General features: G+C 40.3%; 815 protein-coding genes, 15 tRNA genes, 3 rRNA genes, 140 pseudogenes, 6 riboswitches and 2 other annotated features (1 of these 981 cut by a window edge). Of the genes and pseudogenes, 279 read left to right on the forward strand and 694 right to left on the reverse strand.

Annotation, left to right across the window (positions count from 1 at the left end; genetic code table 11):
- The 3 genes and pseudogenes from ACEWFH_RS17160 to ACEWFH_RS17170 form a co-directional block, all read right to left on the reverse strand.
- Positions 1-344: the 5' portion of a DUF3574 domain-containing protein gene (locus ACEWFH_RS17160; RefSeq protein ID WP_473724979.1), read on the reverse strand. It extends 94 nt beyond the left edge of the window; only the first 344 of its 438 coding nucleotides appear in the window; it begins with the start codon at positions 342-344; its stop codon lies off the left edge, out of view.
- 158 nt (positions 345-502) lie between these two features.
- On the reverse strand, positions 503-1048 hold the full coding sequence (locus ACEWFH_RS17165) for a hypothetical protein (RefSeq protein ID WP_473724980.1): 546 nt from the start codon (positions 1046-1048) through the stop codon (positions 503-505).
- Between the two features lie 52 nt (positions 1049-1100).
- A pseudogene (locus tag ACEWFH_RS17170) lies at positions 1101-1519 on the reverse strand (NUDIX hydrolase).
- 100 nt (positions 1520-1619) lie between these two features.
- Here ACEWFH_RS17170 and ACEWFH_RS17175 point away from each other — a divergent pair.
- On the forward strand, positions 1620-1769 hold the full coding sequence (locus ACEWFH_RS17175; protein ID WP_473724981.1) for a hypothetical protein: 150 nt from the start codon (positions 1620-1622) through the stop codon (positions 1767-1769).
- Positions 1770-1822: 53 nt separating this feature from the next.
- On the opposite strand, the pseudogene ACEWFH_RS17180 reads toward ACEWFH_RS17175, so the two are convergent.
- Positions 1823-2796: pseudogene (locus ACEWFH_RS17180) on the reverse strand (glycerophosphodiester phosphodiesterase family protein).
- Positions 2797-2969: 173 nt separating this feature from the next.
- Positions 2970-3305, reverse strand: a complete 336-nt coding sequence (locus ACEWFH_RS17185; RefSeq protein ID WP_473724982.1) for an avidin-fold protein — start codon at positions 3303-3305, stop codon at positions 2970-2972.
- A 375-nt stretch (positions 3306-3680) separates the two neighbouring features.
- On the opposite strand from ACEWFH_RS17185, the gene ACEWFH_RS17190 reads away from it, so the two are divergent.
- On the forward strand, positions 3681-4130 hold the full coding sequence (locus ACEWFH_RS17190) for a GNAT family N-acetyltransferase (RefSeq protein WP_473724983.1): 450 nt from the start codon (positions 3681-3683) through the stop codon (positions 4128-4130).
- Between the two features lie 79 nt (positions 4131-4209).
- Here ACEWFH_RS17190 and ACEWFH_RS17195 read toward each other — a convergent pair whose 3' ends face one another.
- The 3 genes and pseudogenes from ACEWFH_RS17195 to ACEWFH_RS17205 all read right to left on the reverse strand — a co-directional run bounded on the left by ACEWFH_RS17195 (position 4210) and on the right by ACEWFH_RS17205 (position 6827).
- Positions 4210-4563, reverse strand: a complete 354-nt coding sequence (locus ACEWFH_RS17195) for a hypothetical protein (RefSeq protein WP_473724984.1) — start codon at positions 4561-4563, stop codon at positions 4210-4212.
- A complete protein-coding gene (locus tag ACEWFH_RS17200) occupies positions 4536-5897 on the reverse strand; it encodes a hypothetical protein (RefSeq protein WP_473724985.1) in 1362 nt (453 codons plus the stop codon). Before ACEWFH_RS17200 ends, ACEWFH_RS17195 begins: the two co-directional genes overlap by 28 nt.
- A 208-nt stretch (positions 5898-6105) precedes the next feature.
- A pseudogene (locus ACEWFH_RS17205) lies at positions 6106-6827 on the reverse strand (AAA family ATPase).
- A 326-nt stretch (positions 6828-7153) separates the two neighbouring features.
- On the opposite strand from ACEWFH_RS17205, the pseudogene ACEWFH_RS17210 reads away from it, so the two are divergent.
- Positions 7154-8601, forward strand: a pseudogene (locus ACEWFH_RS17210) (MDR family MFS transporter).
- Between the two features lie 449 nt (positions 8602-9050).
- Here ACEWFH_RS17210 and ACEWFH_RS17215 read toward each other — a convergent pair.
- Positions 9051-9401 (reverse strand): hypothetical protein, encoded by a 351-nt coding sequence (locus ACEWFH_RS17215; protein WP_473724986.1) that lies wholly within the window; start codon positions 9399-9401, stop codon positions 9051-9053.
- A 404-nt stretch (positions 9402-9805) separates the two neighbouring features.
- Here ACEWFH_RS17215 and ACEWFH_RS17220 point away from each other — a divergent pair.
- Together ACEWFH_RS17220 and ACEWFH_RS17225 are read left to right on the forward strand one after the other, a co-directional pair.
- Positions 9806-10370: pseudogene (locus tag ACEWFH_RS17220) on the forward strand (lipase family protein).
- A gap of 242 nt (positions 10371-10612) precedes the next feature.
- On the forward strand, positions 10613-11233 hold the full coding sequence (locus ACEWFH_RS17225; protein ID WP_473724987.1) for a cell wall hydrolase: 621 nt from the start codon (positions 10613-10615) through the stop codon (positions 11231-11233).
- Positions 11234-11495: 262 nt separating this feature from the next.
- Here the strand turns inward: ACEWFH_RS17225 and ACEWFH_RS17230 are convergent, their stop codons facing one another.
- The gene (locus ACEWFH_RS17230) at positions 11496-12401 is read right to left on the reverse strand and encodes a hypothetical protein (RefSeq protein ID WP_473724988.1); all 906 of its coding nucleotides are present in this window, start codon (positions 12399-12401) and stop codon (positions 11496-11498) included.
- A gap of 209 nt (positions 12402-12610) precedes the next feature.
- On the opposite strand from ACEWFH_RS17230, the pseudogene ACEWFH_RS17235 reads away from it, so the two are divergent.
- From ACEWFH_RS17235 to ACEWFH_RS17250, 4 genes and pseudogenes are all read left to right on the forward strand, one after another.
- Positions 12611-13035, forward strand: a pseudogene (locus ACEWFH_RS17235) (DMT family transporter).
- Positions 13036-13064: 29 nt separating this feature from the next.
- A complete protein-coding gene (locus tag ACEWFH_RS17240) occupies positions 13065-13766 on the forward strand; it encodes a Crp/Fnr family transcriptional regulator (RefSeq protein ID WP_473724989.1) in 702 nt (233 codons plus the stop codon).
- Positions 13767-13782: 16 nt separating this feature from the next.
- Positions 13783-14285 (forward strand): annotated as a pseudogene (locus ACEWFH_RS17245) (DMT family transporter).
- Positions 14286-14484: 199 nt separating this feature from the next.
- A complete protein-coding gene (locus tag ACEWFH_RS17250; RefSeq protein ID WP_473724990.1) occupies positions 14485-15543 on the forward strand; it encodes a M14 family zinc carboxypeptidase in 1059 nt (352 codons plus the stop codon).
- Between the two features lie 43 nt (positions 15544-15586).
- Here ACEWFH_RS17250 and ACEWFH_RS17255 read toward each other — a convergent pair.
- Both ACEWFH_RS17255 and ACEWFH_RS17260 read right to left on the reverse strand, forming a co-directional pair.
- Positions 15587-16131 (reverse strand): annotated as a pseudogene (locus ACEWFH_RS17255) (GrpB family protein).
- Positions 16132-16321: 190 nt separating this feature from the next.
- Positions 16322-16981, reverse strand: a complete 660-nt coding sequence (locus ACEWFH_RS17260; RefSeq protein WP_473724991.1) for a C40 family peptidase — start codon at positions 16979-16981, stop codon at positions 16322-16324.
- A gap of 237 nt (positions 16982-17218) precedes the next feature.
- Here ACEWFH_RS17260 and ACEWFH_RS17265 point away from each other — a divergent pair, with 237 nt between their 5' ends.
- From ACEWFH_RS17265 to ACEWFH_RS17280, 4 genes are all read left to right on the forward strand, one after another.
- Positions 17219-17512 (forward strand): hypothetical protein, encoded by a 294-nt coding sequence (locus ACEWFH_RS17265; RefSeq protein ID WP_473724992.1) that lies wholly within the window; start codon positions 17219-17221, stop codon positions 17510-17512.
- A 70-nt stretch (positions 17513-17582) separates the two neighbouring features.
- On the forward strand, positions 17583-18419 hold the full coding sequence (locus ACEWFH_RS17270; protein ID WP_473724993.1) for an SDR family oxidoreductase: 837 nt from the start codon (positions 17583-17585) through the stop codon (positions 18417-18419).
- 56 nt (positions 18420-18475) lie between these two features.
- Positions 18476-18763 (forward strand): transposase, encoded by a 288-nt coding sequence (locus ACEWFH_RS17275; RefSeq protein WP_473724994.1) that lies wholly within the window; start codon positions 18476-18478, stop codon positions 18761-18763.
- 106 nt (positions 18764-18869) lie between these two features.
- The gene (locus ACEWFH_RS17280; protein WP_473724995.1) at positions 18870-19661 is read left to right on the forward strand and encodes a TIGR00266 family protein; all 792 of its coding nucleotides are present in this window, start codon (positions 18870-18872) and stop codon (positions 19659-19661) included.
- 112 nt (positions 19662-19773) lie between these two features.
- On the opposite strand, the gene ACEWFH_RS17285 is transcribed toward ACEWFH_RS17280, so the two are convergent.
- The 4 genes and pseudogenes from ACEWFH_RS17285 to ACEWFH_RS17300 form a co-directional block, all read right to left on the reverse strand.
- A complete protein-coding gene (locus ACEWFH_RS17285) occupies positions 19774-20442 on the reverse strand; it encodes a class F sortase (RefSeq protein WP_473724996.1) in 669 nt (222 codons plus the stop codon).
- Positions 20442-21227, reverse strand: a complete 786-nt coding sequence (locus ACEWFH_RS17290) for a DUF4397 domain-containing protein (protein WP_473724997.1) — start codon at positions 21225-21227, stop codon at positions 20442-20444. The genes ACEWFH_RS17285 and ACEWFH_RS17290 overlap by 1 nt, the downstream gene beginning before the upstream one ends.
- A gap of 244 nt (positions 21228-21471) precedes the next feature.
- Positions 21472-22487 (reverse strand): annotated as a pseudogene (locus ACEWFH_RS17295) (S66 family peptidase).
- Between the two features lie 82 nt (positions 22488-22569).
- Positions 22570-23591: pseudogene (locus ACEWFH_RS17300) on the reverse strand (NADP-dependent oxidoreductase).
- A gap of 138 nt (positions 23592-23729) precedes the next feature.
- Here ACEWFH_RS17300 and ACEWFH_RS17305 point away from each other — a divergent pair.
- Positions 23730-24116 carry a hypothetical protein gene (locus tag ACEWFH_RS17305; protein ID WP_473724998.1) on the forward strand — a complete coding sequence of 129 codons (387 nt, stop codon included), beginning with the start codon at positions 23730-23732 and terminating at the stop codon, positions 24114-24116.
- Between the two features lie 55 nt (positions 24117-24171).
- Here the strand turns inward: ACEWFH_RS17305 and ACEWFH_RS17310 are convergent, their stop codons facing one another.
- From ACEWFH_RS17310 to ACEWFH_RS17325, 4 genes and pseudogenes are all read right to left on the reverse strand, one after another.
- A complete protein-coding gene (locus tag ACEWFH_RS17310) occupies positions 24172-24570 on the reverse strand; it encodes a VOC family protein (RefSeq protein WP_473724999.1) in 399 nt (132 codons plus the stop codon).
- Positions 24571-24663: 93 nt separating this feature from the next.
- Positions 24664-25385, reverse strand: a pseudogene (locus ACEWFH_RS17315) (hypothetical protein).
- Positions 25386-25405: 20 nt separating this feature from the next.
- On the reverse strand, positions 25406-26026 hold the full coding sequence (locus ACEWFH_RS17320; protein ID WP_473725000.1) for an amino acid permease: 621 nt from the start codon (positions 26024-26026) through the stop codon (positions 25406-25408).
- A gap of 421 nt (positions 26027-26447) precedes the next feature.
- Positions 26448-27077: a LysE family translocator gene (locus ACEWFH_RS17325; RefSeq protein WP_473725001.1), complete on the reverse strand. Its 630-nt coding sequence runs from the start codon at positions 27075-27077 to the stop codon at positions 26448-26450.
- A gap of 106 nt (positions 27078-27183) precedes the next feature.
- Here ACEWFH_RS17325 and ACEWFH_RS17330 point away from each other — a divergent pair, with 106 nt between their 5' ends.
- On the forward strand, positions 27184-27447 hold the full coding sequence (locus ACEWFH_RS17330) for a hypothetical protein (RefSeq protein WP_473725002.1): 264 nt from the start codon (positions 27184-27186) through the stop codon (positions 27445-27447).
- Positions 27448-27497: 50 nt separating this feature from the next.
- On the opposite strand, the gene ACEWFH_RS17335 is transcribed toward ACEWFH_RS17330, so the two are convergent.
- Positions 27498-27725 carry a hypothetical protein gene (locus tag ACEWFH_RS17335; protein ID WP_289496452.1) on the reverse strand — a complete coding sequence of 76 codons (228 nt, stop codon included), beginning with the start codon at positions 27723-27725 and terminating at the stop codon, positions 27498-27500.
- Between the two features lie 146 nt (positions 27726-27871).
- On the opposite strand from ACEWFH_RS17335, the gene ACEWFH_RS17340 reads away from it, so the two are divergent.
- Positions 27872-28696, forward strand: coding sequence for an MBL fold metallo-hydrolase (locus ACEWFH_RS17340; protein WP_473725003.1), 825 nt, complete (start codon positions 27872-27874; stop codon positions 28694-28696).
- 57 nt (positions 28697-28753) lie between these two features.
- On the opposite strand, the gene ACEWFH_RS17345 is transcribed toward ACEWFH_RS17340, so the two are convergent.
- The 9 genes and pseudogenes from ACEWFH_RS17345 to ACEWFH_RS17385 all read right to left on the reverse strand — a co-directional run bounded on the left by ACEWFH_RS17345 (position 28754) and on the right by ACEWFH_RS17385 (position 33342).
- Positions 28754-29116 carry an SRPBCC domain-containing protein gene (locus tag ACEWFH_RS17345; protein WP_473727338.1) on the reverse strand — a complete coding sequence of 121 codons (363 nt, stop codon included), beginning with the start codon at positions 29114-29116 and terminating at the stop codon, positions 28754-28756.
- Entirely contained in the window at positions 29041-29208 is a 168-nt protein-coding gene (locus ACEWFH_RS17350) for a hypothetical protein (RefSeq protein ID WP_473727400.1), read from the reverse strand. Before ACEWFH_RS17350 ends, ACEWFH_RS17345 begins: the two co-directional genes overlap by 76 nt.
- A 15-nt stretch (positions 29209-29223) precedes the next feature.
- Positions 29224-29529 (reverse strand): hypothetical protein, encoded by a 306-nt coding sequence (locus ACEWFH_RS17355; RefSeq protein WP_473725004.1) that lies wholly within the window; start codon positions 29527-29529, stop codon positions 29224-29226.
- Positions 29502-29708, reverse strand: a complete 207-nt coding sequence (locus ACEWFH_RS17360; RefSeq protein ID WP_473725005.1) for a hypothetical protein — start codon at positions 29706-29708, stop codon at positions 29502-29504. The genes ACEWFH_RS17355 and ACEWFH_RS17360 overlap by 28 nt, the downstream gene beginning before the upstream one ends.
- A gap of 78 nt (positions 29709-29786) precedes the next feature.
- Entirely contained in the window at positions 29787-30809 is a 1023-nt protein-coding gene (locus tag ACEWFH_RS17365) for a Gfo/Idh/MocA family protein (RefSeq protein WP_473725006.1), read from the reverse strand.
- Between the two features lie 302 nt (positions 30810-31111).
- The gene (gene ypfJ / locus ACEWFH_RS17370) at positions 31112-31951 is read right to left on the reverse strand and encodes a KPN_02809 family neutral zinc metallopeptidase (protein WP_473725008.1); all 840 of its coding nucleotides are present in this window, start codon (positions 31949-31951) and stop codon (positions 31112-31114) included.
- 125 nt (positions 31952-32076) lie between these two features.
- Positions 32077-32372, reverse strand: a pseudogene (locus ACEWFH_RS17375) (rhodanese-like domain-containing protein).
- A 17-nt stretch (positions 32373-32389) separates the two neighbouring features.
- Positions 32390-32748: pseudogene (locus ACEWFH_RS17380) on the reverse strand (rhodanese-like domain-containing protein).
- Positions 32749-32848: 100 nt separating this feature from the next.
- A pseudogene (locus ACEWFH_RS17385) lies at positions 32849-33342 on the reverse strand (GNAT family N-acetyltransferase).
- A 243-nt stretch (positions 33343-33585) separates the two neighbouring features.
- Here ACEWFH_RS17385 and ACEWFH_RS17390 point away from each other — a divergent pair.
- On the forward strand, positions 33586-34038 hold the full coding sequence (locus ACEWFH_RS17390) for a hypothetical protein (protein WP_473725009.1): 453 nt from the start codon (positions 33586-33588) through the stop codon (positions 34036-34038).
- A gap of 163 nt (positions 34039-34201) precedes the next feature.
- On the opposite strand, the pseudogene ACEWFH_RS17395 reads toward ACEWFH_RS17390, so the two are convergent.
- The 7 genes and pseudogenes from ACEWFH_RS17395 to ACEWFH_RS17425 form a co-directional block, all read right to left on the reverse strand.
- Positions 34202-34782, reverse strand: a pseudogene (locus ACEWFH_RS17395) (TetR/AcrR family transcriptional regulator).
- Between the two features lie 3 nt (positions 34783-34785).
- Positions 34786-35775: an aldo/keto reductase gene (locus ACEWFH_RS17400; protein WP_473725010.1), complete on the reverse strand. Its 990-nt coding sequence runs from the start codon at positions 35773-35775 to the stop codon at positions 34786-34788.
- A gap of 133 nt (positions 35776-35908) precedes the next feature.
- Complete coding sequence (locus ACEWFH_RS17405; RefSeq protein ID WP_473727339.1) at positions 35909-37195, reverse strand: aminopeptidase P family protein; 1287 nt, start codon at positions 37193-37195, stop codon at positions 35909-35911.
- Positions 37196-37262: 67 nt separating this feature from the next.
- The gene (locus tag ACEWFH_RS17410) at positions 37263-37769 is read right to left on the reverse strand and encodes an NUDIX domain-containing protein (RefSeq protein WP_473725011.1); all 507 of its coding nucleotides are present in this window, start codon (positions 37767-37769) and stop codon (positions 37263-37265) included.
- On the reverse strand, positions 37770-38075 hold the full coding sequence (locus ACEWFH_RS17415; protein WP_473725012.1) for an NUDIX hydrolase: 306 nt from the start codon (positions 38073-38075) through the stop codon (positions 37770-37772). It lies immediately after the preceding gene.
- A gap of 118 nt (positions 38076-38193) precedes the next feature.
- Positions 38194-39425 (reverse strand): annotated as a pseudogene (pepT, locus tag ACEWFH_RS17420) (peptidase T).
- Positions 39426-39778: 353 nt separating this feature from the next.
- Positions 39779-40200: pseudogene (locus ACEWFH_RS17425) on the reverse strand (DUF1801 domain-containing protein).
- Positions 40201-40512: 312 nt separating this feature from the next.
- Between ACEWFH_RS17425 and ACEWFH_RS17430 the strand changes: the two are divergent.
- Positions 40513-41493 (forward strand): D-2-hydroxyacid dehydrogenase family protein, encoded by a 981-nt coding sequence (locus ACEWFH_RS17430; RefSeq protein ID WP_473725013.1) that lies wholly within the window; start codon positions 40513-40515, stop codon positions 41491-41493.
- An 18-nt stretch (positions 41494-41511) separates the two neighbouring features.
- On the opposite strand, the gene ACEWFH_RS17435 is transcribed toward ACEWFH_RS17430, so the two are convergent.
- Positions 41512-42081, reverse strand: coding sequence for a nitroreductase family protein (locus ACEWFH_RS17435; protein WP_473725014.1), 570 nt, complete (start codon positions 42079-42081; stop codon positions 41512-41514).
- A gap of 185 nt (positions 42082-42266) precedes the next feature.
- Between ACEWFH_RS17435 and ACEWFH_RS17440 the strand changes: the two genes are divergently transcribed.
- Entirely contained in the window at positions 42267-42581 is a 315-nt protein-coding gene (locus tag ACEWFH_RS17440) for a MerR family transcriptional regulator (protein ID WP_473725015.1), read from the forward strand.
- A gap of 38 nt (positions 42582-42619) precedes the next feature.
- On the opposite strand, the gene ACEWFH_RS17445 is transcribed toward ACEWFH_RS17440, so the two are convergent.
- Genes ACEWFH_RS17445 through ACEWFH_RS17455 form a run of 3 tightly spaced genes read right to left on the reverse strand, consistent with a single transcriptional unit; the run spans position 42620 to position 45658 of the window.
- Positions 42620-43288 carry an exonuclease domain-containing protein gene (locus ACEWFH_RS17445; RefSeq protein ID WP_473725016.1) on the reverse strand — a complete coding sequence of 223 codons (669 nt, stop codon included), beginning with the start codon at positions 43286-43288 and terminating at the stop codon, positions 42620-42622.
- Between the two features lie 56 nt (positions 43289-43344).
- A complete protein-coding gene (locus tag ACEWFH_RS17450; RefSeq protein ID WP_473725017.1) occupies positions 43345-44412 on the reverse strand; it encodes a DUF294 nucleotidyltransferase-like domain-containing protein in 1068 nt (355 codons plus the stop codon).
- Positions 44384-45658, reverse strand: coding sequence for an ammonium transporter (locus tag ACEWFH_RS17455; protein ID WP_473725018.1), 1275 nt, complete (start codon positions 45656-45658; stop codon positions 44384-44386). The genes ACEWFH_RS17450 and ACEWFH_RS17455 overlap by 29 nt, the downstream gene beginning before the upstream one ends.
- Before the next feature lie 306 nt (positions 45659-45964).
- Here ACEWFH_RS17455 and ACEWFH_RS17460 point away from each other — a divergent pair, with 306 nt between their 5' ends.
- Positions 45965-47023 (forward strand): peptidyl-alpha-hydroxyglycine alpha-amidating lyase family protein, encoded by a 1059-nt coding sequence (locus ACEWFH_RS17460; protein ID WP_473725019.1) that lies wholly within the window; start codon positions 45965-45967, stop codon positions 47021-47023.
- 230 nt (positions 47024-47253) lie between these two features.
- Here the strand turns inward: ACEWFH_RS17460 and ACEWFH_RS17465 are convergent.
- From ACEWFH_RS17465 to ACEWFH_RS17490, 6 genes and pseudogenes are all read right to left on the reverse strand, one after another.
- Positions 47254-48227 (reverse strand): annotated as a pseudogene (locus ACEWFH_RS17465) (bile acid:sodium symporter family protein).
- A 167-nt stretch (positions 48228-48394) separates the two neighbouring features.
- Positions 48395-49267, reverse strand: a complete 873-nt coding sequence (locus ACEWFH_RS17470; protein ID WP_473725020.1) for a hypothetical protein — start codon at positions 49265-49267, stop codon at positions 48395-48397.
- Positions 49268-49360: 93 nt separating this feature from the next.
- Entirely contained in the window at positions 49361-50131 is a 771-nt protein-coding gene (locus ACEWFH_RS17475) for an ATP-binding cassette domain-containing protein (RefSeq protein ID WP_473727340.1), read from the reverse strand.
- A complete protein-coding gene (locus ACEWFH_RS17480; RefSeq protein ID WP_473725021.1) occupies positions 50110-50295 on the reverse strand; it encodes a hypothetical protein in 186 nt (61 codons plus the stop codon). The genes ACEWFH_RS17475 and ACEWFH_RS17480 overlap by 22 nt, the downstream gene beginning before the upstream one ends.
- Positions 50296-50312: 17 nt before the next feature.
- Positions 50313-51128, reverse strand: coding sequence for an ATP-binding cassette domain-containing protein (locus ACEWFH_RS17485; RefSeq protein WP_473725022.1), 816 nt, complete (start codon positions 51126-51128; stop codon positions 50313-50315).
- 338 nt (positions 51129-51466) lie between these two features.
- Positions 51467-51751 carry a hypothetical protein gene (locus ACEWFH_RS17490; RefSeq protein WP_473725023.1) on the reverse strand — a complete coding sequence of 95 codons (285 nt, stop codon included), beginning with the start codon at positions 51749-51751 and terminating at the stop codon, positions 51467-51469.
- Between the two features lie 135 nt (positions 51752-51886).
- Here ACEWFH_RS17490 and ACEWFH_RS17495 point away from each other — a divergent pair, with 135 nt between their 5' ends.
- Positions 51887-52144: a hypothetical protein gene (locus tag ACEWFH_RS17495; RefSeq protein ID WP_473725024.1), complete on the forward strand. Its 258-nt coding sequence runs from the start codon at positions 51887-51889 to the stop codon at positions 52142-52144.
- A gap of 24 nt (positions 52145-52168) precedes the next feature.
- Here ACEWFH_RS17495 and ACEWFH_RS17500 read toward each other — a convergent pair whose 3' ends face one another.
- Complete coding sequence (locus ACEWFH_RS17500; RefSeq protein ID WP_473725025.1) at positions 52169-52768, reverse strand: GNAT family N-acetyltransferase; 600 nt, start codon at positions 52766-52768, stop codon at positions 52169-52171.
- 102 nt (positions 52769-52870) lie between these two features.
- Here ACEWFH_RS17500 and ACEWFH_RS17505 point away from each other — a divergent pair, with 102 nt between their 5' ends.
- From ACEWFH_RS17505 to ACEWFH_RS17515, 3 genes are read left to right on the forward strand one after another with little or no spacing between them, the layout of a single operon-like run.
- On the forward strand, positions 52871-53656 hold the full coding sequence (locus tag ACEWFH_RS17505) for a hypothetical protein (protein WP_473725026.1): 786 nt from the start codon (positions 52871-52873) through the stop codon (positions 53654-53656).
- Between the two features lie 38 nt (positions 53657-53694).
- A complete protein-coding gene (locus tag ACEWFH_RS17510) occupies positions 53695-54438 on the forward strand; it encodes a hypothetical protein (protein ID WP_473725027.1) in 744 nt (247 codons plus the stop codon).
- Between the two features lie 18 nt (positions 54439-54456).
- Complete coding sequence (locus ACEWFH_RS17515) at positions 54457-55221, forward strand: hypothetical protein (protein WP_473725028.1); 765 nt, start codon at positions 54457-54459, stop codon at positions 55219-55221.
- 237 nt (positions 55222-55458) lie between these two features.
- On the opposite strand, the pseudogene ACEWFH_RS17520 reads toward ACEWFH_RS17515, so the two are convergent.
- A pseudogene (locus ACEWFH_RS17520) lies at positions 55459-56366 on the reverse strand (SDR family oxidoreductase).
- A gap of 86 nt (positions 56367-56452) precedes the next feature.
- Here ACEWFH_RS17520 and ACEWFH_RS17525 point away from each other — a divergent pair.
- From ACEWFH_RS17525 to ACEWFH_RS17535, 3 genes are all read left to right on the forward strand, one after another.
- Complete coding sequence (locus tag ACEWFH_RS17525) at positions 56453-56668, forward strand: helix-turn-helix transcriptional regulator (protein WP_473725029.1); 216 nt, start codon at positions 56453-56455, stop codon at positions 56666-56668.
- An 11-nt stretch (positions 56669-56679) separates the two neighbouring features.
- Complete coding sequence (locus ACEWFH_RS17530; protein ID WP_473725030.1) at positions 56680-57408, forward strand: helix-turn-helix transcriptional regulator; 729 nt, start codon at positions 56680-56682, stop codon at positions 57406-57408.
- 123 nt (positions 57409-57531) lie between these two features.
- The gene (locus tag ACEWFH_RS17535; protein WP_066392185.1) at positions 57532-57786 is read left to right on the forward strand and encodes a YiaA/YiaB family inner membrane protein; all 255 of its coding nucleotides are present in this window, start codon (positions 57532-57534) and stop codon (positions 57784-57786) included.
- Positions 57787-57834: 48 nt separating this feature from the next.
- On the opposite strand, the gene ACEWFH_RS17540 is transcribed toward ACEWFH_RS17535, so the two are convergent.
- The 6 genes from ACEWFH_RS17540 to ACEWFH_RS17565 all read right to left on the reverse strand — a co-directional run bounded on the left by ACEWFH_RS17540 (position 57835) and on the right by ACEWFH_RS17565 (position 60779).
- Entirely contained in the window at positions 57835-58131 is a 297-nt protein-coding gene (locus tag ACEWFH_RS17540) for a putative quinol monooxygenase (protein ID WP_473725031.1), read from the reverse strand.
- 18 nt (positions 58132-58149) lie between these two features.
- Positions 58150-58785 (reverse strand): nitroreductase family protein, encoded by a 636-nt coding sequence (locus tag ACEWFH_RS17545; protein WP_473725032.1) that lies wholly within the window; start codon positions 58783-58785, stop codon positions 58150-58152.
- Between the two features lie 41 nt (positions 58786-58826).
- On the reverse strand, positions 58827-59264 hold the full coding sequence (locus ACEWFH_RS17550; protein WP_473725033.1) for a MarR family winged helix-turn-helix transcriptional regulator: 438 nt from the start codon (positions 59262-59264) through the stop codon (positions 58827-58829).
- Positions 59265-59414: 150 nt separating this feature from the next.
- The gene (locus tag ACEWFH_RS17555; protein ID WP_066392178.1) at positions 59415-59597 is read right to left on the reverse strand and encodes an alpha/beta-type small acid-soluble spore protein; all 183 of its coding nucleotides are present in this window, start codon (positions 59595-59597) and stop codon (positions 59415-59417) included.
- 214 nt (positions 59598-59811) lie between these two features.
- Positions 59812-60360, reverse strand: coding sequence for a GNAT family N-acetyltransferase (locus tag ACEWFH_RS17560; RefSeq protein ID WP_473725034.1), 549 nt, complete (start codon positions 60358-60360; stop codon positions 59812-59814).
- 11 nt (positions 60361-60371) lie between these two features.
- On the reverse strand, positions 60372-60779 hold the full coding sequence (locus ACEWFH_RS17565; RefSeq protein WP_473725035.1) for a GNAT family N-acetyltransferase: 408 nt from the start codon (positions 60777-60779) through the stop codon (positions 60372-60374).
- Between the two features lie 477 nt (positions 60780-61256).
- On the opposite strand from ACEWFH_RS17565, the gene ACEWFH_RS17570 reads away from it, so the two are divergent.
- From ACEWFH_RS17570 to ACEWFH_RS17590, 5 genes are all read left to right on the forward strand, one after another.
- The gene (locus tag ACEWFH_RS17570) at positions 61257-66377 is read left to right on the forward strand and encodes a DUF6385 domain-containing protein (protein ID WP_473725036.1); all 5121 of its coding nucleotides are present in this window, start codon (positions 61257-61259) and stop codon (positions 66375-66377) included.
- A 67-nt stretch (positions 66378-66444) separates the two neighbouring features.
- Entirely contained in the window at positions 66445-66780 is a 336-nt protein-coding gene (locus ACEWFH_RS17575) for a glycosyltransferase (RefSeq protein ID WP_473725037.1), read from the forward strand.
- A 26-nt stretch (positions 66781-66806) separates the two neighbouring features.
- Positions 66807-68471, forward strand: a complete 1665-nt coding sequence (locus ACEWFH_RS17580) for a tetratricopeptide repeat protein (RefSeq protein WP_473725038.1) — start codon at positions 66807-66809, stop codon at positions 68469-68471.
- The gene (locus ACEWFH_RS17585) at positions 68444-70123 is read left to right on the forward strand and encodes a glycosyltransferase (protein WP_473725039.1); all 1680 of its coding nucleotides are present in this window, start codon (positions 68444-68446) and stop codon (positions 70121-70123) included. Before ACEWFH_RS17580 ends, ACEWFH_RS17585 begins: the two co-directional genes overlap by 28 nt.
- Positions 70104-71528: a tetratricopeptide repeat-containing glycosyltransferase family 2 protein gene (locus ACEWFH_RS17590; protein ID WP_473725040.1), complete on the forward strand. Its 1425-nt coding sequence runs from the start codon at positions 70104-70106 to the stop codon at positions 71526-71528. The genes ACEWFH_RS17585 and ACEWFH_RS17590 overlap by 20 nt, the downstream gene beginning before the upstream one ends.
- Positions 71529-71568: 40 nt before the next feature.
- On the opposite strand, the gene ACEWFH_RS17595 is transcribed toward ACEWFH_RS17590, so the two are convergent.
- From ACEWFH_RS17595 to ACEWFH_RS17665, 15 genes and pseudogenes are all read right to left on the reverse strand, one after another.
- Positions 71569-72105 (reverse strand): hypothetical protein, encoded by a 537-nt coding sequence (locus ACEWFH_RS17595; protein WP_473725041.1) that lies wholly within the window; start codon positions 72103-72105, stop codon positions 71569-71571.
- Between the two features lie 17 nt (positions 72106-72122).
- Positions 72123-72698: a glycosyltransferase family 4 protein gene (locus ACEWFH_RS17600; RefSeq protein ID WP_473725042.1), complete on the reverse strand. Its 576-nt coding sequence runs from the start codon at positions 72696-72698 to the stop codon at positions 72123-72125.
- 35 nt (positions 72699-72733) lie between these two features.
- On the reverse strand, positions 72734-73255 hold the full coding sequence (locus ACEWFH_RS17605) for a hypothetical protein (protein WP_473725043.1): 522 nt from the start codon (positions 73253-73255) through the stop codon (positions 72734-72736).
- 40 nt (positions 73256-73295) lie between these two features.
- Positions 73296-74000, reverse strand: a complete 705-nt coding sequence (locus ACEWFH_RS17610) for a glycosyltransferase (RefSeq protein ID WP_473725044.1) — start codon at positions 73998-74000, stop codon at positions 73296-73298.
- Positions 73997-75985, reverse strand: a complete 1989-nt coding sequence (locus ACEWFH_RS17615; RefSeq protein WP_473725045.1) for a hypothetical protein — start codon at positions 75983-75985, stop codon at positions 73997-73999. The genes ACEWFH_RS17610 and ACEWFH_RS17615 overlap by 4 nt, the downstream gene beginning before the upstream one ends.
- 73 nt (positions 75986-76058) lie before the next feature.
- Positions 76059-77308 (reverse strand): annotated as a pseudogene (gene wecB, locus ACEWFH_RS17620) (non-hydrolyzing UDP-N-acetylglucosamine 2-epimerase).
- 6 nt (positions 77309-77314) lie between these two features.
- Entirely contained in the window at positions 77315-78211 is an 897-nt protein-coding gene (locus ACEWFH_RS17625; protein WP_473725046.1) for an AraC family transcriptional regulator, read from the reverse strand.
- 270 nt (positions 78212-78481) lie between these two features.
- Positions 78482-80113 carry a M4 family metallopeptidase gene (locus ACEWFH_RS17630; protein WP_473725047.1) on the reverse strand — a complete coding sequence of 544 codons (1632 nt, stop codon included), beginning with the start codon at positions 80111-80113 and terminating at the stop codon, positions 78482-78484.
- A 231-nt stretch (positions 80114-80344) separates the two neighbouring features.
- A complete protein-coding gene (locus ACEWFH_RS17635; RefSeq protein WP_473725048.1) occupies positions 80345-81028 on the reverse strand; it encodes an HAD family hydrolase in 684 nt (227 codons plus the stop codon).
- A 17-nt stretch (positions 81029-81045) separates the two neighbouring features.
- Entirely contained in the window at positions 81046-81609 is a 564-nt protein-coding gene (locus tag ACEWFH_RS17640) for a GNAT family N-acetyltransferase (RefSeq protein WP_473725049.1), read from the reverse strand.
- Between the two features lie 18 nt (positions 81610-81627).
- On the reverse strand, positions 81628-82497 hold the full coding sequence (locus tag ACEWFH_RS17645) for an RNA polymerase sigma-70 factor (protein WP_473725050.1): 870 nt from the start codon (positions 82495-82497) through the stop codon (positions 81628-81630).
- Between the two features lie 3 nt (positions 82498-82500).
- Positions 82501-83430, reverse strand: a complete 930-nt coding sequence (locus tag ACEWFH_RS17650) for a phytoene desaturase family protein (RefSeq protein ID WP_473725051.1) — start codon at positions 83428-83430, stop codon at positions 82501-82503.
- Positions 83431-83462: 32 nt separating this feature from the next.
- Positions 83463-83804 carry an FAD-dependent oxidoreductase gene (locus ACEWFH_RS17655; RefSeq protein ID WP_473725052.1) on the reverse strand — a complete coding sequence of 114 codons (342 nt, stop codon included), beginning with the start codon at positions 83802-83804 and terminating at the stop codon, positions 83463-83465.
- Positions 83805-83911: 107 nt separating this feature from the next.
- A pseudogene (locus ACEWFH_RS17660) lies at positions 83912-84615 on the reverse strand (polysaccharide deacetylase family protein).
- Between the two features lie 35 nt (positions 84616-84650).
- Complete coding sequence (locus ACEWFH_RS17665) at positions 84651-85148, reverse strand: DinB family protein (RefSeq protein WP_473725053.1); 498 nt, start codon at positions 85146-85148, stop codon at positions 84651-84653.
- Between the two features lie 251 nt (positions 85149-85399).
- Here ACEWFH_RS17665 and ACEWFH_RS17670 point away from each other — a divergent pair, with 251 nt between their 5' ends.
- A complete protein-coding gene (locus ACEWFH_RS17670) occupies positions 85400-86161 on the forward strand; it encodes a class I SAM-dependent methyltransferase (protein WP_473725054.1) in 762 nt (253 codons plus the stop codon).
- Positions 86162-86403: 242 nt separating this feature from the next.
- Here ACEWFH_RS17670 and ACEWFH_RS17675 read toward each other — a convergent pair whose 3' ends face one another.
- From ACEWFH_RS17675 to ACEWFH_RS17710, 8 genes are all read right to left on the reverse strand, one after another.
- Positions 86404-87054 (reverse strand): YrrS family protein, encoded by a 651-nt coding sequence (locus ACEWFH_RS17675; protein ID WP_473725055.1) that lies wholly within the window; start codon positions 87052-87054, stop codon positions 86404-86406.
- A gap of 195 nt (positions 87055-87249) precedes the next feature.
- A complete protein-coding gene (locus ACEWFH_RS17680; protein ID WP_473725056.1) occupies positions 87250-87699 on the reverse strand; it encodes a GNAT family N-acetyltransferase in 450 nt (149 codons plus the stop codon).
- 128 nt (positions 87700-87827) lie between these two features.
- Positions 87828-89081, reverse strand: coding sequence for an L-lactate MFS transporter (locus tag ACEWFH_RS17685; RefSeq protein ID WP_473725057.1), 1254 nt, complete (start codon positions 89079-89081; stop codon positions 87828-87830).
- Between the two features lie 246 nt (positions 89082-89327).
- Positions 89328-89666, reverse strand: a complete 339-nt coding sequence (locus tag ACEWFH_RS17690) for an RNA polymerase sigma factor (RefSeq protein WP_473725058.1) — start codon at positions 89664-89666, stop codon at positions 89328-89330.
- Between the two features lie 155 nt (positions 89667-89821).
- Positions 89822-90061 (reverse strand): phage holin family protein, encoded by a 240-nt coding sequence (locus tag ACEWFH_RS17695; RefSeq protein ID WP_473725059.1) that lies wholly within the window; start codon positions 90059-90061, stop codon positions 89822-89824.
- 194 nt (positions 90062-90255) lie between these two features.
- Positions 90256-91329 (reverse strand): NAD(P)H-dependent flavin oxidoreductase, encoded by a 1074-nt coding sequence (locus ACEWFH_RS17700; RefSeq protein WP_473725060.1) that lies wholly within the window; start codon positions 91327-91329, stop codon positions 90256-90258.
- Entirely contained in the window at positions 91326-91526 is a 201-nt protein-coding gene (locus ACEWFH_RS17705; RefSeq protein WP_473725061.1) for a cysteine-rich CWC family protein, read from the reverse strand. Before ACEWFH_RS17705 ends, ACEWFH_RS17700 begins: the two co-directional genes overlap by 4 nt.
- On the reverse strand, positions 91519-91863 hold the full coding sequence (locus ACEWFH_RS17710; protein WP_473725062.1) for a winged helix-turn-helix transcriptional regulator: 345 nt from the start codon (positions 91861-91863) through the stop codon (positions 91519-91521). Before ACEWFH_RS17710 ends, ACEWFH_RS17705 begins: the two co-directional genes overlap by 8 nt.
- Before the next feature lie 116 nt (positions 91864-91979).
- On the opposite strand from ACEWFH_RS17710, the gene ACEWFH_RS17715 reads away from it, so the two are divergent.
- Both ACEWFH_RS17715 and ACEWFH_RS17720 read left to right on the forward strand, forming a co-directional pair.
- On the forward strand, positions 91980-92522 hold the full coding sequence (locus ACEWFH_RS17715) for a GNAT family N-acetyltransferase (protein WP_473725063.1): 543 nt from the start codon (positions 91980-91982) through the stop codon (positions 92520-92522).
- Positions 92523-92715: 193 nt separating this feature from the next.
- Positions 92716-93894, forward strand: coding sequence for an endonuclease (locus ACEWFH_RS17720; RefSeq protein WP_473727341.1), 1179 nt, complete (start codon positions 92716-92718; stop codon positions 93892-93894).
- Positions 93895-94183: 289 nt separating this feature from the next.
- On the opposite strand, the gene mraY is transcribed toward ACEWFH_RS17720, so the two are convergent.
- Positions 94184-95161, reverse strand: coding sequence for a phospho-N-acetylmuramoyl-pentapeptide-transferase (mraY, locus tag ACEWFH_RS17725; protein WP_473727342.1), 978 nt, complete (start codon positions 95159-95161; stop codon positions 94184-94186).
- Positions 95162-95354: 193 nt separating this feature from the next.
- Here mraY and ACEWFH_RS17730 point away from each other — a divergent pair, with 193 nt between their 5' ends.
- Together ACEWFH_RS17730 and ACEWFH_RS17735 are read left to right on the forward strand one after the other, a co-directional pair.
- Entirely contained in the window at positions 95355-97016 is a 1662-nt protein-coding gene (locus ACEWFH_RS17730) for a serine hydrolase domain-containing protein (protein WP_473725064.1), read from the forward strand.
- 87 nt (positions 97017-97103) lie between these two features.
- Positions 97104-97472: a VOC family protein gene (locus ACEWFH_RS17735; RefSeq protein ID WP_473725065.1), complete on the forward strand. Its 369-nt coding sequence runs from the start codon at positions 97104-97106 to the stop codon at positions 97470-97472.
- 44 nt (positions 97473-97516) lie between these two features.
- Here ACEWFH_RS17735 and ACEWFH_RS17740 read toward each other — a convergent pair whose 3' ends face one another.
- The 5 genes from ACEWFH_RS17740 to ACEWFH_RS17760 form a co-directional block, all read right to left on the reverse strand.
- Complete coding sequence (locus ACEWFH_RS17740; protein ID WP_473727343.1) at positions 97517-98173, reverse strand: DUF3600 domain-containing protein; 657 nt, start codon at positions 98171-98173, stop codon at positions 97517-97519.
- Between the two features lie 44 nt (positions 98174-98217).
- A complete protein-coding gene (locus tag ACEWFH_RS17745; protein ID WP_473725066.1) occupies positions 98218-98793 on the reverse strand; it encodes a sigma-70 family RNA polymerase sigma factor in 576 nt (191 codons plus the stop codon).
- A 263-nt stretch (positions 98794-99056) separates the two neighbouring features.
- Positions 99057-99488: an NUDIX hydrolase gene (locus tag ACEWFH_RS17750; protein ID WP_473725067.1), complete on the reverse strand. Its 432-nt coding sequence runs from the start codon at positions 99486-99488 to the stop codon at positions 99057-99059.
- Positions 99489-99530: 42 nt separating this feature from the next.
- Positions 99531-100325, reverse strand: coding sequence for a formate dehydrogenase accessory sulfurtransferase FdhD (gene fdhD / locus ACEWFH_RS17755; RefSeq protein ID WP_473725068.1), 795 nt, complete (start codon positions 100323-100325; stop codon positions 99531-99533).
- A gap of 16 nt (positions 100326-100341) precedes the next feature.
- A complete protein-coding gene (locus tag ACEWFH_RS17760; protein ID WP_188403957.1) occupies positions 100342-100686 on the reverse strand; it encodes a Na-translocating system protein MpsC family protein in 345 nt (114 codons plus the stop codon).
- Between the two features lie 337 nt (positions 100687-101023).
- On the opposite strand from ACEWFH_RS17760, the gene fdhF reads away from it, so the two are divergent.
- Positions 101024-103951: a formate dehydrogenase subunit alpha gene (fdhF, locus tag ACEWFH_RS17765; RefSeq protein ID WP_473727344.1), complete on the forward strand. Its 2928-nt coding sequence runs from the start codon at positions 101024-101026 to the stop codon at positions 103949-103951.
- A gap of 15 nt (positions 103952-103966) precedes the next feature.
- A pseudogene (locus ACEWFH_RS17770) lies at positions 103967-104445 on the forward strand (helical membrane plugin domain-containing protein).
- Positions 104446-104630: 185 nt separating this feature from the next.
- Here ACEWFH_RS17770 and lysS read toward each other — a convergent pair.
- From lysS to ACEWFH_RS17845, 15 genes and pseudogenes are all read right to left on the reverse strand, one after another.
- A complete protein-coding gene (gene lysS, locus ACEWFH_RS17775) occupies positions 104631-106178 on the reverse strand; it encodes a lysine--tRNA ligase (protein ID WP_473725069.1) in 1548 nt (515 codons plus the stop codon).
- Between the two features lie 68 nt (positions 106179-106246).
- Positions 106247-106521, reverse strand: a binding site (T-box leader).
- Positions 106522-106562: 41 nt separating this feature from the next.
- Positions 106563-107105, reverse strand: coding sequence for a hypothetical protein (locus ACEWFH_RS17780; protein WP_473725070.1), 543 nt, complete (start codon positions 107103-107105; stop codon positions 106563-106565).
- A 166-nt stretch (positions 107106-107271) separates the two neighbouring features.
- Positions 107272-107766, reverse strand: a pseudogene (locus ACEWFH_RS17785) (dihydrofolate reductase family protein).
- Between the two features lie 44 nt (positions 107767-107810).
- Entirely contained in the window at positions 107811-108668 is an 858-nt protein-coding gene (locus ACEWFH_RS17790; protein ID WP_473725071.1) for an amidohydrolase family protein, read from the reverse strand.
- Between the two features lie 13 nt (positions 108669-108681).
- Positions 108682-111801: a GNAT family N-acetyltransferase gene (locus ACEWFH_RS17795; protein ID WP_473725073.1), complete on the reverse strand. Its 3120-nt coding sequence runs from the start codon at positions 111799-111801 to the stop codon at positions 108682-108684.
- 397 nt (positions 111802-112198) lie between these two features.
- The gene (locus ACEWFH_RS17800) at positions 112199-112795 is read right to left on the reverse strand and encodes a LysE family translocator (protein WP_473725074.1); all 597 of its coding nucleotides are present in this window, start codon (positions 112793-112795) and stop codon (positions 112199-112201) included.
- Between the two features lie 129 nt (positions 112796-112924).
- Positions 112925-113260, reverse strand: a complete 336-nt coding sequence (locus ACEWFH_RS17805; protein WP_473725075.1) for a LysE family transporter — start codon at positions 113258-113260, stop codon at positions 112925-112927.
- Positions 113242-113424, reverse strand: a complete 183-nt coding sequence (locus ACEWFH_RS17810; protein WP_473725076.1) for a hypothetical protein — start codon at positions 113422-113424, stop codon at positions 113242-113244. Before ACEWFH_RS17810 ends, ACEWFH_RS17805 begins: the two co-directional genes overlap by 19 nt.
- A 3-nt stretch (positions 113425-113427) precedes the next feature.
- On the reverse strand, positions 113428-113898 hold the full coding sequence (locus ACEWFH_RS17815; protein ID WP_473725077.1) for an Lrp/AsnC family transcriptional regulator: 471 nt from the start codon (positions 113896-113898) through the stop codon (positions 113428-113430).
- A gap of 114 nt (positions 113899-114012) precedes the next feature.
- Positions 114013-115278 carry an FtsW/RodA/SpoVE family cell cycle protein gene (locus tag ACEWFH_RS17820; protein ID WP_473725078.1) on the reverse strand — a complete coding sequence of 422 codons (1266 nt, stop codon included), beginning with the start codon at positions 115276-115278 and terminating at the stop codon, positions 114013-114015.
- Positions 115251-115688, reverse strand: coding sequence for a PadR family transcriptional regulator (locus ACEWFH_RS17825; protein ID WP_473725079.1), 438 nt, complete (start codon positions 115686-115688; stop codon positions 115251-115253). Before ACEWFH_RS17825 ends, ACEWFH_RS17820 begins: the two co-directional genes overlap by 28 nt.
- A gap of 2 nt (positions 115689-115690) precedes the next feature.
- On the reverse strand, positions 115691-116224 hold the full coding sequence (locus tag ACEWFH_RS17830; RefSeq protein WP_473725080.1) for a sigma-70 family RNA polymerase sigma factor: 534 nt from the start codon (positions 116222-116224) through the stop codon (positions 115691-115693).
- Positions 116225-116335: 111 nt separating this feature from the next.
- Positions 116336-117216: pseudogene (locus ACEWFH_RS17835) on the reverse strand (SMP-30/gluconolactonase/LRE family protein).
- Positions 117217-117522: 306 nt separating this feature from the next.
- Positions 117523-119235 (reverse strand): methyl-accepting chemotaxis protein, encoded by a 1713-nt coding sequence (locus ACEWFH_RS17840; RefSeq protein ID WP_473725081.1) that lies wholly within the window; start codon positions 119233-119235, stop codon positions 117523-117525.
- An 88-nt stretch (positions 119236-119323) separates the two neighbouring features.
- Positions 119324-119791, reverse strand: coding sequence for a GNAT family N-acetyltransferase (locus tag ACEWFH_RS17845; protein ID WP_473725082.1), 468 nt, complete (start codon positions 119789-119791; stop codon positions 119324-119326).
- Between the two features lie 87 nt (positions 119792-119878).
- Here ACEWFH_RS17845 and ACEWFH_RS17850 point away from each other — a divergent pair, with 87 nt between their 5' ends.
- Positions 119879-120331: a hypothetical protein gene (locus ACEWFH_RS17850; RefSeq protein WP_473725083.1), complete on the forward strand. Its 453-nt coding sequence runs from the start codon at positions 119879-119881 to the stop codon at positions 120329-120331.
- 6 nt (positions 120332-120337) lie between these two features.
- Here ACEWFH_RS17850 and ACEWFH_RS17855 read toward each other — a convergent pair whose 3' ends face one another.
- Positions 120338-120469 (reverse strand): hypothetical protein, encoded by a 132-nt coding sequence (locus tag ACEWFH_RS17855; protein WP_473725084.1) that lies wholly within the window; start codon positions 120467-120469, stop codon positions 120338-120340.
- A gap of 73 nt (positions 120470-120542) precedes the next feature.
- Here ACEWFH_RS17855 and ACEWFH_RS17860 point away from each other — a divergent pair, with 73 nt between their 5' ends.
- A complete protein-coding gene (locus ACEWFH_RS17860; RefSeq protein ID WP_473725085.1) occupies positions 120543-121151 on the forward strand; it encodes a GNAT family N-acetyltransferase in 609 nt (202 codons plus the stop codon).
- 254 nt (positions 121152-121405) lie between these two features.
- Here the strand turns inward: ACEWFH_RS17860 and ACEWFH_RS17865 are convergent, their stop codons facing one another.
- The 7 genes and pseudogenes from ACEWFH_RS17865 to ACEWFH_RS17895 all read right to left on the reverse strand — a co-directional run bounded on the left by ACEWFH_RS17865 (position 121406) and on the right by ACEWFH_RS17895 (position 131791).
- Positions 121406-124282 (reverse strand): ATP-binding protein, encoded by a 2877-nt coding sequence (locus tag ACEWFH_RS17865; RefSeq protein ID WP_473725086.1) that lies wholly within the window; start codon positions 124280-124282, stop codon positions 121406-121408.
- The gene (locus tag ACEWFH_RS17870; protein ID WP_473725087.1) at positions 124283-124639 is read right to left on the reverse strand and encodes a response regulator; all 357 of its coding nucleotides are present in this window, start codon (positions 124637-124639) and stop codon (positions 124283-124285) included. It abuts the gene before it with no gap.
- 62 nt (positions 124640-124701) lie between these two features.
- On the reverse strand, positions 124702-126642 hold the full coding sequence (locus tag ACEWFH_RS17875; protein WP_473725088.1) for a hypothetical protein: 1941 nt from the start codon (positions 126640-126642) through the stop codon (positions 124702-124704).
- 14 nt (positions 126643-126656) lie between these two features.
- Positions 126657-127565 carry a hypothetical protein gene (locus tag ACEWFH_RS17880; protein ID WP_473725089.1) on the reverse strand — a complete coding sequence of 303 codons (909 nt, stop codon included), beginning with the start codon at positions 127563-127565 and terminating at the stop codon, positions 126657-126659.
- Positions 127566-127823: 258 nt separating this feature from the next.
- A pseudogene (locus ACEWFH_RS17885) lies at positions 127824-129266 on the reverse strand (glycosyltransferase family 2 protein).
- Complete coding sequence (locus ACEWFH_RS17890) at positions 129250-130170, reverse strand: HEAT repeat domain-containing protein (protein ID WP_473725090.1); 921 nt, start codon at positions 130168-130170, stop codon at positions 129250-129252. Before ACEWFH_RS17890 ends, ACEWFH_RS17885 begins: the two are co-directional and overlap by 17 nt.
- A gap of 130 nt (positions 130171-130300) precedes the next feature.
- Positions 130301-131791 (reverse strand): GGDEF domain-containing response regulator, encoded by a 1491-nt coding sequence (locus ACEWFH_RS17895; RefSeq protein WP_473725091.1) that lies wholly within the window; start codon positions 131789-131791, stop codon positions 130301-130303.
- 550 nt (positions 131792-132341) lie between these two features.
- Here ACEWFH_RS17895 and ACEWFH_RS17900 point away from each other — a divergent pair.
- Positions 132342-133583: an L-cysteine desulfidase family protein gene (locus ACEWFH_RS17900; RefSeq protein ID WP_473725092.1), complete on the forward strand. Its 1242-nt coding sequence runs from the start codon at positions 132342-132344 to the stop codon at positions 133581-133583.
- Between the two features lie 78 nt (positions 133584-133661).
- Here ACEWFH_RS17900 and ACEWFH_RS17905 read toward each other — a convergent pair whose 3' ends face one another.
- From ACEWFH_RS17905 to ACEWFH_RS17915, 3 genes are read right to left on the reverse strand one after another with little or no spacing between them, the layout of a single operon-like run.
- A complete protein-coding gene (locus tag ACEWFH_RS17905; protein WP_473725093.1) occupies positions 133662-135275 on the reverse strand; it encodes an MDR family MFS transporter in 1614 nt (537 codons plus the stop codon).
- Positions 135205-135801, reverse strand: coding sequence for a hypothetical protein (locus tag ACEWFH_RS17910; RefSeq protein ID WP_473725094.1), 597 nt, complete (start codon positions 135799-135801; stop codon positions 135205-135207). The genes ACEWFH_RS17905 and ACEWFH_RS17910 overlap by 71 nt, the downstream gene beginning before the upstream one ends.
- Positions 135738-136196: a TetR/AcrR family transcriptional regulator gene (locus ACEWFH_RS17915; protein ID WP_473727345.1), complete on the reverse strand. Its 459-nt coding sequence runs from the start codon at positions 136194-136196 to the stop codon at positions 135738-135740. The genes ACEWFH_RS17910 and ACEWFH_RS17915 overlap by 64 nt, the downstream gene beginning before the upstream one ends.
- Positions 136197-136679: 483 nt before the next feature.
- On the opposite strand from ACEWFH_RS17915, the gene ACEWFH_RS17920 reads away from it, so the two are divergent.
- The 5 genes from ACEWFH_RS17920 to ACEWFH_RS17940 are packed head-to-tail and all read left to right on the forward strand — an operon-like array spanning position 136680 to position 138420.
- Positions 136680-137096, forward strand: coding sequence for an aminoglycoside phosphotransferase family protein (locus tag ACEWFH_RS17920; RefSeq protein WP_473725096.1), 417 nt, complete (start codon positions 136680-136682; stop codon positions 137094-137096).
- A gap of 36 nt (positions 137097-137132) precedes the next feature.
- The gene (locus ACEWFH_RS17925; protein WP_473725097.1) at positions 137133-137300 is read left to right on the forward strand and encodes a hypothetical protein; all 168 of its coding nucleotides are present in this window, start codon (positions 137133-137135) and stop codon (positions 137298-137300) included.
- Between the two features lie 40 nt (positions 137301-137340).
- Complete coding sequence (locus tag ACEWFH_RS17930) at positions 137341-137550, forward strand: hypothetical protein (protein ID WP_473725098.1); 210 nt, start codon at positions 137341-137343, stop codon at positions 137548-137550.
- A 13-nt stretch (positions 137551-137563) separates the two neighbouring features.
- The gene (locus ACEWFH_RS17935; protein WP_473725099.1) at positions 137564-137953 is read left to right on the forward strand and encodes a VOC family protein; all 390 of its coding nucleotides are present in this window, start codon (positions 137564-137566) and stop codon (positions 137951-137953) included.
- 2 nt (positions 137954-137955) lie between these two features.
- Positions 137956-138420: a hypothetical protein gene (locus ACEWFH_RS17940; protein WP_473725100.1), complete on the forward strand. Its 465-nt coding sequence runs from the start codon at positions 137956-137958 to the stop codon at positions 138418-138420.
- A 32-nt stretch (positions 138421-138452) separates the two neighbouring features.
- Here the strand turns inward: ACEWFH_RS17940 and ACEWFH_RS17945 are convergent, their stop codons facing one another.
- Entirely contained in the window at positions 138453-138971 is a 519-nt protein-coding gene (locus ACEWFH_RS17945) for a nucleotidyltransferase family protein (RefSeq protein ID WP_473727346.1), read from the reverse strand.
- A 386-nt stretch (positions 138972-139357) separates the two neighbouring features.
- Between ACEWFH_RS17945 and ACEWFH_RS17950 the strand changes: the two are divergent.
- A pseudogene (locus tag ACEWFH_RS17950) lies at positions 139358-140133 on the forward strand (TerC family protein).
- A 42-nt stretch (positions 140134-140175) separates the two neighbouring features.
- On the opposite strand, the pseudogene ACEWFH_RS17955 reads toward ACEWFH_RS17950, so the two are convergent.
- The 5 genes and pseudogenes from ACEWFH_RS17955 to bglX form a co-directional block, all read right to left on the reverse strand.
- Positions 140176-141140: pseudogene (locus ACEWFH_RS17955) on the reverse strand (LacI family DNA-binding transcriptional regulator).
- Between the two features lie 55 nt (positions 141141-141195).
- Positions 141196-142989: a GH36-type glycosyl hydrolase domain-containing protein gene (locus ACEWFH_RS17960; RefSeq protein WP_473725101.1), complete on the reverse strand. Its 1794-nt coding sequence runs from the start codon at positions 142987-142989 to the stop codon at positions 141196-141198.
- Between the two features lies 1 nt (position 142990).
- Positions 142991-143749, reverse strand: a complete 759-nt coding sequence (locus ACEWFH_RS17965; RefSeq protein ID WP_473725102.1) for a hypothetical protein — start codon at positions 143747-143749, stop codon at positions 142991-142993.
- Entirely contained in the window at positions 143695-144438 is a 744-nt protein-coding gene (locus ACEWFH_RS17970) for a hypothetical protein (RefSeq protein WP_473725103.1), read from the reverse strand. Before ACEWFH_RS17970 ends, ACEWFH_RS17965 begins: the two co-directional genes overlap by 55 nt.
- A gap of 111 nt (positions 144439-144549) precedes the next feature.
- Positions 144550-146721 carry a beta-glucosidase BglX gene (gene bglX, locus ACEWFH_RS17975; RefSeq protein ID WP_473725104.1) on the reverse strand — a complete coding sequence of 724 codons (2172 nt, stop codon included), beginning with the start codon at positions 146719-146721 and terminating at the stop codon, positions 144550-144552.
- 546 nt (positions 146722-147267) lie between these two features.
- Between bglX and ACEWFH_RS17980 the strand changes: the two genes are divergently transcribed.
- From ACEWFH_RS17980 to ACEWFH_RS17990, 3 genes are all read left to right on the forward strand, one after another.
- Positions 147268-148521: a sugar ABC transporter substrate-binding protein gene (locus ACEWFH_RS17980; RefSeq protein WP_473725105.1), complete on the forward strand. Its 1254-nt coding sequence runs from the start codon at positions 147268-147270 to the stop codon at positions 148519-148521.
- Positions 148522-148609: 88 nt separating this feature from the next.
- Positions 148610-149494, forward strand: coding sequence for a carbohydrate ABC transporter permease (locus ACEWFH_RS17985; RefSeq protein WP_066236285.1), 885 nt, complete (start codon positions 148610-148612; stop codon positions 149492-149494).
- 54 nt (positions 149495-149548) lie between these two features.
- The gene (locus tag ACEWFH_RS17990) at positions 149549-150352 is read left to right on the forward strand and encodes a carbohydrate ABC transporter permease (RefSeq protein ID WP_473727347.1); all 804 of its coding nucleotides are present in this window, start codon (positions 149549-149551) and stop codon (positions 150350-150352) included.
- A gap of 695 nt (positions 150353-151047) precedes the next feature.
- Here the strand turns inward: ACEWFH_RS17990 and ACEWFH_RS17995 are convergent.
- Complete coding sequence (locus tag ACEWFH_RS17995; protein ID WP_473725106.1) at positions 151048-152400, reverse strand: glucoamylase family protein; 1353 nt, start codon at positions 152398-152400, stop codon at positions 151048-151050.
- A 255-nt stretch (positions 152401-152655) separates the two neighbouring features.
- On the opposite strand from ACEWFH_RS17995, the gene ACEWFH_RS18000 reads away from it, so the two are divergent.
- From ACEWFH_RS18000 to ACEWFH_RS18015, 4 genes are all read left to right on the forward strand, one after another.
- Positions 152656-153297 (forward strand): alpha/beta hydrolase, encoded by a 642-nt coding sequence (locus ACEWFH_RS18000; protein ID WP_473725107.1) that lies wholly within the window; start codon positions 152656-152658, stop codon positions 153295-153297.
- 36 nt (positions 153298-153333) lie between these two features.
- The gene (locus tag ACEWFH_RS18005; protein ID WP_473725108.1) at positions 153334-153849 is read left to right on the forward strand and encodes a DinB family protein; all 516 of its coding nucleotides are present in this window, start codon (positions 153334-153336) and stop codon (positions 153847-153849) included.
- Positions 153850-154178: 329 nt separating this feature from the next.
- Positions 154179-154916 carry an ABC transporter permease subunit gene (locus tag ACEWFH_RS18010; RefSeq protein ID WP_473725109.1) on the forward strand — a complete coding sequence of 246 codons (738 nt, stop codon included), beginning with the start codon at positions 154179-154181 and terminating at the stop codon, positions 154914-154916.
- A 27-nt stretch (positions 154917-154943) separates the two neighbouring features.
- Positions 154944-155945, forward strand: coding sequence for an ABC transporter permease (locus ACEWFH_RS18015; protein WP_473725110.1), 1002 nt, complete (start codon positions 154944-154946; stop codon positions 155943-155945).
- 356 nt (positions 155946-156301) lie between these two features.
- On the opposite strand, the gene ACEWFH_RS18020 is transcribed toward ACEWFH_RS18015, so the two are convergent.
- Complete coding sequence (locus tag ACEWFH_RS18020; protein ID WP_473725111.1) at positions 156302-156781, reverse strand: hypothetical protein; 480 nt, start codon at positions 156779-156781, stop codon at positions 156302-156304.
- Positions 156782-157067: 286 nt separating this feature from the next.
- On the opposite strand from ACEWFH_RS18020, the gene ACEWFH_RS18025 reads away from it, so the two are divergent.
- Positions 157068-157397 (forward strand): hypothetical protein, encoded by a 330-nt coding sequence (locus ACEWFH_RS18025; protein WP_473725112.1) that lies wholly within the window; start codon positions 157068-157070, stop codon positions 157395-157397.
- 38 nt (positions 157398-157435) lie between these two features.
- Here ACEWFH_RS18025 and hmpA read toward each other — a convergent pair whose 3' ends face one another.
- From hmpA to ACEWFH_RS18040, 3 genes are all read right to left on the reverse strand, one after another.
- The gene (gene hmpA, locus ACEWFH_RS18030; protein WP_473725113.1) at positions 157436-158647 is read right to left on the reverse strand and encodes an NO-inducible flavohemoprotein; all 1212 of its coding nucleotides are present in this window, start codon (positions 158645-158647) and stop codon (positions 157436-157438) included.
- A gap of 108 nt (positions 158648-158755) precedes the next feature.
- Complete coding sequence (locus tag ACEWFH_RS18035) at positions 158756-159247, reverse strand: hypothetical protein (protein WP_473725114.1); 492 nt, start codon at positions 159245-159247, stop codon at positions 158756-158758.
- A 16-nt stretch (positions 159248-159263) separates the two neighbouring features.
- Positions 159264-159710: a hypothetical protein gene (locus ACEWFH_RS18040; RefSeq protein ID WP_473725115.1), complete on the reverse strand. Its 447-nt coding sequence runs from the start codon at positions 159708-159710 to the stop codon at positions 159264-159266.
- 176 nt (positions 159711-159886) lie between these two features.
- On the opposite strand from ACEWFH_RS18040, the gene ACEWFH_RS18045 reads away from it, so the two are divergent.
- The 4 genes from ACEWFH_RS18045 (at position 159887) to ACEWFH_RS18060 (ending at position 162143) form a co-directional block, all read left to right on the forward strand.
- A complete protein-coding gene (locus ACEWFH_RS18045) occupies positions 159887-160735 on the forward strand; it encodes an alpha/beta fold hydrolase (RefSeq protein WP_473725116.1) in 849 nt (282 codons plus the stop codon).
- 3 nt (positions 160736-160738) lie between these two features.
- Positions 160739-161113, forward strand: a complete 375-nt coding sequence (locus tag ACEWFH_RS18050) for a hypothetical protein (protein WP_473725117.1) — start codon at positions 160739-160741, stop codon at positions 161111-161113.
- Positions 161114-161287: 174 nt separating this feature from the next.
- Positions 161288-161875, forward strand: coding sequence for a hypothetical protein (locus ACEWFH_RS18055; protein WP_473725118.1), 588 nt, complete (start codon positions 161288-161290; stop codon positions 161873-161875).
- 94 nt (positions 161876-161969) lie between these two features.
- The gene (locus ACEWFH_RS18060; protein ID WP_473725119.1) at positions 161970-162143 is read left to right on the forward strand and encodes a hypothetical protein; all 174 of its coding nucleotides are present in this window, start codon (positions 161970-161972) and stop codon (positions 162141-162143) included.
- Positions 162144-162174: 31 nt separating this feature from the next.
- On the opposite strand, the pseudogene ACEWFH_RS18065 reads toward ACEWFH_RS18060, so the two are convergent.
- The 5 genes and pseudogenes from ACEWFH_RS18065 to ACEWFH_RS18085 form a co-directional block, all read right to left on the reverse strand.
- A pseudogene (locus ACEWFH_RS18065) lies at positions 162175-162620 on the reverse strand (DUF4385 domain-containing protein).
- 188 nt (positions 162621-162808) lie between these two features.
- A complete protein-coding gene (gene helD, locus ACEWFH_RS18070) occupies positions 162809-165049 on the reverse strand; it encodes an RNA polymerase recycling motor HelD (protein WP_473725120.1) in 2241 nt (746 codons plus the stop codon).
- A 202-nt stretch (positions 165050-165251) separates the two neighbouring features.
- Complete coding sequence (locus tag ACEWFH_RS18075; protein ID WP_473725121.1) at positions 165252-165473, reverse strand: DinB family protein; 222 nt, start codon at positions 165471-165473, stop codon at positions 165252-165254.
- Positions 165461-165724 carry a DinB family protein gene (locus ACEWFH_RS18080; RefSeq protein WP_473725122.1) on the reverse strand — a complete coding sequence of 88 codons (264 nt, stop codon included), beginning with the start codon at positions 165722-165724 and terminating at the stop codon, positions 165461-165463. Before ACEWFH_RS18080 ends, ACEWFH_RS18075 begins: the two co-directional genes overlap by 13 nt.
- A 79-nt stretch (positions 165725-165803) precedes the next feature.
- Positions 165804-166361 (reverse strand): cysteine hydrolase family protein, encoded by a 558-nt coding sequence (locus ACEWFH_RS18085; protein ID WP_473725123.1) that lies wholly within the window; start codon positions 166359-166361, stop codon positions 165804-165806.
- 197 nt (positions 166362-166558) lie between these two features.
- On the opposite strand from ACEWFH_RS18085, the gene ACEWFH_RS18090 reads away from it, so the two are divergent.
- The gene (locus ACEWFH_RS18090) at positions 166559-167737 is read left to right on the forward strand and encodes a NupC/NupG family nucleoside CNT transporter (protein WP_473725124.1); all 1179 of its coding nucleotides are present in this window, start codon (positions 166559-166561) and stop codon (positions 167735-167737) included.
- 294 nt (positions 167738-168031) lie between these two features.
- Here ACEWFH_RS18090 and ACEWFH_RS18095 read toward each other — a convergent pair whose 3' ends face one another.
- The 5 genes from ACEWFH_RS18095 to ACEWFH_RS18115 form a co-directional block, all read right to left on the reverse strand.
- Positions 168032-168571 carry a hypothetical protein gene (locus ACEWFH_RS18095; protein WP_473725125.1) on the reverse strand — a complete coding sequence of 180 codons (540 nt, stop codon included), beginning with the start codon at positions 168569-168571 and terminating at the stop codon, positions 168032-168034.
- 199 nt (positions 168572-168770) lie between these two features.
- Positions 168771-169256 carry a methylated-DNA--[protein]-cysteine S-methyltransferase gene (locus tag ACEWFH_RS18100; protein WP_473725126.1) on the reverse strand — a complete coding sequence of 162 codons (486 nt, stop codon included), beginning with the start codon at positions 169254-169256 and terminating at the stop codon, positions 168771-168773.
- The gene (locus tag ACEWFH_RS18105) at positions 169249-170142 is read right to left on the reverse strand and encodes a DNA-3-methyladenine glycosylase family protein (RefSeq protein ID WP_473725127.1); all 894 of its coding nucleotides are present in this window, start codon (positions 170140-170142) and stop codon (positions 169249-169251) included. The genes ACEWFH_RS18100 and ACEWFH_RS18105 overlap by 8 nt, the downstream gene beginning before the upstream one ends.
- Positions 170129-170683, reverse strand: a complete 555-nt coding sequence (locus tag ACEWFH_RS18110; protein WP_473727348.1) for a bifunctional transcriptional activator/DNA repair enzyme AdaA — start codon at positions 170681-170683, stop codon at positions 170129-170131. Before ACEWFH_RS18110 ends, ACEWFH_RS18105 begins: the two co-directional genes overlap by 14 nt.
- Positions 170684-170856: 173 nt before the next feature.
- Complete coding sequence (locus tag ACEWFH_RS18115) at positions 170857-172065, reverse strand: MFS transporter (protein WP_473725128.1); 1209 nt, start codon at positions 172063-172065, stop codon at positions 170857-170859.
- 190 nt (positions 172066-172255) lie between these two features.
- Between ACEWFH_RS18115 and ACEWFH_RS18120 the strand changes: the two are divergent.
- A pseudogene (locus ACEWFH_RS18120) lies at positions 172256-174351 on the forward strand (DNA topoisomerase III).
- Between the two features lie 287 nt (positions 174352-174638).
- Here the strand turns inward: ACEWFH_RS18120 and ACEWFH_RS18125 are convergent.
- The 6 genes and pseudogenes from ACEWFH_RS18125 to ACEWFH_RS18150 all read right to left on the reverse strand — a co-directional run bounded on the left by ACEWFH_RS18125 (position 174639) and on the right by ACEWFH_RS18150 (position 181328).
- Positions 174639-175148: a hypothetical protein gene (locus tag ACEWFH_RS18125; protein WP_473725129.1), complete on the reverse strand. Its 510-nt coding sequence runs from the start codon at positions 175146-175148 to the stop codon at positions 174639-174641.
- 169 nt (positions 175149-175317) lie between these two features.
- Positions 175318-177066: pseudogene (locus tag ACEWFH_RS18130) on the reverse strand (alkaline phosphatase D family protein).
- 455 nt (positions 177067-177521) lie between these two features.
- Positions 177522-177788 (reverse strand): ATP-binding protein, encoded by a 267-nt coding sequence (locus ACEWFH_RS18135; protein ID WP_473725130.1) that lies wholly within the window; start codon positions 177786-177788, stop codon positions 177522-177524.
- Positions 177789-177814: 26 nt separating this feature from the next.
- Positions 177815-179341 carry a PAS domain S-box protein gene (locus tag ACEWFH_RS18140; RefSeq protein WP_473725131.1) on the reverse strand — a complete coding sequence of 509 codons (1527 nt, stop codon included), beginning with the start codon at positions 179339-179341 and terminating at the stop codon, positions 177815-177817.
- Between the two features lie 147 nt (positions 179342-179488).
- Positions 179489-179692 (reverse strand): hypothetical protein, encoded by a 204-nt coding sequence (locus ACEWFH_RS18145; RefSeq protein ID WP_473725132.1) that lies wholly within the window; start codon positions 179690-179692, stop codon positions 179489-179491.
- Between the two features lie 286 nt (positions 179693-179978).
- Positions 179979-181328 carry a hemolysin family protein gene (locus tag ACEWFH_RS18150; RefSeq protein WP_473727349.1) on the reverse strand — a complete coding sequence of 450 codons (1350 nt, stop codon included), beginning with the start codon at positions 181326-181328 and terminating at the stop codon, positions 179979-179981.
- Positions 181329-181671: 343 nt separating this feature from the next.
- Here ACEWFH_RS18150 and ACEWFH_RS18155 point away from each other — a divergent pair, with 343 nt between their 5' ends.
- Positions 181672-182337, forward strand: a complete 666-nt coding sequence (locus tag ACEWFH_RS18155; RefSeq protein ID WP_473725133.1) for a hypothetical protein — start codon at positions 181672-181674, stop codon at positions 182335-182337.
- Between the two features lie 38 nt (positions 182338-182375).
- Here ACEWFH_RS18155 and ACEWFH_RS18160 read toward each other — a convergent pair.
- Positions 182376-183898 (reverse strand): annotated as a pseudogene (locus ACEWFH_RS18160) (MDR family MFS transporter).
- Positions 183899-184336: 438 nt separating this feature from the next.
- Here ACEWFH_RS18160 and ACEWFH_RS18165 point away from each other — a divergent pair.
- Complete coding sequence (locus ACEWFH_RS18165; RefSeq protein WP_473725134.1) at positions 184337-184783, forward strand: OsmC family protein; 447 nt, start codon at positions 184337-184339, stop codon at positions 184781-184783.
- Between the two features lie 132 nt (positions 184784-184915).
- On the forward strand, positions 184916-185143 hold the full coding sequence (locus ACEWFH_RS18170) for a hypothetical protein (RefSeq protein ID WP_473725135.1): 228 nt from the start codon (positions 184916-184918) through the stop codon (positions 185141-185143).
- 90 nt (positions 185144-185233) lie between these two features.
- Here ACEWFH_RS18170 and ACEWFH_RS18175 read toward each other — a convergent pair whose 3' ends face one another.
- From ACEWFH_RS18175 to ACEWFH_RS18365, 39 genes and pseudogenes are all read right to left on the reverse strand, one after another.
- Positions 185234-185611, reverse strand: a complete 378-nt coding sequence (locus ACEWFH_RS18175) for a gamma-glutamylcyclotransferase family protein (protein ID WP_473725136.1) — start codon at positions 185609-185611, stop codon at positions 185234-185236.
- 24 nt (positions 185612-185635) lie between these two features.
- The gene (locus ACEWFH_RS18180; RefSeq protein ID WP_473725137.1) at positions 185636-185896 is read right to left on the reverse strand and encodes a hypothetical protein; all 261 of its coding nucleotides are present in this window, start codon (positions 185894-185896) and stop codon (positions 185636-185638) included.
- A gap of 141 nt (positions 185897-186037) precedes the next feature.
- Positions 186038-186370 (reverse strand): hypothetical protein, encoded by a 333-nt coding sequence (locus tag ACEWFH_RS18185; protein ID WP_473725138.1) that lies wholly within the window; start codon positions 186368-186370, stop codon positions 186038-186040.
- 128 nt (positions 186371-186498) lie between these two features.
- Positions 186499-186669: a gamma-glutamyl-gamma-aminobutyrate hydrolase family protein gene (locus ACEWFH_RS18190; RefSeq protein ID WP_473725139.1), complete on the reverse strand. Its 171-nt coding sequence runs from the start codon at positions 186667-186669 to the stop codon at positions 186499-186501.
- Positions 186670-186710: 41 nt separating this feature from the next.
- Entirely contained in the window at positions 186711-187244 is a 534-nt protein-coding gene (locus ACEWFH_RS18195; RefSeq protein WP_473725140.1) for a gamma-glutamyl-gamma-aminobutyrate hydrolase family protein, read from the reverse strand.
- Positions 187245-187458: 214 nt separating this feature from the next.
- Positions 187459-187644 (reverse strand): hypothetical protein, encoded by a 186-nt coding sequence (locus ACEWFH_RS18200; protein ID WP_473725141.1) that lies wholly within the window; start codon positions 187642-187644, stop codon positions 187459-187461.
- A gap of 375 nt (positions 187645-188019) precedes the next feature.
- Positions 188020-189693 (reverse strand): M3 family oligoendopeptidase, encoded by a 1674-nt coding sequence (locus ACEWFH_RS18205; RefSeq protein WP_473725142.1) that lies wholly within the window; start codon positions 189691-189693, stop codon positions 188020-188022.
- Between the two features lie 53 nt (positions 189694-189746).
- Positions 189747-189908: a hypothetical protein gene (locus ACEWFH_RS18210; protein ID WP_473725143.1), complete on the reverse strand. Its 162-nt coding sequence runs from the start codon at positions 189906-189908 to the stop codon at positions 189747-189749.
- Between the two features lie 138 nt (positions 189909-190046).
- Positions 190047-190415 (reverse strand): hypothetical protein, encoded by a 369-nt coding sequence (locus ACEWFH_RS18215; protein ID WP_473725144.1) that lies wholly within the window; start codon positions 190413-190415, stop codon positions 190047-190049.
- Between the two features lie 4 nt (positions 190416-190419).
- Positions 190420-191670 carry a bifunctional metallophosphatase/5'-nucleotidase gene (locus ACEWFH_RS18220; protein WP_473725145.1) on the reverse strand — a complete coding sequence of 417 codons (1251 nt, stop codon included), beginning with the start codon at positions 191668-191670 and terminating at the stop codon, positions 190420-190422.
- Positions 191671-191699: 29 nt separating this feature from the next.
- Positions 191700-191822 carry a hypothetical protein gene (locus ACEWFH_RS18225; protein ID WP_473725146.1) on the reverse strand — a complete coding sequence of 41 codons (123 nt, stop codon included), beginning with the start codon at positions 191820-191822 and terminating at the stop codon, positions 191700-191702.
- A gap of 19 nt (positions 191823-191841) precedes the next feature.
- Positions 191842-192234: a VOC family protein gene (locus tag ACEWFH_RS18230; protein ID WP_473725147.1), complete on the reverse strand. Its 393-nt coding sequence runs from the start codon at positions 192232-192234 to the stop codon at positions 191842-191844.
- Between the two features lie 13 nt (positions 192235-192247).
- Positions 192248-192652 carry a GNAT family N-acetyltransferase gene (locus ACEWFH_RS18235; RefSeq protein ID WP_473725148.1) on the reverse strand — a complete coding sequence of 135 codons (405 nt, stop codon included), beginning with the start codon at positions 192650-192652 and terminating at the stop codon, positions 192248-192250.
- 14 nt (positions 192653-192666) lie between these two features.
- A complete protein-coding gene (locus ACEWFH_RS18240; protein ID WP_473727350.1) occupies positions 192667-193233 on the reverse strand; it encodes a sugar phosphate isomerase/epimerase family protein in 567 nt (188 codons plus the stop codon).
- 32 nt (positions 193234-193265) lie between these two features.
- Entirely contained in the window at positions 193266-193418 is a 153-nt protein-coding gene (locus ACEWFH_RS18245) for a hypothetical protein (protein WP_473725149.1), read from the reverse strand.
- A 68-nt stretch (positions 193419-193486) separates the two neighbouring features.
- Positions 193487-193714, reverse strand: coding sequence for a GNAT family N-acetyltransferase (locus ACEWFH_RS18250; RefSeq protein WP_473727351.1), 228 nt, complete (start codon positions 193712-193714; stop codon positions 193487-193489).
- Positions 193711-193902 carry a hypothetical protein gene (locus ACEWFH_RS18255; RefSeq protein WP_473725150.1) on the reverse strand — a complete coding sequence of 64 codons (192 nt, stop codon included), beginning with the start codon at positions 193900-193902 and terminating at the stop codon, positions 193711-193713. Before ACEWFH_RS18255 ends, ACEWFH_RS18250 begins: the two co-directional genes overlap by 4 nt.
- Before the next feature lie 15 nt (positions 193903-193917).
- Positions 193918-194688 (reverse strand): alpha/beta hydrolase, encoded by a 771-nt coding sequence (locus ACEWFH_RS18260; protein ID WP_473725151.1) that lies wholly within the window; start codon positions 194686-194688, stop codon positions 193918-193920.
- Positions 194689-194710: 22 nt separating this feature from the next.
- Positions 194711-195567 (reverse strand): annotated as a pseudogene (locus tag ACEWFH_RS18265) (MBL fold metallo-hydrolase).
- Positions 195568-195622: 55 nt separating this feature from the next.
- Positions 195623-196559 (reverse strand): annotated as a pseudogene (locus tag ACEWFH_RS18270) (VanW family protein).
- A 124-nt stretch (positions 196560-196683) separates the two neighbouring features.
- Positions 196684-197654 (reverse strand): annotated as a pseudogene (locus ACEWFH_RS18275) (ring-cleaving dioxygenase).
- A gap of 88 nt (positions 197655-197742) precedes the next feature.
- Positions 197743-198069, reverse strand: a complete 327-nt coding sequence (locus ACEWFH_RS18280) for a YnfA family protein (protein ID WP_473725152.1) — start codon at positions 198067-198069, stop codon at positions 197743-197745.
- Between the two features lie 70 nt (positions 198070-198139).
- On the reverse strand, positions 198140-199105 hold the full coding sequence (gene egtD / locus ACEWFH_RS18285) for an L-histidine N(alpha)-methyltransferase (RefSeq protein ID WP_473725153.1): 966 nt from the start codon (positions 199103-199105) through the stop codon (positions 198140-198142).
- A complete protein-coding gene (gene egtB, locus ACEWFH_RS18290) occupies positions 199092-200375 on the reverse strand; it encodes an ergothioneine biosynthesis protein EgtB (RefSeq protein ID WP_473725154.1) in 1284 nt (427 codons plus the stop codon). Before egtB ends, egtD begins: the two co-directional genes overlap by 14 nt.
- 16 nt (positions 200376-200391) lie before the next feature.
- On the reverse strand, positions 200392-200523 hold the full coding sequence (locus tag ACEWFH_RS18295; RefSeq protein ID WP_473725155.1) for a hypothetical protein: 132 nt from the start codon (positions 200521-200523) through the stop codon (positions 200392-200394).
- 658 nt (positions 200524-201181) lie between these two features.
- Positions 201182-201463 (reverse strand): DUF3817 domain-containing protein, encoded by a 282-nt coding sequence (locus tag ACEWFH_RS18300; RefSeq protein ID WP_473725156.1) that lies wholly within the window; start codon positions 201461-201463, stop codon positions 201182-201184.
- A gap of 235 nt (positions 201464-201698) precedes the next feature.
- Positions 201699-202595 carry a manganese catalase family protein gene (locus ACEWFH_RS18305; RefSeq protein ID WP_473725157.1) on the reverse strand — a complete coding sequence of 299 codons (897 nt, stop codon included), beginning with the start codon at positions 202593-202595 and terminating at the stop codon, positions 201699-201701.
- Positions 202596-202835: 240 nt separating this feature from the next.
- Positions 202836-204574, reverse strand: a pseudogene (locus ACEWFH_RS18310) (ABC transporter ATP-binding protein).
- Between the two features lie 226 nt (positions 204575-204800).
- A complete protein-coding gene (locus tag ACEWFH_RS18315) occupies positions 204801-204983 on the reverse strand; it encodes a 4-oxalocrotonate tautomerase (protein ID WP_473725158.1) in 183 nt (60 codons plus the stop codon).
- A 12-nt stretch (positions 204984-204995) separates the two neighbouring features.
- Positions 204996-205796, reverse strand: coding sequence for a 2-keto-4-pentenoate hydratase (locus ACEWFH_RS18320; protein ID WP_473725159.1), 801 nt, complete (start codon positions 205794-205796; stop codon positions 204996-204998).
- Positions 205797-205799: 3 nt separating this feature from the next.
- Positions 205800-206828 (reverse strand): 4-hydroxy-2-oxovalerate aldolase, encoded by a 1029-nt coding sequence (dmpG, locus tag ACEWFH_RS18325; RefSeq protein WP_473725160.1) that lies wholly within the window; start codon positions 206826-206828, stop codon positions 205800-205802.
- The gene (locus ACEWFH_RS18330; RefSeq protein ID WP_473725161.1) at positions 206815-207723 is read right to left on the reverse strand and encodes an acetaldehyde dehydrogenase (acetylating); all 909 of its coding nucleotides are present in this window, start codon (positions 207721-207723) and stop codon (positions 206815-206817) included. Before ACEWFH_RS18330 ends, dmpG begins: the two co-directional genes overlap by 14 nt.
- A gap of 25 nt (positions 207724-207748) precedes the next feature.
- A complete protein-coding gene (locus ACEWFH_RS18335) occupies positions 207749-208534 on the reverse strand; it encodes a 2-keto-4-pentenoate hydratase (RefSeq protein WP_473725162.1) in 786 nt (261 codons plus the stop codon).
- Positions 208416-208676, reverse strand: coding sequence for a hypothetical protein (locus tag ACEWFH_RS18340; RefSeq protein WP_473725163.1), 261 nt, complete (start codon positions 208674-208676; stop codon positions 208416-208418). The genes ACEWFH_RS18335 and ACEWFH_RS18340 overlap by 119 nt, the downstream gene beginning before the upstream one ends.
- Before the next feature lie 154 nt (positions 208677-208830).
- Positions 208831-210300 (reverse strand): aldehyde dehydrogenase, encoded by a 1470-nt coding sequence (locus ACEWFH_RS18345; protein WP_473725164.1) that lies wholly within the window; start codon positions 210298-210300, stop codon positions 208831-208833.
- A 3-nt stretch (positions 210301-210303) separates the two neighbouring features.
- The gene (locus ACEWFH_RS18350; RefSeq protein WP_473725165.1) at positions 210304-210774 is read right to left on the reverse strand and encodes a RidA family protein; all 471 of its coding nucleotides are present in this window, start codon (positions 210772-210774) and stop codon (positions 210304-210306) included.
- A pseudogene (locus ACEWFH_RS18355) lies at positions 210746-211791 on the reverse strand (amidohydrolase family protein). The gene ACEWFH_RS18350 and the pseudogene ACEWFH_RS18355 overlap by 29 nt, the downstream one beginning before the upstream one ends.
- Positions 211779-212318 (reverse strand): 3-hydroxyanthranilate 3,4-dioxygenase, encoded by a 540-nt coding sequence (gene nbaC, locus ACEWFH_RS18360; protein ID WP_473725166.1) that lies wholly within the window; start codon positions 212316-212318, stop codon positions 211779-211781. The pseudogene ACEWFH_RS18355 and the gene nbaC overlap by 13 nt, the downstream one beginning before the upstream one ends.
- Before the next feature lie 15 nt (positions 212319-212333).
- Positions 212334-213821, reverse strand: a complete 1488-nt coding sequence (locus ACEWFH_RS18365; RefSeq protein ID WP_473725167.1) for a 4-hydroxyphenylacetate 3-hydroxylase family protein — start codon at positions 213819-213821, stop codon at positions 212334-212336.
- Between the two features lie 365 nt (positions 213822-214186).
- Between ACEWFH_RS18365 and ACEWFH_RS18370 the strand changes: the two genes are divergently transcribed.
- Positions 214187-214681 carry a fasciclin domain-containing protein gene (locus ACEWFH_RS18370; RefSeq protein WP_473725168.1) on the forward strand — a complete coding sequence of 165 codons (495 nt, stop codon included), beginning with the start codon at positions 214187-214189 and terminating at the stop codon, positions 214679-214681.
- A gap of 163 nt (positions 214682-214844) precedes the next feature.
- On the opposite strand, the gene ACEWFH_RS18375 is transcribed toward ACEWFH_RS18370, so the two are convergent.
- The 4 genes and pseudogenes from ACEWFH_RS18375 to ACEWFH_RS18390 form a co-directional block, all read right to left on the reverse strand.
- The gene (locus ACEWFH_RS18375; RefSeq protein ID WP_473725169.1) at positions 214845-215993 is read right to left on the reverse strand and encodes a TRAP transporter large permease; all 1149 of its coding nucleotides are present in this window, start codon (positions 215991-215993) and stop codon (positions 214845-214847) included.
- A gap of 130 nt (positions 215994-216123) precedes the next feature.
- Positions 216124-216675: a TRAP transporter small permease gene (locus ACEWFH_RS18380; protein WP_473725170.1), complete on the reverse strand. Its 552-nt coding sequence runs from the start codon at positions 216673-216675 to the stop codon at positions 216124-216126.
- A gap of 23 nt (positions 216676-216698) precedes the next feature.
- Positions 216699-217715, reverse strand: a complete 1017-nt coding sequence (locus ACEWFH_RS18385) for a TRAP transporter substrate-binding protein (RefSeq protein WP_473725171.1) — start codon at positions 217713-217715, stop codon at positions 216699-216701.
- A 34-nt stretch (positions 217716-217749) separates the two neighbouring features.
- Positions 217750-218498 (reverse strand): annotated as a pseudogene (locus tag ACEWFH_RS18390) (IclR family transcriptional regulator).
- Between the two features lie 385 nt (positions 218499-218883).
- Here ACEWFH_RS18390 and ACEWFH_RS18395 point away from each other — a divergent pair.
- Positions 218884-219753, forward strand: a complete 870-nt coding sequence (locus tag ACEWFH_RS18395; RefSeq protein ID WP_473725172.1) for a histidine kinase N-terminal domain-containing protein — start codon at positions 218884-218886, stop codon at positions 219751-219753.
- A gap of 139 nt (positions 219754-219892) precedes the next feature.
- Positions 219893-220027: a hypothetical protein gene (locus ACEWFH_RS18400; protein ID WP_473725173.1), complete on the forward strand. Its 135-nt coding sequence runs from the start codon at positions 219893-219895 to the stop codon at positions 220025-220027.
- A gap of 231 nt (positions 220028-220258) precedes the next feature.
- On the opposite strand, the gene ACEWFH_RS18405 is transcribed toward ACEWFH_RS18400, so the two are convergent.
- The 7 genes and pseudogenes from ACEWFH_RS18405 to ACEWFH_RS18435 all read right to left on the reverse strand — a co-directional run bounded on the left by ACEWFH_RS18405 (position 220259) and on the right by ACEWFH_RS18435 (position 226955).
- Positions 220259-221125 carry a dimethylarginine dimethylaminohydrolase family protein gene (locus ACEWFH_RS18405; RefSeq protein ID WP_473725174.1) on the reverse strand — a complete coding sequence of 289 codons (867 nt, stop codon included), beginning with the start codon at positions 221123-221125 and terminating at the stop codon, positions 220259-220261.
- Positions 221126-221556: 431 nt separating this feature from the next.
- Entirely contained in the window at positions 221557-222375 is an 819-nt protein-coding gene (nadE, locus tag ACEWFH_RS18410) for an ammonia-dependent NAD(+) synthetase (protein WP_473725175.1), read from the reverse strand.
- Positions 222376-222390: 15 nt separating this feature from the next.
- Positions 222391-223005, reverse strand: a complete 615-nt coding sequence (gene nadD / locus ACEWFH_RS18415) for a nicotinate (nicotinamide) nucleotide adenylyltransferase (RefSeq protein ID WP_473725176.1) — start codon at positions 223003-223005, stop codon at positions 222391-222393.
- Positions 223006-223017: 12 nt separating this feature from the next.
- Positions 223018-224490, reverse strand: a complete 1473-nt coding sequence (locus tag ACEWFH_RS18420) for a nicotinate phosphoribosyltransferase (RefSeq protein ID WP_473725177.1) — start codon at positions 224488-224490, stop codon at positions 223018-223020.
- A 26-nt stretch (positions 224491-224516) separates the two neighbouring features.
- Positions 224517-225065, reverse strand: a complete 549-nt coding sequence (locus ACEWFH_RS18425; protein ID WP_473725178.1) for a cysteine hydrolase family protein — start codon at positions 225063-225065, stop codon at positions 224517-224519.
- 78 nt (positions 225066-225143) lie between these two features.
- Positions 225144-225919, reverse strand: a pseudogene (locus tag ACEWFH_RS18430) (NUDIX hydrolase).
- A gap of 193 nt (positions 225920-226112) precedes the next feature.
- On the reverse strand, positions 226113-226955 hold the full coding sequence (locus ACEWFH_RS18435; RefSeq protein ID WP_473725179.1) for a DUF4037 domain-containing protein: 843 nt from the start codon (positions 226953-226955) through the stop codon (positions 226113-226115).
- 140 nt (positions 226956-227095) lie between these two features.
- Between ACEWFH_RS18435 and ACEWFH_RS18440 the strand changes: the two genes are divergently transcribed.
- Positions 227096-228001 (forward strand): hypothetical protein, encoded by a 906-nt coding sequence (locus ACEWFH_RS18440; protein ID WP_473725180.1) that lies wholly within the window; start codon positions 227096-227098, stop codon positions 227999-228001.
- A 20-nt stretch (positions 228002-228021) separates the two neighbouring features.
- On the forward strand, positions 228022-228573 hold the full coding sequence (locus ACEWFH_RS18445; RefSeq protein WP_473725181.1) for a GNAT family N-acetyltransferase: 552 nt from the start codon (positions 228022-228024) through the stop codon (positions 228571-228573).
- Positions 228574-228636: 63 nt separating this feature from the next.
- Here the strand turns inward: ACEWFH_RS18445 and ACEWFH_RS18450 are convergent, their stop codons facing one another.
- The 20 genes and pseudogenes from ACEWFH_RS18450 to ACEWFH_RS18545 form a co-directional block, all read right to left on the reverse strand.
- The gene (locus tag ACEWFH_RS18450; RefSeq protein WP_473727352.1) at positions 228637-229323 is read right to left on the reverse strand and encodes a YqcI/YcgG family protein; all 687 of its coding nucleotides are present in this window, start codon (positions 229321-229323) and stop codon (positions 228637-228639) included.
- Between the two features lie 89 nt (positions 229324-229412).
- Entirely contained in the window at positions 229413-230432 is a 1020-nt protein-coding gene (locus ACEWFH_RS18455) for a phosphotransferase (RefSeq protein WP_473725182.1), read from the reverse strand.
- Positions 230433-230441: 9 nt separating this feature from the next.
- On the reverse strand, positions 230442-230747 hold the full coding sequence (locus ACEWFH_RS18460) for a DUF2087 domain-containing protein (protein WP_473725183.1): 306 nt from the start codon (positions 230745-230747) through the stop codon (positions 230442-230444).
- Between the two features lie 16 nt (positions 230748-230763).
- A pseudogene (locus tag ACEWFH_RS18465) lies at positions 230764-231050 on the reverse strand (DUF2500 domain-containing protein).
- Between the two features lie 298 nt (positions 231051-231348).
- Entirely contained in the window at positions 231349-233148 is a 1800-nt protein-coding gene (locus ACEWFH_RS18470; protein ID WP_473725184.1) for an IucA/IucC family protein, read from the reverse strand.
- Positions 233132-233821, reverse strand: coding sequence for an MFS transporter (locus ACEWFH_RS18475; protein ID WP_473725185.1), 690 nt, complete (start codon positions 233819-233821; stop codon positions 233132-233134). Before ACEWFH_RS18475 ends, ACEWFH_RS18470 begins: the two co-directional genes overlap by 17 nt.
- Positions 233779-234336, reverse strand: a complete 558-nt coding sequence (locus tag ACEWFH_RS18480; RefSeq protein ID WP_473725186.1) for an MFS transporter — start codon at positions 234334-234336, stop codon at positions 233779-233781. The genes ACEWFH_RS18475 and ACEWFH_RS18480 overlap by 43 nt, the downstream gene beginning before the upstream one ends.
- Entirely contained in the window at positions 234312-235661 is a 1350-nt protein-coding gene (locus tag ACEWFH_RS18485; protein WP_473725187.1) for a lysine N(6)-hydroxylase/L-ornithine N(5)-oxygenase family protein, read from the reverse strand. The genes ACEWFH_RS18480 and ACEWFH_RS18485 overlap by 25 nt, the downstream gene beginning before the upstream one ends.
- Positions 235636-236181, reverse strand: coding sequence for a GNAT family N-acetyltransferase (locus ACEWFH_RS18490; protein ID WP_473727353.1), 546 nt, complete (start codon positions 236179-236181; stop codon positions 235636-235638). The genes ACEWFH_RS18485 and ACEWFH_RS18490 overlap by 26 nt, the downstream gene beginning before the upstream one ends.
- A gap of 22 nt (positions 236182-236203) precedes the next feature.
- On the reverse strand, positions 236204-236731 hold the full coding sequence (locus ACEWFH_RS18495) for an IucA/IucC family C-terminal-domain containing protein (protein WP_473727354.1): 528 nt from the start codon (positions 236729-236731) through the stop codon (positions 236204-236206).
- A gap of 189 nt (positions 236732-236920) precedes the next feature.
- A pseudogene (locus ACEWFH_RS18500) lies at positions 236921-237990 on the reverse strand (IucA/IucC family protein); the annotation flags it as partial.
- Positions 237987-239435 carry a pyridoxal phosphate-dependent decarboxylase family protein gene (locus ACEWFH_RS18505; RefSeq protein WP_473725188.1) on the reverse strand — a complete coding sequence of 483 codons (1449 nt, stop codon included), beginning with the start codon at positions 239433-239435 and terminating at the stop codon, positions 237987-237989. The gene ACEWFH_RS18505 and the pseudogene ACEWFH_RS18500, both read right to left, overlap by 4 nt.
- Positions 239436-239488: 53 nt before the next feature.
- Positions 239489-240835 (reverse strand): diaminobutyrate--2-oxoglutarate transaminase, encoded by a 1347-nt coding sequence (locus ACEWFH_RS18510; protein ID WP_473725189.1) that lies wholly within the window; start codon positions 240833-240835, stop codon positions 239489-239491.
- Between the two features lie 269 nt (positions 240836-241104).
- Positions 241105-241857, reverse strand: a complete 753-nt coding sequence (locus tag ACEWFH_RS18515; protein ID WP_473725190.1) for a GNAT family N-acetyltransferase — start codon at positions 241855-241857, stop codon at positions 241105-241107.
- 173 nt (positions 241858-242030) lie between these two features.
- Complete coding sequence (locus ACEWFH_RS18520; RefSeq protein ID WP_473725191.1) at positions 242031-242840, reverse strand: alpha/beta fold hydrolase; 810 nt, start codon at positions 242838-242840, stop codon at positions 242031-242033.
- Between the two features lie 106 nt (positions 242841-242946).
- A complete protein-coding gene (locus tag ACEWFH_RS18525; RefSeq protein ID WP_473725192.1) occupies positions 242947-243609 on the reverse strand; it encodes a type 1 glutamine amidotransferase domain-containing protein in 663 nt (220 codons plus the stop codon).
- A 105-nt stretch (positions 243610-243714) separates the two neighbouring features.
- On the reverse strand, positions 243715-244749 hold the full coding sequence (locus ACEWFH_RS18530; protein ID WP_473725193.1) for a zinc-binding dehydrogenase: 1035 nt from the start codon (positions 244747-244749) through the stop codon (positions 243715-243717).
- Positions 244750-244983: 234 nt separating this feature from the next.
- A complete protein-coding gene (locus ACEWFH_RS18535; RefSeq protein ID WP_473725194.1) occupies positions 244984-245829 on the reverse strand; it encodes an aldo/keto reductase in 846 nt (281 codons plus the stop codon).
- A gap of 54 nt (positions 245830-245883) precedes the next feature.
- The gene (locus ACEWFH_RS18540) at positions 245884-246285 is read right to left on the reverse strand and encodes an HIT family protein (RefSeq protein WP_473725195.1); all 402 of its coding nucleotides are present in this window, start codon (positions 246283-246285) and stop codon (positions 245884-245886) included.
- A 92-nt stretch (positions 246286-246377) separates the two neighbouring features.
- Positions 246378-246785: an NUDIX hydrolase gene (locus tag ACEWFH_RS18545; RefSeq protein ID WP_473725196.1), complete on the reverse strand. Its 408-nt coding sequence runs from the start codon at positions 246783-246785 to the stop codon at positions 246378-246380.
- A 205-nt stretch (positions 246786-246990) separates the two neighbouring features.
- Here ACEWFH_RS18545 and ACEWFH_RS18550 point away from each other — a divergent pair, with 205 nt between their 5' ends.
- Entirely contained in the window at positions 246991-247227 is a 237-nt protein-coding gene (locus tag ACEWFH_RS18550; RefSeq protein ID WP_473725197.1) for a transporter suffix domain-containing protein, read from the forward strand.
- Between the two features lie 248 nt (positions 247228-247475).
- Here the strand turns inward: ACEWFH_RS18550 and ACEWFH_RS18555 are convergent, their stop codons facing one another.
- The 3 genes and pseudogenes from ACEWFH_RS18555 to ACEWFH_RS18565 form a co-directional block, all read right to left on the reverse strand.
- Entirely contained in the window at positions 247476-248048 is a 573-nt protein-coding gene (locus tag ACEWFH_RS18555) for an MFS transporter (protein WP_473725198.1), read from the reverse strand.
- Positions 248045-249468 (reverse strand): annotated as a pseudogene (locus ACEWFH_RS18560) (FAD-binding protein). Before ACEWFH_RS18560 ends, ACEWFH_RS18555 begins: the two are co-directional and overlap by 4 nt.
- A gap of 307 nt (positions 249469-249775) precedes the next feature.
- Positions 249776-251035: an MFS transporter gene (locus tag ACEWFH_RS18565; RefSeq protein WP_473725199.1), complete on the reverse strand. Its 1260-nt coding sequence runs from the start codon at positions 251033-251035 to the stop codon at positions 249776-249778.
- 130 nt (positions 251036-251165) lie between these two features.
- Here ACEWFH_RS18565 and ACEWFH_RS18570 point away from each other — a divergent pair, with 130 nt between their 5' ends.
- Positions 251166-252053, forward strand: coding sequence for a LysR family transcriptional regulator (locus ACEWFH_RS18570; protein ID WP_473725200.1), 888 nt, complete (start codon positions 251166-251168; stop codon positions 252051-252053).
- 99 nt (positions 252054-252152) lie between these two features.
- Here the strand turns inward: ACEWFH_RS18570 and ACEWFH_RS18575 are convergent, their stop codons facing one another.
- Both ACEWFH_RS18575 and ACEWFH_RS18580 read right to left on the reverse strand, forming a co-directional pair.
- On the reverse strand, positions 252153-252545 hold the full coding sequence (locus ACEWFH_RS18575; RefSeq protein WP_473725201.1) for a hypothetical protein: 393 nt from the start codon (positions 252543-252545) through the stop codon (positions 252153-252155).
- A gap of 40 nt (positions 252546-252585) precedes the next feature.
- Positions 252586-253745: pseudogene (locus ACEWFH_RS18580) on the reverse strand (M20 family metallopeptidase).
- 324 nt (positions 253746-254069) lie between these two features.
- Here ACEWFH_RS18580 and ACEWFH_RS18585 point away from each other — a divergent pair.
- Positions 254070-254696, forward strand: coding sequence for a class I SAM-dependent methyltransferase (locus ACEWFH_RS18585; protein WP_473725202.1), 627 nt, complete (start codon positions 254070-254072; stop codon positions 254694-254696).
- Between the two features lie 228 nt (positions 254697-254924).
- Here ACEWFH_RS18585 and ACEWFH_RS18590 read toward each other — a convergent pair whose 3' ends face one another.
- On the reverse strand, positions 254925-255437 hold the full coding sequence (locus tag ACEWFH_RS18590) for a GNAT family N-acetyltransferase (RefSeq protein WP_473725203.1): 513 nt from the start codon (positions 255435-255437) through the stop codon (positions 254925-254927).
- A 154-nt stretch (positions 255438-255591) separates the two neighbouring features.
- Between ACEWFH_RS18590 and ACEWFH_RS18595 the strand changes: the two are divergent.
- A pseudogene (locus ACEWFH_RS18595) lies at positions 255592-256247 on the forward strand (class I SAM-dependent methyltransferase).
- Between the two features lie 215 nt (positions 256248-256462).
- On the opposite strand, the gene ACEWFH_RS18600 reads toward ACEWFH_RS18595, so the two are convergent.
- Together ACEWFH_RS18600 and ACEWFH_RS18605 are read right to left on the reverse strand one after the other, a co-directional pair.
- Positions 256463-256927, reverse strand: coding sequence for a helicase C-terminal domain-containing protein (locus tag ACEWFH_RS18600; protein ID WP_473725204.1), 465 nt, complete (start codon positions 256925-256927; stop codon positions 256463-256465).
- On the reverse strand, positions 256924-258744 hold the full coding sequence (locus ACEWFH_RS18605; RefSeq protein ID WP_473725205.1) for an ATP-dependent DNA helicase: 1821 nt from the start codon (positions 258742-258744) through the stop codon (positions 256924-256926). The genes ACEWFH_RS18600 and ACEWFH_RS18605 overlap by 4 nt, the downstream gene beginning before the upstream one ends.
- Before the next feature lie 213 nt (positions 258745-258957).
- On the opposite strand from ACEWFH_RS18605, the gene ACEWFH_RS18610 reads away from it, so the two are divergent.
- Positions 258958-259917, forward strand: coding sequence for an isopenicillin N synthase family dioxygenase (locus ACEWFH_RS18610; protein WP_473725206.1), 960 nt, complete (start codon positions 258958-258960; stop codon positions 259915-259917).
- Between the two features lie 36 nt (positions 259918-259953).
- On the opposite strand, the gene ACEWFH_RS18615 is transcribed toward ACEWFH_RS18610, so the two are convergent.
- From ACEWFH_RS18615 to ACEWFH_RS18625, 3 genes are all read right to left on the reverse strand, one after another.
- Positions 259954-260436, reverse strand: a complete 483-nt coding sequence (locus ACEWFH_RS18615; RefSeq protein WP_473725207.1) for a hypothetical protein — start codon at positions 260434-260436, stop codon at positions 259954-259956.
- Between the two features lie 121 nt (positions 260437-260557).
- Positions 260558-261016 carry a large conductance mechanosensitive channel protein MscL gene (gene mscL / locus ACEWFH_RS18620; protein ID WP_473725208.1) on the reverse strand — a complete coding sequence of 153 codons (459 nt, stop codon included), beginning with the start codon at positions 261014-261016 and terminating at the stop codon, positions 260558-260560.
- Positions 261017-261089: 73 nt separating this feature from the next.
- On the reverse strand, positions 261090-261635 hold the full coding sequence (locus ACEWFH_RS18625) for a 2'-5' RNA ligase family protein (RefSeq protein ID WP_473725209.1): 546 nt from the start codon (positions 261633-261635) through the stop codon (positions 261090-261092).
- 207 nt (positions 261636-261842) lie between these two features.
- Between ACEWFH_RS18625 and ACEWFH_RS18630 the strand changes: the two genes are divergently transcribed.
- Positions 261843-261968: a YjcZ family sporulation protein gene (locus ACEWFH_RS18630; RefSeq protein ID WP_473725210.1), complete on the forward strand. Its 126-nt coding sequence runs from the start codon at positions 261843-261845 to the stop codon at positions 261966-261968.
- Positions 261969-262654: 686 nt separating this feature from the next.
- Here the strand turns inward: ACEWFH_RS18630 and ACEWFH_RS18635 are convergent.
- From ACEWFH_RS18635 to corA, 14 genes and pseudogenes are all read right to left on the reverse strand, one after another.
- Complete coding sequence (locus tag ACEWFH_RS18635; protein WP_473725211.1) at positions 262655-263932, reverse strand: homoserine dehydrogenase; 1278 nt, start codon at positions 263930-263932, stop codon at positions 262655-262657.
- Entirely contained in the window at positions 263919-265016 is a 1098-nt protein-coding gene (gene metX / locus ACEWFH_RS18640) for a homoserine O-acetyltransferase MetX (protein WP_473725212.1), read from the reverse strand. The genes ACEWFH_RS18635 and metX overlap by 14 nt, the downstream gene beginning before the upstream one ends.
- Positions 264994-266685, reverse strand: a complete 1692-nt coding sequence (acsA, locus tag ACEWFH_RS18645) for an acetate--CoA ligase (protein WP_473725213.1) — start codon at positions 266683-266685, stop codon at positions 264994-264996. The genes metX and acsA overlap by 23 nt, the downstream gene beginning before the upstream one ends.
- Complete coding sequence (locus ACEWFH_RS18650; protein ID WP_473725214.1) at positions 266682-267413, reverse strand: ABC transporter ATP-binding protein; 732 nt, start codon at positions 267411-267413, stop codon at positions 266682-266684. Before ACEWFH_RS18650 ends, acsA begins: the two co-directional genes overlap by 4 nt.
- A gap of 15 nt (positions 267414-267428) precedes the next feature.
- On the reverse strand, positions 267429-268253 hold the full coding sequence (locus tag ACEWFH_RS18655; RefSeq protein WP_473725215.1) for an ABC transporter permease: 825 nt from the start codon (positions 268251-268253) through the stop codon (positions 267429-267431).
- Between the two features lie 42 nt (positions 268254-268295).
- Entirely contained in the window at positions 268296-269282 is a 987-nt protein-coding gene (locus ACEWFH_RS18660; RefSeq protein WP_473725216.1) for an aliphatic sulfonate ABC transporter substrate-binding protein, read from the reverse strand.
- A 44-nt stretch (positions 269283-269326) separates the two neighbouring features.
- Positions 269327-271116: pseudogene (locus ACEWFH_RS18665) on the reverse strand (PLP-dependent aspartate aminotransferase family protein).
- A gap of 192 nt (positions 271117-271308) precedes the next feature.
- Positions 271309-271424: riboswitch (SAM riboswitch) on the reverse strand.
- 231 nt (positions 271425-271655) lie between these two features.
- The gene (locus ACEWFH_RS18670; RefSeq protein WP_473725217.1) at positions 271656-272717 is read right to left on the reverse strand and encodes a hypothetical protein; all 1062 of its coding nucleotides are present in this window, start codon (positions 272715-272717) and stop codon (positions 271656-271658) included.
- Between the two features lie 266 nt (positions 272718-272983).
- On the reverse strand, positions 272984-273631 hold the full coding sequence (locus ACEWFH_RS18675; protein ID WP_289496714.1) for a nitroreductase family protein: 648 nt from the start codon (positions 273629-273631) through the stop codon (positions 272984-272986).
- Between the two features lie 91 nt (positions 273632-273722).
- The gene (locus tag ACEWFH_RS18680; protein WP_473725218.1) at positions 273723-273944 is read right to left on the reverse strand and encodes a hypothetical protein; all 222 of its coding nucleotides are present in this window, start codon (positions 273942-273944) and stop codon (positions 273723-273725) included.
- 76 nt (positions 273945-274020) lie between these two features.
- Entirely contained in the window at positions 274021-274551 is a 531-nt protein-coding gene (locus tag ACEWFH_RS18685) for a hypothetical protein (protein ID WP_473725219.1), read from the reverse strand.
- 90 nt (positions 274552-274641) lie between these two features.
- A complete protein-coding gene (locus tag ACEWFH_RS18690) occupies positions 274642-275199 on the reverse strand; it encodes a phosphatase PAP2 family protein (RefSeq protein WP_473725220.1) in 558 nt (185 codons plus the stop codon).
- A 157-nt stretch (positions 275200-275356) separates the two neighbouring features.
- On the reverse strand, positions 275357-275788 hold the full coding sequence (locus tag ACEWFH_RS18695) for a YflT domain-containing protein (RefSeq protein WP_473725221.1): 432 nt from the start codon (positions 275786-275788) through the stop codon (positions 275357-275359).
- A 64-nt stretch (positions 275789-275852) separates the two neighbouring features.
- On the reverse strand, positions 275853-276806 hold the full coding sequence (gene corA / locus ACEWFH_RS18700) for a magnesium/cobalt transporter CorA (RefSeq protein ID WP_473725222.1): 954 nt from the start codon (positions 276804-276806) through the stop codon (positions 275853-275855).
- A 396-nt stretch (positions 276807-277202) separates the two neighbouring features.
- On the opposite strand from corA, the gene ACEWFH_RS18705 reads away from it, so the two are divergent.
- A complete protein-coding gene (locus ACEWFH_RS18705; RefSeq protein ID WP_473725223.1) occupies positions 277203-277736 on the forward strand; it encodes a hypothetical protein in 534 nt (177 codons plus the stop codon).
- A gap of 31 nt (positions 277737-277767) precedes the next feature.
- Here the strand turns inward: ACEWFH_RS18705 and ACEWFH_RS18710 are convergent, their stop codons facing one another.
- Positions 277768-278595 carry a VanW family protein gene (locus ACEWFH_RS18710; protein WP_473725224.1) on the reverse strand — a complete coding sequence of 276 codons (828 nt, stop codon included), beginning with the start codon at positions 278593-278595 and terminating at the stop codon, positions 277768-277770.
- Positions 278596-278811: 216 nt separating this feature from the next.
- Here ACEWFH_RS18710 and ACEWFH_RS18715 point away from each other — a divergent pair, with 216 nt between their 5' ends.
- Both ACEWFH_RS18715 and ACEWFH_RS18720 read left to right on the forward strand, forming a co-directional pair.
- Positions 278812-279723 carry a permease gene (locus tag ACEWFH_RS18715; RefSeq protein WP_473725225.1) on the forward strand — a complete coding sequence of 304 codons (912 nt, stop codon included), beginning with the start codon at positions 278812-278814 and terminating at the stop codon, positions 279721-279723.
- 14 nt (positions 279724-279737) lie between these two features.
- Positions 279738-280594 (forward strand): annotated as a pseudogene (locus ACEWFH_RS18720) (TIGR03943 family putative permease subunit).
- A gap of 27 nt (positions 280595-280621) precedes the next feature.
- On the opposite strand, the gene ACEWFH_RS18725 reads toward ACEWFH_RS18720, so the two are convergent.
- Complete coding sequence (locus ACEWFH_RS18725) at positions 280622-281323, reverse strand: vanadium-dependent haloperoxidase (RefSeq protein WP_473725226.1); 702 nt, start codon at positions 281321-281323, stop codon at positions 280622-280624.
- Between the two features lie 223 nt (positions 281324-281546).
- Between ACEWFH_RS18725 and ACEWFH_RS18730 the strand changes: the two genes are divergently transcribed.
- From ACEWFH_RS18730 to ACEWFH_RS18740, 3 genes are all read left to right on the forward strand, one after another.
- Entirely contained in the window at positions 281547-282158 is a 612-nt protein-coding gene (locus ACEWFH_RS18730; protein ID WP_473725227.1) for an FkbM family methyltransferase, read from the forward strand.
- A gap of 296 nt (positions 282159-282454) precedes the next feature.
- A complete protein-coding gene (locus tag ACEWFH_RS18735; protein WP_473725228.1) occupies positions 282455-283234 on the forward strand; it encodes a methyltransferase domain-containing protein in 780 nt (259 codons plus the stop codon).
- 392 nt (positions 283235-283626) lie between these two features.
- Positions 283627-283749: a hypothetical protein gene (locus ACEWFH_RS18740; RefSeq protein WP_473725229.1), complete on the forward strand. Its 123-nt coding sequence runs from the start codon at positions 283627-283629 to the stop codon at positions 283747-283749.
- A gap of 32 nt (positions 283750-283781) precedes the next feature.
- Here ACEWFH_RS18740 and ACEWFH_RS18745 read toward each other — a convergent pair whose 3' ends face one another.
- Both ACEWFH_RS18745 and ACEWFH_RS18750 read right to left on the reverse strand, forming a co-directional pair.
- Complete coding sequence (locus tag ACEWFH_RS18745) at positions 283782-283994, reverse strand: hypothetical protein (RefSeq protein ID WP_473725230.1); 213 nt, start codon at positions 283992-283994, stop codon at positions 283782-283784.
- Between the two features lie 370 nt (positions 283995-284364).
- Positions 284365-284760, reverse strand: a complete 396-nt coding sequence (locus tag ACEWFH_RS18750; protein WP_473725231.1) for a MarR family winged helix-turn-helix transcriptional regulator — start codon at positions 284758-284760, stop codon at positions 284365-284367.
- Between the two features lie 281 nt (positions 284761-285041).
- On the opposite strand from ACEWFH_RS18750, the gene ACEWFH_RS18755 reads away from it, so the two are divergent.
- Positions 285042-285266, forward strand: a complete 225-nt coding sequence (locus tag ACEWFH_RS18755; protein WP_473725232.1) for an XRE family transcriptional regulator — start codon at positions 285042-285044, stop codon at positions 285264-285266.
- Between the two features lie 49 nt (positions 285267-285315).
- On the opposite strand, the gene ACEWFH_RS18760 is transcribed toward ACEWFH_RS18755, so the two are convergent.
- The 8 genes from ACEWFH_RS18760 to ACEWFH_RS18795 all read right to left on the reverse strand — a co-directional run bounded on the left by ACEWFH_RS18760 (position 285316) and on the right by ACEWFH_RS18795 (position 295404).
- Positions 285316-285558 carry a hypothetical protein gene (locus ACEWFH_RS18760; protein ID WP_473725233.1) on the reverse strand — a complete coding sequence of 81 codons (243 nt, stop codon included), beginning with the start codon at positions 285556-285558 and terminating at the stop codon, positions 285316-285318.
- A 106-nt stretch (positions 285559-285664) separates the two neighbouring features.
- Positions 285665-285802: a hypothetical protein gene (locus ACEWFH_RS18765; RefSeq protein ID WP_473725234.1), complete on the reverse strand. Its 138-nt coding sequence runs from the start codon at positions 285800-285802 to the stop codon at positions 285665-285667.
- Between the two features lie 138 nt (positions 285803-285940).
- A complete protein-coding gene (gene desA, locus ACEWFH_RS18770; RefSeq protein WP_473725235.1) occupies positions 285941-286963 on the reverse strand; it encodes a Delta(5) desaturase DesA in 1023 nt (340 codons plus the stop codon).
- Positions 286964-287128: 165 nt separating this feature from the next.
- Positions 287129-291460: a S8 family serine peptidase gene (locus ACEWFH_RS18775; protein ID WP_473725236.1), complete on the reverse strand. Its 4332-nt coding sequence runs from the start codon at positions 291458-291460 to the stop codon at positions 287129-287131.
- A gap of 581 nt (positions 291461-292041) precedes the next feature.
- The gene (locus ACEWFH_RS18780) at positions 292042-292653 is read right to left on the reverse strand and encodes a flavin reductase family protein (RefSeq protein ID WP_473725237.1); all 612 of its coding nucleotides are present in this window, start codon (positions 292651-292653) and stop codon (positions 292042-292044) included.
- Positions 292654-292680: 27 nt separating this feature from the next.
- Positions 292681-293292, reverse strand: a complete 612-nt coding sequence (locus ACEWFH_RS18785) for an alpha/beta hydrolase (RefSeq protein ID WP_473725238.1) — start codon at positions 293290-293292, stop codon at positions 292681-292683.
- A complete protein-coding gene (locus tag ACEWFH_RS18790; protein WP_473725239.1) occupies positions 293292-294239 on the reverse strand; it encodes a ring-cleaving dioxygenase in 948 nt (315 codons plus the stop codon). The genes ACEWFH_RS18785 and ACEWFH_RS18790 overlap by 1 nt, the downstream gene beginning before the upstream one ends.
- A gap of 328 nt (positions 294240-294567) precedes the next feature.
- Positions 294568-295404 carry an aldo/keto reductase gene (locus tag ACEWFH_RS18795; protein WP_473725240.1) on the reverse strand — a complete coding sequence of 279 codons (837 nt, stop codon included), beginning with the start codon at positions 295402-295404 and terminating at the stop codon, positions 294568-294570.
- A gap of 154 nt (positions 295405-295558) precedes the next feature.
- On the opposite strand from ACEWFH_RS18795, the gene ACEWFH_RS18800 reads away from it, so the two are divergent.
- Entirely contained in the window at positions 295559-295753 is a 195-nt protein-coding gene (locus ACEWFH_RS18800; RefSeq protein WP_473725241.1) for a hypothetical protein, read from the forward strand.
- A 24-nt stretch (positions 295754-295777) separates the two neighbouring features.
- Here the strand turns inward: ACEWFH_RS18800 and ACEWFH_RS18805 are convergent.
- Positions 295778-295885: pseudogene (locus ACEWFH_RS18805) on the reverse strand (aspartyl-phosphate phosphatase Spo0E family protein); the annotation flags it as partial.
- Between the two features lie 299 nt (positions 295886-296184).
- Here ACEWFH_RS18805 and ACEWFH_RS18810 point away from each other — a divergent pair.
- Positions 296185-296427 (forward strand): DUF2164 domain-containing protein, encoded by a 243-nt coding sequence (locus ACEWFH_RS18810; RefSeq protein ID WP_473725242.1) that lies wholly within the window; start codon positions 296185-296187, stop codon positions 296425-296427.
- Between the two features lie 338 nt (positions 296428-296765).
- Here ACEWFH_RS18810 and ACEWFH_RS18815 read toward each other — a convergent pair whose 3' ends face one another.
- Positions 296766-297071 (reverse strand): hypothetical protein, encoded by a 306-nt coding sequence (locus ACEWFH_RS18815; RefSeq protein WP_473725243.1) that lies wholly within the window; start codon positions 297069-297071, stop codon positions 296766-296768.
- A gap of 183 nt (positions 297072-297254) precedes the next feature.
- On the opposite strand from ACEWFH_RS18815, the gene ACEWFH_RS18820 reads away from it, so the two are divergent.
- Complete coding sequence (locus ACEWFH_RS18820) at positions 297255-297428, forward strand: YjcZ family sporulation protein (protein ID WP_473725244.1); 174 nt, start codon at positions 297255-297257, stop codon at positions 297426-297428.
- A 48-nt stretch (positions 297429-297476) separates the two neighbouring features.
- Here ACEWFH_RS18820 and ACEWFH_RS18825 read toward each other — a convergent pair whose 3' ends face one another.
- Both ACEWFH_RS18825 and ACEWFH_RS18830 read right to left on the reverse strand, forming a co-directional pair.
- Positions 297477-298103, reverse strand: coding sequence for a YitT family protein (locus tag ACEWFH_RS18825; RefSeq protein WP_473725245.1), 627 nt, complete (start codon positions 298101-298103; stop codon positions 297477-297479).
- 194 nt (positions 298104-298297) lie between these two features.
- Positions 298298-298549: an HPr family phosphocarrier protein gene (locus ACEWFH_RS18830; RefSeq protein ID WP_473725246.1), complete on the reverse strand. Its 252-nt coding sequence runs from the start codon at positions 298547-298549 to the stop codon at positions 298298-298300.
- Between the two features lie 183 nt (positions 298550-298732).
- Here ACEWFH_RS18830 and ACEWFH_RS18835 point away from each other — a divergent pair, with 183 nt between their 5' ends.
- Entirely contained in the window at positions 298733-298924 is a 192-nt protein-coding gene (locus ACEWFH_RS18835; protein WP_473725247.1) for a hypothetical protein, read from the forward strand.
- 129 nt (positions 298925-299053) lie between these two features.
- Here the strand turns inward: ACEWFH_RS18835 and ACEWFH_RS18840 are convergent, their stop codons facing one another.
- From ACEWFH_RS18840 to ACEWFH_RS18850, 3 genes and pseudogenes are all read right to left on the reverse strand, one after another.
- Positions 299054-299392: a VOC family protein gene (locus tag ACEWFH_RS18840; protein WP_473725248.1), complete on the reverse strand. Its 339-nt coding sequence runs from the start codon at positions 299390-299392 to the stop codon at positions 299054-299056.
- Between the two features lie 766 nt (positions 299393-300158).
- On the reverse strand, positions 300159-300446 hold the full coding sequence (locus ACEWFH_RS18845; RefSeq protein ID WP_473725249.1) for a hypothetical protein: 288 nt from the start codon (positions 300444-300446) through the stop codon (positions 300159-300161).
- 84 nt (positions 300447-300530) lie between these two features.
- Positions 300531-302934, reverse strand: a pseudogene (locus tag ACEWFH_RS18850) (penicillin acylase family protein).
- 197 nt (positions 302935-303131) lie between these two features.
- Between ACEWFH_RS18850 and ACEWFH_RS18855 the strand changes: the two are divergent.
- Complete coding sequence (locus tag ACEWFH_RS18855) at positions 303132-303320, forward strand: hypothetical protein (protein WP_473725250.1); 189 nt, start codon at positions 303132-303134, stop codon at positions 303318-303320.
- 407 nt (positions 303321-303727) lie between these two features.
- Here ACEWFH_RS18855 and ACEWFH_RS18860 read toward each other — a convergent pair whose 3' ends face one another.
- A complete protein-coding gene (locus ACEWFH_RS18860; protein WP_473725251.1) occupies positions 303728-304357 on the reverse strand; it encodes a hypothetical protein in 630 nt (209 codons plus the stop codon).
- A 451-nt stretch (positions 304358-304808) separates the two neighbouring features.
- On the opposite strand from ACEWFH_RS18860, the gene ACEWFH_RS18865 reads away from it, so the two are divergent.
- Positions 304809-304865 carry a hypothetical protein gene (locus ACEWFH_RS18865; protein ID WP_353958328.1) on the forward strand — a complete coding sequence of 19 codons (57 nt, stop codon included), beginning with the start codon at positions 304809-304811 and terminating at the stop codon, positions 304863-304865.
- 148 nt (positions 304866-305013) lie between these two features.
- Here ACEWFH_RS18865 and ACEWFH_RS18870 read toward each other — a convergent pair.
- Together ACEWFH_RS18870 and ACEWFH_RS18875 are read right to left on the reverse strand one after the other, a co-directional pair.
- Positions 305014-307157, reverse strand: a pseudogene (locus tag ACEWFH_RS18870) (ATP-dependent Clp protease ATP-binding subunit).
- A 249-nt stretch (positions 307158-307406) separates the two neighbouring features.
- Positions 307407-307970, reverse strand: coding sequence for a BsuPI-related putative proteinase inhibitor (locus tag ACEWFH_RS18875; protein ID WP_473725252.1), 564 nt, complete (start codon positions 307968-307970; stop codon positions 307407-307409).
- A gap of 151 nt (positions 307971-308121) precedes the next feature.
- Between ACEWFH_RS18875 and ACEWFH_RS18880 the strand changes: the two genes are divergently transcribed.
- Positions 308122-309465 carry an FAD-binding oxidoreductase gene (locus tag ACEWFH_RS18880; RefSeq protein WP_473727355.1) on the forward strand — a complete coding sequence of 448 codons (1344 nt, stop codon included), beginning with the start codon at positions 308122-308124 and terminating at the stop codon, positions 309463-309465.
- A 62-nt stretch (positions 309466-309527) separates the two neighbouring features.
- On the forward strand, positions 309528-309848 hold the full coding sequence (locus tag ACEWFH_RS18885; RefSeq protein ID WP_473725253.1) for a YbjQ family protein: 321 nt from the start codon (positions 309528-309530) through the stop codon (positions 309846-309848).
- Between the two features lie 403 nt (positions 309849-310251).
- Here the strand turns inward: ACEWFH_RS18885 and ACEWFH_RS18890 are convergent, their stop codons facing one another.
- The 14 genes and pseudogenes from ACEWFH_RS18890 to ACEWFH_RS18955 all read right to left on the reverse strand — a co-directional run bounded on the left by ACEWFH_RS18890 (position 310252) and on the right by ACEWFH_RS18955 (position 323845).
- Positions 310252-311940: a methyl-accepting chemotaxis protein gene (locus tag ACEWFH_RS18890; RefSeq protein ID WP_473725254.1), complete on the reverse strand. Its 1689-nt coding sequence runs from the start codon at positions 311938-311940 to the stop codon at positions 310252-310254.
- Positions 311941-311950: 10 nt separating this feature from the next.
- Entirely contained in the window at positions 311951-312391 is a 441-nt protein-coding gene (locus ACEWFH_RS18895) for a chemotaxis protein CheW (RefSeq protein ID WP_473725255.1), read from the reverse strand.
- Between the two features lie 350 nt (positions 312392-312741).
- Positions 312742-314490: a metallophosphoesterase family protein gene (locus ACEWFH_RS18900; protein WP_473725256.1), complete on the reverse strand. Its 1749-nt coding sequence runs from the start codon at positions 314488-314490 to the stop codon at positions 312742-312744.
- Positions 314491-314590: 100 nt separating this feature from the next.
- A pseudogene (locus ACEWFH_RS18905) lies at positions 314591-315033 on the reverse strand (helix-turn-helix transcriptional regulator).
- A 77-nt stretch (positions 315034-315110) separates the two neighbouring features.
- Positions 315111-315359 (reverse strand): hypothetical protein, encoded by a 249-nt coding sequence (locus ACEWFH_RS18910; RefSeq protein ID WP_473725257.1) that lies wholly within the window; start codon positions 315357-315359, stop codon positions 315111-315113.
- A 54-nt stretch (positions 315360-315413) separates the two neighbouring features.
- Entirely contained in the window at positions 315414-317258 is a 1845-nt protein-coding gene (locus ACEWFH_RS18915; RefSeq protein ID WP_473725258.1) for a PAS domain-containing sensor histidine kinase, read from the reverse strand.
- A 171-nt stretch (positions 317259-317429) separates the two neighbouring features.
- Complete coding sequence (locus tag ACEWFH_RS18920) at positions 317430-317708, reverse strand: HU family DNA-binding protein (protein ID WP_066236049.1); 279 nt, start codon at positions 317706-317708, stop codon at positions 317430-317432.
- Positions 317709-317835: 127 nt separating this feature from the next.
- Positions 317836-318605, reverse strand: a pseudogene (locus ACEWFH_RS18925) (SDR family NAD(P)-dependent oxidoreductase).
- Between the two features lie 17 nt (positions 318606-318622).
- Positions 318623-319384 (reverse strand): hypothetical protein, encoded by a 762-nt coding sequence (locus ACEWFH_RS18930; RefSeq protein WP_473725259.1) that lies wholly within the window; start codon positions 319382-319384, stop codon positions 318623-318625.
- A gap of 32 nt (positions 319385-319416) precedes the next feature.
- The gene (locus tag ACEWFH_RS18935) at positions 319417-319548 is read right to left on the reverse strand and encodes a hypothetical protein (RefSeq protein ID WP_473725260.1); all 132 of its coding nucleotides are present in this window, start codon (positions 319546-319548) and stop codon (positions 319417-319419) included.
- 223 nt (positions 319549-319771) lie between these two features.
- Positions 319772-322264 (reverse strand): DEAD/DEAH box helicase, encoded by a 2493-nt coding sequence (locus ACEWFH_RS18940; protein WP_473725261.1) that lies wholly within the window; start codon positions 322262-322264, stop codon positions 319772-319774.
- Positions 322265-322290: 26 nt separating this feature from the next.
- A complete protein-coding gene (locus ACEWFH_RS18945; protein WP_473725262.1) occupies positions 322291-322563 on the reverse strand; it encodes a hypothetical protein in 273 nt (90 codons plus the stop codon).
- On the reverse strand, positions 322560-322868 hold the full coding sequence (locus ACEWFH_RS18950) for a hypothetical protein (protein WP_473725263.1): 309 nt from the start codon (positions 322866-322868) through the stop codon (positions 322560-322562). The genes ACEWFH_RS18945 and ACEWFH_RS18950 overlap by 4 nt, the downstream gene beginning before the upstream one ends.
- Positions 322826-323845 (reverse strand): hypothetical protein, encoded by a 1020-nt coding sequence (locus tag ACEWFH_RS18955; RefSeq protein WP_473725264.1) that lies wholly within the window; start codon positions 323843-323845, stop codon positions 322826-322828. Before ACEWFH_RS18955 ends, ACEWFH_RS18950 begins: the two co-directional genes overlap by 43 nt.
- Positions 323846-324326: 481 nt before the next feature.
- On the opposite strand from ACEWFH_RS18955, the gene ACEWFH_RS18960 reads away from it, so the two are divergent.
- Positions 324327-324491: a Spo0E family sporulation regulatory protein-aspartic acid phosphatase gene (locus tag ACEWFH_RS18960; protein ID WP_473725265.1), complete on the forward strand. Its 165-nt coding sequence runs from the start codon at positions 324327-324329 to the stop codon at positions 324489-324491.
- 24 nt (positions 324492-324515) lie between these two features.
- On the opposite strand, the gene ACEWFH_RS18965 is transcribed toward ACEWFH_RS18960, so the two are convergent.
- Positions 324516-326090 (reverse strand): cation:proton antiporter, encoded by a 1575-nt coding sequence (locus ACEWFH_RS18965; RefSeq protein WP_473725266.1) that lies wholly within the window; start codon positions 326088-326090, stop codon positions 324516-324518.
- A 214-nt stretch (positions 326091-326304) separates the two neighbouring features.
- On the opposite strand from ACEWFH_RS18965, the gene ACEWFH_RS18970 reads away from it, so the two are divergent.
- From ACEWFH_RS18970 to ACEWFH_RS19010, 9 genes and pseudogenes are all read left to right on the forward strand, one after another.
- On the forward strand, positions 326305-326463 hold the full coding sequence (locus ACEWFH_RS18970) for an aspartyl-phosphate phosphatase Spo0E family protein (RefSeq protein WP_473725267.1): 159 nt from the start codon (positions 326305-326307) through the stop codon (positions 326461-326463).
- Between the two features lie 303 nt (positions 326464-326766).
- Positions 326767-326952 (forward strand): annotated as a pseudogene (locus tag ACEWFH_RS18975) (peptidoglycan-binding domain-containing protein); the annotation flags it as partial.
- Positions 326953-326988: 36 nt separating this feature from the next.
- Positions 326989-327276, forward strand: a pseudogene (locus ACEWFH_RS18980) (3D domain-containing protein); the annotation flags it as partial.
- A 167-nt stretch (positions 327277-327443) separates the two neighbouring features.
- Positions 327444-328390 (forward strand): annotated as a pseudogene (locus tag ACEWFH_RS18985) (AAA family ATPase).
- Between the two features lies 1 nt (position 328391).
- Positions 328392-329609, forward strand: a complete 1218-nt coding sequence (locus ACEWFH_RS18990; protein ID WP_473725268.1) for a DUF58 domain-containing protein — start codon at positions 328392-328394, stop codon at positions 329607-329609.
- On the forward strand, positions 329603-330049 hold the full coding sequence (locus ACEWFH_RS18995) for a hypothetical protein (RefSeq protein ID WP_473725269.1): 447 nt from the start codon (positions 329603-329605) through the stop codon (positions 330047-330049). Before ACEWFH_RS18990 ends, ACEWFH_RS18995 begins: the two co-directional genes overlap by 7 nt.
- Positions 330004-330474 (forward strand): hypothetical protein, encoded by a 471-nt coding sequence (locus tag ACEWFH_RS19000; protein WP_473725270.1) that lies wholly within the window; start codon positions 330004-330006, stop codon positions 330472-330474. The genes ACEWFH_RS18995 and ACEWFH_RS19000 overlap by 46 nt, the downstream gene beginning before the upstream one ends.
- A gap of 97 nt (positions 330475-330571) precedes the next feature.
- Positions 330572-330808 carry a DUF4129 domain-containing protein gene (locus tag ACEWFH_RS19005; RefSeq protein WP_473727356.1) on the forward strand — a complete coding sequence of 79 codons (237 nt, stop codon included), beginning with the start codon at positions 330572-330574 and terminating at the stop codon, positions 330806-330808.
- Positions 330809-330906: 98 nt separating this feature from the next.
- Positions 330907-331838: pseudogene (locus ACEWFH_RS19010) on the forward strand (ATP-grasp domain-containing protein).
- Here the strand turns inward: ACEWFH_RS19010 and ACEWFH_RS19015 are convergent.
- The 9 genes and pseudogenes from ACEWFH_RS19015 to ACEWFH_RS19055 all read right to left on the reverse strand — a co-directional run bounded on the left by ACEWFH_RS19015 (position 331835) and on the right by ACEWFH_RS19055 (position 336646).
- Positions 331835-332014 (reverse strand): hypothetical protein, encoded by a 180-nt coding sequence (locus ACEWFH_RS19015; protein ID WP_473725271.1) that lies wholly within the window; start codon positions 332012-332014, stop codon positions 331835-331837. The pseudogene ACEWFH_RS19010 and the gene ACEWFH_RS19015 sit on opposite strands and share 4 nt — an antisense overlap.
- A gap of 338 nt (positions 332015-332352) precedes the next feature.
- Positions 332353-332535 (reverse strand): hypothetical protein, encoded by a 183-nt coding sequence (locus tag ACEWFH_RS19020; protein ID WP_473725272.1) that lies wholly within the window; start codon positions 332533-332535, stop codon positions 332353-332355.
- Positions 332508-333275 (reverse strand): DNA-3-methyladenine glycosylase family protein, encoded by a 768-nt coding sequence (locus tag ACEWFH_RS19025; protein WP_473725273.1) that lies wholly within the window; start codon positions 333273-333275, stop codon positions 332508-332510. The genes ACEWFH_RS19020 and ACEWFH_RS19025 overlap by 28 nt, the downstream gene beginning before the upstream one ends.
- 17 nt (positions 333276-333292) lie before the next feature.
- A complete protein-coding gene (gene ytzI / locus ACEWFH_RS19030; protein WP_473725274.1) occupies positions 333293-333469 on the reverse strand; it encodes a YtzI protein in 177 nt (58 codons plus the stop codon).
- Between the two features lie 103 nt (positions 333470-333572).
- Positions 333573-333788, reverse strand: coding sequence for a nitroreductase family protein (locus ACEWFH_RS19035; RefSeq protein WP_473725275.1), 216 nt, complete (start codon positions 333786-333788; stop codon positions 333573-333575).
- Positions 333737-334183 (reverse strand): nitroreductase family protein, encoded by a 447-nt coding sequence (locus ACEWFH_RS19040; protein ID WP_473725276.1) that lies wholly within the window; start codon positions 334181-334183, stop codon positions 333737-333739. The genes ACEWFH_RS19035 and ACEWFH_RS19040 overlap by 52 nt, the downstream gene beginning before the upstream one ends.
- Positions 334184-334301: 118 nt before the next feature.
- A pseudogene (locus tag ACEWFH_RS19045) lies at positions 334302-334945 on the reverse strand (FMN-dependent NADH-azoreductase).
- 212 nt (positions 334946-335157) lie between these two features.
- Positions 335158-335715 (reverse strand): DJ-1/PfpI family protein, encoded by a 558-nt coding sequence (locus ACEWFH_RS19050; protein ID WP_473725277.1) that lies wholly within the window; start codon positions 335713-335715, stop codon positions 335158-335160.
- A gap of 706 nt (positions 335716-336421) precedes the next feature.
- On the reverse strand, positions 336422-336646 hold the full coding sequence (locus ACEWFH_RS19055; RefSeq protein WP_473725278.1) for a hypothetical protein: 225 nt from the start codon (positions 336644-336646) through the stop codon (positions 336422-336424).
- Between the two features lie 607 nt (positions 336647-337253).
- On the opposite strand from ACEWFH_RS19055, the gene ACEWFH_RS19060 reads away from it, so the two are divergent.
- From ACEWFH_RS19060 to wrbA, 5 genes are all read left to right on the forward strand, one after another.
- Positions 337254-337778 carry a phosphatase PAP2 family protein gene (locus ACEWFH_RS19060; RefSeq protein ID WP_473725279.1) on the forward strand — a complete coding sequence of 175 codons (525 nt, stop codon included), beginning with the start codon at positions 337254-337256 and terminating at the stop codon, positions 337776-337778.
- Positions 337779-337851: 73 nt separating this feature from the next.
- A complete protein-coding gene (locus ACEWFH_RS19065; RefSeq protein WP_473725280.1) occupies positions 337852-338046 on the forward strand; it encodes a hypothetical protein in 195 nt (64 codons plus the stop codon).
- Complete coding sequence (locus ACEWFH_RS19070; RefSeq protein ID WP_473725281.1) at positions 338024-338278, forward strand: hypothetical protein; 255 nt, start codon at positions 338024-338026, stop codon at positions 338276-338278. Before ACEWFH_RS19065 ends, ACEWFH_RS19070 begins: the two co-directional genes overlap by 23 nt.
- 98 nt (positions 338279-338376) lie before the next feature.
- Positions 338377-338643 carry a flavodoxin domain-containing protein gene (locus ACEWFH_RS19075; protein WP_473725282.1) on the forward strand — a complete coding sequence of 89 codons (267 nt, stop codon included), beginning with the start codon at positions 338377-338379 and terminating at the stop codon, positions 338641-338643.
- Positions 338616-339002, forward strand: a complete 387-nt coding sequence (gene wrbA, locus ACEWFH_RS19080) for an NAD(P)H:quinone oxidoreductase (protein ID WP_473725283.1) — start codon at positions 338616-338618, stop codon at positions 339000-339002. Before ACEWFH_RS19075 ends, wrbA begins: the two co-directional genes overlap by 28 nt.
- Positions 339003-339056: 54 nt before the next feature.
- On the opposite strand, the gene copZ is transcribed toward wrbA, so the two are convergent.
- The 8 genes and pseudogenes from copZ to ACEWFH_RS19120 all read right to left on the reverse strand — a co-directional run bounded on the left by copZ (position 339057) and on the right by ACEWFH_RS19120 (position 346868).
- Entirely contained in the window at positions 339057-339266 is a 210-nt protein-coding gene (gene copZ, locus ACEWFH_RS19085) for a copper chaperone CopZ (RefSeq protein ID WP_473725284.1), read from the reverse strand.
- Between the two features lie 12 nt (positions 339267-339278).
- Positions 339279-341678, reverse strand: a pseudogene (locus ACEWFH_RS19090) (heavy metal translocating P-type ATPase).
- A gap of 16 nt (positions 341679-341694) precedes the next feature.
- Positions 341695-341982: a metal-sensing transcriptional repressor gene (locus ACEWFH_RS19095; RefSeq protein ID WP_473725285.1), complete on the reverse strand. Its 288-nt coding sequence runs from the start codon at positions 341980-341982 to the stop codon at positions 341695-341697.
- Between the two features lie 77 nt (positions 341983-342059).
- Positions 342060-342604 (reverse strand): annotated as a pseudogene (locus tag ACEWFH_RS19100) (TVP38/TMEM64 family protein).
- An 84-nt stretch (positions 342605-342688) separates the two neighbouring features.
- Positions 342689-344743 (reverse strand): heavy metal translocating P-type ATPase, encoded by a 2055-nt coding sequence (locus tag ACEWFH_RS19105; RefSeq protein ID WP_473725286.1) that lies wholly within the window; start codon positions 344741-344743, stop codon positions 342689-342691.
- A 20-nt stretch (positions 344744-344763) separates the two neighbouring features.
- A complete protein-coding gene (locus ACEWFH_RS19110; RefSeq protein WP_473725287.1) occupies positions 344764-345078 on the reverse strand; it encodes an ArsR/SmtB family transcription factor in 315 nt (104 codons plus the stop codon).
- 33 nt (positions 345079-345111) lie between these two features.
- Positions 345112-345327: a hypothetical protein gene (locus ACEWFH_RS19115; protein ID WP_473725288.1), complete on the reverse strand. Its 216-nt coding sequence runs from the start codon at positions 345325-345327 to the stop codon at positions 345112-345114.
- Positions 345328-345629: 302 nt separating this feature from the next.
- Positions 345630-346868: a DUF418 domain-containing protein gene (locus ACEWFH_RS19120; protein WP_473725289.1), complete on the reverse strand. Its 1239-nt coding sequence runs from the start codon at positions 346866-346868 to the stop codon at positions 345630-345632.
- A gap of 116 nt (positions 346869-346984) precedes the next feature.
- On the opposite strand from ACEWFH_RS19120, the gene ACEWFH_RS19125 reads away from it, so the two are divergent.
- From ACEWFH_RS19125 to ACEWFH_RS19135, 3 genes and pseudogenes are all read left to right on the forward strand, one after another.
- Complete coding sequence (locus ACEWFH_RS19125) at positions 346985-347788, forward strand: SGNH/GDSL hydrolase family protein (protein ID WP_473725290.1); 804 nt, start codon at positions 346985-346987, stop codon at positions 347786-347788.
- Positions 347785-348698 (forward strand): annotated as a pseudogene (locus ACEWFH_RS19130) (ABC transporter ATP-binding protein). Before ACEWFH_RS19125 ends, ACEWFH_RS19130 begins: the two are co-directional and overlap by 4 nt.
- Positions 348691-349669: pseudogene (locus tag ACEWFH_RS19135) on the forward strand (ABC transporter permease). Before ACEWFH_RS19130 ends, ACEWFH_RS19135 begins: the two co-directional pseudogenes overlap by 8 nt.
- A 164-nt stretch (positions 349670-349833) precedes the next feature.
- On the opposite strand, the gene ACEWFH_RS19140 reads toward ACEWFH_RS19135, so the two are convergent.
- Positions 349834-351840 carry a methyl-accepting chemotaxis protein gene (locus tag ACEWFH_RS19140; protein ID WP_473725291.1) on the reverse strand — a complete coding sequence of 669 codons (2007 nt, stop codon included), beginning with the start codon at positions 351838-351840 and terminating at the stop codon, positions 349834-349836.
- A gap of 288 nt (positions 351841-352128) precedes the next feature.
- Positions 352129-352833 (reverse strand): TerC family protein, encoded by a 705-nt coding sequence (locus ACEWFH_RS19145; protein ID WP_473725292.1) that lies wholly within the window; start codon positions 352831-352833, stop codon positions 352129-352131.
- A 501-nt stretch (positions 352834-353334) separates the two neighbouring features.
- Between ACEWFH_RS19145 and ACEWFH_RS19150 the strand changes: the two genes are divergently transcribed.
- From ACEWFH_RS19150 to ACEWFH_RS19160, 3 genes are all read left to right on the forward strand, one after another.
- Positions 353335-354159, forward strand: coding sequence for a YihY/virulence factor BrkB family protein (locus ACEWFH_RS19150; protein WP_473725293.1), 825 nt, complete (start codon positions 353335-353337; stop codon positions 354157-354159).
- A gap of 146 nt (positions 354160-354305) precedes the next feature.
- The gene (gene ytvI / locus ACEWFH_RS19155; RefSeq protein WP_066235986.1) at positions 354306-355340 is read left to right on the forward strand and encodes a sporulation integral membrane protein YtvI; all 1035 of its coding nucleotides are present in this window, start codon (positions 354306-354308) and stop codon (positions 355338-355340) included.
- 150 nt (positions 355341-355490) lie between these two features.
- Positions 355491-356531 carry an acyltransferase family protein gene (locus tag ACEWFH_RS19160; RefSeq protein WP_473725294.1) on the forward strand — a complete coding sequence of 347 codons (1041 nt, stop codon included), beginning with the start codon at positions 355491-355493 and terminating at the stop codon, positions 356529-356531.
- On the opposite strand, the gene ACEWFH_RS19165 is transcribed toward ACEWFH_RS19160, so the two are convergent.
- The 9 genes and pseudogenes from ACEWFH_RS19165 to hutP form a co-directional block, all read right to left on the reverse strand.
- A complete protein-coding gene (locus ACEWFH_RS19165; RefSeq protein WP_473725295.1) occupies positions 356528-356692 on the reverse strand; it encodes a hypothetical protein in 165 nt (54 codons plus the stop codon). The two genes, ACEWFH_RS19160 and ACEWFH_RS19165, sit on opposite strands and share 4 nt — an antisense overlap.
- Positions 356693-356759: 67 nt before the next feature.
- Positions 356760-357002 (reverse strand): T9SS type A sorting domain-containing protein, encoded by a 243-nt coding sequence (locus tag ACEWFH_RS19170; RefSeq protein WP_473725296.1) that lies wholly within the window; start codon positions 357000-357002, stop codon positions 356760-356762.
- 23 nt (positions 357003-357025) lie between these two features.
- A complete protein-coding gene (locus ACEWFH_RS19175) occupies positions 357026-358447 on the reverse strand; it encodes a S8 family serine peptidase (protein WP_473725297.1) in 1422 nt (473 codons plus the stop codon).
- A gap of 460 nt (positions 358448-358907) precedes the next feature.
- Positions 358908-359168, reverse strand: a complete 261-nt coding sequence (locus ACEWFH_RS19180; RefSeq protein WP_473725298.1) for a helix-turn-helix domain-containing protein — start codon at positions 359166-359168, stop codon at positions 358908-358910.
- Positions 359165-360135 (reverse strand): annotated as a pseudogene (gene hutG / locus ACEWFH_RS19185) (formimidoylglutamase). Before hutG ends, ACEWFH_RS19180 begins: the two are co-directional and overlap by 4 nt.
- Positions 360110-361380, reverse strand: a pseudogene (gene hutI, locus ACEWFH_RS19190) (imidazolonepropionase). The pseudogenes hutG and hutI overlap by 26 nt, the downstream one beginning before the upstream one ends.
- Positions 361381-361395: 15 nt before the next feature.
- Positions 361396-363056, reverse strand: a pseudogene (hutU, locus tag ACEWFH_RS19195) (urocanate hydratase).
- A 16-nt stretch (positions 363057-363072) separates the two neighbouring features.
- Positions 363073-364599 (reverse strand): histidine ammonia-lyase, encoded by a 1527-nt coding sequence (gene hutH, locus ACEWFH_RS19200; protein WP_473725299.1) that lies wholly within the window; start codon positions 364597-364599, stop codon positions 363073-363075.
- A 241-nt stretch (positions 364600-364840) separates the two neighbouring features.
- Entirely contained in the window at positions 364841-365275 is a 435-nt protein-coding gene (gene hutP, locus ACEWFH_RS19205; RefSeq protein ID WP_473725300.1) for a hut operon transcriptional regulator HutP, read from the reverse strand.
- A 181-nt stretch (positions 365276-365456) separates the two neighbouring features.
- Between hutP and ACEWFH_RS19210 the strand changes: the two genes are divergently transcribed.
- Positions 365457-365915 (forward strand): hypothetical protein, encoded by a 459-nt coding sequence (locus tag ACEWFH_RS19210; RefSeq protein ID WP_473725301.1) that lies wholly within the window; start codon positions 365457-365459, stop codon positions 365913-365915.
- A gap of 78 nt (positions 365916-365993) precedes the next feature.
- Here the strand turns inward: ACEWFH_RS19210 and ACEWFH_RS19215 are convergent.
- From ACEWFH_RS19215 to ACEWFH_RS19255, 9 genes and pseudogenes are all read right to left on the reverse strand, one after another.
- A pseudogene (locus ACEWFH_RS19215) lies at positions 365994-367123 on the reverse strand (GerAB/ArcD/ProY family transporter).
- 142 nt (positions 367124-367265) lie between these two features.
- Entirely contained in the window at positions 367266-368612 is a 1347-nt protein-coding gene (locus ACEWFH_RS19220; protein WP_473727357.1) for a TrkH family potassium uptake protein, read from the reverse strand.
- 9 nt (positions 368613-368621) lie between these two features.
- Positions 368622-369257: a potassium channel family protein gene (locus ACEWFH_RS19225; RefSeq protein ID WP_473727358.1), complete on the reverse strand. Its 636-nt coding sequence runs from the start codon at positions 369255-369257 to the stop codon at positions 368622-368624.
- Positions 369258-369418: 161 nt separating this feature from the next.
- A riboswitch (cyclic di-AMP (ydaO/yuaA leader) is annotated at positions 369419-369571 on the reverse strand.
- A gap of 78 nt (positions 369572-369649) precedes the next feature.
- The gene (locus ACEWFH_RS19230) at positions 369650-370432 is read right to left on the reverse strand and encodes an undecaprenyl-diphosphate phosphatase (RefSeq protein WP_473725302.1); all 783 of its coding nucleotides are present in this window, start codon (positions 370430-370432) and stop codon (positions 369650-369652) included.
- Positions 370433-370467: 35 nt separating this feature from the next.
- Positions 370468-370590 carry a hypothetical protein gene (locus tag ACEWFH_RS19235; protein ID WP_473725303.1) on the reverse strand — a complete coding sequence of 41 codons (123 nt, stop codon included), beginning with the start codon at positions 370588-370590 and terminating at the stop codon, positions 370468-370470.
- Positions 370591-370697: 107 nt separating this feature from the next.
- Positions 370698-372200: a cardiolipin synthase gene (gene cls / locus ACEWFH_RS19240; protein WP_473725304.1), complete on the reverse strand. Its 1503-nt coding sequence runs from the start codon at positions 372198-372200 to the stop codon at positions 370698-370700.
- 602 nt (positions 372201-372802) lie between these two features.
- A complete protein-coding gene (gene spoIIP, locus ACEWFH_RS19245) occupies positions 372803-373405 on the reverse strand; it encodes a stage II sporulation protein P (RefSeq protein ID WP_473725305.1) in 603 nt (200 codons plus the stop codon).
- Positions 373393-373953, reverse strand: coding sequence for a stage II sporulation protein P (locus ACEWFH_RS19250; RefSeq protein ID WP_473725306.1), 561 nt, complete (start codon positions 373951-373953; stop codon positions 373393-373395). Before ACEWFH_RS19250 ends, spoIIP begins: the two co-directional genes overlap by 13 nt.
- 168 nt (positions 373954-374121) lie before the next feature.
- Positions 374122-374589 (reverse strand): MarR family winged helix-turn-helix transcriptional regulator, encoded by a 468-nt coding sequence (locus ACEWFH_RS19255; RefSeq protein WP_473725307.1) that lies wholly within the window; start codon positions 374587-374589, stop codon positions 374122-374124.
- A gap of 173 nt (positions 374590-374762) precedes the next feature.
- On the opposite strand from ACEWFH_RS19255, the gene ACEWFH_RS19260 reads away from it, so the two are divergent.
- The 3 genes from ACEWFH_RS19260 to ACEWFH_RS19270 are packed head-to-tail and all read left to right on the forward strand — an operon-like array spanning position 374763 to position 377613.
- Positions 374763-375359: an ArsR/SmtB family transcription factor gene (locus ACEWFH_RS19260; protein WP_473725308.1), complete on the forward strand. Its 597-nt coding sequence runs from the start codon at positions 374763-374765 to the stop codon at positions 375357-375359.
- Position 375360: 1 nt separating this feature from the next.
- On the forward strand, positions 375361-376608 hold the full coding sequence (locus tag ACEWFH_RS19265) for an MFS transporter (protein WP_473725309.1): 1248 nt from the start codon (positions 375361-375363) through the stop codon (positions 376606-376608).
- Between the two features lie 12 nt (positions 376609-376620).
- Positions 376621-377613 (forward strand): NAD-dependent epimerase/dehydratase family protein, encoded by a 993-nt coding sequence (locus tag ACEWFH_RS19270; protein WP_473725310.1) that lies wholly within the window; start codon positions 376621-376623, stop codon positions 377611-377613.
- A gap of 226 nt (positions 377614-377839) precedes the next feature.
- Here the strand turns inward: ACEWFH_RS19270 and ACEWFH_RS19275 are convergent, their stop codons facing one another.
- Positions 377840-378469: a hypothetical protein gene (locus tag ACEWFH_RS19275; protein WP_473725311.1), complete on the reverse strand. Its 630-nt coding sequence runs from the start codon at positions 378467-378469 to the stop codon at positions 377840-377842.
- Between the two features lie 314 nt (positions 378470-378783).
- On the opposite strand from ACEWFH_RS19275, the gene ACEWFH_RS19280 reads away from it, so the two are divergent.
- Together ACEWFH_RS19280 and ACEWFH_RS19285 are read left to right on the forward strand one after the other, a co-directional pair.
- Positions 378784-379317 carry a histidine phosphatase family protein gene (locus tag ACEWFH_RS19280; RefSeq protein WP_473725312.1) on the forward strand — a complete coding sequence of 178 codons (534 nt, stop codon included), beginning with the start codon at positions 378784-378786 and terminating at the stop codon, positions 379315-379317.
- A gap of 89 nt (positions 379318-379406) precedes the next feature.
- Entirely contained in the window at positions 379407-380057 is a 651-nt protein-coding gene (locus ACEWFH_RS19285; protein WP_473725313.1) for a CAP domain-containing protein, read from the forward strand.
- Positions 380058-380404: 347 nt separating this feature from the next.
- Here ACEWFH_RS19285 and ACEWFH_RS19290 read toward each other — a convergent pair whose 3' ends face one another.
- The 4 genes from ACEWFH_RS19290 to ACEWFH_RS19305 form a co-directional block, all read right to left on the reverse strand.
- Positions 380405-381838, reverse strand: coding sequence for an ATP-binding protein (locus tag ACEWFH_RS19290; protein WP_473725314.1), 1434 nt, complete (start codon positions 381836-381838; stop codon positions 380405-380407).
- A 256-nt stretch (positions 381839-382094) separates the two neighbouring features.
- Positions 382095-382649 (reverse strand): TlpA disulfide reductase family protein, encoded by a 555-nt coding sequence (locus ACEWFH_RS19295; protein ID WP_473725315.1) that lies wholly within the window; start codon positions 382647-382649, stop codon positions 382095-382097.
- A 120-nt stretch (positions 382650-382769) separates the two neighbouring features.
- Positions 382770-383900, reverse strand: a complete 1131-nt coding sequence (locus ACEWFH_RS19300; RefSeq protein WP_473725316.1) for an anti-sigma factor — start codon at positions 383898-383900, stop codon at positions 382770-382772.
- The gene (locus ACEWFH_RS19305; protein ID WP_473725317.1) at positions 383843-384070 is read right to left on the reverse strand and encodes an RNA polymerase sigma factor; all 228 of its coding nucleotides are present in this window, start codon (positions 384068-384070) and stop codon (positions 383843-383845) included. Before ACEWFH_RS19305 ends, ACEWFH_RS19300 begins: the two co-directional genes overlap by 58 nt.
- Before the next feature lie 224 nt (positions 384071-384294).
- Between ACEWFH_RS19305 and motA the strand changes: the two are divergent.
- Both motA and motB read left to right on the forward strand, forming a co-directional pair.
- Positions 384295-385079 (forward strand): annotated as a pseudogene (motA, locus tag ACEWFH_RS19310) (flagellar motor stator protein MotA).
- A pseudogene (motB, locus tag ACEWFH_RS19315) lies at positions 385069-385844 on the forward strand (flagellar motor protein MotB). Before motA ends, motB begins: the two co-directional pseudogenes overlap by 11 nt.
- A gap of 176 nt (positions 385845-386020) precedes the next feature.
- Here the strand turns inward: motB and ACEWFH_RS19320 are convergent.
- Positions 386021-387286 (reverse strand): M48 family metallopeptidase, encoded by a 1266-nt coding sequence (locus ACEWFH_RS19320; protein WP_473725318.1) that lies wholly within the window; start codon positions 387284-387286, stop codon positions 386021-386023.
- A gap of 86 nt (positions 387287-387372) precedes the next feature.
- On the reverse strand, positions 387373-388200 hold the full coding sequence (locus tag ACEWFH_RS19325) for an HAD family hydrolase (protein WP_473725319.1): 828 nt from the start codon (positions 388198-388200) through the stop codon (positions 387373-387375).
- A gap of 142 nt (positions 388201-388342) precedes the next feature.
- Here ACEWFH_RS19325 and ACEWFH_RS19330 point away from each other — a divergent pair, with 142 nt between their 5' ends.
- The 4 genes from ACEWFH_RS19330 to ACEWFH_RS19345 all read left to right on the forward strand — a co-directional run bounded on the left by ACEWFH_RS19330 (position 388343) and on the right by ACEWFH_RS19345 (position 391449).
- Positions 388343-388747, forward strand: coding sequence for a GntR family transcriptional regulator (locus ACEWFH_RS19330; RefSeq protein WP_473725320.1), 405 nt, complete (start codon positions 388343-388345; stop codon positions 388745-388747).
- Positions 388731-389615, forward strand: coding sequence for an ABC transporter ATP-binding protein (locus tag ACEWFH_RS19335; RefSeq protein WP_473725321.1), 885 nt, complete (start codon positions 388731-388733; stop codon positions 389613-389615). The genes ACEWFH_RS19330 and ACEWFH_RS19335 overlap by 17 nt, the downstream gene beginning before the upstream one ends.
- A gap of 42 nt (positions 389616-389657) precedes the next feature.
- Positions 389658-390656 carry a hypothetical protein gene (locus tag ACEWFH_RS19340; protein ID WP_473725322.1) on the forward strand — a complete coding sequence of 333 codons (999 nt, stop codon included), beginning with the start codon at positions 389658-389660 and terminating at the stop codon, positions 390654-390656.
- A gap of 94 nt (positions 390657-390750) precedes the next feature.
- A complete protein-coding gene (locus ACEWFH_RS19345) occupies positions 390751-391449 on the forward strand; it encodes a YetF domain-containing protein (protein WP_473725323.1) in 699 nt (232 codons plus the stop codon).
- A 293-nt stretch (positions 391450-391742) separates the two neighbouring features.
- On the opposite strand, the gene ACEWFH_RS19350 is transcribed toward ACEWFH_RS19345, so the two are convergent.
- The 12 genes and pseudogenes from ACEWFH_RS19350 to ACEWFH_RS19405 form a co-directional block, all read right to left on the reverse strand.
- Positions 391743-392582: a glycerophosphodiester phosphodiesterase gene (locus ACEWFH_RS19350; protein ID WP_473727359.1), complete on the reverse strand. Its 840-nt coding sequence runs from the start codon at positions 392580-392582 to the stop codon at positions 391743-391745.
- A gap of 167 nt (positions 392583-392749) precedes the next feature.
- Positions 392750-393609: pseudogene (locus tag ACEWFH_RS19355) on the reverse strand (Cof-type HAD-IIB family hydrolase).
- 126 nt (positions 393610-393735) lie between these two features.
- On the reverse strand, positions 393736-393867 hold the full coding sequence (locus ACEWFH_RS19360) for a hypothetical protein (protein WP_473725324.1): 132 nt from the start codon (positions 393865-393867) through the stop codon (positions 393736-393738).
- Positions 393868-393963: 96 nt separating this feature from the next.
- Positions 393964-394269: an AzlD domain-containing protein gene (locus tag ACEWFH_RS19365; protein WP_473725325.1), complete on the reverse strand. Its 306-nt coding sequence runs from the start codon at positions 394267-394269 to the stop codon at positions 393964-393966.
- A pseudogene (locus tag ACEWFH_RS19370) lies at positions 394262-394983 on the reverse strand (AzlC family ABC transporter permease). Before ACEWFH_RS19370 ends, ACEWFH_RS19365 begins: the two are co-directional and overlap by 8 nt.
- Positions 394984-395072: 89 nt before the next feature.
- Positions 395073-396137, reverse strand: a complete 1065-nt coding sequence (locus ACEWFH_RS19375) for an undecaprenyldiphospho-muramoylpentapeptide beta-N-acetylglucosaminyltransferase (RefSeq protein WP_473725326.1) — start codon at positions 396135-396137, stop codon at positions 395073-395075.
- Positions 396138-396530: 393 nt separating this feature from the next.
- Positions 396531-397964, reverse strand: coding sequence for a dihydrolipoyl dehydrogenase (gene lpdA / locus ACEWFH_RS19380; protein ID WP_473725327.1), 1434 nt, complete (start codon positions 397962-397964; stop codon positions 396531-396533).
- Entirely contained in the window at positions 397965-399242 is a 1278-nt protein-coding gene (locus ACEWFH_RS19385; protein ID WP_473725328.1) for a dihydrolipoamide acetyltransferase family protein, read from the reverse strand.
- A gap of 12 nt (positions 399243-399254) precedes the next feature.
- Positions 399255-400250: an alpha-ketoacid dehydrogenase subunit beta gene (locus tag ACEWFH_RS19390; protein ID WP_473725329.1), complete on the reverse strand. Its 996-nt coding sequence runs from the start codon at positions 400248-400250 to the stop codon at positions 399255-399257.
- Positions 400250-401312, reverse strand: a pseudogene (gene pdhA / locus ACEWFH_RS19395) (pyruvate dehydrogenase (acetyl-transferring) E1 component subunit alpha). Before pdhA ends, ACEWFH_RS19390 begins: the two are co-directional and overlap by 1 nt.
- Positions 401313-401328: 16 nt before the next feature.
- On the reverse strand, positions 401329-402429 hold the full coding sequence (locus tag ACEWFH_RS19400) for a Leu/Phe/Val dehydrogenase (protein WP_473725330.1): 1101 nt from the start codon (positions 402427-402429) through the stop codon (positions 401329-401331).
- A gap of 93 nt (positions 402430-402522) precedes the next feature.
- Positions 402523-402918 carry a thioesterase family protein gene (locus ACEWFH_RS19405; protein WP_473725331.1) on the reverse strand — a complete coding sequence of 132 codons (396 nt, stop codon included), beginning with the start codon at positions 402916-402918 and terminating at the stop codon, positions 402523-402525.
- A 155-nt stretch (positions 402919-403073) separates the two neighbouring features.
- Here ACEWFH_RS19405 and ACEWFH_RS19410 point away from each other — a divergent pair, with 155 nt between their 5' ends.
- Positions 403074-403481 (forward strand): HIT family protein, encoded by a 408-nt coding sequence (locus tag ACEWFH_RS19410; RefSeq protein WP_473725332.1) that lies wholly within the window; start codon positions 403074-403076, stop codon positions 403479-403481.
- A 77-nt stretch (positions 403482-403558) separates the two neighbouring features.
- Here ACEWFH_RS19410 and ACEWFH_RS19415 read toward each other — a convergent pair whose 3' ends face one another.
- The 5 genes from ACEWFH_RS19415 to ACEWFH_RS19435 all read right to left on the reverse strand — a co-directional run bounded on the left by ACEWFH_RS19415 (position 403559) and on the right by ACEWFH_RS19435 (position 407491).
- Complete coding sequence (locus ACEWFH_RS19415) at positions 403559-403981, reverse strand: peroxiredoxin-like family protein (RefSeq protein WP_473725333.1); 423 nt, start codon at positions 403979-403981, stop codon at positions 403559-403561.
- 156 nt (positions 403982-404137) lie between these two features.
- A complete protein-coding gene (locus ACEWFH_RS19420) occupies positions 404138-404857 on the reverse strand; it encodes an SDR family oxidoreductase (RefSeq protein WP_473725334.1) in 720 nt (239 codons plus the stop codon).
- 42 nt (positions 404858-404899) lie between these two features.
- Positions 404900-405088 (reverse strand): hypothetical protein, encoded by a 189-nt coding sequence (locus ACEWFH_RS19425; protein WP_473725335.1) that lies wholly within the window; start codon positions 405086-405088, stop codon positions 404900-404902.
- Between the two features lie 79 nt (positions 405089-405167).
- Positions 405168-406502, reverse strand: a complete 1335-nt coding sequence (locus ACEWFH_RS19430) for a sodium-dependent transporter (protein ID WP_473725336.1) — start codon at positions 406500-406502, stop codon at positions 405168-405170.
- A 38-nt stretch (positions 406503-406540) separates the two neighbouring features.
- Positions 406541-407491, reverse strand: a complete 951-nt coding sequence (locus ACEWFH_RS19435) for an NAD(P)H-dependent flavin oxidoreductase (protein WP_473725337.1) — start codon at positions 407489-407491, stop codon at positions 406541-406543.
- Between the two features lie 67 nt (positions 407492-407558).
- On the opposite strand from ACEWFH_RS19435, the pseudogene ACEWFH_RS19440 reads away from it, so the two are divergent.
- Positions 407559-408073 (forward strand): annotated as a pseudogene (locus ACEWFH_RS19440) (gamma carbonic anhydrase family protein).
- A gap of 248 nt (positions 408074-408321) precedes the next feature.
- Here the strand turns inward: ACEWFH_RS19440 and paaX are convergent.
- The 25 genes from paaX to ACEWFH_RS19565 form a co-directional block, all read right to left on the reverse strand.
- A complete protein-coding gene (gene paaX / locus ACEWFH_RS19445) occupies positions 408322-409209 on the reverse strand; it encodes a phenylacetic acid degradation operon negative regulatory protein PaaX (protein ID WP_473725338.1) in 888 nt (295 codons plus the stop codon).
- 189 nt (positions 409210-409398) lie between these two features.
- A complete protein-coding gene (locus ACEWFH_RS19450; RefSeq protein WP_394605034.1) occupies positions 409399-410175 on the reverse strand; it encodes an enoyl-CoA hydratase-related protein in 777 nt (258 codons plus the stop codon).
- A 12-nt stretch (positions 410176-410187) separates the two neighbouring features.
- Positions 410188-411393, reverse strand: coding sequence for a thiolase family protein (locus ACEWFH_RS19455; protein WP_473725339.1), 1206 nt, complete (start codon positions 411391-411393; stop codon positions 410188-410190).
- Positions 411393-412265, reverse strand: coding sequence for a 3-hydroxyacyl-CoA dehydrogenase (locus ACEWFH_RS19460; RefSeq protein ID WP_473725340.1), 873 nt, complete (start codon positions 412263-412265; stop codon positions 411393-411395). The genes ACEWFH_RS19455 and ACEWFH_RS19460 overlap by 1 nt, the downstream gene beginning before the upstream one ends.
- 354 nt (positions 412266-412619) lie before the next feature.
- Positions 412620-414128 (reverse strand): aldehyde dehydrogenase family protein, encoded by a 1509-nt coding sequence (locus ACEWFH_RS19465; RefSeq protein ID WP_473725341.1) that lies wholly within the window; start codon positions 414126-414128, stop codon positions 412620-412622.
- 27 nt (positions 414129-414155) lie between these two features.
- A complete protein-coding gene (locus ACEWFH_RS19470; RefSeq protein ID WP_066391448.1) occupies positions 414156-414929 on the reverse strand; it encodes an enoyl-CoA hydratase-related protein in 774 nt (257 codons plus the stop codon).
- An 11-nt stretch (positions 414930-414940) separates the two neighbouring features.
- The gene (locus ACEWFH_RS19475) at positions 414941-415717 is read right to left on the reverse strand and encodes an enoyl-CoA hydratase/isomerase family protein (RefSeq protein WP_473725342.1); all 777 of its coding nucleotides are present in this window, start codon (positions 415715-415717) and stop codon (positions 414941-414943) included.
- The gene (locus ACEWFH_RS19480) at positions 415710-416015 is read right to left on the reverse strand and encodes an EthD family reductase (protein ID WP_066235887.1); all 306 of its coding nucleotides are present in this window, start codon (positions 416013-416015) and stop codon (positions 415710-415712) included. Before ACEWFH_RS19480 ends, ACEWFH_RS19475 begins: the two co-directional genes overlap by 8 nt.
- Positions 416016-416053: 38 nt before the next feature.
- On the reverse strand, positions 416054-416533 hold the full coding sequence (gene paaD, locus ACEWFH_RS19485) for a 1,2-phenylacetyl-CoA epoxidase subunit PaaD (RefSeq protein ID WP_473727360.1): 480 nt from the start codon (positions 416531-416533) through the stop codon (positions 416054-416056).
- 47 nt (positions 416534-416580) lie between these two features.
- Entirely contained in the window at positions 416581-417387 is an 807-nt protein-coding gene (gene paaC, locus ACEWFH_RS19490) for a 1,2-phenylacetyl-CoA epoxidase subunit PaaC (RefSeq protein WP_473725343.1), read from the reverse strand.
- Positions 417384-417728 (reverse strand): 1,2-phenylacetyl-CoA epoxidase subunit PaaB, encoded by a 345-nt coding sequence (gene paaB, locus ACEWFH_RS19495; protein WP_473725344.1) that lies wholly within the window; start codon positions 417726-417728, stop codon positions 417384-417386. The genes paaC and paaB overlap by 4 nt, the downstream gene beginning before the upstream one ends.
- 24 nt (positions 417729-417752) lie before the next feature.
- Positions 417753-418718 (reverse strand): 1,2-phenylacetyl-CoA epoxidase subunit PaaA, encoded by a 966-nt coding sequence (gene paaA, locus ACEWFH_RS19500; RefSeq protein ID WP_473725345.1) that lies wholly within the window; start codon positions 418716-418718, stop codon positions 417753-417755.
- Between the two features lie 71 nt (positions 418719-418789).
- Positions 418790-420118 (reverse strand): phenylacetate--CoA ligase family protein, encoded by a 1329-nt coding sequence (locus ACEWFH_RS19505; RefSeq protein ID WP_473725346.1) that lies wholly within the window; start codon positions 420116-420118, stop codon positions 418790-418792.
- A gap of 521 nt (positions 420119-420639) precedes the next feature.
- Positions 420640-421629 carry a lipoate--protein ligase gene (locus ACEWFH_RS19510; RefSeq protein WP_473725347.1) on the reverse strand — a complete coding sequence of 330 codons (990 nt, stop codon included), beginning with the start codon at positions 421627-421629 and terminating at the stop codon, positions 420640-420642.
- Between the two features lie 27 nt (positions 421630-421656).
- Positions 421657-422391, reverse strand: a complete 735-nt coding sequence (locus ACEWFH_RS19515) for an MBL fold metallo-hydrolase (protein ID WP_473725348.1) — start codon at positions 422389-422391, stop codon at positions 421657-421659.
- A 53-nt stretch (positions 422392-422444) separates the two neighbouring features.
- Positions 422445-422798 (reverse strand): LysR substrate-binding domain-containing protein, encoded by a 354-nt coding sequence (locus ACEWFH_RS19520; RefSeq protein ID WP_473725349.1) that lies wholly within the window; start codon positions 422796-422798, stop codon positions 422445-422447.
- Complete coding sequence (locus ACEWFH_RS19525) at positions 422795-423319, reverse strand: LysR family transcriptional regulator (protein ID WP_473725350.1); 525 nt, start codon at positions 423317-423319, stop codon at positions 422795-422797. The genes ACEWFH_RS19520 and ACEWFH_RS19525 overlap by 4 nt, the downstream gene beginning before the upstream one ends.
- 69 nt (positions 423320-423388) lie before the next feature.
- Positions 423389-423718 carry a putative quinol monooxygenase gene (locus tag ACEWFH_RS19530; RefSeq protein WP_473725351.1) on the reverse strand — a complete coding sequence of 110 codons (330 nt, stop codon included), beginning with the start codon at positions 423716-423718 and terminating at the stop codon, positions 423389-423391.
- 35 nt (positions 423719-423753) lie between these two features.
- Complete coding sequence (locus ACEWFH_RS19535; protein ID WP_473725352.1) at positions 423754-424734, reverse strand: zinc-binding dehydrogenase; 981 nt, start codon at positions 424732-424734, stop codon at positions 423754-423756.
- Between the two features lie 83 nt (positions 424735-424817).
- Positions 424818-425480 (reverse strand): type 1 glutamine amidotransferase domain-containing protein, encoded by a 663-nt coding sequence (locus ACEWFH_RS19540; protein ID WP_473725353.1) that lies wholly within the window; start codon positions 425478-425480, stop codon positions 424818-424820.
- Between the two features lie 373 nt (positions 425481-425853).
- On the reverse strand, positions 425854-426681 hold the full coding sequence (locus ACEWFH_RS19545; RefSeq protein ID WP_066240055.1) for a carbohydrate ABC transporter permease: 828 nt from the start codon (positions 426679-426681) through the stop codon (positions 425854-425856).
- A gap of 31 nt (positions 426682-426712) precedes the next feature.
- Positions 426713-427999 (reverse strand): ABC transporter permease subunit, encoded by a 1287-nt coding sequence (locus ACEWFH_RS19550; protein WP_473727361.1) that lies wholly within the window; start codon positions 427997-427999, stop codon positions 426713-426715.
- 204 nt (positions 428000-428203) lie between these two features.
- Positions 428204-429508, reverse strand: a complete 1305-nt coding sequence (locus tag ACEWFH_RS19555) for an ABC transporter substrate-binding protein (RefSeq protein ID WP_473725354.1) — start codon at positions 429506-429508, stop codon at positions 428204-428206.
- Positions 429509-429564: 56 nt separating this feature from the next.
- Positions 429565-430368, reverse strand: coding sequence for a substrate-binding domain-containing protein (locus tag ACEWFH_RS19560; protein ID WP_473727362.1), 804 nt, complete (start codon positions 430366-430368; stop codon positions 429565-429567).
- The gene (locus ACEWFH_RS19565) at positions 430316-430552 is read right to left on the reverse strand and encodes a LacI family DNA-binding transcriptional regulator (RefSeq protein ID WP_473725355.1); all 237 of its coding nucleotides are present in this window, start codon (positions 430550-430552) and stop codon (positions 430316-430318) included. The genes ACEWFH_RS19560 and ACEWFH_RS19565 overlap by 53 nt, the downstream gene beginning before the upstream one ends.
- A 210-nt stretch (positions 430553-430762) precedes the next feature.
- On the opposite strand from ACEWFH_RS19565, the gene ACEWFH_RS19570 reads away from it, so the two are divergent.
- Positions 430763-431485 (forward strand): amino acid ABC transporter ATP-binding protein, encoded by a 723-nt coding sequence (locus ACEWFH_RS19570; protein ID WP_473725356.1) that lies wholly within the window; start codon positions 430763-430765, stop codon positions 431483-431485.
- 248 nt (positions 431486-431733) lie between these two features.
- Here ACEWFH_RS19570 and ACEWFH_RS19575 read toward each other — a convergent pair whose 3' ends face one another.
- From ACEWFH_RS19575 to ACEWFH_RS19630, 12 genes and pseudogenes are all read right to left on the reverse strand, one after another.
- Positions 431734-433254, reverse strand: a complete 1521-nt coding sequence (locus ACEWFH_RS19575) for a glycine betaine ABC transporter substrate-binding protein (RefSeq protein ID WP_473725357.1) — start codon at positions 433252-433254, stop codon at positions 431734-431736.
- A gap of 27 nt (positions 433255-433281) precedes the next feature.
- Positions 433282-434436: an ABC transporter ATP-binding protein gene (locus tag ACEWFH_RS19580; RefSeq protein WP_473725358.1), complete on the reverse strand. Its 1155-nt coding sequence runs from the start codon at positions 434434-434436 to the stop codon at positions 433282-433284.
- 150 nt (positions 434437-434586) lie between these two features.
- A complete protein-coding gene (locus ACEWFH_RS19585) occupies positions 434587-434709 on the reverse strand; it encodes a hypothetical protein (RefSeq protein WP_473725359.1) in 123 nt (40 codons plus the stop codon).
- Positions 434710-434950: 241 nt separating this feature from the next.
- A complete protein-coding gene (locus tag ACEWFH_RS19590) occupies positions 434951-437089 on the reverse strand; it encodes a YhgE/Pip family protein (RefSeq protein ID WP_473725360.1) in 2139 nt (712 codons plus the stop codon).
- Positions 437090-437244: 155 nt separating this feature from the next.
- Positions 437245-437817, reverse strand: a complete 573-nt coding sequence (locus ACEWFH_RS19595) for a TetR/AcrR family transcriptional regulator (RefSeq protein ID WP_473727363.1) — start codon at positions 437815-437817, stop codon at positions 437245-437247.
- A 45-nt stretch (positions 437818-437862) separates the two neighbouring features.
- Positions 437863-439089 (reverse strand): annotated as a pseudogene (locus ACEWFH_RS19600) (ATP-binding protein); the annotation flags it as partial.
- A gap of 245 nt (positions 439090-439334) precedes the next feature.
- Positions 439335-440739 (reverse strand): annotated as a pseudogene (hemY, locus tag ACEWFH_RS19605) (protoporphyrinogen oxidase).
- Positions 440740-440744: 5 nt separating this feature from the next.
- A complete protein-coding gene (gene hemH / locus ACEWFH_RS19610; RefSeq protein WP_473725361.1) occupies positions 440745-441686 on the reverse strand; it encodes a ferrochelatase in 942 nt (313 codons plus the stop codon).
- Between the two features lie 6 nt (positions 441687-441692).
- Positions 441693-442721: a uroporphyrinogen decarboxylase gene (gene hemE, locus ACEWFH_RS19615; protein ID WP_473727364.1), complete on the reverse strand. Its 1029-nt coding sequence runs from the start codon at positions 442719-442721 to the stop codon at positions 441693-441695.
- 441 nt (positions 442722-443162) lie between these two features.
- Entirely contained in the window at positions 443163-443672 is a 510-nt protein-coding gene (locus ACEWFH_RS19620) for a hypothetical protein (RefSeq protein ID WP_473725362.1), read from the reverse strand.
- Between the two features lie 29 nt (positions 443673-443701).
- On the reverse strand, positions 443702-444721 hold the full coding sequence (locus tag ACEWFH_RS19625; protein ID WP_473727365.1) for a transglycosylase domain-containing protein: 1020 nt from the start codon (positions 444719-444721) through the stop codon (positions 443702-443704).
- A gap of 57 nt (positions 444722-444778) precedes the next feature.
- A pseudogene (locus ACEWFH_RS19630) lies at positions 444779-445395 on the reverse strand (transglycosylase domain-containing protein); the annotation flags it as partial.
- A gap of 156 nt (positions 445396-445551) precedes the next feature.
- Here ACEWFH_RS19630 and ACEWFH_RS19635 point away from each other — a divergent pair.
- Complete coding sequence (locus tag ACEWFH_RS19635; RefSeq protein WP_473725363.1) at positions 445552-446043, forward strand: antibiotic biosynthesis monooxygenase family protein; 492 nt, start codon at positions 445552-445554, stop codon at positions 446041-446043.
- Positions 446040-446510, forward strand: coding sequence for a diacylglycerol/lipid kinase family protein (locus ACEWFH_RS19640; protein WP_473725364.1), 471 nt, complete (start codon positions 446040-446042; stop codon positions 446508-446510). The genes ACEWFH_RS19635 and ACEWFH_RS19640 overlap by 4 nt, the downstream gene beginning before the upstream one ends.
- Before the next feature lie 414 nt (positions 446511-446924).
- Here ACEWFH_RS19640 and ACEWFH_RS19645 read toward each other — a convergent pair whose 3' ends face one another.
- Both ACEWFH_RS19645 and ACEWFH_RS19650 read right to left on the reverse strand, forming a co-directional pair.
- Positions 446925-447635 carry a phosphatase PAP2 family protein gene (locus tag ACEWFH_RS19645; protein ID WP_473725365.1) on the reverse strand — a complete coding sequence of 237 codons (711 nt, stop codon included), beginning with the start codon at positions 447633-447635 and terminating at the stop codon, positions 446925-446927.
- Between the two features lie 500 nt (positions 447636-448135).
- The gene (locus tag ACEWFH_RS19650; protein ID WP_473727366.1) at positions 448136-448453 is read right to left on the reverse strand and encodes a DUF3243 family protein; all 318 of its coding nucleotides are present in this window, start codon (positions 448451-448453) and stop codon (positions 448136-448138) included.
- A 217-nt stretch (positions 448454-448670) separates the two neighbouring features.
- Here ACEWFH_RS19650 and ACEWFH_RS19655 point away from each other — a divergent pair, with 217 nt between their 5' ends.
- Positions 448671-449102, forward strand: a complete 432-nt coding sequence (locus ACEWFH_RS19655) for a ferritin-like domain-containing protein (protein ID WP_066240014.1) — start codon at positions 448671-448673, stop codon at positions 449100-449102.
- Positions 449103-449126: 24 nt separating this feature from the next.
- Here the strand turns inward: ACEWFH_RS19655 and ACEWFH_RS19660 are convergent, their stop codons facing one another.
- The 6 genes from ACEWFH_RS19660 to ACEWFH_RS19685 all read right to left on the reverse strand — a co-directional run bounded on the left by ACEWFH_RS19660 (position 449127) and on the right by ACEWFH_RS19685 (position 453993).
- Entirely contained in the window at positions 449127-449900 is a 774-nt protein-coding gene (locus tag ACEWFH_RS19660; protein WP_473725366.1) for an EcsC family protein, read from the reverse strand.
- A 74-nt stretch (positions 449901-449974) separates the two neighbouring features.
- Positions 449975-451345 carry an FAD-binding oxidoreductase gene (locus ACEWFH_RS19665; protein WP_473725367.1) on the reverse strand — a complete coding sequence of 457 codons (1371 nt, stop codon included), beginning with the start codon at positions 451343-451345 and terminating at the stop codon, positions 449975-449977.
- Positions 451346-451435: 90 nt separating this feature from the next.
- Entirely contained in the window at positions 451436-452653 is a 1218-nt protein-coding gene (locus ACEWFH_RS19670) for an ABC transporter permease (protein ID WP_473725368.1), read from the reverse strand.
- Positions 452650-453393 (reverse strand): ABC transporter ATP-binding protein, encoded by a 744-nt coding sequence (locus tag ACEWFH_RS19675; protein ID WP_473725369.1) that lies wholly within the window; start codon positions 453391-453393, stop codon positions 452650-452652. The genes ACEWFH_RS19670 and ACEWFH_RS19675 overlap by 4 nt, the downstream gene beginning before the upstream one ends.
- A 64-nt stretch (positions 453394-453457) precedes the next feature.
- On the reverse strand, positions 453458-453844 hold the full coding sequence (locus ACEWFH_RS19680) for a PCYCGC motif-containing (lipo)protein (protein WP_473727367.1): 387 nt from the start codon (positions 453842-453844) through the stop codon (positions 453458-453460).
- Entirely contained in the window at positions 453784-453993 is a 210-nt protein-coding gene (locus ACEWFH_RS19685; protein WP_473725370.1) for a hypothetical protein, read from the reverse strand. The genes ACEWFH_RS19680 and ACEWFH_RS19685 overlap by 61 nt, the downstream gene beginning before the upstream one ends.
- A 364-nt stretch (positions 453994-454357) precedes the next feature.
- Here ACEWFH_RS19685 and ACEWFH_RS19690 point away from each other — a divergent pair, with 364 nt between their 5' ends.
- The 3 genes from ACEWFH_RS19690 (at position 454358) to ACEWFH_RS19700 (ending at position 456803) form a co-directional block, all read left to right on the forward strand.
- Positions 454358-454816 (forward strand): HIT family protein, encoded by a 459-nt coding sequence (locus ACEWFH_RS19690; protein WP_473725371.1) that lies wholly within the window; start codon positions 454358-454360, stop codon positions 454814-454816.
- Positions 454817-455093: 277 nt separating this feature from the next.
- Positions 455094-456173, forward strand: a complete 1080-nt coding sequence (gene serC, locus ACEWFH_RS19695) for a 3-phosphoserine/phosphohydroxythreonine transaminase (protein WP_473725372.1) — start codon at positions 455094-455096, stop codon at positions 456171-456173.
- A 117-nt stretch (positions 456174-456290) separates the two neighbouring features.
- Complete coding sequence (locus tag ACEWFH_RS19700; protein WP_473725373.1) at positions 456291-456803, forward strand: tryptophan transporter; 513 nt, start codon at positions 456291-456293, stop codon at positions 456801-456803.
- Between the two features lie 20 nt (positions 456804-456823).
- Here ACEWFH_RS19700 and ACEWFH_RS19705 read toward each other — a convergent pair whose 3' ends face one another.
- A complete protein-coding gene (locus ACEWFH_RS19705) occupies positions 456824-457249 on the reverse strand; it encodes a YkvA family protein (protein WP_473725374.1) in 426 nt (141 codons plus the stop codon).
- A gap of 363 nt (positions 457250-457612) precedes the next feature.
- Here ACEWFH_RS19705 and ACEWFH_RS19710 point away from each other — a divergent pair, with 363 nt between their 5' ends.
- Together ACEWFH_RS19710 and ACEWFH_RS19715 are read left to right on the forward strand one after the other, a co-directional pair.
- Entirely contained in the window at positions 457613-457894 is a 282-nt protein-coding gene (locus tag ACEWFH_RS19710; protein WP_289496920.1) for a YtxH domain-containing protein, read from the forward strand.
- Positions 457895-458105: 211 nt separating this feature from the next.
- The gene (locus ACEWFH_RS19715) at positions 458106-458687 is read left to right on the forward strand and encodes an HTH-type transcriptional regulator Hpr (RefSeq protein ID WP_394605072.1); all 582 of its coding nucleotides are present in this window, start codon (positions 458106-458108) and stop codon (positions 458685-458687) included.
- Here ACEWFH_RS19715 and ACEWFH_RS19720 read toward each other — a convergent pair.
- From ACEWFH_RS19720 to ACEWFH_RS19730, 3 genes and pseudogenes are all read right to left on the reverse strand, one after another.
- Positions 458678-459018 (reverse strand): annotated as a pseudogene (locus ACEWFH_RS19720) (DUF1878 family protein). The gene ACEWFH_RS19715 and the pseudogene ACEWFH_RS19720 overlap by 10 nt on opposite strands.
- Before the next feature lie 132 nt (positions 459019-459150).
- Positions 459151-459582 (reverse strand): YpmS family protein, encoded by a 432-nt coding sequence (locus tag ACEWFH_RS19725; RefSeq protein WP_473727368.1) that lies wholly within the window; start codon positions 459580-459582, stop codon positions 459151-459153.
- Entirely contained in the window at positions 459504-459731 is a 228-nt protein-coding gene (locus ACEWFH_RS19730; RefSeq protein WP_473725375.1) for a hypothetical protein, read from the reverse strand. Before ACEWFH_RS19730 ends, ACEWFH_RS19725 begins: the two co-directional genes overlap by 79 nt.
- Positions 459732-459829: 98 nt before the next feature.
- Here ACEWFH_RS19730 and ACEWFH_RS19735 point away from each other — a divergent pair, with 98 nt between their 5' ends.
- Positions 459830-460009 carry a hypothetical protein gene (locus ACEWFH_RS19735; protein WP_066239985.1) on the forward strand — a complete coding sequence of 60 codons (180 nt, stop codon included), beginning with the start codon at positions 459830-459832 and terminating at the stop codon, positions 460007-460009.
- Positions 460010-460181: 172 nt separating this feature from the next.
- Here ACEWFH_RS19735 and ACEWFH_RS19740 read toward each other — a convergent pair whose 3' ends face one another.
- The gene (locus tag ACEWFH_RS19740; protein WP_130297031.1) at positions 460182-460268 is read right to left on the reverse strand and encodes a YjcZ family sporulation protein; all 87 of its coding nucleotides are present in this window, start codon (positions 460266-460268) and stop codon (positions 460182-460184) included.
- A gap of 101 nt (positions 460269-460369) precedes the next feature.
- The gene (locus ACEWFH_RS19745) at positions 460370-460423 is read right to left on the reverse strand and encodes a YjcZ family sporulation protein (protein WP_473727369.1); all 54 of its coding nucleotides are present in this window, start codon (positions 460421-460423) and stop codon (positions 460370-460372) included.
- Between the two features lie 275 nt (positions 460424-460698).
- On the opposite strand from ACEWFH_RS19745, the gene ACEWFH_RS19750 reads away from it, so the two are divergent.
- Positions 460699-461592, forward strand: coding sequence for a peptidylprolyl isomerase (locus ACEWFH_RS19750; RefSeq protein ID WP_473725376.1), 894 nt, complete (start codon positions 460699-460701; stop codon positions 461590-461592).
- Between the two features lie 136 nt (positions 461593-461728).
- Here ACEWFH_RS19750 and ACEWFH_RS19755 read toward each other — a convergent pair whose 3' ends face one another.
- From ACEWFH_RS19755 to ACEWFH_RS19830, 16 genes and pseudogenes are all read right to left on the reverse strand, one after another.
- Positions 461729-462100: a sporulation YhaL family protein gene (locus ACEWFH_RS19755; protein ID WP_473725377.1), complete on the reverse strand. Its 372-nt coding sequence runs from the start codon at positions 462098-462100 to the stop codon at positions 461729-461731.
- Between the two features lie 63 nt (positions 462101-462163).
- The gene (locus ACEWFH_RS19760) at positions 462164-463483 is read right to left on the reverse strand and encodes an MDR family MFS transporter (protein WP_473725378.1); all 1320 of its coding nucleotides are present in this window, start codon (positions 463481-463483) and stop codon (positions 462164-462166) included.
- A 435-nt stretch (positions 463484-463918) separates the two neighbouring features.
- Positions 463919-464143 (reverse strand): hypothetical protein, encoded by a 225-nt coding sequence (locus ACEWFH_RS19765; protein WP_473725379.1) that lies wholly within the window; start codon positions 464141-464143, stop codon positions 463919-463921.
- Positions 464144-464218: 75 nt separating this feature from the next.
- Positions 464219-465177: pseudogene (gene yhaM, locus ACEWFH_RS19770) on the reverse strand (3'-5' exoribonuclease YhaM).
- A 98-nt stretch (positions 465178-465275) separates the two neighbouring features.
- Entirely contained in the window at positions 465276-466634 is a 1359-nt protein-coding gene (locus tag ACEWFH_RS19775; RefSeq protein ID WP_473725380.1) for an ATP-binding protein, read from the reverse strand.
- The gene (locus ACEWFH_RS19780; RefSeq protein WP_473725381.1) at positions 466631-466759 is read right to left on the reverse strand and encodes a winged helix-turn-helix domain-containing protein; all 129 of its coding nucleotides are present in this window, start codon (positions 466757-466759) and stop codon (positions 466631-466633) included. The genes ACEWFH_RS19775 and ACEWFH_RS19780 overlap by 4 nt, the downstream gene beginning before the upstream one ends.
- Before the next feature lie 5 nt (positions 466760-466764).
- Entirely contained in the window at positions 466765-467307 is a 543-nt protein-coding gene (locus tag ACEWFH_RS19785; RefSeq protein WP_473725382.1) for a response regulator transcription factor, read from the reverse strand.
- Between the two features lie 20 nt (positions 467308-467327).
- Positions 467328-467636: an ATP-binding protein gene (locus ACEWFH_RS19790; RefSeq protein ID WP_473725383.1), complete on the reverse strand. Its 309-nt coding sequence runs from the start codon at positions 467634-467636 to the stop codon at positions 467328-467330.
- Positions 467636-468919, reverse strand: coding sequence for an ATP-binding protein (locus ACEWFH_RS19795; protein ID WP_473725384.1), 1284 nt, complete (start codon positions 468917-468919; stop codon positions 467636-467638). The genes ACEWFH_RS19790 and ACEWFH_RS19795 overlap by 1 nt, the downstream gene beginning before the upstream one ends.
- Positions 468877-469212: a hypothetical protein gene (locus ACEWFH_RS19800; RefSeq protein ID WP_473725385.1), complete on the reverse strand. Its 336-nt coding sequence runs from the start codon at positions 469210-469212 to the stop codon at positions 468877-468879. The genes ACEWFH_RS19795 and ACEWFH_RS19800 overlap by 43 nt, the downstream gene beginning before the upstream one ends.
- Positions 469213-469253: 41 nt before the next feature.
- Complete coding sequence (locus ACEWFH_RS19805; protein ID WP_473725386.1) at positions 469254-470183, reverse strand: AAA family ATPase; 930 nt, start codon at positions 470181-470183, stop codon at positions 469254-469256.
- Between the two features lie 8 nt (positions 470184-470191).
- The gene (locus ACEWFH_RS19810) at positions 470192-470920 is read right to left on the reverse strand and encodes a metallophosphoesterase family protein (RefSeq protein ID WP_473725387.1); all 729 of its coding nucleotides are present in this window, start codon (positions 470918-470920) and stop codon (positions 470192-470194) included.
- Positions 470863-471408, reverse strand: a complete 546-nt coding sequence (locus ACEWFH_RS19815) for a metallophosphoesterase family protein (RefSeq protein WP_473725388.1) — start codon at positions 471406-471408, stop codon at positions 470863-470865. Before ACEWFH_RS19815 ends, ACEWFH_RS19810 begins: the two co-directional genes overlap by 58 nt.
- Before the next feature lies 1 nt (position 471409).
- A complete protein-coding gene (locus ACEWFH_RS19820) occupies positions 471410-471610 on the reverse strand; it encodes a hypothetical protein (protein ID WP_473725389.1) in 201 nt (66 codons plus the stop codon).
- A gap of 215 nt (positions 471611-471825) precedes the next feature.
- A complete protein-coding gene (locus ACEWFH_RS19825) occupies positions 471826-473100 on the reverse strand; it encodes an ABC transporter permease (protein WP_473725390.1) in 1275 nt (424 codons plus the stop codon).
- Positions 473093-473989 (reverse strand): ABC transporter ATP-binding protein, encoded by an 897-nt coding sequence (locus ACEWFH_RS19830; RefSeq protein WP_473725391.1) that lies wholly within the window; start codon positions 473987-473989, stop codon positions 473093-473095. The genes ACEWFH_RS19825 and ACEWFH_RS19830 overlap by 8 nt, the downstream gene beginning before the upstream one ends.
- A gap of 146 nt (positions 473990-474135) precedes the next feature.
- Between ACEWFH_RS19830 and ACEWFH_RS19835 the strand changes: the two genes are divergently transcribed.
- Positions 474136-474321 carry a YhzD family protein gene (locus ACEWFH_RS19835; RefSeq protein ID WP_473725392.1) on the forward strand — a complete coding sequence of 62 codons (186 nt, stop codon included), beginning with the start codon at positions 474136-474138 and terminating at the stop codon, positions 474319-474321.
- A 29-nt stretch (positions 474322-474350) separates the two neighbouring features.
- Positions 474351-474785, forward strand: coding sequence for a GNAT family N-acetyltransferase (locus ACEWFH_RS19840; protein WP_473725393.1), 435 nt, complete (start codon positions 474351-474353; stop codon positions 474783-474785).
- A gap of 160 nt (positions 474786-474945) precedes the next feature.
- On the opposite strand, the pseudogene ACEWFH_RS19845 reads toward ACEWFH_RS19840, so the two are convergent.
- From ACEWFH_RS19845 to ACEWFH_RS19870, 6 genes and pseudogenes are all read right to left on the reverse strand, one after another.
- Positions 474946-476429: pseudogene (locus ACEWFH_RS19845) on the reverse strand (aldehyde dehydrogenase family protein).
- A 305-nt stretch (positions 476430-476734) separates the two neighbouring features.
- Positions 476735-477586: a Cof-type HAD-IIB family hydrolase gene (locus tag ACEWFH_RS19850; RefSeq protein ID WP_473725394.1), complete on the reverse strand. Its 852-nt coding sequence runs from the start codon at positions 477584-477586 to the stop codon at positions 476735-476737.
- A gap of 155 nt (positions 477587-477741) precedes the next feature.
- Positions 477742-478110, reverse strand: coding sequence for a YlbF/YmcA family competence regulator (locus tag ACEWFH_RS19855; RefSeq protein WP_473725395.1), 369 nt, complete (start codon positions 478108-478110; stop codon positions 477742-477744).
- A 49-nt stretch (positions 478111-478159) separates the two neighbouring features.
- Complete coding sequence (locus ACEWFH_RS19860) at positions 478160-479296, reverse strand: DUF445 domain-containing protein (protein ID WP_473725396.1); 1137 nt, start codon at positions 479294-479296, stop codon at positions 478160-478162.
- Between the two features lie 88 nt (positions 479297-479384).
- The gene (locus tag ACEWFH_RS19865; protein WP_473727370.1) at positions 479385-480071 is read right to left on the reverse strand and encodes a Dph6-related ATP pyrophosphatase; all 687 of its coding nucleotides are present in this window, start codon (positions 480069-480071) and stop codon (positions 479385-479387) included.
- A 33-nt stretch (positions 480072-480104) separates the two neighbouring features.
- Positions 480105-480710: a polysaccharide deacetylase family protein gene (locus ACEWFH_RS19870; protein WP_473725397.1), complete on the reverse strand. Its 606-nt coding sequence runs from the start codon at positions 480708-480710 to the stop codon at positions 480105-480107.
- A 132-nt stretch (positions 480711-480842) separates the two neighbouring features.
- Between ACEWFH_RS19870 and ACEWFH_RS19875 the strand changes: the two genes are divergently transcribed.
- The 4 genes from ACEWFH_RS19875 (at position 480843) to ACEWFH_RS19890 (ending at position 484624) form a co-directional block, all read left to right on the forward strand.
- The gene (locus ACEWFH_RS19875) at positions 480843-481736 is read left to right on the forward strand and encodes a PucR family transcriptional regulator (RefSeq protein WP_473725398.1); all 894 of its coding nucleotides are present in this window, start codon (positions 480843-480845) and stop codon (positions 481734-481736) included.
- Positions 481737-481867: 131 nt separating this feature from the next.
- The gene (locus tag ACEWFH_RS19880; protein ID WP_473725399.1) at positions 481868-482965 is read left to right on the forward strand and encodes an ABC transporter ATP-binding protein; all 1098 of its coding nucleotides are present in this window, start codon (positions 481868-481870) and stop codon (positions 482963-482965) included.
- Positions 482966-483195: 230 nt separating this feature from the next.
- Complete coding sequence (locus ACEWFH_RS19885) at positions 483196-483978, forward strand: transporter substrate-binding domain-containing protein (protein WP_473725400.1); 783 nt, start codon at positions 483196-483198, stop codon at positions 483976-483978.
- Positions 483971-484624 (forward strand): amino acid ABC transporter permease, encoded by a 654-nt coding sequence (locus tag ACEWFH_RS19890; RefSeq protein WP_473725401.1) that lies wholly within the window; start codon positions 483971-483973, stop codon positions 484622-484624. Before ACEWFH_RS19885 ends, ACEWFH_RS19890 begins: the two co-directional genes overlap by 8 nt.
- A 34-nt stretch (positions 484625-484658) precedes the next feature.
- Here ACEWFH_RS19890 and ACEWFH_RS19895 read toward each other — a convergent pair whose 3' ends face one another.
- Together ACEWFH_RS19895 and ACEWFH_RS19900 are read right to left on the reverse strand one after the other, a co-directional pair.
- Complete coding sequence (locus tag ACEWFH_RS19895; protein WP_473725402.1) at positions 484659-484913, reverse strand: hypothetical protein; 255 nt, start codon at positions 484911-484913, stop codon at positions 484659-484661.
- A 66-nt stretch (positions 484914-484979) separates the two neighbouring features.
- Positions 484980-485174, reverse strand: coding sequence for an alpha/beta-type small acid-soluble spore protein (locus ACEWFH_RS19900; protein WP_066239924.1), 195 nt, complete (start codon positions 485172-485174; stop codon positions 484980-484982).
- A 181-nt stretch (positions 485175-485355) separates the two neighbouring features.
- Between ACEWFH_RS19900 and ACEWFH_RS19905 the strand changes: the two are divergent.
- Positions 485356-485666, forward strand: a pseudogene (locus tag ACEWFH_RS19905) (ArsR/SmtB family transcription factor).
- A 237-nt stretch (positions 485667-485903) separates the two neighbouring features.
- Here the strand turns inward: ACEWFH_RS19905 and ACEWFH_RS19910 are convergent.
- A complete protein-coding gene (locus tag ACEWFH_RS19910) occupies positions 485904-487496 on the reverse strand; it encodes an aldehyde dehydrogenase family protein (protein WP_473725403.1) in 1593 nt (530 codons plus the stop codon).
- Positions 487497-487639: 143 nt separating this feature from the next.
- On the opposite strand from ACEWFH_RS19910, the gene ACEWFH_RS19915 reads away from it, so the two are divergent.
- From ACEWFH_RS19915 to ymzB, 5 genes are all read left to right on the forward strand, one after another.
- The gene (locus tag ACEWFH_RS19915; protein ID WP_473725404.1) at positions 487640-488434 is read left to right on the forward strand and encodes an SDR family NAD(P)-dependent oxidoreductase; all 795 of its coding nucleotides are present in this window, start codon (positions 487640-487642) and stop codon (positions 488432-488434) included.
- A 401-nt stretch (positions 488435-488835) separates the two neighbouring features.
- Positions 488836-489306: a DUF2157 domain-containing protein gene (locus ACEWFH_RS19920; RefSeq protein ID WP_473725405.1), complete on the forward strand. Its 471-nt coding sequence runs from the start codon at positions 488836-488838 to the stop codon at positions 489304-489306.
- Positions 489249-490073 (forward strand): hypothetical protein, encoded by an 825-nt coding sequence (locus ACEWFH_RS19925; RefSeq protein ID WP_473725406.1) that lies wholly within the window; start codon positions 489249-489251, stop codon positions 490071-490073. Before ACEWFH_RS19920 ends, ACEWFH_RS19925 begins: the two co-directional genes overlap by 58 nt.
- The gene (locus ACEWFH_RS19930) at positions 490066-490587 is read left to right on the forward strand and encodes a GDYXXLXY domain-containing protein (protein ID WP_473725407.1); all 522 of its coding nucleotides are present in this window, start codon (positions 490066-490068) and stop codon (positions 490585-490587) included. The genes ACEWFH_RS19925 and ACEWFH_RS19930 overlap by 8 nt, the downstream gene beginning before the upstream one ends.
- A 541-nt stretch (positions 490588-491128) precedes the next feature.
- Positions 491129-491461, forward strand: coding sequence for a protein YmzB (gene ymzB / locus ACEWFH_RS19935; RefSeq protein WP_473725408.1), 333 nt, complete (start codon positions 491129-491131; stop codon positions 491459-491461).
- A 29-nt stretch (positions 491462-491490) separates the two neighbouring features.
- On the opposite strand, the gene ACEWFH_RS19940 is transcribed toward ymzB, so the two are convergent.
- Positions 491491-492810 carry a protoglobin domain-containing protein gene (locus tag ACEWFH_RS19940; RefSeq protein ID WP_473725409.1) on the reverse strand — a complete coding sequence of 440 codons (1320 nt, stop codon included), beginning with the start codon at positions 492808-492810 and terminating at the stop codon, positions 491491-491493.
- 164 nt (positions 492811-492974) lie between these two features.
- On the opposite strand from ACEWFH_RS19940, the gene ACEWFH_RS19945 reads away from it, so the two are divergent.
- Positions 492975-493127 carry a hypothetical protein gene (locus tag ACEWFH_RS19945; RefSeq protein ID WP_197468147.1) on the forward strand — a complete coding sequence of 51 codons (153 nt, stop codon included), beginning with the start codon at positions 492975-492977 and terminating at the stop codon, positions 493125-493127.
- A gap of 84 nt (positions 493128-493211) precedes the next feature.
- Here the strand turns inward: ACEWFH_RS19945 and ACEWFH_RS19950 are convergent.
- The 12 genes and pseudogenes from ACEWFH_RS19950 to ACEWFH_RS20005 all read right to left on the reverse strand — a co-directional run bounded on the left by ACEWFH_RS19950 (position 493212) and on the right by ACEWFH_RS20005 (position 508125).
- Positions 493212-495235, reverse strand: a pseudogene (locus ACEWFH_RS19950) (ABC transporter ATP-binding protein).
- Between the two features lie 2 nt (positions 495236-495237).
- Complete coding sequence (locus tag ACEWFH_RS19955) at positions 495238-496995, reverse strand: ABC transporter ATP-binding protein (protein ID WP_473725410.1); 1758 nt, start codon at positions 496993-496995, stop codon at positions 495238-495240.
- A 664-nt stretch (positions 496996-497659) separates the two neighbouring features.
- The gene (locus tag ACEWFH_RS19960) at positions 497660-498328 is read right to left on the reverse strand and encodes an ABC transporter ATP-binding protein (protein WP_473727371.1); all 669 of its coding nucleotides are present in this window, start codon (positions 498326-498328) and stop codon (positions 497660-497662) included.
- A 15-nt stretch (positions 498329-498343) separates the two neighbouring features.
- Positions 498344-499370: pseudogene (locus tag ACEWFH_RS19965) on the reverse strand (ABC transporter permease); the annotation flags it as partial.
- 162 nt (positions 499371-499532) lie between these two features.
- Positions 499533-500911 (reverse strand): annotated as a pseudogene (locus ACEWFH_RS19970) (sensor histidine kinase).
- A pseudogene (locus ACEWFH_RS19975) lies at positions 500908-501584 on the reverse strand (response regulator transcription factor). Before ACEWFH_RS19975 ends, ACEWFH_RS19970 begins: the two co-directional pseudogenes overlap by 4 nt.
- Positions 501585-501847: 263 nt before the next feature.
- Positions 501848-502315: a 6,7-dimethyl-8-ribityllumazine synthase gene (ribH, locus tag ACEWFH_RS19980; protein ID WP_066239884.1), complete on the reverse strand. Its 468-nt coding sequence runs from the start codon at positions 502313-502315 to the stop codon at positions 501848-501850.
- 17 nt (positions 502316-502332) lie between these two features.
- Positions 502333-503525, reverse strand: a pseudogene (locus ACEWFH_RS19985) (bifunctional 3,4-dihydroxy-2-butanone-4-phosphate synthase/GTP cyclohydrolase II).
- Positions 503526-503536: 11 nt separating this feature from the next.
- Positions 503537-504187, reverse strand: coding sequence for a riboflavin synthase (gene ribE / locus ACEWFH_RS19990; protein WP_473725411.1), 651 nt, complete (start codon positions 504185-504187; stop codon positions 503537-503539).
- Between the two features lie 367 nt (positions 504188-504554).
- Positions 504555-504702, reverse strand: a riboswitch (FMN riboswitch).
- A 55-nt stretch (positions 504703-504757) separates the two neighbouring features.
- A pseudogene (locus ACEWFH_RS19995) lies at positions 504758-506063 on the reverse strand (TrkH family potassium uptake protein).
- 172 nt (positions 506064-506235) lie between these two features.
- Complete coding sequence (locus ACEWFH_RS20000) at positions 506236-507306, reverse strand: hypothetical protein (RefSeq protein WP_473725412.1); 1071 nt, start codon at positions 507304-507306, stop codon at positions 506236-506238.
- A 90-nt stretch (positions 507307-507396) separates the two neighbouring features.
- Positions 507397-508125, reverse strand: a complete 729-nt coding sequence (locus ACEWFH_RS20005; protein ID WP_473725413.1) for a YwaF family protein — start codon at positions 508123-508125, stop codon at positions 507397-507399.
- On the opposite strand from ACEWFH_RS20005, the pseudogene ACEWFH_RS20010 reads away from it, so the two are divergent.
- Both ACEWFH_RS20010 and ACEWFH_RS20015 read left to right on the forward strand, forming a co-directional pair.
- A pseudogene (locus ACEWFH_RS20010) lies at positions 508069-508868 on the forward strand (YhbD family protein). The gene ACEWFH_RS20005 and the pseudogene ACEWFH_RS20010 sit on opposite strands and share 57 nt — an antisense overlap.
- Before the next feature lie 20 nt (positions 508869-508888).
- Positions 508889-509674: a polymer-forming cytoskeletal protein gene (locus tag ACEWFH_RS20015; RefSeq protein WP_473725414.1), complete on the forward strand. Its 786-nt coding sequence runs from the start codon at positions 508889-508891 to the stop codon at positions 509672-509674.
- A 441-nt stretch (positions 509675-510115) separates the two neighbouring features.
- On the opposite strand, the gene sugE is transcribed toward ACEWFH_RS20015, so the two are convergent.
- On the reverse strand, positions 510116-510460 hold the full coding sequence (sugE, locus tag ACEWFH_RS20020; protein ID WP_473725415.1) for a quaternary ammonium compound efflux SMR transporter SugE: 345 nt from the start codon (positions 510458-510460) through the stop codon (positions 510116-510118).
- A 51-nt stretch (positions 510461-510511) separates the two neighbouring features.
- Positions 510512-510614, reverse strand: a riboswitch (guanidine-I (ykkC/yxkD leader).
- Between the two features lie 140 nt (positions 510615-510754).
- Between sugE and ACEWFH_RS20025 the strand changes: the two are divergent.
- The 6 genes and pseudogenes from ACEWFH_RS20025 (at position 510755) to ACEWFH_RS20050 (ending at position 514754) form a co-directional block, all read left to right on the forward strand.
- Positions 510755-511779 (forward strand): annotated as a pseudogene (locus tag ACEWFH_RS20025) (spore germination protein).
- Positions 511745-512170, forward strand: a complete 426-nt coding sequence (locus tag ACEWFH_RS20030) for a spore germination protein (protein WP_473727372.1) — start codon at positions 511745-511747, stop codon at positions 512168-512170. The pseudogene ACEWFH_RS20025 and the gene ACEWFH_RS20030 overlap by 35 nt, the downstream one beginning before the upstream one ends.
- A 94-nt stretch (positions 512171-512264) precedes the next feature.
- Positions 512265-513326 carry a Ger(x)C family spore germination protein gene (locus ACEWFH_RS20035; RefSeq protein WP_473727373.1) on the forward strand — a complete coding sequence of 354 codons (1062 nt, stop codon included), beginning with the start codon at positions 512265-512267 and terminating at the stop codon, positions 513324-513326.
- Positions 513327-513408: 82 nt separating this feature from the next.
- Positions 513409-513639: a hypothetical protein gene (locus ACEWFH_RS20040; RefSeq protein ID WP_473725416.1), complete on the forward strand. Its 231-nt coding sequence runs from the start codon at positions 513409-513411 to the stop codon at positions 513637-513639.
- A 15-nt stretch (positions 513640-513654) separates the two neighbouring features.
- Positions 513655-514428, forward strand: a complete 774-nt coding sequence (locus ACEWFH_RS20045) for a GerAB/ArcD/ProY family transporter (RefSeq protein ID WP_473725417.1) — start codon at positions 513655-513657, stop codon at positions 514426-514428.
- 14 nt (positions 514429-514442) lie between these two features.
- Positions 514443-514754: a hypothetical protein gene (locus ACEWFH_RS20050; RefSeq protein ID WP_473727374.1), complete on the forward strand. Its 312-nt coding sequence runs from the start codon at positions 514443-514445 to the stop codon at positions 514752-514754.
- 74 nt (positions 514755-514828) lie between these two features.
- On the opposite strand, the gene ACEWFH_RS20055 is transcribed toward ACEWFH_RS20050, so the two are convergent.
- On the reverse strand, positions 514829-516037 hold the full coding sequence (locus ACEWFH_RS20055) for an MFS transporter (RefSeq protein ID WP_473725418.1): 1209 nt from the start codon (positions 516035-516037) through the stop codon (positions 514829-514831).
- 154 nt (positions 516038-516191) lie between these two features.
- On the opposite strand from ACEWFH_RS20055, the gene ACEWFH_RS20060 reads away from it, so the two are divergent.
- Positions 516192-516554: a winged helix-turn-helix transcriptional regulator gene (locus ACEWFH_RS20060; RefSeq protein ID WP_289496982.1), complete on the forward strand. Its 363-nt coding sequence runs from the start codon at positions 516192-516194 to the stop codon at positions 516552-516554.
- A 220-nt stretch (positions 516555-516774) separates the two neighbouring features.
- A pseudogene (locus ACEWFH_RS20065) lies at positions 516775-518129 on the forward strand (flavin monoamine oxidase family protein).
- Between the two features lie 321 nt (positions 518130-518450).
- Here the strand turns inward: ACEWFH_RS20065 and ACEWFH_RS20070 are convergent.
- The 3 genes from ACEWFH_RS20070 to ACEWFH_RS20080 form a co-directional block, all read right to left on the reverse strand.
- Positions 518451-518972 (reverse strand): DinB family protein, encoded by a 522-nt coding sequence (locus tag ACEWFH_RS20070; RefSeq protein WP_473725419.1) that lies wholly within the window; start codon positions 518970-518972, stop codon positions 518451-518453.
- A 380-nt stretch (positions 518973-519352) separates the two neighbouring features.
- The gene (locus ACEWFH_RS20075) at positions 519353-519538 is read right to left on the reverse strand and encodes a hypothetical protein (protein ID WP_473725420.1); all 186 of its coding nucleotides are present in this window, start codon (positions 519536-519538) and stop codon (positions 519353-519355) included.
- Positions 519532-520599 (reverse strand): LysM peptidoglycan-binding domain-containing protein, encoded by a 1068-nt coding sequence (locus tag ACEWFH_RS20080; protein WP_473725421.1) that lies wholly within the window; start codon positions 520597-520599, stop codon positions 519532-519534. The genes ACEWFH_RS20075 and ACEWFH_RS20080 overlap by 7 nt, the downstream gene beginning before the upstream one ends.
- Positions 520600-520835: 236 nt before the next feature.
- Between ACEWFH_RS20080 and ACEWFH_RS20085 the strand changes: the two are divergent.
- The 12 genes and pseudogenes from ACEWFH_RS20085 to ACEWFH_RS20140 all read left to right on the forward strand — a co-directional run bounded on the left by ACEWFH_RS20085 (position 520836) and on the right by ACEWFH_RS20140 (position 530265).
- A pseudogene (locus ACEWFH_RS20085) lies at positions 520836-522198 on the forward strand (arsenic transporter).
- Between the two features lie 38 nt (positions 522199-522236).
- Positions 522237-522677, forward strand: a complete 441-nt coding sequence (locus tag ACEWFH_RS20090; protein WP_473725422.1) for a hypothetical protein — start codon at positions 522237-522239, stop codon at positions 522675-522677.
- Entirely contained in the window at positions 522649-522891 is a 243-nt protein-coding gene (locus ACEWFH_RS20095) for a hypothetical protein (protein ID WP_473725423.1), read from the forward strand. Before ACEWFH_RS20090 ends, ACEWFH_RS20095 begins: the two co-directional genes overlap by 29 nt.
- A gap of 156 nt (positions 522892-523047) precedes the next feature.
- Positions 523048-523802, forward strand: a pseudogene (locus ACEWFH_RS20100) (GTP cyclohydrolase II).
- Positions 523795-524883 (forward strand): bifunctional diaminohydroxyphosphoribosylaminopyrimidine deaminase/5-amino-6-(5-phosphoribosylamino)uracil reductase RibD, encoded by a 1089-nt coding sequence (gene ribD, locus ACEWFH_RS20105; RefSeq protein WP_473725424.1) that lies wholly within the window; start codon positions 523795-523797, stop codon positions 524881-524883. Before ACEWFH_RS20100 ends, ribD begins: the two are co-directional and overlap by 8 nt.
- A gap of 12 nt (positions 524884-524895) precedes the next feature.
- On the forward strand, positions 524896-525474 hold the full coding sequence (locus ACEWFH_RS20110; protein WP_473725425.1) for a 5' nucleotidase, NT5C type: 579 nt from the start codon (positions 524896-524898) through the stop codon (positions 525472-525474).
- Positions 525475-525577: 103 nt separating this feature from the next.
- Positions 525578-525946 carry an SET domain-containing protein gene (locus ACEWFH_RS20115; RefSeq protein ID WP_473725426.1) on the forward strand — a complete coding sequence of 123 codons (369 nt, stop codon included), beginning with the start codon at positions 525578-525580 and terminating at the stop codon, positions 525944-525946.
- A 76-nt stretch (positions 525947-526022) separates the two neighbouring features.
- Complete coding sequence (locus ACEWFH_RS20120) at positions 526023-526307, forward strand: hypothetical protein (RefSeq protein WP_473725427.1); 285 nt, start codon at positions 526023-526025, stop codon at positions 526305-526307.
- Between the two features lie 300 nt (positions 526308-526607).
- A complete protein-coding gene (locus ACEWFH_RS20125) occupies positions 526608-527672 on the forward strand; it encodes a GerAB/ArcD/ProY family transporter (protein WP_473725428.1) in 1065 nt (354 codons plus the stop codon).
- A gap of 10 nt (positions 527673-527682) precedes the next feature.
- Entirely contained in the window at positions 527683-529158 is a 1476-nt protein-coding gene (locus ACEWFH_RS20130; RefSeq protein WP_473725429.1) for a spore germination protein, read from the forward strand.
- Positions 529159-529168: 10 nt separating this feature from the next.
- Complete coding sequence (locus ACEWFH_RS20135; protein WP_473727375.1) at positions 529169-529936, forward strand: Ger(x)C family spore germination protein; 768 nt, start codon at positions 529169-529171, stop codon at positions 529934-529936.
- The gene (locus ACEWFH_RS20140; RefSeq protein ID WP_473725430.1) at positions 529933-530265 is read left to right on the forward strand and encodes a Ger(x)C family spore germination C-terminal domain-containing protein; all 333 of its coding nucleotides are present in this window, start codon (positions 529933-529935) and stop codon (positions 530263-530265) included. The genes ACEWFH_RS20135 and ACEWFH_RS20140 overlap by 4 nt, the downstream gene beginning before the upstream one ends.
- An 18-nt stretch (positions 530266-530283) precedes the next feature.
- Here the strand turns inward: ACEWFH_RS20140 and ACEWFH_RS20145 are convergent, their stop codons facing one another.
- Positions 530284-531108 carry an STAS domain-containing protein gene (locus ACEWFH_RS20145; protein WP_473725431.1) on the reverse strand — a complete coding sequence of 275 codons (825 nt, stop codon included), beginning with the start codon at positions 531106-531108 and terminating at the stop codon, positions 530284-530286.
- 539 nt (positions 531109-531647) lie between these two features.
- On the opposite strand from ACEWFH_RS20145, the gene ACEWFH_RS20150 reads away from it, so the two are divergent.
- Both ACEWFH_RS20150 and ACEWFH_RS20155 read left to right on the forward strand, forming a co-directional pair.
- Positions 531648-531956: a PadR family transcriptional regulator gene (locus tag ACEWFH_RS20150; protein WP_473725432.1), complete on the forward strand. Its 309-nt coding sequence runs from the start codon at positions 531648-531650 to the stop codon at positions 531954-531956.
- Between the two features lie 34 nt (positions 531957-531990).
- Positions 531991-533156: pseudogene (locus ACEWFH_RS20155) on the forward strand (chromate transporter).
- 70 nt (positions 533157-533226) lie between these two features.
- Here ACEWFH_RS20155 and ACEWFH_RS20160 read toward each other — a convergent pair.
- From ACEWFH_RS20160 to ACEWFH_RS20175, 4 genes and pseudogenes are all read right to left on the reverse strand, one after another.
- Positions 533227-533364 (reverse strand): hypothetical protein, encoded by a 138-nt coding sequence (locus ACEWFH_RS20160; protein ID WP_473725433.1) that lies wholly within the window; start codon positions 533362-533364, stop codon positions 533227-533229.
- Between the two features lie 33 nt (positions 533365-533397).
- A pseudogene (locus ACEWFH_RS20165) lies at positions 533398-534262 on the reverse strand (permease).
- Positions 534262-534390: a hypothetical protein gene (locus tag ACEWFH_RS20170; RefSeq protein WP_473725434.1), complete on the reverse strand. Its 129-nt coding sequence runs from the start codon at positions 534388-534390 to the stop codon at positions 534262-534264. Before ACEWFH_RS20170 ends, ACEWFH_RS20165 begins: the two are co-directional and overlap by 1 nt.
- A 163-nt stretch (positions 534391-534553) precedes the next feature.
- Positions 534554-534886: an ArsR/SmtB family transcription factor gene (locus ACEWFH_RS20175; RefSeq protein WP_473725435.1), complete on the reverse strand. Its 333-nt coding sequence runs from the start codon at positions 534884-534886 to the stop codon at positions 534554-534556.
- A 202-nt stretch (positions 534887-535088) separates the two neighbouring features.
- On the opposite strand from ACEWFH_RS20175, the pseudogene ACEWFH_RS20180 reads away from it, so the two are divergent.
- Positions 535089-535657, forward strand: a pseudogene (locus ACEWFH_RS20180) (YdhK family protein).
- Between the two features lie 147 nt (positions 535658-535804).
- Here ACEWFH_RS20180 and ACEWFH_RS20185 read toward each other — a convergent pair.
- From ACEWFH_RS20185 to arsC, 12 genes and pseudogenes are all read right to left on the reverse strand, one after another.
- On the reverse strand, positions 535805-536077 hold the full coding sequence (locus ACEWFH_RS20185) for a sensor histidine kinase (protein WP_473725436.1): 273 nt from the start codon (positions 536075-536077) through the stop codon (positions 535805-535807).
- Positions 536074-536889 (reverse strand): HAMP domain-containing protein, encoded by an 816-nt coding sequence (locus tag ACEWFH_RS20190; RefSeq protein WP_473725437.1) that lies wholly within the window; start codon positions 536887-536889, stop codon positions 536074-536076. The genes ACEWFH_RS20185 and ACEWFH_RS20190 overlap by 4 nt, the downstream gene beginning before the upstream one ends.
- Complete coding sequence (locus ACEWFH_RS20195; protein ID WP_473725438.1) at positions 536882-537577, reverse strand: response regulator transcription factor; 696 nt, start codon at positions 537575-537577, stop codon at positions 536882-536884. The genes ACEWFH_RS20190 and ACEWFH_RS20195 overlap by 8 nt, the downstream gene beginning before the upstream one ends.
- Positions 537578-537683: 106 nt before the next feature.
- Positions 537684-538498: pseudogene (locus ACEWFH_RS20200) on the reverse strand (SDR family NAD(P)-dependent oxidoreductase).
- Positions 538499-538540: 42 nt separating this feature from the next.
- Positions 538541-539137, reverse strand: a complete 597-nt coding sequence (locus ACEWFH_RS20205) for a TetR/AcrR family transcriptional regulator (protein WP_473725439.1) — start codon at positions 539135-539137, stop codon at positions 538541-538543.
- A gap of 202 nt (positions 539138-539339) precedes the next feature.
- Positions 539340-539723 carry a YkvA family protein gene (locus tag ACEWFH_RS20210; RefSeq protein ID WP_473725440.1) on the reverse strand — a complete coding sequence of 128 codons (384 nt, stop codon included), beginning with the start codon at positions 539721-539723 and terminating at the stop codon, positions 539340-539342.
- A 213-nt stretch (positions 539724-539936) separates the two neighbouring features.
- A pseudogene (locus ACEWFH_RS20215) lies at positions 539937-540572 on the reverse strand (SpoVR family protein); the annotation flags it as partial.
- A gap of 122 nt (positions 540573-540694) precedes the next feature.
- Positions 540695-541126 carry a hypothetical protein gene (locus ACEWFH_RS20220; protein WP_473725441.1) on the reverse strand — a complete coding sequence of 144 codons (432 nt, stop codon included), beginning with the start codon at positions 541124-541126 and terminating at the stop codon, positions 540695-540697.
- 716 nt (positions 541127-541842) lie between these two features.
- A complete protein-coding gene (locus ACEWFH_RS20225) occupies positions 541843-542526 on the reverse strand; it encodes a hypothetical protein (protein ID WP_473725442.1) in 684 nt (227 codons plus the stop codon).
- Positions 542527-542693: 167 nt separating this feature from the next.
- Positions 542694-544102, reverse strand: a pseudogene (locus ACEWFH_RS20230) (SpoVR family protein).
- 134 nt (positions 544103-544236) lie between these two features.
- Positions 544237-545469, reverse strand: a complete 1233-nt coding sequence (locus ACEWFH_RS20235; RefSeq protein ID WP_473725443.1) for a TolB family protein — start codon at positions 545467-545469, stop codon at positions 544237-544239.
- A 92-nt stretch (positions 545470-545561) separates the two neighbouring features.
- Positions 545562-545963: an arsenate reductase (thioredoxin) gene (gene arsC / locus ACEWFH_RS20240; protein WP_473725444.1), complete on the reverse strand. Its 402-nt coding sequence runs from the start codon at positions 545961-545963 to the stop codon at positions 545562-545564.
- Positions 545964-546102: 139 nt separating this feature from the next.
- On the opposite strand from arsC, the gene ACEWFH_RS20245 reads away from it, so the two are divergent.
- From ACEWFH_RS20245 to ACEWFH_RS20255, 3 genes and pseudogenes are all read left to right on the forward strand, one after another.
- Entirely contained in the window at positions 546103-546423 is a 321-nt protein-coding gene (locus tag ACEWFH_RS20245) for an ArsR/SmtB family transcription factor (protein ID WP_473725445.1), read from the forward strand.
- A gap of 42 nt (positions 546424-546465) precedes the next feature.
- Positions 546466-547757: pseudogene (locus ACEWFH_RS20250) on the forward strand (arsenic transporter).
- Positions 547758-547777: 20 nt separating this feature from the next.
- A complete protein-coding gene (locus tag ACEWFH_RS20255; protein ID WP_473727376.1) occupies positions 547778-548239 on the forward strand; it encodes an ArsI/CadI family heavy metal resistance metalloenzyme in 462 nt (153 codons plus the stop codon).
- A gap of 48 nt (positions 548240-548287) precedes the next feature.
- Here the strand turns inward: ACEWFH_RS20255 and ACEWFH_RS20260 are convergent, their stop codons facing one another.
- The gene (locus ACEWFH_RS20260; RefSeq protein ID WP_473725446.1) at positions 548288-548485 is read right to left on the reverse strand and encodes a DUF2642 domain-containing protein; all 198 of its coding nucleotides are present in this window, start codon (positions 548483-548485) and stop codon (positions 548288-548290) included.
- 159 nt (positions 548486-548644) lie between these two features.
- Between ACEWFH_RS20260 and ACEWFH_RS20265 the strand changes: the two genes are divergently transcribed.
- Positions 548645-549232, forward strand: coding sequence for a YitT family protein (locus ACEWFH_RS20265; protein WP_473725447.1), 588 nt, complete (start codon positions 548645-548647; stop codon positions 549230-549232).
- Positions 549233-549449: 217 nt separating this feature from the next.
- Here ACEWFH_RS20265 and ACEWFH_RS20270 read toward each other — a convergent pair.
- The 11 genes and pseudogenes from ACEWFH_RS20270 to ACEWFH_RS20320 all read right to left on the reverse strand — a co-directional run bounded on the left by ACEWFH_RS20270 (position 549450) and on the right by ACEWFH_RS20320 (position 559067).
- Positions 549450-550228: pseudogene (locus ACEWFH_RS20270) on the reverse strand (sulfite exporter TauE/SafE family protein).
- Between the two features lie 27 nt (positions 550229-550255).
- A complete protein-coding gene (locus ACEWFH_RS20275) occupies positions 550256-550741 on the reverse strand; it encodes a DsrE/DsrF/DrsH-like family protein (protein ID WP_473725448.1) in 486 nt (161 codons plus the stop codon).
- Positions 550742-550809: 68 nt separating this feature from the next.
- A pseudogene (locus ACEWFH_RS20280) lies at positions 550810-551036 on the reverse strand (sulfurtransferase TusA family protein).
- A 32-nt stretch (positions 551037-551068) separates the two neighbouring features.
- Positions 551069-552192: pseudogene (locus ACEWFH_RS20285) on the reverse strand (MBL fold metallo-hydrolase).
- 41 nt (positions 552193-552233) lie between these two features.
- Positions 552234-552805: pseudogene (locus ACEWFH_RS20290) on the reverse strand (sulfurtransferase TusA family protein).
- Between the two features lie 147 nt (positions 552806-552952).
- Entirely contained in the window at positions 552953-553216 is a 264-nt protein-coding gene (locus ACEWFH_RS20295) for a metal-sensitive transcriptional regulator (protein ID WP_473725449.1), read from the reverse strand.
- A 115-nt stretch (positions 553217-553331) separates the two neighbouring features.
- Positions 553332-555080 carry a phospho-sugar mutase gene (locus tag ACEWFH_RS20300; protein WP_473725450.1) on the reverse strand — a complete coding sequence of 583 codons (1749 nt, stop codon included), beginning with the start codon at positions 555078-555080 and terminating at the stop codon, positions 553332-553334.
- 228 nt (positions 555081-555308) lie between these two features.
- Positions 555309-556859 (reverse strand): GNAT family N-acetyltransferase, encoded by a 1551-nt coding sequence (locus ACEWFH_RS20305; protein WP_473725451.1) that lies wholly within the window; start codon positions 556857-556859, stop codon positions 555309-555311.
- A gap of 33 nt (positions 556860-556892) precedes the next feature.
- A pseudogene (locus ACEWFH_RS20310) lies at positions 556893-557284 on the reverse strand (VOC family protein).
- On the reverse strand, positions 557284-557952 hold the full coding sequence (locus tag ACEWFH_RS20315) for an HAD family hydrolase (protein WP_473725452.1): 669 nt from the start codon (positions 557950-557952) through the stop codon (positions 557284-557286). The pseudogene ACEWFH_RS20310 and the gene ACEWFH_RS20315 overlap by 1 nt, the downstream one beginning before the upstream one ends.
- A gap of 260 nt (positions 557953-558212) precedes the next feature.
- Positions 558213-559067: a ComEC/Rec2 family competence protein gene (locus ACEWFH_RS20320; RefSeq protein WP_473725453.1), complete on the reverse strand. Its 855-nt coding sequence runs from the start codon at positions 559065-559067 to the stop codon at positions 558213-558215.
- A 253-nt stretch (positions 559068-559320) separates the two neighbouring features.
- Here ACEWFH_RS20320 and ACEWFH_RS20325 point away from each other — a divergent pair, with 253 nt between their 5' ends.
- Positions 559321-559452: a hypothetical protein gene (locus ACEWFH_RS20325; RefSeq protein ID WP_473725454.1), complete on the forward strand. Its 132-nt coding sequence runs from the start codon at positions 559321-559323 to the stop codon at positions 559450-559452.
- A 9-nt stretch (positions 559453-559461) separates the two neighbouring features.
- On the opposite strand, the gene yhbH is transcribed toward ACEWFH_RS20325, so the two are convergent.
- The 4 genes and pseudogenes from yhbH to ACEWFH_RS20345 all read right to left on the reverse strand — a co-directional run bounded on the left by yhbH (position 559462) and on the right by ACEWFH_RS20345 (position 563693).
- Positions 559462-560628: a sporulation protein YhbH gene (yhbH, locus tag ACEWFH_RS20330; protein WP_473725455.1), complete on the reverse strand. Its 1167-nt coding sequence runs from the start codon at positions 560626-560628 to the stop codon at positions 559462-559464.
- A gap of 197 nt (positions 560629-560825) precedes the next feature.
- On the reverse strand, positions 560826-560999 hold the full coding sequence (locus ACEWFH_RS20335; RefSeq protein WP_473725456.1) for a hypothetical protein: 174 nt from the start codon (positions 560997-560999) through the stop codon (positions 560826-560828).
- Positions 561000-561032: 33 nt separating this feature from the next.
- Positions 561033-561608, reverse strand: a complete 576-nt coding sequence (gene lepB / locus ACEWFH_RS20340; protein WP_473725457.1) for a signal peptidase I — start codon at positions 561606-561608, stop codon at positions 561033-561035.
- A gap of 190 nt (positions 561609-561798) precedes the next feature.
- Positions 561799-563693, reverse strand: a pseudogene (locus tag ACEWFH_RS20345) (PrkA family serine protein kinase).
- Positions 563694-563863: 170 nt separating this feature from the next.
- Here ACEWFH_RS20345 and ACEWFH_RS20350 point away from each other — a divergent pair.
- Positions 563864-564510, forward strand: a pseudogene (locus ACEWFH_RS20350) (transglycosylase domain-containing protein); the annotation flags it as partial.
- Between the two features lie 54 nt (positions 564511-564564).
- Positions 564565-565701, forward strand: coding sequence for a transglycosylase domain-containing protein (locus ACEWFH_RS20355; RefSeq protein ID WP_473727377.1), 1137 nt, complete (start codon positions 564565-564567; stop codon positions 565699-565701).
- Positions 565702-565840: 139 nt separating this feature from the next.
- On the opposite strand, the gene ACEWFH_RS20360 is transcribed toward ACEWFH_RS20355, so the two are convergent.
- The 7 genes and pseudogenes from ACEWFH_RS20360 to queG all read right to left on the reverse strand — a co-directional run bounded on the left by ACEWFH_RS20360 (position 565841) and on the right by queG (position 569928).
- The gene (locus tag ACEWFH_RS20360; RefSeq protein WP_473725458.1) at positions 565841-566068 is read right to left on the reverse strand and encodes a DUF5366 family protein; all 228 of its coding nucleotides are present in this window, start codon (positions 566066-566068) and stop codon (positions 565841-565843) included.
- Positions 566056-566397 carry a DUF5366 family protein gene (locus ACEWFH_RS20365; RefSeq protein ID WP_473725459.1) on the reverse strand — a complete coding sequence of 114 codons (342 nt, stop codon included), beginning with the start codon at positions 566395-566397 and terminating at the stop codon, positions 566056-566058. The genes ACEWFH_RS20360 and ACEWFH_RS20365 overlap by 13 nt, the downstream gene beginning before the upstream one ends.
- Positions 566398-566681: 284 nt before the next feature.
- The gene (trmL, locus tag ACEWFH_RS20370) at positions 566682-567155 is read right to left on the reverse strand and encodes a tRNA (uridine(34)/cytosine(34)/5-carboxymethylaminomethyluridine(34)-2'-O)-methyltransferase TrmL (RefSeq protein WP_473725460.1); all 474 of its coding nucleotides are present in this window, start codon (positions 567153-567155) and stop codon (positions 566682-566684) included.
- Positions 567156-567242: 87 nt separating this feature from the next.
- On the reverse strand, positions 567243-568124 hold the full coding sequence (locus ACEWFH_RS20375) for an amidase domain-containing protein (RefSeq protein WP_473725461.1): 882 nt from the start codon (positions 568122-568124) through the stop codon (positions 567243-567245).
- 40 nt (positions 568125-568164) lie between these two features.
- The gene (locus ACEWFH_RS20380; RefSeq protein WP_473727378.1) at positions 568165-568461 is read right to left on the reverse strand and encodes a methylated-DNA--[protein]-cysteine S-methyltransferase; all 297 of its coding nucleotides are present in this window, start codon (positions 568459-568461) and stop codon (positions 568165-568167) included.
- A 62-nt stretch (positions 568462-568523) separates the two neighbouring features.
- Positions 568524-568724, reverse strand: a pseudogene (locus ACEWFH_RS20385) (methylated-DNA--[protein]-cysteine S-methyltransferase); the annotation flags it as partial.
- 59 nt (positions 568725-568783) lie between these two features.
- Positions 568784-569928, reverse strand: a pseudogene (queG, locus tag ACEWFH_RS20390) (tRNA epoxyqueuosine(34) reductase QueG).
- A 75-nt stretch (positions 569929-570003) separates the two neighbouring features.
- Between queG and ACEWFH_RS20395 the strand changes: the two are divergent.
- Positions 570004-570660: a B3/B4 domain-containing protein gene (locus ACEWFH_RS20395; protein WP_473725462.1), complete on the forward strand. Its 657-nt coding sequence runs from the start codon at positions 570004-570006 to the stop codon at positions 570658-570660.
- A gap of 528 nt (positions 570661-571188) precedes the next feature.
- On the opposite strand, the gene ACEWFH_RS20400 is transcribed toward ACEWFH_RS20395, so the two are convergent.
- The 22 genes and pseudogenes from ACEWFH_RS20400 to ACEWFH_RS20505 form a co-directional block, all read right to left on the reverse strand.
- Positions 571189-571326 (reverse strand): hypothetical protein, encoded by a 138-nt coding sequence (locus ACEWFH_RS20400; protein ID WP_473725463.1) that lies wholly within the window; start codon positions 571324-571326, stop codon positions 571189-571191.
- Between the two features lie 726 nt (positions 571327-572052).
- Positions 572053-574452: a YhgE/Pip family protein gene (locus tag ACEWFH_RS20405; protein ID WP_473725464.1), complete on the reverse strand. Its 2400-nt coding sequence runs from the start codon at positions 574450-574452 to the stop codon at positions 572053-572055.
- Between the two features lie 263 nt (positions 574453-574715).
- Positions 574716-576918, reverse strand: a pseudogene (locus ACEWFH_RS20410) (ATP-dependent helicase).
- A 143-nt stretch (positions 576919-577061) separates the two neighbouring features.
- A tRNA-Leu gene (locus ACEWFH_RS20415) sits at positions 577062-577146 on the reverse strand.
- Positions 577147-577168: 22 nt separating this feature from the next.
- Positions 577169-577243 (reverse strand) — tRNA-Cys (locus tag ACEWFH_RS20420).
- A gap of 13 nt (positions 577244-577256) precedes the next feature.
- Positions 577257-577331, reverse strand: a tRNA-Gly gene (locus tag ACEWFH_RS20425).
- A gap of 59 nt (positions 577332-577390) precedes the next feature.
- Positions 577391-577465, reverse strand: a tRNA-Gln gene (locus ACEWFH_RS20430).
- 9 nt (positions 577466-577474) lie between these two features.
- Positions 577475-577550, reverse strand: a tRNA-His gene (locus ACEWFH_RS20435).
- 15 nt (positions 577551-577565) lie between these two features.
- Positions 577566-577639, reverse strand: a tRNA-Trp gene (locus ACEWFH_RS20440).
- Between the two features lie 15 nt (positions 577640-577654).
- A tRNA-Tyr gene (locus ACEWFH_RS20445) sits at positions 577655-577739 on the reverse strand.
- A gap of 82 nt (positions 577740-577821) precedes the next feature.
- A tRNA-Thr gene (locus tag ACEWFH_RS20450) sits at positions 577822-577897 on the reverse strand.
- Positions 577898-577904: 7 nt separating this feature from the next.
- Positions 577905-577980, reverse strand: a tRNA-Phe gene (locus ACEWFH_RS20455).
- Between the two features lie 45 nt (positions 577981-578025).
- Positions 578026-578101: transfer RNA gene (locus tag ACEWFH_RS20460), tRNA-Asp, on the reverse strand.
- A 5-nt stretch (positions 578102-578106) separates the two neighbouring features.
- A tRNA-Met gene (locus tag ACEWFH_RS20465) sits at positions 578107-578183 on the reverse strand.
- Positions 578184-578210: 27 nt separating this feature from the next.
- Positions 578211-578286, reverse strand: a tRNA-Val gene (locus ACEWFH_RS20470).
- Between the two features lie 27 nt (positions 578287-578313).
- Positions 578314-578388: transfer RNA gene (locus ACEWFH_RS20475), tRNA-Glu, on the reverse strand.
- A 26-nt stretch (positions 578389-578414) separates the two neighbouring features.
- A tRNA-Ser gene (locus ACEWFH_RS20480) sits at positions 578415-578506 on the reverse strand.
- Between the two features lie 4 nt (positions 578507-578510).
- A tRNA-Asn gene (locus ACEWFH_RS20485) sits at positions 578511-578585 on the reverse strand.
- A 9-nt stretch (positions 578586-578594) separates the two neighbouring features.
- Positions 578595-578709: ribosomal RNA gene (rrf, locus tag ACEWFH_RS20490) — 5S ribosomal RNA — on the reverse strand.
- A gap of 64 nt (positions 578710-578773) precedes the next feature.
- Positions 578774-581711, reverse strand: a 23S ribosomal RNA gene (locus ACEWFH_RS20495).
- A gap of 188 nt (positions 581712-581899) precedes the next feature.
- Positions 581900-583449, reverse strand: a 16S ribosomal RNA gene (locus ACEWFH_RS20500).
- The 16S, 23S and 5S rRNA genes sit together here with 15 tRNA genes alongside, the layout of an rRNA operon.
- Positions 583450-583709: 260 nt before the next feature.
- Entirely contained in the window at positions 583710-584576 is an 867-nt protein-coding gene (locus ACEWFH_RS20505) for a nucleotidyltransferase-like protein (protein ID WP_473725465.1), read from the reverse strand.
- Between the two features lie 119 nt (positions 584577-584695).
- On the opposite strand from ACEWFH_RS20505, the gene ACEWFH_RS20510 reads away from it, so the two are divergent.
- Complete coding sequence (locus ACEWFH_RS20510; RefSeq protein WP_289497062.1) at positions 584696-585061, forward strand: YgzB family protein; 366 nt, start codon at positions 584696-584698, stop codon at positions 585059-585061.
- 42 nt (positions 585062-585103) lie between these two features.
- Here ACEWFH_RS20510 and perR read toward each other — a convergent pair whose 3' ends face one another.
- The 4 genes from perR to ACEWFH_RS20530 all read right to left on the reverse strand — a co-directional run bounded on the left by perR (position 585104) and on the right by ACEWFH_RS20530 (position 588462).
- Positions 585104-585535 (reverse strand): peroxide-responsive transcriptional repressor PerR, encoded by a 432-nt coding sequence (gene perR / locus ACEWFH_RS20515; protein WP_156488497.1) that lies wholly within the window; start codon positions 585533-585535, stop codon positions 585104-585106.
- Positions 585536-585642: 107 nt separating this feature from the next.
- Positions 585643-586191, reverse strand: coding sequence for a cob(I)yrinic acid a,c-diamide adenosyltransferase (locus ACEWFH_RS20520; protein ID WP_473725466.1), 549 nt, complete (start codon positions 586189-586191; stop codon positions 585643-585645).
- Position 586192: 1 nt separating this feature from the next.
- Complete coding sequence (locus ACEWFH_RS20525) at positions 586193-587143, reverse strand: D-2-hydroxyacid dehydrogenase (protein WP_473725467.1); 951 nt, start codon at positions 587141-587143, stop codon at positions 586193-586195.
- Between the two features lie 209 nt (positions 587144-587352).
- Positions 587353-588462: an aminopeptidase gene (locus tag ACEWFH_RS20530; protein WP_473725468.1), complete on the reverse strand. Its 1110-nt coding sequence runs from the start codon at positions 588460-588462 to the stop codon at positions 587353-587355.
- A gap of 145 nt (positions 588463-588607) precedes the next feature.
- Between ACEWFH_RS20530 and ACEWFH_RS20535 the strand changes: the two genes are divergently transcribed.
- Entirely contained in the window at positions 588608-588787 is a 180-nt protein-coding gene (locus tag ACEWFH_RS20535; protein ID WP_473725469.1) for an H-type small acid-soluble spore protein, read from the forward strand.
- A 27-nt stretch (positions 588788-588814) separates the two neighbouring features.
- On the opposite strand, the gene bcp is transcribed toward ACEWFH_RS20535, so the two are convergent.
- The 4 genes from bcp to ACEWFH_RS20555 all read right to left on the reverse strand — a co-directional run bounded on the left by bcp (position 588815) and on the right by ACEWFH_RS20555 (position 590628).
- Positions 588815-589285, reverse strand: coding sequence for a thioredoxin-dependent thiol peroxidase (gene bcp / locus ACEWFH_RS20540; RefSeq protein ID WP_473727379.1), 471 nt, complete (start codon positions 589283-589285; stop codon positions 588815-588817).
- A gap of 62 nt (positions 589286-589347) precedes the next feature.
- Positions 589348-589521 carry a potassium channel family protein gene (locus ACEWFH_RS20545; protein ID WP_473727380.1) on the reverse strand — a complete coding sequence of 58 codons (174 nt, stop codon included), beginning with the start codon at positions 589519-589521 and terminating at the stop codon, positions 589348-589350.
- On the reverse strand, positions 589518-589763 hold the full coding sequence (locus tag ACEWFH_RS20550; RefSeq protein ID WP_473725470.1) for a hypothetical protein: 246 nt from the start codon (positions 589761-589763) through the stop codon (positions 589518-589520). The genes ACEWFH_RS20545 and ACEWFH_RS20550 overlap by 4 nt, the downstream gene beginning before the upstream one ends.
- 316 nt (positions 589764-590079) lie before the next feature.
- Entirely contained in the window at positions 590080-590628 is a 549-nt protein-coding gene (locus ACEWFH_RS20555) for an NADPH-dependent FMN reductase (RefSeq protein WP_473725471.1), read from the reverse strand.
- 239 nt (positions 590629-590867) lie between these two features.
- On the opposite strand from ACEWFH_RS20555, the gene ACEWFH_RS20560 reads away from it, so the two are divergent.
- Genes ACEWFH_RS20560 through ACEWFH_RS20580 form a run of 5 tightly spaced genes read left to right on the forward strand, consistent with a single transcriptional unit; the run spans position 590868 to position 593764 of the window.
- Positions 590868-591620 carry a DUF5937 family protein gene (locus tag ACEWFH_RS20560; protein WP_473725472.1) on the forward strand — a complete coding sequence of 251 codons (753 nt, stop codon included), beginning with the start codon at positions 590868-590870 and terminating at the stop codon, positions 591618-591620.
- Complete coding sequence (locus tag ACEWFH_RS20565) at positions 591620-591913, forward strand: ArsR/SmtB family transcription factor (RefSeq protein ID WP_473727381.1); 294 nt, start codon at positions 591620-591622, stop codon at positions 591911-591913. Before ACEWFH_RS20560 ends, ACEWFH_RS20565 begins: the two co-directional genes overlap by 1 nt.
- A 15-nt stretch (positions 591914-591928) precedes the next feature.
- Complete coding sequence (locus ACEWFH_RS20570) at positions 591929-592291, forward strand: hypothetical protein (RefSeq protein ID WP_473725473.1); 363 nt, start codon at positions 591929-591931, stop codon at positions 592289-592291.
- Positions 592292-592296: 5 nt separating this feature from the next.
- Positions 592297-592854 (forward strand): ABC transporter permease subunit, encoded by a 558-nt coding sequence (locus ACEWFH_RS20575; RefSeq protein WP_473727382.1) that lies wholly within the window; start codon positions 592297-592299, stop codon positions 592852-592854.
- The gene (locus tag ACEWFH_RS20580; protein ID WP_473725474.1) at positions 592844-593764 is read left to right on the forward strand and encodes an ABC transporter permease; all 921 of its coding nucleotides are present in this window, start codon (positions 592844-592846) and stop codon (positions 593762-593764) included. The genes ACEWFH_RS20575 and ACEWFH_RS20580 overlap by 11 nt, the downstream gene beginning before the upstream one ends.
- A gap of 36 nt (positions 593765-593800) precedes the next feature.
- On the opposite strand, the pseudogene ACEWFH_RS20585 reads toward ACEWFH_RS20580, so the two are convergent.
- The 3 genes and pseudogenes from ACEWFH_RS20585 to ACEWFH_RS20595 form a co-directional block, all read right to left on the reverse strand.
- A pseudogene (locus tag ACEWFH_RS20585) lies at positions 593801-594585 on the reverse strand (ABC transporter permease).
- Positions 594540-595382, reverse strand: coding sequence for an ABC transporter permease (locus tag ACEWFH_RS20590; RefSeq protein ID WP_473725475.1), 843 nt, complete (start codon positions 595380-595382; stop codon positions 594540-594542). The pseudogene ACEWFH_RS20585 and the gene ACEWFH_RS20590 overlap by 46 nt, the downstream one beginning before the upstream one ends.
- Positions 595375-596389 (reverse strand): annotated as a pseudogene (locus ACEWFH_RS20595) (ABC transporter ATP-binding protein). The gene ACEWFH_RS20590 and the pseudogene ACEWFH_RS20595 overlap by 8 nt, the downstream one beginning before the upstream one ends.
- A 434-nt stretch (positions 596390-596823) precedes the next feature.
- Here ACEWFH_RS20595 and ACEWFH_RS20600 point away from each other — a divergent pair.
- From ACEWFH_RS20600 to ACEWFH_RS20610, 3 genes and pseudogenes are all read left to right on the forward strand, one after another.
- A complete protein-coding gene (locus ACEWFH_RS20600; protein ID WP_473725476.1) occupies positions 596824-598110 on the forward strand; it encodes a glutamate-1-semialdehyde 2,1-aminomutase in 1287 nt (428 codons plus the stop codon).
- 202 nt (positions 598111-598312) lie between these two features.
- A pseudogene (locus ACEWFH_RS20605) lies at positions 598313-599382 on the forward strand (FUSC family protein).
- Positions 599383-599678: 296 nt separating this feature from the next.
- Entirely contained in the window at positions 599679-600266 is a 588-nt protein-coding gene (locus ACEWFH_RS20610) for a nuclease-related domain-containing protein (RefSeq protein ID WP_473725477.1), read from the forward strand.
- A gap of 464 nt (positions 600267-600730) precedes the next feature.
- Here the strand turns inward: ACEWFH_RS20610 and ACEWFH_RS20615 are convergent, their stop codons facing one another.
- The 8 genes and pseudogenes from ACEWFH_RS20615 to ACEWFH_RS20650 form a co-directional block, all read right to left on the reverse strand.
- Positions 600731-601651 carry an ABC transporter permease gene (locus tag ACEWFH_RS20615; protein ID WP_473725478.1) on the reverse strand — a complete coding sequence of 307 codons (921 nt, stop codon included), beginning with the start codon at positions 601649-601651 and terminating at the stop codon, positions 600731-600733.
- Between the two features lie 13 nt (positions 601652-601664).
- On the reverse strand, positions 601665-602669 hold the full coding sequence (locus tag ACEWFH_RS20620) for an ABC transporter permease (RefSeq protein WP_473725479.1): 1005 nt from the start codon (positions 602667-602669) through the stop codon (positions 601665-601667).
- Between the two features lie 102 nt (positions 602670-602771).
- Positions 602772-604372, reverse strand: a pseudogene (locus ACEWFH_RS20625) (ABC transporter substrate-binding protein).
- 56 nt (positions 604373-604428) lie between these two features.
- Positions 604429-605403, reverse strand: coding sequence for an ABC transporter ATP-binding protein (locus ACEWFH_RS20630; protein ID WP_473725480.1), 975 nt, complete (start codon positions 605401-605403; stop codon positions 604429-604431).
- Positions 605378-606388 carry an ABC transporter ATP-binding protein gene (locus ACEWFH_RS20635; RefSeq protein ID WP_473725481.1) on the reverse strand — a complete coding sequence of 337 codons (1011 nt, stop codon included), beginning with the start codon at positions 606386-606388 and terminating at the stop codon, positions 605378-605380. Before ACEWFH_RS20635 ends, ACEWFH_RS20630 begins: the two co-directional genes overlap by 26 nt.
- 319 nt (positions 606389-606707) lie before the next feature.
- Positions 606708-608450 carry an ABC transporter ATP-binding protein gene (locus ACEWFH_RS20640; RefSeq protein WP_473725482.1) on the reverse strand — a complete coding sequence of 581 codons (1743 nt, stop codon included), beginning with the start codon at positions 608448-608450 and terminating at the stop codon, positions 606708-606710.
- 106 nt (positions 608451-608556) lie between these two features.
- Positions 608557-609083 (reverse strand): annotated as a pseudogene (ntdP, locus tag ACEWFH_RS20645) (nucleoside tri-diphosphate phosphatase).
- Positions 609084-609485: 402 nt separating this feature from the next.
- Entirely contained in the window at positions 609486-609665 is a 180-nt protein-coding gene (locus ACEWFH_RS20650; protein ID WP_289497093.1) for a gamma-type small acid-soluble spore protein, read from the reverse strand.
- 140 nt (positions 609666-609805) lie between these two features.
- Here ACEWFH_RS20650 and ACEWFH_RS20655 point away from each other — a divergent pair, with 140 nt between their 5' ends.
- Entirely contained in the window at positions 609806-610030 is a 225-nt protein-coding gene (locus ACEWFH_RS20655; protein ID WP_473725483.1) for a hypothetical protein, read from the forward strand.
- A 393-nt stretch (positions 610031-610423) separates the two neighbouring features.
- Here the strand turns inward: ACEWFH_RS20655 and ACEWFH_RS20660 are convergent.
- From ACEWFH_RS20660 to ACEWFH_RS20670, 3 genes and pseudogenes are all read right to left on the reverse strand, one after another.
- Positions 610424-611178 (reverse strand): annotated as a pseudogene (locus ACEWFH_RS20660) (SDR family NAD(P)-dependent oxidoreductase).
- Positions 611175-612251, reverse strand: coding sequence for an A/G-specific adenine glycosylase (mutY, locus tag ACEWFH_RS20665; protein WP_473725484.1), 1077 nt, complete (start codon positions 612249-612251; stop codon positions 611175-611177). The pseudogene ACEWFH_RS20660 and the gene mutY overlap by 4 nt, the downstream one beginning before the upstream one ends.
- 46 nt (positions 612252-612297) lie before the next feature.
- Positions 612298-612612, reverse strand: coding sequence for a hypothetical protein (locus ACEWFH_RS20670; protein ID WP_473725485.1), 315 nt, complete (start codon positions 612610-612612; stop codon positions 612298-612300).
- A gap of 37 nt (positions 612613-612649) precedes the next feature.
- Between ACEWFH_RS20670 and ACEWFH_RS20675 the strand changes: the two are divergent.
- Positions 612650-613649 (forward strand): annotated as a pseudogene (locus tag ACEWFH_RS20675) (metal-dependent hydrolase).
- A gap of 13 nt (positions 613650-613662) precedes the next feature.
- On the opposite strand, the gene ACEWFH_RS20680 reads toward ACEWFH_RS20675, so the two are convergent.
- The gene (locus ACEWFH_RS20680; RefSeq protein WP_289497100.1) at positions 613663-613929 is read right to left on the reverse strand and encodes a YfhJ family protein; all 267 of its coding nucleotides are present in this window, start codon (positions 613927-613929) and stop codon (positions 613663-613665) included.
- A 101-nt stretch (positions 613930-614030) separates the two neighbouring features.
- Here ACEWFH_RS20680 and sspK point away from each other — a divergent pair, with 101 nt between their 5' ends.
- From sspK to ACEWFH_RS20695, 3 genes are all read left to right on the forward strand, one after another.
- Positions 614031-614186, forward strand: coding sequence for a small, acid-soluble spore protein K (sspK, locus tag ACEWFH_RS20685; RefSeq protein WP_066242730.1), 156 nt, complete (start codon positions 614031-614033; stop codon positions 614184-614186).
- A gap of 38 nt (positions 614187-614224) precedes the next feature.
- Positions 614225-614392, forward strand: coding sequence for a YpzG family protein (locus tag ACEWFH_RS20690; protein ID WP_077364736.1), 168 nt, complete (start codon positions 614225-614227; stop codon positions 614390-614392).
- 150 nt (positions 614393-614542) lie between these two features.
- Positions 614543-614695 carry a hypothetical protein gene (locus tag ACEWFH_RS20695; RefSeq protein ID WP_473725486.1) on the forward strand — a complete coding sequence of 51 codons (153 nt, stop codon included), beginning with the start codon at positions 614543-614545 and terminating at the stop codon, positions 614693-614695.
- Here the strand turns inward: ACEWFH_RS20695 and ACEWFH_RS20700 are convergent.
- Positions 614692-615000, reverse strand: coding sequence for a YfhH family protein (locus tag ACEWFH_RS20700; RefSeq protein WP_473725487.1), 309 nt, complete (start codon positions 614998-615000; stop codon positions 614692-614694). The genes ACEWFH_RS20695 and ACEWFH_RS20700 overlap by 4 nt on opposite strands.
- Positions 615001-615058: 58 nt before the next feature.
- Between ACEWFH_RS20700 and ACEWFH_RS20705 the strand changes: the two genes are divergently transcribed.
- Positions 615059-615742: an SDR family NAD(P)-dependent oxidoreductase gene (locus tag ACEWFH_RS20705; RefSeq protein WP_473725488.1), complete on the forward strand. Its 684-nt coding sequence runs from the start codon at positions 615059-615061 to the stop codon at positions 615740-615742.
- Here the strand turns inward: ACEWFH_RS20705 and ACEWFH_RS20710 are convergent.
- The 4 genes from ACEWFH_RS20710 to ACEWFH_RS20725 form a co-directional block, all read right to left on the reverse strand.
- Entirely contained in the window at positions 615729-616214 is a 486-nt protein-coding gene (locus ACEWFH_RS20710; RefSeq protein ID WP_473725489.1) for a RecX family transcriptional regulator, read from the reverse strand. The two genes, ACEWFH_RS20705 and ACEWFH_RS20710, sit on opposite strands and share 14 nt — an antisense overlap.
- A gap of 22 nt (positions 616215-616236) precedes the next feature.
- Positions 616237-616542, reverse strand: a complete 306-nt coding sequence (locus ACEWFH_RS20715) for a hypothetical protein (protein WP_473725490.1) — start codon at positions 616540-616542, stop codon at positions 616237-616239.
- Positions 616543-616931: 389 nt separating this feature from the next.
- A complete protein-coding gene (locus ACEWFH_RS20720; RefSeq protein ID WP_473725491.1) occupies positions 616932-617138 on the reverse strand; it encodes a YbdD/YjiX family protein in 207 nt (68 codons plus the stop codon).
- Positions 617135-619177 (reverse strand): carbon starvation CstA family protein, encoded by a 2043-nt coding sequence (locus tag ACEWFH_RS20725; protein ID WP_473725492.1) that lies wholly within the window; start codon positions 619175-619177, stop codon positions 617135-617137. Before ACEWFH_RS20725 ends, ACEWFH_RS20720 begins: the two co-directional genes overlap by 4 nt.
- 163 nt (positions 619178-619340) lie before the next feature.
- On the opposite strand from ACEWFH_RS20725, the pseudogene ACEWFH_RS20730 reads away from it, so the two are divergent.
- From ACEWFH_RS20730 to ACEWFH_RS20750, 5 genes and pseudogenes are all read left to right on the forward strand, one after another.
- Positions 619341-620264, forward strand: a pseudogene (locus tag ACEWFH_RS20730) (TIGR01777 family oxidoreductase).
- Positions 620264-621393 (forward strand): annotated as a pseudogene (locus ACEWFH_RS20735) (amidohydrolase). The pseudogenes ACEWFH_RS20730 and ACEWFH_RS20735 overlap by 1 nt, the downstream one beginning before the upstream one ends.
- 251 nt (positions 621394-621644) lie before the next feature.
- Positions 621645-622211 (forward strand): GNAT family N-acetyltransferase, encoded by a 567-nt coding sequence (locus tag ACEWFH_RS20740; protein ID WP_473725493.1) that lies wholly within the window; start codon positions 621645-621647, stop codon positions 622209-622211.
- A gap of 85 nt (positions 622212-622296) precedes the next feature.
- Positions 622297-622434, forward strand: coding sequence for a hypothetical protein (locus ACEWFH_RS20745; protein ID WP_473725494.1), 138 nt, complete (start codon positions 622297-622299; stop codon positions 622432-622434).
- A 121-nt stretch (positions 622435-622555) separates the two neighbouring features.
- Positions 622556-622720: a YfhD family protein gene (locus tag ACEWFH_RS20750; RefSeq protein ID WP_289497109.1), complete on the forward strand. Its 165-nt coding sequence runs from the start codon at positions 622556-622558 to the stop codon at positions 622718-622720.
- A 230-nt stretch (positions 622721-622950) separates the two neighbouring features.
- Here the strand turns inward: ACEWFH_RS20750 and ACEWFH_RS20755 are convergent, their stop codons facing one another.
- Positions 622951-623514 (reverse strand): maltose acetyltransferase domain-containing protein, encoded by a 564-nt coding sequence (locus tag ACEWFH_RS20755; protein WP_473725495.1) that lies wholly within the window; start codon positions 623512-623514, stop codon positions 622951-622953.
- Positions 623515-623585: 71 nt separating this feature from the next.
- Entirely contained in the window at positions 623586-624974 is a 1389-nt protein-coding gene (gene rlmD / locus ACEWFH_RS20760) for a 23S rRNA (uracil(1939)-C(5))-methyltransferase RlmD (RefSeq protein ID WP_473725496.1), read from the reverse strand.
- Between the two features lie 269 nt (positions 624975-625243).
- Between rlmD (ACEWFH_RS20760) and ACEWFH_RS20765 the strand changes: the two genes are divergently transcribed.
- Both ACEWFH_RS20765 and ACEWFH_RS20770 read left to right on the forward strand, forming a co-directional pair.
- Positions 625244-626812 (forward strand): family 16 glycosylhydrolase, encoded by a 1569-nt coding sequence (locus tag ACEWFH_RS20765; RefSeq protein ID WP_473725497.1) that lies wholly within the window; start codon positions 625244-625246, stop codon positions 626810-626812.
- Positions 626809-627648, forward strand: a complete 840-nt coding sequence (locus ACEWFH_RS20770; protein WP_473725498.1) for a carbohydrate binding domain-containing protein — start codon at positions 626809-626811, stop codon at positions 627646-627648. Before ACEWFH_RS20765 ends, ACEWFH_RS20770 begins: the two co-directional genes overlap by 4 nt.
- A gap of 160 nt (positions 627649-627808) precedes the next feature.
- Here ACEWFH_RS20770 and pdaA read toward each other — a convergent pair.
- The 3 genes and pseudogenes from pdaA to ACEWFH_RS20785 form a co-directional block, all read right to left on the reverse strand.
- Positions 627809-628617 (reverse strand): annotated as a pseudogene (gene pdaA, locus ACEWFH_RS20775) (delta-lactam-biosynthetic de-N-acetylase).
- A gap of 518 nt (positions 628618-629135) precedes the next feature.
- The gene (locus tag ACEWFH_RS20780; protein ID WP_473725499.1) at positions 629136-630683 is read right to left on the reverse strand and encodes a fumarate hydratase; all 1548 of its coding nucleotides are present in this window, start codon (positions 630681-630683) and stop codon (positions 629136-629138) included.
- A gap of 105 nt (positions 630684-630788) precedes the next feature.
- Complete coding sequence (locus ACEWFH_RS20785; protein WP_066243343.1) at positions 630789-630980, reverse strand: SE1561 family protein; 192 nt, start codon at positions 630978-630980, stop codon at positions 630789-630791.
- A gap of 156 nt (positions 630981-631136) precedes the next feature.
- Between ACEWFH_RS20785 and yfkAB the strand changes: the two genes are divergently transcribed.
- On the forward strand, positions 631137-632255 hold the full coding sequence (gene yfkAB / locus ACEWFH_RS20790; RefSeq protein WP_473725500.1) for a radical SAM/CxCxxxxC motif protein YfkAB: 1119 nt from the start codon (positions 631137-631139) through the stop codon (positions 632253-632255).
- A gap of 103 nt (positions 632256-632358) precedes the next feature.
- Positions 632359-632676, forward strand: coding sequence for a winged helix-turn-helix transcriptional regulator (locus ACEWFH_RS20795; RefSeq protein WP_066243338.1), 318 nt, complete (start codon positions 632359-632361; stop codon positions 632674-632676).
- Positions 632677-632872: 196 nt separating this feature from the next.
- Here ACEWFH_RS20795 and ACEWFH_RS20800 read toward each other — a convergent pair whose 3' ends face one another.
- Positions 632873-633721, reverse strand: coding sequence for a YfkD family protein (locus tag ACEWFH_RS20800; protein WP_473725501.1), 849 nt, complete (start codon positions 633719-633721; stop codon positions 632873-632875).
- Positions 633722-633850: 129 nt separating this feature from the next.
- Positions 633851-634233, reverse strand: a pseudogene (locus ACEWFH_RS20805) (OsmC family protein).
- Between the two features lie 91 nt (positions 634234-634324).
- On the opposite strand from ACEWFH_RS20805, the gene ACEWFH_RS20810 reads away from it, so the two are divergent.
- The 3 genes from ACEWFH_RS20810 (at position 634325) to ACEWFH_RS20820 (ending at position 636075) form a co-directional block, all read left to right on the forward strand.
- A complete protein-coding gene (locus tag ACEWFH_RS20810; RefSeq protein WP_473725502.1) occupies positions 634325-634549 on the forward strand; it encodes a hypothetical protein in 225 nt (74 codons plus the stop codon).
- The gene (locus tag ACEWFH_RS20815) at positions 634543-635502 is read left to right on the forward strand and encodes an MFS transporter (RefSeq protein ID WP_473727383.1); all 960 of its coding nucleotides are present in this window, start codon (positions 634543-634545) and stop codon (positions 635500-635502) included. Before ACEWFH_RS20810 ends, ACEWFH_RS20815 begins: the two co-directional genes overlap by 7 nt.
- Before the next feature lie 123 nt (positions 635503-635625).
- Positions 635626-636075 (forward strand): TlpA disulfide reductase family protein, encoded by a 450-nt coding sequence (locus ACEWFH_RS20820; RefSeq protein WP_289497699.1) that lies wholly within the window; start codon positions 635626-635628, stop codon positions 636073-636075.
- 270 nt (positions 636076-636345) lie between these two features.
- Here ACEWFH_RS20820 and ACEWFH_RS20825 read toward each other — a convergent pair whose 3' ends face one another.
- The 3 genes and pseudogenes from ACEWFH_RS20825 to ACEWFH_RS20835 all read right to left on the reverse strand — a co-directional run bounded on the left by ACEWFH_RS20825 (position 636346) and on the right by ACEWFH_RS20835 (position 638730).
- A complete protein-coding gene (locus tag ACEWFH_RS20825; protein WP_473725503.1) occupies positions 636346-636813 on the reverse strand; it encodes a VanZ family protein in 468 nt (155 codons plus the stop codon).
- A gap of 121 nt (positions 636814-636934) precedes the next feature.
- A pseudogene (locus tag ACEWFH_RS20830) lies at positions 636935-637530 on the reverse strand (DedA family protein).
- A 324-nt stretch (positions 637531-637854) separates the two neighbouring features.
- Positions 637855-638730 carry a YihY/virulence factor BrkB family protein gene (locus tag ACEWFH_RS20835; protein ID WP_473725504.1) on the reverse strand — a complete coding sequence of 292 codons (876 nt, stop codon included), beginning with the start codon at positions 638728-638730 and terminating at the stop codon, positions 637855-637857.
- Between the two features lie 155 nt (positions 638731-638885).
- On the opposite strand from ACEWFH_RS20835, the gene ACEWFH_RS20840 reads away from it, so the two are divergent.
- The gene (locus ACEWFH_RS20840) at positions 638886-639140 is read left to right on the forward strand and encodes a GlsB/YeaQ/YmgE family stress response membrane protein (protein ID WP_289497129.1); all 255 of its coding nucleotides are present in this window, start codon (positions 638886-638888) and stop codon (positions 639138-639140) included.
- A 162-nt stretch (positions 639141-639302) separates the two neighbouring features.
- Complete coding sequence (locus ACEWFH_RS20845; RefSeq protein ID WP_473725505.1) at positions 639303-639434, forward strand: hypothetical protein; 132 nt, start codon at positions 639303-639305, stop codon at positions 639432-639434.
- A gap of 26 nt (positions 639435-639460) precedes the next feature.
- On the opposite strand, the gene ACEWFH_RS20850 is transcribed toward ACEWFH_RS20845, so the two are convergent.
- Together ACEWFH_RS20850 and ACEWFH_RS20855 are read right to left on the reverse strand one after the other, a co-directional pair.
- On the reverse strand, positions 639461-639886 hold the full coding sequence (locus ACEWFH_RS20850) for a GNAT family N-acetyltransferase (protein ID WP_473725506.1): 426 nt from the start codon (positions 639884-639886) through the stop codon (positions 639461-639463).
- 14 nt (positions 639887-639900) lie between these two features.
- The gene (locus tag ACEWFH_RS20855; protein WP_473725507.1) at positions 639901-640371 is read right to left on the reverse strand and encodes a low molecular weight protein-tyrosine-phosphatase; all 471 of its coding nucleotides are present in this window, start codon (positions 640369-640371) and stop codon (positions 639901-639903) included.
- A 277-nt stretch (positions 640372-640648) separates the two neighbouring features.
- On the opposite strand from ACEWFH_RS20855, the gene ACEWFH_RS20860 reads away from it, so the two are divergent.
- Positions 640649-640801 (forward strand): hypothetical protein, encoded by a 153-nt coding sequence (locus ACEWFH_RS20860; RefSeq protein WP_473725508.1) that lies wholly within the window; start codon positions 640649-640651, stop codon positions 640799-640801.
- Between the two features lies 1 nt (position 640802).
- Here ACEWFH_RS20860 and ACEWFH_RS20865 read toward each other — a convergent pair whose 3' ends face one another.
- The 12 genes from ACEWFH_RS20865 to ACEWFH_RS20920 all read right to left on the reverse strand — a co-directional run bounded on the left by ACEWFH_RS20865 (position 640803) and on the right by ACEWFH_RS20920 (position 652872).
- A complete protein-coding gene (locus tag ACEWFH_RS20865) occupies positions 640803-641510 on the reverse strand; it encodes an ABC transporter ATP-binding protein (RefSeq protein WP_473725509.1) in 708 nt (235 codons plus the stop codon).
- Positions 641511-641521: 11 nt separating this feature from the next.
- The gene (locus tag ACEWFH_RS20870) at positions 641522-642298 is read right to left on the reverse strand and encodes an ABC transporter ATP-binding protein (protein ID WP_473725510.1); all 777 of its coding nucleotides are present in this window, start codon (positions 642296-642298) and stop codon (positions 641522-641524) included.
- Positions 642299-642313: 15 nt separating this feature from the next.
- Positions 642314-643603, reverse strand: a complete 1290-nt coding sequence (locus tag ACEWFH_RS20875) for a branched-chain amino acid ABC transporter permease (RefSeq protein ID WP_473725511.1) — start codon at positions 643601-643603, stop codon at positions 642314-642316.
- Positions 643604-643613: 10 nt separating this feature from the next.
- Complete coding sequence (locus ACEWFH_RS20880) at positions 643614-644600, reverse strand: branched-chain amino acid ABC transporter permease (RefSeq protein WP_473725512.1); 987 nt, start codon at positions 644598-644600, stop codon at positions 643614-643616.
- Between the two features lie 91 nt (positions 644601-644691).
- Positions 644692-645888, reverse strand: a complete 1197-nt coding sequence (locus ACEWFH_RS20885) for a branched-chain amino acid ABC transporter substrate-binding protein (RefSeq protein ID WP_473725513.1) — start codon at positions 645886-645888, stop codon at positions 644692-644694.
- Positions 645889-646116: 228 nt separating this feature from the next.
- Positions 646117-646521: a secondary thiamine-phosphate synthase enzyme YjbQ gene (locus tag ACEWFH_RS20890; protein ID WP_473725514.1), complete on the reverse strand. Its 405-nt coding sequence runs from the start codon at positions 646519-646521 to the stop codon at positions 646117-646119.
- Positions 646522-646784: 263 nt separating this feature from the next.
- Positions 646785-647846: a ribosome small subunit-dependent GTPase A gene (gene rsgA, locus ACEWFH_RS20895; protein ID WP_473725515.1), complete on the reverse strand. Its 1062-nt coding sequence runs from the start codon at positions 647844-647846 to the stop codon at positions 646785-646787.
- A gap of 354 nt (positions 647847-648200) precedes the next feature.
- The gene (locus ACEWFH_RS20900; RefSeq protein ID WP_473725516.1) at positions 648201-649256 is read right to left on the reverse strand and encodes an SDR family oxidoreductase; all 1056 of its coding nucleotides are present in this window, start codon (positions 649254-649256) and stop codon (positions 648201-648203) included.
- A 128-nt stretch (positions 649257-649384) separates the two neighbouring features.
- Positions 649385-649555 carry a hypothetical protein gene (locus ACEWFH_RS20905; RefSeq protein ID WP_473725517.1) on the reverse strand — a complete coding sequence of 57 codons (171 nt, stop codon included), beginning with the start codon at positions 649553-649555 and terminating at the stop codon, positions 649385-649387.
- A 2-nt stretch (positions 649556-649557) separates the two neighbouring features.
- Entirely contained in the window at positions 649558-650025 is a 468-nt protein-coding gene (locus ACEWFH_RS20910) for a redoxin domain-containing protein (RefSeq protein ID WP_473725518.1), read from the reverse strand.
- Between the two features lie 243 nt (positions 650026-650268).
- Positions 650269-651981, reverse strand: a complete 1713-nt coding sequence (locus ACEWFH_RS20915; RefSeq protein WP_473725519.1) for an RNA polymerase sigma factor — start codon at positions 651979-651981, stop codon at positions 650269-650271.
- 60 nt (positions 651982-652041) lie between these two features.
- Positions 652042-652872, reverse strand: coding sequence for a hypothetical protein (locus ACEWFH_RS20920; protein WP_473725520.1), 831 nt, complete (start codon positions 652870-652872; stop codon positions 652042-652044).
- A gap of 381 nt (positions 652873-653253) precedes the next feature.
- On the opposite strand from ACEWFH_RS20920, the gene ACEWFH_RS20925 reads away from it, so the two are divergent.
- Complete coding sequence (locus tag ACEWFH_RS20925) at positions 653254-653985, forward strand: Bax inhibitor-1/YccA family protein (protein WP_473725521.1); 732 nt, start codon at positions 653254-653256, stop codon at positions 653983-653985.
- A gap of 29 nt (positions 653986-654014) precedes the next feature.
- Here ACEWFH_RS20925 and ACEWFH_RS20930 read toward each other — a convergent pair whose 3' ends face one another.
- The 3 genes from ACEWFH_RS20930 to ACEWFH_RS20940 form a co-directional block, all read right to left on the reverse strand.
- A complete protein-coding gene (locus tag ACEWFH_RS20930) occupies positions 654015-654530 on the reverse strand; it encodes a hypothetical protein (protein WP_473725522.1) in 516 nt (171 codons plus the stop codon).
- A gap of 193 nt (positions 654531-654723) precedes the next feature.
- Positions 654724-654876: a hypothetical protein gene (locus ACEWFH_RS20935; RefSeq protein ID WP_156488420.1), complete on the reverse strand. Its 153-nt coding sequence runs from the start codon at positions 654874-654876 to the stop codon at positions 654724-654726.
- A 115-nt stretch (positions 654877-654991) separates the two neighbouring features.
- Positions 654992-655435 carry a DUF6376 family protein gene (locus ACEWFH_RS20940; protein ID WP_473725523.1) on the reverse strand — a complete coding sequence of 148 codons (444 nt, stop codon included), beginning with the start codon at positions 655433-655435 and terminating at the stop codon, positions 654992-654994.
- A gap of 147 nt (positions 655436-655582) precedes the next feature.
- On the opposite strand from ACEWFH_RS20940, the gene ACEWFH_RS20945 reads away from it, so the two are divergent.
- Positions 655583-655765, forward strand: coding sequence for a hypothetical protein (locus ACEWFH_RS20945; protein ID WP_473725524.1), 183 nt, complete (start codon positions 655583-655585; stop codon positions 655763-655765).
- A gap of 34 nt (positions 655766-655799) precedes the next feature.
- Here the strand turns inward: ACEWFH_RS20945 and ACEWFH_RS20950 are convergent, their stop codons facing one another.
- From ACEWFH_RS20950 to ACEWFH_RS20985, 8 genes are all read right to left on the reverse strand, one after another.
- Positions 655800-656621 (reverse strand): ATP-binding cassette domain-containing protein, encoded by an 822-nt coding sequence (locus ACEWFH_RS20950; protein ID WP_473725525.1) that lies wholly within the window; start codon positions 656619-656621, stop codon positions 655800-655802.
- Positions 656618-657376 carry an ATP-binding cassette domain-containing protein gene (locus tag ACEWFH_RS20955; protein WP_473725526.1) on the reverse strand — a complete coding sequence of 253 codons (759 nt, stop codon included), beginning with the start codon at positions 657374-657376 and terminating at the stop codon, positions 656618-656620. The genes ACEWFH_RS20950 and ACEWFH_RS20955 overlap by 4 nt, the downstream gene beginning before the upstream one ends.
- 268 nt (positions 657377-657644) lie before the next feature.
- A complete protein-coding gene (locus tag ACEWFH_RS20960) occupies positions 657645-658049 on the reverse strand; it encodes an Hsp20/alpha crystallin family protein (RefSeq protein ID WP_473725527.1) in 405 nt (134 codons plus the stop codon).
- Between the two features lie 48 nt (positions 658050-658097).
- The gene (locus ACEWFH_RS20965; RefSeq protein WP_289497159.1) at positions 658098-658298 is read right to left on the reverse strand and encodes a spore germination protein GerPB; all 201 of its coding nucleotides are present in this window, start codon (positions 658296-658298) and stop codon (positions 658098-658100) included.
- Positions 658295-658690, reverse strand: a complete 396-nt coding sequence (locus ACEWFH_RS20970; protein WP_473725528.1) for a spore germination protein GerPE — start codon at positions 658688-658690, stop codon at positions 658295-658297. Before ACEWFH_RS20970 ends, ACEWFH_RS20965 begins: the two co-directional genes overlap by 4 nt.
- A 9-nt stretch (positions 658691-658699) precedes the next feature.
- Positions 658700-658885, reverse strand: a complete 186-nt coding sequence (locus ACEWFH_RS20975) for a spore gernimation protein GerPD (protein ID WP_473725529.1) — start codon at positions 658883-658885, stop codon at positions 658700-658702.
- Positions 658845-659477, reverse strand: a complete 633-nt coding sequence (gerPC, locus tag ACEWFH_RS20980; RefSeq protein WP_473725530.1) for a spore germination protein GerPC — start codon at positions 659475-659477, stop codon at positions 658845-658847. Before gerPC ends, ACEWFH_RS20975 begins: the two co-directional genes overlap by 41 nt.
- A gap of 55 nt (positions 659478-659532) precedes the next feature.
- Positions 659533-659754, reverse strand: coding sequence for a spore germination protein (locus ACEWFH_RS20985; RefSeq protein ID WP_473725531.1), 222 nt, complete (start codon positions 659752-659754; stop codon positions 659533-659535).
- A gap of 156 nt (positions 659755-659910) precedes the next feature.
- Here ACEWFH_RS20985 and ACEWFH_RS20990 point away from each other — a divergent pair, with 156 nt between their 5' ends.
- Together ACEWFH_RS20990 and ACEWFH_RS20995 are read left to right on the forward strand one after the other, a co-directional pair.
- The gene (locus tag ACEWFH_RS20990) at positions 659911-660129 is read left to right on the forward strand and encodes a spore germination protein (protein WP_251323247.1); all 219 of its coding nucleotides are present in this window, start codon (positions 659911-659913) and stop codon (positions 660127-660129) included.
- A gap of 11 nt (positions 660130-660140) precedes the next feature.
- Positions 660141-660827: an Hsp20/alpha crystallin family protein gene (locus ACEWFH_RS20995; RefSeq protein WP_473725532.1), complete on the forward strand. Its 687-nt coding sequence runs from the start codon at positions 660141-660143 to the stop codon at positions 660825-660827.
- Positions 660828-660872: 45 nt separating this feature from the next.
- Here ACEWFH_RS20995 and ACEWFH_RS21000 read toward each other — a convergent pair whose 3' ends face one another.
- Complete coding sequence (locus ACEWFH_RS21000; protein WP_473725533.1) at positions 660873-661616, reverse strand: AIM24 family protein; 744 nt, start codon at positions 661614-661616, stop codon at positions 660873-660875.
- A 120-nt stretch (positions 661617-661736) separates the two neighbouring features.
- Here ACEWFH_RS21000 and ACEWFH_RS21005 point away from each other — a divergent pair, with 120 nt between their 5' ends.
- The gene (locus tag ACEWFH_RS21005; protein ID WP_473725534.1) at positions 661737-662078 is read left to right on the forward strand and encodes a DsrE family protein; all 342 of its coding nucleotides are present in this window, start codon (positions 661737-661739) and stop codon (positions 662076-662078) included.
- Positions 662079-662456: 378 nt separating this feature from the next.
- On the opposite strand, the gene ACEWFH_RS21010 is transcribed toward ACEWFH_RS21005, so the two are convergent.
- Together ACEWFH_RS21010 and ACEWFH_RS21015 are read right to left on the reverse strand one after the other, a co-directional pair.
- Positions 662457-662837, reverse strand: coding sequence for a YggT family protein (locus tag ACEWFH_RS21010; protein ID WP_473725535.1), 381 nt, complete (start codon positions 662835-662837; stop codon positions 662457-662459).
- A gap of 56 nt (positions 662838-662893) precedes the next feature.
- Positions 662894-663721, reverse strand: a complete 828-nt coding sequence (locus ACEWFH_RS21015; protein WP_473725536.1) for an AAC(3) family N-acetyltransferase — start codon at positions 663719-663721, stop codon at positions 662894-662896.
- Positions 663722-663899: 178 nt separating this feature from the next.
- On the opposite strand from ACEWFH_RS21015, the gene ACEWFH_RS21020 reads away from it, so the two are divergent.
- From ACEWFH_RS21020 to ACEWFH_RS21030, 3 genes are read left to right on the forward strand one after another with little or no spacing between them, the layout of a single operon-like run.
- Entirely contained in the window at positions 663900-664652 is a 753-nt protein-coding gene (locus tag ACEWFH_RS21020) for a DeoR/GlpR family DNA-binding transcription regulator (protein WP_473725537.1), read from the forward strand.
- Complete coding sequence (gene pfkB, locus ACEWFH_RS21025; RefSeq protein WP_473725538.1) at positions 664649-665587, forward strand: 1-phosphofructokinase; 939 nt, start codon at positions 664649-664651, stop codon at positions 665585-665587. Before ACEWFH_RS21020 ends, pfkB begins: the two co-directional genes overlap by 4 nt.
- On the forward strand, positions 665584-667482 hold the full coding sequence (locus ACEWFH_RS21030) for a PTS fructose transporter subunit IIABC (RefSeq protein WP_473725539.1): 1899 nt from the start codon (positions 665584-665586) through the stop codon (positions 667480-667482). The genes pfkB and ACEWFH_RS21030 overlap by 4 nt, the downstream gene beginning before the upstream one ends.
- 22 nt (positions 667483-667504) lie before the next feature.
- Here the strand turns inward: ACEWFH_RS21030 and ACEWFH_RS21035 are convergent, their stop codons facing one another.
- The 3 genes and pseudogenes from ACEWFH_RS21035 to nhaC form a co-directional block, all read right to left on the reverse strand.
- Positions 667505-668290 carry a phosphatidylserine decarboxylase gene (locus ACEWFH_RS21035; RefSeq protein WP_473725540.1) on the reverse strand — a complete coding sequence of 262 codons (786 nt, stop codon included), beginning with the start codon at positions 668288-668290 and terminating at the stop codon, positions 667505-667507.
- A gap of 122 nt (positions 668291-668412) precedes the next feature.
- Positions 668413-668952: a helix-turn-helix domain-containing protein gene (locus ACEWFH_RS21040; RefSeq protein WP_473725541.1), complete on the reverse strand. Its 540-nt coding sequence runs from the start codon at positions 668950-668952 to the stop codon at positions 668413-668415.
- 97 nt (positions 668953-669049) lie between these two features.
- A pseudogene (gene nhaC, locus ACEWFH_RS21045) lies at positions 669050-670449 on the reverse strand (Na+/H+ antiporter NhaC).
- 173 nt (positions 670450-670622) lie between these two features.
- Here nhaC and ACEWFH_RS21050 point away from each other — a divergent pair.
- Positions 670623-671216: an NUDIX domain-containing protein gene (locus ACEWFH_RS21050; RefSeq protein WP_473725542.1), complete on the forward strand. Its 594-nt coding sequence runs from the start codon at positions 670623-670625 to the stop codon at positions 671214-671216.
- On the opposite strand, the gene treR is transcribed toward ACEWFH_RS21050, so the two are convergent.
- From treR to treP, 4 genes and pseudogenes are all read right to left on the reverse strand, one after another.
- Complete coding sequence (gene treR / locus ACEWFH_RS21055) at positions 671172-671888, reverse strand: trehalose operon repressor (protein WP_473725543.1); 717 nt, start codon at positions 671886-671888, stop codon at positions 671172-671174. The two genes, ACEWFH_RS21050 and treR, sit on opposite strands and share 45 nt — an antisense overlap.
- Positions 671875-672045 carry a hypothetical protein gene (locus ACEWFH_RS21060; RefSeq protein ID WP_473725544.1) on the reverse strand — a complete coding sequence of 57 codons (171 nt, stop codon included), beginning with the start codon at positions 672043-672045 and terminating at the stop codon, positions 671875-671877. The genes treR and ACEWFH_RS21060 overlap by 14 nt, the downstream gene beginning before the upstream one ends.
- A 42-nt stretch (positions 672046-672087) precedes the next feature.
- Positions 672088-673778 (reverse strand): annotated as a pseudogene (treC, locus tag ACEWFH_RS21065) (alpha,alpha-phosphotrehalase).
- Positions 673779-673860: 82 nt separating this feature from the next.
- Positions 673861-675264 (reverse strand): PTS system trehalose-specific EIIBC component, encoded by a 1404-nt coding sequence (gene treP, locus ACEWFH_RS21070; protein WP_473725545.1) that lies wholly within the window; start codon positions 675262-675264, stop codon positions 673861-673863.
- Between the two features lie 308 nt (positions 675265-675572).
- Here treP and pdxK point away from each other — a divergent pair, with 308 nt between their 5' ends.
- From pdxK to ACEWFH_RS21110, 8 genes are all read left to right on the forward strand, one after another.
- Complete coding sequence (pdxK, locus tag ACEWFH_RS21075; protein WP_473727384.1) at positions 675573-676385, forward strand: pyridoxine/pyridoxal/pyridoxamine kinase; 813 nt, start codon at positions 675573-675575, stop codon at positions 676383-676385.
- Positions 676386-676539: 154 nt separating this feature from the next.
- Positions 676540-676731, forward strand: a complete 192-nt coding sequence (locus ACEWFH_RS21080; protein ID WP_473725546.1) for a hypothetical protein — start codon at positions 676540-676542, stop codon at positions 676729-676731.
- A 34-nt stretch (positions 676732-676765) separates the two neighbouring features.
- Positions 676766-677116: a YojF family protein gene (locus ACEWFH_RS21085; RefSeq protein WP_473725547.1), complete on the forward strand. Its 351-nt coding sequence runs from the start codon at positions 676766-676768 to the stop codon at positions 677114-677116.
- Between the two features lie 12 nt (positions 677117-677128).
- Positions 677129-677773, forward strand: a complete 645-nt coding sequence (gene bshB2 / locus ACEWFH_RS21090) for a bacillithiol biosynthesis deacetylase BshB2 (RefSeq protein WP_473725548.1) — start codon at positions 677129-677131, stop codon at positions 677771-677773.
- A gap of 214 nt (positions 677774-677987) precedes the next feature.
- Positions 677988-678251, forward strand: coding sequence for a spore morphogenesis/germination protein YwcE (locus ACEWFH_RS21095; protein ID WP_231607547.1), 264 nt, complete (start codon positions 677988-677990; stop codon positions 678249-678251).
- 290 nt (positions 678252-678541) lie between these two features.
- Entirely contained in the window at positions 678542-679675 is a 1134-nt protein-coding gene (gene proB / locus ACEWFH_RS21100; protein WP_473725549.1) for a glutamate 5-kinase, read from the forward strand.
- A 38-nt stretch (positions 679676-679713) separates the two neighbouring features.
- Complete coding sequence (locus ACEWFH_RS21105; RefSeq protein ID WP_473725550.1) at positions 679714-680985, forward strand: glutamate-5-semialdehyde dehydrogenase; 1272 nt, start codon at positions 679714-679716, stop codon at positions 680983-680985.
- 116 nt (positions 680986-681101) lie between these two features.
- Positions 681102-682064 carry a nuclease-related domain-containing protein gene (locus tag ACEWFH_RS21110; protein WP_473725551.1) on the forward strand — a complete coding sequence of 321 codons (963 nt, stop codon included), beginning with the start codon at positions 681102-681104 and terminating at the stop codon, positions 682062-682064.
- 247 nt (positions 682065-682311) lie between these two features.
- Here the strand turns inward: ACEWFH_RS21110 and qoxD are convergent, their stop codons facing one another.
- The 6 genes from qoxD to ACEWFH_RS21140 all read right to left on the reverse strand — a co-directional run bounded on the left by qoxD (position 682312) and on the right by ACEWFH_RS21140 (position 689052).
- On the reverse strand, positions 682312-682731 hold the full coding sequence (gene qoxD / locus ACEWFH_RS21115; RefSeq protein WP_473725552.1) for a cytochrome aa3 quinol oxidase subunit IV: 420 nt from the start codon (positions 682729-682731) through the stop codon (positions 682312-682314).
- On the reverse strand, positions 682724-683344 hold the full coding sequence (gene qoxC / locus ACEWFH_RS21120) for a cytochrome aa3 quinol oxidase subunit III (protein WP_473725553.1): 621 nt from the start codon (positions 683342-683344) through the stop codon (positions 682724-682726). Before qoxC ends, qoxD begins: the two co-directional genes overlap by 8 nt.
- A 14-nt stretch (positions 683345-683358) precedes the next feature.
- The gene (gene qoxB / locus ACEWFH_RS21125; protein WP_473725554.1) at positions 683359-685299 is read right to left on the reverse strand and encodes a cytochrome aa3 quinol oxidase subunit I; all 1941 of its coding nucleotides are present in this window, start codon (positions 685297-685299) and stop codon (positions 683359-683361) included.
- A gap of 18 nt (positions 685300-685317) precedes the next feature.
- Positions 685318-686292 (reverse strand): cytochrome aa3 quinol oxidase subunit II, encoded by a 975-nt coding sequence (gene qoxA / locus ACEWFH_RS21130; RefSeq protein WP_473725555.1) that lies wholly within the window; start codon positions 686290-686292, stop codon positions 685318-685320.
- 410 nt (positions 686293-686702) lie between these two features.
- Positions 686703-687584, reverse strand: a complete 882-nt coding sequence (locus ACEWFH_RS21135) for a hypothetical protein (protein WP_473725556.1) — start codon at positions 687582-687584, stop codon at positions 686703-686705.
- 115 nt (positions 687585-687699) lie between these two features.
- On the reverse strand, positions 687700-689052 hold the full coding sequence (locus tag ACEWFH_RS21140; protein ID WP_473727385.1) for an L-cystine transporter: 1353 nt from the start codon (positions 689050-689052) through the stop codon (positions 687700-687702).
- A gap of 345 nt (positions 689053-689397) precedes the next feature.
- Between ACEWFH_RS21140 and ACEWFH_RS21145 the strand changes: the two genes are divergently transcribed.
- From ACEWFH_RS21145 to ACEWFH_RS21155, 3 genes and pseudogenes are all read left to right on the forward strand, one after another.
- Entirely contained in the window at positions 689398-689967 is a 570-nt protein-coding gene (locus tag ACEWFH_RS21145) for a DJ-1/PfpI family protein (RefSeq protein ID WP_473725557.1), read from the forward strand.
- Positions 689968-690252: 285 nt separating this feature from the next.
- Positions 690253-690705, forward strand: coding sequence for a DUF2269 family protein (locus ACEWFH_RS21150; protein ID WP_473725558.1), 453 nt, complete (start codon positions 690253-690255; stop codon positions 690703-690705).
- Positions 690706-691069: 364 nt separating this feature from the next.
- A pseudogene (locus ACEWFH_RS21155) lies at positions 691070-692625 on the forward strand (ABC-F family ATP-binding cassette domain-containing protein).
- Positions 692626-692668: 43 nt separating this feature from the next.
- On the opposite strand, the gene ACEWFH_RS21160 reads toward ACEWFH_RS21155, so the two are convergent.
- The gene (locus tag ACEWFH_RS21160) at positions 692669-693646 is read right to left on the reverse strand and encodes a nuclease-related domain-containing protein (RefSeq protein WP_473725559.1); all 978 of its coding nucleotides are present in this window, start codon (positions 693644-693646) and stop codon (positions 692669-692671) included.
- 238 nt (positions 693647-693884) lie between these two features.
- Positions 693885-695789 carry an ABC-F family ATP-binding cassette domain-containing protein gene (locus ACEWFH_RS21165; RefSeq protein WP_473725560.1) on the reverse strand — a complete coding sequence of 635 codons (1905 nt, stop codon included), beginning with the start codon at positions 695787-695789 and terminating at the stop codon, positions 693885-693887.
- A gap of 418 nt (positions 695790-696207) precedes the next feature.
- On the opposite strand from ACEWFH_RS21165, the gene putP reads away from it, so the two are divergent.
- On the forward strand, positions 696208-697683 hold the full coding sequence (putP, locus tag ACEWFH_RS21170; RefSeq protein ID WP_473725561.1) for a sodium/proline symporter PutP: 1476 nt from the start codon (positions 696208-696210) through the stop codon (positions 697681-697683).
- 41 nt (positions 697684-697724) lie between these two features.
- On the opposite strand, the gene fni is transcribed toward putP, so the two are convergent.
- From fni to ACEWFH_RS21185, 3 genes are read right to left on the reverse strand one after another with little or no spacing between them, the layout of a single operon-like run.
- On the reverse strand, positions 697725-698780 hold the full coding sequence (gene fni / locus ACEWFH_RS21175; RefSeq protein ID WP_473725562.1) for a type 2 isopentenyl-diphosphate Delta-isomerase: 1056 nt from the start codon (positions 698778-698780) through the stop codon (positions 697725-697727).
- On the reverse strand, positions 698770-699282 hold the full coding sequence (locus ACEWFH_RS21180; RefSeq protein ID WP_473725563.1) for a glycosyl-4,4'-diaponeurosporenoate acyltransferase CrtO family protein: 513 nt from the start codon (positions 699280-699282) through the stop codon (positions 698770-698772). The genes fni and ACEWFH_RS21180 overlap by 11 nt, the downstream gene beginning before the upstream one ends.
- On the reverse strand, positions 699283-700329 hold the full coding sequence (locus ACEWFH_RS21185; RefSeq protein ID WP_473725564.1) for a glycosyltransferase family 2 protein: 1047 nt from the start codon (positions 700327-700329) through the stop codon (positions 699283-699285).
- Positions 700330-700643: 314 nt separating this feature from the next.
- Here ACEWFH_RS21185 and ACEWFH_RS21190 point away from each other — a divergent pair, with 314 nt between their 5' ends.
- The 8 genes from ACEWFH_RS21190 (at position 700644) to ACEWFH_RS21225 (ending at position 706205) form a co-directional block, all read left to right on the forward strand.
- Entirely contained in the window at positions 700644-700943 is a 300-nt protein-coding gene (locus ACEWFH_RS21190) for an FAD-dependent oxidoreductase (RefSeq protein WP_473725565.1), read from the forward strand.
- Positions 700904-701263 carry a hypothetical protein gene (locus ACEWFH_RS21195; protein ID WP_473725566.1) on the forward strand — a complete coding sequence of 120 codons (360 nt, stop codon included), beginning with the start codon at positions 700904-700906 and terminating at the stop codon, positions 701261-701263. Before ACEWFH_RS21190 ends, ACEWFH_RS21195 begins: the two co-directional genes overlap by 40 nt.
- A 44-nt stretch (positions 701264-701307) precedes the next feature.
- Positions 701308-702147 carry a phytoene desaturase family protein gene (locus ACEWFH_RS21200; RefSeq protein ID WP_473725567.1) on the forward strand — a complete coding sequence of 280 codons (840 nt, stop codon included), beginning with the start codon at positions 701308-701310 and terminating at the stop codon, positions 702145-702147.
- A 2-nt stretch (positions 702148-702149) separates the two neighbouring features.
- Positions 702150-702986 (forward strand): carotenoid biosynthesis protein, encoded by an 837-nt coding sequence (locus ACEWFH_RS21205; RefSeq protein ID WP_473725568.1) that lies wholly within the window; start codon positions 702150-702152, stop codon positions 702984-702986.
- An 8-nt stretch (positions 702987-702994) separates the two neighbouring features.
- Entirely contained in the window at positions 702995-703807 is an 813-nt protein-coding gene (locus ACEWFH_RS21210) for a glycosyltransferase family 2 protein (protein ID WP_473725569.1), read from the forward strand.
- 286 nt (positions 703808-704093) lie between these two features.
- Positions 704094-704846, forward strand: coding sequence for a phytoene desaturase family protein (locus tag ACEWFH_RS21215; protein WP_473725570.1), 753 nt, complete (start codon positions 704094-704096; stop codon positions 704844-704846).
- Between the two features lie 20 nt (positions 704847-704866).
- Positions 704867-705589 carry a phytoene desaturase family protein gene (locus ACEWFH_RS21220; RefSeq protein WP_473725571.1) on the forward strand — a complete coding sequence of 241 codons (723 nt, stop codon included), beginning with the start codon at positions 704867-704869 and terminating at the stop codon, positions 705587-705589.
- A 112-nt stretch (positions 705590-705701) separates the two neighbouring features.
- Positions 705702-706205, forward strand: coding sequence for a GNAT family N-acetyltransferase (locus ACEWFH_RS21225; RefSeq protein ID WP_473725572.1), 504 nt, complete (start codon positions 705702-705704; stop codon positions 706203-706205).
- A gap of 356 nt (positions 706206-706561) precedes the next feature.
- On the opposite strand, the gene ACEWFH_RS21230 is transcribed toward ACEWFH_RS21225, so the two are convergent.
- From ACEWFH_RS21230 to ACEWFH_RS21300, 15 genes and pseudogenes are all read right to left on the reverse strand, one after another.
- Positions 706562-707404 (reverse strand): phytoene/squalene synthase family protein, encoded by an 843-nt coding sequence (locus ACEWFH_RS21230; RefSeq protein ID WP_473725573.1) that lies wholly within the window; start codon positions 707402-707404, stop codon positions 706562-706564.
- A gap of 5 nt (positions 707405-707409) precedes the next feature.
- Positions 707410-708848: pseudogene (locus tag ACEWFH_RS21235) on the reverse strand (phytoene desaturase family protein).
- Positions 708845-710340: pseudogene (locus ACEWFH_RS21240) on the reverse strand (phytoene desaturase family protein). The pseudogenes ACEWFH_RS21235 and ACEWFH_RS21240 overlap by 4 nt, the downstream one beginning before the upstream one ends.
- A 281-nt stretch (positions 710341-710621) precedes the next feature.
- Positions 710622-710792: a hypothetical protein gene (locus ACEWFH_RS21245; protein WP_473725574.1), complete on the reverse strand. Its 171-nt coding sequence runs from the start codon at positions 710790-710792 to the stop codon at positions 710622-710624.
- A 43-nt stretch (positions 710793-710835) separates the two neighbouring features.
- Positions 710836-711528, reverse strand: a complete 693-nt coding sequence (locus tag ACEWFH_RS21250; RefSeq protein ID WP_473725575.1) for an ATP-binding protein — start codon at positions 711526-711528, stop codon at positions 710836-710838.
- Positions 711529-711704: 176 nt separating this feature from the next.
- A complete protein-coding gene (locus tag ACEWFH_RS21255) occupies positions 711705-712103 on the reverse strand; it encodes a LytS/YhcK type 5TM receptor domain-containing protein (protein WP_473725576.1) in 399 nt (132 codons plus the stop codon).
- A 130-nt stretch (positions 712104-712233) separates the two neighbouring features.
- Positions 712234-714033, reverse strand: a complete 1800-nt coding sequence (locus tag ACEWFH_RS21260) for an ABC transporter ATP-binding protein (protein ID WP_473725577.1) — start codon at positions 714031-714033, stop codon at positions 712234-712236.
- A pseudogene (locus ACEWFH_RS21265) lies at positions 713999-715755 on the reverse strand (ABC transporter ATP-binding protein). The gene ACEWFH_RS21260 and the pseudogene ACEWFH_RS21265 overlap by 35 nt, the downstream one beginning before the upstream one ends.
- Before the next feature lie 134 nt (positions 715756-715889).
- On the reverse strand, positions 715890-716069 hold the full coding sequence (locus tag ACEWFH_RS21270; protein WP_473725578.1) for a hypothetical protein: 180 nt from the start codon (positions 716067-716069) through the stop codon (positions 715890-715892).
- 21 nt (positions 716070-716090) lie between these two features.
- Positions 716091-717049, reverse strand: a pseudogene (locus ACEWFH_RS21275) (cation diffusion facilitator family transporter).
- Between the two features lie 148 nt (positions 717050-717197).
- A pseudogene (locus ACEWFH_RS21280) lies at positions 717198-718618 on the reverse strand (alanine/glycine:cation symporter family protein).
- Positions 718619-718721: 103 nt separating this feature from the next.
- Positions 718722-719060, reverse strand: coding sequence for a hypothetical protein (locus ACEWFH_RS21285; protein ID WP_473725579.1), 339 nt, complete (start codon positions 719058-719060; stop codon positions 718722-718724).
- Positions 719061-719473: 413 nt separating this feature from the next.
- Entirely contained in the window at positions 719474-719929 is a 456-nt protein-coding gene (locus ACEWFH_RS21290; RefSeq protein WP_473725580.1) for a threonine/serine exporter family protein, read from the reverse strand.
- A gap of 15 nt (positions 719930-719944) precedes the next feature.
- Entirely contained in the window at positions 719945-720706 is a 762-nt protein-coding gene (locus ACEWFH_RS21295; RefSeq protein ID WP_473725581.1) for a threonine/serine exporter family protein, read from the reverse strand.
- Between the two features lie 141 nt (positions 720707-720847).
- Positions 720848-721009: a hypothetical protein gene (locus tag ACEWFH_RS21300; protein ID WP_473725582.1), complete on the reverse strand. Its 162-nt coding sequence runs from the start codon at positions 721007-721009 to the stop codon at positions 720848-720850.
- Between the two features lie 89 nt (positions 721010-721098).
- Here ACEWFH_RS21300 and ACEWFH_RS21305 point away from each other — a divergent pair, with 89 nt between their 5' ends.
- A complete protein-coding gene (locus ACEWFH_RS21305) occupies positions 721099-722061 on the forward strand; it encodes a LacI family DNA-binding transcriptional regulator (protein ID WP_473725583.1) in 963 nt (320 codons plus the stop codon).
- Between the two features lie 21 nt (positions 722062-722082).
- Here the strand turns inward: ACEWFH_RS21305 and ACEWFH_RS21310 are convergent, their stop codons facing one another.
- The 7 genes and pseudogenes from ACEWFH_RS21310 to ACEWFH_RS21340 form a co-directional block, all read right to left on the reverse strand.
- Entirely contained in the window at positions 722083-722718 is a 636-nt protein-coding gene (locus tag ACEWFH_RS21310) for a hypothetical protein (protein WP_473725584.1), read from the reverse strand.
- A 98-nt stretch (positions 722719-722816) separates the two neighbouring features.
- Positions 722817-723239 carry a DUF6526 family protein gene (locus ACEWFH_RS21315; RefSeq protein WP_473725585.1) on the reverse strand — a complete coding sequence of 141 codons (423 nt, stop codon included), beginning with the start codon at positions 723237-723239 and terminating at the stop codon, positions 722817-722819.
- A gap of 27 nt (positions 723240-723266) precedes the next feature.
- A pseudogene (locus tag ACEWFH_RS21320) lies at positions 723267-724363 on the reverse strand (ABC transporter permease).
- A complete protein-coding gene (locus tag ACEWFH_RS21325; RefSeq protein ID WP_473725586.1) occupies positions 724360-725289 on the reverse strand; it encodes an ABC transporter ATP-binding protein in 930 nt (309 codons plus the stop codon). The pseudogene ACEWFH_RS21320 and the gene ACEWFH_RS21325 overlap by 4 nt, the downstream one beginning before the upstream one ends.
- A gap of 23 nt (positions 725290-725312) precedes the next feature.
- Complete coding sequence (locus ACEWFH_RS21330; protein ID WP_473725587.1) at positions 725313-725627, reverse strand: ArsR/SmtB family transcription factor; 315 nt, start codon at positions 725625-725627, stop codon at positions 725313-725315.
- 64 nt (positions 725628-725691) lie between these two features.
- Complete coding sequence (locus ACEWFH_RS21335) at positions 725692-726369, reverse strand: SIMPL domain-containing protein (protein WP_473725588.1); 678 nt, start codon at positions 726367-726369, stop codon at positions 725692-725694.
- A gap of 103 nt (positions 726370-726472) precedes the next feature.
- Positions 726473-727411, reverse strand: coding sequence for a dipeptidase (locus tag ACEWFH_RS21340; protein ID WP_473725589.1), 939 nt, complete (start codon positions 727409-727411; stop codon positions 726473-726475).
- A 126-nt stretch (positions 727412-727537) separates the two neighbouring features.
- Here ACEWFH_RS21340 and ACEWFH_RS21345 point away from each other — a divergent pair.
- Positions 727538-729198 (forward strand): annotated as a pseudogene (locus tag ACEWFH_RS21345) (glutamine--tRNA ligase/YqeY domain fusion protein).
- A 221-nt stretch (positions 729199-729419) separates the two neighbouring features.
- On the opposite strand, the gene ACEWFH_RS21350 reads toward ACEWFH_RS21345, so the two are convergent.
- The 16 genes and pseudogenes from ACEWFH_RS21350 to ACEWFH_RS21425 form a co-directional block, all read right to left on the reverse strand.
- A complete protein-coding gene (locus tag ACEWFH_RS21350; protein ID WP_473727386.1) occupies positions 729420-729917 on the reverse strand; it encodes a M15 family metallopeptidase in 498 nt (165 codons plus the stop codon).
- 158 nt (positions 729918-730075) lie between these two features.
- Positions 730076-730909, reverse strand: coding sequence for an STAS domain-containing protein (locus ACEWFH_RS21355; protein ID WP_473725590.1), 834 nt, complete (start codon positions 730907-730909; stop codon positions 730076-730078).
- 39 nt (positions 730910-730948) lie between these two features.
- Positions 730949-731179: an excisionase family DNA-binding protein gene (locus tag ACEWFH_RS21360; RefSeq protein WP_473727387.1), complete on the reverse strand. Its 231-nt coding sequence runs from the start codon at positions 731177-731179 to the stop codon at positions 730949-730951.
- A 260-nt stretch (positions 731180-731439) separates the two neighbouring features.
- Positions 731440-731994: a flavin reductase family protein gene (locus ACEWFH_RS21365; RefSeq protein WP_473727388.1), complete on the reverse strand. Its 555-nt coding sequence runs from the start codon at positions 731992-731994 to the stop codon at positions 731440-731442.
- A gap of 11 nt (positions 731995-732005) precedes the next feature.
- Positions 732006-732395 (reverse strand): ferredoxin reductase, encoded by a 390-nt coding sequence (locus ACEWFH_RS21370; RefSeq protein ID WP_473725591.1) that lies wholly within the window; start codon positions 732393-732395, stop codon positions 732006-732008.
- A 12-nt stretch (positions 732396-732407) separates the two neighbouring features.
- The gene (locus ACEWFH_RS21375) at positions 732408-732863 is read right to left on the reverse strand and encodes a dimethylamine monooxygenase subunit DmmA family protein (RefSeq protein WP_473725592.1); all 456 of its coding nucleotides are present in this window, start codon (positions 732861-732863) and stop codon (positions 732408-732410) included.
- Positions 732860-733126 (reverse strand): heme-dependent oxidative N-demethylase subunit alpha family protein, encoded by a 267-nt coding sequence (locus tag ACEWFH_RS21380; RefSeq protein WP_473725593.1) that lies wholly within the window; start codon positions 733124-733126, stop codon positions 732860-732862. Before ACEWFH_RS21380 ends, ACEWFH_RS21375 begins: the two co-directional genes overlap by 4 nt.
- Positions 733127-733128: 2 nt before the next feature.
- The gene (locus ACEWFH_RS21385) at positions 733129-733686 is read right to left on the reverse strand and encodes a heme-dependent oxidative N-demethylase family protein (protein WP_473725594.1); all 558 of its coding nucleotides are present in this window, start codon (positions 733684-733686) and stop codon (positions 733129-733131) included.
- Between the two features lie 219 nt (positions 733687-733905).
- Positions 733906-734331, reverse strand: a complete 426-nt coding sequence (locus tag ACEWFH_RS21390) for a VOC family protein (protein ID WP_473727389.1) — start codon at positions 734329-734331, stop codon at positions 733906-733908.
- A 102-nt stretch (positions 734332-734433) separates the two neighbouring features.
- Positions 734434-735441, reverse strand: a complete 1008-nt coding sequence (locus tag ACEWFH_RS21395) for a FecCD family ABC transporter permease (RefSeq protein ID WP_473725595.1) — start codon at positions 735439-735441, stop codon at positions 734434-734436.
- A complete protein-coding gene (locus tag ACEWFH_RS21400; RefSeq protein WP_473725596.1) occupies positions 735438-736481 on the reverse strand; it encodes a FecCD family ABC transporter permease in 1044 nt (347 codons plus the stop codon). Before ACEWFH_RS21400 ends, ACEWFH_RS21395 begins: the two co-directional genes overlap by 4 nt.
- Before the next feature lie 27 nt (positions 736482-736508).
- On the reverse strand, positions 736509-737459 hold the full coding sequence (locus tag ACEWFH_RS21405; protein ID WP_473725597.1) for an iron-hydroxamate ABC transporter substrate-binding protein: 951 nt from the start codon (positions 737457-737459) through the stop codon (positions 736509-736511).
- 68 nt (positions 737460-737527) lie between these two features.
- On the reverse strand, positions 737528-738340 hold the full coding sequence (locus ACEWFH_RS21410; RefSeq protein ID WP_473725598.1) for an ABC transporter ATP-binding protein: 813 nt from the start codon (positions 738338-738340) through the stop codon (positions 737528-737530).
- Positions 738341-738496: 156 nt separating this feature from the next.
- Positions 738497-741650: pseudogene (locus tag ACEWFH_RS21415) on the reverse strand (DEAD/DEAH box helicase).
- A 197-nt stretch (positions 741651-741847) separates the two neighbouring features.
- Complete coding sequence (locus ACEWFH_RS21420; RefSeq protein ID WP_473725599.1) at positions 741848-742015, reverse strand: peptidoglycan-binding domain-containing protein; 168 nt, start codon at positions 742013-742015, stop codon at positions 741848-741850.
- The gene (locus ACEWFH_RS21425) at positions 742015-742593 is read right to left on the reverse strand and encodes a L,D-transpeptidase (RefSeq protein WP_473725600.1); all 579 of its coding nucleotides are present in this window, start codon (positions 742591-742593) and stop codon (positions 742015-742017) included. The genes ACEWFH_RS21420 and ACEWFH_RS21425 overlap by 1 nt, the downstream gene beginning before the upstream one ends.
- Positions 742594-742773: 180 nt before the next feature.
- Here ACEWFH_RS21425 and ACEWFH_RS21430 point away from each other — a divergent pair, with 180 nt between their 5' ends.
- Entirely contained in the window at positions 742774-743307 is a 534-nt protein-coding gene (locus ACEWFH_RS21430) for a GNAT family N-acetyltransferase (RefSeq protein ID WP_473725601.1), read from the forward strand.
- Positions 743308-743438: 131 nt separating this feature from the next.
- Positions 743439-743683 (forward strand) — a binding site (T-box leader).
- Between the two features lie 50 nt (positions 743684-743733).
- On the forward strand, positions 743734-745068 hold the full coding sequence (gene brnQ, locus ACEWFH_RS21435) for a branched-chain amino acid transport system II carrier protein (protein ID WP_473725602.1): 1335 nt from the start codon (positions 743734-743736) through the stop codon (positions 745066-745068).
- Positions 745069-745128: 60 nt separating this feature from the next.
- On the opposite strand, the gene ACEWFH_RS21440 is transcribed toward brnQ, so the two are convergent.
- The 4 genes and pseudogenes from ACEWFH_RS21440 to ACEWFH_RS21455 form a co-directional block, all read right to left on the reverse strand.
- Positions 745129-746304, reverse strand: coding sequence for a toxic anion resistance protein (locus tag ACEWFH_RS21440; protein ID WP_473725603.1), 1176 nt, complete (start codon positions 746302-746304; stop codon positions 745129-745131).
- Positions 746291-746956 (reverse strand): 5-bromo-4-chloroindolyl phosphate hydrolysis family protein, encoded by a 666-nt coding sequence (locus tag ACEWFH_RS21445; protein WP_473725604.1) that lies wholly within the window; start codon positions 746954-746956, stop codon positions 746291-746293. The genes ACEWFH_RS21440 and ACEWFH_RS21445 overlap by 14 nt, the downstream gene beginning before the upstream one ends.
- 212 nt (positions 746957-747168) lie before the next feature.
- Positions 747169-747294 carry a hypothetical protein gene (locus ACEWFH_RS21450; protein WP_473725605.1) on the reverse strand — a complete coding sequence of 42 codons (126 nt, stop codon included), beginning with the start codon at positions 747292-747294 and terminating at the stop codon, positions 747169-747171.
- Positions 747295-747410: 116 nt separating this feature from the next.
- Positions 747411-748201: pseudogene (locus ACEWFH_RS21455) on the reverse strand (DUF4240 domain-containing protein).
- Between the two features lie 783 nt (positions 748202-748984).
- Between ACEWFH_RS21455 and ACEWFH_RS21460 the strand changes: the two are divergent.
- Both ACEWFH_RS21460 and ACEWFH_RS21465 read left to right on the forward strand, forming a co-directional pair.
- Entirely contained in the window at positions 748985-750085 is a 1101-nt protein-coding gene (locus tag ACEWFH_RS21460) for a PRK06851 family protein (RefSeq protein ID WP_473725606.1), read from the forward strand.
- Positions 750086-750168: 83 nt separating this feature from the next.
- Positions 750169-750621, forward strand: a complete 453-nt coding sequence (locus ACEWFH_RS21465; protein WP_473725607.1) for an SgcJ/EcaC family oxidoreductase — start codon at positions 750169-750171, stop codon at positions 750619-750621.
- A 39-nt stretch (positions 750622-750660) separates the two neighbouring features.
- Here ACEWFH_RS21465 and ACEWFH_RS21470 read toward each other — a convergent pair whose 3' ends face one another.
- The 5 genes and pseudogenes from ACEWFH_RS21470 to recQ form a co-directional block, all read right to left on the reverse strand.
- Positions 750661-750849 (reverse strand): hypothetical protein, encoded by a 189-nt coding sequence (locus tag ACEWFH_RS21470; RefSeq protein WP_066243047.1) that lies wholly within the window; start codon positions 750847-750849, stop codon positions 750661-750663.
- A gap of 191 nt (positions 750850-751040) precedes the next feature.
- Positions 751041-751880, reverse strand: a complete 840-nt coding sequence (locus ACEWFH_RS21475; RefSeq protein WP_473727390.1) for a 1,4-dihydroxy-6-naphthoate synthase — start codon at positions 751878-751880, stop codon at positions 751041-751043.
- A gap of 5 nt (positions 751881-751885) precedes the next feature.
- Positions 751886-752548, reverse strand: coding sequence for a futalosine hydrolase (locus ACEWFH_RS21480; protein ID WP_473725608.1), 663 nt, complete (start codon positions 752546-752548; stop codon positions 751886-751888).
- Positions 752549-752567: 19 nt separating this feature from the next.
- Complete coding sequence (locus tag ACEWFH_RS21485; RefSeq protein ID WP_473725609.1) at positions 752568-753764, reverse strand: class I SAM-dependent rRNA methyltransferase; 1197 nt, start codon at positions 753762-753764, stop codon at positions 752568-752570.
- Positions 753761-755901 (reverse strand): annotated as a pseudogene (gene recQ, locus ACEWFH_RS21490) (DNA helicase RecQ). The gene ACEWFH_RS21485 and the pseudogene recQ overlap by 4 nt, the downstream one beginning before the upstream one ends.
- 166 nt (positions 755902-756067) lie before the next feature.
- Here recQ and ACEWFH_RS21495 point away from each other — a divergent pair.
- The 5 genes and pseudogenes from ACEWFH_RS21495 (at position 756068) to ACEWFH_RS21515 (ending at position 759601) form a co-directional block, all read left to right on the forward strand.
- Positions 756068-756415 carry an ASCH domain-containing protein gene (locus tag ACEWFH_RS21495; protein WP_473725610.1) on the forward strand — a complete coding sequence of 116 codons (348 nt, stop codon included), beginning with the start codon at positions 756068-756070 and terminating at the stop codon, positions 756413-756415.
- Positions 756416-756426: 11 nt separating this feature from the next.
- On the forward strand, positions 756427-756867 hold the full coding sequence (locus ACEWFH_RS21500; RefSeq protein WP_473725611.1) for a hypothetical protein: 441 nt from the start codon (positions 756427-756429) through the stop codon (positions 756865-756867).
- Between the two features lie 165 nt (positions 756868-757032).
- Positions 757033-757464, forward strand: a complete 432-nt coding sequence (locus tag ACEWFH_RS21505; protein ID WP_473725612.1) for a hypothetical protein — start codon at positions 757033-757035, stop codon at positions 757462-757464.
- A 443-nt stretch (positions 757465-757907) separates the two neighbouring features.
- Positions 757908-758108, forward strand: coding sequence for a DUF3311 domain-containing protein (locus ACEWFH_RS21510; protein WP_473725613.1), 201 nt, complete (start codon positions 757908-757910; stop codon positions 758106-758108).
- Positions 758109-759601: pseudogene (locus tag ACEWFH_RS21515) on the forward strand (sodium:solute symporter family protein).
- Positions 759602-759680: 79 nt separating this feature from the next.
- Here ACEWFH_RS21515 and ACEWFH_RS21520 read toward each other — a convergent pair.
- The 4 genes from ACEWFH_RS21520 to ACEWFH_RS21535 all read right to left on the reverse strand — a co-directional run bounded on the left by ACEWFH_RS21520 (position 759681) and on the right by ACEWFH_RS21535 (position 761698).
- Complete coding sequence (locus ACEWFH_RS21520) at positions 759681-760124, reverse strand: hypothetical protein (RefSeq protein ID WP_473725614.1); 444 nt, start codon at positions 760122-760124, stop codon at positions 759681-759683.
- A 93-nt stretch (positions 760125-760217) separates the two neighbouring features.
- Positions 760218-760574, reverse strand: a complete 357-nt coding sequence (locus ACEWFH_RS21525; protein ID WP_473725615.1) for a LytTR family DNA-binding domain-containing protein — start codon at positions 760572-760574, stop codon at positions 760218-760220.
- Between the two features lie 147 nt (positions 760575-760721).
- Complete coding sequence (locus ACEWFH_RS21530; protein WP_473727391.1) at positions 760722-761360, reverse strand: spermine/spermidine synthase domain-containing protein; 639 nt, start codon at positions 761358-761360, stop codon at positions 760722-760724.
- Positions 761357-761698 carry a hypothetical protein gene (locus ACEWFH_RS21535; protein WP_473725616.1) on the reverse strand — a complete coding sequence of 114 codons (342 nt, stop codon included), beginning with the start codon at positions 761696-761698 and terminating at the stop codon, positions 761357-761359. The genes ACEWFH_RS21530 and ACEWFH_RS21535 overlap by 4 nt, the downstream gene beginning before the upstream one ends.
- A 143-nt stretch (positions 761699-761841) precedes the next feature.
- On the opposite strand from ACEWFH_RS21535, the gene ACEWFH_RS21540 reads away from it, so the two are divergent.
- The 3 genes from ACEWFH_RS21540 (at position 761842) to ACEWFH_RS21550 (ending at position 763283) form a co-directional block, all read left to right on the forward strand.
- Positions 761842-762297 (forward strand): ferritin family protein, encoded by a 456-nt coding sequence (locus ACEWFH_RS21540; RefSeq protein WP_473725617.1) that lies wholly within the window; start codon positions 761842-761844, stop codon positions 762295-762297.
- Between the two features lie 80 nt (positions 762298-762377).
- Entirely contained in the window at positions 762378-762593 is a 216-nt protein-coding gene (locus ACEWFH_RS21545) for a hypothetical protein (protein ID WP_473725618.1), read from the forward strand.
- A 12-nt stretch (positions 762594-762605) separates the two neighbouring features.
- Positions 762606-763283 (forward strand): peroxiredoxin, encoded by a 678-nt coding sequence (locus ACEWFH_RS21550; protein ID WP_473725619.1) that lies wholly within the window; start codon positions 762606-762608, stop codon positions 763281-763283.
- Positions 763284-763571: 288 nt separating this feature from the next.
- Here ACEWFH_RS21550 and ACEWFH_RS21555 read toward each other — a convergent pair whose 3' ends face one another.
- Both ACEWFH_RS21555 and ACEWFH_RS21560 read right to left on the reverse strand, forming a co-directional pair.
- On the reverse strand, positions 763572-763943 hold the full coding sequence (locus ACEWFH_RS21555) for a YbaN family protein (RefSeq protein WP_473725620.1): 372 nt from the start codon (positions 763941-763943) through the stop codon (positions 763572-763574).
- A gap of 38 nt (positions 763944-763981) precedes the next feature.
- Positions 763982-764458: an acyl-CoA thioesterase gene (locus ACEWFH_RS21560; protein ID WP_473725621.1), complete on the reverse strand. Its 477-nt coding sequence runs from the start codon at positions 764456-764458 to the stop codon at positions 763982-763984.
- Between the two features lie 205 nt (positions 764459-764663).
- A riboswitch (cobalamin riboswitch) is annotated at positions 764664-764843 on the reverse strand.
- Between the two features lie 126 nt (positions 764844-764969).
- On the opposite strand from ACEWFH_RS21560, the gene ACEWFH_RS21565 reads away from it, so the two are divergent.
- A complete protein-coding gene (locus tag ACEWFH_RS21565) occupies positions 764970-765998 on the forward strand; it encodes an MGDG synthase family glycosyltransferase (RefSeq protein ID WP_473725622.1) in 1029 nt (342 codons plus the stop codon).
- A 113-nt stretch (positions 765999-766111) separates the two neighbouring features.
- Here the strand turns inward: ACEWFH_RS21565 and ACEWFH_RS21570 are convergent, their stop codons facing one another.
- The 8 genes from ACEWFH_RS21570 to ACEWFH_RS21605 all read right to left on the reverse strand — a co-directional run bounded on the left by ACEWFH_RS21570 (position 766112) and on the right by ACEWFH_RS21605 (position 775405).
- Complete coding sequence (locus tag ACEWFH_RS21570; protein WP_473725623.1) at positions 766112-766330, reverse strand: hypothetical protein; 219 nt, start codon at positions 766328-766330, stop codon at positions 766112-766114.
- 100 nt (positions 766331-766430) lie between these two features.
- Complete coding sequence (locus ACEWFH_RS21575) at positions 766431-767798, reverse strand: GH1 family beta-glucosidase (protein ID WP_473725624.1); 1368 nt, start codon at positions 767796-767798, stop codon at positions 766431-766433.
- A gap of 15 nt (positions 767799-767813) precedes the next feature.
- Positions 767814-768590 (reverse strand): carbohydrate ABC transporter permease, encoded by a 777-nt coding sequence (locus tag ACEWFH_RS21580; protein WP_473727392.1) that lies wholly within the window; start codon positions 768588-768590, stop codon positions 767814-767816.
- A gap of 129 nt (positions 768591-768719) precedes the next feature.
- Entirely contained in the window at positions 768720-769619 is a 900-nt protein-coding gene (locus ACEWFH_RS21585) for a carbohydrate ABC transporter permease (protein WP_473725625.1), read from the reverse strand.
- Positions 769620-769692: 73 nt separating this feature from the next.
- On the reverse strand, positions 769693-771003 hold the full coding sequence (locus ACEWFH_RS21590; RefSeq protein WP_473725626.1) for an ABC transporter substrate-binding protein: 1311 nt from the start codon (positions 771001-771003) through the stop codon (positions 769693-769695).
- Positions 771004-771095: 92 nt separating this feature from the next.
- Positions 771096-772118 (reverse strand): LacI family DNA-binding transcriptional regulator, encoded by a 1023-nt coding sequence (locus tag ACEWFH_RS21595; RefSeq protein ID WP_473725627.1) that lies wholly within the window; start codon positions 772116-772118, stop codon positions 771096-771098.
- A 146-nt stretch (positions 772119-772264) separates the two neighbouring features.
- The gene (locus ACEWFH_RS21600) at positions 772265-773506 is read right to left on the reverse strand and encodes a helix-turn-helix domain-containing protein (protein WP_473725628.1); all 1242 of its coding nucleotides are present in this window, start codon (positions 773504-773506) and stop codon (positions 772265-772267) included.
- A gap of 153 nt (positions 773507-773659) precedes the next feature.
- Positions 773660-775405 carry a M4 family metallopeptidase gene (locus ACEWFH_RS21605; RefSeq protein ID WP_473725629.1) on the reverse strand — a complete coding sequence of 582 codons (1746 nt, stop codon included), beginning with the start codon at positions 775403-775405 and terminating at the stop codon, positions 773660-773662.
- A 231-nt stretch (positions 775406-775636) separates the two neighbouring features.
- On the opposite strand from ACEWFH_RS21605, the gene ACEWFH_RS21610 reads away from it, so the two are divergent.
- From ACEWFH_RS21610 to ACEWFH_RS21620, 3 genes are all read left to right on the forward strand, one after another.
- On the forward strand, positions 775637-776296 hold the full coding sequence (locus tag ACEWFH_RS21610; RefSeq protein ID WP_473725630.1) for a hypothetical protein: 660 nt from the start codon (positions 775637-775639) through the stop codon (positions 776294-776296).
- On the forward strand, positions 776256-776798 hold the full coding sequence (gene sipW, locus ACEWFH_RS21615) for a signal peptidase I SipW (RefSeq protein ID WP_473727393.1): 543 nt from the start codon (positions 776256-776258) through the stop codon (positions 776796-776798). Before ACEWFH_RS21610 ends, sipW begins: the two co-directional genes overlap by 41 nt.
- An 80-nt stretch (positions 776799-776878) precedes the next feature.
- Positions 776879-777493 (forward strand): TasA family protein, encoded by a 615-nt coding sequence (locus ACEWFH_RS21620; RefSeq protein ID WP_473725631.1) that lies wholly within the window; start codon positions 776879-776881, stop codon positions 777491-777493.
- Here the strand turns inward: ACEWFH_RS21620 and ACEWFH_RS21625 are convergent.
- The 7 genes and pseudogenes from ACEWFH_RS21625 to ACEWFH_RS21655 form a co-directional block, all read right to left on the reverse strand.
- Positions 777435-777677, reverse strand: a complete 243-nt coding sequence (locus ACEWFH_RS21625; RefSeq protein ID WP_473725632.1) for a hypothetical protein — start codon at positions 777675-777677, stop codon at positions 777435-777437. The two genes, ACEWFH_RS21620 and ACEWFH_RS21625, sit on opposite strands and share 59 nt — an antisense overlap.
- A gap of 194 nt (positions 777678-777871) precedes the next feature.
- Positions 777872-778971: pseudogene (locus ACEWFH_RS21630) on the reverse strand (threonine aldolase family protein).
- Between the two features lie 15 nt (positions 778972-778986).
- Positions 778987-779700, reverse strand: a complete 714-nt coding sequence (locus ACEWFH_RS21635; RefSeq protein ID WP_473725633.1) for a hypothetical protein — start codon at positions 779698-779700, stop codon at positions 778987-778989.
- Between the two features lie 64 nt (positions 779701-779764).
- Positions 779765-780439, reverse strand: a complete 675-nt coding sequence (locus tag ACEWFH_RS21640; RefSeq protein WP_473725634.1) for a hypothetical protein — start codon at positions 780437-780439, stop codon at positions 779765-779767.
- On the reverse strand, positions 780420-781322 hold the full coding sequence (locus ACEWFH_RS21645; protein ID WP_473725635.1) for an ABC transporter ATP-binding protein: 903 nt from the start codon (positions 781320-781322) through the stop codon (positions 780420-780422). The genes ACEWFH_RS21640 and ACEWFH_RS21645 overlap by 20 nt, the downstream gene beginning before the upstream one ends.
- Positions 781319-781705, reverse strand: coding sequence for a GntR family transcriptional regulator (locus tag ACEWFH_RS21650; RefSeq protein ID WP_473725636.1), 387 nt, complete (start codon positions 781703-781705; stop codon positions 781319-781321). The genes ACEWFH_RS21645 and ACEWFH_RS21650 overlap by 4 nt, the downstream gene beginning before the upstream one ends.
- Before the next feature lie 141 nt (positions 781706-781846).
- Positions 781847-782428, reverse strand: coding sequence for a vWA domain-containing protein (locus ACEWFH_RS21655; protein WP_473725637.1), 582 nt, complete (start codon positions 782426-782428; stop codon positions 781847-781849).
- Positions 782429-782525: 97 nt separating this feature from the next.
- Between ACEWFH_RS21655 and ACEWFH_RS21660 the strand changes: the two genes are divergently transcribed.
- Positions 782526-783026: a hypothetical protein gene (locus tag ACEWFH_RS21660; protein ID WP_473725638.1), complete on the forward strand. Its 501-nt coding sequence runs from the start codon at positions 782526-782528 to the stop codon at positions 783024-783026.
- 41 nt (positions 783027-783067) lie between these two features.
- Here the strand turns inward: ACEWFH_RS21660 and ACEWFH_RS21665 are convergent, their stop codons facing one another.
- The 3 genes from ACEWFH_RS21665 to ACEWFH_RS21675 form a co-directional block, all read right to left on the reverse strand.
- Positions 783068-784234, reverse strand: coding sequence for an NAD(P)/FAD-dependent oxidoreductase (locus ACEWFH_RS21665; protein WP_473725639.1), 1167 nt, complete (start codon positions 784232-784234; stop codon positions 783068-783070).
- Positions 784235-784260: 26 nt separating this feature from the next.
- The gene (locus tag ACEWFH_RS21670) at positions 784261-785121 is read right to left on the reverse strand and encodes an amidohydrolase family protein (RefSeq protein WP_473725640.1); all 861 of its coding nucleotides are present in this window, start codon (positions 785119-785121) and stop codon (positions 784261-784263) included.
- Between the two features lie 159 nt (positions 785122-785280).
- Entirely contained in the window at positions 785281-786405 is a 1125-nt protein-coding gene (locus ACEWFH_RS21675) for an NADH-dependent flavin oxidoreductase (RefSeq protein WP_473725641.1), read from the reverse strand.
- Positions 786406-786598: 193 nt separating this feature from the next.
- On the opposite strand from ACEWFH_RS21675, the gene ACEWFH_RS21680 reads away from it, so the two are divergent.
- Entirely contained in the window at positions 786599-787057 is a 459-nt protein-coding gene (locus tag ACEWFH_RS21680) for a TspO/MBR family protein (protein ID WP_473725642.1), read from the forward strand.
- 61 nt (positions 787058-787118) lie between these two features.
- Here ACEWFH_RS21680 and ACEWFH_RS21685 read toward each other — a convergent pair whose 3' ends face one another.
- Complete coding sequence (locus ACEWFH_RS21685; RefSeq protein WP_473725643.1) at positions 787119-787832, reverse strand: VCBS repeat-containing protein; 714 nt, start codon at positions 787830-787832, stop codon at positions 787119-787121.
- 148 nt (positions 787833-787980) lie between these two features.
- Positions 787981-788175 (reverse strand): annotated as a pseudogene (xylF, locus tag ACEWFH_RS21690) (D-xylose transporter subunit XylF); the annotation flags it as partial.
- A gap of 172 nt (positions 788176-788347) precedes the next feature.
- Here xylF and ACEWFH_RS21695 point away from each other — a divergent pair.
- Positions 788348-789870, forward strand: a pseudogene (locus tag ACEWFH_RS21695) (multicopper oxidase family protein).
- A gap of 70 nt (positions 789871-789940) precedes the next feature.
- Here ACEWFH_RS21695 and ACEWFH_RS21700 read toward each other — a convergent pair.
- The 14 genes and pseudogenes from ACEWFH_RS21700 to ACEWFH_RS21765 all read right to left on the reverse strand — a co-directional run bounded on the left by ACEWFH_RS21700 (position 789941) and on the right by ACEWFH_RS21765 (position 805765).
- Positions 789941-790336: a VOC family protein gene (locus ACEWFH_RS21700; RefSeq protein WP_473725644.1), complete on the reverse strand. Its 396-nt coding sequence runs from the start codon at positions 790334-790336 to the stop codon at positions 789941-789943.
- Between the two features lie 138 nt (positions 790337-790474).
- Positions 790475-791712, reverse strand: a pseudogene (sstT, locus tag ACEWFH_RS21705) (serine/threonine transporter SstT).
- Positions 791713-792032: 320 nt separating this feature from the next.
- On the reverse strand, positions 792033-793700 hold the full coding sequence (locus tag ACEWFH_RS21710; RefSeq protein WP_473725645.1) for a M4 family metallopeptidase: 1668 nt from the start codon (positions 793698-793700) through the stop codon (positions 792033-792035).
- A gap of 357 nt (positions 793701-794057) precedes the next feature.
- Entirely contained in the window at positions 794058-794726 is a 669-nt protein-coding gene (locus ACEWFH_RS21715) for a Type 1 glutamine amidotransferase-like domain-containing protein (RefSeq protein WP_473725646.1), read from the reverse strand.
- Positions 794727-794918: 192 nt separating this feature from the next.
- Entirely contained in the window at positions 794919-795875 is a 957-nt protein-coding gene (locus tag ACEWFH_RS21720) for a tRNA dihydrouridine synthase (RefSeq protein WP_473725647.1), read from the reverse strand.
- Between the two features lie 403 nt (positions 795876-796278).
- On the reverse strand, positions 796279-797208 hold the full coding sequence (locus tag ACEWFH_RS21725; protein ID WP_473725648.1) for a hypothetical protein: 930 nt from the start codon (positions 797206-797208) through the stop codon (positions 796279-796281).
- Positions 797209-797758: 550 nt separating this feature from the next.
- Positions 797759-798592, reverse strand: coding sequence for an MBOAT family O-acyltransferase (locus tag ACEWFH_RS21730; RefSeq protein ID WP_473725649.1), 834 nt, complete (start codon positions 798590-798592; stop codon positions 797759-797761).
- A 358-nt stretch (positions 798593-798950) separates the two neighbouring features.
- A complete protein-coding gene (locus ACEWFH_RS21735) occupies positions 798951-800237 on the reverse strand; it encodes an AMP-binding protein (protein WP_473725650.1) in 1287 nt (428 codons plus the stop codon).
- Positions 800230-800478: an acyl carrier protein gene (locus ACEWFH_RS21740; RefSeq protein WP_473725651.1), complete on the reverse strand. Its 249-nt coding sequence runs from the start codon at positions 800476-800478 to the stop codon at positions 800230-800232. Before ACEWFH_RS21740 ends, ACEWFH_RS21735 begins: the two co-directional genes overlap by 8 nt.
- 524 nt (positions 800479-801002) lie before the next feature.
- Positions 801003-801200 (reverse strand): hypothetical protein, encoded by a 198-nt coding sequence (locus ACEWFH_RS21745; RefSeq protein ID WP_473725652.1) that lies wholly within the window; start codon positions 801198-801200, stop codon positions 801003-801005.
- Positions 801201-801230: 30 nt separating this feature from the next.
- Positions 801231-802607, reverse strand: coding sequence for a 23S rRNA (uracil(1939)-C(5))-methyltransferase RlmD (gene rlmD / locus ACEWFH_RS21750; RefSeq protein WP_473725653.1), 1377 nt, complete (start codon positions 802605-802607; stop codon positions 801231-801233).
- 121 nt (positions 802608-802728) lie between these two features.
- Positions 802729-804054, reverse strand: a complete 1326-nt coding sequence (locus tag ACEWFH_RS21755; protein WP_473725654.1) for a S8 family serine peptidase — start codon at positions 804052-804054, stop codon at positions 802729-802731.
- A 105-nt stretch (positions 804055-804159) separates the two neighbouring features.
- Positions 804160-804789, reverse strand: coding sequence for a class I SAM-dependent methyltransferase (locus tag ACEWFH_RS21760; protein WP_473725655.1), 630 nt, complete (start codon positions 804787-804789; stop codon positions 804160-804162).
- 67 nt (positions 804790-804856) lie between these two features.
- Entirely contained in the window at positions 804857-805765 is a 909-nt protein-coding gene (locus tag ACEWFH_RS21765; protein WP_473725656.1) for a diacylglycerol kinase, read from the reverse strand.
- A gap of 285 nt (positions 805766-806050) precedes the next feature.
- On the opposite strand from ACEWFH_RS21765, the gene ACEWFH_RS21770 reads away from it, so the two are divergent.
- From ACEWFH_RS21770 to ACEWFH_RS21810, 9 genes are all read left to right on the forward strand, one after another.
- A complete protein-coding gene (locus ACEWFH_RS21770) occupies positions 806051-806542 on the forward strand; it encodes a GNAT family N-acetyltransferase (protein WP_473725657.1) in 492 nt (163 codons plus the stop codon).
- Positions 806543-806597: 55 nt separating this feature from the next.
- On the forward strand, positions 806598-806804 hold the full coding sequence (locus ACEWFH_RS21775; RefSeq protein WP_473725658.1) for a hypothetical protein: 207 nt from the start codon (positions 806598-806600) through the stop codon (positions 806802-806804).
- Between the two features lie 66 nt (positions 806805-806870).
- The gene (locus ACEWFH_RS21780) at positions 806871-807290 is read left to right on the forward strand and encodes a hypothetical protein (RefSeq protein WP_473725659.1); all 420 of its coding nucleotides are present in this window, start codon (positions 806871-806873) and stop codon (positions 807288-807290) included.
- A 9-nt stretch (positions 807291-807299) separates the two neighbouring features.
- Positions 807300-807671 carry a CPBP family glutamic-type intramembrane protease gene (locus ACEWFH_RS21785; RefSeq protein WP_473727394.1) on the forward strand — a complete coding sequence of 124 codons (372 nt, stop codon included), beginning with the start codon at positions 807300-807302 and terminating at the stop codon, positions 807669-807671.
- Between the two features lie 373 nt (positions 807672-808044).
- Entirely contained in the window at positions 808045-808674 is a 630-nt protein-coding gene (locus ACEWFH_RS21790) for an ABC transporter permease subunit (RefSeq protein ID WP_473725660.1), read from the forward strand.
- A 41-nt stretch (positions 808675-808715) separates the two neighbouring features.
- Positions 808716-809543: an ABC transporter permease subunit gene (locus ACEWFH_RS21795; RefSeq protein WP_473725661.1), complete on the forward strand. Its 828-nt coding sequence runs from the start codon at positions 808716-808718 to the stop codon at positions 809541-809543.
- Complete coding sequence (locus ACEWFH_RS21800; RefSeq protein ID WP_473725662.1) at positions 809540-810478, forward strand: hypothetical protein; 939 nt, start codon at positions 809540-809542, stop codon at positions 810476-810478. The genes ACEWFH_RS21795 and ACEWFH_RS21800 overlap by 4 nt, the downstream gene beginning before the upstream one ends.
- 80 nt (positions 810479-810558) lie before the next feature.
- On the forward strand, positions 810559-811476 hold the full coding sequence (locus ACEWFH_RS21805; protein WP_473727395.1) for an ABC transporter ATP-binding protein: 918 nt from the start codon (positions 810559-810561) through the stop codon (positions 811474-811476).
- Positions 811469-812404: an ABC transporter ATP-binding protein gene (locus ACEWFH_RS21810; RefSeq protein WP_473725663.1), complete on the forward strand. Its 936-nt coding sequence runs from the start codon at positions 811469-811471 to the stop codon at positions 812402-812404. Before ACEWFH_RS21805 ends, ACEWFH_RS21810 begins: the two co-directional genes overlap by 8 nt.
- Here ACEWFH_RS21810 and ACEWFH_RS21815 read toward each other — a convergent pair.
- From ACEWFH_RS21815 to ACEWFH_RS21825, 3 genes are all read right to left on the reverse strand, one after another.
- The gene (locus ACEWFH_RS21815) at positions 812333-812554 is read right to left on the reverse strand and encodes a hypothetical protein (protein WP_473725664.1); all 222 of its coding nucleotides are present in this window, start codon (positions 812552-812554) and stop codon (positions 812333-812335) included. The genes ACEWFH_RS21810 and ACEWFH_RS21815 overlap by 72 nt on opposite strands.
- 168 nt (positions 812555-812722) lie before the next feature.
- A complete protein-coding gene (locus ACEWFH_RS21820; RefSeq protein ID WP_473725665.1) occupies positions 812723-812866 on the reverse strand; it encodes a hypothetical protein in 144 nt (47 codons plus the stop codon).
- Entirely contained in the window at positions 812863-813222 is a 360-nt protein-coding gene (locus tag ACEWFH_RS21825; protein ID WP_473725666.1) for a hypothetical protein, read from the reverse strand. Before ACEWFH_RS21825 ends, ACEWFH_RS21820 begins: the two co-directional genes overlap by 4 nt.
- A gap of 105 nt (positions 813223-813327) precedes the next feature.
- On the opposite strand from ACEWFH_RS21825, the gene ACEWFH_RS21830 reads away from it, so the two are divergent.
- Complete coding sequence (locus ACEWFH_RS21830; RefSeq protein ID WP_473725667.1) at positions 813328-814287, forward strand: glycine-rich domain-containing protein; 960 nt, start codon at positions 813328-813330, stop codon at positions 814285-814287.
- Positions 814288-814417: 130 nt separating this feature from the next.
- Here ACEWFH_RS21830 and ACEWFH_RS21835 read toward each other — a convergent pair.
- Positions 814418-817500: pseudogene (locus ACEWFH_RS21835) on the reverse strand (efflux RND transporter permease subunit).
- 94 nt (positions 817501-817594) lie between these two features.
- On the opposite strand from ACEWFH_RS21835, the gene ACEWFH_RS21840 reads away from it, so the two are divergent.
- Positions 817595-818434, forward strand: coding sequence for a TetR/AcrR family transcriptional regulator (locus ACEWFH_RS21840; RefSeq protein WP_473725668.1), 840 nt, complete (start codon positions 817595-817597; stop codon positions 818432-818434).
- A 45-nt stretch (positions 818435-818479) separates the two neighbouring features.
- Here ACEWFH_RS21840 and gatB read toward each other — a convergent pair whose 3' ends face one another.
- From gatB to pcrB, 11 genes and pseudogenes are all read right to left on the reverse strand, one after another.
- Positions 818480-819910 carry an Asp-tRNA(Asn)/Glu-tRNA(Gln) amidotransferase subunit GatB gene (gatB, locus tag ACEWFH_RS21845; RefSeq protein ID WP_473725669.1) on the reverse strand — a complete coding sequence of 477 codons (1431 nt, stop codon included), beginning with the start codon at positions 819908-819910 and terminating at the stop codon, positions 818480-818482.
- Between the two features lie 12 nt (positions 819911-819922).
- Positions 819923-821380, reverse strand: coding sequence for an Asp-tRNA(Asn)/Glu-tRNA(Gln) amidotransferase subunit GatA (gene gatA, locus ACEWFH_RS21850; RefSeq protein ID WP_473725670.1), 1458 nt, complete (start codon positions 821378-821380; stop codon positions 819923-819925).
- 15 nt (positions 821381-821395) lie between these two features.
- Positions 821396-821686, reverse strand: a complete 291-nt coding sequence (gatC, locus tag ACEWFH_RS21855; protein ID WP_473725671.1) for an Asp-tRNA(Asn)/Glu-tRNA(Gln) amidotransferase subunit GatC — start codon at positions 821684-821686, stop codon at positions 821396-821398.
- 218 nt (positions 821687-821904) lie between these two features.
- Complete coding sequence (locus tag ACEWFH_RS21860) at positions 821905-822159, reverse strand: YciI family protein (RefSeq protein WP_473725672.1); 255 nt, start codon at positions 822157-822159, stop codon at positions 821905-821907.
- 88 nt (positions 822160-822247) lie between these two features.
- A complete protein-coding gene (locus ACEWFH_RS21865; protein WP_473725673.1) occupies positions 822248-822592 on the reverse strand; it encodes a DUF3905 domain-containing protein in 345 nt (114 codons plus the stop codon).
- A 233-nt stretch (positions 822593-822825) separates the two neighbouring features.
- Positions 822826-824373 carry an L-glutamate gamma-semialdehyde dehydrogenase gene (gene pruA / locus ACEWFH_RS21870; RefSeq protein WP_198769255.1) on the reverse strand — a complete coding sequence of 516 codons (1548 nt, stop codon included), beginning with the start codon at positions 824371-824373 and terminating at the stop codon, positions 822826-822828.
- A gap of 563 nt (positions 824374-824936) precedes the next feature.
- Entirely contained in the window at positions 824937-826022 is a 1086-nt protein-coding gene (locus ACEWFH_RS21875; RefSeq protein ID WP_473727396.1) for a CamS family sex pheromone protein, read from the reverse strand.
- A complete protein-coding gene (locus ACEWFH_RS21880) occupies positions 825941-826147 on the reverse strand; it encodes a hypothetical protein (RefSeq protein ID WP_473725674.1) in 207 nt (68 codons plus the stop codon). Before ACEWFH_RS21880 ends, ACEWFH_RS21875 begins: the two co-directional genes overlap by 82 nt.
- A gap of 42 nt (positions 826148-826189) precedes the next feature.
- A pseudogene (ligA, locus tag ACEWFH_RS21885) lies at positions 826190-828195 on the reverse strand (NAD-dependent DNA ligase LigA).
- A 21-nt stretch (positions 828196-828216) separates the two neighbouring features.
- Positions 828217-830456 (reverse strand): annotated as a pseudogene (gene pcrA / locus ACEWFH_RS21890) (DNA helicase PcrA).
- A gap of 66 nt (positions 830457-830522) precedes the next feature.
- Entirely contained in the window at positions 830523-831215 is a 693-nt protein-coding gene (pcrB, locus tag ACEWFH_RS21895; RefSeq protein ID WP_473725675.1) for a heptaprenylglyceryl phosphate synthase, read from the reverse strand.
- 160 nt (positions 831216-831375) lie between these two features.
- Here pcrB and ACEWFH_RS21900 point away from each other — a divergent pair, with 160 nt between their 5' ends.
- Positions 831376-831909 (forward strand): GNAT family N-acetyltransferase, encoded by a 534-nt coding sequence (locus tag ACEWFH_RS21900; protein ID WP_473727397.1) that lies wholly within the window; start codon positions 831376-831378, stop codon positions 831907-831909.
- Here the strand turns inward: ACEWFH_RS21900 and ACEWFH_RS21905 are convergent.
- From ACEWFH_RS21905 to ACEWFH_RS21935, 7 genes are all read right to left on the reverse strand, one after another.
- Positions 831906-832436: an NAD(P)H-dependent oxidoreductase gene (locus ACEWFH_RS21905; protein ID WP_473725676.1), complete on the reverse strand. Its 531-nt coding sequence runs from the start codon at positions 832434-832436 to the stop codon at positions 831906-831908. The genes ACEWFH_RS21900 and ACEWFH_RS21905 overlap by 4 nt on opposite strands.
- Complete coding sequence (locus tag ACEWFH_RS21910; protein WP_473725677.1) at positions 832433-832582, reverse strand: hypothetical protein; 150 nt, start codon at positions 832580-832582, stop codon at positions 832433-832435. The genes ACEWFH_RS21905 and ACEWFH_RS21910 overlap by 4 nt, the downstream gene beginning before the upstream one ends.
- 158 nt (positions 832583-832740) lie before the next feature.
- On the reverse strand, positions 832741-833163 hold the full coding sequence (locus tag ACEWFH_RS21915; protein ID WP_473725678.1) for a MarR family winged helix-turn-helix transcriptional regulator: 423 nt from the start codon (positions 833161-833163) through the stop codon (positions 832741-832743).
- A 262-nt stretch (positions 833164-833425) separates the two neighbouring features.
- Positions 833426-833731, reverse strand: coding sequence for a YerC/YecD family TrpR-related protein (locus ACEWFH_RS21920; protein WP_473725679.1), 306 nt, complete (start codon positions 833729-833731; stop codon positions 833426-833428).
- Between the two features lie 18 nt (positions 833732-833749).
- Entirely contained in the window at positions 833750-834562 is an 813-nt protein-coding gene (locus ACEWFH_RS21925; protein WP_473725680.1) for a DUF3048 domain-containing protein, read from the reverse strand.
- 47 nt (positions 834563-834609) lie between these two features.
- Positions 834610-834768, reverse strand: a complete 159-nt coding sequence (locus ACEWFH_RS21930; RefSeq protein WP_473725681.1) for a lipoprotein — start codon at positions 834766-834768, stop codon at positions 834610-834612.
- Between the two features lie 49 nt (positions 834769-834817).
- Positions 834818-836566, reverse strand: a complete 1749-nt coding sequence (locus tag ACEWFH_RS21935) for an adenine deaminase C-terminal domain-containing protein (RefSeq protein ID WP_473725682.1) — start codon at positions 836564-836566, stop codon at positions 834818-834820.
- Between the two features lie 90 nt (positions 836567-836656).
- Between ACEWFH_RS21935 and ACEWFH_RS21940 the strand changes: the two genes are divergently transcribed.
- The 3 genes from ACEWFH_RS21940 to ACEWFH_RS21950 all read left to right on the forward strand — a co-directional run bounded on the left by ACEWFH_RS21940 (position 836657) and on the right by ACEWFH_RS21950 (position 838378).
- Positions 836657-836917 (forward strand): YgaP family membrane protein, encoded by a 261-nt coding sequence (locus ACEWFH_RS21940; RefSeq protein WP_473725683.1) that lies wholly within the window; start codon positions 836657-836659, stop codon positions 836915-836917.
- Between the two features lie 17 nt (positions 836918-836934).
- Positions 836935-838206, forward strand: a complete 1272-nt coding sequence (locus tag ACEWFH_RS21945) for an MFS transporter (protein WP_473725684.1) — start codon at positions 836935-836937, stop codon at positions 838204-838206.
- 67 nt (positions 838207-838273) lie between these two features.
- On the forward strand, positions 838274-838378 hold the full coding sequence (locus tag ACEWFH_RS21950) for an EYxxD motif small membrane protein (protein WP_353958323.1): 105 nt from the start codon (positions 838274-838276) through the stop codon (positions 838376-838378).
- On the opposite strand, the gene purD is transcribed toward ACEWFH_RS21950, so the two are convergent.
- The 14 genes and pseudogenes from purD to ACEWFH_RS22020 all read right to left on the reverse strand — a co-directional run bounded on the left by purD (position 838356) and on the right by ACEWFH_RS22020 (position 852825).
- A complete protein-coding gene (purD, locus tag ACEWFH_RS21955) occupies positions 838356-839624 on the reverse strand; it encodes a phosphoribosylamine--glycine ligase (protein ID WP_473727398.1) in 1269 nt (422 codons plus the stop codon). The genes ACEWFH_RS21950 and purD overlap by 23 nt on opposite strands.
- Before the next feature lie 489 nt (positions 839625-840113).
- Positions 840114-841650 (reverse strand): annotated as a pseudogene (gene purH, locus ACEWFH_RS21960) (bifunctional phosphoribosylaminoimidazolecarboxamide formyltransferase/IMP cyclohydrolase).
- A complete protein-coding gene (gene purN, locus ACEWFH_RS21965; RefSeq protein ID WP_473725685.1) occupies positions 841647-842237 on the reverse strand; it encodes a phosphoribosylglycinamide formyltransferase in 591 nt (196 codons plus the stop codon). Before purN ends, purH begins: the two are co-directional and overlap by 4 nt.
- Positions 842234-843274: a phosphoribosylformylglycinamidine cyclo-ligase gene (purM, locus tag ACEWFH_RS21970; RefSeq protein WP_473725686.1), complete on the reverse strand. Its 1041-nt coding sequence runs from the start codon at positions 843272-843274 to the stop codon at positions 842234-842236. The genes purN and purM overlap by 4 nt, the downstream gene beginning before the upstream one ends.
- 14 nt (positions 843275-843288) lie before the next feature.
- Positions 843289-844707: an amidophosphoribosyltransferase gene (gene purF / locus ACEWFH_RS21975; RefSeq protein WP_473725687.1), complete on the reverse strand. Its 1419-nt coding sequence runs from the start codon at positions 844705-844707 to the stop codon at positions 843289-843291.
- Positions 844683-846912: pseudogene (purL, locus tag ACEWFH_RS21980) on the reverse strand (phosphoribosylformylglycinamidine synthase subunit PurL). Before purL ends, purF begins: the two are co-directional and overlap by 25 nt.
- On the reverse strand, positions 846896-847579 hold the full coding sequence (purQ, locus tag ACEWFH_RS21985; protein ID WP_473725688.1) for a phosphoribosylformylglycinamidine synthase subunit PurQ: 684 nt from the start codon (positions 847577-847579) through the stop codon (positions 846896-846898). Before purQ ends, purL begins: the two are co-directional and overlap by 17 nt.
- Complete coding sequence (purS, locus tag ACEWFH_RS21990) at positions 847576-847830, reverse strand: phosphoribosylformylglycinamidine synthase subunit PurS (RefSeq protein WP_137791366.1); 255 nt, start codon at positions 847828-847830, stop codon at positions 847576-847578. The genes purQ and purS overlap by 4 nt, the downstream gene beginning before the upstream one ends.
- Positions 847818-848540, reverse strand: coding sequence for a phosphoribosylaminoimidazolesuccinocarboxamide synthase (gene purC, locus ACEWFH_RS21995; RefSeq protein WP_473725689.1), 723 nt, complete (start codon positions 848538-848540; stop codon positions 847818-847820). The genes purS and purC overlap by 13 nt, the downstream gene beginning before the upstream one ends.
- Before the next feature lie 338 nt (positions 848541-848878).
- Complete coding sequence (gene purB / locus ACEWFH_RS22000) at positions 848879-850171, reverse strand: adenylosuccinate lyase (protein ID WP_066390818.1); 1293 nt, start codon at positions 850169-850171, stop codon at positions 848879-848881.
- On the reverse strand, positions 850168-851322 hold the full coding sequence (gene purK / locus ACEWFH_RS22005) for a 5-(carboxyamino)imidazole ribonucleotide synthase (RefSeq protein WP_473727399.1): 1155 nt from the start codon (positions 851320-851322) through the stop codon (positions 850168-850170). The genes purB and purK overlap by 4 nt, the downstream gene beginning before the upstream one ends.
- Positions 851315-851799, reverse strand: a pseudogene (gene purE, locus ACEWFH_RS22010) (5-(carboxyamino)imidazole ribonucleotide mutase). Before purE ends, purK begins: the two are co-directional and overlap by 8 nt.
- 106 nt (positions 851800-851905) lie before the next feature.
- A riboswitch (purine riboswitch) is annotated at positions 851906-852008 on the reverse strand.
- Between the two features lie 82 nt (positions 852009-852090).
- Complete coding sequence (locus ACEWFH_RS22015; RefSeq protein ID WP_473725690.1) at positions 852091-852294, reverse strand: NETI motif-containing protein; 204 nt, start codon at positions 852292-852294, stop codon at positions 852091-852093.
- A gap of 3 nt (positions 852295-852297) precedes the next feature.
- Entirely contained in the window at positions 852298-852825 is a 528-nt protein-coding gene (locus tag ACEWFH_RS22020; RefSeq protein WP_066242783.1) for a DUF2179 domain-containing protein, read from the reverse strand.
- Between the last annotated feature and the right edge of the window lie 569 nt (positions 852826-853394).

Raw genomic sequence — 853394 nt, forward strand, 5'->3', positions numbered from 1 at the left:
TTGATACTTTTCTTGTCTAAATCTTCGGCAAAGCTATAAACGATCGTAACCTTTTCTTTTACAAGTTGATCGTCTTCCGCCACCCATGCTCCTGTTCCTTCGACCGCCGTTGCCCCGCCAAACATTTTAGAGAACGTCTCAAGTGACTGATTCACGTAAGGCGTGTTATCGATCGGCTGATCTACATTGTATGTCGATGGAACATAGATTTTGATAACCTCATCAAGATGGTATTGCCCCTTTAATGCGTTCGTTTCTTTCGCTTGAATACTTTCTGGGTGACTTGTATTGTTTAAAAACAACCCTAGAAAACTAATCAATACAAGTGATAAAACCCCATACAAAATTTTGCTCCCCTTCAACCTGTCCACTCCTTTTCACACTTTAAATCGATAATAAGATACAGTGTAAAGAAATCGGTGTGTTTGTGGAATAGGTTGAAAGGTTCAAATCCTAGTAAACGATTAGAGGGACTATACTCATAGAGCATTTCGTTATTAATTTATTTCCAAATTCCCAAATACTTCTTTTTGTATTTAGCGTCTGTTACAGTTTCAATCAAATTCATAGCGATTTGTTTAATTTCATCATCGTTCGTCTCATCATATACATTTCTAAGGTTTTGCAAAATATCGTTTCGAATCAACGTGCCATTCTTTTCTTCTTCACAAGTATGAAAACGGTCGACGAGGTGTTTAAGGACCATCTCTTTTTGTTCACTGCCAGCAAGTGCAATTCTCCAAATGGATTGCAAGCTATGACGAGCAGTCACAAATTTCTTATCATAGGTCACATTCCAAATCGCAGGAAAATCGCCTAGTATTCTTTTCTCAGGGTCGCTGATTGCTACATGCGCGAGAAATTGTGCCGCTCTAGATCTTCGGTGATTGTCAGTGTCATCAAGATCATACTTCAACTGATCCCAGACTTCATAAGCCCAATCAACAGGTGTTTTTGTTGCAGCAATAATTTGGTTGTAAGCTTCGTACTGAACGTTTCTGTCGGGTGAATTTAGATTTTCAAAATGGGATTGCATCGTTTTGTCCATGTGTCACCTCTTCATATGAGTTTATTGGAGTAATGCTAATTGGTAGATTTATTTATCTGAGGATATAAGGTGCTGAAGTTGCGTTTTTTATTAATCCTTTTACATCACTTCTTAAATGGACATATTGTTCTGCTGTTTCAGCATCCATCCAAGTGATTTCTTCAATTTCCTCTGGGAATGAGATACCTATTTCACCACCAACGATTTGCCCTTTAAATATAAAGAAAACAGCGTGGTGTCCTCTATCTTCAAAAAAGCTTCATTTACAGAGAAGATTCCATGCAGTTCAACTTCCAAACCTGTTTCTTCTTTTACTTCGCGTTTAGCTGCTTCTTCGAGGGTTTCTCCAGGTTCGACTGCTCCTCCAGGAAGTGTATAGTATGAAGCACCTTTTCCTTTATTCTTCACCAGTAAGACCTTTTCACCTGTCTCATCAAAGAGAAGGACATATGTAACATCTACTCTTTTCATATCATTTGTTTCTCCTTCTTTTAAATCATGTATCCCTTACTATTCGTTTATTTCATAACAGTGTTGGTAAGAATAGGGGTAAAAAGGAGAGTTGATACTCATGGATAAGAATAAAGAATATGCAGCTGCCAATCTATCTGATGATTTGGTTAGTGAGCTGCAATCGTTCGAAGAGAAATTAAGTGGACAGTCGAACAAAAATCTCGTTGTGATCGCCTATGAAAAAGATTCTGAGCGTACAGTGAACTAAAGAACATAAAGAAATGAGAAATAGATTTCGGTCTACTTCTCTTTTTTAACTATTTACTTGCGATCCACTTCATCCACAATCTGATCAATCTGATTTGTCCAGATTCCTCCTGAGTAATGGTCCGGTAATCTTTTAAGGTCTTCCACTGAATCGAATCCTTCAGACCAGCCTCCGTCACCCGCAACAATGAGAACTTTTGTCCCTTTTTCCTCTAATCGGCTGATGAATTTTCCAGGCCAGCCCCACATCCATTTACCATAACTTTCTGGCATATGAATTTGTGTGTTTTCACACTTTGATGGCACGTATCCCGTCCAACCTACTGCCATGTATGGAAGCAAGCAGTTTTTCATCGTTTCTTTTGACATGACCCGCATTTCGGGAATTTTTTCTTTTAACGACTTAACAGGCTGATCTCCGCCATAAACAGAGAGTTGAGTCAATCTGTCTTTCGGCAACTTTGATAAATGTTTGGCAAGCAGCTCCCCTCATCAGGGTCATCACTTTTTATATGGATTAAGAAAGACTTATTCGGAAATGCGGTCAACACCTCATCAAGTGAAGGCATGAGCCCTATTCCTTTGCCACGGAAAGGATACGTTTTCCCATTGTCCGCCGTATATCCGTAGCCAATATCTAGTTGCTTCAGTTCTTTCATCGTATGTTCTCTTGTTACGCCTTCACCATTTGTTCTGCACTCTAATGTCCAATCATGGAATACCGCAAAATCATTGTCTTTTGTCATGTGAACATCGAATTCAACAACGTCCGCCCCCTCATTAAAAGCTGCCTCCATTGAAGAAATGGTGTTTTCTAGAAACATATGTTCAGGCTCATGGATCACTTCAGCCGTACAGGTGTCACCAGTGATACCTTCCATATCAAACGTTTGAGCCATTCCTCTGTGTGCGAGTAGCCAGGGTGTTTCCACTTCATCCTTTTTTGAAAAAAGGGAGCTATTGTTCACGTACAGAAACGCAATCAAAGCTACTAACAAAAGAAGCACTTTTATTCTTTTTCGTTTCATATAAAATTCCCCTTACTTTCCTTCGATATCCCCTTTATTATATGTAAATTTCATCCTGCACCTCCATAGCTTGTCTATGATACTTTGGTGATAAATTGATAGAATGACAAATACTGCACATAAAAAAACAGAGAGCACGAGGCATTCTGTTTTTGTTTTTACTTATTCAAAAATTATTTCACTTCCTCTATCACGGATTCTCCTTGACTTCCTTCAGCCCATTTCCACTTTTCATGCAGCCGAATTCTTCCGTCACCTAGCATTTCAGGTGTTGAATGACATTCTCCTCCTCTAATTTCATTGAGTTTGTTGACATGATTGTACCTAAACTGCAAACTGCCATCATCGTTTACGATTCCAATCAATGTTCCACTGACAATTTCCCCGCCAGCATATGTAGCTGTTACAATGTTTTCTTCTTGTTTGTAGTGAAAGATCGTTTGAGAAGACACCTCTCCATTTGCAGAGTTTTGAACCGAGACAAATGTTTTGCCATCATAATGAGTCAATGTATGAAGCCTCCTATTTTTATAATATTCACATAATTTAACATAACATATCGGTTTCTTCCAACAATATTACCGCTATGTTTTATATAGGTTTTAGAATATATACAACTTTTCTTTGCATATAGTTGGGTTACAGCATCGGAGGGAGATCACTTCATGTATGATCACTTAGTGCCGTTACAAAAACGACACCTAAAACGAGCAAGTGAGATACTGACCAATTCCTTTATCGATAATCCCATGTTCATCTATTTCTTTCCCGTCCCCCAAAAAAGAAGAAAAATCTTGAGGATGACCTTTCCTATTGTCATTCAGGTCCTTCAGTCAAATGGACGATTGTATGTGACTTCTGATCATGTGGAGGGGCTTTTTTGCGTGTCACAGCATGGGGAGAAAACAAAGGTAGGAAAGCTGTTTTATGCGGCGTTAACGTGTGCCATTCGTCTTCCACAGTTTCTGATTCATCTGTCGCTGATCGAATTTATGAGGAAAGCGAGCAGGCTGACTCCCGCCAACAGCACTTTGGCAAAATATAAAAAACGATACGACAACTTCCTCTTGGTCGATTCTGTATGTGTGGATCCCGCTCACCGGCATAAGGGACATATGACAAAAATGATGAAGGCAGCTATTGAAGAAACAAAGAAAAGAAAGACCTTTTGTTTGCTTCAAACCGAAACGATGCAAAATGTAAGAATCTATAAGCATCTAGGTTTTTCATTAGTTGAGGAGGTTACAGGCGATCAGATTCCCTTCTCTACCTTTGTGATGATTTATGACCCTTATGAAATTACGGATAAAATGCAGAAAAACCAACCGGAATAAGTGCAATCGGTTGGTTTTTTGGTTCTGCCCCGCGGAAAGAGAGCACCTGGAACGGAGGTCAACCACTTCCAATAGCTACCTATTCTTCAATAAAAGGGCGATCGCGTAGATGTTCCGTTTGTTCCATCAACACATAAGCAAAATGATCGTAATCGACCCACTTCATCGGAATGAGAAGCTGTTCCTCATTCTTCTTGTTGAAGACCGAGATTCTTTTTTTGTTGTACTTCACTTTTTTAATATCCTGAATTCGTATCACGTTTGTCTTGCTGCCTTTTTGCACAACAAGATCGTGCCCGACGATCAACACCTTACTTCTCTTAATCTTCCAAAACTCAAGAACAGTTAAAATCAGACCGATCACCGTAAAACCAATAGAAAAGTAGATTCCATCGTCAATGCCATCTATAAAAGTCGTTGTCCAGTCCGACAACAGAATCGCATAAAAGAACCACATGCCTTTTGATAGCTTTGGCGAGCTTTCAAAATGAATTTCATTATGAAGCTGTTGCTTCGTGTCTTCTCGCTTCGCAAAAATTCCTCTTTGTGCTGTTCGATTGATTTAGCATCAAGCTCCACAAAATCAGTATACGTTCCTTCCCAAACATGAGCCGTGTCATCTCCGTCTTCTAAAGAGAAGCCGCCTGCCCAGCCTACATAATCTGTACCTGATTCTTTGAAATTCAATAAATAATACCGTACCGGCTGGCCGTATTGGTTCTCGGTATCGATTGAATCCAGAACATTGATGTGTTCAGGGAACTTGCCTAACAATCTCTCATCTTCCTCATCCTGCATGTAAACGAGATGAGTGAACAATTTCGACTTGGCGATGATCGGCTGTTTTTTATCTTTGATCGGGTAAAGGTTCTCTTTGTTGGCACCCTTCAAATCCCAATAAAAATCTTCCGCACTCTCTAAGTTCTCCGCTAACGTAACGAGAACTTCTTCTTCTACTTTCACGTGTTTGATTAAACTTACGATTACAGCTTTTTCAGCAATGAGTGGATCTTTGAAATGTACCGCTTCGCTTAAATACTCTTCGCATTCAAGCGTATAGTAGTAGTTCATCAACTGCAAAAGAAGCCCCATGTGAAAACGAATGGAAATGTACTCTTCTTTCCAAGCGGTGTAAACGAACTTGGCAGAGTATTCTTTATCGTAAGAAAGGTATTCCCTTCTCGTTGTTTCATAGTCTGCTAGGAGAATTGGAAGAACGATATTCTTTTTATATTCCCACTCCACCCCAGATTCGGTAACGGAATGAATCATGTCATACATCATGAACTTGTAATGAGGCGTGTGGATGCGATCGATCGTTTTGTTCAAGATGTTTCGAACGAATACAGGAAAGTTCACAAGTTGCTCGACAGGAAGATGAACTTCCTCTTCGTTTATCAATCTTGCAAGCTTTTCTTCTATTTCAAAAAAGATCTCTTCATCCTCTGTTAATAAAAAAAGTTCAACTGCTCTTATTTGCGCAGCTGGTGAGAAGGAATCAAAATGTTTAATTAAGTGGTCGATCACTTCAGGCATCGGATAATCACAGACAAAATCGATTAAATAGAACGATGGGTTATCCCACTTATCAACAGATTTTGGAAATTTGCGCGCAGCTACTTCTATCATTTCTAACAAAAGTTCCAGACGAATTCGTTCGTTTTCCTCTACTTTAAATTCATATAGTAGATCGAGTCCCTCAAACCGCTTATCAGGGTCATCACTTTTAATCTGTTTCAGCATACTTCTGACTTTTAATTCGTTCATCTCTTCACCTTTTACATTCAAATTTAATGAACAGTACAGCATTCGATTTATTCTAATTTATCCCTAAAGGAAATTCAATCTATATTTTGGAATAATTTAGTTCTTCATTTACATCTATTCATGTTCACTTTCCTTATCCTCCTTTCCTTCAGCCTGAACCAGAATATGAGAAAAAAAGCCCCAGTATCCAAATATGGAAACAGGGACCTTAATCATCTTTAAGAAGCTCTGACAAAAACTTCTCTCTATTATTTAAAAAGTATTTTGTTACTTGATAATGATCCGTTGTTTCATAGTCTACTTTTGAAATTTTGCCATTATCAAAACTAACGATGTCCGAACTTGGATAACCCAAAAGAATTGGAGAATGCGTGGCAATGATAAATTGTGTATCACCACGGGAAGTCAAATCATGAATAATCTTAAGAAAAGTTAACTGCCTTGACGGTGAAAGAGCTGCCTCTGGTTCATCCAGCAGGTAGATCGCTTTCCCTTTAAAACGATGTAAAAAGAGAGATAAAAAAGATTCTCCGTGCGATTGTTTGTGCAGTGACCGTCCCCCATAATCTCTAAATCCTGTTGAGTCCACTTCATCGATATGAGTGGCAAAGCTGTAGAACGATTCCGCGCGCAAAAAGAAGCCATTCGTAACTTTAGGCATCCACGAAAGTCTTACATAATTTCCGAGTTCAGATTGTGAAGCATAAACGTCATATGTATTGTTGCGGCCACCGCCTGCTGTATTAAAATCGCATTTGTCTGCTATGGCTTCTAACAATGTGGATTTCCCTGTACCGTTCTCTCCCACAAAAAAGGTTACGTTTTTTCAAGATGCAGCTCATCCAGATGTTTAATAGCGGGTATGGAGAAAGGATAGGCTTTAAATGAATTGATATCGTCACGTAAAAGCTTAATTCGTTTTAAAAACATTAGCATCACCCATGAAAATTATAACAAAAATCTCTCGTTCATTGCTTGAGCAGGTGTAATCTGTCCGATTGGAGCGATAATCTGTCGGATTCGTCTAATAATCTGTCCGTTTCAAGTAATAATCTGTCGGATTCATCTAATAATCTGTCCGATTCAAGTAATAATTTGTCCAGTCGCTAAAACCGTCACATATAGTCCGTCACAATAGCTTATCCTTCACCAACGTGATAAACTATATTCTTGGTTGCACTCAATTTTTTTATGATTTATTTAACTATATGAACAATCTGATTATTTTGCTGTATGTGCTGTTGAGGAGGACTTTTATGAGAAAACAAATTATGACCGCTTTATTGCTTGTGACCGTTCTTGCTGCGATGGAGGGAACGATTGTGAGCACGGCGGTTCCACGAATTACGAGCGACTTGTCTGGCATCGAGCTCGTGAGCTGGGTATATGCGGTCTATATGCTAGCGACTGCGGTTTCCACTCCGATCTATGGAAAACTCGCTGACTTGTTTGGCCGAAAAAAGTAATACTTGCGGGTATTATTCTATTCTTGGTAGGTTCCGCTCTTTGCGGAATCGCAATGTCGATGGAACAGCTTATCTTCTATCGTGCGATTCAAGGTCTCGGGGCTGGTGCTGTTATGCCGATTACGATGACGATCATTGGGGATCTTTATTCTGAAGCGAAAGAACGAGCTAAAGCACAAGGCTGGATTTCTGCCGTTTGGGGCGTTGCCGGTGTGCTCGGTCCTTTAGCAGGCGGTTTCCTCGTTGATACATTGTCGTGGCGCTATATCTTTTTCTTGAATATTCCGTTCGGGCTTTTGGCCTTCTTCATGCTGGCCGCGAATTATAAAGAGAATCTTTCAAAAGGAAAACCTTACATTGATTATTGGGGAGCTGTCACCTTTTCGCTTGCGACAATCGCCTTTTTGTACGCGCTGTTAACAGGAAGCCAAACACAAGAGTGGGGCAATCCGATGATTATCGGTCTTTTCGTTATTGCGGCCCTCCTTTTTGTCGGATTTGTCTATATCGAGAAAAAGTCACCTGAGCCGCTCATACCGCTTAACCTTTTTTCAAATAAAAGTGTGTTGATCGTAAATTCACTCACGCTCATTTCTGGCGCAGTTGTTATATGTATCACGATCTACTTGCCGATTTGGAGTCAAGGGGTGATGGGGAAAACGGCAACGCAAGCGGGGTTTGTGCTAATGCCGCTTCCTGTTATGTGGACGCTAGGTTCACTCGTCGCTGGTAATCTAGTCGGGCGGTTGAGAGATAACTGGATTATTACACTTGGCATTAGTGTAGTAAGTGCGGCTTCACTCATTTTCTACTTATTAGATGCACATTCACCAACGTTCCTGATCTATGTGGCTTCAGGCGTGCTGGGTCTCGGAATGGGGCTCATCACCCCGATCTATATGTTAATCATTCAAGCTTCTGTTCCGTCAAATAAACGAGGAGTAGCTGTAGCGTCCAACACGTTCACAAATACGTTCAGTCAAACGCTCGGCTCAGCTGTTTTCGGTACCATTTTCAACTTGATCACACTTTCAAGAGCTGAGAAAGCTGGGCAAGACCTTGATCTGAATGCTTCTTTTGAGCATGGGGGTGAACTGCCGGTCGGCCAATTGGCGCAGCTCCAAGAAATCGTAGCTTCCGGTGTTCATGCCATTTACGGAGTGATGCTCGTGCTCACGGTTATCGGAATTGGCGTCTCTTTCCTTTTGATAAAACATCGAGAACAAACTGCAGAATAAGACAACGGAGTGGTCCATCACAAATTGGACCGCTCTTTTTTTCAGTAGTATTTTAAACCAGCATCATCAAACCCGAATAACCCACTAAACCTGTGATAAAGGCAAGGAAACTGCTTTCCTGATCTTTTGGCAGTTCTTCTTTTAGAACGTTAAGTATGATGCCTCCCGCAAGAAGAGCAACAAGTATAGAAAGAATCAGCTCATGAACAACCGTTAGCGCACCGATTCCCCACCTAACAAAATCGCGATGGTAAGAAGAACCCTCCCGTATTTGTCGTAGGTATGTTTATGATCTTTTCTAAGACCCCAGTCGTTCGCAACAAAGTGGATACTCAGCGCTGTAAAGAAGAAGAACATTCCCCATTTTGTTTCGTACTCTTCCCTTATGAGCAAGTAACCGATCACTGCATTATAAATAAAGAATGACGCGGTATGAATCCAGAAAACCCCTAGTGAAGCAGGAGCATCGTCCGTGTTGGAGCTGCCGCTTCGCTTCTTTTTGATTTCTTCACCATTCGTTCGAGTCCATAGAAAAGAGCAAGTCCGAGCATGGCAATGAGATAAATATGATCTTCAATATATTTGCCAATCCCTTTATCAAGCGTTGGTTCAACTTTTTCCTGATAGTGATTCAGATCGGGTAGCAAATGCAGAAACACATAAGAAACAGCTACACCACCTGCAAACGATAGAAACTTGCTGCGCGGCGATTCCTTTATAAAACTTATGTACTTTGAGCTTAAGTGTACGAGTGCAAATCCTATTACAAAAATGAAACTAAGCATTGTTTTCGTAAGCATAAAAAACGTCCTCTCTATCTCTGACAAAAGTACATACCTCTATTATGTAACCATTCTCCCTGCCTGCTAAACAGCTAGACTCCCAGCACGTCAAAAAATTAGTTAATCACATTAGTGTACTTGTCTATACTTGTCCACCTCATTCTTCATATACTATTTAATCGGTGATGTGAAGGAAGTGATCGATGTGAAAAAATAAAGAGATGTTTGCGTTTGATGGGAATCTCGCTCTCTTTCTGGCTGTGATGTCGTATCAAGCATATATGGTTAACGATGCGTGCGCTTTTATGCTGCCCCCACATTTTCAGCTGAAACGTGAGATTACTTCGAGTTCAGGTGAGACATTCGGTTTCATTGCCGAGTCAAAGGATTCTGTGGTGGTCGCCTTTCGAGGAACGAAGACCATGGACAATGTGTGTTCGTATTTGGACGTCACGCAAACTCCTTACCCTCATGTTAAAAACAGTGGTAAAACCCATCGAGGGATTACCCGGATCTATAGTACATTTAGAGATACTCTTTTGCGGGAAATCAACGGGCTTTTTTCAAAAAAAGAAGCTGTTTGTTACCGGTCATAGCCTTGGCGGCGGTCTGGGTGCATTGTTTACGTTAGATGCCGCTGTAAACACGCAGTTTCAAAATCCTATCCTCTATAGTTTTGCGAGCTTACCGATTGCGGATGCCTCGTTTACTAAAAAATTTTATGAAGAAGTGAAAAACAGCATCCGCATAGTCAATGTGCATGATGCCATCTCTAATTGCATGACCCCTCTCTTTTTTAAGAACAAGCCCCTTCTGAACCTTCCAATTGGACAAGAATTTCAATTGAATTTTAAAAATAATCGTTTTATCCAAAACCACAGAATCCTCTGCTATATCCATTTTCTAAGCAAACAATATCCAAGTGCCTACAAAGAACTATGCGCGAAGTATCCTGGTTTCTGCCCGGACTCTTCTTTTTGTGAATGACAAAATCTGTTTAACTGATGTGGTTAGGTGGGTTTATTTTTTTGTGAGTCAAACTTGTTATTTACCCAATCCTTGTTAATTGAAACGCTCTTTTAAAATAGTTGGTAGTTTTGTATCGTAAATTGTCATAACTTCATACTTTCGGGGTGAGTTGCGACAATTGAAAGATAGAGCATGTGCTTCATGTCTAAATCATCCTTTATTGATAATATATAGAAATCATGATGTGAGAGGAGTTAGTGATGAGAAATATACTTAGCAAATTCTTACTCTTTTTTGTTGTAGTCAGTTTTCTATTTGTTCCAACAAACGTCCATGCACACGGTCTTTTAAAAAATGGCAATCAGGGATATGAGGTTTCGGCTCTGCAAGAAAAACTAAAGAAGATGGGCTTCTTCTACGGACCGGTGACGGGGTATTATGGTCCCCTTACAGAGCGAGCGGTGGCAGATTTTCAGTACAAGACGAGTCTTTCATCTGATGGAGTAGCAGGTCCTGCAACCATTTTGATGCTAAATGACATAGAACAGATGGCCCGAGTTGTTCATGGTGAGGCACGAGGTGAATCCTACATAGGTAAAGTTGCGGTAGCGGCAGTTATCTTAAATCGTTTAGACGATCCCGCATTTCCAAACCATATAAGTGATGTGATCCATCAGACGAATGCTTTTACAGCCGTTCATGATGGTCAATACGATTTACAGCCTAGCAGCTATGCTTATCGCGCTGTAATGGATGCCCTGCAAGGATGGGACCCAACTTACGGATCAGTGTATTACTACAATCCTGAACTAGCAACAAACACCTGGATCTTTTCAAGACCATCTGTTACAAAGATCGGAAATCATCTTTTTGCGCAATAAAGTAAATAGTGAGGACTCATTGGGTTAAGTAAAGCGGCCTTTATGAGTCTTTTTTGATGGTGGTTTAGCGGTTTTGTCAAAAATCGGATAAATAATTTTATCTACGTAATTATAAAGGTTATACACGTAATTATTGGTCATTACCTCGTAATTATTTTGTGGTGTTCGTTTGATACGAACACGCCCTTCTTTGTACACTTCAAACGGACTCTTACATACTAAAAGGTGTGCCTCCAACTCAAGGCACACCTTTGTTACTCATTTATTGAAATGTTTTGCTTACGTGGATGAATTCACGGTAACCAGAACGCGTCAGGTGATACTGATTGTCTAAATAACCGTCTTTCACTAACGATTCAAGCGTTTCTTCCGGGATGATGTCGATCACTTGATCCATACGTTGATTCAGATCTTCGAGCGACGCGTTTTTAAGCGTGATCGGGTTCATCATACGCACGATTCCTTCAATTCTGGAATCACGCTTTTGGAACAACTGCGGCGTTTTCTTAAATACATTTTGAATGCGATCTTTAAATTGATTCAATTCTTGCTTTGTATTAAAGGTTTCCGTTTCTTTTTCTCTGATTCTTTCATTGAAATACTTCATCTCTTCGTTGCTTAGCTGTGCTCGTGTGAAAAGCTCGTTGTAGATCTGCGTTTTATCCATCTCAATCTTAGCAAGCTCTTCTTCTTTTATGCGTTGCGTTTCCCAGATTTCTTCTGAGATCACTTCTTCTTCCGGTTCTTCTGCTTCCTCATCTTCTTCTGCCTCACTCACTTCAACAACAGGTTTCTCTGCTTTTTCTTCTTCAAAAAGCTCTAGTTGTTCAACAGGTTCAACTGCTGGAGTTTCCTCTACAGGAAGTGGTTGCGTTTCGGCAGTGACAACCGTTTTTTCTTTAGACGTATACGACTCAATCATCTTCTCTAGCTTGTTTATTTTGTTAAAGTAGATGAGTGAAATGGCGATAGCGAACAGTGAGCAAAATACGGATATAAAGTCGGAAAAGCGGAAGACAAATGGTGCTGTCGCGATTTTATAAAAAAGCAATAACGCGAATGCTCCAATGATAATAATCTTTAGCCAGCTTTCACGGTTTTTAATTTCGTCGATTGATTGAGAATCTTGATTTTTATTTTTGTTTGATAACATTTGTAATCGTTTCATGTTCTTACCTCTTTCATAGAGATTTTCGTGCAGTTTTTTATTTTAACGCAAAATACGGAAAGTGGGAAGGAAAAGCACTATTTCATCATGAAACTATCATCTTCTTAACAGCTTAATAAAATTATTTCCAATTTGGGACATATGTCCTTCCCAACATCTCTTCACTTATTCTTTAATAAGTATAGAATTTTACGTTGGGAAGTGATGACATGAAAGGAATACTGTTCGCCTTTTTGGCCGGTGCTTTTATAACCTTACAAGGCGTTGCGAACGCACGGATCAGCCAAGACATCGGTTCCTGGCAAGCTGCTACCATCACGCAATTGACTGGTTTTATTGCAGCGCTTTTGATTGTTATGTTCGTTAAAGATCAAAAATGGAAACAATTTAGACAAGTGCGTCCGATCTATTTGACGGGTGGCTCATTTGCGGCCGTTGTGATTTACGGTAATATTTATGGCATCCATTCGATCGGTGTAACATTGACGATTGCTGTTATTTTGATTTCACAGCTCGCGATCACTTTTTTAATCGATGGCAAAGGCTGGTTCGGTGTGATAAAAAAGAAATGAGACTTCCGCAATTTATCGGAATCGCGATGATGATTGCTGGAGTCGTGATATTGAAATTTTAAGTATGCAAGACTTGAGGTGAACGTGAAAAATGAATGATATGCATAACCCTGATCTGCTTCAACATTATATAAAAACATACGAAATTGAGCCTATTCTTAACGAGGATCTTCTGCCCTATTTAACACTTCACCAGTATGATCATGGTGAGCTGATCTGTTCGCAAGGTGACCCATATGAAAATCTGTATTTGTTAGTTAAAGGTAAGCTGAAAATCTTCAACACCTCACCTGAAGGCAAGACGCTCATTCTTTCATTTAAAACGCCGCTTGATGTTGTCGGTGATATTGAATATGTACAGGGTACGGATTTTATCAATACGGTTGAGGCGGTCTCCGAGGTTCATATGATTGCCGTTCACCACCGCTGGCTTAAGAAATTCGCAAGCGATCACACACCGCTTTTGAAGTTTTTATTAAAAATGATTACGGAAAAGTTTTACGTGAAATCAAGTTCGTTAAGCTTTAACTTGCTTTATCCGGTGGAAGTGCGTTTTGCGAGTTACCTGTTGTCTGTGTGTTTTGATGAGTCGGATGCTCTTTATAGCGGGAAACTCAGCACGGGTCACTTAATGGATGCCGCGAATTTGATCGGAACGAGTTACCGGCATCTGAACCGTGTCATTCAACATCTTTCATCAGAAGGGTTAGTAGAACGGCACAAAGGTTTTATCGTTGTAAAAGATCGGGACGGCTTAAGCGAGCTTGCCAACCATAGAAATATTTACGAATAGAAAGGGGATGTTAGTAATGTTATTAGGTTTATTCTTTGCGGTTATTGCGGGCTTACTCGTTGGGCTGCAAAACATTTTCAACACGCGTGTTAATGACCACGCCGGAACGTGGTCGACGACTGCACTGGTGCTAGGTCTAGGATTTCTAGCTTCCATGACGCTCGGGCTTGTTTTTGAAGGAACAGGGCTGTTTGTTCTGCACAATATGAAAACGTGGTTTTGGTTCAGTGGGTTGATCGGCGTGGGAGTTGTTGTATGTCTGGTCCAAGGAACGAGGCTGCTCGGTCCTACGTTTGCGATTTCCATCGTTTTGACATCACAGCTCGGATCGGCATTATTGTGGGATTCAGTAGGCTGGTTCGGATTAGAAAAATCCCGTTTACGACACAGCAGCTAGTTGGTGTACTCGTAATCATCGGCGGTGTGATTGTGTTTAAGTTTGGCGGGTTTTCTAAGGAAAAGCGCGAAGTTCGGGAAGTTCAAAGTCAGTTGAAACACCAAGCTGCGGGGAGATCATGAATCTCCTCTTTTTTATGTTCAAAAAAGCAAACCTCCTACTTATTACCTTCTTTCCTCCTCAAATTCCCAAAACTTTCTCCCCATTCACCTTACTAAAAATGGGTAGTCCCCTCTATTAAAAATATACTAGGCGTACGTTACACTATAAAAGTAGAACCCTTTTTTGAAAAATTCAAAATATGGAGGTATTACTTTGAAAGTGAAAAAGAAAGTTCTGTCTGTTACCTTGTCTGGTTTAATGGCTTTTGGCGCGCTAACTACGCTATCTTTACCTGCACATGCTGTCGGGAATGGTCCTGGCGCGGGAAATGGATCCATTCAAACTTCTATCTTACATACGTATGAAGAGCTTGTTGATACTTTAAAAATACTAGATGCAAAACAAGATGCTATGAAACTTGAAGTTATCGGCCAAACCGTAAAAGGTCGAGACATTTACATGGCAAAGTACATATCAAATCCAAGTAACCCAACCATCTTATTTTTGACACAACAGCATGGGAACGAACAACTCACAACTGAAGGCGCTTTGGAATTTATGAAACACCTTGGTACGAATAAAACAAAAGGCGTGTTGGACAATGTGAACGTATTGGTTATTCCCATGTTGAACGCTGATGGCGCAATGGGAGATGTGAATTTCTCACTAGAAGATTACTTAGCTGATGGTGACCGCCATCTTACACGCTATAATGCGAATGAAGTTGACTTAAATCGCGAACATGATAAACCGACAAGTGAAATGGAGCCTGAAGCTCGTGTACTTCATGAAAATGTGTTCGCGAAGTATAACATTGATTACATGATTGATCTTCATCACCAAGGAACGTTGAGTGAGACGGACGGGCAACTTGTGTCTGGTTCTATGTTGTATCCAACGAATGCAAACGTGAAGCCTGAAGTGGTTGAAAAATCAAAACGTCTTGGTGCTGTAGTGTTCAATACCATCCAAAACACGGGCTGGGGCCACATTGGTAAATATGATGGCGGATCTGGCGCAAACATTGGACGTAATGGTGCTGCTATTCGATACGATATCTCTACTCTCCTTTTCGAAATGCGCGGAATGTCTGACCACTATCGTGAAGACTATGCGCTAGGTCAAAAGAGTAACGGATACTTGATCAAGCAAACGATCGTCACGCTAGATGCGGCTGTACGCGCGATTGCTGATGACTCAATCGACACGGTAGATGCAAGTTTTTGGGATACACTGCCACAACAAACGAACCGTTCTGGCGAAGTTGACGACGAATAAACTTAAAAAACAGTTCTCTAGGGGAACTGTTTTTTTGATGACTTTATGTATATAACACCTTCTGGATGAATTCTGTCTTGGCTTTTGTATATCCTTCACGGTCATTAGTAAACTCTTGTGTTAATTGTCTTTTTATTGCAGCGTATTCCTCTGCAAGCTGTGGATTTGTTCTTAGTTTATCTCTAAATATAATCTGTTTCTCCCAACGATCTTCTCCTTCTAACATTAGATGTAAATGTGCTATTCGTTTGTCGTTCTTCACTTTCACAAAAATCTTCTCCAAGGCTGTTTATCTAATTCGGGAGGTACATAGTGCCAATCGTATGAATTAAGTGTTTCCGCTATTATGTCAATACGCTCCAATGATGGAACAGATGCCATTAAGTCAATAATTGGTTTTGCTGGCAAGTTAGGAATTGCTGTACTCCCAATATGTTCTACTTCCTTAACACCAAAAGAAGAAAGCAAATCATAAAGTTCTTCTCTTCCCTGAAAACCTTTGTCTCTCCACATAGGGTCAGGCTTTTTTAACTCAATTTTTTCATATGCCCATACTGGGATGTTATTATGGTCTTTGCAATCCCCCATTATATCAATCCCCTTTCATTGCCTTTAACTATTTATTCGATTTAACTTTATTTAATCCTTTTACGTCAGAATTTCATAAATGTAAATTAGCATACAGCGTGACAGAAATTATTAGCATATTGCTAGAAAACCAACAAAAAAAACACCTCAAAGATCGAGGTGCTTTTCGGAAATGAGGTATTCTCATCTATTATTCGTAACTTTTTGCTCCAATATAGTGCTCTGACCAGTAAGAGCTGCTGAGTTCAGCTGATGTAACGCCTTTTGATGAAGAAGCGTGCATGAACTGATCGTTTCCGATGTAAACGCCAGCATGGCTCGGTCCGTCGCCTTCTAGATTAAAGAATACAATGTCGCCAACTGCGGGTTTATCAACCTTTGTTCCTTCTGCATAGATTTCATCGACTGTACGAGGCAAGTCGATGTTCTCTGCTTCGTCAAAAATATAATTTAAGTATCCGCTGCAATCAAAGCCGTCCGGTGATTCACCGCCATATTTATATGGTGTGCCTTCGTATTTCTTAGCTACTTCAACGATTGACGAATCATTCTGTTCACCGCTCTGATCAACACCGAGCGCTTTAAACGTTTCGTCACCAGCGATGCCATCTACAGTAATGCCTTTATCTGCTTGCAATTTTTTTACTGCGTCTGTTGTATAATCACCATAATAATCGGTTGTTTGGCTATAAGAAAAGTATCCTTTTTGATCTAATGTTTGTTGGAGGTCTTGTACGTCTGAATGCTGCATGCCTGGTTTGAGCGTCTGATCTCCAAGCGCCGCTTCCCCAACTACTGGATTAAACGCCACAACTCCTGCAATTACTAATCCTGCTGCTGCCTTTTTCAAAGTAACATCCCCTTTTTTCTTTATTTAATCTGACCTGTCCCATACTAACAGGTGGAGATGACAAAGAGATTGTAAGGGCATTACAGCGCAATAACAATTTTTGGCGAAATGTATGAGGAATTACACATTGTAATATTAGATAATTTTTTCCAGAACGTTGTGGACAAATAGAAGGAAAGATTGCCGGTAATTTGTATAGAGTATATAAAGGGCAAAAATGGGTAAGGAGGCGTCTACTTGGAGTTCCCGTTCATTCATACTAACTTTTGGGATGCATTAATCGCTGTGCCTGCCATCATTGTAATCATTGAAATTCTTAAGATCTTCTTCCCCCATCTCTCTACTTGGATTCCAACGATCGCCAGCCTGCTCGGACTGATCATTTCTGTACTCATCGCACACCCGCATAGTCTTTGGACAGGGATCGTTATGGGAATTGTTTACGGTATTGCTGCAGTTGGCTCGTATGCCGGCTTCGCAACGGTTGTCCACCACTATCGTGATCGAAATCCGCACAATCCTTATAAATAGTTGATTGCCAGATAAAGTTTGTTTAAGTTTAGTAGTATACGGACTTTTTGAAGAGATTAGGAGAAAAATCATGAATAGAAAAACAGCAATTGTAACCGGCACTTCCAGCGGGTTCGGCATGCTTTGTGCTGTGGAACTTGCGAAGGCCGGTTTTGATGTGGTCAGCACGATGAGGAATTTGGATAAGGCAGAGAATCTACTAAAACTGGCGGACGGTCATAACGTGGCATACCGCATCCTTCTTCACCCACTAGATGTGACGTCAACAGAATCAGTCTCCACATTTTCAACTTACATAAAGAAGTTTCATAGTATGGATGTGCTCGTGAACAACGCGGGGTTTGCACTTGGCGGTTTTTCAGAAGAACTTTCCGTTGACGAGTATCGTATGCAGTTTGAGACGAATGTCTTTGGTGTAATCGCAGTGACTCAAGCTGTGCTTCCCCTCATGAGAAAAAATCGCCGTGGCCGCATCATTAACATGAGCAGCATCTCTGGCAAGTTTGGTTTTCCAGGACTGTCACCGTATACAGCATCAAAACACGCATTGGAAGGATACAGCGAGAGTCTTCGTCTGGAACTGCGACCGTATGGTATTGATGTCGTTCTTGTTGAGCCGGGGTCTTATCAAACGAACATCTGGTCGTCGATCGACAACATGACGATAAACGCTGAATCTCCTTACCACTTTTATATGAAATCACTATTAGAAAATATTGAAACGGGAAAAGGAAGTCATGGCGATCCGCTTGATGTAGCGAATCTTGTGGTTGAGATTGCGACTTATACAAAAACACCTAAACTACGGTACCCCATTGGAAAAGGCGTGAGGTTGAGTTTGTTACTAAAAGCTGTTTTGCCGTGGAAATGGCTTGAAAAAGGAATTTTAAAAAAGCTGCTAAAATAACGTTTTTGCTTAATCACCTCTTATTGTGTACAGAATGCTAATGAGGTGATTTTTTTATGAAACTATTGATTATTGTTGGAAGTATCTTAGTTCCTATCGGAATGTTTCGGATGCAAAATGTTGTGCCGAAAAGCCGTTTGATATTTAATTTGTGTGCCATTCTAGCTGCACTTATATTCGGGAACTTGGCAGCGATCGGCATTCATCAGATCATTCACGACAACACTGTTTTCATGACAAACATTCACGGCGTTCTGTTGAATCCATTCTTTTTAGTCGCGGGCTCTTATTTAGGTGTGTATCTTCTCTATCGTTTGATACTGTGGACTTCTTTCGAACGGTAAAAAAGTTCAAAACCTTTGAAACCTAATGTAATTGTGATTCGTATTTTAATGTGGATTGATCATTCAGTACGTCTTTTTACGAATATAACTATTGGGGGAAATGAACATGAATAACCACGAAATCGATTATAAAATTTATGGCGACGACATGCAGTTTGTTGAGGTGGAGCTTGATCCGAAAGAAACGGTGATCGCTGAAGCCGGTGCACTCATGATGATGGAAGACGGAATCGAGATGGAAACGATTTTCGGTGATGGCTCATCTGGCGGCGGTGGCGGTTTGATGGGAAAACTGTTTAATGCCGGTAAACGCGTGCTAACGGGAGAAAGTCTATTTATGACAACATTCACGAACGAAGATCACGAGAAAAAGCACGTTTCCTTCGCTTCACCTTATCCTGGTAAAATCATTCCGATGGATTTGAGTGAGCTTGGCGGTAAAGTGATCTGTCAGAAAGATGCGTTCTTAGCCGCTGCAAAAGGCGTATCTGTCGGAATCGAGTTTCAGCGTAAAATTGGTGCAGGGTTCTTCGGTGGTGAAGGCTTTATCATGCAGAAGCTTGAAGGCGATGGCATGGCTTTCGTTCATGCAGGTGGAACGATTCACAAGAAAGAACTTGCTCCTGGAGAAGTGCTGCGTGTTGATACAGGCTGTTTAGTTGCCATGACAAGCGGTGTGAATTACAACATCGAGATGGTAAAGGGCGTAAAAACAGCATTATTCGGTGGTGAAGGATTGTTCTTTGCCACATTGCGAGGACCTGGAACAGTATGGATTCAGTCTCTTCCGTTCAGCCGATTGGCAAGCCGCGTGTTCGCAGCCGCACCGCATCGCGGAGGATCAAGTGATGAAGGCAGTATCGCTAAAGGCGTGTTTGGCATGTTGAATGGTGATTGATTGTTAAAGAACTGGAGAGCAGATCCAACGGGTAGTTGGTATCTCGCTCTCTTTTTATGTTTAATATTTGTATACTCAATTAAAATAAGCTGACACTCTTTGAGCCAGCTTATCATGATTCGATCCGTTTTGTGTAAACGACTAACCGCTTTTCATGTTCATTGTTTTTTCTGTTGTATAAACCGGTACACGTAATGAGGTTCAGCCTTGCTTGTTGACCAGGTCCGAAAATCTCACGAATAGGGGCTTCGTCTTTTTTATATGAAACGACCCTTTCGACTTGAAAGGATACTTTTTCATTTCCTTTTCCATAAATATGAATAGTATCACCTGGTTTCAGATTCTTTAAATAAAAAAATACAGCAGGGCCTTTGTAATCATCTACATGACCGGCTATGACTGCATTTCCAATAGCTCCAGGTTTCGCACCCAACTTATACCAACCAACATCTTCCCCGTTTTTAGGAACTTCCATCTGTCCTTTTTTATTGAGCCCTTGACTGTTTACTGCTGCATTCACTTTTAAGGTTGGAATCTCAATCCTTGATGGAACAATGCCTATGGGATCTGGTTTATTTGGTGCTTCTTTTTCCACTTTCTTATTCGTCATTTTTTGCATACCATTGGGTTGTTGCGTTGATTTTGTTGGTGTCTCTACCTCACTTGATGCATATACCTTTTTCTCATCTGTACCTTGTTGTTCATCCCTTAACTGATTGTTTCCTGCTGAGCAACTGCTCAGCAGGAACATGACTGGTAATAAAAGAAGTAGATTTCTCATTATTGAGCTGTACGTCTACGATATACGGCAAACGCGAGTGCACCTAATCCTGCAATAGCGATGATACCAGTTGTATAATCTGTCGTTTGCTCAGAAGCTCCACCCATACCTGTTTTAGGCATTTCTGAAGGCATCACATTTGAATCTTGCAGAACTAGCACTTCAAGCTTATCTGCTGTATTGATCGCATACACGCTGTATACTACATTTGCATCAAGCTTTGTTCCAGAGAGATCAAGAACTTGTGTACCGTCTGGAGTACGAATCTCTAAATCATACGTATTTGGATCCAACTCTTTATAGTCTGTGAATGCCTTGAAAGCAGCTCCACTAAACAATGCATCACCGCCGATCAATCCAACATCCACAGTCGGTGCATCTGGAGAAAGATGTCCGATACGTACTTTAGCTTTCCCTTCAGTCGCTTGCATAGAATCTTCTGCTACTAGTAATTCAATTTTTTCAAGGAGGTTCCCCGCTGCCAATGTATAAGCTTTACCACCTTCAACAGACAGGCTCTGTGAAATTACAGCGTTATCTTTTGTTCCAGCTGCAAAAATTTCAACTTTATGCTCACCCGCTGGCAATGGCATGTAATCTGTTGCCGCCTTAAATTCGGCTCCTTCGACAACTGGATTTCCATCGACGTATACATCAACTGCAGGCGCATCTGGTGAAGCATGCACAATACGAACCATCGCATCGTTCGACTCAGCGAATACCCCAGTTGCCATTAAAGCAAACATCATTACCGCGGCTAGTGCAGATCCCAATAACTTTTTCATTACATCTCTCCTCGCAATTTGATTACAAACAACTGTACATATTTTGTAAATTATTTGTATATGTTATGTACCACCTAAACATTCAACATAAACCATAATTTAGAAAAATTTACAAATATATTTTTTTCATAGAATAGGTTTTAAAGAAACATAAAAAAGTTAACCCTCCCTAGTGAGTTAACTTCAGTTTGGTACATATTTTTTTCTCTTAAAGTGATATAGTAAACGGCAGATTCTAGAAGGATTACGGCCTAAAATGCTGAAAAACAGTCCCTCTTCCACTCTCAACTTCTACTTCGGCATATGCTCCGTTAACAAACGTGATCTGTGGAGGCTGATGGCCGCAATCCACATCATAAATGATTGGAATTTGGAGCTCATCCTGCAAATCCTGATATACGTCTTTCACTGTGTAATCACCAACAGGCTCGTTTGCTTCACTTCTGCCAAATAAAATACCTGAACAATGCTCAAACCAGCCAGCTAACTTCATGTGAACGAGCGTTCTTCTTAAATCGGTCGTGTTCATCTCACAATTTTCTAGGTACCACAGCACTGGTTTATCATTCAAAAACTGTTTTTTAAACTGAGCAACATCACCAAATGGCGTACCAATCAGATGCCGGATTATATCGATACAGCCGCCAAGTAAACGTCCTTCTACTCTCTCTTTTTCCCTGATACCGTCTTCCAGTTTGTTTTCTCCGTCAGATGAAACACACATGGTGTCGGCGCATCATGCTGCCATTTCTCCTGATATTTCTCTGAGGATTGCTGCAGGATTGACTCTCCCACTTTTGTTCTCAGTACTTTCTCCCACATAGCCGTTGTGTCATCGGAATACTCGCCCCTTACATCCACGAAGTTTGTGCCGTTAGCGGTTGCAAGTCCTGTTTTTAATGTGATGGCGAGCATCAGAGCACTCGTATCGGAATAGCCAAGAATCCACTTGTCACGAATAGTATTAAAATCCACATGCTCCATGATTTCGATTAACAGTTCACCGCCCCATGGTGGGATGATTACATCGATCTTGTCGTTTCTTAACATCTCATTCAGTTCAGCTGCGCGTACTTTTGCTGGTGCTGATTTTGCCTTTGATTGCGTCCAAACTGTATCTCCGCAGATTACTTCATAACCCCTTTGCTCCATACGCTCACATGCTTGCTTAAACATGTTATGCAAAACGGGTGGCACACCAGAAGAAGGTGCGGTTACACCGATCACTGCCTTTTCTTTTAACATTGGATATTTAATCATTACAATCCATCCTACTTTTGTATTTTTCCGAAATTCAGTAAAAATCGGCACAGTTAAATTCGACAAAAGTAGTTGAAATCCTTTAATTCTTTGCAATCAGTGGCGATTCCACCTTGATCATGACTTTCCCTTTGGCTCGACCCGTCTCTACATATTTAATTGCATTTTCTGCTTCTTCAAACGAAAACACTTTATCAATGACAGGCACGATTTGCTCGCTTTCCACCAAGGAGGCGATTTCTTTCAATTGTCTTCCGCTCGGCTTCATGAAAAGAAAATGGTACTGAACGTTATATTTCTTTTCTAAACTCGTCAACTTTCTACTTACGATTGAGAAAATCATCTTTTTGAAAAGACCCATATTGTTTTCTTCTGCAAACCTTGTATTCGGAACTGCTGAAACAGAAACAATCTTTCCACCTGGTCTTAGCACTCCAAAGGATTTTTCTAATGCTTCTCCACCGAGTGTATCAAACACTGCATCATAGTCTTCCAGCACTTTTTCAAAATCCTGTTCTTTATAATTGATGATTTCATCAGCACCAAGGGACTTTACAAGGTCATATCCTTTTTCACTTGCTGTCGTTGCGACGTATGCGCCCATTGCTTTCGCCAACTGGATCGCAAATGTGCCAACGCCCCTGCTCCAGCATGAATCAGGATTTTCTGCCCTTCTTTTAATTGAAGAACATCATGAAACGCTTGCCAAGTGGTCAGTCCCACAAGCGGAAGCGAGGCACTTTCAAGCAGGGTGATATTTTCAGGTGCAATCGCGATATCATCTTCATGGACGGATATATATTCTGCAAATGTCCCAATACGATTTTTCCTCGGTCTGCCATACACTCTGTCTCCTGCTTTAAACGACGAAACTTTACTTCCTATCTTTACTACCGTTCCAGAAAAATCATTCCCTAGAATCAATGGCATCTCGTATGTAAGCAACAGCTTTACTTTTCCGTCTCGTATTTTAAAATCGATCGGGTTAATGCTCGCCGCGTGAATCCTTACTAATACGTCATGATCACCAACGTCAGGTGTTTCCACTTTTCTTTGCTGTAACGGAACATCCTTGCCGTAACGATCGATTACCATAGCTTTCATTTACTTCATCCTTCCATAAAAAACAGCCTATTTCTTAACGATTTTACTATTTTGTACATTAAACAAGCTACTCATAAGGAACGTCCAACATATGCATATATCGAACAAACTGTTTTTAGAAAGGAGGAAATGATCGATATGAATAATCATCCTATGAACAATTACCCATATAACCACCAAAATCAGCATTCGATTGAGGAATCGCAGTACGTAGAGCGTCAGATGGAAGAAGATGAAGCAGGTCCTTTTGCTCCACCGCCGCAACAATTTGCACAGAGTCAAATCCCTCAGCCGTTCTTCACTCAAACATTCCAGCCGCCACAGATTCGGGCACGATTATGCAACTGTTTAGGAAGTTGGGGTCTTCTTGGCCTTCGACGTCAAGGTCAATTTGGACGTGACTTTTGGTTCTTCCCTGTTGCGATCCGCCAAAACAGTGTAACAGGCTATATTTGGGTTTATGGTCGACGTCAGCGTGTGCGTTATGGTTTTTCTCAAATCCGGAATTTCGTCTGTGTTGGTTGATTTGAAAAAGCCGCTCTCCTAGGAGAACGGCTCTTTTTTTCTGTTCTTAATAAATTTAGTCAATCGACGGAAGGCTTAATTGCCACGAAACGCCAAAGGAATCCTGCACCCAGCCGAATTTCTCCATACCAGGCAGTTCTCCTAAGGGCATAAGCACTTCTCCACCGTCTGATAACGATTGAAATAGATGCTGTATTTCATCAAGAGAGTCACACTCAACAAACAAAGAAATCGCAGGAGTAAATGTGAACTCGTGTTTTATAGCACTGTCTATACACATCATGTTTTGTCCTTTAATCGTAAAGGTCGCGTGCAGCACTGTTCCATCTTCTTGATATAGAATATTTTTGATCTCAGAATCCATGAACAACGAAGTGTATAGATTCATCGCTTCCTCGGCTTTTTGTCCTTGAAACAAAAGAAATGGAGTTACTTTTTGATTTGATGCTGCCATGTTTCATCGTCTCCTTTCGATACCTAGCGTACATCTTCGTCTTTTTATTCGAAATTCCTTCACAAAAAAAGACTATCCATTTGATAGCCTCACTTACGATGATGCTTGTTGTTTGTTGTGCCTTTTTTGAATGATGATTGAGATGATCCCGATAAGGACAGCGATTCCGACACTTACATAAAGCCCTGGGCGTATCGTTTGTTCGAACCATGTTCCGGTTACAGCTAGAAATATGAGGATGATTGCGACAATCGAGAACAGTTTAGTCCACAACGACTGCTTCAAAATTTTCATTGACGAAATGATAATAAAAAGCCAGTTGAATAAAAGCAAGATACCGGCAGCTGTTGTAATGTATTCGTAGATCTTCCCTGGCAGTAAAAGTGCGGTGATGATACTTGCTAAAAGTCCTGCGGCACCAAGAGTCATGGCAGGCAGAGGCAATTTCTTGAATTTAATGGTTTTCGCAAATAGTTTCGGCGCATCCCCATCTTCCGCCAACGTCATCAACAGGTTGGTTACCCCAAACAGCGCAGCCGCCATTGCCGAGAATCCCGCCACAATGATTGCCCCATTAAAAACGTGCGGAAAAAACCTAGATGATATCGTTCCATTGCGGTTACAAAAGGACTCTCCTTATGATCAAAAACATCCATCGCAACAGTCGTTACAGCGAGTCCCATCGATAAAACATATATAATCGTGAGCATCAAAAGCATGATCGTCCCTGCTTTTGTGGCATCTTCCGTCCTTTTAAGCTGCATCGCCATCATGCCGATTACTTCAATTCCTCCGAACGCGTAAAACGCATAGATGAGTGACGACCAGAAGCCTTTTAAGCCCCTGTAAAATAACCGTCAAACGTATTTGGGATATTAAGATCATAGTTCTTCCCATCGACTAGTCCGATTAGCCCTGCGATTGCTAATATGATAAACATGACGATTGCAGCTACTTTTATAACAGCTAGTAAATTTTCCACTTGGTCAAACTTCTTCGTTCCAGCCAACACAACGATAATGGCGAGAACGGCATAAAAAGCAGCAAAGATCCAAAGCGGAATGTGTGGAAACCAGAATTGAGAAAGGATAGAGAGTGCGGTTAACTGACTTCCCATGATCAAAATGTTGGATACCCAATAGTTCCAGCCACAGCTAAAACCTGCCCATCTACCGTAAGCATGAGAGGCATAATAGCAAAATGAACCTTTTTGAGGATCTGCCGCAGTCATCTTGGCGAGTAGTTGAAACACGATATATGTACCGATCGCAGCTAATAAAAAGGAGAAAACGATAGAAGGCCCGGTAAGCTGGATGCCGATCGTTGACCCAAGGAAATATCCTGTTCCTATTGTGCAGCCGACTCCAACCAGCGAGAGCTGCCACCACGCCATGTTTTTTGCTTCTGATTTATCCATTTTGGGCTGAACAGGTCCGTTACAATTGGATTTTTTCACAATAATACCCTCCTGTTTTACAGGTATTATTGTTTAACTTAAATCGATGAATATTCATGTTAAATAAAAAGACTCATGAATTTACATCGATTGGCAGGTTGATTGGTGTGTAAGGAGCTAGATTTGAGAGTGCACACACATGTTATCGGTGTTAAAAATCCATTTTGAATGTAAACGGGGATTCCATGAGTAAAAATAGTGGACTTTCAGCTCTCCAAACGGTTCTCCTCTTATACTGGGTGGGGTATCAAGCGAATAATTTTAGAAAATTTGTACTTAATCCCGCGAGTTTTGGCTCTAATCCCGCGAGATTCCGCTATATTCCCGCGAGTTTGGCTCATATATCGGCGAGTCGATAAAAACCGACAAATTTCACCCAACCCTATACCCTCACCCCTCACATCAATGACTCAAGAAAACCTCAAGACAATAAAAACGATATCCCTTTATAGCCAAAATAACAGCCAAACCCGATGAGTGATAACCCAGATACTTTCGATATCCCATCTAAAATGCGGTCAGCAAGCACCTTACGGAAACCGCTTGATACGATTGCCATCGTAAAATCCCACATTAAGATTCCGGAAAAAATCGCTGCACTATATAACAGCAAGCTTTCCATACTATATTTCGCTGCCGTTTCTGCAAGTATAGAACCGTAAATTCCTAACCAAAATAAGATAGTAAGAGGATTGGTGAGCGACATAAGAAAGCCGGCCATAAAACTCCTGCTGTTATGTACCGTGTAATCTTTATCACTGCTATTTTTTTCTGTTGTCGCTTTTTTGAAGGTCTCTATTCCTGTATAAAGAAGGACGAAACTGCCGAAGAGCCATAGAAAGGTTTTGATGAATGGCGTGTTGATGTAGCTGACAAGACCCATATACACCAAGAGCATGTATAGCGCATCCGCCAATGTAGCTCCAAGCCCCACCATCCAGGCTTGCCAAAATCCATATTTGATGCCGCGGTCCATCTGTGCAGCGTTTACTGGACCAATTGGAGCAGCGAGGGATAAGCCTAATAGCACGTATTTGATAAAAAGAAACATAGACGACCTCCACAAATATGATGGACAACTCATGCCTGTCTTCATCTTATTCGAAAGCACGTCTTATCAGACCATAAAATCAATTCATTAAAAGGAGTGCAGACGAATGGATCACCAGTTCAGCCCCAAAATCCAAGAAGCTCTTGACCATGTGAAGCGTGCGGATGAAGCGATGATTGAAGCGCAAGCGAACCAAACACCTTCATGTTTTCAAACCGCGAAGATATGGCTCGAGACCGCTCAACAATCTGTACATGATGCTGGAGAAGGAATGTCTGAAGAAGAAAAGAAACAGTTGCATCATGCTAAAGAATATTTAAGACATCTGCACGAAACACAAGCTGCTATCCAGGAAACGAACTACGATTGATTATTGACGCAGAAATCCCTCATGATGAGATCACGAGGGATTTTTTCATGCTATGCAAATAAATTTCGGATGAACCCGGCTTGATTAACGGTTTCGGTTTTGACATCTACATTTAGTTTACGAATGTTATCACAATAAATATGAAGTCGCTGTGCTTTATCTGCGTTTAGATAAGAGGCGTAGTTGTCCAGCTTATCTACTTCGCGTAGTACGTCTTCCTTCGTGTCTGCTTTCTCAATCCTGCTGCAGCAAGAGTTGATCTGGTCATAAACAGACATGCTAGCCACCTCCTTTTAGGTTTGTTTCTCTATTCCCTTCCTCCATTTTTTAAAACTGAGACTAATGAACCGCTAAGTCGTTTAACAATACTTTCCATATGTTGTCTGCTAGACTAAAAACGAAAGACTTGATGGAGGAGGACAACATGATGAAAGAATTTCTATGTACAACATGTGGAACACAATATGCAGCAGCTGATTCACCATTAGCGGAATGTGTGATCTGTAAAGAAGAGCGACAATACATAAACCCCAACGGCCAAGAATGGACCACGTTAGATGATTTGGTTCAATCAGGCAAGTATCGAAATAAAATCGCGAATGAGCAGGACGGTCTCTTTAGCATAAAAACAGAACCGGAATTCGGCATAAGCCAGTCCGCTTTTTTAATTGAGGAAAAAGGGTTTAGACTTTTATGGGATTGTATTCCGTATCTGGATCAAGAAACGATAGACCAAATAAATGCAGAGGGTGGCATTGACGCGATTGCATTATCCCACCCGCACTATTACTCCACTCAAGTACGATGGGCAGAAGCGTTCGATTGTCCAATCTACATACATGAAGACGATAAGGAATGGGTGCAACAGGAAAGCGACCGTATTATTTATTGGAGCGGAGAGGAAAGAACACTGGCTCCTGGACTCGTTGTTCATCGTTTAGGAGGACATTATAAAGGCGGCGCGGTGCTTCATTGGGAAAATGGCGGGGCTGCTGGTATTTTGTTGACAGGCGACGTCATTCAAGTAGTACCCGACCGAAAATGGGTGAGCTTCATGTATAGCTATCCCAACATTATCCCGCTACCTGCCAGCACAGTTGAACGAATGGCCAATAAAGTGGGGTCCCTGCAGTTCAAGGAATTATATAACGCGTTTAACCGACATGTGAAGAGTGATGCGGATCTTGTTGTTCAGCGATCTGCGGAACGATATATTGCGGCACTCAAAGGTGAATGGTTTACGACATAGAAGACAAAAAGGTGTCCAGCATAATCGGACACCTTCCTTATTTACAACATATTAACTTCAAGCAATCACAGGTGGCAGCGTTCTGCCTGTTTCCAGCAATGTCTTCAGGTTGCTTAAGATCGCCGGCCAGCCATTGTTGAATCCTACAAACGTATCTTCTTCCTCCACGATATCGGCTTCCATCAAATTTTCATGACGAAGCGTCAATCTAACCGTTCCGTTCATCTCTTTTAGCGTGAAAGTCGCGATGGTCGGAGTTTTCCGCTCTTCTTCGTCCCATTTGTTGTTCCACGTAAATGAAAGTTCTTTTTCTGGATCGCACGTAATGATTTCTCCCCAATCGGTCACTTTGCTGCCGCGGGAATAAGTGATACGTGATCCTTTTTCCCATTCCGACTCAACCCTGCTTCCGAAAAGTATTGTTCTGAAAGATCTCCGCTTGTCAGAGCTTCCCACACTTTTTCAGGTGCAGCCTCTATGTAAGTCACATACACGAACTTTAAATCTGTCATGTGAAGTTCCTCCTTTTAATGAACGCCTTTTTCTGAATCCCAGTTACCTTTTGATTTTCTGATTTCTACGATTTGCCCGATATGATAAGCATTGTGGATGTTAATGTTCGCAAGCACGGAGTACCACGGGTCATGACGATCTTCATGAGCTGAGCGCTCAAAGATTTCATCGTCCGCTTCGTTTACCGCTAACGTCCAATGGTTTAACACAGCAAAAAGCTGTTTTTTCGCTGCTTCCCAATTCTCTTTGTTCTCATTTTGAAATGTTTCATCATTGCTTTCAATTTTTCGAGTTACTGGCTTTCCTTGGAAACGTTGCAAATAGCGTTCGTTCCAAAAATTAAGTGGTTGACGATTTCCCAAATGGAGTTGCTGTCCCCTGATTTTTCTTTTGCCTGTTCAGCCGTAAGTCCATCTAACGCACGCTCAATCGGAACAAACCAGTTTGGCTCATTGTGATTGGCGGCCATCTGTCTTAGTAATATTGTTTTTTGGTCCACGAAGAAAAACCTCCTGCGCAAAAAAATGTGTACGAACAAACATTCTGCATCAAGAGGTCCAATTCCTTTTATAAACTGTTAAATTTCTTGTTTTAAGCCGAGTTCTGATAGCTGCACCCTGCGGCCTTCTGCACTTGAGATTGAGGCTGCTTCATTAATCGCGGTCAAGTTCAGGATGTCATCTCTTGTTATGGCAGGCTTCTTACCGGTTTTAATGGCCTGAACCCACTGCTCCATGCTAGATGAGATCGGATTCGGCAGTTCTGGTGTCACCCACTCATCTGTGCCAAGATGCTTACTCTTGATTCGAACATCCTTCCATTCCACCATCAATGTTCCTTCTGTTCCGTACAGTTCTAGCTGCTGCGGACTTCCGAATGATAAGAATCCGGTCTCAATCATCCCCATCGCACCTGATTCGTACTCCACCATAACGACAGCATTATCGTCCACGCCAAGCTTATAAAATTCGTTCAGCTTTCCGCTAACCGCCTTTACTTTTCCGCCTAAACGGTTCGTTAAGTAGATCGGATGCGCGCCAAGATCAATCAACGCCCCTCCGCCACACTCTTTCTTATTATAAAAATGCTGTGGCAGCCATCCTTTTGGGTTCTCTTCAGATGGCACCGAGCCGTTGTGCGCCACACGGCATCTGATATATGTAATGTCTCCGAGCAAGCCTTTGTCCACAGCTTCTTGCGCGTACAGGTAAAAGCTTTCTGTCAGCCTTGGAAGGTTCACCATAAGCTGTACGTTATTTTTTTCCACCGCTTCTAAAATGTCTTCACACTCTTTTACCGTGAAGGCGAGTACTTTTTCCGTAAAAATGTGTTTACCATGGTTCGCCGCAGCGATGATTACGTCTTTGTGGCGGTTCGTTGCTGTTGTCACGATTACGCCATCAATGTTTGGATCGTCGAGCACCTTATGTAGATCGGACTCGTAAGAAACACCTAACTCTTCTGCCCACTCTGTTCCGCGCTCTTCATTCTCATCCCACACTGTTTTAATAGAAATTGCTTCGTTTTCCGTTGCTTCGCGTGCATAATCAACCGCGTGCACATGCCACTTACTGAGTAAAGCCACATTCATTTTTGTCATCACTCCTCACGCTAGATTTACCTACATTATACATAACAGTAGATAGAAGTTTTATATTTTTGCGATATCAATTGGCGTTAAAATTTTTCTCGAGGATAATTTGGTGGTGTGTTTGTCGAAATTTCGATAAATTTTTTTATCTGTGGAATTAAGCGCGTTAAGTGTGGATAAATTTTCAATTACCATGGATAAAATCAGGATTACCAAGGAATCGGGTGTGATTTTAAAAAAATGGGATGACTAATCCAAAAAAACCGGTCTTAAAGGACAAAATCATCCTCTAAAACCGGCTAAAAACGTTATTAAAGCTCCTTCGCTTTAAATGTGTCTCCACCTTTAATCGTTCCGTTCTCGAATCCTTTATAAAACCAGCGCTGCCGCTGTTCAGATGTTCCGTGGGTGAAACTCTCTGGCACGACATAGCCTTGAGACTTCTTCTGAAGCGTATCATCGCCAACACCACTCGCGGCATTCAGTGCTTCCTCAAGATCGCCTTTTTCCAAAACGTTCATATCCTGTGCATGATTCGCCCAAACTCCCGCATAATAATCAGCTTGCAGCTCAAACTTCACTTGATACTTGTTATACTCGGTCTCACTTAACTTGGAGCGCAGTGCGTGAATCTCTTCTGTTTTCCCTAAAAGGGTCTGGACGTGGTGACCCACTTCATGTGCAATTACGTAAGCCATGGCAAAATCGCCAGGTGCATCGAACTTGTCCTGAAGTTCCTGATAAAAACTTAAATCTATGTACAGCTTCTGATCACCGGGACAATAGAACGGACCGACCGAAGAACCCGCTGTTCCGCATGCAGACTGAACACTTCCAGAATACAAAACGAGCTTCGGTTCTTTATAAGTCAACCCTTGATCCTGAAAAATCTCCGTCCATATGTCTTCCGTATCGGCTAAAACAACCGAAACAAACTCTGCATCATCGTTTTCTTTTTGGGTTTCCTCGTAAGGAACGGATTGATCTTGCTCACCCATACCTCCGATCAGATCGCCAGGATTTCCGCCTAACAGCGTTACGATTAGGACGATAATTAAACCGCCAAGGCCACCTCCAACAGCAAGACCTTTTCCGCCCATTCCTCTTCGATCTTCTACGTTTGTACTTCCGCGTCTGCCACGCCATTTCATATCCGTATCCTCCTCAGGTAACATACATCATCATTTTTAATTACTTGTATACCCTAAGTTCATATGAAATAGCCCAGTGTTTGCTAAAAAAAGCGCATACCACTTTGGGTATGCGCTGCAAAAAATTATTCAGTCTTTCCTTCGTATGAATCCATTCCGCCAGCCATATTGATCACTTTAAATCCATGGCTATCGAGCAGTTGGCACGCACGTCCGCTTCTTCCCCCGAACGGCATACCATGACGTATTCCTTTGACTTGTCTAACTCGTGCAAACGGAATTCCAATAATCCGAGTGGAATATGGGTAACACCAGGAATTTTTCTTTCTTTTACTTCATCCACTTCACGTACGTCTATGATATTTAACACTTGTCCTTCATTTAACTTTGTTTCTATTTCTTTTGCTGATAACTGTTTCATTATCATTTCCTCCTTTTTTAATTCCAGGCACTGACTCCGCCCTTTACGTTCGTTACTTTTGAGAATCCTGATTTCACAAGAATCTTACTTGCTTTTTGGCTTCTCATACCGCTTTGGCAGATCACAATCACTTCTTGATCTTTTGAGAGCTTATCCGTTTTTTAGAAAGCTGGTGCAGCGGAATGTTATTAAATCCAGGAATGTGGTAGCTGTTAAATTCACCTTGCGTACGAACATCAATAAACTGCTTTTTCATATCTTTAAGTTCTGCTTTTAATTCTTGTGTTGAGATGTTTCTCACACCTTTTGTAGGCATAAAGCGCTGAACGATAAACCATATAATAAGAGCAAAAAGAATATAATTAAGGTATTCCATGGTTTTCACCTTCCTATGCATGAATTAACTTCTAGAACTCATATTATACCCTATGGGGTATATTGTCAACCTGAATAAAAGGACTTCCGAGTCAGTCCTCTTAAATCATTTTATAGTACAAAACTGTCGTATCTATGCCGCCTTCTACATTCTGTGCAAAGCTTGGAATACGCCCAGCTTCATTATAGCCGAGGGACTGATAAAGAAAATTAGAGGGGTCCCCTTCTCTTGTGTCTAAAATGAGCAGCGATCGTTCTTCTTGTTTCGCTCTTTTTTCCGCATGCAGCATCAGCTGTTTTGCAATTCCTTTTTGTCTGAACGAAGGATGTGTCATAAGCTTAGCAATTTCAGCACGATGTGTTCCGTTTGGTTTCATGCATAAGTGAAGCTGGATGGTTGCAGCAACCTTCTCATCAACTTTTGCGATCCAAAAGATAACGTCAGGTTTAACACAGCTTTCCCAAAATGCGTCAGCATCTGCTTTTGGAAGAGGCGGCAAAAGCCGATAGAAGCTCCTTCACCAACTACTGTGATTAGAAGCTCTGAAAGCTCGTCCTTACATTCGTCAACACTAAATAACTCAATAATCTCCATCCCTATTAACTCCTTTGTTACCGCATGTCTATTGTTCATTTTAATATTCCTTCTTCTATAATAAAAGTAAAATTTGAGCTAGTTTGGTTCGCGATATTGTTTAATTATCGATATGATAGACACACCACTATTCATTCAGGAGTGTTTTGTTTTGACTAAATTATTATTAATTGGAGCTGGAGAAGTGCACTTATCGGTTCTTCAGCTTATACAAAAAAGAAATTCAAAGATGTCGAGATCGCAATGATTGCTGAAGAAAAGAATCGAGGGGACATCAGCACATTATGTGAAAAAGCTAACGTAACTTTTATAGAAGACACGGTTATCTCATTCGATCCACTGCAGAAAATGCTTTTGAGTTTTTCGGGTGAAATTTACCGTTTCGATGTAATTTCTTTTGATATTGAAATGAAGGTTTCATTATTTAAGCAAGCATTAGTGCCTGTTGATAATCAAGGCTTAATGGTGGTTCAGGATACGCTGCAGAATACTGAATTTCCTTTTCTGTTTGGCGTCGGGAATTGTATCCACATTGCTGGGCAGCCGAATTCCCCTGGAGATAGAGAAGTTCTAAGTGAAGTTTTATTGAGTAACATCCAGTTGTATCTTTCTGACCGTCCACTAAAGCCGTTAGGATCAAAGAAAGCCAGAATCTCGTTTTTTGCTGAATGGATTCGACGTTTAAATAAAAAGTAAAATTCCTTTTAAAAAAGGCTGTTTTCACAAAAGGACCTAGAAAAACATGTGAGTGAGCACAAAATACGTTTTTCAAAGAATCTGTACTTTCTCACATGCTTTAGCCATATAAAAAAGGCCGCTCAAAAGGGTAATTCCTTTGAAGCTGCCTCTCTTCATAATTTCATTTTCTAACTAGACCAGAAATCATCAAACTCCACACTTGTTCAAACTCTTGCTCTATTTGAGGTGATGTCCATTCTTTTGCAAGCGCTGGATGATGAAACCGGGCCGTAGCAAAAAAATCGCCGCTGCCTGCTCATGAGCATTCCCCTTTTGAAACTCGCCACCTTGCATACCCTCTTCAACAATCTTTGTTAACTGAGCGATCAGTTCGTGGATATGTGCTGTGATGGCCTCAACAGATTCTTCAGCAAGCGCGTTATACATCGCAAACAATTCCGGATCTTCCTTCGCCTTCGATTGTTTGATATGAATCAGCCTTTCAATCCAGCTTCTCACTTTATCGAACGCTGCCCCTTCTTCACTAACAATTTTACCGAGCGGCGTGGACACTTCATGAAGCCATCGTTCAGCAACCGCCTCTTTTAACGCTGCCTTGCTTGCAAAATGACGATACAAAGTCCCATGACTCACACCGAGTGCACGAGCTACATCAACGACTGAAGTTTTATCCAGTCCGAAGCGGCGAAGAACTTGTTCGGTTGTATCTAAAATTTGTTCCCTCGTTAAAGGTTCTGCCATACCTTACTCTACTCCTAACATTGCCATCTGCTCTTTAGCATAACGCGTTCCCGCCACTTTGTCAGCCGGAACAGCTGCTTCGATTCTTTCAAGATCTACTGAAGTCAGCTCTAACTCTAACGCACCAAATGCATCTGCTAAGTGCGTACGTTTGCGTGCTCCGATCAATGGGATCACATCTTCGCCTTGAGACAATACCCAGCTAATCGCAATCTCAGCTATTGTAGCTTGTTTTTCCTCGGCAATCTGACGCAATGCTTCAACAAGTGCTAAGTTTTGTTCCAAATTCTCTCCCATAAAACGAGGTGCGAACGAGCGGAAGTCGATCTGACCCTGACGCTCTTTCGTCCACTTCCCACTCAATAATCCTCTTGAAAGTACGCCGTATGCAGAAAGTGAAATGCCTAACTCACGTAATGTTGGAAGGATTTCTGATTCTATTCCGCGGCTGAACAGTGAATATTCGATCTGAAGCCAGCTGATTGGATGCACACCATGTGCTTTACGAACCGTTTCTGCATTCGCTTCAGAAAGGCCAATGTGTTTTACATAACCTGCCTTAACTAGATCACTCATCGCGCCGATCGTTTCTTCAATTGGTACGTTCGGGTCGACACGCGCCGGTTGATAAAGGTCGATATAGTCTGTTCCTAAACGTTGAAGGGTATAAGCTAATGCATTTTTTATGGCTTGCGGACGGTTATCCATCCCGATCCAGCCACCATCTGGAGATCGCAGCACTCCTGTCTTAACCGCAATAAAAGCATTTTCGCGTTTTGTTCCTTGTAGAGCTTCACGCAAAAGCAATTCGTTGTGACCAACTCCATAAAAATCACCCGTATCAAAAAGCGTAACACCTTTTTCAAGCGCTTCGTGAATCGTTGCGATGCTTTCCGCTCTGTCTGCCTTCCCATAAAGATCAGACATTCCCATGCAGCCTAATCCGATTGATGAAACCTCAGGACCATTTGTTCCGATTTTTCTTGTTTTCATAATTGTTTCCTCCGTTATATCTTAATACACTCATAGTATCACCGAAGATAACAAATGACAAATATTTATTTTTGTCATTTGTTATTCGTGTACAAAAAAAGAAGAGGTTTTTTACACCTCTTCTCATCCTCAATTAAGCTTGAACAGCCTGAACACCTTTTGTTGCCATAAATTCTTCTATCTCTTCGACTTCACGAATGATGTCTTTTGATAGGTTCTCAAACCCGTCTTCGGTCACTAAGATGTCATCTTCAATACGGATGCCAATCGATTCTTCTTCAATATATAATCCAGGCTCGATCGTAATCACCATACCTGGCTCTAAGATGCGATCCTTATAGGAACCAACGTCATGCGTGTCGAGACCTAAGAAGTGGCCGACACTATGATAATAATAGTTAGAGATCTCATCTTCTTCTTGAATCAAGCCAATTTTCTTGCACTCATCTGCTAAAATTTTCTTTGCATGCTTGTTTAGTTCTGCAAACTCAAGACCTGGCTTGATGATCGCTGTTGTTTCTTTTAATGCTTTTAGTACGATATTGTACAGCACTTTTTGGCGGTCAGAAAACTTGCCGTCTACTGGGAACGTGTAGCTGATGTCGGCATTGTAATAATCTTTCTGTGCACCAAGATCGAGCAGCACAAGCTCTCCTTCATTCGTACGGGCGTTGTTGTGCTCGTAGTGAAGGACCGTCGCATTCTTCCCGCCTGCCGTAATCGTCTTGAACGCATAATCTCGAATTCCGTTTGACTTTAACGTAAAATCAAAATGCGCTTCCAGCTGATATTCCATCATGCCAGCTTTTGCGTGCTTCAATACTTTGTAGATGCCCTCTTTCGTAATCGCGATGGCTTCTTTGATCTTTTGAATCTCTTCTGTTGTTTTAAACACGCGCAGTTCAGAGATCTCGTGATACACATTGTGGATAGCAACATGCGGGTAGTGCTCACGAATGTGTTTTGCGAAAAGTGAGGTGCTTGTTGGCTCACCGCTCCAGCCACGGCGCTCAAGATCTAAACAAACATGCTTCGCTTGATTTGTGAAAAAGTTGCCGGCAACCGTTGACTCAAAGCTTTCCACATACTTAATGTCTTTGATTCCGGATAACTCTTCCGCTTCTTCTTTCGAGACCGTCTTTCCAACCCACTTTTCCATAACAGGGTCTGCTTTTTCAATAAAAAGCGTTTCTTCAAATTCAGTGCCGTTCTTCTTTAACAGCAGCATTACGTTCTGCTCAGTGATTCCTGTTAAGTAGTAAAAGTTGCGGTTTGGCACGAATGGATAATGTTCATCCGCTGACTTTTGTGGTGCTTTTCCAGCAAATAGAATCGTTAATGATTCATCAGGCAGCAATTCTTTTAATCTGCTTCTGTTGCGTTCAAAAAATAAGACTCCATGTGAATCCTCCTTAAGAATTATTAAAAACGACTGATGAGTTTATTTATGTAATTATAGTATAAAGATTTTACGACGTTAATGACAGTTATTTTTCTGAATTTTGTAAATCAAATTCGTTCAACTGATACTCTTCCAAATCTTGCTCTTCTATATAAACGCCATTCGCTTTTTCTTTAACGTACGCCAAAATCTGTTTCTGCACCCTTGGATATAAAACGATGCGATCCAGCTCATTTAAAGGAATCCATTTTACCCCCGTTTGGTTCGGGTCTGGCTGATCGGGCATAGAAGGTTCTGTGTCTATATTTCTTGTACATTCAAACATGAGCCCTAATGAGTGTGTCTCTCCAAACCTTTTATCCGTGAGATGTGGCGCATATTCATAAACAAATGCGAGCGGACCTACCGTTACATCTATAGATGCCTCTTCTTTTGCTTCTCGTTTTGCAGCTTCCTTCACAGATTCATGTGCTTCAACACCGCCTGCAGGTAGATTGTAATGAAGCCCATTTTCATCATCAAACTCAATCAACAAAATCGCGTTGTTTTCGATAATCAACGCGCCCGCTCTTACTCGGATTGGGTAGCTCATCTAGAACATCTCCTTATTCTTTCTGATAAGATTTACAGTTGGTCTTGATACATCGTCAAAATAAGTATCATCTTGCAGATCCACCCACCGAACATCCAATATATCTTCGTCGTCTTCGATCGCTAACTCCCCAGTCACAACTTCGCATAGATATGTATGTTTTTCTTCACTTTGTAGAAGTGACTTAATGACTTTAACGAGATAGCCCGTTTCTTCTCTCACTTCGCGGATGCATGCTTGCTCATATGACTCACCAGCTTCAACACCACCACCTGGAAAGTTCCAAACGACATCTCCGCGCTTCACTTTTGTTTGACTAAAAGAATTTCTCCTTTTCTAACAACAACACCCTGCGCCAACATAACATTCCCCCTAGTGACAGATAAAAGCTAACCAACGTGATTGTTGATTAGCTTCTTCCTTTTTATGCTTCCTGCTCAAACAGCTGAACAAGTTCTATAATGACATGTGTTGCTTTAATCATGTTGTCGACCGAGATGTATTCGTGACGGCCGTGATAGTTTTCCCCGCCTGTGAAGATATTCGGCGTTGGCAGTCCCATGAATGATAATTGAGATCCGTCTGTACCGCCGCGAATCGGTTTGATATTCGGCTCGATATCAAGCTTCTTCATCGCTTTTGAAGCCAGATCGACAATTTCCATTACGGGCTCAATTTTTTCTTTCATGTTGTAATACGTGTCGTTCATTTCTAGCTGAATTTTATCCTTACCATACTTTTCACGTAACTCATCCACGATCTCTTTAATGGTGTTCTTTCTTTTTGGAAAAGTTCTTTGTCATGATCTCGGATGATGTAGGACATGTCCGTTTGTTCCACATCGCCTCTTAATCCAGTCAAGTGATAAAACCCTTCGTATCCTTCTGTATGTTCTGGCGCTTCTTCAGCTGGCAGTTTGCTGTTAAGTTCCATCGCGATTTTCGCTGCGTTCACCATCTTGTTCTTAGCAGATCCCGGGTGAATATTCTTACCCAAAATACGAATTCTCGCACTTGCCGCGTTAAAGCTTTCATACTCAAGTTCACCTAATGGCCCGCCGTCCATCGTGTACGCATACTTCGCGCCGAACGCTTCCACATCAAACTTATGCGGACCACGACCGATCTCTTCGTCAGGTGTAAACGCTACTCTGATTTTTCCGTGCTTGATTTCTGGGTGTTCAATCAAGTACTTCATCGCTGTCATGATCTCAGCGATTCCGGCTTTGTTATCTGCACCAAGCAGTGTTGTGCCGTCTGTAGTGATCAGGGTATGTCCCTTGTAATCTTGTAAGCTAGGAAAATCGCTCAGAGATAATTCAATATGTAGGTCTTTGTTTAACGTAATCGTTTCTCCATCATAGTTTTCAACGATTTGCGGCTTCACGTTCGTTCCGGTAAAATCCGTTGCTGTGTCGACATGCGCTAAGAATCCGATGACTGGCACATCTTTTTCCGTATTAGAGGGAAGAGTCGCCATCACATAGCCGTTTTCGTCGACCGTCACTTCTTGCATGCCGATTTCCTTTAACTCTTCCACCAGCATGTTGGCAAGCGTCCACTGTCCTTCTGTTGAGGGAGTCGTTTCACTTCTTCCATCAGATTGCGTATCTACTTTCACATATGTAATAAATCGCTCCATAATCTCTTGTTTCAATTTTCAATCAACTCCTATTGTTTTGTTTTATGATAGCATGTTTTCCTAATCATGGCCTATTGCTGAATTCTTTAAAAAAATTGGCGCAAACCGTTCCATACGTCTAAACAACTTGTCCTCACCCTGCATATGATGTAGTACAGCACCAAGAGAAGGTGTTGGGAAATAAACGGGGTGATTTTAATGGGTTGTTGGAACAAATGCGAATCTTCTTCAAGCTATATCTATTTAAAATGTAAAAGATGCAAGAAAAAGAAGAAAAAAGCTGCGGCTGCAAGAAAAAACACTAATACGATTACCAAGCAAAAAGGAGTTCAATTTGAACTCCTTTTCTAACTTTTACTTTTTAACCATTATTCTTGAGGGTAGGTTTTCAACAAAAACTTCACAGATCGCGTAATCAGTTTCTTTAACACATCGACATCAACATCGGCTAGTTTGTTTATGTACACGCATGCAGCACCTGTTGTATGTTTACCAAACTTACTTAGCAACGCTTCACGTTCAGGATCTCCTGGCGCAAAATAAAGGCTGATCTTCGCTTTTCTTGGCGAGAAGCCAACAAGCGGCGCGTCCCCTTCATGCCCGGTTTTGTACTTGTAGTGATACGACCCAAAACCAATGATGCTCGGTCCCCACATCTTTGCCTCATAACCTGTTGTTTCCGTAAAAATATCAAGAAGCTTATAGGCATCTTCTCTCTTTTCGGACTATCTACATTTTCAATAAACTCTATGACACTATGGTTGGTTTCTTTTGTTTTTTGTTCATACATATTTACTTGGCGCCTCCTTTACATGCTCTCTTTTTCAGATTCGTGTTCCATGACATAATTCCTTTTTACACAGCCGACTTTGGTGGTGGATTTGTCGAAAATCGTTTAAATATTTTTATGTGCGGATATATTCAGGATTACCTCGTATAAAAATTACTTATGTACGGATATATTTTGAATTACCTCGTATAAAAGCCAAATCAAAGCATACAGTCCCTAAAAACACATCCCTAAAATGTAAAAAAGAAGAGCTTTTCGTCTTTTTTCGTTATGATTAAATGGAAATAACAAACAAAAGAGGGGTTGGACACGGTGAACGTTGTCATTTTGGATGATTGGGAGAAAAGCTTTGCTACAAATCCTGAAATTGAACGCTTAAAGCAGCACTTTATCGTCGAAATTTACCACGACAAACCTACGCAAAGTGAACTGATGAACCGCATTGAACATGCAGACATCATCATCCCTATCAGAGAGCGCTCTATGTTTTCAAAAGACGTGCTGCAGCACTTGAAGGACATTAAACTGATTGCGCAAACTGGTTCAGGCCTTGCCCATATCGATATGGATGCAGCCACTCAGCTCAACATTCCTGTCGCTACAACTCCAGGAGGTTCAGCGGCTGTTGTTGAGTTGATCTTCGGCATGATGCTTGCACACGCTCGTAATCTATTACACTTGAATCAAGAGATAAAACAAGGCACTTGGACCGAATCTATTGGAATGGGACTTGAGAACAAAACGGTGGGCATTATCGGACTCGGTAAAATCGGTTCAGGTGTTGCGATGATCGCTAAAACTTTCAACATGAACGTTGTCGCTTGGGGTCCTCGGCTAACGAAAGAACGAGCTCATGCTCAGGACGTTGAATATAGAGAGTTGAACCATCTATTGCAGACTTCTCATTTTATCATTGTTGCCGTAAGACTCGTACCTGCAACAAAACACATGCTTCAAGAAGAACATTTTAAAGTAATGCGTAACGATGCATTCCTGATCAACACATCTAGAGGAGAAATACTGGATGAAGAGGCACTTGTAAAAGCATTAAGAGAAAAGTGGATTGCTGGAGCAGGATTGGACGTTTTTTCAGAAGAACCTCTCCGACCAGACCATCCTCTCCTGCAGCTCCATAATGTGGTCCTAACTCCGCACATCGGGTGGAAAACAGACAATATGTTTCACAAGTTTTTATCAACGAGTGTGGATAACATTATTTCATTTATTATTGATGGAAACCCACAACGTATTGTGAATACAGAGGTTCTAACAAGCAAAAAGCCCACTGTCTAAAAGTGGGCTTTCACTTTATTAATCCATCCACACCGTATAGCTCTTAAACCCCGTCTTCTTCACTGGCTTCACGCTCATATCCGGATAACCCACATAGATAAATCCCGCTATCGCTCCGTTCACACTCATTCCGAAGAACTTCTTTACTTTTGAGTGATACGTTACAGCACCTGTCCGCCAGATGGCGCCTAAACCTAGTTCTTGCGCGGTGAGCAGCATGTTTTGAATGCTGCTATGAACGCTAGCATATTCTTCAATCTCAATCACGTTCTTCTTATCACTCGGTTCAACTCCAACCGCTATTATGACCGGTGCGCGCAAAGGGTTATTCCGTGCTTTCTCTGCTTTCCGTTCCAGTTCATCTGGCTCTAAACTAGCATTATCCTCTCTCGCAATTTTCTCTAACACTTCTCCCAATTTCTTTCTGCTATCCCCTCTTAACACAAAAAAACGCCATGGCTCTGTTCGGTAATGGTTTGGAGCATATGTCGCCGCTTCTAACATTTTTTCAATAAACGAGACTGGGACGGGATCGCCTTTTACTTTTCCGATACTTCTTCTGTTAAGGATCGCGTCGAAGGTTTCCATTATTCGCCCTCCCTTTCTTAACAGATATTCTGGGACAATGATGAATAGAATAAAGTTGTGCTCACCAACATGTTAAATGGGAATAAAATATATGTAAGAAAACCTAACATTAATATGATACAATATATAACAATACTTGAAATCGTTCGGTTAGGTTCTTTATTCTACTGTTTAGGAGGATTGAAATGTCTGTTGATAAAACATCTTATAAAGATAAAAAAGTCATGTCGATTGGCATCATTAGCGAATTAACCGGATTATCCGAACGTAAGATCCGGTACTACGAAGAACGAAAGCTTATCTTTCCCGAAAGAACAGGAAAAGGAACACGCAAGTACTCGTTTTCAGACGTTGAGCGGCTCATGGAGATTGCCGATCAAATTGAAGATGGTGTACAAACCTATGAAATCAAAAAGGAATTCACGAAAAAACAGAAACGTGACGAACGCAACAAGATGATCCGCGGTCAGATTAACGCTCAATTTAATATGAGAAACTAAAAACAGCTGGCTCCTTTAGCGATAAGGTACCAGCTGTTTTATCGTGATAGCCGTTCATAGACTTCTCTTAAATTCTTCATCCCTAACGCTTGTATTCTTTCAACATAAATACTCCAAAGCCTCGCCGTCATCTTCGCATCCCCTAATGCATGATGCCGATCAACAACCGGAATACCGCAGTGATCACAGCAATCTTCTAAACGAACGAGACTCACATTTGGTTCAGCAAGTTTTAATAAAAATGACGTATCTACTATTCTATGCTTGAACCGACTGCGGAAAAGCTTCCAGTTGTAGTGCTGCAGAAACTTCTTTTCATGACTGGCGTGGTGCGCTACTAACACGGCTCCTTTTACAAAATCATAAAAATCGACCAGTACCTTTGACAGTTCAGGCGCAACTTCGAGATCGCTTTCTTCAATACCAGTAAGCTCCTTTATTTCATGTGTAAGTTCACGATTACAGCGAGCAAGAGAATAGAAGGTTTCCTCTTGCAGAACCTCTCCGCCTTTCACCTTTATGGCACCGATCGATAGAATTTCATCTCCTTGTTCCGGAAAAAAGCCTGTCGTTTCAAAATCGAACACGACAACGTTTAATTCATTGAGCGGAACGACTAAGCTCTCTTCTACTTTTAACTCTTTTTCAAGTTGTCTCAAAAAAGCAATATGGTGCGGACTTGATTGCCCTTGTAACGATGCGTACACGCTTGAGTTTATTTTCCCCTGAACTTGTTTCATGAATTGTATGAGCGGATTCATTCTCATCTATGCATCGTTCCCTTAATAACAGACTGGGTATAGTCTTGTAGTTTTTGTCCGTTTAACAAAATATGCTTCATGTCTTTCCGTTCTTCTTTGCTGAGTTCTTTTATATTCAGATAGTGGATGTCATCATAACTTTCCGTCATTTTCTTATGATACTGAAGTCTGTAGTGAAGAAGCTTCTCGAATTCTGCGGTACACCAACTGAGTTCTTGCTGATATTTTCGAAGCTTTGATAGTTCATCAATTCTTGAAAGCGTTGAAGTAGCTTCTATACTTTCTTTCATCGCTAAGAGCCGAACGTTATTCACATACGGAAAAAAGCCTGATTGCTTTAGATCGATGCTGCCCGCATGAGAGCCGTGAGTTTCTGTTAAAAATTGATGAAAGAAGCCAACTGCCTTCTTTACGTGCTGCGTGTTTTCTAACAATCTCTCCAGGAACGGCGGATTCTTTTTGATATAGTCGTGTACGATCTCTTTAAGTTCAGTGATAAATTCGTTTTCCCCTTTAAGCACGCGTGCATCATAAAAAATCAGCAGAAATCGAATGCTTTCAAAACTTTCTTCTCTCAACCATTTTGATAGCTGTTCGTTCCACTTTGTTTTCGATTTGCACCATAATGCATTCGAACTCATCACATTGCCATCACAATATGGATAGCCGACTTCGTTCAAGCCATCAGCCAGCTCTTTTCCGAACTTCATAAAATATTGAAACGCTTCTTCCGTGTTGTTCTCATAGATTAAACCGTGGTCTTGGTCACTGATGATGGCCTGTTCAAATCGGCCGGCACTACCCATAACAAACCAAGAATAGCCACAAGGCGGCGGCCCACATGTACTTGACTGGTTTTCTAATGCTGCATCAAATACTCTCTTCATAATCTCATCGTGAAATCCATTTAACTCATGTGACGACTGATCATGACGATACCACTCACTATCACGCCATTTTTTTATTGATGAATAAGTCATTTCCACACACCCTATATCGACAAAAGCATTGAGGAATGATCCCCAATGCTGTTTATCACGATTAATTTGCAATTCTGTTTTTCTCTTCATTCGTAATAAACGCTTCTGGATATCCGTAGTTTCCATGTTCACTAACATCGAGACCAATAATCTCTTCTTCCTCAGATACACGAAGTCCTTTCATCACTTTTTTCATTACGTATAAAAGAGCGAAAGAAACAACAAACGCGTAGAGCGCTGATACTGAAACACCCATTGCTTGAACACCGAGCTGTGAGAAGCCGCCGCCATAAAACAAGCCTGGCTTACCAACTGTTGCAAGTTCTGGTGTTGCAAAAAGACCTGTTGATAACGTCCCCCAAACACCTGCCGCCCCATGAACACTTAGCGCATAGATCGGGTCATCCACTTTTAATTTATCGAATAACTTCACAGAGTAGAATACAAGAATTCCTGCAACGAATCCAATGAGGACCGCTGCCCACGTTTCAACAAATGCACATGATGCCGTGATGGCAACAAGTCCTGCTAAAGCACCGTTTAGTATCGTAGGGATATCTGATTTACCTAGAACCATCCATGAAATAATAAGTGCAGCTACTGCCCCTGCCCCTGCAGCAAGGTTCGTGTTTAGCGCAACAAATCCGAAGAAACCATCATCTACAACAAACGTACTTCCTCCATTAAAACCAAACCAGCCTACCCAAAGAATGATAACACCTAATGCTGTGTACACTTGATTGTGTCCGAATATATTGTTCGAAGTACCATTTTTATTAAACTTTCCGATACGCGGCTTCAGTAAAATCGTTGCCGCGAAAGCTGCCATCGCACCTGTTAAGTGAACAACCGTCGAACCAGCAAAATCTTGCTTGCCGTGTTCCGCTAACCATCCGCCGCCCCAAATCCAGTGAGCAACAACCGGATAAACGATTACTGAAAATAGAATCGCAAACACAAGGTATGCGGATAATTTCGCACGTTCCGCAAATCCGCCGAACGCAATCGTTAACGAAATGCCAGCAAATGCAAGCTGGAATAAGAAAAACGCAGCTGTTGAATATGGCATACCTTCCGCTTGATCACCTGAATAGAAAAAGTCAGACAAACCGATAAAGAAATTAGAATTCCCACCAAAAATAAAACCATAACCAACAGCCCAGAATACGATAGATGCCAATCCAAACGTAAAGACCGTTTTACCTGCAATATGCCCGGCATTCTTCATTCGCGTCGAACCTGCTTCAAGTAAGATAAACCCACCCTGCATCAAAATGACGAGAAGTGCACCTAGCACAAGCCAGACACTGTTTAACGAAAACATGATTTCTTCCATAAAGAACGCCCCCTGCTTAACTGTTTCTTTTCATTCTATACAGTTTCAGCGCAGATTTTACACCCATGTCAGATAATCTGACATGGTTTTTAAGTGCGGGTGGTGTAAGCGAAAAAGCTAACCCTTTTTGTTTGAGGGTTAGCTTTGACGTCTGCTTCTTTTCAGAACGCTCGCTTGGCTCATCTGCGTATTCACATGCTCTATACGCCTTAAGTTGTATACAGAATATATCTTGAGTCTATTTTATACGAAGTTCATTGTAGGTAAGATAAATCACGCAACTTAATTAATCAGGAGGATTTTAGCATGAGAAAATTTAAAATCACACTTTTGTTCACATTAGTAATCTTTTCCCTTATTTTCATTTTCAATTTTGGAAAATCAGCTGTAGTATATAAATCGCATCCTAAGGAGATCGTAAAACCTGCATCTTATAAGGCAACAATCCTTTTAGCGACAGATCGAGAAGCTACTGGTGAAGGAAGTGGAGTTGCTGTTAACTCTAAGGGAGACATATACTATTTACATCGTGCGAGTGGACAATATGGAAACAGCAACTACATTGCGGAACCTACAATCGTTGTTTTAGATGGAAAAACGAAGATGGTTAAGAATACTTGGGGAGAGAATTTGTTCAAATCTCCTCATGGTATCGACATTGATAACAAGAATCAAATATGGATAACAGACATCTCATTAAATAAGGTATTCAAATTTAGTCCAGAAGGCAAACTTCTTCAAACGTTTGGTGAAGATTATCCATTGGGTTTGGAATGGAGTTTACGAATTCGAAATAAAATACCCAATTTCCCTACTTTTATGAATGATTATACATTTGCAAGACCTACAGATGTAACCGTCTTGAATGATGGTTCATTTGTTGTAGCAGATGGTTACAGAAATCATAGAATAGTCAAATTTGATCCAAACGGAAAATTAGAATGGCAAGTAAATAAGCTTGGTGACAAACTAGGTGAGTTTAATTTACCGCATGGAATTAGTAGTGATCACGAAGGTAATATTTATGTAGCTGACCGCAATAATGCTAGGATTCAAGTGTTAGACAGTGAAGGAAATGCTATTGATGAATGGAATGATGTTGAAATTGGGAGACCATTTGGTGTTGAGGTAGGAAGAAATCAAAAAATATACGTAGTGGATGGAGGAGATTATTTAAATGGTTCAAAAGATAATCTTACTAGCCAGATAATCATATTAAATAAAAATGGTGATGTTATAGAACGCTTCGGAAGTTGGGGTAAAGAAGTAGGACAACTTAAAATCCCGCATGATATAGCTGTTGATGAAAAGGAAACATGTATGTGGCAGAACTTAAAAATAAACGGCTACAAGAGTTTCGTCTAATGGAAAGTTCCTCAAATTAAAATTCCTATAGTAGATGTGTTAAAGGGAGTATCGCTATAACAAATACTCCCCACATACACTATAGTTAGGCATTAACTACACATAGAGCTTTATCTCCCTCGATTGCGATCTAAAGAAGATGGACACCACACTGCAGACTGCGCGGAAATCTATTGCACGGAAATCTACCATACTTCGTGAACGAAGACCGAAAACATTGAATAACAACTTTAAACCACCTTAGATGTAGTGGTGTGAGTACTAGTTTGTGCGGCATTACGATCAGCCCTCTTCCCCCACCAAGTAGCAAGCAGCGGTCCTGAGATATTGTGCCATACACTGAAAATCGCACTTGGCACGGCAGACAACTGTGAAAAGTGAGCAACGGCAAGCGCCGCACCTAGACCTGAATTTTGCATCCCGACTTCAATGGAAATGGCTTTTTGATCCGCAAAGTTTAGCTTTAGTGCTTTCGCGATCAGGAAACCTATTAAAAGACCCAACACATTGTGAAGAACAACAATGGAAAAGATCAATAATCCTGTCTCTGCAATTTGTTTTGCGTTCGCTGCAACAACAGCGGATGCTACAGCCACAATTCCCACAACAGAGATAAGCGGAAGTGCAGCAACGCTTTTTTCAACTTGTTTACGGAATAAAAGTTTAACAACAAGACCTAATACAATGGGTACAAGTACAATCTGAACAATTGATAACAGCAAACTGCCCGCTGATACGGGGAGCCATTTGCTCGCAAACAGAAGTGTTAGTGCTGGTGTTAAAATCGGTGCGAGCAGTGTAGCCACGGATGTTACAGCAACCGACAAGGCTGTGTTTCCTTTTGCTAAGTACGTCATTACGTTCGATGCCGTTCCGCCTGGACAGCATCCTACTAAGATAACGCCAACTGCCACTTCTGGCTGCAATTGAAATGCCGTTGCTAGTCCAAATGCAAGGAGAGGCATGACCGTATACTGTGCTGCCACACCTAGCAATACACTTTTCGGGGCTTGAAACACCGCTTTAAAATCATTTAGTGACAGGGTAAGCCCCATGCCGAACATGATAATTCCCAGTAACAATGGAATGTGGGAGCGATCCATGTGAAGCCTCCTGGAACAACAAATGCTAAAATGGCAAACAGAATCACCCAAACCGCAAAGGTGTTGCCTGCCGCTTTACTTACTTTCTCTAGAAATCTCATGGTTGTCACTCTCCTTTTTATGAGAGTATAAACTAATTATCTGAAATTTCAATGTTTTTTGCCGAAAAATTTAGAATTATGTGATCAAGGTCCATTTTTATGTGATGAGGCCGTTTTTTTATGTGATCATCCCTATTTTTTATGTGATGACTAAAAAAATTATGTGATCAGCCAATTTCAGGCTCGTCCAGCCAGTTGTACCGAGGCACTCTAGCCATATGTTCACGCCTTTTCTCTACCATAAACATTCCTTTTAGCGTCCCGTAAAAATATTGCATAAATGACGCCTTGATTTTCCGATTTTTGTAGTGAAAAACAGTTGTTTTGAACGCGTCGATCACAACAGTTACCATAAACTCCAGCGGACGTTCAAAACTAAACTTGTTATATGCGAGTTTTGCTTTCTCCCAAAAAGTAAAAATTTCTACAGCCGTGTTATAAAAAGGTTTTACCGTATGTATGAAATCCTTTGGAACAGAATCCGGCGTGAAGGATTCATCGAGGTCTTCCAAAGAAGGAGGACTTGATGAGTTGTCAGATGAGACGTTCTCCTTACGTATCTTTAGATCTTTATCTTTTTGATTTTTATAGAGATTTATAGTTTCCTGCACCATTTCCACATGCTCAGTCATACTCTCGCAAGTGGTTTCACCTTCCTCACGATGGATCACTTTCGTTTCACTCGGTGGATCAAACCGCTGAAAGACAAATACATTATGAGCAAATCCACCGCTTGCTCGATACGTCTTATGTACGACTAAAATCCCCGCATTCTTCGCTTTTCGCAGCATTCGGATAAAAGAAGCGCGCGAGATACTGCCACCTTTATTAGCACTTTTATCAACAAGCGTATCGATTTTTGCGTTCGCTACTCCTGGAACGACCACACTATATTGGCTGAGCAGCTCAAATGCCAGGAACTCTGACTTCGTAAACAAACCTGCGTGATGTTCCAATAAATAACGTTTATGTTCATTAAACTCTTTTACATTTTGAAACTGGCTAAGTGAAGCAAATTGACGAATGTTCCCTGCTCTCAACTTTTTCTTCCCCTTATAAAATTGATTCATCCTATAAGTGTTTTAAAAAAGTGAAAAAGAGCCTTAGAGACTAGAATTTTTTGTTTGTAAACATTAAAAAGCCAAAGGGATTATCCCATTTGGCTTTTTAGGCTTATTTTTTTGTATAAGCTGACGTTTTCTATTCATTAATTTCAATAAATCTTGATCGACCGCTTCATACTCTTCTGTCCCCGTTTTACAAAAACTTATTTTTCCTAGCAGTTCTGAAATTTTGTTCTCTATTATAGCCAGTTCCTCTGCGAGATCCTGACCTCCATCAATAGAATACCGCTTACTCTGCTCTTCGTATTCCCCAAGTCCCATCTCCACTCTCTTGATCTGCTGATTTTCAATAATCAGCAGCTTGTCACACAGCTTTTCAACGAAAAAACGGTCATGAGAAACGATGATAAGCGTGCCTGAAAACTGTGACAATGTTTCCTCCAGCTGCTCGCGGCTAGGGAGATCTAAGTGATTCGTAGGTTCATCCAAAATGAGCACATCGTATTCTTGCAAAATCATGAGGACCAGTTTAACTCTTGTTCTCTCTCCTAAACTTAAGTGACGGATCGGCTTCGAGAGTTTTCGATCCTCGATCCCCATGTTGGCAAAAATCGTCCTTGCCTGCGTCACTTGATGTTTCTCCTCCAAATCGAAGTATTCATACACCGTTTTTTCTTCCGGCAGATCACTCACATCTTGAGAAAGATAAGCGATTTTCATCGAGTCGCTTTTCCAAATTGAACCGGACGTGATCGGCTCTGCCCCAAGCAGCATTTTTATAAAAGTAGTCTTACCCGCTCCGTTTGCTCCTTGTAAACCTATCCTCTCACCATGCTTGATATAAAAATGACTTTTTCAAACAATGTACGATCACCAAATTCCTTCGCTAATCCGCGTGCTTCAATCAATCGTTTTCCTCTCTTACCAGCAGCATCAAACTGGAAAAAGACATCTGTCTCTTCTTTCGGCTTATCAATGCCCGTTTTCGATAATTCCAGATTCAATCGTTTCAGCTTCGACTTCACTTGGTTATCTTTTTCTTTGCTTTCGCCCGTTCAAATTCACGAAGGCCCATCTGTTTATTTTCCGCCGCTGTCCCTCCCTTACCAGCTTCTCGGTGCGCTTTTTCAGACCAAGTTTTCAACGTATTTACTTGCTGCTCGATCATCTCGATCTTTCTTTGCTGTTTATCATAGTCTCGCTTTTGCTGTTCATAACGACGCTGTTTCTCTGCTCGATACGCCGAATAATTCCCTTCATAAATGGTCAGTTTGCCATCTTCCAGCTCAAAGATTTTGTTCACCGTCTGATCTAGAAAGTGACGGTCATGCGAGATGATGATAGCAGCACCACTATAATTTTGTACTTCTGCTGTCAGCCAGCTGATCCCTTGAAGATCCAGATGATTTGTCGGCTCATCTAAAATCAAGAATTCCGGGTGGTTCGCCCAGATTTTAGCAATGGATACCTTCAGTCGTTCACCGCCACTTAAGCGTCCAAACTCTCCCTTTTCCAACAAGTGTTTCTGCAGTCCAAGCTGTTTACTCGTTTTTAACAGATCCTCAGCTGATTCACGCATTTCTTTTTCCACATTCAGCATGTAATCCGTTGATTGCGGCAGGTATCCCATGTGTAAATGGGCTGGCCATGTTGTAATCGATCCTCTATCTATTTCAACAGTCCCCATCAGTAAATTGACGAGTGTTGTTTTACCACTGCCGTTCCAGCCGACTAGGCCGATTTTCTCGCCTTGCCGTATATCAAATGAAATTTCTTTTAATAGTTCTCGTTCACCAAATTTTTTCTGCAATTTTTTGACTTGTAATACAATCGTCATGCAGCTCACCTCTTTTATCTGTATGGATTACAGGAGGTCAACAAAAAACCTCCCTGGAGCCCAGAGAGGTTGGTTTGCACACATATGCTTTACACGTATCCAAATAAACACAAAAACAAAAAGTTTTTTGTGTGAAATCATATTGGATTTAAAAGGTACGCGTGTACGCAAAATGGGCAGACTTATCCTATTCTCCAGGTCTCATTAGTTTAGAGTTAGCCTAATAAAATAAGAGTTTTCCACATCAGCGTAGTACCGTTCCTTTCCAAAATGACTTCTACTTACAGTTATTAGTATATTTTTGCCAGTGAAAAATGTCAATCAACTTTCAGCAAAAATCATTTCATCTCATTCGCTTTCTTTTCTGCCATTCGATAAACCTTCCTATACAGGATAACAAGAGCTATAGCAATCATGGACGAACCAGCAACAAAAGATAGCAGCGTCCAATCTACAATCCATGCACGATACCATAGATAGAGTGAAACGAAGACATAAACACCTAAAACAATGAGATACAGCTTTGCCCGAGGAAAGAGATATTGCAGCACACCGCTTACTAAGAAGGAAACGAGACAAAGTGGTATTAAATAAAGCATCAATACAAATTCAATACTGTTCATCACTCACTCTCCTTCATGTAAATGTAAGGTTATCATACAACAGGCTTAGAGAATTTTAATCATACTTACGTTTCATTAAAGGAAAAAATTAGAAACTAGAGAATAGATAAATAGATCTATACTTTAGGAGGAAAAATGAAGAAAACGTTTGGAATCTTGTCCATCTTCTTTTCGGTGTCCATTATTCTGCTGATTGTTGTAGCTCCAGATGTGACTTTTATCGGAGACTACATATATCAATGGATTGCAGCAAGTCTTGGGTTGGCAATTATGTTTGCCCTGTTTTCTAAAAAAGGGGTTATGCGAAAAACAGCTTTTGCAGGCGTTTTTTCAATTATTGGCTTATTTGTTCTTTTTCAAGCAATCATGACAATCATTTGGAGTCAGCCATAAAAAACAACAGCTGAGCAGAGGTGCTCAGCTGTTTATCACTTTAATTCTTAGTTTTAGATTTTTTTCCGTAAACTCTTCTTTCAAAATCGAATACACTTTCAAATCCTGATGCTTCCCTTTCGCGAACATTGCTTTCCTAAGAATCCCTTCATATGACATCCCGAGCTTTTTCATAACACCTTCCGATCCAGCGTTCTCTAGAAAACATCTTGCCTGAATTCTTACAAGGTCCATATGCTTAAACCCAAACTTAATGAGTTCAGTTGCCGCTTCTGTTATGATTCCTTGACTCCAATATTTCTTAGATAGAACATATCCAATTTCCGCTGTGTGGTGATTAGGCTGCCATGAAACAAAGTCTACCGTTCCAATAAATTCTCCGTTTTCTTTTCGTTCTATTCCCCATGGTGCAACTTCACCACGTGCGTACTTTCCTAAAACAAACTCTATAAACTTCTTCGTATCGTCGAGCGATTGATGCGAATCCCACGTTACAAATTTTGAAACGTCGTCATCTGAACCATATTGAAACATATCTTCTGCATCATTTAACGTAATTTTTCTTAAGATCAGCCGCTCCGTTTCCAACACTGGCAAGTTATCATAAATTTTCTTTACCTCCACGCAACCACACCTCGCTTTTATAACATTGTATCTCTTCCCCCTCTTAATAAAAAGGAAAATTATGGGCGAATGTCGAATTTTTGCAGTAAGGGGGAATGTTTCATGAAAAAGATGGGTGCTAAGGTTAAGCCGTTTTTGATTCCTTTCATCTTTTTTGCGATTATCTTTACTGCTTTCACTTTGAAAAATATAGAGAAGGAATTAATGCTTCCAGATGAGGGATGGAGTCGATCTTTGCCACTTGCAACCGAAAGTGTTGGTGAGGTAAAACCTGTTTTTCAAGAAGAGAATGGAGCACAGCATGTTTATGTTCCGAAAGAAAATGAGGTTTTAAGCTTTAAAGTGACAGACAACCTGCAGGTAACAGATAAAAAAACAGTGCCTGTATCCATACCAAGTCCTCAAAATTTTTGGGTTAATGGTAATGATTATGTTTTTGTAAAGGACAAGCAGCTTATTCATTATGATGGCAAACAAGAAAACATATTGGATGAAGATGTTTACGGGATGGATTCAAATCCGAATAACATCATTTATTTTAAAGAACATGAACTTCTTAAAGTGAATATCGGCTCTTGGAGTATACGATCTATTAATAAAGTCGATGAACGATTACGATCTGTTGCTCTAAACAGTCAATCCGATTCCTTTATCAGCATTGGAATTAATACTTCACAAGCTAAGCAGGTAAAAGCAATTTTTTATGAATTAGTTAAAGGCTCAGATTACAAGTCGCATCTCATTTTGGATAAAAGTGAGGCACTTAATGAAAATCATTTTGGTTTTTATTTTATTGAAAACGGCATAGATTTAACGATCTATTATACCTTTTTAAAAATAGCTCTGGCGGAAAATCGTATACTGTTTATCAAGGAACGAATCAATTAGGAACGAATAAAGAGTGGCAATTTAACAAGATGACATTCATGGATAAAAACGGTGTAAAGCTGGAGAACCCGAAGTATATTGAATACGGCGTTGATGAAAACAATTCCGCAAAAATTTTATTTACAACCCGAGCACTTAAATCGAATGAAAAAGAAGCAGTGAATGTTTACGAAGCTCGTCCTGATGGGGACGTATGGATGACAGAACTCCGCAGTACAACAAATCATCAGTCTATGTACGCACATCGGCTTGGTGACGAATCGATCATGTGGATGAACTTGATCGGCAACAAAGAGTTTACGTTTAGTGGGGCTTCCACGAAACCAGACGTAATCGAAAAAAGCGTTGCCGTAACGAAAGAAGATTTTAAACAAGCTGCTTCTGCAACCATACTTTCCCTCTTCCAAGGACTGATTTTTGCGATGAGCTCGATCTATTGGATTACACCAGCTGTTCTCTTTGCAATTATCATCTATATGACGAAAATAAAACTCATAGAGGATGAGGATAAACGCGTTATGTACACCATTCTTGCGCTGTTTCTCGGTGTGCAAGTCGTCTTTATTCAGAAGCTATTTAATACCCACTATTACATGTTTGCCCCTGACTTCTTAACCTTTTCAGGAAGTTCATTTGCTATACCGATTGCGCTTGCTTTGTTTAGTGGCGTAGCTGTTTGGTTCGGTAAAAAACAAGATTGGAGCATGCTCACATCTATTTGTTATTTCGCTGTTCTGAATACTTTTTTCTTATCTTTAGTTGTTGGACCTTTTATGTTTTAAACTTGGAGGATACACATTATGAAATCAGTCATACTTAAACCCATTACGAAACCTGTAAAGATCACATTGGCTAATCATCCTGTGCAGTTATCACCAGCATTCCAAGCTGAAGTTGAAAACTTTTGGACTCGTTTTAATTCTGACAGCCGTTTTACCCGAGGCGAAGTTTTTCATGTGGATGTCCTTGAAGAAACAGATAAAGAAATGAAGCTAAACTTAAAAACCACTGATTACGCTCATTATCTTTATTCCGTAAAAAATGAGCCAGTTAGTGGTGAGGGCTGCAAAGTTATTTACGGAGCAGGCTTAGTGGAAACCTCAGATTCTTACTTCGTGTTTGGTGAGATGAATGATCATACGGCATACCCTGGCAGGCTGCAGTGTGTTGGCGGAGGGTTAAGCAGAGAAGATCTTAAAGGAAATCAATTTCAACTAAGAAATAGTGTATTACGAGAAATGACTGAAGAGCTGGGTATCGAAAATGATAACGTGACAAGATGTTTTCCTTGTTTTATAAAAACAGGCGGAACTTATGATTTTATCACGGTTCTCTATTATATTCAGCTCGACTTAACACTTCATCAGTTGGAAAATAGGTATAAAGATTTTTGTGATGATTTAGTGGGTAATGGTGAGATTCCCGAGTTTGCAGAAATGATTACGATTAAAAACAAATCAGAAACGATAAACAACTTTATCAATACCGACAAACGCAATACAGTTGATTATCTGATTCCACTTCTTAAGGAAGCAAGTAAAAAATCCATGGTACGTTTAAACTAGAAAAGGGTGTTTATCTTGAAAAAGAAAATTGGCCCCTTCACTTCTCATATTTATTAGTACTCATCCTGATCGTTGTAAACTCAATAGAAAAAATATACAGCATCGATTTATTTAAGTGGACAATCGTTATATATATCGTCTGTTTTTGTTGGTTGTGTTTTGTGATCTATATGGTGGTTAAAAAAGGGAAACGATAAGGTGCCAATGTGCCTTTTTTGTTTCCCTCTCCTTTTTTAACTACCTGTAACCTTTTGTATCTGCGGGTTTACCATCCTCAACCACTTCCACTAGATATCGCCAGCAATCAGGTTGAGATCCATCTACATCGTAAAAATGATACTTCTTGGCAAGTTCGCCGCTTGATAATGATTGACCATTCAACTCATGTCGTGCTTCGTCTCCCGCGAGTGCGGCAACCGCTCGTCCGACAAAGCGAGGTGTTTCTGAAATGCCAAAGTGTGGATCTTTCTCTAACCCATCTTCCCAATTTTCCTCAGTTACGCCAAACGTCTCAAGCATAATTTCTGAACGCATCCAACCCGGCGTCAATGAAACTGCCGTACAATTGTAAGGTTCAAGCTCATGCGATAAAGACTTTGCCATTCGAATCACCGAGCTTTTCGCTAAATCATAGAACATAGTCACCCTATATTTTTCATTATACTTTTCGGTTCCATCTGTCATCTCGACAACCAATCCACCCTCATTTTTTATTAATAGCGGAAGTGCAAAATGACTTGTTATCAGGTGGGTTTCAATCCCCAAGCGCAGCATGCGCAACCTTTTTCAAGAGAATGCTTCCAGACGGGTTTGTTCCACTCCATCAGGTATTCTCCTCCCCAAATGTCATTCACAAGAATATCTAACCTACCTTGTTCGTTTTCGATTTTTTCGATTAATGATCGAACTTGTTCTGAAACAAGATGATCCACTTGTACAGGGATGCCGATTCCACCCAGTTCATTCACGAGTTCTGCTGTTTCTTCAATCGTTTCCGGTCTGCCATATTCAGATACTTCTTTGCGTGTGGTTCTTCCTGTAATATAGACGGTTGCGCCTGCCGCGCCTAGCTCCATCGCGATACCGCGCCCTGCTCCCCTCGTTCCACCTGCTACTAGCGCGACTCTTCCTTCTAAAGGTTTCATTTGCATTCGCTCCTTGCTTTGAATTATCTTTAGTATAATTCATAAAGCTGACACCCTATGTCATATTAAAATTCAGGAGAAAAAAGATGCGAGCAGACCGCCTTATCAGCATTTTATTGCTGCTTCAAAATCATAAAAAAATGACAACAAAAGCACTAGCGACTGAACTCGAAGTGACAGAACGCACCATCCATCGAGACATGGAAGCATTAAGTGCAGCTGGTATCCCTGTTATGGCAGACCGAGGAAAACATGGGGGTGGAAACTTCTTGATCAATACAGAACAAGACTTACCGGGCTAAAAGAAAATGAGATGAAGGTGCTGTTCCTGTCTCCATCTTTCCAAGTGCTCAGTGACCTCGGTTTCACAAAAGACTGGAAAGAAGCACGGCAAAAACTTTTAGCCACCGTTCCAAATTCCTTTCAAACACAAGCTAACGATATGTGGAACCGAATCCATATTGACACAGACACTTGGAGAAAATCTTCACAAAAAGTTTCTTCTCTTAACGTCTTGCAGCAAGCAATCTGGGAAGAACGAAAACTGCAAATGCACTATGAAAAAGGAAACAAGGAATTATCTGAAAGAGTAGTTGAACCACTGGGATTGGTAGCGAAAGGCCGGACGTGGTATTTAATTGCGGTTTCAAACGGAACAATTAAAAACTTCAGGGCATCAAGAATAAAGGATGCTGCATTAGCGAACGAAACTTTCATCAGACCTTCAGACTTTCAGCTTGCCGAGTATTGGGAACAGTCTAAACTAAATTTTGTTAAAAATCTGCCTAAGTTCGAGGTGGATGTCGAAGCTTCCCCATCCATCATTCAGCGACTAACGTTTACTGGCCGCTTTGTTCAAGTTCTTAAAACCGAATCTCAATTAGATAATGGCTGGACTTCTGTAAAACTTAACTTTGATACAGAACAAGAAGCAAAAGAGTATATCTTAGGTTTTGGTGATCAGATTAGAATCATTCATCCCACTTCATTAATAGAAGAAGTAAGGAAAATGGCTGAATTGATTCTTACTATGTACGAGTAAACACATTTAGAAAAATAGCTGACAAGAAAAATAAGGTAATAATTCCATTTATTGATTATAATGAAGTTAGCTTTTGGCATATATATGTTTATCTATTTATCACAAAATGAAGGGGCTTTACATATGCAACGACATAGAAGAAGAAACACGCCGGCATTTACGGTTCTAGCGTACTTCACGTTTATTGCGGGTGTATCCATGTTCTGTATCGGACTTTATAACGCTGATAATCTGCAGTTGAACGAAAAAGGGTACTATATTGCTGTTATGATTTTGGTAGCAGTTGGGGCAATTCTTACTCAAAAAGTTACACGTGATAACGCGGAAGATGACGAGTTGATCGCTGAACAAGAGCGAAAATATACAAAAGCAGAATAACGCCACAATAAAAGGAAGGCACATCACATGCCTTCCTTTCGTCATACCTTATCTTTTTACTTGTTCACCAGCATAAATTTTCACATCTGTTGGAGCAGCCATAAAGCTTTGCGCTTTTTTACCAAACGCAACAAAGTGTTCGCTCGTGTTATGGCTTTGAACCGCTTCTTGGCTCGCCCAAACTTCAACCATCAAATAAGTGGCTTCTTTTTCCGTGTCTTTCATGAGATCGTATTGAATGTTTCCGCTCTCTGCACGTGAAGCTTCAACTAATGTTTTTACTTCTTCCAAAAAGGCTTCTTCTTTTTCTTTTAAAACAGTTAACCCTGCATGAATAATAATCATATTAATGGCTCCCCTTTCTTATCTCCACTCTGTTGTTTCTTCTACAGATAGACGAACAGATTGATATCCTTGATCTGCAGCTTTTCCGATTGAAAGCAGCATTACAGGGAAATAACGTTTTTTATCTAGACCAAAAGCTTCAGCAATCTGAGCTTTTTCATATCCGCCGATTGGATTCGTGTCATAGCCATGTGCACGAGCTACTAACATAAGCTGCATAGAAACAAGCCCTGCATCAATCAAGTTCATGTCTTTGAACTGTTCTGGCGTCATTTGTTCTAAAAGTCCACGGATCGCTGGTACTTGTTGATCTCTAACTTCCGCTGGCATATGCCCTTCGTCTACTGCTTTGTCATAGATTTTTTCTAAATAATCCAGGCTGTTGTTGTCAGCAAATACGGCAATGACTGCAGATGAAGTTTCCACTTGTCTTTGGTTGAACTTTGCAAGTGGTGCTAGCGTTTCTTTTCCTTCTGGTGTATCGATTACGACAAAACGCCAAGGCTGTAAGTTAACAGAAGATGGAGCAAGAGAAGCTTCTGCCAAAATCTCCTTCATCTCTTCTCTTGAAATTTTTACAGATGGATCATAGTTACGAATGGAGCGGCGTCCTGTGATAATTTCATTGAAGTCGTTAATTTTAGTTTGTAGCATATTTCATTCTCCTTTATGTGTCGGTCTTAGATGTATAGGTGTTACTCAAATCTTTCAATGTTGTGCTGAATGCGTGTTAACATGTCGAGAAGAACGTTTCTCTCCTCATCTGAAAAGTCATGTAAGACACCCGAGATAAACCTCTCTTTTTCTTCTCGGTAGTGAATGATTTTTGTGCGGCCTTCTTCTGATAAAGAAACATACGTAAACCGCTGATCCTTAGGGTCTTTCCGTCGGATAATCATTCCCTTTTCTTCAAGTTGCTTGAGATGTCTTGTGACCGCAGCATGGTCGATATTTACTTTCTTTTGAAGAGCTCTTTGGCTGATTTCCTCTACTTCATACAGTTCATGTAAAAGTTCCAGTCGCGTTTGACTGATGCCTGTACAGCTTTCAAACTTCGGTGCTGTCCTGCGATGGATCTCGTACAATCGGGTAATGATCTTCTCATCTTCTATAGTTGAGTTGGACAATAACATCCCCCTCCTTTTATTAATTGATAGCTCAATCATTGATACGTCAACTAATATAAAATACTTCATCTCAATTGTCAAACAGAAACATTTTTTATGTAAAAACAAAGAGGCTATCTGCGATGAACAGATAGCCGAGCCATGATATTAAATTAATTAGCGCTTTCCGCCAAGAGCTTGAGCTACTAGACGTTTTGTGATTTCTCCACCTACAGATCCGTTAGCACGAGAAGTGCTGTCTGGTCCAAGGTTTACACCGAACTCAGAAGCGATTTCATACTTCATTTGGTCGATAGCTTGTTGTGCACCAGGTACTACTAATTGGTTTGTGTTAGCCATGTTGTTTCACCTCCTTGTTGAATTAAGATTATAATTCCACATTGAATCGTTCTTATGCGTTACAGGGATAGGTAGTATTTGTTAATAAAAAAATAGGACGATTATTTAAATCGTCCCCGTGGTGAAACAAGTGGCAAACCTATATTTTGTATGTCTTTAGACTTCCCGCCAAATGAGTAATTATTCCATTTTTCTTTAATAATTTAACAGGTATTTATTTTAATAAATGATTTAAGTACTCTTCTTTTAAAATACTCATTCTCAAACGGTCCACATAGATGCCTTTTCTTAACCGGTCTTGTCGCAAAATACCTTCTTCAACATATCCAGCATTCTTGTAAGAAGAAATGGCTTTTTCATTGTCTGCCTCGACCCGAAGCCATATTTTATTTAGGTCCAGTTCGCGAAAACCGTAACTTAACATTTCCTTCATGGCAGCAATCCCGTATCCTTTGCCCCAATACGCTTTGTCTCCAATGGCAATTCCTAACTCTGCATGATTGTTTAAGCGATCTATATTTTTGAGGTCGATCCACCCTATATGTTTACCTGTTTCACTAACAATCGCTTTTTGCTCGTAACCATTTTCTTTTGTAATACATTGTTTAATCCACTTTCTCGTTTCTTCTATACTAAACGGTGGATATCTATCTGGCATGTTTAAATGCTTGGTTACTTCTTCATCTAGACACCACTGATAGCGGTCTTCTGCATCTTCTATCTTCAGCTCTCTAAGTTGTACTTTGGGCAATTGTTTTTGCATGGTATTCCCCTTTATGTTCTACGTTCCTTTTTCTTCTGAAACGATTGAATCGATTTTGTAAAACCTGCTCTTTCAAAGAATGCTTCTTTCCCAGGCTGTGCGCCTAAGAATAGAGAGGTAGGACTGACTTCCCAGGCCAGATCCATTAAATGTTTGCCAATTCCCTTACCTTGATAGTCAGGACGTACAAGAATCTCAGTGATTGTGCCAAAGAAATAGCCATCTGTTAATAGCCTTAAGCATCCAACCAATTTTTCATTTTCCCACGCTGTGATATTTATTGTTTTTTGAAACGCTTCTTTTGATAACTGTTCATTGTACTTACCTGGCCATACAGCTTTTACTAATGATAAAAATGCTGAGACATCTAACTCCTGATCATCTTTTATGTATTTTATTTCGTTCTCACTTACATTCATCGCGACTAATCCTCAGTGTAATCAATCTTGAAAACGGCATTTATCCTATATACAAACGTGAACTTCTATTAATTTTCAGACTTTTATTTTAACACATTTTTACAAAAGTTTAGATAATATGAGATATCAAACGGATTGGATTTTGTACAACCTAAAATGGCTTGTGTGCTGTTCTAAATGTAGTTTAGGAGCTATATCTTACTATAAACATCAGGGGAGGGATGATTTTGAAGAAAAAAACAAACGCTATATTGTAAAACGGCTCTCCCACCTAAATCATTAATTGATAATCAGCCTCCTTCCATCCCAAATTACAAAAAGGTTGATGCCAAAAGGGATTCAAAGCGTCTTCAATCTCCTTCTATTCTAAATACCAACAATTTAATAAAGCATTCCCTTGATTATCAGCGATCCCGCTGCAGTCTTTTTTGTGATCATGATTGTCATAAATGTAAACCAAATAAAAGTCTAACGTATGTGTTAGGTGGAAATTTAAATTCAGTTGAAAGTGTGCTCGGTGCTACCATTACTGGCGGCACGATTAATGCAATTTTAGGCACAGTTACAGCAGAAATTCCTTCTGTGACCATTACAGGGGGCACGATTAATACCGTGCAAAGTCTTTTGGGAGCAACGATTACTGCCGGAACCCTTAGTTCGGTTGAAAGTGTACTTGGCGCTACCATTACTGGCGGTACTATTAACGCTATTCTCGGAACGGTTACGGCAGAGATTCCTTCTGTCACCATCACTGGCGGCACGATCAATACAGTACAAAGTCTTCTTGGTGCTACTATTACGGCCGGGACCCTTAATTCGGTTGAAAGTGTGCTTGCGGCTACTATTTCTGGGGGAACCATTAACGCTATTCTTGGGACGGTTACTGCAGAGATTCCTTCTGTGACCATCACAGGTGGCACAATCAATACCGTGCAAGGTCTTTTGGGAGCTACGATCACCGCTGGGACAATTAATACGGTTGAAAATGTGCTTGCAGCTACCATTACGGGTGGAACCATCAATGCTATTCTTGGGACGGTTACTGCAGAGATTCCTTCTGTCACAATCACAGGCGGCACGATCAATACCGTGCAAGGTCTTTTGGGAGCTACGATCACCGCTGGGACAATTAATACGGTTGAAAATGTGCTTGCGGCTACCATTACGGGTGGAACCATCAATGCTATTCTTGGGACGGTTACTGCAGAGATTCCTTCTGTCACAATCACAGGCGGCACGATCAATACCGTGCAGAGCCTTTTTGGAGCAACGATTACTGCCGGGACCCTAAATACGGTTGAAAGTGTGCTTGGCGCTACCATTACGGGTGGAACCATTAATGCTATTCTTGGGACGGTTACTGCAGAGATTCCTTCTGTCACAGTTATTGGCGGCACAATTAATACCGTGCAGAGTCTTCTTGGAGCAACGATTACTGCTGGGACCCTAAATACGGTTGAAAATGTTCTAGGCGCTACTATCACAGGGGGAACCATAAACGCTATTCTTGGAACGGTTACTGCAGAAATCCCTTCCGTGACCATCACTGGTGGCACGATCAATACCGTGCAAAGTCTTCTTGGTGCTACCATTACGGCTGGGACCCTAAATACGGTTGAAAATGTTCTAGGCGCTACTATAACAGGGGGAACCATAAACGCTATTCTTGGAACAATTACTGCTGTAGTCCCTTCTGTTACAGTTACCGGTGGCACAATCAATACCGTGCAAAGCCTTTTAGGAGCTACGATAACTGCCGGGACAATTAATACGGTTGAAAATGTTTTAGGCGCTACCATCACAGGCGGGACGATTAATGCCATTTTAGGCACAGTTACAGCAGAGATACCTTCTGTGACCATCACAGGTGGCACAATCAATACCGTGCAAGGTCTTTTAGGAGCTACGATTACTGCAGGAACAATAACTACGGTTGAAAATGTGCTTGCAGCTACCATTACAGGTGGAACCATCAATGCTATTCTTGGGACAATTACTGCCGTGGTCCCTTCTGTTACAGTTACCGGCGGCACGATCAATACCTTGCAAAGTGTTCTTGGTGCTACCATTACGGCCGGGACCTTAAATACGATTGAAAACGTGCTTGGGGCGACTATCACTGCTGGAACAATCAACACCGTCGAGAATGTATTGGCTGCTACAATTGTTGGAGGCACCATTAACGCTATTACTGGGACACTCACTGCCGATATTACTGGGAATGTCACTCTGCTTGGTGGAACCGTAAATAACATTTTGAATGGAACTATCACTAGTGTATTAGGTGCTACCATAACCGCTGGAACTATTAATACTGTCGAGAATGTATTAGCTGCCACCATCGTAGGTGGCACCATTAACTCTATTACTGGAACACTCACTGCTGATGTCACTGGCAACGTCACACTGCTCGGTGGAACCGTAAATAACATCTTGAATGGAACTATCACTAGTGTTCTTGGAGCTACCATCACCGCCGGAACAATCAACACTGTTGAAAATGTTTTAGCAGCTACTATCGTCGGCGGAACAATCAACTCCATTACAGGAACCGTTTCTGCTGATGTCACCGGCAACGTCACCCTACTTGGAGGTACAGTTAACAACATCCTGAACGGAACGATTACTAGTGTTCTTGGAGCTACCATCACTGCCGGAACAATCAACACTGTCGAAAATGTTTTAGCGGCAACCATTGTCGGGGGCACCATTAACGCCATAACTGGTACTGTGACCGCAGATATTACTGGGAATGTCACTCTGCTTGGTGGAACACTAAATAACATTTTGAATGGAACTATCACTAGTGTTCTTGGAGCTACCATCACCGCCGGAACAATTAATACTGTCGAAAATGTTTTAGCGGCTACTATCATTGGAGGTACGATTAACGCCATTACAGGAACGGTGACAGCTGATGTTATTGGGAATGTCACTCTGGTCGGCGGAACGCTTAACAACATTTTAAACGGAACGATTACTAGTGTTTTAGGAGCTACCATTACCGCTGGAACGATCAACACTGTTGAAAATGTTTTGGCTGCTACCATAGTCGGCGGAACAATCAACTCCATTACAGGAACCGTTTCTGCAGATGTCACCGGCAACGTTACTCTGCTTGGCGGAACACTAAATAACATTTTGAATGGAACTATCACTAGTGTTCTTGGAGCTACCATCACTGCCGGAACGATCAATACTGTTGAAAATATTTTGGCTGCTACCATAGTCGGCGGAACAATCAACTCCATTACAGGAACCGTTTCTGCAGATGTCACCGGCAACGTCACTCTGCTTGGTGGAACACTAAATAACATTTTAAACGGAACTATCACTAGTGTTCTTGGAGCTACCATCACTGCCGGAACGATCAATACTGTTGAAAATATTTTGGCTGCAACCATAGTCGGCGGCACCATCAATGCCATTACAAGTACGGTGACTGCTGATGTCACTGGCAGCGTCACTCTGCTTGGCGGAACATTAAACAACATTTTAAACGGAACGATCACTAGTGTCTTAGGAGCTACCATTACCGCTGGAACGATCAACACTGTTGAAAACGTATTGGCTGCTACCATAGTCGGCGGAACAATCAACTCCATTACAGGAACCGTTTCTGCAGATGTCACCGGCAACGTTACTCTGCTTGGCGGAACAATAAACAACATTTTAAACGGAACTATCACTAGTGTTCTTGGAGCTACCATCACTGCTGGAACGATCAACACTGTTGAAAACGTATTGGCTGCCACTATCGTCGGCGGCACCATCAATGCCATTACAAGTACGGTGACTGCTGATGTCACTGGCAGCGTCACTCTGCTTGGCGGAACATTAAACAACATTTTAAACGGAACGATCACTAGTGTCTTAGGAGCTACCATTACCGCTGGAACGATCAACACTGTTGAAAACGTATTGGCTGCTACCATAGTCGGCGGAACAATCAACTCCATTACAGGAACCGTTTCTGCAGATGTCACCGGCAACGTTACTCTGCTTGGCGGAACAATAAACAACATTTTAAACGGAACGATCACCAGTGTCTTAGGAGCTACCATTACTGCTGGAACGATCAACACTGTTGAAAACGTATTGGCTGCCACTATCGTCGGGGGCACTATCAACGCCATAACTGGAACGGTCAATGCCAACATTACAGGTAACGTCACACTGCTTGGCGGAACGTTAAATAACATACTAAACGGCACAATTAATAGTGTTTTGGGAGCGACCATCACTGCTGGAACGATCAACACTGTTGAAAACGTATTGGCTGCCACTATCGTCGGGGGCACTATCAACGCCATAACTGGAACGGTCAATGCTAACGTTACTGGCAACGTTACTCTTCTTGGTGGAACACTCAACAATATTCTTAACGGAACCATCACTAGTGTTCTTGGCGCGACGATTACGGCTGGAACCATTACGACCGTGCAAAACGTTCTCGCCGCTACTATCGTCGGGGGCACTATCAACGCCATAACTGGAACGGTCAATGCTAACGTTACTGGCAACGTTACTCTTCTTGGTGGAACACTCAACAATATTCTTAACGGTACGATCACTAGTGTTCTTGGCGCGACGATTACGGCTGGAACCATTACGACCGTGCAAAACGTTCTTGCCGCTACTATTGTCGGAGGAACGATCAATGCCATTACTGGAACCGTCAATGCCAACGTTACTGGCAACGTCACTCTGCTTGGTGGAACACTCAACAATATTCTTAACGGAACCATCACTAGTGTTCTTGGCGCGACGATTACCGCTGGAACCATTACGACCGTGCAAAACGTTCTCGCCGCTACTATCGTCGGGGGCACTATCAACGCCATAACTGGAACGGTCAATGCTAACGTTACTGGCAACGTTACTCTTCTTGGTGGAACACTCAACAATATTCTTAACGGTACGATCACTAGTGTTCTTGGCGCGACGATTACGGCTGGAACCATTACGACCGTGCAAAACGTTCTTGCCGCTACTATTGTCGGAGGAACGATCAATGCCATTACTGGAACCGTCAATGCCAACGTTACTGGCAACGTCACTCTGCTTGGTGGAACACTCAACAATATTCTTAACGGAACCATCACTAGTGTTCTTGGCGCGACAATTACCGCTGGAACCATTACGACCGTGCAAAACGTTCTCGCCGCAACGATTGTCGGAGGGACTCTCAACAACCTTCTTAATGGAACGGTTACGAGTGTGCTTGGAGCTACTATCACTGCAGGAACATTGACTGCCGTTTCTCAGAATACTTTCGTTGAACAAAGCTTTTTAAATATACCCGTTGGCACAGGAGCGGCCTTTACTCCTCTTCCTACCATCACAACATCCATTTTAGAAACATATTCATTCTTTATCTACAACACAAACAATGTAGGGACCGTTGACACCATTGTTGAAATCAGCGCAAATGGAACGAATTGGTTTACAGATGTAACCGGCTTGAACATTAACCCCGGTTCGGTGGATGTGTTAGTGCCGCAGCGCTTTTTAAAATATACAAGGTTGTCTTACAGAACTTCAACGACTCTAGCTACGGCTACAATCAGTGTCATATTTAATGCTCAAGGCTCATAGAATGAACACAGATTACCCCCTCTATCATGAAGATAGAGGGATTTTTTACGGACAGGAGGTTTCGATTATGCTTCTTGGTCTTCATATGATTGTGAAAAACGAAGGAGAATGGTTAGCCGGCTGCTTGGACAGTATCCAAGAATTTGTAGATGAAATCGTCATCGTCGATACAGGATCCTCAGACCAAACAAGAGCAATCGCTAAGACCTATGGCGCGAAAGTTATTAATACAGAATGGCAAAGCGATTTTTCAATAGCACGAAATACTTCCCTTTCTTACGCTAATACCGATTGGATTATCTATATGGATGCGGATGAAGTTTTTATGGGAAACGGAAATGAACTTAGGAGTGTATTACAAACCACAGCTTGTCATGCTTTTTCCTTGAAATTGAAAGCTTAGTCGGCACTTCCTTACACGAGAAAATTATGCACCCTTCTATTCGTGTTTTTCGTGCGAATGAAAACTATTCGTTTGCGGGTCCTATCCACGAGGATGTACTTCCTTCTATTCAAGGTAAACACAAAAATTCAACCATGATAGGACAGCTTTCTTTTAAGTTGATTCATTACGGATACTTACCTGCCATTACGCAGAACAAAAATAAAGCCATGCGTAATTTATCCATTTTAGAAAAAACGGTTCAGTGTCATCCTGAAAATCCTTTTTATTTGTACCACTTAGGAATGGCCTATGAGAATAGGGGTGAGCGTGAAAAAGCAAAGATAAGGATGGAGCAGGCAATGCTGTTATGTGAGGAAAGAACATCGTATCGTCCTACGATTATTAAAGACTTATGCAAGTTATACCTGAAACTCGATCAGCCTTACTTAATAAAGTCTCTGCTAGACAAGGAAATAGAGAACTATTCAGATTACCCGGATTTGTATTATCATTTCGGACTTGCGTACAAAAGAGAAAAAGAAGATGAAAAAGCGCTAAGAATGTTCAAAAAAGCAACAGAGATTAAGCAATGTTCTCATTATGTAACTGAAGCAGGAAGCAATAGTTTTTTAGCATATACCGAAATGGGAAAGATTGCTGTTCAATGGTCGGCACATTCAGATGCGTTAAATTATTATATCCAAGCTCTCAACTCCTGTCCTTATTACGAAGAAGCGCTTTATGGAGTAATTGATATCCTGATTGCTTCTCATCTTTCCGATGCCGAACTTGTTAAAGAATTGCATCACCTCCTCACCCCTTCTCTCAACAATCCAGCTTTAAAAGAGGTGGTCGAGGTTGCGCTTTGTCATGCTTTTTATTATGGAGGTTGTTATAAGGAGTTTGTAACAAAGGTTGAGAGTTTGAGAAATAAACCACCTGAACTTCAAGACAAATATGTATTAAGCCTTTTGTTAGCAATCGACGAAAATAGAGCACTGCATGAAGTTGAAAACATGCTGCAATCTGACATAGCCGTATCTGATCACCTCTTTCAGGTTTTATTGCTGCATGCATTGGAACGAAACAGTGAAATTCCGTCTGTTTGTATGAAATGGATAGAACAACAAAAGAATCATACGTTTTACAAACAGTTGGTTGAATCCTTAACAACCGGATTTGCCGAGGAGAAGCTCATTGACTTCTTACTCTTTCTTAAACCGCTTATACATTTATGCATCACGTACGGCTATCACTCCCTTTTAACGAAACTGATGACGACCTGCCCAGAGCTTCGGCTTTATTCTGCTAAGATGATGTTTTATGAGGGCTATTCTCGACTTGCCCGCTCCCTTATGGAAACGTTGAGTCAAGATAACTTGCTAGACGGAGAAGGTACTTTCCTGCTCGGGCAAATCTTATATGCTGAGAAAGATTGGGCGCAGGCATCTTATTGTTTTGAGTCAGCATTGAAACTCGATCCCGCTATCACAGAAGCACACATCGGAGCTGGGCTTTGCTATCTTCAGCAAGCGAAAACGGAACTTGTCCAGTCGGCAGAAAAATTTCCTGAATACCCGCTATTTGCAGCTCACCTTCAAAAAGTTAACCTTTCTATTGAACTTGCTTCTAAATCCCGCTGGTGTGCAAGTTGGCGAGGAAAACAAAGGAGGAACGCGTTATGCCAAATACCATCGCCCTCTGTATGATTGTTAAAGACGAGGAGCATGTTTTGGCGAATTGCTTAGAGAGCGTCAAGCACCTTGTTTCCGAAATGATTGTTGTCGATACTGGCTCCACCGACCGTACCGTTCAAATCGCTGAGAGCTATGGAGCAAAAGTGATTCAAACAGAGTGGAGAAATGATTTTTCATGGGCCCGGAATCTAGGTGTTGAAAAGGCGAAAAGTGACTGGATCTTATTCTTGGATGCAGACGAAGTGCTCGATCCTGCAAGCATTGATGATGTGCAGGCTTGGGCTGACTATGAAGATGCTGAAGCTTATTTTTTTAGGATACACAATTATTTTTCTGATACGGAAGCGAGTATTAACCCGACAATCCGCATGTTTCGAAACGTACCTGCTTTTCGATTTACAGGCAGCATTCATGAACAGATTAGTGAGACAATCCAGCGTTATAACCCTGATGCGCGTTTTGTTATGACGAACGTGAAGGTTCGTCATTACGGCTACCAGCCTGACATTTATTCTGCCAAAAACAAATCCCAACGCAATATCTCCCTGCTTCTAAAAGAGCTTGAACGTAATCCGAACCATGCTTTTCATCTATACAACATTGGCGTTGAATACTTGCAAACGGGAGAGTTCGAAAAATCACTTGCTGCATTTCAAAAGTCCATTGAGCTCGTAGATCCTCTCTCCAATTATGCGCACCTTTTGTATAAGTTTGAATCCAGGTGCTATGGTGCGCTGAACCGGCTAGAAGAGGCCATTGAATGCTGCAACAGAGGATTAGCAAGGTATCCGGACTATACGGACCTTCTTCACTATAAAGGAACCTATTACCTGGCTATGGGCAAGAATCAAGAAGCCGAAGAGAGTCTGAGTCGCGCATTCACTTTATCTGAGCCAGTTAAATATCACACCGAAAGCGGTATTGGAACGTTTTCGACCGCCTACTTATTAGGTCTCGTTAACGAAGCGCTTGGTGATGACGAACGAGCTCTTCATTTTTATTTCACCTCCTATCAGCAAAATGCCACTCACCTTCGTCCTATATTTAGAGCCTTTCAGCTGATACGCAACAATGGAAAAGAATCCGAATTATACGACCTCGTTCAACAGAAATTTAAAGTGTCCACTTTTAAAGACAGGGGCGTCATACAAGATGTGCTTCTTCGCTGCCAATGTTACCAAACCGTCCTTCGTTTTATTGAGGACTGGCTTAGGGATGAATGGATTAGCACACATGAGAAAGCGCATTTACGTGAGCTGAAGGTAGAGTGCCGTTTGCTATCTCGTCAACCCGTCACAGAAGAAGAATGGAAACTTCACTCTAGATTGAAAAACCTTTCTCATAACACGTTGCCGCCAGCTAATTTATCAGAAAAGAGGTTACATTCTTTAATTGAAGCGGAACGAATCGCTCATGTCTTGTTTGCAGCAGGATGTTTTGAGCACTTTCACTTCTATATGAAAAGTTGGGAAAAAGAAGAGAGCCAAATGAAAAAGACATTTCAGATTTCTTCTAAATATCAGCGTGTACAAACGCTATCTCGAGTGGCTGAGCAACATTTTGCATCATTCTTGCAAAATCAAAGAATTGAACTCGTGCATTCAGCGAACACGGTTCTTCCTTATGATGAAGGGCTGATTGAATATGAACCACGAACCTACTAAGCAAACGGTTACTTTATGCATGATTGTTAAAGATGAAGAAACCCAATTAACTCGCTGTTTAGATTCTGTGAGTGACATTGTTGATGAAATCATTATTGTGGATACAGGTTCAAGTGATCACACGCTTTCAATTGCTCAACAATACGGCGCGGTGATTGTGCCTTATCGGTGGAATCATCATTTTGCCGATGCACGAAATGCAGGGCTTAAGCTCGCGACCTGTGATTGGATCTTCGTATTGGATGCGGATGAAGAGCTAGCAGAAAGCAGTGTTTTCCTTTTTAAAGAAACGATACAGCGAGGTAATGCTTCCGCTTATTATGTAGAATTCAAAAATTTCATCGGTTCGTACAACCCTGCGGATTATTATTGTGATACGTCCTGCCGGTTATTTCGGAATTTTAAAGGCTATTACTTTAGCGGAAGAATTCATGAGGATGTTACTCCGTCCATACTAAAGAAAGGTGATCAGATTCATTCAGCATCCATTGTGCTGAACCATTATGGCTACTTGAATCAGACCTTGTATGAAAAAAATAAGAACGAAAGAAATCTGCTTCTCGTTCAAATGGCATTAAAGGAAAATCCCTCTAACGCACGTTACCTTTACGCATATGGATCTGAACTGCTGCAGCACGGCAACAACGAGAAAGCCCTTGAAACATTTATTTCGATTCTGGAGAAGTTACCGATTTCTTCTGATATCTTTCCAGATGTTTTGTTAAAGACGGTTTCTCTATACAGGTGGAGGAATGATCGTGATATGGTACTGCAGCTTGTTGAAAAGGGATTGGTTTATTATCCTCATTTTACCGACTTACATGATATACAAGCAGAGATTTTCCTGTCAGAAAAGGATTACGACTCTGCTGTTGAAGCCTTAAGAAATGCTTTGCACTCTTGTCATGAAGAAGGACACCTTTCTGTAATGGGAGGCTCGGGAAGTTACAGAACTTCCTATATTTTAGGCAACACCTATGAGAGGCTGCTAGACTATGAAAAAGCACGGCACTTTTATAGAGTTGCTTTTAGTGAGCTTCCCACGTTTACAGCAGCTTGGGCACGCTGGTGCTTGCTGACATTGGCTCTAGACGAAGAAGAGGAAGTTATGAAGTTCGTATGCCAATATCAGCACCTATTCCAACGAGAACAGTGGAGGGTTTTACTAGAATGGATTCCTTTTTTTAGTAACGATGCTCTTGCGAGAAACATATTAGAGCTTGTACCATCCGATCTGTTAAATAAAACTGAACAGCAAGCTATTATTTCTTCAACTATTACGAATAACGAACCCTTATTCCGAATGATGCGTTCACAGGCATTCATTCGTTTAACAGAACTTCACATACCTAAAGCCCCACTACCGAAACTATCACCTCAGCAGATTGTGGAATTATTCTTATAACAGTTATTTCACATAAAAAAAGAGGACATCTCCTCTTTTTTTATGAAACTGGACTTACTTCCGCCCATCCGAGCGTAATCGCAAGTGTATTTGTTCCGCCAGCTAAACTTTGCAGATTTACGATCAGGCGTGTATTAGGAGGTACAATAATTTTTCCGATCTCGTCATTATCAATCGGTCCTGTTGCTTGAATAATCGTGCTGAACGTCGTACTGCCCACTGCTGGATTCGACGTAACGCCACCCGTTGTGTTTGTGAACGTAGGGATCAATTGGCTGGCATTTGTAAAACCAAAATTCGTATTCACAGGCTGTAGCGTTACTCCTCCCGCTATTGTTCCTCCTCGCATTAAATAGACAGCCGTATTAGAGATAGCACCGCCAAAAATCCTTCCGATTCGTGCCGTATAACGTGAAGTTGATGGATTATCCAACTGGATAGCTAGGTAACTATTAGCTGCAACAGCTACAATCCCGGTTGTTACACGATAATTTACACCGTTTTGTGCACTTGCTGCAGATATATCTTGATAAACGACAGGTTCTCTCAGATTACCAAAGACATTGTAATTCGGCATGATGTATCACCCTGTTTTCATGTTAAGTAATCGTTCAATACCGTAATCCATTGCTTTTTCCATCGCTTCATATCAAATGCTTTCGCTGTGTTTCTGCTGTTGTCAGCAAGTTCTTTTCGTTTCTCGGGATTCTGAATCAATTCTGATATCACGCTCTCCAGCCTTTCAACTGTTGGTGTTACAAGTCTTCCATTAAATCCATCAATTATGATATCGTTCAGTCCGCCTACATTAGAGCTCACGACCGGCAGTCCTGAGCTGAGCGCTTCCAAGCAAGACAATGAGGTGCCTTCTGAATAAATCGTTGGAATAACGGCTAAGTCTGCACCAATGTATGCATTCTTCATCTCGTAAAAAGCGTAAACGTTATGAATAATTCGATCCACATGAGGATGATGTTTCATCCAGTATCGAAAGGCTGTTGTTACCTCTGCACCTTCTATCGTTTCACCTGCAAATTCGATCTCTATATGCTCATGTTTCTCAAGCAGCCTATCCGCAACCGCCATCATCTGTAGAATCCCTCTTTCATGACTGATTCTCCGTGGATACAAGATTTTAAGACGTTTATTGTGTTTATAGGCTTGTGGCACGAATTGAGTCGTATCTACAAAATTGGGTATGAGCTCTACTTTTTCCGGATCTGTATAGAAGCTCGTTGAACGGCAATACGTGAGAAAATGTGAATCAACCGAAACGAGCTTTTTAATGAAGTTAGTGCATTCTGTACGTTTTCGCGAACGGTATTCTTTGTATCTAACATTAATTCTATGCGATCCCAGTTGATTCCGTGACAAATGCCTAGACTTCCCTTTTTGTAGGGAATGGCATGCCAAATACAGCTTGCGTATAGAAGCTGGCCAGTCGCCTCACAAGCCATATTCTCGAAAAGTTGTGGAATCTGCTCTAAATCACCGCATTGGTGACCTATTATTTTAACTTCTTTTAAATGCTCATCTTCATAGATCGTTTCAAACGGTTCTGAAAAGCTGAGCTGATGAATCTCAACAGAGTAACCTAACTGTGAGATAAGCAGGCTCAATTCATAAATATAGCGTTCCAATCCACCAGCGAAAATCTTCGTTATCCGGTGGTTGTAACCGTCAAGAAAACTGTGTGTTAATATCGAGACTGTTCGATCGGCACTCATAATTCTGCATCCCTCCATTCCACAAGGTTTGGATGAGGTTCTAAGATCGATTCATATTGTTCGAGGCTTCCCCATTTTCCTTCAGGATCAATTTGTTTGTATCTTTCATATTTTTTCTTCGTTCATTAAAAGATCCTGCCCAACCAAAATGTTTAATTCGCACATCCGATAGTGATCCCCAAAGTGCGTTGTACGAAAACGGAATTCGATGGACGTGATGGTCTTGCTGCAGATAATAATAAGGAAATCCCGGTAGGTATCTAACTAGCATCTTGCTGTGCCTTTTATGGAGGTTCCAATGTTCATCTTCTCTATAATGCGTGGTACCTCCCCAGAAATCGTACATACGAAATGCGATCCAATCGTATTGATCTTGGTTAATCAGCTCACGGATTTTATCTTGAACATTGTCTTCAAACATTTCATCTGCATCAATGGAAAGAATCCAGTCTGGTTCATGCTTGCACACTTCTTTCCAAAGGCGGCTCCTGAGCACCCACTCCTTATGAAAAGACGATTCACTAAGCTCCACTACTTCTTTGACTTTAGAAAACGATCTGCATATTTCAACGGTTCGATCCGTGCTGTTATCATCAACAATGACCATGTCATCCACAACATCTGAGAGTGATTCCAAAACGGCTTCCAAATATTTATTTTCTTCATTCCGAACCTGCATGATCGCGGTTAGCCGATTTCCTTCTTTTTTCGGACAGGTCTCAGCATCTGCTTCCTCCTCTCTCATTGATTTCCATTTAAATAGTTTTCTGCCGTCTGCATTCGTATAATGTGATCCAGTTGAACTTCATCCTTGCATGCCGCCTGTAAGTAATAATGAATGGCGCGGGATTTTTGATTCTGCAGCTCTTCCATTTCTGCTTTCACCTTTAGTTGTTCCGAATCGCTTAATAGTGCAAAAATAGTTTCTGATTGACCAGAGATTGTTGGCCTTAAATATTGCTTCATTTTTAAATACATATTTTTCACGAGATCTACGGATTCAATACTGGTGTCATCTTCTATTAATTCCTCTGTATAGATCCAGTCACCCAGCGCAAACATCAGCAGTCCTTTTGCCGTTGTAAAACGACCTAAGTTGTATTCATTTAAAAGGCATTCATAAATCTGCTTATTTTCATCTGTCGTAGCCAAAATACCAAAACTATTAATCGCCTCTACCAGTTTGTCTTGTCTGCATTGCGAGAGTGCGATCCAAGGATAGTATTTTAAGAGGCCGTCCTCTCGCTGAAAGGCTACATTTCTAGCAAACGCTTCAAAAAAATAACGCTCTGCTTCATGAAATTCATGATTAAGATATAAATACTTTGCAAGAGTACTTATCACGTTTTCGTTATGGGTATCCCATTCTAGCTGTCTTTTTAAATCGGCAATTCTCTTATTTATCTGACCACGCTTTAGCGCTTGGACAGAATCACTGTGTTCATAACACGCAATTAATTGGTTAAGCAGTTCCTCTTTTTCTGAGTATGGATACAGTGGTGTGTTTTGATCGGATTTCCATGCATTCTGTATATAGAAAACGGAGGGATAGCGCAGGGATTGAATAAAGAATTCTTCTACGTTGTTTACAATGATGACATCGGATAGATTGTACAGACTTTCTTTGTAAAATTGAAAATATCTTGTTGTCTGGTAATCATCACAACTAAGCATACTGATCAAAAACTTTGGCTGTAATTGGGCATATTGAGTCACCCAAAATGGATGTGTCACAATCGTGATATTGGGCTTTTGTTTGAGCGTAGGGAGCATATCTAAATCACGTATTTGAAAATCCTGATGCTTCATCTTTTCTTTTCTCGTTTCAACCAAAACGGCGGTGGCGTGCTGACCAAACTCATGTGTTTCTTTATTCACTTCCCCGAAAACAACAACACGTTCAGCATGTTTACTCACAATGAGTTCCGCTTGATGAATACGATTCAAATCATCCAACCCTTCTTTTCCAAATCGTTGGATAAGACCAGTTAGATTAACGCTTGCTTGTTGCTCGAGGTCAGTGAAATTCATACGTTGTGCCATTGTCTTGTGATACACCACGGATTGCAGATTTGCTTTCGGTTTCCAATGGTAAGGCAGGTCTAACTCTCTGTAATAAGACAACAGCAAATAATCATCCTCATACCCTTGTTTCCCTTTTAAGTGATTAAGATTATAGCTCCCTACTTTTTGCAGCAAATCTGCTCTGTGCATAACAGGATGAACAAATCCTTCGGTAATCTTAGGTAGTTCAAACCATTTCAGTAAAGAAATAATTTGATCGGGCTCACTTGGCATTTCAACAACCTGTGTGCCCTTTTGATGTGGATGCCACTCTCCAAAAGCGGTTAAAATGCCTGGGGAAACACAAGGTTCTACAGGGTGTTTTTCTAAGTACTCACACAACGGTGCTGTCCAATTACACGGAAACAGCATATCTGGATGAATTTCTGTAATATACGTGCATTCCGGAAGATGCTCCCAGATGTACTCAAAACATGTTTGACGTGCAAATGGGATTCCTTTATTTTCACCCTCGCCAAGAATGGTGAACGATAAATCAAATTTCTCAAGCTCTTGTTGAAGATCACTGTTTGAAAGACAACCTTGATTAAAAAACACGCAGCATGTATCTTTTGTTTTTGTTAAACTCGCTAAACACTGTTGAAGCATAATAAGATCTTGACCATCTTGAATGAACACCAACATCGTGTGAACGACTTTTAACATCCGGGTTATTTCCACTCCTTTTGATCTTACAGATTTATGTTTATGAATCTTTTTGCGATTAGCATCCTTCCTCCTACATCGACTTCCTTTTCTGTATAACAGACTGAGCGATATCGGATGATAGGATAAAATCAAGGATTCGCTCGGATGCTTTACCGTCACCGTACGGATTCTTGCTCATCGTCATCGTTGTATAACGTTCTGCATGTAGTAACAGCTGCTGAACTTCATGATATATGGATGCAGGACTTACACCGATTACTTTTAGAATGCCAGAAGATACCCCTTCTTTTCTTTCGGTTTCTTCTCTCATCACGAGCACTGGCTTTAATAGTGCTGCCGCTTCTTCTTGAATTCCCCTGAATCGGTAAGAATAAGGTAAGCATGTTTTAAAACATGTACAAAAACATCATAAGGAAGATGTTCAACAACATGCATCCGATTTTCTGACTGAAACGCTTTATTTACCTTGCGATGGATTTGCGGATTTTTGTGAACAGGAAATATCACTTCAACATCATGATGCGTTCTTAGAATCTTTTTTATCGCTTCAAAAATGCCATTCAAATGATTCATATTTTCTCTGCGATGGGCTGTCACGACGATCAACTTTTTATTGCTTTGCAGAATTTGCGCAATAGATTTTGGTATCTTTTTTCTCGAATGCAACACTTGGTATAACGCATCGATCACCGTATTGCCCACCACTTTAATGCTTGATGGAGAAATGTTCTCTCTCAACAAATTTTCACGATTTAATGGAGTTGCTGCAAAATGATAGGTCGCCAGTTGTGCGATTAGCCGCCTGTTCCCCTCTTCCGGAAAAGGAGCGAATAAACTCGACGTTCGAAGGCCCGCTTCAATATGTGCAACGGGGATTTGTTTTAAAAAAGAGGCATACGCGCTCATATAAGAAGTGGTCGTATCACCATGTACCAAAACGAGGTCCGGTTTCTCCAGTTCCAAAATGACAGATAGCTTATTTAAAATCTCCGAACTGATGCTCTCTAGCGACTGTTGTTTTTTCATAATGTTTAAATCATAATCAGCTTTCAACTCAAATAGCCCTATAATCTGATCCAGCATTTCTCTATGCTGAGCTGTGTTTACAAGGATACTCTCTATACGTTCATCTTTTTGTAATCGATGAAGGACAGGGGCCATCTTTATGCCTTCAGGTCTTGTTCCAATCACAGTAACTATTTTCATAGACGCTCCTTCTCCTTTTTCTCTTTTATCAAAATATGAAAAAACACCAGGTAACATTCGTTTTTCCGCACAAAAAAACACCCTTTCTGCTGAAGTGAGCAAAAAGAGCGTCATAGTTTGTTATATCGTTTTTACAGCTTTTTTCACAACAGGGATGTAAATATCGATCTGTTTGTTTTCATTTCCGTAGCAGCGCTCGTCATACAGTTCAAACTCGACTGTGCCGTCATGCTCATAACCTGAATCCGGGAACCATTTCGAGAAGATCTCCACCCATGTTTGCTGAATGGATCCTACAAAGTTTTCCTCTGATGCTTTTGGCGTTGTAAAAACAGCATACTCCATTTCAGGAAACGATCTATAGGACATACCTTCTGGAGCAGGAGTTCCTTCTGCCACTTCCATCCCGATCATGTAAACAAACTCACCCGTTGTTGTATTGTATTCTGTACACAATCCAAGTTCTTGGTTTTTGTAAAGCGGATTTGGAATCTGATCACCGAGATTATTTTGAATATAATGCATCCAAAACTTTGGAATCTCTCTATTGTTTTCACCGTCTGTGTTGCGTGTGTTTAAGTCATAGCCGATGATGTGAAGAGCTGGTTTTTTAATGAGTTTCATTTCCATATTAATACCTCCCATATAGCGTTTCATATTCAGGTAAGCTTTTTGATGAAGAGAGACAGGATGAACCGTTGCACTGCGATACTCTCTTGGTGACCGGCCATAGTATTTTTTAAATGCTCGGTTAAACGACTCGTGATATTGAAACCCTAGATCAAAAGCGATATCAATCACTTTTTCGTCGGATTGCAATAGTCGCTGTGCCGCATGCGACAGCCTTCGCTTCCGCACATACTCCATGACGGATTCACCAACAAGAAACTGAAACACCCGATGATAATGAAAAGGCGAAAAGCAAGCGAGCTCTGCAAGCTCCTCTAACGTGATTCGTTCGTTCAAGTTCTCCTCAATATAATCCAGTGTCCGCTGTATGCAAACTTCATAATCCATCTCCATCACCTACCCTATGTCTATCATATACACGAACGTCCATTCGTTCTTAACCTTTTTGCTAAGTTATCGCTTTTACTTATTCTATATCGGTGTAGGCAGCCCTTCTGATGAGAGGCAATTCACGAGTTCGGGCTGTCAATCCACGAGTTTTGGTCTCCAATCCGCGAGTCTTGGCCTCTAATCCACGAGTCTATAAACCTCGACACTTTTCGCAAACTGCCTATAGAAAAAGCTAGAACCTACAATCAGGTTCTAGCTCACAACTGCTTATTGAATACCTACTGCATTAAACGCCTGGTTCACAGAAGTGACTTCTTGCGACCCAGCGCCGTAAAGATCAGATGCCGCGCGAACCGCTGCCGCTCTCGCTTGGCTGAAATTAGAGGAAGACGTTAAGTACACCGTGTTCATGCGGTAGAAGATCGCACCTAGCTTTGCTCGTCCGATTCCTGTTACGGAAACGCCATAATGGCTGCCGCCTTCACTTAATAGATACGCTGCTTTGTTGATGATTCCGCTGTTGATATGAACGCCTCCGTTGTCACCAGTTCCTGTATATCTTACTGAATAGTGGTCTGGATCTTGATATTTTGCTGGATCTGACATCGAACGGAGTGCATCTCCCGCTATCGCAGGCGTGTACACATCTTCTCCGATTTCAAAGTCTGGATTCTTGCCGTTATAGTATTCTACTAATGTTCCAAAAATGTCTGACATCGCTTCGTTCAGAGCTCCTGATTCATTTTGATACACAAGGTCAGAACTTGTATCCGTTACAGCATGTGTCAGTTCGTGGGCTACTACGTCAATCCCGCCAGAGAACGCGATAAAGTTTGTTCCATCACCGTCACCGTAGACCATCTGCGAACCGTTCCAGAACGCGTTGTTGTAGTTTTTATTAAAGTGAACGGATGATTTGATCTGTGCCCCTTTGTTATCATAGGAGTTTCGCCCGTGTGTATTCTTATAATAATCGTACGTCAAACCAGCAAAGTAATGAGCGTCAACAACGGCTTGGTCGTACGAGCTGTCGAATACATTGTCTGTGCCACTGTAAAGCGTTCCTGGCAGGAAAAGCTCCGGCAAGAATGTACGGTTCTTCATATCGTAGGTAAAGATCCCATTTCCTCGGGTGTTGTCTTGCATATAATACTTGCCGCTAGATAGGGTTAGGTTCAGCGTTTTCGAATCTCCTAGAACGCCTTTACCTGTTCCAGTTGTATTCGTTCCCGTTACCTCGTGCATGTCGTTATAACGGTGCAGGATTTCACCAGAATCTGCATCAATAAAATAATTCCAGTTCCCTGGCTCAGGTGTGAGGAAATTTAGGTTTACGAGATACGCGTAATGCGCCGCTCCATCTTTCATCAGCACGACTTTGTCTGCTTTAGGTGTTTTTTCAAACTGCGGATTAAAACCAAGTGCCGCTGTTGCAATTCCCACTGCCTTTTTACCACTGATCTGTTTCGCGCTCTTCAGTTTGGTCTGCTTGTCCAATTCAGGAGCAACTTCACCGGAGATGACCGTCAGTTCTCCTTCTTTATTGATATGCGCCACTTGTGTGTAGCCCCAAACCGGAATTCCGTTGTATTCCTGCTGAAGTCTGAGTACCGTGTTTCCGTTGTCTTCTTTCGTGCTTTCTAAGATTGAGAATGACTCTTCTGCTTTTTTGTTGCCTAGTTTAAAAAGAGATTTATGATCGTTCACGTATTCAAAAAGTACTTGCTGAGCTGATGCTTTTGAAGGTGCTGATAATTTACCTGCTAAAAAAGCTGGTGTTCCAGATTCGCTGTTCACTTTCACCTTCACATTTTCTGCAGCAGCCATAGCTGGTGTTCCAAACGCACCTGCAATTAAAGATGCCGCAATCCCCATCGCAACCCACTTCTTTGTTCTCATCGTTATTCCTCCATTTTCCTTTTTTCTTCTAAGTAAGCAACATCATATCACCTCTCTAAAACTATTTATACGAATTTTCAGAAAGTTAAAGAGTTGTTACTAGAGCAAAAAATGAAAAACAAAATCATAGAGTCCGATGGCATATTTTTGAAGTAGGTCTTCTTTACTTAAAAAAAGAAAACTAACACATTCATGTGCTAGTTTTCTGTATCTACCTTTCCAATAACCTGTTTATAAAATGGACTTCACGCTATCTTGATTTAGAAGCTCTAATGGTTTTTTAAGCTTCGGAAAGCCAGTAATCTTGTCACTGATTTCATCTGGCAAAAACCATGTCGCATGGTACGCGTTCATACCAAAGGCCGCTGCACCAACTAATTCGTTCGCTCCACCATCACCTATAAAAATTGATTCATGTGCTAACACTCCAAGTTTTTCACAAGCGATTTGGTAGATTTGCTTGTTTGGTTTCGCAGCCCTCACTTCATATGAAAAGATCACTTCATCAAAATAGTTTGCAAGAATGCACGATTGCCAAGCGCAAACTTCTTCTCTCGCTGCGTTAGAAATAAGACATAGCTTTAACCCTCTGTCTTTTAAGGATTGCAGCAGTTCTAACACATCAGAACTTATCTCTTGGAAAGGAACCTTCTTTGCTGAAACTCTTGCTTGGTAGACTTCTTCAATAACTTCAGGAATCAGCGCTAGTCCTTGTGAACTTAAAATATCTCTCAAGACGCTTGGGTGATTAGGAAAAGTCCCGTCCATTCGAAGCTCTCTCTTACTATCCCATTCACGTTTAAAAATATTCCAATCCATTCCTAGTAGTTCAATAGAATAGGTAGCTTTCTTCTGCCCGTCTTTCCATTCCGTAATGAGCGTTTCAAATAAATCGAAAAACACTGCTTTTATCAAGAGAAAACCTCCTGCTATTAAAATACCTTTGCATAAACGCTTGTATCTCGAAGTTTGGTCGTTGAACCCATTTCTAATGAGTCGTTGCGCAGTACACCTTCTAACGTAAAACCTAGTCGTTCAGGAATGGCTGCACTTTTAACATTGCGCGTATCACATCGGATCTCGATTCTGCGCGCTTTTAATTCATTTACCGCAAAATCCGTTATTCCTTGAACGGCTTCTGTCATGTATCCTTTACCCGTATGGCGGGAGTCGATCCAATACCCAATCTCAAATTTGGGGATGCCCCAATTAATACGGTGTAATCCAGATGAAGCAATTAATTTCCCTGTTTCTTTTAAAAACACAAGCAGGCGCAGATCTTCCCTGCTTAAGAACTTCAGGTGCGCCTCGCGAATGTTTGCTTCCACATCTTCTTCACTTTGATCAATGTGGGCAAAAGGCAGCCATGGCTTAAGGTCCTCTATTGATGCTGAAATTGCTTCATACATTTCTTTTCCATCACCAGGCTCCGGCATGCGGATCAGCAGGCGGTCGGTTGTGAATTCTGTTGGAAAGTCTAATAGGATTGGTTTCATTGTGTACCTCCGAGTATGCTAGTTAATGTGATTTAGTTTGTCTGGATTAACGACCCAATATATCGTTTGAATCAATTCGTTTTCTATATGAAGTGAAAGAACACCAAATACTTGATCCGAAATATAGAGCACAATGCCAGGATCGCCATTAACTGTAGTAAAATGATAAGAAAATTCTTCTGTTGTTTTTGCCATGATTCCCACGTAAAAACGAGAGATTCGCTCCGCCCCCAATATAGGGACCATAGCTGCTTTCGTTTTCCCGCCACCGTCAGATAATAGCGTTGCGTCAATAGCAAGCAATTTTAGAAGGTTGTTAACATTGCCTGAAACAACCGCTGTTACGAACTGCTCGGTTAGTGCGGTAGCTTTAAGTGTCGCTGATTGGTCAGTGGCTGCGTGGTTGCCAATCGCCTTTTTCGCTCGTTTGAAAATCTGTCTGCAGTTGGTACTGTTCTTTCCTACAACGTCTGCAATCGTTTCATAATCATATTGAAGAACTTCCCGAAGCAGAAACACGGCACGTTCGGTTTCCGATAGCTGTTGCAATAAAAGCAGATAGGCGGTTGAGAGTGATTCTTTCATCACATAGTTTTGTTCAGGATCATCCTTGCTATCTAGCAAAAGAGGTTCCGGAAGCCAGGGACCTATATAGGTTTCTCTTTGCTTACGAGCCGATTTTAGTAAGTCAATGGATCGATTGGTCACGATTTTACATAGATACGCTTTTACGTTTTGAATATGATCCGTTGCCGTCGTACTCAGAGTGAAATACGCGTCTTGTACAATATCTTCTGCATCCTGAACACTGCCTAACATTCTGTATGCCAATGAAAACAACAGCGGTCTATACGTTTTATAATGTTGCTCAGTCTGACTCTCTATCATGTCTTAAGCCTCCCTAGACAAAACCTGGAACCCATTGTGTTGTATGATGATTTCCGCTGCTCGTTTTGCACTGGCAAACGCTGCGTCCACCAACATTTCTCCATGTCCCGTTCCATCTCCTGCAATATACAGTCCTGGTATTTCAGGTACACTCGGGCCGAAATATTGTTTATCTTGAATAGTGATACAGTCTTGCACCACTACCATGTGCGGAAGAAATTGCTGAGCTACAAGTTCCTTTCTCCATCCAGGCTGCATGAGATCCATTATGCTTTCTAATTCTTGTTTGTTTGCTTCCGTCTTCGTTTCTTTCTCTGTTCCCAAATATTTGATGAGATGCAGCACCTTCGAACCCTCTTCACCTAGTTTGGAAGCTCGAGAATGATTGGAGAATAGAATGTGTTGATCAATGCCAATGGCAAAATGATGAGTAGGATTCGGGAGATTTTTCAATGCCACATCAAGGCATGCAGCATAAATTGGCTGAGCCTGTTGTTTCCATTTATCAAGCATCGTTCCATCCGCATTTTTTATCAGATTACACGATTGGTCTGGACCACATGTTAAGAGTACGTTAGGAACTTCCATCGTATCTCCATCTATAAACTGCAGTTGATGCTCATTTCCATATTCAATAGAAGCTACTGTTTTATTGGTGAGAATAATCGCTCCTGCACCAACGGCTTTAATCCGCAGTTTTTCCACGATTGATTCCCAGCCGCCGTCTATATACAGAACACCTCTCATACCAAGCTGAACTTGTTGAATGACCGCACTCGCCAGCTGTTGATCAGGATTGATGCAATAAGTTGATGTTCTGCAGAGTGCGTAGAACACATGACGAACCATCGGATCTTTCATATTGTTCTCTGCCCAATCACGCAAACTGATAGGTGGAATTGTTGATGTATCTAGGTTTCGAAGCTTCATCATGATCTTGCTAAGCTCCATTTTTCCAGACCAGGTTAAAAGTTTAGTTTTGAACAGGCTCGCCAAGGAATCCGGCAAATGTAATAACTCTCCATTCCAGAGTGCATATCCTTTTGTATCGGGAATTCCCCTGTCACTTTTACTTGTAACTCTTTTAAAATTTTCTCCCCTGCTCCACCTCTGTATAGTGCATGACCTCCCAAGTTAAAAAGCACTCCATTTTTATGAATGGTTTGTGCGCGGCCACCCAATAGGTTACCTTTCTCTACTACCACAACAGAAATTCCGGCTTGCGCTACATATGCAGCAGCTGTCAATCCAGCAATTCCTCCACCGATAATGGCTACATCGTATTTATTCATTTTTCCATCACTCACTTTCTCCCTTTACAAACAAGACGAGAAAGGATTTTGTTTTGTGACAAAAAAAGGATACTTGTTTATGGATAAAAGGAGCCCACTTTATCAAGTGCGCTCCTCTATTTTTATTCAACCAATTCAGACACCGTTTTAAACGTATATCCCTTTTCCTTCAAATCCGTAATGATACCTTTTACAGATTTCATTGATTCCTCTCGGCTGTTATACATAACATGAAGCAGAATAATCGATCCAGGCTGAACCTTACGACTAACATGCTTCACAATTTTCGTAGAATCAGATGCTATTTCTGGATAGGTTTCCGGCTCTATGTTCCATAGGATTGTCTTTCGATCGTGTTTATCTAAGTAATAGGGCAGTCCGATTAACTTTTTACCAAATGGCGGACGAAACTGAATCTTCCCTTCATAACCTGCTTTGCGGATCAACTCATCTGTTCTTTCAATCTCACTTTTAATATAAGAAGGTGTTTTCAAGACCATTCGTTCATGAGAATAGGAATGATTTCCGAGTTCATGTCCAGCTGCAACAATCTCTTTTGCCGCTTCTGGGTTCTCTTCTATCTCCCTTCCCGTTACAAAGAAAGTAGCTTTAACTTCCTCTTCTTTTAAAATGGACAAAATTTCATTCGTGCTGTCTGTAGGTCCATCATCAAACGTTAAGGCAACTACTTTCTCAGCAGTATCTGCTTTTGTTACCAATCCTCCAAAAACTGAAAGTCCCGCGAATTGCTCAACTTTAAACCGCTGTATGCCAATACAACAAATAGTACGATTGAAAAGCTTACGTATATCACTATTTTCTTCATTTACTTCTCCTTGTTGAATTGTATGTATAGAGCTCTTAATGATCTGTATACCAATAACTCGTTAAATCTGTCGTAACTGAGCTGTAACCATTTTGACGCAGCATTGCAGTAATATTACCGCGATGATACGCACCATGTGTCGCGATATGCAGCAGCATCTCAGCGATACTCGTTTCTCTTCGTCCCGCCCATGGCGTATCCAGTATTAACATCTTGTCCAAATCAACTCCATCGTTAAGAAACTCCTTATATTGATGGGTTAATTCATCAAACATCGTCATGATATCTTCAATGCTCTTTGTATCCGACTCTACTTTTTCTATCTCAAGTGCTTCTGTCATACTGGTCCCCGAAACAATATGAAACCAAAGCTGATCAACAATGTACATATGTGAAACTACTTTCGAAATGGATGGGAAAACACTCTGCACGGTCTGGTGATACACTTCGTTTCCAAGTTCTGATAAACGATGGAATAGCTCCTTGTTCGCCCATACGTGATAATCGTACATTTTCATAGCATGATGTGTCATAATGCCCTCCCCTTATTTACCTTCTTACTTCTTTGCCTATTTTCGACAGCACGACAAAATTCCCTCTAATTTTTATGATTAGGAAGGAACTGGGATTGTTTTGAAGAATTTTTAAAAAAGACATTATGGTGGTATGAGGAGAACATGATAAATCATTTCGCGCACGAGATATAAAACGGCTATTACGCTAGGGGACCTCCAACAGAACGTAAAGATTCAACAAATTAAGATAAACTTTTGGAGGTGCACGTATGAAACGTGATGTAGATTTTGAAATGTATATTAAGGAAGTGAAGAAACCGTTCTCTGGATGGGATTTTTCATATATAACCGATTCTGGCCGAATGGCAAGCGGAATGCTTTCTTGGTCTTATGGCAGTATGGTAACCCCTCTCATCGGAAAAGTGTCATCGATGCTTGACATGGGCACTGGAGGCGGTGAACTTTTATCTAAACTTCAACCGTTTCCAGCAATAGTTTGTGCAACAGAAGGGTATCCGCCTAACGTTCCGATTGCAAGAGAACGACTTGAGCCTCTTGGCGTAAAAGTGTTTCAAATCGGTGAAGATGATCTTCTTCCATTTGAAGATGATGTTTTTGACCTCATCATCAATAAGCACGAATCGTATTCTCCGCGTGAAGTGAGGCGGGTTTTAACGAATGATGGAATTTTTGTGACACAGCAAGTTGGCGGTTCCGATTGTACGGATATCAATAAAGCGCTTGGTGCAGCTATAAACGATGAGTTCTCTCACTGGAAACTAGCTTTTGCTGAAAAGGAACTGCGTGACAACGGGTTTGAGGTATTGGGGGCGAAAGAAGAATATCCGGTTCAGCGTTTTTATGATATCGGCGCACTTCTTTACTATTTAAATGCGATTCCTTGGCAGATTCCCAACTTTAAAAGTGAAGATTATCTAGATGAGTTATATCAAATTCATGAGATGATTCAAAATATCGGGTATTTTGAAGTGAAACAGCATCGTTTTCTTTTAAAAGCGAGGATGATGTAAGCGAAAAATAAAAAAGCTGGCTCTGAGATCGTGTGAAGCAACGATCCTGGCCAGCTTTTTCTGTTTAGACAGTGTGGTAAAGCGAGTTTGTGTATGCTACTGTCCACTTTCGGTGAAATACTGTCTACTTTCGGTAATTTACTGTCGACTTTTTATAATTTACTGTCCACTTTTCGTGAAATACTGTCCACTTCTCACAAAATACTGTCCACTTGCAGAAATTATGCTAAGCACAACATAAATTACTTCTGTACACTCGTTACCATCCAGCCTTTTTGATCCACCCACTCGAGGTTGACGGTGTATCTCTCATTCGGCTGTTTATTTGGGCTTACTTCTGCAACTGATTTCTGTGGCCCTCCGCCATTTCCAATTTTCCATACGGTCATGTTTTCATCAAGTCCTGTTGCAAGGCGAATGGCCTTCAGCTTTTCGTTCCAATCGACACTGCCTTCATCATAGCTGGATGTATGCGGTTCTGTTTGAGAGGTTCCAATCGGCTTGTTTAAAACAGGCTCGCCACCAGAAGCTTGCTGCTTTTTCTTTTCAGCTTCTGCAGCTTTCTTCTCTTTCTCTGCCTTTTCTTTTTTATCCGCTTCTTTTTCAGGATCTATGCCGATCTCTTCAGAAGGCTCTTGTTTATCTGTTGTTTCCTCTTCACTAGATCCTTCAACTGCTTTCTCTTCGTCTTCATAAGCACTCTCATTATCTGGCTGAAGTTTTACGACTTTATGTTTTGGTTCTTTACTTACTTTTTCTTTTACAGGCTCTTCTTCATTACCCATTAGCAGTGCATCTTTCGGCAAAAACAATAAAGCTAAAAGAACGGCACCTAATGCGCTGAACAAAACTACATTTCTCTTTTTTGACTTGTTGCGCTCTGATCTTCTCATCTGTAAAATTCACTCCTTCTTAACAAACGTTCCCTCTATGCTTGAAACCAAACAAAAAGAACTCCATTTATAAATGGAGTCCTATCATTTACTTATCATTCTTAATTACTCAACATTAATTATTCGAAGAGCAATAGGAGGAAATTGAGGGTAACAGAAGATTTCAGAAGTTTTCGTTAAATCAACAGGCTTGTTTTAAACCTCAAGTACTACAGCCATTTCTTTTCCAAAACGGTCTCCGTTATCGACAAAACCTAAACTTCTATATAATTCGTGGGCTCCCTTATTTTCAGGATGATAGCCAACTACAATTTTTTTCGCATTCAGCGTTGATTTCATTTCGTCAATCATCAACTGTGCAGCGATTTTGCCGATTCCTTTTTGTTGGTGGTTCTTATCGACCATAATACGGTAGATCCAATAACCATCAAGCTCTTCTTCCACCGTATTGAACATAAGAAATCCTACTGTCTCACCCTCATAACGAATGCTATAAGGCTTCAAGTTCGGTTCGAATTTAGATTGTGCAATTGAAACAGCATTTGGTTCAATATGACTCGCTTGATTTTCTTCTACTTCTAGTGAACAGCACTCATACCAATTTTCTGTGTTTAATTCAGTGATTTCTACAGTTATGTTTGTCATGTTTTCCCCTTAAATATGTATTTTCATTCCAGTTCTTACTTTACCATAAAATCACAATACGAATGATTTATATAAAAAAACAGTGCCTTCCCGTTAATGAAGACACTGCATTTGCATCACATACGTATTTAAGCCACGGCCTTTTTTTGTTTTGCTTCAAGCCGTTTCATGTCAAAGCGGACTAAGATTGAGACGACGAGTGCGACTATAAACAATCCTGAGAAAAACGTTAAGCTGTTTGCGTACGAACCCGTTGTGTCTTTGATCCATGCAGCGAAAAGTGGACCTGCAAGACCAGCCGCTGCCCATGCCGTTAAGATGTACCCATGAATCGCACCCACTTGTTTGGTTCCAAATAAATCGCCAATAAAAGCTGGTATAGAAGCAAATCCTCCGCCATAACACGTGTAAACGATGGCGAGCATCACTTGAAAAAGAATTGATGATGAGGTTTGCGGCAATAAGAAAAATAAAGCAATCTGCAATACGAAAAACGTCGTGTACGTGTTAGGTCGTCCAATATAATCGGATACTGATGCCCAGCCGATACGACCAAATCCGTTAAACAATCCTAATACCCCGACAAGCGCTGCAGCTTCAGCTGTTGTTAGACCGATACTTTCTTCTGCAAGTGGTTTTGCTGCGGAAAGTATCGCAATTCCGCACGTTACGTTGATAAATAACATGATCCACAGATAATAGAAGCGACGTGTTTTTACCGCTTCGTTAGCCGTTAGCTGCGAAAGATCTTTCTTGATCTTCACCTTGCCGCTTTCTACGTTCTCTTTAAATCCATCCGGCAGCCAGCCTTCTTCTGGTTTTTCCAAATAAAGAGATGATAATGTCATAACTGCAAAATAAGCAATTCCTAAAATAAAAAACGTGTTTGCTACTCCAACTGACTTAATCAGTGCGTCCATGATTGGAGAGCTGATGGCCGCTGCGAATCCAAATCCCATGATGGCAAGTCCAGTTGCAAGACCGCGGCGATCTGGAAACCATTTTATGAGTGTTGATACAGGAGCGATATAACCAACTCCTAGACCAATCCCGCCGAGAACCCCATAAAAGATATAGAGCATCGTTAAAGAGCCGATATTGACTGCAATCCCTGAACCAGCAATACCCAGTCCAAAGAAAACAGCTGCGAGTAAACCAGCTTTTCTTGGACCATGTCTTTCAACAAAATGACCAAGAAAGGCAGCCGACAAACCTAAGAATAAAATGGCAATACTAAACGTCATCTGAACTTGTGAAGCGGACCAGCCGAACTTTTCGATCAATGGATTCGTGAAGTTGCTCCATGCATACACCGAACCGATAGAAATATGAATCCCTACAGCTGACAACGCAATGAGCCAGCGGTTCTTTGTCTTTCTCATCCGTACATCCCCCTAAAAAGTTAATATGGTTAAGTTTTCATGAACCTTACCCTAATGCATCCCAAATAAAAAGACAACATCCAAAAGTACTTATTCATCAGATAAGTCCTCTAAGAATGTTGTCTAAAATCTCTACATGCTCGTGCAGAGAGTTCATTCACCATCAATATTGAAATAAAAAACGTGCAGATCATGCATGTTTTCCATTTACCGTATTGGCATTAGTTGTAAGCGTTTTTAATATTATCAGATTGTCGCATTCTTCGCAACATAATTTTTTGACTTTTTCGACAATAATCTCGTGATATGCATCTCTTCTCGATTCACACACTTAAGTTTGCACAATTTTATTAAATAGCTAGACAAGAAACTGTCCTTGAAATTTTGGTAATGAAGGGGGTTTTCCCAGAGATCACGGAATACTTCACATAAAACTTGCTCAGCCGCTCGCTTGTCCCCTGTGATTCTCAAGGCTACTTGAAAAAGTAATGTGCTGTATGAATTGACCATTTGTTTTAATGCTTCGGGATCTTTATTTAATAATTGTTTTAACACATTTCCTTCAAGGTCTCTTTTTATTTTCATAACAGCATCACCTTTTATCTTAGACTTACTTTCCTATTACCCGGATATGATATATGTTAAACACTTGTATAACATTTGTTTATTATTTTTGTGTTTTTTGTATAACTAAAGGCAGTGCTTTTTGAAACAGCACTGCCTTAAACTGAATTACTTGGTTAGTTTTTTTCAATAGAATACTTGATTCCTGCGACCGTTCCTATTCCGAGCAGTGCGTATTTCAAGCCGATCAATGTGGCTTCGGGTGTTGCACCGCCTGCTTCCCAAAAAGCATAGAGCACACCAAGTACGACAGCCACTATGGGGATATACTTATTCGAAAATCGTTCCGTCTGTCGAATCGCATATAAAATCACAGCTAAACCAACGTATGGCGCAAAATCGTTAATAAAATCCATGATTTCCACCCCAGTTCAGAAATTTTGTAAAGCTTATACAAAACTTATTCTGGGTTGAATCAAAAAAGACCTTATCTGTATACGTTTGGGGAAGTTTCAAAAGAATCCACAAAAATCCGGTTTGGTGTCACAGTACATGAGTCCAGAGATTTTTGAGATATATCGACAAGTCTTCAAAATGTTCAAGCCGAAAGTCATGTTCGGCTTAATTTCATTGTCCCTCTACTGAGTGCTTTTTCGCATTCTTGCAACAGACTACCCACCAGCTCACCTGCTGATTTCACTTGAGCTAATGGTGATGCCTGCCCGGCCCACATGGAGATCATCTCTTTATTTTCTTGGCGAGCAGCTTCTTTTCTAATATCAGAAGTCAAAACGTGTTGAACTGGATAGGGCGGCAATACGTCACTAAAACTCTCCAAATCGGTCATCATTTGATTTTTAAATCCTCTTGCACTTTTACCTGAAAAAGCTTTCGTGATCTTCGTTTCTGTATCACTACTCGCTAGAATCGCCTGTTGATGTATCTTGTTCGCACCGCTTTCTTTCACCGTTAAAAATGCCGTACCAAGTTGCACGGCAGATGCCCCTAACGCCAATCCTGCTGCCATTCCTCTGCCATCCATGATGCCTCCAGCAGCAACTACTGGACAATTCACCGCGTCAACAATTTGCGGAACCAATGCCATCGTTCCAATCAATGCTTCATTTTGAACATCTATAAATGTCCCTTGATGGCCACCTGCTTCACTTCCTTGTGCGACGATCACATCAACTCCACAAGTTTCCAGCTTCAACGCTTCTTTTACTGTTGTAGCGGTCGCAATCACGGTAATCCCTGACGCGTGGAGCCGATCTACTAAACTCTTTTGAGGTGCATCAAATGTAAAACTAACAATTTTAACACCTGATGCCACTACTACCTCCAGCTGTTTTTCAAAGAGCTCCTGCATATCAGGAATCGCATTCACTTCTGAAATTCCTAGTTTTACTCGATATGTATTTAACTGTTGCTGCATCTTTAAAATGATTTCCTCATCCATTTCGTAACAGTTTGGCAGAAACAAATTCACTGCAAACGGAGCTTTTGTTAATTGCTGAATATCCCGAATGGCTTTACTAATTTGTTGAGGATTCATATATCCAGCACCGAGCGTTCCCAACCCACCGGCCTCACTAACTGCTGCGACTAACTCCGGAGTTGTCGGTCCTCCCGCCATGCCAGCCTGAATAATCGGGCATTTGATATTGAGCATGTTGAAAATCATACGTCATCTCCTATCAGAGGTCCTTTTCCATTCCAATCATCCACACATTTTTGACATACACATGTATTGCAGTCTGAAGCCGCTTTCTCAAGGAGTAGTGGGGCAATGGTGACATTCATGCACCAGCATGTTTCAGGTTTGTCTCCGTTAGTTATAGCACAATGGTTATCTTCTTTACACAAAGGGCAATTAGACATCGTTTTTCAACCTTACTTGCATGCCTTTTCCCCATTTTGCTAATGACTCTAAGGAAGGAACTAGATCCTCTCCAGCTTTTGTTAAGGAATATTCCACTCGTGGCGGAATCTCCATGTATTGTTTACGAATCACCAATCCCTGGTTTTCCATTTCTTTTAACGCCTGAGACAAGACCATGTTCGTAATTCCCTCTACATGCCGTTTCAGTTCGTTATAGCGCAGCGTTTTATTTTTCCATAACGCCCATATGATTGGAAGCCTCCATTTGCTCCCGATTAGCGTGAGGGCGAATGTTAATGGGCAGTCTTCTTTCCTCTTATATCCTGTCTCGTTCATCGCGAAACTCCTTTAATCAGTTTTTACTGACTTAGTAAGAAATTACTGCATACTTGTTTTCCTTTTTCTATGTAATAAAATTATAGCGTAATTACCTAAGCTGAGGAGTGAAGAAAATGGATTTGAAATACGAGATTCTTCCTGATCATCATATTGAGCTTTGCCGAGATCTCTGCAATGAACTTATGGATTACCAAAAATCAAAAGCCTGCATAACTCCTGAATTATTTGACACGATGAGTTTTGAAACACGATTGATCCCTTCAGTTAAGAAGGCATTACATAACTACATTGTCATTGTAAAAGATGGTGATGAGATTGTTGGTTATGTTTATTCAAACATCTCTCCAAAAGAAGTTTATTCGAGTGAGTTTGCTACCTTTTTTGATATGGATTCGGTTAAAAAAGAGCTTGTCGGCTGCCTGTCTCAGTTTTATATAAAGGAAGAATACAGACAATACGGTGTCGGATCTACACTCTTTAATATGTCTATGAATTGGCTTCGTAAATTTGAGGAGGTTGAAGATTACTTTATCTATGTTTCCAATGGGAATGATGATGCATTGGAGTTCTATCAGCGTAAAGGATTTTCAGTTAGCCATGAAATATTAGATGGATTTATAACGGTTTTACGCAGTAATAAAGTAAGTGGAATTTAAAATTCTTCAGTGATTTTAGGTCAATTTGACTGTTTTTCCGCCCTTCATTACTTCCTCCCTTTGTAGCTAGTTTTCTAGTTTTACAAATCTGTAAAATGAAGTTAATAAAAAGATTGTAGAATAAACCTGTTTCACCAGGATTTAGTAGTTTGTGCTGCAAGGGGTTAAAATTAAATTAATGGAGGCGTTGATGATGAAAAGGCACCGGAACAAGAATTTCCTTTCGCTTTTTTCAGTTGTGATTGCTTTAGTCGTAAGTTCTTTAGCATTCATCCCTACTCTTCAGGCTGCCGGTGACGGTACGTGGTCGAGTCCGTATTCTGTTTCTCAAAGCATTTCTAATCAAAACAATTCTTTAAAGACCGTACAAGGTTATGTTGTGGGACAACCAACTGCAACAACAACGGTTGTAACGAGCAATTATCCTAGCGATTATGCGCTAGCATTGGCCGACAGTGCCTCTGAAACAAACACGGCAAACATGGTCTATGTTCAGATTCCGTCTGCTTTCCGTTCACAGTTCGGATTGAAAACTAATCCAAGTTTAAAAGGACAATCTATTAAAGTAACAGGCTACCTATCTGCCTATTTTTCACATGCTGGTTTAAAAGATCCAACAGCTATGGAAAAAACATCGGGTACTACACCAACTGACCCGCCTACTGATCCAACCGATCCGCCTGCATACGATGAGTCATACTATGATACGGCTCAAGGGAAAACAGGTGCAGCACTAAAGACCGCTCTTCATAACATCATCGATGACCACACAGAGCTTTCGTATTCTGTCGTTTGGGAAGCGTTAAAAGTAACCGATCAAGATCCGAACAACAGCAATAACGTCATACTGCTCTATACAGGCCGCTCACAAAGCAAAACATCAAATGGCAGTAACGTAAACGATTGGAACCGTGAGCACGTTTGGGCAAAATCTCATGGTGATTTCGGAACGACGATGGGCCCTGGCACGGACATCCACCACCTTCGCCCGACTGATGTTAGTGTAAACAGTTCCCGCGGTAATCTTGATTTCGATAACGGAGGCACACAGCACACTGAAGCACTTGGAAACTACTATGATAGTGATTCATGGGAACCACGTGATTCGGTAAAAGGTGACGTCGCGCGTATGCTGTTTTATATGGCAGTCCGCTATGAAGGAGACAGTGGTGAGCCTCAGCTTGAACTCAACAACAACGTGAATAACGGAACCGCTCCTTACCACGGAAAAATGTCTGTATTGCTGCAATGGCACCTGCAAGATCCCGTTGATAACTGGGAACGCAATCGAAACAACATCATTTATGAACAATTCCAGCATAACCGCAATCCGTTTATCGACCATCCGGAATGGGCTGAGGAAATCTGGTAGATTTGATAGGAAGACGATTTGAAAGGGCTCACTTCGGTGGGCTTTTTTTGTTGTTAATTTGTAAATAAATGGTTAACGTGAATATATTTCAATTAACGTGAAATTAAATGAATTAATGTGAAATTATTTCAATTAATGTGAAATTGTTGCTTGCTAACGTGAATATATGGAGCAACTTCATATATAGATGAAGCCATGTCTTTTCTACGACTACATAAAAGACTGTAATCCTCTTCAGAAACACATAACAACTAAAAAAGAGAGTGACACACGATACGTGTCACTCTCTCTACATAAATACCTCATAATAGAATAAACAAATGCCGCATGCTGCCCAAGAAACCATGGCGAATACCGTGACGATCATGTTTTCCGACCATCCGTACTTAATACCGTAATGGTAATGAATGGGTGTGAAACGAAACAGCTTCTTTTTCGTCCGTTTAAAATAAGCCACTTGAATGATGACAGAAAGCTGTTCTGCAAGATAGATAATGAACAGAATGGGAATTAAAATCTCTACGTTTTCGATGATGGCGAGAAACGATAAGGTTCCTCCAATCGCGAGTGAACCTGTATCCCCCATGAACGCTTTTGCCGGATACAAGTTATAGATTAAGAATCCTAGAATTGTAGCAATCATCACCAAGCAAAAGACTTTCACTTCCGTATACTCACTGATTACAAAGAAAAAGAAGTATGTAGGAATGGCCACCATGCCGAGGAGCCCGTCCATGCCATCGGTAAAATTGATTGCATTCGCCGTCCCGACAATAAACAGTGTAATTATGATTAGATAAATGATGTAAGGAAGAACAATGTTCAATGATTCCGTCACCCGGATGCTTGTATCAATGTCGAAAAGATCGATGCCGACATATAGGAGTAGAATGGTGAACGCGAACTGAAACTTTAGTTTTGTCTTTCCTGATACTCCGCCAGGATCTTGTTTTGAAGCTTTCCAAAAATCATCTAGAAATCCAATAAAACTAAACAATATAAACGTTGCCACTAGAAAGAGCATAACTGGACTAGTCGTGTAATAATAAAGCGCGACGAAAATCCCTACAAAAAACACACTTCCTAACATCAAAGGTGTTCCCTTTTTTCTTGATGATCTGCGGGAAGCTCCACTCGAATAGGTTGCGTGAGTTTTAATTTCTTTAAAGTTAAAATTACTAGAGGCGCTATGGTAACGGTTAACAGAAACGTGATAAAAGCAGGTGTTAGCTGTAAAAACATAACTGCGGTCTCCTCTCTTATTTATCCACTGTAACTATTCGAGAAAAGATGAGAAGTTCCTCTAAATTGTAGGGGGTCTGACCCCGGGTCAGACCCCTACAATTTAGACACAATTTAGATAGGAAAATGTGCTGTGGGACTTCCGAGTGATAGACACCTTTCGCACGGATTGCTACTGTTATAAAGTGTAAGAATTTTCAGAATAAGGAGACGAACATATGAGAGGAAAACGTGTTTTAGTTTGTACCATGTTAAGTACAGCCATGCTTTTATCCAGTGTAACCCCTATAATTTTTGCTGAGAGTTCTTCAAAAGAAAACCACGTGAGACCAGGTGATTGGAACCGCCCTGTTCCCTCTTCAGCTGTTCTTCACCCGGGAACTCCTGAAAGCGCTTCATTAAAACGTGAGCCGCTTAACCAGATTGATCATTTTATAGCGCAAGAGATGGAAAAACGTACGATGCCAGGTGCTGTTGTACTCGTTGCGCGCAGCGGTAGTATCGCAAAACATGATGCTTATGGCTATTCAGCTCGTTACACAGATGACAAATTTACCGAGATGGACAACCCTGTTGAGATGAAGAAGGATACGATCTTTGACATCGCATCAATTTCCAAGCTTTTCACGACCACCGCCGCGATGCAACTGTATGAACAAGGAATGTTTGACTTGGATGATCCTGTTGGCAAGTACATTCCAGAGTTTAATGAAAACGGAAAAGAAAACGTTACGATTAGGCAAATCATGACACACACTTCAGGCTTTGTCGCTTGGATACCGCTATATAACATGGGAACCAATCGCGAAGATCGCCTGCAGATTGCACTAAAGTATAAACTCAATAAACAGCCTGGCACGACCTATACATACAGTGACCTTAACTTGATTACACTTGGCGTTTTAGTTGAACGCCTCACAGGGCAGCGTCTTGATGAATATGTAAAGAAAAACATAACAGAGCCACTCGGGATGAAGGACACGATGTACAACCCTCCTGCAGAGCTCCGTGAACGTATCGCAGCAACAGAGTATCAGCCAAACATCGGACGAGGTATGGTTTGGGGCAGCGTTCACGATGAAAACGCTTGGAGTCTTGACGGAGTTGCTGGTCACGCTGGTGTTTTTTCAACTGCTAATGATTTAGCAGTCTTTGGCCACATGATCTTACAAAAAGGAAAATATGGAGGGACTGAAATCTTACAGCCTGAAACGGTTCGCTTATTAACAGAAAATCAGCTTCCACAGTTCCCAAGCAACTCTCACGGACTTGGCTGGGAGTTGAATCAAGGCTGGTACATGGATTCTCTTGGAAATGAAGAAACACTCGGCCACACCGGATATACCGGTACATCCATGGTCGTGTCGCCGAAAAATCAAACGATTGTTCTGACGTTAACGAACCGCGTCCATCCTTCACGAGCAACGGTTTCCATGAACCCGATCCGACGCAAGGTTGCTCAGCTTGCTGGTGATGCAATCTCTGTACCAATGGAGCATAAGGATAAAGCATGGTTTGCTGGATATGGCGATAATTTGAAGAAAAGTTTAACGTTTGCTGTAGGTGAAGAGCAGCGTGTGCTTCATTTTAATAACTGGTTTAGCATCGAGAATGGCAGTGATAAAGGGCTTCTTCAGGTTTCTAGTGACGGTGAAACGTGGACTGCACTGCCGAACGCTTTTACCGGAAAAGAAGAAAAATGGAATCACGAGAAAGTGGAATTACCTGAAGGAACAAAACTGGTTCGATTCCTCTATCAAACAGATGCTTCTGTAAACGGTAGAGGTTGGTATGTGGATGATGTGTATGGCACAGATTCTGATGGTGAGAAGAAACCGTTAGACGTAAAAGAAAACCAATGGGAGGCACGCAGCTGGTAGTCTTTTTTTAAACCTAATGGTCTTTCAGGAGGTTTTTTATCGGTTTATAGAGAATGAACGGGTAAGAAACATTTGGAGGAATTTTAGATGAATCAGCCACTTATTCAAGAAATGCATTACTTTAGAATGCCCGTTACAGATCTTCAGGAATCTGTTAAATGGTACACCGAACGTTTAGGATTTCAATTAAACCATCGTAACGAGAACTTGGCCGTTGTGGAATTACAATCAGGTCCTCTATTAATCTTAGTGAAAGCAGATCAAAGCTCTCGGGGACATTTTACGGTAAACGGACAGAGTGAATTTTCTGTTGCATTTACCACTTCTGACATCCAACAGCTTCACTTCTCTTTTAAAGAGCAAGGGATACAGGTCGATGAGATGAAGGAAGACAATGGTCATCTCTATTTTCACTTTTTTGATCCTAGTGGAAACAAACTTCAAGTACATAATTAGGAAGCGGAAGAGCAGTTCTTTAGAAAAAGAACTGTCTTCTGTGCCTAGTTTTTGTCTCTTTCAGCTTGTTGTAAACCGTAAACATAATCCATTCTTTCTTTTGCGATTGTAAATGGTTCTTGAAGCTCTGAAGGCAAACTTTTACTCGTAACGGGGCCCTCGCTCGTATCAATCTGAGCTTTTGCAAGGATCGTTTCATACGTCATAAGTGCATCGATAAAAAGTTTATATTCATATGATGTTAATAATTCTTTGCTAGAAATATCTCCGTTCAATTCATCAAAATAAGGTTGGAGTACAAAGGATATTTCCTTCAACTTTTCTTTTTCCTCTTTTGCCATCAAATCATAATTAATATTTCCGTACCTGTCTCCGTATTCTACTTTTGCATCCGTTAAAACATTTAATGCTTGTCTAAATTTTTCATATTCTGTATCACCAAGGTCACCTTTCGCTTGTGAGAGCTTTGCATTAAAGACCATATAACCCTCAAGTGTAGCAGATGCAACGTGTTTCTTAACATTCTCAAAGGATCCATAAACTCCATCCGCCAATATGGATTGGTAGGCGAATGCGCTAGTCGGAATAATAAACAATGCGATGAGTAACGCAGCTACACGTTTTTTCATTCCCAGCCCTTTATTTGCAGCCATTTGATTCAATACTCTACTTTTTAACTCAGGTGGCGGACTAATTTTCATAGCCTCTTCTTTTAAAGCATTTTTTAGTTGATTGACATGTTCCACTAGACATTTTCCACCTTTCTTAAAAAAATGTTTTCCGTCTGTTCATGTTCTCGTAGTTTTTTTAATCCTGCATGAATTCTGGATTTCACCGTTCCAAGTGGTAATTTCAAAATGGCGGCTACCTCTTCTTGTGAATGTTCATTGAGATAGCGTAAAATAATGACTTGCCTTAATTTATAAGGAAGTTGGTCAACGAGCTGAACAAGTTGTTTGTTCGAAAGTTCGTCCACTACTCCAGGGGAAAAATCTTCTGTGATTTCAATTGGTTGCTGTGATACTTTTTTGTTGTTTCTAAACGAAAGCCACCGTTTTCGTCGGTGAGCTGAGATTTGCTTAATTGCAATCCCTTTTAACCATGGCCGAAATGCTTTTTCTGTGTTATAACGACTTAAGCTCTTGAATACTTCCACATAAATCTCTTGAACAACATCTTCTACATCCGCTTTTTCTTCTAACAAAAAATGTACGGTATGATAAACATCATGAACGGTTTTTTCATAAAGCTCACCATATGCGTGTTTACTTCCAGATAGCGTACGTTGAATTAGCTCACCGTACTCGTTTTGGGTATACAATCGCACCCCTCCTTTACGTTTCACAATCTATTGGTAAGAACTTTCCATTTCGTTCGATTTTTTTCAAAAATAAAAAGCAGTTCCACTTCCTTTGAGGAACTACTTATTTCTATTTACTCAGTTTTTTCATGTGCTGTTCTGTAATAATTGAGTTTTGTTATTGAAATGAAGCCTTTTTGTAATCTAGGTTGATGAACATAGTGAGAAAATTGGAGCTTATGATTAAAAGTTCCAACCAGTGTGTGTATCATAATTGTACCGCCTTAGAAATCTTTAATTAATTGACGTAACTCCTTAGGATAAAGAATTTTGCAACTTGCTAAAATCTCCTCTTTCCTTATCCACTTAGCCACTGTTATCTGCTGACCTTCTGAAACAACAAAGAATTTTCTCGCATATAAACCAGGATCTTTAAATTCTACTAAATAAATCTGTGATATTTCATGCCCTATATTGTTATCGACAGTAAAAATATTCTCTACACAAGTTATGTAACGCATAACATTGATTTCAACGGCAAGCTCTTCTTTAAATTCTCGAATCAGTGTATCATCAGATTTCTCACCAAATTCAATAGTCCCGCCGATTGGACGATAATAGGTACCTTTTCCTTCTGAATGTTTTCCCTCTCGCTCTTCTAACAGTATATAGTCGTTATTTACTAAAATGCCGAGTGCATTGGCTCTTAGACGCAAGTTGAATCACTCCTATCATTGGTAATCACGTGAAAAATGGCTTCAACCCGTCACTATCCTCTCCGGCCTCGTATACACATTCATAGAATCGCCGCGGATAAATCCGACTGTTGTAATCCCCAGTTCTTCTGCCGATTGCAGTGCAAATTCCGTTGGAGCCGATTTAGAAAGCACGATCTCACACCCGATCTTCGCTACCTTCAACAAAATCTCCGACGAAATCCGGCCGCTAAACACAAGAATCTTGTCCCCTATAAAAATATCATTCTTTAAACAGTATCCGTAAATTTTATCTAATGCATTATGCCGACCGATATCCATTCGACTCAGCACGATTCCGTTCACATCACAAAGTGCTGCGTTATGCACACCACCTGTCTCTTGAAAAATGCCTGCTCCACTCTGCATCTCTCGCATCAATCGGAAACAGTCCTGAGGCGTTACTCTCACCCTCACTATATCCATCGATTTTGCCGTCAGCGCATCATTCGCAAACACAAATCCTTGCCGGCTCATCCCGCAACATGACGTTATGTATCTCTTATTCTGCAAATTTTGATAAAGTGGATTCAACCGATCTGTCGCCACATGAACATAGCTGCCGTCTTCTTGTATCCATATGTCTTTAATATCTTTATAGTTTCGGATGATTCCTTCTGATGCGAGATAACCGACCACCATGTCCTCTATGTATTCCGGGCTGCACACCATCGTCACGAACTCTTCCCCATTGATCTTAATTGTTACCGGAAGTTCAGTTACGATCGTATCTTCACTTCTTGTAGCGTTCCCATTTTTAAACTGCAGAATTTCACGCTTTGTTACAACAGGCTTCATGATGAGATCACCTCCACTAAGCAATCGGTTTATCAAATACAAACACGGAAACAGCCATATCCTCATCAACTTTAAAGTCAGAGAACAGATGAACAAACTTTGCTCCAGTTACATCTTCCAACCCTTCAGGCGGTGCTGTTGCGTATACGTCCTGAATGAGGCGTGTTCTTGCGGCATGCACCATTTCTTTGCCTTCTGCTGTTCGTGCAATGAATTTTTCAGTAGGTGTCAAATTTCCGTACATGGTTGAGATCGCCATGTTTTCAACAAAGACCGTATGAATTTTCTCAGGCCCTTTTCCTAGCAGATTCTTTCGCAGTTTGCGGATAATATCGTTGAAGTCATGCACTTTCTTAGACATTTGAATCATCACCACAGTTTCTCCATTTTTTACTAATCATACATGATGCACTTCCTTTTCGCACGTGATAAAAATTCAGAATGCGAGAATGCAAGTCTTATTGTCCTTTCCCATTGTAAACGCTATAATAAGAAGAGAAAAGTTGGAAGAAATCTAGTTGTTGCTGTTTTTCTTCTCACTTACCGAATTACATAATTTGATGGATTGGCCTAATTGCATGCTCTGCTATTAAACTATTCCACCATGAACTCGCATTTTCTGTACGTGTATAGAATTTGTGCTTTCGTGGTGGATTTTTTTGTACCTTCAAACGAAAGGAAGATTCTATTTGGATAAAATGATTCAAATCTCAATTGACGGAAACACGTACGAAGCCCCATCTGGTACGTCCATTCTCGATATTATTAATAAAAATGAACTTTCCCATCCTCAGATTTGCTATACCCCTCAAGTGGACCCGATTGAAACGTGTGATACGTGTATTGTTGAGGTGGATGGAAAGCTGATGCGTTCTTGTTCTACAATGGCGCTCGATGGCATGAGTATCGAGCGTTCATCAACACGTGCGAAGGATGCGCAAAATCAGGCGATGGATAGACTGCTAGAAAACCATCTTCTTTATTGCACGGTTTGTGACAACAACAACGGCAACTGTAAGCTGCATAACACAGCTGAATTGATGGAGATTGAACATCAAGCGGTTCCCTACTCGCCAAAAGAAGAGCTTGTGGATATTGACATGTCTCACCCGTTTTACAGATATGATGCAAACCAATGTATCACGTGCGGTCAGTGTGTGGAGGTGTGTCAAAACCTGCAGGTGAACGAGACCCTTTCGATTGACTGGGAACGTGAACGCCCTCGCGTGATATGGGATGCTGGATCAAGTATCGACGATTCCTCATGTGTCAGCTGCGGACAGTGTGTGACGGTTTGTCCTTGTAACGCCCTAATGGAAAAATCAATGCTTGGTGAAGCTGGGTTTATGACTGGTCTAAAAGAAGATCTACTCGAGCCAATGGTTGAACTTGTAAAAGAAATCGAGCCTGGCTATAGCGGTATTTTTGCCATCTCTGAAGTAGAAGCTGCTATGCGTGAAACTCGTACGAAAAAGACGAAAACGGTTTGTACGTTCTGTGGTGTTGGCTGTTCGTTTGAAGTGTGGACGAAAGGCAGAAAGATTTTAAAAGTAGAACCAAGTGAAGGTCCTGTAAACGCCATCTCCACGTGTGTAAAAGGAAAGTTCGGCTGGGATTTTGTTAATAGCGAAGAGCGACTCACTACACCACTTATTCGAAAAGACGGCGTGTTTGTTGAATCCACGTGGGATGAAGCACTTACACTGATCGCTGATAAGATGAGCTCCATTAAAGAAAAGCACGGCAGCAACGCACTTGGGTTTGTTTCTTCTTCTAAAATCACGAACGAAGAAAACTACTTGATGCAAAAGTTTGCCCGCCAAATCATCGGCACGAACAACGTGGACAACTGCTCGCGTTATTGCCAGTCCCCTGCAACAGACGGATTGTTCCGAACGGTTGGTATGGGTGGTGATGCTGGTACGATTCAGGATATCGCGCAAGCTGGACTCGTGATTGTCGTTGGTGCGAATCCAACAGAAGGACATCCGGTTCTTGCCACTCGTGTAAAACGTGCGCATAAACTTCACGGACAAAAGTTAATTGTAGCTGATCTTCGCAAACATGAACTTGCTGAACGCTCTGATATTTTTATGAGTCCAAAACAAGGAACAGATCAAGTATGGTTGATGGCCGTTACAAAGTACATGATCGATCAAGGCTGGCACGATCAGAAATTTATTGATGAGAACGTGCATTACTTAGAAGAGTTTAAGGAAGTACTTGAGAAATACACATTGGAATACGCAGAAGAAATTACGGGGCTTTCACAAGAAACGATTATAGATGTTGCGAAAATGATTCGTGACGCAGATGGCACATGTGTACTATGGGGTATGGGTGTAACGCAAAACACGGGCGGAAGCGATACTTCTGCTGCCATCTCTAACTTGCTACTAGCAACGGGTAACTATCGCCGTCCTGGTGCTGGCGCTTATCCATTACGCGGGCACAACAATGTTCAAGGTGCATGCGACATGGGTACCCTACCTGCTTGGCTGCCAGGGTATCAGCATATTACCGATGACGTTGCTCGTGCGAAGTTTGAAAAAGCGTATGGCGTAACGATTGATAGCAAACCTGGTAAAGACAATATTCAAATGGTCGAAGGAATCGGAACAGGCGAAATCAAATCGATGTATTTAGTCGGTGAAGATATGGCCTTAGTAGATTCCAACTCCAACCACGTTCATGAAATGCTGAGTCAGCTTGAATTTTTCGTTGTTCAAGATATTTTCTTAACAAAAACGGCACAATACGCAGATGTTGTATTACCTGCAGCTCCTTCCCTTGAAAAAGAAGGAACATTTACAAACACAGAACGCCGCGTTCAGCGATTATATCAAGCACTGCCAACAACAGGCGGATCGCGACCTGACTGGGAGATCATTCAGGCCATCGCAATCAGAATGGGAGCAGATTGGAACTACACTCATCCGAGTGAAATTTTTGAAGAGATGGCTGGGCTTGCACCACTCTTTGGTGAAGCAAACTATGACGTGCTAGAACGCTGGGGCAGCTTTCTTTGGGGTGATTTTAGCGGAAAAAGTACGCCGCTTCTTTACACAGAAGGCTTTAACTTCCCTGACAAAAAAGCGCGTTTCGCACTTTCTGACTGGATGCATCCAGCTGAGTTTCCGGAAGAGTTCGATCTTCATATCAACAACGGACGCATGCTCGAACATTTCCATGAAGGAAACTTAACGAACAAATCAAAAGGTATTCAACATAAAGTACCCGATGTTTTCGTTGAAGTGTCCCCTGCTCTTGCAGAAGAACGCGGTGTTATCGATGGGTCGGTTGTCCGATTGATTTCACCATTTGGTGCAGTCAAGCTGAACGCACTCGTTACCGATCGTGTTAAAAACAACGAACTGTATCTACCGATGAACTCGGTAAACAACGAGACAGCCATCAACTTTTTAACAGGTCCTGCGGTTGATCACCGAACACATACACCTGCTTATAAACAAACGAAAGTACGAATGGAAATCATCAGCCGTGAAGGTGAAGTGAAGCTTCCTGGAAATAATCCAAGAAATAAAAAGCGTTATCCGCAGAACGGTGTAGAAGTTCAGCGTAAATGGAACCGTCCAGGTTATGTTCACCTGACGGATGAAGTGTAAGGGGGCGGATACGATATGGCACAACCAACTACTGTTATTAAAAAGAGCGTGAAAACCGAGGAGCAGATCCAGCAAGAGAAGCTGGCTGAACTCCAAAAAGCATTAGCTGAAAAAGATGCTGCGCTCACAAAGACTCTCGATTTTATTGGTGAACTAGACAAGATTGGTGCATTAGAAGCGGCAAACTGTATGCTTGTCGCAAAAGACAAAATTGCAAGTATTGCGCTTGGCCAAGCAACACGTGAGCCTGTTACGAATATGATCAACAACCTGATGGGTGCTGCTGGCGTTTTGACGAAGATGGATCCTGAAGTAACCGCCAAGCTACTTGATAGTGTCGTTGCTGGCGTAAAATCAGGAGAAGATTTTGTAGAGAGCGAGAAGAAAGTCGGTGCTTTCGACCTTGTAAAGTCGCTAAAAGACCCCGATATTAACCGCGCGATCGGCTTTGGTCTTCATTTTTGAAGGGCATGGGGCAGGAATTGAAGAAGTAATTATGTGGAAAGGTGACGCTGTGGTGGCGTCACCTTAATGCATGTTGAGTTTGGACAGATTATTGCTTGAATCGGACAGATTATCCTCAAGATTGGACAGATTACAGAAGAGATTGGACAAATTATTACTTGAATCGGACAGATTATTGCTTGAATTGGACAGATTATGATTTCAAACCCTTAAGTCATTGCCCTAATAAAGCAATCAACCGCTCTCTCCCTACAGAATGAACAAGTAAAGGTATGCGGGGACCATTGTTGCTGTTCAAAACAAGCTCATAGATGATACTGAACAACCTTTTTTGGTTGTTTCTCTTCATTTTTGGATCATCCAAATGACAAACATCGTAAACTTTTCTCATCAACTCATCATCTTGTAGATCAGCTTCATTTTGTAGCACATTCACAAAACCTTGTACCCATCCTTTCTCCGTATTAGTCAATGACCCAATATATCCTTGATTTTTCTCTTCATTAACATGAAGCACTTTATCAGGACACCAGTTTCTCAGCCAATATTCCGCCCTCGCACAAACTCCTTCTACCTCTTCTAGCGTATACTCCTCACCAGTTCTTCTCAATACGTCACGAACTACTTGTGCATCAAAATTAACAAGCGGTAAGATGCTCGCTACATGACTAAACTTCGGTGTACGTTTCGGTTCACCCCTCACCACTGATAACTCCAGAGCAGTCCTTATCTCTTCTTTCAACTGCTCGCGTTCTGAACTACTAAACCTCTCATATTCTGTATAGTTTCGAATCACATCTTCATCCAATCCAATATGAAAAGGAGCGTTAGGCTGATACTTTGCAAACATGAAAAGGATTACTTCAGGTGTATAGATTTTCAACAGCTCCCCAGGTGTGATGTTGTTTCCCGAAGAACTCGACATTTTAGCACCGGTGCCTTTAATGCTGATAAAATCATACGGCTCATACTGGGGCGCTTGAAAATTAAAGATTTCAGAAACAATCTCCTTTGAAACTCTGTAGCTCCCCGTCGCCGATGAATGATCTCTCCCACCTGGTTCAAACACCACGTCCTCAGCCATCCATCTCATCGGCCAATCCACTTTCCAATTTAGCTTGATGTTTGCTGCAACAGATACTTCTATAAAATCTGAATGCCCACAACAACACGAGTAGCTTAATGTTTCACCCTGAAACTCTTTAACGTTCACAGTATCTTTGCCGCAAATTTCACAATAGACATTTACCGGATAAAAGTTTTCTCGCTCTGCAACACTTGGTTTCCCTGTCTTAAACGCCATTAAAATATCGTATATCTGCTTTCGCTGGTGAAGAGCATGAAGAATTTGTGCATTGTATCTTTTTGTTCGGTACTCCTCGCTTTGATAGATAAACTCGGGAACTATGCCGAACTGACCCAACGACTGTTCAAACTCTTTTTCAAAATGCTCTGCGTACGAATTGTGGCATCCAAACGGGCAAGGAATTTTAGAGTACGGCATACCTATATATTTCTCAAAAGACGCGTCCACGTTCTTAGGTACTTTACGAAATCGATCAAAGTCATCCCATGAAAAGATGAAACGTGTTTTCTTTCCTAGTTTTTGTAATGCCCTCACCACAAAATAAGTGGTAACCACTTCACGAAAATTCCCGATATGAACCGAACCGGATGGGCTAATGCCAGACGCACAAACAAAAGTCTCACGCTCTAGATTTTTTCTAATTAATTCTTCTGCTATTCGATATGCCCAATGCATAATGTAATCACTCCTCCATTTTTATAAAAAAGAAAAACAAAAAAGCCCTCACCCCCAAGATTATTCATCTTGAGGACGAGAGCTTATTTAGCATTCGTGTTACCACCTCAGTTTGTTAACATGTCGCCATGTCAACCTCTTCAGGTACGGCAATGAAAAACAATCACTTGCGTATACCCTATCTCTGTAACGGGAGATCACGTTGTAGTATCAGCAAAGATAACTCTGCATCCGTACAAAGCTCGGAGTCTTTTTTCATTAAGGTGATTATTGCTCTTTCCCACCCACCAAGAGCTCTCTGGAAATAATGTGTCTTAATTACTTTTCTCTTCATAGCCATAAATTGTTAAATTTTTATTAGTATAAGCAGTTTTGTGAAAGTTGTCAAAATTTTTTTCTGAATCTCAGCAGAAGAAAAATTCCTATACAAACAAAAAAGACAATTAACCCAACATACAAAAACGTATAATTCTTATCGTCATTTTGAACAGCTTCATTACTCGTTTTCACAATAGGCTTTTTTGTTTGCTTTTTGAGAAACTCCTCAAAATACGCTCTGTCTGTAACATTGTGATGTTGTACTTTACCACCGGATATCTGCATCATTCCATTTGGTCCTCCGACAGGAGTTAAATAGCTGAACTCCTTATTTTCATCAAGAAAAAGCAAAAACTCTCCGCCGTCTTTTTGAAATTCATCCGCCCAACCAACATCGTATCCATCAATACCTGCCCTTATTTTATGGGGTACATCTCCTTTATACACCTTTTGGATGTTGAATTCATAACTCGTAAAAACCATATTTCTTCCTTGTGGTTTACTCATAAAATTATACTGTCCAACTACAATCACTTCAGCTCTTTTATAAACTTCCTCAGGTTCAACTTCCGCCCAACTCGTAGCATGAGCTTCAGAATTTATTAACATTACGAATAAAAACATACTAAAGAAAATGATCGTTATATGTCTCACCACTTACGACCAGCCCCCTTTGATAATTAGTCGATAATGAACAATGATTCGTTTCACGATAAAAAAGGATAGAACCTTAAAGTTCCATCCTTTTATTAAATCTTATAAGTACATGCTTTACTCAAGAATAAATCACGTTATACGTTGGCTTAATAACTCCGTTGTCAAAGTGTTTCACGTCTATAAGTTCCAGCTTAATGTGAGGTTTCACTTCACCAAACAATGGCAACCCTTCACCAATCATCACTGGATTCACTTTCAAAACCACCTGGTCTATCAATCTTTCATTCAACAACGAACCTGCAAGCATGGCACCACCGCAAAGCCAGAGTTTGCCAGATTCCTGATCTTTAAGATTTTTAATAAACTCTATGCATGGAGCTAGAAAAGATGTAATGCTTTAAGTCTTTAAAAGTACTTGGCTCTCCTGGTTTTAGACCAAATTGAAATCCGTATTCATACGTCTTCCCGCCAATAAGAACGGCGTCATACCCCTTAACGTCTTCCAAAAAGTCTATACATGATCGCCACTATACAAAAAGATCGAATCGTCCGCTTTTTCATTGATATCCGCGATAAAGTGATCAACCGTAATATGATAGATTAATTTTGCCACTCAATCACACCTTTCAAAAAATTATACCTCTCACTATTACTCTATTATTTAAGGAAAGGTCTGATCTTCGGAAAGATTTTCACAGCCGTATTGTAAAATACATCCTCATGGTGCTCCTCAGGTATGATTTCCTTCACAAAATCAATGTAAGGCTGCACCGGCACGAGCGGCCAATCTGTTCCAAACAAAAACTTTTTATAGTTATCCGTGAACGTTAACGCATGACGTAAATGGTTGAAGAAGCGCGGTGAATCTTTGTATCTCACAATATCTTCCCGTGTTCCAACGACAAGACCTGAAAGATCCGCATACATGTTGCGATTCTTGTAAACAACCTCTGCTCCGTCCAGTGTCCACGGATCACCGAAATGAGCCATCATAAAATTCACATCACGGTGCATGACCGCTACTTCATCTAGCGTCAACGGATGTGAGTACTTCAATAACCCTCTCTCAGAATACGTATCTCCTGTGTGAAAGATGACTGGCAATCCGTACTTGGCAGCTAGCTTATAAACCGGCTGATACACTTCGTCATACGCATAATACGGATAATAACCGAGGTAGATTTTAATTCCGACGACTTCTGGCTTTTGCACCGTTTCCTCAAGTTCTGCTAATTCTTTTTCACCGAGATGGTACGGATTAATACCTGCACAATACACGACATTTTCAGGAATCTGTGAACCTAGATCGATTCCCATTGGCGTTGGGGCTAGAGGGTCTGGGAAACCCTCTACCTCTTTTTCCGTCAGCCCCATCGCAATGCCTAGTACAACGCCCGCTTCCTCATACTCCCTTACGATTCCATCATAAGAATAGTCCAGTTTGGACAGGTTCGCTGCTGTATGTTTAAAGCTCTCAATATTTGAAAAATGCATGTGCGCATCAATGATTTTCATGAACTCTTCCTTTCTAACTGAATGTGATCTTCTTTAAATCTTCTAAAGCTGTATCTGGAATCACTTTATTGTTAAATACATAAAACACTGGAGACGTAACATGGGTAGAGCCGTGCTCAAGGTTAAGCTTTTCCGCATATCCAAGCTCAATCACTTCCAGGTTGATATATGAATCTAAATACGTCGCGTTTTGATTTGCCACAATCTGCATCAGATTTTCATGATCATCCGAACCAAAAACAACACTGCGGTCAATTGACATCTCCTGCTCGCCTTTCCCGCCATAAACCATCGCCCACTCGCCGCTTTCACTTTGAAAGCTTCCCCAGCTCTTCGTAAGTTCTGGTCCAGGATTTAAGAAACAACCTGTGTAAAAATTTTTACCATGTAGATAGCTTCCCATATTTTGAACAATTTCCGTCGTATGACACAAAACCGGAACGCCTGGCAGCAATAAGAAATACTTATGAATTTCAAGCCCTTTGAACGTTTCATGCTTTTCATAAAATGTGGATATCTTCAGACCCTTCCACACGTTTCCTTTGCTGTCCTCTTTCTCTGCAAAATCAACCGTGCTCTTCTCTTTTAATAGAGAATTAAGACTCGTGCCTTCTACAAGACCCGCGATTCCTCCAAACCAAGGATTCCACCAAGATTTTGGTGCAGGCTTTGGAAACGGCGAATCCATCCACTCGTGATTTTTGTACTGAAGAGAGAATAATGATGGCGCGAACTGTGCTGAAGCAGAAATGGTTATTTCACCGTTATCCACACGCAACACTTCAAGATCACTCATCACCGTCTTCTCGAAATGAACCGGCAAATCCTTCATGACGAAAGCCGCCGATTGTCTCGTAATATCAATAGAGTCCAGATTCATTTTTGACGTTAAAACATGAACGCCTTTATCGCTTGGCAATTGTATGTCAAACTCAGCACTCGTCATTTCTTCATCTGACGCGAACAGGTGACTTTGCAGAATCTCGTCATCCATTTTCATTTCGATAAATCCGTTAAAGAAGGATGACTTGTAATCTTGCGCAACAGCCTTGATCTGATTGCCACTTACAAAAGGATTGCTGTTATTAACAGATAGCGTCATATGATTGGTTAAGCGCAGTGATGGCTTTTCATTCTTTTGCGTCGCATATTCTCTGAACGACTGCCACTCTTGAAAGGCACCGATCGTTAACGTAACAGGTTTTGTCTCGACCTTTTGATGAGGAGCCAGCTTTCCAAAATTATGTTCAAAGTACATAAACCAGTTAGAGAAATGTACCTTTTCATCGCTTGGCCACGAGATGCCCCTTGGGTTTTTCTGCCCTCGTAAGAAGATCCAGTTTTCAGTTAGCTTATTGTTATTCCAATAGGTTAAGAAGGAACCCATTGAGTCGTTTAGCTCGATATATTTACCTTCATACGGCAGAACAGCTCGATCAAGCATACGGCACATGATCGGAGAGTTTAACCAGACCTCTTCTGTGGTTTCCGCTTCACTCGTATTGGTAATCTCATAATGCTGTTCCACTAGCCCTTCGCTATATAACTTCACTACAGTTGAGAGTTGCAATCCGGGAAACGCTTGCGATTGATAGATTGCTCTAAATCCTGCATATCCTTCATCTAAAAGAGTTTCAAAGTTTTCAGGACGAAGGCGAGAGATTTCTTCTGAAAACGGCTTACCCAGCTTCGGCACCATAAAAGCCATCTTATAATCCACATCACCTTTACCCGGTATAATCCAATTGTTGAATTTATCAAGTCTCAATTGATATTGTCCATTGTACACGTGAAAATAAGCGTCACACTCACCTGTAAGTTTTGCTCCGATTCCTTTTAGTGCAATGCCTATCTTCTTCGTAAAATGAACAGCACTTCCATCCTTCTTGGATGCTTTTATCGGTAGATCGGCCGAATAAAATCCGTGTTTCAACAGTGTGAATGGTACAGGTATAGACTGTTTCGCTTTCGGTGCTAACGTAATACTTATACCCCGATTGTCGATGTGAACCAACTCTGATGGTGGAAGTTCAAAGCTAAATGTCACTTCTTCATTAAAGTTGTTTTCTAGATTCAAATACAGTGTAGAAAATTTTCCGATAAAACTAAGGTTTCCAGGCAATGTGCAGTCCAGTTTAACAGGATACTTAGGTCGAATTCCTACTTTAAATTGCGCTTTCTTACCGTTGATCGTAAGCTGAGAAGTCACAGCCGGATGCGTTCTCCACACACTTTGTTCTTCTGTAATCGGGTTCACTTTAAAAGGAATTTCAATACTTTCCTCTTGTTGAACACTTACTTTTGTTGAAGATTCAAATTGAATATTCTTGTCGTTCATTCCTTTAATTTCAACAGCTAACGTCTTACCCGATTTATTTGTGATGTGATATTGAACCGTATAGTCAGATCCAAAAACAAGGTCAAAATTTTCTACGGTCGCTGAGATACTATAGTCGTCTGTTTCAATGGAACGAAGACCTCTTCCAAAGCGCTCAAACTCCATTTTCAAGTTTCCAAGAGTATCATGTTCCCACGAATACTCATAAAAATGAAACTCATTTTCCTTGTTGCCGTCTGGAACAGTCTCAATTTTTCGGTTGCTATTTTCGTACCAGCGTCCGTCGGCAAAATAATCTTTTACAGCTTCAGTCTGCATAACAGATGGCATAAAATTCATTAAATGAGTCGTATCATCTCTGTCTTCCCAGAAGAAACCACATTTTTTATAAAGTGGAACTGCCTTCGTGTTACCCGGCCATGTGTAAAGATCCAAACGCGGCCACTTCATTTCAATGGCTTTTTGAAGTGCTTTTAGTACAAGCTTTTTGCCAATCTTCTTGCCGTGATAGTCACCTCTAACGTTCAACAGTGGAATGTAGAGTGCTCCTTCATCTTCACGATACTCACCTAGACTGCAATAACCCACTACTTTGTCGCCATCGAGGGCCAAATATAAATGGAGGTTCGTTGAGTTCGATTCCTGTTTCAATACTTGTTCTTCTGTCATGATAGAGTTTCCGCCACCCCAGCCGTCTTGGCTCTTATTCCACATTTCAGCCACTGCAGCAGCATAGCTCGAATCATATTCTACAATCGTGATTTGATCGGTCGTTTGCGTGTTTAGTACTTCCATTTTTCTAGCCTCCAGTCGATTTTTATAATTTCTTCCCGTTAGTTACTCCACCTTTTTTTGTGTGATTTTCTGAATTGAATCATGTTCAACACTCCTTTTTCAATGTAAAAAAGCCACCCATAATGCTTGGGTGACTTTTCGTAAATTGGCTAAATAAGCACAAAAAGGCCCCAGAATGCATACACATCCTGAGGCTCTGGTTCACGTAATCATGTAGTCAGATCGAGATCCCATAAAGAAGGTTGTGTATTGGACAATATGAAATTGTTTTCGTAGTTTCTAAGAATTTGATCATGTCCAACGCCTCCTTTATTTGTAATTTTTTCCTTACATCCATCATTGTAAAACAGATGGATATAAAAGTAAATATAATTTTCGGAATATTTATTTTTTATCATTACCAAATGGCGTTCGCTAACCCTAAACCAATGATCAATGCGCCTGCTCCTTTATTCACCAACACTAGATGAGGTGTGATTCTTTTTGTGAAAATGCTAACCATAACACTTAAAAAAATCCACCAAATGGTAGCTCCTATAAAAACACCGCCAATTAGAAACAACGCGACTTGCACGGTCATGGAGCTTTCGTTAAATCCGAGTCCGGCAAACATCGCCGTGAAATTTAAAATGGTTACCGGGTTTGTGATCATTAAGAAAAAAGTGGATACGAACATTCCCAGCTTGCTTTCACCTGGTAAATCCGCCGCTTGATGCGGCACTTTCTTCACAAACGTTTTTACCCCTAAATAAAGCAAGAATGCTGTTCCTAAAATTTTGAGTAAAAGCTCATATTGTATTAAAAATGCCGAAACCGCAGAAAATCCTAATGCCGCGATACTTGCATAAACAACATTAGCTGTCACTGCGCCAAAACCTGTTAAGAATCCCGCTGTCCTTCCTTGTGCAAGCGTCCTTTGAATACAGAGCAATCCAATCGGCCCTACCGGTGCGGATATAGAAAACCCTAAAATGATACTTTTTAGTAATAACATTTAAGCTGTCCTTTCATCGCAATAAGGTTAAAAGTGAAAAGGCACCGAACAAGATAATAACCATGCCGGAAACGCGATTGATTATTGTTAACATGTTAGTTGTGATGTTTGTCTGAAACAAGCCAACTCCTATACTAAGAAACAGCCACCATAGTGCTGATCCCAAAAAATTCCTGCCACCAAAAGGATAGCTGAAGTAGAATTTGTTTGTGAGTTAGCCATTCCTAATCCAGCAAAAATCGCTGTAAACGAAAGTATGGTCATCGGATTCGTTAACGTCTGAACAAATACCGTAAAAAATGCTGCAAGTAAATTTTTCTTTTTTGGTCTTCCACTTACATCTGTTGCTCTAAAAATTAATGTTTTCACACCTAAAAACAAGAGAAAGATTCCACCAAAAAACTGAATCCACAGATGATGACTAATTAAAAACTGCGTGACGAACGTTATGCCAAGACCTGCCACCAATCCGTAATCAAATCAGCACATGCTGCTCCAAGTCTTGATACGAGCCCAGCCATTTTTCCTTGTGCTAACGTGCGTTGAATGCATAAAACACCAATCGGACCAACAGGGGCTGCAATGGAGATCCCTATGATTAATCCTTTAATTAAAAGTGCAAAATCCATTTCTTACTCCCCTGAAAGTTTGTACTGCTGCAGCGGCATTTCAATGGATTCTTTCAACGTATCCATCACAATTGTTGTTTTCGTCCGAACGATTCCAGTTAGTCCCTTAATTTCATGACTAATAACACGATCCAAATCTTTTGTGTTTCTTGATCTGATTTTTAACAGATAATCGTCTTCCCCCGCAATATGATGGCATTCCTGTACTTCTGTTAATGAATGAATCAATTTTAAAAACGGTGCTCTATGTTCTGGCCGTTCTAACGATACCGCAACGAATGCAGTTAGTTCATTTCCTACCTTCTCTGCATTCAACATGACTCCAAAATGCCTAATCACACCATTCTCGATTAATCGGTTCACGCGATCAGCAGTGGCAGGTGCAGACAAACCAACACGGGATGCCAAGTCGGCCCATTTGATCCTTGCATTACTTTGCAATAGCTCAATTATCTTTAAATCGAATGTATCCATAACACATTACCTTCATTTCGTAATTTTTTATTTATTTTAATTAATAAAATAAATAAAATCAATCTTTTCCTTTATAAAAAAAGAAACCCTGCAACTTTAGGGTCTCTAACTACATTACATATAATTGTTCAGTAGACTTTTTCTGCGGTACACACTCAGCACAACACCCATCAAGATTGAATTGAGTAAAATCGGAATTAATCCATAACTGATAAACGGAAGCGACATACTTGTAAGAGGAAAGAATCCCAATGCCATTCCGATGTTACTTACCATTTGAAACAGAAAGAGTGCCACACCACCAATAATGAGAAGCTTTCCAAAAGGATCTCTTACTTGCTGCGTAACCAAGATCATTCTTACAAGGACTAACGATAGGATAAAAGCCATGATGATCGCTGCCATCCAGCCAAAATGATGCGTGATGCTTACAAAAACAAGATTTGTATGTGCTTCAGGTATAAACTCCTGAAGGCCTTTTCTTCCACCAAACCAACCTGCTTTAGACATCACTTCTTTAATATGAAGAACAAGAAACCCAGCTCCATCAGCATCTTTTTGAGGCTGCAAAAACCCCATGATTCTTTCTTTTATAAAATACGATTGATACTGCCATGTAAGGATACCCGTTAAGGTAAGTGAAACAAGCGTAACGCCAGACACAGAGGCTTTCTGTCGCGTTGAAAATTTACTCCACCACAGCATTGATAGCACCAACGCAAAGTATAAATACGTGGTTGATAGACTTGGTATTTGTACAAACAATATTAGTGACAGTAGAAATAATAGTGTGAAATGCCATACTTTAAAAGAACTTTGGTTAAAGAAACAAGCCCAAGCCACCATAAAGAAAGGAAGCGCAAATAAGCTCTCAATGGTTAGCGGACCGATGTTTATATGAGGTATGCCGTTTATCATCGTGTTGGAGAAGAAACGCAAAGTTAAAAGCAGCAAAGACCCTAATCCGTAAAACAGCCATCCAACTTTCATAAACTTACGATAATCCACGAACATAAGCCCGATCGCAACGGCCATCCCAAATACCACAAATGTCACTTTGCGAGTTATAAGAGAATCCCCATATCCAAGGGCAACTAGAGGTAAAAATCCCAGCAAAAGAATAGCACTAATTAACGTTAGTAATACCCAATCAACTCTCGGCCGATGAACCTTATTTAACTGGATGCCTAATGTTACCGGGCTTCCCATCTGCTCAATCGCTTTTTGCTCTGCTTCCTTATCAGTGAAACCTTTGTTCAACCATACTTTCTTCGCTTCTTTCACATGATGATTCAGCTCATCCGATACATGCTGTTGCGCTTCCTTCGAACGGATCTGGCTCGTAACCTCATTTAAGAATGACTCTCTGCGATTTTCCATTCCGCTCCCCCTATCAACTGCTGCAGCACGACTTGTGATCGGCTTTCCTTTTTCTCGGCTTGTTTTAAAAGCTTTTTGCCTTTGTTCGTCAGCTGATAATACTTTACTTCCTCTTGCGATATCCAGGTAGATTGCAGGACTCTGTTATTTTCTAAGCTGTGCAACAAGATATAGAGCGCGCCTTCGTTGTCGTCAAAGTGTCTGATTCCTCGTCCTCTTAATAAGTTCGCTAACTGATATCCCGTTTTTTCTTGGCTTAATAGTTGTAAAATGCTTAAGATCATATTTTCCTTATTTCCTTGGTTACTTATTTTGTTTTGTATGGTTTCACGATGTTTTTCTGTAAATTTCACCTGAGAAAACGTCTTCTCGTTCATGATCTTTTTTAAACTTTTTAAACGATTCTCCATACTTAGCCCTCCAAACGTATTTTCAACAGTTCTTTTGATCGTCGTAATCTCGTTTTTACCGTATTGTCACTAACCTCTGTCATTACAGCAATCTCCTTGATCGGCAGCTCTTCATAATAAAAGAGATAGATGACTTCTCTATACTTGATTGGAAGCTGCATAATCGCTTCTATAAGTTCACCGTCATCTTCTCTTTGAATCACTTCATGTTCCACTAAATCCTTTTGAGTTCGGTGATTCTCAGGGTCATCTTCCGTTATGACTACCCTATTGTTGTACCAGCTTTTTAAAAAGTCTTTGCAATGATTGATCGCGATCCGCCACAACCATGTTTTAAACTTTGATTTTCCGTTATATGTATGTAGTGCGTTGTAACACTTCACAAAGATATCTTGTGTTAAGTCTTCGGCAACGGCTTTGTTGTTCACGTATGAGTAGACGAGCTGCAATAGATCTTGCCCATGCTCATTCATGGCTTCGATAAAGACCTCTTCTTTGTTTTCTGTATGCAGCGCGCCAGCTATCATTTCTTCCATATTTATCCCCCTCTCTTATTATTAGACGACTGACTGTAATTGCAAGTTTTTGTTAAAAGAAAAAATCTCAAAAAAAAGAACAGCGTCAATTAAACGCTGCTCTAAACTGAATTATCCACGAAAAAGATTTGCTGGCATTCCCTTCACGCCAGGCTTCACTTTGAACACCCCGCCTGCTTCTGGAAAACGATCTAAGTTTTCAACACTTGTATTCTTTCTTGCTGTAGTCACATACAGTTCATCCAGATTTTCTCCTCCAAACGTACACGAGGTAACGTTTAATGATGGAATAGGTATAGATAACAGTTGTTCACCTGTAGTTGGATTCCAACGAGATATTTGCGCACCGCCCCAATGAGCGATCCATAGCATACCGTCTTCATCAATCGTCATTCCATCTGGAGATCCAACGCCTTCTGGAAAATCTATCACTTCGGTCTGATTATCGATGCTACCTGTTTGTAGGTCATAATCAAATCTTGTAACTTTCTTTGTTGGCGTGTCAATGAGGTACATAAACTTTTGATCAGGAGACCAAGCCAGACCATTTGATATAGTAAGGTTTCCTTGCTTTTTTCTACCTCTAAATCTGTACCTAGACAATATAAAGAACCTGCTTCTTTTTCTTCACTTAAACTCATTGTTCCTGCCCAAAAGCGTCCGAAAGGATCACACTTTCCGTCGTTAAATCGATTTTCAGGCAGATGGTTTTCGGGGTCCGCAATGGGTGTGAGTTCTTCAGTCTCAACGTCCAAAAAATAAAACCCCTTTTGTAGAGCTACCACTAATCCACCCGACTGTCTTGGCGCAACCGTTCCAACCATTTGATCCAACTGAATCTCTCTATTTTTATGCGTACGCGGATCGTAAACATTTACCTTTTTATCTAGAATATTGACCCAATATAGCACTTTCTTATCCGAATCCCAGCATGGCCCTTCTCCTAGACTAGCTTTTGCTGGAATTAACAATTCAGCTTCACTATTTAACATGTTAACCTCCTTCAAACCGTAGTTGTATGTATATATACATTCCCTTAATCGTTTTAAGTATATCATGGGGATTGTGGCGTACCTGATTGTTTTAAATGTAGATGAAAATTCCTCCCACACCGTATAAATCAGGAAATACGGCACTTAATTCCTGAAATTTTAACATTAATCCCGCGAGTTTTGCCTATATATCCGCGAGTTTGCAAATTTCGACATCCCGCAATCCCAAATCATATAAAGAAAAGTGACGGATACCCGTCACTTTCCCATTTATGCCGTTTCTCTCTCCTCACCCACACGCTTAAACTAGCTTTCCTTCGTTAACTGCTGTGACAAATTGGAAAGCAAAGCTCCAATGAGATACGCTTGTTTGATTTTTTCATTTTGTTTGACGGATGTTACGGACATCTCTTCTGAACTCGCCAGGGTTTCTTGAGAAATGCTCGAGAACTGGATGGCAGCTGTTTCAATCTCAGGCAACACCACTTTTAGCTCTTGCAGGGCAACACTCATATCACTCATTCGCTCATTGTTTTCTACTACCGATTTCATCAAGTATTGAATAAACCCAGTAGTATTCTTCACTTGCTGTAAATGAGATTGATTCGTTTCACCAAGAATGCGTGATTCCTCGATTGCCTGCAGTGCTGTTTCATTCATCTGATTAACAGTCGCAATGATATCAGCCGCTGCTTCGCTCGACTGATCGGCTAACTTTCCAACCTCATCGGCAACTACCGCAAAACCTCTTCCAGCCTCACCTGCTCTAGCCGCTTCTATCCGAGCGTTTAATGCAAGCAGTTTGGTCTGTTCGGAAATATCCTTGATGGTCGAGATTACGTTTTGAGAATGGTTCGAATAATTCCCCATCTCATCAATGATTTGGTTTAAATGTGCAAAACGATCATGATTGTTATGAATCTCTTCAACTAGCTTCTCCACTTTTTCTTGGCCTGAGACAGCATTTTGGTTCATAGAAGAAAACTCATTCATTACCGCCATGACGTTTTTGTTCAGCTCACTCACTTTTTCTTGCATATCTGTAAAAAGGCGAACGCTATGCTCAGAGCTGATGGCTGTTTCTTTTGCGCCAATCATCACGTTCTCAATCCTGTTAAGAAGTTGTTCATTATAATGATTCGCCTCACTGTATGTATGTTCGAGCTCATCTCCTTGAGCCGTCAGTTCACTAGATATATGCTGAATCTGAGCATGTACATTTCTGATAAACGTCATCATCTGGTTGAAGCTCTCAATTAATCTCTGAATCTCGATATGTCTGGATTGATAAGTCACATTATGCTGAAAGTCACCTTTTTGTACACGTTTCATGACCCGGCTTAATGCAGATAACGGCGATGTGATACTTCTGATCAAGAATATGATTACAGCTGCTGTTAAAAGAATGCTCGCGATTACGGCAACAGCGATAAAGTTTCTTAACTCATAAATCGGCTGCATATAACTTTCTGTTTCAACGGCGATCACATAGATTCCGTTCAACTCTTGAATTTGCTTAAATGCGAATGTATATTCCTCGCCCCCGATGTCTGTGTGCAGCACACCATTTTCAAGTTTACTAATTTGCTTTTTACTGGCTGACGTCAAAGTAATGTCATCTTTTCCACTGGTCTTATATAAAGTTACTTTACTGTTCTCTATTAAAAAGATATTTGCTTTCATGTCGTCCTGCTGAAGACCAACGTACTGTGTGTTGATGCTTTCACCCAAACGTTTATTGAACATTTCTTCATCTCGTATGAAGCTGAATTTTAGATTTTTCGCAATGTCATACGTTGTCTCAGTTTCTCGTTCTAATCTATTTTCAATAATGGTTCGTGTTGTGTCTGATGCTTTGTTATAGCTGAAGATTCCTACGATTGAGATTGTTAAAACAACAAGTGAAAGCATCATCACTAACAGCTTTGTTTGTAAGTTAAGTTTGACCTTAAACGTAACAGGAAGCTTTATGTTCTCAAATAACTGTAACCTTTTAATCTGATATAATACCTTCTTCAAACTGCCCACCCCTTTTGTCTATGTATAGAAATTATGACAATTTTTACTAAGGAATGGTGTTAAGGTTTAGTAAAGAGTTTGTAAAGGTCTAAAGTCCCATATGAAAGATCATCTCTATGCCATATTCCCCATCATAATTTTCACCTTTATAAATGAAACCGGCTTTTTTGTAAAGGGATATAGCACCACCATTCGTTTCATGAACGGTTAAAAGTATTTCATTCTTATCTTCGTATTGATTCTTCACGATTCGAGGGAGCGTTCTTAACGCCTCAAGAGCATACCCTCTTTTTTGATAACGCACATCAATCGAGAACGATTTTAAAAGAATGGCATGCTCATTGTTTGTGTAGATATTGCCTGAAGAATTGGTATACAGAGCAAACCAGCCTACTAGGTCCTCTCCGGAACAGATAACAAATGGCTGGTTAAAGACATCATCTTGAAAAACATTAAGTACCTCTTCAGGCATGGAGGTATATAAGGCTTGCTCAGCTGGTAAGGAGTATTGAAGAGCTGCTCTGCGATCTCTGTTTTCATACATTCTGACTTCCATTCATTAACTCTCCTTTCTATAAACGAACAAGGATTTCTATATAAAAACAAAGAATAAACTGTTATGAAGTTGATGAGAGGATTGATGATGATGAAAAAGAAAATTGTTTTGGCATTTATCTTATTCATAGGATTTGTTTCTGTTTTATCAATCTTCTCCAAAGAGACGGTTCCAACTTCGATTGAAACTTCAATAAAAGCTAGACTAAAATCGAAAAGTGACACAATCGTTTATTCAGGAGAAAACGATTTCTGGAAAGCAGCGTTCTCTATGAAAAAATCTCAAAACCAATTGATGCTTACACACATTACAAGTGATAAAAAGCTTCCGCAAGAACTTACCTTCACACTAAGTACGGCTTATGATCAATCTAAAAAGCAAACAGAGATTGGAACATACAACTTGTCTTTTAAAAATTTTCCTAACCAGTTATCCGTTACATTTGATGGAAAGAGTGGGATTCTCGAAGGAAATAAGAAACTCGTTTTAAAGATTACAGGGAAAGATCATTATCAGTTTTTTAATCTTTATAAGGAATAGTAAGTTCTACTTATTTTTTATCTCTTCAAGAAGAGAAATCATTTTCTCGTTTTGCAAAATAATCGTTTCATTCTGCTTCCTGAATTTTGCTGCGTCAAACAAAAATACGATTAATATGATCAAAATAAAAAATTCCATTGATTCACCTCTTTAATTTTATATTTAAATGTTAACATAAATATCCAATTCTTTTATAAGGAGAACTAAAACCATGAACCATACTTTATTCCCCTCACCGACCATTTTAGAAGATGAAGTCATACAGTTGATTCCTATGGAGTATGAGCATTCCGTTCCACTTTATAAGATCAATCACACAGACAATTGGAAATTTATGCTTAGTGTCATTCAATCACAACACGATATGGATAACTGGGTAATGAATGCCATCGAACTTCGTGAAAAAGGACTAGCCTTACCATTTACAGTTGTACTAAAGAAAAACAACCAAATCGTTGGCACTACGCGTCTTTACGAAATAAGTACTGCACAACGGTCATGTGAGTTAGGTTCTACTTGGTACGGAAAAGAACATCAACGTACATTTGTAAACTCGGCATGCAAACAACTTCTGCTCACATACTGCTTTGAAACCTTAGATTATATTCGCGTGCAATTTAAAACAGACGAAAGGAATGAACGTTCACAAAAAGCCATTGAACGATTAGGTGCAGTTAAAGAAGGAGTCATGAGAAACGAACGCATCCTTTCAAACGGATATATTCGAAATGCCGTTCTCTATTCAATTACAAAAGAAGATTGGAGCAGTGTTAAGCAAGGGTTTATTGAGAGAAAAGCGTATTATCTTTCAAAAAAATGAACCACATTCAAAAATTACTAAAAGAATGTTGATTCTGAAAAGATTTTTTAAGCTTGTCTTCACTGGCAAGTTGATTGAAGTGCAAGGTGCGAGACTACGGCTAGGACAGGCGGGCAGGTGAGACACTTAGAAGTGAAACGTTAAGAATGTCGCTCACCGCCTGCCCCGCGGAAAGCGAGCAACCTGGAGCGGAAATCAACTACTTTCAAAGACGATTAGAAAAGCCTGCAGTACTTCATCTGCAGGCTCTATCATTATTCGTTTGTATGACTTGGTTCTTCCGGTATCAATATATGTCCGTTCTTTTCCTTGTTCAACATCACTTGCAGAATGGATGACGTCAACTGGCTTGGCTGATACGGTTTGATCAAGTACCCTGCTGCACCTAAGTTAAGCCCTCTCTGCTTTTCATCTAGTGCCGACGAAATAAAGATTGGAATGTTCTTTGTGGCTGGAGTACTTTTCAGCGTTTGAATCACTTGCCAGCCATCCATTTCGCCTTCTAGTAAAATATCAAGAACGATCGCTTCTGGCTTCGTTTCTTCAACCATTTTCACGGCATCTTCACCCGTGTTGAACTGCGCGATATGAAATCCGTGCTCCATTAACTCTTCCGTAATCAGTCCTGCGAGATGCCTGTCATCTTCAATGATGATGATATCCACCTTTTGCCCCTTCGTCTGAGTAACAGAGGCATTCACATACACATCATCAATCACGGGGAACATTACGGTAAACGTACTTCCCTCACCTAAATTGGACTCAACGGAAATATCGCCTTGGTGTACCTTAACGATCTCTTTAACAATGGCAAGACCAAGCCCTGTCCCGCCGATCTTCCTGCGGTCTGAGTTGTCCACTCTGTAAAACTTCGTAAACAGATTGCCAATCGCAGACTTAGGAATTCCAAGGCCTTCATCTTTTACATCTATCATTAGGTGATTTTCATTATTGCGTAAGGTGACCTGAACTTTCCCGCCTTCAGGTGAATATTTTACAGCGTTGGAGATCAGGTTCATGAACACTTGTGATAGCTTATCTCGATCACCGAACACTGATAGCTTTTCTGTTTGAACATCTACGTCAAACACGTGTTTCTCGCTATTCACTCTCTGTACGTCGATCACGTCTTGAATGATTGGCAAAACAGAGTGATACTTTTTATCGAACTCTTGGCTGCCGCTCTCCATTTTCTGAACGTCAAGAAAATCGTTAATGAGTGATGTTAGCCTGAATGCCTCTTGGTGAATCGTCGTTAAATATTTCTTCTGCCGTTCCGGTTTCAACTCACGTGTCAGCATTAGCTCTGTAAATCCTAGAACGCTCGACAGCGGTGTTCGAAGTTCGTGGCTGACGGTTGTTACGAACTCTGACTTCATCTGATCGACTTCATATTCTTTTGTGATATCACGGTACACAATGACCGTACCGAGCTTTGTATCGTTTTGAATCAGACTTTCTGAGTAGATTTGTATGACTCTCTTTACTTCACCTTCTAGTTCAAATACATAGGAGATGCCGACGTCGTTCTTTTCATGTACCGCGTTCTGAATAAAAGAGAGCAGTTCATGAGCGCCTGTAACTCTTCCCTTCAAGCGGCTTGTCCACTCCTCAAACCCCATGCTCGTTAACTGTTCTGGGTTGTCGCAGTCCATAAACTCACAAAACTTTTGATTGGCAGAAATGATGTTGCCGTCGTTATCGATGAGTTGGATTCCTTCATGAATGCTGTTCATCACATTTTTCATGTTAACACGCTGTTTCTCACTATCTTCATACAGCTTCAGTTTCTCTAGAGAAAGAGCGACTTGGCGGGCTAGACCTTGGTATTCTGTTACCTCATCACACGAGTAAGATGAACCTAAACGTGTTAGAACCATAACCGCCAGAATTTCACGTTTTCCTGAGAAAATCGGAATATACAGATCACCTGATTTAAATGGTTCATCGATATACCCTTTTTCTGATGCTGACGTCTCTCTCATCACTTGGTACGACAAGGTACTTTCCTTTAACCGAGCTAACATACCTGACTTAGGAAAATGGTCTAAGAACTGAATTTGCTCATTTTCGGACAGCCCGACCGTTGCCGTTTTGTTGCCATCGATTAACCAGATCAATCCTTTACTTGAATAAGTGATTTCGACCATGTTGCTTACGATGCTCTTTAGTAGCTGATGCTTATCAAGCGTATTGGAAATGGAGTGAATAAAAGAGTTCATTCGGAGCAGCATCTTTTCGTTCTGTTCCGTTGTTGATAGTGCTTCACGAAGCTTCTCTTGCTGCTCGTTTAGTTCGTCCTGCTGAGCAGCAAGTTCTTCGTTCTGCGCAATCAACTCTTGTTCATTATTTTGTATACCTCTGATCATTGTTTCAAACGCTTGAGACAGAACACCAATCTCATCGAGCCTATTTGTATACGGAACATTCGTAACAAACTGGCCGTTTGTAATCTCAGTGGAAATATCAGCGATCTTCCGAAGAGGACTTCCGAATTGCTTCATCATCATCCTGATCAGCCCAAGAAACGCCAGCACCATAAAGATGAGAAAAGAAAAATAGATCAGTTGACTCGTGCTTGTTTTTTGATCTTTTTTGCGATAAACCTCATCAATCTCTTTTTGAACGTCTGCCTCAAACGAATCAAGTGTGTCCAACACATCATAAACACGCTGTGTACCGCCATCTTCTTGGGACATTTTTATAATTTCATCGACCTTTCCTTCGCGCTTAAGTTGGATAGCACGCGGAAGGGAGTTATTAAAATAGGTATTCGTAAACGCTTTAATCTCTGCTAACACTTCTTTGTCTTCTTCGGATTTATACGTTTTTTCAAACGTTGCGAGATCAGCCTCAATCTGTTTTTCTTTCTGTCCGATCTTATCCAAAAAAGATTCCGACCCAAAAGCAAAATAGCCTCTTGAATCAAACATGATCGAATTCAGGTTCTCTTTCATTTCTTCTACAAAGTTCAGTTTGTTCTGCTTGGCTGAAATCTCTGTATCAAGCGATTCTGTTAAGTTAATATGATAGAGTCTGAGAGAAACCATACCGGATAAGAGCAGGATGACAAAAGTTAGATTAATGACAATTACTTTCCTGCCTAGACTTCGTTTGAAATAGTTACGCACCTAAGATCTCCCTATCGTTTCAAGGAGCTGTTGTGGACTGAACGGCTTTGACATGAAGTAATCAGCCCCCGCTTCCTTCATCCGTTCCCGATCTGTTTGTTGATTTTTCGCTGAAAGGATCATCATTTTAATCTCTTTCTTTTTTAAGATGGTCCTCGTTTTCTCAACAACCTCAAGCCCCGTCATACGCGGCATCATATAGTCCAATATGACAAGATCGTAGTCGTTCTCTGACAGTCTTTCATACGCTTCCTGACCGTCTGCCGCCTCATCAATCTCATATCCTTCGTCTTCTAGCGTATCAAGAACGAGCATGCGTAAAATTTCTTCATCCTCTGCTAAAAGAATTCTCGCCATGGATCATTCCTCCGATCCCTTCACTTTTTCATACGTTTTCTGCAATTCATAATAAGACTGTTTCAGCCGTTCCTGATAAAGAGGTTCGTTCCACTCATCCCATCGATACTTCTTTGTTTTTGAAGTGGAATGATTCCATCTTCTGCGTTTGGAAGAGCGTCAACTGCCTGTTTCCCATTCTCTTTGTACGTGTATGCAGCGATTGCAAAACCATCCGTTTTTTTACTCGCCTCTAATTCTCCTTTCCACATGTCTCCCATTACTTCATGCAGACTAGGATCCTTCACGTTAAATAGAAGCCATGGAATCCGTAGCTCTACGATTCCTTCTTTTTCATTCACACTTACATCTGTAAGAGAATCATAGTTTTTAAGAGCGGGGTTTCCATTTCCGAAATGCAGTTTCCCTGTTTCAAACGACTGAAACGGTATCACTTCCTTCGTACTCGGAATCGTAAGCTCTTTGTTTAAAGCCATTGTGATGTGATGATAGACTCCGTTGTTCTTCTTGCTCGCATAATCTTTGTGTTCAATCATATTTAGCTCATGACCATATAAGTAATAGTTAGTATCGTAATAACTATCAATGAGTATTCTAGATTCCTTCGTATTCACAAGGTTGATCGCAAATTCTGCGCCAGCATCCATTTTGACTGACCCATTTGGTGAGGACAGCTGTCCTTGATCAGAAATCGTATCGATTAAAATGGTTGTATTTAATTTCTCTGAATCTATTGTATTGTCGTAATCAATCCGCATATATACATATCGGTTGTCACTCGTTACATATAAAGACTTTAAATCTTTTTTCATAGATGAGCTTTTTTGATATGGCGCTATGCTTACCCAATCCTCAACCTCACCGTCAACCTTAATTGGAGACTCTGGGTCAAAGGTAAGCAGCCCAAACTGCTGCTCATTCGTTTGAGCGTTTGACCAAAACGGTCGTCTGTCTGGATTGTCGAAGTCCAACGTGTTCCACGTACGTTTAAACCATTCATCCTGCCACGTGAACACCATTCCGCCCGCCATCTTCTCTTCCACGATGTCTTCAAACAGCCTCGAGTCAATCTTACCCTGCTCTTTTTCGGAATGGTGACCTTGGTTCCATCCAAATGCGTTCTCATGCGTGATTCCCCTTGAACTTGGAACCCCAAATTCCGCAACGACGACTGGGATCTCATGTACGCGCCTTAAGTCGTTTAAATACCCTGCGTAGTTGTTTTTCTTTCCGCGATGATCCACATACTCCAGATACTTTTTCTCGTAGTTTAAGAAATCAGGATAATACGGATAGACATGATACGATGCAAAATACCCTGATTTGAAAGATTTCTGTGGCTTAATCGCGTTCGGATCGACTGAGACCATATCTTCTTTTTCAAAAGGTTCAGCAGGATGCTTCAGTGTATCTGTCGTTACCCAGTTCACATGACTGACTGCGTGCTGCCATTTATACGTGTCCGTCTCATAATTCGTCGTATAATTCAGCATCGACGCGAGCCAGCTCTCAAATGGAGAAGCGTTAGCACTTGTAAAATAATCTCCCGAAAAGCTGGGGTTTCCCTGATGTTTCTCGTTGGTTGATACTACAACTTCAGGGTCCCATTCCACACCAAGGATATATCCTAAAACATATTTTGAGATGTCCTTGTTATAATCACCGCCAGCATGCCCTGGTACTTTAGGGATAGAAGCATTTCCGTTAACAATATCCACGACATTCTTGATTTCCTTTTTGAATGTATCGGAAACTTCAAGTGCATAAACATCTTGTTTAGCTTTCAACTGATCCTCATTTACCCACACACCATGAAAAAGGAACAATGGCTTTTTAGCAATTTTGTTGTATTCATAAAACGCCTCATAGAAGCCTGGTGGGTGAATTGTGTATACCCGGATCGTGTTCGCGTTCATCTCACCAATCCGTTTGAACCATCGGAAGTATTCACTCTTAGAGATTGCCGTCTCACCTGGAAAACTTCCCGGTTTGGCAATTCCCATGTTCACCCCTTTTATCAGCATGTTTTCCCATTTTCCGTTCTGCAGAACTTGAAGATAATTCCTTCTGTTCTTGCGTTGATCTTGATTCCGTTCTCTTCTTCAACCTGTACTCTTTGTTTTTGTTTCTCGATATGCTGTTCACTCTGTAAGATCGACTTCATTAAAGGCAAATACACTTTCCAATAGAACGTACTACCCTGGCCGTCATCCAGCGCAAACTTTTGTTTGATCCAACTGATTCCCCATGTTTGATATAACTCTGGAAGTTCGGCTTGATCAGCATAGTCACCAGCGAAATAAGTAGCTCGATATGCGTCGTTCTGATGATGAATGATGGCTGGGAACAAGGTAGGAATCTGGTATTTCTTAAGCTTTTCTTTCCCAGAACCACTTAACTTTAGTTCGTACTTTGCCATGACTTCTTCTTCGGAAAATGGTTTTACAATATCAAACCAATAATGATAAGGAACAGAAACATCTAAACCGTACGTTTTTTCTCCATTCTTCGTAAAGAAGAACGTTGCCCCTTTTTCCTTCATGTCACGATCTTCTAAAACAACCATCTCGCCTTTTTCATGAACAAACAGCATGCCGCCATCTTTAAACGTCCACTTGTCATATCGTTCTTCGTAGTTCTTCTTCACCCATGACGGAACTTCTTTGCCGTTAAGATCTGAGAAATATCTGCCGATCCAGCCGGACCACTCCACGTTTAACAGCTCCGAGATCCCTTCACGAGCTTCTTTTCCTGTCGGGCTTGCGAATGTGTTGAATTCGGCGATCAGGTCTGTTTTCCCTGACATCACAGCACTTCTGATGTTCTCGACTTCTTTACTTGTCAAACCGCCGTCGACACTTGGTTTATTCTCATCGTTGACAAGTTCCACACCATAGCTGTCCGCCACATAAAGGACTTCAGGCATCTCCCCTTATTAAACTGTGGTACTGAGGAGCTAAAATGTTTCGTCTCTTCGTACGCTTTCCCGTTCTTGTTTTGAATTTTCATATGGTTTAACGCCCATACTAACCCGCTATGCTCACGATACGTCTCTTTTTTTACGGTTTTATCCACAATCGCGACGTTCATTTCCTTTTCTTGTTTCATCCACCACACCCAAAACGGAGAAGTAATCAGTGCGATAATGAGAAAAATGAAAAGCAAAAAGAAACGTTTCCTTGATTTATGATGTGTGTTCATTGTGAGATTCCCCGGATATACCTTTTCGCTTCATTTCTCCCCATGACTTCTTACCGCGAATCGCTTGAATCAATCCTTGGCAGCGCCAAACGACGGTTAACGGACGATACCAAAGCGTTTCCGTCAGAGAATAGCCAAACAATTTTACGATGTCCGAGATTTTCGGATATTTCCGCAGACTCCACTCTTCTAGAATCACCGCCCCCATTGAAGAGAGTGAACCGATTAAGACAGACAACAGAAAAAAGAGCAAAGCCATTTCAATATAGATTCCTCCTAGAAAAAAGGAGAGGATGACAAACAGGTAGCCACATAGTTCTACAACAGGGCCAGCGAGTTCAATCAGCCAAAAGTAAGGAAGTGATACCATCCCGATCGAACCGTATTTAGGGTTGAACAGCATTGCCTTGTGAATCCAAAGACTATCAAACAATCCTCTATGCCAGCGGTTTCTTTGTCTGTGCAAATACTTCAGCTCTTCAGGAGCCTCCGTCCAACAGACTGGATCTGGCACATAAACGATCTTTTTATTTTCTTTTTTATCTTTGATCAGCTTCTGAAGACGAACGACAAGCTCCATGTCTTCTCCGACCGTATCACGCTTATAACCGCCTGCTTCAATCACCCATTTTTTCGAAAACACGCCAAAGGCACCAGAGATGATCAAAAGCCAGTTATACCGGCTGAGGCCGATGCGTCCCATCAAGAACGCACGCAAATATTCAATGACCTGCATGATTACAATCGGATTTTTTGACAAACCGATGCTCTCCACTTGCCCCTCATGAATATCGCATCCGTTTGCAATTCGAATGCTTCCGCCAGACGCGATCACCGTCTCATCTGAGTCGATGATCGGTTTCATCACTTTTAGAAAGGCATCACGTTCAAGTACAGAATCACCATCCAACGAACAAAAATACGGATAGTTCGAGACATTAAGACCTGCGTTGAGTGCATCCGCTTTTCCGCCGTTCATCTTATCTACTAGCCATAGATTCGGATAGATCACAGATTGATAGACGCCTTTTATGGAATTCGTGTCCAGCCTTGTCTGAATGACTTTTTAACTTTTTCATCTGAAAGTGTTCAATAACCGTTTCAACCGTTTGATCTTTGGAACCATCGTTTACAACGATCACTTCAAACTCTGGGTAGTTAATGCTTAACAGGGAACGGACACTTCCTTTAATACCGAGTTCTTCGTTATAAGCAGGCACAATAATAGATACGGGTTTCGTGTAGCTCGCATCCATGTAATCTTCATACCGCTCGAATGAGTCGATCTTTTCCTCGCGTTTCAACTGGAAAGCGGCAAGAACAAAAGCAGACCATAAAAAAGAACAACCCCTGACATATAAAACAAAATAAACCAGCCAAAGACCCGAAGCAGTTCGAGCCATAACTGACTAATAACTGTAACCATCATCTATTCCTCTCTCGATCCATTCAGAAGCCATATCACGGGCAAACGGATCGTCACTCGTAAAGCGAATATCATATAATCGTTCAAGTCCATCTGTATAACTTAAAAAAGCTTTTGCGGCTTGTGCACGTACCATCCAAGACGAATCTCGAATAAGGGTATCCAGGACATCAAGACCGTTTACAACACGTGTCTTGCCGATTACTTTCGCTGCCATCAATCGCTCTTCCCACTGATCAGACCGAGCGAAGCGTTTCACCACTTCTGAATCAGACAAGTACCCAACCTCTCCGATTGCCTTCATAGAGCGGATACGGATCTCAAAGCTTTCATCACTCAACTGACTTTCTAAGAACAGAACAAAGTCTAGTTTCTTTTGAATGCCGATCATATCGATGATGGCAAGCTTCAAACGGTCAGGATACAACCGATAATCATCGACAATTCTGATGAACGTCTTTTCGTCCATCCGATTTAGGACGCTTCTGTATTCTAAAACTGACAACGGAACAGATATGGATTGGAACAGCTCAGATAATGCATCATCTTGATTGTTAGACAAACAACGAAAGATAATCAGCTTTTCTTCTTTTGTTGTCTTTTCATCACTTAACATTTGTTTCAGCACTTCCGATAACGCTCTCATCCTAAATCCATCAATTTTGTATAAAACGTTCATTCTGCTGCTCCATTTATTCTGTCGAAGGACAGCTTTATATCGGTCGTGAAAGAGTTCATCTGCTAATTGGGAGATGCGCTCTTTTCCGTCTCCTTCAATTACTGTTGAATATTCTGTTAAAAGACGTTCAATCGCGATATATTTAATCTTTGAATCTGGCACAAGGTGACGAGATTTCTGTTGCTGATATAAATAGGCATAAAGCGTCTGATGGATTTGCTCCATGTAGTTTTTATCTCTTTTTCTTGAGAAATCTCGAATGCCTTTTTGATCACTAAATATAAAAACATACCGGTTAAAGTACTTAATAAAGCGATGGCCATCCAGACTAAGAGCAAAATCTCTTGTGAAAGCATCATTTCACCCTCTGCACTAAAACTTTAACGCGTGCTTCTAGTTCACGGACACTGAAAGGTTTTGTTAAATAATCGTCTGCACCTAGGTTAAGTGCCCGTACGATATCGCCTTCCGCCTTTCGAGCAGTCAGCATTAGAATCGTATATCGGCTGCTGTCTGGATATTGACGCAGCTTTGTAAGAATCTCAATACCATCCATCTTAGGCAAAACGCCATCGAGTATGATCAAGTACTCATCGTTTGTGTGATGCCACTCATCTTCAAAGAATGAAACACCATCTTGATATGCATGTACCTCGAGTTCATACTTATCTACTTCGAGCCCTTTAAAGAAACTCTCTAGCATTTTACGAATCACTTCAGAATCATCGATGACCGCAACTTTAAGTCGGCGTTTTTTCTCAGTTTGTACAATCGCCGTCTCTACTCTCCCTCTACCACTTTCTTTTGCTGCATATAAAGCGTTGTCGGCAGTTCTTACCGCTTCCGATAAAGAAATGGGGCTGCTGACCTCATAAACACCTGCCGAAAACGATACGAGGAAGGAATGTTCTTGATAGGTAAAGACGTTCCGACTCAATTTTTCTAATAATCGACAAGCCGTCTCTTTCGCTTCGTTTAGTTTTGTATAAGGCATAAGGACAAGAAATTCCTCTCCACCGTATCTAACAACCACATCCTGCCCTCGAAGGTTTGACTGTACAAAATCTGCAAATTTCACCAACACGTGATCACCCGCAGTATGACCATATGTATCATTGATTTTCTTAAAAAAATCGATATCGATCATGATGAGCGAAAAGCTTTCTTTGTGCCTCGTATGTTCAGAAGAGATTCTTTGATAAACATCATTTAGAAATTTCCGATTATAAACTTTCGTCAGCTCATCTTTCATAAGAGACTCTTTTACGCTTTTACTTCTTTTCAACTGCCGTTCTATTCTTGCAGCGAACTCATCCCATTCTAATGTCTTTTCCATAAAATCGTCAGCACCAAGTTTATAAGCTTCGATACGTTGAGGTTTATCGTCAGACGAGCTGGTGACGACCACTGGTATTAACTCATGAGCAAGCGTTTCTCTCACTTGTCTGATCAGTTCATCACCACCGAACTCAGTAGAATTACTCACAATCATACAATCGGGATGTAAGTCATAAAACATCGACAGTGCTTTTTCAATCGTCGGTGAAACGACAACCGCCCAGCCGTTGTTCTCTAATTTTTCTTTACTATGAATCAGATAGGGAATGTCTTGATCAACAATTAAAAGAAGAGGCTTATTTTGTTCTGTAAGCGGAGTATATTCATCAGGTACGTTTAAGACCTGACTCGGAGCAAACAACTTCGTAACAGGACTTAAAAAGTGAACAGCTTCATCAGAACTCCAGCTTTTTTGTTCCGCTTCATTTATTTTGTTCATCAATTGAGCAGCTGCGTTCGATATCTCATGAAGAGAGATCGTACCAGCCGTCCCTGTGATCGTATGCAAAAATTGATGAAGCTCCTGGTTTGTTATTATGTTCTGCGCCTGTTTCCATTCATGTATTTGTTGCTTGATCTTTTTTCAAGCATGAACTGATATTTTGATAATTTGGAATCCATATTAAAACTCCCTACAAAGGTGTTAGATGATACTTATTTATAATAATTTTAATTTATGTCGATGACTAGTGATTTCGTACAGATTTTCAAAAAAGTTCCTTTTCTCCCACTATACCTTTACATCAAAGTAACTTTTAAACAAAACCATGTCATATTCATGAATTGTCCTTGTTCTTTTGTCTTACATCACGAGCACTCTTAATATGAATTAGGAAAAAGGGTGGTGTTATCTTAGCAATGTTTCAGTAAAACTAGCGTCTAAATACCTGCATTCCTGGCCTGTTTTAGTAAAAATAGGATGAATTGAAAATTGATAAGACTTTCCTCTTCTTTTCACACGAACGAACCGTTATTCTTAAGAAAGAGAATACTGGGGATGGGGTTGAAAATCATGATAACGGAAAAAGATATACGACCTTTTAGAAAAAGAACTCGTTGTGGCGCTCGGATGTACAGAGCCAGTTGCGATCGCACTTGCTTCAGCAACAGCTAAACAATACGTTGGTGGTGAAGTAACTGGGATCTCAGTTAAAGCGAGCGGAAATGTCATCAAGAATGCTTTATCTGTTGGGATTCCCGGCATGAATCATACAGGCATTGATTTCACAGCCGCTCTCGGTGTGATTGCCGGTGATCCTGCTAAAAAACTTCAAGTGCTTGAAGGCGTGATGAAGAAAGACGAAGATCTTGCTATAGCGCTCGTTCAGGGCGGTATAGTGTCAGTTTCAACAGCTACAGGAACTGAAAAATTATATATAGAAGTTGAACTGAAGTCACAGTCCGATCAAGCTGTTGTAATCATATCAGGCGATCATACGAATGTAAGCTACATTTCTCATAACGAGAAGGTATTGGTTGATGAATCTAAACAAAGTCCATCTTCATCACCAGCAAAAGATCCTTTTCCGGAGCTATCCATTGAAGATCTTTATTCCTTTATTACTGACGTTCCTCTGCACCGACTGGATCTTGTTAAAAGAAGTGTGGAGTTGAACTCTGCAATCTGTGAAGAAGGCCTCTCCAATGACTATGGATTAAAAGTTGGAAAAACACTGTACGACCAAACAAAGAAGGGTATTCTCTCCGACGATCTTGCCACTTATAGCATGGCGCTATCAGCTGCTGGTTCTGATGCGAGAATGGCCGGTTCTACTATGCCTGTAATGGCGAACTCCGGCAGTGGAAATCAAGGGATTGCCGTTACGATGCCCGTCGTGGCAGCCGCTGAAAAATTAGGTGCGACAGAGGAAAAAATGTTGCGCGCGGTGACGTTAAGTCATCTTCTATCGATTTACATGAAGTCAAAATTCGGACGATTGTCCGCGCTTTGCGGTGTGACCGTTGCGGGTGCAAGTGCATCGGCTGCTATCACTTACTTGCTTGATGACGATTTAGATAAAATGAAAGCCGCGATACAAAACACGTTAGGCAACGTGAGCGGAATGGTGTGTGACGGAGCGAAAGCTGGTTGCGCTATGAAGGTGGCGACGTGTTCGAGTGCTGCCGTACAATCAGCAATTCTTGCGTCAAACGGATTATGTATACCATCCACGAACGGATTTATTGAAGAAGATGTGGAACAGACGATTGAAAACTTCTGCCGACTGGGGCATGAAACTTCGAGTACCACCGATTCTGTGCTGTTAGATATGATGGTGAATAAACAGCGTAACGTATAAATATGGTGGAAAATGCTCGTCCATTAAGCTAATCACGGACAAAAAAGAGCTGATCAACGCGATCAGCTCTTTTTCATTTTATTCAGTTGCTAACTTATTAGACGATAGTTGCTCATCCTGATTGCCTTGCTCTTCAGAATCAACCGGCTTTTCTTTTACAATGCGGCTCTTCCCTACCGATAGCGCCACAATAATTCCAATTGCGATAAAGATCAGCCCTGTTAAGAACACGCTTGAGAAAGATGTTGACCACACGTCTTTGATCGTTTCAATCACAGGTGTCTTCACTTCAGCCGGTAATGGCAGTAGATCTGGGTTGATTAAGATCCCGAACATCGCATCTGTCTTTTTCCCGATCTCTTGGAGTGCTTTCCCGAGAATTGGATTAGATGCGCTGCTTGCAGCTTCACTAATTTTATCTGTAAGTGAGTGGTTCATCACTGCGTTTAAGATTGTAATTCCTATCGTACCTCCGATTGAACGGAAGAACGTTGATGCTGATGTTACTTCGCCAAGTTGAGATTTTGGGAACTCGTTTTGCACCGCAATCATCAATGTTGGCATAACAAGCCCCATACCGAATCCTAGAACAACCATGTACGCGTATGCTGTATACTCATTCGAATCCACACCCATTGTGCTCATAAGGAAGAATCCAACGGCCGTAATCACCATACCTGTTGTAAGTACCGTTCTGAACGTAAGTTTTAACAATAAGCGTCCTCCGATAATACTGGCTGTGATGAGCGCGATCATCATCGGCGTCATGGTTGATCCTGCTTTTGTCGGGCTTACTCCTAAGATTCCTTGCATGTACATCGGTACGAACATGATCGCACCAAACATCCCTAAACCAAGTAAAAATCCTAAAATATTTGTCGTTGCAAACACTCTATTTTTAAAGAGTGAAAGATTTAGAATCGGTTCAACTGCTCGTTTCTCAATAAAAATAAACAATGCTAAAAGAACGATAAATCCGCCAAATAATAGGTAGCTTGTTGTTGATTGCCATTCGAATTTATCTCCGCCAAACGTAAGGCCTAAAAGCAGCAATACAACGGCTGGAATTAAAGTGAAAATACCAAAATAATCAATATTCACTTTTCCTTTTGCTGCTCTGATCGTTTCGTTCTTCATTCCGATTACAATCATAGCTGTAGAAATAATTCCAAATGGGACATTGATTAGGAAAATCCAGTGCCAGCTGATGTGGTCAACCATAAGTCCACCGATAAAAGGACCAATTACAGAACTTAATCCGTAGATCGCACCGAACACTCCTTGCCACTTCGCACGCTGTTCAGCTGTAAAAATGTCACCTATGATCGTTTGTGATAGAGGCATGATCATTCCTCCACCAATCCCTTGAAGGCCGCGATAAATAATAAGTTCTTCCATTGTATTTGCCGTTCCACAAAGTGCTGAACCTAAAATAAAAATGAAGTTACCAAGTAAATAAAGTTTTCTTCGTCCGTAAAGGTCAGAAAGTTTCCCTACGATTGGAACGACGGTTGTAGATGTAATCAAGTATGCAGTCGTCACCCAAGCAAAAATAGAAAATCCGTTCAAATCAGCAATAATCGTCGGCATCGCAGTACCAACAATGGTTTGTTCTAGTGCACTAAAGAACATCCCGATGATCAGACCCGCTAATATGAGTTTTGTGTTTAACGGTTTTTGTGTTGTTTCCATATATACTCTCCTTATAAAAGCTGAACGTTAAAGACTTTTGCGATTCGTTCACGCTCTTTTTCAATTCGTTTAATTCCTCGTAAATTGGCGAGCATGCCTTGAATGAGCATCTTTTGCGGCTGCTCTTTTTTATTTCTTGCGCGATGAAATCAAGAACTTGAATATAATCATTTCTCAAATTTTCGGGGATAGATTCTTGATGTAGTAAATCCTTCATATTATTAAGTATTTCTTTCACTTCTTCTTCAATGACTTCTTTTTCTGTCCAAGGCTTTAACTTTCGGTCCATGACTCCTTTATTAATGATGGGAGCTCTTTTCGTTTGTTGAATCCCCGTAATGACATCGTCAAACCTTTCCATCAGATAAGAAGCAAAATTCTCCAGATCAACAGGCTCTTCAATGAACATAAATGCACGGATAAAAGACTGCTTCATCCCTTCACAGATTGTGATGATATCTGCTAAATATGGCTTAATCTCCCCGCCATAAATTTGTATAAAGTGGTTCTCATACCACTTTGACATCTCAAAAAATTCTTGCGGATAAAAAGCTGAATGCCTTTTATAACGGATGCATTTTGCTCACGAAAATGCATTTGCATAAACGGTTTGTGTGCCATATGATTTTCAAGCTGCACTTTCAACTGCATTTCCATACGTTCTCTGGGGGATAGATTTTCACTTACTTGCTGCATGCCAGAACGCATTTTCTCACTATAATAATCAAAAATCTCTATGATCAACTCATCTTTAGATGGAAAATACGTATAAAATCCACCTTTTGAGATGTTAAGTGCCGTTGCAATTTCTTGTACGGTTGTTGCATGAAAACCTTTTTCTGCAAATATCTCAATGGCTTTCTCTATGATTTCAACTCGTTTATCTTTTTCAACAGTCTTCTCACCCCTCTGACCAACCAGTCATTCATAACATACGCTAGTATACTTTGTTTATGACCAGTCAGTCAAACAAAATATTTATACGTTCACCATTTGGAATATGTGCTAAAATTATCCATATATAGAAATTGACTTAGAGGAGTTCACATGACGTGGAACATATACAGATAATTGGTGATGGAAGTACAGCCCAGGTAGTCGCCCTTTCTCCTGAGAAAGTGGCCAAAGTCTTTATAACCACGTATCAGATGGTGCTATTGAGGATGAATTCTTGGTCAGTAAAATAATTAGCGACTCAGGACTTCCGGTACCAAGTGTCTTTAAAAGTGAACAAATTGCAGAAAAAAGAGCGCTTATTTACGAAAGAATAAATGGCTCTACAATGACGAGTTTATTAAGCAGTCAACCCTGGCATGCATTACGTCAAATGAGACGAATGGCAAAACTTCAAGGAAACGTTCATGAAAAAAGCTTAGTGCCCTTCCCTCTCAACGAGACGTTTTATTGAGTAAGATCTCTTCGGTAAATGAACTGAATAACGACGATAAACGCAAAATCTACGAATGCCTAGAAAAGCTGCCAGATGGTGAATCATTATGTCACGGTGATTTTCATCCAGACAATATCCTGCTTTCTAAAAACGGTCCTATCATAATCGACTGGGCTGACGCTACAAAAGGAAATAGAATAGCTGACTTAGCCCGCACTCTGCTCATCTTATGTTATGGCGGTTTATCAGAGGATACGGCTTCTCTAAAATTTAGAACGACTCTGTATGTGCGCAAAATTTTAGCCAAGTCCTATAAAAATAGCTATAATAGACATTACGCTTTTTCAACGGATTCGTTGCGAAAGTGGATGCTGCCCATTGCTGCAGCGAGGTTGAGTGAAAAGCTTCCACAACACGAAAAAAGCAGATAGTATACCTTGTTCAAACTTACTTAAAGGATGAAGCTTTTGAAAAATAAATATTTGCTTATGCTACTTGTGTTATTAATAACCGGCTGTACCGATCCATCTCCCTTACGATCAAATATAGAGGTACAAATCAATCAAACATTCGGAACAAAGTTTGGGTTGATTGACCAGGTGATCATAAAAGATCTTAAGAAAAAGAAACCGTAACCGTTTTGAATCCTGAACTTTTTCGAACAGCTTAGGAAAAATGAAAAAGATTGATACACACTCTCTAAAACCTGATTATTCGTTTTTCCTTAAGACCTCAAAAGAATCTGAGAAATACAGCAGAGAACAAACAGAGGCAACACTGCTTTATAATGCTGAAAAAGAAATAATCTGTACTGAAAATAAAAAAGTCTGTTATGAAACTTCTGAGTCGCTAAGAACGTTTTTAGAAGACAATAATATTAAGTAAAGGAGAATTACATATGATATATGAAATGACTGTTCAAGTTCGTGTTTCGAATATGAATGAAGGACAGAGATTTTATGAAACGCTGCTGAACCGGGCACCCGACTTCAATCCCCATGATGGATTTGCAGAGTGGGAGCTGCTACCTAACTGCTGGCTGCAAGTTGCGGAAGGTACTCCAACAGAAGGAAATGGTCCGATTCGCTTAGGTGTTGTGGACCTTGATGGTGAACGAACACGTTTGATCGAAAATTTGAATATTGAACACTTTGAGATTTTTGAACGTGAGGAAGTCCCTGTCAGATGGGCTACTTTTTCCGATCCTTGGGGAAACCGCTTAGGATTGTTTGAATACAAAGATGAAGAAGCTGCGAATGAAAAGCTTCAACAGGCAGTAAGGAGATAAATATGAGAGTCATCATTTCATCAGTAATAGCAGTACTTTGTGGAGCATTATTCTTTTTTGCCATTCCAGGTGGAAACCCATTAGAACTTAGAACTCAGAGTGTGTTATTCGGACTATTTTTTGGTGTTATTACAGCACTTCCGTTTTTTCTTTTTTGCACACTTCCCGTTGCATTTATTATTGAATCGTCCAAAGATAAAATGAGATTAAAATTCAGATTCCACTTACTTTTATATATTGCACTCAGTGTTGTTTTTCTTCTGATCTATCGTTTCACCATTTTCTATTGGGCAAAGTTTGAAGGACTCAATACGTTTGCTGTATTTGGATACGGAATCACTTGCTCAATCGGCTTTTGTTTGAGTTATGCCTTGCTTAAACCAAGAAAAAGAAGAGAGCCTAAAGAGCCTAAAGAACCGACTGACCCGGCAGGCACTAGAAGATATAGAAGTAAGAGTACGGTATAACAAAAAAAGCTTGAGCCACTTGCTCAAGCTTTTTACCATTCTGCAATTTTTACTTTGTGCCACGTTGCTTCCCAATTCTTGTTTTTTACGCGTTCTCGATATTTGTTTCTTCTTTCCTCTGTTTTTGTATACATGTCAGTTGGTCTCACTTCCATATGTAAAACATCCTCAAGTCCACATGGTGCTGCTAAAGTCACTTCATCCTTGTCACCCAGTGTAACCCCAAGAGCCGTCACGGTTTCAGGAAACTTAGAGATCGCATCAACTGTTGAAAGATACGGTTCAAAATCTTCATTTACAAGATGCATTCTTGCTTCATTTTTAACCGACCATGGTAATCCTGGCATCTCTCTATGAAGCATGTCTTCATAAACTTTTTCATTCTCATTCTGTAAGTTATTACGATCAAAATATACGACATCAATATCTCCTAATGATGTCCTTTCTTCAAAACCATGCAGCGTGTCCCAAATCTTTGATCGAACAAACCCTGCACATATCCACCAGTCCGGTAGTTCTAGTGTTTTGGCAGCTCGTAAAACACTCATCATCCAGTCATCTTTTTCAATCAAATCGATTATGTATTGTTGTTGATCCAACGGTTCATCCACTCTTTCCTGCTCATTTATATAAGAATACTACAATTACCAATTCATGTTAATTCCACACACATTATTGATAAAAAAATTGACAAAATGGAGCACAGCATAATATGATAATAGTAACTTCATAACTCCTAAAGGGAGTAGCTTTTACAATATGGTCGTCATTTCGGAGCTTCGTGCTCTCGGCTATATTGGCAACTTTACTGTTGTTAGCAAGACCTTTACCGTTCGGTTGGTAAAGGTCTCTTTTTATGTAGACCTTTGCCTGCTATAGGTAAAGGTCTTTTTATATTTTCTAAACAAAAATCATCAACAATTAAGGAGGAAATAACATGGATCTATCTATCTTGTTAGAGTATGGTTGGATTTTATTGGTGTTGATCGCATTAGAAGGTTTATTAGCTGCAGACAATGCACTCGTATTAGCGATCATGGTAAAGCACTTACCAGAAGAACAACGAAAGAAAGCTTTATTTTACGGTTTAGTTGGTGCTTTCTTTTCCGTTTTGCATCGCTCTTTGCCATTTCATTCTTGGTCAATGTGTGGCAAGTTCAAGCGATCGGAGCTGTGTACCTTCTGTTTATCGCGCTTAACCATATCTTTAGAAAAGTTATCGTTAAAAAGGCAGATGAAACTAAGGAAAAACTAAAATCTGAAAAGAAAAAATCTGGATTCTGGACTACAGTATTAAAAGTCGAGCTAGCCGATATCGCGTTTGCGGTTGATTCTATATTAGCGGCTGTAGCATTGGCAGTGGCACTTCCTGATACAGGACTTCCTAACATCGGTGGATTAGATGGCGGAAAGTTCCTAGTCATCTTCGCTGGAGGGTTAATCGGACTTATCATCATGCGATTTGCTGCTAACTTTTTTGTTAAACTCCTACACTCCAAGCCTGGTCTTGAGATTGCAGCCTTTCTTATCGTGGGCTGGGTAGGTGTAAAATTAGCTGTTTATACGCTTGCACATCCAGACTTAGCTATCCTTTCTGAAGGTTTTGCAAAATCACCTGAATGGAAAATCACCTTTTATGTTGTACTGATCTTGATTGCAGCGGGTGGCTGGTTCTTCTCAAAAGAAAAAGCACCACAATCTCAAGCTGAATAACTACAGAAAAAAGAGGAGCCTATACTGCCTCCTCTTTCTTGTTTAACGTTTTCGAACAGAATCTCCTTCAATCAGGCTTACGTTGATTCGTTCGTGTTCGTTTTTTTGCTTTTTGATCAGATTCAGAAGCAGCTCTGACGCGAGCGCTCCCCATTTATGCTTGGAATAGTTAATCGTTGCCAGTCTCGGCTGGATATATTGAGACACCTCAATGTTATCGAAGCCGATAATGTGAACGTCTTCGCCAACGCGTAAGTTCGTTCGGCTGAAGTAGTTATACATGCCAATCGCCATCTCATCATTCAGGCAGAACACGCCTACAGGTTCTGAAAATTCTTGGTGAATTTTATTCGCGGCCTCTTCACCAGAATGTTTGTTAAAATCACCGTCGATTTCAATGTACTCAATATGTGAATAGCGTTGAACCGCTTTTTGTACGGCCTCCAGACGCTGCATCGCATCAAACGAAATATCCGGTCCTTTCACGACATAGATCTTTTGGTGACCTTTTTCCGCCAGATAATCAATGGCAAGCGTTGCACCAGCTTTGTTATCGAGCAGTACTTGCGAGATGTTCGGATGATCCATTCTTCGGTCCATCACCACAAGCTTATGACCGCGTTCGGCATGACTTAACAGTTCTTCTGTTTTGTATGTTGCATCTAATATGATCGCTCCGTCGATCATACGTTCAGGAAGAAAACGGTGCGACTCTTTTCCGCTGCACACGATAAGCTCATAACCGTTCTCGCTTAACGTTTCCATCATTCCTTGAAGCAGCTGCCCATAAAAAGCACCACTGTAATCCGTTAAATAAATGCCAATGATTTTTGTTTCTCTTTTTTCAATGAACGAGCAGCAGCACTCGGAATATAATTCAGTTCTTTAGCAATGGCTAAAATACGCGATGATGTTTCCTTTGTTACTTTCGGACTTCCGTTCAAGGCATAGGAGACCGTGGAAATGGAAACACCCGCTTTTTTTGCAATGTCTTTTATACTTACCAACGAAATTCTCTCCTATCTCTCTTGTTGCAAACGTTATCTTTATTATACCGAATGGTTATGAATAAATCTCAACGGTATTCACATCTGCTGACAATTTTTTTACAAGTTCAGAACGGTTCACAACAACTCCGCCATCACGGTAAAGGTTCTGGTACACTTCAACTTCCACTTCATGTCCATTTACTAGAAGTTTCTTTGAACCTTCACCACGAGCATGGAACACAAACGTTACAGGTTTTTCATCCAGTGTATACTGCATCTCTAATCCGTTCATGTCTTCTGATAAAACAGGATCGATGATAAGATGTTCACCTTGAGGACGAATTCCTAAACAGTTTGAGATCAACTGATTGAAGTAGATTCCAGGTCCTGATGAATAGATGCGCCAGCCGCCTTTTACTTTTGCATTTCCGTGTTTCAGCTCACCAAAACGATCTTGCGCTTCATAGCGTGTTTTGAAATCACCGTCAGAACTCGAGAAGTATGCATTGCTTTGACGACGCTCCGCATTTGGAACTTTTTCTTGAATCATCACTGGATTGATCTTCTCAAGTCCGCTCCAAACTTCTTCAGACTTTCCGAGTTTCGCCATCGCTTCAACAAAACGAATATGCGCGTGTACGTATTGAAGGCCAATCTCGCGCCCAAAGTTGGATGCCTGTTCTGCACGTTTAAAGTGCGTACTTACACCTCCTCTGTAATGAGCAGGTTTGTCCATCAATCTAACACCATCCGGACAATAAAACTTATCCATGATCAGATCCAAATGCGCTTCAGCCTGCTCTGGTGTTAACAGCTCCGCGATCATACTTCGTGTCATTGGAAGCAGACGGTAGTTGATACCTGTTGTGTTGTCACTCGGATGAAGCATCAGTTTCGGCTCATCCGCATTCTCCATATAAACGAACCCAGGAATTACATCCGTGCTCAGCATGTACTTCTGATAATCAGATTTGATGTTCTCAGCTAAAGAGCTTAGATCTGCCGCTTGATCTTCGTCCACCTTTTTTAGTAGTCCCGAGAACTGTGTCATGACCTGATACGTTAATGCAACCGTCCAAGAGCTCACCATAAATTTCTTGAGCTGCGGATTAGCTGGCTGCAGCGTGTCATCCCAGTCTCCATCACCATAAGAAGAAAGGTGTGTATCGTGCAAGAAGTTTGCTTTCATATAGTCGATCTGCTTCTGGATATGCTCTAGCAATGTTGCTTTTTTCTCTGTAAAACCAAAATTTCTGTTTGTTGTATATGGTACTTCTTCATTTAAAATGTCAAAATCGTTTGTTGCTGCGAGATAGTCAGTTACAGCTTTTAGCGGCCAGACAATGATGTCGCCATGTGATTCTTCTTGTTGAATCTTAAAATACTGATCAAACATAAACCATTGCGGCCAATTGCCTGTCTCTTCGTATTGATGAGAATAAACGGTAAGCAGAATGTCTTTCACCGCATCATAATGCTGTGTTGCTAAGAAATATTCAGCCGGCCCCTGACAAACATCACGAGTTCCCCATGCCGCTCCGCCATATTGCTCCAAACCATGCGGAACGGAATAGTGAATCAGCATGTTGTGCGTGTACCAATGCGCTAACGCGTTCATTTTCTGAAGATCACGCGTTTCTTCTCCGTCTTTTGTTAAACGGAAATCACGGTTCGTATGACGAATAAATTCACGATAACGCTCAATTTCTGTTTCTGCATTTCTTTCTGTAAAAGGTAGTTCTTTTCCGTCGATCAGACCTTGAACCGTTAATGTCCATTCCGTTGTTGGAGCTAAATCACAAACAACAAGCGAGGCTGAACCAGAATCAATATTTTCGCCAAAAATCGTTTCGTCTGTGACAAACATCTCAGCACCCGTGATTTTTCATGCGGTAGCTTAAGTTTTCGTATGTTTTTGAGCTGTCTGATGATTTATCTGCAAAGAACGTAAGAACGTTATCCTCATTTTCCATTTTAAATGGCACTTCATATTCTTGGTTGTTCATCGATACTTGATTGGTTACGATAAAACGATATTGTTTTCCGCTTACGGCTCTGACTTGAAGCTCTACTTCTGGCGTGTCAACTGTTGTGAAGTTAGTAATGATAAACATTTCATCTTCTGTTTTATAAAACCAGCGTGTGTAGTTAAAGCCCATCTCAAAAAGCGAAGGCATCGTTAATAGCTGCAGCTTCCCACCGAGCTCAACATAGATCCGCTGGCCAGACGTTTTCATTACATTCAGAGCGTTACGAGCGTTTGTAAGCATCTTATGAAACGATGTGTTTCCGACAACTAGTTGTGAATTGAAGATTCCGTACATATACGATGTGGTTGTAATCGTTTCTTCTTTTAACTTCACGTTGTTCCCCGTTACGAGAATGTGTCCGTGCGGTCTCTCTACGATTCTTTCTTTTTCTTTCAGTACGATATGCTCGTATGTTGGAGTGAAGAAAGAGAGAAGTGTGTCCCCTTCGTACTCTTCTAAGATTCGATCTGGGAACAGAATCTCCAGTTCTTCTAAAGAAAGGTCTGTTGTTTTTAACGTTCCATCAAACGCATCATTATGCTTTACTTTCTCAAGCTTCGTAGTTTCCTTGTTTGTATGTTTCTGAACTTTTTCCAAGCTTCTTCAATTTCAGCGCCGAATTCTAATGATGTAACTGCTTCTGGATGATCTTCTTTCATACATCCGTAAAATACAAATTGCTGTTTTCCATCTAGTTCAACGACTTCCGATTGAAGAGCAATGTATGCGAACTCATATTGATACACGTCGTTTGGTAGATTTTCCTGATAAAGAGCCTCCGGAATATCCGTTTCTTTATAAGATGTTCCAAAAAACTGAAATCCATCTGTCGCATACCCTGAAGCTTTTGTAAGAGAACCTTGTTGCAGATAAGGAAAAGCTTTTCCGTTCGGCTGGTTTTGACGCGAACATACTACAAACCCTAGTGCATCATCTTCAAAGACTCTATGATCTACATATTGCGCGATGAACGCCTCATTCGTTCGAACAGCCCCTCTATGTGCGAGACCGACGTCCTGACCGTAGATGATATCTGCTTTAACGTCCGACCCGTTCAGTTCTACATTCCAAAACCAAATGCCACTTTCACTTAGTGTAAACGCAACTTTATACGAAACGTCTTGAAACGTTCCTTCCCAAAACACTCCGTTGTCATTATGAGAAACCGTGCTTTCTGATTTTGAACCTAAAAGAGGCGTTACTGAAATCCCATCCTCTTTAAATAGCCGTAAATATAGATTGTTTAATGACCCATCGATGGGGTTGCTCATCCATTGATTGATCATCGTATCGTTATGCGAAGCTTCGAAAATATCACCACTGCTTAAAAAGTAAATGTATAGTCACCAGCTTTGATATCAAAATTCCCTTTTGTCATGGTTGTCATCGTTTACCCCTCAATTCTGTATCGTAAGTTCAAATGCTGCACTCTGCACGTCACGGCTGTTACCACCGACAAAGACCTCAAACTCTCCTTCATCGCTTACAAACGATAAGTCTGCGTGATGATAGCGAAGTTGTTCTTCATTTAACGTGAACTCCACCGTCTTTGTTTCTCCAGGAGCTATTCTGACTTTCTTAAAGTCTTTTAATTCTTTTAAAGGACGAACCACTTCACCCACTACATCGCGTACATAAAGCTGTATCACTTCATCACCAGTTACTTCACCTTTATTTGTTACAGAAACGGATATAGTGATAAGTTCATTCGGCGTCATCACAGTCGATGACAGTTTCAAGTCGCTATACTCAAATTTTGTATACGACAGACCATATCCAAACGGATAAAGAGGCGTATTTGGAATGTCTAGATATTGAGACACATAACGGACCTGCGCGTCAGGTGCACCTTTTGGCCGTCCCGTGTTGAAATGGTTGTAGTAAACAGGCACTTGTCCGACTGTATAAGGAAACGACATCGTCAGTTTGCCAGAAGGATTTTGATCGCCAAAAAGCAAGTCAGCTACAGCCTTTCCGCCTTCTGTTCCCGGATACCATGCTTCTAAAATTGCATCCACTTGTCCTTCGATGCCAGTTAGATCGAGCGGTCTCCCGTTGAAAAGAACAACAACAACAGGTTTTCCGAGTTGTTTCACTTTAGATAAAAGCTCTAACTGGGCGCTAGGTAGTCGAATATCTGCGCGACATCCTGCTTCACCGCTCATGTCAGAATCCTCTCCAAGAGCTAGCACAATCACATCTGCATCTTTTCCTTTTAAGAGTGCTTCATCAAATAGTTTCTCTGAGCCAGTTTCTACGTTACTGCCCTTTGCAGTCACTAGATTTCCAGGTAGGAGTTTGGCAGACATTCCTGTGTGCAGCGTAACTGCTTCTTCTTTTGAACCTAGCCAAGACCACGGTCCTAAAATGTCTCCGCTCTCAGCAAACGGTCCGATCAACGCGATCTTGTCTTCTTTATTTAAAGGTAAAATTCCATCATTTTTTAAAAGTACACTAGATTTCACGGCCAGGTCATATGCCACTTTTCGATGAGATTCTGAGAGCACAATTTCTTTTTCGCGCTCTACATCTGCACCGCGGTAAGGGTTTTCAAAAAGACCTAGCTTTTCTTTAAGTTCTAAAATTCGAGCCACTGCTTCATCGATCGTACTCACTTCTACTTTTCCTTCGTTGACAAGCGTTTCTAAGTGGTGAGCGTAACAGGATGTCATCATTTCAATATCAACACCTGCGTTGATGGCGTTTTCTGCCGCATCTTTTTCATCTCGTGCAATACCGTGTGGGATCTGTTCTTTTACAGCACCCCAATCTGAGATCAAAACGCCATTAAAGTCCATCTCGTCTCGAAGAAGGTTCCGCATCAATCTTTTGTTGCCGGTAGCAGGTATGCCGTCCACGGTATTAAAAGCAGTCATCACCATTTCACAGCCCTCATCTAGCGCAGCTTTGTATGCGGGAAGGTAGTATTCACGAAGCTGACGCTCTGACATATCAACCGTATTGTAGTCGCGTCCAGCTTCTGCTGCCCCGTATGCTGCAAAATGTTTTACACAAGCTGCCACACGATCTGTTTCCTTTGTAAGGTCTTTTCCTTGAAAACCTCTGACAAACGCTCGACCAAACTGGCTATTTAAGTACGGGTCTTCTCCTGTACTTTCCATCACTCTTCCCCAGCGCGGGTCGCGAACAAGGTCAACCATGGGTGCAAACGTAACATGTACTCCTGAAACCGATGCTTCTTTCGCTGCGATTTCTGCACTTTTTTCTGCACCTTCTAAATCCCATGAACAGCCGATCGCTAAAGGAACCGGGAAGATGGTCTTGAATCCATGAACAATATCAGCCATCATCAATAAAGGAATTCCTAGCCTGTTCTCTTTTAAATGCTCTTCTTGTATGCTTCTCACTTCCGCTGCACCAGATGCTCCTAGAACAGATCCACTATTGATTACATCCTCTTTTTTTAAACCGAGCTCTGCCATTGGACCTGTAATCTGTCCTCCGTTAACGGCTCCTTTATAAAATGGTGTTGCTAGCTGAATCAGCTGAGAGATCTTTTCTTGGAGTGTCATGTTTTCTAGTAATGATGCGATTCTGTTATGGTTCATTTCACCCGCTCCTTTTTGCTGTATTTAAAGAATCTTGAAAGTAGTTAATTTCCGTTCCAAATGCTCGCTTTCCGCGGGGCAGGCGGTGAGCCACATTCGTAACGTTTCACTTTTAAGTGTCTCACCTGCCCACCTGTCCCGCAGGAGTCTCGCATCTTCCACTCCAATCAACTTGCAATGAAGATTAGTGAACAAAACGCATCTAAAGCAACAACTTTTTATATTAAGAAACTTAAGAGAAAAACTTTCTTGTTAAAATAGAAATCATTATCATCGAAACGTTTCAATTAAATTCAAGGCGATTATAAGGTGTATTTTTCAATGTGTCAATTTCACTTGTTTCCCTTTAATTAAAGGAACACCCTGTAAAACCCTTTATTTTCAACAAATAATGGAAGTCTATAACTTTTTTGCAATTCCGTGTTGAAAACGATTACAACTTGAATTATAATGTGCTTATCGAAACGTTTCAACAATAATCTCAAAGAAAATTCGGGAATATTAAAAAAGGAATTGCTTATTAAGCAAATCATAGGGGGAACTCACATGAAAAAACGTTGGTTTAAAAAATCGATGGTAACGTCAATGGTTGGTGCTCTAGTCCTTTCTGGGGTACTGGCAGGATGCTCTTCAGGTTCTGGCGAAGACGGCAAGACAACGATTACAGTTTGGGGTATGGGAGAAGAAGCAAAATCACTTCCTAAAATCGCAGAAGAATTCGAAAAAGAAAATCCAAAAATTGATGTTAAAGTACAAGCCCTTCCTTGGGATCAAGCACATGACAAACTATTAACAGCAGTTGCTTCTAAAAAAGGGCCTGATGTACTTCAAATGGGAACAACTTGGATTCCAGAATTCGCAGCAGCTGGTGCTTTAAAGGACTTAACACCTCATGTAAAAGATTACCCGGAACTTGATCCAAAGCATTTCTTTGAAGGTTCTGTTGAAACGACTAAGTTTGAAGACAAAATGGTTGGTGTACCTTGGTACGTTGACACACGTTTACTATACTACCGCACAGATTTGCTTGAAGAAGCAGGTTTTAAAGAAGCTCCTAAGACTTGGGACGAACTGAAAGAAGCGGCAGATAAATTGGCTGATCGCGGCAAAGGAAAATATGGTATCTCGATTGACGCGAAAGAACAAAGTCTATCTTTCATGTTCGCTCGCCAAAACGGTGCTGAACTTTTAGGACCAAATAACGAACCGAACTTTAACGATCCTAAGTTTGTTGAAGCAGTAGAATACTTGAACAGCTTCTATGAAAGCGGAGCTGCTCCTAAGGAAGAACTAGGAATGGATATCATTCAAGGTTTCCGTGGAGATGGAATTCTTCCAATGTTCATCAGCGGTCCTTGGATGATTAAGCTGATTAACGACCAAGCACCTGACTTAGAAGGTAAATGGGGTACGGCAGTTCTTCCAGCAAAAGAAAACAATCTTTCAGCGCTTGGGGGATCTAACCTTTCTGTATTCGAACACACAAAGCATGAAAAAGAAGCATTGAAATTTGCAGCTTACATGAGTAAACCTGAAACACAGTTAAAGTGGATGGAAATGACGAACTCCCTCCCTGCAACACAAAAAGCTTGGGAAGATGAGTCGCTTACTGGTAACGAATATTACAAATCGTTCGGTGAACAAATGGAGTCTTCACAGCCAATGCCTGTTATTAAGCAATGGGAAGAAATTGCTCAAACGTATTTAAAGAGCTTTGAGAAAATCTACCGTGGCGGAGCAGATGTTCAAAAAGAATTGGATGCTTTCGATAAGAAAGCTGAAGAGATTTTAAAGAAATAAGTCCGGTTGACGAGGGTATAACGAGCAGTTCATCCTGCTCGTTACCTTTTTATTGTCAACACGGATAACGATGAAGGATGTGAAAAACATGAAAAGCTATTCAAAAACAACTCCTTACCTCTTCATTGGACCGGCTCTTGCTTTATTGGCTTTATTCTCTCTTTTCCCCATAGTTCTTGCGTTGGTGATTAGTTTTACTGATATTGATCTAGCAGGACTGGCAGACTATTCAAATATTAGCTTTATTGGCATTGAAAACTATATCAATATCTTTCAAGATCCGATCTTCTTAAAATCGATAGGTAACACCATCTTTTATGTCGTTTTTGGTGTTCCGCTTGTTATCGCCTGTTCACTTGGTATCGCACTTTTAATTAACTTTGGTACAGCACGTATCTTTAAAGCTTTTCGTCTCGTTTTTTATATGCCTTCAATCACGAACGTGGTTGCAGTAGCTGTTGTATGGACATACCTGTATAACCCACAGTTCGGTTTGTTTAATTATCTGTTAGGCTTAGTTGGTATTCCTGCTATTCCTTGGCTGCAAGATCCAACGATTGCAAAAGGTTCTTTAATCGCATTAGCCGTTTGGCGTGCAATCGGTGTGAACATGATTATTTTCTTAGCTGCATTACAAGGTATACCGAAAACGTATTATGAAGCAGCTCAGCTCGATGGAGCAAACAACTGGAAACAGCTTACGAAGATAACGATTCCACTTCTTCGTTACGCGATTTTCTTTGTATCGATTACAACGATGATCGGATGGGTTCAGTTCTTCGAGGAACCATTTGTTATGACAAACGGTGGACCGCTTGATAGTACGACTTCTGTTGCACTATTTATCTACAGAAACGGATTTCAGTTAAGCAACTTCGGTTATGCAGCTGCAGGATCGTTCGTTCTATTTGTTACCATCATCATCATTACAATGATTCAATTCCGATTGCAAAAGAAAGATACCGACATTTAAGATGAGAGGTGAGAACATGAAAACAAAAGCATCTGATGCAAAAAAGCATACAGAATTCAGCAGTGGATCGCAGGAATCGTTTTAACGCTTGGCGGACTGTTAGTGGCCATTCCGTTTATCTGGATGATTCTCTCTGCGTTTAAACCTGAAAGTGAAGTGCTTCAGCTCACTCCAACACTGTGGCCTGAAACCTTTACAACGGATAACTTTATCTATCTGTTTGAGAACATGAACTTTGCTGTTTATTTGCGTAATACGATCATCATTGTCCTCTGTTCTTTCGTCGGCCTATTTTTTAACGCGATGGCTGGATATGCGTTCGCTAAGTACAAGTTTAGAGGCAGAGAAAAGCTTTTCTATCTCGTACTGGCAACTATGATGATTCCTGGACAAGTAACAATGATACCTGTGTACTTAATCTTGAACCAGATGGGATTAACGAACACCATGGCCGGGATTGTGCTGCCAGGATTAGTTGGTGCATTCAGCATCTTCCTATTCCGACAGTTTATGTCTACGATCCCAGATGAGCTGCTTGAAGCGGCTAGACTTGATGGAGCTAGCGAGTTCCGCGTGTTTATGCAACTGATTTTGCCGATCTCCAAGCCAATCATGGCCGTTCAGGGAATATTGACTTTTATAGCAGGATGGAACAGCTTCTTATGGCCGCTGATCATCGCGAACGATGAGAGTCTATACACGTTATCGGTTGGCTTAAGCTTATTGAAGGGGCAATACGGAGGAAACTTCGCTCTGCAGATGGCCGGTTCAACATTCATGGTCGTGCCAATCGTCATTATCTTTATCATCTTCCAAAAGCACATTATTGAAGGCTATACGATTTCAGGGATGAAATAACAAATAGAGGAGCGGACCTTTTGAGGTCTGCTCCTCTTTAATGGTGCTTGTATGGAGATGTAGACTTTTGTCGAAAAGCCTATAAAAAAATTTGAAGGCCTATAAACTTTTTGAAGGACCATAAATGATTTTGAAGGACTATAAATATTTTTGAAGGACTATAAATGATGAACTACGGCCCATAAAATAAAAGCGGCCTTTACTATGCTCCTTGAAGCACGTCTTCCCTCGCAATCGTTTGATAAGCTTTAAAAACAAATCGCAAAACACGTTCCAATCCTCTGCAGCCTGTATGGATTCCTCACTCACTTCCCCCATACAGGTCTTTGCAATAGTTCGTTTAATTGATCCGAAAAATTGATGATTGTTTCATCTGCCGCACCCTGCAGAACACTCCTTACAAATTCAGCAGGCAAGTACTAGTCTGTTACTCGTTCTATGTCACGATATATTTGAGATAATAAAAGATATCGAGGTCCTTCCCACAGCTTTTTAACGACAACATCACGGAAAATGCGAGGTAGTTTTAGTTCGATATAAGCGGCGTGAACCCTCTTTATATGTTGTTACTGTAAGTGTACTTATATTTTTACACGTTCAACGATAGACAACACTTTATAACCGTATCCCCTGATCCGCACTTAAAACCACATTAAAAAACACCCTCATCCAGATGGATTTGGGTGCTGAATAATTTATTGAATGGAAAACACTTCTTTTTCAAGCAATTCTTCTGGTTTCTTTCCGATTGGATCTTGGTGGAAGTAGTCACGGATCACGCCATCTTTTAAATAGTTGGCGATTGATACCATGATCATCCCCTGATCAAGTGCAAGATACGCTTTTGCGATCTCGCCAGTCTCAACATTTACAGAATCATAGAAACCATACTTGCTGTACGTGTTTAACTCTTTTAATGCTTTGATGTTTGTACGAACTGCTTCTGGGTCGTAATCTAATGCTAAGAAAGACGCATGCGCCGTTACGGTTGCTCCATCTTTATAACCAGATGTTCCAAGTGGTGTTGCTGCAAATTCGCTATACCCATCAGGAGTAGCCGAAGGTGAGAAGCCCCATGCTGGATATCCTTTTTCCTTTGCAAATGCTTGCTGCAATTCAACATGGCGCTTGTTGTTAAGCCCGAGTGCATTCTTACCTAGATCTTTTTCTTTTAAAACAATTCCTGGCATAAGGCTTTCAAACATGCTGCCGCCCCAGCTTGGAACGAACTTTACGCCATTGTATTCATAGTGACCTTCAAAAACAGACACTCCATCATATTCATGTGTTTCACCTTGAGGAATTTGACCTTGCCAATCCCACTCTTTTGGCATTGTTCGGTACATCTTCCACCAGTGTTCGCTTGGCACATCGCCTTTTCCAATCGAGATGTAACTAGCAACTCGAGGTTCTGTATTAAATAATCCATAATGATGATCGGTTAATTTACCTTTAGCGACATCATATCCTCCGCGGAATTGACCTACTTCAGGATCATATAGTGTCGTGTAGTTCATGTTTTCTACTAACTTGCTCGTTTGCGGATTTAACTCGTCATAAGCTTGTCCAACTACGATCAATCCTGCTGAAAGCCATCCGTTATCGACTTGAGAGATGAATTGTCCCCAGTCTTTTTTGATTGAACCGTCGTTTGTGTTGTACCAGTTATAATAAAGGCCATTCCATTTTTCTAGCTTTTCTAATGTATTTAACGTTACTTGGATGCGTTTTACCGCTTCATCTTTTGTGATGATGCCTAACTGTTGAGCAGAAATCGTACTCATCATATACATCCCAATGTTCGTTGGCGATGTGTGAGTTGCGTCTTTCTTACCCTCTGCTGTATATCGCGTTTCATCATATGTCATTCCCGTTTTAGGGTCTGTGTGATCTTGATAGAACGCATATGTTTTCTTTGCAATCGCTTTCAATTCTACGTTAAAAGCAACGTCAGTTCCCAAGTCAGTAGCCGATGCAGTAGGTGTTATGCACAAGTTTGCAAAGAGACTAAACATCAGTAAAAAGCTTATAACCTTAGCTGTTTTCATGGAGTACTGCTCCTCTCTATTTTTAAGGAAATCGTCAATCGAAACGTTTCACCAACATTTTATCATTTTCAACATAAAGAAATAAGTCATTTTTAACATTTTCGGCCATTAGTTGTATGCGTTTTCATAGAAAACAGTATAAAGGTATTAGGAAAATGAGAATAACAGGAAAATTACGGGTAATTTAAGGGAAATAAAGGATAAGAATCGTTTTTATAGAAGGATAATAGAATTATAAAAATTGGAGGCTATTTCATGCAAGCAAGATCTGGACACGTTTTAGGGTACAAACAAATGAAAGTACCTTATCTATTACAAAGCAAAACAGAATCCCCGAAAGGGTTGGCCATCTTCCTGCCCGGCATTGGTTATACAATGAGAAACCCGCTTCTGCATTTTTCCTCTGGTGCCTTTTTAAATAGAGGCTATGATGTTTTGCACGTTAATTATCTGTATTATACCGACGATTATGAAGCGTTTACTATCGAGGAGCTTAAAGCTGCCTTAATTCATGATGTTAGATCCGTTCTAGATGAAGTTTTACCTGCAGTGGACTACAACTCTTATTACCTGTTGGGAAAATCATTCGGTACGTTAGCTATGCCAACTTCATTAGAGTTCGCTCCTCTTCAAAACGCGAAAGCTGTGTGGTTAACACCTAATTTAAGAGACGAAACGGTTTTTCAAACCATGATGTCAAGTAAACAACAAGGACTTTGTATCATTGGAGACGAAGATCCGTTTTACGATTCAGAGAAAATAGAACACTTAATGAAGAACAAAAATGTGGAGTACGTAATCCCTACAGGCGTTAATCATGCACTTGAGGTGGACAACGACATCTTGAAGTCTATTGATACCGTTAAAAGCGTTATTCAAAGAATTAATGATTTTTAATAGGTTAATAATCATTAAAGAATGGAGTGCTAGAAGATGAATTTTAATCGGAAAGAAGCTCTCGAAATATTGGAACGGACACCGGACATTTTGACACAGTTGTTATCCGGTCTCTCTCATGACTGGCTAACTAACAACGAAGGCGGCGAATCATGGAATTCGCTTGAAGTGGTCGCTCATCTGATCGAATGTGAGAAAAACAATTGGATCCCTCGTGTATCTAGCATTCTTTCAAGTAATGAAATTCAAGCCCTCCCTCCTTTTGACCGGTTTTCCCACTTAGGAATGGACATGAAATTGGATAAACTTTTATTAGAGTTTAAGCAGTGCCGACAGGAGAGTCTATTACAATTAAACACTATTCTTACAAGTGACTCTGATTTTGAAAAAACGGGACTACACCCTGAGTTCGGGTCTGTTACATTAAGACAATTGCTTTCAACATGGGTTGTGCATGATTTGACTCACATCAACCAGATTACGAGAATACTAGCTATTCGATATCAAGATGATGTAGGTCCGTGGAAAGCTTATTTAAGCATATTGAAGTAAAACGTTTCCTGTTGGGAGCGTTTTTTACTTTCCATAAAGGAAAATAATGGTTTTCGTCGAATAGTTAACTTTATTAGATAAAAAGAGAGATAAAGAGATATAGGGGAAAATTTCATGTTTGTTCTTGTTATCCGGCGGACGATTTATTTCTTGCTGCCGATTGTTGGGGTCTTTTTTATTGGTGCACTGCCCTACCTTTTTTTAGCAACGTAAAAGGCATTGAAGCAGTTGCGCGCTTACTTGAATCTGGGGCGATACAGAATGCATTATTTTTAAATCAAGATCTTGGACTATTCTTCAGTCCCTATTTAGAAAATATCGGTTCGCTAATGATGAGGCTAATCACATTCTCAAACGTAGAGTATTATGAGTATCAACAGATTAAACTTCTGTTTCCTACCATACTAACTCCATTCTATTATTCATTTAGACTTGTCATCGGTGCATTTTTGTTAGCTATAGCATCCTCATTAATTCTTGCATTAGCCGTAAAAATATTACCTGACAAAATACAAAAAGCCGTTCGTTTTCTCTTCTTTTCTCTAGAGTCACTGCCTGATATCTTTCTTGTCGTGATGATTCAATACGGTATGATACTATACTTCCGAAATACGGGGCATCTCTTATTCCCGATTGTTCACAGCAACCAGAATCCCAGCTATTTTATTCCCATTTTATGTTTGGCCATTATTCCAACTTTATTTTTAACAAGAACGCTATTATTTTTGCTAGATGACGAGGATTCAAAGACATATGTTGAGTTTGCACGTGCAAAAGGGCTAAGATATGCACTTGTTCTTTATATTCACATGCTAAGAAATTCACTGCTTAGCCTTTTCTATTATTCGAAGACCGTTTATTGGCTTCTCATTTCTACCCTCTTTATGGTAGAAACGATTATGGCGATACCAGGCATTACAGATTTCATGCTTGACTATGGACCAACAACACCAGAGGTCATCACGGTAAGTATTTTGTTAATGTTTGTGCCGTTCTATTTATTATTTACCGGCACAGCTTACGTTCTTGAACGCAAATTAGGACGTACAGAAGAGGAGGTGGCGTAAGATGTCCGTTTGGAAAAGCCCCTCTTTTTGACTGGTTTTCTAATCATTATTTCTCTTTTTGTTGGAAGTATTATTTACTCTCATTATGTGCCTAATGATAAGCAGCCTGTAATGCAGATTCGGTATGACGAAAATAAAAATGCCATCGATGGTGCACCTATTGCGCCTCATAAAGAAATGCCATTTGGAACGGATCGGTTTGGCGTTAGTATTCTGCATAAAGTGCTGGACGGTGCTAAATACACGCTCGGCGTTGCATTTTTCATTGCATTTGCCCGATTATTTTTTGGAACCATCTTAGGACTTCTGATTAGTCAGATGCCAAAGTTCATTCTACGGTCGCTTAGTAAAATCTTTGAATCGTTTTATTATGCGCCTGCTACCATTATTGCCTACTTGCTTTTGTTTCCTGTACTTCAGATTTTCACATGGGCAGTAACACGCGAAGCACAGACGACATTTGCTATCATACTACTAGTTATTATCGCTGTTCCACCCGTTATGGTTACAGTGGCAAGCGAAACTTCTAAGTTTTTAGAAAATGAGTTTATCAAGTCAGTAAAAGTTCTAGGAGGCGGCAGGTTCCACACACTTCGTAAACACGTGCTGCCTTACTTAAGGCCGCGTTTAGGAATATTGTACAGTCAGCAGCTGATCGCCACTCTTTTACTTGGCGCCCATCTTGGCATTTTACAAGTATTTATTGGCGGAACAGACTTTATTACACTTGATCCATTAGAAAACAATACCGTACCTGTAGCCATGATCAACGAGTGGTCGAGTATGATTGGTGCGAACTACTACCAAATCCGTGGTGACCGTTGGATTGTTTTCGCTCCACTTGCTGGATTTGCTGTCACAATTCTAGCACTGAACTTTATGGTTGAAGCGATGAAACGCCAATACCTCGAACAAGGCGCTTATACGAAGAAAACTCGTCGTATTCGGAAAGGCAAAGCACCTGTACAGGTGAAAAAGTTATCTCAAGAGCAGTTTGAAAAGATTATGAAGACTGGGACTGACGGATAAAAGTTTTAAAGAAGACTCGCGAAGGTGAAAGTTGGCCTGTGCGAGTCTTTTTTTGTACCGTTGATTGCTGGAGTTTGTCGAAAAATCGATAAAAAATTTTATGTGTGAATATATTTGATTTATACGTGAAATTTTCACGAGTTACCGTGAAATTAAGGCAAGATGCCCTCTATAAATGTGAGATGTTCATCTAAAACGTACATCTCTCCCTTATGTACATCTCCAAAGTACTAAAAAAATGAAAAAAAGGATGACTCCATTTGGAATTATCCTTGATACAAGCACCGTTTGAATATGTTTATTTATAGCTATAGGTCCAATCAAGTACTTCTCGTTGTCAGCAAACTCGAAAAGAACTATTTAGGTAAATTCTCTTTCATCCAACCTCTCAAAGCTGCAGTCTCTTCTTTTCCACCTTCAAAAACATAATATACGGTCCTTCCGTTGTCAGTACCCTTTAAAATGATATTGCGATGTATCTCTTCTTTGTTACCATTTGTGTTCGGAATAAACAAATGAATGTTTTCATTTGTTTCATAAGGATTAGTGTAATACAAATCAAAATAATGCTTTTCCGTAAATCGACTCATCTGATGTGTAGGTTTTAGTGTTTTTAACCAAGGATCTGCCAGTGCTTGAATCTGATCATAATCTTCCCACTCGACATTCGTATCCTCAGTATCAAATCCAATGGGCTCTGTACCTATTAAGGATTGCACTCTTTCATAAACTGCGTAAGACGCTTTTCCGTCAATCGGTTCCTTTTCTGCTTCAGCTGACAAACAAGCTGTTAACAGAACAACTAGACTTAAAAATAGAAAGTTAATTTTTGTCATATTTCGCACCCCTTTACTAGTTTGACGAAAAAATAACCAATAAGTTACATTTTGTTCAATAGAGACTCTTCTAAAGATCGTTGCTTTCAAACCTTATTTTTATTATTTTCTATGAAAGTTGAATGGAGTGAAGGTGCGAGACTCCTGCGAGCACCTGGAACGGAAATCAACCACTTCCCAAGGGCAACATTGAAAACAAATAGCCAAAAATAATAACAAAGGAATGTTTCTGCTTTTCGTGGAATAGAGGAATATAGAGAAAAGACTGCAACAAGGAGTGAACGTTTTGAGTGAAGCAGATTTCAATGTGATCCTTTACACACTTTTCCTTTTGCTCGGGTTACCGATCAGCTATAAATACGCAGAGTTTACAGTAACACATACCGGAATGGTTCTTCCTCACTTTTTTGTTAGTTTAATGATCAATTTATGTGTGGGAGCCGTTGGTATTGTTGGCTGGATTTTCTTTTCTGTTAAGATTTCGAGAGCCTTTACACTTGGCGGCATCTACCTAGGTGCTTGGATCACTTCATTCAGCCTCGCTATCCTTTTAACCTTACTTCTGATCAACCGGAAATCCATGTTACGAACATTTCACTATAAATGGCCAACATAAAAACACCTTCCACACATCTAGGAAGGTGTTTCCTCTTATTAAGCTCTTACTCTCTCTTTTTCCAGATCACTTGCAGGACCAAAGAATTCAAAATGGATATTTTCTTTCGTTACGCTCAACTTCTGTAAAGCTAAGTTAATGACTTTCATAAAAGGAACTGGTCCACAGAAGTAGTATTCTGCATCATCTTGCAAAGGCAATACTTCTTTCAGCCACGCTTGATCCACATAACCTGTTTTCGTATAACCAAAGTCCTCATCCAGTGGCTTCTCATACACAAAATGGGTCGTGATGTTGTTAGAATCAGCTGCTAATTCCAAAACTTCTTCTTTTAAAGCATGTGTTTGTCCGTTAATGCTTGCATGGATAAAGGTAACTGCACGTTCTGGTTGTTTTTCAGCTGCCGTTTTCAGCATGCTTACCATTGGTGTTAAACCAACACCTCCACTGATTAGGACGACAGGTTTTTCACTATTCGTATCTAAGTAAAAGTCACCTGCTGGTGCACTTAAGAAAAGAACATCTCTTTCTTTAATTCCTTCGTGCAGATAGACAGACACGATTCCGTCAGTTGTATTTATACCTGTTTCTTTTTTAACAGAGATACGGTAATGCTCCTTTCCTGGTGCATCGGAAAGGCTGTACTGACGAATATGTGTGTTCTTTTCACCTGGAATATCCATTCTGACACTCACATACTGACCGGGTTGGAAGTTCGTAATCTGACCTCCATCTTGAGGTTTTAAATAGAAGGACGTAATGACAGTGCTCTCTTCTACTTTTCTAACGACTTCAAATGGTCTGAAACCTTCCCATCCGGCTTCCTCATACATGTTACGCTCGACCCCAATAAAGGCATCTGCAATGACACCGTATGCTTCGGCCCAAGCGTTAATGATATCGTCCGTTGCCGCGTCACCAAGGACGTCTTTGATCGCGAGCAATAAGTTTTCACCCACGATAGGATAATGTTCCGGCTTCACACCTAAACTTCTATGCTTGTGTGCGATCTGCTTAACAACTGGAATAATCGTTTCAAGCTTATCGATGTTTGCTGCAGCGGCATAGACAGTGTTAGCCAGCGCTGCTTGCTGTCGGCCTTTTTTCTGGTTGGCATGGTTAAAGATATTTAACAGTTCAGGATGCTTCTCAAATAGCATTTCATAAAAACGGGAAGTAATCGCTTCTCCGTGTACTTTCAAAACAGGTACAGTTGACTTAATGATTTCAATTGTTCTTGCTTGTAACATGTCAATTCCCCTTGAGTTCTTTTTACAACTTTATCGTAAAGAAAATACAAAAGGGAATATGTGATTACAATCACTTTTCCTTTGGACGTTTTGTGAACATAAACAGTGTTAATTTCTTAGCCACGCTTCTGCTTCTCGCTCCAATTCTTCTTGAAGGTCTGCCGAATCCTTCGTATCATTTAACGCTTGCGCTGCATACTTTCGTGGAAAAATTTTATATAACGTGTTCTTAAAGTCGTCTCCATCACTAGGTTCTTTGTAATAGGAAACGACATATTTTCCATTCTCATTCTTTAGCTTGATGACAGCAGGAACGGAATGTCCAGACTGCCCTTCTGTTTTTGTTTCCTCATTAAAACCATTATATAACGAATACAAATAGACGGTTGTTACGTCCCCTGTTTTCTTTGCTCCATAAATTTTGTGGACTTCAAACTGTTCATCAGTCTTTGGATAAACTTTCTCATAAGAATGAATAATGTAGTCTGAAATTGCCTCGTTCATTTCAGAAGTTATTTCAACATTTGAAGAGTGATTCATCGCGCTGCAACCTGTTAATAACACGAAGATCAACAGCAATTTTATAAATCCAAATCGCATTCACTTCCCCACCTTCTTAAGATAAATCTTTGCCCCATAACATTTGAAGAAAATTCACGTAAAACGTAAAAAGTACGGAAACAACCAGCAACAAAACTGGAATAAAGCGATATCGGTCCACTCGAGAAATCGTGTAGATCAGTATTCCAAACGAGATTGCTGTTGCACCATAATAAACATAAAACATGGGATACACTGAAAATGCTCCTAAAATCAATCCTAATACAGCAAACTGTACGCAAAACATGAGAATAGAAAATAGAATCCACTTTTCCTTACCCGTTGTTTTGAGAGCACCCGTTAAAGCCAAGACTCCCGCTCCAAGAATAACGGCCATCAGCGTCCATTCATATAGAAAGAACAGGTTTTCGTAATCCACTGCAAAAAAATAGCCAATCAATGAAACCGGAATGACGGCGAGCAGAAGAAACGAACTTCTTTTTATATATTGAGTTGCCTGCATACTGTATCCCCCTCAACTAAAGTTCATATAACTATATTACCATTTTATGGGTTACGATAGTTCTATTCTTTCAAACTATTCAAACGATTTTAAAATAATATGATAAAATTGAAGAACACAAAACTTAACTTAGTGAAGGAAAGCGATTTAACCAGAACTTAGGAGTGAATTGAACAATGAAACGATATTTTCATACATATAAAAATAAAGTGGTACACATAACCGAATGGGGTGAAGATAACCAATCAACCATCCTTTGTTTACACGGCTTAGGCAGTACAAGCTTCAGCTTTTTGGAAGTAGCTGATGTGCTGAAAAATGATTTTAGGCTGATAGCGTTTGACGCTCCTGGACACGGAAAATCGGACAAATTAGATTCCGCTGAAGATTATGAGATGCCTAGACTTGTAGAATGGGTTCATGGTTTGCTGCAGCAGTTAAATGTAAGCGAATTCTATTTTCTGACGCATTCTTGGGGAAGTTTCTTATCTCTTCATTACTTGACAAAGTATCCGGACCAAGTGATCGATACTATTCTAATCGACGGCGGCTATCAAACAAAGCGAGTTTGGTCTTCATCACTAGAAGAAGAAATGGATCATTATGAAAAAGATTTTGATGAATATGTTTTTGATTCTTGGAATGCCTTTTATCAAGCAGAAAAAGAAAATTATTTAACGTGGAGCCCTTTAAAAGAAATTGCTGTAAAAGACTTAGGTGTAGAACGGGACGGCAAAGTTTGCTGGCACGCAAAAGGTGAAACTGCTCGGCACATCATTCGTGGCATGCATCTGCATGAAACAGAAGATATATACCACCTTCTTCCAAAAGATATCACGCTGCTGGTCGCCACACTGCCTGAGCGTTTATCTGAAATTAGACTACAAACCGCTAACGTGTTCAAACAAAAAACCCATGGTCATGTAAGGATATTACCGAGGACGACCCATTTATTGCACTGGGACAGACCAGAGGTGGTAGTAGAAGAAATTAAAGCCAAATGGCTAACAAAAATAGGGGGTTAAAAGATGGCACACTTGCTCGTGTATTTTTACAAATTGAAACCAGAAGTGAAGGAAAAGTTTCTTGAGATTTCTGCTCAAACCAATAAAAAGTTTCAGGAATATGGCGGAGTGACCGAACAAATCTTTAAGTTATCCACTTCCCCTAAGAACTATGGCATTTCCTCCATTTCAGAAAAACTGCATGTCGAGGAAGATGAGGAGCTTTGGATCGGTCTGCTTCGCTTTCAATCTGAAGAACACGCGCGCATGACAATGGATGACTTTGACCGAGATTCCGAGGTGAATGAACTTTTGAACGAATTCGTTGTACATGTAGCCCCACTTGAGAAATTAGTTTTTGGAGAGTTTGTTTCCGGACAAGAAGTAATCACAGTTTAAAATAAGTAAGGATGTCTATTAAAAGACAAATCCTCAATCATTTCGGTCTAAAACAGCTAGATCCATTATTAAAAGCATTGGTTCCCTTGCATAATTTTTCTACATATCAGAACCCTTATAATATTACTTAAGGTGATATACTATGGTTAAAATATAGTGGAGGAGGCTCTGAAAGTGGACGATATTTTAAATAAAATCCTTAATGAAGTCAGTGGTATGCGTGAAGAGATTGTTGATTTAAAGACAGTTCAAGATCGCATTGAGAACACACTCATCCCAGATTTAAAAACCGGACAGGACCGCATTGAGAACAAACTCATCCCAGATTTAAAAACCGGACAGGACCGCATTGAGAACAAACTCATCCCAGATTTAAAAACTGGACAAGACCGCATTGAGAACAAACTCATCCCAGATTTAAAAACCGGACAGGACCGCATTGAGAACACACTCATCCCAGATTTAAAAACTGGACAAGACCGCATTGAGAACAAACTCATCCCAGATTTAAAAACTGGACAAGACCGCATTGAGAACAAACTTGATAAAATGAATTCCAACATTATTTCAAGTATAGGAGATTATACAGATAAGATTATTAATCATTTTGAAGAGACTACTCAAGCATTGAATAAAAACATCATCACAAGTATGGGAGATTATACAGATAAGATCATTCATCACTTTGATGATACTTCTCAGGCATTGAATAAAAGAGTGTTAAAGGTTGAAACTGAAATTGAGAGAGCTAACAGACAGTAAAGGCACCTAGACAAAGAATAGGGTCTTTGCTGTTTTTAATTTGAATACTTGTGAATGTTAAACATATTTTTATGTAAAGAAGGAGGCTAACAATATGACTTGGTTTTGGGTTTTCATCGGAGGCATGTTACTTTTTGCACTTCTTATAGACTGGCGTCGGAAAAGAAATAACAATAATCCGCACAATTCTACTCACGCAGGTGCTAAGCCTGGGGATAGCACCAATTATCAGATGGGAGACAATCGGTATACAGGTGGCGGCGAATAGAAAAAGCATCTCCTTCTAACAAAGGAGATGCTTATCCGAATTCTTTTTGATGGGCTTTTTTCATTTTCAAATATTCTTCATCTGTTCGAGCCAACTTCCACTTTTCTTCAAAGATAGAGGCTGACTTTGCTTTTACAGGGTCTATTTTACGCTTATTCACCTCGCCGTTTTCTTTGTATTTCCTTCCCCTTTGTAGTTCGTATAACGCCGTGCACGTGTATAGCCCATCTGCAGAAACTTCCGCGCCATATCGGCACCAACAAAATCTTTATTTTTCTTATACTCTAAAAATTGTTCATATATTTTCTTAGAAGACTTTTCAGCTTCTTCCGGTGTTTTGAAACGCCAATGAGGAAGGATCTCACTTTTATAAGGCTCAACTAAGAGAACCCCTTGTTCCCCGCGTCCAACACGATACTTTTCCGGCTGCTTTCGAAAATCGATATTATCAAAATCAAGGTCATAGTCAAAAGCCATTGAATTCCCTCCTTTTTCTTATCGTTACCCGAAAAGAGGAAAATCAAAAATTTTGAACGTGTTCCCTTTCCCCAAAAAAGAATCCGCTGTTCATTAGAACAACGGATCGCACACTTATTGAACATTTTCATATAAACTTTCAGAAGCTTCTTCTATAAAAGGACATGGCTTTCCGCTATAAAACACGGTCAACTCATGCATGGCACGCGTACATACCGTATAAAAAGTTTACGCTCACGTTCATTTTGATAGCCCGATGCATCAAATATAGCTACCGCATCGAACTCGATGCCTTTCGCTAAATAGGAAGGTATGACCATCACTCCTTTTTGGAAGGCAGCATCTTCGTCTATCATAAGCCTTACATCCATTTTTCCCTTTAACGATTCGTACACTTTTTTACTTTCTTTCGCAGATCGACAGATTACAGCAACCGTTTCATGCCCTTCTTTCAACCAACCGCCAACGAGCTTTTCAACCTGATCAACATGACTTTTCACACCTTCAACCGCCACGACAGATGGTTTCTCTCCTGAACGATTAAATGGAATAATCGTGCTTCCATCATTCAAAAGACTTTTTGTAAATTCTACGATCTCTTTTGTCGAACGGTAACTTCTTGAAAGAGTAATTGTTTCAGGCTTTTTCTTATCCAATAATTTTTTCAGCCTGCTGAACGATTCATCCGAAGCATGTGCGTAAATAGACTGGTTTAAATCTCCCAGTACGGTTAGATTCGCTCTTGGAAAAATGCGCTGAATGAACGCGAATTGAAACAGTGAAAAGTCTTGTGCTTCATCAATAAAAACATGTCGCACAGCTGCATTACTTTGGAAACCAATCAATAACTCTTTTACATATAAAAATGGTGTGGCATCTTCATTCGCAAGATGATTTTGCTTTAAGTTGAACAGCGTTTGATTGCAAATGTCGTTCCATGTATCGAGGTTGTCTAGCAATTTATTATTTTTCTGAAACAGTTTGGCATAGAGTGACTTAATGTCCAGAAAAGCAAATTGTTCAACTTTTTCTCTAACCGTTTTAAAAGCGATCCTAGTTACATATGCTGATAAAACTTTTTGCTCACTTTGAAGATCATTGAACGAATCTTTGCCATACTGATTTCGTTCTTGCAATTTCTCATAAAGCTTTGTATACACATTTTTATCAAGAAGTTGGATCTCTTTTTCTACCCAAGGTTTCTTGCGTTCTCGACGCTCAATTTTCTTCAGTTCTTCTAAAATCCAGGCTGTCGTCTTTTTCATTCTATAAGGAACGGTTTCACGCTGGTCTAGCGAATAAAAGAATTCACTGATCTGTTTTGCACGAATGACAACACGATCCCGGAATCTAATATCTAAAAACCGCATGCCTGATGTACTCAATTTTTCTACATAGCGATGGATTGCTTCTAGAAAATCAACTGAAGCTTTAAACTTTATTCCATTTATGCGACTTGACTCATTACTTCCTGACAGCAGATCCTCCATCTGTTCAAAAGGTGTTTCCACAGAGAAATCATGTGCTAAATGATGATCGATATAAGCCTGGAAAGTGGTTTGCTCCATGTTTTCTTCCCCAAGTTCTGGAAGCACGTTTGCTACATAACTGTTGAACATGTTGTTTGGCGAAAACAAAACGATATGATGAGATTGCAGTGTTTCACGATCCCGATACAACAGGTACGCTACACGCTGAAGTGCCGCTGAAGTCTTTCCGCAGCCAGCCGCTCCTTGCACGACAAGTAAGTCACTGGATGTATTTCGGATTATCGCATTTTGTTCTTTTTGAATCGTAGCGACAATGCTTTTCATTTGGGTATTTGCTTGATTGCCTAGTACTTGCTGAAGAAGTTCGTCCCCGATCGCTTCTCCTGTATCAAACATGCCTTTAATTTCACCGTTCTTTATAATAAACTGCCTTTTCAGCTCTAATTCCCCTGTGATGATTCCGCCCGGCGCACGAAAATCCGCGGTACCAAGAGAATGATCATAATACAAACTAGAGATCGGTGCACGCCAATCATGAACAAGAAAAGAGCTTGTTGATTCATCATAGTAAGAAGCAATCCCGATGTATACGTTCTCGGTCTCGTTCTCATCCGCTTCTTTAAAATCAATGCGTCCAAAATATGGGGACCTCTTTAGTTTTTCATATGTTTTGAGACGAGCTTGTGCTGAAGTGTGACTTCGTTCGATTTCGGATAAAAGTTCTGATTGCTGCTTGATGCTTGCAGCTGTTTCAATAGCATCGTCAGCATCATCTAGGTTTACTGTCACGTCAGACCAAAAGTTTTTTCTGATCTGCACAACATCTTCTAGCTTTCCGCTAAGATGACCCTGCAGTTTGGCCGTAGCATCAGAAAGTTTATAAATCACTTTATCTACTCGTTTTTGTTCATTTTGTTGTTCCTGATTCCAAGTAGTCATCCGATCTCTCCCTACTACAAAATTTATAGTTGACACACACTTCCATTTTATCGTATAATATAATTAAGGATTATTATAAACATAAAATATTGAGAAGTGCGTCTTTCCTATAATAGCATATTTCAGTGTAAAAAGTACATAAATATTATTAAAAAAAACAGTGAACCTCCACATGGGGATTCACTGTTTTCTTTTTGTAGAGCTAAACCTGCTTAACCGATTGGTTCTCAATGACTCTCTTGATAGCATGCATTTGTCCTAAATGATAGGTTTCGTGGAATACTGCGAAGTTTACAAGCTCACCGAACGTTGTAAAATCAAAGAATGATTTTTCCAACTTTTCTTGCAAACGTTCCTCTGGGATTTCTTTTATTCTTACTAATTGGTCTGCCAACTGCTGTTTAAGTTCTGCTAATGTTGGCACTTCCCCTTCCAATCAGCCGGGCTAGTTCCTCTGTTAAATAACTCAATATAATGTTTCGGTAAGTTTGAAGATTTTTCTGGGAAACCAAGCATAAAATACTCAGCTGTGGTAAGGACATGACCAACATGCCAGCGAATATTGTTGTTGAACCCTTCCGGCTGAATATCTGCAAGTTCTGCGTTCATTGCTTCCAAGTGTTTTAGAAAAAATCCTCGTGACAATTCAAAGTTTTGAAATGTTAAATTGCTCATTCATACGCCTCCTCAATTTTTAAAAGCGTTCACACCGACCATTATACAAACCCTATCGCTGCTTGCCTAATAATGTGTCTTAACGGTAGTTATCATGTATAGGTTTAAATAGATCTTCACTTGTGCTTCTTACTGCCGAGAAGTGATCCACGTTATAGTGACCATGTAGAATCTTGTTGTGATGGTTTATGATTTGTTCCGCGGCCAATACCTTTGAATCCGTTGTAGAATGCCCATCTCCAACTAGTGTTACATCAAAACCTGATACAGTTGCCATCCTTACTGCAGTATCGATGCAATGTTCTGTTTTACATCCCATCATGACTAGATGACGGATCTCATTCTTTGTTAAATATTCTAGAAGTGGCGTCCCATAAAAAGAGTTCGTTGCTTTTTTATTAAAAATTTCAGCATTCTCAGGAACGGAAATCTCAGTATGAACCTCAAATCCAGCTCCTTTTCCCTCTGCAACATCAAGATCTCTAATAAAAATAATGGATGCCTCTTCTTGTTCCGCTTTTTTAATCACTGTATTGATGTTATTTAAAAGACTTTCTTTGTTAAAAACCTCCTTCTCTTTTTCATTACCATCTATCAATTCTTGTTGTGCATCAATGACAATTAGGGCTTGCTTCAACTTTTCCGCTCCTCTTATTCATTTTTCCTTCCAGATTTACTTTCGACATAGAATTCACATATCTTGTTTTTTTGAGCGAATTTTTTTGAAATTGGTTAATACTAACAAAGTAGTCATTTTTTATCGTTGCGAAAATCTTCAAACTAACGAATAATAGTAAAGTTCAATTCATGAATGATTTTAGGAGGAAAAGGAATATGAAGTACATCATCTTTCTGGCTGGAGTGGCTGCGGTTTTCTTGTTAGCCTTTCTTGTCAGCAATGATCGCAAAAAAATAAAATATAGACCCATCTTAGTCATGCTTGGGTTGCAGCTAATCCTTACATACTTTCTATTAAATACAGGCATTGGCCTTGTAATAATAAAAGGAATTTCTAAACTGTTTGAAAAGTTGTTAAGCTATGCAGGAGCCGGAATTGATTTCGTATTTGGCGGACTGGCAAATGAAGCAGCGATGCCGTTCTTCTTAAACGTTTTGCTTCCAATCGTATTTATTTCTGTTTTAATCGGTATTGCTCAACACTTTAGAATTTTGCCGTTTATTATCAAATGGGTTGGTTTTGCCTTAAGTAAGGTGAATGGTTTAGGAAGACTAGAATCCTATAATGCCGTGGCATCTGCGGTTTTTGGTCAGTCCGAAGTATTTATCTCTGTAAAAAAACTGCTAGGTCATATGCCAAAACATCGGTTATATACGCTATGTACATCAGCTATGTCTACTGTTTCTGCCTCGATCTTAGGGGCATACATGACGATGATCGATCCGAAGTACGTTGTAACAGCTTTGGTGCTTAACTTGTTCGGCGGATTCATTATCGCAAACATCATAAATCCGTATGAAGTAACTTCTGATGATGACATTATTGAGATAGAAGAAGAAAAGCAAACATTTTTTGAGATGCTCGGTGAGTACATCATGGATGGCTTTAAAGTAGCTGTGATCGTAGGAGCCATGCTTCTTGGATTTGTTGCGTTAATCGCGTTAATCAACGACGTGTTTGACATGGTTTTCGGCATTACCTTCCAAACGATGCTTGGATATGTGTTTGCACCTGTTGCATTCCTTGTAGGGATTCCATGGGCAGAAGCCGTTTCAGCAGGTACCATCATGGCAACAAAACTTGTTTCCAACGAATTTGTCGCGATGATGGATTTAGCGAAGTACGCGAAGAATATGTCTGATCGAACAATCGGTATCGTATCCGTATTCCTTGTGTCGTTTGCCAACTTCTCTTCAATCGGTATTATTACTGGTGCAGTTAAGGGGCTCCACGAAGAACAAGGAAACACGGTTGCCCGCTTTGGTTTAAAACTCCTCTATGGTGCAACATTAGTAAGTATTTTATCCGCTGCCATTGCTGGTTTATTTCTATAAGCAAACAAAAAAGAAGCCTCGGCTTCTTTTTTTGTTTCACTTTTTTAAGTAACTGCTGAAAACGTTGGAGAATATACGACTTTTCCTTCATAAATCGTTATCCAGTTATACTGGGTGGGGTATTAACATGACTAATTCCGGAAATTCCAAACTTATTCCCGCGAGTTTTTGCTATTTATCCGCGAGTCGATATAACTCGACAAATATCGAACATCCCCTATACCTTCTAACCTATAATAATCATTTACGTTAGAAAAAAACTGCCGCCTCTTTTAGAGACAGCAGTTCATTATACTATTGAAGTTCAGCAGCAAATTGACCTGGGTTCAATTTTAGTGCTTCGTGAACAGTGTTTAACTTTTCTTCAAAAGCTGTGAATAATTCGTCAGCTTCTGCTGCTTTTGCTTCATCTTCTAATCCAGCTACGCGAGCTTCGTAAGACTTCTTCAATTCTTCAAGAGAACCTTTTACAGCTTCTTGGTTTTCTTTTGATAGATCTGATGGTACTTCAACAGATGGAATTTCGGCAACCGCCTTTTCACCCGCTGCTTTTGCATCAGCTTTTAATTTATCTAGATCTGCTTGAGCAAGTGCCTCTTCGCCTTCTTTTTCAAGACCTGCAGCATATGCATTAAATGGCGCATGGTAACCGCGAAGCTTATTTACAAGCTCACCTTCAAAGTTAAGAAGTGTAATCTTTTCAGCATTTCCATCTTCTTTCTTTTCAGTAGCCGCTGCTGGCTTTGCTTCTTCTTTCGGTTTCTCTTCTTCCTTGCTGCATCCTACGCTAAGCGCAAGTAGAGCAGCTGCTGTTACAGCAAAAAACTTTTTCATCGAGATAGCCCCTATATATATTTCTATTTTTTGGAACTTTCTCATTTTAATACTTTTTCTTACTATTGTAAATCAAAATGTATCCGTTTTCTCTTTTTCTACAAAAAATAATCCTCAAGTCTTAATATGATTGAATTATCAAATTATTTGTAAAATTTAATTTATTAATTCTTTTAATATAAAAGTTATAGCTGCATATTTAACTATTAACCCTCTTAAACGTTTTCTCATGATTTAACAGCCAATCTTTTCTCCATATACCTCCTGCATAACCAGTCAGTTTCCCGCTCGTCCCTATGATTCTATGACATGGAATAACGATGCTTAATTTGTTCTTACCGTTCGCATTTCCCACTGCCCTGACCGCTTTTTCTTTTTGAAGCATGTTTGCGATATCTCGGTATGATGCGGTTTCAGCAAACGGAATCCGTAAAAGCGAATTCCAAACCGACTGTTGAAAAGGAGTCCCCTTCGATTCATAGGCAAAAGTAAAGGTTTGGCGCTTCCCTAAAAAGTATTCATGAAGTTGTGTGTAGCAATCTTGTAGAACAGCTGGTATTTCTCTCTGGTGCTCAATCGCTGACGCTCTATCAACGAACATAATAGAGAGAACAGTATCTTTGCTGCTTACCATCTCTAGAACACCAATAGGAGATTCATAGTCCACTATGAAATGCTTACTCATACAAAGACCTCCAAAGATAAAAAGTGGCGTACGCTTCCCAGCCACTCCAATTTTTCGCGATTTCCTTCAATTCATCGATTATTGGTTTGCGATCCTGTCCCAACTGTTTCATTACTGCGTTGTGAAGTCCTACATCAGCTATCGGAAATGCATTGGGTTTCAACAAACATTTCATTAAACAATAGTCAGCTGTCCAAGCTCCGATTCCACGTATGGAAATCAGCTGTTGAACAGGATCCGCAGACTTCTTCAAAGCATTCTTTGATAAACGGCCAGCACACATCTCTTTAGCAACCTCAATCACGTACTCTGCTTTTCTCGTCGTAAATTGAAGTTTTCTTAACTGATGAGTTTCAAGACGTGCAATTCTTTCAGGCGTTGGGTATAACCAAAACAACTTGCCATCATAGTTAAGCTTCTCACCAAAGTTCTCAACAAGCCGCTGTTTTAGCGTATAAGCAAATTTCAAATTGATCTGCTGTCCCATGATCGCCCAAGTCAAAGCTTCAAACAAATCGGGAATTCCAATAATCCGTAAACCGTAATACTTATGTATAAGTCGTTGAAGGATGTGGTCTTGGGAAGCAACGCAATAAAAAATTGAAAGATCTCGATTCAGGTCAAACCATTCCGTAATAAACTCAACCACTGTTTCCTTTTGTTCTGTTTTTTCATCTGGAAACTTCACGATTAACTTTTGATCTCTGCAAATTATCTTCAGTAGAACCATCTCATCATCGACTTTTAATAGTTTATAAAGGGTATCATCTTGAATGTCATGCAGCACTTCTAGCTGTGACCTTCCGAGGAATGTAAGACATTCATGAAAGCTGAACTCTTTGGGTAAGTCTATTTCTAAACACTCACCGCAATCAGTCCACCGCATGACCAGCCTCCTTTAATGTTCTAGATTTCCGATAGTCACTTGGTGAACAGTTTTTGAGCTGACGAAACGTTTTATAAAAATTTGAAGGACTTTGAAAGCCAGCTTCGTAACAAATTTCAAGGTTTGTTTTTGTTGTATTCACTAGCAGGAAAGCCGCTTTATCTATACGAACCTTTTCTACATATTCACGAGGCGTTTCGTTCATTTCCTCTTTAAACAGCCGTTCTAAATAAAAGGAGCTCACTCCTACGTGATCCGCTATATCCTGCAAAAGTATGCGCTTTTGATGGTTGTTCACTAAATAACTCGTTGCTTTTCTTATTACATCAATCTGCGGACAATGTTCGACCTCAGGCTGGCACCTCTTACATGCACGGTACCCCGCTTCTTCACATTGCGTGATCGTATCATAAAAAACGACATTCTTCTTTTTTGGCTTTCGCGATCGACAGGAAGGACGGCAGAATATCTTCGTTGTCTTAACGGCCGTATAAAACAACCCGTCATAAGACCGGTCGCATTCCATGATCTTATCCCACATTTCGTCAAATGACATATGTACGTTACTCACTGTTCATCCCTCCATCCATCATCTTTTCTTTATTTTATCAAGCTAAATCCTAGAAATCGTCCTCAATCTTGCTGTTATGGTCGGAGAATGATCTAGGTAAAGATATAAAAAAAGACAGCCTTAAGACTGCCTCTTGATATGCATTATTTCGTAACAGTAACCCTCTTTGCCGGCTGCTTCCCATAATATTGGTACAGAATGACGGATGCAATCACAAAAGACGTGATTCCAAAGCCGATCACCATGTTAAAGAATCCGATCGTGTCTAAGAACAAACCAGTTAACAGCATCAACACTTGGAAGATGATGTTATCAACCATCCCTTTAATGGAGAAGAACCTTCCGTGATAATCAGATGGCACATCCGTTTGGAAAATAGTCGTTACGACGGGGAATAATGTGCCCGCCGCTAAACCAAACAGTCCGAAAGAGAGAACAGACATAACCGGATGATCTGCTAAAAATAAAGAGGTATGTGCGGTAGCAATAATGAACGTGATTGCAAACATGTAAGATAATTTCGGATTATCTCTAAAAAACCTTTTCGATAAAAACGTACCAATGAAGACACAGACTCCTTCAGTTGTATAAAGGATTCCTTTGATCCCCGCATTATCTTGAAGCTCACTGATTTCAATCACCATCAAGTTGAATCCAGATAAAAATAAGTAAGCTGGAATCAACAAGAAAATCCCATAAACCACTTTCGGCTGTTTTTTAACCATTGGATACAGCTCAGCAAGCGTTCTAAAGAAGTTTTCTTTCCTGCCTGACTTATCTACTTCTTTCGGCTTCTCTTCTACATCTAAGAAGAACGTAGAAATAAGGAGGATGACGTATGAAACAAGCGTTACCGTATACAAAGAAAATAGCGACATGCCGACAAGCATCACACCGCCGAGTGCTGTTCCTACAATTCGAGAAGCTGTAAATATGTTCATGTTAACGCCGTTCGCATCAAGTAATTCTTCCTTTTTTACAATTAACGGCAGCATGGTCTGCATGGCCGGCTGTGAAAACGTTCCTGAAATTCCGATGACTAATGTATAAATTACCATCCACCATACATTGTTATAGGCAATCGCTAGATACATAAAAAAGACCGCTGCGCAGCGAGCAAATCCTGCATATATTAATATCTTTTTCTTGTTGCTTCGATCAATAATTCGTCCCGCCATCGGTGCCAAAAATATTCCTACAAGAAAACCCGCTAAAATAATAAGTGCCTGCAGAAAGGATGACTCTACATTCATCTGCAAAAATTCAAGATTTCCAATGATTCCTACCCAAAGCCCCGTACTCGATACAGCAAGACCAAACATCAAAATTAAAAAATTCCGGTTTCTCCACATGATCCCTTTCCCCTCTCAGTCACACCGAAACTGTACCTCTATGTTCATCAAAAATACTTAACAAAGTAAAATAGACTCACTATTCAGTATACAGCATTTAGAAACAGCGAAGGAGAAATAAATCTTCATTTTTTTCTTATTTTTACACTCTGTTATAATGACTACAGTAGAAGTTTGAAAGGGGTACGTTATGAAACAATTAATCCTTGCTGAAAAGCCGAGTGTGGCGCGCGATCTTGCCCGTGTTCTAGGCTGCAAGCAACAAAATAAAAGCTATATTGAAGGACAGAAGCACATCGTTACTTGGGCACTCGGTCACTTAGTTGAATTAAAAATGCCTGAGGACTATGACAAGCAATACAAACAATGGCGCTTAGAAGATCTCCCCATCATTCCAAAACATATGGGATTAAAAGTGATTCGCCAAGTCAGTCATCAGTTTCGTGCGATCGAACAGCTCGCTAAGCGCAAAGATATAAGTGAACTTGTTATTGCGACTGATGCTGGACGTGAAGGTGAACTCGTTGCGCGCTGGATCATGGAAAAAGTGAGATGGCAAAAGCCTGTGAAGCGTTTATGGATTTCATCTCAAACGGATAAAGCGATTCGTGATGGATTCAACCAGCTCAAACCCGCTAAACAATACGACAACCTTTATCAATCTGCCGTTTGCCGCTCTGAAGCAGACTGGCTGATCGGATTAAACGTGACTCGTGCACTAACAACGAAATACAATGATCCGCTTTCTGCTGGCCGTGTACAGACACCGACACTTGCCATGATCTTAGAACGTGAGCAAGAGATCAACTCGTTTCAGCCAAAAGACTTTTGGACGATTGATGCGACGATCGGTATGTTAAAAGCGTCTTGGGAACGTAACGGCGAGAAGCGTCTTTTTGAAGAGAAAAAGCGACAGACATCGTTAGTAAAGTAAAGGGACAACAAGCAACTGTTTCTTCACTTCAAAAGAAAGAAAAAACAGAGGCGCATCCGATGCCTTACGATCTTACTGAACTTCAGCGTGACGCGAACCGTCGTTTCGGCTTCTCTGCTAAGAAAACATCATCTGTTCTTCAAAAGCTTTATGAGCAATACAAGCTCGTTACGTATCCCAGAACAGATTCCCGCTACTTAACAAAAGATATGGAAAACACGATGTATGACCGCCTTCAAGGAATGTCATCTGGATATCGTGAAGAAGTGCAGCCCCTGTTAAAACAAAAAGGGAATGTGATCGCAAAGAAAGTATTTAACGATTCAAAAGTGACGGACCACCATGCGATTATTCCGACTGATGAACCATTGCACTTAGGTGATCTCGATAACGATGAGCGTAAACTTTATGATTTAATCGCACGCCGATTTCTTGCTCTTTTCTACCCTGCGTATCGATCGGAAACGTTGACCGCTACATTAAACGTTGCGGGTGAAACGTTTATGGCCCGTGAAACGCTAGTGCTTGATCCAGGTTTTAAAGTGCTGTCTAGTAAAGAAGAAGAAAGCCCACGTGCACTTGCTAATCTAAAAGAAGGGCAAACACTTTCTATTAAAGATGTAAATGCGGAGAAAAAGCTCACTGAGCCACCTTCCCGTTTTACTGAGGCTGACCTTTTGTCTCGTATGGAAAAATACAGTCTAGGTACACCTGCAACGCGAGCTGATATCATTGAAAGACTTCTAGGATCTGAAGTGCTTGATCGTAAAAACAATAAGCTGCATCCTACTCCAAAAGGGAAACAGTTGATCGATCTTGTGAATGATGAGCTGAAGTCACCTGAACTGACTGCTAAATGGGAGCAAGACCTTGAAGCCATTGCCCGTGGAAAAGGAAATGCGAAAGAGTTTCTAGAGAACATCCGTAAACAAACGAAACAGCTTGTAATGGAAATCAAAAGTAGCTCGCAGGAATACCGAGCTCACAATCTTACTGGTTCTAAGTGTCCAGAGTGCGGAAAGCTTTTAAAAGAAGTAAAAGGCCGTGACGGCAAAGTGCTTGTCTGCTCGGATCGCGAGTGTTCATACCGTCGCCGTAAAGATCCGAAGCTATCGAACCGACGCTGTCCGCAATGCCATAAGAAAATGGAGCTTCACAACGGAAAGGCCGGCACATACTTCCAATGCAAGCCATGTAATGTGGTGGAAAAAGCAGACGATAAGAAAAAGAAAGTTACGAAGCGCGAAGAACGCCAGCTCCTCAAAAAATACAGTGCAAACAACAAAGAGGACGAAGGCTTTGGAAATAGTTTGGCTGACGCATTAAAAGCAGCGATGAAAGATAAGAAATAGACGAAAAGCTGACTTCTGAGGCCGAAAAATAGCGTGTTACTGCTGTTTTGACCTCATGAAGTCAGCTTTCTTTAGTTTAAGGAATTGAATTTGTACGCTACAAATGTTGATCTGTCCGATTGCATAACGAATCTGTCCAATTTTAGTGTTTATCTGTCCAATTGAACGATTTATCTGTCCAATTCGAGCGTTTATCTGTCCGATTGAACGATTTATCTGTCCAATTCGAGCGTTTATCTGTCCGATTGAACAATTAATCTGTCCAATTCCCAAAAGTACAATTTTACTTACTCAACCTTAGTTATTGGCTCACCTTTCTTTGTTCTGCCTATAGCCTTGATTGAATTCGTGCTGATATTCCCAAATGCATCGAGTGCAAACACTTCTATATCATAAGTTGTAGATGGTGCTAATCCTTCAAGATTAAGAATGAGGGGATTAGGAACAGGATCTTTATAAAACTCCGAAAAACCTAAATATTCTTTCGTAACTTTTTTTGTCTCCGTATTTGTAACGATTACCTTATAATCATGAACGAGCAAATTATCTTTTGCTTGTGTGAACATGATTGCAAGACTAGTAGCTGTCGTCATATCGTTTGCAATGGAAAGCATGGCGTCTTTCGTAAAGAATGGTGGCTTTTTATCTTTTCTAGCGTCTGTATATTTAAAATTGTTCTTATTAGCAGGTAAATTTATTTCAAACGGTTCCCCTGTCCAATCATTGTTATGAATATCGCGGCGTTTAATTAACACTTTATTCTCATACACTTCAACGATTAAGGCTTGGTTAAGCACATCCGCTCCCTCAGGAACTTCACCCTGAATTCGACCTGCGTCCAGCCACAGATAGGCACCTGTTGAAGTCCCAATCGTAGTAAAATCTTCTTGATGTATGATCCTCGGATCATCTAACGGATAGTGTGTATGTCCAAAGTGTACCTTCGATTCATCCTCTTTTTGTTGTTTACTGCCCTACTTCAGCTGACTTTTTCTCCATTTGCTTCTCATGCGCTTTTCCGTGCGCTCGGTTTCGGTCTTCTTCCACTTCACGCGATATCTTCACGCCTTCAGCTATGTTTGTTGAGGAGACTTGCTGTAAACCGTTTTGATCTTTTTGATAAACGAAGGATGCTCTTGTTGAAATAGCTGCCCCTGGAGACGTGACAAACGGCACAACACGATAGTCAGCACGCCACTCTTCTGGCGTTACCGTACACCGTACATACCCTCGGTAATCGTTAAAAAATTTGATATGCGGATTCAACCCTAAAATCTTATCCGTATCTGCTCGTTTATCCGCACCATTGCCTCCAGATGTAATGGAAGTTCCTACGAACTCAGCACCTATCACTTTTGAAGCTGAATCATCATAGTTCGTTTTCAAATCACACGCCCAGCTGGCATGGACGTCTCCTGTTAAAACGACTAGATTATTTAAATTCTTAGACTGAACAAAATCAACAATGCGCTGACGTGATGCTGTGTACCCGTCCCATGCATCCATGCTTAGTCGAGGCGCAGTACTTGACCCATAGTTTCGCTGAGCAAAAAACACTTGTTGAGCAAGAACGTTCCAGTGAGCTTTTGAGTTTCCTAAATTCCGAATCAGCCAACTTTCCTGTTCTTTTCCCATCAACGTTCGGTTCGGATCTTGTGATTCGGGTGATGGCGGTTTGCTACCATCTCCATTCGCTTGATCATCACGATATTGACGCGTATCCATCACATTGAATGCAGCCAGGTTACCGTATGAAAAGTCGCGGTATAACAACATATCAGCTCCATGCGGAAGGGAGGAGCGACGTAATGGCATATGTTCATAATAAGCTTGATAAGCAGCAGCACGGCGCTTTACAAATGCTTCAACTGACTGATCTTTTTCAGGAAACATGTTGGCATAGTTATTCTCAACTTCATGATCATCCCATGTAACAATCCACGGAAACGCTGCATGTGCAGCCTTAAGATTTCCATCTGAGCGGTATTGTGCATGTCTATTTCGGTAGTCTTCTAGTGTCATAATCTCAGGTCCGCTATGCGTGCGAACATTTCCAGATGGAGATACGTATTCATTTGGTCCGTATTCATAGATATAATCGCCTAGGTGAGCGACAAAGTCTAAATTCTCTTCAGACATATGCTGATACGCTGTGAAGAAGCCATGCTCATATTGCTGACAGGAAGCAAACGCAAATGTCATACTTTTTACGTGAGCATCCTTTTTAGGAAGTGTCTTTGTTCTGCCAACAGGACTTAATTCATGACCACTTTTAAAACGATAATAATACACGTGATCTGCTTTTAGACCCTCTACTTCAACGTGAACAGAATGAGCTAGATTAGGCTGCGCATATTCCGTTCCCTTTTGCACGACTTTCTTAAACCTTTCATCTTCAGCAATTTCCCATTTAACAGATACCGCTTCATCCGGCATACCCCTCCATTCAATGGATCGGGTGCTAACCTTGTCCATAACACAACACCATTAGATAACGGATCGCCTGATGCCACACCTAATGTAAAAGGGTAGTTTCTAAACGTGGGTGCTGCGTTTACTTCGTAGGTGCCTAGCGATTGGGCAATTGTGAGTCCCAGTGAAATACCTGCAATTTTTCCGGCACCTGTGAGAAATGTTCTGCGGTTCAGTTTGTTTTTTTAAGCCATCTTCCGTAAGCTTCTTAATCCATTCGTCCATCGGTCTTTCATCCATCATTGATGCAACCCCTTTAAAATGAATTTTTACAGTGCTCATTATAAAGTGGAAATGTTAAGAAACCATTTCCAAATGTAAACGTATAAACATGTAACCATAGGAAATTATTACTAAATGTAAACTGTCAGAAGTTCATATGTATATACCATCAAGGTTCGACAATGAATGAATAAAGTAACGAATCATTCATATGTCCTGTTTTTCTTCATAGATTCTTTAAGAGATGTTCATAAAAAACATAAGAAAGATTTGGTGATGACCAGTGGCACTAAAACGCAAAAAGAAAAGAAAACAATACGGGGAGCACTATTCGTGGTTTGACTTTCTATGTGACGTTCTGTTTTTTATACCGGAAATTTTGGTTTGGTTGATTCGCATACTTGGAAGAGGCATATTTAGACTTTTTGATGGTTATAAAAAACAACTCTCATAATAGAGAGCTGCTTATCACAAATTTATTCTGATTTTCTTAATGTTATTGATACCGTTGTCCCTTGTCCTGCACGACTCTCAACTTTCAGGACTCCTTTATGCTCCGTAATGATTTTATTGCTGATGGTAAGCCCAAGGCCGATCCCTTTTTCTTTATTTGTAAAAAACGGTACCCCGATACTTTTTAAACGCTCTTCCTCTATTCCAATCCCATTGTCCACAAATAAAAGTTTCACCTTATGATTTTCTGTTTCCTCAATCGCTATCGTTAGGATTCCGCCTTCATTCATCGCTTCAATCGCATTCTTAATTACATTTATAAAAACTTGTTTAATTTGATTTTTTCACAAGAGACATACAATTCCTTCTCTTTAAATAAAAGGCGGATTTCAACGTTGTATAAGTTTGCTTCTGATGTTAACAGCATTACCGTATCTTGCAGTAATTGAACGATATTCACGTTCTTCTTATATTGAGTTGCATCAGGTTTAGCCAGTGCCATAAACTCGTTGACAATCGATTCAATTCGTTGAAGTTCATCGCAGATCACTTCATTGTATAGATAAATTTTCTCTCGATCAAAATCACCATTTTTCATTAAGGTAAACAAGCCTTTTATAGATGTTAGCGGATTGCGAATCTCATGAGCAACCCCTGCTGCCAGTTCTCCCAAAACAGCAAGCTTTTCACTGTTTCGTATATATTCGTCCGCTTTTTTCTTTTCTGTAATGTCTCTAGAAATAAACACGATTCCTTCAATTTCACCCTCATCAGAAACCATGGGCATTCCTTTTCCTTCTAAAAGAATTGGGTGACCTGACGCATGCATTTTACGATAAACAAGTGGCATTGGATTTTTTGATGATGCTACTAGCTCTATATAGTCCATTACTAAACCATGGTCCTCAACATGAATGCAATTCATAGAATTTGTACCTAGAAGGGTTTGCGGGTCTATTCCTAAAACACTTTTATAGGAAAGTGAAGCATATAAATATTTCCCTTCCGCATCTACTAAGCAGATCAAATCATTGCTATGATCGAGAATAATTCTATGCTTATACTCGTTCTGCTTTAGAGCAGCTTCTGCTTTCTTTCTTTTGGTGATATCTCTAGATGCAACAATTGCAGCATGATTGCCATTTTGAAAAATCGGTTTCCCTTTCGATTCAAGCCAGATATATGAACCGTCTTTTGTTAAATATCTATATTCAACGGTTAGTGGTATTTGTTCAGTAATCATTCTAGTGAATTCTGAAATAACATGAACTTGGTCTTCCGAATGTACAAGATCAAAGGGTGTTGAGCCAATCGCCTCTTCTTGTGCGTAACCGGTTACCAGACCATAAGAAGGAGTCAGATAAGTAAAAACACCTTCCTTATTAACAATTCCAATAATATCAATCATATTTTCTGTAATGAGCTTCAAATGCTCTAACGTTTCCTGCTTTTCAATGTGCTGCTGTGTTAAATTACGAATGATAATCTGTGTGGCATTGGATGAAAACATGAGCGGAAATCCAATCACTTCTAATTGAATATGGTTACCTTTTTGTGTAATCCAGGTCTGTTCACTAGGCTTAGGTGCAATCCCATTGCCGCATGACTGGATACGCTCCTCCACTAAGTCATGTACTTCTGTAGGAAGGTTATTCCAGATTGGCTTGCCGATGATGTCTTCTTCCGCTTCAAGTATCTTTCTTGCAGCAGGATTTACATATACCCACGTTCTATCTTTTTGGATAAGAAAAGGAGTCTCAGAATGCTCAAATTGGTTGGCATAAATTTTTATTTGGTTAAGGACAAGACGATCTGCTGCGGGTTGACCTTCTGAAATTTTCATATCCACCCTCCGTTGCAAACGTTAATCAAAACGTTTCGTTTATAATTAACTAAATTATAAACATATGTTTCTTTGTAAATAAAGATATTTTTTTCATGATTATTCTTAATATTGAAAAGTTTACAAAGTAAGTAAAAACCTCTTGTTTTAGAGAGGTAACAGTTTTTTAAAAAAATCAGATTTTACTTGTTGAAATGAAAGGGAAGCACGTTTTAAGGCGATTTTTCTTTCTGGGGCAGTAACAGAGGCCATGATGATTTGTTCTTGTTTGTAATAGAGCATGCTCATAACTACAGTCGTTTTATGACTATACTGAAAAATATCTACATCTACTAAATCACCTTCAATCATTACTCGAAAAAAGCGGTATTTCGGGGAACTCCTCATCTCCATTAACCCCCTTTATTTTTTCAAGTTCATTATACTTTGCTCATAAAAGTTTCGTTATTTAAACAGTAAATAATACCTACTTATTTGTCAATATATTCTGTCAATTAAAGTCGATTTCCTGGGAAATTAGTTACATGATGGAAAATAATATAGATTTATAGAATGCTTATTTCTCATTATCAACTGACTCATACGAACAGAATCAAAAATAAAAGGACCAGTCTAATTAAGACTAGTCCTTTAGTTTTTATGCTTCTTTTTCAACAAGTTGTTGTTCTGAATCATTGGGTATCGAGTTATCTTTAATCTCTACTTCCCTCTTCGTAATTTCAATCTTCTTCACTTGATGTCCATCTATTTCAATTACTTTGAAGTCATACCCTTCATACATAATGACTTCATGTTCTTGAATCTCAGAGTTTTGGGATAATACCCAGCCCCCAATCGTATCAAGTTCACTGTCATCAATTTGAAGACCATATATGTCATTAACTTCTGCGATCAGTACTTTACCATCAAAGTGCTTTACATTCGGACTTACAGCCTGAATCATTGGTGATTCATCTTCATCAAATTCATCTCGAATTTCACCAACAAGTTCTTCCAAAATGTCTTCAATGGTAACAATTCCTGCTGTTCCACCATATTCATCTACAAGGACAGCCATATGAAAACCTTTTTTCTGAAGTTTTAGCAATGTTTCTTTAATTGGTGTGTTTTCAAAAACACTAAGTGTTGGACGAATATAATGTTCTAGTGGATATTCTTTTCCTTTGATCAGGTCAAAAAATACTTCTTTAGCATTTACCATACCAAGAACATTATCTTTATCTTCACCTACAACAGGGTAACGTGTATATTTTTCTTCAGCAATAATATTTATGTTTTCTTCCATGGTATTATCTTCGTAAAGACAAACCATTTCAGTACGAGGGACCATAATCTCTTTTGCAGTTCTGTCATCAAATTCAAATACTTTTTCTACATAACTGAACTCAGATTTGTTGATTTCACCACTTTTGTAACTTTCACTCAAAATTAGACGAAGCTCTTCTTCGGTATGCGCCATATCATGTTCCGATGCGGGCTTTAAACCGAACATTCTTACTAAAAGCTGAGCGCTTCCGTTTAAGAACCAAATGAACGGATACATCACTCTATAGAATCCAATCAATGCTGGTGATAACCATAAGCTAATTGTTTCTGCTTTTTGAATAGCTACCGTTTTAGGTGCAAGCTCACCAAGTACAACATGTAAAAAAGTAATGGATGCAAATGCAATTGCAAATGACAACGTGTGAACAATCGCCGGACTTAATTCCATTCTCTCAAATACTGGACCAAGAATTGCTTCAACCGTGGGTTCACCTAACCAACCTAATCCAAGCGCAGTAATTGTAATACCAAGCTGACAGGCTGAGAGTGATCCGTCAAGGTTCGAGATAACCTTTTGTGCTGCAATTGCTCGTTTGTTACCTTCTTCCGCAAGCTGATCGATTCGTGTTTTACGAATTTTAACAATCGCAAATTCTGCTGCTACGAAAAAAGCTGTGAGTAGAATTAATACGGCTACTGCAAATAATTTCAATAAGGTCAAACTGTCCAAAAAGACTCCTTATACCCCAAATGTTTCTGGAATATAAGTTGTCACCTCCTAAGTGTTTTAAATTTTATTAATTTAGAAAAGTATATCATAGAAATGCTGAACTTACTTAATAAAACATCTTTCCATCTTTTTTTACAGCTTCCTTCTATTATGAATAAGGAAATATTAATTTGCATTTTTTGGGTTTACTGAAACAAGCATCAAGATTTTATCAGATAAAAACCTTTATAATTTTAAAAGAGAAAATGATACTATATATGGAAGTATCAACCAATTTATCGTGTTATTCTATGTTGGGGAAGAAAATGAAATATAGAAAGGAAGAGAGAATCAAGTGGAGTTTGTTTTAGACAATAAATGGCTGTTTCTAATTCTTGCAGAGACCGTTTTTTGGGTATCTACACTATCCTTTTTGTTAGTAAGGTATTGGTTCAATTTAAAGAGATTAAGTGTAGCTTTTTTCATTCTTTTTCTCGCTAATGATTTATGGATTGCTACAATGGGATATTTTGATTATTTGAGAACGGGAGAATTCTCTGCTTATCAGATTATTATTCTGGTTGTAATCGCCTATGCTTTCATTTATGGAAAAAGTGATTTTCAAAAGCTTGATGCTTTTATTCAACAAAAAGTTGCAAAATGGCGCGGATTGCCGGAACCTGAACTTACCTCAACCAAACCACTTTACGGAATGGAGCATGCTAAACAAGAAAGACGAAACTTTTATAAACACCTGATTGTATTTATTGCCGTTCAATGTTTGTTTCTGTTCATGTTTGGTCTCTCTGATGCTGTTGCCTATATACAAATCGATACGCTATTGGCAGAGTGGTATGATCAAACAGAAACTAAGTTGTTTTACAAGAATGACACGGCTAATAACATTACAAGGATATGGGCTATTATCCTAGCCATAGATCTGGTAATCTCTATGTCTTACACAGTTGCTCCGAAAAAAGAAAAAAGGTTTCGCATGCAGCGTAGACTTCTATCGCTATAATAATAAAGAGCTTGGGATTAGTTCCCCAAGCTCTACTTCTATTCTGGTTTAGTTTCAGGTTTTCTTGAAGTCTCAACTCGTTCATTCCCCATAAACAAGATGACTACAGCAGAAATTACGATCGGAATTAGCGCATACGTGAAAACAGTTGTTATGGAATCTGACATGGATGAGGTAATGGCATCTAAAATATCAGCAGGGATTTTCGTTCGCTCCTCTGCTTGGAAGACTTTTTGTGGATCGATGTTAACAAACGCATCTGATCCTGCCCCGCCGAATCCTTCTATGTTTTCTTTTAACTTTTCATAAAAGATGCGGTTTTGAAGAGCACCGAATATCGTTACTCCAAGCGTCATCCCTAGTGAACGCAGAAAGGCATTTGTTGAGTTTGCTGAGCCTCGGTAACGAAATTCCATTTTGTTGATAGAAGCTGCTGGTAATAATGAAAACGAGAATCCCATACCAAATCCAACAGTCACCATAAAAAATGTCAACATCATTCTAGAAGTGTCTGGAGTCATCCCGCTTAGCATATACATACCACTGAAATAAGCAATAACAGATATGATCATCAAATTTCGGAAGTTGGTCTTTGTTTGAAAAATACCACCGATCATACTTCCGGCAACTGAACCTAGCATCATAGGCGTTAGAACCATTCCAGCACTTGTTGCAGAGCCTCCATAAACGGCCTGAACAAAAATGGGAATAAAAACGGCTAAGATGATAAACGTGCTGCCATACAGAAACCCTAGAAGCTGTGATGTGGCAAAAAGCCGCTTTTTAAACATCCAAAATGAAATGATTGGCTCTGATGCTTTTTGCTCTACAGCAAAAAACACAATAAAAAAGACGGTAAAGATGGTGAATAAAGCAACGATCTGTGTAGAATCCCACGCATACGTTTTCCCGCCTAATTCAAGAGCAAACATCAAACTCACTACGGCGATGACAAGCGTAATGGCTCCCCACCAGTCAATCTTTTGCTCACGGTGTTCAAGTGTTTCCTTATAATAGCGGAAGATTAAATAGAAAGAAGCTGCACCAATCGGTACATTTATATAAAAAACCCAATGCCAGCTGATCGCATCCGTAATGAACGCTCCAAGCAACGGACCTAGAACACTTGATGTTCCAAAGACAGCCCCAAGGAGGCCTGTCATCTTCCCTCTTTTTTCAGGTGGAAAGATATCAAAAACAATGGTGAATGCAATTGGTAAAAGGGCTCCCCACCAATACCTTGAATAGCTCGAAAGGCAATCAGCTGTTCCATGCTTTGAGCGATTCCGCAAAGAGCAGAACCAATCAGGAATACAACAAGACCAAAAATGAAGAAACGCTTTCTTCCATACATGTCTGAAAGTTTTCCGTAGATCGGCATCCCTGCCATTACGGCGACCATGTATGATCCTGTAACCCAAACGAACTTATCAAATCCTCCAAGGTCTGCCACAATGGTTCCCATAGCTGTTGCAACAATCGTGTTGTCCATTGCAGCCATTAGAATACCGAGCAATAGACCCGCTACTACCAATTTTAAATTCGTTTCTTTATGCACCATCGCGCCATCTCCTAACCTAACACCCTCATGTATACTTAATAAGATTAAGTATACATGAGGGACTTCTTGAGGGACAGTCCCCCAACAATTTATTTCCTTTGCCAATTCTCTTCATTTGTTTAGGGTGTTTTCTGCATTTCTTACTGCAAAAATGAAATGTTTCGTTTTTTAATGATTGGTATAGTACTTTATTTCCTATGTATTTCAATCTCAAATTAAAAAGTGACAGCACGTCTGCCGTCTCTTTAAAAATATTCTATCGTATCTCCGGATATTCACCTCCCTCTATATACTGTTCATATAGCCAACAAGGAAGGCTTTCGATTTGGATCACCATAAAAGCCGTTTTTTTGATATTTTTTCATATAAACAGGAAATGTGACGAATAACTTTCTATCCTTTACACTAGAGATAGGAACAAAAAGAGGTGAATGGTAAATGGCTCAACATGTTTTTCATTTAAAAGCACATTGGCCTGGTGGCAGAAATGATTCGGGAACGATTGAAACCAAGAATCTACAAACAACGGTATCAATTCCTCCCGAGATGGATGGACCTGGGATCGGCACTAATCCCGATGAGATGCTGCTTGGAGCGGCTGCCACTTGCTATATCATAACGCTTGCTGCCATGTTGGAACGAAGTAAGATTGATAAGATAGATTTAACGATGGAATCTGAAGGAATTGTCGATGTTACAAAAGGGGTAATAACGTATCAAAAGATCATTCATAAACCTGTCGTCACAATTAAACATGACCCGTCAAAAGACATTTCGACAATCTTACAAAAACTCGCCATAAAAGCTGAACATTCGTGTATGATTTCGCGGGCATTGAAAGGTAATGTCGAAGTAGATGCCATTTTGACGATGAAAAAACGGTGAATATGGAAGAACGGGACTTCCGTTACCTGTACTTACCAAAATACTTATGTTAGCATAAATGTTAAGAAAGGAAAATATTATATTATTTGGGTTCCTAACAAGTTCCCCATAATAGAAAGGGGACGATGTATCATGAACCAACAAGATGTGAAAGCTATACTTTTAAACTTGCAGAACAAACAGTATATTGAATCCGATATTACGCACACCTTTAGTGAAAACAAGACAGCCGTTTTTTCTGTTAAGTATTTGAAGAACGATCAATCGTTCGAAGTGATTCAGATTGAAACAAACTCCCTTCAGCGGTTTGATGACGTCGACTCAGCTGTTCATTGTATTAATACCTTGATTGCTAAATAGAGAAGATTTCTCATTATAATAATAAAAGAGGCTGACCATGAAAATGGCAACCTCTTTTTTGTTTCCTGTTGGAAACAGCCTTTATTTTTTCTAAATAGAGTTGCCAATCATTTTCTTCGATTGGTAAAAAATGCTTCTCTTTTTCTTCATTATGTAAATAAGAGCTTCTATCTCTCCAACTGTTGTTCGAATCGTAGCAATTATGCGATCGTAGAGATTGTTTGTTCCGTTTTCCTCAAAATCTTCAAGTCGGTCTAAAGACTTTAAATCATCCGATGTGACTTTATATAACTCACCCGTTACCCACTTCCCGCTCTCGACTACTAACGCCGGGTATCCCCAGCCTGTATCGTAGAGCTGACCTTCAGTGAAGCATTTTTCTTCTAAACACACAGCCTTCTGCAAATAGTGATCATTGCTTCCACCTTTCCTAAGGGTTCCGTAAACAAAAACAAGATGTTTTGCCACTTTCTCTCACCTGCCTCAAAAACATTATCCTTTGGAGAAAAAAACAGCCCAAATCAAAACATATAAAAACAAGATCCCTAGTATGCTTGAGATAACCGTAAAGATTAATAGAAGCCAGCCTAGCAATTTCCGATCTGTTTGAATGAGAAAGATACTTAACGTCATGATACCAAAGAATAAACCTAAAATCGCCCAAAGCCATCGATCTTTGTTATAAAGGGGTGCCTGTACAAATAAATAATAAGCTATGAGCAATTCAATTATAAATACCATTCCAAGTTCCATTACTTTTTCTTCCCTTCTTAACATATGTTTTCTTACAAATACCCTACATCCACACTTAGTTAACCTTTTTATTTCCAATTAAAAAAAGCTTTCAACCTGTCTTGTTTGGCTGAAAGCTTTTTCGTTTTATACTACACCAATTTAATATCCTTTTCTCACATCAATAACGTGCTCATTTTTCTTTTTACGGCTGCCTCTTGCTGCATCAAATAATAGTACGATAGCTGTTACAATGTGCATGGCCATTCCGATAAACGGCAAGAATCCTACCACGGAAGTGATGAGCCCTAAAACACTGCCGGTGAATCTTTCTTTTTGAACGATACAAATAACGAGTGTGATTAAATGAAAGACGAACATGAATTGAAGTGGGCCCCAAGCTGAAGCGAGGATTATAGCCCCTCCTAGAAAAGGAATGCCAAGAAATGCTTCAATACCACCTGAGATTATTTTTAAAAGTCTCGATACATTCATGAGACAGCCTCCTCAAAAGTTTCTATCCTACATTACGTTTACGATACGAAAAAGTTTCCTTCTTATACATTACCTTTCTTCTTCATGAAAAAAACCTCCGGCGATTGGAGGTTTTGATTCGTAACGATTTATTTTTTACTCGCTTCTTTAATAAACGTTGTAATAATCGCCATCATGTTCTTATTTTCATGTCTCAATTCTTCCGGATGCCATTGAGTACCTAACAAAAATGTTTTGTCTTTGTCTTCAAGCTCCAATGCTTCAATCACACCGTCAGCCGCCCTAGCCGCTACTCGCAAGCCTTTGCCGACTTTCCCAATCGCTTGGTGATGGAAGCTGTTTACGGCAACTTCTTTTCCCCAACGATTTGATATAGTTTACTGTCTTCATCCAGTGTAACTGTGTGAGAGGGTTCTGTTCGAGTTGCAGATTTTTGAAAATGATTGATGCTATCGGAAAACTCACTTTCTACATCTTGAACAATGGTTCCGCCATAGCTGACGTTTAACAAGTGGTAACCTCGGCACATCGCTAAAATGGCTTTTTCGTTCTCACGCGCTTTTTTGACTAATTCGATTTCAAAATCATCACGGTGCTTGTTTACCTTTTTTACCTTGGGATGAGGTTCATGACCGTATGTGATTGAACTGATGTCCTCGCCGCCCGTAAAGATGATTCCATCACATAGGTTGGCATAGTATTCGGCTTCCTCAGGCTTACCCATTGGAATAACAATAGGAACACCACCTGCATCTCTTACCGTTTCAGCAAATTTATTATAAACTACGATTGTATCTACATTTTCATTTTGCGTTTCGATCGTGTTGATTGACATAACCGTACTCGTAAGGCCTATTAATGGTTTATGTGTCATATGATACTTCCTCTCAAATTAAGTGGTTTCCTCATATTTAACCTTCTTGCATCACCTGTAAACACCCATAATTTATCATTCCTAATACTATTATCCAATTATTCGTTCATAACCATCTTTTTATGGAATATATGGTTATATTTTGTTTAAGATCAAATAAAATTAAAACAGCTCACAAAGCTGTGAGCTGTTTTCTTCATCTATCTCGTTTCCTTTATTGCATAGGTGGTCTTGGTTTTCTGACCGAATATACAAGTTCTATGTCGCCGTTGTCTTTCACTCGTTTAACAATATAGGTTTTCTCAACACCTTGTTCGGTATTGTGAAAGGTGATTCTATCGCCTTCTTCAAATTCTGATGTACCTGTGTCCCATAATTTCTCGTCATCGGGTTTTCTCATACCTTTCACCCCTCGTTATCCGAATATTTGCCCCATATGCAATATGCCATTTAACTTTATTTTCCCCATGAAAGGAAAATGAATCCTAAACGTATGATTAAACGTGCATATTATACTCTCGTTATTGAGAATCCAGCTTACAATCTCCTTTGTTCACTGGGAATAGAGTCCGGCTCAATATCGGATTAGGTTTGTCGGCAAAGCAATTAACTACTCTCTCACCAACCGGTTATGACAAGAATTTATGGACACCTCTTTATTGGTTATCTTAGTTTAGCTACAGATTTACATAAAGTGCGCCTTATCTCTATAGTTCTACTAAGTCTACTCAATACCTTTAAATTATTTAAATTCGTTAATTATTTGTTTCCTTAGTTAACTTACAGTCAGGAGATCTAGCTCTTTCGCCACAAACTCCATAATTTCAGCAATCGTTTTTGATGAGAAATCTAATTTGATTCCTGCGGCTTCATAAACTTCTGGAAGTGACTTAGAGCTGCCGAGTTTCAATGCTTGTTTATACTTTACGATTGTTTCTTCAGGGTTTTCTTTATAGTTTTTGTACATTTGAAGAGCACCAAGCTGTGAAATCGCGTATTCAATAAAGTAGAATGGCACTTCAAAAATATGAAGTGTGTACAGCCATCCTTTTTCTTTCCAATCCTCATATCCTTTCCAATCTATAATGGAAGCATCGTATCGATCCTTCAGTTGTTCAAACTTCTTCGTACGTTCTTCCCAAGAATGATTTGGATGTTGATACAGCCAATGCTGGAACTGATCAATTACCATAATATAAGGCAGACTCATTATGGCCCCTTTCAGTTGGTCTTTCTTCGCACGATTTAATTCTTCTTCCGTTTTGTAAAACTCATTCCAGCGATCCATCGTGAAAAGCTCCATGCTCATACTTGCAAGCTCAGCCGACTCCATCGGGATTTGTTTATACACATATAACTCCTGATCTCGCTTCAGTAAATCATGAATGGCATGACCCATCTCATGCATGAAAACAATTAAATCACTATCTGTCTTTGTGAGGTTCATAAAAATAAATGGAAGGCCTGTCTCTGGTAAAGACTCACAAAAACCACCTTGCGCTTTTCCCTTACGGCTTGTCAGATCAAACAGTTTCTTCTCATTCATTTCATGTACAAGTGAACCAAACTTGGTATCAAGTTCACCCAGCACTTTTGCTGATTTATCGATTAATTCATCATCTGAATCCACTGGTTTTAACGGTTTTCTGTTTCCTGGTACAGCTCTAACATCCCACGGTTTGTAATCATCAAGCCCGATCTCATCTTTATGCTCTTTTTGCAGTTGCAAAGCAAGCGGAACGACGTGTTCACGGATAGATTCGGCAAGCTGTGTGCAATCTTCAGGTGTGTAGTCAAATCGATAATATTTTTTAAACATATAATCTGCAAAACCACTTAATCCTGCGTTTTCTGCTTTTTTAGTTCGCAGCTGAATAAGCTCATCCAGAATACTTTGCAGTTTTTCTTCTTTCTTTAAAATTGGCACATATAAAGCTCCCATTGCGTTTTTCCGCGTATTACGATTGGAGTCACTAAAGTGAACAAAGAGTTCACTGATCGTCACTTCTTTTCCTTCCCAGTTTGCTGTTAATCCTCCTGTTATCTCAAAATACTGGTTAACGAGAGCGTCTTCTTGTTTTTCAATCTCTAAATTCGCCTCTTGAAAAAGTGCAAACTGCGTTCTCAGCTTCTTCTTATACTCTCCGTATTCACTGTCAGGAAGCTCTGCTAAAAACGGAGATTCTAAAACCTTCTCATCAAGGATGGATTGATATTTCTTAAAAAGTGGTTTGATGTGCTGCTGATCGTATTCATATTTTTGTTTAATCTCATCGCTGTCACTTTGGCATTGAAAAGCAATATAATGCCTAAGCATCTCTTCTTCAACTTTTTCATACACAGTTTTTTGCTGTGATAAGAAAGCCTTTAATTCTTCAGTCGATGTTATGTTAACGCTTACAAGATTTTCGAATTCTTTTGTTAATAACGCTATTTTCTGATCGTCCATATCGATCCCTCCCGAGTCATTCTACCCTTTACTTTACCACAAATAGGAAATTACTAGATAGACAGAATGTTTAAATAACTAGTATGTTCTTTATGTGAGGCTGTTTTTCTAGCTTTTTTGTTTCGATTGAAAGTGTTGATTTCCGTTACAGGTGCTCGCTTTCCGCGGGGCAGGCGGTGGGCCACATTCGTACGTTTCACTTTTAAGTGTCTCACCAGCCCGCCTGTCCTAGCCGTAGTCTCCCACCTTTCACTCCAATCAACTTGTCAATGAAGAAATTCAAGTACGAAACAATCTAAAGGCAACTATTATTAAGCATACCTACAAGCACAAAAACTGACCAAAAGGGCACTTTACGTGCCCTTTTGGTCAGTTTTCTTTTCCTTATTACGATCTAAATACCATGATAACATCCAAAATTCAAAGGCAGTGATTTCATATTGATAATCAATCTTCGCATCAGTCTTAAATGCTTCAAACTCTTGAACGATATAAGTGCCATCCATATCATAAATATGATATAGGTCTTGATCGGCAACAGTATATATTGGGACATTTTCTGGAGAAATCGCGAGCTTTACAGTCTTCTTTTCGTTTTTATTTACGATGTTTAATACTCTTTTGGATATCTTGCTTTCCTCTTTTTCTTGCTCTGCATCCGAACACGAGGTTAATAGCAATAACATTAAAATCATTATTATGCCTAAACGACATTTTTTCAACCTACTACACCATTGTTTGGGTATTCAGATATTGTTTTTTCATATAGGTCATGAGCACATCTTTAACCATAATATCCTTTCCGACCTCAATAAGCTTATTTCCCTTAACGTTTTGATAGCCTGATATATCCTCATATAACATTGGAGTTCCCGTACCAACACTATAGGTTTTCAATACGTCAATTACTTCTCCGTTTACAAGGATGTTGGTAATATGCTCACCTTGTCCATCCCAGCTTACACCTGAAAACTGCAGCTTTCCAATTGGAATACCGTGTGGTCTAAATCCGCCTCCATAAATGGGTCTATTCACGATCTCATCGTTGTAGGTTTCACTAATCAGGCCAGCAAGCTGCTGGCCTGTAATCTGCATAATGACAGGTGAATGCATGCTTTTACAGACGTTTACCACACTACCTTTTGTTATGTCACCCTTACCTAATCCCTCTGTTACACCACCACCATACATGATGCCAATTTCAGAGTTCCAGTGTTCCTTTAAACCATCAGCTGCTAATTTTACAATTTGTTCATGTGAGAGGTCTTCCTCTGTATGATAGATTACTTCAGACAAGAACTTCTCTGCTTGTAGTCTTCCTTTTTTTAACACAATTTCTAATTCTGAATCTATCTGGTCATCTAATGTCATCTCTATCAATCTACCATGATGATCAATTACTTTTTTAGTCTCCAAATTAACCGTAATCTGTAATTCCCCAACATATTGACCATAGCATCCTGCTTGGACGATTACGACATCTGAAACGACTTCTGGTTTTTGTAGAACGGTATGACTATGAGCTCCAACGATAACATCTATCAAACCAGAAAGCTCTTTAGCCAGTTCAACATCTACCTTATACCCCATATGTGAGAGGAAGATAATTAAGTTGGCTCCTGCTTCTCTTAGTTCAGATACAGCTTCTTTTATGACTGTCACTGTATTCCTATTACAAAAACCATGCTTATTTTCATATATATCTTCAAAGAGATCCGTTGCACCGAACATGCCAATCTTTAACTGTCCCGCTTCTAGCATCAATGTTTCTTTCGTACCGCCAATTTGAGACCCATCCGCTTCTTCTAAATTAAGAAGAAGCCATGGTACTTTCGAATCTACACTTAACTGTCTAATCTTTTCTTTTGGCAAACGTAAGAGTTCATTATTCCCTACAGACATGGCGTCATAACCCGTTGAAGCAAGCATGTCGAGATGAATATATCCATCTGTTGCCAGACATTCGTTCATACTCATATCAAGATGATCACCGCCATCTACAGCGATTACATGTTCGTTCTTGCCTTTAAGCTCTTGCTTTCTTTTTTTATGTAAGCAGATTGCCTTAAAGCTAGATCATAATGACCATGAAGATCATTTGTATGAAGAATAGTTAATGTTTCTTTCATACAATTATCCCCCTTTACTTCAGCAATTACAAATCATGACCACGTTTCCGTCAGGATCTTCTACATTAAACCAAGCCACTTCTCCGTGCCACTCAATCTCACGTATTACTTTCAAGTTCTTTTCTTTCATGTCTGCATAAGCTCTATCGATGTCTGGTGCATATAGATTAAACATCGGCCCTGTTCCTGGCGCCCGATGAAAAGATGGATCAAACGTATGATCGTCAAGAGACAAACCTGTTTGGCCCGTTACTGGTATGTTGTGAACAGGAGATTTCACATCACTCATATCAATCGTTATACCTAAAAGGTTGGCATACCATTCCACAGACTTCTTCAGATCAGATACGTGTACAAATACATTGTTGATGTGACTCTGGATTGGGGCAATACTCGTTACTTTTTCACTCATTATAAAACGCCTCCTAAGAAATAATTTCTTCAAACGTTTTGCGAAAACCATAGAATGGCCTAAAATTTTGTGATTCATAAAAAGTATGCGATGTGCTTGATGCGAGCATCTCCATGCGTGTTAGAGAGTGCTTGCTGTGGATAAAGTTTAATAGTTTGCTCCCTAATCCCTTTCCTCTATAGGATTTCGAGATCAGCATCTCGCAAATATATAGCGTTACATGTCCATCCGTTAGTCCCCGAACATATCCAACTACCGTCTCATCCTTCAACATGACAAATGAAACGTTTGAATTTCTCCATGCTGCTTTTGTTTCTTCATATCGTTCAACGAGCTGTGTCCACCCTTCTATCTTGTTCAGCTCTTGAATGGCATCAAACTGCTCCTCTATATAGGGAACAAACTTTACATCTTCCACGCCGGTCGTCTCCCTTATAAAAGTGCTTTTACGTTCTGCACTCCTTTTTCCACTTCTGCAAGTAAATCCCCTTCAAAATGCTCCTGCTCGACGACACAATAATCCACTTTTTGTTCATCCGCTAACTTCAAGAAGCGGCTCAAGTCCAATATCCCTGTTCCTGCAATTGTACTCTGCTTCTCACCGTTTTTCTCTGTCATATCTTTTAGATGAAACGAAACACAGCGGAAACGGTACGTATTCAGAAGCTCTTCAGGCTCATAGCCCGCATACTTTGCCCAGTATGTATCAAGTTCCATTTTGACTAATTCGGGATCGGTTTCACGGTAGATCACATCAAACGGAAGCTTTCCATCCAGCTCATAAAACTCAAAATCATGATTATGATAGGCAACACGAATGCCGTACTCTTTGCTTCTATAACCCGCTTCGTTCAATACTTCTGCAACCCGCTTATAATCATCGATGGATTGTCTCTGTTCGTCCGTTAAGTAAGGCATGATCATTAAATCATTTTCCAAGATAAGCTGATCTTCCATCTGCTTTTTAAAATCGTCCCCGGAAAATTGGTCTAGCGGAATATGAGCACCGGCTACCGTTAAGTCGTTTGCATCTAGAACTTTTTTACTTCTTTAGCAGAAATACCAAAAAGCCCCGCAAACTGTACACTGTCATAACCCATCGTCTTTACCTTTGCCAACGTATCTAATAAATTCTTCTCAGCCTCTGATTGTATAGAGTATAGTTGTAAACCAATTTTTCGCATAATCATTTCTCTCCTTTTTTAAAACGTTTACAAAACTTTGTTCATTGAAATTGATGCTTGTTTGTAACCTAGCTTTCTATAAAGTTCAATCGCATTCTCATTCGTGCCAAATACGTGCAACCCACAATATTCTGCTCCTTCGTCTTTTGATTCATTTTCAAAAAACGAAGAGCTGTTTGTGCAATTCCCTGCTTTCGGTATGCCTCCAAAATATAGATGTGATACAGAAAAGCAGTCTTCTCTTCCTTTGAAACATGAAACCATAGATAACCGGCGACTTTTTCGTCACTTTTTATGTGAAAAAATACTGTCCTTCTGTTTTCTCTTGATCAGGAAGCAAACTTTCCATTTGCTTTTCTGCTTTTTCAGTTGCTTGTTTCTTGGTCATCATATAATGCTCAGATGTATCTCGAATATAATCTGGCATCATGAATTCCAGGTATTCCTTAAACTGCTTGTTGTTCATTCTTTCAAACGTGATCAATATATACTCGCTCCCTTACTTCATCAAATACTGAATAATCTCAGGCATTCGTTCGCGCCAAGCTGATTCATGGTGTTTTCCGCCTTCGATGATGTCAAAGCGTACTTCAATCCCTTTTTCGTTAAACACTTCATAGACGGTTTTTGACGAGCGAATATAATGGTTCGCATCCACTTTTGAGGTATCTTCGTCTGTTCCAATATCCATGTAATACTTTTGCATACCGCTTAAATCACTTTTCTGTATAAAACTCTCAATCTCTTTTTGATTGAACCAGAACGCGGAAGAGAGGCTTGCTACCCGGCTAAAAATGTGAGGATAGCGACACGCTGCATATGTAGAGATCAATCCGCCCATTGAACTGCCAGCCATCAATGTTTCTTCCGGTTTTGTTCTGTATTTTTCATCAATTAGAGGTTTTAACGTATGAAGAAGAAACTCGATATACGCTGCACCTTTTCCTCCGTATACTCCTTCAAATTTCAAAAGCTCTGGCCCAACTGTTGGATTTTCCCAAGGGGCATATTCATTAAAGCGTTCGAACCCTTCATGATTACAGTCAATCCCTACGATGATGAGAGGTGTTTTACTTTCCTCTAAAAAGTCAGCAAGTCCCCATGAAACGCCGTAGCTCGCATCTTCATCTCTAAAAAGGTTCTGACCGTCGTGCATGTAAAGCACAGAATAGCTCTCATCGTTTTCTTCATATCCATACGGCAAACACACGCGGATCTGTCTTTCTATTCCTTCAAACTGTTCAATTGCCACCTTGAATTCTTGTATCATCTTATTCTCCTGTTCTCTCAGTCTAGTTGCTTCGTTCAAAGCCGTTGACAAAAAACTGAATGGTTTCAACTTCGTCTTCCGTTAAATTACGACCAGCTTCGACTCTATATTCTTCTGTAATGTCATGAATATTACCTTCATATTTTTGAGTGAAATTTGCAATCCTTCTTAACAGGGAAGCTTCACTTTCAAACTCTTTCTTTGTCGCAGGTTTCCAATGCGAAAAAATATAGAATTCCGCGTCATACGATTCCACAAGATCCAGTAATTTTAACGTTTTTTCTACCGTATAATTATTTTTCGGTGCGTACATATTGGCATACATACAATCGGCTAAAAACAAAATTTTCTCTTCTTTTATGTAAACAACGATGGAGTCTGTTGTGTGGTCTCCCCTACGTGCTGAAGGATGCATGTTACTCCGCCAAGATCGATTTCCATTTTTTCATTGAACGTGATGGTAGGCAGTTTAACGGTGATTTTACGGTGATCTCGGAATTCTTTCTTGATCGCTTCCGCACAAAATTCAATCTCAATCCCTTGTTTAACTCGCTCATCTATCGCTTCATCAGACCAAGAAAAAGGAATGAGTTCCGTCATCTTTGCTTTTGTCTCAGTTGAAGCTATAGAAGGAATGTTCAGTGCTGAAAGTCCAAAGATATGATCCCAATGCCAGTGAGTGATCGCGACAAGGCTAGGGTTTGGGATACTGTTCTTTTTTAGTTCTTCTAAAAAATACTGTGCGTGATCCTCTGAGTTTCCAGCATCAATCATCAACGTCATATCGTTTCCTACTACCGCTCCTAATATCGGACGATCCGTCTCTGAAACAGGCGTTTGATACCAAAAACGGTTTGTTAGTTTTTCGAGTGTCTGCAAAACATCCATCTCCCCTATTTATAACACTTCTTATTTTACATTATTGTACTTCAAATTATCTTTTAGGGTTAGAAAGATGCACATCTTGTTCGGTATGAATTTCTTCAGGTATGTTCGTAGGTGCATTTGGAACTTTTCTTGTTTTTTCGTCAAGGATCTCAGAAGAATAAAGTTTTATGACTAAACTCCCCCATAACGTTTTGCTCGGATTAGTATGGGCTGGTTGTATTTATTTTGAAATTGAAAATCTGGTCCGTACCAGCTTACAGTTGCGTCCCGGCCTGAAGGAACATAAGGAACGCGTTTGCTGTGAGAATAACGCTGCACAATTCGTAATCCTGCACGATCAACTGCATTAAACAATGTAGATGAAACCTGACAGATTCCGCCTCCAATCCCTTCTGAAAGTTCTCCTCTTACGATAATTGGCGCACGCATATATCCTTTTGATGTTGTTCTTCTTCCGACCACTTTGTTAAATGAAAACGTCTCATTCGGAAAAACAACATAACTATCTAATGCTTTTGCAGCTAACTCAATATTAGTCGTACGGCTTTTATTATTGGAATTAAAGTATGTAACGTATTGACCGATCTGTTGCGTTTTTATATGAGCAAGAACCTCCGTATCCACTTTCGGATAAATGTTCATTTCAGGAACATCTATCTTTTGAGGTCCGCTTGAAAAAAATAGGTATAGAACTTTTCCTTAAATGCACTGCGGTTCAGCTGGTAACCTACTTCTCCTGGTACAATACCACCGTAATCATTAAGTTTTGCATTAATGGGGGCTTTGAAGGATCTTTTATCAAGCAGCTCAAGAAAAGAAGTGAATTTCCTTTCATCAACCATAGGTATCCCGGGAATGGGGGCTGCAAATTGTGTACGATTGATTTCAGCGATCATCTTTCCCTGCTGGTTCACCGTTAGCTGGTCAGGTGGTTGAACAGTTTGTGTAAATAATAAAAGGCCAGTAAACCAAGTTAATAACATGAGAAAAACCTCCGCTGCTGTTTTATTCCTAGCGTTTTTTACTTTTTCCTAAAATGTGATTTTTATTACATCTTCACATGAAAAAAACGCCTGAATCATGAATGATTCAACCGTTTTTATTGTTTTATTGCTTCGTATGAAGAGGCTTTAGTTTCGCTTCAATTTCCTCACGATGAGGTTCTAAGAATGGAGGCAAAGCGAGAGACTCACCGAGGTGCTCTAGATCTTCATCCGTATCAAATCCAGGACCATCTGTTGCAAGCTCAAATAGAATGCGGTTAGGCTCACGGAAGTACAGTGACTTAAAGTAGAAGCGATCCACAAATCCCGAGTTCGGATATCTGGATGTCTTCACTTTTTCAATCCATTTCCTAAGTTCATCCTCGTTATCGACTCGGAAGGCCACATGGTGTACGCCTCCACGACCAAGACGTTCCCCAGGAAGATCCGTTCGTTCTTCCACATGAATTTCAGCACCGCTTCCGCCCTCACCTGTTTCCAGCACAATGATATCAGGCTGGCCCGCAACTTCCGGCTCATATGTTCCTTTTTTACGAAAACCTAGAAGCTCCGTTAATACTTGAACAGTTGGCTCAGCTGCAGGAACGGTCAGTCTTACAGGACCAAGGCCGATTACCGCGCTTTCTTCTGGTGTTGTACTCTTACTCCATGGCTGCCCGCCGGCAACACCGCTATTGTTTTCATCGGAAACTAAGATCAGTCTTTGTCCTTCAAGGTCTCTGAAGGCTAGAGTCTCGCGTCCTGCACGGTCTTTTATTTCATCCGTTTCAATGCCGTTTTGCTTCAAGCGATCTTGCCAAAAACGAAGGGCAGCATCATTTTTCACTCGTAATGAGATTGCCGAAATGCTATTGTTGCCGTCATGGTTTCTGCCTGCCATCGGAATTTCAAAAACGTCAGTTCTGTTCCTGGATTTCCTTTTTCATCCCCATAAAACAAATGATACACGCTCGTGTCGTCCTGGTTCACCGTCTTCTTAATAAGCCTTAGACCCATTACTTCTGTATAAAATTTAAAGTTTTCAGGCGCTTTTGCCGTAAGTGCAGAAACGTGGTGAATGCCTTTCAGTTCCATGTATACCCCTTCTTTCATGCCTTTTTCCTTATTATCTCCTTTTGTTTGGAAAATGCCCAATGAAATGGTTTGATGGATTTGCGACGCTTTAACTTCTAGGTGCCCAAAGCATGACAGATACGCCAATCAAACAAATTGCCGCTCCCACCCAGTCGTATAGATCTGGTGTCTTTCGGTCAACAAGCCAGCCCCACAAAATAGCTATAACAATAAAAACACCTCCATACGCCGCATACACTCTTCCAAAGGTCGGAAAGTTTTGCAGCGTTGGAATGACTCCATAAGCGACTAAGATAAGACTCCCAGCTAATCCATATGTAAAAGGCTTTGATTCTCTGAGCCAAAGCCAGACCAAATATCCTCCGCCAATCTCCGCCAAACCTGCGATAATAAATAAAAAAATAGCTGCTATCAATCAACTGCACCTCCTTCTTACGCATTCTACAGCACGAAAAAACTCCTTCAAAAGGAGTTTTTACCGAAATCTATTCTACCATCAAATAATGCATGCTGAACCAGTTCTTTTCATCTACCCATACCTTTTTCGGGGTAAACCCACAATCCGCTGCTATATCTTGAAATTCCTCAATCGTAAATTTATAAGAGTTTTCTGTATGAATGGTTTCCCCTTCTGAGAAAGTTACTTGTTCGTTGCCGATGGTTATAATTTGATTTTTGAGACTTACAAGATGCATTTCAACTCTGCCTTTTTCTGCGTGATAAAAGGCATGATGATGGAAGTTTTCAAGATTAAAATCTGCAAGAAGTTCTCTGTTTAGCCGGTTCAGCAAATTGGTATTAAACTGACTCGTTATGCCTTTGTTATCATTGTAAGCCGCATTCAATACAGCATGATCTTTTTTCATGTCTACTCCGATTAAGAGACCGCCGTTCGGTTGTAAGAAATCAGCTGTCATTTTTAAAAAGTTGATCCTTTCATGGGGTTCAAAGTTCCCTATTGTAGAACCTGGAAAGAATACTGCCTTACTAGTGGATGTGAGTTCAGGCACTTGAAACTTTTCGGTGTAATCGGCAGAAACGGCATGAACACTTAAGTGCGGATACTCAATGGAAAGAGCTCTGGCTGATTGATATAGAAAGTCTTTTGAGATGTCGATCGGTACATATTCTTTCAGTTCAGGCATCGCTTCCAGCAAGGTTCTCACTTTTTCACTGCTGCCGCTCCCAAACTCAACAAGCGCTGTGTCGGCGCCAATTGCTGAAGCCATCTCATCTCTATATTTATTTAAAATAAACAGCTCTGTGCGTGTCGGATAATATTCAGTGAGCGTGGTAATCGCTTCAAACAGCTCTGACCCTTTTTTATCATAAAAGTACTTAGGAGAAATGGTTTTCTTCTCCGCTCTTAATCCGTTAAGCACTTCACTGTACATATCCGTTTCGGGTTCATTTCCAACATGATAATGAACATTTGATTTAACTGTTTTCATGACAGATCCTCCGCCAGACGGATTCCGCTAAATTGCCATCTTTTATCAGCCTGAAAAAGTTTCGGTACGTAGGGCGTATATGCAATCTAGATGTCACACATGACCCGCCTCGCAAAACCATCTGATTGCACATGAATTTGGCGTTGTACTCACCAAGTGCGCCTTCAAGCGGTTTGCTCTGAGGGTAAGAAGTGTACGGGCTACTCGTCCATTCCCACACATCTCCGTACGCTTTTTTTATAGGTGACCTTGAATGTGATTCGCCTACGACTGGATGATACGTTTCACTTTCAACAAAATTGCCTTCTATTGGGATGGAGCCAATCGCATGCTCCCACTCCGCTTCCGTCGGCAGTCGTTTCCCGCTCCATCTTGCAAAGGCATCCGCTTCGTAAAAACTTACATGACACACGGGTTCATCCAGATTTAATTTCTTTTCACCTGTAAGTGTAAACGTGTACCAGCCGTCCTCCGTTTTTCGCCAATAAAGAGGATGTCTCCACTTCTCTTTTTTGACTGCTGCCCATCCGTCCGACAGCCAATGTTCCGCCTGCTCGTATCCTCCTGCTTCAATAAAGGATAGGTATTCGCCGTTTGTTACCGGATGAGATGCTAACTTATAAGAATTCAGCCAAACTTTGTGACGAGGACGCTCATTATCAAACGAGAACCCGGTGCCTGTAAAACCAATCTCCACAAGGCCGCCTTCTATGTTCAAATACGTTGCTTGTGATTGAGAGTCTTGTTGATCGGCAGATGCCGATTCTGTATATTGTGGCAGCAAGGGATTACAGCTAAAGTTATATTTTACATCTGTTAAAAGGAGCTCTTGATGCTGTTGCTCATGCTGAAGGCCGATCTCAATTAAATCTTCTATTTCTTGAGGCACGTGCTCACCATAGTCTTTTAAAAGGGTTAAGATTCCTTCATTTACTTGTGCCCGGTAAGCGTACACTTCATCCATCGAAGGTCTGGAGAGCACACCTCGGGAATGTCTCGGGTGATACGAACCAATCGTTTCATAGTAGGAGTTGAATAGATAATCAAATTTCGGATTATAAGGGACGTAAGAGGGATTCTTTTCTTTTAAAATGAATCGTTCGAAAAACCATGTTGTGTGGGCAAGATGCCACTTTGGAGGACTTACATCAGGCATAGCCTGGATAATCGTATCTTCGCTTTGAAGATTGGATGCTAGTTTTTCAGATAATGACCTGATCCTTTTGAATTGCTCACTTAACCGTTCGACTGTTACATGCTCGATCGCCATAAAAATCCTCCCTTATTTAGCTGCTGCTTTTTACCACATTGCCTTCTGTCGGAATAGGATGTTCTTTTAAAAGCTTTGCAAAGTGAATCAGATTGTACGTCCTTATTTTGTTGTGCTGCAGCGTAAATTCATTTTGGTATTCTTCCACTTCGATGTAGGAAACTCTGGCCAATATGTATCTACTTTCGGCGGATTTTTATATTGATGTGAGATAAGGTATATCACATTTCCTCTTCTTACTCGTTACTCATCACAACAACACCAACCACCTTGTTATATATATTGGCCGTTCTCGTTCGTCATGCCACTTGCGCCATAAAGCCTTTAAAAATGCCTGAGTTGAGAGATCGGTATCCTATTAAATAACATTTTAAGGTATAAATAACCGAATATTAGAAAATTAAAACAATCTACATGATTTCTTTACATGATTGAGCAAGGATGGTATTTGTAGACTTTTCAGATGAGGTTATTTTGCAGATAATTTTGCGGGAATTTATAAAAACTTGAGTGAACGCTGATAAAAACAGTCGGAATGCATATTTTGTGATTCCATTATAAAATGAGTCCGTTTTAGAGGGACATTCAGTTAAAAAGGTGCACGCTCAAAGAACACATTTTTTAGTAAGGCACTGATTAAGTCTAAAACGTTACTAATTAAGTCTAAAACAAAAAAATTAAGTCTAACACATGCATAATTAAGTCTAAAATCAAAAATATAAGTCTTTCGACAAAAAGTATCTACTTCCTAAAATCAAACAAAAGAAAGAAGGCCCCTTAACAAGGTGCCTTCCATAAAACATATATCAATCTTTTAAAAACTTTCGGTCAAAGATGAATGGTCCGAACGGCAATACAGATGATAATAATGCTAAAAACGCACGCATGATTGGCCATTTCTTTACATTGTATACATAAAGGATAGCTAGAATGTAGAGCACGAACAACAGACCGTGCAGAGCACCAACGATTGATACAGCTAGCGGCTGATCTAAAAAGTATTTTAACGGCATTGCAATAAACAGAAGAATTAGGAAAGATGCTCCCTCAAGATATCCAACTGTTTTTAATGTTTTTATCGGGTTCATAAATGAATTACCTCCATATCACAATTCTACCTATAGTTTTATCATAAGTTGGGTGAATCTAGACTTCATAACCCTTACTATTGTGTGAACAAAAGAAAAATAGTTGGGGTCAGTCCCCCAACTATTTTTCTTTTCTTTCGTTTTCGACCATTCCTCTAGAGGATTCTCTTCATTTCCAACTATTTATAACCATCTTTTTATAAACACAAAAAAAGACCAGCTCTTGGCCGGCCCTTCAGCTTATTCCCGCATTCTTCTTCAATCTTTCCGCAATCTGCATAAAATCCTCTTGAGAGATACCAGGTGCAAATTCCTCCGAAATGGAACGTAATTCAGGCATTGGAGCACCTTCTGGGGCACCTATGACCGTTTCAAGCGGACCGCCTAAAGGATGCTGACCTGCCCAGATCAATGCAATATCCCGATAATCTGTATCACTGAACGTATAAAGCTTTCTGTGTACACCTTCTGCCTCAAACTTTCGTGTTGTTTCAAACGCCGAGTTCTCTAGGTCAGGTACTGGAAGCATCTTTTTAATATCAACACCCGTTACCATCTCAATGGCCTTTGCATAAGCAAGAACGTGAACGCCTCCACGAACGAGAAGATATCCGATCATCTCACGAGCTACAGGATTACTTGTCATCTCGTAAACTCTCATCTTATGTGTACGGGCCCCGCACTCTAAGAAGAAGTTGTGCAAGAGATCTAGTAATAGGTTGCCGCTGCTAAACACATAATCCCCATTCCACGCTTTTCCCATAGAATCAAACGGAAACGATGTTTGTGCCGTTGCAATAAAATGCTGTGTGTTTCTTTTGTCAGTCGCAGCTGCCATCGGTGCTGAATTCACGTCACCAGGCCGAGTTGTGCCATAAATCATCATATTTATCGTATGTGAAACAAGTTCAACATGGCCAAATTCTTCTGCCGTGATACTAGAAACAAGATCAAAAAACGGCTTTAACTTTCCTCTTTTTCTAAAGTTAAACGATTGATACATATAGTTATTGAGTGTAGACATCTCACCAAATCGTCCGCCTAACAGTTCCTGAACAGCAGCTGCTGCATTCGCATCAGGGTTCGTCGGCGTCGGAAGTTCAATGGCAAGCCTGTTAAAACGTTTAATCATCAAGCTACCTCCTCGCGATTGCATGTCGTTTAAGGGTATGTAGTCTGAGGATTGTACTATTCCGACTTTTATAGAAGCAGTACTTTATGCGATCGAGTAACCGTTTAAAAGACACTTATCGTAAACGTTTCATGTTATTAAACGTGAAACATAGGTCATGAGAGGAATTCATGTAAAACTTTATTCAATATGAAAACAGCCGCTCCTTATATTAAGGAGCGACCATTGAATAATCGTCTATTATTGTACTTCAAACTGCTTATTATAAAGCTGTGAATATGCTCCATTACTCCTAAGCAATGCATCGTGCTTCCCTTCTTCCACAATCCCTTCATTCGTAAGAACAATAATCCGTTCAGCGTTGCGAATTGTTGAGAGGCGATGAGCAATTACAATCGTTGTCCGCCCTTTTGCTAAAAACTCGAGCGATTCCTTAATAACACTTTCAGACTCATTATCCAATGCACTCGTCGCTTCATCGAGAATCAGTACAGACGGATTTTTCAAAAAACGCGAGCGATACTAAGTCGCTGTTTTTGACCACCAGATAGCTTAACCCCTCGTTGACCGATGTCAGAGTGGTACCCGTTTGGTAAGCTCATAATAAATTCATGAGCGTTTGCCTGCTTTGCGGCTGTAATCACTTCTTCATCAGTAGCTTCGTTATTTCCGTAGCGGATATTCTCCATCACCGTTCCCGCGAACAAATAAACGTCCTGCTGAACGATGCCGATCTGATTTCTTAATGCGTTCAAATCAAAATCCTGTATGTTGACACCGTCAAGCTGAACTTCTCCATCAGTCACATCATAAAAGCGAGGGATGAGGGAGCATATTGTTGTCTTCCCCGCACCTGATGGACCCACTAACGCAACGTACTCTCCAGGCTGTATATGAAGAGACAGGTTTGTAAACACAGGATTCAAACGCGGTTCATACCGAAAGCTCACTTCCTTAAAAGCAATTTCTCCTTTCACCATGGAAAGCTTTATCGCATCTGATTTACTTTCAATTTCCGGCTTCAGGTTCATAATCTCCATAAATCGCTGAAAGCCTGTAATGCCTTCCTGAAACTGTGTGCTCATATGAGTCAAACGTTGTATGGGCTCCACCATATAGCCGACATATAACAAAAACGTAATTAGATCGGCTAAATCCAACGTTTGATTGACGATACTGGCGCTACCGAACACAACAACTGTAATTGTGATGAGTTGGATTAAGATTTGTATGCTGTTATAAAAGGTTGCTTCTACTTTATATGTGTTTCTTCTGCTATCTAAGAAACGGAGATTTTCTTTGTTAAACTTATGAATCTCTACTTGCTCGTTCGCAAAAGATTTTACGACCCGAATGCCTGAAAGTGTATCTTCAAGCTGGGCATTGATATCTGCTATACGTTCCTTATTTCGCCGCAAAGCCTCGTTCTCTTTCTTGTTAAAATAGAGCGAGAGAAACCCAATGACCGGCAGAAACAAAAACACGGCAAGCGTTAAAGGAACATTGATAAAAAACAAGATCACAAAGGCTCCTACAAACCTCACGAAATATTTGACGTAATCTTCAGGACCGTGGTGATACAGCTCAGCAAGTAAAAATAAGTCGTTCGTTACCCGAGACATGAGTTGGCCTGTCTTTTCTTTATCGTAAAAGCTAAAAGAAAGTTTCTGTAAGTGCTGAAACAACTCGCTGCGAATATCACTTTCCATTCGAGCTCCGACTTCATGGCCTTTATAGTCGACAAAGTACGTTCCAAGATTCTGTATGACAACTAATGCAAACATGATTCCGCCAATCCAGTACACCTTATGAAGGGCAACAGACAAGTCACCTTCCAAAACATCTTTGGTTATATAACGAACGAGCAGCGGAAGTACAAGTGTGATACCAGAAACAATAAACGCAGTCATTAATACAGTTAGAAACAACGGCAAATACGGTTTGTAATAGGAGAAAAAACGTTTAATTGGAAAATGCATGATTTACCCCTTTTGTGTTTTTTACGAGGCACACATAAGGGGACACACCGTCTATACGTTAAGAACGTGTTCCACCCTTATATGTTTGTACGGGTTGAGTTGTCATGTTTCTCATGTTAAATTCCTCCTTATTCACTGGTACTTTTATTGTAAATTATTTTTGAATATTCTGATACAAAGATTTTTGTAAGTCAAAAAAAAGACCCCTTGTCTCCAAAAGGTCTCATCATTTTTGCTTCGGTTTTCCGCCTACTCCCCAATGCTTGTTAGGGACTTCTTGAATTAGAACACGGACTTGATCTATTCTTACATCCAGGCTTTCAGCAGCTGCAACAGTTAACTTTTCCATCAGCTCGCTCAACTGTTCGTCACTCCGCCCTTCAATCACATGTACATGAATAATAGGCATCTAGCTCTCCACCTATTTCACATATCTCGATGACAAAGTGACTGAGCCTAGTCCGTCAAATTGGGCAATAATCGTGTCATCCATATCAAAAGCAACTGCTTCAGACAACGCACCGCTTAAGACAATATCTCCCTTTTTCAACCCTTCACCGCGCTGTGCCAGTTTTTGAACCGCCCAGGCAACCGCTTCTGCTGGATGTCCAAGAACCGCTGATCCCGCACCTGTGGTGACCATCTCCCCATTTTTGCTCATCGCCATTCCTATGCTCGCCAAATCGAGTTCTTCTGGCCGTACCATCTTGCTTCCTAAAATCAATTTAGCCGATGAACAATTGTCTGCCACAACATCGGGCAGCGTAAAACGAAAATCTTTGTAACGGCTGTCGATCACTTCAATCGCAGCTACCACATACTTAGCAGCTTTCATGACTTCTGACGCAGTTACGTGTTCACCCAGTAAATCCTCGCCCATAATAAACGCAATCTCAGGTTCTGCTTTCGGATGAATGAGACGGTGCTGCTGAAGTGGCTGCCATTCCAGTGCAAGCATGTCACTTAGCAAATAACCGTATATCGCTTCGTGAACACCCATCATTTCTTGTTTCGCTTTACTCGTTAACCCGAGTTTTATTCCTAGTCGTTTTGTTTTCGTCTTCTCCATACGCCTTTCAATCAGCTGTTTTTGAAGGTCATATGCTTCTTCAATAGATAGGTCAGGGTATTGATCGGTTATCTTAACAACTTCTTTCACATCACTTTCAGCACGTAAAAGATAATCAACCACTTCTACTTTTGACTGGTTCGTAACCGTCATGCTCTACACCTCCAGTTTTGCTTGCTGTGCGAGTTCAGCTGCAACTTCTAATATAAGATCTTCCTGCCCGCCGACTGCTTTTCGTTTTCCTAATTCGATTAAAATATCTCTTGGGTCCAAGCCAAATCGTTTACCCGCGCGTTCAGCGTGCAACAGAAAGCTTGAATAAACACCTGCATACCCCATCGCTAAACTGCCTTTACGAATTTCCTGCGATCCCGGAAGCATCGGTCCGATCACGTCTTCTGCCAAGTCCATCATTTTATAAAGGTCGATCCCCGTTTCCACTCCCATACGGTCAAGAACTGCAAGCAATACCTCAGTTTGCGTATTCCCTGCTCCTGCACCTAAACAGCGAACACTTCCATCGATGCGTGTCGCTCCTTCTTCAATTGCAACAAGTGTATTGGCAACAGCTACCGATAAATTGTTATGTGCATGGAATCCGACTTCAATATCAAGCGATCCCCGCAAAGCCGCAATTCGTTCTTTTACTTCGTGCGGCAATAATGCTCCGGCCGAATCCGTTACATACACACCTTGTGCACCATAAGACTCCATCAACTTCGCTTGTTCCACGAGCTTTTCAACAGGCGCAGAATGAGCCATCATCAAGAATCCCATCACTTCCATACCCAGTTCACGAGCGATATGAATATGCTGAGCCGATACATCAGCTTCGGTCACATGTGTTGCCACACGGACAAGACTCGCTCCTAACCTTCGCGCTTCCTTAAGCTCATGGACCGTTCCGATACCAGGCAGCAAAAGAACGGCAACTTTCGCCTGCTTACACACACCAGCCGCTGTTTCAATCAGCTTCATCTCATCCACAAGCGATCTTCCATACTGAAGTGTTGAGCCGCCCAAACCATCACCGTGACTGACTTCAATGTAATGCATACCCGCTTCATCAAGCGCTTTTGCTGCATCATACACTTGCTTTTCTGTGAACTGATGAGCCATCACATGACTGCCATCACGAAGACAAACTTCGGTAAACTTTAGCGGTAACGTACTATTTCGTTTCATGTGTCGTCACCGCCTTGTCCATTTTTTCCTGTCCTAAGAGATGCTTGGCAACCATTTCTCCAGCTTGTTTCGCGGCTGCTGTCATAATATCAAGATTACCGGCATATTTCGGAAAATAATCGCCTGCTCCCTCTACTTCAACAAAAACAGTGATACGGTTCCCATCAAATAGTGGTTCTTGTTTTAATCGGTATCCAGGGACATAACTTTTCACCTTTTTTTCCATATCTAGAATAGCCGCTCTAATTTTCTCTTCATCAACCTGTTTCACTTCACAATAAACCGTTGCTCTCATTAGAATCGGAGGATCAGCCGGATTTAAGATAATGATCGCTTTTCCTATATCCGCCCCACCAACTTCCTCAATTCCACGACGTGTTGTGATCGTAAATTCATCAATGTTTGCACGCGTACCAGGACCTGCACTTAAGGATGAAATCGTTGCTGCAATTTCACCATAGGAAACGTCAGCAGCTTCATTTATTGCGTGTATCATTGGAATCGTAGCTTGTCCGCCACACGTAATCATATTGATGTTCTGAGATTGCATATGTTCACCTGAATTAACGGGCGGACACACAAAAGGTCCAACAGCAGCAGGCGTCAGATCAATCACTGTTTTTCCCATATCTTTTAAAATATCAGCATGCCGTAAGTGAGCTTTAGCTGAAGTTGCATCGAAAACGATGTCAGCTAGCTCTGGCCGTTCAACAAAATCATCGATCCCGTTCGTAAATACTCGGTAACCTGCAGAGTTCGCACGTCTTAAACCGTCGGATTCTGAATCAATTCCAATCATCGCCGTAAGTTCTAAATAGTCACTTTTTTGAAGCTTGTACATCAGATCCGTGCCGATATTCCCCGAACCAATGATTGCCGCTTTAATCTTTTTCATGTAATAGGTCCTTTCTGTACAATTTTTAATCCCGAAACGAGATGGTTACTGAACCTAGTTTTCCAAAAGTTGCGGTCACTTCATCTCCTGAATCTACGTCAATCGCAGCAGACAGAGCACCTGGCAAAATCAGCTCTCCCGCTTTTAATGAAATGTTATAGTCTGCTAGTTTATTAGCAAGCCATGCGATGGCATGTGCCGGATGCCCAAGAGCCGCAGCTCCGGCACCAGTCGCCGTTACTTCACCATTCTTTAAAAGCGTCATGCTCAGTGTACGTAGATCAATTTGATCCATCTCATAAAAAGGTTTGCCCACAACTGCCCTAGCTGATGAACCGTTGTCAGCGACCGTATCGGTAAGCTTTATTTTCCAATCTTCTATTCTGCTATCTATGATTTCCAGGGCAGGTACGATCGCTTCGGTTGCCATCAGCACATCCACGTAGGTCACATTCGGACCCCGTAAGTCTTCTTTTAAAATAAACCCGATCTCAGCTTCTGCTTTAGGTTTAATAAAATCTTTTCTGCTTAGCATACTGCCAGAGTCAACCTTCATATGATCAAGCAGATGACCATAATCAGGCTCATCAACTCCAAGCATGTTCTGCATCGCCTTACTCGTAAGCCCTACCTTTTTTCCGATCACCACACGGCCTTCTTCTAGCTTCCTCTCAACCCACTCAAGCTGAATTTCATATGAATCCTTTACCGACAGTTCTGGATAACGCGTCGATAATGGCTCTACCGGAGTCAGTTTTTCTTCTGCTTCTAAAAGTTCTTCCGTTAATTTTGAGATTACTTGTTTCTGCATCTATACTTCCTCCCTTCTTTTTTAACGCTGTTTTCGAATTACTTGATGCTCTTGAAAGTGGTTGATTTCCGCTCCAGGTTGCTCTCTTTCCGCGGGGCAGGCGGTGAGCCACATTTGTACGTTTCACTCTTAAGTGTCTCACCTGCCCGCCTGTCCTAGCCTAGAGTCTCGCATCTTCCACTCCAATCAACTTATCGAAATAGAGAATTGAACAAAAAGCCTTTAAAGCAACAATAAAAAACAGTCTTTTACATAGAGCAAAACGCGACTGGAATCCAATCACGTTTTACACAAACCTATAACTTCATAGTTATCGTCTTCGCTTCTGAATAAAACTCGAAGCTGTGTCTTCCGCCTTCACGTCCGATTCCGCTTGCCTTAGAACCGCCAAACGGTGTACGCAGGTCTCGTATGTACCAGCAGTTCACCCACAAGAGACCCGAATCTACAGCAGCCGAAACACGCTGAGCTCTGCGGATATCGTTCGTCCAAACAACACCCGCCAAACCGTACTGTGAATCGTTTGCAATACGAATTGCGTCTTCCTCTGTTTTAAACGGTATGACGACAAGCACTGGCCCGAAGATCTCCTCTTGTGCCACACGCCATTTGTTGTTCACATCATATAAAACGGTAGGTTCATAGAAGTTTCCGTTCCCAAGCCCCTCAACCCGTTTACCTCCGCAAGCGAGTTTGGCTCCTTCTTTCATTCCGATGTCCACATACGTTTCTACCGTCTCCAAGTGACTTTTTGACACGAGTGCACCCATGTCGGTATCTTCCTGAGTAGGGTCACCTACTTTAATCTTTTTCACAGCTGAAACAAACTTGTCCATAAACTGATCATAGATGCTTTCTTGCAAAAGGAGACGTGATCCTGCAAGACAGATCTCCCCTTGATTTCGATAGATCGCATCAATAGATCCTTTAACTGCTTCATCCAGATCCGCATCTTCAAAAACGATGTTTGCCGACTTTCCACCTAACTCCAGCGAAACCGGAATCAAATTTTCAGCAGCGTTCTTCATAATGGTTTTTCCCGTGTTCGATTCACCTACAAAAGAGATGCGGCGGACGTTTGGATCAGTCGTCATCGCCGACCCCATTGTGCTTCCTGGTCCAGTGATAATGTTTAATACACCTGGCGGAAGTCCTGCTTCATTTGCGATATCGCCAAACATGACAGCAGAAAGCGGTGTGTAAGAAGCAGGTTTTACAACAACTGTGTTTCCAGCCGCTAGTGCTGCGGATGCTTTCCACGTCATCTGCATGAACGGCAGATTCCAGGGGATGATGAGACTTGTAACCCCTGCTGGACTGTATTTGGCATACGACATGATATTGTGTTTGTCATAATGCTCACTCACCATGTACTTGGACATCTCAGCAAAAAAACGGAAATTGGACGCCGCTCGCGGAATATCAAACCCACGGCTTTCTTTGATCGGTTTTCCAACGTCGAGCGTCTCAACCATCGCAAGTTCATCAACGTTTTCCATAATAAGATCTGACATTTTGCATAAAATATCGGATCGTTCTTCTATAGGCATCTTGCTCCAAACGCCGCTATCATACGCATTTTTGGCAGATTGGATGGCCCGTTTCGCATCTTGTTCACTGCCGTTCGCAACAAGCGCTAACTTTTCATTTGTTGCTGGGTTGATGGTTTCAAAGGTTTCACCTGAAAGAGCATCCACATATTCTCCGTCAATAAACAGTTTTGCGTTATTCACTTTTACTTGTTGCGTGAGGGTTTCTGATTTCATTTGTTAGTCCCCCTTTTCTTCTTCCACTTCAACAATCATTTCGATTTCAATCGCTGTTCCACCTGGAAGCTGTGCCATTCCGACCGCCGATCTGGCATGCTTCCCTTTCTCATCAAAAATGGCAACAAGGAGATCTGACGCACCGTTTATTACTTTCGGCTGATCTGTAAAATTCTCCGTACAATTTACGAAGCCAAGAAGTTTCACAATGCGTTTCACTTTATTTAAGCTGCCAAGTTCGTTCTGGACTACTGCAAGCAAGTTCAGCATGGATTGGCGAGAAGCGGCATACCCATCCTCTACTGATAAATCAGCCCCTAGCTTTCCGTGGTATTGATCGACGCCTTGTCCAGCTGTAAATAGAAGATTACCCACTCTTACACAGCCCACATAGTTTCCGACAGCCTGGCGCACTTCTGGCAGCACAATTCCTAACGCCTCAAGTTTATCCTCCGGTGTTTGAATGACTTGCAACTGCTGCACCCCGCTTTCGTTTTTCAAGACCTAAAAACTCAGCAGCGTTTCCGCCAAGCATCGCTTTCCGCTGTTCATCCGTCAGCTCAAGCGTTTCATCCAGGACTTTTCCGGGATTCACTTCACGCAGCAGAAACGGATAATCGGAACCCATAAAGATCTTGTCTGAACCGAATCGCTCCATCATGTAACGGATGTTCATCGGATCGTAATTTAACGAATCAAAATAAAACTGCTTGGCATAATGACTTGGCGGATGTGTTGTAAGCCTTAAATGCGGCCACACTTGCCACCCTTGGTCAAGACGAGGAATTAAGTAAGGAAACGAACCACCGCCATGAGCAAAACAGATCTTTAGCTTAGGAAATTTCTCCATCATGCCGCTCCAGATCAAAGATGCAGCAGCGAGCGCGGTTTCACTCGGCATCCCAATCGTGTACATAAAGTTATGGTTTGGCATGCGCTCTTTTCCAAGCGTTTCCCACGGATGAATAAAGAGCGGCACTTCCCACTTCTCTGCCATCTCAAAAAACGGAATAAAGTCAGGATGATCGAGATTCTGTCCATTTATATTCGTTCCGATCTCAATTCCATGAAGTCCAAGCTCGTTCATACAGCGGTCCATCTCACGTATCGCAGTCTTCGCATCCTGCATCGGAACCGTTCCTAGTCCAGCAAATCGGTCTGGATATTCACTGACCGTTTCTGCAATAAAGTCGTTCTGGATTTTTGCCATTGCTTCGGCTTGTTCTGGCGGCGCCCAGTACGAAAATGTTACAGGGATCGGGGATAGCACTTGAATGTCTACCCCTTCACGATCCATGTCATCAATTCGTTTTTTGGATCCCATACTTGGTCAGTTACATCTCTAAAGTTCTTCCCGCCTACCATAATGGCTGCGCCGCAAGCACAAGTCCTGTTTAAGACCGGCCACCTTTCTCCACCATACTTTTCGGCAAAGTCAGGAAACGACTCTGGAATGATATGTGTGTGAAAGTCGATTCTTAGCACTTCCATTCCTCCACGTTCTCTGGCATCTGATAGCCACAGTCCTTGCATAAACGAACTCGTTCATTCGAGTTAAAGCTATGGATCGCTTCTTTAACTTGTTTCTCGATATCACTTAATTGCACCGTTACGCGATGCATCTCAGAATCACAGCGGTCACAGAACCAAACGAAGTCTTCAAGCTCCCCTTGTGCACGTTTTCGCTCGATTACAAGACCATACGAATTAGCCACACGATGCGGCGAGTGCGGGACCATCGCCGGAAGCATGAACACGTCTCCTTCTTTTACTTCAACCACTTCACGCTTGCCGTGTTTATTAATAATTTCTACATAACAGCTGCCTTTGATTTGATAAAAGAACTCATCAGAAGGATCCACGTGAAAATCACGTCTTTTGTTTGGGCCGCCTAAGATCATGGCGATAAACTCGGAGTCTTGCCAGATTACTTTGTTGTTAACTGGTGGCTTGAGCAAATCTTTGTTTTCATCGATCCATTTTAATAGGTTAAACGATTTTAAAGTTGATGTACTCATCCTTATTGCCTCCTTTTATTTAGCCAGCTTAGGCTGGTCCTTCACGAATTCATTTGTTACGGAAAGTGCTTCATCAACCATTGCAAACTGTGCCTTTCTTTTATATCCGTTATAAAAGATCGCTCTCTTACGGATCGGATCTCCCGTATAATAGCGTTCATATTGCACCAATCGCTGTCCAAATGCTTCACCGCACAGATCCCATGCAAGCTTGAACAGCTTCACGCGTTCAAGAGAGTCCACCCCGTCCCTGCCTAGATAGTACTTATCAATCTCACTCCTAATTTCTGGAGCGTTAAAGTCATTTCCAGTCGGTGACATGAGCAACCCGCCAGCACCGATAATTTGGATGACCTCGATCGCTCTTGGGTACATTTTAGGAAGCATGCCTCGAATGGTCTCAAGCGCTGCCGCATTTGGCATCACTTCACCAGACGCAGTGGTTTCATACTCATACTCAGCTACACGTAATAATGATCGAATCACTTCCACATTCTGTACGAGTTCACCGAGATCGTTCTGTACGTTCAAATACCCATCTACCCCAATGGAGTCAGCTAGTTTACATGCCACTTCTGTTGCAAAAGCAAGTTTTACATAACCTCTTACACCTGACTGATGAGCAGGCTGCTGAGCAATGCCTGTCTTCGGATACAGAAGGTTAGCTGCTTCAACATTGTTATAAAGAAACACCCGATCCCATGGCACAAGCACATCGTTAAATACAAGCAGAGCGTCCATCTCTTCAAAGCGAGATGCTAGCGGATGATCAAACTGTGAACGCTTGCCATCCTGCATCGGTTCACGGCAAATGAGCTTAAGTCCTGGGGTGTCCACTGGCACCGCAAATGCAAGCGCATAACGCTCATCACCAGGTGCAAATCCAGGGAACGAATAGATAATAACTTCGTCTGTAATTGGAGCGAGTGTTGCCAGCATTTTCGCTCCACGAACGATTAAACCTTCTGGTGTCTCCTCAACTGCACCAAGATGAGTGAACATATCTTTTTGTCCATGTGAGTTTTTACTTCGGTCGTTTTGCGGGTTAATGATCGCATGTGTTAAAAACAGATCATTGTCTCTTATGTAGTTAAAGTAGTTTTTGATATTGACAGACCATTCAGTATTGTACTGATCGAGAAACCAGCCATTGTGTGCCATGCCCGTTACAACGACGTTCAGAAAATCAGGAGTTCGGCCCATTAGTCCAAAAGTAGATTTTGCGTAGATTTCAAACAGCTGGCTTCTTGCCATTAATTCTTCATAGGTTGTCGGATGGAGAAATGCATTGTTTACCCGCTCACCCGTCTCTTTGCAAATATGTGTAATGGAATCTTGAAATTGCGGATCGTGCTGCATGTCGTACAGTTTAGCGATCTCTTGAATTGGTTGCTTAAAAACAGGTTCGTTCACAACATCTGTAACTCTCCTGCCTTCTAACCAAATTTCTGGTGAACGAGATTTCAATGCTTGAATATATTGAGCACCAGTTCTAATTCCCATACCATATGCCTCCTCTATGAATAGATGTACTAATTAGTTTCAACTATATAAGAAAGCGCTTACAGTGCTCAATGCTGTAATTTCACATTATGAAATTATCAGAAAATTTTATCCGTTTCTGAATTACTTAGCTATTTTGAGAATGAAAGAGGTTGACATTAGCTATTGGCTCGCTCTTTTGTGGAAGTAGTTAGGGTTTTATCTAAGACGTGATTGTAATGTTTCTTGCTTTTGTTACTCAAACAAATGAACAGACTGGTATAAAAACTTTAAGGTGATCAATACTACCCTTGTACTTACGATTCGAAAAAGGACGATGGTACATTTTCTAATAGCATACTTAATGGAAAAAGGAGGGTATTTAAATGAAAATGAAGAAAGTTATAAGTTTTCTCATGATTTTCATGATGACACTTTCATTCTCGAATATTACTTTAGCAGCAGAAAATACAGGTGCTAAAAAGGATATTGTTGATACAGCGGTAGAAGCTGGAGATTTTAAAATTCTTGCTGCTGCACTTGAAAAAGCGGGATTAGTTGAAACACTGAAAGGTGCTGGCCCGTATACGGTATTTGCACCAACAGATCAAGCGTTTGAAAAACTGCTAAAAGAATTAAACGTTACAGCAGAAGAGTTATTAAACAGAGAAGACTTAAAAAATATATTACTTTACCATGTCGTTCCTGGAAAAGTCATGTCAACTGATCTTCAGAACGGAATGAAAGTAAAAACACTTGCTGGTAAAGAAGTAATAATCTCACTTAATCCCGTAAAGGTGAATATTGCAACTGTCGTTAAACCAGATGTTGAGGCATCAAATGGTGTTATTCACGTAATCGATACTGTATTATTGCCATAAGAACTGATTCCGGTTCTTATGATTAGAGAGTATTGGACAAAAGGGTATTTTTACATAAGGAAAATACTCTTTTTATCAATAGGTATTACAAAAAACGCAACGAAGATTCGCTGCGTTTTTTTGTTTTTCTTCTGTTTTCATTGTTTTATTTTTTGCTTCTTTTTTAAAGACCGATCATTCTTGGAATCCAAAGAACCGCATCTTCTAAGTATGTAATTAAGAACAAGATGGCGATTGCAACTACCAAGAACGGTCCTGATGCTCTAACTAGCTTTTCAAAACGCACTTCAGCAATGGATGATACGATAAACAATCCTGTTCCAACAGGTGGTGTTAATAGACCGATCGTTAAGTTGATGCAAATGATTACACCAAAGTGAATCGGATCAATCTCAAACGAGGTCACAAGCGGCATAAATACCGGTACTAAAATAATTAAGGCTGCTATGCCATCTAGCAGCATCCCGACAATTAACAACATGATATTAACGAGTAATAGAAAAACAAAAGGATTATCTGAAATAGACAGCATGCTGTCTGCAAAAACTTGCGGAAGTTGTTCAAAAGCAATCAACCAGCCAAAAATGTTAGCCATCGCGATTAAGAATGTAACCGTCGCCGTGCTGACTACAGTGTTTATCAAGATTTGAGGGACGGACGTCCATTTAAGTTCCCGATAAAAGAACACTCCAACAAAGAATGCGATTACGCAAGCTACCGCCGCAGATTCTGTTGCCGTAAATGCACCAGACAGGATACCAAAAATAATAACGAACGGGACTAAAAGCGCTGGCAGAACCTTAACCGTGCTTTCCCACATTTCTTTTCCTGTGGCTCTCTTGCTTTTAGGAAAATTATATTTATACCCCATATATGCGATCACACTGATAAATCCTGCTCCGTAGATCAACCCTGGAATAATCCCTGCCATAAACAGTCCGCCAATGGATGTTCCTGACAACGTCCCATAAATGATAAAGATCATACTTGGCGGAATAATCGGTGCAATGATAGATGAAGCAAGTGTTAAGGATGATGAAAATTCCCTGGAGTACCCTTCCTTCTCCATCTCAGGAACCATGATCTTACTCATCATAGCAGCTTGAGCGTTCGCAGAACCTAGTATAGAGGCTAAGAACATATTGGCAACTACCGTTACATATGCCAATCCTCCGCGCACATGACCAACAAACACTTTTGTGAATTTAACAAGACGAGTCGTAATTCCTCCGCCGTTCATCAGTTCTCCGGCAAGCATGAACAACGGAATGGCAAGCAAACCGAAATTATCAAGACCCGAATACAGCCTCATAGGTGTTGAATCTAGCAGAGCTGTGTTCCCGTTCAGGAAAAATAAACGACTGTAATCATTCCTAAAACAAGTGAAATTGGAATTCCCATCAACAAAAACAGAATAAAAATCCCGATAATAAGAGCAGTTGTCATAGCTCTGCCCCCTTTGTTTTAATAACGTGAACGAATTGGGCAAGTACATGAACGCATGCAAACGTTAAGCCGACTGGAACAGCACTGTAAGGAATCCACATCGGGAGTAAAATAGCTGTAGACTTTTGAAAAGCTACCCCGTCTGACAATATCCATGTGTACGTGTACGACAGAATCAAAACTAAAAAGATAATAATGAACACTTGACTGAACACCGCTATCCACATTTTTACTCTTTGCGGGCAATAATCAAGTAATAGCGTAACAGCCGCCTGAGATCTGTACTTAAGCCCCAGACTACCTCCGATAAAACTGATCCAAATTAATAAAAATACAGCTACTTCACCTGACCAAGATAATGGTGTATTCAGAAAATAGCGAAATGCTACTGAAACGGCGACGATCACTGCTAATGCAAACATGAGAACCGCAGCAAGAAATTTTTCTACCCGAGATATTCCGTTACTAAGACTCTGTATCATGCCGCTTCCCCCATTAATCGGAGGCTTTATACTTTGATTGATATTTCTGTCGTAATTAATCTTCATTTAAACCACACCAATCTCTCCATCTACTTTCTTACTGAATCAATAAATTCTTGAATAAGAGGGTCAGTCGGTCCGTATTTTTTATCAAATTCTTCTATATAAGGCTTGAATAGTTCTGGGTCAATATCATAGATTTTCATTCCATTGTCTGCTAATTCTTTCTTAAACTCTTCTTCTTGCCCTGAACGTGTTTCAACCGCATAATTTGCTGCAGCTTCTAAAGATTCACGCACAATCTTCTGGTCTTCTTCAGACATGCCTTCGAATGTACTCTTGTTCATCATCGCAACCGCTGGCCATACCATATGGTTAGTAACGGCTCCATACTTAGCAACTTCAAAGTACTTATTCGTAATCGCTGCATCTAAATCCATATCCATTCCATCGATTACACCTGTCTGAACCGCGGAATACACTTCTGGAAGAGGAAGACCTTCAGTTGAAGCACCTGTTGACTTATAAAAATCCTGCATAGGCGGACTAGGTGTCACACGAAGTTTTAATCCTTTCATATCTTCCGGCTTTTTCACATGCTTGTCTTTAAATAACATAACGCGCTGACCTGCAAACACATAATCCAATCCAGTGATTCCTTGCTCATCTAATGTTGCTAGAATCTTTTTCGCAGGTTCTGACTGTCTTGCCTTATGTGCTGCCTCTAAATCTTCAAACGCATAAGGGGCAAACCATGCAGCGAAGGATGGTGAACGGGAACTTGTGTAGGCTGCTGTAATAAAACCGAAATCAACGGATCCTGATTCAATCTGCTGCATCATGTCCGCTTCACTTCCAAGCTGAGAGGATGGATAGATCTCAAGCTCAATCCTTCCATCTGAACGTTTAGATAGCTCTTCTTTAAATTTCTCTGCAGCTTTATGCCACATGTGTGAAGGCGGTGTGATATGCGCTAGTTTGAACTTGTATGTCTTTCCATCAGAAGAAGCATCCCCTGAACTTGCGGAATCCTTTGCTCCGCTGCTGCAGGATGTTAAAAGAAATAATGCCAACAAAACAGTCATTACAATTCTTAACTTTTTCATCCCTATCAACTCCCTATTATTTATGTAAGCGCTATCATAAAACGCTAATATAACCGAGTTCTTTTGAGATCGACTCCGCTGTTTTTACGACATGATGAATCATAGAAGGCGTATCTTGCCCTAGCATATACGATACGGGTCCAACCATATTAAGAGCAGCTATAATTTGTCCGGTATACGATTTGATCGGAGCGGCAATTCCATACAACCCCATCTCGTTTTCGTTGTTGCTGATGGCATAACCATTTGTTCTTATAACATCAAGCTCATTTTTTAATTTTTCAACACATGTAATGGTATTAGGAGCGCGGCGAAGCAATCCCCTTGATATGGTCGGCTTAATCATGGAAGGGTTAAAAGCTAGCAATACTTTTCCTGTGCTTGTACAATATGCAGGTTTTGTATCGCCAATAAAAGTGGGGACAGCGACTGAATTTGATGAAGCTACTCTTAGAACGAAGCGCACTTCACCACGATCCAGCATTCCGATATGTACGGTTGTGTTAAACCTTCTGACAAGACCTTCGCACAATGGCAGTGCTTCCGTGTTAATGTCTTGCTGATACATGACGTGATTGCTCCATTCTAGCAATTTCCATCCTAATCTATATTTTTTTGACTGTCTTGAATCAGTATGCCTTCTGAGCAAAGTGTACGAACTAAGTGATGAACCGTGCTCGCATTCATGTTAAGTTTTTCAGCAATCTGCAAGTTTCCTAATGATGGTTCATCTTTGGTGAAGCAATTTAATATCCTTGAAATTTTTTGAACAGATGAGATCACCAATTCTCCCCTCAAACGGATATGATTTAGTTGAAGTCAGCTTAGCAATCACCCCTTTCAATATGCGTTCATCGTATTGAAAAAGGCGGGCTTGCACAATGTCGAAATTTCATATTATGAAATTACACAAAATATATTTCGAATAGTTAGAAAATTTTAGAGGAAAGTATTCATTCATAAAGAAGAAGTAAAGACTAGAGGTTTATGTTAGTTTTCGTGGTCTTCTGTCGATTTACCTCCTATTTTCATAATTTCATGAAAAAAATGTAAACTGTATGTGGCAATTGTTCTATATTTCTATTACTATATGTAGTATAAATACTTTTATATATCAAATGATCTATTCATTCTTTCCATGATTTTATTGTTGAAAGAGGTGCGAGAGTTGGACATTACTGAAAGTCTGATCACTTATATGGATGAAAACCTGCCTACCTACTTACAAGACTGGCACCAGAGAGTTGTCATTTCAAATCATGACATACATAAAGAAAAAGTGATTGAAAATGCATTGCATATGATTGAGCTAGTAAAGCTATCCTTACGCGGACAACTATCTCCTCAAAAAATTATGCACCTCGCACATGAAGTAGCCGTTCAGCGGTTGGAAGCAAAAATTAACATAGGGGAATTTGTTTACAATGTAAACCTGGGCCGCAGTGAAATCGTCCGTTTTGTTACAGGCTCTGGCATTTCCATTGAACAGCTCCAGCCTGTCATTGAAACGATCAATTCACTTTTTGATGAATTTTTGTACCATGCCGTTAAGAAATATACACAGTTAAAAGATGCGGAAATTCAAGAAAAAACGCTGTTCATCGATCAGAGTCATAAAGAGCGTTTAACCATTTTAGGGCAGATGTCATCAAGCTTTGTACATGAATTCAGAAATCCCCTTACAGCTGTAATGGGATTTGTGAAGCTGATGCAGCAAGAAAATCCGAACATGAAATACATAGATATTATCAGTCATGAATTAACACAGCTAAACTTTCGAATTTCTCAATTTCTTCATGCCTCCAGAAAAGGGGTTCAAGAGCGAGAAGCAGAGGATTTTGCATTAGAGGATTTATTTACAGATATTCTAGACTTCATGTATCCAAGCTTAGTGGATGCGGATGTTACGGTTATTCCCCGTATTGATCCGACGATTACGCTTAGGGCACACAAGGACGAGTTGAAACAAGTTCTGCTCAATCTCATCATGAATTCTATCGATGCGTTGCGCCAAAAAAGCAAAACCGGCGCATCATGATCTTTAGTAAGATGGAAAACGACTCAAATGTACAGATTACTATTTCTAATAATGGACCTGCTATACCATCTGAAACGATCAGTACGATCTTTGAGCCTTTTTTACTACGAAAGAGTTAGGTACAGGTATTGGCCTTTTTGTGTGTAAAAAAATTATTGAAAAGCATAATGGTGCGATCAGCTGTTCATCAGACGATAACATAACAACTTTCACGATTGTCCTTCCTATTCATGGAGCCGTTACAGAAGAAGAAATCTCTCACTTAGAAATATAAAAGGAACTTGGAAAGTCCAAGTTCCTTTTTTAAATGCGCAAACTTTGTTGCTTTTGGAAGATATTGATTTCCGTTTCAGGCTGCTCTCTTTCCGCGGGGCAGGCGGTGAGCCACATTCGGATGTTTCACTCTTAAGTGTCTCACCTGACCGCCAGTCCCACAGGAGTCTCGCATCTTACACTCCAATCAACTGTCATAGAAGACAAAATTCGAAAGCATTTAGAAGGAGCATTAATGCATCTCTTCACGGTATAATGGCATTGAGCAGCAGCGGAATGAACCGCCTGATTTAATGATTTCGGATATATCCACTTCAAGCACCTCATATCCTCTTTTGCGAAGTGCCGCATTTACATTTTTGTTCACCGGTAGACTTAAGACCTTCTTGTTACCAATTGATAAGACGTTGGTCCCCATCGTAAATTGTTCATCTTTCTCTACTTCAATTACATTAAATTTTTCAGCAAGACGTTGGTAGTCTTTTTCTTCAAAAGCATGCTTATATATTAGTGCGTCTGTTTCAGATAAGATGTTAAATACACAGTCTAAATGTAAATAAATTGGATCAAAAGGAACGGCAACAACATTCATATGAGGCAGTTGAGACTGAAGTTCCTGTATGGTTTCTTCTGATGTTCTTCCACTAACACCGATAAATACTGTATCACCATGGACGATGACATCGCCGCCTTCAATACGGTCACCTTCAATTAAAGAAAGATTGATCTGGTGTTCCAACAGCCAGTTTCGCAAGACTTTCTCTTCACCATCACGAATGTTGCTTCCCATTCTAGAAACGAACACCGTCTCCCCAATGGTAAAACCAATATCACGAGTAAAAACTTGTTCAGGAAACTTCTCCATCGCAGGAAGTTTATAAACGTCTACACCATTTGCTTTCATCGTATCTACAAATTGCTGATGCTGTTTCATCGCACGCTTCATGTTGATATTATCTTTAGCAAAATGCCGCTGTGTTTCATTGATGATTTCATCGATTTTCATATATCTTGGTTCGCATACAATCACTTTTTTCAACGCACCATATTCACTATCACAATTCACGTATTTATATTCTCCTTTTATTACGGTAGCCATCTATAATCCTCCATTACGCACATAAGGTATTTATAAGGCTCTTCCCTAAATCAATAGTCCCGTAAACGTTTTTTGCATCTTTCAATAGTTTATTTCTATTTTTTCCAAAAATGGCTAAAAGTTATCTTCTTTTTGTTACATTCATGGATAAATAAAAAAACAGCTGACTAAAAGGTACATAAAGTTGCCTTTTGCTTTCAGCTGTTTACTATTATGATGTAATTCAATTGGTCTGATCGTCTCCTTGCGCGCAACGAAGCTAATGCTGCGCGAAAATGAGCCTGGACTGCGCGAAACAAAGCGGAATGTGCGGGCAAAGGTGACTGAATTGCGCGCGACGGGAGACTTCCTGCGCGAATGTGTAAAAATATAAAAACACGTACCGTAAAACCCGGGATTCCTCACTCTTTGAGCATCCTGTCCTTACTGCCTTACTTCCACCACGTGTCATAGAGACTCGCAGGAAGTTGTCTCTTATGTTCTGTTATGAGATAACGGTCCTCAATTTTCTTGGCTACCTCTTCAGAAACTTCTTTACCTTCTAAATAATCGTCGAGTTCGTCGTACGTAATTCCTAGTTCCGTTTCATCTGCTTGCTGCGGTTTTTCATCTAATAAATCAGCAGTTGGTTGCTTTAAATAAAGTCTCTCAGGTGCTCCTAATTCTTTTAATAACATTTTCCCCTGACGCTTCGTCAATCCAGACAACGGGAGAAGATCTGCTCCGCCGTCTCCGTATTTAGTGAAGAAGCCCGTTACCGCTTCAGCAGCATGATCCGTGCCGATCACTAACAAGTTTCCCTGACCACTAACAGCATATTGCGTAATCATCCTTACTCGTGCTTTAACGTTTCCTTTGTTAAAGTCAGAAAGCTGTTTTGAAACAAAGGTGTCATAGCTTCCTGCAAAAGCCTCTACTGTGCTTTGAATATCCAATGTTATTCGTTGGTCGGGATTAATAAAAGACATGGCGAGCTCTGCATCCTCTTCGTCTCTTTGTGTTCCATATGGAAGACGGATCGCAACAAACTTTACTAAGTGCCCGGATTTTCTCAGTTCTTCTATGGCGAGTTGCGCCAATCGCCCAGCTAATGTTGAGTCCTGCCCACCGCTAATGCCTAAAACAAATCCTTTTGCGTTAGACTTAATAAGATATTCTTTTAAAAAGTTCACTCTGTATTCAATTTCGGAATGAGGTACAATTTCCGGTTTCGTATTCAGTTCACTCATGATTTTCTGCTGCAATGACATTGTTTTCCCCTCCTATCACGTGTACAATTCGTGTTTTTTTATATAGTCATAACAAGCATCCGGTAAAAGGTATCTTGGTTCTCCGCCTTTAGAAAACTCGTCTCGAATATAGGTGCTGCTGATCTCCATAGACAGCCCTTTATCAATTAGGTGAAATTTGGTTCCGTCGTCATGATTTCTTAGGATCGGTGAGCGAGAGATCGTCTTTACCATATTAATTTCGTCCCTTGCCATAACAATAAATTTGTTGTTAGCGATCAATTCTTCGTCGTACTTCCATTTTCCGTCTGCAATATCCACTAAGAGATCTGCTCCCATAATGAAGTAAACCTCATCTTCTGGATATTTCTTTTTAAAATGTTCCATGGTGTAAAACGTGTATACTTCCCAAGCGTCTTGAAGCATCTCGTAATCGTCTGCTATGAATTTGTCGTTATTAGAAATCGCTAATTGCAGCATACTCCACCGGTGTTCATCAGAAGTTCTCATGATTTTGTCTTTTCTTTTACTAGAACAAGGCAGAAAAATAACTTTATCCAGTTTACAGCGATGTGCAACCGTACTTGCGGTCCACAAATGAACATTTGTTATGGGGTCAAACGATGATCCATAGATTCCGATCTTAGCCATTTTACTTCCTCCTTATTTTTCACCAATTAATTGCATCACTTTTGTTTGTACGTCTTGAATGTTCTTCATCTTGTTATCCCAGCACGCTTGGCTGAGGTCCACTGGATATTCTTCAGGATACATGGTGCGTTTGTATTCATCCCATAACACTTCCAAATTCTCTTTCGCATATTGCTGTATTTCTGTCAGACTAGGAGTTTCATAGACTAAGTTGCCTCCTACAAAAATATCCTGATGAAGCTCTTTCGCTTCAAAATTCGTGACGAATTTACTGATAAACGTGTGAACGGGGTGAAACATTTTTAGTTTGGATTCTTCCTGAGGTGTTTCGCTATCCAATGCGATATAATCACCTTCAGATTTGTTGTTAAGCGTATTGATGATTCGATAAACTTTTTTCATACCAGGCGTCGTGACTTTCTCGGGATTGCCGCTAATCTTAATGGTGTCGACCATCTTTCCTTGTTCGTCTTCAATCGATACGAGTTTATAGACCGCACCTAAAGCTGGCTGGTCATACGCTGTTATCAATTTCGTTCCAATACCCCATGAATCTATCTTTGCCCCTTGAGATTTTAAATTAATGATCGTATTCTCATCTAAGTCGTTTGACGCAATAATCTGGGTATCTGTGAACCCTGCTTCGTCTAGCATCTTTCTAGCTTCTTTAGAGAGATATGCTAAATCACCGCTATCTAAACGGATTCCCTTAAATTTGATTTTATCCCCTAACTCTTGAGCCACTTTTATCGCGGTAGGGACACCGGATCGCAACGTATCATACGTGTCCACTAAAAACACACAGTCTTTATGTCGGCGAGCATACTTATGAAAAGCGACATATTCATCACGGTACGTTTGTACAAGGGCGTGAGCATGAGTGCCGGCGACTGGTATACCAAAAAGTTTGCCTGCTCTTATGTTAGACGTTGCTTCAAACCCTCCTATAAAAGCCGCTCTAGTTCCCCATATGGCTGCGTCCAGTTCTTGTGCTCTGCGTGTTCCAAATTCCATCGCTCGTTGCTCGCCAACCACTTGTTTGATTCTAGAGGCTTTTGTCGCCACGAGTGTTTGGTAATTGACGATGTTTAAGATCGCCGTTTCAATAAGCTGTGCCTCTGCGAGTGGTGCTTCAATTCTTAAAATCGGTTCGTTTGCAAATACAAGCTCTCCCTCAACCATTGAGCGAACCGTTCCCGTGAATTTCACTTGTTGCAAATAATCCAAGTAATCTTCTTCGTACCCTAGTTCATTGCGTAAATAAGCAATATCACTTGTTGTAAACTTAAAATTTTGCAGGTAATCTATGATTCTTTCTAAGCCAGCAAATACAGCATATCCGTTCCCAAAAGGCAGCTTGCGGAAGAACACTTCAAATACCGCTTTTTTATTGTGCATTTTGTCTTCCCAATACGTTTCCGCCATATTGATCTGGTAAAGATCCGTGTGCAGCGTTAAGCTATCATCAGCATAATGTGTGTTCATGGTTAGTTACCTCCAAGAAATTGAATTTATATCACTTTTGCGTTCAAACAACTTTTAAAGTGTCCTAGTGCCCATTCATGTCCTGCTTGGTTAAAACTTGCTACACCTTTTTCATGTACAACGATTTTGAGTCCCGCATTGTAAGCATCAATCGCCGTGTGAAGACAGCAGATATCTGTGCAGACACCAACGATATGAACTTCTGTAATTCCCCGCTCGCAGAGCTTCATTAATAGATCCGTCCCAGCAAAGGCACTGTATCGTGTTTTATCCATCCAATAAACGTTAGGTTCGTTTTTGTTGTTTTCATAGACTTTATGAAGGTTGCCATAAAGTTCTCGACCAGGAGTTCCTTCAATATTATGTGGAGGAAAAAGTTCGTTTTCCGGATGAAATTCATCATTCAGTTGATGCTGATCAATGGCAAATACAACAAAGTCACCGTTATTAATAAATTGTTCTGTGATAGAGATGATTTCAGGTTCAATGTCTTGAGCGGGTTTTCCACATGTAAGTGCACCTTCATCTGCTACAAAATCAAATGTGTAATCGATGTTTATTAAAGCCTTTTTCATCTTAAATTCCTCCCAATGATTGTTTTATCAGCCAACAATAAACAACTTGTTAATTATAATACTTAAAAAAATATGGAGTTAATATCGTGCTGTATAAATTGGCTTTACGACGTCCATCTCAATAAAAGTGTAAAGTTTTGTTGCTCTTTTTGAAGTTCTTGTTGTTGTTTTCCCTTTTACTTCCTGGATAAAAGGCAGTGATTTTATCTTTCTTGAGAACGATTGGTCGCTAAGTATGGCTGGATCATCTGTTACGGTTTTTAGTACGGCTTGCAGCTCAGAATATGTGAAATGTTTTGGCAGAAAATTCTTAGCCACTGTTGTCTGTAATAAATCGTTTGTAATAACTTTAATTGCATCTTCAATGATTTGTTTGTGGTCGAAAGCAAGATCAAGATTGAGAACCTCTTTTACTGAAAAAGCTCTATATCCGCTGCGTCGTCTTGCGCTTTTCTAACCAATAGATACGTATCAGGTACGATGGCATAATGAGCATTTGATATAATCCATCCTCTAGGATCACGTCCCGGTTTGTCGTAAACACCAAATTGTTTAACGTGAATACCTGAAATGTTCGTTTCTTCTTCTAGTTCTCGTTTTGCTGCTTCAAAACCCGTTTCATCATCTTGCACAAAGCCTCCTGGAATAGCCCACTTGTTTGCTTCAATGTTTGTATTCCCCTCTGTATCAAGCCCTGCTCTTTTGATTAGCATGATTTTGAGGTCCATCGTTGGAGGTTTATACGCTTCGGTTCTTTCAGAAATGATAGTAAAGACACATATATCGGAAGTATAACCATCTGGTGTACGGTATTTTTTAATGTCGTATTGTTCAAGTGCTTGTTTATTAGACAATGGTGTCCCTCCTCTTTTAATTAACAAAATGTTTATTATTAATTCATTTATATTCTATTTACCTCTAAATGTCAACAGTTAAACTTCTTATTTTTAAGAACTCAAAATAAAAACCACCCGAGAAGACGAATCCACCCGGATGGCTATTTCTATTGTGTATAAATTTTTTTGATTTTATACTCTTATTGCGTGTTCAGATCATATTTTTTGGCCGCACAAATGCCATTTTTTCTTTGTATGTATGTAAGAAAGGGAGATTTGGGTAATGTTTCTCTACTAATTGAAATACTTCTTCAGTCAGCAGCTCTAAATTTTGTATACTTTCTTGAACATCACCAATAAGAATTGCAGATAATCGCTCATCCAGATGTTCTGGTTTAATACTAAAAATTTCACTGTATTTGTGCATCCACTTGTATGATGGATGATGAATGTACAATTTATTTAATCCGAAAAGTGTTCCCAATAACTTCTTTTGAACACCAATCATCAGATCGTATAACATGATCCAATCTTCCCGATCTAACAAAGCATAACGGTTGTTCCATCTAAACCAAAGAGCTAAGTTTTCTTCAATCATGTTTTCGGCAAGTTGATCTGGATACGTTTCAACTTTCTTCTTCAACTTGTTAATGACTTGACCACCATATAAACTTTGTCCATAATAAACAGAAGAAGCCATACATTGTTTGCCATAGTCAATCTCGAACTCTTCTACAACCTCACTTATCCACTTTTCTGCGGTACTTGTTAAAAAGCTGCTAATCTCAAGCTTTACATTTTGAGGCGTTAAATAACTCTCCGCCCATTCTTCCTCTTCGTATGGATGAAAATCAATGATCGAGCCATTAATAGCTTTGATCGGATTCATCCGATCTTCATCAGTAGGTTTTTCGGACCAAAAAACATTTAGTTCAATATCGGAATGCTTATCTTCCCAGCCTCTCGAAACAGAGCCAGCCAATAATACGGCTTGTACTTTTGGATTTTGTTGATAAATATCCGACATTCCTTTAGCGATATCCTTTAATTTCATCTTTTCCTCTCCCATAAACATCATGTTAATCAGAAATGTATCCACAATTCATGATCACTCACCAAGCTACTAACATATGTAAATTACTGATACTATAAGATTAGCATAATTTTTGTATTTATCGTTTATAAGGAGCCATTATGAAAACCATAAAAGGTTATGTTATCCCTCAACAAACATTGGAGGAATGGAGCCGAATCTTTGTTCCGGATGTGAATTTATTTTATTTTCAAAGCAAACCAGTTAATCACCCTTCATGCAAAATTACTGAATTGAACACCGAGGTTTTAACACTCGATGTAAGAACTTCTTTTCTTACATGGTCCATTGATAAAAAAGCGCAATACATCAGCATGCTTTCAAATGACGAATTTCAGACTCTATCTACTGATAGAAAAGAAAAAATAATAATGGAACAAAAGTTGCTCAACAGAGGACTTGTTTTCACAGAGAATCACTTAAAGAATTTGATGAGAGATATCTCTTCACTCGAAGTGGATGAAAATTTGGAGATTTTAAAACGAGGTACTTCGTTCGGAGACATTGTTATTCTTCAAAAATCGAACTGGAATCTGTTATCCGAAGAAGCTCAATATAGCATTTTGGTAAACTATGCCGATGCGTGGATCGAGGAGAATGCATTGGCTAGTGAAATACGAGAGAACTACCAAACTCACTATCCTGAACTCTTCCCCTATATGGATTCTTTTGCTGATAAAAATGGACCGAACTGCCTGGCAGCAGCTGCTTCTGCCATTACCAAATCTACTAGCTGGATCAATAAATGGATGCAAATCGACCCTTTTATGAATCTTTTAGAGGAATATAACTTTCATGTGACTGTATCTGATTCGGTACTTCCTATGGATGTTTTAGTATGGTTTAATGCAGAAAGTCAGCCCGTCCATGCTGCATATCTATTAAGTGAAGAACATGCTTTTAACAAACATGGCCAAACCATGTTTAACCCGTGGCAAGTGATCAGGACTACTGAACTGAAGAAGGCTTGGGCTCACTTTGAACGCAGAGTTTATAGAAAATCATAATCAAAAAATGGGGGAGGCTTATGTTAGAAACAAATAGAATTTCCTTACGAGAGATGGTAAGCGAAGATTGGAGAGCTGTTCATCGGTATGCCTCACAAGAGATTGTATCTCAGTACCAGCCATGGGGACCAAATAGTGAGAATGACTCCATTACTTATGTGACTGAATTGATTGAAGACTCACAGAAAAAACCCCGTGTACGTTTCGCATTTGCAGTCGTCGAAACCCATTCCAGAGAGCTGATTGGGGCTGGAGAATTAAAGATTCACAGCTTAACAAATCGGGAAGGTGAAATTGGTTATGTGATTCACCCTGATTATTGGGGGAAAAACTATGCTACTGAAACTGGGCAATGTTTGCTTAAGTTCGGCTTTGAAACGTTACAACTTCATCGTATTTTTGCGACATGCGATCCAAGAAATAAAGCCTCAGAAAAAGTTCTTCAGAAAATGGGCATGACCTTAGAGGGGAAAATGCGTGAAACCATCCTGCTTAAAGACGGATGGCGTGATTCATTGATATTTAGCATGCTAGAGCACGAATGGAAAATGGTCAGTGTTGATCTAATGTAAATTGTTTATGCTCTACATCACTGTTAATGATCAAAAAGGACTCAGCTAGAGTCCTTTTGCCTCTTATTTATGATGAAAAGGACATTTCCCCGTTATCGGTTCAACGTCATCGCCAATAAAGTATTGTTTCCACTCACGATGTTCAGGATCACCGTAATGACTGATATTCGGATGCTTCGGAAGATTATCCCACTTCTCTACCCGCTCACGAACCTTTTCACGAGACATCGCGCCACCTGGTGATGTTCCCTCTAACCCTTCAAAAATACGGCGAGGCTGAAAACCAAGAACTAAGCTGTTGCCAAGATCTCTCGTTTTACGCTGCTTGTAGGCAGGTGCATTGCCAAATACAAAATAAGGCTCGTTATCAAAAGAGAATGCAAATAAGTGATGATCTGGATCTTTCGGAATGTGTTCAGGCCAAGGCTGATTATCTGTCTCATGCAGAGACTGAAGCATCTTCCAGAAGTAATCCCTATAGTAAGGAATGTCTTTTTCTTCTTTCTCAGGCTCCACAAACACAAACAATCCATGACGAATCAATTTTGGTGCATCAAAAAGCTTGTTAAACTCTCGAATTGCTCCAGGCAGATTCGACCAATCATCATGCGTCACATACGCATAGCGAAGCTCTCCCTTATTCTCAGCTGCCATTCCAAAATAACAAGGAAACGTCTTGTTGGTTACGGTTTCGTGAAAGGTCTTATACTCCTCAATGACCCAAGCTGGAACTTTTTCTGGATTTGTCATATCTTCTTTTTTCAGCAAGCACAATTGTTTCGTCTCCACTTAACCACTCCTCTAGTCTGTTAATGAGGAATTTCCCTTAAGTTCTTTCTTCAAAACATGAATGTTGTTGCTTCTTTTTTCCAGCAAAGCATCTTATCTAACTCTTCCAAATGTTGTGCTAACCACATCATCTCATGCTGAAATCGCTTTGGCGGCTCTCCTTCATGAGGATAAATGCTCACCCACCATGTGCTTTCCATGTACCATACCAGCTTTAACGATGATACTAACCTTTCAATTGATAATTTATTTGTATTATCGTATCCCTTGAGAAATGCATGGACAGCTTCAACATTTAATGTGTCGTTATTTAAGCATGTTGAGATAATAATTCTGCCGATATCCAACTCGAGAAAATCATAGTTCAATCGATCAAAATCTAAGATAGCGGTTATGTGCTCACTCGAGAAAAGCAGGTTATCTACCCAAAGATCACGGTGGCACCAACCAGGAGTGAGGTGTTCGAATTGGAGTGTTTTCAAGCTTTTTGTTGCTTCTTTTTGAAGGTTGATTAGTGCGCTTATATCACTCAAGCCTTGCTTTTCACATTGCATTAGAGCAGTATCCCAATATTCCAAACGATCTTGAGGAGAAGGAACCCGAAACACAGTATGTGATTTTGGCGGCAATGTACCGTCATTTAATAGGCGGTGAAGTTTACCTATCTCTTTCCCTAATGACTCCATCTGCTTTGGTGTGGCATCTCCTGGTTTTATCAAACTTCCCTCCATAAAACGCATCACGGTAAAGAGTTCTCCATCTGAAGACTCATGGAAAAGGTTTTCTTTATCTGATAGAAGCTCTGGGCATGGGATTTGAGCTTCAAATGCACGATTTTGAGTGTAAAGGGCTGTTTGAATGGTTTTTAGGTCATATTTCTTAATGCGCTCTCTGTTATATTGTTTTACTAAGAAAACGCCACGATCGGTCTCGATTTTCCATTTTTGATTCAAGTAGCCTCGTTTAATTGGTGTGCTTTTTTTCACATGAAAACCAAAGCGTGTTTGTACTTCATCTTTTAAGTGCTTCCATAGTGATTGTTCTTTAATTTCTGGTTTCAGATTGCTCACTACTTTCTGTTAGTTCAGCTCTTGCCAATTTGTCCAAAGTGCTACGTCTCTTTTTATGTACTGTCCATCTTCACGATCCATATATCCATTTACGATAAATTCTCTTCGAATCGTACAAAAATCTTCATGATATTTTTTAATGAACTCGTTTATCTCAGGTTCTGTATAGGTTTGGTTATCATCTAGCTGTTGAACGAGATATTCCAGCACCACTAACTTTTTCTTCTTTTGAGAAGGAATGTTCTTAAGGCGTCCTTCTTTATTTAAAAATGCATTCAAAACACTTTTTTGATAGTTTTCTAGATTTGTTGTCATACTGATCATTCTCCTTTTAGATAAATTCCGCTTGCCTATTCCGCTCAAAACCCAAATAACGAGTTCCTTGGAAATTCAGTATTCCTATATCTCCTTCTACCAGCATACCGTATTCTTGTGCACCCACATGAAATTCCATACGGTCACCGCTTTCCACTTCAAACGTTGCATAGTACCACGTAGAGGCGGACGTGTCATTTGCACCCCACTTACTTTCGTTCTCTTCGTTACCAACTCGGCTGAGACAGCTAATTTCGGTTGTTTGTTATTGCTGCTCCACTCACCGATTCCTTTTACGATCACAAAAATAAAAATACTAATTACGATAACAAAGAGAGCTCCTCCAAAAGAGGAAGTAAATCAAAAATCCAATCTCCGCCTCCACCAAAACCTGGTTCTTCAAAATGATTAAAATCTGTTTCATCAAAATTCTCCACGGCTTAACCCCTATCAAGACCCCTTACCATAATATTACACACGGGAGTTAAAAAACAGAAGTTTCAGTTTATAAAATTTCTTTTACGGTACGTGTTCTTTTATTTACCCGTTCTTTGTATAGAAATAAAAAAAGCCGCCGAAGCGACTTTTTCCTTTTTGTATATTAAACGGTTGCTTTGCTCGCACGGAGATCATGCAGCGCATTTCGCACTTTCCCAAACTCAGATGCATGTGGCCGGTCTTCCCCATCACCATAGCCGTAGTCTACCATCCGATTTCGGTTCAGACATAGCTTCGTCAATTCAGGTTTGAAGAAGTCAAACAGTTTAAAACGTTCTTCTAAATGCGAGAACCTCGCCTGATACGCCTCAATACTCTCCACTAAGTGTGTCCAGAATGATGTTTCTTCTATTAAATCATTGCGCACCATGACATTTGACATGTAACGCAGGTGACAGATGAACAGTCCCGTGAAAATAAACTGAGTCAACCCTTCTGGCGGCTCGCTGCGCAATACGGCTCGCAATTCTTCCGTCACTCCCTCTAACTCTGGGAACGGCTGATCAGAGATATTCACGTCATCCACGTAATCTTTTACAGCTAATCTTTCAGGCTTATAATCTTTTAAAATTAAAATCGTGTTCTGACCATGCGGTGAGAAAACTGTTCCATATTGATAAAGAAAATGCAGCAACGGCGGCATAACAACATCAAAGAACTTCTTCACCCATTCGTCCGCACGTAAGCCCGATTTTTCGATCAAACTTTGTACGTAAGGCTTGCCATCTGCATCGACGTGATGAAGAGCAGCGAGTGTGACCGGCTGTTCGCCATCTTTTAAATACGTATAGATACTCTCCCGCCAAATCGTTCCGAGCATCTCCAAGTATTGATAAGGAGCTCCTTGCAATTTGCTGTAATGAGCGTGATCCACGTTAATGCTTGCCACTTCCCCAGGCAACACGACTTCACATTCATCTCTTAAAAAGCTGTCACGCTCAAAAATCCCTTTAATATGTTCTGTTACACGCGGTGCGATCACCGTACGTTCCGATGGAAGTCCTCGATAAACAAGCGTATTTAAAATACTCATCGGCAGTTTCACATGTGACTTGAGCGGATTCGTTCTGTTTACAAACGTTCGCACCGACTGCTGAGGCAAGTAATGATCCGTACCTTCTTCTAATGGAACAATCATGCCGTTTGCCAAGTCTTCTGGGAAGTTTTGAATGAGAACATTTTTCCACTGCCATTCGTGAACAGGCATGAAATAGTAATCGATTGGCAATTTGCCATTCTCACGTAAAATTTCATTAAAGCGCTGAACAAGAACACCATCTAGCTCTCTTAAAATCAGTTTTTCATAATGCAGCTCACTTACCGATTGAAATTGTGCACGGTCACGATGAACGGCAATCCAGAACAACTTTGTTTCGTTCTGGTTTTCAGGTGCATATTTGCTGTAGTCGTCAAAGCCGAATCCGATACGCCCTTTGTTATAGGTGATCCACGGGTGGCCAGACATTTCTCCCTCTAACTCCGCATAATCAAGATCGACAAGTTCATCTGACGTTTTTACATGGTTCTTTAATAGATTGGCATCGGCAATCAGCGTATGGTTCAATTCTTTAATCAAATGACCGGCTGTTTCTACAGACATACCAATCATCGGCTGTATATCTAACAAGAAACGGATCGCACTTGTTGCTGGTTTCCACTCACCGTTCTCTAACACTTCCATAGAATTTGGATCTACATCAAAGCTGTCAAAGAACCGTTTTTCAGCAGTAAAACGATATTTCCGCTCTTCATTCACTGTAAAAATATAGCCCTCTTCTTTTTGCTCTGGAGAAATCATGTCTTCATACATATACTCAGCGAGCATCTTGGCCAGCAAATTTTTGTTTACTGTTTCCCAATTATCCTTCTTAAGTATTGATTCTGTTTCATTTATATAAAGCATGCTTTTCCTCCTTATGTAGGTGAAGTTTCCCTCTGTTTCTTTCTCTTGTGAACGTTCCCCATAGGAAAACAAGTAAGTGGAGAACGACGAACAAACTTGCATAAACAAAAATATCTGATATCGATCGGACGTTTACAATTGATGATGCAACAACTGGCGCGAGCAAGAGTCCAACGTTTTGAATTGCAGAGATCTTGCTATAGTCTCCATGCGTGTTATGACTCCACTTAAAAAGTAACACATCCAATTTTGCCACACACCACGCTGCTCCGATTCCGAACATGCATCGGTACACAACTAGTCCAGCAATGCTTGTTTCGATACCTTGAAAGAACAATCCCACAATGATCATGAGAGTTCCTGCTATATAGCCTTTCCATCCTAATCGCTCACTGTATTTTCGAATGAGAGGTAAAGATACAATCGCCATCAGACTAGGGATTAAGTACAATAAACTGCTTGTCATCGTACCCGTGTGATACACATTTTCGGTGTGCGTTGTAAAAAACGGCCGGATCATATTAACAGCCAAATGAAGCGTTAGCACGACAATGCCGAAAAGAAGAAATTGAGGCATCAAGCTGCGCTGGTTGTTTTCTTGTAATGCTGCATCCATGACTTCGTTTTTGCTTACTTTTTTAACATGAAGTAACTGAACAATCCTAGCAAACATTCCATAATCCCGATCATCCAGAAGATGAACAGAGGATTGTCCATCTGAATGACCCATCCCGATAGTAAAGTCGCTACAACGATTGCTCCCTGCAAAACAGCATGATAGCTTGCAGCAGCACTTGTTGTTCTCTTTCGGTTTTCCTGCATCAAAATCGTGTAAAGCAGAAAATAACTGCTCTTAAAGATCAGCAGCAGAATACTCGCTGCAACAAACATCTCAAAGGTCTGTGAGATCGCCATCAAAAAGCAAGATAGCCCTGTTCCCCATTGACCAATGATCAAAAGGTAAGTACTGTTTTGCCGTATGTTCGCAATGATCCCCCAGATCGGTGTGAAGATCACGACAATGAGCCGGCAGGTCATAATGTAAAACCCTGTAATGTCTGGATCAGTTATCCCATAAACTTTTTTAAAAAACTGCGGGTAGAAAGGCGATAACAATACTTCTGTACATACGAACAGAAAAACACAGCTCAGCAAAAATAGATTTAGCGAACGATTACCGACTTCCATGAAGGTACCGATCCAAAGTTCTGAAACACATTTTTATGAGTTACAGGATAAATTTCCTTACCAAAAAGTTTATTCATAATAACTGCGTTTCTGTGTGCACCGAGACCTAGATCTGGAGCACCAACACCGTGCGTGTGAAGCTCGCCATTCTGAATAAAGATATGATTGTTATCAAGACCTTTCGTCCGTAAGCGATAATCTTGTGTAATCTGGTAACGGTTTTTGTGATCACACTCGATTCTATCCTGCATGTTCATCAGGAAATGCGGGAATGACGGTGCATACCCTGTTCCTAATATAACGACGTCAGATTCTAGTTCAAACACATCTCCCGTGACGTCTTGTCGAAGTGAAAGCAGGTGTGTATCTGCTTTCTTCTCTAGAGAAACAAGTTCTGTCATCGCCTGCAAATGTATTTCTGGCTTCTCTTGACCGACCGATTTTTCATAAAGCAGGTCATAAATATCCGCAATCGTATCCATGCTGATCCCTTTATACAACAGATCTTGTTTTTGCAAAAGCTCGTCCTTTTTGGATGGAGGCAGCTGATAAAAGAAATTCGTATAATCCGGTGAAAAATATTCGAGTCCTAGCTTTGAATATTCCATCGGGAAAAATCCTTTTGAGCGCGTGAACCAGTTTAACGAATACGCATCATTATCCTGATGCTGCGCCAGATCATAAAATACCTCCGCTGCACTTTGCCCTGAACCAATCACCGTAATCGATTTCGTGTTCAGCAGCTCTTCTTTCCGATCTAAATATTGAGAAGAGTGGATGACTTTTGTGCCAAGCTTATTCTCCAAGTGTGAAGGAACAGAAGGACTTGTACCGATGCCGACCGCAAGATGCTTCGTATAATACGTTTCCGTTTTTCCTGTCTCCTCAGATCTTACAATGACTTCGTATAACGGAACGTCCACATTTTCAACAGGCAGGATCTGCTCTACACCCATTCCAAAACGGCAAGAGTTCAGCTGACTTGCTGTCCATCGGCAATAGTGGTTGTACTCCTTGCGTGGAATATGAAAGTTCTCCAGAAAATAAAAGTGATACAATCTATTGTGTTCTTGAAGATAGTTTAAGAACGTGTACTTGCTTTTTACATCTGCCATACTTACCAAATCAGCGAAGAAAGGAACTTGCAGGGTTGTACCATCGATCAGCATCCCTTTATGCCAGTTGAACTCCGTTTTCTTTTCAAAAAACAGTGCCTCTTTCCCGCCTGTTTCTTCAAGCATCGCCGCTAGTCCCAGGTTAAATGGACCGATGCCTACACCAATGATGTCATACACTATTTCATGTTGTGGCTGTTTCAAAGACATCTCTCCATCTCCTCTCAAACGTTTCTCTGTGGCAATACATGAGCATCCCTGTCTTATCAGGCAGCTCGATCGGCTTCACTTTTTCAAAACCGCACTTTTCAAACACATGAATCATCTTTTGATTACGAATATCAGGTTCAGCGATCACTTTCTCAGTTCCTTGATTTAAGAACTGAAAATTCACGATCGCCCGTAATAATGGGAGCGCGTATCCTTTTCCAAGAAAAGCTTCTTCTCCTATCAAAAGGTGTACTCCTTGATCTTCGGGGTGTGGGTCATAACAATTCTCAACGACATCCCCCTTCACCCAGTATGCTTCCCAATAACTCATCGGAACGCCATCGATCAATCCCAAATACAGCGTTTGGTGTTCGTCTGCTAAGAATTTATCTAAATGCTTCTTGTAGTCTTCAAACGGAATATCCAGCTTCCAGTACGGAATCACGTAAGGCTGCTGCTGCCACTTATGCAAAAGTGACACATCCCGCTTCAAATCTACTTTTACAAATGAAAGTGTCATTTCAATCGTTGAATCGTAGAAACTAAACGCTGGCTGCATCTGAAGTCAACACCTTTTGTAATGGGTTCGGTATGTTCGTATAAACAGACTGTGTTTCAAGTGATCCAACAAGCTCGTCCATATCATGAAAACGTGTAAGCAGGTTCGCTTTACAAGGAAGTTCCTTAGAGTCTAGTAAACTTCTTAACAAACCTGATTTTCCATTTGTTAAAGTATCATGGTGCATCAAACGTGTTCGCAGCATGTTCATAAGCTCTGCTTCATCGATTAGGTCTGCCGCTCCAAAACCGTTGATCAGCCCAAACAGATGATTTATGAAAAAGTAATAACGAAAACGTTCAATCGCAACTTCATCACTGCAGATCGTAACACTCTTCCGGTTAAGATCAGGCAGCTGTTTCACTAACATGTCTGCTTTCGATTCGCTGTAATAATAGCCTTGATTATCGCGGTAATAAAAATGCTTCGGATAACCGTTCTCCATCTGGACGATCGAATTTTGCTGATGTGCTTCAAGGGCCACGCCATATGTTTCATATAGCCAAAGCATCGGATCTAGAGCGATCGACAAGTATTCGCCAAACCAGTCCTTGCTCACTTCTTTTGTTGATCTGTTCTCTGTTTGAGCTAAGTCTTGAATGATTGCTGCGATTCGTGATTGCCCTCCAAATCCATGATCCTGACAAAGACCTGCTACTAAACTCGCATTTTTATCATTCTCATAAAACGGATTTTCTCTGATCACGACTTCAAATCCAGACGCTTCTTTTTCCGTTGGGATGTTTAAGAATGCCGGATCTTGAATGACCTGAAACGATGGGAAGATTTCCTTGAGTTCTTGTCCGATTCTCGATTGCATGAGTCTGGAAACCTCAACTCCTCTATGAAGCTCTTTTTCCAAGTTAACGCGAAGAGAATTCGTGATTTTCACGGGTACTGAGAATTTAAACATGTATTTAAAATCCCCACTGTATACAGAACGCATGGAAGACGTTGCTGAGAACGGCTCTCCGTAAGGTCCTATGTATGTTAGCTTTCCGTCTTTGATTAATGTTTGAACAGAGAGATCTTTTAAAAGAACAGGTACTTGTAATGGATGAACAGGGATAAAGACCGATTGTTCATCACGCTCTATTCGTTCCAAGAAATTCTCATCTTTCTGAAGCAGCTGCAATGTAACCTCTTCAGCCGTTACCTTGTCTGCGGAATCCTGATCGACAATCGACCGGTGTGCTTGAAAAAATGAAGCTGAAACGCACCCTTAAGTTCTGGAGAATAGAGAGACTCCTGCTCGGCACTCATGCCTTGTTTGCTTTTCGGTGTCGGGTGGAGCAGATGGCCAAAAAGAAGAGACTGCTCTGCTTCTATAAACGTGAACTCACTGTTCTGTAAAGCACCTCTATCACTTGCGCGTTCTTCTAAATAGCGCTGTATGTTCTTTTTGCTAAGAATTGTACGGAGCATCAATTCGTCTTCTGCATCTTCACGATCTTGATCCAGCAATAATTCCTTTGAAAGAACCGATACAAGCGAAACGTAATCGAGTGGAATTACATTTCCGCTCGTTTGTTGAAGAATAGGAAAGTGAAACAGATGTCTGCCGGTTAAAGACCAATGTTTTACGGCCACAAAAATCACAGAATCTTGGTTGGCTAGTGATACTTTCACCCATCTTTCTGGTGTCTCACCGTTCCAGCCTAATTGCTCCGTCGCACCTTCAACTTCTATAAAATTTTGTGTTTCTCTCAAATAACAGTTTAAGAAACTCTGCATGCTCGCATTTTCTGCTCGTCTTTTATGATTTGTCATTGGGTGATCCCCCTGTTTTCGTACTCTGCTGCAAATTGAGAAATGCTATGAAGAATGTCTTCAATATCCACAATCGTCGTTCGTGGATTCAACAAAGTAAACTTCAAAAATACTTGATCCCTTACTTTTGTTTTGGCGACTAAAGCCGTTCCTGTATGAACAATTCTTTTGTATATAAAGGTATTCAGCTCATTCAACTTTTCCGGATTGCCACCCCTATAGCGGAAAGCAATCGCGTTAATCTCAGGATTTTTGTTACATACTTCGATCTCGTCGTTGTGGCCCATTACACCAGCTGCCTGACTTGCTAGATGAAGCGTGTAATCGATCATGTTGGCAAAGTTCTTTTCACCAACGATACGAAGAGACATAAATAGCTTCAACGCGTCAAATCGTCTAGTCGTTTGAACAGATTTGCTTACCAAATGAACAAGTCCGTCATCTTCATCGTTCTCTGGATTCAAGTAATCTGCATGATGTGCAAGATAACGAAAGCTCTCCATATTTTTCACAAAAAATGCGCCACAGCTGATCGGCTGATAGAACTGCTTATGAAAATCGATCGTGATGGAATCAGCTTGTTCAATCCCTGCTAACTTATGAAAATGCTTTTGACTTAGCATTAGTGCTCCGCCATAAGCAGCATCAACATGGAGCCAAAGCCCCTGGTTTTCAGCAATTTCCGCAATCTCTGGAATGGGATCGATACTGCCAAAATCCGTCGTCCCTGCTGTTGCAACTACACACATGGGTATGAGGCCTCCAGTTTTTAACCGTTCGATCTCTTCAGCTAACTGGGCTGTGTTCATTTTTTTATTGCTGTCCGTTGAAACCGTAACAACTGCCTGTTCCCCAAGTCCTAATTGAAATGCTGATTTTTTCACGGTGAAATGAGCATTTTCCGAACATAAAATGCGCAACTTATGAGATTCTGGCGGTAACCCTTGCATCTTCACATTCCAGCCCCAGCGTTGATCACAGAAACGGTCACGGGCTAACAACAGTCCCATATAATTGGATTGCGTACCGCCACTCGTAAATGTCCCATCAGCTGAAGATGGGAGGGCAAGCTTTTCACTTACCCACTTGATTAAACGCTCTTCCAAATACGTAGCCGTTGAGCTTTGATCCCACGAATCCATGGATTGATTAAGGGCACCGATGATCAGTTCGGCCGCAATCGCGGGAATCAGCGGCGGACAATGCAGGTGTCCCATACTCGTCGGATGTGACACATGAATGCTGTTCTTCACAATCTTTGTCAAAACGTCTTCAAGAACAGTGAAAGGATCATCTCCATCACTCGATGTTATCGATAGTCCATTGATTTCATTCTCGATCTCTTTCGGAAATAATCCGTTATAAGCATCTGAGTTGTTTTTATAAAATTGACTTAATAGATGATGAGTTTCAAAGACAATATGCTGAAAACTCTGTAATCCCATTTCACTATCATTGAGAAAAAACGATCAAAATCAGTCGTGTTCATGTAGCACCTCTATTTAAGTGCGGCTCTTACCGCGTCTGTGAAAATTGCGATTACATCATCCAACTGTTCTTTTGTGATAATAAGCGGCGGCAAGAATCGAACAACACTTCCATGTCTTCCGCCAACTTCTAAAATCAATCCTCTGTTAAAGCATTCTCTTTGAATTCGGCTAGCAAGCTCTGGGTTCGCTGCATAAGTTCCTTTTAATCCAGATGGGATGCGCGGATTTACAATTTCTGCTCCCACCATCAACCCACGACCGCGAACATCGCCGATTTCAGGAATCTCATTTTGCAGAATAGAAAGTTCGAGCATAAGCTTCTCACCAAGCTCAGCCGCGTGCTGCGATAAGTTGTTTTCTTTGATGTAACGCAGCGTTGCTGTTCCAGCAGCCATTGCCATCTGGTTTCCTCGGAACGTTCCGATATGTGCACCAGGTCCCCATTTATCAAGTTCCCGATCATAAATCACAACAGATAAAGGCAAGCTTCCTCCGATCGCTTTGGACAGAACGACTACATCCGGCACGATTCCAGCATGTTGAAACGCAAATAGTTCACCAGTACGTCCGATACCTGTTTGCACTTCGTCAATGATTAATGGAATGTTGCGCTCTTTCGTAATGCGGCGAATTTCACGCAGCCATTCAACTGGCGCAGGAATTGATCCACCTTCACCTTGAACAACTTCCAAAATCATAGCTGCTGGTGGTAAGATCCCGCTTTCTGGATCATATAAAAGGTTCTCAATATATTTAGCGCTGATTTTCCCCGTATCTTCTCCACCCATTCCGAACGGACAGCGGTATTCATACGGATATGGCATGAAATGTACATCTGGCATTAAGCCTTGTACGTTCTGTTTCGGCGCTAAGTTACCCGATAACGCCATCGTTCCGTGTGTTGCTCCGTGATATCCGCCTTGGAATGACAGGATGCTTCTTCTTCCTGTTGCCGTTTTTACAAGCTTAATCGCCGCTTCGATCGCATCTCCGCCAGTCGGTCCGCAGAACTGTATCTTTGCACGCTTTGCAAACTCTTCTGGTAAGCTATTAAACACTTCACTCACAAATTCTTCTTTTACTGGCGTCGTTAAATCCAGTGTATGTAATGGGCGCTTGTCATGAAGCACTTTCTCAATCGCTTCAATCACAACCGGGTGATTATGTCCAAGAGCAAGAGTGCCTGCTCCTGCCAGGCAATCAATAAACTTTCTTCCATCAGCGTCTTTTACGTAGATTCCCTCTGCTTCTTCAATTGCAATCGGAATGCGTCTCGGGTAAGATCTTGCATTGGATTCTCGCTTCTCCTGTTGTTTTAGATATAGGTCGTTCATTTCTAAGTGTAAAGTGCTCATATATGATCCTCCTCAAAGTTAAGTTCCGTTACTGAAAATGATTCTCATTATTAATTACATGTATAACCTTAAATGATAATGATTATCATCGTCAATAATAGATTTGCCCTAACTTGTTTCCATATATTTTTATTGCTGTAATTGAGCATTAGGTCTAAAGTCCTTTTGTTTTGAAGTGATTTGTGGGGTTTCTTACTTGGTAGCAGATGAAAAATGGGGGATCTATAAAATTTAAAAAGCCGCTATTAGCTATTAGCGACTTTTTATCTTCATTTATTAAAATAATAGTAAAACGATGCTTTTCTTCCTCTTTCTTTGCAGCCAGATTTCTCAAAAATACGCTGCATCGCAATATTCGTTTCGTGCGTTGAACCAACGTAATAACTGGCTCCCATTTCTTTCAATAGAAAAAGAGAACGTTTATGTAGTTTTCCTGCGTAACCTTTTCCTCGTTCTTCCGGCAATACACCAAAATAAAACAATCTTCCCTCATCCTTCGTCCCAGGTTCAATATGAGGAATACACACGGCCATAGGACGTTCACTCAAATAAAACACACCACAATTCCTCTTCCATTCTGCACCTAGTTCATGCTTCACTGAGTTTAACTGTTCATCCATAGAAAGAGTGGACGTTGCATTGCCTGATCCTTGCATCACTCTCTCCCATAGTTCCTTAAATTTCTGTTCTGTAAGAATCGAATCTTCTAATGTGAAATATGCGAAATCCGTTTCTTCTTCCGTTTCTTCAGATAGATCTTTGTAATATTCTACTGAACTAGTAAATATCTCGAATCCAAGATTTTCTAAATACAAAGCAAGTTTTTCAAAGTCCGTGTTGCCCTTTTTCAGATGAATACTAACTCGACTGAGTTTGTTAGATTTTCCAATAGAAAGCAGATCAGCGACCAACTGAGAGAATACCTCTAGTTCGACAGCTTCTTTCTGCTCCAACCCCACATAAGAAGGCATTCCATTTAATACAAAAAACGATTTATTTGATATTGTTCCTAATTCACTCATAACGTTCACTCAACTTTCTTTAATAAAAAAACTTTTCCACTAAGGCTCACCGCCTGCCCCGCGGAAAGCGAGCCTGAAACGGAAATCAACTACTTTCACGCGGAACTGGAGCATGTGAAACGGAGGTAAACTGCCCTCGAAAACAACTTCTGCATAATATAAAGATATCCTTCTTATCCGATAAACGCTGCCAGTTCTTTGTTTACTTTTTCCCACTCTTCCCAAAACAGACCGTGACCGCTATTTTCTAAAGGGACCAGCTTAGAGTTTTGGATTCCTTGATTCATGCTAAGAGCCAAAGGAAACGGACAGACTGCATCATGCACGCCATGAAGGATTAGAGTGGGGACTTTTATTTTCTCTAGATCAGAAAACAGGGTCTCATCACGCAAAGAACCTAAAACGGCTGCAGTTGAATAACCGGCAGCTTCCAGTCCCAATTGGAAAAACCAGTCTGAAAAAGGTGCTGTCACATACTTAAAAAAGAAGAGATCGCCAAACCCAGACAGCATTTTCGGCCTGTCTTTGTATGTGTCTTGAATGAATGTGTTTATTTGTTCTACCGTACTGCCATACGGAAAGTTTGGTCTTCTTGTGAAACTTGGTGCCGCTGCGCCTAATAGAGCAAGCTTTGAAACACCGTAACCGTTATGTTTAGCCATATATCGGATTGAGATCGCTCCGCCAACAGAGTGACCGACCAGTGTGAAATTTTCTAGTTTTAGCGTTTGAATGACAGCATAAATGTCATCTGCCAGGCGGTTATAAGAATAGCCGGTGTAAGGTTTATCAGATTTCCCAAATCCTCTTAAATCAATCCCTATGCATCTAAACCCTTGTGCCGGAAGCTGATTAAACTGATATTCGAACAACTTATGATTCGCAGGCCATCCATGTATGAATAGGATTGTCTTTTGCCCTTTAGGATTCACATCTTCTACATAAATTCTAACATCAGGTTCAACTCGAACATAATATCCCACTGTCATTCCTCCATTAAAAACATTATGTATTAACTTATTCAAGGAGATGAAAATGGGTGAATGCCTATAAAAAACGACCAGCCGAAGCCAGTCGTTAGTTGAATATTTATTGTTTGTCTAGAACATCTATCATTCGAAGTGCAACACTTCTACTTGATTGAGGATTCTGCCCCGTAACAAGGTTTCCATCTGTTACCGCAAAGTCTTCCCACTTTCCAGCACGCTGGAATTCTGCTCCGAGCTCACGAAGCTTTGTTTCCAATAAGAATGGCACTTCTTTTGTCAGCTTCATTTCTTCTTCCTCTTCATCTGTAAAAGCCGTAACGGTCTTCCCTTTTACAATAGATGTACCATCTTTAAGCGTTGCTGTCGTTAGTCCTGCTGGACCATGACAAACACTGCCGATCACTTTGTTCGTTTGTGCCATCTGACTGACTACTTCTTTTAATGCTTCACTTTTCGGAAAGTCAAAAACCGTTCCATGACCACCCGGCAAGTAGATCGCATCATAGCTTACTGCATCTTCTGGACTAAGTTCCGCTGTATTTTCAAGCATAGATAAAGCTTCTTTATATGTTTCCTTATCCACACCTTCTAAACTGTTCGGATCTAAAGGAACACTGCCGCCTTTAATACTTTTTACCGTAATGTCATACCCTTTGTCTCGGAACTCATTGAAAGGAACTGCAAACTCCTCTAACCAGAGACCCGTTTTATTGTTACCAATGTTTTGATGATTTGTTACGACGATTAGAATTCGTTTTGACATCCTTACACTCCCTTTCATTCATGTACGCTTATCATTTTTCCCGATTTTAATAATTTAAAACAAAAGGGTTTTAAGTGTGTGCATAAATTTTACAAGGTCTAAGGGTTAAGGGAGTAATAAAATCTTTCCTAACTTCCCTTTATTTTTAAAATAAACTTGAGCTTCTTTGGCCTCTTCCAAAGGAAAGGTCTTATCTATGACGGGTTTGATTTTGCCTTCTGAAATTGCATCAAGCATTTCTTTAAACTCTGCTCTAGTCCCCAAGACGGATCCATACATTGTAATATGTTTGAGATACAACGTTCTAAAATCAAGATTTGTCTTCTGACCGCCAGCAGAACCTGATATACAGAACTTCCCTCCATTTTTAAGAACCTCTAGAGATGTAGAAAACAAGGCATCCCCCACCACATCAAGCACAGAGTCCACTGGTCCCCCATTCACTTCTATAATTTCTTCTGATAGACGATTGGATTTATATGATAATACGTGAGCTGCTCCTAGTTCCTTCAGTTTTTCTTCACCTTTTAAGTCACCAATGATTGCAATAACCTTTGCACCAAAGACTTTTGATGCAATCTGAACATTGAGTGATCCTACACCTCCATTAGCCCCAGTTACGATAATCGTCTCACCAGGTTGAACCTGTATTTGTTTAACCATATGCCAAGCCGTTAATCCGCTAACTGAAAAAACGGCACTTTCCGTATAGCTGGGAAGAGGCATATCAAAGCATAACTCAGCTGGCCAAACCACATATTCAGCATAACCGCCATCATATTCTGAACCTATAAAAGACATATCCAAAGAAATATGTTCTGATCCTTTTTCACCACTTGATGTAAAAGGAAATAACACAACATCTTTCCCTATCAAAGATTCATCTACTAATTTTCCGACTTTTTCTATTTTCCCCGTTATATCCGAGCCAGGTGTACGTGGAAATTGGACGCCTTCTGGTCGCCATCCTGATTTAGAATCGGTACCGTAAGCCCCTTCTCTCATCCAGATCTCAGTGTTATTAATCGCACAAGCCTCTACTTTTACAAGAACTTCATTTTCTTTTGGTTCAGGGACGGGGATATCAACTACTTCTAACTTATCAACATCTCCATATCCTGTTACTTGTACAGCTTTCATCAAACTATTCCTCTTCTCTTATTGATTCATATTTTAAATTCATATCATACTCTTCGTTTTGATAGGCTATTGTTCTATTATGGTCAAAGCTTCTGTTTTGCAACATACGTGATTACTCTCTACAACTTTGAATATAAAAATCAGCTTTTCATTTTGATGAATTGTCACAAAACTTGACTTGATAAAAAAGCAAATTGTCCTGTAACAAATCACAGGACAACTTTATAGGCATTTTTATTCAAATTGTTTATAAAACTCCGGATCATCCGGATCTGCACCGTTCCGTTTATCTTGATTCAGCGCTGAAATGCGCGTCATGTCCTCATTCGTCAGTTCAAAATCAAAAATATCAATGTTTTCTTGAATTCTGTGTTCTGTTACTGATTTAGGAATTGTCACAACACCGTTTTGAAGATCCCAGCGCAAAATGATCTGCGCAACTGATTTATTATATTTATCCGCAAGCTCCACTAAAGTCGGCTCTTCAAAGATTTCTCCTTTTAAAAGAGGTCTCCAAGCTTCTAGCTGTATGCCCTGCTCTTTACAATACGATAAAAGGTCTTCCTGAGACAAACGCGGATGGTACTCCACCTGGTTTACCATAGGTTTAATTTCAGCTTCTGCCATCAAATCTTCAAGATGGTGCTGTTTAAAGTTACTAACACCAATTGCTTTTGCTCGGCCATCATTATAAATTTTTTCTAGCGCTCTCCACGTTTCTTTATACTTTCCAGGTACTGGCCAGTGAACAAGGTAAAGATCGACATAATCAAGGCCCAGTCTTTCTAAACTCGCGTCAAATGCCTCAAGTGTTTTTTCATACCCTTGATCCGTATTCCATACTTTTGTGGTGATAAACAGTTCTTCTCTTGGAACGTGTGATTCAGCAATCGCCTGTCCAACACCAGCTTCATTCTCATACAGACTTGCTGTGTCAATGCTGCGATATCCTGCATCAATCGCCCATTTTATTGACTGAATGACTTCTTCACCCTCTTCAGCTTTATAAACCCCTAAGCCGATCCAAGGCATTTGGACACCATTATGTAGAACGGCACGATCATGAATACTGCTTGCCATAAAGAATCCCTCCTTAGTCACATTGTGGCACACTTTTTCCTAGAGATAAAAAGATTAGACTGAACAAAGCTGGTCCGCGGTTTCTCCTAATCGTTCATGTGCATCATCTTGGATGGCAGATTCACTCCAGGTAAACCCATCATTTTCATATCTCGGAATCACATGCATATGAAAATGAGTTAAATCACTAAACATTCCCCCATTTTGGTTAATTGTAATCCCATCAGGTTTTAAACATTTGTTTAACTTCTCAGATATGTACTTCGCCGCTTCCATCACAGCTAATGTTTCTTCATCCGTTAGCTCTGTTAGTTCTTTCACATGTCTTTTCGGAAGGATCAACGTATGGCCTTCATTAAAAGGATCAATATCGAGAAAACAGTGAACCAACTCATTTTCATAAATCGTATGTACAGGCAGTTTGGCGTTTGCAAGATCGCAACCTAAACAGCTCATCTAAATCAATCCCTTCAATCTTGCCAGCAGCAATCCATGTGCCAGTTCACTATCTTTCCAGATCCCCTGTTCAATATTGTGAAATGCTCGTTCTACAGGAATATGAAACGCTTGAATCGTGGCTTCCTTTTTTCAAGCATTTGAGATTTGTACTCTATGATTTCTTTTGTAAAATAAACATGTGTAATGACGTTGCTTAAACAAGCGCTCGGCTGAATACTTCCTAAAAATACAGCCTCCCCACACACGATTCCGGTTTCTTCAAGCAGCTCTCGTTTTGCGGCTTTCATAGGGTCTTCGTTCTCATTCATGCCTCCTCCGGGCAGTTGGATAATGACTTCGTCCACTGCTGGGCGATATTGGCTAATCAAGATCAATGAGTCGTTTTCCAGTGCAACCATAACTGCAGCTTCATGCGGCATCTCTTTTAATGTAATACTTCCAAATTCATCTTCGAACACTTCTATATCTCTGCTCTGATATACAAGTTCCTTTTTCAAGATTCCCCCACCTTTTACATCAGTTTCCTCTTAACATTATCCAAACTTGGAAACATTTTCAACTAATAACTTATTGGAAATTTAGACCAATTAACTATCTGCTTTTATATGGGTATTTTTTTAGTTGCATAGCAAATTGAGGGATGAGGGAACTTTTCGTGAAACTCTTGCGTATTACAGATAATGAATTACGAAGGAGTATAACATGAAAAAGAAAATCGGAATTATTTTTATTGTCCTCTCATTTGTGTTGTGGATTTTAATTCCCGTCATCCCCTTTTTATCGTTCAGTGCGGGACTAAAAACAGCCATCGTAAGTGGATTGTTCATCGGCGGAGAAGTTTTCTTTTGGCTCGGAGCGCTGTTAGCTGGAAAAGACATTGTGAAAAAGTTTATTCAAAAGTATTGGCGTAAGAAAGAAAAGAAGGATGATGTAACTTAAGAGACTACGAGCATCCTTGGACAAAAGATTGATTAAAGTTGCTGAGTCGATAAATTAGGTGATTGAAATGGAAGACATATTTGGTGGGTTTATCTATACTTTTTTAATCGTAATTACGTTCGAAACCATTTTTAGTAGAATACTAGGTAATGGTCTTAAACACCCCGCAAAAAAATTCTTGTTCTTGCTATACAGTGTTTTGTTATCACTTGGCTCTTATTTCAATTGTATAACTAAAGCCTGGCAGCTTATGGCTGCACAGGCTTTTCTTTTTGAGTATATATTTTTAATGAAGCCGAATTCATGAGTATGACAGCTGAAGCCATATAAAGAAATGACGCGATATAAAACAAGCTTCCAATCGTCAGGAAATCTACTAAATAACCTGTAGCCATGACCGCTACCGCTCCCCAAACACTTGTCCAAAGATGATAGTTTCCGATTTCTTCACCCGTTTGCGTGCCGGTAGTCTGCCTCGCTAGCACCGTTTTTTCCGTGGTCTTTTGTACAGCACCTAAAATGCCCATCGCAATCTGAATCATGTAGAGAGCAGCAACCGTTTCAATGATGGGAACAAGAAGCATCATTCCAGCCATGCCCCATGTGTAGAAAAGAATTAAGGAACGATCCCCCACTTTATCAGAAAGTCTACCGATAACCGGATGAAGAAGTGCTCCTGTAAGTGCAAAAAGACCGTAAGCCAATCCGAATTGTGAGTAGCTGTCCCCTATGTTCCGAATGAGAAGCAGATAAAAGGGAAACACCATGGAGCTTGCTGTCATTAATAGACTTTGGGCTGTTACGAATGTGCGATAATTCATTGTCCATACCTCTCATAAAATAGATTTTTGAACCGCTCCTCTGGATCCAGCTCACGTTTCTTTTTGAAGAACTTATCAATGTGAGGATACGCTTTTTTCAGTTGTGCTTTCGTCGGATAGGAATAATAAGGTAAGTAATAACTGCCTTCATGCTCTAATGTCACATCAATCATCTTCTGGATAACGTCCTCTGTCTTTTTTATCTCTTTTTTGGATCGACCTTGATTAATTAATAAAACGAGTGCAAACATATCATCCTTGGCATAAGACAGAACAGCATCCTCATCATGCTCGACATAACGAATCGTGATATTCAACACATTTAATTCTTCTTTTTCTATAACCGCACGTAAATCATCAATATAATCTGTGAACTGATCTACCGGAACAAAGTATTCTTGCAGAACTTCTGTCCGGTTTGGATTTTCATATTCCATAAACGCACTGTCCGACCTCATCACGTTGTTCCTTGTTTCATACTTGCCGTTACTATCCGCAAAGTATTTTTTCTGAGTATCCCAGAACACGTCTTTTCCCCAGTCGCTGTAACGTGACACGCCAAGCATAAATTTAGGCAGTGCAACTAATTCTTCTTCTTTCAATGTCGAATACTTCTTAAGTTTACTTTGATTATCAGTCAGCACATAATCGGTTACATACATTTCTTTTAAAAACGAATTTGGTGCAACAGATAATCGGGCCAAGTGCATTTTCACCCTGGGGTCTTTTTTAACGTTGTTATTAAAATAATCTTCGTATTCTTTATAATCCATGGTGGCAATACGGTGCTGGTAAAGTTCATCCTCTGCCAAATAAAGGGTTACATCTAAAATAACTCCGAAAAGACCGTAGCCCCCGATCACATGAGAGAAGTAATCACTATTCTCTGTGCGGCTCACATTTATTATTTCACCGTTAGGTTTAAGCAGCCGAAAAGATTCTACCGTATCTATCAATGATCCGTATCGTATATCACGCCCATGAACGTTTACACTTAACGACCCGCCAACCGTAAATATATTTTGCGACTGCATCACTTTAATGGATAACCCATATGGATTAATGACTTGTTGGATATCTTCCCAAGTCGCACCGCTTTGAACAGTGATTCTTCTTTTTTCGGGTCAATGTCCAGAATTTCATTGTAGCTTTTCATATCAAGAAGCGTTCCAGCAGGATACAGCGTATGACCACCTTGACTGTGCTGCATACCTGCGATTGAAATCGACTCTTCTTCCTTAACCCATTTTTGAAGATCATTAGTTGAGTGCGAGCTTTTGATCACTTTCATTTTTGTAGGCAACAACTTTCCAGCATCTTTTACAACAATGGTTTCTTGTTGTTGAGAATATACAGAAACACTTGAATACAGAGCTAAACTGTATAAAGAAATTCCTGTTATGATCCATTTCAGCTTCATCAATAACACTCCCAGTTACAACTTAAGTGTAATTTTACACTATAATTATAAAATGAACCTTCAGTGCATGACAAGGAATTTTTTAGTTCACAGCTTAGATATTTTGTGTCGAAAACCTCATAATTTTTTTATACGCAGAATCATTGGATATTTTACTTTATGTACGGTGGACGTAGACACACCTTCAAATTTGGTACACTCTAAAAATACAAGGAAATAAAAAAGAGACATGAACACAAAATTGAGTCGTTCAGCCTCCTTTTTTCTCACTCTTCTCTATTCATGCTTTTATCAAAATCTTCTCTCCTTAAGCTTCAACTCCCGCATGTATACTTCCTTTTTTAGTTATTCCGATTTTCATAACAATTAAACTTGCAAGCACACAGAACGCTCCTGCAGATAGAAAACTAAAATAATAGCTTCCTAACATGTCGTGAAGCAATCCTCCGCTATACGCAGCAATCGCAGCACCAAACTGATGAGCTGCCATGATCCAGCCAAATAAAATGCCAGCGCGCTCTCTTCCAAAAATATCTGAAGTCAATTTTATGGTTGGAGGAACGGTCGCCACCCAATCTAATCCATAAAAGATGATAAAGAACCATAGATAAAAGTGGGAAGCATCAAGCGCAAACGGTAAGAACAACAGTGAGATCCCTCTTAATCCATAGTACCAAAACAATAGCCAGCGATTGTTAAACCGATCTGATAAGATGCCCGACAGCATGGTTCCAAAAACATCAAAAATACCGATAAGGGCAAGCATGCTAGCCGCTTTCACTTCAGATATACCGTGGTCAATACACGCTGGAATGAAGTGTGTTCCGATAAGTCCATTCGTTGAAAACCCGCATATGAAAAAGCTTCCGGCTAACAGCCAAAAATCAAGGTGGCGTGATGCCCCTTTTAATTCCCTGAGAGGCTGAGTAAAAGGATTCAACTTTGGCTGAAGTGGTTCGTTAATGATTTTGTTAGATCCATAAGGAGCGAGTCTCATGTCACCAGGATGGTTTTTCATCAATAACAAAACAACAAAGAACACAATTCCTATTACAAGACTGACTGCCCAAACAGACAGTTTCCATCCTTTGTTCGCAACGAGCTGTGCAAGAAAAGGAAGAAAGATAATTTGACCAGTAGCCCCACTTGCGGTTAGTATTCCGATCACTAAGCCCCGCTTTTCTACAAACCATCTATTGGCAATCATCGTACTAAGAACAACCGTGGATCCGCTTCCGATCCCAATCAACACACCCCAAAGTACATTTAACTGCCACGGTGAGTTTATCCATGGTGTACAGAACACACCAATTATGAGAAGCATTAATGCCGTTCCCGTCACTCGCTTCATACCGAACCGCATCATAAGTGCTGCAGCAAACGGTCCGAATAATCCGTATAAAAGCAAATTGATCGCAAGGGATGTTGATACAACGGTGCGGCTCCAGTCAAATTCAGTTTCCAGCGGCACCATAAGTACACTTGGCATAGAACGTATTCCAGCACCCGTTAGTAAAACAAGAAATGCGACAGCAACCATAATCCATCCGTAATGAATTCTCTTCATTTGTTAATTCCCCACTTCCTTCTTTCATTCACTATAATTCTTCTATCTCACATTTGTAAAATTGAAATATTTTATTCATTCCATCATTTTTTTTGATACTATGTATTTAATTACTGTGGAGGTGGATTCAATGGAATTTCGCCATTTAGTTACATTAAAAACGATTATTGAAAAAGGAAGCTTTACAGGTGCCGCTGAAGAAATGGGGTATACACAGTCCACCGTAACCTCTCATATACAAGCACTTGAGCAATTCATTGGAGCTCCGATTTTTGACCGGATGGGAAGAAAAGTAGTTTTAACAAACGTTGGTCAACAAGTGATGGGACACGCATCAGTAATGTTGCAAGAATATGAAAAGATGCAGAACCTTACCCTGGCAAACGGTGAAATTACAGGTGAAATTAAAATTGGCGCTGCAGAATCTATAACTGTTTATCACTTAGATAAGATTTTAAAATCCTATCGAGAACAATATCCAAATGTAAAAATATCGCTGTTAAACATCAATTGCAATGAAGTTCAAAGTCAGCTTATTTCGTCACAGATTGATGTTGGTTTCATGCTAATTCGCAGCACATCAAAAGACATTACAAGTATCCAACTAAATGAGGAAGACTTAGTGCTCGTTGGTTTACCTGAAAAAGCATCCACATTCTATGGAATAAATCAGGGTAAATGGGAAGAATGCTTCATAACCAATGAAAAAGGGTGCAGTTATCGCACTGATTTTGAAGACTATTTGCGATTTAAACAGATCATACCTGCTCATGTTATGGAGTTATGGAGCATTGAAGCTATAAAGAGATGCGTTATCAGCGGTCTAGGGGTTGGTTTCTTACCCTATGTAACCGTTGAAAAAGAAATTATAGACAACAAACTTATCATCATTCCATATGCTCACCCTATTAAACCCATGCCTCTATATATTGGACACCATAAAGACAAATGGATATCACCTGCTATTCAAAAATTCCTTGAAGTTACTAATCACTATTTTGCTAACGGTGTAATTTAGACGTTATGAAATGAGAAAAATGGTGATTCGTACAAGCACTCCCCTTTGAATTTCATATAGTAATAGTGGGGGTGATACAATTGGGTAAAAAGAAAAAGATCAACACGAAAGTTCTTCTTCTAGTTCAAGCAGCCATGGCGGCGGTAAAGGCGGCAAAGGTTCTGAGAGCCCGAACGGTAAAGGCCGTACTGGCAACGCTTCTGAAAGTCCAAATGGTAAAGGCATTTCAGAAAGCAATGAACAAAACCTGAAAAAACTACGCAAAAAGTTAGGCGCAAACGGTACTGCAGCAAACGGTACTGAAACTGCTGCGGCAGGTGCTTCTACTAACGGTAATAGTGCTGAAGCTGGCGTTACTGAAGCACTTCGTTCCCTTTTAGGCGGAGGTCTAAAAGAGAAGAAGTCTAAGAAATCTTCTTGTAAGAAATCAAAGAAAGCTCCTAATGGACCTGGAAGCGTTCCTGACAGCTGCTGGGAATAATCCTCTAACAAAAAAAGCTCCCTCTTCTAATCAAGGGGAGCTTTTCCTGTTCTATTTTGTTAACTCTACTTTCTTCTCTGCATTTTGTTTTAAATAAGTAAGCGTTGCGGCACCAAGCAAGTTGGCCGCTATTAATAAAGCATCTTCGTTGATTTTGAATTTAGGATGGTGGTGCGGATATGTCTCTGCCCACGCTGCGTCCTCTGCTCCCGTAAAGAAGAAGGTACCAGGAACTTTCTCCAAATAGTATGAGAAATCTTCTCCGCCCATCTGCGGCTCGATTTCTTCTAGCTCGACCACACCTGGAACCTTTCTCGCTACATCTACAACGAATTCTGTATCTGCTTTATGGTTAACAACCGCTGGATAACCGCGTCTAAATACATATTCATAAGAGGCGTCAGAAGCAAGACATGTTCCTTTTGCGATACGGTCAATCTCTTGTTCGATTGCAACACGAACTTCTTCTTTAAATGTGCGAACCGTTCCTGTTAACTTTGCTGTATCTGCAATCACGTTAAATGCGTTTTTCGCTTCGAATGCACCAACCGAAACCACCGCTGCATCCAACGGATTGACACGTCGGCTTACAATCTGCTGCAGGTTTGAAACAAGCTGTGCACCAATCACGATGCTGTCTTTTGTTTTATGTGGCTGTGCACCATGGCCGCCCTTCCCTTGAACTTTTATAGTAAATGAATCGGCTGCTGCCATCACAGGACCTGTGCGGTAACCAATCGTTCCTGTAGGCATCGTAGCCCAAAGGTGTGTGCCGTAAATAACATCTACTCCGTCTAAACATCCGTCTTCAATCATTACAATCGCTCCGCCTGGCGCTAGTTCTTCGGCATGCTGATGAATAAATACAACATTTCCTTCTAACTCTTCTTTTAGTTCGGTTAAAACTTTTGCCAGAACAAGCAGTGTTGCGGTATGACCGTCATGACCGCAAGCATGCATCACACCTGGCACTTTCGATTTGTATGGAGAATCATTTTCCTCATGGATCGGGAGTGCATCAAAGTCCGCTCTTAGTGCAACGGTCTTCCCCGGCTTTCCGCCTCTTAATGTTGCAACAACTCCTCTTCCCCTACTCCCGTGCGAACTTCTAACCCTAACTTTTCATGATAAGCAGCAATAAAGGCGGGTGTTTCGACTTCTTCAAATGACAGTTCAGGGTTTTGATGAAGGTGTCTGCGGATCTCCACCATCTCGTCTTGATAACTAGCCAACCGGCTAAATAATTGTTCCAAACCTGCTCACTCCTTCTATAAAATCTACATGTTTAAATATTCGCCAGATCTAATGGAAGTCCTACATTCTTCAGGCTGTTATCCACAGTTTAAAGGGTCTTTTCAGAACACAACTTTTTTACTAGTTAGTAGATGTGACAATTGGTTAGGGGAATGTAAGGGCTTTCCTTTGCGGAATATTCTTTCTATTTAAAATTTACCAGTTCGACATCTTCCGCTATAATGAATACATTGTTTTGCTTTTCAAACCGATTTTCAGGTAAAGATAAAGGAGCGAACTTCATGGATCTTTTGTTAAAAGAAAGTCTGAAAGCAAGCTACAACGAACAAGCCGATTCTCGCAATAAAGTAGAAATAGAGAGTTGGAAGGTTAGTGAGCTGGATTCATTTATTGCAGCTCTAACAAATGATCGCTGCCATACTGTTCTTGATATCGGAGCAGGATCAGGTCAGCACGGTAAATACTTGTCAGATCACAGCATGGATGTGACTTGCATCGACCTCTCACCAAACATGGTCGAAACGTGCCGTGCAAAAGGCTTAAAAGCTGAAGTGATGGATTATTACACATTAAACTTTGATGCTGAATCTTTTGATGCGGTATGGGCGATGAATACGTTGCTTCACGTCCCAAAGGTAAGTCTGCCTGCTGTACTTAAGAACATCCATACAGTTTTAGGAGAGGATGGTTTGTTCTACATGGGCGTATACGGCGGTAAGGATTCTGAGGGCGTATGGCAAGAAGATTCGTATATTCCAAAGCGGTTCTTTTCGTTTTATACAGATGAAGACCTATTAGAAGTGGTATCTCCTCTTTTTGAGGTACTAGACTTTCACATCGTTACAGAAGCTGGTGGAAGTATGGACTTCCAATCCTTGCTTTTGCGAAAGAAAGCGATGTTTGATTAATCAAAACTCTTGAAAGTAGTTGATTTCCGCTCCATGTGCTTCGCTTTCCGCGGGGCAGGCGGTGAGCCACATTCGAAAGATTCTCTTTTAAGTGTCTCACCTGCCCACCTGTCCCGCAGGAGTCTCACACCTTGCGCTCCAATCAACTTGCAAAGAAGAAAGAAACTAGAACCCAAAGCACAATTCTTTAGAAAGAACTAATCAAAAAAGCCCTCCCTTGGGGGCTTTTTATAATTCTCGCATGTACCGTATAGATACGTATTTGTTACTGCCTTGACTAATTTTTTCTGATTGCTTAACAAAACCCTTTGCTTCATAAAAAGGAATGCCTTTTTCGTTATCTTTCTGCGCAGACAGCCATTGCTTCTTTATGCCTAGATTTCGTTGATAATCAGTGTAATAGCTTAACAGTTTAGAGCCAATTCCCATGTTTCGCTTGTTTGGGTCCATGTAAAACACAAAGATCTCTCCTGTTTCTTCCCCTGTCGTTCCCCCGCCGATCGCACCTACCACTTGTCCATTCTCTTTCGCCACAAAGTATCCGTGCCAATAATTGCTGCACTCTGTCACTTCTTTTAAGATACGGTCTTCGTTATAGTATTCTTCTATCACTTGGTTTACATAAGCTTCGTCTTCTAAATAACCATACGTTGCTCTCCATCCTTCTGAACATACTTTGGCAATGCCTGAAACATCTTCACGACCTGCTTTTTCCAATGTAAGATCAGCTATTTCCGACAATTTTCCCACCTCTTTTTTAGTCTCAACTCCCCTATTATAAGCTTTTTTTGGTAAAATATAGGTATGCAGCTCAGTCAGTCATAGCCTATTTTCAAAGAGAAAGGCGGAAGATTTTTTGACAAATTTAATTACGAAAAATGAACATGTTTACGACATGCTAGACACCCTATTACGTGATGAAGGCACCTTCTGGAACTCTTTTTATGAAGATCGAAATAAGAAGATTCCTTTTTTTGTTGATGCACCTGATGAAAACCTAGTGAACTATTTGGAGCGTGGATGGATTAAGCCTGGTCGTGTCCTTGAACTTGGATGCGGACCCGGACGAAACGCGATCTTCCTTGCCCAACTTGGGTTCGAAGTAGATGCGGTAGATCTCTCTACTGAAGGTCTAGATTGGGCTTCTGAACGTGCCTCTGAAAAAGGGGTGGATGTGAACTTTATTCAAAGCAACATTTTTAAACTAAATCTGCCATTTCATGAATATGATTTAATCTATGATTCTGGCTGCTTTCACCACGTTCCTCCTCATAGACGTGTAAGCTATTTAAATCTATTAAACAACTGTTTAAAAGAAGGCGGACATTTTGCCATTACTTGCTTTGACGCCGTTGGAATGGGCTTAGATATCCCTGATAAGGATGTTTATAGGGAGCGCTCGATGCAAGGCGGTCTTGGATACACGTTTGAACGAATGAGGGAAGTTTTTCTGAGTTTCAAGAGGTTGAATTACGCAAGATGAAGGAAATCACACAGCCAGCTGATACATTTGGTTTGTCTTTTTTAAATGCAGGGTTGTTTAAGCGATAAAAAGAAACACTTGGAGCTGTGTCTCCAAGTGTTTTATGAATAATCCCATTTTGTAGGCTGATGATAAACTGTTGAAAATCTTTTATAGGCCCTTGTTATGAATTTTTAGTCCTTGAAAATTTTTTATGGGCCATTAAATTATTTTATAGTCCTTCAAATTTATTTATAGACCTTCAAATTATTTTATAGGCTTTTCGACAATTATACCTAACTCATTATCTATCCAAAACTACAAAATCCCGCCACTCTTCTGGCAGCATCTCCACATACTTTCTCGTTAAAAATCGGTCATCAACGAGAACGAGCGTCCCCCGGTCCTCTTCTGATCTGATTACTCGGCCGCCAGCTTGGAGTACTTTATTCATTCCCGGATACACATAAGCAAAGTCGTAACCATTCTTGCCCGTACTTTGGAAATAATTCTTCATCGTGTCACGATCTAATCCTACTTGCGGCAGTCCAACCCCCACAATGACTGCACCGGTGAGCTTGTCCCCTTTTAAGTCGATTCCTTCTGAGAAAATGCCCCCCATGACAGCAAATCCTACAAGAGATTTCTCCCCTACAGAATCAAAATGAGCTAAAAACGTTTCTCGTTCTTCCTCCGTCATGGCAGGATGCTGCACGATGGGATGAAATGCCGGATCCTCTTCTAACACCCCTTCATACACATCTGTCATATAACGGTATGATGGGAAAAAGACGAGATAATTGCCAGGTCTTTTTTTACTAAATCCATAAGCATTTCTACAATAGGCTCTATCGATTTTTCACGGTCTTTAAACCGAGTCGAAAGTGGCTGAACAAAGATATCCAGCTGATCTTTTTCATATGGATAAGGCATTCGAATCACATAATCTTCTTCCTCTCCACCTAGCATTTCACGAAAATATGAAAGTGGTGAGAGGGTTGCCGAGAAAAAGACACGTGAACCGTATTTTTTACCCGTTTGAAAAAGCAGCTGTGATGGGTCCATACAGAACATACGAACAGACACTTCACTCTTATAAACAGAGATGAACGTAACAAATCTTTCATCATAAAACTGAGAAATCTTCACCCATTGCAGTGCTTCAAAAAAAGTTTCCAATAAACGCTCGTCACTGTTCCCGCTAGCTAACAACTGTTCAGCCTGAACTAAAAATGCTTCGAGACATTTCAGCAGCTCTTCTGGCATATCAGGCACAGCCACTTCTTTCTCTCCATGTTCTTTTTTTAATTTCAATAGTTCATCATTTACTGCTTTAGCTGTTCTCCAAACCCCATCATGCTTTCCTTTAAAATCACGGGAGAGCTGTAAAAAGGATGACTTTCTAATCTCGGCTGAATACATAACTCGCGCCCGATCCACTAAATTGTGTGCTTCGTCCATCAATAGTACGGTACGCTTTTTTTGCTCTTCAAACAATCGTTTAAATGAGACTCGCGGATCAAAAACATAGTTATAATCACAGATTACAGAGTCTGACGCATACGCAAGATCAATAGAAAACTCGAACGGACACACTTTATGCTTTTGTGCATAGTCGGATATAACCGTTCGATCCATCACCGTCTCATTTTCCAAAATATCAAGTACAGCTTCGTTGATCCTGTCATAATACCCATCAGCAAACTCACAATACGCAGATTCACACCTTGTTTCCTCTTTAAAACAGACTTTATCTTTTGCCGTGATGGTCGTACTTTGCAGAAACAATCCTTTCTCCTTCATTAACATTAGCGCTTCTTCCGCGTTCTTTCGGTTTAGCGTTTTAGCTGTTAAATAAAAAATTTTCTCCGCTTTATCCTCGCCAATGGCTTTGACAGCAGGAAAAAGAGTCGAGATCGTCTTGCCGGTCCCTGTCGGTGCATTCGCAAAAAGTGTCTTTTTATCAGCGATTGTTTTATATACAGCACCAGCAAAGTTACGCTGTCCGTTTCGGTAAGCAGCAAAAGGAAAAGCTAACTCTTGTATGCTATCATTTCGTTTTTGCAGATTATGTAGTCTTAGCTTCGCATACGGAGCATAACTTTTCACAAGTTGGAGCATGAATTCCTCCAGCTCCCGAAAGGTCACGTTTTCCTGAAACCTTTTCTGTTCGCCCGAATCGACCTGAACATATGTAAGCTGTACCGTTACGTTTTCTCTATCTTCTCTTTCCATGTACATATAGGCATAGACTTTCGCTTGAGCCCAGTGAACGGGATAGGATTCTCTCGTAATCTCATTTATATTCCGAGCGGTTGATTTGATCTCATCTATCGTTACCGCTCCATCGCGAAAAAGAAGACCGTCGCAGCGCCCCTCGATCATGTATTCCAAACCTTCATGAAGATAGCTAGTTTGTAAAAAAACCTCTGCTGCATCAGCTTCATCATATGTTTTTTGTATCGTTTGATGGGCTTTAGTTCCCTCAATTAAAGAGGAGGTCGACTTAAATCCTGATTCGATACTCCCTGAACGAAAAACATATTCTACTAGCGATCGAACAGAGAGTTTCACAGAATAAGTCATAAGATCACCTGCCGATTCCGATTAAAATAATAGCTTTATTGTAGCATAAAAGAAATTTGATCCTCTATTCCGTTTCCAATATCTATCAATTTCATCATACTTTAGTTAAACATTAGTACTATTCCTATAAATAGTTATTGCTACAGAAAACTTTTATGATAAAATTTAAAGAGTTTGAAAGCGATTACATAAATGTCTAGGGGGCTATACAAAATGTCTACTTTATCTGCTTCTCTCGTAAAAACACTGAACTTAAAAAACTTTACACATGGTACTTCCCAGCAGCGAAAAGAATTTGGAGTTCAATTTGAAGCCGGTTTAAAAGAAACGGGCTTTATCATTTTGGAAGGTCATGGTGTGAATACACATCTGATTGAAAAGAACTATGAACTTTGGGAGAAGTTCTTTACTCTTGATACAGCTATTAAAGCGAAGTATGAAGGTGTTGAAGGCGGTGCGCGTGGATACACTGGTTTCGGAAAAGAGCATGCGAAGAATCGTAAAGTTGGAGACTTAAAAGAGTTTTTTCATGTTGGTCAAGAGCTTCCAGTAGGCCACCCGCTTTCCAGTGACTATGCAGCAAACGTATGGCCAGAGGAAGTGGCAGAGCTTCGCCAGTACGCGTTGAACTTCTACCGTGAACTTGAGCGTGTTGCCCGCAACATGCTTGAAGCGCTAGCGATTCAAATGGATCTGCGTCCGAGATTTTTCGCAGACATGATCCAAGACGGCAACAGCATTCTACGTGCGATTCACTACCCGCCGCTTGATGATTCTATGGATAAAGGTGCCATTCGTGCAGGTGAGCATGAAGACATTAACTTGATCACTCTTTTAGTAGAATCAACGGCTTCTGGTCTTGAGCTTCTAACACGTGAAGGAGAATGGGTTCCCGTTAAAGCTGAAAAAGGACAGATCATCGTTGACGCTGGCGACATGCTTTCACGCATCACGAACGAAGTGATCCCAGCAACAACACATCGAGTGGTAAACCCTGAAGGCGAGAACACATCTCGTTATTCGATGCCGTTCTTCGTGCATCCTTACCCGAACTCGCTGCTCGAAACGATTCCATCATGTATTTCTGCAGACAACCCTGAGAAGTATCCTCCGATTACAGCTGGTGACTTCTTATATGAGCGTCTAGTTGAGATTGGTTTAATCAAAAAATAAACGAAGAAAAAAGCTGACCCTAAGGGATTGGCTTTTTTATTGTACAACATGCCCGCTATAGTGTTTCTCCCAATCTTTTTCTTGCTGGGTTTGAAGCATCCCAACCTTCCACTTATCCATTTTATTAAAAGAAATGGATACGTCCGGATAGTGTTTCTCTTTGCCGCTTTCCATCATAACGATGTCAACATTGCCAATAGGCCAGCCGTCATCCGTACGTATACTTAAATGATCGTATGATTTCATGTAAGTTCCCTCAGTAAACAGTTTATTATTACGGCTTACCCAGCTGTTTCTTGCGCTGTTTTCCGGAATAGTTACGTCTTCATCATAAGCTCCATTATAAAAATAGACCTTTTCAAAAGCTTTTTCAAAATCTTGACTGGAAGCATGCTTTAAAAACTGTGATGCTTGCTGGCTCGCTTGGAATTTCACCCATAGATCTGGTCCCAAAAGTAAAGAAAATGCAATGAAGAATATCCCCGTTACGATCCATGTAACTTTTCGAAAGTTCCTCATAGAAATACCTCTATTCTTTTTTCTTCAAAATAACCATTTATTGTAATTTTGTCTATGGTAGAAACATGATAGATGTATGTAATAACTACTATTTATCAATGAACATGCAAAAATAGCCCTCTTATTCAGAGGACTGCTTAACTGCATCATCGTTTAGATCTGCTGTACAGTTTTGGCACTTTACTGCTCGTAACGGAATCGTGGACAAGCAATATTTGCATTCTTTCGTATCTGGTTCTTTTACTTCTTCCTTTTTCTTCAGGCGGTTGATCTGCTTCACCACAAGAAATATAACAAGAGCAATGATAAGAAAGTTGATCAGCGTATTGATAAAAAGTCCATAATTCAGTGTGGCCGCTCCAGCTTTTTGAGCGTCAGCTAATGAGGAATAATCCCCTTTTCCTAAGTTTATGTAGAGATTGCTAAAATCTACTTTTCCAAGCAGCAAACCAATTGGCGGCATAATGACATCATCAACGAGTGAAGTGACGATTTTACTGAACGCTGCTCCAATAATGACACCGATGGCAAGATCAATCACGTTACCCCGCATAATAAATGTTTTAAATTCGTTCCACATCTAATCTGGTTCCTTTCTATATGGCTATTATATGTATAACCATACAGCATTCAGTTTCAAACGTCATCCGAAATCAATTCACGTCACCTTTTTTCAAATTCACCGTCAGAATGTCCTTCACATCTGTACATATATCAGCTTCATACGTTAGTTGGATAAGTGCTACACTGTCTATTGTGGCATGAAAAGGCTGGATGTTTCTTGCCGAATAATCAAACGCTTTTACTAAGTTTTCATGTGTTAGGTCCATTACGAGCGTGCAATGAGGCACCCACTTAGAAGGAATATACAATGACTCTTGGTTTACATCTTTCTTAAACTGTTCATGATAACGCTGATGAAAATTTGTCAGAACGTTATCTTTAGTCGGTGCTGCATATAATGTTCCGCTGTTCAAAAAAATGGCTAGAGAAGGGAAAAAGAGAGGTACGGCAGCAATACCTTGAAAGTAATCTTGAAAAGATGTTTTGAAAGACTCAATATCTACTTCTGGATGCGTGCCAAGTGTTACATGCGGCCTCATACCATGACCCACGATTCCCTCTTTTACTAGTCCATCCCTAAGTTCATTTATCTTCTGTTCAGTCTCACTGTTTAAATAAGCAATTACACCGTACATCTTATCAGCTCCTAATATAATTTCCGTCCATATAAGTCAACTATAGTGTTAGTTCTAGTGTAATTATACACGAAACCATCTTTTGGTAAATGTGTATATACGTTAAATAAGGCTTCCGCTCTTGTCCCGAAAAAATGGGCTAATTCCGCCCAAACCTTTAACTTGTACCTCTAATATTCTGTCATTGTAAAGAAGGAGGTGGGTTAAATGGGATATAAGTACGGAAACAGTTTCGCTCTAATCGTAGTGCTATTTATCTTGTTAATCATCGTTGGGTGTTGTTGGTGCGGTGGTTACGGCGGTGGTTATGGCGGAGGACACGGCTGGTGCTAATCAGTTCATTTCCTGAGTGGAAATAAGAGCGCTGATCGATCCAATTAATCAATTGCGTTAAAACCTTTTGCTTTAACAACCCCTCGTATGATAACAGAGAGAAAACCAAGAGAGAGAAAACTAGAGAGAAAAAGACCTGCACTCTATTGAGGGCAGGTCTTTATATGATTTCACAGTGACAAACGAGGAATATCATAAAGACGAGGATTAATTAAGAAAGCGTCGTTCTTGATCTATCAGCCAGCTTTTTCTTTGCTTAATGTAAATGATTGAGCAAATGTGGTTTTTGGCTCGTTCGTGTAAATTCCCATCCTAGAAATGACCTATCAATTAAAAAATTAAGAGGCTTGGCTCAAAAGTAGCGTAACTTTTAAGCCCATGCCTCTTTTTTATGCGCTAAACAAAAAAATGAAGTAAAACTGTATTTTTGAAAGAGACATAATTTCGTTTTGTATGTATGTGGTGAACACCAAAAATTATATTCACGTTAATTACAATATATTCACGTTAATTTGAATATATTCACGTTATTTCGTTTTTATTCACGTTAAATGCAATAATTTCACGTTAGTTGTGAATCCCCCATTAAATGCCCAACCACAACAAAACCCACAAACTAAAAAACATCGCAGGAGCCACTCTGCAATGTTCGTCTAATCCACTTGATGAAGCAAACTGCTTTCATCCTATAAATTGATTACTTTTTTCAGCAGCAGATCCTTCTGATCAGCCCTTCCCTCTGCCTTCTTCACCTTTCCTGCCACTTCATAAACAGCAAGGTCCGGATTTTCCTCTAACAAAGAAGCTGTACTTACTTGGCACTCAATCAGTAAATATACGAGATCACCTTTTACTTCTTGTTTTAAAATCTCTACTTCATCTGTTCCATGAAATCCTACAGAAGAGCCGATGACAACATATTCTCCAACTAACGTAGGATCTGCATCATCACTGCTTACGGCTGCTGAAACAGACGCTGATTTTTTCTTTTTAACGAAAGAAGAACTAGATTGCAGCACATAGGTCAAGTCTTCCACCATGGCGCTTGCCGTTGGAAGTTTTCCTGCCCCTGCTCCTTGAACGGTTACTTTACCGGCAAGACTGGTTTCAACCATGATCGCATTTTGAACATCTTCCACCCCATACAAAGGGTGAGCGGCATCAACCAATACCGGTTTAACTGATGAAATGAATTGGTCGCGGTCACGGCGGATCCGCGCCAAATGCTTTACCTTATAGCCCCAGTCCTTAAATACAGCGATCTGCTCTGATGTTACTTCTGTTATTCCTTTACGTTCAACGTCCTCCCACTCTGGCGTTTCACCAAACGACAACTCGCTAAGGATCATTAACTTATAAAAAGCATCATGGCCTTCTACATCGCTTGCAGGGTCAGCTTCTGCATACCCGAGCTTCTGTGCAGTTTTCAACACATCATGAAAGGCTAATCCCTTTTCCCTCATATTCGTTAAGATATAGTTGGACGTACCATTAAGAATGGCTTCAACGGAATGAATTTCGTTTACTTGAAGCAGTTGTGCGATGCTGCGGATAATTGGCGTTCCTCCTGCCGTTGTGGCTTCGAAACCAACGAGGCGTTCTAATTGTTCCGCTTTATCCAGCAGCGTTCTTCCGTGTCTCGCAAACATCACTTTGTTCGCTGTGATCACATGACACCCTTTTTCAAGGGCACGGCTCAAGTAAGTGAAACCAGGCTCTTCTTCTACAATCGCTTCAAACACGATCTGAAGTCCCTCAATATCCAGGATCTCCTCAAAGTCTGTTGTGACAAGAACGTGTTCATCCACATCACGTTTTTTAGATCCGTCTTTTACTAAGATTCCTTCAATCACAACCTCTTCACCCAAAACTGCTTTAAGTTGCTCACTATGTGTTTTCAGTGCTTCATATACACCTTGGCCGACGGTTCCAAACCCGAGCAGCGCCGCTTTAATAGGTGCCATATTGCAGCCTCCTTTCTTGTTTCAATGCTTCTTTTACATAAGGTCCCCATTTTTCAAATTCGACTAAAAACCCATCATGACCAAAGTCTGTTTGTATAGAATAATACGTTCCAAATCTCGTATGTTTTACAAAATCCTCAATCACTTCTGGAGGGTATAAAAGGTCGCCTTCATAACCGAATGCATGCACTTCCGCTTGTATTTGTGAAGCTGCACGCTCCCAGCCTCCAAGGCGATCCCCTATATCATGGGCATTCATGGCGTAAAGAAGAGATACATAGCTGTCTATATTGAACCGTTTTGTCAGCTTCTCTCCCTGATACGTAAGGTAGGAATCCACTTGGAAGAACGGTTTTCCTTCTTCATCTCTTTCCTTCACTTCTCGGTTAAAACGGTCGTTAAATAGTTTAGGCTGGCGGTACGTTAATAACCCTGCCATTCTTGCAATCTCCAAACCTGCTAACCTCTCGCTGCCATCGTAATTACCGCTTTTATATACCGGATCATTCTCGATCGCGTGAAGTGCAAGTCTATTAAAAGCCATGCCATAATCACTTAAATACGGGGTGGCTGCAAAAACAAACACTTTTTCTAAAAAATACGGATACTGCACAGCCCATTCTAAGGCTTGCATCCCGCCAAGTGATCCACCCAACACGGCCAAAAGTCTAGGAATCCCTAAAATACCGAGTGCCTGTCGCTGTGCTCGCACCATGTCTCTTACCGTTACAAAAGGAAACGTCTTGCCGTAAGGTTCTCCCGTTTCAGAGTTGGTCTTTGTTGGACCTGTTGAACCGCTGCATCCTCCCAGCACATTGAACGTAATGACTTGAAAATGGTTTGTATCGATGTAATGATCGGGACCGATTAACCCTCTCCACCAGCCTGGATCTTCTTCTGATCCGAACGCATACTGATTTCCAGTCAAAGCGTGACAAAGTAGGATGACAGGACCATTTGCGTTCCCTGTTTTTTCAAAAGCGAGTTCCGCATCTGGAATAACTTTGCCTGACTCTAAAGCAAATTCGCCGATCCTCACCTTACCTATTTTTCTCGTGGTTTCAAGCAAGTTTTTGTAACTCACGGGCTTTCAGCTCTCTTCGCAAAATTTTTCCGCTGATCTTTGTTTTTGGCAGTTCATCTACCACTTCGATCTCACGAGGCGCAGCATGTGCTGCAAGCTCACCTCTGACAAAGATACGGATTTCTTCCAAAAGCTCACTGCTCGGTGTGTATCCATCTTTTAATACAATAAAAGCTTTCACGATCTCACCGCGGATCGGGTCCGGTTTTCCTATAACTCCCGCTTCTGCCACAGCTTTATGCTCGATCAATTTGCTTTCCACTTCAAAAGGTCCGATTCTTTCTCCTGAAGAATTGATCATGTCATCTGATCGTCCTTGGAAAAAGATATACCCATCTTCGTCCTGATAGGCAAGATCTCCTGAAACATACCATTCACCCCAGCTAAAATAGGAGTTATACTTTTCAGGATTTTGCCAAACTTCTCTCATAATGGCTGGCCATGGTGCTTTGATCGCTAAGTGACCGACTGAATAAGGAGGCAATTCTTTCCCGTCTTCATCTAAAACGGATACGGTAATGCCTGGAAATCTTTTTCCCATTGAGCCAGGTTTGATCGGTTCAGTCGGCAGATTGACGATCAGCTGTGCACCCGTTTCAGTCATCCACCACGTATCATGAATTCTTTTACCAAGAATATTCTGGCCCCAATAAATCACTTCAGGATTCAACGGTTCTCCCACACTCAAGATGTGACGAAGATTTGATAAATCATAGTTCTCAGGCAGCTGATTTCCTTTCGCCATCAGCATCCGAAAAGCTGTTGGCGCGCTATACCACACCGTCACACCTGTTTTTTGCAGTGTTTCATACCACGTTTCCGCTTTAAATCTGCCACCGTGAACGACGATCGTTGCTCCGTTTAAAAGAGGAGCGAACACACCATACACGGTTCCTGTTACCCAGCCCGGGTGAGCGGTGCACCAATACACATCATCTTCTTGAAGATCTAAGACCCAGCGGCCTGTCAAGTATTGCTGTCCCATGGCACGATGAGCATGGATAATTCCCTTTGGTTTCCCTGTTGATCCTGACGTGTAGTGGATGTTCAAACCATGTTCCGGGTCTACCCATTCGATTAGACGATCTGTGTTATCAACTGTCTTCAGCTCATCATGGATTGAGATCTCTCCATCTTCACCTTCACCATCCGTTAAAAACACAGTGTGAAGACTTGGCAGTTCTTGACGCGGTACTCGCTTATAGAGATCACGATCCGTAATTAAAAACGTTCCTTCACAATCTGCGATACGATCTCTAACCGCATCTGACATAAATGCTTCAAAAAGCGGTCCAACAATGGCTCCTATTTTAATGGCTGCAAGCATTGCAATGTGACAATGTGGATGCTTAGGCAGGAATACGAAAACAAAATCACCTTTTTTCACCCCATGCTTTTTTAAAACAGCTGCCCACTGATCTGTTGTTTCCTTGAGCTCTTTGTAACTAATTCTGTATTCTTCAGAATCATCTATATAATGAAGGGCCGTTTTTTCTCCTCGGCCCTCTTCGACATGTCGGTCCACACATTCGTAAGCCATGTTTGTTCTGCCGTCGAGTCTTCTGTTGAATTTGTCTTTCACGAAGTCCCATGAGAAAGGAAGGTCCACTCTATCTGTATCAATATTGTGTGTTCCAGCGACTGGTTGTATGGTGGCTAGTCTCGTCATTGCGGTTCACCTGCTGCTTTCTTTTCGACATTTAGTAGATTTAAAATGTGCGCTTTTTGTTTGGATAGATACGCATCTCCACGTGTTCTAGGCTTTGGTTTCTCGACCTGGACTTCAGCGAATATCTCACCTGGCTGACCTTTTAAAATGAGTATTCGATCACATAAATAGAGCGCTTCGTCAATGTCATGCGTGACGAGAAGCATCGTCGTTTCCTTTTTTCGCCAGATCGATAATAGAAGATCTTGCAGCTGCATTTTTGTAAAAGCATCTAGAGCACTGAACGGTTCATCTAAAAGAAGAACTTCTGGTTCTGTAATGAGCGCCCTTGCAATCGCTGTCCGCTGCGCCATCCCACCAGATAAGTCTTTCGGATAATGATTTTCAAAACCCGTAAGTCCAACAAGATCTAAATAGATTTGATATTTATTAGAAGTTCTTTCTTCTTTTTCTAAGCCGAATGAAATGTTTTTACAGACGGAGAGCCACGGCAGAAGGCGAGGTTCCTGAAACATCATACCGACTCCATTGCTTGCTCCATCATTATTTGAGATGTTGCCTTCATAATGTGGATCTAGCCCGGATAGCACACGAAGCAAAGTGCTCTTACCGCAACCGCTCGTGCCTAGAATCCCAATGATTTCTCCCTTATTTACAGTGAAGTTGATGTTTTGAAATCCAGCTTGATCATTATTAAACGTTCGTTTTAATCGATTCACATTCAGCATCTGTTTCCCCTCCTTCTACACCTGGTTGTTTATGCTGTCTTGCCATTTTAACGAACGATATTCAATCCATTTTAATAACCCATCTGTACCTTTTCCAAGTATGGCAAACAGCAGGATGCTCGCAATAACCGTGTCCGGTGAATAGGTGTTCTGACCGACAACAAGCAGATAGCCTAAGCCTTCACTTGCTCCCATCAGTTCTGCTGCTACTACAAACATCCAGCCTAGCCCTAGTCCGCTTCGCATACCTGTAATGAATGATGGCAATGCAGCTGGTAAAATAATGCGCTTCGTTAACTGAAATGGTGTTAGTTGATAAATTCTTCCTACCTCAATCAGCTTGCGGTCAACGCCTTGAATGCCTGAGACGATATTCAAATACACTGGGAAGAACACACCAACTGCAATCAATGAAATCTTTGAAGGTTCTCCAATCCCCATCCATAAAATGAACAGAGGCACCCACGCAAGCGATGGAATAGAACGGAATGCTTGGAACAATGGATCTAAAAGCTGTTCAGCCGATTTGGCGTAACCAACGATCGCTCCAATCACTACTGCTGCTACTGTACCAATTGTGAAACCTAGAAAGACACGAGTCAATGTGATGGACACGTGACCAAAAAGAGAACCATCTCTATACATGCTAGTTATTTTCTCTAAGATAACACTCGGTGCCGGAAGCAGGTGTGGTGCAAGAAATCCTGCTCTAGCGGCAATCTCCCAAGCAATGAGAAGGATGACCGGCAGAATGGACCCAAGAACAAACCCACTGCCAATCTTAAATAATCCTTTTGAAGAAGAGAGCTTTTGAGGGAAGCTCTCTGTCCCACTTTCCATTTTTGTGTTTCCGAAATCATCGACACTTCCTCCTCTCACTCTTTATTTATTGATTACTTTTTCTGCATATTTAGGGTTAATCAGTTCACTTACAAGCTTTTTGATGTCAGTATCTTTTTTGACAATCTCTTCTGCCTGGAGAACTTCGCCTGCAGCCGATATAGCTTTTTCGTGCTGTGATCCTGGAACAGGTTCCGAGAAGTTGTTTCGTTGGAGTTGTTTTTTTGCGACATCTTCTTTAATTCCCGCCTCTTCAGATAAAAGTTTTGCTGCTTCTTCCGGATTTTCAAGTGTCCATTTTCTTGCTTTTTCATAAAGTTCAATCACTTGCTCTACTTGTTTCGGATGGTTCTTAGCAAATTCAGATCGTACGTTTAATGTTCCATACGTGTTGAAATCCGGATTGCGGTAGATGTACTGTGCACCAGATTCTACTTCTGTTCTAGCCATATGCGGATCTAATCCAGCCCAAGCATCCACTTGCCCTTTTAGTAAGGCGTTGGCACCGTCTGCGTGCTGCAGATTTACGATTTGTACGTCTTTTGCAGAAAGGCCAGCATCTGCAAGTGCCCGCAGTAAGAAGATGTGTGGGTCTGTTCCGAACGTAGCCGCTACCTTTTTCCCTTTAAGGTCTTTCACATCTTTAATTGGTGAACCATCCTTAGCAACAAGAGCCGTCCATTCAGGCTGTGAATAGATGTAAACCGATTCGATCGGAGCTCCTTTGTCTTTTGCGATAAGTGCAGCAGCACCAGCAGTGGACCCGAAATCAACACTATCGGAATTCAGGAACTCAAGCGCTTTGTTGCTTCCCTGGCTCTGTACCCATTCCACTTCGATGCCTTCTTTTTTAAACGTCTCTTTTGCCCAGCCAAACTTCTTCAGTGCTAAGCTTGTTGGCGAATAGAATGCGTAATCCAATCTGATCTTCTCGGGTTTTTCCCCTTCTTTTGCTGAGCTTGAACATCCAGCTAACACCAATGCGCCAGCAATACCTAGACCGAGCGCTACCTTTTTCCAAATCTTCATAGTATGTTTCCCTCCACTTTTTTATCTCTTTAATTTTTATCTCTTTATAATTCACAAGCGTATGTTGCGATCGTTCCTCTAAGACGCTGTGCTTCTTTATACGTACAGCGGTTATGAACCACATCAATTCCAGCTTCTTTCGCAATCCTTGCCGCTTCTGGTGAAATGACGCCTTCTTGAAGCCAGAACACTTTCGGCTGAGTAATAGCCGCTTCTTTCGCCAGTTCAACCGCTGCTTCAGGACTTCTAAACACTTGAACAACGTCGATTGGAAACGGAATGGACTTCAGATCTGGATATGCTTTTTCATCAAGCACTTCCGTTTCTCTTGGGTTAACAGGAACGACCTTATATCCGAGGCGCTGCATTTTTCTTGCAAGTCTGTGACTTGGCCTTGCTGGATTTGAACTTAGCCCTACGATAGCAAGTGTCTTAGGGCGCTGAATTTCTTGACCGTTTTCTACCGCTTTATAAAGTGATGATTGCAATGCCCAGCGAATGACCCCTTCATCATTAATCGTGATCTCTGTTTTGTCAGAACCGATGCCCGTTGCGACTTGAATGGCGCGATCAAGATCATTCGTTAGATCTTTCACCGATTCAAGTCCGATCGATAAGCGAATGAGTTCTTCTGTTACGCCTGTTGCAAGCAACTCTTCACCGCTTAGCTGCTGGTGTGTTGTTGAAGCCGGATGGATAATTAATGATTTTGCATCTCCCACGTTTGCAACATGTGACCAAAGTGAGATGTTGTTGATTACTTTGCGTCCGGCATCGCGTCCGCCTTTGATTCCAAAGTTTACGATCGACCCGAAGCCGTTGCTTAAGTACTTTTTTGCCAGTTCATGACTTCGGTGAGATGTTAACCCCGGATAGGACACCCAATCGACTGCTGGATGTTTTTCAAGATAGTCAGCAACTTCCTGCGCATTTTTTGTATGTTTTTCTACTCTTAAGTGCAAAGTCTCTAAACCTTGTAAAAGAAGGAACGCATTATGCGGGCTTAAGCAAGCTCCAAAATCTCGTAATAGCTGTACGCGCAGTTTCGTTGCAAATGCCAATGTTCCAAAATCATTTGCATATCGGAGTCCGTTATAGCTTCTGTCAGGCTCCGTGAATCCCGGATACTTTTCTGAGTTCCAATTAAAACGTCCTCCGTCAACCACCACTCCACCGATTGCCGTTCCGTGTCCGCCGATCCATTTTGTAGCTGAATGGATGACGATATCCGCTCCCCAGCTTAAGGGCTTTGTTACATATGGTGTTGCGAAAGTGTTATCAATTAGAAGCGGCACTCCGTTTTCATGTGCGATGTCCGCTACTGCTTCAATATCTAGTACATTCAGGCTCGGGTTTCCGATTGTTTCAGCGAAAAAAGCTTTCGTGTTTGGTGTAACCGCCTTTCTAAAATTCTCTGGATCCTCAGCGTCAACGAATTTTACGTTGATTCCGTATTTCGGAAGAGTAGTAGAAAATAAGTTGTATGTTCCGCCATACAGATTTGTAGCAGCAACGATCTCATCACCAGCATGTGCGATATTCAGAATGGCAAGTGCGATAGCTGACATGCCTGATGAAGTAGCTACCGCTGCTACACCGTCTTCTAGGAGGGCTACTCTTTTTCAAACACATCTACTGTCGGGTTTCCAATTCGGCTGTAAATGTTGCCTGGCTCATCGAGTGCGAATAAACTTTGTGCGTGATCGGTATCTGAAAAAACATATGAAGTAGTTTGATAGACTGGCACCGCTCGCGATCCAGTCGTCGGATCAGGCGCTTGCCCTCCGTGTAAAAGCAATGTTTCAATATCGTATCCGTCAAAAGATTTAGTCATGTTAACCTCTCCTTGTTTTTGTAAAATTAAGTTGGTAAAACGTATAGGAAAACTAGGGATAAAGATTAGAACTCTTCCCTTGTTTCGTATGCAATTTTTAAAATGAAAATGGATTGCGGTGTGAAGTTTTATGTTGAAGAAAAATAAGGGGAAAAAGAAAAACCCCTTCCTAAGAAGAGGGTTTTGGTCCTCCTCTTATCTTTCAGATCAAAAACGATCTGTAGGAATTGGCACCTTTCCAAACCAAATGTGGTTTGTTGGTTGCCGGGCTTCATCGGGCCTAGTCCCTCCGCCTCTCTGGATAAGAGATAATTAAATTATGTTTAACACATTACCGTGCTGATGTTTGTTTTGTTCTTGAATAGGATTATAGAGTATTACGTTTTAAAAAGTCAACCGTTTTTTGAAAAATCATAAAAGTAATACAAAAGACTTAGCGGCTTAGTGTTCAACTGTCAGCTTTGAATTAAGATTATGCCCATGCTATGCAGCTTATGCCAATTTCGTTCCACTTTTTTCATCTGTCCATTTAAATCCATCTATTTTTTCACTAGTACTGGTATTCGGTTGGCGATCGCATCTTTTTCTCCGTACCTAATTTTCTGTTCAGCCGTTAATTCACCAGACTGCAGCAGATCCCAGTGCGATGCAGCTAAACTTGTTAGCTGAATAAACTCTTCTTGTTTCACACGCTGTTTTACGATGAGATCTCCATTAGAATATCCTTCTAAAAACCCATCTGCCATCCTATGCAATCTGTCTTCAAAACGATCAAACTCATGTTTGGCATAGCGCGGTGTATTAAAAAACGTCGGGAACAGTGTTCGGTAGTTATTTAGAAAGTTGCCTGCTAATGAATCCCCGCTATATAGAATCGGCACTGGATCGATCAGACTTACTCTGCCGTCTATGTGAAGCAATATATTTTCAGGTGATGTATCTTGGTTTGTAAATGTAATGGTTTGCTCATCAATCTCTCTGTTCTTTAAGCAATCTTGAAGATAAACTAGAGCTGTTGGACGTATGGAACCATCATAAGAATCTATAAATCTATTAAAATCATTCACATATTCATCGTTCTCTTCTTTCATAAACTCAGAAACATCTGACTGCAGTTTCCCCTCAATCGTTTTGCCGTTCCATGATAGATAACCAAACCCTTTTAAACCATGTTGAACAGCATTCAAATTTCTGAAGAACTCACCTAATTCCGCGCCTACTTGAAACGCTTCTACAACCGTAAAGTTATCTAGTTTGATTGCCTTTCCTCCATATGACTCAACTGTAAACGTTTTGTCTTTTTCTACATGGTAATTGAAGAATTCTGGACAGATTCCTGGTTTAACTGAGTTAGCCAGTTTGTAGTAAGCTTTTGTTCCAGCATACTCTGCGTAAGAAGCCGCTTCATCAAACTCAATTTTTCTGCCATATGCTTCCGCTTTAGGAAATCGAACGACTACTGGGTCACCTGTACGCAACTGAATGAGATAAGCATAATGCCAAGCCCCTTCGCCTAAGTATTGGAATTGCGTTGGATCTTTAAGCTCTCCCAGTCCGCTTTTTTGCAGAGCATAGTCAATTAAGTCAAATGTCTCTTTCATAAGATGTTCCTCTTTCTATTCTGAAAAATACGTTTTATGAAACACATATTCGGTATCTGTCGAAAAGAATCCTTTTTTCTATTGAAAATTTGTAGGTCTGAAGTCACAGGGAGATGAATGAGGGGCAAGGTACAGAGGTTTGAATTTGAGGGGTTAAGGCGCTCGTATTTTTCATATGGCGCTCGTCCAGCGTGCTTTGACAGCCGCTGGACGAGCTATATTTCCATAAAATCCTTCTTATAGGACCATTGAAAGTCGTTTCTTGATTAATCTACGTATGTTACGATCTCTTCTACTGCTTTTCGTGCCAATTTTTTGGGCTGATCTTGTGGGTGACCTAGTGAAATGACCATATTAATCTGCTTCTCAGATGAAATATCCAAATACTCGCGAATCGCATCTTGAGCTAATAACACAGGACCTGTCATCGGACAAGAACCAAGACCGCGCGCATGTGCGGCTAGCATTAAGTTTTGGATCGCTAGACAGCTGCTCTTAATCCCTTCTTCTTCCCAAACTGATTCTTCCGCAAGCTCGATCGGGTCAAAGATTTTTTCACGGAATTTCGATTCGTAAGGAGTAGCTAAACAGATGATTAACACAGGAGCTCCTGAGAATGCAGTGGCATATGGACCGAACGAACGAGTCAGCAATTTCGCTTCCTTCGTCTTGCCGTTCCCTTCCGCTCTGGCTGCCAGCTTATGAATAGCATCCCACGTCATCTCTTCAATTTTTTTCACTTTATCTTTGTTGCGAATTACGATAAATTCCCATGTTTGTGAGTTTGTATCACTCGGCGCATAGCGAGCGCAATCCATGATCTCATAAATATCTTCTTGAGCTACTGATTCATCCGTAAACTTGCGAACACTTCTTCTTCCATGCACGATTTCTTTAAAATCCTCGTATTTCATGATTGTCTCCTCTGACTCAATGAATGGTATTAACTCCTTGTATTATACAAAAGATTGGAACTCTCTTCAAAACACATAAAAAAACAGCGCTCTATTTTACACTGTTTTCTGTATCCATCTCTTTTTTCGTTTTTATTCTTAAACCAATCAGTGTAAGAGAGATTCCCAATATAATACTGACAATAGTAATTGGAAAGATATTTAGACTCTCTCTTTGGGCATTTAATTTCCCGACGTACGCTTCGAGCAAATATGTACTGATCAGAACAATTATTCCAGCTGTAATCAAACCTGCTTTTACATATGGTTTCATTGTAAAACCACCTTTTCCCTTTTACATTTAGCTTATTCTAGGAAAAAGACAGAATACCTTTTATCTACAAAACTAATCAAGAGACCTCATTTACTTTGGCAAGATTCATTTGCTCCTCTACAAACGAACGAAGTTTATCCTCTTCTTTTTTCTTGATCACGAACTCCACGTATTTGTCACCCGTATGAAAGCGAACCAACCCCCAGCTAGGGTAGCCAGGGTTATCGGCTTGAAGCCCTGTTATCCACTCTACAGAATCAATCTGTTTCCAGTTGTGAAATTTTGTCGCGGATACAACACCTTTTTTACCGATCGCACCTCGCAACATTTGTGTGAAATATAGAAGAATAAGTATAACGATTAAGCAAATCATTAAAATATTTACAGGCATCGAGAGCTTCAGAAAACTAAAGCCTTGCGTTACAAGAATGATAATGATGATTTCATTTGTCCAAAAATTCTTGTGCCTATATTCTCCGCTAAATGACAGCCCATAAACAGGAACAGCTCTTTTTTTATCTTTAAAATTTTTAAAGAGGTAATAACATGCAATGCTGATTACCAATAAAATTAATATAGCAAATAAAACATCTAATACAGTTCCCATCTAAAACACCCCGCATTTCATATACCAGTATAAACGACAAGAATTGGAAAAAGTTTCATAAAAACATAAAAAAAAGACGCTTAAAAATGCTTAGCGTCTAACAAATAATCGGTATGCTTTTATAAAGGCAAGATTGAAAAACACACCTCCTGCTAATCCTGCAATAACATCCAGCATATAATGAATACCCAGTTTCACCCTGCTTACTCCTATCATTATGATAAACACAATATAGCCCGCCACTAACTTAATGTTCTTAGATAAACCGGATAAACTGAGCAGCAAGCTATAAAATGCAGCTGCATTCATGGCATGAGCACTCGGATAACCATATGTACTTGCTTCGACTTTTCTTTCCCATTCAGGAGGCCTTCTTTTAAACAACTGTTTAAGCAAGGTGTTAAACAGTCTGATTCCGATTATATTAAAAAGGATGAACTTGCTCTTATCACGATCACCCGTATTTTTATAGCTAAAAAACAAGATTGTTCCCAATGGAATCGTAAAAAAACCTGATCCAAGCCTAGTGAAAAACAGCATGAAGGGATTTGGAAAAAATTTCGAATCATAAATGGACCGGCTGCACCTTTCATCAAGCGGACGGTATGGATCTTGATTTCTCACAATCGTTAAAACGATAAAAATCATCCCTGTAATCAATAAAACAAGAGTGGATGAAGAAGAAGTTTTCGTTTTTTCATGTCATTCCATCACCTTCGTTATATGTACTGACATTATTTTTTCTAGGGAACCTGTTTCTATACGAAAAAGACACCTCACAAAAGGTGCCTTTTTCTAAATCAAATTATTTTCGCTCTACCATTACGAGAATCTTTCCGTCCTGCAAATCTTGCATGTAGCGTTCTGCATCATCTTTTGTCACGTCCATGTTTAGAAGGATTTCTTTCATATCCTTTTCACCGTCATCAAACATTGATGCAAAAGGTCCAGCCGCAAGAAGTGGTCCAACACCAGGAACCCCAATGCCTGGAACGGCAATGCCGCCTCCAATCCCGGTTAAAAAGCCAGCAATCGTTCCATAAGTGGCGTTATCCACGTCATCATCCATAACTCTTTCTTCTTTAACATGCGTTTCGTCAGCAACACTATCTACCATTTCATCGTCTTTGGCAACAATTGAAATTTCGGATGGATGATAGCCTTTTTCAACAAGTGCTTTGATCGCACCAACTGCTTCTTCTTCTCTTGTGTATGTACCGATAATATCTTTTTTCATTTGGTTTCCCTCCAAACGCTTCTTTACAAGTAGGTTCCCCTGTTGATCACATTTTAAACAGCCGTTAATCCTGTTCGAACCATCCTTTTTTCTTAAACCAAATTGACATAACGATACCTAATAAAACCATAAAGCCAAGTACGTAAAAGTATCCATTTTCAGTTTGAAGTTCGGGCATGTTCACAAAGTTCATTCCGTATAAACCCGCAATAAACGTTAATGGCATGAAGATGGTCGTAATCACTGTTAAAGTTTTCATGATATTGTTCATACGGTACGAGTTTAACGAAATATAATTATCCCGAATATCTGATGTCATCTCTCGAGCTGATGTCATCATGTCTGTTAGTCTTAATAGATGATCGTAAATATCATGAAAGTAAGATCTTTCATCCGCATCCAAACCCACTCGTTTTGACTCAAGCATTCGGTATAAAAGCTCACGCATAGGTACAACAGTTTTCCGTAGCGTCAGCAAATCTCCTCTAATGTCAAAGATCTGATTGATCAGTTTTGGCGCTTCATCATCTTCATTGCTCTCAATGGAAATTACGCGCTCTTCTAACTCATGCATGATTGGAAAATACATATCGACTAGTTTATCCATCAGCTTATGTACGAGTTCATTTTTCCCTAGTTCTGGTGGAACAGTCTCTAATCCTTTTAAATAATTCCACACAAAATCAATCTCTGGAACGCTCGTTTTATGAAAGGTTACAACACTGTTTTTGGTTGTAAAGATATCAACTTCTGTCGCTTCAAGTGTCTTTTGATCCAAAGCATGAACAACATAAAACAAGTGGTCTTCATAAAATTCTATCTTAGGCCGCTGCAAGGCATTTACACAGTCCTCTACTGCAAGTGGATGAAAGTCAAAAAACGAGCGAAGAAGGTTTGTTTCACCTTTAGTAGGACTGTCAAAATCCACCCAGAACCAATCCGGCTGAATCTCATTCAATTGCCTAAATGGCGGATTAATGATTACTTTTTGATCAATGATAGCTATCGTTCGAATCATGAGCAGACCTTCTCTCTCTTTCTCTTTTTATTATCATTTCCATAATCTCTTTAACTTTTTTCAGGTATTTGAAACATTTTACTTGTTGATTTACAGCATTTATCTACAATAAGCGAAGAGCTTTACTTTTTCAATATGAAACAGTACGAGTACTATTTAAATTTAAACTTCACGATTCCCTTTTTCTGTTAAAATAACATTATAGAATGAATCTGGGGAGATAACGATGAAAAAGATAATGATTATAGCATGTAGCTGTATCGCGTTTCTCGTTTCGGGTGTGTCTGTTTACAGTTATATGAACGAAAAAATCGTTACGCGGCGGTAACTGTTGTTCCCGAACAGCGTGATGACCTACCGCTTTATAAAGGATTAGAATTTCAAGAACATAACTATTTGATAAAAGGTAATCACTGGTATGACGTTTACGAATTTTATAAAAAGCAAATGCCTCTTCATGGCTGGAAACTTGTTCATAAACAAGGAATCATAGAAGATTGGGGCGGGTTTATGATGAGTTGGGAAAAGGATGGTAAAGAACTGCATATTGGTGGGGGATGGAATCCTTATGAAAATTCAACAGAAGTTAGGTTTGATCTGAGACCTATCGTTCGAAGCACAAATTGGATTGATTCCGTACCTGGCAGCATTTGTGTTTATGCTAATAAAGAAGCGGATCGTTGCAGCAAAATATCCGATAGAAACAAGATTGAGCAGTTTGTGAAATGGGTTAACGATGAAGCTATTGACAAAGAAGATGCTCCCCTTCAAAAGGATTATGCGATTGTCGAAGTAAACGGAGAAAAAATTGAAATTCATTATGACCCTGAACTCCCCTCTTTTACATTAAAATCTGCTGATGGCCGTAAACAACTCAAACCAGAGCTCTTATTGGAACTTTTGGGAGTAACCGATTTGAAAACAAAATAAAACCTTGGCCACCGTTTTGGCCAAGGTTTTTTCATGCTTCTTTTTGACTGGATTCTAAGAGTGGTTCATACATCATGATCGCATGGTTTTCTGTTACATATTCATCATCTATCTGCTGCTTTTGCCGATTGAACACTTTGCGATGAATTAGATTGTGCCTGAGATAACCACCCCAATAAGCAGGCGTGATCCAATGTTCTTTTTCGTACACTTTGTAGGTTTGGAGTGGTTCTAGCTCCGTGCGCCACTCCCCCACTAGATGAGTATCCGTTAGGTAAAGGTGAAGCTGGTAGTTCTTATCGGTCGTGTTTTTAATCTGCAGATCCAAATAATTATAAGCACACGTTGCTCCGCTGCCGAACGGCTGCGTTCGCTTTGAATCTGGAAAAACATCATAGCTATGCCGATGACGCTCCGTTACGGTTAGCGGTGTGTGCAGCGTCATCCAGTAAATCAAGTTGGACAACTGACAAAGCCCACCACCCGTTCCTTTCTTAAACGTTCCGTAGAACAAAACCATCCCATCCACATAACCCTTTGATCGGGTTGTCGTTCCGATTCGCTTCCAATAGGAAAACGTCTCTCCAGGCTTGACCACGATTCCGTTTAATTCTTCAATGGCAATCTGAAGATTTTTCACTTTATTGTGCTGATACCACATGTCCACGTCTTTCAATTTCCGAAGAAGGATGGTCTGATGCGAAAAACTGACGAAAGGCAGTTTTTCACTGCTTGTGGTTTTTGCATATGTCTTTTCATCGGTGAACCATTCTATGTATCTTTTTAACGTGTAATACTTTTTGCCTAGTGAGATTCGAAATGCCGAACGCCGCTTCGGACGCAGGTCAAAATGGTTCATGCTGTATCCCTTTTGCTCAATTTCAGCGTGGGAAATAAATTGTATGGGGTCAGACCCCATTTCCCACAATCTTCTAATTCTTCATTTACCATTTATTTTCCTTCGTTGTATACGTTATAGTGAGGTTAATGTGATGTGGAATTTTACTTAACAAAATTTATATTTTATGCTGATAATTAGTTTATTAATCGTTGATTCGTTTGGAGGAATTCTTGGATGCTTGACAAATCTTTTTTACAGATGAATACCGTATTTATTAGCATCCTCATTGAAGCACTTCCGTTCGTTCTGATCGGTGTGCTCATTGCTGGTGTTATTCAGATGTTTGTTACAGAAGAAATGGTGGCACGGATCATGCCTAAAAACAAAGTGGCCGCGATCTTGTTTGGTGCTTTCTTAGGAGCGATCTTCCCCGCTTGTGAATGCGGTATCGTTCCGATCACGAGAAGGTTAATCGCTAAGGGAGTTCCTGCTTTTGCTGCCATCCCTTTTATGCTGACAGGACCGATCATCAATCCTGTTGTGTTATTTTCTACTTTTGTCGCATTCGGCAATCAGTGGGATGTCATGATTTATCGAGGCGGTCTTGCCATGATCGTAGCGATACTTGTAGGTATCTTATTAGCTGTTCAGTTTAAAAATGCAAAAGTGCTGAAAAATGAGATTGGTGTAATTACAAATTCACCAGGCAGCATGGAAACAGCTGCAACTGTTTCAGCACCTAAAATCTCTTTTTACAATAAGATTAAAGGGACGTTTGTACATGCAGTGGAAGAATTTTTCTCAGTGGGTAAGTACCTTGTTATCGGTGCGTTAATTGCCGCAAGTATGCAAACGTACGTGAAGACTTCAACATTACTTGAAATTGGACAAGGTGAGGTTTCCTCATCTCTTGTAATGATGGGATTAGCTTTTGTGCTCTCACTCTGTTCAGAAGCCGACGCGTTCATCGCCTCTTCTTTCCAAAGCACCTTTACGCTTGGATCGATCGTTGCGTTCCTTGTGTATGGACCGATGCTCGATATTAAGAACGTGCTGATGATGCTAGCTGCTTTTAAGAAGAAATTCGTTTTAAGTCTGATCGGCTATATTACGGTCCTTGTGCTGCTCGGTTCATTATTTATTTAAGGAGGTGCTTTTCTTTGATACGGATCCTGATACTCATCGGCTTCACTTTTTTGTTCATGCACTTGCATGCGACTGGTGAGATTAGCAAATACATCAACATGAAATATTCGTATATTTCTTTTTCGGCGATATTTATTCTAGGTTTTCTAACACTCGTTCAGTTCTACATCTATGGAAAAAGTGAAGACAGCGAGCATGAACATGATGACTCTTGCACTCCCGATTGCGGGCATAACCATCACAAGAAACCTTCACGTCTAAAAAATATAACAGTAAACAGCATACTCATTTTTCCGATTATATCAGGTCTGTTTTTTCCTATTGCTTCTCTAGATTCCGAGACCGTAAAAACAAAGGGATTCCACTTTAAAGGCCTTGAAAATGAAGGTGACTTTGGAGAGCATCAATTTTTAAAACCTGATACGAGTGTGTATTATGGCAAGGAAAGTTATAACACGATCATGGATCAAGAACTTAAGCCGTTTACAAAAGGCGATACAGTCGTATTAAACGACAAGAATTACTTAAAAGGCATGGAAAGCATCTATTACAAACCAGGTATCTTCCTTGATAAGAAAGTACAATTTACAGGGTTTACGTATAATGCTGAAGATCAATCTAAGAGTAAAAAAATGAATTGTTTCTCCTTCGTTTCGGCATCATTCACTGTATAGCAGATTCTGGAGTATTCGGCATGATGGTGGAGTTTCCCGAAGGCACCTCGTTTCCAAACGATAAGTGGATTGAAGTCGACGGGACCATTGAAACCCAATATTATCAACCATTTAAAGCGGATATTCCTTATGTGAAAGTGAAGAGTTGGAAAGAGATCAAGAAACCAAAAGAAGAATATGTATTTAGAGGATATTAAAAACCGGACCATCAGCGTCCGGTTTTTTTATATATTTTGTGATCTGATTAACTGGACAACAATCTCGCCAAGCTGCCTTCCCAATGACAGACCCTCATCATTATCAACTTTAAAGTGAACGCCTGCATATAATCTCGACATTGCACACTCTTCCATCAACTGGTGGATGCGATACGTTTCCTGTGGAAAATAGTAGCTTAAAATTACCTCCGAACACCCAGCCATAACCGCATGAGCAGAAGGATAGCCCGGAAACCGAGGTGTGAACAATACCGTTTTTAAATTTCGATCGTATTGACAAGGTCTTGCAACATCCCAAAGATATTTAAAGTACCACGTGATCACAAATGCATCGTTAATGGCAGCTTGATAGAAGGCTAAAAATCTAGCCGCTTTCGTCGAGGCAAGACCGTAATTTCCCATCATATTATATACAATGGGCATGGTCTGCTTATTTACCTCACCTGTTGCCCAAACTTGTGCAATCCTGATCTGTTCAGGCGTTATTTGCTGGAGCACTTGTTTTACAAGATAAAGTTCACTTTCCCAATCAACCGTATTAGGATCTTTAATTCTCCATGTGATTGGGTTCCTGAATGGGTCAAAAAATTCTTGCCCTTTTCTCGTAATAAAAAACATCGGCCATGATCCTGCTTCAGGAGTTACTGGAGTTGGGGGATAAGACTCACCTGGGTATGGAATTTCAGACCATCTCAAATAATTTCTCATTTTTGCCCCCTAACACTTTTTATCACCTCATTTTATGAAGCTGGACAAAAACTTTAGAACTATAGGTATATTTTAAGTAGTTAAACAAACATTTTTATCTTAAAACGCTGATTTCAAGAGATTCACGGTACCTTCTGTTTTATGCATTCATATAATGATGTATAGTTGGCCAAGCCATAACCGCTTGCTGCCAGCTTTTTTAAATGGAAGTTGGTGAACGATTTTGAAAAACGTTGAAAAAAATGATGTTTCCTTTATCGTGTCCGACGATGAACAATTCGCTTCTTTTTGGAACGCCGTTTTCCCTAATCACTGGGAAGATTTCACGTTTCAAGTTTTGGATCATTACTTACATCCAGACCGAAATTATTTGGATATCGGTGCCTGGATTGGTCCCACTGCACTTTACGCAGCAAATAAAGCGAAACAAACATTTTGTATAGAGCCAGATCCGGTTGCCTATGCTGAATTGCTCAAAAATATTAAGATGAATTCAGAGATCGAACAAAAAATGATGGCTATAAATAAAGCTTTGTCTTTTAAATCTGGAACGATGAAGCTATATAAAAGAACCCGTTTCGGCGATTCTAGTTCTAGTTTAATTCGTACATTATCGGAGGATTTCCACTCAGTTTCTGTTTGTACGCTTAAAGAACTTCTATCTGATTATGGAATTACAGATTTATCGCTCATAAAAGTTGATATTGAAGGCGGAGAGTATTTACTCGTTCCGGCAATGCGAAAGTACTTAAAACGGTACAAGCCTCCCCTCTACTTATCACTCCACCCTGAATTTTTAAAAAGCTACCTGAAAAAAATGTCCTTCTTCATCTGAAGAAGCCTTGAAAAAGGATTATGAGAAAAGTGTTAAAAGGCTTGTTAGAAGCTTAGACATGTATAACTATATCTATGATTCTTCTAGTCAGAGAATCGATAGAGCTAATCTACTAAAAACACTATTCATTCATGACGATCCAATCGAATTACTTTTTACAACAGAAGAATTTCACAAAAAATAATGGAAATAGGTATTGCTTAGTTGCATGCCTTTTTTATGTATGATTAATGTCCTCTATTCACTGGGCCTGAATTTTGGTATCATTTTCCTTAAAACAAAAGGAGCTGTTGTTGATGACTTCTCTTAAACAATCGTTTAACTTTGTCGCCGATTCTTATGAACAATTCCGTCCTGTTTATCCGACTGAACTGTTCAAAGATATTATTTCTTACTCGAACTTAGATTTGAATGACACACTGTTGGAGATCGGAAGCGGAACGGGAAAGGCCACTGAGGGTTTCTTAAACAGTGGTTACACGAACATCACTTGCATTGAATTTGGAGAAAATCTAGCAGAACTGACTCGGAACAAATTCTCTAATTATCGTGATCTTCAAGTTATTCACTCTGGTTTTGAAGAATGGAACAATCCAGACAACAAGAAATTTAATCTCGTTTTTTCCGGAACGGCATTTCACTTTATTCCTCATGAGAAAGGCTATCGTAAAGTCGCATCTCTTTTAACTGAAGACGAGGTACTTGCTCTCTTTTGGTTCGTTCATGTTGCGTCAGACGAAGCAGTCTATCAATCTATAAGAGAAGTGTACGAAAAGCATGCTCCGCATCTAGATGAACGCAATGTTCCATCCATAGAAGAATTTATAGAAGAGCGCAGTGATCTCACACTACAATCAGGAGAATTTCATGATTTAAAAGTCCATACATATACCTGGGATCAAGCTTATTCCACAGAAGATTATATCGGACTCTTAAACACGCATTCCGGACATCAGGTACTTCCTCCACATCAAAAGAATTTACTTTATCAAGGAATTGAGAAGGTCATTCAGCAGAACGGCGATCAGATCACGAAAAAACATGCTGTAGCGTTGTTTTTAGCAAGGAAAAAATAGGGCTAGTTAATAGTTTTCTATGAGAAGCTCACCGCACGCTTCGCGGACAGATAGCATCCTGGAACGGATATCAATTACTTCATGAGCAACAAGAATCGCAAAAATAATAACCAGCGTCAGCCTAAAAGGTCCTCGCTGGTTATTTCTATGCCTTCCACAATTCCGCCTTCTTTAAGTATTGCTGTAACCCGCCCATTGTTGCGATGTCATGATTGAATATTGGAACATATACTTTGTGCAAATTTATACTACTTGTCTGCCCCTTTCAAATGTACCGTTTTACAAAGATTGAAGTGAATTCTAGGAAAGCAGTACTATTGTTTCGACATTTTAGAGGATATTTATCGATTGAAGGAGAATTATGGGGAAAAGCAAGAAGGGAGGAAAAGAAAATGAGTGAAGTGATCATCCGTCATCTAGTGAAACGTCATTTCACAAAGAAAAATATACAAGATCAGCATCTTCAACAGCTGCTTGTCCATTTTCTTCTTTCAGTCAGGAAAGAAAAACATTAAAAAAGATAAATAAACTGCCATTATATAATTTCTCATTTAATCAAGAGTATCTGGTTTCTCAGGTACTCTTTCTTATTTTTACTATGTTGCTCTTGAAAGTGGTTGATTTCCGCTCCAGGTTGCTTCGCTTTCCGCGGGGCAGGCGTTGAGCCACATTCGTAACGTTTCACTCTTAAGTGTCTCACCTTCCTAGTTGTAGTGGCTAGCCCCTCGAGGTCAAAAGTTAAACGGTCCGTGATGAGCAAAGTGCGCCTTCCTAGCCCATTCACCTTTTGCTTGTCGGGTCTGACCGAGCCACTTCCACTTTTCCGACTGCCCGCCTAAGGAGAGTATACTTGCTCCTGCGTCTACAAGTTAATACTATCGAAGTAAGCTTCCTCGTCGCATGCCTTGCGAGAAGCTTTTCAAGTGGTTGGCACGCACCGTGACGCTCCAACCAACTGTTCAAAGAAGAAAAAAGGATTTGGAAGCAACAAAATTATAGAAAACAGCCTTTAGAAAAAACGCAATTTTTACTTTGTTGCTGAAGAAAGCAGTTAATTTTCGCTCCTGGCTGTTTCAACTTACTATGTAAAAACCAAATACATGAAGGCTTTTTTCGCATTCCCCACTTCGTTACATCACCTTGCTTAAGATTTTCAATGAATGCAGAATCGTATCTCGTTCAAAATCTGAAAGCTGCGAAATACTTTCAGTTAAACGTTTGTTTATCATCGTGTCTATATCTAATGCCGTCTGCACTCCTTTTTCTGTTAAGGTTAGCAAATATATTCTTTTATCCTTAGGATTTTGAGCCTTTTTAACAAGCCCTGCTTTGATCAGAGTTTGTATTTGTCTGCTGAAAGTCGTTAAATCAACTCCGAGAATTTCTGCAGTTTCCTGCATAGACAGCTGAGCGTGTTTATTTATTTCATATAAGATATGACTATGTGCGAGTGTTAAATCAGCTTCAACCATACGGCAGCTGTTTTTCTGTAAACGATCATATTTTCTGCTTAAACTTTGCAACAAACTCCTAACATCCTCCAACAAAAACACCACCTTTTTTCACTATAAGGGATATATCTAAAAATTGAAATAATTATATACCGTCGTTTCAATAGAAATTCTTTAGTATTTTTTTACTAAGGAACTTACTAATGAATGGATGTAAAACTGTTATTTTACTACCAAACTTATCATTTTTAGTACAAAAGTCTCGTTATAGTATTACTTCCTAGGTTTTATTACTTCCTCGATAGGGTAACAAAGAATTATAGAGAAAAAGGAATTTGAGTTGGGGGTATCACTGTATGTACAAAGTGGAGCAGAAACGCAGTAAACTAGGCATTTGGCTCGAACAGCATAATAAAGATACTGACTGGTTAACTCGAACGACTGGTATCGAACGAAAAACAATAGAAGAATTAGCATCGAATCCTAATAAAAATCCAAGAATGATTGCCATCCGCAAAATTTTATATGCTGTAAAAAGAATCGATCCTACTACTAAAGTTAGTGATTTATGGGATATGTAAATGAGAACAAGCCCCCCTTATAAACCTGGGGTGCTTGTTTTTTCTATGCTTAGCGTGTTTTAAGCAAGTCCCCTACTTTCGATTTCATGCATTGAATCACTGTATTTTTATAATTTACTGCTAACAGAATCACTTTTAATCGCTGAAAATGAGAAAGTTCTTTAAATCTTGTATCCTCTTTTATAAAAGCACGAATGATTGAAATGGAGTTGTTACTCATATTTTCGCGAACCCATCCTTTTCCCGCTTTCTTTTGTTCAGCACGAAATAAGCCGTCGAACCAGTACTTCACCCCTGTTTCATTTGAGTGCTCATCTATGATACATAGTGCGTATTTATTTTTTGTGTGTTTCGTTAAAAACTCATAACGGTCATTCCCACAAATAATGCTGAAATCATTATTTTTTCTTTTTTACAACAAGCATATACATGCAGTCCCACATTCTATTTCTAAGCTTCTTTACATGTTCTGTTATCTTAATGGTAAGATTCGGTTTAATCTTATCCAGTGGAATATATTGTACGTTCAACTTCATTTTCATCCTCCTCTTTTCTTAGGGAGTCGGCATGTGTTTAGTATATGAAGGGTAGCGGGCAAATGGTGCCTATAATTAAAAAAGCCACCCTTCACCGTGTTCAATAACGAAACACAGTGTTGAGTGACTAACAATTATTTATGCTGCTTTATTTTTCCGAATAAAATTACGAATGTCGCGGTTGCCAATAAACTTCTTAGACTGTTCATCCCAAAGCTTAAACGTTAAAGATTTTAAGCTAGTTAGAAGAGTAAGGGTTGGTACATCTTGAAGTCGAGGATCGCTTTTATGCGCTTTCTCCAAATGATAATTTGGCACTCGAGAGTTCAAGTGATGTACATGGTGGAATCCGATGTTTCCTGTAAACCACTGCAAAACTTTTGGAAGCTTGTAGAAAGAACTACCTTTTAAAGCCGCTTCTACATAGTTCCACTTTTCGTTATGTTCAAAGTAACCATCTTCAAACTGATGCTGTACGTAAAACAGCCATACTCCTGAAAATGTTGCGATGTAGAAAATCGGCAGCTCTACTAATAAAAATGCTTTCCAGCCGATGGCAAATCCAACAATTAATACAATTGTTACTAAGGCAACATTCGTTAACCATACGTGCACTTTTTCTTTTTTAGAAGCATTTTTCGCATTAAAACGGTAATCAATCAAGAAAATATACAATGGTCCGATTAAGAAGAGTACAATCGGATTTCGATATGTTCGATATTGCAATCTCTTAAACCAAGAAGCATCTGCATATTCTTGCAATGTCATCGTCCAAACATCACCAACACCGCGCTTCTCTAAGTTTCCGTTTGTAGCATGGTGTGTAGCATGGCTATTCTTCCATTGTTCATAGGAACAAAATGTGAATAGACCTGTGAATATGCCTACGATTTGATTGGCTTTACGGCTTTTGAAAAAGGAATAGTGTGTGCAATCATGAAAAATGATAAATGTTCGAACTAAGAAACCTGCTGCTGGAACTGCACAAAGAAGTGTTAACCAAAAAGATATATTTAAACTCAAGTAAGCAAGAACCCATAAGATAATGAATGGTCCTACTGAATTAATTAACTGCCAAACACTTGCTGAAATACGCGGGCGCTCAAACGGCGCTAGTTTTTTCTTCCATTCTCGAATGTCATACTTCGAATGTTCGCTCATTGAATCAGTCTCCTTTATGTCACATCTTAATCATCTTAACACATATTATGTATTTAGCATCCTCTATATTTGTCGAATTAGGAACTTATTATATGACTTGGTACTAAAATCACACAAAAAACCGGTCCCTTTTAAAACAGGACCGGTTTAAATCTTTTTTATTTCTTACTTTTTCTTTTTCTCGTTGATATAAAGTTTACCTGCTGCTCTCTCTGTTGTTTTATTGCCATAGTCATCTGATGCGATTACTTCTACTACAGCTCCAGCCGCCTTCATGTTAGAAGTAGCTGTGTAATAGCCTTCATAATGACCTTCTGACGTTTCACGCATCGGCAGTTCTGTTGCGTTTGCCAATCCGCCTGCATTTGTGAGAGGCATATGGATTACAAACACCGTATCCAATCCAGGCTCACTGTCGAACTCAATTTTTACAGACTCTCCGCTCTTCAGCTCTTTGTCAGTATCAGGCTTTAAGTTTGTAATAACAGGAGCTTCAAATTTGGCATAAACTTTAACGGTCTTCGCTTGACGATTACCTGCCTTATCAAGAGCTACCACCTTTATTATATTTTCGCCTTCATTTAAAAGCATACGGTGGCTAAAGTTTCCTTCTGCATCCACTTTAGCTTTTTGACCGTTTACTTTTACCCAATCGAGGTTGGCTTCATCTGCTTTACCCGTTACTGTTACAGCTTCACGATTCGTTTTCAAACCATCCGCTGGTGCAGTAATGCTCAATTTAGGTTTTGTTTGATCGAGTGTAACGGTTACTGGAGCTGATTCATCAGTCGAACCTTGCTCTGTAACTGCCTTCGCTGTAAGCGTGTTGGCACCATCTTCAAGCGTTATAGTACTTGAGAAAGTCCCTTCATCCGTTGTCTCAGCACTCGCTACTTTATCTCCATTATTGTAAATATCAACTGTTGTCGTTGGAGCAGCTGTACCGGATACCGTAACGTTCTCAACGTTTGTAAACGATCCATCTGCAGGAGAAGTGATGACTGGTGCAGTTACTTCATAATTTACTGTTGCACGAATCATGTAGTTTCCTTCATCTTCTGGTGACTGTGACCATGCCCCGCTTAAGCTCTGATAGCTTCGGCCAGACCATGTTCCACTCTCATCAGTTGCAAGCCCTGGTGTGTTAGGATTCGCAAACGTTTGAATGTAGACCATGTAGAAATCACCTTCTACCATAATTCCATGCTGACTTAAATCAACATGTGTCCATTCACCGTTACGAAGTGCTGTAGCATCAAATGGCCCTGCAAGCTTGTTGCCTGGCGTTCCATCTGGTCCGCTTGCGTCATACACAGCTACTTGGAATGCTGTTCCGCCTGGTACTGGCCATTCCGTATCCCAGAATCGGAACAATCCGCCTGTTACAGCAGCTTTTTCATTTCCAGCCGCTAGAGACATCTTAACGGCCCACGCGTTTCCTGCTGCGTTCCATGCGCGAGCATTTTCAGCTGTACCATCGTCATAGCCGATCTCGCCTGGATATCCGATGAAAGGTTTTAACTCAATGTTTTGTTCTGTTGTTTCTCCACCTGAAATCGTAACAGAAAGTTCTTGTCCGTAATAGGAAGGTGCCAGAACTTTCAGTGTGTACTCCCCTTCGTACGCATTGATTTCATATGAACCGTCTTCATTCGTTTGAACCGGTGCGATTGCCGCATCTTCCATGAGCATTACGGTAGCTCCTGCAACTGGCTCACCCGTTACTTCATTTGTAATCGTACCTGAAAGTGTACCTCTAGGAATCTCTTCTAATGTAAAATTAGCTCTTGCTGTTCCATCTGCTTCTAGATTAATTGTTTGAGAAGCTGAACGGAATCCATAAGCTTCAGCTTGAACAGTATATGTTCCTGCAGCATGCGTTAAGCCGTAAGATCCGTCTTGAGGATTCGTATAAACAGATCGTCCCGTTTCAAGAACACTTACTTCAGCACTCATTGGAAGCGCCATTGGAGCTCCTTCATCTTTTGAAGGTTCTTTTGATGCTGATGGTTTTTCCGGGATAATCTTCGCCGGATCTACCTTTGGCTTTGCTTGATCAGAAGTGGATGGCTCAAGTGCCGGTGCAGCTGCAACTGCTGGCACTAAAGGCTGATCATGCAGTTTCACATCATCTAAATACCATCCTGCTTTTACAACAGAACTGTCAGACGTTACGTTGAACGCCACATAGATACGCTGCCCTGCATATTCACTTAGATTTACCTCACCGTCTATCCAACCTCCAGAAGTGGAGTTGACGCGTAGTTTTTGCGTCCAGTTTTCCATATCGGTAGAGACAAATACATGTCCGTAGTCATAGTTACGCTCTAAATCATGCCACTGTTTGAACTGAAGGTATGTGTTTCCTTCAGGTAGATCTACTGGAGGCATAACGAGTGTCATGTTAGCGCTGTTCACATAGTTTCCTGCCAGGTTAGTAGCATAAACTTTTTGACCAGAGAATGCTGCGCCTGGTCCGCTTGTTGGTACACCATGCTGCCAGCTATTGTTTGCTCCAAAGGAAGTCCAGCCTGTTGGAGTACCTTCAAAATCTTCATTGTACCCAGCCGAAATTCCTGGCAGAAGTGTTACAGTATAATTGTCCGTTGAAACGTTATTGCCTCCAAAATCGATTGCTGTCCATTTGTATACGATTGAATCGCCTGTTAACGCTGAGCCTGGGATTGAAGCCGTGTACGTACCAGACTTGTAGTCTCCACCTGTACGTTCTGCTGCTACATCCGTCCAACTTCCATCTGCGTTTTGGTAGCTTAATGAAACAGAAGTGACACTAATGTTGTCAGATACGTCTGCGGCCAGATTTAACGGCATCTCTTTGTAAGACTCGGAAGGAGCTTCATGAGTAATAGCTGGTCCTTCAGAATCTTCCCCTTCTTTTGTAACTGTTCCTTCAATTCTTCCAAGCCCGGTTACAACAGAAGATACGGCTGTAAAAGCATTTACGAGTCCGTGACCGTAACCATTGTTAGGTGATTGAGGGAAGGTTGAGTCTGTTAGAGGTGTTGCTGATGTTAATAAAATCTCTTCTAACTCTTCAACTGTTAAACTAGCATCTGCTTGCTTAAGCAGCGCTACAACAGCTGATACGTGTGGACCCGCCATCGATGTTCCGTTCCATCCGCCTTCATAAGCACTTCCCGGAACTGAAGATCGAATATTTACTCCTGGTGCAGATATTTCAGGTTTTGTTTGATTGTATGGTGAAGGTCCTTGAAGAGAGAAACTAGCGAGACTGTTATTTATGTCTGTCGCTCCAGTTGCAAAAGATTCAGGGTAGTTTGCTGGATTTGCTACTGATCCAGGTCCACCAGGATTAGTCATTGTTGTGTTTCCAGCAGAGAACTCTGGAAAGATTTCAGCTGCACGCCAAGCCGTTACCATCGGTCTGTACCATTCATCAAGTCCGCGGCCGCCACCCCATGAGTTATTAACAACGTCTGGTGCTTTTTCTGGATGTGGATTTCCTTGTGCGTCTTTTGGAGCTAAAATCCACTCACCGGCTTCAAGCAGATCCGCATCTGTCCCACCTGATGGAGAGAATGCTTTAACGGCAATGAATTTTGCACCTGGTGCAACACCGATCTGATTGGCACCATTCGGTTCTGAACCAACCATTGTTCCAGTAACGTGCGTTCCATGTCCATGATCATCATATGGCGCTGATTGTCCACCAACTGCGTCAAACCAGTTATATTGATGATCTGGAGAATTTGGATTTTGAGGATTGTAACCGCGATATTTTTCTTTTAATGCTGGATGATTCCATTGAACACCAGTATCAATGGACGCAACAACTGTTCCTGATCCATCGATTCCCATATCCCAAACGGCAGGTGCACCGACACGATCGATATTCCATTCTATAGATGCTATATTATTTTTTGATTCAACTTGCAAGTCTGCTTTTGGTTTCTCTGGAATCTTTACTGAACTTACAGGCTGAATGAGTTGTCTTGTTTCATTTGGGAGAACTTTTTCGACTTCAGGAAAAGCAGCAATGTCTTCCATGACTTCCTTTGTTGCTGTAACGGCCATTCCGTTTACAACATAAAAGGATTGAATCTTTTCTGCCTTGCCTGCTTTTTCTTGTTTTTCTAAGTATTTTTTAGTGTGCTGCTGTGTTTCAAGCGCCGTAGCGCGAAGTGTGGAAACAACCGTGGAACGTTTCATAAGTTTAGATTGTTTTGCAGATAGCTTTTGAGACTTTGCTTCTTTATCTGCTTTTTTGGCTACTGCTGTGGTATCCACTTGCTCTTTAAACTTAATAAGGAATGAAACTTTATCTTTTTTATCAAACTGCTCTTTTACTTTTTTGGAAACCTTGCTTTTTGTACCTGCTAGTGCGGCCTCTTTTGCTGACGTAGAAGCTTTTCCTTTTGTTGCGGCATTAACTTGAGACGGGAACAACATTGGAACAATCATTAAAAAAACTAAAAATACGGAAAGCCAACGTACTTTTCTTCGTTTTTTACTCATGTTAATTTTCCCTCCCTAATCTTTTTTGTTTTGGCAGATCCAACTCTTAAGAATCCTGTCACACCTCCTGTATTTTTTTGAAAATATAGTAATTCTTTGTTGTTATATAAAGATTAACGGATATCAACTGTAAGATAATGTAATAATTTGTCGCGGAAAGTACTAGTAATTGGAAAATAAACCCTTTGTATGATACTTGGGATATTATTTTGTGACTATTGAAGACTCATTTTCTTAAGCTGTTACGTTTTTGTAAGAAAGGCGAACTTCTGACTTAGGACAAATCTACTTATTTTTGTAATTTAATAATTAACCTAATAAAAATGGGAACACAGTCCCTTAGAATCACGATAATTCTTCTGGTTAATTTCCAAAATCTTCTTTAAGTATGTGGAATCCATCAAACGCCCTATTCATGATTTCTGTTCCTTGTCGGAAAAAGGAATACATTGGCCTAAAAAAGATGTAAACGTAGTATCCAAATGTTGTAGGGTGAAACAACTAAATTCTGTATCATTTTATGAAATGTCGTTTTTTGACAAAAAAACTCCCTCTTACATGTAAGAGGGAGAAAAAAATTCTTATTCTGGCCGTTCTAACGAAAATCTTTCACCTAACTTCACATAGTTCGAACCTGCCAGTCTTCCAACAGGCCGAAGTTTTTCAGCGTCAATTCTTCCATCATGATACAGGTCATCAGCAATATGGTAATGAACAACTTTTCCGATAAGCAAATCTGTAGCTGGCTGATCAGGCGTACCTCCTAGAGGGATAATCTGCTCAACCACGCATTCCATTCGAATGCTGGATTCAGCAATTCCGGGAACTTTAACTTTTACCGAATCAACTGTTGTTAGATTCGCAAGTTCGACTTCACTTTCATCAGGCCCAAGGTTTGCTGCGGTTTGATTCACTGCCTCAATGTAGGTTTCATCTGGGATATGGACTACGAATTCACCTGTTGTTTCTGCATTTCGTGAAGTATCCTTTTGCACTCCGTCTTTCCTGCCGATTGATATGGCGATTAACGGAGGATTGGACGTTAGCGCGTTAAAATAGCTGAAGGGAGCTGCATTTAGCACACCCTCTTTAGATAGTGTGCTGACAAATGCGATAGGTCTTGGAATAATACCCCCTGTTAGAAACTTATAATTTTCTTTTACTGATAAGTTTTGAGGATCAATCGATTTCATGAAGGATCACCTGCTTCACCAAAAATTTTAAGGTATTAAATGTTTATGAAACCATTCGGCAGCTTCTTCTACCTCAGCTCTTGAAAGCTGATGCCCCATGTTCTCCCATTTCACATGTACGTTAGCACCTGCATTTGAAAGTAATTTCTCCAATTCTTCCGTTTCTTCTGGCGGACATATTGGATCATTTTTTCCTGCACCAATAAATACAGGAAGTCCATTTAGATCAGGTAATGTGATTCCTCGTCTCGGAACCATCGGGTGATGGAGAATAGCTCCTTTTAAAGAGTTTTTATAATGGAAGAGCAGGCTCCCTGCAATATTGGCGCCGTTCGAATATCCAACAGCAACCACTTGATCCCGATCAAAGTCATACTTTTGGGCTGCTTCATTAATAAAATCATGAAGCTCTTTCGTGCGGAAAATCAAATCTTCCTCATCAAATACCCCTTCTGCCAATCGGCGGAAAAACCGGGGCATGCCATTTTCAGATACATTTCCTCGTACACTGAGAACAGAAGATTCGGGTGAGATCATTTCCGCCAATGATAGAAGATCTTCTTCATTTCCTCCTGTGCCATGTAATAAAAGCAGCACCGGTTTAGTTGTATCTGTCCCCTTCTTAAACAAGTGTTTCATTATTTGTCCTCCTTTAAAATCCTTGCTTCTGCTGGTTGCAGGTGGCTTTCTATCTGATTTCGGTGAGGCTCAAGCCATGGTGGGAGCAGCAACCCTTTACCAAGATCCTCTTCTGGTTCGTCACGTGTGAATCCTGGTGGATCTGTTGCAATTTCAAAGAGAATGCCGCCTTCTTCACGAAAATAGATGGCATTGAAATATTGTCGGTCAATAATTTCTGTGACTTGAAAATCATTCTGTTTCACATGTTGCTGCCATAATTCATGTTGTTCAAAAGAGCTAGCTCGCCATGCGATATGATGGACCGTTCCAACTCCGCTCACTCCTCTTGCTTCTGGAGCAAGCTTAATATCGATCACATTCCCAATATCACCTTTCGCTTTAAACCTGATGTAATCACCGTCTTGCCCGACTTTTTGAAGCCCCATTACGTCCATAAGCACTTTTTCTGTTTGCTGAGGTGCAGCAGAAAGCATTACAGCACCGCCAAAACCTTTAATAGCATGCTCTGAAGTGATCGCTCCAAACGACCATTCGCTCTTCTTTCCTTCTTGTCTTGCTACAATCTCTAGACGTAAACCGTGCGGATCAAGAAACTCCAAATACTCTTCATCAAAGCGGACGGTTTTCTTATATTCAATAGAGAACTTTAAAAGTCTTTCTTCCCAAAAAGAAAGCGAACTCTCTGGTACCACAAAGGAAGTCGTACCCACCTGTCCGGAACCTACTCTTCCTCTATAAGCATCTGGCCAAGGAAAGAACGTCATGATCGTTCCAGGGCTGCCCCCTTCATCTCCAAAATAAAGATGATATGTTCCGGGGTCATCAAAGTTAACCGTCTTCTTAACTAATCTTAACCCTAGTACACCCGCATAAAAATCAACATTCTCCTGTGGACTGCCAACAATCGCTGTAATGTGATGAATTCCATCTGTTTGCATCGTCATTTCTTAAACATCCCTTCATACTTTATTACTTATTTTTTGTAAGTTTAGTATATGAGATAATACTTACTTTTGTCAAGTAACTATATTTGTTTGTAAAAAATTGCAGTTTCAATAGTGGGTATGCAGCAAAATAAGTCCTTCTCATTATGTACGATTCACTCTTTACTTAGCCTTTCCCCATATGTGGAAGATTGTAACGATAACCAAGTATGCAGCAAATTTGTAAACATTCTATAAGATGAAAGACATAAAAAAATCCACGTGGAATATGTGTATTCCACGTGGACAAAAAGTGAATTGTTGTATTTGTTTGGGGTCAGACCCCTTTTTAGAAGTCGAAGTTATCTGGGTCAGGACCGATGCGGCGGTCTTCATTTAAAGCATCGATCTTGGCCATATCTTCAAGTGATAACTCAAAATCAAAGATATCAGCATTTTCAACGATGCGGTGCTGTTTGACTGATTTAGGAATCGTTACAACACCATTTTGAACATCCCAGCGAAGGATGATCTGAGCCACAGATTTTCCGTGTTTTTCTGCTAGCTCTACTAATGCAGGCTCATCTAGCAGCTCACCCTGCATAAGCGGGCTCCATGCTTCCATTTGAATGCCGTTGTCTTTACAGAATAATAGAAGCTCTTTTTGTGCCAAACGCGGATGGTACTCTACTTGGTTGACCATTGGTTTGATCTCACAATCCGCTAAGATATCTTCTAGATGGTGAACTTGGAAGTTAGATACGCCAATCGCTTTTACTTTTCCATCTTTATATAGCTGCTCAAGAGCACGCCACGTTTCTTTATACTTGCCTTTCACAGGCCAGTGAACCAAATAAAGATCAAGATATTCAAGACCTAGCTTTTCCATACTGCTTTCAAATGCTGCCAATGTTGACTCATAGCCTTGATCAGCGTTCCATACTTTTGTTGTGATGAACAATTCTTCGCGAGGAACTCTCGCTTCTTTGATAGCTTGTCCAACACCTTCTTCGTTTTTATAGATAGCGGCTGTATCGATACTTTTATATCCTGCTTCAATCGCCCATTTAACAGAATCGATTACTTCTTGTCCCTCTTCCACTTTGAATACACCAAGTCCGAACCATGGCATCTTAACTCCATTGTTCAGTACAGTCGTATCTTGCAATGATTTGATAGCTGTCATCTGTTTAATAGCCTCCCATTTTCAAAATGAATTTTGTTTCCTAAAAAGATATTGTCACATTCTGCTGTAGAAAGGAAACATTTCGACTTTTGGAAGGTATTTAAATGATGATATGGAAGTAGTATCCAACACAATATGAAAATGGGGTGTTGGTGTGAAAGACAATCTGATTCAATTTAAAGCGAAAAGCGAATCATCCAAAGCTATGCCTGAACAAGAAATTTCCCTTATTCAGGAGATTCGTGAACTGTTATCAGAGTTTCACTGTAATTATCCTCTAGTAACAAAGAAAGCGATTCTACTTCGTATTGATCAACTAACAGATGAACTCATCTTCAATAAACGATAATTAGAACGTTGCTTGTCTTTGGTAGACATTCAATAAAACGTCTAACTCTTGACTGCACTTAACTGTTTCCTTGCTGGTTAAACCGTTTCGGTCTGCAATTTCTACCAGCTTTTCTTTTTTTCTTTTATACATTCCATCAGAAGAGAGTTATTCCATTCTTTTTTCTCCACGAAAATCGGCTCCCCTTATGTCAATTTTGTACTTCTCAGTTATTATGCCCGCTTTTTTTATGCTTGAAAATAGTTTCCACAAAAGAAGAAGTAATGTTACAAAACCGGACATATTTTTACATGAAAAATCGTCATAAAGACCCAATATTTCCTCCAATGTTATGCATGATTCAGCCGCATTCGTCTACTTTCTTAGGACGTATTATATGAATTTGTGATTCAATAAAGAAGAGATTTCATAGTGAAGGAGTGTTTAAGAGAATGAGAAAACTTTCAAAAGAGACAAAAGAAGAAATGATTACTAGCATACAGTCCTTCTTTTTAGATGAACGCGGTGAAGAAATCGGAAATATTGCGGCTGAGCAAGTACTGGACTTCATAACGAGTGAAATGGCTGCTTATTTTTACAATGAGGGCATCGAAGACTCTATTTCCACACTGCAATCGAGAATGGAAAATTTAGAAGAAGACCTCTACACGTTAAAGCGTCCGATTCGCAAATAATGGATGTTTTCGTATACATTAATGCTTTTGATAGTGTTGATTTCCGCTTCAGGTTTCTCGCTTTCCACGGGGCGTGCGGTGAGCCTCCTGCCGCTTTGCGCCATTAGGAGTCTCCACCTTGACCGCTTTAAGAAAGTACCTTGCTCCTGCGTCTACAAGTAACCTGCTACCGAAGCGAACTTCCTCGTCGCATGCCTTGCGAGAAGAATCTCAAGTGGTAGGCACGCCACCTTACGCTCCAATCAACTTGCAATTGATGAAAATAGAAAAAGTCCAAAGCTACAACTCTTTAGAAAAGAACCTAAATAAAAGAAAAAAGGATGGGAGACTCCCATCCTTTAACCTTTTTTATCGTTGTAATAATTTACAGAGTACATAGCGCCCTCTTCTACCATCTTGTTGTCATCCACATCCATTGGATCAGGATGTCCTGCTTTATTGATTGGCAGCTGTGTGCGATCGATATGATGAGGACGTACTCTTCGTTTCATATCTTTAAATTTCATTTTTGTTTTAATACGGTTAGGTTTGAAAGAAAGCCAGACCAGTGCACCTGTACCAAGACCAATTAAAGCCCATGATTGAGTTTTCAATAACTTGCTAGTTGTTTTCATTTGAGTTTGAGTTTGGGTTGCAGTTTGCATCTATAACGCCTCCTTGCTTACAATTACCCCTTTTATCTACATTTGTAACATCTCATTTTCTTTGCAAAAGTATTACAACCGCCTAATTCCTGAAAAACTAAACATTTGTCCATACACCCTTTCTGTACGACACATATACTGTATCGAAGTCGAAAGTACAATTTCGTAAGGAGGAGTTTTAGAATGTATGCAAATTCACCGGTAAATGCTTCACTTGCAAACGCACCAATGTATGGTGGCGGATATGGTTATTGTGGTGGCGGAGGTTATGGAAAGAGTTTTGCGATCATAGTAGTTCTATTTGTCCTTCTCATTATCGTTGGTTGTTCGTGGGCGCACAAAGGCAAAGATTGCTAATTTTTGCGCAACACAAAAAAGGGTGCGGTTTTCATAACCGTACCCTTTTTACATAAATCGCTTTGTTTTTCTCTGAAATTGAGCTGTACGAACGTAATCTATAATTCGAGTGCTGATCCATTGACATAGTAATGCGAAGAGTATAATTTCGAAACCAATTGTAAGCGACGTTAAAACCAGCACAAAACTGTTGATCAAAAAAAGGATGGTACCTGGTTTCTTTCCTGACCAATTAGCCAGTATAAGCGCTAAAATATCCATACCTCCGGAAGAAGCACCAAAACGAAACAGAATTCCGACCCCTGTACCAAAAATGATCGCTCCGTATATAACATCAATCAGTGTTCCATTTAAAGGATTTGGGACATGTGTTGTTATCCAATCTACCGTTACAGAGGTAACTGCCACACAATAGATGGTCCATAATGCCGCCTTTTTCCCAAGTTTTTTAACAGCTAGCAGCAATAGTCCGAAATTAATGGTCCATAGCGTAAGTCCCAATGGCACGCTAAAGAAGTAATCGTTTAAGATAGCGATGCCTGCCACCCCTCCAGAAGGTATAGCGTGGGGAAACAGGAATGCAGCCATAGCTAGTCCCTGTAAAAAAGCTCCAAAAGTTAACCAAATGATTCTTTGCAAAACAAAAATCCTTTCTGGTCTCTGCGTCATATCCATCCTTCATTTTAGACCTCACACAAAGAAAAGCAAGTTGTTTTGGAAATTTCCAATAAAGTATTTCCGAATTCTTGATATATTTTGTTTTTTCTTGATATGTGCTTTCATAGTCTTGATATCCGTGTTTTCACCTCTAAAAATAACAAAAAGAAGCAGTCATTCAACTGCTTCTTCTAGTATGTTATTTTCATTTTCTACACTAACGTACCAGTTCCAAGACTTCGTAATGCATCCACCGCCGTTCTGCTTTCTTCTCCAGTTGCAGATACACAACAAATCCCTTTCATTCCGTTAAGCAGACTCATACTGAGGTGACTTTTTGCGTTAATTTTTAAGGTGTTGCATTCAAAGAAAATTTGACATTGCTCAAATTCATTCGCTTTGACCACCATTTCACGAATCCACCCAGGTCTTATTTTCTCTTGCACCATAAAATAAGTTTTCATCACATAACCCTCTTTTCAGTCCTCTTCATAATTCATCCTACAGGCAGAATGTAAAGCCCGTTTAAACGCTGTGTAAGTGTTTTATGGCTTATCGTTTCAATTTATGAAGAAAATCAAAAATAATGGTATGAAAAAGCACTAAATTGCAACATTATGTGTATGACTTTAAAAGGGAGCATCGTTATGGCTTATTATGTAGCATGTGATTATGACGAACCCGATCGCCAGAGCTATAGAGGCATCGTGATTATTGATACATTAACAAATGAAGTGGCACACCGCTTTTTTCGGGTCATTTTGATCAGGACTTTCAAGAATACCGCAGCTGGCTCGAGGACACTGAACCTTTTTATTTCGAAGGAGACAGTCTATTAAATTTCGTAGGAGACCTGCATGATCCCGCACTGAATGAGGATCAGGATTTTTATCATTAAGGTTGGTTTTGTTTTTAATATAGTTCAAATACAAAAAAGCACCTTCATTTGGAAAGTGCTTTTTGTGATGTTAATCTTTATTCGAAAAATCAATGATTCGTATCGGGTTTCCTGTTCCGTCTCTGTAAATCGCATACCTACCAGGAGGAATTGTACAAGGTGATTTTACAAAGTCCAGTTTTGATTCGTGCTCATCATAAAAGTCATCAACACTGTCTACCAAAAATACACCGCCTGGGCCCAAGTCATGCTCGTCCTCTTCAATCATCAACTGTACTTCACAATCTTTCATGGACATACCTAGTACCTGATTACCTTCTCGCCAAGCTTCAGTCATCCCAAGACCTTCATAATATTGTTGTGATTCTTGTAAATCTTTTACTGGGTGAAACAAAAATGCGAGCTTCAATTCCTATACCCCTCGTAAAAAATTCATGATTATGTGTTTAATTGTATTTGATTCCTATTTCTGTATACGTTACTTTCCATCTGACTTTAATATTTTCCTGCTGTTTTTTTAAAAAGAGTGTTTTCGCTTACAATGTTGCTCTTGAAAGTTGTTGATTTCCGTTTCAGGCTGCTCGCTTTCCGCGGGGCAGGCGGTGAGCCACATTCGTACATTCCACTCTTAAGTATCTCACCTGCCCGCCTGTCCTAGCCGAGAGTCTCGCATCTTACACTCCAATCAACTTTCACAGAAGATAATAAAATGAGGTTTGAAAGCAACAATCTTTTAGAAAAGAACCTTTAGAAAAGAACAAAAACAATAAAGAATCATATGAATTCACGCTGAAAAACAACCAATCCTGATTCAAGTAAGTTCATTTTTCTTTTTTCATTAAAGAATAGCAAGTTTTCTAATAATAGAAGAGCGGTGTAGTATGTATCTTCAAATGTTTTGGGCGAAACTGAGAGCCTGGTGCGTGAAACTCTGATCAGTTGGAGTGAAAGAAGGATCTACTGCGCGAAATGAAAGGCGTTTGGAGCGAAATACAGCCTAGTTTGCGCGAACGTGTAACAAATAAAAGAACACGTACCGTAAAAAGCTCAAAAGACTCTAACTACAGACCGGGGGAAACATACGTCCCAATGCTCCTCACCTTATTCTCACAACTTGCATCCCAAAAGCAAAAGAAAAAGACTGAACCTTAAAATGGATTCAGTCCCTCTAAAACTTAATAATACGGATACGGCGGATATGGCGGGTAAACAGGATAGATCGGATACGGTCTTGGTGCTAATGCTAGACCTGCGATTGTTCCAAGTGTTAGTCCTACAAGTGCAGGTGCAAAGAAGAAGCGGTTGCTGCTCTCATCCTGTCCTTCCGTGCTATACGGCAGAATGTATGCTTTTTTATTATCTACATGTTTAAGAACACCATGATATCTCGTGCCGCAATGACAATCAATATACACAGATCTGCCTATATAACGGCGGCACAGGTGATACGTTTGGTATGACAAAGGGTAAACCTCCCAGCTGTTTTTGCCTTCTCTACACCATATGTCCAACCTGTTATTTTGACAGAGACAAGTGTCTAACAATGCTTATTTTTCTGAGGAAGGTTGTAAAACAAGATGCTGCTGATTACCTCGGTTTTCATCATTTAATGCTGTAACATGGTACTTCCCTGTTGCCCAATCTTTCGCCTGATCCCTGTACCATGGACTTAATACATGACCAGATTGACCTGGGCCAACAACATGGTATGCCTTAGAAGGATCATCCATATCGATCACCATCCGCCATGCACCACCATGTGTGATGTTCCCCGTTTCCCGGTTCCACCCAGCAACACCTACTGTAACCCGGCTTCCTCCCATTGTTTGTGTTTCAGGATTAAACAACAGATTTAACGGTTTAATAGCTGCGAGAGGATGTTCAAATGTTAGCGTGTGAAAATCTCCCCACTTCCATTTAGATAGATCTTCACCATATTTATCACTGAGTACAGAGATCATGGATTTGAATGATTGCTGAGTGACTTTAGCTAAGCCGCCATGTTCTTTGATCCATGGGCCAGGCTGACCGGCATTTGCTTTTCGAATCAGTTCATCCACCACTTGCTCACGACCGTCAAACATCTTCAACATCTCATCACTGATCTCATCCTTGAACAATTCATCGCTGAAACGATCCATCCAGATGTGAAAGATTAAAGGTGCCGCACTCTCTTTATTGTCTATTTTGTTCCAATTCTTTAATACAGCGAGCACTTCTTTTTCTTTTTTATCCAAAGGTTCTTTCATCACTTGTTCGATAAGAATCGGCAGCATTTCTTCAGCTTGTTTATTTTTTTGGTCAAATTGCAAGCTCTGCATATCTTTTACTGAAAGTTTTTCTTTCCCCTCAAGAACTTCTACTATTCGTTGTTGTCTGTATGGCTGCGCAAACGTATCCGAAATGTGATAAGGATACGTATCGGTTGTTACTTTATTGTTTGCTGTTGCAATGTATCCATTTTCTGGGTTGACTCTTGTCGGGAGTTCATCCCATGGGATATATCCTTTCCATTCATACTGATCGTTCCATCCTGGAACAGGTATTGATGTGTAGTCTTGCTTTCTAATCGGTATTAATCCGTTTGCCTTATAAGCGATGGTTCCGTCTGTGCTTGCAAAAACAAAGTTTTGTGCTGGAGTATGGAAAGATTCTAACGCTTTCTCAAACTGCTGCCAGTTTTGTGAACGATTCATCATTATCACCGCTTCGAGTTCCTTTGAAGGCTGAAGAGCTGTCCATTTTAGGGAAAGGGCTGTTCCTGGTTTGTCCTGGTGAGCAAACTCAGAGATTACAGGTCCATGCCTTGTGATCACCACCTCATGATTCACGTCTGTTTTATCTTTCACTTTGATGATTTCGTCGATAACTTCGGCTTTTTCCCAATTAGCCAAGTACTGAAACTCATAAGGATTCTTAGGGTTTCTTTTTTCTACGTATAGTTCCTGAACATCAGGACCGACATTCGTCACACCCCATGCGATTGTTTTGTTATGTCCAACGATAATCCCTGGGATACCGGCAAAAATAACACCGGACACTTCATAATCTGGTCCTTTTAAATGGCTCTGATACCAGATGGATGGAGTACCAAGTGCGAGATGCGGATCATTGGCAAGGAGAGGTTTACCTGACTGAGTTTTACTGCCTGCAATCACCCAATTGTTGCTACCATTATGAAAGTTTGGAATAACAGAATCTGCGAAACTTTTTCAAAATCAATACCAGCTGATTCTAAATCTTCTAAAATAGCAGGTGCATCTTTTGGATATCCCGGAAATAGATCCAATGCTTTTTCTTTTGAGAACGTTTCCATTAAATAATATCGAAAAGCTTGTCCTTCCCAATGTCCGCCAAGGTCGAATGCCATATATTTTCCGATAACAAGCGAATCGACAGGCGTCCACTTTTTCGGCTCATAACCTACAAGCAAAAATTCAATCGGGAGTGTATTGTCTTTCTTAGCCTGCTCCATATACGAATTAACACCATCTGCATACCATTCGAGATATCGCTTCATTTCAGGTGAATACTCATTGTAAGAAGCTTCAGCTGCTCTTCTTAAACCGAGAGTTCTAAAAACTTATCACGCTGTATCGTCTGTTCCCCGATTACCTCGCTAAGCATTCCAGACGCTTGCCTTCTGCTTAAGTCCATTTGAAACATACGGTCTTGCGCGGTGACAAAACCTTGAGCCATAAATAGGTCTTTCATCGACTTTGCTTCTATATGCGGAACGCCGTTAGCATCTCGATAAACATCCACATTTGCGGTTAGTCCATTTACGGATAATGTTCCATTTACTTGCGGTTTACTTTTTTGCAGCAGAAAATAGGCTGTGCCTGCTGCGGCTGATAAAATGATGACAAGTGCAATTCCAATGATGAGTAAACTTCTTTTCCATGTTAATCGTTTAACAAAGCTTTTTTCTGAAGCGCTCTCTCCACCTATATATCCCCCTGCCCTGACAATCTTCCTAATAACATTCTCTAATATGACGGATTTCCTGTATAAAGAGAAGAAAAGTAAATGAATAGAAAAACCTCGATACTTTCTGACTAATTTCAATAAATAAAGACAGGATTTAGAGAAGAATGTCGAATATCTCAACAAGCAGTTTTACGACAAACAACATAAGGAGAGAGAAGATGGCTAAAATTCTGGTGGATTTCCAACTCAGCCAGGGCCAGGAAAAAGTTACCCAAGGAAATATCGTTATTGCTAATATTCAACCTGGAAAATCTAATCTCCATGAACAAGTAAAAAAGGTGATAGCGGATCAATTCAATTGCCCAGCTGGAATTATCTCCATTAAGAAAATTAAGATGAATGCATAAAAAAGAGGTGCTTCTTTTGTCAGAAGCACCTCTATATGTATAGGGGACTTTATTATCTCATCGATTTTCCCTCTTCGTAAGTTCCATAAGTCATATAACGCTGGGCCTATGTTCATCCCTATTAACGGTAATTCCCCCGTTGAATGGAGGCCTTATCAATCTTTAGTCATGTTAAACACCAAAAAAAGCAAAGAAGCGGTTGATTTCCGTTTCAGGTGCTCGCTTTTCGCGGGGCAGACGGTGAGCCTCTTGCCGCTTTGCGCCCTAAGAGTCTCACCTGACCGCTTGTCCCGCAGGAGTCTCCCACCTTACACTGCAATCAACTTATCAATGATGTATATAAAAAAGAAAAATGCTCAAATTCCTAACTAAGTCATCATCTAAATGTTAAATGAGGAAAGATTAGCCTAAAAATAACTACCAATGATCTGCTCAATTTCATCCTCGTTCATCCTGCCTGCAATACCAGGTGTTTGGGCAAAATATTTTACAGCCTCACCGCAAGTAAGCCCTAGTTGGCTTAGCCCCTTGGCTATTGTAGTGAGATAGGTTGCAGGCGGCGGATTCAGATCTTGTTCGTGCATATCCAGGTTACACGTGAACGTAACCATCGGATATCCTTCTTCCTCCCCTAAATAGACCATTCGGCTATACCAGCCTTGTCCAAAATGGATATACCCTTTTTGGATGACCTCTTCTAAATCTGCCTCTATTTCGTCACAGCTATTTTCTTGAGCAGTAACATCTAAAAACTGCTCAACCGTGACTAAGTACTTTCGGCCATATGTCTTGTATTGATCACTTTTTTCATGTCCGATAAAAGCAACTCCGCCTTCACCCCATTTTGTCCGCTCTCTTGCAAAATATAGAGGATATGGAAGCACAGCTTTTCCGTTTTTAAGCGGCATTGCCGGATTTCTGCAGCCCCTTTCTCTTTGTGAAGAACCTTCAGGCTGATCACCAAGAATGTAACACAAAAAACGGTGCTCCATTAAATTTGATCCATAACTCACGTACCAAACATAAGACGTATCCAATCTTAATGTCCTCCTTAAAATTTTTCTTGAATAACTGTCATGAAGAATCTTATTTTCTTATACATTGATATACACAAGGGGTTGAAAAGAGTGATTAGAACATGCTTAATTTTCTTACTTAGCGTCCTTATTTTCCTTCTCACGATATTCCTTGCCTCGCCTGTGATTTGAAAATATCAGGTTTGATGAATTGTATGTTTTATAGGTCTTTCCAACCAGTTCAATGTCATACAAAAACAAGAAGAACAAATTCCGAAAAATGACATTGGTAAAATAATCCTATTGACCTAATTGCGATTATAAGAAATAGTTATTACGATTCTTGTTTCAGATTGTAATTCGGGATAAAATGGAAAACATACAATACTTTTCCTTCTCTAATTCTTGTACGAGTCTTACTCCTAAATTGTAAGGAGGGATGGGGATGACAGTATTTGAAGCGATGTCACTCATGATTGGTTTTTCAATGCTTGTTCTTACCATAATCCGCTCCAAAGATGACTCCTAGAAGACAGAGAGTTTTTGATTTTTTCATTCTGCCATGCAGATGCATGGCTTATTTTTTCGTAAAAAACCTATGTATTAGAATAACCTTTACTTTGCATTGTAAAACAAAAACCTTGCCGGGGATACTCTCTAGCAAGGTTTTTTTAGTTTTACCCTTTTTTCACGACAATTTGACCTTCTGCAACGTTTACCGTTAATTTTTGTACATCCTCTTCATCGAGTAGAACATCTGCAATTTTATCTTCAATATGCTCTTGAATGATTCTGCGTAGTGGTCTCGCTCCGAATGATGGATGGTACCCAAGTTTAGCAAGCTTTTGCTTCGCGGCCGAAGTTACCGTAATCGCGATATTTTGCTCTTGAAGCTGTTCAGAAAGCTCTTGCAACATTAAATCAACAATCTTCACGAGATGCTCTTCTTTCAACGACTGAAACTGGACAATGCTATCAAAACGGTTTAGAAACTCCGGTTTAAAGTAGCCTCCTAATGAATCAAGGATGTGTGTTTCTTTTTCTACATCTCCCGTGTTAAATCCTAGTTTCTTCGTTTGTTTAACAGCAGCACCTGCGTTACTTGTCATAATGATCACTGTGTCTTTAAAGCTCACGGTACGTCCTTGGCTGTCTGTTAATCTGCCATCTTCCATGATTTGAAGGAACATGTGCTGAACATCTGGATGAGCCTTCTCAATCTCGTCTAGCAGCAAGATGCTGTAAGGTTTACGGCGAATCTGCTCTGTTAATTGCCCAGCTTCTTCGTGCCCAACGTACCCTGGAGGTGAACCGATCAACTTAGACACAGCATGTTTTTCCATATACTCACTCATGTCGAGTCTGATCATGCTGTCTTCATCACCAAAGATTTCTTTTGCAAGCGTCTTTGTTAACTCTGTTTTACCAACACCTGTTGGACCAACGAACAAGAATGATCCGATCGGGCGTTTCTTCGCTTTTAAACCGGCACGGCTTCTGCGGATCGCTTTTGCCACTTTCTCAACCGCTTCTTCCTGCCCGATAACTTGAGCTGAAAGCTTGGCAGCCAGTTCTTTCATTTTCGATTGTTCGTCACTTTGGAGCTTCCGAACAGGAATACCTGTTTTATGTTCTACAATGTGCTGGATGTCCTCCACTTGAACAATCGCTGCTTTTTTATCTTCTTCTTGCGTTTTTAGTTTCTCATCAAGTACAAGTTCTTCTTGGCGAAGTTTTGCAGCTAGTTCATAGTTTTCATCTGCAGCGGCCTTTTCTTTTTCTTTTACGAGTTCTTCTAAGCGCTCTTCAATAGACGATTTTTCAATTGTAATATGCTGAAGGTTGCTCTTAGATCCTGCTTCATCCATAAGATCGATCGCTTTATCTGGCAAGAATCGGTCCTGGATGTATCGATGTGATAGCATTACACATGCTTTTAATGCCTCTTCTGTAAATTTTACTTGGTGGTAATCTTCGTATCGAGGTGCAAGACCTTTCAAGATTTCAATCGCTTCATCCAGTGTAGGCTCGTTAACGATTACCGGTTGGAAGCGGCGCTCTAACGCTGCATCCTTCTCAATCTGACGGTACTCTTTTAACGTTGTAGCACCGACCATCTGCAATTCACCACGTGCAAGTGCAGGTTTTAAGATATTCCCCGCATCCATAGATCCTTCTGCGGAACCTGCTCCCACGATCTGATGAACCTCATCCACAAATAGAATGACATTTTTGCGTTTTTGGAGCTCAGCAATCAGCTGTTTCATGCGTTCCTCGAACTGACCTCTTACTCCTGTATCTGCAACAAGTGATGCAACATCCAGCAAGTACACTTCTTTCTTTAAAAGTTTCGCTGGAACATTGCCTTCCACAATTTTCGTTGCTAAGCCTTCTGCAATTGCGGTTTTACCGACACCTGGTTCCCCGATTAAAACCGGGTTATTTTTCGTGCGTCGGTTTAAGATCTCAATTACACGGCGCACTTCATCATCTCGCCCGATAACCGGATCAATGATTCCTGCTTTAGCTGCATCTGTTAGGTTGCGGCCAAATTGATCTAAAAAGCCTCCGCCTCGTTTTCCTTTTTGAGTTTGTTGTTGCTCATGGTGGTTCGCTTGGTCTGTAAAAGCTTGACCATTCATCATTTGTTGGAATATATCATCGAAAGAAGAAAAGTTCATATTCATTCCTCCCCAGTAGTCATTTCTTGTTTTACTTTATGGTAACAATTAGAGCAAAGCACAAATTGTTTCTTTTCTTTATTCATAGAGATGCTCATTTGGATCGTAGCAGGATTAACTTCACATTGTTCACAACGCATACTTGTAACCCCCTATTCATATTTTTTAAAATTGTATAAATTATTTGCGATTATACGCGCATGCATTTCGTTTCGCAACTTTTTTGTTTCTAGGTCTCATGAGTCTTTTTAGCCACAGTTTGACTTTGACTTTCTTTGACCATTAACCTTTAACCATATTATACTTTGACCTTTTTTGACTTTCAAGTATTTTGTTTTGCTGTCATAAAAGCAAAAAGAGATGAGCTCTTAACTCATCTCTTCCCCAATTTAGTTCCAATTAAAAGTGATTTTTTGTCTGTAATCTTCTGTCTCGCCAGTTGGAGTCAACCAAACTTCTAGCGTATAAGCACCTGGCTCCAGATCGTTTACTAAAATATCCTGCTTAAAAACATCACCCTGCTTCAATCTTAGAGAGGTTAACACCTGCATGAACATGTGATTTTTTGAGTATTGGTACAGAACCTTTCCGCCCTTGTCTTTAATCACATAATCAAACTTCTGACTGGATGAAAATTGAAAGACCTTCTCTTTTTCCGTCTGATTTTTCAACTCATACCTAAATAAAATCCCCTTAGCATTCTGCTGCTCTTGTACTTTGATAGAAGACTCCATACTGCCAGCGACGATGCCGCCTTGTCCGTCCTGTCCAGTTTGCCCGCCTTGTCCTTCTTCAGGACGCTGTTTCTTTTCGTTTCCTTTACCATCACCCATCACCGGTTGTTCTCTCCCCTCGGATTGGTTTTGGCTGTCTTTGTTTCCACAGCCTGTCACGACTATTGAAATACACATTATGATCAGTATAACATGCCATACACTTGTGCGTTTTTTCATGGTTCATCACCTCACTTGTTAGTTTGGGCATATATACGTAATTTCATGTTAAAAAAGGATTTTTCACAGTGTTCATGTAAAATAGATAGTAACTCACACGGATAAGGAGCGGGTTTATTTGAACATTGCACATACTGATCTATTACTTGAAATGCAAAAACGGACTTCTGAAAAACGCGCTACACAAAACGAAACGATTCTTTGGCAGCATAGCCATGATGAATCTTATCACCATCCTGTTTCACCAGATATTGTTGTATACCCTAAATCATCTGAAGAAATTTCATCTATATTAACATTCGCAAACGAACAGCAAATTCCTGTTGTGCCTTACGGAGCTGGATCTAGCCTTGAAGGTCACTGCATTCCTGTAAAAGGCGGCATCTCTCTTAACTTTCAGGAGATGAATGAAGTACTCGAGATTCGTCCAGATGATTTTTTAGTCAGAGTTCAGCCTGGTGTAACACGAACGCAGCTGAATCTTGCACTAAAAAAATATGGATTGTTCTTTCCTGTTGATCCCGGTGCAGATGCCACGATTGGCGGAATGGCCGCGACCAATGCGAGCGGGACAACAAGTGTAAAATACGGCATCATGCGCCATCAGGTCAGAAACCTTCAAGTTGTTTTAGCAGATGGACAGGTGATTCAAACCGGCGGACTCGCTGCAAAATCATCTGCAGGCTATCACTTAACCTCCATGTTTGTCGGCTCTGAAGGTACGCTGGGCGTTTTTACAGAAATCACGTTAAAAGTGTACGGAATTCCTGAATCTGTTCTTGCTGCACGATGTACATTCCCTTCTGTTCAAACTGCAGTTGAAGCAGCAATTGCTGTACTTGGATCTGGTACTGGAATCGCCAGAATGGAGCTCGTTGATGAACGGTCCATCGTACAGGTTAATCACAACAGCGATACAGCCTATACGGAAGCCCCTACCCTTTTCTTAGAGTTCCAAGGAAATCCGGCAAGTGTTACATATGAAGCTTCATTAACAAAAGAATTGCTTGAGAGCTTTGGAGGTTTAGAGTGGGTGGAGGAACGCGATTCGAAAGCACGTGCAAAGCTCTGGGAAGCCAGACATAACTTAGCTTATGCGTTCAAACACGGATACCCTGGCAAGTCCATGATGTTTACGGATGTGTGCCTTCCTCTCTCAGAGTTGTCTGGAGCGATCGTTCATGCAAGAGAGACGATGGATGAAATCGGTGTCCCTGGTGCTGTACTAGGACATGTTGGAGATGGGAATTTCCACGCCATCCTCATGTATGACGCAACCAATGATCGTGAGCGTGAAATAGCAGACGCGGTTAATGAACGTATTGTGGACTATGCATTGCGTAAAGGTGGCACGTGTACAGGCGAGCATGGAGTCGGAATCGGCAAAGCAAAATATTTGGCAAAAGAACATGCCGACACCCTCCCGATCATGATATCTATAAAAAAACAATTAGACCCAAATGACATTTTAAATCCAGGTAAAATCATAGTATAGAAATGAAACGAAAAGCTTGTTTCATCCGTATTATTTGTATAACAAAACAGGGGGGCGTCATTATGATCGTGGTTACAACAGAAAACATAACAGGTTATGAAGTAAAAGAAGTAAAAGGTTCTGCTTTTGGAGTCGTTGTGCGTGCGCGTGGAATTGGCGGCGATATCATGGCAGGACTTCGAGGAATCATGGGCGGGGAGATCAAGGAGTATACGAGCATGTTGGAAGATGCCCGTAAGCAAGCCGTTGATCGAATGGTTAAGAACGCTACAGAAATGGGTGCGAACGCCATTGTCATGATGCGTTTTGATTCAGGTGAGATGGGCAATAACATGAGCGAAATCGTCGCATACGGAACAGCAGTTATTGTTGAAAAGCAATGAATATTATAAACATCCTTATCGGCTGGCAAGTGCTCTCCATCGTCATTATTATTATTTTGGGGATTATCTCCTGGATGTATTACGATAAGCGCTATAAAAAAGTGAAACAAAAGTGCCTTCAGGTTATATCTGGACTGAGGAAATCTCCATCGATCCAACCTCTGGAAAAAGAGAGCGCGTGTACTACAATCCTGACACTGGTGATCGATTTTATAAAGAAGAATAGATAGAACAAAGCTGGTTTTTTAAGGATGTGTTCCTTGAGGAGCCAGCTTTTGTTTATATTTGTTTTGATTGTTTATGTACATGATGATTTATGCTCGCTCACGGAGTTTTATGCTCGCTCAACCTCAGGCTCACAACAGCAAAAAGCCGCCAGTTATACTAGCGGCGGCTTTTACCTCTATACTTTAAATTTGTTAATAGCATCATTCATCTCTTCTGCCAGCTGTGAAAGTGCGTTGGATGAAGAAGAAATCTCTTCCATGCTTGCAAGCTGTTCTTCTGCTGAAGCAGAAACTTCTTGAGTAGAAGAAGCGGCGGTTTCTGCCATAGATGAAATCACATCGATCGATCCTACAACGTGCTCAGTACTTGCTGTCATCTGTTGCGTTGCAGCTGAAACATCCCCTACTTGGTTGGAGACTTCTGCTACGGTTTCATAAAGACTTCTGAAAGCTTCACCTGACTGATGCACGAGTTCTCTTCCACCTGTTACTTCATCTGTTCCGCTCTTCATCGCTTGGACCGCTTTATCAGTCAGTTCTTGAATTTGGTTAATCAATTGTCCGATCTGTTGAGCGGATGCAGAAGATTGTTCAGCTAACTTTCGAACTTCATCTGCAACGACCGCAAATCCTCTGCCTTGCTCACCCGCTCGTGCCGCTTCAATGGCTGCGTTTAGTGCAAGCAAATTTGTCTGCCCTGCGATATCGGTAATAACATCCACGATTTTCGTAATTTCTTGTGACTGATCGCCTAGTTCTCTAACTACATGAGACGTGCTGATCATTGAAGTATGGATTGCATCCATCTGACCAATCGTCTGCTGTATCGTTTCATTTCCGCCTTCTGCCACATGTAATGAACGAGAGGACGCTTCTGACATGTTCTGCATACTTACCGCGATCTGCTGAATACCTGCAGAAAGCTGGTTCATTGCTTCAACAATATTTTCAACGGTACTAACCTGTTCTTGTGATCCACCCGCCACTTCCCCAATGGTTGTCGCGATCTGTTCTGTTGCCATGCTTGTCTGTGCTGCAGAAGCCGTTAACTCTTCAGAAGAAGCTGCAACTTGTTCTGCCGTTGCTCTCACCTGTCTGATAAGGGTTGCTAAGTTTGTCCCCATGTGGTTAATACCGTCTGCGAGCATTCCGATTTCGTCTTTATTTTTTACAGAGATCGGATCCATTGTTAGATCGCCGTCCGCGATGTCATTTAGCATATCTGCCATCTTGATTACAGGCCTTGAGATCATCCGTGAAATGGTATAACCGATTGCCAAGGCTGCTATAACGATCACAATTCCCAAGATCGTGATAAGAGTAACGATAAATTTCTCCTCATCCGCAACTACCATTTTACCTTCATCCATCAGATTGGCTTGTCTCTTCGCCATTTCTTCTGTTACATCCCGCATCTCTCTTCCTAATGGAAAAAGTGTGCTTTTCGCATATTCGTTCGCCGCTTCCATATTGCTCATTGAGTTTTGCAGAACTCGTTCTGACTCATTTTTATAGTCGTTGTTTAAATAATAGATTTTCTCGAGCCTTTTCCTATCCGCATCTACTTGAACGAGTTTCATCGTTTCATTAACAAGTGTCTCAATGCGAGTCGTTGCGTCTGTCAGCTTATCTTTACTTTCAGATGATTGCTCGAGCAAATATTCACGAACACTGTTGTTTTGGATGGTCGCCTGAAGCTCTATTTCTTTAGCATTTTGAAAGATGACCGATCTTCTGTCTAATAAATCACTGTATGTATTCTGCATGTCTTTTAGAAAATAAAAGAATACCCCGCACGTTGCGGCAAATAGAACAGCAATGATTAAAAATGATCCAACAAGCTTCTTCCTTAACGTTAGTTTCATACGTCACCTCTTATAGATTTCTGTTACTAAAAATAACAGGGCAATTGAGTACAATGATGAGACCCTCATCCTGTTTGGAAACACCCTGTATCAATGAATCTTCTTTTGGGTTAAAACTTCCTGGTGACTGTATGGATTCTGCTTCAATATCAATAACATCTGTTGCTGCTTCTGTTAACAATCCTAAGTAACGATCCTCATTTTGCAAAATAACGATTCTAGTTTTATCTGTCGTTTCTGTCTTACGTTTTCCGATAAGATGTCCAAAATCAATAATCGGAATGACATTTCCTCTCAGATGAATAACCCCCAACACCTCTGACGGCATTTCCGGCATGGGTGTAATATCCAGAACACGTTCAATAGAAGCTACATGCTCAATCGGTAAGCCGTATTGTTCTTCACCGGCCATAATAATTACAATCTTTAATGTTTGAGTGCTAAGTGACATCTCACTTGCTCCTTTTCTAGGTATTTCGACGTTAAATGGTAGTCATAAGTCCCATTCTTTTTATCGGTTACGTATTTCAATTGTTTTAGTTCTAAAAAATTGATGTAAAGGAGCTAAAAGAGAGTCGAAAGGTTTCAATTTCTATATCGACCCCGATTATATTCACGTTAATTTGAATAATTTCACGTTATTTTATTTAATTTCACGTTATCTTTAATAATTTCACGTTAATTTAAATAATTTCACGTTAGCCACAATTCAGCGGAAATTCGACTTCAACTACAACTCAAAGCCAGCATTTTTTAGCACACCAAAAAACGCCTGGAACTCGCCCAGGCGTTAATCTGAATCTATCTTTTTAATTCAACATTCTTAACACTGTTTGCAGGAATAGTGACCTGCACTTCTACAAACTGTTTTGTGCCATATAATTGTGTTTCAACTACTTCACCAGCGGATGGTGTATAGCTGCCTTGCTTCATATAAAATGGAATATTGACTGTTACTGGTTTATTTAAACGGTTAGTCAGCGTCGCTGTTTGCGTAACTTGTGATCCATCATTAGGAAGCACGAATTTATTTTCAAAGGAAACGACGCCTGCTGACGTATTTCCATTTTCATAAACTGGCATCGATTTGTCTGGACCTTCGTAAACATAGGAACTGAACGTTTTATCTGTTGTATTCTTTTCAAACAATCGATAACCAACCCATGGCTTAGCAGATAGCTCTACAGAAGCTGTTGTAGAATACAGAATTCCGTCTTGCTCTGTAATATTATCGATGTGCGTATGACCGTGCAGAGAGATATCCACTGAATTTTGTTTCATTACATCAATCAGTTCATGTGAACCTTCCCCGTGCCATTGTTGATCGTACTCAATCCCTAGCTTCTCACCTTTAATGAGCGTGCTCAAATTTTGAGGGTCATGCTTAGCATCATATTCTTTCCAGTATTCCGTTACATCTGGATCTGTAGATGGCCAGATGTCACGATCACGCCAGATTGGATTGTGATGCGAGAACAATCCTTTTACTTGTCCTGCTTCGGCTGTTGCCTTATTATCCGCTAAATCTTTCTTAATCCATTCCATCTGCTGATCACGAATTTGTCCACCCCATGTTGGTACTGAAACCGTGCCATGTCCTTGACGGTCAAACTTGTGCCAGTCGTAAGAGTTGTACCCGATCATGTGAGCATACGGGCCGTAATCGAATGAAAAATACTGCGGACCAAAATATTGTTCCCAATACTTTGCTCCATCAGCTAACGTCGCATCTTGCGCATAATAGTCATGGTTGCCTGGAACGATATACACAGGAACATCAAACTTCTTCAGAATGCGGTATGTTTCTTCATACTCGTAAATATATTCTTGCGGATTCATCTGACCGTACATTAAGTCTCCAGTCATTACAACAAAGTCAGGCTTTAATAAGTTGACTTGATTGATTGTTTTTTGAAGATAAAGCCAGCGTTTTGATTCATCAGGGTGCCACATTCCCGCTTCAGTTATGTTAGCAGGGTCTGCAATGTTTCTTGGAGAGCCTACATGAATGTCCGTTAAGTGCATGAACTTAAAATCCTTTTTAAACTCTTTTACAACTTTAACCGAGTTCGGTTCATCATCTGTGATGCGGGTTCCGTTTCCGGTGTATGAAACTTGCAGATCAAACAATTCTTCTGGTACATCATTAGGAATCTGTACCGTTACTTCATAAATGGAAGAGCTGTCTTTCCAATACGAAGATCCTTTTTGAACACTTTTTACAGGAAGATTAAATGTTCCCTCCACTTTAGCTGCTTCTGTTGGGTTTAGAGAAACATCCCATCCTGCAGGTTCTTTTCCTTTTGTATCAACTTTTACTGTTAATTCTGAACCATTCTTTTTGATTGCAGGTGTTCCCATAAGCGGATAAATAATATTATCAACTTTTGGATCCAGTGCTATATTAGGAACTTGATCCAAATAGTTTTTTGTGTTCCCAATCCCGCCATCTTGTTTGTCAATACCAGATAAGAAGGCATGAGCTTGTCCGGCAGGTATCGTCAATGCACCCGAGATAACAAGCGCTGTTAGCTTCGTTTTCCAATTCATGTGATGCTCTCCCTTCAAAATAACTTGCATCTTGAAAGTAACAGCACAACGTAAATTTAATGTAACAGCACTTTAAATATTTTATGAATGAGTTATTGCACTATATCTCTTTCAATCTCTTTTTTGCTTCGTTTTCTTCATAGGAACTATAAACACGATAGTCGTTCTGATCAAGAATCCGGTAATGCTGGCTGATTACATTCTGCTGAAGCCGGTACCCTTTATGTGAATCAACTTCCTTCCACCAAACATGGCCACCCCATGTTTTTTCTTTTGATGGAGCTACATACTGGTGGACTACGACTTCCATAACATCAAGAGGATTTCCACCAAGAGCATTATTAAGTATTTCAGAATTACGAAACAATGCACACAATGCAACGATTACAGTCCAGCTCGCTTTTATTCTTTCCTTTTCTATTTGGACTAGCGTTTTTTTGAAATACCCAATATATCTGCCATCTTGTCTTGTGTATAGCCAAGTTCTGTTCGCACAAGCTTAATCTTGCCCGTTAACAGATCCACTATCTGATCTTGTGTCATTGTTAGAAAAATCTCCTTTTATCCTTTTAGGAACATTTTACACAAAAAAACTCCTTTCAACAAAAACGAAAGGAGCATCAGCTACACGTATAAGGTTCCCAATGAGCAAGATCATAGAGCCCCGCGTTAATTCGGGTGCTTTCCACTTCCAACAATGACAACAATTCATTTGGAAGCTCTTCGTGATGATGTGCCAGGTTCATCTCATCGTTTGGAGATGAAATAAGAACGGTAAATAATTTCTTGTTCTCCATGTTCATACCATGTACGTGAATATAATTTAAATTCTTTACACGATATACAAAAAAGATTCGGTATTTATCCATTTTTCCCACACTCCCTTACACACAGTGTGGTCGGATTTCGAGCTCAATAAACCTTTATTTTGTTGAAACAGGTGCTGTTGGAAGTTCGATTTCCACACGAGTTCCTTCGTTCTCAACCGATGAGAACTGAATTGCTCCACCGTGTTCTTCAATAATTTTAAAACAAACCATCAACCCTAAGCCTGTTCCCTTTTCCTTTGTCGTGTAAAAAGGTTCACCAAGTGTCTTTAGACGCTCTGCTGGGATTCCGCATCCTTGGTCTTTCAGTTCAAGAACAACAGAGTCGTTGCGGGTTCCGATTTTGATGTGGATCTCGCCGTCCTTCTCCATGCTTTCGATTGCATTTTTCAGCAAGTTGATAAACAGCTGTTTAAGCTGATTTTCCACCCCGTAAACGAGAGGAATGTTATCAGAAATGTTTACCCAGATCTGGATATTTCTCATAATGGCTTGAGTTTCTAATAATCTTACAACACTATAGATCAGTTCTTGAATATTTGTATGTTCAAAGCTTACCGCCTGTGGCTTAGCTACCAGCATTAACTCTCCGACGATGTCGTTGATTCGGTTTAACTCAGACTCCATGATACGTAGATATTCTAAACGGATCACATCATCTGCATCTGTTAATAGTTTTGTAAATCCTTTTAAGGAAGTCAAAGGATTCCGGATCTCATGTGCTACTCCAGCAGCCAATTCCCCAAGAACAGACAATTTCTCAGATTTCAGCATCAGTTCTTCAGTCTGCTTCGCTTTTGTTACGTCTCTCGCAAACGTCACTAGACTCTCAACATGACCTTCTTTTGTCATAACCGGCACACCGCGAGTCTCCAACAAAATCCAGTCGCCATTTTTGTGAAGAAGCCTGAACTCTGTCTGAAACGGCTCTTTCTTCACAAGTGATCTCATAAAATGATCGGATAGATCTTCCATATCATCCGGATGAACAAGATCTAGGATGGCGCCTTTAATCTCACCTTCTTTGTAGCCGAGCACCGTAAAATGAGAAGGAGATACATATTGAATCATGCCCGATGGATCAATCACAGTAATTAAATCTGTAGAATGTTCTGCGATCAAACGATATTTCGCCTCACTTTCCCGTAGAGCACGCTCTACTTTTTTCTGAGAAGTAATATCACGGTAAACAATTACAAATCCCATTATCTTTCCATCCATATCACAGATGTTCGAAAAAGAAGCAGACACGTCAAAAACTGTTCCATCCTTATGAATACGCTGTGTTTCATGCAGTGGAACCGATTGCCCTTGCTTCAACAGATCGATAATTTCCTTTGATTCTCCTTGTAGATGTACCGGTGTTATAACAGGATAGTCTTCATTTTCTTCTGCAAAATCTTCTTCTGCCCAACCAAACATTTGAATAAAAGCATCATTTACTTTAATTACTTCTTGTCTTGTATTTAAGATAAGAATGGCGTCAGTCGTTCCTTTTAAAACAGATTCTAAAAGATCAAGTGCAACGCTGAGCTCTTCCTCTTTCTGCTTATGAGAAGTTATATCTCTTCCAGTAACCACTAATACTTGCGGCTTTCCGTCCTTCGAAAAAGTTGGCTGCTTAATAAGTTCCAGCATAACGGTGCGGCCGCTTTTCATTTGTATTTTTTCAGCTGTTTTAATCGGTTTTCTAGACTCCCAAGCTCTTTGATCAGAGATGTTGCATCGTTCAATCGCTTCGTGCGAAAGTCTTGTTTGCATTTCCTCAAGACTTTTTCCTTTATATTCGTTGTCATATATCCCATAAATGTTCAAAGCGAACCGGTTTGCTTCTGCCCAAGTTCCATCCGGGTATTTCAAACACACAAATTCAGGCAGGACATCGATCATTTCTTTTAAAGTGGCAACCGCAGGAAGTTCGTCCTGGCTTATTACTTTCATTTTTATCCACCCTTTTTTACTAAAACTTTCTTAACGTCTATTATTTAAATAAAAGGGTCTCGTTTCCTTCAAATTTTTTGAACATTCGAACGTCAAATTCATTTATTTTTCGCCTTAATATGACAAAAAGACGCTTCCTTTGAGGAAAGCGTCTTCTGTATTTGATGGCGATTAAACAGCTTTTACCGCTTCTTTTAGCGATTTTCCTGGCTTGAATGCCGGAACGTTGCTTGCCTGGATCATAATCTCTTCCCCAGTTAGAGGATTGCGTCCTTTTCTTGCGTTACGGTTTCTTGTTTCAAATGTTCCGAAACCGATAAGCTGCACGCTTTCTCCATTTTTCAAAGCATCTGTAATCGCATCTAGCACAGCATCAACGGCAAGCGCTGATTCTTTTTTGTTCATACTTGTTGCATTTCTTACTGCATCTACTAAATCCATCTTTTTCATTAAGAGTTGCTCCCTTCAAACATTAAAATAACTGCTTGTGTAGCAACATTATTAACGGATATTTGAATTTTCATACAGAAAGATATAAAATTCCGAAAAATATTTATATAGTTTAATAATTAACACTTTAAAAGCCCTGTACCGTCATTCCTCCATCAACAAATAATGTTTGACCGTTTACATAATTCGCTGCCTCACTTGCGAGGAATACGGCTGGTCCAACGAGATCCGGAAGTTCTCCTACTCTTTTTGCGGGGTAACAGCTAAAATATCATTCAAGTACTTTTGATCTGCAAGAAGTTTTTCCGTAAGCGGTGTCTTAAAGTACCAAGGACCAATGCTGTTTACGTTGATACCATACTCTCCCCATTCAAGTGCAAGGTTCTTCGTCATTTGAATGATTGCGGCTTTCGTAGATGCATAGACTACTCCCGTTCTGAGGGCAACATGACCGGCAACAGAGGAAATCGTAATGATCTTTCCTCCACCCGCATCCTTCATTCGTTCTCCCGCTTTTTGAGAGAACCAAAACGCTGAGCGCAGGTTTGTATTCATGATCTTATCCCACTCTTCATCAGATACATCAAGCGCTTTTGAACGAATGTTCATGCCAGCGTTGTTTACGAGAATATCCACTCTTATCTGTTTTGAATCTAGAGTTTCAAAGATTTTCTCTATTTGCTCCTTATTCGTTACATCCGCTTCGAATATGTACGCTTTTGAACCAGTATTCTTGATGATTTCAGCTGTTTTTTCCAGATCTGATTGTGTCCGTGAAACGATGACAACATCCGCTCCCGCTTCAGCATACCCAATTGCGATCGCATGTCCGATTCCTCTCCCAGCACCCGTTACGAGCGCTGTCTTGCCTTTTAATGAGAATGACGGTAAATACATTTTAGTTGCCTCCTTTTTTAGTTATAAAGTTCAGGTGATATGGCGAAGTATCTCTGTTGATCGGATTCATAAGATCCAGCCCCCATTGCATTCATAGTCGTTATACGAATTTGATAGGAAAATTGAGGGTCCATTTCTTCTTCAGCATTTGCATTTTCGTCAGCTGCAGCGGCTTTTGTATGTTTTTGAACACCAGCTCTCTCAATATCCCAAAACGAGCCATCCTCAACATCAAAAGGCACCTCGTCAGAGTTTGTGAAACTCACATAATATAAATCACCTTTTGCTACCATTTCTTTTAAACCATGCAGATCCATCGTTTTAAAATAGACGTTCGGTGTGGAAATATAGTTTTGATAATTCATCATCTCTGTTTCATTTTCCACAATGTGTGTAACCACTTGATATTGTGCATCTAGCAGGGTGACCCATGAACTCATGTTTCGGTCGTCTCTGGTGTAAACAGCTTCATAGGTGAGTTGCTGAATTTTACCATTTTTTTCAAACGATAGCTCTAGATTATTGATAGCAAGCTCCCCTTCTGCATCCAATGCTGCTTTCACTTTCTCATACTCTTTTATAAAATTCATTTCATATGCATTATCCGAAGCTGCCTTTATATGTATCATTCCTTCGTAATACGCTTCAACTGAGTGCGAAATGATGAGACTTGAAGCAAAGGAAACAACACCTAATGATGCAGCCCACTTCTTCGATTGTTTATTCGTAATAATCTTAGGTAGGAAAAAAATTAGGAATACCGCAATTCCTAAAGGCAAGATCCATGATTCCAACCGTAAAGTAAAGGTTCCTAAAAGAAGTAGCCCACCAGTTTCCAGCCTAAAAAAGGTTCATCACGGTCCGCCTTTTTTATGTAAATGAGCACCAAAAACAAAATAAGTACGACAGACATCCCCCAGCTTAACATCGATTCGATTTGCATCGCTTCAACACCCCCTATTTTTTGGATATTTAAATAAGTTTATCAAAAAAATGGATTATGATGATGAGTAATTTATTCAGGAAAAGAAAAAATCCCTTAAAGTTTTGAATTAATCCCGCGAGTTTTGATCATAATACCGCGAGTCTACAAAACCCGACAAACTCTAAACGCAACTGCGCCTCAGAAGCACACCAAAAAAAGACATGACTCAAAAGCCATGTCTTTACGACTCTACCCATTCTTTTCTAAGCGTAAATAAATCTTTTAATTCATCTGTAGATAATTCGGTAATCCAGTTTTCACTCTGAATCACTTTTTCTGATAGCTCCTTCTTGCTTTCAAGCATCATATCAATCTTTTCCTCAAGCGTACCCAGTGTAATCATCTTATGAACCGTAACAAATTTCTTTTGCCCAATACGGTGAGCACGGTCAGTTGCTTGATTCTCTACCGCTGGATTCCACCATCTGTCGTAATGAATAACATGGTTTGCTTCCGTCAGGTTTAACCCCGTTCCTCCAGCTTTTAAAGATAGGATGAAAATAGGATGCTCTCCATTTTGAAAGCTTTCTATCATTTCATCTCGTTTTTGCTTCGTTAGACTTCCGTGCAAAAAGAGTACGGTTCTGCCAAACTTTTTCTCTACATACTTCTTGATTAGCTCACCCATAAAAATAAACTGGGTGAAGATCAGACACTTTTCATCCTTTTCGATAATGGCATCAATTAACTCGATCGTCTTAGCAAACTTAACAGACTGATCCTCTAATTTACCCAGTTTATCGTTTTTCGTATAAAGAGCCGGATGATCACAAATTTGCTTTAGTTTGCCAAGCATAGCAAGCAAGAGACCGCGCCTTTGCATTCCTGTCACTTTTTCGAGCTGTTCAAACGTATCTTGAACCAGTCTTTCATATAACGAAGCCTGTTCTTTGGATAACGGGCAATATTCTTTAATTTCTTGTTTTTCAGGCAGATTAAGCTGAACGGCTGGATCCGTTTTTGTTCGGCGAAGCAAGAAAGGCTGTACAAGTTGCTTTAGCTGCTGCAAACGCAAACTGTCATTATCCTTTTCAACAGGTGCCACAAATTTTTTCTGAAATGATGGTTCACTTCCTAAATATCCTGGATTCAGAAAATCAAAAATAGCCCATAGTTCCAGCAATCTGTTCTCAACAGGGGTTCCTGTTAAAGCGATTTTATGACGTCCGTTCAGCTTCCGGATGCTTCTTGACTGTTTAGTATAACTGTTCTTTATATTCTGTGCCTCATCAAGCACGATCGCTTCCCAGAACGTACCGCCCATCTCGTTAAAATCAAGCTGGCACGTCGTATATGACGTGATAACGACATCATACTTTTTGTACCATTCAGCAAAATCTTCACCCTTTTTCCGGTTTGAACCGTAGTGAAGACCAACCGTTAGTGTCGGAGAAAAATGCTCCAGCTCTTTTTGCCAGTTTCCAATAACAGAAGTAGGACATACGAGTAAAAATGTCCCTTCCTGATTCTCTTTTTCCTTCACTTTTAAAAAGTAATCGATCGTTTGTACCGTTTTTCCAAGGCCCATGTCGTCTGCCAAACAGCCGCCAAGTCCAAACTCTCGAAGAAAGTACATCCACGAGCTTCCCGTTTGCTGATATTCTCTTAACGTTCCTTGTAAGTTCTCAGCTTTCGGTTCAACAGGGAGTGACTTAATCTCAGAAAGCTGATCCATCCATAAATTTAAGGGTTCATCCCATTCCATGTCGAGCATTGGACCTTCTCCATCTATTCCTTCAAGGCCATCTTCAGATGGATTGGTCTCCATATTTAGAAGATGCTGCTCTAACACGTCTTTTAATTGAATTCCTGTACGGTCTACATTCTTGATTAAGTGCCGAACTTGTTTCATCCATTCAGGGTCCACTCTATACCATTGGCCGTTTCTGCGTACAAGCCTTCTGCTGCCATCAACAAGCTTGCGGAACTCTTCCTCTGAAAGCTCTTCGTCTCCTGTAGACATTCTCCAATCAAATTGCATGATGGCATTTAAACCAAGAAATGAAGGAGCTCCACCAGCAACTTGAGATTTTGTCTTAATCTTCGCTTTAACTTTAGGCTGCAGTTCTTGGACCGTTTGCCACCACTCTGGAAGCACAACAATCATTCCAATTTGCTTCAGCAGATTGCTTTTAAGAGTCAAGAAATCCCATGCTTCTTTTTCCGAAATTTCACTGCTAACCTCTTTACGATTCGTAAGTTTTAGCCAGGAAATAAGTTTCGACACAAGTTCAATATCCGATTCGAGCATCTCTTTAAACGGTTTCCATTCTTCAGGCAGGAGGGTGCTTTTACCCTGATAAGGTACACGAATCCCGTCCTCTTTTTCCTGAAGAAAGACGTTCAAGTGCCATACATCCGTACCGATCTCTTCATCCTCTTTCGGCTCTGACAATTCAAAAATAAGATTAAACGGCTTCGGATCCTCTCGCCAGCCAATCTTAACAAGCCATTCGTCTTCATCCAAATGGCTTAAGGCAGATATAACTTGCCGAGGTATTCCCCTCATTCGCTCTCTGTTAAAACGTGAAGGCATAGGAATAGAAGCATCATTGGGCAATGTGGAGAGCGCTTCGTTTATCCACTGAGATTCAATAGGTTCTCCGCCTGTTCTCCATGCCCAATTCCCTGTCTTCCATGCTTCAAAATCTGGCGTAACCTTTTCTTTCTTCAACAGGCTAAAAACATCATTTGCCTCTTTTACAAAAGTCCTCGAATCCTCTTCCCAGTTTTTTCAGAGAGAAAGAAATCCGGGTACCGATTAAAAAGGATAAAGGCTTCTCCAGCATTTAAATAGATGTTCTGATCATCGTCAATATCGAGCATAGTTCCGTAAAATGAAGGCTGATGCCATGTAAATAAAAGAGGTTTCCAGTCGTTTACATGCACTCTTTTCGCATGTTTAGTGGCCCATAAAACCATATTTCCCTGAAGCCATTTCGCGTGAAGCAAAAGATTGCTTGTATCGATCATGAAATAAACTTTCCTTTCCTTAGCTCTTCTTGAAAGGCTCTAAGCCGCCCATAAACAGTAGCAATTCTGTCGATGTACTGTGAAAAGCGTTCTTCTTCCCCAAGATCAAAATATAGAGAACGAAGGGTTTTTAAATGTTTAATGGCTGATTGATAAGACTTTCTTGTTCTTTCATTAATCAATCTGTCAATCGTTTGATGATAGATTGGCAGAACAGTCTCCTTTTGAAAGGACACAACCTCTTTCAAGTCCTTTCTTTGAATTAATTCAGGGAATAGCCCATGATCACTTGCAATTCTACCCAACGTTCATGCTCGCCGATCACCATCAAATATTCGCCGTACTCATAAAAGGTAATCGGTAAGAATTCAATCAGCATATCTTCGTACTGATCTTCATCGCCTGTATGTTGAGCGTATTTCCAAAAATAGCTTAAATACTCGTGGAAAAATTCACGTGAATCAGAATGATAATAATAAGTACCTACACCTTCTAAGAAATATGGCTTTAAATCAAGAAGCCATAATAAAAGACGGTCCCATTCTTGTTTATCTACTAATAACTTCATCCAAACGAGATAATGAACCATGTCTACTTTCTTTTCACTTTGGCTTAGCCGCTCAAAAGCAAGAGTGTCATTTCCGCTTGCAAAAGCAAAATGAACAAGCGCCAACTCTAGCATCTGCGAAGTCTTACCGCTCTCTTTTTCCTCTAACAGCTGCTCTTCATACTTTGTAACCCAGGCTTGATCCATATAAAGCAGCGACCAACTGATCTGAAAAAGATAAAAAAGCAGATGTCCCCATTTAGGAGGAATTTCATAAAGGCTTTGGAAATTTCGTAAGCTTTCTTCTACAAGCTTCTTATTTTCTTGCAACAACTTTTCACTGTTGATCTGTTTTAACGTCACATACATCTGATCAGAAAGCTTTTCAACCGTCGCATCAAAGTTTGCTTGCATATAAGTAGCCACACCATATTGTGCTTCAAATGAAAATAACCGAATCAGCGTTTCAATCTGTACGTGATATTTATATAATAAAGCAATGTCTTCATCAAAAAACTGTCCTGCATTCAAGAGAGCAGGATAATAATCACGGTAAATATGAACAAACGTATAGCTCGTATCTTTTCCGTCTACAAGATCGCGAAAGGAGACGGTTTGCATTTTACGTTTCTCGAATGTTTCAAACCGCTCTGAAAAATACTCTCGCCACAGCTGAACAGAATGTGTGTTTTGAACTTTTTGTTCAGGTGTATCATAGTAAGGCTTTTTTCTCACTTTCCTGTTCTTCAGTTGGTTTCATTCCGTCTCCCCTTCCTTTTTATTACCAATTATAGCGGATTCATTGTACAATCATTCATGTATATCATATCTATTTTAAAGGAAACAGCTTAAATTGACCAAAGAAACACATTCAATCCTTTAAACTGTTCCATTTTCTACCGATAATAGATAAACAAGAGCGTTGATTTGTATTTAAAACTACTCAAAGAATAAACATTGCTGTTCTTGTAAGTAGTTGATTTCCGTTTCAGGTGCTTCGCTTTCCGCGGGGCAGGAGTCTCACACCTTACACTCCAATCAACTTTTCAATGAAGAAAAGAACAAAAGCAAAAGCCATAAATAAGGATTCGCTATAACGGCTAGTATTCATGGTAATATCTCAGCCAGTTGCAATAATACTTGTTCATCGGTAGCAGATACCAAAGATACCAACAAAGGCACTCAACAGAGCCTGCTATAAAAGGGAGATTTACTTATGAAAGAGAACACTGTCCAAGAACGAATTAGTATGTTAAGAGAAGAATTATATCGTATTTCTTCTCAACTCAACTACGAACTGACACATCCTAAACTAGTAACACTAAGTCAGCAGCTTGATCAACTGTTGAACCAATACGCCAGAATGGAACAGAAAGCATAATAAAATGGCCGATTACCGGCCATTCTATTCTTGCGCGTTATAATTTGTTCTTTGCTGCTCAATCTTATCGAGTATCCGCTCAATTTCCTCTTCCGCTAACTGACTCGAAATCATATCTTTTCGAAGAAGATTTTCAACTGCCTCATGTTCTGCATACAAAGCTTCAATGGATGCCTTGTATTCCTGTGATTTTCTCCACTCTGGATGCTGTTCATACATTTCATCTAATCTCTTTTTTGACTCTTCACTTTTATAATCGTACAATGCTTTCCATTTCTCAAATACAACGGATGAAATGGTTACTTCTTTTTTCAGCTGATATAATCTTTTTATAGCAGATTCATATCTATTTACAGCTAAGAACACTTCTTCATATTCTGTTTTCTCTTTGTTTGGATCATTAATCTTTAACCGACTGATCATAGAAGAAATCGTCATTCCCTGTGCAAGCAGTGAAAAGAACACCACACTAAACGCCAAGATAATAATATTCTCTCTGCCAGGAAAATCATTAGGTAAACTTAGGGCAAGTGCAATGGATAAGGAGCCTTTAAGTCCTCCCCAATTTAAAACATGTTTCCACTTTGTTGGTATACCTTTCATGGAAAACAGCGTTCCGTAAACCGCAATTGTTCTTGCAATTAATACAAGGATAATACTACTAATAATCAATCCCCATTTATCATTAATATCGATATAGGCAATCTCTAAACCTACAAGCAGGAATACGAGAGAATTGGCAAACAAAGCTAATACATCCCAAAAGGAATGGATATTTATTTTCGTTGTTGGACTCATTCCGATCTTCGCTCCATAGTTTCCAAAAGTCAGTCCAGCGACTACAACTGCGATGACTCCTGAAACATGAATGCTTTCAGCGATTAAGAAGCTTCCATAAAACAAGAGAATTGAAAATAAGATCTCTAGCGGATAATCATCATACCAGCTCGTAAACTTTGAAAAAATATAACCTAACCCTCCACCAACGAGTACACCCCCTATCGATACTTTTAGCAGCATCAGTAGAGCTGATACAAAACCACCTGCTCCCATTTCAATATATGTTGGAAGATAGATTGAAGCGATCATGAATAGGACGACAGCTAAACCATCGTTAAATAAGCTTTCTCCTTCAATAATTGTCGAGAGTTTCCTGTTCACTCCGAGTGATATGAAAATACTTAACACGGAAACAGGATCAGTTGCACTCATCAATGCAGCAAAAACAAAAGCAGTTTGCAACCCCAGACCGAGTACATAAAAAGAACCTGCTCCTACAATTAAAAACGTTATTAATGTTCCGCCAATCGCAAGCGCTATGATAGGTTTTACATGATCACGCAAATGACCAAAGGGAAGCTTTATACTTGCCTCACCAAGCAATGTCGGAAGCAATAAAGAGATGATAATAAATTGAAAAGTTTGTCCTTCCTGAATAATTTCTTTTAATGGATCTAGCTCAGGAACAGGTACAAGACCAATGATTCCACCAACAATGACTAACGCAATGGGATATGGTTTATTCATTTTCTTTGCTAGAGCAGTCACACCAACAGCTACAGCCAATAGAACCAAAGCAATATTTAGTGAGTGATGCATAATGAACTCCTCTCTAACTCTGTCATTCTTTTATATTCCTCTAAACCATCATGATTCAGACAGAACATGATGTGATTTGAATTCGACATTCTCATTAAACTTTTTGTAGGTTTTTGTAACATTGCCACTACTTTAGCCGAAACCCTTTCTCTTTTAGTAAATCTATTGCATATTTATTGAAGACAAAATCTCTCATGAAAGTTGTGAATATAACATGTTATTGCAATTAATTGAGGAAAAACGTGAAGTACTGCTCTGCCTTGGAAAAACTTATGGACTTACAGCACAAGAAACCGTTATATGCAGTCAGGAATTAGATCAGCTATTAAACAGTCTTGATGGTTTTATGAAAGAACCTAGAGAGAAGACGTAAATTCTTGTCTATTTCCTGGGAAATTTGTCGAGTTGATAGGAAAATTCAATTGAACTTCAACTACCTTCCCACCCTAAACCAGTTACTACCTTTTTTACCTATTATTATATGAATATATTATTGTAATCTACTTGTTACCTTCTCCTAATGTTTTTGTTACATTCGATTAGTATAATTGGCAACCGAGGCGTATTTAACCAATTATACATATTAGGAGGAGTTATCATGATGAAAAAATGGGTAATTACAGGGGCTCTAGCATTCGGATTGCTCGTTTCTGCTCCCGTTAGCGGATTTGCGGCAATGGGTGATCACACTCTCCGACCAGGTGCTTGGGACAATGACGTATATGAACTGCAAGGAAAACTAAAAGCGATGGGATATTATGATTTTGCTGTTACAACAGGTTATTATGGTCCTGTTACGAAACAAGCAGTTACAAATTATCAAAAAGCAAAAGGCTTATCAGTAGATGGAATTGCTGGACCACAAACATTCAACAGCATCCAAAATAACATACAAAAGAAAACCATGACGGTTGCTTCTACAGCTTACACAGCAAGTTGTGATGGCTGCAGTGGTACGACTTATGGAGGCACAAACTTAAAAGAGATTCCTTATGCAAAAGTTGTTGCCGTTGATCCAAATGTAATACCAATCGGTTCTGTTGTATACGTACCTGGTTATGGCTACGCAGTAGCTGATGATATCGGTGGCGGAATTAAAGGGAACGAAATTGATGTATTCATGAAAAACTATTCCGATGCAGTCAACTGGGGTAGAAAAAACGTTAACATCACAATTATTAACTAACACAAGATGGGGCATTTAGACCCCATCTTTTTTATTTGCTCATCTCTATTACAAGGCGGTGAGCTTTTTCTTTGTTACATTAATTTCAAAAATATTACATTTTTTCATTTTCTAAATATTATAATAATGGTAAAGTTGGATTATATATTTAGAGAGGAAGTACATAAATGAATATACTGAATCAGATGACTACCGTGAAAAATGCCATTGCAGAAGTTCTAACGGGTAAAGACGAACTCGTTGAACTGACGATGATCGCGATCGTGAATAAAGGACACCTATTACTAGAGGATGTTCCTGGCACAGGAAAAACGGTTCTCGCAAAAAGCCTTGCTCGTTTGATCGGGGGAGATTTTAAACGGATCCAGTTCACTCCTGATATCCTTCCTGCTGACATTACCGGAATCCAATTCTTTCATCCTAAACACCAGGAATTTGAGATGCGGCCAGGACCAGTGATGACGAATATATTATTAGCAGATGAAATTAATCGTGCAACGCCTCGTGCTCAGTCTAGTCTTTTAGAAGTTATGGAAGAGCGACAAGTAACGATAGATGGTGAAACTCTTAAACTCCCATCTCCTTTTTTAGTAATCGCAACTCAAAACCCTATTGAATCTCACGGAACATTCCCACTTCCAGAAGCGCAGCTTGATCGTTTTTTATGAAACTGCCCTCTGGATACCCTGATTACAATCAAGAAAAGGAAATGCTTCATATGTATCGTTCCAAAAATCCGCAAGATACATTGGAACCCGTCTTCTCGCTGGAAGATATTCTATTGATGCAGCAAGAAGTACAGCACATTCATGTGAGTGATGAGGTTGAAAATTACTTGCTTTCTATCGTTCAAGCTACTCGAAAGCACGAGTTTATCGAGAATGGCGTCTCTCCTCGTGGAACACTTGCCTTTATGAGAGCGGCTCAAGGTGCTGCTTATGTACAAGGAAGGATGTTTGTCACACCTGATGATATCCAATACGTTGCTCCTTATGTTCTGGCTCACCGCTTAGTTCTAACGATGGAGGGCACGATGAGGAAAACAAAAGAGCATGTGTTGCGTGACATCTTGGGATCTATTGATGTGCCTGTAGAATCTGAGGCAGGAAGATAACATGCAGTGGAGTAATCAAGTATGGATTAAGCCCGTTTTCAGGGTGCTTGTTCTATTTAGTCCTTTACTTTTCATCATTGGGTTTTATCGCAATATTTCATTTCTCTTTCTGCTCGGATTGTTTATCTTGTTCTTTTACGGCGCTACACTGCTGCAGTTTAAATCCGCAGCTCAAGATTTGAATGTGGAACGTGTTAGACAAGTCTATCGGCTGTTCCCTGGGGACTCGGATGCCTTTTATGTAAAGCTTCTCCATAAAGGTTTCTGGCCATCTTTTAGAGGTGAGATCTTTCTTACACATAAAAAAATTATTTCATCCGCAGAACCCGATCAGTCTGCTTCATCATCCAAAGGCAGAATAGAAGTGAAACGGCCATTTGCTATTTATCGAAAAACAGCCTATACAGAAAAGATTCCATTTGTGGCTTTAAAACGTGGAACGACTAGAATCTCGAATGTTACGCTACATATTCATGACCCGCTTCAAACGAGCGGACAATCCTTGACGTTTCGTGAATTATTTCCAACTGAGATCATTGTTTATCCGAAACCACTTCCTGTCCATCGAATCGAGCAACTTTTTTATCAAGGAACTGGTGAAACATCGCGCCCATTTGCCCTGTTTGAGAATGTATCACTTCCAGCAGGCAATAGGGATTATGCTTATGGGGACTCTTTTCATAAGCTGCACTGGAAAGCAACTGCAAGAACAGGTACACTCCAAACAAAAGTTTTTGAAAAAACGGTGGTCTTTCACTGGACGTTTGTGTATACCATACAGCCTGATCATAAAGATATGAGAACAGCGGATGAAACAGAAAACGAGATCAGTTATCTTGCATTCATGTGCCAATTTGCCGCTGAAAAAGGAATACCTTTTGAAGTTTACATCAATTTCAAAGTTCCCGGTCCACTCGGCATGTATCACGTCCCTACAGACAGCGGACCTCAACACTTAAGTAAAGTATTAGAAGGACTTGCTCGCATAGATCGATCAAATGTAACGGTTAAACCTGAGTATATGTGGACAAAGATAAACCGAAATTTAGCAGGTAAAGTTCCGTTTGTTATCCTTTTAGGTCATATTCCAAACGATAAAGATACTATCTTCATGACAAAGAAATGGATGCAAGCTGGTGGAAGAATCTTTTATATCAGCCATAGCGAATACGAAGCATTTCTTATGCCATATATGGCACAGGAGGTCGTTACATGTTAAACAGTCAACGATTTATCCTATACGGAATGAACATGATTTTTGATAGCATGCTCTTATACTTGCTGTATGTACTGCTTTTACAGGGAGGCACTTGGCAAAATCTCTTGTTATATATAACAGTATTGCTTCCGATTATTGCGCTAAGCGGTTCTCTTTTCACTTATAAGCCGTCTCTATTAAAAGGAACTCTCGTCATTACGCTCATATTGGCAATATTTTTATTCTGGTTGTTAACATCTTCACTATTGTTTTCAGCCATTTTATCATCTATCTTCATATGGAGAAGCACAGAAAATTGGCAGGATCCACTAAAGGCTGATCTAGAACTGCTTTTAGCTGTATCGGTTGTATTTTCTCTTTTGCTATCTTTCTTTTTAAAGATGGATACACCGTCATGTATGGTGCTGTTTGGCTGCAGTTCTTATTTATGCTCTTCATAAAGATGACCGTTCATTATTTTAAGAATCCATCTGCTGATAAACTATGGAAAGATTTCTCTATTCCAATTACCATTGCTGGTTTAAGTGCAGTTATTTTTATCCTTCTAGGGCCGATTAAACAACTGATTTATTGGCTAGTTGATGGCGTATTATTCGTGATGTACTATATTTTGGCCGTTCCATTGTGGAAACTGTTTAGCTTTCTCACCGTACCTCTTCAATACTTAATCAAGTTATTTGAAAAGGATGAACAAGTAAACAGCGAAATTGGCAAGGTTGAGGAAGAAATTTTTTCGCCTGAAAAGTATACAGCTCCCGATTTTTCGATTCTATGGTGGTCTGGTGTTATCGTGCTTGTGCTGATCGTGGGATTTTATATTTGGAGAAAAAATCGCTTCTACCCGGCAGACAAGACCTTTTGTTAAGCGATAATTTATCTGCTTTAAGTCAAGCTGACATGAACGGCAACTTTTTTCTAAAAGAAGATGGCTGCACTCTAATGATCGTACACGAAAGCGATTTCTGCGCTTTGAGAAAACAATGGATAAACGCGGTTTTTCGAGGCAGCCAGGAGAATCCCCAGCCCTTTGGTTTGAAAGATTAAAATTGTCAGGAGACGAAGCTGAGTCTGTTATAAACGCATATGAAAAAGTTCGATACGGTGAAGAGACCATTACGAATGATGAATTCCACCACTATGCAGTTGCTATTAAAAAGCTTGAAAAGTCAGATCGCCTTCAAAAGAAGAAGTCTAAATAAAGGCTTCTTTTTTGATTCCGTTTACTGTTCATTATCTCCTTCATATTATAGACTAGAGTTATAGAAGTAGTCGGAATTACAATATTAAGGAGGATACAATGACAAAAAAGATATATGTTATACATGAAAATATCGACTGGACTGCTCCATTGTTTCAGCGTTTTGAAGAGCTTGGACTTCCATATGAAGACTGGCACATGGCAAAGGGGCACATCGACTTAACGAAAGCTCCGCCAGAAGGCATTTTCTATAACCGGATGAGTGCTTCCTCTCACACAAGAGGTCATCGATATGCACCTGAATATACCGCTGCTGTGTTAGCTTGGCTTGAAAGCTACGGACGAACAGTGTTTAACAATTCTAGAGCTCTTCAGCTTGAAATCAGCAAAGTGAGTCAATATAGCGCTTTAAAAGCTTTTGATATTCCTGTTCCCCGCACGATTGCCGCTTATGGAAAAGAGGAGTTATTAAAAGCAGCAAAAAGCTTTGATGGTAGATTTATTACAAAACATAACCGCGCTGGCAAAGGACTAGGAGTTCAGTTGTTTCAAACGCATGCTGCTCTTGAATCGTATGTGAATTCTTCAGAATTTGACGAATCAATTGACGGTATTACCCTATTACAAGACTATATCGAAGCACCGGAACCTTACATTGTTCGCTGCGAATTTATTGGTGGTAAGTTTTTATATGCCGTACGCGTGGATACGTCAGAAGGATTTGAACTTTGCCCGGCAGATGCATGCCAGATTGGTGATCAGTTCTGCCCGATTACCGAGCAATCAGAAGAACCAGAGCCGAAGTTTAGAATCTTAAAGGACTTTACACTCCCCTTCAAGCGAATTACGAAGCGTTTTTAAAAGCAAATGGCATCACGTTTGCCGGAATTGAAATCATTACGGATAAGCGAGGAAACGTTTATGCGTATGATGTGAACACAAACACGAACTACAACCGAGATGCTGAAGAAAAAGCAGGCATTTATGGTATGAAGGCAATAGCTGAGTTTTTAGGCAAAGAGCTGTATTAGTCTAGGTTCTTTTTAAAGTTTATACTTTGTTGCTTTTGAAAGAAGTTGATTTCCGTTCCAGGTGCTCGCTTTCCGCGGGGCAGGCGGTGAGCCACATTTGTACGTTTCACTTTTAAGTGTCTCACCTGTCTAGTTGCAGTGGCTAGCCCCTCGAGGTCAAAAGTTAAACGGTCCAAAAGGCAAAGTGCGCCTTCCTCGCCCATTCACCTTTTGCTTGTCGGGGCTGAACGAGCCACTTCCACTTTTCGGACTGCCCGCCTGTCCCGCAGGAGTCTCCCACCATCCACTACAATCAACTAATAAAGAAGAATTTGGAAAATATCTTTGAAGCGATAAGAGAGTTCACTTCAACGAGTAGTGTTAATTGGCGTTAGTGCACAGGACCCTACTACACATCAGGTTTGCTTTGAGCTTTCTCACCAGACTCCACATCGGAAATCCAGACCTAAAAGTATCAAATCACTTCCTAAAAAACCAAAAGGTGAGAAGCTTAAAAGCTCCTCACCTTTTCTTCTTATGTATGATCGACAACAACAGATGCCTGATTTAAGCTTTCCCATAAATAATAGGTAATGTACGTACGCCATGGTTTCCAATCCTCTGCAAGTTTCCTCACTTCTTCTTCTGAAGGCTGCTCCGTTAACTCCCAGACTTGGCGAATGGCATTTCTTAATCCAATATCAGCTGCAGGAAGCACATCCGTTCTTCCCATCCCAAAATCAACAAACATTCGATCGTCCATTTACCGATCCCCCTGATAGGCAACAAGGTGCTCATTACTTGTTCATCCGTCATTGTCCATAAGTTTTCCAATTGGAGCTTGCCGTCTGCAATGAGTTTTGCAAGATCTATAATATACTCTGCTTTTCTCTGGCTGAATTGGAGCTCACGAAGATTTTCATATGTAAGTTTTGAAACAGCTTTTGGTGTTGGGAAGATTTGAAAGGTATCTCCTTCCACCTCCACTTTTTCACCGGCAGCTTCAATAAGCCTTTCCGTTAGTGTTCCGGCAAACGTTAAATTGACTTGCTGACCAATAATGATCTTCACGATTGATTCGAATAGGTCTGTATCAGTAAGAAGTTTTAAACCCTCAAAACGACTTAAAACATTTGCTAATTCTTTATGCCCAGCGAAATGCTGATACAAAGGCGACAGGTCGATTTCCGTTGAGAAAAGCTTCTGAATCTTATTCTTTGCTGCTATTTCATTCACTTCACCATTTAAAGACTTTATCCGGCACTCTAAAAGTGGTTTGTTTACAGTTCCGCTTGAAACAACTTCTATGTAACAAGCCACATGGTTTACTCGAATGATCTTTTCGTATTTTGTAAATTGTTCATTAAGTCTTAAGACATGAGTTTTACCTGTAACCGTTAATCGCTGCATCATTTTCTGAAAATGAAATGGCGGTTTTGGTGCTAGTGTAAACTTCATCCCCGATTCTTCCCTTCTTATGAACGTTCTTTGTCTGTTTCAGCTTTGTCCTCTTTTTTCACATATGGATTATCTTCTAATTGATCTACGGTATGTTTATAGGAATAACCTTTTGTAATAGCTGCAGCAAAAATGATAACTACAAAAATGATGATAACAAGGGTTATTAAAATCGATATCGTTAACGTGCTCATACATACTCCTTTAGCAAAACTGACTTTACCTGTATGATAGCACATTTCCCCAGCAAAAAAGCAGTCATGCCTGTGAAGTGGCACAACTGCTTTAAGCTAACGTTTAAACTTTTTCTTCATACTTTTCATGCATGACGAGTCGGTCGATATCAAAGCGGTCAGTTGGTTTAGCTGGACCGTCCGCATACCCTAGCGTAATCATCATGACAGGTATGAATCTCTCTGGAATGCCTAGTGCAGGAACGATTGCAGCATGGTCAAACCCAGTCATCGGACAAGAGTCAACTCCAGCTGCTTTAGCTGCAAGCATGAGCTGCATCGCTCCAAGAGATGCATTCTTAAGCGCTTCTCTTTCCCTAACGCTCTGCCTTGTGAATAGGCAGAGTTGATGTTTTTCAATAAGATGTTTCGTGCTTCTTCTGGAGCCTTTTCGAACACTTCAGCAGCCACTTTGTCTGCTTCAGTATCTCCTAAAACAATAACAACAGCAGAAGCATCAAGTACGTGCTTTTGATTATACGCAATCGGAAAAAGCTTTTCTTTTTGCTCTTGTGACGTTACAACAATAAAGCGCCAGTGCTGAAGATTCCAAGCAGATGGTGCTTTTCCAGCCATCTCTAAAATCTTATGAAGAGTCTCGTTCGGTATCTCTCTATCTTTTTGATACAGTCGTACAGAAGATCGTTCTTCCATTACTTTAAATGTTTCGTTCATTATCTCCACTCCTTGCCCCGAATTCTTAGCTGCCTTCGCAATAAAGAGGTGCCTGTAGTAGCCGACACCTCTTTACTATGCCACCAATTATAGTGGGTTATCAGTTGAAGTCCAAAGATTACGCATTGCGCTTAGCTGCTGCTAATTCCTTTGCCAACTCTGCCGCTTTTTCTCTTGCATCCGCTAAAATTTCTTCAGAACGATCTGGAGCCGCAGCCATTCCTTCTGTATACACATGGTGATAATCTGTAATTCCGATAAACGCCATTACCCCTTGAAGGTATCCGTTCGTAAATTCGAACGCCTGAGCAGGACCTTCAGAATATACGCCTCCGCGAGATTGAATGTGAACAGCTGTTTTTCCACCTAATAATCCAGCTGGACCATTTTCAGTGTACTTGAACGTTTTCCCTGCCATTACAATGTTATCGATGTAAGCTTTAAGCATTGGAGGGTAGCTCAAGTTCCACATTGGTGTGTTAAATACATACATGTCTGCAGATAAAAACTGCTCTAAAATTTCTCCCATACGGCTAGTTTTTTCAACTTGTGATGGTGAAAGCTCTTGGCCAGCAGCCAATTTCCCCATGCATCAAGAACATCTGCATCGATAAATGGAATGTTTTCTTCATAAAGGTTAACTGTTTCAATCTCGATGTTTTCATTTTGATTAGATAGTTCATTTAAAAAGTGACGTCCTAAACGAAGCCCAAAAGATTGATCGATTGGTTTTGGATTTGAATTAATATAAAGTACTTTCATTTGTTGATTCTCTCCTTTAATTGTTTGTTGTTTTTAGTGATTAACTTCTCTTTAGTAAGTTGATTCCTTTACATCATAAAACCTTGACTTACTTTTGTCAAGCATTGAACTTTTATTTATTATCATAAATTTATTTAGTATTTTTTACCATTAAAAAAACGCTTCCCAGCAAAAGCCGGAAAGCGTAAAGGGGAGCAAAATTTAGTGTTCCACTAAAAGGAACTTGTACCTTTATAAAAATTATATTCTTCAAGGCCGTCAAAGCACTTCAAACGGTCCCCGATTGTTAATCCAAAATCAATATAAGCATGGCTTTTCGCGGTTAGCAAATTCTTATCCTCAACGATTTGTTTGGACATGTACGTTCCGTTCAACCAGCTGTTAGCCTTTGAAAACTCATCCTCGCGCAATGAAACGGTATATGACCTGTTGTTTAAGATCCCTGCTCGTCCTAAAATAACAGCTCCATTACCAATCGCTGCGATCTTAATGTTTTCCCTGTTAAACACTTGCAACAAGTGCAACAGCCTTGGATTCCCTTGTGTAAATGCTTGTTTCCCACCTGGGATGATCAGCATTTCATAATCCATGGGACTTATATTTTTAACTTTAATGGTGGGCTGCATCAGCAAACCACATTCACTTGTAACAGTTCCTGGCAACAGCGAGAAAGGCAGCACTTCATATTTTTTACCGATAATAGATAAAGTCGTCATTACTTCAACTTCTCTAAATTGTGGATACAAATAGACAAGTACTTTCTTCTTCATGGCATTCACCCGTTCCTGTTACTTTTCTACCCGTCTTGCTGGGAAGAGGGTGTATCACTATTGTAGCAGGATGTAATCAAGCTTTGTATTGGGAAAATTGAAGGAGAACATGTGCTTTCTTTTAGTAAAATACATGCAGTTTTCCCAACTTATTAGATAGAAACGAGCATGTATTTACTAATAATTTGTTTAAGTGACTCATTTTCGGGTCACATTGTAACACCTTGCGATCCAAATAAATAATTCAAAAAGATCGGGCTAACTAGTATAAATGTCATACGAAGTGATATCGTTTTCGCAAAAAAATAAGGGCCCTATGAACGAGGATAAACCGCTGCGATTGAGCGTGAACGAGCATAAACACAAAAAACAGCCCATATACATCATGGGCCAGTTAGAAACACAATATATTTCCTATTTATGTCCTTTTCCTTTTGTCAGGTGGCAGGCGACTCCTTTTCCTAGCGCGCCTGGCTTAGACATTCGGTCGATATAATCCAATCCTCTAGCACATTGGGTCTTACAGGCGATGCACGTTTCGCTCGTTACCATTTTTTGCGTGTGCTGATATTTGTTTACAGTACTGTCATATCTATTTTTAATGTTTTTCTTTGCATTTTTTTAGCCATTTCCGAACCCTCCCCTGAATCCTAAACACAGTGTATGTAGGAAGAAGGGCTTTTGACATACGTTTCAAATAAAAAAACTACCCGATGTGCAGGTAGTCTTCGTCATATTCTACTTGAAAATCAATGGATTGCCTTTCAGCCAACGAAAAAATATAATCGCTGTCTGACTTGTCATACGACAATAAAAAGTCCTGTAAGGGCATGTTGTATTTTTTCCAAACCACTTCCATCAGCCACTTTTGACTGATCATGAAGTACTCACCATTGAAACGGTTCACTTTAATTGTATTGCCTACATACATCCATAACACTCCCTTTCAAAGAGGTAGGTTAATTATGCATTAGGTCTTACGGTTGTACCTTCATTATATTCCTTTTGTCAGAAAAGTCAAAATTAATATCAATGATAGAACGGATAGAATTTCTTTATGGCGCAAATAGTGGAAAACGGATTACTCCTATTCCAGGGAAGACTATAGAGTAATAATAACGGTCAAAAAATTTTCATAAAATAATACTCTTTTCTTATGACCTTTCAACCATATTATGGTAATATCATTAAGATGCAAGTAAACGTGTAAAACCTTATAAATCGGGAATAGTTAATTAGCTGATGATATAGACAAAGGAGTAGTTCGTATTGCGAATCATAAAAGAAAATATTCTAGCATTATGCCTTCTCCTCTCTATCCCTTTGCTGAATATCATCTATCAGGTGTTAAATCATGGGGAGCGTGGAGCGAGACAACTCATTACAGCAGTAGATCATCAAATCCCATTTTTGGAAATTTTCATTGTACCTTATGTACTTTGGTATGCTTTTATCTTTTTAATGTTTGTCTACTTTTGTATTTATGACAGAGCTATTTATTATAGGACCTTGTTGAGTTTTTGTGTAGGGATGCTGGCATGTTACGTGATTTACTTCTTTTTCAAACCACGGTACCACGACCAGAATTGGCATCAGAGGGAATACTCACAACAATCGTACAATACGTTTATGGTGCCGACCAACCCTTTAACTGTTTTCCAAGTATTCATGTACTGAGCAGTTATTTAATGGTCTTAGGCATTCGCCATAGTAAGATGTGGACTATAAAAAAAGATATTATCATCTCAACATTTGCCTACAGCATCATTTTATCTACGCTTTTTGTAAAACAACATGTGGTACTTGACGTAGTAGCCGGTATTTTATTAGGAAGTCTTCTCTTCAAGTTGTTTTATTATCTCGAAGCTGAAGCGGTATTCACCTTTTTTAAACGAATGTTTAAGACGAAGCTTCAAAGCTCAGAAAAAGTTAATTCACAAAGGACTGCTGTCAAAAGCAGTTCTTTTTTTTGTGTGTATTTTGGAGGATGGAGGGCTTTTTTGCATGTATGCGGTAGTCGAACTTCGCTCCAGGTAGCTCGTTTTCAGCGTGACGTGCCGTGAACCCCACTGTTTTCAGCAGTTCAGGCATAACTTGGTTAAATAGAAAATAAAAATAACAAGGGGAGGAGTGATAATGATGAGCAATGAACAGGATCTGCAAGAACAGATGCGCGCAGAAAGTATGCATCAAATGTGTAAGGACCATATGTATTATCATGTAACGATTAAAACTCGTGATGGGCAGGAAGTTGAAGGAATCATTACTGATTTAGATAAAAAACGTGTATATAATGGTTCCGCAAAACATGATGCCTGCAGAAGAAGCTGAACAAGAAAGTCCACAAATGAGTCAACAGGGTCAGCAGGCTCAACAGCCTCAGCAAGGACAGCAAAGTGGTCAGCGAAATCAACGTCAATGGTACGGCCGTCCGTATTATCGCCGTTTTTATCGTCAGATCTATCCGCTTGCAGCACTTGCAGCTTTATCTCTTTATCCTTATTATCCGCCATACCCTTATCCATACCCTTATTACCCACCCTATCCTTATCCTTATTATTAAAAGGGACCGCCTGAAAACAATCAGGCGGATTTTTTATGATTTCAAATGGTTAAAAACGGGAAGTGTACATAAGTCAGATTATTTAAGGAGGTAATATCATGGCTAACATTTTGGTTGTATATTATAGCTCTTATGGTCATATTCATGAAATGGCACTTGCGGCTGCTGAAGGCGTTAAGCAAGTAGACGGCACTGAAGTAAAGGTTGTTAAAGTTCCAGAATTTGAAGTTACGAAAAAATATATGTCACAACAAGACGCCTATGTTAAAGCTCAAGAAGCCCAGGCTGATATTCCTGAAGTAACACTTGATGATTTAAAATGGGCTGACGGCATCGTGTGGGAATTCCAACTCGATACGGTATGATGCCTGCACAGATTAAACAATTACTCGATTCGGCAGGTGGTCTTTGGGCAAATGGCGATCTGGAAGGCAAAGCCACAGCCGTGATAACAAGTTCTAACACGATTCATGGTGGTCAAGAATCTACAGCTATCACTTCATTCGTACCTCTTATGCATTTTGGAATGATTTATGTAGGTCTGCCATATGGCGAGAATCCTGAACAGATGACATCAGATGGAATTGGCGGTTCTCCATATGCTGCTTCAACCGTTGCAGGTGCAGACGGAAGCCAACAGCCACAAGATGCTGAAAAAACCATGGCGTCTCGCCTCGGTGAACGAGTGGCGAAAGTGGCCAAAGCACTTAAAGGCAATCTATAAAATAAAAAGACAAGCATCATAAAAGCCCCTCCAACCTGGAGAGGCTTTTTACAATTATGCTTTTACGTTATATCCTTGATCTTCAATCGCTTCACGCATATCTGCATCCGTTACTTTCGAGGTATCCACTTCCACATCCACGTTCCCTGTTTCTAAGTGCACAACCACATTCTTTACTCCATCTAGTTCAGTAAGTGCGTTCGTTACCGCAGCTTTACAATGTCCGCAAGTCATACCTTCTACTTTTAATGTTTTCTTTTCCATTCTTTCTTCCTCCTAATTTTCGTTTAGTTTTAATCGCTTTAGTCGCAATGCGTTCGTGACAACTGACACAGAGCTGAAAGCCATTGCTGCACCGGCAACCCATGGTTCAAGCAAACCGAATGCAGCAATCGGAATTCCTGCTGAATTATAAAACAGTGCCCAGAACAAGTTTTGTCGAATGTTTCGCATCGTTTTCCGGCTTAATTCGATCGCTTTTGGAATATGATTCAAATCACCGCCAACAAGTGTTATGTCTGCTGCCTCGATTGCCACATCTGTACCGGTTCCGATTGCCATTCCGATATCAGCTGTTGCCAATGCTGGTGCATCATTGATCCCATCACCCACCATCGCAACAATCTTCCCTTTTTCCTGGAGCTCACTCACTTTACGTGCTTTTTCTTCTGGAAGAACTTCAGCAAAAACCCCTGAAATACCAACCTGTTCGGCAATCGCATGTGCGGTTCTCTCATTGTCACCAGTGATCATATACACATCAATACCCATTTCAGTTAACCGGGTAATCGCCTTTTTAGATGAGTCCTTAACGGTGTCAGCAACAGCGATGATTGAAACGAGTTCACCATCTACTGCACCAAGCATAGCGGTTTTACCTTCTCGCTCAAACTTTTCAAGCGCGGCTTCATGCTCTAAATAAGCAACTGATTTTTCTTTCATCAGCTTTCTCGTTCCAACAAGCACCGCTTTTCCATTCACTGCAGCTTCAATTCCATGCCCTGGAATGGCATTGAAGAAATCTGCATCTGTCAGAGAAATTCCTTTATTTTTTCCGTACTCCACAATCGCTTCAGCTAAAGGGTGTTCTGAACTTTTTCAGCCGAGATCACTTCTGATAGAAATCCTTCTCTTAGCTCGATGATATCCGTTACTTCAGGTTTCCCTTTTGTCACAGTTCCGGTTTTATCTAAAAGAATGGCGTTTATTCTGTGTGCACCCTCCAGGTATTCGCCTCCTTTAAAGAGAATACCCTGTTCGGCCCCTTTACCTGTCCCCACCATAATGGAGGTCGGTGTTGCAAGACCTAGTGCACACGGACAAGCGATAACTAAGATCGCGATCGCCACCTCAAGTGCTTGAGGCAAGTTGCCTGGATCTAAAAAGAAATACCATACGATAAAAGCTACAACCGCTATCCCGACAACAATCGGAACGAATATGCCAGAAATGTAATCAGCCATTCGCTGAATAGGCGCTTTCGACCCTTGAGCTTCTTCAACTATCTTAATGATTCCAGCGAGAGCGGTCTCTTTACCAACTTTTTGAGCTTCCATCCTCAGCGTTCCATTTTTGTTGATTGTGGAACCGATCACAAAGTCACCTTCTGATTTTTCAACAGGTATGGATTCCCCTGTTATCATGCTCTCATCAATTGAAGAATTCCCTGAAAGCACTTTGCCATCTACAGGGATTTTTTCACCTGGTTTTACGAGAAGCATTTCACCGACAACGACTTGATCCAGTGGAATCTTTACTTCTTCCCCATTACGAATAACCGTAGCTTCCTTCGCTTGCAGGTTCAGTAGTTTAGAAATTGCTTCAGTTGTTCTTCCTTTTGCAAGTGTCTCGAAATATTTACCTACTAATATTAACGTAATTAAAACCGCACTCGTTTCAAAATACAACTGTGGCATATCGTTCGGATTTCCGATTGTTTTGAACGCTTCCACAACACTATAAAAGAAAGCGGCAGATGTTCCTAACGCCACAAGTACATCCATATTCGCACTCTTATTTCTAAGCGCCCGATACGCTCCTACATAAAATGGCCCCCCGATATAAAACTGTACGACAGAAGCGAGCGCCAGCTGAAACCAGGGGTTCATCAATAGATGAGGCAGCGGCAAGCCAAAGTCCCAGGGCATATGTGCAATCATCGTATATAAAAGCGGCAGCGATAAAACGATAGAGAGAATCAATTTTTTTTCTTGGTCGAGACCTCTTCTTCCTTCTTCGTTTTCTTCAATTCCCGGTCTTGCTGGATGGATCCTTTATAGCCCAGTTTTTCTATCTTTCTTAAAAGATCATCTACCGAAACGACAGAAGGATTGTATTCTATCGTTCCTGTTTCTCCTGTTAAATTGACGGTGGCACTAGAGACGCCATTCATGCGGCTTAAACTTTTTCAATCCGGGTAGAGCAAGCGGCACATGTCATACCAGAGATATCAAGCTCCACTTTCTCTTTTGTTACTCCATAGCCCAACTTCTCTATTTTTTGTTCAATCTCTTGAATCGTTGTTACTTCAGGATCAAACTTTACAGAGGCTTTTTCCATGGCTAAATTCACATTGGCATCAACACTATCCATTTTGTTCAATACTTTTTCAATCTGGACCGCACAGGCTGAACAAGTCATGCCTGTGATTCCAAGATTCGTTTCCTTTTGGCTCATGGTTTTCACCTTCTTTTTACGATTTAGAAAACTGCTTAATAACTCTCATCAATTCTTCAATAGAGTCTTCACCATTCCCAGACTTAATCGCATCGGCTACACAATGGTGTGTGTGGCTTTCCATCAGTTGAAAACCCACTCGTTTTAAACCAGCTGTAACTGCAGAGATCTGAACGAGAACATCTATACAATACCGGTCTTCTTCAATCATCTTTTGAAGACCGCGCACCTGGCCTTCTATCTTTTTTAAACGATTGTTTAAATCTTGTTTATCACTGTCGCAGCGATGTGTTTTTTGTTCCATAACGTATCACCCTTTCATAATGGGATGCTTTCTATTTTATAATATACTATACCCCCTATAGTACGCAAGTTGTTTGCTTATGTTCTATTCTTTTTCACAATGGTGAAAATGCATGCCAATGCTAGTATGCCTAAGATAAGCTTTCCTTCTGTGTTCCATTGTGTCACGTTATAGACCGAATAAGCTTCGAGTATAAGGGCTGGTATTTTACCGATAGAGCTTGCTGCAATAAAGATTCCTGCTGAAACAGCTCCGATCGCACTAGCAAATGTCACTAACCCTGACGGAACGAACGGCAATAATCGCAGTGATACGATTAATAGGAATGCTTCTTTCCCTATTGCTTCTAACAACCTTACCACCCGGGGTACCCATTTAACTTCTTTCTTGAAATCTGTTTAAATCCTTTTCTATATAAAGCGAATGAAACTGCAGCTCCTGCAGCCTCCCCTATAAATGAAATGAAGGTACCATTCCAAAAGCCAAAGAAAATAATGTTCGCGCCGGTTAAAAAAACAGATGGAACAACGCCTAAAATCGCGATCACAATATTAAGCACAATGGAGATCAAAATCGCCCATTCGCTATATTCATGAAAAAAGGTTAATACGGTTTCCGACATTATGTACGTCCCTCCTCTAAAAGCTTATCCTTATCTCATCTATCGTACTAAAAAAGCCATGCGGAAGCATGGCTTTAAACATCATTATTTTCGGTTATGAAGTAAGACGGTTAAACTGATCAACGTTACTAAGATTGTAGCACCCATGTCAGATAAAATCGCGATCCATAACGTTAACCACCCTGGAATGGTAAGAAGCAATGCCAAAATTTTCAATCCAAGCGATAACCCGATGTTCCATTTGATGATTCTGTTTACTTTTCTTGAAACCTGAACAGCATCTGGCAGTTTGCCCAAGTGATCTTGCATAAGCACGATATCTGCCGTCTCGATGGCACTGTCCGTTCCTTTTCCCATTGCAATTCCTAAATCAGCGGTTGCCAGTGCTGGGGCATCATTAATTCCGTCACCGATCATGGCTACTTTCCCACTCGCTTTTAGGGACTTTACCTTTTCTACCTTTTGTTCAGGGAGCAGTCCTCCAAAGAAAGATGAAACCCCTGTACGTTTTGCTACTTTTTCTGCTACAGCGGGATGATCTCCTGTTAGCATCACTGTCTCTCTAACACCTTTTTGATGAAGATCACGGATGATAGCTGGACTTTCTTTTCGGATTTCATCTGCGATGGCAAACACACCTAGAATTTCACTTTCACTTGCTACAAGAACGATCGTGTTTCCTTCTTCTTTTAAGGAAGTGATTACACTTTCTACGTTCGGGTCCGCTTGTATTTCACCAATTATTTTTTCGTTTCCTAGTCGGTATGATTTGCCGTTTACGATTGCTGTAATTCCTTGACCGGAAACGGTTGTGATCTCATCTGCTTCTATTTCTTCTATCCCGAGTTCACTGCACTTTTCAATAACCGCTTTTGCTAACGGATGGGACGACGATTTTTCAATAGCATATGCCACTTTATAAAAATCAGGGTGAAACGCTTGCTCTGCCACAACGTGCGGCTCCCCTAATGTTAGGGTTCCTGTTTTATCAAAAGCGATAATATCTATTTTTCCAAGTTGTTCTAAATACGCTCCACCTTTAATCAGAATGCCGTTTCGTGCATTTACTGTGATACCAGATAAAATGGCGATTGGTGAAGAAAGAATAAGAGCGCAAGGACAGCCCACGATCAATACTGCAAGGCCTTGGTAAAACCACTCACCCCACGACGCATTAAATAAAAGCGGCGGCACTAATATGACGAGTGCAGAGATAAGCATGATAATGGGTGTGTAATAATTTGCAAAACGGTTGATAAACAGTTCAGTTGGTGTTTTTGATTCCTGTGCTTCCTGTACGAGAGCCAAAATCTTTGAAAGTGCTGATTGATTGTACGTTTTCGTTATTTTTACGTGAAGAACGCCTTCATTATTAATACTGCCTCCAAATACCGGATCCCCACTCTCTTTTTCTACAGGCAGTGATTCACCTGTAATCGCTGCTTCATTCACTGAGCTTTTGCCATAGACGACAATACCATCTGACGGAATCTTTTGACCCGTTTTCACGAGAACAACATCATCTACTTTTAATTCTTCAATCGAAATGGTTTCAGTCTTACCATCTTTTAAAAGAAGTGCCTCTTTGGGAGCAACCTTTAATAAAGTCTCCATTGAACGGCGTGCTTTTTCCATTCCATATGATTCAAGCAGTTCATTGATTCCAAACAGAATGGCAACAAGCGCAGCTTCTTTCCATTCACCGATTCCAACCGCCCCTACCAACGCGACTGTCATAAGTGTGTTGATATCGAATTTGAACTTCGTAAGGTTACGAAGGCCTTTCATAAACGTTGGATAACCTGAAGTGATCGTCGCAATCGCATATAGCAGGATAGGTATATACGCTGTACTTAACGCCCATTCAGCACCTAATGCTGCAATAAAAGACGCGACAGAAACATATAAACCGATCATCAGCCAGTTTGGTCCTGTTGGCTCTCCGTCTGATTCAAAGCGTACATTTTCTGAAGAAAGAATAGAACGAACAGCTTTCATATCCATTTTCTCATCCAATACAATCTTACTGGAGTTGAATTGAACTTTCGCTTCTTCACCGCCAGGGAGCTGCTGTATTTGCTCTTGTAATCTTAGGGCACAGTGACCGCAAGATAATCCTGTAATCTTATGCTCTTTCATATTTTTTGCCCCTCCTCTCTTTAATCGTGTCTTGCATGATGTATGGATTGATGCAAGAGGGTCATAACGTGTTCATCGTCTATTGAATAATACAGCGTTGTTCCTGCTCGCCTAAATTTTACAAGTCTTAAATTTTTCAAAAAGCGTAATTGATGAGATACGGTGGACTGCATGAGTGCCAGCTCTTCTGCTATTTCAGAAACACTGCATTCTTTCTCCCCTAACAGATGCAAAATCCGAATGCGCGTAGGATCTGAAAGTGCTTTAAAAGTTTGAGATACGATAAATAGTGTTTCCTCATCGAGTTGTTCATATTTTTTATTTTGATCAGTCATCCCAGCCACCCCATTATTATCAACTTTCAATCATTATATGAACATATGCTCATATATGTTACTTAGAGTGTAACGAATATTTGAAAAATGTGCAAAGTAAAATATAGCTTCGTCAGTCTTTGTTGTTCTTGGAAGTCGTTGATTTCCGCTCCAGGTGCTCGTTTTCCGCGGGGCAGGCGGTGAGCCACATTCGTAACGTTTCACTTTTAAGTGTCTCACTTGCCCACCTGTCCCGCAGGAGTCTCCCATCTTGCACTCCAATCAACTATCACAGAAGCAAAAAAAATTGAGGTTTGAAAGCAACAATCTTTCAGAAATGAGCCTTTATAGAAGATTGTTACTAATAGGCATTTTTCATTCTCTTCATTGACAAGTTGATTGGAGCAGAAGGTGGCGAGACTCCTATGGGACGAGCGGTCAGGTGGAGACTCCTAATGGCGCAAAGCGGCAGGAGGCTCACCGTGCGCCCCATGGAAAGCGAGCCACCTGGAGCGGAGATCAACTACATTCAATAAAATCAATGAAAAAGAAGCTGCACGTTCACAGCTTCTTTAACCGTTGCTTGTTTCTGCTCTTTTTAATCTTTGTTTTTTCCCATACGTCAGCGTTCTCCATACCCATTCAAGCGGTCCCATGTAGTATCTTTGAAGCCACCACTTCGAAAACAGCACTTGCAGTGTAAAAATGGCTGCAGCGATAAAAACTCCTGTTAGCGGACCATATTCTCCATACAACCCAAGGCCATAACTGTAAAAAATAGTAGTGGCAATAATGGATTGTGTTAAGTAATTGGTAAAAGCCATCCGGCCGGTAAACTGAAAATAGTTAAACAATCGTTTAAACTTACCTCTTCTGTAAAGAAGTACAATGCTGCATATATAAAAGATACTCATCATCGCTCCGCCAAACTCATATCCCCATGACATCGCGGTGTCATATCGCCAATCGTCTCCTTTATAAGGAAAGAAGATCACCGAAAGCAGCTTACTGCCTGGTCCAAGTATGAGTGTCAGCAGCCAAAGCTTCCATAATCCTCTGTTTGTGAACGTCCTCTTCTTAGCCGTGTATGCACCAAACAAAAACATCGGTAAAAGACCGGCTATAAAGAATAGAAAATACCTGTTTAAATCTGTCCATTCTCTAATTCTTTCCTGCATAATCTCAACAAAGGTGCCTTCACTATAAATTTTAATCGACTGATGAATCTCTTGTTCTTGAAGTTCATTTTGAGCGCTTTGATAAGTTAAAGCTGTTCCACTTGTCCAATAGTTATACGTTAAAGCGGTCATAAATAAGCTATAAGCTGTAATCAAAACCAGTCCTGTAATGAGGAGCACATTTCTTGGCAAACGATAGAACACAAGCATGAGCAAACCAACTACAGCATACATGATCAAGATATCTCCGTACCAAAAAAGAAGTACATGCAGGATGCCAAAAATCAGGAGAACGAACTGCCTTCTTAAGAAGACAAGGGCAAAACTGCGGTTTTTCTCTGCTGCCCTCACTGCCATCAAGACGATGCCAAACCCAAATAAAAACGAGAACATCGTAATAAAGTTTCCTTGAACGAAAAACTCTAACAGCACATTTGTCCAAACATTATATGGTTCATTGAAATATTCATAGCTTAACGCACGGATTGGTGAATCAGGTCCGGAAAAGGATTTCATATTCACGAGTAATATGCCAAAAATGGCTATGCCGCGAATAATATCTAACGACTGTATCCGCTCATTATCTCTTACTGGCGTCAACTTCATAATTGGCCCCACTTCATTTTTTTGCATGATTCCACTCCCTTTTGTTTATTTTACCGTAAATAGGCAAAAAAGTTAGAATATGATTCATTTTTTGCTATCCTAATAAGAACAGATCATGCATTTTGGGAAGGATGAAAGCGGTTTTGAAAAAATATACGTTAACGATCGTATCGATTGTCTCTATTGCAGCTACTTTATTATGGCTTTTTGGTCTCGGTTGGACGTTACAAGATCAGTTCTCTGCCAATGAAAAAGTGGAACAGCCAAAAGAAAAAACAGAATCAACAACAACGAAAAAACAAGATGGCACTCTCACTATTTTTGCGATAGGGGATTCTTTAACACGCGGAACAGGTGACGCGGATGGAAAAGGGTATACCGGTTACTTGACGGATCGGTTAAAGGAAAAAACAGATCAAGAAATTAATCTTCTCAATACCGCAATTAAAGGAGAAACATCCCGCGGCCTGTTAAAGCAACTTCAGCAAAGTGAGATACAGCGTCAAGCCAAACAAGCGGATGTGATTGTTATGACGATCGGCGGTAATGACTTATTTCAGCAAGGCGCCGCTTTAGAGTCGTTAGACATGAACGCGATCAACGGCAAGAAGCAGATCTATTTAACTAATGTTAAAAAGATTTACGCTCAACTAAGAGAGCTGAATAAAGATGCGGTCATTTACCATGTAGGATTGTACAACCCTTTTAGCAACATGCCTGATGCGAGCACGACTTCTTCTATCGTTAGAGATTGGAACTTTCAGTCTGCAGAAACAGCAGCTGGATATGAAAATATTGTGTACGTCCCTACTTTTGATCTTTTTCAGCTTCAAGTTGAAAACTATTTATATACCGATCAATTCCACCCTAATACTGAAGGTTATATGCTGATCGCAGAACGTGTAGCCTCGCTGATCAACTTTGAACAGGAGGAAAAGAAATCATGAGCCAAGTCCCAGCGCTGCAAGTAGAAAACCTAACGAAAAAAATAAAAGGCAAGCCGATCATTAAAGGTGTTTCTTTTACCCTTGTTCCAGGAGAAGTATTTGGCTTTCTTGGACCGAACGGAGCGGGTAAAACAACAACCATCCGAATGATTGTCGGCTTGATCTCCCCACTTCTGGAACGATAAAAATCGGCGGTAAAAATGTGCGGACAGAGTTTACTGAAGCGATGAAACATTTAGGATGTATCGTAGAAAACCCTGAACTGTATCCATACCTAACGGGTTGGGAAAACCTTGAACACTTTGCCAAAATGGATAACTCAATTCCAAAGTCAAGATTAGATGAAGTTGTTACACTTGTTGGTTTATCTAATCGTATTCACGACAGAGTGAGTACCTACTCACTTGGAATGAGACAGCGCCTCGGCATTGCTCAAGCTCTTTTAGGAAAACCGAAAGTTCTTATTTTGGACGAGCCTACAAACGGATTAGACCCTGCTGGAATTCGTGAAATGCGTGAGTTTATCCGCCAGCTAGCACGGGAGGAAAACTTAAGCGTTCTTGTTTCATCTCACTTATTGAGTGAGATTCAGCTCATGTGTGACAGAGTGGCAATCATCTCAAAAGGGGCTGTGCTGCGAACGGATTCTGTTCAAAATCTGTTAGCCGAACAAGAACGAGTGATCTGGAAAGCAGAACCCCTAACACTTGCTAAACAGCTTCTTTCTGAAGAAACAGAAGTTACAGAAGGCGCAGATGGTACATTGATTACTTTATACAATGAACCGCTTTTGCCAGAATGGAATGCAAAGCTCGTAAAAAATGGTGTGAAAGTTAAAGAAATGAGAACGCAGCTTCCTTCGTTAGAAGATTTGTTCTTAGAAGTAACAGGAGGCGAAAGCATTGATTAATCTTGTCAGGAATGAAATGTTAAAGCTTCTTAGGAAAAAAGGTTATACGTCATTATCCTGATTATCGCCTTCCTTGTCCCTCTTTTACTTACGCGCAGTTTAAAGAAATTCAAGAGCAGCGTGAAAAATTAGGCAATCAGGATTGGCGAACGGTTCTTCAGCAAGAGATTACTGACACTCAGAACCGATTAAGTTCGAGCCGCATTCAAGATGAATGGCGAAAGTATTTGAAGATCAGACTCTCTCAGCAGCAATATTATTTGGAGAACGACATTGATCCCCGTGCACCAGGGGCACCAACGTTTATGCGAATATTCGTTGAAAACTCGATTGATCTTCTTCTCCCGCTGCTCGTTATGGTAATCGTAGCTGACCTTGTATCATCCGAAGCAAGTGGCGGTACGATTAAGCTGCTGCTCACACGGCCTGTAAAACGATGGCGGATTCTCTTAAGCAAGTATTTAGCGATGCTGCTTTCGGTCTCGTTTATCGTACTCTCTGTAGCTGTCCTATCGTACGGGATTTCTGGAGTGGTGTTTGGCTATGGCGGCTGGAACATGCCTTTACTGACAGGCTTTACGGTCTCCGGCGATGAACTGTTAACAGATAATGTTCACATTGTTCCACAGTGGCAATATATTCTGATGGAGTTTGGACTTGTATGGTATGTGTGTATGATCGTAGGTACACTTACCTTCATGCTATCCGTATTGTTACGAAGCACAGCAGCCGTTATGGGCATCATGCTCGCGTCTCTCATTGCAGGTGCGATTCTAGCAAACATGGTGTCTTCTTGGGAAAGTGCGAAATACTTCTTTATGGTGAACTTGAACCTCACAAACTATGTAAGCGGCATGGCGACTCCGATCGAAGGAATGTCTTTAGGCTTCTCGATGAGTGTTCTTGCCGTTTGGGGTATTGCTGGCTTCATCATCGCATTTGTTACGTTTTCTAAGCGAGATATTTATTAATATAGGTAAATGGAAAAGGAAACCGAATCCGGTTTCCTTTTTTATGTGACTTGTTGTTAATCTGTCCATTCTTGGAGATAATCTGTCTGATTGACCTGATAATCTGTCCAATCTGCAACCTAATTTAGCCATTCGACACAATTATTTGTCCAATCTAGCATTCACTAAATCTTAAAGTGCTTAATCATCTCCGTCAGCGCTTGTGATGCATCGTTCAATTCTTCAGCTGATTGCGAAACGGTTGCGAGGGCTCTGACTTGCTCTTCTGATGATGCACTTACCTCTTCACTCGCTGCTGCTGATTGTTCCGCAACGGCCGCAATGCTTTGAATAGAAGCTACCACTTCTTCTTTATAATTGTTTATGATCTCTACTTCACTCGTAATCTGTTGAATGGATTTCACCATATCATCCATCGTTGCAGCGATCTCCTTAAATGCAGATTCCGTATCAGATACAGTCTGGTTTTGATCGTGCGAAATCTGTTTAGTTTGTTCCATTTCTTTTACTGCGCGAACAGATTCAGCTCCAATGCCTGATATCGTTTTTCTTACTTTATCCGCTGCTACGGCTGATTGTTCTGCGAGTTTTCGTACTTCATCTGCTACAACAGCAAATCCACGTCCGCTCTCTCCCGCTCTTGCTGCTTCAATACTTGCATTTAACGCAAGTAAGTTTGTTTGCTCTGAGATTTCCGTGATCGACTGAATCACTTGTTCAATTTCTTCTACTTTACTAGCTAATCCTGAAATCACAGACTCTATGTTTTGCAGGACTTCATTGCTCTCACCCGTTTTTTCACGCAGTAGGTCCATTTGTGAGATTCCCTTTTTATTTGCAGTTTCAGCAAGTGCAGACAAACGCGTCATCTCTTCAGCTTGTTCATTAACTTTTTCAATCTGTGACGACAAGTCCATCGTTCTTCGGTTCGTTTCATCTGCATCTTCTGCTTGTGTTGTTGCACCAGATGCAATCTCGGCTACAGCTCTAGATACCTCTTCACTCGCTGCGATCGTCTCCTCTGAAACAGCACTCAAGTTAGACGTCGATTCATTTACGGTCACTACAGACTGACTAACGGAGGTGATCAACCCTCTCATGTTTTCTACCATGGCATTAAAGTGATGAGTAAGTGTTCCTACTTCATCTTTAGATTTTGCTTCTACGGATACAGTAAGATCTCCATCCGCAACGAGCTGCACTTGTTTCTGTAGTTTTCGTATCGGATTAGAGATACTTCTAGCCATTAAATAAGTTACAGCTAACGCTACAATTACCGCAACTGTTGTAAAAATCAGGATCATATTGAATAGCTGCTGAGCATCCTTTAATAACTCATTCTTTTCATAAACAAATCCTAGCTTCCAGTTTGTGTCTGCGATCGTTGTGTAATAAAGCTCACGATCTGATTTTTGATAAGTATAAGAAACATTTCCTTTTTCATTTTTGTACATGTCTTTTATAAAAGATTCCCTGCTTAAATCTTTACCTTGTTGTGTCGGATGAACGAGTGCCATTCCTTTTGGATCTAAAAGAACGGGATATCCGCTGTAGCTGACTTTCGTCTTGTTAATCATGCTCGATAACCCCGCAAGGCTTAAATCAAGTCCGACTACCCCTAGTACTTCATCTGTTTCAGGGTCTAAAACAGGTTTTGCAACCGTTACAACGTACTCGCCAGAGCTTGCATCTTCGTAAGGTTCTGTCCACATGACCTGGTCCGGTGACTGTTTTGCCGTTTGATACCAAGGACGACCAGTCGGATCAAACCCCTCAGGCAGCTCTAGCACAGGTGACGTTTTAAACTGTTTTGTTTCTGCCCCAACGTACAAAACTGCTGCGTTTTCATTTAATTCTAAGAAGTGTTTGAAATCTTGGTCCACAATCGGCCACGCTTCGTTTAACCCTTTTGCTTCATCGCTCTTTACTGTTTTCAAATAATTGATTAGCCTGCTGTCCTGGCTGTAGCGGTCAATCGTATTTCCGTAGGACTGCAAATAAATCTCTGTTAAAGCTTTCACCTCACCAGCAAGTCCTGTCGCTTGTTCGCTGCTGTTTCTTTCTAACTGTTGCTTCGTTTGAAAATAAGAAAATAGTGATGCAGATAAAAGTGCGACTGCAACCAGAATACTTACAGAAAGCATTATCTTCGTTTGAATTCTTTTAAACATCTGTTTAACCCCCATGTTTATTCTGTAACCCCTTTGCTAAATATCGACAAAGAATTACCAATGGTTTATGGAATAGGTCTAAACAGGTACAAAAGAATTACTTTTAATAATAAAGCATTAAAATAAAGTACTTTTTACCTATCTCACTTAGTGCTGGCTGACTTAAAATGGTTGAAATAAATACTAATCAAGTACAGCTGAGCATTACGGAGGAATTGGCTTCTAATCACGGAAATTACTTTTCACACACTTGATTACAAAACAAAAAACCGCACTAGGCGGTTTTTATTAAGCTTCACTATTTGATGGGTTCTTCTCGGCTGATGCTTTTTCTTCAGCAATCTTTCTCTTCTTAAGTGTACCGATTCCCAGAACGATAAGGATAACAAGGATCTCAAATCCGTATTTTACAAAGCCGTTTTCGAAATAAGGCTTCATGAATTTTTCACCAACGATCATCTTAGAAGCTGTCCATGCAAGAACACCAGCTCCGATAGTGATGATGAACGGATACTTATCGATTAATTTTAAGAATAATGTGCTTCCCCAAACAACAATTGGTACAGAGATTAACAGACCGATTACAACAAGTAAGAAATCTCCGTGTGCAGCTCCAGCTACAGCAAGTACGTTATCGAGTCCCATTACTGCATCGGCAATAATGATCGTTTTGATCGCTGCCCAAACACTGTTTTGTGCTTCAATATCATGGTCTTTCTCTTCTACCATCAGCTTATAAGCAATGTATAAAAGAATAAGTCCACCACCAAGAAGCAAACCTGGAATCTTAAGAAGCCATACAACGGCAAGTGTTGCAACCGCACGAATCACGATAGCCCCGACTGTACCCCAGATAATAACTTTCTTTTGATTTTCTTTCGGTAAGTTTCTAGCAGCAAGGCCGATTACTATTGCGTTATCTCCAGCCAAGACTAAGTCGATAACAACGATCGCTAATAAAGCCGACCAAAAATCTGGTGTCATAAAATCCATTCAAAAAATCCTCCCTGTTGAACATCTGTATAATAGTATACCCCAATGTCATTTAAAAAAGAAAATGAATTTGCTTATTTGCAAACAACTTTAAAAAATTAGTCCATCTGCATGTGTTCTGCCCTGCCAGGCTTATCCACTTCTTCATATAATAGTGGCAAAGGGGGTGTTTTTTCATGTCTTCATGTGGATGTTTTGCCAAGTGCAAATCCTGTGTCTTGTTTTGTGGCGTCCCACTATTTTGTCGTGACATTTCTCCATGCTGTTGTCCGATCATTCAGTCTCAACCTACACAAGTAACCTCTCCTTTAGTTATTCTTTGCAGTTGTCATCGTTGTTCAGCAAGACATAGATAAATTGGTCTTGAAACAGCATTAAGTCTTCAACTTCAAATCATTGATACGAGTGAGTGAACGTTTTGTTTCAGAAAAAGCGTTCTTTTTTTTATTACGGGAATAATGCATGATAGATACCTTAAGATCTATTTTGGAGGCTGCCCTCATGCGCTGGTTTATGAAACAGTGGTTTCACCGTTTTTTTGAAGATAAAGTATTCGATTTGTCCGCACAGCTTGCCTACTATTTTCTAGTCTCTTTATTTCCTTTTATTTTTCTCATCTTTACCATTCTAAGCTTTTTGCCTATATCATCTGCTTATGTACTTACTCTTTTCCAGTCTATTGCACCAGAAGAAGCATATACTTTACTAGAGTATAATCTAGTCGCTGTTTTGGATGAACATAGAGGTGATGTCTTATCTCTATCATTGATCATTATGATCTGGCTCGCTACTATTGGAACACATGCCATTATCCGTGTGTTCAACCAAGCCTATCAAGTAGAAGAAAGCCGGCCGTTTTTTAAAGAGCTCATCTTAGGCATGTTCTTAACGTTTGGGCTTGTTATTGCAGTTATTACAGCTCTTTTACTGCCTGTTTTTGGGCGAACAATCGGGGTATACATATTTGAACGAACAGGGTTTTCACATCCCGTTTGGCACATTTGGGAGACTGCACGGTATTTAATAGGCTTTTCCGTGCTGCTATCTATCTTTTCCGCTTTATATCGATTTGCACCAAACGTTAAACTCACTTTTCGTAATGTTTGGCCAGGGGCTATTTTTTCAACGGCTGGATGGCATTTGTTTTCCTATCTTTTTTCTTCTTATGTACTTATTTTTGATTACGGACAAATATACGGAAATTTAGGCGCATTATTAACATTGATGGTGTGGTTCTACATCTCCGCCATGATCTTAATTGCAGGTGGACAGTTGAATGCAATACTAGCTTTAAAATGGCAGTTGAAAAATAAAAAAGATTTTTGAAAACTTCACTTTCTTCAATTGACTTTTTCACATTATCGTAACATCATTGTGTATATACGAAGAATTTTCATCTTTTTTTCCGGTCATAATGGATAGTAATACCAAAATGCTGACTGGATAAAAATCTCGGGGATTGGGGCTGGAAAATGACTGTAAAAAACTTAATCTTATTACTCGTTTTGCTTGCCGGAATCGTCATCTTTGTCTTTTACAGTATACCTCTCCTTCTCGCATTACTCACTGCAATAATGCTAGAACCAGTAGTAAAGTTGTTTATTAGACTTTTTAAAGGCAGACGATTATTGGCCGTCACTGTTACATTTATTTTGTATCTTGCAGGATTCGGGATACTTTCTTACTGGCTTACAACAACACTCGTTATACAGGTGATCGAGTTTATAACGGTTCTTCCATCCTACTCTGTTCATCTGTTTGAAGTAGCAGAAAATACGTTTTATGAAATGGAAAACTTTTATGCTACATTACCTCCTGAAGTGGTAAGAACGCTTGAAGAGGGATTAGTAGGTTTAAAGGATTATGGAGTTGAAACAGCAAAGAATTTAACTTCTGGTATTTTAGGGTTGATCACTGCCATTCCTGGTTTACTGATTTACTTTATTATTTACGTGGTCGCAGTATTTTTATTTTCACTGGACCTTCCACGACTTTATGCCGAGTTTCTTAACTTGTTTACAACATCAGCTCGTGAAAAAGTTGAACTGGTCTTTAGTCAATTATCAAGAGCAACCGTAGGGTTCTTTCGGGCACAAATCATCTTAAGCTTCGTTACATATCTATTAGCTCTAATAGGGCTCATGATTTTAGATGTAGAGTATGCGGTAATACTCGCTCTGTTAATTGTTATTGTTGATATTCTCCCTATCCTTGGTACAGGTTCGTTCCTAGTTCCTTGGGCAGCGTACTCTTTCTTTATAAACAATAATGATCATCTCGCTTTCGGACTTTTAATCATGTTCGGTGTAATCACAATCGTCCGAAGAATCATAGAACCGAAAATACTAGGATCAAGTCTTGGAATATCTGCACTTGCTGCACTAGTTTCGCTCTATATTGGTTTCCAGCTCTTAGGTTTTATCGGATTGATTGTTGGTCCTGCGATCGTCATCATATACGAAGCGTTAAGAAGTGCAGGTTTTATCAAAATAAAAATAGATTTCTAACAAAAGCGCGTTTCCTTTAATAGGAAATACGCTTTTTTCTATTAAATAGGTTAGAAACACCTGCAATGTTGGGAATTATAGAGAATGAGTAAAAAAACGAGGAATTCATACGAATACTTTACATGGTGAATGATTATTGGAGGAATATCAATGAGTACTGCAACGAAAGAACGCGATTATTATTTTGACAACGCAAAGTTTATACTAATTTTTCTTGTCGTGTTCGGGCACTTTATTTCCCCGATAAAAAGTCAAAATGAGTGGCTTTACACGATCTACAACTTTATTTACACATTTCATATGCCTGCCTTTATCCTAATTGCAGGATTTTTCACTAAAGGTGTTTGGCGTGACGGGTATCTGCCAAAAATCATTAAAAAAGTTTTGATTCCTTATCTTGTATTTCAGTTGATCTACAGCTTTTTCTATTATGACCTGTACGGTAAAAGCGAGGTAAAACTAGACTTCTTCTCACCGCATTGGACACTTTGGTTCTTATTGAGTTTGGTTTTCTGGAATATCCTCTTAAAAGTCTTTGTAAAAATGAAATATCCGCTCGTACTTGCCATTGGGATTGGTGTTGCAGTAGGTTATATTCATGATATCGGTACATTTTTAAGCTTGCTTCGAACGTTTGTCTTCTTCCCGGTATTCTTGTTAGGACATTTGCTTGAGAAGAGAGACTTTAAAAAGATCCTAAAACCAACAGCAAAAGCGGTATCAGCTGCATTCTTAATCGTATTATTTATCGCATATCATTTTATTTTTCCAGATGGTACAAAAGAATGGCTGTTATCCTCATCTTCATACTCTGAAATCCTAGGGTACAACGATTGGTATGGCGGTATCGTTAGACTTGCTATGTACGGAGTCATGTTTGCAGCAACATTTAGCTTCTTAGCACTGCTGCCACGCAGAAGGCTGTTCTTTACTGAATTTGGTGAACGGACATTATATATCTACTTGCTGCATGGTTTTGTGCTGAAGTATTTGTTTACAACAGAACTATTTGCATCAATAGAAGAAAATGGAGCTTACTTCATGCTCGTTTTCTTAGCTGTTATCGTAACGCTGTTTTTAGCAAGCAAACCTGTCATAGCTCTGGCACAGCCGTTTATTGAACTGCGATGGTCCAAGCTTAAAAAGATCTTGAAACCGAAGCCTTCTCAGCCAAGAGAAAGTGAGAGTTAAACATAAAAACCCGCAGCTAGCATAAATGCTGCGGGTTTTTCTTGAAAGTTGTTGATTTCCGTTCCAGATGCTCGCTTTCCGCGGGGCAGGCGGTGAGCCACATTTGGACGTTTCACTTTTAAGTGTCTCACCTGCCCGCCTGTACCGCAGGAGTCTCGCATCTTACACTCCAATCAACTGTCATAGAAGTAATAAGGATTGAAAGCCACAACTTCTTAGAAAAGAACCTTAATTTAAGCCTGATGCTCCGGCACTCACGTCTAAATCATATGCCCCGCTTCCTCTGCTGGAAGAGACTTTAACCTGATAGACTCCTGTGGTTGTTGGCTTGAAGAACGCGTGATCTTGACGTTCATTTTGCGAAGAACTTACTACTGTTTTCCCAGTTGGATCAATCAACGATACGGAATAGTTGTGTGATGCCGGGAAAATGAACCATCCTGGGCTATAGTTTTCTGTGATGACAGTCATTGAGATCGGATATGTTGTTGATGTTACCGGAAGTGAGAACGTTTGTGATCCCCAGAACTCAGACTGCCACGCTTATAAAAATGATCTGGTACAGCAGGACCTGAACCACTTAAGCCACCGGCTGTTTTAACTGCGGCATGTCCGTCAAGTCTGCCATATCCGTATTCATTATCTTTACCAGCCTTGCCAAAATCGATAGCTGTAGAGTACAAAGCATTTTTTATTTGCGGTTCTGTGATAGAAGGATTAGCATCATGCATAAGTGCAATTGTCCCCGCAATAAATGGAGTTGCCATACTTGTTCCGCTATATGATATATATTGATTGCCTGAGTTCGCTTTTGCCGCTGAGATGTTATAACCTGGCGCAAATATATCTGGCTTAACTCTGCCGTCCGCTGTTGGACCTCTCGATGAGAAATACGCCAAGTTGAAGCCGCCTTCACCAAGATCAGCACCTGCTCCAACTGTAATTGCCTTCTCAGCCGCTCCTGGTGATCCAATTGTTGATGAAGTTGGTCCTGAGTTTCCAGCTGCAACCGCTACAGCAAGACCAGCAGCAGATGCATTGTTTACTGCCACTGACGTCGCATCTTTTCCATCAGAGCTACCTGATGTACCAAGGCTAAGTGAAATGACTTCAATACCGTATGTATCTTTGTTTTGAACAGCCCAATCAATACCAGCTGTAACCGTACTCATGCTTCCTGACCCTTGGCTGTCCAAAACTTTTACACCGACTAAAGCTGCTCCTGGTGCAACTCCTTTGTTAGCAGGACTAGCATCCCCTTCACCCGCTACGATACTTCCACAGTGAGTCCCGTGGCCATTATCATCATAGGGTGAAGTGCGGTTGTTGACTAGGTCTTTCCAGCCAATTACTTTGCCGCCATCCAAATCAACGTGTGATGCATCAATCCCAGTATCAATAACTGCTACAACAGTGTCATTCTTTGTGTATGAACGATCATTCCCATCTCTGTCACCTGTAAGTCCATAATCGGCACGTGCTTTTGCTGTACCAAACCAATTGTTTGCAGTTTCTAAATTCATTTGAACAGGCGCGTCATATTCAACCTGTTTTACAAAAGGCAAATGTTCAAGAAGCATAACCTGTTTTTTTGTCATGGTTGCTGCCATACCGTTGATGACTTTGTATTCGAAAGATTTTTTAAAAACACCAACCTTTGAAGACAATTTTTCAAAAGCTTTTCCCTGGGCAAATTCTTCATTGAACTGAATAATAACGGGTACCTTTTCATCCGCAGTCATTTGCTCCAGTTTGCTTTCAAGGTTATCGAACAGTTTGTTTTGATTGAGATTCATCATTGCTTCTGATAACTTTTGATCGGTTACCTGTTTTGGACTTTCCGCCATGACCGCGAAAGGTGTAAGCATGATAGATGCTGCTAAAAATGTAGTTGCTGCAAATTTACTCTTTTTCACCTCAAAAACCTCCCAATATCCTCGTAATCTAAAAATTTTGTCACTAGTTGGTGATTACTTCCATATTAAACAGAAATCGGATGAATGAGGATAAGGCATAGGGTTGATTTTTAGAATCGGTACGATGTCGTCTTTTTTCAAAAAATAGATTCATTTAGTAGGTTTGTTTGATATATTCGACCCCATTTATACTTCTAAAGTAGTATACGGGTGCTTTTTTCATGCAATCTTCAAAGAGTATGGGGGAAGAAACCTGTTTAAATTAAATTCACCAAAAGCGGAAATAATTTGAGTAATTTTGCTATTATATTGAAAAGTGTAAACTATATATTCACCAATTTTGCCAATATATTGACGAGTCTACAATTCTCGACACCATCCATCAGCTTCAAAACCTGGTACAAACAAAAAAGGCCTACTCAAAGTAAAAACTTTTGAGTCAGCCTCTATTCTAATTTATTTAAGATCCATGCTTATAGTACTCTTGTTTTGCTTCTGCCAACACGCGCAGTGGGAGTTTATCTGCAAGTTTAAACGCCTCTTTTTCGTTAAGTTCCAGCGTCTTAACAAGCTTTTCTATCTTTTCCTCAGACGGAATCATTCTGCCTTTTTCAATGTCGGCCATATACTGCGGCGTGATGCTTAGTCTGCGAGCTAGCTCTGATTTGCTTAAGCCTTTTTGATTTCTGGACATCTCTATGAATTTTCCAAAACTACTCATTTCGTTGTACCTCCTTGTCTTTTATAATAGAAAAGCGTAAATTGCATGATGATATAAGCAGCTAAACGGCTCGTCATATTTCTAAAATCGAGTGTAGGGTCAATCTCTACAATGTCCATGCCTTTTACAGATGGATCTTTTGCGAGCATTTGTATTCCTTCAACTAATGAATCACTGTCTAATCCTCCTGGACCGATAGCTGGACAACCTGGCGCATAGGCTTGATCCAACACGTCCATGTCCAGTGAAATATATATGTTATCTGTTGTCTGTTTTAACTGGTCAACTGATTTTTGCAGCAAAGAAAGAAGGCCTTCTCTTTTGATATCACCCATCGTATGCACCGAAACCCCTTGGTCCTTTGCATAATCATGATAAAGTCTGCCATTGGAGAAATCACGAATACCAATCTGAATAAGCTGATCACCACTGATCACACCATTTTCTATGAGCTGGCGAAAAGGTGTTCCGTTCGATGGGCCACCATCCTCCGTATTTCGGAGATCAAAATGGGCATCGAATTGGATGATACCTACTCTGCCTCTTGTTTCTTGAAACGCTTTTATCGCCCCAGCTGATACCGAATGATCTCCACCAAGCGTAATAACCAATGCATCCTTATGCTGATCTTGAATATCTCTTAATGCTGAAAAAATACGTGATTGAGACTCAAACAGATCTGTCACATGCATCTCAATATCACCAAAATCGGTAATGATGTGATCCCACATATCGGTTTCTTCTTCAATGCTATAAGTGGAAAACGCATGCATCATCGTACGGATTGTTTGAGGTGATAAATGAGCGCCTGAATGAGAGATGGATGTTTTGGAGAGTGGAGCACCTGCGATTGCTACTCCTCTAACTTCCTCTCCACCCCACGGCCGCAATAGCTGGCCTGCTTTTTTATTCCACGATCGGTAAATGGCGCCGCGCCTGATTCACGTAGAAAGGGTATAGTTTGCATGAACATCTCCCTTTCCAACTACGAGCTTGCCGTTTTTCCACACTTGATGAACGTGGTTGACGCCATAATGATAAGGAACATATTTATAGTTTGGTACATCCCATAGTACAAGGTCTGCTTTTCTTCCTACTTCTAGACTGCCCGCCACATCACCGCGTCCAATCGCATAAGCGGCGTTAACCGTTACCGCATTCCAAATTTCTTCTGGTGTCATCTTCAGCTTTAATGCTGCCAGATTCATGATGAACTGCAGATTTTCAGTTGGTGAGCTTCCAGGGTTAAAATCGGTTGAAAGAGCAACAGCTGCGCCGTTTGTGATCATGTCTCGAGCTGGTGCAAACTCATCTTTTCCTAAATAAAACGTTGTACCTGGCAAAAGAACCGCGATCGTATCTGACTTTCCAAGCATACGAACACCTTCTCGACTCGCACCTACTAAGTGATCTGCTGAAGTAGCACCAATCTCGCAAGCCATCTCTGTCCCGCCAAGCGGATCGATCTCATCCGCATGAATCTTTACACCAAATCCAGCTGTTTTCGCTTTTGTAAAAACACTTTAGATTGTTCAACCGTAAATACGCCTGTTTCACAAAAAATATCAACGAACTCTGCTAAACCTTCCTTTGAGATAACGCTTAGCAACGAGAGCATCTCTTCTAAAAATGCATCTGGTCTTCCCTTGTAGTTTTCAGGAATCGCATGTGCGCCTAAAAATGTGGACACAAGATCGATTGGGTGCGTTTCATTCAACTTTTTTGCCACTCTTAGCTGCTTCAGTTCTGTTTCCTTATCAAGTCCATAGCCGCTTTTTGCTTCCATGGTCGTGACACCGTATGTTAAACATCTGTTTAAATGGAACAATCCTTTTTCGTAAAGAGCATCTTCGTTTGTTTCACGGGTAGCTTTAACGGTGGAATGAATCCCGCCGCCTTGTGCCAAGATTTCTAAATAAGGAACACCTTGCTGTTTTAGTGCAAGCTCATGCTCACGCGATCCCCCAAACACAAGATGTGTATGAGGGTCCACTAAGCCTGGTGATAACAGTTTTCCTGCTGCATCAATTGTTTCTTTTGCCTGTAGTGATGCCGCTTCTTCCGCTGTTCCAATAAAAGCGACCATGCCATCTTTTATGCCAACTGCACCGTTATCAATTATTTTAAGCTCGTTCATTTCCGTTCCCCGAATCGCTCTTTCCTTACTTTCTGGAACAACCACTTGTCCGGCCAAAATCAATGTATCTAGCATTGCCCACACTCCTTTTTATTTCTCGATCATCGGCAGGTCGACGCCTTTTTCTTTTGCCGTTTCAATCGCTAAGTCATAACCTGCATCAGCATGTCTCACGATTCCCATTCCAGGATCACTTGTTAATACGCGCTCTAAACGGCGTGCAGCTTCTTCTGTTCCGTCTGCTACAACGACCATTCCAGCATGAAGGGAATACCCCATCCCAACACCGCCGCCATGGTGAACAGACACCCAGCTCGCACCGTTTACTGCATTGATCATCGCGTTTAAAATCGGCCAGTCAGCAACCGCATCACTGCCATCTATCATTCCTTCTGTTTCACGATTTGGCGAAGCTACTGAACCACAATCCAAGTGATCACGCCCGATCACGATTGGTGCTGACAATTCTCCACTAGCCACCATTTCGTTGATGATTTTTCCAAACTTTGCACGCTCTCCATACCCTAACCAGCAGATCCGTGACGGAAGACCTTGGAACTGAACTTTCTCCTGTGCCATCTTGATCCATTTGCAGAGGTGCTCGTTATCACTGAATTCTCGTAAAATCACTTCATCTGTTTTTCTGATATCTTCCGGATCACCCGATAACGCTACCCATCTAAAAGGTCCTTTTCCTTCACAAAACAATGGACGGATAAACGCTGGAACGAATCCAGGGAAATCAAATGCATTTTTTACTCCTTCGTCCAAAGCGACTTGTCTGATGTTGTTGCCATAATCAAATACAACAGCGCCCTTTTTCTGCATCTCTAGCATCGCCTCTACATGGATCGCCATCGATTTCTTTGACTTTTCAATGTATTGCTCAGGATTGCGTTTACGAAGTTCTGCTCCTTCTTCCATCGTGAAACCGACTGGCAGATAGCCATGCAGTGGATCGTGCGCGGATGTCTGATCTGTAACGAGATCAGGTATCTCACCCATCTCAATCATTTTTGGTAAAAGTTCTGCTGCGTTTCCTAAGAGTCCGATGGACAAAGGCTCACCTTTTGAGGCATATTCTTTTGCCATCATTAATGCTTCTTCTAAGCTGTCAGTCTTTTTATCTAGATATCTTGTGTCCAAACGGCGCTGAATTCTTGTTTCGTCTACATCTATTGCAATTACAACACCATCATTCATCGTAACAGCAAGAGGCTGAGCTCCACCCATTCCACCAAGGCCTGCAGTAAGCGTGATTGTTCCTTTTAAGGATCCGTTAAAATGCTTGCGAGCAGCTTCTGCAAACGTTTCATACGTCCCTTGCAGGATGCCTTGTGTTCCGATATAAATCCAGCTGCCAGCTGTCATTTGTCCGTACATCATCAGACCTCTTTTTCTAAATCGCGAAACGTCTCCCAATTCGCCCATGCAGGAACAAGGTTTGAGTTCGCGAGTAAAACACGTGGCGCATCAGTGTGTGACTTAAATACAGCAACAGGTTTCCCGGATTGCACAAGAAGGGTTTCGTCATTCTCTAAACGTTCTAATGTTTCTATGATCTTATGATAAGAGTCCCAGTTACGAGCAGCTTTTCCGATACCGCCATAAACAACGAGTTCATCTGGATTCTCCGCCACTTCCCCATCTAAGTTATTCATCAGCATTCGGATGGCCGCTTCTTGAACCCACCCTTTTGCCGACAATTTTGTACCTCTAGCAGCTGATATAGAATGTTTTACGTTTGACATGTAAAAATACCTCCTTTTAATGTGCTAACTTTTGAGTTTTTGTTCCGATTAATATGTCATTCCACGATATGTCAAGTATCCATGAAGCAACAGCTTCCATGTCCCGGTGAAACATGCGGTCACATTGAATCGTCGGACAAATGATCCTGCCATGCTCGTATACTTTTCTCGTTTTTGGTGCGAGCTTTTCAGGTCCGCGAAAATCTGCCGCCTGCATCGCACAGATTAATTCTACTGCCAGCACTCGTCTTGCATTTGCAATGATTTGCGCTGCATGTCTTGAAGCAATAGTCCCCATACTCACATGGTCTTCCTGGTTCGCTGATGATGGGATCGAATCAACACTTGCAGGGTGAGCAAGCGTTTTATTTTCAGACACAAGCGATGCTGCCGCATATTGCATGATCATCGCACCAGACTCAAGACCTGGATTCGGACTTAAGAAACCAGGCAAGTCGCTCAACTGCGGGTTGACCATTCTCTCGATTCGGCGTTCGGAAATATTCGCCCACTCCGCTGCCGCGAGCTTCAAGAAATCCATCGCGAAGGCAATCGGCTGACCATGGAAATTCCCGCCTGATATAATCTTGTTGCCATTATCAAAAATCAGAGGATTATCCGTTGCAGCGTTCATCTCAATCTCAAGTTTTTCTTTTACATAACCAAGTACTTGCCAAGATGCTCCGTGTACTTGTGGGATGCATCTTAACGAATACGCATCTTGCACTCTGATCTCGCCTTGCTTAGTCGTGAGCTGACTGCCCTCTAAATACACTCTAAGTCGCTCAGCTACTTCTACTTGCTCTTTATAGCCTCTTGCAAGATGCACGTCTTCATCGAACGCATCCGTAATTCCTCTTAAACTCTCAGTTGTTAATGCGGCGATGGCATCTGCCATGAGCCCGATACGTTCAGCCTCTATATACGCAGCAATCCCTTGAGCCGTCATCGCCTGGGTTCCATTAATTAAAGCAAGACCCTCTTTAGCCGTTAACACAACAGGTTCAATGCCAGCTCTCTTTAATGCTTCTTGACCAGGAAGACGCTCTCCTTTGTAATACGCCTCTCCTTCACCTACCAACACAAGGGCCAGATGGGAAAGTGGAGCCAAATCACCGCTCGCCCCTAGAGATCCTTGTTGAGGAACTACAGGATGGACACTCTTTTCGACTAACTCTAGCAGCCTTTCGATTACGACTGGTCGGATTCCCGATAACCCTTTTAGAAGTGCATTGGCTCGCAAGATCAGCATCAATCTGGAAATGGTTTCAGGAAAAGGTTCACCTATTCCGCAAGCATGACTGCGAATGAGATTGATCTGAAGTGTTTCTACATCGTCTCTAGAAATAAAAACATCGCTAAACTTGCCAAACCCCGTCGTAATTCCATATACCACTTTACCTGCAGCTACGATCTCTTCAACCGCTTTTCGGCTGTCAGCAACTTTCTTCATACTGACCGGACAAGCTTCCACAGGTTCGTTCTCGTGCAAAATCCGCTTGATTTCTTCCATCGAAAGCGAATTACCTGTTAATGTAATCATCTTCATCCCTCATTTTCTAAGACTCTTTGGTTTAATTTCATTTTTTACAGACTCGCGGATATACGTTAAAAACTTGCGGAATTACGGCTGAAACTCGCGGGATTATTGCTTATTATCGTTTTTCGCTAACTTTAGAACAGGATATTCTTGCAAAAAAGTTTTTTAACAAACAAAAAGAGCGCACTCGAAAGAAAACTACCTTCGAATACGCCCCCTCATCACTAGTTGCTATGGGCACTATTTAAATATGATTAATCCCTAGTCCGATCGCTTCATGCTCCAACCCTTTTACAGGAGCTCCGATCGTTCCGTATAGAGCGACTGCTATCCAGTCCCCTTCTTCTTTCTTTTCATATGGATTGCCGCGGACAACAATAAATCGCAAACCAACCGTCCTAAGAACGGTTCCTAATTGAACTTGTCCTCTTGTCACACCATGAAAGGCTTCCATGATGGCATGATAAAGGGAATGTGTTTCACGATAAATCCCGCTTTTAATCACCTGTTCATTTTTGGCCGCTGTTTCGATCGCAGCTACTACCTTTTGAGAATCCATTGAACCGGCTTTGCCTATGCAATACTTCCAGCCCTGTTTTTCAATTTCAGGCAGATAGCTTTCGTCTAAAACGCCTAACATGGCCATCTTTCCAATCAATCGTTCATTCGATAATGCCATTACATGAACCACTCTTTCTACTCACGGCTAATAACTACCTCTAGTGTATGCGTTTACAATTTGTCCGTCAATTCCCTTTCAACAACTTATCACGGCACTACAGTAAAGAAAATAACACGTATAATCTAGCAATCTAGCGGTAAGAATGTTAGTAAGAATAAAACGGAATGAGGGTTGTAACATGTTAAACGTACAAAAAGAAATTGCACTTGCTTCCATGTCACGAACACCGCAGTTTGAGGAAAATGCGAATGACTTTTTTATTGCTTATGACAAAGGACATAACCCTATATTGCTTTTACCTACAACAAAGGGATTTCTGCCAGATGGTCAACTATATGCCATCTCATTTATTAAGAAGGAAAACAACTCCTACCAGTTTACGCTTTCTGATAAAATCATGCCGTTTTCAATGGATGAAGCTACACTCATCCACGATCAGCTCGGATTCTTCTTCGGCCCTGAAAATAATATGTTAACAAGCTTTTTCAAAAGTGATACGTATGGAGCGTATGTTGTTTGGACGAAGCATATGGTTAAACAGCTGATAAACGAAACCCTTCAAAATTGGCATAACACGGCTGATGACTCTCAGCGAGAAAAACATAAAAATCGGTTAACTTTGCTGCTTCAGGCTTAAAACTTAAATTCGTTGAAATATAAAAACTGCCAAGCCACTTCATCATTTGGTGAGAGGTCTTGGCAGTTTTTTTGTATTTTACATTTCTGAATCAAGTAGTCGGGGATGCTTGCTCGTTATTTTTGCTTTTCTTTTTAGTTGTTTTTTGATAAACGTTGTAACAAATAACAGTGGTATATAACTGACGGCCAAGTAAAAACCGATTTTGTTCGTGTAATTATTGAGCAAATTGATTTTCAAACGGGTATCTAAGAAAATACAGGCAACTAATACAACAGCTAATAATACAATTAGCGTCACATGCTGACGGATGTTCAACATCAATTTGGCTACACGGCTCGAGCACCATATGGCGAGTGTAATATTAGGCAGAATTACAAGGCACCACATGGATACGAACACAAAGTCAAAACGTTCAACAAATGACACTTGTACAATTTTCACCATGGAAAGCGTTGCCCATATATTTCTCGCCAACTGCTCCTGACTAAAAAAGCAAATGAGAACAGCGTTACCAATAAATACATCATAAAGGTAAAGATATTAGCGTGATGCGCAAATTTTTGAGAGCGTTTAGCATTTTTTATAAATGGATAAAAAACGAGCAGTGTTTCAAATCCAAGGTAGCTCAGCATCATGTTTTTTGTTGCTGATAAATAATCTTTGATACTCTCGTCAAATAAAGGCAACAGATTAGAAAAATGAGTGAACTCTAATGGATAAACTAACAAGAGTATTAATCCTAAAGGAATAATCACGCCTAAGTAACAGACTCCTGCAACTGTACGAAAACCTGAAGAAACGACATAATACGTTAATATGAGAAAGACAATAGCGATCTTCCAAGTACTTAACGTAGGAAACATCCATACTTGTATCACTTCAATATACGTTCTTAAGACGGTTATGGACCATAATAGAAAGTAAAGTAAAAGAGCAAGGTTAAACAGGTTGCCAAGAAGACCGCCAAACAATGTTTTATGGATGGTCACGATATCTCCATCACCATTATTAAGCACATAATAGATCATCCATATAAGTATATGTACAAAAACGGCTGCGATAATGACAGAGATCCAAGAATCATAACCAGCATATTTAGCTATGACTCGCTGATACCCTAACACCCCTACTCCTACTTGTTCGGAATGTACAAGGAAAAAGACAAGAAAGGGAGACACGAGAAAAGCTTCTTTAATTTTTTGCATGACGAGTTCCCATCCTTTCTGTAGAACTGCTTAGAAATCTTGTTTTAGCATTCCCAACAGAAAAGCATTTAACCCATAAATAGCCAAAAAAGCTAACTCATTTTAATAGGGATTAAACCCTTTTGAGTTAGCTTTCATTTTTTTACCCTGTAAATACTTCACCATCAGGATAACGAATATTATCTTTTGATTGTTTGGCTAGACTGAACGCCAATGTTAATGGACCTAACTTTCCGAAAACCATCACAGCACAGATGACTGCTTTTCCAATAACCGTTAGATCTGGGGTAAGCCCCATACTTAACCCTACCGTACCAAAAGCAGAAATGACTTCAAATACGATCATCATAAAAGAGGTGTCTTTCTGGACATATGTGATAATAAACAATGCTGCAAAAATAAACAAAATGGATATGGTTGTGATAGCAAGTGCTCTATACACGACTGCATTTCGAATCGTTCGTTTCATAATAACCGTATCTTCTTTGCCCTTTAAAAAAGCTGCAACAGTAAAGAGAATAACAACAAATGTTGTAAGCTTAATTCCTCCACCTGTAGAAGTACTCCCTGCTCCAACAAACATTAAAAGAATCATTAATAATGATGTATCAGGATTAATCGCAGTCATATCAATAGAGTTAAATCCCGCTGTTCTAGGAGAAACACCCTGGAAGTATGATGCCCAAAATTGCTCTATACCTGAGAGCATCCCGATTGTTTTAGGATTATTAAATTCAAATAAGTAAAAAAGTAAAATCGATATCACATTGATTACTACTGTGGAAATCAGCATGACCTTCGTATGAAGGGAAAGAGTTTTCCATTTGCGGCTTACCCATATATCAACCAATACAGTAAAACCAATTCCACCTGTAATAAACAAGAATGAAATAACAAGGTTTACAGTTGGATCACCTACATACCTCATCAGACCATCAGGCCAAAGTGCAAAACCTGCGTTATTGTACGCCGATATAACATGAAAAATACTATAATAAATTCCTTTAGAGTACCCCATGTCTGGAACCCATTTCAAAGAAAGAAAAAAGACAGCAATCAACTGAATGCTAATAGAAAAAACAAATAAATTTCGTACAAGACGTATAACACCGCCAATAGATGGCTGATTCAATGCTTCTTGCATCAGTACTCTTTGTTTAATCGATATCTTCCTACCCATCATAATGACGACCAAGGAAGCAAAGGACATCACACCAAGTCCTCCAACTTGAATCAAAAATAAGATTACAATTTCACCGAACAAGGTAAATGTAGATCCTGGATCAACCGTAGCAAGTCCTGTTACGGTTGCAGCTGATGTTGCGATAAATAAAGCATCTATCCAAGATAAGGTATTTTCATGAGCAACCGGCAGCTTCAATAAACAAGTACCTACAAAAATAAGAAATAAGAACAGCAATGCTAAAAATTGTGGAGGACTCAATTTTATTGGATTGTGCAAGAATCGCTTACGATTTTTCACATGCAGTGCCAAAGCTTACACTCCTTCATCCTCGAAACGATTTAGGTCCTCATTTTTCCCAATGACAACAAGGATATCTCCATACTCCAAAGAAACATCTGCAATAGGAGAAACATGTATTTCATCTCCACGTTTAATGGCAACAATATTACACCCATAGCGCGCACGTACATCTAGATCTGTAAGGGTTTTGTTGACAAGTTTATCAGTTACGCCAATTTCTACAATACTGTGTTCATGTGACAACTCAATAAAATCAATAATTTTTTCTGAAGAAATAAGCTGTGCAACTCTGAGCGCCATGTCACGCTCTGGGTGGATAATGCGGTCTGCACCTAGCTTTTCCAATACTTTATGATGATAATCATTCTGGGCTTTTACCCAAACTTTGTTTACGCCCGCTTCTTTTAAAAGCAAGGTAGTCAAAATACTTGCTTGTATGTCTTCTCCAATCGAAACAATAACATGGTTGAAATTTCGAATGCCTAGGGATTTCATCACTTTTTCATCAGTTGAATTGGCTTGAACTGCTTGAGTCGCAATCGTTGCAAATTCATTTACTTTTTCCATATCATTATCAATTGCTAGGACATCGTATCCCATAGTGGCAAATTCTCTACAAATGCTGCCCCCGAAGCGACCAAGTCCAATAACTGCAAACTGTTTTTTTCATTACGATTTTCTCCCCTTAAACTACATGAAGTTTCCCTTCGTTGTCCTCTAGCCTTGCTGGTTAAGAGGTTCTCTAAATCAGTAAAAAACGCAAAAAAAGACCACACAAAAAAGCGGGTCCGGTTTTTCACCACATTGACCTCTCCAGTGACATGACGCTTACGGGGTTAGCTGTCGGATTAGGGATTGGAGTATCCCTTTTGCGTAAAGCAAAATTCACCCCAAAAAATTGGTTCCCCCGTTTCACAGTAGTTTTACCATAAAAACAACTGTAAATTCAGCGATCTAAAGCCTGCTAAATTTTGAATTACATATACTGTAATCCTCCCTCTTTTAAATGTCAATCCATTTTTATAGTGTTAACAAATACTTTACATTTTTCCTGAAAATTGAAGAACCAAAACAACGATTCCAACGATCCAGACATAGATCGCAAACCCTTTTAACGTACCGGTTTGCAGCAATTTAATCATCCATTTCACAGCTATATATCCGAAGATTGCTGATGCTAACGTACCGATTGCAAGCGCTGAGAAAGAAATCGGTGGCTGTGCGCCTGTAAAGAGATCTTTTGACTGAAGGACAACCCCTCCTGCAATCGATGGGATGGAGAGCAAAAATGAAAAATACGCCGCTGCTTTTTTATCAATTTTACAAAATAACGCCGCGGCAATCGTGAGACCCGATCGAGAAACTGCCGGAAGAATAGCCGCTCCTTGAAACGTTCCGATTACAAGAGCATCGCGTATTGTAATGTCATCAATTCCTTTGTATCCGTTCCGTTTATATGAATCTGCCCACCATAATAGTAATCCTGTAAGCAGAAACTCCCACCCGACGGTTATGCCTGTTTTAGAAATTTCTTCAAAAAAATCTTTAAAAGCCAGTCCGATTATTGCAGTAGGAATTGTTCCTGCAATGAGCAGGATTCCGATTTTGCTGAACGGTCTCTTTATGACTTCCAAAATCTCTTTTCCATACACCGTCATAACAGCGATCAGTGTTCCAATATGCAGCATGCTATCAAGAAACAGTCCCGCTTCTTCCAGCTGAAATACTTGCCTTCCTAAGAGCAAGTGCCCTGTCGAGCTAACGGGTAAGAATTCGGTCAAGCCTTGGACTATACCTAATATTAGGGCCTCGAGCCAATCCATAAAAAAATCCCCCTCCATAGATGGTCTCGTACAACCTATTCTATAGAGGAGGTTTCTATGCTATGTTTTCTGTTTTCTGATAGGCGGCGATTCTCTTCGTCACTATCGTTTCTGCGGTACTCACGTATTAAGATACGATCCGTTCCTCGAAACTTCACTTCCTCGACCTTCTTGCCTCTGAGAAAACAACTGTTTCCTGATAGGCGTCGAATCTCTTCGTCACTATCGTTTCAGCTGTACTCACGTATTAAGGATACGATCCGTCCTATAGAACGCCTGAGAACAGTCGGGAAAACGATTCTTTCGTTCTTTCCCAAAGCCCTCTTTTATAAAATTCAACCGGGCGTATTTTTGTTGATTCTTCCATGTCTTCTTCGTACTGTCGAACTAGATCATTGACGGAAGAGGTATTCAGCAGGAACACATTGACTTCAAAATTTAAATGAAAACTTCTCATATCCATGTTTGCCGTACCAATCGATGCTGTATCACCATCAATAATGATTACCTTTTGATGCAAAAATCCTTTTTTATACGAATAGATTTCGATTCCTGAACGTAAAAGTTCTGGGTAATAAGAGCGGGTCGCATATTGAGTTAAAAAACCATCGTTAATTTCAGGAACCATCAAGCGGACTTGAACGCCTTTTTTGGCAGCCACCCTAAGAGCTGTCCGAATCGCTTCATTCGGAACAAAATATGGCGTCGCGATCCAAATGGATTTTTCCGCACAAGAGATTAAAGAATAATAAAGATCACTCATAATCCCAAGCTGCGTATCCGGTCCACTCGCTACAACGTGTACGGTCCCGTCTCCTTCTGCAGAGTAAGCTGTCGTTAGATGATCATCTTCTAATAAGTCCTCACCACAAACATATTCCCAGTCCATTAGAAAAATAGCATGCAGAACTTGAACAGCTTCCCCTTCCATGACCATATGCGTATCACGCCAAAATCCGATGTCAGGATCTTCACCTAAATACTCAACGCCAACATTTAATCCGCCAACAAAACCTATCTTTCCATCGATTACGATAATCTTTCGGTGATTTCGGAAGTTTAGTTTTTGGTTAAAAAATCCGTAACGCACAGGCAAAAATGCTTCTACAAGCACACCTGCTTTTTTCATCCGGTCTATATCGTACTGCTGCAGGGATAAACTTCCTATTCCATCATACAAAAATCTGACTTTAACGCCTTCGTTTGCTTTTTTAATCAAAAGATCAATAATATCCTTCCCCAGCCGATCGGAGCGAAAGATGTAATATTGAATGTGTATATATTCCTTCGCCTCTTGTAACCGTGCAATAATCTCAGGAAATGTTTCTTGGCCGTTCTGTAAAATCTTTGTATCCGTCCGCCTGTTTAATCGAGTAAGCGTGATATGGTGAGCATGTTTAGCGAAACATTGCTGATGCCTTTTCAGATCACTAAAGTCCGGTTTCTCTTCTTGTTTAGAAACCCTGATCCACTCATCCCTGTCATTTTTTCTTTTTGATTTAAACAGATGACCTTTTAAGTAGAGTTGCCCGGAATACAGGTAAAACATATACCCTACGAAGGGAAACAGAATCAAAACGTAAATCCATAAAAGCGTGTGCTGAGCCGTCCTGTTTTCAAGCATTAACGAATAAATCGTGTACAAAATTACTGCAATGTAAAGGAGCCCGAATGCTGTTTTGATAACTACATATCCTTCTGCAAAAAAAACGATGTATAAACAAACAAGTAACAATAGTGTGAGGAAAAATTCCCATATTCGTTTCATGCACTAGCTCCTTTTTCAAATCTTCTTTTACCTCTTTTATTCCCTTCCCCTTGTAAATAAAACAAGAGCATCTCTCTTTTTATACCATTTTTTCTTAGGATTTGCAGATTTCATGACTGTTATGAAATTAGTACCGTTTCGATCATTCGAACGGTTTTTTTGTGTACGCATTGGGTTGATATACAGACGCTTCGGAAATTTACGGGGCCAATCGGCGATGAATTTTGAATTGGACAGATTATTGGCTGAATTGGACAGATTATTGACTGGATTGGACAGATTATTGACTGGATTGGACAGATTATGTGACCAATCCGACAGATTAATCTTCAAATCGGACAGATCCACTAGTCAATTGGACAAATTACCGTCATCAACAAAAAAACTGCTCCTATGCACAGAACTCCTCTATGCACTTACTTTCGACTTTTACGAAAATACTGTCCACTTTTTGAGTTTTACTGGCCACTTTCGCTGATTTACTGTCCACTTTTGTAAAGTTACTGTCCACTCTGCTATTTTTACTGTCCACTTTAATTTCCCGCAAAAAAAAACACATAAAAAACTCCAAAGGTTATCACCACCTCTGGAGTCACTCAACATTATTCAGCTTTCGCTCCATTTTGCTTCCAATAGTACTCTGCAACTGCATCAGCCACTGCTTCGGCACTTCGATATAGCTCATCCATGTTGTTATCGACCCCTCCGAATTCTATGAGAAGCGCATTTTCAGATAGGTCCTGATTATAGACGCCGTTCCCAGTGGTTTTGTTTTTGCCGATTACCCCACGGCTCAATCCTGGATATTTTTTGTCTAAAATCGCATTGATTTCCTGTGCTGCTTTTTGGTTTTTCTCAAAATTAGGATTAGCTGTTCCGATTACAAACAGGGTACGTGCATATGATTTCCCATTGATTTCAGTCGTTGTGGATTTTCCTCTAAGCGAATCCCGATGCAGATCAAAGATGAGATCTATATCCTGATTGCTCGCCATTGCACTTTGAACGAGCGTACGTGACATCGGGTAACTTTTTCGATAGTCCGTATTATTTTTCTTCAACAGTTCCGTCATGTTGGTAAAATCAACGGTTGTCCCAATTCCTCTCGCTTCTAATTCCTCGCCTAGTTTTTTCCCGACCATCGTAATATTTACTTTGGAATGAATGGCGTGGTCTGGATTCGTAACTCCTTTTAAGTGAGGCAAAAGGATTCCCAGCTGTGCGAATGATAGATGTAGGCGATCTTCTTACCGCTCGTCGTTTGCCCTGGCGGATTTTGTGGATCAGTTGGATCAGGATCTTCTAGACGCTCCATATCTTGAACTTCCGCTTCTTCACCACTTAAAAGCAGCTCCATCGGCGGCGGTGACTCGTACGCTAAGTTCGTATAATCCGTTCCTTCCCCCGCTACGATGATTGTGGAATCGTAGAGCGCAAATCCCGGTAGTTCATTTCCAAGTAAACTTCGGATGTCCCCTGGCTTGATGCTTGTTGTGAGTTCAAACAATACACTCGACAATGCGGGTGGTTCACTCTCTTTTGGCAGTTCTTGCGTGAAATACCTGTTTTCCCAGCCTATGAAATAGACGAGTGCCTCACCAGAAAATTCCGTTAGCCATTTGTGCATAGTCGAAGAACTCAACTTGTATTTGTGCTCGAAAGATGTGATAAAACTAGTGGCGATCACAATAAATAACATGGCTCCAGCTAGTAATAAAGGTAAACGTTTCATATTCAATTGCGGGGTAAACATGTATAGCCCTCCACTTCTGTTTGCGTTTCTATCACATCCTATGCGTTGAAAAAATCAAATAGAATCAAATCTATGAAAAAATAATAGAGAATCTTTCTTTTGATATTAAATAAATATCAAATATTTAATATGCATAAATACTTTTAAGCGCAAAAAAAAACCAGTTCCTCAACTGGTTTGTGATGTGAAAACGAGCTTATCTACCTCTGTATGATTTTCACTTGCAAGCTTCTCATAAATATCAATAAAAATACCTAATTCCTCTGGTGACAAATGATTTAAGTAGCTGCTTATTGAATCGACTCTTTCATTTTCAGCCTCTCTTAAAATTTCGTGTCCTTCGTCCGTGATCTCTAAATACACAATTCTACGGTCCAGGTCACTTCGGTAACGACTTACATACCCACGCTTGTACAAACGATCCGCACCAACAGTTATCGCACTTGGTTTAACACCCATATAATCAGCCAATTTTGAAACGGTCCATTTATTTCTAATGCATAACGTCTTTAAAAGTACGAATTGTGTTTTCGTTAATTCCTTTTCTATAGCAATTTCCGGGTGCAAACGCTTTGACACAATATAATGTACTCTTTCCAATCTCTCCACATAGGATTTCAAATCCTTATTCCCCATACTATGAACCTCCAGCCTCTAAGTTGAAATGCGAATATTATACTAACATTATACAAGAATTTTCATAACATTTGAACTATTTTTTACAAATAATGTGCAAAAGCGTTGACTATTGGCATAAAATTACATTATGATACATTCAAATAAATTTGAACGTTTCAGGAGTGTTGAACATGCAAGAAATTTACCACATACGTGAAGTAGAGCAGTTAAAGGTTATCTCTGACCCGCTTCGTATAAAAATTCTTTGGGAGATCATGGACGTTGCTAAGACAGGTAAAATACTTTCCGATTCATTAGAAGTGCCTGCACCTAAAATTCACTACCATCTAAAAGAAATGGAACGCGTTAGCCTGATAAAGGTTGAAAGAACGGAAGAAAAGAACGGCATTATACAAAAGTTTTACAGACCCGTTGCTCAATCTTTTTCAATCGCTGAAATTTTGCCTGATCAACGTCATGCAGTAAAAGATGAGCTCTCTGATGCCCTAAAGGAAAACATTCTAGTCTCTCTTGATAAAACAAAATCGATGATTCGTAAACTCGATCCTGAAGTGCTTGCCTATACCGATTCCCCACTTAAATTTGGATATAGGCATGTGAAACTGTCTCCTGAGCAAGTTAAACAGCTTCATGAAAAAGCGAAAGAAATTTCTGAGTTAATCTCAGAGTTTAAAAAGAATGAGTGTGAAGATGGTGAGATTTATCATTATTTCATGCTCTCGTTCCCTTTAAAAGAAACACCATATCCAGAAGAGGAGCTTGATTAAGATGACACAAGCACTGGCGGTACAGAATGAAAGTAAAGCAGGTTCTCTTTTTAAACAGCGTTCATTTTTATTCATATGGGCAATCACGATTTGTTCTTCTTTTTCCATCGCTATTTTTCAGTTCTCACAAAGCTGGTATGTCGTTAAAACACTCGACAAAGAAGCGTCACTCGGGATCGTATTTATTGCTGCAAACGTGCCCCGCATTTTATTTATGGCCATAGGTGGTGTTCTAGCAGATCGGGTCAGCCGCACAAAAATTTTGTTCGTCTCTAATCTCTTAAGAACCGTTTTATTAGTTGGATTGTTGATCATGCTCGCAACAGGCCATCTATCACTACTATCTTTTATCATTTTCGGTTTATTTTTTGGTGCACTTGATGCATTCGTCTGGCCGGCAAACGGATCTCTATTACCTAATGTCGTTGATCATTCCCAGCTAACACGTGCAAATTCAGTCATCCAAACGACACAGCAAAGCTCTCTCATTCTCGGACCTATGATCGGTGGGTTACTTGTGGCGAGCAGCGGGGGTTACATTCTTTCATTCGGAGTGCCCGCAGTCATGCTCCTTCTATCTGCTGTTTTTGCTTACCTGCTCAATGTTCCAGCTTCAGAAAGCTCCGGTACAAAAAAGCCTGGCATGTGGCAATCCATTAAAGAAGGACTTGATGTGGTAAAGAGTTCCGCCTTTTTAAAAGCACTTTTCTTGAGTACGATCTTTCTAAATGTTTTCGTTGTCGGTCCTTTAATGATGGGCCTGCCGATCTTCGTAAAGAATGTGCTCGACGGAAGTGCACTGGATTTCAGCTTTATTGAAGGCTCAATGGCTGCCGGCATGCTTATCAGTTCCGTGATCATCGGTATTTTAAACATTAAGAAAAGGCGCGGTCTTATGGTAACTCTCTCGCTTTTCACGATGAATATTTTCTTTTTCTTGTTTAGTCAAAGTTCCTCTCTTTATGCTTGTATGTTCGCTATCTTTTTTATCGGAATCACCTTCCCAGCTACGAATATCCCGCTCATTTCAGCGGTACAGTCTTCTGTCGATAAAAAACTGCTTGGCCGTTTGATGGGTCTGCTCACTATGGCAAGTATGGGGCTCGCCCCTCTATCACTCGCAGCAACATCCATGTTAATCTCATACGGATTCACCATCGATAAGATTATGGCTTGGGGTGCACTCTCTTTAATTCTTGTAAATGTTTTAATCATGTGGAAACTTCCTGCTTTAAGAAAAATGGAATAGGCGGTGGAAAGGATGAAGGTATTAATCATTGGCGGTACACGTTTTTTAGGGAAGCATTTAGCTGAATCATTTGTAAGAAACAGCCATGAGGTCACTTTGTTTCATAGAGGAAAAACAGCAGAAAAAGGTACTCAGGTAAAAGTTGAGGAAATCATTGGTGACAGAGATGCAGACCTTTCGTTACTTGAGAAGCGTTCTTGGGATGTTGTTGTAGATACATGCGGATACTTTCCGAAACAAGTTCGTAAAACCGCTGAAACTCTTCATAAAAACGCGAAATTCTACATTTTTGTTTCTTCTGTTTCTGTTTATGAAGATCAATCCGTACGAAATCTTACGGAAGAAGCAAAGACAGCTGACCTTGCTGATCCTGATGTAACTGAAATTGGTGCAAATTATGGAGCTCTTAAAGCGGCGTGTGAACAAGAAGTAATAAAAGTCTTTCAGAAACAGGCTTTAATTATTCGCCCAGGATTAATTGTCGGACCTAACGATTATACCGATCGTTTTACCTATTGGCCGGACCGAGGTGTTCGTGGAGGAGATATCTTAATACCAGATATGAAAGAACCTACAGTTCGGTTCATTGATGTACGTGATTTAGCGAATTGGATAGTTCGGATGGCTGAAAATGAAGAGTGCGGCACTTTTCAAGCGGTTGGCGGAAGGTACAATTTTAATGAGTTTGTGAAAAAATGCATAACGAATCACGCAAAATCTAGAATTGTTCCTGTATCTGAATCGTTCTTATTAAAAGAAAAGGTTGGCGAGTGGATGGAAATGCCCCTTTGGATTGCAAGTGATGAATATAGAGGGCTAGATTATGCGGATGACTCTAAGGCGATAAACAAAGGACTTGTTTTTCGTCCTATAGAAGAAACCATCAAAGATACAGCAGAATGGTCACAAGCTAGAAATTTAAAACCTGATGAGTGGAGAGCTGGGTTGCATTCAGATAAAGAAAAACGATTGCTGCAAAAATGGAAAGAACAAGTGAAATCATGATTTACTGTAGAATAAATCCAGTTTTTTTCTACATTATATGTAAAAATACATGAATGCCCATGGCACTTGTCCATACCATTTGTACCCTAAAGACATATAGTAGGATTGTGAGATACAAAATCTCTCCTGTTGGCAAGAGGCCGGCAGAGCAATTCCCTACCCCCATTTCTTCATCATGCGTTCGGTTTTCTTTACCATAATCCTTTCTTAAGGATTATGGCTTTTTTTATTTCGGAAACCGTTGTTGATCATCTTTAAACTGAAAATATTTGTTTAGGTGTTCAGGAAGCCCACCTTTTTGAAAGACAAATTGAATGTCTGAAAGAGGAATTTCTAAACGGGACAAAGCTGGATATAAAGGTAGAATCTCCTTTGGCTCGTAAGATTGCTGATAACTTGTAATGGCTTCATTTGTTTCTTTTTCAACCGATTGACGGTATGCATGTATTTCTTGAATCTGCTGTACCATCATCAAATATTCTGCTTTTAACCGCTCCAGCTGAGTAATTTTCTTCTCCATGCTGTTCTTTGCTGCGTCAAGCTCTCTGTCGCGGGAAGAATAGACCGTTTTTAAATACTCAGACAATCTGTCATCACGATTTTCTTTTAAATCATCCAGCTGCTCCATGGCGTTTCGTTCTTTTTCCATAGCCAAAAGATACTTATTCTTTGCTTCAGTCAGATCTTCCATCGTGATTTTCGAGTTTCTAACGCCATAAGCGTTTAGCAATTCTTCATATTCATTTGAAGACCATTCTTTTTGTTTATGTAGTTGCTGCCACTTTTCTTGCGCGCGTGCTATATCGATATCGTATTCTTTTTTCATTTGCTTAAAATGGTTTAATTCCGGATACATGACAATCTCCCTTCGCTTTTCAACATTAATAGTATTCGGGAGGGTTTTGGGTTTAACGTCTCGAAAGATTAAACAACTGTTTATATAAGATAATGTTTTAGGTATCAGTGAAGTACTTGCAGGTTGTTGATTTCCGTTACAGGTGCTCGCTTTCCGGGAGGCGGGCGGTGAGCCACTTCCACTTTTCGGACTGCCCACTCGTCCTAGCCTAGAGTCTCGCGCCTTGCACTTCAATGAACTCTTCAATGAAGGAATTATTAAGAGACCTAAAATCAACAGCCTTTTAAGTCATACCTTAGAAAGAAGGATGAATCATGAAGATTACCGCCATACGACATTGCAAAGCGGAAGGTCAGGAAAGTCAGGCTCCATTAACTGCTGAAGGTGAGCAGCAAGCTAGAGAATTAGCTGCCTTTTTAGAGGGTCAGCACTTCGATTGTGTCATCTCGAGTCCTTTTAAAAGAGCCGTCGACACCATTAAACCATTTGCAGAGTTAAATGAAATATCTATTAAGGTAGATGAACGTCTAGCTGAGCGAATCCTCTCTAGTGAAGATGATCCAAATTGGAGAACGAATCTAGAACGTACATATATAGAAGAACATTTAAAGTTTCCTGGTGGTGAGTCTACGTTTGAAGCGAAAGAAAGAATCTCTTCCTTCATTAATGACCTGCAATCAAAATCATATCAATCTGTTTTGATCGTTACTCATGGAAACCTCCTAAGCCTTATGATTAATTTGTACCAGCCTTCATTTGGCTTTAAAGAATGGGAGCTTCTATCGAACCCAGATGTTTATCTAATTGACGTGTCATTAAAAGATGTATCCAAGCTGTGGGTGTATTAAACTGGTAGTTGCTTCCAGACCCCCAACCCTCCTACAAAAGTCCCGAAACCTGTACACGTAAGATAAATTATTAGGAGGGGAAACATCTTATGAAAAAATTAGTAGTAGCATCAGTATTAGGCGCTTCCCTATTCGGCGCAAACGCAGGAATCTCAGAAGCGGCATCTACATGCCCATTTGCTTCTTTAAATAATAATCAGCCACAACAGCAACAACAAGCTGCACCGGCACCAGCACCACAACAACAGGCTGCTCCAGCACCAGCTCCACAACAACAGGCTGCTCCAGCACCAGCTCCACAGCAAGAGCAAACAAAAGCTCCAGCAGAGGAAGCACCAAAAGCTGAAGCAGGTGCAGAACTTACTGCACAAGAGCAACAAATGCTTGATCTAGTAAACCAAGAGCGTGAAAAAGCAGGTTTACCAGCACTTAAAGCTGACCCAGAATTAACAAAAGTTGCTCGCGTTAAAGCAAAAGACATGATCGACAACAACTATTTCGACCACAACTCACCAAAATACGGTTCTCCATTTGATATGTTGAAGCAATTTGGTGTTGAATATAAAACAGCTGGTGAAAACCTAGCAGGAAATTCTTCTGTAGAAGGTGCTCACACTAGCTTAATGAACTCTCAAGGTCACCGTGAAAACATCCTTAAGTCTGACTACACAAACGTTGGTATTGGTGTAGTTGACGGTGGACAATATGGTAAAATGTTCGTTCAAATGTTCAAAGGATAATAACGACAAAAAGCTTTCCCGATTTGGGAAAGCTTTTTTTGTGGCTGTTTTCGCAATCTCTGTTGCTCTTGAAAGTGGTTTATTTCCGCTCCAGGCTGCTCGCTTTCCGCGGGCAGGCGGTGAGCCCTTGCCGCTTTGCGCCCTAAAGGGTCTCACCTGACCGCTTCAAAGAAGGATTCTTGCTCCTGCGTCTACAAGTAAATGCTACCGCTGTGAGTTTCCTCGTCGCATGCCTTGCGAGAAAAATTTCATGTGGTTGACACGCACCTTGCTTTCCAATCAACCTTTCAATGAAGGCGAAGGCAAAACAAAAATAACCCAAAAGTAACTATCTTAAGAAGAGCTTTTTATAAAGTATTCTTACTTAACAGGTATCGTAATAATAAAGGTTGTGCCCTTCCCTTCTTACTTTTCACATCAAGTTTTCCGTTATGATGCTTAATTATATTGGTACTTACCATCATTCCAAGACCCGTACCCTCTTCTTTTGTTGTAAAAAATGGCTTTCCAATCTTTTTTAAAACCACTTCATCCATTCCACATCCATAGTCCCTTACTTGAATTTGAATGTTTTTCTTCTCATCACACAAACTCATCGTTACATTCACACAATCCCCTACGGAAGATGCTTCAATCGCGTTTTTCACAAAATTAATAAACACTTGTTTAAGCTGCATAGGATCACAGAAAACAAGTGGCATCTGGTCCTCAAGGTCTGTTTTGATTTCAATATTTTTCATAATAGCCTGTGTGTTTAGTAAATCCACTGTATCTTTAATAATATCGGTAATACAGGCCATCTTGAAATTTTGGGAATTGCTCTTTGAAAGGACTAGAAATTCTTTAATGATATGCTCAATCCGATCCACTTCGGACAAGATTATCGATAAATATTGGTTAAAATCATCGGTTTGATTTTGTATAAGCTGAACAAACCCTTTCAACGATGTTAAAGGGTTGCGAATTTCATGTGCTACTCCAGCAGCGAGTTCCCCTACAACATTTAACGCTTCAGCTTTTAATAATTTTTGTTCTGTTAACTTTTGGTCCGTTACGTCTTTTAAAATGGTAACATGCAGATGATCAACTATATCTTTTTGACAGGAGTATTCAATTTCTTTCACTAAACCATCGGGTGTTCGATAGCGAAACTCTCCTGTTATCTTTTTTCCATGCAATACTTCTTCCCATTTACTTCTAATTACTGCTCTACCATTTCTCACAAAGAATTCTTCAGCACTTCTTCCGATGAGTTCTTCTTTAGAAAGCTGCAGAAGCTCACATGCACGATCATTCACTTCCGCGATTTCCATATTCGATCTGCACAATACGATTGCTTCTAGCGCATGATTAAACAACTGTTTAAACTTTCTCATATTTTGGTCCTGCGTGATCTCTGCATCAGTAGTTGATGTCATATAGGATGTACCCACAACTTCCTGTACATCGTGATTTTTTCCTAAAACCGGGTATAAGGTTGTACGTATTGATCGTACACCTAAATTAATATCTGCGGTTTCTGTCTTACCTGAAAAAGCGCTTTCCAATTGATCTGTCCATTCAGCGATCAATTCCTTAGAATAAAGTCCTTGTAAGCTGGTTCCTGGCAATGGTTTTACCGAAACTCCAAGTCCATCAAGCATGGATCCCGCAGAATATGTAAACTTATAGTCACCTTCACCATCTCTTTTCAGTCCAAAAAGATGGATCGGGCAATGGGAAAGTGTGTTGTGAAAATCGGCAATACGTTTTATTTCAAATTCTTCATATTGCTTGTTCATTAAGTAGTCCCCTTTTTTCTTACAGAATCAAAATCTGTTGCTTGGGCTGTATATCACTTAACCGACCTATCCTTATTTACGTTAATATTTTTATTTCGACAAAATGATACTTTTCCCTATTGGTCAACTTTCCCATTTTTTCAATATGCTGATGCAGGTCTTTCGGATTATTTTCTTAAGTAAAAGGTTATGAAATGAAATAAAAAACAATATAAAAAACCTTTGTGAAATTTGTACAAAGGCTTTAAAACAATACTTACCTATTCATCTTGCTTATTTCCGCATTCATAAATTCATAATCCATTGGACCTATATGGAAGTTTGTAATGATTCCATCTTCGTCTATAAAATAGCTACTCGGAATAGAAACAGCTCTAAATTGTTTACCTATCGTATTTTTATCATCAAGCGGGATCGGAAAAGAAAGATTATATTTCTCGACAAATTCGCCAATTTTTTCTTTTTTTGTTTCTGCATACGTCAGATTTACTGCTAGAATTTCTACGTTCTTATCTTTGTAATCGCTATAATACTTTTGCATCTCGGGCATTTCCTCTCTGCAAGGAGGACACCAAGTTGCCCAAAAGTTTAAGATCACCTTTTTACCGCGGTATTCCTTTAATTGAATTTGTTTTCCATCCAGCGTTTTTAATGTGAAATCAGGCGCTTTGCTTCCTGGTTTAAGCCCTGTATCTTCATCCGTTGTGTTTACCGCTGTTTCGGGCTCTTCCTTTTTCTCTTGTGCCGAATAAAAAGCAAGACCGATCAATCCTGCAAATATGAGCATGATCACAATCGATTTTATCTTCACTGTTCAGTCCTCTTTTCACGTTGATTCGCTTTTTTTATTATAGAGGATTTCTTTAACCAACTGCAAAGTAACGTAACAAAAAAACAACAACTTATGTTTAAGCTGTTGTTTGTCGGGAATTTATAAATTAGAAGCCATTACAATGGTACCTTTAGGTTTCTTGCTGTTCGGAGTAGGTTCATGTGAAATCGCAACCGCATCCCACTTATGATCACCTTCAAACGTTACAGGGAAAACAACTGCACCATTTCCATTTTCGTCAGGTGTAAATGTCCCGGCTCTGTATTTTTTATCTCCTTCAATCAGCCAAACTTGATATGTTTCAGTTCCTTTAACTTGTGTTAAGTTGTGGGTATGAACAACAAGCTTCATCGTCTCATTTTCTTGTACCATTGAAGCGACACCGGTTGACTTTGTTTCTTCTGAAGCTAGTTGTACTGTCTTAAATGTTTTATTGATCTGTTCTTGAATGACTTGCTCATTTTTGTTGTTCTCATTAAATAAATAAGCGTTCGTGCCTAATGATAAAAGAAGTCCAGCGGCTAGAAGCCCCGTCATCCATTTTTTTGGTTTCCTGTTATAAGCAGGTGTGATTTCCGTTAAAGCACCATCAGTCTGGATGATTGGTTTAGGCTTGTTTGTCATTGATTCTTGATCTGCCGTTACATTTGCTAAGATACGTTCTTTCATACCCACTGGAGGGTCTGCCTCTTCTGATAAATATGGAAGATCTGCTGTTAGCTCTTGCCATTCTGCCCATTCTTCCTGGCAAGCACTGCATTCTTTTAAGTGGCGTTCAAATGCTTCCTTCTCTTCACCTTCTAATATTCCGTTATAATAATCGAGCAGATTATCGCACATTTTCTGTTCCATATTTATCCCCCTCTCGGCATAAATCTTTTTTAAGTGTTTCAGTGCTAATCGTATCCTGCCTTTTACCGTTCCTAGCGGAAGATTTTTCCGTTCCGCAATATCTGATTGAGAGTATCCTTTAAAGTAGAACATATCCACGATATCTTGCTGTTCCTCCGTTAAGGTGGAAACTGCCTGCTTCAAAACTTCTCTTTCTTCGTTCCAAGTTACAGTCTCTTCTATGCTTTCTGTACGTTCATAATCTAAATCTTTTTCAAGTATCTCAACTTCATTTTTCTGCTGTTTCCGAATTAAGTCGATACAGGCATTTCTTGTTACTGTTAAAATCCATGAAGAAAACTTCCCTTTATCCTCTGAATAGATTCCTTTTTTCGCCACAGTTTCATAAAAACGTCCTGAACCGCTTCTTCAGCTAACTCTTTTTGTTTCAACATTTTATATGAAAAAGAAAACAATAGCTTTTCGTATCGATCATAGAGCATTTCAAGGGCTTCTTTATTTTCTTCCTGAACCTTTTGATATAGTTCGTAATCAGAAGGTCTACCCATCTCTTGTCTCCTTTACTGCACACATAATATTTTTATCATATCAAAATGAGACAGTACTTGTCTTTTTTTAAGATGGATATATATAGCTAACGTTTTAAAAAACGATTCAGATCACATATTTTCCATACTTTATCATTAAGTTTCCCTTAACTTTCCGATATAAAAGAAAATATAGCATAGAAACTTAGATACAGAATTTAAAGATAAAGTGAGGCACATCATTTATGGATCGCACAAGCTTAATTGGGGTCATTGTAGGCATTGTAGCCGTTGGGGTTGGAATGGTATTAAAAGGGGTAAGCCCGATTTCTCTGTTGAATCCCGCAGCATTGCTGATAATCTTTGCAGGAACTGCTGCAGCCATTCTTATTGCATTTCCAATGAACGAAATCAAAAAAATACCAGCTCTTTTTAAGATTTTATTTCAAGAACAAAAACTCATCGATATGAAAGATCTTGTCACGATTTTTATTGAATGGGCTACAATTGCCCGCAAAGAAGGATTGCTTGCATTAGAACCAAAAGCTGAAGAAGTGGATGATCCATTTTTACAGCAAGGGATTAAAATGATTGTAGACGGACAGCCGCCGGAATTTATTAAAGACGTTCTAATGAAAGACCTTGAAACGATGGAAGATCGTCACGCAAGCAACGCCACCATATTCACACAAGCTGGTACATACGCTCCAACTCTAGGTGTTCTAGGTGCAGTTGTAGGATTAGTAGCAGCACTCAGCAACATGGCTGATATTACTGCACTGGGTAAAGCCATTTCTGCTGCATTTATCGCAACGCTTTTCGGGATTTTTTCCGGATACGTGTTATGGCATCCTTTCGCCAATAAATTGAAGCGCAAGTCAAAAAAGAAGTCATGATTAAAGAAATCATGATTGAAGGTTTGTTATCCATTCAAGATGGAACTTCACCTAAAATTTTAGAAGAAAAACTGTTAACGTATATTCCGACTAGCGAACGCGATCAATACAAAGCGGGTGGTTCTGTTGGCTAAAAAGAAAAAGCATCATGAAGAGCATGTGGATGAATCATGGCTCATCCCTTATGCCGACATGCTTACGCTTTTGTTAGCGCTCTTCATTGTTCTATTTGCCATGAGTGAGATCGACGCTCAAAAGTTTAAGCAGATGGCTAGTGCATTCCGAAATGAATTTACAAGCGGTACAGGTGTTATGGAACAACAGGCACCTATTCCTACACCTGACTCCAATCCGATACCTGATGCACAAAAAGAAGTAATCTCTAAGGAAGAAAAAGAAAGGCTTGAAGAAGCAAAAAAAGAACTGGAAGCTTTAGAAGAGCTAGAACAAAAGATCAATGCCTATATTCAAACGAACAAACTAAACTCTAGTCTGCAAACCAAACTGACAGAGAACGGTTTATTAATTACCATTTTAGACAATGCTTTGTTTGATTCGGGAAGTGCGACCGTTAAACCTGGCTCTAGGGAAATTGGTAAGAAGCTATCTGATCTGCTCGTAACCACTCCCCAAGAAACATCGTCATTGCCGGCCATACGGACAATGTTCCGATCAGAACGGCTAACTTTCAATCCAACTGGGAGCTCAGCGCATTTAGAGGAATTAACTTTATGCGTGTCCTCTTAGAGAATCCGGGGTTGAAGCCCAATCAAGTAAGCGCAAGCGGCTATGGAGAGTATCGTCCGAAAGCGGATAATAAAACGGCAGACGGACGGGGAAAGAACCGCCGCGTTGAAGTGCTCGTGCTGCCGAATGTAAGTCTGCAGGCAGTGAAGTAGAAGGCGGCTTGGTGCTAGAGGTGCCCGTGCTTTATAAGGATTATCATAAATCTGAGCGAGCATAAACCTCGCTGAACCGCTTCTAAATCCTGAGTTTAGCTGCCAAAAAAATTTATAAACCAAAAAACTGGCTCCCAATGGTGGTTTCCCACTCTCAGAAGAGCCAGTTTTCATTTCTATTCCATCTTATTACTCGTTTTATAGCTATCTAAGAAATGAATGCGCTCAAGCATGGTTGGGTGGCCATACAAAAACCACTTCACAATCTTTGGCGGGTTCACTTCGCTTAAACTGACTGTCGCAAGTTCCTGAAAAGCACCAACTGCGGCTTTCGGATTGTTTGTCATCTGAATCGCATACAAATCTGCATCACGTTCCGCTTTTCGGGACACGGCATTTTCTACAGGAGACACAGCAAAACTCAACAATGAAAAAATCAAAAGCAATGCAGGCAATGCCGCTAGATCACCTGCTCCTTTAACTCCCCATGACTTTCCATACTTTTCTATCCATTTTCGGTAAATCATATTACCGAGCCACAGCCCTAAAAACGACAGGACGATTGACGATATCAAGTTCCAATAAAGATGGTTCATCACATAATGCCCGATCTCATGAGCCATAACAAACAATACTTGGTTATCGGTAAGCTTATTGAGCGTTGTGTCCCAAAGGACAATTCGAAGGTTGGATCCAATGCCGTTCACATAGGCATTCAGAGCATTTGTTTTTTCAGACATGTTCACTTCATATACATTCTCTGCAGGAATGTCGGCTCTTTCCGCAATATCCAGAATCTTGTCTTTTAACACTTCATCCTGCAGCGGATAGAACTTGTTATAAAGTGGATCAATCACAACTGGTTGGATGAAGTACATAAACACAGTAAATGGAATGGATAGCAGCCAAGCATATAGCCACCATTTTTTCTCGTATTTCTTAATGAGCCAGTACATCACGGCGACCATCACTGTTGTTAAAACCCAGCTGATCCAGAAATCCACTAGTCCGTCTCTCATCCAGCTATGAAACGATTGCACGGATATATTGAAACTTTTTGAAACTGTAAAACTGTAATAGCGCAGCGGGAACGTTAGCACCCAACTTGCAAAGGAAAGCAGAAGCACATAGATTCCTGTATGAACGATAGAAAACTTCGTTAACCCGCTTGATGCTTTGCGGAACCACTTCGAAAGTCCAAACCCTAAGACAAACAGGTAGATTAACCACTCCAGCGGAACGGAAATGAAGTATATAAAATCTTTGATCCTTGAAAAGTCTGTACTTAACTCCAGTTCCCGGTCTGTCATAAATACAGCTGGATCTGCAGCCGATCCCTTCAAATGAACAGGCAATGCCGAGTCAGCACCTTGAAACAGATAAAACCACATCAATCCAGCATATATCGCAAAGCCGATTATAAATACAAACGATTTCCTCAAAGCCCACGCCCCCTTTTATACCTACTATAAAGTGTAGGGCGTTTTGTCCAAATTAGAACAAGCTTTCAGTAAATACTTCATAAAATTTACAGAGCATTAGTTAGTGTTGGAACGATATGGAGGTTGTCATGCTCTACTTCGATACGGTTTGGCTGAATATAAATGGCCTTTAACCCCATGAGCAGTGCTGGTGCAATTTCGTTTATAAAATTATCGCCAATCGAAACGGCTTCATGAGGCTGTATGCCGAATTCTTCTAAAATGGCTTGCATCTTATCTTTTGTTTTAAGCGGTTTTTCACCTTCTGTATACAAACTATGAAATATACCCTCAAGCTCCAGCTCTTTTAATAAACGTTTAACATCTTCTTTTTCACTATTTGTTAAAAGTACTAATTTTTTCTCTTTTCTCAAACGTTCTAATGCCTTTTTAAGGCCAGGTGTTTTCGTCAGTTGAAACTGATCTGTTACCATATATTCTTTTGTAGCATTGTAGCATTCCCACGTATCAGCTTGCTTTAGTCCGAAGTGCATCGCTGTCGCATACGGAAGCCACCAGCCATCTCCAATTGCGATCAACCGTTCAAAATCATATATAAGTTCACCAGAGAACTCATTCTTCACTTTATCCTCTGACCACTCTTTTCCGTCAAATGACGTCACTTTTGTAACTTGAAGCGTCATGGGATCAACCGTGACACTTGCATCATTTTGAATATCATAAACTTTTCCGATCGCAACCGGATGATTACCACTTTTCATATTCTCATATGTATCCCAAAAGGCTTGCTTCTTTTCATCTGGTACCCTTTTTTGCAGCAAACGGCAGTAATAATCAAAATGATCTGTATCCTCATATAGAGTTCCGTCAAGATCGAAAATGAGTAACTTCGCTTCATCAATGATGTGTTTCACGTTACATCCCTCCTCCTTGCTATTGTAGTTTTACCCATCTCCAGAAGTAAAGAAAAGTACATTGACAGAAATTTACTAATCTTGTATGTTATAAGTGTACTATACACAGTAATACACATATAGTATATAAAGGTGGGATAATATGATTTTAAATTTAGATCCCCGAAGCAATACTCCCATCTGGGAACAAGTTGTCCATCAAATCAAGGAACTGATATTGAGGGGAATTTTGTTGCCAGAAGATAAATTGCCTTCGGTAAGAGAACTATCTGCTACATTGCTAATCAATCCGAACACAGTGAGCAAAGCCTATCAAGAGTTAGAGCGCCAAGGCATCATTGAAACTTTGCGTGGAAAAGGCACGTTCGTATCTACTTCAATCATACCAAGAGCAGATGATCAGAAGATAACGGAACTTAAACAACAGCTTAAACAGCTCATTATCGACGCTTCCTATTTAGCCATCGATCATAAAACGCTAGCAAAATGGCTTGAAAAATATTCAGAAGAGCTTGGAGGGAAAAGCAGCCATGCTGAGAGTGAGTAATGTTAGTAAAACCATAGAGGGCAATATCGTTTTAGATTCAGTGAATATTACGCTAGAACCCGGTACCATAGCAGGTCTTGTAGGACGAAACGGTGTTGGGAAATCTACGCTGCTTCGCGTTATCGCTGGGATTTTAGATCCTGATCAAGGAGAAGTATTATATAACGAAACCAATATCCATCAAGAGCCACAGGTCAAACAAAAAATTACGTATGTACCAGACTCAACAGAAATTTTAAAAAGTTATAGCGTTAAGGAAATTGTAAAGCTGTATGATGCCATATACGAAGATTTTGATGTGATGTATTTTTACTCTCTTTTAGATCGATTCAAACTTCCGAAGAACAAGAAGCTAAGAACGTATTCGAAAGGCATGAAGGCACTCTTCTTAATGATTCTTTCCTTTTCAACGAAAGCCGATCTAATCATATTAGATGAACCTACAAACGGACTCGACCCGATCGTAAAACGAAACATTCTGCAATTCATTATAGAAGAAGTAAGCGAGAGACAATTATGCGTGTTGATTTCTACCCATCATTTAGAAGAAGTCGAAAAGATGGCAGATGTGCTAATCATGATTAAAGAAGGAAGAATTGAATCTACGACATCCATCGAAGACGCCAAATCATCGTTCCGAAAAGTTCAAGTCGTCTACAAACACTCCCTGCCAGAAAAGATTGCTCACTTAAACAACGTCAAAATCCTTAATCAAACCGGCCGTGTGTATACTTTGATGATTAATGGAAACATTGACGCAACACTTGATAAATTGAATCTGGAAAATCCGTTATTCGTAGAAGAGCTGCCTATGACACTTGAAGACATTTTCATTTCAACACTTGGAGGTGAATCACATGTTTCATAAAGCATTGTGGTTGAGAAATCAAAAACTTGGAAGTCCCGCGGTTTGGGCCATGTACATTTCATTGTTTCTCTTTTTACCGTATTCGTTTTTGGTAAAGCCCAACGAATGTTAACGGAAGAACGCAATCCATATCGAGATGCTCCTGATTATTATTATTTAAACTTTCAATTTATAGGAGCTGAAATTGTCCTATTTCTATTCTTAATCGTAGGGTTAGCAGCACTTTTAATTGGTAGTGAGAGAACTACTCATTGCACTGATCTAACGTTCTCACTTCCATTTAAACGTAAAGATATCTTTCTATCAAAATGGATGTTTGGCGTGATTCACATAACATCTGGTCTGCTTCTAAACCTATTATTATGTATGGTAATTATAAAGTTTACGATATTATCAAAGATCGTTGACCCAACATTTGTTATAGAATTTATGTTGATCGCAGTACCTTTTTCCATCGCTATTTTTACTTTCAGCCTTTTTATAGGAACGATCGCAGCCAACCTTGTCTCTCAATTATTACTTAGTGGGATCTTTCTATTTTTCCCGATTGGATTTCTAATGTTAGTTATTTCCTTTTTAGAATATCATGGGATAGCTCTATACAATATTAATAATCTAGAAAGCACACAAGCTTTCAAGGATTTAATTACGAGCTTAACCCTTCCAATGTCTATCATTGATTTCACATACTATGTGGACGCATCCGATGATTCTATGTCATTGAACAAAGTTCCTTACGTTATGCTTCTTATTCCTTTCGCTTACACGATAATAACTGCAGTCTTAGGAACATGGCTGTTCAGTAAAACAAAAAACGAAAACAATGGCAGATTACTTGTTTTTGAAAAAGGAAGAAGGTTCTTTACTTTTGGTGTAGTACTATGTTTTGCCTTAGCATTTGGGATGCTTGGTGGAGAAATTTTTGGCGGTTACAATTCACCTTCTCTTATAGGATACTACTTATCCGCAACAATCGGTGGTGTGCTGGCTTTCTTTATGTTAAGAAAATTAATTCATATACGTATGCAATTTGGTAAGTAATGTTTTAGAGCGGCTAATCCTGGCCGCTCTCTTTTGTTTGCCTCTTTTTTCTTTGGGCATCCTGTTAGTAGCATGTTTAAAAAGAGGGATGACATTGGAAGGAATCTTAATAACCATTTACAGAACGGTTCTAGGTTTTGCCTTTTTGCTCTTGCTCATGAGGCTGCTCGGCAAAAAACAGCTCGGTGAACTGACGTTTTTTAACTATGCAACTGGAATTGCGATGGGTAACATCATCGGAGATATGGTCGTACACAAAGAGATCACCGTATGGGAAAGTTTAGCATCTCTATCCTTTTGGGCGTTAGCCGTATTTGGTATTGAATTTCTTAACCGCCGCTCACCATTGCTCACAAAACTGACAAAGAGCCAGCCAACCATCCTCATCAAAAAAGGACAGCTTATGCAAAAAGAGCTTAAACGGCTGCAGATGTCGATGGATGATCTATTAATGTTACTCAGGATCAGTTCAGTCTTTGACCTTACAGAAGTAGAATATGCCATCATGGAGCCCAACGGCCAATTGAGCATTATGAAAAAGCCGCTCAAAGACTCTGTCACAAAAGAAGACTTAAACCTTCCGCCAGACGCTCCTCAATATCTGCCAGCCATGCTGATCTCGAACGGAGAAAAAATAGATCAATCTTTTAAAGAATACAATCTTTCTGAAGAATGGTTTACTAGCCAGCTCAGAAGCGCTGGTTTTCAGGATGAGAAGGAAGTATTTTTTGCTCAGCTCCAAGATGACGGCGAAGTGTTTTTTGTGAAAAAAGATGGTTCTGTTAAATCGTAAATTACTTTATAAAAGCAAGGCAGTTTTCGTATTCTTTGTTGCTTACGAAAGTAGTTGATTTCCGTTCCAGGTGCTCACTTTCCGCGGGGCAAGCGGTGAGCCACATTCGTACGTTTCACTCTTAAGTGTCTCACCTGCCCGCCTGTCCCGCAGGAGTCTCCCACCTTGCACTCCAATCAACATGTCAAAGAAGAAAATAAAAACGATCAAAAAGCAACATTCCTTAAGAAAAAGCTGAAACAAATAGCAACTCAAAAAAGCAGCTGACAAATCGTCGGCTGCTTTCTACGTTATTACTTTCCTTTTTTCACTTCATGCAGAAGATCTGGGAAGTTTGTGAACATACCTGTTACGCCCCAATCAATTAACTTTTGCATTTCTTCTTTTTCATTTACTGTATATGGGTGGATCTCAAGTCCGTTTTGTACCGCTTGTTGTACATATGCTCGATCGATCATATCACTGTTCGGTCCGATTCCCATCGCATATTGTTTGATGGTTTGTACTTCCTCATCTGTTAATGTGGCTGGAGACGTGTACTCCATAAGCTGTACTAATTTTACAGAAGGATCAATCTGGTTCATCTTTAGTAAGCTTTCTGAGCTGAACGATTGTACCAAAAGCTTATCTTTATTAATGCCATACTCATTAACGACATCTACGAGTTTTTGTTCCATACCCGGATATACTTCTGGTGACTTTGTTTCGATATAATAGTTCGCATTCTTTCCAAACGTTTGGAACACTTCTTCTAACGTTGGAACTTGAAGCCCTTCGTACTCAGCTTTTGCTCTCTCAGGATACTTTTCATTGAACCAGCTGCCTGCATCCAATTGTTTAATCTCTTTCAGTGTATAATCTTTTACTTGCCCTGTGCCATTTGTTGTACGGTCAAGGGTTTCATCGTGCATCGCAATCAATTCGCCATCTTTTGTCATCTGAAGGTCTACTTCAATATAATCACCATGCATTTTTTCTCCCATTTTATAAGAAGTAATCGTGTGTTCTGGTGCATAGCCAGAAGCTCCTCGGTGTGCTACATTAAGAATCTCTTTATCTTTCTCTTTCGCGTCAGCCACAGTAAAATCAGCTCCTATGAAAGTCAGACTTAAAGCAAGTGCTCCTACTGCCATCTTAAATGCTTTTTTCACGATATTGCACTCTCCCTTTGTTGTAAGTGAACTACTATGCCACTTTAACAAGGGAGTATAAAAGCACGTTTACACGAGAGTAAATCGCTTGTAAAGATATTGTATATAAAAAAAGCCGATTCGTAATGTTCGAACCAGCTTTTGCAAGTCTATTTCTTTTCTAAAAATTTTTGTATGGCAAACGCTACTCCGCTCTCGTCATTTTCTTTTGTTACGAATGCAGCCATTTCTTTAACCTCATCAACTGCATTTCCCATCGCTACTGGAAAACCTGCAATTTCGAGCATGGAAACATCATTGAAGTTATCGCCGATCGCCATCGTATTCTCTAAAGGAATACCTTTTAATTCAGCGTATTTTTTTAGGGCTACCCCTTTTGCGCTTCACTGTTTGTAATTTCTAAGTTATTGTCCGCAGATGAACTGACAGCGAGCTCGTTGACACCTTTTAAATGCTGAAATGCTCGTTGAAGTTTTGCTGTGTCGCTGGAGAATGCTAAAAATTTATATACTTCTAGATCATTTTCGTCCATCAGTTTTTCAAAGTCTCCCACTACACTCACTAGCCCCAGACGGAAACGGCGGAGGGCAGCTTTCTCAACATCGTCATCCGTTGCTTCGGGATTAGAAGTTAAGATGATATCTTTCATCACTTCATACGCTTTTTCACGATTGTCCGTATACGTTCCTTTACTCGTGTATAGCTCAAAATAAATATCTTCTTCATCCAAAATCTTTTTAATATCCTCATATTGTTCAAAAGTTAGAGGGATAGAAGAAAGGATATCCCAATCAGCAGACCTGATCTCCGCTCCATTAACACAAATAAGCGGCAGATGAAGCTCAGCATCCTCTAGTGCATGTCTAGCTTCATCATAAGATCTTCCTGTTGCAATCACAACATGATGTCCTTCTTCTACAGCTTTTGAAATCGTTTTGCTGTTTTCTTTTGTGACTTTTAACTGTCTATTTACTAAAGTTCCATCCATATCAATTGCGATTAATTTCATCTTATCATCCTTTATTGCTTAGTCCATTAGTAAGTTTACCCCTAAATGAAAGGGTGCTAATCATTATTTGAAGCTTATCAATTAACAAAAAAAGAGCTATACATAGCTCTCCAATTTTACAATAAATTAATCTTTATAAATAAATGATTGAACCATATCCGTGACGGCATGAAAAATTTCAACTGCTTGGAAAGACAGAACAGATAATGCTGAGACGGAAAATACTCCTATAAGTAAAAATCGAATTAAATGAGGCATTTCGTATCTCCTCCTTTTAATTGTGATTATACGCCCGTCTTTTTCACAAATCAATTCATAAGGTGAATTATTTACAAAGTAAATTATGACAATATACTACAAAAACGTATAACCGTACAAAACTAAGATGGAGGATAACACCACGAGAATAACATTCAAGTTCAACCAGGCTGCGATAAATGCAGCTGCTGCTCCAATCAAACCATATAGATACGATTCTGAATTAATCGTTAATACTCCGGGGAAAATTAGAGCACCTAATATGGCAAATGGTACATTTTTTAAGATACCTTGCACTCTGGGATGAAGATGGTTCGTGTGAAAGAGGATAAGCGGGAGCATTCTCGGAATATACGTTACGACTCCCATCCCGATAAATACCCATATTAATTGATCACTCACTCTGTTCATCCCCTTTCATGAAAAACTCAATCGAAACAGCCGCAATAAGCGTTGATAAAATAATGCCCCAGCCACCGCTTAAAGCTGGCACCAATGAGAAAAAACAGTTTAAAACCGCTGCACTTGCAGCTAGAGCAATAACCTTCCTGCTTTTTTAGCTGCCGGAACGAGTAGAGCAATAAACATCGCATAAAGTGCTATACCCATACTGTTTTGCAGGGATTGTGGCAGTCCTGACCCCATCACATAACCTACACCTGAAAACACAACCCAGCAGCTGTATGCAACAAGTCCAAGACCAAGCAAGTAGCTTCCTGTTATCTTTTTCTCTGGTGAAGTTGCCGCAACAGAAAAGGTTTCATCCGTAATGAAAAAAGCGTATATCGCTTTTAACCATTTGGGGTCATCTTCCGCCCTTTCTTTAAGAGAAGCACTCATCAGGAGATGTCTGATATTCATGATAAAAGTTGTGAGAATCAGCTCTGCTGCACCACTCGCCGCAGCTATCATCGATAATGCGATGTATTGTGAGGCCCCAGCAAATACAATAATACTCATTCCTACCGTTTCAAAAAGACTTAAGCCTGCAGCTTTAGCAAGTAAACCAAATGTGAACGCAACAGGCATATAACCGATCGCAATCGGCAATCCAGCTTGAATACCCTTTTTCCAATGACCAGGTGTTTGTTCGCTGTGTAAAGCAGAGCTTGGCATCATCGCTTTTTTCATCTCCGTCTTTGTATGATATGAATTGTGTCTAAATTGTAGGGGTCTGTCCCGGGACAGACCCCTACAATTCATTTTTACTTCTCGCCGGTAATCGTACGAAGAATTAGATCCACACTATCAGAAGCTTTAAAGCTTTCCATGTTTCGCTTCATATTCTCTTGATCGGCCTTCAAGTCTTTTAGTGAAGAGATCAGTGTTGCTTTCGTTAGTTCTTCTTCATACAAAACGTGGCAATAGCCTTGTTTTTCAAAAGATTGAGCGTTAAGAATCTGGTCTCCGCGGCTCGCCGCTCTTGAAAGCGGAATTAGCAGCATCGGAATCTTGAGTGTCAGCCATTCAAAGATACTGTTTGATCCAGCGCGTGAGATCACAAAGTCTGTCGCAGCAACAACATCTGGCAGTTCACTTTGAATATACTCAAACTGACGGTATCCTTCCGTATTTTGCAAGCTTTCATCCACATTCCCTTTTCCGCAAATGTGTACGATTTGATAAGAACGAAGCAGTTCAGGAAGTCCTTCACGAAGCGCTTCATTAATTTTTCGCGCCCCTAAGCTTCCACCCATGATCGTTAATACTGGTAAGTGGCTTCTAAACCCTAAGAAAGATAGTCCTCTTTCTTTAGAGCCTTGTAAAAGCTCATCCCGAATAGGTGAACCTGTTACAATGGCTTGCCCAGCTGCAAAATGCTTTTTGGCTTCATCAAACGTCACAAAAATCTTTGAAGCAAACTTAGACGAAATTTTATTAGCAAGTCCTGGGGTAATATCAGATTCATGAATGTACACAGGAATCTTACGCATCCAAGCCGCAATCACCACTGGAACAGCTACGAAACCGCCTTTTGAGAAAACAGCATCCGGCTTGATTTTGCCAAGCTTGAAATAAGCTTGTGCAACACCTGCTGCAACTTTAAAGGGATCTTTAATATTTTTTAAGTCAAAATAGCGACGCAGTTTTCCGCTTGAAATCCCATAATACGGTACGTTCGTGCCGTCTTGAATCAAACTTTTCTCTATTCCATCAACAGAACCGATATAATGCAGGTCCCATCCCATTTTTTCTAATTTAGGTATCAATGCTAGATGCGGGGTTACGTGTCCAGCAGAACCACCGCCCGTTAAAACTAACTTCTTCAAACAGCATTCCTCACTTCTTTTATATCCGCCGTGCTTGCTAAGAGCGGATTTTATCTTATCGCCATTTTAATATATGTAGCCCAAAAAGAAAATGGCATGTGAGTGATAATTGTGTGTAAATTCGTAAAGAGGTACCTTATTAATAGCAGGATTGCAGTTAATTAGTTGTCTCCACTAATACGGAGTGGGGTATTAACATAACGATTAAGAATACTTCTGAACTTAATTCGCCAAGTTTAAGCTATAATTTCACCAGTTCAACTCATATATTGACGAATTTTACTCAAATAATGATGAATTTACATTTATCTACAATTACGGAGCCATTTATACCCCCAACTCAACATAGTCTAGCAAAAAAAAACGGCCTTTAAGACCGTTTTTTCCCATCAATCAAACAGAACTTTTCTCTTTTTTACGAGCTGGCGGTACATGGATTGCTTTCCCGCTCACGTTTTCAACAGCTTCCACCCACGCCTCGTTCAAAGCCGGGTGTGCATAAACCGGATAAGCAAGATCCTCTTCACGGGCAACCATCTCCAGCGCGTACGTTCCTGCTTGGATCATTTCGACGGCGCCAGCTCCCATCATATGAATACCAAGCACAACATCGCTCTTCGCATCCATTACCATCTTGGACAAACCTTCTTTTTGACCAAGAATAGAAGCAAACCCGTTGCCGCTCATGGAGAACTGTCCGGTTTTCACTTCGTATCCTTCAGCAATAGCCTGTTCTTCTGTCAGCCCGACTGACGCAATCGGCGGATTCGTATGCACCACATAAGGAACCAAACTTAAGTTGAACGCCGAGTGCAATCCTGTCATATGTTCAGCTGCTGTCTTTCCTTGTTTAATCGCTTTTGACGCTAACTTCATCCCAATCGTACAGTCACCTGCTGCATAGATGTTACCTGCACTACTTTGGCTATGTTCGTTTACGATTATAAACCCTTTCTCGTCTCTTTTTAACGAGATCGCTTCAAGGCCAAGTCCTTCCACATTCGGCGAATAGCCAGCGGCATACAATACGTGAGAAGCTTCCACTGACACTTTTTCATCACCGTCTTTTTTCAACGTTACGGTAACAGCATCAACAGCTTCCTCTGCACTATCCCAAATATGATTCTTAAAGACTTTAATTCTGTTTTTCTTCAATACACGCTGCAATTCTTTTTCGATGCTAGCGTCTAAACCAAAGCCTTCAGCCGGCACAACTAAAGTGACATCACTTCCAAGTTGTTTAAATGCCATCGCTGCCTCTAACGAGAAGTAGTCTTCACCATAGATTAAAAGACTTCCTGGAATCTCGTTCAACTCCCACAACGTGTGCGGTGTCATCACTCGGTTAGATAGAGTTGCCTGTACTGGCAATAACGGCGAACTTCCTGTAGCAATAAGAGCATGCTCGAATTCGTACATTTCAAAATGATGGCCAGAGTCGATTCCAATTCTTTCACTAGACATAAAGGATGCCGTACCTGTTAAATACTCAATCTTGTTCGCTTTAATCAGCGCTTCTACTCCTTTTTGAAGTCCAGCTACAACAGAAGAATAGTAGTTTGTGAACGTGTTATACTCAAAACTCACCTCTGGAACCGAAATACCCATAAGCTTGAATTGAGGAAGTGTTGAAAAGTTAGCCGCTGTTTGTGTCAGACTCTTAGAAGGAATACAACCTTTATGAAGGCAAACGCCACCTAGCTTCTCTTTTTCAATCAGCGTGACTTCCATTCCAAGCTGAGCCGCACGGATCGCAGCATGATATCCGCCAGGTCCGCCGCCGATAATAACAAGCTGTCGTTTTGTTGCAAAATCACCTACAACCATTTATATCAGCTCCAGTGTCATGAAGTATGGATTCTCGATGAGTTCTTTTACACGATTCGTAAACATTACAGCCGTTGCTCCGTCCGCCACACGGTGATCGAACGACATGGATACGTTCATCATCGAGCGGATAACGATTTCGTTGCCAACAACGACTGGTGTTTTCTTTGTTTTATGAAAAGCCATAAGCGCCACTTCTGGGTGATTGATGATTGGTGTTGCAGCAATTGAGCCAAGTGGTCCAACATTAGATATTGTAAATGTGCCACCCGTCATATCTGAAGCCTTCAACTTGTTTGTCTTAGCACGCGTAATCTTGTCTTTCATGTCCACTGCGATATCACGTACATTACGCTGCTCGACGTGAGAAATAACAGGAACAATCAACCCTTCATCAGAATCGGTAGCAATTCCGATGTTCACGTTCTTCTCAAGACGAATCACTTCTTTCTCTTCGTCCAGTTTCGCGTTAAAAATAGGGAAGTCCTTTAGTGCAATCTGAATCGCTTTTACAAAGAAAGCAGCAACTGACACGTTCATACCACGTTTGTTATCAGGATCCATCGCTTTTAACTGCTTCTTCAGATCCATAACTGCCGTCACGTCAATCTCTTCAAAATGGGTAACGTGTGGAATCGTCGCAAGAGACTGAACCATTTTCTTTGCGATCTGTTTTCTGCGACCTTTAAACGGAATCTCTTCCGCATTATGTGTTGTAAATGATGGAGTTGAACTCACTTTTTCAGGAGCTTCCGTTTCTATTTTCTCTTCCGCTTTTGGTGATGAGCCCTTATCGATAAAGTTATAAACGTCCTGATCTGTTACACGTCCGCCAGGTCCTGTGCCGATGATCTGTTCAATATCCACACCGTTTTCACGGGCAATTTTTCTTGTGAAAGGAGCTGCAAGAACACGTTTGTTAAGTGTTGCGATGCCTCCTGCAAATGTGGTGTTGCTTGGAGCTTTGACGATTTTATCAACGACTGGCTGTTCTGAAACGTCCACCGTGTCTTCTGCTTTTTGAGATGGTGCCGTAGATGTTGAAGCAGCTTCGATCGTTAAGATAACAGATCCGACTGTTACCACATCGCCTTCTTTTACTTTGATGTCCTTAATCGTTCCGGCTGCAGGTGAAGGAAGTTCTGCCGTCACTTTATCCGTTTGCACTTCTACTAGCGGCTGGTCGATTTTTACGGAATCACCTGCTTTAACAAAAAAGTGAATGACTTCTCCTTCATGCATACCTTCACCGATATCATGCAATTTAACTTCTACCACTGAACTCACCTCCTAAAATTGCGTTACTTTTTCAATCGCCTGCACAACACGTTCTGCGCTCGGCAGATAGTGATCTTCCAGTGCAAACATCGGTACTGGTGTATCGAACCCTGTTACGCGCTCAACAGGTGCTTTCATATAAAGGAACGATGTATCGTTGATAAGCGACATGATCGTTTCGCCAAGTCCGCCCGTTCCCGGTGCTTCGTGAACGATTACCGCACGGCCGGTTTTTTGAACGCTCTCTGCTATCATTTCCTTATCAAGCGGATAAAGAGAACGCAGATCAATTACGTCACACTTGATGCCTTTTTCTTCTGCCGTCTTCGCTGCTTTCATGACGACATCCATCATAGCGCCGTATGCAAAGATTGTTACGTCTTCTCCTTCTTGAAGACGAGCCGCTTTTCCAAGTGGAACATTGTACTTGCCATCAGGAACATCCATCTTTGTACTTCTGTAACAGCGCATCGGCTCTAAGAATAAAACGGGATCTGGATCTTCAATCGCTGAAATCAGCATGCCTTTTGCATCATATGGATTGGACGGCACAACAACTTTCATCCCAGGCATTCCAGTAAAAAGAGCTTCTACGGAATCTGAGTGGATTTCAGGTGCACGCACGCCTGCTCCAAACGGCGCTCGAATTACCATGGGCACGGTAAAATGCCCAAGCGTTCTCGCACGAATTCTCGAAGCGTGTGTCATGATTTGGTTAAACGCTGGATAGATGAATCCAAGGAATTGCATTTCAGCGATTGGTTTAAAGCCGTTCATCGCAAGACCGATAGATGTGCCGATAATGCCAGACTCGGCAAGCGGTGTATCAATGACGCGCTTTTCACCAAATTCAGCAACAAGACCATCCGTTGCACGGAACACGCCGCCGTTCTGACCAACGTCTTCACCAAGTACAATCACGTTCTCCTGCTCTTTCATCATTACTCTCATGCCGTCTGTTACGGCTTGAACCATCGTTAATTTTTTCGTATCAACTGCCGTTGTCATTAGCGATCACCTCTTGAATGAGCGTATGCTTCTTTTTGGCTTTCAATCGGCCATGGATTTTCCGCAAACACATGATCAAACACATCGTTATAATGTGGTGCTGGTGCCTCTTCCATCTCTTTTACCGCTGCTTCGATTTCAGCTGTTAGTGATTCTTGGAGATCTGCTGCCCATTTCTCATCCCACATGTTTTCATTTTTCATAAAACGCTCTAGTCTAAGAATAGGGTCTGTTGTTTCGCGTCTACTTGTTGACTCTTCTTGGTTTCTATATTTAGAAGGATCATCAGCCGTTGTATGAGCACCGTAACGCCATGTTACTGCCTCAATTAATGTTGGCCCTTCTCCTTTTCTTGCTCGTTCAACTGCTGTACGCGTGTGGAAGTAGACCGCAAACACATCATTTCCGTCTAATCGAACGCCTTCCATCTCATAAGCTACCGCTTTTTGAGCGATCGTTTTACTTTTCATCTGCTTTTCAATCGGAACCGAAATCGCGAATCCATTGTTTTGGTTAAAGAAGATAACAGGTGCATTAAACACGCTTGCAAAGTTCAATCCTTCGTGAAAATCTCCTTCAGAAGTTGCACCGTCCCCAAAGTAAACGATGGAAGCGCGGTCTGTTCCTTTTAGTTTTTCAGCCCAAGCTGCGCCCGTTGCATGCAGAAGCTGTGATGCAATCGGAACGGCTGGAGGAAATATGTTCTTTCCTTCTGGGGGATACACCCTTCTTGACGTCCTTTCCAATAAAGGAAAAGCGTCTTTAGTGAATGTCCGAATGTCATCGTAGCCGCATGATCACGATAGGTCGGGAACATCCAGTCACCCTCACCCATCGCCATGGCGCTCCCGATCTGAGAAGCTTCCTGTCCTTCAAAAGGAACGTACGTACCAATCCTTCCTTGACGCTGAAGGTTTACCCCTTGCGGTCAAAAAGTCTGGAACGAAGCATCTTCGTATAAAGTTCTTTTGTCAGTTCCTCTGTGATCTCACCGCGGTATGTTTCATCATTCCACTCGCCGTTCTCATTAATGATCTGCAATTTCGGAAATAACTTTTCCATGGATTAAAGTCCCTCCTTAGTTTCGAACTTGCCATTTTGGTCTTCTGTTATGGGCAAAAAAGCTGTTGCGTTTTGTTCGAGCAGCAAGCTTCTCTTCACAGAAAAGGTTTGCAGCTTCCATCGTTGAAATCTGGTTCTTCGTGCTCTCACTATAAATCTGGATCAAGCTGTCATAAATCGCTCTCGTTTTTGTTAAGACTCGGGCTTTGTTTGGCCCATACAGCTCATCAGCTACCTGAATTAAGCCGCCTGCGTTTACAATATAGTCTGGTCCGTAAAGAATGCCTTGCTGCTGGAGGTAGAGTCCGTGTTTGTCTTCAAGAAGCTGATTGTTTGCGCTTCCTACAATTGCTTTTACTTTTAACTTGTCAATCGTCTCGTCGTTGATGATTCCGCCAAGTGCGCATGGAATAAAGATATCTGCATCTACTCCATAAATGTCGCTTCCTTCTACAACTTCCACATTACCTGGCAGCAATTCTGCCCGCTCTTGAATAAGCTTTAACGCTTTTTCGTTAATGTCGGTTACGTAAATCTGTGCGCCTGCTGCTAATAGTTGTTCTGCAACTTTAAATCCTACTTTTCCCAACCCTTGAATGGAGTAAGCTTTGCCTGCTAATTCGTCCGTGCCTTCAAGCGTTTGGATTGTTGCTTGAAGCCCATAGATGACGCCTTGAGCCGTTGGAACAGAAGAGTCACCGCTTCCGCCATATGCTTCTGGAACTCCGACAATACAGTTTGTTTCTTTTAACGCATGAACAAAATCATCAGGCGTCGTACCCATGTCCGTTCCTGTGTAGAATCTGCCGTTTAACGAATCGACAAACTGACCGAAAGCACGGAACAACTCTGGTGATTTATCAGAAGTGGGATCTCCAATAATGACTGATTTTCCGCCTCCAAAATCCACGTCGGCTCCTGCACACTTGTAGGTCATTCCTTTTGAAAGGCGTAGAACATCTTCGAGTGCTTCATCAACTGACGCATACGGTCTCATTCTGCATCCGCCAAGAGCAGGTCCTAGCGTTGTGTTATGTATGGCTATGATTGCCTTGAGACCTGTCGATGGATCGTTACAAAAAACAACTTGCTCGTGCTGTGATATTTTTTCAAACATGCGAAAATCCCCCTAGTATATCTCTTCTTACTTTGTTTCTTTTTTACTTTGCTGCTTTAAAGTGTAAGCGCTTTCATTAGAACGCAAAAAATATTATATTTTCATCTCTTCAATTTTTTGTGCGATCGCCGCTCTTGGTAAGATATACTGCGTAACTTCACCTTCACCCGCAATCGCTTTTCCGTTATAGACGGTTACATCACAGATGACAGCTTTCCCGTTTACTTCTCTTAATGTGGCTGTAACGGTAAGTTCAGCGCCTTCTGGAGTCGGTGCCATATGTTTGGCCGCTATCCCCCCGCCGATTCCTTCTTCATGATCTTCAAGATATGGCAATATGATCTGTCGAGCTGCCCACTCCATATGGTAAACCATGCTGACAGTCGAATATGCCGGGTGAACCAGCTTCCCTTCAAATTGAGCAAACATATCGGGTGTAACGGTAGCTGTGATGGTAGCTGTTTGACCTACCTCCATGCCTGGTTTCATGCACACACCTCATATCTTTCATCTAATTTATATAACGTTTTCTTAACGTAATCATATCATTTTGTGTGATAGTCGGTCAACGAATCGCCTGAATTGTTCCATTTGTAAGAAATATGAAAAATGTGCAAAAATGGGTGTTGGAGGTGTTTATACTAATGAATGAGTGTTTGTTCTGTAATCCGATGAGTTTTCCTGAGCAAAAAATAGTGTTAGAGAATGATAGCTGCTACTTTCTGCAAAGTCCAAAAGCACAGGACATTTTAGAAGGCGCAGGATTAATTATTCCGAAAGCCCATAAAGAAACTGTATTTGATTTCAGTGAAAAAGAGTGGACAGATACATACGAATTGATGCAGAAAGCGAAGAAGCTATTGGATTTGGAGTTTAGGCCAGATGGTTACAGCACGGGCTGGAACGTCAATCCAGTCGGCGGCCAAAGTATTCCGCATGCGCATTTTCACATCATCCCTCGATTCGATGATGAGCCGTTTTCTGGTAGAGGTATACGGTCGTGGATCAAGTCTGAGGCAAACCGCAGGCCTAGTAAAATGAGTAAGGTATAATCATCTTCCCATATTACATAAAAAGCTGATACAGCGGACCCTAAAAACTTGTGGGACAAGCCGTATCAGCTTTATTCTTATCGTTTCCGCAATTGCTCCAATACTTCGTCCACTTTCGCATGATCTTCAGGAGAATCATCTATGTGTTTCCACAAAATTTCTCTATTCCGATCAAACACCCATGAACTTCCTTGAATGTTCACATCCTGATTTTTAACAGTACTTAAGAAATGCTTTCTTTCCTTCTTATCTTTAGGCACAATGTCGCTTATTTTGACTTCACCTTTTAATAGATCCGCACCTACAGACAGCATGCTTTTCACTGTCGTCATGTGGTGGTTCCCCATCTCATGGTACACGTTCAGTTCAGGATCGCCGTAAATTTTAAACGGAAAATGACCATGTACATCCAAGAACTCTTGAATCTGCTCACGATCGGCCGGTGAAACAACTACTACTTTTACCGACAATCTATCAAATTCCTCATATGACTTGCGCAACTGCGCAAGGAACTCCTGATAGTACGGTCAGCCGAGGTGTCTGACTAACACAACGAACGTTTTATCATCTCCAAACAAATCATGAAGGACAACAGACTCTGAACTTTTAACCGATACCAGTTCTTGATTGAGATTCATCAAAATAGCCTCCTTGTATTAAACGTTCGGATATTCCTGAGAAAGAGGGTGAAGCATGATTTCATCAACGACCATGTGTTTTGGCGCGCTTGCCATGTAGGCTACAGCCTCTGCAATATCATCCACTTTCAGCCAGTCTTCTTTAAAATCAAGACCAGGCTCGGAGTCGGCAAAATACGTGTCAATGGCACCAGGATTCACTGTACCAACTCGAACGCCAAATTCCCGAAGCTCTTGAGCAAGAGAACCTGAAAATCCTTGAACAGCATATTTTGTCGCAGTATAAACAGAGCCATTCGCAATCGTTCTGCGGCCAACATCAGATGAGATCGTGATGATCGTGCCTTCTTTCCTTTCTTTCATGTGTGGAACAACCGCTGTACTACATAAGAATACACCTTGAACGTTAACGTTAAACATATGTTTAAAGTCAGCTAAAGAATGTTCTTCTGCCAGCTTAAACTGGCCAACTCCTGCATTGTTTACTAAAATATCAACTTGTCCATATTTATCAAACGTTTGTTTAAACAGGTCAGCTACATCTTCCTCTTTCGTTACGTCTGCTTTAACAGCTAGTACTTCATAGCCTTTATCACTTAATTCGTCTGCTGTTTTAAAAATATCGTCTGAGGAACCAACTACGGTTAACTTGGCACCAAGCTTTCCTAGTTTCTCTGCGATTGCTCTGCCACACCCGCGAGACGCACCTGTTACAACTGCTATTTTTTCTTTAATCATGATAAAACCTTCCTTTCACGGCTTTGTTACTTTACTAGTTTATTATAAGCATGAAAAAGACGCAGCACCAAATTGGTCTGCGTCTTTCTTATTAGTTAAACCTTGTTGCCCTTGGAAGTAGTTGATTTCCGTTCCAGGTACTCGCTTTCCGCGGGGCAGGCGGTGAGCCACATTTGAACGTTTCACTTTTAAGTGTCTCACCTGCCCGCCTGTCCCGCAGGAGTCTCGCACCTTGCACTACAATCAACTTATCGTAGAAGAGAATTGAACAAAATGCTTCAAAAGCAACATTATTTTAGAAAATAGTCTATTAAAACAAACCTAGCGTGTTAAAGAATACAATGACGATGATGACTGGAACGATATAACGAATCAGCATCAGCCATAATGCGAAACCTCTTTTTGTTACAGAAGAACCTGCTCTAAATTCTTCGAGCAGCATTTCTTTCGGATATCGGTAACCTACGAATAATGCGATGAATAGTGCTCCTAACGGCAGCAAGATGTTACTAACCAAGAAGTCTAATAGATCGAAAATCGTTTTACCGAAAAGTGTTACATCTGACAATACACCCATCGAAAGTGCTGATGGAACTCCAGCTGCAAAGATAAGCACACCGATAATCCATGACCATTTCGCACGGTTTGTTAGCTCGCCTTTTGTTATGGATGCCACAATGATTTCTAGCATGGAGAACGCTGAAGTTAACGTTGCAAACAAGAACAACGCTAAGAATACAATAAAGAAAAACTGTCCAAAGACGATCTGATCAAATACAGCCGGAAGAACAACGAACAACAATCCAGGACCTTCTGTCGGTTCTAGACCTAATGAGAACACCCCTGGGAAGATCGCCAATCCAGCTAATAGTGAAATCAAAACGTTTAGTAGTACGATTGTTGTAGCAGATTTTGTTAAGCTCTCTTTTTTACTCAAGTACGAGCTGTACGTAACCATTACGGAGATACCGACACTAAGTGAAAAGAACGATTGTCCTAATGCAAATAGAATGTCGTCCGCCCCGATTTTTGAGAAGTCCGGGTACAAGAAGAACTTAACGCCTTCCATCGCGTTATCTAGAGTTAGTGAACGAATAATTAATACGGCAAACAACACAAAAAGTGCTGGCATCATTATTTGGTTCGCTTTTTCAATACCGTTCTTAATCCCGCGGCTTACAACAAAAATAGTAATCATCATAAAGACGAATTGAGAGATTAATACAGGCCAAGGACTTGAGATCGACTCTCCAAAAAGTGCACCAAAATCATGGTTAAAGAAGTCACTTGAAAAACTTTTGCTAAGATAAAGTACGATCCATCCACCAATTACGCTGTAAAATGATAAAAGGATAAATGCAGTTGCTACACCCATTCTGCCTAACCATGGCCAAGCAGAACCTGGAGCGATCGTCCGGTAAGCGGAAACCGCTTCTTTTTGTGCACCTCGTCCGATTACAAATTCAGCCATCAAAAGCGGGAAACCAACTAAAAACGTAAACAATAAAAAGATAAGGAAAAAGGCTCCTCCACCACTTGTACCGGCTACATAAGGGAACTTCCAAATCGCTCCGAGTCCGATTGCAGATCCTGCTGCAGCTAAAATAAAGGCTAACTTCGACGTCCACTGGTCTTGCTGTTTCATAATTGAATACTACCTCCCCTGTTACAAATACAACTAGCTCATATTAAACGTTTGTTTAACAAACTAACTGTTTCTACCGCTTCTTTCATCATGGTTTCAAGCAGTTCTTTCACGCTCGGTACATCTTTAATTGCCCCTGCGATCTGACCGCTATTAATAAAACCGTTCTCCATATCCCCTTTTACAGCTCCTAAAATATGATGGTCTTCTGAGGTGTGTGTTAAAAACTCTTCAGGTGTGACGCCATTTTTTTCAAGCTGGATCAGCTTTTGAGCATAAGGTGTATCATAAATTCTTCTGATCTTTCCAGTAGAGCGCCCCACGATTAACGTTTTTGTATCATCAGCTTCAACTAACGACGTTTTGTAAATATCGTGAAAAGGTGCTTCTTTTGTGGCGATAAAACGGGTCCCCATCTGCACGCCTTGTGCCCCCAGCGCGAAGGCTGCAGCCAATCCGCTTCCGTCCGCGATACCACCAGCAGCAATTACTGGGATAGACACACTTCGAGAAACTTGAGGAAGCAGGACCATCGTTGTTGTCTCATACGGAGAGTTCAGACCTGCTGCTTCATAGCCTTCAGCTACAAGTATATCTGCCCCTGCAGCCTCTGCTTTTTGCGCATGATAAACAGAAGCAACAACGCAAATGACTTTCAATCCATGTTCCTTTAGTTTTGCTATGTAAGGTGCCGGATTACCTGCCGAAAGAGAAACAACCTCGACTTTATGTTTGATCAGAAGTCTTAAGATTTCTTTTACATTCGATGCAACGGTTAAAGGTACATTAACAGCAAATGGCTTGTCTGTCATCCCCTTTGTTGCAATAATCAAATTTTCTACCTCTTGGGGTAACATCGTGCCAGCGCCGATCGTGCCTAATCCACCAGCATTTGATATAGCTGAAGCTAGCTCTGCATTGCTAACATTTCCCATACCGCCTTGGATAATCGGATATTGTATGTTTAATTTTTCGCAGATGAGATTCAAATTCTCCACCTCCCATTCCTACCTTTGTTATACTGAACCTATATACCTGAAATTAGGGAGGCTCATTATGAAATACACATTTAATGGTAAAACGCCCGATGTTCATGAAAGCGCTTTTATAGCTCCAGGCGTCCACGTTATCGGTGATGTAACGATTGGCGAAGGTTCAAGCATCTGGTTTAACTCTGTTCTTCGCGGTGATGAAGGGCCCATTTCCATCGGTAAAAAAACGAATGTTCAAGATAACTGCACCCTTCATTTGTACGAAGGATACCCGCTTATCTTAGAAGATGAAGTATCAATCGGGCACAACGTGATCCTGCACGGATGTACGATAAAAAAAGGTGCTTTAGTTGGCATGGGTTCTACCATCCTCGATGGTGTCGAAATCGGTGAACAAGCTTTTATCGGTGCAAACACACTTATTCCACCAGGTAAAAAATTCCGCCGCGTGTGATGGTAATGGGTTCACCCGGTAAAGTTATCCGTGAATTGAACGATGAAGATCTGAAGCTCATCCAGCTAACCATTGACACGTATTACGAAAAAGGAAAGCAGTTTGCCGCTGAACTTAAAAAATAAATTCAGCTCCTGAAAGTAGTTGATCTCCGTTCCAGGTGCTTCGCTTTCCGCGGGGCAGGCGGTGAGCCACATTCGTACGTTTCACTCTTAAGTGTCTCACCTGCCCGCCTGTCCCGCAGGAGTCTCACACCTTCCACTACAATCAACAAATCAAGGAAGCCATTTTTCAACAATCCGTAAGCACCCAAAATGATAACAACAAAGCACTTTCGTTTACTACCCGCGAAAGTGCTTTGTTCATCTTAGAATTACTTTTCCTGAATGAGCGGGTGATTCAGCACATCATATTTTGTATTCTTTTTAACCGCATTTCCGTCTGAATAGATACTTTCAAAGAAACGGCTAGCTGGCCCTGCTAGTGCACGGTAATAATCACTGAAGAGCGAAGCAGCGTGATCGCCTAGCCATTCAGCATGCAGAAGCTCCTGCGGCAAACCTGGATCGATAAAAAGAAACTTGCGATACTCGTGAACAAGTTTTGTTCGTTCCACAAAACATTCGCCGTCAGTCATCTCACCTTTTTCGATCTTGTTCTTATCAATCACATATTTTTGTGAATACGTGACAATAAATTCATTGTACTTTTGGTTGATATCGTTCAGATCCCAGCACTCTGAAACGAGCTTTTCATTCTCATTTGGCCCGTTGTAGACCGCTGTAAATGAATGAACGTAGTCTTTAATATCGTATTTATCAATCATGGACTGAATTTGGTCAGATGATGGGTGCGGTGAGATCCAGAAACTGTTCGCAAGCAAACCGAAGCCGCTCCAGACAAGCTCTTTCCGAAGTTCATCCCGAATGCTTCTTTTCTCTTCCGGAATCGTATACGTGAACATCATCCATTCTCCGTTCCACGGTTCCTGCTGAGCGTTAAAGATCCTTTTCGCCGCTTCATCCATTCTCTTTTTTCCACGGTCCGTTAAATAATAATAACTCTTATTCCCTTGTTTTCTCGCTGCAATCCAGCCTTGTTTGTTCATTCTCGAGATAGCTGCTCTAACCGCTTGTTCGTTGTGGCCAAACTCTTCTAACAAACGGATCAGGCTGCCGATCCATATTTCACTCCCATAATGACGGATATAATCTCCGTAAAGCGTAAAGATCATGGAGCGTGTGTTTAAACTATTCTGCATGTTCATACCCTCATTTGTACCTGTTATTGTCTGTACAATCCTACCATAAAGAAAACTTGGCTGACATCAAGTCTTTCACATCAGTCTTAGTTGCGCTTATACTATCGACCTAAACGTGTACCCTCGTCGAAAATCATCGTGCAAACAAGTTATACTCTATGATAGTGGAACAATAGAGACAGAAACAAGTTACTCTCCCTTAAATACAGGTGGTCTTTTTTCACCGAAAGCGACGAGCGCTTCCATTCGGTCTTTTGTCGGAATCGTCACTTCATACGCTTTTGCTTCAATCGCAAGTCCTGTTTGAAGATCTACTTCCGTTCCGTGTTTGATGGCATACTTCGCTTGCTGTACAGCAACAGGTCCGTTTTTCATGATCAGTCCTGCATAGTTTTCACAAACCGCCATCAGTTCTTCTCTTGACGTAACCTGGTTTAAGATGCCGTATGAAAAAGCTTCTTCTGCCATCATCTTTTTCGCTGTTAAAATGAGTTCCATCGCTTTTGCCTGACCGATCAGCCTTGGCAGACGCTGTGTTCCGCCAGCACCAGGAATGATTGCCCAGCTAAGTTCTGTCAAACCCATAGATGCTTCTCTTACAGATACACGAAGGTCACACGCAAGTGCAAGCTCGAACCCTCCACCGAACGCATGACCGTTGATCGCACAGATTGTCGGCTGCGGCAATGCTTCTACAGCTGAAAACACATCGCGGATCTTACGCACGTTTCGGCGAACTTCTGATTCAGTGAGCGTTCTTCTTTCTTTTAGATCAGCACCTGCACTGAACGCTTTTTCCCCTGCACCTGTAAAAATAACTACACGAACATCGCTGTTATGATGAATGTCTTCTACTACTTCTTCAAGCTCTTTTAAAGTAGCGTAGTTAAAACAGTTCAATACTTCAGGACGATTTAATGTCACATAAGCAACAAAGTCTTTTACTTCGTATAAAATAGCACTCACTTTTAGCTCCTCCTATTCGTGGATCGCTTCAACAACAGAAGCAATTCCCTGCCCTACTCCGATACACATCGTCGCAAGTCCGTATCGTGAACCTTGCTTTTTCATTTCGTGAATAAGCGTGGTTAAAATGCGTGCCCCGCTTGCGCCAAGCGGATGGCCAAACGCGATCGCTCCGCCATTTACGTTTACTTTACTGTAATCCAATCCCATTTCATTGATGCAAGCTAACGATTGAGACGCAAAAGCTTCATTCAGTTCGATTAAGTCCAGGTCACTCACTGCGAGTCCCGCACGCTTTAATGCTTTACGTGAAGCTTCGATCGGACCTACACCCATGATAGATGGGTCGAGACCTGCAACTCCAGACGACACATAGCGAGCTAATGGCTTCAATCCTAATTCTTCAGCTTTTTCACGACTCATCAATAGCAATGCTGAAGCTCCATCATTCACACCAGACGCGTTACCTGCTGTCACACTACCGTCCTTAAACAACGGTTTAAGCGTCCCAAGTTTCTCAAGCGATGTTTCTGGACGCGGATGCTCATCTTCTGTTATCAAAGTTTCGTTTCCTTTTCGATCTACTAATCTTACAGGAACAATCTCTTCTTTAAATCGGTTTTGTTCAATCGCTTTTTTAGCTTTTTGCTGAGAGTCATAAGCAAATTTGTCTTGTTGTTCTCGTGATATCTCATACTTCTTCGCTACGTTTTCTGCTGTTTCAGGCATAGAATCTGTACCGAATTTTTCATGCATGAGAGGATTTACGAAGCGCCATCCAATCGTAGTATCAAACATTTTCATATCACCGCGAGGATACTCTACTTCTGGTTTTCCCATGACGAGCGGTGCACGCGTCATGCTTTCCGTTCCACCCGCTATAAAGATGTCTCCTTCACCAGCTAAAATCGCGCGGGCAGCATAAATAACAGCGTCCATACTAGAACCGCATAGACGGTTGATCGTTGTTCCGCCTACTTCGACCGGAAGCCCAGCTAATAATGCAGACATTCTAGCTACGTTGCGATTGTCTTCACCCGCACCGTTTGCGTTACCGAAGATGACTTCTTCGATCTCTTGAACAGGCACTCCGGGATTTCTCTCAACAAGTGCAGAAATAACGATTGCACCAAGATCATCTGGACGAACAGTTTTCAGTGCACCTTTATAACGGCCGATCGGTGTTCGAACAGCATCAACAATAACAACTTCTTTCATTACTTCTTCACCCCGCTGCCTTCCGTGGTGTAATCGTAAACCCCTTTACCGGATTTGCGGCCAAGCCTTCCTGCTTTTACATACTTCACTAAAAGCGGTGCCGGGCGGTATTTTTCACCTAACGTTTTATGAAGATAGTTCAGGTTGTTTAAGCGTGTATCTAATCCTACTAAGTCGCCAAGCTCAAAGGGTCCCATCGGAAAGTTCAATCCAAGCTTAATCGCTTTATCGATGTCTTCAGGTGTACCGACACCTTCTTGCAGCATGTAGAAAGCTTCGTTTCCGATCATTGCAGAGATACGGCTCGTTACGAACCCTGGGAACTCATTCACCGTTACCGTTTCTTTCCCCATTTTTACAGCAGCTTTCTTCGCTAGTTCTACTGTCTCATCGTTCGTTTCATGTCCGCGTACGATTTCAACAAGAGGCATTCTGTGAACGGGATTAAAGAAATGCATCGCGATTACTTTTTCAGGACGCTTCGTAAATGATCCGATCTCTGTCGGGCTCATCGTGGACGTGTTTGTGGCAAGCACACAATGCTCTGGCGCAGAACGGTCTAATTCTTCAAAAACAGCACGCTTGATCTCTATGTTTTCAGGAACAGCTTCGATCACTAGATCAGCACCGCTTACAGCTGCTGATAGATTTGCAGTGTATGATAGTCTTTCTTGCGCTCTTTCTGCATCACTTTGCGAAAGCTTCCCTCGAGATACCGCTTTTGAAAAAATAGAATCGATTTCTTTCTTTGCATTTTCCAGCTGATCTTCTTTTACGTCAACAAGCTGAACGTCAAAACCGCCAACTGCGCTCACATAGGCGATTCCTCTTCCCATAACACCAGATCCGATGACTACTGCATTTTGCAACATGGTCTCTCCTGCCTTTCTTAAACAACTGTTTAACGTTTTTGAATGTTTTTGCAATCTTGCTGCTCTTGAAAGTGGTTGATTTCCGTTTCAGGATGCTCGCTTTCCGCGGGGCAGGCGGTGAGCCACATTCGTACGTTTCACGTATAAGTGTCTCACCTACCCGCCTGTCCCGCAGGAGTCTCGCACCTTACACTCCAATCAACTAGCAATGAAGCTACAAAAATAAAGAACTTTGAGCAACAGGTCCTTAAGATAAGAGCATTGTATAAAAAGCGAGCACGATGGCCCGCTTTTTTAAAAAATTCTGTTACTAGAACTATCAAAGCAAGTTAACGGAACTAGACATAAATTAAATTACAGATTAAAAGGATTCAACGGACGAGAACCTGTGTATGAAACAACACTCTTTGTTTCTGTGTAGAGGTCTAGCGTTTCAATACAAAGCTCACGGCCGAAACCTGACTGCTTATAGCCGCCGAAAGGTGTTCCCGGGAATGCAGAGAACGGTGAATTGATCATGATCGTTCCAGCTTGAATCATGCCTGCAACACGGGTTGCTTTCGCGTGATCCTTCGTCCAGATCGCTGCAGCCAGACCAAAGTCTGTATTATTTGCTAGTTTTACCGCTTCTTTTTCGTCCTTAAACTTAGATACCACAACTACTGGTCCAAAGATTTCTTCTTTAACCACTTTCATGTCTTCGTTTACATCCGTAATGATTGTAGGAAGATACCAGTGTCCGTTTTCAAAGCCATCCACTTTTGCACGTCCTCCGCCAAGAGCAATTGTTGCGCCTTCTTCTTCAGCAGATTTCACGTAGCCGTCGATCACTTCAAGCTGACGCTCAGAGATAATTGCCCCAACATGCGTTCCTTGATCAAGCGGATTGCCTAGCACAAGCTTCTTCGCTTTTTCAACGAACTTTTCCATGAACGCGTCATATACACTTTCCTCAATGTAAAGGCGAGAACGCGCTTCACAAGATTGACCTGTGTTATAGAAAATACCGAATAATGAGCCATCAACTGCCGCATCGATATCTGTATCTGCAAAAACTAGGTTAGGAGATTTTCCGCCAAGTTCAAGCGTTACACGTTTTAACGTTTGAGACGCTTTTGCCATGATGTCTTTTCCTGTTCCTGTTTCACCAGTAAACGCGACTTTGTCGACACCTTCGTGCTCAGCAAGATACGAACCAACCGTAGCTCCGTCACCTGTAATGATGTTTACAACACCTTCAGGAACACCAGCTTCGTGGCAGATCTCAGTCATTACAATCGCTGTTAAAGGCGTTAAACTAGCAGGTTTTAAAATTACAGAACAGCCCGTTGCGATTGCTGGCGCAATCTTCCACGCTGCCATCATCATCGGATAGTTCCAAGGGATGATCTGTGCACAAACACCTAGAGGCTCTTTTAGCGTATAGTTCATAAACGGTCCTGGCATCGGGTTCACAGCACCACGGTGGCTTACGATTGCACCCGCATAGAACTCAAAGTCTTCAATTGCTTGCATGACTTGCCCTTGTGCAGCGCTTAGAGATTTTCCGCTGTTTAGAATCTCAAGCTCTACTAGCTCGTTGAAACGAGAACGCATGATACTAGCGATCTTGTTCATCGTACGAGAACGCTTGTTAACAGGAGAGCGCTTCCATTTCCCAGTTTCAAAAGCAGTTCTAGCAGCCTCAACGGCACGGTCGACATCTGCTTTTGTTGCTTTTGCTACCTTTGCCAACGGTTCTCCAGTTGCAGGATTATATGTAACAAAGTATTCTCCCTCAGATCCACCAACGCTTTGTCCGCCAATTACCATTTCATATACATCACGTTTTACTGCTTTAACTTCTGTCTTTGCTGTACTCATGTTCTCCACTCCCTTTAGTCTCGCTGTCTATTTTCCTGTGAATGCGGGTTTTCTCTTTTCTATAAATGCATGCAGACCTTCTTGATGATCCGCTGACTCTCCGGCAATCTTTTGCGCTTGTGCTTCATATTCAAGCACTTCGTTCAAATCGCTTTCCCAGCTTTTGTTCATATAGCGTTTGATGAGGCCGATTGCTTTTGTTGGCATGTTTGCTAGTTTCTCAGCGAACGTTTCAACTTCAAGCATAAACTCTTCTTCGCTTACCGTTTTCGTTACAAGACCGAACTCTTTAGCTTGTTGAGCGGTAATCTTCTCACCTAACACAGCTAGCTCCATCGCTTTTGCATGTCCGACTAAACGCGGCAAGAAGTACAGATTTCCAGAGTCAGGTACGAGACCAACATGAATGAACGCTTCTATGAAACTCGCTTTCTCACTTGCGATACGGAAGTCACAAGCTAGAGCGAGACTCATTCCTGCACCAGCTGCAACACCGTTCACGGCTGCGATTACAGGCTTCTCCATAGCAACTAGTGCTTGCACCATCGGATTGTATCCCTTTCGCAGAACATCGCCATAATCAGCGCCCTCTGGTGAACCTGTTAAGTCTTGACCTGAACAGAATGCACGCCCAGCGCCCGTTATAACAACAGCTCTTACATTGCTGTCTTTGTTTGCTTCTTTTATCGCTGATACCATTTCTTTATGCATAAGTGATGTAAATGCATTCAACTTATCCGGACGGTTAAGTGTGATCCAAGCCGTCTTACCTCTTGTTTCGTAGCTAATCGTTTCAAACATGGTTATCCCCTCTACTTCCCTTTAAATTCGGCTGGACGCTTTTCAACGAAAGCCTTCATGCCTTCTTTTTGATCCTGAGACGAAAATAATAGATAAAAGTTTTTACGTTCGAACTGCATGCCTTCATATGTTGAATAGTCGATTGATTTATAGACGGTTTCTTTAATTAATCGGGTGGATAACGGTGCTCTTGACGCTACGATTTTGGCATACTTTTTTGCCTCGTCCACGACAAGTTCAGGTGCGATGACGCGGTTAATTACCCCATATTGAAGAGCTTCATCCGCTGTCATCGGATCCCCGAGCCATAGCCACTCCAGTGCTTTCTTTTGTCCCATCAGCTTTGTAAGTTTTACCGTTCCACCAGCACCAGGCATCACGCCAAGTTTGATCTCTGGAAATCCAAATTGCGCGTTTTCTGCAGCAAACAGAATATCTGCGCATAACGCCAGTTCAAAACCTCCGCCGAAACAGTAGCCATTGACAGCACCGATAATCGGCTTCTTAATGGTTGCAAGGCGATCCCATTCTTTAAACTGATTTAATAGTTCAAGAGAAACGGCTGTATCTTCTTTCATTTCATCAATGTCGGCACCTGCTGCAAAAGCACGCTCGCTGCCTGTTAAAACAATTGCTTTTACCTCATCATTACGGTCAAAACTTTCAAAAGCATCTAATAGTTCCGTAACCATCGGCCGGTTGATTGCGTTTAAAACACGCGGCCGGTTTAATTGAATCAAGGCAATCCCATCTTCAACAGAGGTTGTAATTGTTTCGTAATTACTCATTGATTTCCTCACCGATCATAAGCGTTACGAGTTCAGCCGCAAAGCTCATTAAGTCTTTACCAGAAGCTTTACCTTCATCAGACTTCATCGCCGCTTTTAACGCATCATGATCGTCATAGTACATTTCACAAAGAATGTGATAGTCACTTTTCCCCATCGGTGAACCTACGATTTTCGTTACTTCCATTTTGCGAAGTCCAGGAATCTTCTTCGTAATTTCTGTATGATGTCCAAAATAGTGCTCGTCGAACTGCTCCAAGTTTTCAGGTGTTTTGTAAAGTGCGATTAGTTTTACCATGTGTGTTTCCTCCCTATTTTTAAACTCATAATCTCTTACTATCCCATATCAGCGACAGGTTTCATCGCTTCGAACGGGTTCTTGCATGACTTGCAATACAGAATGCTTCTACATGCTGTTGGTCCAAAGATGTTTTCCATCGTTACATACGTCGATCCGCAATACGGGCAATCAATCTCCCATGGTTCACCCATTACATGGTTTGCCGGTGGAGGTGAGATCCCAAATTCTTTTAATCTCTCGCGTCCTTCAGGTGTAATACGGTCTGTTGTCCACGATGGTGTAAATACAAATTTCACTTCTGATGAAGTAATTCCTTCTACTTCTTCAATCGCTTTTTTTATATCTCGCTCGATGATGTGCAGTGCTGGGCATCCAGAGAACGTAGGTAGTACGGAAACTCTCACCTGACCATCTGTCACGTCAACTTCGTGCACCATGCCAAGATCTAATATACTGACGGAGGCGATTTCAGGATCTTTCACTTTCCCAAGCGCGTCCATCACACTTTCGGTCATGCTGCTTTTTAATTCGGACACGTGGTTCATCTCCTTTCTAAATCGTCTTACCAGCCAGTTGCAGGGTTTGTAGCGTAAACTTCTGAAAGCGTTGAAATCGCTTCCTTCAAGTCGTCGGTGTGCACACCGTTTCGGCCGTTGCCTCTTTCCATACGTGGTTCACCTGGATAGTCGGCTCCAACTTCTTTTAGGACGGCTTCAATCTTGTTGTTCCATCTCTTTTTCATAACGTTTTCGTCATCGATAAAGTTCGCTTTCACGATATCTTCGTAGTATGGTCCGAGCGTAAGCACGCCGCCAAAGTCTTTCCAAACTTTTTGAACTGCTGCGGTCATTCGCTCGATTGCCTCATCCGTGCTGGTCATCAGCTGTTTGAACCAAATCTCCCAATGCATGAGGTGATAGTATTGCTCTGTCATGATCTTGCGCGCAGCTTCTGCCAAAGGCTCATAAGACGAGTGGCGCAGTGAGTCTAAACGAATATGCTTGTGAACGGCGTAAAAGTAGTTGCGTACAACGGTAAACGCCCAGTCGTAATCTGGTTCTTTTAAATATGTGCCTGGTCCGTTCACTTCTTCTAAAATGATGGCGTTTCGGAACTGATCAGGGGATCGGAGGTGAGCAATTCTGTCTGCTTCTCCTTCTCCAAGGTCTTCGAGCAAGTTATAGTACAGGTTTGCATGCCCCATCATGTCTTGTGAGATCGATGAGAACGCTACATCCTCTTCAATATGCGGTGCAAGACCCAACCACTCTGATCCGCGGAACGAAAGAAGAAAATCATCGTCTGCGAGCTGATAAAGGAGCTCGATCAACGCTTTCTTCTCTTGTGGTTTTAACATTTCCTGTGTCATGAATTGTCTCCCCTTCCGCCAAGGATGTGCTGTTCGGTAAACTGCTCCTGGTTGTAGTCACGCCATTTTTTCTTTAAATATCCGTATCCTTTGGTTTCCCTATATTGTTTATCGAGGCGCTTCAGCATCTCTCTCGTCCTGGTTAAGTCCTCGGATGTTCTCTCTTTTACAACCCAAATGTCAGCAACCGTTTCTCTTCTGAAAAAATTTTCTTTAGCCATGATGAGCGCCATGTCTGCGTTCGGTGCTAAAAGGCTGAAGCTATGCTGAAACGGAGATTTATCTGTTTTTTTGCTGAATACTTCATAAACGTTGTAAAACTCATTTTTCGGTTCGTTCACGTTGGTTGTCTCTCCCTTCCGCTGTTAGATCGCCTTTTTCGCAGCTAATGCAGCGCGGACCCACTCGTTGTTTTTGTATGAGCGTCGGCGAAGGTCTAAGCGATTCTGTGATTGTGGACCGTTCCCGGAAACGATCTGCTTAAACTTGCTCCAGTCAGCATCCTTATAGATCCACATTTGGCTGTCTTCATCAAAACGAATTGTGTCATCTGGAATCGTAAGTCCAAGAGACCAGATCCGCGGAATGTATTTTGTAAAGAATTCTTGTCTCAGGTCTTCGTTTGTTTTTGTACGGATTTTATACATGATGTTCTTATCCGCATTCGAGTTGCCTGTTTCTTTAGCAGACTTTGGTCCGAAGAACATAATTAGTGCTTCCCACCAGCGGTTTAGTGCATCCTGCAGCATTTCTCGCTGTTCTGTAGTTCCTTCAGCCATCGCTAAAATAATGCTCTCGCCGTGCTGTGCATGGAATACTTCTTCTGCGCAGATACGCTTTAACGCTCGAGCGTACGGTCCATATGAAGAATCAAGCATCATGCTTTGAGAAATGATCGCAGCCCCATCAACGAGCCACGCAATGATTCCCGCATCTCCCCATGTTGGTGCGTCCATGTGAAAAACGTTGTGGAACTTTAATTTTCCAGAAAAAAGATCTTCCATGATGTCATGGCGTGTCTTGCCAAGCGGCGCCATCAAGTCTTCTGCTACACGAAGGAGTAGCTGTCCGTGCCCCATCTCATCCTGAACTTTTGCCATGATCGCAAGCTTTCGGTGAAGAGAAGGTGCTTTCGGTACCCACTCTTTCTCTGGAAGCGCTCCCATAATTTCTGAAATGCCATGCATGGAAATCAATCTGATCAGCTGCAAGCGGTAATCTTCTGGCATCCAGTCATCAGGTTCGATCTTTTCGCCGGCATTTATACGATCAAGAAAATGTGTCATTTTCTCTTCTTCACTTAGCTGATTAAAACTCATACCAACTGTCATGCTATTCTCCTCCTATTATATTACGTTTATTTACCGTAATTATAATTTATCGTCATACGATTTAACAATAGTTAAACACCCATTTTTTTCTGCGTTTGCCTAACCACCCTGATCGCCTTGCCCTCAGAACGCGGAATGCCTTTAGGCGGATAAACCTTTATGTTCATTGAAACAAGACAAGTATCCTTAATTTTCTTTGTGATTGTGTGCTTGAGTAAATGCGTAGCTTCATGATCCTCATCCCCATTTGTCACCGCATAAAGTTGTTCCGTCATCTCCACATGAAGTTCTATATGCTCTTTTAACCCTTCCGTTAAAATGTGCACTTGATAGTGAGGAACGATATCTTCTATGGAAAGAAGGCAGTTCTCGATCTCAGACGGAAACACATTGACTCCACGAACGATAATCATGTCATCGATTCGCCCTTTAACACGGCTCATTCGTATAGAAGTTCTACCACAGCTGCAAGGGGTGCGATCAATAGAAGCAATATCCCCTGTACGATACCGGATGATCGGAAAAGCTTCCTTCGTTAGACTGGTAAAAACAAGTTCCCCATACTGCCCATCCGGCATCGGTTCGAGTGTTTCTGGATTAATGATTTCCGCGATAAAATGGTCATCCATAATATGCAGTCCATTTTGCGCCTCGTGACACTCCATCGCAACACCTGGCCCCATCACTTCGCTCAATCCGTAAATGTCCATCGCTTTTATATCTAATTTCTCTTCGAGCGTTGTTCGCATCTCTTCAGACCAAGGTTCCGCTCCAAAGATGCCATATTTTAATGACGTAGCTTTCGGATCTTTTCCAAGCTCCTCCATCTTTTCAGCGATTGTTAAGATATAAGAAGGTGTACCGCAAATCACCTGTGGTTTGAAGTCCTCGATTAAAAGAATCTGACGCTCCGTATTCCCGCCTGATACGGGAACAGTAATCATACCGAGTCGCTCCGAACCGTTATGAAGTCCGAGCCCGCCTGTAAAAAGCCCATATCCATATGCGTTATGAAGCACATTTCCTGGCTCACCTCCCGCAATTGCGATAGAACGCGCCACCATGTTACTCCATCGGTCGATATCCCCTTCTGTATAGCCAACTACTGTCGGCTTCCCGCTCGTTCCGGATGATGCGTGAAGACGGACAAGATGGTCTTGCGGTACCGCGAACAATCCAAAAGGATAGTGGTCACGAAGGTCTTTCTTTACGGTAAAAGGAAGTTTTTGAAGATCTTCTAATGTTTCAATCGATGAGGGATGTATTTCTTTTTCGTCAAATGCATTTTTGTAAAAAGGGACATTACCGTAAACGTTGTGCACCGTCTGTTTCAAGCGATGCAGCTGCAGCTCTTCTTTTTCATCACGACTCATACATTCCACTTGTGGATGGAGGATCATTCCTTTTCATCTCCCTTTATTATATGTAAGCGATTACATTTGAGATTAAAAAAATATGACGTTTTTGAACCGTTAACTAAATATTGTGTGATGTTATCTGAGTTTAGCTTATCATTTATAATAATTTTCTGTCAAATGAAATTGAAGGCTGAAATGACCCGTTTAGCCCCGACAAGCACATTAGCTCCTGACAACGGATACGCTCTTTGTATCCTAGGAAGGAGAAAATGTGACCTCGAGGGGCTGGTCATTGAAGCTAGACAGGTTGGGTACTGAAACAGTCTTTCAGACATGACCAACACATAAGCTACTACTACGGAAGCGCTAAGATAAGGGACCTCGAGAAGCTAGTCCTTGAAGCTAGATAGATTGAGTGCTGATACGGCAACTTTATAATGAATGGTGAAGACGTATAAATTTTTTGAAGACTTATAAAATAATTTGAAGACTTATAAAATTTTTTGAAGACTTATAAACCTTTCCAACAAACAAAAACCGCCCATCAAAAGGCGGTTTTCTCATTAATATAATAGATCAAGAAACTCCTGGCGTGATACGTTGCCAAAGTAATGACTCAAATCAATATCTTCTAACACAGTTTCAATCGCTTCACGGTCATAACGCACACCATTCAGCTTATTTTCGATATCAGATACGTCGCCCACTCCAAAGAAGTCTCCGAAGATCTTACTTTCTTGAATGATTCCTTTTACGATGTGAAGGCGGATATCAACTGATCCTGCCGCAAATCGGTTGGAAAGCTCAACGTTGAACTTCGGTGACTTTCCGTAGTTCCAATCCCAGTTTGCATAGCGCTCTCTTGAAATCTTACGGATTTCTTCCCAGTCTTTTTCTGTTAGTTCGTATTTCGGCACAGAATCTAATTCTTCAAATAAGTAAGCAAGAAGCGTTTGTTTAAACTCCTCCATCGTCATATCTTCATCCAAGTGCTCACGAATATTCGTTACACGGCTGCGAATTGACTTGATTCCTTTTGACTCGATCTTGTCCATACGCACGTTTAGAGCAGATACCACATTCTCAATTTCAGAATCAAAAAGCAGCGTTCCATGGCTGAACATACGCCCTTTTGTAGAAAACTGTGCGTTCCCCGAGATTTTCTTACCTTCTGCTAAAATATCATTGCGACCGCTTAATTCTGCGTTCACTCCAAGTTTTTTCAGCGCTTTTACAACAGGATCGGTAAACTTTTTGAAATCATGGAACGAGTTTCCGTCATCCTTTGTGATAAAACTGAAGTTCAGATTACCAAGATCATGGTACACGGCACCGCCGCCAGATAAACGGCGAACAACATGAATACCTTCTTCGCGAACATATTCTGCGTTGATCTCTTCTACCGTATTCTGATTCTTACCGATAATGATTGATGGTTCATTTATATAAAAAAGCAAATACGTTTCATTGATGTCTAAATGTTTTAAAGCGAACTCTTCAATTGCCAAATTCACTCTTGGGTCTGTAATATTTTCATTATCAATAAAAAGCATAGTTTTCTCCTCTTTCAGTCCCTATCTTTAAGCTCCCCACGTCCAACCGGATGAGGCAAGCTCCACTTTATTGTTATACACCTCTTTTGCCTCTGTGACAAGCTGTGATAACTGACCAAAATGAGGAAGATGTGTAAGGAGCAGCTGACGAGCTTCAGACTGCTGAGCAAGCTTCCCGCAATCCTCTGATGTCATATGGCCAGGCCCGCTTCCATCCATCCCCTTATAAAAGTTGCATTCCGCAATAAGCAAGTCTGAATCTTTGCTAAACGGCACCAATTCAGGAATCAGTGCTGTATCAGCTGTGTAGAGAATGGTTTTCTTTCCATCTGTTATGCGCATCGCATAGCAAACCGCTGCATGTTTTGTAAGCTGAAACGTAATCGTAAACGGCCCAACCTTCAGCTCTCCTTCTGGGTCATACGCGATTCCCTGTGTATGCGTCCCGTGTGTGAGCGACTGAAAACCACCTTCATCCTTGTTGTGACCGTAGATTGGAAGTGTCTTTATCCCTTCCTGTAAAAAGGACTGGATGAGGCGGCTATATTGAAGCACACCAATGTCAGCAACGTGATCTGCATGATAATGTGACAAAACAACAGCATCCAGTTCTTCTGGCTTAATGTAGTTCTGCAGCTGAGAAAGCACCCCGCTTCCACAATCAATAAGCAGATTGAATCCATCACTTTGCAATAGGTAGCCTGATGTTGCTTCACCTGCTGCTGGGTAACCGCCCCAATATCCTAAAACCGTCAGTTTCATGATTTCGTCCTCCATTTTTACTTACTAGTTTACACAAAGGACTTTACTTTACACTAGTTATTGCGCTTTAATGCGTCTAATACTTCTTCCAAGATGGGGTTATTTTTATGATCTACTTTATATGCCGCATAGATCGTGTTCTCTGCCTTAAGCTCCGGGAACATCACTTTAACCTTATTCTCTTGAACCGATTTTTCTATTAAATAGGTTGGCAGGATACTGATGCCCAGCCCATTTTCCACTCCTTCTAAAATAGATCTTAAATCGGGAATAACGTGACATGGCTGAAAATCCGGCCGCTTATTAAAATGTTCTCGCCAATACCGTCTAATGATCGGAAGTTCCAACCCATAGCTTAGCCACTTCTGGCTTAATAGCCATTGTTCAATCTCCTCAGCATTTTTCACATCTGTTTCATACTCAGGGGAGCGGTTGCAACAAACACTTCATCTTCAAGCTTTCGATACTCGACCCCTTGATGCTGCGATTTTTGAGTTGTCAAAATCAGATCTACTTCATCTTTTTCAAGTTTTTCTAGTAATGTACCTGCCATTCCAAACTGAGCTAAAAAACGGATATTTAAACCTCGTATACTAGTGAGAGCGCGCTTCGTAAAATATTCAGCAGGCGATCCGATACGGATTACAGGGGCAAGCCCTTTGCTCGATGAACTGTGAAGCATTTCAAGTGTCGTATTCTCTAAGTTCTCGATGAGTGGGACAATTTTTGTATACAGTTCTTTTCCTTTGTCAGTCGGTACCATTTTGCGAGGAGCCCTAATAAATAATGGTTCACCAATTTCTGCTTCTAATGCCGCAAGATGCTGACTCATCGCAGGCTGTGTTAAAATTCTTGCTTTCGCTGCTGCAGAAACAGAACGGTGTTTGTAAATGCTAATAAAACTCCGGTACCATTCAAAATCTATCATGATTTGAACCCCCTTCCACGAATCATGAAAACAGCACCGCTCTATATGCCGAACGGTGCAAAGTGGTCTCTATAACTCGATAACGTTTAAACGATAAACTTCCCGTTGTTCGATAAGTGTTTCAATGTTTTTTCGATAGTTGGTATAATGCTCAGATTCTATATGTGATTTGAGCGCCCCTTCATCACGCCACGTTTCATAAAAAACGAAAGTCTCAGAGTCTTCGGCTGACTCGTGAAGCGTATAGTTGATGCATCCTTCTTCATTACGGGATGCTTGTACAACTTTTACTAATTCTTCGCGCAATGATACCTCTTTCCCTGGTTTTGCTTTTAATATGGCATTGATCGTAATAGACAAAACAATCACCTTCTTTTTTATTTTTTCATGCTGTTTCATTAAAATGGAAACTCCACTCCTGCCTCTACAATAACTTAAACAATCTTACAAACAATTTTCCCCTTCACATGACGCTGTGAAAGCCTTTCGAGTGTTGCAGGAACTTCTTCTAAAGTGATTACTTGTTCTAATATTGGAGAAACTTTTTTCTCTGCTACAAGCATCAAAAGTTCGTCTCCCATTTTTGCTAAGTCGCGCTCTGCCACTTCGTCATTGTTATGATGAATTGCGTTCAACGCCACCTCATGGAATGAAATCACTTTTGTAAAAGGTTTTACGCGCGTGTAATCTGGAGCACCCGCAATGTGAGCGATATGTCCGTTGTATGCGATTAAGTCAAGTGATGCTGTTGCGTTGTCTCGGCTTACTGTGTCTAGAACTGCATCAACACCTCTTCCGTTCGTGAACTCCATCACTTTTACCTTCACATCTTCTTCTTTGTAATCAATCACCATATCTGCGCCAAGTGAACGAACATACTCATGGTTGTGTGAAGAAGCGGTAGAGATAACCGTTTTCCCTGCATTCTTCGCGAGTTGAATCGCAAAGCCTCCAACACCACCTGCTCCTGCATGAATCAAGATCGTATCAATTGAAGACATAGGCAATTTTCTAAATAGCGCTTGATAAGCCGTATATCCTGCTGTAGGAAGCGCCGCTGCTTCTTCAAAAGAAAGAGAATCAGGAATACGTGAAATCGTATGTGCCGTTGTTACTCCATACTCTGCGTATGCCCCTTTTTTGTTGAAATCTCCGTGATACACAACTCGATCACCAATCTTCCAGTCTGTTACACCTTCTCCAACTTCATGAATGGTACCTGCAGCATCAAGTCCTAAAATGTGAGGGTATGTCCAGTTTGGGTTTCCGCCAGTTGCTGTTTTATAATCAACAGGATTTAATCCAGCAGCATGAATTTTTACTACTACCTCACCTTTACCCGCTGTCGGTGTGTCAATCTCTTCAATGTTCATTTCTTTCCATTGATTTTTGTCTTTTAAAAGTAATGCTTTCAATTTCATTCTCCTCCCAAGTATCCATTCTCAATAAATAAAGCCTGCAAACCTTTTCTACTATAAAGGTCTGCAGGTTTTCAAAATTATGCTAGCTGCTTAAGAACTTCTTTCGCAACAGATATTGTAGATTGCGGATTTTGACCCGTAATTAAGTGCTCATCCACTTGCACATGGTTTGCCCAGTTTTCAGCAGCTACAAACTCAGCACCTAGTTCACGCATGCGTGTTTCTAATAAGAACGGCATGTATTGATCGAGTGTTGTTGCAACTTCTTCTGCATCTGTGAACGCAGTAACTGTTTTTCCTGCTACTAATGGCGTACCATCAGAAAGTTTAACACCAACTAATCCAGCTGGGCCATGGCAAACAGCTGCTACTACTTTGTTTTGCTCATATAGATCACGAATCACTTCTTGAAGTTTTGTGTTCTCTGGAAGGTCGAACATTGTTCCATGACCACCTGGCAAGAAGATTGCGTCAAATCCATCAACGTCTTTAATCTCATCCAGTTTTACTGTGTTTTCAAGATATTTTGCTGTATCTAAAATTTCTTGAGGCACTTCACCTTCAAGGCTTCGGTCATCTACTGGAGCTTTTCCACCTTTAGGGCTTGCTACCGTAATTGTGTAACCCGCATTCGCAAACTCCACATAAGCCTCACCAAACTCAGATAACCAAAGACCTGTTGAGTGTTCGTTGTTCATGTTATCAGCCGTTGTAACGACCATTAATATATGTTTTGACATCGTATAATTCCTCCTAATTAACAGTAAGTTGTTTCTCTAACAAAACCTATTGTAGACCCTATCTTTCCATAATACAAATTAGAAAATATAGCACTTGTTATAAATATTTTTATAATAGGCTATTCTTTAGAGATTATTGTTTTAGAGGATTTTGTTCCATTCTCTTCATTGACAATTTGATTGGAGTGGAAGATGCGAGACTCTCGGCTAGGACAAGCGGTCAGGTGAGACACTTAAGAGTGAAACGTACGAATGTGGCTCACTGCCTGCCCCGCGGAAAGGGAGCATCTGAAACGGAAATCAACTACTTCCAAGAGCTAAAATATATACAATCAAAAACCCTCGCTAAAGGGGCGAGGGTTTGCATTATAATCTATTCTTTTACAGCACCTGACGTTAATCCTGACACAATTCTGCGCTGGAACAGAAGAACCATGATAACGAGAGGAACAGTTACGATAACAGTCGCGGCCGTAACCTCTCCCCATGGAATCGTAAACTGTCCTTCAAACATCGCGATTCCAACCGGAACGGTCTTAAACTCATCATCTGTATTGATCGTTAACGCAAACAGGAACTCGTTCCACGCTGAGATAAACACAAGGATTGCTGTTGTGAAAATCCCTGGAAGCGCAAGCGGCAGAATAACACGCCAGTAAGTTTGCATCAGTGACGCCCCATCGATTTTCGCTGCTTCCTCCAGATCAAATGGAATCTTGCGGAAGAACGTAACAAGAAGCCAGATTGACAATGGCAATGTGAACGTCGTATAAGGAATGATCAAACCAAGATAGCTATTTGTTAAACCAAGGTTTTTTAATACGATATAGATCGGCGAAATGGTTGCGATCTGCGGAAACATCGATACAGATAGCACCAATCCAAGAATGACTGTTTTTCCTTTAAAGTTTAAACGTGCGATCGCATATGCAGCAAAGCTCGCAACAAGGACCGCGTAAACTGTAGTTATCGTCGAAACGACTAAGCTGTTCCATAGATATTTTAAGAATGGATAGTTTACAAATACTGATTCGTAATTTTCAAGTGTCATATTATCCGTAAACGGTATGAACGCACGATCACCAAACAACTCGGCAACCGGTTTAATTGAACTTGCCAGTACCCATAAAAACGGAAACATGACAAGGAAGACAAACAATGCTAAGAATACGTAAAACATTGGTCCTGCTTTTTTGTTCATTTCCTATTCACTCCTTTATCTGTTCCGTTTTTTATTTGTCATTCAAAAGGTCACGGCCTAAGAACTTAATGTAGATCATAGAGATGATCGCTACACAGACAAACACAATAACCGAGAGCGCCGAACCTTCACCGAAATTGGTTTGTGCGAACATCACTTTATAAGCAAGTATGGAGATGGTTTCCGTAGAGTTGGCTGGTCCCCCACCAGTTAAAACATAGATCAAGTCAAACACACGGAATGCATCCAGTGTACGGAATAACAATGCGACTAGAATGCTTGATTTTAATAAAGGTAACGTAATCTTTAAAAACTGCTTCCACTTGCTTGCTCCGTCAATCGCTGCTGCTTCATACAGAGAGCTCGGTATTGTCTGCAGCCCAGCTAATAGCAAAAGTGCCATATAAGGTGTCGTTTTCCATACGTCTGCAAAAATAACGGCGAACATAGCGCCAGTGCTAGTAGTCAGCATATCTGTCATTTGGTCAAACAGGCCGATCTCTGCAAAGGTTTTTGCCACAATTCCGTTCTGCCCGTCATATAAGTACTTCCACATGAATGCTGAAACGGCTGTTGGGATCGCCCAAGGAATGAGGATCGTCGCACGAACTAGTCCTCTGCCGAAAAAAGCTTTATTAATAAGAAGTGCAATAGCCAAACCAATAACGAGCTCTGCAAAAACAGAGATTAGCGTAAAGACAGTGGTATTTTGGATCGCCTTCCACATACGGCTATCTGTTAAGTTTTCTTTATAGTGCTTCAAACCGATAAAGTTAGGCGTAATCACAGAGTCTTCTAAGGAAGAAGATAATCCGATCAAGTCTTCAGGATTTTTTAGTTCACCCTTTAAATCTCGAATAGAGTCTGTTGAATCATTAACAGCCTTCTCTAGATCTAAAGCTACTTTTTTGTCCAAATCTGAAACTGCAAGCTCTTCACTTATCGGCTCCATGATTGTAAGCTTCTCGTCTACCTGGTCATATTTACTCTTAAGCTCACTGTCTGCTTTTAATTCAGCATCTACTTTTTCTAGATTAGCTTTTATTTCTTCAAGCTCTGACTTTGTTTTTCCAGAGGCTGTATCCGCCTCATCTTCTAACGTACTAATCAAAAATGGATAGTTATCCAAATACGTTTGCAAATTCACTTTGTACGAAACATATGCTTCGGATTTGGCCGGATTATTCAGCCGCAAATCAAACATGCTGTAATAAAAAGATTGAAAAACCGGCCATATCGCGATAATTAAAATTAATATCATGGATGGTGCGATCAGCATGTAGCCGATAGAACGATCAGAACGTTTTTTCTTTTTCAGAGGTTTTGTCTTCGCTGCGATAGGTTTTTGGTTGTTAGGCATTAGATCTGGTTTCAAAAGTTTCAGCTCCTTACTGTTCGAATGCAATCGACGGACGGGCGCTGTAACGTCCATCCATTTCACTCTTTGTGGAATCGATACCAGTTATAAAAGTAAGGGGGCCTTTCTCATGGAAAGGCGTACCCCCTATCACTTTTTGTTTCCTTACTTTACAAGCTTTTCTGAAATTTCTTTTTGCATGTTCTTAGCTGCTTGTTCTGGTGTGATCTTTTTCGCTACAGCTTGAGAAACTTGAACTTGGATAATGTCAGAGATCTCTGGATAGTTCGGTGCTACCGGACGAGATACTGCAGCTTCAAGAGCTTTTACAAATCCTTCATCTTTGTAGTAAGGGTTTGCATCTAAAATTTCTTGATCGTCATACAGTGAAAGAATCGTTGGAGCGTGTCCGCCTTTGATCGCGTCTATCTTCTGTCCTTCTTTACCAGCCATAAAGCTTAAGAACTTCCAAGCTTCTTCAGGGTGTTTCGTGTTTTTGTTGATACCAGCCATCCAGCCGCCAAGTGCTGCTGCAGAACCTTTATCACCAGCCGGAAGTGGAGCTACTCCTACTTTACCAACGATTTTAGATTGCTTCTCATCGTTTGCTAATGCGAATTGGTACGGCCAGTTACGGATCAGACCAGCTTGTCCATTAATGAATGCTGTGTGAGACTCTGGCTCAGCGAATGTTGTAATGTTTTGCGGTACAACATCAGAGTTTACAACTTCAACAAGTTTTGCGATTCCTTTAATTGCTTCTGGGGAGTCGACCTTAACTTCACCGTTTTCGTCGATAATTTCTCCGCCGTATGATGCGATAAATTCAACTGCATTACATACAAGACCTTCATATTGTTTCGCTTGCATCAAATAACCGAATTGAGTACCGCCTTGGCCTTTCGTTTCTTTCGCTTTTGCTAATAGCTCGTCCCACGTTTTTGGAACAGAACCTTCGTCAATTAAGTCTGTGCGGTAGAAAAGCATACCAGCATCAATAAATTTAGGCAGCGCCCATTGTTTGCCTTTAAATTTAGAAGCACTGATCGCTCCTTGGTTATAATCATCTGGGTTGATTCCGTCTTTTTCCATAAAGCGGTCTAGCGGCATTAAGAATCCTGCTTGTGCAAATTCAGCCGGCCAGATAACGTCTAAGTCAATAACATCAATCTCGTCAGAGTTCGCATTGAATGCCGTAACATAAGCGTCATGCTGTTTTCCTGTATCAGCAGGCATCTCTTTAAATTTCACATCAATATTAGGGTATTTCTTTTCAAAAGCTTCCACCATTGCTGTAGTCCCTTGTGTATCATCCTTACCACGTGCATAAACGATTGTTACTTTTTCGTCTTTATCGCCGCCGGAGTTATTGTTGCTGCTGCCTTCTTCTTTGTCCGAACAAGCTGCAAGTACAAGTGACAGCGCTAGTGAAGTAGAAATCACTTTTGAGATTTTCTTAAGCTTTTTCATTGTCTTTCCCCCAAATCTCCTGTTTTGTAAACGATTACATTCCTTCGAAAAAAATTTTAAGTTGAGGACCGTTTGATTAACTGAAAGGGCAGAATCACTTCTTTACGTCTAAGTTGCTTTTTCGCTTGAATCGCTTCAACCATCAAATTCATTGCCTGGCGCCCAATCGTGTCAATGGGCTGTTGGATCGTCGTTAGATCCATAAGTTCAGCGAGAGGCTGATTATCAAACCCAATGATAGCTAAATCTTCAGGTACTCTCCAACCTGCATCGTATGCGGCTTTTGCAATGCCCGCTGCCACTTCATCACTGCCTGTAAAAACAGCGTGCGGCGGATCATCCAGCTGACTCAATTTTTTAAATGCAGCAAAACCGTCTTGCACACTATACGCATTGTAAAAGAACCACTCTTCCTTCATTGCGATGCCAGCATCATCAAGAGCTTGCAAGAAACCGATCTTTCTGTCCTTAGAAATTCTGGAGCTTTTGTGGTTACCCGTACAATAGCCGATTTTCGTGTAGCCTTGATCGATAAGATGCTTTGTCCCTAAATAGCTTCCTTCGATCTGATTTAAGTACACAGAAGGTACTTGAGCAGTGTCCGAATACTCATTGCATACGACAATCGGACCGAACGATAAATAGGGTTCGAACTCACTCCAATCGTTCTCAATAGAAGTTAAGATCAGACCGTCTACTTGCTTCGTTTTTAAAAGCTCTAAGAAATTACGCTCCTGTTCCTTTTTGTATCGGGTTTGGCACAATATAAGCTGATAGCCTTTTTTGGCCGCTTCCTTCTCCATTACTTCAACAAGGTGACTGAAAAATGGGTTGGTTATTCGCGGAACATAAACAGCGATTGTTTCTGTCTCGCTGCCGCCTCAACCTTCTTGCTGATGAATTGGGCACGTAATTCAGTTCTTGCATTGCCTGTGTTACGAGACGTTTTTTCTCCTCCGTCACATAAGGATGTTCATTGATCACCCTTGAGACGGTCGTGCGGGATAATCCTGCCTTTTTCGCCACATCTTGAATGGTTGCCATCAGATTCTCCTCTTAAAACAGTTGTGGAATCGAATTCATGAAATCGTTTTCATAATCAGAGTATAGTTCACCGAATGTTCACAGGTCAATCCTTTTTTCAGAAAGTTTTGCAATTAAAGATTTCAATTAAAGCAGGAGATACTACAATTCAAACGAACTTATGATAAAATACATACACGATTTTGTTTGATCTTTGAAAGGAGCCGGACCATGATTAAAGTAAAGAATTTAAAAAAGTCCTTCGGTGATCTCGAGGTACTTAAGGACATCAATGCAGAAATTAAACCCCAAGAAGTTGTTTGCGTGATCGGCCCTTCTGGCTCAGGTAAAAGTACATTTCTCCGATGCATTAATAAACTCGAAGACATTACTGGCGGACAAGTGTTGGTTAACGGAACAGACATTACTGATCCAAAAACAAACATCAATAAAATCCGTGAAGATGTGGGAATGGTGTTTCAGCAATTTAATCTCTTTCCGCATAAAACGGTTCTTGAAAATGTAACGCTCGCACCACTTAAAGTGAAAAATGCAAACAAAGAAGAAGCACGTGACAAGGCATTAAAGCTGCTCGCTAAAGTAGGTTTGCAAGACAAAGCCAACGCGTACCCTTCACAGCTGAGCGGCGGTCAAAAACAGCGTGTTGCCATTGCCCGTGCACTTGCGATGGATCCAAAAATCATGCTGTTTGATGAGCCAACTTCCGCTTTAGATCCGGAGATGGTCGGTGAAGTGCTAGAAGTTATGAAGGACCTCGCTCGCGAAGGCATGACAATGGTCGTTGTAACACATGAGATGGGCTTTGCCCGCGAAGTTGGCGACCGTGTCATTTTTATGGATGGCGGGTATATCGTTGAGGAGAACGTTCCGTCAGAGTTGTTCGGTAATACCCAGCATGAACGTACGAAGTCGTTTTTAAGTAAAGTGCTATAAGAGAAAGCCGGTTCCTGGTTTTAAGGGACCGGCTTTTATTTTGCAGTCTGTTCGGACGTAGGGCCTTATAGCAGAAATGTCGAATGGCCTTTATTTTTGATTTTAGACTTAATTGGTTGATGTTTAGACTTAATTAGTTGGCCATTTGACTTAATTGACCTTTCTTTAGACTTAATTAGTTGGTCTTAAGACTTAATCACCCATATCCCACAAAAAAACTGGACCCCTTAAGAGTCCAGTTTTCGACCTTATTTGATTAATCCTTTGCTTTTCAGGAAGTCTTGGGCTACTTTACGTGGATCTTCTTTATCCAAATCCACTTTTGCGTTCATTTCTGCCATGTCTTTCTCTGAAATCTTCCCTTCGAGCTCATTGAGTACACCTTCAAGCTTAGGATATTCCTTCAGCGTATCCTCTCTTACAATGGGAACCGCATAATAAGGCGGGAAGAATTTTTTATCATCTTCTAACGTCTTTAAGTTAAAGCGGACGATTCTTCCATCTGTCGTATATGCCGGAATGACATCCACTTTTCCTTCTTTTACAGCAGAGTACATTAAATTCGGATCTAAGCTCTTTTTCGATTGGAAGTTCAAACCGTATGTTTCCACAAATGGCGCGTAGCCATCTTCACGTTCAAAAAACTCAGTTGGACCGCCAAATGAAAGCTGATTCGTCTTTGGTGCTAACTCAGAGATTGTTTTAACATTTATTACTTGTTTCGCTGTCTCAGGATTCAGTGCTACTGCATACGTATTCTCAAAACCAAGCGGCTTTGTCCACTTCAAGTTGTATTCCTTTTCATATCCTTCTTTTACAGCTTCATAAATCTCGTCAGGCGTCATGCTAGGATCATATTTCTTTTTTAAAATCGTCAAATATCCAGTGCCCGTGTATTCCACGTATAAATCAATATCACCTTTCTTAATCGCTTCCGTTAAGATTGGTGTTTCGCCGATTGCTTCTTTAACAACGACTGGATAATCGGTCTTATCTTTCACATATTCCGAAATCACATAAGGCAGGATATATTGCTCGGTCCACTTCTTACCTGTAATCACGATTGCATCCTCGTCACCACCACCTCGAAGTGCGAAGAAAAGTACAAGCGCCGCGATTGGTACACCAATAAGTACAGGCAGTTTCCAAGAACCCCGCTTCTTTGATGCCTTTGGCTCTGTTGCTAATTCAATCCGACGTAGTATAAAGTCAAATACAATGGCAAGCAATGCTGCTGGAATGGCACCTGCTAATACAAGCTCATTTCGTGTAGTAGATAGACCGCGGTAGATGAGATCCCCAAGTCCACCAGCTCCAATAAAGGCTGCAAGCGTCGCAACACCAATCGTTAATACGGTTGCTGTTCTGAGACCTGCCATAATGATCGGCAAAGCGAGCGGGAGTTCAATCATTCTTAGGATTTGAGTATTTGTCATCCCCATCCCTTTACCCGCTTCAACGGCAGATTTATCGACACCCGTAATACCTGTGTACGTGTTCCTTAAAATCGGCAATAACGCGTAAACGGTTAGAGCAATAATTGCCGTCGTGCTGCCGATTCCGAATACAGGCAGTAAAAATCCGAATAGTGCTAAACTCGGTATCGTTTGGAAGATCGCTGTAACACCGATAACCGGTTCGGCTACACGCTTGCGTCTTGAAATAAATATCCCAAGCGGCACTGCAATAACTGCGGCGATAAGAATCGATACGAGCGACAAAAATAAGTGCTGCTGAAGCCCTGTTAGTATTTCAGGCCATCTATTCACAAACGTATCTTTCATGGTCACAAAAAATTATTCAATTCCCGCACCTCCCTCGACAGGTTTTTGTGCGGAAATGTTCAATCCAGCAAGTCCTCGCATCATAGAAGCTCTCGTGATCAATCCGACTAGCTTTTCGTTTTCGAGTACAGGAATCATCTGGACACCGTTCGTAGCAAAAATCTCAGCGACTTCAGTGTATGTGGCAGATACATCAACTGAAATGATCTCTTTATCCATTAGATCGCCGACTGTCTTATCTTCTTCAGGAAAATGCTGCTCTATTTTCTCTAATGTCGTAATCCCGAGAAGTTTGTTTTGTTGATCAGTAATTAATAAACTGTCTACACCATAACGTTTCATCATCTTTAACGCTTCTGCAAGTCCTCTTGTTAATCTCGCAGTAACCGGGTTCGGCCTCATTAGATCTACCGCTTCAGGCATTGACGCATCTTCTGCAGACAATCGATTTTCACCAATAAACCCTTTTACAAAATCGTTAGCAGGATGACGCAGTATTCTTTCCGGTGTATCAAATTGGATGATCTCGCCCTTATTTAAGATTGCGATTCTGTCAGCAATCTTAATCGCTTCATCCATATCATGTGTTACGAACACAATTGTTTTCTTAATCGTGTCCTGCAGCTTAACAAGTTCATCTTGCAGCTGTTCACGACTGATTGGATCAAGTGCTGAGAATGGCTCATCCATTAAGATGATCGGGGGCTCGGCAGCAAGAGCACGAATAACGCCGATACGCTGCTGTTGACCGCCGCTTAGCTCAGAAGGGTAACGTTTTCTGAAGGTTTTAGGATCTAAGCCTACTAGATCGAGCAATTCATCTACTCTGCCATCATACTTTTCTTTCTCCCACCCTTTTAAACGCGGGACAAGCGAAATGTTGTCTTCAATCGTCATGTGAGGCAGAAGACCAATCTGCTGGATGACATATCCGATATTCCTTCTCAGCTCAACGGGGTTTTGGTTTGCAATATCTTCTCCATCAATTAAAATCGTTCCTTTTGAAGGCTCGATCAAACGGTTTATCATTCTCATGGTTGTTGTCTTACCACAACCACTAGGCCCGATTAAAGCGACTAACTCCCCTTGTTTAATTTGAAAGTCGATGTTCTTCAAAGCCTCAAAACCGTCAGGGAACGTTTTCCCTACGTTTTTGAAAGTAATCAAGTGTGTTTCTCTCCTTTATGTCATATGTAAAATAAGCTGCATCCATTAGAATGTCCAATTATTATCTTTCCCTTGCTTGCTAACTTGAAAACGTCTTTTTGAAAGTGTCAGTTTAAAGTTTATGGCGGATTCACCTGAAGCGTGATGTTATTATTGGAAGTGGTTGATTTCCGTTCCAGGTGCTCGCTTTCCGCGGGGCAGGCGGTGAGCCACATTTGGAAGTTTCACTTTTAAGTGTCTCACCTGCCCGCCTGTCCCGCAGGAGTCTCCCACCTTCCACTACAATCAACGGTCACAGAAGAAAATAAAAATGAATTTGAAAGCAACAATCTTTAGAAAAGATCCTTATTAATTGTGTCAGTTTTAAGCTTTGGGACAGACTGACTGACTAGTATTTCGTTGACGTATGGCGCTCGTATTTTTCGTATGGCGATCGTCCAGCTTGCTTATCAGCTGCTGGACGAGCACAAAAAACACCCGAGGGCTAATAGTCCCTCAGGTGTTCGCATCCTATTTAAGCTGCTGCTACTTCTTCCGTATCATTCTTTTTTCTAATTTGTTTTGCAAAGTAGATCCATGTTCCTACCATACAAAGTGCCATGAACCCTACTAAAATCCACATGTTGAAGATGAAGCTGCTCATATCACCACTTGAGATTACGGCTTTAAAGCCTGCCACCGAATATGTCATTGGAAGCCAAATGTTAAAGCCTTGAAGACCGTTCGGAATCAGTTCAAGCGGGAATGTTCCTGCACTCGTTGTAAGTTGCAGAATCAAAATGATAATCGCTACAAATCGGCCCGGGTCTCCTAAAACCGTCACTAGCAATTGTACGAGAGCTAAGAACGTTAAACTTGTAATGATGCTTAGTCCTATAAATGCTCCTAAGTTACTTACCTCAATGTCCAGTCCATACAATAAGACAGAATCAGCAATCAGTGCTTGGATGACACCCACTGCCGCTAAGAAAGTAAACTTGCCGGCAAACCAGCTAAATCCTGAACGCGGTTCTCCTGCTTTATCACGTAACGGGAATACGATCGACATTAACAATGCCCCTACGAAAAGCCCTAGTGATAAGAAGTAAGGAGCAAAACCAGTTCCATAGTTTGGAACATCTGAGAAGGTTTTGGTTTTCACAGAAACAGGGTTCGCGATTCTCTCAAACATTTCACTGTCTGGATCAAGTTCTCCTGTTTTGTCTGCTGCTTCACTAAGTGAAGACGATAATTTGCCGCTTCCATCAAGAAGCTTTTGTTCGCCGTTATGAATCTCTTTCACGTGACCCGTAACCTCTTGCCATCCTGATGAAACCGTTGACGTTCCATCTGCAATCTTTCCGCTAGCAGCTAACAGCTGTTGAGAACCAGACGCTAGTTCTCCTAGCTTAGATTGAAACGTTTGCGTCCCTTCATTTACTTTTGCTTGACCGCTCGCAAGCTGATCAACTCCGCCAACTAATTTAAGCTGACCGTTATGAAGCTGCTCTGCTCCTTGTGCTACAGCGGTTTGTGAGTCACTAAGTTTTTTAGCACCGGCTGAAAGTTCATTAGCACCTCCAGCAATCTTACCTGTTGCTGCCGTTAAACCATCTAATCCTTTATTAATACCATTGCTTGCCGCTGCAAGCTGTTTTAAAGAAGCTGCAATCTCTTCGTCTGACATGTTGCCTTGGTTTTGAATCAATGCATTAATTTGTTGTTCTAGTTGTTTTGATCCTGCTGTGGCTTTTTGTGCACCTGCGTTCCATTCATTCACAGAACCGGCAAGCGTACTCGCACCATTTGATAAATTAGCGGCACCGCCTTTGAGTGCAAGACTGCCATCCTTGATTTTTTCAGACCCTGCTGTGGCCTGACTTAGTCCGCCTTTTAGCGCTTGTGCGCCGTTACTCAGCTGACCTTGACCTGCTGCAAGCTGTTTATGAGCAGCGAGCAGTTTATCGACCCCGCTATCAAACTCAGTCATTTTTGATTGGAAAGTAGCTGCACCATTTTTAAGCTCATTGATCTGTGGTGTTTTCTCTTCCATACCCGCTGCAAGTTCACCACTTCCAGACGAAGCTTTCTTCAGACCATCTGTTACTTGATTCGAACCGTCTGCAGCTTTCTCCAAACCACCGGCTAATTGCTCTACTTGATCGAACATGACCTCAGCATATGTTTTGGTGAGTTCGTTGGATAAACTTTCCTTCATCTTATCAACGGCTGTTCCACCAATTTGTGCTGCTAGAAAGTTAAAGCCTGCGTTCGGTGTATAAATGATTTCTGGCTTTTTATTCGAGCTGCCTGATAATGATGTTGCTTCTTCAGAAAAGTTTTCTGGAATTTCAATCATCATGTAATAATCATTATGTTCGAGTCCTTGTTTTGCTTTTTCTTCACTTACGAATTTCCACTTAAACTGAGGATTCTCTTTCAGCTTTTCAACAAACTCATCCCCAACCGTTAAGTTTTCTCCGTTATACTCATATCCCTCATCCTGATTGACTACGGCAACCGGCAGATCTTCCATCTTGTCATACGGATCCCAGAACGCCCATAGAAACATTCCACTGTATAACACAGGTATAAAAAGAACTGCCAAGACCGGCACAGCAATTTTTCTGTTCGAAAATACCGCTTTAAATTGAGCTCCGATACTTTTTAGCACTAATTTTCACTCCTCTTTAATACTTTATGACCGTTTTGGTCATATGGTCATTTTACTCCAAAAAAGAGAACTCTTACGTTCCGCTTTTAGAAAAATGACCGAAATTAGAATTTGGTCACGAGTAAATATATCACGTTTTATCTGCTTCTGCAACACTAGGATTTTCTTAAGCCATCCATCACAAACATCTCGAGTACTTCAAGCATCTTCTCTTTTTTAAGAGCCTCGTTATCACGCTCCCAATCGAATATGAGAGCGAGATAAAGTTTTACCATCATAAAGGCGACAATGTCTGTTGGGCATTCTTTGATCTCGCCTTTTTCGACTGCTTTATCGAGTTCTTTTTGAACAAAACTTAACACAGCCTTTTCGATCCTTTGCAGGGCTTCCGTTACGGGCGATGTATTTAATTCTTTCACTTCTTGTGAAAGTTTGACTGCCAACTGATGCGTTTTTCGAAACTCGATTACTTCATAAAGAGCATTGTGCAGATTTTCATAAAAGGGGCGGTCTTCTTTGATTGCAGCAGAAGCCGCCAGTTTTGTTTCTTTCACCAAATTTGTGATGATCTCAGAAAACAGCTCTTCTTTATTAGAGAAAAAAGTATAGATTGTTCCTTTTCCAACGTTAGCAATCTTCGCGATCTGGTCTACCGTACTTGCTTTGTAACCAAACATCGAAAAAGAACGCTCTGCTGCTTCCAAGATGCTTTTTCTTCGGTCCATCATTCTACCCTCCTCTACCATCGGACTTGATTTTGTATATAGCGGCAATGTTAAAAGTACCCGCGTCCCTTCGTTAAGTACACTTTCATAGCGAAGTTTTCCGCCCATATCCTGAATCAATTTATACGTTACCATCATGCCCAGACCAGTACCTTTGGCTTTCGTCGTATAAAAAGGAAGACCGATCTGTTCAAGTTCCGCTTCTGTCATACCCTTACCATTGTCTTCAATCGCAATGGTAATATTCCTTTTCGTCACTTTGTATGGATACAGATGAATGGTTCCACTTTGCTCAATCGCTTCGATACCATTTTTTATTATATTGATCAACCCTTGCTTCAGTTTTGGTTCATCAATACAAACTTTGTAAGGACCCATCTCACTAGCTGTTACTTCCACATTGTTGATTGCCCCATATGGAGCCGTTAACGCAATAACATCCCGCAAAACCTTTTCAAGCATAATTCTCTCAAGCTTCGGAACATCAGGCTTAACCATAGACAAATAATCCGTGATGATCTTGTTCGTTCGGTCCAACTCTTCAATCAAAAGCGGTGAATGTTCCTTCAGCTTTGCATCTGTTGTCGTACTGCCGAGAAACTGAATCATCCCTCTAATTGTCGTCATTGGATTTCTTACTTCATGCGCAATCGCAGCTGCCATTTGTCCTGCAACTGCCAGCTTATCTAAATAAACCGTTTCTTTTAACTGCATGTTGATCTTAACGAGTCTCTCAATTAAAAATATACAAGAAAAGAATGCGATTAAAAAACTTGAGAAATAGACCAAATAAAAATCAATCGTTAGAAAATCTAAATACGTATGGATGAACAACATATAAAACAACGTATAAACCAAAGCAATATAGATCGCAGAAATCCATCTGCGTTTGTCTTCATCAAAAAATCCATGATAAATCAAGCAGACGACATATGCCAAGAAAGTCAAAACGACTCCAAGCCATGCAAAATCCCCGCCCATAGCCATTCTAGTCACAAGTACAATCAATGAACAGATTGCCCCCGGCAGCCAGCCTACATAAAGTGTGACAATCATGATCGGTACATTTCTTAAATCAAAAAACGAATCTTGCAGAGTTTCAATAGGAAAAAGCATACAAACTAGCGCTCCAACTCCGCTAATCAAACCAAAGATCACTTGGTTTTTATAACTTGGAATAACACCAGGATGAAGGGGAAAGAACATATTCAGAAGGTGTGTAAAGGAGAAAATGATTGCAATATTCACAAATAACGGTTCAATAAATGCTTGCATAATGCTCCCCTTCCCTTTTTTCTTTCTTCAGTATAGCAGAAACATTCTACAAGAAAATATAAAAAACGACAAACATATCCATTTGTCGTTTAATTTTTCATTTATTTAAGATGTTCACATACAATGATTATTTTGAAAGTAGGTTGATTTCCGCTCCAGTTGCTTCGCTTCAATCAACTTGGCATGAAGTTCTTTGGAAAAAGATACGCAACCCCGAAGAAATAAGCTGTTAAGAACATACTACTCTAAAGCTTAAAAAGAGATTCTACAGCCATTTTAGCAGAGTTCACACAATCTGGCAGTCCTACACCATCGTATGGGGCTCCTGCTAGTTTCACACCCGGAAGCTTTTCGTTAAACGTGTTTCGCAGCTTCTTCACATATTCTTTATGACCCACTTCATACTGCGGCATCGAATCAACCATTCTGGAAACGTGATAAAATTCCGGACGTGCATCAACACCCATGATTCTTTTCAAGTCGTCCAATACCTTTTTCAATATAACTTCATCTGTTTCGTGAACGATATCCTGATCTTCAGCTCGGCCTACATAGCAGCGAAGGACAACTTTGCCTTGCGGTGTCGTATGCGGCCACTTTCTGCTCGTCCATGTACAAGCCGTAATAGAAGTCTTCTCACTTTTAGCAATAACAAAACCTGTACCATCTAAAGAAAAGTCCACATCTTCCTCATTAAAACTCATCGCGACCGTCGCTACAGAAGTAGGCTTCGTTTCATGAAATCCCGCTGGAAGAGAGATTCATCAAATAGTTTTTTCGTGATCACATACGGAGTCGTCACAATCACATGATCACCTATGATTATTGAACCATCTTTCATATTTACCGAATACGTTCCATCTTCTAAACGCACAACATCCTGCACGTTAACCCTAGTCTTAATACGATCTTGGGGCAAGGATTTCGACAGAGCTTCTATGAATGATGACAATCCGCCCTTAAGCGTTAAAAAGCACCTTTTTTCTTTTGTGGTTCCGGTGTTTTCTGTATCTTAGGCTGCGACTTTTTCATCCCTAAAATTAAGCTTCTATGCTTCTTTTCTGTTTCCACGAATTGTGGAAAAGTAGATTGCAAACTGAGTCGATCAATTCGTCCTGCATAGATACCTGATAATAAAGGTTCAATCAGACGGTCGACCACTTCATCACCAAGACGCCTTCTAAAAAAATGACCTACTGAAATATCACGATCTGCATCACTTCGTTTAGGCAGAACAAGGTCTAATCCCGCTCTTGCTTTTCCTGCTACAGAAAAAAGGGGTGTGAACGCAAATGGCATTACTTTTGTCGGAATCCCCATCACAGCTCCTTCTGGAATCGGATGAAGCTTCATGTTATGCAAAATGTATGCCTGCCCTGTTTCATTGGAAACCAGCTCATGACCAAGACCAATATCGTTAACAAGATCTGTCATAACCGTTTTTCTAGCAAGATAGGAATCGGGTCCGCGTTCTAATACATAACCGTCTTCTCTAATCGTATCGATCTTCCCGCCAAGCCGCTCGCTACCCTCAAGCAATGTAAAAGTTACCGGTTTTCCAGTTTCTTTAGCATATTTCTGAACATAAAAGGCAGCGGCTAAACCTGTTATGCCGCCGCCCAATATAATAACGTGCTTTCGCTCGCTCATATCTTTCACATTCTTTCTTTTGCTAGTGCGTTTTCGATTACCGTTGCCAAACAATCAATAAATTCAGGCTTTGCGTTCGGCATTTCAGGACGATAATAGTTAACGCCTAACTCATCCGTGACGACTTTACACTCATAGTCATTGTCATATAAAACTTCTAGATGATCGGCAACAAAACCAACCGGGCAATAGATAAAATGCTTGTAGCCATGCTCGTTATAGAGATCACGAGTTAAATCCTGAACGTCTGGTCCGATCCACGGTTCAGGTGTATTACCAGCACTCTGCCAACCGATCGTATAGTGCGGAACATTCGCTTCTTTCGCAATAAGATCAGCCGTTTCCTGAAGCTGCGTCGGATACGGATCCCCCATTTGAAGAATCTTTTCTGGAAGACTATGCGCAGAGAAGATCACAACGGTTTTGTCATGCTCATTTTCTGGGATGTTATTAAACGTTTGTTTAATGCCATCAGCCCAATATTGAACATACTTAGGCTCATCATACCAGCTATCGATGGTTACAAACGACGGACCGCCTATTTTGGCAGACTCCTCTACCGCGCGTCCGTTGTAAGACTTTACACTGAACGTTGAGTAGTGAGGAGCAAGAACTAAAGTCACCGCTTCTTCAACACCGTCTTCTTTCATCTGATGCACAGCATCTTCAATGAATGGATCAATATGTTTCAGTCCGAGATAACTCTTAAACTCTCGGTCAGAAAAACGACGGTTCACTTCTTCTTCAATTTTTTGAGCTTGCTCTTCTGTAATCTTAGCAAGCGGTGAAATTCCGCCGATCTGCTCGTATCGTTCTGTTAGTTCCTGCAGCTGTTCAGGAGAAGGCTTACGTCCTCGTCTAATGTGTGTATAATAGCTTTCTACTTCATCAAGACTTCTTGGCGTGCCGTACGCCATAATTAATAGACCTGTTTTCTTATTACTCACTCTTTATCACCCTAGTTTTTTAGACGTATATTCATGAACAAAGGTGGTCAACTGCTTTAATGTTGCAATGTTTACTTCAGGGAAAATACCTTTTCCGACATTGAAGATAAAACCTGGTTCTTGCATACCTTCATCCAAAATTTCTTTCGTACGTGCTTCGATTACTTCCCATGGCGCCAACAGAATGGAAGGATCCAAGTTTCCTTGAAGAGCCTTTGTAACACCCATCTGACGCGCTTCTCTTGGGGATATTCTCCAGTCAAGACCAATCACATCGATAGGAAGTTCATTCCACTCCATTACTAAATGGCGTGCGCCTGTTCCGTAAAGAATTAAAGGCACTCCTTCTCCTCGAAGTTCGGAGAAGATTCTATCCATGACAGGCATGATGTATTTTGCGTAATCCTGTGCATTCAACGCGCCAACCCATGAATCAAAAATCTGAAACGCTTGTGCGCCAGCTGCGATCTGCGCTTTTGCATAAGCGATCGTCATATCGCCTAGCTTGTCCATCAGCATGAACCAGCTTTCAGGGTCAGAGTACATCAGCTGCTTAGTTTTATGATAATCGCGCGAAGGCCCGCCTTCAACCATATAGCTCGCAAGTGTAAACGGAGCTCCTGCAAACGTAATAAGAGGCACTTCTAATTGCTGACGTAAAATCTTAATCGTATCCAAAACATAAGGTACGTCTTTTTCCGGGTTAATCGTCCCTAATCGTTCCACGTCTTCACGTGTTCGAACAGGCTTTTCAATCACTGGTCCAATTCCTGACTTAATCTCTACATCCACCCCGATCGCAGGGACAGGAGACATAATATCTTTGTAAAGAATGGCAGCATCAACACCATGCTGATCAACAGGCAGCTTCGTAACGCCAGCGCATATCTCTGGTCTATGTGTGATTTCAAATAGTGAATACTTCTCTTTCAATTTACGGTACTCTGGCTGGGAACGGCCCGCCTGTCTCATGTACCATACAGGAATATGTGAATTTTTCTCCTTACGACACGCTTTCAAAAACTCTTCATTCATTGTCAAAACGTACACACCTTTCTATCCAAGACCAAAAGCTCACAGCACTATTGTTATCTCCTAGCTGCTGAAACTTAAAACCTTTAACGTCAATATCCATACACATTGTAAGGGAATTCATAATAAAAGTATAGGCTGAAAGCTCAATTGTCATGATTTTGGCAAAATGGATGTTCATCAGGTGATGAAAGCCTTTACAGTTATAAGCTGGTGAACGGGATGGAACGAGAAAAAATATGGATTAAGTCCAAGTAGTAAACAATTAAGTCTAAATGGACTTTGATTAAGTCTAAATGGATAACAATTAAGTCTAATGAAGCACTAATTAAGTCTTAATTAGAAAATATAGGCTATTCGACACAGTTCGACTCCCCTCGTCTCGCTCTACTTCCACTTCCTCAAAAAAAGAAGACAGTCTCACCGACTATCTTCCACTCAGTCTTATTCATCATTCTTCTTTTTCTTTTTCTTATTCTTCTTCTCTTTTTCTCTATCTTTCCGAACCTTATCTCTCAAATCTTTCTCATTTTCCTCACCAAAACTCGGGAAAAGAGAGATCGACACAACATTTGATGGTTCTCCTTCTTGTTTCGTAAGTGGATTGTATGGAACAACATAAAAGTCTGGCAGTGTGAAGAGATTCTTGCCCGAAGCAGTATACTCTCCTTTTCCTTTTAATGTATCTAAAAGGGTAGTTTCACCTTCATTCACTGCATAAACCTTATACTGCAGCCGCTTATCTCTAGACGGAGTCCAGTTTAGCTTAACGGACGGCATGCCATAGTCGCCCATTCCAAAAGCTGCACGCAGGTCGCGAATCTCTATCAAGTCAATAGGAGGCTCTAAATCCTTCACCCCATCAGGTTTTTTAAACGATAATCCCTGTTGAGAAGGCATCCCATTAATCACTTGTTTAAATAAAAGCGTTGGAAGAGCGCTTCCGCTGTTCAAATAGGAATTCTTCGTCGTTCGATCATACCCTACCCAAACGGCACCAACGATTTCAGGGGTATAGCCGACAAACCACGTATCTTTGTTTCCTTTTTTACATTCGGATAGTTCGTGGTTCCAGTCTTCCCTGCGATCTCCATATTTTCAGGTCCATCAGATCCCGTTCCGTTCTTCACTACCTGCTGAAGCATGCGGGTCATGTACCATGCGTTCTGCTTTTTCCACACTTTCTTTTCTTCACGCTTAGCTCTACCGATAAGATCTCCTTCATTGTTATAGATCTTGCTGATCACAAAAGGTTCCACCGTTTTACCTTCATGAAGAAAACTGCGGTATCCTTTTACCATTTGAAGTGGACTTACACCTTGATCAATACCGCCGAGCGCAATTCCAAGTCCTTTATCTTCAATCGGTATTCCGAGCTGGTCTAGATAGTTTTTCGAGTCTGAAATTCCAACCTCATTTAATAGCCAAACTGCAGAAGAGTTCACCGAATGGGAAATGGCATCAACCATCGACACTTCGCCTTCATATCTGCCGTTATAATTCTTCGGTTCATAACCGTTATAGCTTAATTCCTCGTCTCGCAGCATAGAATAGGGTTTATATTTTTCTGATTCCAACGCCGGGCCATATACAGATAAAGGCTTAAAGGTTGAGCCTGGCTGACGGTTAACTTCTACACGATTTAGCCCTTCCGTTACATAGTTCCGTCCGCCTTGAACGGCGATCAGTCCGCCAGTTTTGCCATTCATCAAAACCATCGCGCCTTCAGGTTTTTCCTGGCCCGTACCGACAAAATACTGGCCGTCTTGAAAACTTTTATACACCGCATCTTGTGCTGCAGGATCCATAGGTACCACAATTTTGTAGCCGCCCTGTCTCAGTTCTTCTCTTGAGAGGTGATACTTGTCCTTCGCTTCTTTTATCACCATATCAATATACGTTGTATAAGCGGGATTCCGTTCTTCTTGCTGAAAATCAAGGGCAATGGTCTTCCCTTGTGCCCTAACGGTTTCTGAAGGCGAAAGATAATCTTGTTTTTCCATTAGTGTTAGGACAAGGTCACGGCGCTCTTTTGCTTCATCAGGATGTTTGAGCGGAGAATAGTAGTTTGGTGCTTTCGGAAGTCCCGCAAGCAAAGCTCCTTCAGCAACAGTTAAGTCACTTACATCCTTATTAAAATACGTTTTCGCTGCGAGCTGGATACCGTACGCTCCATGTCCAAAATAGATTTGATTTAGATACATTTCTAAAATTTTATCTTTCGGATATCTTCTTTCTAGATTTATCGCAATAACGGCCTCCTTCGTCTTTCGAAGCCACGACTTCTCGTGTGATAAAAAACGTTTTTCGCAAGCTGCTGAGTGATCGTACTGCCTCCCTCAACTTTCCCTCCAGCCAAAATGTCCTTATAGATCGCACGGGATATCGCCTTAACATCAATACCATTATGTTTATAAAATCGGCTATCCTCTACGGCGACAAAGGCTTCTTGAACATGTTTCGGGATATCCTCTATACTGACGATTTCACGGTTTTCATCATAAATCTTTGTTATTTTATCTCCGTTCTCTGTAACAAGAAGTGTTGCAGAATCCATAACAAGATCCTTTTCATCTATTACATAATCTCCAGCCAAGATAATAAACAAGTACGCAAAAAAACCAATAATGAGCGAACCTATTAATACACCGAGCGCGATGAGACTTTTCTTCACCATAACCAACCCTCATTTCATTCTAGGTCGAAAAGTACATTTTATATAATTTTCCCTTAGTTGGAAAGTATATTACAAGTAACCAGCTTCTTACACTGTTTAATGTGCTGAACGGTTGGGTAAAACATAGGTAAATTAATAAAAAAGGCAGGGATCCGCATGAATATATACATTACATATGGGACTACAGACTATTTGGCGACCTATCAAGAAAAATACGACCAAGCTATCCTGCTAGAAGGTGATTCGAATTCCGCTCTTGTTTTTGAAACAGACGGAGAAAATCCATTTACAGAAAAACATGAGTATGAAGTTATTAACCAAAGAGGATCTTTGACTGGAGCGGGTTTCGTCGTTATGAACCATATTCCGGTTTCAGATGAAGGTAGAGCTCTGTTTGAAGAACGTTTTCAAAACCGTGCAGGACTTGTTGAAAGTGAACCTGGCTTTAACGGCATTCGAATTTTGCGGCCACTTCACCAAGATCCATACATCGTTATGACGCTTTGGAATTCGCATGCTGACTTTATGAATTGGCAGCAGTCAAAAGCTTATGAAGAAGCACACAAAAATAGAGGCACCTCAAAAGGCCTTCCTGAAACACTCTTTAGTGGAAAGTCATTCGTTAAAGAATACATGGTCGTACAATGAATACGAATCCTGCATCATTAAAACGAGTTTCCGTCATACTTAATCCAGCTGCTGGTCAAGGTCGGCTTCTAAATCAGTGGAATGCTGTACTTACCGAATTAAAAAATGGATTTGAGGATGTTCAAGTTTACGAGACGACTGCTCCTGGAGAAGGCGCATCATTCGTCCAGCAGCTTCATCAAGAAACGGATCTAATTATCGCGGCGGGTGGTGATGGTACCGTCCATGAAATTGCAGAAGCGGTATTATCGATAAAAGAAAATCCACCAGCTTTCGGCATATTGCCTGGCGGAACGTGCAACGATTTTTCGAGGGCATTAGGAATGAACCAAAATCCTGTGAAAGCTGCGGCACAGCTAAGTGAAAAAGAATTCAACCTATTGATGTTGGTGAATTCAACGGTCATTTTTTACGAATTTTTGGGGAATCGGTCTTATCACGCATGTTTCAGAATCGATCGATCCTGATACAAAAGAAAAATTCGGCAGGCTTTCCTATTATTTATCAGCCGCTAAATCCTTTCAAACATGGGAACCTTTCGAGATTTCGATAGAATCCAAAGAGTTTCAATTTCATGGGAATGCCGCGATGTTTCTAGCTGTTAACGGCCCGTTCACTGGGGGCATACGACCTTTTTTCCAGATACGGATATACAAGACGGCATGCTGGATTGCTTGCTGATCGAAGAACCTTCCATTTCGTTTATTTGGGATGTTCTTCAAAATCGTTTGTCTGACACATCGCAAGAAGGACAAGGCTATCACTATTTCCAAAGCTCAGAAATCCACATAAAAACGGCTCCCCAACAGCTCATTGACTGTGATGGAGAGCGCGAACATGAGACACCTGCTGTTGTAAAATGTCTGCAAAAAAACCTAATTTCACTTATTGGGGATGTTTCCTTTTAAAAAAGGAAGCGTCCTTTTTTGATAAGCTCTAATCGATTCCCGGCCACCTATACAAATAAACAGCCAGACCGTTCCTGCTGAAAAACCTGCTAATACATCAGATGGATAGTGAACCCCTAAGTAGATGCGGCTAAAACCAATCAGAACAATGGTTGTAATAAAACCAACCGCCAGTAATACTTTAAGAGCCTTTCCCCTTCTGCTGCGAACTACCAAATAACCAAGAAAACCATAATAAATCAAACTCCCCATGGCATGTCCGCTCGGATAGCTGAATCCTTGCTCGACGATTAAACTATTTTCTGGACGGATTCTCCCAAACCAATGCTTTAAACCGAGATTTAAAAGACCGCCACCTGCAACTGCTACTAAATAAAAGATTGCGCCCCAATAATTCTTCCGCTTAGCGATCAGCCAAATAAGACTTCCTACTAATAAGAGAGTAAGAACATTAATGGATCCCAAGAAGGTTATAAATTTCATAATTCCAGTTAACGTTTCGTTTCTTATATTTGAAACGTATTCTATTATCACTTGATCAAACTGAAAACGCTCATCTTCCATCAAGTCTTCTGACAACTCGAAAAACACATTTAAAGAAAAAAATGAAAGAGCTAGCCCGCCCAATATATAGAGTAAAGGTAGTATTGGAAAGGGTAGTTTGTTGGCCAGTTCTCGTAACATAAAGATCTCCTCATCTTCAGCCTTGGTTTTAAGGTAAGTTTTCACTTTTTCACCTTATATTAAACCACTTTTAGGCATTAGCTATGGTAAGAAAGCTGCTCAAGCACGAAAGTTCACACACATTATACTCCAATGTAATGAAGAAATTAACAAAACAGGTGTAGTTCAGGCTTTAAAATCGGGTCTCACTTTATACCAAGCGGGGTATTCTGCAATTAATTCTGGATATTTTAGTATTAATCCGGCGAGAATTTAATTTAATTCGGCGAGTTTTGGAAATAATACGGCGAGTTTAGCTCATATACCAGCGAGTCTACATCATTCGACACATACACCCACCAACTCTTCACGTTTAACACTACATGTCCCACTATTTTTTCGTCTGAGTATAGCACTTTATACTTCAACAAATTTGTTAACAAAGTATTCAAAGCAAAAAAGTTTTATAGGAAACTAAAAAAAGCCGCTCGTTTACCAAGCAGCTTTTCTCGAAATATTATTTACTTCACAAGCTTTACTAACATATGAGCCAGCTTGTGGCGCTCTTCTTGTTCTCCTACTTTCCATAGTTCTTTTAAAAGGTTTTCTTCTGCGTTGCGAGGCTCCTCATGGTCAGCTAAGTAATCTGCTACTTTCTCTGCTGTTTTTGCGAGCGTTTCTTCACTCATGCCCATTTTTTCGCCAATCTGAACCTTGCCATGCAGGTAGCTTTTAAACTCTTCAAAGTTCGATAAAATTTCGTCTTTTTTGCTTTCACTCATACGGCTTGCTGTTTCCTCCACCTTACTTGTGTCTACATTGCGTTCGTCATCAACCATATGTCTGCTTTCCATTTTTGTTGCCTCCTTTGTTTTTTTGTATCACTTTTGTTTAACATTTGTTTCATGCATAGTAGTCTTTTACCGCTTTTATCACACCTTAAACCTCTTTATACAGTTTGGATTTTTAAATCTATTCTATCTCGAAATTTTCGTTTATGTTTGTTCGAAAACGGGAAGGATATCTCTGTAGAACAAGATTCAGGAGGTTATACAAATGGAAAAAGACTTACAAGCACTAATCGATGGACTAAACGAGGATCTTGCAAACGAGTACTCAGCAATCATTATGTACAACCATAATGCCGCTACGGTTTCTGGATTGTACCGTCAAATTCTTAAACCTTTCTTCCAAGGTGAAATTGCTGACGAACAGGGTCACGCTCTATACCTAGCTGAAAAGATTAAGACACTTGGAGGAACACCAACAACTCAACCAAAACCAGTTAAACAAGTTGAGAGTGTTCGTGAAATGCTGGAAGAAGCTCGAAATGCTGAAGAAGATACGATCAGACGTTATGAAGAGCGCAAAGAACAGGCTTCTAACCTAAAATTGACTGAACTTGTTGTTCAGTTAGAAGATATGATCGCTGATGAAACGAAGCATAAAGAAGAAATGGACCGTTTACTTAGCGACAGCCGTTTCTAAGATATTCAAAACAAAAGCACCCGTTTAAAATGGGTGCTTTTTATTTATGATTTTTTTATTTTTTTCATCCGTCAACAAGCGCCACCTAAAGCAATTTTTTGCCACTTGGCCCAAATCATCTAGAAAGTGATAATTGGCATATGCCCCTACGATCGCCCCTAATCCCGGCACCATCTGAAGCATTTTAATAAGATCGATATGATCTCGATAGTCCTGCTGCAAGTCCTGCCAGTTTAACTGATTGATCGCATCCTGATGTTCTGGAAAATCTTTGATCGTTTCTTTCCAATGAATAACCTTTTCATATGCCTCTTTCCTTTTATGAGGATCGGAGAAAGCGAGACGGAATACATGGAGAATGAAGATACGCTCCCTGTAGTCCCTTACGTCCAGCCCATAAATACTTGCAGCTTCAAACAGGAACTTCATCTTGATACCAAGAAGCAAAGGAAAATCTGCTAGTCCTAGCAAAATGCCGCCTGCGCCGGTTCCAGCTCCTTCAACTGCAGCTGTTTTCTTATAAAAAGCAAGGCGATCTTGAAACTTGTAATCACGTTCACGAAGATCTGCTGTGAATTTTATCGTTTTTTTGGTTGTATATTTTGAGCCGATCAAAGTGGCTTTTATCATTTGTTTCATACTTGCCGTTATGACGTCGTGCACTTTTTGAGGAATTTTCTCATTGATTTTCGTTTGAAGAGATTTCGTTGTTTTGTTCCAAAGTGAGGGCCTTTTACACATTTCATTTTCCCAACTTTTCAATTCTTCTAATACTTTTTCTTCATAAGTATTCATCATCTACCTCCCTCCATATATACGGTAATAGTGAGATCTTAGTTTCGATATTTTGCCCTCACGATGATTTTGAAAGCTTACACAATAGTATTTGCAGTCGGAATGCCTAAGGGAAACTTAAACACGTTTTCCGGATCGTATTTTGTTTTTACCTCAATTAAGCGAGGCAAGTTAACAAAGTAACATTGTTCAAGCCAGTTCTTAATACAATTATCATGAAAATTCACATAAGCACCTTCCGCAAAAGGCAGCAGAGAATTCCTAAGACTCTCTACCCATCGCGTATTTATGTTTGCTTCATTTTCGTTCTGCCACTTCGTAATATATAACAAGCTGAACAATGCTTCTCTATGAACATAAGCCGTTTCAGTAGGTCCAATACAAGCGGCATTTCCGGCTAGGGCTTGCAGCTGCACTTTATTCTCAATACTAGGTGAGTTAGATAGAAATTCTTTAAGTTTTTTTATCGCTCTAACCGGTAACTGCTTTTTCGCAAACGCACCTGTATTCTTAAAAGGATGCGCATCAGGATCACCATGGTTAACAGCGTACTCCATCATACCTGGCATCATCCCTCCAAATATCTTAACTGCATCGATATATGGTACTTTCTTAACTTCAACTTCTTTAGGCGGATATGCGATCAAAAGGGGCTTAAGCAAATTTTTCAGTTCATCCGTACTGCCAAGAAATTCGCCTAATGCACGCAGCTCGCCAATGTCTTTTGTTAACAAATCAATAATGGCTGTCAATCTGACGTCTGTATAAGGAGCCCATTTTTGCCATGCATCCACGACTTTTTCAAACCCTTTAAAGTCCCATGTAATTTTAAAGATGGCAACATCATCAACTGGAACGACTTTAAAACGAAATGATGTTACCACACCAAAGTTTCCGCCTCCACCGCCTCTTGATGCCCAAAATAAGTCAGCGTTCTTATGCTTATTAGCTATAATAATCTTTCCGTTTGCATCAACCATCTCCAGCTCAAGAAGCTGGTCGATCAGCATCCCATAAGGTCGGGTCAACATCCCCCATCCTCCACCAAGCGTTAGTCCGGAAAGTCCTACAGAAGGACACGTACCTCCTGGAATCGTGAAACCTTCTTCATACAATTTTTCGTATAGTGGGAAAAGCAATGCCCCCGCACCAAGTACGGCCGTTTTTGTTTTGCGATTCACTTTTACTTCATTCATATCGCTGATGTCGATAACTAAACCGCCATCTAATGAGGAATAAGCTTCATAACTATGCCTTCCTGTACGTATCCGAAACTTAACATTCTTCTTTCTTGCCCAACGTATTGCGTTTGAAACATCCTTAGTAGTTGCACAAAAATTGATAATCAAAGGAAATAAGTTAAAACGAGTATTGAACTCTTCACGTGCCAGGTCATAGTCAGGACTTCCGGGTGTTACAATCCTTCCTGTTAATCCATAAGTATTCATGAGCCCCGCTCCCTTCCATAAAACTTATATGCATAAGCTATGAAAGATGCCCAAAATCTGTTTACAAAAAAACTTCCCAGCCATCAACTGCTAGGAAGTTAGAGTTATATGTTTTTTTGTCAAACTTGGCAAACGAGCGAAGCTATATGCAGCAGCTGCCACTGGCATTAGTGTAGCCACCAGCCAGTCTCCTGTAAGTAATCCATAGAAAATTCCATATAGAGTACCTTGTACGATCAGCAATTTCTTCAGCCAGCTCTGAAATGCTTTAATTTTAACATCATGTTTAATCGGATAGATCATAAAAATAAAATTCCACCTGTATTGCGTGTAGAGTGTGAACAACTGAAGGGAGAACATTTGAAAAAACAAGAAAACAACAATGAGCTGCCACCATCCTGCCGGAATTAGATAGAGAAACAGAAAACCAACCAAGATCAATCTCACATATAACCCTAAATAATCGCCCGAACGAATAAATGTTTTCATATATAGAGAGGATAAAGCGTTTTTCTTTTTAAATGAAAAGGCAGCTAAAGAGTTTAACCATGGTCGTTTATGTACCGTCTGTTTGAGTGCAGGTACATCTGTAAAGTAATTGACGAGTCGATAGCCCTTCATTTTTAATGCTTGCTCTTCAGCTAACAGCATTTCCCACTGATAGCCATGCTGTTTCTTAAATACACCAAAAACAAAATTTTTCAGAACATACATGATCGCAAAAATTGCTATTAAAAAGAGATATGCTTCATTAAAGAGCAGATACGCATACACGAAATTTACAATGAACCTCATGATTCTATAATTCAACTGATGACTTTTATATGGCAGTCTTCTTTCTTCCCATGAAACATAAATATTGAAAACTTTTGCTGCGATTAAGAAAAAGCCAAAAGTCACATACATCTTCCAGCCATCATGAATAAAGACTTGAACGATCGGCCAGAGCAAAGTAAAGATGAACAGGGTGGAAAACGCGCCAGTTGCTGTAGCTGAAGAAATGGCCTTTGAGAAATATTGTTTCATGCCCGATTCAACCGGAAGCAGAAATACCAAATCCCCTTCTTTTAACAGCGTTCGGATTGGACTTTTCGTCAGCCAGATTGAAAAGACGATCGTAAGGATAAAGACGGCCGGGAAATCCTTAGGAAGCGCTTGAAGCAGCTTTGCATAATACACACTTCCAATAACGATAAGCAAAATTAAGGAAACAATAAGTCCGCTGTTAGCCATTAAACTAAAGTATTTTAGTGTTTGCGTTAAATGGGCGTTGCGCCGTTTTGTCCATAATTTTTTTACATCAATCATGTGACTTTACCTCTTGCCACATAAAGATAGATTTCATCCAATGTCGCGTTTTCTAGACCGCTTCTTGCTCTCAATTCCTCTAATGTTCCGTTCAATACTAACTTTCCTTCATGCATGATTAAAAAACGGTCACAATATCTTTCTGCCGTCGATAAAATATGAGTCGACATCAAAACGCCTGCTCCACTGTTCTTAAACTTCACCATATACTCCAAGAAGGATTGAATACCAAGTGGATCAAGACCGACAAACGGTTCATCCACAATGTACAGCTTTGGTTCTACTAACAGAGCGCAAAGAATCATAACCTTTTGTTTCATCCCTTTAGAGAACTGGCTTGGAAACCACTTGATTTTGTTGTCCATTCGGAACTCTTCCAATAGGGGACGGACACGTGTTAAAAAGGTTTGTTCTTCAAGGCCGTACGCCATTGCCGTTAATTCTAGATGCTCCCACAACGTTAGCTCGTCATAGAGAATAGGAACCTCTGGTATGTACGTAAATTGACTGCGATAATTTTCAGGTTCCTCTCTAAACGTCTGACCATCAATTTTTGAAGTGCCAGACATCGGCTCCATCAGACCTAAAACATGCTTAATCGTCGTACTTTTCCCTGCTCCGTTCAGACCGATCAGCCCGACAATTTCATTTTCCCTTACCGAGAAATCTAAATGATGAACGACAGGCTGATTAGGAAGATACCCTCCTGTTAGATCGGTAACTTCAAGGATCGGCTTCATATAATACCCTCCTTTTTCATTTATCTCTATCTTTATTCTTTGCCATTTTTTACGTTTTACCCCTTTATGAAGCAGGCAGTGGTGTTGGAGTTGGCTCCGCATAACCTTCTTTGTATTTTTCATCGATCATTTTTCTGATCTCAAGGTCGCTCTTGCCATTCGCTGATTCACTCATGCTGATTGCAGCGATTTCAAGACACGTTCCACATTTTGTTCCATGATCATCCCAAACGATTTGTCCATCTGCTTTATTCTCTGCAACAAAGCAATCGTAATTATCTTTATGCCCAGCTGAATCTCCACAACCACAATAACAAGGCATGGATTCAAGCAGTTCTTTATATTTAGGTGCTGTTGCATAGATGGCTGCGATCTCTTTTGGTTGTTTATCTAAAAAGCCTGGCAGCACATCCATGGACGCCGTAAGTTCTTGAATATCACCATTCGGCAGATGATTTTCATGCCCTTGGTGAGTTGCTTCTTTTTTGGTTGTGATTCTTCTTGATGATTTTCATGTTCTTCATTACTTTGATTCCCACAGCCTGAGATGAGGAAACCAGCAGCAAGTGTCATTGTTAGTATAAGTTGTCTTCTTTTCACGGAGAATCCTCCCTTTTGTCATTCTTTACTTATAATAGCGTAATTCACGTTTCATTTACCAATTTTATATGTATAACAACAGAGACTTCATGGACAAGATAAGAGGGAAGAAGGTATCCCCCTTCTTCAGGGAGAAAGATGCAAGGTATTAGATTTTTTCAGATATGCTTTTCTTTAAGGAGATGGTTCTCTTGGACTATTCAGTGCTTGAGCAATTGCAAATTCTTAATATTGAGGTGCATGGCTAAAAAATCGTATTGTTTTGTTTTCGTGTTCTCCTTTCTTCTCTAACCTCTATAAGAAGGAGGGTTCTATTTTTGAATAGGGCCCTTCTTCTTTATTTTTTTGGTAAGTAATGTGTGATATGATAAGTAAAAAAAATGAGGTGAGCCACTTGTCCCACGATTCAAACTGCATTTTTTGTAAAATTGTTGCGGGTGAAATTCCATCCTACAAAGTGTATGAAGATGAGAACGTCCTGGCCTTCCTAGACATCAGCCAGGTGACAAAAGGACATACGCTGATCATTCCTAAAGAGCATTCCAAGGATATTTTTGAGCTGTCTGCAGAAACAGCAGCGAAACTTTATTCTGTCGTGCCTAAAATCGCTTCTAGCATTAAACAAACGTTTAATCCTATTGGTCTGAACATCTTAAATAACAACGGTGAAGCAGCTGGACAATCTGTTTTCCATTATCACATGCACTTTATCCCTCGATATGGATCCGGAGACGGTTTTGGTGCGGTCTGGAAAACGCGGGATACCCCTGCAAACGAAATGACTGAAATCGCTCAAAATATCAAAGAAAACGTTAAAAACTAACGTTACATATTAAAACTGCCTTTTTTTAAACTGGGCAGTTTTTTCATATTCATTTTTATTTCAAACTCTTTTCTAATTAGACATCACTGAAAAGTTGATTGGAGTGTAAGGTGTGAGACTCCTGCGGGACGAGCGGTCAGGTGAGACCCTTAAAGGCGCAAAGTGGCAAGGGGCTCACCGGTCGCCCCGCGGAAAGCGAAGCACCTGAAACGGAAATCAACCACTTTCAAGAGCTCAAAGTTTGCTAAAACAGCGTTATTTTATGAGGAGGAGAACGATGACACGCATCTATTTTCAAGCAGGACCAACAACACTGCCCAAAGAGGTTATGCAGCAAGCGAAAGAAGAATGGGATGATTATAACGGCACTGGCTTAAATATCATGGAGCACAGTCATAGGGGAAAAGATTACGAGGACATTCATGAACAAGCGAAGACCCGAATGAAAAGCTTGCTCGATATCCCGGATACACATGATGTTTTGTTTTTACAAGGTGGAGCAAGTCTGCAATTCGCTATGGTACCCATGAATCTTATTCCCGATGGAAAAACAGCCAAGTACGTCCTAACAGGCTCTTGGTCTGAAAAAGCATATCAAGAAGCACAAAGAATCGGATCTAGTGAAGCCGTTATAAGCGGTAAAGATTCCAAATATCGCACGCTTCCTTTGATGGATTATGTATCAAGCGAAAATGATGCCTATCTACATATTACATCTAACAACACGATTTATGGCACTCAATGGCCTGACTTAAATGAATTTTCACATCCCACTCTTATCGCTGACATGTCTAGTGATATTATGAGCAGACCTTTTTCCGTCGGCAACTACGGCTTGATCTATGCAGGAGCTCAAAAGAACCTTGGCCCATCTGGTGTAACTGCTGTCATTATTCGAAAAGATCTTTTGCAAGAAAGCAAAACCATTCCATCGATCTTATCCTATTCTGTTCATGCGAAAAACAACTCTCTATATAACACCCCTCCCGTCTATTCGATCTATCTTCTTAACCTCGTTCTCGGATGGGTTGAAAAGTCAGGCGGTGTGAGTGAAATGGCAGTCAGAAATGAGAAGAAAGCGAAAGTCATTTATGATGCAATCGACCGCAGCCAAGGTTTTTACAACGGCTACGCGACGCCGGATTCACGTTCAAACATGAATGTAACGTTCACATTGGGCAACAGCGAGCTTGAAAAAACATTTATTGAGGAAAGCGAAGAAAGCGGCATCTATGGGTTAAAAGGACATCGATCAGTTGGAGGATTTAGAGCATCCATCTATAATGCCGTTCCACAAGAATCTTGCGACAGCCTTGCTGCGTTCATGGTTCAATTTCAGGAAAAATACGGAAAGTAGTTCTTAACCCTTTTCAGTTGTATGTACATCTGGTAACATGAAGGTACTTTCGCAATAGGTCATGAGGGCACTATTGGAAAGAAATTAGGCTAAAGAATAGCTGAGGAGAGATGAGAAATGAATACTAAATCACTAGCTTTAACTTCTGTACTTATTGCACTAGGGTATGTTTTTCACACAATCGTACCGCCATTATTTTTTGGAATGAAACCTGATTTGCTGCTCGTAATGATGTTTTTAGCCATCATGCTTGCTCCAACGAAACAAAATGTTTTGATCGCAAGTATGGCAGCTGGCGTTATTTCAGCTCTGACAACAGGAATGGCTGGCGGACAAATCGCCAATATCGTTGAAAAACCAATTACTGCTTTTATCTTTTTGGCTTTGTTTATGTTAGCTAAAAAAGTGAAAGTCAATGCAATTAGCGCCGTTCTTCTAACGGTAGTCGGAACCATTATCAGTGGAACATTATTCCTTCTTGTCGCAATGCTTGTAGCCGGATTACCAGGCTCATTATTCAGTTTCATCGGAATGATTGTTGTTCCAACGAGCATTGTTAGCGGATTGATCATGTTCTTCATATATCCAGTAGCAGAACGATTTTCTAAACGATCCAGTTTAACAGCTTAATAAATAAAAAAGCCAGTTCCTTATGGAGCTGGCTTTACGTATGTGTCTTCTTCCTCTTTTTCTTCTTCCCAAGTTTGAAACGCCTCTATTTCACTCGATAGTGTCTTAAAAATAAATGCCAGCACAGTTGCATCATCTAGTAATCCAGCACCGATCAGAAAATCTGGAACAGCATCAATAGGACTCACAAAATAAAGTAGCCCAGCCACCATCAGTACCATAGACTTTTTAGAAACATCACGATAGTCGCCTTTTTTATATGTCTTTACCAGTCGGACTAAAGCTTTTACTTGTGATCCTAATTTACTCAATCCTTGGCTTTCTGGCTGTGAACTTTTGCTTTCCGCTTCTGATACAAGCTCACCTGTTTGGGTAGAACTTTCAAGGACAGCATTCGCTTTTTCTTTCATTTTGTTAAAGTAATTACCGATTGTATTTTGTTTCAACCCATATCCCTCCAGCCTTTTTTATTTATGTATACCCTCTTTTGATCCTCTTCGTCAATTTTAATCTTTTCTTTCCTCTTTTTTTATTTTATCTTACCTTTCTCCAAACACAGTCAAATATCTGCTGATTTAGACAATTGTTACATTTTTCGCAATAGCATACTGTCAATGTGCAATTCCTTGTCCCTGCTAGATCTGCAACGTTTTTATGTTTCGACTTCTTTAGGATTGGCTTTGTCTATCTTGTCCAAACATGACGAAATCTATCGGGAAATATTTTTATATTCGTCATTATTTTTCATAGGAATATAAGAGATATTCACGAATTAATTAGATATTAAAAGAATGGGGAGGAAATATAAGATGTCAAAACAAAAATCCATGGTAGTAGGTTTCGCATTAGGAACGGTAGTAACAGCAGCAGCTACATTGCTTTCCACACCAAAAGCAGGTAAGGAAGTAAGAAAAGACCTTAAAGAAAATATGGATAAAATGAAATCTACTTTCTCTAGCATTAAGCGTGACGGGATTCAACTTAGAGCAAAGATCAAATTTGCTAATAAGGAAAAAGAAGAAGCACTAAAAGAAACAGCTGCTTCTACGATTGAAGAAGTTCCAGAAGAAATGGAGCAAGAAATTAAATAATTTCAAAAAAAAAATTCTCCAGCTTTGGAGAATTTTTTCTTTGAAGCAGAACATATGAGAACTCTAATATGAACCGTATATCTGCTAAAAGATGTATAACTATTTTACTAAAAAATAAGGAAATATTGAAAAATTTTACTTTCTTATTATAGGAAATACTGGCATAATGAGGAATAGGATGTGTTTTATAAGATGGAGGGGCATTTTAAAAATGAACAAAGATCAATTATATAGTTTTCAAGAAGCCATGATCTATAGTCACAAACTTTCACAGATTAGTAAAGCTTTATGGAAAAGCGTCGAAAAGGACTGGCAAAATTGGATAAAAGATTATGGTTTAAACATCAATGAACACCATATTCTTTGGATTGCTCATCATCTTGAGGGTGCATCAATCTCTGATATTGCAAAATTTGGTGTTATGCACGTTTCCACAGCGTTTAACTTCTCTAAGAAGCTTGAAGAACAAGGCTATCTAACATTTTCTAAAAAAGAAGATGATAAGCGAAATACATATATTTGTCTAACACCTAAAGGTGAAGAGCTTTTACTTCAAACACTAAATACGTATGATCCATCAAAATTCGGTGTTTTCAGTGCTTCCATGCCAATTAAAGAGCTTTTTGGCAGATTCCCTGAATTCCCTGAACTTATGTCGATTATCCGAAATCTTTATGGTGATGATTTTATGTCGATTTTTAACAAACTAGAAGAAAAGATCGAAGCATCAATCGGTGAACAACCTTCCTCGCCAGTTATGGCAGCTGAGGAAATTGCCTCTTCTCATTCGTAACGAACAGATAATTCGTACAGCTTCTCCATCAAAGAAATGTATTTTTCTTGTTGAAGCAACGCTGTAATCGTTTCTCTTGGTGAAAGCTTTGGCGTTAACATGCCTGCAAAATGCAATAACAGTGGTGTGTAATGAACAAAGCCTGCTTCACTCTGCATTTCATATTTTTTCTGAAGCTCATCGCATAGAAGGAAGATGTCATTTACTTCTTGCTCGGTGAGCTTTTTTCCATGACCAGTCTGAAGAACGGATACGATGTTAGATCGACACTCTCAATCGTTAGCTGATTATAAAATTCTAGTCTTTCTAACCTTTCCTCCACCGTCTCCATACAAACCCTGCTTTCTAGTCAATCTATGTCTATAATAATTATAATCCAACTTTCTCCATTTGGGTATGAATAATTGATGACGAATTAAAAAAGCGCTTCTTCCCCAAAACTGGCAGACAGAAGCGCTTTTTTCTAGTCCTTTGTATAGACGCCTAATTTAATAGAGTTCGTCTTCAGATCAAACTCTTCAGCTTTAACAGCATAACCTGGTTTTGTTGGCATTTCGGTCACTCTCATCAAGATGCTTTCATCAGCGGGATACACATCCACCCATTCCGGGAAGTCAATCGTATCTTTTAGCAGTGTAAAGACCTCGTCTCCCGGAATTGGAAAACGGCCGACTTGCATATCTTTCTCTTTTAACAGCAAATCACCGTTATTCATGACTTCTGGCTCAAACGTAATTTGATATGGCAGCTCCTGCTTAAAAGCAACAAACGAACCGTTAAGGACAGCTTCATCATCTCTTAGATTTACATATACATTTACGTTTGGCGCTTTTTTCGCAATTCCTTGTTGAGCAGATTCTCCACCTGTTCTTTTTCTGTATGTATACTCAGCAATTTTTGATTTTCACGTAAATCTGAGTTCAGCATGCTTCGATCCAAATGACCTCCCGCTGGATCTTTCAACAACAGGATAAGTATGGCTGCAGGTATGATTAAAAATAACAGCAACAAAGCAAAAAAAGCAGCTTTCCATCCGTTTCTCATATTCTCTCCCTCTCTCATCTCCTATGAAGTATTTTTCCTATTCATATTCCACATATTTTGGTAAAGTTAAACAAGTAGTTCATGTTGGAGGTTTTTATATGGCAGGCTATATCTTCGTATTCTTAGCACCTATATTTTTATTTGTGTTCAATTCGCTCACACACAAATTATGTGACAAAAAGAACTTGTCCTCAAAACAGCAGGATTCTGTCTACCGAACAATTAACGTGTCTATTACCATTCTGCTCATTTCTTCCTACATTTCAAACGTTCTATAGAAAATATAAAAGGGGGAACCAGACTGCATTCCCCTTGAGTAACCTTACCATACATAATACTGCACCTTTTGATCAAGAGTAGTAAAACAACACATTAACGAACCTGCTTTTAAACGTCAAGCCTGACAGTTCCCCTTCATAAGAAAAGGTCCTGCTTAGACTGGCATTTATTTTAGCAGAAACATGCAGCACCTACGATGATCAACAAGATAAACAATACAACGATTAATGCGAAGCCTTTTCCATGCCCGTAGCCCATGAAAGCCACCTCCTTTAGTCATCTGTACACTATCCTATGCATGACCAGTTATTCACGCATAGGCATTCGCCCTTTTTATCAATTAAAAATTCTATTCTCCATCAATAGCAGTAACAAGCTCCTATAATGATGAGAAGGATAAAAAGAACTAAAATTAACGCAAATCCTCCCCAAAATCATGACCGTAACCATAACCCATCATCATACCTCCCTTTTCTTTCTCCATATCATATAGTGATGCGCCCTGTTTTGATTAGACGAATGACCCGGTTTTTAAAATTTTTTCTCCAGGTTGCTCAAAATACCCGTAAATACTGATTTTATAATGTGTAAATTTTCTCATATTTCATTTATTGAATAGGAATACCCGCAACGTTTATGCTATAGTAAGAGATGTTAAATTATTACTTCACAGTAGGAGTGTTTGAAAATGAAAAAATGGATGTTATCAGTAGGGCTCACAGCGGGACTTATTTCACTATCCGCTTGTAATAATGCTGGTGGTGCAGATTCTGAAGCCATCGTTGAATCTAAAGCTGGGGATATTACAAAAGAGCAATTCTACAATAAGATGAAGGAACAGTACGGTGACCAAGTACTAAGCCAAATGATCGACGAAATGGTACTTGAAGATAAATATAAAGTAACAGACAAAGAGATCGAGAAAGAAATGGACAAGATCAAAGAAGAACTTGGCGGCGAAGATGCTTTTAAACAAGCACTTGAGCAAAACGGCTTATCTGATGAAAAGCAGCTTAAAGAGCGTATCAAGTCTATGCTTCTAAATGAAAAAGCAGCAACAGAAGGCGTTAAGATCTCTGACGAAGAAATGAAGAAAACGTTTGATGAAAAATATAAAACAGAAGTAAAAGCTAGCCACATTCTTGTTGATGACGAGAAAACAGCGAAAGAAGTACAAAAGAAACTGAACGAAGGTGGAGACTTTGCTAAGTTAGCAGAAGAGTACTCTAAAGACCCTGGTTCTAAATCTAAAGGTGGCGACCTTGGCTTCTTTGGTAAAGGTGCAATGGTACCTGAATTTGAAAAAGTAGCGTTCACTCTTGATAAAGGTGAAACAAGCGACCTTGTTAAGTCTGATTACGGTGTACACATCATCAAAGTAACGGACAAGCGTGAAAACAAGTTCGAAGACAAAAAAGAACAAATCGAACAAGAATTGAAGCAACAAAAAGCAAAACCAATCACTGAAATCTTAGAAAACCTACGCAAAAAAGCGGACGTTAAAGTAAAAGATAAAGAATTAAAAGAAAAGATGGAAAAGAAAGCAGAACAACCGCAAATGCCAGAAATGCCTCAACAATAATGGCATGATGTGATAAAAACCAGGTCTAGATCGGGCCTGGTTTTTGTTTTATCAATGTAAACTACAGTAAGCTGAACAAAGCAGCTTTTCAATAGCAAAAGACCTGCCGCGGCAGGTCTTTTGCTTCTTTATATATTTATTCTCCAGACGACTTCTGATCTGGCCCTGAGCCGTTCTCAGAATCATCGTGATCCGCAGCAGCTGCAACTAAATCTTCTGCGTCTTCATCTTCCCCATTGCCAGGAGCTCCAGCAGCTTCCTGAGCCTTCGCTCTCTGAATACGCTCCATGTATACTTTTCCTTCTTCTTCAATGACTCTCTGTTCGATTTCGCGATCTTCCTGAAACAGCGTAACTACTCGATAACCGCTATAAATAATGCCGCAAAGTACAAAGTACATCCACCATGGAGTCATAGTAAAAAAGTTACCCACTCCTGCTGAATATTCCTTTAACACAAACGCAGCAATGAGTATGGCACCGAAAAATAAAGCAGCGTATCCTTTCATCGATTAACTCCCCTTGTTAGACAAGCTTTTAATACAGTCTATGAGGGAGCTTTAATAGATATGTCATGAAAGTGCAGGTTCAGCACTCGATTCTTTTTCTGTTTCAACTTTGGGTTGAGACTGCAATTTTTTATCAAACGCACGGAACATCAAGTAATAGATGCCCGCACTTATCACAGCTAGAACAAAGAGAAGATAAAACGTATTCTCAAACCCGATCCACATGGTTAGCGGAATGGAGATCGGAGCAATCGTACGGCCTATTGTAAAACGCAAACCGGCTGCTGCAAAATATTGGCCCCTCATGTTTTCTGGAGCAAGCTTTGAAATAAAGCTTTCTTGAATTCCGACAACCATCAGCTCAGCCGTTGTAAAAATCACCATTGCGCCGAATAGAACCCACATCATCGTTGTGCTTCCGAACACAAGCATCGACACTCCGTACAGAAGTGCAGAAAATATAAAGATTCTACCCTCTTTAAAGCGATTCATCCATTTAGCCATCCAAACCGTACAAAGCGCGACCATCAATCCATTAAGCGAGATTAAATATCCAAACACTTTTTCACCGGTTAAAGAAATATCCCAATTGCCGATCGCAAACAGCGATTGCTCTGGTACTTTTTCCGTTGTATAAACAGCTAACAGCAGATCCATCTGCATGAACGTTTGGGCAACAAGAATACCAGCTAAGATAAACAGCAAAAATAACTTATCACTCGCAATTACCCGATAATCTTTTAGCTGTTCACCCACAGCTTGGTACCATTTTTTATCTGCCCCGACATGCTCGAGCACTTCTTTCTTTACAGGAACCGTTTCACGAATATACTTTGCAAGCACGATTGCTAAGACAACACTTACTGCTAAACACGCAAGCAGCAGTTCGAAACGGTATGAGAAAAAGAAGATACTTCCCAATACAGGACCGAAAACGACAGATATATTAATTGATGTATAAAACACCGCAAACACTTCACTTCTATGTTTCTCTTCTACGACGTCTGCAATCATCGCATGACTAGCCGGCCAATAAAGAGATCCAAACAGTCCTAATGCTGAAAACGCAATAAACGTTAAGATAGGTGAATCCATCCATGGCGAGTTGGCGAGACAGAAAAATATAAACGTCGCTGCCTGACCCCAAGCAGAGATCACCATCATCTTCTTTCTTCCATATTTGTCCGCACAATAGCCACCCACAAGGTTAGTGATAACACCTACAACTTGTGACAGGACTAATAAAATACCCGCTGTTGTTTTTCCCATTTCATCTGAAAAATAAATCGCCATAAACGGGAAGAACATCCAAAATAATAGATTAACAAAAAATTCTCCGATTAAACGAACTTTCAGATTAGCATCCCAATCTTTCCATCTCATGCTGTCCACTTCTTCCTTTTAGTAAATTCCGACACTGTTGTTTCTTCATACCAGACTTTTGAGCAGTCATTTTCACAAGCAAGCCATGAACACAGCAATCTTTCCAATGAAAGCACAGAAAAAAGCCCATGAGTATACACGCTTACATGTGCATACCACAGGCTTTTCATTGAAAAGGCGGTTGATTGGCACATGGAGAGATCGCTCAAAAGTAGGTAGAATGCATAGCAAAATAAGCCTTCCCAAACGGGAATAGACGTTATTTAGCTTGCTTTCTTACCTTACCTTGAACAATGCTTTCCATGAGTCATTGCCTCCTAAAAATTCGTTTTTTAACTTCCAATTCCAAATTTATCATAATTCCCAATTTTACACAACGGGTTTTTGTTATTAATTTTGTTGCTTCGTTGTTCTTGTGAGTGGTTGATTTCCGTTTCAGGTTGCTCGCTTTCCGCGGGGCAGGCGATGAGCCACATTCGTAGCTTTCACGTATAAGTGTCTCACCTGTCTAGTTGCAGTGGCTAGCCCCTCGAGGTCAAAAGTTAAATGGTCTGTGATGAGCAAAAAGCGCCTTCCTAGCCCATTCACCTTTTGCTTGTCAGGGCTGAACGAGCCACTTCCACTTTTCGGACTGCCCGCCTGTCCTAGCCTGAGTCTCAAACCACCCACTACAACCAACTGGTCAAAGAAGACAATAAAAAAGTTAAAAAAACAACAATCCTTTAGAAAAGAGCTTTAGCTTTTCGCAAACTCTGCCTGAAATAGAGGTTTATATAACGCTCGGTTTTCAAGAGCGAACTGCTTATCTGTGAATTCACCTGGCTGTACTTTTTCCAGTGCTCGGTCCATCATGTTCATTCTGGCATCGAAGTTGTCGATCATATGAAGGATTTCAGCTTCACGGATGAGCGGCGCTTTCGGGCTTCCCCACTCTGGCTTGCTGTGGTGGCTAAGAACAAGATGCTGAAGAACGGTAACTTCTTCTCCTTCAATTTCTAACTCGTCGGCCGCCTTGCCAATTTCGTTCACCATGATCGTAATATGACCAAGTAGCTTTCCTTCTAGCGTATAAGAAGCAGCTACAGGTCCCGATAGTTCGATGACCTTACCAAGATCATGCAGGATAATTCCTGAATACAGAAGATCGGTGTCCAGTGATGGATAGAGTTTGCTGAATGCTTTTGCCATATCTAGCATAGATACTACGTGAAACGCTAGACCTGATACAAATTCATGATGGTTCTTAACCGCTGCAGGGTACTCTAAAAATTCAGCTTGATGCTTTTTCAATAAGTGCCTTGTGATTCGTTGTATATTTGGATTCTTCATCTCAAATATGTATTTCGTGATTGTTTCTACCATGGCCTCTTGTGTTAATGGAGCTGTTTCAAGAAAATCACTGATCTTAACCCCATCGAGTTCCGTTGCAGGGCGAATGGCTTTCAGCTTCAGCTGCATTTTTCCTCTGTAGTTACCCATCTCACCAGATAGCTTTACGATGGCTTGAGCTGCATAAAGCTCCTCATCCTCAGGAGAACTATCCCACAATTTAGCCTCCACATCACCTGTTTGATCTTGAAGGATCAACGTTAAAAATGGCTTACCATTGCTTGCCGTTCCTTTTACAGATGATTTGATAAGAAAAATCCGTCAACGATCTCTCCTACCTTATAAAATGCAAGTCCTTTTTTCATATTTCACCCCGCCTTTCTTTGCTTTAGTATAGCATATCACTCTATTTAACTACTTGCTGATACACTCACTTCATGAAATATAACAGCCGTGCCTATCCCTATTTTTGTTGGTCAGATATTTGCATCTTAATTTGAAAGGCAACACCGTTTTTCGTATTTTTCGCTACTACTTTACCTCCATGAAGCTCTGCGATTCTTTTGACGATCGCAAGACCAAGACCGAACTGACCTTTGTTGCCTTTTCTAAACGGCTGGAAAATTTCTTCTCCCGTAACGTCTGTTATCTGCTCTCCATCATTAAACACTTCGATAATAAATTCTGATCCTTTATAAAAAGCAGAAAGCCGAATCGTTTGATGTGCGTACCGTAAAGCATTTTGTACCAAGTTATCCAGCAAAATACCCCACTGCTCTTTATCGCCATTCATTTTATAATGACTGCCTGTTATCTCAAAATCAATATCTTCACGCTGATATCTAAAACGCTCAACAATATCTTCAGCCAGATCGCCAAAGTTAAAGTTTTCTGTTGTTACCACATCAAGCTTCATCGCATCAAGCTTTGTATAATACAGCATGTTTTGAACGCGTTTTTCCATCCTTTGCGTCTCTTTTAAGATAACGTCCATCATGTCTTCAGTGGTATCTTTCGGCATGATTCCATCTTTTACTGATTGCGCGTAGCTCTTGATCGTCATAATTGGCGTCTTCAGTTCATGTGAAGCGTGCTGAATGAACGTTTTCTGTGCATGATCATGCCTCAACAAGTTCTGCCGCATTTCCTCAAACTGTTTCGATAAGACGTAGAATTCATCGTCACCTTTCCAGTGAAACGGTTCCTGCCAGTTTCGTTTGGCGATCTGTTCAAACCGTTTTCCTAAAATGATGAGCGGTGACCGCAGATATCGGGCAAGCCATATCGCAGGTATGATTGAAAATATTCCGGTGAACAACAAAATGAGTACCAGTCTTAACCAAAGCCGGTTAACCATTTGATCACGATACGTATCCCACATATACGAAATCAAATATACCTTTTCGCCTTTAACATTTGTCTTTGTTGAAATCGCGTAAAAAAGTGTCGCATCTTCATACGTTAACTCATATCGGCCCTTATTCTTCTTCTGGTCGTAAGCTTTTTCAGCCATTTCATAAAGTACTTCCTGCGGCACAGGATCTCCTTGTGAATTGGCATACTTGTCCACGATTAGAACGTGGCCAACATCACGTGCAGCGTTTCTTCTTTCAATAAAATCAGTAGGAGATTCCCCTTCCTTTGGCAGCTGGTTTTGGGGATCCCACACATTTTGCTGCTCATTCTCTATGATTCGATACGTTTCCTCAGTCAGCGTATCTTTAATAGAAAGCGGGTAGATAATTGCCGTTAATAGACCGATCGTAAAAAGCAATAACCCGAAAGAAAGCCAGATGCGCTGTGTTAGATTTAACCGAATCATGACGGTATAATCCTATACCCTGCACCATAGACAGTCTCTAAGTTTAACCTCGGCATCTTTTTCCGCACACGTCTGATTACATCATCTACAGCGCGTTCAGATCCGAAGTAATCGTCTCCCCACACATATTCTAAAATCTCTTCACGCTTACGAGATTTCCTTTGTTCTCTATCAAATAAAGAAGAACATCAATCTCTTTTCCTGTTAAATTAATCATTTCCCCCTCACGCGTAATCTTTCTTGAAATCGGATCAATCGTATACCCCGTAATTTCAATAATCTGCGGCAGGCGATTACCCGTTTCATAGATTCTTGTTAATAGTTTTCTTACACGAATCACAAGCTCTCTCGGCATAAAAGGCTTCGCTAAATAATCGTCACTGCCCAGTTCAAGACCGACGATTCGGTCTAAATCTTGGTCTCTTGCAGAAACAAAAATAACAGGTACGTCAGAGTTCTTTTTAATCTCTTTAATGATTTCATAGCCATCCATACCAGGAAGCATAATATCTAAAATCCAAAGGTGCGGTTTGTTTTCCTCGGCGCTTTTTAATGCGTCTTCACCGTTATGGAAAACCGAAACGCTCCAGCCCTCTTTTTCCATATAAGCTTTCAGAACTTGTGCAAGATCTTGCTCATCTTCTACTAAGTAAATGGAATACTCATTGGACATGAGTCATTTTCCTCCTTTGTTTACATTTCAGCGATAACAGATTGGCTTGGCCAATGTATAAAGTGAACTGACGGAAGAATTGAAGCTACGTGTTTATGACAAGTGAAGAAAAGAATCTGCCTTTCCTGTGCAGCTTCTTCAATCAGCTGCAGCGTGCGCCTCGTTCTTCTTTCATCAAAATTCACTGCAATATCATCCATTAATATCGGAAAATCTGCAGGTCCTGCATGAGATGCAACGGCCAAACGAATAGCCAAATAAACTTGTTCAGCTGTTCCGCGGCTCAGTTCATGCGGGTAAAAACGGGTTCCGTCCCCTTTTATAACCATCAGTTCGTTTTTTCTGTGAATAGAATAGATTGATAATCACTTTCTGTTATTTTACTAAAATAAACACTTGAAGTCTCTAAAACCGCTGGCAGCTTAGTTTTTTGATAGTCTTCTTTTACTTTTGATAGCGCATGCTGTGCAAGTCGTAAGCTCGCCCACTTCTTTACGAGGCTGTTCCATTCTTCTTTTAACAGTTCATACCGATGCAAATGTTCTGAGTAACTGCCGTCCTCTAGAAGTTTCGTCAACTCCCAATCTAATCTTCCCTTTTCTTCAACTTTTTCGGAGTATTCTCTTTGTAAGTCTTCTTCTTTTTTCTCCAAATTCTCGATAAGCTGGACCGTATCCTCATAATAAACCGTTACTTTTTCAGCCATTCCGTCTATTTCTTCTGGTGAAAATCCTAATGAGACCAGCTGGTTACATAGTGTATCTCGTTCTTCGTTCAGCTTTATCAAACGTGCCTTATCTTTCGCTTTTGTGTAGAAATCGATTTCCTTGCTGACATTTGCTTCATTCCATAAGTTCTGCATTTGATTCTCGATGATTGTTAGTTTTTTCTGCAGTTCTTCTTTCCGTTCAATGATTTCTTCACAGTTTTTCGCAAGATGATCAGCTTGCGATCTGTTTTTCAACTGTTCCTCTAAAGAAGATTGACACGAAACAATCCATTCTTTCGTGTCGCCACTGTGTTCATTTTCCAATACTGCAGACAAGGCTGCTGCTTCATGCTCATATTCTTCTTGCTGTACCTTTAACTCCTGCACCTTTTGAATGGCCGTCTCTTTTTGCTTCAATAAATCCTTTAATTGAAAAACTCTTTTCATATAACCAAATATAAAAAGTTGATCTACGGCTCGTTTATATCTGTTTTGGACAGCCCATTGTTCAGCCCGTTCTAAAACGGAAGCTTCTTCTACTTCTAAATAATCCAGTTGTTTCGCAAGCTGTACATAAACGTTGTTTTCGTTAGACAGCTGAGCAGAAACCTGCAGCCACTGCTTTCTGTTCACTTCATCTTCCAATATCTTGTGATGTGTCTGATGCGATACAACTTCCACTGACTTGTCCTTTTTCATGTACATAAAGATTAAGATCAGCGAAATCATTAACAGAAGTACACCACCATACATAACAGAAGAATGATTGGACGACCAGCCCGACCAGAGAAGCACAACAGCTGAAATAAGCGGTAGAAGTGCTGAATACAAAGGAAACCTTTTTGTCTGCTTTTCAATGGTTACTCGCTCGTATTGCGCCATTTCTTCTTCTGATAACAGCAAAGCTTTTTGTTTTGCTTCTTCTTTTTCAATCGTTCGAGCTTTAATCTTGAATCCTCAAATTCATCTTCTAATATGCGTTTCTTATCCTCTAAATGGACAGCCTGTTTAATAAGATCTTCGAGTTGATGAAGAGAAGATAATGAAAGCGATAGATCCTTTAGTTCTGGATTAGACCACGTTTCTCCGATTGCATCAAACAGCTCAGCTTCTTCTTTTTCAATGAATTGAATGTTTCTCTGAGTATCTTGTAACTGATTGAATAGGTACTCGTATTGTGGCAGTTTGTTAAACAACTGTTTAATTTCTTTTTCATAACGTACTATTGTTTCATTGATTAATAATGATTTTTCTCTTTTTCCGCTGCAGAAAGACGGTCTTCAATGTATGTAAGTTCGCCTTTCAAAAGCGAGCATTCCTTTTGCCAATCCTCATACTTCTCAATTCCGTTTTCAGGAAAACGTATTTGTGTGGAGTCAAAAGAATGTAATTCAGTTTCCAGTTGCTTATATTTTTCCAACACTGGTTTCAGTTCGAACAACCTCTTGTTTGAGCGCAGTTCTTTTTGGACGCCTACCAATTCTTGCTTCTTTTTTCCCAAAGACTTTTCAAGGTTTTCTTTTTGATTTCTAATAGCAAGGTAACTCTCATTCTTGCTTTTTAAGCTCTCAAGCGTTTTCCCAACTGATTTAAGCTGTTCTAACTTCTCGTTGATTATTGGCTTTTTGCCAGATTTTTTAAATAATGCGGATTGCTTCTTCTCAAGGGTTTGTTCGATTTCAAGCAGATCACGGTCACCTGAAAGAGCTGTACTTAATAAAAAGTTACCCAGTTCTTCAGACGTTAACTTGTCCAGTTTTTGCAGCCCATCGAGTCCAAAACAAAAAGCACCCGTAAATAAAGACTGCTCCATGTTGTCCAACAACTTAATTAAAAACAATTCGTCTTTTTGCTGGCCCGTTTCATCATAGATCGTTACATCCCCGGATACCGTTGAACCTGCTATTCTCTCAATCGTCCATACCCCAAGATTTTGATGCTGAATCGTCATCTTTCCGCCGATTCTATTCCCGTTCTTCGGTTCATAGCGGCGTTGAGTCTGATTTTTTGAAGGAAAGCCATATAACAGGCACTTTATAAAGTCCATCAATGTCGTTTTTCCGGCTTCATTTTCACCAAATAGCATTTGTAAGCCGTCTTGTTCGAACGAGATCTTACAATCCCTCAATCCCCCGAAATGATAGATATGAAGTGACACGATTTTCATTTTCTCACCTACCTGCTTTTATGTAGCTCTGATAAAAGTAAATGTTCTGCTTGTTTCTGAATTTCTTCCCAATCTTGATTCTCTAGCTCTAAGTATTTTCTCGCTGTTTTATGTGTGGTTAACTCTGCAATTGCCTGTTGGAGTTCTAGGTCATCTTGTAAAACAACCCGTATATCTTGGAAAAAACTAGACCGCTTGATCGACTTTTCATCATGTATGGAGGGTCTTGTCTCATTTTTGATCGAAACAACATGCACAAATGATGTGGCGTGATCGTCTTCTGATAAGATTTCTTGCAGTTCCTCTAAAAACAAGCCATCTAAAAGGTCTTCAAAAAGCTGCGTTTGTCCAGATAGCTTAAGAACGACAAATACACCTTTATGCGTTTGTTGATAACTACTTAATTCTCTTTCACAAAGAGTGATCACTTCTTGAAGACTTTCTGCTTCTGTTAAATCGACTATTCCTTCATGCCACTCAATATCAGAAGTAGCATGAAACACGCTTTCCACTTCCGTTCCGTTCAGCGTTACAATATATCCGCCTTTTTCACCTGTTTCTCCGCTATGTCTTCCTTGTATGTTTCCTGAATAACGAATTGGTGGTTCAGCACTCAAGTCGATTCTTTTATGAATGTGGCCGAGCGCCCAATAGTCGTAGCCCTTTTTTAATAACTCTGTTAATAAAAACGGAGCATATCGGCTGTGACTGCTGTATCCATCAGCCTGGCCATGCAAAATACCGATATGGTACAGATCATCCTTTTTTCAGGATAATGTAATGTGCGGTTATCCGTTACAGCCGCTGTTTCATAACTAAATCCGTGAAGACACGCCATTTTTCTTCCTTCTTTTTCAAAGTGGAGAGTCTGAATGCTGTTTCCTTCAAAAAAGTGCACATTACTCGGCCAATCCAAATTCACCCATTGTCCGTCCAATGGATCATGGTTTCCATGGCTGATATAAACGTTTATGTTATGAGTTTCTAGTTTTACAAAGCAATTCTTTAAAAAAGACTGTGCTTTTAAACTCCGATTTCCGCTGTCGTAAAGGTCACCTGCTATAACAACAAAGTCTACTTTTTCTGAAATCGCTAGATCGATAAGTCTTTTAAAAGATAAAAACGTACTCTCAGAAAGACGCTGAAAAAGTCCTTCTGGCAATGAGGATAGTCCTTTAAACGGACTGTCTAAATGAAGGTCTGCACAATGTAAGAATTTTATCATTTCACTCATCCTCTTTTTCTACCATTCTTTCCTTCATTTTAACATATATACGAAAGCACGTTCGCTTATAATACTTTTTCCTGTTATGCTTCGTAGATTTTGTATGTAGTTGATTTCCGCTCCAGGTGCTTCGCTTTCCGCGGGGCAGGCGGTGAGCCCCTTGCCACTTTGCGCCTCTAAGGGTCTCACCTGACCGGCTCAAGAAAGTATCTTGTTCCTGCGTCTACAAGTTATGCTACCGCAGTGAGCTTCCTCGGTACATGCCTTGCGAGAAGTTTTTCAAGTGGTAGGCACGCACCTTCCACTCCAATCAACTTGTCAGTGAAGAAAATGAGCAAAATTAATTAAAAGCAACAATCATTTAGAAAAGACCTAAATAAAAAAGAGAGCATTTTCAGCTCTCTTTTTAGAGCTTGGTTATAAACCAGTTGTATTTTTCTTTTCTTCCTTAGATAACAACAAAGCCTGTTTGATCAGTTTGAGTGATGGTGCGTTGCCATACATTAAAACGCCTCCGCGGTAAACTCGAGCTCCGATCACTGCGAATAATACGATGGCAGCTACGAGTACTCCAATACCTAACGCTACTTCCCAAACTGGCAGTGAAAGCATTCCTACCCGCAGCAGCATGAGCATTGGCGTGAATAACGGGAAGTATGATGCTCCTGCCACGAATGCAGATTCTGGATTTTCCCGTCCGTACATTGCGATCATAAATGCTGCTACGATCACAAATACGATAGGAGTCATGAAGTTGTTCACTTCTTCTACTCTGCTAATCAATGAACCAAGCATCGCAAATAGAGTAGCGTATAAGAAAAATCCTAAAACAAAGAATATAAGCGCATAAACGACTAATGAAGTGGGGATCTCGTTCAGTTTAAGCTCTTGGATAATGCTCTCACTTCCACTCAATCGTTCATTTAACCTAACAGCCGCAAATCCTCCTATTACAAACAATACGAGTTGCGTAAGGGCGATGAGCACGATACCAAAGATCTTCCCAAACATCTGTTTAACAGGTGAAACGGATGAGATTAAGATTTCCATCACGCGTGACGATTTCTCGGTCGCCACTTCCACTGCTATCATGCTGCCGTACATCATAACAGATACGTACATAAAGAATAGAACAAAATAAACAAGAATATACACTTGAGCAGCTTCTTCTTCACTCTTCGCTGTATCCGATAACGATTGTTTTTCAAACGATACAGGCAGATAGATGGCTGCCAGCTGTTCTTGATTCAGTCCAATGGATTCTGCAGCGGATTTATTTTTTATCTGCTGAAGTGCCATCTCAATATCTGTGATCAAGTCCTGGTTTGTTACGTCCTCCGCTTTATAGCTACCGGATACCATTCCTGATGTGTCTTTATCAAGTATTAAAAGACCGTCTAAGTCTCCATTTAACACAGATTTTTCTGCGTCTTTTTCAGACTTATTAAACGCTTCGGCTTTCAAGTCAGCCCCAGCTGTCTTAAGCTGTTCTTGTAGAGCAGAAAGTGTATTCCCTGTATTGTCGATAACACCAATCTTGGACTCTTCATCCCCGCCAAACGTCTTCGTAATCTCACCCATGTTTGATACAACAAACAATAAAGCTATTGTAACCAGCGTTGAGATCAGAAATGGTTTTGACTTTATTTTAGAACGGTATGTATGCATCATAACCGTCAAAAATTTACTCATGAGCGACACCTACTTTCTCGATGAAGATATCATTTAATGAAGGTTCTTCGAGTTCAAACTTTCTTACAAACCCTTTTGACTGTATCGCTTGAAACAAGTCATGAGCTACTTCTTCACGGTCTACTTGAAGTGTAATGCCATCTGCTGTTAAGCGATGTTTTAGCACGCCATTCGTATCTTTCAAGTAACTCAAATCAAAATCAGCTTTAACGGAAACGTTCTTCTTTCCAAACGATCGTTTAATGTCCTTTAAATTACCTTGAACGACCGATTTCCCTCTATGCATGATGCATAAGTGCTGACATAGTTCTTCCACGTGCTCCATTCTGTGGGACGAGAACACAATCGTAGTTCCTTCTTTTTTCAGTCCATGAACAGCATCCTTTAAAAGTTCAACGTTCACAGGGTCTAGTCCGCTAAATGGTTCATCTAAAATTAATAACTCTGGCGAATGAAGAACAGCTGCAATGAACTGTATTTTTTGCTGATTTCCTTTAGACAGCGATTCTACCTTCTTATTTAAATATTCTTCTGCTCCAAAACGCTTTAACCATTCATCGGTTTGTTCTTGTATGTGTGATTTGGACATGCCGCGCAGCTGGCCAAGATAAACCAACTGCTCTCTTACTGTCAGTTTTGGATATAACCCTCTTTCTTCGGGTAAATACCCAACAAGGTCACTCGTCTCATATGAAATCTCTTTTTCGTTCCAAGTAATCTTTCCTTGCGATGGCGTTAAAAGCCCTAGAATCATTCGGAATGTCGTTGTCTTTCCTGCACCGTTTGCACCTAAGAGACCAAATATCTCACCTTTAGGAATCTCCAATGTTATTCCGTCAACGGCTGTAAAACTGCCAAACTGTTTTCTAACATCTTTAATGGTTAACATGAACTTCCCTCCCGTTGTAAAATATACCATATAATTCCTTATACGTGATGACAGAGAGTAAGTTTCGCGTAAATTCTTAAGTTAGCAGCAGGAAAAAATCGTCGAATGTTGAAATGAACTTTAGATACGAAAGGAGTTAGATCACCATGAATACATACGCCTTAACAGCTTATGAAAGTAACGGGAATAAAATTTTGGATGAAAACATAACGGCATCCAATGACTCTGAAGCAAAACAACGGGGAGAAGCCCGTTTGGCTGAACTAAACATGCAAGAAAAAACGCATCGTCTGACTTCACCAAAGGGACAGTTGCTTCTTTTCCATCGCTAATGAAACTCATGGAAACGAGGGGAAAAACAGTGAGTGAAGTGATTCTACGCGAAGCACGATACGATGACAGTTATGAACTTTCTTATCTAATGGGAGAGCTCGGTTATCCGACAAGGCCGGAAGAGATGACAGAGCGCTTAGAAACTCTGCTTCCAAATTCAGCTTATGCTTGTTTTGTAGCATGTGTAAACGATCAGGTAATCGGGATGATCGGACTCACAAAGGGAATCTATTTTGAAAAGAACGGCTGTTACGCTCGGATTTCTGCTCTTGTTGTCAGTGAAGAGTTCAGAGGAAATGGAATCGGCAAGCAGCTCGTCCGTTTTGGCGAAGAATGGGCAAAAGAACAAGGCTGTACAGCTATATTGCTCAATAGCGGCAAACACAGAACAGACACGCATGAGTTTTATCGAAGTCTAGATTATGATGACACGGGATTGCGATTTATTAAGGTGATGCTTTGAACAGCATTTAACATTAGGAATAGTTGTTTTCGTAACCTTTGTTGCCACTGATTTAGTTTCAATATAAACTCCTAAACAACCAAAAAACCGGCTGCTGGATCTAGCAACCGGTTTTTCCTATTAGTCCGCTCAATTTTTTGACCCCGTAATTCTATGTTGTCTATTTAAGGTTAACCCACACGCTCTTTACTTCTGTGTAGTTGTTTAATGCATAAGATCCCATTTCACGTCCGATACCCGATTGCTTGTATCCGCCGAATGGTGAAGCAGCATCAAACGCATTATAGCAGTTCACCCAAACTGTACCCGCACGTAGCTTGTTAGATACATAGTGAGCTGTCTTTAAGTTCTCTGTCCAAAGTCCTGCAGCAAGACCATATTCAGAGTCGTTCGCACGAGAAATAACATCATCCAAGTCTTCAAATGGCATTGCAGCCACAACTGGTCCGAAGATTTCTTCTTTTGCGATCGTCATCTTATCATCAACATCCGCAAAGATTGTCGGCTCCACAAAATATCCTCTATCAAAAGGAGCTGTTCCACCAGTCAGAAGCTCAGCACCTTCATCTTGTCCTTTTTGGATATAGCCAAGTACGCGGTTATGCTGTTCTTGTGATACTAGAGGTCCCATTGTAGTGTCCGGATCTAACCCAGGACCTTGCTTGATTTTTTTGCATGTGACACTAGGTCAGCTACGACATTATCAAACGATTTCTTTTGGATATATAGACGTGATCCCGCACAGCAAACTTGTCCTTGGTTGAACATGATTCCGCTTAATGCCCCAGGAATCGCGCGGCTCATGTCAGCATCAGGCAAGATAATGTTCGGTGATTTACCGCCAAGCTCAAGTGTTACACGCTTCAATGAGTTAGACGCATTGCGCATGATCAGCTTTCCTACTTCTGTTGAACCTGTAAATGCAATCTTGTCCACATTTGGATGATCAACTAATGCCGCACCTGTTTCACCAGCACCTGTTACAACGTTTAGCACACCTTCAGGGAATCCTGCTTCTTGTGCTAATTTTGCCAAGTAAAGTGCAGAAAGAGGTGTTTGCTCAGCCGGCTTCAATACAACTGTACATCCTGTTGCAAGTGCCGCACCTAGCTTCCAAGCTGCCATCAATAATGGGAAGTTCCAAGGAATGATCTGTCCAACTACGCCGAGTGCTTCATGGCGCGTATAGTTGAAGAAGTTTCCTGCTACTGGAATCGTCTGCCCCACAATTTTCGTTGCCCAACCTGCATAATAGCGGAAATGCTCAATTGCGAGCGGAACATCCGCGTTCATAGTTTCACGGATCGGCTTACCGTTATCCAATGTATCAAGTTGTGCCAATTCTTCTTTATTCTCTTCCATCAATTCTGCTAGTTTGTAAATTAAGTAGCTGCGCTTTGAAGCAGGCATCTTTGACCAATATCCTGTTTCAAATGCTGCTCTTGCAGCCTTTACTGCCTTATCAATATCTTCTGATCCACCTTCTGAAACAACTGCAAGTACTTCTCCAGTTGAAGGGTTTAACGTTTCAAATGTTTTGCCGTTAGCTGAGCTGACCCATTCTCCGTTAATAAAATGTTTTTTCGTTCCGTTTAAGAACTCGGCCACCTTTGGTTTTAATTGAAGGTCTAAAGTTTTTTCCATTTGAATCCTCCCTTTACATTGTGGTTCTTACATAAATATTATTCGTCACGATTCATGAAAACCCTTTCATTTTCTACATTTGTAACAAAACTGAAACGTTTTTTACGAAATTCGACGGTAGTTGTCGAAGGGAGGCGGAGTTCCGCGAACGAGCATATCCCCTGCGAGTGAGCATAAACTCCCGCGAACGAGCATAAACCCTCGTTCCACTCCCAAAATCCTGCTCTTCCCGCTTTCTCACACCACATAAAAGACTCTTCTCAGACAAAAGTGTCTAAAAAGAGCCCTGTTCATCACAAATTAATCTATCTTTTCATCGTCTGGAAGCGCATCTGCTTACGAAACACTTCTTTGACCATGTACGGAACACCTAGCTGATCGTTCGTGCGCGTGATCCACTTCGCTTTTCTCTTCACTTCATCAGGTGCGTTTGCCATCGCCACACCTAGTCCTGCAAACTCGATCATATCCAAATCATTATATGAATCCCCAATTGCTACCATTTCATTAGGTGCGATGCCGAGCTTCTCGCCAAGGAATCGCAACGCATTCCCTTTTGTTACTTTTTTAGCCGTAATCTCTAACTGGCACTTCGTTGAAGAGGAATACTCAAAGTCTGGCATATGCTCTTTCAAATACTTAATCGCAGACTCACATTCTTTTTCATCAAAAAATTGCACATCCATTTTCGGCGGTGCCACTTCTTGCGCGAGAACATAATCTCCTAGATTTTCTGTAAACGAAACCGGATAGAACAAAGGATCACCTGTGCTCAACGTTAACTTTGCCACGAGCTGGCTCTTCTGTTTCAGCTGATTGCCTACGGAAAATCGTTCATGAACAACACGCATGTGGCATTCATAATTTTCCAGGACTTCTACCAATTTGTAGGTGTCCTCAACCGATAACCTCTTGTCTTGAATAGGTTCGTCAAGAGATGATGCAATGAAACCGCCGTTGTGGCTGATCAGGTAACTGTCGATCTTTAACGCTTTTGCGATCTTTTGTGTAGATGGAAAGCTCCTGCCCGAAGCGAGTGTGACATATACCCCTTTTTGCTGCACATAATCAATGGCTTCTTTCGTTTCTCTATCGATACGGAAATTGCTTCGCAGTAGGGTTCCGTCGATGTCAATCGCTAGTAAACGGTATACCATGATGCGCTCCCCCATTTCGCGAAAATAAAGTATAAGAACTCGAGTTAAGTTTATGACCTTGAAACATGCTTTAGAACGCTGACAAGCCTATGAATTCTTACATATAATAAAAACCCCTGTTCCAATTAAGAAACAGGGGTTTCATCATCAAACGATTATTGTTGTTGTCCTTCTTCTTCAACCATTGCTCCGTAAAGCTCTTCTAGAGGCTTTGTAATCACCTTGTTTAGATCATTGATGATCATGCTCATGCGTTGTTCTGCTGCCATAAGCTTAGAGATTGTTTCGTTTTGTTGAACATCAGCAAAAAGCTTTTGAGCTTCTTCAATCTCTTCAGGAGTCACTTCTTGGCCACTCATTTGTTTTTGCTGAAGATTTACTTGAATATCACGGAACTTGCCGAAAAGTTCTTTCGTTTCTGGATTGTTATTTACTTCATCATAGCTTTGTTTTAATACTGTAAAGTCTTCACTATTGCGTAATGCTTTTTCTAAGTCGTAAGCAACATCATATACGTTTGCCATTGGTAAAAAACCTCCTATTGATTAACTACGGTAACCACTATAACAGACTCTACAAAAATAGTACAAGGATACCTTGTAATAACCCAATCAATCCGCCTAACAGTGCTCCTAGCCAGGTAATCATCTTAAGTTCACTTTTCGCAATCGAAATAATGATTTCCTCTAGACGGGCTAGTGAAAAGGCTTCGACTTGTTCTTCCACGATTTTTGCCAAGTGCATTTTTTCAAGAAGTACTTCTAGTCTTGCTACAAACAGATCAAGTCCCGCAGCTACCGCTTTTGGCGTTAGGTCGTCAATAATCCATCCTTCCACCGTTCCTGCTAGAGAATGGACTGGTGTGTTTAAATACTCTTTGATCGGAAGCCTTGCTGTAATTTCTTTTGCAAGACCTGTTGTAATCTCAGGCAAGTCGAGCAAAACGAGCGCTTCGTCCATTTTTTTATCCATAAAATTTCGATACTCTTGCTGAAGAAGCTGAAGCAATGTGTCACGTGTGTTCTCGTGCTTCATAAACTTAATCAGTTCTGGCTGCACTTTTTCGGCAATACTCACATTACCGAAGAACATAGACACCATGTTAACGAGCATTCCTTTATCCATTAAAAACGCATCAATTCCGCTTGCTAATGACTTTCTGCCTTCATCGCTTTCTAAGTAAACAACCCCTTTATTTAGAAGCCAGTCCACTACTTCAGGAAGTTTTTCTTCACCCGCAGCAACAAACTTCTCTGGCAAAACGTCTTTCATTTCCTTGCCGTTTGAATGCTCAAGCATGATTTTCATTCTGTTCGCAAGCCATGCTTCTGTTGTTGTTTGAATACGATTTTGGACATCATTCACACCAAAATCTTTTTGCAATAATTCACTGATTGTCATTTCGCTTTTTAAAAAGCGTTTTACTTCACCTTGAACAAGTTCCGTCATTTCTGTACGAAATCCTGAATCGTTAATTTTCGCCTGTACACCTTCAGCTGTCAGGAGATGCTTTGTAACCGTTTCTCCCAACTGAACAGCTAGTTGCTGTCTTCGTTTCGGAATGAGTCCAGGAGTAAATGGCACTCTGAATCTCCCTATATATAAGGTGTTAAATGGTCGGAATAACATTTTGATGGCTATCAGATTTGTCAAACCGCCAATAAGTGCACCGACAACGACCATGATGATTATTGTAATCCACATATCCATAATGATTTCTCTCCAATTACTGCATATTCTATTTACCTAGTATACGTCATTTCAAAAGTCTCAAGCAATTTGGACTTAAATCGAGTATTTACACTTCTACTCCAACGGGAAGCAAATCTACGTAATAAAATCGATCTTTATTCGTTACCATATCTTTTGCCAACCGATTCTCTCCTAACTTATACGCAACAGGAATAGAAAAGTTTGGTCCATCAAATACAAATGTGTGAAATTCTCCGTTCTCTCCACAAATATCATGCTCGTCGGGATACTCTTCAATAAACTGTATGTCCAAGACTCTTCCTGTAAAAGATGCATCTATTTTATCTGTATCAGAGCAGCAAACAACCGTTTTAAAACCCTTTTCTAAGAACTCAGCAATAATAGCCTCTGAATTCTCTCCCCAAATTGGAAAAATCGGAGTTAGCCCAGTCCCTTGCAGCATTTTTTCACGGTATGTTTTTACATCTTCTAAAAAAATATCGCCGAACATGATGTGCTGAATGCCGTCAGCTACAATTCCATTAACCGCTTCCTGCATTCTTTCCTGATACACCTTATTCGGGCAATCTCGTGGAATCCACACTTTTCGAAGCGGAATGCCTAAAGATTCAGCTTGCAGCTCTAACAATTCATGTCGAACACCATGCATCGTCGTTCGGTCATAGTCTTCCGTTAAAGTCGTGAGCAGTGAATCAATCTCCCATTTCCCTGATGTTTGCAGTCTATGTAGTGCTAGAATGGAATCTTTTCCTCCACTAAAAGATACAACAATTCTTTTTTCATTCTTTCCCTCCTCTCCTCATCGTTATTTAGGAGGCAGTATAAACGTATAGCCTTCGTTTTTAAGTTCATTAATTAAATTATCCAATATTAAGACCGTTTGCTTTAACTCATGAAGCAAAATTACCGAGCCATCTTCTGCATGATTCACGATGTTATGAACAATTTGATACGGGTTGTTCTTAAGTTCCCAATCCAGACCAGCGACCTCCCATAAAAAAGGAACCACATCTAATCCCTTTAAAACTTGTAATGTATCTTCGTTAAACTGACCATATGGCGGACGAAAGTATTTTATCTTCTGTCCGGTTTGGCCTTCGATCTGTTTTTTATTGAATTCAATATCTCGCTGCTGCTCATAACGACTAAGTCTCGTAAGGTCGCGATGACGCAATGAATGGCCGCCTATTATATGCCCTTCCTCTAACACTCGTTTCCATGGCCGGTTTTTATGCAGCAACCGTGACTGCCAAAAGAACATCGCCTGCACATCATGTTTCTTCAAAATATCTAGCAAGGGAATGAGTACCGAAGACGGTCCATCATCAAATGTTAGGATAAGAGATTTTGAACGTTGATTATCCCAGCTCTGCTGATTCGTCCAGATCTCTTTGTTATTCCAGTCGTACACGACCGTAGAAGAAGTTACTCAAGGACACTTTTTCATGATGTCTCCTCCCTTTTTAAAAATCTGTTTGTTTAGTAAACCACTTAACATTGCTATAATAATAGCAAGCTTTTCCTTGAAAGGATATGAAAAAGGATGCTCGATAAGTTAAAGAAACATTACAGAAATTCCATAACAACGGACACCTCGCAACAGTCAGGATTCCTCTGGTTCATTACAGACGATGGAGTACCGTTTGGCATTTCTCAATCTGCCATTTCCGATTCAGAGAGCCGTTTACTTCGGTCCATGTTTAACATATATGAAAATGATACAAACACTCCTGTTTATTCTTCTGCACAGTTAAAATGGGAATCCATCCTATTAGGCGATGAATCGACACATGAAGAAACCTTCTACCGCTTTGTGCACTTTTTTAGCAAGCAGCCTATAACCGATTTCATCTCTTTTTCAGAAGCGGTTAACGGCCTTTTTCCGGAAGATGCTGTCCTGCTGCTAAATAAAGACCACAAAGGCGGAGTAATCATCGAAACGTCCAAGCAGGAGTTTATCGACACGCCTTATGAAGCGCTTAAAGACATGCTGTCAACGGACTTCTATATTGATATTTCCGTTTATATTGGTTCCTATCATCACCAGTTAGCTCATGCAAAAGAAACGTACGAGCGTGAACAGCAGCAATTTATAGAAGTAAAAAACCAGCTGCTGCCAAAATCGGTGTATACGATAGCGGATGTGGTCCCTCAATTGCTTCTTCAATCTGCAAGCCCAGCGGCAGAGAAAACCTTACATGCTTTATTAGCAGAATGGTATGAGGAAGATCAAGAAACATTAAAAAGCATTAAAGTATTTGCAGAATGCAATATGAACGTTTCATTAGCTGCGAAAAAGCTATACATTCACCGGAATAGTCTACAGTACCGCGTGGACAAGTTTTATGAAAAAACAGGAATCGACGTTAAACAGTTCAAGAATGCACTCACTGTCTATATGGCGATATTGTCTTATGAACAGCATAGAAATTTATAACTAGTCCTCTTTGTGCACATTGCATAAAGAGGTGTTTTTATTTTGGGCATGTCGTCCATTTACGATTATGGATATGAAAGCGTAAACTTAAAACATTAAGAAAACGTTTACATCGGAAGGGGATTTTTACAATGGCAGGCATTAAATTAAATAACATCGTAAAACGATATGATAACAAAGTAACAGCTGTACATGATTTTAACCTAGATATTTCGGATAAAGAATTCATCGTATTCGTAGGTCCATCAGGTTGCGGTAAATCCACGACTCTTCGTATGATCGCTGGACTAGAAGAGATCTCTGAAGGCGAACTTGTTATCGACGACCGCGTAGTAAACGATGTTGCTCCAAAAGATCGCGACATCGCAATGGTTTTCCAAAACTATGCGCTATACCCTCACATGAACGTATATGACAACATGGCGTTCGGATTGAAGCTTCGTAAATTTAGCAAAGAAGAAATTGAGAAACGCGTTAAAGAGGCTGCACGTATTCTTGGCCTTGAACAATACTTAGACCGAAAACCAAAAGCACTTTCAGGTGGTCAGCGTCAGCGTGTTGCACTAGGACGTGCGATCGTTCGTGATGCAAAAGTATTCTTGATGGATGAGCCGTTATCCAACCTTGATGCAAAACTTCGTGTTCAAATGCGTGCAGAGATTACAAAGCTTCACCAACGTCTGCAAACAACTACAATCTATGTAACGCATGACCAAACAGAAGCAATGACAATGGCAACTCGTATTGTTGTTATGAAAGATGGTCATATCCAGCAAGTTGGATCTCCGAAAGAAGTATATGACACTCCGGAAAACATTTTCGTTGGCGGATTTATCGGAAGCCCAGCAATGAACTTCTTAAACGGAACGCTTGAAGATGGCTTCTTTAAAGTGGGAGACACAAAGATTGCAGTTCCTGGCGGAAAGATGAAAGTTTTACAAGAAAAAGGCTACAACAACAAAGAAGTTGTTCTTGGTATCCGTCCTGAAGACATCCATGATGAGCCTGTATTCTTAGAGTCTTCTTCAAACACGAAGATCGAAGCGAAAATCGACGTTGCTGAATTGATGGGTGCTGAAACTTTCCTATACTCTACAGTGAGCGGACAAGATTTCATCGCGCGTGTTGATTCTCGTACTGACATCCAAAACGGACAAAATATCTCTCTTGCTTTTGACATGAACAAAGCACATTTCTTCGACAAAGAAACTGAGCTTCGCATTCGTTAATCTAACAACTTTAAAAAGGGTTGAACCGAAAGTTAAATCTTTTGGTTCACCCTTTTTTATGTTTGCGCGTTGTTATAACTAATTTCGACAATCTCGTTCAATTGATTTCGGATTTCCCTGTTATTTTTTCTTTATCGGGGAAAATGTTAAATGATTGACGAAACCGCAGTTGCTTTATACAATAAATTCTATAAAAATTGTCGGGATTATCTCGATTAGGAGGACTTCATTTGAAAAACACATTTAAATTCCTGTCGGCACTTGCCCTATCAGCTGTTCTGCTATCAGCTTGCGGAACATCTGATCAATCAAAAGATACAGGACCAGATGCAGATAAAAAAGTACTAACGATCGGTACGGAAGCTACATATCCACCATTCTCATACCGTGATAAAAAATCAAACGAAATAACGGGTTATGACGTAGAAGTTGCTAAGGAAGTAGCGAAACGCCTTGATATGGAACCAAAGTTTGTAGCTACAGAATGGAAGAACATGTTTACATCCTTGGATTCAAAACGCTTTGATCTTGTAGCTAACCAAGTAACCGTTACGGATGAAAGAAAACAAAAGTACGATTTCTCAACACCTTACACCGTTTCTGGCGGACAAGTAATCGTTAATAAAGACAACAAAGACATTAAAGGGATTGAAGACCTTAAAGGCAAAGTTGTTGGTACAACACAAGGAAGTAACTATGCGGCTGAAGCCGAAAAAGCTGGTGCAAAAACAAAGTTCTATAAAGGTGCGGCACAAGTTTTAACTGACCTTGATGTGAACCGTGTTGATGCTGCTATGAACGATCAGCTATTCATCCTTACAGAATTAAAGAAAACAGACTACAACGTTAAAGCGGTTGGCGAACCTTTCAACGAAAACGAAATGGCATTCGCATTCCGAAAAGATAATAAAGAACTTGTAGAAAAAGTAGACAAAGCGCTTGAAGAAATGAAAAAAGACGGTACGTTGAAAAAGCTCTCTGAAAAATACTTTGGAGAAAACGTAAGTGAATAACTTATCAGAAATACTGATCAACTCCCTCCCCTATCTTTTGGAGGGAGCTGTTTTTACTGTTGTTATCAGTCTTGTTTCCATTATAGGAGCGCTTATTTTCGGATTAGTTATTGCGTTATGCAGAATGTCATCTAATAAATTTTTATCGGGGTTTGCAAAGGGGTATATTTCTTTCTTTAGAGGAACGCCATTATTAATTCAATTATTGATTCTTTATAACGGTTTTACGTTTATTTATGTACCAGAAGGATGGCAGGCAGCACTTGCTGGACTCATTCTTCATTTTAGCGCCTATATCGCAGAATCTTATCGAGGAGCCATTCAATCCATTGAAAAAGGGCAATGGGAAGCTGCTTTTTCGTTAGGAATGAACAGATATCTTACGTATAAAGAAGTAATCCTTCCACAAGCATGGAGAATTTCGATTCCATCTGTTTGGAACTCACTGATTGATATTGTAAAAGCATCGTCATTAGCTTCGGTCATTACCGTTCCAGAACTTACGTTAATGGCTGATCAGATCAGTGCTTCACAGCTAATCGTTCTACCTGTGTTATTAGAAGCTGCAGTTCTCTACTGGATCTTAACCTCTTTACTTGATGGCCTTAGAGTAATTATTGAAAGACGAATCAGAATAAGCCAATAAAACTTCATGTCCTTCTACAAGGATATGAAGTTTTTTATTCCCATTCTCCAATAAAGAAAAGCACTTCTTGATGACACGAATCACAATAAAAGACATGGGGACACTGGCTATCTTTAAAATCAGTAGGGTAGCCATCTTCCAGCTTAAGTTCATCTACTTCCATGTAAGGACTATAATCATCAAAAAAATCACTAACTTTTCCTTGATCTTGAACCGCTCTCCCGCACTCCGGACAACGAACATTTATCGTTTGAAAGTTATTGCATATCGGACACATTGCCATCATCATCAGCTCCTAAAAATCTTTAAAAAGGAGTGGATCCCTCCACCCCTTTTAACCATCTATTGCTTTGGTTTAGCGATTTCCGCCGCTTAATTGCTGCTGTCCCATCGCTACCAAACGTTTTGTCATTTCCCCGCCAACCGAGCCATTCGCACGTGCAGTCGTATCTGGGCCAAGTGTAACACCAAACTCAGATGCGATCTCATATTTCATTTGATCGATTGCCTGCTGTGCTCCTGGGACTACTAATTTGTTTCTTCTTGCCATGTGTTTCACCCCTTATACCTATTTTGTATCTCAGAGGTTTCTATATGCGCTTTGAATGCTGGCAATTTATAGTGTTGTTCCCACTCAAATTTTTAAGTTATTTTAAAATTATTGGACCAATGGTTTATACTGATTTATAGTAATAAGAAATAAAACGGATGATATTGAAGAAGTTGGTGAAATAATGTCAAACGAGTATGCCGTAGAAATGTTTAGAAAAACGATTCCTTTATTTCAAGCATTAGGTGATCCTGTGAGGCAAGATCTTGTCTTGCTTTTAGCTGAAACAGATAAGTTGAATGTCACAGACATTGCTAGTCAATCCCCTATGTCGCGACCAACTGTATCCCATCATCTTAAAATTTTGCGTGAAGCAGGACTTGTGGGAACTGAAAAAAAGGAAAAGAGATTTTTTATTTTTTAACGCTTGATCAAACAGTCGTACAACTCAAGCAATTAATCAGCATTATTGAAGAAGAATGTATTCTTTAAATAAAGTTGTAGTATTCTTCTTCACGCGAATATATCATAATCTAGGGCCCTTTTTTAAAGAAATGGATTGTTGCTTTTTGATCGTTTTGATCGTTTTGATTTCTTCTTTGACCATTGATTGGAGTGTAAGGTGCGAGACTCCTGCGGGACAGGCGGGCAGGTGAGACACTTATACGTGAAACGTACGAATGTGGCTCACCGCCTGCCCCGCGGAAAGCGAGCACCCTGAAACGGAAATCAATTACTTTCAAAAGCTCTTTCAAGAGCATCAATGTTCACGTAAAAAAGCGATTCAGCAACAGCTGAACCGCTTTTATTTTTTCGAAGCTGCTTTATACCTGAACGCATAAGCGCTGCTAACTGTTTTTTATTTGAAAAGTAAGCTTTGATTAACGTTTTTACTTTCCCGTATTTATCTTCATACGGATACCAATTGATTTCTCGCTGCTTAATACCAGCATCCTTCATCACTGACATTTGACGGGTAAAAGTGTAAAGTCCCTCATCCCCATGATATCTCCCTGTTCCACTGCTTTTCACCCCGCCAAACGGCAAATGTGGATTTGCAACGGATACCAAAACATCATTGATGACAGCACTCCCGGTAACAAGCTTTGATGTTACGCGATTAGCTTTTGCTGAATCCTTCGTCCAAACACTCGCATTCAAACCAAACTCCGTAGCGTTCGCTTTTTCAATTACCTCTTCTTCTTTTGCGAATGTGATCACTGGCATAACAGGCCCAAATGTTTCTTCAGTTACAACCTTCATATCTTCTGTAATATTCGTCAAGATCATCGGCTCGATATACATGCTATCTCCCCAATGATCAGGATGCCGTCCGGTTAGCAATAAAGCCCCTTTATCAAGAGCATCTATAACATGATCTCTGATAACCTCTTTTTGATGTGGAAAAGTTAAAGATCCTATGTCTTCTCCCATTTTAAGTTTCTTCGTTTCTTCAACAAGTCTGTCAATAAATTCTCCTGAAATGCCATGCTGAACATATACGCGTTCAATGGACATACAAACTTGTCCAGCATTCGTAAACGCACCCCAAACCGCACCGTTTACCGCTCGTTTAATCGAAGCATCTTCAAATACAATCATAGGGTCTTTGCCGCCTAGTTCAAGCGTATATGGAATAAAACGCTTGCTCGCCTCTACTCCGATCTTACGTCCTGTTTCAACAGATCCTGTAAAGAAGATGCTGTCAGGTGTACTAGAAACCAGTGCCTGCCCCAATTCTTTTCCTCCGTGGGCCACCTGAAGAACATTCTTAGGAAGGTTAACTTCTCTCGCAATCTTTTCAATTAAAAGTCCTATTGTCGGCGTTACTTCAGACGGTTTTAAAATGACGGAGTTACCCGCAATTAAAGCAGAGATAATAGGTGTCATCGAAAGCTGAAATGGGTAGTTCCATGGCGAGATGACTAAAACCGTTCCTAAAGGAAAGTAATCCACATAAGAGGATTTTCCGACAAACAGAAGCGGTGTTGACATTCTTTTGCGCTTTAATACTTTTGGTGCGCGCTTCTCATAATGTTGGATGATATCTATAACGGGCATAAGATCAGCTGTTAGTGCTTCCGTCTTAACCTTCCCTGTCGCTGAACATATTTCATCAACAATCTCATCCATATTTTCTAAAAGATGATGCTTAATTTTTTTAATAAAAGACAATCGTGTTTCCAATGATCGAGTGGACCAAAATTGAAAAGCCGCTGACGATTTTTCGTACATCTCCGGAACCTGCATTTCTTCCGTTTCCAGCCACTGATCGATCGTTTCACCAGTTGCCGGATGCTTTGCCACTACTACATTCTTCATGGTGCGCACCTCCTTTGTCTAAATATTCATATATCTTTTATCATACCTTTTTTTACGCAATTATAGTTTATTTATTTTTCCGGATGTGTTATCATGTTGATATTCTTAAACACATAAACATATAACGAAGGGATGTTTTCCTTATGATAAATAATCATTCAGCTTTAAAAACAGCACTAATTACTGGTGCTTCAAGCGGAATAGGATTAGAATTTGCTAACCTACTCGCAAAAGATGGTTATCATGTCGTACTAACGGCAAGAAACGAGAAAAGACTCAACGAGATTGCTGACCAATTAAAAGCGAAATATGGTGTTGAAGTAACGATTTTTGCTAAAGATTTAAGTTTGACTGATGCTGCTGAAGAACTGACTGCAGAAATTTTGGCAAAAGGTATAGAGGTTGACATCTTAATCAACAATGCCGGTTTCGCAGCATATGGACCATTTAACGAGACATCATGGGAAGACGAAAAAGATATGATCCAAGTAAACATCACAGCTTTAACCACTTTAACAAAACAACTTCTGCCAGGTATGGTCAAGCGCAACGGAGGTAAGATCTTAAACGTAGCCTCTACAGCCGCTTTTCAGCCAGGTCCGTTAATGGCCGTGTATTATGCAACAAAAGCATACGTGCTCTCTTTCTCAGAGGCAATTGATTACGAACTTCGCCATACAGACGTCAGCGTTACAGCACTCTGTCCTGGAGCTACAGCGACTAATTTTGAGAAAAGAGCAAGCCTCGAGTCATCTCGCTTGTTCCAATCAGGTGCAATGAATGCCCGTGAGGTAGCGGTATCGGGATACAATGCCCTTATGAAAGAAAAGGCCGTTGACATTCCTGGGTTTAAAAACAAAGCTCTAGCTAACATCGTTCGTTTCTTGCCTCGAAAGACTGTTTTGAAAATCGTACACTATGTACAAGATAAAAAATAAACCTGTTTTCGCAAACTTTTTGCTCTTGAAAGTGGTTGATTTCCGTTTCAGGTGCATCGCTTTCCGCGGGGCGTGCGGTGAGCCCCTGCCGCTCTGCGCCTTTAAGGGTCTCACTTGACCGCTCGTCCTAGCCGTAGTCTCACACCCTACACTCCTATCAACTTGGCAATGATGAGAATAAACAAAATGAGCCGAAAGCCAAAATCTTTATTGATACAATAAAAACTCCGGGAATAGCTATGCGCTGTTCCTTTTTTCTACACCAAATGGTTCGAATAAAAAATTCATTTTATTGCTTGATATAGAAATAACCAGAGTGTAATATTACACTTAAAGAGAATATTATTTTAACGGCCTGTTTTTTATTAACCCTACATATACATGAAATGAGGTGGGATAAAATGAACAAAAAATGGATGAGAAACGAAGGACAAAAGTGGGTTGAAGATAATATCATCACGAATGATCAGCTTGATTTAATTGTTGCACGTTATCCTGATTCAAATGATAAGCGAAGAGTGACAGGTATCTTACCGGTTTTAGCTAGTATTTTGATCGGAATCGGTATCTTATCTTTCATTGCATCCAATTGGGGTGAAATTTCCCCGCTTGCCAGACTGTCATTACTCATCGTGATTATGCTCGGTTTTTACTACACAGGTGAGCGCAACTTAAAAGCCGGGAACGATACTTTGGGAACTTCTCTTAACATTCTCGGTATCATTTCTTTCGGTGCCAGCATCATTTTACTCGGTCAGACGTTTCATCTTAATGCCGTCGATGCCCGTTTATTTGTTTTTGGAGTTTACCTGCCGTGTATTATTTGTTTAGGGATCGCAACAAACTATATTTCTTCCTCCTTTCAGTGTTAGCGGTCGGTGGACAGCTATATAGCTTAACTGAATTTCAAAGCTTTAGTTATCTTTTATTTGTGATTTTTCTTATAGCTGTTGGGGGTTTTGTTTTCCTATACCCTACTAATCAAAAGTCTTGGATTTTCACCGTCGGGCTTAGTATTCAAGCTCTAATGTTCATTATGGTTGAGGATATCAACTTCCTCTGGTTCTTCCTTTTCGGATTCGCGTTATTTACTGCTGGATTATGGGTCGAAAAGAAAGTATTTAAACAACCGTTTAATACTTTAGGAACACTCATTGGTTTTGGTTTTGCTTACGGATTATATTTCATGCTTACAAATGACTTCTCATCAGATTTTGAACTACCCGCTCCCTATGTGTTTCTTCCCCTATTGATTGTGATATTAGCCTTTTCAATCTTAGGTAAACGCAAAGAGAACCTTTACTTGCATGCATGGGAACTATTAATTTTCGTTCCGTTTTTCTATCTCGTAAGAATAGCTGATCCACTATTGGTAGGTCTCGTTTATTTAATCGTCATGTTTGTCTATTCAGGATTCAAGCTTGCTGAAGGATATCGAAACGAAAACCGCTCACAGATCAATTTTGGAATCGTACTATTCTTGCTTGTTTGTCTAATGGGATACTTTAATCTCGCTTGGTCATTCATGCCAAAATCCGTTTTCTTCTTACTCGGCGGAATTCTATTATTTATCCTTAATGCGTTTCTTCAGCGTAAGAAAAAGCAGATCTTGAAGAACGGAGGACCGCATCATGACTAAAAAACGTGGCTGGATGATCGCTGCCCTTCTGCAAGTTTTGTTTCTTGTATTTATTGCCGGAAGTTATTACAGCATTGATTATTTTGGAAAAGAGATAAAAATTAAAACAGTACCCGTCGATCCCAGAGATATTTTATATGGAGATTATGTAACGCTCCAATTTGAGATCAGCAGGGTTCCCCTCTCCAGCTATAAAGGTGATTTAACTGAACTTGACCGTGGAGAACGGAAAGCATATGTTGTACTCGAACCTAATAAAAATGGCTATTATGCTGTGAAAAATGTGTATCCAGATAAACCCGATGTAAAGGATAGCGAGGTTGTGTTAACCGCAAAAGCTGAAAAAATCTGGGGTGAAACGTCCTTCAATCAAATTCAGCTTACTTATGGATTTGAACGCTATTATGTTCAGGAGAATACCGGTAAAGAACTTGAGGATCAAGCAAACGACATGGATGTTATTATAAGTGTTGCCCCTTGGGGAGCTCATAAGATCGTAGAATTGAATCCTTAAATGAAAATGACTCATAAACGGCTGAAAAGTCCTTTGTGAGTCTTTTTTTATGAGCTTAGAAATGAGAATGTTGAAATCTTTCGAAAATCGGATAAATAATTTTATACACGGAATTATGGTAGATTACCTCGTATAAATTTTCTCCCATTCTATCCACATTGAAAATCTAAAAAATCCCTATTTTTCTAAAAGGTTGTTGCATTTAAGTAATTTTGTTCATTCCCTTCACTGCAAAGTTGATTGTAGTGGAAGGTGCGTGCCTACCACTTGAGAAGCTTCTTGCAAGGCATGCGACGAGGAAGCTCACTTCGGTAGCATTTGCTAGTAGACGCAGGAGCAAGAATACTTCCAGGTGAGACACTTATTCGTAAAACGTACAAATGTGGCTCACCGCCTGCCCTGCGGAAAGCGAGCACCTGGAACGGAAATCAACTACTTTCAAAAGCATCAATGAATACGAAAAAAGCCTATATATAATAGCAACCATTATTCTGGGTTTAAGTTTACCAATTACGGGAAGATTGATAATGAGGTGAAAACTATGTCTGATACAAAAATTATCGATCTAAAAGATGTACTAAATGGGTGGGCTGGCAGCCAGATCTCCATTCGCAAAGAAGAAACAGGCGATATTGATCAAATCAGAATCTCACTTAAAGAAGCAATCTTTGAACAAAGAGACGCACACGATGACTATTTAGGAGACCACATACTGTTTTTACACGGAACAGCTTATGCATCTGAAGATGGCACACAAGTTGAACTTCCTACGATTACGTATGAGATTCCAATAGAGGGCATCACAGACATTCGAACAGATGACAATATTGTTTCCTTTGAAACAAGCAGAGCTCAATATGTGATTAATAAATAAAGAACGGATCCAATTGGATCCGTTCCTTTTTATTTCTGCATGCTTTTCGTTACATCTGTTAGTGAATCAGCTGATACCGCAATCTGACCTACGGCATGACTCAATTCTTCAATTACTTCAGCCATCACTTCTACTTCTTTTTCCAGCTTACCGCTTCTGTCCGTACTCTCGTCCATTTTTGAAAGAATGGCCACAAAGAAGTCCGAAATTTCGGTTGCTTCCGATACACTGTCGTTAATATAATGATGAATACTCTCAACAGATTGTGAAACCGCCTCTATTCTCTTATGCGTGTTCTTTACAAGTTCTGAAACGCCTGAAACGGATGTTTTCGTTTGATCAGCTAACTTTCGAACTTCATGAGCAACCACTGAGAACCCCTTCCCTGCTTCACCAGCTCTAGCTGCTTCAATTGCTGCATTTAGAGACAAAAGGTTTGTTTGTTCAGCGATTGCCGTTACGATATCTACCACATCATTAATTTTGACTGTGGCTTGTTCCAAGTTGATTAACTCTGCAGAAATCTGCTCAGATTGCTCTTTTACTTTTAAGATCATATTCTGATGACCATCCAGTTTACTCTTACCTGCTAAAGAGTTTTTGGAAACATCCACTGCTGACTCCGCTGTATCCTTTGCAAAAACAACCACTTCATCTGCTTTAGACGTTAATTCTTGAAGTGCCGCACTCGTTTCTTCTGAGATGCTCGCCAACTCTTCTACCGAATCGCCAACAGATAAAGCAATCTGCTGTTTTTGTTCTTCATGTCTCGCTCTTTCTTTGATTTGCTCTAACTCGAATGCTTCAAGCACGATCTGTTGCTCAAAATTTAATAGCTTCGTTACTGCTTTAACTGCAAGCTGATATTGATTTCGGTTCTCAATGCGCTGATCCAATATAGACAAAAATGAAAGCAGCATGTCCTGAAACGAGCAAATATACCATTTGGGCTGTAAACCAATTTTAAAATGGATATGCGCAATAACTCTTCTTTGTTCAATGTATTCTGAATCAATGACTCCATCAAACATTTCTTGTATATGTTTGATTAATGTAACTTGCAGCCGCTTAACTGAGCTGTGCTTTTGAATGATTTCCATCAAGCCTGGAACATGTTCGATATTTTTATAAAACTGATTCACGATATTCTCTATGTTCTCAGAGATGTATGGTTTTAAAGAACGAATAATTGCCAGATCATCCGTCGTTAAAGAAATCATATCCAGCTGTTTCTGCCACTCACTATCTGGTGACAATAAAATCTTAACCTCATCTTTATACTGGTCTGCTGGATTAAGAACAGCAGTTGCATTACTCTTTTTCGTAAGAATACTTAAAATTGAAGCCATGTTGGTTTCCTTCTTCCTGTTTTTTCACTTGTTTTCATCCAAAATGAAGCAATTACATGCGACTTTACTCACATTTTGCATACTCATATGTTTTATCGACGCCATTAAGGAATCTTTCACTAAACCAAAATAAATTCAAAAAAATGATACGAGGAGTGGTTCACATGTGGAAAAAGAGATGGGCAGCTGGAACATTAGCAGCAATGTTAACATTAGGTGGATTAACTGCTTGCGGTGACGGTGTAGACCAAGACAACGGCGTTGATGACGGTCAACAAAACGATGAAATGGATGAAAAGAATAAAGAAGAAGGTTAATACGAAAAGCTGGACAACACAGCCTGAAATAACTTCAAATGAAAAAGGAGCCCTCCAATTGCAATGGGGGTTCCTTTTCTTTGTTTAGCTGACTGCTCGTGTTTCGGTCTTTCCTTGTTGAAGTTGATACATTTGGAAGTAACGTCCCTTTTCTTCCATCAGCTCTTCATGACTGCCACGTTCCACGATCACACCGCGATCAAGTACGAGAATTTGATCGGCACTCTTAATCGTAGAAAGTCTGTGAGCGATAATGAAAGTGGTTCTTCCGCGTTTTAATACATCTAGAGCTTCTTGAATCACGGCTTCTGTTTCAGTATCGATACTCGCAGTTGCCTCATCTAGAATCAGGATGGCTGGGTTATAAGCAAGCGCTCTTGCAAAAGAAATCAGTTGGCGCTGACCGGATGAAAGCGTGCTTCCTTTTTCTATAACCGGTTCATCCAATCCTTTTGGCAAGTTATTAATAAAAGGCATGGCTCCTACATCAGTAAGTGCCTTTTCAACTTGTTCCCTCGAGATCTCAGGGTTATCGAGGCTAACATTGGATGCAATCGTTCCTGAAAACAAGAATGGATCTTGCAGAACGATTCCCATATGCTGACGCAATTCCTGTTTGGAAAGTTCCATAATGTCTTTTCCGTCAATGACGATCTTGCCTTGCTTAATATCATAGAATCGGAATAGCAAGTTCATGATCGAGCTTTTCCCAGAACCCGTGTGTCCGACTAGGGCCACTGTTTCCCCTTGGTTCGCTTCAAATGAGATATTTTTTAACACGGGCTCCCCTTCTACATAACTAAAGGTAACATCTTGAAACTCTACATTTCCTTTGTAACGTTCGATCTCTGTTTCTGTTACTTTCTGCCCTGGCTCATCCATCAGCACAAATACTCTCTCTGCTGATACCAGTGCCTGCTCAAGCTGTGCAAGCTGATTGACCATACCTGTTACAGGGTGGAACATACGGTTCAAATAATCAACAAACGCATAAAGAACACCAATGGAAATGACCGAACCTACCCCAAGCGCCTGACCACCAAAGTGCCAGATGAACGCCATGAACGCGAGGTTTTTCAAAAACAGTACAAGGTTGTGTCCTGTCATCGCGTTTAGGCTTAACAGCTTATTTTGAAACGTGAAGTATTCTTTGTTCATCGTTTCAAATTCTTCAGTTGTTTCTTTTGTCTTTTAAAAGCTTGAATAATCGTCATACCGTTAATCGACTCGTTGATCATTCCGTTGATATCACTTAAAGTGGAACGAATTTTATGATTGTATTTGGATGCAAACTTACGGTATACAATGATCCATACAACAAGGATCGGTACAAGAATGAGACAGATCGTTGCCAGCTTTACATCAAGCAAGAATAACGCAATAAAGATACCCGTCAAGTAGATGATCCCTGTAAAGAAGTTTGCTAGTACGTTGATAAAGAGTTCTTTAATCGCTTCTGTATCATTCGTTATACGGGAAACGATCTTACCCGCTGGCTGATTATCAAAATAGGTGATAGCTACACGCTGTACGTGAGAGAACACATCTTGACGAATTTTTTTAATGACCAGATTTGAAGAACGCTGCAGCATATAGCGCTGACCGTATTGAAAGAATGATGCAAATACGAGAAGTCCTAAGTAGATCATAGTCAGCTTCATGATTCCCGCAATTTCTGGCTTATAAAAAGCAAATGTCTCGTTTGTGCTCAATTCATCTGCTGGATACGTTTCTGATCTTCCTTTAAATGAAATCGTTACTTCTCCGTTTTTCGCTGTTCGTTCCCCGTCAAATGAAATTGGCTGTGGAACAACATAATAATCACGTTTCACTTGAATGACTCTTATTTCTTTTCCTTTATTTTCTCCTGAATCAAAATGATCGCTTCGTTTATACCAGTTCCCATCGTAATTCACTGCTGCTTTTTCTTCTTTATCCACTTGGTACCACGGTCTTTCAATCCCAAGAATATGGTCATCGATCATGGTCTTTGCGATAAATGGTCCTGTCAGCTCTGCTCCGATTGCAACAGTTAGCATCAGCAGTCCTAGAATAAAGTTCCTTTTATAGTGAAGTGCGTATTGAAACAGGCGCTTTCCAACGTTCATGGCTACACCGCCTTATTATCATTTAAGTTTTGTTCGATTTGCTGGCGTTCGTGCTGCTCTTTATACCAGCCATCTCTTGCTATTAAGTCCTCATGTCTGCCTTCGTCTACAATCGCTCCATCATCAATAACGATGATCCAGTCTGCGTGTTCAACAGCTGACAATCGGTGTGTTGTAATAAATGTCGTTTTTCCTGCACGTTCTTTACGAATATTTCCGATGATCGCAGTCTCCGTTTTCGCATCAACAGCCGAAAGCGCATCGTCTAAAATTAAGATCTCAGGGTCTACGCACAGTGCTCGTGCAATGGATACACGCTGCTTCTGTCCGCCTGACAATGCCACACCTTTTTCCCCTACAAGTGTGTTCAATCCTTCTGGAAGATACTGAACATCTTTTCTAAAAGAAGCCATCTCCATCACATGGTTCAGTTTATCGACATCCGCTAAACTGTTGCCAAAGAGAATGTTTTCTTGAACCGTTTTAGAGAATAGAATAGCGTCCTGCGGCACATAGCCGATCCATCCTTGAAGATCTTCTAACGCAATGTCTTCAATTTCAACACCTGAGAACGAGATCTTCCCTTCACCAGCTGGGTACTCTCTTAAGAGCTGCTTGAGCAAAGTCGTTTTCCCGCTTCCCGTACGTCCGACAATTCCAAGGGTTCCACCTTTTTTGACCGTTACATTGATGTTACTTAAGTTATCAACTTCAGAGGACGGATATCGAAACGTCACATTCTCAAATGAAATTGTGCCTGGATCTTTTAGTGGAACTAGATCTTCTCCATTCTTAACGTCTGGTTCATATGACAGCGTTTCGTTTACTCGATCTAGCGAAGCACTTCCGCGTTCCATAATATTGATAAGCTCACCGATTGCAATCATCGGCCAGATCAGCATCCCGAGATACACGTTAAACGTTACCAGTTCACCCAATGTAATTGTTTTGTGAAACACCATATAGGCGCCGTAACCTAAACCGATCAAGTAGCTCATTCCTACTAGCACCTTAATGGTAGGTTCAAAGAGTGCATCAATTCTTGAAACAGCCAAGTTCTTTTCAAACACATCTTCTGTCACTTTATTAAAGCGTTCTACATCTGCTTCTTCCTGCACGTAAGCACGGATTACACGCACGCCTTGAATGCTTTCTAAAACGGAATCGTTCATTTCACCAAAGGCATCTTGTGCAACGGTAAAACGCTGATGTACTTTTTTACCATACTTTTTGATGATAAACGCGATAACAGGCAGTGGAATAAGTGCTGCAAACGTCAATTTCCAGCTGATCATGAATCCCATAACGAACAGAATCGTCAGCATGAACAAACTTGAATCAACGAGCGTTAATATTCCAAATCCCGCAGTCATTGAGATGGCCTTCAAATCATTTGTTGCTCGAGCCATCAAATCTCCTGTTCTATTTTTCTCAAAAAATGTAGGAGTCATCTTTAATAAGTGACGCATGAATCTAGAACGCATCGTACGCTCAATAATAAAAGCGCCTCCAAAAAGCTGATACATCCAGATATACATCGTTACGTACATCGAAATCAGAACCGCAACAAAGATTCCGAGGGTCTTCATCATATCTTCTCTTGTGATCGTACCCATATGAATGGAATCGATGATATTCCCAATGAGTTTTGGCGGAATAACCTCAATGATTCCTACGCCTGTTAACAGCACGACCGCTATTGTGTACCGAATCCAATGCCTCTTAAAAAACCAGGCTAACTTACCTAAAACTGAAAACATATATGTCTCTCCTCTCTATCTGCCTTACTATTAAACAATTGTTTAATCGAGCTACCCAAAAAGTGTATGATCCTTGCGTTCTAGCCACACGTTAAATTGTTCTTTTTTCATCTGTTTTTCCTCCTGAAATTTTAGTAATCTATTGCAAAAGAAGAGTGATCTCTTCGTGCAAACAAAATAAAAAGCATACCACGTCGTCGAACGTGATATGCTCCATTAACCATAAAAAAACACACGTCACGACTGGGGTGACCTGCGTACGAATATGTATGTAGATACGAAAAATGAATAGAAAGGAATCTTAATACATCTGTTCCGGCAGGCCATGATATGAAGTTGTAGTGTTGTTATCTAATACAATAGAGACCGCAATTTGAGTAACAATCATTACTTTCACCATGACACAACCATCCTTTCCATAATTTTGTAGTTTGTAACTTTGGTAATCTTAACACTATTCTAATAACTATGTCAATTGCTTTTGGATATGCTAAAAATATTATTTTTCTGTTTAATATATGACTTTAGTCGGCGTGTGGTGTGTCCAAATTATTTCAATATCAGCGCGAGATAATGGATCGGTTCGTTTAAGGAGATGTTTTTGGGTCACCAACTTGGCTAATCACTAAAAAGAAAACAGCCATCACTAGACGGCTGCTTTAGTCTACACAATCTGTCCATCACTCATTTTGATTATATGATCAACATAACAAAGCATTTCCTCGTCATGGGTAACCATTAGGGTAGTAATGTTCAATGTTTTCGTTAAATCTCGGATTAAAGACATAACCTCTTTTGACTTTTTTGAATCTAAACTTGCAGTTGGTTCATCTGCAAAGAGAACTTTAGGTTTATGAATGATTGCACGAGCAATTGCAACCCGTTGTTTTTCCCCACCAGACAATGAAGAAGGATAAGCATTTTTACGATGTTGTAATCCAACTAATTTTAGAATTTTGTCAATTTCTTGTTTTTGTTCATGTTTGTTAATTTCCGATTCAGAAACATCGAGCATTAGTATCAGTTGTTCTTCTACTGTGAGAAAAGGAACAAGATGTGCAAATTGAAAAACAAAACCAAACTTACTTGCTCGTATATTCCGCACTTGTTCAGAACTCATAGTGGTCATGTTTTTGCCTTCAAATAATACGTGTCCATCTGATGCAGGTTGAAGTCCTGCAGCTATTGTAAGAAGTGTACTCTTACCCGACCCTGATGGACCTACTAAAGCCGTTATCTCACCTTCTTTAAGAGATAGATTGATTCCTTTTAATATTTCTTCCTTCACATCACCATTAGTAAATGTTTTTCTAACGTTATCAATTGTGAACATTTCCCTATTATACCTCCCTTGTTGAATCGCTTGTAATGGTTCTACTCTTTTTATTTGTAAACCGGATAGCGTAGCTCCAATAAATCCAATGATTAAGAAGACAATAGACAATTGCATGATGGTTTCAGTAGTTAAACTAAAAGGCATGTCCTTAGGTGCAACCCTATTAAAAAATTGACTAAAAGTAACAGATAGTGAAAGTGCATTAATGGTAATAAACAACATTTGAGTCCACATCATTTTAAACAAATCACTTGTTTTTACCCCAATTGCTTTTAAAATTCCAAATAACCCTGTTTTTTGAACGTTCATCATGTAGAAAAAGATACCGAACAGCATTCCACTAATCACAACCAAGAACCATACAATCATATTTAAAGACGTTTGTTCTGCACTGTAGCTAGGAATTGTTTTAAGAAAATCACTATTTGAAAAAGATTGTAGCCCATTAAATTGTTGGGATGATTCTCCTTTTGGTATAAAGACTAGCTGCATTTCTTCAACACGGTATATCTCTTTATAATTCTCCATACTTAGATACGCTACAGGTGCATGGCTAAATTTCTTTTGGTCCACAAAACCTTTTACAACAAACTTTCCACTATATTGATTATGAGTTAAGATATCTCCAACTTTTATGCCATCATTCTCTAATGAACGGTCAAGTACAATTTCCCCGCGATTTACATTTTCAAATAATTTTGAGTCGGTAGATGTGACAAAAGCGACGCTTCGTTTGTTTTCCACTCTCATCGTTCAAAAAGCCCATCTGTATGGATAGTGCAACGGCATCTTTTTGTTGGTTTATTATTTTTTCTTGCATACTATTGTCTATCCTCGATAAATTATAGGTTTCTTCTGCTTCTTGATTCATGTAAAATTGTCCGCTCGGCAAGTCTTTTATTAATGCAGCATTATCTTGTGATAATCCATTTGCCAAACCTGAAATGATAAAAGTTAATAAACTAACTAGAAAAATGATCGAACCTAATATTAGGAACCTAACTTTATTTTTTAATATTTCTTTCCAAGCAATGCTCATAACATCTCCTCCAATCTCTTGTTACATTGTTAGTCTATAGGTCTATTATGAACAGACGATGAATAACAAGTTACAAATCATTGGAGTAAAGAATTCCACAAAAAATGTCATTCATCACCAATGGCTTCCATGGGCAATGCATGACACACTTGAGAGTATTTTCTAGCCAATAGGTAATTCAACAACAAGGGTAGTCCCTTCATTTTCCTTACTATTCACATCCGTATGACCACCATGCAGTTTAACAATGGTAGCAACGATTGATAGACCAAGTCCGGTCCCTTCCACAGTTCGTGAACGTGCGATATCTGCACGATAAAAGCGATCAAAAATCCTTTCTAATTCCTTATTATTCATGCCTATCCCTGTATCTTCAAAAGTGATGAATAACGATTTTTCTCTTTCTTCAATCGATATTTCAATACTGCCATTAGGTTTATTGTACTTAATGGCATTTGTTAACAGATTATCCCATACGGTATTCAATAAAGAAGGGTCACCGATAAATTCTGTATCTGGAAGGGAATAGCGCAGCATAATCCCTTTCTCATTTATCAGCCATTGATAATTTCGAACCAGTTCTTTAATTTGCTGTGCAATATTGAATGGTTTCTTCTTTAAAATTTCTTCATTGCGATCAAGTGAGGCAAGAAGTAACAATTGTTTAGTTAGTGTAGAAAGCCTGTTAATTTCACCGTTTATTACAGATATATATTGTGTTTTTTCTTTTGAATTCAATGATTCTTTTTCCAGCAGATTTGTGTATCCTTTTATATTTGATAAGGGTGATTGTATGTCATGAGAGATGTTGGATATAAATTCTTTTCTCATCTCATCCGATTGTTCTAATTTCCGCGACATCTGTAAAAAGCTATGAGATAACTCCCCTAATTCATCACCACGGTTAATATCAAGTTCAACGTTAAAGTTCCCTTTTGAGAGTGATTTTGTGGCAACCGTTAATTTAGAGATTGGCTTCACTAAATATTTTGCGCTGACCACTACCATCACAATGCTTAACGTGATCATTAAGGCAAACAGCCAACCGAACAGAATATGCATCTCATTAAAAAGGAGCTTGATATCAGGTCTCATAAAAAGAGCATAGCTTTTTCCATCATGCTTCAACGGCACACCGATCGTGTTCTTTAATTCATTTGCAAAAAAGCCTGTCACAAATGTTTCTTTCGGAAAATGAAGAATTCCATGATAAATATCACCGTTTAATACATTTTCTTTAGTTGACGCAGGTAGCATTTTGTTTCGAAAGGATGCTCCGAAATAGGATTCATCTCCAGAATCCTCTACTAAGTATATTTGATAGCCAATCGCAGAAAGGTTTTCAAAGTACTCCTTTAAATTGATACTGGGGTGTTCTTTAACAAAAGACACCATTTCTAGTGCGATTTTTGTGTTTTTTGATCATTATAGGGTTTTAATTTTTGCTGATAGTATGTATTGGAGATAAAAAAAGCTAATATACCACTTAAAATCATAATCCCTATAGTAATGACTACAAATTTTACGTAAAGAGACTTCATCGTTTTGCCTCCAGTAAATACCCGACCCCACGTACTGTTTTAATTTGAAAATCATCTGTCCATCTAGAAAAACGTTCCCTTAATCGCTTTACATGAACATCTACAGTTCGTTCATCTCCTTCATAATCCAGACCCCAAATCTGTTCAATTAAGTGGTCTCGAGTAAACACTTGCATAGGGTTTGAAATAAAAAATACAACAATTCAAATTCCTTTAAAGGTAAAAGTATAGTTTGATCACCAATGTGAACTTCATAGCTCTTTTTGTTTATAACCGTTCGTCCTAAACAAACAATGGATTCATCTAATTGTCTATCATATCGCCTTAGTAAAGCTTTAATTCGAAAGAGTAATTCTTTCGGTTCAAAAGGTTTAACCAGATAATCATCTGTTCCAGATAGAAAGCCCTGTTCCTTATCCTCGATTTGATTTTTAGCCGTTAATAAGACAATAGGAATGTCATAATTTTTACGTATCTCTTTTGTTAAGATATAACCGTCCATATAAGGCATCATCACGTCCACAACGGCCAAATCACAATTCTTATTTCGTAGAATGTTTAAAGCTTCTAAACCGTCTTGCGCTTGAAATACTTTATAGCCTGCTTCAGATAAATGAACATCTACAAGCTTTAGTATATTGATATCATCATCGACAATTAGAATATTAGTCATTATTAAATACTCCTATACTTTTATCCGTTTAATTATCCATTACATATAATATGGATTATTCCATCCAATAGTTGTAAGCACCATTAGTCTATACGATTTAAAATTTAATCACAAATCGTAGAAGTTAGCTGCCATTAATGCAGCCAATTCTTGCCATAATCTGGCGAGGTTTCATCATATAGCAGCGAGTCGATAATTATGGACGCTTGTCATCCAATAACAAAAACCCGCCACAAAAAGTGACGGGCTCACAAAACATGTTTTTATCCTAACTGACGAGTCAGATTAGCCATCTCGATTGCAGAAACTGCTGCTTCCCAGCCTTTGTTTCCTGCTTTCGTTCCAGCACGTTCGATTGCTTGTTCGATAGAATCTACTGTAAGCACTCCAAAGATTACTGGAACGCCGCTTGTCATTGATGCTTGTGCTACTCCCTTAGCAGCTTCATTGCATACATAATCGAAGTGCGGAGTGGATCCGCGGATAACCGCTCCTAGTGTGATCACAGCATCATAGTTCCCGCTGTCTGCCATCTTTTTAGCGATTAATGGAATTTCAAATGCACCAGGCACCCAAGCGATATCTACATCATCTTCTGAAATTCCGTGTCTCTTAAATGCATCCTGTGCCCCAGATACTAACTTATCAGAAATAAAATCATTAAAACGCCCTGCAACGATTCCTACTTTTAATCCTGTACCAACTAAATGTCCTTCAAATAATTTTGCCATTTATCGTTCCTCCTGTATTAGAAATGAAGCATGTGCCCCAATTTGCTCTTTTTTGTTTTTAAATACTCTTCGTTGTTTTCGTTATGCGGCATCTGAAGTGCCACACGGTCTGTTACTTCCAAGTCATAGCCTTTTAATCCCGCAATCTTTCTTGGATTATTCGTCAAAAGTTTCATTTTACTGATGCCGAGCTCTTTAAGAATCTGCGCTCCGATTCCATAGTCACGCAGATCCGGCGCAAACCCTAGCTGCTCATTGGCTTCAACTGTATCGAGTCCCTCTTCTTGAAGTTTATAAGCTTTCATTTTATTGATAAGCCCGATTCCGCGTCCTTCTTGTCTCATGTACAATAGAACACCAGAGCCTGCTTTTTCAATCTGAGAAAGAGCCGCATGAAGTTGAGGACCACAGTCACAGCGGGCCGACCCAAACACATCACCGGTCAAACATTCAGAGTGAACACGAACCAGCACAGATTCATCACTATTAATTTCACCTTTTACAAGCGCCACATGTTCTTTCTCATCCAGCACATTTGAAAAGCCGATCGCTTTAAAATCACCAAATTCAGTTGGGAGATTGATTTCAACTTCTCGCTTTACCATCTGTTCCGTTTTGTTTCGGTACGTAATAAGGTCTTTGATTGTAATGAGTTTCATATTGTGCTGTTTTGCTAGCTCAACAAGCTCAGGAACACGAGCCATCGTTCCGTCTTCTTTCATGATTTCGCAGATTACTCCAGCAGATTGACTGCCAGCCATATTTGCTAGGTCGATTGCCGCTTCTGTGTGCCCTGCTCGTCTTAACACGCCGCCTTTTTTCCTATCAACGGAAAGATATGGCCAGGACGCTTAAAGTCAGATGGCACAGAATCACCATTCACAAGCTCCCGAACAGTAGCTGCTCGTTCTTGCGCAGAAATCCCGGTTGTTGTTGATTTGTGATCGACACTGATTGTAAAAGCGGTGCCGTGCGAATCGGTATTGGCTGCTACCATCGGTGAAAGATCCAGCTTCATCGCGATTTCCTCAGAGATTGGTGTACAAACGAGACCACGTCCGTGCGTTACCATAAAATTGATGGTTTCTGGTGTGATTCCTTCAGCTAGGGCAACAAAGTCTCCTTCATTTTCACGATCTTCATCATCCACTACGATAACGATTTTGCCTTCTCTTAAATCTGCAACTGCTTCTTCTATGGAGTGAAACATGAACTCTCCTCCTAAAATCCGTGCTCTTGTAAGAAATCAAGAGACAGCTTTGACTTTTGTTTTTGATCTTCTTTCTCTGGAGCCAACATTCTGTAGACATATTTTGCGAGCATATCACATTCAATATTCACTACGTCTCCCGTACCTTTTTTACCTAAAATCGTATGATCTGCCGTATGCGGAATCAAAGAAACTGTGATTGTATTTTTGGTAACGTCAAAAACGGTTAAGCTTGTCCCATCTACACAAACGGAACCTTTTAGCATAAAGTAGCGCATCAGATGATCTGGAAGTGCAATTGTATAATAGATTGCGTTTTTCTCTGGTCGCTTCTCTAAAATTTCTCCTGTACCATCAACATGCCCAGAAACAAAATGTCCGCCAAACCTTCCTCCTGCTGCCATAGCTCGCTCGAGATTAACGATTGAACGGTTGTTTAACAGCTTTAATGTTGAAGACCGATACGTTTCTGGCATCACATCCACAGTAAACTGATTTTTGCCGAAAGAAGTCACGGTCAGACATACCCCATTCACTGCAATACTGTCTCCAAGGTGCACGTCTTTCAACACCTCTTCAGCCGAAATGGTAAGTACAATTGTTTCATTGCCTTTCGTGATGGATTTAATCGTGCCTTTTTCCTCAATGATGCCTGTAAACAAAGAGCTTTCCCTCCCATTGTTGTTTTTGGTAGTAGTTGATTTCCGTTCCAGGTGCTCGCTTTCCGCGGGGCAGGCGGTGAGCCACATTCGTAACGTTTCACTCTTAAGTGTCTCACCTGCCCGCCTGTCCCGCAGGAGTCCTTCCACTCCAATCAACTTGCTAAAGAAGAAAAAAACATACAAAAAGAATGCAAAAACCTTTTTGAAATAAGTTTTCAAGAACGTCGTAAATATGCAAAGCGGGAGTCTATTTATTTTAAAAATAAAAATACCCCGGAAACAGAAAGTTCCCGGGGTTTGTGTTAAAAGTATAACGAAATAAACCTTTAAATATACCTTTTTAAAATACAGGCAATTAAAAGCGTTCACGTTCCTTCTCCCATCCAGACTATACTGTCGGCTTCGGAATTGCACCGAATCCACCGCTTTCGCGTATCGCAAAACCGGGTCACGGACTAAGAGGCTATAGCCTCATCACCGCCGGTTGGGAATTTCACCCGACCCCGAAGGACACTATTTACTTAAGTTCATTATAAGTAAACAATAGACTGAATTCAAACATGATCGCTTTTATTGACCAATAATTAATTTTTCTTTCGGATAATGAATGTGTTCTGTCACTACTTTACCTCTGATGATAAAGAGGAATGACAGTACGCCGATTCTTCCAATAAACATCAGCAGCATGAGGATAATTTTTCCGGTCGAGCTCAATTCACCCGTAATCCCTGTAGAAAGTCCTGTTGTTCCGAATGCTGAGCACACTTCAAAAAAAGATACTCAATCGGCATAGGATCTGTAATCGCTAGGATTATCGTAGACGTCGTACAAAGCACCATCGCCACAATAATAACAATAAACGACTTCTGTATATCTTCAGGATAAATTTCACGCTTAAAGATCTTAATCGTATTTCTACCTTTGGCATAAAAGAGAATCGCCAACAGTGCTACAGCAAATGTCGTTGTTCGGATACCACCACCAACCGAGCTCGGTGATGCACCGATAAACATCATTACCGATAAATAAAGCATTGTTGGAACGGAAAGTTCAGAGATATCCATCGTCGATAATCCCCCGCTTCTAGTCGTAACAGACTGAAACATGGAGTAGAAGAACGTTTCATGCCAAGACTTATCCTCAAAAAAGCATTCATTTCCAGGACATATATACCAATTGCACCCGTTACAACCAATAACGCAAATGTTGTTGTCGTTACCTTTGTAAAAAGGGTAAATGTATATCGCTCCAGATACTTACGCTCTTTTATAAAGTTATTAATTTCAACTAATACAGGAAACCCAATGGCTCCTGACGTAATTAAGCACATCGTAACGATTTGAACAAGATAATCGTGGCGGAACGGTATCAACGAGCTTCCCGTTATATCGAATCCAGCATTCGTCGTTGCCGTAACAGATGCAAAGAATGCGTGATATAGCACTTCTACTTCTGTATCGTAATAGGGCTGAAACAAGATAAAGAACAATACCGTTCCTACGATCTCAATCCCTATTATGAGTGTTAAAATCTGCTTCATCAGTTGAACGAGTCCTGCAAGTGTGGATTGGTTTTGATCTGTCATAATCAATTGACGTTCTCTCATTCCAATTCGTTTACCAATCAATAGCCATACTGCTGTTCCTAGCGTCATGACGCCGATCCCGCCTATTTGGCATATTAGGGCTAGAAGAATGACTCCTACATAATTGAACGTTTCAGAAATATTAACAGAGGTTAGACCCGTTACACTTACAGCACTAACTGCAGTAAATAAAGCATCAATAAACTTTAGTTCTACTCCCTCGTTATGTCCAACCGGCAAACTTAGTAAAACGGTCGCTACTAAAACAGACAATAAATAAAAGATAACGATTAGCTGAACAGAAGTTAAAAAAGTCTTTTTTGTTGGGTTGTTGCTGTATTTTTAAACATATATTTTTTCACCTGTCGAGGGGATTTTTCTGTAACCTTCTGAAATCTTAACAATAGCATTTCCATTTAACAAGGTGAAATCGAACATTTGTTAAAAAAAGACTGCAGAACTTTCAATTCAGCTCATTTTCAGAAATTATTCTTTTTTCAATTAGTCTCATCAATTCAACAGAGTTATCGACTTTAATTACCACTCTTGTAACATTCTTCTTAAATCCATAAATGATATCTGATTGGATGGGTTCTTTTAATAGGAGCTCGATCGCTGGCCGTTCTGGAATAAAATCACTTACTCTTGCTTCAAAAGTATATTTCCTTTCAGATGCAGGAATCTCATCTGGTCCTTCATATGTTTTCATTTCCTGTATTGCGCTAAAGGGCAACTCTATTCCTTTCATGAACCCTACATTCATAATCAGCAATTGATCTGAAACGATAAGGGGCACTTTCTTAACAGCTTGCATCTGCCCGAAAAGAAACAGAATGGAATAGATGTTAATGAAAAGTAAAATGAGTGAAACGGTATGATTTATCTGACTGAAGAAGTAATGAAGACCAACTGATTCTATAATGAGAGCATGAATAAGCATCAGCTGAAGAGCAACATAGCTTGTATTCTTATGGTAAGTAAAGGTGTGGTCTGAAGTCATAGGTGCTTTTCGCCAGGAAAACAGCGCATAATAAAGCATCGTTACTTCACTCACTACCGAATTAATCAACCGGCTTTGTGCAAAGTGAACGCTAACCGCCTGTCTTATCTTGATTAAAAAAGGCATTTCAGCAGGCAATTCAATATATGTCTTTTTAACTTTTGGAAACTTTTTGCACACCAAGATCAAAATATAAAGCTCAATCGAGATAAAACCCGCTTCTAATAACAGAAGCGCTTTTGGCACTACAGAAACGTTATCTAACAAGACATCAGGGATGATGTACGAAGCGAAACCATAACTTACAAGCGCTACAAGCAATGTCAGTTTCCAAGAATATCTTTTGCGGATGATAAAATAATAGGTGAGCAGCGGGATAACGAGAAGAAAGTCAAACATGGATCCAATTACTACGCTATCCGGAACAGGTTGGAAGTATGGAGTCTGGTACAAAATTACATTGCTACCAATTACTAAGAAACTAAGTATAAGAAAAGGCACCCATCTTATAGGTCTGATTAGCGTATCATTCATAAAATCCCTCCTCACCTTTAGTATACAATAAATACCAATAAATTCTTTTAATTCCAAATTACGTCACAAAACATTCATAAAACAAGACCACTACGCTTTAAAGAGCGGGTGGTCTTTTCTGATTACACGAGACTTTTCTTTTACAGGAATAAAAACAAGCAGACAGAGACTCATAGCAACTAGTTCGAGAGCAAGAATATACCACGGGTGTGGTCCTAAATAATCCATTAAAGAAGCATTGGCTGGTTTCTCCATCAAAAACATATAGTTTGCGTCTATCGCGGCATTTAACACGTATACTCCGAGGGCGTATACATTCAGCCAAAGAAAGGACATGAAAAACTGAACCCAGCTTATTTTAAAGGATTTTACGATACCGTAATATAACGCGGTCCAAACAATGAATGCATGTGCAATAAAATATTGAATAAATCGAAAATGCCAAGGTTCCTGGTATAACTCTGGTGTCAGTAACCCTTGAATAGCGCCAGTTAAACCAAAAAGATAAACAAACGCAAACAGCTTTCGATTATCGGTTAACAATAAAACTATACTTAGTAAAATATTTAAACTGCAAAGCTGCAGCGGCAGAAAGACTTTTACGGTCCACATATCGTTAGAGACCGCCCATAAGTGATACGAGATTTCAGAGAATAACAGGCCAAGGATCAGAACCTTCTTAACGGCACGCTTTCCGCTTAAACGAGAACGAAGGACGTACATGGTTACGCTCACCATGATTATTAATAAAAGTATCAGTACATGCTCAAAGCCAAACATCCTAAATCCAGATGTACCCGGACCAAACCAACCCTCCATTTATCCCCCTCCATCTTATTCTTATTGTTATTCAAAATTGCAACAGACTTTTCCTTTGAAAGATGTTATTTTTATTTGCACAACGTAACAGTGTTATGTTACATTAGTGTCAAGGAGGTTAATCATGGAAAATCTAATCTCAAAAAAGATCTGCTCGAAGCAGCCAATATCTCTTACGGTCAACTGTACCGTTGGAAAAGAAAGAACTTGATTCCTGAAAATTGGTTCATTCGAAAATCTACGTTTACTGGTCAAGAAACTTTTTTCCGAAAGATGATATGTTATTGCGAATTGAAAAAATTAAATCATTAAAAGATGATTTATCGCTCGATGAACTGGCTGATATGTTCTCTCCCTCTCCTACCTTAACTTCATTATCAGCAGAAGAACTCACCAAACGTAACATTGTTTCAAATACATCGTTAGAAATGTACATCAATCACCATGGAACCACCACTTCTTTTACCTTTAACCAATTATTAACCCTATATGTACTAGACACATTGCTTCAAACCGGTGAAGTCAATCGTTCTGAAGGTATGGATTTGTTAAAAGTGCTTGATGAACATTCAAAAAATCTGAAGAGCAATGAAAGCGAATTGATCTTTATTCGCAAGATGGGTGTGTCTTTTTTTATCCTTACACCTGAACCCGCTAAGCTGTTCGTAGAGTCTCAAGCAAAAATAATCGCTCATTATAAACTCAATCAATTCACAGAAGAACTTAAATTAAAACTGTCCTAAACGTGGAGGAGGAATTAAAAATGGAGAAAACAGCGACTAAAAACATTAGTATTTCTGGATCAGGAACTTCTTCTGGCGGCGAGTATAATCAAGTAAAAGTGAACGGCTCAGCTCATATTAATGGTGATTTAACATGTGAAGAATTCAAATGTAATGGCAGTTCTCATATTGAAGGAAACATTACTACAGGAACTGCAAAAATCAACGGCTCTACTCATTTTGAAGGTGATGTGGAAGCGAAAGAGATGACGATCAACGGCAGTACCGACATTGACGGAAACCTTTTTTGCCAGGAACTAAAGGTGCAGGGCTCCACTTCTGTTAAAGGAGACTTGAAAGGAAAAGAACTCATCATACGAGGTTCAGCTTCTGTTCAAGGAAATGTATCGAGTGAAGAAGTTGATTTGAAAGGACAAGTGAAGATTAAAGGTGATTGCGAAGCCGAATCCTTTGAAGCGCGCGGCAACTTTAAGATTGATGGTCTATTAAATGCTGGTACAATTGACGTGGAACTTCTTCGCCATTGTGAAGCAAAAGAAATTGGCGGCGAAAATATTTCAGTGAAAAAGACGAGAGATTCTTCAGGATTTAAAAAACTGTTCAAATTCTTTATGAGTAACCATACAGATCAACTTACAGCAGAGGTCATTGAAGGTGATCACCTTTACCTGGAATACACGCAGGCTGAAGTTGTGCGTGGAAACACCATTGAAATTGGTCCAGGGTGTGTGATTCAAAGAATCGAATACAAAACGAGTCTAGAAGTCGATGAAAGTGCAAAAGTCGGTTCACAGGAGAAGATTTAATTTCAGATAGAGGAATTGCTGGCGCTCGTATTCCCTGCTTTTATAAAAAGGCTGTTTTCGTATTCTTTGTTGCTTTTGAAAGTAGTTGATTTCCGTTTCAGGATGCTCGCTTTCCGCGGGGCAGGCGGTGAGCCACATTCATACGTTTCACTCTTAAGTGTCTCACCTGACCGCTTCAGTGAAGTATTCTTGCTCCTGCGTCTACAAGTTATTGCTACTAAAGTAAGCTTCCTCGTCGCATGCCTTGCGAGAAGTTTCTCAAGTGGTAGGCACGCACCTTTCACTCCAATCAACTGTTCAAAGAAGACATTAAAAAAGATTTAAGAAGCAACAATCCTTTAGAAAACAGCCTATAAAAAACTTACTCCTCAAACCACACAAAAGCTGCCCATCAAAGGTCTTGTTAAACACCTGTTTAAGGCAGCTTTCTCATTTTCTAATTCACTTTGAATTCATTTTCAACTTACTGACTCCTGCCGTTACCTTCAATCCAATAATCCCTGTGATTACAAAAGCTAAAAACACAAATCGAAGCAATGTTTTCGGCTCACCAAAAAGGATAATCCCCAAAATAACTGCACCCGCAGCACCAATTCCCGTCCAGATGGTATACGCCGTTCCGATAGGGAGCACTTTTGTAGCTTGTGACAAATAATAAAAGCTTACGATCATTCCGATAACCGTTACTACAGATGGCCATAGCTTTGTAAAACCATTCGTATATTTTAGACCGATTGCCCACACGATCTCAAAAATGCCTGCAATAAATAAATAGACCCATGCCATTTTAAATAACCTCCTAAAATAAATAAAGCCCGGGAAGATATAGTATCTATATCCTCCCAGGCTTTTATCCCTCCGTGTACACGGTGTATCCACCGTGCGCTTTCTCTCGGACCAGACTAGTGAAACACACTACGGAACCCTAGAAAGCTATCTGTCTATATTATCGAAAAAAGTTTATATGGTGTCAAGAAACAACTCTAACAGTATCCGCATGGTAAATAATGTATAGATCCTCCTTCTTTATCAAACATTAAGAAATAAAGGCAGGTGAAGACAGTCGTGGATACAACAAAAGTGGATGTTCCCATCTACAATGATCTACAAGCAAATGATGAATACATACGGAATCTTTACAAAAACTGTGATGATATCAAAATCAGGCATTTTCAGTTCGGTGAGAGCTACAAACAGGAAGCTTTGGTTGTACACTGCGATTCTCTTGTTCAAGAAGAAAAATCAAACCTGCTTCATCAAATGATTAAAGACTTGCCAGACTTTGAGGCTGCTCTTTCGCTTTCCGTTTCGATTCAACAAATCAAAAACTTTTTTGAGAATAAAGGGGTTTCATCAAGACCTGTAATACTCGTGAAAAACTACAATGAATTAAATGCCAATATTGTGAATGGCCATATCGTTTTACTCTTTGATAAGTGGGATCACGCGATAAGCATCGATGCTTCTTCTGTGGAAAAAGAAGTGTTGCAGAACCTCAAAACGAGGTAGTTGTCGTTGGACCAAGAGAAGGAACCATTGAAAACCTCCAAAAAAACCTTGGTTTAATTCGCTCTAGACTGAAATCACCAGACCTGAAATTCATTTTTAAACAAACAGAAAGTAAATCGAATACAAAGTTTGTTTACGGCTATCTAAACGGAACCGTAAAAAAAGAAATGCTAGAGGAATTTGAGTCGAGAATTAACAAAATAAATAAAGAGGAAATTCTTGAAACTTCCTATATCGCTGAACTAATAGAAGAGTCAACCATTACCCCATTTCCTCAATATCGATTTACAGAAAGACCGGACGTTGCTGCCGCCTCTCTATTAGAAGGCAAAATCATCATCTTGATGGAAGGGACAGGCACCATTGTGATTTGTCCGGGATTGTTTAATGAATTCTTCCAATCTGCTTCAGACTATTATCAACGGTCGATTTTCTCTTCGATTATTAGGATGGTAAGGCTTGTTGGATTTATTTTAAGTTTGGCTTTACCGAGCATCTATATCGCATTGACGACGTTCCACTCAGAGCTTATACCAACAGTGCTTCTCATAGCGTTATTAGATACGAGGGAAGGAATCCCTTTCCTGCGATTATAGAAGCTTTAATTATGCTGTTTTTTTCGAACTTTTACAAGAAGCTGGAGTAAGACTACCAAAACCGATTGGATCAACCGTCAGTATTGTTGGAGCCTTAATTATAGGTGAAGCATCCATTAATGCAGGGCTCGCTTCTCCCATCATGATTGTTGTGATTGGACTTACGGGAATCGCTTCTTTTTCCATACCTTATTACGATTTTGGATTTGCAGCAAGATTATTGCGGATACCTTTAATGTTTCTTGCAGCTGTTATGGGAGGATTTGGCCTTTTCCTTGGATTTATACTCATATTCCTGCATCTGTCCAAATTAAAAGTGCTTAATGAACCATACCTAGGTACATTCACACTGAACAGCACATCATTATTAAAAGATGGTTTCATTCGTTAGTCATTGAAAAAGTTGCTTCGTCCTCGAAGCACTGGAAAAGGAATCTAATGCACGAACTTAGAAAAGGCGGGATGAACTTGAAGAAGTTAATTAAATACATCGTTGCCTCTTCCCTCTTTTTTTATCAGGCTGCTGGGATCACGCTGAATTAACTGAATATGTTTTTGTTCAATCATTGGCGATTGATCAACATAAGAACGGTAAGATAAAACTTACAACACAATTTTATAAACCTGCACCAAAAATCGCCTCAGCCGGTAGCGGTGGTGAATCTTTTTTCAATATTGAGACTGAAGCAAAATCTGTCTTTGACGCCATTCGGGATGTGACCATTCATGTTGGTAGAAAAGCAAACTGGGGACATGTTCGATTTATTGTTATCAGTGAAGAGGTTGCAAAAAATCATAATCTTGGCTCAGCTCTAGATTTCTTTTATCGTGATCATGAACCAAGGCTCTTAACAGGGATTGCTGTAACAGAAGGTGTTGCAGCTGACTATTTAAAAGAAAAACCACATGTTGAAAATACAGTGAGTGAGCAATTGAATGAAGCTACCAAAACGGGAAGCAAGTTTAGCTCAAAAACGTATCCGGCTAACTTATATACCATTGGAAAACAGCTTCATAGCGAAGTAGATACAGCATATGCACCCTTTTTGAAAAAACAAAAAGCGAAAGAGAACAGTATTTTTGTAGATGGCCTTTCTATCTTTCAAAAAGGAAAATTAAAAAACATTTTATCGAACAAAGATACGAAATCACTAATGTTAGCCACTAATGAATTTCAATTTGGAATTATTGAGGTTCCTTGTAAAGGAAAAAAACTGCGAGAAACGTTCGAAGTGACTGAATCGCATACCAAAACATCCATTTCAATAAAAAAAGATGCAATTCATTACTACATTAAGCCAAAACTACAAGCAAGTATGGGGGAATTAGAATGTACAACGATCAAAAAAGGGTCTCAAGTAGAAAAGCTTAACGAAAAGATTGAAAAACAAATTAATTCTAACCTTACTGCCTTACTAAAACATTCTCAAAAGAAAAACCTAGATATCATCGGTTTGGGTAACTATATCTACAGATCAAACCCTCAGGAATGGGCAAAGATAAAAAAGAAAAAATACCTTATTATAAAAATGCGGTTTTTCATGTAGATACGACTGTGAATGTTAATAACACAGGCACTGATATAGGGAGAGCTTTTCACAAAAAGAATTAGATTGATGAGGGATCACATTGACAGAAAAACTCATTATTTTTATCTTGGTCGTACTGATTTATTTGGATTACCAAACTGTAAAACAAGATAAGAAATCCCAAAAAATTTATTTGTTTATTTCAATACCTGCTGTTTATTTATTGTATTCATATGTTTCAGGGATGAATCTGCCAAACTTAGACGAAATATTTTACTTCATTCTCGGACCAGCTGCTGAAGCCGTTATCTCATGGCTGCAAGTAAAATAACAAGGAGTATCTACTATGCAAGCAGGCAAAATCAGTTATTGGCAAATGGCTGTCTTATTTCAAGTGTATATAACAGGGTCTGCCTTAATTAATATTCAGGCGCCTTTATTAGCTGCTGCCCAAAATGGTGCATGGATCTCCATGCTTCTTGCAAACATAGTTGGGTTCCTTATCTTATTTCTCGTACTCACGCTGCACAATCAGTTTCCAGATGAATGTTATGTCAATCAAGTTCGCATCACATTAGGAAGCGGATTGACCTATATCATCATCATCCCTCTTATCCTTGTGATTTTGTATATTACTTCAAACATCGTATACGGGATGGGCCAATATTTTACTACTTCTATGATGAGAGAAACCCCACTTTTCATCTTTCATTGTCTAATATTAATAACTGCAGGGTTAACTGCGAAAGCAGGAATAGAATTGATGGCTCGTATGTTTCACCTGCTGATGTATGTTTTAATCTTTATCGTCGTACTCATGCTGTTCCTGCCTTATAACGTATACGAAGTAAGCAATTTACTTCCCCTTGCACCGATGGGTTTTAAACCGATCTTACATGGAGTCTATGTAGGGTTCGGATTTCCATATATGGATATCCTCTTTTTTGCTATGGTCCTTTATTTTGTAAAGCCTAAAGAAGGACAAACCATCAATAAATGGCTGTATCTAGGATTATTTATCAATGGCATTGTTCTTGCACTAACGATACTCTGTTCAATCATGGGATTAGGCCCATTAGTTTTCCTAAAAAATTTCCGCTGCATGTACTCGCCCAGTTAATCAGTATAGGAGAGATTGTCGAACGTGTTGAAGCGATCTTTGGAATAGCATTAATCCTGGGATCTTACATGAAAATTGCGTTATTGCTGTTTATCCTAGATCAAGCGGTTTCAACTCTGTTAAAAGTGAAAGCTTCTCATTTTATTTATATCATTGCAACGATCGTTCTGTTTCTTTCTCTTACGATGTATAAAAACGAAATCGAACTTGGTGAATCCGGGTCCGTCATGCAATCAGCTGTAACTTTTTTCTTTGGACTTCTACCTCTTTTAGTAGTAGTTATTGTGGCTAAATTTAAAAACAAGAAAAATAAACAAACTGCCTAAGATTGACTCGATCTTACAATTGTGATCAAAGTAAAAAGAAGGCAACCTTAGAGTGGGCTGCCTTCTTTTTTCCTTTATACTGTTTTTCTTTCAAGTGAAGCACTCCATGCTGTTAAAAGCACTGCGCCGAATACCATAACTCCACCGATCCATGGTGTATGGATGATTCCTATAGAATCAACAATGATACCTCCAACAAATGCACCGATCGCGATACCAAGGTTAAATGCAGCGATATTGATGGCTGATGCAACATTTACGGCAGACGGTACATATCTTTCCGCTAGTTTCACAACATAAACTTGTAGACCAGGAACATTCATAAACGCTAATAATCCTAATAAGAAAATGGTAATCGTACCTGCTACTTTAAATGGTGCTGTAAACGTTAATATAACGAGAATGATGGCTTGAACAACGAACATCCAGAACAATGCTTTAATCGGATTTTTATCTGCGGCTTTTCCTCCAACCGTATTACCGATTGCAACAGCAATTCCGTATCCTAAGAGAATCCAGCTAACTGCTTTAGGCGCGTATCCTGTTACTTCTTCTAAAATAGGAGCAAGATACGTAAAGGCAACAAACGTCCCTCCATATCCTAGGGCTGTGATCGCAAAGGCCAATAATAAGCGGCCGTTTTTAATAATTTTCATTTGATCTTTAAGACTTGAAGGCGGTGCTTCTTTCAAATTCTTTGGTACTAAGATGGCACTTGCGATGATTGCAATGACACCTAATAAAGCAACTGCCCAGAACGTAGCTCTCCAGCCAAAAGTTTGTCCGATAAATGTCCCTAGAGGTACACCTGTTACAGTTGCAACCGTTAGGCCGGTAAACATAAAGGCGATCGCACTTGCACGTTTATGCTCAGGCACGAGATCAGCTGCAATAGTAGCTCCAATTGAAAAGAAGACCCCATGTGAGAATGCTGTAATGAATCGTGCAATCAGTAACAGAGTAAAACTTGTGGAAAGAGCTGCAACACTGTTTCCAGCTATAAAAATCACCATTAACAGAAGTAACAATGTCTTTCTGTTCATTTTATTCGTTAACGCTGTAAGAACCGGGGCTCCAAACGCAACCCCCATGGCATACCCAGAAATGAGTAAACCAGCTAACGTAATGGATATATTTAAATCAGATGCTAATGATGATAAAAGTCCAACGGGTACAAATTCTGTTGTTCCAATGCCAAAAGCCGAGATCGCTAATGCTAATAGTGCGGGAAAACCACCTTTTGATTTCGGAGCGGTCTCCACTTTAACTGCTGTTGAATTCATCTATAAATCCCTCCATTGATTTAAGTAAGTCATGCACTAGTCATTTGGATGACTCGATGTTATTATGAAACATACACAAACTTAAAGTAAGTACGCACTTTTAAGTAATGTAGGTACTTTTAAGTAACAATTGAATGCTGGAGGTGTTTGATGCATGAAAAAATACAACATACCTGTGGAAGCCGCACTTGAAGTGATCGGCGGAAAGTGGAAAGTGGTCATTTTATGCCACCTTATAAAAGACAAGCGAAGAACCGGTGAACTGAAGAGATTAATGCCCGGAATAACGCAAAAAATGCTCACACAGCAGCTTCGTGAACTGGAAGAAGACGGCGTGATCCTTCGCGAGGTGTATAACCAAGTGCCTCCTCGTGTTGAATACTCTTTAACCGATTATGGCTGGTCACTAAAAGGGATTTTAGACTCACTTTGTGCTTGGGGCGAGCAGCATATTGAGAAAACCTACCCAAATAAAGAAGAAGTTCTGGTTCAGACGGAAGAACTAGAACAGGTATAGGTATTGAAAAGGACAGCCACAACGGCTGTCTTTTTTAGTTTTATCAGCAAAATAATATTCTTTAATAAATGTTAATACATTATTAGAATATATGAACGTTAACACAGGGGGACCCAGCATGAACATGAACCGTTTGTCCGATGATGAAATGCTGAATGCTATTAAGAACGGTTTGCCGAAGACCCGCTCTCCTCAAAAGATTATTATCGTAGGAGCAGGTATGGCTGGGCTTGTGGCAGCTTCCCTTTTAAAAAATGCAGGCCACGACGTTAAACTGCTAGAATCTACGCATCGAGTTGGAGGTCGCATTTATACCGTAAGAGCCCCTTTACGCACGGAAATTATTTTGAAGCAGGTGCTATGCGTATTCCTGAAATGCACAAACTCGTTTTGGCATACATCAATAAATATAAACTGGCTACAAATGAATTTGTTAACAGCAATCCCCATGATCTTCTTTTTGTAAACGGCATTCGTACAACCAATAGCATATACGAGAAAAACCCTGACATTCTCGGTTTCCCAGTTATGGAAAGTGAAAAAGGCAAAACCGCAGAACAGCTTATTCAATTTGCGGTTCAGCCCCTTGCCGATTTTCTTGAAAAAGATCCAGAGAAAAACTGGCCCATTGTCATTAACAATTTTCAGCAGTACTCATTAGATAACTATTTGCGTAATAATCCGTTTGGAAGATCTTTATCATCCGGAGCTATTGAGAGCATTAAAGTTCTGTTATCGCTAGAAGGTCTTCCTGAACTCTCTTTTTTAGAAGTGTTACGTGACATACTGATCATCTTCAAACCCCAAATTAAATATTTCGAAATTACGGGCGGATACGATCTTTTGCCTAGAGCCTTTCTGAGGGACTTACGGCACCAAATATACTTTGGTCAAAAAGTAACGAAAATTGTGCAGGACCAGACGAAGGTGAAACTGTACACAGAAAGTCCTCAAACTCTGCATCGATTTTCATTTGAAGCAGATAGAGTAATACTAACCCTTCCCTTTTCTGTTCTGAACTTTGTTCAATTCGAACCATTTGATTCTATTTCTTATTACAAAAGAAAAGCCATACGAGAACTCCATTACGTCTCTTCTATTAAGATTGGGATTGAGTTTAAGCATCGATTTTGGGAAAAAAACGGACTTACAGGCGGTAAAACAGTTACAGATTTAGCAACACGCTTCACCCATTATCCAAGCCGAAGCAGACAAGATATATCCTCGGGAGTGGTAATAGGAAGTTATACATGGGAAGATGATACGGTTCCCTGGAGAAGTGCATCCAACGAGATAAAGATCAAAGAAACCCTGAAATATCTCGCACAATTTCACGGTGAACAGGTTTATCATTATTTTGTTACAGGCTTTAGTCACAACTGGGCTACCGATCCAAATGCTGGCGGGTGTTTTACAATGTTTAAACCTTACCAAGAAGCAGAATTGTACGAACCGATTAAAGCGCCCGAAGGAAGACTGCACTTTGCCGGTGAACACACGACTCTTAAGCACGGCTGGGTTGAAGGGGCTGTGGAGTCAGGTATCCGAGCAGCTATGGAAATAAACGGATCTTGAAACGTGTTGTGATGGCTTGTTGTGGGAGCTGTTTGTTTTAAATACGGAGTTGAAATCATATCAACTTGTCAAACCTTGTCGAAAATCGTATAAATAATTTTATCCGTGAAATTATTGTTGCTATACGTGAATATTTTTGAAATTACCGTGAATTTAATTGAGTTTACCGTGAATAAAAAACTGTTTCGATTTGAGAGTTCACCTGAAACAGACGCTCAACTCTTATGTCTTCCTTAAAGATACAGCACAAGCTTTCAAAAAGATTTAAGACGAAAAAAAGAGCCGGTATCCCATTGAGTCGGCTCTTTCTTAAACACTTGTTTAATTTTTAGCAAGATATCGCTCTAAAATGATATTTCGATGGTGCAGTTCATGTCCTGCAATAATCATCATAAGAGCACGAGCCGAAACTTCATGACCATTTGCTGTCCCTTTTCTCGCTAACGCTTCTTTACTCAAGCTTTTGATCAGCTGAATCGTTGCTTGGCGAACGGAAACGAAGTGTTCTAACAAATCTCTCATCGAACTGTTATCAAAACCCGCTTCCTCCACATAGGCATTTTCATCATACCCTGGCAGTGAAACTTTTTCTCCGCGCGCAATGGACAGCAGTCTGTAGCCCATGATTCTTTCAGTGTCAACCACGTGACCTATTACCTCTTTTATACTCCACTTTCCTGGTGCATATCGATACTCGCTTTTTTCTTCACTCAACATGCTCATCATTCCAACTGTTTCTCTCATTTGATCAGTCAGGATTTGAACAATATCCCCTTCTGGCACTAAGCTCACGTACGTTTTGTAATAATCCGCGTACTCATAACGAGCTGGCGTGTTCTCCATATCTACTCCATCCTCTCACCATTTCTTAAAGTATCAATACTCATAATTGTATTTTTCTACTATTACTATGAAAACGCAAGATAATCCATGTTATATAAAAAGAGCCAGCCAATAAGGCTAGCTCTTTTGTGTACCCATCTATTTCAACGTTTTCCAAATTTCCTCTGGACCTCCGCCAACATACCAAGCTGCGGTTCCCCGTAAATTATACTTCTTCACAAGGTCATAACGAAGCTTCATTGAACCCTCGTCTTCAACCCAAATCTGATGTTTCTCACCATTTTCTATAAACTCCACATAGTTTTGCGAAGTGTTGGGATCCCACTTTTTCGTTAACCCTTTTTCTTGGATCAGCTTCTCTGTTTCTATAATCGTTCTGTCTACACTTCTGACTTTTCCACCTCTGTCAGTGATCCATTCTCTCGTGTAAAAGGAACTCCAAGAAGAATTTTATGTGCAGGCACTTCGTTCAATAACAACTTAACCCCTTCTTCTGTCCATGGAAGTGATGCAACCGATCCTGCTTTTGGAGAACTTCCCCAATGTTCGTCATAACCCATCAACACGATATAGTCCGCTGCTTTTCCAAGACCCTCTCGATCGAGACTCCTGACCAGAAAGGATCATCATTTTCCCTGCTAACATCTACTGAGATCTCAATTTCAAATGGACTTAGTTCCTTTTTTAGTTCTTGAATAAAAATGACGTAATCTTGCTTATTCTTAGGATCGATGTTTTCAAAATCGACATTGATTCCCTGACTTTTTGTTTTTACTAAGGAATTTGTTAAGCTATTAATAACCTTCTGTCGGTTTTCTGCGTCCGATAGAATAAAATCGGTAAGCTCAGGATCAAACTTGTTGCCAAAGAGTGGCCATACTTGTTTGCCTGCTTTCGCAGCAGCAACTGCATAATCGGTATTCTCATTTAAGCTAATCAATTTTTCATAACTCAGTGTGTACCATCTTGGTGATACCACATCTAACCCGTCGATATGGAGTTGTTTTTGAAACGAATCCCGTGTTCCATTATACTTCCAGCCAAGATTGAAACGATTTAGCTTACTCTCTTTCACAGCTGATTGCTGAACCCAGCCATTTTTCCCGCCTAATAGCTGCAGCTGATAGTACCCTTCAGGAACCCTCAAGTCAGTACCTGGTTGAAGGACAACAGCATCTATCCCGTTATTTTTTATAAGACGATCTATAGAAATGTTATACGTTCTTGCGATTTTCCACAGTGAATCCGTCTTCTTTATCCGGTGATTCACTGAATCCTGAGGTATGATTAGACGTTGACCTACAAATAGCCGTGATCCAAATATCTCATTCGTTCTTTTTATTTCATTCACGGTTACCCCATAGAGCCGAGCTACTAGATAAAGTGTATCCCCTGTTTCAACGGTATGACGAATGATGCCATCTCCCGCAGCTTTCTTTTTCAATATGGGGTACTCTTCTCCTCTCATCAATGTTGTTACAGCCGGTAAATTTAAGTCTGATGTTGGAAAAACAGCAGCTCTCGACGCCGAAACCGTGCCAACTGATAGTGGCTCAGCTCCGTATGCCTGTTTAGAATAACAGACACTTGCAAGTAGTGCTGCAATGATTAAAGCAAATTTTAACACGGTTCCCCTCCAGTTTACCCTTTTTATCTACGTTTCTAGGGTACATGCTGTAAGCAGCGAACTGAACAGGTACTTAGTGGAAATCAATCTTCTAGTCATGCATCTATTAAAATTTAATAGTCAAACGTGTCTTTTTCAATTTGCTAGTCTAACATACAGTCGTTTACAGGGGATTTTCATAGTATGTAGGACAAGTACACTACTATATTTAAAAAAGAAAGGGACGAAGAACGTCAATGAATCTTCACATCATAATTTCCGTTTTCGTCTTCCTAATGACTATGTTAGTTATATTTTGGAGACCAAAAGGCATAAACGAGGTCTGGCCAGCCACAATTGGAGCCGGCATTATCCTGCTTGCAGGCATCGTCACTCAAGAAAATGTACTTGATATCATTCATAAAATTGGTGGAGCTTCCATAACGATCATTTCAACGATTGTCATGGCGGTTATCCTGGAAAGCTTCGGATTTTTTCATTGGTGCGCATCAAGACTTGCAAGTTTAGCGAAAGGTTCTGGATATCGTTTATATTGGTACATCCAATTGCTATGTTTTCTAATGACTCTATTATTTAATAACGATGGAAGTATTTTAATTACAACCCCGATCCTCATCTTGCTTCTCAAAAACTTCAGGCTGAAACCACACCAACAGATTCCATATCTATTAACGGGTGCTTTGATCGCAACTGCTTCTAGTACACCTATCGGAGTCAGTAACATCGTAAATCTAATCGCATTAAAAATAGTAAACATGACACTCTATATGCATACAGCAATGATGTTTGTTCCCGCCATGCTTGGATTGATTTTTATGTCTTGCCTCATGTTTGTGCTAGTAAAGAAGAAGCTTCCTGAAAGACTCCTCCTTTAAGCTATGATATTGAACAATCGTTTTTCACAAAAAATTTCATCCGCTAAGCGGAACGGTATCTGTTGAAACAAAACGGCAACGAACAAAATTTATGTTACGCATTCTTTTCTTCGTTTTCCTAATTCGCTGTTCCATTTTTATTGCTTCGTTCTTATCCATTCCAATTGAGATCGTTGCGGTTTTCGGTTCCGTAGTGCTTTTAGTATGGAGATGGTATTACTTGAGAACGACGCCATTTGATATTTTAAGAAAAACACCATGGCACATCTTGCTTTTTGCCTTTTCGATGTATGTACTCATATACGGACTTCATAACTCAGGATTAACTCAACTACTCATTGAGATTTGCGAACCAATTGTTCAAAAAGGCTTATTTGAAGCTACTTTATTAATGGGTGGATTAGTTTCTGTCCTTTCAAACCTTTTCAACAACCACCCGGCACTATTAATTGGAACGATTGCTCTAACTGAGATGAATTTGGACCCATTCACATTAAAAACTATGTATTTAGCGAGTATCATCGGGAGTGACATCGGTTCATTATTGCTTCCAATTGGAACATTAGCCTCTTTAATTTGGATGCACATTTTAAAACAGAACAAAGTGAAAGTGAAATGGAAAGATTATTTGAAGTTATCGTTAATCACGATTCCCCTGACATTGGTCGTAACTCTATTTTTGCTGTATTTCTGGATCTATATGATTTTTATTCTCAATGGATGATCTTATCATTCCACAAAATAAAATAGGAGAAGATTATTTTGAATGACTTTAAACACTTATTAAATAAAACTGTAAAATTAAAAGTAGCCGGTCATCTTTTAGAAGGACAACTTTGCGATTTTGGAAACGATATCTTTGTTATATATAAGGAACAAAAATACGTATACATCCCTTTAATGCACGTACAGAAAATCACACTTTACGATGAGCCAGCAATGGAGGACAAGACCCTTGTTCCTGATTCACCTTTCGCTAGCGAAAATCATACGGCTATTTCATATCGCAATATGCTGCGAAACGCTATTGGGCTGTATACTCAAGTGAGGGTGGTAGGAAAAAATCCGCTTCACGGAACAATCGTAAATGTTCTAAGTGATTATTTTGTTTTCTACTCACCTGTTTATAAACAGATCTATATCCCTTTATCTCATCTAAAATGGTTAACGGTGTATGACCAGGACAACTCCCCTATTCACTGAACAACCCCTCCCCCTAAAACAGCCATCTAGCCGCTCATTTGAAGAGCAATTAAAAAAGTGGGAAGGCAAACTAGTCGTGTTTGATATGGGAGAAGATCCTGATAAAATAGGCATCCTTAATAGCCTGAAGGGAAACTTCGTTGAACTGATTAATACAAATGGAGAAAAAGTTTACTTCAAGTTAGCTCACGCAAAATCTGTATATATGGCATAACAAAAACTAGAGTCTTGAACCATGATCAATATGGTTTCAATGCTTTTTTTCCAATGAGAGCAAAACACTTCTTTCAAATGAATTATCTAGTATAAAATATACGTATTCACTGAAATTACCTAAAAAATACGTATGATCTACAAAGGGGTATTTATTATGATACAAAGCAAAGACGTAAAGGAAAAAGTTCTTTCCATACTTGAAGATAAAATACAACTTATTAAAAAAGATGAAGGCGCAATCTATTTAGTTGGACCGATCCGACTGCCTGTTAATTTATATGGAGAAACCGTTGTGTTCAACTGGTACTGCTGGCTCGAAGGCTGCGAACACACTGATAACTTTGAAGAAGTGATCGACAAGCTCTCTTCAGCAAATTTGGCTGAATATCAGCAATCCAGTGTATTGGTTTACGGCGACTTCGAATACAACGATGAAGCGCTTATTCGCATGCACTCTATCTGCCACACTGGAGATATTTTTGGAAGTAAGCGCTGTGACTGTGGCTATCAGCTAAAACAGTCCATGAAAATGATCGTAGAACACGGAACGGGAGCTCTCTTTTATTTAGCAAACCATGAAGGCCGCGGTATCGGTCTATTTAGTAAGGCAATGGCTTATCTTCTGCAGGAAAGTGGACAAGACACAGTGGAAGCCAATGAAAGTCTTGGATTTGTAGACGATTCCCGTAACTATGAAGATGCTATTGAAGTACTAAAAGCCTTACGTACAAAGCCTGTTACACTGATTACGAACAATCCAAAAAACTAGAAGCGCTCCACCATGCTGGACTTTCTGTTACTTCAAGAGCTCCAATCTGGGGTGATGTTTCTGAATACAACGAGAAATACTTACAAACGAAGATTAACCGATCTGGTCACCTAGACGAAGGAGTATTCACGAATGAGTAGTCATGAATTTTATATGCAGCTTGCTCTAAGCAATGCTCAGGCGATGAAAGGCCAAACAGACCCTAACCCGTTAGTTGGGTCTGTTATTGTTAATCATAATGAAATCGTTGGCGTCGGTACGCACCTTAAAGCGGGTGAACCTCACGCTGAAATTCATGCCATTCGAATGGCTGGCGAGAAAGCGAAAGGCGGAACAATCTATGTTACACTAGAGCCCTGCTCTCATCATGGCAGAACTGGCCCTTGTGCTGTAGCAATCGTTGAAGCAGGAATCAAAAAAGTGGTCATTGCTGCACTCGATCCTAACCCTCTCGTTTCAGGCAGAGGAGTTCAGATTTTAAAAGATGCCGGAATTGAAGTGGAGACTGGCGTTCTTCAAGAGGAATCAGAAAGAATGAACGAAGTGTTCAACAAGTTTATCGTTGAGAAAATTCCTTTTGTTACGCTAAAGTCAGGAATTACACTCGATGGGAAAATTGCGAGCCATACGAATAACAGCAAATGGATTACGTCTCCTGAAGCTCGCCTGGATGTACACAGACTTAGAAACGAAAATCAGGCTATACTTGTTGGAGTAAACACCGTGATTCATGATGATCCTGAGCTTACTACTAGAATTCCTAACGGACGCAACCCTATCCGCGTGATCATGGACTCAACGCTTAAAATTCCTATGAATTCAAAAGTTGTAACAGATCGTCAAGCAGAAACATGGGTTTTCACTTCAGAAAATTACGATACCCAAAAGAAATCGCAGCTTGAAGCACATGGTGTGAAGGTATATATTGCTGGAGAGTCTAGGGTAAAACCATTGCAAGTATTAAAAACTTTAGGAAACAATCTGATTTCCTCACTCCTAATTGAAGGCGGCGGAACCATCAATGCTGCTTTTTTAGAAAACAAACTCGTTGATAAAGCCGTTTTTTACATCGCACCTAAATTAATAGGCGGACAAAGTTCCCCTTCCTTTTTCGGTGGTACAGGAATTGAAAAGATGGCGGATGCCATTCAGCTGCAGAATATGACGGTTACACAAATAGGACCAGACTTTAAGTTCACTAGTTATCCTAAATACGAATAAGAGGTAATAAACATGAGATTTGGCTTTGATATTGATGATACGTTAATCAACTTACGACAACACGCTTTTCACATCTACAATAAAAAACTGAAGCAAGACATCCCTTTGGACGTTTTTCATACGATTGAAACGCTTGAGATTCATGAGCCTTTTGGACTTTCAACAAAGGAAGGCAATCAGCTCTGGATCGATTCAATGGAAGAGATTTATTTTACAGACTGCCCTGCCTACCCTGATGCGATCGAAGTATTACAAGAACTCGACAAACAAGGTCATGAAATCTTCTACATTACAGCAAGACCTGCAAAGCATTGCGAGCAAACGAAGAAATGGGTAGAAAATGCGGGGTTCCCTGTACAAGAAGGACGATTCTTCTGCGGGATGAAAGATGAAGAAAAGATTCACACAATAAAAGATTTAAATCTCGATTTTTATTTTGATGATAAACCGAACGTCTTAAATACTCTTACAGATGAGCCTGTTCAGCTATACGTTAGACACCAGAACTATAATAAACACTTAGACTTGCCGCGTTTAACCGATTGGTCGGAGTTAAAAGAAATTATTAAAAAACATACCGATTTAAAATAGTACGCTGATTCAGCGTGCTTTTTTCTGCCTGCACTCCTTGTCGTACACCTTCATATCATGATTTGTACAGCTCTTATGTTAATGAATGGTGGTGACATAGAAAGTGATCGAGGTAAAAGAATCTCGTTATGGCAGAGGAATCTTTGCAACACGCTCTATTAAAAAGGGTGAACTGATTCATCAGGCACCAGTTATCGTATGTCCAGATGATCAATATAAAAAACTCAAAAAAACGGCTTTACGAAATTATTATTTCAATTGGGGAGAAGATTACGACCATGTTGCGGTCGCTCTAGGATACGGTTCGCTTTTCAACCACTCCTATAAACCGAATGCAAAGTTTGATAACAATTTAAAACAAGAAACTGTAGATTTTTACGCGATTAAAAACATTAAAGCAGGAGAAGAAATTTTTGTGAACTACAATGGAGACCCTGATGACAAAGGCCCTCTTTGGTTTGATGTCTTTTAAAATAGCACGATAAAAACGTGCTATTTTTTATGTGCTCATTTTGGTGTATGTTAATAAGACTGGAGGTTTAAATGATATGCTGCTATTCTTATTGCTTTGTTTACTCACTGCAGGTTTTTTAATAGAGACCATTCAAAAGCATGTTTTGAAGATGAAAGACCCTGATATTTATGAATTATGGGAAGAGTTAGAGAACGAAGAGTGGTTTCAAGATTTGAACGATACCCCTGAAATCAAGAAGTGGATTGAACTAGATAAACAAAACGGCTTATTAAAAGATCCCTATTATGTAAGAAAAATTATTGATCAAGGCGGACATCGTGAAGGTTATATACGCTACATAACAGATAAAACGAAGTAATGGCTCAAACAAAAGGCTGATCTTTTGTTTGAGTTTTTTTGTTTTCCGAGAGCAAGCTGCGTGCTATGGATTAAGGTATTCTTCAGAACGAAACTGGTCCATTTAGCGACTCGCGGAAATATGCACCAAACTCGCGGGATTAAGTTGAAAATTTGCGGAATTCCATCCAAAACTCGCGGGAAAAACTTATAAACTCGCGGGATTCCAAATGTGATTGAGCTTAAGATTTGTTTTTACCTATAGAATAATGCCCTCAAATTTAAACAATACTAACTCATATTCAAGTGACCGGAGGAACATATGAGAATTCAACCTGGTGTAGCTCCAATACATATATATACCCTTTTAATTCTTTCATCCGGCCTGGTAAATCACGTTCTGATTATACCCGTCATCCTATCTGCATCAGGAAGAGATGCTTGGGTAAGTATTCTTCTTTCCCTTGTTCCTTACATCCTTTTCATTTTGCTTATTGGTTCCGTTTTAAAAAAATTAGGAAATCAAAATTTTATAGAGTTTATAAAAACCCGACTAGGTCCAGTACTTTTCTATCTGCTTAGCGGTGTATTTATCCTTTACTTTTTCTTAAATGCAACGATTACTTTCCGAGATACAATTACATGGACAAAAACAAATTATTTAATAAATAGCCCTCCTCTTGCTCTTTGTATTTTGTTAGGATTGCTCTGCTTTTTCGGGACTTATAAAGGACTTCAGGAATTAAGCATGGTAGCTTTGATTGCCTTACCGTTAGTTGTAACATTCGGCTTCTTTATTGCGATTGGAAACATTCCGCATAAAGACTATTCCATGCTATTGCCCATTGCAGAAAATGGCTGGTCTCCTGTGTTTAAAGGTGGAGTTTATGTTTTATCCGGATTAACAGAGTTAAGTACGCTTTTATTCCTTGTCCATCACACACATAAGACGCTTAAGTGGAAACACATCATTTTTGTGAGTTTTGTTTTAGTGGGACTTATGTTAGGACCAACTATGGCAGCCATCGCAGAGTTTGGCCCTTATGAAGCTAATAAATTAAGATACCCTGCTTTTGAACAATGGAAGCTTCTAACGATTAGCAAAGAAATCACCAGGATGGACTTCCTTTCCATCTTCCAATGGATTTCTGGTGCTTTTATTAGAGTGAGTTTATTGATGTTCTTGGTTACAAAATTGATTAATGTAAAAAAACACAGGATATGGCTAGTTGCTTCCCTATATATTCTTGCGATTGCTTATACACTTGCTCCTATATCAAACATTTCTGTTTTTAACTTTTTGTATCATTACTTCTTTCCGATACAGATGTATGTGATGCTGCCCATTATTTCGATTGTCTGTCTTTATGTTCTAGTTAAGAAATGAGGAATATGTGATGAAGTTTATAAACCGTACAGAAAATACTAAAATTCATGAACTTCATAGCTGGTTTAGGCACTCCACAGACGTAGTGGTAAAAAACGATTTATTTGCAGAAAAAACAAATTCTGCATATACCTTAATGTTCTGTAAAGGACTAGTTGATACCCTATTACTAGAAGAAAGTTTGCTTCCGTTCTTAAATGACATCGTTGAGCAGGATGATGTTGCTATGTTTAACTCTTTAAAAAATCGATTTGTGGTTCATGAAATCCTTATTGATTCTTCAAACAAAAGAAAGATTGAGCATAGCTTATTTTCAGGACAAGTACTCTTACCCGGTTCAAAGAACAATTCTCTATATGCCATCAATCTTGCAAACACTCCAAAGCGAACACCGGAAGAATCGAATACGGAGATCTCTATACGTGGTGCACGAGACGGTTTTATTGAAGATTTGGAGATCAATTTCGCGCTAATCCGAAAACGTCTAAAAACATCTTCACTCAACAGCAAGTCTTTTACGATTGGTAGAAGGAGCCAAACGGCTGTTTCGTTACTATTTATTGAAGACATAATCGACCCAGATCTCGTGGTAAGAGCTGAACAGCGTCTTTCTAAGATCGATATCGATGCTCTCGTATCAAGCAGTGAACTAGAAGAAGAATTATCAGATTCTGTCTTTTCTATTTTTCCCCTGATTGATAATACAGGGCGTCCTGATTTTGCGGTCCAATCATTACTTCAAGGAAGATTTGTCATTATTGTAGACGGTTCACCTACAGTTCTCATTGGTCCCGCTTCTCTTGCGATTACGTTGAAATCCCCAGAAGACGCTCATGCCAGTTTTTACATGGTATCGTTTGAACGACTTCTTCGATTCACTGGACTTTTCACAACCGTTACATTACCAGGCCTCTGGATTGCTTTGACAACATTTCATCCAGATCAGCTTCCTTATCCCCTTCTTGCAACGTTAACACTCTCTCGAACAGGATTACCGTTATCGTTGCCACTTGAAATGATGATTATGGTCGTTTTGTTTGAATTGTTTAAAGAAGCAGGAGCTAGACTTCCTAGGGCTGTTGGTCAGACCGTAGCGGTATTAGGAGGATTAATCGTTGGGGATGCGGCAATCCGAGCAGGGTTAACCTCTCCTACAACACTTGTTGTTGTAGCTATAACGATGATTGCCAGTTATACGTTCGTCAACCAATCATTGAGTGGGAATCTGCTTTTCTTACGGATATATACCCTTCTCATGTGTGCTACGTTTGGACTGTTTGGATTTTTCATCGCTATGCTTAGTATATTTTTGCTAGTCAGTTCCCTTCGTTCCTTTGACTATCCATATATTGAAGCTTTAGCTGCACCAAACGCGGCTGATACGTTTAAAACATTTTTCAAAGCTCCTTTTACTTTCATGAAGAAAAGATCTTCGTACCTGTATCCAAAAGACTCTACTAGCCAAGGTGATCGTAATGAGAATTAAGGTTATGTTCATGTTGTGTGTTTTATGTCTTATTCTCACAGGTTGCTGGGGATCAAGGGGAATTAACGAGCAGCTTTATATAGAGGCTTTAGGTGTGGATTATAAGGATGGTAAATACATTGTTTATACAGAATCAGCGATCTTTTCATCTATTGCTAAACAAGAAGGCGGCGGTTCTCAGGCTTCCGAATCTCCAGTATTAGTGGGAAGAGAGGAGGGAGACACGCTCACTATGGCTTTCAGAAAGTTAGAGAAATCTTCTCAGTTCCCACTATATTACGGACACGTGCAAGTGATTTTGTTCAGCGAGAGGGTCATTAAAGAAAAGCTGAGTGAAGTTATTTCTCATATCGGTCACGATCCTCTAATTCGATTTACAGCATGGGTTTTTGGTACGTCAGAAGATATTAGCGACGTATTGAAAGCGAAATCTTTATTTAAACAAGCACCCACTTATAAAGTTTTGTTTCATCCAGATACGATGTTGCAAAGAAACCACTCTGTTAACCCATTATCCATGCAAGTGTTATTAAGAAACGGCAACGAACCATTCGGGTCAACCATTATCCCTAATGTGAAATTGGTAAAAGGAAAATGGCATGAAGATGATGATAAACCGATGTTACCTACTATTAATGGGGGCTATGTTCTTAATAATATGAATCTTAAAGGGAAACTGAATGATGAACACCTTCATGGATTAGAATGGTTAACAAAAGAGGAAAAAAGAACAAGCTTGAAGTATCCATTGGGGATACTGTTGTACAACTGGAAATGAACGGATATAAAGTACATCTAAAAGAGCCTGTTCAAAATGAACTTAAGTACACAATAAAAGTTAAAGCAAAAGCAACAATTGATGAAAATTTAAAAGTAGTACCTCGTAAAGAACTAGAAAAGAAAATCGTTCAAAAAATGAAGAAGGAAATAAAACAAACTTACTTAAATGGACTTTCAATAGACAGTGATGTATATAATTTAACACGCTCTACTTATCGGAGATCTCCTTCCTTGGTTAAAAAATATGCTTTGCAAGAAGATTCCTTAGATTCAATAAAAGTTGACGTTCAAATCGTTCATGCCGGCACCCAAAAGTATAAAGAATAAACTAGCACGCTTAGCATGCTAGTTTATTTGTTTGATGCTCTCTATCGCTTGTTTAACATTTGCAAATGTTTTTATAGATGAAAAATCGATTCCTTCAGAAACCGCACTGATTGCTAACTCCGGACGCAAACCCGTCACCAGTACGTCTATTCCTAATAAACCTAGAACACGGTATACATTAAAAATATGAGAAGCCACTTCAGAATCAATGTCGACGATTCCTGAAAAATCCATGATCAAACATTCAACTTGAAGTTCAGGGATTTTAGGAAGCACATTCTTCATAAGATGCTCTGTTCGATCGGCGTCAATGGTGCCGATCAATGGCAAGACAGCCAGTCCATTCTCAATCGGAACGACAGGTGTAGAGAGTTCCCGAAGCTCTGTCTTTGTTTTCTCTAAAATCTCTTCTGACTTTCGCTCAAAGGCAAGAACCGTTTCATTGATGCTCACATCAAGCATATGGTGAACTCGCTTGAGAATTAAAATAACATCTGCTGTAGACAGCCCAAATTCTATGCTTATATTCAAAATAAAGTCAGCAAACACCATCCTAGTGTCTGGATAACGAATTAATATATCTGAGATCCTGTGATGCTTTGCTGCTGTTTTCTCTCCGTTTTCTCGACTCCATGCCATGAGTTGATCCGGTACTGAACCTTCTTCACAATCAATGGAATCACTTAAAAACGATAAAAATTCAGCATAAACTTTTATTGCCTGATTGATATCTTCCTCACTTACCTGAAAACCAAACTTTTTAATAATATCATCAACGATCTTATTAGCTAGAAGTTCAGCGTTTTCTTTTAGATAATGAGCAACCGTTAATGTCGATTTCAATCTGCTTCACTCCATATCAAGAAAAATAGTTTTAATTACGTACCTTCTATGATTGTATCATTAAAAAACCAGTAAATGGCTAAACTGTGAAAATAATAAAAGAGACAAGTGATGGGATTTTTCAAAGATATCAATGTTGCACTTGAAAGTAGTTGATTTCCTTTCCAGGTGCTTCGCTTTCCGCGGGGCGGGAGGTGAGCTCCCATGAATGATGGACATTCACGGGAGCATTCTTGCTCCTGCGTCTACAAGTAAATGCTACCGATGTGAGCTTCCACGTCTCATGCCTTGAGAGAAGCTTCTCAGGTGGTAGGCACGCGCCTTCCACTCCAATCAACCTGTCAAAGAAGAAAAGGTACAAACCAAAAAACAACATTCTTTAACAGAACATCCTTTTGACAAGAGATAAAAAAGAAAAATATTAAGATTATGTAAACCTTATAGGGATACGGTTGAAAGGAAAAGATAGTCATGTTATTGTAATTCCGAAAACCGATATTGGTAATCGATATTGAAATGCAACTTTAGGTGGTGATTTCATGGAAGAGAAAGTTTTACGAAAACTGTTTCTTGGCTTTATTCAAATACACATTCTGCATCATGCACTAGAACACCCGATCTACGGTGTCTGGATGTTAGAAGAGCTTAGAGAACACGGCTACAACATAAGTACTGGTACTCTCTATCCGATTCTTCACTCCATGGAGGCAGACGGTCTTTTGATCAGAGAAGATAAAAAGGTCGAAGGGAAAATAAGGAAGTATTACACCGCTACTGAAAAAGGCAAACTCGTCTTATCAGAAGCCAGAATAAAAGCGTTTGAGTTATTTAAAGAAATTAAGGATTAAGAGGTGAAATACATTGAATCGTGACAAAAACCGTTTGAAAACATTATTAGAAATCCTTCTCGTTTCTACTAGACTTGGTCTAACTTCTTTTGGGGGGCCTATCGCGCACTTAGGTTATTTTCATGAAGAGTATGTGAGAAAAAGAAAATGGATGGATGAAAAAAGCTACGCAGACCTTGTTGCGTTGTGTCAATTTCTGCCCGGACCAGCGAGCAGTCAAGTAGGCATAGGAATTGGGGTTATGCGAGGAGGCGTATTAGGCGGAATTATATCCTTTATCGGCTTTACCTTCCCTTCTGTTATCTCACTTATTTTATTCGCACTTATACTTCAGGGTTTGAATGTAGCGGACCTAAGCTGGATTCACGGCTTGAAAATTGTAGCTGTTGCGGTAGTGGCACATGCCATTTTAGGAATGGCTGAAAAATTAACACCAGATCTAAAAAGAAAAACAATCGCCCTCTTTGCCTTAGTTGGAACGTTGCTGTGGCAAACCGCTTTTTCACAAGTAGGTGTCATTCTAGTTGCAGGACTCTTAGGATTTCTTTTATACCGTGAGCAAACAGAGAGCGATGATACTAAAAATGAATTCCGATTTCAAAGAAGTTCGCGGTCATCTGCTTAACTTTATTCTTTGCATTGCTTATTATACTGCCAATTCTAAGAGAAGCCACATCCATCAGCTGGATCGCTATATTTGATAGCTTTTATCGTTCCGGATCTTTAGTATTTGGCGGTGGACATGTTGTACTTCCATTACTTGAACGTGAATTTGTTCCGACTGACTGGATTAGTGAAGAAGCTTTCCTAGCTGGATATGGAGCTGCACAAGCTGTTCCTGGTCCACTGTTTACATTTGCCGCTTATATCGGAGCGGTGATGAACGGCTGGCAAGGTGGATTACTTGCAACCTTTGCGATCTTCTTACCGGCGTTCCTGTTAATTCTAGGTTCTCTTCCGTTTTGGAACATGCTGCGACAGAATCCTAAAATTAAAGGCGCATTGATGGGTGTCAATGCAGCCGTAGTCGGGATTTTAATTTCAGCCTTCTATAAGCCAATTTGGACGAGCACCATCTTAAAACCAATCGATTTCGCTTTCGCGGCTGTTCTATTTAGCATGCTGGTTTATTGGAAGCTTCCGCCTTGGGTAATTGTTGTGACAGGGGCCATTGGCGGATTGTTGATGTCCCTTCTTTAAACAACTGTTAAAAAATCTGAGAAAGAAACTGCTAATCTTGGCAGTTTCTTTCTACTTATAAGCAACATATTTATTTACAACACGTTACCTCTTCACGATCATTGCTGCAGCATTCATTCACTTCAACATCCATCTCTTTAATCTCAATTTTGCAGCATCCACTATCTTTCTCCTTTTTACTGCCCATCAGTTTAACGATAAAGTTCATCTTTGCTCACCTCCTTTCTTCAGAACTGCATTTTTAAATAAGATAGAAAATAAATCCTGATACCGTTGACATGGTTATAACTGAGGCCACAAATGTTAGTACAAGCTCCTTTTTAAAAATAGATTTCAAAAGAACGACCTCTGGTAAACTTGCACCCGCTGAACTAATCATAAGAGCCATGACTGGACCTAAAGCCATTCCTTTCGCAATTAATACTTGAGAGATTGGAATCATACTAGATAATCTGATGTATAAAGGGATCCCTATAACCGCAGCAATGGGGATAATCCACCATTTATCACTTCCAAACGTACTTGCAATCCATTCAGTCGGTACAATACCATGAATGACCGCTCCAATTGCAGCACCTGCTATCAGGTATGGATAGACGCTCTTCATCAAGTTTAAAGTTTCAAAAAGAGCTTTTTCACATCGAATTTTTTCGTTTCCTCTTCATACCCAGTCATCACGACATTTTTCACTGATTTCTCAAAGCCAAGAGCGTCTAATAAGAAACCTATGATTACAGAGAAAATAGCTGTTACGATTGTGTATATCATTGTTACTTTCCATCCAAGGATGACTCCCATGATGGTAATAATCGTTGGGTCTAGTACAGGTGATGCAAAGAGAAAGATCATGACTATTGAAAAAGGCATCTTCTTTTTAACATGTTAACGATGACTGGAATAGTTGAGCATGAACAGAATGGTGTGACAAAGGCAAAAACTAAGGCGAAGAGTGCAGCTAATCCTTTATTCTTACCACTCAGATACTTCTCCACTTTTTCATAAGGGATATACGATTGAAGCAGGTTGATGATAAATGAGATTGCAACGAACAAAACGGTCAGTTCTAACGCGATACTCAAAAAACTTTTAAATGTTTCCATCCACATCATTTTTCTTCTCCTTTGTTATCAAGCGCAGCAAACTTGATTTGATTGTTTTGCCTTCTTCCTTGAAAACAGTGACGTAAGAAGTAGTACTGAATTTTTCTTTGTGCAATGGGATCTCGAGCTTTCATTTGACAATTGCTCCATTTCTCTTTGTTTCATTTCCATCATCTTTTCAAGATAGTAAGTATTCATATCAAATCTCCTCCTGTTATATTAAAAAATTTGATCTATACATCAAAAAAAATTGATGTTTTTGTGAAAATGAAGTACTACAAAATTGTAGTACTTCATTCAACAACAAGATGGAAGGAACACGCAGCATAATTGATCTGATAATAGTCCCTTAAGCTCACTAACATTCAACGAATAATAATTCCAGGTTCCTCTTTTTTCTTTCTTTATCAGGTCTGCTTCTAATAATATTTTTAAGTGATAAGAAAGTTTGGATTGAGGCATATCGATTATGGGTGTTAGATCACAAACACAAACACTCTCTTTCAAAGCCAAAATATTAATAATTTGCAAACGCTGTTGATCGGCAAGAGCCTTAAACTTTTGTTCGTATTTTTCAAGGTCATTTGTAGATACTTTTATATTATTTAGTAAAGGTATTTCCTTCTTCATATCATCATCTCCTAACATCAAAAACTTTTGATGTAATTACAGTATATCCTTTATTTTCTAATTTGCAACTATTAAATCAAAATAATTTGATATTATTCTTCACAACTTCTACACAACTACCCATTATGTTTAATATATGAATTCAATGCCCTGGTATATTTTTGAAGTTAGGGTACTCTATTTTTAGAAGGAGGATACAAAAATGAAGCTAACAAAGAACGTGATTGCCACCCTGCTGCTGGCATTCTCACTCATCCTTTCAGCTTGTGGTAATGATCAAACAGAAGAAAAACCAAATGAAAGCGAAGAAAATCACGGTGGCATGGATCATGGAGACATGGATCATTCTGGCTCAGGTGAAGTTCCAAAAGGATTGAGAAATGCAGAAAATCCAACCTTTGAAGTGGACAGCAAAGCCATCATTAAGGCTGATCATATGGAAGGCATGGACGGTGCAGAAGCTACGATTGCAGGAGCTTATGATACAACGGTTTACACAGTGAGTTATACACCAACAACAGGTGGTAAAAGGTGACAAACCACAAGTGGGTAATACATGAAGAAATTAAAGATGCAGGAGATAAACCTCTAACTGCTGGTACCGAAGTCGTCCTGAACGCAGACCATATGAAAGGCATGAAAGGGGCAAAAGCAGTCATTGATTCTGCGGAACAAACCACGGTCTACATGGTAGATTATACTCCTACTACCGACGGTGAAAAAGTAACCAATCATAAGTGGGTAACCGAAAGCGAGTTATCAGCTGAATAAGCTGTATAAGGCATGGCTGTTGTACCATTTATAGTCCTTGAAAAAAATTTATGGGCCTTCAAAATATTTTATAGGCTTTTCGACAAAGAACACAGGCAGCACGTTTGCTACCCAAAGCACTTGCCCAAAAAGGCTGGACATTTAATGTTAAATGCCAGCCTTTTCTCTATTAAACTTCATGTTAACTTCTGTTCCTTTTCCAGGCTCACTTTTGATCCATATTTGTCCATTATGTGCTTCAACAATTCTTTTTACTATGGTTAGACCAATTCCACTTCCGCCGTGTTCTCTGCTCCTGGATTTTTCTCCACGATAAAAACGTTCAAACACTTGTTTAATCTCTTCTTTTGGGATGCCGATTCCAGTATCTTTAACCGAAATGAAAACAGAATCTTTTTCTGCATGTGTAGAAATAGTCACCTTTCCCCCGCTGGTGTATATCTAAGAGCATTACTTAACAAGTTTATTAATACTTGCGCAATTCGTTTCGCATCTACACTTAGTTCTACGTTAGGCTGCAATTCTGAATAAAGTGCCACACTCTTTTGCACAAAAGCTCCTGCAACGGCATCCATACTTTTCGTAATGATTTTATTCAGTTCTTCCTGCTTCTTATCTAATGAGAATTCTGGTGATTCCATGGCTGTTAAATGCTCTAGATCTTGAACTAAAGAAATGAGGCGTTCAATTTCTTCTTTAAGCGAATGTATTCGATCTGGATTTGGTTGAAAAACACCATCTTCAAAGGCCTCTAGGTGACTTTTAATGGTGGCTAAAGGTGTTCTCAGTTCATGGGCAATATCAGAAGTCATATTTTTTCGAGATGTTTCCTGTAATTGAAGTTTGGCAGCAAGCTGATTAAGAGAATTTCCAAGTTCATTGAGTTCATCATTCCCTAGCGTTTCTATCCTTACTTCGAGCTCACCTTTTGCCATCTTTTCAGCCGCTTTTCTCATCTCCACCAACGGTCTTGATAAATTTTTCGCCACAAAATAACTAATCATACAAACCAGGATAATGGCACCTATTGAAGTCCAAAGAACCGAACTTAATAAGGCTTTTTCAAAATGATGGGTTAAGGGCTGAATACTTTGAAATTCTGGTACATCCCTTTGAAACATCGTGATGTGGTAATGAACTTCAAACATGATAATGAGGCCGGCAATTACGAGTATAGATGACGCGGCCAAAATAAAAATAACTGTTAATCTTGCATGCAGTCCTCTATACATGACCGCCTCCTGTAAACTTGTACCCTACACCAAAAACAGTAACAATATAGAGTGGGTTTTTAGGATCAATCTCGAGCTTATACCTAAGATTCTTCACGTGCTGATCAATGGTCCTGCTATCTCCTTCAAAATCAAAACCCAAAATCTTCTCCACTAATTCTTCCCTAGCAAAAACACGATTAGGATGCCTGCCAAACGTAAGCAACAACTTGTATTCATTAGGCGTAAGATTTACTGGTTCTCCCTTTACGAACACCTCTTGTTTAGAAGCATCAATCTTAAATTGACCACCGTTGTACGTAATCTGTTCAGCCAGCAAATCCCCGTTTCCAGAACGGCGTAAAATCGTTTTAACACGCATGACAAGTTCACGCGGGCTAAATGGTTTTACCATATAATCATCAGCACCGAGCGACAATCCGTTTATACGATCTTCCTCATTAACCTTTGCAGTCAACATCAGAATAGGTAACGTGTGAGCTTGTCTAATCCTTTGACAGAGTTCTTCCCCGCTCATATCTGGGAGCATAAGATCCAGAACCACAAAATCAACAGATTTTCTTTTAATATGGTTTAATGCTTCATTTGCATTTAGAGCTTCTAGTGTATGAAACCCTTCCTTCTCCAGATAAGAAGAGACAACTTCCAATAGCTTTGGTTCATCTTCCACAATTAAAATGGTTTTCACGCTAACTCCCCCAAAAGGTTTAGTACTTGTATTATAACGGATGATGGGGTGACAAAAAAATAAGAACTGCCCAAGAGCGTAAGCAGTTCTTAACTAAGACTTCTTATTAAGATAATCTAGCTTTTCTGCTCACTCTGCAGACGAGCCGCATAAGTCCTCTGTGAGCTGAGGGAACGAGTGTGAAAAAGATATCCATCGTTCTGCGCATAGGCATTGGACAAATAATAGGTTTGTTTTTATGTATGCCTTCTAATGTGATTTTTGCAAGTTTCTCAGGCGTCATCATCTTTTGCTTTTTAAATTGCTCCATGATTACCGCTTTATTGATGTTAATTGCTCTTGCCTCTTCAAAGATCGGGGTATCTACAAACGTCGGACAAAGTGTACTTACTTTTATACCGAATTCCTCAGCTTCATAATGCAGCGATGTCGTTAAGCCAACGACAGCGTGTTTTGTCGTCCCATAAGCTGAGGATACTGGTGATGGTCCAAGTCCTGCAGCAGAGGCTGTATTTACAATATGACCAAACCCTTGTTTTTTCATTAGATTATATCCGATTTGCGTCCCGTGAATGACTCCCACAGATTAACGTCCATGATCTTTCTCCAGTCATCGAGCGTCATATCATATAATTCACCGTACATGGCGATTCCCGCATTGTTAAAAAGGTAGTCAAGCCTGCCAAACTCTTGGAATATGGCTGTAATCGTATTCTCTACACTTTGAGCATCTGTTACGTCTAAATACTGATATCTCGCATTTGTTGCTTCTTTATTTAACTCTTCTTCAACCTGTCTGCCCTTTTCTTGATTGATGTCTGCAACGATAACAAAAACGTTCTGTGACACAAGTTCCTTACAGAGTGCATACCCAATTCCTGAAGCTCCACCCGTAACGATAGCAACCTTTTTAATCTCCATCACATCAATCGCCCCTATACATGAATTTTTAAAGCTTTCATCCTAAATCGGTTTGTTTTTGATAGACTCCAAAAATATAGAGACTGCCTGCTCAAAAAGTGGTTCAAGGCTATGAAGTTCTTGCGTGTTTGTGAGCTGACATAGTCCGCCAAGCCACGTACCAATTAACACAGTCCACTCATCTACATTGCCTTTCGTAAATTCACCATTCTCTATACCCTCTAAAAGAATGGCACGATAAGCTCCCATTGGGATGACTGCTAGCTCGTATAGCTGCTTGATAGAATCAGGATTTGAATCTGGATTAGAAGCAAGCTCTTGCCCGCCTTTTAACAAAGGGGTCTGATAATTGTAAAGAACATGGATTGCCATTCCATACAATTTCTCAGTAGCAGAAGAAAAGGCTGGTTCCTTCGTCATCCATTTTGAGTACCAATCCTTCATCGTTCTTTGAGCTAATAAAACAAACAACTTTTCCTTATTTTGAAAATGATAATAAATGTGTCCTTTACTATAACCAGAAGCTTTAGAGATATCGGCCACAGAAGTTTGTGTATAACCTTTTTGAGAAAATATCAAGAATGCATTTTCCATGATGTCCTGTTTTGCAGTCTCACTGTTGTAACGACGTTTGCTCAATGAACCGAAAACTCCTTTCAAAAATTGAACGGTTGTTCTAATTTTATTATACATTTTTTTACAAAAGATAGAATCGTTAGCTAGCATATTTCACAATATTGTAAAATTTTACAGATGTAAAAAAAGCACTCCTCAAAATTGGGGTGCTTTAAAGATTTGTTAAATTGTTGGCTCTGATATGAATGATTGATGATATCTCCCATTAGAAAACGGCTACCTTGTTTATTATAAAAATAAGAACAGTTATCCATATCGTCAGGATGACACCGCCTGCTATCCAATTCTTTGGGAGCTGCTCGCTTTGGTTAGCAGCTTGCTCCTTGCACACTTCTAGAACCGCTGGGGGAATCAATCGAAACACAATGACCATCCCTAAAGGCAGAAGAATTATATCATCCAAAAAACCCAATAATGGAATAAAATCAGGAATTAAATCAATTGGACTTAATGCATATGCAACGATAGAGATCGCCAATGCTTTCACATGGATTGGAACGTCCTTGTGCTGTGAAACTAAAAATAAGACATAGAGCTGCCTCTTTATCTCTTTTGCCCAGTGTTTTATTTCATCTATAATTTGCCTCATTACTTCAATCACCTTCTACTCATCATGATCCTTAGTCAGTACAAAGCAACACTGGGTTTAAATGTTCTCAGCTATAAGGTAAGTCTATATAAATATATGTTTCGCAATTGCTCGTGTTGCTTATATTAATAGCAGCTTTATTATAACAGAGTAAAACAAAAAGCACGCCAGCAGACGCGCTTTTTGTTATGAAAATTAAACACTTGTTTAATTTTAGAGGTACTTCCGATGAACCGTCTTCCCATCAAACGTAAACAAAACAGGCTTCTGCTCAATCCTCGTCTCCATATGAACAGGACGTCCCCACAGATGATGAAGATGCGGCAATACCTTCTCAAGATACTTCACATCAAGTTCCATATCTTCATAGCTATGAACGAGGTATAGCTCACCATTTTTCATATAATCTGCGTCATTGACTGTGATATAAGGAAATCCGCCATTTACTCTCATACTTACCAGCTGATCACGCACTTCTTCCCACTGCTTATCGACAACCTTGTATTCTTTGCCCTGCTTTTGAAACAAATACATGTCTTCCCGCTGAGCGAGATCTTTGGTTAAGTAGTTTCGGATGAACGACATATCAGACTCCAGTTCCCGAACCTCAAACATTTTCTCACGACCTGAGCCTGGTTTCACACCTTGCCTGATCAACTCTTCGTTGGGGTTGTTATAGCGATCTTCAATGTCTTTAAAAATCTGTAAGCCTAAATAATACGGATTGATCGATGTCTTCGATGGCTGAACAACTCCAGCGTTAAGTTTCGCAAACTCAATTGTCTCATGCGAAGTTAGATCCATCTCTTGAAGGGTTTTGGCGTGCCAATAGCTAGCCCAGCCATCGTTCCAATAAGGCGGTTATTATGCAATGTCACTGTATGTAATCCTTACGAATCCTAATGATTAGATTAATCTTTCTAAATAACAATTGCATCTCAGCAATCGCATCCGTTAGCTGAATAAAAAATTCATTCAGTTAGACATAAATACAATACTTCATTTGCATCAGGAGTTTTTAGTAGCAATTGAGAGTATTTGGTTAAGCATACTCCAATACACTCTTCTTCATCACTGGTATCAACTTTTGTATTGAAATTTTCTGGCAAAAATAAAATATAATCCCCAGCAATTCTTTCCCACAAATCCTGTAAATATTTTAAATCATCTTTGCTAATGATTTTAGTAAATGGATTACTTATGTTTTTAACATTAATGCAGCTTGGTTCATACCACCAAAGAATAGTGCATCTCTCGGAACCATAAATACTTGTTATGTAGTCAAATAAGTTTATTAACAAGTCTGTTTTTGGTTCTGCTAATGGGAATTCTATCAATGCCTTTAATTCAGCTTTTTTCTTATATCTTGATTTAAACCAATTATATCTAATAAGCCTTCCCAAGAGCCTTCCATACTCACCCTCCTAGCTTGGATAATATTTAGAAAATGTTATTGAACTTCTGCTCAGTTAGAAAAAAGCGACTGTCCTTATTCAGCAATCGCACCCGATAATGAAATAAGGTTTAAACTTCTTCCTGATATATTTCTAATTTAATTGGCTTTAAATTCAAAGGTATTTTAAACTCATGAAGCTTTTCTATGTGATTTAAAAAACATTAATATCATCATAATCCATTGACCATTCTGATACCTCTAACTTTCTTAACTCATTTGTTGGTTTAAATAGAAATTCACAATGAAGTTGTTCCATACGAGAATAATCGTCTTCTTCATAAACAGTAAACTGTCGTACAAAATCATAATGAAATAGTTCCTCTCCAGTAAAATCATAGACACCACATTGAAATAGAATTTCTTTATCTTCTTCTCCCTCTATTACTTCTTTACAAAAATCCTTAAATATTTCCCAAACTTTTTTATATCATCAATATCATCAGCAATCTTAGTCTTAAGATAACCTTCAGCATTTTTAACCGTAATCATTACAACACCTCCGATATTATTACGTAGTTATTCTATTCTTATTAAACTAACCTGCCCCTTTAAATTCCATATGAAAAAGCAGTCTTAAAGACAGGTTTTAATAATGCTCTTATTCAACAATCCTGCTACGTTGAATAAGAAAGATCATTACTTTATCAGAAGATATATTACCCTCTAAAGTTTATAATTATTAAAAATCTTATGCGGAGGTAGCTCTACTTTTTCATCAGGTACATAACATTCTCTATCATGGTAAGGCATTTCTAACTCTTCCCATTTAAAATCATCTTCAACACATTTTATAAATAAATCATATCCTTCACCATCAGAAGGCATTAAGCCTAATCGTGTTTCTTCATACTTTAAGGCAACATCAATCGCCTCTTTTAGTTCCAATAAAGCTGTTCGATTGGCAATAAGATAGGCGTTGCTATGCCACATTTGTTGACCGAAAATATGGCTTAATGGCGTAGGCTCATCCTCCTCATAAAAACTATTGTTATATACATGAGTTAACTGTTCAAATACCTCTTCAGGACGATTTAAATCTAAATAAACGTCCATTCCACTTTCCCAGTACCTTTGTCCGCCGCCCCAAAACTGTGAAATAAAGTCATCATATAATTCATTATTCTCCACAAACAAGTATCTTTCCAACTCATCTTCTATATTCTCAAAATAATAACAGTGAATTAGTTTCTCATCCTTTTTAAAAATAAGATGATATAGATTGTTTACTACTTTTTCACTTTTCAATAATTCAAATTTATATTTCCTTGCCTTTTTAGGCTTTAATACTCCATTTACAAACGGTGTCTCTGGAATATAAATAGCTCTAAATAACTTTATATTAGCCATTTTTATTCACCTCATTTTATTTATATCGTATATTATGCCCCCAGGTGCAATTTAACTCAGATGTAATTCCCTAATAATATTTTCAAAATACTTTATTAATAATTCATCAAATACTTAAGATTTATAGGCTCAAATAAAAATAAGCACGCGGCTGCGTGCTTATTTCATTATAAATACTTCCGATGAACCGTCTTCCCATCAAACGTAAACAAAACAGGCTTCTGCTCAATCCTCGTCTCCATATGAACAGGACGTCCCCACAGATGATGAAGATGCGGCAATACCTTCTCAAGATACTTCACATCAAGTTCCATATCTTCATAGCTATGAACGAGGTATAGCTCACCATTTTTCATATAATCTGCGTCATTAACCGTAATGTATGGGAATCCACCGTTTACCCGCATACTCACGAGCTGATCTCTTACTTCTTCCCACTGCTTATCGACAACCTTGTATTCTTTGCCCTGCTTTTGAAACAAATACATGTCTTCCCGCTGAGCGAGATCTTTAGTTAGGTAGTTTCGGATAAACGACATATCTGACTCTAGTTCACGAACCTCAAACATCTTTTCCCGACCTGAACCAGGTTTTACACCTTGTCTGATGAGCTCTTCGTTGGGATTGTTGTAGCGATCTTCAATGTCTTTAAAAATCTGTAAGCCTAAATAATACGGGTTGATCGATGTCTTTGATGGCTGGACAACTCCAGCGTTCAGTTTCGCAAACTCGATCGTCTCATGAGAGGTTAAGTCCATTTCTTGCAGAATCTTTGCGTGCCAGTAAGATGCCCAGCCTTCGTTCATGATTTTCGTTTCGAGCTGTGGCCAGAAATAAAGCATTTCTTCTCTCATCATGGATAAAATATCACGTTGCCATTCTTCAAGTTCACGGCTATATTGCTCAATAAATAAAAGAATGTCCTTTTCAGGCTGCGGCGGGAATGACTTTTTCTTTTTCAACGCTGGTTGCGGACCTTTTTTATCGTCCAGCTTCCAAAGATCATCATAAGGTGTTTCTTTCTTTGGCGTGAGGTCTTCTTCGTCTTCAAATACATAATTTAATTTGTTTCTTACGAGTGAAGGGTCTATATGTTCTTGTATCGCAAGAACTGCGTCTAAAAACTGTTCAACTTCTTTTTGCCATATAAATGTTCGTATTGGGCCACACGTTCAGCCGTCGAAGTCATACACTCGACCATATCTCTTCTCGTATTAGAAAAACGAACATTGTTTTTAAAGAAATCACAATGCGCGAGAACATGGGCAATAATCAATTTGTTCTGGATGAGCGAATTGGTATCAAGCAAGAACGCATAACAAGGATCAGAGTTAATGACGAGCTCATAAATTTTGCTCAACCCTAAGTCATACTGAAGCTTCATTTTGTGAAACTGTTTTCCAAAACTCCAATGAGAAAAACGTGTTGGCATCCCATACGCACCAAATGTATAGATAATATCTGCAGGACATATTTCATACCGCATTGGGTAAAAATCAAGGCCAAAGTGGTCAGCAATCTCAGTAATTTCAGCAATTGCTTTTTCAAGCTCTTTATTTTGCAGTTCCCAGTTCATATTTTCCCCCTCCTGCTATTTCCTTACTTTTAACTGTATGAAAGAAAACAGGCATTCATGAGAAAACAGCATGGAAAAAACGGACGGGTTTATAAAATTAAGGCGAACTCCCCACTAGAATCCGCCTCTATCCTTTATCTTGCTTGATAAATATCAATCATACATGGCCAGCCTGAACAATCTTGGGGAGTACGTAACTTTTCAATCCAAACTGTTTCTTTTTCGGAGCTGTTACTTTTTATCATCACTTTTGCTTCTGTAGCAAGAATACCTGTTCTTACCCAAGCAAGATCACCGCTAAGCAGCGTTTCCGGATAAACATCTGCTTCACCAAGACCCGGCTTCGTTATTTTCTTTGCACTTCCATCTCCTATTTTTACACTTGCTAAAAACGGCTTAGATCTTTTTTCTTCAGGTACATCCCAGCCCCATTCGATTTGTCTGCTCACAACAATTTCCTTGTCGTTTCTCCAAGTGAAATCACCATCGGCATATCCATCAAATCCAAGGTTTGCTTCTTTGCCGCTTTTTGCATCCCATACGGTTAAACGTTTATTTTCAGAAGTCAGCCGGCCGATCCCTTTAATAAATGCCAGTTTCTTTTTATCAGAAGACCAATGAAACCAATTCGGCTGATCTAACATGTTTCCAAGGATTTTGGTTCGGGAGCCATCTAAAGAGACAACCATTAATGTATTGCTGTCAGCTGACATGGAAGCTGTGGGACATGCGATAAATGCAAACCATTGATCATCCATTCCCCACTTGAATTCTGTTGTGCCAATCGCAAAGAACGTCTGACTCATCTTTGGCAGCGTAGTAATGTTCTGTACTTTTTTCAGATCCCCATTTGCATTCACAGGAACATAAAATAGTCGAACTGGACTCCATCCATCAGGCTCTAAATTCGCAGATGACGAAACAACAAATCCTTTTCCATCAGGTGCCCAGCTATAGTTACCTGCGCCGAGTATGACATTTTGAAAAGATGAAGCAGGTTTGGAAAGATCAATTACGTTTAACACACTCCCGCTTTTCCATGCGAGCTTTGATTCGATGGGAGACCACCTCGTTAAACTCACATCACCATCAAACACTTTTCTTTTTAAACGAGTTACACGGTTATACACCCATAGCTCATTGCGATTTTGATTTTTTGACACATAACTGATATATGTCCCGTTCCTTGAGAACTGTGGATGGGAAAGATTCGATCCTTCAACAATCCTTCTCTCCATCTCGCCTTCTTTTAACCAAATTCCGTCACTCCGAATGAATGCTGCTTTATCATCAGCAGCTTCTGTTAATTCCGGATGATTGATCATCACAAAAATTAAGCTTAATACGATAAAGAAACAACGCATCACTTGAATCACCTCATTAGTAACATGAACGAAATGCAAAATTTCATACAAAAAAGCTCAGAAACCATTTGGCTCCTGAGCTGTGCTGTCCATTATTATTCTCCTGTTTCAGCGAAACGCTTGATTCGAGAAGCGATTTCATCACGAACACGCTGAAATTCGCTCCATTCTTTCCCTGCTGGATCGTCAAATCCCCAGTGCTCACGTTTTTTGTGAGGTGGTGTTGCTGGGCATACATCGTTTGCATGGCCGCATAATGTAACGACCAAATCTGCTTTTTCTAAAATATCTTTATCGATTACATCTGATGTTTGATTCGTAATATCAATATTTACTTCATTCATCGCTTTGATCGCATTTGGATTCACTCCATGTGCTTCGATCCCAGCGGAATATACGTCATATTTATCACCAAGATAGTGGTGTCCAAAACCTTCTGCCATTTGGGAACGACAAGAGTTTCCTGTGCAAAGGAAATAGATAATTGGTTTAGCCATTTTTTAAAAACCTCCTGTAGTAAAAGAACTTCTTTCGAGACCATCATAATATAAGTATATCCTTATATCAATATTTATTTATATATTCTTTGACATTTTATATAATCATATGGTTATATACTAATGAGGTGAGATCGATATGGAACTGGATCAGTTAACAGATTGTTATAAAGCAATGGCAGATAAAACACGCTTGAACATCTTAGCACTACTTCGCCACGAAGAACTATGTGTATGTGAGTTAGTTGATATCTTAAAAATGACACAACCTAGTATTTCACAACATTTACGAAAATTAAAGCAAGCTAAACTCGTTAAAGAAAGACGCAACAGCCAATGGATCTTCTACTCCATTGATGGAGAAATCTATCCTTTTATTAAAGCCAACTTAGAAGCTCTTCCTGACATGTCAGCTAAGATCGAAGAATTAAAAGCGTCAGGCGGAAAAGTTTGCTGCTAACTTAGAATTACTTAAGAAATTGGGGGAGTTTATATGGACAGCATGGCGATTATGGCCTTCGCTGTATTTTTAGTTACGATTATTTTTGTGATTTGGCAGCCAAAAGGTCTGTCGATCGGCTGGTCGGCTACGGTCGGTGCCATTGTTGCACTTCTTCTTAATGTCGTTACGCTTGATGATGTATGGACCGTAACCGGAATCGTTTGGAACGCCACATTAGCATTTGTAGCCATCATACTCATCTCTATTATTTTAGATGAAATTGGTTTCTTTGAATGGTCCGCCTTACATATGGCGAGGTTAGCCGGCGGAAACGGAAAGAAGATGTTTACGTATGTCATCCTTCTCGGAGCTGCAGTTTCAGCGTTCTTTGCAAATGACGGTGCAGCATTAATCCTGACACCGATCGTACTCGCTCAAGTGCGAGCACTTAACTTTAAAGAGTCCATGGTGTTGCCATTTATAATGGCTAGTGGATTTATTGCAGATACGACTTCCCTGCCTCTTGTTGTTTCAAACTTAGTAAACATCGTTTCGGCTGATTTCTTTAACATCGGGTTCGTTGAATACGCAAGCCGCATGATTGTCCCAAACTTCTTTTCCTTGATTGCAAGCATGCTTGTTTTACTTATCTTTTTCGGAAAAGACATTCCAGAGAATTATGATCTTTCACAGCTCAAACAACCGAAAGAAGCCATTCGTGATGAAAAGCTGTTCAAGTTGTCTTGGATCATTCTTGCTGTTCTTTTAATCGGGTACTTAACGAGTGAATTTATCGGCATACCCGTTTCCTTTATTGCTGGTGCAGCAGCGATTTTCTTTATTATTGCAGCTCGTAAAAGTCCAGCCATTCAAACAAAAAAAGTGGTTAAAGATGCACCATGGACTGTCGTTGTCTTCTCTATAGGTATGTATGTAGTCGTTTACGGACTTCGTAATGCCGGACTGACCGATATGCTTGGCAGTTGGATTCAGGTCATTGCCGATCAAGGGTTATTCGTTGCAACGATTGGGATGGGCTTCTTAGCCGCTGTATTATCATCGGTTATGAACAACATGCCTACTGTTATGATTGATGCTCTAGCAATTCAAGGAACGGAAACATCCGGTGTTATCCGTGAAGCATTGATTTACGCAAACGTTATCGGCTCGGACTTAGGACCAAAAATCACACCGATTGGTTCACTAGCCACACTTCTATGGCTACACGTGTTATCAAAAAAGGGGTAAAAATCACCTGGGGCTATTATTTCAAAATTGGAATTATCTTAACCGTCCCAACCCTTTTCATCACATTAACCGGCCTTTATTTATGGCTGATGATTATTTCATAAAAAGGAGAGTGCACATTATGATACAACGCATGCATGTCGCTGTTAACTGTACAGACTTAGAAAAATCTCTTGAATTCTATAAAAGCTTTTTTGGTTCAGAACCAACAAAAGTAAAAGACAATTATGCAAAATTTGAGCTTGATCAGCCTGCTCTTCATTTTTCTCTGAACGCTCGCCCATTTGCAAAAGATGGTGTACTTAATCATTTAGGATTTCAAGTAAACAACACAGAAGATGTTCTTGCCATGGGAGAAAGACTTCGAGAAGCAGGACTGCTCTTAATAGATGAGATGAACACCACATGCTGCTATGCTGTTCAAGACAAAGTATGGGTATACGACCCCGACGGCAACGCATGGGAGATTTTTTATACAAAAGAAGACTCTGAATTTGAATCAGCTGGAGATGCACGAGATCTATCATTATGTTGCGCACCTCCTCAACAGACTCAACCGATTACATTAGGTTTTACAAAGAAATAGCAAAAAAATCCCTCTGCATAACAAATATGCAAGGGATTTTTTATTGGATTAAAGGGTGGATAAGGCGACAATTTCTGCAATACGAATTATAATCTGGTCCCTATATTTATGATCACAGCTCATTACACATAACGTAATATAGTCTCTTTCAACTGCTCTTAGTCTGCCTTCGTAAGATTGATTTGCTGTATCCACCACGACCTGTCTCTCCAAAAGACGTTTTGCAGCTCTTCTGAAGTCTTTCACAACACTCACCTTCCCTATTTTGCACTGCAAACAAGGGGCTTTCTATACTATTACATGCAAAAAGTGAAAAAGAGACACGGACAAACACCCTGGGTACATGACTATTATTGGACAATCACGCATATTATGTAGAAATAATCATAGACAGGGATGAGTGCCATGTTTAAACGAACAGTAGCTATTTTCTTTGGCAGTGTCTTGCTTGGTATTGGCATCAATGGTTTCATTGTCCCTTTTCATCTATTGGATGGCGGGATGATAGGCATCAGTCTTCTCGTAAAATATGTATGGGGGTATAAAGTGGGTCTAACGATTATCATTTTAAGTATTCCCATCTACCTATTAGCGTGGAAACTGGAACGCCGTTACTTTATAAATAGCATACATGGATTGTTGGTGTCGTCTTTCATTATAGATTTTCTTTCACCGTTGAGTGGTGTGTTTTCTGTTTCTGTTATGGAAGGCTCCGTAATTGGAGGACTCTTTATTGGAACAGGTATCGGCTGGATGCTGAGACATGAAACGAGTACGGGTGGAACCGACTTGATCGCGCTCTTTTTATCACGCTGGTTTTCAATCAATGTAGGGATGGTCATCTTTTTGATAGATGCTGCGGTCATCATAGCGGGACTCTATGTAATGGGAGAAGGAATCCTATTCTACTCGCTTGTGACGATTCTTTCTGTGGGCTTTGCAACGATGACAATGACCCTCATCCGCTCGATCAATTTCTACAAAAGCGTCTAGGGGACTGACCCCCAACAATTTATTTCCCGCTTCATTTTACCGATCTGCTTCCGTGTGTTTGCTCAATTAACTGTACTGATAAATAACCTTTTCATTTTACTGCTTCTTGCAAACCGCATTATTTCCTTGAACGCTAAGACCACAATATGAAAGAGGACACGAAGTACGTGTTATCACGTACTTCGTGTCCTCTTTCTCCTCTTACACAAGTTCCCTATTATCCTAAAATATCTAACCAGATCTTCACAGATGTAGCAATGATAAGTGCTGCCAAAATAAATTGAAGAATCTTTGTATTTATCTTTTTACCGAACTGAGCACCAAGTGGTGATGCGATCAAGCTTGCTACAACCATGATTATAGCTGGCCATAACAATACTTGCCCAGTTGTGATTTTACCGATTGTTGCTCCAATTGAAGAAATAAAGGTAATCGCAAGTGATGTAGCAATCGTCATGCGGGTTGGTATTTTAAGAACCACCAGCATGATCGGTACGAGTATGAACGCTCCTGCTGCACCGACTACACCTGCTGCTACACCAACAATAAATGCTAATACAGCTGCAAGCCATTTATTAAATGTAACTTGGTCTAACGGAATATCATCTATACCCTTTTTAGGAATAAGCATCATAACAGCAGCAATCGTAGCTAATACAGCATAAACAACGTTAATCTGTCCTTCTGTCATAGCCTGTGACCCATATCCGCCAATAAAACTACCTAACAGAATGGCTCCACCCATATAAATAATCAGCGTCTTGTTTAAATAGCCGCCTTTACGATATGCCCATACTCCCCTATCGTAGCGAAGAATACCTGTACAGCACTAATCCCCGATACTTCATGAGCAGAGTATGCAGTGAAGCCTAGCATTGCTGGAATATATAAAAGCATTGGGTATTTAATGATTGATCCACCAATACCCACCATACCTGAAATAAAAGAACCTATAAAGCCAATTAGAAAGATTGTAATGATAAAAGTAAATTCCATGACTTCACCTCCCTAAACTGATGTTACTTAGATAAATAAGTTAATCTTAGACTCATCTGCATCAGCGAGGTAAGATGCTACACCTGCATAATCCAAACCATCGATAAGTTCATCTTGCGTAATACCCATTACATCCATAGACATCGTACACGCAACCATCTTCACATCAAGATCTTGAGCCATTTCAATTAGCTCTTTTAACGTTACGATGTTTTTCTTTTTCATCGTATACTTCATCATCTTGCCGCCTAAACCACCATAGTTCATCTTAGAAATGCCAAGCTTTTCAGGCCCACGCGGCATCATTTTCGCGAACATCTTATCCATAAACGTTTTATTTACATTTACATACTCTTCTTTTCTCAAGATGTTAAGTCCCCAGAACGTAAAGAACATTGTAACTTGTTTCCCCATTGCAGCTGCACCAGTTGCGATAATAAAACTCGCCATCGCTTTATCCAAATCACCGCTAAATACGACCATCGTTGATTTATTCTGTGTTTGTTCCATCATTGTAATCTCCTTTTCAGGAGCAGATACCTATACCTCTATAGATATCTGCTCGCTTAAAATTTTTAGTATTACCCTTTTTGAATATAGAACTTGAATACGCCGTCTTCTTCTTTGTGGTCTAATAATTCATGCCCTGAAGACTTTGACCAAGCCGATAAATCGTTTACTGCACCTTTATCTGTTGCAAGTACTTCCAAGATATCTCCGCTAGCAAGAGTATCCATAGTTTTTTTGTTTTTACGATTGGCATTGGGCAAGATAACCCTTTTGTATCTAATGTTTGTTTTACGTTCATTTGAAGAGCCTCCTAGTAATTTAAGTTTTTATTTATTCAGTGATCGCACAGCGGTTCGGACCAATTTCCATATCACGCTGTTCATCCGTTGAAGGATCCATTTTACCCATGTTTATTTCACGAATTTCTTGGTATGCGTTTGGCTGAGGCGGTAAGTTTTCTGTTACAGCCTTACGGAACTCATCTTCACTCTTAATGTTTAACCCTTCGTTCTTTTCAAATAACTCGCCTAGTGGAGCTGATACTGCACCCTTTTCATCCAGTTCGCTGATTTTACCAAAGTGAGCTGGCAATACGACAAGATCTTTTGAAAGATTCTTGTATTTGTTGTATAAAGAATCACGCAAATCACTCACCCAGTCCTCAGCTTTACCAGCAAGGTCTGGACGTCCGATTGAATCAACAAACAGAATATCTCCAGAAAGCAAGTATTGTTCGTCAACGATCATAGAAGTACTTCCAATCGTATGACCTGGCGTATAAATCGGCTGAATTTCGATTTTTGTATGACCGATCGTAATGTCTTTGCCTTCTTCTAATGCTTCATAAGAGAACGTTACCTCTTCAGCATCTTTTGGAGGCAGCCAGTAATTTGCCCCTGTTTTTTCAGCAAGACGGCGTCCGCCAGAAATGTGGTCAGCATGAAGGTGAGTATCAATCATGTGCTTAATTTCAATATTTTTTCTTTAGCAAAATCTTCATAAGCTTCAATTGTACGAGCAGAGTCAACGATTGCTGCTTCACCGTTTGATTCAACGAGATATGATAGGCACCCTTTACCAATACGGTTGAATTGATAGATAGATCCGCCATCTTTTAAGTCGCCGATCTTCACTGGCATCAAGTATTCGCTCCAAGCTTTCATACCGCCTTCAAGGTAATAAACATCTTTAATACCTGCTTCATCAAGCATCTCTGCCACCATTACAGAAGATCCTTCTTTCGCACAAACAACTAACACTTCTTCTTTTGGAAGGTGTTCCAATACATCCTCTACACCATCAATAAGATCGAAATACGGACGGTTGATCGACTCAATACCTTTACCTTCGATTTTCCAGTCTTTAAAATCACTTTCATTACGAACGTCTAGAATAAACATTTTGTCTTCTACAACACGTTTTGCTACTTCTTTAGCTGTTAATGCTTTAATCATTTTTCAAATACCTCCCCGGGTATAATTTTATTTAAAAAATTTTAATTAGATTCAGTTGTTCCAGTCCACTCAGACATTCCTGGTAAAACGTTTTTTACACGTTCAAAACCTTTTTCAGATAAAATTTGTGCAGCCATATCACTTCTCGAGCCAGTACGGCAAATAACATGGATTTCTTTGTTTTTATCAAGTGTGTCTAATTTGCTTTCAAGTTCTCCCAAAGGAATAGATACTGCCCCAGGTATACGTTTGAACTCATATTCTGCAGGTTCTCTAACATCAAGCAAAATCATGTCGTCTTTATTCTCTGCTATTGCTTTTTCTAACTCATCGTTTTGAATGGTATGTTCAAACTTAGCAGCTTCTTTTACTTCACCAGGGTTAGCTTTTCTTAAATAGTGCTTAAGAACATCCCCCTCTTCTTTCGTACCTAAATATTGATTTCCCGTATTTCTTGCCCATCCTTGAATATCAGCTAATGAACCTTTATCTGTAGCTTGAACTTCGATAACCTGACCCGCCTCAAGCTGATCCATCGCTTTTTTGTACGTACGATTGGCAATGGACAAGATAATCCCTTACAGTCTAAAACTTGATCCACTTTAATACTCATTAAAAAAACCTCCATTAAACTTATTAATTACATATACCCGTACCGGTATATAAACACTTAAAAAAATTTAGTTGTCCTTCTAATACCCATAGGGGTATATTAAATCCTAAAAGAGAATCTGTCAACAGACGATGCTTATGACAGATATTAGCGGCTTTTAACGAGAAGCTGTACGGCTTCTTTAACCAGATCGGAGTTCATTTGTTCTCCATTTTCCATTTGTTCACGTAAACACTGTTCCAGATTGGTGCCGACTATTAGACCAATCGTACGGTCAATAGCTGTACGTGAAGCAGACAATTGAGTAATGACAGCTTTACAATCTTGCTCTTCTTCTAACATACGCAACACTCCACGTATTTGCCCCTCAATTCTTTTTAAACGGTTTTTCATTTCTTGCGTGTACTCCATTTCAGCACCTCCTTAATTAAAATACCTATAGGGGTATACTACATCTCTTTTATTATCTTGTCAACCATTAGAAAAAAGAGGCTGTGAGGCATTGCCTTACAGCCATTCATTCTTTTTATTGTGCCACTTTTTGCATTCTTTCATGAACCAAATCCATGACTGCCTGTTTTAAGTTGAATAAGGCTGCGTCAGCTTTATCATTCGTATCGGCTTGAACACCAAAATAAAACTTTACTTTTGGCTCTGTACCTGATGGCCTTACACAGAACCAAGAACCATCTGACAGTTGATACTTAAGTACATTGGATTTCGGAAGATGAATGTCATTCTTTTCATCCTTCTCAACATCATACTGAACACTTGCCTTGTAATCTTCAGAAACCACCAATTTCTGGCCATTGATCTCAAGAGGCAAATCAGCTCTGAATCCTGCCAGTAAATTCTCGATTTGTTCAGCACCAGATTTCCCTTTCAATGTAAGTGACTCTAAATCCTCTTTGTAAAATCCGTGCTTTTCATAAACATCTGTTAACGCATCAAAAAGGGTTTTCCCTTGTTTTTTATAGAAAGCAGCCATTTCTGCTCCCATTAAACATGCTTGAACAGCGTCCTTGTCGCGTACGAAGTCTCCAATTAAAGAACCATAACTCTCTTCATATCCGAAAATAAAAGTATGTTTACCGCTCTTTTCGTATTCTTTGATTTTTTCACCGATAAATTTAAAACCTGTCAGGGTATCTTCACACGTTAATCCGTAAGATTCAGCAATCACTCGCCCAAGTTCAGAAGTTACGATCGTTTTAAAGACGATTCCTTTAGAACAAAGACTGCCTTTTTCCTCACGTTGAGAAAGAATGTACTCAATCATAAGTGCACCTGTCTGATTACCCGTTAGAATCTCATATTCACCGTCACTGTTTTTTGCAGCAATTCCAACTCGATCTGCATCCGGATCGGTAGCCATCAAGATATCAGCATTAACTTCTTTGCCATACTTAATAGCCAGTTCAAATGCAGCATGCTCTTCAGGATTTGGAGATTTTACAGTTGTGAAGTTTGGATCAGGCTGTTCTTGTTCTTTTACTACCGTTACGTTAGTAAATCCTAACTGTTCCAAACCTTTTCTTACAGGTAGGTTTGCTGTTCCATGAAGTGGCGTAAAAACAATGCTCAAGTCGTGCATCTCTTTGATCACTTCACGGTTTAAGCTGATTTTTGTTAGCTGTTCCATGTACGCTTTGTCGATTTCTTCACCGACTACTTGGATTAAGCCATTATTCTTCAACTCTTCTTCAGTCTTAACAGGTATGGATAACTCATCTTCAACCGCGTTTACCTTTTGAATAACTTCATCAGCCTCTTTTGGAGGTAGCTGACCACCGTCTGGACCGTATACTTTGTAGCCGTTATATTCCGGCGGGTTATGACTTGCTGTAACAACGATACCGCTATACGCTTTTAAATATCTAACGGCAAACGATAGTTCAGGGGTAGGTCTTAAGCTTTCAAATACATAAGCTTGAATTCCTTGTGAAGCTAATGTCTTAGCAGCTTCCATAGCAAATTCAGGAGATTGATGTCTGGAATCATAAGCAATCACAACTCCGCGCTTTTTTGCTTTCTCCCCTTGCTCTTCAATAAAGTGAGCGAGTCCTAATGAAGCTTTTCGAACGGTGTATGTGTTCATTCTGTTTGTACCTGGTCCGATTTCCCCGCGCATACCCCCGGTACCAAACTCTAGGTTTTTATAGAAGCAGTCTTCAAGTGCTGTCCTGTTTTCTTTCATTCCTTCTAATGCAGTTTTTAATGGTTGCTCAAGTTTTTCATTTTGAATCCACTTTTCATAAGTTGTCTCCCAGGACATAGTACTGCCTCCTTCTAGTTTATAAAAGTTATGTATGTTTTTTTATTAAGTTTCGATATGAATCGAGTTATTCCTGCCATATCTATTAAATACGGCCTTTATTATACCGCTTTCAGCACAAAAAATAAAATCTGGCAGGTAACCTTACGTTTGTTTGACATGATTCACGATATTTCCCGAGAAATAGAAAAAAGCGGCAAGTTCATCCACTCACCACTTTTCTTATCTTTATTTGCTTTTATCTTTTTGAACAACGCTATATAAATCTAACCGTCTGTCTCTGAGAAGAGTTACACTTCCTGTTTTACGCTGTCTTCTTAAGATTTCTAGGTCAACATCCCCTACTACAACCGTTTCAATGTTCGGATGACATTCTCCTACAATTCCGTCTCTTGGGAAAGAGAAATCGGACGGTGTGAAGATACCTGACTGGGCATATTGAATATCCATGTTTTCCACCTGTGATAAGTTACCCACTGTACCTGCAATTGCTGTATAAATTTCATTTTCTATCGCACGTGCTTGCGAACAATAGCGGACACGGAGGTATCCTTGTCGATCTTCTGTACAGAATGGTGTGAAGATAATCTTTGCACCTTGATCTGTCACGATACGTGAAAGCTCTGGGAATTCAATATCATAGCAAATCAGAATTGCAATCTTACCGCAATCTGTATCAAATACTTGTACTTTGTCCCCTGCCGTTATTCCCCACCATTTACGTTCATTCGGAGTAATATGAATCTTATACTGCTTATCGATCGTTCCATCACGACGGAACAAGTAAGCAACATTGTAGATATCCCCATCTTCTTCAACAAAGTGTGATCCACCTATGATGTTCACATTGTAACGTACTGCAAGATTCGTAAAGAGTTCAATGTATTGCTCTGTAAACTCTGTCAGCTTTCGAATCGCTAAGCTAGGACTCTTCTCTTCACAGAATGATAACAGCTGTGTTGTAAGAAGTTCAGGGAATACAGCGAAATCTGAACCTTGATCGGATGCCACATCTGTATAATATTCAACCTGTGTTGCAAAATCCTCAAAAGAATTGATCGTCTTCATCATGTATTGGATGGTCGTAATTCGAACAGGTTCACTTGTTTTAAAATACTTCTTCGTCTTATTAGGAATGTAATCAACGTTGTTCCACTCCATTAGTGTTGCATATGCGTTTGATTGTTTGTCATCAGGAAGATAGCTCTTGTTTAAACGCATCACTGTAAAACCATTCATCAATTGAAAGGTTAATACTGGATCGTAAATATTGTGCTGGATGACTTCTCTTACATATTCTCGAGGCGTCATTTCCTTAGAATGCTTATGATAATTGGGAATTCTCCCACCAAGAATGATACTTTTTAGATTCTTTTGTTCTGCCAGTTCTTTACGCGCTTCATAAAGACGAGCTCCAATTTTCATCCGGCGATATTCAGGATGAACCATAACTTCAATACCGTATAAATTAAATCCTTCTGGATCGTGGTTCGTAATGTAACCCTTGTCTGTTATCTCATCCCACGTATGTTTGTCATCATACTCGTCAAAGTTCAGCATTAAGCTCGAGCAGCTTCCAACTATCTTTCCTTCATACGTTACACAAAATTGGCCTTCAGGGAAAATACGAAGATGACTTTCTAACTGACCTCGTTCCCAAGGCTCCATGTTATCTGGAAAACAGATTTGCTGAAGTTCTAAAATCTCATCTATATCCTCAAACTCAATGTTGCGAAGTTCTATCTTTTTCTCAAATTTTGAAACATCGATCTCGCTCATTTTATCCACTCCTCTAACCTGCTTCGATATTCATTACTTCCAATTCTTCATCCGTTCATATAGTGTACCTGTAAAAATTCAAGCTCATTTCCATCTGAATCTGTAAAGCTTACTGTCATTCCGCCGCCCCTTTCTAAAGGGCCTCTCGTGATTTGTACGTTGTTCTTCTTAAGGTGTTTAACTGCTCTTGAGAAGTTTTCTTTATTAATTGAAAATGCAAAATGATCTACACCAGTTTGGTCTGTATTCATAGGTTTTGCATTTTTAATTTCAAGTAAACATAGCCAAGTTCCGCAGAAATCCAGGTATACATCTGTATTCCCTTTATGAACGATTTTAGCACCTAGAATATCTCTATAAAATTCCACTGACTTGCGTAGGTCTGAAACCCTTAAGGTAATGTGATTAATTCCGCATACTTCAATCATTGCTTATCTTGAATCTCAGCTTGCTCAATTAGTGCGGACAGTTTCATCTCTGCAATAGATTCCAACTGATAATCAACATCGCTAAAAGTCATATGCTTAGTTACGGGATTGGGGATCGCCACACAATACAGTCCCGCTTTCTTAGCAGCAACTGATCCATTAACAGAGTCTTCAAAAGCGATGGCTTCATTTGGTTCTACGCCTAACGCTTTTACTGCCTCAACATAAAGAGCAGGATCAGGTTTAACGTTTTCAACATCATCTGCCGTTTTGATAACTTCAAAATGGTGCATTAAACCGCTTCTTCCAAGATGCTCTTCTACCCATTTTCGTGATGAACTAGAGGCTAGTCCAATCTTTAATCCAAGCTCTTTTGCAGCTTCAAGATAATCCTCAATACCAGGTAGCGGCTTTTGCTCTGAAATCAAGGCAAGGGCACGTTCTGTCTTCTTTGCTCTTAACTTCTCATGATCTAGCTTCTTGTTGATTTGCCTCTCTAAATATTCGTACGGATTAAAGTCAGAGTGGGTACCGATACACTCTCCCCAAACTTCTAATGGCAGATCGCTTCCATGTTCCTGATACAATTCTTGAAAAGCATTGTAATGCTGAGTTTCTGTATCGAGAATTGTTCCATCAAAATCAAATACAAGTGCTTTGATCACGGTAACCCCATCCCATCTATATGCGTTTTATCCTATTTTCTTAAACTTTTCATAAAGACGCAAGAAAACCGTTTTTTCAAAGGCTGTTTTCGCATACATTGTTGTTCTTGGAAGTAGTTGATTTCCGTTCCAGGACGCTCGCTTTCCGCGGGGCGTGCGGTGAGCCCTAGCCGTAGTCTCACAACTTGCACTCCAATCAACTTTTCAATGAAGAGAATAAACAGACATAAAAGCAACAAATCTTTAGAGATGAGCCATTATTAATGAAGGACATTTGTTCTAAACATGATTTTCTTCCCATTGCTCGTTGCGATGATTGCACCAAGCTGGTCTGTGCGATAGACTGTCATCTTCCGGTTATCCAACCGATACAGCACTTCTTTTGATGGGAATTGATACGGATTATTCCGTCCAACTGAAATAACTGCTGTTTTTGCTTTTACTTTTTTCAAGAATTCCATGGACGTACCTGTATTAGCACCATGATGTCCTAACTTGATAACATCCGCTTTATAGCCGCCACGGCTCAGAATCTCTTTCTCTTCCGCTGCTCCTGCATCTGCCATCAAAAGAAAATTCTTTTTGCCATGCTTAATTTTTATTACTGCTGAGTAATCATTGATATGTTTGTAATACGATCCTTTTGGAGCCAGCATTTCAACTTTCACAGAAAAACCCATCTTAAAATTAACTCCTGCTTTCGCTCGATCAACAGGAATTTGTTTTTCGTTTATCACACGAAAGAGATCGTGGTAATATTTCGTATCGTACGGAAGGTTTGGCATGTACAAAACACTGACTGGGAATTCGCGAATGACATCGTCCAATGATCCAATGTGGTCATGATGAGGATGAGTTGCGACAACGATATCAAGGTGAGTCACACCTTCTCTCTTTAAGTACGTGATAATCTCTTCAGCATCATCTTCATCTCCTCCATCAATCAGCATCGTTTGGCCATTAGGAGCTTGAATCAGTATACAGTCAGCTTGCCCTACATCTAAAAAGTGAATGGTTAGCGGATCAAACCAGTCTGCATGAGCCTTTTGCGGCACTGCCATTACTATCAGCAACACGCTCAAACAGAACGCTGCTAACCTTTTAGTTGTTTTCAAATCTCACACCCCTTAAGTTCATTTTTCGTCCATAAAACCTATCCTTAGTTATATGTAATTCTGCTGATTTCAACAACAAAACCCGCTATCCAATACATGGATGCGGGCGTTTTGTTTTTTTTGTGAATTGTTGTTTCTAAAAGCTCTTTTCAAATGTTGCTTGGAATGCTATCAAAATGCTCTCTTCTAAAAGATTGATGCTATTGAGTCACTTAAGTTATTTTCTTCATCGACAAGTTGATCGGAGTGTAAGATGCGAGACTCCTGCGGGACAGGCGGGCAGGTGAGACACTTAAGAGTGAAACGTACGAATGTGGCTCACCGCCTGCCCCGCGGAAAGCGAGCATCTGTAACGGAGATCAACTTCTGCCCAAGGCATCAATGATAAGCATTCTTAAGCATTAATTTCATTTTTCTTAAAAAAGCTCTTCATGGCATGATAAACATCCGCTTTTTCTTTTAATATATAATGATTAAACTTCGGATTATCCATATTCTTATACACACTCATCAATGTAGAATGACGGTTATATGCGTTCACTTCGCCATAGCCAAACATGTTGGAGTGTTCCATAATCTGTTGAACGAGTTTCACGCACCTAGCATTATCACTCGTTAAGTTATCACCATCTGAAAAGTGAAACGGGTAGATGTTATAACGGCTTGAAGAGTATTTCGTCTCGATCAGTTCAAGAGCTTTCCGATAAGCAGATGAACATATCGTTCCGCCGCTTTCGCCTTTATTAAAGAAATCTTCTTCAGAAACAACTTTTGCTTCCGTATGGTGTGCGATAAATTCAATCTCTACTTTTTCATACTTCGAACGCAGAAAACGTGTCATCCAGAAAAAGAAACTTCGCGCCATATACTTTTCCCAAATGCCCATCGATCCAGACGTATCCATCATGGCTAATACGACAGCCTTGGATTCTGGTTTTACGACTTCGTTCCATGTTTTAAAACGAAGATCGTCATTATGGATAGGTGCTACACTCGGCTTACCAACTAATGCATTCCGCTTAAACGCAGTTAAGATGGTCCTCTTCTTGTCTACATTACCCATAAGTCCTTTTTTACGAACATCGTTAAACTCAATCTTTTCTAACACGATCTGGTCTTGTTCTTTTTGTTTAAGATTAGGCAGTTCCAATTCTTTAAAAAGCATCTCTTCCAATTCTAAAATGGAAACCTCTGCTTCTGCATAATCCACACCGGGTTTATCGCCTGCTGGTCCTTTTCCTTTTCCAGCTCCGCTTTGTCCGGCACGTCCATCTCTGGCTACTACATCCCCCACCTGGCTATCTCCGTCACCTTGGCCTACGTGCTTGTTTTTGTCGTAGTTGTATCGGATTTTGTATTCATCCATCGAACGGATTGGAATTTTAATGACGTCACGTCCGTTGGATAAAATGATATTTTCTTCGCTTATCAAATCCGGCAAGTTGTTTTTAATGGCTTCCTGCACTTTTTCCATATGCCTTTGATGATCTTGATATCCTTTTCGGTGGAGGGACCAGTTTTCCTGAGACACAACAAAATTGTTCTTATCCGGTTCACTCATTGCTAATCCCCTCCAGAGCAGCAAGATTCAATGCTGCTTTTTCTTGATCAACCCAGGGCATATCTTGTATTTACTAATCAGCTTTTATCAGAAAAAAGGGTTGGTTACTCTATCATATGCACGTACTCCTTATAATTGCTAAACTTTCACGATAAAAAAAGCCCTCTTTTCTAAAAAAGAAAAGAAGGCCTGTGGTGTTATTTTTTGTATTCCTTTTTGTCGTGCTGCTGGGGATCTGGCGTTTTCCCGCTCTTGCGTACTTCTTCGTTCGTTGAAACATGTTCCATTATTTTTCCATGTTCTTTCATTTCTTCAAAATTGGATACCATTGAACTGTTTTTGCGTTTAGGTTCGTTATTTTGTTTTGTCATAGGGATTCACCTCTTACAGAAAATTTTCCCCATTTATTCCTTTTTAAAACCATTAAAAACTTTCATCTCATCCACCGGCCAATAACGGATGTTTGCTTCTCCTACAATATCCGTCATCTCGACAAAGCCAATATGGCGACTGTCGATGCTATGCAGCCTGTTATCACCAAGTACGAAAATCTTGCCTTTTGGAACGGTGTCATGTCCGGTAATTTCTTCGAGTGTGAAGTTGCCCGTCAATGTCCGATTACCAGCAAACCGCTTAAATTCTTGGAGGTAAGGTTCCGCTACTGCCTTGTTGTTGATATACAGTTTGTCATCTTTGTACGCAATATGATCTCCAGGCAGGCCGATTACTCGTTTTATATAATCCTCTTTCGGGTTTGCTTTAAACACAATAAGGTCGAACCGTTCTGGATTTCCGATTTCATAGCCAATCTTATTGATGATCAACCGATTGCCATTTTGAATGGTAGGCATCATCGACTCACCGTATACGACATATTGTTCAATCAAAAACTTTTTTATAATAATAGCTAGAATAAGTGCAACTCCAATTGCTTTAATCCAATCTACTAATCCATTTCTTTCTTTTCGAGCCGAGCTCATACAGCTCACTTCCTTTAGTTAGCTTATTAGTATCAATTTACCATTTTTAAATAAGTAAATACAAGTTCAATTATTTTTATCATAAACATGATCGATGATTTCTTTTGAGAATTTGTTTAGTTTTCCCCGTTTTTTGTAAAAAAACACACCCTGACAGCCTTTTATCGGGTCCAGGGTGTGTTTCGTTATTTTATCGGTTCAGCAAACTACCTACATATCTTAGTAGTTCGTTGGCACTAGTTGAATTGTAGCCATGTTCATCAACTAAGCGTGCGATAACTTCATTAATCTTTTTCAGTTGTGACTCATCAGGCGTTTTGGAAGACGTTGTAATTTTTACAACATCTTTAAGATCAGCAAACAATTTCTTCTGAATCGCTTCTCTTAGGCGCTCATGAGAATTATAGTCAAATTTCTTTCCTTTTCTCGCATAAGCCGAGATTCGAATTAATATTTCTTCTCGGAACGCTTTCTTAGCATTTTCTGAAATCCCGATTTGTTCTTCAATCGATCTCATTAACTTTTCATCAGGACTCATCTCTTCACCAGTAAGCGGATCACGTAGCTTGTTTTTGTTGCAATACGCCTCCACATTGTCCAGATAATTATCCATAAGCGTTTTTGCTGACTCTTCATACGAGTAAACAAACGCTTTTTGTACTTCCTTCTTCGCAATATCATCGTACTCTTTACGAGCTGCCGAGATAAAGTTAATAAACCTCTCTTTATCTTCCTTCGATATGGATGCATGATGATCAAGCCCGTCTTTTAATGAACGTAGAACATCTAAGGCGTTGATAGAAGGTGTTTCTTTACGAATAATGGCTGAAGAAATACGGTTAATGACATACCGCGGATCAATACCTGACATGCCCTCATCGGAGAACTCTTTTTCAATTCCTCGAGATCCACATGATTGAACCCTTCAACAATTTCCCCATCATACAATCTCATCTTCTTTAACAGATCCATTCCTTGTTTCTTTGAATCTTTCAGGCGTGTCAGTACGGAGAATGTGGCTGCCACCCTTAACGCGTGTGGTGCAATGTGAACATGCGACATGTCACTCTCAGAAATCATTTTTGCATAAATCTTCTCTTCTTCTGAAACTTTTAAGTTATACGGTACACCCATCACGATAATTCTGGAGTGCAGCGCTTCATTTTTCTTGTTCGCGATAAATGATCTGTACTCCGATTCATTCGTATGAGCTACGATAAGCTCATCAGCCGAAATCAGCGCGAATCGGCCAGCTTTGAAGTTGCCTTCTTGTGTGAGTGAAAGAAGATGCCATAAGAACTTCTCATCACACTTCAGCATTTCCTGAAACTCCATCATCCCTCGGTTCGCTTTGTTCAGCTCACCATCAAAACGATAGGCACGAGGATCAGATTCAGATCCATATTCAGCAATTGTTGAGAAGTCAATGCTTCCCGTTAAGTCAGCAATATCTTGTGACTTCGGATCAGATGGACTGAACGTTCCAATCCCGGTTCGCTTGTCTTCAGAGAAAAAGACGCGTTCTACCATTACATCTTCAATGCGATTATCATATTCATGTTCTAGCCTCATCGTATTTAGCGGTGACAAGCTTCCTTCAACACGAATGCCATAATCATTATAAAACTCTTTTCTTAGGTGCTGCGGAATAAGATGAAGCGGATCTTCATGCATCGGACACCCTTTGATTGCATAAACCGCTCCCGCAGGTGTTTTTGTGTATTGCTCCAGTCCTCTTTTTAACATCGTAACTAAAGTGGATTTACCACCGGATACTGGCCCCATTAACAACAATATACGTTTACGGACATCAAGGCGTTTAGCGGCAGGATGAAAATACTCTTCAACAAGTCGTTCGATCGATTCTTCTAAACCAAAAATTTGATCGCTGAAAAAATGATACACCTTTTGACCATTCTTCTCTGAAATTCCAGCATCTTTGATCATGTTGTATACTCTTGAATGCGCAGACTGGGCAACAAATGGCCGATCTCGTAAAATATCAAGGTATTCAGCGAAGGTACCTTCCCAGGCTAAACGCTGTTCTTCTTCACGATGCAGTTGGATTCTCGATAAAATATCCATGAGTACCTCCTTGATTGTATTGGCTCCATCAAGTGTTAATCTACTCTATGCGGGGATGTCCGTAATCATTCTGTTTGAATAGTGATTTTTATTTAAAAAAGGAAGAATTTCTATTATCACTTTCATGGTAAAATATGTTTATCATTGTGATTTGAAACGGAGAAAGCCATATGAATCAGAAGCTTGGCCTTGTCGCGGTGCTCTTTTTACTGAGCGTCGTGTTCTTTTCATTTATTGGATTGAGAAATGAATACGAAAACTATATTCCGTTTCAAAAAGCTGTTCAAACGCTTGCTAAGGTAGAAAGCATTGACCTTGATGAGAACAGTCGCCTCCTCGACCGAAACGGAAACCTACTTTACGAGTTCAGAGGTGAAGAAAGTCGTATTTATCTGACGTATAAAGAAATTCCTGAAAAGGTCCGCCAAGCGTTTATCGCTACCGAGGATCAATATTTCTTACAGCATCATGGGATAGACGGAAAGGCGATTGCTCGCGCGTTTATTGCCAACTCAACAGACGGTGGCATCCAGCAAGGCGGTAGCACGATTACACAGCAGCTATCCCGCAATCTCTTTTAACGCATGAACGTACATATGACAGGAAATTAAAAGAATTACTCATCTCTTATCGAATTGAGCAACAGTTAACGAAAGAGGAGATCCTGGAGCTTTATATAAACACGATCTATTTTCAAAATGGTGTATACGGTATAGAAAAAGCGAGCCGCTATTACTTTAATAAACCCGCTAAGGAGCTTACATTAGGGGAAACTGCACTGCTTGCAGGAATTCCAAACAATCCTGAACTAAATAATCCCCTAACAAAGCTCGACAACACAAAGAAACGTCAAAAATGGATTTTAGAGAAAATGAAAGAACAAAGTTTTATTGATGAAGAATTGTATGCTGCCGCAGTTAAACAACCGATTAAATTAAATGTTTCACAGCAGGTTGTTCCCTTTCCTGAAATCGTTGGTTACGTAAAAGAAGAACTGCTGAGCTTATTGGCGGAGGCTCCAGGTAATAAGGGATTGACGAAAGATGCGCTTATGCGGAAGCGAGATGAGCTATTAAGAAGCGGTGTTGTGGTTGAAACTTCATTAGATCCCCTACTGCAGAAAGAAGCTTTGCAGGCTGTAAATAAGCGCTTGCCATATCACAATGTGGAAGGGTCCGTCGTTGTTGTGGATCATGCTTTGAAACAGATTGTCGCCATGATTGGCGGAAAGAATGTTGGTTTAGAAGAATTCAACCGTGCCTATCAAGCAAAGCGGCAGCCAGGATCTTCTATTAAACCTATTCTCGCTTATGCACCCTATGTTGATGTGTATGGCGCAAAACCGCATTCTCTCATTTCAGCAGCACGAATTTGTGAAGGTAATTATTGTCCAAACAACTATGGCGAGGCGTCTTATGGGACTGTCTCATTAAAACGCGCGATGGCCCGTTCAATTAATACAGCAGCTGTCCGAGCTCTTAAGAAAACAGGTGTTGAGAAGGCTTTTTCGTATATAGAGCGCTTTGAATTTTCGTCCGTTACGCGAGAAGATCATCAGCTCGCAAGTGCACTCGGCGGTTTTTCGAGAGGCTTTTCTCCGCTTGAACTGACAAGTGCATATACGACTTTTAATTCTGATGGGACTTATGTTAAACCTAGATTGATAACCTCTGTAAAGGACAAGAGCGGAAAGGTTTTATATGCATGGAGTGAGCAGCCTGTTAGAGTGTGGAGCGAGAAAACGAATACCGTGATGCGGGATATGCTTGAGGAGGTTACGCTTTCTGGAACAGCAAAGGATGCACGCTTTTCTGGCTCTTCCTATATTGGTGGAAAGACCGGAACGACAAACGACGTGAGGGATCTTTGGTTTGTAGGGCTGACGGATCGTTATACGGCTGGCGTTTGGGTAGGCCGAGATACACCGAGCAGCCTTCAATCGATTGAGGGATTGTCTCCAGAAGTGATGATATGGCGGGATATTATGATCAAAGCACATCAGAAATGAATGAAGAAACCCTGTCACTAGTTGAGCGACAGGGTTTTTAGCGGGAACTTGGGTACTTATAAAACGCCATACTAAAGAAATTGTGGCTATTTCCGCGAGTTTCCATGATATACCCGCGAATCTACAATATTCGACAACTCTATGTAATCGCCGCCACGAACGCATTATATAAACGCATCACCGTGTAAACGACAAGCAAACCGAAGCCAGTCCAAAAGAACAAATGCATAAATACCATGCCGATGATGCCGACTGTGGTTAAGCTCGCACCAATCCGCAATAAAAGATAAAAGAAATACACAAGTGATGCCGCAACAAACACTATACATATAAGCAGAAGCGAGTGGTTTAAGATTATCGCAAGCATTCCGCCAGCAAAAAAGAACCATCCCCCGCTCTTTCCCTGCTGCAGCAGCGTTCCTTCCGAATCACTCGAGAAAAAAACAAACTTAAGTGAGTCAGTGTATCCGATAATAGTTTTAGAGCGGCAAACCCCATAAAGAACAATAAAAATAAACAAAAGCCGACAGACAGGTGAATCACATGATCCGCAAACAGCTCCTGCATTCCTTGATAAACGCCAAAGTATTTCAGCTTATCGATTAAAAGTCTTTCAAAATAAATGGCAAAACCAGAGCTGAACAGGATAATTGAAAACAGCGGAAGATACCCTGTCATATAAACGTTTTTCTTCATTAGCGCAACACGAATCCCCTCAAAATGTTAAATCTTCGCAGAAATGCATTCCCATGAAAACCGTTTTCATTTATAATGAGTAGAGAGAATGGAAAGAATAAGACTACTTTCAAAGGAGGAGTTCAAATGGATTTTATCCTCATCCTACTCGTGATGCTCGCCTTCCTGACTGCAATCTTTACAGCAGGCTATAACGATCGTCCTGGAAAAAACTAATCCATATACATATGGAAGTAAAAACGTCCCTTTCCATAAAAGGACGTTTTTTTATTTCCACTGTTATTCTATTTCAACTCTCCAAAATTTTGCTGACGCAGAGCTTCATAGATTAAGATCGCTGCTGTATTCGATAAGTTCAATGAACGAATGTGTTCATTCATCGGAATGCGCAGACATCTTTCCATGTTCGCATCAATTACTTCCCGAGGTAGCCCCTTCGTTTCTTTTCCAAAAACAAAAAAGACATCCTTCTCTGAATCCGAGTAATCAAAATTTGAGTATGTTTGTTCACCAAATTTGGTTATATAATAAAACTCACCGTCTGGATATTCATTATAAAAGGCATCCAAAGAATCATGATGAAACAATTTTACATGCTCCCAATAATCAAGTCCGGCACGCTTTAAGTATTTGTCTTCCAAAGAAAAACCGAGTGGATGAATCAAATGCAAGTGTGCGCCCGTCCCAGCACATGTACGCGCAATATTTCCTGTGTTCGCAGGAATCAACGGTTCAAATAATACAACATGTATAGCCAAAAAGCTCACCTCAAAAACAATATTCCAACAAGTACTTATTATAGCACTTTTTTAGGAATATCACTCTTTAGAAGGCAAGCTTTCCTCTTAAAGAATATGAAAAAATTTATATTGAATACGCTTCGTGTACGCTGTTGAATCTTCATAGCCCCAGTACCGCATTCTGCTGTTTGTTGTATGTGCATTAACGAGCGGTTCACCTGTAGGGTCCTTTGCCACCACGATTGTCGTGTGCTGATAATGTCCGTCACCATCAAAGTCATAGCAAATCACATCTCCCGGCAATAGAAGATGAGCTGCGGATTTTTCTTGTGCCTGTAGACTTGATTTAGAGCCGCTCAAATACCACCTAAGTGCATTGGCAACTGACCAGCTGTAGCTCCATGAATTGTTTCGCATCCACCAGCCTTTAGACTTAATGGATTGAGATGTCATGGGAATTCCGCCAGCATGCAGGCTTTGTGATATATAGTTCGTGCAATCATTTTCAAATGACTTATAGGTAGGATTGAACGTATTCCACCATCGCTCCGCGTAACGAACAGCAGCTAACCTGTCATATCCGCCTTTCGTTGGGGAGATCGATTCATTTTCGCGCTCGATCTTCGGCAGTTCACGATAATTCCCTTCAACGTTAACCGGTTCATCACTTTTCATATCACCATCTTGAAAAACGGCTCGTCGTTCCTGTGACATCTCTTCCACGTAAAAATCAAATCCGTGTTTAATTAAGAAGCTATAATGAACCAAATAATCCACTTGAACTTTGTCTTCCGATTCTGTCGTTCGCAAGACACTTCCGTTCGTTTGATTGTTCACGATAAACGCATTTCTATCGGTATACATTTGTTTTTTACGTATAAAGCTTTCTTGTTCTTCTCGTAAAAAGAAGCCTCTTCCATCTGCATCTGCATGAATCATCCATTGGGATTGGTTTTGAATATAAGCTTTAAGTGTTTCCATCCACATCAGACATCCCTCCTGCTTCTACTAACATATGAGTGAGATGTCAAAAAAAGAACCCTTTAAGGGCTCTAGGATGTCTTCTTGCAGCTATTCTGTTCGATCGATAATAAAATTTCTTTTTGTCTAATCCCCCGCCGTATCCTACAAGTGCTCCATTGCTTCCAATGACACGATGACACGGAATAAAAACCGGTACAGGATTCTGGTTATTCGCGCTTCCGACAGCACGAACGGCCTTAGGAGCCCCAATCCCTTGAGCGACTTCCTTATATGAACAAGTGACACCATAAGGAATACTCGTAAGCTGGTTCCATACCTTTTTTGAAATACGGTACCAAATAAATCGTAGTTCACGCTAAACTCATGCAGATTGCCTGCAAAGTACGCATGTAATTGTTGAATGGCATCTTCCAAATATTCAGGAGAACGGATCAGTTCACCCTTTATAAAATGTTTAGCCATCCATGAACGTAAAGATGGAAGGTTATCCTCCATTGAACCAAAATCGAGACGGCAGATTCCGTTCTCCGTTGCAATGATTGTTAACGGTCCGATTACGCTTTCCATTTCTTCGTAATAGAGTAACGTTTTAATCTGACACATAATTATCCCTTCTTTTCATTACTTGACCTTACTATATCGGACACTTCAAACATATGCGATTACGAAATTTCTTGATTTCGAACCATTTTAAGTCCCTTTTCAATCTCTAGCGCAACCAAATCGTCTTTTTCGCGCTCTTTTGCAGATAATAGTTCCAATTCCGCACCATCTCCGCCAATCTTACCAATTGCCCACGCTGCAGTTCCTCTTATTACAGGTCTAGGGTCATGGTTTAATAAGTTCACCAGATCTGGTATAGCTGTTTTATCTTTAAAATGAGCTAAAGCGATAATCGCATTTCGCTGAATCGGTTTTTTCCTCTCCAACTGCCAGATACATAACCGAATTTATCTTTAAACTCTCTATTGCTCATAGACAATAACGGTTTTAATAATGGCTTTGCAATCTCTGGGTCAGGCTCCATTTCAACATGATGGTGAAAATCTTTTCCCTTATTTTCAGGACATACGGTCTGACATGTATCACAGCCATATAGCCGATTGCCTAATTTGTCTCTATATTGGTCAGGCAGGAAATCTTTTGTTTGAGTTAGAAAAGCAATACACTTAGACGAATCAAGCTGTCCTCCTTGCACGAGTGCACCTGTTGGACATGCTTCAACACATTTATTGCATGAACCACATTGATCTTCCATTGGAGTGTCCGCAGGAAACCCAATGTTTGTGATCATTTCACCGAGATACATATAAGAACCAAACTCAGGAGACATGATCGCACAGTTTTTTGCACTCCATCCGATCCCGGCTCTCTCAGCAACAGCTCGGTCTGACAGTTCACCCGTATCTACCATTGATTTCACTTTCGCTTCTGGAACTTTTTCTATAATAAAAGCCTCCAGCAATGAGAGCTTTTCTCTTAATATATGGTGGTAATCTTTCCCCCATGATGCCCTGCAAAAAATACCTCTTCGTTCTCCCTTAGTACTTCTCGGGGCATTTTTCATTTTGGAGGGATATGCTAGAGCGATAGATATGATGCTTGAAGCACCCGAAAGCAGCCGTTCAGGCTCTGTTCTTTTTTCAATATCACTTTCTTCAAACCCTGATTGATAGCCAAGGTCCTGCTGTAATCGGAGACGTTCTTTGAGCTCACCAAAAACATCTGCATGTGCGAAGCCAATTTTGTCAATTCCGATTTCTTTACTATATGCAACAATCTCTTCCTTCAACTGGGCACTTGTCACGCATATCCCTCCTTTACATTTATTTTCCACACTTATGATAAACTACAATTATATATAAATCAGAAACGGGGTTCGATGATGATCACAATTTCTCCAAAAATAAACGAACTTGTCCCGAATTTTAAAATAGGCACAATTACATACCATAATATCGCGATTAGCGAGTCACCGCAAATGATAAAGGGGAGATTCCAGCTATTTACAGAATCACTGCGACTTGAAGAAAAAACCGCTCCGGATTACCCTGGTGTTGCCGAGTATCGCTCTGTCTTTAAAACGCTGGGCACTGATCCTTCACGGTATCGCCCCGCTTCAGAAGCATTGCTGCGCCGTGTGTTAAGCGGCAAGGATCTCCCACCGATCAATTCTGGGGTAGATGTTAATAACTTCTTCTCCATCCGTTTCGGAATTCCAATCGGTCTATACAATCTAGATCAGATCAAGGGTGATGTGGAGATTCGTATTGGCCGTGCAGAAGATTCATATGAGGGCTTGAACGGGCGTGAGATGAATATGGAAGGAAAATTGCTGTCTGCAGACTCTGTTGGTGCATTTGGCAGTCCGATTGTCGATTCGAAGCGTACGATGGTGGACGAGAGCGTTAAGAATGCTCTGCATATCGTGTATTTGCAGCCATCTATGGATGTAAGTGAAGCTAAGGAACTATTGGAATCTATGGCTAAAATGTTCACTCAAGTAAATGGGGGTACTGCTGAGATACAGGTGATTTAAACAGATGTTTGAATGTTGTGACTGATGGCTCATTATGTCAAATTATGTAGGATCGTCAATAAAACATGAATACTTGTCAATATAATGAGTGAATTGGTGAATATATCTTGTGAAAATTTCAATAAAACATGTAAACTCATCAATATATTTTCAAAACGAGCTCAACAAAAAAATGCAGGGCTTCATTGGATCAACGAAGCCCTGCATTAAAACCTACAACTAACTTGTTCTATATATAAGCAGCAAGTAGGACATTTATGACAAGTTCTTTTGAACAATTTTAAAAATTCGGTACCGCCAAACTCCAATTTTATTCTACAAGCGTGTATTTCACGGACAACGTAGCTTCAATCTCGTCACCCTCATCCAGTTCAAACACATATTCAGGAAGGAACATATCGTCTCCTCTTCCTAAAATGATGTTCACTTTACTTCCCCCGTTTACAAAGTAATTACCAAATCCGTTAACTGGCTCTACTTTATAGCGCCCGGGCGGTATATCTTTCCCCGCTTGAAAAACGCCAGCAACTAAAGTTCTAGGTTCCTTCTTTTTGCAAGTATGCCTTTATTTAACCTATCAAGTTCACTTTGCTTATTTGCGATCTCACCGCTGATTTTTTTAAATGCACCATTCTTTTCTTCAACTTGACTGACTAACGCATCCACTTCTCATTATGCTTTTTATCCTCGGCTCTTTTCTAAAGGATTGTTGCTTTTTTATCTTTTTTTATTTCTTCTTTGAACAGTTGATTGTAGTGGAAGGTGTGAGACTCCTGCGGGACAGGCGGGCAGTCCGAAAAGTGGAAGTGGCTCGTTCAGCCCCGACAAGCAAAAGCTGAATGGGCTAGCAAGGCGCACTTTGCCTTGTGGACCATTTAACTTTTGACCTCGAGGGGCTAGCCACTGCAACTAGACAGGTGAGACACTTATACGTGAAACGTACGAATGTGGCTCACCGCCTGCCCCGCGGAAAGCGAGCAGCCTGAAACGGAAATCAACTACTTTCGAAAGCAACAATGAATACGAAAACGGCCTTACCCAAAATAAAAACCCCTTAAATCAGGGGCATATGGATAAGACTATAGGTAACGAAATAATACAAGGATAGAAAATATTAAAAGAATTAGCATAATAAGCAGTAATCGAAATGATTGAAAGATCCTTATCATTAACCCATTGATCATATGCATGTAGTGAAAAATATCTGCTGTAATAAAAATGATGGAAACGAAGGAGATTGTGATAAGAATCAGACAGACTGTTGCACGTCGATCTTTATACATCGTATAGATGACCTCCTTTACACCTACATATTCAGTGTACAAGAAGAAGATTCAAAAAAAGTTCCCAGCCATAGCCAGGAACTTTTCATCTGTATTATTCGATTTCTAATCAGCCCGCTAAATCAAGCTTTTGTGGCTGACTTTTGGTTTTTGTAAATAGATACACTGTTATAGCCAATAAACTAAATGCGAGTAAATAAACAAGCAATACACCCATATTCGCAAAAGCAGAGCCTGTATTATTTAATGAAATGAGCGCTTTAAAGCCGGCGATTGAATAAGTGAATGGTAAAAACTCACTTAATGCACGCAAGTTCTCAGGCAGCATGGCGATCGGCAAGTTCGCTCCTGTTGTTGAAAGCTGAAGAATCACAAGAGCAAATGCAATAAAACGTCCAATGTTTCCAAACGAGGCAAAGAATAAAACGATGCCCGTAAACACCAAACTCACAAAAACAGCAAATGCGATAAAACCAGCTGGGTTCTGAACTTTTACATTTAAGAAAAGCAGAACGACAGTGGAAAGAAGCAATGCCTGTACGATAGCAAGTGCCCCAAGGTTCATGAACTTGGCACCAAACCATGCAAATGCTGAAATCCCTTCAGGCTTCTTATAGTTAATGAACAGTGACATGATCAAAATTCCAACAAACAAAGCGAGTGAAAGTACATATGGTGCCGTAGAATCACGATAAAGCGGATACTTATTTACCGTTTCACTTTTCAGTTCAACTGGTGATGAGAACATGCTCAAATTTTTATCGTTAGCTGCTTTAATGGAACTTGTTTTTTCTGCTCCATCCATTAGACCTGATGATAGCTCACTGCTTCCATCATTTAACTGTCCTGCACCATCATTCAGCTTCGTAACTCCTTCAGTCAGGTCTCCCCATCCCTTTTCAACTGTTGAGTTTCCATCGCTAACCTGTGACATGCCAGAGTTAATTTTCGTTGCACCGGCAGTCAGATCACGCCAGCCTTTTTCAACAGAAGAGTTCCCCGCTGAGATTTGAGTAGCTCCTGCATTTAATTGAGTAGCACCATTCGTTAAAGTGGTCCATCCCATATTAACGGATTGATTTCCTGCTGCAATTTGAGATGTGCCTGCATGCAGCTCTCCAACCTTACCGACCATCGTGTTCCAGCCGCTTTCAACAGAAGCCGTTCCTTGTTGAAGAAGAGGGACCTTTTGGCTTAATGTGGCAACACCGTTATCTACTGACGTTTGGCCAGCCACGAGCTGATTTATCCCGTCTGCCAAAGATTTTGGATTAGGTACTTCATTGACTGTAAAGGCTGCAGCAATTTTTGCCGCTCCTTGTTGAAGATCAGCCAGCTGTTGTCCCTTAGCCGGATCAGCAGTCTCTTTAGCTAATGCTTGGCTCGTTCCATAGATCTTCATAAAAGCTTGATCATTTTGCAGTTCTGGATGCTGCTTTAAGAAAGCTTGAAGATCGGCTGATAATACTTGCAACCCTGCTCCCAATTGCTTAGATTCATCTACTACCGTATTCACTCCGGCTGAAATCGCTTGTGTTCCAGGACCTACTTCACTCTTTATCGCACCTTGAACACCTTTTAAACCCGTAAGAATTCCAGATGTACCCTGTTTTAATTCAGGGATTCGATCTCCCAGCTGCTTGGCTCCTTCTGCAAGATCGCTAATACCTGATTGTTTATCCTTTAACCCTTGCAATAACAATCCAGTACCTTCATTCGCTGCTGCAGAACCAGCAGCTAACTTGGAAATATCGCCTGATTTGGATTGAAGTGATTGCAGCAATTCATTCGTACCAGCACTCAATTTTTGTGAACCATCTGCTAGTTTACTGATATCAGGCTGTTTTGCTGCTAATGAATTTACCATTTGACCTGTACCGTTTTGAAGTTCTTTAGCACCATTTGCTAACTTTGAAATATCGGCCGCTTTATTTGTAAGCGATTCCAAAAGTTGGCTCGTTCCATCATGAAGATCAGTCATACCCGTATTTAGTTTGTCTGATCCGTCTGCTGCTTTTTGAAATCCTTCAGAAACGTCGCCAAGACTTGCAAACATATTGTTCGCATACTTCTCAGTAATCTTATCCCCAAGTTTCTCTCTTAACTTTTCCGAAGCACTTCTCGTTACTTGTGCCGCCATGAAGTTTAAGCCTTCATTTTGAATATAAGTCAATTCGAGTTTTTGCGGATTCTCTTCTAAAACCGTTGTGACTCTTTGTGAGAAGTCTTCAGGAATCTCAATAACCATGTAGTACTTCAGGCTATCAAGACCTTTTTTAGCTTCAGCCGAGCTAACAAAGTCCCATCCGAGATCCTGACCCTTCTTTAAATCTGCTACCAAATCCTGCCCTACATTGATTGGTTCTTCCCCGGACATAGCTCCCTTGTCCTTGTTTACCACCGCAACAGGCAAGTTCGACAAATTGTCGTACGGCCCCCATGTCGGTGATAGAAGAATACCACCATACACGACCGGTACGAGCAACGCTGCAATAACTGAAATCAGCACCCCTTTTTTGCTGCCAGCTTTACCATTTCAACCATAAATAAGCGAAAGACACTCATCCCTTTACCCCCGTTTATACAAAATAAGAACATTGATAAAAGTGAATAAGTATTCACTTCTACTAAAATGTATAATTCGGATAAACAAGGATAAATCCTTCTTATTAATCAGAAAATTGTAAAATATTAAAATATTTAAGGGATTTCGGCCTATATTGTATAAAATAAAAACGAACACCACAGAAGATAGTGTCCGCTTCACTAATTTTATTTAATAACAGGCTCTAATAATCCCATTTCCAGACATGTTTTAATAGATAGCTTTTTTCTTTGGATGAAAATTTCATATGAATCAACTCTTCATTCACATTCATAATTTCACCAGTTCCAAATACCCTATGTACAACGAATTGACCAGCATGCAATGCTCCTTTTCTCGAATTGCATTAGGATTGTACGGAACTCCATTTATCTTTTTTCATTCCTAACTTTTTCTCGATTACTTGAACCAACAGATTCGATGGATGAAGTTTGATCTGGAGGATTAATGATATTCCTAACGTCTGCAACAAATAGGGACTCTTCTGTCTTCTTTCCGTCACTATAACTATAAGTAAGAAGTTTCAATTGTTTCTTTGCACGGGTCATTCCTACATAAAAAAGACGAGTAGATTCCTCCATTAGTTTGCTGTCAGATTGATCTTCACTTGAAGGAATAACTCCATCTACTAAATCGATCATATATACTTTCTCGAATTCAAGACCCTTTGAGCTATGAAAAGTAGATAGCGTTACGGCATTTTGACCTTTTTTCTTTTTTGCTGTTTTTAGAACAGCTTCCAAATGCTTTAATCTTTTTGCAAAATCCTCAAGATTCTTAAGGTCTGATGCAATCTCTTCAAGCGTATTTAAAATACCAATCAAGTAATCAATACGGAACCCAAGACTCTTACTTATCTTCTCAAGTGCCTTCTCGTAACCTAATTGATCCCTTATGACACGAATAGCCAGGAGAGGCTCCATCTCTTTCATTTCTTTAAATGTTTTTTTACTTGATTCCAAAAGTTTGACCTGGTATTCCTGTAATTTTACATGTTTCAGTAAATTATCAAATACAGAATCGCTGTTATTCAATTGTTTTAAAGCACTCATCTGCTGCTTACTAATATAACCGTTAAATTTTAAATGAATTTTTTCTAAAATATCTGGCCTCTTATCTGTAAAAGCCATCCGCATAAAATTCAATATATCTTGAACGACCCAGTGTGAAAAAAAGCGATTGTCAGCATCCTTCATATAAAAGGAATTCCTGCACGATCAAAATCATTCATTAATCCAATAGATGAGGAATTGTTACGGTATAAAATGGCTACTTCCATTAGTTGACCTTCATCTTTAAGTTCCTTTACCAAGTATTTAGATTGTTCCTTAAAATTGATAAGATTCCTTATTTCAATAGGCTCAAACGGTGGATTCTCTGTAAACATATTCTTTTCGTATCTATTTTTATTTCGTTTAATCAACTGGTTAGAAACATTCACGATGTCCTGAGTTGAGCGATAGTTCTGCTCCATAAAAAGTATAACCACTTCTGGATACACCTTCTTAAATTCAAGTAAATAAGAAGGCTCAGCACCTCTCCAGCTATAGATCGATTGATCATCATCGGCCACAACACATATATTTTTATGGATAGAAACCAATTTTTCTATAATCGAATGCTGGACTAGTGAAGTATCCTGACTTTCATCCGTTAAAACATAATCGTATCTTTGCTGATACAGAATCAGCAAGTTTTGATTGTTTTCTAGTACCTCATTACCAATTGTAAGCATATCATCAAAATCCAATAAAATTTGATTTTGATCCAAACGTTTAAATTCTTCGTATTCCATAATAATTTGTTCCGCTTTCGGTACATCACATGATACGGTGGACCACTGTTCTCTAGGTAGCATTTTATTTTTAATGTAACTGATATAGGTTGCAAGCTCCTCCATTTGGTCCTCAGTTATGTTCTCACCTACTATTGACTTAAATAAATTTCTCAATATAAGCTTCTTATTTAACGGAACGTTTTCAACGGACGCTGCATTCTCACCTAACTCTTGCTCCCCTTCAATAATTCGAAAAGATGTCCCCGTCCCTCTGTAATAATTCCTAACTACTTCAAAGGCAAAGCTATGTATAGTAGAAAAATCGACAGGCGGAAGATCAGGATAAAATCTCATGAACCGTGCTTTCATATCATTTGCTGAGGCTTTACTAAATGTAACAGCCTTTATACGAGATGGATTTATACCTTTTTGCTTAATTAAATAACCGATCCGCATGATGATCGTGGTTGTTTTCCCTGACCCTGGTGATGCGAGCAATAGAAGAGGTCCTTCAGTCTGCAGAACCGCTTTTTTTGAACATCATTTAAAGCGATGCCTAAATCCTTTTTCATTTTAATGAAGAAATCTTCCATTATTCAGTACCCCCTTTGATGAAAATGAATCTTGTTATCTTCTATTAGTGTACAATATTTGCCTTTAAGCAAAATAACATCAAAATAAAAAAACTCCCCACAAACGTGAGAAGTTTTAAGTTTAAATGTTAAGTTAAGTAAAATGGTACCGGTGGTCGGGGTCGAACCGACACTCCAGAAGGAACACGATTTTGAGTCGTGCGCGTCTGCCAATTCCGCCACACCGGCATGTAAATCTTTTGAATTGGAATGGAGGCGGCACCCGGATTCGAACCGGGGGATAAGGGTTTTGCAGACCCGTGCCTTACCACTTGGCTATGCCGCCAGAATATAAAAAATGGAGCGGAAGACGGGATTCGAACCCGCGACCCCAACCTTGGCAAGGTTGTATTCTACCACTGAACTACTTCCGCAAGCATTTAATTAACTTATAATATGTTGTTAAAATCATCATATGTCATAAAAATAAAAATGGCTGGGCTAGCTGGATTCGAACCAACGCATGACGGAGTCAAAGTCCGTTGCCTTACCGCTTGGCTATAGCCCAATAGTTAAATGGGGCGGACGAGGGGAATCGAACCCCCGAATGTCGGAACCACAATCCGATGCGTTAACCACTTCGCCACGACCGCCACAGTATTAAAATTTGGCAGGGGCAGTAGGAATCGAACCCACACCAAAGGTTTTGGAGACCTTCGTTCTACCTTTAAACTATGCCCCTATAAGGAAAATAAGATGGTGGAGGGGGACGGATTCGAACCGCCGAACCCGGAGGGAGCGGATTTACAGTCCGCCGCGTTTAGCCACTTCGCTACCCCTCCACAAATGAAGACAGGTTTTATTATAAAACATAAACACCCTGTATTTCAATAAGTTTTTTATTCCATTTAAGGAAGAAAAAACTGGTGCCGGCTAGAGGACTTGAACCCCCAACCTACTGATTACAAGTCAGTTGCTCTACCAATTGAGCTAAACCGGCAAAAAAATGGTGGCTCGAGACGGAATCGAACCGCCGACACGAGGATTTTCAGTCCTCTGCTCTACCGACTGAGCTATCGAGCCAAGAATTAAATTCTTGGTGTTGTATAACCACCGTTTAAATAAAAATGGCGGACCCGACCGGGGTCGAACCGGCGATCTCCTGCGTGACAGGCAGGCATGTTAACCACTACACCACGAGTCCAATATTGGTTGCGGGGACAGGATTTGAACCTGCGACCTTCGGGTTATGAGCCCGACGAGCTACCAGACTGCTCCACCCCGCGATGATATAAATATGATATAAAAGTTTATGGTGGAGGATGACGGGTTCGAACCGCCGACCCCCTGCTTGTAAGGCAGGTGCTCTCCCAGCTGAGCTAATCCTCCATATTTTAAGTTGGTTATGTATAAAAGTGGTGACCCGTACGGGATTCGAACCCGTGTTACCGCCGTGAAAGGGCGGTGTCTTAACCGCTTGACCAACGGGCCATAGTTTGAGCTAGAGAGTATGTATCTGGCGGAGAGCAAGGGATTCGAACCCTTGATACGGGGTTGACCGTATACACGATTTCCAATCGTGCTCCTTCGACCTCTCGGACAGCTCTCCAATATGGCTCCACAGGTAGGACTCGAACCTACGACCGATCGGTTAACAGCCGATAGCTCTACCACTGAGCTACTGTGGAATATGTATGGCTCAGCGACGTCCTACTCTAACAGGGGAGACCCCCAACTACCATCGGCGCTGAAGAGCTTAACTTCCGTGTTCGGTATGGGAACGGGTGTGACCTCTTCGCCATCATCACTGAACCAATTATATTGAGAGTATGTTCTCTCAAAACTAGATACGACGTTTCCAAACGTTATGCTTTTTAAGGATAAGCCCTCGACCGATTAGTATCTGTCAGCTCCACGTGTCACCACGCTTCCACACCAGACCTATCAACCTCATCATCTCTAAGGGGTCTTACTCACTTAACGTGATGGGAAATCTCATCTTGAGGGGGCTTCATGCTTAGATGCTTTCAGCACTTATCCCGTCCACACGTAGCTACCCAGCTATGCCCCTGGCGGAACAACTGGTACACCAGCGGTGTGTCCATCCCGGTCCTCTCGTACTAAGGACAGCTCCTCTCAAATTTCCTGCGCCCGCGACGGATAGGGACCGAACTGTCTCACGACGTTCTGAACCCAGCTCGCGTACCGCTTTAATGGGCGAACAGCCCAACCCTTGGGACCTACTTCAGCCCCAGGATGCGATGAGCCGACATCGAGGTGCCAAACCTCCCCGTCGATGTGGACTCTTGGGGGAGATAAGCCTGTTATCCCCAGGGTAGCTTTTATCCGTTGAGCGATGGCCCTTCCATGCGGAACCACCGGATCACTAAGCCCGACTTTCGTCCCTGCTCGACTTGTAGGTCTCGCAGTCAAGCTCCCTTGTGCCTTTACACTCTGCGAATGATTTCCAACCATTCTGAGGGAACCTTTGGGCGCCTCCGTTACTGTTTAGGAGGCGACCGCCCCAGTCAAACTGCCCGCCTGACACTGTCTCCGAACCGGATCACGGTTCAAGGTTAGAATTTCAATACAGCCAGGGTAGTATCCCACCGACGCCTCCACCGAAGCTGGCGCTCCGGCTTCTCAGGCTCCTACCTATCCTGTACAAGCTGTACCAAAATCCAATATCAAGCTGCAGTAAAGCTCCATGGGGTCTTTCCGTCCTGTCGCGGGTAACCTGCATCTTCACAGGTACTATAATTTCACCGGGTCTCTCGTTGAGACAGTATCCAAGTCGTTACACCTTTCGTGCGGGTCGGAACTTACCCGACAAGGAATTTCGCTACCTTAGGACCGTTATAGTTACGGCCGCCGTTTACTGGGGCTTCAATTCAGAGCTTCTCCCGTAAGGGATAACCCCTCCTCTTAACCTTCCAGCACCGGGCAGGTGTCAGCCCCTATACTTCACCTTGCGGTTTCGCAGAGACCTGTGTTTTTGCTAAACAGTCGCTTGGATCTATTCACTGCGGCTCTCTCGGGCGACAAACCCTATCAGAGCACCCCTTCTCCCGAAGTTACGGGGTCATTTTGCCGAGTTCCTTAACGAGAGTTCTCCCGATCATCTTAGGATTCTCTCCTCGCCTACCTGTGTCGGTTTGCGGTACGGGCACCTCTTTCCTCACTAGAGGCTTTTCTTGGCAGTGTAGGATCAGGGACTTCGGTACTAAAATTTCCCTCGCCATCACAGCTCAGCCTTCACGTTGGGCGGATTTGCCTACCCAACAGCCTAACTGCTTAGACGCACTATTCCATCAGTGCGCTCACCCTACCTTACTGCGTCCCCCCATTGTTCAAACGGAAAGGAGGTGGTACAGGAATATCAACCTGTTATCCATCGCCTACGCTTTTCAGCCTCGGCTTAGGCCCCGACTAACCCTGAGCGGACGAGCCTTCCTCAGGAAACCTTAGGCTTTCGATGGACAAGATTCTCACTTGTCTTTCGCTACTCATACCGGCATTCTCACTTCAAAGCGCTCCACCAGTCCTTCCGGTCTGACTTCGCTGCACTTCGAACGCTCCCCTACCCCTGTACCATACGGTACAAGCCATAGCTTCGGTGATACGTTTAGCCCCGTTACATTTTCGGCGCAGAGTCACTCGACCAGTGAGCTATTACGCACTCTTTAAATGGTGGCTGCTTCTAAGCCAACATCCTGGTTGTCTGGGCAACTCCACATCCTTTGCCACTTAACGTATACTTTGGGACCTTAGCTGATGGTCTGGGCTGTTTCCCTTTTGACTACGGATCTTATCACTCGCAGTCTGACTCCCGCGGATAATTCTCTGGCATTCGGAGTTTGACTGAATTCGGTAACCCTGTGGGGGCCCCTAGTCCAATCAGTGCTCTACCTCCAGGAATCTTGCCGCGAGGCTAGCCCTAAAGCTATTTCGGGGAGAACCAGCTATCTCCGTGTTCGATTGGCATTTCACCCCTACCCACACCTCATCCCCGCACTTTTCAACGTGCGTGGGTTCGGGCCTCCATTCAGTGTTACCTGAACTTCACCCTGGACATGGGTAGATCACACGGTTTCGGGTCTACGACCACGTACTATGTCGCCCTATTCAGACTCGCTTTCGCTGCGGCTCCGTCTTATCAACTTAACCTTGCACGGGATCGTAACTCGCCGGTTCATTCTACAAAAGGCACGCCGTCACCCGTTAATGGGCTCCGACTACTTGTAGGCACACGGTTTCAGGATCTATTTCACTCCCCTTCCGGGGTGCTTTTCACCTTTCCCTCACGGTACTGGTTCACTATCGGTCACTAGGGAGTATTTAGCCTTGGGAGATGGTCCTCCCGGATTCCGACGGGGTTTCACGTGTCCCGCCGTACTCAGGATCCACTCAGGAGAGAACGAAGTTTCAGCTACAGGGCTGTTACCTTCTTTGGCTGGCCTTTCCAGACCGCTTCACCTACTTCGTTCCTTTGTAACTCCATGTAGAGTGTCCTACAACCCCAGAGGGCAAGCCCTCTGGTTTGGGCTGATTCCGTTTCGCTCGCCGCTACTCAGGAAATCGCATTTGCTTTCTCTTCCTCCGGGTACTTAGATGTTTCAGTTCCCCGGGTCTGCCTTCTCATACCCTATGTATTCAGATATGGATACCATCCCATTACGGATGGTGGGTTCCCCCATTCGGAAATCCCCGGATCAATGCTTACTTACAGCTCCCCGAGGCATATCGGTGTTCGTCCCGTCCTTCTTCGGCTCCTAGTGCCAAGGCATCCACCGTGCGCCCTTTCTAGCTTAACCTTATATGATGTTTACACATCAAAGATTCTTGCTTGGCGCAGATTGTTAAATCTGCCTTGCATATTGTTTGGATGTCGATATCTAGTTTTCAAAGAACATCTTGAAAGAACATAAGTTCCTTCAAAACTGAACAAAAGAAGAATAGGTGTACTTACGAAACAGTCGAAGCTGTTTCATAATCTCCATAGAAAGGAGGTGATCCAGCCGCACCTTCCGATACGGCTACCTTGTTACGACTTCACCCCAATCATCTGTCCCACCTTCGGCGGCTGGCTCCCAAAAGGGTTACCCCACCGACTTCGGGTGTTACAAACTCTCGTGGTGTGACGGGCGGTGTGTACAAGGCCCGGGAACGTATTCACCGCGGCATGCTGATCCGCGATTACTAGCAATTCCGGCTTCATGTAGGCGAGTTGCAGCCTACAATCCGAACTGAGAATGACTTTTTGGGATTGGCTTGGCCTCGCGGCTTCGCAACCCTTTGTATCATCCATTGTAGCACGTGTGTAGCCCAGGTCATAAGGGGCATGATGATTTGACGTCATCCCCACCTTCCTCCGGTTTGTCACCGGCAGTCACCTTAGAGTGCCCAACTGAATGCTGGCAACTAAGGTCAAGGGTTGCGCTCGTTGCGGGACTTAACCCAACATCTCACGACACGAGCTGACGACAACCATGCACCACCTGTCACTTTGTCCCCCGAAGGGGAAAGCTCTATCTCTAGAGTGGTCAAAGGATGTCAAGACCTGGTAAGGTTCTTCGCGTTGCTTCGAATTAAACCACATGCTCCACTGCTTGTGCGGGCCCCCGTCAATTCCTTTGAGTTTCAACCTTGCGGTCGTACTCCCCAGGCGGAGTGCTTAATGTGTTAACTTCAGCACTGAGGGTGGAACCCCCCAACACCTAGCACTCATCGTTTACGGCGTGGACTACCAGGGTATCTAATCCTGTTTGCTCCCCACGCTTTCGCGCCTCAGCGTCAGTTACAGGCCAAAAAGCCGCCTTCGCCACTGGTGTTCCTCCACATCTCTACGCATTTCACCGCTACACGTGGAATTCCACTTTTCTCTCCTGCACTCAAGTCTCCCAGTTTCCAATGACCCTCCACGGTTGAGCCGTGGGCTTTCACATCAGACTTAAGAGACCGCCTGCGCGCGCTTTACGCCCAATAATTCCGGATAACGCTTGCCACCTACGTATTACCGCGGCTGCTGGCACGTAGTTAGCCGTGGCTTTCTGGTTAGGTACCGTCAAGGTACGAGCAGTTACTCTCGTACTTGTTCTTCTCTAACAACAGAGCTTTACGACCCGAAGGCCTTCATCGCTCACGCGGCGTTGCTCGGTCAGGCTTTCGCCCATTGCCGAAGATTCCCTACTGCTGCCTCCCGTAGGAGTCTGGGCCGTGTCTCAGTCCCAGTGTGGCCGATCACCCTCTCAGGTCGGCTACGCATCGTCGCCTTGGTGAGCCGTTACCTCACCAACTAGCTAATGCGCCGCGGGCTCATCTGTAAGTGTCAGCCGAAACCGACTTTCAAAAAAGAAACATGCGTTTCTTCTTATTATCCGGTATTAGCCCCGGTTTCCCGGAGTTATCCCCGTCTTACAGGCAGATTACCCACGTGTTACTCACCCGTCCGCCGCTAAATCAGAAGAGCAAGCTCCTCTTCATTCGCTCGACTTGCATGTATTAGGCACGCCGCCAGCGTTCATCCTGAGCCAGGATCAAACTCTCCATAAAAGTGTTTGTCTTGCTCGATTTTAAAACTGACGGAATTAATTTAATTCCTTACCTATTTCTTTTGTTCAGTTTTCAAAGAACTGTGTGTTTCGTGCGTCGCTCGTTTTGGCGACTTTATTAGGATAACATCTTAAAAAGATGATGTCAACCTGTTTTTTTATCGTGTTTCCCGTCTGCAACATTGTTTCTGTGTGTCGCAGCGACAAGAAATAATATAGCACGATATGGATAAACAGGTCAACACCTTTTTATAAAAAAGTTTATTCTTTTATTGAGTAGTAGCGATGGTACAGGTTCTTGCTCTTTGTTTCCCGCTTAATAGCCTTTATATAACCCTTGTCTTTTAAGTGAGTCAGAATCATAGGAAGATCTATCGCATAGTCTTGAACCTCATCATGTTCCATAAGTTCATGATAGGCCCACTCATCTTTTTGTTTAATAACACCTAACAAGTGGTGCCCACCTAATTTGGTTTTAGAAGAGAGTGAGAACTCAGATGCTAGTAATAGAAGTTCAATTCGTTTATCAATCGATTCTTCTCCTGTAACGAGTTCTTCATATAACTTGAAGATTTCCGGTTGAATCATCTTCACCTGATTCCAGACCGTAACTTCGGGATAGTAGCCATGTTCAATAACAGATAAACGCGCTAGATGATGAAGAGCATGCATGATATTGTTAAACGCATCTAAATAATGACCAGAGTGAAATAGTTCTTTCCCATCATTATAACGTCGAAGCAGTTTTGCAAACTCAAGACCAATCTTATGTGTTCTTTCTTCTGCTGGAAACTCGTGCAGCCTGTCTCGCAGTCTTGTTATGTATTCGTTACGGTTAAATAGAACTTTGCCGTTCATTACCCAGTCTACAGCTCTTTTGTTCGTTCCTAGCATCAGCCAAGAATTAAGAAGGTCTTCTGTTACAACATGCAGAGCAGCCGATCCTGAATCGAATTCATAGTGTTTAATCATCAAAGGTTGATCTGATTCTTTTACTATTATTAGAAGAATGCAGTCAAAGTGATCGGTTCCAGGGCTGAATGGTTTGTTTTTTTCAACAAAAAGAACACCAAGTGTGTTTTCGTGGCTTGCTCTCTCTTGATATAGCGGGCGTAAAATATCTTCCATGAAGGTCATCTCCCATTTTAACAAAATCCTGTTTGTTATCTTTCAACACCAAATAAAGAAATCCTTTTTCTTTTCTAGAGAGTTCATATGTTATACTAATGAACGGAGGAGGGACAGGTATGATAAAGTATACGAGTAAAATTAATAAAATACGTACGTTTGCCTTAAGCCTTGTGTTTATAGGTATTATCATCATGTATGCAGGCCTGTTTTTCAAGACAAGTTTTGTCGTTATGTCAATTTTTATGGTGGTTGGGTTTATCGCAACAATCGCCAGCGCTGGTGTTTACTTCTGGATCGGGATGATCTCTACTCAAGCTGTACAGGTCGTTTGTCCGAACTGTGGTAAGGTTACAAAAGTGTTAGGTCGTGTAGATGCTTGCATGTCTTGCAACCAGCCGCTTACGATGGATAAAAGTCTTGAAGGCGAAGATTTTGATGAAAAATATAATTCTAAACGCCAAATGCGTAAAGAAAATAGATAAAGCTGACTTACCGTAATGGCAGTCAGCTTTTTTTATTATTAATTAATGTTTTCTTTTGCAATCCGGGCATACTCCGTAAATTTCCATACGATGACGTCCTACATCGAAGCCCGTTACAGACTCTGCGAGACTTTCAACCTCGTCTAGACCAGGATAATGAAAATCCACAATCTTTCCGCATGAATCACAGATGATATGGTAGTGATCTGTTGTCACACAATCAAATCGACTTGATGAGTCTCCGTAAGTCAGTTCTTTTACAAGACCTGCCTCTTTAAAAACTCTAAGGTTGTTGTAGACTGTTGCTACACTCATATTTGGAAATTTCCCTTCCAGCGCCTTGTAGATCTCATCAGCTGTTGGATGGGACATGGATTGGATAAGATGCTCTAAGATAGCATGACGCTGAGGCGTAATACGTACACCTGCTGATTTTAAGTTGTCAATTGCAGCATTGATTTTTGCGCTAGACATCGTCATGCACCCCATTTCTTTAAGAATTCTTACTTTATAATCGTTATAATTAGTCTACTGCTACCTACAAGTTTTGTCAATTGAAGTGCAGCAAATCGAAAACTATTTTAAGAATGATCTTCATGCAGGACAGGCTCGCTTACTTTCACTTGTTCGTTAACATAACGTGCTGCTATAAACAAAAAGTCAGATAGTCTGTTTAAATAAGACATTACTAATGGATTAACGCCTTCTATTCCAACAGCAATCCGCTCAGCACGTCTCGCAATCGTACGAGCTGTATGAAAAGCACTGGCTGATGGTGAGCCTCCAGGAAGAATGAATTGTTTAAGAGGTTTAAGTCCCTCTTGCCATGTGTCGATGGTTTCTTCAAGAAAACGAATATCCTCTTCTTTCAACTTCCACGCCACTTCTTTACCAGCAGGTGTCGCCAGTTCGGCACCGACATGGAACAGAACAGTTTGGACTTTTTGCATAATTACCGTTGCTTTTTCTGCCCAATCTTCTTTAGGCAGCAGGCTGACTCCGAAGCCGATCATGCTGTTGGCTTCATCACACGTTCCATAAGCATCTACACGTACATCATTTTTAGAAACGCGTTCACCAAAAATTAATGAAGTCGTTCCTTTATCTCCAGTTTTTGTGTATATTTTCATTTTAATACCCCCGGTCATAAGGAATGATATTAACCATCTCTTCCCGCTTATCATTTCTATATAATGTTAGATTATCACAAAAGATCTCAATGGCTCTTTCCTGGTAAAGAGGTGAGATCCCCGATAGGTGTGGAGTAACCGTTACGTTCTCCATATCCCATAGTGGACTTTCTTCTGCTAATGGTTCTTTTTCAAACACATCGAGTACAGCATGTCTAATCTTTTTCTCTCGCAGTGCTTGAATTAGCTCTTCCTCATTTACGGTCTTCCCTCTGCCGATGTTGATGAATACCGCGCTCTCTTTCATGAGTGAAAATGCTTCCTCTCCGACAAATTGATGAGTTTGTTGTGTCGATGGGAGAACGTTTACGATAAAATCACTTTCTTCATACAGCCTACTGATTCCTTCTTTATCCACGATTGAGTTGCAATGTTCAGCAGGATGCCCGCTTCTATTAAATCCTATTGTTCTCATATTGAATGCTTTGGCCAGCCTCGCTATTTCACAGCCGATTGCGCCAGTACCGAGTATACCGAGAGTCTTTCCAGAAATCTCAGTCATCGGAACTTTCCGATCCCATGTGTGCTGCTTTTGATTTTCTAAAAGCAGACTCGCCTTACGTGACACTTGAAGCATCATCGAAATCGTATATTCTGCCATCGGTGTCCTATGTATACCTCGCGCATTCGTAATGAGAACATCTTGTTTTTCTAGTGCTTCAAAAGGCATCTTATCAAGACCTGCAGAAATGACCATGATCCATCTAAGGACTTTTGCCTCAGCAACCAATTCATCTGTCAAATCTTCTCCATACGATAGTAAGATTTCTGCTTTTTCAAGATATACCTTAGCTTCTTTCATGTTGTTGTAAAAACGGAACTCCTCTTCAGGGAAACGCTTCTTTATCTCGTCTTTTATCTCTTCTCTTAATCTTGCACTTGAAAGAATCATGAGAAACACCTTCTTTTACATGGAATAGAAAAAGCGGGAACGTGTTCCCCGCTTTTTTAGTTGTTGCTGTTTATTTAGGCTGTTTTCGTAAGCTTTGTTGCTCTTGAAAGTGGTTGATCTCCGTTTCAGGACGCTCGCTTTTCGCGGGGCGTGCGGTGAGCCTCCTGCCGCTTTGCGCCATTAGGAGTCTCCACCTTAGAGAACAGCTTTTATTTTAGATTTTCCGGATTAAGACCTAGAAGTTCTGGTAAAACGAACAAGCCATCTTTTCTGATTAAAACATCATCAAAATAGATTTCTCCTCCGCCGTATTCAGGGCGCTGAATCAAGACCATATCCCAGTGGATACCAGATTCGTTTCCGTTATAAGCATCTTGATACGCTCTGCCGGGCGTGAAATGAATGCTTCCGCCGATCTTTTCATCAAACAGAATGTCTCCCATTGGGTGTTGGATTAGCGGATTCACACCGATAGCGAACTCACCAACATATCGAGCACCTTCATCCGTATCAAAGATCTCGTTTAATTTCTCGGTGTTATCAGAAGTGGCTTCAACAATTTTCCCATCCTTAAACGTAAGTCTAACGTTATTAAACGTTGTGCCATGGTAAGGACAAGGCGTGTTGTATGTGATTGTACCATTTACACTGTCTTTAACTGGCGCTGTAAAAACTTCTCCATCAGGAATGTTATTTTCACCCGCACACATGACTGCCGGAATCCCTTTAATTGAGAACGTTAAGTCTGTGCCCGGTCCAGTGATGCGAACTTTATCTGTACGTTCCATTAATGCGTGAAGCGGTTTTTGTGCTTCCGCCATCGCCTTGTAATCTACGTTGCACACATCAAGTACAAAATCAGTGAACTTTTCTAAGCTCATTTTAGCCATTTGAGCAAGACCAGTTGTAGGATAGTTCAGCAATACCCATTGGCGGTCATTGATAATCAAGTTTTGAACTGGCTTGTTCAGTTCTGCCTTCATTTGAAAGATGTCGCTTGGCACTTCAGAGAACTCAGAATCATTATTTTTACATTGAATGGAGATATAAGCATCTATATCTTCCATGCGAGCTAGATCCCATTTCACTTGTGCTTCAGTATGCTCTCTTGTTGATCCCAACATCAAAGCACGAGAAATCTCTTCGTCAGCAAGCTGTACGTATGGATAGGCTCCCATCTTGTATGTTTCTTGTACGAGTTCTTTTACTAGTGGCTTCCCAGCTGTAAAAGAGGTAATAAGTACTTTTTGTCCTTTTTCAACTTTAAGTGAATGTGTCAGCAAAGTTCTTGCTAACGTAGTTAAACGCTCATCTCTCATTATGTATACCCCCGACAATATATGTTATAAAATTCACACTATTTTATTTTATCACTCATAATCCGTTATGCCTATTTATTAAGAATGAAAAGCATAGAGTGATAGCCTCTGCTGCATAATAACAACAGTGGAGGTGAATCATTACATGAACATATCACGCGCTCAGCAAATCATTGAATCGGAAAAAGAAATTGTAGTCCTGCATAACGGAACACCAGTATGGCTTCAATCTGTAGACGAGCACAATCAAACAGCAAGAGCTTATACGAGAGAACAGCCTGACAACGAAATGGAAATACCGGTAACCGAACTTCAGGAAAGTTAAAAAGCCCCGATTTCTCAGGGCTTTTTTCTATGACAGGTTTTCTTCTATAAATTTAAGTGCTTCTTCTACATGATCTTTCACTTTTACTTTTCGATATTCTTTTGCAATGTTCCCATCCCTATCGATAATAAAAGTGGAGCGTTCAATACCCATGTATTCCTTGCCAAAGTTCTTCTTCAGCTTCCATACGTCATAAAGCTCTGCAACCTTGTTCTCCTCATCCGCTAACAGGATAAAAGGCAGACCATGCTTCTCGATAAACTTATCATGGCGCGCTAGAGGATCGGGACTAACTCCGATAATAACGGTGTTTTGCTTTTCAAAATCAGCATGACGATCTCTAAAGTCACACGCTTGTGTTGTACATCCTGGTGTCATGTCTTTTGGGTAAAAATATAAAACAACATTTTTGCCTTTAAAATCTGATAATTGAACGTCTTCTCCGCTGCTTGCTGGCAGCTTAAAGTCTGGTGCTTTACTTCCTGTTTTTACGCTCATCATTTAGCCCTCCTTAAACATTATCTTCTTTAAGGGTAGCCTATAAATCTATTTTCAAACAACTATTTTGCCATTTTGTTGTGGTGAACAACCGAACTTAGCACGAAGGCAATGGGCAGCAAATATCCGATCAGTGCTTGAAGAGCAGCTATCCACCGTCCCGCTCCAACCGGAACAATATCTCCATACCCAACGGAAAGAATGGTGGTACTGCTAAAATAGATGCAGGCTTCTATAAAAGAAAAAAATCACTTTGATTGAGTTCTAATTTTATAACAGGGTACCCCATTAATGATATCAATGCATAAATGAGTCCAAATCCTGAAATAATCGTTCCATATACGATGAACAAGATCAGCAGATGACTCACTGGCATCAGATGTTCTTTTATCCCAGGATGTTTAAAAAGCATCCAAATGCTCCGGACAATAAGAGCTGCAGTTGTTATAAGTAAAATAATTAAAACGGCTTTTTCCATACAGTCCACCTCAATTCATCATATGAAAGGGTCGGATGTAATAGGACAGCCTTATTTTCGAAAAACTTTGTGGCTTTTGAAAGTGGTTGGTTTCCGCTCCAGGATGCTCGCTTTCCGCGGGGCAGGCGGTGAGCCCCTTGCCGCTTTGCGCCCTTAAGTGTCTCACCTGACCGCTAGTCCCGCAGGAGTCTCACACCTTGCGCTCCAACCAACTTGTCAATGAAGAGAATTGAACCAAAATACTTTTAAAGCAACAACATTTTTAAAGATAATAAAAATAAAGACAGTCCGCTTTATACAGACTGTCTTCCCCATTTTAAAATTTAGCTTTATTAACAGAGACGATCTCTGTTAGTTCTTTTAACTGAGTTGCCAGTTCACGGACACGCGTTTGAGCTAGTTCATCCACTAGCACATTGCCTTCATCAAAGTTCACCGGATCTGCCACATATTGATCAGGCAGCACGAGACTGTATACTCCGCGAAGCACTGTGCGCAAATTTGTTAGTGCATTTATTCCGCCTTTCCCGCCGCCTGCTGCAACAGCAATGGCTGAAGGCTTGTTTTTAAAATGTTTGCCCCCTAAGAAATCAAGAGCATTTTTTAACGCCCCGCTAATTCCACTATGGTACTCAGGACTCGTTACGAAGAATCCATCTGCTTGGTCAGCATACTCAGCCAGCTTTTTCACCGTTTCGTTCTGAGCGGATGTTGCATCCCCTGTGAATAATGGCAATTTATCGATTCCTACATCAAAATATAAAACTTCAACATTCAACTCCCGCAGAACTTCAGCCGCGTATTGTGCAATTCCTCTTGTTCTAGATTCCGCTGTCGGACTTCCTGCTATAACCATGATCTTCATGTATATCTTCCTCATTTCTAGTATGCATTGTAAGTATGTTCATATCTTACAGGATTTCTTTTGATTTTTTATAGCAATTAGCTTTGATTTTTAGAAAATCAGGTCTTAAGTCCAGAAAAATAATCATTGACTTATTACCCATCAGAATGTAAATTATTTGTAATTTTGGAATTCTGAAAAACTAATTCGATGTTCAGCTAATCAAATGTAAAATATTTTACGATGAGAGGACGATTTAAATGGCACTTGTTTCTGTTGATTTTTCTCCTTTTAACGAAATGATAATGAGTCTTCATGTTATTCAAAATCCTGCTCACCACCCTTATCGACTTGCATGGGCTGAAAAAGCAGAAAAGAAATTGCCACAAGATCTTTTACTTTTAATTAAAGAATGGGGACCGCATTTTTATGACTGGATGTATTTCGTTAACATCCGAAATGAATTTCAATTTAATGAATCAACGGTTGAAGAAGCCATTGAACGTTTAGCTCTCATACCAGACCTAACGTTTTCCTATCTCATGCTTGGCGAGAAATATGGCAGCGACTCTTTGTTAAAGTGGAAAAACAATTCTGCATCAGCACCTCTTCATTCGATTGAACGAGACATTCTTTTACATGCTGCGGAATGGAAAAGAAAGTTCTGTGATTTCTTTTATGAATACAACCGTTACTTGTTTGCAGAAGAGCTTTTCAGGATTAACCCTTGGATTGCAAGAGCATCTGACAATTTTAAGAAAGAACTGAGTGACTCAAAGATTGAAAGTTTAAACAGCATACATCCAGATGTAACCGTAACTTCTGATTCGATAAAAATTAAGAAGAATGATGTTTACACGTTCTCTTTTGAAGAGTTTCCGAGACTTGTGATTCAGCCATCTACATTCGCTACGCCACACGTGATGCTTTGCTGTAACCAAGACCGCGTAGCCATTGCCCTTCATGTTGCTGTACCGGATTCAGAAAAAACCATGAACCACCTGAAGATTTAATTACCTTATTAAAGGCACTCAGTGAACCAACAAGACTTAAAATCCTGCAAGACTTGCTTCATCATCCTTACAGCACAAAACAACTTGCTCATAAATACAATCTCACTGAAGCTACCGTATCGAATCACTTAAAACAATTGCTGTCATGCGGTTTAGCCGAAACGCAAAGAAAAGGCTACTACGTGTTCTACACCGGTAAACGAGAAAGACTAGAATCCCTTCGAACAGATGTTGCTCAATTTATGCAGCAGCCAGTTCTGGATGAATATATCTTTATACCTGATCTCACTTAAAAGGGGAGCTGTTAAATGAGGAAAGTAATTTTAAATCTTCAACAAATAGTTTTACTGAGTATAAGTATTATTCTTATTGCCGCAGTCCCTTCTTTTCTTGCTGATGAAAATGGTATTAACTTTAGTATTTTAAGATACGGAGAGTCTGTTTTAGAGGTACTTACAACTCTCAAAGAACCAGACTCTCTTACTTTATATATCCATTCTCAAAATATGATATTAGAGCCTATGCCCGTAAATCTTTCATACGAGTTTGTTAATGAAATCTATGAAATCCCTTTGTTTCCTGAAATTTGGGATATTGTTTTTTATACTTTAGGCATGCTGCTGATTAGCTTTGCAGCTGCATTCATGATTGCTGTTTTTTTGGGTGGATAGTAGAACTGCTTCCCGCTTCATTTAAGAAAGCTACATTACACAGCAGTGAGCTTCTTGAAGCATTACCTGATTTATTTTTTGTATTTTGCATCCAATTGACTGTTGTTTGGATTTATAAAAAAACGGGATTCCTTGCAGCAAATCCCTTCACCTCTAACAGAGAACCTTCATTTTTATTACCGGTTATAACACTGAGCATTGTACCAGCTATTTATTTGTTCAGAATGCAGTTGACACTATCACAAACCGAGATCGAAAAAGACTATATAACCTTTGCACGTTCAAAGGGGCTCACTAATTCACATATTATCTTTCATCATCTTTTAAAAAATACACTTCGAGAACTGTCTATACATCTTCCGTTTATCATGCTCCTGCTATTTAGTCAGATGATCATACTAGAATATCTCTTTAACTTAAATGGAATCATACAAATTTTGCTTAGTGAGCAGCCGGCAGAAACGCGTGCTATGCTGCTGATGCTTATTGCATTTCCTCTTTTTACAGCAGTAAAAGGGGTAAAGATGTTTATTAAGAAAGAGAGGATTTCAAATGCTGCGTAATATGAATGCTTTTTATTTAGGAATCGTTCTGCTGGCTATCCTTCTATTAATAAGTATTGTCGTTCCAAATATAATGCTTGAACCGTCTAAAGAGCAATTCCGTTATAATCTTACTCAAAGATCACTAGAAATTCCCCCGTTCAGTCCATCTGCAGACAATTGGTTTGGAACAGACCGAAATGGGAAAGATTTATTTTACGCCTTAGTGGATGGGGCTAAATATACGATATTTTTCGCTCTTGTTATTACACTTGCAAGAATGCTGCTTTCCTTTATTGGCGGACTTGTTTTTAAACGTTTGTTTCTAAACAACTGGGTGAGCGGTTTGCTGCAAGGCTTTCAGTATGTCCCTCAATCACTAATCGTACTGCTTGTATTATCTCCGCTTCTTTTTTACGAACTAAGAACAGAATCTGTTCTCAGTTATACTGAAACATTGGTCATTCAATTGGTTGTCCTAGTTGCAGTAGGAATCTTTCCATTAGCAAAAATAATTGCAGAAACAGCTGACTCATTATCTCAAAATGAATATGTGACTTGCGCAAAACACATGGGATCGTCCTCTTTACAAACTACCCTGCGCCATGTTCTGCCACATTTATGGCCGAGGCTATTCGTCCTCACGGGAAGGCAATTTTCGCAAGTACTTACCTTAATGCTCCACTTGGCCATCTATCATATGTTTATTGGCGGTGTTAAGATTACGTCTGGGCAAGTGCATGATCAATTTAATAATTATTCTACTGTTTCGAACGAATGGACCGGGCTAATCAGCATGTATCACCGGGAACTGATGCTCGAACCTTTTATTGTTATGATTCCTGTAGTTGCATATACCCTGTTGATTTTATGCGTTAATATCATGACGAAAAGCCTTGAAAAAAGCTTTGATAAACAAACAATCTATTAAAGAAAACCGTTCCCCACTTTTGGAGAACGGTTTTCTTTAGTTTCCTGCACCTCTGTACTTTGTTACCCCAACGTTCCATAACGTTACAGCAATTAAGAAAAAGACTAGCCCAACTACAGGTGTTAAAAAGGCATACGTGTACCACTCTTCCCTTTTTAGAAAATAAGAAGAAGGATAAACACCAACGAATGCAAACGGAAGAATCCACGTTAACACGTACTTAATCACTTTGTTATAAATATCAACAGGATATCTTCCATAGTTACCGATGTTATACATCATCGGCATGATATCTGTTCTTGAGTCTGACCAAAACCCGATCGTTGCCAGAGCGATAAAGATCCCTGCATATACGAGTGCACCGCCAATAACAAGCAGAATAAAGATGAACGGATCATACCAGCTGAGCTCTAACCCAAGCTTATCGCCTGCATAAAACATAACAACTAATCCTGTTATCACACCAAAAAGCGATTCGAGCTCCATACGTTCTAGAACGATCTGAAACAAACTGTGAACCGGTCTTGTCAGAATGCGGTCCATCTCACCTTTAACAATGTATCTATCCGTGAAATCCCAAATATTAAAGAATGAGGCAAAAATCGAAAACGGGACAAGAAAGAATCCATAGATAAAGATCATCTCATCCTTACTCCAGCCAGCAAGAAGGCTTGTATGTCCGAAAACAACAAGGATGAAAACCAGGTTAACCGCTTGGAACAACAGGTCAGAAAAATCTCGACCACCATGTCCGCGCGATAAGTGAGTCTTGTTTTTAAATATTGTGCAACGTACTGAAAAAAGATTGAAATATAGTCCATCTGCTTCTACCCCCTTGAACCACAAGCTGGCGCTTCGCTAAAACCCATAACCCATACACAGGAATGATAAGAAGAAGCGACCATACAGCTTGGTTTATCAGGGATTCATATATTTGCGACCCCTTAAATCCTTCTGTAAAGATCATACTCGGTATATAGCTGATTCCTTGAAACGGCAAGTAACTCATAATATTTTGCGCCCACATCGGATAAAAGCTCAATGGTAAGATGAGGCCCGAAAACAAATCAATGACTACACGCTTCGCTCGAATCAGACCATCATTATTAAATAAGAAGAAGGTTGCGATCCCAGCTAACAAGTTAATTTGCGTATTAATAATAAAGCTGAAAATAATCGATAGGAAAAAGAATAACCATGTACTCATGTTCGTTGATAATTCCACCGGGAACACGAGCGCTACGATAACCATTCCAGGAACAGAGAAGAATAACAGCCTAAAGATCCCCTCTCCCAATCCTTGCATCATCTTCATATTTAAATAGGGATAAGGACGAACCATCTCGACTGCTACTTTTCCTTCTTTAATCTCCATCGCAATTTCTCGATCGATATTGTTAAAGTAAAACGCACGCGCCATCCACGCAACGGCAATATACGTTGTCATCTGTGTGATGGACAGACCTTGAATATTTTCTTTCCCGCCATAGATGGCACTCCACAAAAAGTAATACGCACCAATATTGATGCTGTAAATTAAGATTCCGCTGTAATAGTTCGTACGGTAAGCCAGCATCATTAAAAAGCGGATGCGAATCATCTCAATATACTTACCCATGACGAACAGCACCTTCAACATAAATATTTCGAATAATCTCTTCTGTCGAGATCTCGAGAATCTTTAAGTCCGCAATCTTTTTAGCAGCTGTCACTTTACCGATCACACCTGAGATCACCGTCTCATCACTATCAACAGAAGCTACCCAAACGAGATCACTTTCCCCTTTTTCCCAAACAACTAGATGTTCTTGAGTGAGTTGCTGCAATTCTTCCAATGTCGCTTTTTCACTAAACTGAAACTGAATCTGCTTTCCTTCTGCCCAGTTTTCACGAAGATCTTTTAACGGTCCATCATAAATGATCTTTCCTTCATCGAGCATAACTACCCGCTCACAAAGCGCTTCAATATCGGAAAGGTCATGTGTTGTTAACAGGATCGTCGTACCATACTTTTCATTAATTCTTTTTAGAAACTCACGAATCTTAAGTTTAACGAGAACATCAAGTCCGATCGTTGGCTCATCCAAGAAAAGAAGCGGTGGATTATGAATGAGAGCTGCAGCCAATTCACACCGCATTCTTTGCCCGAGCGATAGCTTTCGGACAGGCTTGTCGAGCAGCGGTCCGATATCGAGCGTTTCAATAACATCTTTCATATGCTCCTCATACTGCTGATCGGGTACATTGTAAATTTTTTTAACAGTCTGAACGATTCCTGAACGGCGATGTCCCACCAGAGCTGTGATCTTTGGCCGAAAACAACACCGATTGTTTTTACAAACTTCTCCCGTTCTTTATGCGGATTCATGCCATTCACGACAATCTTTCCATCAGTTGGTGTAAGAATGCCTGTAAGCATTTTAATAGATGTAGATTTACCAGCACCGTTCTCTCCGATATAACCTACCATCTCTCCCTTTTTAATCGTAAAAGAGATATCGTCTACTGCTGTTTTAATCGTGTAGTTCCGTGTAAAAAGATCACGAAACGCCCCTTCAAGCCGGATCTACTTGAGAAGGATTTAAATTCTTTTTTCAAACCTTGCACATCTATAATATTCTGCATAAGAATGCCTCCGTAATTTTTTTCACAATCTTTGTTGCTCATGGAAGTGGTTGATTTCCGCTCCAGGTGCTTCGCTTTCCGCGGGGCAGGCGGTGAGCCCCTTGCCGCTTTGCGCCTTTAACGGGTCTCACCTGACCGCTTGTCCCGCAGGAGTCTCACACCTTCCACTCCAATCAACTTGCCAAAGAAGAAAATGGAGAGCTTTGAACAAATACTTCCCATTTCACTTGTAAAGCTCTTAATTTTGCAGATGCAAAATTGAGAGTTTCCTAATAGAGAAACTCAAGCACTCGATAAGTTTACTCCAATCGTCTTCCTAAACTCAAATAGTTGAGACTATTATGCAGAGTTTTCCAAACCTGTTGGCGGCCGTTTTTCATGCTACAATATGAATTGAACTTAACTGACGTATCGTTTACAGGAGGTATTTATAGATGAAACACACGAAATCTGAAGCACTATATGATGAAGCGCTTCTACATATTGTCGGCGGTGTTAACAGCCCGTCCCGATCCTTTAAAGCAGTTGGTGGTGGCGCACCCGTTTTTATGGAACGCGCACAAGGTGCTTATTTTTGGGATGAAGACGGCAACCGCTATATTGATTATCTCGCTGCATATGGTCCTATTATTACCGGACATGCTCATCCTCATATCACAAAGGCAATTGTAAAAGCAGCGGAAAACGGTATTCTTTATGGAACGCCTACTTCCCTTGAAGTGAAGTTCGCCAAAATGCTTAAAGACGCGATGCCTGCTATGGATAAAGTTCGTTTCGTAAACTCTGGTACAGAAGCAGTTATGACGACGATCCGCGTAGCACGTGCTTATACAGGACGCGATAAAATCATCAAGTTCGCAGGCTGTTATCACGGCCACTCGGATTTAGTACTAGTAGCAGCAGGATCCGGTCCTTCTACATTAGGAACTCCAGACTCAGCTGGTGTTCCTAAATCGATTGCACAAGAAGTGATTACTGTTCCGTTTAACGATGTTGAAGCATACCGTGCAGCAATGGAAAAATGGGGTGACCAGATTGCTGCCGTTTTAGTTGAGCCAATCGTAGGAAACTTTGGAATCGTGGAACCGAAAGAAGGCTTCTTACAAGTAGTCAACGATATTACGCACGAGCACGGCGCACTTGTCATTTATGATGAAGTAATTACAGCTTTCCGTTTCATGTATGGTGGTGCTCAAGATTTACTCGGTGTGAAGCCAGACATGACAGCACTCGGGAAAATTATCGGTGGCGGCCTTCCGATTGGAGCATACGGCGGTAAAAAAGAAATCATGGAAAAAGTAGCACCGCTCGGACCTGCGTATCAAGCAGGAACAATGGCTGGAAACCCAGCGTCGATCTCTGCTGGAATCGCATGTTTAGAAGTTCTTCAGCAAGAAGGTGTTTACGAAGAAATGGACCGCTTAGGTGCGATCTTAGAAGAAGGATTGCTGGAACAGGCTGCGAAATATAACGTATCTGTTACCATCAATCGTTTAAAAGGCGCATTGACTCTATATTTTACTGACGAAAAAATTGAGAACTATGTTCAAGCAGAAGCGACAGACGGGGAGATCTTCGGCAGGTACTTCAAACACATGCTGAACGAAGGAATCAATCTTGCTCCTTCTAAATATGAAGCGATGTTCTTAACAACAGCACATAAAGAAGAAGACGTCCTTGCTACGATTGAAGCAGCAGGAAAAGCATTCAGCCGTCTTTGAGTTTTGGAAGAATCCGTCATCGTACGGATTCTTTTTTTGCTTTAAGGGAAAACATGTAATAAAGCAGCTTTACGTTTCATACGGTATGTAAGTCTGTAATTTTCACAATTTGTTAACATACTTTCACTTGATTAAACGTTAGAAACAGTTTATAGTGTGTGAGATTATTAACATTTTTTATGAGAAAGGAATTATCGCAGTTATGAAACTAGGAGCCCGAATGATCAAAACGGGTTTAGCCATATCTTTATCGATTTACCTGGCGATGCTGTTTCAATTGGATCAGCCCGTCTATGCAGCCATTGCTGCAACATTTGCGATCCAGCCATCCATCTACAGGTCTTATCAAACCATACTAGAACAGGTTCAAGGTAACCTCGTTGGTGCTATTTTTGCTATTATTTTTGTTGTTTTATTAGGCAACAACCCATTTGTTATCGGATTCGTTGTTGTACTTGTTATCGCAGCGAACTTAAAAATGAAGATCGAAAAAACCATTCCGTTATCGATTGTTACCGTGATTGTAATCATGGAAAGCCATACGGAGAACTTTATTGTTTTTGCGATTGATCGCTTTTGCTCATTATGCTTGGTGTCCTATCCGCATTCTTAGTGAACCTGGTATTTATGCCACCAAAGTACGAAACGAAACTATATTATAAAATCTCTGACCATACAGATGAAATCATTAAATGGATCCGAATGATTACCCGGCATGCTTCAGAACATAGTGCCATCAAAGAGGATCTCACGCATTTAAAAGAAAACCGCTTTAAGATGGATCAATATTATTTATTGTACAAAGAGGAACGTACGTATTTTAGAAGCAACAAGTACTCGAAGACACGCAAGCTTGTTCTTTACCGACAGATGATTCAAACAACAAACAAAGCACTTGAACTGTTAAAGAGTCTTCACCGTCATGAAAACGAACTGCACAATATGCCTGAGCCTCTTCAGGAATTGATTCAAATAAAGCTTGATGGATTAACGAACTTCCATGAGCAATTGCTTTTAAAATATACAGATAAAATTCGAGCACAGCATACGTATGATATGGATGAGGCTATCAATAAAAAAGCACTCATGAAATGCATCATGAGCTATTACAAAAACCCGGAGAATGAAGAGTGGATTGAACTGTTCCCGGTATTCGCATTGATTATTGATTACAGCGATCAGCTCGAACATCTGAACACCTTGGTGGAAAGCTTCAAAAACTACCATCAAGAAGATAGCGAAGTGCAGTTGAATCAGCGACTGGAAGATTAATATATGTGATGGAAGCCAGCCTTTTTTTGTGAGGGCTGGTTTTTTGGTTTTTGTGGTGGCAGGTTGGATGGGGGATTCCGGTTTGCGGGGGCGGGTGCGCAGTGTTGAAATATGTCTAGAATTGTAGACTCGTCAATATAATAATAAAATTGGTCAAATTACGGACTCAACTCGTCAAATTATAATCGTTTCCTAGTAATATGTGTTCAAAATTGGTCAAATTGGTAAAGGTGCACCTCTAAAATAAGAATTTTACTCTTTGATTACACTTGAAAAATAAATCAAAATAAAATTACTTGTTACAAAAAAATATATTTGGAGGAATATTTATTATATATCAAAGAAAAACACCTATTTACATCATAAAATTGTCAAGATTAATCAGACGTGTTCCTCAAACACATCATAAATTACATGAAATTCAGCAAAAATTTAAAAACCACACATCAGGTTACAAGGGTGAACAATCACTCGATTATTTTTATAGATATCTCCCTCAGGATGTCTATTTGCTTCATAACATTCGTATACTGCAAGATAATTATTTCTTTCAAATAGACACATTAATTTTCGCACCTACTTTCATTACCATTCTTGAAATAAAACACTTAGTTGGCCATTTATATTTTGATAATCAATTTTCTCAACTTATACGGACATACGAAGGCAAAAAAGAAGCCTTTTCAAATCCAATCGACCAAGTTCAACGTCAAAAATGGCACCTATCTAAAATTCTAGATCAATATAAGTTTACTGCTGTTCCTATTGAAACGATTGTTGTCATCACTCATCCCTCATCCATTATTGAAGCCTCCCCTACCTATCAAGAAGCCTTAGAAAACGTAATTAAAAGTGCCAGCCTCCAAAAAAATTCGAAAGTCTGACGGGAAAATATCCGAATATTGCGTTTACAGATAATCAAAGAAAAAAGCTGATAAGGTTACTTTCCAAGTTAAATGCATCATATGATCCTGATGTTTGCGAACTATATTCAATTAATAAAAGTGAATTAATCCGCGGTGTGCTTTGTTTTAGTTGTAGTCAATCGGTTATGAATTACAATTGGGGAAACTGGTACTGTTCAATTTGCTTTTATTCCTCTAAAACTGCTCATATTGAGGCATTACAAGATTATGCTTTATTAATTTCAAATACGATTACATCGAATGAATGTAGAGACTATTTAAACCTGTCATCTAGTAAACAGGCTTATAATATATTACGTTCTTTAGATCTTCCTTTTACAGGTAACAGAAAATCCCGACACTACCACCTCGAACCACTCCTAGAAAAAACCACATAAAAAAGAAGCCTGGCCAATGCCAAGCCTCCTCTCTTATCCACTAAACTAGCTCTTCATCCGTGGATCCAGTGCGTCACGCAAGCCGTCACCCATCAGGTTAAACCCGAGTACCGTTAGCATGATTGCAAGACCTGGGAATAGAACTGTCCATGGTGCTTGAATGATAAAGTCTTTTGAATCCGCAAGCATTTTCCCCCACTCAGGAGTTGGCGGCTGAGCCCCCATTCCTAAGAATCCAAGCGCTGCTGCTTCAATGATCGCAGTTGCGATGGCAAGCGTTCCTTGAACAATAATTGGAGCTAAGCTGTTCGGCAGGATGTGATGGATCAGAATTCTGAAGTCACTCATACCGATTGCTCGCGCTGCTGTTATATATTCCTCTTCTTTTACACTAAGTACCCTGGAGCGCAACAAGCGTCCGAACGTCGGAATGTTAATGATAGCAATCGCGATTAACGCGTTTTTCAATGATGGTCCAAGTACGGATACCACTGCGATCGCAAGCAGGATACTCGGAAACGCGAGCAAAATATCAAATATACGTGATATGATGCCGTCGATCCATCTTCCATAATAACCTGCCACAATACCTAGCAATGAACCTATGATAACTGATCCCGCTACCGAGAAGAAACCTACCCATAGAGAGACGCGAGCACCATGGATAATTCGGCTTAAGATATCACGGCCAAATTCATCCGTTCCAAACCAATGTTCAGCAGATGGTGCGATATGTTTATCTCTCAGCTCCCCTTCGCTAATACCATAAGGTGCTAGTAGATCAGCAAATATCGCTACCACAATAAACACGGAAACAATCGATAAGCCGACAAGCGCGATTTTATTCTTTTTAAAGCTTCTCCATGCATCTTTCCAAGGAGAGATTACTTTGTCTTCCACAGGTTCCACAGGCATATGCTGTGGCTGCGGGACTACGGGAGGTGTTGATCTTGATAGTTCTGACATTCTCTAATCCCTCCTACTTGAATTTAATTCTCGGGTCAATTGCTGCATATAGCAAATCAACGAGTAGATTAATTAATACAAAGATCGTAGCGACTACAAGGATTCCTGATTGGATAACAGGATAATCACGATACGAGATGGCATCGTAAATATATGTCCCAATTCCCGGCCATCCGAAAATCGTTTCAGTTAGGATTGCTCCTCCCAAAAGCAGCCCTGTCTGCAATCCGATGACAGTCACTACTGGGATTAAAGCATTTTTCAATGAATGCTTGTACACAACCCAGAACATTTTCATCCCTTTAGCACGAGCCGTACGGATATAATCTGAGCGCATTACTTCAAGCATACTTGAACGAGTCATACGTGCAATGATCGCCATCGGAATCGTACCAAGTGCAACACCAGGCAAAATCAGATGCTTAACCACTTCACCAAACTGATCCATTCTCCCTTGAATTAGGGTGTCAATTAAATACAAGTGCGTGATCGGATCAACCGGGACACGAATGTTGTCACGGCCCGTTGTTGGTAATAGGTCAAAATGAATAGAGAACACATATTGCTCCATTAAGCCAAGCCAGAAGATCGGCATCGATACACCTACTAGTGCAAGCACCATAGCAGTATAATCAAACCAAGAATTTTGGAACCAAGCGGAAATGATACCCGCATTTACCCCGATTACAATGGCAATGACCATTGCTACAAAAGCCAGTTCCATCGTTGCAGCTAGATACGGCCAGATTTCCTCCGAGATTGCCACATTCGTTTTAAGTGAAACACCTAGATCTCCTGTAAAAAGACCTGTTAAATAATCAATGAATTGAGTGTACCAAGGTTGATCTAACCCAAGTCGCTTCGTTAAAGATGCAACGGCTTCTTTTGTGGCCTGTTGCCCTAGTATTAATTGTGCTGGATTACCCGGGATAGCACGAATCATCATGAACACGATAAATGTCATTCCTAGTAATACAGGAACGAGCGTTGCTAACCGTCTGATCGTATAGGCAAACATAGGGTCACCTCTTTCTCCGAAGAATTACAAGTATGTTAGGTTACGAGTTGTCTTTGCAAAAAAAGGGAGCTGGCTATATTAGGCCATACTCCCCGCCATACATTATTCGAAAGATACGTCCGCGAAAGATTGAGAACCTGTAGGATGTGGAACGAATCCTTTGATCTTGCTTGCTCCAGCTAATTGCGGCTTAGAGTGAACAAGTGGTACCCATGGTGCATCTTCATGGATAATAACTTGTGCTTGTTTGTAAAGCTCTTCACGCTTCGCTTCGTCAGCTGTCGTTTGAGCTTCAACTAAAAGCTTATGAACGTCTTCGTTCGCATAACGAGAGTAGTTGTTAGAGTCGATCGTGTCTTTATCAAGAAGCGTATAAAGGAAGTTATCCGCATCTCCATTATCACCCGTCCAACCTAACATGAACATTGGTGCTTCACCTTTTTGAACTTTCTCAAGGTAAGTACCCCACTCAAACGTTACGATGTTCGCTTTAATATTCACTTTTGCAAGTTTCGCTTGAATTGCTTCAGCTACTTTTTGGCCGTTTGGCATGTATGGACGTGCTACTGGCATTGCCCAAAGATCCATCTCGAATCCTTTTTCCATACCTGCTTTAGCTAAAAGTTCTTTTGCTTTTGCTTCGTCATACTCACGGTCTTGAATTTCGTCGTTGTAACCAGCGATTGAAGGAGGCATTGGGTTTTTAGCCGGCTCAGCTGTTCCTTCATAGAAGTTGTCGATGATCGCTTGCTTGTCGATCAAGTGGCTGATCGCCTGACGTACTTCTTTTTATCAAATGGAGCTTTTTCAACGTTAAATCCTAGGTAACCAACGTTCATAGAAGGACGTTCGAACAATTGAAGCTTGCTGTTGTCTGAAACCTTCTTCATATCAGATGGATTAAGAGCATCCATTAAGTCGATCTCGCCTTTTGTTAGTGCATTCAAACGAGAAGAGTTGTCTTTGATTACTTTAAAAGTTACGCCATCAAGTTTCGGCATATCTTTTACCCAATAGTCTGCGTTCTTTTCAAGAACGATCGTATCGTTTGGCTTCCAGCTTTTGAATTTGAAAGGTCCAGTACCAACTGGCTCTTTGCTTAGCTTGTCGCCATCTAATGATTTAGGGCTCGCGATTGCGAACGGGCTCATAGCAACGTTCTTTAAGAATGGTGCTTGTGGCTTTGTTAATGTGATTACAACTTTGTACTCGCCATCCGCTTTTACATCTTTAATTACGTGTCCTTCGTCACCTTCAAATCCACCAAACATAGATCCGTAGTATGCGAATTTCTCGCCATCTTTACTTTGTGCCCAACGGTCGAAGTTCTTTACAACTGCATCAGCGTTGAACTTCTCGCCATCGTGGAATTTAACGCCTTCTTCAAGCTCAAACGTATAAGTTAAGCCATCTTCAGAAACATCCCATTTCTTCGCAAGACCAGCAACGATATCTGTGTTATCTTTGCCGTAGTTTACTAGCGGCTCATAAATTTGTTCTGTTACGATGAAAGATTCACCGTCTGTAACAACAGCTGGATCAAGTGCAACAGAGTCACCGCCGCGTCCGTAGATCATTACATTGTTAGGATCGACTTTATCGTCGTCTCCACCATTGCTGCTGTCTCCGCCTGATGAACACCCTGCCAACGCAAGAGATAAAGCTAGCATTAAAGCAAATAAAGTCCATAAACTTTTCTTCATCTTCTTTCCCCCAGTTCTCATTTTAGTAGTGCCTTTTTTATATGTACGCGCTTGCCTTATTCGTATAAATGGCAGGCAGCGTAGTGGCCTTCAGCAACTTCTTTTAATACTGGTTTAACTGATCCACAATGATCCATCGCTGCAGGACACCGTGTATGAAACGGACAGCCAGCAGGCGGATTCGATGGACTCGGAACATCCCCTTGCAGGATGACACGGTCCTTTCGATGCTCAACATCAGGAATTGGAACAGCTGACAATAAAGCTTGTGTATATGGATGTTTCGGATCATCGTATAGCTTTTCACTATCAGCAAGCTCCACAATATGACCCAAATACATAACTCCCACTCGGTCACTGATATGGCGAACTACACCAAGATCATGTGCGATAAACAGATACGTAAGATCGAATTCTTTCTGCAGATCTTGTAAAAGGTTCAGTACTTGAGATTGTATGGAAACATCCAGAGCTGATACAGGCTCGTCCGCGATAATAAGCTTCGGATTCACCGCAAGTGCTCGTGCAATTCCGATACGCTGTCTTTGTCCCCCTGAAAACTGGTGAGGGTATCGCTTCGCGTGCCAGCTTGAGAGTCCTACTACTTCAAGCAATTCTTTTACTCGTCTTTTTCGTTCTGCTTTATCTTTTACGCCATGAACGATTAAAGGCTCTTCTAAAATCTTTTCAACCGTATGGCGCGGGTTAAGTGAAGCAAATGGATCCTGAAACACCATCTGCATCTCACGGCGTTTCTTCCTCATTTCACTTGTAGATAATTTTGTAATATCTTCGCCTTCGAAGTAGATCTTACCTTCTGTAGGTTCTAAAAGTCTTAACAGCATCCGTCCAGTTGTGGACTTGCCGCATCCACTTTCTCCTACAAGGCCGAGTGTTTCTCCTTTTCTTATGTGAAAAGAGATTCCGTCTACCGCTTTTACTTCACCGATTGTTTTGCTCAATATTCCGCCTTTGATCGGAAAGTGCATCTTTAAATTTTCTACTTTAACTAATGGCTGTGTCTGACTCATGCAGATTCACTCCTTTCCCGTCCTCGTAAAGCCAGCATCTTACTTGATGACTGCCTTCATGAGTATTCAGTTGAGGAGTTTCGGCAATACACCGTGTTCCGGCATGTTCACAACGCGGTGCAAAAGAGCATCCAGTTGTAATCGAACCCGGTTTCGGTACGTTTCCAGGTATGGAATATAATCTTCCTACCTTCTCTCTCATGTCTGGTACTGATTTAATTAATCCAACCGTGTATGGATGCTTCGGATTTTGGAAGATGGTTTTAACCTCACCCTCTTCTACTACTTTTCCGGCATACATAACAACGACACGTTCACACATTTCAGCAACGACGCCCAAATCATGAGTAATCATCATGATAGCGGTGTCAGTTTCTTTGTTTAATCGTTTCATTAGATCTAAAATTTGAGCTTGAATCGTAACATCAAGAGCGGTTGTAGGCTCGTCCGCTATCAGAAGTTTCGGATCGCAAATCATGGCCATCGCGATCATGACACGCTGACGCATCCCTCCTGATAACTGATGCGGATATTCTCTTACAAGCTCTTCTGCTCGTGGAAGCCCGACTAGTTTGAGCATTTCAATGGCTTTACCCATCGCTTCTTTTTTTGACCATTTTCTATGTATGCGCAGTGATTCAATAAGCTGGTCTCCAATTGTTATAACTGGATTCAAGCTTGTCATCGGCTCCTGAAAAATCATTCCGATCTCATTGCCTCTTATTTGCCGCATTCTTTTTTCTGGTGCAGAAGCAAGATTTTCACCTTTAAAGAGAATCTCTCCTTCGATCTTCCCAGGCGGGGTAGGTACTAGTCCCATTACAGATAGTGATGTAACACTCTTCCCACAGCCAGACTCCCCCACAATACCTAGTACTTCACCAGGATTGATGTGGAAATCGACACCGTCCACTGCCGGAATAGCTCCATCATCTGTAAGGAAAGAAGTTTTTAAGTTCTTAACTTCTAAAACAGGATTTCCCATGAGATCTCACTCCCTTCTCTAAGCTGTCAAATTTCCTAGAATATTACTTCTCTGTTGAGAATTATGACACTACTCTGACATTTTGACAATATTTAATTTTCAGAATGTTCGACAAATACGTCTTCTGTTGTAGGTCTTTTGTTCTATAAAGATAGGAGCAAGGAATACTACTTCCTTTCAACGAATGAACAGCAAACGCTCCTCACAGCTGTGTATTGCCAGCCCGTTTTCTTAGCCTAAGTACCCCTGATTTCCATTCAAAACAGAATTTTATACACACATAAAAAAAGACCGGCATCTGCCGACCTTTTCTGCTTTTTTATACTAATTGTTGAACCGTAAATAAATCGTAGTAAGGCCCTTGTTTTTCCATCAATTCTTTATGATTGCCGATCTCTACAATTCTTCCATGATCGATTACGATAATGCGATCAGCGTGAGTAATGGTGGAAAGACGATGCGCCACTATGAAGGTTGTCCGATCTTTCGCAAGTTTTTCTAGAGCTTCTTGAATCAGATGTTCACTTTCAAGGTCCAATGCAGACGTCGCTTCATCTAAAATCAGGATCGGTGGATTTTTTAGAAAGACACGTGATATAGCAACGCGCTGTTTCTGACCGCCAGAAAGTTTGACTCCACGCTCACCAATCTTTGTGTCATAGCCATCAGGCAGATTCATAATGAATTCATGTGCATTGGCCGCCTTTGCAGCTGAGATCATTTCCTCATCAGAGGCATCTGGGTTCCCCATAAGAATATTCGCTCGAACTGATTCACTAAACAGAATATTATCTTGAAGTACCATACCTATATTATCTCTTAACGTCCGAACTTGAAAATCTCGTATATCTGTTCCATCGAGCTTGATGCTTCCTTCTGTAACATCATAAAAACGCGGAACCAAACTGATCAACGAAGACTTACCGCCTCCGCTCATACCAACTAAAGCGATGGTTTCACCTGGTGTGACGGATAAGGAAACATTATGTAATACATCTGCTTCTTCCTCGTTGTAGGTGAATGAAACATCTTCAAATTCTAACGCACCTTTTACCGACTTTAACGGTTTCGCATTTGGTGAGTCCTCAATATCATACGATTCATCTAAAAATTCGAACATCCGGTCCATAGAAGCAATCGATTGTGTCAATGTTGTAGATGAGTTGACAAGCCTTCTAAGTGGATTGTACAACCTGTCCATATAGGCAACGAAGGCGACTAGTGCTCCTATTGTAATATTTCCTTGTATTCCTTGGTACGCAGCAAATCCAATAACAAGCAGAGGAGCAATATCGGTTACAGTATTTACAACAGAAAACGTTTTTGCGTTCCATTTCGTATGATCCATCGCTCGATCTAAGAAATTTCGATTTCGCTTATCAAATTGAACTTGCTCATGATCTTCGAGTGCAAAACTTCGAATAACAGACATCCCTTGAACACGCTCATGCAGGTGACCTTGGACTTCAGCCAGTGCCTGCGAGCGATCTTTTGTTAATTGCCGTAGACGAGCGTAGAAAAATTTTACTGAAAACGCATAGACCGGCAGCATGGATAATGCCACGATCGTCAGCCAGAAATCCATAGAAAACATGATAGCAACCGCGATAATAATCGTCGCCATATCCAACCAAACATTCATTAGACCCGTAATGACAAATGTCTTTGTTTGCTCAACATCATGAATCACTCTTGAGATAATCTCACCCGATTTGTTGTTAGAGTAAAAACGCAAACTTAAGCGCTGAATGTGATCGAACATCTTGTCGCGAATGTCATATAAAACCTTTGTACCAACCCATTGCGCATAGTATTGTCTCCAATATTCAATAGGAGGCCGCAGCACAACAAATATGAGCGCTGCGCCACCCATCAGCCAATACAGTTTGTTTAACTTTTCATCCAAGGGTATGGATACTTGGATGATATCGTCCACCACGTATTTTAAAATGAGAGGCGTTAATAATGGGATTCCAAACTTAGCTAGCCCAATTAAGATGGTCCAGAAAATTTGCCATTTGTAAGGTTTTACAAAAATTAAATAACGTTTAATACTATCCATTTCAATCACACCATTCTTTCGTTCATAAAAAGAAAACTTGGCAGAGCGCCAAGTTAACCTTACTTAAAAAAGGATAACCTGCTGACTCTTCAACAGGTTTTCCTTTTTAACGGAATTCTAAATATCTTTCATACCATTGTTCAACAAATCCAGGTTCAAATGGTCCCTTTTTTTGTGTAACCATCAAGATTAATTCTTGAAGATTTTTTTAATGATAGCATCAAGCTGACTCGGATACCTCATCATTCTTTTGTGAAGTTCATACTCGTCTTCATCTAATAAGATATAAGTCCCATCTGGAAAAACTTTTATATCAAGATCATAATCAATATACTTCAATGCTTCCTTGTCCCACATAAATGGTGACCCCAAGTTGCAGTAATAATAGATTCCGTCTTCTCTAATCATACCGATCACATTAAACCATTGCTTCGCGTTAAAGTAGCAAATAGCAGGTTCTCTCGTCCGCCATTGACGGCCATCAGATTCGGTAACAAGGATCCGGTCGTTACCGCATATCACCTGACTAGGAGTACCTTTCAAAATAACAGTATCTTCCCAATTTCGATGTAGATAGCCGTTATGTTTGTAGCTTTGAATGTTGATTATACTTCCGGTTGCAGGAAAACTCATCTCTCTCTCCTTTCTGCCCGAGTTCCGGAAGCTAATGTTACCTATTGAGTTGTAAATCTCCTTCCTTTATAACCATTTGTCGGTAATTCACCAGCTTCATTCATAAACCTCGTTCTTCAATTTTTTCAATGTTTTCATTCCCGATCATTACTTTCTTACAAAACACACGCTTTTTTCTCTTCTTTATTATATCGTTTTAAGAATAGTTTGGAAATGTACTTGTCCCTGTTTTTAAAAATAAAGCGCCTTTTTTCAAATAATTCCACTCGTCACTAGTATTCCCATCGGATATATATAGAAAACGTATGTAATAAATTGGGGGCGAAAATGAAGAAGTTGAATGAAAATGGTGAAAAACCAAAAAATGCTCCCTAGTGATTAGGGAGCATTCCTGGATAGAGGTTATTTTTGTTGTTGGTTCTTACCTTGTTGAGACTGTTGGTTTTGCTGACGAACGTGTTGTGCGTCAGTTTCGCTAGCATACTCAGTCCCGTAAGATTGACCAGCTTGTTGTTGAGCGTTTTGTTGCTTCTGACGAGCTTGTTGTTGCTGTTGTTGTTTTTGTTGTTGTTGTTTGTCCATGTTTTTCACCTCCACGAAATATAATTTACCCGGGCTAATCGAATTTTATAAGTAATTTTTTTAATATATATTTCCAGTATTAAAACCTTTAAATATGGGGGATAAATGAATGATTACACTATTTTAAGGAGGGATAGCAAATGTATGTAGGAAGAGATATGACCGAACTCAGTATGACGAGCAAGAACGATTGGAAGGACGCGGAACTCGCGTATTTTCATCACTCCTTGCAGCAGATGGCTCCTTATTTAAACGAGGAAGGAACAAGCATGCATAGAGAAATCATCAAGGAAATAGAAGCTCGCGGCGGATTGAAGCGGAACGAAGCCGATTGGACGCACGGGACTGAAGTTAAGTACGACTAATCTTGAATACTGAGAGCGCTAGAGATTTTTGTTATCTGAAGCTTTTAGGTTAATGCTGCTGGGTCGTCGCTCGTAAATCTTGAGAATCGCTCATAAATCTTGAGAATCGCTCATAAACCTTGGGAATCGCTCATAAACCTTGGGAATCGCTCATAAACCTTGGGAATCGCTCATAAACCTTGGGAATCGCTCATAAACCTTGGGAATCGCTCATAAACCTTGGGAATCGCTCATAAACCTTGGGAATCGCTCATAAACCTTGGGAATCGCTCATAAACCTTGGGAATCGCTCGTCCAGCGTGCAAAATAAGCCGCTGGACGAGCATAAACTTCCGGGCGAGCATAAAAACAAGCCTCAGCGCTTCGCTGGGGCTTGTTTTTCCTTCATATCCATTAAAAATTGCTATAAGACTGGCCGCCATCCACGTTTAACGTGCTCCCAACGACCCAAGATGCCTTCTTAGATGCCAAAAACACAACTACATTGGCCACTTCTTCCACTGTTCCGAATCGTCCAGCGGAAATATGCTCTTCCACAAATGAATTGATTTTATCTGGATCTTGTTCCAATCTTTTTTCCAGTTTCCTGTTTCATGCAAAATAGATCCTGGAGCAACGCCGTTCACACGTATCCCCTTCTTAATCATCTCGTCGCCAAATGATTTCGTAAAGGAAATCATGGCTGCCTTACTCGCATTGTACGTAGGCTTACCGCCAGATTCTCGGCCAAAAATAGACGAAATGTTAATAATGGCTCCACCATCTATATTCCCGCTCATTACCGAGGCGGCTTTCTTGCTCAAATCAACAGCCGATAAAAAATTCAGATGCATAGCGTCTTCAAACTGTTCCATGCTCGTCTCCATAACAGAAGATCCGTTGCTTCCGCCTGCATTATTAACCAAAATATCGATTGTGCCAAACTCACCTAAAAATTCTTTCATCATTCGCTCACGATCGTCTGCGTTTGTTACGTCACCTTGAAAAATCTCAATACCCTCTTTTTGGGCTGATTCCAGATCAGCCAAGTCACGACTCGACGATCCCTACTTTTGCACCTTCACTCAAAAAGCATAAGCGATTCCTTGACCAATTCCTTTTGAACCGCCTGTTACGAGTACCGCTTTTCCTTCAAGTTCTAAATTCATACGATTAACGCCTCCTTTATGAGCCGAATAATTTTTTGGTGAGAGACAGGGAACGGATACGCGTCTAGCTCGTCCACACTGACCCATTTCCAATCAGCCGGCAGTGTTTTGGCTTCTTCCCCACTCTTAACCTTCCCTTGCCAAATTTGTATTTCCCACTTCAGATGAGAAAAAACATGCTCAATGTAACCCGCTTTTTCTTCAGCTTTCACTTCACAATTTACCTGTTCTTCCACATAACTTTCGAGGGCAGAAATCTCTGCATGTTTGTTTTCACCAACATACTCTGTGTTTGGAAATTCCCACATGTTGGCGAGAAGTCCTTCAGATGGTCTTTTGTGAATCAGCAAACGTCCATCATCACTCAGCAAAATTCCTGCTGTCATCTTCGCTTTTCTTACCTTTGTTTTTCCCAGCTTAACCGGAAGTTCTCTCTGCCTTCCACATTCGAAGCCTCGACACAGTTCTCTCATCGGACACAGCAAACATGCTGGTGATTTTGGTGTACAGATCAGAGCGCCTAATTCCATTAAACCTTGGTTAAAAGAAGAAGGATCTTCGTGTGATATCAACTCTCTCACTGCCTTTTCAAAAGTAACACGGGTTTTTGGTTTGCTGATATCTTCTTCAATGAGCAAAATTCGGGATAAAACCCGCATAACATTTCCGTCAACAGCAGGTTCTGGCACACCATACGCAATACTTAAAACCGCTCCTGCTGTATAAGGTCCGACACCCTTTAAACCGGCAATCTCTTTTGGTGTATCAGGTACTTTTCCTCCATAAGTTTCGCATACTTCTTTTACGGCGGTTTGTAAGTTTCGAACTCGGGAATAATAACCTAGACCCTCCCAAGCTTTCAAAACTTTTTCTTCGTCTGCATAAGCAAGATCTTGAAGGGTTGGGAACAATTCAGTGAATCGCTCGAAGTAGGGAATTACCGTATCTACTCTTGTTTGCTGCAGCATGATCTCTGAAACCCATACACGGTACGGATCCTGGTTTTCTCTCCATGGTAAAATTCGTTTGTTTTCGTTGTACCATGTTAACAAATGGTCTTGAAATTGTTTCACATATGAAGCATCGAGGGAAAATATACTATTACTTGTTGTGTTCAATTTATAAATCTTCCTTTGCGTTCAGCTTTTCAAACGCCCAGCAATGGATTTTCTCTACTCCACCTGTCACACACTCGTTAAGTCTTGAAAAAACAGGATGCTGTAACGACGTTCGATTTTTCTTAATGGTATCATACGTGGTTTGATTCTTAACTTGGAAACATTCAACATACAGTGAAGGCTGATCTGCCGCCCTATACCACTGGATATTTGACGCACCGCACACTTTAAGTTCTTTTATCACAGAAGGCATTTGCGTCTCATACAATTGAATGGTATCCGGACTTACTTTATACTCCATAAAAATAGTTAACATTCTATTTCACTCCATTCCTACATAGGAGGTGATCGCCTTGGATACAGGCACACATATTGTGATGGGGCTGGGATTAGGTGGATTGGCGATGCTCGATCCTGCGATTGCAAATGATCCAGCGACATCCCAAGCTATTCTTGCCGGGACACTAATCGGTTCCCAAGCCCCAGACTTTGATACGGTATTAAAATTAAAAAATAATGCGGTTTATATCCGCAACCATAGAGGTCTTACACACTCATTGCCTGCGCTTGTTATTTGGCCACTTTTGCTATTTGGTGCAATCTCTTTATTTGTTCCAGAAGCAGATAACGGAAAGCTTTTATTATGGACGGCAATCGCTGTTTTTCTGCATGTGTTTGTCGATATATTCAATGCATACGGCACTCAAGCACTGTACCCTGTTTCAAAGAAATGGATTGCTCTCGGCGTAATCAGCATCTTTGATCCATTCATCTTCTTCCTGCATATAGCAGGTCTGCTGCTCTGGTATGTTGGTGTTGATCCTGGCTACACGTTTTTAGCCGTGTACGTAATACTCGTTTGTTACTACATTATACGGATCTTTGCCAGACAGCGAGTGAACACGATTGTTCTAAAAAATACCAGAAGCAGAAGAGATTTACGCAAGTCCCACCATTCGATGGGGTCAATATCATCTTGCTATCAAATCCAAGCACGAGTTTTTTGTAGCGGGACTAAAAAACGGTAAAGTGACCGTCTGGGATACATTTGACCGTCTGCCCGTTCCAAAATCAAAACTGATTGAGGCAGCAAAAAAGGATAAGAACATATCCGCCTTTCTTTCCTTCTCTCCTGTACACAGATGGGAAATCGAAAAGAACGATCATGGTCATTTGGTTCAGTTTATTGATTTACGGTACAGAAGCAAAGGGCATTATCCTTTTGTCGCAATGGTTCAGCTGGATGAGAACCTCAACATCATAACCTCCTTTACTGGTTGGGTGTATTCTGAAGACCGCCTGAAAAAGAAGATGGAGTTTTCTCCGCTTGACCTAATTAACAATAATGAATAATGAAGAGACGGGCTTAATGAATAGGCCCGTCTTTTTTAATGAATCGCTGAAATTTTGGATTGCTGGAAAAATACTCATGCAATTTGTGTCCATAGGAAGTAATGAGCTGTGTTACCATTTTCTCGGTTACCTCTTGCCCTTCATACTCCCATCCCGCTTTTGCACGAGTGGACTCAAAATCTTCCCATAATCCTTCCACCCATTCCCTTGCTTCCTGATAACTAAGGGTAGGGTTCATTTTTTGCAGTTGTTTAGCTAATCTGTCAAAACGCTCTTCCATTATTCTCCCTCCTTATCCAATTTTTAAAGAAAGTCCCGTCACATAAAGGGTTCTGTCACGTTTCATACTAGTTGAGAACCGATATAAAGGAGGTAATACACATGCGAAACAAATCGAAAAACTTCCCTAATCGGATCTCCTTCTCAGGTGAGCCGAGATCAAAAGAAGAATTCTCTTCTAAACGGCCAGATGGATCCATTCGTGACCATCCGCAGGAGCGAATGTTTTTATCCAATCAACACCGAGATGATCAGTAACTCTTGCGGTTATGAATTTCATTCTGGGGGTGAATCAGTTGAACAAGAAAGACTACTTCTCATCAACGCGATTTAACGGTAAGTATTCTGACCCCTTTCACTCACCGCGTGCCAACTCGAAGCATGCGTATAACCAAGTGAATGGGGAAACCCAGCAAGCATTAAATAACTATGTGCTTGAAATTCAAACACGTAAGCGTTCATAGTGACGAATAAAGAAGCGGTCTTGATATCGCTTCTTTATTTATGTTTTTTAGTAAACTGATGTGGTGACCTTTAATTTACAAATACACCTACACAGACTTTTGAAAGCAAGCATCCTGTAACAGAAAACAGGATTCCTCTTTGCAAGTTGATTGGAGCATAAGGATGCGAGACTCCTGCGGGACAAGCGGTCAGGTGAGACCCTTAACGGCGCAAAGCGGCAAGGGGCTCACCGTCTGCCCCGCGGAAAGCGAGCATCCTGGAGCGGAAATCAACTGCTTTCTAAAGCAACATTGCACATTTAAGCTTCAAGTACCGAAATCGGCAAAGCTTCTAAAGTACTCTGTTTATTTTTGTAGCCCCAGGCAAAAATACCATTTAAGTACAGCACGGAAAAAATTGAACCCGGGTCTCCCTGAATGCCGTATTCTTTTCCGCTCTCAATCGATGAAGGATCCATTAGATAGCATTTTGCCATCGCGATCTTGCGTTCATGAACAGCGTACTCACTTACCATGCCCATTTGTTCGGCTTTTTGTGCTTTTGCTCGCAGCGAAGCAATTTCGCCTTTAATTTCAGCTTCTGTCATCTCGCTGAACCTTTTTTCCATTTGAATACTTCCCTTCTTTTCTGTACCCTATAAATGCTTGTGATTTAACTACATAGGAGTGATAACTTTGAACAAAACTGTAATTATTACGGGCGGCGGTTCAGGCCTCGGACTTGCGTTAGCCCATCAATATTATAAAAACTTCAACGTGTGCCTCATCGGCCGCACAGAAACAAAATTAGAACAAGCAGTACAAACCTTTTCAACCAGCAGTGAAAACACCGTATCGTACAAAGTTTGTGATGTAACCCATTATGAACAGATACAATCAGTGCTTCAATCCATTTTTGACAATGAAGACGTCCATTTATTAATCAACAACGCCGGTATGGGTGTTTTCCAGCCTCTTAACGAGTTATCTGAAAGCGACATCCGACAAATGATGGAGACAAACGTGTATGGTACGATTTATCCAACAAAAGCGGCATATCCCCTTTTCGAACAGCAGGGTTATGGCAAGGTAATGAACATTATTTCTACTGCTGGCTTACGCGGTAAAGTAAATGAATCTGTTTATTGTGCTTCTAAGTTTGCTGTAAGAGGATTTACTGAGAGCCTTGTTAAAGAATGGGATGGTTCTGGCATCTATCCAACCGCTGTCTACATGGGCGGAATGGATACACCGTTTTGGGACGAGTCCGATCATATCAGTGACCGATCACGTTTAAAATCCCCTGAAAAGGTTGCAGAACTAATTGTTGAACAAGACGACAATCGAAGTGAAATCTTTATAGATCGTTAAGCTCGTCCCCGCTCAGCAGTTCAGAAATAACATCAGAATCGAAGCCTTTGCTATATAAGAATCGTTTCATGCGCGACTCGTACTCGTACCCACTATACTTTTTGTATTTTTGGTGAGCTTTTCGAGCGTGAGTGAGCAAGGCTTCTTTTTCATCTTCAACAGATTGACTGATTTTAGCTTCTTGAAAGGCCAATTCAATCACTTCCCACATAAATCCTTTTTGCTGAAGCTGCTGAGCGATCCTCTGTTTTTGCTCTTTTTCAGAACGCTTGGCTCTGCTCGAAAATTGTTTTTGAATGAACTTCACACTTGCTTCAAGCTGTTCATCAAAACTAAACTGATTCAGCGCCTCTTCAGTATGGCTCTCACTGATCCCCTTTTTCTTAAGCTCTTGCCGAATCATTCCAGGCCCTTTAAAAGACGTATTCATGCGGCTTTTAACAAGAGAATTGGCAAAGGTTTTATCATTCACAAAATCGTATTCTGCCAGCTTCTCAAGTACCCTCTTGATCGTTTGCTGAGGTACCTCTTTTTTCTAAATACACGGCAATCTCATGAGCTGTTCTCATTCGAAAGGATAGGTAATGAAGAGCTTTGTTAAAGGCTTTTCGGTATGAGTCCTCTTCAATGATCTCTTCCCATTCCTTTTCATCGATCTCCATTCCTTTTTGAAGCTGAAACTTTATTAAAACATCAGCGTCTACGCTAAACGCAAACTCTTCCTTTGTGCCTTTTTGTATAAAAATATTAAATCGTTCATCGTTTTTTTGCTGAGCAGAAATCCTTGTTATGACAGCCATCTACCCACCTTCTTTCACACTTTAGTTTACCATAGTTGCTTGTTTCAAACGAATGAAACAAAACGAAAATTGACCTCCACTAATACGGGGATACGAAAATCGATGGCGCTCGTATTTTGCGTATGGCGCTCGTATTTTGCGTATGGCGCTCGTATTTTGCGTATGGCGCTCGTATTTTGCGTATGGCGCTCGTCCGGCGGGTAATAAATCCCGCCGAACGAGCATAAACCTCACCGAACAAACATAAATTTCGCACAGCCATCATAAAACGAGCTTAAAGCGAGCAAAATATTGTGTTTTATCATTTCCTACATAAAAAAGAAAACACCCTCTTCTAATTAAGAGGATGTTTCCTGCTGAAAGTGCAACCTGCACTTGTTTTTGAATTATCAACATCGTTTTGCATTTGCACCGTATTTATTCTCAAGCAATTCTGCAAAAAACTCTTTTTCAGTAGGAGGTGTCCGATCAGGATGTTTTTCTTTTAGATGTCTTACATAAGCTTGATAATCAGGCAAATTTGAAATTCCCTTTCCAATATATAAAATCACTTGAAAGATACTTCTTACCCATTCCCAAGCTGCTTTAAAACTCACGAAACATCACCCAACTTTGTTTGTACAAACGGCTCTTCAACGGTTTCCAAAGGTTTTTCACTCTTGATGGCTTTGTACCAGATTCTCATCGCATCAATGAGTACACCTAAGATAAGAAGCATAAAGATGGCCGTTAAGTAAGCGTTCAGCGTATTATTAAAGACTAGCTTTTCAGCTGCTTCTATAGACGGAACGGTAGGTGGTAAATTACCGCTCGCTACTGCTTCCTTCATTACCTCTGCTTGTTTTAAGAAACCTATTTTCGGAATTTCAGAGAAGATCTTTTGCCATGCAGCTGAGAACGTTACGATCATTAACCAAGCAAGAGGCACTAACGTAACCCACACAAACTTCTTTTTGCCCATCTTCAAAATGACAGTTGTTGCAACAATAAGAGCAATAGCAGCCAGCATCTGGTTAACGATACCAAACAGCGGCCACAAAGTATTGATTCCTCCAAGTGGATCTGTGACCCCAACTACTAAGAAGTAACCCCATCCAGCAACTACAAGTGCACTAGTGAAATAAACAGCGGGCATCGAGTCTGTTTTCCTAAGAGGTTTGAATACTTGGCCTAGAAGATCCTGAAGCATAAACCGCCCGACACGTGTACCCGCGTCAATGGTTGTCAATATGAAAACTGCCTCAAAAAGTATCGCAAAGTGGTACCAGAATGCCATCAATTGAGGACCTCCGATTACTTGCGAGAAAATTTGTGCAATCCCTACTGCTAGTGATGGTGCTCCTCCTGTTCGTGAAAGAATAGATTCTTCATCCACATTTTTAGCAAGTTCATTGATCTCGTCAGCTGATACTGTGAATCCCCAAGAAGATATAGTCGTTGCAGCTGTCGCAACATCAGTACCTATTGCTGCCCCTGGTGAGTTAATTGCAAAATAAATACCCGGAGTTAAAAGGGTTGCCGCTACCATAGCCATAATCGCAACAAATGATTCTGTAAGCATTCCAGCATAACCAATCATAGGTGCATGTTGTTCATTTGCTATTAATTTAGGAGATGTTCCTGAAGAGATCAGTGCATGGAAACCAGAGATGGCTCCACAAGCTATAGTGATAAACAAAAACGGAAATAGATTACCTGCAAATACAGGTCCTGTTCCATCAATAAATTTTGTAAGAGCAGGCATTTGAATCTCAGGCATTACAATTAGAATACCTAATGCCATCATTCCGATTACCCCAACTTTTAAGAACGTACTTAAATAATCTCTCGGTGCTAGAAGCATCCAAACAGGAAGTACGGAGGCTAAGAAGCCATAAACAATCAGCATGTAAGCCAATGTTTCACCGTCAAATGTGAAAAGAGGTGCAAGTGTTGGAGAATCAGCTACCCATTGACCGCTGATTAGAGCGAACACCAACAAAACAAAACCAATAATGGACGCTTCCCCTACTCTTCCTGGTCGTAAATAACGCATATATACACCCATAAAAAGTGCAATTGGAATGGTCATTGCAATCGTATAAGTACCCCATGGGCTGGACTTAAGCGCATTAACAACAACTAATGCAAGTACTGCAATTAAAATGATCATAATAGCAAAAACACCGATAAGTGCTAGAATCCCACCAACTGGTCCAATTTCTTCTTTTGCAATCTGGCCAATTGATTTCCCTCTGCGTCTCATGGAAATAATTAAAATAACAAAGTCTTGTACAGCTCCAGCAAGAACGGCTCCGACTATAATCCAAATGGTACCAGGCAAATAACCCATTTGAGCAGCTAGTGTTGGACCTACAAGTGGACCTGCACCCGCAATCGCTGCAAAATGATGACCATACAAAACCCATTTGTTTGTAGGAACATAGTCTTTACCATCCGCGTATCTTTCAGCAGGTGTAGCATTGTTTTTGTTAAGACTGAAAATTTTTGTAGCTATAAATCTTGCATAAAAACGATAAGCAATAGCATACGTACACAATGAAGCAACAACAAACCAAATCGCATTAATTTTTTCGTCCCTTTGGAGCGCGATGATTGAAAGGGCAATCCCCCAGCTAAAGCAATTCCAATCCATAATAGCGCTTTCAAAAATGGGTTCTTCTTTTTTGCCGGCACATTTCTCTGAAGCTCCATAAGCCTTCTTTCCTCCTCAATAGTGGTAATATAATATGTACAAGATGAATTATAACAAATATTCTTAATTTTTAAATAAATATAATGGAAAGAGGTGGATTTTTTTGAAAAGAATCTTAATCACTGGCGGCACAGGCTTTGTGGGAAGTGCTTTAACAAAACAACTTATAGAGGACGGAAATGAAGTTTATATCCTGACAAGAAGCGATAAACAGTCTCATGAGCAAGGAGTTAAGTTTGTGCAATGGATGGGCGATAAAGAACCAGAACTCCCACAAATCGATGCTGTTGTTAACCTTGCGGGAGAATCCATTAATGGGAGATGGACAGACGAAAAGAAAAAAGCGATATTAAACAGCCGTTTAAAAGTAACCGAAGAACTTTTAAACATCGTTGGAAAAGATGCCGAAAAAACCTAATGTTTGGGTGAACGCATCTGCGATTGGTTATTACGGAACATCAGAAACAAAAGTATTTACAGAAAACTCCGAAAGTCATGGCTCGGATTTTTAGCTGAAGTGGTTAAAGCGTGGGAAACAAAAGCAAAAGGCGCAGAGAGCCTTGGCTGCAGAACGGTATTTACAAGATTCGGGCTCGTTTTAGGAAGGGATGGTGGAGTACTTCCACAGTTAAGTCTTCCCTATCGTTTTTTTGCAGGTGGTACAGTCGGCTCAGGTGACCAGTGGGTTTCATGGGTTCATGTTGAAGATCTTGCAAAACTCATTAAAGAATCCATCGAGAACGAGCAATATTGGGGGCCTGTGAATGTAACTGCTCCACAACCAGTTACGATGAAAGAGTTTGGTCAAGTGACTGGTGACGTCATGCACCGTCCACATTGGCTTCCGGCTCCCTCCATTGCCTTCAAGCTCATATTCGGAGAAATGAGCATGTTGATTTTAAAAGGACAGCAAGTGCTTCCAGAAAAAGCACTGAACAATGGCTTTCAATTTAGTTATCCTCATCTCAAGGGGCTTTACATGATTTGTTACAATGATAATAAAAATAATTTATCAGGTGACACATAATGAAAATATTAATCCAAAAAGCAAAAGTCTATCCCATTACAAGCAAAGAGCTTCAGCAAGGAGATGTACTTGTAGAAAACGGCAAGATTCTAGCTGTAGAAAATCATATAGAACCCACATCTGAAATGGAAGTGATCTCAGCTGAAAACCTTCATCTTCTGCCTGGCTTCATTGATGTACATACTCACTTAGGACTTTATGATGAAGGTACAGGTTGGGCTGGTAACGATGCAAATGAAACCCATGAAGTGCTGACCCCTCATATTCGTGCCATTGATGGCTGTCATCCGCTCGATATCGCCTTTAAAGATGCTGTTCGTTTCGGTGTAACTACCGCGCACATTATGCCGGGAAGTGCTAATGTGATCGGTGGAACGACTTCTGTTATCAAAACACATGGTAATGACATTCGAAAAATGATTATTAAGGAAACAGCCGGTCTGAAAATCGCACTTGGAGAAAATCCAAAACGCATTCATAGCGGCCGTCATAATGATTCCATCACCCGAATGGGTATTATGGGGATGCTCCGTGAGGCCTTTTATCAAGCAAAAGACTCAGCATATCAAGATAATCTGCGTGTCGCACCGATCGCAGCTGCATTAAACCGTGAAATACCCGTTCGTATCCATGCGCATCGCTCTGACGATATTCTTTCTGCTATTCGTTTTGCGGAAGAATTCAACCTAGATTTTCGTATTGAACATTGTACAGAAGGCCATCTGATCGCTGATGCCTTCAAAGATTTAAACTTAAAAGTGAGTGTTGGACCAACTTTAACTCGAAAATCAAAGATCGAACTAAAGAACAAAACATGGGACACGTATCGCATACTATCTGAAAATAATGTTGAAGTTTCGATAACAACCGATCACCCATACGTTCCTATTCAATATCTAAATGTTTGTGCAGCCATTGCTGTCCGTGAAGGATTGAGCGAGAAAAAGCTCTTGAAGGAATTACGATTGCACCTGCTAGAAACCTTGGAGTTGATGATCGTGTGGGCAGTATTGAGCCAGGAAAAGATGCTGATTTATCCCTCTGGACCGAGCATCCGTTCCACTTTTCTGCGACCCCTGTAATGACGATGATCGATGGAGAAATTATTTACAAAAAATCTACAAAATAACTATTTTCTTTTTAAAAAAATGTCTTATGATACAAGAAGAGCAACATGCGGATTATGCGAATCCGGAACATTTTAAAAGTCGCTCTATAACGAAACCAAAAATTATTTCCATAAATTAAATATTGAGCAAGGGAAGGCAATTGGTGCGCCACCAGCTTTGACTGGTCCTAGTGGGTTCGATTCCCACCCCGAATTAATTTTTATTCTTAATTCGAGGGTGGGGATACTTCTGCCCTCTAGGAGGGATTAAATTGTTGAAAAAGCGTGATTTAACGGAGAGTCATGTTCTTTACAATTTAATGGTGCACCCAGAAGTCTTCCCTTTTGTACGCCAAAAAGCTGCTTCATTTGAGGAATTCATGTTCCTTACGAAGCAAACGCTAGAGGAAGAAGAACAAGGAAAGATTATCTCCAGAACGATATTGGATGAGTGGCAAAATCCAATCGGCACCATTAATCTATTCGATGTTCAAGATGGCTATGGCTTTCTTGGAACGTGGATTGGTCAGCCTTACTTTGGAAAAGGTTATAATTCTTTAGCAAAAGAAGCCTTCTTTTCTGAGTTGTTTTATGAAAAAGATATCCACACTGTTTTTATGCGTATTCGTAAAGTAAATGTCCGGTCACAGAAAGCGGCTGAAAAAATTCCTTACGTAACGCTTGCCAACGAAACAAGAAAAGATATTTACGATCAGCTTAATCAAGGCCAAGATATTTACAACTTATATCAGATCGAAAAAGATAACTATCTCATGCATCAGCTTCGTACACATACACAGCCTCTTGAAATTGTCGAAGAACAGTTAAAGGAAGCTTAATACAGGTAACTTGTGCGTGTGCTCTGCACATACTAACACCACCTTCACTTTTGAGGGTGGTGTTATTTTAATTAGGAGGTATGTTATGAAAAGCAGCAAGCAAGAAGCAAAAGAAAGAAATAACAATTTAACCAAAACCCAAGAAATACTCTACAAGGAAGAAATAAAATCTGCAGAATCAACGGCAGAATCAAAAGAAATGACGAACGAAGATTATTCGTAAAAAGGATGATTCTTCCTTTAATAAAATCCTAAAAACTGCACATTCTATATGTGAGGACAAGTTCCTCACTAGCTTTTGATTTACGTTTCAAACATCGTGATATCTTTAAGGAGGTATTTGTGTGGAAAAACGTAATAGAAAGTCCCCATCGCACAATAATGCTAAAGCTTCTCAAGCCAAAGGACTTGACGTCGAGTACTCAAGTGAATTGGCAGATCAAAACGATCTTGAAGCACAAGCACGTGCACAAGCCGCTGACCGACGCCAGAAAAACGGCCGTCGCTAAGTGCGAAAAGACCTGCTGTGATAGCAGGTCTTTTTTTAATATAGAAATCTTTATACAATTTTTACATGTGGATAAAGTTATGCACACCTCTGTGAATATTGTGAATAACTCTCTATCACGAAGAAACCAATGTGTGCAAATTTGTGCAAAACATAAAGGTTATGCACATTTTCTGTGGAAAAGCATGTGGATAGTGTGTATATTTCTGAATTTTTTAAGCTTTACATTTATTATTTGATTTCAAGTGTCTTAATAATTTTCGCAGGGTTTCCTCCAACTACTACATTGGCGGGAACGTTTTTTGTTACAACCGCACCAGAAGCGACGACTACGTTATCCCCAATCTTCACACCTGGATTAATTATTGCTCCTCCACCAAGCCAAACATTATCACCAATTTCCACAGGTTTACCAAATTCTGCACCTGAATTACGTTCGGCTGGATCTAATGGATGAGTAGCCGTATAAATGTGAACGCCTGGCGCGAGCATGCAATTATCCCCAAACCGTACTTCGCAAACATCTAAGATGGTGCAGTCAAAGTTAGCAAAGAAGTTTTCCCCGACATGAATGTTATAGCCGTAATCGCATCTAAAGTTAGGTTCAACTCCTATATTCTTACCCGTTGAACCAAAAAGCTCTTTCATTATTTGGCTTCTCTTATCCCATTCTTCTTCTGTTGTCGCATTATATTTTCTAGTCAGCCTTCTTGCACGAGTACGCTCGTCCATGAGTTGCTGATCATCTGGTCGGTACATTTCGCCTTCTATCATCTTTTCTTTTTCAGTTCTCATGTAGTACTCCCACCTTCTGATTTTTTATAGTTTTAACATTGAAGCTTTTGTATGCAACGTGTATTTCCCTATTATTTAAGTACTAAAGTACAAACTGCCTCAATTTGAGCTGTTTGAGGAAACATATCCACAGGTGTGATTTGTTCAACTTCAAAGCCGTTACTTATCAACATGTGGACATCTTTTGCTAATGTTGATGGATTGCATGAAACGTAAACCATTCTTTTCGGTTTTGTTTTTATTACCGTTTCTAAGAATGTAGGATCACAACCGGTTCTCGGAGGATCTACTACCACAACATCAGGCTGCCAACCTTCTTTTAACCATTTTGGGAGCAGTTTTTCAGCTTTCCCAGCTTCGTAATGTGCATTTGTTATATTATGTTTCTCTGCATTCTTTCTGGCATCTAAGATGGATTCTTTAATAATGTCCATCCCTCTAACTTCCTTAGCATGTTTTGCAAGCCACATGCCGATTGTTCCTGAACCGCAGTAAGCATCTACTACTTTTTCTTCTCCAGTAAGTTTCGCCTGTCTTTTTACCTCGTCATAAAGTTTGACCGTTTGCTGTGGATTTAATTGAAAAAAGGCACGTGCTGACAGTTCAAAACGAAGGTCCCCTAAATGTTCGGTGATCGTATCTTTTCCGTACACGCCTTCCGTTTGCTCACCAAAAATGAGAGATGTTTTTTCTTCATTTACGTTCTGAACAAAGGATGTAACTTGAGGAAGTCTCTTCTTAATCTCGGCAACAAAAAGGTCTTTTTTCGGCAGTTCATTTGATGCCGTTACGATGACTAACTGAATCTCATCAGTACGGAAAGCTGTTCTTACAACAATCGTACGAATACTGCCTGATTGTTTTCTTTCGTCATATACTGATAGGTTCAGATCACGAATGATTTGTTTCACTTTATTTGTCACAATATTCGTATCTTCATGCTGCACGAGACAGTGATCAATGTTGATTAACTTGTGTGAATTGCTGCTGTAAAGTCCTGCAATTACGGTATCATCGATTTTGCCCACTTGAAATTGAGACTTATTTCGATAGGACCAAGGTTCGTCCATTCCAATCGTTTTTCCAACATTCAGTTTGTCTTTATTAATCTTTGTGTATCGTTCGAAAGCTTGAACTACAATATCCCGTTTTTCTTTAAGCTGAGCAGGATAGGACATGTGCTGAATCTGACATCCGCCGCACGTCTCATAGATTGGACATGGCGGTGTCACTCTGTTCTTCGATTTTTTAAATACTTTTTTAATTTTTGCTTCTGCTCGATTAGGAAAGACTTTTGTAATAATGACCGATATTTCTTCTCCCGGAATCCCTCCAGGAACAAATACAACCTGTCGTTGATGAAATCCTATTCCTTCACCATTGATTCCAAGGCGTTTGATGGAAAGAGGAATAGTCTGGCCAACTTTCATGATCGAATCTACTTGTTTTTTATTCTTCATATATTTTTCACTCATTCCTTAGCTAAAAGTTGCTTTCCTTATTGTAGACGAAACAGCTCGCTTCTACCAACATCAATCCATTCAAATTTAAGAGGTTAGTTTTTAGAAAAATCTAATAAATATACGAAAAGGTGTTGAATAGAAAAATTAACCACTGTATAATGACAATGTCGAAAGCGCTTTCGTAATTTCCGCTTTTTATTTTTTGATATTTACGAAACCGCTTTCGTAAATATTGTAAGAACAAAATTTAAAGGAGGATATGTTCTTTGAAAAAAACCTGTGCTTTGTTATTGAGTGCTTTATTGGTTATGCCAAGCGGGGTTTCCGCCTCTCCAAAAGAAGGTGCTGATGATTCTGTGAAAAATAAAACGCAGCACAAACCTAAGTGGTCTCTCACCTGGTCGGATGAATTTAATAAACCTGCTATCGATCCTGATAAATGGACGTATGACACCGGAAATTGGATTAAAGACGAAGAAGGCAATCTTATCTCTCCGGGTTGGGGAAACAATGAAAAACAATATTATACGAAGTCTGAAGAAAACTCTTTTATAAAAGACGGTAAATTGGTCATTCGTGCTCAAAAAGAAACGACTACAGATGATACAGGAACGTATAATTACACTTCTGCCAAATTAAAAACAAAAGGGTTATTTAGTCAAACATATGGACGATACGAAGTCAGAGCCAAACTGCCTGTTGGAAAGGGTTTGTGGCCAGCCGTCTGGATGCTGCCTGAGAAAGACAAATATGGCGGATGGGCCGCATCAGGTGAAATTGACATCATGGAAGCGTGGGGAAGCAGACCAAATGTGGTCGCTGGTACCATCCATTATGGTGAAACATGGCCAAACAATCGTTATACAGGAAAAGAATATGAACTGCCTGAAGGACAGGGAATCAATACGTGGCATACGTATGCTGTAGAATGGGAACCAGGTGAAATTAGATGGTTTGTCGATGGAAACCTGTATCAAACCCAAAATGAATGGTACGCAAAGAATCAAAACAATCCTATAAAATATGCATATCCAGCACCATTTGATCAAAACTTTTACTTAATCATGAACCTTGCAGTAGGCGGATGGTTTGATGGAGACCCTGATGAAACGACAACATTCCCTCAACAAATGGAGATTGATTACGTCCGTGTTTACGATTTAAAAAATCAAGATTATCGTGATCCCGTCGAGCCAACACCACAGCCTGTAGAATTGCCTGCAGATGCAAAACAACCATTAGCTGATGGCAACTTAATCTATGATGGAAACTTTGAAAAGCCTTTTACAATCGTCACTCAGAACGAGCAGAAATTAGATAACTTGTACTGGAACCTTGTCACTCTACCTGATTTTGGTGGTCAAGCTTCTGTAGAAACTGAGCTAATCAATGACAAGAATTTTGCTAAGATTTCACCTACTACACCAGGCTCCCTCGTGCACTCTGTACAAGCCATCCAAAATGTTTCACTTGGTAAAAGCGGAAGATATAAAGTTAGTTTTGATGCAAAATCATCCGCTGATCGTCAAATGGTCGTGAAAGCAGGTGGAGGAGCTGATCGGGGCTGGAGCAAATATTCGAACGAAGAAACCATAAAGCTAAGTAACAGCCTTGAGTCATATGCGTTTACATTTGATATGCTTGCTGACACCGACATAGCTGCTCGCCTAGAATTCAATCTTGGAAATAACGGGACAGCTCCCGTGTGGATTGGCAACGTACGTGTAGAAGAAGTTACAAATGAACCCATTGATGAGGCCGCTTCAAAACCCCTCTCCGAGACGGCAATCATATTTATAACGGTACCTTTGATCAAGGCAGTATGGATCGTATGACGTATTGGAGTTTTGAATCAAATAACAAGAAAGATAAAGCGACTGTTAGTGAGGAATCTCGTGAATTTCATGCGAATTTAAAAGGACATTCCTCTGAGGCAACGGATAAGTACCTTGTCCAAAAAGGGGTTCAATTAATCAAAGACAATGAGTATGTCTTATCCTTTAAAGGCAGAGCAGATAAAGACCGAGCTATTAAGATAGGGCTGTTGAATGAGGATGGCAGTAAATCGTATATTACTCCTTATAAGACGAAGCTCAACAAAAAAAGCGATCAATACGAAATGAAGTTCACATTTAATGGTGAAACTTCTGACTATAACAGCCAGTTGATCTTCTATTTAGGCGGAGATTCTGCAGATGTTTATTTGGATGATATTGTTTTAAAGAAATTAACCAATATCCCTGACTACGACAATGTGGATATGAATCCTTTGAAAAATGGCGATTTTAGTTCTGACTTGTCTCACTGGAACAGCTATATCCATTATGATGCAGGAGCGAGTATTGTGAGTGAGAATGAACAGGCAAAGATCAGCATTGGTAACGAAGGAAATGAAACTTGGAGTGTCCTCCTTGAACAAGGAAAACTTGCTTTAGTTGAAGGACTTCAGTATGAATTACGTTTTACAGCACGTTCAGAAATTGCTCGCGACATAGAAGTGACGCTTGAAAACGCACAATACAACAGATATTTTAATGAAAAAGTACAAGTAGGAGCTGAAGAAACAAACTACGCTTATACTTTTACTCCTTCAGCAACAGATACGATGGCACTTAAATTCCTTTTTGGAAAAAGTACTCAATCCCTATTGGGAATCACACTATCTATTTAGATAATGTGGAGCTGAAAGTACTAAAATAAATTTTTAAAAAGACGCTTAAATTCTATTCTCGTCTACACAGTCGAGTCAGATTTTAAGCGTTTTTTTACTCTTGTGCTTTTTTATAACTTGCAAACCATAAAAAAACCTTTGTCATAAACAAAGGCACAAATCATTGAAACAATAAAGGCGGCGCAGCTTTATTTATTTTTAATTCGTCAAGGCTCTTGAACGTATAGCCTCTTTTTTGAAGAGCTTCTATCGTTGTCTCTAACGCATCCGCGTTATCTTTCGAGACAGTATGAAGCAGCATAATACTGCCGGGGTGAATCTGCTTCATGATCTGGTTGTACGAATATTTCCAGCCACGCTGTTTATCTGTTTCCCAATCTAAAAAAGCAAGTGACCAAAACACATGTGTATAGCCTTCTTGTTTTGCGAGCATGATCGTTCTTTCGCTAAATACACCTCTTGGAGGACGAATATAGTGCATGTCCGTTCTGCCGGTTAGCTCAGTGTATCTTAGTTTTACTTTTTCAAGCTCATTTTTCAGTCTAGCATCGGATACTTGGGTAAGGTCTGGATGGTGGTAAGAGTGGTTCCCTACAATATGCCCTTCTTCAGCCATTCGTTTTATTAGGTGAGGGTGAGTCTTCATAAATTGTCCGGTTACAAAAAAGGCAGCAGGTACTTTCTTTCTTTTCAATACATCCAAAACATCATCGGTATAACCATTTTCGTATCCATTATCAAAAGTTAAATAGATGTCTTTTTTGGCAGGATCTCCGATAAAAAGACTATCGTATTTATGAATGAGCTCCATATATCTAGCGTCAGTAACAGGAGGCTTTTCTTTCCCTTTTTCTCAAAGTACCATTCAAGTTTTTGATTAGATACTCCTCGCTGAGCATAAATAACATGTGTTTGTGCAAAAAATATGATTGATACCAATATTAGGCACAGGAGCCGGTTGATTCTCATCTTACTTCCTCCTTCAAACGACAGCCTATACCTTTATTTTGCAGTATTAACAGAAAAGCATGCTAGGGATATAAAGGAAGTATTGTTGTGGGTTGCGTGTGACATGGCGCTCATAAACCTTGAGAATCGCTCATAAACCTTGAGAATCGCTCATAAACCTTGAGAATCGCTCATAAACCTTGAGAATCGCTCATAAACCTTGAGAATCGCTCATAAACCTTGAGAATCGCTCATAAACCTTGAGAATCGCTCATAAACCTTGAGAATCGCTCATAAACCTTGAGAATCGCTCATAAACCTTGAGAATCGCTCATAAACCTTGAGAATCGCTCATAAACCTTGAGAATCGCTCGTCCAGCGTGCACTATGTGCCGCTGGACGAGCATGTATCATCCGAAGGTAATAAAATTTCTCGACACCCATGAAAAGTTACGTAAAAATTTATTGACTTGAAATTTCTGATTCTGAAAAAAGGTAAAACCACAGTTCAACATGCGAACTGTGGTTTATAAGAAATTTTATTTAAAAACCGGATCTTTAAACTGCTCCAGCTTTTGTAAAGATGACTTTTCAACATGCTCATGAAGGCTGTTTCCGTGTGAATCCATCGTTACAACTGCTGTAAATCCATTTACGCGAATGTGCCACATCGCTTCCGGAACACCGAATTCCATTAGATCAACACCTTCAACTTTTTCCATACACTCCGCATAATATTGCGCTGCACCACCGATAGCGTTTAGATAAACACCGCCATGTTCCTTAAGAGCAGCAAGCGTTTTTGGACCCATCCCGCCTTTGCCAATAACCGCGCGGATTCCGAACTTTTTCATGATATCGCCTTGATAAGGTTCTTCACGAATACTTGTAGTCGGTCCTGCCGCTTTTACGACCCAGTTTCCTTCAGCGTCTTTTGCCATAACTGGTCCACAGTGGTAGATAATCTGTCCGTTAAGATCAATTGGTGCCGGATTATCCATAAGGTGCTTGTGGATCGCATCACGGCCGGTATGCATCATACCATTGATCGTTACAACGTCTCCTACTTTCAGTTCGCGGATTTGCTCTTCTGTAATTGGCGCTTCCAACGTAACGCTTCTTGTTTTTTCTTCTTGCTGTTCTACAGCTGCAGCTGCTTCTTCTTCAGCCTTATTGAAATCCACTTCTTCGCCTTCTGTATACAGCCATTCTTGGATTTCGCCTGTCTCAGCATTCAACTTCACACCTAAGCGGCGATATGCCCAGCAGTTGTAAGCTACAGAAACGAAGAAACTTGCTGGAATACGGTTAATCACGCCGACCTTACAGCCTAACAGCGTTGTTTCACCGCCAAAGCCCATCGTACCGATTCCAAGCTTATTCGCATTCTCCATCACATACTCTTCAAGCTTGCGAAGGTTTTCATTCGGATTTACATCATCAACTGAACGGAAAAGCATTTCTTTTGCTAACTCGTACCCAGAAGTTCGGTCTCCACCGATGCCTACACCGATAAATCCAGCACTGCATCCTTGGCCTTGTGCTTGGTAAACAGAATGCATGATACATTTACGAATGCCATCCAAGTCACGTCCGGCACGTCCCAATCCTTCTAACTCAGCAGGAAGACTGTATTGAATATTCTTATTCTCACAGCCGCCTCCTTTTAAGATCAGGCGGGCATCAATATAGTCTTCTTCCCATTGTTCAAATTTTATAACAGGCGTACCATCGCCAAGGTTGTCCCCGCTGTTGTCACCTGTGATGGAGTCAACAGAGTTCGGACGAAGCTTCGTATCCTTTGTTGCGTCTGCAATCGCTTGTCGAATCGCTTTTTTCATCTTAATCTGATTTACGCCTACTGGAACTTTAATTTTAAATGTAGGAAGTCCTGTGTCCTGACAGATTGGCGAAACATTTTCATCCGCTTTTAAAATATTATCTGTAATCGTATCTAGAGACATTGCAGCACGTGTTCCTGCATTTTCTTTAAGTTTTGCTGCAAGAATCGCACGGCGAACGTCTTTTGGCAATTTAGTTGAGGTTTCAACAATCAGCTTGTACATGCTTTCTTGAAATTTCTCCATCTCTTCACTACCCCTTTATAACTTTGCTATTGTAAGCGTACACAATTTTAATGTCTTTATTATAACAAAAAAATCCGTCTCTTTAATAAAGAAACGGATTTCAGCTTATTTTTCTTCCCAATCGTGACGGAATTGTTTGCACTTTTCTTCTAAGTCATCAAGCATTCCAATAATTCTGTCGATCTCTTCAATCCCAGCTGTTTCAGCATCTATAGAATCTAAAACATCAACTAATAAATCAATACGATTTTTAATATATTCTTTTTGAGAGGATTTATCCTGAATAGAGTTACCCATGTTGATCTCTCCTTTCCATCCACTCTACTTTAACAAGGCTAGCCGGTTTTGCCAATACAGAATTAAGCATTTGCCAACAGAAGTTTAGCCTTTTTCTTTAACGTGCGTTCAGTTAAGATAGAAATTGTCCATATTGGTCGTGAAGGAGAATATTTAATGGTATTTAAAACGGAATTAAAAGCGATAACCCCAGAGCATGATCCGTGGGAAGCTTATTTAGATATGGTAGAGCACCAAAGACTGCAGCTATCCAATATTGAAATTACAACAACGACACTTTGCAACATGCGCTGTGCTCATTGTGCTGTCGGTTACACTTTGCAAACGAAGGATCCTGTAGCTCTTCCGTTGGACCTTGTCATTAAAAGACTCGATGAGATCCCTCAGTTAAGAGCGTTCAGTATTACAGGCGGAGAACCGATGCTGTCTTTAAAATCGGTTAACAACTATGTCGTGCCCCTGCTAAAGTACGCCAAAGAACGAGGTGCACGCACACAGATTAACTCAAATTTAACTTTAGATTTAGCGCGTTATGAAAAAATTATTCCGTACTTAGATGTGCTTCACATTTCCCATAACTGGGGAACGCTGGAGGAATTTTCAGACACAGGCTTTGCGATGATGGAGAAGAAACCTTCAGTTGCACAAAGAGAGGCATATTTTTCACGCCTTGTCGAAAACGCTCAAGCCCTAACGAAAGCAGGAGTTATGGTTTCGGCTGAAACGATGCTCAACAAAAAGACTCTTCCATATTTAGAAGACATACATAAACACGTTCTTGAGATGGGCTGTCAGCGCCATGAGATTCATCCTATGTACCCGAGTGACTTTGCGAGTACACTGGAGACGATCTCATTAGAAGAAATGCGAGAGAGTATTCATCATCTCCTTGATATTCGGGACAAGAAAACTTGGATGCTCTTTGGCACCCTTCCCTTTTATGCTTGCTCTGAAAACGAAGAGGACTTGAGATTGATGAGAAGACTTCAAACCGAAGAAAATGTTACAGTGCGTAATGATCCCGACGGACGTTCAAGACTAAACATCAATCTGTTTGATGGTAATATCATCGTTACAGATTTTGGTGATGCTCCTGCACTCGGGAACATTAAAGACACAAGTTTGCTCAACGCTTATAAAACATGGAATGATTCAGCTCTTGCAAAAGAACTTAGCTGCCACTGTCCTGCAGTTCAATGTTTGGGACCAAACGTACTTGTCAAAAACTCGTATTACAAAGATACAGACTTTACAATAAACACGTCTAAGCTTTAAAGCGTTAAAAAGTTATAAACTTTACAAAAGTAAGTTTAAATCGTATAATAAAAGGAAATTATAAACTGGAGTTTTAGCTTTGTACTAATAGAGGTGAATGATAATGGATTATAGTACTATGTGTCCGAAATACGAAGTAGCCATGGATATTATCGGTAAAAAGTGGACAGGACTCATCATTCGCGTTTTGATGGATGGACCTAAACGATTTAAAGATATTAAGTCCCAGATTCCTGAGATGAGTGATCGTATGCTTACTGAGCGCATGAAGGAATTAGAGTCTGTGGGAATTGTAAAACGCAACGTTTATCCTGAGACACCTGTGCGAATTGAGTATTCACTGACGGATAAAGGAAATTCTTTAAAAACAATCATCAATGCGATCCAAGACTGGAGTGAGCAATGGGTTGACCATTGTTAAGGTTAACGGGGAAGTTAATTTCCGTTTCAGGATGCTCGCTTTTCGCGGGGTGTGCGGTGAGCCTCTTAGCGCTCTGCGCTGTTAAGAGATTCACCTGTCCCACTCATCCCTCATGAAGATAACCAAGCATCATCTCGGATAGAATTGAACATTGTTCTAATCAAAAAGAAAGGACAGCCATCAAAGGTTGTCCTTTTTACATATTGCTTGTATGGAAGCTAAATGATACGTGGTCTTGCACAGGGATCCAAGCACCAATTCCTTGCTGCGTTACGTTTTGAATAACGATCTCTCTTTTACCGCCTTTTAATACGATATACACTTCTCCGTACGTAACACGCCCTCTTTCATTTACCGCTGGAACATAACTGTGTAAATACCCCACTTGTTTTGGTGATACATGGTACACATTCGACTTCTTTGTACCTGCTCCAACAGCCGTTTGGAACGACAATGGAAGCTTCGACTTTTCTGCCGCTGAGATCAGCATCATCTTTTGAACCGCTTCACTATTAGGAATAGAAGCTGTCAGTCCGCCGCTTACTTTTTTATGTGCGGTTTGGTTGTAATATAATTTTGCAACTGATTTTGCCCCTCTATTATCTAAACGGTTCGTGTTGATCTTTTGATGTTCCCAGTTCACCGTAGTCTCCGTGGACTGATAAGATAACGGCCATTGACCTAAGTAAATTTTTGCACGATACCAAAAAGCTACTTTTGAAGCATTAATGCTTGACTCATTAAGCAGTCGGATCAAATCTGGATTTGTAATCGGTACATCCGACGTTTTAAGCATCGCTTTAGCTAGCTTGCTCGGCTCCAAGTACGGAAGATCTTGTGCAGAGTTCGGATATGTGTTTTCTTTAGATATGCTAAGAACAGAACTAGGCATTTTTATATCTGCTTTTGGAGCAGCTTTTTCTATCTTCTCTGTTTTTTCTGCCGGCTTTTGTTCTGGCTGCTGTTTTGTCTTCTCTGCTGCAAGTGCTGTATTCGTCAATACAAAAAGCATAACAAATATAATAATAAAAATTCTTCTTTTCATAACATCCTCCTTTACCCTATTTTTTTCTATCCCTCAAAATTTATCCATGCTGGACCTCTGGATTACTTCGGGTATTGTTGGAAAATAAAAACACCCCGATTTCTTAAGAACCGAGGTGTTGCTTATCGTTTATGCTATAATTTCAAAGCTTTCTGTAACGTTTATGCTATCTTTAACAGATTGAACCATGGAACAATTTTTTCTTGTTACTTTTAACGCTTTTTCAACTTTTTCTTGAGAGAGTTCTCTTCCTTTAATCACAAAGTGAAGATGGATGTCTGATACTCTGTTCGCTTCGTCTTCCACTCTTGTTACCTTAGCTTGTACGCTGATATCTTCATAAGACATTCTCATACGCTCTAGAACTTTTCGTAAAACTCCCCGCTGCAGACAGCTACAGAAGAAACAAGTAATTGAAACGGTCTGTATCCATAATCCGCATCACCGCTGATCTGAAGCGTTCCATATTCTACAGAAGTCTCAAAGCCTTTTTCGGTCATTTTAAATTCCAAAATTACGCATCTCCTCTAATGAAGTTTATACTCAACTTTTTACAAGTTCCATTGTACAATGGTTTTAGTTTGTTTTGAAAAGGAGATGCTCATGCAGCTTTCAACGTATAGATTCTCAGTTTTAGTCAGCATCGTTTTTATTTCCGGTTTTGCCCAAGGAATGCTACTTCCTTTGATCGCGGTTATTTTCGAACAAGATGGAACGTCCGCTTCGTTAAACGGCTTCCATGCAACCGCTCTTTATATCGGTATTCTGATCGCTTCTCCTTTATTGAGAAGCCGCTTAGAAAATTTGGCTATAAGCCGCTCATACTAGCAGGACTTCTGGCTGTAATCCTGTGTTTTGCTATGTTTCCTGTTTGGAAAGTATTTTGGTTTTGGTTTGTGTTAAGACTCTTGATTGGTATTGGAGATCATATGCTACATTTCTCTACCCAAACTTGGATTACTTCGAACAGCCCTGAAAATAAGAGAGGACGAAATATCTCTTTATACGGTATCGCATTTGGAGCAGGGTTTGGGATCGGACCGCTTATGACAAAAATGCTAGAGATTAACGAGAACCTTCCTTTTTGGCTCGCAGCTGGTCTTTGTTTGATTTCTTTTATCTTAATGACAACGATTCGTAACGAAAGACCTGAGAATGAATCAGCACGGACTGCAGGTGTAACAGCGATTGACCGTTATAAAGATGTGTTCAAACTCGCTTGGGTCTCTTTGCTGCCGCCATTTGCTTACGGCTTTTTAGAAGCTACACTGCACGGCTCTTTCCCAGTCTTTGCTCTTCGAAACGGAATCAGCCTCGATTGGGTAGCTGTGCTATTGCCAGCATTTGTATTAGGAAGCCTCGTCTTTCAACTGCCTTTAGGTATACTCAGTGACAGATTGGGACGAAAACCCGTTCTTATCTTCTCTTTCGTATCAGGGTTCTTTTCGTTTTTGGCAACATATTGGAGTATGAATTCCTTTTGGGTTCTTTTAACTCTGTTCTTTTTATCAGGAATGTTCGTCGGTTCCATGTTTTCACTCGGCATTGCCTACATGAGCGATCTGCTGCCTAAATATCACCTTCCTGCAGGAAATATTTTAGCTGGAATTAGTTTCAGCATCGGAAGTATGGCTGGTCCATTGATCGGAGGTAGTTTCATCAGCTCGTTTGAAGGCGGCGCTTTTGTGTTTGCGATCTGCGGGATGTTATTCATTCTTTGTTTACCTATTCTTTTCATGAAAAATAATCCACAAACCGCTCTAGCGTCCAAATCTGCGTAGAAAATAATTTTTTCTTTTTACTCCATATTATGAAAGCAGGAACTTTGACTTTAGTTGAGCAATCTTTAAACTAGAATTAGATGACTACACTATTTTTAAACAATAAGGAGTAGATTTTGTATGATGAGATTACGTTCGGATATGCCAGAACTAAGCGGTGCGACAGAGTGGATCAATGGAGAAGTTTCTAAAAGCGATCTAATTGGAGATAAACCAACTCTTATTCACTTTTGGTCTGTGAGCTGCGGTTTATGTAAGGAAGCAATGCCTAACATTAATCAATTTCGTGATGATTACAAAGATGAGCTGAATGTTATCGCTGTTCACATGCCTCGTTCTGAAAAAGACTTGGATATCAACCAAATTAAAGAAGTAGCAGCTGAACACGATATTACACAGCCGATCTTTGTCGATAATGACCATGCTTTAACCGATGCATTCGAAAACGAGTATGTACCAGCTTATTACGTTTTTGATGCAGAAGGAAAGCTTCGTCACTATCAAGCTGGCGGAGACGGAATGAAGATGCTTACAAAGCGTGTTAACCGTGTGTTAGGAAAAGAAACAAAATAAACATGCAAAAAACCGGGCGGCTGCCCGGTTTTTATTGTTTTAGATTAAGTAATTTCTTATTACTGATGTTTTTTAATAATAGACTTTTTTCTTAAAGATTGTTGCTTTTGACATTTCTATTCTCAACATTTGCAAGTTGATTGGAGCGCAAGGTGCGAGACTCCTGCGGGACAAGCGGTCAGGTGAGACACTTAAGAGTGAAACGTACGAATGTGGCTCACCGCCTGCCCCGCGGAAAGGGAGCAACCTGGAGCGGAAATCAACCACTTCCTAAAGCAACAAAGCATAATCTTTATCTAAAAGCTCGCTCAAAAAACGAAACAATAATGCTAAAAACTTATAAACAAATAGCCCTGTCATTGCGCCTATTCCGTTTAAAAGAATGTCATCAATATCAAAGATACGTTTTGCATATTCATATTGCAGTACTTCGATCAAAAAGCTCGTACCGAAACCGAGTACAAACATGAATCGCCACGAATTAAACACACGGAATATTAAAGGCAGCAAAAGACCAAAAGGCAAAAACAGTAATACATTTCCGATAATGTTTTTAAAAATAAGCCAATAATCATGACTTCTCCACATCAGCCTAATGCTATCGAATAAAACAAGATTGGCTGATTTTCCATACACATACTCGTTGAACGAGAAAAGCGTAGCCTTTATAAGAACGGCAAAGTACACAATAAAAAGAAGTGCACCTAAAATACTAAATATCACTCTAACTTTTTTCATGCTGCCTTTCTCCTGCCTTTATAAAAGAAATTCCCATAAGTGCCTTTTTAGTGTAACACGCAAAGCTCTTAAGGAGATACAGGTAAAAGACACAAACTTTTCTCCAGTAAATTTCTACATTTTAGGCTGTCGTTTTTTTACGTGCCTTTTTTACAACAAAGAACAAAATGATGATTACAACAATAATTCCAGCCACCGGCAGCATATATTCTTCTGCCTTTGCTCCAACATCTTTCCACTGAGGTCCAAATTGTTTTCCAAGATAGATGTAGAATGCTGTAATTGGAAACATCGCAATAAACGTGTAGATCGAAAAGACCCAAACATTCATCTTAGCCATGCCACATGGTACGGAAATCGTTGTTCTGACCCCTGGGAGAAAACGTCCAAAAAAGCTACCCCTGCACCATATTTATCAAAAAAGCGGTCTGCCGCATCGATTTCTTTTTCTTTAATAAACACATATTTACCGTATTTGATTAAAAACGGTCTGCCCCCATAACGACCTAAAGCATAGAGGGTAAGAGGTCCAAATGTGCCTCCAACCGTTCCAGCCAGGACGGCAAGCCAATAATTCATATCACCTTCATATACCCAAAACCCTGCAAGCGGTAAAACAAGCTCTGCTGGGACAAATTCAAATGTAAGTGCAATAACTAATCCTAAATACGAAAATTGTTTTAAGAACTCAATAAATGAGAGAATAAGTTCTTCCATCTTATCGCCCTCCCTTTCTGCTTAAGCATAACGAGGAACATTATAACACATGTATGATCACCTCATAAACATTTCGGAAAACCGTTCAAAAACTTGTACTTTTTACTTTTAGGCACTGTAACAAAAACACACAAAAAAAGCCGCCCTATTTTAGGACAGCTTTTTGACTAATCGCTTAGATTAATGAAAGTCATTCTTTTTGTTCGAAGATTTGCTCGTTTTGTGCTGACTGTCATTTTTGTTGTTCTTATTGTTGTGGGTCTGTTTGTTGCTTTTTCCCATATCAATAATACCTCCTTAACGATAAGGTATTATTAGCTTTTCCTAGGATTCAGCCTTTAACAAGCCCCTTTTCTTGGCAAAATCAATTTTAAATTTGTGAAAGGTCGCATTAAGCACACCACCCGATAATAAGACGATACCCGTCAGATAAAACCACAGCATCAGAACAATGATGGCACCGATACTTCCATAAGTAGCTGAATAATTGCCAAAATGATCAACATAAAACGCGAAACCGAATGATACGATCTGCCATAAGAAAGTAGCAACAAGAGAACCGTACCATATTTCACTATATTTCAGTTTTTTGCATGGAGCGAGATAATAAAGAACAGAAACTACCGTAGAAATAATGAGGAAACTAATCAACCATCTAAGCACTCCCCAGATTTGTAAAAACTCATCGCTTAATCCTAAATAAGAAAAAGCAGCATTCCCAAGCATCTTACCGAAAACCGGGAAAATCAATGCAATAATAAAAGCAAAGATCACACCAAACGTTAAAAAGATTGCTAGCAGCCTTGTTTTAATAAAGCTTCGGCATTCTTCTACCCCATATGCTTCATTAAGTGTTTTAATTACAGCATTTATTGCATTAGACGCTGACCAAATGGTAGCTAAAATCCCAATCGACAAAAGCCCTCCACTCCTGCCTTCTAATACGGCAAGTAAATTTTCCCTTACAGAGTCCATGGCTTCTGCCGGCACAAAATGCTCTAGTAGATCCAGCGCTTCAGCTGGTTCAATAAAGAATGCTCCTAATGTTAACAAGAAGATCAGAAAAGGAAAAAGGGAGAGCAGAAAATAATACGCAAGCTGTGCTGCAAGCCCTGTTACATCTCCTCTTTGGAAACCATGCATGAACTCGATTCCGAACGATTTAGCTTTCATGTTTTTAAGTATATGCCATAACGTCAATGTTCCTCTCACCCCTAACGTATTTGTATAGTCCCTTTATCATTCCCTTTCATAAGGGGTATAAAAACTTTTTTAGGATAAGTTTATAATTTTTTATAATGGGTAACTTAAGAATAATTCCATATTACAACACACAAAAAAAGGAGGAATTTTACATGAGTTTATTATGGGCACTTATAATTGGAGGAATCATCGGTTGGTTAGCAGGTCTTTTAACAGGACGTGACGTACCAGGCGGAATCATCGGTAACATCATCGCAGGTTTTGTTGGTGCATGGTTAGGTGGATTATTATTAGGTGATTGGGGACCAATGGTAGCAGGATTTGCAATCATTCCAGCTATTATCGGTGCAATCGTAGTCGTACTTATCGTAAGCTTTATCATGCGCAGCATGCGTAGCCGTGCATAATAAGAATTACTAGGACATAACCATTACGTAAAGAAAAGCTGGTTCAAGTTGATCGAATACGATCTTCCTGAACCAGCTTTTTATTTGTATCTCTTTTATAAAGAATCTTTGTTTATGCATCTCTTTTCTATTCTCATCATAGCAAGTTGATTGGAGTGCAAGGTGCGAGACTCCTGCGGGACAGGCGAGCAGGTGAGGCACTTAAAAGTGAAACGTACAAATGTGGCTCAACGCCTGCCCCGCGGAAAGCGAGCGCCTGGAACGGAAATCAACCACTTCCAAGAGCAACAATGAATGCGAAAACAGCTTTCTTTATTATTTTAAAATCTCTTTTTAAACACATAACTGGGTTTTTCATAATGCATTTTTTCTTCATAAAAACGGTGAGCATCCAAACGGTTAACATTAGAACTCAAAGCAACACAATTACAATTATTTTGAAGAGCATACGACTCTAAAAATGCTAGCAGTTCTTCGCCGTATCCCTTTGATCGTTCCTCTGAATCTGTAATGAGATCATACAAATAAACATGTTTTCCGTCATAGAAATTTGTAAGGATTGCAAAGCCAGCCAATGCGACAATCTTACCTTCATGAAAATTAGCAAATAACGTATAGCCTTCTTTTTGCATTTGAAGAAACAGCTCATAAAATAAGTCTTCTGAAAGATGTGTCCGAAGCTGATTCATTACCGGAAACGCCTCACGTACTTCGTGTTCTAGCGATAACTGCCTGATCTCTCCCATATCATTTCCTCCGTTTATAGTGACTCTCTATTTTTAATTTCAATTAATAATCTCTCACAACCTGCTGTTACAAGGTCATAAACTTCTTGAAAGTTACCAGTGAAGTATGGATCTGGAACATCTTCATACTCATTTTCAGGTACAAAATCCAAGAGCCTTGCGATCATCCCTGTCTTTGATTGACCAGCCATCTTGTGCATATTGCCGATGTTTTCAGCGTCCATGCTGATAATATAATCATATTGAGTAAGATCATTGGTTTTAACCTGACGCGCTTTTTGACCTTCATATGAGATTTGATTTTCTTGTAAAATGTTCCTCGTACCTTCATGAGGAGGTTCGCCAACATGCCAGTTCCCTGTACCAGCCGAATCAATAGAAATGACCTCAGATAGCCCTTCTTTTTTTACAAGATCCCGTAAAACAGCTTCAGCCATTGGGGATCGGCATATATTCCCTAAACATACAAAGAGTACTTTAATCATGAATCATACCCCTTTCGTCTTACTTTTAAAGGTATAACAATTTCATCCAATAATAAAGGGAAAATATACACAAAAAGAAAACCAGGCTGATCCAACCCGGTTTTATTTGTTCTATTAACTATGCTTTTAAATTTAGTCCTTTTTAATTGTGTTTGTTGAGAAGCCGTACGCATCGTGGAAAGAATTTGAAAGACAGGTCATTTTAAAAGTTCTTCTCTAAAAATCTGCGCTCTCGGTCTTTCTATTCTCTTCCCTGATAAGTTGATTGTAGTAGAAGGTGGGAGACTCCTGCGGGACAGGTGGGCAGGTGAGACACTTAAGAGTGAAACGTACGAATGTGGCTCACCGCCTGCCCTGCGGAAAGCGAGCACCTGGAACGGAAATCAACTACTTTCTAAAGCAACAAAGAATACGAAAACAGCCATTTTAAATTAAGCCAGATAAGCTTCTCGAACAGACTCGTTTGTAATGAGTTCATTTCCTTGACCTGCCATCACAATTTCACCCGTTTGGAGAACATATCCGCGATGAGCGATCTGCAAAGCTTGGAAAGCATTTTGTTCAACTAAAAGAATCGTCATCCCTTCTTTATTTAAGTCACTGATAATATCAAAGATTTGTTCCACAATGACTGGTGCTAAGCCCATTGAAGGTTCGTCAAGCAACAAAAGGCGTGGCTTAGACATTAGAGCCCGGCCCATCGCGAGCATCTGCTGCTCACCACCGCTCATTGTTCCTCCTTTTTGGGTTAAACGTTCTTTCAGTCGTGGAAAGTAGTCAAAGACCTGTTCCATTCGATCTTTTATTACTTTCTTATCTTTTACAATAAAAGCACCCATCTCAAGATTTTCTTTTACCGTTAATCTCGGGAAAATTCTTCTGCCTTCAGGAACATGGGCAATTCCAGTTTGAGCCGTAATATGAGCAGGCTGTTTAGAAATATCTTTTCCTTCATAAATCACGGAACCTGTTTTCGGCAGAACCTGACCGCTGATCGTTTTTAATGTTGTGGATTTTCCTGCACCATTGGATCCGATTAATGTAACGATTTCCCCTTTTTCAACAGAGATGCTAATTCCCTTTAGCGCATGAATACCACCGTAAAATGTGTTTACATCTTTTAATTGCAGAATACTCATCGTTTTCCTCCTTACGCTGGTGTTACGGCACTTTTTCCAAGATAAGCTTCAATCACCTTTACATTGTTGCGGATTTCGGCAGGCTTTCCTTCAGCGATCTTTTCACCATGATCCAATACAAAAATTTGTTCGGAAATTTCCATAACAAGTTTCATATCATGCTCGATTAAAACAATCGTTACATCTAGATCTTCTCTCATACGGTGGATAAACTCTGTTAGTTCACGTGTTTCTCTTGGGTTCATCCCAGCCGCTGGCTCATCCAAGAGAAGCAGTTTTGGTTTCGTTGCAAGAGCTCGGGCAATTTCCAGCCTGCGCTGTGCTCCATATGATAAATTTTGAGCATCTTCATTCAGGTGCTTCGCCAGTCCGACATATTCAAGCCAATGATACGCCTCCTCCTGTGCGCGTTTCTCTTCCTCCCGAACTTTCTTTGTTTGAAAAAGAGTACCTACAATTCCTGCGTTCATTTGTTTATGCAGTCCTACCATCACATTTTCGAGGACCGTTATGTTTGAGAAAAGCCGGATATTCTGAAACGTTCTTGCTATTCCTTGCCTTGCAATAGCATGAGGTTTCATTCCGATTAATGACGTTGATCCGAGCTGCACATTCCCCTTATCAGGCTGATAGACACCTGTGATTAGATTAAAGAAAGTAGTTTTCCCCGCTCCATTCGGACCAATAACAGCTGTGATCGAGCCTTTTTCAACCGTAATATCAACAGAATTAACAGCAACGAGACCGCCAAATTGTTTTGTTAGATTACTGACTGTAAGTATAGACATACTATCCTGCCCCCCTTATGCTTGAAATCCTTTATCAGGTTCAACCGTAATCTTTTCTTTTCTGTGCTTTTCAGAACCCTCTTTTAAAGACTCCTCATCGAACACAGGATTTTTCGCAGGAATTAATCCTTGAGGACGATAGATGGCAAATACAATCAGAATTGCACCAAAGATAAAACGCTGCATTTTAGCAGGGGCGAGTGCTTCTGGGAAACTGATTACACCATCCAGACTCAATTGATTTAAGTAATTCGTCACTTCTGTGAGCACCTGCAGATTCAGGATTGTAATTACAGCTGCACCTAGGATAACGCCTGGCACACTGCCCATTCCTCCTAAGATAACCATTACTAGGATCGTGATTGATTCAAGTAATGTAAAGCTCGTAGGGTCAACAAACGTTTGTTTCGCCGCAAATACAACCCCCATCATTCCTGAAAAAGAAGCCCCGATTGCAAATGCTAATAGCTTCGTCCGCACGAGATGAATCCCCATAGATTGTGCGGCAATTTCATTCTCCCTAACCGCTTTCCAAGAACGGCCGATTTTAGAAAACTCAAATCTTCTAACAGCCAGAATAACGAGGAACAAGATAGCAAGAACGATAAAGTAGAATTGGTTTGGATAAACAAACTGATATCCGAATATTTCTGGCGGTTTAACAGACGCTAAGCCCATTGCTCCGTTTGTAATATTTACAGGCTTATCAAGGTTGTTGAATACAATTCTGATAATCTCTCCAAACCCAAGCGTAACGATAGCCAGATAGTCTCCTTTTACACGAAGTACAGGAATTCCTAATAAGACTCCGAAAAGTGCAGCTACAAAACAGCCGATTAAAATAAAGATCCAAAAGCTTTCACCTGATAGTGGGAACGTTCCGAACGGCATAAAGTTAGCAGCTTGTCCTGTTGCAAAGATTCCATACGTATAAGCCCCAATCGCAAAGAAAGCGACGAACCCGAGATCCAGTAAGCCTGCTAAACCAACTACAATATTAAGTCCCAATGCCATCGCCACATAGATTCCAACGACTGTTGCTACCTCCATGTAAGATTGGTAGCCTGGTCCAGTACTAGATACAAAGGGAATGACCCCAATCAACACGACACCCGCAATCAGCCATTTTAAGCGGTCTGGTAATTCTGTATAGTACAGAAGCAATAATGAGAGTAGAAGCAAAAGAAATGCTGTAACTGAGGCTTGAGCAAGATACAGGCTCAACGAAGTTACCAATACATAAAGGACGAGCAGAATAATTTGTGCCAGCTTGTTGCCTTTTAATTTACTTGTCAGCTTTTGCATGGCTCTTCACCTACACTTTCTCAGTAACTGCTTTGCCAAACAGTCCTTCTGGTTTAAAAATCAATACGATAATTAAGATTGCAAATGCAAATACATCTTTATATTCAGCACCAAAGATGCCGCCTGTTAAAAGCTGCAGATTTGCTGCTGCAAACATTTCTAAAATACCTAACATAAGTCCACCGGCCATGGCCCCACGAATATTTCCGATTCCTCCGAGAACAGCGGCCGTAAATGCTTTTAATCCTAAGATAAAGCCGATATACGGGTCGATCGTTCCATACTGAACAGCAAACAGAACTCCCGTTGCTCCACCAAGTGCAGAGCCGATAAAAAAGGTTAAAGAAATGACTTTGTTCACATTAATTGACATAAGCGAAGCCGTTTCACGATCTTGAGCTACCGCTCTCATCGCCATGCCCCATTTTGTTTTATTTACGAAAAAGTCTAACCCAATCATCATGATGACAACGGCAATGATCAGGATCAATGTCGATGTTTTAAAGAACGCATCACTGAACGAAGAAGAAATACTTGAAAATTTAATAGAAAATTGCTCATTGAACATAGATGGACCCGTCAGAATATAGTTTCCTCTCTTATATTCTGTAATGAAACGTACGAGGTCCTGGAGCAAAAACGAGACACCGATTGCTGAGATCAGCGTAATAAGTTTAGGCGAATTCCGGAGTGGCCTGTATGCCATCCGCTCAATGCCAACACCCATGAAACCCGTTAGAATTGATGTAACAACGAGCACGAGAATTAAGGCGAGAATGGCAGGCATTGCGGCTAACCAGCCCATTCCTGTCATGAGAATCAACATCGCAACCCCAATAAATGCGCCTGTCATAAAGATTTCACCGTGAGCGAAATTGATTAGTTCCAATATTCCATAAACCATCGTATAACCAAGGGCAATTACTGCGTATATTGCACCAAGAGCTATTCCATCTACGAGTACTTGAGGCAGACTTTGTAAAATGTCAGCTAACATAAATATTCCTCTCTTTCACGTCTGGGGAGTATATGTAAAAAAGAAGAGGGATATGGCCTTTAGGGTCATTCCCTCTCTTGTAAACATAGGTTTACTTACTGATTTCGCCTTCTTGAACTCCTGGATATTTAGCTTCACTGAACTTGTAGATGTAAACTTTTGCGAACTTGTTATCACCGATGTCATCAAAGCCAACTTTTGTAACAACACCTTGGAAGTCTTGAATCTTACGGATTTCTTCTGCTACTTTTTCACGTGCTGGAAGATCTCCATCGCTTCCTTCAATCGCTGCCTCTAGACCTTTTAATAGAACGCTCATAGAATCATAGCCGTAAGCCGAGTAGGATTCTACGTTTTTGTTGAACTTCTCTTTGTATTTAGAAGAGAAATCTTTCCCTTCTGTTGTTTTGCTCGCATCAGCGGCTACAGATGTGTAGTATACGTTCTCTACAGCGTCGCCTGCGATCTCAACAAGCGTCGAAGAATCCATTCCGTCTCCGCCCATGAAAGGAATATCGATCCCTTTATCACGTGCTTGTCTGATTAACTGACCACCTTCCGTATAAAGTCCGCCAAAGAATACTAGGTCAGGTTTCTTAGACAATACTTGTGTAAGTACACCGTTAAAGTCTTTCTCACCAACGGTAATTCCTTCGTAACCAAGAATTTCAGCTCCAGCATCTTCAGCTGCTTTTTTGAAGGCATCTGCAAGTCCTGTTCCATAAGCTGTTTTGTCCTGGATAACAAATATTTTCTTAGCTCCTAATTTATTAATTGCAAAGTCTGCACCTGCAGGACCTTGGAAATCGTCACGTGCTACAATACGGTTTACTGTTTTAAGTCCACGATCTGTTACCTCCGTTGCGGTATTCGCTGGAGAGACCATAGGAACTTTATACTTTTCATAAACTTCAGATGACGGGATGGATACGCCAGAATTCAAGTGGCCAACTACCCCAAGGATCGATTTATCTGAACCGATAAGCTGTGCGTTGGCAACACCTTTTTTAGGATCTGCTTGATCATCATATGGCTGAAGCTGAAGCTTGTACCCTAAGTCTTCAAACTTCTTCTTATTTTCTTCCAATGCAAGTTGCGCACCAAGCTTAATAGATTCACCAAGTGTTGCACTACCGCCTGATAAAGGAGTTTGTGTTGCGATTTTAATTACTTTGCCGCTTCCTCCCCCACTGCTTCCTTCTGATCCTCCAGAAGCATTACAGCCTGCCAAAAGTCCTAGTGATAATGCAGAAGCTGCCAATACTTTTAACCCTCTCTTAATCCCCACCTAAAATCCCCCTTGTATGAATATTTTGATAATTTCTACTATTTAAAAAAATAGTACATGAATATGAGAGAATAGACAACTAAATTTTAGAAAAAATAGATTATTTATATTAAATTTAAAAGTTTTCCCTAATATTCAACATATTTCTTTGTTGTTTTCCAGATCTAGAACTAAAGTAGTAAATAAAAAAGATTCACTGAGATGGTCAGTGAATCTTGATAGAATTCTTTATTTATTTACTAGAATTTTCACATGATACTTTCGTTTACGAGGTCCGTCGAACTCACAAAAGTAAACGCCTTGCCACGTTCCTAAGAGAAGCTTGCCGTTTTGGATGAATACAACTTGTGATGAACCTACAGTACTTGCCTTTAAGTGAGAAGCAGAGTTTCCTTCTGCATGACGATACTTTGGATGTTCCCACGGATATACTTCGTCCAATCGCATGAGCATATCTGACACAACATCCGGATCTGCATTTTCATTGATTGTAATTCCTGCTGTTGTATGCGGACAGTATATGTACATTACCCCTTCGTTCACGCGCTGTTCCTCGAGATATGCCTGCAGTGTACTCGTAATCTCATACATTTCATCTCTTTGGTGGGTTTGGATCGTAAAAACTTGAGACAATTTTATCCCTCCTCTATCTTCTTAATTTGATAGCTCGGTATGAAAATCCTTTTAAAAAATTTTATATCTAATGATATTTGCCAGCTAACGTGAATATATTTCATTTAATGTGAAATTTTTTCAATTAACGTGAAATTAATTTTAAATGTTCGATTTAGATGTACATTATTAACGTTTGTTCTTTTCAAGTAGACAAGAAATATATTATGAAGAAAAAAAGAAGAATGACCCCACTTATCGGAGTCATTCCTTTTCCATACCTTCTATTTTCGATGAACACGCGTGCGGTCACCCGCGATTTTTTTCCACTTCGCTCTTTCAGCAAGTGCTAACTTTTGATCCTCTTTTCGAGCAAAGTATGCTAACTCACGCTGTAATTTTAAATAACTATTGTAACGCTCTTCGTTCAGCTCGCCATTTTCAATAGCTTCCTGCACTCTGCATCCCGGTTCATTGTGATGAGTACAGTCACGGAAACGGCATTGTTCTGCAAACCCTTCAACGTCTTGAAAACTATGGCTTAAGCTGTTATCACCTTCCCACAGCTGCAGTTCTCTCATTCCCGGAGTATCAATTAAAATGCCTCCATTATCAAGTACGAGCAGTTCGCGGTGAGTAGTCGTATGCTTCCCTTTGCCATCTTCTTCACGAATAACGTTTGTTTTTAATACCTCTGAACCAAATAGTCTATTCGCAAGCGTCGATTTGCCAACACCCGAAGAACCTAACAGGGCGACTGTTTCTCCCTCAGTAATATAAGAGGAAAGAGCTTCAAGTCCTGTTCCTGTTTCAGCACTTACCGCAAATGTAGGAACACCAAAAGCGATCGTCTCTACTTCATCTATATATTTCTGTATGTCTTCACAAAGATCCGCTTTACTTAGCACGATAACAGGAGTTGCTCCGCTTTCCCAAGCCATCAATAGATAGCGTTCGAGTCTGCGCAGATTAAAGTCTTGGTTTAGTGCATTTACTAAGAAAACAGTGTCTACGTTAGTTGCTACAATCTGCTCATCTGTTGTGAGTCCAGCTGCTTTTCTGGAAAACTTGCTCTTTCGCGGCAAGATTCCGTGAACATATGCTTTTCCTTCTTGCGGAATGGCCTGAACAGCAACCCAGTCTCCAACCGCTGGGAAGTCATGTCGTCCCGTGGCGTTAAAACGAATTTTCCCTGTGATTTCTCCTAGCAATTCACCATGTTCAGTAAGAACGGTGTATAGCCCTTTATGTTCTACGCTAATTCTACCTGGAATTAGATTAAGATTTTCATATGCTTTAAATGATTCTTCAAATGTTTGATTCCAACCTAGTGATTTTAAATTCAATGTAATACCCTCCGAATAAATGTTGTCAATTTTATTTTTTATAAAAGAAAAAGAACCTATCTCCTTAGGTTCTTTACAAAAAGATGGGTACACAAATACCCCTTCTTCATATAAAAAACCATGGCACTGTGTGTACAGCCCATGGTTAAATGACAAATTTAAACGAAGAAAAATAGTAGCAAACGTTAATTGCTGCTCTTCATTGTCCCAATAGGCTGTACATGAAATACACTCTCTGACGTCAATCCATTAAGTTGTCTCATCATACATCCCTCCTTGGGTTTCATTAAAATTACTTACTTTACTTCTCCACTATAGCAGTATATGCATAATTTGTAAATAGATGCATATTTTTCATTTTGAAACCGAAGCTCCTTTGTATCCTGTAATGATCCGTTTAATCATGGCGATATCCATATTTAAAGGTTTAGCATCAATCTCTTTTAGTAATTGCTGCGTGTTTGCGTCATCAAATGTAATGTTTCGATTTAGATAATTTTTATATACATCGATAACACCGTTTAAAAGATTTTCCTCTTCGTTTAAAAACGGTTCATAATCGTACGGAGCAAGTTTAAAGAGCTCGAGCCCTGCCTTATTTCTCATGATTTCAAAAACATCAGCACTTAGTGGCGGATGGCTATTTGTAATATGGTATATGTTATTTTCTCGTCCCTTTTTCAGGACTCCTGACAGAACATCTGCCACATAATCAACCGGTACAAGATTTTGTGTACTATCTTCTTCACAAAGCAAGTGAAACACGCGATTGCCGATCCCTTTGCGCTGAAATCTCTTCTTAAATACTTCAAGGCTTCTAAGCAAACCGTACAACGTGAACTTGGAGTCTGCTTCCCCTGTTTCCGAGTCACCAATTATGATTGCCGGTCTTAAAATCGTAACATTAAAGCAATCTTTATACTCCATACATAGATGTTCAGCTTTACATTTACTCTCTTCGTAAGGGTTGTTAAAGTTATTGTCTAAGGCATGCAATTCTTCTTTTGCAGACTCTTCCTTACCAAGTGTATAAGCTGTGCTTACATAATAGAATTGTGAAACGCCCATTTTCTTTGCAGCATGGAGTGCATGGTGTGTTCCTGTATAATTTATTTGAAAAAGTTCATCTTTAAGATCCAAATCAAATTTCACAAGAGCAGCCATGTGATAAAACGCATCGATTTTACCAGCAAGCTCTTGTTCTGTATCTTCAGTCATACCTAAGTGAGGGAGTGTAATATCCCCTTGAATAATATGAATATCGCCGTTCAATTCAGCCGTCTTCAAAAGAAGCTGTTCAGCTTTTTGTAAGTTTCGCGCCAACACATAAAGAGAATGACCTTCACGTGCCAAGTTTTGAATTAAGCGACCACCTAAAAAACCAGTTGCTCCGGTAAGAAAAATATTCATTAAGCCGTTCCTTCCTATTCCTATATCAGCATACTTCTCCTATATAGTAACACAACATCACATCTATGGTGCCGGTTTCATGAGATATGCAGGATATAGCAAAAAATAAAGCTGCTATCAAAGCAGCCTTATTTTTCATCATCTGGTTTTGCTATATTAACAGCGGGCATCTCACTATTCATGTAATCAGTAGGATGGCCATCACTTTGATTTTCATCATAAAAATAGGCATTGATTTCCTGCTCTGCATGAGCAGTTGGATCTTCATATCGTTTACTATTCTTTTCTGCGTGGTCCACAGCTACTCTTCCTTTCCGCATGTTTCACAAGCTTTAAATACTTCTTCATATTGTAATGTTTCATTAGCATCGAATGTGTGGTTGCAGAATTGGACAACTCCATTCTGGTCAATAACAAAGCATGATCGAATGGCAGTGCCATCTTCTTCGTTTAATACACCAAACTGTTTCGTTACTTTCTTGTGCCAATCTGCTAAAAGTGGGTACGGGAGGGTTCCAAGTGCTGCAGCAAATACATTATGGGAATAAATATGATCAACACTGATCGCGAGCACTTCTGTATTGGCATCTTTAAAGCGTTGGTAATCCTCTTTCCAAGAGGTTATTTCCTTTATTCAGCCAGGTGTGAAGTCCAGGGGATAAAAAGCCACAAGGACATTTTTCTTTCCTCTAAAGTCTGATAACGAAATATCTTTTTTTAATGTGGATGGCAATGTGAATTCAGGTGCTTGATCACCCTTTTTTAACAATTAACCCACCTCCTTGCATCATAAGAATATACTTCCCCGATCACAAAAAGAAAACGTTGGAATATTTAGTAATTGCGTGGTGATGTCTAAAAAGCTGAAGACTCATAAATACCACTTCAAGACTTATAAATTTTTTAAGGACTTATAAAAAAATTTGAAGACGCATAAATTTTTCCGAAGACTTATAAAAGAATAGTTCAGTACAAAAAAGCCAGGGACCGCGAATCCCTGACTTCATTTTTACTATTTTGCTTCAGTTTCTACTATGATTTCAACTGTTTGTTCCGTTGTATCTTCTTCAGTTGCAGGTACTTCAACAACTTCTGAAGCATCTTCTTCTAAAACATCTTCAACTGCTAAAATTGCCGCGTTGATCGCTGCATGAAACTTTGCATTTTCAGAAGCGTGCTCAGCTGCTAATGAACGAATTTTGTTCAAAAGAGCAGAAACTTCTTCTTCAGTTGCTGGTGCTTCTTCAGTTACTTCTTCTTCAGTCGTTGTTTCTTCAGTTGCCGGAGCTTCCTCAGTTACTTCTTCTTCAGTTGTTGTTTCTTCAGTTGCTGGAGCTTCTTCAATTACTTCTTCTTCAGTCGTTGTTTCTTCAGTTGCTGGAGCTTCTTCAATTACTTCTTCTTCAGTCGTTGTTTCTTCAGTTGCTGGAGCTTCTTCAGTTACTTCTTCTTCAGTCGTTGTTTCCTCAGTTGCAGGAGCTTCCTCAGTTACTTCTTCTTCAGCTGGTACTTCTTCTGTAGCTTCAGCATGTACAGCAGCGTTTGGTGCAGCATGCAATTTCGCGTTTTCACTTGAACGCTCAAATGCATTAGAGTTCATTTTGTTTTGAAGAGATTTGTTTTCTTTTACTTCTGTTTCTTCTTCAACAACTTCTTCAGTAGCTGGTGCTTCTTCCGTTACTTCTTCCTCAGTTGTTGTTTCCTCAGTTGCCGGAGCTTCTTCAGTTACTTCTTCCTCAGTTGTAGTTTCTTCAGTTGCCGGAGCTTCCTCAGTTACTTCTTCCTCAGTTGTAGTTTCTTCAGTTGCCGGAGCTTCCTCAGTTACTTCTTCCTCAGTTGTAGTTTCTTCTTCAGCTGGTACTTCTTCTGTTGCTTCAGCATGTACAGCAGCGTTTGGTGCAGCATGCAATTTTGCGCTTTCACTTGAACGCTCAAATGCATTAGAGTTGATTTTGTTTTGAAGAGATTTGTTTTCTTTTACTTCTTCAACTTCTTCAGAATCTTCTTCGTCAGAATCGTCATCCTCTTTAACTGCATCTTCGTCAGCAATTACATCTGTTTGATCTTCTTTTTTAACTGGATTATCTTCATTTTCCTCTTGAACAGCTTTGTCTTCTGAATCTTCATCGTCTTCTTTGACAACTTCTTCGTCTGAGTCAACATCAGAATCTTCATCGTTGCGAGTAGCGTCCTCATCTTCAGTCACTGTATCATCAGTTTTACCTTCTTCAGTATCTGTTTCAGGAATTTCGATTTCAATTACTTCTTCCTCAACAGGCACTGTAACTTCTTCTGTTGGCTCTTCAGTTACAGGTTCTGTTACAACTGGCTCTTCTGTTTTAGTTGGTACAGCATGAACCGCTGAGTTTGGAGCAGCGTGCTTCTTTGCATTTTCACTTGCATGTTCAGCTGCTTGAGAATGACTCTTGTCTTTCGCAGGTTTTACAGGCTTTTCAGCTTTTACTGGTTTAGCCGTTTTTTCAGCTTTAACCGGTTTTTCAGCTTTAGCAGGCTTTTGAACCTTTACAGTTACCTTAGCTGGTTTTGCAAGATTCTCATCCTTAGCTTGTACATTTCCTTGAGATGCTTTTGCGTTCTGAACAGCAATTGCTTTCTCAGATTTATGACCAGCCGCTTCAGCAGCACCTGTTCCTACGACTGCTGCAAGAGTTAATGTTCCAGCAAAAACTAAAGATTTTACAAATGTACGGTTGACTTTTTTCATTATAATTCGCTCCTTAAATTTTCAGATAGTTGTTTTACATCACACAATCTTTTTGAAAAATTAAAGAGCTTTTTCCGGCGGCTTTGATGGCGGTGCGTTCACCCATTGACTTCTCAAGAGGTCCATTCTGTTAAAATACACAGAAACCTTTTCACTTTCAGCAAAGATCAACGGCAGAACTAAATTAGCTTTAACATTAGCTAGAGACGCTGTCCCTGTCCCACCATCTGAGTTTGTGGATGAATGGGACGACCCTTGTCCTGATGTCGCAGGAATTGCCTTAGAATCTTGTTGTTTTGGAACTGGTTTAAATGGCAGCTTCTGAGGAAGTTTAGACACAGCCTTTTTCTGATGCATCTGTTTAACTTTCTCATTCTTTAAAACGCCATTCTCCCTTTGTTCCTTAACTGTTTCTTTAGGCAATTCTGTTTTGGTTAAAGGTGATTTTCTATGTATGACTTTTGTTGTTTCAGCCTGTTTAACTTGAGGCTGCTTTATTGGAACATTCTTTTCAGATTGTCTTTGAGGAACTGATTTTTTTATCCCGCTTGAGTTCTTTGTATGCTGAACAGTTTTCTGTTTCGAAACACCAGCTGGATTCGCTTGCCTAACTTCAGAACTCCTTTCAGAACCTTTAGAGTCAGGTCTATTAACATCAGCTTTCTTATGATTAACTTCAGAAGGCTGTGTTTTCGATTCTTTCTCTGGTTGTTTTGTCGTTTGTTCTGGAATTTGTTCTTTTGCTTTTCCTTGTTGGACGGCTGGTTGATCATTTTGTTCAGCAGCTGGATTGCGTTTCGCTGCAGTTTCCTTTTCAGCAAAAACTTCTGCAGGTATAAAAAGGACGGCACCCGCGATCAAACCCTGCATAATGAGGTTTGGTATTCGCATAATTTCACCTCCCTTCTTTCAACTATATAATACATCCATTTCATGAAATATTTGTCGGTCTTTGTCCAAAATAGTCAATCTTTCCTAAACAAGCCAATATTTCAAATGAAAGCAAGAGGAACTTTGTCTTAAAAATGTTTTCGTATTCATTGTTGCTTTTGAAAGAAGTTGATTTTCGTTTCAGGCTGCTCGCTTTCAGCGGGGAGGAGTCTCCCACCTTCTACTACAACCAACTGTTCAAAGAAGACAAAAAAAGATTTAAAAGCAATAATACAACAGCCTTTAGAAAAGAATCTAAAACATAGACGTATAGAGTTGTTTATGAAACTTTAATGGTAAAATATCGTATATTTCATTTAGAAGGGTAAAGGAGGTTTTTTTATGAGAAGTGCAAATCCTGCTTTAAAAGGTTCAACTTTTGATAAATTTAGAGGAACATCTTTTAGTAAAAGAATGACATTGTCAGGAACAGTATATAAGACGTTTATTTTGCTGATTGTATTGATGGCAACAGCGATATTTACATGGTACCAATATCATTTAGGAAATCCTGTCGGCCATTATATCGCTATCGGTATCATTGGAGGACTCGTTACAGCTTTGATCGTGGCTTTCATTCCTAAAACCGCTCCTTTGCTTGCACCGGTTTACGCAGCGTTGGAAGGCCTGGCTGTCGGGGGAATATCAGCAAGCTTTGAGTCTCAATTTAACGGAATTACATTGCAAGCTGTAGCCTTAACATTCGGGACTTTGTTTGCCTTACTGCTTGCCTATATGTTCAGGATTATTAAAGTGACTCATAACTTTCGATTGATTGTTTTCTCAGCAACAATGGGGATTATGCTTGTTTACCTTACTAGCTTTATCTTAGGCTTTTTCAGAATGAGTGTACCTTATCTTCATAGTACAGGTCCGATTGGTATAGGAATTAGCTTATTCATCGTCGTTATCGCCGCACTGAATCTTGTACTTGATTTTGACTTTATTGAATACGGGGCAGATCGAGGTGCACCTAAGTATATGGAGTGGTACGGAGCATTCGGGCTTATGGTCACACTAATCTGGCTGTATTTTGAAATCTTACACTTGCTCGCTAAATTAAGAAGCCGTTAAAAAAAGAAGCCATATTCGGCTTCTCTTTTTTACGCTAAAATCGCTATCCATCTATAAACCGTCCAGCATCCGACGCCTATATTAACAGTGTAAAGCGCAACACCCATTACTTTGTTGGGATGTGTGATCAGCTGCAAAACATATAAAATACCCCACAGGATAAGAATAAGCACTGCCCATATTAGACTGTTATAATTCCCTTGCATTACCGTTCCATAACCAAAGATCCACGTATACGGAAGTAGTAGGATTCCTGTAACAAAGTACATTCCATGAACCCCGTGTCTTTGAAGCCCATTTGAAAATGGAGCCGCCTTGCTACTCAAGCTGTACAATAATGCGATGCCGATTCCAAAGCCGAGAAAAAATACAACTTGGAAAATTTCATAAAAGAACACAGGCAGGATTTCAAATGCGTCCATCCAAAACAGTCTGCTAAAGAATAAGGCGGTTAAGCCCAGCAATACACCCGGAATCGAAAGTGTAATTCGTATCCCTTTCCAAACAGTCAGTCCTAACAAAACCAAACCATAAATAAAAAACAAAAAACCCAGCAGTTTGCTGGAAAAAGAATTAAAAAACTATATAAACAGAAAAGAACGGCAAACGCAATATGAAACATATAATCATATTTTGTATGCTCAAGCCTTACGAATGTAGTATTTATTGGAATCATGCTGCACCTGCCAAGACTAGTCGTGTTTATACATTTATCGTCAAAGATGTGTCATTTGTTAATTATTCCTTTGGCACTTTAACAACGCCCCGTATGTGCCATAGATGAATGAGCTCTAATCGTTTGCGATACTGTTTCGCTTGAATCCTGCCTTTTTTGTATCTTTTCTTTAATAGCTGCATGTAATCTTCAATCTTCATATGATAGTCATCCATTGTATTTACCCACCCTCACCAATTATCTCATTGTCATATTCCCGAAATTAGTCGAAATGTAACATGAAATTTTAAAAAAATTAGTGATTGAAGTGAGTAACTTGAGAAGAAAGTATTACTCCCCGAGCTTCTTAATATCATTTAACAAGTCGGTGTAAACGGCTATGTCATCTAACAAACCACTTTCCTTCAAGAAATCCGGACTTAATTCTCCTTTCTTTACGGCAGTTAGATAATTATCAATTCCATCTTGCAATGCCTGATTCTGATCCATCACCTGATTATGAACATCTTCAAAAACTGACGGCGGTGTCAGTCCGTTAAATTCTTTTATATCTGCATTCATATCTTGAAGCGCTTTTTCTAATTCAACGCGGGCATTTTGATCAGATATAGCCTTTTCAGCTAAGCCAGGGATGTCTTTTGAAAATTGTTGTACATCATTTATATATTCAGTTGCTGCTGGAACATAATTAATACCGTTTGTCACGTCTTCTACCGCTGAACAACCTGTTAAAACACTAAACGTTAAAAGAACAGCTACTAATGTTTTTTTCAATACGATCTCCTCATTTCTTTGTGATTTCAATGCTCAACTTTTATGGTTTCCATACTCACCTTACCTTTTCATACGGATTGGCTGGAAAGAAAGTTTCAAAATAGGACAACCTAGAGATAGTACTGTAAAAGAAAGGCTGGGATGATCATGACTGAAAAAGATAAAGAATATGAAGGTAAAAAAGATCTCTATCTGGACATCGACAGAATGATGAATGAAGGAATGGCTGGAGGAACTGTTGCAGACGAAGAAGATTTAAGACAGATCAGCTATGATTCAGGCATCACAGATCAAGAAGAACCACCCATTAAAGTCGACAAAAATAAGTAGAGCCGCTCCCATGGAACGGCTTTATCTTATGCCTTCAGCTCCTTATTTCACCCAATACCTTTAAAAGCTGGCTGATAAGCTCAGTCATCTCGAACTGCAGTTTAAGCATCTCTTCTTGAGCAGATTCATTCGTTACCTGCTTAACACCCTCTCTTTTAAATTCGTTGTAATCCCCCTCAAACCATATTGCCTTTGGAGGCTGCAGCTCTAAAATATGTGTTGCCGTCATTTCGATCAACCTTCTATCATGAGTAGCGAGAATAAAAGTTCCTGGGTAAGCCATCAAGACTTCTTCCAGCGCTTCTCTTGTGAAAAGATCCAGATAGTTCGTCGGTTCATCAAGCAATAACAGATTATAATCACTAAGAAACAGCTTTGCTAATGCCGTCTTCATCTTCTCTCCGCCACTTAATACATCTACTTTTTTAAAAACATCATCACGTTTAAAAAGCATTCTTGCCAGTATAGTCCTTACCCATGTCTCATCGTATAAACTGTTTTCCATCACGTTCTCAAGGATCGTTTTGGCAGGGTTTAATATATCTAGATGTTGATGAAAATAACCTACTTTAAGTTGTTTCGATTTTATGATGGCATCATTACCTCTATAAATCTCATGGAGCAACGTTGATTTTCCTGTACCATTTTTTCCTGTTAATGCAACCTTCATCCCTGGTTTAATTGTAAATGAAAGATTTCGAAACAGCTGACGCTGATCAAATCCGAGTGAGAGTTCCTTTACAGAGAGTGCTTGTTTACCATGAATAAAGGAGAAGCGTTGTATATTAAATTCAACTTTTTGCTGCTTCACTGGCTTTTCTTTTTTATCGAGCATCTCCATTCTTTTTTCTATCACTTTCGACTTTTTTCAAGTGACCGTTTTGCGCCCTGAAGCTTGCCTTTTCCTAACTTGGCTTCACTATAGGACATGCGTGCTGGTTTTTCTTTCATGCTTTTTGCTTTTGATGCTTTTTCTTTTGCTGTTTTCTCCAGCCTTGCTTTTTCTTTTATATATTGTTCATATTCAAACTGCTGGCGCTCGTTTTTTTGTTCTTTTTGAATCAGATACTCCGAATAATTGCCTGTATATGATGTGAACGTTTGCTGATCTAGCTCGATGATCTTTGTGCACACCATGTCGAGAAATACTCTGTCATGAGAAACGAGCAAGACAGCGCCCTTAAATTGAGTAAGAACTTTTGCGAGCTGATCCATTCCCTCCACATCCAGGTGGGAAGTTGGTTCATCAAGAATTAGAATATCGGGATTTTGTTCAAGTGCCGCTGCAATTTGAGTACGCGTTTTTTCACCGCCGCTCATCGTCTCATAATTTTTACCGCTGAGATTCCAAACCCCTTCACTTTTCGATGTTATCATCTGCTCTCCATCATCAAACTGGCTCACTACTGCATATGACCCGTAATGATGTACAGATCCTGTATCTGCCTTCTCCGTTCCCGTCAGCAGCTTGAGAAAAGTTGATTTTCCTGCTCCATTCAATCCAACTAAACCAATACGGTCTTGAGAAAAAAGCTGCAACGCTTCTGTTTGTTTTAAGATCAATTTTCCTTTGTATGACTTTTCTAATCTTTTCGCTTCTAATAAAAGCATAAAAAAACCTCCCATAATTACTAGAGAGGTCTGCCCAAGCCAAAATAAATCACTAAAAAACGGCTATTACTCGTTTTTTTTGCAACAAAAAACAGGCCTGTTGTTAAGTCCTAAAAATGGGCAGAGAAATCCTATCTAGCGTTCTACTTTTTTATTCAAGTAAATGGCTAAAATAAGATTATTTGCGCATTGGACGTATACACCTGTTCCTTCCGTTATTTTTCTAAATTGTAAACGATATTCCATTATTCAGTCAAGCATCTCTGTGTCATTCCTGCACCCAATTAAGATTTACCTTTCGCTGGTTTGCTCCTGGGCGTGTATCTTTTAATAAGCGAATAAATAATAGCCCCTTCCGATAAAAAGCCTGAACAGGTTCCTGTAATATTTTTACGGGAAGAGTAATTTCACGTTTGAATTCACCAAGCTGAAATTCTTCGGCATTTAATCGATAGGAATCCATCGTTAATGATAATTTTCCTTGTACAGTCAGTTTAAATGGATCGACCATGACCTCAACATCTTCGGTACGATTCAATCCTGGAAGAGCCAATACGCAGCAAATTTCCTGTGGTGTTTCATAAATATTGCAAAGAGGGCTTTCATTTCTTGAATCCGTACTCGTTCCTTGGCTAGGGGTAAAAAACTGATCTCCAAAATATTCTTCGGCCATCCTTTTCCAGTCCATCATTTGTTTCCAAGTGTCCAATTCAATCACCTCTTAAGAAGGCGGCCCTAAAGGAACAGAAGGATTATCTGGATCCGGAATCTGAGGGGCAGGACCTGTAAAACCGCCTGTGTTAAATAATTGCGAAATTGGTTGAATAACCCCTGCGCTCCCTATTTGGAGTACAGATGAGTTTTGTATTCCATCCACTCTTATTTGCTGAATAACGATCGTCTGACTCACAAAAAGATTCATTCTTCCTCCTCCTCACTTTCCGGATAAGGATTGGTTAAGAAATTTCGAACATGTTTAACACGTGATTGAAGCTTTATATCATTGACCGAACCGATATGCAGAAGTGATGAACTAGATACCCCAAGAATATCAACTTTCCCCACTCTAATAAAAGAGTTCGCGTTATACGTTTCTTTGATTCTATATGGCGGACATACGGGAACTAATACAGGTTTTGAGAAAACTTTGTATTTACTGTAAGGAACATTAAAAGTACCGAACTTTGTACTTTCCCTTTGTATCGCAAGTGCTGCAGAATAGCTATTGATTTTATCTGAATCTCCCGACTGAAAAACACCAGAATTAGCGAGTGAATTGAGGTTAACACAATCAACGACAGATGTTCTGTACATAACTCACCTCTATAGGGGAACGAGTGATGTTCCTAAAACGAGCGATTCAGGCGGTGTGTCAAAAGCTGAACCGAGACTGATACAATCCGAGTCCCCGATTAATACAACTGAGGATAAACCCACACCAATGATGCTGATCTCTCCAACAAACAGCTCATGGTTGGTTACGCAAAATTTCACTCTCGTCACCTCCATTAGACTTGGAATCTCTCAAATGAACGATAAATGTTTCGATTCCGCGATAGATGTCTTCTTTTGTTTTTTGAATAATATCTCTTCGGCCTCTCTCATCTTTAGGTTCATATTTTGTAAGGTAGTGTTTGATTCGGCCTGGAACTTGACGCTGAACATCTTCCAATATGAAGATCCGATATGTTTCATCTAATGGAACATTGATTTTATTTTCAAGAGATTTCAAATAAACAGGAGCTTCTTTTGCAAAAAAATCATCCATTACTTGTATCATCTCACGGTAGTTTGGATTTTCGATCGAACTCCGCTGCATTTGCATTTGCCCTGGCATTTGAACCGTATTCTGACCAATATTGAATTGTTCGATTAAGTCTTTACTTTCCGCAGAATGCCCAAGACCGATATGAAGCGTTCCCTCGAGCTTCTCCACCTTTAACTGATCAAACTTGTATTCTACCGTTTGAGGTTTGGATGATATTTCTTTAACCTGTTTTTTTAGTTTTTTAATTTGATCTTCCAATTCTCTGATTTTGTCATTCTGATCTTGTATCATCTGCTGAAGCTTACTTAAATAATAGTTATTTTCTTCATTCATACGATCAGCTCCTTAGTAAGTTGTATGCCTTCTTCCTAAGGAATTTGCTTGTCGTTTAAAAATTTGCTGCTGCATTGCTGTCATTCACATCAGGATCTTGCGTGTAAGTAACGTTGTAGCCATTATGCAGACGAAGGTTATCACCCGTATTAAACGACCCCGCACCTGCATACGTTTTTGCATAACTAACAGGGCAGATCGTCTGGACGTCTCCTACATGAAAAACGCTTCCGCTCGATATGGAGTTTACTGATATAGATCCCACTATAGCTGGCATATACGTTCATCCCCACTTTCAAGTACTCCTCACATGGTATGCATTCGCCCATCTTTCTGTGCCTGCACTTTTACATTCACCTTTAGGCTTCTACCTACATAACTTATCTGTAAAGGACGACGTCACACTCGTAAATAAAAATAAGGGGGTGCTGAAGTGCCCTGTTTAATTGTTGCTCCTATCAACATCAATGCAGCAGAAGGGGTTGTGAATTTCGGCGATACATTAGTCATCAATCCAAAGACGACAGGCAAGGGATACAGTGGTTCTGGCGGAGGAAATACAGGGAACTTTATACAAACAATCAATGTGGTCAGTGCAACAAACACGCTTGATCCTGATGTTTTTGATTCTAACAATGCCGGCAATGCGTAGGGGGAATACGGATGTTTGACAAAGGTCCATTGATGCCTTTCTTTAATAACCGTTCTATGGATGACTGGCTAAAATCTTTTGAGCAGTTCGTAAATAAAGGGATGTCCCAATTCGAGCAATATGCGGATCAAATGTCTTTTGAGGTTGATACGGAAGAAACAGCGGAAGCTTATCGAGTTTATGCAAACTTAAAAGAATATAACCCGGAAGATATTCAGATTGAAGTTCTCAACCAAGGGCTTCAGATCAAAGCTCAAAGAGAAGAAATCCGGTCGATGAAAAATAAACGAACGGGGCATTTTCAAGAAAGAAAGGCAATGAAACGAACAGAGCGGTTCGTTCAGCTGCCTTTTATGTTTCGAAATGAAGATGTAAAAGCTCAATATACGAATGGAATTCTCATGATTACCGTCAACAAAAACGGAAGAGAAATGATGAATCCAACCGTTCCGATTCAAGTCACAAACCAAACTAGCGGTAAAGGCCGTAAAGGTAAGGGCAGCACAGGTAGCAATGGTTCTGCTGGTGCTGATCCTAGCGCTGGTACTGCTGGTAATACTAGCGGGGATGGCGGAAACGGTAATACTAGTGCAACCAATAACATGAATACGAGTAACGGCAACAATATGACACCGAACAATAATAGTGCTAATACCAACAGCAATAATAAAACAGCTAATGGTGGTCAATTTGGTTAGGAAACAAAAATAGAGCTCCTCTTGTCTAGAAGAGGAGCTCTTTTTCTATTTGCCTAATGTTGGCGCCAGCCAAACCTCACCCGTTCCTTCAAAAACATGCAGGTATCCTTCTCCACTAGTAGCTGAACCAATAATAGAAGAGGAAGCTCGTTTTACAGAAAAATCAATATCCCCTTTTCTTAAGAGCGCGAAGTTGCCATCCACTTGGAGTTTTTCGTTATGAAGCTGCACTTTCATAACTTGCTGCAGTGGTACAGGACTTTGAAGAACACAAAACCCTGAACCTTTCAGTTTGGTTTGAAACAGTCCTTCGTCACCTTTTATGGATGAAGTAAGCTTTTGCCTTGCCACACCTAATTGCACAGAAGGCTCCGCAGCATAAAACATGCCTCGATCTACCACCACTTCTTCGTCGTTTAAATTTAACAATAAATAATGACCGTATGAAGGTTCCAAGTAGATCTCACCTGTTCCTTCGTATAAAGGTTTAAATAGAGATTCTTCTGTTAAGATGTTAGATGCCATCTTCTTCATAAATCCGCCTACTCCACCAGCATTGCTTTTCAACCCAAGGTCACCTTTCATAAACTGCAGTGCCCCTGCTTCCGCCTGCACAGCTCCTTGTCGTAACGTAATACGGACTTGTTTTAACGTAATTCCTGTTTCTTTTGCATAATACGAAGAACTTGAACCCGCACTAGTAACGGGTAATTGTTTATATTCGAGGACTTCAAATGTTGCGCGTCGCCCTTCTTCTTTTTCAATTACAGTAAAAAGAGATTCGTTCACGAGTATCACCCTCCTCTTATTAGGATACCAAAGAGTGACTTCGCATAAACAAAGCATGGTATAATTCACATAATGAACCTTGGCTAACGCTAAAATTTTAATAGAGAGGTGTGAGTTTGAATGCAAAATAAAATCATTCTAGTAACGACAGATTCATTTGGTACTGGTAACGACTCTGCTCTTGGTGAAAACGTAATGGAAACGTATTTTACGGTATTAAAACAACAATCCGATATGCCAGCTGCTATCTTTTTTATGAACCGTGGCGTTTACTGTCTGACCGAACAATCGCTTTGTTCGCTGCATCTTAAGGAAATGGAAGATAAAGGCGTTAAAGTGTTCGGCTGCAAAACATGCGTTGACCATTATAACGTGGAAAAGGAACTTGCTGCCGGAGAAATTTCCGGGATGGCACACTTCGTAGAGCTTTCCGCGAAGTACGAAGTCATCACGATCGCGTAGTACATACTATTGAAGAAAATGCTGTTTTCTTATTCATTGTTGCTTTCGAAAGTAGTTGATTTCCGTTTCAGGCTGCTCGCTTTCCGCGGGGCAAACGGTGAGCCACATTCGTACGTTTCACTCTTAAGTGTCTCACCTGCCCGCCTGTCCCGCAGGAGTCTCGCACCTTACACTACAACCAACTATTCAAAGAAGACAATAAAAAAGATTATAAGCAACAATCCTTTAGAATAGAGTCTTTCGTATACAATGTTGCATTTGAAAGAGGTTAATTTTCGTCGAAGAACTTCCTCATAGTTTCTTCTTAGCACATTCCTTTAGAAGAGATTCAAAGAAAAAAGCGAACATCTCACTTGCCAGATGTTCGCTTTTTCCTAGTTATCTTCTTTCTTCCCTAATGATTCTTTTTTCACGTACATTCGGTTCTTCTCGAATCCCAGGTTCTTCTCGGATTATGGTCTCGCGGTGAATAGGCTCTTTTCTAACAGAGAAAAGTCGTTTCAGAAGCATGCCGACCACACCATATACAATAATTGCAATGATCGTGGACAATTCAACCACAAAGCCATTAGCAAGCTCTATGTTAGGGAAAATGGCTGCAAACGGCAAGAGCAACGGTTGACTGAGTCCGTAAATAAGCTGTGCGAATGCTGCTCCTTCATTTGCATTAAACAGTTGAAAAATAAAACGTAAAATTAAGATAAGCTGAATGATACCAACAATAAATGAAATAATTGTAGCGGGTACGGAACGTCTCATAGCAATTCCCTCATTTCATTGGATTTGCTTATAAACATACCCTTATTCAATCAACATTATGCATTTTCAATGGGCTTGCTGCTCTTGTCATGCTGAAGCAGCCAGTTCTTAGTAAAATTTACTAATTCTTTTTGTGGCATCAACTTGCAATCAGCAAGTCCTGCTTTCCCTTTACTTACCGGGTGACCTGTTTCTTCGTATGCAATTCCGATTTCCTCAAAGAGTTCTTCTCGATAAGAAACCTGAGTGAACGTCTCCCAAACTCTTTTTCCATTTTTATAAAATGGACCTGCATTTTCTTCTGTTTTGAGATTCGGCACACGATGTTCAGCAAGATGCATCGTCGTGTTCGAATCATAGCCAACTCCTAATAACAGTACATATCCGCCAATTTTGCACATTTTTCCAATCGGTGATCCTTCTCCTAAACCAAAATCTAATGAATGACCGTTTATGATTGCTTCTTTATTCATTCCCCATGCAGCAAACGATTCAGTCGGATGATTACTTCTTATAACACCTGGAAACGTTCTAAATGTCTCAACAATAGCTCCCATAAAATAAGTCGGAGTGATCTCAGGATCAAAAGCTGGCATTTCCTCTATAATCACAGGCCACCACTCTTTTGGTACTGGTGGGTTCTGCCATCCGGCAGGATCTGAATAATGAGCAGTATGTGTTGGCATGACTAATGTACCTTCTTCAGTTACAACGTCCATTAATGCCTGGACGACAGCAACAGGACCCCCGATCACCCATCCTAAAGACTTTAAACTTGAATGGACGATAACTGTCATACCCTTTTTCAATCCCAATTTCCGAAGGTCATCAGCCAATGAAACTCTTGTTTTCGGATAATCTGTGTTTAATTCTGTATCTGTCATTCCGCTCACTACTTTCCCTATTTTTACGACGTTTTCATTATTATAGCAAAGTGGATGGATACAATTGGATATGATTACAGTTGGTTGTTTTTGATTATTTATGATTGTTTTTGATTGAAAAATGTAAGGGCTTACGTTACAATGATGTCAACGAATCTGAAACTATGGAGGTGTCAGGATGCTAACACCTGAAAGACATCGTAAAATCATTGAAGTATTAGGCGAAAAGCAAGTCGTCACCATACAACAATTAGTTGATGCAACAGCTTCCTCTGAATCAACGATACGAAGAGATTTAAGTCAGCTTCAAAAAGAAAGGAAATTAAAACGCGTACACGGAGGCGCCTCTCTTCTCCACCAAAAAAGTGAAGAGTTGAGTGTAGTAGAAAAATCTGCGAGAAATTCTTCTGAAAAAGAAAAAATCGCACAATTTGCTTGTGACTTGATTGATAACGGAGATTGCATCTACCTCGACGCAGGTACTACAACGCTGAAGATGATTCCATTTTTACAAGATAAAGAAGTAACTGTCGTAACAAATGCAATTTCCCATCTTGATGCTTTAACTGATCACGAGATTAAGACTTATTTAATAGGCGGTCTCGTAAAAACTAAAACGAAAGCACTTGTTGGAAGTGCAGCTATACAAAGCTTAAGTTCATACCGATTCGATAAAGTGTTTCTTGGAATTAACGGCATTCATCTCCATGCTGGATTTACTACGCCTGATCCAGAAGAGGCAGCTGTTAAACAACTCGCTATCTCGCTTTCACAAAAAGCGTTCATACTTGCTGATCATACAAAATTTAACGAGGCTTCTTTTTCAAAAGTGGCTGAATTAAACGAAGCAATCATTATTACCAACGAAATGGACGAAGAGGTTGCTTACGATTATCAAGACAAAACAGACATAAGGGTTGTGACACCATGATTTATACTTGCACACTCAATCCATCCATTGATTATGTAGCAAGCGTGGAAAATTTCAAAGAAGGCGAATTAAACCGAACAACAAGCACACATATATATCCCGGCGGAAAAGGAATCAACGTTTCACGAGTGCTGAAACGTTTAGGCATCGAGAGTACTGCACTTGGCTACACCGGTGGCTTTACAGGCGCATTCATTAAAGACTTTCTAACAAAGGAGAAAATTAAGCACGATTTTATCAATGTTTCAGAAGTTACAAGAATTAATGTGAAGCTCAAGGCTCAGCAAGAAACAGAGATTAATGGACAAGGGCCTTTGATAACGGAAGAAAATCAAAATTCCTTGTTTCAAAAAATAGATGGGATGAACGAAGGTGATATTCTCGTTTTAGCAGGAAGTATCCCTCCCTCCATCTCGGAAGATTTTTACGCACACATCACGGAAAAATGTAATCAAAAAGGGATTAAAACAGTTATCGACACATCTGGAGAAGCTCTAAGAAAAACGTTCAAACATAAACCATTTTTAATTAAGCCGAATCATCATGAACTCGGTGATCTATTTCAAGTCGCGATTGAAAATAAAGAAGATGCTATTACTTACGGCAAAAAGTTGCTTAAAGAGGGCGTTCAACATGTCATTGTCTCTATGGCAGGAGAAGGTGCACTTTTCATAAGCAATGATGACGTACTTTTTGCTAACGTGCCTGTCGGGTCGGTGAAAAACTCTGTTGGTGCTGGAGATTCAGTCGTAGCAGGATTCCTTTCACAAATCATTCATGATCGTGAAATAAAGAACGCGTTTCAATACGGAGTTGCTGCAGGGAGTGCTACTGCTTTTTCAGAGGACCTTTGCACAAAGGATCAGGTTGAAATTTTGCAAAAACAGATTCTTATTGAAGAGCTACCTATTAACTTCGGGGAGGAGTTATTATGAAAATCACTGACTTATTAACAAAAAATACGATTTTACTGTCTTTAAAGTCTCAGTCCAAGGAGGCCGTTATTGACGAACTTATTGAAAAACTGGACTCTGCTGGCAAACTGAATGACAAAGAGAAATATAAAAAGGCGATCCTAGCAAGGGAAAGCCAGAGCACAACTGGTATCGGTGAAGGGATAGCAATTCCCCACGCAAAAACTAATGCTGTCAGTGAGCCTGCCATCGCTTTTGGCCGTTCACATGCTGGGATTGACTATGAATCTTTGGATGGTCAGAATGCGCATTTATTCTTTATGATTGCCGCTTATGAAGGCGCTAACAATGATCATTTAGCGACGCTCTCCAGACTTTCCAGCTTCTTAATGGATGCTGAGTTCAGAACAAGACTTGAGTCTGCTCGTTCACCGGAAGAAATCTTACAAGCTATTGATGCAAAAGAAAAAGAAATGGAGAAAGATGACGACCCGATCGTTTCTTCTTCCAAACAAAAAATCCTAGCTGTTACTGCATGTCCAACAGGAATCGCTCATACGTATATGGCCGCAGATGCTTTAAAAGCAAAAGCAAAGGAAATGGACGTTTTCCTTAAAGTTGAAACAAATGGGTCTAGCGGAGTGAAGAATGAGCTTACTAAAAAGGACATTGAAGAAGCAGATGCAATCATTGTCGCGGCAGATAAGCAGGTGGACATGGATCGTTTCAATGGCAAACGTGTGATTCAAGTTCCTGTTGCACAAGGTATTAGAAAGCCACAAGAGCTTATCCAAAAAGCACTGAATCAAGATGCACCTATTTACAAAAGTACTGGGAAGTCTTCGTCTGACGAAGATTCGAAGACAGCTCGTCCTGGAAGAAGCGGATTTTATAAACACTTGATGAGCGGAGTCTCCAACATGCTTCCCTTTGTCGTTGGAGGCGGAATCTTAATCGCCATCTCATTTATCTTTGGCATTAATGCAGCCGACCCTAAAGATCCTTCTTATCACCCGATCGCTGAAGCACTAAGTACAATTGGTGGCGGGAACGCTTTTGCTCTTATGATTCCGGTACTGGCTGGATTTATCGCGATGAGTATAGCCGATAGACCTGGATTTGCACCAGGTATGGTTGGAGGATTTATGGCGGCAACTGGTGGTGCTGGTTTCTTAGGCGGATTGATCGCTGGTTTCTTAGCTGGTTATCTTGTAGTCGGGTTAAAGAGACTTTTCAGCAATTTGCCTAACTCGCTAGAAGGGATCAAACCTGTACTTTTATATCCGCTATTCGGCATTCTCTTAACCGGTCTCATTATGATGTTCATTGTAATCGAACCTGTAAAAGCATTGAACGACGCATTAACAATTTGGTTAAAAGGAATGGGTACCGGCAACCTTGTATTGCTTGGTTTGATTTTAGGCGGAATGATGGCAGTCGATATGGGTGGTCCTATCAATAAAGCAGCTTTCACGTTTGGAATTGCAATGATTGATGCGGGTAATTTTGCCCCACATGCTGCAATCATGGCTGGTGGAATGGTTCCGCCACTTGGGCTGGCATTATCCACTACCATTTTTAAAAAGAAATATACAAAAGCTGAAAGAGAAGCAGGTAAAACAAATTACATCATGGGAGCTTCGTTCATTACGGAAGGTGCAATACCGTTCGCAGCAGCCGATCCTGGCCGTGTAATTCCTGCTGCAATCGCAGGTTCAGCTGTAGCTGGTGCACTTTCGATGGTGTTTGGCATCGGACTTCCAGCTCCGCACGGAGGAGCATTCGTCATTCCGATCGTAAATGGAAATCCATTGCTTTATGTATTAGCGATTTTGATCGGTTCTATTGTGACTGCTCTGATCGCTGGTGGATTGAAGAAAGAAGTACGAGAAGACAAAAAAGAACTCGCTGCTTAGCGGGTTCTTTTCTATTTGCCGGTTATATTTCCATTGGGATCCATTGTCCTAGGATCTCACCCATTTTGACTGAGCCCTTTTTGCCAGTGAAGTTTAGCGCTCCTTTTGGAATACAAAGTACAACTGTTGAACCAAATGAGAAATATCCATACGAATCTCCTCTTTTAACAACAGGCTCATTATTTGTGCGTTCAATCGTATTAACATTCAGCGCACCAACCATAACATGTGCAAGTGGTTGACCTGCCGCATTCAGCTTAGAAACTAGCCTATAATTGCGAGTCAACGGTCGAATTCCATGGCGTAAACCAAGTTCATTTACCGGTGCAGCTTCCCGTCCAAGTGTATATACTGACTCAACTTCAGCATCCACTGGAACATGCACTTGATGATAATCAGTTGGACTTAGATAAAAAACAAAAACTTGTCCGCCCGAATATTTCTTTGCTTCTTCTTCAGATCCTAACAACTCTGCAACCGTATACTCTTGTCCCTTTACTGTGAAACGGCTTTCTTCTGTAAGCTCATCGACAACAGATAAAACGCCATCACACGGACTTACAAACGCGTTAGCTTCTGATGAAATCGGGCGTGCATCTGGATTTAAATCACGTACAAAAACGTCATGAAGTGAACTGTACTCATGAAGCTGGCGAGTGGCTTCGTTTATATTAATTTTATACAATTTTACAAAATGCGGAATTAGAGGCTTACTGATTTTGGACTGAGCGAATCTTTTTAATGAACGTGCTATAACTGGATGACCGTTCAATTCAAACAAATTTCTATAAAATCGTGTCATATTCATCTACTATCACCTGCTTTATTTAAATGAATGTTATTATTATTGATAATGGTTCCTGTTGTTGGAAATTCCTTATATGAAAAGTATAAATCATTCTGCAAAATATATCAGCCTTTCTATTTCCTTTATGGTTTCTCTTTTGGTTCTGGCACTAATATCTGCACAAGCGAAACCTTTTTATTTTGTTTAGACGGCCTGTTGGGAACATATTTACTGATCAGTTCCTGCATACCCTGGCTCAAGTCTTCCCACTCTTCTTCCTCTAAATATAGATCTAACTGATTATACCCAAAAATGTCTGTATTCAGATTTGTATCACCGTTTAAGTAAGCTTCCACGTCTCCAGTAATATTGGATATAAACGTCATAAACATCTTCATATGTTCTTCCTTGGATAAGTTGGCCGCTTCTTCAGCTGAAATGTAAGCTGTATTTTGTTCAAGAGCATAGGTCCGTTCAACGGCTCCACGAACCTTCCTCTCATCCGTTACATAAATGATCTCGCTTTTATTGAGTACATTTAAATGTCGATATAGTGTAGCTTGCGGAACATCTGATATCCATTCCCTTAATTCCGATACGGTAGCTGAACCTTTTGAAAGGTGTTGTATGATTTTCATACGTACAGGATGTAAAATTAAATCCGCTTTACTTTGCTGCTTCATATAATCATCCTTTTGTTATTGTTATCGATAATGATAATAAAACTTGTGTGTTTTGTCAATTTAAAAAGCGCCCTATTAAAAGGACGCTTCTTCATCTTCATGCAGCTGCATGTTCATTATTTTTTTCAACACTTTTATTTTGACCGATACTCCAACCAGTGAACGCTAGTAATAACGTAAACATTGGCGATAGCCATAAGAATAGTGCAAATGGGATATATTCAACAACAGATACCCCTAATGTTGAAGCGAAGAATGCACCACTTACACTCCAAGGAACGAGCGGATTTACAAGTGTGCCTCCATCTTCTACCGTTCGAGATAGGTTTTTTAAAGGGACTCCCGATTTTACATAAGCATCTTTTAATGCCTGTGCTGGTAAAAGGATTGAAAGGTACATTTCCCCTGCAAGCAAGTTGATACCAACTGAAGAAGCTAGTGTAGTCGCAATCAGTTTCCCTGCTTTTTGAGTTGTGTCTTTTACAGCTCCAAATAACAGATCAAACATTCCCAGAGCCTGAATGACTCCACCTAATCCTAGAGCAACCAAAACAAGTGAGATCGACCACATCATGGCCATTAATCCGCCTTTATTGACGATGCTATCAACTGTCGCGTTTCCTGTCTCAGTCTGTAATCCGTTCTGCATCACATTAATCACTTTTTGCAATGTCAGATCAGGTACTAAGAAAAAGCCGACTGCAATCGATACAATTACTCCTGCTAACAAGATAGGAATGATCGGCAGTTTGCGGAATGCCAAAACCAAAACAACGATAGGTGATACAAGAGTTAAGGCATGAATCGGAAATTCACTTGAAAGCACGGATTGAATTTCTTTGATTTCTTGAAGATTTGCGTTACCTCCACTTCCTCCAAGAAAAAGAAAGCAATGGCTGTCAAGATAATTGCAGGAACTGTTGTCCACATCATATGACGGATGTGTTCAAACATATTTACCCCCACAACCCCGGGTGCAAAGTTCGTTGAATCTGATAATGGTGACATCTTGTCCCCAAAGCATGCACCAGAAACAATTGCACCTGCTGCTAATGCTGGATTAACGCCAAGAACATGGCTGATTCCCATGAGTGCCACACCCACCGTACCAACGGTGGTGAAAGAACTTCCAGTAAATGTAGAAACAATCACCGTAATGAACAGCGCGCTTACTGCGAACCATTCTGGTTGAATGATATCCATTCCGTAAAACAAAAGTGTCGGGACTGTTCCGCTTAACATCCAGCTCGCAATAACTAGTCCGACCGTCAATAAGATCATAATCGGCTGCAATCCGGATATGATGCCGTTTAGTATTCCTTTCTCAATCGTTTTCCACGACGCTCCGAACGCTGCACCGACAGCACCGAGCAATACTAAACAGGCTAATAACGGGATATGAGGTTCTACTTTTATATATACAAGGCTCGTAAACATAACAGCAAAGATCGCTGTAAATAAAACGAGTGCCACAGGTAATGTCATTTGTCTTTTCATGATGAATCTCTCCGTTCGTAATAATCATAAGATTAATCCACTATTACACTTGAACGCTTTTATGCGTTGAAGTATGTGTGTAACTGTTTCTCATGATAACGGACTTTACATAAGCTGTCAACAATACAAGCATGGTAAATTAAAGAAGGGAATTTGAACGGAGGCTGATTTTATTGTACAAAATTCGAAGTTCTGTTAAAGCCTTGATTATTCATGACAATCACGTGTTAACGATTGAAAAAGGAAATACGGCAAGCAGCAAATATGTTATACCGGGTGGTGGACAGAATTTTAACGAAACCCTTGCTGATGCGGTCTTAAGAGAGTGTTTCGAGGAAATCGGAGTAAAGGTTCAGGTTGGTAAGCTCGTTTGGGTTCGGGAATTCATTAGTAAGAATCACATCCCTCAGCAAAAGGAAGATGACCAACACCATATTGTAGAGCATATTTTTGATGTGATAATCGATGAGGAAATTCCTGATGAGTTTTCACCGAATGAACCCGATCCAACTCAACTAGGTGTTGTTTGGCTACCTATTTCAAGTCTATCTGAGTTTAATTTTTATCCGAAAGAGCTAATTCCTATGATTCAGCAGATAAATGATAAGAAATACTTGGGACGAACCTATGTTGGTGACATTAATTCAGCACAAAATTTATCAATTCAGCGAGTTTGTAAAAGACAAAAAAAGAGCAGGCATCATAACCTGCTCCTTTCCTTATTATCTTCCCCGTCTCGCAAAATCTACGAATCGGAACTTATCTAATCGATGGCGTGACTCTGTGTATTGAAAAAGGCTGGCATCCTCCAGGTACACATAGTTTTTTACGACAACAATATGTTCAAATCCACCTAGATCCAGCAAACGTTTATCTTCTTCCGTGCAATCCACAACCACGATCTCTTTTTTAGCAAAACTGATTTTCAGTCCTAACTCATTCTCCAAATAATCGTAAATGGATCTTGCTGCAATTTCCTTTGAAAGCTTTGGTACAAATTTCTTCAAAAAATAATCTTTGTCCAAAATAATGGTTTCCCCATCAATTTGTCTGGAACGATGAACTTTCCATATCAGATCGTCTGGATTTGCTTGCAGCTGCTGTTGTAAAAACTGGTCTGGCTCGATCAATCCGAAATCATGAACGGTAGTGACGCTGCTTTTCCCCATCGTTTCTGAAAGCTCTTGAAAGCTGACTAGACCTGAAACAGGAAAGCTCAATTTGTTTGTTTCTAAGACGATTGATCCCTTACCACGAATCTTTTGTATAAATCCGTTCTGAGATAGAAGGTTGAGTGCTTTTCTGACCGTTTCCCTCGACGTTTCGTATTGGTCAGCCAGGTCATGTTCTGAAGGAAGCTGTGAATTGGCACGAAGCTCACCTTCTTGTATTTGAGTTGATAGTTCTTGATAGATTTCTTGAAATTTATTTTTTCGCATCATTATTCACCATGAATATTGTAGCATTATTTTTAAATGAAAGTAGTTGATTTCGGTTCCATGATACTCGCTTTCCGCGGGGCAGGCGGTGAGCCACATTCGTACGTTTCACTCTTAAGTGTCTCACCTGACCGCTTGTCCCGCAGGAGTCTCGCATCCTTGCACTCCAATCAACTTGTCAATGAAGAATCCACAAACTTTAGAAGGAGCTTAAGTGAAAAACGACTGATTCATACGGTCTTAATGTAAATGAAGAAATATCTTTTGGCAGAGAATCGTAATTGCTGATTAGCACATTTGACTTCATCCCTGAAACATCGATATCTTCAGGAAGATTAAAGTCTGCTTCTTTTCCATAGAAGTTGTTAATGACAAGCAGTTTCTCCCCATTCTCTGCGTTACGAACATAAGCAAAAATCTCAGGGTGATTCTCTAAAATTAGCTCGTAATCACCGTATGTTATTATGTCCACTTCTTTTCTAAGCTGATTCAACTTTTTGTAATGATAAAAGATTGAATCTTGATCGTTAACAGCCGCTTCTGCATTAATTTCTTTATAGTTCTCAGCTACTGGAATCCATGGCTCACCTGATGTGAAACCTGCATTCTCACTCTGATTCCATTGGACAGGCGTACGCGAATTATCACGTGATTTATGTTTTAGAATTTCTAAAATCTCGTCTTTACTGCGTCCTTCTTCTTTCAATAGGTTGAACATGTTTAACGATTCAACATCCCGGTATTGTTTGATAGACTCAAACTTTGGATTTGTCATACCGAATTCTTCACCTTGATAAATATAAGGTGTTCCTTGCATCATGTGGATGGTTGTTGCGAGCATTTTCGCTGATTCAACTCGATACTTCCCGTCATCACCATAACGGGAAACGATTCGAGGCTGATCGTGATTGCACCAGAATAGAGCGTTCCAACCTCCGCCTTTATGCATTTCAACTTGCCACGTTGACAAAATTTCTTTTAGCTTCAAAAAGTCAAAATCAGAGACACTCCACTTCTCACCGTTTGGATAATCCACTTTTAAATGGTGGAAGTTGAAGGTCATGCTTAATTCGTTTCGATCAGGATTTGTATATTTTACACAGTTATCGATCGTTGTAGATGACATTTCCCCTACGGTAAGGACGTCATATTTCGAGAAAACTTCTTTGTTCATCTCCTGCATATACTCATGTACACGCGGTCCATCTGTGTAGAATTTACGTCCATCACCAGGAGCTACAGATCCATCGTCGTTCGGAAAGTCCTGATTTTTGAAATGAGATTGATTACATCCAGACGGAAGCCATCTACCCCTTTTTCAAACCAATAGTTCATCATTTCATATACCCTTTGACGAACTTTAGTGTTTTCCCAATTTAGATCCGCTTGCGTTACGTCAAAAAGATGAAGATAGTATTGACCAGTTTCCTCATCAAGTTTCCACGCGGATCCTCCAAACTTCGATATCCAGTTTGTAGGTTCACCATCTTCAACAGGGTCTTTCCAAATATAAAAGTCACGGTACGGATTATCTTTAGAAAGACGTGATGCTTGAAACCATTCATGTTCTGTACTTGTATGGTTCACTACAATGTCCATGATGATTTTCAAGTCCCGCTTATGCGCTTCTGCCAATAACCGGTCAAAGTCTTCCATCGTGCCATAATCTTCAAAAATTTTATAATAATCACGAATATCATAGCCGTTATCACACTGTGGAGAGTCATAGATTGGTGTCAGCCATAACACATCTACTCCTAAATTTTTCAGGTAATCCAATTTATCGATGATTCCTTGTATATCTCCTGTTCCGTTCCCTGTCGTGTCATTAAAACTTTTTGGATAGATTTGATAAACGACTGAGCGCTTCCACCATGGTTCTTTCTTCATATTTTCACCGCCATAAATATTGTAGTAGTCATGAAAACAACCGGAAATATGTGCTGCTCTCCCGGTTGTTTCTTAAATTGTTTTACTTTGCTTTTTTCACTTTTGCATAAATGTAAGTCAGTACAAATGGTACGACAAGTGCGATCCCCATCCCGATAAAGAATGAGCCCCAGCTGCCCGGCAAGATCGATAGGAATCCAGGAATACCGCCGACACCAATGGATGATGCGCGGACTCCGGCGATCGTAATTACGATACCTGCAATCGCAGAACCTATCATCGCGAAAATGAACGGATATCGGAAGCGTAAGTTAACCCCGAACATCGCTGGTTCTGTAATTCCTAGATATGCGGATAATGCTGAAGTTCCAGCTAGACCTTTAAGCTTTTCGTCACGTGAAGCGACAAACATCGCAAGTGCTGCTGAACCTTGTGCGATATTAGATAGTGCGAGCATCGGCCATAAGAATGTGCCGCCTGTGTTTGAAATAAGCTGCAGATCAACCGCTAGGAACGTATGGTGCATACCTGTTACAACGAGCAGTGAATAGAAACCGCCATAGATCAATCCGCCTAACCAAGCAAAGTTATCAAAGATCGATACGAAGAAGTCCGTAACAGCATTACCGATTGAGAACGTGATCGGTCCGATAACGATAAATGCTAAAAATCCTGTAATTAATAGTGTGATTGGTGCTACTAATAAAAGCTGCAATGCATCTGGAATCCGTTTTTTTAAGAAAAGTTCTATTTTTGCTAGAACATAAGACGCGATTAATACTGGCAGTACTTGGCCTTGGTAACCGACTTTTTCGATCGGAAGTCCGAATAGGTTCCATGTTGGAATGTCTTTCGTCTTACCATAGTCCCATGCATTTAAAAGGTCTGGATGAACGAGCATCAATCCGAGAACGATACCTAGTAATGGACTACCACCGAACTTCTTAACCGCTGACCAACCGATCAGTCCTGGTAAAAATACGAATGCCGTGTTCGCGATTAAGTTTATGATTCCAGCTAGATCTGCCCAGTTTTTATGAACATCTATAAAAGATTTCTCATCATAAAAAATCCCCGGACCTGTAAGAATGTTGTTGATACCCATCAAAAGACCTGCAGTTACGATGGCAGGAAGGATCGGGATAAATATATCTGCAAGAGCTTTAATCGCTCGTTGAAGCGGATTAAGCTTCTTACTCGCTTCGTCTTTAATGTCTTCTTTAGAAGCACGGCCCGTTCCGGTAATATCGATAAACTCGTTATACACTTTATCAACCGTACCCTGACCGATTACGACTTGGTATTGGCCGTTTGTGGAGAAAGATCCCTTAACAAGATCAATGTTCTCCAACGCTTTCTCGTCCACTTTCCCTTCATCTTTTAGCGCGAGACGAAGGCGAGTAACACAGTGCGTTGCTGCTGATATATTTTCTTTACCGCCGAGAGCTTCGACGATTTGTTCAGCTGATTCGCGAATTTTGCTCATTATGTTCCCTCCTAGAAACCGTTTCCATACAACTTGATAAAAAAAGACCTATATCTCTATACCCTTAACTATCATTTGATGAAAACTAGTTCTTTAATCCAATGTGTACAAGCGTTTTCATTTAAACCCTTAACTTGTATATACATATCTCACAAATAATTTAACCTGTATATACAAATAAGTCAACGGTTACGTTTTCATTGGAGTTATTTACCTCTATTCCGTAATCTGCAACTTTTCCTTTTCCCCTTATCTTTTGCTATAATCTGTTACAGGTAGAGAAACGAGAATAAAAGGAGATTTTAATGATGGCACCTAAAAAAGCACTTACAATTGCAGGTTCAGATACAAGCGGCGGCGCTGGTATTCAAGCCGATTTAAAAACGTTCCAGGAGCTTGGCGTTTACGGGATGACCGCTTTAAATGTCGTGGTTGCACAAGACCCTCACCGTGAATGGTTCCATGAAGTATTTATGCTTCCACTCGATCTATTTAAAGCACAATTAGAAACAGTCGTATCCGGAATTGGCGTAGATGCACTTAAAACAGGTATGCTTGCTTCTGTCGAAGTGATCCAAGCAACGGCTGACTTAATCGAGAAGCATAATCTTCAAAACGTAGTGGTTGACCCAGTTATGGTTTGTAAAGGAGCAGAGCCTCTTCACCCAGAACTTGCGAGCACTCTTCAAAATGTATTAGTTCCTAAAGCAACAGTTGTTACGCCAAACCTTTTTGAAGCAGCACAACTTGCCGGGATGGAGCCAATCACAACGGTTGAACAGATGATGGAAGCTGCTCATAAGATTCAAGCAAATGGTGCGCAATATGTAATCGTTAAAGGCGGCGGCAAATTAGAACATGAAAATGCCGTTGACGTTCTATATGATGGAAAAGAATTTGAAGTATTAGAATCTGAGAGAATTGAAACAACATGGACACACGGTGCCGGCTGTACATTCTCAGCAGCCATCACAGCTGAGCTTGCAAAAGGAAAACCTGTTCGTGAAGCCATTCTTACTGCAAAAGACTTCATTACAGAAGCGATCGCAACAGGTTTTGAATTAAACAAATATGTAGGGCCAACTTGGCATGGCGCTTACCGAGAAAAATTAAACAAATAAATTTATGGAGAGACTGATCATGTTGATTAGTCTCTTTTTTTATAGTCAGAGACATATACACTACAAATAGTAGCAGTAGGTCAGGTAATACATTAAAAGATGCTTGGCAATTTGTTTTACATTTTCTTCATTGAGAAGTTGATTGGAGCGGAGGGTGCGAGACTCCTGCGGGACAGGCGGGCAGGTGAGACCCTTAAGAGTGAAACGTACAAATGTGGCTCACCGCCTGCCCCGCGGAAAGCGAGCACCTGGAGCGGAAATCAACTACTTTCAAGCAACAGAGTCAAAACAGCCTTTTTTCAAACACAGGCATATCATACACGTTATTTTGAGTTTTGAATTATAATAAGTACATCTATTCTGCACAGGAGTGTGAAGGTATGCAGCTCATACAAGCCAATGAAGTCCAGAACACGCTGGATCAGCTTATTGGAAAAGAACTTTATTTACATTTAGAAACAACTAATGGCGCTTATGCCAATCACAATAATGATAGTGTCCTTACAGTTAATGCTTATATCCGAAATGGTAAAGTGACTCCTCTGTCAGGAAAAATTATGGGCAGCGGTCCATATCGAGTCGGCTTAAAGATTGAACTAGGATGGATTTATGCAGAAGGATTAACACACTGGGAAATTGATTCAGAAGGAAGATTGCTGATGGCTGGCCATGATCAAGAAGGCCGCTTGGCAGTTGCTCTTCAGCTCAGCTCTTCCCCATTTGATGTATAAGGAGGTTCCATTATGAACGATCATTTATTAGTGATCTTCCCTCACCCTGATGATGAAGCTTTCGGGGTGTCAGGAACGATTGCTCAACATACAAAAAAAGGATCACCCGTTACCTACATCTGCTTAACCCTTGGCCAAATGGGCAGAAACATGGGAAATCCGCCGTTTGCCACACGAGAATCCCTCCCTCTTATTCGTCAAAAAGAACTGGAAGATGCTTGTGCGGCAGTAGGTATTAACGATCTGCGACAGTTCGGATTACGGGATAAAACGGTAGAATTTGAAGATGAGAAATTATTAGCGGACCAATTTTTATCCGTTATTGAAGAAGTGAAGCCAACAAGGCTCATCACTTTTTATCCTGGGTACAGTGTCCATCCTGATCACGAAGCTACAGCAAGAGCTGTTGTGCGTGCAGTTAAGAGCATGCCGGAGTTGGAGCGTCCAGAACTTTTATGTGTGGCTTTTGCTAAAAATTCTGAGGCGGAACTTGGTGCTCCACACATCGTGACGGATATCTCTGATGTGTTCGAGGAAAAAATGAACTGCATTAAAGCGCACAAATCACAAACACAATGGCTCGTTGATAGCGTAAAAAAAGATCCAGCTATGCTAGAATGGGTAAAAAATGAAAGATTTTGGCGTTATCCATTATAAATTAATTCTTAAGAACTCGATGTCTGATCAAGACTTCGAGTTCTTTTTTTAGCGCAGATTCTTGAATTTTCAAAAAAATGTACAAATCCATGTGGCATTTTTCTCCTATTGTGGTATACTAATTGTAACAAATCGTTCACATTTTAGACGCTAATTCGTCAAAATTGTAAGCGTAAACAATACTTCAAGGGGTTGATTAGTAATGGATGTTTTTATGGTTTACTTATTCGTAGCGACTGCCACACCGCTATTTTTGTGGAATGATAGTCGTAAGTTAGCCTTATGGCAAACGCCGTTCATCGCCCTGTTATGGACTTACGTTGTGTTATTTATGGCTAATGACAGCTTAAGCTTATTCGTTCACAGCTTCTTTATTACCGTATTCATTGCAAACGTCGTATTCGCTCATTACGCAGCATACATCGTATGGGGCCGTCCATATCTGGCGAAACGCAAAATGGAAAAAGCTAAATATTAATCATTACCGTTAATCCCCTCTTTTATAGAGGGGTTTTTGCATTTTATGGTAAAAATATTCTTTGGAATTTCACTGTATATCAAGCATCGCTCCTCCCTGTCACCCTCTCACTCTCTATGTTATAAATATCCTTCTTTTCTTCCGTTTTCTTCTCTTTTTGCTCGTTTTCTACACTATCTCATCAAACCCTGTTGTGTTTAAATCTCACCATGTTATACTCGTTACCGTTGTATTTTTGACCGGAAAACAAATCTGAACACTAAAGAAAACAGGAGTGATTTCAACTAGATATGGATTTAAATAAATCAACAAACAAACGTATTGTAATTAAAATTGGATCCAGTTCTTTAACAAGCAGACTTGGTGACATTAGCAGAAGAAAAATCGAACGACTTGTGGATGAAGTTGTGAAATTAAAAGATGATGGTCATGAGGTATTACTTGTTTCCTCTGGTGCGGTTGCTGCAGGCTATAGACGTTTAGGCTGTCTAAATCGCCCAACTTCTTTAGCAGAAAAACAAGCAGCCGCTTCAATCGGACAAGGACTTTTAATGGAAGCTTATTCTGAGCGATTTGTTTCACACGGTTATACCGCGTCACAGATTTTGATTACGAGAAGTGACTTTTCGGACCGTAATCGCTATCACAACGCTCGCAACACTATAAATGTACTTCTAGACCGTGGCATCATACCGATCGTAAACGAAAATGACACGGTTACCGTGGAGCGACTAAAGTTTGGTGATAACGATACGCTTTCTGCAAAAGTTGCAGGTCTCGTTGATGCAGATCAGCTCATCATTCTTTCTGATATTGACGGTCTTTATACGGAAGACCCTCGAAAGAATCCTGAAGCGAAGTTATTGACGAAAGTAAGCGAAATCACTCCAGAAATTGAGGAATCTGCAGGCGAACCTGGAAGTGATGTAGGTACAGGCGGTATGCGTTCTAAGATTGACGCTGTGAAGATCGCAATGGCTTCTGGAATCTCATCATTCCTCGGTAATGCAACTTCAACCGATATCATTCATCAGGCGGTTGAAGGTAATGCTCGTGGTACGTATTTTGTACCTGATAAAAATGAGTTCAACCTTGATACGAAGCGCCAATGGATTGCCTTCCATTCTGGGCCAGAAGGCGAGATTGTTGTATCAAACAAAGCGAAACAAGGCATCGATGAACTGAAAAGTCTTTACCCTACAGGCATTCGCTATGTAAGTGGCCATTTTAAAAAAGGTTCTGTCGTTCGGATTAAAGATTTAGACGGAAAAGAAGTTGCACTAGGTGTTTCCAATTATTCATCTAAACAGCTTATTAAGATAAAAGGAATTTCAAGTGATGAACTGAACGATGTTGGTCCCGAAGAGGCGATCAACAATAATGACTTAGTCTGCCACACTCGTTTGGCAGTACCGATTCACTAATTTGAAAAAATGTGTTTGAAAATACAAGGAGGCGTTGGATGAGTACTTTTAATAGTACAACCAAACAAATTAACGTTAAGAATCAGGCAAAATCAGCACAGCAAGCTTCTAAAAAGCTGGCGCTGTTAAGCGAAAAAGTAAAGAATGAAGCATTATTAACGATTGCAGATATTTTAGAAAAAGAAATTGATTTTATTCTAAAAGAAAACAAAAAAGACTTAGATAGCGGTGAAGATAAAGGATTTTCTGAAGCCTTGATGGACCGTTTACGTTTAACCGAAGAACGTGTAAAGGAATTTGCAGATGGCTTGCGTGAGGTCGTTGAGTTAGAGGACCCAGTTGGTGAGATCTTATCAGGCTGGACGCTGGAAAATGGACTTAAAGTGGAGCAAGTCCGAGTCCCTTTAGGCGTTATTGGAATGATCTACGAGGCAAGACCGAATGTAACAGTTGATGCGACAGGCCTTGCTTTGAAATCCGGAAACGCCATCGTTTTGAAAGGCGGATCGAACGCAATTCACTCTAATTCCGCAATTGTGTCTGTCATTCATAAGGCATTGGCCGGGACAAAAATTCCGGAAGCAGCTGTACAATTTATCGCTTCTACCGACCGAGAAGCTGCGGGTCAATTGTTTACGATGAAAGAACATATTGACGTGTTGATTCCTCGTGGAGGAGGCGCCCTTATTAACACTGTGGTCGAAAACGCAACGGTTCCTGTCCTTGAGACGGGTGTGGGTAACTGTCACGTTTATGTAGATCAGTTTGCAGATGTTCAAAAGGCACTGGCTATCATGGAAAACGCCAAAACCGATCGACCTGCTGTTTGTAATGCAGCAGAGACGTTCATCTTTCATGAGGCGTGGCTTGTGGAGAATGCTGATCGAGTTCAAAGCCTTTTTGAAAAGCACGGTATTGAAGTGCATGGTGATGAAAAAGCTGCCGAGTTATTGCCAGATGTGGTGCCGGCTAACGAAAAGGACTGGGCTGAAGAGTATTTAAGCTTAGCGGTAGCTGTAAAAGTTGTAAGTTCTGTTGAAGAGGCTGTGACGCATATCGAGCGTTATGGAACGAAGCACTCAGAAGCGATTGTTACTGAAAACAATGGAAACGCGATGGCATTCTTAAACAGTGTTGACGCAGCCGCTGTATATCACAATGCCTCAACCCGTTTTACAGACGGCTCAGCGCTTGGATTTGGAGCGGAGATCGGAATCTCTACACAGAAGTTACATGCTCGTGGACCGATGGGGCTGCCAGCATTGACAACGATTAAGTATCGTATGACTGGTGATGGACAGGTTAGATAATGAGATTGTGGACAGTCCCTTTGTGCGGGCTGTCTTTTTTTTGTATATTTTTGTAGGAAATCAGCAGGTGTTTACGGTTTGAGGGAAGAATTTTTTAGTGGAAAAGGAGGTCGTTTATGTTAATTAAGAATCGTACGAAGTCTGTTAGGATTAAGAAGCTGGAAGTTATGCAGCGTCGCATCATACGCCAACATCCAAGGTATTTATCAATTGAAGATGAGTTGAGCGGAAGATTAGCCGGCCATTTTGGCGAGCAATCGAATGATTATTTTTTGAAGCCATTCCGCGAATTTTCTGTTGTTCATGATTTAAGGCTTACTGCGCACGAAAGTTATTTTCAAATCGACACCTTACTCCTCTCTCCTCGTTACCTTTTGAACCTCGAAGTTAAGTACATAACCGGAACTCTTGTTTTTGACCACCTCAACCAAGTCATCCGTGTAAAAGAGGATGGCACTGAAGAAGCTTTTAAAAATCCTATTTTCCAAGTGAAGCGCCAACAAACTCATTTGATCGAATGGATGGCCAAGAATCGTATCCCTCCCATTCCCGTTCGCTCTCTAGTCGTAATGAGCAACCCAAGAACCATTATTAAGGCCCCTCCTTCGAATAAAGAAGTTCCTCAATATATTACGCATAGTCCCTATTTGCAGGAAAGAATTAAAGTGATTGACAAGATGTATGGAGATGAGAAATTGACGAAAAAAGAGTTGGGGAAATTGACTAAGATGCTCGTTCAACTTCATACTCCAGAAAACCCTGACTTACTAAAAAGGTATCAGATTGAAGAAAAGGATATTATCAAAGGGGTTTATTGTACGGAGTGCTTTTATATGCCAGTTGTGAGGAAGTACGGAACTTGGTTTTGTACGAAGTGTACCTATAAATCTGAAGACCTTCATTTAGCTTCCCTAGAAGATTTCGCATTATTGTATGGTCCCACAATTACAAACAAGCAATTTTGCGATTTTCTCCAGTTACCTTCAAGGCATGTTGCTAAGCGGTTGCTAAACACCTTAGATCTGACTCATACAGGGACTTACAAAGATAGAAAATATAATTTACCCTATCCCACATAAAGTGGGAAGCTAATCAAGAGCGTATTTTCATATTGGCGCTCGTATTTTTCATATGGCGCTCGTATTTTTCATATGGCGCTCGTATTTTTCATATGGCGCTCGTATTTTTCATATGGCGCTCGTATTTTTCATATGGCGCTCGTATTTCATACTCGCGCCAAAGAATTCAAGCATCTACTTAACTTCCCACACAAAAAAACCTCTTGCAAAGGGGTCTTCCCCAGCAAGAGGCTTTCTAGATCATATCTTATTCATGACTTCCATGTTCATCAGAATCATGACCGCTTCCACCACCATGATTCTCATGGTTCTCTGTCTTTGGTGCGTCATGCTTGTCGTGCTTCGCGTGGCCTGCTGTCATAACCCAGACAGATCCGATCACGATAACAATCGCTACGAATGCCGCAAATAGGATGTTACCTATTTGTACGCGGCTTGTGAGGTTACTCTTTGTCGAGTTCTCCGTCACGTGCATGAACATCAATAGCTGCAGGGCAGCTTGCAAGAATGCAAATCCGAAAATAATAATCAGAATCCAAGTTAAGGATAAATCAGTTCCAAGTGCGATCCATAATGCGAATAAAGTAAGCACGATGGACAACACGAATCCGATTAAGTGTTTCCACGGGAATCCGCCGTGTTCATTAGCTGCAGTTTTATTAGCCATGATGCATCACCATCCCCATCAGATAAACGGCTGTGAAGATAAAGATCCACACTACGTCTAAGAAGTGCCAGTAAAGACTGGTGATGAAAACTTTTGCAGAAGTAGCTGGCGTTAGACCGCGCTTAGCTACTTGAATCAAGACCATCGTTACCCAGAAGATACCGAACGTTACGTGGGCACCGTGAGTACCTACAAGAACGAAGAATCCTGACCATGCTGCACTCGTACCAATGTTTGCACCTTCATGAATGAAGTGCAAGAACTCTTGAATCTCGAAGTATAGGAATCCAAGACCAAGTCCAAGCGTTATGGCCATCCACGTGATCAAACCTTTTACATTGTGACGGCGCATCTCATGAACCGCTAGTCCGCAAGTGAAACTACTTGTTAGAAGCAAGAAGGTTTGAATTAACAAACTCTTTACTTCAAACAGTTCACCAAGTGCGGGACCGTCTGCGATACGGTGTTCTAAAACCATATACGTTGCAAATAATGTTGCGAATAACGCAATTTCTGCCCCTAGGAAAATCCAGAAACCGAGAATGTTTAGACGCCCAATCTCCGAACGATACTCTAAAGGCGTGTTGGGGTCGTGTGTTTCTGCATGTGCCATTTTTTCACGCCTCCTTATTTAGAAATCTTTTCTGTTTCGATAATCTCTTCAACACTTACATAATACCCGTCATCATACTCGAATGAACGGTAAATCAATGTTCCGAATACACCTACCAATCCGATGATCGCCATCCACATCCAGTCGAATACCATTCCGAATCCGGCAACGAAGAAGAATGATGCCATGATGAACGGAACACCAGAGTTGCTAGGCATGTGAATCGGTTTCAGATCGCTAGCTGTTAACTTCTCAACTTTTCCTGATTGCTTTTGTCTCCAGAAGTGGTCAAGACCTGTTACTTCTGGAATTTTAGCAAAGTTATAGAATGGAGGCATTGCTGATGGAGTAGACCATTCAAGCGTACGGCCATCCCAAGCGTCTCCAGTCAATTCACGCTTCGCGAAACGGAAGCTGTAGTACATGTTGTAAACAAGAACTAAGAATGCAATACCCATCATGAATCCACCGATTGTAGATACCATGTTTAATGGGCCCCAGCCAGACTCTTCACTGTACGTGTAAACACGACGTGGCATACCGTCTAGACCAAGGAAATATTGCGGGAAGAAACATACGTTAAATCCAATTGTGAAAATCCAGAATACCCACTTACCGATACGTTCGTTCAGCTTGTAGCCAAACATTTTTGGATACCAGTAGATTAAACCGGCGAAACAAGCAAATACTGTACCTGCGATCAACACATAGTGGAAGTGAGAAACTAGGAAGTATGTGTTGTGGTACTGATAGTCAGCTGCTGCCATGGCAAGCATGACACCTGTAACCCCACCGATTACGAAGTTCACAATAAATCCGAGTGACCAAAGCATCGGTGTCGTAAATTGGATCTTACCTCTGTACATCGTGAACAGCCAGTTAAATATCTTAACCCCGGTCGGAATACCGATCGCCATCGTCGTGATAGAGAATACGGAGTTAACAAGTGCTCCTGAACCCATTGTAAAGAAGTGATGGACCCATACCAAGAAACTGTATCCTGCGATTAGAAGCATAGACCAGATCATGGCTTTGTAACCAAATAACGTTTTTCTAGAGAACGTAGAAATTATCTCAGAGAACATACCAAATGCCGGAAGAATTACGATATATACCTCAGGGTGGCCCCATAACCAGAAGAGGTTAGCCCAAAGCATATCCATCCCTTCCCCTTGAAGGGTGAAGAAATGACTTCCGAATAAACGGTCAAATGTCATAAGTGCTAATGCTACTGTAAGGATCGGGAAAGCAAAAATAATGATAACCATTGTTACAAGTGATGACCAAGTAAACATTGGCATACGGAACAATGTCATTCCCGGTGCACGCATCTTAAGGATCGTAACTAAGAAGTTAATACCCGTTAAAAGCGTACCGATCCCGGCTATCTGCAGACCGAGTAAATAGTAGTTCTGCCCAGGTCCTGGACTCAGTTCATTACTCGCAAGCGGCATGTAACTCGTCCAGCCTGCTGATGGTGAGCCACCAATAACGAATGAGATGTTAAATAACATCGCACCGATAAAGAACGTCCAGAAACTAACTGCGTTTAAATAAGGATAAGCTACGTCACGTGCTCCGATTTGTAATGGAACAACGACGTTAATTAAACCAATCAAGAACGGCATCGCCATGAAGATGATCATGATCGTACCGTGTGTTGTAAAGATTTCGTTATAGTGCTGTGAATCGAGGAACTTCGCCTCAGGAACCGCGAGTTGCGTACGCATTAAGAGCGCATCGACACCACCGCGGAACAACATAAGCACAGCCGAAACGATATACATGATACCGAGTTTTTTGTGGTCAACTGTTGTAAGCCATTCGTCCCACAACCATTTCCACTTATTATATTTAGTAAGGTAAAACAGGATCCCCACCATCGTTAATACGATGGATACGTCAGCACCATAAATCATCGGGTCACCTGTTACGAAAAATTCATCCCATTTCATATTGAAATGCCTCCTCTGTTAATGGGCATGAGAATCCCCATGAGACTCTGATTCTTCTTGCTTCTTCATCTCTTCTTCACGCTTTTTCTTTTCTTCTTTCGCTGCTCTTGAATGAGGAATCTTCTCTTCATAACCTAAACGTTCGCGAGCATCTAGCGCGTATTCTGCATTCTTAGCATGGTCTATCCAATCTAGATGAGTTGAAGAGAAAGTCATTTCTTTCACGTGACCAGGAAGCATCAGCTTGTCGTACTGCCCCTTTGTAAGTTCTGGAGCATCAGCTTTTGTTTCACTCGCCCATTTTTCAAACTCTGCATCAGACATAGCCATAACATCAAACGTATGATCAGTGAACCCTTCTCCAGTAAAGTTGGAGTTACGTCCTTCATACGTGCCTTGCTCGTCAGCTTGCAGATAAAGCTCTGTCTCCATGCCAGCCATCGCATATTTTTGGCCACCTAATTGAGGAACCCAAAAAGATGCCATAGAATCTGCAGAAGTCAGTTTGAACAAAACAGGTCGATCTTCAGGAATATGAAGATAGTTAACTGTTTCAATGTCTTGCTCTGGATATGAGAATACCCATTTCCAGTTTACAGATGTTGCATGAATCACTAACGGCTTTTGATCTTTCGACTCTTCAGGAGGTCCTTCTAGAGAGTAGATACTCTTAACCGTTGGAATCGATAATGCAATAACGATAATAATCGGAATGATCCACCAAATCGTTTCAAGAAGATGACTTCCTTCATTGTCAGGATCATAGCCTTTATGATTTTTACGATCACGATATTTATAAACAATAAAAGCAGTAAGTGCGTAAACGACTAGTAAGATAAATAACATAAACCAGATGGAATACATGATCAGATCCCTCTGTTCTTCTCCTACAGGTCCTTTTGGATCTAAAACCACCATATCGCTGCAGCCGCTTAGCATAAACACGGCCATCATTAACCCGAATGTTAAAAACGGCTTCAACCGTCGCATCACCAGGTCCACCTTCCTTTCTCTATTTACAAGCATTTACTTTTGCCTAATAAAAACGAACCAAAAGTGATTATAGTGCATTGTGAATTAAATCACAATGGATATCATAGGCAAAATCAAAATGTCAGAAAACCTTTGCCCTCATAGTACCAGAAACCTAGTAAATGTGACCGGCTCCCTAACAAATGTCACGATTACTTCAAATAAAGCTCACAACTTTATCACAGTTTCGTCATAGAATGTTCACGAATATGGAAGAGCCTTCATGAGCTGGAAAAGAATCTTGTGCTATTTGAAAGTTCAGTTTTTAATTTTTACCCTAATTAGCAAATCTTCACACCTTATATGTGAAATTTTACAAACATAAATAAAACGCAGGAAATCAATATCCCTGCGTAAATTTTTATATATTTTTATCGACTTATTCTTCTTAAGTTTGTCCCCAGTCCACCTGGAGGAAGCTGGTTCCCTAATCTTACAGAAGTTATCGCACATATAGGAATAAGGATGGGAATAGCTAGTTGAAGGATAATGGTTCCGCAATTCACTTTCACTATTCTTCCAAGTTCAATAAAATTCCCATCTGTAGTAATGGTAACTTCCTTCCCAATGCAGCTTTTCAATTCATCTCTTAGTGCTTCCGTACAAATATCATTTACACATTCACAATGACATTCTAATTTGCATTCTTTCGTTTGGGTCGTCATATTGCAGAGAGAAGCAGCGTTATTGAACTGTATCACACTCGAAATGGTACATAAGGAAAAAATAAAAGAAGCTCTTGTTAGACTATCTCTTAAAACAATAAAACCGCAGCTAACTTTCAATAATGTTCCATTGATTGGGGAAACAGGAGTTGTGATCCCAATTTCCTTACCTATACATTTTTGAAGTTCTTTTCTCAGTTCCCTTATACACTCATTTTCCGTACATTTGCACTTACATAATAAACAAGTTTCATCCAGATCTTCTTGTACGATATCACACGCTGAAGTTTGCGAAGGAGCAAAGGCATTGCCGCATGCGAAGCCGATAATATCACATATTTTTATTAATAATGGACCCGCAATCTGTTCAGTTTCACTTTCAACAATAATTGTTCCGCAATCTACTTTAATTAATCTCCCTACTATATAAAGAACATTAGGGATATTTGCTCTAGTTAGTAATGTAATTCTTTTTCCAACAATTCTTCTTAACTGCTCCCTTAGCTCCCTCGTACAAATACTTTCGCCACATCGGCATTTATCACACTTTAATTTTGGTTGACTTGGTCGTATATTCCCACAACTCACAAAGAGTTCCTCCACTCAAATTTTAAACTTTATCTATTCTATGCAAGTATTAGGACAACCGTTCAAGCATATAAAAAACGACCCTGCCCAAAGGCAAGATCGTTCCTAGTAATGGTTATGCACTTACTTCGACTTGATTTTCGCTGTCATTGTATGCGTCTGTGTCTAATTGCTTTTGAACTTTACTTGTTAAAAGACCAGATGTCATCGCACCGCTTACGTTTACAGCAGTTCGGCCCATGTCGATCAGCGGTTCAACAGAAATCAAAAGTCCAGCTAAAGCAATCGGAAGATCCATCGCAGACAACACAAGGATTGCCGCAAACGTAGCTCCACCACCAACACCAGCAACACCAAACGAACTAAGCGCCACTACTACAACAAGCGTCAGTAAGAAAGATGGTGACAACGGATCGATTCCGACAGTCGGTGCAATCATGACCGCAAGCATCGCAGGATAGATTCCAGCACAGCCGTTTTGACCGATTGAAAGCCCGAACGAACCTGAGAAGTTAGCGATCCCATCAGGTACACCCATGCTCTTTTGTGTACGGATGTTTAATGGTAGCGCACCTGCACTTGTACGCGAAGTAAAGGCAAATGATAGAACTGGAAATGCTTTTTTCATATACGTTACTGGACTTAATCCAGCGAACGTTAGTAATAATAAGTGGATACCGAACATGATCAATAGCGCCACATATGACGCGATAACAAACTTACCAAGCTTGGCGATCGCACCCATATCACTAAGTGCTACCGTTTTCGTCATTAATGCAAGTACTCCATATGGTGTTAAACGAAGAATCAAAGTTACAACACGCATGATTACTGAATAGAAGGCATCAACGATCTTGGCAAACAATTCTGCATGCTCTTCTTGCTTACGTTTTACCCCTAGATAAGCAACTCCAAGGAATGCTGCAAAGATTACGACTGCAATCGTTGATGTCGGACGAGCACCTGTAAAATCTAAAAACGGATTTGCTGGCAATAATGAAAGGATTTGCTGCGGAAGCGTTAAGTCTTTTACTTCTGCAAAAGTACCTTCCATTTGCTCACCACGAGCTGTTTCCGCATCACCTTGTTCAATCTGAACAGCTTCCAGATCAAAGGCAACGGATGTAGCGATGCCGACAACTGCTGCAATAGCTGTTGTTCCTATTAAGATCGCAATGATCAATCCGCTAAGTTTTCCGATGTTCCCTTTTAAATTTAAACGTGTGAACGCTGAAAGGATCGAGATAAACACGAGCGGCATAACGATCATTTTCAAGAACGTTACATAACCTCCACCAACTAAGTTGAACCAGTCAGTAGATTTAGCAGCTACCTCAGAATCAGCTCCATAGCCGTACTGAAGTCCAAGGCCGAAGAGTATCCCTAATCCAAGACCCGTAAACACACGTTTTGAGAAAGAAACGTGCTTTTTTTGCATGTAATACAAAACACCTAAAAGAATAAGCATAATAGCAATGTTTAATAAAACTAAGTAAGTAGTCACCTACAAGTCCCCCCTTTAGTTAACTAAAATAAATTAATACAATAAAACCTATCTGTCAAGTAGGAATTACCGCGGGATTACTTTTAGCTGCCACCTCCTCACACTAAAAAAGACAAGCTTTCAAAAAATAAGCTAGTCGTTAGTGTGTTTATGCTTGGATCACAGATGAAATATTTAGTTGTGTTACAGATATATTCTCCCCGAATTTAAATTATGCTTGTTTTTGTAGCAAATTCCTATGATTAGGTGCTAAAATTTGGATATAGATTGTTTTATTCTCAACTTCATATTTCATGGGGAGGCTTTTAAATGAAAAAAGTTCTAATGTTTGTCTACGATTCTTTTGCAGAATTTGAAGTAGCGATTTTAAATACATGTTTAAGCGGATCAGAATATGAACTTTGCACATGTTCTCCTAACTCTTCCATCCAAACTGTTACAACCGCAGGAAAGCTTAAGATCAAGCCTGATTTATCCGTTAACGAAGTCATAACAGATGATTATTCCGCACTGATTATTCCTGGCGGAGCGCCGTTTCCGTTTCTGAAAAATACGATGATTAAGGATATGATTCGTTCTTTCTTCGATAACGGCAAATTGATTGGTGCAATCTGTGGAGGACCTGCCCTGCTAGGAGCTGCTGGTGTTCTAGACCACATTCAATATACCGCTTCCCTTACAAAAGATGACACTGAATATTCGGCAGTAATGAACTGGAGCAACAAACGTGAGGAACATCTTATAATTGACCAAAATGTTGTTACAGCAACAGGGTCAAACTATATTCAATTCGCTGAGGAAGTTTTACGCCAGCTTAAAGTGTTTCCTGACGAAATAGAAAATCCTCTTGAATATTTTAAAGCACCAACTATGTCCTAATGAAGTTCATGTCTTCCTCACTCGCTTCATACCAAACAATCCCTGTTGGCTTTGGATAAGGAGAACACATTTCAATTCATCCTTTTTCTGTAGCGCTCCAATAAACTGTTAAATCGAAAGCTTAACAGGTATTTCATCCTCCGAAATGTGCTTTGTTTCATTTAACGAATCTCCTTTGTGAACAACAGGAAAAAAGTCACAACCAAAAAGAAGGACTATTTTCCTGTATAGCGTAATAAATTGGAGGTGGGAATCATTAGTACATATTGTTAAAGGGGAAATTTAATGACGTTTTATGGCACAATCGTACTTTTACATATCTTAGCTGCAATTGTCGGGCTCGGTGCAAGCTTTGCCATGCCCGTCGTAACAAAGTTTGCAAAAACAGCTAACCAGGCACGCTTTGCTCTTGAGGTTAATGCTAAGATTGAAACATTGCCGAAGATCGGCAGCTTAACACTTCTTGCATCTGGACTTTTATTAGGTTATTTAAATACTGCACTATTTAGTGAAGTGTGGTACATCTCGTCATTAGTCATTTATGTACTTGCACAAGTTCTTGTAATAGGCATCATTCCTAAGAAACAGAAGCAGATGAGCGAAATTCTGGGTTCTCATGAAGGTGATGATCTTCCTGAGTCGTATCGTGCGGTCGATAAACAACTCGATCCTTACGTATATTCTTTGCATGGTTTAGCTGTTGTACTTATTATCTTAATGGTTGTAAAACCTTTTTAATTCTTCATAATCAGCTCTACTCTTGGACACAATATGGTGTAAAGAGATGAGGAGTGAAAAACATGTCACGCGGAAAATCATTTAATGATAAGAAAAAGGCCATCCAGGACAATTTCCTGATAATACACTTCAAAACAGACTCGTTGAAAAAAGCGACGAAACGGATTCAGTTAACCTTGCTACAAAGGAAGCTTTTAAAAACAGAACTGGTGAGCAAGAATAGATACGATGCACGGCACTCTTGGAAAATTTTCCTTGGGTGCTTTTTCTTTTTCACGATTCAGCCCGCACCTATTGAGTTCCTTCCCCATTCAATACTATAATCAAGAGGGTACAAATTACTGACAGAAAAGGTGTTATATAGATGAGTATTTTAACGGTACAAGGCTTGAGCCATGGTTTTGGCGACAGAGCGATCTTCAATGATGTGTCTTTCCGTCTGTTAAAAGGAGAACACATCGGATTAATTGGTGCAAATGGTGAAGGTAAATCCACCTTTATGAATATAATCACAGGAAAATTAAAGCCTGATGAAGGTAAAGTGGAGTGGGCAAAAAAGTTCGTGTAGGTTATCTTGATCAGCATACTGTCCTGCAAAAAGGGATGTCTATCCGCGACGTGCTAAAGAGTGCGTTTCAATACTTGCTCGACATGGAAACAGAAATGAACAGTATGTACGAAAAAATGGGTGAAGTTACACCTGAAGAGCTTGAAAAGTTACTTGAAGATGTTGGTGTTATTCAAGACACCCTGACAAACAACGACTTTTACGTGATCGACGCAAAAGTTGAAGAAATCGCGCGCGGACTTGGACTCGATGATATCGGTTTAGACCGTGACGTACACGATCTGAGCGGTGGACAGCGTACGAAGGTTTTGCTCGCAAAACTTTTATTAGAAAAACCAGAAATCCTATTGCTGGATGAGCCAACCAACTATTTGGATGAGCAGCATATCGAGTGGCTGAAACGCTATTTGCAAGAATACGAAAATGCGTTTATTTTGATCTCGCATGACATTCCATTTTTAAACAGCGTTATCAACTTGATCTATCACATGGAAAATCAAGAGCTGAACCGCTATGTGGGTGATTACGATCATTTCAAATCCGTTCATGAGATGAAAAAATCTCAGCTGGAAGCAGCGTTTAAACGTCAGCAACAAGAGATTGCAGGTTTAAAGGATTTCGTTGCACGTAATAAAGCCCGTGTTTCCACTCGTAACATGGCGATGTCACGTCAGAAGAAGCTTGATAAAATGGATGTGATTGAACTAGCAAAAGAAAAACCGAAGCCGGAGTTCAATTTTAAAGAAGCACGCACTCCAAGCAAGCTGATCTTTGAAACGAAAGATCTTGTGATCGGTTATGATGAGCCATTATCAAAACCGCTGAACTTGCGCATGGAGCGCGGTCAAAAAATTGCTTTAGTCGGTGCAAATGGTATCGGTAAAACAACATTGCTCCGCAGCATCCTAGGTGAAATCAAGCCCGTTTCCGGAAACGTTGAGCGCGGTGAAAACCTGGAGATCGGTTACTTCGAGCAAGAAGTAAAGTCAGCCAATTACAACACATGTATTGAAGAGATCTGGAGCGAGTTCCCTGGCTTCTCTCATCATGAAGTTCGCGCAGCTCTTGCGAAGTGCGGTCTAACGACAAAACACATCGAGAGTAAAGTTGAAGTGCTTAGCGGTGGAGAAAAAGCGAAGGTACGTTTATGTAAGCTGATCAACCACGAAAATAACGTACTCGTACTGGATGAGCCGACGAACCACTTGGACGTTGAGGCGAAAGATGAGTTGATGCGCGCGTTGAAAGCATTCAAAGGCAGCGTTCTTTTGATCTCCCACGAACCTGAATTTTATAAAGAAGTAGCAAACGACGTCTGGAATTGTGAAAGCTGGACGACGAAGGTGTTTTAACTTTGTGACCCTCACTTTTGGTGGGGGTTTTTTATTTTGTAAATTATTTTGGAAGAGGAATGGTGTAGGTTGCGGCTTTTCTTGAGCCAGTCGGCTTTAAATCCATAGCACGGAGGATTTTATACATGCTAGTAGAGGAATTTAGATGCAAGAAGTTTCGTAATTCTTCGTTCTTAACTTGAGAATTTATCAAGAGGGCATAATCATAAATAGCTTTAATATGTGCTTCAGAATCCTTTTGAGAACATGATAAACAAATCCAGTGTCTCATTGCTCTTTTCATCGGTAATTTACCACAATAAGGGCAAATAACCCCTGTAGCTATATCCTCTTTTCTAATCTCATAATGTTTTAAAATATCTATATCAATCTGTTTATGATTCTTAATCAAAAGTTTACTCAATTTTTTTATCTCTTTCTGAGACAAATGATTTTGAGTGTAATTTTTAGTTAATCTATGAATCGTTCGAATCAAGTCTTTGCCTTTAACAATTTTATTAAGACTTTTCTTATATAAAGGAGAAATTTTAATTACTGAGTGAATATTAGTTATTACTACTAAATAGAAGATAGGGATATCAGCCAACTTATGAGAGGACAGCCATTCCTTAAAACATGACGCTTGAAATTCAACTTGTATAATAGGATCAGGGAACGCTTCTTCAATTCCGTTTCTGATGCGAATCACTTGGTTAAATTGATGGTCAAAATACAGGTTTCCTATTAAGTTCTTCACTTCAATTATTAAACAATAGTTTGGAGTTATAATTAGAGAATCAAGTTGGAAGTATATTTTTTGCGTTTTATGTCTTGGGAGCCTTAAATCGTGGAAAATATAATAATTTTCTTCAGGTAAATCAGTTAAATGATAATCAAGAGACTTCTCTCCATTAAAGCCCGCATTAAATTTTGCCCTATAACTTTGAATATCTGCTTTTTTGGGGAAATTCAGAGGGATTCTTTCTAATAATGAATCTAGTTTGAAAAGTGTTAATGGTTTTGTTCTTTCTTTTACAATCAAATAATCACCTCGTCCTTAATTTCCTATAAAAATTCAACAAAAGCGACTAATTTTCCTCTCATAAAAATTAGAAATTTTTTTATAAGTCTTCATAAAGATTTATAAGTCTTCAAAAAAATTTATAAGTCTTCAAAAAATTTTATAAGTCCTCAAAAATTTTTATAAGTCTTCATCCCAATTCTCCACTTTTACAGTGTAAAAAACACCCCTCGCCTTCCAGCAAGAGGTGCCCACCCAATCATCTATTCAACTCTTCAACCAGTAGTGAGAGCTCTTCCCAACGTTCCATCGCACTTTCTAACTCATTCTCCACTTTTTTCTGCTCAACCATAAGCTCACTGATTTTGCCAAAATTACTGCCTGCTGCAACAATTTCTCCTTCAATCTGTTCTTTTTTCTCTTCCAAGGTCATGATGCGGTCTTCAATCGTATCCCATTCTTGCTGCTCTTTATATGAAAGTTTTTTCTTCTTTTCTTTGCGCGGCGAAATAGGCGCATCCTCCACAACAGCCGCTTCTTTCTTCACAGAAGCCGCCTCTTCATCACGCTCTTTTTTCTTTTCCATGTAATCGGAATAGCTTCCTTGAAACCTGACAACTTTCCCTGCCCCTTCAAAAGCAAGTAGATGATCGACGACGCGATCTAAAAAGTAGCGGTCATGGGAAACCGTCAGTACGACTCCTGGGAAATTCTCTAAGTACTCTTCTAGAATACCTAACGTTTGAATGTCCAAGTCGTTTGTTGGCTCATCTAAAAACAGAACATTCGGTTCTTCCATTAAAACTTTTAGCATATAAAGCCTGCGCTTCTCTCCACCCGAAAGTTTGCGAATGTACGTATATTGCATATAGCGTGGGAACAGGAAGCGTTCGAGCATCTGTTCGGCTGTAATCGTCTGTCCATCTACTGTTGTGATGACTTGTGCCGTTTCTTTTATATAATCGACAACACGCAAGTTGCCGTCCAGCTCTTCATGGTCTTGTGTGTAATAGCCAATCTTAACCGTTTCCCCAACCTCAACTAAACCAGAGTCTGGTGTAGTTCTTCCAGCTAACATGTTCAATAAAGTGGTTTTTCCGCTGCCATTCGGTCCAATAATTCCTAAACGCTCACCAGGAACAATCAAATAATCAAGATCCCTAACAAGCTCTTTACCGTCTAAACTCTTGCTCAAGCCCTGTACTTCAATAACTTTTTTCCCAAGTCGCTGTGAACCGATCGCAAATTCTACAGAACCTTTTGCTGCTGGTCCTGTTTCTTCTTGAAGAGTTTCTACACGTTGTATTCTAGCTTTTTGCTTTGTCGTACGCGCTTTTGCGCCACGTCGGAGCCAAGCTAACTCTCGGCGAAGCGTGTTTTGCCTTTTATCTTCATTCTGCAGGGCGATCTCTTCGCGTTCTGCCTTTTTCTCTAAATAGGTTTCGTAGTTGCCTTCATAGACATAAAGCTTACCGTTATCGAGCTCAAAAATGTTGTTCGTTACGCGGTTTAGGAAATAACGGTCATGGGTAACCATCAGTAAGGCACCCTTATAGTTTCCTAAGAAAGTTTCTAGCCATTCGACCGTTTCATTATCCAGATGGTTGGTCGGCTCGTCCAAAATCAGCAGATCTGCCGGCTGAATCAGTGCTTTTGCAATGGCTACCCGCTTCTTTTGACCACCGCTTAAATGCTTCACTTGGCGTGAAAAATCACGCAGACCAAGCTTTGTTAACACCGTTTTTGCAACAGTATTAGCTTCCCATGCCTCATTCTCATCCATCTTTTGCTGGCTGTTCATCAAACGCTTCAGCTTCTTCTCATTCGATGGATCTGATTCCAGATCAAGAAGGGCTTGCTCGTATTCCCGCATCGTTTTCATAATGAGTGAATCTCCATAATAAATCTGGTCTAGTACAGAAAGTTCTTCATTTAATTCAGGTTCCTGTGCCACATACTCAATCTGAAATGTATTCGCATGAGATAGCGTCCCTCGTTCAGCTGGTTCAATTTCAGCCAAAGCTTTTAATAATGACGACTTACCGGTTCCGTTTGGCCCGATCAATCCGATTCTTTGTTTGTCGCTGATCGAAAAAGTAATATCATCAAAAAGTGTTTTTTCACCATATGTTTTATATAAATTTTCAACTAATAAAATACTCAAAACAATATCATTCCTTAGGTCAAAGTCTTTGTTTCTATTGTAGCTCAACCGCGTCAGAATAGCATCTTTCCCATATCATTTGGGTTTTTTCTTCATTTTTGTTATAGTGATAAACATGTTCTGAAAAGGAGTGGGCACGTTTTTTGCTCAAAACGGATGCCGCTATTTTCAATTTTATTAATCGGCTTTGCTTTTTTCTTGTTGTTGATACTGGATAAGCAAAACACCCAGTAAGGTTTTATTGCGTATTTCTACCGCGCTTTTAACTTCAAGTTTTTTTACTCACTCCACGCAAGCTCTTTTTTGCACAAAAAAGCTCTAGTTTTTTCGACCTGCCAACTTTTTCATAAACAAGTCATCCGTTGAGCAAACTAACATGACCCATTTCATGAAAAAAGAAAAGGAGAGAAATTTTTACATGCAAACAGGAGTAATTATTTCATTAATTATTTACATGGCTGGTATGCTTTATATTGGCTACTGGGCTTACAAGAAAACATCCGACCTTTCTGATTACATGCTAGGCGGCAGAGGATTAGGTCCCGCTGTTACTGCACTATCTGCCGGTGCCTCCGATATGAGTGGTTGGATGATGATGGGTATACCAGGTGCTATGTTTACAGAAGGAGTCAGCAGTATCTGGATTTCAGTAGGACTAACGATTGGTGCATATCTTAACTATATTCTTGTTGCACCTCGGCTTCGTACGTATACAGAAGTTGCAGATGATTCTATAACGATTCCAGACTACCTTGAGAACCGTTTTAACGATACAAAGAAAATATTACGTATCGTTTCAGCACTTGTAATCATCATTTTCTTTACACTGTATTGTTCTGCTGGTCTCGTATCAGGTGGGAAACTTTTTGATAGTGCCTTTGGATTAGACTATACGACAGGAATGCTTTTAACAGGTGCAGTCGTTGTAGCGTATACGCTATTTGGCGGATTCCTTGCCGTAAGCTGGACAGACTTTGTACAGGGTTGTATCATGTTTATCGCTCTAATCTTGGTACCCATTGTAGCTTTTACAGACATTGGTGATACACAAACAGTTATTGATACAGTTCGCGGTGTAGATCCGTCACTTCTCCAAGTAACAAAAGGACTTACAACGTTAAGTTTATTATCTTTCTTAGCTTGGGGACTAGGTTACTTTGGCCAACCGCATATTATCGTTCGATTTATGGCGATTACATCTGTTAAGGACATTAAAACAGCAAGAAGAATCGGTATGAGCTGGATGATTATTTCTCTTATCGGTGCTTCGTTAACTGGTCTAATCGGTGTAGCATGGTTTGCTAGAGAAGGCAGAGAACTTGCTGACCCGGAAACTGTATTTATCGAATTTGCGAATCTGTTATTCCACCCGTTAATTACAGGTTTCTTATTAGCAGCAATCTTGGCAGCAATCATGAGTACCATCTCATCTCAGCTTCTTGTAACTTCTTCTTCTATTACAGAAGATTTTTATAAGCAATTTATTAAAAAAGACGCTTCACAAAAACAACTTGTTTTTATTAGCAGAATGTCAGTATTAGTTATCGCGGTTATTGCAATATTATTATCACTTAACCCTAGTGACACAATTCTGAGCTTAGTTGGATATGCATGGGCAGGATTCGGTTCAGCATTCGGACCACTCATTCTACTAAGTCTATTCTGGAAGAAGATGACGAAGTGGGGAGCCTTGGCAGGTATCATCGTTGGTGCTGTTACAGTACTAACATGGGTACAGTTCCCGAACTTAAAAGAACAAGTATACGAAATGATCCCAGGATTCTTCTTAAGCTTAATCGCAATTATTATCGTAAGCTTACTGACGAAAGATCCATCAAGAAAAGTACAAAACCAATTCGATAATATGGAAGAAACATTGGAAGAACTTAAATAAAAATAAACGAAAAGCGTTCCTGATAACCAGGAGCGCTTTTTTTATGTTTTCTTCACTATGCGTTTCGTTTGAGCAAGCTCTTCAATACTTCCAGCGCCAATTCCGAACATGGCAGCTCTGAACTCAAATTCAATTCGTTCCATTTGCACTAGCAGTGCTTCAGCGTCTTTTTCTACTGCAGAATGTAAGAGCATTCGGCCAAACCCAGCAAGATTTGCACCTAAAGCGATTGATTTTGCCGCATCAACGCCGTGCTTTAACCCACCGCTCGCGACCAGTGGAATCGTCTTATTCTCATTGCGTACAGCCACAATACTGTCTGCAGTTGGAATGCCCCAGTCCAAAAAGGCTTCTGCCGCTTCTTTTCTTATGTCATCTTTTGAACGGAAACTCTCCACTTGTATCCAGGATGTTCCACCTGCACCTGCAACATCAATAAACTGAACACCTGCTGATACTAAACGATTCGCCGTCTCTGAATCAATCCCCATCCCCACTTCCTTAACACCAACCGGTACATGTAAAGAATGGGAGATTTTTTCTATTTTAGAAAGCAGATTGGAGAAGTTCGTATCTCCTTCTGGCTGGAAAACTTCCTGCAATGTGTTCAAGTGCAATACAAGCAAATCTGCTTCAACCATCTCGACTGCTTTTTTACACTGTGCTATTCCAAAGTCATAATTGAGCTGAACAGCGCCAATATTCGCGATAATCGCAACATCAGGCGCCCATTTGCGAATTTGAAACGTATAGCCAAGATCCTCGTTTTCAACTGCCGCTCTCATTGAACCAAGCCCGATCGCCCAACCTTTTTCTTGTGCGGCCATTGCTAAATTGCGATTGATCTTATGCGCAGTTTCTGTTCCGCCTGTCATCGAACTGATTAAGAAAGGCGTACGAATCTTTTTATCTAAAAAGGTAGCAGAAAGAGAAATCTCGTCAAAAGAAAGTTCAGGCAATGCGTTCGGAATAAAGCGATATTTCTCTAAACCTGTTGTAATGTTTTTGCCTTCTACGTCTTCATTTAAACTAATACGAATATGTTCTGTTTTCCGTTTTTCTGTAAGGTCCTTCGAAAGATCCAACTTATCCAACAACTCTCCTCCTTTTTCGTTCAATCGATTTATTTTTCAAGGTCAGGATTCGAATCAGCCTAAACCTGTTGTATCTCTGGATGAATATAAATGGAAGATTAAAAAGAATCGCATAGACAATCATGATGTTTCCGATCCACACGGGGTTCCATAAGAAAAATAATAAAGCTGGCGGCATGGAAAGCCAGTGCGTCAATTCAGCACGGCGGGTTTCTGCTAAAAACCGAGCTAAATATTCCACAGAACCTTTCTCTAATGTTTTCTTTGCAAACCCTCCACGATAGAAGTCACCACCATCTGGCAGGATGGTTTTCCATTTGCGAATTCCTAACATTTCATACCAATTTCCGTTACCTTCCCATTTTACAGCCGCATCCCATTTCCGCTCTTTTGTAAAATAGGCAAAAGGGATTCTGTGTATGATATATGCCACAGTTAAATGAAGAACTAGCCAGGCTAAAATATTGATCACAACCGTCCAAAACGGTGAAAGTTCAATCAGCATCTACACATCCCCTTTTTCAGAAACGGAAATTTCTCTGCCCTTCCACTTTACTTCTTTTTTTATCGCACTTAAAACAAAAGACCATATGTACACAATAGAAAAAAACAAGAAGTGTACAGGGTGCCATAAAGCAGACAGTAATGTAAACGTACCAACTCTCCGCATCAAGTATTTAATCTGAATCATATAAAGTATATAAAAGATGCCCCAAATAACCACTTCATTCAATTTTTGAAAAGCTAAAAATGGCAGCTGAAGAGCTAAACTTATTCCTCCCGTAATCCAAGCTACAGACAATATGAGTGGCATCAAAGGCGTTTTAGATGAACCTAGCGCAAAGCTTTTACACCATCCGTAAAACAAGGATTTTAGCCCTTCTGGATACATCCGAAAATAAACAGCGCCATATCCTGCAAAACAAGTAACCTTTACATGCTGTGACAAAGCGACTCTGCCCATTTCCATATGTTCAAGAACTTGATGCTTGATTCCTTCATGCTCTCCGATTTTTCTGTAGGTTTCCCGATCAATCAAGAGACAAGGTCCAAACGCACCAGCAGGTTTTTTACGAAACACCGTAAAACTTTGCATGGCCGCCATCACAATCATGTTGAAGAGAGAGGAAAGTCTTTCTGAAACAGAATTCATTTGGTGATAAGGCTGAACACTAATAATGCCGCCTCTTGACTCCCATTCGCTGCATAAACGCTCAATTCCGTCTTTTTCTAATAAAAGATCCGCATCTAAAAATAACAAAAGATCTCCAGATGAATGGTTTGCTCCGTTCCAGCAGGCCCACGGTTTACCTAGCCATCCAATCGGCAGACGATTAGGCTTTACAACCGTTACTCCCGCCTCTCGTGCAACCTCTTCCGTCTTATCCTCAGAATCATCATTAACAACAATAATCTCATGAAGTGTTACACTCTGATTTAATAAAGTAGGCAATAACTTTTTTAAGTTTGCCTCCTCATTCCGTGCGGGAATAATAACCGAAACAGACTGTGGTTGTCTGAGACCTTTTGAGGTTAGGACACGGATATTCATAAGCATGCACCACCCACAAAGCCACATGATTGATAAATATAAAATGGTTGAAAACATGTCGACTGTCTCCTTTTATTAGAGCTTTTAATTACAGCTTGGGCTTTGTATTCTTTTTTCAAACAATTCTTGAAAAAAGAGGAATATTCAACTTCAGTCAAGAACTGAAAATAAAGAAATTCTTACAGAGTGTGCTCAATAAGTGTCCAATAATTTTACAACTGTTGTACATAAACTATACAATACAGATGAACAGTCGTACAGCAACAGCTAAGAAACAATAGTAACTTTCATAACCAATACCGAGGAGGAGTTTGATGAAGAAAAAAGTTTTAGTTGTAGGCGGCGGACTTGGAGGATTATCAGCAGCTCTTCGATTAGCAGCTGACGGACACGAGGTAACTGTACTCGAAAAAAATGAGCGTATCGGCGGTAAACTAAATCAGCGATCTGGGAAAGGGTACACGTTTGATACAGGGCCATCGATCTTAACAATGCCATGGGTACTTGAACAGCTTTTTGAATCGGCTGGAAAGAACATACACGACTACATAAACATCCAGCGCATTGAACCACAATGGAGAACTTTTTTGAAGATGGCACCGTTATTGATGTGACGAGCGATCTGCCTCAGATGTTAAAAGAAATCGAAAAAGTAAACCCAAAAGATGTGGCCTCATTTTTCAAATATCTCGATTATTGCAGCCAGATGTACGAACTTAGCATGAAGAGCTTTTACAAGAAAAGCTTATCCGGATTGAACGACCTTCGTGCTCTTCATAGTTTCAAAGAACTTCTCGCTATGGATCCCGTGAAATCAATGGATCAGGCAACGAAGAAGTTCATCAAAGACAAGCATCTTCAACAACTATTTAATTTCTTCATCATGTATATCGGTTCCTCCCTTACCAGGCTCCAGCTGTTCTCTCACAGCTGATTCATGTTCAGTTAGGCCTTGGTATTTATTATGTTGAGGGTGGCATGTACAAAATTGCTGAATCCATTTTAAGCGTACTAAAAGAATATAACGTTGATGTTCGAACGAACCATAAAGTGGCAGGCATTCTAACGGAAGGTACGACTGCCAAAGGCGTGAAGCTGGAGAACGGCGAGGAGCTGTATGCAGATATTGTTGTTTCTAACTTAGAAGCGATTCCAGCTTATAAGACGCTACTTTCCAACCATCCACAGGCTAAAAAGGCGGCGGAAGACCTTAGCAAATTTGAACCTACCGTTTCTGGACTTGTGCTGTTGCTTGGTGTTGATAAAAAGTTCGATGAGTTTGCACATCATAACTTCTTCTTTGCCCAAAGTCAGGAGAGAGAGTTCGATCAGATCTTTAACACGGGCATTCTAGCTGATGATCCTACGGTGTATGTAGGCATTTCTTCAAAGTCTGATCCAAGCCAAGCTCCTGAAGGGAAAGATAACTGGTTCGTACTTACACATGTTCCGCCTTTAAAAGAAGGAGAAACATGGGAAAGCAACCTTGATAGCTACCGTGAACTCGTGCTGAACAAGCTTGAAAGAATGGGAGCGACTGATCTTAGACAGCACGTGGAGTGGGAATACACGTTTACGCCGGACACGTTAAAAGAACTTTACGGACCAAACGGCGGTTCCATCTACGGCATTCGAACAGACCGAAAGATGAACGGCGGATTTAAGATTCCTAGCCGCAGCAACCAGTTTACGAATCTATATTTCGTTGGTGGCTCTACTCATCCTGGTGGCGGTGTTCCTATGGTAACACTATCCGGCCAGCTGACTGCTGATTTGATTGGAGAAGACTTAAAAACAGTTTCAAAGGAGATCGGGTAATATTGCAAACGGCACATCATGGCACCATCGATAAAGTACTCTTTCGTTTCTTTATCTTTTGGTACAGCGTAGGATTAATACTTCTCGTTTTTGATATTCTCCCTCCAGCTTTGGAGTGGGCGAACAGCGTATTTTTGATATTGTGCGGCATACTGGGCGGTCTGTATTTCTATCGGACTTACGGTAACTTCGGTGCTATTTTCACGTTTTTTGTTTTGATTGGAAGCATTGTGGCAGAGAGTATCGGGGTAAAAACAGGTCTGATTTTCGGTCATTATGACTATAGCGACAAGCTTGGATTAAAGTGGTTAAGTGTTCCTGTGGCCATCGGTTTTGCGTGGGTGATGATTTTAGCTGTCTCTCACGCAATTGCTGGTGGGATCGTCAAGCCTTTCCAAGGCCAAACAGCAATACGGCTGCCACTCTATATCATAACGGGTGCGCTAATTGCGGTTGTGATGGATGGTATTATCGATCCTGTTGCTTACCTTGTTAAAGGATACTGGTTTTGGGATGGTTCTGGGGCTTATTATGGAATACCTTTTCAAAACTTTGTAGGCTGGTTTCTTTTAGCTAGCTTGTTTCATGTCACATTAGTGTTTGGTTTGTATGCAGCAAAGAAAACCAATATGAGCGCTCATCCATATTGGCATTCTCGCACTCTAGCTGTTTTTATTATGGTAATGAGCATGTTTATTTTGCTAGGTTTTACATCACAACTCTATTTGGCATCAATTGGTGTAACCGTTGCAAGTTTACTCATATTGAGTTTGTATCGATTACAAAACAAACCGTTAGAGTTGAGTAATACAATAGCGTACAGTCCCGGAAAAAGGTGATATTCTTGATGATCTTTTTTATTGTGCTTTCCATTAGCTTTTTAGCAGCAACCATCATTAATAGTCTCTTTTTACCCTCTCTAAAGAAGCCCTTACCAGGGGCTGATCATCCAGAGAGGGTTGCTGTTTTTGTGCCGATGCGTAATGAAGAAGAGAATGTCGCTGGACTTGTTTCTACACTTAAAGGACTGACGTATCGTAATATTTCCTTTTCAATTTTAGATGACCACTCTGATGATGATACATATAAGAAGCTGCTTGAGCACATTGATGGTGACAGTCGTTTTACCGTTTTACAAGGTAAACCTCTTCCCTCTGGATGGGCTGGAAAAGTTCACGCTTGCCACCAGCTCAGTCAAACGAATTCAAGCGATTACCTGTTGTTTGTAGATGCAGATGTTCGTATGCATCCCCAAACGATTCAAGCTTCACTATCGTTATTAAAGAAACGAAAAGCCAGTCTGCTTTCAGGTTTTCCGAAGTTTCCTGTTTCCTTGTTTTTCGAAAAACTTATCGTTCCACTGCAACATTTCGTCATTCTGTTTCATCTGCCGCTCTTTTTCGCAAATTTAACGAAGTGGCCACCAGCAACAGCCGCGCACGGAGCTTTTATGCTGTTTAAAAGTGAGGCATATCACGAAATAGGCGGTCATGCTGCGATTAAAAGTTCGCTCGTTGATGACGTAGACTTAGCAAAAGCTATGAAACGATCAGGTTACACTGTTGTGCTTGCAAACGTTACGAGGTACGTTTCTTGTTATATGTATCGCAGCAATAAAGAAGTATGGAACGGATTTACAAAAATCTGTTTCCAGGGTTAGGACGATCCATCTTACTCGTCATATTTTTATCTCTCTTTTATAGTGCCTTCTACATAGCACCACTATTTTTATTGATTTACGGCATTTTTACTCATCAACTGTTATGGGTCACGCCTTATCTGTTCACGGTGCTGCAAAAGGCGTACGTGGACTTAAGGACGGGACAAAGCGCATTCCTTTCCTTGCTCATGCCGTTATCAGCATTAGGGTTGGTCGTTCTTATGAATGCCTCTATGTGGCGCGGGCTCAAAAAACAAGGCTACGAATGGAAGGGGCGTCTATATCAATGAAAAAAATTGCGGTTATCGGAGGCGGACTCGGAGGTTTGTCAGCTGCTATTTCACTTGCTGCAAACCATTGTGAAGTTCATGTTTATGAAAAAAATGAGCATTATGGCGGAAAACTGATGCCTGTTGCTTTAGGCACCCACACGTTTGATTTTGGGCCGAATACCATTACGATGCCTCAAGTATTTGACCAAGTATTTATAGATGCTGGCGAAAATCCTAGAGACTATTTTGAATGGATTCCATTAAAAACACATACTAGAAACATCAGCAGCAACGGTGAGATTTTTGAAATGTCCACTGAGATGGATGAAGTGGTGAGTCAGCTCCATAAACTTGATCCGTATGCTGCCCAAAAATATCCTAAATATCTTGATGAAGTAACGCGTTTGTATCATTTAGCTGAAAAAGAGTTTTTCCCAAGAACCTTTACATCAATGAAAGACTATCTATCTCCTTCTCTTTTTCGTGCGTTTATGAAAGTAAGGCCGATTCAGTCAATGGACAGCTTTCACCGGGCGTATTTTAAACACCCTCTTCTTCTTCAGACCTTTAACCGTTATGCGACTTACATTGGTTCATCACCTTTCCAAGCACCTGCCACGTTTGCATTAATCGCATACTTAGAGATGATTCAAGGTGTTTATTACGCAAAGGGAGGCAATGTGAAGATCGCTGAAAGTATGGCGCAGTTAGCGGTGAAACACGGTGTTCGTCTGCATTCGGGTGTTGAAGTAAAAAAATACACGTAAAGAACAATCACGCTGAATCGTTGACACTTTCAAATGGTGAAGAAGCTGAGTTTGATGCGGTTGTAATGAACGGTGATTTATTAGAGACTTATCCCAAGCTCGTAGAAGAACGCTACAGGCCTTCTATGATGAATAAGAAAGTGGAGAGTTATTCCCCTTCGATTTCTGCATTTGTGCTGTTAGCAGGGCTTAACAAAAGGCTTGATAACATGCTGCATCATCAAGTGTATTTTTCTCAGGACTACCAGCAAGAATTCAAGACCTTGTTTAATGGTAAGTATCCAAACGATCCAACGATTTATATCTCGAACTCCTCCGTAACAGATCCATCTGTTTCACCTGACGGGGACAATCTGTTTATATTGGTAAACGCACCACCAATTGATCCTGACCGCCCAGAGACCGTTGTTGATTATGAACGTTACAAAAACCACGTTTATGATCGTTTAGAATCGTTCGGTCTGAACATCAGACCTCATATCGTTCAAGAAAGAATGATCACTCCGCATGACATTCAACGTAAATTCGGATCGTTTCGAGGTGCATTATACGGAATATCAGCCAATGAACGAAAAAACACGTTCCTGCGCCCTTCTAACCGTTCGAAAGATATAAGCAACTTGTACTTTGCTGGAGGTACCACTCACCCTGGCGGCGGCTCTCCGATGGTGATCATCAGCGGCCGCAATGTCGCCCGTGAAGTGCTAAAACAGTGGGGGTCAGTCCCCACACAATTATCATAAATCCTTAAAAATGAGCAAACGCCTTAGGGCGTTTGCTCATTTTTCATTCCTTCTTTCATACACTTTCCATTTTGTGGTACACTATTTTCTAAACTATATTGGGGGATGGATCATGGAAGTAAGACTCTTAAAACCAGAAGACGCAGAATTCTACTGGGAGCTACGACTAGAGGCGCTGAAGCTTAGCCCCGAAGCTTTTTCTTCAAGTTATGAAGAAGCATTGCAAAGAAAAGAACCAATCAAGCAAGTAGCAGAAAGATTGCAAGAAGAAGGCAGCTACACGTTTGGCATGTTTGATGAAGGGAAACTGATCGGCAACGTTACCTTAGTGCAAGAAAAAGTGTTAAAGATGCAGCATCGCGGCAACATTTATGCCATGTATGTAAGCACAGAGAACCGTAAAGCAGGAGTAGGAAAGGCTCTCATGAAAGCTGCCATCGAACACGCAAGAAGCATACCTGTTATCGAGAAGCTGAATTTAACCGTAGCAGCTGATAATGAAAAAGCTAAAAATCTATACACTTCACTAGGTTTTAAAACTTACGGATACGAGGAAAAAGCGCTTAAAGTGGATGGTCAGTTTATAGATGAAGAACATATGGTGTTGTTTCTCTAATTTTTTCTCGAATTTACGTCTAGAAGATTGTTGCTAATGGTCAATTTTCATTCTCTTCTTTGCTAGTTGATTGGAGTGCAAGGTGCGTGCCTACCACCTGTGAAGCTTCTTGGAAGGCATGCGACGAGGAAGCGCGCATCAGTAGCATCTGCTTGTAGACGCAGGAGCAAGGATACTTCCTTGAAGCGGGACAGGTGAGACTTCTAAGCGTGCAAACGCCGAGAAGGCTCACCGCACGCCCCCGAAAGCGAGCATCCTGAAACGGAGATCAACCACTTTCAAAAGCTTCAAAGAAAAAAACAGCTGACAAACAGGCATGAATCCTGGTTATCAGCTCTTTTTCTAATATACAGAAATCATTTCACAGCAATCTTCTTTAAAAGATCACCTTTTTCCTCACTGGATACAAATGCTCTGCTGCTAAACACTTTATAATTTTGCTTGCGAACTTTGTTTAAAATCTCTCGATAATAAATGGCCGCTAGCTGAACAGGCATCCTTGCATCGATCGGGTAATGCTCCAGCGTTTCGCTAAACTTTGCATAAAATACTTCTGCACGGACCGCAATACTTTCCCACGCAGCAATAAAACGAGTATCAACCAAATGTTGTTTTAAATCTTCTTCATTATAATGATGTTCAGCCATTACCTTCGAAGGCAAATATACTCGGCCGCGATCTAAGTCCTCTGCAATATCACGCAGTACATTCGTAAACTGCATCCCAATTCCAAGCGAAATGGCTCCTTCCCGAAGCACGTCTTTATGTTCAGGAGCTAGAATTGGCAGCAGCATCAAGCCTACCGTGCTAGCCACATGGTAAGAGTAATATTCCAACTCTTCTACTGTTTCATAACGCGTTTTGTATAGATCCATTTCTTGTCCTTTGATCATATCCAAAAACGCTTGTTGATCCATATCAAACTGCTGAAAAACATGCTGCAGCGCGATCCACATTGGTTCGGAGGCAGGAATTTCGCCTTTTAGGAACTGCTTAAACTGTACTTTGAAAATAGCAAGCTCTTCTAGTGGCCGCTCTCCTTCATCTACAATATCATCTACAGTTCTGCAAAATGAGTAAACTGCCCAAACGGCACGTCTCTTCTCTTCAGGCAAAAATGAAAATGCTTTATAGAATGTTTTAGAATGAACTTTAATGACTTCTTCACAATAAGAATAGGATTCCTGAACCGTTACCAATTGTTTCACGCCCTTTCAAGATATTTTGCGAGATGTTTTGCACTTTGCATAACGATTGGTACTCCGCCACCAGGATGTATGGATGCACCAACAGCGTACAAATTTTCATATGGGAGCGGTTTAATCTGTGGCCGAAACACACCTGATTGCTTTAACGTTGGAGCAATACCGAAGCTGCCGCCTTGGTACAAGCCATCCGTGAGTGCATCATTCGGTGTACGAACCTCGCTCCAAAGAATGGATTCCTTGAGCCCTGGATACCCTCTGCTTTCCAATCGCTCCAATATAAAATCAGCGTAAGCTTGCTTTTCAGATTCCCAATCCACCGTATCTCCTGAAGGAACGGGAACCAGCACATAAAGTACACTTTTACCTTCTGGTGCAAGAGAAGGATCTAGCTTTGATGGGTAAAACGTATAAATGGCCGGATCCCGCGGCAGTTTTTTACGTACAAAAACTTCTTGCATATGTTCATCAAAGAAATCAGTCATAAAGAACTGATGCACATCTGCTTCCTCATAAGTCTTATCCAGCCCGAGGTACAACAGAAAACATCCGGAAGAAGATTGGAAGTTTTTCTTTATTGGGCGGGAGCCAGGAATGAGGTTGTGAATACCAGGAAAGTCGCCATTATAGATAACCATATCGTGCAATTGGGTGCCTTCCTTTGTGACCACTCCGTTACAAGCATTTGCTTCTAACGATAAGGATTTCACCGGAGTTCCTACCTTAATCTCCACACCTTGTTCAACTAGCTTTTTTTGCAATAAATCTACGATACTTGCATATCCGCCTTTTACATACCAGATGCCATGAGCATGCTCGCTGAATGGCACGAGCGAGTACATCGCAGGCGAGTTTTCAGGTGATCCGCCAATATACAGTGTCTGAAACGAAAAAGCTTCCTGCATTCTAGGATGGTTAAAATAGGCTTCTGCTAGCTTTTTTACAGATTGATAGGCTTTTAGTTTTGTAAGTGTATGCAGATTTTTAGGTGTCCAAAAATCCCTTCTGTTCACAAAAGAACGGTCTAAGAATGCCGTTTTTCCTTGATGAAAACGTTCATACATATCCGTAACATATCTCAAGAAACCCTGTTCCTCACCAGGATACATTCTGCTGATTTCATTCAACTGACCAGGCAGATCACTTCTTTTATAAAAGTGAGACCCATCTGGGTAGTTCAACTTGTACATCGGAGTGCATGGAATCAATTCTAATTCTTCACGCCCAATGCCAACTTCACTTAAGATTTCATAAATCATCTCAGGAAGCAGAACGATGGTTGGTCCGCTATCGATTCTAAATCCCTCTTTTTCAAAAAGTTCAGCCTGCCGCCAAGTCTGGAGCTTTTCTCATAGATCGTAACTTCCTTACCTTGCTTTCTTAAGTAGAGTGCTGTAATTAAGCCACCTATTCCTCCGCCAACAATCCCAGCATTCATACTGATTGAACCTCCATAGCGCTATGTTTTTCTGTCATCATTCTAGTCGTAATACGAGCGGATTCCATAATGGTAGGCAAACCGCTTCCGGGGTGGGTTCCTCCCCTACGAGCCACAATCCTTCTATCTCTTTTTGTTTATTGTGCGGTCTGAAGTACATCATTTGAGTTAATTGATGTCCGAGGTTAAACGTTGCTCCCTTATAAACTTGAAGTTGTGTTTCCCAGTCAAGCGGAGTGAACAAATGCTCTGTTTCAATATGCTTCTGCAAATCTTTAAACTCTGTTCGTTCCTGGAGCTGCTGAAGAACCAGTTTTCTAAACTCATGCTTGTGCTGTTCCCAGTCAATCATGCTAAAGTTATTAGGAACCGGCGCTAAGATGTAGAGCGCTGACTTCCCTTCAGGAGCAAGCGTTGGATCTGTTACAGAAGGATTATGAATATAGATGGATGGGTCTTGAGATAAGATCTTTTTCTTCGTAATCTCTTCGACGTTTTTTCTATAGTCTTCTGAAAAAACAATAGTATGGTGAGGCAGATCGTATTTTTTATTCACGCCAACATACAGCATAAACGCCGAGCAAGAATAGCTCTTCTTCATCAATTTATCGCTCGTATACTTCTTTGTAGAGCCTTTAGGCATCAACTTTTCCATAGCGTGTGCAAAGTCTGCATTAACTACCACTTCATCGGCATACACCGTTTCACCTGAATCCAGTTGGAGTCCCTTAACTTTCCCTTTTTCAATAACCAGTTCTTTCACTCCACAAGACGTCATGACTTTTCCGCCATACTCCTTGATCACGTTTGCCATAGCCTCTGTAATCTTGTTAACACCGCCGACAGGATGATACACCCCATAAGCGTGTTCCATGTAAGATAAAATCGTAAACGCACCAGGACATTCCCATGGTGACATACCTAAATATTTCGCCTGAAACGTAAACGCAAGACGCAGCCTTTCGTCAGAGAAATAAGTGGAGAGTTGATCATGCAAGGAATCCGTAATCGTTAGCTTCGGTAGTGCTTTAATAAATTTAAGCTGCAGATAATCCAGAAGAGAATCATGCTTGTTTTGCAATATAGGCATTAACGCTTCAAACTTTTCTTTTTCTTTCTTCATGAAGCGTCTATATCCTTCGCCATTTCCAGGAAAGGTACTTTCTATATTTTGATACATAACCGATTGATCTGTCGTCGCATCTATTACCGCATCTTTAAATTTAAGCTGATACATCGGCTCAAGTTTTTTTAATTCTATATAATCTTCTAATCGCCGGCCTGCTAGGTGAAACATTTCCTCCAAGATGTGAGGCATGTTCAGAAAAGTGGGACCCCGATCAAACGTAAAACCATCTTTTTGTAAAGCAGAAGTACGTCCTCCAATAAACGGTTGCTTCTCGTATACTGTTACTTGATAACCTTTGCTGGCTAAAAGCATTCCTGCCGTTAAGCCACCAGGGCCTGCACCAATTACAGCTACAGATTTCATGATTTCATACCTTCCTTCTACTTTTACAAACTATATACATAATATTATACAAAAATTATACGACGGGTGTTAAATGATTGGCAAATTTAAAAGATATAAAAAAGCACACTCAATAACAAGTTCTCTTGATGTGTGCTTATTCACATATGGTCTGTAATTAATTTCGACGAAAAAGATGGAAAACCTTCTCAAATACTTAAATGAAATAAACTTTAAACATAAAACATAAAACTCGACAAACTATTAAAAAAAGCCTGCAGATTCTGCAGGCTTTTCGAAAATTATTCTTTTGAATGTCTTTCTTTATGATTAAGATAGTCTTCTTCTTCATTTTTAGGCTTTTTCTTTCTAGCCTTTCGAACGATCAGTATAACAATAATGATCACTAATAATAAGCTGACATTTAAGAAGCCGCCTAAAAACCGAAAAAGATCAGACATAAAGTTATCCATGCTGCTTCACCTCTTCTCAGCATTTTCCCCTTTGTTACGATTTTTAAACCGGTTGTTCCTCAAACATCGTATTCAAAGGCAACGTTACACTTACTTTCGTTCCCTTGCCCATCTTACTTGTATACTCCACCCTGCCTCCCATCGATTCAATGATGCGAGTAGATACCATGGTTCCTAATCCTGTTCCTTGTTCTTTCGTCGAAAAGAACAGAGAACCCACACGTGAAAGCTGTTCCTTTGTCATTCCTTTCCCTGTATCCCTAACGATAATCTTCACATGTTCTCCATCTTCAATGAGTTTAATGGAAACTCGTCCCTCTTTTGAAGTTGCTTCAACAGCATTTTTTAAAATATTAATCAGCGCTTGTTTCAACTGATTGCGATCTGTTGTAATAACAGCATCTGATTCAATATAGTGAGTCAGTGAAATCCCTTCTTTTAAGGCGTATGGATTTAATAAAATACTTAGTTCCATAACAAGCAGCGGGAGAGGAAATGTCTCAATCTTCTTAAATTCCGGTTTAGCAAAATTTAAATAATCACTGATAATGTTCTCAGCTCTTCCCAACTCGCTTAATATGAGCGGATAATAATGCTTATGTCGCTCGTCCTCACCTTCCATTAACTGAAGAAATCCTTTCACGACTGTTAATGGATTTCGAACTTCATGAGCAATCGAAGCTGCGAGTTCACCTAGCGTATGCTGCTTTTCTGAGCGCCTGATCTCGTCTTTCATTAAATTTCGTTCAATGACAGACTCATTTAAAATAGCGGTAAAAACAAAGGTTACTATTTGAATAAGGCCAAAAACGGTTATGTATATAAATAAATCTTGATCTAACTGTACGAAATCTTTATTGAAGGTAAGGTAAATAAAGAGAATGATGAGCTGAACAAAAGCAGGCCAAGAACCTATGATAATAGAGAGGTAGATTCTTTTTTCGGTGCAGATTTCCAGAAGTATTTATAAATGACGAAAGGGACAGCACATGCAACAACTGCTGTTATGTAAGCTAAGAAAAGTGTCTCTCCGCCCATAGCGGTTCTGGTGATCATTAGCGCTGTGATCGTAATAATTCCCGATATCGGACCACCATAAAAGATAGAAAGAACAACAGGAACATAGCGCAGATCCCAATATAAAGCTGAATCATAATAAGCAAAATACATACAAAGCGACGCAGATGCTCCGTATAAAAGACCTAAAAAGTATGGGGACTTTCCTATTTTTCGATTTTCGAACATCAAGCTATAGCTTAATACTGGTGCAAGTACAATTAATACATGTAAAAGCAGCTTTTCTACAATCATGGTCTACTCCCCAGTCCAAATGGCTTGTGTTAAGAATACGACAAAAAAAGGGCGATTCCTTCAGAAATCGCCCTTTTTTTATGACTAAAGCATTGTTTTTGTAAGACTAAAGTAGTAAATATCGCCAGCGTTAAGCGTCTTGTTTCAGCTGGCTATGATACAAAGAATAATAGAACTTTTTATTATTCAACAATTCTTCGTGAGTCCCTTTTTCGAATATGGCCCCGTCCTGAAGAACAAGTATCTGATCGGCTTGCTGTATTGTGTTCAACCGGTGTGCAATAACAAAACTCGTTCTCCCTTGCATCAGACGCTGCAAGGCTTCTTGTATCTTCATCTCTGTAATCGTATCAATAGAGCTTGTTGCTTCATCTAAAATCAGCAGAGAAGGGTCTGCTAGAATGGCTCTTGCGATCGACAAGAGCTGTTTCTGGCCTTGGCTGATGCCGCTTCCCTCTTGATTCAATATCGTTTTGTAGCTCTTTGGCAGTTTCTTGATAAACGAGTGAGCATTAGCCAGTTTAGCAGCTGCAATAACTTCATCGTCTGTAGCATTTAACCGTCCATATCGAATATTTTCAAGTATGGTTCCTTCAAACAAAAAGGAATCTTGCAGCACAAATCCCATATGACTTCTAAGAGAGCTTCGTTTTACTTTCTTGAGGTCGTGACCATCGATCAAGATCTGACCAGAATCTGCATCATAAAAACGCGAAAGCAAGTTCACAATAGTCGTCTTTCCTGCTCCAGTCGGACCAACTAATGCGACTGTTTCACCTTCTTTTACAGAAAAGCTTAATCCGCTTACCGTGTTCTCATCTTTTTCATAGGAAAAAGCAACATCACAAAATTCCACTTTCCCTTTTACAGAAGACAGCTCAAGAGCACCTGTTTCATCCATTTCTTCTTGAGATTCATCTAGAATCTCAAAAACCCTCTCTGCTCCAGCCACCGCTGACAAAAGCGTATTAAACTGATTCGCCAGATCATTTAGCGGCCTAGTAAACTGTCTTGAGTATTCAACAAATATGACGATCACACCGATCGATACTTTTCCATTCAGAGCAAGAACTCCACCAATCCCCGCAATTAAAGCAAAACTACCATTGTTTAGAACGTTCATCAATTTAGGAATAAAACCCGAGAATGTCTGTGCCCAATACCCCGACTCTTTCAAACGTTCATTTTTCACCATAAATTCTTCAATAACTCTCTTTTCCTGTGAAAAAGATTTAACGATCCGCTGGCCAGAAGTGATTTCTTCAATGTATCCGTTGATCTCACCTAAATTTCTTTGCTGTTCTTTAAACCTGGCACCTGTTCTTTTTGTGATCCACTTTAACCCAAAGAACATTAAGGGCACGATCGATAGGGAGATAAGCGTGAGAATGGGACTTAAATAGATCATTACACCAACTGTTCCAATCAAAGTGAGGATACTGGAAAACACTTGAATGAATGAACTGTTTAATGTTGAACTGACATTTTCAATATCATTTGTAACCCGGCTCATCAATTCACCGTGCTGCCGTTTGTCAAAAAACGAGATCGAGAGCTTATGAAATTGGTTAAACAAATCGTTTCTCATTTTTAATACGGTATCTTGTGCAATTCCGATCATCCAATAGTTTTGCAGCCAGATGGAAAGAGATTGCCCAATAAAAACAAAAACAAGACCGATCAGCAATTTATTCAATCCGTCCATATTTTCTTTAACAATGTAAGAATCGATCACCACACCGATTAAAAAAGGACCGAGCAAGCTTAAAGCAGAGCTAATTATTACCATAAGCAGCACCAAACTTAACAGCCATTTTTGACTAGAAAAATAACTTCCAATACGCTTTATTGTACTTGCCCAGTTTTTCGGTTTTACTTTCTCTCCAAATAAATGATTATGTGGATGAGGTCTGTTTGAACCCTTTGACATGATGAAAGTCCTCCTCCCCAAACTGAGATTGCACGATTCTTACATACAGCGGTGATGCATTAAGGAGTTCCTCATGTGTTCCCCACGCCTCGATGGAACCATCATCTAAAAGCAGAATATGATCGGCTTCCATCGCTGTACTGATTTTTTGCGTAATGATAAACGTTGTACATGAATAGGTTCTTAACGCCTTTAACAGCTTTGCTTCTGTCTTTAAATCCAGTGCACTTGTGCTATCATCCAGCATTAAAATTTTAGGTTTACGAACTAATGCTCTTGCAATTGACAATCTTTGTTTTTGCCCGCCAGAGAGGTTAACACCTCTCTGCCCTACTCTAGTATCATATTGATTTGGTAATTTTTCTACTGTTTCATGAATTTGAGCATCAATAGCCGCCGTAACGATCTCATTTTGAGATGCTCCTTCTTTCCCCAGCCGATGTTTTCGGAAATTGAACCTGTGAAAAGCACCGCTTCCTGTGGAACGACACCAATTCCTTTTCGGAGCGTCTCAATCGGATAATCCTTTACATTTTTTCCGTCAACGAGCACTTCACCAGCTGTAACATCGTAAAGTCTAGGTACGAGCTGAAAGAGCGAAGTTTTCCCAGAACCTGTTGAACCAAGGATCGCTAACGTCTCCCCCGGCTTAACTGAAAAAGATAGATTCTGCAGAACAGGTACATCACTTTCCGGATAGCTGAAAGAAACATTCTTAAATTCCACTGCTCCTTTTTGCAAAGATAGTGATTGATCAGTGTCTGCAGCTTCCACTAGATCCACCTCAGTATCCAGTACTTCCCCAATGCGCTGAGCTGATGCCTTCGCACGAGAGAAAGCCATAATTATAAAAGAAATGATCGTCAGAACGGATGAGATCCGGAATGAGTAGTTTACGATGGCTACAACTTCCCCTACCTCAATCGTGCCAAAGCTCACCTGTCTGCTGCCAAACCAAAGGATGAAAAGAATTCCAATATTCATAACAAACAACAAGACTGGAATCGAAACTTCTATTAATCGAAGAGATGAAACAGTACGCTCTTTCAAGTCGTTGCTCGACTGTTCGAATCGGTCTTTTTCAAAATCCCTTCTCAAAAAAGCCTTAATCAATCGCATTCCCATTAAGTTTTCGCGCATAACACGATTCACGCCATCCAGCTTATCTTGGACATCCCGAAACATGCTGCCGGCAGTCCTAAGAACCCATTTCAGAAAAAACAACAGAAATGGCAAAGCCACAACTAGTACCATAGCCAGCTTCCAGTTGACGATGAGAGACATAATCACTCCACCAGCTAATAACAGGGGAGCTCTTAACATGATTCTCAAACTCATAAATACCGTATTTTGCAGCTGTGTCACATCATTCGTCATTCTTGTGATTAAAGAGGAAGCAGGAAATTTATTGAAATTAATAAACGAAAAAGATTGCACCTTTTCAAACACGAGCCGTCTTATATCAAATCCGTAGTTTTGACTTACATGTGCTGAGAAGAACGAGTTAGCAATCCCTGCTGCAAAAGCAGCTAAAGCAAGACCAAACATCACGATTCCCCAATACTTAACCACACTCAAATCGCCTTTTAAAATACCGTCATCAATGATCTTTGCCATAATTAATGGCTGCAGCAATTCAACTCCCAGCTCTGTTAGAGTTAAAAAAAGAGCAACTCCAATCGAGAACCGGTACGCTTTTAAATAAGAAAACACTTTCCACATAAGTTATCCCCCGAACGTCACCGATGTTTAACAAACTTAACAATCTACTTCTATTTTATCCTTTTTTATGAAAATAATTAACTATTTCGACTTCTCTTGATCTTAGTTGCTCTTGAAAGTGGTTGATTTCCGTTTCAGGCACTTCGCTTTCCGCGGGGCGTGCGGTGAGCCCCTTGCCGCTTTGCGTCTAAAAGGGTCTCACCTGACCGCTCGTCCCGCAGGAGTCTCGCACCTTTCACTCCAATCAACTTGTCAAAGAAGAGAATTGAACAAAATTCCTCTAAATCAGCAATCTTTTTAAAAAGCCTTTGCAAACGAAAACCCGCTGATTATGTTCAGCGGGTTTTCTCGGTCTTATCTTCTTCACCGTTTACTTCAATCTCTGCTTCTTTCGGCCATGTCTTTACATGATCCGTTTCAAGAATCCCCATTGTTACGTCACCGATGTCTGGGTCTTCTAATAGTGTATCTCTTACACGGAATTTAATATCATCAGCATCAGCCAGTGTAAATCCTTCTTTAGCTCGATGTAGCTTTCAACATGATATCTTCTTCCTTCTTGCAGTATGCGTAACTCCTTAATATCTACAACGTCCTTATCTGAAAGAATCGTTTCTGCAATTCGGTCTTCCACTACTTTTGGTGCAGCAACACCGATTAGCCCTCGGGTGTTTTCGATGCCAAGTTTGAACGCTACAATGACAAGCAAAATCCCAATCAACAATGTCCCTATGCCGTCCAGGATATACGCACCTGTCAAGTCTGCGAGTACAATCGAGACAAGCGCCAAAAAAGCACCTAAAGTCGCGATTAAATCTTCGTAAAAAACTAAACGGGTTGGTGGAGCAGCTAGACTTACATTTTTGAACGATTCTTTTACAATCCCTAACCCTGTTGCCTCACTTCTTGTCTCATGTACGATTTCTTTCATCGCTTTAATGAGGATAAAACCGTCAACCAAGATAGCCAATACCATGATACCGATATTTAATAGTAAATTTGTTGATGGATGTGGGTCTTGAATGAGCTTCCAGCCTTTTAAAATGGTTTCGTATGCCATGATAGAAACAACGATAACGGCAACCAATACGAATAGATTAACAACACGGCCGAAGCCTGACGGGAATTTCTTAGTCGGTTCTTTTTCAGAAAGAGCACTTCCGAAAAAGACGAATCCTTGGTTTAATGCATCTGCAGCTGAATGCAGTGTTGTTGCAAACATGGCACCACTTCCACTTACTGCGGCAGCAATTCCTTTAGCAATAGCGAGTACCGTGTTTCCTAATGCAGCAATTCCAGACGACTTATTTCCTTTTTAAGTAGATTGATCAAAGGTCTGCCTCCACTCCTGTTATGTCTTTCTATAAGAATTCCTGTAATTGGAGTAATTTAAACCCTATAAAAAAACAGGCTGCGAAAAACAGCCTGTCTTTTAAAGTCACTTATGATACTTTTTCTTTCGAGTGGTCAGCTGGTTCTCTATATCCGCCTTCCCAATACTCAGCATTCTTAATGCCAAGTTTTTTAGAATCAAAGACAGGATCCAATCCAGCTTTCTTTTGTTCTTCGTAATCTTTTAATACGCGAAGTGCTGGCTTAGCTAAGATTAAAATGGCAATTAAGTTCAGCCAAACCATTATACCAAGACCTAAATCTCCTAGTGCCCAAGCAAGGTCTGCCGTCTTTACAGCTCCGTAATACGTTGTTCCCAATAAAACAATCTTCAGCAAGAACATTGGAATTCTGTTATTTCGGCCACGCATGAGATAAGCAATATTTGTTTCTGCGATATAGTAGTACGCCATAATCGTTGTAAACGCAAAGAAAAATAGTGAAACTGCAACAAAACCAGAACCGAAACCAGGTAGTACAGATTCAATCGCTTCTTGTGTAAATGCAGTACCTGCTTCGACGTTAGGAATATTTTCAACAATAAATGTATTATCTGCTTCATTTTGAACATTGTACATACCTGTAAAGAGAATCATGAAAGCAGTAGCTGTACATACGAGCCATGTATCGATATATACAGAGAATGCTTGGACTAGACCTTGTTTAGCAGGATGTGATACCTCTGCCGCTGCCGCGGGTGTGCTCCTGTCCCTTGACCAGCTTCGTTCGAATAGATCCCACGCTTAACGCCCCACATGATCGCTGAACCTACAATTCCTCCAAATGCAGAATCAAAAGAGAACGCACTTCTGAAGATCAGCGAAAGTACTTCAGGAATCTGAGGGATATGGAACGCAACTATGATTAACGAAACAAGCACATAGCCGATTGCCATGAAAGGAACAACATATTGTGCTACGTTTGCAATACGTTTAACACCACCAAAAATAATAGCAGCCAAGATGATAACTAAGAAAATTCCTGTCACTGATGGATCAATGTTAAAAGCATTATCAAGTCCTTCTGCAATTGAGTTTGATTGAACACCTGGCATAAGCAATGCCATTGCAACTAGAGCAGAAAATGCAAAAATGATTCCATACCACTTCCAGCCAATCCCTTTTTCAATATAGTAAGCAGGTCCACCACGATACTCTCCATCCTGCTTCACTTTATATACTTGAGCAAGTGCTGATTCAACAAATGCACTGGATGCACCAATAAATGCAATCATCCACATCCAGAATACTGCACCAGGTCCACCAAAGCCGATCGCTGTCGCTGTTCCTGCAATATTACCTGTTCCTACACGGCCAGAAAGCGCAATCGCTAAAGCTTGGAAAGATGAAACACCAGCTTTGGAACTTTTACCTTCCATCATAAGTTTGATCATTTCTTTGAAGTGCCGCACTTGCAAAAATCTAGTTAAAATTGAAAATAATAGCCCTACACCTAAACAAAAATAAATCATCGGCTGACTCCAAAGAATCGCGACTGCATCTCCTACAAACGTTTCAAAGTTGCTCAAAAACTTTACCCCCTTGTATTTGACTGAAAATTTTATCTATTTGTAATTATAAAATAAATCGTATATGATTACAAATTGTGACAATATGTGACCATAGATGTTTACTTATTATGACGTTAGACTTGGTAAGAAAACAAGATAAAATTCTTTCCAGTATGGACATTTGTATCTTTAGTCGTGTACAAGTTACTAGTTGAATCCCAGATTCCAGCAAATTATTAGTAGAATGTAAGCAGAAAAACGGAAGATCTCTTAAATTAAGCTTTTGAAAGTAGTTGATTTCCGTTCCAGGTGCTCGCTTTCCGCAGGGCAGGCGGTGAGCCACATTTGTACGTTTTACGTATAAGTGTCTCACCTGCCCGCCTGTCCCGCAGGAGTCTCGCACCTTCTACTCCAACCAACTGTTCAAGACGACATAAACAATCCTTTAGAAAACATAGTTATGCTCTCAAACCGGGTCTCTAATCATACCTAGAGGGGTAAAACTACATCTAATTCTAGAAATTCCAAACATAATCCGGCGAGGTTTGGCTATAATCCAGCGAGGTTTGGCTATAATCCAGCGAGATTTGCCCATATATCGGCGAGTTGATAAATTTCGACAAAAACCGAACCACATATACCCTCCACCTCAACATAGATCTAAACTAAATCCAGTCAACTTACGCATACCAGCTAACATTCCACTTACATAACGTTCACGTGCTTTTACCCGGTAAAAGGATAATGGGCAGTAGGTATGCTAGCAAAAAAACCACCTGGTAATCCAGATGGTTTTAAAAATCTAATGTATTAAGTTTACTGTGATTTGTTTACAATCGTCTTTAGCTTAGACTTTCGGATAATCTGATTAATAACCTCCGAAAAAACGAGTCCTATGGCAATAGAGCCTGATATCATAAAAGCCTTCGCGGCTAAATTAATGGCTAAGTTATAATCATTCTGCACAAAGTTTCGCATGGCATTGTATGCAATTCCTCCTGGTACGAGTGGAATAATGCCTGCTACGCTATAAATGATGACAGGGGTTTTATATTTTTTTGCAAAGTATTGTGAAGCAATGGCTATTGAAAACGCAGCAATAACTGTTGCTAATACCATATCCACACCATTTGATTCTAAAAGAAAATAAAAAATCCAACCGATCATGCCGACTAGACCGCAATGAAATAGTGAGCGTTTAGGCCCGTTAAAAATAATAACAAAAGCCGCCGACGCGATAAAACTAGTAATGATTTGTTCGATAATCGTCATCGTGAACGCTCCTCCTTAAAAAAATGAAAACATAACTGCGATTCCAGCTCCAATTGCAAAAGCTGTTAAAAAGGCATCTGCACCCTTAGCCAGTCCGGAGATCAGGTGTCCTGCCATCAGGTCACGAACAGCATTGGTTATAAGCAGTCCCGGTACAAGCGGCATTACAGACCCTATAATAATTTTATCAAGCTCTCCGCCAATTCCCGTTGAAACAAACAAGTGTGCCTGCAGACCAATTAATAGTGAAGCAGAAAACTCTGAGAAAAATTTAATAGGAACGAGTTGGTGAAAATACAAAAGAGATAGGAATCCTAATCCTCCTGTAATAAAAGCAGGGATAAAGTCTCCCCAATCTCCTTGAAACATGATTAAAAAACAACCCGAAGAGATGGCTGCAGCTAATACATGGATCCAGAGCGAATAAGGAGATCCGGATTCACTGATTTTCTTAAGCGCTTTGTACGCTTCTTCAATCGTGTATTCTCCAGCGCTTATTTTACGCGATATACCGTTAACATGTGCTACTTTCTCTAAGTCTGTTGTACGTTCCACAATTCGAATCAGCTTCGTTTTTGTAGGCTCTAAACCTTCGACCGAAAAAAGTATGCCGGTCGGTGTTACATACGGATGCGATTGATAAGCACCAAAAGAAGCCGCTATACGCATCATCGTATCTTCAACACGATATGTCTCCGCTCCGCTTTGCAGCATAATTTTGCCAGCTAAAAGACAAACGGCCATTATGTCATAGGTTTCTTGTTTCTCCATTTCCATTAAGCATACTCTCCAATTGATTACTTACCCTCATTCTACCCAAAAATGGATAGTTAATATTTTTACAGTTTAACTGATTGTATCTATTTTCGGCAATGGAGTTGAACAAGTTTACAGATGTTACTACAATTGAACTAAGCATTAGTCACCATAAACATCAAATAAATAACTGAATGGATCCTTCTCTTCTGTCCTCGATCTTTTTAATCCGCTTTTTTCATGTAAAGAAATGGGAAACAAAGACAGAATGACTATAGAGATGCACATGACGACCAGACTTATGATTCCTGAAATAAACACCATATTTTTCCCCTCCTTATCTTCTCATGCAAAGCGTATGGTATGAAACGCGTTTCAAAGCAAGAAAAACTTTTTCAGAAGCAGGTGAAAGAATGGCTAATATAAGAGATATTGCTAAATTGGCTGGAGTTTCTGTAACCACCGTGTCCCGTGTTATAAACAACCAGCCATATGTTAGTGCTGAAAAAGTCTCAGCAGTTAAAGAAGCTATGAAGAAATACAACTATCATCGAAATATCAATGCCGTTCATTTAAGTACAGGGAAAACATTTTTAATCGGAGTAGTTGTTCCCTTTTCAAACCATCCATACTTTGGTTTATTAATAGAAGGAATGGCAAACGCGGCTTTGGAACACAACTACAAACTCGTTCTGATTCAGACCAATTATGAAAAAGATAAAGAGATGGAAGCGTTAAAGATGCTAGAAGATAAACTAATTGATGGCTTGGTTATCTGTTCAAGAATCTGCGAGTGGAAAGTCATTGAGGATTATTCAGCATATGGCCCGATTATTCTATGTGAAGATTCACGGAGTAAAAGTGTTTCCTCCACATTTGTTGATCATTATAAAAGCTTCAATATAGCCCTCGATTATCTTTACGGAAAAGGGCATAAAAAGATTGGCTACACGATAGGACGTCAATCAGGAACGAACAGCAGCCAAAGAGATGCTGCGTATAAAGGTTTTTTAGCGAGGCACGATTTCCCTTATGACCGTAGTTATGTTTTTTCAGGCAGTTTTAACGTTGAAGATGGGAATAGAATTGTACAAGAGTTATTACAGATGAAAAACAGCCCCACTGCTTTACTTGTTACAAGTGATCAAGTAGCTGCAGGAATCTTAGCGAGCTGCAGAGATCAAGGCATCCTCGTTCCCCAAGAGCTTGCCATTATGAGCTTTGACAACCAGCCCATCTCAAAAGTGATGCATATTACAACACTCGAAATTCCTCTTGTTGAAGTAGGAAAGAAACTTTTCCTCCAAGCATTGAACGGTGAGGAAGTTTCACATGAAGAGATCCAGGTTCGTTTGATTGAGCGGAAAACAGTGTGAAAAGCATTGCACGTGTTTAATCTATTTCATTTTTTTTACAGTCTCAATGTACTTCTTTAATACAAGAAGTGATATCAACAAACTGAAGTAGAACATACAATTCGCCGCTAGAAGATTTTGATATGGCCTATACACCGCTATACTATACGAGAGAGTATTGCTCAAAAAGAACGGTAGGAATATAATAATTGAACCTGTTAAAGCTGCAAGCAGTATCCATATGATATTCGACATTTTCAAATATAGATGTATTAAAAGAATAGGTGCAATCATAAATAGAAGCATCAAAATCACAGTTGCTCCAGACAAAATAAAACTATAAATAACAGCTGCGCGCAGGAGACCTGGAAGAGTTAACAAAGTAATAATTAGCAAGCAAAATGGAATTGGACTAACATAAAGCATCTTTCTGCTCTTTAAAATAACCATAAGGATAAAAAACAGTGTTAGTGAAATTCCTACCACTTGGAGTATGTGCATCATGTAGATGATTACCTTTTCCCAACTTAAAAGTTGATCACTAAGATATTCATTTACTTTACGTTTATCATAAAGAAAAAATAGCCAACCGATTACAAGTACAACTACTGGGAGATATCCTGTGATTCGGTAGATAACTGGATCAGTGTCTTTCACTAACAATCTTTTCTTACTCATTATCCCTCTTCCTTTCAATTCCATTATATTCCACTATGATCTATACCCTTAATAAATAAAAAAACCTGCAGAAAATAAAATTTCTGCAGGCTTATATGTTAAATTCTATTATGATCTGCTTTCCAGTTCGTAATCGCTTGTTTGATTTCTTTTGGCTTCAAGTTTTCCGCTGCTGCTTTTTCAGCTAAGCTTGGAAATTCTTCATCAGGTGCAAATCGCAGTGCCACAATTTGCCCTGGTGAAAGATTTGCATTTAAGAGCTTGCCTGTCAGCACGTAATAACGCAGGTTCTCTTCAGCACGAATAGCTCTGTCTTGTGCTTTCAGCGGATATAAGCGCAATAACGTAAATGTAATTAGCAGGCTAACGGACAGGACTACTAAAATGACCGCCAATAGCAGATCATCCGCTTTAAAAAGATAAACAATACTTGCAATTAAGCCCCCAAGCACCAGTAATGAAAGTACGTAATGATAGATCGGATGCATCCGTGCATGATTTTTATAGTTTTGTGTGTTCATATAGTTCTCCTCTTTCTTTTCAGCAATTTACTCCCACTTAAATGTAAAGCTTGCTACAATAAACGCTCCAATCAGCCACCCGCCTAAAATCATTGCCTCCATGCCCAAATCAAGAAACGAAGCTCCAACGTTCATGGTTTCACGCAATGCATGACTTAAGTGAGCGATCGGTAAAATTTGTACAAATGGCTGCAAAAATTCAGGCATGTCTCTTATTGGAAAGAATACGCCACCTAGAAACAGCATCGGGAAAGACAAGAATCCCGCGATTGGTCCTGCACTTTCAGGTGTTTTTGCAATACCTGCAATAATAAAACCAATTGCCATAAACGCTAACGTTCCCAGCGTTACGAATGCAATCACCGTAAGCCATGAACCTCTGACTTCAATTCCAAACACAGCCCAAGCAACCGCTAGTACAATCATCGCTTGTAAACCGTTCAGCATGAATCGCGCAGTAATCTGTGCCGCAATAAATGTAGATGCCTTAAGCGTCGTACCTTGCATTCGACGGAGGATTCCCCGTTCACGCCATGAAGATATTTGCCCCGCAACACCGTTCATGTTATTGCTCATAATCATCATTGCTACGATTCCCGGAACAAGGAAATCGATGTAGCGAAGGTTTAGTGCTTCTACGCCTTTAGACTCTGTAACAACAACTGGCTGATAATCTACTTGTTTCTTACTGAGTGCATCAACCGTATTATTAACGAGTTGTAGTCCGACCTGTGACATTGCCATGTTCGTTTCATTATAATAGACGGGCAGTTTGAAAGGTTCTCCCTTATTTTCAGCCGAAAGACCTTCTCCATAACCTTTAGGAATGGTAATAACTAACGTTGAATCCCTTTTTTCAACTTATCTAATGCTTCTTTTTCATTAAAGTTATTTTCTAGCGACACAACTTCAGTCTTTTCAAATTCTTCTATTAAGTTCTTGGACTGTTCACTTTTGTCTTGATCTACAACCGTTGCCGTTATCGATACACCATTGCCATTTCCCAAGAACGACCCTAACATAACCATCAAAACAATTGGAAAGGCGAGCGTCCAAAATAGTACTTGCCGATTTCTAAGGAAGATCCGAAGCTGAGCTAGTGTTAGTAAATAGTATGATCTCATCCTTCTCTTAACCTTCTTCCTGTCATATGAATAAATACGTCTTCAAGGGTTGCTGTTCTCGTCTGCAAATCTACGAGCTTAAGTTCTTTCTCAGAAGCTAAAGCTATTAAACTTGTTAGTGTCTTCTGCAAGTCATCCGTATACAGAACATGAACATCTTTCTGACTTCCCACTTGCTTCACACCGTCGACCTCTGACAAAGTGACATCCACTTCGTCTTCGTTAAACCGGAATTCAACAGCACTATCAGACTGCAGATTTTTCACAAGTTCACTAGGTGTGTCCAGTGCAATAAGTTTACCTTGATCCATGATCGCGATACGGTCACATAGCACATGTGCTTCATCCATGTAATGAGTCGTCAGCACAACGGTTTTCCCACGTTCTTTTAAACGCAAAATAATATCCCATAACGTGCGGCGTGCTTGCGGATCAAGCCCTGTTGTCGGTTCGTCTAAGAATATAATCTGCGGATCGTGCACAAGTGCAAGCGCAATCGCCAGCCTCTGCTTTTGCCCTCCAGACAACCCTTTGATTCTGCTATTCTTTTTCTCTGTTAAAAGCATGTCATCAATTAATTCAGGAATGGAGATATGTTTTCGGTAAAAACTTCCGTAAAGATGAAGGATTTCGTTTACCGTTAACAGCTCAAAAAGAGTAGTAGATTGAAGCTGTACGCCAATTATTTCTTTTACTTTTTCAAGCTCTTTCGTGATATCAAAGCCACCCACGATTGCTGTTCCCTCATCAGGCTTACGAAGTCCAACGAGCATTTCAAGCGTTGTCGTTTTCCCCGCTCCATTCGGTCCGAGCAGGCCAAATACCTCACCATTATGTACGGAAAACTCACTGCCATCTACCGCAGTAAAGTCTCCATATCGTTTAACAAGTCTCTCTACCTTTATAATTTCTTGCTGTGTTTCCATTTTTCACTCTCCAAACATACACTTCACTGCTTTTTATTTTTGCTGCAGCAAAACATACCTTCAAATTTTGTCCATAGCTGTTTAAGTGTCTCCATCCATTCACAGGCTCCATCCATTGCGTCTGGCTGTATCGAGTAATAGCGATAACGCCCCTCTTTTCGGTGCGTGACAAGACCTGCATTCTCTAAAACTTTTAAATGCTTAGAGATGGCAGGCAGCGACATATCAAAAGGTTCTGCTAACTCTTGAACACTCCTTTCCCCTTTTGATAGCTGCTCAATAATACTTCTTCTCGTAGGATCAGACAGAACAGAAAATACATCATTTAAATTACCCACATTATATTTAACCATTTGGTTAAGTATAAAGCGCAGCTCACATGCCTGTCAATTTATACCTGTCCTAGCTATACGTATATTCAATTTTCACAGTGGCTGTAATCTTATTCTCACCTGGCTGTATGGGAGTTTCAGCACTTTGCGCAAGCATAGCCGCTTGAAATGGAACAGGTCTAGGCGGCAGCGGTTGAGAAATTTCTTGTACCACAACCGGCACCGGCTGCAGTGTAACTCCCAATGTTCTTGCCATCGTAATCGCTTTTTGCTGAGCATTTTGTATCGCCAAAGTTAACGCTTGATTATAAAAAGCGTCGGGGTTCGAAACCGTGAACTGAATGGACGATACAGAGTTAGCACCGCTCGCAACCGCTGTGTCGATCACCTGACCTGTTTTACGAATATCTTTTACCGTTACTTGCAGTTGATGCTCAACACGATAGCCTCTAAATATTTGCTGGCCATTTTCATAGTTATATTGAGGGTCTATGCGGTAACTAGACGTCTGAATATCACTTTGAGAAATGCCGAGGGACATCATCCCTTGTATGACAGCAGCTGTTTTATCTGCATTCTCTTTTTGCGCTGCACTTAGATTTTGACTTTCATTAATGACTCCTATTGTAATAATGGCTTGATCCGGTGTTGCGGACACAGTTCCTTCCCCTGTTACAGTCATACGGTTTAGCTTCGTTTGACGATACAAATGATCATTCGTGGTATTTTGAAGTCCAGGGTAATACATGCAAGAATCCCCTTCACTTTTCTATTCCATAATAGCTATGCGTACACCTATATAAAAAGAAGAAAAAAGCATCTGACACGTTTGTGCCAAATGCTTACTCTTTTTATTTATCTGCTGGTTTTGGAAGATAGTTTAAGAAGTTTTGGTGAGCAAATCCTCGGACTTCTTCTTCTGAATAATGTTTCAACAGTTCATTAATTAAGTTTTGGGTTTTGGATGCGTCTTCTAAGTCCGTAATAAGTTGCGAAATTCCATCAAAATCCGAACCTAGACCAATTTGCTTCACCCCGCCAAGTCCGCAAAAATGATCGATGTGTTTAATTAAATCAGAGATGCTGGACGAACCCTCGCTTTTAGTAAATGGAGGGTTATAAACAACATGCACCACACCGCCTTTATCGAACATCTCTTTCGCCATTTCATCCGTTAAGTTTCGAGGATGATCGCATAATGCACGAGAATTAGAATGGCTTGCTAAAGGATATTTTGCAATGTCCATAACGTCCCAAAACGCACGATCGCACAAATGGGAAACATCCGTTAAAATCTGATGCTTGTTATTGAACTTCACAACCTCTTTACCAAACACAGTAAGTCCTGCGCCACGTGGTTCCTGTGCCCCATCTGCAGCAAGATTCGCATGATTCCAAGTTAGTCCAATCAAGAGAACACCAAGCTGGTGAAGGATACTTAACTTTGTAAGATCATCACCAATTGCATCCACACCTTCAAGCGTTAACACTGCACCGATTTCTCCATCTTTCAGTGTATGAAAATCAGACCAATTCTTTAAATGCTTCATCTCTGGATTTTTACCAAGGACTTCTTTATAAAAATAATCCACTTGTTGAAGAGCAGATTGAAATTTTTGATCACTCGGAATAAAGGGCTCAATAAAAATCGCAAAGAACTGAACGTTCACTTTTCCCTTTTGCAGTCGTTTCTTATTTGTAGCGAGCTGTGGCGCATCTGCATAACTCAGCCTGCCTTCCGTTTCCCATAGTTTTAATAATGCATCACAATGCAAGTCAATGACATTCATGTTGATCCCACCATTTCTTTGTTAAATAATCTCCATATCCCTAAAAGAATACGTTTAGTTGAAATTTATTTTTGTTATAATGTAAAGTATATCTTAGTTTACATATAAGGAAAGGCTTGATACGGGATGGAGAATAGTTCTTCAAATTTTATTAAAACAATCATCCAAAACGATCTGGAATCCGGAAAACATAAGAAAGTTGTTACACGTTTCCCTCCAGAGCCAAATGGATATCTTCATATTGGACACGCAAAATCAATCGTAATTAACTTCGGACTTGCAGATGAGTTTGGCGGAGAAACCAACCTGCGCTTTGATGATACAAACCCATTAAAGGAAGACCAAGAGTACGTTGATGCAATTAAAAAAGACGTTGAATGGCTTGGGTTTGAATGGGAAAACCTTCGCTTCGCTTCTGATTATTTTGAAGAAATGTACGACCGGGCCGTTCTTTTAATCAAAAAAGGAAAAGCGTATGTGGATGACCTGACAGCAGACGAAATCCGTGAGTACCGTGGCACACTGACAGAACCAGGTAAAGAAAGTCCTTATCGCAACCGTTCTGTTGAAGAGAACTTAGATCTTTTTGATCGTATGCGTAAAGGCGAGTTTGAAAACGGACAAAAAGTACTTCGTGCAAAGATCGACATGAGTTCACCTAATATTAATTTACGCGACCCTGTCATTTATCGTGTCTCTCATGCTACCCACCACAATACTGGTGACACTTGGTGCATCTATCCAATGTATGCCTTTGCGCACCCGATTGAGGATGCAATTGAGGGTGTAACACATTCGCTTTGTACCACTGAATTTGAAGATCAGCGCCCTCTTTACAACTGGGTTGTTGAAGAGTGTGAGATGGAGAGCAAGCCGCAGCAAATTGAGTTCGGCCGCTTAGGTCTAACGAATACGGTAATGAGTAAACGTAAATTGAAGCAGCTTGTAGATGAAGGCTATGTGGATGGATGGGATGATCCTCGCATGCCAACGATTTCTGGTTTACGCCGTAAAGGTTATACGCCTGAATCAATCGTTGAGTTTGTAAAAGCAGCCGGAGTTTCAAAAGGTTCTGGCGTAACCGACACAGCTATGCTTGAGCATTTTATCCGTGAAGATCTTAAGGTAAAAGCACCTCGTACGATGGGTATTGTGGATCCATTAAAAGTGGTAATCACAAACTATCCTGAAGGACAAGTTGAAATGCTTGATGCTGAGATCAACCCAGAAAATCCTGAAATGGGTTCACGTCAGATTCCATTCTCTCGTGAAATCTATATCGAGCGTGAAGATTTTATGGAGGATCCTCCGAAAAAGTACTTCCGTCTATTCCTGGAAACGAAGTTCGCTTAAAGCATGCATACTTCATTAAATGCGAAGATTTTATAAAAGATGAAAACGGCAATGTGGTTGAACTTCATTGCACGTATGATGTAGAAACGAAATCAGGTACTGGATTTACAGGCCGTAAAGTAAAAGGAACACTTCACTGGGTTGAAGCGACACAAGCCGTACCAGCTGAGTTCCGTATGTACCAGCCGCTCATTTCAGATGCAGATATGGAAAACGAAGAAGATCGTGAAGGCAAAACGTTCTTGGATTACGTGAACAAAGATTCTCTTATCGTAAAGCAAGGATTCATTGAAGCGAACATGAAGGACGCGAAACCTCAAGACAAGTTCCAGTTCTTCCGCCACGGCTACTTCAACGTAGATCCAAAGCATACGACTGACGACAAAATTGCGTTTAACGAAATCGTATCACTAAAGAGTTCGTTTAAGCTTTAATTATAAAGAAAGAAGGGTTCCCAGCTGATGGGCCCTTCTTTTTTATGTTCCATAATGTTTTTAGGCCCTAAAAATAAGTTTATAAGCCTTAAAATTATTTTTTAGGCCCTCGTTAATATTTATAGGCCTTTAAAATTATTTATAGTCCTTCACATTTATTTATAGGCTTTTCGACAAACGCCTCATCCGTAATCCTAAATCTACCAAACTCATCTGACCACTTATTTTTCTCGCGGCCTCTCCCCATATTGCAATTCACGAATACTCAGGCCGAAATCCATCTCTAGATGCGGATAGTCCTTGAAACCAGCCCAATCGCCACCCCACTCAAATCCTATTTCCTTTGCAATTTCAACCACTTCCATCCAATCCGACTTCCCATTTTTATTATCATCGCGTTCCAGATCCCAGACGACCGTACCATCATCCAACTTTAGAGCGAAATCAATGGCTAAACCGTAATTGTGATACGATTCTCCACCCTCAACATGGGTAACGATTGTTCCTTCTTCTGTTCTTCCTTGCGCATATAATCGATCCTGCTCTTCTGCAGAACGAAAATCGTCTGTGATCACAACGTCAATTCCTTTTGCAGCAGCTTTTTGAATAAGTGTATCTCTATTTCCAGCTACAATAGGATGCAGTTCTGTTGGCAATGGTGTATTTCTCTTTTTCCACTCCAGTGTTATCAAATAATATATAGAAGCAAGTACAGCAATTAAAAGCAGACCCTTTATTATTTTCACTTTAAAGTAAACTCCTTCATTGTTTAACAATCTACTTTCATTGTATATGACGGGACGATTGTTGAAAAAGAAAACACTTTTTTGAACAATAAAAAAACCAGAATTTACTCTGGTTTCTTTTCATACACCTGTTATTGTTGTGAACCAATCGCTTGAGCCAAATTGGATTTAATCGAAACTTTTTCAAAAGATAGACCAAGTTGGACTGCGGTTAGTGCAATTTCTGGGCGTATTCCAGATAAAGTACATCTCACTCCAATTAGCCCTAGTGTTTCGATAAGAGAGAAAATTTGCTGTGCCACCATCGTATCAATGATCAAGACACCTGATAGATCAATGAACAGGTGCGTAATTTCTTTTTCCGTACACTGTTCTAAAGTATTTTCCACAATCAGCTTTGCTCGTTGCGTATCAATAATACCGATTAACGGCAACAGCCCCATATGATTGTTAAGTGCAATGACTGGTGAACTTAATTCATTAATCATTTCTTGCTGTGCGATTAATTTTTCCTCGCTGTATTTTTGATTTTCTTCGACGAACCAAGTCACAATTTTATTAAATGTATTAATGATAATTTCGTTCCACGAATCAATAACGGCTTGAGAATACTCTCCTCTATGAGAGTTAACAAAATCTTGTACCAGACTCAAATATTGCTTCTGTACATTAAAAAATTCTTTCATAATGACAGTAACGGGGGTATTTAGATGTTCATCATCCTGAGCAATCATAAGCACCCATTTTTCAAAATCTTTTATAAACTGCTTCTCTTCTTTTACAAAAACTTCACAAAAGTGAACGTGAAACTCATGATTTTGTTTTTTAAGCGTTTCGATTGTTTCAGGATTAGTAGAAGCATAGACCCCAGTGGCTTTTGATTTATCGATCGATTCATACCAGTCTTCCGTCAATTGCCATGTTTTTTCTATTAAAAAAGAATGCAGATCCTTATCTCTATGCATCTCTTTTACACTCTCCCATATACCATATTTATAATTTATCTAGTCTTCGTCTTTTGCATCCCAGTCTTCTGGAATGGGTTCGCTTAAATATTCCTCGACTATCTTTTTATATTTTTCAAGCTGCTCAAAATGCGTATTGAACTGCTCTCTATTAATAAGATGCTGACTTCCGTCAAAAATGGCACGAATCTTATTCTGTTGAACAAGACTCTCCACGACCGCCTCTGGCATTGACAAGTATTCAGCCGTTTCTTTAATTGTAAGATACATCATTTATTCATCCTGTCTAACATTTGTTTAATTTAAGCTTACCGTAAGAATCCCATGGATTCAATATACCCTAAAAACCACTCTCTCAAATCTATTCTACAATTGTTTGTTTCCTAATCAATTAATTACCGAACTATATTAAATAAAAAAGCCTCCTGAAAATCAATTCAGACAGACTCTACATATATCAACTTTTAAATTATACACCTTATGAATCTTTTCTAATAGAGATTAGCATTTCAAAATGATAGAAGAATTCATTAAATCTCAATGATCAGTTTATCTGATTTTGCACGTGAAACACAGGTTAATATGCAATTTTGTGATTTTCTTTGTTCTTCAGTCAAATACGAATCATAATGATCAATCTCCCCTTCTGCGACTGGCAGTTCACACTTTCCGCATCGTCCTACTCTGCATGAGTAAGGAACATTCATACCTTGCTGCAGTAAAGCTTCAAGTAAGGTTTGCTTTTTATCTACCAATATTTCATTTCCATTTTTGAGAGTAACCTTAAATGGTGTTACACGTTTAAGTAGAGGTGGTGAAAATCGTTCTTGGTGTACCGATTTTTTAGGATAGCCTAAATCTCTGGCCGCTTTTGTGAAATGCTCTATAAAAGTTTCAGGGCCACAGAAATACACATGTGTGCCGATAGGATGATTTTCTAAAGATGAAGTAGCCATACGGTGGTTTTCTTTTGAGAAATAAAATTGACAATGGCTAGAATAATGCTGAGTTAAATACTCGTAAAACGAACAATTCCCTTTTGATTTTGAAGCATAATGAAGTTCAAAGGATAACCCTCTGATCATCAATTCATGCATCATCGAAAGGAAGGAGTAATGCCTATTCCAGCAGCATAAAACACATGATGTTTTGCTTTAAAACTTAGCGGAAAATGATTTTTCGGATAACTAATCTGCAGACTGTCTCCAACTTTCATTGCATGATGCCAGAAACGTGACCCGCCTCTAGAAGCCTCACTCAAACGAACGGCTATCTCATAATGTGAAGTTTTGTCAGGATGACTGGTTAACGAATATTGCCGAACCACTAATCCATTTGCTGTATGAAGGTATGTAGATATATGCGACCCTCCACTAAATCTCGGAAGTTCATTTCCCTTTACTGGTGCTAGCTTAAACTTCTTAACATGCTTCGTTTCTTGCACAATGGAGGTTATCACAACAGATAATGTAGTTTCCGTATACAAATAAACTCACCCCTATAGTTTGGCCACATAACCTAAAAAGGCTTGGTGTAATTCAGAATAATGATCTGAAACAGACAGTTCTAAACCACATTGATGACACACCTGTTTTGTTTGATTCTCCTTTGCGTTATTAATTTCATGACAACGGCAGCAAAACACATTTGTCACTCTTTCCCCATATCCAATGAACTGCACATCTTCATCTGAATAACCAATATTCTCTACTATCACCAGAACTTGTTGTAGCTCTGAGAACGGTAATGCCACATACAGAAAAGTACCCATCTTTTGCGACTTTAAGGATTCCTCCAACAAAGACAACTTATGATTAGACAGTAGAAACCATTCATGAGCTAATTCTTCTTTCTTCACCTTTTCAATCACGCTGCTCAACAGTTTTAATCCTTGCTCATCCCCACAAAAGATATATTTTCTTTTGCCCTTTATAAAGACAGCTTCATTTCTCATGTGGCTTTCACGCGTTCAAGCTGTTCCTCTAAATACTCCAACACCGCTTCTTTATAAAGAGAAATCCCTTTGTAATCAACAATATGAGGAGGAAGTTCAGACAAGATATCATAAAACTGCTTCAGCCACTCTGAGTTAGTAGCGAGTTGTTCAAGAGAGAGTAAATGTGTGTGTATAGTGAAAAGAATACTGTTTGTGCGCGGCAATCTGAACAACTTCTGAACTTCTACTCGAATGTGAACAAGCTTACCGGCATTCTCCATTGTTACCTGTTTGCGCAGTTTCCCCACTGATCAAACGTTTCAAGGGAAGTATCCAACCTGTCACCTGCCATCAGTGACCAATTCAATCGTTCCCATGGATTACCTGCTTCAAGTCTTATCAAAAATTGCAAAATCCGATCGTCTAATCCTTCCTCTTTAAAACCAGGAATGGGATGGTGAATATTTTTAAACTTCATTCCTAAATTAAATGCAAGCGACCAATTGGCGGGAAAGCAAAGCTGTCCTGCGTCTAGATAAAGGTTACCGTCACGCTGCATCATATAGATTAGATCTTCCTGGACGTGATGGCTTATAAAAGCTAATGGCTCACATGGCAGTGAGTTTGCATCACCAAAGACGAATGATACACTTTCGTCCAAAATTTTATTAAAAAAACTCCAATTTGAATCTCTTTTCTCTACTGAAAATTCATTTGGATAATGTGCGACAAGGTGGTCAATAACCAGTTCAACGATTTCCCACTGTCCTGTCATGGAATGCGGAAGTGATTGATAGCAGCGTTCGGGATGATGGGTTAAAAGATTGCGCTTAAGCAGCATCTCTTTTTATAATCTGAGGTGATCTCTACACAGATTGGTGTTTTCATCGGGATGGAGTTATTGGAATAGCGGTAGGTTGAGCTCTTAAACGGATACGGAAATTGTTCCAGATTAGAAGACCCTTTCATACACTCACCCTTTACAGAATATTCTTATAATTCATTGTAAAGAAATTCGCTCTACATGAAAAGGCAAAAAAAGAGAACTCACTTTTTCAAGTTAGTTCTCCTTCTTCTTTTCTGGATAATCACACAGTTCAATGATCTGTCCTTGCGAATGCGCGGGATTCATGTAGATCAGTCGTCTACCATAAGGATTGGTTCGATACGTATCTTTTAAAAAGGTATAGCCCCTGCTCTCAAACTCTTCAATCGTTTGCAGTAGATCATCCACCTCATAAGCTAGATGATGGACTCCTTTTCCCTTTTGGCGGATAAAGCGCTCGATCGGTGAAGTTTTACTAGTTGGCTCAAGCAGTTCAATAACTTGATTCTCAAGCTCAATAACGGCAATATGCGTCTCAACACCAGGCTTTTCACTCGTGTATCGTTCCGTCAACTTTCCACCTAACACGATTGTATAAAATTCTATCGCTTCATCTATCCTTCTCACGGCAATGCCCGTATGATCCAGTCTCATTCCGATCACCTCTTCTTGATCTACTGACTTGAATTATAGAGGGTTACCAGCGTTAAAGCAAAAGAGCACAAAAATCAGCCCTTTGATGAAAGGACTGATTTCCACTTCTTATTTTCTTGCCAAAAGGTACATAAAGTACGGTGCACCAATAATGGTTACGATGATTCCGGCCGGGATACCGCTTGGATCCAAGATGACTCTTCCTATCGTATCGGCTGCAAGCAGTAAGATGGCTCCTATTAATGCTGCAATAGGAAGAAATGCTTGATGACGCGGACCAACGAGGGACCTAGCAATATGAGGAGACATTAGCCCAACAAAAGCAATTCCGCCACTCACCGCTACTGATGCTGAAGCAAGAGCTACCGCAATCGTAATCAGGATGATTCTTTCTTTTCCTACATTCACGCCAACACCAACAGAAACATTTTCATGCAGGTTCAACGTATTCAGTACGTTAGACTTTAACATTGTATAGGGTACCAGCAACAGAATCCATGGCAGCAATGACAAAACAAACGTCCAATCATCACCCCATATTCTACCCGCCATCCAGTTCGCCATGAATGAGTAGTCTTCCATATCTAATCGTGTTGATAACGTTAATGTTGCCCCATATAAAGCTGCAGCCAATCCAACACCGACTAATACTAGCCTCGTAGGTTCAACACCTTCGCCTTTAATATAAGACATCACATAAATGACAGCAGCTGTTGCCATTCCGCCTGCTAAAGCAAATAGAGGCAACACATATAGAAAACTTGATGTTTCTACCGTGAAAAACATAATGTACACCACGACCATCAAACCAGCGCCAGCATTAATTCCTAAAATACCAGGATCTGAAAGCGGGTTCTTCGTAATACTTTGCAGGATGGCACCAGACACTGCGAGCCCCATCCCCGCAAGGATTGCAACTATGATTCGTGGCAGCCTAAACTCAAACAGAATCAAATTTTCTCTTGGCGTACCTTGTCCGATTATTGTCCGAAGCAGTTCTGAAGGAGTTAATGAAGCAAAACCTGTTGCTACACTTATAATAAACACGGCAATCAACATAAGAATCGCTGCAATTGTTGTGTATCTTACTCTTTTTCTTTGACGCGCATTCATCATGACAGTGTTCTTCCTCCCTTTCTTGCAAGATAAAGGAAGAAAGGCACACCAATCATGGCAACAACTGCACCCACTGGCGTTTCATACGGAGCGTTTACGGTTCTAGCAAATGTATCCGCTAAAACCATCAACACACTTCCGAAGATCGCAGAACAAGGAATGATCCAGCGATAATCGGTTCCCACTAAAAATCGCACAATATGAGGAACCATTAGGCCTACAAAGGCGATTGCGCCCACTAATGAAACTGCTGCACCGGCAAGGATTAACACAACAGACATCAGAATACATTTTGTTAATAATGTCCGCTGACCCAAACCTTTCGCCACTTCTTCACCAAAGCTCAGAATCGTTAGCTGCCTTGAGAACATAACAGCAACCATGATACCAACAATGACAACAGGTACAATGATTTTCAGCTGTCCCCAGTTTGTTCCGGATACCCCGCCTGCTGTCCAAAATGCAAGATCTTGAGAAAGCTTAAAATATAAAGCAATTCCTTCTCCTAACGAAGAAAGCAGTGCAGAAACGGCGGCACCTGCTAACGTAATTCGGATTGGGGTTAATCCACCTCGGCTCATCGAACCTAATCCAAATACCATTGCTGCACCAATTCCTGCACCAATAAAAGAAATAACCATGACTGTAAGATAGTTTGCTCCTGTGTTAAAAGCAAATACACATGCAAGTGCTAAACTTGCACCAGCGTTCAAACCAAGCAAACCAGGATCTGCTAACGGATTTCGGGTCATCCCCTGCATGATTGCCCCACTGACTGCAAACGCAGCACCAACAACTGCTGCACCAAGCTCTCTCGGTAATCGAAGACTGACAATAATACGATCAGCTTCCCTGCTAGGGTCATAGTTTAGAATAGAATTCCAAACCGTAAGAAAGTTGATCTTAGCTGCACCAACTGAAATCGCAAGACCAATACTTAACAAAAGTAGAGCGAAACCCAACAAAAGAATTGCTGAACCTACTGCCGGCCTCGAATACACTGTATTCTCTTTTATGAGCTTGGTTTTTGTTTTGAACATGGCGTTTTTCCTTTTTGTAAAAGCTTATTATTTCTTTTTTGTTAATTCTTCAACAATAATGTCTAATTCTTTTTCTAGAGAAATTGGATCATTGAAATAAAATGATTCCGAATCAAACTTAATCGCATTACCGTTCTTTACTGCCGGAAGCTCTTTCCAAACATCTGAATCCATGAATGAGTTGTCCGGGTTACCAGCACCTGATCCCACAAAAATATAGTCTCCAGCGTAAGTAGGGATAACTTCAGTAGAAATAGCTTTCCAGCCTGGACCGAAAACATCTTCTTCTAACTTTTTAGGAGCTTTAAGTTCAAGAGCTTGATAGATAACTTCTGTTCCACGGCCCCAGTTCTGACCGTATACATACATATCTTTACCGTAAGCTTCCATAACCATGAACGTCTTGTCTTCACCGATTGCTGCTTTTACTTTTTCACGAGCGTCAGCTGCTTTCTTCTTCCACTCTTCAACCCATTTCTTTGCTTCTTTTTCTTTATTAACCATCTTACCGATCTCAACGTGCTGTTCCATATAATCGTACTTGTCATATGTCATTGTTACGGTTGGAGCGATTTCTTCGTACTTTTTAATATTCTTGTCATCAGAATACGTAATAATTAGATCAGGATTAAGTTCTAATAGCTTTTCATAAGAATCAGCTGTTACCACTTCTGCTTTGTCCAATTTGTTACCATAGAATTTATTTTGTTTCGGATATTCATTAACTGCGACTGGTGTAATTCCTAAGTCTAGCAAGTTACCAGCATATGTAGCAGCCATCATCGCAACACGTTTCGGCTCAGCTGGCACTTCTACTTCTTTCCCTTTTTCGTCTTTATAGATTCTCGTTTCATTCTTTGAAGAATCCTTCTCCCCTGAACTTGCGCCTTCTTCTGATTTATTACCGCATGCTGCTAGTACAAAGACTAAGAGCAATGTCATAAAGCTAACTAGTAGTTGTTTTGTCCGTTTATTCATTTTGATATCCCCCTGTATTTGACAATAAAATTCATTCTCAATTAACTGTAAAAAAGAAAGGCGATTTATTACGCCAAGTTTTCAACCAATTTAACATTTTTTATTAAATCATACGTTAAACATAAAGGCTTTCTTGTCCTCGGATCCACGCCAATTTCTGCATCAATGTTAAAAACATTACGTAGGACCGTGCGAGTCATCACCTCTTCAGCCGTTCCCTCTTTTAAGATGGTACCGTCCTTCATGGCTACCATATGGTGAGCAAAGCGTGCTGCATGGTTCAAATCATGAATGACCATTACGATGGTTCTCTTCTCATCACGATTCAGTTGGTTCAATAACTCTAGCACTTCTAGCTGATGAGACAGATCCAAGTATGTAGTAGGCTCATCCAGCAAAATAATATCCGTTTCTTGAGCTAATGCCATTGCAATCCATACTCTTTGGCGTTGACCACCTGAAAGGGCATCTACTGGGCGATCTTTGAATTCTAACACACCTGTAACGTCTAAAGCCCAATCAATCACTTCAAAATCACTTTTTGAAAGCTTTCCAAATCCTTTTTGGTAAGGAAATCTTCCATAAGAAACAAGTTCTCCAACTGTCAGTCCTTCCGGTGAATCTGGTGACTGAGGCAGAATAGCCATCTTTTGCGCTATTTTTTTCGTAGACTCTTTGCTAACGGCTTTACCGTCCAGATAAACGACACCTGATTTCGGATTAAGAATACGCGACAACGTTTTCAAAACCGTTGATTTTCCGCAGCCATTCGGTCCGATAATCGTCGTGATCTTCCCGTCTGGAATGGAAATGTTAAGATCTTTAACTATGTCTCGTTCACCATATGATATTTGTAAATGTTCAGCATACAGTCTAGACACCTTATTCGCCCTCCTTGTAAACAGTTTTTAGATATATATGAATTCAATTGAAAATGATTATCAATCTCGTCACTTATTTTATGGGAAAACTGGGAGGGTGTCAACGGGATTTTTTTATACAAAAAAACAGCCCTATATTATTAAGGCTGTTACGACTTACAATATATTTTTATTCGCTTTTGGCACTAGATATGGAGGCATCTCTTCATTTAAACGCCAAGTTATACTCATCGGTTTACTGCCATAGTGGCTAACATGCTCCACTGTTCCTAGAAAGACAAAGGGAGAGGTATAACCATGTTCTTTCTTATACTCTCTAACAAACAACGCGATCTGATGATTGTTTTTCCGATGGTTAATATAACGATTTCCAGTGCTACTTCCTTCTGCCACTGTACTCTGTGTTTGCCAGTGAAACAATCTTTCATTAATCGCGTAATCATCGTAAAGAGTTGATGGTGAGAAATCCTTTTCGGACTTATTTAAAGTGGTAAAAAAGATATCCAGATTTTTATCACTAAGATGTTTTACACCTTCACGAAATGCTGGGCTTTTTCCTCGTTAAAATAACCAAGTGCAGCAAGCACCTGAGAAGTAGAATACTTTCCATGAACCCGTAAAGGACTTATAAATTTGAAATCATTGTCATGTTCAAGTGTATCCAGTGAACGATATTGATAATGAAGGATTTCCAAAATTTCTTCCTTAAACTCTTGTGAAGCGATCACATGCTGAATACCTTCTTCAATTGATGAAAATCCTTCTTTTTCGGGATAGTATTTGTAAAAAGAATAATAAAACATGGCAAGCATCATCTGCTCTTCTTGTTTTCCTCCAACTTTTTCACCTTCTATATAATGAATGAGAAACTTAAGGAGATGACTCGAGTTTAAGTGAAATAATGTGTGTAAACGTTTAGTTATCATTTTCTCATTATCACAGAAGAAATCAGACTTAACACTTGCTTCCACTAACATTCTGCTGAATGTTCGATCTGCATTTTTTCCATAAAGATCATAAAGTGAAAGATGATGATAAGTTAGAAAATTTTCTAGTGTTAATGGTAACCCTGTATCATGTTCGAAATGTTTCATTTTAGATATAAGATTTACCCGTGTGTTGGTTGAAGCTTTAATGTTGCGCAGAATATATTCTTTTGCTTGCTTTTCCAATTGAACAAAACAACCTTTTGGCAGGTGAAAAAATCCATTTTCAACGTAATATTGAACAGAATGCTTCGTCTTACCGATTAACGCTTTAAATTTTTCTTCAAAGTTGTAGTTCTGATGTGCTTGTCCTACAAAATCTAATACCGTCAAACAATCCTTCCCTTCGCTTAAACGCAATCCACGGCCTAACTGTTGAAGAAAAACAGTTAAACTTTCCGTTGGTCTTAAAAAGAGAACTGTGTTTACTTGGGGAATATCAATTCCCTCGTTGTATAAATCCACGACAAAGATAAATTTCACTTCTCCGTTAACGAGTTTACTTTGAGCCTCTCTTCTTACCGTTGGGTGTACATCCCCATGTAAGGAGATCGAAGGTATACCCACTTGGTTAAAAAGTGTGCCATATATTTGGCATGCTCAACCGATACACAGAATGCCAAACCCTTCACTTCGTCTATATCAGTTACATACTTTTTAATTGCTTTGACAATTAAATTACTTCTAATGGTGCTAGAGGTATACACATTTTCTAACTCTTTCGTTTCGTACCCTTTACGGCTCCACTTTAATTTAGAAAGATCGACAGAATCGCTTACACAAAAGTATTGGAATGGACTTAATAATTTCTTATCAACAGCTTCGGTTAACCGCATTTCTGCTGCTATCGTTTCATCAAAATAGGATAAAATACTTTTCCCATCCATACGTTCTGGTGTTGCAGTTAAACCCAGTAAAATTTGAGGTTTATAATGTTCTAGAAGTCTCTGATATGATACTGCTGCAGCATGATGAAATTCATCTACGATAATAAAATCGTAGTAATCACTAGTTGTCGTTTCATACAGCTTTTTGCTATTAAAGCTTTGTATGCTCACAAACAGATGGTCAATTGAAGACGGTAAATGAGAACCAACTAACATCTCTCCAAAGTTTGCATCTTTTAATATTGCTCTAAAAGTATCTCGACTTTGCTTAAGAATTTCTTCACGATGTGCAACAAAAAGTAGTTTTGCTGAACCTTTATTTTGCGCTTTGAATCGTTTGTAATCAAATGCTGAAATGACGGTTTTTCCTACTCCTGTTGCGGCTACAACTAGGTTTTTCATGCCATTATGTATGGTTCTTTCAACCTGAAGTTTATCAAGCATTTCTTTTTGATAGTAAAACGGCTGAATATCAAACATAAAATGAATATCTTGCTCATTTCGTAACTTCTCTCTGGAAAGAGCCAGCTTCAATCGTTCTTGATGATTGGGATTTTTTAAATCGAAAGACTTAAATTCACTGTCATTCCAATAGCTTTCAAAAGTTGCTTCGAATTTTTTTAGAATGTCAAAAGAATCTTTCTCTGTAACTTTAATGTTCCATTCCAAACCTGAAGTTAGCGCCGGATTTGATAGATTAGAAGAACCAATATAGGCCGTACTAAAACCTGTATCTCGCTTAAATAAATATGCTTTCGCATGAAGTCGTGTACGATCGACATCATAAGATATTTTTATTTCTGTATTAGGTAATTTACTTAGTTCTAGTATAGCTTTGTAATCTGTAGCCTCCATGTATGATGTGGTGATTACACGTAGCTTATTTCCTGCATCAGTAAATGTCTTTAACTCTTCTAAAATACAACGTAAACCACTCCATTTAATAAAAGAGACAAGCATATCAATAGCATCCGCTGATAGAATTTCCTTCTTTAATTCGCCTAACATGTTCGGTTCATAATTTGATCCCGTAAAAAGCGAGCTTTGGGCAATAGGTGTAACAGGTCTAATGGTTTCTCCTTTTCGAAGACTTCTAACAGAGTTAATTTTAGAATAAATGGAATATAGTACTTCTCCTTCTTCTTCAATCTTAAGAGCTTTAAATTCTTCGTCATCCAATCGTTCACCTAGAATCGCGATAATATCATTGCATGTTTGAATCTGATGGAGTAGCGCTGTTTTGTCATCTTTCTCTTGCTCCCTAACAAACTTCAGAGCTTTTCTTGTTACATTCGAGATGTAGGAGGAAAGCACTTTTCTAGCTTCTTCAACATCTAAGGTATCTTTTTCTATATCGAATGAACCCATCTCTATTCCCGAAAGCTCCCCGCTTAACTTTTGAGTAATAATTTCTTCGTAGATTCCTTGCTTAAGCATAATACACCTCTAGTTTATGTCTTTAAAAAAGGCTATACTTGTAACGTTTATTGCTCAAGGTTGGTTGATTTCCAATACAGGACGTTCCTATAAATAAAATTCAACATAGTTAAATTTTACCACTAAAATAAATATGTTTGATATATTGTTTCCATAAAAAAAGAACTCTATAAAGAGCTCTTTAAATCATTACCCTATTAAAACATCCCCAACGCCTTCTTTGTCGCTGGTCCTACAACACCATCAACTGTTAGCTTCTTAGCTTGTTGAAACTTACGAACCGCCGCATCAGTATTTGCTCCAAATACGCCATCAATTCCTTTTGTATTGTATCCTAAGCTGGTAAGTCTACGTTGAAGCTCCATCACTTCAGCACCGCGGCTCCCTTTTTCAAGTTCACGACAGAGAAAACAGGTACGGTTGAACTGTTTGTTACCTTATATCCATTCGCTGCAGCCAGCGCAGGGAATGTTTTGCCTGAAGTCGTAATGACGACTGGTGTATTAACAGTTATTCTGGCGTACAGCCACTGCACCTCGTTGTTGTACATGCGGATACAGCCTGCGCTTACATATTTACCGATCGAATCCGCGTTGTTGTTCCCATGGATCGCATATGTGGTTCCCCAAGTTCCTCTCGCGTTTAATCCGAGCCATCTGTTGCCTAACGGATTTCGTGGATCTCCACCCGGAATGTTACCTGTATAATAAGGCCTGTTTGTGATCTTGTTTACGATTTTGAACTTTCCTTCTGGTGTATAAGATGGCAACTTACCTGTTGCCACTTTAAACACTTTTGATAATTTATTATTCTCAAAATAAGCTAACTGGTTTGTTGATTTGTTTATGATGATAAAAGATGAAGCTGCTGCTTTTGCCGGTTGCACTAGTAAGAACATAAAACAAAACATGAGTAAACCAATCCATAGTTTTTTCGTTTTCATTCTTTCTCTCCTATTCTTTATTGAAATAACAAATCCTCATATTCTATGCGAGGGAATAGGAGTTGCATTACTACTTTGTTAAAAAATTTAATCAAAAAATCATGAATATTAAGCTTGTACCATGAATAGACTGGTGAGTTATATTTGTTTCATATACATAAATAGAAAGAAGTTGAAACCATGCGGAATGTTAACTTAAAAAATAGCTTGAACGTCCTTATACGCAAAGCCACTACCGATGATGCTCAAAACATGATCGACTTTTATAATGTGGTTGGCGGTGAGAGTGATTATCTATCTTTTGGTGCTAATGAATTCAAACGGAATCTTCAGGAATATAAAGACTACATTACCGCCACTTCACAAGAACCGAATTCTATCATGCTCCTTGCCATGATCGATTCTGAAATTATAGGAATTGCAACCATCAACTCCTCACAAAAAGAGCGCACCAAACATGTTGGGAAACTCGGTATTGTAGTTTCTGAAAAATACACAGGCATGGGATTAGGAAAAGTTTTAATGAATGAACTTTTGGAGTGGGCACGTCTAAATGGCATAACGAAAAAGATTAGTCTCGTAACGAATGAGAATAACACTAACGCGATTGACCTTTATAAGAAGCTGGGTTTTGAGAAGGAAGGTTTGTTGAAGCAGGATAATTTTATACGAGGCAATTACTACAACACGGTAGTTATGGGGTTGATTTTATAGGTTAAAAAGGCTCTCCTTGCCCTGTGAGATCTTCCAAGGCTCTATTATCACAATAACCGTTTCTACTTTTCTATCAATTCAGAATTTACTATTGACTTCCTCATTTCATGATGTTAAATTTACAATTAATATTAAAATCAATGACGAGAAAGAGTAAGATTTGGTCACTGTTCCCCAGAGAATTGGCGCTTGGTGAAAGCCGATGTACAGTTCATTTCCGAAAATCATCTCTGAGATGCAAAGCTGACATGTAAGCTTTGACGGCCGTCCGCCGTTACAACGGAACACGTATGATTGTACGTTGACTGAGTGCCGCTAGCTTTTTCATTAAGCTGCGGAATTAGGGTGGTAACGCGAGCTATAACTCGTCCCTTCTATAGGGACGGGTTTTTTTATGTTTTAAAACAATAAAAGGAGAGATCACTGATGAGAAAGATGGACACCGTTTTTATTGGCCTTATGTTATTTTCAATGTTTTTTGGAGCAGGAAATCTTATTTTCCCTCCATTCTTGGGGGCAGAAGCTGGATCCTCATACTGGCTTGCCATGGCAGGATTTATTCTGACAGGAGTTGGACTTCCATTTGCCGTATTATTTGCCGTTTCCCTTGTAAAAGGAGGCGTTCAAACAATTGGCAATCGCGTACATCCCGTTTTTAGCACCGTTTTCATGGTACTCATCTACTTAAGTATCGGGCCATTCCTAGCCATTCCGAGAAATGCAAACGTTGCTTATGAGATGGGCCTTAAACCGTTCATGAGCAATCATTCTAACACAGCACTTATTCTTTTATTATTCACAGTTGTATTTTTTGCACTGGTTTATGCGGTCAGCCTTAACCCATCAAAAATGGAGAAATATATGGGGCGCTGGATTACACCAACCTTGCTCTTATCAATGGTTGTTCTTTGTGCAGTAGGCTTTTTCAAACTTGATGCTCCACTTCAATCACCATCATCTAACTATCAATCGGGAGCCTTTTCAAAAGGGTTTATTGAAGGATACAACACAATGGATGCTCTTGCTGCTCTCGCTTTTGGTATCGTTATTCTTACTGCGATTCAGCAAAGAGGCGTTCGTGATCGAAAGCAATTAACCAACTACACACTAAAAGCAGGGTTGATTGCAGGGACATTACTTACACTCGTTTATGTGAGCTTAGGGTTAATCGGCGGAAAGATGGCCGCAACCGGTTCTTTTGAAAATGGAACGGATATTCTTTCCGCAGCTTCCACTCTTTTATTAGGTAAAAGCGGAACAGCCTTACTTGGTTTTATTTTTACATTAGCTTGCTTTACTACAGTTGTTGGTCTAACCACAGCGTGCGGTCAGTACTTTTCAAAGTTACTTCCAAATGTCAGCTACAAGACGGTAGTCTTACTCGTTACACTAGTAAGCTTTACTCTTTCTAACCTTGGACTAAACCAAATTCTTAAAGTGTCGGTTCCGTTTTTGGTCACAGCCTATCCATTAACAATCGTATTAGTAGCACTTACGTTTTTTAACCGTTTCTTCAAAAACCCAAAAAAAGTGTATGGAAGTGCGGTTCTATTTACAGGAGTATTCGCCTTGCTGGACGGTTTGGCTGCATTCGGAGTAGATCTAGGTCCGGTTCAAGTAATGAAAGACATCCTCCCTCTATCATCTATGGGATTACAATGGATTCTTCCAGCTTTAGTCGGTACGGCAGTCGGAATGGTTTTAAGTAGCTTCAGCCGTGCACATTCAACATTAGATGAGGTTGAAGTTAATGCTTCTTAATTTTTCAAAAGCATAACAGATGAAGGAGCCAACCCACAAAGGGATTAGCTCCTTCTTTATTTATTCGCCTTTAATTTCTAGCAGCTTCTGTCTTAACCCAATCTCCATTGTTGCCAGCTCTTCTTCGGCAAGACGTCTCTTCATACGACCTTCTTCTTGAATACGAAGGGTTTCTTCGAGTGTTGAAAGAAGATTTTCCTGCGTCTTCTTCAGCGTCTCAATATCGATTAATCCGCGTTCGTTTTCTTTTGCAGTTTCAATCGTATTCGTTTTAAGCATTTCTGCATTTTTTAATAAAAGCTCGTTAGTAGTTTTGGAAACTTGCTTTTGAGCTTCTACTGCATTTCGCTGTCTGATCAACGTCAGTGCGATTGCGACTTGGTTTTTCCATAACGGAATGGCCGTCGTGATCGATGACTGTATTTTTTCAACAAGTGCCTGATTCGTGTTCTGAATGAGTCGAATCTGCGGTGCACTTTGGATCGTTATCTCACGGCTTAGTTTCAAGTCATGAACACGTTTATCTAAGCGATCGGCAAACTGTACCATATCGTTAACTTCCTGAAACTTCATCTGATCGTTCGTCTGTTCTGCTACTTTTCTCATCTCAGGAATCGTTACTTGATTAAGCTCATCTAACTTTAACTCTCCAGCTGCAATATAGACATTCAAAGCCTGGAAGTACTCTTTGTTGTTCTCATACAGTTTTTCAAGCATGACGATATCAGACATCAGCACATTTTTGCTTCCGTCGAGCTTTACGGAAATACGGTCAATCTGAGCACCCGTTTTTTGATACTTCGAAAGCACTTCCTGAACCGATCCTGAAAGTTTTCCGAACATGCGGCCGATTAACGTTGGTTTGTTTGATTTTAGTTCTTCAGGATTTACATCTTGAAGCTTTCTCATCAAGTCACCAATGATTTCGCCGATTTGCCCTGTATCTTTCTTTTTTACGTGCTCCAGCATCGTGTTTGAAAAGGAATGCAGCTTCGCCTGTGCAGGTGCACCGTACGTAATCATCGTCTGATGATTTGCCGGATCGATCTGTTTCGCCAACTGATAGGCTTTTTCTTTATTTTCTTCCGGAAGAACATCTATTAATCGAACCTGCTTATTCTCGTTCGCTGGAACTGCGGATTCATGCTTCTCACCAAAAGGATTTGCCAGCAAGTCATCCATCAGATTTGCTGGTTCATCCGTATTATAAATGCGCGGTGCATTATTTTCTTTCATTTATATCTCCTGCCTTTTTTATGGATTGTGAATCTTTCAGAGACTGAATGGAGTACTTCGCTACATCGATTTCATAATGCAGGTCATCTATATCATTTGACAAAACCTGGTATAAATCCTTTTCGATGTACTCTTTTAGTTCGTCGAGTGTTCGTTTCGTTTCCACTAACGATTGCGTAAGTTCTTTTGTCTTACGGGGTTGTGATGATAAAAACATATACTTTTCAGTAAGCTCAACGGCTGAATCTAAATGAGAAAAGTAAAACTGTTCGGCTAAATAAAAACGCCTTGGCTCTTTCTGAGTTAAGCTTTGTATCTTCCTAACGACCCGCACCAAATCGGCTCTTTGTTTTAATGTGGGAAGATCTCTGACCGAAAGCAATGCTTTTTGCAGCCGATAAATCTTTGGCTTTGCTTCGTCTAGATTTTTTCTGATGTATTTATACTCTCGTCTCGATAATTGATGTTCACTAAGAAATCGCTGCTTTTGAAGAAGTCCCGTTGCTGTGTATGCGGCAGCTCCACCGGCTACTGCAATCCCAGACGACATGAGGTAAGTCTGGTCATATCCGATAATACTAGCCAGCCATACTCCTGCTGAAGCTGGAATAGCAACAAACATGCGGATAAAAAAGGCTAAAAATCCGTTCATTGTAATCGACTCCTGACATAAACTCTTTTTAATTCATACGTTCGTACAAGTTTGAGAGTTTCGTTTTAAATAAAAAAGTTCATCTATAATATGTTTCTATTATTACCTTACCGAAACCTTCCTAAAATCACCATGGCTTCAAGAAGTAATGTGTTCTAAGACTTGAGGCGTATTTTTAAAAAAATTGTTTTTATATTCATTGTTGCACTTTGTTAGCAGTTGATTTCCGTTCCAGATGCTCTCTTTCCGCAGGGCAGGCGGTGAGCCACATTCGTACGTTTCACTCTAAAGTGTCTCACCTGCCCGCCTGTCCTAGCCGAGAGTCTCGCATCTTCCACTACAATCAACTTGTCAGTGAAGAAAAAAATTTATCAGCTACAACCTTTTAGAAAACTATCATTTATAAAAAAACTCACCTTCTAAAAAATTGATGGTGAGTTTTGATTTTATGTAATTAGTATTCAATCGGGGATTCGCCATAAGCTTCCCATAAAAGCGGAAACTTTTTCTCAGTCCTTCTTCATCATCTTCGTCCCAGTCAAATTCGATTTCTGGTTGATTATATTGCTCGTTTGTTAACTTATCATATAAATCTCGGTACTCTTCATAATCTTGGCCAGTCTTTTCTTCAAATGCTTCACACGCTACAGACAATAACTCTTCAAGTTGAGGCATTTCATCTTGCTCTTCTATTAGTTTTAAATATGGCAACAGTGACTCAGGATCTTTTATAGCTGTCTCATAAGCTTCTTTTCCGAGGTATAGCAGAAAAGCTCTGAAATAATCAAAACAATCGTCAGAGCACCCACCCATTATGATGTATGCTGCAGCCCATAGTTCTGATGTGTAGGATTTAATATAATAGGTATTGAATATGAAATCAAACATGATGATATCTTTTACAGGTCTTTTCGAGAGCTGAATCATAAGCCATTCCATTTGCTCTTCAGCATCATCGCCTTTTTCTTTGCATTTATCAATCAGTTCCCAAAACAGTGTTTCTGTCATGGTGGTATCTTTTAATACTAGTTTGCTTGATTCTGCGGGTACATATCCTTTCTTCATCTTAGAGCGGATGAGTTTATCGGTTTCTTTACGGCATTTCTTTTCTGATTCAAATGTTTTTGTTTTTATCGCTCCAACTGTCCCCACTTTTCCATAAGTAACCATATAAGAATTTCCTGTTTGGTTAATTTTCCAAAACTTATTAGAAGAATCATCTTGATAAATGAGTAAAGTTTCCATAATTAATAACCTCTCATCTTCCATCGTGTCATTTAGCATGTTGCTAACATACCTATGTTATAACAAAACAAAGACGCTGAATATGCATACATCACATAAACAGCGCCTTTAGCTTAAACTCACTTTATTCACTTAAACGTTCTTTCCTTTCTTCCTAATACACAAATGCTAGTTATTTGTCCCATAACTAGACTTCAATTAATTGTTCGTTCAATCAATTGCCTTGCATTAGATCTTATTTTTCCTTTTTTACTTTTTCACTTTTTTCCTTTACCTCGGTAGTTTCCCACATGCCCACATGCTGCGAAAATAGTTTTCACCGGCTATTTCCGTCTGCAACACGATTTTAGCATGCTTCGCTCACATAAGTCATTGGAATCAACCTCTTTCGTTATGCGTATTTGCGCGTTCCCACATATCCACACATCTCGAAATCAGTTTTCACCGGCTGATCTCTAACTGGATGTGATTTGATATGCTTCGCTAACTTATTTCATTGGAATCACGCCTTCCTTTTGTAAAGGTGGTGTTTCTTTGTTAACTACATATTAACTTATTCTAAATTTTATTTAAATATTCAGAATAATCAATATTATGTGATTTGAGGTGTATTTATTCCTCTTTTGCTAACCATACTCCTTCATTCGTAAAATTTCTTTTTATTTCATCATATTTCAACAATTTAAATAATAAATGTGTTTTTTTAGGCTATCACCTATTCCTTTCTTCTCACATAACATGCTTGTAGAAACACAACTACACTAAAGAGGAGTGTTTTTAACATTGACTGGAAAAATTCTAAATTATTACGCTGGCGGCAATACGGCAAGGGGTTTTCACAACTTATTCGCATCCAACCTTAATGGTCTTGATCGTCTTTTTATCCTTAAAGGAGGCCCTGGTACTGGCAAGTCCACATTAATAAAATCAATCGGGAAAAAGTGGAACGACGAGGGCTATGATGTAGAATACATTCATTGCGCATCTGATAATGGGTCAATCGACGGGGTTATCCTTCGGGAATTAAGTATTGGAATCGTTGACGGCACTTCACCACATGTTATTGAACCAAAAGCTCCAGGTGCTATCGAGGAATACGTGAACTTAGGGGAAGCTTGGAATTCAAAAAAGCTAGCACAGAGTAAAAATGAAATTCTTCAGCTGTCTGAGTCGATATCTGCTGATTACCAAAAAGCATACGCAACATTTCATGAAGCACTCCTCATTCATGACGAATGGGAAGAAATTTATATCATGAACATGGATTATAACAAAGCAAACAAACTTACCGATGAATTAATGCACATGTTCTTTTCCAAAAAAGTTAATAAACAAGCAAACGTGTATCACCGTTTCTTAGGAGCAGCTACTCCAAAGGGAGCTGTTGATTTTGTTCCAAACTTAACAGAGGGTTTGAAAAAACGGTACCTTATTAAAGGACGGCCAGGATCAGGTAAATCCACTTTGTTAAAGAAATTAGCGGCGAATGCTGAAGCTTCTGGATACGATGTAGAAATTTATCATTGTGGTTTCGATCCTAATAGCCTTGATATGATCATTGTAAGAGAGCTAGGATTTGCGATTTTCGACAGCACAGCTCCTCACGAGTATTTCCCTGAACGCCAAGGAGATTCTATTGTTGATATGTATGCGAAGACCATTAAACCAGGTACGGATGAAAAATATTTTGATAGCCTTAAGGAGATCAGCGGCCGTTATTCACAGAAAATGAAAGAAGCCATAAGCTTTTTGGCAGACGCAAAAAGTAAGCATGATAAGCTGGAGAAAATTTATATAGCAGCTATGAATTTCTCAAAGCTGGACGATATTCAAAAAAGGCTAGACCAAGAAGTTGAACGGCTAGCTGCCGCACGGCAAAAATAATTTTTGATTCAGTCACCATTTTTGTTGGTGACTGTTTTTTTGTTATGATGAAAATAAATGAATGTACATATGGAGGACTGGATATGAACACAGAGGAAACAAAGGCGGTTGAGATTTTGTATCAACAATTTTTAAACGCGTGGAATGAGCGAAACGCACGTGGTATGGCTGATTATTTTACAGAAGACGGTGAGATGATTGGTTATGATGGCAGCCAGGCGTTCGGTCCTGAAGAAATACATTCACATTTGGAGCCGATTTTCAGCAGCTTTCCTACCCCTCCTTATTACGCAAAAGTGAAAAACATATCCTTCTTAAGTGATGATGCTGTGATCCTTCGGGCGATCGCAGGAATGGTGCCGGTGGGGAAAACGGAACTTTCGCCAGAGTTGAATACGCATCATACCGTTGTTGCAATTAAAAAGGAATCAGGTTGGTTCATGAAGCTTTTTCAAAACACGCCTGCACAATTTCATGGTCGGCCTGAACTAGTGGAGAAGATGACTGAGGAACTGAAAGGGTTGCTTTCAAAATAAAAAAACAAAACCCGCTATCTTCAGCGGGTTCCGTATCATCTATTTTCTTAATATATCCCGGAGTCCTTTGTAGATTAATACAGCTCCGAATACGAGAACAGTTAGGATCGCGATAATTTTAACTGCTGGACCGAATGCAGCTAAAAACGTACCGCCTAGTGGAAGTGCAAGCAGAAAATAACCAGCTAATAAAGCCCCAATGAGTGTTAATACATTTGTATTAGACATATTGCGCCTCCTTATAACAGTTTTTCTTCTCGTTATAAGGTATGCGCTGGTGTGGAGAGTGGTTAATTTCTATAATTTGTCCGATTCATTAAATAATTTGTCCAATCTAGGGATTAATCTGTCCGATTCCCATGATAATCTGTCCAAAGTCCATAATAATCTGTCCAATCAAAGAATTAATTTGTCCATTCTTAAATTTTCAACAGTTTTGTATAATCATTCCTCGGCACAATGCCCTCTTCACCTGCACGATTCAGTAGTGTCGTAATCGCCTCAAACCCTTTATCACCGAGATCAGCGGTAAAATCATTCACGTAGAGATCGATATGTGACTTCGCTACTTCCTCTGATAGCTCGCTTGCATGCTGCATCACGTATGCTTGCGATGCGTCAGGATCGCGCCACGCACTCTCAACTGATTCTCGAATCCATTTTGAAATAGACTCTAAATCTAGTGAACGGCGCGCGATGATTGCTCCTAATGGAATCGGCAGGCCTGTATCTTCTTCCCACCAGCTGCCCATATCGGCTAATAGATTCAGCCCATAATTTTGGTACGTAAACCGTGCTTCATGAATAACAAGACCCGCATCAATACGGCCTTCTTTTACAGCTGGCATGATCTCGTTAAACGGCATAACGACGATCTCTCCAACTCCACCCGGTACATTTTTAGCTGCCCATAAACGGAATAACATGTATGCTGTCGAACGTTCACTCGGAACAGCTACTTTCGCTCCAGACAGCATTTCAGGTTTCACTTCTCCTGGCTGATTAACAAGTACAAGCGGGCCGCAGCCTCGCCCCAGTGCGCCTCCGCAAGGAATTAGTGCGTATTTGTCCAATACGTAAGGAAGCGCTGCATAAGATATCTTTAATATATCAAGTTCATCTGATTTAGCTGCTAATCCGTTCGTAATATCGATATCTGCATATGTAACATCAAATTCAGGAGCCCCAGGAACGAGGCCATGAACCAATGCATGAAAAACAAATGTGTCATTCGGACAAGGTGAAAAAGCAATACTCATTTTACTCATCTCAAAACCTCCGCGATTACTTTACTGGCTCTCTCTAGTGTATCGAACGCTTCCTTCATACGCCAAGCAGAACGATCTCGCGGGCCAATCGGATTTGATATGGATCGTATCTCGAGTACAGGTTTTCCGAATGCTTGAGCCGCAAACGCTACACCATAGCCTTCCATCGCTTCTGCTACCGCATCCGGCTCGCGATCCTGAAGATTCTTCGTCGTTTCAGAAGTACCTGTCACCGTAGACAGAGTTAGAACGTTGCCGAGTTGAACAGGTACCCCTGCGAGCTTTAATGACGTTAAACAGTGCATGACCATTTCGCTGTCTGCTTGTATGCGAGTAGAAGCCCCAAAACCAAGTTCATCCAATGTTATGAATCCATCAGGAGATTCTGCGCCAAGATCTCCTGCTATCATCTCATCTGCAATAACTAGTGTTCCAACATCTGCTTTACCCTGAAAACCTCCTGCAATTCCCATGTTAATTACAAGATCATAGTCTTTCGTTAATAGAGCTTTTGTTGTTTGGACGCCCGCTGAGATCGGTCCAACTCCAGCTAATACCACATCAACGGAAGACGCTCGGCCAATTCCTCTCAAGATTGCCTCTTTCTCAGCAGCTACAGAAGTCATAATTAAAATACGGCGTTCGTTACTGATCGACATGAAGATCCCCTTTCGCCGGTTAGCTTAATTTTTCAATGAACACAACTTTTAAATAGTTTCCCTCTTTAAACTCTTTATGCGTTTTAAAGTCTTGCGGAAGCTTAAACTCTTCCAAAATGTTATACGTGCCGCCTGTTTCTTTAAAGGCTGCAGAAATCATCTCTTTAAATTTCTTCATACCGAACGTAGAGCAGTTTGACGACGCAACAATCACACCGTTATTCTCAGTGATTTGAATCGCTTGTGCCAACAGCTCAGGATAATCCTTCCCCGCACTGAACGTATGTTTCTTTGAACGTGCAAAGCTAGGCGGATCGAGAATAACAAGATCAAATGATAACTGCTTTCGAACTGCATATTTAAAGTAGTTGAACACATCTTCTACAATAATGTCGTGGTCCTCATAATTCAGACCATTTACACTGAACTGTTCCTGTGTCTTACTTCGACTTCTATTCGCTAAGTCAACGCTTGTCGTTTTCGCCGCACCACCAAGAGCCGCTGCAACTGAGAACGCACCTGTATAAGAAAACGTATTTAGAACGGTTTTCCCTTTCGCATATTGATCACGAATTGTTTTTCGTACATCACGCTGATCTAAGAACACACCGACCATCGCACCTTCGTTCAGATAAACTGCAAAGTGGATGCCGTTCTCTCTTACGATCAGTGGACTTGGCGCTTGTTCACCTTCAACAAAATCGTCATCATCAATATATTTTCCCTTTACAGCAAAACGCTTCTTCTCATAGATGCCTTTTACCTTGACAAGCTCTTTAAGAGAAGCGATCACTTCATCCTTAAAAGAGTAGATGCCTTCACTATACCAAGTTAGAACGTAAAAGCCGTTATAGTGGTCGATCGTCAATCCGCCGATTCCGTCTCCCTCACCGTTAAAAACGCGGAATGCTGTGGTTTCATAATTATTAAAAAGATCTTGTCGATGGTTGATCGCTTTTTTCAGTTTCTTTTCAAAAAATTCTTGATCGATGAGTTCTTGTGAATTTTGCGTGAGCACCCACCCACGACCTTTGTTTTGTTTGCCGTAGTATCCCTTACCAAGGAATACATTCTTTTCGTCAAAAAGTTCGATAATCGTTCCTTCTTCTTTTACGTTGCTAATATTTTGTACAGCATCCTCAGTGATTAGCGGATAGCCTGTTTTTAACCCCTTCACATAAGAAGGTTTTACTTTTAATCGGACGTTCTTCTTCATCTTGTCACCCGTTTCTTATTTTCGTTTTGCAGCAAGTACACTTTAATCATAAAGTAACTTACTTCTTCAGGAAGTAATTCTTTGATCGGCTTTAACTTTTCTCCGCCAGCTTGTTGAATGGCATGTTCAATTTTCGAGACATATTCATCTGGAATGAGATCCTCCATATGAACGTCCATTCCTTCTTGCATGCATTGAACGAGGTGACTCTCGACCGTACTCACGGCTAGATTGCGGTGTTCAGCAATTTCATCTACAGACATTTTCTCTTTATAGAAAGTGTATGTTTCAAGATGAGAATCAGGCGTTGCCTTTTTTGCAGGTGCTTTTGAAACCGTACTTTGATTAGCACTTTCTCTTCGCTCTGGATGCTCAGCCAAATAAGTAGAAATGGCAGAGATAAAACGCTCACCATATTTCTCTAATTTATTTTGACCAACACCAGTCACACTCAAAAATTCGGTTTTTGACTCAGGCAGTTTCACGCACATATCTTTTAAAGCAGTATCTGCAAAAATAACGAACGGCGGAACGTTTTCCTGTTCAGCTATCGTCTTACGAACGATTCGAAGTTCTTCAAATAGCGGATCATCTACAGCCACTTGTTTTGTTACGACTGCTTCTTTGCGCATGATTTGTTCCTTACCAAGCAGGATGTCCTTCCCTTTCTCTTTTATATAAAGAGTTGGGAACGTACCATGCTCAACGGCGATGATCTCTTGTGAGATAAAAAACTCAATGAGGTCTGTTATTTCTTTCGTGCTTTTATCTTTCAGCATGCCGTAAGTTGGCAGCTTATTAAATCGCATCTCTAACACTTTTTTATTTTTGGAACCGGTCAGTACTTGTGCGATCAATGTCTTTCCGAAACGCTTCTGCCCCATTCGCACGATACAGGACAATACGATCTGCGCTTCTCTGGTCACATCGATGCTATCACGATTATCTGTACAGTTGCCGCACCGGCCGCATGGTGGTATTTCTTCATCACTAAAATAGCGGACGATCGATTGCTGCAAACAGCTTTCGGTGTAGCAATAGTCCACCATGAGTTGAAGCTTCTCTAGCTCTTGCGCCATACGATCCTGCTCACTAGACTGATCAATCAGAAAACGTTGTACCTGAACATCTTGTGAAGAATATAGTAGGATACATTCACTTGGAAGTCCATCACGGCCAGCGCGGCCGCTTCTTGATAATAACTCTCCATGTTTTTAGGCAGCTGAAAATGGATAACATATCGAATGTTTGATTTATCAATACCCATCCCGAACGCTGAAGTAGCCACCATGACCGATGACTCATCTTGAAGAAACTGTTCCTGCTGCTCCATGCGCTCGTTATCATTCATCCCTGCGTGATAACGTGAAACGTTGATGCCGCTTTTTTGCAAAGTCTCATAAAGCTGATCAACCGTCTTACGTGTTGCTGCGTATATGATTCCAGCTTCTTTCTCGTTCTTTTTAAGGAAATCTTTTAAATACGAAAGACGGTCTTGTCCTTTAATTACGGAAAAGGACAAATTTTCACGTTCAAATCCTGTTAATACCGTCTTGTTCTCGTCAATATCGAGCGACCAGCAGATGTCTTGACGAACGCGTGGTGTAGCAGTTGCTGTTAATGCTAATACTACCGGACGATTCGGAAGATTGCCGATCATTCTCTGAATACGTTGGTAGCTCGGTCTGAAGTCGTGTCCCCATTGCGAGATACAGTGGGCTTCATCTACCGCGATTAAAGGAATGTCGATCTGCCTTAAATGATCCATAAAGTCATAGGATTCTAGGCGTTCTGGTGCAATATATAAAAGTTTATACTCACCGCTTTTCGCCTTTTCAATTCGTTCTCTCGCCTCTGCCGCTGTAAGTGAACTATTGATGAAGGCCGCGGATATACCTAACTGCAATAATGTATCAACCTGATCTTTCATTAAAGAAATTAAAGGAGAAATAACAATTGTCGTTCCTTCAAAAACAAGTGCAGGTATTTGATAACAGATCGATTTCCCGCCACCTGTAGGCATAACACAGAGTGTATCGTCACCCGCTAAAACCGATTGTATCGCTTGCTCTTGTCCATTTCGGAATGAAGAATAACCGTAATGCAAATTCAGCATTTGCTTTGCTTTTTCTATCAAAACCTAATTAGCCTCCCTCAGGTAGAGTCATCTCTTGATTATAAAGGTACTGACTCCACATAGCAAAGACACATCTTACCGTTTTCTTTGGTTAAAAAATAGACAGACTTATTCATGAAGTGTGATACATTAGGAAATGGAGAAAATAGAAAAGGAGTTTTCACATATGACAAATCATGAAAACAACAATTTGCCGCCAAAAACATGTTCAATCGAAAGACTTGTAACGATGCCTGAGGATGTTGCAAAAGTGATCGAAGGCAAGAAAACCGCAACACGCCGTAACGGACGATATGCTGATGTTGGAGAAATTATGGAGCTCGAAGGCCATAAGTTTTTAGTGAACAACGTGTACCGTCAATCACTTGGTGAACTAACAGATGAACACGCTCAGCATGAAGGCTTTGCGTCGGTAGAAGAGTACAAAAATGCTATTCTTTCGTATCACCCAGGAATGCCTTGGCTGCCGCATATGCAAGTTTGGGTTCACGAATTCAGTCCTGTTAAAGGCTAATTATTAACGCAATGGATTTTTTGTACCGGGTTTTATTATATATCCATATTTTAAGCGTAATCGTCTCCATCGGGCCGTTCTTTATCCTTTTACCACTGATAAAAAAACTGCGAATAGCTTCAGGTGATGAGATGAACGCTCATCTTGGAACCTTTCGTTTTGTCGTTTGGCTCGCCAAACATGCGGGTCACGTTCTGGTATTATCAGGTGTACTGCTTGTTTTATCAGGACCGTGGACGTGGGATACGCCATGGATTCTAATGACTTTAATCATCCTTTTCTGCTCACTGTTCTTTTTGGCCCGTGCTTTTTCGCCGACTCTGCGTAAGTTTAGTGATGATGGGATTGATAAGAATGAGCTGTCAGATAAGCTGCAGCGAGCCGTTTGGATTTATATTGCATTGTTGATGATCATGCTGTGGTTTATGGTTGTTAAGCCGTATTTGTGGTAAAAGCTGGCCTTGTGGGTCGGCTTTTTTGTTTGGTGATATTGAATTTCCGTTCACTTCGGTGTTCTTTAGGCAAGGAATCCCCATGCGTGAAAAGAAGAAAATCGTCATTTATGTAGAATATCTGTACTATAATTCTTCTCTATTATGGGATGGAGGCACTCTCGTATGAATTTACATCCTATTACAGTCATTGAAATCACTTTTACCTTGATACTTATCAGTGTGCTTTTCGTTATTGCTTTATTTATTCCCAAAACTAAAAGAAAAATAGGTTTATATACTGCGAGTGTCATTGTAGTGCTCGTTCTTGCATTTTTCTTGATACGCCCGCTCTGGATCAATTATCAGGTTTCTATAAAAAAAGAACAGCTCACTCATTATTTAAAAGATTGTTACCCCAGTGAAGAGTGGAGTATTACTCAAAACATTGGCCGACAATACAATCCATATGTTTTTTTAGTAGAGTTCCAAAATGAAAAAGGATGGAAATATCATTTTTATGTAAAGGATGCGAACCACATTAAGCAAAATGGGCTCAGTACCCCTGATGGTGTTGGAAATATGGAAGGGAAACATTTTCAACGTGAAGATTGGTAACATCCACAAATAGATAGTAGAAGCTCATTTCACTATGAAATGGGCTCTTTATTTGTACTGGAGATAAACCTCGCGATCGTTCTTTATTGAGGTGGAGGGTATAGGGATAGCCAATCCTTGTCGAGCTATGTCGACTCGCCGATATATGACTAAAACTCGCGGGATTATTGCCAAAACTCGCGGGAAAAACTCCAAAATCTCCGGAATTTTTTCAAGAATTTCTCGAATTAACTACTCAGATACCCCTCCACGTATAAGTAGAACTCTTTTTAGCAGCCGAAATTACCCCTATTCTGTCTTCAATCAACTTGTAAACCCTTTCATTATCAAATAATATTAAATATTTTAAAAATTTATTTAATTCCCCTTGTTCCCCTCTTTCTAAGCTGTTATGATTGTGAACATTATATTTCTAAAAACACCACAGAAGGGACAAATACATCATGAAGAAATTATTAATGGTCTTACTCATTACTGCTCCATTTATAGCGCAGCTGGTCGTTTTACCGTTCGCAAACAGAATCGATCCTATTATTCTAGGACTTCCGTTTCTTCAGTTTTGGCTGTTTTTATGGATCGTATTAACTCCTTTTTGCACCTTTGGCATCTATCAACTACAGAAATCTCAAGGAGGCTTGGACTAAATGCAGCAGGGTAATCTTACAGCACTGTCTATCACAATATTTATCATCTTAACGGTTGTTCTGATCGGGTTTCTCGCAGGCAGAGACAAAGCTACCCGCAGTTCGGTTGAGGAATGGTCTGTCGGCGGAAGACGTTTTGGCGGTTTACTTGTCTGGTTTCTAGTTGGGGCTGACCTTTACACGGCCTATACATTCCTAGGATTAACGAGTACCGCGTATACAGCGGGAAGTCTCGCATTCTTTGCAATTCCCTATTCCGTTCTTGCTTACTTTATCTCGTATTTTTCCTTCCGAAACTATGGAAAGTCGCAAATGAGCATAAACTTACGACATTAGCAGATTATGCACGTGAGCGTTTTGATTCCAAGCTTCTTTCTTCTTTAATTGCCATTGTTGGCGTACTTATGCTTATTCCATATATTTGTCTGCAGCTGAGCGGTATTCAAGATACGCTGCAAGTTGCTGGAACAGGTTTTATCAATGTAAAAGTGGTCGTGATCACTTCGTTCTTGCTCGTTGCTCTTTATACGTTCTTCAGTGGTATTAAAGGACCGACCTATACAGCAATCATTAAAGATGTGCTCGTTTGGGCAATTATGTTATTTATGGTTGTATCCTTACCAATCATGCACTTTGGCGGCTGGAACCCGATGGTCGATAAAATCGTCACTGAAGCGCCTCAGCTTCTAACAATTCCTAACGAAGGACCAAAAGGAATATCGTGGTTCATTACAGCAGCATTCGTTTCATCACTCGCTCTCTTTATGTGGGCACATGCAGCAACAGGCGTTTTCACAGCAAAAAGTGCTGACGCTATTCGAAAAAATGCACTGTTTCTACCGCTTTATAATATTGTTTTAATTCTTGTTGTTTTCCTAGGTTTTATCGCATTCTTAGTTTTGCCGGATGGAACAGATCCGCGCTTTGCATTACTAGCACTTATTCAAACGTCATACGGTGGTATCGGTCAGGGCTTAGCGTATTCAACGATCGCACTCGCATCACTCATCCCATGCTCCATCATGGCAATAGGTGCATCTAACCTTTTTGCGAACAACATTTACCGTGATCTTATCAACCCGAAAGTAAAGGGTGCAAAACTGACGATGATTACACGCGGCATGGTGTTCGTCGTCATTGGACTGGCTTTATTGTTTGGACTTGTGTTTCCACAGGCTCTCGTTTCTCTGCAATTGCTCGGCGTATCCGGAATGGTACAGATCTTCCCGGCAATCGTGATCAGCTTGTTTTGGAGAAACCAATCAAGAGAAGCCACAATCATCGGTTTGCTTGTTGGACTAGCCGTTACGTTTACCGTCTATTCAACGGGAACTTCTCTAGGAATCTATGAAGGGTTCTGGGGATTGATGGCTAACTTTGCGGCTGTCGCAGTATTGAATCCGCTGTTTGTAAAAAAAGCGAAGTTCTCTACAAACGCTGTAAAGAATTATCTTTTCGAAGAGAAAGCGGAAAAAGTGGATAAGGTTGCTTAAAAGCGCTTAATAGCAAGAGGATGACCATTTGCGGTCATCCTCTTATTTTGATTACTGGCGATTAAACGATCTTTTAGCGTTACTTACCTTGATTTTGCTCTCTAAATCGTAGCATTTTTTGATTATATTTCATCCCAAGTACTTTAAAATAAATCGAAAATCCAAAGATGGCGCCGATATAGATGACATGATACAAAATCATCATGTTATAGAAAGTTTCTGATCCTACATTAAACCAGTGAAAAACTTGTGACATTCCGAATAACACGATGCCAAGCAAGACATATTCAATAAATAGTTTTGTAGCTGCTGACAGCTTGATTTTGCTTTCTTCATTCCAAAACATATATTGAAACACGGTAACAAGAATGCTTAAGAAAAAGATTTGCACGATGAGTTCAAACGGAATCTCCCTCACTCCCATCATGAAACCAAAAACCACATACATAATGATTCCTGCTGAGAAGAATAAGCTCATCATCATTTTGAATTGGACCGTAAACTCCATGACCTTTTTCCACATGCTCAGTTCCTCCTTAAAATCCTAATTTTTCTTTTAACAAAGGTACGTATTGCCTGGAAACAATCATATTTTCTCCGTTTTCCAGCATCACTTCTACCTTACCCCGAATCGAGGTGTGATGGTTCTGACTTTGTCCAAATTTATGATGGTGGATTTAGTAGCGCGAAAAAGATGAGCATCGCCGAACATTTCTTCTACCTGATAAAGTCTCATCGATACTTCATATACGTGTTCTCGCGTATAAGCAAAGTTCTTCTTATCGACAGATTCAAAGTAGTAGATATCATCTGGTGAAAGCAGATAGGTTTTTCCATTAATTAAACCCATTACTTTGCGGTCAAATGATCTAAGTGACGTTAAGATTTTGATGACTTCCTCGTTCATCTCTTTGCATTTCAGAACAATTTCAAGCTCTTCTGCATCGTCATTTTCTATAATGGTAATCTTCATCCTCCGCCCTCCCTCTCCTTATTTCTATCTTGTGGATTCAGTATATGTCAGCCAATTCCACCAGTAAATCTCTTCACAACTAAGCTACGTTATTTCGTAACTAAAATGCATGAAAATAGCACCTGCTTTTTTAGCAAGTGCTTTTCATCAGTACCCAAACGCTTCTTTTACAATCTCCAACAACACTTTGTTTTCATCTGTTTGAACTTTTCCTTCGTCATTCCAGTTCACAAGATAATACGGCAGATGCAAAACGTCATGCAGTTTCTCTTCTGTTAAAAAGTCTGACGTTATCTTAAGCTGTATATCTTCTGCTTCAACTGGCAATGTAGTCGCTAAAATATATCCCCAATCTTCTCCATCTTTTAGAGAGAAGTTATGAAAAGGAACGGTGAAAAAGCCCGCCTCTTTCAATGTAGTTTCTATACTCCACATATACTCTGGCATCCAACTTGAGGTAGAACAAGCCACAGAGATCGCGCCACCAGGATTTAAATGATCTCTTAACTGATTGTAAAACTGCAAAGTAAACAATCTTGATAGACTTGGACACTTGGAAGTAGGTTCTGGTATATCAACAATAATTACATCCCATGTCTCCGAACTATTCTCTACATAATTCCTGCCATCTGCAATAACGGTTTTTACTTTAGGATGATTCAACGATCCTTTATTAAACTCAACTAAGCGATCCAGCTTTTTACCGAAGTTCATCATAACATCGTCCACATCAACAGCGGTAATGGTTACGACTTCATCATAACGGAGAGCTTCACGGGTAGTTATACCGCCTCCCCTCCAATGATTAAGACATTCTTAACTTCCTTAGCAGCAGCCATCGGAATATGCACAATAACATCTGCGTATTCATCTTCATCTTTTGTTGTGCTGAACATTACGTCTCCATTGCTGTAGATCCACATCTCACCTTCAACATCCACTAAAGCAATGTTCTGCGTTGGGGTTTTAAACTTATGGATAATCTTAAAATCCCCTTCAGGCTTTTGATCTTCATTCATATATTTTTTGAGCGATCCTTTTCCTAGGTAACGCCAATAGAGCCACCCTGCCGCCTCTATGAAAAAAACGGCTGCTGCACCTATTGCTAACCAAAACAGTTCCAATTCGTACACTTCCTATTCTAAAAACAAGCTATAGTTTCATTCATATTCAGCTGATGGACAAGTGGTGCGGGATGAACGGACAGAGAACAAAAGTTAGGCTACCGCATAGACTATTGCGACTTTACTTTTTGGAGGGTATACCAATGAGCTATGTGAATCCAGAACAACAACAACAACAGCAAGGCGCCGGTCAGCAGCAGGCTCTGCAACTATCCTTACAGCTTATGAGAGAAGCTGTTGCAGGAGAAAGAGAAGATCAGCTGTTTTATGAGTATTTAATTTCACAAGCACCGACAAATGAAGAGAAATTAATCATCGCTTCCATTCGTGATGATGAGAAAAGGCATAACAAGCTTTTCAGAATGATGTATAAAGATATTACAGGTCAAGAAGTACCACCTGTAAACGGCGAAGAGTTTCAGCGTCCAAAAACCTATAAAGATGGCCTTGTAAAAGCGCTTTTGGGGAACTTGCTGCTGTTGAGAAATACCGTGTTATTCGGCAAGGGCTCCCTAACCGGTATTACCGAGACATTCTGTTCAACATTATTACAGACGAAATTAAGCATAGCGCTAAGTACAACTACTTATATACACTAAACAGTCAACCTGGTTCATCCCGCCTTCCACAAATGGAAAGCGCACCTCAGCCTCAAACGCAAAGTGTCGCGGATCAATGGGTGACCTATATTGATCCTTTAGTAAAAAGAGCTTTACAAGAAACGGAAGAAGGCATTAACCTTACACACTTATATCAGGAGTTTATTTTATCTGGTGTGCTGGTCGGCCAAGGGTTCACACCAGAGCAAGCCATCGAACAAGTTGAAGAGTGGGAGAAAACAGGAGAGTCTCAGTTGTTGAAAAAGAGCAAGATGATGGGAAACCAACAGAGATAGGAGAGGAGAGAAATGGATTCTGCACAAGCAGTTACAAAGCCTTTTATTGGAGATCTATTTCCGGAGACGACAGTTCATACCACCCTTGGGGAACTTGTCCTCCCAACAAGCTATCAAGGTCATTGGTTTGTCCTCTTTAGCCATCCCGGAGACTTTACCCCTGTTTGTACAACAGAGTTTGTAGCATTTCAGAAACTTATGCCAGAATTTCAGAAGCTCAACACATACTTAATTGGTTTGTCTGTAGAGCAGGTGTACTCTCACCTTAAATGGATCGAGTGGATTCAACAGAATCTAAAAGTTGAGATCACCTTCCCCATTATTGCTGACAGCCTTGGTAAATTGGCAATGAGACTTGGGATGATTCATCCAACGATGGGAACAAGAACCGTTCGAAGTGTTTATATCGTGGATCCTTCCGGGAAAATCCGGCTTATTCTTACGTATCCTGAGAATGTCGGGCGAAACATTCATGAGATATTGCGAGCGGTTAAAGCTTTGCAGACCGCTGATAGCAATCAGGCAGCAACACCTGCAAACTGGCCAAAAAATGAACTAATCGGAGACCGCATTATCGTTCCAGCACCTAAAACCGTTCAAGAAGCCAAACAGCGTGCGGAACAAGCGCAATCTGGAGAGATTAAGTGTTATGATTGGTGGCTATGTTCCAAACCTTTATCACAAGAATGATAATATGCCCGATGAAGGTGCAATTAAGCCGCCTTCATCGGGCATTTTTATTATCGTGAATATATCTTATTTAACGTGAAATTATAGTGATTAACGTGAATATATTCCATTTAACGTGAAATTATTGAAATTAACGTGAATATATTTTTGACCGTCTTTCTAACACCAACAGTTCCTGCAAACGTTCTTGCCAGAAACACACATACCACATCTTTCACCTTCTCCCCCGCTCTGTGCACAAAAAAGAGCCATGACCCAGAAAGTGGTTCACTATTTGGGTCAGACTCCTTACCTTTTTGCTGTTTTAATTTTATAAATAAAATAATAGTACTTATACAACACAATAAGGACTAAAATAACTCTTACTATTGTACTCTCAGCCATTATAAATGCAATCAAGATCATGGAGTCTGCAAACAGGTTAATCATGATCTTTTTTCTGAGCGTTAAAGAGCGTTCCTGGATAAATTCTTCAAGGTGCTTTTTATAGATGGGAGTACCTTTAAACCACACTTCAAATTTCTTAGACCCTTTTACAAAAAAATACGATGATAACAGCAGAAATGGTGTTGTTGGAATCAATGGCAACACAATACCCACCATTCCTAAACTCAGGAAAAAGAATCCCAATATCACAAATATCATATTTTTCACTTTCATTGGAATTCTCCCTCTTTCTTGTCATCTGGCGTTTCTTGTTATGAGTTTACGTTTTTATACAGCAAACGCCGCTCCTTTCTTAATGGAGCACTGTCAAAAAAAGCATTCTCTACTTCCGTCTCTGGTATTACGCTTGGAACGGGAGATGGCTTTCCATCCTTATCGATCGCTACCATTGTTAAGATAGACGTTGTGTTTAACGTTCTGTTACCCGTCTCTAAATTCTGGCACTCTACTTTTACGTACACTTCCATTGAAGTTCTTCCCGTTGAGATAACAACTCCCTCTAAAATGAGGATGTCACCAACTTTAGCGGACGATAAAAAGTTTACATTATCAATGGATGCTGTTACAACAACTTTCTTGCTATGCTTCATAGCTGCAATGGCTGCGATCTCATCAATGTATGATAATACTGTTCCGCCAAAGATCGTTCCCATGTGATTGGTGTCGGGAGGCAACACCAACTTTGTTTGAATCGTTCGTGAAACGTTTGCTGACAACTGCTGTTCCATACCATACCTCTTTTCCGGAGTTTAAACACTCCTGTTTTAATAGAGGGAGTTGGTTTAAGCGCAGATTAGACGCTCATCAAATCACATAAAAAACACCCATCACACTAGTAAAAGCCAAGATGGGTGCACGCAAGAATACATAACAGATACTTAAAACCAATCTATTAAAATACCATGCGTCTTATCTTCCCAACTCCCGAAGAAGATCAACGACATAATCACGGCAGGTCTCCTGACTTGTGCCTTATACCTACTCTAAGCCCTTCCCATCGTTCGATAGTGGTTTTGCTTATTTCGTCAGCACTTACAGTTGCGGGTACAGTTCTGGTTTCACACCAGATTCCCTTTTAAGTCTATTACAGACACCGTGATTACCGGATCTTATTAAATTATGAATCTACCTTATTGTATCATTAATCATTTTTACCTTTTACAAAACATTCTTATCTTCTTCATATTGCGTTTAAAATCCCCTGCTATTCTAAATTCAAAAGACTGGGGAGGTTTTCTCATGATACGTCCAACAGCATTAATCCTAACAGCAAACTACGGAAGCGGTCACGTCCAGGTCGCAAATGTTCTCGCTGAAGAGATTAGGAATAAAGGGTACGAACCAATCATTTCAGATTTATTTGGAGAGGCTCATCCACTTATGGCTCAGATTACACAGTCTCTTTTTATCAAAAGCTTCTCTCATGGCTCTTCTTTTTATAAATGGTTCTATTACGGAACTAATAAGCTAAATGCAACCACGATTACCCAGTTTTCACGTTACTTAGGCCGCAAGCGATTCATTGAACTTATCGAGGAACATCACCCTCGTTTTGTCATTACAACTTTTCCGCTTCACGCTGCACCATTTTTACTTAAAAAGTCACGTTTTAACATTCCAATCTACACCGTAATTACAGATTACTTTGCTCATCCTTTTTGGATCAATCCTTCTATCGACCACTATTTTGTAGCGTCTGATTCAGTTAAACAAGGTTTAATGAGACACCAAGTTAATGAAAATAAAATTACGGTGAGCGGCATTCCGATTCGTCCAGGTTTCTACCAATCCATTAATAAAGAAGTGATTTTAGATAAATATCAAGTCTCTCGTAGCAAGCGTGTTGTTACCATTCTTGCTGGCGCACAGGGTGTTCTTAAGAATGTAAAGCACTTGGCTGAGCGCTTGCTCAAGGACCCATTCCTTACAGTCATTGTGATTTGCGGTAAGAATAATGCTTTATATGAAAAACTGTTACCAACCGCTATTCAATACCCGGAAAATTTCCGATTGTTTGGATATGTAGAAGAACTTCATGAAATCTTAAAACTGTCTCATTGTTTGATTACAAAACCAGGTGGTATCACAATAACAGAGGCCGCAGCACTTCACCTGCCCCTTATCTTATATAAGCCTGTACCAGGACAGGAAGCTGAAAATGCAAAACATTTTCAAGCGCATGGAGCTGCACTAATCGCAGATTCAGCAGATAAAATTGCTGATCACGTACAAAGGTTGGTTCACAACCAACAACTAGCAGGGGCATGAAGTCTGCTCTACAGTGTATTCACCAGCCCGTTTCTTCTCAAAAAATTGTTCATCATGCTTTACAAGGCAATCAAAAACTCAAAGCATAGGAGCTTTGAGTTTTATATTTATTATCAATCTTCTCTTGCACCATCTTCTGCAATCGCTCTTAAATCGGCATAGAAAAAGTCATCATTGCATAATGGTGAATGTTCTTTTTCTTTTTTATTATCGTATTTTTCAACGATCTCTTTTAGCTCACCTGTATCACCTTTAGCGTTAATGATCTCAACAAGCTCATTCAACCCGTCTGATGTTTCTTGATCGATTCTTTGTTCTTTATCATCCTTCATCAATATCCCTCCTATGTTTTTATCTTCCCCACACAGGAAAATTTTACACAGAATAAAAAGCCCCTAACAAATGTAGGGGCTTAACAGGATTTGTATAGAATTAACTAACTGTTACAGCATCCGTGTCTTTACTGCTGTTCTGGTTTCCTCTGTTCTTCACAATCTCAGCGTATCGATAGGCACTGTCTTTCCAAATTCTCTCCTGAGAATCAAAGTCTACATAAATGATTCCAAATCGTTTGTTATAACCGAAACTCCACTCAAAGTTATCCATGAGAGACCACAGGTAGTAGCCTTCAATATTCATACCTTCATCATTCAGATCAGAAACGGCTTGAAGATGCTTTTCGATGTAATCCACACGGCCATGATCGTGGACTCTACCGTTCTCAAGCACGTCATCGAACGCCGCACCATTCTCTGTAATATAGATAGGAAGATCCGTGTATTCTTTTCGAAGTCTTCTAATCAAATCTTTAAATTCTTCTGGCGCAATATCCCAGCCCATGCCTGTTTTGTCATAGTCTGAATGAGCACCTCTATGCAAGAAATCATTTGCCGCTGAAAATTCAACAATGCCTCGGCTATAATAGTTAATTCCAAAGAAATCACAAGAAGTAGAGATGATCTCCATATCTCCCTGCTGAATAAAGTCATAAGAGTGAACGTATTTAGAGAATAAATTCATCATATCTACAGGATACGACCCTTTAAATACAGGATCTAAAAACCATCTGTTCGAATAGCCGTCTGCATTGTTAGCAGCCAGCTGGTCGTTAACAGAATCTGTTTTCGCATAGATCGGCGATAGATTCAATGTGATTCCAATTGGCGTTTTTGATTGGAGCTCATTCTTTAAAAATTGAACTGCTACTCCGTGTGAAAGAAGCATATGGTGGACGGCTTTAACCGCTTCATCCATATTCGTATGTCCAGGTGCATGGAACCCTTGATGATAGCTTAAGAAACCCGCACACCATGGCTCGTTATGTGTAATCCATGAGTCAACTTCAGCATCAAGCTCCTGGAAACACACTTTTGCTAGGTCCATAAACCATTCTACCGATTCACGATTCACCCATCCGCCTTCCTCATGTGCCCATAGAGGAAGATCCCAGTGATATAGGGTAATTGCCGGTTTAATTCCTTCTTCACGCAAACGCTGCGTCAATTTTTTATAAAACGCCATTCCCTCTGGATTGTACACTCCCTTTTCAGGAAAAATGCGCGGCCAGGATACAGAAAAACGGTATGTTTCTACTCCAAGCTTCTTAATCTGCTGAATATCTTCTTCATATCGGTGATAGTGATCACAGGCAACACTTCCGTTGTGCTGTTTGTATACTTTCCCTGGAGTATCACAGAATGTATCCCAGATCGAAAGTGTTCTGCCTCCTTCAAGACGAGCTCCCTCAATCTGATAAGACGATGTAGCTGTTCCAAAAACGAATGACTCTTTAAAATGCATAGTTGTTTCTCTCCTCTATTCTTTGATAGATCCTGCTGAAATGCTGTTGACGATATATTTTGATAAAAACAGAAAAGCAATCATGATCGGTACGACCGAAATGGCAATCCCTAAATACATGGATCCAAGGTTTTGAGCGACTTGTGACCCTTTTAAGAATCCCATCAGTACAGGTAATGTGAATTTTTCTGGTGAAAATAGAACAACCAAAGGCAAAATGTAGTTATTCCACGATCCAATAAAGGTAAAGATTGACATAGTCGCAATAGCTGGCATCATAATAGGTATTGCAATCGTATGAAAAATCTTAAACTCACTTGCGCCATCAATTCTTGCCGCTTCAATCAAACTCGGATGAAGTGTTGTTAGAATATATTGACGCAGAAAGAATACGACAAATGGACTCGCAACTGCTGGTATGATAAGCGGAATATACGTATCGAGTATTCCTAAGTTTTTACTTAACTCATAAAAACCGATTAGACCCAACTGTCCTGGAACCATCATCATCACTAACATAAAGACAAACATTGCGTTCTTGCCTTTAAATACATAAAATGCAAAGCCGTAAGCAGTTAGCGCTGAGAAGTATCCCGACAATAGCGTAACGAGAACAGAAATGATTAAGCTGTTTTTAAAGCCTGCCCAAATATTGATGTAGCTCATCATCGTTTGATAGTTTTCTACCAATGAACTTCCTGGGATTAAAGTAAAACCAGATAAGATCGCTTCATTGGATCGGGTAGCATTCACAAGCATCATTAAAAACGGGATAAAGCAAACAATAGCCATTACACTAAGTACGATGTATAGGATTAGTTTTGGTATGCTTCTTTTTGGTTTCGGTTTTGTTTCTATTACACTTGTTTTTTTCACTTCATTTGAAAAAGTTTTATCCACCGCTGTTTTTCCTATCATGCTTTACACCTGCCTTGGTTGTTTACGTTCTTTCCCATACATCCCTTTGAAAATAAAAGCAGAGAATATGAGAGTAATAACAAATAAGCCATATGCTACAGCTGCAGCGTATCCATAATTGTTATATTTAAAGGCTTGATTGTATAAATAGAGCACCATTGTATTAAGCGATCCATCAGGTGATCCTATTCCATCTGTTAAAAGCATCGGCAAATCAAACAATTGAAGACCTCCGATAAGTGAGGTAATCATGATATAAAGCAGGATAGGCTTTAATAGCGGAATCGTAATCTTAGAAAACGTCTGCCAGCGATTTGCACCATCAATTAATGCTGCTTCGTAATAGTCTTTGGATATACCTGATACCCCTGCCATTACGACAATAAAAGAGTGACCAAACCACATCCACGTCAGGATTAGCGATACAGAAAGCTGAGCGCTCGTCGGTTCATTCAGCCAGTTGATCGGGTCTGAAATAATTCCTAGCTTTAGCAACATCATGTTAAGTGAGCCATGCTGCCAATCTAGTAAGATACCAAACAAAAGAGCTACCGAACTAATCGTAATTAAGTTAGGAAGATAAAAGATAGATCTAAAAAACGCAATACCTTTTAACTTCAACCTCATATCAGAAAAGATCATGGCTAGAATTAAAGCAAGTCCAATTTGAAGAGCAAAGTTCACACCCCAAATCTTCCACGTATTAAAGAAGGCTTCTACAAAATACGTATCCGTTAGCAGGCGTTTATAGTTAGCGAGTCCCACAATTTGGGCTTCACCGCTGCCTGTATAATTCGTAAAGCTGTAATAAAACGTTAATGCGACTGGATAAATGCTAAACACTAAGAAGATGATCCAAAATGGGGCAATAAAATAATAGCCGTATCTGTTTAGATTCTTCATCTCCCCTCCTCCTTTCAATAGTTGTGCGGTGGCAGAGTAGTTTCTCCGCCACTCACACGCTTAAAAATTTTACTTATTTCTTAGGTACTTTTAAGTCAGGGTAAGCGTTTTGTGCTTTTTGATAAAATTCTTTAATTGCTGCTTCTTTTGATTTCTTACCAGTTACATACTGTTGAACCGCATTTCCGTAAAGCGTATCTAACTGCTGATCATACTTTGTTACGATGCCAGGAGTAATTTCTTTTGACTGCTCCAAGAAGAATTGGTAGTTGTTTTGTCCACCTAAGAACTTATCGCTAAAGTCATCTTTAATGGCATTTGTAACAGGAAGGTAAGATAATACGTCCCCAGTTTCTTTGCTCCAAGAAGTTAAGAATTCATCATCTTGCGTCATCATTTTTACAAATTTATAAGCAAGTTCTTTATTGTCAGACTTGTTGTAAACCCCAAGCCATGTTCCACCCCAGAAGTATGGTGTCGGACCGCTTGTTACAGCCCAATCTCCAACAGATTCTTTTACATTCGTTTTTAATACGCTATGAAGGCCCCATGTTGGAAGAACATAAGAGAATACTTGAGTTTCTTTCTCTTTTCCACCCTCTTTTACCTTAACCGGCTTATCCATTCCTTCGAACCATGATGGAGACCATTCAGGAGCAAGAGCTGTGTAGCTGTTATCACGAAGCTTTTTGGAATAATCCATGTACTCAATCTTTTCGTCAGTTAGCTGCAATTCATTCTTCTCATTCACCCATGGCTGTGGATTATCGCCTTGTGCAAACCAGCGGATAGATCCTTCATCAGGGAACATGCTATAGCCTTTTGCTTTCATTTTTTCAGCTACTTCAAATACTTTATCCATAGAGCTCATCATTTCTCCAACTTGAGCCGGATCATCTGTTCCTAATACTTCTTTAGCAAGGCTTCGCTTATAATAAATGCCTCCTGGTGTTGTTTGCCAAGATAGCGCACGTACATCGCCTTCTTTATCTTTTCCTAGATCGAATACATACGGTACGTATTTATCAGATAACTCATCTGCGTTATACGGCTTTTCTGATAAGTTCTCCCAGTAACCCGCATCAACCCATTGTTTTAAAAAGGCAATTTCACCTGTGAAAACGTCAGGTGCTCCAACTCCACTTTCCAAAACTGGCTTTAATTTTGTTGGATAGTCTGCGATTGGCACAATTGTTAACTCTACTTTTACGCCATTCTTTTCTTCAAACGTTTTGATTGGTTTCTTAAGCTCATCTGTAAATGACCAGATTCTTAAATCCACATCTTTCTTACCACCACTTGATGTTTTTGAGTCACTAGAACAACCCGCAAATAACCCGACTACTAACACTAAAGCTAAAAATATACTTAACTTCTTTTTCATGTGTGTACCCCTTCCCCTTACATAATTTTTATATTGGCGAAAGCGGTTTCGTTTTTCTTTAAAAAAATATTCGAAACCGTTTTCGAAATGCCCTAAAAAATTTTTTTATTTTTTTGAGAACAAGAGTCTCTAATAATAAGTTCTACTGGGATCTTTTCAGATTTTACCAGCTTTTTCTTTTGGAAGATTTGTTCCATTAACAGTTTTGCCGCGTGATACCCGATTAGCTCTGTATCTTGCTTAATTGTTGTTAACTTCGGTGTTATGTATGCCGCCATTTCGATATCATCATAACCGATGATTGAAATATCTTCAGGCACACGTAATCCCTTGTCCTTAATAGCTTCTATTGCCCCGATCGCCATATGATCTCCTGCAACAAATACAGCTGTCGGAACATCATCTAAAGATAAAAGTTTTTCCATGGCAGCTTTGCCTTCGTTTATAGAAAACAATCCTCCATTAACCAGATAGCCTTCAAGAATGGGAAGCTTAAGGTCTCCCATTGCTTTTTTGTACCCTTTGATTCTCTCCGCGCCTGCATCAGTTGCGGAATCACCAGCTATGTGTGCAATTTTTGTATGACCAAGTGAAAACAAATAATTAACCGCTAGCTTTCCACCTTCAATATTGTCTGAATACACAAGACTGCAATTCTGTTTGTTCATATCAATGACAACGATAGGAATCGTACTATTTATCATCTCTTGTACTTGTGGATCTTGTGGATCAGAACATATTACAACAATTCCATCCACAGCTCGGTAAGAAAAATGCTCTAAATAACTGATATCTCGATTCCGCAGATTACGAGAAGCAAATATTAAGTCATACCCTTCACGTTCTGCATTCTTTCTAAAGCTTTCAATAATGGCACTAAAAAAAGGATGCTTCATTCCGACTTCATTAGATTCAGAGAACATCACACCGATTGTCCAAGACTTCTTCGTTGAAAGAGATTGGGCATGGGCATTTGGTAGATAGCCCATTTCTTCTACTGCTTGTAATATCTTCTGTTTCGTCTTTTCACTAACATCTGAATAATTGTTAAGTGCTTTAGAGACGGTAGTCGTTGAAAAACCCGTCTTTTTTGCAATATCATAAATCGTAGCCATTTGTTATCTCCTCTTTACCGAAAGCGCTTTCGTTAATTGAAATTATAACCTGACCATTCATAAGTTTCAATACAAATTTTCTGATTTTTTTATACAAAAAAAGACAGGGGATTATTCATATCCAACCTATCTTATCAAGCGCTTATTTAATCTCTCTTTAGAAACACACCTGAAATTTCAACTGCTTTTTCATATTGCTTCGTTTCTGCATAATAGTGATATAGCTGCTTTCCAAACTTCTCCATTCTACTAAATTGATTATGAGACTGAAAAAATGGCAGCGCTGTATTTTCTAAGTAACCATAATAAGATTCCATTTCCCCTTTAATAATAAATAGGTGGAGCTGAAATAAGTGCATATATAAGTAGTGTTCCAACGTTTTGGCAACCGTTAACCCTTCTTCTGCGCTTTTTAAGTGTTGTTTTCGTGATTGCAGTTCCCCGTCGATGCTGTTATCCAGGAAATTAAATAGTCGATTTAAGTAAATCGCTGTTTTCTTGTCGGCCATCTTTAACGCCTTGCGATAATAAATATGAGCATTTTGATAATCTTTTCGTTTAAAATACTCAAGACCTAGATTATGTAACAGCATTCCTATAATACCGATTTCGTTCAAGGTTTCGCTATCCTGAATTAACTGAAGGTATCGATTTACTTTTTGCTCAAAATCATGATCAGTCGCACATTCAATTTGAAGCAGCATGACTGATTCTGCTTGAATGGCTCTAGAAAAGTTATTGTTTCTCTTAAAATAATTCACCGCTTTTTTGGCATTTATATATGCCATCGTTTTCGATTCAACCCATTGATAAGCCATTGCTAAATGATAGCAGCATTCTTCATTTCCATAGACGTCCATGTTAATCGTCGTTAAAATCTCCACCGCTTTTTTGCGATTTTCTATATGAAAATCATTGCACTTCTGTAAATAATAGATACCTGTTATATGTTTATGCATGTTTTCTTCATATGGGCTCAGGTGCTCATCTTTAAGTTTGTTTATGATATTCAGTGCTTTTTGTGTATCTTTTTTCAACAGATAATATCGAGCTAAGACCAATTGATACAGAGCAGAATGTTTTGAGAACTGAACGATTGGAAATTGATCCAACTCATTTTTTGTTTTCTCTACCTCTTTCATCCTTTGCATGATAATAGAGTTATGCCACTGGTGGAGTTTCTTTTCCATGCTTTGAAAGAACTCCATCTCCTTTTGTATATCGATATCCAGACGCTTTGAAAATAATGCAATAATTTCTGTTGAGTACTTCGTCTGTCCTCGCTCAATTTTACTGACATGTGTTGTTGTACAAATGTCTTTTCCTAGTTGTTCTTGAGAAAGTCCTCTTTTTTTACGATAAAATTTTATAATTTCTCCCTCAATCATAGATGTCTCTCCTCATGAACAAATGTTTAATAATAAAAGTTTCTTTGCAAATAGGTTTTCTTCCTTCTATAGTCATGTTTTTAAGTCTTAATACCCACTATTTTTCCATAATAAATCCACGAAAGATTACTCTCTCGTGGATTCGTAATGTTTTTATTGGGCTGGTACGCCAATCGCATCGTATGCGGCGATAACTGCCTTAGTTTCGTTTGACGGAGCACCGTTTCGGTCCGGATAAAGGTCACGAGCTGACTGGATCGCTGCAGCACGCATCTCTTTGAATCCTGAAGACGGTACTAGATAGTTTGTTAACGCACGGTAGAAGATCTTCTCTGTTTTTGAACGCGTAATACCTGTTACTTTAACTCCACGATGTTCGCCACCTTCTGAGATCAGGTAAGCTGCTTTGTTATTGATGGAGCTGTTAATATGAACGCCGCCTTTGTCCAACTCACCTAAGTAACGGTCTTCATAATGATCTGGATAAGCATTGTCTTTTAAGCCATAAGCTGCAGAAAGCTTCTTGGATTTCGGATTACTCATTGAACGAAGTCCTCCATCACCTGGGACGTTTGGTGTGAAAATATCTTCACCCATTTCCCATTCAGATGGACTTGTTAAACCATGTGAATGCATTTCAGACAATGCACCAAAGATGTCAGCCAGGGATTCGTTGATCGCACCGGATTCTCCTTGGTATGTTAAGTTGGCAGTCTTAGAGATTACACCATGTGTCATCTCATGCCCCGCAACGTCCATCGCTCCTGCTAGTGAGCTGAAAAGAATGCCATCCCCATCTCCGTAAAGCATCTGCTTTCCGTTCCAAGCCGCATTGTTCCATTTTGATCCAATGTGAACCGTACTAATAATCGGCATTCCCTTTCCATCAATACTGTTACGCTTATGAATGCTTTGGTAGTAATTATTTACTTTAATTGAATTTGAATGTGCAGAAACCGCTGCAGGATCAGCAAAGAAAGTGGTTCCTGTCTCTACTTCAAATCCTGAAAGTCCAAAGAGTCCAGATAAAAGAATGAACGCTGTTTCACCCATACGGTTCGCTTTGTACGTATGAACCGGTACGATGTTTGGATTCGTTGTAGTTCCTCCTGCAATTGCTGCACCATGAAGGTAGCTTTTCCCTGAAACATTGTCTTTTACAGCAATAAAGTTTTGAACCTTACCAAAAACATCTAATCCTCGACCAGTAATTGGTGTAACCGCCGGTGCATCAGCTTCATGAACCGCATTAAACTGATCCACAATCTCACCAGTAGTTGCATCAATAAAATAATGGTAGTAGCCTGGCGCAGGAACAGAAGTCGATACTTTTACTAAATACGTTAAGTAGTTTCTTCCTTCATACGGGTAGATCGTTAGTTCTGTTTCTACTCCGTCAAAATGCTTAACTTCTCCAATCTCAGCAACTACTTGCTCTTTTGCTGTTCCTTCTGCGTCATCTTTTGTGATAGAAGGTTCAGTAGGAATAATGGATCTGGCTAATGTTTGAGTTACTTTTCCAAAGGAAGCATACACGTTGTTGTCAGCATCAAGTGCGACAGTTTGTCCACTGCCATAGATCGGAATGCCATTATATTGCTCTACAGTACGAACGTGGTATGTATTTGTCGCACTATCCGCAAACTGACTTACAATCTTAAACTGATCACCAATTGAAGATGTTGATCTTGCCCCAACCTCTGAAACCACCTGTGATTGCAAATAAGCTTTTACCACATCAGCTTTGCTTAATCCTTCAGGTGCTTGGAATAACACGGTTGACGTATTTGCGTATGCATTGGATCCTGGCAATGAAAAACCACCAAGCGTAACCGATAATGCTAAAACTGCAGGAATGACCACTTTCTTGTTTAAGCGTTTTTGTTTTTTCTTCTTCAACCCATTCACCTCTTCTTCATAATGTGCTTCCGGAATAATTCCAATTATTAAGAAGATTGCAAAAGTGGTCAATTGGGTTAATTTTCGTGCGGTTTTTCGGGCTTTTATGTATATCTTGTCTGCATTCGACAAAAAATGTCTATGTTTTACGTACGAATTAACCCAATAACAATCTCCGAACAATTCTGTAATAATAGGGTCTAATCAACGAGATGAGGAGGGCTGAATGTGATGGGCAAATTCCATAAAGGTTTGGTTCTATTAGGATTATGCTCTGTTTCCTTTTACTCTGGAGCACAAATTGCTGGCCAAACAGAAGCAGCCTTTTCAAGTAAGGCTCTATTAAAACCGATTGAAGTTTCAGCTGCCATGGTTTTTCCGTCAACCATTCAAGAGCTTACTCAGAGCGCTCAACAAATACATGTGGACATGCTCTCTGTTTACGAAAGCATTCCGCAAGTATCAGATAATTCAACTTTACAAGAATTGAAGGAAGCACTAGCTGATCTCACAGTAAAGGAACAGGAACTTCACTCTTTATTAAATCATTTTGAAAACAAGCACAATGAGCTAGCTGCCTATCATAAACAAGTTAGAAAACTAGATCAGAATACATACCGATTTGTCCTAGAGGGTTGGAATGAAATAGATGAGAGAGTCAAGCAAATTAAGAAAACAATTGATTTTCAATACATCGAAAAATATCGTTTCTCTATTGAATTACGCATTAAAAAATTGGAAGAAGAGACAAAGAAAGAATTTTCAAAAGAACTTGAGGAAGCTGCAGAGGAAACACCTTCTGTAGATAAGGCAGAGATCATAGACCAAAACGAAGGAGTGCCAGAACATGATGAAAAAATTCTTGAAAATAACAACGAAACTAATGAGTAGTGCCTTCGTTATTGTCATTTGTTTGCTCGCTTTTGTGATTCTATCTTCACGCGTTTCAGGAGCTGAACCTTCCGTTTTCGGCTATCAGATAAAAGCTGTATTATCTGGCTCTATGGAACCTGTTTTTCAAACTGGATCAATCATTTCTATTAAACAAGCAGAAAACCGTGACTCCTTTAAAAAAGGAGAGATCATAACATTTCAAATGGAAGATAAGCTAATTACTCACAGAATCGTCGGTGTTCATAATAAAAATGGACAAGTCTCTTATGAAACAAAAGGAGATAACAATGACGGACCCGATATGTGGTCCGTTCCTTCAAATGATGTAATTGGGAGCTATACCGGATTTACAATTCCGTATGCAGGTTATGCGTTAAATATGACTCAATCTAAGGAAGCATCTGCACTCCTATTATTTATTCCAGGGCTTTTATTATTTGCTTCTGCTGCCTTTTCCATTGTGAAAGCAGCCAGAAAACTGGATGTAGAAAAAGTATAAATATGGTTAGCTCTCTATGTATCTAGCATACATACGAGTTTAATAAATCTGATTACATACTACTATTGGAGGTTGAGAAAATGGGTTTTACAAAGACAGTAAGTAAAGGGGTAATGACAGCAGCACTTGGTCTATCATTAATGGGTGGAGGAACTTTCGCTTACTTTAGTGACACGTTTGAAACAAAAAACACGTTCGCTGCAGGTACGCTGGATCTTTCCATTAATCCAAATGCTGTGGTTAACATTGACAACATTAAACCTGGCGACGAAGTGTACCGTGAATTTACGTTTGAAAACAAAGGATCTCTAGACATCTATCAAGTATTGCTGGATACGAAATATACAGTTGAAGATGCAAAATCTGATAATACAGATGACCTTGCAAACCACATTAAAGTAACGATCATGTACAACACGAGCAGTGCAACTGTACCTGTCGTTGAGACAACATTGGCACAACTTAAAGAAAAACAACCTGACCTTACAGCAATCGATGAGTTTGTTGGCACCACACAGCGTCCTGACGGAATTCCTCCAGGAGAAAAGGAAAAAATGTTCGTGTTGTTCCAGTTCGTAGATAATGGTGAAGATCAAAACCAATTCCAAGGAGATAAACTCCAAGTAGATTGGACGTTCAATGCAAAACAAGCACCTGGCGCTTATAACGACGATACAGATCCAGAGAATAACTAAATATGTCATAATGAAGAACTGCTGTTAGAGCAGTTCTTTTTGTTTGAGCAGGCTTAGTTGCTCTTGAAAGGGTTGATTTCCGTTTCAGGCTGCTCCCTTTCCGCGGGGCAGGCGGTGAGCCACATTCGTAACGTTTCACTCTTAAGTGTCTCACCTGCCCGCCTGTCCCGCAGGAGTCTCGCACCTTACACTCCAATCAACTGTCATAGAAGAAATTCTCTTAGAATTACACGTTCGCGCAGTTGAATCTCGTCTGCGTGCAAGTTTAGCTAATTTCCACTCAGGCTGCTGGATTTTACGTGCAGTTCGCTTCGATAAGGAACAAAAAAGTTGATCTTTTTGGACAAATCACTTTCCAAACAGATCAACTTCTTACAATTAAGCTAGTACTCTTTCTCTCAGCTTCTGATTGAGTAATTTAAATGCATGCTTTAAATCATTTTTAGGAATTTTTGAATAGTTATCACCGATACTCACTTCAAAAAAGCATCTGTAATCATCTTTTTCTCGAAGGTGTCCCGTTAAACCAATTCCTGTTTCAACATACGTTTCTGCTAAAATAGATTCAATCTCTTCTTTCAATGCATGAAAGTGAACATGAAACATATTAGAGACAGGCTTTATTGGCAGTGTATGGACACCTTCACAAGCGTTATAAAAATCTGCCAACTCTTTTGCGCCATCATAATACTCATCCATTTTTCCAATGCGTTGTTCGAAATAATACTCAGAACTTATGATATAAGGATAAAGACTGATCAGGTCACCACCGTGGCGTCTTTTCCACACCTTTGAACCTTCAGTAAAATCTTTTGGACCAGCTAAAATCGCTCCAGCAATTCCCCAATTCCTTTATAGAAAGAAACATAAACGCTGTCAAAAAGAGCACAAACTTCAGCCGCAGTCTTCTGGTAGTATGGGAGAATTTCAAAGAGTCTTGCTCCGTCCAGATGAAGCTTAATGCCTTTGTCTCGGCAATAATCAGATATCGCTTGAAGCGCTTTATAAGTCGGGAGCTGTCCGCCTATCTCCCGCTGAGGAAGTTCAAGCAATATACAAGACACCTCTTCTTTCATATTTACCACGTCATCAAGCTCGATGATTCTATCCTCAGCAGCAAGAAGCACTGGTTCAATATGATGCAACTCTTTCAAACCATCTTCTTCATGAATTTCTAAGTGACATAACGGATGGTAAGCTACTTTCTTCATCCCCTTTTGGTCACACCAGATGCGCATCGCGATCTGCTGAGCCATCGTCCCACTGGGAAAAAACACGGCAGATTCTTTACCTAAATAAGCTGCCATCTTTTCTTGAAAAGCTTCAATAATGTGACCAGTACCGTACATATCACTTTCTTGCTGGTCGGAAACTGTGTCTAATGCATCTACCAGTACAGATATATCCCTTTTCCCATGACCCGTCACCTGATATTTAGCTTGTTTATAGGCTTCCAATAATACGTTTTTGTTTTCCAACCCAACATCTCCTCCCTATTCGTTTACAAGATTAACATCACCAGTGATTTTTAAATTACTGGGTACACTTAAAAGTATAAAGTCACTTCCCATGACAGATGTATGACGATCCTCAAATGCATTTCCAGTCCCTGAAAACTGACTAAACGCAAAACCTTGTGAGAACTTAGTAAAAGTAATTTCCAACAACTCAGGACCTTTTATGGAGAGTGTCTTGCCATTAACATCAAGCGAAGGAGACTCTATTTTATCGGTAAAATCCATTCCATCAATATAAGATTTGCCGTAATAATGGGAAGCTTCTACAACACCGTCGTTATCCTTCTTTCTTTCAACAAACACTATGATCCCATACATTTCTTCATCAATCATATTTACATCCAATGTGCTCTCTGTATAGGGAAACGACCAGCTTTCTTTTTCTAAAAACGTCCCCTTGAAATTCTCAAGTTTCCCAGCAAAAGCACGATCTAAAACCTTTCTTTGCGCATCTTGGGCTTTGTCCATCTCACTTCTCGTTACCATCTTTCCTTCCGTAACATGCTCAGGCAGAAGCGTAAAAGAAAAAGCAGTCGCTAGCAGCAATACGGTTGTGTACACACCAAGCAGCCATTTAATTTTGCGAAGTCCGCCGCTTCTCTTGTTATTTGATCGTACCATGTAAGTGCCTATTCCCATAGTAATTACCACAAGAAATAGGATTGGTATCAGCATAACAATAATACTCATTTCCTTACCTCCATTCGGTTAGAAATCCCTATGCTGCAAAGTAATAAGATAAAAGATACGATTATCATCTTGATGACAAATACGCTAAATGAGGATTCAGATGCAAAAACTTACTTACATTCATAAATAACGTCGGGTTTCCACCAAGGCCATCCAGAATTAAACCCCCAAATAGGAAGGTTGGAATAACGAAAGCAAAGCCTCGGTGCAATTGAATTAAGATCCCGATTAAATAACCACCACTGGCAAAAAGAAAGATATATAGAATCGATGCACTAATTCCAATTAGTAGTGCAGGTAAAGACAGTGTATCTATTAAGATTGAGTAATTGTCTTTTAGATAAAAGGCGAGAACCTGGAAAAGATGAGTGGAAAGGTATACCGTAATTCCTGCAAAAATACTAGCAGAAACGAGAAAAAGAATGTTCGAATAGTGGCTAATACTTCGGTTTGTAATAAAAGAAAAATCATCGTATCGATAAGCTTTGGTCGTTATGATAATGGCTGTAATAAACGCCCATATCATCATAAACATTAATATAATGTCACCTGAATAATAATTGACCTCATAAGATATAGAATTAGATGTACTACCGCTCATACCGTTTCCATTGAAGGAAAAAAAGATGGCGAGCATCTGGATGACAACTAGAGAAGTGAACACCCCAAAGTAAGATTTTAACTTATATTGATATTGCTTCTTCACGATGTCCCAAGACTTAACCTCTGTTAAATACATGATCGATCCCACCTTTTGTTTTACTTGTTAAATAACTGCAGATGTCTTCTGCGGAAACAGGCGTGATTTCTAGTCCTAATTGTCTGGCATCTTCAAGTTCTTTTATAGAACGGTCATTCTTCACAACGGCGTACGACATATTTGCGCCTATTTCCTGCACATGAATCGGTTCTATTCTGTCGATCCATTCCTGTACGTTCTCCGTTTTACCTCGAACGCCAATCGCAAATTCTTTTAATGCATCAATGGACAGATGAAGACATTTCTCACCTGATTTAATAAGCAATACGTCTTCTAACAAATCTTCCACTTCATCTAATAGATGGCTTGATAAAATAATCGTCCTCGGATAAGCGATGTACTCTTTTAACAGCGCTCGGTAAAAGTCTTTTCTTGTAGCTGAATCCATACCGCTCGTTGGTTCATCCATAATCGTAAGTGGACAGCGAGCAGCTAGGCCAAGAATCATATTAAAGGTACTTTTCATTCCTTTTGAAAGATTCCCGTGGTACTGTTCTGGATTCAAAGAAAAATAATCGAATAAACGCAAAGCCAAGTCGTGATCCCAATTCGGATAAAAGCTTCCCGCTGTTTCAAGCAGCTCTTTTAATGTTAATCCTTGAGAAAAGCTCATTTCGTTATCTATAAAAATGGTATTAGCGGAGACTTTCAGATTATTAAATGGATTCTCCGAAAATACTTGAATGTCACCAGAAGAATGATGAAGATAGCCTGCTATGATCTTTAATAGAGTTGTCTTCCCTGCTCCGTTACGTCCTATTAAGCCGGTAATCTTATTCTCCGCTAATTGAAAGGTCATATTATTAATGGCTTTTGATTTTCCATATTGCTTTGATAGGTCATTACATACCACTACATTCATGCTTGCTCCTCCTTTATCTTTTGGTGCGTGTCTCTGATCATTGTCACAAGCTCCTCTACTTCCACTTGTAACTGAACAGCCTCTTGCGCTAGCTCGGTAACCAGTGAGTTCAGCTTGGAATTCTTTCTTTTTCTGAGGATAATCTTTCTTGCATCTGCAGCAACAAACATTCCTAATCCCCTTTTCTTATAAAGAACGTTATCGTCAGCCAACAGGTTGATGCCTTTCCCTGCGGTGGCTGGATTCACATTAAACATCTCAGCTAATTGATATTGTGAATAGACCTTTTCATCTGCTTGAATCGTTTCATTCAATATTTCATTTTCAAGCCATTCAGAGATCTGAACATAAATCGGTTTCATACTGTCAGCATTCAGCAGCAATATTCCTCACCTCCAACTTACTACTATAGTGCATTACATATGTAATGTACTATATATTACCAATATATGCAATAAATTGTTTTTTGATAACAATAAAAAAGACAGTCCCCTTTATTATGGAGACTATCTTAAGTCATTACATTATTTTCTTCTTTCCGTTACTTCCTCACTCATGATCGTGTACATATTCTCTACACCATCGTGGGTAGCTTCAAAGCGAAACGCATTTTCCTCTTGAATACCTATACTTTGCGCTTCTTTTGATGCATCAATATTTGCACCCATAAAGATAAACTCCCAGCTGTACTTTTCTTGCTGGTGGTGAATCAGATTCTTTACTTTCTCATACGTTAATTCTTGGCTCGCATTTTCCATTCCATCAGTCGTAATAACAAAGATTACTTTCCCAGGTCTCTCGTTTTCTTTTACTTGTGACAACCTGTAACCTACATCTACTATTGTTTTACCTACAGCATCTAAAAGGGCTGTAGTTCCTCTAACATAGTACTCATTCCTTGTTAAATGCACGTTTTGGGCAAGCTCACCGTTACAAAGAACTTCATACTGATCATCAAAGAGTACCGTTGTGAGAAGTGTGTCTCCTTCTAACTCACATTGTCTTTTAACAAACGAATTAAACCCGCCTATCGTATCATTCTCTAGCCCTGACATCGAACCGCTTCGATCCAACAAAAACACGATTTCCGTTAACTTCTTGTTCATCTCTAACCATCTCCTAACGATTTGTCATGCTATAATAATAGCTACAATTATCGAGAAGATGGTCGCCTGTAAAGCGACATTTAGGGAGGTGGTCAGTATGCTTAAACAAAAGATTTTATTAGAATTGCAAACCTATCTTGATGAACATTTGATAATGGAGCTAGAAGCTTGTAAATCCTCCAAAATGTTTGAAGAATGTTTAGAAGAGAACAGCCTGAGATTTGAGTTAGATGATTTTATTAACAAAAACAAAAAGCCCACACTGCAAGAAAAACTCTTTCAATTTATTGATCAAAAGGGTGTATCTGACGCAGAGATTTACAAAAAAGCTGGCTTAGATCGAAAGCATTTTTCAAAGATTCGTTCTAAATCAGATTATCGGCCAAAGAAAAATACGATTCTTGCACTGGCTCTGGCATTGAAATTGAACGAAGAGAATACAGAAGAACTTCTGGAGAGTGCCGGATACTCACTATCTAATAGTGATACAAACGACTTAATTTTTAAATTTTGTATCAACAAAAAAATATATGATATGTATGAAGTTAATGAATATCTTGTTTATTTCAGCTTAAAACCGATTGGAAGCACGATCTAAAAAAGACAACATTCAATTATTAAATGTTGTCTTCTTCTCATTTATAATTCGATTGCACCTGCTACGTCATAGTTGGATATATCCAGTTCTGTAGGTTTTCCCAATGCAAGTTTTGCTAGTTCTGCACCAAGGTATGGGCCACTCGTTAACCCCGATGCTCCAAGTCCGTTCGCGATCCATACATTTTTAAAATCCGGTAATGGACCGATAACAGGTAAAAACCCTGGAGTAAACGGACGGAATCCTACCCTCGTTTCAAGAATCGTTCCGTCTGACAGACCTGGTGCAACAGCCAATGCTTTTGTAAGAATTTCATGGACACCACCAGCTGTTACTCGAGAATCAAAACCCGCTTCATCTTCGTGCGTTGCTCCTACAACCACTCTGTCATCAAATGTTAAGATATACTGGTTTGTCGGCGGCATTACGACTGGCCAATCTGCTGTATTTGTTTCTGGCAACTCCAAGTGAATGATCTGGGCTTTTTGTGGAGTTACTTTAAAATTGATACCAAGCGGCTGCAGGATCTCATTAGACCACGCACCTGCAGTGACAATAACCTCATCTGCAAGTATTTCTTCACCTTCAATGGTGACACCAACAACAACATTACTATTTTTAAGAAGCGTCGCGCTGCTATTTAAGATTGTTACACCAATTTTAGCCGCAGCCCGCACTAAAGCATTCCGCATCGCTCGGCCATTCACGCGTGCTCCACCACTTACGAAAACCGATCCGTATTCTTCAGATAGAGGTGGAAAAAGCTTTTTCGTTTCAGCAGGTGAAAGAATTGTAATCTCCCCAATTTCAGGCGCATCTTCTCGGCGTTTCATTGCGCGTTCTGCCATTTTTTCAAGTTTTTCAGGATCCGCATGCAAACTGAGTGTGCCTACTCGTTTATATCCCGTATCGGTTTCCCCGTCTGCTTCGAGCATTTCAATCAGCTCAGGATAATAACGTGCACCACCTTTTGCTAATTGATACCACGCTTTGTTTCGGCGCTGTGAAAGCCACGGACAAACAATGCCTGCTGCCGCATCTGTCGCTTGTCCTCTATCTTGGCGATCCACTAAAGTCACTTCAGCACCAGATTTGGCTAAGTGATAAGCAGTGGATGCTCCTAGAATTCCTGCACCAATGACAATGATTTTTTCATATATAAAACACCTTAATCTTTTGACTGTATTTTTCGCATTTGAAACTCTCATACAGATAATTCTAACCTATCTAGTATTTATTTAACTAGCTCTAAGAAGTTTTCCCCAAGGATACTTTTAATTTGATTATCGGGAATCTCAAGTGATTCCACCCAAAATTTTTTTGCAGAGTAATCATACTTGTTAAATTCTTTCATTCCATAAGGTCCATCACAGCCATATAGTATTTTTTGATATCCTAAGTATTCCAATGCCATCTTCACTATAGCTGGGTTTAAATAATCACTTGATGTATCTACATATACGTTTGGCTGGTGCTTTGCGTATATCCAAAGTTCCTTCCAAAAAGGCAGACCTGCGTGTGCATATATTAATTTAAGTTTTGGATATTTTTCTGGAAGATATTTATAGGAGTCTTTTTCTGATGATAGATGTATGAGCATAGGTTTTCTCATTTCCACACACATAGCTGCAATTCTATCAAGTTCTTTAATACTATACTTATGCATGAAGGGATGAGCTTTCACGCCAATAAATCTAGAGTTACTAAGATATGTTACTATTTCTTCTAATGATAAAGGTATTTTTGGGTTTACTGCTGCCCAGCCGAGGAAACGATCTGGGAACCTATCAATTGCAGAAGCGACTATATCGTTATTGGGCTTAGAAAAAATTTCATATGAATTTCCATAAAGTTTTAAACGTCCATCCTTTACAAGACCATCATAAATTTTAAGCCCGATTTGAGGAACATTTAATATTAAAGAACGAAATAAGCGTTGTAAATTATGTTGAAAAATACTATCGATTTCAAACATAGTCTCATTCATAGGTGGAATTAAAACAGTTTTATCAACATTGTTTCTATCCATTTCTTCTATCATTTTTTCTAAAGTTAACATCTTTTCATCCACATGAAAATGACAATCAATTATCATTGAATATCTCCTTTAAAAGTGCGGAATCTTCCATTTAATTCAAATTATACGTCACCTATTATATGAATATTATTAAAATAAATACTCCCTACTCCAAAGTTATCTTTCAGAAAAAGTTCATCAAAAAAAGCAGGATCAGCTCTCCTGCTTCTTCTTTATCTATTCAACTCCAGGAAACCATCCTGGTGAATTTATAATTGCGTTCCATAAAGGATCTGGCACGACAAGTTCTTCTTGTTTCGTTTTATCAATCTTTGTTACGATCTCTGACTCCCGGCCTTGTTCTATTTTTTGTACCCAGTCTGGATCAATAATCAGTTCGCGGCCAAGTGCGATTAGTGGAACACCTGTCTCAAATGCTTTAATTGCATCGTCTGCCGTGTAGATCGAACCTACACCGATTACTGGGACACGGTCTCCCGCTCTTTCTTTAATGATTTCAATACGAGGGCGTGTATCTTCAACACCACGTCTTGGCTCAGACCAGAAATCCATCAACGAGACATGTAAGTAATCCAGTTTCTTTACGCTTAATGCGTCAACAAGTGCTAACGTATCAGCCATCGTGATTCCAGGTGTTTCGGGTTCTTCCGGAGAGAAACGATAGCCGACGATGAATTGATCATCAGCGTATTCAGCTACTGTTTTTTTCACAACATCTACTACTGCAAGTGGGAACGCCATACGCTTTTCTAATGAACCTCCCCACTGATCTTCACGTCGGTTAGCATGCGGAGAAAAGAACTGCTGTATTAAGTAACCGTTCGCCCCGTGAATCTCAACTCCATCATAACCAGCCTCAATAGCTCGTCTCGTCGCTTCACCAAAATCACGTATGATTGAAGCTACTTCATCTGAAGTTAATGGGCGAGGTACTGGTTTGCCTTCTGCTGAAGGAATATCACTTGCACTCACCACATCACCGTTTGGAACTAGCTCCGGCGGTACTTCTCGGCCACCATGGAAAATCTGTAGAATGGCTTTTGATCCTTTTCCTTTAATGGCAGAAGCTAAGCGGCGAAGGCTCGGAATCATGTCATCCGTATCTCCTGCAAACTCTCCCGGAAACCCTTTACCATTGGCTGTAACATTTGTACAAGCCGTTATCACCATGCCAACACCTTCAGAACGGCGCTCATAATACCGAATTTCTTCATCTGTTACCGTTCCATCTGGATTGGATGAAAAGTTTGTCATAGGTGCCATCACAATGCGATTTTTAAGTTCTACTCCATTTTTGAAGCTAAAAGATTGAAACAATGGTGCGTATTTTTCATTCATCATGTTGTATCTCTCCACCTCTTTATTTATTGTTTAATAACTTTCTTTTTTAAAGTAACTATTATATTAATACCCCCATTCAGAAAAGCAAAAGTTACGCTTGTGTTTTAAGAATAATCCAAAAAGGGAACAGTATAATCCTAAGAAATATAGACATTTGCTTGCACTATCTTCACTACAACTCGGGAGGTAAATCGTGAAAAAATCCAGTATAGCCTTATTTCTTGTTATCTACGCCTTATTCTATGTTTCCAGTATTCTGTTTCCAATCGACCGTGAGTGGTATGATGCACTAATTAAGCCATCATGGACTCCATCAGGACAAATAATCGGGATGATCTGGGCTGTATTGTTTGCTTTAATCGCCTTATCCGCTGTTCTTATCTACAATCAATATGGTTTTAAACCAATTTATTTTTGGATTCTTTTTGTAGTCAACTATGTATTGAATCAACTCTTCAGTTATTTTCAGTTCACACAGAAAGATTTGTTTTCAGCAACCATTGATGCATTGCTGATTGCTGTTACTACTCTGCTTTTAGTCATTTATGCGAGTCGTTTGAGAAAAGTCTCAGGATGGCTGCTCGTCCCGTATCTGCTATGGAGCTCGTTTGCCACCTACTTAGCTTGGACCATTTATAGCATGAATTCATAAGAAAAAATACCAAGACCCAGCAAAAAGAGATCTAACCTTTTGACAAGGCTAGATCTCTTCTTTATGTTCCAGAAATCGCTACATATTGATTCTGAAGAACAAAACGATCATCCTTCCATCCTAACGTGTTCACCACATAACCAAGCGCGTCTGCATTATACAACCCTGCAATCTTCTGATAAGCGGAGAGTTCATAAACACCATTGGAATCAAAATCGATTGGATATAAGCCGCTCAAAGGATTAACAAAGCCGGTGATCGGTTTCTTCAGCTTTCCGTTCCTATCATATATTTCATTTAGATATTCTGGATCTCTTTTGGATATGTCAATCAGATACGTTAGCCTGTTACTCTTACTCACAACTCTGACTCTATAGTTATCCTCATAGATGACATCATATCCGTAAGTTGCATTGTATACGTTGAAATTAAACATCTCTTGCGGATTGTTTCTAATAAATGAGTACACATAATGATACATGAATCCCCCGCTGCCGCCCGAATTGATGCTGACCAATACATCCGAGACACCGTTGCCTGTAAAATCACCAAGGAACAGAGTTGGGTTATAGCCTGCATTATCAGAAAGCTGCACTCTTGTCCGCGCCCCTGTCCTTCCATCTTTCACGTAAAGGGTAATGTTTTCAATAAAAGGACTATCCTGTGTTTTCGTACCTGTTAAAAACACATCATCTAGTACACGATCCCCTGTAACATCTCCCTTAGCAAAAGCAACGACACTTGGAGTAACTCTATAATCGTAATGGTTATACATAACATGCTCCTTGTTAGATAAAGTTTACTAACATGTTATGGGCACATTAAGTGATTGACACAACCGTTTTTACATGTTCATTGAATGGAACAATAAAAAAATCCCCGCCGCCACTTGGACATCAACCAACGACTTTACGAGGATCATTTTATTCCTGATTCTTATAAACATCACTTTTCGAATGAAATCCGTCTACGATGATCGTCTCGTCGAGATTCTCTTTATCGACGGCGATTGGAGACAGCAGTACAGAAGGAACCTCGATCTTTCCGTTGTTCATCTTTCGTTCTGTTTTTATCGTTTCACCTTTTGCCATTTTAACGGCCAGTTCTGCGGCTTTCTCCTGCGTTCGCCGCAATCACAGCATTGATCTCATTAGCACTTTATTGACATCGTCTGTACTTTTTTAACTAAGGTTAAAAAAATTTTATGATTGGGTATTTAAACAAGCCAAATCCATCAAATAACCATTAATGATAAAGAGATACAACTTGTTAATAAGGAGATTGAAATGTTTGGAAATAGAAAAATTTGTTGACTCCTTCCGATTCCCTCGATTATTAAACCATCTGGGACTTATAAAGGAAAGCCATTTTATGAAGTACGTATGATTGAAACACTGCACAAGTTTCATAGAGACATACCTATAACGAGGGTATGGGGCTATAATGGGCTAGTACCTGGACCAACGTTCGAGGCTGAAAGGTATCATCCCATATATGTAAGGTGGACAAACAATTTACCGCTAAAACATTTTTTACCGGTTGATAAAACGATTCACGGGGCCCATCACAACCCAGAAGTACGAACGGTTGTGCACCTGCATGGAAGCCCATCAGAACCAGAGAGCGATGGTTATCCGGAAGCATGGTTTACGAGAAACTTTAGACAAACTGGACCTAACTTTGTCAAACAGATCTACCATTATACGAACCAAGATCGAGCAGCTGGTCTTTGGTATCATGATCATGCACTCGGAATTACCCGCTTAAATGTTTATGCAGGACTTGCAGGTCTCTATTTCGTTCGGGATAAAGAAGAAAGATCACTTTCGCTTCCAAAAGGTAAATTTGAAATACCACTTGTCGTTCAAGATAGATCTTTCAATCCAGACGGTTCTCTCTTCTATCCAGCCCAGCCTGAAAACCCTTCTCCTAAATTACCTTATCCTTCTATTGTTCCGTCGTTTTTAGGTAATACCATTACCGTTAACGGAAAAGTATGGCCATTTTTAAATGTGGAACCCCGCAAATACAGATTTCGTTTATTAAACGCTTCAAATACAAGAACATATAAATTTCAATTTAACGATCTTCGTTCATTCTATTTAATCGGAACAGATGGCGGTCTTCTCGAAAAGCCGATTAAAGTCGAAAGTTTAGATGTTTCACCAGCCGAACGCATTGATATCGTAGTTGATTTCTCAAAACAAGCGGGGAGAAATATAATCTTACAAGACGGATTCGAATTAGAAAATCCAACTGGCGATATTATGGAATTCAGAGTAACTAAACCTCTATCATATCCTGATCACAGCAGAGTACCTTTGCATTTAAGCACCATTTGTCCCCTTCCATTAGATAAAGTAAGAAAAGTAAGGCGATTAACATTAAATGACTCACAAGATGAATTTGGACGTCTTATGCTTTTATTTGATGATAAAACATGGATGGACCCGCCGACAGAAACACCACTACTTGATTCAATTGAAATATGGGAGATCGTGAATAATACCCCTGGAATCCATCCAATTCATATACACCTTGTAAATTTTCAAGTCCTTGATCGCTATGATCAGAATGGAATGCTCTTACCTCCACTCCCTGCTGATTTCGGTCTAAAAGATACCGTTCTTATCGCAGGCGGAGAAACCGTTCGCATCATCATGAAATTCCAGCCATTTTCCGGAGATTATGTTTGGCACTGTCACCGTTTAGAACACGAAGATCATGACATGATGAGACCGTTAAAAATCATACCTTGCCATTCTTCCAACTCTTCTGATCCATTCGATCAAGACGAACACCATTCTGACTAATAATTGATGAAACATAAAAAGGCAACTACCCAAACGTTCAACGGGCAGTTGCCTTTTTACTCATTCTTTTCTATTTCGCATTCTTATCAGGTTGATGAATACCGAAAATATTGCCTTCTGTATCTACGTAGTATCCTTGCCATGCCATACCAGGAAGAGCGTGTTTTGGCATTGCCACCCTGCCGCCATTCTCCAGAATTTTTGCCTCTGTTTCGTCATAACTTGCAACGCCCATCGTACAAGCAAATCCATTCAAAGCTTGATTCGGTTCAGGCGGCGGTCCCTGCCGCTTCATCAAAGCTCCGTTGATTCCCATTTCTTTATCGTCCCCAGTCACTGCACCGAAGTAAGGCATTCCGGCATATTCACTCCAATCTTGAAACGACCAGCCAAACACCTCTCCATAAAACTTCATTGCCCGCTCCATGTCATCCACATGAATCTCAAAATGCACTAATCTGCCCATGAGTAACCTCCTGATATTTATAATAAAACCACTTATGTCATTCCATACACTTCGTCATAATACCTTTTAACCAAGAAAATTACGCCAACAAAAAAGCACCATCCACGCTTAAACAACGTTTCAGGTGCCATCTATCTATTATGCTGCTTTTTGAATGTTAATTTCTTTTCCTTCTTTACGCCATTCTTTGTACTCAGCTGCTGCTGTAAAGAGTACGTCTGTTGATGAATTTAGTGCTGTTTCAAAAGAATCTTGTAGAACACCGATGATAAAGCCTACACCAACTACTTGCATCGCTACATCACCTGGAATACCAAACAGACTACATGCTAGAGGAATCAATAACAATGATCCGCCAGCAACCCCTGAAGCACCACAAGCACATATCGCGGATAGGACACTTAGAAGAATAGCAGTACCAAGATCAACTTGAATATTTAGTGTATGAACCGCTGCAAGTGTCAAAACAGAAATGGTAACTGCAGCACCCGCCATGTTGATCGTCGCTCCTAATGGGATGGATACAGAGTAATTATCCTTGTCCAAACCAAGCTTCTCACATAACTTCATGTTTACAGGAATATTGGAAGCTGAGCTGCGTGTGAAGAATGCTGTTATTCCGCTTTCCTTCAAGCACTTGAAAACAAGCGGATAAGGATTTTGCTTAATGGATAGGAACACAATGATTGGATTGACAACTAATGCTACGAAAGCCATACAACCAATCAATAATCCAAGTAATTTACCATAACTTAATAACGAATCTATTCCGTTTGCGGTAATTGATTCAAACACCAACCCCATAATTCCAAGTGGAGCAAACTTAATCACCCATGTAACGATTTTTGATACAGCATCTGAAACATTAGAGATCATTGTTTTTGTTGTTTCCTGTGCACTTCTTAAAGCAAGTCCTAAAAGTACTGCCCATGCCAAGATACCGATATAGTTCGCGTTAACTAAAGCGTTGAATGGATTATCAACAACGTTCATCAGCAACGTTTTGAGTACTTCTACAACACCACCAGGAGGAGTTACACCTTCTGCTCCTTTCCAAGGGTCAAACCTACAGGAAAGATAAAACTTGCAAGAACGGCTGTTAATCCTGCCAGAAATGTTCCTATAAGATATAAAAAGATAATTGATTTCATGTTCGTCTGATGGCCCGCCTTATGTTGAGCGATTGCCGACATAACCAAGAATAATACCAAAACAGGCGCGATTGCTTTTAAAGCACCTACAAATAATGAGCCAAAAATAACAACAGGTTTTGCTGCTTGCGGAATCGTCACAGCTAGGATAATACCAACAATCAATCCTATAATAATTTGTTTAACAAGACTTAACTGATTCCACTTTTTCAGTATACTTTTCATAGATGTCATCACCAATCTAGTTAGAATTGTAAAGCTGTTAATCTGAATAAACCTGTAGCAAAGTATGTCACCACCAAGTAGGATAATTGATGCACGACTAATGCATTCCACCCGGTAAAGACAATTGTCTTTCTAATAAATAGTATTATAGTGAGTATTTCGACGGATTACAATCGATTTTAAAAAAGTTGTAATTATTTGAATATTTAATAAGAATTAGTTTATTTAAAACTAATAAAAACACCTCAGGAATTATTCTTGAGGTGTTTCCATAAATACTCATTGTCTAACGATTTTTGAATTTCGAATTTGACGCATTTTTAGTAAATTCCAACCGCATCAAATCCAGCCTTAACTGAGACCTCTTCTGCACTTCCTGTTCCATAGAGATCAGTTGCAGATTGTACGATTGCTTGTCGCGCCTCGCTAAAATTTGAATTTGAAGTTAAATAAACAGATAGGGCACGATAGTAGATCTTCCCTAATTTTTCTCTTCCAAGTTCCTGACCAATTAGATATGCAGCATGGTTAGTAATTGAGGAGTTTACATGAACACCGCCGTTATCTACTGAAAGCGGCATGTTATAGTATTCATCCATGTGAGCCGGATAGACGCCGCTGCCATACGCAGCTCTTTGCGGATTGCTGACAACAACACTATTCGGATCGCTTAAGCTGCGCAACCTTGTTACACCATCCGCTTTTGCAGCCGGTGCCATGATGTCTTCACCCATTTCCCAATCACTATCGTCAACGAGCGCACCAAAGACGTCAGCAAATGATTCGTTCAATGCACCAGATTGATTACGATAGGCTAAATTTGCAGTGTGAGAGATGACACCATGAGTCATTTCATGGGCTGCAACGTCAAGACCCGCTGATAGCGGAATGAAGAACTCACCGTCTCCATCTCCATATGCCATATAACGCCCATTCCAGAAGGCATTATTATAATCTACGCCCATGTGTACATAAGAATTAATAGCCATTCCTTCTCCATCCAGAGAATTACGACCATGTTCATTTAGAAAATAATCATAAACCTTCTCAGAATTATAGTGTGCATCAACAGCCGCTCGATCATAGTCGCTAATAAAGGAAGCAGAATTCCCTGTATATATCTTGTCATTTCTTGAATCCCAATCACTAGTAGCATCATACGTGAAGATTCCTTCAAGATTTTCATGAGAATAATCAGCCAAAGCAAACTTTGTACCAGAATTCTCTTCCTTCACGCGGGTGATATGTAATTCTCTGTGCTCTCCGTGTACACCTTTTCCAGAACCTGTTTGGGTTTTATGTTCTTCGGCATGCATGAGACCATTAAATTGATCGATTACTTGTCCTGTCTTTGCATCCACGTACACAAACCAGTTTCCAGGCTTTTCGCCCATAAAGTTAACATTTATTTTATAAGCGGTATGATTTTTCTTTTCAAAAGGATAGACGACGAGCTCAGCAGTTGGTTCATATGTTAGTTCTTTAGGGGCATCGACAGAAGATAGAGCCGCTTGAAGTGCAGCATTACTGCTTATTGATGCATTCGTATCCACTGCATCATTGGCAAGAGTCTGATTAGTCCTTCCATTCACTGACACTATTTCATCGTTTTTATTAAAATGAACAATTACTTCTGATCCCTCTACAGGAACTCCATTGACGGCTTGTGTAAAACGGACATGAGTCATCCCTAGTTCATCTTTATGTACGTTTTTCACTTTTAACTGTTGATCCGGATTATTAATTCCGGTTTTCTCTTGGTGTTTCTTCAAATACGTTAAAGCATTTGTTGAACTGCTAGAAGAGTATTTCTCTGCATTGCGCTCCTTCACAAATAAAGGTACACTTGCTTTTTCATTCCACTCCTTAGAAGCTTGTACACTAATAATCTCATTTGAATTAACAGGCTGGGCAAAAACATGAACTGGAATAGAACCTACCAACAACGCTGACGACAGAAGTACAGGTGCAATAAGCTTTTTCTTCACTAAATAATACCTCCCATTAATTGGATAACTTTCATTATAAAGTAGAAGAAAAAGTTTTGAATGAATAATAAGAATTATCTTAATTTTACAATAATAATTGAAGGAGTTGTTAATCTGAGATTTGTATAGGTAGAATATACCAACTGGGTAAAAGGGAGACGTTTTAAAATGAACGATAATACGTGATCTTCCACTAGCCTTTAATCACAAAAAAGAAAGAGTTAGCAGGTTTCCTCCCCGCTTTCTCCTTCTCGATCATGTAAATCTTTATTATGCTTCGGTTTTAGAAAGTGGAAATTATGAGCTGCATTACTTTAGAACTAACTTTGCTTCTTAACTTCTAGCAGCAAAAGAATATTAAGGTGAAAACAGTTTCCAATGCCCTTCGGAGATAACTTCAACTTCTCCATCGATCACCTTGATGGCTGTATCATCATCGATGGCATACGCTGGTCCCTCCATCTCGGCGGACCATTGCTCTGCGGCTGCCATGGTGTTGTGTGGCAGCATCTCATGATCTACATGAGGAAACATTGCAAAATCGACCAGCCCAAGCGTTTTATCCTCACCGTTTGGTGGAGTCCAGCCAACGAAGAACTCTCCGATTTTAGGTGCCATCACCATGCTCCCGGCGCTCATTCCCACATACACTGCCCGAAGCGACGGCAAGAGGTCTGCCAGCCCGGACTGTTGCATCCAGTGGTACAAATAAAGAGCGTCGCCGCCCGATACTAACAGAACGTCCGTCTCGCGGACTAGTGGCACCCAGCGATCTTTGTCGATGCTTGGCAGTGCTGTGAGCTCCAGCACACCGACGGACTTCCACCCTAGATTAACCATGGGATTCTCTGAATTGCCGCTAATGAACTCCCAGGTTCTGACGCCGGGGCCGACCCAAGGGTGTCCGTACATCGCAGTAGGGATGCACAGTGCGGTGGAATCGGCGATCGGCTTATCCAGCATGTCAACCATCGCGTCGTGTATGCTTTTGTTATTGACTCCTGCAGACGTGAGCAACAATTTCATTACGTAACTCCTCCTTGCTTTTACAAATCTGATTGTATATTTTATTCTGCAAGGGCTACTGGCTTCCTCCATTCACATACTTTTTAGTCATTTCTAGTAATAACGTGAAAAATAAAAAAACAAAAAACAGTATGTAACCCATGAGGTTTCATACTGTTCTTCACTGTGTTCTTTATATTCTTTAAATAGTTATTAATGATCTATGTTATCTAGCAACGCTCTCACTTCATCCGTTGATTTCGTATTCATCAACTGATTTCGCAATTCAGCAGCTCCAGGGAATCCTTTTACATAGATTTTGAAAAAACGATGAAGCCCTGTGATGGAACGAGGAACTTCTTCCGCGTATTGATCTTGAAGATCGAGCTGCAGTCTTAACAGATCAAGATATTCTTTACTGCTGTGCTCTCTTGGCTCTTTTTCAAATGCAAAAGGATTTTTAAAGATTCCACGCCCAATCATTACGCCATCTATCCCATATTTTTCAGCAAGCTCCAACCCAACTTGACGGTCAGGAATGTCTCCGTTGATGGTTAACAGCGTATCTGGTGCGATTCGGTCACGCAGCTTTTTAATTTCAGGAATAAGCTCCCAATGGGCATCTACAAGACTCATTTCCTCTCTGGTGCGTAAATGGATAGAAAGGTTCGCAATATCCTGCTCTAAAATATGTGTAAGCCAAGCTTCCCACTCATCAATCTCTTTAAAACCAAGTCGGGTTTTTACGCTAACAGGCAGTCCGCCAGCTTTAGCCGCCTGAATCAGTTCTGCCGCTACTTCAGGACGCAGAATAAGGCCGCTTCCTTTTCCTCTTTGTGCGACATTCGGCACAGGGCAGCCCATATTAATATCAATTCCCTTAAATCCCATCTTTTTCATACCAATACTCATTTGACGGAAATATTCTGGATTATCGCCCCAAATATGTGCCACCATCGGCTGTTCATCCTCGGTAAAAGTTAAACGACCTCGGACACTTTTCAACCCTTCAGGATGACAATAGCTATCCGAGTTTGTAAACTCTGTGAAAAACACATCTGGCCGGCCAGCTTTACTTACGACATGACGAAAAACAACATCTGTCACATCTTCCATTGGTGCAAGTACAAAGAACGGACGCGGTAAATCACGCCAAAAATTATCTATCATTGATGCTCAAATCCTCTCACTATAGTGAAACTTCAAAATCCCGGTAAAATAAATATTCTTTTACACTTATATCATGACTGCTAACTGAATTTCAATCACTGTACAATTTATAATTTATGGAAAATGAAGAGCCTCATTCAACAAGGAATAAGGCTCTTAGAGTCATGAAGGTATAGTTTTGCATAAAAAATCATTGTTGACGCGAACCACGACGAGTTAATGGATTTTAGGAATAGTGTCCAAGGAAAAAGATTTAAATCTACATGACGTCCATTTGGCCCTGCACTTCTCAACTGCAGGTCTTCTCCTTTATCACCAATTACAGAATTATTAAATGCTTTCATGTATGATTTAACTCTAAATAATTTGGTAATTTAAATCTTTCATAAATAGCCCATTCTCTTCAGTTCCTCGTATACGATCCAAGAATACTTTTTCTTCCTTCTCTGTTTAAATGATCGGGATCAATAAAATATTCTTTTTTGTCTACGAATCTTTGATCACTCATATAATTTAATAATGGAACATCTAAATTAAGAGCTTCTAAATGCTGAAAAACAAGTCTATTCATTACGTTTTCATCGAAATATTCTAGGTAAGACTGATGAACTGGCTCGACGGTCAATACTACTTGGTAGCCTTTCTCCCTGCAAAAATCTATAATTTCTCTTAACTGCTTTACATTTGGTTCAATGTTATTGTTTTCTTCGGCTTCTCGGTACTGGTCTTCTATTTTCTTATACTTTCTTCCCGAATAATTTTTACCGTTATTTGCCCAAGGTTGATGAGAATTCCATCTTAAGTCTTTTAGTTTACCCGTGATTGCAGAGCTAAGACTCGCAGTATTTGTTCCAGGTAAGTACGAGTAAGTGTAATAATCAATCAAATTATACGGTTCAATATCACTTCGATCCAAAACTCTATAATAATTCCCAATGTTCTTATCCTCAGAATTGGCAAAAGTCATTTGAGAGATGGAAACGAGAACTACACCACCAGGTTTAAGATGCTCACCATACTCTTTCAACAATTTAGAGTCGTATTGAATGGTTTGAGAAGGAAGCGCTAAGTCCAGATGGGACAAACCAGTGGGCTTAAAATAATAACCATACATCGAATGAGATGCACCTAGATTGATGATATCAACAGGATGTGGTTCTTTCTTAAATGCCAGTATGTCATGATCAATATTGTAATCATATGAATCCTTAACAAATTGATTGATAGGCATAAAAAGCAGGATAACAACACCGATGATAATTGTTAACTTGATGAATAAACGTACCATAGCAAATCCTTTCAACACCGTGTTTCTTTTACCATAATTGCTCACCTAAACTCCACATGGAAGTTGTTGTATCAAAATCCACCATAAACAAATCCATTACCTGTAACACCTAATACAAGAACTGAAAAAATAAGAAAAATATAAAATGCCAATCTAGTAAATGTGGAGCGCTTTGATAGAAATTCCCATGTTGAACCATTATTTCTTTCTATATATTGAAACAGTTGTAGAATAATAAAGAAAAAAATGAAAAGTAGTAGATCAAATAACGGAAAAATTTCAAAAGCTTTAATCATTCCCACCGGGTTCCAAGAGCTGATGCTTAAGAAAAGTTTTGCATGATCAAATGCTTGTGCTACGGTATCCGATCGAAAAAAAACTCTGGAAAAGCAGACTAAAAAGAAAGTTATTGCAATTTTCAACCACCTATGGAGCACTGGACTTCTATCCAATCGAATAAAGGAAGCCATGCGCTCCCGATACAATTTGGTAGCATCTCCAAACACTCGATAAAATCCATGAATGAGGCCCCATATAACAAACGTCCAAGCGGCTCCGTGCCAAATGCCGCTTACTAAAAAGGTAATCACAATCGCTAAATAAATTTGGCTTCTCTTCTTTTCCCCTTACATAACGGGAAAAAAATGTAGTCCCTAAGCCATGTTGAGAGCGTTATATGCCATCTGCTCCAAAAATCTGCAATCGAAACGGCAAAGTGCGGCTGCTTAAAGTTTTCAGTCAGCTTTATCCCGAGCATTCTTGCACTACCGATGGCAATGTCACTGCACGCTGAAAAATCAGCGTACAACTGGATCGAGAACAAAATAGTAGCGAGTACGATTTGTGAGCCAGTCGGGTCAGGGCTGTCGTATACACTAGCAACGATTGGAGCTAGTCGATCTGCAATTAAAGTCTTCTTAAAAAAACCCCATGCAATTCGCTTCATCCCATAGACGAGATTTTCATATTGTAAACTCTGTTCGACTTTCAATTGTGGAATTAATTTTTTGGCACGTTCAATCGGCCCAGCAACCAGTTGTGGAAAAAATGCAAAATATACCGAAAAATAACCGTAATGTCTTTCCGCTTTTTGCTTTCCATAGTAAATATCCACAAGATAACTTACAGCCTGAAATGTATAAAATGAAATGGCTAATGGCAGAACAATCTCTTGATATGGTATGGTATAATCCATACCCATGACTGTTGCCAACGACCGAAGCGACTCATTCACAAAATTAAAATATTTAAACCAACCCAGAAAAAACAACAATACAGAAATGCCCACGAACATGGCTTTTTTCTTCTGTTTTTTTGTCTCCTGTTTTTCAATTAGAATTCCAGTAAAATAAGTAAAAGCTGTGCTTGTTAATAGTAATAGTATAAATTGAATACTTAAACTAGCGTAAAAAACGTAACTTGCAACCAATAAAAGAACCCATCTCAATCGATGGGGGATTAAATAGTTCAAAAAAACGGTTATTGCGAGAAATAGAAGAAACTCAATAGATATAAAAGTCATCCGATCACCTGATAATAAATCAACTTGTAATTTTTCTGACGCTTAAAAACCAGTTATATATACTAGTGTAAATTGTTACTCCAATTTTCCACCTAGAATGTGGTAGGTTTTAGATATCAGTAATTATGGTTATGTTATGTGTATCTCCGCGCCTTTAATTATCCATGTTTAGGAAGGTCTGAATAGAGGATTTTCCCATAATGATTACGTGGAATTTCCGCTATTCTCATAATCTTAAAGCCCTTTAAGTTTAATTTTTCCTTGACTATTTTTTTATCTGAACATAATCATCTCTTAATGTGTAGATATACATTTGGTCATCCGTTCCAGTACAGATACAATCGTGGCCATGCTCATGTAAAAACGATTCTAAATCATCAAGGCTGATGCGGTTTCCATAGACCTTAATCATTCTTTTGATGCGTCCCGATATAAAGAAATACCCACCCTCATCAAAGTAAGCCATATCTCCTGTACGCAAAACACCGTTATTCTCATCCTTTTTCGAAAGATCGAATAACGACTCAGCATACCCTAAGGAAACATTTGGTCCTTTGTATATCAATTCACCTATCAAATGAGGTGATGTAATTTTGTTTCCCTTGTCATCTTGAAGGATCAGCTCTCCACCTGGAATAGCGACACCAATACTTCCAGCTTTTTTAATGTTTTTTTCATAGGGTAAATAGGACATCCGCGCTGTCGCCTCAGTTTGACCGTACATTGTAAAAAACTGAATCCCTTTCTGATTACACACATTAGCAAATTTGAGCGATAGAGTTTCGCTCAATTTGCCACCTGCTTGAGTTAGTTTTTTTAAACTTGGCAGATTAAGCTCTTCAAACTTCATCCTGTCAAGCATCTCATACACAAAAGGAACTCCACCAAATGTTGTGATCTGTTGTTCCTTACATAAATCCCAAAACTCCTTACTCATGATAGAAGCCCCCGTTACAACGACGGTGGCTCCACAAATGAAATGGCTGTTAATAATAGAAAGCCCGTAGGAGTAATTCATTGGTAGTGTTGTGATCGGTTTTTCGTTTTCATGGATATCAAGGTACTTTGCAATTGATTTAGCGTTTTCAAAAATATTTTCATAGCTTAAACGAACAAATTTAGGGCTCCCCGTACTTCCAGAGGTTGTTAAGAGGAGGGCAAGGTGTTCATGAAGATTATGTTGAAAATTGGTCGGACATTTATATAATGAGTAATCTCCATATACAAATGAACGATCCATTGTATTTAAAAGATCTTGATTATTACTACTTGCCCAGATGTATGCAGGCTTATAAAGATGAATCATTCTGCGTAACCGATCTATATGAATGGATGCATCCAAAAGTACGGGGACAACGCCACCTCTAATAAAGCCAACATAGCCAAATAAAGACTCTTTATTATTTGAACACAGACAAAAAACGAGCGTTCTTTCACCCGCATTACCGCAGATCGTATCAGATATTTCTACCATTTCAGCGTAAGAATATTCACGATCAGCATATACAGCAGTACGGTTCCCAAACTGCTCCATTTTTTTGAAGCTATTCATTAATAAAGTCCACTCCCAAACGTTCCAACAGCTCAATTCCCGACTGGTAAGTATTAAATTCAGTCATCCACTCTGAATCTAATGAGACATCAAATACATCCTCAATCTCACAAATGAGCGCCATATGTGCAATTGAATCCCATTCTGCTGTTTCTCCTAATACTACATTCTCAACTACATCATCTTCCTCTAGTTCCAACACATTAATAAAAGCATTTCTATATTTTTCGATGTTTCTCATAATTTACACCCTTTCCATAATGACTGTCTCTGCATTTGGGGGAAGATACAGTTTCTATATATCTATCAATTTTCCAGTCTCTTCGGAGATTATGATTTTTCTGTCAAAGATACTAACATCAGCTTGACTTCTTAAGTAGTCAAAAAAGCACTCTAGCTTACAAAGAATTTTTTAAATAAAAGATATAATGGGCAACTTTACAACCACCACATCAAATCTTCATCGATACACAACTATTATTACATTTTCAAAATCTCTTATTGATAATAATTATCATTACCAATCATGATTCTAGCATATCGCCTTTTGAAAAACAACAACACTGGCAAACTGTTAAAATTAGGAACAAGTCCTTCTAAGTCACTTTTCTCGTCACCTGATATTAAACATTACTTTTTCAGTAAATTGAACGCCTCTTAGCAAGAAATCTTCACATCCACAGGCTGCCACTAAGGATACATAAAAAAACAGAAAACAAAAAAATAAAGTGAGCCCTCATGAAGGCTCACTCACTGATATTATCACTACTCATTTTCAATCAATCTTGCCACGTCTTTTCCGCACTGCTGACACTTTCCCTTCAAAACAATGCCAAAATTATCGTCCTTCACCGTAAAATTTTTAATCTCTACGGCATCCTTACAATTTGAACAGTAAACATTATTTTTAAGGCGGCTTCTTGTTTCTTTAGGAATAGATAGCCATTTTTTATTTGCATCCATATATCTACAACCTCTGCCATTATTTAATGATTATTTAAGCTCAAGCAGCGCGACAGCTTCAACGTGCGTCGTTTGCGGAAACATATCAACCGGCTGGACTTCTAGTGTCTTGAAGCCGCCGTCTTCTAGTACGCGCAGATCACGTGCCAGTGTTGCTGGATTGCAGCTTACATACACCACTCGCTTCGGTTTCATTTCAATAATTGTTTTTAATAACTCCTCGTCGCACCCTTTTCGCGGTGGATCGACGACGATTACATCTGGCGTGATGCCTTGTTTCTTCCACTCTGGAATCACGTCTTCTGATTTTCCAACAGCAAACTCAGCATTGGTGATGTTGTTTAGTTCTGCATTGCGGCGCGCATCTTCTATCGCTTCAGGAACAATTTCAACGCCATACACTTTCTTAGCTTGTTGAGCAAGGAATAGTGAGATTGTTCCGATTCCGCAATACGCATCAATGACGGTTTCGTCTCCGTTCAGGTCAGCGTATTTTAACGCTTGATCATAAAGCACTTTTGTTTGGTCAGGGTTGATCTGATAAAACGATCGAGCAGAGATGGCAAACTTGATGTCCCCGATAAAATCATAGATATATTCAGCACCCCAAAGCACTCTTGTTTCTTCACCAAAAATGACATTTGTACGTTTTGAATTTACGTTTTGTACAATTGATTTGATTTCAGGCAACGCTTCACGAATATCTTCAATAATCTTCTTACGCTGTGGCAGATCTTTACCGTTCGTTACGAGTACGATCATCAAATCGCCTGTCGTTTTTCCATATCGCCCGACGATATGGCGCAAAATGCCTTTATGTTTTTCTTCGTTATACGCACTGATGTTGTACTGATTCACGATTTCTTTTACCGCTTGAACCGCATCATCGTTCGTATCGCCTGTGATGATACAGCTATCCATCTCTACGATCTCGTGGCTACGCTTTTGGTAAAAACCTGTGATAATGTGGCCGTTGCGTTCACCAACTGGCACTTGCGCCTTGTTGCGATAACGCCACGGTTCATCTCCCATGCCTAGTGTTGGCAATACGGGTACTCCCTCCAGTTTTCCAATACGAATGAGCACATCTTCTACCTGCTTGCGTTTGTATTCTAACTGACCTTCGTAAGACAGATGCTGCAGCTGACAGCCTCCGCACCATTTGTAGATCGGGCATGGCGGTTCAACACGCTCAGGGCTCTCCTGGATCAACTCTTCTAATCGTCCAAAACCAAATCCTTTTTTCACCCCAACAACCTTAATCTTCGCACGCTCTCCAGGAAGAGTATTTGGCACAAACAAAGTAAACCCATTTACACGAGCTACACCCGCTCCCTCATGGGTTAAATCTACAATATCCACTTCATAACTCTCATTTTTATGAACAGGCAAATCAGCCTTTGTCATTTTCATCGTCCCTTTTTGTCCATTATGCTTTACTGATTGTAGCATAACTGTTAGTGGACACCAAATGGCAATATGTAAAAAAGAACAGACCTAGGGGAGTAGGTCTGTTCTTAGTATTTCCTTAGTTACCCGCTGCCTTTACCGCTTCATACGCGTTCACGTATCCTGCTCCAACTTCATGAAGCTTATATCCTGCCATCGGATCAGCAGTTGATTTCAACAATTGAAGCACTTGATCTGGCGTAAGGTTTGGATTGGCTTCAAACATTAAAGCCGCAACACCTGAAATATGAGGAGTCGCCATACTCGTACCGCTTGCTGTTGTGTAGCTCAACAAGTGTTCAGGTGCGATATAGTCTTTGTCTTGAACTGTTCCGAGACTGTTCATGACAAGACCTGTTTTTGATTTTGTTGAAACGATATCCACTCCTGGTGCTGTAATATCTGGGTGAAGCAGGTTATCGCCTTCTACTCCGCGAGATGAAAAGTCCGCAAGCTGCTTGTCCTTCGTACCTGCAGCTACAGATATGACCCAAGGTGCTGCTGAGTAAGGATTTAATGTGCTATCGTCTGGCCCTTCGTTACCGGCAGCAAACGTTACGACCATTCCAGCATCATGCGCCGCTTTACTTGCAACGTTGATTGGATCGTTCTCTGAGTAGTCGCCTGTTGTTCCCCAGCTGTTTGAGATGACATTAATTCCGTATTTCTCATGATTTTCTAACACATAGTTGAACGCTTCAAGTGCCCACAGTACATTGATTCCCTCTCCTGTACCTAGACCAACGAGCTTCGCATCAGGTGCGATTCCTTTGTATAATCCTTCACTCGCTGTTCCAAGTCCTGCAATCGTACCAGCAACATGCGTGCCATGGCCAGATGAAGTATCTGTGTTTTGAACATTTTCAAGATACAGAGGCTCGTTTGAGAACAGATCTCCTGCTAGGAACTTCACATTTTGTATAACCTTTTCTTCACCAAAAGGAAGATCAGCATGTGTTGCATCAATACCACTGTCAATGACAGCAACAGTAGTGCCTTTACCTGTGTACCCTAACTCTTCCCAAACACGTTCTGCTCCTATTAACTTTCGGCTATCTTTCATTAAAAAGTTCAAATCTTTGTTATAGTAGACCGATTTAGCATTCAAGCTACTTGATAAAAGAGAAGTTAACTCCAGCTTCGTTCCTTTTACAGCAACCATTGGAAGCTTGCTGAACGTTTTTGTTTCAAGGCCAAGATTTTTTAATGCTAATACATCACCCGAGCTTGGGAGCGTATCATACGTTACAACCGCTTCAACAAGCGCGTTTGACGTAAGATCGCCAAGTACTTTTGCAAGCTCTTTATCTACCTCTAAACCAGCAACGGCTTTGGCATTTTGCTGCGGTAAGAAAAATGCAGCAGCCAGCATCACCGTTAAACACATCGACAGAAATTTTTTCATGATCCAAACCCCTCCGCTTCCTAAATTATGAATTATTTTAATTTTCTAACATAATAAAGGATGAGACAATCCTGCAAAGGGATAAATTCAGTTAGTGTGAAAGGACTATACCGATATATCGTTAGTTGTATACTTTTCACCAGCCACTATGATCGTATACAACCCAAATACCGTTTGATACTTTTTATGTATTTCAATAGGCAGGTCATTTTTCATTTGATTAAAATCGCGGTTAATGTCGGTGCCAATTGCTGACGTGAGTAAGTTTAACCCTCTTCTAAGCAAGTTTGGCTTTTGATTGGATTCTATGAATTTATCAAATATTAAAAGTGCTCCTCCAGGCTTTAAATACTTCAAGCTTCTCTCTAGTACTTTTTCAGGACGCTCAACGACACTTAAGATTAAGTTTAAGACGATAACATTAAACTTTTTATTAGAAAAGTCCATCGTTTCTGCATTCATTTGCATCAGAGTTATATTTTGATGCCCCTTTTTCGTTTCAGCTACTTTCAACATATCAAGCGAGAGATCAATGCCTGTTACTACAGTTTCGTGTGGAAGGAACGGAAAATCCTCGCCTGTTCCAACCCCTACTAAAAGGAGTGAGTCTCCTCTGTTTACATCAATTTCTGAAAAAGCTTGCTGACGTGCTTTTCGAAACAAACGGTTTCCCATGAATACATCGTAAATTGGAGCAAGCACTTTATATTTAGTAACGTTTGAGCGGTTCTTCATCTTTATCCCCCATAAAAAAGAACACCTTCAGCTTCGCTTTGCCTTAGGTGTTTCTCTAGTCGCGTTTTTATTCTGGTTTGATTCGATCTTTAGGTACTAATAATTCAAAGTGATGGTGCAAGTTTTCAAACTCACCAGGCAAGATTCCGCCTAGTTCACCATCTAAGTTAATCTGCATCTTCTCGCGAGGCGTTACTTTAACACGCTTCGCTTTTTTATAGATCACGTGATCATCGTGAATGTGCTCGCCTCGAATCGCAAGGGATGCAATTCGGACAAACTCTGCCAAATTTGTTTTCTTTAAAATGATAACATCAAAAAGACCGTCATGGAATTCAGATGATGGTGCAAGCTTTTCAAAGCCCCCAACAGAATTTGTGTTTGCTACTAAGAAAAGCATGATCTCGCCTTCGTATTTCTCTTTGTCATCAAATTCAATCTCTACATATGTAGGACGAATCGATGGAAGCATCTCAATTCCTTTTAAGAAATAAGCCAGTTGTCCGATCATCGTTTTAAGCTTACTAGGAACTTCATATGTAAGCTCTGTAATTCGCCCTCCACCCGCGATGTTAATGAAGAACTTTTCATTCACTTTACCGATATCAACCGGCATATGAACGCCACCGCAAAGAACATCACAAGCTCCTTCAATGGTACGTGGCACGCCTACTGCACGCGCGAAGTCATTTGTTGTACCTGCTGGAATAATTCCAAGCATCGGACGTTGTTCAAGACCTGCCAGTCCGTTTACCACTTCATAGATTGTTCCGTCTCCACCGGCTGCGATTACGAGGTCAAATCCTCTTTCTCCCGCTAAGCGTGCTGCGCGTGTAGCGCATCCTTCTTCTGGTGTTGTGGCATGACAAGATGTTTCATAGCCTGCGTTCTCTAGTCTGTCGAGTATATATGGAAGCTGCTTTTTTACGGTTTCTCTTCCGGAACTTGGGTTATATATCAGTCTAGCTCTTTTCATATCTTTCACCTTCGTTATTTGACTTCTCTTAAACGTTTTAACCTATATCGGTTTTCTGTATAACCACAAAAAACAGCCCGTACATGGACTGCTTCTGCCGATTCCTCTTATATTATAGTAATACGTGTCTTAAATTGCAAAGAAGGAATATGCCAGTATGTGTTAAAATTGTGTCTAAATTGTAGGGGTCTGTCCCGGGTCTGTCCCAGGGACAGACCCGGGACAGACCCCTTTAAAGGATTTTGCCTCTCGATAGGGAAACTTCTATTTAGAGGAGAGTGTACGATGGAAAAAACCACGTTAGAAATTTCGCTATCAACCCCCGACGATTACGCAGGTCTGGTTGAAATAGATCATCTTGTTTGGAATGAACAGACAACACCCGCTCCTGATATCCGATGGGATTCACCTCAAGATTACGGACGGCAGTTTCCTGCAGGCAGCCAAATCGTTGCACGCTGCAGCGGAAGAGTGTGCGGCTATATCTTTTACAAAGATGTATTCTCGATCCCATCCAACCTGCATGTAGCAGACGTCGCGCTTGCTGTTCATCCCGATTTTCATGGACAGAACATTGGAACAGAACTTATGCTCGCTGTCGAACAATTTGCAAAAGATAACGGTAAAACAAAGCTGTCACTGCGTGTTTTATCTACGAATGAAAAGGCAATACGCTTTTACAAAAAATGCGGCTATCAGGAGCAGGGACGACTTGTTGGAGAATTTTATTTGAACGGACAGTTTGTAGACGATTTGTTGCTTTATAAGCATATCTAGCTTATATATACATACGTTTACAACAGTACTTAAATTTTGTTCGGAGGTGTTTTAAATGATATGGCTTTATCTTTTTGCACCCCTTGGAGCTGTTCTTCTTCTAACCGCTATTGTTCATTGGAGAACGAAACAGCGATACAAAAGATATAACCTGAATTATGAAGCCGAACAGCATCTCAGCGATAACAACAAAATTAATAATGCAGCTGCCTGGAACGCTTCACAGCAAAATCACCATTCTGGCGGTAACGGGGGTTTGTAAAAGACGGGATTTCAGGATCCTGTCTTTTTTCACGGTTAACTTATTTTAATGAAAGAAGGTAGTTCGTTGAAACATTTTAAATTAGCTCTTTTTCTTGGTTTACTCGGCTTGATCGCAGGGGTATTTGTCGTTCCTTTTCAGATGGAAATGTTAAAAAATACGCTAGGTGAGGCAAAATACGAAGAGATCATCCAAGCAGCAGGCATTCCGCTGCCAGTCGGCATTGCACTAGCGACTCTACAAATCGGTGTGCTATCCACTATCTTAGGTTGGATTGGTTTAAAGCTTACGAAACGAACAGGGCTTTCACTACCGCTGCTCGGTACATGGATTCTTGAGAAAAAGAAACCTGTGCTGAATTACTCCGCTTTAAAAACTGCACTGATCGGCGGAGCTATTGGTGCTGCATTTATGGTTTTTACGGACTTGTTTCTTTTTCAGCCTCACCTTCCAAAACTCGGTTCAGGCGAAAGTGCAGAATGGTGAAAAGCAGCAATTGCTGGTGTCCTTTACGGAGGAATCGTTGAAGAAGTTTTTATGCGCCTATTTCTGATGACACTTATTGTTTGGCTATTATCTTTCATTTTTAAGAAAAATAGGGATGCTATTCCTTCGTCTTTTTATTGGATCGGAATCATCCTTGCCGCACTTATATTTTCTGCTGGTCATTTGCCTGCAACAGAAGGTTTATACGGAGAACTTACTTCACTCCTTATCGCACGTGCATTTATTTTAAACGGTATTCTAGCTTTACTTTTCGGTTACCTCTATTGGAAAAAAGGACTGGAGTACGCAATGATCGCACACATGATGGTCCATATTGTTACACAGTTAGCGTTGCTGCCTATCATCAAGCTATTTTCATAAGTATTTAAAATACTGGAGATTATCCAGTATTTTTTTGAATAAATCGCGCTATGTTGTACGTCAAATAACTAACAAGGTATTTTTGGAAACTTAACATATTTATATTTCAAAAATATGTCATTTGTTTTACAATTATTTCAAGCTCAGTGACTATTGAACGGAGGTGTAGAATGAATTTTTCTTTTCACAGTTATTCAAAACGATTCATCTCAACTGTTTTAGGTATTCTTGTCATCAGTGCTCTTCCATCCCTTTTATTCGGCATTAACTTTCACATGCAAGAAAAGGTTTGGATTTATACCACAACTTCGTATAAGGGGACCCCGGTTAATCGTGATGTATTTCCTGAAATCTTTAACAAGTTTTTTACTCCATGACGATTTTCGTATTAGCTTTACTATTAGGTTTATTGATTGCACTGATCCTTACCTTCATCACGACCATGCTCCCGAAATTTGTTCAACGTTTCATTTATGGAACTTTGACAGTATTAGAATCATTTCCCGATTTATTTATTGTTGTTGTACTCCAATTATTTATCGTCTATCTCTACAAACAAACCGGCGTTTTGGTTGATTTTTATAATAGTTACGATAATCCCATCTATTTGTTGCCTGTTCTCGTGCTCTCTATCGTACCTACCATTCAGTTATTCAAGCTCACTTTACTTTTAATGAGAGAAGAGCAGCACAAGATTTATGTAACAGTAGCCCGTTCCATGGGTCTAAGCCGACTTTATATCATATTAAAGCATGTATTTAGAAATATTTTGACAAGTCTCATTCAATATGCAAAACCTATCGTTGTTTTTATGCTTTCAAATCTACTTATCGTAGAGTACGTATATAATTTAAACGGAATTTTGACCTTACTGCTGTATACGAAAGGTGTTGTCTTTTTAGTAACTGCCCTTTTCATTGCCCTGCCCTTTTCATTGCTGTTTGAAATGGCGGATTCCTATACCGCATCGGTAAAAAAACAGGTGGATGACAATGCGGCATAACAAAACGTGCAAAGGTCACTATTTACGAACTGAGGTGTAATATGTATTTTTCTGTCCATAGTTATTTAAGGCGGCTAAGGTCAACCATATTAGGCATTCTTATCATCAGTATTCTTCCGGCACTTATTTTCGGTATAAACACCCAGTTAAATCAACAGGTATATGTCTATTCACTGAGAGGTTTAACTGTAACAAAAGACATGTTTCCTGAGATCTATGATCAGTTTTTTTACTCTATGAAAATCTTCTTTGCTGCTCTGCTTCTAGGTTTATTTGTTGCACTCGTTCTTACCTTCATTACTACGATGCTTTCAAGATTCCTCCAACGTATCGTTTATGGTTTTTTAACTTTATTAGAATCATTGCCAGATTTATTTATCGTAGCGGCATTGCAGGTTTTTATCGTGTACCTCTACAAAAAGACGGGGATCGTCATCTATTTTTACAATGATTACAATAATCCCATTTACTTGCTTCCTATTATCGTGCTTTCTATCGTGCCAACCATTCAACTGTTTAAAATTACTCTTTTATTAATGAGAGAGGAACAGCACAGATCCTATGTAACGGTCGCAAGAGCTATGGGCCTCAGCCGGTTTTACATTACATTAAGACATGTGTTTAGAAACATTTTGAGAAGTCTATTCCAATATTCAAAGACAATCTTTGTTTTCATGCTTTCAAACTTGTTTATCGTAGAGTATGTATACAATTTGAACGGAATTATGTACTTATTGATGAATACGAAGGGCGCCGCCTTTTTAGTAACTGCACTTTTCATCGCTATCCCTTTTTCGGTGCTGTTTGAAATTGCGGATAACTATAATGCGTCAGTAAAAAACAAACAGACGGAGGAACAAGCGGCATGATTATAAAACTAGCAAAACAGCCCCAATTTCTTATTGGGCTTCTTTTTATACTGAGTTTACTAGTCTTCAGTTTCTATTGGACCGATATTTTGGATGTCAAAAGATCAGAAGCTATGAAACTTATGGACTTTAAATATGATGAAGATGGAAAAATCATTGATCACATTCCATATTCTCCATCTGAAGAGCCACCATTTGGTACTGATTTAGTTGGCAAACAGCTTTTTTATCAGATTGTAGATGGAGCAAAATACACAATCTTAATCGCGTTTGTAATTGCATTTTTTAGAATAGTAGTTTCAGTTGGAATTACACTGATCAATCCAAAAGCAAACTATGCGTTTCTTAACGATCTTGTTTCAGCGACACTAACCATCCCTACAACGATTCTAGCTTACTTATTTATGAGTTCATTATTGATGAAGCATGCGATGGAGCGTAAAAGTTTTACAGAATTGCTTGTGATGCAATGCCTTGTTTTAATCTGTATTGGTGTACCTACATTGATTTCAACTTTTTCTCGAGAAATCCAGGACATCCTCGACAAAGATTATATTAATAACACGTTTGCTATTGGAGCTAAGAAACCTTATGTGTATTACAAACATGTACTCCCTGAGCTGTCTACACGATTAATTTTGTTGTTTGCTCAGCAAATGATTCAAGTATTAATCCTCTTGGCTCATTTAGGTGTATTGGCCATTTTCATCGGTGGAGCTGAAACATTGGCGTTAGGAGATCCCTTAAGTGTGAGACTTGTAGATATTCCTTTAGCTGGAGAATGGTCAGGGATTATCGGAATGTCATTTACGAAATTGCAAGCCGCACCGTGGGTAATCTTAATTCCTCTTTCATGCTTTGCGGTTACGATATTGGCTCTTAATTTAATCATTCAAGGCATTCAGAATGGTGTTGAAGAAACAAACAAGTTATAAAGGGAGGTGCACAAAATGGATCAACATATCTTACAAATCGAGAACCTACATGTTACTTTCAAAAAGAAAAAGAAAAGGATATTGCCGTAAATGGCGTCAGTCTTCAAATAGAAAAAGGACAGACCGTTGCACTAATTGGAGAGTCTGGTTCAGGAAAGAGCATCACCTCTCTTTCGGTATTGAACCTTTTGCCCGTTAACGGCAGCGTTGAAATGGGATCCATAACTTTTAACGGTAAAGATCTTCTGAAACAATCGGAAAAACAAATGCGAAAAATCAGAGGAAATGAGATTTCGATGATCTTTCAGGATGCCATCGCCTCTCTTAATCCTGGCATGAAAGTTGGCGTGCAAATTACAGAAGGACTCAAATATCATAAACTTCTTCCAAAAGCTGAGCTTAAGGCAGAAGCACTTCATTTGCTCGAACAAGTAGGTTTTCAAAATCCTGCCCATGTTTATAATCAATATCCCGAGCAGCTTTCAGGCGGTATGAAACAGCGTATTCTTATCGCTATGGCGATCTCGTGCAAACCTAAGCTTATTATTGCTGATGAGCCTACTACCTCACTCGATGTTACGATTCAAAGGCAGGTTCTTGATTTAATTGATCGTTATAAAACGGATCTGGATGCCTCTGTTCTCTTAATCACCCATGATTTTGGTGTGGTGGCAGAGTACGCTGACTGGGTTTACGTCATGCTAGGCGGTCACATTGTGGAGTCTGCAGATGTGTATACAATATTTAAAAACCCTGTTCATCCATACACAAAAGCCCTAATCGGAAGTATCCCTAATCCGGAAAATGGTCAGGAGCGCTTAAAGAGCATACAGGATTATACGTTTGAAGATACAGGCTATAATGGCAGAAAGTTCGCACCCGAAACGTACACTTACGAAAGCAGTTCATTTAATGCTCCCTCCTCCCTTGTTGAAGTAGAGCCGCTGCATTATGTTCGTTTCTACGATTCAGAAAGGAAGGTAGTTGCCATTGGATAACCTATTGTTAAGAGCTCAGAATCTATCAAAATATTTTACAGACAAATCTGGTGTTCATAAGGCATTGGATGGTGTCTCACTAAACATTCAAAGAGGAGAAACGCTTGGGGTTGTAGGTGAATCAGGTTCAGGAAAAACGACTCTCGGGCGTACAATCATGCGTTTATATAAACCAGAGCATGGACAAATCTGGTTTGAAGATAAAGAAATCACTAGGCTGAATGAAGGAAAGCTGCGTCCCTACCGAAAAGAGATTCAAATGATTTTTCAGAATCCATACGAATCGTTAAGCCCAAGAATGACAGTGGGAGAAATTCTTGAGGAGCCGTTATTCATTCAAAGAATGGGAACCAAAAAAGAACGAACAGATAAAGCACTCAGCATGCTAGAAAAAGTAGGTCTTCCAAGAACTTCGTATAAAAGGAGAATTCATGAATTCTCAGGAGGTCAGCGCCAAAGAGTGGGCATTGCACGAGCACTGATGCTAGAGCCAAAGTTCATTATTGCAGATGAACCTGTTTCTGCGCTGGATGTTTCCGTTCAAGCTCAAGTTCTGAATCTATTAAAAGATCTGCAGACAGAAATGAATCTAACTTGCTTGTTTATCTCGCATGACTTAAGTGTGGTTCATTATATGAGTGATCGTGTTGCCGTTATGTATCTGGGTCATTTAATAGAATTGGCTCCAAAAGAGGAGTTGTATCGCAACCCGATACATCCCTATACAAAATCATTGCTGGCTTCCATTCCTGTTGCAGATCCAGAGCGGCGAAACCCGTATCGCGAGCCGATCGTTTTGCCTGAGAAGCCGCTGTATCCCCCTCAGCTGGTACACGTTGGGAACGAGCATTATGTTTCAGCGAATATGATTAACATTAAAGATTTTGAGATTGAAAGCTATCAAAAAGAAGTAAGTTACAGCAAATAGAGTTGATGGAAGGCTGGCTGATGCCAGTCTTTTTTTATATTCTAGCGGTCCTTGCTGTTCTTGAAAGAAGTTGATTTCCGTTCCAGGTGCTCGCTTTCCGCGGGGCAGGCGGTGAGCCGCATTCGTACGTTTCACGTATAAGTGTCTCACCTGCCAGCCTGTCCTAGCCGTAGTCTCTCACCTTCCACTCCAATCAACTATTCAATGAAGAAGATGTGCAAGATACACACTCCACCTCCAATTTGTCGAACGGGGTAAAATTTTAGAAATACATGAAAAAACGGCGCTGTTGATCAGAACCGTTTTATTTTTAGTATTTTATATGTTTTTCCGCAAAATCACAAACATACTTACTCCCATCGCTCCTACCGTAAAAATAATTCCAATTATCAACCCAATCCAAGCCATAAACATGTCGTCACCTGGATAAGCAGGTTCAAGGTTCATATAATACCAAATCATCCATCCGATAAAAAAGAGAAAAAAGAACTTCCGATACATGCCATCTTCACCTTATCTTTGAATGAACCATTCCAAGCCTCAGAAAAAACAACCCATGTTAGTAAGCTTAATGGTATGCACAACAGCAAACCAAAAGTTGAACCGTATGGTATGAAGAATAGAATGACAAAAGCAATGGCAAAGAGAGTTGCGTCTATTGCAAACAAGACTGCACCGGCAAGCAAATAATTTTTGCTTAAGCTGCTTCTCTGTAATTTATCGCTAATGTTCGTTACAATACCTGCTGAAGAAAACTCTCTTTGTTTAGATAGAAGCATAATGGTAAACACAATTCCTGCTAACAAAATGATAGTCATTTAAAACATACCCACTTTTTTACAATTATTACATCTTATATTATCATGAAAAGAGAGATTAAGAATATAGCTGTTTTGTAGGAGAAGTTAAAGGAGGCGCTAACAATGTTTGAATTGATTATTTTATTTATAGCGATTGCTGTAATTGCTCCCCTTGTGCTGAAGTACACGACAAAACCAAACTACCAAAAGGTTGCTGAAAAGACAGTACTGCCACCTGACCTGGGGATTCGCGATAAACTCTTTCTGCAAAAAAGCGTAAGAAAGATGGAACGAGCTCTTCCACGCGAGTTTAAAGAAAAAATTAAACGAAGATACCTTTCTGAGCACCCAAAGGCAACAGATGCGTATTTTGAAGCTGTTTTTTACGAACTTCAACGTTTTTTTATTATGTGTTCACTCTTAAATAATGTTCCAATGTTCAGCAAAAAGGTCGATGATATCTGGCACGAGATGCTGATGTATACGAAGGAATATGAAAAGTTTTCGTTAGATCTTTGCGGAGAACACATTCATCACGCACCGAATGACGTGGTAAAACCAGATCCACATGGTAGAGCATGGTTTGACCTTCTGTACGCTAAACTTTTTACGTTTACCGATTTTACTCATATCGCATGGGGTACTTTCTTTCAACATCCGCTGCACCAAGGCCTTTTACAGGAACTGCACACACTATCTGTTGAGGAGCTAGGTAAAAGGTATTTTAGAGAAACCGCAGATGAGAATACGGTTCATGCGCTCTTAACAAAAATTAAAGGCGATATTAAACGCATCTCTAAAACACACGATCCATACAAAGGGATGAAAGTATCCCCACATTCCATTGATAGTGCACCTATTCTAGCTGGAGCAATGCTTTATTATTCCTATCACCATCAGGATCAATATGAGATGTACATGGGGAAATTAAGTCCAGCATCCAGCTACTACTCTGGCAGCACGACAGCCTGCGGCAGCGGGTGCGGCAATCACCGTGACGATGGCGGACATGACAGCAGCTGCAGCAACGGCAGTGACAGCAGCTGTGGAAGCAGTTGCGGCAGTGGGTGCGGTAGTAGTTAATGTAATGCAAAAAGGGCCGACTAAATTTATTTTAGTTGGCCTTTTCCTTGGTTTGCGTTATTGGATTTTTAAAACATATAAATAAAGCCCTGCAGGATGACTGTTCATCTTGCAGGGCTCATTCATTAATTTAATTTTCTTCTACTTCTTTACGATTCTTTTTAAAGATTTTGGATAAGACTTCATACACGATTGGCACGATAATCAGGGTCAATAATGTAGAACTTGCTAATCCACCAATTACGGTAACGCCAAGGCCTTTCGAGATCAGTCCACCACCGCCTGAGCCGACTGCTAACGGAATCAACGCTCCGATTGTTGCAATAGCTGTCATCAGGATTGGACGAAGACGCGTTGCGCCCGCCTCTAGAATCGCTTCACGCATACTCATTCCTTCACGTTCCATGTGAATGATGCGGTCTACGAGTACGATCGCATTTGTTACAACAATACCGATCAACATCAACAGACCCATCATAACCGATACAGAGATGGTTTCACCCGCGATCAATAGACCAACAAATGAACCAATAACGGCAAACGGAAGTGAGAATAGAATCGCAAATGGTGCGACACCTTCACGGAATGTTACGACAAGAATGAAATACACAATTGCAATTGCCGCAAGCATGGCAGCTCCAAGCTGCGTAAAGGTTTCGGTCATATCTGCCTGAACACCTGCAACTCCAACGGTTACTCCTTTTGGCATATCCAATTTGTCGATGTCTTTTTGAACTTCCGAAGTTGCTTTGGACATATCATCGCCGATCGCCTTACCTGAAACGGTAGCATAATATTCCCCTTTACTTCGGGCAAGGGTATTAAGCGTTGTTCCTTTTTCGACCGTAACAAGCTCAGATAACGGCATTGTCGTGCCAAGAGCTGTCGGTACTTGTCTTGCTAAAATATCATCCACTGATTTAGGTTGTTTCGTTTGCTCCTGCTGAACAATAACATCAAGTGTATCTCCGTCTTTTTCGATCGTCGTTAAGACATCATCCGCTTTTATCGGATTCAGCATCATCACGATCTGACCTGTTGTTAGTCCATATTTCAAAATCTCATTTTGATCGACGTTAAACGTATGCTCAACGAACGCATCCTTCGCGCTTGAAGTAACATCCTCTAACTGGTCGTTCTTCTTCATGGCGTCTTCTGCCATCTTTACCGCTTTATTGAGTTTATTCAAATCTTCACTGTAGAACGTATAGTTGACTTCATTTTCAGCTCCCGTTGAGGCAGCGAAGTTCTGACTCTTCCATTCGCCTGATTGACCAAGGTCAGCGACATAGTCTTCTATTTCATCTCGCACTTCTGGGAAGTTCTCCATTTCTGGATCAAAGATGAGGTACATGAGTGCCCCGCCTTCTCCTCCACCGGCCATAGCCATCATCGGATCTGCGTTATCTGAAACAGAGATTTGAACGATATCAATATAATCACGTTTTAGCATCTTTTCTTCTAATGCTTCAACGTTTTTCAGTGTTTCTTCTTTAAGCTCCCCGGCTTTTGGTGTGTATGTTAAGTACATCACTTTGTCTTCTTCACTGCCCATGAAGCTGAAACCGATGATAGGCGTTAAAGCTAAACTTCCTGCAAGTAAAAGGACAGCCAAGATAGAAGTGATAATTTTATGATTAAGAGATTTATTAAGAACCCCTTTATACCAGTTTGCTAATTTACCAGTTTCCTTATGGCTGCTTTCTGTCTTTTCGCCATACAGCTTTTTCTGAACAAAAAGTGTGATAATGCAGGAACAATGGTAATCGCCACAATCAGTGAGGCACCAAGCGCAAACGTCATCGTTAACGCGAACGGCGCGAACAGTTCGCCTACCATACCACCCACAAAGATAAGCGGAGCGAACACCGCGACTGTTACCAGGGTTGATGACAGGATTGGCTTGAACATCTCAATGGTTGCTTCTCGTATTAACGCACGTCCGTTTAATTTTTCTTCTCTCAAATGCAATCGTCGATAAATATTTTCTACGACAACGATAGAGTCATCGATTACACGTCCAATTGCTACCGTAATTGCTCCTAGCGTCATGATGTTTAACGTAATATCCATCCAGTTAAGGAGCACTAACGCCATGAAGATCGAAACTGGAATAGAGATGATCGAAATAATCGTCGATTTAAAATCACGAAGGAACAGCAAGATGATTAATACAGCAATCAAGCCGCCAAATAAGGCTTTTTCAATCATCGTTGCAACTGAATCTTCTATCGGTTTTCCTTGGTCGAGTGACACATCGATTACAAGACCATCTACTTTTGATTTCTCTTCTTTAATTAGGTCTTTCACACCATTTACGACATCAACGGTGTTTGCTTCCTGTTCTTTAACGATTTGAATCGCGATCGCTTCATCTCCATTTGTTCGAGAGACGGACTCTACTTTACCAACTGTTTTGATATCAGCAATATCACTAAGCTTTACAAATGGGGTTGGATTTGTTGCGGATGGTGTTACAGGAATCATCATATTCTTCAATTCATCTGCCGTCATGAACTTACCATCAACCGCAACTGCTTCTTCACCCTTTTCAAACTCATAAAGTCCTAGGGAGACTGCCATGTTGCTTGCCTGAATCATTTCTTTTACTTTATCTTCTGTTAGACCATACTCAGACATTTTATCTTTTTTATATGTAAGGTCCACTTCTTCAATATGCTGACCAGTAATTTTTGCTGATGCAACACCATCGATCTTCTCGATTTTTGGAAGAATCATCTCTTCAACTGTTGAAGTTAATTCAACGATATCTTCTTTCGTACTACTTACACTTAGTGCAGCGACTGGCATCATATTCATGCTGATTGCTGTCACTGTCGGCTCTTGTGCTGTTTCGGGCAACTCGACCGCATCGAGCGCAGATTGCAATTCACGCTTTGCTTCATCCATATCTATCCCGTATTCATATTCCACTTGAATATTTGACATGTTTGAATATGAATTAGAATAAACGGCTTTAACATCTTCAAGACCTTCAACCGCTTTCTCTATTGGCATGGAAACGTCTTCCATCACTTTCTCAGGAGTTGCTCCAGGATAAACGTCCATTACCATTAAATAAGGAATCGAAACATCCGGAATCGTCTCCATATTCATTCGTGTCCCTGAATAGATACCTGAAACTGTTATAATGATGGTAAGCAGCCATACGGCTAATTTATTCATCAGAACGAAATTAACTAAACCTTTCATTAGTCCACCAACCCCTAATTGACTTATCAAACTCAATTACTTATACTAATGACTGGTCGGTCATTTGTCAATGAAATATATTAGGAGCGATAAAATGAGTAAGAAACAATTAATCATGGAAAGTGCTCTAGAACTCTTTGCAAAACAAGGTTTCGAGGCTACTTCTGTACAACAAATAACCGAACATGCCGGTATTTCCAAAGGTGCTTTTTACTTATCTTTCAAGTCAAAGGACGAATTGGTCATTGGACTGATTGATCACTTTATGCTGGAATTCATCTCAGATATTGACCATGTAGTCAAAAATTATACCAATGATAAAAATCTTTTAAATGAATTTTATAAAGCAGCGTTTCATTCCTTTCAAAAGCATTCTGATTTCGCCAAAATTTTTATCAAAGAGCAATCGCAAACCGTTAACGAAGAACTCATTTCTAAAATGCATCACTATGACAAATTATTCGATAAGATCATATTAGGAATGCTAGAACGGTTATACGGTGAGGAAGTCCTTCATACAAAATTCGATCTGATCTATTGTGTTAAAGGCTTCTTTCATACGTATTCACACTTATTTTTGTTCTTTAACGTACCGCAGGATCTAACTAGATTAAGTCGATCACTTGCAGAAAAAACTTCTTTGCTTGCCAAACATTCTGAGACCACTTTTATAACAGAAGAGCTTTACCATACGTTCAACGAACCGCTGAATGAAAATAAAAATTCAACTCAAGAACAGCTACTCGAAATGATTGAACAAAAGATTGAAGAAATTGATAACCTTACTGTGAACGAATCCTTAGTTCTGCTGAAGCAGCACATTAAAGAACCAAACCTAAGCCCGGTTCTAGTGAAAGGTTTACTTGCAAATATCAAAGAACACCCTAAGTGTCTGCAGATATCATATTTACTTCGGAATTATTTAGAGTTATAGATGAAACAAAAAATCCTCCCGTGACTAGACAGGAGGATTTTTGTTTTATCTCTTTTTAAGTTCTTCAACGATTAGTTTATTGACTAACGGCGGATTTGCTTTTCCTTTTGTTTCTTTCATTACTTGACCGACTAGGAATCCAACAGCTTTTTCTTTGCCGTCTTTGTAGTCGGCAACAGATTGTTCGTTCGCATCAAGAATCTTCACGACGATTTCACGGATCGCTCCTTCGTCTGAGATCTGCACGAGGCCTTTTTCTTTTACGATTTTTTCTGCATCGCCACCGTTTTCAATCAACTCTTTGAAAACAGTCTTCGCAATTTTATTAGAAATTGTACCGTTCTCGATCAGCTTAATCATGCCAGCAAGACCTTCTGCTGTTAGTGCCGTTTGATCGAGCTCTCTGCCTTCGTTATTAAGATAAGCACTCACTTCACCCATGATCCAGTTGGATGCTTGCTTTGCATCTGCACCAGCCGTGAGCGTCGCTTCAAAGAAATCTGCCATTTCTTTTGTCATTGTAAGTACTTTTGCATCATATTCCGGAAGTCCGAAGTCACCAACATAACGCTTTTGGCGCGCATCCGGAAGTTCTGGAATGTCCGACTTCACACGATCCATCCACTCTTCATCAATAAAAATAGATACGAGGTCAGGCTCAGGGAAGTAACGATAGTCGTCAGATCCTTCTTTTACACGCATCAGGATTGTCGTTTTCGTCGCTTCATCATATCGGCGAGTCTCTTGAAGAATCTCTCCTCCAGCTGAAACCACTTCACGCTGACGCTTCTCTTCATGCTCTAATCCTTTTTGAACGAAAGCAAACGAGTTCAAGTTCTTAAGCTCTGCCTTTGTTCCGAACTTCTCTTGCCCAACTGGACGGATAGAAATGTTGGCGTCACAGCGCAACGAACCTTCTTCCATTTTACAATCCGACACACCCGTGTATTGAATGATCGCTTTTAACTTTTCTAAATAAGCATATGCTTCTTCAGGCGTACGAATATCGGGCTCCGATACGATCTCAACAAGTGGCGTTCCCTGACGGTTCAAGTCAACGAGTGATCCGTCTGCCGTATGCGTCAGCTTACCTGCATCCTCTTCCATATGGATACGCGTGATGCCGATTTTCTTTTTGTTTCCGCCCACTTCGATCTCGATCCAGCCGTTTTCACCGATCGGCTTATCAAACTGCGACACTTGATACGCTTTCGGATTGTCTGGATAAAAGTAGTTTTTACGGTCAAATTTTGTTTCTCTATTAATTTCGCAGTTAAGCGCAAGTGCAGCACGCATCGAAAAATCTACAGCTTGATGGTTCACAACAGGCAACACCCCCGGATGTCCTAAGCAGATCGGACACACATTCGTGTTCGGCGGTGCACCAAAGTTTGTAGAACAGCCGCAGAAAATCTTAGTGTTTGTTTTTAATTCTACGTGTACTTCTAATCCAATTATCGTTTCAAATTCGCTCATTTTCTGCACCCCCTACAGCTTCGGCTTTTCTGTGTGATGATCTGTTGCTTGCTCAAATGCATGTGCTACGCGATAAATCGTGCTCTCGTCAAAATGCTTTCCGATAATCTGAAGACCGATCGGCAGTCCATCAGAGAATCCGCACGGTACTGAGATCGCGGGAACGCCAGCTAAGTTAACTGGAATCGTTAAGATATCGTTCATGTACATCGTTAACGGATCTTTTGTCATAGAACCGCATTTGAATGATGCAGATGGCGTTGTTGGTCCGATAATCACGTCGTATTTTTCAAAAATGTTCGTAAAGTCTTCTTTAATGAGCGTACGAACTTTTTGTGCTTTTTTATAATAAGCGTCATAGTAGCCAGAGCTTAACGCAAACGTTCCAAGCATGATGCGGCGTTTTACTTCCTCACCAAACCCTTCACTTCTGGACTGCTTGTACATTTCAATCAAGTTATCGCTATTGTCCGAACGCAATCCGTAACGAACTCCATCAAAGCGTGAAAGGTTAGCAGATGCCTCAGACGAAGACAACAAGTAGTAAGTCGCAAGTGCATAACGCGAGTGCGGCAGAGATACTTCTTCCCATGTCGCTCCAAGACCTTCAAGCACCTTCAACGCTTCCATAATGCGTTCTTTCACGCCCGGTTCCACACCTTCACCAAGGTACTCTTTTGGCACAGCAATTTTAAGTCCTTTTACATCACCTGTAAAAGAAGCGAGATAATCCGGAATATCCACTTTTGCAGATGTAGAATCCATCGGGTCGTTGCCTGCGATCGCTTGCAGCAAGTAGGCATTGTCTTCAACGTTGCGCGTTACAGGTCCAATTTGGTCTAGTGAAGACGCAAACGCAACTAAACCATAACGTGAAACTAAGCCGTACGTTGGCTTTAATCCAACAACACCGCAGAATGCAGCTGGCTGACGGATTGATCCACCCGTATCAGAGCCTAGCGAGAAAAGAACTTCTCCTGCTGAAACGGATGCCGCAGACGCACCTGAAGAACCGCCCGGCACACAAGAAAGGTCCCAAGGGTTATGCGTTGGGTGGAAACCTGAGTTTTCGTTTGATGATCCCATCGCAAACTCATCCATGTTCAATTTTCCGATCGTAATCGTATCTGCTTGATTTAGGCGTTCGACTACGGTTGCATCATAGATCGGTTCAAAGTTTTCTAAAATTCGGGACGCACATGTTGTACGAATCCCTTTTGTTACGATGTTATCCTTGATTCCGATCGGCATACCAAAGAGCAGTCCTCTGTCAGCACCGGAAACAAGCTTCTCATCTAATTGTTTAGCCTTAATGCGGCTGTATTCTTCATTTAATGTTAAAAATGCTTTAACCTTGCCATCCACTTGATGAATACGGTCAAACGTAGCATCCACAATGTCAGTTACACTAAGTTCTTTCGTATGTAATAACTGATGCAGTTCTGAAATCTTTTTATCTAAAATCGACATACGCGGTGTTTCCTCCTACTCCAAAATGTTCGGAACTTTAAACTGGCCGTCCTTTTGTGCCGGCGCATTTTTCATCGCCTCATCCACTGATACAGAATTTCTCACTTCATCTTCACGAAGGACATTTTTTAGTTCCAATACGTGTGTAGTCGGCTCCACGTTATCTGTGTCAAGTTCGTTCAATTCTTCGGCAAACCCGATAATTTTATCTAATTGTTCGGTAAGCAGTTCGGCTTCTTCTTCCGTAACGGCTAACCTGGCTAAATGCGCCACGTGTTTCACTTGATCTTTCGAAATTCGAGACAAGCATGCCACCTCCAAGACTTCTTATACGAAAAGTATTATTCTGATGATAACAAAAAGCTTGCCCTGTAAGCAACTTGAGGACGGAAGATTCACGGAATTGAGTTATTTTGAGATGATAATAGGGAGAAATTAGGGTTTTATGATGCTAATAAATGAAGAAAGAATCTACATAACGTAGATCCTTTCTTAACCGGATACAATTCCTACTGAACTGACCCTTAAATTCCCCACTCATGAAGTTCTAAGCGGCGCACTCCTTCTTTTACGTAAGGATCTTCTTGTGCCAAGTTTTGAGCTTCGTCTAATGTCTCTGCTTTGTAAACCACCATACCGCCTGCTCCGTCTAAGAATGGTCCTTTTAAATGAACCTTATCTTGTGCCACAAGTTCCGCTAGGTAATCAAGGTGCTCCTGACGGAATTCTTGGTTAAGTTCCGGTTTTTCCATATGTAAAATCGCTGCGAAATATGCCATGTTTGTTACCTCCTTATTTGTTATGTTCATCTTACTACATAGTGTTGAACACCAAAAGAAAAACACCCGGTTGATTGACCGAATGTTTTTAGTCTTTTCCGTAGCTCGAATCTTTTGTGGGATGCCGGAGCATGCCTTCTTTCGGCGGAGCCTTCTTTTCGATCAGATCGCGGTTCATGTTCGTGTTCCAGCCGATATCGTTCGTAGGATGCACCCACTCTTCACCAGCCATGATTTCTGGATCCGTATCCTTGCTCCAGTTGTTCAGAGGAGAATTTTCTGAATCGTAGAAGCTGTCTCCGATTACTACGCCATGTTCGTTTACGAATGGCGCCTGCATCTTCATACCCGTTTCTTTGAAGTCCGGGGAGCTGATCTGATGCGGCATCGTTTCATCCAAATCGACTTTCTTTTGCTCTTTATCTTTTGACATTTTCACACCTGCTTCCATATCGTTATACGATTAACTTTTCCTGAAGGAGGGTGTATAATCCATTTTTTGTTTGCAGATTGTGTGAAGACTTATAAATTTATTTGAGGACTTATAAAAAAGTTTGAAGACTTATAAATTTTTTCAAGACTTATAAATTCTGCTGAAGACTTATAAATGAAATTACCACAGAAAAAAACCCTTTCTCAGTCGAGAAAGGGCCACACATTTTGCGATTATAGTGTTTCTGAAGTTGTTTTTGCTTGCATGTGAAGTGTTAGGTAGTCTGGGCCACCAGCTTTTGAGTCAGTTCCAGACATGTTGAATCCGCCGAATGGCTGATATCCAACGATAGCACCTGTACATCCACGGTTGATGTAGAAGTTACCTACGTGGAACTCTTCACGCGCGCGCTCGATGTGCTCACGGTTGTTTGAAAGAAGTGCACCTGTTAGACCGTAATCTGTGTTGTTTGCGATTTCCATCATGTGATCGAAATCACGCGCTTTACACACAGCTACAACTGGTCCAAAGATTTCTTCTTGCATCAAGCGAGCTTTTTCATCAACGTCAGCAAAGATTGTTGGCTGGATGAAGTAACCTTTAGAGTCGTCGCCTTCTCCACCAGTCATCAGACGGCCTTCTTCTTTTCCGATTTCGATGTACTTCATGATCTTGTTGAAAGAAGCTTGGTCGATTACCGGCCCCATGTAAGTTCCAACTTCTTCAGGGCTACCCATTGTTAGAGTCTTAGTAAGAGCTACAGCTTTTTCTAAAACTTCGTCATACACATCTTGGTGGATAACGGCACGAGATCCAGCAGAACATTTTTGTCCAGAGAATCCGAATGCAGAGTAAACGATTGAGCTAGCTGCTAATTCAAGGTCAGCGTCACGGTCAACAACAACAGTGTCTTTTCCGCCCATTTCAGCAATTACACGCTTCAACCAGATTTGGCCAGGGTGTACTTTTGCTGCGCGCTCATAGATACGGCAACCCACTTCACGAGAACCTGTGAATGATACAAAACGTGTTTTCGGGTGATCCACTAGGTAGTCACCAATCTCTGCTCCGCTTCCAGGAACAAAGTTAAGTACGCCTGCAGGAAGTCCTGCTTCTTCCATTACTTGAACGAACATCGCTGCAATTACCGGAGTTGAGTTCGCTGGCTTCAACAATACTGTGTTACCAGAAACGAACGCTGCTGCTGCAGTACCTGCCATGATCGCAAACGGGAAGTTGAATGGAGAGATAACAATACCTACTCCAAGTGGAATATAGTTAAATTTATTGATTTCGCCATCGCGGCTTACTACTGGTTGTCCAGCTTTAAGTTTGATCGCTTGACGTGCATAGTATTCTAAAAAGTCGATCGCTTCAGCTGTGTCAGCGTCTGCTTCTTTCCATGGCTTACCTGCTTCTTTTGTAAGCATAGCGGAGAATTCATATTTACGGCGGCGGATGATCGCTGCTGCACGGAACAAGATGTTCGCGCGGTGCTCAGGATCCCACTTTTTCCAAGATTCGAAGGCTGTTAATGCAGCTTGCATCGCTTGCTCAGCATGATCTTGAGTCGCTTTAGAAACAGATCCAATCACTTCTTCTTTGTTAGCTGGATTTATAGAAACAATCTTCTCATCTGTCGTGATTTTTTCACTGCCGATAACAAGTGGAAACTCTGTACCAAGCTTTGAGTTAATAAGCTTCAAGCCTGCTTCGTAAGCTTCCTTGTTTGCAGGAACTGAAAAATCCATAAATGGTTCATGACGGTATTCACGTGTCATAATAAATTCCCCTCCTATTAAAGCGTTTTCATTATTGGGTTTCCCACGTTCATTCTACATGAACATTACGTTTTGTTCAAACAAACAGACAATAGTCAGAATTCTTTATTTTCAAGGGCTGAGACCCCTTTTTGCATCTTCTTTCTTTATAATGAATGATTAATATGTTTTTGTATGATTTGAAGTGAAATTTGCGGTGAATGTCCGAATAATTATGAATTTTGTTATTTGAGAAGCATATTTTTCCAAGGTTAATTTTACAACATTGAAAGTGGTTGATTTCCGTTCTAGAATTTCAATTTTTTTTGGAAATGTTAGGCTAGTGTACATACCACTCAGGGTATTCAAGGCATTAATTCAAGAAATTCGAGTCATAATTCCTGAAATTTTTAGTTTAATCCCGCGAGATCCAGCTTTATTTCCGTGAGTTTTGCTCATATATCCGCGAGATGACATAATTAGACTAACTACACCTCGCTCAATACCCCCTCCACTACAAACAACAATTGTATAAAACATCAAAGAAACCCGCTAACCTTAAAGTCAGCGGGTTTTGAAAATCTCTATTTTCGGTAAATATGCACAAATGGCTCTTCTTGTGTTGTTTCATCTTTTACGATAAGCGCTTCTGGTTGATCAACGGCTGAGCCAATGTACACTTCTACTGGTACATTTGGCAGCTCTCCCAGCGCGGAAGTCGCAACAAACTGAGTAAAGGAGATGATTTCTGCTTTACCGCGGAACTGAACGGGTATTTCAATCGTCATACGCTCTAAGTTTCCGTCCTTATAAAATCCTTTTCCGATTACACCGATAAAGTTCGGGAAGTACTCTTGAACTTTTGATTTAAAAGTCGTGAACTTCTCATAGTCGCTTCGTTTCTTTTTAGAAGCTGTATCTGACGGGAATAGTAAATAGTCTTCATCCACGTCTTCCCACGAGCTGATCGAATTGCTTCCTTTTTTCACAACACCTGACGCAAAGAAGTTTCCTGGTGTAACAGAGTCACGCTCTTCTTCTTGATAAAGAGCGAAAACGATCGGCACATCCTTTAGTTTTGGATCCGTACGTAAACGACTTGCAACTTGTCCGGCAATTTTCTGTGCTTCTTGTTTTACCTTGGCGCGGTCAAGCTTTACTTCACCAGGATAGATCAAGCTATCTTTGTTCACATTGTAATAATACGTTGAGTTAAAAGACAAACCGATCACGACACCGCCGAGTTTTACTTTTCCGTCACCGCTTTGAACAAGATAGTTATGCTCAAGAACATAGGAAAGATACTTAGGGTTGTTCTTGTTTGCTTCAAGCATTTTATCTACGTATTGACCATCACCTTGGTCCACTTTTGCACCTAATTTAGGGTTCAGACCAGTTTGGTCAAACTCACTCTTGCTTTTTCCTGGTTCTTCATCAGCTCTTCTTAGCCAGTTTGTTACCGTTGGCTCATTGAGGAACTGTCCTTCTTGGAAAAAATATTTGTCCGTGTTGAACGTGTCTTGTGCGATGCGCATTAAGCCCATTTCAAACTCGTTAATATCTAGACGGTTATCAACACCGAAGCGGATTACACCACGGGCTCCACCTGGTTCGAACGGAAAAATACTTCGATAGTACTTTTCACCAGTGTTAATCTCCCCTGTAATAATCGCTTTCTCTTCTTTTTTCCCTTTTCTTGCACGACCTTTTCTTCTTTTTCCAGCTCATCATTCCCCAAACAGCCGGTCAAAATAAGTACAGTGCTTATGAAAAGGAGTCCAACCCGTTTCATCATTACGGACACTCCTCTAATATTGTTGGTTAGCTCTCGCCAATCTTATTTGTTAAGCTCGTCCACCAATTTTTGCTCATCCCATATTTCAATGCCAAGCGTCTTCGCTTTATCAAGCTTGGAACCTGCATCTTCACCAGCAATCAGCATATCTGTGTTCTTACTTACGCTTCCGGTCACTTTCGCTCCTAAGCGCTCTAGTTGTTCCTTCGCATCATTACGGGTTAAAATCGATAATTTCCCCGTTAACACAACAGTTTTCCCAGCGAACGGCGTATCTAGATCCTCAACCTTTACAAGCTTCGGCCCCTTATACTCCATGTTCATGCCGAGATTCCTCAGTTCTTCCATCAGTTCTTTTACTTCAGGCTTTGAGAAGTAAAGCTGAATAGAGTCAGCCATTTTTTCACCGATCTCTTCTACAGCTAAAAGTTCTTCTTTAGAAGCACTCATCAAGCCATCTATGTGTTCAAAACGCTGTGCGATCGTCTTTGCGGCTTTTGCTCCCACATGACGGATTCCTAAACCAAAAAGAAGGCGCTCTAAAGAGTTTTCCTTTGATTTTTCAATCGCAGCAAGCAGATTGTCAGCTGACTTTTCACCCATACGTTCTAATTCTAACAGTTTATCACGCTCTAGCTTGAATAAATCTGCAAAGTTCTCAATTAATTTTTCCTTAAATAGCTGCGCGACTACCTTTTCACCAAGTCCGTCAATGTTCATCGCGTTGCGGGAAACAAAGTGGATAAACCCTTCACGAATTTGTGCCGGACACTGCGGATTTAAGCATCGCAAAGCCACTTCACCGTCTAATCGCTCGAGTTTGCTTTCACACTCTGGACATTCAGTCGGCATATTAAAATCAGTTTCATCACCCGTACGGCGTTCAGTAATCACATTTACGACTTCTGGAATGATGTCGCCCGCTTTTTCACAACTACATAATCACCGATCTTGATATCTTTTTCGCGAATCAAGTCTTCATTATGTAAGGAAGCACGCTTGACTGTCGTTCCCGCTACTAAAACCGGCTGCAGCAATGCCGTCGGTGTCACTACACCTGTTCGGCCGACATTCAACTCGATTCCTTCAAGCTTTGTAACGACTTCTTCAGCAGGAAACTTATATGCGATCGCCCAACGCGGGTTCTTCGCTGTAAACCCTAGTTCCTCTTGCTGATACAAAGAATTTACTTTAATCACAATTCCATCAATCTCATATGGAAGATCTGGGCGTTTCTCTTGCCAGCTGTTCACATACTCAATGACTTCTTCAATATTCCCACACTTTTTCCACTCAGGATTTGTTTTAAAACCTAAGTGACTTAAGTACGTTAAGTTTTCGTCATGTGAATCGACCGAGTGACCTTCAAGCTTTCCAACACCATAAAGGAAAATGTCGAGGTTACGGCTTGCAGCAATTTTCGGATCAAGCTGACGCAATGAACCAGCTGCTGCATTTCTTGGATTCGCAAAAAGCTCTTGACCTTCTTCTTCTCTGTGGGCATTCAGCTTTTGAAAAGACTTTTTCGGCATGAACGCCTCACCGCGCACTTCAAGCCTCACTGGGTCTTTCAGCTTAAACGGGATAGAGCGAATCGTTTTTAAATTATTCGTAATGTCTTCACCGATTGTGCCGTCGCCACGCGTAGCGCCTCGAATGAAACGGCCGTCTTCATAAGTAAGTGACACGGCTAATCCGTCAATCTTCAATTCAGCCACATACGAAACATTAGAGCCAACGCCATCTCTTACACGGCGGTCAAAATCGCGCAGATCTTGATCGTTAAAGGCATTGCCTAGACTCAGCATCGGTACGGTGTGCTCGACTTTTTCAAAAAAGTCCAAAACAGCACCGCCTACACGTGATGTAGGCGAATGCTCGTCATGGAGTTCTGGATGATTGTTTTCAAGTTCGATCAGCTCTTTCATCAGCTGGTCATATTCAGCATCAGGTACAGACGGTTTGTCGAGTACGTGATATTCGTAATTGTATTTTTCTAGCATGTCCCGGAGTTCCAGGATGCGTTTCTTCGCATGTTCTTCGTTCAACCCGTTCCACTCCTTCTTTTCTTACGCTTTTTCGATCGGGGCAAATTTAGCAAGCAGTCTTTTCACACCAACCGGCTGAGGGAATGCAATATCAAGTTCCAGTGAATCACCTTCACCGCGCATGCTCACAACCGTTCCTGTTTCCCATTTACGGTGTTTGACTTTGTCGCCTACTCTCCACTCCAGTTTTTCCCCGCCAGAAGATTGATAGACAGGTGTAACCATTTTCTTTTTCGGAGCCATAAAGGATGGAGTTGATCCACCTCCTGAGCGAGAACCGCCACCCCAAGGAACTGAAGGTTTTTCTTTTACTTCTGCTTCGATCAAATCGGCTGGAATTTCAGCGATAAAACGCGATTCCGGATTCGTTGTCGTACGTCCATAAAGGGTACGCATTCTTGCATTTGTTAAGAAAAGCTCTTCTTCAGCACGCGTGATCCCAACGTAAGCAAGTCTGCGTTCTTCTTCCATCTCATTTTCCTCAAAGAGCGCACGGCTATGCGGGAAGACCCCTTCTTCAAGTCCCATTAAGAAAACAACCGGGAACTCCAAACCTTTTGCAGAGTGTAGCGTCATAAGCACGACCGATTCCTTCGGCTTATCATCTGCTGCATCTTCATCAAGCTTATCGATATCCGCAACAAGGGCAAGATCTGTTAAGAAAGCAATCAGCGATTTGTCTTCCTGTTTCTTTTCAAAATCTTGCGTTACGGAAATAAATTCATCAATGTTCTCTAAACGGCTTTGAGCTTCAATCGTTTTCTCCGCTTTTAGTGCGTCACGATAACCGGTCTTGCTTAGCACTTCTTCTGTTAGTTCTGTCACAGAAAGGTACTCCTGCTGGCGCGTCCAGTTCGTTACAAACTCAGAAAACTCTCTTAAAGAGTTGGTTGCACGAGCACTAAGGCCGATCTGTTCCACTTCTTGAAGTGCTTGATACATAGAAAGGTCATTGTTCGCTGCATATTGCGCCACTTTATCCATAGATGACGCACCGATTCCACGTTTCGGTACATTCACGATACGCTGAAGCGAAATATCATCGTCTGGATTCGAAATAAGACGCAGGTATGCCAAGATATCTTTAATCTCTTTTCTGTCATAGAACTTTGTACCGCCGACGATGTTGTAAGGAATGTTCGACTTGATCAAAACTTCCTCGATAACACGGGACTGGGCGTTCGTTCTATATAAAATCGCGATGTCATTATAAGAACGTTTGCCAGAAGTTACGGCTTCACGAATCTTGCCTGTTACGTAATAGCTCTCGCCCTGCTCATCATCACCTTGGTAGTACGTAATGCTAGCGCCATCCGTATTGTCTGTCCAAAGATTCTTTGGCTTTCGGTTCATGTTGTTTTCGATCACTTTGTTTGCAGCCTGAAGAATCTTTTTGTAGAACGATAGTTTTGCTCTAATAAAATCACTTCAGCATCATTGTAGTCTTTTTCAAACGATAGAATGTTCGCAATATCCGCGCCGCGCCAGCCGTAGATCGACTGATCAGAGTCCCCTACAACACAAAGGTTGCGGAATCGGTCAGCGAGCATCTTAACAAGCATATATTGCGCGCGGTTCGTATCTTGATACTCATCGACGTGAATATATTGAAACTTACGCTGATAAAACTCGAGCACTTCAGGAACCTTCGCAAAAAGCTGGATTGTCGTCATGATCAGGTCGTCAAAATCTAAAGCCTGATTTTTTCTTAGACGCTTTTCATAGCCTTCATAAACTTCTTTAACAACACCTTCAAAATGGCCATTCGCCACCTTCGCAAAATCCGCTGACGTTTTCAGTTCATTTTTCAAAGATGAAATCGCACTTAAAATGCCACGAGGCTCGTACTTTTTCGGATCATAGTTCAGATCTTTCAATACGGCTTTTACAACAGACAATTGATCTGTCGCATCCAAAATCGTAAAGTTACGGTTAATTCCGATTCGATCGATGTCACGGCGCAAAATACGAACGCACATGGAGTGGAACGTAGAAATCCAGATTTCCTCTGCTACTGGTCCTGTGATCTTAGCAACCCTTTCCTTCATCTCTCTTGCTGCTTTATTCGTAAACGTGATCGCCAAGATGTTCCATGGCGCCACTTCTTTTTCCATCATTAAATAAGCAATACGATGAGTTAACACTCTCGTCTTACCGCTTCCCGCTCCAGCCATCAACAACAATGGCCCGTCTGTATGTTTTACCGCTGCTTTCTGCTCAGGATTCAGTCCTGTTAATAGCTTTTCAATCATTTGATGCATACTCATTTCTACTTCACCGCCCGAACATATATTCTTATTTTATTTTCACTCATTTTTGAGATTTTATCAACTTTTACCCTTAACGGCTTCAACTGTTTCAATCGCTGTGTTCAGATCGTCATAAATGATGTTCCCGACTACCACTGTGTCAGCGAATTCTGCCATCTCACCCGCTTGTTCTGCAGATGTGATTCCGCCTCCATAATAAAGAACAGCATTTTCTAGCACGTTCTTTACTTGTTTAACGATATTGACATCACCATACATACCGCTGTATTCCAAATAAAAGATTGGAAGCTTAAACATTTTTTCGGCCAAGCGGGCATATGCTACAACATCATCTGCCGAGAGACTCGCGTCAGCACTCGAACGTTCTGCTGCCGTACAATTCGGGTTCAAAATGCAATACCCTTCTGTAATGATCTCGTCCCAGTTCATGATGTCACCGAACTCTTTTAAAGCTTCTGTGTGAAGACCTGTTATGAAGTTAGCATCCTTCGCATTTAATACGGTAGGTATATAGTAAAAATCGAACCCTGGTGTAAGAGATTCAATGTTGGAAACTTCAAGCACACAAGGAACCGCATATCTGCGGATTCGAGACATAAGGTCTAATGTATTATCAAGTGTAACCCCTTCAGATCCGCCAACGATAACAGCATCCGTTCCGCTCTCACAAATCAATTCAAGGTCGCGGTCAGAGATCTCTTTATCTGGGTCAAGCTTAAACACATGCTTCCATTTTCGATAATCAAACATTGTGTTCTTCCTTTCCTATTTAAAACAACCCGTGCCTGCTATCACAACAGACCGATTCTGTACTTTTGCATTATATCAAAAATAAAGTTCTCACTCTATGATTCATCATGTGGAAAGATTGTGAAGTTCATACTCGTTTTTGGGAGGAATGCCTGTGCTTATGTGGCATATTGACGATGAAATCATGCTAAAACAAGCAGACGTTAAAGAATCTGATACCATTTACAGACTGCTCGAGCTTTCACGTCAGCATTTAGGCCCGTGGATCAGCTGGGTGGATTATACACAGTCAAACGGTGAGATGAAACAATTTATTAAAACGGTTAACAAAAAGATGAAAGAACAGACCGATGTTGTTCTGTTTATTTGGTATCGCGGACAAGTAGCAGGTTCAGTCGCTTTGTATGATATAAAATGGCACAACCAGTCCGGCATGCTCGGGTATTGGGTCGGTGCAGGGTTTGAGGGGCATGGAATTGCTCAGCGTGCGGTAAGAGGAATGCTTATGTATGCGTATTATACGTTAATGCTGAATCGCGTGGAGCTCCGGGCAGCGGTTCAGAATGAAAAAAGCATCAAGCTCGCCCGCCGGCTCGGCTTTCAGGCAGAAGGCGTTGTCCGGCAGGCTGAATGGATTCGCGGAAATTGCCGCGACCAAGTCCAGATGAGCTTGATGAAGAATGAATTTCATTAAATTTCAGGATTTAAAACGTGAGAGATATAATTCTGTGTGCTTTGTTCAACAGCTTCCTCTGACGCACGAATCGCGCTATGGAAAACGAATGGAGCGATATAACGAGTTCCGATCAAGTTAGAAGTTGCTTGAAACGGACGCAGCAGTTCGCTGATCGTATAGTAATTGAACCCTCCCGCTTGATATGAGAAGTCTGGGCCTCCCGTTGAAATCGCGATCACTAACTCTTTTCCGTGAAGTGAATCTCCGCCAGGACCATATGCCCATCCATATAAAAGCACGGCATCTTGCCATTCTTTTAATAGAGATGGTGAGCTGTACCAGTAAAACGGAAACTGGAATACGATACGATCGTGCTGAAGCAACATACGCTGCTCTTCTTCCACATTTACTTTTCCATCCGGATATAGATCATAAAGTTTGCGTACTGTTACATTCTCTTGCTTCTCGATTTTTTCAGCCCATCTTTTGTTAACCGTAGATGTTTCAAGATTGGGATGAGCGATAATGACTAATGTTTTTTTCATTGATAGATCTTCTTTTTATTCGGCTTTTTCGAATACAGATACATGGTTGCTCTTGAAAGCAGTTGATCTCCGCTCCAGGCTGCTCGCTTTCCGCGGGGCAGGCGGTAAGCCACATTCGGACGTTTCACTGAAAATTTAAAGTTCAATTTTCGAGGAGTCTCGCACCTTCCACTCTAATCAACTTGTCAGTGAAGAAAGTAAACAAAAAAATTAAGAAGCAACAATCTGTTTGAAAAGAGCATTATTATTTATAGGTTACTTCATTTGCTTGTACAAACAACTATAAGTGTAAAAGAGAGCTCATTTAAGAATCGAGCTGCCCTGCTGCAAGATGCGTAGCTTTTGTTAGTGCTTTTCCTTCTTCTTCTCCTAAAATATCAGAGTAGTTTCGGAATAAATTCTTCCACGCTTTCTCGAGTTCTATTTGGATCTCGATGCCTGCTGGTGTCGGATGAATGTGTGACATCTTCCCTTGCACTTTGCGTTCTGCAAGTCCTTTAACGACAAGCTTGTCAACAAATCGTGTAATCGTACTTGGTGTCATATGAAGTTCTTCTGCCAATTCCGATTGTGAAATTCCCGGTTTGTTGTTAACGAGCATCATTAAAAAACCATGCGTAGGCGAAATCCCAGTCGGCCTGAACGATTCCTCTGCCATTTTTGTAATAACGCGAGAAAGCTTGTTCACGGTAAAATAAAGGCAGTTTTCTAAATATTTTTCGGGCATTTGTAGCACCTCTTTTACGATTATTTTGTTTTGTTGTTTGTACATACAACTATAAATTGTAAAGAGCGTAAAGTCAACTCAATTATTATGACGAATTATACGAATAATTTCCCAAGTTTGCTGGATAATTTGACAAATACTCACCTTAATTTGACGAGTATGGTATATATATCGACAAGTCTACAATCCTCGACACCTATCGACACACGTTACACTGCCCACCCAAATAAAAAACCCGCCACCAGGCAGGTTTTCCGCTCATTTATTTCGCTTCTTCCTCTTCATGAACACGATCCAGCACCATCGCATAAGCGTCGTTTCCGAAATTCAGACAACGCTTTACGCGTGAGATCGTTGCTGTACTCGCACCCGTTTCACCCTCGATCTTGTGATAGGTCTTTCCTTCGCGCAGCATACGTGCTACTTCAAGTCTTTGCGCCAGAGATTGAATCTCGTTCATCGTACAAAGATCATCAAAGAAACGATAGCATTCTTCCATATCCTTTAGCGATAGAACAGATTCAAACAACTGATCTAGCGCTTTTCCTCGCAGTTTATCAATTTGCATGTAACATGCACTCCTTTTTTATTGCATCTTAACCGAATTTGCCATTCCACTCGGTACAATGTTGATCCATGTTTTACCTGGAACAAACGCTCCGCCGTCCGGAACGATTTTTCCGTTTTCGTTTTTCCACGAAATGTTTTGTGCGACACCGTTCTGAATCAGAATAGCATCTCCGCCTGACGTTAAGTTGATCTCACGTCTGCCGGCATCATCGATTACCCGGTGGGCCGCTTCAACAATAAATACATTGCTTACAGTGATTGGCGTTTCGGTTTCGCGATCTATAGTCGGTTCATTGTTGCTGCTTCTCGCGTACGTCTTCTTTTTATCAGAGTACGTAAAACCTACCGTTTCTCCGCCTTTATACGAAATCGTTACTTCATCCACTTGTGTTCCCTCTATATCTGAAGCACTCTTAACCGTAAGAAATGGAAGCATATCGAGGTCATCTGAATTCTCAGCACCGATTTTCTTCATTCCTTTTTCGATATTTTCATAGGTGATGTAAGAGTTGTGAGGCGCTTTTCTAAAATCAGCTCGTTTAAAGAGACTGCCGTCATAGTCCATTCCGTTCAAATGATCGACTCTGCCGCTATAAAGAATCTCTTTCGCTTCTGGACTAAACCCGTGTGCTACGAATAACGAGTTATACCCTTCAGAGAGTTCAATATAATAATCTCTTGCGCTCCGAACAGGACCTACCACGTCCGGCATTTCACTTTGGAAAATAGCTAGAAAACGAGTGAGTTCTCCCTCAGCTAATACTTCGTACACAATGTCTGCTTTATGAAGTCCTGATTGAGGTCTTGCTTTCGAGTGGTTGTTCACCATAACAGCAATCGCCCGGTGGTCGACCTCGTCATTCGTTCCTAAGCCAGTCAGCGGAAATACAGAAGAGTAGGTTTCTTCTTTTTTGAATCAGATGCCTCAGCTTTATCTACTTTACCGTCTTCTAATACTTTATCTCTTGCGTCTTTACATGCAGACAGCGTTAATACCGTGATCATCGCCATCAAGATGATGTACCACTTTTTCATTGGGCTCACTACCTTTGTATCGTATTATTTTGCCCAATCCTTTTCTATATTAACGCATAATCGAAGGAAAGAGTAACCCTTTCTTTTTAACATCGTAAATGCCTCTTTGCGTAATGCGGATGTATGGCAAGTGTGTGGAAGAAAAGAACAGAAGAGAATAAATCGGATCTTCGTACTGATATCCACGCTCTCTTAGGGCATTCGTCAGCCTTTTTTCTTCTTGTACTAGTTCTTCTATACCAAGATTCGACATTCCTCCCGCTAACGGAAGTTTTATTTCAGCCACGATTTCGCCCTTCTCAGCAAGTACGATGCCCCCGCCGACCTCTTTCAATCGCTCGAACGCCACTGCCATATCTTTTTTGCTCTTTCCAATTATGAGCAGATCTCCTGTGTTGGAATAGGAGCTCGCAAAGCCATACAGATTTTTAGCAAAACCTTTTACGATGGTGTTCGTTCTCCACTTTCCATCTTTATCGATCAGCATTAAGAAGCACTCATCCGATTCTTCGTTAATTTCTTCAGAAAAAGGATTGATCGATACATTATATGGCCGAGTGATGACACTATTGTACATTTCTATTCCAACAAGACCTGAAAACTGAAAGTCCTCGTCATGAAGATCCCAATTGATCTCTCTTTTTCGTATGCCATGCCCTTCCCAATCAAACGCGAAATCTTTGTCTTCACTAACATCCTCGCCGTTTTGTTTCATCCATTTTCCTTTAGCCAAAACAGATACCGGAAGTGGATTTCTAGGATCATCTAAAATATTTAAATGTGCCACACGCCCTGGAGCAATCATTCCAAAAAGATGATCCAAGCCGTAATATCGCGCAATATTATACGAAACCATCATATACGCATCAACTGGATCGATTCCTGCTTCAAGTGCGATCTCAAGCATTTTATCAGTAACGCCTTCTTCATAAAACGCTGGAGTTGAACCGTCTGTTGTGAAAAAGATTCGTTCAAAGTTCGTGATGCCTTCCTCTTTCATCTGACGCAAAAGTTTAGGCAGATCTGGACGAATGGATGAATAGCGAAGGGATACCTGAAGCCCAGCATTCAATCGGTCCATTACTTCCGTACCCGTCATCGCCTCATGATCGCAATCTACACCGAGCAAAGTCATCGCCGTTAATGTTTTTTCAGATGCTCCGGGCAGATGTCCTTCGATCTTTTTACCCGCTTTCTTCGTCTTCAGCATCCAGTGAAGCAAGGTATCATCACCCTGCAGTACGCGCGGCCAGCTCGTTAACTCTCCTCCTTGGAGAACATATGGGCTTTCAAGCAGCTGTCTTACCGATTTTTCAGAGAAATAATTCTCTTCTTCTAAAAGCTCAGTTTGCGCGTCATATCGACACCACCAGAAGAAATTAGACGGCAGTTCGTTCACGTCCTCCATAAAAGAAAGCGCTTTCGAAATACTCATTTCAAAAAGCAGCATAAAGTTATCTGCTAAAAATACAGACGTCCCGCGTTGCAATGCATATCGGGAGAGCGACTGGGGATTATAAAGTTGAAACGGATGACAATGCGGTTCAATATAACCCGGCACAACAAACTTGCCTTCGAGATCAGTAAATTCCGTTCCGGAGTCTTTTGCAGGCAGCTTATCACCCACATAGATAATACGGTCTTGAAGTATCCAAATATTTGCCTTTACCCATTTTTTAAGGGCTGTGTTTAAATAAACAGCGTTTGTTAAGACAAGTGACGGTGCCAGTTCACCTTGAATGACAGCCACTTGTTTGCGCATTTGCGCTTTTGTCCAAAACGCGATGTGTTGGTTCATGTTGGATCACCTGTCTTCTCTGAAAATTTCGTTTTTTCAAGAATACCATATTCATCAAGCAAATTGGTGAAATTCGAAAGGAGTATACTTATGAGACAAAATATTGGTTTAGTTAACAGCATGATTCGGATTATCGCCGGCTTAACACTGCTATCGGTTTATACCGCAAAACTTACACGTAAGCCATACAAAGAATCGTATATTTTAATGATTTTACTTGCGGCTATGAAAGTAGCAGAAGGTATCGTTCGCTACTGCCCGATGACAGATCTACTTCACAAAAGCAAAGAAATGAACGATATGGATCTAGGAAATATCGCAAAAGAAGGTTCACCGTTTAATCCTTCTTAATGGGAAGGAGGCACATTATGCCGACTCATTCTATTTTAAAAGGCAACAAACCGCTTCTTAGTTTATTGGTCGTTGTCTTTATTACCCATCTTGGCTCTTATCTTGTTCTACCTGTATTGCCTATCCTTTTAAAAGTGGAAACGGGATTAACCGCGGCACAGATCGGATTTACGTTAGCTGTCATCTCCGTTTTCATGCAGGTCGGTAGTGTGGTCGGAGGTGTATTCGCTGACCGGACTGGCAGACGTTTTATCATCGCACTCGGAGCTCTTATACGTGCAGGTGGACTAATTGGTTTCGCTTATTTTTCAACTTATTCACTCATTCTGTTAACTGCAGCAATCAGCGGATTAGGTCTTGGGCTAAACGCACCCTCCACTAAAGCTTTTATTTCGTCACTCGTAAAAGCAGATATGAGGTCCACAGCTTTTTCACTTCGTGGCATTTTCGCCAATATTGGCATGGCGATTGCTGGTTTAACCGTGTTTGCTTTGTTTACGGATAATTCGAGGCTCATTTTTATAACGGCAGCTGTTATTTATTTAGGCGCGAGTATCATCAGCTGGTTCTTTTTGCCGCCGGGATGCGGGGATGAGAATTGCGGTGAAGTGAAGTGGAGTGAGTACCGGCAAGCTTTAAAAAACATTCCCTTTCTCATGTTTGTTATCGCAACGATCTTTGTTTGGGCACTTTACGTTCAATTCGCATTAGTGCTTCCGCTTCGTGCTGAAAATGTGTTAGCGAACGGAAAAGATATCAGCATCATCTGGACCATCAACAGCATTACCGTAATCTTGGTGCAAACGCTCATAACCAAAAATATTATCCGAAACATTCATCCATTAACAGCTGTTGGGTTAGGTACGATCTGCATAGGCTTTTCACTTGGAAGTTTGTACTTTGCGAACACGCTGTTTTTCTTCGTATTTACCGGCCTTATCTTCATTACAGGTGAGATGCTGATCATGCCGACCCTGGATACTTCTATATCCCAGCTTGCAGCTGCTCGGTTCCTTGGGATGTTCTTCGGATTAGCAAGTGTTTTTACTGGCATCGGTGAAGCGATCGGAAACTCTCTAGGAGGCAAATTGTTTGAATTTGCAGATGGCGGAAAAAGTGCAGGACCCTATGTCACTTACGCTGTAGCTGGTGTTGCGATCTTTGTTGGCATGCAGCTGTTACGACGCTGGAAACCATTGTCCATCATCCAGCCGCCTAAACTAACACCAACAGCCGCCCCAAACACAGATTCAGCAACATCGCATCCTAATCCAATAAAAGAAGGCTGACGAAACAACGGAAAATGAAGTCCGAAGTTCGTCAGCCAAAAACTCTAATAAGGAGGTTAGCAGCACCATGAGCTCAGAATATTTAATGGATACTGCCTTTCTTTATATCTTGCTCATTGGCGGGATCATCGCCATCTCGTATGTTTTTATTAAGAAGAAACGTGTGAAATAGCTTTAAACCCGATATCTTTGCGGTAGAAAGATCCTTCGCACGCTATTTTCTCCATTTCAGCGTAAACCTTTTCCTGTGCTTCACTTAGTGATTTTCCTTTAGAAGCGACTAATAGCACTCTGCCGCCATCTGTTTGTAGAGAATCATCCGCAAACTTCGTGCCTGCATGAAACACGCTCGTTTCGCCCTGCATGTTTTGAAGTCCTTTGATCACTTGAGGTTCAGAGGACGAAACAGGATATCCATTAGAAGCTAGAACAACTCCAAGTACGGATTCTTCGGACCATTGAAGTTCCGGCTTTTTGCTGTCTAACAATGATAAAAGCAGCTCTGCTAGATCGTTTTCTAACCGCGGTAAGATGACCTGTGTTTCAGGATCACCAAAACGCGCATTAAACTCAATCACCTTTGGACCTTCTTTTGTTAAAATCAACCCTGCATAAAGAATACCAGTAAACGGTGTACCTTCTTGCCTCATCGCAGAAACCGTTGGCTCGACAATCTCTAGAATTGCCTTTTGGACAGCGGATTCTGGAATTTGCGGCACAGGAGAATATGCCCCCATTCCCCCTGTGTTCGGACCTTTGTCACCGTCATATGCACGTTTATGATCTTGAGCGATTTCCATCGGAAGCACGATTTCATCATGTACGAATGACATTAATGAAAACTCTTCACCTTCAAGAAATTCTTCAACGACGACTTTTTCGCTCGCCGCGCCAAAACGCTTGTCTACCATCAATTCGTAAAGCCCTTCTTCAGCTTCTTGCAGTGTTGTTGCTACTATAACGCCTTTACCTGCCGCAAGCCCGTCTGCTTTTAGTACGATTGGAGCGCCTTTTTCTTGAACGTAAGTAAGTGCTTCATCATAGTTCGTAAACGTTTCTGAAGATGCCGTTGGAATACCATACTTTTTCATGAGGTTTTTCGCAAACGATTTTGAGCCTTCGATCTGCGCTGCCGCTTTTGACGGACCAAATATCGCAAGACCAGCTTCTTGAAAACGATCTACGATGCCTTCTAGTAAAGGTACTTCAGGTCCAACGAATGTTAATCCGATTTCGTTTGATTTAGCAAAAGACACAAGCCCTTCTATGTCGTTTTCTTTTATGGAAACACACGTTGCTTGTTCCGCCATGCCTGGGTTTCCTGGCGCAGCAAACACTTGAGTGACACTAGGGCTGTTCGCAAACTTCCACACGAGTGCATGCTCACGCCCACCTTTGCCAATTACAAGAACTTTCATGGATGCTACCTCCTTTTTAACAGTGTTTTCATGTAGTCTTTGAAAGCTGTTGATCTCCGTTACAGGTACTCGCTTTCCGCGGGGCAGGCGGTGAGCCACATTCGTACGTTTCAAGTATAAGTGTCTCTCCTGCCTACCTGTCCCGCAGGAGTCTCGCACCTTGCACTCCATTCAACCCATCTTCGAAGAAAAGAAAAAGCTCTATTCTAAAATTTTTTTGCTTCTAAGGCGTTTTCTTTTCTTCTTCTAGCAAGCTGATTGTAGCGGAAGGTTGCCTGCCTGCCACATGAGAATCTTCTCGCAAGGCATGCGACGAGGAAGTCACTTCGTTAGCATAAATTTGTAGACGCAGAAGCAGAGAGACAACCTTGAAGCGGTCAGGTGGAGACTCCTAACGGCGCAAAGCGGCAGGAGGCTCACCGTTCGCCCCATGGAAAGCGTGCACCCTGGAGCGGAAATCAACTACTTTCAGCTAACCTTCTGTAAGAATTAATGCTTAAAGTGTCTTACCCCTGTAAACACCATCGTAATGCCGTGTTCGTCTGCTTTCTTGATTGAATCTTCATCCTTAATGGATCCGCCTGGCTGGATGATTGCTGTTACTCCAGCGCGTGCCGCTGCTTCTACCGTGTCATCCATTGGGAAGAAAGCATCTGATCCTAATGCAGAACCTTGTGCGCGATCGCCTGCTTGTTCGATGGCGATTTTAGCTGCCCCAACACGGTTCATCTGACCTGCACCAACGCCTACCGTCATTTCATTCTTCGCTAAAACAATGGCGTTTGATTTAACGTGTTTTACAACTTTCCACGCAAGCTTCAAATCTTTCCACTCTTGCTCAGTTGGTTGACGTTTTGTAGGAATCGTCACGTTCGCATCGTCTAATCCGAACACATCTTCATCCTGTACAAGCATGCCGCCAGAAACCGTTGTGATTTTTTTCGAGATTCCTTTTCCTTCTGTAAAATCTAGTTTTAATAGACGGATGTTCTTCTTTTTCGTTAAGATCGCGAGCGCCTCTTCTGTAAACGAAGGAGCAATAATGATCTCAAGGAAGATTTCGCTTAACTTCTGAGCCGTTTCTGCGTCCACTTCTGTGTTGGCCGCGATGATTCCTCCGAAGATCGAAACAGGGTCCGCTTCAAAAGCACGCGTGTATGCTTCAAGAATGGTCGTGCCCGTTCCCACTCCACATGGATTCATATGCTTAACGGCAACAACTGCAGGGTCTACGAACTCTTTTACGATAGAAAGTGCTGCATCAGCATCATTAATGTTGTTGTAAGAAAGCTCTTTACCGTGAAGCTGTTCAGCATCAGTTAAAGAAAGTGTGTTCTTAAGTGGCGTCGAGTAAAAGCTGCTTTTTGATGAGGGTTCTCCCCATAACGAAGATCTTGCTTCTTTTCATACGTTACTGTGAACGATTCTGGATGCTCTTCTTCTACAGCAGTTGTTAAGTATTCTGCAATTAACGCATCATAAGCTGCAGTATGACGGAATGTTTTCGCTGCAAGTCTACGGCGCGTCTCTTCACTTACTGCACCTGCACTATCAAGCTCACCCGCTACCGTCTCATAATCTTTTGGATCTACCACAACCGTTACAAATGCATGATTTTTCGCTGCTGAACGAAGCATACTTGGTCCGCCGATATCAATGTTTTCAATCGCATCAGAAAATGTTGTGTCTTCTTTTGCAATCGTTTCTTTAAACGGATAAAGGTTCACGACAACAAGATCGATCGGAGAGATCTCATTTTCTTGCATCGCTGTTTGATGTGTCTCATTATCGCGGACAGCGAGTAAACCCCATGAATTTTGGGATGCAACGTTTTTACACGTCCGTCCATGATCTCAGGAAATCCAGTCACTTCAGAAATGCCGATTACAGGGATACCAGCGTCTTCTAAAGTTTTCTTTGTTCCGCCTGTAGAGATGATCTCTACCCCATGACTTGCTAGTTTTTCTGCAAAAGGAAGTAATCCTTCTTTGTTTGATACTGAAATGAGTGCTCGTTTGATGCTCATCGTACGATGCCTCCTACGGTGTCTTTTTGTAATAGTTTGTTAATGATGGCTGGGTACAATTGATGTTCTGCTTTCTGTATACGCTGCTGCAGCGTTTCCTCTGTATCTCCAGGCAACACAGGAATCTTCACTTGTTCGATGATCGGTCCTGTGTCCATCCCACTGTCTACATAATGAACGGTTACACCTGTTTCTGCAACATTCGCTTCAAGCGCCTGTCCTACAGCATTCTTACCAGGAAAAGCAGGCAGATAGGATGGGTGGATATTGACGATTTTGCCTTCATAAGCACCTAATAAAACCTCGCCAATCAGTCGCATATAACCTGCCAATACGATGAATTCCACACCATACGCTTGCAGCTCACTTACGATTTCTTTTTCGAAGTCAGCTTTTGTTGCAAAGGTTTTTGGCATGAACGTAAAAATAGGAATCTGCAGCTTGCGTGCACGGTCCACCACTTTTGCGCCTGGCTTATCACACACTAAAAGCTGAATATCCGCTTGAAGCTCTCCTGCTTCAACCGCATCCGCAAGGGCTTGAAAGTTACTTCCGCTTCCAGAAGCAAATACAGCTATTTTTCTCATTCGATACTTCCTCCGCCAAAGATCACACCTTCACCTTGTTTAACGCGCCCAATGATGTAAGGTTTTTCGCCTGTTTCTTCTAAAAGACGGATGATCGGAAGCATATTTTCTTCTGAAACCGAGAGCACCATACCAATTCCCATGTTAAACGTTGTAAACATCTCTTTACGCGTCAAGTTCCCTTTTTCCTCAATCAGATCAAAGATAGCAGGAACCGGCCATGAGCCATAATCTACTTCAGCAGCAAGACCTTCAGGCAGCATACGAGGAATGTTTTCAATAAAACCGCCGCCTGTAATGTGAGCGACTCCGTTCACTTCAAACTGATTAAACACTTCAAGCAACGGTTTTACATAAATGCGTGTTGGCGTTAAAAGCTCTTCACCAAGCGTTTTAGAAAAAGATTCAACATGTTCATTCAAATCAAGACCAGCGTTCTCAAATAAGACTTTACGAACAAGTGAAAAACCATTTGAATGAAGTCCGTTCGAAGCAAGCCCGATCAATACGTCATTCTCGCTAATAGAAGACCCGTTTATGAGCTTTGATTTCTCGGCTATTCCAACGGTAAATCCAGCAAGATCATACTCTTCACTGTTATACATGCCAGGCATCTCTGCAGTTTCTCCGCCGATTAGCGCGCATCCCGCTTGCTCACAGCCATCTGCAATACCTTTTACAATCTGCTCAATCTTCTCAGGGTGAAGTGTGCCGCAAGCAATATAGTCCAGGAAATAAAGCGGCTCCGCTCCTTGCGCTACGATGTCGTTTACGCACATGGCAACGGCATCCACACCAATCGTGTCGTGCTTATCAGCAGCAAATGCGAGCATCAATTTTGTCCCTACACCATCTGTTCCCGAAACGAGCACGGGCTCTTTATGTGAGAATCCGGAAAGATCAAACATCGCACCAAATCCACCGAGTCCTGCCAGCACTTCTGGACGTTTTGTTCGGAGCGCGTGCTTCTTGATGCGATTCACCGCTTCATATCCTGCTTCGATGTTCACTCCTGCTTGCTTATATGCTTCTGCCATCGTCTTCTCCCCCTTTAAACAAGCTCTTTCTCATATGGTAAAACTGTATCTGGGTAAATTTCTGTTGGATATCGTCCTGTAAAGCATGCTAAACATTGGCCGCAGTTTGGCTCAGCATTGGAACGTCCGATTCCTTCCATCAGCCCTTCTACCGAAATAAACGATAGTGAATCCGCACCGATAATTTCACGGATCTCATCAACGGAATGCTTCGCAGCGATAAGTTCAGCGCGTTCTGACGTATCAATGCCGTAGTAGCATGGATGGGCAATCGGCGGTGCTGTTATGCGTACATGAACCTCTGTAGCGCCAGCGGCACGCAACATCTTAACAATACGGCGGCTCGTCGTCCCACGTACGATTGAATCATCGACCATCACGACGCGCTTGCCTTCTACGATTCCACGAACGGGCGAAAGCTTCATCTTTACCCCAAGTTCGCGAAGCTCTTGAGAAGGCTGAATGAACGTACGGCCAACATAACGGTTTTTGATCAAACCGATTTCATACGGAATACCAGATGCTTCCGCATAACCGATCGCAGCTGAGATACTAGAATCAGGCACACCTGTTACGACATCCGCTTCAATCGGTGCTTCTTCATACATCTTTTTTCCGAGGCTTTTACGAGCCGCATGAACGTTTATTCCTTCAATGTTGCTGTCTGGTCTTGAAAAATAAATATATTCCATCGAACACATGGAGCGTTGTACGGAAGTTGAGAATGTATCAACCGTTAATCCATCTTCATTAATAATCAAAAGTTCTCCCGGCTGAACGTCACGCACGTATGTGGCACCAACTACGTCGAACGCACACGTTTCAGAAGCGACAACATACGCATCTCCCAGCATGCCTAGAGACAATGGACGCAATCCGTTCGGATCTAGTGCTACCATCATTTCATTTTCTGTCATGACTAAGAATGCATACGCGCCTTTTAGCATCGTTAATGCGTTTTGTACTTTTTCTTTTAAATTAAAATAACCGCTGCGCTTGATCAGATGAGCAAGGACTTCTGTATCCGATGTTGTTTGAAAGATGCTTCCTTGTGATTCCAGCTGATGCTTTAACGCATTGGCATTCACCAAATTCCCGTTATGCGCAAGAGCCAGAGAGCTCGTTTGCGAACGGAACAATAAAGGCTGAACGTTGGCAAGCTCATTGCCACCAGCAGTGGAATACCGGACATGGCCGATTGCACCATGTCCGATCAATCCTTCTAGTTCACCTTTGCTAAACACATCGTTTACTAAGCCGCTTCCTTTATGAATGCGTAAACGCTCACCGTCTGTTACAACGATTCCTGCTCCTTCTTGTCCGCGGTGCTGCAGGCTGTGCAGACCGTAATACGTTAGTTGCGCAGCATCTGGGTGACCCCAAATACCAAACACACCACATTCTTCGTTTAAGCCTTTGATGTCAGCAAGCATGGAATAGCTCCTTTCCAGGCGTCTTGCATCTCCTGGAGCGTACAGGATAACAACTCTTCACCCTGCTCATTATCGATCGCAAGACCGCTCTCAGAACGTACAAAACCTATAATTTTCGCGTCTTTTACAAGCTGTTGGAACTCATCTTGATGTTCAGGTTTTACTGTAACTAAGAAACGGGATTGAGATTCACCGAAAAGACTGCCGATCGGCTCGTCTGTCAGCGTAACGCTCGCTCCTACTTTACCGTCCATCACAGACTCAGCAAGTGCTACAGACAATCCGCCTTCTGCTACGTCATGCGCAGATTGAATTAATCCTTTATGAATCGCCGCTAAAAGCTCACGTTGTCTTGTTTCTTCTACTTCTAGATCGATGTGAGGCGCTTTACCGAAAATGCGTCCTTCTTTCATCTTTTGAAGCTCACTTCCGCCGAATTCAGCTTTGCTCTCACCAATTAGATAGATGATGTCGCCCGCTTCTTTAAAATCTTGCGTCACGATATGTTTCGTATCTTCAATCAAACCAACCATTCCGATAACAGGCGTTGGATAAACGGCTACACCGTTTGTTTCGTTATAAAGAGACACGTTTCCACCGATAACTGGTGTTGCAAGTTTGTTGCATGCCGCGCTCATACCGTCAGCTGATTTTTCAAGCTGCCAGAAGATCTCTGGCTTTTCTGGATTTCCGTAGTTTAAGCAGTCTGTAACCGCAAGCGGCTGTGCACCAGAACATACGAGATTACGAGCTGCTTCAGCAACAGCAATCATTCCGCCCACTTCAGGGTCTAAATACAGATAGCGAGAGTTACAATCTGTTGTCATAGCAAGTGCTTTTTTCGTTCCTCTTATTCTTACAACTGCTGCATCAGATCCTGGTGCTACAACGGTATTCGTGCGCACCATGTAGTCGTACTGGTTGTAAACCCACTCTTTGCTCGCGATCGTAGGCTGCTTCAAAAGTGATAGCAACGTAGATTTAAAGCTAGTAATCTCTGGGAGTAATCACCTTGCGCTTGGAACTCACCATAATAAGCCGGCTCTTTTGATGGCTTATGATAAACCGGAGCATCTTCTGCAAGAGCATCTACCGGTACATCTGCTACGATCTCACCATTATGCGTAAGACGCAGTACTTTTTCCTCGATAACCGTTCCAACCGTTACGCAATCCAGATCCCATTTTGCAAAGATCTTTTCAACTTCATGCTCGCGGCCTTTTTCAACAACTAAAAGCATACGCTCTTGAGATTCTGAAAGCATCATCTCGTATGCCGTCATGCCTGTTTCGCGCTGTGGAATAAGATCAAGGTTCATCTCGATACCCATACCCGCTTTACTTGCCATCTCAGCGGACGAGCTTGTAAGACCTGCCGCACCCATATCTTGAATTCCAACAAGCGCATCACAGTTATGAATGAGCTCTAAGCATGCTTCCATAACGAGCTTTTCCATGAACGGGTCACCAACTTGAACTGCTGGACGTTTTTCTTCTGATGCTTCAGAAAGCTCTTCCGATGCAAACGTTGCTCCGTGAATTCCGTCACGGCCAGTTTTCGCCCCAACGTACATGACAGAGTTGCCAGCACCCTTCGCTTGACCCTTCTTAATGTCTTTGTGATCGATCAGACCGACACACATCGCGTTAACGAGGGATTCCCTTCATATGATGGATCGAATTGAACTTCTCCGCCTACCGTTGGAATTCCGATACAGTTGCCGTAGCCTGCGATACCTGCTACAACTTGCTCGAACAAATACTTTACACGCGGTGATTCTAATTCACCGAAACGAAGCGAGTTCAGCATCGCGATCGGACGCGCTCCCATCGAGAAAACGTCACGAATGATTCCGCCAACACCAGTTGCAGCTCCTTGGTAAGGCTCGATCGCTGATGGATGGTTGTGAGATTCGATCTTAAAAACAACCGCTTGACCGTCGCCGATATCCACGATTCCAGCACCTTCACCAGGACCTTGAAGCACACGCTCACCCTTCGTCGGGAACTTGCTTAGTACTGGTTTTGAGTTTTTATAAGAACAATGCTCACTCCACATAACAGAGAATAGTCCTGTTTCCGTCCAGTTAGGAGATCTGCCGATAATCTTTTCTACGAGTTCAAACTCTGAATCACTTAAACCCATTTCACGGTATAATTTTTGCTCTTTAATTTGTGAACTTGTTGGTTCATGTTGCAGCGACATAACGTTCCCTCCAGCTCTTCACAATAGATTGAAATAATTTAAGACCATCTTTGCTTCCTAAAAGCTCATCAACCGCGCGCTCTGGATGCGGCATCATGCCGAGTACGTTACCTTCTTTGTTCGTAATACCCGCAATGTTTTCAACCGATCCGTTTGGATTGTTTTTATACGTAAATACGATCTGATTGTTTGCTTTTAGTCCTTCTAACGTTTCTTCATCGCAATAATAGTTGCCTTCACCATGTGCCACAGGAACAGAGATCACTTCTCCTTTTTCGTATTGAGTCGTGAAGATTGTCGATGTGTTCTCTACCACAAGCTCTTCTGGCTGGCAGATGAATTTCAATGATTCGTTGCGACGCATTGCTCCTGGCAGAAGTCCTGTTTCTAGCAAAATCTGAAATCCGTTACAAACACCTAGAACAGGCTTTCCTTCGCGTGCCGCCTTTACCACTTCAGTCATCACGTTAGAAAATTGCGCGATGGCGCCAGTGCGGAGGTAATCTCCATAAGAGAAACCGCCTGGCAATAAAATACCGTCAAATTGGCTTAAGTCCGTTGCATCATGCCAAACGTACTCAACTTCAGCGCCAAGCTCATCTTTTACAGCATGATACATATCTGTGTCACAGTTTGATCCTGGAAAAACGATTACAGCAAACTTCACTGTGCGACAACCTCCTCCACCTCATATCGGTAGTCTTCAATAACCGGATTGGATAAAAGTTTCGAACACATGTTAACGATTTTCTCATCTAAATCGTAATCACCTTTTTGAAGCGTTAACTCCAGATACTTACCAATACGTACATCTTCAACCTCTGACTGTCCCATTTTGTGAAGCGAGCTCATTACTGCCTTACCTTGTGGATCTAATACACTCTCTCTTAATGTTACATACACCTTTACTTTGTACATGATAGGCCTCCTAGACGTTGTAGTATTTTTTCATAAGCATCTGTTAAACTTCCTAATTCACGGCGGAATACATCTTTATCGAGTTTTTCGTTCGTTTCTGCATCCCACAAACGGCATGTATCAGGCGAAATCTCGTCAGCTAGCATTAGTTCTCCGTTTGAATCCGTTCCAAACTCCAGCTTAAAATCGACGAGCTTTACGTTTTTTTGAGCAAAATAAGATGTTAACACTTCGTTGATCTGTAAAGCTTGTTCTGAAATCTGAATGAGCTGTTCTTTACTAGCCAAATTCATGATGTCGATGTGCTCTTCTGTAATAAGCGGATCTCCAAGATCATCATTTTTGTAATAAAACTCAATGATTGTTCGTGGAAGGATCTGTCCCTCTGGAATCCCGGTGCGCTTTGATAAAGAACCGGCAGCGATGTTGCGAACAACTACTTCTAAGGGGATGATGGTCACCTTCTTTACGAGCTGCTCTGTTTCGGATACTCGTTTTACAAAGTGAGACTGAATGCCTTTTTCTTTCAGCAGTTCAAAAAGAATAGAAGAGATCTCGTTGTTCAGTCTTCCTTTTCCTTCGATCTCGGCTTTCTTTTCACCATTGAACGCTGTCGCTGAATCTTTGTAGCTTACCCAGACCACTTCTTCATCTGTTGTGCGGTAAATTCGTTTCGCTTTTCCTTCATAAAGCTGCTCTAACTTCTCCATCCTGATCCCTCCGATATGTGAACATTCCCAATATTCGATCTACTAAAAAAGGCAAAGAGAAAGAGAGCTCAAAATATCACTCTCTTTTAGTTGAAGTCCTGCAAATAAGCTTGTTTAATCTTCGTAGCTTGAAAGAGGTTGATCTCCGCTCCAGGTACTCGCTTTCCGGGGGCGTGCGGTGAGCCTCTTAGCGCTATGCGCTGTTAAGAGTCTCACCTGCCCCGCTCGTCCCCCAGGAGTCTCGTACCTTCCACTCCAATCAACTTTTCAATGATGTGCAAACGTTAAAGATTTACAACTAACCATTTATAAAAGCAATTCTTCTTATATAAAACCCTTTAAAGCCCTAATCTGTCGAAGATTGTGTCTACGTGTGACAGATGATAACTGTAGTCAAAGCATTCAGAGATTTCTTCAGGTGTTAATTTTTCAGTAATTTTTTGTTCAGCTTCTACTAAAGTTCTGAACTGTACGCCTTCTTCCCATGCTTGCATCGCTTTTGGCTGTACGGTGTCGTACGCTTCTTCACGTGCCATTCCTTTATCGATCAATTTGAGAAGTACGCGCTGTGAGTAGATCAATCCGTACGTGCGCTCCATGTTGCGCTTCATGTTCTCTGGGAACACGGTTAAGTTCTTAATGATGTTGCCAAAACGGTTGAGCATGTAGTTCAATGCAATCGTCGCATCCGGTAAAATCACACGCTCAGCTGATGAATGCGAGATGTCACGCTCATGCCATAGTGATACGTTCTCATATGCTGTCATCATATAACCACGGATCACACGAGCTAACCCTGTCATGTTTTCAGATCCGATCGGGTTACGTTTATGCGGCATAGCTGAAGATCCTTTTTGACCTTTTGCAAAGAACTCTTCTACTTCACGCGTCTCACTCTTTTGAAGACCGCGAACTTCTGTAGCGAACTTTTCGATGCTCGTTGCGATTAGTGCCAACGTTGACATGTAGTGTGCGTGACGGTCACGCTGCAATGTTTGTGTTGAGATTGGTGAAGCTTCAAGACCTAGCTTTTCACACACATATTTTTCAACGAAAGGATCGATGTTTGCATACGTTCCAACGGCTCCAGAAATTTTACCGAAACGAACCGTATCAGACGCTTGCTTAAAGCGTTCCACGTTGCGCTTCATCTCTTCGTACCAAAGAGCAAGCTTCAATCCAAATGTTGTCGGCTCAGCATGTACCCCGTGCGTACGACCCATCATAACGGTATATTTATGTTCTTTCGCTTTCTCAGCTAGAATCTCAACAAAACGATCAAGGTCTTTCGCTAAGATATCGTTTGCTTGTTTCAGAAGGTAAGATAGTGCTGTATCAACTACGTCTGTTGAAGTAAGACCGTAATGCACCCATTTGCGCTCTTCCCCAAGTGTTTCAGATACCGCTCGTGTAAACGCAACAACATCGTGGCGCGTTTCTTCTTCGATCTCTAGGATTCGGTTAATATCGAAAGACGCGTTTTCGCGAAGCTTCTTTACGTCTTCTTTTGGAATGTCGCCTAGCTCTGCCCAAGCTTCACAAGCTAGAATCTCTACTTCAAGCCATGCTTGGTATTTGTTTTCGTCTGTCCAGATCGCTCCCATTTCAGGGCGTGTATAGCGTTCAATCATTGTGTTACCTCCGTTTTGTTATCACTTAAAAATAATGCAGACACATTTTCTGCTTTTTCTAGTGCCTGTTCAATCGTATCACCTAAAACCGTGATATGCCCCATCTTTCGTTTCGCTTTCGCTTCTTTCTTTCCGTACAGATGAAGTTTCGCTTCTCCTAAATTTCCTATCTCGCGTAACACAGTCTCATGATGTTCACCTAATATGTTGATCATCACGGCAGGTTTTATTAAATCCGTGTTGCCTAGCGGCCAGTTGCATACAGCGCGCACGTGCTGATTGAACTGCGATGTCTCACACGCTTCGATCGTATAGTGCCCAGAGTTATGCGGGCGCGGCGCGAGTTCGTTCACATAGATCTTACCGTCTTTTGCGACGAACATCTCTACGGCAAGCGTACCAACAAGCTCTAATTCCGTTGCGATTGACCCCGCTAAGAGCTTTGCTTGATCCGCAGTTTCCTGTGGTATTCGCGCCGGTGCGATCGTCTTGTGCAGGATATTATCTCTGTGTATATTCTCTGCGATTGGAAACGATTTAACCTCACCGCTCACACTTCTTGTTAAAATAACCGAAATCTCTTTTTCAAACGCTACCCAAGCTTCCAGCACACAATCAGTCTCTTTTTCTAAAAGTGTTGCCGCAATCTCAAGGTCGTTTTCCTGTTTGATCACAAACTGGCCTTTTCCGTCATAACCGCCTCTGCACGTTTTGAGTACAGAAGGATAACCTAGCTCTTTAATCGCTGCTTGTAAGGAGTTAAAATCGGAAACCGGTTTATACGGCGCTACAGGAACTCCTGCTTTTTGAAGCGTATCTTTCTCTGTTAAACGGTGCTGCGTGACTGCCAAGAGTCGGCTTCCTTGCGGTAAGTTTGCATTCTCTTCTAGCCAGTTCGCACTCACTGCATCTATGTTTTCAAACTCGTACGTTACAACATCACTACGTTCTGCAAGTTCTTTGATGCCTTCTCGATCGTCATATGCTGTGGTGATTTGTTGATCAGCGACTTGCCCACATGGTGAATTCTCGCTTGGTTCTAAAACAACAACATTTAAACCCATCTCACGAGCGCTCAACGCCATCATGCGTCCGAGCTGTCCTCCGCCTAATATACCAATTGTTTGCTGTGGTTTTATCGTCTTATACAAGCTGCTCACTACTTTCGATCGCCATTTGTTGTGCTGTGGCACGGCGTTGTTTTAATCGCTGTTTTACCCCTTCATCATGTACAGCTACCATCTGCGCAGCTAAGAGTCCTGCATTTGCTGCACCGGCTTTGCCAATTGCTACGGTCGCAACCGGAACGCCTTTTGGCATCTGTACAATCGATAAAAGCGAATCCATCCCGTTAAGAGCTTTTGACTGAACGGGAACACCGATAACCGGCAGAATCGTTTTAGCTGCAACCATTCCCGGCAAGTGAGCTGCCCCACCTGCTCCAGCAATGATTACTTCAATGCCTCTTTGTTCGGCCTCTTCTGCGTATTGGAACATAAGATCTGGTGTACGATGTGCAGAAACCACCTTTTTTCGTAAGCTACATCGAGTTCATCTAGTATGTCACATGCTTCTTTCATTGTTTCCCAATCTGAAACACTTCCCATGATCACGCCAACTTTAGCCATGGCAGCCTCCTTATTGTCAGAAAAAATAAAAAAGTCCAGTTAGTATGCTTCTCCCTAAATATGAGAGAAAGCAGCCAACTGGACATACATATCCGATAAAAATAGACAGAAAGATGCTTTCCCTCATAGTCTGATGAAATAACGGTCATCAGGTAGAGACTTACGGGCCATATTCCCGAAATTATATGAGGGCTTTATTCTTCTGGTTTTATTGTAGCAATGGATGTTTTGTTTTGTCAACAAAAATCGAACATTAAGTAGTATATAATAGTTAATGTTCGTGTTTTGGTTCTAATTTAAGAGTTTTCCTTCAAAAACAATTCGCTGTTCTTTTACTTCTGGTTCCATTCTGCCGTTGCGCTTCACTTCATGAAAAACAGGCTCTTCCATCCTTCTCACTGGCGTATAGCCTTCTGCAGCCATACGATCCAGACAATCGGAAATGGTTTCTCCTGCCTCAACAGCAAACTTCTTCTTAGAAGGTTTCTTATCCATCTGTTACCTCCTGATGCCCTTGACCCAAAATCCGCCATGAAACGCTTTCGGCTCATGTGATATAATAAACGCCTTTGGATCCAAATCTTTTACCGTATTATATAGGTTCATTTCTGATTTACGCGATGTTAAAATCTCCATCATCAGACGCTGACCCTCGCGGCCTTCTGCAAGCCAGTTTGTAACACCATATCCTTTGTTGCGAAGCTCGTTCGGCAGTCCGCCTGCAAGATCAGTTGTAATAACGTTAACCGTAGTATATCCAAGTGCCAGCTTTTCTTCAATCTTCATTCCTACTAAAACACCAATTCCATAACCAACCGCGTACGCAATCAGATTTTGGATCTCATTTAAGTTATCTAAAACAAGCCCGAGGCCTACCACATAGATAATTACCTCGAACACACTAATAAAAGCAGCCAGGTATCTTTGCCCTTTCAACGTCAGGATCATCCTGATCGTAAAAAACGAAACATACACAATATTGATCAATAATATGATCCCAACCATGACAAACGCGTTATCTAACATGATGGCAAGCCTCCCAAGGTGAAAAATACTTCGTTAAGAATAACACTTTTTGGACAAGTTGGAAACTGGAGAATAGATGCAAAAACAGTTGTGGAGTGAATGGGAGTATTGAAGGATGGTATGCAGTTGGTTTATAGGTGTTTGATAGGTGTTTGATAGGAAGTTTGGCAGGTGCCCAACAGCCATTTTACTTTATTGCAGCTTGATTGCCTGGTGTCGGAGCATAGGTAATATGTTTTTCTTGGAGGGTTACAAGTTTACTTTAAAATTAAAATGAAGAGAAAAATTGCAGTCAATTTTTCTACCTTTTTGTTCTTTAATAGCTTGATGCTTGGCATTAGCCAAGCTACCTTATTTCTTTGCTTTAAGACTTCTTTCCTTAAGTAGCTTTTTTTAGAATTGAGTCTGTTTCACAATTATTGAGTCTAAATTTAATTTTTTGAGTCTGTTTACATCTTGATTGAGTCTATTTTGAGATTATTGAGTCTGGTTGTAATCTATTGAGTCTTTGTCATCTCTATCAATAAAATAAAAAAAGATGGAACGAACATAAAGTTCGTCCCACCTTC

The sequence above is a fragment of the Fictibacillus sp. EA-CB0309 genome, from assembly GCF_055814265.1.

Bases quoted from the DNA above. Each gene is read 5' to 3' on its own strand.
- ACEWFH_RS21860 (WP_473725672.1), bottom strand. From the start codon at position 822,159: ATGGCATATTTCGCAGCGATTTTACATATGGAAAAACCGGAACTTAAC.
- ACEWFH_RS20355 (WP_473727377.1), top strand. From the start codon at position 564,565: ATGAAAGAACAAAGTTTTATTGATGAAGAATTGTATGCTGCCGCAGTT.
- ACEWFH_RS18775 (WP_473725236.1), bottom strand. From the start codon at position 291,460: ATGAGTAAAAAACGAAGAAAAGTACGTTGGCTTTCCGTATTTTTAGTT.
- ACEWFH_RS17460 (WP_473725019.1), top strand. From the start codon at position 45,965: ATGAGAAAATTTAAAATCACACTTTTGTTCACATTAGTAATCTTTTCC.
- ACEWFH_RS17625 (WP_473725046.1), bottom strand. From the start codon at position 78,211: ATGGATTATGAAGTTTGCATACAGCGGACACTGGATTATATTGAGGAG.
- hemE (WP_473727364.1), bottom strand. From the start codon at position 442,721: ATGAATGAAGAGTTTTTGAAAGCGTGTCGTAAGGAGAAAAATTCACAT.
- treR (WP_473725543.1), bottom strand. From the start codon at position 671,888: ATGCGAAAAAATAAATTTCAAGAAATCTATCAAGAACTATCAACTCAA.
- ACEWFH_RS18690 (WP_473725220.1), bottom strand. From the start codon at position 275,199: ATGATTTTTATCGTTTTAACGATTGTGAGAAATCAAGATCCATACCGT.
- ACEWFH_RS19075 (WP_473725282.1), top strand. From the start codon at position 338,377: ATGGCTAACATTTTGGTTGTATATTATAGCTCTTATGGTCATATTCAT.
- ACEWFH_RS20975 (WP_473725529.1), bottom strand. From the start codon at position 658,885: ATGGAGGTGACGAGAGTGAAATTTTGCGTAACCAACCATGAGCTGTTT.
- ACEWFH_RS18495 (WP_473727354.1), bottom strand. From the start codon at position 236,731: ATGCTTTGGCTATATGAAACATATGGCGTGGCCCTTGAAGCACATCAG.
- ACEWFH_RS21400 (WP_473725596.1), bottom strand. From the start codon at position 736,481: ATGTTCAAAACAAAAACCAAGCTCATAAAAGAGAATACAGTGTATTCG.
- ACEWFH_RS19480 (WP_066235887.1), bottom strand. From the start codon at position 416,015: ATGGTAAAACTAATCGCACTTTACAAAACACCTGAAAACTTGGAGCAG.
- ACEWFH_RS18615 (WP_473725207.1), bottom strand. From the start codon at position 260,436: ATGAGGAACTTTCGAAAAGTTACATGGATCGTAACGGGGATATTCTTC.
- ACEWFH_RS20395 (WP_473725462.1), top strand. From the start codon at position 570,004: ATGATGATCACAATTTCTCCAAAAATAAACGAACTTGTCCCGAATTTT.
- ACEWFH_RS21935 (WP_473725682.1), bottom strand. From the start codon at position 836,566: ATGAACCAACACATCGCGTTTTGGACAAAAGCGCAAATGCGCAAACAA.
- ACEWFH_RS18510 (WP_473725189.1), bottom strand. From the start codon at position 240,835: ATGAGCACTTTACACTTAGAAATGAACGACCTATATCTAAAACAACAG.
- ACEWFH_RS17910 (WP_473725094.1), bottom strand. From the start codon at position 135,801: ATGTCAAAGTGGTATGAGAACCACTTTATACAAATTTATGGCGGGGAG.
- ACEWFH_RS20570 (WP_473725473.1), top strand. From the start codon at position 591,929: ATGAGGAAAGTAATTTTAAATCTTCAACAAATAGTTTTACTGAGTATA.
- ACEWFH_RS17670 (WP_473725054.1), top strand. From the start codon at position 85,400: ATGAAACGTGATGTAGATTTTGAAATGTATATTAAGGAAGTGAAGAAA.
- ACEWFH_RS20640 (WP_473725482.1), bottom strand. From the start codon at position 608,450: ATGGATAGTATTAAACGTTATTTAATTTTTGTAAAACCTTACAAATGG.
- ACEWFH_RS21930 (WP_473725681.1), bottom strand. From the start codon at position 834,768: ATGAAAAAGTGGTACATCATCTTGATGGCGATGATCACGGTATTAACG.
- ACEWFH_RS18890 (WP_473725254.1), bottom strand. From the start codon at position 311,940: ATGAAACTAACGTTAAGGAAGAAGCTTGTTGGATCATTTTTAATCATT.
- ACEWFH_RS19930 (WP_473725407.1), top strand. From the start codon at position 490,066: ATGACTAAAAAACGTGGCTGGATGATCGCTGCCCTTCTGCAAGTTTTG.
- ACEWFH_RS20865 (WP_473725509.1), bottom strand. From the start codon at position 641,510: ATGAGTATTCTGCAATTAAAAGATGTAAACACATTTTACGGTGGTATT.
- ACEWFH_RS21485 (WP_473725609.1), bottom strand. From the start codon at position 753,764: ATGAAGAAGAACGTCCGATTAAAAGTAAAACCTTCTTATGTGAAGGGG.
- ACEWFH_RS19660 (WP_473725366.1), bottom strand. From the start codon at position 449,900: ATGATGAATACTTATGAAGAAAAAGTATTAGAAGAATTGAAAAGTTGG.
- ACEWFH_RS17590 (WP_473725040.1), top strand. From the start codon at position 70,104: ATGAACCACGAACCTACTAAGCAAACGGTTACTTTATGCATGATTGTT.
- ACEWFH_RS21740 (WP_473725651.1), bottom strand. From the start codon at position 800,478: ATGAGAAACATCGAAAAATATAGAAATGCTTTTATTAATGTGTTGGAA.
- ACEWFH_RS18020 (WP_473725111.1), bottom strand. From the start codon at position 156,781: ATGACAAAAATTAACTTTCTATTTTTAAGTCTAGTTGTTCTGTTAACA.
- ACEWFH_RS17825 (WP_473725079.1), bottom strand. From the start codon at position 115,688: ATGGAGAATCGTTTAAAAAGTTTAAAAAAGATCATGAACGAGAAGACG.
- ACEWFH_RS21505 (WP_473725612.1), top strand. From the start codon at position 757,033: ATGAATTTACATCCTATTACAGTCATTGAAATCACTTTTACCTTGATA.
- ACEWFH_RS20600 (WP_473725476.1), top strand. From the start codon at position 596,824: ATGAAACACACGAAATCTGAAGCACTATATGATGAAGCGCTTCTACAT.
- ACEWFH_RS18170 (WP_473725135.1), top strand. From the start codon at position 184,916: ATGAACCAACAAGATGTGAAAGCTATACTTTTAAACTTGCAGAACAAA.
- ACEWFH_RS20825 (WP_473725503.1), bottom strand. From the start codon at position 636,813: ATGAAAAAAGTTAGAGTGATATTTAGTATTTTAGGTGCACTTCTTTTT.
- ACEWFH_RS18330 (WP_473725161.1), bottom strand. From the start codon at position 207,723: ATGAAAAAGATTAAAGCGGCAATCATTGGTTCGGGGAATATCGGCACG.
- ACEWFH_RS21445 (WP_473725604.1), bottom strand. From the start codon at position 746,956: ATGAACGGATTTTTAGCCTTTTTTATCCGCATGTTTGTTGCTATTCCA.
- ACEWFH_RS18045 (WP_473725116.1), top strand. From the start codon at position 159,887: ATGAAACGATATTTTCATACATATAAAAATAAAGTGGTACACATAACC.
- yhbH (WP_473725455.1), bottom strand. From the start codon at position 560,628: ATGAGTGAACCGGATAAGAACAATTTTGTTGTGTCTCAGGAAAACTGG.
- ACEWFH_RS18335 (WP_473725162.1), bottom strand. From the start codon at position 208,534: ATGCAGAAACAAGTAATCTCAAAATTAACGGAAGAACTTTTAGAAGCA.
- ACEWFH_RS18755 (WP_473725232.1), top strand. From the start codon at position 285,042: ATGTACAAAGTGGAGCAGAAACGCAGTAAACTAGGCATTTGGCTCGAA.
- ACEWFH_RS18365 (WP_473725167.1), bottom strand. From the start codon at position 213,821: ATGGGAATTAGAACTGGTGCTCAATATATTCAAGCATTGAAATCTCGT.
- ACEWFH_RS21200 (WP_473725567.1), top strand. From the start codon at position 701,308: ATGTACAAAATTGCTGAATCCATTTTAAGCGTACTAAAAGAATATAAC.
- ACEWFH_RS21325 (WP_473725586.1), bottom strand. From the start codon at position 725,289: ATGGAAACACAGCAAGAAATTATAAAGGTAGAGAGACTTGTTAAACGA.
- ACEWFH_RS21380 (WP_473725593.1), bottom strand. From the start codon at position 733,126: ATGGAGAATGCCGGTAAGCTTGTTCACATTCGAGTAGAAGTTCAGAAG.
- ACEWFH_RS20630 (WP_473725480.1), bottom strand. From the start codon at position 605,403: ATGAGTCAGACACAGCCATTAGTTAAAGTAGAAAATTTAAAGATGCAC.
- copZ (WP_473725284.1), bottom strand. From the start codon at position 339,266: ATGGAAAAGAAAACATTAAAAGTAGAAGGTATGACTTGCGGACATTGT.
- ACEWFH_RS21765 (WP_473725656.1), bottom strand. From the start codon at position 805,765: ATGAAAAGAGCTAGACTGATATATAACCCAAGTTCCGGAAGAGAAACC.
- ACEWFH_RS19815 (WP_473725388.1), bottom strand. From the start codon at position 471,408: ATGATAAAATTCTTACATTGTGCAGACCTTCATTTAGACAGTCCGTTT.
- ACEWFH_RS18600 (WP_473725204.1), bottom strand. From the start codon at position 256,927: ATGACAGATGTGTATGAAGGGGTGTTAGAAGAGGATCCGGCATTTCAT.
- perR (WP_156488497.1), bottom strand. From the start codon at position 585,535: ATGTCTAGCGCAAAAATCAATGCTGCAATTGACAACTTAAAATCAGCA.
- ACEWFH_RS17685 (WP_473725057.1), bottom strand. From the start codon at position 89,081: ATGAGAAAGACAAAGAACCGCTGGCTCATTGCGTTGTCAGCTGTAGGG.
- ACEWFH_RS21185 (WP_473725564.1), bottom strand. From the start codon at position 700,329: ATGAATATCCGTGTCCTAACCTCAAAAGGTCTCAGACAACCACAGTCT.
- ACEWFH_RS19715 (WP_394605072.1), top strand. From the start codon at position 458,106: ATGAACAAAGATCAATTATATAGTTTTCAAGAAGCCATGATCTATAGT.
- ACEWFH_RS19305 (WP_473725317.1), bottom strand. From the start codon at position 384,070: ATGGGTAGACCTTCTGATTACGAACTATATCAAAAGGTTCAGGAAGAA.
- ACEWFH_RS18725 (WP_473725226.1), bottom strand. From the start codon at position 281,323: ATGAGAAATTATTTGAGATGGTCTGAAATTCCATACCCAGGTGAGTCT.
- ACEWFH_RS20960 (WP_473725527.1), bottom strand. From the start codon at position 658,049: ATGGCCGAAGAATATTTTGGAGATCAGTTTTTTACCCCTAGCCAAGGA.
- ACEWFH_RS18485 (WP_473725187.1), bottom strand. From the start codon at position 235,661: ATGTCTTTGAAACAGCCACAACATGAAATAGTGTATGACATCATTGGT.
- ACEWFH_RS21735 (WP_473725650.1), bottom strand. From the start codon at position 800,237: ATGAATAGCTTCAAAAAAATGGAGCAGTTTGGGAACCGTACTGCTGTA.
- purN (WP_473725685.1), bottom strand. From the start codon at position 842,237: ATGAGAAAAATAGCTGTATTTGCTTCTGGAAGCGGAAGTAACTTTCAA.
- ACEWFH_RS20555 (WP_473725471.1), bottom strand. From the start codon at position 590,628: ATGAAGATCATGGTTATAGCAGGAAGTCCGACAGCGGAATCTAGAACA.
- ACEWFH_RS20045 (WP_473725417.1), top strand. From the start codon at position 513,655: ATGCAAGCAGGCAAAATCAGTTATTGGCAAATGGCTGTCTTATTTCAA.
- ACEWFH_RS19805 (WP_473725386.1), bottom strand. From the start codon at position 470,183: ATGAAAATCGTGTCACTTCATATCTATCATTTCGGGGGATTGAGGGAT.
- ACEWFH_RS20900 (WP_473725516.1), bottom strand. From the start codon at position 649,256: ATGAATATTTTTCTTACCGGAGCAACTGGTTTTTTAGGTGGTCGCTTA.
- ACEWFH_RS21620 (WP_473725631.1), top strand. From the start codon at position 776,879: ATGGGTTTTACAAAGACAGTAAGTAAAGGGGTAATGACAGCAGCACTT.
- dmpG (WP_473725160.1), bottom strand. From the start codon at position 206,828: ATGAAACGAAATAGTACGTTACCGCTAAAGTTTACCGAAGTTTGTCTT.
- ACEWFH_RS17780 (WP_473725070.1), bottom strand. From the start codon at position 107,105: ATGTTAATAAATTCTGAAGCTCATGCTACGAGTTGGGCGGAAGTTGAA.
- ACEWFH_RS17455 (WP_473725018.1), bottom strand. From the start codon at position 45,658: ATGGAAGAAATCATGTTTTCGTTAAACAGTGTCTGGCTTGTGCTAGGT.
- ACEWFH_RS17365 (WP_473725006.1), bottom strand. From the start codon at position 30,809: ATGACAAAAATGAATGTGGCTTTACTCAGTAAGTGGCATGTGCACGCG.
- ACEWFH_RS19025 (WP_473725273.1), bottom strand. From the start codon at position 333,275: ATGAAGTTTACACTAGCACCAAAACCGCCATTTCATTTTCAGAAAATG.
- ACEWFH_RS21340 (WP_473725589.1), bottom strand. From the start codon at position 727,411: ATGAATGTCATTGACTTGCATTGTGATGCATTATTAAAACTATGGGAA.
- ACEWFH_RS17215 (WP_473724986.1), bottom strand. From the start codon at position 9,401: ATGCTTACGAAAACAATGCTTAGTTTCATTTTTGTAATAGGATTTGCA.
- ACEWFH_RS19850 (WP_473725394.1), bottom strand. From the start codon at position 477,586: ATGGTATACCGTTTACTAGCGATTGACATCGACGGAACCCTACTGCGA.
- ACEWFH_RS19900 (WP_066239924.1), bottom strand. From the start codon at position 485,174: ATGGCAAGAAGAAACAAATTAGTAGTCCCAGGAGCACAGCAGGCAATC.
- ACEWFH_RS21260 (WP_473725577.1), bottom strand. From the start codon at position 714,033: ATGTCAAAGGGTTCAAACAGACCTCATCCACATAATCATTTATTTGGA.
- ACEWFH_RS21300 (WP_473725582.1), bottom strand. From the start codon at position 721,009: ATGGTGTTTATTTCAGGAATCATAAGTCTGGTCGTCATGTGCATCTCT.
- ACEWFH_RS18780 (WP_473725237.1), bottom strand. From the start codon at position 292,653: ATGAAATCGATTGATCCTCAAAACTTATCAGTAAAAGAAAATTATAAG.
- ACEWFH_RS20965 (WP_289497159.1), bottom strand. From the start codon at position 658,298: ATGAATCTTTTTGTGAGTCAGACGATCGTTATTCAGCAAATAAGAGTG.
- ACEWFH_RS19540 (WP_473725353.1), bottom strand. From the start codon at position 425,480: ATGTCAAAACATATATTAATGGTCGTTACAACGGCTGATAACATGAAC.
- bglX (WP_473725104.1), bottom strand. From the start codon at position 146,721: ATGAACCATAACAGAATCGCATCATTACTAGAAAACATGACACTCCAA.
- ACEWFH_RS19635 (WP_473725363.1), top strand. From the start codon at position 445,552: ATGAATATATACATTACATATGGGACTACAGACTATTTGGCGACCTAT.
- ACEWFH_RS21555 (WP_473725620.1), bottom strand. From the start codon at position 763,943: ATGAAAGTGAAAAATATGATATTTGTGATATTGGGATTCTTTTTCCTG.
- purB (WP_066390818.1), bottom strand. From the start codon at position 850,171: ATGATTGAACGCTATACACGCCCTGAAATGGGAGCGATCTGGACAGAC.
- ACEWFH_RS17490 (WP_473725023.1), bottom strand. From the start codon at position 51,751: ATGAACAGTATTGAATTTGTATTGATGCTTTATTTAATACCACTTTGT.
- ACEWFH_RS21215 (WP_473725570.1), top strand. From the start codon at position 704,094: ATGAAAAAAATTGCGGTTATCGGAGGCGGACTCGGAGGTTTGTCAGCT.
- ACEWFH_RS18115 (WP_473725128.1), bottom strand. From the start codon at position 172,065: ATGTGGAGAAACCGGAATTTTTTAATTTTGATGTTTGGTCTTGCTGTA.
- ACEWFH_RS21775 (WP_473725658.1), top strand. From the start codon at position 806,598: ATGATATGGCTTTATCTTTTTGCACCCCTTGGAGCTGTTCTTCTTCTA.
- ACEWFH_RS21195 (WP_473725566.1), top strand. From the start codon at position 700,904: ATGGAGAACTTTTTTGAAGATGGCACCGTTATTGATGTGACGAGCGAT.
- ACEWFH_RS17970 (WP_473725103.1), bottom strand. From the start codon at position 144,438: ATGATCAATCAATGGATGAGCAACCCCATCGATGGGTCATTAAACAAT.
- ACEWFH_RS20745 (WP_473725494.1), top strand. From the start codon at position 622,297: ATGAAAAGCAGCAAGCAAGAAGCAAAAGAAAGAAATAACAATTTAACC.
- ACEWFH_RS20770 (WP_473725498.1), top strand. From the start codon at position 626,809: ATGACGTATTGGAGTTTTGAATCAAATAACAAGAAAGATAAAGCGACT.
- ACEWFH_RS20670 (WP_473725485.1), bottom strand. From the start codon at position 612,612: ATGTTAACTATTTTTATGGAGTATAAAGTAAGTCCGGATACCATTCAA.
- paaC (WP_473725343.1), bottom strand. From the start codon at position 417,387: ATGACACAGGAAATGTTAAAACCACAAGAGAAGAAAGCGTTGATCGAG.
- ACEWFH_RS19740 (WP_130297031.1), bottom strand. From the start codon at position 460,268: ATGGGCTACGGGCATGGAAAAGGCTTCGCATTAATCGTTGTATTGTTT.
- ACEWFH_RS17820 (WP_473725078.1), bottom strand. From the start codon at position 115,278: ATGGAAAATCGCAGAGAGTCATTCTTAAATGAGGTTACGAGCCAGATC.
- ACEWFH_RS17335 (WP_289496452.1), bottom strand. From the start codon at position 27,725: ATGTCTGTTTATGACCAGATCAACTCTTGCTGCAGCAGGATTGAGAAA.
- ACEWFH_RS21760 (WP_473725655.1), bottom strand. From the start codon at position 804,789: ATGAAGAACCGCTCAAACGTTACTAAATATAAAGTGCTTGCTCCAATT.
- ACEWFH_RS21085 (WP_473725547.1), top strand. From the start codon at position 676,766: ATGCAGCTCATACAAGCCAATGAAGTCCAGAACACGCTGGATCAGCTT.
- ACEWFH_RS17510 (WP_473725027.1), top strand. From the start codon at position 53,695: ATGGATAAAAACGGTGTAAAGCTGGAGAACCCGAAGTATATTGAATAC.
- ribD (WP_473725424.1), top strand. From the start codon at position 523,795: ATGAGTAGTCATGAATTTTATATGCAGCTTGCTCTAAGCAATGCTCAG.
- ACEWFH_RS21745 (WP_473725652.1), bottom strand. From the start codon at position 801,200: ATGGATGCAAATAAAAAATGGCTATCTATTCCTAAAGAAACAAGAAGC.
- ACEWFH_RS19335 (WP_473725321.1), top strand. From the start codon at position 388,731: ATGCTGAGAGTGAGTAATGTTAGTAAAACCATAGAGGGCAATATCGTT.
- pdxK (WP_473727384.1), top strand. From the start codon at position 675,573: ATGGCACCTAAAAAAGCACTTACAATTGCAGGTTCAGATACAAGCGGC.
- ACEWFH_RS17980 (WP_473725105.1), top strand. From the start codon at position 147,268: ATGAAAAAACGTTGGTTTAAAAAATCGATGGTAACGTCAATGGTTGGT.
- ACEWFH_RS17530 (WP_473725030.1), top strand. From the start codon at position 56,680: ATGAAGGTGCTGTTCCTGTCTCCATCTTTCCAAGTGCTCAGTGACCTC.
- proB (WP_473725549.1), top strand. From the start codon at position 678,542: ATGGATTTAAATAAATCAACAAACAAACGTATTGTAATTAAAATTGGA.
- ACEWFH_RS19955 (WP_473725410.1), bottom strand. From the start codon at position 496,995: ATGTTTTCAGTTTTAGGTAAGTTAGCCTGGTTTTTTAAGAGGCATTGG.
- fdhD (WP_473725068.1), bottom strand. From the start codon at position 100,325: ATGAAGCCTGTTGTAACAAAGCGTGAAATTCTGCAGTTTAAAAATGGG.
- ACEWFH_RS21140 (WP_473727385.1), bottom strand. From the start codon at position 689,052: ATGCTTATTCTTTTAGGTGTTTTGTATTACATGCAAAAAAAGCACGTT.
- ACEWFH_RS21210 (WP_473725569.1), top strand. From the start codon at position 702,995: ATGATCTTTTTTATTGTGCTTTCCATTAGCTTTTTAGCAGCAACCATC.
- rlmD (WP_473725653.1), bottom strand. From the start codon at position 802,607: ATGACAAAGGCTGATTTGCCTGTTCATAAAAATGAGAGTTATGAAGTG.
- ACEWFH_RS21480 (WP_473725608.1), bottom strand. From the start codon at position 752,548: ATGTCGATCAGTAACGAACGCCGTATTTTAATTATGACTTCTGTAGCT.
- ACEWFH_RS17410 (WP_473725011.1), bottom strand. From the start codon at position 37,769: ATGAGCTACCCAATCCGAGTAAGAGCGGGCGCGTTGATTATCGAAAAC.
- ACEWFH_RS21030 (WP_473725539.1), top strand. From the start codon at position 665,584: ATGAAAATCACTGACTTATTAACAAAAAATACGATTTTACTGTCTTTA.
- ACEWFH_RS18080 (WP_473725122.1), bottom strand. From the start codon at position 165,724: ATGAGCAATTTAACATTTCAAAACTTTGAATTGTCACGAGGATTTTTT.
- ACEWFH_RS17850 (WP_473725083.1), top strand. From the start codon at position 119,879: ATGATGAAAAAGAAAATTGTTTTGGCATTTATCTTATTCATAGGATTT.
- ACEWFH_RS17290 (WP_473724997.1), bottom strand. From the start codon at position 21,227: ATGAAAAAGTTATTGGGATCTGCACTAGCCGCGGTAATGATGTTTGCT.
- ACEWFH_RS18675 (WP_289496714.1), bottom strand. From the start codon at position 273,631: ATGAAATACGAGGATTTTAAAGAAATCGTGCATGGAAGAAGAAGTGTT.
- ACEWFH_RS18300 (WP_473725156.1), bottom strand. From the start codon at position 201,463: ATGAACCCGATAAAAACATTAAAAACAGTTGGATATCTTGAGGGAGCA.
- ACEWFH_RS19400 (WP_473725330.1), bottom strand. From the start codon at position 402,429: ATGTTTGAAAAAATATCACAGCACGAGCAAGTTGTTTTTTGTAACGAT.
- ACEWFH_RS20110 (WP_473725425.1), top strand. From the start codon at position 524,896: ATGAGATTTGGCTTTGATATTGATGATACGTTAATCAACTTACGACAA.
- ACEWFH_RS19230 (WP_473725302.1), bottom strand. From the start codon at position 370,432: ATGGATTGGCTCGAGGCCCTAATATTAGGTATAGTCCAAGGCTTGACC.
- ACEWFH_RS18530 (WP_473725193.1), bottom strand. From the start codon at position 244,749: ATGAAAGCTGTACAAGTAACAGGATATGGAGATGTTGATAAGTTAGAA.
- ACEWFH_RS17330 (WP_473725002.1), top strand. From the start codon at position 27,184: ATGGATCACCAGTTCAGCCCCAAAATCCAAGAAGCTCTTGACCATGTG.
- gatA (WP_473725670.1), bottom strand. From the start codon at position 821,380: ATGTCGATTTTAGATAAAAAGATTTCAGAACTGCATCAGTTATTACAT.
- ACEWFH_RS21940 (WP_473725683.1), top strand. From the start codon at position 836,657: ATGAGACAAAATATTGGTTTAGTTAACAGCATGATTCGGATTATCGCC.
- ACEWFH_RS18380 (WP_473725170.1), bottom strand. From the start codon at position 216,675: ATGAAGATTAATTACGACAGAAATATCAATCAAAGTATAAAGCCTCCG.
- ACEWFH_RS18965 (WP_473725266.1), bottom strand. From the start codon at position 326,090: ATGCATCACTCACTAAATATTGCTTTGGTTCTATTGGCTGTAGCTGTT.
- ACEWFH_RS22015 (WP_473725690.1), bottom strand. From the start codon at position 852,294: ATGGATAAGAAACCTTCTAAGAAGAAGTTTGCTGTTGAGGCAGGAGAA.
- ACEWFH_RS19270 (WP_473725310.1), top strand. From the start codon at position 376,621: ATGAAGGTATTAATCATTGGCGGTACACGTTTTTTAGGGAAGCATTTA.
- ACEWFH_RS19835 (WP_473725392.1), top strand. From the start codon at position 474,136: ATGAATACATACGCCTTAACAGCTTATGAAAGTAACGGGAATAAAATT.
- ACEWFH_RS20130 (WP_473725429.1), top strand. From the start codon at position 527,683: ATGAAGTTTATAAACCGTACAGAAAATACTAAAATTCATGAACTTCAT.
- ACEWFH_RS17815 (WP_473725077.1), bottom strand. From the start codon at position 113,898: ATGGATACATTCGATTTAAAGATAATTGAGCTATTGCAAAGTAATGCA.
- ACEWFH_RS18000 (WP_473725107.1), top strand. From the start codon at position 152,656: ATGCAAGCAAGATCTGGACACGTTTTAGGGTACAAACAAATGAAAGTA.
- ACEWFH_RS21580 (WP_473727392.1), bottom strand. From the start codon at position 768,590: ATGGCTATTGTTTGCTTTATCCCGTTTTTAATGATGCTTGTGAATGCT.
- ACEWFH_RS21565 (WP_473725622.1), top strand. From the start codon at position 764,970: ATGATACGTCCAACAGCATTAATCCTAACAGCAAACTACGGAAGCGGT.
- ACEWFH_RS20725 (WP_473725492.1), bottom strand. From the start codon at position 619,177: ATGGATTGGAATTGCTTTAGCTGGGGGATTGCCCTTTCAATCATCGCG.
- ACEWFH_RS20175 (WP_473725435.1), bottom strand. From the start codon at position 534,886: ATGAAGAAGGAAATACCTTTACTAAATAATATAAAAGTATCTACAAAT.
- nbaC (WP_473725166.1), bottom strand. From the start codon at position 212,318: ATGAGTACATCAACTTTAAAATCGTTTAACCTATTAAAATGGATCGAT.
- ACEWFH_RS21150 (WP_473725558.1), top strand. From the start codon at position 690,253: ATGACGTTTTATGGCACAATCGTACTTTTACATATCTTAGCTGCAATT.
- gatB (WP_473725669.1), bottom strand. From the start codon at position 819,910: ATGAGCGAATTTGAAACGATAATTGGATTAGAAGTACACGTAGAATTA.
- ACEWFH_RS20530 (WP_473725468.1), bottom strand. From the start codon at position 588,462: ATGAGAGATGAGCGTTTAACTACGTTAGCAAGAACTTTGCTGACACAT.
- ACEWFH_RS20915 (WP_473725519.1), bottom strand. From the start codon at position 651,981: ATGAAAAAAGTCAACCGTACATTTGTAAAATCTTTAGTTTTTGCTGGA.
- ACEWFH_RS20615 (WP_473725478.1), bottom strand. From the start codon at position 601,651: ATGTCAGAACTATCAAGATCAACACCTCCCGTAGTCCCGCAGCCACAG.
- ACEWFH_RS17285 (WP_473724996.1), bottom strand. From the start codon at position 20,442: ATGAGAAATCTACTTCTTTTATTACCAGTCATGTTCCTGCTGAGCAGT.
- ACEWFH_RS18765 (WP_473725234.1), bottom strand. From the start codon at position 285,802: ATGAAGTTGAACGTACAATATATTCCACTGGATAAGATTAAACCGAAT.
- ACEWFH_RS19430 (WP_473725336.1), bottom strand. From the start codon at position 406,502: ATGAAACAGCAAGACCAGTGGACGTCGAAGTTAGCCTTTATTTTAGCT.
- ACEWFH_RS21830 (WP_473725667.1), top strand. From the start codon at position 813,328: ATGTTTGAATTGATTATTTTATTTATAGCGATTGCTGTAATTGCTCCC.
- ACEWFH_RS18035 (WP_473725114.1), bottom strand. From the start codon at position 159,247: ATGCGATTTGGATTTATAAAATTGCTGTTGATCTTCGTGTTATTAACA.
- ACEWFH_RS21590 (WP_473725626.1), bottom strand. From the start codon at position 771,003: ATGAAAAAGAAGTTAAGTATATTTTTAGCTTTAGTGTTAGTAGTCGGG.
- ACEWFH_RS20335 (WP_473725456.1), bottom strand. From the start codon at position 560,999: ATGACAAAACAAAATAACGAACCTAAACGCAAAAACAGTTCAATGGTA.
- ACEWFH_RS21540 (WP_473725617.1), top strand. From the start codon at position 761,842: ATGAGCTATGTGAATCCAGAACAACAACAACAACAGCAAGGCGCCGGT.
- serC (WP_473725372.1), top strand. From the start codon at position 455,094: ATGACACGCATCTATTTTCAAGCAGGACCAACAACACTGCCCAAAGAG.
- ACEWFH_RS19160 (WP_473725294.1), top strand. From the start codon at position 355,491: ATGAGTACTGCAACGAAAGAACGCGATTATTATTTTGACAACGCAAAG.
- ACEWFH_RS19760 (WP_473725378.1), bottom strand. From the start codon at position 463,483: ATGAGATGGAAAGATTGGGATGCTAATCTGAAAGTTCGTTTAATCGGA.
- ACEWFH_RS20920 (WP_473725520.1), bottom strand. From the start codon at position 652,872: ATGCGAATACCAAACCTCATTATGCAGGGTTTGATCGCGGGTGCCGTC.
- ACEWFH_RS19065 (WP_473725280.1), top strand. From the start codon at position 337,852: ATGATGAGCAATGAACAGGATCTGCAAGAACAGATGCGCGCAGAAAGT.
- ACEWFH_RS18375 (WP_473725169.1), bottom strand. From the start codon at position 215,993: ATGAGGCTGTATTCGGGTCTTGATAATTTCGGTTTGCTTGCCATTCCG.
- ACEWFH_RS20275 (WP_473725448.1), bottom strand. From the start codon at position 550,741: ATGATGGAACAAACACAGAATAAATCAACGATGGTCGTATTTAGCGGT.
- ACEWFH_RS18885 (WP_473725253.1), top strand. From the start codon at position 309,528: ATGATCGTGGTTACAACAGAAAACATAACAGGTTATGAAGTAAAAGAA.
- ACEWFH_RS19280 (WP_473725312.1), top strand. From the start codon at position 378,784: ATGAAGATTACCGCCATACGACATTGCAAAGCGGAAGGTCAGGAAAGT.
- ACEWFH_RS17225 (WP_473724987.1), top strand. From the start codon at position 10,613: ATGAGAAATATACTTAGCAAATTCTTACTCTTTTTTGTTGTAGTCAGT.
- ACEWFH_RS20550 (WP_473725470.1), bottom strand. From the start codon at position 589,763: ATGGAAAAAGCCGTTTTAATTATTTTACTTATAACAACTGCAGCTCTT.
- ACEWFH_RS21035 (WP_473725540.1), bottom strand. From the start codon at position 668,290: ATGAATATGACACGATTTTATAGAAATTTGTTTGAATTGAACGGTCAT.
- ACEWFH_RS19055 (WP_473725278.1), bottom strand. From the start codon at position 336,646: ATGTATGTAGGCAATACAATTAAAGTGAACCGTTTCAATGGTGAGTAC.
- ACEWFH_RS17740 (WP_473727343.1), bottom strand. From the start codon at position 98,173: ATGAAAATTAGTCCGCCACCTGAGTTAAAAAGTAGAGTATTGAATCAA.
- ACEWFH_RS21900 (WP_473727397.1), top strand. From the start codon at position 831,376: ATGTGGCATATTGACGATGAAATCATGCTAAAACAAGCAGACGTTAAA.
- ACEWFH_RS18460 (WP_473725183.1), bottom strand. From the start codon at position 230,747: ATGACAACAAATCTAGAAAACTATCAAAAAAGTGTTTTGAATGCATTT.
- acsA (WP_473725213.1), bottom strand. From the start codon at position 266,685: ATGACGAGACTAGCCACCATACAACCAGTCGCTGGAACACACAATATT.
- ACEWFH_RS17440 (WP_473725015.1), top strand. From the start codon at position 42,267: ATGTCTGTTGATAAAACATCTTATAAAGATAAAAAAGTCATGTCGATT.
- ACEWFH_RS19565 (WP_473725355.1), bottom strand. From the start codon at position 430,552: ATGGCAACCATTCAAGATGTGGCGAAAAAGGCAGGATTATCCCGCACG.
- ACEWFH_RS17165 (WP_473724980.1), bottom strand. From the start codon at position 1,048: ATGGACAAAACGATGCAATCCCATTTTGAAAATCTAAATTCACCCGAC.
- ACEWFH_RS19625 (WP_473727365.1), bottom strand. From the start codon at position 444,721: ATGGAAAAACAAGATTATCTTTCGCCTTCAGAAACCGTTAGGGCACAA.
- ACEWFH_RS19650 (WP_473727366.1), bottom strand. From the start codon at position 448,453: ATGGTTGATGACGAACGCAATGTAGACACAAGTAAGGTGGAGGAAACA.
- ACEWFH_RS18935 (WP_473725260.1), bottom strand. From the start codon at position 319,548: ATGCAAATCGAATCGATGTTAAGCTGGGGGATGTCTGTCGTACTTATT.
- ACEWFH_RS17800 (WP_473725074.1), bottom strand. From the start codon at position 112,795: ATGTTATTACTAAAAAGTATCATTTTAGGGTTTTCTATATCCGCACCG.
- ACEWFH_RS18570 (WP_473725200.1), top strand. From the start codon at position 251,166: ATGGAATTTCGCCATTTAGTTACATTAAAAACGATTATTGAAAAAGGA.
- qoxD (WP_473725552.1), bottom strand. From the start codon at position 682,731: ATGGCTAATAAAACTGCAGCTAATGAACACGGCGGATTCCCGTGGAAA.
- ACEWFH_RS18040 (WP_473725115.1), bottom strand. From the start codon at position 159,710: ATGCAGGCAACTCAATATATAAAAAGAAGTTCGTTTCTTCTGCTCGCC.
- ACEWFH_RS20140 (WP_473725430.1), top strand. From the start codon at position 529,933: ATGAACGGATATAAAGTACATCTAAAAGAGCCTGTTCAAAATGAACTT.
- ACEWFH_RS21820 (WP_473725665.1), bottom strand. From the start codon at position 812,866: ATGATTTGGTATTATATGAACCTTGAACCTGCTTATCCAGGTGACGAC.
- ACEWFH_RS18810 (WP_473725242.1), top strand. From the start codon at position 296,185: ATGAGAAAACTTTCAAAAGAGACAAAAGAAGAAATGATTACTAGCATA.
- ACEWFH_RS17875 (WP_473725088.1), bottom strand. From the start codon at position 126,642: ATGGGAATTGCCAAACCGGGAAGTTTTCCAGGTGAGACGGCAATCTCT.
- ACEWFH_RS19035 (WP_473725275.1), bottom strand. From the start codon at position 333,788: ATGCAGCTCATGCTTGCAGCTAAAGCAGCTGGAGTTGACTCTTGTCCG.
- ACEWFH_RS18540 (WP_473725195.1), bottom strand. From the start codon at position 246,285: ATGAGCTGTTTAGGTTGCGATCTTGCAAACGCCAAACTGCCTGTACAT.
- ACEWFH_RS17695 (WP_473725059.1), bottom strand. From the start codon at position 90,061: ATGGATTTTATTAACGATTTTGCGCCATACGTTGGTTTAGCTGTGATT.
- ACEWFH_RS17340 (WP_473725003.1), top strand. From the start codon at position 27,872: ATGATGAAAGAATTTCTATGTACAACATGTGGAACACAATATGCAGCA.
- pfkB (WP_473725538.1), top strand. From the start codon at position 664,649: ATGATTTATACTTGCACACTCAATCCATCCATTGATTATGTAGCAAGC.
- ACEWFH_RS20880 (WP_473725512.1), bottom strand. From the start codon at position 644,600: ATGTTAGCTGACATTTTACAAAGTCTGCCTCAAGTACTCGTAGATGGA.
- ACEWFH_RS19915 (WP_473725404.1), top strand. From the start codon at position 487,640: ATGATAAATAATCATTCAGCTTTAAAAACAGCACTAATTACTGGTGCT.
- ACEWFH_RS19860 (WP_473725396.1), bottom strand. From the start codon at position 479,296: ATGGATATGTGGATTACAATAATCATCATGGTCGTTGTCGGTGCACTT.
- ACEWFH_RS19210 (WP_473725301.1), top strand. From the start codon at position 365,457: ATGTTAAACGTACAAAAAGAAATTGCACTTGCTTCCATGTCACGAACA.
- helD (WP_473725120.1), bottom strand. From the start codon at position 165,049: ATGACTACTTGGAATCAGGAACAACAAAATGAACAAAAACGAGTAGAT.
- ACEWFH_RS19790 (WP_473725383.1), bottom strand. From the start codon at position 467,636: ATGGTTATAAAAGGGGACGGAACCCGTTTTTACCCGCATGAACTGAGC.
- ACEWFH_RS20125 (WP_473725428.1), top strand. From the start codon at position 526,608: ATGAGAATTCAACCTGGTGTAGCTCCAATACATATATATACCCTTTTA.
- ACEWFH_RS20375 (WP_473725461.1), bottom strand. From the start codon at position 568,124: ATGTGGATGGAAACACTTAAAGCTTATATTCAAAACCAATCCCAATGG.
- ACEWFH_RS17545 (WP_473725032.1), bottom strand. From the start codon at position 58,785: ATGCTACAAACTAAAATTAACGACTTCAATGAAATTATCACAGGACGC.
- ACEWFH_RS18505 (WP_473725188.1), bottom strand. From the start codon at position 239,435: ATGGGATTACAGAGTTTTCAGCATATTGTCTTTGAAACTCATCATCTA.
- qoxC (WP_473725553.1), bottom strand. From the start codon at position 683,344: ATGGCACATGCAGAAACACACGACCCCAACACGCCTTTAGAGTATCGT.
- pruA (WP_198769255.1), bottom strand. From the start codon at position 824,373: ATGACACGTGAATACCGTCATGAACCATTTATGGATTTTTCAGTTCCT.
- ACEWFH_RS17535 (WP_066392185.1), top strand. From the start codon at position 57,532: ATGCAACGACATAGAAGAAGAAACACGCCGGCATTTACGGTTCTAGCG.
- ACEWFH_RS18630 (WP_473725210.1), top strand. From the start codon at position 261,843: ATGGGATATAAGTACGGAAACAGTTTCGCTCTAATCGTAGTGCTATTT.
- ACEWFH_RS21665 (WP_473725639.1), bottom strand. From the start codon at position 784,234: ATGAGAGTTTCAAATGCGAAAAATACAGTCAAAAGATTAAGGTGTTTT.
- ACEWFH_RS18625 (WP_473725209.1), bottom strand. From the start codon at position 261,635: ATGTACGGTGTAATTGCTTATTTAAACAGTGAGACTGAACAGAAGATA.
- ACEWFH_RS21585 (WP_473725625.1), bottom strand. From the start codon at position 769,619: ATGAAGAATCTAAACAGATACGGCTATTATTTTATTGCCCCATTTTGG.
- ACEWFH_RS20755 (WP_473725495.1), bottom strand. From the start codon at position 623,514: ATGAGAACTGAAAAAGAAAAGATGATAGAAGGCGAAATGTACCGACCA.
- desA (WP_473725235.1), bottom strand. From the start codon at position 286,963: ATGAGCGAACATTCGAAGTATGACATTCGAGAATGGAAGAAAAAACTA.
- ACEWFH_RS17715 (WP_473725063.1), top strand. From the start codon at position 91,980: ATGGATTTGAAATACGAGATTCTTCCTGATCATCATATTGAGCTTTGC.
- ACEWFH_RS21800 (WP_473725662.1), top strand. From the start codon at position 809,540: ATGATTATAAAACTAGCAAAACAGCCCCAATTTCTTATTGGGCTTCTT.
- yfkAB (WP_473725500.1), top strand. From the start codon at position 631,137: ATGGTATTTAAAACGGAATTAAAAGCGATAACCCCAGAGCATGATCCG.
- ACEWFH_RS19290 (WP_473725314.1), bottom strand. From the start codon at position 381,838: ATGAACAAGCAATATGAAGAATTTGAAATAAAACGTATTGCCGATTTT.
- ACEWFH_RS17665 (WP_473725053.1), bottom strand. From the start codon at position 85,148: ATGACACATCATGCTATGAAAATGTACGATTATCACGTATGGGCGAAC.
- ACEWFH_RS19940 (WP_473725409.1), bottom strand. From the start codon at position 492,810: ATGGCTTCAATTTTAAGTATTCTTACGAAAAAGAGTAATGCAACTGCT.
- ACEWFH_RS18960 (WP_473725265.1), top strand. From the start codon at position 324,327: ATGAAAGAGAACACTGTCCAAGAACGAATTAGTATGTTAAGAGAAGAA.
- ACEWFH_RS18405 (WP_473725174.1), bottom strand. From the start codon at position 221,125: ATGGCTACCGTAATAAAAGGAGAATATAAATACGTGAATTGTGATAGT.
- lpdA (WP_473725327.1), bottom strand. From the start codon at position 397,964: ATGGTTGTAGGTGATTTTGCAACAAAACGACAGCTTGTTATTATCGGC.
- ACEWFH_RS21470 (WP_066243047.1), bottom strand. From the start codon at position 750,849: ATGTCTAATACAAATGTATTAACACTCATTGGGGCTTTATTAGCTGGT.
- ACEWFH_RS18525 (WP_473725192.1), bottom strand. From the start codon at position 243,609: ATGTCAAAACGAATTCTAATCGTCGTAACAAATCATCAAAACATTGGT.
- ACEWFH_RS19120 (WP_473725289.1), bottom strand. From the start codon at position 346,868: ATGCAAAAAAATGAAGTGGGGCCAATTATGAAGTTGACGCCAGTAAGA.
- ACEWFH_RS20245 (WP_473725445.1), top strand. From the start codon at position 546,103: ATGGAACTGGATCAGTTAACAGATTGTTATAAAGCAATGGCAGATAAA.
- ACEWFH_RS20520 (WP_473725466.1), bottom strand. From the start codon at position 586,191: ATGAAAATATACACAAAAACTGGAGATAAAGGAACGACTTCATTAATT.
- ACEWFH_RS17555 (WP_066392178.1), bottom strand. From the start codon at position 59,597: ATGGCTAACACAAACCAATTAGTAGTACCTGGTGCACAACAAGCTATC.
- ACEWFH_RS19515 (WP_473725348.1), bottom strand. From the start codon at position 422,391: ATGAAACTGACGGTTTTAGGATATTGGGGCGGTTACCCAGCAGCAGGT.
- ACEWFH_RS21655 (WP_473725637.1), bottom strand. From the start codon at position 782,428: ATGAACAAGAAGTTAACGGAAATCGTGTTTTTGTTGGATCGAAGCGGT.
- ACEWFH_RS18470 (WP_473725184.1), bottom strand. From the start codon at position 233,148: ATGCTTTATATAAATGAAACAGAATCAATACTTAAGAAGGATAATTGG.
- ACEWFH_RS21905 (WP_473725676.1), bottom strand. From the start codon at position 832,436: ATGAAAAAAACATTAGTCATTATCGCTCATCCCAATCTTGAAACATCT.
- ACEWFH_RS17935 (WP_473725099.1), top strand. From the start codon at position 137,564: ATGATATATGAAATGACTGTTCAAGTTCGTGTTTCGAATATGAATGAA.
- ACEWFH_RS21945 (WP_473725684.1), top strand. From the start codon at position 836,935: ATGCCGACTCATTCTATTTTAAAAGGCAACAAACCGCTTCTTAGTTTA.
- ACEWFH_RS18910 (WP_473725257.1), bottom strand. From the start codon at position 315,359: ATGGATAAATACCGAATCTTTTTTGTATATCGTGTAAAGAATTTAAAT.
- ACEWFH_RS21915 (WP_473725678.1), bottom strand. From the start codon at position 833,163: ATGCCCGAAAAATATTTAGAAAACTGCCTTTATTTTACCGTGAACAAG.
- ACEWFH_RS21420 (WP_473725599.1), bottom strand. From the start codon at position 742,015: ATGGAGCTTCAACGTAGACTTACCAGCTTAGGATACAATACAAAAGGA.
- ACEWFH_RS21095 (WP_231607547.1), top strand. From the start codon at position 677,988: ATGGTTTACTTATTCGTAGCGACTGCCACACCGCTATTTTTGTGGAAT.
- ACEWFH_RS18315 (WP_473725158.1), bottom strand. From the start codon at position 204,983: ATGCCTATTATTCATGTACATGTGATTGAAGGGCGGAGTGACGAACAG.
- ACEWFH_RS20225 (WP_473725442.1), bottom strand. From the start codon at position 542,526: ATGGCTAATATAAAGTTATTTAGAGCTATTTATATTCCAGAGACACCG.
- ACEWFH_RS20650 (WP_289497093.1), bottom strand. From the start codon at position 609,665: ATGGACAAACAACAACAACAAAAACAACAACAGCAACAACAAGCTCGT.
- ACEWFH_RS18305 (WP_473725157.1), bottom strand. From the start codon at position 202,595: ATGATTAAACGTTTTAACAGGCTTGCCATTGAACTTCCGACGCCGACG.
- ACEWFH_RS21880 (WP_473725674.1), bottom strand. From the start codon at position 826,147: ATGATGAAACGGGTTGGACTCCTTTTCATAAGCACTGTACTTATTTTG.
- purS (WP_137791366.1), bottom strand. From the start codon at position 847,830: ATGTACAAAGTAAAGGTGTATGTAACATTAAGAGAGAGTGTATTAGAT.
- ACEWFH_RS21925 (WP_473725680.1), bottom strand. From the start codon at position 834,562: ATGGTGAACAACCACTCGAAAGCAAGACCTCAATCAGGACTTCATAAA.
- ACEWFH_RS21685 (WP_473725643.1), bottom strand. From the start codon at position 787,832: ATGTATAACCATTACGATTATAGAGTTACTCCAAGTGTCGTTGCTTTT.
- ACEWFH_RS21670 (WP_473725640.1), bottom strand. From the start codon at position 785,121: ATGATAATTGATTGTCATTTTCATGTGGATGAAAAGATGTTAACTTTA.
- ACEWFH_RS19040 (WP_473725276.1), bottom strand. From the start codon at position 334,183: ATGAACGAAACATTTAAAGTAATGGAAGAACGATCTTCTGTACGACTG.
- lysS (WP_473725069.1), bottom strand. From the start codon at position 106,178: ATGCATTGGGCATATCGAATAGCAGAAGAATTAATTAGAAAAAATCTA.
- ACEWFH_RS18100 (WP_473725126.1), bottom strand. From the start codon at position 169,256: ATGAGTAAGCATTTCATAGTGGACTATGAATCTCCTATTGGTGTTCTA.
- ACEWFH_RS18245 (WP_473725149.1), bottom strand. From the start codon at position 193,418: ATGCGAAAAATTGGTTTACAACTATACTCTATACAATCAGAGGCTGAG.
- ACEWFH_RS18370 (WP_473725168.1), top strand. From the start codon at position 214,187: ATGAAAATGAAGAAAGTTATAAGTTTTCTCATGATTTTCATGATGACA.
- ACEWFH_RS21600 (WP_473725628.1), bottom strand. From the start codon at position 773,506: ATGATTGAGGGAGAAATTATAAAATTTTATCGTAAAAAAAGAGGACTT.
- ACEWFH_RS21110 (WP_473725551.1), top strand. From the start codon at position 681,102: ATGTTAATTAAGAATCGTACGAAGTCTGTTAGGATTAAGAAGCTGGAA.
- ACEWFH_RS18005 (WP_473725108.1), top strand. From the start codon at position 153,334: ATGAATTTTAATCGGAAAGAAGCTCTCGAAATATTGGAACGGACACCG.
- ACEWFH_RS20055 (WP_473725418.1), bottom strand. From the start codon at position 516,037: ATGAATTCAACAGCAGTTAAAGTGGAGACCGCTCCGAAATCAAAAGGT.
- ACEWFH_RS19735 (WP_066239985.1), top strand. From the start codon at position 459,830: ATGGCAGGCTATATCTTCGTATTCTTAGCACCTATATTTTTATTTGTG.
- ACEWFH_RS21510 (WP_473725613.1), top strand. From the start codon at position 757,908: ATGAAGAAATTATTAATGGTCTTACTCATTACTGCTCCATTTATAGCG.
- ACEWFH_RS18185 (WP_473725138.1), bottom strand. From the start codon at position 186,370: ATGAATGTATCGAGACTTTTAAAAATAATCTCAGGTGGTATTGAAGCA.
- ACEWFH_RS19785 (WP_473725382.1), bottom strand. From the start codon at position 467,307: ATGTCCAATGAGTATTCCATTTACTTAGTAGAAGATGAGCAAGATCTT.
- ACEWFH_RS20655 (WP_473725483.1), top strand. From the start codon at position 609,806: ATGTATGTAGGAAGAGATATGACCGAACTCAGTATGACGAGCAAGAAC.
- ACEWFH_RS20305 (WP_473725451.1), bottom strand. From the start codon at position 556,859: ATGAGCGAGATCGATGTTTCAAAATTTGAGAAAAAGATAGAACTTCGC.
- ACEWFH_RS18420 (WP_473725177.1), bottom strand. From the start codon at position 224,490: ATGAACACACATTATGCTGATGATAGCTTAACGCTGCACACGGATCTT.
- ypfJ (WP_473725008.1), bottom strand. From the start codon at position 31,951: ATGAAATGGCGTGGCAGACGCGGAAGTACAAACGTAGAAGATCGAAGA.
- ACEWFH_RS17610 (WP_473725044.1), bottom strand. From the start codon at position 74,000: ATGAGAGAGGAGGAAGCAGATGCTGAGACCTGTCCGAAAAAAGAAGGA.
- ACEWFH_RS21355 (WP_473725590.1), bottom strand. From the start codon at position 730,909: ATGCATAGAGATAAGGATCTGCATTCTTTTTTAATAGAAAAAACATGG.
- ACEWFH_RS19750 (WP_473725376.1), top strand. From the start codon at position 460,699: ATGAAAAAATGGATGTTATCAGTAGGGCTCACAGCGGGACTTATTTCA.
- ACEWFH_RS18090 (WP_473725124.1), top strand. From the start codon at position 166,559: ATGAAGTACATCATCTTTCTGGCTGGAGTGGCTGCGGTTTTCTTGTTA.
- ACEWFH_RS18715 (WP_473725225.1), top strand. From the start codon at position 278,812: ATGCTTGACAAATCTTTTTTACAGATGAATACCGTATTTATTAGCATC.
- ACEWFH_RS18820 (WP_473725244.1), top strand. From the start codon at position 297,255: ATGTATGCAAATTCACCGGTAAATGCTTCACTTGCAAACGCACCAATG.
- ACEWFH_RS20620 (WP_473725479.1), bottom strand. From the start codon at position 602,669: ATGTTTGCCTATACGATCAGACGGTTAGCAACGCTCGTTCCTGTATTA.
- ACEWFH_RS17630 (WP_473725047.1), bottom strand. From the start codon at position 80,113: ATGAGAACAAAGAAGTGGGTTGCGATGGGGATTGCGGCATCTTTAATT.
- bshB2 (WP_473725548.1), top strand. From the start codon at position 677,129: ATGAACGATCATTTATTAGTGATCTTCCCTCACCCTGATGATGAAGCT.
- ACEWFH_RS21795 (WP_473725661.1), top strand. From the start codon at position 808,716: ATGTATTTTTCTGTCCATAGTTATTTAAGGCGGCTAAGGTCAACCATA.
- corA (WP_473725222.1), bottom strand. From the start codon at position 276,806: ATGATTCGAACGATAGCTATCATTGATCAAAAAGTAATCATTAATCCG.
- ACEWFH_RS17560 (WP_473725034.1), bottom strand. From the start codon at position 60,360: ATGCAAAAACAATTGCCCAAAGTACAACTTAGAGAGCTGAAGATAGAA.
- ACEWFH_RS21335 (WP_473725588.1), bottom strand. From the start codon at position 726,369: ATGTATTACCCTGGACTTCAAAATACCACGAATGATCATTTGTATCGT.
- ACEWFH_RS17175 (WP_473724981.1), top strand. From the start codon at position 1,620: ATGGATAAGAATAAAGAATATGCAGCTGCCAATCTATCTGATGATTTG.
- ACEWFH_RS21865 (WP_473725673.1), bottom strand. From the start codon at position 822,592: ATGTCAAAAGATAAAGAGCAAAAGAAAGTCGATTTGGATGAAACGATG.
- ACEWFH_RS17810 (WP_473725076.1), bottom strand. From the start codon at position 113,424: ATGGATTTTGCACTTTTAATTAAAGGATTAATCATAGGGATCTCCATT.
- ACEWFH_RS19105 (WP_473725286.1), bottom strand. From the start codon at position 344,743: ATGAAAGAGCATAAGATTACAGGATTATCTTGCGGTCACTGTGCCCTA.
- ACEWFH_RS20015 (WP_473725414.1), top strand. From the start codon at position 508,889: ATGGAGAAAACAGCGACTAAAAACATTAGTATTTCTGGATCAGGAACT.
- ACEWFH_RS18610 (WP_473725206.1), top strand. From the start codon at position 258,958: ATGTCTACTTTATCTGCTTCTCTCGTAAAAACACTGAACTTAAAAAAC.
- ACEWFH_RS17720 (WP_473727341.1), top strand. From the start codon at position 92,716: ATGAAAAGGCACCGGAACAAGAATTTCCTTTCGCTTTTTTCAGTTGTG.
- ACEWFH_RS21425 (WP_473725600.1), bottom strand. From the start codon at position 742,593: ATGAAAACGAAAAAACTATGGATTGGTTTACTCATGTTTTGTTTTATG.
- ACEWFH_RS19180 (WP_473725298.1), bottom strand. From the start codon at position 359,168: ATGAGTAGTTTTGGAAAATTCATAGAGATGTCCAGAAATCAAAAAGGC.
- ACEWFH_RS20945 (WP_473725524.1), top strand. From the start codon at position 655,583: ATGACTGAAAAAGATAAAGAATATGAAGGTAAAAAAGATCTCTATCTG.
- ACEWFH_RS18425 (WP_473725178.1), bottom strand. From the start codon at position 225,065: ATGAAAAAGGCTTTAATAAACATCGATTACACATTTGATTTTGTAGCA.
- ACEWFH_RS18385 (WP_473725171.1), bottom strand. From the start codon at position 217,715: ATGAAAAAGTTAAGAATTGTAATGACTGTTTTGTTGGCATTATTTCTT.
- ACEWFH_RS19140 (WP_473725291.1), bottom strand. From the start codon at position 351,840: ATGTTTAAAAGAATTCAAACGAAGATAATGCTTTCTGTAAGTATTCTG.
- ACEWFH_RS21520 (WP_473725614.1), bottom strand. From the start codon at position 760,124: ATGTGGAAAAAGGTCATGGAGTTTACGGTCCAATTCAAAATGATGATG.
- ACEWFH_RS19260 (WP_473725308.1), top strand. From the start codon at position 374,763: ATGCAAGAAATTTACCACATACGTGAAGTAGAGCAGTTAAAGGTTATC.
- ACEWFH_RS20955 (WP_473725526.1), bottom strand. From the start codon at position 657,376: ATGCTTTTATTAGAAGCGAAAAGATTAGAAAAGTCATACAAAGGAAAA.
- ACEWFH_RS20580 (WP_473725474.1), top strand. From the start codon at position 592,844: ATGCTGCGTAATATGAATGCTTTTTATTTAGGAATCGTTCTGCTGGCT.
- ACEWFH_RS17305 (WP_473724998.1), top strand. From the start codon at position 23,730: ATGAATAATCATCCTATGAACAATTACCCATATAACCACCAAAATCAG.
- ACEWFH_RS18735 (WP_473725228.1), top strand. From the start codon at position 282,455: ATGACTTCTCTTAAACAATCGTTTAACTTTGTCGCCGATTCTTATGAA.
- ACEWFH_RS20810 (WP_473725502.1), top strand. From the start codon at position 634,325: ATGCAGCTTTCAACGTATAGATTCTCAGTTTTAGTCAGCATCGTTTTT.
- ACEWFH_RS19755 (WP_473725377.1), bottom strand. From the start codon at position 462,100: ATGAAAGGATACGCTGCTTTATTTTTCGGTGCCATACTCATTGCTGCG.
- ACEWFH_RS19645 (WP_473725365.1), bottom strand. From the start codon at position 447,635: ATGTTACGAGAACTGGCCAACAAACTACCCTTTCCAATACTACCTTTA.
- ACEWFH_RS21360 (WP_473727387.1), bottom strand. From the start codon at position 731,179: ATGTATCTTACAATTAAAGAAACGGCTGAATACTTGTCAATGCCAGAG.
- ACEWFH_RS21010 (WP_473725535.1), bottom strand. From the start codon at position 662,837: ATGAGACGTTCCGTACCCGCTACAATTATTTCATTTATTGTTGGTATC.
- ACEWFH_RS18490 (WP_473727353.1), bottom strand. From the start codon at position 236,181: ATGACACTTTCATTTGTAAAAGTAGATTTGAAGCGGGATGTGTCACTT.
- ACEWFH_RS19350 (WP_473727359.1), bottom strand. From the start codon at position 392,582: ATGGCAGTAGGAGCACTTGCTTTAAGTCTGACTTTCATAGGAGCTGAT.
- ACEWFH_RS18565 (WP_473725199.1), bottom strand. From the start codon at position 251,035: ATGAAGAGAATTCATTACGGATGGATTATGGTTGCTGTCGCATTTCTT.
- ACEWFH_RS20780 (WP_473725499.1), bottom strand. From the start codon at position 630,683: ATGGAGAAATTTCAAGAAAGCATGTACAAGCTGATTGTTGAAACCTCA.
- ACEWFH_RS18095 (WP_473725125.1), bottom strand. From the start codon at position 168,571: ATGAAAAAGTTTTTTGCTGTAACAGCAGCTGCTCTACTTGCGCTTAGC.
- ACEWFH_RS21500 (WP_473725611.1), top strand. From the start codon at position 756,427: ATGGATTTTTTGTACCGGGTTTTATTATATATCCATATTTTAAGCGTA.
- ACEWFH_RS19165 (WP_473725295.1), bottom strand. From the start codon at position 356,692: ATGCGAGACTCCTGCGGTACAGGCGGGCAGGTGAGACACTTAAAAGTG.
- ACEWFH_RS17350 (WP_473727400.1), bottom strand. From the start codon at position 29,208: ATGACAGATTTAAAGTTCGTGTATGTGACTTACATAGAGGCTGCACCT.
- ACEWFH_RS20170 (WP_473725434.1), bottom strand. From the start codon at position 534,390: ATGAAAGCTCGAGATCCCATTGCACAAAGAAAAATTCAGTACTACTTC.
- ACEWFH_RS18900 (WP_473725256.1), bottom strand. From the start codon at position 314,490: ATGAATTGGAAAACGAAGCTAACAGCGCTTGTTATCTCGGGTGCATTG.
- qoxB (WP_473725554.1), bottom strand. From the start codon at position 685,299: ATGAAATGGGATGAATTTTTCGTAACAGGTGACCCGATGATTTATGGT.
- ACEWFH_RS17605 (WP_473725043.1), bottom strand. From the start codon at position 73,255: ATGAGTGCCGATCGAACAGTCTCGATATTAACACACAGTTTTCTTGAC.
- ACEWFH_RS18450 (WP_473727352.1), bottom strand. From the start codon at position 229,323: ATGACAAATCCAGAAAAAGTTCCAGCTTGGGTCATTGAGGAGTATAAG.
- ACEWFH_RS19275 (WP_473725311.1), bottom strand. From the start codon at position 378,469: ATGTATCCGGAATTAAACCATTTTAAGCAAATGAAAAAAGAATACGAT.
- ACEWFH_RS17905 (WP_473725093.1), bottom strand. From the start codon at position 135,275: ATGGAAACAACACAAAAACCGTTAAACACAAAACTCATATTAGCGGGT.
- ytvI (WP_066235986.1), top strand. From the start codon at position 354,306: ATGACTGTAAAAAACTTAATCTTATTACTCGTTTTGCTTGCCGGAATC.
- ACEWFH_RS20590 (WP_473725475.1), bottom strand. From the start codon at position 595,382: ATGGGTAAGTATATTGAGATGATTCGCATCCGCTTTTTAATGATGCTG.
- ACEWFH_RS18855 (WP_473725250.1), top strand. From the start codon at position 303,132: ATGGCTAAAATTCTGGTGGATTTCCAACTCAGCCAGGGCCAGGAAAAA.
- ACEWFH_RS21675 (WP_473725641.1), bottom strand. From the start codon at position 786,405: ATGATGAATGAAAAATACGCACCATTGTTTCAATCTTTTAGCTTCAAA.
- ACEWFH_RS20005 (WP_473725413.1), bottom strand. From the start codon at position 508,125: ATGGAGGGTTGGTTTGGTCCGGGTACATCTGGATTTAGGATGTTTGGC.
- ACEWFH_RS18680 (WP_473725218.1), bottom strand. From the start codon at position 273,944: ATGAAACCATATGTAAAAGCAGGTTTGATTACAGCTGGAATAATTGTT.
- arsC (WP_473725444.1), bottom strand. From the start codon at position 545,963: ATGGCTAAACCAATTATCTATTTCCTTTGCACAGGAAACTCTTGTCGT.
- pcrB (WP_473725675.1), bottom strand. From the start codon at position 831,215: ATGTTTGATTATCGAAAATGGAAGCATGTGTTTAAGCTTGACCCAGAT.
- ACEWFH_RS17880 (WP_473725089.1), bottom strand. From the start codon at position 127,565: ATGCCTGAAGTCCTTTATGTGGCGGACAGCTATGGTGTGGAACTTGTC.
- ACEWFH_RS21255 (WP_473725576.1), bottom strand. From the start codon at position 712,103: ATGATTGTAGAAAAGCTGCTTTTACATGTATTAATTGTACTTGCACCA.
- ACEWFH_RS20795 (WP_066243338.1), top strand. From the start codon at position 632,359: ATGGATTATAGTACTATGTGTCCGAAATACGAAGTAGCCATGGATATT.
- ACEWFH_RS18320 (WP_473725159.1), bottom strand. From the start codon at position 205,796: ATGACGGTTACGAACCAGTCAAAAGTAGAAGTGGTTGATTATCTTTTA.
- ACEWFH_RS20970 (WP_473725528.1), bottom strand. From the start codon at position 658,690: ATGTACAGAACATCTGTCGTTGATTGTGTTAACCTCAATTCACTCGCT.
- ACEWFH_RS20510 (WP_289497062.1), top strand. From the start codon at position 584,696: ATGATAAAGTATACGAGTAAAATTAATAAAATACGTACGTTTGCCTTA.
- purC (WP_473725689.1), bottom strand. From the start codon at position 848,540: ATGGAGAAGTTAGAGCAGCTTTATGAAGGAAAAGCGAAACGAATTTAC.
- ACEWFH_RS18345 (WP_473725164.1), bottom strand. From the start codon at position 210,300: ATGAAATCAGAAACCCTCACGCAACAAGTAAAAGTGAATAACGCAAAA.
- ACEWFH_RS19460 (WP_473725340.1), bottom strand. From the start codon at position 412,265: ATGTTGCAAAATGCAGTAGTCATCGGATCTGGTGTTATGGGAAGAGGA.
- ACEWFH_RS19390 (WP_473725329.1), bottom strand. From the start codon at position 400,250: ATGACAACGGCAGTTGATACGAAAAAATTAACGATGGTTCAAGCCGTA.
- ACEWFH_RS19150 (WP_473725293.1), top strand. From the start codon at position 353,335: ATGCGCTGGTTTATGAAACAGTGGTTTCACCGTTTTTTTGAAGATAAA.
- ACEWFH_RS19595 (WP_473727363.1), bottom strand. From the start codon at position 437,817: ATGATGGACCGAAGAAAAAGCATCTTGGAAGCAGCAGAGCGTTCTTTT.
- ACEWFH_RS17515 (WP_473725028.1), top strand. From the start codon at position 54,457: ATGAAATCAGTCATACTTAAACCCATTACGAAACCTGTAAAGATCACA.
- ACEWFH_RS18105 (WP_473725127.1), bottom strand. From the start codon at position 170,142: ATGCGGTGGACTGATTGCGGTGAGTGTTTAGAAATAGACTTACCCAAA.
- ACEWFH_RS18990 (WP_473725268.1), top strand. From the start codon at position 328,392: ATGCAGTGGAGTAATCAAGTATGGATTAAGCCCGTTTTCAGGGTGCTT.
- ACEWFH_RS17845 (WP_473725082.1), bottom strand. From the start codon at position 119,791: ATGGAAGTCAGAATGTATGAAAACAGAGATCGCAGAGCAGCTCTTCAA.
- ACEWFH_RS17680 (WP_473725056.1), bottom strand. From the start codon at position 87,699: ATGACAAACATAACTGTAGAAATCACTGAATTAAACACAGAAAATTGG.
- ACEWFH_RS17930 (WP_473725098.1), top strand. From the start codon at position 137,341: ATGAAAAAGATTGATACACACTCTCTAAAACCTGATTATTCGTTTTTC.
- ACEWFH_RS20535 (WP_473725469.1), top strand. From the start codon at position 588,608: ATGAACATATCACGCGCTCAGCAAATCATTGAATCGGAAAAAGAAATT.
- ACEWFH_RS19710 (WP_289496920.1), top strand. From the start codon at position 457,613: ATGTCAAAACAAAAATCCATGGTAGTAGGTTTCGCATTAGGAACGGTA.
- ACEWFH_RS21385 (WP_473725594.1), bottom strand. From the start codon at position 733,686: ATGCTGCTTAAGCGCAATCTTTTAACCCATCATCCCGAACGCTGCTAT.
- ACEWFH_RS20855 (WP_473725507.1), bottom strand. From the start codon at position 640,371: ATGATTAAAGTACTCTTTGTATGTTTAGGGAATATATGCCGATCCCCA.
- ACEWFH_RS21395 (WP_473725595.1), bottom strand. From the start codon at position 735,441: ATGATGAATGCGCGTCAAAGAAAAAGAGTAAGATACACAACAATTGCA.
- ACEWFH_RS17645 (WP_473725050.1), bottom strand. From the start codon at position 82,497: ATGATAGAGAGTCAGACTGAGCAACATTATAAAACGTATAGACCGCTG.
- ACEWFH_RS17495 (WP_473725024.1), top strand. From the start codon at position 51,887: ATGAAGAAAACGTTTGGAATCTTGTCCATCTTCTTTTCGGTGTCCATT.
- ACEWFH_RS19070 (WP_473725281.1), top strand. From the start codon at position 338,024: ATGATGCCTGCAGAAGAAGCTGAACAAGAAAGTCCACAAATGAGTCAA.
- ACEWFH_RS19690 (WP_473725371.1), top strand. From the start codon at position 454,358: ATGATAAGTAAAAAAAATGAGGTGAGCCACTTGTCCCACGATTCAAAC.
- ACEWFH_RS18670 (WP_473725217.1), bottom strand. From the start codon at position 272,717: ATGAAAGAGACATTTGACTTAATTGACTATGCTCTGCAAAAAAGCGGA.
- ACEWFH_RS20325 (WP_473725454.1), top strand. From the start codon at position 559,321: ATGCGAGACTCCTGCGGGACAGGCGGGCAGGTGAGACACTTAAGAGTG.
- ACEWFH_RS20265 (WP_473725447.1), top strand. From the start codon at position 548,645: ATGTTTAAACGAACAGTAGCTATTTTCTTTGGCAGTGTCTTGCTTGGT.
- gerPC (WP_473725530.1), bottom strand. From the start codon at position 659,477: ATGAATGAAGAAAATAACTATTATTTAAGTAAGCTTCAGCAGATGATA.
- ACEWFH_RS18970 (WP_473725267.1), top strand. From the start codon at position 326,305: ATGTTATTGCAATTAATTGAGGAAAAACGTGAAGTACTGCTCTGCCTT.
- ACEWFH_RS18785 (WP_473725238.1), bottom strand. From the start codon at position 293,292: ATGAAACACTTGTTTAAGAAGGGGACAGATACAACTAAACCGGTGCTG.
- ACEWFH_RS20840 (WP_289497129.1), top strand. From the start codon at position 638,886: ATGAGTTTATTATGGGCACTTATAATTGGAGGAATCATCGGTTGGTTA.
- ACEWFH_RS19555 (WP_473725354.1), bottom strand. From the start codon at position 429,508: ATGAAAAAGCTTAAGAAAATCTCAAAAGTGATTTCTACTTCACTAGCG.
- brnQ (WP_473725602.1), top strand. From the start codon at position 743,734: ATGAGAAAGATGGACACCGTTTTTATTGGCCTTATGTTATTTTCAATG.
- ACEWFH_RS18195 (WP_473725140.1), bottom strand. From the start codon at position 187,244: ATGACACATAAACCATTAATAGGCCTTACGAGTACGGTTATGTCAATC.
- ACEWFH_RS17870 (WP_473725087.1), bottom strand. From the start codon at position 124,639: ATGGCGAGAATTCTTTTAGCAGAGGATGAAGAAATTTTACGCATGCTC.
- fdhF (WP_473727344.1), top strand. From the start codon at position 101,024: ATGATTCAAATCTCAATTGACGGAAACACGTACGAAGCCCCATCTGGT.
- ACEWFH_RS18895 (WP_473725255.1), bottom strand. From the start codon at position 312,391: ATGTCACTTAGCACTCAAACATTAAAGATTGTAATTATTATGGCCGGT.
- ACEWFH_RS21610 (WP_473725630.1), top strand. From the start codon at position 775,637: ATGGGCAAATTCCATAAAGGTTTGGTTCTATTAGGATTATGCTCTGTT.
- sipW (WP_473727393.1), top strand. From the start codon at position 776,256: ATGAAAAAATTCTTGAAAATAACAACGAAACTAATGAGTAGTGCCTTC.
- ACEWFH_RS21700 (WP_473725644.1), bottom strand. From the start codon at position 790,336: ATGGGCAGATTAGTGCATTTTGAGATTCATGTGGATGACATGGAGCGG.
- ACEWFH_RS19910 (WP_473725403.1), bottom strand. From the start codon at position 487,496: ATGAAGAATGTAGTAGTGGCAAAGCATCCGGCAACTGGTGAAACGATC.
- ymzB (WP_473725408.1), top strand. From the start codon at position 491,129: ATGTCTGATACAAAAATTATCGATCTAAAAGATGTACTAAATGGGTGG.
- ACEWFH_RS20505 (WP_473725465.1), bottom strand. From the start codon at position 584,576: ATGGAAGATATTTTACGCCCGCTATATCAAGAGAGAGCAAGCCACGAA.
- ACEWFH_RS18650 (WP_473725214.1), bottom strand. From the start codon at position 267,413: ATGCTGAATGTGAATCGATTAAAACGAACGTTTAATAATGATCAAGCT.
- ACEWFH_RS20120 (WP_473725427.1), top strand. From the start codon at position 526,023: ATGCTGCTATTCTTATTGCTTTGTTTACTCACTGCAGGTTTTTTAATA.
- hutH (WP_473725299.1), bottom strand. From the start codon at position 364,599: ATGATTACATTAACAGGTAATTCGCTTTCGATGGAAGAAATCAAGCGG.
- ACEWFH_RS17890 (WP_473725090.1), bottom strand. From the start codon at position 130,170: ATGGAGCAAATCCATCAGACGCTTTATGCCTATTTATATCAGCAACAG.
- ACEWFH_RS17275 (WP_473724994.1), top strand. From the start codon at position 18,476: ATGAAACTATTGATTATTGTTGGAAGTATCTTAGTTCCTATCGGAATG.
- ACEWFH_RS18110 (WP_473727348.1), bottom strand. From the start codon at position 170,683: ATGTGGGATAAGATCATGGAATGCGACCGGTCTTATGACGGGTTGTTT.
- ACEWFH_RS20700 (WP_473725487.1), bottom strand. From the start codon at position 615,000: ATGGAAAAAAGGTTCAGCGAGATGACAGAAGCTGAAATTAAAGGCGAA.
- ACEWFH_RS19170 (WP_473725296.1), bottom strand. From the start codon at position 357,002: ATGACTGTCATCACAGAAAACTATAGCCCAGGATGGTTCATTTTCCCG.
- ACEWFH_RS17790 (WP_473725071.1), bottom strand. From the start codon at position 108,668: ATGAAAATCATTGATGCGCACATGCATTTTTCAAATATTGAGAGCTTT.
- ACEWFH_RS17945 (WP_473727346.1), bottom strand. From the start codon at position 138,971: ATGATGAGTGTTTTACGAGCTGCCAAAACACTAGAACTACCGGACTGG.
- ACEWFH_RS18685 (WP_473725219.1), bottom strand. From the start codon at position 274,551: ATGGGAACTGTATTAGATGTTTTATTTGCTATATTAATTTTATTGGTA.
- ACEWFH_RS18695 (WP_473725221.1), bottom strand. From the start codon at position 275,788: ATGAAAAAAGATATTATCGGTACATACACAAGAGAAGAAGAAGCAGTT.
- ACEWFH_RS19360 (WP_473725324.1), bottom strand. From the start codon at position 393,867: ATGCCTCATTTAATTCGATTTTTACTTATAGGAGTATTTTCCGTCTCA.
- ACEWFH_RS21645 (WP_473725635.1), bottom strand. From the start codon at position 781,322: ATGAATGTAGTGGTATGTAATGACCTATCAAAGCAATATGGAAAATCA.
- ACEWFH_RS19920 (WP_473725405.1), top strand. From the start codon at position 488,836: ATGAACAAAAAATGGATGAGAAACGAAGGACAAAAGTGGGTTGAAGAT.
- purF (WP_473725687.1), bottom strand. From the start codon at position 844,707: ATGCTTGCTGACATCAAAGGCTTAAACGAAGAATGTGGTGTGTTTGGT.
- ACEWFH_RS20060 (WP_289496982.1), top strand. From the start codon at position 516,192: ATGAAAAAATACAACATACCTGTGGAAGCCGCACTTGAAGTGATCGGC.
- ACEWFH_RS18135 (WP_473725130.1), bottom strand. From the start codon at position 177,788: ATGAATGAAGGCGGAATCCTAACGATAGCGATTGAGGAAACAGAAAAT.
- ACEWFH_RS18445 (WP_473725181.1), top strand. From the start codon at position 228,022: ATGTTAGAAACAAATAGAATTTCCTTACGAGAGATGGTAAGCGAAGAT.
- ACEWFH_RS17550 (WP_473725033.1), bottom strand. From the start codon at position 59,264: ATGTTATTGTCCAACTCAACTATAGAAGATGAGAAGATCATTACCCGA.
- putP (WP_473725561.1), top strand. From the start codon at position 696,208: ATGCAAACAGGAGTAATTATTTCATTAATTATTTACATGGCTGGTATG.
- ACEWFH_RS17525 (WP_473725029.1), top strand. From the start codon at position 56,453: ATGCGAGCAGACCGCCTTATCAGCATTTTATTGCTGCTTCAAAATCAT.
- ACEWFH_RS21365 (WP_473727388.1), bottom strand. From the start codon at position 731,994: ATGATCAGAGGGTTATCCTTTGAACTTCATTATGCTTCAAAATCAAAA.
- ACEWFH_RS22020 (WP_066242783.1), bottom strand. From the start codon at position 852,825: ATGTTAGATAACGCGTTTGTCATGGTTGGGATCATATTATTGATCAAT.
- ACEWFH_RS21145 (WP_473725557.1), top strand. From the start codon at position 689,398: ATGAAAAAAGTTCTAATGTTTGTCTACGATTCTTTTGCAGAATTTGAA.
- ACEWFH_RS18660 (WP_473725216.1), bottom strand. From the start codon at position 269,282: ATGAAGATTTGGAAAAAGGTAGCGCTCGGTCTAGGTATTGCTGGCGCA.
- ACEWFH_RS18060 (WP_473725119.1), top strand. From the start codon at position 161,970: ATGACTTGGTTTTGGGTTTTCATCGGAGGCATGTTACTTTTTGCACTT.
- ACEWFH_RS20800 (WP_473725501.1), bottom strand. From the start codon at position 633,721: ATGAAAAGAAGAATTTTTATTATTATATTTGTTATGCTTTTTGTATTG.
- ACEWFH_RS21375 (WP_473725592.1), bottom strand. From the start codon at position 732,863: ATGAGAAATGAAGCTGTCTTTATAAAGGGCAAAAGAAAATATATCTTT.
- ACEWFH_RS20560 (WP_473725472.1), top strand. From the start codon at position 590,868: ATGGCACTTGTTTCTGTTGATTTTTCTCCTTTTAACGAAATGATAATG.
- ACEWFH_RS21315 (WP_473725585.1), bottom strand. From the start codon at position 723,239: ATGAACACACAAAACTATAAAAATCATGCACGGATGCATCCGATCTAT.
- ACEWFH_RS20995 (WP_473725532.1), top strand. From the start codon at position 660,141: ATGTTTGACAAAGGTCCATTGATGCCTTTCTTTAATAACCGTTCTATG.
- ACEWFH_RS17540 (WP_473725031.1), bottom strand. From the start codon at position 58,131: ATGATTATTATTCATGCAGGGTTAACTGTTTTAAAAGAAAAAGAAGAA.
- ACEWFH_RS21250 (WP_473725575.1), bottom strand. From the start codon at position 711,528: ATGAAAGACGAGATCAGGCGCTCAGAAAAGCAGCATACGCTAGGTGAA.
- ACEWFH_RS21660 (WP_473725638.1), top strand. From the start codon at position 782,526: ATGCTTAAACAAAAGATTTTATTAGAATTGCAAACCTATCTTGATGAA.
- ACEWFH_RS17650 (WP_473725051.1), bottom strand. From the start codon at position 83,430: ATGATGAAGCTTCGAAACCTAGATACATCAACAATTCCACCTATCAGT.
- ACEWFH_RS21720 (WP_473725647.1), bottom strand. From the start codon at position 795,875: ATGATAGATAATTTTTGGCGTGATTTACCGCGTCCGTTCTTTGTACTT.
- ACEWFH_RS19700 (WP_473725373.1), top strand. From the start codon at position 456,291: ATGAATACTAAATCACTAGCTTTAACTTCTGTACTTATTGCACTAGGG.
- ACEWFH_RS19545 (WP_066240055.1), bottom strand. From the start codon at position 426,681: ATGAACAAAAAAGCAGGACCAATGTTTTACGTATTCTTAGCATTGTTT.
- ACEWFH_RS17940 (WP_473725100.1), top strand. From the start codon at position 137,956: ATGAGAGTCATCATTTCATCAGTAATAGCAGTACTTTGTGGAGCATTA.
- ACEWFH_RS20680 (WP_289497100.1), bottom strand. From the start codon at position 613,929: ATGGAAGAGCGTTTTGACAGATTAGCTAAACAACTGCAAAAAATGAAC.
- ACEWFH_RS17615 (WP_473725045.1), bottom strand. From the start codon at position 75,985: ATGTTAAAAGTCGTTCACACGATGTTGGTGTTCATTCAAGATGGTCAA.
- ACEWFH_RS18920 (WP_066236049.1), bottom strand. From the start codon at position 317,708: ATGAAAAAGATGGATTTAGTAGATGCAGTAAGAAATGCAACAAGTATG.
- ACEWFH_RS18220 (WP_473725145.1), bottom strand. From the start codon at position 191,670: ATGAGTATGAACGAATGTCTGGCAACAGATGGATATATTCATCTCGAC.
- rlmD (WP_473725496.1), bottom strand. From the start codon at position 624,974: ATGAAGAATAAAAAACAAGTAGATTCGATCATGAAAGTTGGCCAGACT.
- ACEWFH_RS19455 (WP_473725339.1), bottom strand. From the start codon at position 411,393: ATGAAAGAAGTTGTTATTGTTGATGCTGTTCGAACACCGATCGGCCGT.
- ACEWFH_RS19655 (WP_066240014.1), top strand. From the start codon at position 448,671: ATGGAAAAAGACTTACAAGCACTAATCGATGGACTAAACGAGGATCTT.
- ACEWFH_RS19145 (WP_473725292.1), bottom strand. From the start codon at position 352,833: ATGGATTTTATGACACCAGATTTTTGGTCGGCTTTATTAGCGATCGTT.
- ACEWFH_RS18205 (WP_473725142.1), bottom strand. From the start codon at position 189,693: ATGGACGATCAGAAAATAGCGTTATTAACAAAAGAATTCGAAAATCTT.
- ACEWFH_RS18915 (WP_473725258.1), bottom strand. From the start codon at position 317,258: ATGAAAGTAATAAGCCAGGACGAACTTCCTGCGGTTGCCACTTTAAAA.
- ytzI (WP_473725274.1), bottom strand. From the start codon at position 333,469: ATGAGCACGTTAACGATATCGATTTTAATAACCCTTGTTATCATCATT.
- ACEWFH_RS20190 (WP_473725437.1), bottom strand. From the start codon at position 536,889: ATGTATAGAGGACTGCATGCAAGATTAACAGTTATTTTTATTTTGGCC.
- hutP (WP_473725300.1), bottom strand. From the start codon at position 365,275: ATGGCATTATCGAATGAACGATTGATTGGAAAGATGGCCATGTTAGGC.
- ACEWFH_RS18945 (WP_473725262.1), bottom strand. From the start codon at position 322,563: ATGATCGATACAAGCAATCTTTTGCTTCACGCGAAATGGCTTCAGGGA.
- ACEWFH_RS17690 (WP_473725058.1), bottom strand. From the start codon at position 89,666: ATGAAAATAAAAAGAGACCTTGAAGGAAATGTGTTAAAACAATTATTA.
- ACEWFH_RS17855 (WP_473725084.1), bottom strand. From the start codon at position 120,469: ATGGAATTTTTTATTTTGATCATATTAATCGTATTTTTGTTTGACGCA.
- ACEWFH_RS18635 (WP_473725211.1), bottom strand. From the start codon at position 263,932: ATGGCACCTATTAAAGCGGCGCTGCTCGGGTTTGGAACCGTCGGCCAA.
- ACEWFH_RS17435 (WP_473725014.1), bottom strand. From the start codon at position 42,081: ATGGAAACCTTCGACGCGATCCTTAACAGAAGAAGTATCGGAAAAGTA.
- ACEWFH_RS21005 (WP_473725534.1), top strand. From the start codon at position 661,737: ATGCAAAATAAAATCATTCTAGTAACGACAGATTCATTTGGTACTGGT.
- ACEWFH_RS18875 (WP_473725252.1), bottom strand. From the start codon at position 307,970: ATGAAAAAACGCACAAGTGTATGGCATGTTATACTGATCATAATGTGT.
- ACEWFH_RS19095 (WP_473725285.1), bottom strand. From the start codon at position 341,982: ATGGAACAAAAAACACATCGCTGCGACAGTGATAAACAAGATTTAAAC.
- ACEWFH_RS18655 (WP_473725215.1), bottom strand. From the start codon at position 268,253: ATGGAAAGTGGGACAGAGAGCTTCCCTCAAAAGCTCTCTTCTTCAAAA.
- sugE (WP_473725415.1), bottom strand. From the start codon at position 510,460: ATGGCATGGGTCTATTTATTTATTGCAGGCATTTTTGAGATCGTGTGG.
- ACEWFH_RS21715 (WP_473725646.1), bottom strand. From the start codon at position 794,726: ATGAAATTGTTGCTCACGTCTGCAGGAGTCAATAACAAAAGCATACAC.
- ACEWFH_RS20870 (WP_473725510.1), bottom strand. From the start codon at position 642,298: ATGTCTATACTTACAGTCAGTAATCTAACAAAACAATTTGGCGGTCTC.
- ACEWFH_RS19510 (WP_473725347.1), bottom strand. From the start codon at position 421,629: ATGCTTTTTATTGATAATGAAAATATTACAGACCCAAGAGTGAATTTG.
- ACEWFH_RS18585 (WP_473725202.1), top strand. From the start codon at position 254,070: ATGGATCTTTTGTTAAAAGAAAGTCTGAAAGCAAGCTACAACGAACAA.
- ACEWFH_RS20070 (WP_473725419.1), bottom strand. From the start codon at position 518,972: ATGGAGAACACGCCAGCTCGTTATGAGTACGCGGATTATTACAAAACG.
- ACEWFH_RS19110 (WP_473725287.1), bottom strand. From the start codon at position 345,078: ATGACTGATCAAAATAAAAAATATGAACAACTCGATGAGGAAACACTA.
- ACEWFH_RS20360 (WP_473725458.1), bottom strand. From the start codon at position 566,068: ATGCTTGCGATAATCTTAAACCACTCGCTTCTGCTTATATGTATAGTG.
- ACEWFH_RS21430 (WP_473725601.1), top strand. From the start codon at position 742,774: ATGCGGAATGTTAACTTAAAAAATAGCTTGAACGTCCTTATACGCAAA.
- ACEWFH_RS17200 (WP_473724985.1), bottom strand. From the start codon at position 5,897: ATGAACGAATTAAAAGTCAGAAGTATGCTGAAACAGATTAAAAGTGAT.
- ACEWFH_RS20150 (WP_473725432.1), top strand. From the start codon at position 531,648: ATGGAAGAGAAAGTTTTACGAAAACTGTTTCTTGGCTTTATTCAAATA.
- ACEWFH_RS21405 (WP_473725597.1), bottom strand. From the start codon at position 737,459: ATGAATAAACGGACAAAACAACTACTAGTTAGCTTTATGACATTGCTC.
- ACEWFH_RS19330 (WP_473725320.1), top strand. From the start codon at position 388,343: ATGATTTTAAATTTAGATCCCCGAAGCAATACTCCCATCTGGGAACAA.
- ACEWFH_RS19525 (WP_473725350.1), bottom strand. From the start codon at position 423,319: ATGATAGATTTTGAATGGTACCGGAGTTTTATTAGCATTTACAAACAC.
- ACEWFH_RS21525 (WP_473725615.1), bottom strand. From the start codon at position 760,574: ATGAAGATTACCATTATAGAAAATGACGATGCAGAAGAGCTTGAAATT.
- ACEWFH_RS17595 (WP_473725041.1), bottom strand. From the start codon at position 72,105: ATGCCGAATTACAATGTCTTTGGTAATCTGAGAGAACCTGTCGTTTAT.
- ACEWFH_RS20820 (WP_289497699.1), top strand. From the start codon at position 635,626: ATGAGATTACGTTCGGATATGCCAGAACTAAGCGGTGCGACAGAGTGG.
- ACEWFH_RS21190 (WP_473725565.1), top strand. From the start codon at position 700,644: ATGAAGAAAAAAGTTTTAGTTGTAGGCGGCGGACTTGGAGGATTATCA.
- ACEWFH_RS21595 (WP_473725627.1), bottom strand. From the start codon at position 772,118: ATGGCTACGATTTATGATATTGCAAAAAAGACGGGTTTTTCAACGACT.
- cls (WP_473725304.1), bottom strand. From the start codon at position 372,200: ATGAAACGAATATGGGAATTTTTCCTCACACTATTGTTACTTGTTTGT.
- ACEWFH_RS21040 (WP_473725541.1), bottom strand. From the start codon at position 668,952: ATGAAGCAGCAAAGTAAAGCGGATTTAATTTTACATCCTGTACGTATG.
- ACEWFH_RS18535 (WP_473725194.1), bottom strand. From the start codon at position 245,829: ATGGCAAGCAGTATTCATGATCGTGCCGTTCTACATAATGGTGTCCAA.
- ACEWFH_RS21020 (WP_473725537.1), top strand. From the start codon at position 663,900: ATGCTAACACCTGAAAGACATCGTAAAATCATTGAAGTATTAGGCGAA.
- purM (WP_473725686.1), bottom strand. From the start codon at position 843,274: ATGGCAGAAGCATATAAGCAAGCAGGAGTGAACATCGAAGCAGGATAT.
- ribH (WP_066239884.1), bottom strand. From the start codon at position 502,315: ATGGCAAAATTATTTGAAGGACATTTAGTTGGTACAGGATTAAAAGTA.
- ACEWFH_RS21015 (WP_473725536.1), bottom strand. From the start codon at position 663,721: ATGACAGATACAGAATTAAACACAGATTATCCGAAAACAAGAGTTTCA.
- ACEWFH_RS18180 (WP_473725137.1), bottom strand. From the start codon at position 185,896: ATGGAACTTGGAATGGTATTTATAATTGAATTGCTCATAGCTTATTAT.
- paaD (WP_473727360.1), bottom strand. From the start codon at position 416,533: ATGACCGAAAGTGTGATGGACGCGCTTGGGAAAGTGAAAGATCCTGAA.
- ACEWFH_RS21295 (WP_473725581.1), bottom strand. From the start codon at position 720,706: ATGGAAATGGAGAAACAAGAAACCTATGACATAATGGCCGTTTGTCTT.
- ACEWFH_RS18200 (WP_473725141.1), bottom strand. From the start codon at position 187,644: ATGAGAAAACCCGATGACGAGAAATTATGGGACACAGGTACATCAGAA.
- nadE (WP_473725175.1), bottom strand. From the start codon at position 222,375: ATGTCATTGCAGCAGAAAATCATGAGTGAACTGAATACGAAACCGGAA.
- ACEWFH_RS19665 (WP_473725367.1), bottom strand. From the start codon at position 451,345: ATGAATACTTATGGATTAACAGGAAGGATTGTAACACCCGGAAGTCCT.
- ACEWFH_RS21825 (WP_473725666.1), bottom strand. From the start codon at position 813,222: ATGACTATCATTTTGTTAGCAGGAATTGTGTTTACCATTATGCTTCTA.
- ACEWFH_RS20525 (WP_473725467.1), bottom strand. From the start codon at position 587,143: ATGATTCTTTCAAGTGCAAGATTAAGAGAAGAGATAAAAGACGAGATA.
- ACEWFH_RS19060 (WP_473725279.1), top strand. From the start codon at position 337,254: ATGTTACGTGATTTACTTCTTTTTCAAACCACGGTACCACGACCAGAA.
- ACEWFH_RS19830 (WP_473725391.1), bottom strand. From the start codon at position 473,989: ATGTTAACCATTAAAGATGTTAGAAAACAGTTTGGCAGTTTTACAGCC.
- ACEWFH_RS18995 (WP_473725269.1), top strand. From the start codon at position 329,603: ATGTTAAACAGTCAACGATTTATCCTATACGGAATGAACATGATTTTT.
- nadD (WP_473725176.1), bottom strand. From the start codon at position 223,005: ATGGCTAAGATCGGAATCTATGGATCATCGTTTGACCCCATAACAAAT.
- ACEWFH_RS18440 (WP_473725180.1), top strand. From the start codon at position 227,096: ATGAAAACCATAAAAGGTTATGTTATCCCTCAACAAACATTGGAGGAA.
- ACEWFH_RS20935 (WP_156488420.1), bottom strand. From the start codon at position 654,876: ATGGATGACTATCATATGAAGATTGAAGATTACATGCAGCTATTAAAG.
- ACEWFH_RS19570 (WP_473725356.1), top strand. From the start codon at position 430,763: ATGATTAAAGTAAAGAATTTAAAAAAGTCCTTCGGTGATCTCGAGGTA.
- ACEWFH_RS20850 (WP_473725506.1), bottom strand. From the start codon at position 639,886: ATGGGAGAGATCAGGCAGTTATCGCTAGAACACGAAGTACGTGAGGCG.
- ACEWFH_RS21465 (WP_473725607.1), top strand. From the start codon at position 750,169: ATGAACACAGAGGAAACAAAGGCGGTTGAGATTTTGTATCAACAATTT.
- ACEWFH_RS18230 (WP_473725147.1), bottom strand. From the start codon at position 192,234: ATGAGTGAAAAAGTAACGAGTATTGCCCCAATCCAGAGTCACATCAAC.
- ACEWFH_RS18140 (WP_473725131.1), bottom strand. From the start codon at position 179,341: ATGAAAATTTCAGAAGGTCAACCCGCAGCAGATCGTCTTGTCCTTAAC.
- ACEWFH_RS17710 (WP_473725062.1), bottom strand. From the start codon at position 91,863: ATGAACGAGACAGGATATAAGAGGAAAGAAGACTGCCCATTAACATTC.
- ACEWFH_RS20365 (WP_473725459.1), bottom strand. From the start codon at position 566,397: ATGAAGAAAAACGTTTATATGACAGGGTATCTTCCGCTGTTTTCAATT.
- ACEWFH_RS19265 (WP_473725309.1), top strand. From the start codon at position 375,361: ATGACACAAGCACTGGCGGTACAGAATGAAAGTAAAGCAGGTTCTCTT.
- ACEWFH_RS20785 (WP_066243343.1), bottom strand. From the start codon at position 630,980: ATGGGTAACTCTATTCAGGATAAATCCTCTCAAAAAGAATATATTAAA.
- ACEWFH_RS19825 (WP_473725390.1), bottom strand. From the start codon at position 473,100: ATGAGTAAATTTTTGACGGTTATGATGCATACATACCGTTCTAAAATA.
- ACEWFH_RS19880 (WP_473725399.1), top strand. From the start codon at position 481,868: ATGGCAGGCATTAAATTAAATAACATCGTAAAACGATATGATAACAAA.
- ACEWFH_RS21305 (WP_473725583.1), top strand. From the start codon at position 721,099: ATGGCTAATATAAGAGATATTGCTAAATTGGCTGGAGTTTCTGTAACC.
- ACEWFH_RS17585 (WP_473725039.1), top strand. From the start codon at position 68,444: ATGCCAAATACCATCGCCCTCTGTATGATTGTTAAAGACGAGGAGCAT.
- ACEWFH_RS20300 (WP_473725450.1), bottom strand. From the start codon at position 555,080: ATGTCCTGGGAGACAACTTATGAAAAGTGGATTCAAAATGAAAAACTT.
- ACEWFH_RS18795 (WP_473725240.1), bottom strand. From the start codon at position 295,404: ATGACAGCTATCAAATCATTGCAAGATACGACTGTACTGAACAATGGA.
- ACEWFH_RS19470 (WP_066391448.1), bottom strand. From the start codon at position 414,929: ATGTTTGAAACGATTAGCTACGAAACAAGAGGTAAGACGGCTTGGATC.
- ACEWFH_RS19420 (WP_473725334.1), bottom strand. From the start codon at position 404,857: ATGATTAAAGAAAAAATAGCAGTTGTAACAGGTGCGTCTCGCGGGTGT.
- ACEWFH_RS20715 (WP_473725490.1), bottom strand. From the start codon at position 616,542: ATGGCTGTCATAACAAGGATTTCTGCTCAGCAAAAAAACGATGAACGA.
- ACEWFH_RS19730 (WP_473725375.1), bottom strand. From the start codon at position 459,731: ATGAGAAACGGATGGAAAGCTGCTTTTTTTGCTTTGTTGCTGTTATTT.
- ACEWFH_RS19640 (WP_473725364.1), top strand. From the start codon at position 446,040: ATGAATACGAATCCTGCATCATTAAAACGAGTTTCCGTCATACTTAAT.
- ACEWFH_RS18835 (WP_473725247.1), top strand. From the start codon at position 298,733: ATGGCTTATTATGTAGCATGTGATTATGACGAACCCGATCGCCAGAGC.
- ACEWFH_RS17565 (WP_473725035.1), bottom strand. From the start codon at position 60,779: ATGAATGTAAGTGAGAACGAAATAAAATACATAAAAGATGATCAGGAG.
- ACEWFH_RS19255 (WP_473725307.1), bottom strand. From the start codon at position 374,589: ATGGGGAATAAGGATTTGAAATCCTATGTGGAGAGATTGGAAAGAGTA.
- ACEWFH_RS20295 (WP_473725449.1), bottom strand. From the start codon at position 553,216: ATGGAGTACACGCAAGAAATGAAAAACCGTTTAAAAAGAATTGAGGGG.
- ACEWFH_RS21225 (WP_473725572.1), top strand. From the start codon at position 705,702: ATGGAAGTAAGACTCTTAAAACCAGAAGACGCAGAATTCTACTGGGAG.
- ACEWFH_RS18165 (WP_473725134.1), top strand. From the start codon at position 184,337: ATGGCTCAACATGTTTTTCATTTAAAAGCACATTGGCCTGGTGGCAGA.
- ACEWFH_RS19670 (WP_473725368.1), bottom strand. From the start codon at position 452,653: ATGATTGATGTAAAAAAATTATGGACAAAACGGCGCAACGCCCATTTA.
- ACEWFH_RS19530 (WP_473725351.1), bottom strand. From the start codon at position 423,718: ATGAAACAGCATGAAAAAATAAAAAAGAAGGTGATTGTTTTGTCTATT.
- ACEWFH_RS18740 (WP_473725229.1), top strand. From the start codon at position 283,627: ATGAGTGAAGTGATCATCCGTCATCTAGTGAAACGTCATTTCACAAAG.
- sspK (WP_066242730.1), top strand. From the start codon at position 614,031: ATGCGAAACAAATCGAAAAACTTCCCTAATCGGATCTCCTTCTCAGGT.
- ACEWFH_RS19505 (WP_473725346.1), bottom strand. From the start codon at position 420,118: ATGATCCTCCATCCACAAGTGGAATGTATGAGTCGTGATGAAAAAGAA.
- bcp (WP_473727379.1), bottom strand. From the start codon at position 589,285: ATGAGCGTAAAAACAGGAAGTAAAGCACCAGACTTTAAGCTGCCAGCA.
- ACEWFH_RS19895 (WP_473725402.1), bottom strand. From the start codon at position 484,913: ATGATGATGGCAATGTGTCCGATATGCAATAACTTTCAAACGATAAAT.
- ACEWFH_RS21105 (WP_473725550.1), top strand. From the start codon at position 679,714: ATGAGTACTTTTAATAGTACAACCAAACAAATTAACGTTAAGAATCAG.
- ACEWFH_RS19960 (WP_473727371.1), bottom strand. From the start codon at position 498,328: ATGTTCACAATTGATAACGTTAGAAAAACATTTACTAATGGTGATGTG.
- ACEWFH_RS20210 (WP_473725440.1), bottom strand. From the start codon at position 539,723: ATGAGGCAAATTATAGATGAAATAAAACACTGGGCAAAAGAGATAAAG.
- ACEWFH_RS18550 (WP_473725197.1), top strand. From the start codon at position 246,991: ATGAAAAAGAAAATCGGAATTATTTTTATTGTCCTCTCATTTGTGTTG.
- ACEWFH_RS21180 (WP_473725563.1), bottom strand. From the start codon at position 699,282: ATGCTGATTGAACTTTCACCGTTTTGGACGGTTGTGATCAATATTTTA.
- ACEWFH_RS17735 (WP_473725065.1), top strand. From the start codon at position 97,104: ATGAATCAGCCACTTATTCAAGAAATGCATTACTTTAGAATGCCCGTT.
- ACEWFH_RS17310 (WP_473724999.1), bottom strand. From the start codon at position 24,570: ATGGCAGCATCAAATCAAAAAGTAACTCCATTTCTTTTGTTTCAAGGA.
- ACEWFH_RS17230 (WP_473724988.1), bottom strand. From the start codon at position 12,401: ATGAAACGATTACAAATGTTATCAAACAAAAATAAAAATCAAGATTCT.
- ACEWFH_RS21060 (WP_473725544.1), bottom strand. From the start codon at position 672,045: ATGCGAGACTCCTGCGGGACAAGCGGTCAGGTGAGACACTTAAGAGTG.
- ACEWFH_RS20635 (WP_473725481.1), bottom strand. From the start codon at position 606,388: ATGGGAAATCCTGTTTTAGAAGTTAAGAACTTAAAAACTTCTTTCCTT.
- paaX (WP_473725338.1), bottom strand. From the start codon at position 409,209: ATGCAGAATAGTTTAAACACACGCTCCATGATCTTTACGCTTTACGGA.
- ACEWFH_RS18260 (WP_473725151.1), bottom strand. From the start codon at position 194,688: ATGATACAAGAATTCAAGGTGGCAATTGAACAGTTTGAAGGAATAGAA.
- ACEWFH_RS18555 (WP_473725198.1), bottom strand. From the start codon at position 248,048: ATGAATTATCGCACATTCGTAACAGCCCAAAGTCTATTAATGACAGCA.
- ACEWFH_RS21770 (WP_473725657.1), top strand. From the start codon at position 806,051: ATGGAAAAAACCACGTTAGAAATTTCGCTATCAACCCCCGACGATTAC.
- ACEWFH_RS20160 (WP_473725433.1), bottom strand. From the start codon at position 533,364: ATGAACTTTATCGTTAAACTGATGGGCAGTAAAAAGGAGAAAGATAGT.
- ACEWFH_RS18515 (WP_473725190.1), bottom strand. From the start codon at position 241,857: ATGAGTGAATTAGGAACAATATCAAATAAATCGTTTTTTGTATTAAAT.
- ACEWFH_RS19405 (WP_473725331.1), bottom strand. From the start codon at position 402,918: ATGAAACCAGGCATGGAGGTAGGTCAAACAGCTACCATCACAGCTACC.
- ACEWFH_RS19000 (WP_473725270.1), top strand. From the start codon at position 330,004: ATGTATGGTGCTGTTTGGCTGCAGTTCTTATTTATGCTCTTCATAAAG.
- ACEWFH_RS17505 (WP_473725026.1), top strand. From the start codon at position 52,871: ATGAAAAAGATGGGTGCTAAGGTTAAGCCGTTTTTGATTCCTTTCATC.
- ACEWFH_RS21475 (WP_473727390.1), bottom strand. From the start codon at position 751,880: ATGAGTATTGCTTTTTCACCTTGTCCGAATGACACATTTGTTTTTCAT.
- ACEWFH_RS20985 (WP_473725531.1), bottom strand. From the start codon at position 659,754: ATGCCAGCTATAGTGGGATCTATATCAGTAAACTCCATATCGAGCGGA.
- ACEWFH_RS19250 (WP_473725306.1), bottom strand. From the start codon at position 373,953: ATGTTTACCCCGCAATTGAATATGAAACGTTTACCTTTATTACTAGCT.
- ACEWFH_RS17575 (WP_473725037.1), top strand. From the start codon at position 66,445: ATGCTTCTTGGTCTTCATATGATTGTGAAAAACGAAGGAGAATGGTTA.
- ACEWFH_RS18790 (WP_473725239.1), bottom strand. From the start codon at position 294,239: ATGACGATGCAAACAGATGGAATTCATCACATTACAGCGATTGTTGGC.
- ACEWFH_RS19475 (WP_473725342.1), bottom strand. From the start codon at position 415,717: ATGAGTAATTACGAAACAATTACAACCTCTGTTGAAGATGGGATTGCC.
- ACEWFH_RS21550 (WP_473725619.1), top strand. From the start codon at position 762,606: ATGGATTCTGCACAAGCAGTTACAAAGCCTTTTATTGGAGATCTATTT.
- ACEWFH_RS17640 (WP_473725049.1), bottom strand. From the start codon at position 81,609: ATGAAACCAATCCTATTAGACTTTCCAACAGAATTCACAACCGACCGC.
- ACEWFH_RS17580 (WP_473725038.1), top strand. From the start codon at position 66,807: ATGCACCCTTCTATTCGTGTTTTTCGTGCGAATGAAAACTATTCGTTT.
- ACEWFH_RS19410 (WP_473725332.1), top strand. From the start codon at position 403,074: ATGAATGAGTGTTTGTTCTGTAATCCGATGAGTTTTCCTGAGCAAAAA.
- ACEWFH_RS18435 (WP_473725179.1), bottom strand. From the start codon at position 226,955: ATGAAATTAAAGGATATCGCTAAAGGAATGTCGGATATTTATCAACAA.
- ACEWFH_RS17325 (WP_473725001.1), bottom strand. From the start codon at position 27,077: ATGTTTCTTTTTATCAAATACGTGCTATTAGGCTTATCCCTCGCTGCT.
- ACEWFH_RS21635 (WP_473725633.1), bottom strand. From the start codon at position 779,700: ATGAGTATTATTGTTATGCTGATACCAATCCTATTTCTTGTGGTAATT.
- ACEWFH_RS21495 (WP_473725610.1), top strand. From the start codon at position 756,068: ATGACAAATCATGAAAACAACAATTTGCCGCCAAAAACATGTTCAATC.
- ACEWFH_RS19285 (WP_473725313.1), top strand. From the start codon at position 379,407: ATGAAAAAATTAGTAGTAGCATCAGTATTAGGCGCTTCCCTATTCGGC.
- ACEWFH_RS18050 (WP_473725117.1), top strand. From the start codon at position 160,739: ATGGCACACTTGCTCGTGTATTTTTACAAATTGAAACCAGAAGTGAAG.
- hmpA (WP_473725113.1), bottom strand. From the start codon at position 158,647: ATGTTACAAGCAAGAACAATTGAAATCATTAAGTCAACTGTACCTGTT.
- ACEWFH_RS20875 (WP_473725511.1), bottom strand. From the start codon at position 643,603: ATGCAAAAGCTGACAAGTAAATTAAAAGGCAACAAGCTGGCACAAATT.
- ACEWFH_RS21560 (WP_473725621.1), bottom strand. From the start codon at position 764,458: ATGGAACAGCAGTTGTCAGCAAACGTTTCACGAACGATTCAAACAAAG.
- ACEWFH_RS21440 (WP_473725603.1), bottom strand. From the start codon at position 746,304: ATGAAAGAAAATAATGCACCGCGCATTTATAATACGGATGAACCAGCA.
- ACEWFH_RS17280 (WP_473724995.1), top strand. From the start codon at position 18,870: ATGAATAACCACGAAATCGATTATAAAATTTATGGCGACGACATGCAG.
- ACEWFH_RS21245 (WP_473725574.1), bottom strand. From the start codon at position 710,792: ATGGATAACTTTATGTCTGATCTTTTTCGGTTTTTAGGCGGCTTCTTA.
- ACEWFH_RS21575 (WP_473725624.1), bottom strand. From the start codon at position 767,798: ATGCATTTTAAAGAGTCATTCGTTTTTGGAACAGCTACATCGTCTTAT.
- ACEWFH_RS17830 (WP_473725080.1), bottom strand. From the start codon at position 116,224: ATGGAAGAAATGATAGCTGGCGCGCTGCATACAGAAAACAAAGAAGAG.
- ACEWFH_RS17795 (WP_473725073.1), bottom strand. From the start codon at position 111,801: ATGGAAGTACTAAACACGCAAACGACCGATCAAATCACGATTGTAGAA.
- ACEWFH_RS19855 (WP_473725395.1), bottom strand. From the start codon at position 478,110: ATGGCAAACGTATATGATGTTGCTTACGACTTAGAAAAAGCATTACGC.
- ACEWFH_RS17675 (WP_473725055.1), bottom strand. From the start codon at position 87,054: ATGAGAAGATCAGAGCGCAACAAGTCAAAAAAGAGAAATGTAGTTTTG.
- mscL (WP_473725208.1), bottom strand. From the start codon at position 261,016: ATGTGGAACGAATTTAAAACATTTATTATGCGGGGTAACGTGATTGAT.
- ACEWFH_RS17960 (WP_473725101.1), bottom strand. From the start codon at position 142,989: ATGTTTGTCACAGACGAAACGATTTTTGGCGAAAATATTGATTCTGGT.
- ACEWFH_RS18815 (WP_473725243.1), bottom strand. From the start codon at position 297,071: ATGCAAACTGCAACCCAAACTCAAACTCAAATGAAAACAACTAGCAAG.
- ACEWFH_RS18880 (WP_473727355.1), top strand. From the start codon at position 308,122: ATGCAAAAACGGACTTCTGAAAAACGCGCTACACAAAACGAAACGATT.
- paaA (WP_473725345.1), bottom strand. From the start codon at position 418,718: ATGACAGTTGGTATGAGTTTTAATCAGCTAAGTGAAGAAGAGAAAATG.
- ACEWFH_RS19050 (WP_473725277.1), bottom strand. From the start codon at position 335,715: ATGAAGAAGAAAGTACTTGTCTATTTGTATCCACAATTTAGAGAAGTT.
- ACEWFH_RS19465 (WP_473725341.1), bottom strand. From the start codon at position 414,128: ATGAGTACAGCAAAGACAGAAGTTAAAGCAGTAAAACGTGATGTATAT.
- ACEWFH_RS21310 (WP_473725584.1), bottom strand. From the start codon at position 722,718: ATGAGTAAGAAAAGATTGTTAGTGAAAGACACTGATCCAGTTATCTAC.
- ACEWFH_RS17485 (WP_473725022.1), bottom strand. From the start codon at position 51,128: ATGACGATTGTATTACAAGTCAAAAAATTGCAGAAAAAATTTGGTGAA.
- purD (WP_473727398.1), bottom strand. From the start codon at position 839,624: ATGAAAGTTCTTGTAATTGGCAAAGGTGGGCGTGAGCATGCACTCGTG.
- egtB (WP_473725154.1), bottom strand. From the start codon at position 200,375: ATGGCGATCGAGCATGTAACAGTCGAACGGTTAAGTGAGCAATTCAAA.
- ACEWFH_RS17995 (WP_473725106.1), bottom strand. From the start codon at position 152,400: ATGAAAACAGCTAAGGTTATAAGCTTTTTACTGATGTTTAGTCTCTTT.
- ACEWFH_RS19945 (WP_197468147.1), top strand. From the start codon at position 492,975: ATGTGGAAAAAGAGATGGGCAGCTGGAACATTAGCAGCAATGTTAACA.
- ACEWFH_RS17240 (WP_473724989.1), top strand. From the start codon at position 13,065: ATGAATGATATGCATAACCCTGATCTGCTTCAACATTATATAAAAACA.
- treP (WP_473725545.1), bottom strand. From the start codon at position 675,264: ATGAGCAAAATTCGCGAATCAGCTGAACAAATCGTCGAAGCTCTCGGC.
- ACEWFH_RS18605 (WP_473725205.1), bottom strand. From the start codon at position 258,744: ATGACTTATTCTGTGAAACTCTCTGTTCGATCGCTAGTAGAATATGTT.
- ACEWFH_RS20925 (WP_473725521.1), top strand. From the start codon at position 653,254: ATGAGAAGTGCAAATCCTGCTTTAAAAGGTTCAACTTTTGATAAATTT.
- ACEWFH_RS17270 (WP_473724993.1), top strand. From the start codon at position 17,583: ATGAATAGAAAAACAGCAATTGTAACCGGCACTTCCAGCGGGTTCGGC.
- ACEWFH_RS20095 (WP_473725423.1), top strand. From the start codon at position 522,649: ATGACCAGGACAACTCCCCTATTCACTGAACAACCCCTCCCCCTAAAA.
- ACEWFH_RS18480 (WP_473725186.1), bottom strand. From the start codon at position 234,336: ATGGAAGTCGGTAATCGTTCGCTAAATCTATTTTTGCTGAGCTGTGTT.
- ACEWFH_RS17985 (WP_066236285.1), top strand. From the start codon at position 148,610: ATGAAAAGCTATTCAAAAACAACTCCTTACCTCTTCATTGGACCGGCT.
- ACEWFH_RS19775 (WP_473725380.1), bottom strand. From the start codon at position 466,634: ATGATTCGGTTAAATCTAACACAGCGCATCTGGCTTTCTTTCGGGTTA.
- ACEWFH_RS19675 (WP_473725369.1), bottom strand. From the start codon at position 453,393: ATGAAGCCGATCCTTGAAGTTACCGATCTAACAGGAGGGTATCTTCCT.
- ACEWFH_RS18145 (WP_473725132.1), bottom strand. From the start codon at position 179,692: ATGATTGAAGGTGATTTAGTAGATGTAGATATTTTTCAGTATAGTCAT.
- ACEWFH_RS20000 (WP_473725412.1), bottom strand. From the start codon at position 507,306: ATGAATGATACGCTAATCAGACCTATAAGATGGGTGCCTTTTCTTATA.
- ACEWFH_RS17730 (WP_473725064.1), top strand. From the start codon at position 95,355: ATGAGAGGAAAACGTGTTTTAGTTTGTACCATGTTAAGTACAGCCATG.
- ACEWFH_RS21290 (WP_473725580.1), bottom strand. From the start codon at position 719,929: ATGACGATTATCGAACAAATCATTACTAGTTTTATCGCGTCGGCGGCT.
- ACEWFH_RS18830 (WP_473725246.1), bottom strand. From the start codon at position 298,549: ATGAAAACTTATTTTATGGTGCAAGAGAAAATAAGACCTGGGTGGATT.
- ACEWFH_RS21755 (WP_473725654.1), bottom strand. From the start codon at position 804,054: ATGAAAAAATTTCTGTCGATGTGTTTAACGGTGATGCTGGCTGCTGCA.
- ACEWFH_RS18710 (WP_473725224.1), bottom strand. From the start codon at position 278,595: ATGAACCATTTTGACCTGCGTCCGAAGCGGCGTTCGGCATTTCGAATC.
- ACEWFH_RS17390 (WP_473725009.1), top strand. From the start codon at position 33,586: ATGATTGCTGAAGAAAAGAATCGAGGGGACATCAGCACATTATGTGAA.
- ACEWFH_RS17705 (WP_473725061.1), bottom strand. From the start codon at position 91,526: ATGTCTAATTGCCCTTTGTGTAAAGAAGATAACCATTGTGCTATAACT.
- ACEWFH_RS19115 (WP_473725288.1), bottom strand. From the start codon at position 345,327: ATGGGAGACTCCTGCGGGACAGGTGGGCAAGTGAGACACTTAAAAGTG.
- ACEWFH_RS21570 (WP_473725623.1), bottom strand. From the start codon at position 766,330: ATGAAGGATGATAAAGAACAAAGAATCGATCAAGAAACATCAGACGGG.
- ACEWFH_RS18010 (WP_473725109.1), top strand. From the start codon at position 154,179: ATGATGAGGCTAATCACATTCTCAAACGTAGAGTATTATGAGTATCAA.
- egtD (WP_473725153.1), bottom strand. From the start codon at position 199,105: ATGAAAACAGTTAAATCAAATGTTCATTATCATGTTGGAAATGAACCC.
- ACEWFH_RS21640 (WP_473725634.1), bottom strand. From the start codon at position 780,439: ATGTATTTAACAGAGGTTAAGTCTTGGGACATCGTGAAGAAGCAATAT.
- lepB (WP_473725457.1), bottom strand. From the start codon at position 561,608: ATGAGCTCGGCTCGAAAAGAAAGAAATGGATTAGTAGATTGGATTAAA.
- ACEWFH_RS17700 (WP_473725060.1), bottom strand. From the start codon at position 91,329: ATGATTTTCAACATGCTCAATATCAAATGCCCGATTATTCAGGCTGGC.
- ACEWFH_RS21790 (WP_473725660.1), top strand. From the start codon at position 808,045: ATGACGATTTTCGTATTAGCTTTACTATTAGGTTTATTGATTGCACTG.
- ACEWFH_RS17450 (WP_473725017.1), bottom strand. From the start codon at position 44,412: ATGAAGAGAAAAACAGAATTGCAAATTAATCGTGATAAACAGCATTGG.
- ACEWFH_RS18825 (WP_473725245.1), bottom strand. From the start codon at position 298,103: ATGGATATGACGCAGAGACCAGAAAGGATTTTTGTTTTGCAAAGAATC.
- ACEWFH_RS21840 (WP_473725668.1), top strand. From the start codon at position 817,595: ATGAGTAAGAAACAATTAATCATGGAAAGTGCTCTAGAACTCTTTGCA.
- ACEWFH_RS17760 (WP_188403957.1), bottom strand. From the start codon at position 100,686: ATGTCTAAGAAAGTGCATGACTTCAACGATATTATCCGCAAACTGCGA.
- ACEWFH_RS17400 (WP_473725010.1), bottom strand. From the start codon at position 35,775: ATGAAAACAAGAAAAATCGGAACAAATGGTCCTGAGGTTTCATCAATC.
- ACEWFH_RS17860 (WP_473725085.1), top strand. From the start codon at position 120,543: ATGAACCATACTTTATTCCCCTCACCGACCATTTTAGAAGATGAAGTC.
- ACEWFH_RS21950 (WP_353958323.1), top strand. From the start codon at position 838,274: ATGAGCTCAGAATATTTAATGGATACTGCCTTTCTTTATATCTTGCTC.
- ACEWFH_RS21920 (WP_473725679.1), bottom strand. From the start codon at position 833,731: ATGCAAATTGATAAACTGCGAGGAAAAGCGCTAGATCAGTTGTTTGAA.
- ACEWFH_RS20135 (WP_473727375.1), top strand. From the start codon at position 529,169: ATGTTGTGTGTTTTATGTCTTATTCTCACAGGTTGCTGGGGATCAAGG.
- ACEWFH_RS18225 (WP_473725146.1), bottom strand. From the start codon at position 191,822: ATGAAAGAAACATTAACTATTCTTCATACAAATGATCTTCATGGTCAT.
- ACEWFH_RS19875 (WP_473725398.1), top strand. From the start codon at position 480,843: ATGCTCGATAAGTTAAAGAAACATTACAGAAATTCCATAACAACGGAC.
- ACEWFH_RS18475 (WP_473725185.1), bottom strand. From the start codon at position 233,821: ATGTTTGCTAGGATTGTTCAGTTACTTCATGTTAAAAAAGTAAGCAAA.